Source organism: Peptidiphaga gingivicola, assembly GCF_001652275.1.
Lineage (GTDB): Bacteria > Actinomycetota > Actinomycetes > Actinomycetales > Actinomycetaceae > Peptidiphaga > Peptidiphaga gingivicola.
The window spans coordinates 980,005-1,898,923 of sequence record NZ_LVZK01000001.1; the positions used below are offsets into that span (position 1 = coordinate 980,005).

Here is a 918,919-nt window from a genome sequence, read left to right on the forward strand (position 1 = left end):
TCACGGAGATCTGCCACATCGCCACAGACAGCCACAGCGCGGCGCGCTGACGCCGCAAAAGCCCCAGCGAAAGGAATGTGAGCAGGAAGAAGGACAACAGGGTCGGATAGGAGGGGATGTTCGTCACATTGAGGACGCGGGCGACGTCGTAGACGAAATCCGGAACGAAGGCCAGCAGGAGCAGGGCGACCGCCTGCCACACGGCAAAAGCCTGCACAGTGAACACCAGGATGCGCGCGCCGAGCTCCTTGGCCCGGCTCGGGCCCTTCTTGCCGCTCGCGCACGTCGGGTTCTCAGTCGCTGCGAGCGTCCCGTCCGACATCACCGAATGCCCGTCCGACGTCACACCGTCCAGCGCGTGCTTTTCTGGCATGCGCCCTTCTTGCATGGATTTCCCCGACGGCATGCGCCCCTCCGGCGCCGCGCCGTCCGAGGCGCTGTTCGCTGTCGTCGGCTGCTCGCTCGTCAAATCCCTTGTCCTTCTCATCGGCGATTCACGGGGCGCCCGGAAAACGCCTAGGCCCGTGGGCCCGAGCGCCGGTCCGTCTGCATGCCCTTGGCGTTCATGTGCGGTTTACCCGTGAAATTTTCTATTGGAACTGTAACGGGTCGGGCGCCGCGCAGTCCATCGGAGGGGGCTTCGAGTGACGATTGTCAGCGATTCAGATGCGCGTATCAGATGCGCGCAGCGAAGAGACGCTTTCCCGAGCGGGCTTTTGCCGGGCAGGCGCCCGCGACGCGCCTGCGCTCGCATTGTGGATGCCCGCAGTGGAACCTCATCGGGATCGTTTATGTTCGAGTCATGAAGGAACGAAACGACTCACAGCGCGCACTGATCGTCGGGCTCGGGATTTCCGGCATGGCTATGGCCAAGGGCCTGCACGAATGCGGCTGGGACGTGACCGTCGTGGAGCGCGCCCCCGAGCGTCGCCGCGGAGGCTACTTCGTCGGGCTCTTCGCCGCCGGCAAAGTGGCTGCGAAACAGCTGGGATTCGATGGAATGCGCAACAGGGCGCCCAAAGTTCGAGACAACTACGCACTGGGCAAAAACGGCGAAAAACGTCGGGGACTCGGTTTCGGCGACCTTCCGGGCGACCCGTGGCTCGTGCTCCGCAGCGACATTGAAAACGCCGCCTACGAGGCGATCGATGCGCTTGATCCGAAGGTCGACGTGCGGTATTCGACCGTGCCGACGCGCGTCGAGCAGGACGGCGCCGGCGTCGACGTGTGGCTCAAAGACTCTTCGGACGGCACGGAAAGCCGCGAGCGCTACGACCTGTTGGTGGGCGCCGACGGCGTGCATTCAACGGTCCGCAAACTGGTCTTCGGGCCGGATGAGAAATACATTCGCCATTTGGGATACATGATCGTCGCCTCCCAGATTCCCGAGGATCTTCCGGGGCTCGAACGCGGCCAAGGCGCGACCTTCGCCGAGGCCGGCAAATCGCTCTGGGTGTTTCCCTTCAAGGACCGTCCGGCCACCGTCATGTTCAGCTACAAGGCCGACGACGTCGCCGCCGAGTTCGCGGCCGCCTCGCCTGCCGCTCGAATCCGCGAGGTGTACGGCCCGCGAGCGGCCCCGCAGGTCAAGGCCGCGATCGATCAGCTCGAACGCGCCGACGAGAGCCTTTTCGACGAGGCCGTGCAGGTCCGGATGGACCGATGGCACAAGGGGCGGGTCGTGCTCATGGGCGACGCCGGATGGTGCCTGACCCTGTACTCGCGGATGGGGGCCTCCACCGCGCTGGCGAGTGCGAATTTGCTGACCGCGATCATCGGTCAGAGGAGGGGCGACGTCGAGGGGGCCCTCGAAGAGTGGGAGGCCAGGTCGCGTCCGTTCATCAGGCACTACCAGAAAGTCGGTGCGCGCAACAGGGCGTTCTTCACCCCGGCGGGCAGGGCAGGCGGGACGGCGCGAGCCCTTGCCATGTCGGTTTTCAAGCGCCCATGGGGGCGTTCGCTGCTTGCGTCCTTCGTCGGAACCGGAAGGAAAGGCAACGGGCTCATGAAATCGGTCATTCCCGCGCGGGGGCGGATTTCGTCTTCCCGGCCGCGCGAATGACCGGGGCTTTTGATCTTTTCGGCTCCCGATCGATCCTTCCGGCTCCCGATCCTGGGCCTTCGGTCCGTAGGGGCAGGGCATCCCGCAAAGGGGATGACGAAATTCATTGAAAACCGTACTATCTTTGCCTTGCCCGCGTCCATGGCGGAAAGTAGCGTTGAGTTATGAGCACCTGGCCCCTTTCTTCGGCGCGTGTCGGCGCCGTTTGCGTCGCTGCGGTGCTTGTTCTGGCGGGCTGCCGCGGATCGGACGCGGACAGTTCCTCGACGGGACCGGGGCAGTCGCCGAGCCCGGGGGTTTCGACGTCGCCTGGCGCCCGTGCCGGGGCAAGCGGACACAAGGCTGGCGAAGCTAAGCCGACGGCGTCCTCGGGTCGCCGGGGCGCTCCCTCCCCCTCGGACGATTTCACGAGGACGGCCGTCAAACCCGAGGAACCCAAACCGTCGAACCCTTTCGACTCGCTTTACGATCGGGGTTTCGGTCTCGCGGCTCTGTCTGCAGACCCTGCGGGCGCCATGGAAAAGCCCGCTGTCGCGGACGACCTGAAGAAGTCGGCGGCGCTCGATCCCGTAAACAAAACTTTCATCTATCGGGCGACGGACGCCAGCAAGGCCGAGGGCAGCTTTGTGCGCCACGACAACTCGCGCAAGCAGGCCTTCAACGCCGACAACACTCGTTTCATCGCGCGCGACGGGCAGGGCGCCTGGTACCTTTACGACGCCGCCACATTCAAACTGATCAAGAAACTCGGCGAACTCAAGGGCAATTGCGAGCCGATCTGGCACGCTTCGAATCCGAACCTGCTGCACTTCACTTTGCGCGACGGCGGGACTACGTGGTGGACGTACAATGTCGAGACCGAAAAAGGCGAAGTCATGTTCGATTTCTCGGGCAGGACGCCGTGGTCTCAGGCCACGTCGTTTTCAACGAAAGGCCGGAGCATGACCAGCGCCGACGGTCGTTATCTCGCCCTCATCGCGACGAGGCACGACGAGGCGACTCGGACCAGGAACGTCTATGGCCTGGTCGTGCTCGACGTCAAGGACAAGCGAATCGTCGGCACGCTGGACGCCAAGAACTTCCCTAGGCCCGGAGCTTCCCCAGACTATGTCAGCGCCTCGCCCAGCGGGAGGCACGTCGTCGTCTCGTGGCCTGGGGACGCCGGAGGAACGCGCGTCTACACCCGCGACCTCAAGGATTCTTTCGAGCTTCCGACGACGTCGAAGCACGCGGACATGGCATACGGCCCACAAAAGCAGGACTATTACGTTTTTGCCGACTACAGCAAAAACCAACTCTCCGCCACCGATCTCGACTCCCACGAGCGCATCGACCTGCGCAGCCTGTACCCCGCCAACGGCGAAAACTATACGTTGGACATCAGCGGACAGGCGTACGACAAGCCCGGGTGGGCCGTGGTCTCGACGTATGGGGAGAAGAAAGACGACGTTTCGGACGAAGCGGCGCCTCAGGAGCGAGCCGAATACCGGAAGGTGTGGCTGGTCGAGTTGAAAGCCGGCGGGCAGGCGTTGAGCGTGGCCAACGTTCGAACGAACGCTTCCGCGATCGGCGGCTCGTCGAAGGACGCGGCCCCCCAAGCGGTCAGCGACCCGGATTTCTTCAAGCCGCAGGCGAGCGCCTCGCGAGATCTGAGCAGAATCGTCTTCGCCGACAACTTCGGTCAAGGGCCGATCGAGAGCTACATGGTGGGCCTTCCGAGCTGGGCCGTCAGATGACGCATCCGGACGGCTGAGCCGGGCCCAGGCTTCGACCGCCGCTTGGGTGCCTGCCGCAGGGCAGAGCGCCCGTCGCAAGGGCCCCGCCGCTGCAGGGGAATGAGCTCGCCGCCCCGCGCACCTTCCTGCGGCCTCACTCTTCGCGCCACTGCCAGTCCATGACCCGCCACGGGAGGTCGGCGAAGAAGGAATCGAGCCGCTCAACGTGAGGGTTGAGCACGGCGGCCACGATTTCCGGGTCCTTGTCGCGGTAGGCGCCGGGCAGGCCCAACGCCTCGTAGTCGACGTTTAGTTCACGCGTCGCCTCGCCGCCGATCGAAATCGCTATGCGGTTCGAGTCGGTTGCCGCGCATCGGAATTCCGTTCGGTCCCAGGGGATCTGCGTCGTCGTCGGCGTCGCTGCCTCCGTTTCGCGCGCGACTCGGTAGACGCACGACGACGTCATGAGGAAGCCCGCGGGTCCGGGGCAGTCCATCCAGGCGAAAGGCACGCCCTCGACTTCGTCCTTGAGTGCCTTGAAAGCCGGCCAAAACCGGTTCGAGTGCGCGGGTTCCGAGCCTTTCTTGCGAGACAGGTCGGGCAGATGGACGGCTGCGGCGTTGGCGGGGTCGAGAAGAATGAAGTCCACCCCGTGGCGGCGCGCCGTCTCAGCCCAAATGCCGTCGGCGGCTTCGCAGCAGCGCCTATACTCGGCCTGGCTGGCCGAATTGTGGGCGAGGACCCGTCTTGCCTCCTCGAAGAGGATGCGGGACGCGAACCGTTGGGGGCCGAGAGCATGCGAGGCCTTCGGCGCAGGGGGTTTCACGGCATTGACGTGCGCCTTGTATTCGGCGAGCGTCTGCGCGGGCAACAGGGGCGCCAGATTCTCGGCGAGCCAGCTCAGGTTAGGGCGAGGCCAAAACTCGGCGGCTTCGAACACGGGGGCGGGCGAGACCGCGAAGCCGTAGACGGCGCTCAACAGACTCCCGTCATTCGAGTCGCCGTTTGACGGTTCGCCGGCAAGGATGGCGCCCAAAGCGCACGAGGCAAGGAACTGCTCCCATCCCGTGTATAAAGCGGCGATTTTCCCTCCATAATGTTCGATCGCTTCCGCCGCGGCCTCGTCGTCGATGAGCCGCGAACTGTAGGCTGCAGACAGCAGAAAGACGACGAAGGCGTCGTTCAAGCCCAGGGGGCCGCGGTTGTCGGCGACTGCCATGAGCCACGCGGGAACCCTCCACTGCTTGGAGGAGGCCGCGCGGCTCGTCTGATCGATTGCGAGGTTCGCGGGCTGGAATGCGAGGCTCTCCTTCGCGGCCTCGTTCGCCTTCTTGACGCCGAGTTTTTCGAATGGGCCCAGGCGCGGCGCGAGGGCGCGGACCGAATCGAGAGTTTGCATCGAATCCGGGGTCCGCGGCGCATCGGAGGCCTGTGCCGCGGACCCGACGGCGGCCTCACCGGCGCCGCCGTCGGACCCGGGAAGATACATCTCTTTCACAGCAAAGGAAAGATCGTTCGAAATGCGCGCCTCGTCGGGAAATCTTCCGTAGACGTCCGCGATGAGCCGCAGTGCGGACGCGCCGTCTTCCGTTCCGGCCCTCTCGTCTGCTGCGGCAAGCTTTCTCATTGCGCACTCGGTCAGGTCCTTCATCGCCGAATCGCGGCTTTCGGACGCGCGCTGAGGTATCGCGACCGACAGCAGGTCCTCGGCTACCACGCTCGGAGCGAGGGGCGTGAGATGATGCAATTCAAAGCGATACGGCGCGCTCAACAACATGTACTCGGACTTCAGTTCCATTTGCCTAGGCTCGCGCTTCTTTGTTGTCCATCCTTGTTCCAGGTCCCGTGCTTCCGGGCCCGGGAGCATTCGGCTCACTCGCGTGGAATTGCCCCGAGGGCCTCGCAATTGCCCCGAGGGCCTCGCCTTTCGGACGAAGTCGACGACCCTCTGGAGACGACGGGCTGACCCGCTTCATCGTACGTATGCTTTCGCCTCTGCGCAATGCCAGTCTGCATGAAAATAGGACACTCTGCTTGAAAAAGGCGGCAGTGGGGACGCGCGGATCCTGGTACTCGACTAGCGCGAACATTGAACGTCGGCAAGGGCGGAGTTTGGGATGAGACAGGGGTGGACTTCGCCCCAGCCATTCGTTTTTTGGGTGGGGCGTCTCTAGATAGAATGCAAGAAGTCTTCACCCCATCCGTTTCGGATGCGCAAACAAAACTTGACGGCAAATGGGAAGGAATGAAAATGTACGAAAACAGCAGCTACGGCGGCGCCAGTCATCCTGGATATGATTGGAATCAGCAGCAGCCGGGCGACTTTTACACCGATGCCCAGGCGCCCCGTCCGGTCGGAGGAAGCGCGTGGGGCGGCAAAAAGCCTGCGAAGCGCTCGCGCGGGTCGCTGGGGGTGGCCGGATTCTGGGTGTCCGTCTCCGCTTTGATCGCGAACGTCGCAGCGGTGCTTCTCTTCAGGAAAGGCATCCATGATTTCTTTGAAGCGCCGCTCGCCGATCCTGGCGCGTTTCCCGACGACGGCGGGATGGCCAACTTCTTCCTCTTCGCCGTCCTGATGCTGTTTGCCGGGGTTTGGGCCGTTGCAGGATTGGCCCTGGGAATTGTCGGCCTGGTTTTCTCCTCGAAAGAGGGAAAGGCAAGAAACAAGGTTTACTCGATCCTGGCGATCGTTTTCAGCGTCTGCAACCCGATCGCAATATCGATTACGCTTAATTGGTCCGTTTTCTTGCCCGCGTGACCGCTTACAGGCTTCCTTGTGGTCTTCGATTTCTTTGACCGCTCCGAGCTGGCCATCGACGACCTCTCCGAGCCAGCCATCGACATTGCCCAGGCTCGGAGCGGGCTCATTCGTCGAATTCTGGGATGGCCACGGCTTTGCCGAAGGAATCTCGGGAGGCAAGGTATGCGTGGGCTTGCCGCATCTCGCTCAGGCGGAACGTCCGCTCCGGCTTCACGTCGATCCGGCGGTCCTCGATCGTCGAGATGAGCGCTTGCAGTCTTTCGCCGTCGACGTCGCCTGAATAGAATCCAGTCAGGCATCCCCCGTTTGTGTCCACGATGGGGTCGAAGCCGTCAAGGGTCCACTGCCCGCCGAGCAACCCTGTGATGCACACGGTTCCGCCCGGCCTGATGTGGGCGAAGGTGTCTTGTGCCGCCGCCGGGCCGACCAGATCGAGGATCGCATCGAAGGAGTCTTCCGTCTTCAGCGCATTGCGATCGTCGACGACGCAGCGGTCGAACCCCTCACCGAGGAGGCGTTCGCCCTTTTGCGCGCTGCGCGTCGAGCCTGCGACGCGGCACGAGGGGTAAAGGGCCTTCACGAGTCTCAAAAACGCGACCCCCACTCCCGACGTCGCGCCGCGCACCAGCACGTCGTCGCCGTCCTCAATGCGAAGCCTTTCCAACGAACCGAAGGCGGTGTAGTAGGTCTCGGGGACAGGGCCAGTTGCTCCCACGGCAGAGATGTGGAGACCGGGTAGACCTGTTCGTCGGGCAGGAGCGCGTACTGCGCGTAACCGCCGTCGAAAGCGCGCCCCATCTCGCCCATGATGGAAACGACCGTCTGGCCCGCGTGGAGGCGAGCGTTGAATGTGCGTTCCACCTGCCCGACGCACTCGATTCCTAGAATGCGGGGGAACGAGACCGACGGCGATTTGCCTTCGCGCGTGAAGATCTCGGAATGGTTGACGCCGACGCCGCGGACTTTGACGAGCGTCCACCCGGGGCGCGCTTCGGGCGTCGGGACTTCGCGGCACTGGAGGGCCTCCGGTCCGCCGGCCTCGTAAACCACCACGGCTTTCATGTTGTTTCGCCCAGCCTTTCTTTCCGTGCCTTTGCTTTCCCTCGGTTACTTTCCCTCGGTCGCGCCGCATGCCTGCGACGCAACCCTCTCTTTGTACTCTTCGCCCCAAGATTCGAGGGCGGCGAAGACGGGGGAGAGGCTCATGCCCAGCTCCGTGAGCGCGTATTCGACTCTAGGCGGGACCTCGGCATAGGCGGTTCGCGTGACCAGCCCGCAATCGGCCATCGCGCGCAGATTGGATGTGAGCATCTTCTGCGAGATTCCGCGCACGGAACGCTGCAATTCGCTGAATCTGCACGCACCCTTGAGCAGGTCCCGAATGATGAGGATGCGCCACCGGCTGGAGATGAAGCCGAGCGCGACTTCCACAGGGCAGTCCGGGAGACCGTCCGCGGCTTGATCCTCCCGAGGGGTGCGGGTCTCCCGAGGGGTGCGGGTCTCCTGAGGATCGGGCCGGGAGTGCGCGTGCGCGGCATGAGCCGCCGTTTTCTGCGCGGGCTGCGAAGCCTGGGGCCGCGGGCGCGGCTCTTCTGACACGGCCTCCGACTCCCGCAGCTGGCGTTCCTGCGTATGCGATGCTTGATTTTCGTTCATATTCCGCATTGGTTTCCTGTAGGTTCCTACAGCACTTTAAAGTGCCTTCTTTCAAATTTACACCGAGAACCTTAGCCTGGTTCCGCAAGCCCATTCAAAAGAGCGCCATGAAAAGGAGCGTCATGAAAACAGCCGCAGCTGAAACGCCCGAGGCCGAAATGCCTTGCGGGCCGCTGAAGATCGGCGTCATCGGAGCGAACGGAAAATCCGGTTCTCTCATCGCACGCGAAGCGGCCGCCCGCGGGCACGACGTCACGGCAGTCGTCCGCCGAGACGTCGAGACCCCCGCCGGGCGCGCCCTGGTGCGCGACGTCTTCGACCTGACGGCGGGCGATCTAGCGGGTTTTGACGCCGTCGTCGACGCATTCGGAACGTCGAGGCCTGAGGACCTCCCGCTGCATAAGCGTCACCTCGAGCATCTTGCATCGATCCTCGCAGGGACCGCGACGCGGCTGGTCGTGGTCGGCAGCGCCGGAAGCCTGTACATCGACGGCGATCACACGACCCGGGTGCTGGAAAGCCCTCAGATGCCCGAGCAGTTCAAGCCTGTGGCCTCCGCGATGGCCGACGGGCTCGACTATCTGCGCACGCGCGGAGACGTTGCGTGGACCTACGTCAGCCCGCCCCTCGATTTCCGGGCCGACGGCGAGCGAACCGGATCCTACATTTTGGCGGGGGAGGAGTTCACGTTGAATTCGAACGGCGAGAGTGCCATGAGCTATGCGGACTACGCTATCGGCCTGATCGATGAGATAGAGGCCGGCAAGCACGTGCGCGAGCGCATCAGCCTCCTCTCGTAGGCCGTATGCGGCGGCTCGCCCGTGCGATCGGGCGCAGGCCCTGGCGGTCGGGTCTCGGTTCGCCGTAGGCGCATGGCGCGGCGTGCCCGAGGCGTCGGCGTTCGCTACGACGACGCGATGCGAAACGTCGCGCTACCTGAGCTTGACCGGCGCCGCCCCTTGGCCTTGCGCGTCGAGGATCGAGCCGAGGAGGCCGGGGAACCTTTCGTCTAGCTCCTCGCGCCGCAGATGGACGTAGCATCTGGTCCCTTCGGCCCGCGTGGCCGTGATCCCCGCGGTTCGCAGCACCTTCATGTGGTGGCTAAGCGTCGATTTGGAGACGGGCGCATCGAACTCGCCCCATTGCCTTTCGGACCCGTCTGCGAGCAGGCGAACCACGCCGAGCCTCAGCGGATCCGAAAGCGCCGCGAGCACCGCGGTCAGGGGCACGTCCGCGAGGTCGGGATGAACACTCCTTGCCATTCCTCTAGTATTGCATTACCGTTGTTCTATCTTCGTCGAACATCGAACAAAGGATGTGTTGAAAATGAGTCACACGGAGAACGAGGCGAGCAGCGGCAAAGAGACAGCGGAAGATCCGAAGGGCGCCGCAGATGTCTCCGAGGCCGAGATGGGGCGTGCCGGGCGCGGCGGAAAGCCTTCGGCCAACGAAGCTGGAAGTCCCGCGGGGAAAAGGAACGGCTCGGGAACAGCGCGCCCGGCCGTGATTCTGGGCGGCGCCGTCGCCTTCCTCGTAGGCTGCGACTCCATGGTCGTAGCCCCGATCGCCCCCGAAATACTCCAAAGCTGGGGCGCTTCCGCCTCGCTCTCCGCCCTCCTCGTGGCCGCATACGCCCTGGCGTACGCAGCCACGAGTCCTTTCTTCGGGGCGCTGGCGGACTATCGGGGCCGCCGGCCGGTTGCCGTCGCGGGATTGGCCGTCTTCGGGGCGGGCACGGCTTTGACCTTCGCTGCGCCGAATCTCGCGATGGGCCTCGCCTGCCGCGCGCTCGCGGGACTTGGCGCGGGGATGGTCATGCCGACGGTCTTCGGCGAGGTCGTCAGCCGTTCGACGCCGCAAACGCGCGGCGCGAATGTCGGAGTGGTCACAGGCATGCTGTTGTCGGCCACCGTCGTGGGAGTTCCGATCGGGTCGCTTCTGGCCTCCGCCGTCGGATGGCAGTGGACCTTCCTTCTCATTGCCATTCCCGGCTTTCTCGCAATATTCCCGGCGGTCCGGGTTTTCTCCGGCGTCGGGCGGCAGACGGCCGACGTGCGCGCGGGCGACGGCGAATCCGCGACGGGCGACGGGCCGCGAGGCGGTGCCTCCGCTGCCGTCGCAGGAATGCTGAAGGCGGCGCTGACCCATCGCGGGCTTCTTTTCCTCCTTCTGAGCACCGGTTTGTGGCACGCAGGATTCGCCGTTGCGTACACGTCGATCGGGGCGTTCTACGAGGACCGCTATGGCTTCGGGGCGGCCGAAATGTCCTGGGTGACGCTCGCGGCGGGCGCGGCGGGAATCGTCGGCGCGGTCGTGGGCGGGCGTCTGCTCGCGCGATGGCACGCCGCCTACTATACGGCGGTCGCGGGAGGCGCCGCCGCCCTTGGCGTGACGGCGGTCGTCTTCTCGCCGGGCCCCGTGGCCGTGACCGTACTCGGGCAGATGGTCTGGAGCGTCGGCGTCGTCGCTGCGCAGCCCGCATTCATGACTCTCGCCGCCACTCTCAACCCGCGATTGCAAGGGACCGCGTTGGCGCTCAACGGCGCCGCTCAGTATTTTGCGCAGTTCGTCGCTTCGTCGGCGGGGGCCGCGATCCTCACGGCGACGGGCAGCTTCGCGTGGCTTGGCGGGGCGTCCGCGGCACTGGCCGCGATATCCGCCATAGTCATTCGCGGCGTCCGCACTCGCTGAATCCGAGGGGAGCCCGTGGGCCGCACTCGGCTCGGGCCGGCAGGCCGTCAGCCTCGGTCGAGGGCGTCGAGGAGCTCGCGTTCCTCGGCGTCGGTCAGCCCCGAATGCCCCGCGCAATCGACGGAATTCTCCAGCGCCCAGGCGAGCAGGTCGGCGTAGGTTTCGCGCGCGGGCGCGGTCGGCGCAAAGGCGGCTCGGCTCTCTGAGGGCGAGTGTCGGTTTCGATCGGTTAGAAGGCGGAGCGCTTCGGAGTGCGAGCGCAGTCTGCAAAAGAGAGATTGGTCAGTGAAATGTTCGGTCAGCTCGTGGCGCGCCCGGCGGCCCACTCGGCCACGCGCCGAGCGCTCTCGCTTTCGGATATGTCTTCGACCCTGGACATGATCGACCATCGCACGCCGAACGGGTCGAGAATCGAAGCGTAGCGGTCGCCGGAGATGAAGGTGCTCGGCTCTTCGCGCAGGGTTGCGCCCGCGGCGAGGGCCCGCGACACGACGTCGTCGACGTTGGGACAGTACAGGCCCAAGGAATAGCAGGCGCCCTCCGAAGGCGGCGGGACCAGGCCGTACTCGGGATTGGGTTCACCCACCTGCAGCTTGCCGCTCCCGAAGTCGAGCTCGGCGTGGACCACCACGCCGTCGAATTCCGTGACATCGACTATCCGGGCGTCGAACACCGAGCGATAGAAGTCCAAGGCCTCTTCCGCGCCGATGATGGCGAGAAAAGGGGTGAGACTTGTTGAACCGTGCGGGATTCCGTCGGTTGTATGCTCTCCTGTGACTCCAAGTTCGGTCATGTTGCCAAGCATACAGGCTGCGTCGGTTTTGCACAGGAGGCGGATCGCCGTCGCCGTCTTGTCGTCTTGTCCCGGCAAGCCCGTCGCGCTTCTTCGTTTTGACCAGCCCGTCGATTCGTTTTGACCAGCCCGTCAATGGGCGCGGTCAGAGCACCCTGGTCGATGCGAGCCGAGCGGCGCTTAGACTCCGGCTGGATAATGGCGGCATGGGAAACAGAAGCGACAGCGCCAGGGACGGCGAAAGCTGCCGGGGCCGCGCGGGCAAGGGCGGGCACAGGAACGCCGGCGGACTTGGAGGCGGCGAAAGCTGTCTGGATTCCGTGGGCGGAAACGTCGACGGCCAGAAAGACGGCATTCGGAACGACGGCGCTGGCGATGCTCGCAGGGGCGGCAGGGGTGCGTCCGAACGGCGAGGCGGTTGGCGGCGCGCGACGGCGAAGGTCAGACCCGGGTGGGCGGGCGGCGTCGAAGGTTGGACCGAAGATTGCCTCGTCGAAGTGTCGGTGAAAATCGTGCCGTCGGCGGGTGCCCGGGAAGCGGTCGCTCCACGCTCTCCAACGGAGGTTTGCGCCCCGGCGCCGTCGGCGAATGCCTGGAAGGCTGTGCGGGATGCGCTCGATGCGTGGATGCTCGGGCTCACCCCCGACCCGGAAGGCCGAGGGTCTCGCGAAGCCTTCGGACTGTGGGGAGGGGCGTCGGTCCGGCGCTGGGAGGACTCGGGATGCGTTCGCCTCTCGATCCTCTCGGGCGGACAGGATGGGCCGGACAGCGTCGAGTCCGTTTACGACGAGGCCGAGGAGGCCGTGCTCGCCGTCGACCCGAAGGCGAGCGTCCAGTGGATGCAGGACGTTTACTCAGGGCCGCCCCGATGAAGCCGCGGAGGGGCTCTTCGACGCAGTCGCGGCGACGGCAGTTTTCGCGCGACGGCCGTGCTTCGCATGGGGCGCTTTTCACGCGGGACTCTGCCTCATGTGGCGGGGCGCGCTTCGGACGGGCCTCCTTTCACGCGGGGCTCTGCTCGTGCGGCGGGGCGCCCTTCACGCGGGGGCTCCTTCGCATGCGCGCGCCGCACGGGTCTAGATCAGGACGCGCATCGATATCTCCGCCGTTCTGTCCTTGGGGAGCTTGTTCACCCACGAGGGGGAGGCCGAAACGCGGGAAAGGCCGATGAAGAGCTTCTTGCGCCATTTCCACATCGAGCGTTTGCTCCCTTCCATGATGTGGATGTGGGAGAGCATGAAGAAGACTTCGTCGTCGAGCCTCCAGGAAAGTTTGAGGGTCCGCTGGCCGTGGCGGATGGTCTCCGTCAGGTCGCGTTCGTCCATGAATCCGTAGCGGACGGTCATATGCGTGACGCCTCGCACCGGTGAGGCGATCTCGTCTAGAATCACCCGCTTAGAACGCGGAACGTGTGGTGTGGGAAGGGTCTTGATCGAGACGATGACGACGTTGTCATGCAGCACTCGATTGATCTCCGTGTTCTTCCTCAATGCGAGGGGCGTGGTTGTGAGCATCGAATGGGGGTAGATGGCTGTTCCGGGGATTCGCCGAATGGCGGAGGCCGCCAAACCCTGGAGGTACTCGGAAAGGCTTCCTTCGCCGGCTCTGCGCGAATGCGTCACGAGTTCCTCGCCGCGCCTCCAGGTGGTCATGACAACGAGCATGAACGTCGCGATCGAGAGCGGAAGCCAGCCGCCCGTCGCGATCTTCGTGACGTTTGCCGCGAAAAGTGGAAGTTCCACGGCCAGGAGCACCGCGGCGGCCAAACCCGTCGCCCATCCTGGCCAGCGCCAGCCCGCCCGGGTGAGCAGCAACAGGAGCGACGTCGTCAGAAGGAAATCCGTGGTGACCGCCAGTCCGTAAGCTGCGGAGAGCCGCTCGGAGTCCTGGAAAATGAGGATGATCGATGCGACGGAGACGAAAAGCAGCAGATTGACGGCCGGAAGGTAGATCTGGCCTGACTCGGTGGCCGAGGTGTGCTTGACCTTCATGTGCGGAAGGTAGCCCAGGTGGGAGGCCTGCCGCGCGATCGAGTACGCGCCCGAGATCACCGCTTGCGAGGCGATGAGGGTAGCCAAGGTGGCCATGAAGACGAGGGGCACGGTCAGGCTGCTCGGAACGAGCATGAAGAAGGGATTGCTCAGCGCTTGCGGTCTGTCGATGAGGAGGGCGCCCTGGCCCAGATAGCACAGGGTCAGAGAGGGCAGGACGACGGCGAGCCACGTGCCCTGTATGGCCCGGCGCCCGAAATGGGCGATGTCTGCATAGAGGGCCTCCGCGCCTGTGACAGCCAAAACGATGGCGCCCAGGGCGACGAAGGTGGTTCCCGGGTGGCGCGAGATGAAGGAGACGGTCTCCACGGGGGACAGCGCCACGAGGATGCGCGGGTTGCCGACGATGTGGGGAACCCCCATGCACGCCAGAATTCCGAACCAGGCCAGCATGATCGGGCCGAAGACCCTTCCCATTTTCGACGTTCCCTTGCGCTGGGCCAAGAAAAGCGCGGAGAGGATCGCGAGCGCGGCTGGGACGACGTACTCGGTCATATCGGGAAATGTCACCTCGAGGCCTTCGACGGCGGAAAGGACGGATATCGCGGGGGTGATGACGGAATCGCCGAAAAACAGGGCTGCTCCGAAAACGCCGAGGAGGGCGACGGCGGAGGCGATCCGGCCGGGCCTCAGGCTGCGGCGGACTCTTGTGGCGAGGGCGAGAATCCCGCCCTCGCCCTCGTTGTCTGCGCGCAGAACAAAACACACGTACTTGATCGTGACGATGAGGACGAGAACCCAGATGATGCAGGAAATGACGCCGGTTATGTCGTCTTCGTCCAGATGCACGGCGCCGCCGTCGAGCGTGAAAACCGTGCGCAGAACGTATAGGGGACTGGTTCCGATGTCGCCAAAGACGACCCCCAGGGCAGCCAACCCGAGGCCCGCCGATCCGGCGTGCGCCGCGGCGCCGCCTTTCTTGCGCGAAGATGCGACTTTCATGCCGGCTATCCTACGCCCGGCACCTCGGGTGTGGCCCAATCGTGGGCGTCAGCCGCCCGCCGAGGGCGGGCGGAGTGCCAACCGGGCAGGCCCGGGGCGTGGGGAGAAGACCGGGCAAAAGCCGAGCCTCAGCGGCCTCACCGGGGCGGCTCACCGCCGCTCCCGGCCGGTGAGCCAATGGCGAAAGGGGGTCACAGGCTTTCGCGTGTGATTTTCACGAGCCAGAACTCTGGTCCGTTGACGAGGACTTCGTAGGCGAAAGAGCCCGGGAGCTGCTCGACCTGGGCGAGAAGGGGAGCGGGCAGGTGCCCCGCCTTGATCGTCAGCGCGAATCCCGGGTTCAGCGAGGCCAGGGCGCCGAGAATCGCCGCGTGGCGGACGAAGTGCGGGATGGCGTGGACGTCGAGGATTTCGTCCTCGGAGGTGTCGAGGATCTTATAGGCTGACGCCGACGTCGAAGCCTTCGCCTTTGCCTCCTCGGCTTTTTCGGTCTTCTCGCCGTGATCGTGACCGCATCCGCAGGTATGTTGGGACATGGAACTCCTCCTTTGTTGAAACAGCTGTTGAAACGGCGCAATGATTCTACGCGGCGAGGCGAAGAGCGGGCGCGGTGCGCTTCGTTTTCAAGCTCAGCGCGAAGCGTCGGGGCTGGCGGGGCCTCGCCCGAGGCATGCGACTTTTGCCGGCCTTGAGCCTGTTTTCAAAGCCATCGCCTTCCATTAGGATGAAAACAAGTGTTCTGCGCATGGAGGATGAGGAATCGTGAATGCTCAGATTTTCCCGCGCGGCGATCGGCTTCCCGAGGGGACGTTCACCGGCGCCGCCTACTTGTATCCGCTTGAAGACAACGATCTGCTCAATGCGGGCGCGGTCACGTTCGAGCCGGGGGCTCGGAACAACTGGCACGCCCATCCCGTGGCCCAGCTGCTCGTCGTGACCGCGGGAGAGGCCCTTTGCAAAGAGGAGGGCAAGCCGGCCGTGCGCGTCCGCACCGGCGAGAGCGCATACACTCCGGCGGGAGTGCGCCACTGGCACGGGGCTGTCCCCGACGCCGAAATGACGCATGTCGCCGTGACGCTCAAAGGCCCCGACGGGCCCGTGGAATGGGGCAGGCCGGTGACCGACGAGGAGTACGCGCAAGCGGCGGCCGAAGCAGTTTGACGGGAGAGGCGGCTGCGAGACTGTGACCGGCGCAATGGAGATCGGCGGGAAGGCGATGCGCAAGCTCGCCGAGTCCGGTTGGGTTGCCGCGCCGTCGGCAGCGGCGGCCTTGTCGGAGGCCGGCCTCCCGCTGCCCGACGTCGGATACCTGGCTGAGGCGTTCGACAAAACGGTCTGGAAGGCCGCCGAGGATGCGGCCCGCGGCCTCGCCGAGCGTTTTCGGACGGCTCGGTTCTTCGATGCGACGGAGTTCGAGCCGCTTCTCGTGCCCGATCCGTCGAGATTCGACGTGCGCGTCCCGGCGCCGGAGGGAGTCCGAGCAGATCAGCCCGAGGTGCTCAAGCCCGATTTTCTAGACGAGAGAATCGGCGAGGGCGTCAATGCCTGCGAGGAGGCAGACGCGTGGACCCTGTTCGTCGCGGCGACGTCGCCGGCGGGTTTGGCGATGGGCAGCTATGACGACGTCGCGGGCGCCCCGTCCGAGGTCTTCACCGTGGAGGGCTTTGACACCCGTTCCCTCATGATCCGCCAGCTGTGGTGCGCCCTGACCTTCCAATGCGGCCGCGAGATGCCCGACTCGGAGCGGCGCGAGGCGTGGACGTTCACCGTGTTCGCGGGGGAGGCGCCGGTCTCGGGCTCCGTCGTCTCGGGGACCGTGCTGCACGGCCAGGTCCGCCAGCGCCTTGGAAAACCGACTCGCGGCATTTCGTCTGCGAGGGTGCGTCCCGCTGTGAGGATTGCGGGCGCCAGCGGGTGAGGACAGACGGGCCAAGCCCATCCGGTCCCGCGGTCGGAAAGGCCGAAGGGACGCCCCGCGGCGACGCATGTGCGCTTGCAGGCGCCCGCGGGTGAAAGACGTTCGCGGCCGAAGGGGCGCCCGCGTCCGCGTTTTCGCTTCTCCCGCTCCGAGGCCAAACGACGTAGACTGTTAGCTTCAGTCCGTATGAAGTCACGCAAAGGGGCGCCCATGGGCAACTTCGACCTTCACAACCTCCCGGATCAAATCGTCGCCGTCGTCGCGACCTTTGTTCTGTGCCTGCTTCTCGGGGTCGAACGCCAATTCCACCAGAAGAACGCCGGCGTTAAGACGCATGTGCTCGTCGGCCTCGGCTCGTGCCTGTTCACGCTGGTCTCGGCCTACGGGTTTACGCCCCCGGATGCGGCGGGCCTGGACCGTTCCCGAATCGCCGCGCAGATCGTCTCGGGCATCGGCTTCCTTGGAGCGGGCGTCATTTTCGTCAACAACGACACCGTCAAGGGCCTGACGACGGCGGCCACGGTGTGGGTGTCCGCCGCGATGGGGATGGCGTGCGGCGCCCACATGATCCCGGTTGCGATCGTCGTTCTTCTGCTGCATTATGCCCTCATTTTCTTGCTCGGGCCGCTGTCGAACAGGCTTCCCTCGAGTCACCACAACAACCGGACGGTCATCGAATACGAGTCCGGGCACGGCGTCATGCGCCGAATCCTCCTGACCGCAACCCGCCACGGGTACCGGGCCACGGTGAATTCGACGTCGTCGATCACGACGGAGGAAGGGCCGGGAATGCGCGTGGTCATGCGTTTCGAAGGCCCCTATCCGCAGGACGCCCTCATTCGCGCCCTGTCGGAGGTAGAAGGCGTGCAGGCCGTCGACGTCGTCGAACCGGGCGACCTCGACTGAGGCGGCCAATCCGTCCCTTCGGCATTCGGCCGCTCTCCGGGTTCGCGCGCGTCCGCATGCCGCTTGAATTGTTCAGGCGAGCAGGCCGTCGACGTCGGCGAGTCTGGCCGTCGACGGGGCACGCGACTTGCGTCGGCCCGGTGTCAGCCCAGCAGGTCGCTGACGACGTCGAGGTATGGGTACTGCGACCAGGCGGAGCGGTCGCCGATGACGTAAAGGCGGTCCTTCGCCCGGCCAACCGCCGCGGTGATGAGATTCGGGTTCTTCGTGACCCTCACCTTCGCCGCGGCCCGGTCGGGGTCGCCGCCCAAGACGAGGATGACCACCTCGGAGCGGCCGCGCGGCATGCGCTGGATCGTTCCAGTCCTCAAGCCCGGCCAGTGGATCGAGGAAAGCATTTCCAGTTCGCGCGCCACCTGGGCGAACGGAGTGACGATGAAGATGCGGTCGGCGGAAACCCCCTCGGGTCTGAGCTTGTCGAGAATCTTCCTGACGGCGTCGATCTCGAGGGGCTGCACGTGGCTTCCGGGATTGTCTGCGGGTATGTCGATCCATGCGCTTTGCGGAATCGACGTAGGCGAGCCGGCCGCGCCGGCGAAAAGCGATCCGTCGTAGGCGATTGCATTGAGGATCGAGTGCATCGGCTCAGAGCAGTGGCTTTGAACGCGCAGCGGGATGCCGACCCACAGGCCCGCGGAGGGCTCTCCGTCGGCCCTCTTGCCGGTGCGCAGGGTCGTGCCGTAGCTGCTGACGCGGTCGGCAAGCGTTTGCACGGAAGCCCCCGGGGCGAGCCATTGGGCCGTCCCGTACATCGAGGCGATCGACATGCTCGTTTTCATCGGCACGGCGACGGTGGGCTCCAGACGCAGAGGGTCGCCGATCGCGATGGTTCGTCGAGCCCGGGCGAGCGTTCCCACGGCCATCTGGGGCCGGACCTCGGCCGCTTCGTCCACCGCGAGCCATCCGAAGGCCTCGCGCCCGATCGAATGGAACATGCGCGCCGCGGCGGTGAAGGTCGTGCAGACCAGGGGAACGGCGAGGAATAGAAGCTGCCATGCGGCGGTCAGTTTCTCCGGCTCGAGGTTGTGCGGGCAGTTCCCGGCGACGACGTCGGTGGCCGCATCGAGCCCGGGGTGGGTGAACTCTGCTGCCGCGCGCAGGAAGGCGGCGTGCAGCTTCAGGGCGGCCAAGAAAAGCTCCGAGCGGGCCTCATCGAGTTCGACGTCGAGCCAGGGGGTGTTCTGCTCCCGCTCGGCCTCGCTCTGCGGGGCGCCAGGATAGGACTTTCCCCACAGCCGTCGATCCTCTTCGCATTGGCGGGTGAGCCTTGGGATGTCGGCGCGGATCTGGATCAGTTCCTGTTGAATCGCGCTGACGCGGTGGGCGCGTGCGCGCACGAGCTCTTCGGCCTGAGCCAGAGCCGCACGGGCAAGGCCGTCTGCCTCTGCGGCGGCGGCCTCCCTTGCGCTGAGCTCGTCGTAACGGGCCTGCCAGTCGCGCTTGGCGCCCCCTCCGGATCCGATCCTGCGGAACAGCCCGGGCTCTTCCCGGCGTTGGCTTTGGACGAGCGCGCTCGCTGCGCGAAGCTCGCGTTCGGAGGACGCCGCCGCGTCGATGAGCTCGGGAACCGAGGCCTCCGCCTCCCGCAGCTCCGCCACGGCAACGTAGACCGCGTCTTCGGCGCGGGCGAGGCGAGTGGGGAGCTGGGCGAGTGTGTCGCGCCGCCTTTCGGCGTCGACCCGCTGCCGGAGAAGGGCTTCGACCTTCTTCTCCACCTCTGCGTAGGCTGCGCATGCGTTCGCCCAGTCGGCGAGCCTGAGGTTGTCGCGCCGGATCGTCTGTTCCTCGAGGATCGCGTTCATCCCTGCGACGCCGGCCGCTCCGTCCGCGAACCAGTAGTCGCGACGGAAGGCGGCCTGCTGCGCTTTGGTGTCGAGCTGGGCAGCGACCATCGCCCAAGCCCCCGGGGCGGAGGCTTCGCGATCCGAAGGCCGGTCCGCGGAGGGGAAGGCTGCTGCGCTCTCGCGATCGCCCGCGGCAGGGGCGCCCGATTCTTCTCCGAGGCCGAGCACGGCGGGAGAATCGGGCGAAGACGCCGATGGCGCGGAAAAAGCCGATGCGGCAGACTGCGCCGAGGCTGCGGACAAAGGCGACGCAGCGGACAAGGCCGAGGCTGCGGACTGCGCCGAGGGTGCGGACAAGGCCGATGCGGCAGACTGCGCCGATGCAGCGGGCGAGGGCGAGGCTGCGGACTGCGCCGAGGCCACACCGGGGAGCGATCCCTGATTCGGCGAGTCGGAGGACGGGGCTGGCGCAGCCGAGGCGGCCGAGAGAGCGGAATCCGCGGGAGGCGCCGAGGCAGCGGGAACGTCCAAGCCCGCGGCCGCCGGATTGCCTGCCGGATCGGCCTCGGCCGAAGCGGGTTCCTGCGTCGGCGAATAGGGGGCGTTCGAGCCCGGCGCCGTCGAAGTTGCGGAGTCAGCGGACGGCGCGGACTCGACCTCCGTCGCATCGACCGTCGCGCCGATCTGTGCCGCATCGGCGGTGGCATTTTCATTCGTAGACGTATCGGTTTCGGCCGGCGCATCGGTTTCTGCCGGCAAGGCAGAAACCTCCGGAGCCGCAGCGTCTGTCGACGCGCCCGCCGCAGTGGGAAAACCGAACCCCGCCGGGTTCGCCGACGCCGCGATAGCCGATGCCCCGGAAAGCCGAGAACCTGCCGAGGAAGCGGCAGCCGAGGCGAAGGAGAACGCCGGATCTGAAGACGCCTCCGCCGAGGAAGAATCCGTCTTTCCCATGTGGAAAGCGGATTGCTTGACGGCAAGCTTCGCGTTGCTCAGCAGCGAAGCGCCGCCGGGGGCCTGCTTGGGAGCGAAGGAGGCGATGTCAATCGGCGGGAGGGATCCGCCGGCGTCCTCCGAAGAGACTGAAGGCAACGGGAACCCTGCGTTCGACAGGGCCGTTGAATCTATGAGCAGAGAGTCGTTCATCGGCAGGCCGGCGAACAGTGAGTTCCGGGACTGAGCCGAAGCGGGCGCGTCCGCGGAGGCCTTCCGGCCGGAGCCCGCCGTCACGGGGCGGCCCTCGGGACGGGAGGCCGCAGCAACGCGGCCTCGGTTGACGTAGGCGGCGAGTCCCTTGAAGAACGCGTCGCCCGAACGCCATTTCTTCGCCACGAAGGAGGGCGAGAGGAACTCTTCGGCGAGGGTGTCGGTCGGCCCGGCTGACACAACGACGGTCTCGAAACCTGTGAGCTCGGGCTTGAGCTGCGGGACTTCGCGGCGGGAGGCGCCGTCCTCCCACGTGTGGATCGCGCCGGTGAATGCGTCTCTCGGATCGCGCAGACGCGAAAGCCTGCGCGCGCGTTCGACGACGTTTCCGGCCAGAATCTCGCGGACGACGGCGGCCTTGCCCGTGCCCGGCGCGCCGTTGATCGCGAGGATCCCGCCCCTGTCGGAGAGCTCGTGCATGGCGCGATTGACTGCGAACTGCTGGTTGCGCGAGAGGTGCAGGGCAGGGTCGGCGGGCCATCTGCCGGCTGGAATGCGGCTGGCGCTGAGCCGGGCGTCAATGGCCGCGCTGCGCTTGCGCATGTCGTGTCGGCGGGCGGTGTTGACCGCCCTGTCGGGCGAAAGGAAGCGCGAAAGCGCCATGCCGGCGTCGTCTCGGCGAATGAGGTCGCTGGCGAGGGCGATCTCGTCGAGGAAAGGGCTGTTGAGGCTGTCTTCCTCTCCCACGTCGGGTGGAAGGCCGTGCGCTCCGGGCGTGCCGGGCTCGCGGACCCTGACGCTCTTGATCCGCACGGCGGGCCTTGCCAGCGAAGGAATCCGCGTCACGCCGGCGGCCGATTGGGCGATTGCGACCAGCTCGGCGAGCGAATCTGACGTTTGCGGGGACGGGTGGCCGTCCGACGAACGCCGAGCTTCGAACGTTCGAATCGAGTTGACAAGCTCCTTCGAGCCGGCGTCGAAACCGAGGAACCACCAGGGAACGATCGGACCGGGGTCGCGGGCCCGCCCCACTCCCCACGCGGCAGAGGACAGCACGGCCGTTTCCGGCAGGACGCGGCCGAGGGAATCGAGCTGAACCGTGGCGCACGCGCTCATTCCGCGGGCGACGGCCAAGTTGTCGGTCGAATCGACGAAGATCGATTCGAGCTCGCGAGCGATGTTCTCAGCGGTGAAACAACCTAGATAGACGGTGTGACGCCATTGTCCTTCGAATGCGTCGGCGTCGGCGATCTCCTGCCAGGGAAGCATCATTCCCGGGCGGAGATCCAGAACCTGATAGTCGGGGAGGGGCGCCTGGCCGCCGTTGCGGCCCTTGCCGCGGCGTGCCTCCGTCCCCTGGTATCGGTGGAAGCGAACGGGCAGATCGGCGTCTTCCGCTGCGTCGTCTGGCGTCTCGCCCAGTGCGGAGGAGGGCAGCTCGAGCTGGGCGCGCCAATCCTCGCCCTGACGCCGCCGGCCATTGCGCCGCGACCTCCGTTTGCGTCCGGTGGGCTCGGGAATGGACTCGGGGCTGAACTGCTCGATCAGGTTCCACGTAGCGAGGACGCTCAGCTGCTCGTCCTTGAATCCGTGCATCCCTTCTGACATACCTCAGCCTATCTTCCGCCGCGCGAGAATCCGCGCAGCCCTAGGGGAAATCTTGCTTTGCGTCACGCCAAGAGCGCGGGCTGAGGCTTTCTAGGCCGGTATGGGTTGCAGCAACCCTTTTCGACTGGGGTAAACACGATCGTGTCCTTCCAATTTTGCGTGATGTGACGGTAATGCCGCCTCCTGATACACCATGATAATAAACGCTTGCGGCAAGCGCATGAAGCGACCCGCTAGTCTACTGGGACGGCTGTCGTTTTGGTGCCGCAGGTAGCGATGGTGTTATCAGTGTCTTTTACCTCAGCGTACCAGCTAAATGGCCGAGTGATTCCCGGAATCCGGGTGTATGCCTCCACAATCGTCAAATATCCGTGCTCGATGACCACGAAATTGTCGTCCTCGACGGGAAAGACCTTCTTGCCGTTGAGGTGCCCGGCTGAAAGGACTCCGTTCGCCCCGTCCTCGCCGAAAAGCGTGACGACGTAGCCGAGGGTGTCCGGCGGCGTGCCGACGCCGTCCTCGTACACGAAACGCGCCGAGTACTTTGTGCCGTTGCCTCGAAAAACGACCTTGGAGACAGGGGACTCGGCGCCCGAGACGGGCGTGCACTCGACCGACGTCGTGAATGCCCCTGTTGATTGAGGCGACGACGGCGGTTCGCTCGGGCTCTGATGGGCGCGCGGGGACGGCGGCGCCGGGGCCGACGTCGGAGCTTCGCTCGCCTCGGTTGAGGTGGGAGTAGGCGTCGCAGCCTTGGACTCGCTCGATGTGGGCGCCGTCGACGGTGCCGATGACGTCGACGGCGACGTCGTTCCGCTGGCTTGGGACGAGACTGCGGTCGAAGCGGTCTGCGTCGGCGTATGTGAGTGACTTTTCTTGCCGTTGGACGATCCCGACGATTCGCATGCGGTGAGCGCCACTAACAAGGCCATCACAGTGGCCGCTCTTACCAGTCTCTTCGGCATGTTCCCTCCTTCGTGGCGTTGCTTTTTGCCTCCGCGTGTTCAAGCGCCACTCTCCAATATTGTTACCGCCAAGGAGACATTGTGTCATGGGTACTATTGCCCAGGCCGGAGGTGTGTGATGATTTTTCCGCGCAACGGCGCGGAAAAAAGAAGGAGTGTTAGCTCCGCCAAATCGAGGGTGAATTGCAGGCGTTCAGTTTCGCATGATAATATAGAAGGGCTGTGGAGTCCCTGAAGGGAATCAGCAGTCCCGGCGTCGGCCGCTCAGCCAGCCGGCGAGTTTCGATCCCGCCCCTTTTGCGAGGCTTTTCGCCCCTTTTTTGAAGTGCCCCTGGGTTTCCTCTCGGTGCGCGGCCAGCAGCTCGGCGATCCTCGCCCACGGGATGGACCTGCGAATGGCGGAGCATTGGCTGGTCAGGCGTTTGCGGCGGCTCGCCTCCTCGACGGCCTCGTTGAGGGTGGCGGTGTCTTCGCCCAAGGCTTCGGCGATCCACAGCATTCCCTGCGGCGACGTCGAACGATTCCATCCAACCCGGGCTTCTAGCGAGCGCCTTTTGCGGGCGGAACCGTCGGGGGACTCCAGGTCTTCGTACCAGCTGACCATCGACTGTTTGGGGCTGGAATACCAGTTCTCTTCCGCAAGCAGACGGTCAGAGCCGGATCTGCGCGCGTCATATCCGTCCGATATGGGCAGCCCCTCCGGCAGCTTGGACAGTACGCGTGAAAAATCCGCAGCGCTGAGGTCCTCATCGCTCATTATTTTCACCCTAACGGAAGCTTGTCGTCCGATTGGACTTTTGTGTGCGTGATAGTTTTGTCTTCATTGGTCTTTGCATTTTACGTCATTTGGCATCGATCAGTCCACAATTTTCACGTCTGTCCGCATGGGCATCGTTGTCCGGCGCCTCGGGAAAGGAAATTGTCCGAGTTGTCGGAGGAGAAAATCGCACGGCGGCGGCTCCTGCCCGCTGCCGGCCGCGTGCCGTTTGCGAACGGTCCAAGTAGATTCGCGACCTGAAGGAGGCCTGAGCCGCCCGAAGGAAAGAGGGGAAGCCGGGCGATTCCAGCGCTGCGCGCCTCACCCGTCTCCGATTCGTCTGCGGCGGTCACGTTCTGCTGCTGGTAGGCTGACGTGAAATCTCACGGTGCAGGGGACTTCCGCCACAAGGGGCGGTAAGCGGCTTGCACGGTGAGAATGCAAACGCCGGAGCGGTGACGCTCAGGAAAACTCGGGCGAGGCAACGCCCGGAAGGCCCGGGCGGCGACGCCCAGAAAGACTGGAGGGAAAATGACTCCTTGGCGGTGGACGGCATACTGCCTTTTCACTTTTGCCCTTGCCGTATTGGCGTTCAGGTTCGCAGTCGACCCGCCGCACGTGCTGGCCGTGGGAGTCGCCGTCGTCGTCCTCGGTGTTTTGGCCCTGGTCTTTGCCCTGAACTCCGAGAACAACGGCGGACCGCTCTCGTCGCGCGGCAACGACCTTCTGGCCGCGCTTGGCTGGGCGGGCGGAGTCATTGGCCTGGCGTTCTTTCCGCCGCAGCCGTCGTGGGCGTGGGTTGTGGCAACGATCGGCCTGTTGACCGCCATGCAGAGATACGCGGGAAGGCAGTGGTACGGCTAATCCGCCACGACGACGTCGGGCGCCCCGCTTCGTGGCAGCAGGTCCTCCTGTTCGGCCCACATCAGCCACCATCGTCCGGGGTCGCCCTCCCTTCGGGCCACGCGTTCGCGGCGGCGTTCCTCGTCCAGCTCGACCCAAACGGAGACGTCGACGAAGGGCCGACACGGAGCGCTCGCCGCCCCGCACCCCGTGAGAATGAGAACGTCAACGGGGCCCGACTGCGGAATACGGACCTCGTCCGCCCACGCGCCGCGGTTCCAATCCCACGTGCGCGCCGTCGCGCTCCCTCGCGACCGGACGGGCTCGAGAATTCGGGAGGCCACGGCCTCGACGCCGTCGATCAGACCGTTCCAACCGCCGATGAACGACTCGACTTCTATCGCGGCGGCGGCAATGCCCTCCTCGCAGAGCTCCTTCTCCAGTTTGCCCGCCAAAGTGGTCTTTCCTGCGCCCGACTTCCCGTCGATCGCAACTACGAAGGTTGGCCGCGACGCTGTCGAATCCGTCGGCGTCCCTGAATCGGTCGGCGTCCCCGAGGCGGTCGGCATTCGAGAATCGATCGGCGTCTCCGAAGCAGGCTCTGCTGTCCGTCTGTGTTCGCCTGCCCGCCTGTGTTTGTCTGTCAGCGTGCGAATGAAGCGAGGAGCCTCCGCCGACGAGACTCGGATGGGATCGCTCTCGGGCATATCGAAGTTCCTTCCTTCAGGCGCGACATTTTGACGTTTTACGCGAATGGGCGAGCGCTGACTTGCTTGAAGACGTCCCTGTGCATATGTCGCAGCGCACGTACATATGTCGCGGCACAAGGAAAGTCATTTTCTGTCGGTCGGTCTCTATGTCAGAAGGCCTTCCCTCTCCGCATCGGGGCGCTCCCGCCCGGATTCGCGAGGGGCGCCGGGTCGGTTGCGTCCTGCTGGACGCCCTCGCGCAATCGTCATTCGTGAGAGGCCTCGGCCTCTTGGGAGTCGATCGCCTCCCGGAGCTCGGCCAGTTCGACCATGTCAGAGGCAGCCCCCAAGAAGCGCGCCCCCCTCGGTTCGACGGCGTTGCGAACCGAGGCCGTCGTCGATTCGACTGCCAGCCTGGTCGGCCCGTATCCCTGGATGAAGTAGGCGAATTCCCGTCCCGAAAGCTCTTCCGCCCTGGGGTGGGTTTCCAGCCTCTCCAGCAGGGTTCTGGCAGCCGCGCTCATTGTTTCCGTATAGACGGGGGAGCCGAGGACTATGACGTCGGCAGCGAGCATCTTCTCCAGCACGGCGTCGAACTCGTCGTCGTCGAAGCTCTGGCCGAAAAAGCCTATGCGGTAATCGACGAGGTGGATCTGTTCGCTTTCGAGGCCCTCGAGCAGGGCCGTTCCGCATTCGACAGTCGATCCGTCCTTTTTGGCGCTGGCGTTGATGAAAAGATACTTTCTTGGCATTCGTCCTCCTTCGACTCGTTGCAAGTCTTTGCCCACCGCGGGTCTTTCTGCCGCCTGCAAGTCTAACGGCTGGCCTGCGGATGCGGCCCTCATTTTTCGCGCAACATCGCATTCCTCTCAATCTCAAGTGGGTGCGGCCCTCGAGCCGACTGGCCTCCTTCGGTGCGGGTGGCCTCCTTCGGTGCGGGTGGCCGCCTTCGCATACTGCGCTGGACGTCTGCTTGTGAGGCGGAAGCGTCTGCCGCGCCTGGGCCCGAGCAATCTATAATCCGTATCGGATCCAGAGGAAGCTGAGAATCCACTCTGGATCTAGGACGGACGGCAGGCTGAGGGCCCACGCCAGGTCTGAGGCCTCGAATGGCCGCCCCAGGCCTAGGGCGGCCGAAGTCCGCGCCTGTTTCAAAGCGATCGAGCTTTTAGGAGGGGTCATGGCAAGGTTGGCGACGTATATTTCGGGCTGTGGGGGATCGACGGCGATCGTGGCCCTCCACGGCGTGACCGACAACGGGCCGTCTTTGGCGGGAATCGCCCAGAGGTGGAACGGCGAGCGCCGAGTGGCCCTCGTCGACTCGCTCGGCCACGGGCTCTCTCCCCGGCTGACGGACGCCGAGCTGGCCGACCCCCTCGGCGCGAGCGTCGAGGCCGCCATCGACGTCGTCGAAGAACAGGCAGGGTACGCTGCGTCGGGGAAGGTCGCGCTCCTCGGGCACTCGATGGGAGGCGCCATTGCGACTGCGGCGGCTGCTGTGCGCCCCGACCTCGTTGAGGCCCTCGTGCTCGAGGACCCGGCGTGGCTCACCGAAGAGCAGGCTGCCGCATACAAGGCGGGAGCACAGGCCGAAATCGCTCGTCTGGACCGAATTGCGGCCAATCCCGCCGACGCCGTCAAGCAAGCCGTCAACGACCATCCGAGTCGCGTCGTCGGCGAGCTGGGGGCGTGGGCCACGGCCAAAGGGCAGGTTGACCGCGCACTCGTCGCAGTGGGCGTCGTGGGACTGACGGCTCCGCGCACGCAGCTGGCCGCGGAGATCGCCGTTCCCTGTCTTTTGATGACGGGGGATCAGCCAGGTGCGCTCTTCACCGAAGAAGAAATCGCTTCGATTCTGGCCGTCGGCAATCCCCTTCTCAGGGCGACGACGGTCACAGGCGCGGGCCACTGCATCCGCCGCGACCAACCGGAGGCGTTCTATCGGGCTGTCGAGGCCTTCCTGGGCAGCCTGCCGAGTTCGGGGGCGTAAACCGCCCTGGGCAGCCTGCCAAGTTCGGAGGCGTAAACCGCGAATCTAGGGAGAACAAGCTCGCCTGCCGCGAGAACGAGTGGTCCTGTAGAGGCGAAGCGGGGCGGGGACATCGTCGTCCCCGCCCCGCTTCTGTCCTTCCTTCGGATCGCCGCCTGTGAGTCGGCTAGTTGACGCTCGCCTTTCCGAGTGTCACCTCGACCTCCCGCTGGGCTCCGTCCGCGCCTGTCACGCTGAGCTTGACCTTGTCGCCGACCTTCTTCTTCTGAACGGTCTTGGCGAGCTCGGACGAATTCTCGACGGCCTTGCCCTCGATCGCCGTGATGACGTCGCCCTTCACGATCCCGGCTTTCTCGGCGCCCGACCCCTTGACGAGGCCGGTGACCTGCGCCCCCGACACCCCAGCGGGCGCCTCGGGAATGTCGGGATCCTGCTGAGGAGCCTGGCCGTCCTGATTCGCCCCGCCGACTGACCTTACCGACACGCCGAGGGCCGCGTTGCGGCCGATGATGTTTCCATCGTCGGTTTCTCCGTTGCGGATCTCCTTCACGGTCTCCATGACCTTCGAGATGGGAATGGCGTAGCCGTTGATTTCCTCGGACGTCTTACCCGTCGAAGCGGCAGTGTTGATTCCCACCACCTGGTTGTCGGCGTTCATAAGCGGCCCCCCGGAGTATCCCGAAACCACATCGGCGTCGGTCTGGATCAGCCCGGTCAGCTTGTTCTTGCTCTCGTTGTTCGAAGCGCTTTGAGCCGTGATCGAGCGATTGAGCGCCGTGACTGTGCCCTGAAGCTTGGTCAGGTACCCCTGGCCGTGTCCGTTGCCGACTGCGTATACCGTGTCGCCCGAGTTCGCCGCCTTCTTCGCGATCGAAGCGGCCTTCAGCTTCTTCGACGGATTCTTGATCTTCAGCACGGCCACATCCTGCGCCGCGTTGTGTCCCACAACCTCGGCCTCATACTGGTCGTTCGTGTTCGGGTCGGTGACCGTGACCGTCGTAGAGGCTTGAACCACGTGATAGTTCGTCACGACGACGCCCGACTTGTCGACGACGACTCCCGTTCCGGCGCCTTCGCCGCCGTTGAGCGCGGAGTTGACGAGAACGACGCCGGGGGCGGAGTTTACGCGCTTTCCTTTGGCTGCCCCGCTGGTGCCCTCTCCTGCGTCGTCTACCGGGGCCTGATCGGGGACCTGACCCTGTGGGGGCTGCTTAGTCTGCGGAGAGTTCGGCTGGACGGACTGGGCGCTCGACTGGTTCTCGCGTTCCTCGATCGCCATTCCCGCGAGGCCTCCCAGGACCCCGCCCAGAACCATTCCGGACAGCATGGAGGCCACGAGCGCCGCGGTGGACCACTTATGGCGTTTGCGCTTCGTCGACGCCGGAGCGGCTGCCCCGCTCGGGTATCCGCTCATTGACTGGTGGGTGGAAAAGTCTTCCCCGAACTGCTGGCCGAACGCGTTGCCGTCGGCGCTTTGCTCGGAAAAGCCGGCCCGGGCATGAGCGGGCAGGCCTTCCGTTGCCGGCAGACCTCCCGTGGCCTGGCCCGAGAAAGTCGGCTCACCGAGCCGGGCCCGAGGGTCCAGGTAGCCGGCGCCTTGGCGCTCCTGACAATCCTGCGGGCGCGGGAATGCAGGCTCAGCCGATCCCGATGCCGACGGATCCTCAGCCTGGTACGCCGGCCTTTGGTACGCCGCACCGAAGCCTTCCGCCGCATAGCGCGGCAGGGATTGCGTCGGTTCGACATTCTGTGGGCGGAACTGTCCCTCGGCGTCCTTCTCGCTCAATGTCCCCTCCTAGAGGATGCGTTCTCTGTATGTCATGAATAAGTTAACTGCCGGCAACATGGGGCTGCCGGGACGTTTCCTGGGAAAATCCAGAGACCGATCCTGTGAGCTTCGTCTTTCGACGGTCTTGTGCGGTTCCGTCTCGCGATTTTCCCCGCGGTCACTTGACGACGGTGTCCTTGGTCGGCTTGCCGCCGAGGACTTCGGTTTTCACCCGCATGACGTCGGATATCGCGATCGACTCGGCCTGCACCTTGGAATCGATGTAGTACCGCGCATTCATGCCCAGGGTTTGGCCGGTCTTGGGGTTGACGGTAGGTCCGCCGGAGTATCCGGGAACCATGTGGCAGCTCACGAGGAAGGACATGCCGTCGTACGTGAAGTTGTCGATCGTCGTCGTCCCGCGGTTGCGGGCGACTCCCGTTTGCACATGGCCCGAGGCGGCCGTGGCCCGGCTTTCCGAATCGGGAAAGCCGAACATGACGGCCGGATCGCCGGGTGCGGGAGGCTTGGCCGCCGGTGTAATCGGCGTGAGCGGGGGAAGGCCGTCGACTTTGAGGATGGCGACGTCGGTCAGCGGGCTGTAGCCGATCAGGCGGGCGGAATGGGTGCTCCCCTTCTCGGGAATGTAGACCGAAAAAGTGGGCGAAGGATGATTGACGATGTGGTAGTTCGTTGCAATAATCCCTGACGAATCCAGAATCATCGCGGCTCCGCGCATTGTTTCGCGTCCGTAGGTCGTTGTTATTCGAGCCAAACCTGTAACGCCGTTGGTTGGCGTGGGAGTCGGTTCGGGAGACGCCGGCTGGTAGAAGTTGGGCGTCTTGCGGGCTGTGGGGGAGGGCGGGGCGGACGCCTTCGGAGTCGAAGGAGTGGCTGCGAAACTGGTGGACCGATTGACGACCGACTCGACCTTCGGACTTGCCGACGACTGGGAGAACGCTGTGGTAAGCCCCACAAGTCCGATGGCGATGAGTGCAAAGACGCAGAATATCGCCGCGGCTATCGACGAGCGAGGAGACTGAACGTCCTCTTCCGGCCGGAGGCTGGCATTTGTCAGCCACGATGGCGCTGCCGCCCCCTCCTGCGCCTCCTGCGGCTCAGCGCGTGGCGCGTCGTTCGCTCTCATCTAGTGTTCTGTCCTTTGTCCGTTACATGTCCTCTCAACACTATAGCCTCCAAAGGCGACGCAACGCTGCCTGGTGATGGTTGTCATCCTTCCCTCGCACGGACAATTTAAAGGGACGTGAAAGGGCGCCGCAAGCGATGTCGCTCGCGGCACCCTTTGCCCAGGAGCCCGCGTATCCGCCGGGCATTCCACCTGTCAGCCGGTCGGCGTTTGTCCGCCCGAGCTGTCCGTCCCACCGGAGCCGTCCGTCCCGCCCGAGCTCTGCCCGTCGGTTCCTTGAGTCTGGCTTGAATCCTGCTGGCCGTCCGACCCCTTCTGCTGTTGATTTTGCTTGTTCTTGGTGGCGTTCTTCCCCCATTTCGAAGACTTTTTGCCGCTGGATCCCTGGCTGCCCGAATCCTGCTGATTGCCGCCCTGTCCGTCCGACGGCGGCTGGGGCCCTCCTCCGCCGTCCGGCGGTTGGGGCATGTTGCCCGAAGGCGGCTGCGGCTTGCCGTTTCCGGCTTTGCCTGCGCCCGAATTCCAACTGCTGTTGCCGTGCGACGAATCGTTGGTCAGGGCGTTCACGCCTGCCATCGTTGCGCCGCCGACGACGATTCCGGCGACGCCGGCTGCGGCCAGGGCTCTCGTCGGCCATCGACGCTTCGCTTTTTTCTTCTCGCCGACGGCTGCCGCGGACGAATCCGCGGCTTCGGCTGAATCTGCGTGGTCGGATGCCGCATCGACCGACGCCGCTTCGGCGGTCGGAAGCGGCGCGGTCGCGCTCGGTGCGTCGCTCACTCCCGCCGCGTCGCCCGCTTTCGGCGCGCCCGGGAGTTCCGAGGAGCCGAACGGCCGGCTGGCCCCCGTCGGCCCGTGGGCCTCAAAATCCGCCGAATTCGTGCGGTTGTCCTTGTCGCTCACATTCTCCTCCAAAAGAACTGTCTTTGTTTTGACGTGACTATTCAAATGGAGTTTCCGTGATGTTTTTATGAAGTTTCCTGTGAATTGATTGTGCAATACTTCCTTTGGGCGACAGGCGTTTCGATCCCGGGGCGGGCGTCAGATCCAGCTGGGCAGCCACATGTGCAACTGCCAGAAGCTGTGCGAGATGTTCTGCCCCGTCCACAGGGGGTACCAGAACGCGGCCGCGGCGACTATGACCGCCGTAACCAGCCCGACGAAGAAGACTCCCGTCCTGCGCCTGGCGGGCGGTTCCCACCACTGCTTTTGCGGAGGGGCGGCGACGTAAGGAACAGCGGGGTTCGGCGAATGGAACTCGGGCGGCACATCGGGGGCCGGCGGAGGGGGCCCGGGCGCATGCCAAGAAAGGGGCGCGTCGGCTCCTGCGGCGATCGCTTCGCCTGCACTCGGCTCGAACCGATTCGTCTGGTTGTGCTCGGGGTGCGATGACACCGCGCCCGAAGAGAACGCTTTCGTGTCCGAGGGCGGCGTCGCTGTATTCGGCGGGTGCGCGGCTGCGTTTGGGGAGGGCGCTGCGTTCGAGGCGGGCGCTGCGTTTGGGGAGAGCGTTTCCGCGTTCGAGGGGAACGCTTCCGTGTTTGGAAAGGCCGCGGGCGCGCCTGGGAAATACTGCGCTGCCGAATTCGGGGGAAGCGTCGGCGTCGCATTTGGCGCCCGGGGCGTTCCGGGGAGCGGCTGCGGGATCGCGCCCGGCGGCAGGGGTTCGTCGTCGAAACGGACGGCGATGGCGTTGCGCAGCTGGGAGCGCGCGCCGGCGGGGAGGGGAACGCTCTGTCGACGAACGGGGCGGGTTGGGCCCGAGATGAAGCCAAAGGACAGGCGTGGCTGCCCCGAGTGCGCCCGCCCGACGATCTGTTCAGCCACGCCGACGGCGAAGGTCAGCGCCAAAACCACGTAGGGCAGGAAAGCAACGGCGTAGAACTGGAAGATTGTGCGGTTCGTGTAGGAGATCCAGGGGACCCACATTGCGCCGTACCCTGCGAGTATCGCCCACGCACGCCAGTCTCTGTGTTTAAAGGCGGCTAGGACGACGACGATGAGCGCCGCAAGCCCGAGCCACCACACCGCCACGTTGCCGATGGACGTTATCGCCTCCACGCACGAATGCGCCCCGCATTTATTGGGGGCCTTGTCAGTGCCGAGCCAATAAAAGGAGACTGGGCGGCGCTGGATGATCCAGTCCCACATCTGGGACTGGTAATCGTGGTGGGACGACAGCGTGTGGTGGAAATGCCACATGTCCTTGTGGTAGAGGATGAAGGAGTTGACGGCGTCGGGGGCCCCGGTCAGCGGGAGGTCCTCTCCGCGTTCGGCGGCTTCCTTCGCCAGTTGACGGCCCCACGAGCGGGAGTCGGCAAACCAGGGGATCCACGCTGCGAGATAGGCGGCAACCGCCGCCGGAACCAATGTGAAAAAGGCGGGCAGGCCGTCTCTGAACACTCCGGCGCCGAACCACAGCCGAACGCCGGCGATGCGGCGCGCCGAAAGGCTCCATGCGAAAGCCGCAAGGCCGAAGACGGCGACCGCGTAGATGGCCGACCACTTCACGCCGCCCGCAAAGCCGAGAAAGATGCCTGCGGCCAGGAGCCACGGACGTCCGACGACGCGAGGCCCCCAGGGGTCCGCCGGAACGTGAGGCGCCCCCGGTGCCCTCGATAGAGAGCGGAATCCTCCTCGGGCCACCCGTTTGGCGAGCTTCGCCCGCGAATGCTCTCGATCGAGGAGCAGGGCCCAAAAACCTAGAAGCACGAAATAAGCCAAGATGTTGTCGAGGATTCCGGTGCGCGACATGACGATTCCCATGCCGTCGAGCGCCATGGCGATTCCCGCGAATCCGGCCAGAAGAGGGGAGCGAAACATGCGCATCGCTATTCGGGCGACGAGGATCACCGCGAGCACGCCCACAATTGCGGTGGAGAAGCGCCAGCCGACGCCGTTGTCCGATCCGAACATCCATTGGCCCGCGGCCATGATCCATTTGCCCAGCGGCGGGTGGACGACCTTGTCAGCGCTGTCCTTCAAAGCGGAATAGTCGCCTTTGAGGAAGAGCTCGTTCGCCTTCTCCGCTCCCTCCCACGTGCCTTCGTAGCCCTTGCGCAGCAAGGAAAAGGCGCCCTTGACGTAGTAGGTTTCGTCGAAGATGATCGCGTGCGGGTGGTTGAGGTTCCAAAAACGAGTGACGAAGGCTGCGAGGGCCGCGATTCCGGCGGCGATCCAGCCCTGTCTGCGGATTTTGAGGGGGAGCTTCACCCCGATCGGCAGGAGGCCCAGCCTTCCCCGAAGATCGTTTTCGTAGGCTTCGGCGTCCTTGGCCTCCAGAGGCATGCCGGGATCTCTCTGGGAGTCGGGCGAAGGGCGCCGTTTCTGCTTGACGGCTTGGGCGGGCCCTTGCGCGGGGTGAGTTTGCCCGGGGTCGTTTTCGCCCTGCTGGCTGCTGGGGGTCGTGTCCTTTTCGCTCACGGGGTGAGTCTACCCGGGGCGACTCAGCCTGTGTCGGATGCGTTTGGAATAGTTGTGCCCACGGGATCGGTGAAATAGTTATGCCTATGAGACCACCGATAGTTTTGGCTGCGACGCCCATCGGCAATGACGGGGACGCGTCCGCTCGCCTGCGCGGTGAGCTTGAAAAGGCTGACGTCGTCGCCGCCGAGGACACCCGGCGCCTCCTCAATCTCGCCGGGCGGCTCGGCATCGCGGTTCGCGGGCGGGTTCTCTCTTTCCACGAGCACAACGAAGCCGATCGGGCGCCCGTTCTCCTTGGCCTTGCGCGTGAGGGAAAGCGAGTCGTGGTCGTGAGCGACGCCGGCATGCCTTCGGTTTCCGACCCCGGATACAGGCTCGTGGCGCTCGCTGCGTGCTCAGGCGTCGACGTCGAAGTGGTTCCGGGGCCCTCCGCGGTGTTGACGGCTCTGGCCGTTTCGGGGCTGGCCACGGACCGTTTTTGCTTCGAGGGCTTCCTGCCCCGCAAGGCGGGCGAGCTGGCCGCGGCGATCCGGGGGCTGAAGTCTGAAGGGCGCACGATGGTCTTCTTCGAGTCCCCGCGCCGTCTGGGCGCCGCTCTGCGCGCCATGTGCGAAGGATTCGGCTCGGACAGGCCCGCGTGCGTGTGCAGGGAGTTGACGAAGGTCCATCAGGAGATCGCGCGGGGTTCGCTGGGGGAGCTCGCCGAGCGTTTTTCCGGAGAGGTTCTGGGCGAGATCGCCGTCGTCGTTGCAGGTGCGCCTCGAAAGGAGGCCGACGTCGAAGCGTCGGTCGCCGAGGTCCTCGCCCTCGCGGACGCCGGTCTCCGGCTCAAGGACGCCGCCGCCCACGTCGCCCGCCGCGTCGGCCTGCGAAAGAAAGACCTGTACGACGCCGCGGCTGCGGCGCGCGCCGTCTGATCCGGCCGAGGCTCTTCGACTCCGCTTGCGCCTCTCGGCTCTCGCCCGGGGCTCCTTGGACAGGTTTGCGTCTTTTGAGTTTTCGGCCCGAATTTGCGGTTTCCCCGGATTTCGGACGGCCGTGTCAGCCGGTTTCCGAGCAAATGCCCACGACTTCCCTTGCAATTACGCACCATTGTCTTTGCGAAATGGCTTCACAAAGCGAAGCAGTCAGGCTATCCTTACTTTGACGCTTCTTTTCGTGGAGGTACCTTGAATCCGAATCTGTCGCTCTTCCCCGGCCGCACGTCGGTCGATCAAGAGGTCTGGGATGCCCGCAAACGCTCGTGTGCCCATCGGCTCCTGAACGGCGCCGGCCAGGCGATGCTGGTGGCTTACCGCGAGGAGCCAGCGCTCAATCTGACGGCCGTCGCGCACGGCATTGCGGCGGACGGAAGCCTGGTCGTCGCCACCGCCGAGCCTGTGCTCGTCGAAGCTCTTGCAAATCGCGACGTCTGCGCAATGGACGTTCGCGTGTCGATAGAAAAAGAGTCGCCCGATCCGACGGTTGAAATCGTGGCGTCCGCCGTGCATTTCCTTGGAACGGCGCGATGGCTCTCCCTCGAGGAAACGACCGAGGCCGTTGCAGCGGGAGTGCTTCCCGACGACGTCGCCGCGATCGCTTCGGCCCCGCGAGGCTGCCTCGCCGTCGTGTCGATGGAGCGGGTGCTGCTGCACGATGCGGCCGGAGTCACGCCGGTCTCCTGGGAAGAAGTGTGTCGCCAGCACCACGAGGCCGAGGCGGAAGCCGTGGACGGGGGCGATCTTTTCGCAGACAGTTTCGGTGAACTCGTCGGCTTGGACGTTCTTTCCTCTTTCGGGTGCGACGCCGTCAATGAGTTGTTCGGCGCGGTGACGCTTGGCATCGTTCCGGGGGCGCTGCTTGCGCGCCAGCCCGTCCGCATTGGCTGTGAGCATGTGCAGACCGCGGTTCTCTGCGTCGACATCGACAGGGCGGGATTGACGCTCATGCGCGTCAGCCGCGAAGAAGCTGTGACCGCCTTTGTCCCCTTTGCAGCCTCAATCGTCAGAGGAGACGAGCTCGCCCGTGAGATCGGGCGTCTTATGGAGCTTGGTTCCTGACCTTAGCGGATCCAGCGTCAGAAGCCAAAGAAAATGCGGGGACCCCGAGTGCGCGGGGTCCCCGCATCGTTCGCTTTGACGGAAGCGTGTGCCGACGGGCGCGTCGCCCGATTAGCGGCTACCGTGCCTCGAAGGCTGCGCAGGCGGCGTCGGCGGTGACGTCGATGGACGCCGCCGTGCACACGAGGTCGGAATTGTGGACGCACTCGAGGCGCTGGCATGCGCCGACGAGACCGTTCGCGGCAACCGAACGGCGGGCGTCGAGCTTGGCGAAGGTTGCGCAGCCGCGCTCACCCATCGTCATTGCGACTGTGCAGCCGCCGTTGTTGAAGGAGCATGCGGTTGCCGCACACGTGGAAACAAGTGTCTGGGCCATGATGAACCTCTTTCAGATAGAAGACGGCGAAGCGGCTCTATCGCCGTACGAAGCTTGAACACCTTCAATCTATGCCCGTTCGACGGCGGCGGATAGGAAGGGAAGGGCCACCTCACCGTTGCTGTTTCGAGTTTTGCCAGGCCGCCCTAACCTGCCGATTTCTTTGATCCGATGCCGTTTTGCGCAAGAGCTGCATTCGGATGTCGTTTTATGCGCAAATAGCGTCACGTTAAACGTCACATTCTCTAGCTCTTTTCGCGGAAGCTCGCGGATAAATAGACAGCCGAGACCCTTGCGAAATTCGAGCTTCTCTCCAGCGGGCTTGCGCAGGCCGTTCTTCTCGCCGTCAGGCGGCGTCGGAATTGAGCAGCGCCTTGAGCGTGGTCGGCACCCCGTGCTCCGCGTTCGACGGCGCCGTGAAGCGCGCCGCAGCCAAGAGTTCCGGATGGCCATTTGCCATGGCAAAGGAAAGCTCCGCCTCTGCCATCATCTCGTAATCGTTGAGATAGTCGCCAAAAGCCGCTGTTTGGGCGGGAGATATTCCGAGAGACCGTTGCAGTGCGCGCAGGGCCGCGCCTTTGTTTGTCCCCTTGGCCATGACGTCGGCCCAGTTTTCCCCGGAGACGACGACGTCGTGCGAGTCGGCGAAATCCTGGACCAGCGGCAGCGCGAACTTCTTTGCGTCCCGCGCGTCGAAGAGCTCGACTTTAAGGACGTCGTCGTCGACGGCGGTCAGGTCGTCGACGACCTGGTTGACGACGTAGTACTTCTCGACGTTCTCCAGGAAGTGCGGATCCGTGGATTCGACGTGGGCCGAGCGTTTGCCGCATACGACGACGCCGAGTTCCTTCCTGCCAAGGCTGCGGGAGCGATCCACGATGCCGACGACCACCGATTTGGCCAGCGTGGAGGAGTGCACTTCTCGCCCGTCTTGCACAACGAAGCTTCCGTTTTCCGCGATGATCGGCATTCCCGCGAGCTCTTGCGAGAACATCGCGGCGAGGGTGGCGTATTGTCGCCCGCTGGCGGGGATGAAAGCGATGCCGCGCTCGCGCATGGCATCTAGAAGTGGCCAGAAGTCGTCGGGAATGCGGCTGTCCTCGTCAAGGAGGGTTCCGTCCATGTCGCATACGACGAGGCGAAGGCTGCGGGCGAGCTTAACTGCCTCCGGCCGAAGCGGGCCGGCCTCGGCGCGCAGCCCGGCTGACGCCGGGTGCGGTGCGTGTGTTTCCATCGGTTTGTCGATGTCAGAGGGTGGGGGCGTCGTCAATGTCGGAGAAGTCGAAGTCGGTCTCGTCGGCGTCGTCGGAGAAGTCAATCTCCTCGTCGATGTCGATGTCGAAGTCGTCGAGATCGACGTCGTCCGCCTCGCCTGAAAGGCTCAGCCCGGCACCTAGCCCGGCCGTGAGCCGGGTCGCGAGATCGGGTTCCTCGCCGTCTTCGTCGAGGTCGCCGTACCGATCGCCGCCGTCGGAGTGTGGATCGCCGTCGCGGAGAGTTCCTTCTTCGCCGTATGCGTCGGCGTCGATGCCGTCCGCATACCCGCCGTCGGAACCGTAGAGACTCCCATATGCGTCCCCGCCGATCGCGCCCGCGAGGGACGCGTCGTCGCCCGGAATCGGGGCATCTTCGCCCTCCTCGTAGAAACCGAAGGCGCTCATAGAAGCCACCTGCTCAACCCCGGCTTCGTCCATCTCCGTGCGCGCGGCGATGCCGAGCTCCTCGCTGACGGGCACAGTCAAATCGGACAGGACGCGCGTGGGCCATCCGGCTTTCAGAGCGTCGAGGGCGGTTTCCTTCACGCAGTGAGACTCGGCTATTCCGACGACGTCGACCTCCTCGATCTCGGCGGCGCGAAGGATCTCCTCGAGGAAGCGGCCGTCGGCGTCGCGGCCCTCAAAGCCCGAATAGGCGGCCTCATACTCGCCCTTCTTCACGGCGGCGTCGATCGGCAGGGAGGCGACGGCCTCGTGAAGCTCGGCCTCGGCCGTTCCTGCGAGTGCATGCGGGGGCCACGTGTCGATGAAATCGGGATCCTCCGAAAAGTGCGAACCCGGGTTGACGTGCCAGTCCTGGGTGGTGACGATCATCGCGTACTCGTCGGCGTTCTCGGTGACGAAGTCTGCGATCCTCTCGGCCGTCGCGTTTCCTCCCTCGACAGCCAGCGCCCCGCCTTCGCAGAACGTCGGCTGAACGTCGACGATGATGAGTGCCCGTGTTTCGGCCATGTTCTTCCTCCAAACCCCGTCGCGCCTGAGGACGGGCCGTTTTCCCGATACCGAGAATTCTAGCGGCCTTGCTTCGATCTGCGCCCGCCCGGCGGATGGGTACGTTCTTCGGGGTGGGCGTCGGAGCTTGGCACGCCCCTTTCGCCGCGCCGATCGCTTCTGATGCCGAGCTGATCGGGCCAACATGCCGGGTCGAGTTCAACGTCGCGCAATCACGTCCATGTGTGCGCGGAAAGATGAACCGAGCCCCGCGGCGACGTAATCTTATGTCTATGTCGCATATCCTCTCTGCAGTTGCATGGCCTTACGCCAACGGCCCCCGCCACATCGGCCACGTCGCGGGCTTTGGAGTCCCCTCGGACGTCTTTTCCAGGTACATGCGAATGCGCGGCGAGGATGTGCTCATGGTTTCCGGCACGGACGAGCACGGCACTCCGATCCTCGTCGCGGCAGAGGCCGAGGGCAAGACCCCCAAGCAGCTTGCCGATGAGAACAACAGGATCATCGTCGAGGACCTTGTTGCCCTCGGCCTGTCCTACGACCTCTTCACTCGGACCACGTCCGTCAACCACGAGCACGTGGTTCAAAGCATGTTCGAGGTCTGCCGAGACAACGGGTACATGATCGTCCAGCAGCAGAATGTGGCCATCGATCCGGTGACCGGAAACACCCTTCCCGACCGCTACATCGAGGGAACGTGCCCCATATGCGGCAGCGAAGGGGCTCGCGGCGACCAATGCGACGTCTGTGGGAACCAGCTCGACCCTCAGGACCTCATCGATCCCGTTTCCAAGGTTTCCGGGCAGGCTCCGCGGTTTGAAGTCACGGACCACTATTTCTTGGACGTTCCAGCGTTGGCGGAGAAGCTGGGGGAGTGGCTCGACGACGTCGAAGCCACCGGCGAATGGCGCCCGAACGTCATCGTCTTCTCCAAACATCTCCTCGAAGACGTGCGCCCGCGGGCGATGACCCGCGACATTTCGTGGGGCATACCGGTTCCGGGCTGGGAAGACCAGCCGAACAAGCGGCTGTACGTCTGGTTCGACGCCGTCATCGGCTATCTTTCGGCCTCAGTCGAATGGGCGCGCCGCCGCGCCGCGGCAGGGAAGGGAACCGCCGAGGACTGGCGCAAGTGGTGGAACGACCCCGAGGCGCTTTCGTACTACTTCATGGGCAAAGACAACATCGTCTTCCATTCCCAGATCTGGCCGGCTGAGCTGCTCGCATATAACGGCGAGGGCTCGCGCGGCGGCGAGCCAGGAAAGCTCGGACGCCTCAATCTGCCTACCCAGGTGGTCGCCTCCGAGTTCCTCACGATGGAAGGGAAGAAGTTCTCCTCGTCGAAGAACGTGGTCATCTACGTGCGCGACGTGCTCTCCCGATACCAGCCCGACGCCCTGCGCTACTTCATTTCCATCGCTGGGCCCGAGTCCTCGGACGCCGACTTCACATGGGCAGAGTTCGTGCGGCGCAACAATTCGGAGCTCGTGGCCGGCTGGGGGAACCTCGTCAACCGCACGGCCGCGATGATCGCCAAGAACTTCGGCGAGATTCCGACGCCCGGGCAGCCGGAGGAGGTCGACGCCGAGCTGCTCGACGCGGTGCGCAACGGCTTTGCGACCGTCGGCGAAAGCATCGCCAACCACGGCCAGCGCGCGGCTTTGACCGAAATCATGCGGCTCGTCGGCGAGGCCAACGCCTACGTCGCGAAGACTGAGCCGTTCAAACTCAAGGCTCCCGAGCAGCGTGAGCGCCTGGCCACCGTTCTCCACACGCTGGCGCAGGCGGTGTGGGATATCAATACGATGATGTCCGTGTTCTTGCCGCATTCCTCGAATGCGATCGATCGCGTTTTCGGAGGCAAAGGCGACCTCGCCCCCATGCCCCGTCTCGAGGAGGCCGAGGACCTCGACGGAGGCGACCCTTACCCGATTATCACTGGCGACTATTCGTCCGTCCGCCCCTGGGCGCCTAGCGAGGTCGCCCCCGGAACGCCCGTGGCGAAACCGACGCCGGTGTTCGCGAAGCTCGACGAAGCCGTGGTCGCGGAGGAGCTCGAACGCTTGGGGATCGAGGCGTAACTCTCATGGGCGGCAATCGCAAGAAGCGGAGAACCTATCCGGATGTGCCCGAGCGCTTGGCTTCGGCCATCGTCGACAATCACACCCACCTGCCGGTTCGCGGAGACAGGGACTATGCGGCGCTGTCCTTCGACGTCGCGTCTGGGGTCGAGGAAGGCGCCGGCGAGGACAGCCAGGGGAGCATTCCCTGGCATGTCGCCAGAATGGAGGCAGCGGGCGTTCGCGGGGCCATCACCTGCGGCTGCGACATTCCGACCCTTCAGCCGACCGTCGCACTCGCTGAGCGTTGGCCGAGCCTGTCCGCGGCGATCGGCATCCACCCCAATGAGGCGCCCCTTCACCGCGGAATAACTGAAGAGTCGCCGGACGGCATGGCCCACGGCCTCGATCCGTGGCACCGCGACCTTTCGCTGGAGGACGCCGTGGCCGAGGTCGCGGCGTTGGCCGTCAGCGCCGACGTCGTCGCCATCGGTGAGACCGGCCTGGATTTTTATCGGACCGCCGCCGCTGGGAGAGCGGCGCAGGAAGAGGCCTTCCGCATGCATATCGAGCTTGCGAAGGATCTCGATTTGCCCATGCAGATCCACGATCGCGAGGCTCACGCCGAGTGCATGCGGATCCTTCGCGAATGCGGCGCCCCTGAACGAACGGTTTTCCATTGTTTCTCCGGGGACAGGGAGATGGCCGAGGTGTGCGCGGAGAATGGTTGGCACGCAAGTTTCGCCGGTCCGATAAGCTATCCGGCGAACGAGGCTTTGCGCGAGGCGTTCATGGCGCTGCCGGAGGAACTCATCTTGGTCGAAACCGACGCGCCTTACCTTGCCCCCGTGCCTTGGAGAGGCCACCCGAATGCGCCCTATGCCTCCGCCTATACGGCTCGTTTCATGGCCGACCTGCGCGGCGCCGACGAGGCTTCTTGGTGCGAGGCTCTGGATCGCAATGCACGGCGGGTCTACGGAGTCTAGACCGCTCGGCGGTCGCCCTCTGCCTTTCTGCGGGGTTTGGACAGGCCGGCGGCTACAGCTTTGCTCTGCGCCCACACGGTTCGCCACAGGGGATCCGAGGAATCGTCCGCCCATCCATATGTCGCGTTGCTCCTGGCCATCGCGCCGGCGCCGAATAGGATGAGCGCGCCGCCGAACATCGTCCACAGGCCGGGGCCCACAGAGGCGTCTTGCCCGAGCGCAGCGACTATGCCGAAGGAGGCGAGGTCGACGATCCGTCCGCATGCGATGACCGCGCCGGCTCCGGCTATTGCTGTGGCGGCGCTGCGCTCGCCGTAGCCGCCCGGGCTGCAGAGCGAAGCGGCGACGGCGACGGCGACGACGAGCACCGCGACGAGGACGAGGCTCTGCACCCAGAGCTCGGCGACGACGTCGAGGAAGGTGAGAGGCTCGGCGTCAGTGATGTAATCGAGAAACATCCCGGCAACTATGGCTATGCACGAAAGCGACGACGTTGCCGCGAAGAACAGCTGCATCTTTCGGCTCCGCGAGGCCGGCGGCTGGAAAAACGCGTCGGTCTCCGCGATGAGAACCGGCGCCCTCGTGTATTCGCGCGTCGGCGGCGAGGCGACCCTGTAGGCCGCCGGCGACGCGCCGTGGCCGCCCGCGCGGCGAGGTTTGGGCGGAGGCGAGCCGGGATAGTCGTGCATAGGTTCGACGTTAGCGACTCGAAACCCTTGTTGCCGCAACGAAACCTGGGGAGCGCTCTACCTCGGGCAAAGGAGTGCCGCACGCGCGGATTCTTCTCCGTTGCGTGCGGCACTCGAGTCGACGTCGGTTGTAAGTTGTGTTGCGCATCAGTGCGCTCTAAGGCTCGGACTGATCTGCTTCGCTTGCAGCTCCCTGACCGTGGACTGCGGCGGCGTCGAAATCGGAGGCTTTGCTTTCAGCTTCGATCCGATCGGCCGTGTTCTGAACGACGAAGCCGGTTATGAGCATAAATACTCCGACCACGGTGAAGAGGATGAAGCCCATTCCCAATTGGTCAAAGGGAAAGTCGTCTCGTTTCATCTTTATGAAATCGACGATGCGTCCGACGACGAATGCGACTCCCGCCGTTACGCCTGCGCGCCCAGCTGTTTGTATCGATGTGAGCTTTCCTCCCGTGACGAAGGTGGTGAGGCTGAACCCCAGGACTACGAAAATGGCGGCGATGCTGATGAATAAGCCCACCGTTGTGAACTCGCTGTGTCCCAGGGCCTTGAGCAATGTCATGTCGCTTATTTCGTCCGGCATGTCGTGCTTTTCGTCAAAGTCGCACATGGGGAGGAATAGCGAAACGACGCCCACCAAGGCAGAGGTGAGAAAGAAAGCAAGCCCCGGCGCGGCTTGGGAAAGCGGTGTTTTACCCGCCTCCGAAAGCCGCATTGGACGTGTTATGCGTTGTACTCACAGCAGCAACCCAGCTGAGGCCGAGGGACGGGCAGAGCAAATGTGAGCGCTCTTTCAGTTTGGTCCCAGAGGCTCGCAGTCCGATTCCCGCCCGCCCCGGTCGGAGGGCTCAGCCGGTTTACGGTCACCAGGGCTGTTGCTGGCCGCCCCACTGCTGGGGGTAGCCGCCCTGCTGGGGATAACCCTGCTGCTGGAAGCCCGGATCTTGATAGCCGCCTTGTTGCGGGTAACCGCCTTGCTGCGGATAACCCTGCTGCTGGAAGCCCGGATCTTGATAGCCGCCTTGAGGAACGCCAGGCTGTTGCCCATAGAGGCCAAACTGTCCATCGCCCATCACGGCGCTCGGCCCGAAATTGTTTTGAGCTCTGACCTTCCCAGTTAAAACCATGGTGACGATACCGCCAATTAAGATAAGGAGAGCGCTTAGAACCAGCAAGTAGAAACCGAATCCCAAAGAGGACGAAGTGGAGACATTGGAATTGTAGGAGCTGCCGGAGGCGTCGTCGAACCCATCCGCGATTTTCTTGTAATCATTGTAATAGCTGACACATATAATTAGAGAAACGGCTCCGAGGACGATGCAAGCGATTCCCGCTCCCTTCGCCAGCCCGATTTTGCCGTTCGCGAGAGCGGCAACGCTCAGCGCCAGAGAAACGATGATAGCTAGAATAGTAAAATATGCTTTGCCGGATCCGGGGGCAGTGGGATCGGATTTCGTTATCGCTTCGAAGAGGCTGACCCCCTGCGATTTTTCGTTCCCGTACGCTTCAACGGCCATTTTAATTAATGGAAGAAACAAGCCGATGAAGCCGATTGCTGCGCCGGCCGCCGTCGTTGCCAAACCGGGCATGAGACGCGAGCGCGCCGAGCTCCCGTTGGAGCGATTTGGCATGGGTGTGTTGTAGATGCTCATAACACCGGATACTAGCGAATCAAAGGCGCTAGACGAAACGGTCGGAAAGGGGAGTTGTGTATTTTCGGCAGCATGTTGGCGCAAACTCTCAGGAAAAATAGCTGGTGCTTGAGACGCCGGGCATCGCTACGAAAGCTGCGACAGAAAGGGGACCGCCTTCGCGACACTCCTTGGCCGCCCTTGGAATGGACTTGGAATGAAAAAGACTCTCGCTCGGGAATGGGCTTTGCCGATCTCCGAGCGAGAGCAGAGAACGTCACTGGTCGGGCTTGGAAGGCCAGGCCTCTCCGTCGTTCTGGGGCGACGGCGCAGCTTCGGACGGTGAAGGGCTCGACGCCGGAGCCCCTTGCTGGGGGGATTGAGCTTGGGCGGGCGACTGCGTTCCCTCGGTCGGCATCCCTCCCGCTTGAGGGGCGCCGCCGGTCTGAGGTGCGTTGTCAGTCTGGGGCGCGCTGTCAGTCTGGGGCGCGCCGTCGGTTTCGGACGTCGCCTCAGCTTGTGGAGCATGTTCGCTTTGGGGGGAGGTTTCCTGAGGAGACGGTTCGCTTTGAGGCGCCTGAGGCTCCTGTCCGTTCTGCGTCGGCTCGCTCTGCTGCCCTTGCATAGGCTGGCTCTGCTCCGGTTGGATCTGTTGGCCTTGCGCAGGCTGGCTTTGCGTGGGTGCGTTGTTCGGCGCCTGTCCGAATTGTGCCTGTCCGAACTGCGGTTGACCGGAAGAAGCCTGCGGCTGGGGACGAGGAGCCTCTGGCTGACCGAAGGGCGCCTGTTGGCTGCCCGGAGCCTGCTGATTGTTGAACGGCTGCTGCGGGTCGTTCGGCTGTTTCTGCGGCGCACCGGGGCTTTGGAAGCTTGATGGCTGCCCATATGGCTGCGTGGGCTGCGCCTGTCCGTACGCCTGCGCGGGCGGGTTCGCGCCATATGGCTGCTGCGTATAAGGCTGCGCCGGCTGGTTCCCGCCATACGGCTGCGCTGCGGGGGAGCCGTAGCCCCCCTGCGTGAACTGCGGGGAGGCCGAAGGAGCCGACGGCGCCGAGGCCGGCCAGCGGGTTTCCTGAGCCGACTGCGCCGACATGGGAGGGGCTCCCGTGTAACTCGACCCCGCCGACTGGGCGAAAGGCGCCTGCCGCTCGAAGGGGGGCTGAGTCGAATACGGCTGGCCGTAAGGTTGAGCGGGCGGGAACTGACCGGTCCGATTCTGGTCGCCCGGAAGCGGTTGCCCCGTGGCGCCTGCGGGCGGTGCAAGCGTCGATTCTTGGTTCGTGTAGGGGGCGGAGAGGTAAGAGCCGTCGGGACGAGCGTCGGAGTCGGTTCCCGCCCTCAGGCCGCTGATCAGCGTGAGAAGGCCTCCCAAGACGAGAATGATTCCGCCGATTCCGATGAGCCAGAAGCCGATTCCTCGAGAAGCCTCGTCGCTGAACTTCGCAGGCTGGAAGTTGACCGCCCAGTTGCTGACAGTGACGACGCCCGCGAGCGTCTGCGCCAGCCCGGCCGCAAGTCCGCCGGCCTTGGGTGATTTCTTCATGAGCGACGGGATGATTACGGCGACGACGGCGACGATGCCGACCGCGAGAGTCAGGGAGAAAGGCCCCATTGAGCCCTTGTAGTCGCCCGAGTTCAGCCATGAGAGGTTCCCCCTGTCGTCCTTGAAGTAAGGAAGAAAGAGGCCTATGACGGCGAAAAGGGCGCCGATTCCTCCGACGAGCGCCGCGATGCTCGTCTTCCCCGAGCTTGCCTTGGGCTCGGGGGCGGCAGGCGATTCGTGGCCCGCAAAGGGCGACGAATACGCCTGTTGATCGGTCGAATCCTTGCCGACCTGTCCGACGACCGTGGCATTCTGCGGAGGATACTGAGTGCTCATAAGAGAATGGTATTCGCTGGAAGCCGTCGGCGGCATGGAACTCGCCACTTGTCCGCATTCTGGAAAGCTCTCGGGGGACGACGTCGATCAGTCCATTCTGCCGTATGGAGGCCTGAAAGAACTGGAGGGCGTCCCTGAACTGCGGCCTGCGGGAGACGAGCCGATGTGCGGCCCGGTGCGCTCGTTGCCGGGGCCCTGGGGATTTTGCCCGTAGCTCGGCTGAGGGCGCGCCCCCTCGGCGGCAAAGACGTTTCCCACGGTCCTAGGGTCTCCCGCGAAGTCTGATGGCGACTTGTCCGAAGACTGCCGCAGATAGGCGACCCCAATCATCTTCGGAGTGGCCTTCGTCGCTAGAACGATTCCAAGAATCCCGCATGCGAGTAGAAGAAGGCCTGCTGCAAGAATCAGCCAGAAACCGAGCCTCGGACTGTACGAATATTCTCTAGCCTGTCTGAAAGTGGTTCGCTTCTCGCCGATTGATATGGCGAGGACGGCGCCGCTCGTCATTAGGCAGGCCGTACAAGGCGCCCACTGGGAGGCGCCGGTTTTGTGACGACGCAGAACGAGGGCGAGGAACGCGAAAACGACGATTGCGAAGAAGATGTAAAGGAAAAAGTATGCGCCGCCGAAGGCGGCAAGGGTATTCTTATCCGGATTGGAGTCCGAGCTGGAGGAGGAGTCTCGCCAGTTGAACCCGTAGTAGGGGAAGAAACAGCCGGCGATGAGGATCGTCGCTCCCACCCCCGAAAGGGCTGCGGTCACGATGTTGAGGGTATTCTTCCGCCTCGATGTTGCATAGAGGTCGAGAGCGTCTATGCCGAAGGGCGCGGAGGGATCCGGGATTGGCTGGTTTGAGGGCGCGAACGGGCCTGTCGGCGTCGCATTGGGCGACGAAGGGAAGTTGCTGGTCATGATGTCAGCGTAGTTCGACATCCCAGTAGGGCAGGGCTGCTCGTCCATCATGTGGTCGCTCGCAAAATCTGCACGCTTGCAGGGGACTTCGTATGTCTGCCGGGAACGTCGGATGTGCTTGGAGAAGTGCACAGCAATCGACTGGTCTCGTTCGCTATCGGCAGGAACGTGTGATGTGCTAGGAAAGTGGGTGGTTCCATCTAGAAACTCCTGGTGCCGTTTCGAATGCAATTAGCTCCGTTTCGGGGGCAAGTAGCAGCGTTTCAAGTGCCAGCGGTGCCGTTTCGGGACCTTCTAGAGTTGTCAGCCGCATAACAGCATCGGTTGAGTGTCTGGACGCAGTCGCCGAGCGTCAGGTAATATTGTTTGCCCACGCCTTTGTGAGGATAGTCGACTTAGGAGACTTGCTCATGGGAAGTTTTGCGTTCGCGCGATCGGCGATGCAGATGCGCGCTGTTCGGGTGAGCTCGTTCTATTACAAAACGATATCTGCAAGGTCTTGAAGACGTTTCCCTTGTTTCGCGCTGAAAAGTCAAACCCTGAAGGTGTGAGATGCGATACGTGAGTGGCCAAAAGATAACGATTTGGTTACACTCGTATCAGAATCGTTATCAACCGGTTCCCGCCTTGCGGGTCCGCCGATAGAACAAGGAGAGATCGTAGTGGGTCGTCACAGCGTTGCCCAAGGCGAAGCATTCGAGTTCAACATAGATCTGTCGAAAGCCCCTGCGCCCGGTTCAAGGCGCGCCGCGCGCTTGGCTGCGCGTGCTCAGCAGGGGCTGAGCCAGAGCCTCCTCCATCCGGATTCGCCGCTTGGATACCTTGTGCGGCCGTTCACGGAAAACGAAGAGGAGGCTCATGCCGCAGCTGCCGCCGAGGCGCCGGTTCCCGAGGCTCCGGTCGAGGCGGCGCCGGTTGATGCGCTCGTGGACGAAGAACTGGCTTCGGTCGGTGCGACGTCGACGAAGAAGAACCGTTTCTCCCTTTTCTCCCGCTCGCGCGCAGCCGTTGTGGCGGTTGTCGCGGCAGCCTCCGGCATCGGGGGCATCGCGGCGGGCACGCTCTCGGTCGCCAATGAGAACGATGCGCACCGCTTGGACGCCACGGCCGGCGTCGCCCAGCTCGCCCCGGTTCAGGAAAAGGCAGCGAAGGCGACCTTCACCGTTTCCGTCGATGGCCAAAAGCGCACCGTCACAACCACGAAGCCCACCCTTTTAGGTGCTTTGGCTGATGCCGGCATCACCGTCGACGGCGACGACAAAGTCTCGCAGGAGATGTCCGCCCCGGTGGCCGACGGCTCGACCGTGACCATCACTCGCGTCGAGAAGAAGACGGTGACTGAGGACGTCGCCGACGCGCACAAGAGCAGCAAGGTCGATGACTCCAGCCTCGCCAAGGGGTCGACGGAGGTCAAGACCAAAGGTGTCGATGGCGTCACCGCCAACACCTATGAAGTAACGTATGAGAATGGCAAGGAGACCGAGCGCACGCTCGTCGTCTCGAGCGTCAAGGTTGCTCGTGTCGACGAGGTTGTCAGCGTCGGCACGAAGGAGGCTCCGCCTACCAAGACTGTCACGACGGGCGACGGAGGGACGGCAGAGGTTCCGTCTGCCACCGCCGCTCCCGCTCCGGCTGGCTCGGCCCAGCAGATCGCGTCGTCGATGATGGGGTCCTACGGCTGGGGCGGCGATCAGTTCTCTTGCTTGGTCAAGCTTTGGACCAAGGAATCGAACTGGAACTCGCACGCTCTCAACTCCTATTCGGGCGCCTACGGAATTCCGCAGGCTCTGCCGGGATCGAAGATGGCCTCCGCCGGCGCCGACTGGCAGACGAATCCCGCCACCCAGATCAAGTGGGGGCTCGGCTACATCAAGGGACGCTACGGCACTCCGTGCGGCGCATGGGGGCACTCCCAGAGCACCGGTTGGTACTGATATCGCTTGACACCGATCGGGACCGTCCGCATTTGACGAAAACGACATCCGCTTTGCTCGGGGCCAGCCACATTCGTGAGCTGGCCTCGACGCTCGGCATACGGCCGACGAAAACGCTCGGGCAGAACTTCGTCCACGACGCCGGAACGGTCCGCCGGATAGTGCGCGAGGCCGGAGTGCGGCCCGGCGACGTCGTCCTGGAAGTCGGTCCCGGCTTGGGGTCGCTCACTCTCGCCTTGCTGGAGGCCGGGGCCGCCGTATGCGCCGTTGAAATCGACCCGGTTCTGGCCGGCGCGCTCGAATCGACGGTCGCGGCGCGCATGCCCGAGGCGGTCGAGCGGCTGGCCGTTGCCAATCTCGACGCCATGGATGTAAAGGCCCCTTCGAATCTTCCGGTTCCCAGACTCCTCCGGAGCGAGGAAGGACGCGCGCACGGGCGTGCCGAATCGGCGCCGGAGACGGCTGAACTTGAGCCGGGGAGCGTGGATTTCGCGGGGGAGACGGCGCGGACGGGTCGGCTCCCCGAGAAGCCGGAGCAGTTTGTGGCATCGACGAGGAACCTCGCCGAGCCTTCGCGGCTCGTGGCCAACCTTCCCTACAACGTCGCCGTGCCGATATTTCTCGGCCTGCTCGAGGCGCTGCCCAGCATCCAGGCGGCGACCGTCATGGTTCAAGCGGAAGTCGCGGACCGTCTTGCGGCGTCGCCGGGCTCGCGCACATACGGAGTCCCCTCGGCAAAGGCCTCCTGGTACGGGGAGGCTGCACGCGGCGCAAAGATCAGCAGAAACGTGTTCTGGCCGATCCCGAACGTCGATTCGGCGCTCGTGAACTTCAAGCGGCACGGCGCATTGCCTTGGCTTCCAGCCGACGTCGCAGGGCGGGGCGCGTTCGCCGACGTCGCCCGTGAAGACGTGTTCGCCGTCATCGACGCGGCTTTTGCCCAACGGCGCAAAACTCTTCGCGCCGCCCTGGCGACCTGGGCCGGAAGCGCCGCGCGCGCAGAAGATCTGCTTGTCTTCGCGGGAATCGATCCGAAAGCCCGAGGCGAACAGTTGGGCATCGCCGAGTTTGCGGCGATAGCGCGCGCCGCGGGCGCGCTTGCCTGATTTGCGGCGGAGGCGCTCCACCGTTCGACGCAAACATGCCCCTGCGATGCGCTACGCGTTCTCGCGGTTTCGCGGGGGGCTGCACCGGTTTGGCTCGCAGCCTGGCTGCACCGGCTTGGTCCGCAGCCTAAACGCCCCGTCGTCCGCGGCTTTCTGTGACCTACTTTTCGCTGTCCGGATGGGAAATTAAAGGGACTCACACTAAGCTTGAGTGGGACGCACAAAGAAGGGAGCAGACGGTGGATCGCGCCATGCATGAGTTCTGGGTCAGAGCCGAACGTCGCATTGACGCCTCTCTTGCCCTGATCATGGCATCCATGCTGTGGCTCGTCGTCCTGCCGTTGACGGTGATGCTCACCGACCTCGAATGGAGCCGTCTGACGGTTGTTCTCATGTTGGCGTCCATTCCCATATGCTGCACGGCTCTTTGGCCCCTGAAAACGGGGCTTATGACCGTGAGGGCAATCGAGGAGCGTGACGGCGAGGAAGTGGCCCGTTGGCGGGAAACGCTGGTTCCACCAGCCGAACCGCAGCTTGTGAAGGCGCGTCTGCGGCGAGTTCACTACCCGATGCTCGCCGTCATCGCGGGGGCCGGCGCCTTCACCGCCGCCATCTCCCTCAATCGATGGGCGCACGCTCAAACCTCCGGAATGTCGAACTTCTCATTGGGGGTTGCACTCGGCGCCGTCGGCGTCGCCTTGGGAGCGTGTGTTCTCATGTTTGCCGGCAAGATTCGGCCGAGATCCCTCCTGCTGGGCCTCATCTTGGTCGGCTGGGCCATACCTGCCGGCGGAGGAGCCGCCTCACTCGCAGTGATCGTCGGGCGGCAGGACCTTGAATCCGCCTTGGCGGTTCGGACCTTGACCACCGTTAGCTATGTCATTTTTGGGCTTATCGGGATGCTTGTCTCCCTGCTTCTTTTTGCTTTGTGGCTGGCGTGGCTCGGCAAGTTTGTGAGCGGAAAGAGCCTGGAAGTCAATCATCTGGCCAGGGCCGTTCCGGTCCTCCCCGAAGGGCGCGGCGCCGAGTCCGCGGCGGAATCCGAGTTCGACGCCGAAGACCTCGATGTGATCGAAAATGCGCTGTCGGTTCCGGGATCGGTGCACGCAGCTGTCATGGCCACCCTTTTGACGACGCTGGCGACGGTGGGCCGGGCGATCGCCGAAACAAACGAAACGGCCGTCGTGACGGTCCTCGGCGCGATCGCCGCATGCTGCGCCTCTCTTGCGCTCTATCTAGCCGTGAAGGTGTAAGAGGCCGCCGGGCGCGGGCGACGCCGCTACACTGGGCACGTGCAAGAAGTTCGCGTCGTCACGCCCTCCAAAGTCAATCTGGCCCTCAGGGTCGGATCGGCCCGGCCAGACGGCTTTCATCCGCTTGACACCGTCTTCGAGGCGCTTGACGTCCACGACGAGGTGATCGTCCGTCGAAGCGATTCCTTGAGCCTCCGCATGGAAGGGGAGGGAGCAGACGCCCTTCCGGAAGACTCGACGAATTTGGCTTTCCGTGCGGCAAGAGCCTTGCGCGAACGATTTGGCGCACCGGGCCTCGGCGCCGAGATGACGGTCCGCAAGGCAATACCCGTCGCGGGAGGAATGGCGGGAGGGTCCGCCGACGCCGCGGGCGCCCTAGTGGCCCTCAACGCGCTGTGGGGCCTCGGCCTGTCGTGCGCCGACCTGATGAGCCTTGGGAGCGAGCTGGGCTCAGACGTCCCCTTCTGCATCATGGGCGGAATCGCGCACGGCACGGGGCGCGGCGAAATCCTCGCCCCGGTGTATCCCGGCCGCGGGCACGCGTGGGTCCTCCTGACGAACCCCGTGGGACTCTCGACGCCCGCGGTGTTCCGCGAGTTTGACCGCATCGCCGAGTCGGCTGAAGGGGCTGGCGCCGTCGCGAGGGAAGCCGCGGAAACTGAAAGACCCGGCAGCGTTGCAGCCGGAGTCGCCGGACCCGGCCGCGCCGCCGAAGCCGACGTCGCCGAGAACCCGGCGTCGACCCGGGAGCTGCGCGAGGCCGTGGCCCGCGGAGATCTGCAGGCGACGGCCGCGCTCATGGCCAATGACCTTCAAGCCCCGGCCTTCTCACTGCGTCCGGATCTAGAAGACGTCGTTGAGCGAGCGAGCCGTTTTGGGGCGACGGCCATCCTTTCGGGCTCCGGGCCGACGGTTGCGCTCCTAGCCTTTGACCCCGCTCATGCCGACCGCCTCGGGATGCGAGCCGCGATCGAGTTTCCGAAGCTTCGGGCGGTTCGGGCGAACGGACCGGCCGCTGGCGCCTGCGTTGCGGAGGCGAAGTGATGGCTCATCTTCTCGGAGCGCAGGCGATCGGGCTGGAGTACCCCAACAGCGTGGTCCTCGAATCGGCATCCCTCGGAATCGAGGAGGGGGACAGGATCGGCGTCGTCGGGCGAAACGGCGGCGGCAAATCGTCGCTTTTGCGAATCCTTGCGGGAACGCTCGACCCGACCGAAGGCTTTGTGACCCGTCGGGGAGGCGTGCGCATCGGCGTGCTTGAGCAAGACGACACCCTCGACGCAGACGCGACGGTGGGCCATACGCTCGTGGGAGAGGCCGCCGAGCACGAATGGGCCTCTGACCCCAAGATCCGCGACGTCATAGCGGGCCTCGTCGGGGACCTCGACTGGCAGGCGCGGGTGGGCACGCTCTCGGGCGGCCAGCGGCGCCGTCTCGGACTCGCGGCACTTTTGATCGGCGAGTGGGACGTTCTCATGCTCGACGAGCCGACGAACCACCTCGACGTCGAAGGGATCACGTGGCTTGCGCGGCATCTGAAGAACCGGTGGCCCAAGAACGTCGGCGGACTCCTCGTCGTCACCCACGACCGTTGGTTTCTCGACGAAGTCGCGACCTCCATGTGGGAGGTGCACGACGGCGTCGTCGAACCGTTTGAGGGAGGGTATGCCGCATATGTCCTTCAGCGGGTCGAACGCGACAGGATCGCGGCGGCGGCCGAATCCAAACGTCAGAATCTCATGCGCAAAGAGTTGGCGTGGCTGCGCCGCGGAGCGCCCGCTCGCACGAGCAAGCCGCGTTTCCGCATCGAGGCGGCAAACCGGCTCATCGCCGACGTCCCTCCCGTCCGCGACTCCGTAGAGCTCACGCGCATGGCCGTGGCGAGGCTGGGCAAGGACGTCGTCGACCTCGAAGAAGCCGGCGTTCGCTACGGAGACCGCGACGTGCTCCGCGAGGTCACGTGGAGGATCGCTCCGGGCGAGCGCACCGCAATCCTCGGCGCCAACGGAGCGGGAAAGTCGACGCTTCTGGGCCTCGTTGCGGGCTCGATCGCGCCGACGTCGGGCAGCGTCAAACGCGGAAAGACGGTGAGGATCGGCATCCTCGACCAGAGGTTCTCCGCCCTTGACGAAGTCGGCGGGGATCTGGTGAGGCAGGTGCTCGCGCGATACAAGACTTCTTACGCGGTGGGGGAGAGGGAGATGAGCCCTGCCCAGCTTCTCGAGCGCCTGGGCTTTTCCCGCGATTGCCTTTCCTCGCGCGTGTGCGAGCTTTCTGGCGGGCAAAAGCGGCGTCTTCAGCTGCTTCTCGTTCTCTTGTCGGAGCCGAACGTGCTCATCCTCGACGAGCCTTCGAACGACGTCGACACCGACATGCTCGCGGCCATGGAAGACCTCCTCGATTCATGGCCCGGAACGCTCATCGTCGTCTCCCACGACCGCTACCTCGTTGAGCGCGTGACGGACCGGCAGTACGCGATCTTCGACGGGCGGCTCCGGCACCTTCCCGGCGGCGTCGACGAGTATCTCGAGTTGAGCGACGCCGCGAAAGCGGGATCTGAAGGCGGCGCCTCGAAGAAAAGCTCCGGCGTCGGCGCGCCGAAGGCACCAGGGAAGAACGCCGGATCGGCGAAAACGGACGGAGGTTCGGCCGCGGGGCAGAACGGGGCCGAGCTGTCGGGCGCCGAACGGCGTGAGGCCGAGAAGGAAGTCAACTCGATCGACCGGCGCCTTGCCAAACTTGCGGACAAGGTGGCGCAGGTGCACGCTCGGATGGCCGAACACGACCAGAGCGACTACGTCGGCCTGCGCAAACATGCCGACGATCTGCGCGTTCTCGAGGCCGAAGTCGCCGAACTCGAAGACCGCTGGCTCGAACTGAGTGAAAAGCTCAACGATTAATCATCTTGCAAAGTGTTTATACGTGTGTGATGATTGAAGAGTGAATGAAGGCAAGCTTTTAGCCGAGGCCGCCCGCATGTTTCGGGTTTTGGGAAACGAGTCTCGTTTGCTCCTTCTTTCACTTGTGAGCCACGAGAACAGGCCGGTTTCGGCTCTCGCCGAGGCGGCGAAGATGAGCCAACCGCTCACATCGCAACATTTGCGGATCCTGCGCGACGCCGGGCTCCTTGAAGCGGATCGCCGCGGCAAGGAAGTCATCTATCGGATCGCCGATCACCACGTCGAACACGTGGTGCGCGATGCGATCGCCCACGCACGGGAAAACGCGTGAAGAAAGGAAAAACTATGAGCACTGCCGACCCCCACGCTCACCACACCGTGGCCGAGCACGCCCATGGAGAGGGTTGCGGCCATGAGGCCGTTCAGCATGGGGACCACGTCGACTACGTCCATGACGGGCACCGCCACGCCCTGCACGGCGACCACTACGACGACCATCAGGAGGTCGCCGAGCACACGGTGGCCGAGCACGCCCACGGTGAGGGTTGCGGCCATGAGGCCGTTCAGCATGGGGACCACGTCGACTACGTCCATGACGGGCACCGCCACGCCCAGCATGGCGACCACTACGACGAGCACTGAAAACTCGCCGGGCATCAGCGTCTAAGCTAGAAGGCTCGACAAGTCGAAATAGGCTCACACAAATGAAGGGGAGGGCCCACGCCTTTTCGTGGGCCTTCCCCCTTCTGCATTTTCTTCGGCGGTTCGAGCCGCCTCGGTTCGTTCGCCTCAGCTCGATCGGCTTGGTTCGCGTTCGCCCATTTCAGTTCGAGCCTCGCAGATTCAGTTCGAGCCTCGCAGGGCCTTGACGATCTTGACCCGTTCGCCCGTGCGCAGGATCGAGTTCTCGTAGATCTTCCCCGCGAGTGCGGCGAGGAGAGGAATAAAGGCGATGTTGACGGCGAAAGCGACCAGCTGCTGCCAGGCGGGCACGCCGCCGAGCGCCGTCCGCATGATCATGGTCGGCGGAGAGACGAAGGGAATGAACGACATGACCTCGCTGGCCGTCGAATCCGGTTGGGTCGGGATGTAGTACATAGCCGTGTATATGGGTATCGTCAGCCCGAAAATAATGGGCGTCTGAACCCCGCCGAGGTCTTCTTGGCGCGATACGGTCGAAGCCAAGGCTCCCGTGAGCCCCGAAGCCGTCAGATAGCCGACGACGATCCATGCGAGGAACGTCGGCAAGAACGTCCAGACTCCGAGCTTTCCAAGCGTTCCAAGGTCGGGCAGCAGCCCCGCCAAGCCGAGTCCTCCGACGATTCCCACCATATAGGCGGCGAAGACCACGAGCATTCCCGCGCCGATGCCGAGGATTTTCCCAAGCAGGAGGACGCGCGGTTTGACCGTGGTGAGAAGGATTTCCACCACTCGGCTGGCCTTCTCTTCGACGACGCCGGCCCCCAGGACGCCGATGCCGGTGAAGAGCATGACCATCAGGAGGGAGTTGCCGAGAGAGCCCATCGCGAAGCCGAAGGGGTTGCCGTCCGCACCGTTTCCCGTGACTTCTGGGGGCGTGGTGTCGACGCCGTTCTTTCTGAGGAAGTATCCGCCGATCGCCCCGCCGATGAACATGAGGGCCACGACGATGCCGGTGGAAACCTGTATGGCCTTCGACCCCAACAGCCTCGTGAACTCGCGTTTGAAGATGAGGGAAAGAATCATCGGGCTGTATCCTTCCTGCGGCCGAAGATGCCTCGTCGGCCCTTTTGCGTGGGTTCCTCGGGTTGCGCGGCGACCACCACGTCCTTGAACAGATCGGCGAGGTGGGGACGCCGGGGTGCGAATTCGTGGACCGGCCCGGCGGACAGTGCGGCCCGGAGCAGCGCCTGGTCGTCGATTTCTTCGGCGTCGACGATCACGCGGGTCAATCCGTCTGCGCTGGGGGCATCGGACGTTCCCTCGAGGGGATCGGGCTGCGGCTTGACGCCGGCCGAGGCCAAAGCGGCGTGAACCCTGTCGGGGCCTGCCGAAACGGCCAACGCAATCTGCGGCTTGCCCGCGTTGCGCAGCTCGTGGATTGTGCCCTCTGCCACGATCGAGCCGCGGGAGACGATGCCGACGCGGTCGCACAACCGTTCGACGAGATCGAGTTGGTGGGAAGAGAAGATGACGGGAACGCCCGATTTCGCCTTGTCTTTGAGGACCTGGCTCATGACGTCGACCGCCACCGGATCGAGGCCGGAAAACGGCTCGTCGAGAACGAGGATGATGGGATCGTGGACGAGGGCCGCCGCCAGCTGGACGCGCTGCTGGTTGCCGAGGGAGAGCTTTTGCACGTTGTCGTTTCGCCTGCCTGCGACTCCCAGCCTATCGGTCCATTGTTCCGTCGCCCGCGTTGCCTCGGCTTTGCCGAGCCCGTGGAGCCGCGCGAAATACTCCAGTTGCCTCCCCACTTGCATTTTGGGGTAGAGGCCGCGCTCCTCCGGCATGTAGCCGATCTTGCGGCGGACGTCGTCGTCGACCTCCTTGCCGTTCCATGAAACCCGGCCTGAGTCGGTGGAGAGCACCCCCAGCATAATCCGCATCGCGGTTGTCTTGCCTGCGCCGTTCGATCCGACGAAACCAAATATCTCACCAGGCTGGACTCTGAGGCTGAGGCCCTTCAACGCTTGCAACGTCCCGAAGGACTTATTGAGATCCTGAACTTCCAGCATGTTTCATGTCTACCACAATGATCGGCGAGGGGCACGCCTTATTCGCCTCTTGTTCGGCGCAAGGTTTGCCGCCGGAATACGGGAGGGGGAGCGTCTGTGCGAGTGCCCGTGCCGAAAGCGGGGAAAGTGGCGCATGCGCTGAGAAGCGGGGCAAGGGATCGTGCTGGGAAAAAGGGATCGTGCCGGGGAAAAGGGGTCGTGCCGGGGAAAAGGGGTCGTGTCGAAAAACGGGGCGGGCGAGGCAGACGAAGTTCTTTGTAGACGAAGCTCTTTTGGGCAGCGACGAAAGAGTGCGGATCGGGCGGCGAGGAGAAGTGCGGATCGGGCGGCGAGGAAGCGAGAAGAACGAGAAAGCGTCCGCCGACCGGCAGTCAGGCTGCCATCGACGGACGCTCGACCTTCCTAAAAGGGGCTGAGTTGCGCCTCAGCGTGTCTGGAGCTGTGGATCCTTTTCCATGCCTCGGAGGCCGAGGTAAAGCAGGTTCGTCACCTGGGCGGCGACGAGTTTCTTATCGACCTGCATGTTCTCGCTCCACCACTGGCCTATCTGTCCGACGCCGCCGGCGAGGATCTGCCCGTAGACGGGCGCCGACGCAGGGTCGAGTCCCTGCTTCTCCAGAAGCGGGGCGAGGAAAATGGTGACCTGGTCTGCGATGTCTGCCATGACGGTCTCGAAGGTCTCGCTCCTGACAGCAGTTGGCGACTGGTGGGCGAGCAGATGGAATCCGTCGGCGTTTTCCTCGATGAAGTCGAGAAGGGTGACGACGATTCCTTCAAGGACTGCTCGCGCGCTGTGCTCGGGACGCATCTGGGACCGCAGAATGTCGGAAAGAGCCTTCACTTCGCGGTCGACGATAACCTGATAGAGACCTTCCTTCCCTCCGAAATGCTCGTAGACGATGGGCTTGGAGACGCCTGCCGCACTCGCGATTTCTTCGACGGAGACGGCATCATAGCCTCGAGTTCCAAAGAGCTGGCGGGCTACGCGGATCAGCTGTTCACGGCGCTCGGCTCGGGACATCCGCACGCGCCGGGGTGACGAAGAAGAATTTGCGCTCATGTGTCAATTATTGCAGTAAAAGCGGCTGTTTACTTCAGTCCGAAGGAGGATCTCTCCCCATTGCCACTCCGCTTGGACGCCGAATGGATCGTGCGACCGTAAAAAAGCCTGCTTTTCAACGTGTGGATGCGCGGGCTCGTCTGCTCCGCCAAATGCCCGCCATTTCGCGCATCGTGGAGGGAAAGGCCGAGCCGGGCGGGGCTTGGCCTCGACCGCTGGCGAAGGCGGCTCGCTGAGGCCGAACCTTCAACATATCGTTTCGCTCAAAGGAAAGAGCTTCGCTTCCGGTGAACAGCGAGATGCCAGCCCAGACGTCCTCGGCTTGACTCTCGGATGGCTTTCCGACTTTGGGATGACTTTTCTCGGACGCGCCTATACAATCGTCCGGGTGATCCGCCCTGGTGTAATGGCAGCACAGAGGTCTTTGGAACCTTTTGTCCGGGTTCGAATCCTGGGGGCGGAGCGGATGCGGCGTGCAGCCGGAGCCGCTGCGCGCGGACGGCATAGGCGAAACCTTCAGGCAGCGGTTAAACTTGGTCCATGACCACAGGAAGGGGCCTACTGTGAGCAGACCGCATCCGGCCGCCGTCGTCATTCTGGCCGCCGGTCAGGGCACCAGGATGAAATCCGAGATCCCCAAAGTCCTCCATCCCATGTGCGGCCGCACGCTCCTCGGCCACGCGATCTTCGCGGCGCGGGGGCTTGCCCCCGATCACATCGCCGTCGTCGTGCGCCACGAACGCGACCGCGTCGCCGCACACGCCGCCGAATGCGACCCCGGAATCACGATTGCCGACCAGGACGAGATCAAGGGCACGGGCAGAGCCCTCTGGTGCGGCTTGCGCGCCCTTCCGGCGGATCTTTCAGGGCCGGTCGTCGTGACTGCGGGGGACACGCCCCTGCTTTCGGCCGACGTCTTGTTGCGCCTTCTGGGGCGGCACGAAGGCAATGCGGTCACGGTTCTGACCGCCGTCGTGCCCGACCCCACAGGCTACGGCAGGATCGTCCGCGACGCTGAAGGGACAGTCGCCGGCGTCGTCGAGCACAAGGACGCGACGCAGGAACAACGTGAAATCGCCGAGATCAATACGTCCACGTATGTTTTCGACGCCGACTTCCTCCGCGGGGCCATCGGCGGCCTCGACACCGAGAACGCGCAGGGCGAGATGTACCTGACCGACGTCGTGGCGAAGGCCTACGAATCCGGCGCAGGCGTCGGCTCGTACGTCGTCGAGGACTCGTGGCTCGTCGAAGGGTGCAACGACCTCGTCCAGCTGGCGGCTCTGCGGGAGCAGATGAATCGGAGGACCCTGGAGGCGTGGATGCGCTCCGGGGCGGCGATCGTCGATCCCGCGACCACTTCGATCGACGTGACCGTCGCCTTGGCGCCGGACTGCCGGATCCTGCCCGGAACGGGGCTGTACGGGACGACGTCGATCGCGAAGGGCGCCCTCGTGGGCCCGGGCGAGTTCACCAACGCCCTCGTGGGCGAGGGGGTCGATGCGCGCCACGTCGTGGTTCGCGACGCGGCCGTGGAGGCGGGAACCGCGCTTCCGCCCTATACAGTGCTGACCGGGGGCGCGAGGGCCGCCGGCGTTTCCGAATAGCGAGGGAAACTATGACCGGAATGCGGATGGCGAACGACAAACGCCTCGTTCTCGTAAGCGGCCGGGCGCATCCGGCGTTGGCGAGGGAAGTCGCGGACGAACTGGGAATCGACCTCTTGCCGGTCACCGCCTACGATTTCGCCAACTCTGAGATATATGTCCGTTTCGAGGAGTCGGTGCGCGGCGCCGATGTGTTCACCCTCCAGTCCCACGCCGACCCCATCAACACGTGGCTCATGGAGCAGCTCATCATGGTCGACGCCGCCAAGCGGGCCTCGGCCAAGCGAATCACCGCCGTCGCCCCCTACTATCCGTACGCCCGCCAGGACAAGAAGCACAAGGGGCGCGAGCCGATCTCCGCCCGCCTCGTGGCCGACCTATTCAGGACGGCCGGCGCCGACCGCATCATGTCCGTAGACCTGCATGCCGCGCAGTCGCAGGGTTTCTTCGACGGCCCCGTCGACCACCTGTGGGCGATGCCGACCCTGGTTGAATACGTTCGCGGACGCATTGACGTCGGCAGTGCCGTGGTCGTCTCTCCCGACGCCGGCCGGATCAAGGTGGCCGAGCAGTGGGGCAATCGGCTCGGGGGCGTGCCTCTCGCGTTCGTGCACAAGACCCGCGACCTCACTCGCCCCAATCAGGCGACGGCGAACCGCGTGGTCGGCGACGTCTCCGGACGCACCGCCGTGATCGTCGACGATCTCATCGACACGGCCGGAACGATCTGCGGCGCGGTGCGCATCGTGCTGGAAGCGGGGGCCAAGGACGTCATCGTCGCCGCCACCCACGGGGTGCTCTCTGATCCTGCGACCCAGCGTCTGCGCGAATCGGGGCTGCGCGAGCTCGTCGTCACGGACACGCTCCCCATCGGCCCGGAAAAGCGCTTTCCGGCCATGACGGTGCTTCCAATCGCTCCGGTTCTGGCCCGCGCCATCGACGAAGTCTTCGAGGACGGATCAGTCACGAGCCTCTTCGACGGTGCATACTGACCCGGCTCGCGCCCGTGCTTCCGCCTGATTTCGGCGGAGTCTAGGGCGGAAACTGGCGCGAAACATCGCCGCCCGTCCGGACGAGGACTCTCGGTTGGCGTCAATGGCAGGTTGATGTGACATACGCATCCGAAGTTTGCTCTGGTTTTCGAGAAACTCGCAGTTATCTTTGACCAACCCGAGTTTTCCTTCGCATTCCGCGGATTCTTTGGCCATTCGGCGATAAAACGGAGATCAATCGGGGAGAGCTATCCATCATTGATACTTTGTGGGGCATATCGATAAACAGCTTCTTTTCGCATATAAACCTGATATAAACATTCAAACTCAAATGAAGAGATCAAAACCTATTAAAAATGGTTACCATCGGTATCTCTGGATAACGTCGGTTTAAGGTGTATTTGCTCAAAACCCTGCTTTCGTCCCAGATACTCCTGTTTCAAACGATTCTGGCGTACAACAGTGGCATGAAGGTGATATTTATGCGCCACGTCAAATGGATCTTCGGCGGATGGCGGGCGATTGTCCGGAGGCTTGGCCCGAATGTCGTTCTTCTTGTCTCTGCCAGTTGTGTGTCGTCCTCGTTTCGGCCGGTGTGGCATCTGCTTGCGTGAGGTGCGAAAGCGCGAAAGGAATCACACCTTATCTTGTATGCCTTCTTTTCTTTGCGATCGGTCCTGTGTGCGCCCTCTTTGCAAGGTAAGTTCGTCGCCAAATCGACCTCAACCGAGGATGGGGAGTGGGAAGCGCATGTCATTTCGGCATAAAACTGCCATTGTTGAAGGAGAAACGGGGAGGCGCGACGAAGCGCCCTGCTTGCCGTTGTGAACGCTCGCAAGACGATTTTGTCCGCATAACCAAATGTAATTTAAAGCATTTAAATATACTTATCTTGGTTACAAAGTTAAAATATGCTGATTACATATATAAATGCATAAAAACTAAACAACACGCTATTAGTTTTAACGACACACCTCGGGAGGAAACCCGCTCTGGTGGTGTGGACAAAGTTCGTTGTAGGCTAGCTGCAGGCCCGGCAAAGGGTTCCATGGTCAAGGGTCCATGGTTTCACATACAGAGGAAGGTACTTTTCATGTCACAGGAGTTTAAGGATGTAGATGGTGCGAATCTTCAGATTTCCTCCATCTTGGACGAGAACATGAGCAGCCTCAACGCGCACAAGTCGGCCATCAACGGCAAGACGACGGAGCTGCGGGGCAACGTTCAGTTCCAGGGCGGAGCGGCCCAGGCCTTCACCGCCGCTTTCAACGCTCTCGAGGAGGCCAGCAACAGGCTCTTCCAGAAGCTTGGCGTTTACAGCCAGGAGACGAAGAGCACGGGCTCCACTTCCGAGCAGGCCGACATCGACGAGGCTCAGAGCTACAAGAACCTCGGCTTGGACTCGCTCATGGGTGGCGGAAGTTCCGCTGTCTAGGCTGATTCTCAAGACGATATTTATCTAGGCGAAATTAGGAAAGGACAACCACACTCATGACCATTCTCTACAACTACCCCCTCATGCAGGCAGGCGTTGCCGACATCAAGTCCCATGCGCAGAAGGTGCGCGAGGAGACCGAGACGATGGGCAACCGGATCGAGGGCATCATCCGCGAAAGGCTCGGCGGTCAGGCGGCAGAAGCCTTCCACACGATCTTTATGAGCTGGATGAAGGACTGCGACGTCATGGTCCAGGCTACGGACGCCCTCGGCCTCGTGCTTGACGGATCTGTTACGAACATGCAGGGAACGGACAGCAGCAATGCTCGCCGTTTCGGCGCCTAAGACCGCATGTCGATAAAAGCTGTGTAGGCGGCTCAATACGGCCGCCTACACAGCTTTTGTCGTAATCCGAGGTTTTCGCAGCACTCGTCACTCTATGGATTTCGATAGCATTCCAGGTCTTCTCACGCTTGCCGCTCTTTTCGTTGCGACGGTTCACAACGTCGTTTCCGAGGCCTCACCGCCGCGAATTCGACTTTGCGGAATCGGAAGGGATATGAAGGCAAGCACACGTATTTAGTCAAATGGCTCGTTTCGGTGCCCGCCGAGGACTTCCTTTCACATCCACCTTGTGGACGACGTCGTCATGCGACGCCGACGAGACTAGACTCCACAATGTCTCCACAATTTTTCGATCTGTATTTCTGAGGACACGCTATGAGAAGGAACGAAACCTTTGCTGCTCTGTCCGTTTCGCGTGGTCTGAGCCTGCTCGCGGTTCTGCTGCTGGCCTACGCAAGTGTGTTCGTCGCGGCTCCCGCCGGAGCCAACAGCGGCAGCACGCCCGACGGGGCTGGTTACAGCGCGCCGGATCGTGTCGCCGTCGGCCAACCACTGACGGTCAGCGGCACGGGCTGGATGAATCAGGAGAAGAAGGAAGGCTCGCTCGTCGCCGTCAAGATTGACAACGGGGGCCTCAAAGCGAAATCCGCTGTCAAGAATCCTGCCAATGGAAAGGTCGAGACCGACAAGGGCGTCTTGGCGATGGTCAAGGCGGATGCGTCCGGAAACTGGACCGCGACCATTTCTGCGGAGACTTTGGGCCAGCTGAAAGAGGGCAAGCACACGGTCCAGTTCTCGAGCGGCTCAGCTTTTCAAGGCGACGTCGTGCGGCAATCGAGCGCCGCGTTCGTGTACGGCGCCGAGGCGGGAAAGCCCAATCCGAATCCACAGGCGCCCGCGCCTAAGGAGGCTCCTCAGGCGCCTGCACCCAAGGAAGCCGCGCCCCAGAACCAGCCGAACAATACGCCCTCTAGCGCCACTCCGCCGGCGTGGCCACACGTTGATCTGGCGGACTCGTCGGGTGCCAAAGCTTGGGTTGAGAAGGAAATCAAGTCGGACGCGGGTGCGAAGTTCCACATCAAAGGGACCGGTTGGAAGAACTCAGCGGGGAACGGCCCGTCCACGGTCTTCGTCAAAATCAATGAGGGTGAGAACAAACCCTACGAGCGGGCCAAGGCCATCGACCTTCCTTCGGTTAACGGCGACAAAACCGTTTGGGCACTTGTCGCCCAAGAGAACCCGGAGAAAGACACGAACGTCAAGGTCATCAAGCCCAATGGCGACTTCGAAGTCGAGATCGACGTTCCCAAGAACGTGAAAGAGGGTCAGTACTTCACCGTTTCTCTGCTCTCGGGGCAATCGGACACGAAAGACGTCAAACGGTCAATGACCTCCGAACAGTTGACGGTCCTTGAGCCAACCAGGTGCACGTCGGTCGGGGAACCGACTGTCAAAGTGGAGAACGCCAAGGTGCACCTGGGCGGCACCGTAAAGGTCAGCGGCAAAGGGTGGTGCCACCCGCAGGACGGCCAGGGTGCCTCGAAGATCGCGGTCAAGATCGACGACGGAAAATACAAGCGCCTTAATGTGCCGCAGGGCGGCAGCGACGCGACGGTCTGGGCAATCGTGGAAAACGCGGACTCCAAGACCGGCGACTGGACGGCCGAGATCCCGCTGCCCGACGGAACCGACGAGAAAGCGGTTCGCGGAGGCAAGGGCGGGAGCGATCCCGTCCTCCCGGAAGGCAAGCACCGTTTCACGTTCGTCACCGGGAACACAATCAAGCCGGGCGACGCGGACCGGAAGATCGAGTCCGAGGAATTCGACGTCGGAGAATACCAACCGAGCGGCACGCCCGAGCCGGTCGAGGCGAACGAGGATCTTAATAACGACAACAAACAGGGGATGACCGTTAAGCGCGGCAGAGACGGTCGGCTCGTCGTCACTGTTCCGAAGGCCAAGGCCGAGGGAGGCAAAGACAACCACAAGGGCGGCCAGAACGCCACTGACAAGAAGACCTGGGTTTTCCTGAATGCCTACGACAAGGACGGAAATCCTCGCCAGCCCTGGGGCGCCAGGTGGTTTGAGACGGACAAGGACGGCAAGGTCCTCGGTCTGCCCAAAGACGTGTCCCTTCCCAATGGCGCCATGAAGATCACGGCGCAATCCGGCAAGCCCGGCGAAGACTTCGGCGCCCTCCTGGGATGGACGACGTTCGAAGGCCCCAAGAAACCGGACAACCCGACCAATCCTCCCGGCGGGAATCAGCCTCCCGGCGGCGAGAACCGGCCGCCCAGCGGGAATCAGCCGCCGAGTAACCGCGGCAACCAACCCCCGGGCGGAAATCAAGGGAACGGCGGCGGACAGCAGGGCAGGACGGGCGGCTCCACGATCGTGAGGCGTTCGGTCCAATCGGGCACGCGTCAGTCGATCATACCCGGAAGGTATGTCATTCAAAGGGCAATCGCCGGTCAGCAGCCGCAGAAGCCGGCCCAGCCGTTCTTCCCGAAGCCCGACTTCTCGCCGCTTCCCCCTGTTCCAAACATCAAGGGCTTGACGCTCCAGAACGCCGGAAACATCGGAAAGCAGATGGAAGGCAAGATCTTGGTACTTGCGCCAGCCGGACGTCAGCCGGGCGAATGGGTCTTCCTCTACCTCTACCCTCAGGGCAGCCCGCTCGGGTGGATGCAGATCGACAAAGAAGGAAAGATTCGAGTCGACACATCCACTCTTCCCGACGGCTCCTACAAGTTCGCGTTGATGGATTCCACCGGGGCGCTCATCGGATGGACCGACCTCGACGTCGGCAACGTCAAGAAGTCCCCGTCGCCTTCTCCGACGCCGACCAAGGCCGACGGCCCGGCCCGCATCCCTCCGAAAGCCGAGGGGGACGACAGTCAGCCGATATGGCCATGGATGCTCGGCGGAGCAGCCATTTCCGTGACGGTCGTCGCAACGTCCCTCATCGCTTCGCGGCGTCAAGGCAAGTGAAAGCGAGGAGTAGTCATGATTGCTTCGCGCAGAGGCCTGAAGCCTGCGCTTGCCATCCTCATGGGCTTTATGCTCGCCATGCTGGTCGACGCGGGCGCCCATGCCCTTCCGGACGACTCCCCGGGAACCGAGGCGTCCGTGACGACGAAGACGGTCCAGGCGGGTCAGCAGGTTTCCTTCACGGCGACCGGTTTCCCGGCGGGCGCGACCGTCTACGTCCAGCTTGACGACGGTGCGACCCACTGGGACAGCAGTCTTCCGGGAAAGTCCATTCTGCATAAGAAAGTTCCCTCTTCTGGGAAAGTCTCGGGGTCCGTCGTCCTTCCCGCCAATGTCGCCCCCGGAGCGCATTGGCTGCGCTTCAACGCAACGGCAGCCGATCCGGACGGCGGGTCTCGACAGATCACCTGCCGGGGAGACTCCGATTTCACTGTGGTTGCCGCCCAAGGGCAAGGCGGAGGCGGCGGGCAACCGGGCGGCAACGGCGGCAGCAACCAGGGCAACGGCCAAAATGGCAACCAGGGCAACGGCCAAGGCGGCAACCAAGGCAACGGCCAGGGAGGCAACAACGGCGGAGGCCAGCAGCCCGGAGGCGGCGCTCAACAGCAGGGGCAGCCTGGCGCGCAGCAGGGCGTTGCGGTAGACGCCCAAGGAAGGCCCCTCCCGCCGGGAGCGGCTCCTTCGGCCACTTCTACCGTGAAGATAGGGGGACAAATCATGACCATCGCCCCCGAAGCCGCCAGCCCGGTGCCGACCGAACGCCCGAAGAACACCGCCAAGAAGACTCCGGTCATGCCATCGTCGGCTCCCAAGGCCGCGGCTGAGGAAGAGTCCGGTGGGCCCAACATGGGCGTGGTCGGCGGAATGGCTCTCGTCTTCATCGGGCTGATCACCGCCACTCTCATCACGAATCGCGCAAAGGCCATCGCGGCGGGCTCGTCTCGGGGCGAGGCCTCCGGCTCAAGCCCTTACGGTCCGGCCCTCGCCGCTGCCGGTCCGCAGGCCCTTGACGGCTCCGACACGGACGCCGCCGGCGCCTCCGGGGCGGCTGGGGGCGGCGCGCTGGCCGCAGACGGGTCGGCAGCGGCTTTCGACGACCCTGACGCGGATGAGTCGGCTTCCGTCTTGGACGGCTCGGCGCCCGACTGGCCGCCTCTTGCCCCTGACGCGTCGGAGAGCGTCTCCGACTCAGGTGCGGCCGCATTGGGCGGCCGGGACTCGGACGGCCAGGATTGGCGCGACGTCGCCTCCTCGGATGCGGATGGCGCGGTCGCCGACGGCGATCTGGCATCCGCCCCTGACCCCGATGCGACCGACTCGGAGGATTCCGCCTTCGACGGGGACATCGAAGATTCTGCGGACGACGGCTCCTGAGGATGACAGGCGCTTCCCCGGCGCGGTAATATACGTAGGTTGCCTCGGCGAGGGAAAGCAGACTTGTCTTTCCGTTATCGACGCGGTGGGTGTGCCTTCGTGCACGGCCGTCGGAATCGAGGCCGCACGCGCTCGAAATTCTCGGGCGCCACACGAAAGGAGAGCCACATGTCAGACAAAATCCAGGTCGATCGCCGCAAGTCCTTCGGAAAGGGCGCGTCCCGCCAGCTTCGCCGCGACGGCCGCACGCCCGCCGTCGTCTATGGGCACGGCTCCGATCCCGTCCACATTTCCTTTGATTCGCACGAGATCTTCCTGGCCACCAAAGGGCAGGCCAACCCGATTCTCACGATTGAGCTGGAGGGCAAGGAGCAGCTCGTTCTCGTCAAGGAGCTCCAGCGCAACCCTTTGACGCGCATCATCGAGCACCTTGATCTTCTGCGCGTCAAGCAGGGCGAAAAGGTCGACGTCGAAGTTCCCGTCGAAGTCACCGGAGAGTCCTTCCCCGGCACGATCCACACCGTCGAACTCATGCACGTTCTGGTCAAGGCCCCGGCCACCGCGATCCCCGAGGCGATCGTCGTCGACGTCGAAGGCCGCAAGGACGGCGAAAACGTCACTGTCGCGGACTTGACCTTCCCCGCCGGCGTCGAGGTCGAGACCGACCCCGAGTCGATCGTCGTGGTCATCGCGATTCCGTCTTCCCCCGCCGAGGAAGACGCTCCCGCCGCCGAGGAAGCGGCGGACGCAGAAGAAGCCCCGGCCGAATGATTGTCAAGCGTGTGGCGCCTCTCGGGGCGCCACACGCATTGGAGGCAAGGTGTTCGCAGCGGTCGGCCTGGGAAATCCCGGCCCACGGTACGCAGCCACGCGCCACAACGCGGGGCACATGGTCATCGACGAGCTCGCATCCCGCGCTCGCGGGAAGCTTTCACGACTGAAGAACACGGGGGCGCTCGGCCTCGAGTGCCACGTGGGGCCCCCGCCTTCTCGCAGAGCCGTCCTGTCCGTGACGACCCGGTACATGAACGAATCCGGAGGCCCCGTCGCGGCGCTTCTCGGCTATTTCAAGATCGCTCCCCAGAGTCTCATCGTCATCCACGACGAGCTGGACCTTCCCTTCGGCACGATCCGTCTCAAACGCGGCGGGGGAGAGGGAGGCCACAACGGTCTCAAATCAATCACTCAAGCCCTCGGGACGAAAGAGTACATTCGCTTGAGATTCGGGATCGGACGCCCGCCCGGGCGGCAGGACCCCGCCGATTTCGTTCTTTCACCCTTTGCCTCCTCGCAGACGAAGGAACTTCCGCTCCTCATATCGGAGGCGGCCGACGCCGTCGAAGACGTCGTTCTCAGCGGCCTCGAGGCCGCCCAGCTCAGGCTTCACACGAGGTGACCGTGCTCAGCGCCCTCCTGCCAATCGTCGCAGCCGACCCTGCCATTTCCTCCGCTCTCGGTCAAAAGGGCAATCGCGACTTAGCGATGCCCCGCGGCCTTGTCCCTCCGGTTCTCGCACTCATGGGAGGTGCGCACGGCCCGGGGGACGCGCACGCCCCTGAAGGTCCGCACGGGTCGAACGCCGCTCGAAGCCACGCAGAGCCGCCCCTCGTCGTCGCCGTCACGCCGACTGGCCGCGAGGCCGACGAACTGGTCGGCGCGCTTCGCGCCTATCTTCCCGAAGAAACGGTGGAGCTCTTTCCCGCCTGGGAAACGCTCCCGCATGAGAGGCTGTCGCCGCGTTCCGACACGGTGGCGCGTCGAATACTCGCCCAGCGCCGGCTCGCCCATCCCGAGGCCTTCGCCCCCCTTCGCGTGCTCGTCATGCCCGTTCGCGCGCTCTTGCAGCCGATTGCGGAGGGGCTGGGCGAGCTCAAGCCCGTGCGGGTCAGGATGGGCGACGTCGTCGATCTCGAATCCCTCGAACGCGCACTCGTCGACGCGGCATACTCCCGCGTCGACATGGTAGAAGGCCGGGGACAGTTCGCCGTTCGCGGAGGCCTCATCGACATCTTTCCGCCCACCGACCCCAGGCCCTCGCGCATTGAGCTTTTCGGCGACGACGTCGAAGAAATCCGCGTCTTCTCCGTTGCCGACCAACGATCGCTCGAAGCGAGGGACGAAGTGTACGCGCCCCCGTGCCGGGAAATCCTTTTGACCGCCGACGTCCGCGCCCGCGCCCGCGAACTCGTCGCGGAGCTCCCCGGCGCCGTCGACATGCTCGACAAGATCGCGGAGGGCATCGCGCCCGAGGGGATGGAGTCGCTCGCGCCCGTGCTCGTCGACATGGTTTCGGTGGTTGCCACGATCCCGAAGGGAGCTCGGATCGTGCTCGTCGAGCCGGAAAGAATCTCCCAGCGCGCCGATTCCCTCATTGCGACCACGGAGGAGTTTCTCTCCGCGGCCTGGAGTTCGGCGGCTGCGGGCGGAGCCGTGCCCGTCGACGTCGACAGGGCTTCCTTCGCCGATCTCGACGAGACGCGCGAGGCGGCGGACAAGCGTGGAATGGGATGGTGGACGCTCGCCGGCTTCTTCGACGGCCAGGGACGCTCCCAGGCCGACGCCGCCGAACCGAAGAAATTCATGGGGAAAGTCGACGAGGCGATCGCCGACGTCGCCGAGAAGGCCCGGGAGCGGTGGCGTTTGGCGCTCGCCGTCGAAGGGGCGGGCCTGGGCCGCCGCATGCGCGAACAGCTCGAGGAGGCTGGGGTCCCCGCGACATTCTCGGAGGACCTTGCCGAGCTCGAACCCGGCGTGTGCCACGTGACCGCGGCGCCCATCGCCTCGGGCTTCACGATGAAAGGCCAGCGCCTGGCGCTCTACGCCGCGGCGGACATCACGGGCAGGGGCGGCTCGTCGACGCGCGACATGCGCAGGATGCCCGCGCGCAGGAAGAACGCCGTCGATCTTCAGGCGCTCAAACCCGGGGACTACGTGGTCCACGAGCACCATGGCGTAGGCCGGTTCGTCAAAATGGCCAAACGCTCGATCGGGGCGAGCCGCGAGACCCAGCGCGAGTACCTCGTCCTCGAATACGCCTCCACGCGCCGCGGCGCCCCGCCCGATCAGCTCTGGGTCCCCACGGACTCCCTTGATCAGGTCTCGCGGTACGCCGGCGGCGAGGCCCCCTCCCTCAACAAAATGGGAGGAAGCGACTGGGCCAAAACCAAGGCCAGCGCGCGGGCGGCGACCAAGCAGATCGCCCAGGAACTCGTGCGGCTTTACGCCGCGAGGCAGGCCGCCAAGGGATTCCAGTTCTCGCCCGACACCCCGTGGCAGCGCGAGCTCGAAGATTCCTTCGCCTACATCGAAACGCCCGACCAGCTCCAAACCATCGACGAAGTCAAGGCGGACATGGAAAAGCCGACGCCGATGGACCGGCTCATATCCGGCGACGTCGGCTACGGCAAGACCGAGATCGCCCTGCGCGCGGCTTTCAAGGCGGTGCAAGACGGCAAGCAGGCGGCCGTCCTCGTGCCCACCACGCTGCTCGTCTCCCAGCATTACGAGACCTTCCGCGAGAGGTACTCGGGCTTTCCCGTGCGTCTGGCCCAGCTTTCGCGCTTCCAGTCCGAACGCGAGGCCGCCGAGACCGTCAGGGGGCTCGCCGACGGCACGGTCGACGTCGTCATCGGCACCCACCGTCTTCTCACCGGAAACGTGCGATTCAAGAACCTCGGGCTCGTGGTGGTCGACGAGGAGCAGCGTTTCGGGGTCGAGCACAAGGAAACCCTCAAACAGCTCTATCCAGACGTCGACGTCCTCTCGATGTCCGCGACGCCCATCCCGCGCACGCTCGAGATGGCTGTGACGGGCGTGCGCGAGATGTCCACGCTCGCCACTCCGCCCGAGGAGCGCCATCCCGTCCTCACATACGTGGGTCCGAAGGACAACAAGCAGGTGCTGGCTGCGATACGCCGCGAGCTGCTGCGCGACGGGCAGATCTTCTACGTCCACAACCGCACGGGCGATATGGCGCGGGTCGCTGCGCAGATCGGCGAGCTTGTGCCCGAGGCCCGGGTCGGCGTGGCCCACGGGAAAATGAGCGAGCACCAGCTCGAACTGGTCATCCAGGCCTTCTGGGACAAGGAGATCGACATCCTCGTCTGCACGACGATCGTCGAGACCGGGCTGGACATCTCCAACGCGAACACGCTCATCGTCGAGGACGCCGAGCGCTTCGGGCTCTCCCAGCTTCACCAGCTGCGCGGGCGCGTGGGCCGCGGGCGCGAGCGAGCATACGCCTATTTCCTCTACAACCCGGACAAGGCGATGACCGAAACGGCCCTTGAACGCCTGCGCACGATCGCGGCCAACGCCGAGCTGGGCTCGGGCATCCAGGTGGCGATGCGCGATCTGGAGATCCGCGGCGCCGGCAACATGCTCGGCGGCGAGCAATCCGGCCACATCGCGGGAGTCGGATTCGACCTGTACGTGCGAATGGTCGCCGATGCGGTGGCGAGAATGCGCGGGAAGGCTTCCGAGGAGGGAGACGCCGACGTCGACGTCCGAATCGAACTTCCCGTGGACGCATATCTTCCGGAAGATTACGTCTCCTCGGAGCGGCTGCGCCTGGAGATTTACACGAAGATAGCGGAGGCCGGTTCGGAGGGCGAACGCGAAGCTGTCCGCGCGGAGATGATCGACCGTTACGGCAAGATCCCGCCCCAGGCCGAGCGCCTTTTCCGCATCGCCGGGTTGCGCGAAATGTGCAAGGAAGCCGGTCTGGCCGAGGTGACGATGATGGGAAAGAACATTCGCCTGGCGCCGGTCAATCTGCCCGATTCGCGGCAGGCTCGGCTCAAGAGGCTCTATCCGGGCGCGATTCTCAAACCGGCTGTGCGCGTGGCGCTCGTGCCCGCGCCGGGGGATTCGAAGCGCATGGGCGAATCCTCGGCCGTGGAGGGCGACGACCTTCTCGACTGGGTGGGAATGCTCGTTCATTCAGTGTTCGTCGCGACCCTCGGATCTTCCGGGTAACATATAGTCCAGAATCGAGGAAAGGATCCGATGAAGACCAAGCTGGCCGCAAAGGCGTTCGCCGCCGTCGCTCTAGCGTGCACGGCTCTCGCCGGATGCACGAAGCCTGGAACCGCTGCCACCGTCAACGGCCGCCCGGTTTCGGAGCAGAGCGTCGACGAACTCGCGCAGCAGCTGAAGGAAAGCGGACTGGGCAAGTCGCTGACCGCTTCGGGAGTCGACCTTTCCAGCCGGTTCCGGCTTCTCGGGTTCAGGGTCACGATCACGGCCGTCGGCCCGGCCGTCGACAAGGCGAGCGAGAAGCTCGACGCCTCTCAGAAAGACCAGATCCTGGGACAGTGCAAGAAGGGCCTGAACACGTCGTCTGAACTTCCGTCCGACGTCCAGAGGTACTGCTTGGCCCGAGCGTTGACTTCGGGGCAGCCTGCGTTCCAAAAGGAGATAAGCGGCATACTGGCCGACATGAAGGTCGAGTACAGCAAACGATACGGGGTTGCAGACAAACAGAAGGGACTCGAGCTTCCCGAGTACCTGACCCTTCGACGCGGATAGGCCGCGCTTTGCGCGCCGAATTCGTCGAATGCCGGCTTGAATTCGTCGGATGACGACGACGTCGGGTGCGGCTTTAGTCCCGAGGTCCCATTCGTCTCATCCCGGCTCGGCGTCGCTGATCAAAATGAGAGATGAGTAACTGGCCTCGGCTGCCACCGCGCCCCGTTCTGCGGGAGAATAGAAAAAGGGTTATTCCCAGCCGAGACGGCTCGCATCGCCGTCGCGCACACTACAGTTAGGAGTGGCTGTGGCCATCATTGTTGATCTTTACTCCCGCGAGATCCTTGACTCCCGCGGAAATCCCACCGTCGAGGTCGAGGTTGAACTCGAGGACGGCACCCGCGCCCGGGCCGGCGTGCCCTCCGGCGCGTCCACCGGCGCATTCGAAGCCGTCGAGCGCCGCGACGGCGACGCCGCCCGCTACCTGGGCAAGGGAGTTGAGGGCGCGGTAGCGGCCGTCAACGAGGACATTCGCCCCGAGATCGCCGAATCCTTCGACGCCGAGGACCAGCGCGGAATCGACAGCTTCCTCATCGCCCTCGACGGCACGCCCAACAAGGCCAAGCTCGGCGCCAACGCCATCCTCGGCGTGTCCATCGCCGTGGCCAAGGCCGCCGCCAAGTCCGCGGGCCTGCCGCTTTACCAGTACCTCGGCGGCCCGAACGCCCATGTCCTTCCCGTCCCCATGATGAACATCCTCAACGGCGGCTCCCACGCGGATTCGAACGTCGACATCCAGGAGTTCATGATCGCCCCCTACGGCGCCGACTCGTTCAAGGAGTCCCTGCGCTGGGGGTCTGAGGTCTACCACTCGCTCAAGTCCGTGCTCAAGGAGCGCGGCCTCGCCACCGGCCTCGGCGACGAGGGCGGCTTCGCCCCCAACCTCGAGTCGAACGCCGCCGCGCTCGACCTCATCTGCGAGGCCATTGAGAAGGCCGGCTTCAAGCCCGGCGCCGAGGTCGGCCTCGCCCTCGACGTCGCCTCCTCGGAGTTCTTCGCCGACGGCAAGTACACCTTCGAGGGCGGGGCCAAGGACACCGACTTCATGGTGGACTACTACAAGAAGCTCGTCGCCGAGTACCCGCTCGTCTCCATCGAAGACCCGCTCTCCGAGGACGAGTGGGACGCGTGGAAGGCCCTGACCGACGTCCTTGGCGACAAAGTCCAGATCGTCGGCGACGACTTCTTCGTCACCAACCCCGAGCGCCTCGCCAAGGGCATTGACCTGGGCGCGGCCAACGCCCTCCTCGTGAAGGTCAACCAGATCGGAACGATCTCCGAGACCCTCGAGGCGGTCGAGATGGCCCATCGCAACGGCTACCGCACGATGACCTCTCACCGTTCCGGCGAGACCGAGGACACGACGATCGCCGACCTGTCCGTGGCCACCAACGCCGGCCAGATCAAGACCGGCGCCCCGGCTCGCGGCGAGCGGATCAACAAGTACAACCAGCTCCTGCGCATTGAGGACCAGCTGGGCGAGAACGCCGTTTTCGCCGGCCGCGGCTCCTTCCCGCGCTACAAGGGCTGACCTCTCGGCGGGCCGACGTCGGGTTTGAGTCGAAAGGCCGCCACTCACGCGGCGGCTCCGGCAACGAGCCGGCGTCTGCCAGTTGACGCGAAGAATGCCCCCGGAGAGTTCCGGGGGCATTCTCTTGCCTTCGGGCCGCGGCCTTGCTTCTCAAATTTGGCCCTGCTCCATCAGATTTGCGATCGTTTTCCAGGCCCCGCTGTCGCTTTCAGATCTTGCGGCCGGGGGTGAGGATGTTGTTGGGGTCGAGCGCCTGCTTGATCGCCCTCTGCACCGAGCGCGTGTCGGGGCTGAGCAAGTGGTCGATCTCGGCGTGCTTGAGGTGGCCGATCCCGTGCTCGCCGGAGACCACGCCCTCCATGCCGATTGCCATGCGGCAGACCTCGTCAAGCAGGGACTCGGCCTCGGCTGCCTCCTCGGTCCCTTCGCCGCACTCGACGATCGGGTGGATGTTGCCGTCGCCCGCATGGGCGAGAATCGAGACTTTCCGGCCACGTTTGACCGAAATCTCCTCGATTCCGTGGATGGCCTCCGCAAGGCGGGAAATCGGCACGGAGACGTCTCCGATCACCTGCATGCCGTTGGCCGACAGGGCTGGATAAGCGTCTCTGCGCACCTGGAAGAGCCGCGTGCCCTCCTCGAATTGCACGGCCGTCGCCCCGTATTCGCGGCACACCTGCGCGTACTCCTCGACTACCCTTTTCGCGTTCTCACCTTCGGCCTGGCCGAGCAGAAGCGCAGCGCCCGGCTGGGGGATCTGGAGGTCGGGATTGCGCTTGTTGACCAGTTCGACCCCGAGGGCGTCGATGAGTTCGAGGGAGACCGGGCGAGGCTCGCACGCGCGAAGCATGACGGTGGCGTATCCGGCGTCCTCCGCCGAATCGAAGCAGGCGAAGAACGTGTAGTTGTCGTACTGATTGAGCGGCTCGATGCGGATGACGGCCTGGGTGATGACGCCCAGCGTCCCCTCCGAGCCGATGAAAAGCTCTTTGAGGTTGAGGGACGAAACGTTCTTGATGGTCTTCGACCCGACGTGGATCACTCTGCCGTCGGCGAGCACCACCTCGAGCGCGCGAACCCAGTTGATCGTCACGCCGTGGCACACGGCCCGCAGGCCTCCGGCGTTGGTGGCGATGTTGCCGCCCACCGAGCACATCGAGGCCGACGCCGGGTCGGGGGCGAAGAAGAAGCCTTCCTTGGCCAGCTCCTTGTTGAGCTGGGCGTTGATGATTCCGGGCTCGACGACGGCGATCCCGTTCTCGTGGTCGATCTCGAGGATGCGGTTCATGTTGTGGAGGGCGATGATGAGGCCGCCCGGATAGGAGACCGCCCCTCCGGCGAGCCCTGATCCGCCCGTGCGGACCGAAACGGGGACCTTGTGGGCGTTCGCCCATGCCAAAGCGATTGAAACGTCTTCCGTCCTGTCGGCAAATACGGCGCCGAGCGGCTCGCCCTCAGGGAGCATCCAGGACATGTCTTTGCCATACGGCTCGATGGCGCGTTGATCCGTGACGAAGCGTTCGCCGAGTTTGTCGCGAAGCTCCTGAAGGTCGTCCGTGGTGATGGGCATGTTCCCTCTTTCTATGCACTCGTTCGTCATTGAGCGACTGTCCGGGGTGCGGTCCCGGAGGTGCGTAGGTGATATAGCTTACATGAAGATTCTACCTTCGGAGCGACGAGGTGTCAGATGTGTACACATTGCCAGGACAGGATGTGACGGCGTGTATGCGGGATTTGTGGGGCCCAGACGCCAGAGGCAACCAGAAAGGCGCTGCGGCGGCGAGCGCGAGGGATCGGCACGGCCTCGCCTACGAACCGTTGCGGCCGGCACACGTGTTCGTGCCGGAACCTGCCGGAGGCCGCCCGTAGAATTGCTCCTATGAATTCCCGCCAGCCCGCGTCTCGTCGCCCTCGCAACAGCCGACCTCGCAAGCGTTCTGCGCCCTCCGCGCGTTCGGGGGAGAGCTCGCGTTCGACGTCGAACGGCCGAATCCGAAAGGGGAGGCCCTCCGGGCGTCAAGGCGCAAACCCTCGAAATGCACGTCCCCAACAGCGCCCGGGGGTTCGGCGAGCCGATAGGCGGGAGGGCCGGCGACGCTTCGAGACGCGGCGCTCGATCGTCATACCCGGTTCAAAGGGCACATATCAGATTTCTTTGAGGATGCTCACCGTCGCTCTGTTCGCCGTTGTCGCCCTCATCGTCGTCCTGCCCACCTTTGCCAGATATCTGGACAAGCAGCAGGAGCTTCGCGACGCCAAGTCGCGTCTGTCCACCGTCCAAGAGCACAACGCCGAGCTCGAGCGCGAGTTGAAGCTGTGGAAGGACGACGACTACGTCAAGACCCAAGCCAGAAAGCGCCTCGGATACGTCATGCCCGGGCAGACGCTCTACGTCGTCACGGATCCCTCGAGGGGCACGGCGACGGAACGGCTGCAGAAGAAGGTCGACTCCGTCAACAGGAAGCGCAGGGCGGCCACCCCGTGGTACACGACCATGTGGGACTCTGTGAAAATCGCGGGGCAGAGCGGAAAGGCAGACAACGTCGACGACGTTCCGGTCGTCGGAGGGAAAGGCGGCGCAAACAAGTGATCGAGGATCTTGCGGCCATAGCGACTCATGCGACGCCCGTCCTTCCCGGGGACATCGAGGCGATCGAAGCCCAGCTCGGCAGACGCCCGCGGGGCCTCGTCGGAATAGGCGCGAGATGCGCGTGCGGCGCCCCGGCGGTGACGGTCACCGAGCCTCGTTTGCCGGACGGCACGCCGTTTCCCACTCTTTTTTACCTGACGCTTCCGAGCGTTGTGTACGGAATGTCCCGTCTGGAGGCCGAAGGCTGCATGGCGGAGCTCAACGCGCGCTTGGCTGAGGACGCCGGCCTTGCCGCAGGACACCGCGCCGCGCACGCCGATTACATCGAGCGCAGGCGCCTCCTTGGGGATGTGCCCGAGATCGCCAATGTGAGCGCCGGCGGGATGCCCAACCGCGTGAAATGCCTCCATGCTCTGGCGGCCTATTCCATGAGCGTCGGGGAGGGCGTGTGCCCGGTCGGCGATCTCGCTTTGAGGGCCGTGGCGTGGGATCCGGCCGTGTGCCGTTGCGGCGAGGGCTCGCAAAGCGCCGCTTCGGGAGCCCAGAGTGCGGCTTCGGGCGGCGAGGGCGGCCAGAGTGTTCTAGGGCGGGCCGAGTGAGCGTCGCGGGCATCGATTGCGGAACGAATTCGATACGTCTGCTCATCGCCGAGGCAGCTCCCGACGGCTCCTTGCGCGACCTCGTCCGAGAGATGAAGGTGGTGCGGCTAGGCCAGGGAGTCGATCGGACGGGCGAGTTTGCGCAGGAAGCCCTCGAACGCGCTTTCGCGGCGGCAGAAGAATACGGGGAAGCTTGCCGCGCCCACGGCGTTACGTCGATTCGCTTCGCGGCGACGTCGGCCGCGCGCGATGCGCGCAACCGCCTAGCTTTCGTGGAGGGGGTTCGCTCGCGGTTGGGAGTGTCCCCGCAGATTCTCAGCGGAGAAGAGGAGGCTCGGGTCGGCTTTGCCGGCGCGATTTCAGGGATGCCGCCCGGAACGGAGAGCCCCCTGCTGGCCGTCGATTTGGGCGGCGGTTCCACGGAGATCGCCTTGGGGACGATGACGGGAGAGCTGCTCGGGGCGTACTCGATGGACGTCGGGTGCGTGCGGATGCATGAGAGGCACCTTGGCGCGGACGTGCCCGATTCGCAGGCTGTGGAGGCCGCGCGCAGGGATGTAAACCTGGCGCTCGACGCCGCAGAGGAGCACGTCGACCTCGGAGCCGCCAAGGGTCTCATCGGCTTGGCCGGCTCGGTCACCACGATCACGGCGAAGGCTTTGGGGCTTCGATCCTATGATCCTGAGCGCATTCACGGAACCGTTCTGAGCGTCGATGAAACGCTTGCGACCTGCGAGTGGTTTCTGAGTTCGACGCGCGCCGAGCGCGAGGCGCTCGGATTCATGCATCCCGGCAGGGTGGACGTCATACCCGCCGGAGCGCTCGTCTGGGGCGAGGTCGTCGCGAGGGCGGCGGCCAGAATTCGCGAAGCCGGAGGCGAGCTTGCAGGCATCACGACGTCGGAACACGACATCCTCGACGGCCTGGCGATGTGGGCCGCGCGCGACCCCCAGCCTCCGAGCTGGCGGGGGAGCGAGCCGTCGCCCAGTAGGGGCTGATCAGCCTTAGGGCTTCGGGCGACGTCCGCGGCGGTCGCCGCGAATGCCGTCGCGTCGCGGACCGTCCTCGCGCCTGTTCGGCGCGTGGCGCAGGTGCGAGTGGGGATCAATGCCGGGGCCGCGAATCGCCGAGCGCAGGCGCAGTCGCAAAGCGACGGCCCCGAGAACCACCGAGAGCAGGGTGCCGATGATGACGGCCACCCGCGAATGCGGCTCATGCGGGTCGTTCGCGGGGAATGACAGGGTTGCTATGAGCAGGGAAACCGTGAATCCGATGCCCGCGACGAGCGAGATCGGGAAAATGTCACGCATGTCGATTCCCGCGCCGAGCCGGAGTTTGAGGAACTTCGTCATGATCCACACACCGCCGAAGATTCCGATGCATTTGCCCAAGGGGAGGCCTAGGTAGATGCCGAGGGAAACCGGATCCGTGATCATTCCGCCGAACCCACCGGAGTCGACGATGTTCACGCCCGCCGCGAAGAAGGCGAAGATCGGCAGCACGATGCCCGACGACGCGAAGGAAAGCCGCTCGGAGAACCGATGCGTCATGTAGTCCTTCTCGCCCTTGGCGAGCTTGGTCGAGACCATCATGCCCAATGCGACCCCCGCGATCGTGGAGTGGATGCCCGACAGGTGCATGAAGTACCAGGCGAGGAGGCCGAGCGGCCAGAGGATCCACCAGCGAATGACGCGGTATTTGACGAGAAGGCCGAAAACGGCGACCGTTGCGATCGATGCCCCTAGCCACAGCAAGTTGAGCTCCGTGGAGAAGAACAGGGCGATGACGACGATGCCGCCCAGGTCGTCTGCGACCGCCAGAGTCATGAGGAATGTGCGGGCTGCCGGGGGCAGGCCGCGGCCGAAGATGGCGAGGATGGCCAACGCGAAGGCGATGTCCGTGGCGACGGGCACGGCCCATCCGCCGTAGACGCCCGAGCCGGTGACGGCCTGGATCGCGACGTAAACGCCGATCGGGCCGACCATCCCGCACAATGCTGCGAGAATCGGAACCGCGGCTTTCCGCGGATCGCGCAGGGAGCCGATCGTGAACTCCTGTTTGAGTTCCATCCCGACGACGAAGAAGAAGACCGCGAGGAGCCCGTCCGACGCCCAATGCCCGATCGGCAGGGAAAGATGGACGGATTCAAAGCCCACCTGCTTCTCCGAGATCGCGAAGTACGAGCCTCGCCACGGCGAGTTCGACCAGACAATGGCGGCCAGAGCCGCGATCATCAGCACTATTCCCGCAAACGCTTCGCTTTTCAGGGCTTGACGGTATCTGGAAATGATCCCAACGCGCTTTGCCACGTCGCTCCTTTGATCGGGTACTTCGCCAACTATATCGGACGCGGATGCGCGCGAACCATATCGGACGGGGACGCCCCGAAGCCATTGTGGACGGGGCGCGCGCCGGGACCGCCGGAGAAGACGCCGTCAGGCCGAGCGCGGAACTCCGTGGGAATGCGCGACGCACCGCGCCGACGCACCGCGCCGTACGAATGCGCGACGACGTGAGGCCGCGGGACATTGTGAGAACGCCCGCGGATGAAACGGGCAGTCGAGGCTATACAATGGCGAAGAGACGCCCCCATAGCCCAATTGGCAGAGGCAGCCGACTTAAAATCGGCGCAGTGTCGGTTCGAGTCCGTCTGGGGGCACAGATTGCGGGGGGAGAGAGAACAGAGCGCGGATTGCGAGGCGCAAGAAGCTCCGAGCGGACGGGGAAACTCTGACAAGAAGCTCCGAGCGGATGGGAAACAGCGTCAGAATTGAAAGCCCAAGAACGCGAAACGGGCCGTCCCGCAAGGGTTTTCACCCCGCGGAACGGCCCGTGCCCTTACAAGCCATTGCGTGTCTCTGGCCTTTCAGAGCGCTCGAAGATCCGGCGCGCGGTCCTCGCCGACGCGGACTCTAAGTCCCTTACGCGTCCGACTTTTGGTATCTGATCGCTCCGAGAATCACGAAAACCGAGACGTAGACGAGCCACACGAGCGTCGCCGTCCCAGGGCTGAGATAGTCGATGGTTTGTGTCGGATTTGCCGTGTCAGAGACCGTCATCCCCGAGGTGGCCCCCGATGGGAGAAACTTCGGAAGGGTCTCCCGAAAGAACTTGACCGGAACGAGTCGCAGCATCTCAGAAACGAAGAGAACCATGACGCCGGTCACGATCGAGCCGGCCGTGGATCGCAGTATGTAGCCTGCCCCGGTGATCATGAGGGCGGTGAGGACGCATGCCAGCCAGAAGAGGAGCAGCGCCCGAAGGTTTCCGTCGCCTCCGTTCCATGAGAGCCCTCCGGCCAGCAGGGTCACGGCGACCAGCACGGCGATGATCACGGCGGTTGCGATCCCCATGACGATCGTGACGGCGGCTATCTTGGAGGTGAAGGCCCTCATTCTGCTTGTCTGAGAGACGATGGTGGTCCGCATGGTGTTGGAGGCGTACTCGCCGGTTACCGCCAGCGCCCCGAGGACCATCGCGAAAATATAGTACAGCTGCGCGGACCCCGTGATGAAGATCGGGTGGAATTCGCCGTGGACGTTGATTCCCCCGACGTTGTTCTGCCCGTTGGTAAGCGTCGCCGCCATGGCCCACGTGATGAGAATGCCGAACCCCAGCCAAAGGCCCAGCGTGAGCCATGTCGACCTCAGGCTCGTCATCTTGCGGATCTCTGAGCGAAGCGATCGGACGAAGGTGTTCTTGTACACTTTTGAAGAAAGGGGGCGGCTCTGCGGTTGTTTCGGCGCCGCGGCTTGATTCGTCGTTGATGGCGTGCTCATCGTTGTCCTCCCTGAGGTGCCTGTGCGGGTGTCTGTCCGGGAACTCCCGAAATGTTGCTGCCGGAGCCGTACTCGACTTGCCCGGCCGTCAACTCCATGAAGACGTCTTCCAGCGAGGAGTGGGTCTCGGACAGCTCGTGGATCTCCACGTGCGCAATGTGCAGGGCGTGTCCGATCTGAGCTCTCTCGCCGCCGTTGACGCGCACCACGCCCGCAGGGTTGTGCTCGTCTCCGTCGTCGACGTCGAAGTATATTCTGGCTTTGCTCAAGGCGTCCGTGATCGCGCGAATGTCGGGCCCCGAGACGTTGATCGTCCTGTGGGCGGCCGACTCGGTGAACTGCTTGACATCCCCTTGCGCGATGAGCTTGCCCTTGCCGATCACGACGAGGTCGTCGGCCGTCTGCGACATCTCGCTCATGAGGTGGGAAGAGACGAGGATCGTCCTGCCCTGGCCCGCAAGAGCGCGCATGAGCTCGCGGACCCAGCGGACGCCGTCGGGATCGAGGCCGTTGACCGGCTCGTCGAAGATGAGAACCTGCGGATCGCCGAGAAGGGCGGTCGCGATTCCGAGGCGCTGGCCCATCCCGAGGGAAAACCCTTTGAGGCGCTTGTTTGCGACGCTGGTTATGCCGGTCATCTCCAGGACTTCGTCGACCCGCGCCTTGGGGAAGCCGTGCGTGTCGGCCACCACCATGAGCTGCTGGCGGGCCGTCCTGCTCGGGTGGAATGCGTGTCCGTCTAAAAGCGCCCCCACGGTTGTCAACGGCGACGAAAGCCTGCCGTATTCTTGGCCGTTGATCGTGCACTTCCCGCCCGTGGGCCGGTCAAGCCCCATGATGCACCGCATCGTCGTCGACTTCCCCGACCCGTTGGGGCCGAGGAATCCCGTCACCCGTCCGGGCTTGAGCTCAAAGCTGAGATGGTCGACAGCGGTCACCTTGCCGTATCTCTTCGTTAGATTGTCAACTTGAATCATGGATGTCCTTTCATTGCCGGGTCGTTCGCCTTCCCGGCGGAATTGCGACGTTTACCAGCATAATGGCGGCGTCGGCGTTTGCAGTGGGGCTACCTGGCGTATCGCGATCGGGCTATCCGGCCTCTTTCATTGCGGCCTCGGGTTCAGGTTCGCTTTCGCCGTTTCGAGTTCTCGTCTGCGAGCTTTGCCGAGAAGCCCCTGACCGGGAAGCCTCTGAAAGGGACGTGGGGAGGACGGTGCGGAAGAGATGGAGCTCTCGTGGCGATTCTGAGAAGGCTCTCATGGCGATTGGCTCCCGGGGCGTGAAGGCAATCGGTGCGAGACGCGTGCGAGCGCGACGTGCGAGGCCGAGATCGGGGCAGAACTGCCCGGCGATTGCGCTGAGAGTGGAGCCACAGTGTCTGGTTCGATCCTCCACGTCCGGTAAACTAGTAGAGAAAGTGACAAGCGTTTGCTTGCCCCTAAAGGAGGAAACAGTGGCTCACAATCCCGTGATGAACCGGAACCCGTACTTCCGGGAGCCGACGACGCCGAACTTCGGCGGCAGCTCGGCTTACGGGCAGCAGGCCCAGTACGGTCAGCAGATCCAATACGACCAGTACGGCCAGCCGGTTTACAACCAGCAGGCCAACAGCCAGTTCTTCGACCAGGCTTCGGCCGCCCAGGCCTACACGCAGCAGCAGTTCGGTGCGGGAGCTTCCCGCGGTGCATTCCAGACGTCGGCCGCCGGCCCGAATACGATGACGTACGACGACGCGATGATCAAGACGCTGTTTTTGATTGGCGTCACGACGATCGCCGCCGTCTTGTCGGCCTTTTTCATTCCCGTCAAAGCGGTCAACGCGGTCGCCATTTCGACCTCGCTTCTCGCTTTGGGCCTCTCGTTCTTCGCCGCATTCCGTCCCATGGTGAATCCTGGCGTCGCGATCGGCTACGCGGCTCTCGAGGGAGTCGCCCTCGGCGCCATTACCGGCGTTCTCAACCAGTATTACCCGGGCATTGCGCTTCAGGCGATTCTGGGAACGCTTATCGTCGTCGCCGTCGCGGCGGGCCTCTTCTTGAGCGGAGCCGTGCGAACCACGCCGAAGGGCCGGAAGTTCGTCATGATCGTGCTCGTCGCAGCGATCATTTACAGCCTGGTTAACCTTGTGCTCGCGAACACGGTCCTGTCCGACAAGTTCTATGGCATGGACACGGCGATTAAGCTTGGCGGCGTTCCGCTGGGCCTCATCCTCGGCATCATCCTGATCGTCGTCGCGGCCTACTTCCTCATCGGGGATTTGGAGGACGTCCGCTACGCCGTGGAGAACGGGGCGCCCAAGAAGTTCGCATGGACCGTCGGTTTCTCCATTACGGTCACGGTGATCTGGATTTACGTCGAGGTTCTTCGAGTTCTGGCGATTCTGGCAAACGACAACTAGTCAGGCAGACGAAAGCGACGCCAGACGATCGACAAAGTGGGGCAGGCTCAAAGGCCTGCCCCACTTTTACTGTCCGCTCCATGTTTGACGTTGCTGCGCGGTTTGACGTTGTTGCGCGCTGAGGCGGCTGTGTTTGACGCTGCGGCGCGCCGTCCTGCGTTTCGAGCAATCGGCACTGCCCCGAAAGGATCGTTTAGCAGATAGGGGCCAATTCGACAGGCGACGGTCAGCCGACCGAAACCCGGCTGACCGAAAGTCGGCGGGTTGAAACGAGGTCGATTGAAACTCAGCGGGTTGAAACGAGGTCGATTGAAACTCAGCGGGTTGAAACGAGGTCGACGACGAAGATCAAAGTGTCCGTCCCCCGGATTCCCGCCCTGGGGTTGCCTCTGGGGCCGTAGCCTTTCTCCGGCGGAATTGAGACGAGAAGGCGCGAGCCGACGTTCTTGCCTACGAGCGTTTGGTCCCAGCCTTTGATGACCATTCCGACGCCGATCGGGAACGACGTCGTCTCGCCCCGGCGAAACGACGAATCGAAGACGCGGCCATTCCAGATTTGGCCCAGATAGTTCACCTCGATCTGATGGCCCTTCTGGATCGTGGGGCCGCTTCCCTCTTCGAGGACTCTGACATGGAGGCCCCGCGGGGCCTCGGAGTCAGGGAAGGTCAGTTCGGGCGGCTCTCCGAAAGCGCCGGCGACCGATGGCAGAGTGACGTCCATGGATTTCCTCTCGTAACGGGGTTGCCGGTTGTGGCAACGCCCCTAGTCTAATGCGCCCTAATGCGCTGCGCCGCCATCGTGAGCGATGCGCTGAGACCGGTCCGCTGCGACGTGGCGCGGCTCCTAGGAACTGCACAAGGGATTCAGGGATAATGAAAGAAAGCTGAGTTGACGGTTCCGTCACTCGTCGCGTTTGCTCTCGCTGCGTCTAGAGGAAGGAAGCGGATGCCGACTCTGGTGATGATTCTGTCTCTCGTTCTCGTGACTATCGTCGCGGTGTGGATCGGGGAGATGACCCGCCTTCCGTACCCCGTGCTATTGTTGCTCTTCGTCGCAGGCCTCTCGTTCGTGCCTCCGGTTCCCGTCTTCACGATGGACCCAGAGATCATCCTCCCGCTTTTCCTTCCGCCTTTGCTCTTCGCTGTAGCGCGCCGGGCTTCGTGGTCGGTGTTCGTCCGCCGCTGGCGGACCCTCCTCATCCTGGCTGTCTTCCTCACAGCGGTGACCGCCTGCGCTGTGGCTGGGATGGTTATGTGGCTCTTTCCTGCCGCAACGCTCCCGCTCGCGCTCGCCTTGGGCGCCATGGTCTCTCCTCCCGACCCGGTCGCCGTCGAGGCTGTCGCGGAGCCCGCGAAGGTTCCCCGCGGCATCATGCGCACCCTTCAAACCGAGAGCCTGTTCAACGACGCCGTCGCGATCGTCCTGTTCACGACGGCGGTGAGCGCCGTCGAAGGCGACGGCCGCCTGAGCACGGCATTCGGACGCTTCTTGGCGGGCGTCGCCATCGCGGGCCTTGTCGGCTTCCTTCTCGGGTGGATCGTCAGCATCGCAAACCGCGGAATCCACAACGTCGCGGCGACTGGCGCGGTCACAATGGTCGCTCCGTTCATTGCTTATCTCGCGGCTGAGAAAGTGCACGCCTCCGGAGTCATCGCTGTGGTAGTCACCGCTCTGGAGATCAACAGACGCGAGGTCGCCGAGGCTTCGCGCGACCGCATTCTCACCTCCTCCTTCTGGGAGGTCGTCGATCTTTTGGTCACTGGCGTCGCTTTCGGCTTGGTGGGATCCGAGCTGAGGCAAGTCGTCTCCGACGAAGGGTGGGATGACATCGCGGGCTACCTTCCCTTGGCCTTCGTCGTCGTCGGCCTGGTGATCCTCGTTCGTTTTCTGGCCATGGGGGTGTTGCGGTGGGTCGCTCGCGTCGGCGGCGGGGGAGGGGTGCCGAGAAACTGGCGCGACTGCCTGGTGCTCACGTGGTGTGGGATGCGCGGGCTGGCGACGTTGGCGCTTGCGCTTTCGCTGCCGGAGTGGGGAGGCCCGTCGAATCGCGAGTTCAGGAGTTTCGCGGTCGTGGTGGGCGCCGTCGTGCTGTTTGTCACCTTGGTTCCTGCGGGCCTTCTCTTGCCATGGCTCATTCGGGTGCTAGATCTGGCCGAGGACGAGAGCAGCCTCAAGGAGGAGGCCGCGGAACTCGCCGATCGCGCGCAGCACGCAGCCTACAACGCCCTCGAGCACTACTTCGAGAACCAGGACTTCCCGATCTCCCAACGCGAGGAATTGCGCGAGTGGGCCGATCGCATCAAGATCCGCCTCGAATCCGACCAACAGTGGGACCATGTGGGAGGAAGCGAACTGACCGACACTGCGATTCGCTCCGCCTCCGAGATCAGAAACCTGGTGATCGGCGCGCAATCCGTCGCTTTGGAGGCTGCGCGAGCAGAGATCCTCGAGGCCCGCAACGATCCCACGGTCGACGTCGGCACCGTTGAGCAGGTGCTTCACAGACTCGACTTGCGCACGCTTTCCTTGCCCCGCAACCGCCCTCGCACGCAAACGCGGGAGGCCCGGTCCGGAACGGCGAATCTCGCCCAGCGCCGCGGCCGCATCAACCCGGTGGAGAACATCGCCAAGAGGGTCAATGCTCGGCGGCATCGCAGCGCGGAAATGGACGACTAGCCGAGGCGTGGGCGGCCGGCCGTGGACCGGGCACGCGATGCGGGCGCGGATGTCCAGCCGCGGCGCGCAGACGTGGCCAACCGCGGAGCGAATATGCGGCGCGGGCATGGATGCCCAGCCGCGGGCATGATGCCCAACCGAATCGCCCCGACTGCTCCGCACGGGCCGGCCGTTGATAGGCTTGCCTCATGCGTCGCCCACCTCTCCTTTTGGTTCTCTCGGGTTTGCCGGGCGTGGGCAAGACGACCCTGGCTCGGCGCGTCGTTCCCCCATTGAGTTGCGTCTACTTGCGCGTCGACGAGGTTGAGGCTCCGCTCATTCGCAGCAACGTCGACGTCGGCGGCCTTGGGTATGAAGCCGTTGCCGGGCTTGCCCGGTCGAACCTGGAGCTCGGCAGGAACGTCGCCGTCGACCTCGTCAATCCCCTGCCGCTGACTCGCGCCATGTGGCGTGACGCTGCGGCTCAAACGGGTGCCAAGCTGATCGCGGTCGAATGCGTTCTCGCGGATCGGGAGGAGCATCGTCGTCGGGTCGTCTCGCGCAGCGCGGATCTCGAAGGGATTGTCCCGCCCACATGGGCGGAAGTCGAGGCCCGAGAATACATCCCGTGGGACGAGAGCCGCGATGGAGAACGCCTTCGTCTCGACATGGCGGACCTCGACGCGGCTGCAGCCAGCCTCATCGAAGCTGCGCTCGTCAAGACCGCGCGCGCTCGGTGAAGCTGCTGCGCCCTTGGATTCGGGCTGTTCGGACGAGAGGGCGTTTTCTCCGACGTCGCCGAAGCTGCGCCCCGCAAAGGTTCAGAACAAGATCGCCGCGGCAGACGTCGCCTCCCAATTGCGGGCGCGCGAGCCGTTGTGCCGTGGGAAGGAGCTTGTCGATTCGGCGGAATCTTTCGACGCGTGCGTGGCCGAGGAGTTCCCGGAGATCGGCGCCTCCGGTTCCGTGTACGGGCGCGACGACGCCGGCCGATGAACGGCCCTCCACCATCAAGGGACGGCGGTGAAAGCGGGCGACGCGGAATCTGAAGAAGATCGCGGAGCGTGAGCCGGTTTACTCGACCGTGGCGACAGGCCCCGAGCCTGGAAGAGGGCATGCCATTCCGGTGCGGGCGTGACATTGATAACCATTCGGGTTCTTGTACAGGTATTGCTGGTGGCGGTCTTCGGCGGGATAGAACGGAGTGGTTTCCAGAGCCGACCTCACCTCCGTGACGATCTTCCCGAATCCGTTGTTTTCAAGAACTTCTTGATACGCCTCGATCATTCGCCCGGCAAGTTCCTCCTGCTGCGGCGTCGTCGGAAAGATCGCACTGCGATACTGGGTGCCGATATCCCCTCCCTGGCGGTTGAGGCTCGTCGGATCGTGGGACTCGAAGAACGCCTGGAGAAGGCGCTCGGTCGGCAGCCGTGAAGGCGTATAAAGAACGCGCACGGTTTCGGCGTGACCCGTCTTGCCCGTGCACACCTCCTCGTACATCGGATTAGGCGTGAAACCGCCCATGTAGCCGACCGCCGTCGCATCGGCGCCGAGCTCCCACGCGAGCTTCTCCGCGCCCCAGAAGCATCCGGAAGCAAGATAAAGAACTTCCTGATCCGGCCCGGGCTCGGCCAGAATGTCGGTTCCAAGGACGGCATGGGGCGCGGGAGAAGGGAGAACCGGTGCATCGCGTCCCACAAGCGCGGTCTCCGGCGTCACCGGCGTTTGTTTGTCGGAGGAGTCCCAAAGGAACATCTTCACCCCTCGAAAGGCTCGATTTTGACGATTTCAACCGAGATCTTTCGCCCGGTCGGCGTGGCGAACTTCGTGGACTCGCCTTCCTTGAGACCGAGAATGGCCTTTCCAAGCGGGGCGGACTCGGGGTAGATTTCGATGTCCAAATGGTCGGAGGCCTCGCGGGAGCCTATAAGGAAGCGCTCCTCCTCGCCGGCGATCTTCGCCGTGACGATCACCCCGGCCTGAACTTCTGTGGCCGCGGGCGGCTCGGAAACCGTTGCATTCTCGAGCAGATGCGTGAGCTCGGCGATGCGACCTTCCAGCTTCGACTGCTCTTCGCGTGCAGCCTGGTAGCCGCCGTTCTCTCGAAGGTCTCCCTCGTTGCGCGCCGCTTCAATCTTGCGTGCGATCTCGGCGCGGCGGACGGTGGTCATCTCTTCAAGCTCGGCCCGAAGGCGCTCGTACGACTCTGGAGAGAGCCACGCTCTCTTGCTTTCGTCAGCCATGTGTTCTCCTTAACGATGGTCGGTGCGCGTACGCGCACCGACCGACGATTGTGAATGTGCGAAGACGCACGCCGTCCTTGCTTAGACGACGCGCGGACGATCCCCGCTCAAAGAAAAGTTGTGCCCGCGGGAAGCGGGTAAGCCGATGCTCACCCTACCAGGTGGAGCCGATGAACGCCGCGTCGCTTTTACTTCACCGCCATGACGACGAACCAGACGGCCACGGCCTGGCAGGTGTAAGCCAGCAGCGTGCACGCGTGGAAAAACTCGTGGAAACCCCACACGCGAGGCCACGGATTGGGCCACCGCAGGCCGTAGAAAACGGCCCCCACGGAGTAGGCGATCCCTCCTGCGAGGATCAGCCAGACCACGGCGGGGCCGCCTGCCGTCCAATACTCGGGGAGGAACCACACGGCGATCCAGCCGAGCAGAAGATAGAGCGACGTCGAGAGCCACCTAGGGGCGTCGGGCTTGAAAACGGCGAGGAAGATCCCGCCGAGGGCGCCCGCCCACACGATTGCCAGCACGCATGCGGCTGTGCGCGGCGCAAGCATTGCAACCGTCAGCGGCGTGTAGGTTCCTGCGATGAGGAGGAAGATGTTGGAGTGGTCCATCCTCTTCAGAAGCAGCTCGATTTTCGCAGACCACTTCCCGAGGTGGTAAACGGCGGAATGCCCGAAGAGCACAACCGAAGAGACACCGAATACCAGGCACGCCAGTTTCATCCCCGTCGTCGGAGTGAGGGCGATCAAGACGATCGCGTTGGCCAGCGCCAGCGGCGCGGTGATTGCGTGAATCCATCCCCGCGCCTTCGGCTTGGGCAGGGAAGCGAGAAGACTGCGCCGCTCCCTGCGCGATACAGCCGCTGAAGTCATGATGCCACTCCTATCCGTCTCTGCCATTTTAGGCGGCAGCTTGAGCTTTCGCGTGCATGTGCGATCGGCGTCACCTAGGCTAGTCTCACCGAGTCAATAGGAGGTTGAAGGTGGCCGCGCCGGCATTGTTGTACAGATTGTATGAGCGCAGGCTCATGGGCGGGTTGGGGTCCGCTGATTTGCCGCGTCATATCGGGGTCATGCTCGACGGAAATCGGCGGTGGGCGAAAGAGCTGGGGCGCAACGCCTCTTTTGGCCACAGGCGCGGGGCCGACAAGATCAACGAGTTCCTTACGTGGTGCGACGAGGTCGGCGTCCAACTGGTCACGCTGTGGCTGCTGTCGACGGACAATCTCAAGCGGGCGCGCGAAGAGATCGACACGCTTTTGGAGATCATCGCCGCGGCGGTCGAGCGCTTGGCCGCCGCTCACACCTGGCGCCTGAAGACGGTCGGCAACCTGCAGATGCTTCCCGAGCCGTTCGTCTCCCGCATGGAAGCGGCCGAATCGAAAACCTCCGACGTGAAGGGGATGCAGGTGAACATCGCCGTCGGCTACGGAGGGCGCCAGGAGATCACCGACGCCGTGCGTTCGCTTCTGGCTGAGCAGGCGACGTCGGGCAAGACTCTCGCCGAGGTGGCCCGCTCGATCAAGGTCGACGACATCACGGACCATCTCTACACGAAGGGCCAGCCTGACCCCGACCTCGTCATTCGCACGTCGGGCGAGCAGCGCATGAGCGGTTTCATGCTGTGGCAGACGGTTCACACCGAGTTGTACTTCTGCGAGGCGTACTGGCCCGATTTCCGAAAGGTCGACTTCCTGCGAGCGCTGCGCGATTACACGCAGCGCGAGCGGCGTTTGGGAAGGTGAGCCGGAAGCGGAGTTTTTAGCGACGGCGCGCGCCGAATCCCGGCTGCAGACAGGCGTTGGCCGGGCTGCGGCGAATTGGGGCATGGCTCCGAAGGGGCCGAAATCCCGGAACGACGTTGGAGCGCTGAAGCAACGCTCGAGCCTGGGGGCGAGGCTTGAGTGGACTGGGCATATAGCGCAAAGCCGTGGGCCGCTTGCGCGGCCCACGGCTTTAGCGTGTGTGTGATGCCTCGGCGCGCCTATTTAGCAACGCTCATATGATCTCGATCCCCACCGAGATTTTTCGCTGTGGGAGCCGGTGCCGAGTTCCGGCTCCCACAACATAGCTGTTATCTAACTGTTTCAAGATGTTATCAGATCGTTATCTAGCGCGCAAGGCGGTTCGTGAAGGCAAATCTGCCCTATCTGTGTGGCGCTCGAGGCTGCCGGGGAACGGCCGCGGGGCAGGCCGACGTCGAGGGATCCCGAGGCCGACGTCGAGTGGGAGCGGCTCGCGGCAGAGGCCGGCTCGGCCCCGCGCTCGACGACGAGTTTTTGCGGGGCTCTGCGCGAAAGACGCCCTGTCAGGCTTCGGCGAATGTCGAAAAGCTGTAGGCGTCGTAGGCGAGAGCCAGTTCCTCGTGCGTGGGCGGATTGACGTCGGGGCGGGAGACGGATATGGAAGCGGCGGCGGTTGCGTATGCGCCGAGAGTCTCCAAATTCGTCGGCGAAATCGCCGCCAGCCGATCGCGATTGGCGGCGCCGCTGAGAGAGATGCGCGTGAGCCCGTCGATGAGCGCGGCGAAGAAGGCGTCGCCGGCGCCTGAGGAGTTGACGACGTCGACCTGCCGCGCAGGAATGTGAATCGTTTCGCCGGTGGCTGAATACATGAGCGCTCCCTCGCTTCCACACGTGACGACCGCCAGCAGAACGCCCAATTCCAGCCATCGGCCGGCGACCTCTTCGATGCTAGCGTTCGGTCCGTAGACGAGGGCGATGTCCTCGTCGGAGGACTTCACGACGTCGGCGTACCCGGCGAAGCTCTCGACGATGGCGCGCGCCTCGCGAATGTCTCCCAGAAGGGCCGGGCGCACATTCGGATCGTAGAAGACCGTGACGTTCTCGCGCAGTTCTTCGACCCAGTTGCGCACCTTTGCGGCGCCCGGCTGGAGGTGGCAGGCGGCCGAGCCGAAAGCCAGGGACTCAGGGTCGAGGAGGTCAAGGTCGAGCTTGCAGGCGCCGGAGAAGGGTTTGTCCTGTATGTCCCAGGTAAAGTCGAACGAGTAGCTTGCGCTTCCCGATGCGTCGAGGCTCACGTGGCTGACCGACGTCGGATTGGTTCGCTCGCCGTCGGCGCGAAGCCAAAGCTCCAGACCGTTGGAGGCGGCGTAATCGGCGAGGATTCGCCCGTTGGCGTCCAATCCGAAGTCGGTCACCAGGCGGGTTGTGCGGCCCAAGCGCCGCAGGCCGATGGCCACGTTGAGCATCGAGCCGCCGGGCGTGAGGCGGGTTGAGCCGTCCGGCGCCGTGATCTTGTTGATGAGCGATTCGCCAATGAGGAGCACGCTCATTGTTTCTCCCTGCCTGATCCGCGTTCGGATCCTTCGACGTTTGACGCTCTTCGCGCCGGTCGGCCGTCCGCCGACTCTCCTTGGCCTGTCCCCGATTTGTCCTGACCAGCCGTCGAATCGCCCTCGGGCTGCTCGGCCTCTGGCGCGCCGCGTGCGGCGGCAAGGCGCTCGCGGGCGCCGTCGAGCCAGTCTTGGCAGCGCCGCGCAAGCTGCTCGCCGATTTCCCACAGTCGGAGCGACTCCTCGAGGGGGATAGACCCCTGTTCGAGGCGGACGACTATTTCGACGAGCCGAGACCTGGCCTCCTCATAGCTGATGGCGTCGATGCCCTCGAGGGGCCCGTCGTTGCGGCCATGGCTTTCGCCGCGGACGCCTGCTTCGCGCTGCGGTCCGCCCCCTTCGCGGGGCCCGCCCTCCTCGCGTTGGGACTCGGCGTCGGCGCCCTCTCCGTCAAGGGCGTTCTTCTTGGGCATGCTTTCCTCCTTGTGGAGCAGCTGCGGTGAGATTGTCTTGGTTGACTGCGAGGCCCTCTTCGGCGACGGCCCCGTCCTGTTCGGCGACGGCCGCGACGGCGAGGACGAGACGGCCCCGCGCGAGGATCGCTTCAACCTCTTGGCCTTTGCGGGCGGCCGCGGCGTTTGAAACGACGGACCCTTCAGAGAGCAGGATTGAATACCCGCGGTCGAGAGTGGCCCGGGGGGAGAGAGCCCGCAGGTTTGCGACGGTTGCGGCGAGTTCGCCCGCCGCGTCTGCGATCGCGCGATCGACGTGCGTCCGCATCCATCGGGTAAGGGAGAGCAAATCCTCTTCGCGCATGTCGACGATCGTTTCGGGGAAGGCCAAAGCGGGCCGCGCGCGAATGGAGTCGAGCTCGCTTTGTGCCCGGTCAAGGCCCGCCTGCACGGCGGATCGGCCGCGACGGGCCGCCTCGGCGATCGTCGCCAGCTCTTCGGCGACGTCGGGGACGATGCGTTTTGCCGCGTCGGTGGGCGTCGATGCCCGCAGGTCTGCGACGAGGTCGAGGATGGGGCTGTCGCCCTCGTGCCCGATCGCCGAAACGACCGGTTTCTTTGCCTTTGCGACCGCGCGCACGAGTCTCTCGTCGGAGAAGGGAAGGAGATCCTCAACGCTCCCCCCGCCGCGTGCGAAGACAACGACGTCGACGCCGGGTGCTTCCTCAAGTGACTCCAGCGCCTCGATCATCGCTTCGACGGCGCCTTCTCCTTGCACCCTGACCTCGCGCACATCGAACCGCGCCGCAGGCCAGCGGCCGAGGACGTTGACGAGGACGTCCTCGCGCGCTTTGGTGTTGCGCCCGCATATGAGCCCGATCTTCCCGGGAAGGAAAGGAACCTTCGTTTTGCGCTCGGCTGAGAACAGCCCTTCGGCGGCGAGCCGGGATTTCAGCTGTTCGATTCTGGCCAGAATGTCGCCCAACCCTACGGGGCGAACCTCGTCCGCCCACAGCGAAAGGCTGCCGTTGACCTCGTAAAAGTCCGGTTTGGCGCACACCACCGCCCGGCTGCCGGGCTCAATCGTCGCGGGAAGAAGGTAGGCCATGATCTTGACCGTGATAGAAACGTTGGCTTCGAGGTCGCGCAAGGTGAAGAACTGGACTTTTGCCCCGGGGCGGCGCTGAAGCGTGATGACCTCTCCCTCGACCCACAGGCGTGACATGGCGGCGACGTACTCCCGAATCTTCATCGACAGCACGCGCAGCGGCCACGGCCGATCGGGGGTGGTCTGGGCGGCAAGCTGGGGAAGCTCCTCCGGCACCGGAATTTTTTGCGCCATAGCGAAATTTTTTCACAGGCGTGAAGCGCAGGGCTGTGCCCTAGTTCCCATTTTTTGCTGTGCCCTAGTTCCCATTCCGCTCATCTCGCGCTCGATATCCGCGGCGCACTACCCTAGACACGTGAATGATCAACAAGCGTCGGCCACTCCAGGGGAGAAGGCGGTTTCCCTTGCGGGAGCCTCGGCTTTCCCCGACCGGATCCCCTCTGTTCCCGGAAAGGACGGGCGCCGGATCCTCATCGCCACGCCGCGAGGGTACTGCGCGGGCGTCGATCGCGCGGTCGACGCCGTCGAGAAGGCCCTCGAGCTCTATGGAGCCCCCGTGTACGTCCGCAAGGAGATCGTCCACAACAAGTACGTCGTGGAGACCCTTTCGCGAAGGGGGGCGATTTTCGTCTCCGAGACGGAGGAGGTTCCCGAAGGCGCACGGGTCGTCTTTTCGGCGCACGGGGTCTCGCCGGCGGTTCACGCCGAGGCCGCCGCGCGCAGCCTTCAGACGATCGACGCGACCTGCCCTCTGGTGACGAAGGTCCACAAGCAGGCCGTCCGTTTCGCCAAGGACGACTACGACATTCTGCTCATCGGCCACACGGGCCACGAGGAGGTCGAGGGCACCCAGGGCGAGGCCCCCGAACACATTCAGGTCGTCAACGGGCCGGAAGAGGTCGACGGCATCGAGGTGCGGGACCCCGAGAAGGTCGTGTGGATCTCCCAGACCACCCTTTCGGTCGATGAGACGCTCAAAACGGTCAGGCGCCTGCGCGAGAGGTTCCCGAACCTCGTCGATCCGCCCTCGGACGACATCTGCTACGCGACGCAGAACCGCCAAGGCGCGGTCAAGGCGATGGCGCCCGAATGCGACGCGGTCATCGTCGTCGGATCCGCGAATTCCTCGAACTCCGTGCGACTGGTCGAGGTGGCCCTCGAAGCGGGCGCCGGCAAGGCGTATCGCGTGGATCGCGCCGAGGAAGTGCGAGACGAATGGCTGGAGGGGGTGCAGACCGTCGGATTGACGTCCGGCGCCTCCGTTCCCGAGATTCTTGTGCGCGACGTCGTCGAGCGCTTGGCAGAGATCGGCTTCACTCAGGTGGACCCGGTGCAGACTGCCTCCGAAGACATCCGCTTCTCCCTGCCGAAGAATCTTCGCGCCGATCTCAAAGCGACGGGCGTCCAGCCGGACCGCCCCCACAAGGTGCGTGAACGCGCCGGAAGAGCGCGTGAGCGCACGGAGAGGACGGGCGTTTCGCAGTGAAGGGGGAACGTTCCGCGAGCCCGACGCCGGAGACGGCAGAGCTCGCTCGCCGCTTGTTCGCGGATTTGAGGGCTGCCGCCGACGGCGAACGCGCCGCGCAGATGGCGGCCTATATGCGCGACCAGTTTCGCTACCTCGGCGTGCAAACCCCGGCCCGCCGCAAGATTTCGAGGCCGTTCTTGAACGCCGCAAAGAAGGAGCGCCTTCTCGACTGGGACTTCGTCGATGTCTGTTGGCGGGCCGAGGAGCGCGAGTTCCAGTACGTCGCCGCCGACTACCTGAGGAAGGTGAACCGTCTTCTGACCGTCGCGGACCTGCCGAGGATCCGCGGCCTGGCCGTGACGAAGCCGTGGTGGGACACGGTCGATTCGCTCAACGCGACGGTGGGAAGCGTCGTTGCACGGTCCTCCGAGGCACATTCGTGCGAGGGCCGCGAGCTGATCCTGAAGTGGGCGCGCGACGAGAGCATGTGGGTGCGACGTTTGGCGATCGACCATCAGCTTCAACGCAAAGAAAGCACCGACGTCGAACTGCTTTCGTCTATCATCGAGGCCAACCTCGGCTCGGGAGAGTTTTTCATCGACAAGGCCATAGGCTGGGCGCTGCGGGACTACTCGAAAACGGATCCCGAGTGGGTCCGCGCATTCATCGCGGAACACAGGCGGGACATGGCAGCCCTCGCCGTTCGAGAGGCGAGCAAGTACCTCTGACCAGGCCCGCTGCCTAATCTTCAAGTTCGTCGATGATTCCCGTAGCGGTGAACGAGCGGACGTGCGCGGATTCGCCGTCGAGCGTCTGCGGCGTTTCGATGCTCGTCTCGATCGATTCGAATCGGTTTGCCGTCTGGATCAGCCTGCTGTCGAGCGAAGCGATCGTCTTGTTGTAGTTGCTGACGGCCGAACGCAGCGAGCCCCCGAGTTTGTCGACGTGGTTGGCCACCGTCCCGATCCTTTTGACGAGGGTGCGGCCGAGGGCGAGGATCTCCTGGGCCTCCTCGGTCACCCGGGCCGAGGACCAAACTGCCGCCACGGACCGCAGGAGCGCGAGGAGGGAGCTTGGAGTGGCCGGGGCGACTCCGGATTTGAGAGCGTCTTCTAGAATGGTCGGATCGTCGGCCAAGGCTTGCGACAAAAGCGACTCCGTTGGGAGGAACATGACGGTGATCCGGGGGGAGCCCGGAAACTCGGCAGGATAGTCGCGTTTGGCGAGCTCTTTGACGTGAGCCCGAACCGCCCGCGCGTGCTCGGCGACGAGCTCCGAACGCCGAGCCTCGGAAAACTGGTCGGTTCCTTCGATCTCCTGTGCCTTGAGCAGTGCCGTGAGGGGAACTTTCGCGTCGACGGCGATGTGCGCGCCTCCCGGAAGATGCACCGTCATGTCGGGGCGCGCTGCGGACGCGCCGGCCCCGTTCGTCGTCGCAACGTTCTGTTGCTCGGAGAAGTCGGTGTGCTTGAGCATCCCCGCGGACTCGACGATGCGCCGCAGTTCCACCTCGCCCCAGGTTCCCCGCGAGGAGACGGACGTCAAGGCGGCACGCAGCGACGTCGTCTCCCGGGCGAGTTCCCGGTGAGCCGAGGCCGTCGCCGAAAGCTGCTCGCGCACAGCCGCATCCTGCGCAGCCTGATTGGCCTGCATGGATGCGACCCTCTCGGTCATGTCTTTGAGCCTTGCGGACAGCGGTTCGATCATCCTCAGGAGAGCCTGCTCGTTTCGGGCTCGCTGGGAGAGCTCGACGTTTTCGCGTTCGAGCACGTCCGCTCGGCCGGTCGCTTCGGCGGCCGCCGCCTGCCATCGCGTGGCGTCCGCCTGGGCCAGCCCGAGCTCCGCCCTGTGATGCGAGGAGTCCTCATCGTTTTGACTGCGCCTCCGGTCCACCGAAACGTAGTGGCCGAGGCCGAATCCAGAACCGAAAACGGCAAGAAGGAGAAGCACGAGGAGCAATGCTGGAATCTGCATGAATCGATCATCGCACGAGTCTCCGACGCTTTTCGGCCGGTCGTCTCCACCTCCGGGCAGACGTCAGGCCGACGCCGTCCGAGATCCGCTCGACGGAACGGTCGCGTTCAGCCCAAAGGCAGCCTGCCGCTCGGCTAGTCGAACGGCGCTCGCGCCGCGCCCTCGATACAATCGGCGCGTGAAGGAACGCAGCCGCGATCGTCGGGCGCCGGGGCAAGGACCGACGCCGGACCGGAACCCGATGTCCGAACCAAGTCGAGCGTCGGAAGCGAACCCGACGACGAAAACGAGCCGGACATCCAAACCGGGCCGCAAGCGTCGATTGGCTGAACGAGGCCAATCCGCCGCCAAGAGACGCGCGCGAGCCGGAATCTCCCTGTTCTTCTTCACCAACGGTGCGATCTTTGCGGGAATACTGCCGCGGTTTCCCGAGGTGAAGAGCGCCTTGGGCTTGACCAACACCGAGTTCGGCGTGTTGGCAATCGTTTCGGCCGTGGGGTCGATGTGCTCGGCGAACCTCCCTGCTTACTTCATCCGCAAGATGGGGGCGTTGTCGTCGTCGCTGTGGTGGACGGTTGCGCTCGTCGCGGCCATCGGCTTTGCCGGCGTGTCCGTAGAACTGAAAAGCCCCGTGTTTTTCGGGGCTTGCCTGTTCATTGCGGGAGCCTCGGACGCCATCGTCGATATGGCACAAAATCGCCATGCCATGCGGATTCAAGCGGCGTACGGGAGAACCGTCATCAATTCGCTCCACGCTCTGTGGAGCGCGGGGTGCATCGTAGGCGGCCTTCTCGGCACGGGATTGGCGGCTTTGGGCGTGCCCCTGTGGATTCACACGCTAGGCGCCTCTCTCGCGCTTTTGTGCGTCGCCGTTGCGGCCGTCCGTCTATCCGAGCTTCCCGACGACGCCGACCCCCAGCGGGCCCGGGCGGAGCACGCCCATGGCGGTTTTCTCGGCGCTCGTTTTCTGACCTTGGTTCCCCTCGCCCTCATAGGAATTGCCGGAATTCAGATCGAGATCGTCGGCAACGACTGGAGCGCCAACTTCTTCGCTGGCCCCGTGGGGTGGAAAGCCGCCGACGCCGGAATCGCCTACGTCATCATGGTCGCCGCGCAGTTCGTCGGGAGAATTCTGGGCGATCCGATGGTCGACCGCTGGGGCCGGGTCCCGGTGGCCCGGGCCGGTTTTCTCCTGTCGGCCATCGGATTTGCGGCTGCTGCCGCTGCGCCCGTCGCGGTGGTCTCGCTCGCCGCCTTCGCTTTGGCGGGCTTCGGCAGTGCCACGATCGTCCCCGCCGTTTACGCAGCGGCCGACGCCGCGCCAGGCTTCCGCGAGGGAAGCGCGCTGACCTTCGTCGGCTGGTTCATGCGGGCGGGAAACTTGGCGACGAGTCCGCTCATCGGCGTGATCGCAGACGGGTGGGGCCTGCGCTTCGGCATTCTCTTGCCTTTGGCTCTCGGCGCGGTCGCGCACGTCTACATGAATCGCCTCGACTACGGCGACGCACCCGACGTCGCCGTAGCGAAAGCGCTCGAAACGAGCCGATAGGCGGTCCGTCGGACAAAGAAACCGGCGGGCAACGCAAGTGCGGGGAAAGAGCGTCGGTCCACGGCCCGAAGAATGCGCCGGCGAAGGCTCCGGCCGAAGGCGCGGAGCAGGAAGGCGTCAAAAAGCGGGCGCCGCACACCTTCACAGTGTGCGGCGCCCGCGGGTTTCGTCAGATTCGTTCACTCGGCGTCGATGTGCTTTCGGCGGCAAACGAGCAGCCGTTCGAATTGGCCGTTCGTCGAATCGCCTCGCGTTTCGATCCGCAGCGACGCGTCAATCTGCCGGCCACGCGTCGTCACTTCTTTGCCGCGTTCATCTTGACGTTGACCAGAGCGCCGCGGTCCACGGCCTTTCCGGCGACAACCGTCTTGCCCGACGGATCGATGGCCTTGGCGACGTCCTCGGGAAGGGGTTTGCCGCTGCCGCGGGCCTTGCTTCCTTCCTTGAGGCTGTAGTTGCTCTGGTTGTAGGCGCTGTTAGAGTCGGCCTCCTTGACGAAGTAGGGATTCTGCGCCCGGGAGCCGAAGGTGTCGAGAGCGTGGGTTTCGATCCCCTTGACGGCCTTGCCCGCGTTGGAATCCTTGGAGATGTCGGCGGCCTTCGCGAACTTGACGTCCATGGGTCCCTCATGGGGATCCTTTGACGGAAGGTCCCAGTTCATGACGATCGGCTCGTTGGACTGGTTGCTCCTGTAATAGACGTTGTAGTCGAAGCCGGCAAACATCTGATTCGAGAAGATTTCCTTGCCGTTCGTGTTCTTGGCGCCGTCAAGGTAGACAGGCATGGCCAGCGGAACGTTCGTGGCGTCCTTGGGGCCGTTGGAAGCCCGGGACGAGAGGATGTTGTTGTAGACCTCAACGCCGGTGGTGTTCCAGCTCAGACGGTGCTTTGTCGACCATTCTTCGGGGAACACGCACTTTTCGCTGTTCTTCTCGCGGGAGTTGCAACCGTCATACCGCGCGTCCTCGTAGATGTAGATCGGACGGTAGGTGCGCGATACCGTGTTGTTGTACACCTTCACCTTGTCAGTTCCGCCAACTGAGATGCCGGTGTTCGACCCTTCGACGACGTTCGAGGCGATCACCCCTCCGCTGGAAACCTCGTAGAAGACGGCTGTTCCCACGTTCGTGAAGAAGTTGTTGACCGTTTTGGCATCGATGCATCCTTCGTCGCACCAGAAAGCCGGGAAGGTCGTCGTTCGTTCGGACGCCTTGGAAGCCTCTCGCGGAGCCGCCGAGTAATCCACGACGTTGCCTCGGAAAACGGTTCTGTTGGTGTGCGTCACCTTGATGTCCGCGATCGTGCAGTAGGCGAAGCAATCGTGGATGCGGAACTTCGCCGTGTTGTTGTTGGAGAAGTAGTTGCCTTCGTAGACGATGTCGTCCGAACGGTTGGCGCCCGCGGCTCCGCCGCCGTTGTCGACGAAGCGGTTGTTGGCCGCGCGCGAGCCGTGCGAGTCGCTGAAGCCCAATGCGCCGCCGGACGAGACCTGCGTGAAGGTCGAATCGACGACGGTCGACTTCGATCCGGCGATGAAGACCGCGACTGCGCCCGCCTTGTCCTTGAACACGGGGTCATTCTGGAGCTTCCACGACTGGACCGGCGAGTACTGGGCGACGTTGATTCCCTTGAGGTTGAAACCCTCGGCGCTGACTGTGATGGCCCTGGCGTTCTTCGAAACCTCGGTGGTTGCGTTTGTGGGATCCGAACCGACGTAGTAGGTGATGGCGTCCTGCTTGCCGACGTTGAAGCCCTTGCTGTTGTTCTTGGGGTCCTTGAGGGTCGTAGGAGTCTTGTCCTCGACGTAGAAGGTGCCCTCCTTCACCTCGGCCTTGGAAGCGACCTGGCGGAGCGCCTTGCCGTTGATGAAAGCCTGCTCGGGGTAGGCCGCCATGCCTTCCTGCTTGGGGTCCTGGTTGACCGTGCAGACGGTGCAGAAGTTGTGGAAGTTGCCCGTGGCCGCCCAAGCCGAGCCCTGCTTCTTCCACTTGGCTTTGTCGACGACCTCGCTTCCCTTGAGCCAAACGGTCGCCCCCGGCGCCGACTGGATCGTGATGTTCTTCTTGGTGACGTCGATCGGGTCCGGCCGGTAAGTGCCGGCCTTCGCGACGACGGTTCCGCCGTCCTTCACCGTGCTGAGCGCCTTCTGGAAGGTGGCGAACGGCTTGGACTCGGTTCCGTCGTTGGAGTCCTTGCCGTCGGTTGCCACCCAGGCGACGTTCGTCTTGGGGACGTCATAATTGCCGATCCGCTTGTTCCCGGTTGAAGGCGCCGGGAGGTCGGCGTTCGCCTGATTGACGTTGTCGGCGGAGCCGCCCGACGTCGCGCCGTTGCCGCCTCCGGTCGCCTGCGAGCTCCCTCCGGCATCCTTTGAATCGGCAGGCGCCGACGTCGCGTTCTTGCCGCCCGCTCCGTCCGCCTGCGGAGCCTGGGTGCTCGTCGCCTCCGACGCCGCAGTGGATCCCGAAGCCGATGCCCCCGGCTCGTCCGCCGACGTTCGGCACCCGGCGAGGGCGCTGATGCAAAGAAGACCCGCAGTGACTGAAACCGTTACCTGACGCGGCAGCGTGATGTGGATTCGTTTCATTGTTCTCCCTCATTGCGTGGTGGTGCAGTTCGAATGAGTTTGGTTGCAACTCAATCACGTGCTATTTTGAAACCATTGTTATAAGAATGTTATCGCGACGCAACCGTGCAGGGGGTGTTTTACTACCCATATGCTCGACTTTCCTCTTTGTTTTCAAGGAATTGTAGGCGCTTAAGATCGATTGAAAAATGTAGGAAACGTAACGGCGTCCGACGTCGGAGGCTGGGCGATGTTGCCGACGGACGTTGCCCGCCGGCCTGCGGGTGGCGTGCCGTTCGGGAAAAATGTGGTGATGTGCGGCGCAAAGTTCTTTCTAGTCGCTGCTGTGGCCGTGTGCGCACGTTTCGCGGCCAGCTGGGCGAACCAACTGGCTTAGAAGCTCAAAAGCAAGGAAAAATCAACGATTCAGGAGGAGGGGTACGTAGACTCCGCTTGGGAAAGGGATGGCAATCTCCGAGTGTCTCATAAAGCTATTTTGCACAGATGGGCAAAGCTATCTTGCGAAGCCGTTCGAATGTGATTTCTCGCAGACTCATCGCGTTCCCGTCGGATCGCGTCTTTGTCAGAGCCTTTTCGCGCCTAATAGACTTCCGGGACATGCATTGAGCAGGGCGCTGACGCGCATTGAGGGCCCGACTGTCCTGATCCAGTCGCGGCTGGGCGGAGGAGGGCGCTGACGCGCATATAAGGGGGCTGACAGACGAAATTCGACGATCGACTGAGCCGTTCGTCTCGCTCTTCTGGATAAGCCTTGCGACGGGCGGCGCGGCGCTCACGGCTCTGTTTGTCTCCGCCTGACTCGTCCCCGTCCGGCGGAGCGGCCCACATTGTAATTATTGCGCGCCATCGCAGCAGACGACTCGTCCCCGTCTGGCGGGGCGGCCCGCGTCAACGTTGCTGGCAGCGAGGACTAGTGCGACTCGTCCCCGTCCGGCGGCTCCTCGCCGCCCCGCACTCCCGGCTCCTTCCCGCGCCCCAGTCGGGATAAGAAGTAGCCTGGAAGCGAGACAATCTTCGAAGGGCGACTGTCCTCGAAGGAAAGCGAGCTTCAAGGGCGGCAAGCTTCGTGAGGCGGCAATCCTCGAAGCGCAACAAAGGAGGGCGCGATGAGCGAATCGACGGAGGGGCGGTTGTCGGGCGGCCGCTTGCTCGAAGGGCGCACGGCCTTGGTGACGGGCGGAACGAGCGGAATCGGACGCGGGATCGCCGAGGTTTTGCGCGAACGCGGCGCGGCGGTCGCCGTCACCGGCTTGACCGACGCCGAATGCGAGGAGGCCCGTGCGGCCGGCTTTCCCGCATATCCGCTGGACGTGCGGGATCGTCAAGCGTGCGACGAGGCGGTGGCCCGCGCGGCGGGCGACCTCGGCGGGCTGTCCGTGCTCGCCTCGAATGCTGGCGTTTATCCGCAGGTTCGCATTGCGGACATGGCCGACGAGGACATTTCTGCGATTTTCGGCGTTAACGTCACTGGCACGATCCACATGGTCCAGGCGGCTGCGGCGGCGCTGAGAGAATCCGGGCGCGGACGCGTGGTGGTGACCTCGTCGATCACAGGCAACGTCACGGGATATCCGGGCTGGTCGCGCTACGGGGCGACGAAGGCCGCGCAGATGGGCTTCGTTCGCTCGGCGGCGATGGAGCTGGCGAAAGACGGCATCACTATCAACGCGGTCATGCCGGGCAACGTCGTCACGCCGGGCCTGGTCGCGCTGGGCGAGGAGTACATGCGGCGGATGGCCGCCGCGGTTCCGCTTGGATGCCTTGGCGAGCCGCGGGACGTCGGCGAGGCCGTGGCCTTTCTCGCCTCCGACGGCGCCCGCTACATCACGGGCCAGGCGATCGTCGTGGACGGCGGCCAAATCCTGCCCGAATCTCCGGAGGCCATCGCGGACATGTAGGCGAGGCGGCGGGTACCCAGGCGGGGCAATCGCCGTTCGTGCCGCTTGCCCGCGCGAGCGGCTTCGCGTGCCGGTAGAATCGATCCGTGTCATTGACTATCGGAATCGCCGGGCTGCCCAACGTCGGCAAGTCGACCCTGTTCAACGCCCTCACCCGCGCCACGGCTCTGGCTGCAAACTACCCGTTCGCCACGATCGAGCCGAACGTCGGCGTCGTGCCGCTGCCGGACGCGCGGCTGGACAAGCTGGCCGAGCTGTTCCACTCGGCGAAGGTCGTGCCCGCTACGGTCAGCTTCGTCGACATCGCGGGGATCGTGCGCGGCGCCTCTCAAGGCGAGGGCCTGGGCAACCAGTTCCTGGCCAATATCCGCGAGGCCGACGCGATTTGCCTGGTCACGCGCGCGTTCGCCGACCCCGACGTCGTCCACGTCGAAGGCCGCGTCGACCCGAAGGACGACATTGAAACCGTCACCACGGAACTCGTCTTGGCCGACGTGCAGACGCTCGAGAAGCAGATCCCGCGCCTGACCAAGGAAGTCACCGGCAAGAAGACGCCCAAGGAGGTGCTGGAGACGGCCAAGGCCGCCCTCGAGCTGCTCGAGCAGGGAAAGGTGCTTTCGGCGCACGGCACGGACCTCGACCCTGCCATTCTTCGCGGTTTCGGCTTGATGACCACGAAGAAGTTCATCTACGTCTTCAACACCGACGACGCCGGCCTGGCCGACGAGGCCATGCAGACCGAGCTGCGCGATTTCGTGGCGCCGGCCGAGGCGATCTTCCTCGACGCGAAGTTCGAGGCCGAGCTCGTGGAGCTGGAGCCCGACGAGGCCCGCGAAATGCTCGAGGCCTCCGGGCAGGACGAGTCCGGGCTCGACAAGCTGGCGCGGGTCGGCTTCGACACCCTCGGCCTGCAGACCTACCTGACGGCGGGGGAGAAGGAGGCGCGCGCCTGGACGATCCACAAGGGCTGGACCGCGCCTCAGGCCGCCGGCGTCATCCACACTGACTTTGAGCGCGGCTTCATCAAGGCCGAGATCGTCAGCTACGACGACCTGGTCGAGTACGGCAGCCTCGCCGAGGCCCGCGCCCACGGCCGCGTCCGCATGGAGGGCAAGGACTACGTCATGGCCGACGGCGACGTCGTGGAGTTCCGGTTCAATGTGTGACCCAAGCGCGGAAAGCCTCTTGGCCAAGGGCATGAAGGCGCCCTAGCGGCGTAATCTGCAAAAGGACCAGAGGCCGTTCTAGGGCGCTTACGTAACACAAGTATAGCCCAGAACGGACCGACGTTTGAGGAAGAGTGGTATGGATCTAACTGGTTGGGTCACCCAGGAGCGGTTTAACGAGTACATGGTTGCCGCGAACCGGGACATCGAGGCTGCCCGCGAGTTGTACGAATGGAATGTTGCGATCTCCGCCGCCTTCTTCGAGGTCGTCTCCCATGTCGAGGTTGCGCTGAGAAATGCGATTGACAAGATTCTCAGGCCGCTTGAAGTGACGGAGAGCGCCCGAACTGAAGTACGCAACGGTTGGTGGTTCGCCAGTTCCACTTTCCTGAAAGACGAAGACCTTGTTTTTTATCGAACGGCATGGAAGCACCTTGGCGACAGGGCAAAGGCAGCTGCGCGTGACAAGGTTTTCGCCTCGATGACCTTTGGGATCTGGGACGCCGTTTTTGGCAAACCTTACGAGCAACTTTTCCGGCGGCACCTCGTCTATGCCTTTCCCCACCGTCCTCAGGGATTTGAGCGGAAGACAGTCAAGCAGAGCGTTCAGGCGTTGCGAACGCTGCGTAATCGCATAGCGCACCATCAAGCGATTTTCGACTTGCCTCTCGAAGAGCGCTTTGAACAGGCTATGGATCTGCTGCGGTGGATCGATCCTGAGCTGGAGGCTTGGGTCTACGGGTTGTCTCGTGTCCCGGCGCTTCTGGACGAGAGACCTAATGCCGCCGAGTCGATAGCCGTCATAGTGCCCGCAAAGGATGCATGGACTTTCTACCAGGGGCACGGCGTCTATATATGCCAATCCGGTCGTTCCTTCCGACGGGTGAGCCACATGGGCTTCTACTCCGACGGCGCTCTGCAACGCGAAGTGCCCAAGATTCTAGAGCGCATCGATCCTGTCCCGTGGACTCCGGAGGAGATTGAGCGTCGGCGCAGGTCGGGATCCTCGCGTGACGAGCGCATCGCGGACGTCATCAAAGCGAGTCGAGGCCTTGGATGGACAGACAACGAGTATCAACTCTTCCTTCTGACGCAGCAGGACGAGCGAGGTCGCAGGGACGGGCATGTGACGCTCAGTTCCGAACTTGCCAATCAACGCACCGGGCGGGGGAGCGCCTGGGTTCGACGTCAACGATATGTCGCCGTTGCGGCATTGCGGTCCGCCGAATCGCTCGGGGACCTTGACCAGCACTAGGGGCGGTCGAAGAGAAACTGATCCTGTCTCCGTTGCGAAAACGGCTTTTGCCCCAGCCGTGAAGCCGCTTTTGTCTGTGCCGCCGTGATGCTGTAGATTTTCAGCAGCATTCGGACCTGCTCGGCTGTAGCCGGGCAGGTCCTTCGTATGCCATTCTTTGTCTATCGACGGATAAGCGGCAGGCACTATCAATGCTGCCGGCGTTGTCTGTGCCGCGTTTACCGCGGAATAGAGCCAGAACAGAACATCGAGATGGGGAACAGGCGCCACAGTCACAGCTGCACAAAAGCGGCGGCGGTCTCTCTGCCTATCCCGGGATTTCCTTCCTGCAATTTACGTGATTCAAATCCTGCGACCTGCCTGATTCAAGTTCTGCTATTTGCATGATTCGAGCTCGCTGGCTGGCGTTGGAACCCGAGCTTTTCCTGGGGTTGCCGAGTTTCTTTACGCGTGTGTGTTTGTGATGGAAATTTGACCTGAAGCACCTGAAGCAAACGGGGAGCATTGACTGTCAACATGGAGTGAAGAGCTGCAGCGCCGATTTGGGAAACTACGAGGTCACTAACTGCCCTCAGACAGAAGACGCAAGAGCAACGGCGTAGCTAGAAGTGTAAGTATCGCTGTTTTAAAAGTAAAGGTGATTTCTACTCTTCTTCCGAAGAGGAACGACTAGCGTCAGCTTGATTCTTATCTTGTTGGCTTGCGAGAGGTTCATCTAGGAAGGATCTGGTTCCCAACCTTGTAGATACCTATCGGCAAGCCGGAAAACTTCGTCATCACCTAATTTCTCGCGGATGTTAAGCAGAGCTGTCCTTACTTTGTCCTCAGACCCGAATAGTTTTACGAGCTTGTCCCAGTCGAGACGATCTTTCGACTGATCTTGTAAAGGATCTAATGACTGCGACGATGTGGTAAACCTAAGCGAGTAAAGCACTGATTGCAGTAGAACGGGATCGTTACTGGGACTGAGCGGAGCCTCACCCGTGTTTATCGCAACCTCATAGTAAATCGGTCCGGCGTTCCATTCGCGCGATGGCTTGTTTGGTGGCGTGTTCTGAAGTGTTTGGACAAAATCTGCATAGATCTGCTCCGCGAACGTCTCACTAACGAGTCCTTTTTCACCCAAATTACTATATCTTATAGTTTCAATGAGGTAAAGTTTAGAAGAGTATGTCTCAAGTCCCTCAAGAATCTGTGAAACAAATTTTTCCCGCTCCTCCTCTTTGTCTACGCGATGAAGAAGTGCGATGACAACATGTCTGACAGCAAACCCGCCTGCGATGTCGAATAAACTCCGTCGTTTCTTCTTTGAAATGGTGTCGATCAGATTCAGTAGCGTGATAGATCCCGGGATAACCATGTCGTCGGTGAATTTTGTTTCGTAGGAGGCAAGACCGTCTATGGCGTCTTCAAGCGTTTCGGGGGGCAATTTAGTCAGATAGCTCTCAATTAACCTTCTGTCGTTTAGAAGATTAACAGCGCATTCAGAGTATCGGAACGCGACGAGACTGTCCGGCATGACTCGGTCAAAGTAGAGGTTAAGAAAGTCGATATGGGCCATTCGACGTTCGGTCCGCCAAGTATTAAGCTGCTCGGACATGTGATCGTGTTGTGAAGCGGGAAATACGTACGCGAGAAGAGCTACAACAGTTTCGTTACCGGGAAATTCATTCAGCAACGATTCGATAGCACTCGGATTCCCTTCATCGCCCGAATCTTTGAACATTTCTTCGATGCCTTTACGGGTTCGCTTACCTGCACCTCCCACGATGACGCCTGCGCCTGCAAGTTCATTTCGAAGTGTAGGAAGACGCCGGAAGATTTCAGGACGGAAAACACGGAGTGCTTCCATTGCAAGAAGGTCGACAAGATCGACTTTGTCGCCGAGGTCCTTGATTGTCTGCTTGGCGGAGATCGCGTATCGAGTCACATCGCGTATGTTTGACAAGAGCGGTTCAATCACTTCCAAGTAGGCTGAGGCCCATCGATGTTCGTCGAGAGTCGCGTTTGTTATGGGAGACAAGACGCGTTCCAGTTCTGCGATTGTACGAGAACGAAGCAGTTTCTCTGATGCTTGAGGAATATCGAAGCTCAGAAGGACAATCTTTTCAAGATACGCGCGTCCTGAGATACCATCTTCAGAGAGGGCTTGCTCTACACGTTCTCTGTCGAAGGCCAGTAAGTAGATGATGTTTGGGAAGCTGGCTGTCAGACGAACAAGCTTGAAGATTTCACGGATCTCGATCTTAGTGAGCCGGTCGATGTCATCAATGACGACCACGATAGGCTCTTCAAGTTTACTGAGTGCTTTGGTAATGTCGTCTTTTATTTCCTGCACACTGCGGTCTGCACTCGTTGTTCCTGCGAGCCCGTTGATTCCAGCTGCGATAACTTCTCCCACTGCACTTGCACCAGGGAGGGGGATGAGTTTAGCGGCAGGTTTAAGGATTCCGGCATACTGTCCTAACCAGTCAGCTATCTTGCCGAGGCGGCTCTCATTCTTGACCTTCAGCTCCGCTCCGATTTGAGTGAAAAAGAAGTCGACGAGCTGGTCCGAGCCGGAGAACATCCAAGGGTTGAAATCAATGACGGTGAGAGCCCTCCTGGTTTTTGACTCTTCTGGCGTTGGATCTGACTCCTTGGGAATCCCTTCGAACTCTTCGCGCATTAGATTGATAAAAGAACTTTTACCATGCCCCCATGGCCCCATTACTGCTACAACGAGTCCTTGGCTTGCGTCGAGCTCCAAGATTGATCGCGCAAATGCATGTGCGACGGGTGCGCGTCCAAGATCGTCTTCGGCTGACGACCTGATCGGTGCGTCGATCAGGGGTCTTTCGCCGGAGCAGTCGTTGCTGTATGTCATTTTCTTCTCAAGCTCCTTTGCTTTGAGTTCTGGAGATACGGCGATGTCTACCCGCTTGCCCAATTGTCTCACGAATGATGCTTGGCGCACCGACGGGTCCAGCCAAAGCGAAGCTCACCTTTCGTGTGTGAGCATTCGTTTGCGGGCTTCGGGACAGGAAGAGAAACAATGTGTTTGCAGCGTGGGGAACAGTGTAACGGAGGTGCCCGCCCGCCAGATGGCAAGTTGTATTTGTCCTGGTCAATGTTAAAAACGACGGTTGCCTTTGCAGCATTCACTTGTTTTTATTTCGATGGACTTAGGGATCGCACGTGAAAGTTGTGGTGGTTGCCTGCCGTTGCGGGCGCAGAACTGACGGCTGTGGGCGGCCGGCACCGCCGCCTACCGCCGCCGTGACGGCATCGGCGTTGTGCCGCTTGCCCTGATCGGCGTGTGACGACGCGTAGAATGCGATGACACATAGGCGGAAGGCGATGGCGCGCGGGACAAGATGGAACGCGGGACGTGACGGCACGCCGTGTGCGGCATCGTGCGGACCGTGATGGCACGCAACATGCGGCGGCGCGGAGAGTCCGGTCGGACGCGGCTGCGTTCAAGGCCGGAGCGCGTGCAGCGGGAAGGTGATTGTGCCGTCGGGCAGGGTCGCAGTGAAGCCGGTTCCTGTGATCACCGCTTTGAAGGCCGGCGGTGCGGCGTCGATCTGGTCGACGGCGCAGGCGAGGCTCTCGGCTCCGCGCTGTGCTTGCCCGCCGCCGAGCTTCACCTCGATGGCTGCCCAGTTTCCGTTAGGCATCGTCAGAACCGCATCGATCTCACGCCCGTTGGAGTCGCGATAGTGCTGTACGTGTCCGCCCAAGGTCTCCGCGTAGACGAGCAGGTCGTGGACAACTGCGGACTCAAAGAGGAAACCGAGCGTTTCCAGGTCCGTGCTCAGACGGTTGGCGTCGGCTTGCAAAGCTGCGGCGGCCAGCGCGGGGTCCGCCAGGTGATATTTGGGCGAACGGCGCAGACGAGCCTTGGACCGTAGGGAAATGGCCCATGGCTGGATCTTCTCTAGCAGGAAGACTCGCTCTAGCAGCTCAAGGAGCTTGGCAGTTGTGCCCTCGGAAGGCGCGGGGAGAGTCCGCGAAATGTCCTTGCGCAGCGTCGCCTGGGAAACCTCGCTCGCGGAGGAACGGGCCAGCGAGGCAATGAGCTGTTCGACGACTGCGGGTTCCGAGCGCAGATTCGCGAGCCTGTTGATGTCGTTGGTTGCGATGTCCTTGATGTAGCTCTCCATGCTCCGTGCTGCGATATCCGACGGAGAGTTCAGCAGACCGGGGAATCCGGGGCGCAAAATGCTCTGGACAATGCGTTCAAGCGGGGCTGTGGACATTGAGGGTTGCGGTGACTCGCCTTCGAACAGCGCGCTTAGCGACACTCCGCCGTCGTCGAGGCTGCTCTCCTTTTCTGCCCAGGTCATGGTGCGCTGACGGATTCGGATGAAGCGCGCTGCGCCAGTGTGCCGGATTGGGTCGGCGGCAGGAACGGCCGAACCCGTGAGGATGAAGCGTCCGGGTTCGGAGGAAAAATCGACCTCTCTGCGTGCCAGATTCCAGATCTGGGGGATCAGTTGCCATTCGTCGAGAAGGCGAGGGGAGGCTCCGGCCAGCAGCAGATGCGGATCGATCTCGGCCGCAGTTTGGGCCTCCGGTGTGTCTAGCAGTGTGTAGGACGACGCGTGTGCAAGGCCCGTCATGGTCTTGCCGCAGCCTCGAGGGCCTTCCAGAATGGCTGCACCAGCTGAGTCAAGCACGCGAATCATGAGCGGGTCCACGGCGCGTGGCAAATAGCTGATTCCGGTGACTTTGCTGGTGTCCATGGCGTCAGTCTATATGCAAGTTTGGGGCGCGCGGTGGCTCTGTTGGGGAATCCGCAGGAACTCAAGTGAGGAATCTGCAGACGTCGAAGTGAGGAGTTTGCAGGTATTGAAGTGGGGAATTTGCAACCGTAAGAGTAGGTTATTTACGGAGTTTGAGCGGGGAGCGTGCTGATTTTGACGGGAAATTGCGGTTTCCGAAGCTGGTGTAGGGCAAAAGGGAAACTGCAGGCGCGTGCGGCGGGGCCGGTAGCGGAGGCGTGTGAGCATGTGGGGCGTGGTTTCGCTGCTTTGTTGAAATGGCGAGGCAAGGTGGAAACGAATTGACGCCCGGCTCCTATCCGCCATCCTGTCCCTGCTCAACCAGCAGCGCCTCGATGCGCTTCATGGGAACCATGAGCTGGAGTGGGTCGGCTGGCGAGGCGAGCGCGTCCACATGGTGCATATAGAAGGACTTCGCTGCGGCGTCGCGGCAATGAATGAGAACGCATGCTGCGCCGAGGGACTCGCCTGCTGCCAGTGTTCTTCGAAGAGCGTCCTGTAGCATTGCCATCCCGATTCCTTGCCCGGTTGCACGTTCATCGACTGCGAGCCTGGCGAGCAATATGCATGGAATGTCACTCGGGCGACGCATAGCGAAATGCTCGTCGACGCTTGCCTTGCTCACGCCGCCCGCGGCTAGCGCGTAATAGCCCACAACACGCTTATCGGTGCATGCGACGTAGGTCACTGCATTGTTGTTCCGTTGATTTTCCCATGCAAACTTCTCAAACCACGTGTTGAGCTCGTCAACGCCCGATCTGAAGCCCTTACGCGAATCCTCTTTCTGCAGGCGGCGCGGTGCTAGCAGAGTTGCGTTCATGAATCGTCGCGCAACGTGATTTCGGAGCCAACGGGGCTTTCACGTTCAAATAGTCGCCGTAACTTGGCGGTTTCGACCGGCGAGTCAAGTGCTTCCAGGAAGAGCGAGTACTCCTCGTCGGAGAGCGTGAACCGACGGAGGTCCGCGAGCACTCGTTCGGCGTGCTCGACAGCGCTTCTCAAAATGAACTCTGGAACCGTCGAATCGCTTAACTCGGCTGCATGGCGTATTGCCGCCTCTTTCCGTTCGCTGGCGCGAAGGTTGATGCGACGTGTTTTGGCGGTTGTCGACATAGAAACTCCTTTCGCGTACGTACATTGTGCATCCATAATTCGGTTTCGACAATGATGCTGCTTGCCGCTTTCCTTGCGAGGGCCTCATTTGGAGCTTCCCTCCGTTGGCGGAGTGGCGCTGGAAGGGTTGCAGTCATAGACCTCGCAAGGATCGTCGCTGGAAGGCCGGTACTCATGCCGTTTGTGCGAAGAATTATCGATGAGCAACGTGCCCCAGACGGCCAGAATCAGGGAGAAAGTGACTGCGAGGAGGGCGAGGGCGGTTCGGAGCTGGCGCACTTCGCGATTGCGCGTTGCACGGATCATCTTCCACAGGGTTATCGCGGCGCACGCGAGAGCGTAGATTCCCAGGAACAGAAGGCCCGGGCGCCACACAAGAGTTTTGCACTCTCCGCCCTCGGGGCAAAGGTCTTTGTACTGCCACGTGAAAATGGCGACTCCGCCGGATACCGCCGCGCCGACAAGTATGAAAACGCCCGCTACGGAAAGGGCGCGGATCCGCCGCGCAGTCCATGATGGCTGCTGTTCGCGGAGCTCTTTTTCTTGTTTTTCCGTCATGCGGCGACGCTATAAGACCTCTTCACCATGCGTCAACGGCGCAGTGCTCCTCCGAACTGCGGGAGAACTCTCTGGGTCCGAGATCCGAGGCCCTTTCGAAGTCTTCGCGCCGATCTCCCTGTCGGCGGTCCGCGTGGATCTTCTTTCCGTTGACGAAGTGACATTCGAGGGATCGGATCACCGGGGTCACCAAGGTCGCGAAGATCGCCGGGGTCGCCAGGGTCGCGAAGATCATCAGGATCACCTGAATCGCCGATGAACGTCCTGCTCTCGTCGGGATCGGCAGAAAGTCTCGCCGGAATACAGAAAGTCTCGCCGGGATGCATCAACCGCCAGTTGATTTGCTGTGCCTGCAGGGCGCGTCAACCGCCGGAATGCGTCAACCGCCGGGCGGCGGGAAGTAAGGATCGTCGAAAAGGGCGTCGAGGAACGGCACGCCCAATATAGACAGGGCAAGGGCGAGAGTGACTGAGAGGAGGACGAGGACGGTTCGCATCTCCCGCACATCGCGCTTGCGCATTGCACGTACCATCTTCCGCAGGGTGATTGCAACGCTGACAAGCGCGAAGATCCCCAGGAACAGGAGGCCTGGACGCCGCACCACGTATACACAGTCAACAGTTGCCTTGGGGCATTCACTTTCGAATTTCCAGAAGAGGATTGCGGCTCCGCCGGACAGCGCCGCGAAGGCAAGTATGAGCGTGCCCGCTATGGAAAGGGCCCAGCTCAGCCACGCAGGCCATAATGGCTGCCGTTCGTGGAGCTCTATTTCTTCTTTTCCCGTCATACGGTGACGCTATAAGGCTTCTTCGCTATGCGTCAACGGCGCAAGGTTCTTCCACGGGAGGAAGACGCCCTTCGAATGCGCGAAACAAAGCGTCTTTCGGGCTGGCAAAGGCTTCTGGAGAAGGCCTCCCTGAGCGTCGAGCCCGCCGCCTTTTGCGAAGCGTCTTGCATTGTTGGGGCGCCGTCTCATGCGCCCCGAGACTGGTCGGCTGCCGTCGCATCAAGCTCCCTTCAGCTGTCTGCAAGGATTCTTAGAAAGGATCGGCGGGTAATGTCTACGTGAGACTCGATCGACGAGCTGTGAAAGGACCGAAGACATGGGCAACAACGATCGCGCAAACAACGAGAGGGCGTCCGACGTCGTCAACCCCCTTCTGCTTCAGGCTTTCGCCTGGGACATGGCTCCGGATTCGAGCCACTGGCGGCTTCTGGCCCGCAACGCCGAGTTTCTGGCCGCCTGCGGCGTCAGTTCCATATGGCTCCCGCCCGCCTACAAGGGGCATGCCGGGGTGAAGGACGTCGGATACGGCGTCTACGACATGTACGACTTGGGGGAGTTCGATCAGAAGGGCACCGTGCCCACCAAGTACGGCACCAAGGACGAATACCTCGCGGCCGTTGCGGCGCTGCACGCCGCGGGCGTCTCCGTGGTGGCCGACGTCGTTCTCAACCACCGCATGGGCGGCGAAGCCGTCGAAACCGTGCGCGCCACGCCCGTCGACCCGGGGGACCGCCGTCGACCCATCGGCGAGGTCGAGGAAATCCAGGCGTGGACGCGCTACGAATTCCCCGGCCGCGGGGGCGCCTATTCCGACTTCACCTGGGATTGGACGTGTTTCAACGGCTCCGACTGGGACGAAACCCGCGGAATTTCGGGGGTGTGGCTCTTCGAGGGAAAGCAGTGGAACGAGAACGTCGACGACGAGTTCGGCAACTACGACTACCTCATGGGCTGCGACGTCGACGTCGCCGACCCGAAGGTGCGGGCCGAACTCGCCAGATGGGGACGCTGGTACGTCGAGACCGCCGACATCGACGGCCTGCGGCTCGACGCCGTCAAGCACATCGGCGCGGACTTCTTCGCCGACTGGCTGCCCGAACTTCGCAAAGCCACCGGACGCGCCCTTCCCGCCGTCGGCGAGTACTGGTCCCACGACGTCGGCGAGCTGAAGGAGTACCTTGAAGCGGTCCCGTCCACGAGCCTGTTCGACGTGCCGTTGCACTTCCACCTGCACGCGGCTTCGAAGTCCAACGGCGACGTCGATCTCTCCCGACTCTTCGAAGGCACCCTCGTCGACGCCGACCCCGCCCGCGCCGTCACATTCGTCGAAAACCACGACACCCAGCCGGGGCAGTCGTTGGCCTCCACCGTCCAGTCGTGGTTCAAGCCGTCGGCCTACGCCATCATCTTGCTGCGAGAGGCCGGAACCCCCTGCGTCTTTTGGGGCGATCTCTTTGGCACGCCCGAGACCGGCGATCTGCCGGCCGTCGCCGAGCTTCCCCTGCTCATGACCATGCGGCGCGCACTCGCCCACGGCCCCCAGCATGACGCCTTCGATGCGCCCGACGTCGTCGGTTTCGCGCGGGAAGGCGACGACGCCCACCCCGGCTCCGGACTGGCGGCGGTGCTCTCGGACCGTTTGGCCGGCGCCAAGCGCCTCTACGTCGGCGCGCGCCACGCCGGAAAGAAATGGGTCAGCGTGGTGGGCGGGCACGAACCGGTCGTCGTCGGCGACGACGGCGTCGTAGAACTCTCCGTGAGCGACGGCGGCCTGAGCGTGTACGTGCCCGAAGCGGCCAAGCCAATGCTCGACGGCGCCGAGGAATACCGGCTGTGTGTGGGAAGCGGGAATTGATCGCGCCGCGGCATCCGTTGCCTGGATCGCAGCCGCACTGTCCGCGCAGCTCATTCTGCGGCCGCCGACCCTGACAGCCTACGAGGTTGACCACCTCAGCGCTGTCCGTGCCCTGGCTCCCGAGTGCATGGTGCTGCTGCGCTCCGACGGCGCCTTTTCCCCGGCGCAACCGGGCGAGATCGCCCTGTTCGGCTCCGGCGCCCGCACGTGGCCGGGGCGATCAGGGCCGGCTCCTCCCGCCAGAAGGCAGTCGCCGCCCTGGTGCAGGTCATGCCCAGCATCGGCAGCCCCTACGCCCTGTCCGGCCTGGTCCTCGTGGCCCGCTACGACGAGAACGCCTCCCCGGAGGCCTGCCGCTGAGAATCAGGTCCATGTGGGCCGGCATCCCCCCCCCACGGTTGTTGCGGTTGCGGGGTGAGTGTCAATCGGCGAGATGAGTCTTGCGTAGGACGGCGATGCGCCTGGTGAGGTCGTCGGGATCCGCGCCGAATCTGGGGGCGTTGTGAGCGGTTGACGGGTCGATGTGTGCGCCAAGACGACCGAGCTCAATTAGCAGCGGCACCGTCGCCAGGCCTTGCTCGGTCAGTGAGTACCTCCCCTGCTTGCCGCGGGTTACCTCGTTCTTGGCGAGGAAGCCCGCCTCAACCAGGTCGGTCAGTCGGCGGGACAGCACGGGGGCGCTGATGCCCTCCTCGCTGCCGGTGAGCAGCTCGCGGAAGGAGCGTCGGTCGTGCAGGACGATGTCTCGCAGAATCAGCAGGCTCCATCGGTCGCCGAGCATCTCGAGGCTCCGGTTGATCGGGCAGTTCGAGCGAGGCTGGGGGATCATCCTGCTCTCCTTCCGAGTAGTTGCATTCTGTTATTGGATAGCATATCGTTAACTCAAGTAGTAACACAATGCAACTAGATATCTGGTGCTGCGGCACAGGAAGGACACCACATGAAGGCCTTCGTCCTGGAGAGGTACGGCCACCCTCTGAGCGCCGTCGACATGCCCGTTCCCGAGCCCGGACCGCGCCAGGTCCTGGTGCGGATGGTCGCCTCCGGCGTCAATCACGCCGACGAGCGCACCCGTGCCGGCGAGTTCAAGGCCGTCTTCCGGCTCGACCTGCCCAAGGTGATGGGAGGAGAGCTAAGCGGCGAGGTGATCGCCGTCGGATCTCAGGTCACAGAGCTCGCCGTTGGCGATCGGGTCTACGGCTACACCGGCGTGGTGGCCATGGGAACCTGGGCCGAGTTCGTCGTGGTCGACGCCGACGCCCTCGCCCCCGCGCCCCGGAGTGTCTCCTTGGCTCAGGCGGCCTCCCTGCCGGTCGTCGCCCTGACCGCGTGGCAGTCGCTTGTGACGATCGGCCGTCTCCAGCCGGGCCAGACGGTCCTGGTTCATGGCGGCGCCGGCGGAGTGGGCTCTGCCGTCATCCAGCTCGCCAAGCACCTGGGGGCCACTGTCGCCACCACGGCCTCAGCCTCCAGTGCCGAGACCGTCCGGCGCCTCGGCGCGGACATCGTCATCGACTACCGCAGCGAAGACTTCGTTCAGCGCCTGGCCGAGACCCCCGTGGACATCGTCGTCGACACTCAAGGCGGCGAGATCACCTCACGGTCATTCCAGGTCCTGCGTCTCGGCGGGATCGTGGTGGGCATCGCCGGCACCCCCGATCCGGCGCTGGCCGATCAGGCCGGCGCCGGCCTGATGGTCAAGACCGCTCTGTCCGCCCTCAGCTTCAAGGTGCGCCGCCAGGCCAGCAAGCTCGGCGTGCGCTACCGGTTCCTGTTCATCGAACCGGACGGAGAGGCCTTGCGAACCATTGCCGGACTCGTGGACGACGGCGTCATCCAGCCCGTCGTCGATCGGATCCTGCCCTTCGATCAGGCCCTCGCAGCGCTCGACCAGCTGCTGGCCGGCGGGACTCGGGGCAAGGTCCTCGTCACCACCAGCGAGCAGGAGGTCACCGCTCATGCCTGAGGTTAACAGCACCGCCATGATCGCCGGGCCCGTCACCCGGTGGACCTCCGCTCCCACCCGGCGCCTGCGGGTGAGAGGAGAGTCCTTCGCGTACCGGGACCTCGGGGTCGACGGCGGAACACCTATTGTCCTGCTCGCGCACCTCGGAGCCACTCTCGACGAGTGGGACCCCCGCGTCGTCGAGGCGCTCGCCGAGGGCCGCCGCGTCATTGCGGTCGACCTGCCGGGCATTGGCTCCTCCACCGGAAACGTCCCGCGAACCATCAAGGGGATGGCCGGTGCTGCACGGGCCTTCATCTCCGAACTCGGTCTGACCAGGATCGACCTCATGGGCTTCTCACTGGGAGGTTTCGTGGCCCAGCAGGTCACTCTCGACGCCCCGAACCTGGTCCGACGGCTCGTCCTGGCCGGAACCGGTCCCGCAGGAGGCGAGGGGATCGACCGGCCAACCGGAGCCGCCTACGTCTACCTCGACATGCTGCGCGGAGCGCTTGCCCGCACCGACGCCAAGGAGTTCCTCTTCTTCCCGCGCACGCCCGACGGCAAGGCCGCAGCGCGCGACTACCTCGCCCGGATTCACGAACGAGTCATGGATCGGGACACCCCGGTCACCTTGAAAGCCTTCCGCACTCAGATCGCCGCCATCAAGGCCTGGGGTCGCCAGCAGCCACACGACCTGTCCAGGATCACGGCCCCCACACTGATCGCCAACGGGGACCACGACCGTATGGTCCCGACCCCGCTGTCCGAGGACATGCACCGGCGAATCTCCGGCAGCACCCTGGTCATCTACCCCGAGGCAGGACACGGCGGTGTCTTCCAGTACTACCGAGAGTTCATCCCCACGCTGCTGGACCACCTCGACTCGTGAGGTCAGCAAGACGATGCTGCTGACCCTCCACGCCAGGGCGTAGCACACGCTCTCCGACCGGCCGCGCTTCACGGACCCAGCTGCCGTCAAGCTCGTTTCCCGGCTCGACTACGACTTCACCTTGGCGGGGCAGGACCTGCTCATGGCCGACGGCGTCGAACGCCTCCGGCCGCACAGAAATGTCCCCGCCCGGAGGCGCGCGCCCCGGCTGCGTGGAATGTCCCCGGCCGTCGCTGCGAAGCGGCTCCAAACGGCCGGTTAGAATGACACCAAATGTCGGGTTGGAATGACGCCAGATAACGGGCTAAAATGACGCTAAATGACCGGTTAGAATGACGCCAAATGTCGGATTAGAGCTGAATCCTTTTGGGAGGAGGGCTGGATAATGGCGGCTCAAAAGAACTATCTGCCAAGAGTCGCAGACCGGATGGTTGAAGAGTCTCTCGGCTATTCGGGCGGTGTTCTTCTCGAGGGTGTTCGGGCGTGCGGCAAGACGATGACCGGACGCCGGCATGCGTCCTCGGAGGTGGCGCTCGACTCCGGGTTGCCCCAGCTGCGTGCCGCCTTGGACGTCGATCCATCCCTGGTTCTGGCGGGTGAGGCGCCGCGCCTCATCGACGAATGGCAGGTCGAACCGTCGCTGTGGAACCTTGTGCGTCGTGAGATCGACTCGCGCAGGGCCCCTGGGCAATTTATCCTCACTGGCTCGGCGGTTCCCGCGGAGGACGCTGCCCGTCATTCAGGCGCGCATCGGCTGTCGCGGATCCGCCTGCGTCCGATGACTTTGTTCGAGCGCGGCTTGGGTGACGGCAGTGTTTCGCTTGCCGGGCTGTTCGACGGTCATGACCCTAAGCCGACGCTGGATTCGGGTACGAGCGTGCGCGAGGCGTTGGACGCGCTGGTGCACGGGGGCTGGCCAGGAGACCGCAATCTGACGGTTCGCCAAGCGCAGCGCCACCTTCGAGACTACGTCGACGACATCATCAACATCGACGTCGGCCGCCTGGACGGAGAGCCGCGGAGAGATCCCTTGCGGATGCGCGCCTTCATTCGGTCTCTGGCCCGGCACGTGTCGACTGAGGCCTCATTCGCCACCATTGCGAAGGACGTTTCAGGGCAGTCGTTGTCCGCAGAAACCGCTGTTGCGTATATGAACGCTCTCAAACGGCTGTTCATTGTCGAGGAACAGCCGGCATGGGCTCCGCACTTGAGGTCTCGTTACGCGGTGCGAACGTCCCCGAAGCTGCACTTCGTCGATCCGGCCCTCGCCGCTGCGGCGACCGCGACCTCTTCGGCGCGATTGATGGAAGATCTGGGGACCGCGGGCCAGTGGTTCGAGTCGCAGGCGGTGCAGCACCTGAGGGTCTTCGCTGAACCCCTCGGAGGGCGCGTCTTCCATTTCCGAGACAAGTCCGGCAGGGAGGCGGACATTGTCGTCGAGCTCGACGACGGACGGTGGGCCGCATTCGAAGTCAAACTTGGGCAGAGGCAGATTCCGGCGGCGCAGACTTCGCTGGCGGCTTTCGTCGACGATGTTGACACGAAGCGAACGCCCCCGGCCGAATTCACGGCCGTCGTCACCGCCGACGGCCCCACGATGACCCTCCCGGACGGTTCGGTGACCTTTCCGCTGCGGGCTCTCCGGCCCTGAAGGCTGTCCCGCTTTGGGCCCGGCGACGTCGGCAACAGGCGACAGGGCTCGGGTCCTTCGGAAGTGTGTGTGGAAAGCGACATGCCGGAGACTGCCACGGCCTCGACTCGGTGGGGAAGCTCGCCGATCCCTTTTTCCCGAGCTGACGCGAGCCCCGCTTTGGAGGACAGCTCGAGGAGCGCGGAGGCGACTCTTTTGACCGGATCCGTGCCCTGGGAACGTCGTCGGAACCGGGACTGAAAGGCGAGTCGAGCTCTCATGAGGATAAGTTTATCGTCATGGGGAAATTCTGATGAGTTTATCGGCGACAGGCGAACCAGTGCCGCCCGGCTGGGGCACATGGGTCTCGTTCCCCGTATGGCATTGCCGTCGCGCAATAACTGCCTCGAGCGAAGGATTTCCGCTCGTCCCGACGCCATTGCGCGGCTTTCGGCCACGTTTTGCTCTGGTCAAACGGGTAAGGGCATCCTAGAATGAAAATACCCAATCAAAGAATAGTCCGTCGCTGAAGCGGTGTGCGCACGGCCTACGCTAAGGTGGACGGGAAGCCTATGAAAGTGGTATTTCGCCAGCATGGATCTGACTACTGCGGATGACGCATACCTCCACTTGAAGGAAGTGGCGGCAAAGTTGATCGAGTCGTTGTCGTTAGGCAGGGAAGAATTCCTTGTCTGCGAGCGCCTCCTCATGCGGGGAAATGGGATTGAGCAGGTGCTGCTCGGTCTGAAGCAGAACGTCAATTTGGTAAACGACATGATCCGAGAGCTGGAGCCCTTCGCGAGCCTCGAGTCGATTTCCCGCGCGCAGGCCACGCTCAAGCTTTACTGCCAAGGGAACACGAACCTCCTGCGGTTCCTTCCCGACTACAAGGAGGATCTGTCCAGCAGTCTGGCGATCTTGGGACTCCTTCTCTTGTACAGCAAAGACAGCTCGAGTTCTCTCGCCAACGCCAAAGGATATGTGCGCGCCATCTCGCGCGCGTGTTCCGAAGGTTTCGTGCCCGAGGAAAAGTGGAAAAGCGCGGAAGCCGTTGCCCGCGGCAGCAGCATGGCCGAGGTCGCCCAAAAAGAGGGCGTTGCCCGCGAGACCGTTCGCTACCGTTTATCCGGTCTCTACCCTTTGGTCACGATTCGCAAAGTGAAGGAAGCGTGGCGAATTGTGAAAATGACCCAAGACAAGGGCGATTTAGACGAGGGAAACGACAGCCAAACCGAGGCTGCAGCCCCGGGGAACGAGGGCTCGGACGAGACAGACGAGACCGTGAGAAAGGAAGAAGACTCGGGCGTGAAGGGCGATACAGCGGGCGAAGGCGGCGATACGGCGCGCAAAAACGATGAGGCGCCGCGCGAAAGCGACGCGACGGCGGGCAAGGGGGCGGCGCAGGAAAGCGCTAAAAAGCGGCGCAAAGGAAAGAATTCGTCGCGCAAAGGCGACGATGAGACTTCGAGCTATGCGCAGGGGCGAGGCTCGGTCGCCCGCGACCCGATTGCGATGTCACTGGCCGTCCGCCGTGCCAGGGACGATTCCGACGCAAGAGCGGCGAAGCGCGACGAACTGTGGGACCTTGCGCTGCGCACGGCGAACTCCGAGGGAGGCGTCGCCCCTGAAGCCGATCAGCGGCACGCAGCAAAAGGGGAGCCGTCAGAAGCGTCACCGAAACCGGAAAGGCGGGAGGAAGGCCCGCTCGCGGGCTTGCCGCCTGTAGAGGAAAGAAAGGTTACGCGGAGGAACGGAGGGAGGACTTTCAGCGACGAAGACTGCTGGGCCGCCGTCGTGGAGTACATGTCACTGGACGATCGCACCCATTCGGGCGGCGACTACGCTCGATATTCGCGAGATATCGACGGCATGCCGGCATTGATCACCGTAAAAGGGCGGTTGGGCCTCCACTGGGCAGAACTCGCAGAAACAGCCAATCGGCTGCTTGCGGGGCGTATACGCCCCGACGAGGAGGAATGGGCGAGGGACGTCATGACGCCTCGAAAGTGGGAGAACTACGTTCGCAAGGCCAGAGGAAGCGGCGCAAGCAGGCGATTCGCGATCGAGCTGGTCAAGCAGTGCATTGCTGAACGCGGGCCGTACATCACCCACGTCATTTACACCGACTGGGCTGAAGAGCGTGGAAACACGCCTTCGCACGCGTTGGTCAGCATCTCGGGCATGTCGTGGAACAGCCTGGTCAAAGCGGCGGGCGGTTACAGCGGACGCCGCAACATCGGAATGTGGACGAAGGAGGAAATCCTCAAACTCGTAGCGCTGTATATTAAACAGGAGAAATCGCGGGGAGAAGAGCCTAGTATCGAGGGGTACTCTTCTTGGGTGCGAAAGCAGACCGTGCCATTGCCCAACATCGTGCTTGTGACCAAACGGGTCGGCAGTTGGGTTGAAGCCGTCAAACGCGCCAGCAGATACTTGAGAACCGACGATCGACCCCTGTTGCAGTGAATCAAAACCGTTGCAGCGGGCTCAATGGTAGCGTCTAGACTATGAACCTTTCAGATTTGCTCATTGACAGTTTGTCGCGTTCACGGCAGCGCTTCGACCGCGCCCTCTCTGGCGTCGCGGTGGAGCAGGCCAATACGCAGCCCACTCCGAAAACGGCGCCCCGCGTGGACTCATTGAGTTGGCTCGCCTGGCACACAGCCAGGGAGATCGACTTTCAGATCGCGCTTATCGCCGGCGTTCAGCCGGTGTGGCTAACCGCGGGCCACAAGGAGCGTTTCGCCCTCGACCTTCCCGACGACACCGAAGATTGGCACCACACTCCCGAACTGGCGGCCAAAGTTGTAGTGAGCGACATATCGGTGCTCACCTCCTATCTCGACGACGCCTACGCCTGGGCGAACGACTACCTTCGAGGTTTGAAGGAGGGCGATTTCGCCAAAGTCATCGACGATTCCTGGGACCCTCCCGTGACGCTTGCCGCACGGCTGGTTTCGATCGTCGACGACGCCGCCCAGCACTCCGGCCAAGCGGTCTACACGCGCCGCCTTCTGGGCCTGCCGGGCTGACTGGCAAACGTCTCGACTCCTCATTTCCAGCGCGATTCTTTGGGGGAGCAAGGCGCTGGGCGCGGCTGGCTCAAGACCCCGCCCACGGTGCAGGCTCTTGCGCCAAAACACGGATTAGAAGCTCGAAGAGGAGCCGGCGCCTGAGAAACTGCTGCCGGAATAACCGTCGCTTGAAAAGCTGCTTCCGCTGGACGAGCTGCTGCCTGAGGAAGCGGGGACGTACGACGAGGCGGACGAGTAGCCCACCACCAAGTCGGAGATCGAGTCGAAAGAGCTGGAGGAGCCGCTTCCGCCGAACGAGTCTTCGCTCGAATCGACGGCGAAGAGCGCCGGCGAGCTGGGGTTGAGGCGAATGGTCGAATGCGGCCTGTAACTCCCGCGCCTGCCGCCGTAGAACCAGCTGCCGCTATAGCCCGCCCTCCTGGTGGAAGACAGCGAATCGTTGAAGCGTTGGCGGCGTTGGGCGGCATAGCTGGAAGTGTCTGCGTCGATGGCTTGGCGCGCGAGTCGCGTGGCTCGGACCTTGGTCTGTTCGGCGATCCGATCCAGTTCGTCCAGAGCCGCCGACGGCTTGGTCTGCCCGGTCTCGAGCTCGTAGGAGATCTTGCTCAGCTTCTGATGCTGGGTGCGGACCCATCCCTTCGTTTCCTCGGTCGTCAGTGCCACGTCGGCGTGGTCGATCTTCGCGCAGAGTGCATCGAGCGAACCCAAGTCTTCCAAGACGGGGCCTTGCTCGTTGGCCCAAACTTGCTCCCAGCCGGACGACATACTGAGAAACGTGGCGGTGTTGGCAATGACGTTGTCGAGGGAATCCAGTGCGGCAGACCGTTCTTTCAGGTTCTTCGCCTGCCTGAGCGTCTTCATGGCAAACCATTTGGCGCCGCACACCCCTTCGAGCGCTTTCCAATCTCGCGCGGTTTTCTCATACTCGTTGCGGAACCACCGGTAGCGCTCCATCACTTGGGCGCCGTGGGGTTCGTCTTCGGGGATTGCGCTCGCATAGTGTTCGGTTGTGGCGTAGTCGTGCGTGACCTGCGAGTAATGCCCCAGGGCCTCGCGCGCTCGACGCCGGGCGGCGTATCCGCACCAGAGGCCATAGCAGAGCCATGCGACGCCCAGAACGACGAATATTCCCCGAACGACTTGCGAAAGAGTCCTGTTTCCGGAGCTGGCGCCGCCGATGACGTCGGCGGCCTCCTTCGCCATGGACACCGTGCCTCCCTGCCAATCGGCGTTGCGATACTGTTCTTTTGCGGCATTTTGTATGTCCGCCTGAGATTCCAAGGGGACTTTGACGTCCTCGCCGAAATAGCAGCCGACTTTCCGCCCGTCGGGGGCGACGGCGAGGATCACCAGGCCGTTGTTCCAATAATCGGGGACTGAGGGGGAGATCCACGGAACGTCCGTGTCGCTGTGGTCTCGGGCGTACTTGAGCACCTCGTCGTTGAGGTTGTCAATGTACGTGCCTGACACCGTGAGGACTGCAACATGGACTTTCTTGCGAAAAGTCAGTTTTTGGATCTCCTTGATCAAGGAATCGGCCTGAAGGACGCCCGCTTCGTCGCGAACCTCTACGGTAGGATGGTGCCCTCCGTGAGAAGGCCACATCGCGACGATCGGAAGCGTAATAATCAGTGCCGGAACTATCAGAATGTTGAAGATGAAGGCTAAAACTGCGGAAATGCCTCCCATTCGAGCGATAAAAGACCGCTGAACGCCCTTTTTCTGCTCCTCAATGGTTTTAGTCTTTTTTGAGGTCCAAGCGCCATGTTTGTTCTTCTGTACCATAAATAGAATTATTCCCGGGCGCGCGCCTGATTGCCATCGTGTCCGCAACGAGAGACAGGGCTTGGGCGCGGCGGACTGCGCCGATCGTTTCCGGCTGACGGGCCAGAGACGCTTTTGGCGGTCGAATCCTGGCCGGCTGGCCGTTTGCGGGCGGCCAGTTCCGACGGCGTCATTGGCCTTTTCTTAAGTCTGATTTGCCTTGAGCCCGGTTTGAGAGCGGGTCAAGTGCCGCCGTTCAGAGGTTCTAGCTCTCGCGGGCGTCGTCTTTCAAGGTTCATTGCCTGCTCGACGCGGGCCAATCTCCCGTGTCTATGTGTGCGGTGCTCATTTGAGTGAACAGTTTCGGATTCTCCCCGTTCCATGCATGGTGCATTCCGGGGGCCGTCCACGTGCGCAGTTGGGGAAAGCACGCTAGCGGCGGGCCGAAGGCTCGGCGTATCGAGGCCGAGTCGTGCTTTGCGCACACCGCCAAGAAGGGTCCGTCATAGGCGAACGTTTTCGTGGGCCTTTTGGGTATGGCCCCGAAGCCGGCTTCTCTGACCAGGCGCATGTTCGTCTCGCGGCTCGGACTGCTTGTGGTGAGAACGAACAGTTCTTTCTCTTCCTCGCCGATTCCGTATGCGCGGGCTTGGGCCGCCCGGTGCCAACGCGTGGTCCGCAACGGCGCTTGGCCGCAGATCAGAGCGCGCTCCCACCGCGCATAGCCGGAAACGGCGGAGCCGCTGATCGCGCATGAGCGCACGAGCTGCGGATAGTGCCTGAGCAGTTCCACGAACACAAAGCCTCCGAGTGAGAGGCCGACCACGTGTGCCTTGCCGTCAATGGCGTGCGTGCGGATCAGCTCTGCGATGTCGGCGGCGGCCCCGGCTATTCCCGGCCAGGCTTCGTTCGTCCTTCTTCCGTATCCGGGAAAGTCGGGGTGAGGATGCGGCGCTCGGGCATTGCCTGCGCCTGAAGGTCCCATGTCCACCCCGCTATGTTTCCGCCGTGCAGCATGACGATGGTCTCGCCTGCGCGCGGGCCGTGCCCCAGCGGATACGTCGCAAGAATTGTCGCCGCGTCGAAGGTCTCCAGGATCGTTGCGGAGTCGAGTCCGTCCGTGTCCGTGAGGTTTTCGGGATTTGTCGGTTTCTTGCCGTTCTCAAGGCCTTTCGCGTTTTTGGCGTTTGCCGGATTCGCTGGTTTGTCCGACATGTTTTTCTCTGACGTGTTCATTCTTCCTTTTTGGCGGAGTGCCTTTTGTTGGGTTTGGTTCGACGGCAAGGGTTCCCTCATTCGGCAGAAGGGCGCCGTCGCCCTAAGGGCCTTCTGCGGGCGTTGGAAGGGATGACGGATCCTTCGGCGGCGATTGCGGCGAGTGGCGCTCTAGGATGCCGCGGGTCTCTTGAATCCACGTCAGCTCCGCCTCGGCGTTGAGAACTCCTTTGCGCAGCGTCGCGTCCCGGAGGGCCGACGGCAAGTCGTCCACGGGCCGCCCGAGGGCTTTGAGCGATTGCAGTTTTTCTTTCGCCTGCCGCTCGCGTTCGTCGAGGATGCGTTCGGTCTCGGCGCGGCTGAGGGAGCCCGCGAAAAAGACGCGCGCGATGAACGGATCTTTGGCCTTCTCCTCTTCGAGAGGGGACGTCAGCCAACGACGCAATTCGCGGCGCCCTTCAGGCGTGAGGGAGTGGACTTTGCGATCGGGTTTGCCTCTTCTGGGGCATCACCTTGGTCCGAGTCTTATCTTGGTCCGAGTTTTGGACGTCTGAGCATTCGACGCCTTCCCGAGAAGATACTTGTGGTATGCACGCAGATGCTCTTGGGGGCGGCGCCCCGGCAGACGCCCCCGGTCGCGGGGGCTGCCGAAAGGCCGGCAGCGCTTCTGGTCCTTCGGATCGCCTTCCTTCGGATCGTCCGGCAGACCGAGCTCCGTCGGGCCGTCCGGCAGGCCGGGGTCCGTCGGACGATTTAGCAGGCCGGGGCCCTTCAGACCGCTCGATCGGGGCATTGGAGCATCGGTACACCCACGGGCACGGCCCGGCTGTGCTCGAGGGGCACGCGCGCCGCGGCGCCCTGGACTCGGCCGCCTACCTCCTTCCTCGCCTGCATCCGGGCATGGATCTGCTTGACGTCGGATGCGGGCCGGCTTCCATCACCGCCGATCTGGCCGAGTTTGTGGTGCCCGGGCGGGTCGTTGCGCTTGACGCCTCGCCCTTGGCGATTGAAGCCGCCCGGGCGGCCCTGGCGGCCCGAGGCTTGCTGGGCGGGGTTGAGCTGGCCGTCGGCGACGCGCTCGCGCTGCCCTTCGAAGACGGCGCGTTCGACGTGGTCCACGCCCACCAGGTGCTTCAGCACGTGGACGATCCCGTGGCGGCGCTCAAGGAAATGCGCCGAGTCGTCCGCCCCGGCGGGACGGTTGCGGTGCGCGACGCCGTATACTCCGCCATGAGCTGGTTCCCGCAGCCGGAAGGCATGGACCTGTGGCTTTCCGCGTACATGGCGACCGCGCGGGCCAACGGAGGCGAGCCCGACGCCGGGAGCAGGCTTCTTTCTTGGGCGCGCCGGGCGGGATTGGCTCATGTGACGGCCTCGGCTTCGAGCTGGTGTTTCGCCGCCGAGCGCGATCGCTCGTGGTGGTCGGCGACGTGGGCAGAACGTTGCTTCAGCTCGTTCGGCCCCAGAGCCTGCGAGCTGGGTCTGGCTACGGCAGCTGACCTCCAGGCGATGGCTGAGGGGTGGCGGCAGTGGGGCGCGAGCGACGACGGGTGGTTCGCCGTCGTCCACGGCGAGATCCTCGCAGATGTGTGACGGCGGAACGGGCAGGCTGCGCAGTTTTTGCCGGTTTGAACTTCTGCGCACTTTAGAGCGTCTTTTCTAAGTTCTGGTCCGGTTTGACGGAGTGAATTGCAGGTCTGTGCGTCTGTGTCCCGGGCGATTCTCCCCAGCTTTCGCCGAAGCGCGGATTTGGCTTCTTCGCCTGCGATCGCTGGCCTACACTCGTCTTTGTGAGAAGTTTCTGTGAAACGAAAGAGAAATAAATGCGACGTTTTTTCGCGTTGTTTGTGGACAGGTTCTTATCGTTTCTTCTATTTGCCGTCAAAGTGACGGCGGGCCTCGCTCTCGTTCTTGTGTTCCCAGGTTTCTGCGTATATTGGTTTGCCGCCGGCGGCAGTTTCCATCCCTCCGTGGAGGTTCGCGATGAGGCGGGAGTTCTCCTCGGCAAACCGCTGGTGAAAGAAATCGAGGGTTTGACGCTCGACAAGCGGGTCGATATCGTCGTGCTCACCCTGCCTGGGCCGTTGTCCGGTTCGCTCGACGGCGCCGTGCTTGACTACGCCCATCGACAGCCCGATCCGACTGCTTTGCTTGAAAACCCGGTGCCGTATCCCGAGAGGTTTCGGGACGGCCTCGTGATTCTCGCGGTTTCCCCTGAAGGGAGGAAGGTAGGCTGTTACTTTGGCGAGGATGTCCAGCTTTCCATGGACGATCAGAAGGACATTCAGAACGCGGCGAAAGACCAGTTCCGAAGGTCAGATTGGCGGGGCGGCGTCTTGTCCATGGCGAGGGAGTACGCCGACGCCGCGAACTCTGGCGCTTGGGAAACTATAGGGATGTTCGCCCTGGCGGGTGCAGTGAGCATCGGCGGCGCAGTGTGGCTGTTTCTGTACTTCCGGTCTGGCTTGAAGGCTTTTAAGAACGTTCGGGCCGCGCGTGACTATTACTCGCGCGTCGTGCGCGACTACGATTCCATTGGACGGTACGCCGATTTGATTCCAGAGGACAGCTCCTACGGCGCCGAAGCGATTGCCCGTTATCGGGCATTTTGCAAAGAGTATGCGAGGTTCCCACGCATCGCGGAGGATTTCGTAGGCGGGTTCTCCGGCCCGGACTGGTTTAGGAAGTGTGCGGCGACGTCGGCGAAAGCGTTTCGAAAGCGTGCATTCGCCTTGGATTCACAGGGTAGAGCCGTTGTCAAGGCGGCCGAATTGCTGACCATGTCTCCCGGTTGGAAAGACATTTGGACGAACGAAGTCGGGCGCGTGATGGAGGATGCGGAGCGGATCCTCCGGTTGCGAGAATCCATCGGAAGGCTCTCCTACTCTGAACCGCACTCTGTGCGAGCTCCTTTCTTCGAGGATGCTCAGGAGCTGGACGCATGGGTTTCTGTTCGGCTGGCGCGACTCGAAGCTCTGGTTTTAGAGCTTGAAACGGGCGAGACCGGGCCCTCCGACGCGCTCGAAGAACTGGACAGGATGTCGGACGAAATCCACGACAGAGCCGAGAGGCTTATTCGTGCAGCGTTCAGGATTGGCTTGTCCAGGCGCGGCAATCGAATCCTCGAAAGAGAGGAAGGCGATCTATTCCGCGAAAGCTATGAGCAGGAGTCGTCTCCGAGCAATGAAGAGTCCTACAGCGGCTCCTGGAAGGTCAACGGCGTCTCGGGCAGCTACAATCCGTACACGACAATTCGACCCGCCTTCGACTTTCCACCGCCGAGGCCTTCGAACGTCGGCAAAACCCCATTGACGTTCGCCTTGATTTTGGGGGCAATCTTGACAGTCGTGGTGCGCATCGTAAAGGCCGTTTTCGACGACGATTCGTCGGACAGCAGTTCAGGCAGCAGCTTCAGCGGCAGCTCAAGCAGCGGTTCCAGCAGCAGCTCCGGCTCCTCGTCGAGCTTTTAGAGCGCCCGTCAATTGGTTTTGCCGTTTGCCGACCGCGCGGCCTTTTCCTTTGGCGGAGTGTGGGACCGGCCGGTCGGGTTCTCCCGCTTGCCCGCCGGCGCCGGCCGGTCAGGTTCGCCCGCGTCGACCGCCGGCGGTGTCACTTGAAGGTGATGACCACCTCGTACATTCCCTTGAACACGCGGAAGAACCTGAAAGCGAAGCGAATGCCTCTGGGCAGCTTCGCCCGCTTAGGCGCAGGAAGGTAGGAGGAGAAGTCGAACTCGACGCGCACGTCGTCTATTCGGTCGCTCCAGGTCCGTGCGCTGAAGGGGTCTTTGACGCGGAAGGGCATGCGGGCGTCGGGGGTGCCGTTGCGGCGGATGTTCTTCTCGCTGCCCGCCGTCACCCACGGGGATTCGGCGTCGTAGCACAACCTGCTGCCGGGGAAGCGGGCGCCCATTTCCCGCACGAGCGCTTTGACCTCGTCGACCTCGAAGTAGTAGAAGACCCCGGCCGCTATCGCGACGAGCCCCTTGCAGGCGTCGACGTGGTCCATCCACCGATGGTCGGTCGCCGAATAGGGGAGGGCAACCTCGCGTGCGTGAGGTTCGACCCAGCGCTCGCGAGTCTCGATCACCTCTGGGAAGTCGACGTTGTAGACGAGGGAGTCCGCATCGGCGATCTCGTGGACGATCCGGTCAAGCCCGCAGCCTATGTTCACGACCGCGGCGCCCGGGTGGTCCTTGAGATACGCGTTGATCTCGCGGATTGTGAGCAGGTGGCGCAGCCCGTAGACGGCGGCCGGGAAGGTGCCGAGCTGCTGGGCGGCGCTTCCTTCTGCCTCTCGGATGCCCATTGCGTGCTCCGCCCAGGGGTCGGGGAACAAGTCGGGCCAGCGGCGAGCGGCGTCGGCCCGACCCATCAGCGGAAAGAAAAGGGTTTGTTGCACGTCGTTCATGTTCATGGCGGTCCTTTCGCGAGGGCGGCGCCTACATCGCAAGGGCGCGGCTGTGGTGGTCATTCCAGGTTCTCCGATCGGGCGGAGACGCGTGGGCCCGGCAGTCAATCGTCACTTAGGAAAGGCTAACCGAACCTGCAGGTGTCGACTTGGTCCCTTGGTCTCGAGGGGATGGGGTTCTTCGCCTTCAAACATGCGGGACTTTGATTCGAAGCTTCCGACGGGGAGAGGTCTGAATCCTCAAGCATTCGTGTCGAGGAGCCGCATCAGAATTCAGGGATCTGAAGGGTGAGATTGTCGATGCGATCTTGAAATCCGCGTTCTCGTTCACGCTCAGACGATCAAGAAAGTCGATTCCGGTCAAGCCGGGTTCGAAATTCCGTCTGCAATTTTCGATTGAAAGCAAAACGAATGCGGGAGCCGTGCAAGTCGAGTGCTCAGAGCGGGTTTAGACTGGTTGCGGCTTAAGGCCGCGTCTGCCGCACGGTTTGCGCGGCAGACGCGACGAAAGCGGGAGCATGTCGAATTTTGAAAGGCGCTTGGACGCTCGGCTCGTCGTCTCCGTGGCGGCGGTCGGCATCACGTGCTTTGCCGGAGTCGTCGTCGAAACCGCCCTGAACATCGCGTTTCCGGCGCTTATGAAGGAGTTCGGCGTGACGACGGCCGTCGTTCAGTGGGTGACGACCGCCTATCTGCTGGTCCTCTCCGCGATCATGCCGATCTCATCGTTCCTCACTCGCAGGTTCCGCAACAAGACGCTGTTTCTGGCGGCCATGGCCGTCTTCATCGCCGGGACGGCGGTGTGTGCGGCGGCGCCGCACTTCATCCTTCTCGTCGTCGGGCGAATTCTGCAGGGAATCGGCGCCGGGATCGCCTTGCCGCTCATGTTCAACATCGTGCTGCAGCAGGCGCCCGTCGGAAAACTCGGCGTCATGATGGGCTTCGCGACGCTCATCATCGCCATAGCCCCCGCGGTAGGGCCCTCGTTCGGGGGATTCCTCGTGGAGGCTTTCGGCTGGCGTTCGATTTTCCTCGTGTTGTTGCCCTTTCTTGGCCTTTCCCTTGTTCTCGGAGCGTTGACTGTGCGTCAGGCGCGCGACGTCGAGAAGGTCGGTTTCAGCCCGGTTCAGTTCCTGCTCGTCGCGGCGGGTTTCACGGCGCTGGTCGTCGCAGTCAACGCGGCCTCCGAAAGCGCTTGGACAAGTCCGAAGACGCTCGGGCTGCTCGCCCTTGCCTTCGCTTTGCTTGCGGGATTCACATGGATCTCGCGACGTTCCGATACACCGCTGCTGAGGGTGCGGATTTTCACCGATCGCACGTATTCACTGAGCCTTGCATATGCGGTGTTGATCCAAGCCGCGGTGCTGGCCTTGGGCTATCTCATCCCGTATTTCGCGCAGGTTGCCAAATCGGTGGGCTCTTTCGCCGCCGGGTGCCTGCTGTTGCCCGGATGCATCATCGGAGCGATCCTCACCCCGTTCGGAGGAAGGCTCCTCGACAGGTTCGGGGCGAAGCGGCCGATCCTTGCAGGCGCCGCAGTCGGCGTGGCGACTTTGGCATGCTTTGCAGCGTTCGGGGCGGAAGGCTCGGCCGTTCGTTTGGCCTTTATCTACGTTTTCTTCCCGATCTGCCAGGGGCTGTCCCTGTCGAATTCGATGACGCACGGCTTGCGTTCGCTGCCCGAGGATCTCCAAGCAGACGGCAACGCCGCCTTCAACACCGTCCAGCAGCTCGGCGGCGCTGTCGGCACGGCTGTGGCGGCCGCGATCGTCAACTCGGCGCAGGCAGGCAGCTCTGGAGACGTGGTTGCCGGGACGACGGCGGGCGCCCAGACGGCGTTCTACGTTCTGCTCGGCGCGGGCGCCGCGGCGTTTGCCGCGGCCCTCGGCGTTTTTCTCCGCCCGCGGCGAGGGCAAGCGGAAAAGCGCTCGCGAAGCGGCCTGATTGACTAGGGCTCGCGGGGTCGGCCCGTCGCCCAGTCGATCGCTTCCGGCCGGTTGCCCAGCCAGCGACGTCGGGCCCGTCGCCCACTCGGTCAGATTGGACCCTCGGCCCACGCGATCTCGTTGTCGGCCAGCCTGGGCAGCCGCTCGCCTGAGACGATGAGATGCGCGCGCTCCCAGGGGCGGTCGGCTGCGAAGAACGCGCGTTCGCCGGCCATCCACCAATGCCAGAATCGGACCGACTCTTCGGCGTCGCCATTGGTTCCCTCCTCCGTGTCGCGCCGAATGCCGCGCTCCTCGGCTGCGTCGTCGTCGGTCTGAATCCATATGCTAACGTCGATGAGATCGGCGACCGCGCGCATTCCCGCGCCCGTCCCTTCCACGACGACGAACGGCGCGCCTGCGGCAACGGCGATGGAGCCCTCGCGCCCGTGTCGAGGCCATGCGGGAGGGGTGAAATCGAGCGAACCGCTGCTGCGGAGCTCGCTGAGCGCCGCCACAAGCAGGTGGTCCCAGCGGAAAAGAGGCTCGTTCCAGTCGAGGTCGTCGATGTGCAGCACTTCGGAGCCGGGGGCCGCCGCGGCGAGCTTCGACGCAAAGGTCGTCTTTCCCGAGCCGCCGCGCCCGTCCGCCGCGATTATTCCCGGACGGTCAGAATGCCTTCCGCAAAGAGAGAAGACGACGTCAAAAAACGTGCGAATGTCGCTGGCCCGCCACTGAGGCGCCGGCGGTTCCTCGGGCTGGAGCGACACATGCGCGCGCGAAGGCAGTGGGCGTCCCAAACTGTGAGCCGGCTGAGGAAGCTGCGCCATAGGGCAATAATACGGGAGGACGCCTCTTCCTCTGGGTGTGAAGATCGCCCGCCGTATGCTGCGCGGGTTGAAACGGGCGGGGACATTGCGGGTTGAAGCGGACGGGCGCGTCTTCCTAGGGCATGCGTATCGCCTGTTCCTAGGGCATGCGGATTGCCCGCCAAGAGCCGACGTCGCACTGGCCGTACTCGTTGCGGCCTGCCGCGAGCACCCGGCCGTCGTCCCGGAGCCCGAGCGTGTGGCCCGAGCCCGCTGCAATCGCGACGATTCTCCGCCAGGACTGGACGTTGCACTGCTTGTCTCTGTTGTCGCCGATCGCCCGCACGGTGCCGTCCGTCAAAAGCGCGACCGTATGGCGGCTTCCCGCGGCCACGGCCGTGACCCTCGACCAATCCTCGACGTCGCACTGGCCCAGGCGGTTCCATCCGGCCGCCACAACCGTGCCGTCTTCGCGCAGCCCGACCGTGTGGAGGCAGCCCGCGCCGACCGCGACGACGTCGCTCCAGCCTTCGACGTCGCACTGGCCGTAGCGGTTGTTCCCCGCGGCGAGGACTGCGCCGTCGCGCCTGAGCCCCACGGAGTGCCAGTCGCCGCAGGCGGTCGCGGACACGTCGCTCCAGCCTTCGACGTCGCACTGGCCTTCTTCGTTGCTGCCCAGCGCCAGAACCGCCCCGTCCCCGCGCACTCCGAGGGTTCTGCGCCACCCGGCGGAGACAGCGACGACGTCGCTCCAGATATCGACGTCGCACTGGCCGTGCTCGTTCCATCCCGTTGCCGCGACGGAGCCGTCGGCCCGAAGGCCGACGGTGTGCGAGCGGCCTGTGTTGGTTGCGGTGTGGACGTTTCCGGCCGCTACGGCGACGATGTCCGTCCACTCGTCCACGGCGCATTCGCCTCCGCGGCGATATCCTGCGGCCACGGCCCTTCCCTCCGCCGTGCAAGCTACTGAATGCCGTCGTCCTGCTGCGAGCACTGCCATGGTGTCCCTCGATTCTGCATGTTAGTACGATTGCGTGACTTGTTGCGGACAGCCGGTTCTTCCGGGCCGATCGGCTTCAGACGACTGATTCTCTCCGCGTGCTTGATTGACGATACCCGCTTCCTGCCGCCTCCAAGGCGATTCTCAAGCAAAACGACACGGGTACTGACACCCATGTCTGGGGAAACTTCGACCACGCCTTCCGTAAATTCCCAGGGATTGGGTCTGGCATTCGCCTGATGCTTACGTTAAAGTAAAAAGTGGTATGCAACACAACAGACGAGGTGTGGCAATGGTCGATCCAGATCGATATCTCATCTTGGCCCCGCCGATCAACGGGGGCGAAATTGTGGACAAAACAAAGGAAGTCAGACGTTGCAGCCTTTTGGACCGAAAGGTGCAGATCGAGTACGCGGACCGCAGAACGCCCTATCCGTATAACCATCCGAATGCCCGGCTTCTCGAATATTCGCACGAGATAAGGATTGAGCCGGAGGAGCAGCTGCGGGTGCGCGGCCGCGGCTGGGGAGGGAGCCTGACGGCCGCGCTTTTCACGGACGTCTGGGACCGGGAGTACTCATGGGTCCGAATCGTCTCGCGCGACCGCGCGTACACATACCCCGCCGAGGCGGTGGAAATCGTCTCCTCCGCGGCCGCGGACGGCCGCGCGGCCGAAGTTCGCCGCTATTGGAAGGACGTCGTCAAGCTTCTTGGCCCTGAGAACTGGACGAGAAAGGGGCACGAGAGGCTGGACTTCATCGACCCCGACAGCGCCCTCGCCGCCTATCTCAACGGGGTGAACGGGGAAACGCAGTATCCTGATCAGCCCGTCATTTTGCCTTTCAACGGAAACGAGGACCAGCGCGACGCTGTCGCCAAGGCCCTCAGGAACAGGATCAGCGTGATCGACGGGCCGCCGGGAACCGGGAAAACCGAAACGATTCTCAACATCGTCGCCAATCTCCTTCAGCACTCGAAACTGACGGCGGGGATCGTCTCCTTCAGCAACGCCGCAGTCGACAACGTTCGAGACAAGCTTGACGAGGCGGGGCTCGGATTCGCGGCCGCCCGGCTCGGAAACAAACGAATGGTCGCGGAATTTCTTCGGGGGCAAGAGTCGAGAATGCGCGCGCTGGCGAACTGGAAGGCAGGGCGGACGGCGCGCAGCGGCGGGGGAGAGACCCGCGTGGACTCTGAGGCTTCGGACGGCGCTCGTCAGGCGGGCGGCCTTCAAATCGACGGCTCGAAGGCCGCCGGTCGAGACGACGGCCCGGAGGGCGCCGAGCCGAGTGCCTCCGAGCTGAACGGCGGCGGGCAGAACGTCGATTCCGAGATCGCCGAAGCGGAAAGCAGGCTCGTCGGCATATGGAGGGCCAGCCGCGAGCTCGCCGAGGTGCGGCGGTCAATCGAGGAATGCACACTGGAGTTTTCGCATTTTGAGCGTCGCATGCGCGGCGAGCGCTTCGCCGACCTCGAGGGACTGCCTCTGCTGCGCAAATCCTCCGACAAGATCGTCAAGTACCTCGCGGAGACGGCCGTCGGGGCGGAGCTGCCGGGCGGCCTTTCGGGCATCGTCGGCCGCATCCGCAGACACTTCGAATACGGATCGCTCAAAAGCCTCGACCCGAGGGACGCCGACGTCGTCCTTCGCTTGCAAAGGGCCTTCTACACCCGGAGCCTCGAGGAGTTGGAGGAGCGCAAGAGGAACCTCGAGGAAACCCTTGCCCGGGCCGACGAGGAATCCGTTCGAAAGCGGCACAAGGCGCTGTCTCGCCAGGCTCTCGACGGCGCGTTGCGCCGCCGGTATCGCGGCGCGGCAAGAAAGAGCTTCGACGATGAAGGCCTTCGCAGGCAAACGAAGGACCTCCTGCGCGAATACCCGGTTGTGCTGACCACATGCCATTCGATTCGCAGCAACCTCGCGGAGGGAACCCTGCTCGACTGGCTGATCATCGACGAAGCGACGCTGACGGACGTTCTCAGCGCTGCGCTGGCGCTCAGCCGCGCCCGCAACGTTGTTGTGGTCGGCGATCTCAAACAGCTCGCGCCAGTGCTCGACAAGAAGTGGGCCAAGGCCCTTCCCGCGCCTCCGGCCACGGCGTACGACGTCGGAAAGTTCTCGATCCTGGAATCCGTCAAGGAACTCTACGGCGAGAGCCTGCCGCAGACGATGCTGCGCGAGCACTTCAGGTGCGCGCCGGAGATTATCGGATTTTGCAATGGAATGTTCTACGGCGGCCAGCTCATTCCCCTGGCGGACGGGCCGGGCGAAGCCGCCGGGCCGCCCCTGGCCATGTTCAAGACGGCGCCGGGCAACCATCATCGCCACATCGCCCGGGGCGCGGTCAAGGGCAGGTACAACCAGCGGGAGATCGACGTCGTCATGCGGGAGACTCTCGCCGAATGCGGCATTTCTCCCGCCGATCTCAACGTGCGGCGGGGAAGCGACCTCGAAGTCGGCTTCGCGGCGCCCTTCCGGCTCCACGCCGACCGCCTTGATCAGGCGCTCGAGGGCGCCTTTGGCGGGCGGGCGGATGGCGAGGCCGGCGGCGGGTGGCTCTCAGAAACCGTTCACAAGTTCCAAGGCAGGGGCGCTCGCACGATGGTCTTCAGCACGGTTCTCGACGAGTCTCGCGACGGACGCAGGGCTCTCAGCTTCGCGGACGACCCCCGTCTCATCAATGTCGCGGTCTCTCGGGCAAAAGAGCGGTTCGTCCTCGTGACCGACGACGGTGAAATGAGGGGGAGCGTCAACATCTCCGCCCTTGCCGACTACATTCGCTATCAGTGTCCGGATCAGGTGGTTGAAAGCCGCATCGTGTCCGTTTTCGACCTTCTGTACCGCAAGCATTCCGAGCGGTTGGCGAAGTTCGCCTCCGGCCTGCGGGGCAAAAGCAAATACAAGTCAGAGAACATCATGTTCACCCTGCTCAAGGACCTGCTCGGCGAGTCCAAATACGAAGGCTGGTTGGACGTGGTCTTTCAGGTGCGGCTTCGCGACCTCGTTCCTGACTTAACGCTTTTGAGCGAGCGCCAGCGGAAGTTCGTCCGTTCGACGTCGGCCGTCGACTTCGTCGTCTACCACGCCGTGACGCGCCGCGCCCTGCTGGCCATCGAGGTCGACGGAACCGCTTTCCACGAAGACAAACCCGTGCAGCTTAGACGCGATGGGATCAAGGAGTCCATACTCCGCCTGTGCGGGGTCAAGGTTTTGTCGTTTCAAACGAACGGCAGCGACGAGGAGGGCCGCATGCGCCAAGAGCTCGACCGCGTTCTCGCGGAGGGGCTGCCGAGTTCTTGCGGAGTGCCTGTCGGCCGAAGTGCGTGAGGCGAAGACATCCCGACAACGCCCGTGAAAAGCGAAAAGGCCCGTGAAAAGGAAGCAGGCATGAGGACGGCGTTGCTGTGGGCGGCGGCCGGCGGAGTGCGTTCCAGCAAGCCCGGACCCGCGCTGATGCATTCGCCGGGGCCGCGTCCGCTCTTCCCTGGATTGCGCGCCGGCCAAAACGACCGTCGATTGGCCGGTTTCGGAGCATCTGCGATAATCTCGTTTATCCCGCCAATTCGCTGTAAACCGCGTCTGTTCGACGTCGCCCCGCCGCTAGGAGAAACACATGCTCGAGGCCGATCCTCTGGCTTTGATTCCAAACCCGCTCGTCCAAGACCTCGGGAAACCCGCGGAGAAGTTCACGCGGGCCGACATCCTTCGATTCGTCCGCGAGCGCGACATACCGATGCTCAACCTCCGTTACGTCGGCGGCGACGGCAGGCTCAAAACCCTCAACTTTGCGATTCAGTCCGCCGCCCACCTCGAGAGGGTGCTGACGATGGGGGAGCGCGTGGACGGCTCCTCGCTCTTCGATTTCGTCGATGCCGTCAGCTCGGACCTTTACGTCGTGCCGCAGCTGCGCACCGCGTTTCTCAATCCCTTCAATCCGATCCCGAGCCTCGACATCATGTGCGGGTTCTACGACGTCAATGGAAATCCGCTGGCCAGCGCGCCTCAGCAGGTTCTGCGCAAGGCGCAGGACGCTCTGGAGGACGCGACGGGCTGCCGGCTCGAAGCCCTCGGCGAGCTCGAGTACTACCTGTTCTCTGCGGAGGAGAGCCTGTTCCCGGTCGAGCCGCAGCGCGGGTACCACGAGGCCTCGCCCTTCTCGAAATGGGAGGAGGTGCGCACTGAGGCGCTCTATCACCTCGCGCAGATGGGATGCTCGGTGAAGTACGCCCACGCGGAGGTCGGCAACTTCGTCGCCGACGGCGTTCAAGCGGTTCAGCAGGAAATCGAGTTCTTGCCCGTCGACGTCGTGCGCGCCGCCGACCAGATGGCGCTGGCCAAGTGGGTGGTGCGCGAAGTGGCCCATTCCCACGGAATCGAAGTTTCCTTTTCGCCTAAGATCGCCGTGGGGCAGGCCGGCTCCGGGATGCACTTCCACACGCGGCTCATGAAGGACGGCGTCAACCAGTTTTCGGAGGGCGCGGGGCTCACCGACGCCGCCCGAAGGGTCATCGGCGGCTACCTCCTCCATGCGGCGTCGCTCACGGCCTTTGGCAACACGGTGCCGACCTCGTTCCTGCGCCTCGTCCCCCGTCAAGAAGCCCCCACGGCGATCTGCTGGGGCGACCGCAATCGGTCGGTGCTCGTGCGAGTGCCGCTGGGATGGCAGAACCTCGACGACCGCATGTTCCGCGACGCCAACCCCCAGGAGGGGCCGGCGGGCGCGCTTCCGAACGACTCGCAGACCGTGGAGCTTCGCTCGCCCGACGGCTCGGCGAACGTCCACCTGCTGCTTGCCGGCGTGACAGTCGCCGCCCGAATCGGCCTGACCGACCCGGCCATGCTCGACTACGCGAATTCCAGACACGTCAGCGGGGACGCGTCGCAGACGGTCGAGCTCGAGCAGCTTCCGACGTCGTGCGCCGAGGCCGCCCGGCGTCTGCTCGCCCAACGTTCGGCTTACGAGGAGCGCGGCGTTTTCCCCGCGGGGCTCGTCGACGCTTGGGCACAGAAGCTCATCGGCCTGGGAGACGAGACCCTTCGCGAGGACATTGCGGAGAAGCGGGTGCGGGTCGAAGACTTGGTCAAGCGCTATTTCCACGTGGGGTAGAGTGAGGAGGCGGCGCAGCTGCGACGCGCAAAACGGGCGCGCCGCCGCGTCGAAACCGTTCAGCGCGCGAACGGTCGGACGGCGCTTCGCCCGCCGTCCGGCTCAGCATTGAGGAGAAACAAGTGAAAGTTCTGGTCAACGTCTTCCACCCCAATCTCTCGGCTTCCACCGTCAACGAGGCGTGGGTCGAGCGCCTCGAGGGCGAGCCCGAGGTCACCGTCCGCAAAGTCTATGAGCTGTATCCCGACGGCAAGATCGACGTCGCCGCGGAGCAGGAGGCCCTGCTCGCGCACGACCGGATCGTGTTCCAGCATCCCTTCTACTGGTACTCGACCCCGCCGCTGATGAAGCAGTGGCTCGACCAGGTGCTCACCTACAACTGGGCCTACGGGCCGAAAGGAAGGGCGCTCGAAGGGCGCGAGTGGGTCTCGGCCATCTCGACGGGAGGCCCGGCGGAGTCGTATCGCGCCGGCGGGTACAACAACTTCTCGATGAGCGAGCTCATGAAGCCGCTGCAGCAGACGGCGAACCTCGTCCATCTGAAGTTTCTGCCCGCCTTCATCTTCAACGGGGCGGTGCAAGCGACGCCCGCCGACGTCGAAGAGTCGGCGGAGAGGCTGGCCAAGCATATCCTCGATCCGCTGCTCGACCCCGAAAAGCGCTTGGCCGCGCTAAACGAGAAGATGGACGGCGAAGGGGTCGAGCTGCACGTAGATTGATCCGGCGCCAGCGGCGCCGCGCGGGCGGCCTTGCGGCACGTGATTCCGGTGGCCGGCCGGTTCGGCGCGCCTGATCGCCGTTCTTTCTGTCCGGAGGGGAATTGCGGGGTCGGATTCGAATCGCAGGAGGTCGGATTGGACATAGCGATCGTCGGGTCGGGAACGATCGGCCTGACGTACGGCTGGCTGCTGTCCGAGCGCCACGGCGTGACCCACGTTGTGCGCCCCGAGCGCAGCGGGTGGTATCGCGAGCCTTTCATCCTCCGCGTCACCGACCGCCGCAAGGCTGCTGACCGCCGCAAAGCCATTGGCCGCCGCGAGTTCAAGGGCGTCGAGGCCGGGGAGCGCCAAGTTTCGGCCGAGGGTGAATTCCCCTACCTTCCGCGGATTGCATCAGACCCCGAGGAGGTCAGGTGCGACGTCGTTCTGGTGACGACCGATCGGCGTCGGCTCGCAAGTTCCTTGGAAACCGTGCGGGCGCTGGCCGGGTCCGGCCACGTCGTCTTCATGCTCAACCATTGGGACCTTCCCTCGCAGGCCGACGGCGTCTTGAAGCCCGAACAGTATTCTTTAGGGTTTCCGGGACAGGTCGGCGGTGGCCGAGACGGCCGCAGGATCGAGGCGACTGTTTTCCCGCGGGGCACCGTGCTCGAGGCCGGCGACGACAGCCGGGCTCGCCGTCTGCGCGAGGCATTCGAGGCCGCCGGACTGCATGTCAAGGCCCAGAAGGACATGGCCGGATGGCTCAAGCTTCACGGGCTCCAGCAGTCCATGACGGTCGGTCCGATCCTTCGCGCCGGAGGGCTCGACGGCCTGCTGGGGGACCGGGAGGAGATGAAAAAGGCGGTGCTCGCCTTGCGGGAGGGCGTTTCGACGGCCAGAGCCGACGGCGCGAATCCCCGAGGCTCAATGCTCGGGCGGCTCACGGCCATTCCGGCCCCGTTGTCAGCCGCGTTGCTCCGACGCCTCCTGGGCCGGGCGGACGTGCGCACGATGGTCGAACGCCATATGCGCCACGGGATCGAGGAGTGGATGGCAGGATACTGGGACGTGGTGGACGCGGCCAGACGCCACGGCGTTCCGATCCCGCACGTCTTGGAATACGAGCCGACGCTCGCCGCCTTTGCGAGGGGCGGCTCAGGCTCATTTGCGGAGCGATGAGCCGGTCAAAGGACGAGCGCGAACTTGGTGACTTCTCACCTGTCGCGGTCCTGCTCGCGGCTGGTAGTTTGCGACGTGTCATGCACATGAGCGAGACCACCGGGAGCAACGACCATGCGGCGCCTTCTCTTCGCAACAGCCGCCTTCGCCGTGGGCCTGAGCGGGTGTTTCCCCTCCGCGTCCCCTTCTTCCGCCTCGCCCGCAGCCGCTTCCTCCGCCTCGCCCGCTCGTCGGTCTCCGTCCGTCGCCCCGGACGCGGCCGCTTCGCCCGCCGTCGGGCGGCTCGCCGTCAAAACGGCATTGCCGCAGCGGACGTTCACCTTCCGAGGGACGACGAGCCAGTACGCCGTCTACGCCGGCCATCTGGATGGAAAGAGGCCGAAGGGCGTGCTCTTCTACCTCCACGGAGACGGCTATCCCGAGTTTGCGCGCGAGGACAGCGCGTACGTCCTCGAGTCCTTTAGACAGGTCGCGCGCGAGCGCGGCCTTCTGTTGGTCGCGCCGGTCACTCCCGACAAATCGACGAAAACATGGTGGCGCGACGAAGACTCGACCGCCTGGCTTCGGGCCTTCATCCTCGACGTCTACAAACGGCACGGCGTCGGCAGGGACAATGTCTGGCTCGCCGGATTCTCGGGAGGCGCCGAGGAGATAACCAACTTCCTCATGGCGGAAAACAGCGACCTGTTCACCGGGGGCGGCGCGCTGATGGTCGGCGGAGGCAGCTTCGATCCCGAGAGCGATTTCTCGCCCCAGCCTGGCGTGGGGTTGAAAAGCAAGTTCGCAATGGTGTGGCTTGTCGGCTCCCAGGACTCTCCCGGCAAAGGGGGATCGGATGGCTCGTTCGACGCCGTCGGCGAATCTGCCGCGGCGCTGCGCACGTATCGCGGCATCGGAATGAAACGCGCAAGCCGCGTGTGCGTTCGCGGCAAAGACCACAACGCCTCCATCCGCTCGGGGGCGGGCATGCTCCGAAGGATGCTCGGGGGAGAAAGGATCCCCGACGTTCCGTGCCCGGATGAGAAAGGTTAGAGGCGCAGGGGCCTTGGGCCTTTTCCAACGGGGGCGACGTCAGTAGGCTTGTAAGAGAGTTTTCTTCGTCAAGAGGAGCAGCCATGGGCACGCACAGCATTGCGCTGACGCATTACGCGGGCCGAGCCGGGGACCGCAACGACCGAGCGATGATAGCCTCCCATTTGCTGGCCGGCGCGCTGAGCGTGCGCCTGGGGACCTTCGCCTACGCGATAGGCTCCCGCCGTCCCGCCGCGGCTCAGCCGTGGGACGTCGAGCTGAAGCTGGCGCGAGCCGACCTGCTTGCCATGAGCCGCCGCTATGAAAGCGTCTTCGGGCAGGGAGCGCGGCCCGTCAGCGTCATAGGACGCTGCGCGGTGGCGCTCGCGACCCTTCCGGTCGTCGCCGCCCACAGGCCCGACGCCGTCGTCGTCTGGTTTGACGCCCACGCCGACGTCAACACGCCCGAGAGCACGACGAGCGACTACTTGGGAGGGCTCGCGCTTTCCGGGCCGCTCGGCCTGTGGGACTCCGGACTGGGGTCCGGCCTCGCAGCGGACAAGGCGATTCTTGTGGGCGTGCGCGACGTCGATCCGCTCGAACGCGGGACGATCGATTCGAGCGGGCTGACTGAAGTGCTGCCGGGCCCCGACCTTGCGCGGCGAGTCGTCTCCGCGGTGAAAGGCCGCCCGGTCTACGTCCACATCGACTGCGACGTGCTGGAGCCGGGCACCGTGCCGACGGAGTATCGGGTTCCGGGAGGCGTGACGCTCGCCGAACTGCGGGAGGTCGCCGAGGCGCTCGCCGAGGGCGAAGTGGTGGGTTTGGAAATCGGCGAGTTCGAGTCCGAGACGGGCGACGAGGATTTCGTCTCGCTGCTGGACGCGCTGGCGCCCCTGCTGGGATAGCCGACGCTGCCATCGAGAGGGCGGCGCTGCAATGCTCAGAATTCCCCCGATGTTCCTCATGTCCGGCGGCTTGGTCGCGCAGGCTTTGGTGCCGGCGTCTCCCGGCGGTCCGCGGTGGTGGCAGTGGGGCTTGTCGCTGCCGATTGCGCTCGCGGGGCTGGCGCTTCTGTTTGGCTCGTCGATGCGCTTCTACCGGGCCGGAGTTTCGGCCAACCCGGTCGACGTCGAACGCCCCCGCGCCCTCGTACGCGACGGCGTGTACCGTCTCACGCGCAATCCCATGTACGTGGCAATGGCGGCGATCCTCGCCGCCCACGCCGTTTTGCGCGGCCCGTGGGCTTGGCTGCCCGCCGCCTGTTTCGCACTGCTCGTTGGCCTGCTGCAGGTTCCCGCGGAAGAAGCAGCTTTGCGACGCGCTTTTCCAAAGGAGTACGAGGAATACGCGAAGAGCGTTCCCCGATGGGTGGGGCGTCCGCGCTGAACGAACACGGCTGAAGGCGTAGGCCGGCCAGGCGCATGCTTGACTGCGTCGGCCCGGGCTGCCGCACGCGCGCTCAAGCCCGCTGCGCCGCAGGCGAGCCGGAGCCCATGCAGCCGACGCACCGTCGATCAGCGGCCCGTCAAAGGAAAGGATCACAGCATGTCTCGAATCGTCATCGTCGGAGGGCACGGCAAGGTCGCCTTGTTGCTCGCCCCGATTCTCGCCGCGCGCGGAGACGACGTCGTCGCCCTCATTCGCGACCCGGCCCAGTCGGCCGACGTTGCCGCGGCGGGCGCCGTCCCCAAGGTGCTTTCGGTTGAGGAGGCCTCAACCGAGGATCTGGCCGGCGCCTTCGCGGGCGCAGACGCGATCGTGTGGACGGCCGGCGCGGGCGGCAAGGGAGGCCCAGGGCGCACCGACGCGATCGACCGGGCCGCCGCGATTCGCTCGATGGACGCGGCCTCGCGGGCCGGTGTGCGCCGTTACGTCATGGTCTCGTGGGTCGGATCCCACGGCGACGATCCGCTGCCTGCGAACCACCCCCTGCGAAACTATGCGCTCGCGAAACTCGCGGCCGACCGGCACTTGGTCGAGACCGACCTGGAGTGGACCATCGTGGGCCCGGGGACTCTCACGCTGGAGGAGCCGAGCGGCAAGATCGACGTGCGACGCCAGAATGGCCAAGGCGACTCCCTCTACACCTCCCGCGGGAACGTCGCCGCGGTGGCGGCGGCCGTGCTGGCGGAGCCTGCGAGCATCGGCAAGGTCATCCCCTTCGGGGACGGGGCGACGCCGATCGCGCAAGCCGTCGAGAGCGTGCCGGCGGAGTTCTCCGACCTGTCCTGAGGGTCCCGGTCCATGCCGTCGAGCTCAATAAGGCTTTGCCGCCGTCGATGAACTTCAACCGTTCGTCGCGTTCGTTCGGTCCTTCCGGCGCGACTGGCCTCTTGGTCCGATTTGACTGCCTGCCGCAAGCGTTCGAGGCTCCGCTCAAGGTCCCTGCCCACAGCTTTGTCCATGTTGAAGAACAGACGGAAGAATCGCATCGCCGGTGAATTCGCCGTGAGGCCGCCATTCGCCGGAGGCCTGGCCGCGTTTTTCGTCGAGAACGAACTCGATGCGGCTGCGATTGGGGAAAGGCTTGACGAACACTAGGTCGATCTCGATTTTTCGGGGAGGGTCCGAATGTTGTCGGGGAGGGCCCGAATGAGTCTGAGCCATCGACCCCGCTCCGGCTTCCCTGTTTCCCGACCACCTGTAGTGCGCGCCGACGCCGAAACTCAGGGCGCTGTATTCTTCCTGGACGCCGGGGTCGAGTTGCCTCCAGGGCAACCACGCCCGCCACGCCCGAAAGTCTTCGATGCAGGGAAAGATGCGTGCCGCGGAAGCGACGATCGACGTTTGGCGTACGAACGTATAGGGCGTTTCCATCGCGGTTCAGGCGTCGGAGCGGGGAAGGGCGCCGCGTCTGGACCGCAAAAGGAACGGGCGACGATCCGTCACATGAGCACCGATCTGAGGAGGATGCTCGTCTCGGAGCGGTGAACGCCCGGGGAGTTGCGAATGGCGGAGAGGACGACGTCGATGTCGGCGAGCTTTGTCACCGTGATCTCGGCGATGAGATCCCATTCGCCGTTCGTCGCGTGCAACGCTGTCACCTCGGGAAGCCCTCGCAGCATCCTAATCGTCTCCTCGACGTATGGGCCCTCGATCGCGAGGTGGGAGATGGCCCGGATGGCCGCGTCGGCGCGCTCGGCCACTCGAACTGTGAAGCCGAGTATGACGCCCGCGTCGGTCAGAGCGTCGATGCGGCGGGTGATCGTCGTGCGAGTGACGCCGAGGTCGCGCGCCAGCTCGGCGACGGGGGCGCGCCCGTCCACGCGAAGGGCGGAAAGGAGCGCGCGATCGAGGGAATCCAAGTTGGCCATAGCAGAATGCTAAACCGCTGTGGTCGATGTGTCGCGCAAACGCCCCAAAATTGCGCATTTACGTTGTTGCCGCGCCATATCGCCTTCTCATACAGTTAGCGGAACTGGACACTTTACAGAAAAGGGGGAACGTATGCGGTTCGTAAGCGTCAACAACATCCGTCGGTGGCTGGCATCCGTCGGGCCCGAAGCGGCGATTGCCGGAATGATCGATGCGCTCGAAGCGGATTTCCGCCGGTGGCCGGAGTTCGAGCTGAGGCCGCGCGTCGCCTCCCATTCAAGGGACGGCGTCATTGAGCTCATGCCGACCGCCGACGGCGCAACCTACGGATTCAAGTTCGTCAACGGGCATCCCTCCAATCCCGCACGCGGGTATCAGACCGTCACGGCTTTCGGCGTGCTGGCCGACGTCCACAACGGCTACCCCCGCTTCCAGTCCGAGATGACGATCCTCACGGCGCTGCGCACTGCTGCGATGTCCGGCCTGGCCACCAAACACCTCGCTCCCGAGGGGCCCTGCAACCTCGGGCTCATCGGCGCCGGTTCGCAGTCCGAGTTTCAGACGCTCGCGGTGAAGATCGTCCGCGGCCTGGGCAAAGTCACCGTGTTTGACGTCGATCGCGCAGCGAGCGAGAAACTCGCCCGCAACCTCGCTCCTCTCGGCATCGACGTGCACATCGCCGACTCGGCCGCCGAGGCGGTGGCCGACGCCGACGTCATCACGACGTGCACAGCGGACAAGCGCAACGCCACTGTCCTTTCCCTCGAAGACGTGCGGCCCGGCGTGCACATCAACGGGATCGGAGGCGATTGCCCCGGCAAGACGGAGCTGGACCACCGCATCCTCGACCTCGGGCCGGTGTTTGTGGAATACCCCGAGCAGACGCGCATCGAGGGCGAGATCCAGGCCAAGCCCGAGGATTACCCGGTCACCGAGATCTGGCAGGTCGTCGCCGGCCTCAAGGAGGGCCGCACCGGCGCCGACCAAGTGACGATCTTCGACTCGGTCGGCTTTGCCATCGAGGACTTCACCGCGCTGTGCTACCTGGAGAAGGCCGTTGAAGACACGGGATTCTACGAGGAGATCGACCTCATAGCCGATCCGGAGGATCCCAAGGACCTTTTCGGGCTCATCGGCGAGGACGTCGCCGACCGGATCCCTGCCTCCCAGTTCGCCGGCGCATCCTCGCACAGACGTATCCGCGAGGTCACCCCGGCGTAGCGCCTGTCGGCGCCGGCCCGTCCGGGGTTCGGCGCCGAGGCGAGCCTTGTCGGCGGCGCACGCCTTCGAGCCCCGCGCTGCTTGAATCCCTCGGCGCGAGGGCCGCTCGAGACCTTCTAGGCCTCGGCGCGAGGGCCGCTCGAGACCTTCTAGGCCTCGGCGCGAGGGCCGCTCGAGACCTTCTAGGCCTCGGCACCGCCCGATCGTTTCCCGAGGCGCGTGCGCCTTCGCACCGTTTTCCCGGGAATGAGCCGTGCGGAGTTCAGGATGAAAGCCGTCTCGCTTCCCACGTGGACGATCGCTGCGAGCACCGGCGTGAGGATCCCCGCCGCAGCCAGCGCCATTCCGACGAGATCGACCGCGACGGTGCCGACGAAGTTGAACGTCACGATCGCCCGCGCACGCCGGGCGACGCGCACGGTCGAGGCAAGATCCGCCGGATCGGAGGCAACGAGCACGACGTCCGCGCTGTCTCGGGCGACGTCGGTCCCGCTGCCCATGGCGATGCCGACGTCGGCCCGGGCGAGCGACGGCGCGTCGTTGACGCCGTCGCCGATCATCGCCACCTTGCGCCCCGCGGCCCTCAACGAATCGATGAAGGCCGTTTTCTGCTCGGGAAGAAGCTCGGCTCGGCAGTCGTCGATGCCGAGCCGAGCGCCGACTGCGCGCGCGGCGCCCGCCCCGTCCCCGGTCACCATGGCGACCTGCAGCCCCATGCCCTTCAGCTCGGCGACCGCGGCTGCCGCGCCGGGCCGAACGGCGTCGGCCAAGATTGCGGTTGCGCGGTACGCGCCGTCCACGCTCACGTGAATGGGGGAGCCCTCAACGTCGCCGGAATCGGGGGCGTCCGCCACAAGCGACGAGTTGCCGGCGACGACGGTGCGCCCTCCGACTCGTGCGACGACCCCCATGCCCGGGCGATACTCGAAGGAGTCGGGCGCCCCTGCGGCCGTCCCGCGCTCGCGGAGATGCTCGACCACGGCCTTGGCCAGCGGGTGCTCCGAATAGGATTCCGCCGTCGCCAGCAGAAACAGGAGTTCCTCTTCGTCGATTCCGGGGACGACGTCGATGCGTTGAACGACGGGGGCTCCCGACGTCAGTGTTCCCGTCTTGTCGAAGACCGCGGTTTCGACTTCGGAGAGCGCCTCGAGGTGTGCACCGTCTTTGACGAACGCCCCGCTGTGTGCCGCCCTCGCGATCGCGGCGAGAACGGCGAGGGGAGTTCCGGCGGCGATTCCGCACGCCCCCGCCACGACGACCACGGAGATAGTCGTCGTCCAGTTCGAGGTCGCAACATAGGTCGCTGCCGCAGCGGCGAGCGCGATGTAGACGAGGTAGGCGGCGAATCGGTCGGCGAGCCTGACGACCGGGGCCCGCGAAGACTGCGCCTGCCTGATCGCTTCGACGATTTTGCCATACGAGGATTCCCCTCCCACGCGCTCGGCGCAAACCTCCAGCGCGCCGACCAGATTGATCGATCCGGCGAAAACGGCGTCCCCGCTTCCCACGTCCGCCGGGAGCGGCTCGCCCGTAATACGCGATTGGTCGACGGAGGATTCGCCGGCCGTCACGACGCCGTCCACGGGAATGCGCCCGCCGGGGCTGACGATGACGACGTTCCCGGGCTCGACATCGGCCAAGGGGACGGAAACGGCGCTCTCGCCCTCGCGTATGCGCACAGTCTGCGGGAGGAAGGCCATAAGATCGGTCAAAGCGTCGTGCCCCCGCTCGACGGACAGGTCTTCGAGAATTTCGGCGGCCAGAACGAAAGCGGTGACGACCAAGGCCGTGAGCCACTCGCCGATGGCCGCCGCGGCGACGATCGCAATGAGCATCGACAGCTCCATGCTCATCCTGGCGTGTCGGATATCGCCCCAGGCTTCGACTGCAATCGGAAAACAGCCTGCGATAAGGCCCGCGACGGCGGCCGCGGGGAAGTCTTTCGTAGGTTGGGTCACGCCTAGGGCCAGCAGGACTGCGCAAAGTGTGACGAAGAGTGTGCGAAGGGCGTCCCGAGGATCGATTTTTGTCAGTAGATTTCTCGAAGTTGGATTTTGATCAATGTTGGAATCCATATGTGTTTCCGTTTGGTGTTTGGATTGTTCCTGCATGTCCTCGGGTGCGTCGAGCCCTACTAATGTACCACTGTGGCCGCAACGTCGTCTGTAGAACTTTTGGAATACCGTGTATACACACAGGTGTTCGGAGGTTTGCGGGGTATTCAAACGGTTACTATGCCGGTAAACTGGTTATTCCGTAGAACACGTCGCGTCGGGGCAAGCGTGACGTGCACGGTAGTAGCGCTGTGGAGGAGTGCATATGGAACGGGCCGCAGAAGTGGTCGAGCGTATCTCACCGAAACGCTCCCACTCCGGTTCAGCTGTGCGAGTCGCGAGCGACGGCGCAGCTGGGGCGGCCGACGACGTCGCCGAACGCGCTCAACGTTCGCGCGATCGGCTTCGCGCTTTTGTGGGTCTCTCCCTCGGGGCGACCCTGCTTGTTCTCACCCTCTTTCTGGCCCCTCGGACCTTGGAATCCTGGCCCAATGCCGCCGTCGCGGTCACGGCGTGCTTCGCGGTAGCCTTGTCCGGCAGGTATCCGGTTGCCGGGGCTTGCGTCGAAGCCGTCGCGTTCGCCATGGTCTGGCTGACGCCGGACATCACGATCTCGCTGTCGTCGATGTCTATGTTCCTTGTCACCTCGATGGTCATCTGGTCTGGGCGGCGCGCGGTCATCTTTGTCGCCACGCCCTGGTACCTGGCGTCCGTCGTCGCCGTGAACGCGACGAGCGCGGCGGATCAAGAGGAACTCGTCAAAGGGACCCTCGTGTGGTTGGCCTTCGAGATGATCTTCGTGCTCATCGGCGAGCTACTGCTGCGCCAGCGCATGGCGAACGTCAAACTCGAAGAGAGGCGGCGGGCCGAGCTGGCCGCCCAGCGCCGAGCCATCGCGCGGGAGCTTCACGACACCGCCGTCTATTCGGCCACGATGGTCGTCATGAGGGCCGAGGCGGCCAAACTTCGCAAGGGAGTGGACCCCCAGCTTGCGGAGGACCTCGAGTTCATCGCGCGGACCGGGCGCGCCGCAACGGCGGATCTGAGGCATATGCTCGAGCTTTTGCGTGCCACGGACAGTCTTGACCCGGCGTTTGAGGCGGACGTGGCCACCCGCTTCACGATTCGCGACAAGCCCCCGGCGGAGGCGATCGACGAACAGATAGGGAAGGTGAAGGCAGCCGGTTTGAAGGTCCAGGCTGCCGTGGACGGAGACCTCTCAAGGCTTCCCGAGGTCGTGGCGGCGACCTTTTCGCGCATAGTCACGGAAGCGTGCTCGAACATCGTCAAGCACGCCGATCGTCGTGGGCCCGTGACGATCATGGTGGAAGTCGGCGCTTACGCCGTCGACGCCATATTCATCAACATTGTGCCTTCGCCCGGCGACGGGCTGGACGCGCTAAGCGGCTTTCCCACCGACCGTTCGGACGTGAAAGTCAAACATTTCGGATTGGCCGGCCAACAAGAGCGCGTAGAGGCTCTTGGCGGGGTGATTCGAGTCTCACAAGTTTCCGACCGGTGGATCGTTCGAGTATCCATCCCCCTGCACGGCTGAAAGCCAGGAGAGACGAACATGAAAGAATCCGAACGATTGGCGCGAGGCGCCCGCAAAGGCGGGCCTGGCGCGGATCGCAAGAAAGCCATCAGAGTGGTCGTCGTCGACGACGACGAGGAGGTTCGCAAAAACATCGCGACCTTTCTGGAAACCGCCGAGGACATACAGATCGTGGGCATGGGGGAGAACGGCATGGAGGCCGTTCGGCTGGTCGGCAGGCTCGATCCCGACATCCTCGTGACGGATATCCGGATGCCCCTCATGGACGGCATTACTGCGAGCGAACAGGTCAAGGCCCTTTATCCCGACACGAAGATCCTTCTGCTCACCACTTTCGACGACGACGAAGCGATGCTCTCCGGCCTTCAGGCCGGAGCCGGCGCCTACCTTTTGAAGAACACGTCTCCGGAAGACATCGTCAAAAGCATCAGAGAAGTCTCCTCCGGCGGCACAGTCGTCTCTCCCGGTCCGACGTCGCGCTTGGTGAAGAACTACCTGGTGCCCTTGCCGCCCGACTCCGGGGTCAACGTCCAGTTCTCCAAGCGGGAGATGGACGTTCTCAGGCTCTTGTGCCAGGCGCATTCGAACTCGGAGATAGCTGCGCAGCTGTACGTTCAAGAATCGACGGTCAAAACGCACATCTCCTCGATTATGGCCAAGCTCGAGGTCAACAGCAGGCTCAAGGTGGTTGTCCGCGCCTACGAGCTGGGTCTTGTCCGGCATTGAAAAGACGGGCAAAAGTCGGGTTTTGACAAGCTTTTCGTTTTTTCCTACTTTTGGGGGAAGCCGAAGGCTCTCCGGCTGAGTAAGCTTATAGACATCACGTATAGGAGGTAATACGGATGAAGACTTTGGGCATCGCCGCTGCGGCGTCAATCGCCTTCACGGCATCGCTTCTGCCGTTCGGAGGCGAATCCTACGCGGCAACGAATGCACACGTCGGGGCCGCTCAGAGCGAACTGCTCGCAAAAGGCGGCGCTTCGCAACCTGAGTTCTTCTGCACCATGCCATGGACTAGGAGCTGGAGAATCATGTGCGGGACCGAGTACAGGCGAGTATGGCGCTCGTGGTTCTAGCACCGCGATAAAAGATCTTAGCGACGAAAATAGCTGAATAGACCAGGTAATCGATTCGGAGCTTTATGCCCGAGTCCTTGGCCGATCGCACCTCGGTGCGGGAAGCCGAGAGTTATTTTCGTCCTTGCCGGTGGCAGTCGATTGACTAGGTCTCGATGCCGCCATTGCGCTCAGGGTGATGCGTGACACCCGCAGCGCACCTTGGGGCCCGGGCGAGCGTGACGCCCGGGCCCCAACATGTCTGCCCGGGAGCCGGTCCCTTCTAATTGGAGGGCCGTGCTGCTCGGACCGGAATTCGTGCTCCCCAAAGCGGGGCCCGGGCCTCTAGAATTGTCGGGCGACCCTCTGCGAAACGAAGCGGCGGCCTATCTTCGTTTGAGCCGAGATTCTCCGTTGGTAATGTAAAGCGCATGAACACCTCACAGCCGTCGATTTGGAACGGCCCCACGGTTTACGGACTCTTCGGACGCCCAGCGTTGCGCCATCCTTGGGAGCTGCGTCTTCTGGCCGCGGCCGCCCTTGCAACCCTCGGAGCCATTGCCTTCTACTGGTGGCTGCTCACCGCCCCGGACGCCGTGTGCGAGGGCGGGTTCGAGGTTTTGCTGTCGCAAGGCTACTTCAGATTTCTTCCCAAGGGCTGCGGGCGCTTTAGAACGTCGGCGGATATCTTCGGCGTCGTCCTGTTTGTGATGATCTGCGTCGCCGTGGGAATCTGGGGAGTCAGAGCCTTTGTCTATGCCAATCTACGTTCGCGGGGCGTGCGCATGAGTCCGACGCAATTCCCCGAGGGATATCGGATGGTCGTCGAAGCGGCCGAGCGGACGGGGCTGCGAAAAGTGCCCGACGCCTATGTGCTCCTCGGCAACGGGAGGATCAACGCCTACGCCTCCGGGCACGGTCATCGACGTTTCGTCGCCGTCTATTCTGATCTTTTCGAGATCGGAGGCGCCGCGCGCGACCCGGAGGCCCTGCGATTCGTCATCAATCACGAGGTCGGCCATCTCGCTGCGGGGCACGTGAGTTACTTTCGGCTCCTGGCCATGTCGGTGGGCAGCCTGGTCCCGTTCCTCGGCACTGCTCTTTCTCGCGCCCAGGAATACACGGCAGACAACTACGGGTACGAGGGCGCGCCCGCGGGCGCCCCCGGAATGATCGGGGTTCTGAGCGCGGGAAAATACCTCGGCGCACAGGTAAACTTCAACGACATGGCCGACAGGGCGGCGACCGAGCGGGGCTTTTGGCTCCATCTCGTTGCATGGTTCACGACCCATCCGATTCTCACATGGCGTGCGCACGCCCTTCGAGACCGCAGCAGGCCCGGCCGTCTCATGGTCAAGCCTCCCTTGCGCAGCGCCCTCTGTCACTCTCCGCTTCCAGCCGGATCCGATCGCCGCGACGGTTGGCCGCCCCCAGCTTGGGCCGCGGAGCGCCTTCGAACCGTCAAGCCGTTGACCGACGAGGAACAATTCGGGCGTTACCCGGGCCGGACGTATACGACGCCGCCGAACGCCCTGCGGTTGAGCGATCCGGCCGGGGTTCCCGCCGCTTGGAATCCTTCGGACGGCGACCCCGCCGAGAGGGCGTGATTGGGCCGCGGGTGAGACTTCGGCCCAGCGAGCCTCTAGCGGGGTCCGTTCTCAACCCTGGGTTCGCGAATCCGCGGCTCCAACTGCGGTTTCGCTGCCTCCGGTCCAAACGCCGGTGCGCGGGTTTTGGACGAGGGCGCGGGCGTCGGAGTAGATGCGTTGACTGGCGGGGCCTTCGTCGCGGAACCGGATTGAGGGCTGGTCGAGCCGGATTGAGGCCTGAAGGCGGGAGCGTTGGCTCCGAGCCATTCGAGCGCCTTCGGCTGAGCGGAGGTCCACGCATCCCACTTGTGCGAGCTCCCCTTCACCTCGACCGATGTGAGCGACGTCGGCGACGCCACCTTCGGGGCAAAGGCGTCGAAGGACTTTCGGAACTTCCCGTCCCCCGCGCCCGAGAGATTCCAGATCCTCACGGGCGGGCGGTTGCGCGCCACTTCGTCCGCCAAGACGTAGCCTTCCTGGTTGCTTTCGCCCGATGGGAAAAGAGGCGAGTAGTAACCTGACATCGAAATCGACGTTCTGAAAAGATCCGGATGCCGCACGGCGAACATGTTGGCGCACCACGCCCCCGCGGAGTAGCCGTAGGTCGCCCAGGCGTCAGATCCCTCTTCGGTCCGAAGGTTCGTCTTCACCCACGGCACGACGTTCTTCGTGACCCAGGTTTCGATCCCCTTGCCCTGTACGTCCATGCATTCGGTGTCGGCGTCGTGCGGGAAGACGTTCGGGGAGACGATGATCGAATCGCGGATCTTGCCTGATTTGATCGCCGCGGCGAGGTCGGCGTCGGTATGCAGCGGACTTTCGTATCCTTTGGGCGAGCCGGGAACCCCGGGGAAGGCCATGATCACCGTGTAGGCCTTGTTCGGATTGTCCATGTAGCTGGGAGGCAACCACACTCGAGCCCACGCATCGGCGTCGGACCCCTGCCCGGGGATCTTCGCGGTGATCCACTGGCCGTTCGGAGCTTTCGCGGAAACGCCCGACAGCGCGGAATTGGTCAAGGGCTTGCGTTGAAGTTCGGTGAACTTGCGGGAATTCGAAGCGCCATTGGAAGGCGTTGTCGTCGCCTTGGCCTGCGGCGTGGCAAGAGCCGCTCCGCCGCCGTACTGCGTCGTCGTTCCGCGGTCTGAAGCGTAGCCGAGGAGGTCGCTCCAATCGGAGTACCAGATCGAAAAACGGTTGAAAGCCAAGAAAGCGCTCGAAAAGAACAGGAGCGCGCTCAGGGCGACGCCGAGGGCCTGCTGGGCGTAGGCGCGTGCGCCGCTCCAGCGCTTTCTAGGAACGCCGAAAACGGTCCAAACAAAGCACACAACGGTGAGTGCGATGACGGTCCACAGCAGGCTTGCCGAGGTGAGAGCGAAGAAAGCCATGAAGAGAAATTATATCTCAAAACTGTGTGTCCACTGAGAGAATGCCGGCACTGGCTTAGAACTCATCTCGGTCAGCGTCCGATCGCCCTGTGAGAGGCGACCCTGCCCCGCGAAAGCCTCGCCGGAGCGGGGCGGAGCTGCCTTTCCCAAGCTTTGCGCAGAAACACCATTCGAATCGAGTCCCAGCGCTTTCCGTTCCATTCGCGCGCCTCGGGAATCCTCGCGCACTCGGAGAACCCCGCCCTGGAAGCGGCGCGCACCATCCGCTCGTTCCCGCTCCAGGTCGTCAGAGTCACGAGGTGGGCGTCCGTCTTCTCGAAGATCATCGAGACCCACAATTCCAAGGCTTGGCGGCCGATTCCCCGGCCCCACCGATCCGGGTCGTAGAGGATGATGCCGACCTCCCACCAGCGGCTTCCCGCGGGAAGCTCCTCGTACCTCGTGACGATCCCAGCGGGCCTGCCATCGACGAAGATCATGCGTCGGTCGGTGTCGCGAAACCACTCGGCGTCCTCGGCCATGAAATCCTGGATGCTCTTCCTTCCGGGCCTCTTGAAATGAGGGGCGTCCCAAAGGGCCCACTCCGGATTGGACACCTCGTGTATCCAATGCCAAAGGAAATAGAGGTCTGCCTCAATTACGGGGCGCAGCTCAATCACGACGGACCTCCCAGGTGTGCGATCCGGAAACGGCGTGCCCAGTCCGGCCGGATACGGTGTTTCTCGCCCGAGGACGGCCCCGAAGGCGAGATTTAGATGCGTGCAACGGGCTGTGCGAGCAGCCCCGCGGCCATGGCCGCCCTCTCATTATAGCGGTGCGTATGGGCAGCGGAGTCGTCCGGTGGTCTGAGATTCTCACGTTGGAGCGAGCTTGCTCCCAAAGGCCTCAGAGGCTTCAATATCGTCTAATTCTATGGGATTTGTTTAATCTTGAGCCGAGAATGCGTCGAATGAGCTGTCAGCGAGTCGAACGGGCCGCCAGCGAGTCGAACGGGCCGCCAACGAGTCGAACGGACTCGATATGGCGCGGGCACGCCCCGGTGGGACGTGCGACCTGACGGCCGTGCCGCTCCGCCGTTACCCTAGTGGCATGGCAGATAACACAGCGACGACGCGCACGGAAACCGATTCCATGGGAGCCATCGAGGTCCCCGCCGACCATTACTGGGGGGCGCAAACCGAACGCAGCCTCCACAACTTCGACATCGGCAGGGAAACCTTCGTATGGGGCAGGCCCATGATCCACGCGCTGGGCGTCTTGAAGAAATCCGCGGCGCTCGCGAACAAAGAACTCGGCGAATTGCCGGCGGACATCGCCGACCTCATCGCTCGGGCGGCCGACGAAGTCATCGCCGGAAAGCTCGACGCCGAGTTTCCCCTTGTCGTCTTCCAAACGGGGTCCGGCACGCAGTCGAATATGAACTCCAACGAGGTCATCTCGAACCGCGCCATCGAGATCGCGGGAGGCGAGATGGGGTCGAAAGCGCCCGTCCACCCCAACGACCATGTAAATCGCGGCCAATCCTCGAACGACACGTTCCCCACCGCCATGCACATCGCGGTGGTGTGCGAGCTGGCGGCCATGTACCCCAAGGTCCGTCGCCTTCGCGACACCCTTGATGCAAAGGCAAAGGAGTACGACGACGTCGTCATGGTCGGCCGCACCCATTTGCAGGACGCCACCCCGATTCGCCTCGGCCAGGTGTTCTCCGGATGGGTCGCTCAGATCGACTTCGCCTTGGACTGCATCCGGTACTCGGACTCCCGCGCCCGCGAGCTGGCGATCGGAGGGACCGCCGTCGGCACGGGGCTCAACGCCCATCCCAAGTTCGGCGAATCGACGGCTGAGAAGATCAGCGAGGAAACGGGAATCGAATTCACGCAGGCCTCCAACCTTTTCGCGGCCCTCGGCGCCCACGACGCCCTTGTGCAGGTCTCGGGCTCGCTGCGCGTTCTGGCCGACGCGCTCATGAAGATCGCCAACGATGTGCGCTGGTATGCTTCCGGCCCGCGCAACGGCATCGGCGAGCTGCTTATCCCGGAGAATGAGCCCGGCTCCTCGATCATGCCGGGGAAGGTCAACCCGACGCAGTGCGAAGCGATGACGATGGTTGCAACCAAGGTGTTCGGCAACGACGCCACGGTGGGCTTCGCCGGATCGCAGGGCAACTTCCAGCTCAACGTGTTCAAACCGGTCATGGCGTGGGCCATTCTCGAGTCGATTCAGCTCATCGGCGACGCCTGCGTCAGCTTCGATTCGCATTGCGCGTACGGAATCGAGCCCAACCGCGAGAAGATCAAGGAGAATCTGGACAAGAACCTCATGCAGGTCACCGCCCTCAACCGTCACATCGGCTACGACAAAGCCTCGAAGATCGCCAAGAACGCGCACAAGAAGGGCCTGTCGCTGCGCGAATCGGCCATCGAGCTCGGATTCCTCACGAACGAGCAATTCGACAAGTGGGTCGTTCCGGCGGACATGACGCATCCCAGCGCCGCCGAATGAGCCTCGAATCTGCAACGGCGGGCACGCGTCCCGCGTGCCCGCCGTTCATGCCGAAACGGCATGAGCAACGCGGGTTAGGCGGAACCACTGAACGCGGACTTGCCGTTTTCCAGGTCTAACCGTTTTGGCGAGGGCACAGGGCTCCGGCAGCCGCGAGCCCTGTGCCCTCGTTTTCGGGGCCCTGCGGTCGTTTGGGTCTTTTCGCGCCCGGCCGCTTCGGAGCTTCTTTCGCCCGGTCTTTGACGCTCCGAGCTCGGTTGTCCGGGGTTGAGAGTCGGTTGTCTGGGGTTTAGAGCCGGCTGTCCTAGGCTCCGAGCTCGGTTGTCTGAGGTTCGGAGCCCGGCATTTTCGGATCATGCTAATCGCAGATCGTGATCGGCACTCCACTCGAGCGAAGGTCGACCAGAGATTCTTCTGGGATGTCCGACGTCGTGAGAAGATCCGCAAGATCTTCGAGCGTGCCGAATCTATGGACCGAAGAGCGCGTGAGTTTTCTGGGCGTGGCGGGAAGTATGGCTCGCGCGGCCGATTGCAGGATATTTCGTTTGAGCGTCGCGTCCGACGGGTTGATGCATGTGAGGCCGTTGGCGACGGACGCCGCGCAAGCTCCGAGAACGGCGACGTCGGCGCGGAAATCCCTCACGACGTCGATGACGGGGCTCGCGAGCATGGCGAGCGAAGCCGTTTCGACCGCGCCGCCGGGGACGACGACGCGCACCCCCGGCGCTTCCGCCAACGTCACGGCGGCCCGCAAGCTCAACGCGAGAACCGTGATGTCGCGCCCCGCCAGATTCTCCGCAACGAGGTCGCAGGTCGTTCCGTTGTCGAGGATCACGCTCTCGCCGTCGTCGATCAGGCGGGCGGTGGCCTTGGCCAAAAGGTGCTTCGCCTCAAGATCTTGGGTTTTTCGAAGGGGAAAAGGATGGGCCGTTCCTCGTTTGGGGGAACGCAGCGCGCCGCCGTGGACGCGGGTGACGAGGCCCTCGTGCGCCAACTCCGTCAGGTCGCGGCGGATTGTCACGGCCGAGACGCCGGTCAGGCGCGCGAGCGCTGTGACGCTCACGGCCTCCGTCCCGTTCAGCGCCCGCATGATTGCCCTATGGCGCTCCGAGGCCAGCTGTCGAGGCTTCACTTCTTTTCCTCGTTTCCTTGATTTTCGTGGCTTTAGTCGCTTGCCGTCGGGGAATGGCCGCGTGCCCCGCTTCGGGATTCGGCCGCATCGACGGGCCGAGCGCGAATGGAGGTCGGGGAATGGCCGCGTGCCCCGCTTCGGGATTCGGCAGTGCCTCTTCGGCGCTGCCCGCTTGCATCTATTGTCCGGGCGGTTCGGTTTCCGGCCGGCCCTCAGAGACGATCGTTTACGTTCTAAATGATCATACCCATTGATCGTTTGGGCGGGTAGCCTCGTTGAGGTCAGGGCCTTTTCCGCATGGAAAAGCCAAATGTCAACAATGAATGGAGCGATCGTGTCCAACTTCATCTCCAGTGCCTACGGAATGTGGTTCGAGCGTGTGACGTCGAAGATCGATCTGAAGACGGACACCCGCGAAGGCTATCTCCGGGCGGTCATCGAAGAATTCACGCCGCACATCGTCCCCGCATAGAGAACAATGGCGCCCGCTTAGAAGGCCTGTCGCGCAGGGAACGCCTCCTGCAACAAACGCACCGCGCAGGGAACTTGCATCGAAAACATACCGTTCCCGAATCGGAGAGCGGATTGGGAAAACGGCCTAGAAAAACGAATTGGAAAGCGGGCAGAGAACCGCGCTGAGGAGCCGATCTGAAGGGGCGCGATTCTCTTTCGGGGATTCTTGAACCGTCCGCCTGGCTCCTGCGCAGGCCGTCGTTTTGGCCGCGGCAGGGCATATGGCGAAAGTAAAGGGGCGGGGCCGACTGAATGTCGGCCCCGCCCCGGTGCACGAGTCAGCCTTGCGCGAGGCGCGCTGCCATATCTTCGGCGCGGTCCACCAACGCCTTCATGCGAGTTGAATCGTGCTGCTCACCCAAAGCGTTGCAGCGAGCGGCAAGGCTCGCCGAGTCGTTGAGAATCTTTCCGGTGTAGTCGACGACTCCCTCAGAGATGCCGGGCACGAGCGCCGCGACGTCGTCAGGAAGGGTCATCGTTTCGGCCGTCGTCTTCCACATCGAGAGAACCTGGCTGGGAATGCCGAGCATTGAGATGGCCTGATCAATGTTCCACACGGTGTTGCTCGCCAGCCGGCGGAATGCCGCGGTCTGCTCTTCCATCTCGTAGAGCCCTTGGCGCAGAGCCTTGGTCAGCATCCAGATGGCTTCGACCGACTCGCGCGAACTGTCGCCGCTGTCGATGAGCTCGGCGATGAACGTCGCCAGCATCGTCGTGTGCAGCCGGGCGAGCGCCACTCGGAAGCGCGTGCGCGCACTCGTCTTTTCCAGCTCGCGCAGAGACTCGACCAAACGGGTGAGAGTCGAGGCGACGATGCTCTGCATCGACGTCCACACCTGAAGCGGTTCGATGAGGGGCTGCATCGCCGGGCCGTGGGCGGAAATCGTCTCGATCGTCTCGGGCTTGACTGTGGCGTTGGACAGGCGACCTTCGATTTCGTCGGCCACTCGACGCAGTTCGGTCGACAGGTCGGCGAGGTCCTTCTGCTCGTCGACCCAAACGGCGAGTTCGTTGTAGACGCCCTCAATGGTCTCCAGCGCGTCGCGGAGAACGCCTTGGGCATTCGGTCTGCGCGGGAATCCCGCCGAGAGCGCCTCGCGCCCCGCGACCTCGGCCGGCAGCACTGCGTTCTGGAAATCCTCGTAGCTCGCAAACCCCAGGCCTTTGAGCATCTCCGCAGCCTTCTGGACCCCGGACGCCGCGGCCTCCCTGCGGCTTGCCCCATTTTCCTTCAGCCCGGCCTCGAACGCGTGGACGTCGCTGTAGAGACCGTTCGTCGTCGTGAAAAGGTCCTCGCACACCGGGCGGGTGCGAACCGAGAGGTAGCGATTGCCCGGCAGGGGAGTGATTGTGGCGAAAACGTCGTACTCGGACCCGTTCGCGGCCAGATTCCTCACGTATGCGGCGAAAGGCTCTCCCTTTCGGACGGTGTCCCAGAGAAGTTTGAAAGCCGCGCCGGGCATCTCCGGGTGGCGGATAATGTTGTGGGGAGAGGCCATCAACTCGTCGTGGGAGTAGTGAGAAAGCCGAACGAACACCTCGTTCGACGATTCAATGACGCCCTTCGAGTCAGTCACGGAAAAGAACAGCTCGTCGATGCCGAACGAATGCACGGCGCCGGTTGGAACGACATGTTTGGCCATGTAATAGGCTCCTTTTGGTGCGCGATGCAATGGAGCTGCATTGACTGCGTGATCGGGTGCGTGATCCGCTGCGTGAGCTCCGTTGCGTTATTTAATACGGTGTCAATCTTATCAGTTGTCAGGCTTTTGAGCTCGCCCCGCAGTAGGATCTTTCCCTTGTGGCCCTAGGACTCGGGGTGGGAGTGAAACGGGCTCCGCCGGCGAGCGGCTGCAAACCGCGGAATCCGCGAAGGAACACTTAAAGCTGCTCCGCCGGGAAGCGCTCTGGCGTCGCTGTTACGAGGCGGCCTCGACGCGCTCGCCCTCCCAGGGAAAACGCATTCGAGGATTCGGCACGGTCCGAAGGCTTCCGCGTGGGCCCGCTCCCCGGACAGATCAGTGGTCCGAGCCTCCGCGGACGCGGCCGACGGCGGCCTGGAAGGCCACTATGAGGCTGCCGAAGACGAATCCGACCGCCAGCGAGCAGGACGTTTCGACGATCCACGAGAGAAATCCGCGGGGCACTGCCGAGGAAAGGCTGTGGACGACGTCGTGCGGCGCGGACCAGCCGAGCTTGTCGCTGCCGCTGACGAGCAGGTGACCGCCGACCCACAGCATCGCCGCGACTCCGACCACGGTGATCGCCGAAAGGGCTTTGGGCATGGCCTTGACGAGGCCCCGCCCCATCTTTCGTGTGGCGGAGCTCTCTTTGGAGGCCATGTGCAGCCCGAGGTCGTCGATCTTTACCAGGCAGGCCACAATCCCGTAGACCAAAGCGGTGATCAAGACCGCGACGACAGCGAGGATCGCGGCCCGGTAGGCGATGTTCTGTTCGGTGACTTCGGCGAGAGCGATGACCATGATCTCGGTTGAGAGGATGAAATCGGTGCGCACGGCGTTTTTGACGATCGCGTCTTCCGCCTGGCCGCCTTCCGTGACCGCCGCCTGCGCTTCGCCGTGTCCCGTGAGCTTGCCCCAGATCTTGTGCGCCCCCTCGAAACAGAGATAGGAGCCGCCGGCCATCAGCAAAGGAGTCAAAGCCCACGGCGCGAAAGCCGACAAGAGGAGAGCCCCGACCAAGATGATGCCCTTGTTGACGAGCGATCCTTTCGCGATTCTCCCGATGATGGGGATCTCGCGCTTGGGATCGATACCCTCGACGTACTGCGGCGTGACCGCCGTGTCGTCGACGACGACCGCTATCGCCTTCGATCCCGCTTTGGCGACTCCCGCTGCGACGTCGTCCAAACTGGAGGCGGTGAGTTTGACGAGGGCCGCGATGTCGTCCAAGAGGGCGGCGAGTCCGGTTGCCATGGTTCTCCTTCTCGATGGGCTGGTACGAGCTTACCGGCTCGCGGCGGCCGTCCGAGTTTCGTTTTCGGCTTCCGGCGCCCTCCGGCTTCCGTTTTCTTTTCCGGCCTTCGGCTCTGGGGCGACGGCGGATTGTTGAGCTCGGGCCGCCGAGAAGCCGTCGGCGCGAGGCCGGGAAAGCGGCGTCGAACGACGGCGACGGGCTCCGTTGGGGAGCGCTCCACCGTGTGAAATGCCAAAAAAGGGGACTCTGCTCGGCGCGCACGTCTGCCGGCGTCGGGCAGTGAAATCCAAGGAAACCGGCGCCGTTGCTCGCGCGCCGTCGGAAGGCCCGCCTGCCGGGGGCGCCGAATTGGGCAGATCTGATTGCTTGTGTCCGCTGCATGACGTTATAGACTGAGGGAAACCTACGCGGTTCTACAGCTTGCACTTTTCTATCTCAATCAGGTGAGTTCATGTCTTATCAAAACTTTCCGAACCAGCCGCCGTCCGCCGGCTCGGCGGGAGGCGCCGGCGCCCCTTATCTCGGAGTCAACGGGGCCCCGAATCCCGGGGGCTACCCGAATCCGGGCGGATACCCCGGGGGTTACCCTAATGCTGGCCCCGGCGGGTACCCGAATCCGGGCAACGCCGCCTATGGCCAGGGGTATTACTACCGTCCCGGCCGCGACCCGAACGCCTCAGACAAGAGCCGTCTTGTTGCCCTGCTTCTCGCCTGGTTCTTCGGCGTAATCGGCGTCCACCGTTTCTACGTCGGAAAGATCGGAAGCGGGGTCGCGATGATCTTCACGCTCGGCGGCCTGGGAATCTGGACGCTCGTCGACATCATCATGATCGCGGCGGGATCCTTCACAGACATCGACGGGCGTCCCGTAACTGTATGGGACACGGCGAACTGACGCCTTCCGCCGGGGCCGCGGGCCGGCCGGGGCAGGCGTGCGCCTTCTGACGGGGCGGCCAGCTTGGGCTTTGACAGCGTGTGAGGCTGCTATACAAGGGAATTGCCGTTTATGGTGTGCCTATCGCGATCATCGACAGGAGGACGCTCATGGGTTTGAAAAGCCTGCTGACCACCACACCGAAGTCCCGACGCAACTACAAGGCGGCCGCCGTCGCCGGCCTCGTCGGCGGCGTGTTTTCCGCCATCGTCAAATTCGGATGGGAGGTTCCCTTCCCGCCGCGAACGCCCGAGCGCAACGCCACCAATCCTCCGCAGGAGCTTCTGGAGCAGTTGGGGATGTCGCCCGAGGCGAGTCACACGACGGTGACCTTCAACGGCAACGAGCTTCCCATATACTCTTTCGCCATCCACTTTTCCTTCGCCATATTCTTCGCGCTCGCCTACTGCCTGATCGCAGAGAAATATCCGAAGGCAAAGCTGTGGCAGGGGGCTGCGTGCGGCTTGACTTTGTGGGTTCTGTTTCACGTCGTCCTGATGCCGGCTATGGGCACTGTCCCCGCGCCCTGGGACCAGCCTTTCGAAGAGCACTTTTCCGAGGCTCTCGGCCACGTCGTGTGGATGTGGGCCATCGAGATTGTGAGGCGAGACTTGCGCAACAGAATTACGCGCATGCCCGATCCCGAAGTGCCTCTTGACGCCGAACCCGCTCGCAACGCCAAAGCCTCTGGCTGAGCCCGCAGCTTCGGCGGAAAGAAGCGCCAAAACGAATGGGGAGCCCGCAAAAAGCGGGCTCCCCATTCGTTTGCGAAGGATTCCTGTGACTTTGCGACTCCGGGCGTTTCGACTCAGGGCGGTCGTCAAGGCTGAAGAAGCACCTTGACGGCGCGCCTTTCGTCCATCGCTTTGTAGCCCTCCGCGGCGTCGTCCAAAGGAAGGACGAGGTTGAAGACCTTGCCCGGATCGATCTTGCCTTTGAGGATCCTCTCGACGAGGTCGGGCAGGAACCGGCGCACGGGGGCGGGGCCGCCGAGCAGGTTGACCTGGGCGAAGAACAGCTCTTGGCCGGGAAGCGAGACGTCGTGGGAGACGCCGACGTATCCGACATGCCCGCCCGGACGGCACGCCCCGATGGCCTGCATCATCGATTCCTGGGTGCCGACGGCCTCGACCACGCCGTGGGCGCCCAAGCCTCCCGTGAGCTCCTTGACGGCAGCCACTCCCGCGTCGCCGCGTTCGGCGACGACGTCCGTGGCGCCGAACTCCCGCGCAAGTGCGGCGCGGTCCTCGTGGCGCGACATGGCGACGATCCTCTCGGCGCCGAGCTGCTTTGCGGCCAGAACGGCCATGAGCCCGACGGCGCCGTCGCCCACGACAGCGATCGTTTTGCCCGGGCCCGCATCGGCGGCGACGGCGCCGAACCAACCGGTTCCAAGAACGTCGGATGCGGCCAAGAGAGAGGCGAGGGTCGCCTCGTCCCTCGGCCGTCCTCCCGGAACGACGACTAGCGTTCCGTCGGCCAGCGGGATTCGCGCGTACTGAGCCTGGGCGCCCTGGACGAAGCCGCCGTTGACGCAACGCGACTGGTACCCGGAGCGGCATATCTCACACGTGTTGTCGGAGAGGCAGAAAGATCCGACGACGAAGTCGCCGACCTTCACGTTTTTAACGGCGTCGCCGACCTCGGTGACTGTGCCCACGTATTCGTGGCCCATCGGCCGGCCGTCCGACGGCTCGAGGCCGCGGTACGGCCACAGATCCGATCCGCAGATGCAGGCGGCGGCGACTTCGATGACGGCGTCGGTCGGTTCGACGACGGAAGGGACGTCGAGGTCCTCGATCCTGACGTCGCCCGGGCCGTGCATGACTGCTCCTCGCATGGGGTTTCCTTTCGAAGTTTATGGCTGTTGACGAAAGCCGCTGTCCGCGCCGGTTCGTGGACGGCTTCGGCGGGCGGGAAGCTTCCTGCCGAGGCAGCCGCTTTTCCAGCCGTTTGTTTCCGGTCGCCTGTGCGACGCCGCCTGACTTCGCCTGTGCAGCGGGCTCGACCTTGCGCGGCGCGCTCGGCGGCCGCATGCATTTGGCCAGCGTGGCCCTGCATACAATGAGATCCTAAGGTTTTTCGGCGCTCTAAGGAGGCGACGATTGCCCTTGGCAGAATTATTTCACGCGCAGGCAAAAGTTCTAGAAGAGCCGCGTCCGTTTGACATTTGCGGGTCGGACGGCGCCAAGCAGGCCGTTTCGGCGCGGCGGCGCCTCCGAAATGCTGTACTCTCTAAGACGCGTGAGTTCGACGCGCGAGTTTTCCGACAAGGCTTAGGCGCGTCGGGGCCGCAGTCTCGGTTCGTCAGGCGGCGACCCCGGTTCGTCGGCGGAGGAAGACGGCTCTGGCACGCCGAAACAGCGCTGAAAAGACGCCCGTCGGTTGCGCCTGCAGTGCAGCGTCGATCGACGATTGGCGGCGGACGCGGCCCGAGGAGCGAATCCGCAGCGACAAGGCAAAACGCCGATGCAGGGACCTGCGCGGCACTCAAGAGGAGGAATCTATGACCGAGGCGACGGGAAGAGAAGACGTCATCGAGGCCGCGGAAGAACGGAACCTCCAGCGCAGCCTGTCCAACCGCCACATCCAGCTCATCGCCCTGGGCGGCGCCATCGGCACGGGCCTTTTCCTGGGTTCGGGCGAGACGATTTCAAAGGCCGGCCCCTCGATCCTCTTTGTGTACGCGGTCATCGGCTTCATGCTGTACTTCGTGATGCGCGCCATGGGGGAGCTGCTGCTGCACAAGCTCGAATACCGCTCTTTCCAGGACTTCGCAGCGGATATCCTCGGGCCGTGGGCGGGCTTCTTCGTGGGGTGGACATACTGGTTCAGCTGGGTCGTCATCGGAATGGCCGACGTCGTGGCCATCACCGGATACTGGGAGTACTGGCTCGGGGAGGACTGGCGGTGGCTCGCGATGGTCCTGACCACCGCGGTCATGCTCGCCCTCCTCGTCATGAACCTCGCCTCCGTCAAGCTGTTCGGCGAAATCGAATTCTGGTTCGCGATCGTCAAGCTGGTGGCGATCGTCGCGCTTGTAGGGGTCGCTTCCTTCATGGTGATCGTCGGTTTCACTTCGCCAGACGGGACGACGGCCTCCGTCTCCCACCTGTGGAGCCACGGCGGAATATTCCCCACGAAGTTCGCGGGATTCGTCAACGGCTTCCAGCTGGCCGTCTTCGCCTTCGTGGGAATCGAGCTCGTCGGCACGACGGCGGCCGAGACCGCCAACCCCCGCCTCACCCTGCCGCGCGCCATCAATGCGATTCCCGTGAGGATCCTCCTTTTCTACGTCGTCGCGCTCGCGGCGATCATGTGCGTGACGCCATGGAACGAGATCAATCCGAAGATTTCTCCTTTCGTCAGCCTTTTCGGCCTCGCCGGCCTCGCGGGGGCCGCCGGGATCATGAACGCCGTCATACTTTCCAGCGCCTCGTCCTCGTGCAACTCGGGGATCTATTCGACGTCGCGGATGCTCTTCGGGCTGGCGCACAAACGAATGGCGCCCGGGGGCTTCCGCGAGCTCACGCGCGTCGGGGTTCCGTGGCGCGGGCTCGTCGTCACGGTGTGCGTCATTTGCTCTGCGCATTTCCTCACTCTTTCGAGCGGGCTCCAGAGCGCCTTCAAGATCGTCGTCGCCCTGGCGTCGGTGCTCTTCCTGTTCGTTTGGTCGATCATCCTCGTCTGCCACGTCGTCTATCGGCGGCGCGACCCGAAGGCGCACGCGACGTCGGAGTACAAGATGCCCGGCTCAACCGTCATGCCGTGGGTTGTGCTCGCGTTCTTTGTTTTCATCCTCGTCGCCCTCACGCGCGACCGCGACACTTTGACGGCCCTGGCCGTGACCCCGCTCTGGTTCGGCGTGCTGGGCCTGGGATGGTGGCGCGTGCGAGGCGTCGCCCGCGCCGCCGCCGAGACATACAGCGCGGGCGAAGAAGCCGGCAAACAGCCGGATGCCGGCAAACAGCCGGATTCCGAAGGAGGGTGGAGCTGAAGTGGATCCGTTGAAAATATCGACGGCGCGCCCGGGCGACGTCGTCGAAGTCGTCGAAGTCTTGACGAGGGCCTTCCGCGCGGACCCCTTCACGTTGGCGGCGATTGGGCCGCGACAACGGTATGAAAAGGTCGTCCCGCGCGCTTTTCGGGTGCTGGTCGAGGAGTGTTTCCTTCCGTACGGGCGCATAGACATAGCCAGGGACGACGCCGGAACGGCCGTCGGGGCGGCGATGTGGCAGGCTCCTGGGCGCGAGCCGGGATGGATCGCGACGGCGCGCATGAATGCCCGGCTGCTCGCGGCTTACGGCCGATCGACCTTGCGCGTCCGTCGCCTTGAGCGGAAATCCGACAAACTCGCGCCTCGTTTTCCGCACTGGTATCTGGGGTTCCTCGGCGTCGTCGGCGAAGCGCAGGGCAGAGGCGTGGGAGGCGCGCTCCTTGACCACGGAATTGCGGAAGCCGGGGACCACGCCGCCTACCTGGAATCCTCGACGCCGGGATCGCAGGCCCTATACGAGAGAAAAGGCTTCATCCCCATGGGTGCAGCCGAGCAGGGAAAGCCGTGGGCCGTCGTGTGCATGTGGCGCCCCGGCAAGGTCAAACGCTGACAAGGAGGCGATTTGAACTATGGAATCTCAATCGACGCAACGGCATGAACCGGTCGGCGAGGGACGATCGTCGCTCGAGGGCGGCGCCGTCCGCCTCAGGGACGTCTCGCTCAAGAGAGTATACGAAGAGCCGGACCCCTCCGACGGCCTCCGCGTGCTCGTCGACAAGCTGTGGCCGCGAGGAGTGTCGAAGGCCAAAGCCGCCGTGGACGAGTGGGCGAAGGACCTGACCCCCTCGACGGACCTGAGAAAGTGGTTTCACGAGGACACCGCAGGACGGTGGGACGAGTTCCGCTCGGCTTATCGCCGCGAGCTTGAGGAGGGCGACGCCGTTTCCGCTTTCCTCTCCCACGCTCCCGAGCATGTGACGCTTGTCTATGCCGGGAAAGACGCGGTGCACAATCACGCGAAAGTGCTGCGCGACGTCCTTCTCGACGTCGCAAAATGGCAGCGCGGGGAGGACCCGTCCGCCGACGGGGCGCGGGCTTCCAGCTGACCGTGCCCGCGTTTGCGACTGGACGTGCCCGCGCTTGCGGCCGGCCGGTCACGGGCCGACGGCGGGGGAGAGGTCGGCGAACCGCCGACGGCAAGGGGCAAGCCGCAGGGAACGGCCTGGCCGAGCGCAAAGGGAGCACCCGGAAAACAGTACGTTGGGAATCGGTGCGGCGTCAGCCCTCATTGCGCACTAGACTGTTGAATCATGCAGAAGCACTTTGACGGGGACTCGGCGACCGCTCACGCGCTTGATCTTCGCGACTTCATCGTCGCTTCCCCGACCGCTTTTCACGCTGCGACGGAGGCGGCGTCGCGCCTTGACGCCGCCGGATACCTGCGCCAACGCGCGGAAGACGAATGGAGCGCCGCGCCCGGCGGACACTACATCGTCCGTTCGGGCGCCGTCGTGGCGTGGTTTGTTCCCCAAGGCGCAGGCCCGCGCAGCGGATTCCGCATCGTCGGGGCGCACACCGATTCGCCGTCGTTCAAGGTGAAACCGGTTGCGGACTCCGGCGCATTCGGCTTTGCGTCCGTCAACGTCGAGACCTACGGCGGCCTTCTCGCCAACTCGTGGCTCAATCGCGACCTCGGCGTCGCCGGCCGAGTGACCGCCGTTGACGGCGAGGAGAGGCTGTTCACAACCGGGCCGGTCATGACGATCCCGCAGCTGGCTCCGCACCTCGACCGTTCCGTCGACGAGCGTTTGACGCTCGACAGGCAGAGGCATCTCCAACCGGTGTGCGGCACGGGCGAACGGTCGATCGCCGCGACTATCGCGCAGAGCGCCGGAATTCCCGCCGAACGGATTGCGGCCGTCGACGCGTACGCATTCGACGTCCAACGGCCGGAGATCATTTCGGGCGAGTTTTTGGCCGGCGGGCGGCAGGACAACCTCGTGTCCGTCCACGCCGGCCTGACGGCGCTCTTGGCGGCCGAGGCGGAACTGGCCGCCCAGAGCCGCTGCATCGCGGTGTATGCGGCTTTCGACCACGAAGAGGTCGGCTCCTCCACGGCCACGGGCGCGGCAGGCCCGCTTCTCGAATGGGTTCTGCGCCGCACGGCCCTGGCTCTGGGCGCGAGCGAGGACGAGTACTACCGGATGCTTGCACGCACGACGTGCATGAGCGCCGACGCCGGGCACTCGATCAACCCGAACTATCCGGGTTACCACGACCCAACGCAGTATCCCACTGCCGGCGGCGGGCCCATGGTCAAGGTGAACGCGAACCAGCGCTACGCGTCCGATTCGACCGGCTGCGCCCTGTGGCTGCGGGCTGCTGCGGACGCCGACCAGCCCGTGCAGACATTCGTTTCGAACAACTCGGTTCCCTGCGGCACGACGATCGGCCCGCTGACGGCGACCCGCCTGGGAATCGACACCGTGGACGTCGGGGTTCCGCTCCTGTCCATGCATTCGGTTCGCGAACTCTCTTCGATCGCCGACGACTGGGCGCTGGCGCAGATCTTGCGGGGGTACTGGACGATTGCATGATTCCTCCTACAACGCGGCGTTTGCCCTCGACCGCTCCGCTTGGGCCAGGCCTTCCGCCCTGTCGGTTGTCTACGGCGACCGGCGGTGGACCGTCGCGCAGGCCGCCCATCTGACGCGCCAGCTCGCCCAGCTGCTCGCGCGGTCCGGTGTGAGCAAGGGCGACAGGGTGCTCTTCGTCGCGCACAACTCTCCCTACCACCTGTTCGTCTACATCGCGTGCGCCAGGTTGGGCGCAGTCTTCGTCCCCGTCTCCTTCAGGCTGGCGCAGAACGAGGTCCAGGAGATCGTCGATTTCTGCTCGCCCCGGGCGATTTTCGCAGACGCGACGGTTGCGGCGAGGGGAAGCTTTGCCTCGACGGGAACCTTCATGAGCTTCGTGATCGACGACGACCCGGCCGACGGCTCCTACGGCGCGGGAATCGCCAACGGCTACTTTGCCCTGACGCCGGCACTCGCCTCACTCGACGGCACGCTGGTCTCGGATTGCCGCGGCTCGGGGAGCGCGTCCTTCAACACGGTCGAGTATCCGACCGGAACGGCCGCCATTTTCTACACCTCGGGAAGCGCCTCGGGAAGCCTCCGGGCGGTCGAGCTCACGCACCGAAACCTTTGGTGGGCCGCCAGGAACTTCCGGGAGGCCTTCGGGTACGGCGTCGAGGACGTCATCGTGGTGGGCGCGTCGCTCGCCCACATCGGCGGATTCAACGGGGGCACCCTCGATCTGTTCGTCTCGGGCGGCGCCGTCGTCCTCATGCGCTCTTTCGACGCCTCCGAGGCGCTCCGGCTGGTCGAACAGTGGCAGGCCACGATCTTCTTCGGAGTTCCGACGATGTTCTGGGCGATCGTCACGGAAGCCGAACGCGGCTCTCACGATTTGTCGAGCCTGCGGCTCCCAGTCGTCGGCGGGGCCCCGGTTCCTCTCACTCTCTTGGACAGACTCAAGGGCGTCGGGCTCAAGCCGGCGGTCGTCTGGGGCATGACGGAGACCGCCGGGTCGGGGACGTTCCAACCGTACGGCAGCGGGGCGTCCGGGGCCGTCGGCAGGCCGTACGCGCACGTCGAGGCGAGGATCGTCGATCCGACGACGCAGACCGACTCGACGGTGGGGGAGCTCCTCGTACGAGGGCCGTCCATCAGCCCCGGCTACTGGCACAATGCCGACCAGACGCGGTCGGCGTTCGTCGAGGGCGGGTGGCTTCGCACCGGCGACGTCGCCGTCGGAGGCAACGAGGTGACGATCGTCGGTCGCCTCTCCGACCGCATTGGCACGGGAGGCGAGGGCGTCAATCCCGCGGAGGTCGAGGAGGTGCTGCGCGCCCATCCGAAGATCGACGACGTCGTCGTGGTCGGCATACCGGACGAGGTGTGGGGCGAAATCGTCGCCGCCGCCATCGTGTGCGACGCCGCAGCGGTGCCGACCCTCGCGGAGCTGCAGGCCTTTGCCGCTCAGGTTCTCGCGAGGTACAAGCTTCCGCGCGGCTTGGCCCGCATCGAAAGGGTCCCGCTCGACGCCGAGGGCAAGGTCGACAGGGCCGCCGTCAAGGACCGCCTGGTTTCAGCAGCCCCTTCCTTTGGACAGTAGCCAGCTCGCCTCTTGCCGGGCTTCCATCGGCTCGCCCAGGTGCTCCATGCCCGGCGGCAGCTCGAGGCCCTTCGCCGTCATCGCCATCCCGTAGAGGCGCCCGGCGCGGTACGAGGAACGCACGAGAGGGCCGGCCATGACGCCGGCGAAGCCCATCTTCCTTCCCAGATCGCGCAGCTCGATGAACTCCTTGGGCTTGACCCACCTGTCGATCGGATGGTGGAGCGGGGAAGGCCTCAGGTACTGGGTGACTGTCAGAAGGTCGCACGAGTTCTCGCGCAGAGCCGCCATGGCCTCCTCGATCTCCTCGCGGGTCTCGCCCATGCCGAGAATGAGATTCGACTTGGTGACGAGGCCTTCCTCGGACGCCATCGCGATGATGTCCAGGGACCGTTCGTACCGGAACGCGGGCCTGATTCTCTTGAAGATCCGCGGCACCGTTTCGAGGTTGTGCGCGAAAACCTCCGGGCGGGAGTCGAAGACCTGACGCAGCGCCCCGACGTCGCCCTGGAAGTCGTCGACGAGCAGCTCGACGCCCGTGCCCGGGCACAGCTCGTGGATCTGGCGGCACGTCTCGGCGTAGATCCAGGAGGCGCCGTCGGGCAGGTCGTCGCGGGCCACCCCGGTGACCGTGGCGTAGCGCAGGCCCAGATGACGCACGGATTCGGCTACGCGCCGCGGCTCGTCGCGGTCGAGGCCCTTGGGCTTGCCGGTGGCGATCTGGCAGAAGTCGCAGCGCCGCGTGCACTCCGAGCCGCCGACGAGGAAGGTGGCCTCCCTGTCCTGCCAGCACTCGTAGATGTTCGGGCACTGCGCCTCCTGGCACACCGTGTGCAGCGAGGACGTCGAGACCAGGCTCTTCATGTCCGCGTAGTCCTCGCCGACGACGGCGGTGGTTCGGATCCAGTCGGGCTTCTTCTCGATCGGAGTCTGGGCGTTGCGGGCCTCGACACGCAGGAGTTTGCGTCCTTCGGGGGCGATCGTCATCGTTTACCTTTCCTGTTGGAAGCTCGCGAGGTGCTTGCCGAGGGCCGACGTCAACGCCGCCGCCGCCTCCTCGAGCGAGGCGTCCACGCCCTGCCGCTCCATAGACGTTACTCCGGCATCCGTGATTCCGCACGGATTGACCCGGAAGAACTTCGAAACGTCGGTCGTCACGTTGAGGGCGAGGCCGTGCATAGTCGTGTCGGAGGCGAACTTCAGCCCGACGGCGCAGATCTTCTCGCCGCCGACCCACACGCCCGAGCGCCCCGCGATCCGTTCGCCGCGGACGCCGAAGGTCGAAAGCGCTTCGATCACGGCCGCTTCGACGGCGCGGACGAAGGCGACCACGTCCTTCGGAAGGCGCACGCGGACGATCGGATAGACGATCACCTGGCCCGGCCCGTGGTAGGTCACCGAGCCGCCGCGATCGACCTTGACGACGGGCACCGACGGATCTGGAACGTCCTCGGGGCGGGTGCGCCGACCCGCCGTGTAGACGTCCTTCGCCTGCCACACGATGAGGGTGTCTGGCTCCTCGCCTCGCGCCACAGCGGCGTGGATCTCGCGCTGCACCCCGTCGACTTCGGCGTAACTCAGGGGGCCTCTGTCTAAGAGGCAAAGGATGTTCACATCTCGATTTTAGGCCTTTGGACCCATCTTCTCGAATTGGCAAGAGGGCGGGCCAGGCTGTCGAATCGGGGAGAAAGCCGGGTCTGCGAAGGAAAGGCGGAGGGGCGAGCCGGGCGCGCGTCCCCGACCGGCCGGCCCGGGCGAGGCCTTCAAGGAGCCCGGCAAGCGCCCGTCGGAGCGCTCGCGAAGCCCCGAATCGGCCTGCGCCGTCGCAGATTGTAAGAGTATGCGTTATCATTCATTGCTATACATCGGCAATCTTCTTGGCGGGTCGGATCTCTTCTTCGCGTCAAAGATGCCGGGCATATAAGTTAAAAGGGGGTCGAGCCAACCCTGTTGCTGGAGTAAAGACTGTCCATGGTTTTAGTCCAGAATGTGGGACAAGCGTAACAACCTTCCGCTTTGGGTATATGATCCTTCCTACGAACGTATGGTTGGTTCGTTTACCTGGTTCTCGGGGGTCCATGCGCACTGAGGTATCCCCCGCATGAGAAAACGAAATAAGGAGGGGAACTTCTATGAAGAAGGCCTACTCGATGGTCGCGGCCTTTGCGGCGGCCGCGCTCGCCTTGGGGGCGTGCGGCTCCGGCGGCAAGCAAGAGCTCAAAGCCGGCTCGAAAGATTCGATCAGCTACTCTCCCGGCAAGCAGGAATGGGGCGGCTACAACGGTTCTACGGTTGAGGCATACTCGACCACGACCGCGGCGGTCACCGACCGCGTGCAAACCGGCTTCGGTTACTACGACCCCCAGGGGGTGTGGAAGCACGGAACCGATCTCGGCGACTATAAGAAACTCTCGGACGACCCGCTCACCGTCGAGTACACGGTCAACGAGAAGGCGGTCTACCAGGGGAAGACGCCGATCACCTGCGAGGACTTCTACCTCGATTGGGTGAGCCAGAACCCCGACTGGATCCTCGAAGGCCAAAAGGCCGCAGGCGCCGTCGACGAAAAGAGCGGAGAGGCCCAGCCCCTCTTCAACCACGTTTCCAGCCCCGAGGGATACGCTCACCCCGTCTCGCAAGGCCCTCAGTGCAACGAGGGCGAAAAGAAGTTCACGGTCAAGTACGACACCGTGTACCCCGACTGGGAGCTCAATGTGGGCGGGCCCCTTCCCTCGCACGTGGTGGCCAAGAAGATCGGCATGAGCAAGCAGGATCTGTTCAAGGCCCTCAAGAACAAGGATTTCGCGGTCGCGAAGAAGGCCGCCGAGGCCTGGAACAAGTGGAACGACACTGCCCCGGGCAAGCTTCCTCCCGCCGAGGAGATTCCGTCCTTCGGGCCCTTCGCGCTCAAGCAGGGCGGTTGGAAGGCCAAGCAGTACGTCACGCTTGAGCGAAACCCCGATTGGTGGGGCGAGAAGGCTGGAACCAAAGAGCTCGTCATCAAGCAGGTGGAAGACGACGCCCAGCTTCAGGCCCTGGCCAACGGAGATCTGAACGTCATCGAGCCTCAGGCCACCCAGGACTCGATCGACCGCATCAAGAAGACGCCCAATGTGACGCTTCTGCAGGGGCCGACCATGGTCTGGGAGCACCTCGACTACAACTTCGGCTCGAATTCGGTGTTCGCCGAGAACAAGGGCGGAATCCACCTCCGCAAGGCGATGGCGTACTGCGTGCCGCGCTCGGAGATAGTTCAGAAGCTCATCAAGCCCCTCGACGCGAAGGCCCAAGTCCTCAACGCCCGCGAGTACTTCCCGACCGACAAGGACTATGAAGGCGTCGTCAAGGCCTCATACAACGGCGAGTACGACAAGGTGAACATCGAAAAGGCGAAGGAACACGTGGCCGCCTCGGGGATCAAGAATCCGACGGTTCGGATCGGATACCGCAACGGCAATCCTCGCCGCGCCGAGACGGTCGCCCTCATCACCGCCTCCTGCAAGAAAGCCGGGATCACCATTAAGGACAACTCGTCCGCGAAGTTCATGGACGAGGGCGGCGAATACTACACGGGCCAGTGGGATATGGCGCTCTTCGGCTGGAACGGCTCCGGACAGGTCGTTTCGGGCCAGAACATCTATCAAACCGGAGGACAGCAGAACAAGAGCGAGTACTCCAACAAGACCGTCGACGCCGAATGGAAGAAGATCGCCGGAACTTTGGACAAGAGCGTGTGGCTCGAGTCCAAGAAAGTGATCGAAAAGCAGCTGTGGGACGATCTGTTCGGCCTGCCGCTGTACGTCCAGCCGGGCATCGTCGGTTACTCGAACGGTTTGGAGAACGTCAAGCGAAACATCACCCAGAAGCAGGTGCTGTGGAACGCCGAAAAGTGGAAGTGGAAGTCGACCAAGTGACCGGCTGACCTGGAGGGCCCCGCTGTTGCGGGCGCGGATGCCGTGCGCCACCGCGGGGCCCTCCTTTCGCCTTCGGCAAATGACTCTGAAGGTGAAACTGGTACACTTCCACAATGTTGCTTCGGCCAGGTCAGTCCACGAAGCAATGTTCGCGAACCGTTGGAAAGAAGATTCGCCTAGTGTTTAAGTTCATAATCAAGCGCTTGGGTATATCCGCCCTTGTCATGCTGGCGGCCTCCGTCATCCTTTTCATTCTGACGATCAATGCGGGCGATCCCTTGGGCGACCTCAGGGAAAGCACGAGCCCCAACCGCCAGAACCTCATCGACCGGCGCATAGCCGTCATGCACCTGAACGACCCCTGGTACACGCGCTACTTCGCCTGGCTCGGCGGGGCGAGCAAGTGCTTCGTGGGCGCCTGTGACTTCGGAACCAATTTCAGAGGCCAGCGCGTAAACGACCTTCTCGTCGACGCCATGGGATCGAGCCTTCGCCTCGTCTTCCTCTCGACGATCTTCGCCATCGTCCTCGGCGTTTTCTTCGGCGTCATGACGGCGATACGGCAGTATTCCGGATTCGATTACGTCGTCACCTTCATATCCTTCGCCTTCTTCTCGCTTCCGTCCTTCGTCTTCGCCGTCCTCCTGAAGGAATACGGCGCCATCAAGTTCAACGACTGGCTGGAGGACCCGACCATATCCTTCGCGACGACCGTGCTGTTTGCGGCGATTTTCGCCCTTTTCGCACAGTCGCTCGTCGGCGGGGACCTCCGGCGGAGGGCGGGCGCGGGCGCGGGTGCCTTCCTTTTCGCCCTCGTCGCGCTCGTCGTCATCTCGAGCACGAAGTGGTTCCTCAGCCCGCAGCTGGGATGGGGATTCATTGCCGTGGTCTCCATCGCCTCGGCCGTGCTCTTTGTGTCGCTCTTCTGCGGCCTGTCCAACAGAAGGGCCCTGGCCTCAGCGCTTGGGTCCTCGGCCATGAGCTTGGTGATCTTCCTGGCCGCCAGCGGAAGCCTATGGCAGCCCACGTGGGGTCTGCTCTTCGGCCTCCTTTTGGCGGCGATACTCGCCGGGGTCGTCGTCGGGTTTGCCTTCGGCGGGTACGCCAAGCGCTCCGTCATGTGGGCCAACGTATGGACGGCATGCGCCACTTTCCTCGCCGTTTTCGCGAACTACATGGCCGAATATTGGGCGGACTACACCAAAGTGGTGGGCGACCGCCCCGTCCCGACTGTCGGTGCGGGAACGCCGAACTTCGAGGGCGGGGAGATATTCTGGCTCAACGTCATCGACACCGCCACGCATCTGCTTTTGCCTACAATCTCCCTGACCCTCATATCCTTCGCGAGCTACACGAGGTACACGCGCTCGTCGATGCTCGAGGTTTTGGGGCAGGATTACATTCGCACCGCCAGATCCAAAGGACTGCCCGAGCGCACGGTCATCACCCGCCACGCTTTCCGCAACGCCATGATTCCGATCACCACCATCGTCGCCACGGATTTCGCCAACCTCATCGGAGGGGCGGTCATCACGGAATCCATCTTCGGCTGGCAAGGTATGGGCGCTCTGTTCCGTTCGGGGCTTGACGCCGTCGATCCGATGCCGGTCATGGCCTTCTTCACGGTGACGGGAACCGCCGCCATCGTCATGAACATGGTCGCCGACATCCTATACGCGTACATCGACCCGAGAATCAGGCGGTGAGGCTGCGATGACATCCAGTGACGCCCCTTCGGAGGGAAACATGACAGACAGCAAGCACTCAGTTGTGCACATTGACGAAGACGCCGACTTCGCAGCCGTGGAGGTGGAGGACGAGGTCCTCGACCAGACGACCGACAAATCTTATTCGCAGGGTCAGCTCGTCCGCCGTCGCTTCTTCCACCACAGAGCGGCGATGGTTTCCCTCATCGTCTTCGCCTTTGTCGCCCTCCTCGCCTTCACATCCATCGGCTACGGACCTCTCCCGGGGTGGTGGAAGTACAACTACACAGACACCTACCCGACCATCAACGGCGGGCGCCCGACCCTCGGTTTCCTCCATCTCGGCGAGCACCCCTTCGGTCAGGATTCCGTCGGCAAGGACTACTTTGCCCTGACCATGAGGGGGACGCAGAACTCGATCATCATCGCCTTCGTCGTCGGGCTGGTCGGAACCTTCATCGGCACAGTGGTCGGCGCGATCGCGGGCTACTACCGCGGCTGGGTCGAGGCCGCCCTCATGCGGATGACGGATCTTTTCATCGTCATCCCGCTTCTCGTGCTGGCCGCCGTCGTCGGCCGGATGACGGGGGAGTTCGGAATCGTCTTCCTCGCCTTCATGCTGGGCATTCTGTATTGGACCGGATTGGCGCGCCTGGTCAGAGGCGAGGTCCTCTCCCTCAGGGAGCGCGAGTTCGTCTCGGCCGCCCGCGCACTCGGCGCTTCCAACCGGAGGATCATCATCCGCCACATCCTCCCCAACTGCCTGGGCACGATCATCGTCTCGGCCACCCTCCTCATCGCCTCCGCGGTGCTCCTGGAGACCTCGCTTTCCTTCCTCGGATACGGGGTGAAGTCGCCCGACACGTCGCTCGGCCTGCTCATCAGCCAGTACCAGAGCTCGTTCGCCACGCGTCCCTGGCTCTTCTTCGCTCCCGCGGCGGCGATCCTCATCTTCGCACTGAGCGTCAACTTCATCGGCGACGGCTTGCGCGACGCGTTCGATCCCCGCCAGAGAGGAAAGGCATCCTGATGTCGGACAAGAAAGAACGCCCCGGCCGCAAGCCCCGCAAAGGGGACGGCCCCAAACTCAACGAAGGCCTCGACAAGGGCAAGGTGATCGAGGTCCAGAAGATCTCCTCGGAGCCCGTTTTGGCCTTCCAGGACCTCGACGTCCAGTTCAAAACGGAGTTCGGGCGAGTCCATGCGGTGCGCGGCGTGAGCATCGACGTCGTCCCCGGACAGGTCGTGGCCCTTGTGGGCGAATCGGGGTCCGGCAAATCCGTCACGTCGACGACCGCGCTCGGCCTCCTGCCCGGGAACGCGTCCATCGACGGCGAAGTCACCGTGGCTGGCAAGAGCGTTCGAGGAATGGGCTCGCGCGGCCTGCGCAACCTGCGAGGCAAGGACGTCGCCATGGTCTTCCAGGAGCCCATGACGGCCCTCAACCCCGTCCTCACGATCGGGCGGCAGATAACCGAGGCGCTCGAGCAACACGGCGTCGCCTACGGAACGGCGGCCACGGCGCGAGCCGTCGAGCTGCTCAAGATGGTCGGCTTGAACGACGCCGAGGCTCGGGTCAAGCAGTATCCACACGAGCTTTCCGGCGGCCAGCGCCAGCGCGTGTGCATCGCCATGGCGATCTCGTGCAACCCCAAGGCAATCATCGCCGACGAGCCGACCACGGCCCTCGACGTCACCGTCCAGGCCGACATCCTCGACCTTCTGCGTTCGCTCAAGGACAAGCTCAACACCGGCATCCTGCTCATCACGCACTCAATGGGCGTCGTCGCCGACATGGCCGACACCGTCCACGTGATGTTCAAGGGAAACATCGTCGAATCGGGAACGGTCGACGCCGTGCTCAACCACCCTGAGCATCCGTACACGCAGAGGCTGCTGCGCGCGGTTCCCCACTTGGGGCGCGGCCGGGCCCAGTTCGGATTCGACGAGTCCCGCGACGAGTCCATCGACCTGAGCGACACGGTTCTCAGCGCGAACGACTTGGCCATCGAGTACGAGCGGCACGGCAAGGAGCCCTTCCGCGCGGTCGACGGCGTGACCTTCGACGTCGCGCACGGGGAGATCGTCGGGCTCGTCGGGGAGTCGGGCTCCGGCAAATCGACGATCGGCAAATGCGTGCTCGGCCTTGTCCCGGCGGCCTCCGGAAGCGTCGAGGTCTTCGGCAAGGACCTTCTGGCAATGTCCAAGGACGAGGCCAGGCGCAGCAGGAAGATGATGGGCGTGGTCTTCCAGGACCCCGCCGCCTCCCTCGACCCGCGATTCCCGATCGGCGACTGCATCGCCGAGCCCCTGGTGGTTCACCGGGAGGGAAACCAGAAGTTCCAGCGGCAGAGGGTGTATGAGCTGCTCGACGCCGTCAGCCTTCCGCGCTCGACTTACAACCGCTTCCCGCACGAGCTTTCCGGCGGCCAGCGCCAGCGCGTGTGCATCGCGCGGGCCCTGGTGCTTCGGCCCAGCCTTCTCATCGCGGACGAGCCGACGTCGGCCCTCGACGTCTCCGTGCAGGCGCAGGTGCTGACGATGCTTTCGGACCTTCAGCGGGACTTCGGCTTCGCCTGCCTGTTCGTCTCGCACGACCTCGCCGTGGTGGACATGCTCGCCCACCGAGTGGTGGTGCTTCAAGACGGAAAGATCGTCGAGCAGGGGTTGCGCACGTCCGTGCTGCACAATCCGCGCGAGGAGTACACGAAGAGGCTGCTGGCCGCTGCGCCGGTCCCGGAGCCAGGAGAGCAGCGCCGGCGGCGCGAGGAGCGACACGAGCTTCTCCGCTCGATCGGCGACGAGGTCGCGGAGCTCAAACTCTGAGGATTCCAGGGCGTGAGGCTAGCCCGAGACGGCTTGCCTCACGCCTTCGGCAATCGCCACAAGGCCCGCCGCCAAGGCGAAGCACGAGGCCGGGCAGAAGCGGTGCGAGTACTGCTCGCCTCCTCCCGATGCAAAGGCTTCGGCCTCGCCCTTCGCCGCTTCTCGGTTGGCGGAGTCGATGGCCAGCCTCGCCTGCAAGGGAGTCGCCCATTGCAGATCGGCCTTCGGCCTGAGGGCCGGCTCGGGGCGGCGATAGGCCTCTTCCGAGCGCCGAGCAATGCGATCGCGCCGGTTGTCCGACCTCGGATAGGAGGCAACGGCGTCGTCGCCCTTCTCGCTGAGGACCTTCAAGCCGAGCTTCGACGAGAGGCCCTTGTACTCCCGCCAGGGGATGCGCACGGTTCGGATCCAGTTCCCCAAGGTGATGCCGGCGTCGTCGAGCGTCACGTAAGGTCGCAGATAGAAGACGTAAGCCAGGGCGAGGATGCCGGCGGCGATGAGAGTCGGCGGGACGAGCGAGGCCCGGGCCGAATCCATCACGCTGGCCGCCTCGATGAAGGCGGCGAAGGCGGCGAACAGACCGCCTTTGACGGCCTGCCGGGGATTGCGCAGACGGAAGCGGATCGTGGGCATGGGCAGATTCTCTCACACCCGCGCGCTTGGTCTATCACACATTCTTGCGCACCGGGCTATTTCCAACCTGCGCGCGTAGGATATTTGATGGCGCACCGTGCGCCCGCGCAACCGAACGCGTCGGAGCAGGCATCCGGCGTGAGCGCGTCAAGCGAGGACAAGGAATCATTGAGCAAGCGTTATGACCTGCGGAACGTCGCCATCGTTGCGCACGTCGACCACGGCAAGACAACGCTCGTCGACGCCATGCTGTGGCAGTCGGGAGCTTTCGGCGAGCGCGCCACCGTTGAGAAAACGGGGGAGCGGGTCATGGATTCGGGCGATCTGGAGCGTGAAAAAGGCATCACGATCCTCGCGAAGAACACGGCGATACGCTACACCGGGCCCTCCGCGGCCAAGTTCAACGCGCCCGAGGGCGTGACGATCAACGTCATCGACACTCCCGGCCACGCCGACTTCGGCGGGGAGGTCGAGCGCGGGCTGTCGATGGTCGACGGCGTCGTCCTGCTCGTCGACGCCTCCGAGGGCCCGCTGCCCCAAACCCGTTTCGTCTTGCGCAAAGCCCTTGAGGCGAAGCTGCCGGTCATCACCGTGGTCAACAAGGTCGACCGCCCGGACGCCAGGATCGACGAGGTGGTCAACGAGACCCAGGACCTGCTGTTCTCCCTCTACTCGGACCTCGACGACCCCGACGACGCCATTCTCGACCGGCTCTTGGAGATCCCCGTGATCTTTTGCGCCGCGAAGGCGGGATACGCCGACACGCTCCGCCCCGAAGACGGCGAGCTGCCCTCCAATCGCGATCTGGAGCCGCTTTTCGAGGCGATGCTCCACTACATACCCGCCCCCGAGTACGACGCCGACGCCGGGCTCGTCGCCCAGGTGACGAACCTCGACGCTTCGCCCTTCCTCGGGCGCCTCGCGCTGACCCGGATCTATTCGGGAGAGCTGACGAAGGGCGCCTGGGTCGGCCTTTCAGGAAAAGACGGCGCGCTTTCGCGGGTGCACATATCAGAGCTGCTTGCAACCAAGGGGCTGAACCGCGAACCGACGCAGAGCGCGCGAGCCGGCGACATCGTGGCGATTGCGGGAGTCGAGGACATCACGATCGGCGACTGCTTGGTGGACTTGGACGATCCTCGCCCGCTGCCGCCCATACACGTCGACGACCCGGCGATCTCAATGACGGTGGGCATCAACGACTCGCCTTTGGCGGGCAAGGTGAAAGGGCACAAACTCACCGCGCGCCAGGTCAGAGACCGGCTCGAGGCGGAGCTCGTGGGAAACGTCTCGATCAGGGTGCTGCCCACCGACCGCCCCGACCAGTGGGAGGTCCAGGATCGCGGAGAGCTCGCGTTGGCGATCCTCGTCGAGCAGATGCGGCGCGAAGGGTTCGAGCTGACCGTGGGCAAGCCGCAGGTCGTCACGAAGACGGTCGACGGCAAAGTACACGAGCCCATGGAGCGGACGACGATTGACGTTCCCGAAGAGTATCTCGGCGCGGTCACGCAGATTATGGCGGCGCGCAAAGGACGGATGGAGACGATGTCGAACCACGGCTCCGGCTGGGTGCGGATGGAGTTCGTCGTTCCGGCCCGCGGCATGATCGGCTTCCGCTCCCAGTTCCTCACGCAGACGAGGGGCACCGGAATCGCCTCCTCGATCGGCGACGGGTACGCGCCTTGGGCCGGGCCGATAGAGTCTCGCGCCACGGGTTCCCTCGTTTCTGACCGCCAGGGCCAGGTCACGGCATACGCCCTCCAAAAGCTGGAGGACCGCGGAACGTTCTTCGTCGAACCGGGCCAGGAGGTTTACGAAGGCCAGGTTGTGGGGGAGAACCCCCGTGACGAGGATATGGACGTCAACGTCGTGCGGGCGAAGGAAATGACGAATATGCGATCGGCCACCGCGGAGGTGTTCGAGACGCTTCAGGCCCCGCGCAAGCTGACCTTGGAAGAGTCCATCGAGTTCGCCGCCGACGACGAATGCATCGAGGTCACGCCGGAGGCAGTGCGAATCCGGAAAGTGATTCTTGGCGCGCAGGAGCGTTACAGGGCGGCCGCGCGAGCGAAAAGAGGCAAGTGACTATGCGTAAAGCAGTGCAGATCGCGCTCGGTTTGCTCGCCGGCGTGCTGGTGGGGATCTTGGCCACCATCGTCCACGCGGGGCCCGTGGACATGCCGATCGCGGGGTTGGCCTTGGCGTCCGCAATGGTTGCCGCTGGAGCGTGGTTCATGGTCGAATGCGGGTGGGTCACGGCGTGGTTCGCGGCGTCCGTCGGCGTGGCCGGCGCAGCCGTATGGCTTCTCATGTATCCGCCGAGCAATGACTCGTTCGTTTCCACGGACCAGTGGGTGTCCCAGCTCTGGCTCTTTCTCGCCCCGGTCTCCGCAATCGTTCCCGCAGGCTGGGCCCTTGCCCGCCGCGGCGACAAAGGAAAGGATCCATCGTGACTCAAGAGAATGAGAACATTGATGCCACCGATAGGTCCGCTGCGCCTGGCGGCGGGAACTCGGACGGAGAACAGAGGAAGGACGTCGAGCGAATCGCCGATTCGCAAGGCGCTTCGGGCGAGGCCGCCGATTCCGCATACGATCCCGACATAACCGCCACGATTCCCGTGGTGAGGCCGAAGGGGGCCAAAGGACCGAAGAAGAAGGCGTCCAAGAGAGGCAAGGGCTCGAAGGCCGCCGCAAGAGGAACTTCGAAAGCGCGGGGAGCGGCCCTTTCGGCGTCGACGACTTTGGGCAAGGGCGTTGCCAAGGCCGACGCCGCGTCGCGCGAGGCGGCCAAGAGGCCGGGCGGGGGCGACGACGGCGCCGCCAAGGTCGAGGCTGCGGCCACATCTGAGGGTGCGGCCAAGGCCACGGCTGCTGCCAAAGCCGTCGCTGCCGCCAAGTCTGAGGTTGAGGCTAAGCCGACAGCCAAGTCTGAGGTTGAGGCTAAGCCGACAGCCGCCAACAAACCGGAGTCCTCCCAACCCGCGGCCGCTGCCAAATCCCCGTTTGCTGCTGAGGGCGAGGATGCCGCCAAACCTGATTCTGGCGGCAAGCGGCCGGTTGAGCCGGATCTGTCGGCTTCCGCGGCCTCTGCCGCTGCGGCGGACGGGAACGACGCCGGCTCGAGGGAAAATCGCGCCGTCGAGCGTGAAGAACCGGTCGCGCCCGCTCAGAAGGCGTTTGACGCGGCGGAAGTTGCCGCAGCCGCTCCTGCGGCAACGCCTGTCCAGGCAGGCGCTCATGCTCCCCAGGCCGAGGAAGCTGGGAAGGCTGAATCCGCGTCCGCGAGGGTCGCAGACGCGACGGACGTCGCTTCGAAGGCGGCTTCGACTTCGGCGAAGGCTGGCGAGTCTCACGTTCCAGCCCCGAAGGCCGGGAATACCTTGAAGGCCGGAGGCTCACCGAAGGCCGGAGACGATGCTTCAAAGGCTGGCAGGGACGTTGCTCCGGCGGGCAAGGACGATGCGGCGGCGGCGAAAGGCGCCGCTTCACGGGCCGCAGACGCGGCGAGGCCAGAGGACGTCCGCCAGAACGCGGTTTCCGATCGTGCGTCGGCCCGATCTGCCGTGTCGGCGGCTTCGGCGCCCAAGGCCGGCGGCGCGGCTTCGGCGCAACCGCCCTTTTCTTCGGCGCAACCGCTTTCTTCTTCCGCGGGTCCGTCTGAGAAGGCAAAGTCAGCCTCCTCCGCAGCCGGGCAGAACCACGTCCAAGGCTCCGTTCCCGCGGCTGGTTTCTCTGCGGCGCCCGCCGCTGGCGGCGTTGCCAATCAGTCGGCGAACGCGTCTCTGACCGACGGGTTGGCCGCGCGAGTCGGAAAAGAAGGCGCTCGGCAGGAAGCGTCCGGTGAATCGCGGCCAGCTGTGGAATCCCCCAAGCCCGAAGCGCCGTCCGGCCTTGATTCCCACGTCGGCGAAGAGCCCAGTGCCGGCGAAGAGTCCAATGTCGGTGAAGAGCCCCACATCGGCAAGGTGTCCGACGTGGGCCCCGGTTTCGATGCCGACAAGGAAACCGATGCCGGTGCGGTTGCCTCGGGAGAGGGCGAGACGTCTTCCGTTTCCGATCTCTCAGACGACGACACCGCCACGATTCCCGCCGTCAAGCGTTCGATCGCCGCGCAGCCCGTTGTTTACGGGCCCGGCGCCGAGGCATGGCAGCAGCGTCGGCAGCCACCCACAGGAGAAACCGACGATGGGACGCCGGAGACAGCCCCGCAGGCCGCCGTGCGCGCAGATACTCAGGCTGCTGAGACTTCTCAGGCTGCCGAGATCGAGCATTCTCGGATTCAGGAGGTCGATTCGCCGACGGCGGGGGCTCCCGGATCCTATTGGGATACCGTCGACGACGCGGCTGCGACGACTGCGCGCCCCGCCGTTCAATCGACCCCATCGGCCGTTTCGCCGCCGTATACTGGAGCGGCCGAATCCGAGCCCGCTGCGGGTGAGTTTGCACCCCGTGTGAGCGCAGCTGAAACCGCTGCAGGAAAGGAAACGGCGCGGGACTCGGCGTCGAGCCTCGGCGCTGTGGGGCCCGCCGACAGCGTCGCGGAATCCCGGCACGGCCTTGCCGATTCGGAAGCCGCCGTCGCGGAGCCCGGGCGGAGCGTTGCGGAGCCTGATGAGGCTGCCACCGTCGAATCTGCGCAGGGCGCTGCGCAGCCTGAGGCTGCGTTGGCGGAACCCGTGCAGGGCGTTGCGCAGCCTGAGGTCGATACCGACCTCGAGCCCGGCATCGCTGGTCCCAAGCCTGACGTCGCCGAACCTACACCTGCTGCAGACTTCTCACCGTCCGAGAGCCGGCGGGACGTCGCTGAGCCTCCCGTGCAAGCTGAGCCTCCCGCGCAAGCTCAGCCTCCGGCGCAGGAGACTTCCCCGCAAGCGGGTGCTTCCACGTCAGCCGATGCTTCCTCGCAAGTGGATGCTTCCACGTCAGCCGATGCTTCCCCGCAAGCGGAGGTTTCCGCGCCAGCCGAGGCGCCTACGGGCAAACCGGGCGTGTCCGCTGCCGCGGCGTCCATTCGAGGCTCCGAGCCCGAAGCGTCGTCGCCGAGCGTCGACGGCGGTCTGTCTTCCCTCGAAACGTCGGCTGAAAGGACCGCTGAAAAGCTTGGCAAAGGCGAGGTTTCCGACGGCGAGCCCGCCAAAAGGCGTCGCGTATGGCTTTGGGTCGCCGCGGCCGCCCTTGTCTTCGGCGTCGTCTACGTGGGGGCCGCATTCTACTTTTCGAACAAAATCCCCGCCAGCACAACCGTCGCCGGCGTTAAGGTTGGCGGAATGTCCCGCGAAGCCGCCCAGGCGAAACTCGAATCCGAGCTTTCGGGCCGGCTGTCCCAGTCCGTGAAAGTCTCGATCGGGGGCAAGGAGCAAACTATCGACCCCTCTTCGATCGGCGCGAAATTCGACGCGAAGTCCACGGTCGATTCCCTCTCGGGATTCTCTCTCAACCCCTTGCGCCTGTGGGACAGCATGACGGGAGGCTCCGAGGTCTCCCCGACCGTCGACGTAGACCAGGCAAAACTGCGAAAGACGGTCGATTCCCTTGTGGATGCCTCGGTGAACACGCCGACGAACGCATCGATAGAGTTCGACGGAGTGACCCCGAAGGCGACGAAAGCGAAGAAGGGGGTCGATCTCAATCGCGAGGAGGCGTCCAAGAAGATCGCCGAAAAGATGCTCGACGGCAAGACGATCCCTTTGCCCGTCAATGAAAGGGAGCCGGACATCAAGGACTCCGAGGCGCAAAGGGCGTTGAAAGACCTTGCCAAGCCCCTTGTTTCCGGCAATCTCACGGTGAAAGTCGGATCGGCCACGGTAACGGTGACCCCGAAGCAGCTGGTCTCAGTTGCGAAGTTCGTGGCCTCCGACGGCGAGCTCAAACTCAAGCTGGATTCGGAGAAGCTGAGCGACGTCGTCCGCAAGGGCGCGCCCACCCTCTTGAAGGAGGGCAAGGACGCCAAGATCGAGATAGTCGACCACACGACCCCGAAGATCATTCCGTCCGAAGACGGCGTGGGCTTCGACGAAGGCAAACTCGCGGAATCCGCCGCGGAAGCCGCGACGACGGGAGACCGGAAGGTCGAGATCGCCACGAAGTCCGTCCCCGCGAAGTTCACCACGGAGGACGCAGAGAAGATGGGCGTCAAGGAGGTCGTCTCCTCCATTGAAACCCCCTTGACCAACGATGCGGTTCGCACCACGAACCTCAAGGTCGGCACGCAAAAGGTGGCGAACACCCTGGTCAAACCCGACGAGGAGTTCTCGCTGCTCAAGGCGCTCGGGCCCATCGACGCTGCGCACGGCTTTGTTTCTTCGGGCGTGGTCGCGAACGGCTTCAACTCGACCGCCTTGGGCGGAGGCCTTTCCCAGCTGTCCACAAACACCTTCAACCTGGGGTATCGGGCGGGATTCGTCGATGTCGAGCACAAACCGCACTCGAAGTACTTCTCGCGCTACCCCATGGGCATGGAGTCGACCCTGTGGGAGGGCAAGTACGACATGAGATTCAAGAACAACACCCCGTACGGCGCGGTCATCGACACCTGGGTCGCCGACGGAAAGGTGTATTCGAAGCTCTGGTCGACGAAGTACTGGGACGTCGAGACGACGACGTCGAAGCCTTACGCCCAGGTCGCGCCGACGACGAAGGTCAACCCGGCCCGCGACTGCGAGCCCTCCGGGGCCGGGGGGCCGGGCTTCACGGTGACCGTCTCGCGGAAGGTCTCGCGAGACGGAAAGGTCCACGAAAACTCGAGCTACAAGTGGACCTATTCGCCGACCAATCGAGTGGTGTGCAAGTGACGCTATAGCCCTAAGGTCCCACAAGGACTAGGCTTGTAGTCACTACGAAAGAAGGAAGAAAATGACGTACATCATCGCGCTTCCGTGCGTCGACGTCATGGACCGCGCATGCGTCGACGAATGCCCGGTCGACTGCATCTACGAGGGCGAACGGACGCTTTACATCCACCCCGACGAGTGCGTCGACTGCGGCGCGTGCGAGCCCGTCTGCCCCGTCGAAGCGATCTACTATGAGGACGACCTTCCCGAGGAATGGTCGGTGTTCGAGTCGGTCAATGCCGAGTTCTTCGACGACATCGGTTCGCCTGGCGGCGCCCAGCGCCTGGGGCCCACGGGCAGCGACCATCCTTACGTCGCCGGGCTTCCTCCGCAGGGGGAGTGATGGGACTTTTCGGCGCTCAGCTTCCTGACTTCCCCTGGGACTCGCTCGTGCCGGTGCGCGAGCGCGCAGCCGCGCATCCGGACGGCGTTGTGGACCTGACGATCGGCACGCCGGTGGACTCGGTCCCCTCCGGCGCGCAGGCGGCCTTGGACGCCGCATCCGACGCCCACGGCTATCCGCTGACGGTCGGAACGGCCGAGCTGCGCGCGGCCGTCCGCGGGTGGCTTGAGCGCCGCCGCGGCGTGCGCGCCGAGACAGGCGTGCTTCCCACGATCGGGTCGAAGGAAATGGTGGCCTTGCTGCCCTCGCTCCTCGGATTGGGGTCGGCGGACGCGGTTGGCTTTCCCCGCGCCTCCTATCCGACCTACGACGTCGGCGCGCGTCTCGCGGGCGCCAAGCCCGTGCCCGTGGACACGGACGCCGACCCTTCGACGTGGCCCACGATGAGCATGCTCTGGCTCAACTCGCCGGGGAACCCCGACGGGCACGTGCTCGGCGTGGAGCGCCTGCGGGCGATCCTCGCGTGGGCGCGGGAGCGCGGCGTCGTGGTCGCCAGCGACGAGTGCTACGCCGAGCTCGCGTGGGACGTTCCCGAGGCGCCGTCGATTCTGGACGAGCGGGTGTGCGACGGCGACGTCGCAGGCCTGCTGTGCCTGTACTCGCTTTCCAAGCAGTCGAATATGGCCGGTTACCGGGCGGCTTTCCTCGCGGGCGACCCGGCGATGGTCGGGCCGATCACCGAGATCCGCAAGCACGCGGGATTCCTCATGCCCGGACCGGTGCAGGCCGCGATGACGTGGGCGCTGGGCGACGACGCGCATGTGGCCGAGCAGCGGGCAGTCTACGCGCGCAGGCGCGAGAAGCTCCTGGCAGTGCTTGACGCCGCGGGCCTGGTCAACGACCCGCTGTCCGTGGCGGGGCTTTACATTTGGGCCGCGGCAAAACGGCCGGGCGGCGGTGTGGCTGGCGACAGCGCGGTTGGCGGTGTGGCTGGTGACCCGGTTGGCGGTGTGGCTGGTTCTAATCACGATGGCGGCAGCGTGGTAGAGGCGCCGACAGGCTGGGACATCGTTCGGGCGTGCGCCGAGCTGGGCATCGTCGTCGCTCCGGGCGACTTCTACGGCGAGGCCGGGCGCAACCGCGTGCGAATCTCCCTCACGGCGACCGACTCTGCCATCGATGAAGCTGTCCGCCGCCTGCCGCGCCTGCCCGAGGTGCTGCGACGGGGTTAGCTGCGGCAGGATTGGCGACAACAGGGAAGCTGCCGCAAAAGGCTTGTCGAGGTATTTGCTCAGTCTTCGTCGGATCTCCGATGAAGAATTGGGTCTGTCTCGATGAAGAACAAGGATCAGTCTTATCAATCTTGGAGCAGAGGCAAAACGAACAGTACGATTGAAACGAACAAAACGAAAAGTCTAACTGTTTTTGCCGGCGCGTCCAGGAGGATGAGTGATGCACGAAGCCCTTGAAAGCAGAACATTTCTTCCCGAAGAGCTCAATCAGAACGTCGATCCAGAGTTCAGTCAGAAGCTTCAGCGTCTCGCCGACGCTGCCATGGCTGAAAGAAGTGAAACGGCTCGACTGGTGTTGGGAAAGGAAGCCGTCGAGCTTTCTGCTGAGGCGGTCGACATTCTCAGGCATGCGGTCGAGGCAATGTGTCAGGGGATGGCGGTCAGCGTCGTTCCGCAGCACACGATGCTTTCAACGCAACAGGCCGCGAATCTGCTTGGGGTCTCGCGGCCAACGCTTATACGAATCCTTGATGACGGTGAGATCCCGTTCTTTCTGAAGCGGCGGCACCGCCAGCTCTGCCTGACGGACGTGCTGGAGTACCAGAAACGGCAGCGGCGGGTAGCCGACGAGGCACTGAGCGACATCATCGCCGATGCACAGGCGTTTAGCGATTACGACCTGGATCCTGAGGAATACCTCAAAGCCGCTAAAGAGGTCCGCCGTGGCGGGCAGGCCTCTGGCGAAAAGGCTTAGGGTTTGGGACCTGTCGCTTAAGGTGCAGAAACTGTCGCTTATGCGCGGGACCTGTCAGTGAGGGGCCACGAGCCAACGGCAGACGGCCTTGACTCGCGGACCGGTCAGTTGGCGTGGAGCGCCGAGTTCAGCTCGATTCCCGTGCCCGCGCGGGGGACCGCTTCGACGGCGCCGGTGAGCGAGTTGCGGCGGAACAGGATGTTGTTTGCGCCGGAAAGCTCGCGGGCCGAGACCACGCGCGGTTCGCCGCCCTCGCCCTTGGCGGGCAGGACTGTGACCTTCGTTCCGGCCGTGACGTACAGACCGGCCTCGACGATGCAGTCGTCGCCGAGCGCGATGCCGATTCCTGCGTTCGCGCCCACGAGCGAGCGCTCGCCCACGCGCACCCTTTCCTTGCCGCCGCCGGAAAGCGTGCCCATCGTGGAGGCGCCGCCGCCGATGTCCGAACCGACGCCGATCACCACTCCCTGCGAAATCCGACCCTCAACCATCGCGTTGCCCAGGGTTCCCGCGTTGAAATTGACGAAACCGGCGTGCATGACGGTGGTTCCCTCGGCCAGATGCGCCCCCAGGCGCACGTTGTTGCCGTCGGCGATGCGCACGCCCGAAGGCACGACGTAGTCGACCATCCGCGGGAACTTGTCGACGCCGAGCACCTGCAGGTTCGCACAGACCGCGCGGGCGCGCAGCTGCACCTCGGTCAGCTTGTCCACGGCCACGGGCCCCAGATTCGTCCACGCCACATTTTCGAGCACGCCGAAGATTCCCTCCAGGTTGATCTCGTTCGGGCGCACGAGCCGATGGGACAGCAAGTGCAGGCGCAGGTAGGCGTCGGCGACTTTCTCGGGGGCGCCGTCGACGTCGATCGACGTCGTGACGGCCCGCGTCTGGACCGCGCGAATCTGGTCTTCGGTCTCGGCCAGCTCAAGGTCGGCGCCCTCGGCGGGCTCGCCGAATCCGAGCTCCGGATACCACACGTCGAGAATACGTCCGTCGGAAACAGTTGCCAGGCCTCGGCCCCACGCGTTCTTTGCACTCATGCGCCCAAGCCTACCAAGAGAATGATGGGCGTTCGCTGGGAGCCGGTCGGCCCTGTGGAAAAGGCGGTCGGCTGCTGACGGCCGGTTGGCGAACGGGAAAAGGCCGATGGCCGCGAAAGACGGGTCGGTCAGCTTGCAGCGCCGCGGATGACCTCGGCCAGGCGCGGCAGATCTTCGGCGAAAGCGGGGTGCACCGGCCGGTCGAGGCGGCCCTCCAGCAAATCGTCGAGGGGCGCCCATTCGAGCGCGAGGGATTCGTCGTTGGGCACGGGCTCGGCCGTCTCGCAGCGGGCCGCGAACGTCGTGTAGCGCCAGTCGCCGTGATCGCGCACGATGCTGCCGACCACATCGAGGCTGTCCGCGCCGATCGCCGTCTCCTCCTCGAATTCGCGCAGCGCGCCCTCCAGCGGCGTCTCCGACCAGCCAATCGCCCCGCCCGGGTTCGACCACGTCCCGCCCGAATGCGACCATTCGGCGCGCAGCTGCACGAGCACCTCGATCGATTCGCGCTCGCGGAAGGCGAGGATCCCCGCGGCGCCCGCCAAGCCCCAGTGTTCGGACCCGCAGGGACACAAAATGAAGCCGTCCGCGCCCTTTCGGCGTCTGCCGCTGTGTGGCTTGCTTCCGGGTTTTGGACGCCCCGAACCGGCAGCCAGCAGTCCCGCCGCGCCGCTCGCATCGGCGACGCCGGCGGCACCACTGTCGATGCTGTTATCGGATGGAGTGCCATCCGCGGCGGCCAAGACAGATTCGACAGCGGGCGAGTGTGCTGCGTCGCCCGCCAACTTGACCGGCGGCTGCCAGAGCCGGGTGATCGAGACGCCCCAGTTCGCCAGCATGGCGCGCAGCAGCGGCAGCGAGATGCCGACCACGCCGTGATAGTCGCCGTCGACCCTCTCGACAAACGGCCCGCCCAACCCGTCCACGGTGAAGGCACCCGCCACGTGCAGCGGCTCCCCGGTGGCGACGTATGCCTCGACTTCGGCGTCGGACATCGGCGCGAAATGGACGACGGCGTGGGAAACCGCCCCCAGCGACGCCCCGCTCTCCAGATGGACGATCTGGTGGCCCGTGTGAAGGAGTCCGCTGCGCCCGGCCATGCGCGCGATGCGGTCCCGCGCCTTCTCTGGGTTGCCGGGCTTGCCGACTGCCTCGCCGTCGAACTCGAACATCGAATCGCAGCCGACCACGATGTGGGCCCCCGCCGCCTCGCGCGCGTCATACGCCACCGCACGGGCCTTCGCCGTCGCGAGGGCGAGGACCTTTTGCGCCGGCCCGCCACGGACCGATTCGAGGAGGGCTTCTTCGTCGACGTCGGAGACCTGGACGAGCGGATCGAAACCCGCGGCCTGCAGGGTGGCCAGCCGTGCAGGTGATTTACTGGCCAGAGCCAGCCGGAGCCGTCCGTTGCCCGTCAGGCCGAGCCTGCCGCCGCGCGTCCGCGCCTTCTGCGGCGAATGGGCGCCGCCTGTGCCGCGGGAAAAACTGACGGGACGGTTGCGCCCGGCCTCGCCTGCTAGGACGTGCCCGGCCTTGACCGCTGAGTCACGCCCTCCCGCACGTCCCCGCGAGGACCCACTCACGCCAAGGCCTCGCGCAGAACGTCCAGGCCCACCGAGCCGATCGACAAGGCCCTGTTGTGCCACGCCTTGAGGTCGAGGTTCGCGCCCTCCTTCGCCCGGGCCTCCTCGCGAAGCTGCGTCCAAATGCGCTGGCCGATCTTGTACGACGGCGCCTGCCCCGGCCATCCCAGGTAGCGGTTGAGCTCGAATCGCAGGAAGGCGTCGTCGCTGGCGACGTTCTCGCGCAGGAAGCGCCACGCCGAATCGGCGTCCCACGCGCCCTCGCCCCACGGGCCGGCGTCTTTGCGCAGGTGGACGCCGAGATCCACCACCACGCGCGAGGTGCGCAGCCGCATCGAGTCGAGCACGCCCATGCGGTCGCCCAGCTCGTCCATGTACCCGAGCTCGGCCATGAGCTGCTCGGCATAGAGGGCCCAGCCCTCGCCGTGGCCCGACACCCAGCATCCGTTCCGTCGCCAGTCGTTGAGCGAGTCGCGCATGTACGTTGTGAGCCCGATTTGCAAATGGTGGCCCGGAACGCCCTCATGGTAGACCGTGGTCTTTTCCTGCCAGGTCGCAAACTCCGTGACACCAGAAGGCACGGACCACCACATGCGGCCCGGACGCGAGAAATCGCCCGTCGGGGGAGTGTAGTAGATGATTCCGGTTCCCGACGGCGCCAGGCAGCACTCGATCGTGCGCAGCGGCTCGGGAATGTCGAAATGCTGGGACATCGCGTCTATCGAGGCGTCCGCCGTCTCCTGCATCCAACTTCGCAGGGCTTCGACGCCGGACAGCTTGCGCTTGGGATCCGAATCTAGCCTCTCCATCGCCTCGCGCACGCCGACGCCGGGCCCGTACAGCTCGCGCGCCGTCCTTTCCTGTTCCGCGACGATCCCCGCGAGCTCGGCCTTTCCCCATTCGTAGGTCTCGTCGAGGTCGATGTCCGCGCCGAGGAAGTGGCGCGAGAAGAGGCTGTAGCGCTCGCGGCCCACGGCGTCTTCCTCCACCGCCGTCGGCAACGCCGTCTGCCGCAGAAATTCGGCGAGTTGACCGTAGGCCACGCGCGCCGAGTCGGCGTTCGCGGCGACTTCGGGCCGCTTGTTCACCAGATGGAGAAAGGGGGAGGCCGAGCCGGCGGCGCCCTCGCACTGCTCCGCGCACCTCTCGATCTGGCGCGCCGGGATCGCGGGCCCGGAGGCGATTCGCTGCCGCAAGGATTCCTTGTAGCCTTCGAGGGCCTCGGCGACGACGCCGAGGCGGCGGTTGACGTTGTCCCAGTCGGCCTCGGTTTCGGTGGGCATGAGGTCGAAGATGTCGCGAACGCCCTGGATGGGCGAGGCTATGACGTTGATCTCGCCGCACCTCTCGCCGGAGTCGATGAGCTCGAGCTCCAGCCTGAGGCGCTCGTTCATCGCCGCCACGGTGATCCGATCGACGTCGTCGGCGATCGGGAGGGCGTTTAGCTTGGCGAGGGTGCTGGATATCAAGCTGCGCTGCTCGTCCACACCGGCGGGAGAATAGTCCGAAAGGGCTCCGTGGTCGGCGTCGTCTGTGCCCACGACGGTGGCCGCTTCGGGAGACAAAGCGAGGTCTGCGTGAAAGTACTCGTTCGCGAGTGCGTCGATGGCGCTGGGGGTGCGAGTGTTTGTCATGGACCAAGTTTATCGATTCGGGCCCTTGAGGCCATAGGAGCATTTTCCGCTGGCGCAATCCTCGACGCCTCTTCGAGGCGTGGCGGGGCCTGCCGCAAATCGAACGTCGTTGAGACGGCCGCAAAGAAGCGTCGTTGAGCCGGCGTCTCTTCGAGACGGGGAACGCGGCTGGTTCTGCCTGTCGATGAGCGCAATTCTTGGAGCTTTTGAGCTGAGAGGCTGCGGGCTGAGGCGCGGCCGCCGCGGCAGTCGGGGTCAAGCCGGTTGCCACGGACTCCTGAGGCGCAGGCGTCGGCTTCCTGCGCCTCCACGGGCTTTTCGCCGGTTCTGATCTCGTCCGTGCCGCCATTAGACGAGCGACGCTCGCCCGCAGTACGTGACGTAGGCCTCTCCGATGCCGTATAGTGTGTGATTGAAGGCACAAAACGAGGGAGGTACGTGACGCAATTGCACGACGTAAAAGGACTGGAAGCGGACAACGGGTCCGTGGGCGAGGTCGTGGACCGCAACGAGAAGAGGCTTTCCGGCGCCGAAAGCCGACAGATCGACGAGAGTCGCCAGGGTGACGAAAGCCGACAGATCGACGAGAGTCGACAGGGCGATGAGAGTCGGCCGGTCGAGGAAAGCGTGCCGCTCAACACCGTCGAACGGCACGCGCATGGATTGCTCGACGGAGAGGAGCGATATTCCCTCCCGCAGGCGGCCGAGCTCGCGGGGCTCGACGTCGAAACGGCGCTCCGCTTCTGGCTGGCCATGGGCTTTCCCACGGTCTCGGAGAGCCGCGAGAAACGGATATTCACCGACGGCGACGTCGATGCCATGCGACTTCACGCGAAGGCGCTTCGCTCGGGCCTGCTGACCCGCGAAACCCTGGAATCGCTCAATCGCGCCCAATCCCACATGTCCGACCGCCTCGTTCTTTGGCAGCACGAGGTGCTCGTCGATTATGCCCGCAGGGAGCTTGGACTCGACGGGATCTCGGCGAGGTTCTGGGTCCTCGACAATATCATCGACTACGAGGACTATCTACGTCGGCAGATGGAATACTCGTGGAGGCGCCACATGGTCGCCCTCCTCCGACGCAGCGAGACGGAGGTCTCCCAGATGGAGCTGACCGAGGCCTCCGACGTCACGCTGCGCAGGGCCTTCGGGTTCATCGACATGGTGGCCTTCACGAATCGATCGAACGAGCTGGGGTCTGCCGAGTTCATCGAGCTCGTCGAGGAGTTCGACTTCACATGCCGCATGGCCATCCACGCCCACGGCGCTCGAGTGGTCAAGAGCATCGGAGACGCCTTCCTTTACATCGCCGACGACCTCGACACGGGCGCGCGGGTGGTGACGAACGTCGTGGACGAGCTGCGGAAGGTGCCCGGCATGCTCCCGGTGCGGGCTTCCATCGTGTGGGGAGGCGTCGTTTCGCGCTTCGGCGACATTTTCGGACCCAAGGTCAATCTCGCTTCCCGCTTGGTCGACGTCGCCGAATCCGGGACGATCCTGACTGACAGCGAAACCGCGGAAACCTTGCGTTCGCTCGTGCCCGGCCGCTACACGCTCGTCCCTGCCGGAAGTCCGAATCTTCAAGGTTTCGGAAAGATCGAAGCGGTCGAGGTGCGGAGGATGCCCTCGTCGTGACGGGCCTGCCTTCGCCTGGGTGGGCGCCAGAAGTCTGATCTCGCCGCGAAATACGCAGACTGGGGCCTGCCTTCGCCCGGGCGGGCGCCAGGCGCCTGCAAGGCTGAGGAAACTGCCGCGATTCGAGCCGCCGCTCAGGCGGCGGGATGCCCGTACGCGAGCGAAGGAACGGCTTTTTGCGCATATGTTCTTTATGAACTCGGAGCGCCGTTAAGGCCTCGGAAAGCGACGGCCTGCGACTCGGTGTTTTAAAAGTAAAGGTTTCCTAAGGCAGGGAGGCAAATTTTAACGGAATTGCATTAGAATCAGCTCATGACGAAGATGCTTCTTGTAGAGGACGACACCGCGATCTCCGGACCACTCCTGCGCGCCCTCGGGCGGGAGGGATACGACGTGCACCTGGCGGAGACCGGCCGGGGCGCCATTGAGGCGATGAGCGGCGGCGTGGACGTCGCCATCCTGGACCTCGGCCTCCCCGACATGGACGGCCTTGACGTCGCACGCCATGCCCGCTCCCAGGGCTGGATATTTCCCATTCTCATCCTCACGGCCCGTTCGGAAGAGGTCGACATGGTCGTCGGCCTCGACGCCGGAGCCGACGATTACGTCACCAAGCCTTTCCGCCTCGCCGAGCTTCTCGCGCGGGTGCGTGCGGTGCTGCGCCGAAGCGAAGCCAGCGAGAGCGACGTCATCCGCGTCCAGGATTTGACCATCGACGTTCCCGCCCACAGGGTCGTCCGCGGAACGACGGAACTCGGGGTCTCCGGCAAGGAGTACGACCTGCTCGTGGTCCTCGCGCGCAACGCCGGGCAGGCGGTTTCCCGCGCCGACATCATGCGGGACGTGTGGGATGCGCCGGAGGACGACGCCTCGAAGAAGCTCGACATGCACGTCTCGTGGCTGCGCCGGAAGCTCGGGGATTCCGTCTCGGATCCGCGCTACATTTCGACGGTGCGCGGAGTGGGATTCCGTCTCGAAAGGGAGTGAGCGATGCGCAGGCGGGCCCTCACGATGACGACGGTCGCCGTGACGGTCGCCGTCCTCCTGCTCGGCCTGCCGGGGATGGCCCTGGGCTCGCTGTACATTCTCCGCAGCGCGGACGAGGACGTCCATCGTCGGGCGACGCAGATCGCCAACGTCGTCGACAAGAACGTCTCGGATCAGCGCGAGGGGCTGAAGGGCAGAGGACAGCAGGGCAACTTCGACGTCTTGCCCCTCGACGTCATGCGCGCGACCGTCGACGGCGCGACGTACCCCATGTTCGTCCGTGTCGCGATCTCGGGGGAGAAGGCGGAAGTCGGCGCGCAAACCGACGAGGACGCCATCGAGCATACGGCCACGGGAACCTCGGGGGCGCAGGTGACGGTGGGCATAGAGCGAAGCGCTGTGTGGCGCAGGATCGGTTTGTTCATCTCCCTTGGCGGGGCCGCCGTCGCGGTGTCCTTCGTCGTGGCCGTCGCCCTGGCCCGTCGCCAGTCGCGGAGGATATCCGCGCCGCTCATCTACCTCGCCGCGGCCGCGGAGCAGATCGGCGCCGGCCAGGCGAGCCCGCGCATGAAGAAATCGGGGATAGAGGAGATCGACCTCGTCTACGAGGAACTCGTGAGAACCGCCGACCGCATGGCCGGGCGCATCGCGGCCGAAAGGCAGTTCGCCGCGGACGCCTCGCATCAGCTGCGCACGCCGCTCACCGCTCTGTCGATGCGGCTCGAGGAGATCGAGTATATTTCCGAGCAAGAGGAGGTTCGGCAGGAGGCCGCCTCGTGCCTGGAACAAGTGGAGCGGCTCACCGGCGTCGTCACCGATCTGCTGCGTTCGTCGCGCGCCGTGGAGGCCAGCACCGAGGCTGTCTCCCTTTCCAGGCTCTTCGAACAGCAGGCCGACGAGTGGGAGCGCTCGTTCGCCAAGGCCGACAGGCGCCTCGTATTCGAGGACGATGCCGGAGTGGCCGTTCTCGCAACGCCCGGCGCCCTCGCGCAGATTGTGGCGACTCTCATCGAGAACTCCCTCAAATACGGCGGGGGGACGACGAAGGTCGCTGCGCGGAAGGTCGGCAAGGGAGTGGTGATCGACATCTCCGACGAAGGCGAGGGCATTCGCAAGGACCTCGTCGACGCGATCTTCAACAAGGGCGTCTCGACCGGCGGGTCAACCGGAATCGGCCTTCCGCTGGCGCGCAGCCTCGCCGAGGGCGCGGGCGGCAGGCTCGAGCTGGCGCAGGCGGCGCCGCCGATCTTCCGGCTGACCCTCAACGCCGTCCCGAAGTCGATCAACCCGCAGGAGATCCTCCCGGCGGGGGCGATCGTCTCGGTGGGTGCGCGCAGGCGGCGGCGATAGACGATTTTATCCGTCTTTGCCAAAGCGGAAGGGCATTTTACGACAATCGATTGGCGTTCCGAGACGGTCGCGGCCGTGGCGGTTGATCAAGCTCTTGCGAGTAGACGCAGAAAGAGCAGACGGCGGAGGGGTCAAGTCAGGGTGACGATGAAGCGGCCATCGGGATCTGCCGGTGTCCAATTTGGCACGCGCGTTTGCCCCGCCGTCGGATTTGTATCTTTAAGCGTCGGCCGTTTTCTCGCCGCAAGAGGCGACCTTCTCGCGGCGGGAGGCCGGGGAAAAGACGAAATAGCGGTACATGACGTATCGGAAGGCCGTGCCGAGCACGAGGCCGACGATGTTGCCGGAGACGTTGTCCGCAAACTGGGTGGTCAAATGCAGGACGTAGCGGGAAAAGCCCAGGCAGCCGAGGGCGATGAGCAGGCCGCCGAGGTTCACCAGCGCGAACATGGCAAATTCCCGGCCCTTGTTCTCGTTGCGCCTCTTCTTGAAAGTCCACAGCCTGTTGGCGATCCAGGCGAAGATCACGGAAACGGTCACGGAGACGATCTTGGCGGTGAGCGACTTGTCGCCGGGAAGGTCGATTGGAAGCGAATAGGCCAAAAGATTGAAAAGGCCGACGTCGACGATGTAGGCGCCCAAGCCCACGGTGCAAAACTGTAAGAACTCGACAAACCACTCTCGGAAAGTCTGGCCCCGCAGAAGTTTGCGTATGAGATTCGACAGCACCACGTAAGTGTAACCGGGGATAATGGGAAAAAGACATAAGCTGAAATGTGAAAAACACGGGAGGGTACGTGTCCGATAGCAAAGTCGTCGGGACAGGGGCCGCGGCGGGTGCGCCGCGGATCGGCGTCGTCGGCGGAGGCCAACTTGCCCGCATGATGCAAGAAGCGGCCATCGCCCTGGGAATCGAGCTGCGCGCTCTGGTCGAAGCGCCCGACGGCGCCACTGGCCAGGTCGTCCCGCTTTCCGTCGTGGGGGCGGCCGACGACGCCGACGCCGTCCTGGCTCTTGCGCGCGGCGTCGACGCAGTGACCGTGGAACATGAGCATGTGCCGGACGAGATCCTTGCCGCAGCGGCCGGCGTCGCCCCCGTGCGCCCGGGAGCGTCAGCGCTCGCCTTCGCGCAGGACAAGCTGCTCATGCGGCGAAGTCTGACCGACGCGGGAATCGAGTGCCCGCGCTGGTTCGCCGCGAGGAACGACGAAGAGATCGCCTCCGCGCTGCGAGAGCTCGGCGGGTGGGCCGTCGTCAAGACGCCGCGCGACGGGTACGACGGAAAGGGCGTCGCCGAAATCAGGTTGGCGCCCGGCGGCCGATGCGAGACGTCGGCGCCCGTGGGCCAGTGGCTGGATGCGGCAGGAGGCGAGGGACTGCTCATCGAGGAACTCGTCCCCTTCACGTGCGAGATCTCCCAGCTCGTTGCCCGCCGCCCAGGCGGCGAGATCGCAAGCTGGTGCGCCGTCGAAACGATCCAACGCGGGGGAGTGTGCGCCGAGACCATTGCGCCCGCGCGGGTTTCTTCCGACGTCGCCGGGCGCGCCGCCGACGTCGCGAAGGCCATCGCCGAGGAGCTTGGCGTGGTGGGGATGCTAGCCGTCGAAATGTTCGTCGACGACGCCGGGCGCATTCTGGTCAACGAGCTGGCGATGCGTCCGCACAACTCCGGCCATTGGACGATCGAAGGGGCGGTGACGAGCCAATTCGAGCAGCACCTTCGAGCCGTGCTTGACCTTCCGCTCGGGTCCACGGACCTGCTGGCCCCGTGGGCTGTGATGGTCAACCTGCTCGGTTCGGAGCTCGAGGACCCCCGCGACGCCTACCCCGAGGCGATGGCCTTGCACCCTTCGGCGAAGATTCACGTGTACGGCAAGGAGGTGAGGCCGGGCCGCAAGCTGGGCCACGTCACCGTGTGCGGCGACAATCTCGACGCGGCGAGAGCCCAGGCGCGCGAGACGGTCGAGGCGCTGGCGGGGCGCGGCGCGCCTGCGGGAAGCCCAACAGCGCGGGGCTAGCCCTTCGCGGGCGGGAGCTGCGGCCGCGCATGCGCAAAGCGCAGCCGCGCGGGAAACGCAACGGCGCCGCGTCCCCTTCGCAGAGGCGGCCGTGAAGCTCCTCGCGAGGAAGCGGCTGCGCGTCCTTTGCGGGAAAGCGGACCCGCGCCCCGCGTGAGAAAATCGAGGCATGAACGCAATCGTTGGAATCGTCATGGGATCGGATTCGGACTGGAAAGTCATGGAAGACGCCGCCGCGGCGCTTGACGAGTTCGGCATCGCCTACGAGGTCGACGTCGTCTCGGCTCACCGGATGCCCGAAGACATGGTCGAATATGGGCGCAAGGCAAGCGAGAGGGGGCTTCGCGCGATCATCGCGGGCGCGGGAGGCGCGGCCCATCTTCCGGGAATGCTCGCCGCCTTGACGCCGTTGCCCGTCATCGGCGTCCCGGTGCCGCTGCGGCATCTCGACGGAATGGACTCGCTCTTGTCGATCGTCCAAATGCCGGCTGGCGTGCCGGTGGCGACGGTGTCGATCGCCGGGGCGCGGAATGCCGGGCTTCTCGCCGCGCGCATCATCGGCAGCGCCCCGACGGACCGGGACGTTCGCGATCGAATGGCGGCATTCCAGGACGGGCTCAGGGAGACGGCCAAGGCCAAAGGGGCCGCGCTGCGCGGAAAGCTCGGGGGCTGAACCGCCCGCGCATCGGGCTGAACGGCCGGCGAATGTCCTTACGGCGGTGAAGCGCGCTGTCGCAATGGGCGCGCTGTCGCAATGGACGCCCGCCGTCGCGGAGAGTCGTCCGCACTGTTGCAGCCGACCCCGCCCGCCGCTACGGAAACTCGTGGCTTAGGTCGGGGAAAAGAAATCGCTCGACGTCAGAGTCCCGTTGCGGAGTTTCTCGAAGAATCCGTCAATCTTGGCGGGATCGAGGCGCACGGCCGATTGCTGGCCCACCCGGTAGTTCATGCTCGAAATGGGCGGTGCGCCCATGAGCCCGTCGGGGCCCATGACCTTGCGAATGCTCAATCCCGCCCGGCCCAGAGCGACCATGCCGGTGTCGGGGTCGACGGTCAGATGTTCGGCCACCGTGCCGACGAGGGAACGCTGGCGCATCGGATTGATGAGCGTGGAGGGCGAGGCCGCCTTGGAGACGACCTTCGAGACGACCTGGCGCTGGCGGAGCGCTCGGCCGATGTCCCCGAGAGGGTCGGATTTGCGCATGCGCGAAAAGGCGAGGGCCGTGGGGCCGTCGGCGTCATGGCAGCCCTTCGTCCACACCAAGCCCGAGTCGTGGTCGTTGACGTCGGCGTCGTAGCAGAGGTTGACTCCGCCGACGGCCTCGACGAGGGATTGGACCCCGCCCATGGAAACCTCGATGTAGTGGTCCACCTTCAGGCCGCTCAATTCCTCGACGGTGCGCACGAGCAGCTTGGGCCCGCCGATCGAATAGGCCGCGTTGAGCTTGCCCGCGTTGTTGCCCGGGATTGTCACGTAGGCGTCGCGGGGAAGGGAGACGAGAGCCGGTTTGCCGGACTCGGGCACGTGCAGGAGCATGATCGTGTCCGAACGCTGCCCGGCGGTCGGATCGTCGATCGCGCCCTTCTCGCGCTTGTCGGAGCCGACCACAAGGTACGTCGTGCCGGGGGTGTCTGCCTTGTCGGAAAGCGCGTCGACGTCGTGGAGCTTCGAGTTTCCGTAATGGATGAGATATGCGGGCCAGGCGATGAGAAGCACCAGAAGGACGACAAGGGCGATGCCTATGCGGCGGCGCCAGGGGTGCCTTCGGCGAGGCTTCGACGGCGGATAGAGCCCGCCTCCCGGTTCCGTCGGGCCTTGCGGCGGCTGTGTGGGGCCGCGCGGCGGCTCGGCGGGGCCCTGAGGCTGGGCAGCCCGGAAAGGCTCGGTCGGAGCCGGAAGGGGCCGACCGAGCGCGTCCGATCTCTGTGAATTCTGAGAGCCCGACAGATTGGAGGCGGAGGCGCCGCCCGAGGGTCGCTGTGGCGACGCCGACGGCGCGCCCCGCGAGGCGGGAGGGTAGGAAGAAGGCTGGGATGGGCCAGGAGCGCCCGCGGCGGAATCGTCGTCAAGGTGCCGCGCGCTTCCTCCGGGCCTGGCGATGCTCGTGGACCCGGAGCGGCGTGCGCCCTGAGAGGCCTCGGAAGCCGACGTCGCAGACCCGACCTGCTGAGCTGAACCGGGCTGTTGAAGGGAGCCGCGCCGCGGGGCGGAGCCAAGTTGCTGGGCAGATCCCGACCGCGAACGAGAACCGCGCTGCGCCGCGGAAGCGGACTGTTCCGAGGAACCGCGCTGCTCGTTCGGGTCGATTCCGAGTTCTTTTTCGAGCAGAGAGCGCTGACGCTGCGGCGGGCGGCCGTCGATCGCAGCCCACTCTTGAAGCTGCTCAGACGTGCTGCCCGTGCCGCCGGAGCGGCCGCCGACCACTTCTTTGGCGCCCGAGGAGTCTGGGCGCACGGCCTTTTTGGCAGGCTCGAAGGACGGAGGCTGTGTCATAGGGCACCCGCTTACTTGGCGTTGTTCCTAGTGCAAACCGGGGTCTTCTTGCTCGAGGGCGAAGGCTTGGCAGACTGTGAAGCCTCGGGCGAAGCCGGGCTTTCTTTGGCCGCATTCTCCGCACTTCCCCCCGCGCTCGCCGGAGCTTGGGAAGGGGAGTCGGCGTCGGTGACGGTGCCCTCAGCCGGGTCGACGGTCATCTTCACTGGCTTGTCGTCGGCGATGTTCTTCCACAGCTTGCTCGCCTCGTCGCGCTGGACCACGTAGGCGCCCTTGTGCTTGAAGGGCATCGTGAGAAACTTGACGTCGTTTGGGGCGACATCCTGAAGAGACGAAGCAAGGCTGACAAGATTCTCGACGTCGCCGAACCCCTCGTTCGTGTCGATGTTTTTCATGGTGCCTTTGGCGATTCTGTAAAGCTTGACGCTGTCGGAGAAAAGGTCAAGATCCATCGCCTCGCTGATGATCGTCTTGACGAGCTCCTGCTGCCTGTTCACGCGGCCTAGGTCCGAGCCGTCGCCGAAAGTCTTGCGCGCCCTGGCCAACGCCAGCGCCTGGTCGCCGTTGAGGAGACGGCATCCCGCCTTGACCTTGAGGCCGGCCTCCTTGTCGTCGACGTCGTCCTCGAAATAGGCCGGAACGCCTCCGAGCTGGGTGACGATGCTCTTAAACGCCGCGAAATTGATGACCATGTAGTTGTCGATGTGCACTTTGTACCCGGTGAGCTTTTCAACCGTTCTCATCGTGCAGTTGGCGGCCGATCCAGCATTGAGTTTGGCCCCGCCCTTGGCAAATGCTGAGTTGAAGCGCGTATTCTCCTGCGGCTCGGTGGTGTAGAGGACCTTTTCGTCTTTGTCTCTCACGTTGCATTCTGGAATGTCTACGAGGGTGTCTCGGGGAATCGATACGACTTCGACGCGCTTGCGATCGGCGGAAATGTGCATGAGCATCGTCGTGTCCGATCGCATTCCTGCGACCTCTCCCGTCGAGCCTGCGCCATCGACGTCCGACTCCCCGTTGCGATAGTCCGATCCGATGATGAGGACGTTCATTGAGCTGTTCTTTTTGCTGGGCTTGCTCGGATCGGACTCCTGGGGATGCTGCCGCGCATTGAGGCCGAGGTACAGGAAAACAACGGCCGAAGCACCTGTCAGCAGGAGCGCGGAAAGGCACAGCGCCGCGATCCTGAAAATGTGCCGTGGCCGACGGCCGGCCGCCATATGGGCGGCATCGCGTTGTTTTCTTCTCACCTTGCCAATAGTACGTGCCGTTCCTGTGGGAGCGCGGGGAACGCTTGTCAATGGGGACTTGTGCGACGGGGGCCGACGTCGATGTCGATAAGTGCGGACGGCGAGGTAATGGGTCAAAGTCCGAGAACACCCGCGGAACATCCGACCCAAATGTGCAGGTCTGGCCGACGACTGCCGACGTAAGCGTCTTCCGCGAAATGTAGCGGTCTTCACAGTGGTTGGGGGCTTGACACGATCGAGGGCGAAGAGGGGCGGCATCCGTTCAGTTTCCCCGGCGCGCAGAGGCCGGCCGGTGGCACGCAGCCGTGAACTCAGTCGCGCAGAGCGCGTGGAGTTTGGGGACGGAAGCGCCTAAAGAGCGCGCGTTGCCCGGAATGGGAACGTGCATCGCCCGGAATGGAAACGCGCGTTGCCCAGAATGGGAAGAGGTTGAAGACAGCGGTGCTTCGAGGCCTGAGGCGCCGCGCTCCGCCTGGAAGACGAGGTGCTCTTCTTCCGTCTCGGAACGGATGGGAACCGGACGCTGGAAACGCGAGGCGCTGCGGGAGGTTAGTCTTATTCAGTGAACAACGAACGCCTGAGGATTGTCACCGTCGCCTTCAATCCGGGGGAGGAGCTCGCGTTGTGGGCGGAGTCCGTCGGCGAGGCAACGCGCAGGGCCGTCGACGTCGTCATCGTCGACAACGGGACCGACGCTGAAACGGTCGACGCCGTGGGCCGGATCTATGGCGCCGCCGTCCTCAGGCCAGGCCGGAACCTCGGCTATGGAACGGCTGTAAACCGGGGCGTGAAGGCGCTGCGCGAACGGAGCGCGGCCGCGGCTGCGCCCGGCCGGACAACGGGGTCGCTTGACGGGCGGCCATTCAACGCGCGGGAATCGAATGACGTCCAGGGCCCGACCGGCGCGGACGTCGATTCTGGCGCCGCGAATGCATCCGGCTTTCCCGGTGCGCCTTCCGGCGAGGGTCCGCTTGACTCGCGGGACTCCGAGTGGATCGTCGTCGTCAACCCCGACGTCGTCTTTCTGCCCGGCGCCATCGACAAACTGATCGCGGCCGCGGCCGCGTGGCCCCGCGGGGGGGCCTTCGGGCCGCTTGTGCGCGACCGCGCGGGAACCGTCTACCCCTCCGCCCGCAAGTTCCCGCGGCTCGTTTCCGGCGTCGGGCATGCGCTTTTGGTCGGAGTTTGGCCCAACAACCCGTTCTCGCGAGCCTACCGCGAGAACGCCGACATCACGCGGGCCCATGTCGTCGACTGGCTCTCCGGCTCGTGCCTGCTGCTTCGACGCGAGGCATTCGACGCCGTCGGCGGGTTTGACGAGTCGTACTTCATGTTTTTCGAGGACACGACGTTGGGAGAACAGCTGGCTTCCGCGGGGTGGCAGAGCGTTTTCGTCCCCGACGCCGAAGTGGTGCACGATCAGGGCGCAAGCTGGCGGAGCAAGCCCGAGAACATGATCCGCGCGCACCATCGCTCGGCCGCCCGATACCTCGACGGCGTATACTCCAAGCCTTGTCAGGCTCCGCTGCGCTGGGCGCTGCGAGCCGGGCTGAAAGCGCGCGAGGAATTGCTCGTCCGCTTGTCCCGACGAGGCGAGAAGAAGTCAAAGGTGAGAAGAAATCGTCGCGGCGAGGCCGGGGAAAAGGGAAATACGAGCCTTGCGGAAGGCTAGCGTGAGTTATGCCGGGCGTCGAAATTGGGTTTTGTGCGCCCCTTTGGGGCTGAACGCCGGTTTTCTGGAGCGAAACGTCAGGAAGTGCCCTGTGTGGGGCTGAATGCCCTGACAGGCGCCCAGTTTTAGTTCTGGGCCTCGGGATAAGCGCCCAGTTTTAGGGTGGGGATCGGAATGGGCGCCCAGTTGCGTCATAAGCTCCGCGATTCGGTCCCTGCCGTCTTGGCGCGCCGAGGTGATTGGCAGGTGTCGCCGTTGCATCCGGACGTGCAGCAGTGTGTGTTGGGACCCGTGAGGTTTGTGAGCGTCGTCGGGGCCTGTGGGGCCTTTGGGATGCCTGTAAACCCGGCGAAATGCGGGCTGTGCAGGTGTGGCAAATCCGTGTCGGTTCGCGTGTGCTTATACCTCACATGGTGTCCGTTTGGACCGAAATGTTGCGAATGTGACAAATGTGCATTCTGTTAAACCGGTGATGTACAGTGGATTACCATTTCTCTTTTGGAGGGAGAAAAATTGGAGGAACAAGTATGACCATTCGACGCTTCGCTGGCCTCTCGTTGGCCGCGTCGCTCATCTTCGTGGGCACTCCCGTGTTCGCCTCAGGAAATCCGGTTGCCGGGACGCGAAATGCATCGGCTTCCGTCAAAGCGGCTGCGGTCAACCGCGCGTCGTCCGTTTCCGGACTGGCAGGGGCAGCCGACGGCAACATTCCGATGACCCCGCAGAGCGGCTCGGAGAAAACCCAGACCCTTGCCATCACAGACGGTTCAGGCTCCTTGACTCAAACTGGCAAGGACGCCGCCCTGACGGCTTCGGAAGCCGCCGACGCCACCGCCGCGGGCACTGGAGCGGGCAATGAATCCGAAGCTCAGGCCGGCGCAGAATTCGAAACGCAAGCAGATGCGGAGCTCGGAACGCAGGCCGGTGCGCCCGCATCCGCAGCCGGAAGCGGCTTTGCCGCCCGGACCTCGGGCGGCGCGCGCCTGGCTTCGACTGGGGCAGGCCGGGCGAACGGCCTCGGCGCTTCGGCCAACGGGCTTGGGCAGTCCGACGGCTCCGCACAGCCGACCGATTCCCCGAAATCTGAAGGACCCGGGCAGCCCGAGCCCGCTCAAGATGCGCCGCAGGCCGAATCGGTTCAGAAGGCAGATTCGACAAGGCCTCCCAGCGGCTACCTCTTCGTCTCCGAACCGCTCTCCGTCGACGAATTCGCCGTCGCCGGCCTGACATGGAACAAGGGCCAGTCCTTGCCGAGCGGCGCCACCGTCGAAATGCGCACTCTAGACGCCAAGGGATGGTCGGATTGGTACGTCCTTTCGGTCGAAGAGGGCGAGGACGGGCGCCCTGGAACGGAAGCCAACGTTTCCGGCGGGTCGACGGGCGTTCAGATTCGCATCAAGGGAAGCGGCAGCCTTCCCGCCGGGCTCGCCGTCAACCTCGTCAACGGCGAGGGGCCGACCAAAAAGGTCGCAGACGTCCACAAGGTCGCCGCGGCTCAACAGCCCGCGGCCAAGAGCCTGACCGCCCCGGTCGCCAACCCGGACGAGGAGCGGTCGATCCTCTCGGGCAAAGCGACGGGCGTAGCTTCGACGTCGCAATTTGGCGGCCCGGCTGCCGCAGCCTCTCCGCAAGGCCAGGCCTCCCCGCAGGGACGGGCCGGCGCGGCGGCGAAGGCCGACGCTCCCGCGGCGCGGCAGCTGACGACCCCGCAGATCGCCGCCGCCGACAACCTTGCGCGCATCCACCCGCGCTCGGCATGGGGAGCCGACGAGAGGAAGATGTCGTGGCCGCGTTCTTACGAGAACTTTGAGGGCGCGATCATCCATCACACGGCAGGGTCGAACAACTACAGCCAAGCGCAGGTGCCGGCGACAATTCGGGGAATTTACAGCTACCACTCGATCACCCGCGGATGGGGCGACATCGGATACAACGTCCTCATCGACAAGTACGGCGGGCGTTGGGAGGGCCGCTCGGGCACCCTGGCCGCCCCGCACGGCAAGGTGGTGACCGGCGCGCATGCCGCCCCCCGCAACCAGGGCACTTTCGGGGTCTCGGTTCTGGGCACCTACAGTTCGGCGGCGAGCGTCACACCGCTCATCCGCGAAACCTTCTCCGACGTCATTGCCGCGCGCTTCGTTCTCGGCGGCGTCAATCCGAGCAGCCGAGGCACGATGACGGTTCCGAGGGGCACCGGCGCCGCGCTTCCCGCGGGAAGCGCCCTTCCCCGCATCGTCGGGCACAAGGACGTCAAGTCCACATCCTGCCCCGGCGCGATCTACGGGTACCTCGATCAAATCCGCGCGGCGACGGCGGCCAAGTACCAGAGGATCATGGGCGGAGCAGCCGCGGCGCCCCAGCCTCAGCCCCAGCCGGCGTCGTCCCCTACCTACTACCTCAACAACGCGTGGAGCGGCAACGCCACCCACACTTTCACCTACGGGTTGAGTTCTGACACCGAGATTGTGGGCGACTGGGACGGCGACGGAAAGGACACGGTTTCCCTGCGCAGGGGCAACACGTTCGCCGTCAACAACGTCAGCGCTCCCACGGCGGTCCCGAAGTTCACCGCCGCCTACGGGATTCCCGGCGACGAGTACTACGTGGGCGACTGGGACGGCGACGGCAAGGACTCGCTCGCAATACGCCGAGGCAACGTCTTCCACGTTTCGAACAGGGTCGGCGCGGCAACCGCCGACTACGCGATCGCCTACGGCAAGCCGGGCGACGTCGTGCTCGTCGGCGACTGGGACGGCGACGGCCGCGACACCTTCGCCGTGCGCCGAGGCAACGAATATCACATTCGCAACACGATGTCTTCGGGCCCGGCGGACAGGGTGGTTCCCTACGGCAAGGCCGAGGACGAAGTCTTCGTCGGGCACTTCGGCGGATCGGCCAAGGACGCGCTCGCGGTGCGCCGCGGCAAGACCTTCTACGTCTCCAAGAGCCTCCACAACGGCGACGCCGACCGCGTCGTCGATTACGGACGGGTCGGCGACAGGGCGTTCGTCGGCGACTGGGACGGAAATCGGGTCGACACCTTCGGCGTTCGCCGAGGCTGATCTGGCTGCGCCAACCTTGCGGCTGCGACCGACCCTGCACCGGTCGCAGCCGCTTTGCTTCTGTCGAGTCGGCTAGTCGCAGCCGCCCTGAACCGGGGGCTCGGTTCCGGTCGGCGTTGTGCCGCCCGGATTACTGCCCGGTTGCGCTCACTGCCCGGTCTTGGCGTACTTGGCCTCGACGTCGTCCTTCTGCGGACGCCACCAGTCCTCGTTGGCCTTGTACCACTCGACGGTGTCGTGCAGCCCGGCCGCGAAGTCGGCGAAGCTCGGGCTCCAGCCGGTCTCCTCAACGAGCTTGGAGTTGTCGATCGCGTAGCGCTGATCGTGGCCGGGGCGGTCGTTGACGTGGTCGAAATCGTCGGGCTCGCGGCCGAACTCCGCGAGGATCATCTGAACCACTTCTAGGTTGTTCTTCTCGCCGTCGGCCCCGATCAGGTAGGTCTCGCCGATGCGGCCTTTGTCAATGATCTCCCACACCGCGGTGTTGTGGTCGCGCACGTGGATCCAGTCGCGCACCTGTTCGCCCGTTCCGTAGACGCGCGGGCGGATTCCGTCGATCATGTTCGTGATCGTGCGCGGGATGAATTTCTCGACGTGCTGGTAGGGGCCGTAGTTGTTCGAGCAGTTCGAAATCGTTGCGGGGACGCCGAAAGAACGCACCCATGCGCGCACCAGAAGGTCCGAGGCGCCCTTTGAGGAGGAGTAGGGGCTCGACGGCGCGTACGGGTCGCCGGGCATGAACCGGCGAGACTCGCCGATCTCAAGATCGCCGTAGACCTCGTCGGTGGAAATGTGATGGAAACGCGTTCCGTGGCGGCGAACGGCCTCCAGAAGCCGGAAGGTGCCCTCGATGTTCGTGCGGATGAACGGGCTCGGGTCGTTCAGCGAGTTGTCGTTGTGCGACTCGGCGGCGAAATTGACGACGACGTCGGCGTCCTTGACCAGCGGATCCACGGTGTCGGGGTCCGCGATGTCGCCCACGACCAGCTCGACGCGGTCCAGCCCCTCGATGGACTTCGGGTTCCCCGCATAGGTCAGTTTGTCGAGGACGACGACGTCGGCGTCCGGCATCGACTCGACCGTGGAATGAACGAAGTTCGCGCCGATGAAGCCGGCGCCTCCCGTGATGAGAACGCGCATGCGTTTCCTCTCTTCTGTCAATGGGCAAGAAAGATCGATCGTTGGGCAAGTCTATCTGTTTTGTCTGGACGTCGCCTTCTGTTCGGCTGCGGGAACGCTTGGCTCAACGCTTGCCGACGCCTCGATAGGTCCACCCGGCGCGCTTCCATGCGTCGGGGTCGAGGGCGTTGCGCCCGTCCACGACGACGCGCTCGCTTACGAGCTCTCCGATTCGCGCGGGGTCGAGCCGCACGTATTGCTCCCATTCCGTGCACAAAAGCACTGCCTCGGCGCCGGCGACGGCGGCCTCGACGTCGGCGAAGAACGCTGCGCCTTCGACCTCGGCTGCGACTGCCTCCGCCGAAGCCGCCGGGTCCGCGATCGTCACGCGCGCCCCCCGTTCGACGAGGGCAGACGCCATTTTCAGCGCGGGCGAGGAGCGGATGTCGTCCGTGTCGGGTTTGAACGTCGCTCCCAGAACGGCGACCCTGCGGCCTTCGAGACCGCCTGTGAGGCCTTCGAGGACTTCGACGGTTCGAGCCCGCTGGCCGTCGTTGATGCGCTCGACCTCGGCGAGAAATTCGAAAGCCTCGTGCAGGTCGAGCTCCTCCGCCCGGGCCCGCAGCGCGCGGATGTCCTTTGGCAGGCAGCCGCCGCCAAAACCTATCCCCGCCCGCAGGAACCGATGCCCGATGCGTTCGTCGAATCCCAGGGCGCGGGCGAGCAAGGCGACGTCCGCGCCGGTGGCGTCGCAGGCTTGGGACATCGCGTTGATGAAGGAGATCTTCGTTGCGAGGAAGGAGTTGGCCGCGACCTTGACGAGCTCGGCGGTGGCGAAGTCCATCGTCAGGCGGGGGACGCCCGCGGCGATGAGCGCGGCATAGCACTCGTCAAGCGCGTCGCGGCCCGCGCGCGCATCCGCCTCCTCGCAGGACAGGCCGTAGACCAGCCGGTCCGGCTCGAGGGTGTCCCTGACCGCCGATCCCTCCCGCAAAAACTCGGGGTTCCAGACGAGGCAGGCCCCCGCGCGCCGGATGCGAGGCTCGAGCGCCGCCGCGGTCCCAACGGGCACCGTGGACTTTCCGACCACGACGTCGCCCTCGTGAAGACGGGGGAGGAGCGAATCGACGGCGTCGTCGAGGAAGGCGAGGTCGGCCGCGTGCGAATCCGGTTTCTGCGGGGTCCCGACTCCGATGAAATGGACCCTGGCGCCGCCGGCCGCCTCGGGGTCGGCGGAGAATGCCAGCCGGCCAGAATCCAGGCCCTCCCTGAGCAGGCCCTCGAATCCGGGCTCTAGAATTGTCGGCTGCCCGGACGAGAGCGACGAAATTTTGGCGAGGTTGCTGTCAATGCCCACAACGTTGTGGCCGAGGCTGGCCATGGCGACGGCATGCACTGCGCCGAGGTAGCCACACCCGATGACCGAAATTTTCATGTCAATCAGACTACTGGATGGTACCCTTGAAAGGCTGTGACGACAATCGCTCAAGCGGCGTCAGTCTGTTCGTCCGGGCGACTAGGGCGATTAGGACGTCGGGTTCAGACGAATAGACGGTCCGATTCAGGCGATCCAACCGGCGCGTCGCCGCTCCGCCGGCCGGCGCAAGGGGCAGTCGTGAAAGCGATGCGAGGAGGCTGATCTGAAAGACATGCGTGGGAGGCAACCGTGAAGGTCTTCGTCCAAATACCCTGTTTCAACGAAGAAGCGACGCTTCCCATGGTTCTCGAGTCGATTCCCCGCGCGATCGAGGGCGTCGACGAGCTGGAGATCCTCGTCATCGACGACGGATCGACGGACGGCACCGTTCGAGCGGCCCGCGCCTGCGGCGTCGCGCACATCGTCCGGCACACCAGAAACCAGGGCCTCGCGAGGTCTTTCCGCGACGGCGTCGACTATGCGTTGGCCCACGGCGCCGACGTCGTCGTCAACACCGACGGCGACAACCAATACCCGCAGGAGCGGATCCCCGATCTTCTCGCGCCGATTGTTCAGGGGCGCGCCGACATCGTCATCGCGGACCGCCAAACCAAGGACATCGCGCATTTTTCGCGGTTCAAGAAGCGCATGCAATCCCTCGGATCGGGCATGGTCAACCTCGCCGCCGGGACGCGGCTGCCGGATGCCGCCTCGGGATTCAGGGCCTATTCGCGACGGTCTTTGCTGCGGCTCAACGTCGTCACGGGGTTTTCCTATTGCATGGAGACCATCGTTCAGGCGGGCAACCTCCGCATGCGAATCGAATCGGTGAAGATTCGCACGAATCCAAAGACCCGCGAGTCCCGCCTGTTCTCGAACATCTTCCAACACATGTACAAATCGGGGAAGGCGATCGTGAGGTCCTTCCTCATGTACAAACCCCATATTCCGCTTGGATTCCTGGCCGTGGTGACCGGGATCGTCGGGCTTGTGCCGTTCCTGCGCTTCCTCGTCTTTTGGTTCCAAGGCGAGAGCGGGGGGCATGTTCAATCGCTTATATTCGGAACGGCCATGATCGTCACGAGCCTGCTGAGCGCCGGCCTGCTGGTGGTCGCCGACCTCCAGCGCACGAACCGGGTGCTGATAGAAGACACGCTCGAGCGGATGAAGGCACTGCAGTACGGCGAGGCCTCCCGGGAGGGAGTCATGCTGGGCTGCGGCTCGCGCGAGGACGCCGCCTGCGACGCCGCCTGCGCGCACGACGACGCCGCTTCCGGCGGGGAAGGGGCCGCGCACGGCGATGAAGACGGGGACGAAGGGGGCGCGCATGGCGATGAAGACGGGGACGAAGGGGGCGCGCATGGCGATGAAGACGGGGACGAAGGGGGCGCGCATGGCGATGGACGCGACGCCGCACGTCGCGGTGAGACGCGGCCTGCACCCGGCGGCGCCGTACAGCTCGAACCCGGCGGCAACGCGCGGCACGCGCCCGACGGGCCGATTTAGGCGCGCTTGCGTTGGAGCGGCGTCACGCATGCGGGTTGCACTCGGTTTGCTCGCGGCTCGCACGCGATTCGGCTTGTGAAGGAGAAACGTTGAGAATCCTTGGATTCGGAACTTACGACGTTCGATTGCACCCGCGCGTCGGCGTGCTGCTCGAAGGCCTGCGCGAACGGGGGTTCGCCGTTCGGGAGGTCGATGAGCCTTTGGGAGTCGGAACGGCGCAGAGGGTGAAGTCGCTGACGAGCCCGGCAAGCGCTCTGCGGTTCGCCGCCGCAATCGCTGGAAAATGGGCGCGGCTGATCCGCCGCACCTCGGCCTACCGCGGAAAAAACAGGCCCGACGCCGTTCTCGTCGGATACCTCGGGCATTTCGACGTCGTCCTCGCCCGCGTGCTCTTTCCGCGCACGCCGATCGTGCTCGACCATTTGATCTTCGCCTCGGACACGGCCAAGGACAGGGGGCTCTCCGGGGGCGGCGTCGTCGGCAGGCTCGCCTACCGCCTGCTGGAAGGGATCGACAGGGCGGCGCTCGCGGCGGCCGACGTCGTCGTGCTCGACACCGACGACCACCGCGCCCTCCTGCCTGCGCGCGCTAGGGGGAAAGAAGCAGTCGTCCCCGTCGGCGCCCCCAAACGATGGTTCGACGCCGGGGACCGGGCTCGGCGGGTCCGGGATGATGCCCGCCGAGCCGAGGGCGAGGCGCCGGCGCCCGCGGAGAACGCGCGAACGCCTGAGAGCGAGGCCCGAAAGGCGGGCAACGGAGAGGACGACGGCCCGCTTTCGGTGGTTTTCTTCGGCCTTTTCACGCCCCTGCAAGGCGCTCCGACAATTGCGCGCGCATTGGCGATCCTCGAGGACCGCGGCGTTCGGATCGACGTCACCCTCATAGGGGACGGGCAGGACGCCAAGGCCGTGCGCGAGGCCCTTCCTTCGGGGGAAAGCGTTCGGGTTTCGTGGATCGACTGGGTCGATTCGGAGGATCTGCCTGACGTCGTCGCCGGGCACGACGTCTGCCTTGGAATCTTCGGAACGTCCGGCAAGGCGCGCCGCGTGGTGCCGAACAAGGTGTACCAGGGAATCGCCGCGGGCTGCGTCGTCGTCACGTCCGACACCCCGCCTCAGCGCAGGATTCTGGGCGGAGGCGCACGGTTCGTCGAGCCGGGCGACGCCCCGGCCTTGGCGGACGCCCTCCAAGCCTTGGCGCAGGAGCGGCCCTGGGATCGAGAACGTTCACGCGCCCGGAGGCGCCCCGAGGGCGAGGCCTCCCGTGGTCAGTTTGGAGGGGACGGCGCCGGGCACTCAGCCGACGGCGTTGAGCGCTCAGTCGGCGGCGCCGGGCATTCAGAGAATGTCCGGGCTCCCGCCGATCAAGCCGAGCCCGCTTTGAATGAATTGGAGGCGGACGAGATTCGGGAAGGCTTCCGCGCCGTGCGCGTGACGGACTCGCTCGCCCGCGCAATCCTGGGCATGGGCCGAAGGCGGCTGCGGAACAAGCGGGAACGCCTTGATCCGAAACGGGTCTCGACCGAAAAGAAACGCGGGACCCCGGGGCTGAAACGGATGTGGAGCCAAAGGCCGGCGCGGGGGAACGGCGGCCTGTCTTCCCCGGGGGAGCGCGAATGAACGCGCGATCCGAAGGCGATTCGCGGCGGTTTTCGAAGCTCGCCGCGCATATGCGCCGCGTCGCACTTGCCGCGGCCGCTGCCGCCGCCGTGTGGGCGATAGCCGCCAAATGGCCGCAGGTGCGCATCGCCCTCGGCCAGATGTCGCTTCCCGCCTTGTCGGCCGCCGCGGCGACGTCCTTCGTGTACGTCGCCCTCACGATGCTGTCGTGGCAAGCCGTGATCGGCATCCCCCTTTCGGCGGCCTCGCGGATCTTTTTCGTGTCGCAGATCGCGAAGTACCTTCCCGGCGGGGTGTGGAACTTCGTCGCCGTTGGAGAGTCGGCCCGCGGGTACTCGATTTCACGCCGCCGTTCGGTTTCCTCCCTCGCGGTGGCGGTCGCGATCTCGATCGTCGTCGGGGCGATGCTCGCGTTGCCCTGCCTGCTGGCGGCCGAGGACCTGCGCAGCCGCTACTGGTGGCTGCTGGCGGCCGTGCCCTTGGGAGTCGCGGTTCTTTGGCCCTCGATCCTCAACAGGTGCCTGAACGCGGCTTTGCGTCTGGCGCGCAGAGAGCCCCTCGAGCGGCCGGTAGCCGGGCGCTCCATTTTGCGGTCGGCGTTCGTCTCCCTCCTTGCGTGGCTCGCGATCGGCCTGCAGGTCTACATCCTTCTCACCGCGCTGGGAATGGAGGCCGGCGCGGCGGGGCTGGCACGCTCGATAGGCGGCTACGCGCTCGGGTGGACGGCGGGGTTCCTCGTCTTTTTCGTCCCCGCCGGGGTCGGTGTGAGGGAAGTCGCGCTGGGGGCGGTGCTCGCAGGCGCCGTCGACGTCGGTTCGCTCGTTGTTGTGGTCATCACGTCGAGGGTTCTTGTGACAGTCGCCGACCTCGTCGCCGGAGGGCTCGCTCTCGCGGCCGGCCGGGGGAGGCCTCGAAAACCCGGCGGCGGACACGACGAGCCGGGGGCGCCGCCGGCGAGCCCGTGAAGGCCGCAGACGCCGGCGACGGCGCGGATTGGCGGCAGCCCGCCGCGCCTTCGAGCGCGGCGCGGGGGCGTTCCGACGTTGTCGGCCAGCACGGAACCATGCCTTCCTTCGCCGACTCTCTGCTCGTCTTTAGGAGGCTTTCTTCCCGTGCGACGCGTGCGCCGAGGGGATTCGAGCGCCGCGAGTGCGGCGAAGGCGACTGTGCGAATGGCCTCCCGGGGCGAGCGTTCGGCTAAGCTTCCTACTACACTAGGCGAAGCAAGAGTGGCACTTCGGCGCTTACGCGAGCGAGTGAGGGTATGGAAAACAGAACAGACGTGAGGGCGCCCCTGCCCTTGTCGCAACAGTGGACGCTGATCAACGCGTTCGGTCAGCGGGATCTCAAAGCCAAGTTCAACGGAACCCTCTTGGGGTGGGTGTGGTCGCTCGTCGTGCCGCTCGCAACCCTGGGGATCTACACGCTCATCTTCGGCGGCCTGTTCAAGATGAAGATCCCCGGAGGCGCGAGCAGGTATGAAGGAATCCAATTCGTCGCCGTGTGGCTGTTCGCCGGCCTGACCTTGTGGGGGTACTTCCTCAGCTCCGTCAACGGCGGAATCTCGGGGCTTCTCGGTTCGGGGTCGCTGTTGCAGAAGGTCTACTTCCCAGCGTATGCGCCCGTCCTCGGCGCGGGCCTGGCCGTCGGCGTCCAGTCCCTCATCGAGGTGGGGCTGCTCCTGACCGTGTTCGCCTTTCTGGGGATATTCGGGTGGACGTGGATCCTCATACCCTTCTTGTTCTGCCTGCTCGTCGTATTCGTCCAATCCGTCGCGGTCGTCCTCGCCATCTGGAACATCCACGTCAGAGACTTGGCCCAGCTCGTCGGAGTGATCCTCCAACTCATGTTCTTCGCGACGCCGATCATCTACAGCGTGACCTTGGTTCCCGCGGAGAAGTGGGGAATTCCCCTGCAGAAGATCATCGGGCATATGCCGATGGCCGAGTTCATCGAGCTCTTCCGAAGCGTCGCCTTCTACTGCGCTCCGGGGCACTGGAAGTCATGGGTCGCGTGCGCGGCGTGGGCCGGGATCGCGTTCCTCGCGGCGAAGCTCGTCTACCGCAAGTGGGGGGCCGACTTGGGAGAGAGGATCTGAGATGGAAGTCCGCACCGACACCGGCGCGCAGGGAGCGCCCGACGAGTACGCGATCGTCGTCGAGAACGTCTCGAAGTCCTTCGAAATGCAGGCGGACCGCCGCGACACCTTCAAGGAGCGCTTCGTCCGCGGCCGCTCCCGCCAAGGCAAGCGCATGTTCCACGCCCTTGACGACGTCTCCTTCAAAATCCGCAAGGGAACGACCTTCGGCCTCATCGGCCACAACGGCTCGGGCAAGTCGACCATGCTCAAGATCTTGGCCGGCGTGTACAGGCCGACGTCGGGCTCCGTCTCCGTCTCCGACAAGGTCGACGCCCTGCTCGAGCTCGGAGCGGGATTCCACGCCGAGCTGACAGGCCGCGAAAACATCTTCCTCAACGGCGCGATCCTCGGCCGCACGAAGAAGCAGATCGAAGAAACCCTCGACTGGATCATCGACTTCGCCGACATCGGCGACTTCATCGACCAGCCGGTCAAGGTCTACTCGTCTGGAATGACGGTGCGCCTGGGCTTCGCGGTGGCCGTGGCCATCCGCCCCAAGATCCTCATCGTCGACGAGATCATCGCCGTGGGCGACGAAGAGTTCCAGCGCAAATGCTTCGACTACATGCGCGAACTGCGCGACGCCGGGACCACGGTGGCCCTCGTCACCCACTCGCTCTCGCTCGCCCAGGAAATGTGCGACGAGGTCGTGTGGCTCGACCACGGCCACGTCAAGATGATCGCCGACGCCGACGAGGCCGTCTCCGCCTACCTCGAAGCCGTCAACGCCAAGGAGTTCGCCAAGCGCGCGGCGGAGCGCCAGGAAGAAGAGGAATTCCCCGAGGACGAGTCCTTCAAGCTCAACCAGGGCAACGGCGACTGCCGGATGGTCGGCGTCGAGCTCCTCGACGCCGAGGGCAACGAGGCGCCGTTCCTCACGTCCGGCGAGGCCGGCACGGTCCGCGTGCACGTGCGGGCGAAGAAGGACCTGCACGACGTCGAACTAGGCTTGGCTTTCGTGACCGACCAAGGCCAGACCATCGCAGGGCCCAACTCGCGTCATAGCGGGCGGCTCTACTCGCTTCGCAGGGGCGAGGAGACCTTCATCGACTACACGATGGACCCCGTGCTCATCCAACCTGGAAGATTCTGGATCACAACGTGCTTCGTGCGCGACGGCGAGATGTTCGACTATTCGGATCGCAGAACCGAATTGATCGTCAGAGGTAACCGGGTCGCCGAAGAGCCTGGATTGATAACACTTCCAGCCGGCGCCTGGAGCCGAGTCTCCGGGGTGCCTTCGTCACAAGAGAGGCGATGAGATGAACGAATCAAGCAGCGAGGAAGAACTGCGGCGGCTGCGCGCGGCCCTGCGGGCGTCCCAGAGCGACGTCCAAAAGCTCGGCAAGCGCAACGACCAACTCGAAAAGGAACTTCGCACGGCAAACCGCAAGCTCGGCGGCGCGTGGGAACAGCTGGACGCAATCCGGCATTCGACGTCGTGGAAGATGACCGCCCCCGTCAGACTCGTCAAGACGGCCATCCGCAAGGGCCTGGGCCGGTGAGGGGCCTGAAGAAGCGGGGCCCGCTCGTCTCCGAGGTATCGCGGGGGAAAGTCCGCATTGAACGGGGAGAGCCGGCAGGCGTCGCCGCCCGGGGGAGGGTAGCGCTCGTCGCCCAGTTCTCGATGGGGCCCGATCAGCCGATGTCCCTTTCGAAGTATCTGGAAGCGCTCGAAGGAAACGGCTATGCGACCGTCGTCATATCGACATGCGACTCGGCCGAGCCCCTCCGATTTCCCCACGGGATTCCCGAGGCGACGGTCGTGATGCGCCGCCCCAACCTCGGCTACGACTTCGGCTCGTGGGCCACGGCTTTGGGCTGCATCCCGGGCGTCCGCGAAGCGCCCGTCGTCTTGTTGACCAACGACTCGCTGCTCGGCCCCTTCGCCCCGATCGACCATCTTTTGGAATGGGCCGCCGAACCGGGCCCCGACATCCGCGGGCTGACCGCGTCCTACCAATTCGCCCGCCACATTCAATCGTTCTTCCTGGCCTTCCGCGGGGGGATCCTGGCCGACAGGCCGTGGGTCGATTTTTTCAACGACGTCCGCGTAGAGCCGGACAAGGACGACGTCGTGCTCTCCTACGAGCTCGGCGCCTCAAAGGTGTGCTTTTCCGAGGCCTACTCCTCCGACGAGTGGGTGACCGGCCCGGACCTCGGAGTCCCGTACGGAAATCCGACGGTCGACGGCTGGCGCAAGCTCATGGAGTACGACGTCCCCTTCCTCAAGCGCACGATCATGACGCATCCTTCGACCCTGTCGGAAGGCGCCGAGGCCGCCGCCTACGTCGCCCGGCGCTACAACACCGATATCGCCCAGTGGTGAGTTAGGAGTTTCCCCCATGCCTCGTTTCAGCAGATCCGGCCTTGTGCGCAGGGCCCAGTACCAGGCCGCGCGAGCCCGCAATGCGGCCGCCAACTTCCTCGTCTCGGGAAGCGTCAAGGGCTACAGGTCCCAGCACCCGGCCGACTTCAGCGAATACGTCATGCGCCAAGGCGGGCGGCAGGACTCCGGCTTCCCCGACAAGTGGAGGATCGACCCGCAGTTCGACATCGCCGACCCGAGCCGGATCGCCGTTGTCATTCACTGTTTCTACGCCGACCTCATGCCCGAGCTCTTCGATCGCCTTCGCAATCTCCCGACCGATTTCGACCTGTTCGTCACGAACGCCTCGGGGGCAGACGTGGCCGTTCCCAAAGACCTCGAGCGCATGCGCCACAGCGTCGTCGTCGAGGTCGAAAACCACGGCCGGGACATCTTCCCGACCGTCCAGCTCGTCAACTCGGGAATCCTCGATCCCTACGACCTCATCCTCAAGCTGCACACGAAGAAGAGCCCGTGGCGCGAGGAGCACGCCGACCTCGACGGCAGCGGCGCGGCGTGGAAGGACCAGTTCCTCTCCGACCTCGTCGGATCGCGCGAGAAGGTCGAGGAGATCCTCAACGCCTTCGCCGCCGACCCGACGCTGGGGCTCGTCACGGCGGCCGACTCGATCGTCGGCAAGGAGTTCTGGGGCGGGGACCAGAGGATCGTCGAGCAGCTCATGCTCCGCATCGAGATGTCGATCGACCCGGACGAATTGGAGTTCGCCTCGGGGTCGATGTACTGGACTCGCGCCTTCGTCCTCCAGGGCCTGAGGGCCTTCAACTTGACCTCGGCCGACTTCGACGAGGAAAAGGGACAGGTTGACGCCACCACCGCCCACGCGATCGAGCGGATCGTCGGAATCGTGACCGACGAGGCCGGCCTGCGGACAGTCGAGGCGCCTCGGCTGGCGAAGCTGGCCTCCGAGCCGGGGTACGACGCGCGCGGCTGGCGCAGGTTCGAGCCGGGCGCCTCGCGCACGGCTGCGGCGAACGTCATACCCTTCTACCTGCCGCAGTTTCACGAGTCGGAGGAGAACAACCGCTGGTGGGGGCGGGGCTTCACCGAATGGTCGAACGTGGCCGCGGCGATTCCCGCCTGGCGCGGCCACTACCAGCCCAAGCAGCCGACTGATCTGGGATATTACGACCTCGAGCTCGATCGGGTGCGCATGGACCAGGCCGACCTCGCCGCGGCCAACGGCATCGGCGCGTTCATGTATTACTACTACTGGTTCTCCGGAAAGAGGATCCTCAATAGGCCCATCGAGAAGCTCAAGGCCTCCGGCCTTGACTTCCCGTTCTGCATCATGTGGGCCAATGAAAACTGGACGAGGCGCTGGGACGGGCGCTCGCAAGACATCCTCATCGGCCAGGACTATTCGCAGGTGCCGGCGGAGGATTTCATCGACGACGTCATGGAGTTCCTCCTCGACCCGAGGTATCTGCGGGTCGACGGCAAGGCGCTCATCGCCGTTTACCGCCCGGCGCAGATGGACAATTTCCCCGAGGTCGTCGCGACCTGGAGGGAGCGCGCCCGCGCCGCCGGGGTCGGCGAGCTCAAGGTGCTCGCCGTGGCCGTCGCCGAGGAGTTCGACGGCCTCGGCCAAGGCTTTCGCGAGGCCGGATTGGACGGCACGCTCCAGTTCCCTCCGCACAACCTGCCGTGGGTTGCGGGGCCGGCGACGGAGGTCGGCCTGGACAGCCGTTGGCGCGGCAATTTCATGAGCTATCGGGCCACGGTCAAGGCGTCCCTGCACGCGGCGCCGAGCCTGGCCGACGACGAGTACCCCGGGGCCATGGTCGGCTTCGACAACACCGCCCGCCGCCAGTGGAAGGCCGACGCGTGGTACGGCTCGAATCCCTACACTTTCCACCGTTGGATCGCCGGGCTCGTGCGCGTCGTCGCGCCGCGCGAGGCGAAGGACCGCCTGCTGTTCGTCAACGCCTGGAACGAGTGGGCCGAGAGCGCGATCCTCGAGCCGACGACGCGCTTCGGGCGAACCTATCTGCTCGCTGTGCGCAACGCCGTGTGGAGTTAAGGCCCGCGGCCGAGAGGCGATTCTCGAGCCGGCGACGCACAGCGTCGCGGACGAGCGCCCCTCGGCCGCTTCACTCCTCGAACGGTCCGAGCCTGCCCTTGAATCCGTCGGCGGCGGCCTTGCGCAGCATCTTCCTGCGCGTCTTGCCGTCGCCCGCCGCGAAGGCGTTGAACGCCGCGTACTTGGCCGCCCAATAGCAATAGCGGACCCGCCACTTTCCGGGGAGAAGGCTTGTACGCACGAGCGCAATCGTGTTGCGCAGAATGTAATAGTTGCGGATCGGGCTGTGAACGTGGACGGGCTGGTCGCGGCCCGGGAGCCGGACGACGTCGTCGCCGAGCGAATGCGTCAGTTTGGCCGCTGGGACCGCCACAAGGCGCCAGCCCGCCTTCCTCGCGCGCACGCCCCATTCGAGGTCGACGTGGTCGATGAAAAGGTCCTCTCGCATTTTCCCCACGGACGCCAGGGCCGAGAGCCGAATGAGGCAACCCGAGGCGATGAGGAAGGCGACGTCCAGGCGCGACAGGCCAAGCTCCGAGCGGCTGGCGCGCTTGGGCGCCCACCCGCGGTCGACGTAGACGAGCTCGTCGGCGCCCTCGCGCTCCTCGGAGGGGAGCGGGCCGACGGCTGCGATCGCCGGGTCCTCTTCAATCGCCTCGAGGAGCCGAGCGACCATGTCGGGAGCAGGCATCGAATCCTGGTCGCTCAGCAGCACGAAATTCGATTCCGGCGACTCGGCGGCCCGGCTCTGCGCCAGCTCGATGCCGCGGTTCTGCGCTGCGGCGATTCCCAGGTTTTCCCCCAGTTCGAGGAGCGTGGCGCCGGCCTGGTCGCAGGCTTTCCGCAAAGCTTCGACTTCGGCCGGGTCCGAACCGTTGTCCACCGCGATCACGCTGTCGCATTGGCCGGCGAGCTCCGCCAGAAGGGCGGAGAGGTCGCCGGGATGGTACGTGACGACGACGGCGGCGATCACAGCGTCGCGAGGTATGCCTGCACGGCGTCCCACGTGGGCAGAAGCCCGGACTCGCGCGCCTCGGCCAGATTCGGGGCGGCCGTGTCCTTCTCGGACAGCAGGAGCTCCAGCGGGGAGCCGTCGCGCCCCGTCTTCGGGAAATCGAGCGCAACCTCGGAGCAGACGGGGGAGACGCCGTGCTCGCGCCCGGGCGCGTACTCGGCCGAGCACATGTACATGACGGTCGAGTCGTCTTCGAGGGCGATGAATGCGTGGCCCAAGCCTTCCGAGAGATAGATGGCCCTGCGATCGACGTCGTCCAGAAGAACCGAATCCCACTGGCCGAAGGTCGGCGAGCCGACCCGGATGTCGATGGCGAAGTCGAGGACTGCCCCGCGTGGGCACACGACGTACTTGGCCTGCGACGGGGGGACGTCGGCGAAGTGGATGCCGCGCACGGTCCCTGCCTTCGACACCGAGACGTTGGCCTGGCGCAGGTCGAGTCTGTGGCCCACGGCTTTCTCGAACGCGCTCGACTTGTACGCTTCGAGGAAAACCCCGCGGTCGTCGGGGAACTGCTTCGGCGTGATCTCCCAGGCGCCCGGAATCTTCAGCTCTCGGATCTGCATTGCGGTCCTTCCGTGTTTGCGGCCGCGGGCCGAGGTTCGGCGGCTCCGTGGGCCGTCTTGAATGAGACGCGTCCATTCTAATGCGGGGCCGGCGTCGTCGCGGAAGCCAAGGCCGCGGAAATCGAGGCCGGTGCGTCCTGGGGCGACGGCGCCGGACGCGATGGGCGCGCGTCGGCGGGGCGACGGCTTAACCGCGATGGGCGCGCGTCGGCGGGGCGACGGCTTAGCCGCGAAGGACGCCTCGGCGCGGGCGGGGTTCGCCGACGGCGGCCGGGGCCGCAGTTCTGGGGCTACAATTGCTGCGGCAGATCATCTTTGAGGAAGGAACTCTCATGCGCTGGTTGATAGCAGGCGCCAAGGGCATGCTCGGGCAGGATTTGACCGCGCGCGTCGTCAAGGACGGCCACGATCTCATCGCCGTCGACATCGACGGGATCGACATCACCGACCCCGCGAGCGTGCGCGAGATCGTCAAAGACGTCGACGTAGTCGTCAACGTCGCGGCGTTCACCGCCGTCGACGCCGCGGAGGAGAAAGAGGCCGCCGCCTTCACCGTCAACGCGACGGGCCCCGAGATCCTCGCCCGCCGGTGCCGCGAGATCGGCGCACGGTTCGTCCACATCTCCACCGACTACGTCTTCAGCGGCGACGCGACCTCGCCCTACCGCGAAGACGGCCTGCTCGAACCGAAGGGCGCCTACGGGCGCACGAAGGCAGCCGGCGAGTGGGCGGTTCGATGCAACACGGACGATTACCTCATCGTCCGCACCGCCTGGCTGTACGGCGCGGGCGGCAAATGCTTCCCCAAAACGATGCGCGACCTTTCTCAGACCCACGAAACGCTTTCGGTGGTCACCGACGAGGTGGGCCAGCCGACGTGGACGGTGGACTTGGCGGATCTGATCGTGAGGCTCGTCGACGCCGAGGCGCCGACGGGCATCTATCACGGCACGTCCTCGGGCAAAACGAATTGGCACGGCTTCACGCGCGAGATCGTCGCCTCCATCGGCAAGGACCCCGACATGGTCAAGGAGACGACTGCCGCGGCTTTCAAGCGCCCCGCTCCGCGCCCGCACTACTCCGTGCTCGGGCATGACGCCCTCGAACGCATCGGGGTCGAGCCGATCGGCGATTGGAAGGAGAGATGGCTCGCCGCCAAGGACGTCGTTCTCGGCTGACGGGCTCGCCCCTTCATTTTTCTTCGCATTTTGCGGGGCCGGGAATCCGTCCCCGGTAGGGCGGGAGGCGAGGAGGCGTCGGGTATACTCAACCGTGCCGTGCGGAATAATCGCCGCGCGCCCCATCGCCATAGCCAACGATTTCGAGAAAGGGCGGCCGCGTGTGCCTCGAACACGCCCGTGAAGATTCAGCGCCACACGACCTGCTCGTCATCATTCCCGCGTGGAACGAGGAAGAATCGGTCGGCGGCGTCGTGCACTCCGTCCGCGAATGCGTTCCCCGGGCCGACGTCCTTGTCGTGAGCGACGGGTCCCGCGACGGCACGGCCGCCGCCGCGCGGAAAGCGGGGGCGGACGTGCTCGATCTGAAGATCAATCTCGGGGTGGGCGGCGCCATGCGCGCGGGTTTCGTCTACGCGGTGGACAACGGCTATCGGTCCGCCGTGCAGGTCGACGCCGACGGGCAGCACAATCCCGCCGACATCCCCGCCCTCGTCGAAAGGATCGAGGCGGGCGCCGACATCGTCATCGGTTCGCGTTTCGCCGGGGTGGGGCAGTACCGCAGCCGCGGGCCGCGCCGCTGGGCGATGAAGATTCTGGCCTCCGTCCTCAGCTGCATCGCCCACACCAAGCTCACCGACGTCACGTCGGGCTTCAAAGCCTATTCGGCCCGGGCCCTCGCGTTATTTTCGACGTCGTACCCTGCCGAGTACCTGGGCGACACCATCGAAGCGCTCGTCGTCGGCATTCGCAGCGGCATGGTCGTTGAACAAGTCGGCGTCGAAATGCGCAAGCGCGTGGCCGGCGAACCCTCCCATTCCCCCGGGAAATCGACGGTCTACCTGCTTCGGGCCTCGCTGGCCCTCGCCGTCGCCCTAGTCAGTCCGGTCAAAAAGGCGGTGAGATGACCACTTATCGCATTTTCACCCTCGTCATCGTCGTGTGCATCGGGGCGGTGCTCATCCACCTGCTCCGCCACCGCAAAATCAAAGAGAAATACGTGTGGATGTGGCTCGCCCTCGACGTCATGGCGCTCGGAGGGGCGATCCATCCCGCGTGGGTCCACGCCGTCGCGAGGATGGCCGGCTTCGAAGTCACGTCGAATATGGTGTTCTTCGCCGTCATTTTGCTCCTCGTCGTCCTTTCCATACATCTGGCCATGGTGGTCACCAGATTGGAAGAGGACCGAAGGACTCTCACCGAGCAGGTCGCGATACTTCGGCATGACCTGGACAGGCTCGAATCTCGCATGGAAGGGCAGGCAGGGCCGCAATGAAAGAAACAGTTGAAAAGGCGCCGTCTGCCTTGGCCGAAAGCTCCTTCGCCGCAGGCAAGGGGGCGCCTGCCTTCGCCGAAGATTCGTCTTCTTTGGGCAAAGAGCCCTCCGCCGCGGCCAAAGTTGGGTCGGCCTTGGCCAAAGCACTGTCCTTCTTCGCCAGAGCGCTGTTTTTCTTCGCCAAAGCGGCAGCCTCCCTCTTGGCCAAGTCATTTTCCAAGGTCTTCGCCAAAGCGGCGTCGGCCTTCGAGAGAGACTCGGTGCGCCATTTCTGTCTCGTGTGGGCGGCGCTGTTCCTCATGACAGTCGCCTGGTCGTTCATCATCCCGATCAAGGGTCAGGCTGACGAGCCCGCGCACGCCATACAGGCCGCCGCGGTGGTCCGCGGGCAGTTCATCGTCGAGGGGCATCCCGACGTCCATCGCTTCGGCTTCAAGTACAACAGGCACGACGTCGAAGTCCCACGGGAGTTCAAGAACGTCGAGGAGAACACCGCCTGCTTCGTCTTCTTCCCCGAAGCGCCCGAGAAATGCGCCAAACCCGTTCCGACGAGCGACGGCAAGACGGGCATCGCGTCCACGACGGCGGCCAACTATCCGCCCCTGTACTACATGGCGGTCGGGTGGCCGACTCTGTTCCTGGAAGGCGCTCCCTCGTGGTACGCCATGCGCTTCCTCTCCGCGCTCATATGCACCGGCTTTACGGCCCTCGGCATCGCCGCGCTCGCCCGAAAATGCGGCACGCGCTACGCCCTCGCCTGCACCGTGGGGCTGACGCCCACCTGCCTGGCCTTCTTTGCCGCGATCAACCCTCAGGGGCCGGAGATCGCCATGTGCTTCGCCTTGGCGGGCTTCCTCATTCCCGTGGCAGTCGGCCACAGGCCCTCCGACCGTTCCCTCATCGGCGCGGGCGTCATCGTGGCGCTCATCGCCATGAGCCGGCCGACGGCCGCTTTGTGGGCCTTGGGGATCGTCGGGATGATCGGCTTGCTCATACGCCTCGAAGCCTGGAGGAGCCTCATGCGGCGTCGGGCGATGTGGATCTGCCTCGGGCTCTCTGCCGCCGGGTGCGTCGGCGCCCTCGTGTGGAACCACGTGGCCCGGCCCAGCGACAGCGTTTTCGGATGGGCGGAGAAAGACGCGGACCTCTTCGAGATGATCGGCAAGCTCCGGCAGCGCTTCGTGCAGCCGATCTGGGACGGGGCCTTCGGTTACTTCGGCTGGAGCGACAACCCCGTCCCGGGATGGCTGCACGTGACCTCGATCGTCGTCTGCATCGTCTTCGTCGTCGTCACGCTGGCCTTGGCCAGGTGGCGCGAGAGGCTGGCCGTGACGCTCGGGATCCTCTTCGTTCCGCTCTCCACGATCGCCCTTCAGTACGCCGTTCTGCGGACCGCTGGAATGATGTGGCAAGGCCGGTACAACTTGCCCTTCGTCGTCGCCCTCGTGGCTTTGGCCGTGCTTCCGATCGCCCGCCGCTGGGGGACTCCTGCGAACGCGATTTTCTTCGCCGTCGCCTCCGTGGCGATGTTCGGCTGGGCTTTCAGGGTCTCGTGGAGATACTCTCTCGGCATCAAAGTTCCGTGGGACTTCTCGAAGCTCTCCACCGACCATTACTACGCCTTGGCTATGATGCTCGTGGGAATCGGAATCTTGTGGTGGCTTTTCGTCACGCGTCCCTTCGACGGCGAATTGACGAGCATCGACGGCGGGGCCGAAGGCTGGGCCGGCAGCGCGGACGGCCCAGCAGGCGAAGGTTCGGACGGCGCTGCGAACGGCGAAGGCTCGGACGGCGGCGACCTCGCGGGCAGTGGCGACCGTGGATCTCGGGGCGGCGATGTGAGCGCCCCTGCGGGCGTCGGGGCAGCGCCTGTCGGCGGCGATATGAGCGGTTTGATCAGTCGAGCGCGCGGTTTGGGCGGCGAGGCCGGTTCGGCCCGGCAGGAGGGGCCAGTCTGGCGGAAGGGCTCGTTCGCGGCCGGGGCTTCGCTTCAGGGGCCTGCTCCCTCGGCGGACGAGCAGGCCCGGCCACGAGGCACGTCTGCGGGAAGCTCCTGATGGGGGGCGAGCAGTCCCCTCGCGCGGGCGCGTGGGCAACGCTGCTCACTGCCGGAAAATACCTCTTCTTCGGCGGAACGGCCTTCGCGCTGGATCTGACGTTGCTCTCCGTCCTCATATCCACGCTCGGATGCCCCGCGTGGTTTTCGGCCGCTGTGGCTTTCGCCGTCTCAACGGTTTTCGCCTTCTTCACGCAGATGCGCTACACCTTCAGGTCGAATGCCTCGACGCGGGGGGCGATGGTGCGTTACGGCATCCTTTTGGCGGCGAACATGGTCTTCACGGCTGCCGTCGTCGACCGTTTCGACTCGTGGTGGGACGCCTACGTGCAAGGGAAAATATTCTCCACTGGGATCACGACGCTGTGGAACTACTTCATCATGAAGCACTGGGTCTTTCCGCGCCGCGAGGAGGGAAGCGGACGGCGGCGACGGCCACGGCCGTGAGGACGCGGAGGCCTCTGCTCGGAGGCTGTCGCCCTACGGGGCGCCCGCCTATCCGTCGAGCAGGCCCAACAGATACGCTCCGTAGCCCGACTTGACGAGCGGCTCGGCGCGCTGGCGCAATTCGTCGTCGGTCAGGAATCCCATCCTCCAGGCGACCTCTTCCGGCGCGCCGATCTTCAGGCCCTGGCGCGCTTCGACGGTGCGCACGAAGCCGGTGGCGTCGGCGAGGGAGTCGAAGGTGCCGGTGTCGAGCCAGGCGGTTCCGCGGGGGAGGACTTCGACCTGCAGCTTGCCTGCCTCGAGGTAGACGCGGTTGACGTCGGTGATTTCGTACTCGCCGCGGGCGGAAGGCTTGAGCTCCTTGGCGATGCGGACGACGTCGTTGTCGTAGAAGTACAGGCCCGGGACCGCGAAATTGGACTTCGGCTCGGCGGGCTTTTCCTCGATGGAGACGGCGGTGAAGTTTTCGTCGAACTCGACGACGCCGTAGGACCGCGGATCCGAGACGTGGTAAGCGAAGACGGCTCCGCCGTCGGGATCGACATGGCGGCGCAGGCGCGTTCCCATTCCCGGACCGTAGAAGATGTTGTCGCCGAGGACAAGCCCGGCGGGAGCGTCGCCGACAAAGTCGGCGCCGATGACGAAGGCCTGCGCCAGGCCGTTGGGCTCGTGCTGCACGGCGAATTCGAGGTTGACGCCGTAGCGGGAGCCGTCGCCAAGGAGCCGGTGGAAGCCGGGGGCGTCCTCGGGCGTGGTGATGACCAGGATGTCCTTGATGCCCGCGAGCATGAGGGTGGACATCGGATAGTAGATCATCGGCTTGTCATAGACGGGCACCAGCTGCTTGGACGTGCCGAGGGTGATGGGATTGAGTCGTGTGCCGGACCCGCCGGCCAGAATGATTCCACGCATGTCTTCTAGTGTCGCACCTCATCGAGGTTTTCCGCGATTCGAATGCGCTCGGCCTCCCCCGGGTCGTCGACGACGACGAGGCGGGCCGAGGCCAGGGTCCCCGCCGCTGCCTCTAGCGCCTGAGAAGGCGACGGCGCAACGAGGAGCCTCGCCCGAGCTCTGGTCGCGCCGAGGGCGGGCGACCCCGAGCTGGAATCGCGGTCGGAACTCGCGCCCGAACCGGGACCAGTTGGAGCGGATCCCGGACTTGGGCCGGAGTCCGGACTCGGGTCTGAGTCGGGGTCTGAAACGGAACCGCGGTCCAAATCCAGATCGGAAACGTCGCCGCCCCACAGCTGCCAATTCGACGCCTCGTGGGCTGCCTCGTCCATGAGCACGTCGGATGCGCCCAGGACCTCGGCGGCGGCGTCGCGGACTCCGGGCGGCAGACTTTCTCCGGTCCATTGCATTGCCAGGGGCGCCGGGTCCACGGCGAGCACCTCGACGCCGTTGGCGGTTGAGCCGGCCCAACGCTCCGGCGCGTCGGTGACGACCGCCGCCAGGCCTCCGCTCGGCGTCTGCCCGACTGCCACGTGAGCCCCGGCGAGCAGTGCCCCCAGGCCCCACAGCGCCTGCTTGAATCCCGCCCGGCAGTCGAGGAGCACCACGGCGCCCGGCTCGATCCAGACGTCCTCGAGCAGGTAGCCCGCGATCTTCGCGAGGTGATTGGCGGCCACGCGCCCCGACAGCTCGACGCGGCCTTCGGCGGAGTACCACGTCAACGCCGGCGAAGTCCCTCGCCGCTCCAAAGCCCGGTATAGATGCAGGGCGTCCATCATCGATCCTCCGGCGGCTCGCCCCACGCGGCTGCGACCGCCGCGTCGGGGTCGGGATGCCCTGCCGCGGCCAAGCAGGCGCGGGCCGCCTCGGGCGTGCCCGCGGCTACGAAGTTGGGGGCAGTCCAAGCGTTGCGGCGGTACACGGGCTGTGCGTCGGCGCCGCCCCCGCTGGTGTCGTTGCCGGACCCGCCGGCCGTGGCGTCGGCTGATCCGTCCGCTTCGTCGCCCCATCCGATGAAGCGGCCGCCTGCGCGCTCGACGAGGAGCGCCCCGGCCGCGACGTCCCACGGCTTGGTTCCCACGTTGAAGGTCGCCAGGAAGCTTCCCGCGGCGGCCTCGGTGAGCATGAGCGCCGTCGATCCGGTGCGCCTGAGGGAGCGCGCCGAGCCCAGAAGGCGGCCGAAGCCGCGGAGGGCGGCGTCGACGTCGTCGATTCTGGGCGAGGGAAACTCGGTTCCGACGATGCCCTCGGCGAAAGAAGCCGTCGAAACCGATATTCTTTCGCCGTTGCGGTAGGCGCCGGTCTCGTCGGCGTGGAACATGAGGTCCCGCGTGGGCTGATAGACGGCGCCCGCCAGAAGCTCGCCGCCGCGAGCAGCGGCGATCGAGACGCACCAGTGGTCGAAGCCGGCGGCGAAGTTCGACGTGCCGTCGATCGGGTCGATGTACCACACAATATCCTCGTCCGTCAATGGGCGGATTGCCCCTGATTTGTCCAGAAGGCCTTCCGCCTCTTCTGAAACGGCCAGGGAGTCCGGATACGCAGCGAAAACACAGGCTAGGACGATACGCTGAGACTCGGTGTCCGCCTCGGTGACGATGTCGTGGAAGTCGGCCTTGAAATCCACGGTGTGACGCCGTTTGAAGGAAGCATTCAAGTAAGGGCCAGCGGCGCGTGCAGCGTCCATCGCGGCCTGGGAAAGAGAGATTGACAGAGCCATGCACTCATGTTTGCACACTTCTCGAGGATGGGTACAGATGCCCGTAAATCAACCTTGGGGTGGATCGGAAGGCCTTGACGGCCGGTGGATCACACATGTGTAATTTACGTGTAGTAAGCCCTGAGGAGGACAGCGTGCTTAAATCTCTTTCTGCTCCGAATGCACACACCGGCGCGGACTCATATGTCGAAGAGGCTCAGCTCCTTATGACGGACATCTTCGACCTCGGTTACGACAAGGCCTCTGCGGAAGAGCTCCGCTGGCAAGACTTCGCCCTGTGCGCCGAGACGGATCCCGACATCTTCTTCCCGGAGAAAGGCGGGTCGACGGCTCCGGCGACGAGCGTCTGCGCTTCGTGCCCGGTGCAGGCAGAGTGTCTCGAATACGCCATCTCCAACGACATCCGCCACGGAATCTGGGGCGGAATGTCCGACAACGACCGCAGAAGAATCTCTCGCGAACGCCGCCGGGCCCGTGGCGCCTGATTCCTGGGCGGTGCGCGAGGACGTCCTCGCGATTCTCGCAGTGCGCAGTTTCAGCACTCGCGCGGAGCGGGTGCTGACTGCTGTAGCCGCCGGAAAGCAGCGGCCCACGCGGCTCGTCGTGGCCGTCGCCGCCCAAGAGGATCCGACCGTTCGGGCCGCCGTCGAGTCGACGTGCGGCTCGGTGCCGACCGTCACGGTCTTCGTCGGACCGTGCCCGAATCTGGCGACCGTCGTCGCTCGGGCGCTCCGGGAGGTCACGGTCGTCGAGCCGTGGGTGTGGATCTTGCACGAGGACTCGGCCCCGACCTACGACTGCCTGTCCGAGCTGACGGCGGTGGGGGAGCGCTCGACCAAGCTGGGAGCGGTCGGCCCCAAACAGGTCGGCTGGGACGATCCGGAGCGGCTCGTCGAGGTCGGCATACGGGCCACGCGCAGCGGGCGCAGGGTCCCGGAGATCGACGTCGGAGAGCGCGACCAAGGCCAATACGACATCCGAAGCGACGTTCTGGGAATCGGAACCGCCGGGATGCTCGTGCGGCTCGCCGCGGCCGAGGAGGTCGGATGGCTCGACACCGCCCTCGGCCCCTTCGGCGACGGACTCGAGTTCTCTCGACGGCTCAGGGCCGCCGGGTGGAGGGTCGCCATCAGCCCCGGCGCCTCGATCCAGCACGAGAGGATGAGCTTCGGCAAGGGCAAGCAGTCGTACGGAAAGCGGCGGGCCGCCCAACTGTACAACTCGCTCGTGGCGGCCCGCGCCCTCTGGCTGCCCTTCGCCGTTCTCGGTTATGTTCTCGGAGGCCCGATGCGGGCGCTTGCCCGGCTCCTGACGAAGGAGCCGGCTTTGGCCGCGCAGGAGATGTCCGCCGTCGGCGCGATGATCGGGATGCTGCCGAAGGCGCTCGCGGCCAGGGCCAAGCTCAGGCGCGTGCGCAAGGTCCCCGCCTCCGTCATAGCCGGGTTGGAGGCCAGCGGGCGGGACGTCCGCGTCGGACGCCGCGCGCGACGGTGGGCCCGCATCGAGGCCGAAACCCTGGCCAACCGCCCGGACCCCATCGTTCTCCAAGAGCGGCGCGCATGGCGGGCCTCCACCCGCAGATGGGGAGTGTTCGCCGTAGTGGTCGCCGCGGCCGCCGGCCTGCTGGCGACCATCGACATCCTCGGATCCGAGCTGACCGGAGGCGGGCTCCTTCGCGATTCGTGGACCTTTGGGGACCTCGCCCATTCAGCCGCCCACGCCTGGCTTCCCTCCGGCGACGGCCTCGCCGCCCCGGTCGACGCCCTGTGGATCCTTCTGGCGCCTTTCATCGGGCTCACCGGCTCCACCCTGGGCTCGTTCGCCAGCGCGATCGTCGTCTCCGGCGTCGCACTCTCGGCCCTCACCGGCTTCCTCGGATTCAGGGTTCTGACCAACTCCCCGCAGGTTCGCGCGCTCGGCGCGCTCGGCTGGGCGTTCGCCCCGCCGCTGCTGGCCGCCGTCTCCTCGGGCCACGCGGCCGCCGTCGTGTGGCATGTGCTCGCCCCTCTCGCGCTCAGGGCGGCCGTCGTAGCGTGGCGCACCGGCTCGGTTCCGGCTCTCGGTTCGGCCGCCATTCTCCTGGCCTACATGTCAGCAGCGGCGCCCGCGACCCTCGCTCCGGCGATCGTCCTCGCCGTCGTCGGCTTCTTCACGCGGTCAAAGGGACGCCGGCACTGGCTGTGGCTTCCGATTCCCGCCCTCGCGGCCCTCGCCCCGACCCTGCGCGCTGCGCTGAACTCCGACGCGCCATGGAGGCTTTTCGCCTCGACGCCGGGGCAGCCCGTCTCGGCTGCGCCTTCCAAGGTCGGGCTTCTCAGCTTCTCCCCGACGTCGACCGTGCAGGCGCCGGGGACCTTGCTGGAGGCTGTTTCGCTCTTGGCGCCGGGGATTCTTCTCGCCCTTGCGCTGCTGGCCCTCGTGCGCAAGCGCAATTCGAGCTCCATTCGGGCCGGCTTCGCCCTGCTCGGGACGGGCTGGGCGTGGGCCGCGGCGTGCTTGGCCGTCCCAACGGGCTCGATCGTCGACGGCAACGGCTATCTGTCCGCGCGCGGATGGGCGGGAATCGGCCTCTCGCTGGCCTTCCTCGGCCTTCTCGTCTCCCTCGTCAGCGCGGGCGACGGGCTCCGAACGGACCTCAAAGAGCGTTCCTTCTCCTTCGTCCAGATCGGGCTGTCCGCCGCGACGGCGGCGGCCTGTGCGGCGACGCTGGCCTTTGTCGGAGCGTGGGGCCTTGCCACGCTCAAAAGGACGCCCAACGACGTCGCCAAGCTCGCCCTCGCCGAGGTGAAGTCCAACGCGGCACCCACGATCGCCGTCTCAGACCAAAAGGGTCCGAAACGCAACAGGGTGTTGGTTCTCTCGACCGTCGAGGGGGGCATCCAGGCGCGCCTGTGGCGAGGCAACGGCGCCGAGCTTCACGAGACGTCGATGGTCGCCTCGCTCATGCCCAAGGGCGACGCAGCCGATCTCTCCCTCACGCGTGCGATCGCCTCGCTTGCCGGAGACTCCGAGGACTTCACGCGGACCGTCGCCGAGCACGCCGTCTCGGTGGTGCTCGTCAAAACGGACGACAGCCCGGCCAATCGGGCACTCGTCTCCGAACTCGACTCCGTCGATGGACTCGAGTACGTGACGACGGCCGAAGCCGGCTCCTTCTGGCGGATCCGCCAAGAAGACCACGCGACGTCAAGGCTCACCGCGGGCAAGGGCGAAAAATGGCGGGATCTGCCCTCCGGCGACGTTTCAGCGGATGCGCGCATCCCGTCCTCCGACGAGGGCTGGCGGGTCGCTTTGGCCGAACGCGCGGATTCGGGGTGGCGGGCGAGCCTCGACGGAAAGGGGCTTGAGCCCGTCAGGGACGGATGGCGTCAGGCTTGGAGGCTTCCCAGCGGCGGCGGGCGCCTGGAGGTCGATTTCGACACGGGCCTCGGCTTGCTGGTGGCCGCGTGCCAGGCGATTGTGGCGGTCGCGGCGGCGGTCACAGCCCTGCCGCTGAAGAAAAGGAGGGCAGGCGAGTGATGAAGCATCGGATCGTCGGCGGGGTCTCGGCCCTCGCCGTCGCGTGCGCCGGAGGGGCCTTGGCCGTCTCGCAGGCGCGCTCCGTCCAGACCCCGCACAGACATCCGGCCTCTGCCGTCGCCGCGCCGCCCGCGCCTTTGAGTTTCGCCTGCGGCGGCAAGCTCCAGCGGACCGTCGCCGAAGGCGTCAACGTGGGCGAGGTCAACGAGTCCATCAAGGTCCACTCGTGGATCGCAGCCGCCTCGACCGAGGGTCGCGCCGCCCCGCGCACGCGCATCGACGGCGAGCGCAAGGTCCCCGCCGTCGGAAAACTGGCCTTCTCTTCCAGCGAGTCGCCCCTGACGGGCACGGTCTCGACCGACTCCGTCGCCACGGGCTCGGCGGAGCTTGCGGCGGGCACCTTTCACAGCGCGGCCGCGGGCGATCTGCGCGGCATCGCCATGAACCCCTGCCAAAGGCCGTCCCTCGACCAGTGGATTGTCGGCTCGTCGGCCAAGGTCGGGGTCTCCAATCAGCTCATCCTCGCCAATCCCGGCGCCAAGCCGGTCACGGTTTCCGTCGCCGCGCACGCCGGAATCGGCAAGGCCGAGCTCGGCGCCAACAGCGCCGTCGTCGTGCCCGCTGGGGAGACGAAGCGGGTTCTGCTTGACGGCTCGCTCTCCGACCAGGACCGCATCGCCTTCCACGTCACCGCCCAGTCGGGCGGGGTGGCCGTCTCCATGCAGGCGACGGCGCTCGACGGCTACACTCCCGCGGGAGTCAGCTTCGTCACGCCTTCCCAGGCGGGGCGCAGCCTGACGATCCCTGGGATCAGGATCGACGACGCCGCCGGCGCGGCGAGCCTGAGAATCGTCAATCCGGGCAACTCGACCGTTTCCGTGAACATATCGACCTTCTCCGACGCCGGAAAGAAGCCCCTCCCCGGCGGGGATGGTGTGAAGGTCGCACCGGGGGCGGTTCTCGACCTTTCGCTGGAAGGGCTTCCCGCTGGCCAAACCTCTGTCTCCGTCGAGGCTTCGGCGCCCGTCGCGGTCGGCGCCCGATCGACCTCCAGGAAAGCCGAGGGCGCTCCGACCGACGACGCGTGGGCCGCGGCTCGGCCCGCCGCGACGTCCGGATCCGCCGTCTACGGCGCGGCCAAGGCGAGGATTGTGGCGGTGGCGGGCGCCCAGCGCGCCAACGTCGTCGCCACGCCGATATCGGAGTCGGGGCGCGAGATGACGCCCGTGCGCGCGAGCATAGGCCCGGACGCCCAGGGGGCGCTCGAACTGCCGGAGGGGTCCGTGGCGGTCCGCTACGAGTCGAATGCGCCCGTCTCGGCCGCTGTCGCAACGTCTGCGGAGGTCAACGAGGGCGTCGGCATCGACTGGGTGCCGCTCGCCTCCTCGGGACTCGCGGAGGAAAGCCGAAGAATCGCCCTGGGATGAGGCGGCGCCTCACCTTAGGTAGTCGATCTCCTCGGCGGGCCTGCCCAGGGCGCTCGCCAACTGCTCGGTCACGATGTCGTGGATGAACACACGCGGATCGAGTGTGCGTTTCGCCGCTTGGAGGATGGGCATGCGGTAGAAGACAATCCGTCCCGTGATCTGCGCACCTCGTTCAAAGGGCAGGTATCTGGCCAGCGGGATTCCCCGCTCCCACGGCGCCGGATCGCTCTCGGGCACGTCAAGCACGCCGTAGTCGATATGGGCCATCTCGTCGCCGAGTATTCGCCGGTATTGCGCCAAGTCCGCGGCGACGACGTCGTCGAACTCATCGGCGCGCGTGCGCCAAGCCGGGACTGAAAAGGGGATGACGGGGCCGCGCAGCCCGCGCCCGTGGCGGTCGCGGCGACGGGCGTGGGCGCGAGAAGGGATGTAAGAACGCGGCATGTGTTCAAGCCTAGCGTCCCGCGCGTCGTTCGCGCCGGTGATGGTACCGTTGGTGGCTGTGAGCCACGTCCGTCAATGTTCCCGTCAGTCCTGCCACGAGCCCGCCGTAGCGACGATGACGTACGGGTACGAAGACGCCACCGCGGTTATCGGGCCGCTGTCTCCGGCGGCCGAGCCGGGGGCGTTCGATCTGTGCGCCGCGCACGTCAAATCCGTCACCGTTCCGCACGGATGGCAGATGGTCAGGCTCCAAACGGAATTCGCTCCGGCGCCCCCTTCGACCAACGACCTCATGGCTTTGGCCGACGCGATTCGGGAGGCTTCCTTGCGCGAACCGCCGGCGCCCGAGCCCGCGCGCCGCGAGGTTCGCCGACCGGCAGACATTGCCGCCCCTCCCCGGGCGAAGGTGCGGCTCAGCCTCGTTCCGAGCCCGGAGGAGGGCGCCGACGCGTCCGATCCGTGGACCGAAGAACAGGAATCCGACGACGAGGAAGACAAGGAATGACCCTGCGAAATAGACGTGAAGCGTCGCCTGGCCCGGCGGAGCAGCCGGGGCTCCCGGAATGGGTGTTCGACGTCCTGCGCTGCCCCGTGAGCGGAGCCGAACTGGAGCTTTCCGACGGTCCCCAGGGCGTAGAGCTCGTTGCCGCAGAGGGGGCGGATCCAAGGCTCGCCTATCCCGTGCGCGACGGGATTCCGGTTCTTTTAGAGCACGAAGCGCGTCAAATCGACTGACGCCTGCCGGCGGCTTCGGATTGCATCGACGCGCCCCAGCCTGACGCACCCGCCTTTTGAGACCCACGGTCTCCAACTAGCGTGGGCATCTGCGAAAATCACCCATAAACATGAGACTATAGGCATATGAGCACACGTATCCTTGTTGTTGACGACGATCCGAGCATTGCGGAGATGCTCGCGCTTCTGCTCGAATCGGAAGGCTTCGAGGTGAGCGTGTGCGCGACGGGCAACAATGCTCTTCCCCTTTTCCGAGCAGATCGGCCGGACCTCGTTTTGCTCGACGTCATGCTTCCGGGGCTGGACGGCGTTTCGGTCTGCCGTCTCATCAGGGAAGAGTCGGACGTGCCCATCATCATGATGAGCGCCCGAACGGATTCCGTCGACGTCATCGCGGGCCTGGAGGCCGGCGCAGACGACTACGTCACCAAGCCCTTTGAGAATTCCGTGCTCCTGGCGAGGGTCAAGGCCCGTCTTCGCCGCCAAGAGCCCGAGCACGAAGTTCTGCGCGTCTCCGATCTGACGATCGACCTCAAGGCCCATCAGGTGCAGCGGGCAGGCAAGGTCCTCCATCTGACGCCGCTCGAGTTCGAGCTTTTGTCCGTCCTGGCGCGCAAGCCGTGGCAGGTGTTCTCGCGCGAAGAGCTCCTCGAACAGGTGTGGGGATACCGGCAGTCGTCCCATGACCCCCGCGTCGTCAACGTCCACATACAGCGCCTGCGCTCGAAGGTCGAGCACGACCCCGACCATCCTGAGGTCGTCCTCACCGTCCGCGGCGTCGGCTACCGGGCCGGTGCGGTCCAAGAGTGAGCATCTGAGGGTGAGCACGTCCCGCGCTTTGCGCGCCAGCGTCAGGGGAGGGCTCGCGGGAGCCCTCCGCGTTCGCGTGCGCGCACTGCGCGAGTGGCTTCGATCCTCCCTGACTGCCAGGGTGGTGGCGAGCATCTGCGTCATCGGCATCCTCCTCGTCGGCCTCGTCGGGACGATCGTGCTCCACCAGGTCAATCGCCAGCTTTTCGATCGGGCCGTCTCCACCCACCTCGACCAGTACTCTTCCGCAAGTTCGCGGGCCAAGGCCCAGATCGAAACGGCCAACGCGCCCGCTGCGGGCCAGCTCCAGCAAATCGCGAACGAGCTCGTCTCCTCCCAGAACAATCCCGACGGAGCCATCGTCGGAGCGGCCCTGGTGCGCTCGCCCAAGCAGCCGGAGGCGACGTCGTTCGAGATCGCCGAGCCCGCCACGGAGTCCTCCTCGCGAATCCGCACGCGCATCACCGCCGATATGAAGAAAGCGGTGGCCGACGACGACGCCGTGCACTGGCAGTCGATCGAGGTGCAGACCTCCGCGGGAAACAAGGTTCCGGGAATCATCGTCGGCTCGCGCCTCAACCTCCCGGGCGCGGGATACTACCAGTTCTACGTCGCATACTCTTTGGAGTCCGAGGAGTATACGACGGGCATCGTCACGAGCATCCTTACCGTCGGCGCCAGCGTGTTCCTCCTTTTCGTGGCCGTCAGCGCCGCCCTCATCGTGCGCCTCGTCTTGCGGCCTGTCCATGAGGCCTCGCGCAATGCGAGCATTCTGGCGCAGGGCGGCTTCGACGCACGCATGGAGGTCAAGGGCCGCGACGAGCTCGCCCAGCTCGCCCGCTCCTTCAACCAGATGGCCTCCTCGCTTTCGGACCAGTTCACCCAACTCGAGCGGATGTCCAAGGTGCAGCAGGAGTTCGTCTCGGCGGTTTCGCACGAGCTCCGCTCCCCGGTCACCACGATCCGAATGGCGGGCCAGCTCATTTACGACAGGCGCACCGACCTCCCATCGGTTCTGCGCCGCAGCGCCGAATTGCAGCACGACCAGCTCATCAACCTCGACGTCATGCTCTCCGACCTTCTCGAGATTTCCCGCTACGACGCCGGAGCGATGACGCTGGCGAGCACCAAGGCGGATTTGCGGGAGATCGCCGACGCAGTCGTCAATGCCCAGAAGCCTCTCGCCGAGTCCAACGGGGTGGAGGTCATCGTCGAGTCGCGCGGCGACACGCATGCCAAGGTCGAGCCGCGGAGGATCGAGCGGATCGTCCGCAACCTCGTCGTCAACGCCCTCGAACACGCCGAGGGAAAGCCCGTGCGGGTCTTGGTGGTCGGCGGCGAGAGCGCCGTCGCCGTCGAAGTCTCCGACAGGGGGATAGGCTTGTCCGAAGAGCAGGCGGCCCACGTCTTCGATCGATTCTGGCGAGCCGACACCGCCAGGGTGCGCAAATCCGGCGGCACAGGCCTCGGTCTGACCATCGCGCGCGAGGACGCCATGCTTCACGGCGGCCGCCTCGTGTGCGCGGGCGAGATCGGCGTGGGATCGACCTTCCTCCTCAGCGTCCCGCGCGAGGTCGGCGAACAGTACACGAACCCTCTCACGCTGCGGGTCGCGGCGGCCGAGGAGGTCTGGGGCGGCGCCGTCGTCGTCGCGGGGCCGACGCCGGAAGCCGCCGACGCCGGGGAGGCGGAGGAAAAGAAGAACATCGACGGCCGCGCCGGGGAGGCGACGGAAGGGGAGAACCATGAATAGAATGCGCCTGGCGGCACTGGTGGCCGCGGTGCTGCTGGCGCTCGCCGGATGCGCAGAAATTCCCCGATCGGGCCCCGTCGACAGGGTTTCGCCGTCGACCAACAGCGAGCCGCCCATCGGCCTTTCGGCCCAGCCTCCGGCGGAGGGGGCCACGCCCGAACAGATCGTCAACGGCTTCCTTTTGGCCAGCCAGGCGGGATTGGACGACGATTTTTCCGTGGCGCGAGAGTACCTCCACGCGGACGCCGCGTCGAACTGGAAGCCGCTCGCGCAGGTCAGGGTTTACCCCAATTCTCAGAACATCGCACTCAACACCCTCGACAGCGGGGCCGTCCGCGCGACGGTCGGCGCGCACGGATCGGTCTCTTCGCAGGGCATCTTCACGGAGGCGGCCAACGACGCCGTATCGACGTCGGAATTCTCCCTGGCCAAGAACGCGAACGGCCAGTGGCGAATAGTCTCGCTCGACGACGGCATCTTCCTCTCAGAGAACATCTTCTCCCAGAAATTCGCTGAGATTCCGCTCTACTTCCTTTCCTCGGACTCGAGCTCCCTCGTGGCGGACCTGCGCTACTACCCGAAGAAGTCCTTCGCCACCAACGCCATCAACGGCCTCATTTCCGGGCCGTCGCAGTGGCTGGCCGACGGCGTCCACACAGCCATACCCGCAGGGACGCAGTTGACGAAGACAGTCGACGTCGCCAACGGCGAGGCGTCCGTCGATTTGTCAAGCCAGGCGCTGTCCGCCTCCTCCTCGCAGCAGGCACTGATGATCGCCCAGATCAGGCACACCCTGGGGACCTCGAACGACGTGAGATCCGTCAAGCTCACCGTGGAGGGGTCGCCTCCGGGCGTCGACGCCGTCAAATCCCTTCCCTCCTACCCCTTCGGATCCTACCCCGTCTCCGTCGTGTCGAACGGGGCGCCGGCGACGGTGCTCAAAGCGGGGGAGATCCAAAACAAGGGGAGGGGAGGAGGCAATCGCCATCTCGACTCGATCGCGGCCAGCTATCAGGCGGGGCAGTCCGCTTTCGCGGCGACCGCAAACAACGCGACGCAGCTGTTCGCCTTCGACGCCGAGAAGGAGACGTGGTGGAACGTCAAGGAGGGGCGCAATCTTCTGTCCCCCTCGTATGACTCTTCCGGTTGGATCTGGTCGGGCGAGCGCGAGAACGGAGGATCCCTCATCGTGGCCAACCCGTCGGCCGGGCGGGAGAAGACCGTCGGCGTCTCTTGGCTCAGAGGGGCGAAGGTTCGCGACATCGCGGTCTCGCGAGACGGCTCGCGGATCGTCGTGGTCAGCGAGCTGGCGGGAACTCCCACGATCCAAGTCGCCGCGATCCACCGCAACGCCGATTCCGACGACGAGCCCATGCAGCTCGGCGACCCCATGACCATAGGCCAGAGCATGGTCGATGTAACGGACGTCGCCTGGATCGGCCCCACCAAGATAGCCGTGCTCGGGCGGGCCTCGGCCGGGTCCGACCGCGCCCTGTACTCCGTGAAGATCGGCGGCCCTTCCGAACGGCTCATGGCCCCCTACACCGGCGCCGTCGCCATCACCGCCGGCCGCGACGAGGGGTCGATCATCGTCTTGACCGACAAGAACGTCGCCTATTCGCGAGAGGGCGGATCCTGGCGGGCGATAGCCAGTTCCGTCACCGCCGTGGCGCTTCCCGGCTGATCGGGCTTGCCGCGGCAGGTGGTTCGCGGCCAGCGCGCAGCGGCGTCGGCGTCCGTCCCGTTCCGCCGGGCGCCGCCTTGCGCGGCTGGGGCAGCCGACGAGGCCCCGCGGCCCGTCGCCTGTGGACATGTGGACACACCGCCCAGCGCGCCCTGCAGGGGCGAAGATCGAGCTGTGTTCGACGAGCTTATGGACCTGGTCTTCCCTCGGTCCTGCGCCGGCTGCGGGGCGTGGGACACGTCGCTGTGCGCCGCCTGCGCATCGGATCTGGCGGGGTCGTGGACGGACGCGTCCTGGCGCGCCCCCTACCTGCTTCATCCGAGATTGAGCCGTGAGGGGCTGGCCGTGCCCGGCGACTTTGAGCCGGCCTTTCCCGTCTTCTCCCTCGGCGAGTACCAAGGGAGGCGGCGGCGCGCGATCATCGCATGGAAGAACGTCGTCGACCGCGAACTCACCGACGCCGTCTCCCGCATCGTTGAGGCCCGCGCCCTGGAGCTGGCCGGCGCTCTGCGGGCGCGAGACGCCAAACCGGCAGGCGCGCCGCGGGTCGACGGGAGGATTCTCGTGGTTCCGGCCCCTTCGCGCTTTCGCAGGAGGCACGACGGCAGGTTCGTCGCGGGGCACATCGCTCGAGCCGTGGCGAAGGGGCTGACCGAGGCGGGCGTGCGTGCGAACGTCGTCGACGCGTTGAGAACGGGGAGCGCGCGAGGCTCGGGACTCCGGGGGCGATGCCGGAAAACGTCCTTGATTCGGGCGCGCCACGAGTTTCGCACGGAGCTAAATTGCGTGGTGGCCGACGACGTCCTCACCTCGGGCGCAACACTGGCCGGATGCGCGCGTGCGCTGGAAAAGGCCGGTGCAAGGGTGGTCTTCGCAGCCGTCCTCGCGGCGGCAGCCGACCCGAGAAATCGAAGGGCAAATGTGATTTAAACCTCGCTCGGAGGCGTGCGGTCGATTACAATGAGTGCATCGACGCGAACGCCCCGTTGGGGCGGCGGCCGTCTCCGGAAAAGGGGGTGATCTTCTCTGAGATTGCGTGAGATGCAGCGCCAGTTCCATTAAAATCACACCCCCAAGGAGAGCATTGTGGAGATTATCGTCAAAGGTCGAAACGCCGAAGTTTCCGACCGTTTCCGCACCCACGTCAACGAGAAGCTCTCGAAGATCGAACAGTTCGCGCCGAGGGCGCAACGGGTCGACGTCGAGATAACCCACGAGCCCAATCCCTCCCAGGCGGAAGTCTCCGAGCGAATAGAGATAACCGTCATCGACAAGGGCCCCGTCATACGCGCCGAGGCCGCCGCGTCCGATCGGTACGGGGCCCTCGACCTGGCGTCGGGAAAGCTTCTCGAGCGGCTGAGGCGCGCGCGTGATCGCCGCAAGGAACACCGACGTTCCGACGCCCACGTGAGCGCACCGCTGACGCTGACGCCGAAGGACGTCAATATTCCCAAGGCCAAGGAGCAGGCGGCCCCGGAGGCGGCCAAGGTCCCGACCGTCCCCGGCGAGGAGGTCGAGAACCAGTTGGGCGATTCGCCCGTCGTCGTCCGCCAAAAGCTGTACGAGGCGCAACCCATGTCGGTCGACCAGGCCCTGTACGAGATGGAGCTCGTGGGCCATCCCTTCTATCTCTTCATCGACGAGGAGACGAAGCAGCCGTGCGCCGTCTACCACCGCCACGGGTGGACGTACGGCGTGATTCGCTTGGACACTCGAACCGTCTGACCGACGCGGGGGCGGCGCCGAAAAGCGCGCCGCCCCCGCCGCAGCTTCGTGGGCCGCGCCACGCAGTGCAACGTCGAGGCTCCTTCCGGGATAAGCTTTCCCTCGGCTCTCTCGAGGAAGGACATACGTGGACAAACGTCACTACAACGTCGCTGTGATCGGCGCCGGCCCCGCAGGCATATACGCCTCGGACATCCTGTCGAAGTCCGATCTTGACGTTTCCATCGACCTGTTCGAACGGCTGCCCGCGCCCTACGGGCTGGTTCGATACGGAGTCGCCCCCGACCACCCCCGCATCAAAGCGATCATCGACGCCTTGTACAACGTTCTTCAGAGGGGGGACATCCGGCTGCTCGGCAACGTCGATGTCGGCTCGGATGTGACCTTGGCCGAAATGCACGAGCATTACGACGCGATCATTGTCGCCACGGGTGCGCTCGCCGACGCCCCGCTCGATATTCCCGGTGTCGACCTTCCCGGCTGCTACGGCGCCGCCGACTTCGTCGCCTGGTACGACGGCCATCCCGATTTCCCCCGCGACTGGCCGCTTGAAGCGACCGACGTCGCCGTCCTCGGCGTCGGAAACGTCGCCCTGGACGTCTCGCGGATTCTCGCGAAGCACGTCGAAGACCTCATGCCGACCGAGATCCCGGGCAACGTCGTTGCCCGGCTCAAGGACAACCCGGTGCGCGACGTCCACGTCTTCGGCCGTCGCGGACCCGCGCAGGTCAAGTTCACCCCGATGGAGCTGCGCGAGCTCGGCCGCGTCCCCGACGTCGACATCGTCGTCTATCCCGAGGACTTCGAGTACGACGACGCTTCGCAGGAGGCCGTCGAGAGCAAGAAGATGACGAAGCAGGTCGTGGACCAGCTCACCAATTGGGTGTTCCAAGAGCCTGAGGACCTCACCGCCTCGCGCCGCATACACATCCACATGCTCCAGCAGCCTGTCGCGATTCTCGGCGACGGCAAGGTCGAGGCGATCCGCATGGAGCGCACCCGGCTTCGGGGCGACGGGTCGGTCGAGGGGACCGGCGAGTACATCGATTATCCGGTGCAGGCCGTCTATCGCGCGGTCGGCTACGCCTCCAGCCCGATCGAAGGGGCGCCATTCGACGAGGAGAAACGCGTGATCCCCAACGTCGCAGGGCGCGTGGTCGAGGATGGGAAGCCCGTGGACGGGCTCTACGCCACAGGATGGGTCAAGCGCGGCCCCGTCGGCCTCATCGGATCGACCAAGTCGGACGCGCAGGAGACGATCGCCAACCTCGTTGAGGACGCGAACGCCGGCAGGCTTTCCGCGACGGGAACCCCCGACGGCGGGGAAGGAATCGTCGCCTTGCTGAACGAGCGCGGCGTGCGGTACACGACCTGGCACGGCTGGGAGCTGCTCGAAGCCTTCGAGAAGGAGCTTGGCGAGGCCGAGGGGCGCAAGCGGATCAAGGTCGTCGAACGCGAAACCATGACGGCCGTTTCGCGGGGCGAGGAGCACGACGGGAAGCTGTACTGACGTCCGCGCCGGCCCCGTGGGGTCGCGCGGCCCGCCGCACCCTCGTCGCGAGTTCCTTCGCTTCATCTTGCTGTGTCCGCTCCAGTTCTGGAGCTTGTCGGCGATGGGTCGGCCCGCCCTCGACGGGCCTGGAACTCGTCAGCGATAGTTTTGGAACTGGAGGGCGCAGTCGACGTCCGCGCCCTTGAGCAGAGAGATCGTCTCCTGAAGGGCATCGCGAGACTTCGATGAGACGCGCAGCTCTTCGCCCTGAATTTGCACTTTGACGCCCTTGGGCCCCTCGTCGCGCACGAGCTTCGAGAGCTTCTTCGCGTTCTCCTGGCTCAGACCCCGCTTGAGGGTCCCGACGAGCCTGTACTCCTTGCCCGATTGCTTTGGTTCGCCGTCGCCGACGTCGAGCGACTTGAGCGAAACCCCGCGGCGCACGAACTTGGTTTGGAGGACGTCGTAGACGGCAAGAACCCGCTCGGGGGAGTTGGCGGCGATAGTGATCGTCTCGCCGGAGAGCGCGATCGATGCGCCCACTCCTTTGAAGTCGTAGCGTTGCGAGATCTCCTTGGCGGTTTGGTTGACCGCGTTGTCGACTTCCTGGCGGTCGTACTCGGAGACGACGTCGAAGGACGAATCTGCCATGGATGCTCCTTTCGCCCGCGGCGGCGGGGGATGTTTCGTTGATTTGGCGCGGCGGTTCCCGTTTCTGAGAATGGGAGCCCCCGCCTCGTGACTCGCGTCTCCCATTCTACGGAAAATTTGACATGTACTGGGATCACCCTGGTAATCTCGTTTGGCGATGTCCGGGAAACCGAGCATTGTAAGGCGGGTTTCCTGAGCGGCCAAAGGGATCTGACTGTAAATCAGACGCGCGAGCTTCGGGGGTTCGAATCCCTCACCCGCCACGCGGTCAACCGCATGAGCGTGATTGGCGTCACCGAACTCCGGGCCACTGCCCGGATTGTTTGTTGATAAGCTTGTCCGCGCTGCCCCGATAGCTCAGTCGGCAGAGCGTCTCCATGGTAAGGAGAAGGTCAAGGGTTCGATTCCCTTTCGGGGCTCTATCACCGCAAGGTGAGATGCGGCGGGGTAGCTCAGCTGGTCAGAGCGCACGACTCATAATCGTGAGGTCGCGGGTTCAAGCCCCGCCCCCGCTACGGTCGCGAAGCGGCCCTCGCTTTGTTGACAAAACAAGAGGAGTTAGAAAGTGGCTAGCAAGTCTCAGGATGTTCGCCCCAAGATCACCCTTGCCTGCGAGGACTGCAAGGAGCGCAACTACATCACGAAGAAGAACCGTCGCAATACGCCGGATCGCCTTCAACTGAAGAAGTACTGTCCGAGGTGCAACAAGTCGACGTCTCATCGCGAGACTCGCTGATCGCTCTGCCCTCGCAGATTGAGGCCCGCGGCTTTGGCCGCGGGCTTTTGCTGTGCGCACAGGCGAACTTCGCCGTCGCGCGCCCGTAGCCTTGCGCTCCACGTCCCTCTTGCGCTGTTCCGCCATGCCGTCCTCTCGCGAATTCAATTCCACCAGGGGCCCTGTCAAAAGCGTCGGCTTACAGGGTTGCGCCGACGCCCAGAAGACGCTGTGGCAAAAGGGGGCCCGGCGCTCCAGGAAAACCCTTCGTGCGCCTACCCCGTCGGCGACACGCCCAAGGGGGCCCGACGCTCCAGGAAAACCCGGCGTCTCAGGAAGCGAACCCCGTGGGCGCCTCGGGAGGAGAACCCCGTGCCGCTTGGTGTGCCCGCCGTTTGGCTGTGCCTGCCGCATCGGCGCGCCTTCGTCTCTTGGTATGCTCAGCCCGTGAGTTGCAGCGTTCCAGAGCATTCAGCAGTGCCTCCCGTCCCTTCGGCGCCCCTGCCCGCCACCCGGGCTCGAATCGGAGCCGGTTCCTTCGCCGAGTTGACGACCTTCGCCGTGGGAGGCCCCTTCGATCGGCTCGTCGAGGCGTCGAGCGAGGAGGAGATCGTCGAGACGGTCCGCGAGGCAGACGCCGAAGGAGTCCCCGTCATGGTTCTCGGCGGCGGCTCGAACGTCTTGGCCGCCGACGGCCGTTTTCCCGGCGTCGTCGTGCGCGACGTGCGCCAGAGCATCGTCCTCAGGCAAGAGGGAGGGTGCGAAGGGGCCAACCTTCGGGTGAGCGCGGGAACCCCATGGGACGATTTCGTCGTCCACACGATCGCCAACGAGTGGATGGGAGTCGAGGCTCTCTCCGGAATCCCCGGAACGGTCGGAGCGGCCCCGGTCCAGAACATCGGAGCCTACGGGCAGGAAGCAGGCGGATCGATCGCCGGAGTCCGCGTTTACGACCGCGCGACCGGCAGGGTCGACTACCTGTCTTTTTCCCAGATGGAATTCGGCTACCGGACGTCCGTCGTCAAGAAGAGCCTGAAGGGGGGGTGGGGCCCCAGCCCGCGTCACATCGTGCTCGACGTCGATTTCCAGTTGAGGATCGCCTCGCTTTCCGCGCCCGTTCAATACTCCCAGCTTGCCCAGCTGCTCGGCGTGCAGCCGGGCGAGCGCGTGCCTTCGGTCGCCGTGCGCGACGCGGTTGTGGAGCTTCGCCGGTCCAAAGGCATGGTTTTGGACGACGCCGATCGAGACACCTACTCGGCCGGCTCGTTCTTCACCAACCCCGTCTTGAGCGAAGCCCAGGCTGCCAGGCTGCCCGACGACGCCCCGAAGCACGGGCTGCGCGACGGCAGCCGCACCGTCCTCGGCGCGGCCGCCCCGCGAGTCGAGGGGCAGGTGAAAACCTCCGCAGCCTGGCTCATCGACCACGCGGGATTTCCGGCCGGCTACGGAATGCCGGGGCCCGCGGCGCTCTCGACCAAGCATGCGCTCGCCCTGACGAACCGCGGGGGAGCGACGGGCGCCCAGATGCGGGAGCTGGCGCGAACCATTCGCGACGGCGTGCGTGAGGCCTACGGCGTGGTCCTGGAGGCCGAACCGACGATTATCGGTGGCTTGGACTGACCTTCGGCCACGCGACCTCCTGGCGTTTCGTTTCTTCCGTGGGAGCGCGCCGCTTCGTTTCAGGCGCCGTGTGCCTCCGCGTCGTCATCGTTCGAAGGATCTGCGGCCAGCCAATCCTGGATCTCGGCTTTCCACGTGCGCTTGGACGCCCCGTCGGCGAAGCTTGCCTCCACCGACGAAGACGCGAGGGCGGCGAGTTCGGCGTCGTCGAAGCCTTGCTCGCGAAGCGTCTCGTACTGGGCGGTCAGGCGCGAAAGGAAAAGAAGCGGGTCGTCGGCGCCCAAAGCGATCGTCGCGCCGGCGTCCATAAGCGTGCGAACGGGCACCCCCGAAGCCTCCGAATAGACGCCCAGGGAGACGTTCGAGGCAGGGCACACCTCGAAGGCGACGCCCTCGTCGATGACCCGCCTGAGGACGTCGGGGCTCTCCGCTGCACGCACGCCGTGGCCCAGACGCGTGGGTTTGAGGAAGTCGAGGACTTCGCGAAGGTGCTCGGGGCCAAGAAGCTCTCCGCCGTGGGGCACCGACCTCAGCCCCGCCTTTCGCGCGATGCGGAACGCCGACTCCCATTCGGACGTGACGCCCCGCCTTTCGTCGTTGGACAGGCCGAAGCCGACGACGTCCCCCGCCCCTTCCCCGGCGTACTTGGCCGCTAGGCGGGCCAGGGTGCGGGCTTCCAAAGGATGGCGGATGCGCGAGGCGGCGACGATTACGGCCACGTCCACGCCGGTCGCGCGGCTGGCGGTCGCGGCCTCGTCCAGGACGATCTCGAGCGCCGGGGTGATTCCGCCGACGAAGGGCGCGTACGACGTCGGATCGATCTGGATCTCGAGGCGGCGCGAGCCCTCTGCGGCGTCGTCCTCGGCGGCCTCTCGGACGATCGTGCGCATGGCCTCCTCGCTGCGGACCGTCTTCCGCGCCGCGTCGTAGGCGCGCTGGAATCGGAACCACCCGCGCTGGTCTGCCGGAACCTCGATTGCGATGTTGTCCGTCAGCCCCTCGGGCAGGCGTATGCCCTGAGCCTCGGCCATTCGCTCGAGGGTGTGCACGCGCATCGACCCTGTGAAGTGCAGGTGAAGATGCGCCTTGGGGAGGAGGTTGAGATCGCGCACGCCAACATTTTCCCATACGTTGAATGCTCCGATGCCGGATCGACACCCTGATCGTCTGCGGGCTGCCCCGGCAAGTCGATGCGGCGCCTCCTCGCGTTCAGGCGCCCCGATCGTTCGCGGGAACAGGCATTCTCGCGCTGTCGGGCTATCCTCACCCCGATTGTCCAGAATGCAAGATATGCGGACTGCCTCGGGAATGGAAAAGTTGAAAATATGAGCACTGTTGAAATGGTCCCGCCTTCGAATACGAGCGGCGCCACGTACGATAAAGCCGTGAAGGCAACCGAAGCGAATGGATACCGAGTCGCGGGGCAGCGGAGAACATTCAGGAAGCGTTTGGGGCGAGCCGTGGCCTACTCGGCATATATGTTGTCGGCTGCTCCCATTCATTTGGGATTTTTCATCGCTGTGGCGGTCTTGATCCCCCTGGGGGGAGGATTGACGCTGATCGGGGGCGTGGTGGTCATACTCCTGGGAATCATGGTTGCCAGGCTCGGAGCCACGGCCCAGCGTCGTCTCAATGAGAAGACCATCGGCGCGGAGCGTCCAGAATTTATCTACGCGGTGCCGAAAAGCGATGGGAAAGTAATCAGATTCTTATATCCGTTGCGCGATCCGCAGTCATGGCTTGACGTGCTATGGGTATTCGTGTCGTTTCCCATTGCAATCGCGAACTGGTGCATTGCGTTTATCTGGGTCCTCATGACGTCCGTCAGTCTCGCACAGCCGCTTACGCTTTGGATTATTGGAGTAAGTAATGTCAATCACGGCTACAGAGGCATCGGGGAAGCGTTGAATATTCCCCACCCGTACCTCTTCGATGCTGGCTTCGGCTTCTGTATGGGGTTGCTTTCTTTGGTATTTGGCCCCTATCTGGTGAACGCCGCAGGCAATGTCCAGTTCTACGTCGCTGATGTGTTGTTGTTGCGGCGTGCTCGGGATCGGGCGGATATTGAGCGGTTGACGCGGTCGCGTGAGGCGGGTCGTCGGGCGGAGAGTGCGGCGTTGCGGAGGTTGGAGCGGGATTTGCATGATGGGCCGCAGCAGAGGTTGGTGCGGTTGAATATGGATTTGGCTCGGGCTAGGCGTCAGGCGGGCAGTGATCCGGTCAGGGCGCAGGCGATTTTGGATGAGGCGATGGTTCAGACTCAGGATACGTTGGCGGAGTTGCGTCAGCTGTCGCGGGGGATTGCGCCTCCGGTGTTGGTGGATCGGGGGTTGGTGGCCGCTGTTCAGGAGGCGGCTGCTCGGTCGGTGGTTCCTGTGTCGGTTCATGCGGGTATTCCGGCTGTGCCTGATCATGTGGCGTCGGCGGCTTATTATGTGGTGGCGGAGAGTTTGGTGAATGTGAATAAGCATGCGGGTGCGTCGTCTGTTGTGGTGACGATTGATGTGTCGGGCGGGGTGTTGCGTTTGTCGGTTGTTGACGATGGTGTGGGCGGGGCTGATGTGTCGAAGGGGCATGGGCTTGTGGGGTTGGAAGAACGTTTGCGTTCGGTTGACGGTACCCTTGAGATTGACTCGCCTGCAGGCGGACCGACCACAATCGAAGCGGAGATTCCATGCGTGTGATTCTTGTGCGCGCCGGCGAAGAAAACTCGCGAAAACGGATGACCCCATGCGCGTGACGGCTCCGTTCGGAAGCTGCGGGAAAACTGTCCAGCTGGCCCTACAAGGGTTGGCCGGGCCGCAGGATAGTTCGCACGACGTCCGGCAGGGGAAAGTAGAGGTATGACTACAAGCGACATCCGTTCACACTTGGAAAGAGCCGCTGAAACTGTGGAACGAGGCGATGGGCAAGGCCGAGGCAATGGCCGGCGTCAGAGTCTTTCTATGCGTTTCAGGTGGACGACGGCTTACGCGAGTTACATGCTTCTGGCCTTTCCCCTCCATCTCATCCTTTTCATCCTCGTCGTCGTCCTGTGCGCCGTGGGGGCGTCGCTGACCGTCATCTTCGTGGGCTTTCCCATCCTTTACTCGGGAATCATGGTCGCCAGAGCCGGCGCCGTCCTCCAACGCTGGATAAACCGCGCGTTTGCGGGTGACAAGACCTCTCCCCCCATCCTGCGCCTTTTCAAAAGAGAGAGCGCGTACGACGGCCTCCTCTATCCGACGCCGGGAGACATGGACTGGTTCCGCAGGCTTCTGTATCCGTTGCGCGATCCGCAGTCGTGGCTCGACGTGCTGTGGGTTGTCGGCTCGTTCCCGATCACGATCCTCAATTGGTGCGTGGCGCTCACATGGGTGGCCGCAATTCTGGCTGGTTTGACCGCGCCCATATCGCTTACGATCCTAGAGAACATTAACGAGAGCTGGAACAACGGACTGGGAGAGCTTCTCGACATCCCGCACCCATTCCTTTTCGACGTCCTCCTTTCCTTTGTCGTCGGCCTTGTCATGCTGGTCTCCGCGCCGCCGGTTATGAAGGGCCTTGCAACGCTCCAGCTTCTTTTCGCTGATGTGTTGTTGTTGCGGCGTGCTCGGGATCGGGCGGATATTGAGCGGTTGACGCGGTCGCGTGAGGCGGGTCGTCGGGCGGAGAGTGCGGCGTTGCGGAGGTTGGAGCGGGATTTGCATGATGGGCCGCAGCAGAGGTTGGTGCGGTTGAATATGGATTTGGCTCGGGCTAGGCGTCAGGCGGGCAGTGATCCGGTCAGGGCGCAGGCGATTTTGGATGAGGCGATGGTTCAGACTCAGGATACGTTGGCGGAGTTGCGTCAGCTGTCGCGGGGGATTGCGCCTCCGGTGTTGGTGGATCGGGGGTTGGTGGCCGCTGTTCAGGAGGCGGCTGCTCGGTCGGTGGTTCCTGTGTCGGTTCATGCGGGTATTCCGGCTGTGCCTGATCATGTGGCGTCGGCGGCTTATTATGTGGTGGCGGAGAGTTTGGTGAATGTGAATAAGCATGCGGGTGCGTCGTCTGTTGTGGTGACGATTGATGTGTCGGGCGGGGTGTTGCGTTTGTCGGTTGTTGACGATGGTGTGGGCGGGGCTGATGTGTCGAAGGGGCATGGGCTTGTGGGGTTGGAAGAACGTTTGCGTTCGGTTGACGGTACCCTTGAGATTGACTCGCCTGCAGGCGGACCGACCACAATCGAAGCGGAGATTCCATGCGCATCCTGATAGCCGACGATTCTGTGCTGCTCAGGGAGGGGCTGACCCTCATCCTGAACGACGGCGGACACGAAGTCATCGGCGGAGTCGGCACCGGGAACGAGCTTGTGTCCCGGTGCCTTGCCCTGCGGCCGGACGTGACGGTAAGCGACATCCGAATGCCGCCCTCGCACACCGACGAGGGCCTGCGCGCGGCGGTCCGCATCCGCGAGGAGTGGCCCGAGGCCCCCATTCTCCTGCTCAGCCAGTACATAGTCCTCAGCTACGCCACCGAGCTTCTCTCGTCGGGCTCCGGCTCGATCGGATACCTGCTCAAGGATCGCGTGAGCGACCTTGACTCCTTCCTCGACGCCGTCGATCGGGTCGGCAACGGCGGCATGGTCCTCGATCCCGAAGTCGTCGCACAGATGATGGGACGCGGACGCCGGAACGATCCCGTCGCCAGCCTCACACCGCGCGAACGCGAGGTGTTGGAGCTCATGTCGGAGGGCCACACGAACTCGGCGATCGCCAAGCGCCTCGTCGTCTCCGAAGGGGCTGTCGAAAAGCACATCCAGAGAATTTTTGCCAAGCTCGGTCTGCACGCCAACAGCGAAGTCCATCGGCGGGTTTCCGCTGTTCTCACTTTGTTGGGCACGTGATCGGCATCTGGGTCGAGAGATCGACGCGGGCGGACGCGTGGTCGGCAGGGAACCGGCCCGCCGGCGCTATAAAGAGAGGGATCGTTGCAATCAAGCCAGAAATCGACAAAACTCAGCCAGGCCGGAGCGGGTGCCGAGGCGGTTTGCGAGCCGGCGGTGGGAGGCCCGCTTGACCGATATGTCGACCACTTTGGATTCGAAGCAGAAATCTGTTCGAATATCAACATGTTGTGTTTAACGTGCACGCTGGCCCACGCTGTACGGTAGAACTTATATATGAGCATTCCCGGGAAGGACCGTGAAAAGGCGGACCTTGCATTGCTCATCGGCAGCGGCGCCGGTGAGATTCTGCGCAGCGCTCTCATGAACATGGGGCAGCCTGCGGTCATACGGGGGTGGGAAGTCCATTCGATCCATCATCGTCCCGGCGCAGGAGTGACTGCCGGCTATTCGGTGACGCTCGATCGGATACTCCCCAACGGCGCCCACATGCGCGTGGAGGAGTATCTGTGCGCCTCGACGGCGCGCCTGTCCCACCCCAACACCCCGGGGCTCGTGTACGTGTCAAAAGGGGACTCCACGTTCTCCGTTTGGCGCTACCCCGCCGATCCTGAGCTTCCTGCGCTGTTCTTGGCTTGCTCGCCCGAGCATATGAGCGCCCTTTTGGGCATGCCCGTATCCGTGGAGCTCATGAGCTATCGCCCCACTCGCCGCGCCGTCGTCCGGGTGCGGGCGGCGAACTCCGTCAGCTACGCGAAAGTCGCGCGCCCCCCGCAGGTCGAATCGTTGGCGAAACGCCATATCATGCTCTCCCGCGCGGGGATTCCGGCGCCGCCGGTCCTCATCCACGACGTTCGAGGGCTCCTGGTGATCGGCGCCGCCAACGGAATTCCGCTCTCGACCGCAATTTCTCGCGGCATGGGAAGAAACGCGGCCCCTCTGCTCGGCTCTCTCACGGCCTTGCTGAACGCTTTGCCGCGCGAGGCCCTCTCGCTCAGCCATCGGCCCGCCTGGGCGGACCGTTCCACGCATTACGCGCACGCCGCCGGAACCGCTTTGCCCGAGGAACGCGCCCGTTGCGAGGCTGTGGCGCACGGGATCCATGAGCTTCTCGCCAGTTCGGACCCCGGGCCTTTGGTTCCGGTCCACGGAGACTTCTACGAGGCGAACATCTTCGTATCCCACGATTCGTCGAGGGTCACGGGAATCATCGACGTCGATTCGCTGGGGCCCGGCCACCGAGTCGACGATTGGGCTTGCCTGCTCGGCCACATGAGTGTTCTTCCGCATCTGGCCCCGGACTCCTACCCGTACGTTCAGGACGACCTTCCGATCTGGAGGGACGCCTGCGAGCACGCCGTAGATCCTGTGGCGCTGTGCGCGCGCACGGCCGGGGTGGTGCTTTCTCTTGTCGCCGGGGCGAAGCGGGTCGACGGCGCCGAGTGGATCGACGACGCCCTCGGCCGCCTTTCGACGGCCGAGGCGTGGCTTGAGCGGGCCTACCGCCATCGCTGAAGTCGCGCAGAGCGAGCAGGGGCGTCAGTCGAAGTTCCTGCGAGACGTCGGCGGGATGTCAGCGAAGGCTCCGCGAAGGACGTCGGCTGTGGCTTCCGGCGTCAGCCGAGGAGCTTTTGCACCCGTCCCAGGCCCTCGACGAGGTCCTCGTCGGAGAGGGCGTAGGAGAATCGCAGGAAGCCGCTGGGGCCGAAGGCCTCGCCGGGAACCACGGCGACTTCGGCCTCTTCGAGGATGAGCGCCGCCAGCTCGGCCGAGGTCGCGGCGGACTTTCCGTTGACGTCGCGGCCGAGCACCGCCTCGACGTTGGGGTAGACGTAGAAGGCGCCCTTCGGCTCGGGGACGGCGAAACCGTCGATTGCGCCGAGCATCTCGACCATCTTTCGACGCCGACGGTCGAACGCCTCGCGCATCTGGGCCACCACGTCCTGCGGCCCCGTGAGCGCCGCCAGCGCAGCCCGCTGCGAGACGTTTGCGACGTTGGAGGTGGCGTGGGACTGGAAGTTCGCTGCAGCCTTGATCACGTCGGACGGGCCGTACATCCAGCCGACCCGCCAACCAGTCATGGCGTAGGTCTTCGCGACGCCGTTGAGGACGACGGCGCGGTCGGCGAGCTCGGGAACCTCGCTCAAGATGTAGCTCATGGGCGTGCCGTCGTAGACGAGATGCTCGTAGATCTCGTCGGAGATCACCCAGATTCCGGATTCGAGGGCCCATTGCCCGATTGCCCGGACCTCCTCGGGGGAATAGACGGATCCGGTCGGATTGGACGGCGAGCACAGAAGCAGGGCCTTGGTCTTATCCGTCCGCGCGGCTTCGAGCTGTTCGACGCTTGCCTTGTATTCGGCGTCGGCCCCGGCGAAGACTTCGACGGGAACGCCGCCGGCCAAGCGGATCGCCTCGGGGTAGGTCGTCCAGTACGGCGCGGGAAGGAGCACCTCGTCGCCGTCGTCGATAAGGGCGGCGAAAGCCTGGAAGACGGCCTGTTTGCCTCCGTTCGTCACGATGACGTCGTTCGGGTCGACGGCGTTGCCGGAGTCGCGGAGCGTCTTCGCCGCGATGGCCTCGCGCAGCTCGGGGAGGCCTTTGGCCGGCGTGTACTTGTGGTTCTTAGGGTCGCGGGCGGCTTCGACGGCGGCTTCGACGATGAACTCGGGCGTCGGGAAGTTAGGCTCTCCGGCCCCGAATCCGATGACGGGGCGCCCTGCCGCCTTGAGGGCCTTGGCTTTGGCGTCCACTGCGAGAGTCGCGGACTCTTGGATGGCGGCGAGGCGGGCCGATACTCGGCGGGTTCTGTCATTGCTCATGCGTCCATGGTTGCACGTTTCGTCCCCGTCGCGCGCGCCGGTCCGCGTTTCAGCGCTGTGAGATCGAAGGCGCGGCGTCGTCGGCCCGCGAGGGCGCGACGTGCGGGGAGGCAGCCCTGCCCTGCACCTGCGCGGCGGGCTAAAAAAGGGTCCGATCGGACCGCGGGAGGGCGCTTGACGCTGTGGCCCGGCGGTTCGGACGTTGCGATTCGGGCAGACGGATGACGCGGAGCGGGCAAACGTGTACAATTTTGTGAGTTGTCTCCAGATTGGTGGCACTACGCCAATAATATAAGGCATAATGTCAGGAGCGAACAGCCGAAGGGTAGTGGCGCAATGGTAGCGCATCGGTCTCCAAAACCGGCGGTTGGGGGTTCGAATCCCTCCTACCCTGCAAGGCGGCTCATGGGTCCATGGGCCGCCTTTATTCCATTGCACGACGAGTGAAGGACGCCACGTGACTGCAGCAAGCGCATCGAAGGCCAAAGGAGCCAAAGGCAAGGCCTCCGATGAGAAGAAGAGGCGCAACGTCTTCGCGCGGATCGCCCTGTTCATTCGCCAGATCTTCGCCGAGCTGAAGAAGGTTCAGCGGCCCACCCGCGAAGAGCTCGGGCAGATGTTCTCGACGGTTCTCGCCTTTGTGGCAATCATCATGATCGTCGTCGGCCTTCTCGACCTTGGATTCGGCCGCCTGACCTTCTGGGTCTTCGGGTAGCCTCTGGGTTTTCGGGTAGTCTTGGCCGTTCGGACAAACGAGTAGAAAGCAGTAAAGCGTGGCTGACGATATCTTTGAGCCCGTTGCCGATGCGTCGGAAGCCGGCGTCGAAGAGCTTCGGTTCGATTCCGGCGAGGGGCGTTCGGATCCCTCCGGCGACGTCGGACCGGCACACGATCAGACAGGGGAGCCTGCCCCCGAGCCTTCCGACGATTCCTCGCTCTCGGAGGAGGAAGAAGCGGCGAAGGCCGTGGAGGAGGCCCGCGCGAACCTCGTGACCGAGGACGAGGTGCGCGACAAGCTCAAGGGCCTAAACGGGCGTTGGTACGTCCTTCACACCTATTCGGGTTACGAGAAGCGCGTCAAGCAGGACCTCGAGGTGCGCATGCACTCGATGAACATGGAGGATTACATCTTCCAGATCGAGGTCCCCATGGAGGAGGTCTTCGAGATCCGCCGGGGCCAGCGCAAGCTCGTCTCTCGCGTGCGCATGCCGGGCTATGTGCTCATTCGCATGGATCTGACGGACGATTCGTGGCGAGTGGTGCAATCGACCAACGGAGTGACCGGATTCGTCGGCAACGGCCGCACACCGGTCGCGCTTTCCGAGAATGAGGTCGTCTCGATGCTCACCCCGGTGATCGAGGCGGAGGCCGCGGCCGAGGCTGTCGCCGCCGGAAAGGCCGCAAGTCCGACGCCGGCCACCCTTTCTCCGTACGCGGTCGGCGACGCCGTCACTTTGACCTCGGAGCCGTGGGCGGGAATGCCGGCCACCGTTTCCGAAGTCGACGCAGCCAACCAGCGGCTCACGGTGCTCATGACCCTCGTCGGCCAGGAAACCCCCGTCGAGCTTTCGTTCAACCAGGTGCGCAAAGACGACTGAAATTCGTTCAAGATCACGCCAGGCAAAATTGAGCCTGGCGTGATTCGCGCGTAACGTTGACAGATGGTCGCCGCCTCTGCCATTGCGGCGATTGACAAGAAAGGACCCTATATGCCTCCCAAGAAGAAGGTTGCAGGTTACATCAAGCTCCAGATCCAGGCTGGGGCGGCGACGCCTGCTCCGCCGATCGGCCCGGCTCTGGGCCAGCACGGCGTCAACATCATGGAGTTCTGCAAGGCCTACAACGCCGCGACGGAATCCCAGCGCGGCAACGTGATCCCCGTCGAGATCACCGTTTACGAGGACCGCTCGTTCACCTTTGTGACGAAGACGCCTCCGGCCGCCGAGCTCATCAAGAAGGCCGCTGGCGTGGCCAAGGGCTCGTCTACGCCTCACAACAACAAGGTCGGGCATTTGACGGCCGAGCAGCTCCGCGAAATCGCCAAGACGAAGGAACCGGACCTCAACGCCAACGACCTCGACAACGCCGCCCGCATCATCGCGGGAACCGCTCGTTCCATGGGAGTCACCAGCGACGAGATCTGATCGCTTCCCGGCGCGTGCAAGCGCCGTGAACGGATCGTGGAAGGGCCTGCGCGGGCCCCATGACCACAAACTGCTCATTAAGGAGAACAGTCAATGGCAAAGCGCTCTAAGAACTACCGCAACGCCGCTCAGAAGATCGCTGACGGCGTCCTCTACAGCCCCCTCGAGGCAATGCGCCTCGCGAAGGAGACGTCTACCACGAAGTTCGACGCGACCGTCGAGGTCGCGTTCCGCCTTGGAGTCGACCCCCGCAAGGCCGACCAGATGGTCCGTGGAACCGTCAACCTTCCGCACGGCACCGGCAAGACCGCCAGGGTCCTCGTCTTCGCCGTCGGTCCGCGTGCGCAGGAGGCTATCGACGCCGGAGCCGACGAAGTCGGCGGCGACGAGCTGATTGAGAAGGTCGCAGGAGGCTACACCGATTTCGACGCCGCAGTGGCGACCCCTGACCTCATGGGCAAGGTCGGCCGCCTCGGCCGCGTTCTCGGCCCCCGCGGCCTCATGCCCAACCCGAAGACGGGCACGGTGACGATGGACGTCGCCAAGGCCGTTTCTGACATCAAGGGCGGCCGCATCGAATTCCGCGTGGACAAGAACGGCAACCTTTCCTTCGTCGTCGGCAAGGCGTCTTTCACCCCCGAGCAGCTCGTCGAGAACTACGCTGCGGCCCAGGAGGAGGTCCTTCGCCTCAAACCCTCGACGTCGAAGGGCCGCTACCTGCTCAAAGGCACGGTCGCGACCACGATGGGGCCGGGCATTCCGCTCGACACGAGCAAGACCCGCAATCTCACGTCGGAAGATCCGTCCTGACTCCATCGCGTAAGCGAGTGAAAACCCCGCCAACCAGCGTGATTGGCGGGGTTTTCGCTTATTTTATGGTTGTGTGAGAGGACGGCTTTTATGGTTGTGTGAGAGGACGGCGCCTGCGTTGTCCTAGGAGGCCCAAGCGTTCGGAACGCTGAAAATTCCCGTGGCACAGAGAAACGAACGGGGGCCGACGGCGAGTCTGTTGAATCGTCGAGCCGGTCTGCTTGGCTGGATCCTCGGGCTACTCGACGGCAAGACCCTCAATGACTTCCGCCCCGGGGAGTGCGGTGAGGAATCCATCGGGGACAAAGAGCTTCGAACGGCGCAGCCCCGAGCCGATGCATGACCAGCCTTCGGCGCAGCGCGAGTCGATGAGCAGGCGCCACGGCGCCGGCACTCCCACCGGGGTGATTCCTCCGTATTCCATCCCCGAAGCTTCCACCGCCCGCTCCTGCGGCCAGAAGGAAGCCTTGCGCACGTCGAGGGTCCTCTTCACGGTGTGGTTGACGTCGGCGTTGGTGGTGGCGCGGACGACGCACGCAGCGATTCTCTCTTCGCCCGCTCGTTTCCCGGCGACGAGGATGCAGTTCGACGACAGGGCGAGGTCCATGCCGAACGCCTCTGTCATCGTTTCGGTGCCGGCGAGCTCTGGGTCGATCTCGGCCACCCGGACCTTTGCCGCCAGATTTGGGTGGGTCGCCGCGATCGCCTGAAGGGCGGCCGCCGTCGGAGGCGCCAGCAGTTCCAGGTTCTCCAAGGCCGGCAGTGTCGCCAAGGTTCCGCTTCCTGGGATATCGACGTCGTTCATGTTTTATCCTTCTCGATTCGCTGCATGCATCCTTTCAATCGTCGTGCGCAGCAGAGCCGTCTGTCAACAGTCTGTGTAGCCGTGGCGACGCCAAGCGAGGGTGGCAGGAACCCGCTTCGCCTGTTCCTTGGGAACTCAGTCTTTAGGGAACATAGATCGTTTGGTCTTTAGGAACCCATTTCGTCTGCTCTTTTTTGCAGACAGTCTGAACAGTTTCTCTAGTTCTGAGTTAGTCTTGAAGCTCTGTTTCGTCGATGATATTTTGGACCCAACTGACCACAGAATTGTTCGTCTTGAACAACCAAATCACGCAAGAATGCAAGGTTTCTTTTCACAGAGGAGCGGCTATGACGTTCATGAAATGCAACTCTGCTTGCTTCTTCTATGGATACAAGGGATCTCGGTGATTTCATGGGGCGTGCTAAAGAGCAACGATGGCTTCGTTTCTCAAAACGATGGTGGAAGGAACCAAGGTGTTTGAGATGGTCTCTATTGAGTGTCGATGTTGTGCCATCGCGTTCGTCTGGACTGTGAAAGGAAACCAAATTGTATAAGGGCATCTACATCGGGATCAGAGCGGTTGTAGCGATTCTGGCTTTTGTCACGCTTCATCGCCTTTTCTTTGTTCCACCGTCAATCGAATCTGGTGTGGGAGGCAACGAGTATTCCTCGTGTCATCCTGTTGCATGGAACTTCAGAGGCGATCTGGTGCCTCTATCGGATGACGCTTTCGACGTTGAGAATCCCGATGATGTGCAAGCGTATGTTGATGGAGCCGTTTCATACAAGCTTGAAGTCAAGGACGCGATACTCAGAAGAGTGCACGAAGCGTGCAAGGAGGCGCGTCATGAGCGTGGGATTGTCATTGTCGTTGCCTCGATCTTTTTCGCCGTCGTGTTCCTGTCGGTGCCCAAGCCGCGAAGGTCTCGCAATGGCGCAGGAACCCGCGAGATGTCTAACGGCACGGGGCAAAATGCCGTTGCCGGAGGAGAGAATGCCGCTTTCATGACAGAGGAAAAGGGCACGGCCTTAGGCGACAGGGACGAGACGGATTTCAGGCGAGGTACGGAATCGAACTAGTTTCGGCCTGCCTGAGCCTGCTGCCGAGGCCATCGCGGAGCAGGATACGGATACGAAGGCCAGACTTGACCAAATGGCACAGGGCATCCGCGGCAATCGTACCGATCCGTGGTCGAAGAAAACCGAACCGCATACAGGCAATAAGCACAACGTGAAAGGAAACCGAATTGTCTAGATCGACGTACCTGATTACTCGGTCGCTCGTGGCGCTCACGGCCTTCGTCGTCTTCCTATGGCTGTTTTTCGTCCCACCCACAATCCAAGCCGGCGGAAGCGACAACAGTTATCGTGGGTGCCACTCGGTTGGCTGGAACTTCCTGGGCGATTTCTATCTGATGACCGGAAGGTTCGATGTTGAGAATCCCCAGAAAATCAAAAAGTATGTAGAAGGGGCCAACACGAGCGTGCGACCTGAAGATGACGTGGTGGCACCGACCATACATGAGGCCTGCAAGGAGGCTCGGCAGGGGCGAAGCACGCTCATTAACGCCGCATTGGCTTTCTTTGCGGTCGCCTTCCTTTCGATCCCCAAACCGAAGTCGCCTCGCGAAATATCTGCCGGTTAGGTCTCCGCCCGCTCCGATCCCCAGGAGCGCGCCGCAGTTACAAACGCCTGCGCTGAAGAGGTTTATCGACTGTCTCGATGGCGCAGCCGGCTAATCCGATTCGCTGCATGCATCCTTTCGATCGTCGTGCTCCGCTAAGCCGTCTGTCAACAGTCTGTGTAGCTGTGGCGACGCCAAGCGAGGGTGGCAGGAACCCGCTTCGCCTGTTCCTTGGGAGCTCGGTCTTTGGGAACCCGTATCGTTTGTTCTTGAGAGATCCATTTCGTCTGCTCTTTTTTGCAGACAGTCTGAACGGTTTCTCTAGTTCTGAGTTGGTCTTGAAGCTCTGTTTCGTCGATGATATTTTGATCTTGGCCGATCGAAAGATTGGTACACGGAAAGACTGAGTCACGCAAGACGCCAGGATTTCTTCTACTGAGGAGCGGCTATGACGTTCATGAAATGCAACTCTGCTTGCTTCTTCTATGGATACAAGGGATCTCGGTGATTTCATGGGGCGTGCTAAAGAGCAACGATGGCTTCGTTTCTCAAAACGATGGTGGAAGGAACCAAGGTGTTTGAGATGGTCTCTATTGAGTGTCGATGTTGTGCCATCGCGTTCGTCTGGACTGTGAAAGGAAACCAAATTGTATAAGGGCATCTACATCGGGATCAGAGCGCTCGTGGCACTTGTGGCGTTCTTTACGGTGCGTCATCTCTTCCTCACGCCTCCTTCAATCGACAGTGGAGGCGCGCGCGGCAATGTGTACTCTTCGTGCCACGCAGTCGGATGGAGTTTCAATGATGACTTGGATCCTCTAATAACAGATTCATTCGACGTCGAGAGCACCGAAAAGGTTCAAGAGTATGTAGACGGGGCGCTTTCGTACAAGATGGAGGTCAATGACGAGATCAGAAAGGACATTCAGAGGCTCTGCCGGGAGGCGCGTCATGAGCGTGGGATTGTCATTGTCGTTGCCTCGATCTTTTTCGCCGTCGTGTTCCTGTCGGTGCCCAAGCCGGGAAGGTCTCGCAACGGCGCAGGAACCCGCGAGACGTCTAACGGCACGGGGCAAAAGGCCGCTGCCGGAGGAGAGAATGCCGCTTTCATGACAGGGGAAAAGGGCACGGCCTTAGGCGACGGGAACGAGACGGATTTCAGGCGAGGTACGGAATCGAACTAGTTTCGGCCTGCCTGAGCCTGCTGAAGCATCCCGGCACGCCCTGCGCCGGGGCGCTTCAGCAACTTCGTTGCGTTAGACGGTCTCTGTACGCCGGAAGTTCCTTGAGATAGGGCATGCGGCTGCCGCTTTTGTCGCTCTGAATTTTTCGCCTTGCCCATGCCGGTCGGGTTTATGGAGGCCCTTCGTCGCGTCCCTTCCGCAACTGCCTTTCTCTACGGCGCCTCTCTCCACGGCTCCTCGTTGGTGGTTTTTTGTGGGATTCGATAAAAGATGATGTGTGCAGGCGTTTCATCGCCTACCCTTGACTCGTGATCCGCGAGACTGGGAAGGGCGTTGCTCGTCGTGCTGTGGGTGGGGCGATTTCGTTTTTCAGACGGGACGGGGTCTTGGCCTTTCTGCTCATTTGTATATCGCTCGGGTGGAGCCTCGTAGCGGTCAGCGAGGGTACTCAGATCAGTCGGTATGACGAGTGGACATACATTGATTATGCCCGCAAGGTGGCGGTTGGGCATATTCCGATTCAGGGGGAGCCTTTGGCTGCGCAAAGTCTGGAGGACTGGTCCTGCCGTGGAATGGAAGGCGGAATCCGCGACGTCACGCCGCCTGAATGCGGATCGATCTACAAACGCACGCCCGCGACGTCGTGGCCGTTCAAGGGCGAGAACTACAACGCATTCCATCCGCCTACCTATTTCTTCGCGGCGGGGCTCGGCGGCCAGACGATCTCCGAGCTCACGGGCGTCGATTTCGTGACCGGCGCCAGGCTGGTGTCCGCGGGGTTCGTCGCCCTCGGCGTCGCCGGCCTCTTTCTCGCCATCAGGGCGTGGAGAGTCAATCGCCTCGCCGCGTTCTCCGGGGCGCTTCTGGCTTTGACGACGCCGGCCGTTGCGGCGTCGTCCGCGATAGTCCACAACGACGCGATCACACTTCTCGCGGGCGACGCTGCCGTCTGGGTTGGCGCGCGAATATTCGCCCGCTACAAGCTCGGCTGGGGGGTCCCCGCCTTCCTGGCCTTCATCGTCTCCTCATTCCGTGTGGTGTCGCTGGGGGCTATGCTGGCCGTCGCCGGCGTCGTGCTGCTCGCATGCTTCATGCCGAAAGTCTTCGGCCTGCTGGCCGACGACAGACAGGACTTGAGCAGAATCTTCGGCGCGACAGTGGGAGCCGCGGCTGTTCCCTACCTGTTTTGGAACCAGTTCCAGGCGGTGCGCACGCCCCCCGGGTACATTCCGGCGATCGACGGGCTGTCGACGATCAAGTTGAAAGACAGCGCGTTGCACTACGTGGTTCCCACCCTTATCGACGCCTACGGGCTGACCGATCCGCGCACCGACTTCTACATGCAGCCCGGCCTGAAATCCGGCGCCACGTTCGCATGGGCGGGCATTCTCTACATTTTCTACATCGTCCTTCTGATCGTTTCGGTTGTCTGCATGTGGAAGGCAGTGGACAGGCGCGGCCTCATTTTGAGTACGGCTATATCGCCGTTCGTGACGGCTCTGGTCGTGCAGGTACGCGAAATCATGACGACGAGCGGTTACTTCGACGTCGTGTCGGGGAGGTACGCCATGAGCACAGTCGCCCTGCACTGCGCGCTCGCAGCCGTGCTGTGCAACGGAAAGCGAGCGAAGTGGCTCTTCGTTTTCGCTGTGGCTGGGTGCGTCTTCATGTCCGTCGGGGTCGCGATGGCCAAGGTCCCGTAGGTCTGAGCCGACGACGGGGGAGAGGCCGGTTCGACGACGGGCGGAGGGCCGATCTGCGGCGGGGAGAGAGGAACGGTGCGCGGCGTCGGCGCGGATTGGGGTGCGGCGGTTCTGACGCGTACCGTAGTTGCGACGCACATCAGGAGCACATGGATGGAAGGACGCGTGATGGCCTCGCTGACAGTGGGCGTTGCCGGAGGCACGGGAAGCGGAAAAACCACCCTGACGAGGAAGCTTGTGGAGCGGTTTCCCGGCAAGTCCTCCGTCGTCTTCCACGACAGTTACTACAAGGCCCACGACGACCTTGCCTATGAGGAACGGTGCCTGCTCAACTACGATCACCCGGACGCATTCGACAACGATCTGATGGTCGAGCATCTTCGCCGACTCGCCGCAGGGCGGCCCGTTGAGTGTCCGGTTTACGACTACTCCAGCTACAATCGGTCGGATAGAACTAGGCGGATCGAGCCCGCGCCGATTATCGTGGTCGAGGGAATCCTCATATACGCCGCGCCCGAAATATGCGAGCTGCTCGACATCAAAGTCTTCGTCGACACCGACGCCGACGTGAGAATCCTCCGGCGCATCAAGCGCGACGTCGTCGAACGTGGGCGGACGCTCGAATCCGTGGAGCGTCAGTACCTGACGACGGTCAAGCCGATGCACGAGCTCTATGTGGAGCCGTCGAAGCGCAATGCGGACATCATCGTTCCCAACGGAGGTCACAACCTCGTTGCGCTCGACATGCTCATCAACAAGGTCGAGAGGGCGATCGGCTGAGGCCGGGTAGGCGTGGCGATCCGCCGAAGGCACGGCAGTCTGCCGAGAGGAGCCTAGGTGCGACGATCGGCCGAGGACAGAACGGCAGGGCGCAGCGGCATGACTGCGGACAACGCAAGCGGCCGCGCGGCCGAGGCCTATACGGTTTGCGCATCGGGGATGTTTCCAATAAACTAAGCGACGCCAAAGACCGCAGGTTGCCCGTCGCCAAACGGGACGAAACTCGCAAGAGGCCGGCGCAGGTGAGAGAACGAGGACCTTACAGCCCCGTGCGCCTGCGCGGGGCTTTTGCGTGTTCGGATACTTGCGGCAGACGACCGAAGGGAGGCCCTATGGCACGGACCGACAAGTCAGCAGCCATTGCCGAGCTCAAGAAGAAGTTCGAGAGCTCGGACGCCGTGCTGCTCACTGAATACCGCGGCCTGACCGTGATGCAGCTCAAGACGCTGCGTCGCGCGATCGGCGCCAACGCTCAGTTCAAGGTCGCCAAGAACACGCTGGCAAAAATTGCGGCCAAGGAAGCCGGGATCGAAGGCCTCGACGACCTTCTGACCGGACCCACCGCATTCGCCTTCGTCACCGGTGAAATTGCCGACACCGCCAAGGCCATTCGCGATTTCGCCAAGGACAATCCGGCACTCCTCGTCAAGGGCGGAGTCCTTGAGGGCAACCTGCTCTCGGAGGACGACGTCAAGAAGCTTGCTGATCTCGAGTCTCGCGAGGTGCTCCTCAGCAAGGCCGCACGCGTGCTCAAGGCTGCTCTGTTCCAGGCGGCATACGTTTTCCAGGCGCCCGTGTCAAAGACGGTGCGCACCATCGACGCGCTGCGCGCGAAAGAAGAAGCGGCTGCCTGATCGGCGCCGCGCAATCAACAGATACATCTGCTCGCGTAGCAGGCATCAGGAAGGAAGGCCATCATGGCTAAGCTCACCATCGAAGAGCTCATCGCTGCATTCAAGGAGCTCACCCTCGTTGAGCTCAACGAATTCGTCAAGGCGTTCGAAGAGGAGTTCGACGTCACCGCCGCGGCTCCCGTTGCCGCCGTCGCCGCGGCCCCGGCCGCCGGTGGAGAGGCCGCCGCCGTCGAAGAGGAGAAGGACTCGTTCGACGTCGTTCTTGAGGCTGCCGGCGACAAGAAGGTCGCGGTCATCAAGGAAGTTCGTGCCCTGACCTCCCTCGGCCTCAAGGAGGCCAAGGACCTCGTCGATTCGGCTCCCAAGGCCGTTCTCGAGGGCGTCGATAAGGAGGCCGCGAACAAGGCCAAGGAGCAGCTCGAGGGCGCCGGCGCGTCCGTCACCGTCAAGTGACGCGAGCGGCTTAAAACGACGCCAGGCACGCTTACCGCTTCAAAGGGAGCGGGCCGCGTCGAGCCGACGCCCGCCGCGCCAATGTCAGTGGTGAGAACGGCTTAGAGCCAACGCGGCGGTGCCGGAAGCACGTGCGCTTCAGCGTGAATGCGTCGGCGCGAGTTGCGCAACGTCAATGTGGCGCAAGCCAAGGCAAAGGCGCGAACGGCAGCGGTTTCAAGCGGTTTGAATGCTTGGAGCCATCCAAGCGGCTCGGGCCTGAAAGCGGCCTAGGGCTCAAGGTTACTTGAGCCCTAGGCCGCTTCGTTGTCGGTCGCTTTTCCTCGGAGTGCGTTGGCCGGCCTCGGTTTTATCTCGTTTAGAATCACTTTTGTTAGCAGCTCTTGCCGCAAATTCAGGTAGGGGCCTGCTCGTCGAGGTGGGGGATGGACCGGTCATGTGACGGCTCTTCGGAAGCAAGAGGCTATTGAATTGCCGTTTCGAGTTCTCAACTGTCACTGCAAGTTGATAAAGAGTAATATAACTGCCCGACGTGAAAAGTATTTTGTTACATAAGGTTTCTTGTTACATTTAGAAACCAAAAGTCGGAGTTTATGACGTGTGTAGAAATTCTTTATAGCGTTATATTGTTAGAATATTGCAAATCGCCACTGGAAGTCACCTTAATCGCCATGCGTTTATCGTCAACTGTCGTCGATGACGGCATTTTCAAGCGAGCAGTGTGGTCGGCTTGTGGGCTGCGCCGGTTGGTTTGTGGGCCGTGTGGTTGGCTGTGAGCGTTTGTGAGCTGCGTCGGTTGGCGGGCGAGCCGCGCCCACCGGCTTGTGAACGGCGTCTTGTCCAGGGACCCGACGGTGTTTCCCCTCGCCTGCCGCGTCGACGTCGACCTGCAAACGGCTCCTTGACCGGCCTCGCAAAGCGGAGGACGCGAGCGGTGTCCGGCAAACAGCGCTCCGATTCTTGGACGAACGAGGTGCGAGACCGATCTCCGTGAGTCCGATCGCCGCCCCGGACCGCGTCGCACTTGCACATCGCGCTCGGGTGTGGGACAGTTTTCCCGAACGCAGTTGTTCAGTGACGCCTTCCACAGGGCGCGCTGTGGCGCGCACCTGACAGTTGGTGTATTGTAGGTATTTGCTTCGTGTAACTACCAGTGTGTCCAGAAGGCCCTCAAAGCTTGGAAACTATTGGAAATACCCGGATGCGACCGCCTTACCAACGTCAGGGAAGGAACCCCTTTGGCTGCTTCGCGCACCTATTCGCTCTCCGCACGCAATGGAAAGCCGGTCGTTGACCGCGTTTCCTTTGCCAAGATTCACGAGCCTCTTCAACCCCCGAACCTCCTGGGCCTGCAGACCGACAGCTTCGGTTGGCTCGTCGGCTCCGAGCAGTGGACCTCGCGGAACCCCGGTTCCCAATCCGGCCTCGAGGAGATCTTCGAAGAGATTTCCCCCATTGAAAACGCAGCCCAAACCATGGGTCTCGTGCTTTCCTCCCCGCACCTGGAGGATCCCAAATACTCCATCGCCGAATGCCGCGAGCGCGATCTGACGTACGCCGCTCCGCTGTACGTGACAGCCGAATTCCAAAACTACGAGACCGGCGAGATCAAAAGCCAGACCACGTTTATCGGCGACTTCCCGCTCATGACCGAGCGTGGAACGTTCATCATCAACGGCACCGAGCGCGTCGTCGTCTCTCAGCTTGTGCGCTCGCCGGGCGTGTACTACGAGCGGCTCGCCGACAAAACTTCCGACAAAGACGTGTTCAACGTCAAGATCATTCCCTCGCGCGGAGCCTGGCTCGAATTCGAGATCGACAAGCGCGACGCCGTCGGAGTGCGCGTGGACCGCAAGCGCAAGCAGTCGGTGACGGTCTTCCTCAAGGCCCTCGGCATGAGCGAGTCAGAGATCCGTGAAATCTTCGGCGATTTCCCGGCGCTCATCGAGACGCTCGAGAAGGACACCGTGCACACCCAAGAAGAGGCTTTGACGGACCTGTACCGCAAGCTTCGCCCGGGCGAGCCGCCGACGGCCGAGGCCGGGCGCGCGCTTCTCAACAATTTCTACTTCAACACGAAGCGCTACGACACTGCCAAGGTCGGCCGCTTCAAGCTCAACAAGAAGCTCGGCCTCGACCCGGCCAACGAGTCACGCCAGCTCGGCATCTCTGACATCACGGCCGTGCTGCGCTATCTTTTAGCGCTTCACGCCGGGCATGAGAAGGTCGTGTGCGGCGAGGGCGGCGCCGAAGTGGAGATCGAGACCGACGACATCGACCACTTCGGCAACCGTCGCATTCGCGCCGTCGGCGAGCTCATCCAGAATCAGGTTCGCACCGGGCTTTCGCGTTTGGACCGCATGGTTCGCGAGCGCATGACGACGCAGGAGGCGGAAGCCATCACACCGTCCTCGCTCATCAACATCCGGCCGATCGTCGCAGCCATCAAAGAGTTCTTCGGAACGTCGCAGCTTTCGCAGTTCATGGATCAGAACAACCCCCTCGCGGGCCTGACCCACAAGCGTCGCCTCTCGGCTCTTGGCCCCGGCGGCCTCTCCCGCGACCGCGCCGGCATGGAAGTGCGCGACGTCCACTCGTCCCACTACGGCCGCATGTGCCCGATCGAGACTCCCGAAGGCCCGAACATCGGCCTCATCGGGTCCCTTGCCTCGTTCGCGCGCATCAACCCCTTCGGCTTCATCGAGACGCCCTACCGGGTGGTGAACAACGGCGTCGTCACGGACGAGATCGTCTACCTCCAAGCGGACGACGAGGACAGGGCCGTCATCGCACAGGCCGAGGTGCCGCTCGACGAGAACAACCGCTTCGTCGACGAAGAAGTGCTGTGCCGGATGCCGGGCGGCGAGCCCGCCCTCGTCCCAGTCGACGAGATCGACTTCATGGACGTTTCGGCGCGGCAAATGTGCTCGGTGGGAACCGCCATGATCCCGTTCCTCGAGCACGACGACGCCAACCGAGCCCTTATGGGCGCCAATATGCAGCGCCAGGCCGTTCCGCTCATCCGCCCCTCCGCCCCGTACGTGGGCACGGGCATGGAGATGCGATCCGCGGTCGACGCCGGCGACGTCACCGTGGCCAAAGAGCCCGGGGTCGTTTTGGAGGTCGACGCCGACTCCGTCGTCGTCGAGCAGGACAGCGGGCGCCATGTGACGTACAAGCTGACGAAGTTCGACCGCTCCAACCCCGGAAACTGCACCAACCAGCAGGTTGTGGTCGGCCCCGGGGACAGGCTGGAGGCCGGGACGCTCATCGCGGACGGGCCGGCGACCGAAGGCGGAGAGCTCGCCCTCGGCCAGAACCTCCTCGTCGCGTTCATGACGTGGAACGGCTTCAACTACGAGGACGCGATCATTCTCTCCGAGCGTTGCGTCAAGGACGATCTGCTCACCTCGATTCACATTGAGGAGCACGAGGTCGATGCGCGCGACACGAAGCTGGGGCCCGAGGAGATCACCCGAGACATCCCCAACGTCTCAGACGAGATGCTTTCTCACCTGGACGAGCACGGCGTCATCCGGATCGGCGCCGAGGTTCAGGCGGGGGACATCCTCGTCGGAAAGATCACGCCGAAAGGCGAAACCGAGCTGACCAGTGAGGAGCGCCTGCTTCGCGCGATCTTCGGCGAGAAGGCCAAAGAGGTTCGCGACACCTCGCTGCGGGTCCCCCACGGGGAGTCGGGAATCGTCATCGGCGTCCGCCAGTTCACGAAAGACAACAACGACGAGCTGGCCTCCGACGTCAACGAGACGGTTCGCGTCTACATCGCCCAGCGCCGCAAGATCACGATCGGCGACAAGATGGCGGGACGCCACGGAAACAAGGGTGTCATCTCGCGAATTCTCCCCGTCGAAGACATGCCTTTCATGGAGGACGGCACGCCCGTCGACATCATCCTCAACCCGCTGGGCGTTCCCGGCCGCATGAACCTCGGCCAGGTCTACGAGCTGCACCTGGGATGGATCGCCAGCCAGGGGTGGGACGCCAGCGCCGCGCGCGAGGCCGGTGAAGCATGGGCGGAGCGTCTTCCCGAGGCGACGGTCAAGGGCAAGCCGGGCCAGCACGTTGCGACGCCGGTGTTCGACGGCGTCCGAGGCGACGAGCTTGCGGGCCTCCTCGGTTCGACCCTGCCCAACCGCGACGGCGAGGTCCTCGTCAACGCGGAAGGCAAGGCGAGGCTGTTCGACGGCCGCTCGGGCGAGCCCTTCCCCGAGCCAATCTCGGTCGGCTACATGTACATGCTCAAGCTGCACCACCTCGTGGACGACAAGATCCACGCCCGTTCGACCGGTCCGTACTCGATGGTCACCCAACAGCCGCTCGGCGGCAAGGCCCAGTTCGGCGGACAGCGCTTCGGCGAAATGGAGGTGTGGGCCCTCGAAGCTTACGGCGCCTCGCACACCCTGCAGGAGATGCTGACGATCAAGTCCGACGACACCGTTGGCCGCGTCAAGGTCTACGAGGCGATCGTCAAGGGCGACAACGTGCCGGAAGCCGGCATTCCCGAGTCCTTCAAGGTTCTCATCCAGGAGATGCGCTCTCTGTGCCTAAACGTCGAGGCCCTCGACGCCGCGGGGCAGGCCATCAACCTCCAGGACACGGAGGAGGACCAATTCCAACCCCTCGAGCCCGTCGCGATGCCGACCGGCCTGGAGGACCTTACGTCTGGCGCTGACTTCTAAGGGGAGGCCGGGCCAAGCGCCGGCCCGGCCCCTTCCGTCAGCCCGCCGCCACACACTGGTGCTTCATTAGGAAGTAGGAATTTTGCTCGACGTCAATCGTTTCGACCAGCTCCACATCTCACTCGCAACCTCGGACGACGTCCGCACCTGGTCGCACGGCGAGGTGAAGAAGCCCGAGACCATCAACTACCGCACACTCAAGCCCGAACGAGACGGGCTCTTCTGCGAGCGGATCTTCGGCCCCACGCGCGATTGGGAGTGCGCCTGCGGCAAGTACAAGCGCCCGCGATTCAAGGGGATCGTGTGCGAACGCTGCGGCGTGGAAGTCACGCGCTCCAAGGTGCGTCGCGAGCGCATGGGGCACATCGAACTCGCAGCCCCCGTCACCCACATTTGGTATTTCAAGGGCGTTCCCTCGCGTTTGGGGTACCTGCTCGACATCGCCCCCAAGGACCTCGAAAAGGTCATCTACTTCGCCGCCTACATGGTGACCTCGGTGGACGAGGAGGCTCGCCGCCAGGACCTTCCCTCGCTGCAGTCCGAGTACGAGCTTGAGCGCACGGCGATCGAGAAGGCCCTCGCCGTAGACCTCGAAAACCGCCAGAGGAAGCTCGAAACCGACCTTTTGGAGGCTGAACACGAGGGTCAGAAGACCGAGGCGAAGTCTCGCATCAAGCGAGCCGCCGAAGCCGACCTCACCCGCATCCGCAAGCGCGCGGAGGCCGACGTCCTCCGCCTCGACACGGTGTGGGAGCGTTTCTCCAAGCTCAAGGTGGGCGACCTCGAAGGCGACGAGGACCTCTACCGCGAGATGGAGTCGCGTTACTCCGACTATTTTGAGGCTTTCCGCGGGGCCGAGGCCATCAAGCGCAGGCTCGAAACCTTCGACCTGGAAGGCGAGCGCGACCTGCTCGTCGAGGCCATCGAGAGCGGCACGGCCCAGCGCAAGGCCCGCGCGCTCAAGCGCATCAAGGTGGTCAACGCCTTCCTGCACTCGGGCACGAAGCCCACGGCCATGGTCCTCGACGCCCTGCCGGTCATCCCCCCGGATCTGCGCCCGATGGTCCAGCTCGACGGCGGACGCTTCGCGACCTCGGACCTCAACGACCTCTACCGGCGCGTGATCAACCGCAACAACCGCCTCAAGCGCATGCTCGACCTGGGCGCGCCCGAGATCATGGTCAACAACGAGAAGCGGATGCTCCAAGAGGCCGTCGACGCGCTGTTCGACAACGGCCGCCGGGGCCGCCCCGTCCAGGGCGCTGGCAACCGCCCGCTCAAGTCGCTTTCCGACATGCTCAAGGGCAAGCAGGGCCGTTTCCGCCAGAACCTGCTGGGCAAGCGAGTCGACTACTCGGGCCGTTCGGTCATCGTCGTCGGCCCGGACCTCAAGCTGCATCAGTGCGGCCTGCCCACGATCATGGCTTTGGAGCTGTTCAAGCCGTTCGTCCAAAAGCGGCTCGTCGACCTCGACATCGCCAAGAACGTCAAGGCGGCCAAGCGCCTCATCGACCGGCAGCGCCCCGAGGTCTGGGACGTGCTCGAAGAGGTCATCAAGGAGCACCCGGTGCTGCTCAACCGCGCGCCGACCCTTCACCGCCTCGGCATCCAGGCCTTTGAGCCGCAGCTCATCGAGGGCAAGGCCATCCGGCTGCATCCGCTCGTCTGCACGGCCTTCAACGCGGACTTCGACGGGGACCAGATGGCCGTCCATCTGCCGCTGTCCGTGGAGGCTCAGGCTGAGGCCCGCATCCTCATGCTCTCCTCGAACAACATCCTCAAACCGTCCGACGGACGGCCCGTGACGATGCCCTCCCAGGACATGATCATCGGGCTGTTCCACCTCTCGTCGATCCGCGAAGGCCTGGCGGGGGAGGGCCGTTCCTTCTCCTCAATGGCCGAAGCCCGGATGGCCTACGATCTGGGGGAGCTGCACCTCAACGCGAAGTGCAAGATCCGCTTCGAGGGCGACGTCGTTCCGCCGACCGACTGGAGCGCCCCCGAGGGGTGGCAGGCCGGCGACCCCATCGTTCTGGAGACGAGCCTGGGCCGGGCGACCTTCAACGAGACGCTCCCAGTCGATTTCCCGTATGTCAACGAGGCCGTGGACAAGAAGGTCCTCGGACGCATTGTCAACGCCCTGGCCGAACGCTACGAAAAGGTGGCCGTCGGCGCCTCGCTGGACGCGCTCAAGGCCGCCGGCTTCTACTGGGCCGGCCGCTCGGGCGCGACGATCGCCGTGTCCGACGTCGTCGTTCCCGGAACCAAGGCCGAAATCCTCGACGAGGCCGAGAAGGCCGCCTCGCGAATCGAGCACCAGTTCCTTACGGGACGCATTGAGGACGAGGACAGGCGCCGCGACCTCGTCGATCTCTGGTCGGCCGTCACCGATCAGATCGCGAAGGAGATGCGCTCGAACTTCGACGAGATGAACGCGGTCAACAGAATGGTTTCCTCGGGCGCCCGTGGAAACTGGGAGCAGGTCCGTCAGATCGCCGGCATGCGAGGGCTCGTGGCCGATCCGAAGGGATCGATTATCCCGCGTCCGATCAAGTCGAACTATCGCGAGGGTCTGTCGGTCCTCGAATACTTCATCGCCACGCACGGCGCGCGCAAGGGCCTGGCCGACACCGCGCTCCGAACCGCGGATTCGGGGTACCTCACGAGGCGCCTCGTCGACGTCTCGCAGGACGTCATCGTCCGCGAGCGCGACTGCGGCACGAGGCGCGGCCTGTCGAAGGCCATCGCCCACGCGGATTCCGAAGGGGTCCTCGTTCCCGACGAGCAGCTCGACACGACGGTGTACGCGCGGACCTTGGCCCGCGACATCTCGGACGCCGAGGGCAACGTCATCGTCCCGGCGGGCACCGATCTGGGCGACGTCGCGATCGAAAAGCTCATTGCGGCCGGCGTCACGGACGTCTCGGTCCGTTCGGTCCTGACCTGCGAATCTCGCATCGGCACGTGCGCCATGTGCTACGGGCGTTCGATGGCCACCGGAAAGCTCGTCGACATCGGCGAGGCCGTGGGAATCGTCGCGGCCCAGTCCATCGGCGAGCCCGGAACGCAGCTGACGATGCGCACGTTCCACACCGGAGGTTCGGCGTCCGCGGACGACATCACTCAGGGCCTTCCCCGAGTCCAGGAGCTCTTTGAGGCCCGCACGCCGAAGGGCGAGGCGCCGATCGCCGAGTCCGCCGGGCATTTGAAGGTCGAGGACGGAGAGCGCACCCGCCGCCTCATCATTGTGCGCGACGACGGCGACGACGACCTCGTCTACCAGGTGTCCAAGCGCGCCAAGCTCCTCGTCCCCGAGGAAGGCCACGCGAGCGTCGGCCAGCAGCTCGTCGAGGGCTCGGTCGACCCCAAGAAGGTGCTGCGCATCTCGGGTCGGCGCGCGGCCCAGGAGCACATCGTGAGCGAGGTGCAGAGCGTCTACCGCTCGCAGGGCGTGGAGATCCACGACAAGCACATCGAGGTCATCGTCCGCCAGATGCTTCGCCGCGTGACCATTCTCGAAGCCGGAACCACGAAGCTTCTTCCCGGCGAGCTCGTGGACGTCTCGATCTTCGAGGACGAGAACCGCGCGGCCATGTCCGAGGGCGGCAAGCCGGCCTCCGGACGCCCCGAGCTCATGGGCATCACGAAGGCCTCGCTGGCCACCGATTCGTGGCTCTCGGCCGCCTCCTTCCAGGAGACGACCAAGGTGCTCACCGAAGCGGCCCTCAACTCCAAGAGCGACCCCCTGTCGGGCCTCAAGGAGAACGTCATTCTGGGCAAGCTCATCCCGGCCGGAACCGGCTTGGAGCAGCTGCGCTCCACCAGGGTCGAGCCCACGCCCGAGGCGCGCGTCGAATTCGAGAAGAACAACGGATTCAGCCGTCGCGACCTCGAGGCCTTCGACGACGGATTCGGATACAATGATTTCCCCGATTTCGATCTGAGCAGCGGGTACACCGCCTTCTGATCGTAGGAGGCGCACGGGGCGGGAGGCGAAGGCTTCCCGCCCCGCACCGCGTTCTCGGGCTCGGCGGCGAAGCTTCGAAACGTCGCTCGCGGACTTTCGGCCGACGCGGCGCTTGGACGCCGCGGACGCACGGGGAGCGCAGCCGCCTGCGCGTCGATTCTGAGGGCCGACCGCACGGCTCGCAAAATCGACGTCGTCGTCGCGGGAATCACAGAGTTGGCAAACGATTTCCTTTGACGTTGTCACTTGCTTGCCGCTAATCTTGTTTAGGTTGCCCACCATACGTGGGTCAGCTGACATGCGTCCCAGCTTTGGGAATGCGCTCGACGTCACCGTCGAAACCTTACGATCAAACGAACTTTTTCAGGAGAAACATAGTGCCCACAATTCAGCAGCTGGTCCGCAAGGGCCGAAGCAGCAAGGTCGGGAAGTCGAAGACCCCGGCGCTCAAGGGTAGCCCCCAGCGCCGAGGCGTCTGCACCCGCGTTTTCACCACGACGCCGAAGAAGCCGAATTCGGCTCTGCGCAAGGTGGCCCGTGTCCGTCTGTCCTCCGGCATCGAGGTCACGGCCTACATTCCCGGCGAGGGGCACAACCTCCAGGAGCACTCCATCGTCCTCGTCCGCGGCGGCCGAGTCCGCGACCTTCCGGGCGTGCGCTACAAGATCGTCCGCGGCGCACTCGACACCCAGGGAGTCAAGAACCGCCAGCAGGCCCGCAGCCGCTACGGTGCGAAGAAGGAGAAGAAGTAATGCCTCGTAAGGGTCCCGCCCGCAAGCGCCCCCTGGTCAACGACCCCGTTTACGGCTCGACGCTCGTCACTCAGCTGGTCAACCGGGTTCTCCTCGACGGCAAGAAGTCGACGGCCCAGCACATCGTGTACGGCGCCCTCGAGGCCGTCGGCGAGAAGTCGGGCCAGGAGCCTCTGGCCGTCCTCAAGCGCGCGATGGACAACATCCGTCCCTCGCTCGAGGTTCGCTCCCGCCGCGTCGGCGGCGCCACCTACCAGGTGCCCGTTGAGGTCAAGTCCGGCCGCGCCACCACCCTCGCGCTCCGCTGGCTTGTCGACTACGCCCGGCAGCGCCGCGAGAAGACCATGACCGAGCGCCTCCTCAACGAGATTCTCGACGCTTCCAACGGCCTGGGCGCCGCGGTCAAGCGCCGCGAAGACACTCACCGAATGGCGGAGTCCAACAGGGCCTTCGCTCACTACCGCTGGTAACGACGCACCGGGAACGGCGCGAAGCGTACATCCCTCAACACAGAAGAGAGCCAAAACGTGGCACAAGATGTGCTGACGGACCTCAGGAAGGTCCGCAACATTGGAATCATGGCGCACATTGACGCGGGCAAAACCACCGTCACTGAGCGAATCCTTTACTACACGGGCATCAATTACAAGATCGGCGAGACGCACGACGGCGCCTCGACCACCGACTGGATGGAGCAGGAGAAGGAGCGCGGCATCACCATTACGTCCGCGGCCGTCACCGCCTTCTGGAAGGGCACCCAGATCAACGTCATCGACACGCCCGGACACGTCGATTTCACGGTCGAGGTCGAGCGCTCCCTGCGCGTGCTCGACGGCGCCGTCGCCGTCTTCGACGGCAAGGAGGGCGTCGAGCCCCAGTCGGAGACCGTCTGGCGCCAGGCCGACAAGTACAACGTCCCGCGCATCTGCTTCATCAACAAGATGGACAAGCTGGGCGCGAATTTCGATTTCTCGGTCCAAACGATCAAGGATCGCCTCCAGGCCACCCCGATCGTCGTGACCTTCCCGATCGGCGTCGAGAACGAGTTCGACGGCGTCGTCGACGTCCTCAAGATGAAGGCCGTCCGCTTCCCCGACACCGACGAAAAGGGCCAGCCCACCAAGGGCATCCTCGTCGTCGAAGAGGACATCCCGGCCGACCTTCTGGACAAGGCGGAGGAGTACCACCTCGAAGCGGTCGAGGCCGCGGCCGAGGCCAACGAGGAACTCATGGAAAAGTACCTCGAAGGCGGCGAGCTCACCCTCGACGAAATCAAGAAGGGCCTGCGCATCCGCACGATCGCCGGCGAGATCTACCCGGTCTTCTGCGGCTCCGCCTATAAGAACAAGGGCGTCCAGCCCATGCTCGACGGCGTTGTGGACTACCTGCCCTCGCCCCTCGACATCCCCGACGTCCCGGGATTCCGCCCCGGACACGAGGACGAGGCCGATTCCCGCAAGGCGAGCGAGAAGGAGCCCTTCGCGGCCCTCGCCTTCAAAATCGCGGTCCATCCCTTCTACGGCAAACTGACCTATATTCGCGTCTACTCCGGCAAAGTGGAGCAGGGCGTCCAGGTGTACAACGCCACGAAGGGCAAGAAGGAGCGCATCGGAAAGATGTTCCAGATGCATTCCAACCGTGAGAACCCCGTGGAGGTCGCGCACGCCGGGCACATCTACGCCTTCGTCGGCCTCAAGGAGACGACGACGGGCGACACTCTGTGCGCCATCGACAAGCCCATCATCCTGGAGTCCATGACCTTCCCGGATCCCGTCATCCACGTGGCGATCGAACCGAGGTCGAAGAACGACCAGGAGAGGCTCTCGACGGCCATCCAGAAGCTGGCTGAAGAGGATCCCACCTTCACCGTCCGCCAGGACGAGGAGACCGGCCAGACCGTCATCGGCGGAATGGGCGAGCTTCACCTCGACATCCTCGTGGATCGGATGAAGCGCGAATTCAAAGTCGACGCGAACGTCGGCGCCCCGATGGTCGCCTACCGCGAAACCATCCGCAAGAAGGTCGACAAGATCGAGTACACGCACAAGAAGCAGACGGGCGGCTCCGGCCAGTTCGCGCGCGTTCTTGTGACGTTCGAGCCCCTCGTCGACGCCGAGGACGGAGCGATCTACGAGTTTGTCAACGCCGTCACCGGCGGACGCGTGCCCCGCGAATACATCCCGTCGGTCGACGCGGGCATTCAAGAGGCCATGCAGTCCGGCGTGCTCGCCGGCTACCCCATGGTGGGGGTCAAGGCGACGCTGGAAGACGGCGCCTACCACGAAGTCGACTCGTCGGAAATGGCCTTCAAGATCGCCGGCAACATGGTGCTCAAGGAGGGCGCGAAGCGCGCCAACCCCGTGCTCCTCGAACCGGTCATGGATGTTGAGGTCCGCACTCCCGAGGAGTACATGGGCGATGTCATCGGCGACCTCAACGCCCGCCGTGGCATGATCAAGTCCATGGAGGACGCGACCGGCGTCAAGATCGTTCGCGCCCTGGTCCCGCTCAGTGAGATGTTCGGATACGTCGGTGATCTCCGCTCCAAGACCCAGGGGCGGGCGGTCTACACGATGCAGATGGACTCTTATGCCGAGGTTCCCAAGAACGTCGCTGACGAGATCATCAAGAAGACCCGGGGCGAGTGACGTCCCAGCGGTCCTGTACAATCAGAAACCGTAAGAAATCAACTTAAGCCGGGTCTGATGCTTCCTGCATCTCACTCACAAGCTGAAAGTCAAACAAGAGTCCCAGGAGGGCCCAAGTGGCAAAGGCCAAGTACGACAAGTCCAAGCCGCACATGAACATCGGCACGATCGGTCACGTCGACCACGGTAAGACGACGCTGACCGCTGCCATCACCAAGGTTCTGGCTGACAAGTACCCGGAGCTGAACGAGTTCACTCCGTTCGACGAAGTCGACAACGCTCCCGAGGAGCGTCAGCGCGGCATCACCATCAACGTCTCCCACGTTGAGTATCAGACCGACAAGCGTCACTACGCTCACGTCGATGCCCCCGGGCACGCCGATTACATCAAGAACATGATCACCGGCGCGGCCCAGATGGACGGCGCCATCCTCGTCGTGGCCGCGACCGACGGCCCGATGGCGCAGACCCGCGAGCACGTTCTGCTCGCCCGCCAGGTCGGCGTTCCCAACCTCATCGTCGCCCTCAACAAGGCCGACATGGTCGACGACGAGGAAATCCTCGAGCTCGTCGAGATGGAGGTCCGCGAGCTCCTCTCCTCGCAGGAGTACGACGGCGACAACATTCCCGTCGTCCGCGTCTCCGCCCTCAAGGCCCTCGACGGCGACGCCGAGTGGGTCAGCTCCATCGAGGAGCTCATGGGCGAAGTCGACAACTACTTCCCGGATCCGGTTCGCGATCTCGACAAGCCGTTCCTCATGCCGATTGAGGACGTCTTCACGATCACCGGCCGTGGAACCGTGGTCACCGGACGCGTCGAGCGCGGTCTGCTCAACGTCAACGAGGAGGTCGAGATCCTCGGCATCCGCCCGACCCAGAAGACCACCGTCACCGGCATCGAGATGTTCCACAAGCAGATGGACCATGCCGACGCCGGCGAGAACTGCGGCCTGCTCCTTCGCGGCACCAAGCGCGAGGAAGTCGAGCGCGGCCAGGTCGTCGCCAAGCCCGGCACGATCACCCCGCACACTAACTTCGAGGCTCAGGTCTACGTTCTGAAGAAGGAAGAGGGCGGCCGTCACAACCCGTTCTTCTCGAACTACCGTCCGCAGTTCTACTTCCGCACCACGGACGTCACCGGCGTCATCACGCTGCCCGAGGGCACCGAGATGGTCATGCCCGGCGACAACACCGAGATGACGGTCGAGCTCATCCAGCCGATCGCCATGGAAGAGGGCCTCGGCTTCGCCATCCGCGAGGGTGGCCGCACGGTCGGCTCCGGACGAGTCACCAAGATCATCAAGTGACCTTCGATCGCTGAGATCGTCAGGCGACATATCGTCAGGCGACGCTCGATCGCCGAGGCCGCAAGCGTCATACGCTCGCCGGGCCATCGGCGACGAGTCGCCGAGGTCGCGTTGGTCGTTTGATCTGACAGGAAGGCCCGCTGCTTAAAGCAGCGGGCCTTCCTCATGCGCTTCTGTCCGGCTCGGGAGTGCGATGTCCGGCTGCTGAAAGGAACCTTCGTCCATACCCGTCGCAGCCAATGCCGCCGACGACTCTCGAACACGAACCTTGACCCACGTTGAACTTGTTAACTCGGACTTCTCAAAGCCATTGAATTGACTTCGACAAAAATTAGTTTATAACCTGAATGTTTTAAGATTTAGGTCTGTAGCTGAATCGCCTTCTCCTTCTGTTTGAATCTTCTTCGTCCCTCGCCTGGGCGTATTCAATTCCCTGTCCGCACTTCATTGTCCGCACTTCATTTGACCTTGCGTTCAAACGACGTTTGGCATTTGCCCGTGCGGCCCGGGTTCCGCGCTCCCCGCTGAGTCCGACTTGTTGCTCGAATCGCGTTTGGCCTCTGTTCAAGAATGCTTGGCCCCATGACCCGACTGAGTTTGACTTGCCGTCGCCTTTCGTCTTCCTTCGCCGAGGCGTTGCTTCAACGTTCCCGCAGGCCGTGGCGATGTTCACGGTATGAAAGCGTGGAGCCTCCCCTCGGAAGCAGTATGATGGTTTACGTAACACTGAACTTGCGTAACTCAATTGGAGCAACGATGCCTACAACGCCCGTCGCCGAATCGGCCTTTCTCACGGGTATCTTCGACAAACTGCCCATCCTGGAGGCGGCCACCACCTCGCGAGTCGTCGTCAACAACGCCGTCCTGCGCCACGTCGTCTTTAGTTTTGACGCGGGCCAGGTGCTCACGGAGCACGCCTCTCCCCGGGCCGTCGTCGTCCAGCTGCTGAGCGGCAAGATGCGTTTCCGGGTCGGCGACGTGACGCACGATTTGACCGGAGGCGACGTCGTCTACTTGGCGCCGGGGGACAGGCATGCACTCGAGGCACTTGACCCCTGCTACATGGCTCTCACGCTCGTCGACGTCGAGAACACCGCCTACGCCGCGAAAGAGATCCTGGATCGGCCCGCGGAAGAGGCGAAAAAGTGAGCGACGGGGCCCGCACAGGCCGTCCCGACGCTGACGGCGCCCGCGGAAGCCGCTCCGGTCCGGAGGAAAAGAGGCTCCAAGGCCACTGGCTACTGGCGAAAATGGGCAAGCGCGTGCTTCGGCCCGGCGGCATTGAGCTGACACGCAGAGTCATCAAGGCGGCACGGCCGGCGAAGGAGGACAGGATCGTCGAATTCGGCCCCGGCGTGGGAAAGACGGCTGAAATCCTCCTGGCTGCGGAACCGAAGGAGTACGTCGGCGTCGACCCGAACAAGGAGGGCACGCAGCAGCTGCTTGAGACCATCTCGAAACACGGGCAAGCGCGATTGCAGCAGGCGGACGCCAAAAACACGGGACTGCCCGACGGCTCGGCCGACCTCGTCGTCGGCGAGGCGATGCTCACGATGCAGTCAGACGAAGACAAGCTCGCCATCATGCGCGAGGCGTTCCGGATTCTCGCCCCCAAAGGCCGATACGCCATCCATGAGCTGGGGTTCTGCCCGGACGACGTCCCCGAAGACGTCGTACATGACGTTTCGCGCGCGCTGTCGCGGACGATAAAGGTCGGCGCCAGGCCTCTGACAGCCGCCGGGTGGAAGCGGCTGCTCGAAGAAGCGGGTTTCCAGGTCGAGTACACCGACGCCAATCCGATGATGCTCCTGGAGGCCAAGCGCCTCGTGGCCGACGAGGGATTCTTCGGGGCGCTGCGATTCTTTTTCAACGTCGTCAGGAACAAGGCCGCGAGAGAACGAATCAAAGCCATGCGGGGCGTGTTCCGCGCCCACAAGGAAAACATCAACGCCGTTGGCTTCGTCGCTCGCAAACCCTAGAGGCGTACCGAGATGTCCCGGGTATTTCGGCTGCCCGAGCGGGGGCCGTACGGCCCCCGCGCAAAAGGCAGGCAAGAGCGGGCGTGGCGAGGCATGAGGCACGACGTCGCATTTAAAAGTGCTCTTCTGTCGCGTAGGCCACTATTGAAATGGTCGGCTTGCGGCAGCCGCTGAAATGCTGGCATACTGAACAAGTTGCCCGGGCTGACCGGGCCATGAACTTCGTCGGGAATTGGCCCCCGACGTGTGACAAGGGTTCGTCGTAATCTGCATAGGGCTTCGTCATCGCGGTGATCGTACGCGACACGCCCGGGTGCGGGGACCGGCGATCACCGAGGTAGAAAGAGGTTACGACGGCATGGCAGGACAGAAGATCCGCATCCGCCTGAAGTCATACGACCACGAGGTCATTGACAACGCGGCGAAAAAGCTTGTCGACGAAGTGACGCGCACAGGCGCGACGGTTGTTGGCCCCGTGCCGCTTCCGACCGAGAAGAACGTCTTCTGCGTCATTCGTTCGCCCCACAAGTATAAGGACAGCCGCGAGCACTTCGAGATGCGCACCCACAAGCGGCTCATCGACATCGTCGATCCGACCCTGAAGACCATCGACACGCTTCGCCGTCTCGACCTTCCGGCGGATGTGAACGTGGAAATCAAGCTCTGAGGTAACGCATCATGAATTCCAAGCAAACCGCTGTCGACGCGCCGGTCAAGGCGTTGCTCGGCACCAAGCTGGGAATGACCCAGCTGTGGGACGAGGCAGGCCGCGTCGTTCCCATCACCGTTGTGCGCGTCGGCACGAATGTCGTGACCCAGATCCGCACCCCCGAAACCGACGGCTATTCGGCCGTTCAGCTGGCCTCCGGCGAGCTGAAGACCAAGAACGTGACAAAGCCGCTTCAGGGCCACTTCGACAAGGCCGGAGTCGCCCCCCGTCGCAAGCTCGCTGAAATTCGCACATCCGACGCCGCCGAGTACGAACTCGGCCAGGAGCTCACCGCCGACCTGTTCGAGGCCGGGCAGAAGGTCGATGTCATCGGCACGTCCAAGGGCAAGGGCTTCGCGGGAGTCATGAAGCGCCACGGGTTCTCCGGCGTTTCCGCCTCGCACGGCGCCCACCGCAACCACCGCAAGCCCGGCTCAATCGGCGCTTGCGCCACGCCGTCGCGCGTCTTCCGCGGCCTCCGCATGGCCGGCCGGATGGGCAAGGACCGCGTGACAGTCCTCAATCTTCCCGTCCACGCCGTCGACGTCGAGAAGGGCATCATCCTTCTGGCCGGCGCCGTCCCCGGAAACAAGGGCGGAACCGTCGTGGTCCGCACCGCCGTGAAGGGAGCCTGAACATGACGCAGTCCCTCAATGCAGACGTCTACGACGTCACCGGCAAGGTCACGGGCAGCTTCGAGCTTCCCGCCGAGCTTTTCGACGTCGAAGTCAACATCCCCCTCATTCACCAGGTCGTCAACGCCCAGCTGGCAGCGGCCCGCCAAGGCACGCATTCGACGAAGACCCGAGGCGAAGTCTCCGGCGGAGGCAAGAAGCCGTTCAAGCAGAAGGGCACCGGCCGCGCGCGCCAGGGATCGATTCGCGCTCCGCAGTTCACGGGAGGCGGCACCGTCCACGGACCCAAGCCCCGCGACTACTCGCAGCGCACCCCCAAGAAGATGATCGCCGCGGCGCTGTGCCAGTCCCTTTCGGACCGCGCGCGCAACGGACGCATTCACGTGGTCGAGGCCTTCCTTGAGGGCGAAAAGCCCTCCACCAAGGCCGCCCTCGGCCTGCTGCGCAAGGTGATCGACGACCGTGCGGCGCTCGTGGCGGTTTCCCGCGGCGATGATCTGACGAGGCTTTCGCTGCGCAACGCCCCCGAGGCGTCGGTGATCTTCGTCGATCAGCTCAACAGTTACGACGTCCTCGTGGCAGACGACGTCGTCTTCACCGAGTCGGCTCTCACCGAGTACGTCTCGAAGAACGGCAAGGAGGAGAAGTGACCGAGGCAAGCTTCTGGAACAAGCGTCCGCACGACGTCATCCTCGCGCCCGTCGCGTCGGAGAAGTCGGCTCGGCTCGAGGACGAAGGCAAGTACGTCTTCTTCGTCGATCCCCGTGCGTCCAAGACCGAGATCAAGCAGGCCGTCGAGGCCATCTTTGACGTGAAGGTCGCCTCTGTGAACACCCAGAATCGTCAGGGGAAGGCCCGCCGCACCCGCAACGGCGTCGGCCGTCGCAAGAACACCAAGCGCGCGATCATCTCGCTGCGCGAGGGCTCGATCGACATTTACGGCGACGTGGTCGGCTGACCGGAAAGATTGAGGATCGAAATTCATGGGAATTCGTAAGTACAAGCCGACGACCCCCGGCCGTCGCGGTGCGAGCGTCGCCGACTTCGCCGAGATCACCCGGTCGAAGCCGGAGAAGTCGCTGCTGCGCCCGCTGCACAAGACCGGCGGCCGCAACAACACCGGCCGCATCACGACCAGGCACAAGGGCGGCGGCCACAAGCGCCAATACCGCATCATCGACTTCAGGCGTTGGGACAAGGACGGCGTGCCCGCGAAGGTCGCGCACATCGAATACGACCCGAACCGCACGGCCCGCATCGCCCTTCTGCACTACGTCGACGGCGAGAAGCGCTACATCGTCGCGCCGAAGAATCTGCGTCAGGGCGACTTCATCGAGAACGGCCCGAATGCGGACATCAAGCCCGGCAACAACCTTCCGCTGCGGAACATCCCCGTCGGCACCACGGTGTACTGCGTGGAGCTCCGCCCCCTCGGCGGCGCCAAGATCGGCCGTTCGGCGGGGACGTCGGTTCAGCTGGTCGCCCGCGAAGGCAAGTACGCGCAGCTGCGCATGCCTTCCGGCGAAATCCGCAACGTCGATTCTCGCTGCCGCGCATCCGTCGGCGAAGTCGGAAACGCCGAGCAGTCCAACATCAACTGGGGCAAGGCTGGCCGCAAACGCTGGAAGGGCGTCCGCCCGACCGTCCGCGGCGTCGTCATGAACCCCGTTGACCACCCGCACGGCGGCGGCGAAGGCAAGACCTCCGGCGGCCGCCACCCAGTCAGTCCGTGGGGCAAGCCCGAGGGCCGCACCCGGCGTCCAAAGAAGGCTAGCGACAAGCTCATTGTGCGCCGTCGCAAGACCGGCAACAAGCGCTAAGAGAGGATGAGCTGAATGCCGCGCAGTCTGAAGAAAGGCCCCTTCGTCGACGATCACCTTCAGAAGAAGGTCGACGAGCAGAACGAGAAGGGCACGAAGAACGTCATCAAGACCTGGTCCCGTCGGTCGGTCATCACCCCCGACTTCCTGGGTCACACCTTTGCCGTGCACGACGGCCGCAAGCACGTCCCGGTGTTCGTCACCGAGTCGATGGTCGGCCACAAGCTCGGCGAGTTCGCCCCGACCCGCACCTTCCGCGGGCACGAGAAGGACGACCGTAAAGGCCGACGTCGCTGAGGCGCCGCCAACGAGCAGAGAAAGTAAGGCAGAAACATGGAAGCCAAGGCGCAGGCACGTTTCGTGCGCGTCACGCCCCAGAAGGCCCGCCGCGTCGTGAACGTCATCCGCGGCAAGCGCGCTCTGGACGCCGTCGACGTGCTGCGATTCGCACCTCAGGGGGCGGCCGAACCCGTCCGAAAGTTAGTCGAGTCGGCGATCGCCAACGCTCAATACCTGGCCGATCAGGCCGGCGAGCGTTTCGACGCCGAGGACCTCTACATCCAGGCGATCTACGCCGACGAGGGTCCCACGATGAAGCGCATCCAGCCTCGTGCACAGGGGCGCGCCAACCGTATCCTCAAAAGGACCAGCCATATTACCGTCGTTGTCGGCGACGAAGTCGCCGCTCGGAAGAAGGGGAGGACCCGCTAGTGGGCCAGAAGGTCAACCCGACCGGGTTCCGACTCGGAATAACCACCGACCACCGCTCGAAGTGGTTCGCTGACTCGAACAAGCCGGGCCAGCGCTACGCAGACTTCGTTCGCGAAGACATCCAGATCCGGCGGATGATCGAGAAGACCCTCGACCGCGCCGGCATTTCGCGCGTCAACATTGAGCGCCGCGCCGAGCGCGTCGTCGTGGACATTCACACCGCGCGCCCCGGAATCGTCATCGGACGCCGCGGCGCCGAGGCGGACCGCCTCCGCGCCGACCTCGAGAAGCTGACGGGCAAGGCCATTCAGCTCAACATCCTCGAGGTGAAGAACCCGGAGGCCGACGCGCAGCTCGTCGCACAGGGAATCGCCGAACAGCTTGCCTCGCGAGTCTCTTTCCGCCGCGCGATGCGCAAGGGCATCCAGTCCGCCGAGCGCGCGGGCGCCAAGGGCATTCGCGTCCAGTGCTCAGGCCGCCTCGGCGGCGCCGAGATGTCGCGCTCGGAATTTTACCGCGAAGGCCGCGTGCCCCTGCATACGCTTCGCGCCAACATCGACTACGGCTTCTACGAGGCCCGCACCACCTTCGGCCGCATCGGCGTGAAAGTGTGGATCTATCGCGGCGACGTCACAGACGCGGAGTACTACCGCTCGCTCGCCGAATCGCCTCGCGGCCGCGGCCGCGGGGACCGCCGCGGCGGTCCCCGCCGCGAACGCCAGGGCCGCGGAAACCGCCAGCAGCAGGCGGCCGCCGCCCCCGCAGCGGAGCCGACGACCACAGGATCGGAGGCCTGATCATGCTGATTCCTCGTCGCACCAAGTGGCGCAAGCAGCACCGTCCCACTCGCAGCGGCCTGTCGAAGGGCGGCACGAGGCTGGCCTTCGGCTCCTACGGAATCCAGGCGCTCGAACCCGCCTATGTGACCAACAGGCAGATCGAGGCGGCTCGTATCGCCATGACCCGTCACGTCAAGCGCGGCGGCAAGATCTGGATCAACATCTTCCCGGACCGTCCTTTGACCAAGAAGGCACTCGGCTTGCGAATGGGTTCGGGCAAGGGCCCTGTAGAAACGTGGGTGGCCAACGTCAAACCTGGTCGCATCATGTTCGAAATGGACGGCGTCTCCGAAGAGCTTGCCCGCGAGGCCATGCTTCGCGCGATGCACAAGCTGCCCATGAAGACCCGTTTTGTCACCCGTGAGGAGGGGGAGTGATGGCCAAGGGAATCACAACCGAAGAGCTCGATGCCCTGACTGATGCCGAGCTCCTCGAAAAGCTTAAGGAAGCGAAGGAAGAGCTGTTCAATCTGCGCTTCTCAGCGGTGACCCACCGCCTTGAAGACAGCGGCCGGCTCAAGGAAGTCCGTCGCGACATCGCTCGCATCTACACGGTCAAGCGTGAGCGCGAGCTCGGAACCCGCACCGCGCCAGCGGCTGAGAAGTGAGGTAAGAAGTGAGCGAGCAGAACAAGGGCGAAGCTCCGGTCCGCGCCCACCGCAAGGTGCAGCGGGGCTACGTCGTGAGCGACAAGATGGACAAAACCGTCATCGTCGAGGTCGAAGACCGCCGTAAGCACCCGCTCTACGGCAAGGTCATCACCCACACCAGGCGCGTCAAGGCGCACGACGAAAACAACGAGGTGCACGTGGGCGATCTCGTTCGCATCATGGAGACGAGGCCGTTGAGCGCGACCAAGCACTTCCGCGTGGTCGAGATCATCGAGAAGGCCAAGTGACCCCCGAGGCCACCCAAACCCCATCCGTTCGGCAAGGCTCGCACAGCGAGAACCGGCGCGACGACAGGAGAAATAACACATGATCCAGCAGGAGACGCGGCTCGGCGTCGCCGACAACACCGGTGCGAAGGAAATCCTCTGCATCCGCGTGCTCGGCGGCTCAGGCCGGCGCTACGCGGGAATTGGCGACACGATCGTCGCCACCGTCAAGGATGCGATCCCTGGCGGAAACGTCAAGAAGGGCGACGTCGTCAAGGCCGTCGTCGTCCGCGCGAGGAAAGAGACCCGCCGTCAGGACGGCTCGTACATCCGCTTCGATGAGAACGCGGCCGTGCTGCTCAAGAACGACGGCGAGCCTCGCGGCACGCGCATCTTCGGCCCCGTCGGCCGCGAGCTGCGCGAAAAGAAGTTCATGCGAATCGTTTCGTTGGCACCGGAGGTGATCTGATGGCCAAGATCAAGAAAGGCGATCTCGTCCAGGTGATCGCCGGGCGTACCTCGAACTCGAAGAAGATCGAGGAGCGCAATGCGCGCCGGGCCGAGCTCGGCCTGGATCCGATCGAGCCGGGCGACCGGGGCAAGCAGGGCGTCGTCCTGTCGGTCCTCGGGGACCGCGTCATCGTCGAGGGAATCAACCGCGTCAAGAAGCACGTCAAGGCGAGTCAGAACCAGCGGGGAGGGTCTGCAGGCGGCATCGAAACCGTCGAGGCCCCCATCCACATTTCCAAGGTCGCCCTCGTCGGCCCCGACAAGAAGCCCATTCGCGTCGGCCACCGCGAGGTCGAAGTCGAGCGTGACGGACGCACGAAGATCATGCGCGAGCGCATCGGCCGCCGCGGCGGTAAGGAGATTGAGCTGTGAGCGACGCACCGCGCCTGAAGGCGAAGTATCTCAAAGACATCGTTCCGTCCCTGACCACGGAGTTCAAGTACTCCAACCCGCACCAGGTTCCCAAGCTCGAAAAGATCGTGGTGAACATGGGCGTCGGCGAGGCGGCGCGCGATTCCAAGGTCCTCGAGGGGGCCGTCGCCGACATGGCGATCATCACCGGTCAAAAGCCGCAGATCACCAAGGCCAAGAAGTCCATCGCCCAGTTCAAGCTGCGCGAAGGCCAGGCGATCGGCTGTTTCGTAACCCTGCGCGGCGATCGCATGTGGGAGTTCCTTGACCGCCTGCTCTCGACCGCCCTTCCGCGCATTCGCGATTTCCGGGGACTTTCTCCCAAGCAGTTTGACGGCCACGGCAACTACACCTTCGGCCTGACCGAACAGACCGTGTTCCACGAGATCGACATGGACAAGATCGACCGGGTTCGCGGCATGGACATCACCGTCGTCACGACGGCCAAGACCAACGACGAAGGCCGCTCCCTTCTGCGCCTTCTCGGTTTTCCCTTTAAGGAGGCCTGACGCATGGCGAAGACTGCGCTCAAGCAAAAGCAAGCCCGGAAGCCGAAGTTCGGCGTTCGCGCCTACACCCGATGCAACCGATGCGGCCGCCCGAAGGCCGTGTACCGCAAATTCGGCCTGTGCCGGGTTTGCCTTCGCGAGCTCGCCCTGCGCGGCGAACTCCCGGGTATCAAGAAGTCCAGCTGGTAAGCACTACGTCGCAGGTCCGGAAGGGAAACCGCGACGGGGAAGGGCACACGCCCAATGTCAATGACTGACCCAATCGCAGACATGCTGACGCGTCTGCGCAACGCCAACTCGGCGTTTCACGAGTCGGTGTCGATGCCTTACTCGAAGCTCAAGGCGCATATCGCCGAGATCCTCGAGCGCGAAGGCTACATCGCCGGATTCGGCGTCGAGGAAGCGAAGGTGGGCAAGACGCTCACCCTCAATCTGAAGTACGGATCGAACCGTGAGCGCGCGCTCGCCGGCCTTCGGCGCATTTCGAAGCCTGGCCTGCGCGTTTACGCGAAGTCCACCAATCTGCCCAAGGTTCTCGGTGGCCTCGGCGTCGCGATTCTTTCGACGTCCTCCGGCCTGCTGACGGACCGCGAGGCCAAGGACAAGGGCGTCGGCGGGGAAGTCCTCGCCTACGTCTGGTGACGGGAGGAAAAATGTCGCGCATTGGCAAACAGCCCGTCCAGGTCCCTTCCGGCGTCGAGGTGACAATCGACGGCCGCCATGTCACGGTCAAGGGGCCGAAGGGCACGCTCGAGCACACGGTCGCCGAGCCCATCGCGGTCTCCTTCGACGACGGCCTCATTTCGGTCACGAGGCCCGACGACGAGCGCAAGTCGCGCTCGCTCCACGGCCTGACCCGCACGCTCATCGACAACATGGTTGTCGGAGTGACGCAGGGGTACTCGAAGGCCATGGAGATCGTCGGAACCGGGTACCGCGTGGTGGCCAAGGGATCGAACCTCGAGTTCTCGCTGGGCTACTCGCACACGATCGTCGTTTCGGCGCCCGAGGGAATCACCTTCGCGGTCGAGTCTCCGACGAAGTTTTCCGTGAACGGAATCAACAAGCAGCAGGTCGGCGAGGTCGCGGCCAACATTCGCAAGCTGCGCAAGCCCGAGCCTTACAAGGGCAAGGGCGTGCGCTACGCCGACGAGAACGTGCGCCGCAAGGCCGGAAAGGCTGGTAAGTGATGGCTGTCACCGTCAAAGGCAAGGGGAAGTTCCTCGCTCGCAAGCGCCGCCACTTCCGCGTCCGCAAGAAGGTTGTGGGCACGCCCTCGCGTCCGCGTCTCGTGGTCAGCCGGTCGAATCGCCACATGCTTGCGCAGGTCGTCGACGACTCCGTCGGCCGCACTCTGGCCGCGGCATCGACTTACGAAGCCGAGCTTCGCAGCGACGACGGCACGAAGGCGGACAAAGCGCGCAAGGTCGGCGAACTCGTCGCCAAGCGCGCCCTGGAAGCCGGAATCAGCTCGGTGGTCTTTGACCGCGGAGGCAACAAGTACCACGGCCGCGTCGCCGCTGTGGCCGAAGGCGCCCGCGCCGCCGGGCTGACCCTGTGAGACTGGCGAAAGAGGTGTACTGATGGCTGCACAGCAGCGTGGTCGGGGAGCTAACCCCGACGAGAACAACAACGGTGAGCGCCGCGGGCGCCGCGGCGAGCGTCGCGGCGAGCGCCGGGATCGCCGGTCCGAAGAGAAGAACGCGTACATCGAGCGCGTCGTGACGATCAACCGCGTGGCCAAGACAGTCAAGGGCGGACGCCGGATGTCCTTCACGGCTCTCGTCATCGTCGGTGACGGGAACGGCACCGTCGGCGTGGGCTACGGGAAAGCGAAGGAAGTGCCCTCGGCCATCGCCAAGGGCACGGAGGAAGCCAAGAAGAACTTCTTCAAGGTTCCCCGAATCGGCTCGACCATTCCGCACCTGGTCCAGGGCGAGGACGCCGCAGGCATCGTGCTTCTGCGCCCGGCTTCCCCCGGAACGGGCGTCATCGCGGGCGGCCCGGTTCGCGCGCTCATGGAGTGCGCAGGCATTCACGACGTTCTGAGCAAGTCGCTCGGCTCGTCCAACGCGATCAACATCGTCCACGCGGCGGTCGCGGCCCTCAAGGATCTCGAACAGCCCGAGTCCGTCGCGGCGCGCCGAGGCCTTCCCCTGGAGCGCGTCGCCCCGGAGTCGATGTTGCGAGCCCGCGCCGAAGCCGAGGCCAAGGCGCGATCAGAGAAGGAGGCCGAGGCCGTCAAGGCTGAGAACGAGGCCGCCGCCGCAGGAGTTGGTGCGTGATGGCACAGCTGAAAATCACACAGGTCAAGTCCGCCATCGGCGGCAGGCAGAACCAGAAGGACACCCTTCGCACGCTCGGTCTGCGCCGCATCGGCCAGTCCGTGGTTCGCGAGGACCGCCCCGAGGTTCTCGGCGCCATCCGCACCGTTGCCCATCTCGTCAAAGTGGAGGAGGTCGACTGATGTCCACGAAGAAGGCATCGAAGAAAGCAGCCGCCCCTGAGGGCGTCCTGAAGATCCACCACCTTCGCCCCGCTCCCGGATCGAACAAGGCCAAGACCCGCGTGGGACGCGGCGAGGGCTCGAAGGGCAAGACCGCGGGTCGCGGAACCAAGGGCACGAAGGCCCGCTACCAGGTTCCCGCTCGTTTTGAGGGCGGCCAAATGCCGATCCACATGCGGCTTCCGAAGCTGCGCGGATTCAAGAATCCGTTCCGCGTCGAGTACCAAGTGGTCAACGTCGGCGCGCTGAGCGAGCTTTTCCCCGAGGGCGGCAAGGTGACCGTCGAAGACCTCGTCGCCAAGGGCGCGGTTCGCGACAAGCACCTCGTCAAGGTCCTGGGGACCGGCGACTTGGCCGTCAAGCTCGACGTCCGAGTCGACGCCTGGTCGGGATCTGCAAAGGAAAAGATCGAAGCGGCCGGCGGAAGCATCGCCGCTCGCTGAACAAACGGGAATGCCCCCGCGCCTAGCGGGGGCATTCCCGTGTTGCATTCCTCGCGGCGGGTTGCGCTTCGGATGTAGTCGCGATCGTCTGCCGCCGGGTATAGTAATGAGAGCGGTGCGGGGCCGCCAACTGCCATCCCCGTGGTCGGGTCTCTCCCGAACTCATCGACGCGGGCACAGTCCGCAACACACCCGCGGTCTTACCGCAATCTGGAGGAATTTTGCTCAAGGCGTTCGCGGCCGCGTTCCGCACCCCAGACCTTCGCCGCAAGCTGCTCTTCACGGTCGCCATCATGGTGATCTACAGATTGGGCACTTTCGTTCCTGCGCCGTTCGTTTCGATACACAACGTGCGCCAGTGCGCCGCTCAAAAGGGCGAGGGCGGTTTCCTCAATCTCCTCAACATGTTTTCGGGCGGGGCAATGCTCCAGCTGTCTGTCTTCGCGCTCGGCATCATGCCCTACATCACGGCGTCGATCATCATCCAGCTTCTGCGCGTCGTCATCCCGAGGTTCGAGCAGCTTCACAAAGAGGGACAGTCGGGAACGGCCAAACTCACTGAGTACACCCGCTATCTGACGATCGGCCTGGGGGTCCTCCAGTCGGCGGTGTACGTCTCTCTGGCCAACACGACGCTCTTCCAGGGCTGCAGGCATCAGCCCATCCCGGGGGCGAACCCCGTCAAGATCACCATGGCCATCCTCGCCATGACAGCGGGGACCGGACTCATCATGTGGCTTGCCGAGCTCATCACGGAGCGCGGCGTCGGCAACGGCATGTCGATCCTCATCTTCACCGGCATCTGCGCCAACTTCCCCGGAATGCTCCTCAACGTCATCCGCTCCAACGCGGGGTGGAAGGGCGCGATCGTCGTCCTCGCGGTCTTCCTAGCCATCACGGTGGTGGTCGTCTTCGTCGAACAATGCCAGCGGCGCATCCCGGTGCAGTACGCCAAGCGCGTCGTCGGACGGCGCATGATCGGCGGCTCCACGACGTACCTGCCCATCAAGATCAACATGGCCAACGTCATCCCGGTCATCTTCGCGTCTTCGCTGCTCATGCTTCCGCAGATGATCGCCTCCTTCGGCAACCAGAGCTCCGGCTGGGTCCAGTTCATACAGTCCAATCTGACCAGGCAAGGCGTCTGGTACTACGGCCTGTACGCCCTGCTCATCTTCGGGTTCACCTTCTTCTACACGTCGATCACCTTCGACACGGAGGAGGTCGCCGACAACATGAAGCGCTACGGCGGCTTCATTCCGGGCGTGCGCGCCGGCCGACCCACTGCGGAGTACCTCAGCTACGTTTCGAAACGCGTCACCTGGGTGGGCGCCATCTATCTGACGGTCGTCGCCCTCATCCCATCCGTCATGTTCTCCGAGATGGGCATATTCCAGGGGACGTTCGGCGGAACGTCCATCATGATCCTCGTTGGCGTCGGCTTGCAGACGGTCAAGGACATCAACGCCCAGCTTCAGCAGCGTCATTACGAGGGATTCCTCCGCTGACGCTCGCCGGGGGCGCCGCCAATGGAAAGCGACAGTTCGCAAGGGATAGCAACGAACGCAACTAAAGCAACGCAAGGGAGTGTCCCAATGTCCTTACGCTTCGTCCTCGTCGGCCCTCCGGGCTCGGGCAAGGGAACGCAGGCGCGCGCCCTCACGGAGCGCTTCGGGGTCCCCGCCGTCTCAACGGGCGCGATTTTCAGGGCCCACACCCGCGCGGGCGACGAACTGGGCCGCTTGGCGGACTCGTACACCTCGCGCGGCGAGCTCGTGCCCGACGACGTCACCGATCGCATGGTCGCGGCCAGGCTGAGCGAGGAGGACGTGGCCCGCGGGTTCCTCCTCGACGGCTATCCGCGCAACCTCCATCAGGTCCACGCCCTCGACGACATACTCGGAGGCTTGGGGACGGCCCTCGATTTCGTTTTGGAGATCACTGCCGACGACGACGTCGTTGTGCAACGTCTCCTCGGGCGGGCCGCCGATGAAGGCCGCAAGGACGACACAGAGGACGTCATCCGGCATCGGATCGCCCTCTACCATCAGACGACCGAGCCCCTCATCGCAGAGTACCGGGCGCGGAGGATCCTAGTGAGCGTCGACGGCATCGGCGACGTCGACGAGGTTGCCGAGCGCATAGGGCGCGCCGTCGCCTCCTTCCTCGGCTCGCGCGCCTGATGTCCCGCTCGTCTCGCTCCTTGGAGTACAAGACGGACGGCCAAATCCGCAGCATGCGCAAGGCGGGCTTGGTCGTGGCCGCGATCCATGCGGCGTTGCGCGAGGAGGTTCGGGCCGGGGTGACGACGCGTCGGATGGACGAGCTCGCCCGCGGGGTCCTGGAGGCCCACGGAGCGCGATCGAACTTCTACGGCTACTACGGCTATCCGGCCCAGATCTGCGTCTCGGTCAACGATGAGATCGTCCATGGAATCCCAGGGGAGAGGGTGCTCGAGGCCGGGGATTTGGTGTCGTTCGACTGCGGTGCCGTCCTGGACGGCTGGCACGGCGACGCGGCCTTCTCGATTGTGGTTCCCGGCAAGGACGCTCCGGCGCGCACGCGCCTGTGCGAAATTGCCGAGGCCTCCATGTGGCACGGCATCGCAGCCATGGCAACGGGCGGCCGTGTGGGCGACGTCGGGCGGGCCATCGACGATTTCATTGTGAGCCTTCCCGACCCGCCGGGCATCGTCGTCGATTACGTCGGCCACGGCATCGGCTCGGCCATGCACATGCCGCCGGATGTGCCGAACTTCCGCTCTCGCGAGCGCGGGCCTCGGCTCAAGCCGGGGATGGTGCTCTGCATCGAGCCGATGCTGACGGCGGGGGACCAAGCCAATCGAGTGCTTGACGACGAATGGACCGTCGTCACTGCGGACGGTTCCGATGCTTGCCACTGGGAGCACGAGGTGGCCCTTCATTCGGGAGGCATCTGGGTTCTGACCGCGCCCGACGGCGGCGAGGCCGGCCTGAAACCTTTCGGAATCGTGCCCGCGCCTCTTGACTGATCGGACCGCAGGATAGAACTTTGCGTGAAATCGGCGTCATTTCGCCGTTTGGGGAACAGTCCCCGAGCGGCGAGCGTAATCATCTCATAGGATAGGGGAGTCAGCCCCGAGCCGATCGGCGGATATCACGGCTGGTTCGCTTTGAACTGTCGGTTTCGTCACGATTCTCTAATCGTCGGTAGGTTTTCAACCCGCGACGACACGCGAACGTGACGAAGGTGGATGCGGATTCGACGATTGAGGGGTATTCTATAATCCTAGAAACATCAGGGGTCCCTGGTGTAGCCACCATTAGATCTCGTACACGCACAAGATTCGGGAGGGATGATCAAGTGGCAATATTCAAACTCGACTCAGACAAATTCAATCAACAACTAGCAAGTCTCTCGGAGGGCGGCGACAAGTTCCAAGAGGCTCAAAAGAACTTCAGGTCGGGCGTTCAGATAGAAGCGGGTCCCGGCGGCGGCGAACACTGGTCAGGCGTCGACGAGCTGGACCATTTCAAGACGCCCCTGCACGCGTCGTTCGTCGCCATCGACGATGAACTGAAGTCCACCTCGGAGAGGCAGCACGCGATCATCGCGAATCTGCGGGAGTCTCTCAAGTCATTCCAGTACATCGATGACCAAGAGCGTCAAAGCTACATGGACCAGCTAGACGCCCTGGACTCGAAGTTCGAGTACATTGCTCCCCAGGGAATGCAAGCTATTGCCCTCGCCTTTAAAGGAAGTGTGGCGGCAATGGCGAAAGCGGCATCTGCGACGAAGGATGATAAATAATGGCGACTCCCAATGCTGACAGGCTCCACGGCATCGAGTCGTGGGATACGACGTCGATTGAGCAGGCGAACAGCCATTTGCACAACGTCAGGGGCAAACTCGAAGAGGTCGCGGGAATCAACGAGAGGGTAGCCTCCGACCTTGGCTTGGAAGGAACGACCGCCGACTCGGTCCAAACCGACCTCAGCAGCGTTGCCCGCGATCTGAAGGACCATTCCGATGGGATCGGCAAGCTGATCGAGGTTCGCGAGGAGGCCATGAAAGGCGGCATTCAAGCGAAAGAGCGTAGCGCTGAAATCCAGGCTCATCTGGGTGAAGTCAATAGAATGAACGATGGCTTTAACAGCATGGCAAAGGCCATTCCCGGGGGAGGGCCTGTAAGCGCACAGGTCCAAGCACAGGCGGAACATCAGCTCGAAGCCGCCCACGCCGAGTTTGATAAGCGGGCTAAGAAGGTTCTCAGCGAGCTGCAGTCGCGCACTGAGGCGGCGATTTCGGGGCTCCCGTTCATCCACAAGCAAACGAAATCGTACGGATCGGCTGAGATGGGCTTCCACGAAGGGCTGAAAAAGCGTACGCCGGGCATAGGTGGCTCGGACGATGGCGATAGCCATGTGCGGCGAGGGGCATCCGGCGACGGTTCTTCCGGCGGCTATCAGCAGACCGGCCCCTCAAGGTCGGCGACGGCATGGCACACGTCGGGAGGCGACGCTTCTGTCGGCTCCGCTGGAAGCCACGCCGGTTCGACTGGGCATTCTTCCGTCCACCCCGTTTCCCCCAGTCAACGAGCAGACAGCTGGTCTCTGCAAAGTTCGCATTACACGCCCTCCTCCTCGGGATCTTTGATTTCCGGAGGGGGAGCCCATCCATCGGGCCTCCATTCGCCGGCGGTGCACAATCCGCTGGCCTCGGCCGCCGCCATCGGCGGGGGAGGCGCGGCGGTGGCTGGATACAAGGCCTATCAGGCTGCCCGCGCCGCCCGAACGGCCCAATCGATGCCGACTTCGCGTGCCTCATCAATGAGGTCAGGGGCCACCATGCGCACCCCGACGACGTCCTCGACGGGCATCGTCAAGGGCGCGACGACGGCGGCCCGCGCGACGACGTCCGCGACGACTCAGGGAAGGGCCGGCAGCGTCCGAGGCGGCGCCAGCGGCATTGCGCGTCCCGTGTCCGCTTCCTCCGCCCGTGGGTCGAGCATCATGAAAGGCGGCGCCACGACGGCCGCTCGTTCGGCCGCTTCGACGTCTTCCGGTCGCGGGTCGGGGATCATGAAGGGCGCGACGACGGCGGCCCGCGCGACCTCGTCCGCGACGAGCCAGGGGACTGCCGGCAGCGCTCGAGGCGGTGCGACGTCTGCTCGCGGGGCAGGGTCGGCAACCGCCCGCGGGACTGGAGCTTCGGGGCGCGGAGCAGCATCCATGGCCGGACGCTCCGCCGGAGGTTCCTCTTCGGCCAAGGGCGTGAACGGAGCCCGCGGGGGAGCCGCTTCGTCCGCAGGGCGTTCCTCATCGACTGCTGGGCGTGCTTCCGCCGTGGGGCGCACGGCTTCGTCGACGGCGAGCGCGTCCTCGCGCAGCGGCTCGGCCCGTCCGGGGATGACGCGGCCAGGAGCCTCCGCAGGAAGCAGGTCCGCCTCGACGTCGCGCGCCATATCGGGATTGACAGGCGGGCGCGGAAAGGATCGCAAGGACAAGCGTCGGGAAGACCGCCGCTCGATTGAAGAAACGCAGGTTACCCCTTACGAGACGGACAACACTGTGACCTTCCTTGAGGCCGGCCGACGTGAAGAGCCTCAGGAGGATCAAGGCAAGCATCAAAGTTAGCCTCGGTCATTTCGAGCTAAAGGTGTGGGGTGGGACCGGATCCGGTCCCACCCCACACCTTATGCCGTTTGTGCGCCGAGAACAGCGAATGTCTGAATCCGGAGGCCTTGTTAATTCCCTGCCACCGGTGCTTCAGGCTATTTATTAGCAAGAGCCAACGCGCAACGTGTCATCGGGGGCGGTATCTTGTGTCGGGGTCGTTTGTGTGGTCGGTGTTCGGTGTTTGAGGGGTTGTTCCGTAGCCTGATGGAGGCGCGGCCTGGGCGTTGTGCGGATAGGGCGGTGGGTTTGTGGCCTGCTGACCGGGAACGTAAGGCTGCGCCTGTTGTGCCAAAGTCGAAGGAACGACAAGTGCCTGGCTGGGACCGGTGGTCGGGGCCTGGACCGTGCGTCGTTTGCGTCCGAGAATAAGCCAGGCTCCTGCAACGACGGCTAGAACGCCGCCGCCGGCAAGCCCCCATCCCCACGCCGGGAAACCGCCTCCGCTATGATTCTGCGATGGCTTCGACTCATTCGAATCATTTGATGTTTCATTAGGGCTATTGTTGGTATTTGAAGTTTTAGAGGATCTTTCTTTCTCTGAAATAACAGATATTCCTTTGAACCACACGTTGGGGTCCTCGATAATGACCTTATTCCCATCTATCTTCCCTACGCTTGTTTGAGTAACTTTCCCCGGCATGATAATTGTCATTTTTAGTTGAAACTTACTGAAGTCACCTTTGATTTTCCATTTTGGAACATTAATGTAATATTTGCCGGATTTCTCCTTCAAAGTCGTAGTTCCTTCCATTGGTTCGGTGGAGGTGACTTTACATTTAGTATTTCCTCCCGGAGGGGTAAGGTCCTCTACTTTCGGATTTTTGATAAAACTGGCGTTTGCTTGAGCCATTATTTTCACGCTTTCGCATGTTCGTTTGAGTTCGGTCATATATCCTGTAGTATCCTCTACTTCAAACGATAAGACTGTTTTAGCGTCAGGCCGATAGTCGATGGTTCCTTCGAGGCGGCAGCCGGCCAGTAAGAAGGCCGTAACGGCCATCAAAATGGCTTTGATTAAGGAAGTCTTTTTTGCGTGGACGGTCATGTCGAGTCTCCTCTGTCCCGAGAATCGGATGGCTTGCGGAATTGCCGTACTAAACCTAGCTTATCGTGAGCGGGCCTACGGCGCTTTGGTTGCGTGAAATCTGAGAACCGCCCTCCCCGATCGTCTACTTGGAATGACTTGTTGATCCCATTCTTACCGGGGGCGGTATCTTGTGTCGGGGTCGTCTTGTGTGTGGTCGGGGGTCGGTTTTTGAGGAGGGGTCGGGGGCGCGTTGTGGCCGTAGCCTGACGAGGGCGCGGCCTGGGCGTTGTTGTGCGGATAGGGGGTGGGTTTGTGGCCTGCTGACCGGGGGCGTAGGGCCGTGCCTGTTGTGGCAGAGTTGAAGGAACGACGGGTGCCTGGTTGGGGCCGGTGGTCGGGGCCTGGACCGTGCGTCGTTTGCGTCCGAGAATGAGCCAGGCTCCTGCAACGACGGCTAGAACGCCGCCGCCGGCAAGCCCCCATCCCCACGCCGGGAAACCGCCTGCGCTGTCGCTCCGCGACGACTTTGCTCCAGTTTTCTCATTCGACGGTCTGGACGGGCCGCCATCTGACGTCGAAGCCTTTGACGCCCCTTCCTTTTCCGCCGTAACCGTAATACCTTCATTAAAGAAATCAAGACTGTCAAGCACGACTTTGTTGCCCTCAATCTTACCTTTAGTTGTTTTAACAACCTTTTCTGGCATACTAATAACTATATTTGTCTTAGTATCGTTCGAATCAAAGCCATTAGTAATTTTCGGCATGACAAAAATATACTTGTCGCCGTCGGTTGTGAACTTTATTTTATCACTATCAAAAGGTTCGTTTGTCGACACTCTACATGTAATATGTCCGCGTTGAGAGGTTAAATCCTCAAATTTTGGATTTTTAATGAATCCGGCTTTAGCTTTCGTAGACAACTCAAATCCTTTACATGTTTGATTAATTTTCTTCATTGAATCGGTTGTATCTTCAATTTCTATCACCAATTTTGTGCTGCCATCGGCTTTGAATTCGAGTGTTCCTTCAACGCGGCATGCGGAGAGAACGAAGGCCGTAAGAGTTATCAAAATGGCTTTGATGAGGGAAGACTTTTTCGCGTGGACGGTCATGTCGAGTCTCCTCTGTTCCGAGAGTCCGATGGCTTGCAGGGCCGTCGTAAGTTTCTATCTTAATGGCTCATGGGTGCCGATTGCGTTGTTTGGTCCGAAGAGGGGAAGCAGGGGCCTTTCCTTCTTGGCAGCATCCGCCTAGGTGTGTCTTCTACCCAGAGGCCTTCCGCCACCGCTGTATGCATCCCCTCTTTAAACGGGTCCTTCCCTTTCGGGCGACGTCGTCTTGCGTTTCAGTCCTGTTTGTACTAACGATTAGTAAAGTAGAAAGGCGTAATGTCAACGTTCTGCACTGTGTTAAAAAGTGGGACACATTGCAGTTTTGCGGTAGTGTAAGCAAAACCAAACGTATAGCGGACCATGTTCAGTGATCATAATGGATCTGAGCAAAGGCGAGTCTAAGCATCTTTGCCTCAGCTTTTCGAAGGCCTTGCGTCGGAGCATTTTACGTTGTAGAGTGAACGGCGGAACTGCTGAACCGGTAGATGAAGCAGTCGTCACGTCGTCAAACCGGCTAGGAAGGACCTTCGTTTTGCCGGGGCGGCAGGTTGATCATATCGTCCAGCTCGCGGGAGCTGGCGTTCCATCGGGTTTGAAGGGGCTGCCGTCTCGTCAAACTTACGGTGACAGTCGTGTTCAGCCGACTTGACAGGGCTGCTGTCTTGTTAGGTCGTCGGAAGCGGCTGCGTTCTTGTTGGCATAGTGGTACTGTGCGCGTTGCCGAGCCCAGATCGGTTTGGCCGGGCGCGGCGCTGCTTTACGGACAGTATTCAAATCACGCAAGTACTAGTAAGGCTCGGTGCGCTGGCCGGCGCGGCGAGTCCGCATCATGGAGGGATTTGTCATGTCGTATGCAATGGTTTCAGGCGATCTGGCGCTTCCGCTGCCGGAGCACGTTGATTTTGACAGCGCGCTGGTGCAGCTGTCGCATGTCAATGAGGCGTTGCATCGATCACAGATCATGGCTGGCAGCGTCAACCCGGATTCGATGACCGGGGAGATGGTCGAAGCATGGAAGAGGGAGATCGAAAAGCTGACCGGCGCAGTCAGGAGGGTCAGCGGGATGGTTCACGCGGTCGGTCAAGCCATTGACTCCTACAAGTGCCTGTACAGGCAGACCATCACGGACGTCAAAGGAATGCAGGAGGAGTGGGATGGGGATATGCGGGCTTTCAAAGTCATCGACGTTTTGGGCGAAGGTGCAACCGATGACCAGAAGAAGAGTCTGAAAGACAAGCAGTTCGAGCTGGCGGGCCGGTACAACCGGCGCATCGAGAAGTTGGACTCCGAGGCCGAGACGTTGTCGAAGAAGATCGAATCGATTCTCGGCGACCTCGCCCCCTCCGCCGGGAAAGTCGGGGCCGGGGCCGGGCGGCGTCCGGACCGCAACGATCTGGGCGTGGCCCTTTTCGGAGGGGGAGGGATTCTGGGGGCCCAGACGATGGCGGCCAACGCCGAGGCCGACGCCGCTGATTTTTCCAGGCTCGTCTCCGACGTCGACGAGGACGGGGTTCCGACGAAAAGGGCGTTGGAGGAGATGAAGAAAAAGGGCTACCTCGACCGTCTCGGGACCGACCCCTACTTCTGCGCGGCCGTTGCTGCGAAGATCAATCCCCGGCGAATGGCCGACCTGGGACGGAAACTGGACGCGCGTATCGCTAAAAGCACCATGGTTACACAGACAGGTTTAATAGAGAGAGATCAGCTCGGCCAACATGGCAAGGATCTTCAGCGGCTGTACGGGGGGTTGGGCGCGTCGGTAATGGTTGCTACCGGTTCGGTTCCTCGGGGTTTGGATGGGGAAGCGAAAGACACCTGGGAGACGTGGAAGGGTCTGTCAGAGGGCGGCGGGGTGTCCATGAAAGTCAAGTCGGGCGACGAGACGATGGGGCAATGGCGGAAAGATTACCTCGAGTCCATTAAGGTCGCTGGACGTGAAGTAAAAGCGGTTGGTTGGTCATCTGGAACGATTATTGGCGATAAACGAGGCTACGTGCACTTGGGTCAAATGTTCGCCATGGGGGCCAAAGCCCACCCTGAGCTGACGTTTTCCAACGAGTTCGTCAACGGCAAAGACTCCGTCATGCACGACCTGCTCAAATGGGACCGTGAACAAGGGGCGGACTATCGTGCTTCTTACGGCACACTGTCACAAACTACAGGTAAACATAATCTGGCCACTCACGGTAACTATTCCCCCTTTGATGGGTTGGGATCACGTGATCCTGTAGCGAATATGATGTACGGGTTGGACGGGGACCCCAAGGTCAGTCGGGATTTTCTTGCCAGCGACGTCGACGTGCCCGGGAACAAGGATCCGAACGTGGCCCGCTATCTGGTCGGGTCCCGGTATGCGCTGTCACACGGCATTTCGTCCTATGTGGACCACGGCGAGCAGCTCGGACACGTTGTGGACGAGGCGACCTCCGGCAAAGATGCCGTCCACGACCCGCACACCTTCACCGCCATCCGCGGCTACCTCCAAGGATATACCGAGGGTCTGCGCTCAGGCGGAATCAACGGTACAGACGCTGGTCAGAGTCTGGGTGCGCAAGGCGAACCGTGCTTTGGGGCCGCCCACTACGGCCTGCGCTCGTGGACAGGGCAGATCCTCAAAGAATACACCGACGACCTCGCCCGGGAACTGACGACCCCTTCAGGCGTGGAGTCGGGGGATGGTGCCGTTTACGACGTCAAAGACAAACGCTACCGACTTGTTCTTCCGGCTTCGTTGGTTGACGATATGACACTGGCCAAGAGAGGTTTGTTTACTGATTTGGCTTTTGAGAATGGTGTGCGTGACACTAATACCACCGGGTTGCATGGGCGTCCGCCGGCGTTGCTGGAGTTGGCGAACAAGGCGACCCAGGGCATGTACCGCGACGGAGTCGAGGCGTGGCGGATTGACAGCAAGTATGGTCAGCATGTGGTTGGGCGTTATGGGGCGTTGTTGTCTCATTTGGAGTTGGCTGAGTACAACGCGGACGTCAATGTCGGGGAGGTTAAGGACAAAAGCCATTCGAATGTTCGAGGTTTGATCAGCGACCTCACGAGCGCTATTCCGGCGGGCAAGGTTCCCGGCGGCAGTCAAGCCCTTCAGGCGACTCAAGACGCGGCCTTCAACAAGTGGCTCTCCCTCGACAACCGCGCCCAAGCCGTCAGCGACCGCGACAACGCCGTCGAAACCATCGCAAACAAACTCACCCAGCCTACGCCCAATGGACAATACAGTCCGGTGGACATGATCGAAAACGAAGCAGAGCGACAGAACAATACGTATGGTGCGCCTCAAATGCGGATCAGGACAAACAACGAGCTCCGCGACCAGCTACCGAAAGAAGAGGGCTTTATCGACGAAACAAATACTCCAAAGAAGGACACCACTCCTAATGAGCAAGAAGCTTATCAATTTGCCAAGCATTCATATTGGACTGAATCTGCGCAGAAACATATTTCTAATGTCACAAACGTCGAGAAAGTGATAAAAGATGCTTATGACGGGACCCTTCGAGATTCAAAATGATGTTATAGGTTTAACCGTATACAGTTCTTTTCTTCCATTTAATCTCATTCAGAATATTCGAAAGCTTCGATTCGAAACTCCCGGAGTCGATGGGGCTTTCTAAGTGAACTTCACAAACGTAACCATCCAAACAGTTGACAAACCATGCCTGAGCCCATCTTCTAAAATCGCTTTCGTAATATGAGTAACCATACGCGCTACGATTTCCAACCCCTCTTGGAGACTTGAATGCAACTATGTGTTTCCAATTTGCGCTTACATGCGGATTTTCGAGTCGTTTTAAGTTCTCGTCTCTCCACTTCTGGGCGTTGTCGGAAAGGGACGTTGTGGTGATGCTTAGCATTGACCCTTTGTAAGGTCCTTTTAGCTTCATCTTGATGAGAAGGTGCCGTCCACCTGCCATTTCACTGTATCCATTGCTGTAGTCGGGTTCTCCCCACTCGGCGTTCACTATCTCTGCATCCGGGACAATCCTCGGTGAACCGACTTGTACGGGCTCGTTAGCACATCCAGATGTGCTAACGAGCCATACAAGCAGTGCTGAGGCGACCCGCAGCAGAGATCTAACGGGAGGCTTAACGGCTAAAGTCTTGTGGAAAGACGGTGAAAGCCTTGTGGTGCACCTTGTTCGTCTTTTGTTTCTCGGGGTGTTCGTGTTTTCTTCCATTGAAACTGGCTCTTCCTTAGTTAAAGCAACGGTCAAGACGATCATTATTGCTTCTTACTTTGAGGCCTTTATTTTAACACTCCGAGTCTCGACTGGCTGCGCAGTTCCGGTTTTGGAAAGTCGAGGCGTGGCGGGTGGACAGCAAGTATGGTCAGCATGTCGTTGGACGTTACGGGGCGCTCCTGTCCCATTTGGAGTTGGCCGAGTTCAACGCGGACGTCAATGTCGGGGAGGCTAAGGACAAAAGCCATTCGAATGTTCGAGGTTTGATCAACCACCTCACGAGCGCTATTCCGGCGGGCAAGGTTCCCGGCGGCAGCCAAGCCTTCGAAGCGGGTCAAGACGCGGCCTTCAACAAGTGGCTCTCCCTCGACAACCGCGCCGAAGCCGTCAGCGACCGCGACAACGCCGTCGAAACCATCGCAAACGGTCTGACTGAGTCAACTCCCGACGGCAAGTACAGCCCGGTGGACGCGATAAAAGTGGAGGCTCAACGGCAGAATAAGTATCTGGGAGAACCGCAGGCGCACTTTGTGACCTTGGAGGAGCTCTACCACCGGCTTCCCAAAGAAGAGAACTTCGTTGACGAAAACTATGCTTCTAAACATCAAACAGACCCTCAAGAAAACGAAGCGTATAGATTCAACGAAAATTCTTATTGGACTTATGAAGGAAGGAAGAGGGTGCCTGGCGTTACGAATATGCAGGACCAAATCGACAAGGCCTTTGACGGTTCACTTCGAGATTCGAAGTAGGACTAGTTTAGCTTTAGCGGTAGAACGTTTTCCTCCACCATTTTATATTGTTGAGGGCTGTGTCTACGAGCGTCGGGTCGAGGTTTGGCGCGTCGCGTGGACTTTCGATGTAGATTTCGCAGATCCAGCCTTTCATACAGTCGACCAGCCATGCTTGGCTCCAGCGTTTGAAGAAGGCGTGGTAGTAGGAGTAGCCGTACGCGGTGCGGCCGCCGATCTTTCGTGGTTTGACGAAAGGGGTGATGCCCCTTTTAGTCGAGCTTCCTTCGGGGTCGCCGCCGTACCGCTTCATATTCTCCTCCCTCCAATTCTTCGCCCCGTAAGACAGGTGAGTCGATCGAACGGCGAGTATCGCGCCGACACTGGAACCTTTGAGTTTCATTTTCAAAAGAAGATTTCTCTCTATGTCTTGCTCGCTGTACCCGTTTTTGTAATTAGGCTCGCCCCAACCGGCCATTTCAAACTTGACTTGTGGCGCGACGATCGGTGAACCCGTCACTTTCGGCTCTCCGGAGCATCCCGCCAGGGCGAGAAGACACGCAAGCGTCGCTGCAACAAGCTTCGCCTGCGCCCAGCGATTTGCTGCCATGTGCGGTCTTGGCCGGATTCTTCTGCCGTGAGTCATAATCGTTTGCTCTCTGATTGTCTGATTGTTGGCGTCGTCAGCCGCTGGAATTCCTTATCGCATGCCGAAGCGACTTATGGCAGATCTGCCGACGCAAGTTGCCGCAGAACCTTACTTCAATACTTTATACCAAAGTTCCTGTTTTGAGGACAGGTCGATTCCGACTTTCCAGACTCGAAGCGCGAAGAAATTGGCTGCAGGTGTGGTCGGCATGTCGTCGGCCAGTACAGGGCGCTCCTGTCTCATTTGGAGTTGGCCGAGTACCATACGGGCGTCGATGCTGGGGAGGTTAAGGACAAAAGCCATTCGAATGTTTGAGGGCTGATATCCGACATCGCGTCGGCACTGCCATGTGCTGCGGGTTTAAGCGCAATGGTGTAGGTTGTCCATGTGATGTGGTTAAATGCCTTCATCAGTTGCAGGTCGAGGTTTGGTGCGCCTTGCGGGGATTCCAGGTAGATTTGCCAACGTTGGTCTTCTTTGCCTCCGCCGCATTCGACGAACCACAGCTGGACCCATCTCTCATGCGTGTCGTGATAGAAGCTGAAGCCATAATGCTTGACGGCCCCCGATGTCGATAGGCTTGTCAAAAGCCGTCGGCCGTTCCCTTCCCTCGACGTCGTTTTTCACGTATCTTTCGAGCACTTCGTCCCGAGGAACGCGAGGCGTCGGACTCGAGTATCGGAAGTCGATGGACAGGATCGCTCCGGCGTTGAGCTGTGTGATTTTGATGCGGTAGAGGATCTGGCCGGTGTCTCCGCCGTGGGGAAGCACATCGTTCTCGGTTCCTTCCTTCCAGCCTGTGCCGCTGAATTTGACCTCCGGGAAGCCGCCGGGGGTCCCCGTCGGTCCCGGGTCGCCTATATCCCAAGGAAGGACATTATCGACGAGGCGAACGGCCCCATAAACGCCGCGCTACTCAGCAAGAAGCCTTCCAATTCGCCAAGCATTCTCACTGGACCAAAGAGCGGCAGGCTGACATTACTCCAGCAACGTCCACAAAGCACGCGATTGAAGAGACTCATAGAGAGTCGTTCCGAAAAGCCGAGCAAGGAGAATCTAATAGAAGGAAAATCTAGTAGGTTGTCGGGTCGGTGATATGCTTTCGCGTCCACCGGATGTCATCCAAGACTTTAGTGATCTGCGGATCAAGTCTTTCTGCTTCTACTGGGCTTTCAACATATACTTCACAAAAGTAGCCAGCTGGGCAGTCGACGTACCATACCTGTGCCCATCTTTTGAAATCGTTTTCAAAATAGGAGTAACCGTACGCATCTCGGCCTCCTATCTTTCTTGGATGCTTAAACGGTCTAACTTCTAACTTGTGCGCCCCGGGTATCCCGTTTTCTCTAATTAGCTGTTTTCGCAAGGTCTTTTCGCTGTGCGACATTTTCCTTGAACGTATCGATAGAATCGATCCAGTTTCGGACCCTTTTAGTTTCATTTTAAGAAGGATATGGGGTATTCCGGATTGTTCGCTACGTCCATGTGTGAAATCGTCCGGTTTACCCCAATCGTCGTTGTCGAACTTGACGGCAAGAACAAGATCCTTCGAATCGACGTTAAGTGAGGCGCAGCCGCCGACCAGCAGAAGCAATGCGGACAGCAGCCCTGCGACTGCGTGGAAAGGGCGCGCCCGTGTGGTCGTGCTTCCGCGGCGGGGTCGGGCGGGCTTCGGCGTCGTCTGGCCCGTTCGGTCTTTGTCCGATTCATCTTCGGCCGGCGGGCATGCGGGCGTGTGCGTCATGAAATGTCTATGTGCATGCATTGCGAAAGCCGTCACTTCTTGGGCAGAGAGGATTGCAGCATGTCGAAGCGCGTCGCCGAGTTGTTCTCCTGGGAGTCGAAGTTCTCGATTCCCGACTTGATTCCCGAGCCCAGGGTTGCGCACCCGTCGGCGATCTCCCGGGCGGCGCCGGCGAACAGCTTTATCGTCCAGTCGAGCGTCTTCCTCAGTGCGCTCGTCCCGTTGTTGTCGGTCTTCCATCCGGCGTTAACTGTGTCGGTTGGCAGGCTTACGGCTATCTTTACGACATCGCCGATGCAAGCGTCGATGCCTTTGCCGACGCCGTTGTAGTAGTCCGCGTCGTCCCATCCGGCGATGGCCTTGATTCCTGCCTTGTCGCGATCGAACTTGAGCTCGCCCATTGGAATGTCCTTTTCGTTGTAAGGTTTGACGATATGTGTTTCTCAGGGTTTGACAGTATGCGTTTCGACGTCCGGCGGCATGGACTCCGCCGCCTGACGCCAAGCGTTTCGGTGTAGGTGGCAAGCGCCTCGGCGCTTAGCGCCTAGAGACGCATGGCTCTTCCGCGTCGCCCGATCCGTAGATGTTTACGTCTGAGAGCTTACCGGCATTCCGCCGTCGATGGAAGAGCGAAATCGACTTTCGCCTCTTTTGTTATAAAGAACATTCTCAGACGGGAAAGGGTGTTCCGGACAGGCGGCGGAACGAGCGCTCCTGACATGCAATGGGAAGGGCTCTCGGAATGGGAACAGGGCGCCCCGAGTGGAGATGGGGATTCTTTGGGCGGACGAGGGGAAAGCTGTTCGAGGGGCCGTTTCGGAAATGTGCGAAGCTTTTGAGCGTCACGACCGCGCAGCGTGATGGGCGAGTCGTTCGGGAAAGGCGCTGGCCCTCGGTGATCTACTGCACCGGATCGCCGCTACCTTCAAGCAGGCGGTCCGTGTAATATTGATCGTTGGTACGTCCTGCCCAAAAGCAGGTCTGCCTCGGAACCGCGCAACCCGGTGCGGGGCCGATCGGAGTGTTAGCGAGGGTTATGGCGAAGAAGGATGGAGTCATCGAGGTTGAGGGGGCGGTCGTCGAGGCCCTCCCGAACGCGATGTTCCGCGTCGAGCTGGAGAACGGGCACGTTGTGCTCGCTCACATCTCCGGCAAGATGCGCCAGCATTACATCAAGATTCTCCCGGAGGACCGCGTGGTAGTCGAATTGACTCCCTACGACCTGTCCCGCGGGCGCATCGTGTACCGCTATAAGTGAGCCCCGATTTTCTATCGCCGCCAGTGTTCTGACGGCAAGGAAGTACAGCAATGAAGGTCAAGCCCAGCGTCAAAAAGATCTGTGACAAGTGCAAGGTGATCCGTCGCCACGGCCGCGTCATGGTGATCTGCGAGAACCCGCGGCACAAGCAGCGCCAAGGGTGACCCGGCGCAGCGGGTCTTCCCGCGTCAACCGCACTGCCCGCCGCAGGGCAACCCCCGGACCGAAGGCCGGGGCTCCGCTGTTCAGCGGGGGAGAGGCAGTGTTCCACACCTTCGGACTACCAAGGAGCTAAGAAATTGGCACGTCTATCCGGCGTCGATCTTCCTCGCGAAAAGCGGGTTGAGATCGCGCTCACCTATATCTACGGCATCGGCCGCACCCGCTCGGCGGAAACGCTCGCGGCCACCGGCATCAGCCCGGACGTTCGCGTCCGCGACCTCACCGAGGACCAGCTCGTCGCGCTCAAGAAGCACATCGACGAGAACTACAAGGTCGAAGGCGACCTGCGCCGCGAGGTTCAGGCTGACATTCGCCGCAAGATCGAAATCGGCTGCTACCAAGGCCTGAGGCACCGCCGCGGCCTGCCCGTCCACGGCCAGCGCACGAAGACGAACGCGCGCACCCGCAAGGGTCCCAAGCGCACCGTCGCCGGCAAGAAGAAGAAGTAAGCAGTAGGAGTAGATCATGCCCCCCAAGACCCGCCAGGCCTCTTCCGGCTCCCGCCGTCCGCGTCGCAAGGAGCGCCGCAACGTCGTCGCAGGTCAGGCCCACATCAAGTCCACGTTCAACAACACGATCGTCTCGATCACAGACCCGAACGGCGCCGTCATCGCCTCGTGCTCCTCGGGCCAGGTCGGTTTCAAAGGCTCGCGCAAATCGACGCCCTACGCTGCGCAGCTCGCCGCGGAGAACGCCGCCCGCGCCGCCATGGAACACGGAATGAAGAAGGTCGACGTCTTCGTCAAGGGACCCGGCTCCGGCCGTGAGACGGCGATCCGTTCCCTCACCGCGTCGGGCCTCGAGGTCACATCGATTTCCGACGTGACGCCGCAAGCCTACAACGGCTGCCGCCCACCGAAGCGTCGCCGCGTGTGACGCACGGCCCGCCTCGGCGGGCCCCAAGCGGATATCCGCACTCCGCAGGCCGGACGGATGGCCTGCGGGCGACTGGACGTCAAATAGCGGGCGTCCATGAAAGGAAAGAATCGTGCTTATCGCACAGCGCCCTGTTCTCACCGAAGAGCAGGTCTCGGAGTACCGCTCGCGGTTCATCCTCGAACCCCTCGAGCCGGGTTTCGGCTACACGCTTGGCAATTCCATGCGCCGCACCCTGCTCTCGTCGATCCCCGGCGCGGCCGTCACATCGGTTCGCATCGACGGAGTCCTCCACGAGTTCTCCACGATCGCGGGGGTCAAAGAGGACGTCGCAGACATCATCCTCAATCTCAAGGAACTCGTCGTCTCCTCGGAAAACGACGAGCCGGTCCTCATGTACCTGCACAAGCAGGGCCCGGGAGAGGTCACGGCCGCTGACATCACGCCGCCCGCCGGCGTCGAGATCCACAACCCCGACCTCCACATCGCCACGCTGAACGATAAAGGCAAAATCGAGATCGACCTCACCGTCGAGCGCGGTCGAGGCTACGTCTCCGCCGCGCAGAACAAGGGAGAAGAGGACGAAATCGGCCGCATTCCGATCGATTCGATCTATTCGCCCGTTCTCAAGGTGTCCTACAAAGTCGAGGCGACCCGAGTCGCCCAGCGCACAGACTTCGACAAGCTCGTCGTCGACGTCGAAGTGAAGCCTTCGACGACGCCGCGGGACGCGCTCGCCTCCGCCGGCAAGACGCTCGTCGAGCTATTCGGGCTGTGCGTCGAGCTCAACAACGAGGTCGAAGGAATCGAGCTGGGCCCCCCGCCCGTCGTCGAAACCCAGTCCTCGGACCTGCAGCGGCCCATCACGATTCTCAACCTTCCCGCCCGTTCGCAGAACTGCCTGCAGCGTGAAGGCATCCGCACCATTGGTGAACTCATTCAACGCTCTGAGGCCGACCTCCTCGACATCCGCAACTTCGGCGCGAAGTCGATCGAGGACGTCAAGGACGAGCTTCTCAAGCTCGACCTGCGCCTGAAAGATTCGCCCGCTGGTTTCGTCTCCAGCTTCGGCGAGGAGAGCTATACGATGCAGTTCAGCGACGACTCGCAGGGCTGAAGCCCGATTTTTCATAGGAGACACTACTATGCCCAAGCCCACTAAGGGCCCGCGTCTGGGCGGCTCGCCCGCCCACCAGCGCCACATCATCGCGAACCTGTGCAAGGACCTCATCCGCCACGGTGCGGTCACAACCACCCAGACTCGCGCCAAGACCGTTCAGCCCCACATCGAGCGACTGATCTCGAAGGCCAAGCGCGGCGACACCTACAACCGCCGTCTCGCCCTTCGCGTCCTCCAAGACCGCGAGCTCGCCTACATCCTGTTCGAGGAGCTCGGGCCGAAGTTCGCCGAACGAAACGGCGGATTCACCCGCATCATCAAGCTCGGCAACCGCAAGGGCGACAACGCGGCGCTCGCGCGCATCGAACTCGTGACGGAAAAGGTCTCGCCCAAGCAGTCAGCGGTCCGCGAAGCTGAGAAAGCCTCCAAGAAGGCGGCAGAAGCCCAAAAGCTCGCGAAAGAAGCCAAGGAAAGCGCCGACGCAGAGGAGGCCGCCGAAACCGCGGCCGACGCCGTCGAATCCAAGGAGGCAGACGAGGCGGTCAAGGAAACTGCGGCCAAGAGGGACGCTGCCGAGGCCAAGAAGGACGCCGAGGCTGACGAGCCCAAGTGATCCTCACGCGAGCCCATCGCGCGAAATCCTCAATCCGGAGCGGGGCGCACATGCGCCCCGCTCCGTTTTTCACGATGACCTCAGGCGAAGTTTCACAGCGATTTCGGACGGTCGTTTCTTCGTGATGTCAGGAGAGGCTTCACAGCGACTTTCGACGGTCGTTTCTTCGTGATGCTAGGCGAAGCTTCACAGCGACTTCGGACGAAGTTTCCCCGCTATCCCGAACAGAGTTCCACGGCAGCCCCGAGCAAAATTCGAAGAATGCTTGGCTATGGCGGTGGAGGCAGCTAGGCTTGCAATGACGCCACCGCGACGCCGGCGACGTCCCTCAAGTTCGGCGTGGAATGAGAAGGGATTTCCTCATGGACAACACGGTCACCGCAGACCTGCCGGCCTACACGGCCGAAGAAGAGAAACTCGTCATTCGAAACAAAGACGGCGTTCCTGTGGGCGTCAAACCCGACAACTCGTGGACGCTCCCGAAAATCGCGCTGTGGATCTCGATCACCACGATGGGCACGCTTGGGTGGACGATGCTCGCCCTCGTGCGCGGCGAAGAGGTCAACACAATATGGTTCGTCATAACCGCGGTGTGCACATACGCCATCGCCTACCGCTTCTACGCGCTCTACGTCCAGCGCAAGGTCATGCGGCCCGACGACTCCAACGCAACCCCCGCGGAACGAGTCAACAACGGCAAGGATTTCGACCCCACCCACAGAGTGGTGCTCTACGGCCACCATTTCGCCGCCATCGCCGGCGCCGGCCCGCTCGTCGGCCCGGTCCTGGCCGCCCAGATGGGATACCTCCCGGGAACGCTGTGGATTATCTTCGGCGTGTGCATCGCCGGGGCGATCCAGGACATGCTCGTGCTCTTTTTCTCCATGCGGCGAGGCGGGCGCTCCCTCGGCCAAATGGCGCGCGACGAAATCGGACGAGTCGGCGGAACGGTGGCCATGGTCGTCGTCCTCGTCATGCTCATGATCGTCCTCGCCGTCCTTGCGATGGTTTGCGTCAACGCCCTCGCCGAATCCCCGTGGGGCGTCTTTTCCGTCGGCTGCACGATTCCGATCGCCCTTGGAATGGGGCTGTGGCTCCGCTACATCCAGCCGGGAAAGATCACGCAGGTCTCGATCGCGGGCTGCGCCCTCCTCGTCGTCGCGATCTTCGCCGGAAGATGGGTCGCGAACACGGATTTCGGAAGGGAATACCTTCATCTCTCGCCGACCACGCTGGTGTGGGCGATGATCATCTACGGCTTTTTCGCCGCCATCCTTCCGGTGTGGCTGCTTCTGACGCCCCGCGACTACCTCTCGACGTTCATGAAGGTCGGAACGATCGTCATTCTGGCGGCGGGCATCGTCGTGGTCCGGCCCCTCGTCGAAATGCCCGCGGTCACCGAATTCGCAGGAAACACCGACGGCCCGGTGTTCGCCGGGACCCTCTTCCCGTTCCTTTTCATCACCATCGCCTGCGGCGCCCTGTCGGGAATGCACGCCATGGTGTCCTCGGGAACCACTCCAAAAATGGTTCAAAAGGAATCCCAAACCCGGATGATCGGCTACGGAGGAATGCTTATGGAATCCTTCGTCGCCATCATGGCGCTGGCCGCCGCCGCCTCCCTCAACCAGGGCATCTATTTCGGGATGAACACCTCGGAGGCAACCGTCGACAAACTCGCCGGAACTAACATCACCCAAACGACGAAGGACCGGGAGGAAATCACATCGAAGGCCGTGCGCAACCTCGGGGTGACCGACGTCCACGGCAACAAGGTCGTTCCGCGGTGGGAGTCGACCGACGACAAAGGAAACGAAAAGACGTACACCGGAGCCGAAGCCCTCAAGCAGGTCGCCAAAGACGTCGGCGAGCCGTCAATCGTCTCCCGAACCGGCGGGGCGCCCACGCTTTCGGTCGGCATGGCCCATATTCTCCACCAGATCGGCGGGGGATCGGGAATGATGGGCTTCTGGTACCACTTCGCCATCATGTTCGAGGCTCTGTTCATCCTTTCCGCCGTCGACGCCGTCACCCGAGTCGCCCGATTCCAGGTGTCCGACGCCCTCGGAAATCTGTTCCCAAAGTTCAAAGACCCGTCGTGGCGGGCGGGAGCGTGGGGCGCCACGGCCGCCGTCGTCGCGGCCTGGGGCTCCTTGCTGCTCATGGGCGTGACGGACCCGCGAGGCGGAATCCAGACCCTGTTCCCGCTCTTCGGCATCGCCAATCAATTGATAGCCGCTGTGGCCTTGCTGCTGGTGACCGTGATGGTTGTGCGAAAAGGGTACACGAAGTACGTGTGGATACCGCTCATACCCTTCGCCTTCGACACAGCCGTGACCTTCACGGCGTCGTGGGAGAAGATATTCTCCACCGATCCAAAGGTCGGCTACTGGCAGCAATGGCGCGATGCGCGCAAGGCCCTCCCGGGGCTGGCGGATCCGGGGAAGATCTCGGAGACAAAAGCTGTCATCCGCAACACCTTCATTCAAGGGACCCTTTCGATCGTCTTCCTCGCCGCCGTCGCCTTCGTCGTGGTCTGCGCTGCGTTGCGCGTGGCCAAGACGATTCGAACGGGCGACACGACGACGTCGGAGGATCCCTACGTCGAGTCGAATTTCTTCGCCCCGACGGCGATGATCGCCACGCCGCTCGACAAGAAACTGGTCAAGGAGTACGCGATCGTCGGCGATCCGAACCTCATTCCCGGCATGAAAAAGGAAGAAAACGAGGACCGAAGCAGGGACGGAAATGAGGAAGTTAAAAATGGGTGAGACGGCAAAGGGCGTGCGCCGCCCGTTTGCGGGGCTTCGCCGCGGGCTCGCAGCTTTCCGCTCATTCTGGCGCGATTTGACGGGGGAGTCGGCGTACGAAAAGTACGTCGCACGGCATCGGCGCGAGCACCCCGACTGCGAGCCGATACCTGCCCGCGAGTTCTGGCGGGCGCGCAGCGAAGCCGCCGAGGACGGCGTGACGACGGGCTGCTGCTAGCCTGATTCGGTTGCCGGCCGTAGAGCGGCCTACGTGTGCGGTTTGGCCAGGGCCCATGCCCGCACGCCCCCGTTCATGCCGGCGGCGTTCGGGATGAACAGCACGTTCTCGCCCAGGCGCGAGCGCGCGGCGGCGGAGATCCGCGGCGAATTGCCGCCCCCGATGTAGAGGCGGTCCCACCGGAAAACCGGCCACAGCGTGTCGATCGCCCGCAGCACCCGGCGCGACCACGCCGAATCCCCGAGCCGTATCCGTTCGGCCTCGCCGACGACGTCGTCGTACGTCAATCCCCACCGCATCTGTGCGTGGGAAATCTCCAGGTGGGGGGCGAGGCGTCCGCCGTCGACGAAAGCGCAGCCGAGCCCCGTGCCGAGGGTCATGACGAGCTCCGCCCCTTCGCCCGAAACGACGCCGGCAGCGGCGACCTCGGCGTCGTTGAGGACGAGCGCAGGAACGGCGAAACGCGCGTGCAGGGCCGACTCCATGTCCAGGCCGTTCCACGCCGTCTCAAGTTCGGGGTCGAGCTTCGTGTGGGGGCCTGCCTTGCGAATGTAGTGCGGAGTGTAGACGACGACGCCGCGCCGGATCATACCCGGCATGCCGAGGGTGATCCGTTCGAATCGCTCAACCTGCGACGCATGGCTTTCTATGATTCCGAGCAGATCCTCGGGCGAGAAAGGATACCGCACTGCCGTGCGCTGAGGAGGGGCCGCCTGGAAGCCGTTGAGGTCAAGGAGGGAGGTCTTGATCCCGCCGCCTCCGCAGTCCACGGCCAGAGTCAGCGGATTCGACTCGCGGGAAGGCTCGGGCAGCGCATGTGAATGCGAGGTGTGGGACACTGGCGTCATGGATTCGACGGTAGCGCATCGGCTCCGCCTTCGCATGTCCTACGACGGCACTGACTTTCATGGTTGGGCGGTCCAGCCGGGTCTGCGAACCGTCGAAGGGACGGTGACGGAAGCCCTCAACCTCATAACCGGCGGCTCGCACGCACTGACCGTCGCCGGGCGGACCGACGCCGGCGTCCACGCGCGCGGTCAGGTCGCCCACGTCGACGTGAGTGAAAACGAGCTGGCACGCGCGGCGCGGCGCGCAGGCGACCCGTGCCAGGCGATCATGCGCAGGCTTTCCGCGCTGCTGGCGCGAGAGTCGCCGGGGTCGAAGGGAAGCTCGGACGTCGCGGTGACCGGCGTGGATTTCGCGCCCGCAGGCTTCGACGCAAGGTTTTCCGCGCTTTCCCGGACCTATTCTTACCGGGTGTGCGACGACCCCGCCCGTTTCGATCCGCTGCGGCGCCGCGACGTTCTGTGGCTTCGCGAGCCGCTCGACGTCGAGGCGATGGGCGCCGCTGCGCGCAAGCTGATGGGGGAACACGATTTCATTTCCTATTGCAAGCCCCGGGAAGGGGCGACGACGATCCGCGAGCTCCTCGAGTTGAAGGTCGAACGCAAGGGCGGCCTCGTCGAGGTGACCGCGCGGGCCGACGCCTTCTGCCACTCGATGGTTCGCACGCTCGTGGGGTCGCTGCTCAAGGTGGGCGCCGGCCGGCGCGACGAAGAATGGCCCGCCCGACGCCTGGAAGAGCGCTCGCGCAACGGGGAAGTCGCCGTCGCCCCGCCGCATCCGCTCACTTTGGAGTCGGTTGAATATCCCGAGGATTCGCAGCTCGCAGCCAGGGCTCGGCTGACCCGGGCTTTGCGAGAGACGGTCGAAGACCGCGAACCCGAAGGAGACGCCGGCGGCGCTGGAGACGCCGCCTCGGGGAAGGGACTGAGTTGAGCGGGGACAAGGCAGGGGCGACGGAGTCGGGGCGAGCCGACGTCGCCGACGCCCGCTATCCGATTCCGGCAGAGCCGCCCGAATACAGGACGAGGCCGCGCAAGGTCAGCGGCCGCAAACGCACCCCGATATGGGACGCAGTGGCGGCTTTGTACGTAGTCATCGCGCTGGTTTTCGTCGGATGGCTGGCAACCGAAATGGCCGTGCACGCCAAGCCAGGCGATTCCCTGTGGGTCCTCAACCTCGTCGCCTTCTGGGCGACTAGCGCCTATCTGGCCGTTCCGCGCATCCATCAGATCCTCACCCTCTTGTACGTTCCCGACTATTTCATCGGACGCACCCGAACGGGCGACGGCGTGCTGGGCGACCCCGTCAACCTGGCGGTCGACGGAACGGCCGACGACATCCACGCCGGCATGCAGGCTGCCGGGTGGGTGCTCGCCGACGAAGTCACCGTGCGCTCGTCATGGGGAATCGTCGTCTCCTCCTTGTTCAAGAGGCCGTACCCATCCGCGCCCGTGTCGAACCTCTACCTTTTTGGACGCAAGCAGGCCTTCGCCTACCAGAAGGAGGTCGACGGCAACGCATCGAGGCGCCACCATGTCAGATTCTGGCCGACTCCCGAGGGATGGCATCTTCCCGGCGGGCAGCGCGTGGACTTCCTCGCGGCTGGAACCTATGACAGGTCGGTCGGCTTTTCGCTTTTCACCGGGCAGATTACGCACAAGGTCGACGCCGACACCGACGCCGAGCGCGATTTCATCATCGACACCCTGAGGTACGCCGACCCGAAGATCGACGTCGCCGTCATCGACAAGTTCTCCGCGGCCTACCACTCTCGAAACGGCGGCGGCGACGCGATCAACACCGACGGCGACCTTCCGGTTCTCGACGTGCGCGGCGCGTCCGAACGCGGTCCCGCCCCGCAAATGCCCCGCCCGGACAAAAGCGTCGCCCGCCACCACATTCCGCCGCTGCCGCTTCTTTTCACAGGGGCGCTTGCGCTGTGGGGATTCATTTTTGCCGGCATCCAGGTAGCGGTGGACCCTCAGGTCACCGCTTCGAAACTGGTCATGCCGGCGGTTGAATTCGCGCTGTGGCTTTTGACCGCGGCCAGGCAGAGGTGGGCTTGGGTCGGTCTCATGACTATATCTTCCATCACGGCCTTCTCCCATCTTCTGCTCCTCGATTTCTCGAAGCTAGCCGACGTCATACTCACGGGAGTGTCGGTTTTCGTGGTGCTCGCGGTGAGCGCCACCGCGGTGCGCGAGTGGGTGCGCGGCGGCAATCGGCGGGTACCTGTGTCCAATTGAGCTATCGACTCTCTCCATGGCTCGCGATAAACTAAGAAATACTTTAGCTTAATAAGCGATTGTCCAAGCTTTTCAAATAGGCGACTCGATTTGTTTGAAAACGTGAGAAAGGAGAGGCCATGCCATATACTTCGTCGCTCGACCCCGGTGAGATGAAGGGTTTGGGAGCGCGTTTGGAAGATCTCTCGGTGCAGCTTACCGAACTCGACGGTCCGATAGGGGGCTCCGTTGGCTCTCTCGGGAGCTTCGGCCTAGTGGAGGCTTCAGTGCGGGTTCGCGGCGACGCAAAGAAGCGCGCCGTGGAAGTCGCGGATTGGATCGAACGGGCTTCCGAGGCTGTGCATGAAACGACGGCGGGTTTTGAGGCCTCCGACGACGCATCCAGACAAGCATTCGAGAGGAATGCGGCAGACGTATACGGCAGCGCGGATCGGGAGGATTGATCTTATGGGAACCTTCAGCAATGCCGTCGGCAAGCTGCAGGGTGATCCTGCGGCCGTATTTTCCCTTTCGCGGAGCTGGAAGGAATACGCGGAAAGAGTGGCCGAAATTCGGGTATCCTGCCTGAACGCGGGATCGCTTGCACCCCAGTGGGCAGGGGAGTCGCGTGACAGTTTCGAACGGGGCGTTCAGACCGAGTCAGACGATCTCTCTACGCTCAGCAACGGAGCAAATGAAGCCGCCGATGCCCTGTCGGTCTACGGATGGGCTCTCGACGGCTACAAGAAGTCCGTGGCGGACCTCAAGGCGAGCAATGATGCGCTCGACGCCGAGTACGAAGGTCTGGATCCGGTTACGAAGTTGGTCAGCTACCCGTTCTTTCAGATGGAAGCGGATAGAAACAAGGCTTCTTTCGATTCGTATGTCGAACAAGCGAAAGGCGCCGCCACGGAATGCGCAGCCCGTTTGCGTGAAGCCCTTCACATAGAGGCCGGCGTTCCCGATGGGAATGGCATCGGGAGAAGGTCGGGCCTTTCGCCCGAGCAGATAGAGGCGATCAACGCCCAAATCGCCTCCGGGAACATGAGCTACGAGGACATTCAGCAGCACGGCATCGGAGACTGCTACTATCTTGCGGCCATCATGGCGCTGACCAAGAGCCCCGAGGGGCGTCAGACCATTCAGGATTCGATCAAGGTGCACTACGGCCCCGACGGGAAGCCCGACGGTTTCATGGTGACGGTTTACGACGATCCCCTTCATCCCGATGCCAAGGCGTCTCGAACGGTCTTCGTCGACGACGTCTATGCCAACGGCGTGACGGGGCCGGACGGCAAGCCGAACTACGCCTCTATTCTCGAATCGGCATACGGACAACAGCATCCCGGAGGCGCCCTCGACTCGGGAAAGGACAACGGCATATCGGGCGGGTGGCCAAATGAAGCCACTCAGGATTTGACGAACAATCCGGCCTCGGACGTAAGTGGGCAAGGGGGATACTCTTCGAATGAAAGAAGGGAGATCATCAATGCCGCGAACAGCTCCAATCCGGTGACTGCGGAGACTGCAAGCGCGCCCCGTGAGAACTTCCCCGACGACGGCAAGGCTGAAGTCGGCGTAACTCTTCCCAACGGCGAGAAAACGAATGTCGTACTCTATGGCGCGCATGCTTATATGGTTGTCGATGCCGACCAAAACGGCGTGACGCTGGCCAATCCGCATGGACACAACAACGATCAAACCGGAAGGGAAGTCGACGGGACCTTCACCATGAGTTGGGAAGACTACGAAAAGTACTACGGCTCCACGACGATCGGGAGCGTCAAATGAGACGGATGATGCAAGCGCTGGCATGCGCCGTTGTGTTCGCCGGACTCGCCGGATGCGGGGGAGGAGCCCCGGATCCGACCGTCTCCGCATCTACGACGCCGCGATCCAATCAGCGGTCGGAGACCCCGACCGCGATCGACACGGCCCCGACGGCAGTCGATACGGCTCCGACCGCGGTTCGCCCGATTCCGGGCGGTCAGCAAACAACGCCTGCGACAGGCGCGCCGACGGCGAGCGCATCGCCGAACTCGACATCCCAGAAAGGGCAGAAAAAAATGTGTGCAGACAGCGAGTACATGGTCACCCTGCATGAAGGCGGCCCCTTCTACCCAGGGGCGCCCAACGGCCCCAGCTATGTGGCAACGGGCATTCGTGTAGAAAACGGAAAAGGGCAGCTGGGCCTGATCGGGGGCGACAGGGCGTCGGGAATCAACAAACACCTCGAAGTGGGGCAATCGGTCACCCACAACGGGGTCGGAACGTTCACACTGCTCGACGTCGCCCCCGGAAGCGGACAGGGCGGCGGGGGATCGGCTCAATTCTGCTTCGGTCCCGCCGAGGGCTTCCAGGTCAACGACTCCGTCAAGGGATGAGCCGGCCCGAGCTGGCAGACATTGAGGGATCGGCCGGGAATGCGCGATTGTGCGGCAGCTGCCCAGTTCGGAATGTTCGATTACGCGTATGTTCAGGCTTGGCGCGGGCTCTCCGATTGCACCGCAGCTTCGGCCTGGCCAGAAGTCTCTGACTGCCGAGGTTTCCCTACAGGCGCGAAAACGTCGCGAGGCTGTTTGGCCTCCATGAGGAGCGCTGAGCGCAGGCGGCGTCGGCGGAGAAAGAAGCGCTCGTCGACCTCTTCGACCTTCGCTATTGCGGCTTGGCCGGCCTCGCGCCCCTTCTCGGTGGTCGCAACGATGAGGGCCCGCTTGTCTCCGGGGGCAGAGGCGCGTTTGACGAAGCCGTCCAATTCGAGGTTTCGGAGCCCCTGGCTCGTGGTCCTGACGTCGAGCCCCGAAAGGTCGGAGATCGCGACTTGGGTGGCAGGGCCGTCCCCGTGGGTTTCGAGCCACCACGTACACGTGAGCAGAACGAATTGGGAATGCGTGAGATTGAGGGAGGCCAATGCTGCGTTTACCTCGCGGCGCCACACCAGCATCGTGCGCCACAGCAGAAGTCCGGGGCTCTTTTCCGGCCCGCCAAAACTGGTTTCCATCACACATCGACGATAGCAGCTTCCGTCGGTTCTGCACTCCCTGTTCCATCGTCTCGCCGACGCGTGCGAGCTCACACTCTGCTTCTTTGACCGGCAAGCATGGGGGGACGTACACTTTTAAGTTGTTGTGCACGCTGCGCGCGATGCCTTCCCACTCGTCGGCCAGCGTCCAACAAAGTTTTTGCAAGACCGTGGGTTCCGCATGCTTCTGTGCGGTCCCAGTATAAGAAACGAAGGCTACGCCCGTGCGCACGTATTCACCGAAGCCCGGCGACGTCGAGCCTAAGTGGTATCTCATCGATGCCGCCGACGTCGTCCTAGGCCGACTGGCAACGCACGTTGCCACCCTGCTCCGTGGGAAGCACAAGCCGACCTACGCCCCGCATTTCGACGGAGGCGATTACGTCATCGTCATCAACGCTGACAAGGTCGCTCTGACCGGTTCGAAGCTCGAGCAGAAATTCGCCTACCACCACTCCGGGTACCCGGGTGGTTTGAGGGCGACCTCTTACACAGAGCTGCTTGCCAAGCACCCTGAGCGCGCCGTCGTCAAGGCGGTTCGCGGGATGCTCCCTAAGAACCGCCTCGGACGCAAGCAGCTTGCCAAGCTCAAGGTTTATGCTGGAACGGAGCATCCACATGCGGGCCAGAAGCCCGAGACCTTCGAGCTCAAGAAGATTGCTCAGTGAGCTTTCAGGAACAGGACGTATTGAATGTCTGAAACGACAGTTGAAGCCGAGGCGCTGAGCGAGGATTTCAGCGGCTCGTACACCACGGAGAGCGAAGCTCCCCGCATCGGTCAGGGCGCATCCCTGACAGCCCCGGGCCAGGCGCTCGGCCGCCGCAAGGAGGCCGTTGCACGCGTCAGGCTCATTCCGGGAAGCGGCGAATGGAAGATCAACGGGCGCAAGCTTGACGATTATTTCCCGAACAAGCTCCATCAGCAGCTCGTTCGCTCGCCGTTCGCCCTCCTCGACCTCGAGGGAAGGTTCGACGTCGTCGCCCGAATCAACGGAGGCGGCGTTTCGGGCCAGGCCGGCGCACTTCGCCTTGGAATTGCCCGCGCCCTCAACGAGATCGACCGTGAGGCCAACCGCCCCGCTCTCAAGAAGGCCGGTTTCCTCACCCGCGATGCCCGAGCCGTCGAGCGCAAGAAGGCCGGCCTGAAGAAGGCGCGCAAGGCCTCGCAGTTCTCTAAGCGTTGATCTGTTTCCGCTGCTGAGGCGTTCTCGACGCCGGGCAGCGGAAAGGAGGGTTGACGGCGCGCAGGCCGTCGGCGCCAAAGGCAATCAGGCGTTTTGTGGGCCCGTCGGAAGAACCGACGGGCCCACAATTGTCATGCCGCCACCGTTTTCCGGGGCGTCTGCGTCACATTGATGTTTTCCAGGGTGCCTGCTTCACACAGCGATTTCCAAGGTGCCTGCCTCAACGCCGGCTGGTGTTGGCCTCCGCAAATGCACGCGAGACGTCTGCCCGGCGCCAATTCGCGCACGGCGTCCTTTGCGACGCCGACTTCCGTGTCGAACCCGGAACAGCGGTATTTATGTGTTTTGTGATTCAGGGCGTTTTGAAGCGTTCCGCCGGCTCACATTGTGGAGGAGTTCGGCTGGCGGGCGCAGCAGTGCCATACTTGGGATCGTCACAACAGCGATCTTTTCTCGAACCGGAGAGGAATCATGGCCCGACTTTTTGGAACTGACGGCGTGCGAGGGCTCGCCAATCGCCAGATTACGGCACAACTGGCACTCGAATTAGGCGAAGCCGCCGCTCGGGCTCTCGCACAAGGCGGAGAGGGGCGCCCCCGGGCGGTTGTCGCCCGAGACACGCGCTTGTCGGGGGCCATGCTCGCGCAGGCCGTCGCGGCAGGCCTGGCCGGCGCCGGCGTCGACGTCGAACAAGTCGATGTGCTGCCCACCCCCGGGCTGGCCTATCTCACAGCCTCCCAGAACATCGACCTCGGCGTGATGATCTCCGCCTCCCACAACCCTATGCCCGACAACGGCATCAAATTCTTTGCGCGCGGCGGGTTCAAGCTCGAAGACTCCATCGAGGACGAGGTCGAAGCCCTCCTCGGCGCCGAATGGGACAGGCCCGTCGGCGAAGGCGTCGGCAGGATCGAATCCGCCGTCGAAATGGCAGACTCGGTTTACATCGAGCACCTCGTCGGGTCGATCGACGTCGAATTGACCGGCCTGCGAATCGTCGTCGACTGCGCGAACGGGGCCACCAGCGCCGTCGCCCCCGAGGCTCTGCGCAGGGCGGGCGCCGACGTCGTCGTCATCAACGCCTCGCCCGACGGACACAACATCAACGACAAATGCGGGTCTACCCACCCCGAACAGCTCCAGTCAGCCGTCGTGGCGTCCAGGGCGGATTTCGGTTTCGCCTTCGACGGCGACGCCGACCGCTGCCTCGCCGTGGACGCCTCGGGCGCGATGGTCGACGGAGATCAGATCATGGGCTTGCTTGCCATTGCGATGAGGGACCGCGGCGAACTTGCGGGGGACACGCTCGTTGTGACGGTGATGTCCAACCTCGGCCTCATCCTCGCCATGCGCAAGGAGGGGATCGCAACGGTTCAAACGGCCGTCGGCGACCGCTACGTCCTCGAGGCCATGCGCGCGGGCGGGTATGTGCTCGGCGGCGAGCAGTCCGGCCACGTCATCAATCTCAACCACGCCACCACCGGAGACGGCACCCTAACCGCGCTGCTCGTGGCCGCCGAGGTTACGAGAACCGGGCGGCCGCTTGCCGACCTCGCGGGGGTGGTCCAGCGCCTCCCGCAGACGCTCGTCAATGTGGCCGACGTCGACAAGAGCCGCACAGAAACGGACGAAGAAGTCGCGGCGGCCGTGAGTTCGGCAGAGCGCGCGCTGGGCGAGACGGGACGGGTGCTGCTCCGCCCCTCCGGCACCGAACCGCTCGTGAGAGTCATGGTTGAAGCCGCAACGCAGGAGGAGGCCGACGCCGTCGCGGCAAACCTCGCAGAGGTCGTGAAGTCGAGGCTCAGCCTCTAAGGAGTCCTTTCCGCGGGATTCTTGTTTATGGGCGCTGCTCCACGGCGCCTCGATCTAAAGAGGATTTGCCGAAGGGCACGCCTGTTCACGCTTGCTCGGAGGGGCCAAGCCAAGCGCTCGGCCCCTCCGGCAGGGCCGAGCCAAGCGCTGCTTCTCCGGCAATTGGTTTCTGCCGGTCTCGGGACTCGGGGCGGCGCATCCGCTGCTAATCGAAATCGGCATGGATTCCTGGCGTCGGATCCGTGCCGCCAGCGGTCGATGCCACACCGGCTTCGGGCATGTAACTCGTTCCCATGATGCCCTTTATCAGTTAGGGCGTAAGTTTAGCCTCTTTGGTGCAGATTCATTGTGTATGGTGAATCGCGTAACCTGCAATTTATGGCGAATGAGTCTGCGCTCGGCCAACACGCGATGTACGCGAATTGATATGTTTGGGACGTTTGCCTCGTTGAGGCGCGAACATGTGGATTGTTTGGGCCGGCTGAGGATAGTGTCGAGTGGATGAGTTTGAAAGAAATTCTTCAGGCAGCTACTTACTTCTTCGTCATTCTAACACGTAACGCCGTGTGTGTGCCGCGCGAAACGGGGGTGTTTGGGGTAGTCTGTAACTGTGGCGGAACGGGATATCCTGTTTTTGCTACTGTATATGCGTAAAACGCAGTTCTTACATATCTAATGCCAAGGGAGGATGATCGCGTGGCCATATTTAGAATGGACAAGGATCAGTTCAGACGTCAAATCGCTGAACTGGAACAAGCCGGCGCCGAGTACGAAGGGGCGAAGGCCTCTCTGAGCTCGGCTGTGGGCAATAGCTGCCAGGATCTGCAGAACACCGGGGCGTGCACGCCCTCTGACGACGACCGCTGGTCGGGGCTCAACGAGCTCCAGCAGTTCAGGGCGCCGGTGCACACCTCGCTGTTCGCGGTGGACAAGGAAATGAAGCAGCTTTCGGAGCTGCAGAAGGCGACGATTGAGGATTTGCGGTCCTCCTTGGACAGCTTCACTTATCGGGACGACGCCGAGCGTGCGGAGTTCGCAGCCGCGCTCGACAGACTCGATCGCCAGTTCACGTACACCCCGCCTCAAGGCATGGGGGCGATCGCGCAGGCTTTGTGGCGGGGGCTTCGCTCGTTTCCCCTATCCACGGGAGGCCAGTCGACTTCCCAATCTGCGGGAGGGCAGTCGACGATTTCTCAAGCGCTTGAGACCGGATTGTCCGGCGCTGGCTTGGGGCCGTCTCAATCGGGGGCTGGGAACTCCGGATCCTCGCAAAGCGCGACGGGCTCGGGAGGCGGTAAGTGATGGCAACCCCTAATGCTGATCGCCTGAAGATCATCGAAGTCTGGAAGACCGACCCTATCGAGCAGGCCAACGACGACCTCAGGGACGTCTCTGCCCGGATGCGCCGGGTCGCCGAGATCAATCGGCGCGTGGCGGCCGACTTGGGCCTGGAAGGCGAAACCGCGCAGGCGGCTTCTGCCCGCCTGGACGGCCTGCGAGCTCCCTCGAAAGCCGCGCCCAGAAGGTCGATAAACTCGCGGAGATCCAAGGCAAGGCCGTCGAGAGCGGAAGAAAGGCTCAGACCGGCAGCCAAGAGATCCAGTCAAAGCTAAAGGGCATTGATAATGCAATTGAACTGCTGGGCGGCGCGGGGAAGACTGACCCTATCGGCTCAATGATTCATGCAAAAGCTCAAACGGAAGTCGATGCTGCGCGCGCTGAGATCGATCGGCAGGCAAAGAAGGTCCTGCATGTTCTCGGTGCTGAGGCGCACGCGTTGATCGGCTCCATTCCCGACCAGCCTGAATCCGTGCCCTCGTCAGGGCATGATGGTACGTATCCTGACTCACCTAAAGCCGGACGCAGGATTGGGGGTGGTAGCGAGCAAACCGGTTCTCCCGGCGGTGCCTCCGCTGCTTATCAAGGGCCGACGCGGTCGGCTACCGAATGGCACACTCCGGAAAATGTCGTGGCTGGCAGCTCTGGGGGCTCCGTCGGCGGCGGTTATGACCCCGGAGGCGGCGCCTCGAGCGGAGTGTCCTTGCAGGGGTCGCATTATGCTCCTGGACAAGTCGGTGCGTTTGCGCCGGGAGGTTCGCGTACCTTGAATCCAACGACGGCACCGCCAGCGGTGTTCAGTCCTTTGGCCACGGCCGCCGCTATCGGCGGAGGAACGGCTGTGGTTGGGTATAAGGCCTATCAGGCTGTGCGCGCCGCGCGTGCGGCGGCGACCCCCTCCTCGGCAGCCTTGCCCACACGGTCGGGGGTCACAGTGCGAGCGACCATGCCGAGTTCGTCGGGTATCCTGCGTGGGGCGACAACCGCGGTTCGGGCGACGTCCTCTGAAGCCGGCACCCGCACTATGCCGGCTCGCGGCGGGGCAACCGGTATAGCAAGACCCGTCTCGGCTTCTTCGGCCCGTTCTACCGGCATTGTGCGTGGGGCGACGACGGCGGTTCGGGCGTCGAGCCCAGCCTCGTCTTCTCGAGGATCGGGCATCCTCCGGGGCACAACAACTGCGGCTCGAACCCCGACTTCGTCGCTGGCCTCGGCGGGAAAAGCAGGATCCTACGGCACTCGTACCACCGCCGGCGGCACCTCGGATCGAGCTGCCCAGTCCTCGACTAGGGCAACAGGGTCAAGCGCTTCTCGCGGGGCCGGTGCGGCCAACCGAACTGCAATGGCAGGCCGTAGAGCAAGCTCTTCCGCAACGCGGAGCGGGGCCTCCCGTCTCAGTCCCGGTCGGTCCATTGAGCGATCATCCGCCGAAAGTCGCTCGTCGTCTTCTTCGCGTGTTCTATCTGGCTTGACTGGGCGCGGGGAGGCAAACCGCGCAAAAGACAAGGAGAGGAAGCGGAGACGGGAAAAGCCGGTCAAACCTAAGTCGGTTTCTCCCTACGAAACCGACAAGAGGATTACCTTCCTCGAGGCGGGGTGCCGTAAAGAAAGCGACTAGAGCCCGGTTCGGAAAGGAATGGCAACGCGGGCGGGGGTCGACGAGGAAACAGAGTTCCTCGTCGACCCCCGCCCGTGAAATGTAGTGATTTCATCTTTGTCGCTGGGATCGGAGCGAGGAGGATCGAGTCGCTCGCAGACGGACAATTACACGTTTCTTTTCGGGAATCGGCGTCGTTTGCTAGCTGCGACTGCAGCGATGCCAACTATCGCAACCGCAGAGCCAACGCCAATAACTAACCAAACCCATAAGGGGAGCCCATTTTTCTGTGTTGATGGTGCCAAGCTTGTTTCCTTGGCTGAAAAACTAGGCGATACGTTGGGGGAAGTCGCGGAATCTCCCTTTTCTGATGTAATTGAAATGCCTTCTTTTATATAGCTAAATCCTTTGACAGTTACTTTGTTTCCATTTATCGTTCCCATATTGGTTTTTATGACTTTGCCTGGCATAATAACCGTAATTGTGAGCTTTATGTAGTCGCCTTCCGCGACTTCTAGCGTTGATGGAGGGAAAATAAGCGAGTACGTATTCCGCCCGGTTTCGACTCTAACATCGTCATATAACGGTTTGTTTAATTCAGCTTTACACGTCAGATGTCCTCCGGGCGGAGTGATATCCTCCATCGTCGCCTCTGCGAATCTGCCTACCAGGGCTGCGCGATTCTTGAGGTTATCACATTTCCTATTCAGGCTTGTCAATGTATCGTCAGTGTCTTCAAAAACCATAGCGGTCTTCACGCTTCCGTCGGTGTGAACTTCAACAGTCGCGTCTATACGGCATGCAGTGAGGACAAACGCGACTGCGGCTACCGCCAACGCAAGAAACCGAGATTGCCTTCTTTTATAAGTGGCCATGACAGATCTCCCCGTACTTCTCGGAAAGTTGCAAATGCCTAAAGGCCCGACAAGATAAGGATAATCGCTGCATTGCTATTTGTCGGAGTTGACCGTTGCGTGGAATCGGCGCGCTCGCTTCAGCTTTACAGGGTTCCGGAAACATCGTGTGCATACGATGATCAACTCCTAGGTTGATTCGTTCCCGCCATTAGAATTGCGCAGAAAGCGCTGAGGCAGACACCGAGACTCGCTTCGGATTCGAAGCTAGTTGCTCGGCAGCGGAGGAAGGCAATTGCGTCCAGACACGCAACATCTGGGTGCGCCTACTGATTGCCGTTGCGGGTGAAAGAGGGTCTTTCACATTCTGGTTTATGGGTTCTTGAAGATTAGCCCCCTTCTTCCCGCGTCCAATCGTCACAGCGAGAACAGCACTCATAGCCTCCTTCGCGGGGAGCCACCACGGACTAGTGGGTTTAACTCGAAACGGCATCTGTTGAAGCTCTTAAGTTGCCGGCTTTAAAGACCAATGAGTAAGTTATTCGGTGCTTTGATCTTCGGGTTGCTAATTACTATGTGGGTGACGTTTCTTGCGCCTCGCAAGTAAAGCGATAACAGCGCTCGCTGCAGCGACGGCTGCTCCAATGGCGCCCCATCCCCACACGGGGAATCCGTCATTGTCGTCTTTCGAAGTCGCAGTATTCGATTTCTTACCAGAGGTGGCAGTAGGCGCGGGAAAGGGCGATGCACTTCCCTTTTTCTCGGAAGTGATAGAAATGCCTGTAGAGAGATAGTCAAAGTTATTGATAATTACTTTATTGCCCTCAATTTTTCCTATGTTTGTTTTAGTTACTTTAGAGGGCATTTGAATCGTTAACTTTATCCTTATTCCTTCGTATGTTTCTGTAGCTTCCATCGGCGATTTAGGTACCGTAAAGGTGTAATGGTCACCGTTGTCAACTAGTTTATCTCGCATCTCCAAAGGCTTGTCTGATGTGAGCTTACATGTGAGGGGGCCTCCGGAAGTGGTGATGTCTTCTATTTTAGCGTCTTGCGCAAACCTCATGACTCCGGGGAGGACTTTTTTTAGATTCTCGCACGTTCTGCCAACTGAGGCCATCTGCCCGTTGTCGTCTTCGAAAATGAGGACTTCTTTGGTCTTGCCGTTAGCATGCACCTCTATGGTCGCCTCCGTGCGGCATCCCATGAGAATGAAAGCTGATAGAGCCAAGAAAGCATAGAGAACATTTGACTTTTTCTTTGAAGGGGTGGTCATGTTGAGTCTCCCTGTGCTCTCTCGCGAAACGGCAATCGCCTAAAACGTCCGGACAAGATCAGGATAGTCTTTCAAGCTTCCACTCTGCTCGATCCGAGCGCCAAGCGGTATCCACTTAACGGCTACGGTTTCGAGCACGAAGAGCGGGCGCTTCTTGCTGTTTCCCAAGTGCGCGAACTGTATTGGTGCTGCTTTATGTTACTTCATTTTGTTTGTCGTGACCGCGAGGTGAGCGTAAGCAGGGGCGGAGCAAATCGGAATTCTGCTGCAGCGCTGCTCAGAGCGTACGGTGTGCCTGTTTCCACCGCGGCTTCTGTCGAAGTGCCTAGACAGCTTGATTTGGATGAGTCAACGAGACTCCGGCCCGCGCGTCAGTTCAGGAAGCTGTTAGTGGCTCTGAAAGTGGCATTTCTTCCGCCGTACCAGTAAAACGATAGCAACACTCATGGCAGCGCTGGCTGCGTCAATGACACCCTATCCCCATCTCCGGTATCCATCAATGTCGCTCTTGGAAGCTTCGGCCCTTGTTTTTCTTCCTGAAACACTGGAAGATGAAGAGTTTTGGAGTGGTTTTTCATCGATATGACGGAAACGCCGTCTCTCCAGTATTCAAAACCATTTTATTACCATCGATTTCCCTATTCGTCCTCAAAGACGAATACTATTTTGACGCTGCCATCCGCGCGCAGATCGATGGTCCCGTCGATGCGGCATGCAGTAAGAATCATTGTCAGCGCCGCAACGGTTCAAGGTGCAGAAGGCAATTGGCGCCTCCGTCTGACTGCTGCAGCAGTGACGCCAGCTATCGTGGCTAGTGAGCCGACTCCAATAAGCGCCCAAGCCCAAGGGGGAACTCCGCCGCTTTCCGCAGCTGACGCCGAGCTCGTTTCCTTTTCTGAAGAGGCAGCCTTTGCAGTGGGCGATAAGGTACCGCCCGTAACGCCGCTCTTCTTTTCTGACGTAACGGAAAGACCTGTGCCAAGAAAATCGAGCCCTTCAAGTACGACTTTATTGCCTTCTACCCTTCCTGCGCTCGACTTTAGAATCTTTCCTGGCATTGAAATCACTGTTGTGGTTTTAAGTAGACCCGTTGGTTGTTTTCCAGCTTTCGAAGGCAACAGATTGAATATATAAACATCTTTATTTTCTATAAATTCACTCTCTTTGTCCAAACGAGCATACGAGGTCGATCGACATTTTAGATGACCTTCTGGTCGCGTAATGTCTTCTATCTTCGCATCCTTCACAAACTTTCCGCCCTTTGGGAGATAGTTCACAAGATTAGTGCAATCTCTATGAATTCGTCTCATCATGTCGTCACTGTCTTCGAAGATGATGACTGTCTTCGTTTCACCTGTAGATCGTATTTCCGCAGTCGCTTCGATGTGACATGCAGCGAGGGCAAGCACGATTGTAGTTCTCACCAACGCAAGAATACGGGACTTCTTCCTTGGGGTGCTGGTCATGTTGAGTCTCCCTGTGTCCTCGAGAAACGGCAATCGCCTATAACGGCCGGACAAGATCAGGATAGTCTTTCAAGCTCCCACTCTGCTCGATCCGACCGTCAACCGGAATTCACTTAGACAGCTACAGTTTTTCAGCAGGGTGCGTACAGTTTTCCAGCAGGGGTGCCGGCGCGGCTGCGCATCGACCGTGTTCACGCCAAGTCGCTTACGAGATGTGAAACCCGTGACGTTCGGGACGGTTTACCGGCGGTCAGCAGCGGCTGGGGCGCTTCTTTGGGGAGAATTGCTCTCTTGCCCCTTCATTGCCGGGTGTTAAGGTTGTCCAGCGTATCGCAGCGATTTCACCGGCGGAAAGGACAACGTGGATCTGTTTCACTCCATCGAGAGCTGGGTCTTGGATTTTGGGCCCTCACTGTGGACCCTGTTCTTTCTGTTCGTCTTTTGCGTGATCGACGGCTTCCTCCCGATTCTCCCGTCGGAAACCCTGATCATTGCGCTGGGGGCACTCATCGTTCAGAGCAACGGACCCAACGTTTACCTGCTCATCCTCACCGGAGCGCTCGGAGCGATCTTCGGCGATCAGCTCGCGTTCGGCATCGGACACAGATACAACGTGGAGCGCATTCGCTTTTTGCGCGAAGGGAAGGGGCAAGTCGCCGTTCGCTTCGCCCAGAAGGGCCTTGCGAGGCGGGGCCCCCTCTACATCATCGCGGCCCGCTTCATCCCGATCGGCAGGGTCGCGGTCAATCTCATCGCCGGAGCAACCGGATACCCCCGCCACAAGTTCATCCCCCTGACGCTGCTGTCCGGGCCGATTTGGTCTACCTACTCTGCGCTGATCGGCATCGTCTCCGGGCATGTCTTCAACGGCCATCCCATTCTGTCCATGCTCGTGGGCGTGAGCGGCGGAATCGCCTTGGGCGCCGTCATCAACATCGTCATCGAGAGGACGACGTCGGGGCCCTCGACTCCCGAAGAAGTCTTCGGCGATGCGGCCCGAGCGCCGGACGACGTGCAGGACGACGGGTCAAAAGGCGACGGCACGAAAGCCCGTGACGTCCAAAGCAGCGACGCCCAAAGCGGCGACGCCCGAGACGAAGCCAGCGACGCCCGAGATGAAAAAGACGAAGCGGAAAGCGCCGAAATGAAATAGGCCGCGCCGGTCAAGCAAACCGCTCCGGTCGAAGCGGACCGCGCCGGTCACAATTTTCTGATGATGACGTTTTCAATCAGATGGTTCGCGCCCTTGCGCAAGACGATGTGGGCTCGCGAGCGCGTCGGCGCGATGTTCTCCAGGAGGTTCGGCAGATTGATTGTGCGCCAGATGTATTCGCCGCGTTCGCGCAGCTCTTCCTCGCTCATCGTCGCGAATTGCTGAAAGTAAGACTCGGGCTGATTGAAGGCCACCTCGCGGAGCTTGAAAAGCCTCTCGATATACCACTGTTCGATGTGCGTGGCTTCGGCGTCGACGTAGATTGAGACGTCGAAGAAATCCGAAACGGCTTGCAGGTCGCGCCCGCTTCCGTCGGTTTTGGCCGGTTGGAGCACGTTGAGGCCCTCGATGATGAGGATGTCCGGCCGGTTGACCTCGATCGAGGCGCCGGGGACGATGTCGTAGATGATGTGGTCGTACACGGGGGCGCGCACGGCGCTCCGCCCTGCCTTCACGGCTTTGAGGAAATCGACGAGGGCCTGGCGGTTGTATGACTCGGGGAATCCCTTGCGCTCCATGAGGCCGCGTTCTTCCAATACCGCATTGGGGTAGAGGAATCCGTCGGTCGTCACCAATTCGACGCGCGGGGTTGCCGGCCAGCGCCGCAGCAGCTCGCGCAGCAGGCGCGCCGTCGTCGATTTCCCGACCGCCACCGATCCCGCGATTCCGATGACGAAAGGCGTGCGCTCCTCGCGCAGACCGAGGAAATGCGACGTCTTTCTGTGGAGCGCGCCGACCTCGGCCGTGTACATCTGCAGCAGGGCCGACAGCGGGCGGTAGATGGCGTCGGCCTGATCGAGGTCGATGGGGTCGCCCAGGGCGGAAAGGCGGCGGATGTCCGACTGCGTCAGCGGAAGGGGAGTCGATTGCGCTAGCCTGGCCCACTCTTCGTAGGAGAAGTCGATCACGTGGGAGGCGGGCGGTGTGGCGCTCGGCCCGATGTGCGCGGGGGCGATCATGGATTCAATTGTAACGGCGTTTTTCGCTGCCTCCGCGCACACGTCGTACCTTCTGAAGCGCGAAGCGAGGTATGCCGAATGGGAGGCTCGCGCGAGGGTGCTTGGTTGGGTTGAGCCGCTTTGGGGCCGCCGACGACGTCCCGGAGGGCGGCAAGCGAATGGGCGGGCGACTTGCACGAGGGGGCGGGCGGCACGGGATGGGCCCGGGCGGCCCGGGAGGCGGCAAATATTCGTCTTTGGAAAAACGTAGGGCACCAGGCTTAAAACACGCGCCCGAGTGTGGTTAGATTACTGCCATGTGCGGAATCGTTGGATACGTCGGTCATGGTCCCGCGGGCTCCCGCCCGCTGGACGTCGTTCTCGAGGGCCTCGCCCGTTTGGAGTACCGGGGGTACGACAGCGCCGGCGTCGCCGTCGCCGGACCAGAGGGGATGAGCGCGGTCAAAAGGGCCGGTCGGCTCGACAACCTCCGGGCGGCGCTTGCTCATAGCCCGCTGCCCCCGGGCACAGCCGCCATCGGACACACCAGATGGGCAACCCACGGCGGCCCCACGGATGAAAATGCGCATCCTCACGTCAGCTTCGACGGCGCCGTCGCCGTCGTCCACAACGGAATCATCGAAAACTACCCCGAACTGGCGCTCGAACTCGATCGTCGGGGAATCTTTCGCCGGTCGGAGACCGACACGGAGATAGCCGCCCACCACCTCGCCCTCGAATACGCGAAGGACGGCAACCTTCTTGCGGCAATGTGCCGCTTGGCCTCGCGTCTGCAAGGTTCCTTCACCCTCGTGGGGATGGCCGGCGACTCCGAGGTCGTCGCAGCGCGCAGGAACTCGCCGCTCGTCGTCGGCCTGGGGGAGGGCGAGAACTTCCTGGGATCGGACGTGGCGGCGTTCGTCGGCTCGACGTCGGACGCGCTCGAACTCGGCCAGGACACGGCGGTCAGCATCACCGCCGACGAGGTCACGGTGGTCGATTTCGAGGGCAGGCCCGCCGAGGGCAAGCGCTTCGAGGTCAATTGGGACCTCTCCGCCGCCGTGAAGGACGGGTACGAGACGTTCATGGACAAGGAGATCCACGAGCAGCCCAAGGCCGTGGCCGAGACGCTGCGCGGGCGCACGAGCCTCGACGGGCGCCTCCACCTCGACGAGCTTCGCATCGACGAGTCGGTTCTGCGTTCGGTGGACAAGATCATCGTCGTCGCCTGCGGAACAGCCGCATACGCCGGACACGTCGCAAAATACGCGATCGAGCACTGGTGCCGCGTGCCGGTCGAGGTCGAGCTGGCGCACGAATTCCGCTATCGGGACCCCGTCGTCAACGAAAAGACGCTTGTTGTGGCGATTTCGCAGTCGGGCGAGACAATGGACACCCTCATGGCCATTCGCCACGCCCGCGAGCAGGGCTCGAAGGTGCTCGCCATCGTCAACACCCATGGATCGACGATCGCGCGCGAATCCGACGCGGTTCTCTACACTCACGCGGGGCCAGAGGTGGCCGTCGCCTCGACGAAGGCGTTCATCGCCCAGATCACGGCCTGCTACCTTTTGGGCCTCTACCTGTCCGAGCTCCGCGGGAACAAATACGTCGACGAAGTCGCCACCTATCTGGACGAGCTGGGCAAGATGCCCAGCCGCATCGAGGAGGTGCTGGCCGAAGAAGAGCAGGTCCGCACGCTCGCCCGTTCGATGGCCGACGTCACCTCGGTTCTTTTCCTCGGCCGCCACGTGGGCTTCCCCGTCGCCCTCGAGGGCGCGCTCAAGCTGAAAGAGCTTGCCTACATCCACGCCGAGGGATTCGCAGCCGGCGAGCTCAAGCACGGCCCCATCGCGCTCATCGAAGAGGGGCTGCCGGTTTTCGTCATCGTGCCGACGCCGCGGCGCCCCCTCCTTCACTCCAAGGTCATCTCGAACCTTCAAGAGGTCAAGGCCCGCGGCGCCCGCGTCATCGTCATCGCGGAGGAAGGCGACGAGGAGGCCGCAAGCTACGCGACCCGCGTCTTCTGGGTGCCTCGGTCGACGCCCACGCTCATGATGCCGCTCGTGACGGTCGTGCCATTGCAGATTTTCGCCTGCGAGCTGGCCTCGGTCAAGGGATACGACGTCGACAAGCCGCGCAACCTGGCGAAGTCCGTGACGGTCGAATGATCCGGGCATTCGGTGCCCGGAAGGTCCGCGAGGCCGAAGCGCCGCTCTTGGCCGCGGGCGTTCCCCTCATGGAGCGGGCTTCGGGCGCCCTTGCACTGGCGGTCTTGCGGCTTCTCGGCGGATCGTACGGCAGGAGGGCCCTCGCCCTCGTCGGACGCGGGAACAACGGGGGAGACGCCCTTTTCGCCGCTGCGTTCCTCGCCCGGCGAGGCATGGGCGTCGCTGCGGTCGTCGCCGAGGGCGCGCATGGGGCGGGCCTTGCCGCCGCCCGCGCCGCAGGCTGCGCTGTGCTTGACGTCGCCGACATCGACGCCGTCGTCCGGGAAGCGGCCCGCGCCGACGTCTGGATCGACGGAATTCTGGGCATCGGAGCCCGCGGCGGGCTGCGCGGGCCTTTTGCGTCGCTCGTCGAACGCCTCGAGGGCTCGCGGGAAGGCTCCGCGCTGCTGCCGGAGGCGGGACGGTCGGCCGGAGCCGGGCCGCTCGTCGTCGCCGTCGATGTGCCTTCCGGAATTGGAACGGACGACGGCGCAGCGCCCGGCCCGATCTTGCGCGCCGACCTCACCGTGACGATGGGCGCGCCCAAGCCGGGTCTCCTTCTCGACCCTGCGCGCAGGTATGCGGGGCGCGTCGAAACGGCGGACATCGGGCTCTGCCTGTCAGCCGCCGCCCGCGCCGCAGGCTGCGCGGCGCTTGACGTCGCCGACATCGACGCCGGCTTTCCCAGCCCCGACCTCGTCTCGATCGAGCGTGCCGACCTTCCGCTCCTGTGGCCCGTTCCCGGGCCCTCCTCGCACAAGTACACGAGGGGAGTGGTCGGCGTCGCGGCAGGCTCGGCAAGCTACCCGGGGGCGGGGTTCCTGTGCGTCGACGCGGCCCTGGCTGCGGGGCCCGGCATGGTCCGCTACGCGGGAACGCTCGGTTCGGCTGTCGTTTCGTCCTGTCCCGAAGCGGTTCTGGGGGAGGGGCGCGTCGACGCCTGGGTCATAGGGCCCGGGCTCGACAGGGAAGCCCTTGCTCGCGCTGAGCCTATCGTCGACGGACTCCGAAGCGAGGGATGGACGGCGCCCGCCGTCCTTGACGCGGGCGCCCTCGCCTGGGCCGAGCGTGGCATGACGCCCGCGACGGTCCTCACTCCGCACGCCGGGGAGCTGGCGGCGCTATTCTCCCGCCTGGGAATCGAGGGCTCCCGCGAGGGCATCGCCGCGTGTCCGGCTGCGGCCGCCAAGCTGGCGAGCGAGTTCACGGGCGCGACCGTCGTGCTCAAGGGCCCCGTCGACGTCGTCGTTTCGCCGGGAAGCCCCGTGTACGCGCAGTCAGGCCCCGCCTGGCGGGCCGTTGCGGGCGCGGGCGACGTTTACGCGGGCTTGCTCGGCGCCCTCTTGGCCGCCGGCCTCGAGCCCGCGCGAGCCGCGGCCGCAGCCGCGTGCGTCCACGGGCTTGCAAGTGAAAACGGGCCGATGCGGGCGAGCGACATCGTTCGAAACGTCCCGGCGGTTGTTCGGGCCGCCCTTGCGGGCGGCGGCTCAGAAGAAGGATCCGGCTACCACGCGCCGGGTGCCTCCGCTTCAGCCTTCCACATGCGGAGGGCCCGCGTGAGCGGAGGCCGGCGTCCCATGCAGAAAATTGACGAATGCGCACGCACAGCGCGGGAGGAATCGTGATCTCTTATTACCCTGCCGAGGCCCGAATCGACCTTTCGGCCATCCGGTCAAACCTTTCTTCCGTCCGCGAGGCGGCGGGGGAAGCGGCCGTTCTCGCCGTCGTCAAGGCTGACGCGTACGGGCACGGGCGCGCCGAGGTCGCCCGCGCCCTCGCGCCCGCGGCGGACTATCTCGGTGCGGCCCAGCTTGGCGAGGCCCTTGCGCTCAGAGAAGAGGTCGGCCCCGGGCCTCGCATACTCACCTGGATCTTCGCACCCGGGGCGCCCCTCGCCCAGGCGCTGCGAGCAGACGTCGAATTGTCCGCCGGCGCCTTCTGGGCGATCGACGAGATTGCCCGGGCAGCGAGGGAAACGGGCACGACTGCCAAGGTCCACCTCAAGGTCGACACGGGCATGGCCCGCGGCGGATTCAACCTCGCCGACGTCGCCGAGGCCTCCCGCAGGCTCAGGGCGCTTCAGGCCGACGGGCTGCTGGCAGTCGTCGGGCTGTGGAGCCACCTCGCCCGGGCCGACGAGCCCGAATCCGGGGCCACCGAGAGGCAGATCGAGCGTTTCGAGCAGGCCAGGGCCGCCGCACGCTCAGAAGGAATCGAGCCGGAGATCCTTCACCTCGCCGCCTCCGGAGGCGCTCTGTGGCATCCGGCGGCGAGATACGACATGGTCAGGCCGGGCATCGTCCTGTACGGGCTTTCCCCCAATCCGGAGGTGGCGACGGCGCGCGAGCTCGGCCTGACGCCCGCGATGGAGCTTTCTGCGAGCCTCATCCTCGAACGCGGCGTCCCCGCGCAGACGCCGATCTCATATGGACACACCGAGAAAACAGAGGCGCCGACGCGCTTGGGGGTCGTGCCCCTGGGCTACGGCGACGGGATCCCGCGCGCCGCATCCGGCGTCGGCCCCGTCAGCGTCGGCGGGGTCCGCACTCGCATACGCGGGCGGGTGTGCATGGACCAGTTCGTCGTCGACGTTCCCGAGGCGGCCACGGCGGGCGACACGGCCTTCCTATTCGGGGCGGGAGACCTGCCGAGCGCGGACGAATGGGCGCAGGCCTGCGGAACGATCGGGTATGAGATTGTCACCCGCCTTGGGGCGAGGGTTCCGCGACGCTATCATGGGTGACGCTATGGAAGAACTGATTATCGACGACGCCGATGCCATGCACGCCTTCGGCGTTCGTCTCGGCTCGCTTCTGGCTGCGGGCGACCTCGTCATGCTCGACGGCCCGCTGGGCGCGGGCAAGACGACGATGACCCGCGGGATAGCCGAGGGCATGGGGGTGACGGGGCGAGTCGCCTCGCCGACCTTCGTCATCGCCAACGTCCACAGGTCGCTTGGCGACGGGCCCGATTTGGTTCACGTCGATGCGTACAGGCTCGAATCGCTCGACGAAGTCGACGCCCTCGACCTGGATGCCTCCCTCGACGCGTCGGCGACCGTCGTCGAATGGGGCGAAGGGAAAGTCGAGGTGCTCACGCCCGACCGCCTGACGATCAAGGTCGCCCGGCCGACGGGCGGCGAGGAGATCGGAGCCGATTGCCCCCGAAAGCTGACTTTCGAAGCCACGGGCGAGAGATCCCGCGAAATTCTCCGAGGGCTCGAGGCCGGTCGGTGAAGAGGACTCTACAGGCGGCGATCGCCGCAGCGGCCATTGCCACGGCCCCCGCAACGGCCTTCGGCGCTCCGGCTTTCGCGACGGACTCGGATTCTTCAACCGCGACAAGCTGGTTCAGCCGCTCCGCCGAAGACGCCGCCCGGAGCAAAGCCGGCGACACATTTGGCTCACGGTATGACGTCAAGGTCGGTGAGCCGACGCATGCCTCCGTTTTCGCGGGCGACAAAGACGATCTGCGCGTGACTGGCTCCGAGTATTGGGCGGCGCCCGTCAAATCGGGGGACAAAGTGCTCGGCACAATCGCCGTCAAGGTGACCGACGGCAAGGTCGGAACCCCGATATTCACGGCCGAAGAGGCCTTCGGAAAAGAGCTTGCCAACAGGACTCCCAACACGACCGTCGTCGTCGATCCGCTCACTCAAGGCTGGTTTCTTCTGACGCAAGACGGCCACGTCCGACCGCTCGACCCGCGCGCCCGGAAGGTGGTCGCCGGCCAGCTGACGCTCAGGGAGTTCGCCTCCGTGCGCGACTCCCTTCGCGACGCGGCATCCGGGCATTCGTCCAGCGCGGCGAAGAAAGCCGCTCGGCGTCAAGGGGATTCGACGGTGCTGAAGATCGTCGTCGCCGGCTTGATCCTGCTTTTCGGGGCTCTCGGTGCGGCGGTGTGGATTCGCCGCGCTGTCGTCAAGCGGCGGGCGGGCGCTTCGGAGCCCGTCGGCGAAGGGCGCGGCGCCGACCGGAGCGGAGGCGGGCGCCCCTCGCGGGAGGGCTTGCGCGCCGCGACTTCCAGCCGTTCGGGGCAATCGAACGACGGTTCGAGGACCATCCGGTTTGACACCGGCGAGATCGTGAGGGTCTACGAGATGCCGCCCAGCCGGGGCGAAGGAAGGGACGGAGAAGAACGTTGAGAATACTGACTGTCGACACCTCGGATCGGTCGATCGTCGGCGTAGTCGAGGCAGGGACGACGCTTGAGGAGATCGCGTGTGAGCGCTCCGCGGACGCGCGCCGCCACGCGGAGAGCCTGGCCCCGATGGTCGAGAGGGCGACCGGAGGGCGCCGCCCGGACATGATCGTCGCGGGAACCGGCCCGGCCGCCTTCACCGGGCTGCGCGCCGGGCTCGTGACTGCCCGCGCCCTCTCGCGCGCCTGGGGCGTCCCGCTCTATGGAGTCTCTTCTCTGGAGGCGCTGGCACTCGGCGGCGCGATGCGAGGGCTGGACGACATCCTCGCCGTCATCGACGCCAGGAGGCGCGAGTTTTTCGTTCTTCGCGCCCACCCGCTCGGCCCCGACGACGTCGCCGTCGTCTCCGGCCCCGAAATCGCGGCCCGCGCGGACCTGCACGCCGGGCCCGAGACGGCGATCGTCACACCCAATCCAGACCTTTGCCCCGAGCTCGACGGCGCCGTGGCCGTGGAATGCCGCCCCGAGCACCTTGCTCGGCGCGCCCTTGCGCTCCTCGCGCGCAAGGAGGCCGGCGAGGACGTCCGCCTCGACACCGAACCGCAGTACCTGCGCCGCCCCGACGTCCACGGAGCATGAGCCTGCCTCCCGGCCTTTCCTTCGCCTCGCCCGCGCCCGGCTGGGCCCGCGCTTTGGCGGATTTCGACGTGCGGGCCTTCGGACGCGACGCCTGGCCCTTCGAGCAATGGGTCCAGGAGCTCGCAAGCCGCCGCAGCGTCTACATTGCGATCGTTCGCGAGGGAGGGATCGCGGCCGTTCCCGAGATCGTCGCGGCCGGAGGAGTCGGCCTCGGGCCCGAGGCCGAAGTGCTCACCGTCGCCGTCGCCCGGAAGGAACGCGGCCGCGGCCTCGGCGGCGCCCTCTTGGACGAACTGCTCGCACGCGCGCGGAACGGGGGAGCCGAGGACGTCTTCCTCGAGGTTCGCTCGCGCGACCCAATCGCCCAAAAGCTATATTCCGGCAGAGGGTTCGCCGCCGTCGGCCTGCGCAAAGGGTATTACAGCGACGACGACGCCCTCGTCATGCGCCTGAGCATGGGCGAGGCCTCCTGAGGGCCTGCCGGAGGGACGCCGCCCGAGAGGATCGAGACGCCTGCCTCGAATCCTGGGACGTAAGGCGCATATGCTTCGCAGTTTTGCCGAAAAGTCGCCGATTAATTACACAACAATGTGTTCCTTTATCTATTCTGACGTCGGTATTCTCGACCTGACTGGGTAAAGTCGAAGTGTGGATAACTCACTGAAACAGAAGCGCGGCATGATGACGTCCGTGGGACTCAAAGTCGTCATGGCGTTCACCGGGCTGATCTTCGTCATCTTCGTCCTGTTCCACATGTATGGAAACCTCAAGATGTTCTTCGGGCCCGAGGCTTACAACCACTACGCCGAGTGGCTCAAGCACGACATGCTCTACCCGATCCTCCCGCACGGCTGGTTCATCTGGATCTTCCGCATCTGCCTCATTCTCGTTCTGCTCGGCCACGTGGGCGCCGCCGCCCACCTCGTCGTTCGCAACTACAGAGCGCGCGGGACCCGGTACAAGGTGAAGTCGGGGACGAAGAAGAAGGAATCGTGGCCGTCGAAGACGATGAAGGTCGGCGGAGTGACGATCCTCCTGTTCATCGTCTTCCACATCCTCCATTTCACGGCGTTGAAGATTCAGATCGGGGGCGACTACCATCGGCTCTCGCCGTATGAGCGCATGGTCGCCTCCTTCAACTTGGACAGCTGGGCCTCCGTGTGTGCGCTCGTCATCTACACCGTCGCGGTCACTTTCGTCAGCTTCCATGTGTGGCATGGCCTCTACTCGGCGCTGACGACCCTGGGAGCGGGGCGGCGAGGGGCTGAGGCGTTCCTCAAAGGGCTTTCCGCCCTGTGCGGCCTGGCTTTGTTCATCGGCTTCCTCGCTCCGCCTTTCGCCATAGCCTTCGGATTCATCGAGTGAGGGGCGAACATGGCTGAGACTCTTCACACGCAAGATCCGACGGGCGCCGACCTGCGCCACCGTGCTCGCACTCATCCAGCAGGGACAGACATGACTCAGATTCTTTACACCGAAGGGTCGGCGATCGCCGACACCAAGGCACCCGCCGGCCCGCTCGAAGGCAAGTGGGAGAAGCGCAAATTCGACGCCAAGCTCGTCAATCCGGCCAACCGCCGCAAGCTTTCGATCATCGTGGTCGGAACCGGGCTCGCCGGAGGAGCCGCTGCGGCGTCGCTCGGCGAAATGGGCTACAACGTCAAGGCCTTCTTCTACCAGGATTCAGCTCGCCGCGCGCACTCGATCGCTGCTCAGGGCGGAATCAACGCGGCGAAGAACTACAAGAACGACAACGACTCGGTCTACCGTCTCTTCTACGACACGATCAAGGGCGGAGACTTCCGGGCGCGCGAAGCGAACGTCTACCGCCTGGCGGAGGTCGCCAACAACATCATCGACCAGTGCGTTGCCCAGGGAGTCCCCTTCGCCCGCGAATACGGCGGATATCTCGACAACCGCTCCTTCGGCGGCGTCCAGGTCTCGCGAACCTTCTACGCCCGAGGCCAGACGGGCCAGCAGCTCCTCATCGGCGCCTATCAGGCCCTCCAACGGCAGGTGGCCGCGGGAACGGTCGAGAGCTTCTCCCGCCACGAAATGATGGAGCTCATCGTCAAGGACGGCCGTGCGCGGGGCATCGTCGCCCGCGACATGGTCACCGGCGAGATTGAGCCGCACGTCGCCGACGCCGTCGTCCTCGCCACCGGCGGATACGGAAACGTCTTCTTCCTCTCCACGAACGCGATGGGATGCAACGGGTCGGCTATCTGGCGCGCCTACCGCAAGGGCGCCTACTTCGCCAACCCGTGCTACACGCAGATCCATCCGACCTGCATTCCGCAGCACGGGGACTACCAGTCCAAGCTCACGCTCATGTCCGAGTCCTTGCGAAACGACGGGCGCATCTGGGTGCCCAAGCGGGCCGAGGACTGCGAAAAGGACCCTCGGCAGATCCCCGAAGAGGACCGAGACTATTACCTCGAACGCATCTACCCTTCCTTCGGCAATCTCGTTCCCCGCGACATCGCCTCTCGGCAGGCGAAGAACATGTGCGACGAGGGCCGCGGGGTGGGCCCGAAGATCGACGGAGTAGCCAGGGGCGTGTACCTCGACTTCTCCGATGCGATCGACCGCATGGGGAAGGCCGCGGTCTCCGCCAAGTACGGCAACCTTTTCGACATGTACAAGCAGATCACCGACGACGACCCGTACGAGGTGCCCATGCGCATCTACCCGGCCGTCCACTACACGATGGGCGGACTGTGGGTCGACTACGATCTGGAGTCTTCGGTGCACGGCCTATACGTGGCGGGCGAAGCCAACTTCTCCGACCACGGCGCCAACCGCTTGGGCGCTTCCGCACTCATGCAGGGCCTGGCGGACGGCTACTTCGTTCTTCCCGACACGATGAACGACTACCTAGCTTCTGGCCCCTTTGAGCCGCTTGCTCCCGACGATCCCGCCGTGGTCGAGGCGTGCGAGTCAGTCAGGCTTCGCATCGCCACGCTCATGGGGCTCAACGGCGAGCATTCGGTCGATTACTACCACAAGAAGCTAGGATCGATCATGTGGGAGAGGTGCGGAATGGCTCGCGAAGCCGACGGGTTGCGCCAAGCCATTCACGAAATTCGAGCCCTGCGTGAAGACTTCTGGAAGAACGTCAAGGTTCCCGGCACGCCCGAGGAGCTGAACGTCTCTCTGGAGAAGGCAGGACGAGTCGCCGATTTCCTCGAGCTCGGCGAGCTCATGTGCATCGACGCTCTCCACCGCGAGGAATCTTGTGGAGGCCATTTCCGGGTCGAATCGCAGACTCCGGAAGGAGAGGCCCTTCGCCACGACGACAAGTACGCCTATGTCGCTGCTTGGGAGTTCGCCGGCGACGGCAACCCGCCGATCCTCCACAAGGAAGACCTCGACTACGAATTCGTCCACATGAAGCAGCGGAGTTACAAGTGAGAATCAACCTGGAGTACTGGCGTCAGAACGGCCCGTCCGATTCGGGCCACTTCGAGACGCACACGCTTGACAACGTGGACGAGCACGCCTCGTTCCTCGAGATGCTTGACGTCCTCAACGAGGAGCTCTTCGACGAAGGCAAGGAGCCTCTCGCCTTCGACTCGGACTGCCGCGAGGGAATCTGCGGCCAGTGCGGCATCGTCATCAACGGCGACCCGCACGGGCCCAAGCGGACTACGACGTGCCAGCTGCACATGCGCACGTTTAAGGACGGCGACACGATCACCCTCGAGCCGTGGCGTTCGAAGGGCTTCCCCGTCATCAAGGACCTTGTCGTGGACCGCTCGGCCTTCGATCGCATCGTCCAGGCCGGAGGCTACATCTCGGTCAACACCGGAGCCGCCCCCGAGGCGCATTCGCAGCTCGTCCCGAAGGGCAACGCCGACCGCTCCTTCGAGGCCGCCGCCTGCATCGGTTGCGGCGCCTGCGTGGCGGCCTGCCCCAACGGCTCGGCCATGCTCTTCACCTCGGCGAAGGTCGTTCACTTGGGCCTCCTCCCGCAAGGACAGCCCGAGCGCCGCGACAGGGTGGTCAACATGCTGGCCCAGCAGGACGACGAGGGATTCGGCGGCTGCACGAACGTCGGCGCATGCGCCAGCGTGTGCCCCAAGGAGATCCCCCTAGAGCTGATTTCCTTGCTCAACCGCGACCTCATCAAGTCCTACGGGCACAAGGCCCGCCAGAGGTAGACGCGCAAGCGGCCTGATTCTTCCGGCCGCGGTGAAAAGGGCGGGGCCCTAAGAGAGCCCCGCCCTTTTCATTTTGCACTGCGCTACGAGAGGTCGGCGCTGCGCGCCGCCCAGCTCGCGCTCAGTCGCGCTGGAAGCGCGCCTTGAGCTTGGCGATTCGCTCCTCGCGCTGCTCCTTGCGGGCGGACTTCTTTTCGTCGCGTATTTTTTCGCGAGCCGCTTTCGCCGCAGCTTCGGCCGCGGCCTGCTGAGCGACGAGCTCGTCGAGCACCTCGGACGATTCGCGGCGGATGATCGTTCCGCCCAGATCGCGGACTACCCGATCCAGCGCGTCCGTCGTGCCCTCGCTCGTTTCGAGCAGAATGGCATTGGAGCCCGGAGCGATAGTCCGGCCGAATTCGGCGATCGCCTCGGTTCCGACGTCGATCCTGTCGGCGTCGACCAGAGAACCCGCCAGCGCGCCCACTCCGAGCCCGAAAAGCATGCCCAACGGTCCTCCGAGCACTCCGACGACCATGCCGAGCAACCCGCCCCCGGCGGCGCCGGAACCCTTGAAGCCGTCGATGTGCTCGGCGACTTCGACCGTTCCGTTGGCATTCCTCTCGACGACGGCGCCCGCCGAAATCGACAAGGCCCCCGTTTGCGCCGTGCGGCTTATCTTGTTGAAGGCCTCATACGCCGTAGATCTCTCTGGGAAAACGACGAGGGCGACATAGTCGGTCATCTTCTGTCTCCTTTGGTGTGTCTCCTTTGGCGCGACATGTCGCCTCCTTTTTGGGCGGACGGCATGTGCGAGATGTATAGAAAGCCTTTTCGAGTCTGGTCGAAAGACTTTATTCATTACACTAATGAAGTCGCCGCTGTTTGTCAGAGACTGGTTCAGAAGCTATGCCCAGAGCGGAGAACGGGCGACGACGAGGTGCAAATCAGTCGGCAAGCGGCAGGAGCCCTCGCTCCGAAAAGACGCGTTTGGCCGCAAACATGGCGTTCAGAGACCGGGGAAATCCGCAGTAGGCGGATGCGTGAAGGATGGCTTCGACGATTTCCTTCGGCGAAAGGCCCACGTTGAGCGCGGCGCCGACGTGCACCTCGAGCTGTGGCTCGCAGCCCCCAAGGGCCGTGAGCATGCCGAGCGTGACGAGCTGCCGGTCTCTCGGGCGAAGCCCCTCGCGCGAGTAGATGTCGCCGAATCCCCAGGCGACGATGTGGTACCCGAGTTCGGGGCAGACGTCGCGCAGTGAGTCGAGCACGCGCGCGCCGGCGTCGCCGTCGACCCGGTTGAGCATTCTCATGCCTGCGGCGAAGCGCTCATCGCCTGCGGTCAGGTTCTTGTCGGTCTTCTCGTCCATCGTTTTCCTTTCCATGGATATCGGGGATATGCGTCTGCCTGGAGCCTTCGGCGTCGTCGATCCATTGTCGATAAAGCGCGATTTTGGCGTCCAAGGCGTCCGCGTGCGTGGAAAGCTCGGCTATGCGGGAACGGACGTCGGCTTCGTAATCGCAAAGAAGCTCCAGACGTTCGCGGAGCGTCGAGGGCCCCGCTTTGCGCAGCTGCGCATACCGGCGCATAAGCCCTATCGGCATGCTCGCGGCGCGAAGACGCTGGAGGAACCGTATCCAGGAGACGTCCTGGGCGTCATAAAGGCGCCTTCCGGCCCCGTCGCGCGCAACCGAAACGAGGCCCTCGCGTTCGTAGTACCTGAGGGTCGACGCCGAAAGTCCCGTTTCTTGAACGACTTGGCCTATGCGCATCCTTTCCATGGAAGGGAGCTTACGAGTTCAAGCGCACTCGAAGTCAAGACGCGCTCGGTCAGCTCTCGCAGTGCCGGTGCGAATCCGTGCCGGAGACGAGCTCGCGGTAGGCGGTTTCCACGCTCATCATGGACGGGGCGAATCCAATGCCCTTCTCGCCCTTGATGAGGTGAAGCCGGTTCGACCTGCGACGCCCGCTCGGGGAGATGACGAACGCGTCTTCGTAGGGGTTGATGTTCCAGTCGTCCACCGTGCCCACCCACGCGTCTGGGTTTTCGCGCAGCTTCCAGCTCGCAAAGGCTTTGAAGACTTCTGCCTCGGAGGGGCCGGGGCCTTCCGTGGGGGACGGGACGCGGACTTCAGATTCGGAGACGCGGTCTCCAGACTTCGAAGCGTCGTGGTTTTCCCTGTTTGAAGGGAAGCGAGGCTGCATGGAGGAAGTCGTCTGCCCTCGTCTGCGACGTCGGGCCGGCGAGTTGTCGTCGCTGGTCATGATGGGTTCCTTTCAGTGGTGCGAATTGTGGGGCTTCGTAAACGTGACTGCGGCGCACTGCAGGGGCAGCGTCCGCCTCGCGTGGCGACCGGATGCGGAATCGCGCCAGTCTGACCGCAGGTCGATCAGCGGATGCGATCCTTGGGAGTCGTGCAGGATGAAGATGTGAAGGAAAGGCACGTTCACATTCGTTCTCCGTTCCTTTGTCGCCGGTTCTTCGTTTCGATTTGCTGTGACGCCGATGCGATGCGGGACGTGTGGGGGATGGTGGCCCGGGTTTCATAAACGGCGTGGGTTCGTCGGTAGGAACTTGTTTACACAGTACCCAATCTGGCGGGCAAATGAGAGCCGAAATTCGGGGGAGGGGACTCCAACGTAGCCATCTTTTGGGGATAAGCGCGTCGTTCCGGGGAAAAACGCGGCTGGGCCGATGTCTCCGATTTGTCCGCCGAGCTGGCGCCAGTAGGAGGGGACGTTCAGGCTGGCGCCGGGAGGAGGGGACGTTCAGGTCTGCGCCGGGAGGGGGATGTTCAGGCCGGCGTCGGGAGGGGGATGTTCGCGTCAAGATCGCCGGGGCCGTTTGAGGTTCGTCGCCGTGCCGGACGGGGCGGAAGCTCGGGTCCAAACCGTGGCGGCGGGGGCGGCATGGGCGGGGCTGCCAAGCCGGAGCCGACGATCGGGCCCGCGGGTGCGGCCGCAGTGAGGACCGCCTGGCTTTCAGGCACTAGGATGCTGCATGAGGGCGTCGCATGCCGCTTCGTTTCGCTTCGCGCCTTGGACGGTTCGTTCGCCCAGCCACATGCGATCGACGGCGCGGAAACGGTGCTGCGGCGTCGTCCCCTTCACGTGAGCGGCCGTCGGCCGCGCTTTCCGTCAGAAAGGAATGTGTTATGGAACTTCCCGAGTTTTCCAGCAGCCTAGAAGGCATTCAAGCTCGGTTGGACGAGCAGCTCGCCGAGGCGCAGAGAAACGTGCAGCGAGCCGAGGTCTTCGCGGCGCAGGCGCAGGATTTGAAGGCGTTTGTGCGCAGCGAGGGCGGCGAAGTGAGCGTCGAAGTCGACGGGGGAGGCGTGCCGCTCGACGTGAAAGTGACGGCCAAAGCCTTTTCTCTGACGCCGGAGGCGCTTTCGCAGCTCATCCTCGACGTCGTTCGCCAGGCGCATTGCGAAGCCGTTCAAAAGTACGAAGATCTGGCCCGTTCGAACTTCGGAGACTCGGCGACGACGGAGCAACTCGTCTCCCAGGCCCGTCAGCGGCTCAGGGCATACGGCTGTGACGCAGGAGAAGGCCGATTGGGCGACAGCGAAGCAGGGCGCTCTGAATCCGGCGGCGTCGAAGCCGGGACCGGCGAAGCCGACGCTTCGGACGGTCGGAGCGAATCTCCCATTAGCTAGGCGCCCCTCTTGCCGTCCGCCGCAAGCGCGGAGCCGCGAAGGATTAACCCGCGCCGTTCCGTCGGCTAGAATTCTGGGACGTGAGCATTACGGTTCTGGGCATTGAGACTTCTTGCGACGAGACGGGAGTCGCCGTCGTCCGCGACGGGGAGCTCCTCGCCGACGTCACCGCGACGTCGATGGACGAATATGCGCGTTACGGCGGCATCATTCCCGAGATCGCCTCGCGCGCGCACCTTCAAACCTTCGTTCCCACACTGGACGAGGCGCTCGAACGCGCGGGAGTCGCGCTGGGCGACGTCGACGCGATCGCCGTCACCGCGGGCCCGGGCCTGATCGGATCGCTGACGGTCGGCGTTTCTGCCGCCAAGGCCCTGGCGCTCGCGGCGGGCAAGCCCCTCTACGGCGTCAACCACATCATCGGCCATCTGTGCGTCGACGAGCTCGTCGACGGCCCGTTCCCCGAGCATTTCATCGGCCTCGTGGTCTCCGGCGGGCACTCGTCGATCCTTCGGGCAGGCAACATAGCGACCGACGTCGAAGAACTCGGCGGAACGCTCGACGACGCCGCGGGCGAGGCCTTCGACAAGGTCGGGCGACTGCTCGGCCTGCCGTACCCCGGCGGCGCGCACATCGACCGGTTGGCGCGACTGGGAGACCGCTGCGCCATCCGCTTCCCGAGAGGGCTCTCGCAGGGCAAGGACAAGGCGCGCCACCCCTACGATTTCTCCTTCTCGGGCTTGAAAACCGCAGTCGCCCGCTACGTCGAACGCTTGGCCGAACGAGGCGAGGAGCTGAACAGGGAAGACGTCGCCGCTAGCTTCTCCGAAGCGGTCTGCGACGTTCTGACAGCCAAGGCCCTTACGGCCTGCGAGGTCTTCGATTGCGACACCCTCGTGATCGGCGGCGGTTTCTCCGCAAATTCGAGGCTGCGCGAACTCGCCGCCGAGCGCGCCGCCAAGGCCGGCGTGACCGTCAGGATCCCTCCCATCCGATACTGCACCGACAACGGGGCGATGATCGCCTCGCTCGGGTGGGAGCTCGTCAGAAACGGCGTCGAGCCTTCCTCCCTGGACATTGCCGTCGATACGGGAATGGACCTGGGCCGCATCAAAATGTGACGGCCGTCCGCCGCGCGACGATCGCCCGATGGCGGCCAAGGACGGGGGAGAAGAGGACGACGCCGGCGTCGCCGCCGCGGCCCGAGAGCTTCTTCGCCATCGCCGCGACGTCGACCTCCGTTCCGCGTTTCTTGACCTCCGTCCGCCCGATCCCGTGCGCGGCCAGGGACCGCTTGATCCGCTTGGCCTCCGGAACGACGACGTCCAAGACCTCGAAAGCCGCGCAATGCGGCGGGACCGCCTCGCCCGTGAGGTAGGCGATGCCCTCTGAGACCGGGGCGAGGCCGTGTTTCTCGCACAGACGCGCGATGCCGCCCGATCGGACGATTGCGGGGTCGGGCTCGAACAGCAGGGGGCCGAGGGGGCGCGGGGCGACGAAGACCGCCGGCTCGTCGGCGGTCTTCGCGCCGGAGTCGAGCCGCTCGCCGTCGATCGTCGCCGCACGCCCCGTTCCCATTCCGAGCCAGACGACGGCCTCGAGCAGTTGGCCGCGCTCGCTGATCCACTCGACGAACGCCCTCGGCGGCAAGGCGTGATAGGCGATCCCGGGCGCAACTTTGATTCCCGCCAGCGGGAAACCCCTCGCAAGGCTCAGGGCGCGCGAGAACGGCGGAATCCAGCGTTCGGGGGAGGCGATCCTGCGGCCGTCCTCGGCCCTCCTGGCTGGGTCGAGCCATATCGCGTCGGCGTCGGGGAGCTCAGTCGCGAGGCCGTTAGCGCACGTCACTTTCGCCTTCGGCGCATTCGCGGCCGCATACAGGGCCGCCACGGGGTCCGATTCGATCGCCGCAACGTCGAGTCCCGCGAGCGTGAACGCGAGCGAGTCGGCTCCGATGCCGCAGCCGAAGTCGATGACCCGCCTCGCTCCCGCCTCGACGAAACGCGCCGCGTGCAAGGCTCCGACGCTCAGCCTGGTCGCCTGCTCGTATCCGTCTGCGGTGAAGAACATCGCGCCCGCGCGCTCGCCGAACTTGGCCGCGGCCCGCGCTCGCAGGCGGGACAGCGTGAGCGCGGACGCCGCTTGGTCGGCGTCCAGCCCCTCGCGCCTCAGCCGTGCAGTGAGGGCGAAGACGTCGTCTGAACGGTACGGGGGAAGCGCGGCGAGAACGGCCCGTCCTGCGTCGCCGAGGAGCCAGCGGGCGACGGCGAGATTGCGGGATGCTCTCGCGTTTCGGGGAGAATCGGCGTCGGAAAGGGGAGAATCGGCGTCTCGGGGCGGGGAGGGAAAAGCGTCCACGAATCAAGTCTCGCACGGGGCGCTGCGCCTACGGCGAAAAGCTGGCACTCATCGCATGCGAGTGCTAATCTTTTATCAGGCGCAGCGAGAGCTGCGCGTGCCCGGTTCGGGCCCGGCCCCCGCGACGGCGGGTCCCGCGTCCAGGCTTTCTCAACCAAAGCACGAGTATATAGAAGGGGGATCCGCAGTGTCGGTCTCCATCAAGCCGCTTGAGGATCGCATCGTGATCCAGCAGCTCGAAGCAGAAACCACGACGGCTTCCGGCCTCGTCCTTCCGGACACGGCGAAGGAAAAGCCGCAAGAGGGCAAGGTCTTGGCCGTTGGGCCGGGCCGCGTCGACGATCAGGGCAATCGCGTGCCCGTCGACGTCAAGGTGGGTGACGTCGTCATCTACTCCAAGTACGGCGGGACCGAGATCAAGTACGGAGCGGACGAGTACATCATTCTGTCCTCGCGCGACGTGCTCGCGGTCGTCGAGAAGTAATCGAGAGGCGGTCGGCCTCGGGTCGACGCGCAATCGAATCGAAGGGGCGGCGCTCTGTCTGGGGCGCCGCCCCTTCGTCGCGTCCGCAGAGAGGCTTGTCGCGTCAGAAAAGGCGCTTTGTCCCGGTCGCAGGGGCTTGTCGCGTCCGGGGGCGTGTTTGGTCGCCGGAGGCCGCCCGCAGACTTGGCTTCCCCGGCCTTGCCTCAGCGGGCCCGACTCCCCGGAAGGACTCAGCCTTCCGGCCGGACCCAGCTTCCCGACCGCCCGCCGGATTTGGCGACGATCTTCGCTTCCGCCACCACGGCCGAGCGGTCGATTCCCTTGACCATGTCGACGACGGCGAGTGCTGCGACCGTCACGGCGGTTAGCGCCTCCATCTCGACGCCCGTCCTGTCGGCGGTTCGCGCCGTCGCGCGAATTGCCACGCCGCCGTCGGCCAGTTCCACGTCCACTTCGCACCCGTGGAGGCCTACGACGTGGGCGAGGGGAAGCAGCGCGGGCGTTTTCTTGGCGGCTTGGATCCCGGCGACTCTCGCCACCGCAAACACGTCTCCCTTCGGCACGGAGCCCTCGCTCAGCCGCGCCATGACGGCGTCGGAGCACTCGACGCGGGCCACGGCCGTCGCCTCGCGAACCGTCGGCTCTTTCGCCGTCACGTCCACCATGTGCGCGGCGCCGTCTGAGCGCAGATGGGCGAGGCCGCCGCGAGAGGCCCCTTCGCTGTCAGTCATTGGCGCTCCCTTCTGTTGGAATGAATCCCAGCGTGTCGCCGGGCATCACGCGTTCGACGTCGGCCGGCACGACGCCGAGCCCGTCCGCCGAGGGAAGCGAGGCGACCAGGTGCGAGCGCGAACCGAGTTCGTGAATGGGGAACGCGCGCCCGCCGTCCAAACGCAGGGGGATGAACTGGACTTTCCCGCGAGGCGAAGTCCATTCGCCGCCCGCAACCGCCTGCCGGACCGTCGGCTCGACGGTGCTGGAGCGCCCCGCGAGAACCCGGATCATGCCGGCGACGTACACATGGAAGCTGACGTAGACCGACACCGGGTTGCCCGGCAGGCACGCAGCGGGCACAGGCCTTCCGCCGACGAGGGCGACCCCTGCGCCCTGAGGCCCCCCGGGCTGCTGGGCGACGTGGTGGAAGCGCATTGTGGGGCCGGAAAGGGCCTGCCGCACCGTCTCGTACGCCCCCGCGGATATGCCCCCCGCGGTGACGAGCAGATCGATCTCCGGCGCGGACGCCAGAATCGCGAGCAGGGCCTCGGGGTCGTCCGCGCTGCGCCATCTGGCGACGACGTCGCCTCCCGCCTGCGCCGCGAGCCCGGCCAGAAGGGCTCCGTTCGAGTCCGGGATGCGGCCCTCGGCGAGTTCCTCGCCCGGAGCGACGAGTTCGCTTCCCGTGGTGAGAATTCCGATGCGCGGACGGGGCCGGACGAAGAGCGTCCCGCAGCCCGCCGAGGCCGCAGCCGAGACCGCGGCGGGGGAGAGCACGACGCCCGCGGGAAGGACGGGCGCGCCCGCATCGAGGTCTTCGCCCTTGAAGCGCACATTGGCGGCCGGAGCCTGGGCCGCTCGAATCGTCACCGTCGGGGGCGCCTCGCTCACGCCGGGCGCATGATCCGTGTCTTCCACCTTGACGACGGTGTCCGCGCCGTCGGGCATCGCCGCTCCCGTCATGATGCGAACCGCCGTCCCCGGCTTGAGCGTGCGTTTGCGCGTATCCCCGGCTGCCACGTCCCCGCAGACGGGCAGCGTGGCCGGAACGCGGGCGACGTCGGCGTGGCGGACGGCGAAGCCGTCCATCGCGGAGTTTGTGAACGGGGGCACGCTCAGACGGGCGACCACTTCCCGCGCCAACACGAGCCCCGCCGAGCCCGCAGCGACAGGCGGAGCCGAACTGCCCGGCCAGACGGCGCCGGGCCGGGCGTCAGCGAGCGGCGGCACACCCTCGCGGCCGGTCCCGTAGGGCAGGGCGTCGATGGCGCATTCGAGCGGTTCCAACGGCTCAACGAGCCCCTCGAGGAATGCGCGATGCTCTGAAACGTCGAATCTCACGCGGACTCCAATCCGGACCAGCGGTGGCTGCCGTCGGCCATGATCTGCTTTTTCCACACCGGCAGGCGAGCCTTGACTTCGTCCACCAGAGCCTCGGCCGCGGCAAAGGCCTGGGACCGGTGCTCGGCGGCCACCGCGACCACCATGACGACGTCGCCGACGTCCAGCAGCCCCGTTCGATGCCAGGCCTCGACGCGGTGAACGCCCTGGCGCAGGGTCAGGCCTTCCGCGATCGACCGCAGGATGCGCGCGGCCGAGGGGTGCGCCGTGTACTCGAGCGCGGCCACGGTCGCACCGCTCGAATGATCGCGGACGGTTCCCTGGAACATCGCCACGGCGCCGCAACGCGGGTCGTGCGCATCCTTGCAAATTGCGGCGGCGTCCAGCCGCTGGGCCGTCAGACCGGTGTGAACGACGTCGAGCATCTCACCCTCCCGCGAACGGCGGCAGCACCTCGACGACGGCGCCGTCGCGAAGAGGCGTGTCCGCTCCCGACTCGCGTTCGTCGACGAGAAACGAGGAAATGTCGGCAACTCGTGCGAAGTCGGGGAACTCGGCGGCAAGCTCGTCTATGAGCGCACGAAGGGTCGCGGGTGCCGAGGAGCGCGGGAACGTCATGCTGTCGGTCTGGACCGCCTCGGCGGCGCCTCCGTAGAAGCGCACGGTCAGCCGCCCGCTGCCCGCCGCCTGCCGGCCCTTCCCTTCGCACAGCGTCACCTTCGCGACGACCGGGTTGTCCGGGTCGGCGGCGAATTCGACGTCGACGTCCGCGCCGCAGGCGGCCTGGACGATCCGCTCGACGGCGCCGCGGCGCAATTCGAGGGCGAGCGGGTCCGGAAAGGCGGGGTCGGTGTACGGGCAGGCGTTGAGGATGAGGCACGACGGGGAAGTCGGATGCGAGGTTGCCGCAAAACCCATGTTCGTGAGAAAGCGGCGAATGCAGTCGGCGTGGCTCGCGACGGGGGAGTCTGAGCGACCGGAGGCTTTCGGGCCGTCTAGGAACGCGGCCGACTCTCTGTCGGACACGGCCTGCTCTCCCCACCTTGCGCCGATGTCGTAGGCCGCCTCGGTCGGATTGGAGGCGTTAGCGCGGAGCCAGGCGAGCATCGCCGAAACGCTTTGTTCAAGGAGCTGGCCGGCGAAGGCGGCGTTCGCGGGGGCGAGCGTGAGGTATCCGAGAGCCGGCCTGCCGCGCCCCGAAATCGGCAGCTGTTCGCGGGTGACCAACCCCGAATTGTAGAGGGCTTCGATGGTCTCGCGAACGGATGAGGAGTGCAGGCCGCTTTCCTTGGCCAGCTGGGTGACGGTCACCGGGACGTTGTGGCGTGAGACGGCGGTCAGAAGCGAGTGCTGCGCAGGGGTCAACCGGGCGATCGCGGACAGCAGATCGCCGAATCGATGGCGCTCGGCGCTCACGGACACTCCTTTGCAGATTGCGTTTCGCCCTTTGACCGGCATTCTACGCGCGCCGTCGCCGGCCGGCCGCGTGCTCGCAGCCAAGCCGGCCGCGCCTCGGGCTTCGCCGGCTCGGGCCTGCGTGCGAATTCACCAACCGCGCGGCCGGGAGACGGGCTTGGCGCGGTCGCGCGAACGATAAACCACCTGGGGCCGGGTCAGGTACCCGACGGGCGCGGACACCACGTGGACCAGCCGCGTGAAAGGCCAGACGCAAAAGAGCAGAAGGCCCGCCACGACGTGGAGCTTGAAAGCCATGGGGACGTCAAGCATGAGCTCGGGCTTCGGGCTGAACGTGAAGATCGAGCGGAACCACGGGCTGATCGTCTCGCGGTAGTCGTATCCCTCGTGCCCGCCGAAGATCTGCGAGCTGACCGTGGCGACCGTCCCCAAAACGATGGGAATCGTCAGAAGGACGTAGGTGACGATGTCGTTGCGGGTCGTGGCCAGCCGAACCGATTTGACGACGAAACGCCGGTAGATCAGGCCCGCCAGCCCCACGATCGTCATGAGGGCCGCGACGGAGCCGAGGACGGTGGCGCCGAGGTGGTACATGTGCTGGGAGACGCCGAAAGCCTCGGTCCACGAGGCAGGCACGGCCAGGCCGACGATGTGGCCTGCGGCCACGCACAGGACGCCGATGTGGAAAAGGGGGGAGGACCATCGCAAGATGGCCTTCTCGTTCCATTCCGAAGAGCGGCTAGTCCACCCGTACTGGTCGCTGCGGTAGCGCCAGACGAGGCCCGCCACAAGCAAGACGAACGACACGTATGGAAGCGCGACCCATAGAAGGGCGTCGAGAACAGTCATGGTTGCCGCCTTTCCTGCGACGTCGGGAAAGGGGTGGCGGTCAGATCGCCTATGCCCACGAGTTCGGTGGGCGGCCCCTGGCTGATGAGCTTTCGATAGCCTTCGATCGCTTCCGGGCTGGGCTCCGGAAGCGTAAGGACGAGTGCGTTGAGCAGATGCGCGTAGGGGGAGCGGGCGCTGCGCAGAGCCGTGCGAAGCACCTCGATTCCTTCTTGGTTTGCCCCCAGCAGGTCCTCGCCGACGCCGGATTCGTCGAGGGCGCAGAACTCCAAAACCACGGGAAGGTGGTCGGGAAGCTCCTTGCGGACGGGCACGAAGCCCGCGCGGGCCATAATCTCCTTGAAAGCGAGGATCGCTTGGCCGCGCCCTCGTGTGTCGCCCTGCGAATAGTAGGTCAGGGAGAGCGCGCAGCGTCTGCGCTGATCGAAGGTCTCGACGTAGAGGACTTGAAGGTCCCGCAGCCCCGTCTGCAAGGCCTGCGTGCAGAAGGCCTCCAGCTCTTCGGCCACCTCGTCCGGCAGAGCGTGCAGCTCGGCCCTGACCGCGGCGATCTCGCTTTCGAGGGCTTCGTCGGGGTAGTCGAGCAGCAGCGAGCACGCCATGCGTATGATCCGGGCCTGACCGGCGTCGACCCGTATGCGGCGTTTGCTCGGAATCCTTGGGATTCCCACGAATGTGCTCATCGGAGAACCTCGAGGGGGAGCATTCGCCGCCCGTCCGAACGGGTGGGGTTCATGCCCGGGCCGACCCCGTGGAACGCTTCGACGTCGTAGGAGACCGGGCAGCCTTCGAGCTCCGAAATCCCGCGGGGAAGCTCAGGGCTGGCCGTGGGTATGACGTACCTTTCGTCGTACTTGGCGATGGCCAGAAGCCTGTACATCTTTTGGATGGTCGCCCCGTCCATTCCCACCGAGGCGGCGATGCTCTCGTTGCCTTCGCGGCCCATGAACACGTCGCGCATGTAGGAGCGCATGGCCGCCAGGCGCCTGAGCGAGAGCTCGACGGGGGCGGTGTCGCCCGCGGTGAAGAGCCCGGCCAGATACTCCATGGGAATGCGCATTTGCGAGATCGCCGACAGCAGCACCCTGTGGTCTTCGCCGTCGTTGCCCGAGGCCGTGACGGCGTCGACGACGGGGCTGAGCGGCGGAACGTACCAGACCATCGGAAGCGTGCGGAACTCCGGATGGAGGGGAAGCGCCACGCCGTAGGTGGAAATGAGGTCCCAGACGGGCGATTCCTGGGCGGCGGTGATCCACGAATGCGGCACGCCGTTCATGTGCGCCTGCGCGACCACCTCGGGATCGCGGGGGTCGAGCAGGATCTCCTTCTGCGCCGGGAAAAGGTTGCGTTCGTCTTTCTGCGCGGCGGCCCACGTCACGCGATCGGCGTCGTAGAGGACGACGCCGAGGTAGCGCAGGCGGCCCACGCAGGTCTCCGAGCAGACCGTCGGCTGGCCCGCCTCCAGGCGCGGATAGCACAGCGTGCACTTTTCGGCTTTGCCGGAGTTGTGATTGAAGTAGACCTTCTTGTAGGGACAGGCCGAAACGCACATGCGCCACCCGCGGCAGGCGTCTTGGTCGACCAGGACGATGCCGTCCTCTGTCCTCTTGTACATCGCGCCCGAGGGGCAGGCCGAGACGCATGCCGGGTTAAGGCAGTGCTCGCAGATGCGCGGCAGGTAGAACATGAACGAGTCTTCGATGTTCTTGGCGACCGAGAGGTTCATCTGTTTGAGCGTCGGATCCGAGTCCAGCGTTTCCATGGAGCCGCCCAGATCGTCGTCCCAGTTCGGGCCCCACTCGACGGTGTCGATTTTCTCGCCCGTGATGCGCGATTTGGCGCGGGCCACGGGGATGTTCGCCGAACCGGCGGGGGCGGAGAGCAGCTTGTCGTACTCGTACGTCCACGGCTCGTAGTAGTCGTCCATTCCGGGCAGCGTCGGATTCGAGAAGATCTTCGCAAGGCTGGCCATGCGCCCGCCTTGGCGCAGCTGGAGCCTGCCCGACTTCGTCCTGCGCCAGCCGCCCTTCCAAGTTTCCTGGTCTTGCCAGGTGCGCGGATAGCCGACGCCGGGCCGCGTCTCGACGTTGTTGAACCACATGTACTCCGTGCCCTCGCGGTTCGTCCACGCCTGCTTGCAGGTGACCGAGCAGGTGTGGCACCCGATGCACTTGTCGAGGTTCATGACCATTGCGATCTGCGCCATGACCTTCATCAGAACTGCACCTCCTGGCTGCGGCGGCGGATCATTGTGACCTCGTCGCGCTGATTGCCCGTGGGCCCGTAATAATTGAACGCGAAGGAGAGCTGGGCGTACCCGCCGATGAGATGGGTCGGCTTGAGCAGGATTCGCGTCAGCGAATTGTGGGTTCCTCCTCGTCTGCCCGAGCGTTCGTTGAGCGGAGTGTTCATCGTCCGCTCCTGGGCGTGGTGCATGAACACGGTGCCCTCGGGCATGCGGTGGGAGACGACGGCCCTGGCCGAAACGATGCCGTTTCGGTTGTAAGCCTCGACCCATTCGTTGTCCTTGACGCCGATCTTCTCCGCGTCCTGGGGGCTCATCCAGATGGCTTGGCCTCCGCGCCCCAACGTCAACATGTGAGGATTGTCGAAATATTGGGAGTGGATCGCCCACTTGTTGTGGGGGGTGAGGTAGCGCACTGCGACTTCGGCCGTCCCCTCAGGCGAGATCCCCGTGGCGCCGATTTTGACGTCCCCGTACAAATGGTGGAGGTCCAAAGGAGGCCGGAAGATCGGCAGTGTCTCCCCGAGCTCTTGCATCCAATCGTGGTCGATGTAGAACTGCGGGCGCCCGGTCAGTGTGTGCCAGGGCTTGTTCCGTTCGACGTTTTGGACGAAGGCGCTGTACCTGCGCCCGCCGTGCTCGGAGCCCGACCACTCGGGCGAGGTGATGACGCTTCGCGGCTGGATCCGGGTGTCGTCGAAGCTGATTCTGCGTTCCTCGTCGCCGAGAGCCAAGTCCGCCATCTCGGTTCCCGTTCGTGCCTCCAGGCGCTTGAATCCCTGGTAGGCCAGCCGTCCGTTGGTCGTGCCCGACAGGCGCAGGACCGCGTCGGCGGGATTGGCGAATTCGTCGGGGGTGTCGTGGCTGAGCGGAGCCGCCAGCGCGTCGATCTGCGTTCCCAGATGCCTGGAAGCCATCTCGGAGACGAGATAGGCGAGGGTCTGGAAGGTCTCGAAATCGGTGCGGGCCTCCCACGGCGGGTCGACCGCCGCGTTGAACGAATGCATGAACGGGTGCATGTCCGTCGACGACAGGTCGTGCTTTTCGTACCAGGTCGCGGCGGGAAGGACGACGTCGGAGTGCAATGTGGTCGACGTGTTGCGGAAGTCGGCCGTCCACATGAGGTCGAGTTTGCCGTTGACGGGCTCCCTCCACGTCATCGAGGCCGGGCGTCGATCTCCTTCGAGTTCCACGGCATTGACGTCGTTGTTGGCGCCGATGAGGTGGCGAAGGAAGAACTCAGTTCCCTTGGCGGACGAACCCAGCAGGTTGGTGCGCCAATTGGCGAGGATGCGCGGCACGTTCTCGGCGGCGTCGGGGTCCTCCACGGCGAAGCGAAGCCTGCCTTCGCGCAGCTCGCGCGAAATGTATTCTCCGGGGGCCAGCCCGGCCTCTTTCGCTTCGCGTCCCAAAGCGAGCGGGGACTTGTTGAACGTCGGATAGCTCGGCATCCAGCCGCGCTGGGCGGACTCGACCAGGCAGTCGGCCGTGGTTTTGTCGTTGAGCGCGCCGGCGGCGGTGGGGCTCGCCATGAGCTTGACCTGCGCGCCGTCGTAACGCCACTGGCTGGTGGAAATGTAGTACCACCCTGTGGCGATCATCTGCCGCGCGGGGCGCTGCCAGTCCAGGGCGAAGGCGTAGTTCGCCCAGCCGGTGATGGGGCGGACCTTCTCCTGGCCGACGTAGTGCGCCCATCCGCCGCCGTTGACGCCCTGGGTTCCGCACATCGTCGTCAACGCGAGGAAGGTGCGGTAGATCGCGTCGGAATGGAAGTAGTGATTCGTCCCCGCGCCCATGAGGATCATCGAGCGCCCGCCGGATTCGAGGGCGTTGGCGGCGAATTCCCGGCCGATCTTGATGGCTGCGCCGGCGGGCACGCCCGTGAGCTCCTCCTGCCAGGCAGGCGTGCCGGGGGCGGTCGAGTCGCCGTAGCCGGAAGGCCACTGGCCCGGCAGCCCCTCGCGCCCCACGCCGTACTGCGCGAGCAGAAGGTCGAAGACGGTCGTGACCAGGCGGCCGCCGACTCTGCGGGCGGGAACTCCGCGGTACACGACGCCGGCCCCGATCGAATCCTGGCCCTCTTCGGCCGGGAGGTCGAATCGCGGCAACGCGACGAGGGCGGGCTCCCAGGCGTCGGTGTCCATGACCGACATCACGGGCTCGACGCCGTCGAGTTTCAGGTTCCAGTGCCCCGCGCCTTCTTCGCCGAAATGGTCGGCCAGCGTGCCGCCCGGATCCTTGAGCGCGCCGTCGGCCTCCATGACGAGCGGGCGGAAGTCGCTGTGCTCCGTGCGCTCGGCGGTTCCGGCGGGCGCAAGGTTCGCGGTGTAGAACTTGCCCGGAACATAGGTCTCCATGTGCGAGGGGCTCGCGTCGATCGCGTTGTCGAGCTGGATGAGGAACGGGCTGTCGGAGTAGCGCTTCATGTAGTCGATGAAGTACTGTTCGCGCCGAGCCAGGAAGAACTCCTTGAGAATGACGTGCCCCATGGCGATGGCCAGCGCGGCGTCGGTTCCGGGGTGGACTCTCAGCCAGTCGTCGGCGAACTTCGTGTTGTCGGCGAAATCGGGGGAGACCACCACTACTTTTTGCCCGTGGTAGCGGGCCTCGGCCATGAAGTGGGCGTCGGGCGTGCGCGTGAGCGGAACGTTCGACCCCCACATGATGAGGTACTGCGAGTTGAACCAGTCGCCTGATTCGGGGACGTCCGTCTGGTCGCCGAACATCTGCGGGCTCGCCGGGGGAAGATCGGCGTACCAGTCGTAGAAGGAGAGCATGGTTGCGCCGATGAGCTCGTGGAATCGCGAGCCCGCCCCGTAGGAGATCATCGACATCGCGGGGATGACCGAGAAGCCGGCGATGCGGTCCGGGCCGAATTCTTTGATCGTGTGGACGTACGAGGCTGCGACGATCTCCATCGCCTCTTCCCACGTCGTGCGCACCATTCCACCTGTTCCGCGGGCGGATTTGTAGGATTTGGCCTTGACGGCGTCGCCGACGACGTCGCCCCACGCCAAAACGGGGTCGCCCAGGCGGTCCTTGGCCTCGCGGTACATGTCCAACAGCACCCCGCGGACGTAGGGATACTTGATGCGCGTGGGAGAGTACTCGTACCAGGAGAATGCGGCGCCGCGGGGGCACCCGCGCGGCTCGTACTCGGGCATGTCGGGGCCGGTGGTCGGATAGTCGGTCTGCTGGGACTCCCACGTGACGATCCCGTCCTTGACGTAGATCTTCCACGAGCACGACCCCGTGCAGTTGACGCCGTGCGTCGAACGCACCACCTTGTCGTAGCTCCAACGCTGGCGGTAGAAGGAATCCGCCTGGCGTCCGCCCTCGAGGAAGAGCTGGCGGGCGTCGCCGCTCGCTTTGCCTCGCCTGAGCCACGAGCCCATCTTCAGGAGGGGGGAGCCAAGTGTCTCTTTGGATGTCATGGAAATCTCCGATCAGCCGGGGAAAGGCGCGCCCGGGCGGGCGTAGCGGATCCAGCAGAGTGCGGCGCATGCGACGCAGTACGCGGCGCACAGCCAGAACCACAGGCTTGCGGACATGGACGAGAGCGCGACGCCGACGATGAAGGGGCCGAGGCTGGCCACCGCCGCGGTGAAGCCGATCGCCCCGCCCGCCTGGCGTTTGGGCATAATCATCGGCATCTGCTTGAAGGTTCCAGCGTTGCCAATGCCGGAGAAGAAGAACATGAGGAGCATTGCCGTGAGGAAAATGGGGAATTGGCCGAGGTCCTTCGGTTCGAGGAAGAGCGCCGCCCAGCCGAGGGTGACGGCCATGCCCACCGCCGAGACGAAGGTCCAGATTGCGCCGCCGAACTTGTCGCACAGGGGGCCCCAGGCGAATCTCACGAGGGATCCGATGAGGGGGCCGAGGAAGGCGTAGCTCGCGCCCGCGGGTAGGCCCTCCATGCAGGCGAAGGCGCTGTCCTTGCCGTAATGCTGGTTGATGATGAGCGCGAACTGCGCGGCGAACCCGGAGAAGATCCCGAAAGTCATGACGTACATGGCGGTCATGACCCACGTGTTGGAGTTGGAGAAGATGTCGAGCTGCTGGCGGATGTTCGCCTTGACCGGAACGTCTTTGAGCAGCGTGAAGGCGAGGATCGCCGCCACGATCGTCCAGGGGACGAAGAAGATGGCCGCGTTGTGCACGTAGATGGAGCCGCTTGAACCCGACTGCGGGGCCACCCACGTCATCCCGAATAGGCTGAAGCCCATGAGCAGAGGGCCGACGAGCTGGATGACCGACATTCCCAGATTGCCGATGCCTGCCTGGATGCCGAGGGCCGTTCCCTGCAGGCGCTTGGGGAAGAAATAGCCTGTGGAGGGCATGTACCCCGAGAACGAGCCGCCGCCGATTCCGCAGGCGAAAGCCAGGGCAAGAAGCACCCCGTAGCTCGTGTTCGGATTCTGCACCGCCATGAACCAGCCGAGCATCGGAATGGCGTAGAGCAGCGAGCTGTAGCCGACGAGCTTGCGTGTGCCCACCAGGGGCGGGAGGAACATGTATGCGAGGCGGATGAGCCCGCAGGAGAGCCCCGGCATCGACGTCAGCCAGTAGAGCTGCCCCTTCGACAAATGGAAGCCGATGTCGTTGAGCTTCGGGGCGATGGCGCTGACGAGGAACCACACGCAAAACGCCATGATCATCGAGTAGGTGGTGATCGCGAGGGTTCGCCAGGCGATCTTCGAGTCCCAGGACTGTGAATCCTCTGGATTCCAGTCTGTGAGAACGGCGGATTTCATAGTGCTCCTCGCGGTCGTCCGTCATGGAAGATTTTAAAGATGGGAAAATCCGATGAATATGGGTAAAGCGTACCAAGTCCGCTGACCCGAGGTGGCGGCGCGACCTTCGAAGGGTCGGGCCCCTGCGTATCCGCTTCTCGGATGTTTCATTGAAAACTCACCGTTTTGCGGAGCTGCGACCCGCCGTCTCGAGCCTCGGATCGGAAATACGCGCGAAAAGTCTTACGTAAATCGAGGGTCGATTGCCAAGCCGACGTCGAGAGGGCATGATCGTCGCATGCCCCCCACGCATTGCATCGTCCTCGCCGGTGGCGAGGGAAGGCGCCTCGGCGGCGCGTCCAAGGCCGACGTCTCGATCGGGGGCCGCCGCCTGCTCGATCGCGTCGTGGCCGGCGTCCGCCCGTTCGTCTCCGGACGGATCGCCGCGGTGGCGCCCGACTCGGTCGATGTTCCGCCCGGAGTGCTCAGAACTTTGGAAGATCCTCCAGCGGGGGGTCCGCTCGCCGGGATCGACGCGGGGCTCAAGGCGCTCGGCGCGTCGGCGGCCTCGACTCGTGCGGCGGCGGCTCCGGCCGACTCGCCGCGGGGCGCGCCGGGGTCGGCCGCGCTTGCGGACGGGTCCGCGGGGGAGCCATCGGCCGCGGCACAAGACATGGTTTTCGTTTTCGCCGTCGACACGCCGCAGGCGGGGACCCTGGCGCCGAGGCTGGTTGCAGCCGCCCGCGGCCGCGACGGCGCCGTCGTCGTCGGCGGGGAGCCGCCCTTTCGCCAGTGCCTTCAGGCGATCTATCGAATCGAAGCCTTGCGGGCCGCGATTGAGGAGGACGGAGGTCCTCGGAACAAGGGCGTGCGTCGGACGCTGGCCGGCTTGGACCTCGCCGAAGTTCCGTCCTCGGCCGACGAATGCCGCGACGTCGACACGCCGGAGGACGTGTCGTGGTGGTCAAAAGCCCTCGGCTCGGCCGACTCGGGCGTTGCGCTCCGAGGCTCGGGCCCCTGAGCGTCAGACTTCGTTGAGCTGGGCCAGGATATGGGGCACGAGAGGTTCGACGACGTCGAGGGTGTCCTGCGCTCCGCCGGAGGACCCGGGGGAGACGACGATGAGGGCGCCCGTGCGGTTGCGGGCGCTGACTCCGACCACTTCGCGGGACAGCGAGGCGAGAGGGGTCTTGGCCAGCCCGTGGGCGCGAATCTGCTCGGCGATTCCGGGGATCTCGACGTCGATGAAGGCGCGCGCCGCCTCCGGCGCGTCGTTCCCCTCGCGAAAACCGGATCCCCCGAGGATGAGGACGAGGCGGTCGCCGCGTCGCAAGGCCTCCGCTATCTCCTTTTCGATGTCGGATCGGTTTTCCGCGACGACGCGCAGCCGAGGCTCGGGCATGCCGAGGCCCGCGAGGCGTCGGACGCAGCCAGGCCCGGCTTTGTCCTCTTTCTCGCCCGAAAGGACGCGGTCGTTCACGACGACGACGGTCGAACGGACGCTGTCGGGACTCCACTCGGGGGACATGAAACCTCCTCGGCTCGGCGGCTGTTTGGCGACTGCGGGTCTGCGGCCATCATAGGGCTTCGCGAAACGGGCCTTCGCGCGCGAAGGCCGCTCGCCTCGCCTGCCAGTTCGGCTGCGTCGCCGATTAGTTTGGCCGCTTTTCTCAGCTTTCAAGCGCTTTTTTATTTTGAATGGGAAAAACCAAATAAAATATTGTGTAGTCTACGCAATAGATTCGCAGTCGGATTGAAAGGCGTCCGAGACACACCGATTGGAACGGAGAACAACATGCATCGACGCATCGCGGCGGTCTTTGGCGCGGCACTGCTCTTCTTGTCCGCATGCAGCGACGACGCCGCTTCGAACTCGACTGGTTCCCCGTCCGGCGGCGCATCGGGAAAGGCGGCCAAGGTCAACGTGTTCGCGGCGGCCTCCCTCAAGGAGTCCTTCGGGGAGATGGAGAAGAAGTTCGAATCGGCGCATCCCGACGTCGACCTCGTCTTCAACTTCGCCGGCTCTCAGGAACTCGTCGAACAAATCAATTCCGGCGCCCCGGCCGACGTCGTCGCCACGGCCAACACGACGACGATGGACGCGCTCAAGTCCGGCGGCAAGGTCGCAGACACGAAGATTTTCGCTTCGAACACCCTCGTCCTCATCACGCCCAAAGGGAATCCCGCGAAGGTCACAGGCCTCAATTCGTCCCTGGACAAGGCCAAGCTTGTCATCTGCACTCCCAAGGCGTCCGCGGGCGGCAAGACGGTGCCGTGCGGAACCGCGACCGCCGAGCTCGTCAAGAAGCTCGGCGTGAAGCTCAACCCCGTTTCGGAAGAGCAGAAGGTGACGGACGTTCGCAGCAAGGTGATATCGGGCGAGGCCGACGCAGGCATCGTCTATCGCACGGACGCCGTCGCCGGCGGCAAAGAGGTCGAAACGATCGAGATTCCCGGCGCCGACAAGATTGTCAACGACTACCCGGTCGGAGTGGTCAAGGCTTCTAAGAACTCGTCCAAGGCCAAGGCTTTTGCCGAGTATGTGACGTCGCGGGAGGGGCAGGCGACGCTCAAGAAGCACGGCTTCAACGAGGCCGGGGCCGGTGGGCGTTAGGCGTTCTCGCACCCCGAGGCGGCGTGCGAGGCGCGTGAACGTCTCACCCTTGCCTTGGTGGCTCGTTCTCTTTGCGTCGGCCAGCGCCGCGTATCTCGTTCTCCCTCTCGTTTTCATGGGATCGAGGGTGCCGTGGGACCAGTTCCCCGCGGTGCTTTCAAGCGACGAGGCGGCGGACGCCCTCTCGTTGAGCCTGAAGACGTGCGCCGCAGCCTTGGCGATCGACCTGGTCTTGGGCGTTCCCCTTGCCGTGGCTCTTTCGAGAGACTGGCGGGGCGTCGGCGTTCTGCGAGTGCTCGTCGCGCTCCCGCTCGCCCTTCCGCCGGTTGTCGCAGGCATCGCCTTGGTCGCCGCTTTCGGCCGAAGAGGCGTGCTCGGCTCGCAGCTGGAGGCTTTCGGCGTGACCGTCGCCTTCACGACGGCGGCGGTCGTCCTGGCCCAAGTGTTTGTCTCCCTTCCATTTCTGGTCGTCACTGTCGAAGCGGCGCTCAGGTCGCGCCCGCGTGGCTTGGAGGAGACGGCCGCGAGCCTGGGCGCCCGGCCCACGCGCGTGCTTGCTAGCGTCACCCTTCCCATGGTCGTTCCGGGTGTGGCGCGCGGCGCGGCACTCGCGTTGGCGCGGTGCCTCGGGGAGTTCGGCGCCACGTTGACTTTCGCCGGATCGCTCCAGGGAATCACGCGCACGCTTCCGATCCAGGTCTATCTGGCGCGCGAGTCGGCGGACAAGACGGATCTGGTCCTCGGCATCATCCTCGTGGGCGTCGCGGCCCTCGTCGTCGCCGCCACCGAGATGCCCGCCAGAGGCAGGAGGCGCGTGCGCGAGGAGGAAGGCCTCGACGACGGAGGCGGCCCCGACGCCGTCGACGCTCCGCAATCCGTTCAGCACGTTGAGGAGAAGGCGGCTGTTCCCCTTCGCGTCGAGGGGAAGGTCGTCGAACGCGGATGGGATGTTTCCATCGAGGTCGGAGCGGGCGAGGTCCTCGCGGTCATGGGCCACAACGGGGCGGGAAAGTCGACGCTCGCCGAGGTCCTCTCCGGCTCTCTCGCGCTAGACTCCGGCACGGTGCAAATTGGAAACCTCACCGCGGACGCCGCCGGAGCCTTCATTCCGCCACGGGGGCGCGGCGTGGCAATGGTCAGCCAGAATCCCCGGATATTCGAACACATGACGGTGTTGGCGAATGTCGCCTTCCCCCTCGTGTGCCGCGGATTCCCGCGCGCCCAGGCGCGGCGGCTCGCCCGCGGGCAACTGAGGAAGGTCGGCTGCGAGCGGCTCGCCGCACGCCGCGGCGGCCAACTTTCGGGAGGCCAGGCGGCCCGCGTCGCGCTCGCCCGGGCGCTTGTCTTCTCGCCCCGCCTGCTCATCCTCGACGAGCCCACGGCCGCCCTCGACGTCGAAGCGAGTTCGCGAGTGGGGGCGATCCTCGTCGATCGGCTGAAATCGGACGGGACGACAACCGTTCTCGTGACCCACGACGTGGCCGAGGCCGTTGAGCTGGGCACGCGCATGATAGTGCTGGAACGCGGAAGGGTCGTCGAGGACGGCTCGCCGGCCGAGGTTCTCGCCCGTCCGGTCAGCGCTTTTGGAGCGAGCCTCGCCGGGCTCAACGCCGTCGCGGGAGTCTTGAGGATCGACGGGGACGGGCTTCCGTCGATCGACGTCGGCGGCGGGCAAGAGCTCACGGCCGCAGAAGCGTCCGGGATCGCCGCAGGGCAGCCGGTGACGTTCATGTTCGCGCCGGAGGCGGTCGCCCTCTCTTCCGGGAAGGTCGTCGGCTCGGCGCGGTCGTCTTTGCCGGCGACGGTCGAAAGGGTGAGCACTGCGGGAGGGCTCGTCACCGTCCGACTTCGCTTTCCAAACCGGACGCCCTTCAACGCGAGGATCACCCCGGCGGCGCTCGCCGAGCTGGCGCTCGCGCCCGGCGACGAAGCGGTCGCCACGGTCAAAGCCACCCAAGTACGCGCGGTGGGCGCGGGGCGCAGCGTTTCGACCGCGGCGCGCGGCCGTCCCGCGGAGGCGGACACACTCACGTGAGGCAATGGACACGCTCACACGAATACGCGCGGCGTCGCATCCTTTCACACCGTAAAATTGCGCCATGAGCACTCGCGATCCCTTTGAATTCGTTGGTTTGACGTATGACGACGTCCTTTTGCTCCCACGTGAAACCGACGTCATCCCCTCCGAGGTGGACACTGCGAGCCGCCTGACCCGCAAGCTCTCGCTCAAAACGCCTCTTGTTTCGGCCGCGATGGACACCGTGACCGAGTCCCGGATGGCCATCGCGATGGCCCGCCAGGGCGGAATCGGAATCATCCACCGCAACCTTTCCGTCGTCGCCCAGGCCGAGCAGGTTCGCCAGGTCAAGCGCTCCGAATCCGGCATGGTCCACGATCCGGCGACGATCGGCCCCGAGGCGACGATCGCCGAGCTGGACGCGCTGTGCGCGAAGTACCGCATATCGGGCTTGCCCGTCGTCGACGGGGACGACAAGCTCCTGGGAATCATCACCAACCGCGATCTGCGCTTCATCCCCGAAAGCGAGTTCGCCGCGCGCACCGTTCGCGAGACGATGACCCCGATGCCTCTCGTGACCGCCGGAAAGGACGTTTCCCAGGAGGAGGCGGCGCGCCTTTTGGCCCAGCACAAGATCGAAAAGCTTCCGCTCATAGACGGCGAGGGCAGGTTGACCGGCCTCATCACGGTCAAGGACTTCGTCAAAACGCAGCAGTATCCGAATGCTTCAAAGGACGCGGGCGGCCGCCTGCTCGTCGGGGCCGGGGTCGGCTACCTCTCCGACTCCTGGGAGCGCGCAGGCGCCCTCGCCGAGGAGGGAGTCGACGTGCTCGTCATCGACTCGGCGAACGGGGAGGCGAAGCTGGCTCTCGACATGATTCGGCGGCTCCGATCGGATTCGGCTTTCGACGACGTCGAGATCGTCGGCGGAAACGTCGCGACGCGGGAAGGCGCACAGGCTCTCATCGACGCCGGCGTGGACGCCGTGAAGGTCGGCGTGGGGCCGGGGTCGATTTGCACCACGCGCGTTGTGGCCGGCGTCGGCGTCCCTCAGGTGACGGCGGTCTACGAGTCTTCCAAAGCCTGCGGCCCTGCCGGCATTCCGCTCATCGCCGACGGGGGCCTCCAGTATTCGGGCGACATCGGCAAGGCCATCGTGGCCGGCGCCGACGTCGTGATGCTCGGCTCCCTCCTGGCGGGGTGCGAAGAGACGCCCGGCGAGATCGTCTTCGTCAACGGCAAGCAGTTCAAGCACTATCGGGGAATGGGCTCGCTCGGCGCAATGTCCTCGCGTGGCAAGCGCTCCTATTCGAAAGACCGTTATTTCCAAAGCGACGTCTCGTCCGACGACAAGATCATCCCGGAGGGGATCGAGGGGCAGGTGCCCTTCCGAGGAACCCTTCCCTCCGTTCTCGGCACGCTTTTGGGCGGCCTGCATCAGACGATGTTCTACACGGGCTCCAGAACGATTCCCGAGCTCAAGGAAAACGGCCGCTTTGTGCGAATCACGTCCGCGGGCCTGCGCGAGTCGCATCCGCACGACGTCCAGATGACCGTCGAGGCGCCGAACTACTCCGGCCGCTGACAGCCCTCCTGTCAGCCGCGAGGCTCGGCGACCGGCCAATCGAAGGAGTCCGTGAATTCACGCCCCCTTTCAGCGGCCTTGCGCGCGAGAAAGGCCATGAAATCGGCGTGCGTTTCGCATTCCCTTTCCTGTATGGCCTCCAATTCGGCGCGCGCGAGTTCCGGGAATTTGCGGACTATCGCGGCCAGCAGACGCAGCGTGGCCAGAACGTCGGCTTCGGCATTGTGGAAATCGTCCTCGGCATGGACGCCGTAATGGCGGCAGAGGTCCTCAAGCCGCCTTTTGCCCTTGCGATATCGGTCGGCCGAGCGGTCGAGCAGGTACGGGTCGACGACGGGGAAGACTTCGCCGCCCAGCCTCTCGGCCAAGGTCGGCAGCCCGTGTCTGTCCAATTCGCTCTCTAGGAGGGTGAAATCGTAGGTCGCGTTGAAGGCGACCGCCGGATGCCCGCGTCCCATGTGCTCGGCCAAGAGGGCTGCGACTTCTTCGAGAACCTCCTTCGAGGGCCTGCCTTCGGCGCGCGCCCGCTCCGTCGTGATCCCGTGCACCGCGCTTGCCCGTTCGGGTATCTCGACGCCGGGATCGGCGAGCCAGTAGCGTTTCGACACCCCCTCCTCCGTCACGGCGACGAGCGAGCAAGTCACGAGGCGGTCCCGCTTCGGATCTATTCCCGTCGTCTCCGTGTCGAAGCCGATCACCGGCGAGGAGGTCCACATTGCGTTCTCTTCGTCCATGGCTTCATGGTATCGGCGGGGACCGACGCTTTTCCGCCTTTACGCGTAGGCTCGCCAGCGGCGGGCATGCCGTTTTGCGGGCAATCGCTGCGGCGCACTGCAGGCAGATCGGCGCGGCTCCTGGTCGGCGGCGGGCCCGCAGCTTCGCCGACGGTCGGCCTGCCGCTCCGCGGGTCGGCGCCCCGCCGGATAACACGCGACCTGACCGGACGGCTGACTCGCACAGGCGGCGCGGTAGGCTTGAGATGTGAGCGAGATCGAGATAGGACGGGGAAAGAGGGCGCGTCGCGCCTACACGCTGGACGACGTCGCCGTCGTCCCAAGAAGACGCACTCGCGATGCCGACGAGGTCTCGACCTCCTGGCAGTTCGACGCCTATCACCTGGACGTTCCGGTTCTTTCGGCGCCCATGGATTCGGTTTCCTCCCCAGCCACGGCAATCGAGATCGGAAGGCTCGGCGGCGTGGGGGTCCTCGACCTGGAGGGCTTGTGGACGCGTTACGAGGATCCGACGGAGGAGTTCGCCCGAATCGCCCGGGCCGATCCCGAAGAGGCCACATCCTTGTTTCAGCGCCTCTATTCGGCACCCGTCAAACGAGACCTCATCTTTTCCCGGCTAGCCGAAATCCGCTCTGCGGGGGTCCCCGTCGCCGGGGCGCTTTCGCCCGGACGCACGCAGGATCTGTGGAAGACGGTCGTCGATGCGGGAGTGGACCTTTTCGTCATCCGCGGCACGACGGTTTCCGCCGAGCACGTCTCCGCTTCCCGGGAGCCGCTCAATCTCAAGCGTTTCATCTATGAACTGGAGGTTCCCGTCCTGGTCGGCGGCGCCGTGACCTACACCGGCGCGCTCCATCTCATGCGCACCGGCGCGGCGGGCGTGCTCGCCGGATACGGGGGAGGCGCCGCCTCCGCGACCCGCCGAACGGTGGGGATAGCCGCCCCCATGGCCACCGCCATCGCCGACATCGCCGCGGCGCGCAGGGATTACCTCGACGAATCGGGCGGACGTTACGTCCACGTCATCGCCGACGGGTCGGTTTCGACCTCCGGCGACCTCGTGAAGGCGATAGCCTGCGGGGCCGACGCCGTCATGCTCGGCACGGCCTTGGCCAGGGCGGTGGAGGCTCCCGGCCGCGGATGGCATTGGGGCCCCGAGGCCTGGCATGGCACGCTCCCCAGAGGCGGGCGGGTCGAGGTCGCCACGGTCGGGAGCCTCTGCGACATCCTTGACGGCCCGTCCCATCAGGCCTCCGGTTTCACCAATTTCATGGGGGCGCTGCGCCACGCGATGGCCGCCAACGGATACCTCGACCTCAAGGAGTTCCAACGGGCGGAGTTGGTCGTAACGGCATAACGTCCGAGGCCTGCGACGGCCTAAGACCGGCGTCGAAAATCCCGTTTCCACCCTCAGACGGCGAAAAGCCGACCGCCGAAGGAGCGGCTTTCTACTCGCTTCGGCGGTCGGCTTTTCGCAGACGTCGGTCTACTTGACGTTGCGCTGGCTGAAGATCCTGTGCCCGATGTAGGGAGTCATGTCGTCTCCCATCAGCTGAGGAACCGTCACCAGGGTGTATCCCTTTGCCTTGAGCTGGTCGATCAGCCCGGGGACGGCATCGACCGAGCTGGCGTGGATGTCGTGCATGAGAATGACCGAACCGGGCCTGGCTCCTGCGAGTGCGCGCTGCGTCGTGACCGCCGCATTCTTGTTCTTCCAGTCCTCGGTGTCCACGTCCCACCTTGTCTCAGCCATGCCGTTCTCGCCGATTGCCTTGAGGACGTCCGCGTTCGACGAACCGTACGGGGGCCTCATAAGCACGGGCGCCGGCGCCCCGGCTTCGACGATCGAGTTGGAGGTGTTCTTGAGCTGCTTGCGGAGCTCTTCGGGCGTGAGCTTCGTCAGCTGGGGGTGGTCCCATGAGTGATTGCCGACGGAATGGCCCTCGGCGGCTTCCTTCTTGACGAGGTCCGGGCGGGCCTTCACGTTCTTGCCTATGGTGAAGAAGGTCGCGCGCACGCCCTTTTCCCTCAGCGCCGCGAGCAGTCTGTCGGTCTGGTCGCCGGGGCCGTCGTCGAAGGTCAGCGCCACGCAGGAGGCAACCCTGCAATCGACGTCGGGCTTTGGAATCGGCTTGCTTTCGGGCTTTGGAATGGGGACGGGATTGGCCTTCTGCATTATTCCCGAGCGGAGCTTCTTTCCTTCCTCGGTCAGAAGCTTTTCCACGTCGCGGCTCGCCACTCGATAGGAATCGAAGCCATTCTTTTCGTCGTTGGGGGCTCTAAGCACAAGGGACCCGTCGCTTTGGAAGAAGACGCCCGCGGAGCCCATGCCGTTTTGAGAATCGGAAGAGGCCGACGGGGCCGGCGCCGACGTCGAAGAAGCCGATGCCGACTGCGTCGCGACCGGCGTGGAATCCGAGGTCGGCGTCGCCGTCGGAGAGTCGGAATTCGGCTTCAAAACGCGCTTTATCGACATGCTCACCGACGTGTCGGGCGAAAGGGAGTCGAGAGCGTGCACAACCTTGTTCTTTCCCGATTGGGTGAGCAAATCCTGCGACTGCCTGACGGACTTGTCGCTCATGTCGAGGTACCAAATCTGGGTCGAAACGGCCTTCTTGCCCTGGACGTGCCGCGTCGAATCAACGGCGAAGCAGACGATCGTTCCGCTGGCGCCGCAAACCCCGGGCGACATCGTCAGATATTCCTTGGCCGACGGTCGAGACAGCTTCCTTTGCTCCTCCACGGCCCAAAGATTGACCTTTGACGCCAAGACGTCCGGATTCGCCACGCGAACGAGCGAGCTGTGAGGCGCCGTAGCACTCTTTTCCGTTCCGACATCCAACCCCTCGACTGTTTCTGGGCCGTCGAACGAAACCGGACGCACTTTGGCGATTGAAATGGCCTTTTCTGTCGGGCGCGTCGTCGCAGAAGCCGCATGCGTCTGACTGCTGGCCGCGCACGAGGCGATGGACAAGCACACCAAGCCCACCGCTATGTTCTTATGTGAACGCATCTTCACTCCATTGTCTTCTTTTGATGCTTTTAGCCGCCGTAGCGGTAGACATTCGTCTGCCTTGCCGTGAATCCGGACCTCACATAGAGGCGGTTTGCGGCTTCGCGAGACGGACGCGAGGTGAGATCGACGGATTTCGCGCCGATTTGTTTGGCGTGAGCAATGGCAGCCTCGACAAGGGCCCGTCCCGCCCCCTGTCCGCGGGCGGCGGAATCGACGACGACGTCTTCGATCCACGCGCGCTTGCCCGTGGGAATGACGAATGTGGCGAGGGTGAGCATCCCCAGGATCCGAAGCGAATCGTCCTCGGCACCTGTCGGCACGCCTTCATAGACGAACAGATAGGTCGCCGGTTGGGAGAGGAATTCGTCGAGCTGCTCGTCGTTCAGCGGGGGAGCGGACGAGGACAGCTGCGGGATCAGCCCATTGACTGCCTCCAGCAGGCCAGGTTCTGCCTCGGCCACAAGCTTGACGGGCATGTGCCTTCCTTTCGATTGTTTCTCTTTCAATGTTTTTGCGCGATAAACGTCTGACTGAGACTTTACGTCAAGGCGGCCCCGATATCGATATTCGATGCGGGAGAGTTGCGCATCCCATTCGGGGAAGGGGAGGAAGCCCCCTCTCCGGCGACTGCCCGCCCCTCCTCCTGCGCGCAGTCACGGATGCGCTGGCCTCTCGCTGTCTGGGATCGCCGCCATTTCAGCCAGCCAGGCCCGTGCCGCGGCGTCGGAGGGCATGCGCCAGTCGCCGCGGGGAGAGAGCGTCCCTCCCGCGCTGACCTTCGGGCCGTTCGGCAGCGTCGAACGCTTGAACTGGTTCGAGAAGAATCGCTTGTAGAAGACTTCCATCCACTCTTTTATCTCCCCGATTCCATAGCTGCGACGATCGGCCTCGGCTATGCCCTCCGGCCACGCTCCCTCGTCGGCGTCGCGCCACGAGTGCCAGGCGTAGAAAGCGATCTTCGAGGGGGCTAGCCCCCGGCGCAGAACGTAGAAGAGGGTGAAATCTTGGAGCTCGTAAGGGCCGATGACGGCCTGCGTCGACTGGATCTGCTCTCCGTCTTTGGCGGGGACGAGTTCGGGCGAAATCTCCGTGTCGAGAATGGAGCGCAGCGTGGCAGCGACGGAATCGTCGAACTGCCGGGACGATGTCACCCAGCGGACGAGGTGCTGTATGAGGGTTTTGGGGACGCCGGCGTTGACGTTGTAATGGCTCATGTGGTCGCCGACGCCGAACGTGCACCATCCGAGCGCGAGCTCGGACAAGTCGCCCGTTCCCAGGACGATGCCGCCGTTCGCGTTCGCCAGACGGAAGAGATAGTCGGTTCGCAAGCCCGCCTGGACGTTCTCGAAGGCGACGTCGTAGACTTCCTCGCCCCGCCCGAAGGGGTGGCCCATGTCTTTGAGCATTTGCAGGGCGGCGGGGCGAATGTCGATTTCCGAGAAAGTCACGCCCAGGCTTTTGCCCAGGGCGCGGGCGTTGGCCTTCGTCTTTTCAGAGGTAGCGAATCCGGGAAGGGTGTAGGCCAGGATGTCCTCCCGCGGCCTGCCCAGCTTGTCCATCGCCTTGGCCGCGACGATGAGCGCGTGGGTTGAGTCGAGGCCGCCGGAGACTCCGATGACGATCTTTGGCCGGCCGATCGCCCGGAGCCGCTGGCACAGAGCGGAGACTTGGATGTTGTAGGCCTCGTAGCAGTCCTGGTGGAGCCTCGCGCTGTCCTCGGGGACGAAGGGGAACCGATGGACGGGGCGCATGAAGCCGACGTCGTCGGCGGTCGGGGAAAGGGTGAAATGCACCGTCCGGAAGGCGTCCCGATAGCGCTTCGCCTCGTCGCGCCAAGGGTCGTCGCGCCGTCCGATTCCCAGTGCGCGCCTGTTGTCGTCGAAGCTTCCCTGACGCTGCCTCTCCTGGCGAAGGAGGTCGAGGTCGACGTCGGCGATCGTAGCGTGCAGCCCCGTCGCGAAATGCGGCCCCGAGGCAAGCTTTCTTCCGAGCTCGTAAATCGCCGTTTGACCGTCCCAGGCAAGGTCGGTCGAGCTTTCGCCCTCGCCGTTGGCGGCGTAAACGTAGGCGGCGTTGCAACGAGAAGACGCCGATTGGATGAGCAGCTCGCGATCGGAGGCCCGCCCCACCGTAATGGGCGAGCCGGACAGGTTCAACAAGAGTGAAGCGCCCGCCAGTGCGGCCCGCGCCGACGGCGGGACGGGAACCCACATGTCCTCGCAGACCTCGACGTGGAACGTCAGCCCTCGCACGTCCTCCGCCTCGAAAAGAAGGTCGGGTCCGAAGGGCACGGTTTCGGGAGGGACGCCGTACAAGGCGAGGCTGTCCGACGCCGCGAAGTCGCCTCCCACCTCGTCCGCGGCGAGCGTCGCGTCGATGACGGTGACCCCCGGCAGAGCGATCCTCTCGCCGGCGCACTCCTCGCCGGATGCGAAATGCCGCTTCTCGTAAAACTCGCGGTAGTCGGGAAGGTAGGACTTCGGAACGACCCCTAGGACGTGGCCGCGATGGATGACGGCTGCGCAGTTGAATACGCGGCCGCGGTGGACGAGGGGCGCGCCGACGACGATCACGGAGGCGATTGCGACGGAGGCCGCCCGAAGGTCTTCGAGCGCTTCGAGGGTGGCGTCAAGCAGCACGTCTTGGAGCAGAAGGTCCTCGATTGAGTATCCGGTCAGCCCGAGCTCCGGGAAGACTGCGACGGCCACGCCCTTTTCGGAGCATTCGCGAGCCAGCTCGGCCGTCCGCCGGGCGTTTTCGCGCGGATCGCCGATGGCGACGGGAAGCGTGCAGGCCGCTGTCCGGGCGAAACCGTGGGAGTAGATCGAGTAGAAGTTCTGCATGATACAAGTCTGCCAGACGGATCCGATGCAAAAGATCCGACGCCGAGGCGAGACGCTGAGTCAGGGCGGCCCTCAAGGGCGGCCTAGAATGGCCAGCTCCTCGGATCCTGAGGAAAAGAAGGGTCTTCGGGGAGCATGAGGTCCTCTCGCGGTATCCGCTCCCGGAACGTTTGGGCGAACTGCCGGGGCTCCGGCTCGTGCGCGTTCGGCGTAGACTGCTGCGGAGATTGGCCAAGACCTTGCGGCGGAGCCGGCTCGTGCGGATGCTGCGGGCTCTGGGAAGAGAGCGAAGCAGGCGAGGCGGAAGGCGAAAGCGTCTGCTTCTCGAAGGAGGCCGGCATCGGAGGGACGGAGGATTCGATCGACGGGAAATCCGGGGGGAAAATCTCGGGTGTGAAAAGATACTGGAGACAGACGCTGTAGAAAGCGGCAGAATCCTCGATCGAGGCCGAGGCCACCGGCTCTATGCCGGCGACGTATCGATTGAGGAGGGCGCCAATGATGAGTCCGACGCCGGAGGCGGCCCGCAGGCGCCTGTCGGGTCCGCCGAGCATCTTGGACACCGGGGTCACAACGGTTTCGTCGATCCACGTCCTGAAAACGTACATCGTCTCCTCCGAGCTGAGGAGCTGATGGATGAGGACCCGAGCGGCGTGATTGGCGTTCGTCTCCTCCCAGAGGGTGAAGATGACCCTGAAAACTCTCGATCCCGCGCCTTCAAGGGGCGTCATCTCTTTGAGGGCGGCCGCCACGGGGTCGGCCGGCAGCGACATCGCTGCGCGCAAAAGACCCGATTTTCCGCCAAAATAATATGAGACGAGGCTGGGGTCGACACCCGCCTCCTCGGCGATGCCGCGCACGGTGACAGAATTGAACTCGCGGGTGGAGAACTGCTCACGGGCAACCTCCATAAGGCGCGATCGTATTTCTCCGCGCACTCCTCGAGGTCCTCGAGCTACCCGCCGTGCCATACCTTTACTTTGCGTCGTATTTTTACAAAAAGTGAGGGTCGTTAGTCCTAAATGACGCATTAAGGTGATGAATTTCAAAATTTTGTGAGGGGTAGTAAATAACAAAATCTAAATTCTGCACTTCTATTTCAGTTATAATTAAAAGTATTTTAACGTTGCCGAAAGCGGTCGTGCGTTTGCGGGGAGCCTTGAGGAACCTTGAGCCTTTCTCGATTGCATGCCGTGCAAAAAGAACGCAGCAGATGCGTTGTTGCCCGGCGACGGTCGGCGTGCTCGCCGTCTGCCGGGAGGCCGTGCGTCTGGGAGGCCGTTTCTCGAAAGAGGGGCCGCAGCGCCTCTCGGCGCTGCGGCCCGGCCAGTCGGTGCGCTCGCGGTCAGCGGCGAACCTGGATTCGTCGCACGCACAGCCATGCCACGGCCGCGTAGAAGACGATGGAGGCGAGGTCCGAAAGCACGCTGTAAAGCGGGAAGCCGCTCGCTCCGATGTGTTTGAAGGGCGCCACATATATGAGCGAGCCGTCCGAACCCACCGCCCTGAAGGTCCAGTTCAACGCGCCCCCTGCCGCTGAGACGACGAAGAGGGCTATTCCCACGACATACCCGGGGAAGCGGACGAAGGCCATGAAAATCCCATAGGCGGCTGCATACGCGCCGGCTATGGCGACCGTTGCCGCGAGGGCAAGGAACCAGAGGTTGGCCTCGTAGGTTCCGACCGCGCGGCCGGCGCGCGCTCCCGTCACTTTTATATTGCCGGAGAAGTCGCCGGCGATCAGCCCGTGGACCGCCGCTCCCGCCACGGCAAGCGCACCCGACGCGGCGGTTCCGAGGCCAAATGCCTTTGCGTGGGCGAGGAGGATAGAGCGGCGCGGGAATCCCGAGCTGAGGTAGGTCCGCGTCCTGACGGCGGCATACGCCCCCTGGACCACCGCCCCCACCATCAATGTGGCGAGCAGCACGGCGGTAACGATGACCGCGTATGAAATATTTTCAATTTCCGCGGCGAAGCTGCGGATTCTGTCGAGGTTTTCGGGAGAGATGCCAAGGTCGATTCGCCTTCCGTCGATGACGATCTGGTGCCTGCCGCCGTTTCTAAAAATCAGGTAGTCGTACTTTTCGAGAAAGAAGACGGCTGTCGCAGCGAGGGTGCCCAAGAACAAACCGACCCCGATCGCTATCGACATCATTCGTCCCTGGCGTCTCAAAATTAAGCGATTGACGGCGGTCTTCGCCCTGTCGGCTGCGAGGTTTTCGTCGTTGGCCATGGTCGTCGTGTTCGCGTTGCCGGTCATGGCCTGCGCGTTTGCCTTGTCATTCATGGTCGCGTCCCTTCTGCAAGATTCTGTATGCGGCTGCGGTGTTGGAAGAGAAGGTCATTTTCAGGAGGACGTCGGTCAGATGGGCCAGTTCGCCTCCGTCGGAGTACCTGGATCGGACGTCGTCGGCGTCTCCGCTTTCGACGATCCTCCCGTTGTCCATGAAAATGACCGAGTCGAGGAGGCTCTCGATCTCCTCGATCAGGTGCGAGGACAGAACGAGGGTGCGCGGATGCTTCGTGTAGTCCGCGAGAAGGCTCGTGTAAAAGACTTCCCGGGCGACGGCGTCCATTCCGAGGTGGACCTCGTCGAATATGGTGACCGGGCATCTGGAAGCCAGGCCCAGCAGCGCGTAGAGGCTCGAAAGCTGGCCGCGGGAGAGCCGCGAGGGCTTCTTTTTCACGTCGATGCCGAACGCCTCGATCAACTCGTTCGCGTAGTCGCGGTCCCAGTTGGGGCGCGACGCCTCCCAGAGCTCGAGGGTGCGCCGGGTCTTCTCGTCTTCAAATATGGGGGCCGAATCGCTGACGTAGCAGACGTTTGCCATGAGGCCGGGGTTCTCGTAGACGGGCTGCCCGTTTGCGCGGACGCTTCCGGACGTCGGATAGAGGAGGCCGGCCATGAGCATGGCGAGGGTTGACTTGCCGGAGCCGTTCCTACCGAGGAGGCCGGTGATCGACCCCGGTTCGATTCTGAAAGACGCATGGTCGACGACGTTCTGCGGGTGGCGCTCGTAGTGGAACGTCAGGTCGGCGACGTCGATGCCGAGGGGGTTCATTGCTTCTCCTTTGTGAGTGTGTCCTTTGTGAGTGTGTCCTTTGTGAGTGTGGCGAGGCTGCTTGCCGCCATGTCGAGGATTTCGGGGGATGAAAGGCCCAGAGCGACGCCTTCGGCGAGGGCGGGCGTCAGGGTCTCGTCGGCGTAAGACTTCTGCCCGGACTCTTGCAGGCGCTCGTGCGCCCCCTCGGTGACGAACATGCCGATTCCCCTTCGCTTTTCGACGAGGTTCTCGTCAACGAGGAGCGCGAAGGCCTTGTTCGCCGTTGCAGGGTTGATGCGATAAGTGGTCGCGTATTGCGTTGTTGACATGAGCTGGTCTCCCGCCGCAAGAGCCCCCGTGAGGATGCTTCTGCGGATGTCGTTTGCGATCTGCAGGTAGATGGGATGCGAGTCGGAAAAACGCATTGCCTCAACTTCCTTAGTTCTGCGGTTCATTACATGACTAATTAACCATGGAACTGAAAGGATGTCAAGCCCGATTGAGCAATGTGCCTTGGCTGACCGGTTTTCCGCGAGGGCGCCTCGGCCCGCGAGAGCGCCTCGATCGGCGGCGACGCTCCTTTCTGGCTGCCGACGCTTCGCTTTGCCCTGGCGGTGGGGTAGCCTTGACGAGCGGCCGTCCCGCAAGGATTTCACGCACCTCGCGGGGCGCGGATCTCGCAAGGCGCACCTTGTAGAGCGCAAACTTTGTAGAGCGCAAACTTTGCAAGCCGCGCATCTCGCAACGAAGCGACACAAGCGAAAGGAAAGTCAATGGCCAAGCCTCGCATCGGTTTGCTAGGCGTCGGACGCATCGGAATCATGCATGCGCGAATCCTGGCGCCGAAGGTCGAAAGCCTCGTCGTCGCCGACGTCGTCCCCGAAAAGGCCCAGCGGGCGGCGGACGAACTGGGCGCCCAGGTCCGCTCCGTCGAGGACTTCTTCGATTCGGAAGATCTCGACGGCGTCGTCCTCGCCACGCCTACCGACGCCCACGCGCGCCACATCGAAGCCGCCGTCGGCCTGGGCGCCCCGATCTTCTGCGAAAAACCGGTGGCGCTCGACATCGCTTCGACGGAGAGGGCCAACGCTGCGGCCAAGTCCGCCGGGGTCCCCGTCCACATCGGCTTTCAACGCAGATTCGACGCCGCCTACGCCGCGGCCCGCGAAAGGCTCGCAGCCGGGGAGATCGGGGAGCTGCGGAGGGTCCACATGCACACTCTCGACCAAGCCCCCGCGGCTCGCGAGTTTCTCGCCGCCAGCGGCGGCATCTTCACCGACTGCCTCATCCACGACTTCGACGCCCTTCGGTGGGTCACGGGCCGCGAAGTCGAAGAGGTCTTCGCCTTCGGCACGGATCTGGGGCTGCCCGATTTCGCCGACTTCTCCGACGTGTGCGAAACCGTCCTCGCGCTGCGTTTGACCGGCGGCGCGCTCGCCACCGCGCATTCCTCCCGCTTCAACGGCGCCGGGTACGACGTGCGCATGGAAGTGCACGGCACCGAGGGGACGGACGTCGTCGGCATGGATGAGCGCCTTCCGGTGCGATCGCTCGAACCCGGGGTCGCCTTCCCCTCGGGTGAGCCGTGGGTCGACTTCATCGCCCGCTTCGCCGCCTGCTACGAGCGAGAGCTCGAGGCCTTCCTCGACGTGGTCGCCGGAAAGGCCGAGGTCCCGTCCACGATCGACGACGCCGTCGCCTCCCTTCGCGTTGCCGAGGCCTGCGCGGCCTCGTGCAGGGAAGGCCGCCCGGTCAAGGTCGCGCGTTGAGCCCCGTTTGCTTCCGCGGTCTTCGGCGACGACGCCCTTTTCGCTGCTAACCTTTTCTCTATGCGTTCCACGGCGGCACGCTAGAAGGAGATCGATGAATGGACCTACGGCTCGATGCGACGGCTTTTGACTACTCGTTCGTGGTCGTCTATCTGTTCTTCGTCATCGCCATCGGCGTTGTGACGAAACGCAAGGTCCTCACGAGTGAGGACTACTTCCTCTCAGGGCGCTCGCTGCCCGCGTGGATCTGCGCGCTCGCCTTCCTTTCGGCCAACATCGGAGCAACAGAGCTTATCGGAATGGCGGCCAACGGATCGCAGTATGGCTTGGCGACGGTTCACTATTACTGGATCGGCGCGGTTCCGGCGATGGTTTTCCTCGGGTTGATCATGATGCCCTTCTACTACGGTTCGAAGGTCCGATCCGTCCCCGAGTACCTCCGGCTCCGCTTCGACCGGCCCACCCACGTCTACCAGTCGGCGGTTTTCGCCATAGCGACGATCCTCGTGGCCGGCATCAACCTCTTCGCCCTCGCGCTCCTCATCAACGTCCTCATCGGCTGGCCCCTGTGGGCCTCGATCATCGCCGCGGCCGGCGTCGTGCTCCTCTACACGACGATGGGCGGGCTGACCGCCACGATGTACAACGAGGTGCTGCAGTTCTTCGTCATCGTCGCCTTCCTCATTCCGCTCACCGTGGGCGGGCTCATCAGGGTCGGCGGCATCGACGGCCTTCTCGAGACGATCCGCACCCACGAGCTCCTCGGGGAAAACGGGCTGTCCGTGTGGGGCGGGACGGGGCTCGCCAACACGACCAACCCCTATGGAAACTGGATAGCGCTGCTGCTCGGAATGGGCTTCGTCAACTCCTTCGGATACTGGACCACCAACTTCACCGAGGTTCAGCGGGCCCTTTCGGCGAAAGACATGTCGGCCGCCCAGCGCACGCCGATCATCGCCGCGATCCCGAAGATGCTCCTTCCCGCGATCATCATCATGCCGGGCCTCATCGCCGCGGTTCTCATCCCCGAGCTTTCCAACGGCAAGCTTTCCCACAACGAGGCGCTGCCCGCCCTCATCGGGAAGGTCATGCCCACGGGGCTCGTGGGACTCGCACTCGCGGCGCTCATCGCGGCCTTCATGGCCGGAATGGCGGCAAACGTCTCGTCTTTCAACACGGTTGTGACCTACGACCTGTGGCAAACCTACATCCGCCCGGGCCGCAAAGACACCTACTATCTCCGCGTGGGCCGCAAACTCACGGTGGCCGGCGTCTTCATCGCCATCGGCGCCGCCTTCATCGCGGCGGAGTTCAACAACATCCAGGATTACATCCAGCTCCTGCAATCGATCTTCAGCGCCCCCCTCTTCGCCACCTTCGTCTTGGGCATGTTCTGGAAACGCATGAGCGGGCCGGCCGGGCTGTGGGGCCTCGTCGCCGGAGCCGCGGGCGCGGCAGCCGTGCAGATCGGCTACCAAAACGGCTTCCTGGAGTTCAACTCCCAACAGGCAGCCTCCTTCACGGGGTCGGGGATGGCCTTCGTGTTCGACGTCGCCGTGTCCGTCCTCGTCACCCTTAGAACTTCGCCCAAGCCGGTCGAGGAATTGGACGGGCTCGTGTGGGGCCGCACGAAGATGCCGATCAAGAGAAGCATTCCCGCGCCAGACCTGCACAAGGTTGCGGTCAAGGCCGAGCGCGAGCGCCTGGAAGAGGGGCGCGGACTTGCCTGGTGGGAGAATCCGTGGCCGCTGGGCGCCGCCGTCGTGGCAGTTCTGGTTCTACTCAACATTTTCGTGGGATGACGGAGGGAAACGATGAGCAAGAAACGCTGTCCCCGTTTTTGGCGCATGGCTCTTTTGGATCTGCGCGCCTGGGTCGCCGCGATGTTTTTCACGTTTGGCACGATGCTGGCCCTCTACGGGGTGTTCTTCGCCGACGACGAGGACATGGCCAAGGCAGCCGGGACGAACCTCGACCTGTGGACCGGCGTGGGAATGCTCGCCTTCGCCTTTTCGTTCGTTGTTTGGCTTCTCGCCCGCCCGCCTGAGTTCGAAATCGTCTCCAACGCCGAACGCCTTGCCGGCGCGGCCGAGGGGGCGGCGAATGCGGCTGAAGCAGAAGATAGAGGAGAGGACCCTTCCGGTGCGGCGGCGGAAGCCTCCGACGACGCCAGCGCCGTGAACGACGTTGACGGCCTTTCGGAGGGGGATCCGGCCGCGCAGGGCGAGGCCCAGGATAAAGGCGCCAAAGGCTGAGGCGCCGACTTGCCCAGGAAGCCCGACGGCGTCGGAAGCGCACGAGAGGCCTCCCGCCGCGAACGTGACATAGAACGCGAACGTGACGTAGAAACTGCGTAAAGGCCGTCGATGGGGCAGGCGCAATCTTCGGCGGCCTTTACGCCGCCTTCCCGGCTTTCGCCCTGCGCGTCCGAACGGCGCTTGCGATGCGGCGCCCCCGTTCCGGCGGAGTGTTGAGCGCCGCAGCGGCGCCCTCGTCCCTTGGAGTGGCCGGATGCATCCATGGGACCTTTGGACGAGAAGAATCTGTTCGAATACTGTTACTTTTTCCCTATGGTCTGGCGTGACGCGCTGGCCGATCTGGACACTCAGAGAAGAATTGAGTCCATTTCTGCCGTTCACCGCCCCAAAAGGCGGAAGACCATAAAACAAAAGCCAATTTATGGACGCTCTCCGTCCAAATCGCCTCACATTACCTTCCAGTCGAGCCCAAGCAACGTTTCTTCCGTGATTTACCGATTTTGGGATTCTTGCTTGTTTTTGCGGGTTTTTGGCGTGCCCGGCGCGCTCACGAGGAAGCTCTCCTTCGATGTCGAAAGGGACATTCATGCCTTCTATCACCAGGGGTCTGCGGCGTGCCAGCGACCTGTCCATTTCCCAACGACGCTTCCTTTTGGTGCTCGTTTCCATTGGATCGTCGATCCTCTACACCCCGGCCTATCTGAAGAACATCTTTTACGATCCGCTTAAGGAGGCGATCGGCACATCCAACGCGGGGGTGGGCGAGTTGCTCGGCTACTACGCCATCACCGCGACGATCTGCTACTTCCCGTCGGGCATCGTCGCCGACAAGGTCAGGGTGCGCACGCTGGCGTGGGTCGGATTCACAAGCACGGCGATGCTGACCTACCTCTACGCCATGCTTCCCTCATTTGCCGTCCTCAGGCTCGTCTTCACTGGCATGGGCGTGACGACCATTCTCATTTGGTGGGGCATCCGCTTCAAGCTCGTCAGGCTCATCTCGGAAGAGGACACCTATTCCCGCAACATCGGAATCTCCTACGGGCTCTACGGCGCTGCGGGGCTTGCCGTCGGCCTTTCCAGCATGGGGATCATCAAGTTGATCGTCAGTGTGTTCGGTGGATCGAACACACTCGGGATCCAGGCTCTCCTCTTCTTCCTCGGCACTCTCATTCTCATTCTCGGAATCCTCTCGTTCCTCTACATTCCGAAGTTCGAGGGCGAGATCGATCCGACGAAGAAGTCCTTCGACGTGCGCCTAATTCGCGAGGCGTTGAGGAACCCCGTCGTCTGGATGTCGGCCGCCTGCCTGTTCTGCGTGTACTTCTTCTACACGGGCCTCAACTACACGACCCCGTACCTCACCGCGCTCCTCGCCCCTCGCATCCTCACGGACGTCGTTTCGATCCTCCGCACCTACGGCATCACCCTCGCCTCCGGACCCGTTTTCGGCTTGCTTGCGAAAGCCGTAGGCTCGCCCTCGAAGGTCATCTTCGGCGGATCGCTCGTGTGCGCCGGCGGCATGCTCGTGCTCGCGATTCTTCCGGCCGAGCCGGTCATGATCATACTTGTCGCGATGTTCGCCATTTTGCTTGGATTCATCGCCAACGGCGTCTTCGGAATCGTCTCCTCCCAGTTGACCGAGGGGAAGGTCCCCATCCCGATCTTCGGCACGGCGGCCGGCATTCTTTCGGTCATCGGCTTCCTTCCGGACTCCTTCTCTTCGACGTGGTTCGGAAAAATGATCGACGATCAGGGCAAGGGGGCCTACGCGGAGATCTTCCTGATTCTTACAGGCTTCGCTGTGGCGGGGGCCGCCTTCGCCGTCGTTCTCCTGTGGTACGTCAAGCGCAGGCGGAAGGCGGAGCAAGTCGGTTCGACGCCGTCGGAGCCGACGCCGGTTCCGTCTTACGAGGAAGCCGCCGAGCCGGCAGCCGCGGCGAAGTCGGCATTCGATTCGAAGGAGGACTCGGACAAGGGATCGGCTTGGAGCTCGCATGCCGAATAAACTCAAGGTTCCCGCGATGTGGAGCGAGCAGATGCGCGCCGTCGTCGCCAAGCAGAACGAGCTCGCTGCGGGCGTCTATTCCAGCGGTCAAACCTTCGAGCAGGTGCGCGAGGGGTATCGCAAGGAACGGGTTTTCTGGAACGACGGCGGTCCGGCACCGGCCTCGACGATCGAGGAGGACGTCGCCACCCGGCACGGGCGGGTGCGCGTGCGGATGCATCGCCCCGACGGCGCCGCCGTCCTTCCCGGGATCGTCTTCATCCACGGGGGAGGATGGGTGCTGGGAGACCTCGACACCCACGATCGAATAACCCGGACCCTCGCCGAGAAGACGGGGGCGGCCGTCGTCGCCGTCGATTACACGCTTTCGCCGGAGGCGCGCTTTCCGCGGGCGCTCGAAGAATGCGTCGACGTCGTCTTGGCGCTGAAGGCCGACTCTGACAAATGGGGGTTGGATCCTCGGAAACTCGCCTTGGCGGGCGACTCCGGGGGCGCCGCCCTCTCGCTCGGAACGTTCCTGCACCTGCGCGACGAGGAAAAGGCGGCCGAAGGCATCGCCGCGCTCCTGCTGTTCTACGGAGCCTTCGGGCTGCGCGACTCGATGTCGATGCGGCTGTTCGGAGGCGAATGGGACGGTCTGACGGAAGAGGATTTCGCCTGGTACAAGGGCCTCTATCTGGCCGACGCCGCAGACGAGCGCAACCCCTACGTCGACCTCCTGGCGAACGATCTGACGGGGACGATGCCGCCGTGCTACATCGCCGCGGCCGGGCTCGATCCCCTCAGGGACGATTCGCGCACGCTCGCGGCTATGCTCGCGAGCGCCGGGGGAGACGTGGAGACGGAGGAGTTTCCCGGCGTCATCCACGGCTTCCTGCACCATTCCAGAATGCTCGACGCCGCGAGGGACGCCCTCGCGCACGCGTCGGACTTCTTCCGCTCGCGCGTCGGGAAGACCGCGGCGTCAACTCAACAGACAATCGAGACCACAACTGAGGAGTAGAAATGGATTTCTCATTCACCGAGGAACAGCAGCTGATCGTCGACGGCTTCGCCGACGTCATGAATTCACGCTCATGGGAAAAGTACTTCCATGAGTGCGACGAAACGTCGACCTATCCCCTCGAATGGGTGAAGGCGCTGTGCGACGTAGGATTCGACCGCATCCTCCTTCCCGAGGAGTACGACGGGCTCGGCCTCGACTGGGTCACGCTGGCCGCCGTGTACGAGGTGCTCGGCCGCCTCGGCGGCCCCACGTACATCCTTTACCAGCTGCCCGGCCTCGAAACGGTCGTACGCGAGGGCACCGACGAGCAGCGGGAGAAAATCTTCTCCTATCTCGGCACGGGCGAGCAGGTCCTCAACTACGCGATGACCGAGCCGAGCGCGGGATCGTCCTGGAACGACATGCGCACGACGTACACGCGGCGCGACGGCAAGGTCTACCTCAACGGGCACAAGACGTTCCAGACGTCCGGGATGCGCGTTCCCTACCTGGTGGTAATGGCCCGCAACGCCGACGACATGGACGTCTACACCGAATGGCTCGTCGACATGAGCAAGCCGGGCATTGCAAAGGAACCCCTGCACAAGCTCGGGCTCCGAATGGATTCGTGCGCCGAGGTCTACTTCGACGACGTCGAACTCGAAGAGTCGGACCTCTTCGGCTCGGAAGGCAACGGCTTCATGCGCGGCGTCGCGGATTTCGACCTCGAGCGCTTCCTCGTGGCCCTGACGAACTACGGCCAGGCCTACTGCGCCTTCGAAGACGCCGCCAAGTACGCCAATCAGCGCGTCCAGGGCGGCCAGGCGATCGCGCGCCGCCAGCTCATCCAGTTGAAGTTCGCCGACATGCAGGTGCGCCTGACGAATATGCGCAACATGCTTTTCGAGATCGCGTGGAAGCACGACGTCGGCAAGCTCGGCCGCGGCGACTGCTCAATGGCCAAGTACTACTGTTCGCACGCGGCTTTCGAGGTGGTCGACGACGCCCTCCAGATCCTCGCCGGCGTTGGAATCACCGGCGATCATCGAGTCCAGCGCTTCTTCAGGGATTTGCGCGTGGACAGGATCTCCGGGGGAACCGACGAGATGATGATCCTCACAGCCGGCCGCGCTGCGCTGAAGAACTACCGCTGAGCGGACCCGGGACAGAAAGACAGGCCCAGTCAAAGCAAACAGGCCGAGCACAACAAACAGAGAGGTTAGACATGGAAACGACAAAGCCGTCGTTCGGCCCGCTGGACGACGTCAGAGTCCTCTATTCGGCGGTCGAGATCGCCGCTCCCACCGCGGCAGAGATTATGTCCGAGTGGGGCGCCGACGTCACGTGGATCGAAAACATGTGGACGGGCGACTCGATGCGGGACACCACGTGGACGAAGGAGATGGAGAGGCGCAACCAGCGCTCGATCTCCATGAATCCCTTTACCGACGAAGGCAAGGAGATCCTTTGCCGTTTGGTCAAGGAGGCCGATATCTTCATCGAATCCTCCAAGGGCCCGGCGTTCGCCCGCAAGGGGATCACCGACGAGATGCTGTGGGAGGCCAATCCCTCCCTCGTCATCGTCCACGTTTCGGGGTTCGGCCAGTGGGGCGATCCGGCCGTGGTCAACGCCGCCGCCTACGATCTCACGGTCGCCGCATACGCGGGAATCATCGCGCAAAACGGCACGCCCGAGCAGCCGATGAACATCGCCCCTTATTCGGGCGACTATTTCAACTCGCTCATGATCGTCTCCTCGGCGCTGGCCGCCCTGCACAAGGCCAAGGCAACGGGCAAGGGGGAGAGCATCGATCTGGCGATGTATGAGACGCTCCTGCGCGTCGGCACGTACTACATGATGGATTACCTCAACGCCGGCATAACCTACCCCCGTCCGGGCGCGCGCCATCAGAACCTGTGCGCGATCGGCGAGTATGCCTGCAAAGACGGGTACATCGGTCTGTGCGTCTATGGCGTCGCCCAGAACAAGTATCTTTTGGAGACCATCGGTCTGGGCGATCTGTGGGGGACTCCCGAGTACCCGGAGGACACGTCCGCGCTGTGGCTGGACGGGCCCAAAGCGGATCTCATCCAGCGCAAGCTCGAAGAGTACCTTGCTGGCCAGCTCAAGGCCGACGTTCAAAAGGACTTCGTGGAGCATCGAATCGCCGCCCAAGCGGTCAACGAGTTCGAGGACATCGTGGCCGAGGACCATGTGGCCCGGCGCGAGTGCTTCATCGAGTGGGAGAACGCCGAGGGCGCGCCTGTCAAGGGGCTCAACACGTTCCCGAAGTTCGCCAACAACCCCGGAGGCTTTTGGCGTCCGATGCCGCCTCTCGGCTATGACACCCGCGACGTGCTGACCCGGGCGGGGTTCACGCCGGAGGACCTGGCGCGGTTCGAGGAATCGGGCGCCGTCAGGTTTGGAGACTGAGGCGAGGCTGGGCGGGCGCTTCGGCACCCGCCCGCGAGGGTGAGATGAATACGCGAGAATACCCCAGTGTGCGCGACCTCTGGGAGGAGAGGGCGGCGCTTTGGGCCGACCGGGAGTTCCTCGTCCACGAGGACCCGGACACGTCCAAGGTCGAGCGATACACATACGCTCGCATGGACCGTGAAATGAAGGCTGCCGCCTCAATGTTCGCCTCTCTCGGCGTCGAGGCGGGCGACCGGGTCGGCCTGCACATGTGCAATCGGCCCGAGTTCGTCGAGTGCTTCCTTGCGTTGGCGGCGATCGGCGCCGTCGTCGTGCCGATCGGCCCTGCAAGCACGGCGGCCGAATGCGCCCTCGTCGTCGAGGAGTGCGGCATCCGCGTGCTCGTCAGCGAGTTTCCGGAGGACTCCTGGCGCCTGGAGGGCGTCGCCGTCGTCTGCCTCGACGACGGAAGCTACGAGGCGATGAAAGCCGATCGGGCGGGGGCGCCCCCTCCGAGGCCCGAGGTCAGGCCGGGCGACCTGTTGGAGATCATGTACACTTCGGGCACGACGTCGCGCCCGAAGGGAGTGATGTTCACGCATGCCAACGCGGTGTTCTCGGGGAAGTACGTCGCTTGGGAGCTTTCGCTCAGCGAAGCCGACAGGTATCTGACGACGATGTCCGTCACGCACGTCAACCTCCAGCTCTCGGCCTTCATGCCCGCCGTTTACACCGGGGCCGCCCTCGTTCTCGTGCGCCGATACTCGGCGAGCAGGATGTGGTCGCAGGTGCGCAGGCACAGGGCGACCGTGATTCAGGCGATGGCCATGATCGTCAAAACGCTCATGGCCCAGCCCGTCGCTTCGGGCGAACGCGACCACAGCGTGAGGGCCGTCCACTATTTCCTTCCCCTTCCCAAAGGGACCAAGGAGGCATTCGAGGAACGCTACGGGGTGCGGCTGCTCAACAACTACGGCTCGTCCGAAACCCTCGTCGGCGTCGTCACCGACCTTCCCGACGGGCGGTCCAAGTGGCCGTCCATCGGCTTGGCCGGTCCGGGCTACGACGTCAGGATCGCGGGGGAAAACGGTTCCGCGCTGCCGCCCGGCGAGTGCGGGGAGATACAGGTGCGCGGGCAGGCCGGCGTCTCCCTCATGGCCGGATACTGGCGGGACGAGGAGGCCACACGGGCGGCGTTCACGGCAGACGGCTGGTTTCGCACGGGAGACTGCGGGTACGCCGACGCCGAGGGCTGGCTCTACTTCGTCGACCGCATGGGCGACATCGTCAAGCGTGCGGGCGAGAACATTTCGGCCTGCGAGGTGGAGGTCGCCATTCTCGAGCATCCCGACGTCGCCGACGTCGCGGTGCTGGGCATCTCCGATTCCATCAGGGACGAGGCGGTCAAAGCGGTCGTCGTCCCCAAGCCGGGGCGTCGGCTGACCGCCGAGGACGTGCAGGACTTCCTCTCGTTGCGTCTGTCGTTCTTCAAAATCCCCTCCGTCATCGAGTTCCGCGACGGGCTGCCGCGCGGAGAGTACGGAAAAGTCCTGAAAAACCAACTCAAAACACAGAAGTCAACAATATAGAAAGGCAATCCCATGGCTATCAACACTGACATGGTCGGCCAGACATTCGGTCCGTTCGTCCGCGACTACGCCTTCCGCGACCTCGAGTTGTTCGCGCTCGGCTGCGGCGCGGGAATAGACGGCAAGAACGGCCTGGAGTACCTCAACGAGCACGACGAGCGCGATCCGAAGCTCAAGGTTCTTCCGATGTTCGGCGCGATGCTCATCGTCGATTCCGAGGTGACCCGGACCATCGACTACGGGTACAACTACGCGGGCTCGCTGCACTGGGGCTTCGACATTCGCTTCCATCGGCCCATCGTGAAGATGTCCGACCGCCTGGAGACGAAGGTCAAGCTTGAAGGCCTCTACGATCGCGGCGAGGGAAGGGGTCTGCTCGCCCAACACATTGGCGACACCTACGATTCCGAGGGAAATCTGCTGTTCACCAACGAATCTTGGGACTGCCTCATCTACGACGGCGGCTGGGGCGGCCCCAAACCGCCGAAGGACATCGTCGACATGCCCGATCGGCCCGCCGACGTTGAGACAACCGAGACAATCCCCGAGAACCAGGCGCTCATCTACCGCCTCTCCGGCGACTACCACCCCCAGCACATCGACTGGGAGTATGCCGCGGCAAACGGGGAACCGCGCCCGATTCTCCACGCCATCAGCTACGCGGGGGTCGTCATGCGCCACGCCATCGACGCCTTCGTGCCAGGCGAGCCCGAGCGCATCACGCGTTTCAAGACGCGCATCACCTCGCCGGTCCATCCCGGATCGACGCTCACGACGCGCTTGTGGAAGGTCGCCGACGGCGAACTCCGCTTCGCCCTCGTCGACGCCGACGTCGATGAGACCGACACCAAGCCCCATCTGAACTGGGGAATCATCGAGTACAAGTAAAGCTCGGGCGCAGGCAAAGCCGAAAGGCGTGCGGGAATTGAGGCTCCCGCACGCCTTTCGGCCGGCCCCAGGTTGAAGAACGTTGAGATAGCAACGATAAGCTGTTACCGCACGCTTTTCGGCCGGCCCTGCTCGATGGAAGGATCTGGGCGTTGCGCTTGAGTGCAGGGCGTTCGGCTAGAATGCAGGGCGTCAGGCTGGAACGCGGAACGCCCGCTTAGAACGAACGGCATTTGCTTAGAACGCATGCCGATTCGGCTGAATCCGCGGTTTGCCGGGTCTCTGACAGCATCGTTTTAAAACGAGAGCACGGTTCTGGAAAGGGCGCGGTTCGAGAAAGGGAAGCTGCTATGAAGGTCGATTCCGTCGTCGTCGGAAGCTATCACGCCAACTGCTACGTTCTGCGCGAAGGGACGGCGACGATCGTCGTCGACCCAGGAGACGAACCCGCCGAAGTGCTCGGCCTCATCGATTCTGCGGACGACGTCGGCTCGACGGGCGACGTGCAGATCGTCGCCTCCCACTGCCACTGCGACCACATCGGCGCCGTCAACGAGGTGGCCGGGGCATATGGCGCCTCCTTCGCCGTCGGGCGCGAGGACGGGCACGCCGTGGCCGACCCCCATCTTTCGGGCTTCGACGAAGAGGGGCGCGACTATCGGGTCGAAAAAGTCGATCGGCTGTTAGACGACGGCGACGAGATCGCCCTTGGCCCCTACCGCTTCCGGGTCATATCGACGCCCGGCCACACTCCGGGGTCCATTTGCCTCTACTGCGCCGAACTCAATCTCATGTTCACCGGCGACACCCTCTTTGCCAACGGGATCGGGCGCACGGACTTCATTCGAGGCGACGCCGAGGCGATGCGCCGAACCTGCTCCAGGCTCGGAACGTATCCCGACTCTACGATCCTCCTTCCCGGACACGGTCCCTCGACGCGACTGGGCGTCGAAAAGGCGCGAAACCCTCTGCTGCGCGCATAAAAGAAACCCTCTGCTGCGCAAAACCAGCCGGGGCGGCTCCTTCCGTCAAAGCGGCCTTCCGCCCGTCCACGCGATCAGAGCGACGAATCGGCGCCGTCTGCCTGTGATTTTCTCTTGCGCGCCCGTGTGTTAGGAGACGTGCGTCAGGACACCGAGCGCAGGGCCTGCAGAGGCAAAGCGTCGAGCTGGTCGTTGACTAGGTTTTCCACGTATTCGGGAATTTCGCCGAGGAAACAATCGATGTTCTCCGGCATGAGCGAAAAGGCGCGCATGAGCACTGAGCCTTCGATGGCGTCGAGAAGACGTGTGACGGACGTCCCCTCCGGAAGAAGGCCGGCCGATTTGAACTCCCACAGGCGCGTGCGGATTGCGGCGATCGGGTCTTGATACGTATGGAGGTAAGCGGCGCGGACCACGGGATTGACTTCGCAGGCCATCTCGACGAACAGGCGTCTGACCGCCTGCGCATGTTCGCCGAGGTACAGCCGCATTCGATATTCGGCCTCGTTGGACAACACTTCTCGCGCACTGTCGCCGACCGGCCCGGGCGCGGCCACTACGGTCCGGAAAGCCTCGAGGAACAGTTCCTCGACGTTGGCCCACCTCGTGTACATCGACGACTTGCCGACGCCGGCGGCCTTGGCCACCTTCGTCATGTTGAAGCCGTGCCATCCGGCGTCGCCGTACAGAGCCAGGGCGGCTTTGAGTATCTTGCCGTCGGCTTCGACGTTGCGAGGCCGCCCTACGGGGCCGCGTTGGACTGCATGAATATCGACCACGAAATCTCCTCGTCGTTCGTTTGGGCAAAGACCCGCGGCTGCGTTGACAACGTCGATTATACGCAATGGACCTGGGAATTTGGAGAGACGGCTCACAGACGCGTGGGTGTGCAAGTCTTTGGTCCTCATTGCAGAAGGAGCAGCAGGGTAACATTGACTTCAATCGAACAATTACTGTGTCCGCAGAGGTATGAAAGTTGGAAAAGACCTTTTTTCGGACGCAGAAAGTCCGAAATCGGCTTCCGGGGTTGTCCGCGGGGCGTCGCAGCGCGCAATGTGGGAAACTGATGGAGCCGAAGACGCGTTTCATCGAAACGCAATCGCTTTCCACAGGGCAGTGGTGCAGCCAGGCCCTCAACAAAACAAGAGAGAGGCTTCAATGACCGTAGTTGTCGCTTACAAGTACGCGGCCAATCCACAGGATGCGTCGGTCGGCGCCGACGGCGTCGTCGATTGGTCGCGGGCCAAGTCCGCCGTTTCCGAGTACGATCCCGTGGCAATCCAGCTGGGTCGCAACCTCGCGGACGCCGAGGGCGTCGAGCTCGTCGGCGTCACCGTCGGCAAGAGCGACGTGGCCGGATCGATGGCCAAGAAGAACGCCATGTCGAAGGGATTCGACAGGGGAGTCGTCGTCGCCGACGACGCGACCGCGGGATGGAACGCCACGAAGGTCGCTTCGGCGTTGGCGGAGCTCGTCAAATCCGTCGAAGGAGCGGACATTCTGCTCGCCGGCGATTCTTCGATCGACGAGGGCGCGAAGATCGTGCCGGCCCTCGTTGCCGGGTTCCTCGGATGGCCGGCCTTCCAGGGCGTCTCGGCAGTCGCCAAGACCGCCGACGGGTATGAGATTACGCAGAACGTTCCCGGTGGGAGCCGCACGATCGCCGTTTCCGGCCCCGTCGTCGTCTCAGCTTCCTCGGACGCCGTCGCCCCCAAGGTTCCGTCCATGAAGGACATCCTCGCCGCCGGCAAGAAGCCCGTGGAGAAGGTCGAGGTTCCTTCCGTCGACGTCGAAGTCGCCGTCGTCGGCCGTTCGAAGCCCGAGCGCAAGGCTCGCAAGAACAAGATTTTCGAGGGCGCGGACGCTCCCGCCCAGCTCGTTGCCGCCCTGCGTGCCGACGGCGTGCTCTGAGAGTTGAAAGGACAAAGACAACAATGGCAAACACCTGGATCATCGCGGTCGACCCGCAGATTGCCGCTCTCGTCGAGCACGGGCGGGCGGTCGGCGGCTCAGTCACGGCAGTGACCGTCGGCGGCACGCCCGTCGCCGGAGTCGACAAGGTCATCGACGTGGCGCTGCCCGAAGGCGTTCCCGCCGAGGCCGCTGCGCCCGCGGTCGCGGCGGCCGTCGCGGCCGAGGCCGGCGACGTCGTCCTCGCCGCCAACAAGCCCGCCGAGCGGGTCCTCGCCGGCGCCGTCGCGGCCAAGCTGAACGCCGCGTTCCTTCCCGGCCTCAAGTCGGTCAAGGCCGGCGCAGCCGAGCTTTCGCGTTACGGCGGCCTTTCTTTTGAAAACGTCACCTTTGACTCGCCCGTCGTCGCGGTTCTCGACGGCGGCGCGGAGGCCGAGGGCGAGCCTGTGGCCGCAGAGACGACGGAAGGCTCGGTCTACGACGCCAAGGTCACCGGCCAAGAGAAGACGGAAGTCGTCGCGGTCAATCTGGGGGCGGCCAAGCGCGTCGTCTCAGCGGGACGCGGCTTCAAAGCGAAGGAAGACCTCAAGCTGGCCGAGGAACTCGCAGCCGCAATCGGCGCCGAGCTCGCGTGCTCCCGTCCCCTCGCCGAAGGCGCGGATTGGATGGCCGTCGACCGCTACATCGGCGTCTCCGGCCAGATCGTCTCGCCCGAGCTCTACATCGCCGTCGGCATCTCCGGCCAGATCCAGCACACGGTGGGCATGAGCGATTCGAAGGTCGTCGTGGCCGTCAACAGCGATTCGAAGGCGCCTATGTTCGCGGGAGCCGATTACGGAATCGTCGGCGATCTCTACGAGGTTCTTCCGGCGCTGACGGAGGCTGCTAAGTAGGAATCATGACCGAAGAGAACTACGATTTCGACGTCATCGTCGTCGGCGGGGGAGTGGCGGGTTCCGTCTGCGCCTACCTGCTAGCGAAGAAAGGGCGCGAAGTCCTCCTTGTCGAGAGGGGAATGGAGCCGGGGTCCAAGAACCTGTCGGGCGGCGTCTTTTACTGTCGCGTCATGCAGGAGGTGTTCCCGAACTTCATTGAGGAAGCCCCGATCGAACGGCGCATCACCCGCAATTGTTTGAGCTTCCTCAACCCGACTAACTTCGTGAACGTCGACTACTGGGACTCGCGGCTGGCCGAGCCGGTCAACGCCGTCACGGTCTTGCGGGCGAAGTTCGATCCGTGGCTCGCGGAGCAGGCGGAGGAGGCGGGCGTGACAATCATGCCCGGCGTCAAGGTCGACGGGATCATTCGCGAGGGCGGGCGGTTCGTCGGCATCCGGGCCGGCGAGGACGAGCTGAGGGCCCGCGTCGTCGTCGCGGCCGACGGCGTCAACTCCTTCATCTCCCAAGACGCGGGGATCCGCGGGAAGGAACCGTTGGAGAACCTGGCGGTGGGCGTGAAGTCCGTGATTCACCTCGGCGAGGACGAGGTGAAGAAGCGCTTCAACCTCGTCGGCGACGAAGGAGCGGCTTACGCCGTCGTCGGAGACTGCACCGAGGGCGTGGCTGGCGGCGGATTCATGTACACGAACAAGGAATCCGTCTCCATCGGCATCGTCGCACGGCTGGACGATCTGACGAAGAAGGGCAAGTCCTCTTCGGATCTGCACGATCATTTCCTCTCGCACCCGGCGATCGCGTCGTTCCTGGAGGGCGGTGAGCTCCTCGAGTACGGCTGCCATCTTGTGGCCGAGGGCGGGGAGAAGATGCAGCACGATCTGGTCCGCAACGGGCTCGTTGTGATCGGAGACGCCGCCGGCTTCACCCTCAACACCGGCTTCACGGTTCGGGGGATGGACCTTGCAGCCGGTTCTGCCGTCGCCGCCGCCACGGCCGTCGATCACGCGCTGGAAACCGGGGACTGCAGCCGTGTGGGGTTGGAACGATACATCGCCGAGTATAAGAAGTCCTTCGTAGGCAAGGACATGGCGACGTACGCCAAGGCGCCCGACTTCCTCGAGAACGATGAAATGTACGGCGATCTCGGATTGATGCTGGCGGACGTGCTGTACGGCGTGTACAACCTCGATCTGACGCCCCGCAAGCACATCCTTCCAACCGCATTGTCTGCTTTCAAGGCATCTGGTTTGAAGATTCGACGGATGGCCAAGATTGGCTTCCAGGCAGTGAGGTTTCTGTAATGTCTGATTTTTTCGAAGGCAGCGTTCCCGCCCGCCTGGGCAAGAACGTCTATGAAGTCGACGAAGGCAATTCGCATATCGAGGTCAACCAGGAGATAGCGAAGGCCACCGGGGCCGGCAAAGTGTTGGTCAAGGTGTGTCCCGCCCACGTCTACTCCGAGGAACCCGACGGCACGATCTCCGTGGAGTTCGCCGCCTGCCTCGAATGCGGAACGTGCCGCGCCGTTGCGGCTCCGGGACTGCTCAAGTGGCACTACCCCGAGGGCTCAATGGGCGTAATGTTCCGTGAGGGCTGACCAGGAGAGCGAGTGCTGACGAGAACGGGCGGGCGGAGCAATCCGCCCGCCCGTTTTTAACCGTTGAAAAAGTGCGAATCGACGCTCTCGGGTGCGGGATCGGTTGGGGACGGGAGTCCTCGTTGCGGGGAGGCTGTCGGCGTCCCTGCGTGTCGGGGATCGTTTTGTCTTCCGGTTTTGTCGCCTTTCAGCTTTTAGGCCTTGCTGCCCCTCACTCTTGTGCTATTTGGACGGTTTGTTTGTCGGTGTTGAGGCAGTAGGCGGCTCCGGTGGCGGTGACCCAGCAGTCGATGCCGTGGGGGTGGCCGGAGATGGCGACGACGCGTCCGCGGGCGTCCAGGGCCGTGAGCACAGCGGGAATGGATCGTGTGGCGGGGTTGTAGGGGCCGGGCTCGACGTAGACGAGCCGGCCGGCGGCGGTCAGGGCGATCTGTCCCGACATGTCCGTGATTGCCGTGCCTGTGGCCAGGCGGACCGGGCCGGGGGCGTAGGCGTCGCCGGGGGCGCGGATGCCTCCCCAGCAATAGACCGAGGAGTCGTCCAGGGCCGCGCAGGATGTGGCGGTGCGCCGGTCGAAGAGTTTGACCGCCGGGCGCGGCAGGGGGACTTTGACGACTGGGTGGGGCGCGTGGCGGCCGATGTCGGCCGCCACGCCGAGTTCGCCGCGGCGGTTGGTTCCCCAGCAGTAGACCGATCCGGATGCGCCTCGGGCGCAGCTCGACCCTTCGGAGGCGGTGACCTGGTCGACTGTCTCGGGCAAGGCCACCGGGCGCGAGTCTTCCGGGTAGACGTCGCCGGGCGGAGAGCCGACCTCCCCGGTGCTCTGGGCGTAGGAATTGCCTGCCCAACACCGCACCTGCCCCTCGACAACCGCACACAGATGATCCCCCGCACCGGCAACGTCTGTCACTGCCTCCGGTGAGAAAATATAGGACAAGTGATTGTAATCCGCGTCTCTGCGGAGCTGTCGCCTGTCGTTGAAACCGCCGCACTTGAGAGCGTCAACCTTGTCGGTTGTGCAGATGTTGTAATCCGTGTAAAAAACAGCTTTAACCTTTTTGTCTAAAGGCTCCAAAGGAACAATGTTTCCAAGGCTGCGGTGATTGCCCTTTTTAAGATTGGGGAAAAAGCAGTAGACCTCTTGGCCTTTTGTTTTCAGACAAAGGTGATGTCTGCCTACCGACACCGATGCAAAGTCACTCCGATACGTGTTGAGAGGGGCCAGCTCGGGTGAGGCGCTCCTCGTTGAAGACGCCACAATGCACGCCACGAGGGCAAACGCTCGAAAGAAACGCTTGACGATCAAAAACTTACGGCTGGGCTGTTGGCTCACAGATCTACTCCCTTTGACAGTCTTCATTGGCCAATCATCTCGTTTTCGGTGTCTCGACGTTTTAAAGGGACACAACATTGTTTTGCGCCGTTCGGCGCGCCGGTCAAGTGAACCGATAGCCGAAACAGAGTTGGAACGGCTCGCTTTGCGGGGCGCATTAAGGCCTCCAACCTGTTTTCACGAAGTTAATGTACTGTTGCACGCGGGCGTCGTCCCCTGTGACGACACCAGTTTTGGGGTTGATTCCAACCAACCAGTTGCCCTGCTCGTCCATAAAACGTCGATTGCTGTCGGTTACTTTTCTATTGAACTCGATGGCTTGATTCTTATAGCTAGTGTCGTTTTCGTTGACTATTATGCGAGTCATTGTTTTGACTTCTGCATTGTCGACATTGGAACTCAATCTCGTTCTCCTTCTTAGGAGCCTTTCACATACTTTAATTTCATCTTCGTTGCTTTCTGACGAGGCGGGTCCATTGCCGCCCAGTTTCGCGTCTGCGAGCATGCCCCCTATCTGGTCTTCAGGGAAAGAGCCTGCTCCTTGGGCTATAATTTGCAAGCTTATAGTGTTTAAATCGCTTAGCGATCCGTCCTCCGTCATGTACAAGTCTGCAGCAAGTGATTCCGTGTCAATCGTATTGAATATGTTGATATACTTAGTTTTAATTATTTTTATTTCATATTTAATATCTTCTGAGGATGAAGATCCTTTATTCTCTCGATAAGCTGCTTCTAAGTTCTTTTCAAATCCCCTCTTCAAAGAGTCTACGAGCGTCGACTTCGCTTTCTTGCTGAAAGCTATGTCTTTGAAGAAGTCGGAGTCCGCTTTATGCATGGACATTACTAGGTTCTGAGTCAGCGCTAAATGGTAGTCGCCTTTCTTTCCTGAGCTTCCTGCTGTGGCGCCCGCGACTCCCGTCGGACCACTTATTTCGTCGGCGAGGTCTGATCCGTATTCCTTGAGAATGTCTCCGGATTTCTCTCTCAGGCCACGATTGAAGTAGCCAAAACGATCCTGCCCCTCGTACTCGGCGTCCGATTGAGACAGCCCATCGGTGTAGCCTTGCAGAAACTCTCGAACTACATACGGCGACTGCGGTTGGTGGGTGTCCGAACTCGCTTCGTCGATGATCTCACCGAGAGCATTCCCATAGTCCAAGTAGAACATTTCGTTTTCACTTTGATATGGAAGAAGGCGTCTATGTCCAACAAGGTAACGGACTAAGCTCGTTGGTTGATCGACAGTGTTTTTTACAGCAAACGGCGCTTCCGTCGCCAAAAAAGTGCGTGAGGCTGCGGCATTGCCGCCCATCCCGACTAACATGTTTTGAATTGGATCCCACGTTTTTGTCAGCGGAGGGCGGTATTCCACATTTGGAGGGGCAAACGGGCCGGGATGCTTGTAGTCCCAGCTGACGATGTCATCCGCTATCGCGTGTTTTCCGTTGAGAAAAGCATCTCCCAATCCTAAGTGCGCACAGCTTTTCGCAGCGTCGGCTATCATGCCGCTGATGAGATAATACCCGGGTTTTCCGGCCCCCTTGGCAGATGCCTCTTTCCCGTTCCAATAGCTCGGGCCTAACTCGTTCAAGCCGTCCAGGTACCTCGCTCTTTGTTGTTTCAACGATGTGTCGAAGTCGTATTTGATCCCGTCGAGTCCGGCGTTCCAGGCATTCCAAAGATTGCGGCCATCCGCGTCAAGGCTGTTTCGAAGGCCTCCGGTGGTGAGTATGAGAGAGCTTCCAAGGATGGCGCGCACCTCTCTGGCGGAGTCCTCAGAGAAGTGATTGGTTGTGCTGGCAAGCGACGCCAGTCTCAGAGTGTTGTTCGCGCCTAATGTCAGCCCAAACGCATTGGCGAAGAAAGGATCCTTGGCCATTCTTTCGCCGTATGCAGTCTTGAAATACTCGAGGTCCCTTTGTCCGATCTTGCTTTTCAGGCGACCGTTGGTTGCCATGAAGACTTGGGTTGCCTTTTTGGCGTCGGCTCTGGCGGAGTCCCAACGGGCCTGAGCGGAAACGTCCCCGCTATGACCGAGAGCGCGTGGACCGGAGAGGTCTCGTTTGGTTGACATGGCGCAAGCCGATCCGCGGGTCGACGACGTCCCGGCAGAGCCGGTTTGACGGCTTTCAGACGACGCGCATCCCGAGACGGCGACGAACAAGGACAGCAAGAAAGCCACAAGTGACCTGCTGTTTCTGAGAGGTTTTCGCGAGTTCATGAGAGTTTCCCACCAGGCGCTGAAACGCGGAGCTTCTCGGACTCTAGCCGTTCTTGCTTGGCCCGTTCACGCACTGCGCGACTTGAAGAACGCTCTGGTGCGAGGTTGTTGCAAAGCCGAGTTGCCCCGATTCCCGCCCTTACGCGGTCAAAACTGAGGTCGCCCATGTGCGCTTCCTTTCAGAAGTTTGACGTGATACGCAAACCTTAGCACTGCATGAACGCTCTCGCGGGATGTTTCAACATGTGAGCCGCCAGCTCAGGCGGCCTTCCGGAGCTGCGCAAAAGTGGAGCGGCATATTAGAAAGGGATCCAACGTCCCTACGGAATCGGGCATGGTTGACTCATCAAACATGATTGACTGCGGCCGCCCGTTTCAGACAGCGGCTTGGAGGCGGTTCGGGGTCGGAAAAACAGCGGTGCCCCAGCCGTTGGGCGGGGCACCGCGTCGATAGGATTCGCTTCAGCCAGAGCACAGGGCTGTCTCCGACTGGGCGAGACTGCGTCAGTCGGAGAGCTTGAGCCCGCGGAAGCGGTTAAGCGCCGCTCCGGCGTCGACCCTTCGAGGCCGCACGAGGAAGGCAGGATACTCGCGCGCTCCGAAACGCCTCAAAGTGTCCAGCCCGCCGCTCGTGAGCATGCGCTCTACCTGATCGAGAGCTTCGCCGACGGTGAGTTCTCCGTAGCAGACGTGCTCGAGCATGCCCCGCACGATCCAGGCGATCGCTTCGCTTTGGCCGCTCTCGACGATCTGTTCGACGTCGGCAAGGCTGATCGTCTGGTTGTCCAGGATGATGCCGTCCGTCCCGGCCGCCTTCGTTTTCGGACGGTCGCTTTGCACATTTTCGGGAAGCGGACAGCGCTTGGACTCGGAAATGGGCCAAGGCTCGTCCGTTCGTTTGCGCGGCTGCTCTTCGACCACCTCGCGCGCCCTGTCCGTCACGTCGTAGCACTTATAGGTGTCGAGCATGATGACCCTGTCCGCTGCGTCCAGATAATCTCCGGTCCCGCCCGTGATGATGAGGGTCGAGACTCCGCCGGTGTCGGCAAGCGCGCGAATGCGATCGACCAGGGGAGTGATGGGCTCGGATTCCACGAGCGTGCGCATGCGAGAGTCTCGCATGAGGAGGTTGGACGCCGAAGAGTCTTCGTCGATGAGCAGCAGGCGTGTGCCGAGCTCGATGGCCTCCATGATCGAGGCCGCTTGGGAGGTTGAGCCGGAGGCGTTCTCGGTGGTGAAGCGAGCGGTGTCCGCGCCGCCGGGAAGCTCGGTGATGAGCGGGGAGACGTCGACGCCGGTGACGGCGCGCCCGTCGGCCGCCCGAACCTTCACCGCGTCGTCGACGGTCGCAACCAATTCGCGCCCGTCGCCGGGGATGTGGGCGTAGACGCCGCGCTGAAGGGCGTTGAGCAACGTAGATTTGCCGTGGTAGCCGCCGCCGACGATGACCGTCACACCCGGTTCGATCGCCATTCCCTTGACGAGGCCGGCGTGGGGGAGGGTGACCTCGCGGCGCAGCGATTCAGGCGACTCGAAAGCGACGGCGTCCTCCATCGGGAGCTGAGAAACGCCGGAAAGGCGGGCCAACATCGACCCGTCGGCCACGAAGGCCATCCACCCGTTGTCGGCCAAAGCCTTCTGCAGCGCGTGGTAATCCTCGTAAGTGTGGACGTGGGCGCGCATCGCCTCCAGATCGTCCGCGGCTTCAGAGGACGTGAAGTCGAGGGTATTGACGATGGCGTCGGGCACGTCGCGATCGAAAATCTCGGCTGCAGTGCGCCCCAAGATCATCCTGCCTCGCGCGGGCATCTGCACCTGAAATCGCAGCTCGATTCGGTCTGCGGACACTGAGCAAGCTGAACGCTCGAGTATCTCCTGGCCGGTTCTGGCGATCTGCACGGCGCCGCGGCCGTGGCTCTGAATCTCGCGGTCAAAGGTCCTGATGAGGAAGTCGGCGACTGCAATGCGCTGCTCGCGCGTCTCAATGAGGCTCGTGGGAAGCCCCATCTTTTCCGGTGTCGACTGAACTCTCAGAAGCGACGGCGGCGCAAACGGGTCGGCCTGGATCCGGTCGATCATGACCTGGAAAGTGCCGTAGTCCCAATCTCCGATGACGGTCTTGTATGCACCGTATGTCTTGCCATCGAGTTGTTCCAAGGAGCTGAGAAGATCCGCGTCGGTTCCGGTGCGACGAGCGGGCGGCTCGTCGTAACGGCGAGTATTTGGACGAGGACGTTGGAAATCCGAGCGAGAGCGCATAAAACCTAGCTTAAGCTACTAAACCTTTAGACGGTTACGACGATGGGATTAGAAAACCAATCCCTGGATGAATACGCCGCCATCTTACGGGAAGAACTCACCACGTTCAACCATCGAATGTTCCGCATGTCGTATGGACATTCCTATACCGAAGTAAGGGAACCGTTGGCGTTCCGCAAGGAAAAGACGGCTCTCCTAAATACTGGAACGAATACAGACTCGACTAAAAGGTGAGCGGCGTCTCTGAGTTTCCGCTCACCTTTTAGCCGCGATCGGCCTTTCAGCAGCGCCCTTTTCTTGCCGAGTTCCGCCTTTCGAGCGCAATTTGCCTTCCGGCTCCAATTTGCCTTTGAGTTTCGATTCGGCCTCTATCGGCGGTCATTCGACCAGGCTCATCGCCTGGCGGGCGATGGCGAGCTCTTCGTTCGTGGGGACGACGAGCACTGCGACCGTTGAGTCGGGGGTCGAGAGGATTCGGGGTTCCTTCGAGCGGGCGGCGTTCAAGTCGGCGTTGATTTTCACGCCGAAGCCCGCGAGCCTGCCTATGACGTCGGCTCTTAGGTCGGCGTCGTTCTCGCCCGCCCCCGCCGTGAAGGTTATCGCGTCGAGGCCTCCCATGATGGCGGCATATGCACCGATGTACTTGACGATTCGATGCGCGTAGACCGCCAACGCCTCAATTGCGTTCTCGTCTCCCTCGGCCGCTAGGGTGCGCACCGCGCGCATGTCGTTTTGTCCAGTCAGGCCCTTCAGACCGGAGCCGCGGTTGAAGAGGGTGTCGAGCTCGTCGATGTCCATGCCCGCGGTGCGCGCGAGGTGGAAGACGACCGCCGGGTCGATGTCGCCGGTGCGCGTGCCCATGACGAGGCCTTCAAGCGGCGTGAGCCCCATCGACGTCTCCACCGCCGAACCGTTGACGACTGCCGACACCGAGGCGCCGTTGCCGATGTGCAACACGATCTGCCGAAGGTCGTCGCGTCCGAGGATCTCAGAGACACGGCCCGAGACGTACTGATGCGACGTCCCGTGGGCGCCGTAGCGGCGAATCTCATGTTTCTCCGCGATTTCGCGGTCGATCGCGTACGTCGCTGCCTCGTCCGGAAGCGACTGGAAGAAGGCGGTGTCGAAGACTACGACGTGGGGGACGTTCGGCAGCAGACGGCGCGCCACCCTGATGCCGATGAGATGGGCGGGGTTGTGAAGCGGGCCGAGCGGACACAGCTGCTCAATCCGCGCTTCGACGGAGTCGTCGACCAGGGCGGGGCCGTCGAAGTACTTTCCGCCCTGAACCACGCGGTGGCCGATGGCCTTGATCGATCCGTCCGTCAGCGACGGGCCGATCTCCTCAAACAGGCTGAGGACGGTCTCCATTCCCACCGTGTGATCGGGAACGGGGCCATCGATCTCTCGGCCCTTTTCGCCGTACTCGTGCTTGATGTGGCCGGTTTCCTCGCCGATGCGTTCGACGAGCCCCGAGGCGACCTCCTCGCCCGAGCTGGGGTTGATCAACTTGTACTTGATCGACGAGCTGCCGGAGTTGATGACGAGAACTGACATGATGTCCTTACCTGTTTTGCTTAAGGTTGTTGAGTTTGGGCGATTGGTGTTGGGCCGAGGCTGCGATTGTCCGGCCGGGAGGTTCGCCTGGCCGAGGCGGACGGCGGACCCGGACGGGATGCTGGCCCTTGGCTTTCCGCCCGGGCGAATCGCCGGGCCCGTGCCGCTCTGCTTAGACAGATTGCTGAGCCTGGGCGGATTGCTGAGCCTGGACGGCAGTGATCGCGATGGTGTTGACGATGTCCTCGACCAACGCGCCCCGCGAGAGGTCGTTGACGGGCTTGTTCAGCCCCTGAAGCACCGGGCCCACGGCTATGGCGCCCGACGTCCTCTGGACCGCCTTGTACCCGATGTTTCCCGCGTTGAGGCTGGGGAAGACAAAGACCGTCGCCCGCCCGGCCACGGGCGAGTTCGGAAGCTTTTTGGCTGCCGCGGCGGCGTCGACGGCGGCGTCGTATTGGATGGGCCCCTCAATGAGGAGGTCGGGTTTGAGCTCGCGTGCAAGACGAGTCGCTTCGACGACCGCGTCGACGTCGGGGCCTTTGCCGGAATCCCCCGTGGAGTAGGAGAGCATGGCCACCTTCGGGTCCACCCCGAACTCCTCGGCGGTCTTGGCCGACGAGACGGCGATGTTCGCCAGCTGCTCGGGGGTCGGATTTGTATTGACCGCGCAGTCGCCGTAGGCGTGGACGCGGTCGGCCATGAGCATGAGGAAAACGGAAGAGACGATCGAGGTCCCCGGCTTCGTCTTGATGATTTGGAACGAGGGGACAATCGTGTGAGCCGTCGTGTGGGCGGCCCCCGAGACCATTCCGTCTGCGTCGTCCATGTGCACCATCATCGTGCCGAAGTAGGAGACGTCCTTGACCGTTTCGAGCGCCTGCTCGTAGGTGACTCCCTTCTTCGCGCGGAGGCGGGCAAACTCGGTTGCGTACTTGTCCAGCAGCTCTGGGTCGCTTGTGGAGACGATTCTTGCGCCGGCCAGGTCGAGGCCGAGCTCCGCCGCGCGGGCATCGACCTCCTCCTTCTCCCCTAGAATCACGATGTCTGCGATTTCGCGCTCCAGACATTCGGCCGCGGCGTAGAGAATGCGGTCGTCCTCGGATTCGGGCAGGACGATTCGCTGCCTGTTCGAGCGCGCCTTCTCGACGAGGGCGAACGTGAAGCTCAAGGGCGTGACGACGTCGGAGCCTTTGGCGATGCCTTCCAAGAGAATGTCTGCGGCCTGGGGCGTGAGCTTGGGATCGGCCGCGTCCGGGATGAGGACCACCGGCGAGTTTTTGTAGTCGCTCAAGGCCCGCCGAACCTCGTCGGAGGCGCCCACCACGACCGTGGCGGCAATGGGCGCGTGCTCCTTCGTGATTTCCGCGGCGGCGAGCGTCGTGACCGCGGCGACCTGTTTGCCCGTGCGCTTGTCGCCCGAAACGAGCATGACGAGCGAACAGCCGAGGTGGGCGGCTGCCCGGCCCGCGCGGTCGAGCGAGCCGGGAAGGACCGGGTCGCCCTCGAGGAGGCCCACGACGAGGACCGCATCGAAGTCCCTGGCGTAGTCGCTGTAACGCCGAAGGATCGCGTTCATCGCGTTTTCCTCGTCGACGACGTAACTTGCGCGTGTTGTCCCCCAGGCTCGCTCGGCGTCCTCACGCCGCCCGATGGACTGAAGGAGGCCGAGGAAGGCGGCGTCCTCTTCAATGGGGCCGTTTGTGAAGGATCGGAACACTCCGACCCTGCCGTAAACCGAACCCAGTGCCTTGAGGTACTCCTTTGCCACCTCTTGGGTGGGACAGTTGGTTTCCGCAGCTGTAAAGTAGACGGTATATGCCACGATGCAATTCCTTCCGTTCCGGCAGTGCTCTGACCGGCGTGTTTTTCCGTGACGATTGTCCCACATCGACGGAGTGCGCCGCCGCCGGAGCCGGACATTGGATCGTGAAGCTGAGCACGTTCTTCCGAAGAACGAAAAAGTTCACCACAATTGAGGCACGTGTGTATGGAAGTTCGGGCTACCCTGAAAGGGTGATGGACCAGGCGGCGGGCCTTGCTTCTGCTCGAGACGCCGCGCGCACGAGATGCACGAGGGAGGGGCCCACCCGAGACGGTTTGCGGCCTACGGCGATTTGCGCCGAAGGCGGCGCCGTTTGGGAGACCGTCGCCCGAGCGTTCCCGCGCCTGCCGGAGGAAAGCATCGCGTCGGCTTTCTCGGCGGGCGACGTCGTCGACGCCGACGCGAACCCTCTGGCTCCGCAGCAATCCGTCAAGCGCGGTTCAAGCGTCTTCGTATTTCGGCCGATCCCCGACGAGCCCGACGCGCCCCTCGAACTTGACGTCGTCGGCGGGACCGATCGTTGGATCGCCGTCGACAAACCTGCCGGGATGGCGACCATGCCCCGCGGCAAGCACGTGGCCCAGACCGTCACCATCGCCGCGAGGCGCCACTTCTCCAATCCTGAGATCGTTGCGGCGCATAGGCTCGACGCTGCCACGCGGGGCGTGCTGCTCCTGACGCTGGCCAAGCGGTGGCGCGCTCCCTACCAAATGCTGTTCGAGCGGCGCGAGGTGAGAAAGGCGTACCTGGCCGTCGCCCCTGCAGACGATCGTTTCGTCGAGGCTCAGACCGTCGCGTTGGCTCTCGCCAAACCCCGCGGATCGTTGAAGGCGCTGGTGGTCGACGGGCAGCCGAATGCGGTTACGACGGTGCGATTGGCCGACGAGCGCCGAGGGCTGGGGTTGTACGAAATCGAACCGAAAACTGGCCGCACACATCAGATACGCGTCACGATGAGCCACCTCGGAATTCCGATCGTCGGCGATTGGCTGTACCCGGAGGTGCGCGACGGCGGGGATTTGCAGCTCCTGGCCGCGCGGCTGGAGTTCGTCGATCCGGCGAATGGATTGGAGGTTGCATTGAAATCCGCCCAGACTCTCGATCGCTGGGAATGAGCAGCCCTCGAACGGCGGTGCCGCTATCCTTGATGCGTGACTAGCAATCCACGTCCGGTCCTCGTCGTCGACTTTGGTGCGCAGTATGCCCAGCTCATCGCACGGCGAGTGCGCGAAGCCGACGTCTATTCCGAAATCGTTCCCCACACGGCCAGCGCGGCCGACATGCTCGCCAAAGACCCTGCGGCGATCGTCCTCTCGGGAGGCCCCTCGTCCGTTTACGAGGAAGGGGCGCCTTCGCTCGATCCCGCGATTTTCGACGCCGGGGTGCCCATCCTCGGCATTTGCTACGGCTTCCAGGCCATGGCGCAGGCCCTCGGGGGAGCGGTGGGCCGAACGGGGACCCGCGAGTACGGGCACACCGAGGCGAGTGTGGCTGAAGGCTCCTGCCTTTTCGACGGAACTCCTGCCGACCAGGTCGTGTGGATGAGCCACGGCGACGCCGTCCAGGCGGCGCCCGAAGGATTTAAGGTCACGGCCTCGACCTCGCAGACCCCCGTTGCGGCCTTCGAGAACCGCGGCCGCAAGCTGTTCGGCCTGCAATGGCACCCAGAGGTGGGGCATTCGGCCTACGGACAGGCCGCCCTTGAGAACTTCCTTTACGAAGGCGCGGGGCTCAAGCCCGTGTGGACGCCGGGCAACATCGTCGACGAACAGGTCGAGGCGATACGGCGGCGGGTCGGCGGGGCCCAGGTTATATGCGCGCTTTCGGGAGGCGTCGATTCGTCCGTGGCCGCCGCCCTCGTCCACGCCGCTGTGGGCGATCAGCTCACGTGCTTTTTCATCGACCACGGCCTGCTCCGCGCCGGAGAGCGCGAGCAAGTCGAGCGCGATTACGCGGAGGGAATGGGCATTCGCGTCGTTGCCGTCGACGAGTCTCAGCGTTTTTTGGACGCCTTGAACGGGGTCAGCGATCCCGAGGCCAAACGAAAGATCATCGGGCGCGAGTTCATCCGTTCCTTCGAGGCCGCCCAGGCCCGATTGATCGCCGATATCGGCGCCGAAGGAGGCGAGGTCAAGTTCCTCGTCCAAGGGACCCTTTATCCCGACGTCGTCGAATCCGGAGGCGGGCAAGGGGCCGCAAACATCAAGAGCCACCACAATGTGGGAGGGCTTCCGGAGGACATGGCCTTCGAACTGATCGAGCCCCTTCGGGCGCTGTTCAAGGACGAAGTCCGCGCGGTGGGCCGCGAGCTGGGCGTGCCAGAAAAAATCGTGGCGCGCCAGCCCTTCCCCGGGCCGGGCCTTGGAATCCGCATTGTCGGAGAGGTTACGCGCGAGCGTTTGGAGACGTTGCGGGCGGCAGACCTCATCGTGCGCGACGAACTGACGGCAGCCGGGCTGGACGAAGAAATCTGGCAGTGCCCGGTCGTCTTGCTGGCCGACGTGCGCTCCGTGGGCGTCCAGGGAGACGGGCGAACCTACGGACACCCGATCGTTTTGCGGCCCGTTTCCTCCGAGGACGCGATGACAGCCGATTGGACGCGCCTTCCTTACGACGTTCTGGCCCGCATTTCCACGCGCATCACGAATTCCGTTCCCGAGGTCAACAGAGTGGTGCTCGACTGCACGTCCAAGCCTCCGGGCACGATCGAGTGGGAGTGAAAGAAGAGGCGCAGGCCGACGGCTCCCAGCACAGTCGGCAAGTGCCCGGACGCGCCCAGAAGGGCCTTCGTCATGAGACATATGGTGCAGGCCGGCGACGGCATGGCTTTGCCCCAGCGCCTGTTGTCTATGCGTTGAGTTTTCATTCCAGATAACCGTGGGCTAAGCTGAAACATATTCCTACAATCTTGTGAAAGGAACTTATTGTGGGGCTTTTCAACCGCAAGAAGAAAGTCAGCGTGGACTTTGCCACAGTCGATTCCCCTGACAAGGCTGAGTCGTTGGTGAAGCAGGGTGTTTTGACCCGCGTTCTGCTCGTGCCTCCTCAGCGAGGAGGGCTTGAAGATTCGTTGAACGCCGTCTACGCAACTCCGAAGGCCGCTAAGGAGAAGGCCAGGTGCGACGCTGAAGTGGAACGGCTTGAGCGCAGCGGCCGGGTGTCGCGATACGCTTGCGACTTGGAGTATGACCAGAACGGCCCCAGCCGCGTTGCGCGGGCCATCACCGTGATCGGAAAGAATGAGGCGGGCGACGTCGTCTATTCGCGCACCGTCAAGGTCTGGTGACCTGTGGCTGCCCGGCGGCCTTCGACGATTTGCGGATGCCGCGGGGGCAAGCCCTTCGAACTTCATGAGGCTCGCGCGGGTGCGATTTTGGCTTTTGGCGCGAAACCCGGCGCATAATATAGAGGGGCGGTTCGGGCGCCTCCCGGGCGCGCCTCATTTTCACGCGATGCACGGCGTCTGTGCCTTCGCGACATCGATCGGGCAGCGACGCCCGAGGAAGACGAGGAAACTCGAATGAAGTTCTTTATTGACACCGCCGATCTGGACGAAATCCGGGAGGCGATGAGCTGGGGCGCTCTGTCGGGCGTGACCACCAACCCCAGCCTGTACGCGAAGACCGGCGGAAAACTGGCCGACTTCGAGCAGCACATGGTGAAAATATGCGAGATTTGCGAGGGCCTGCCCGTTTCTGCCGAGTCGACGGCGACGACGACGCAGGAAATGGTCGAGGAAGGCAAAAGACTCGCAGGGCTCGCCCCGAACGTCGTCGTCAAGCTGCCGATCGGCGTCGAGAGCCTGGCGGCGACGAAGACGCTTGCCGAAGATGGCGTCGCGGTGAATATGACGCTGGTTTTCTCGGCCCCGCAGGCGCTTCTTGCGGCTCGGGCGGGCGCTCGCTACATCAGCCCGTTCGTCGGACGGGTCGATGACATTGGCTCCGACGGAGTCGCGAGCCTTGAGGAGATCGTGCGCTGCATTCACAACTACGACTTCGGCCACGAATGTGAAATCATCGCCGCTTCGATACGCAGCCCTTACCACGTCACGGCCGCGGCGCTCATGGGCGCGGACATCGCCACGGTGCCCTTCGGAGCCTTGAAGAATTGCGTCAAGCATCCTCTGACGGCCGAGGGGCTGGCGAAGTTCGAGGCCGACTGGGAAAAGGTGAAGAACGCGTAGGTTGGCGTTTAGGTCTGGCGACGACGCCTGGAGCGGCGGAACCACGCCCCGGCGCTTGAAGAGGGCACAGCGCCTAGACATTCGGAACGAGTGCGGCGCCTCGGCGGATGGAACGGGTGCGGCGCTTAGTCCCTTCGGATCCTCCCGCCGCCCTCGCGATCAGAGCCGCCGAGCGTTTTGAAACGCGAGGGGTTCGAGACCGCGAGGGCGGCGCTCCGGCATGTGCCTTGGCGGGACTGAGCCCGGCGTGTGAATTGACGGAAGTTGGCAGGAGGCGGCCAACCGGTCCGACGCCGGGCGTGAAGCGTGCGGGCATGAGCCGTCGAAGGGGGAATGGGGGATTGCCCCACTCAGCAGATTTCAATCCCCTATTGCTCTCTGTAGATTTGCAGATGAACTTGATGAGTATCGGTTGAGGGATTGGACGAAGCTAGCGAAATGACCGTACCCGTTTCGATTGCGATTGATGTTGTCGCCCTTTGTGTTCTGTGGTTTTTCAATCCCGCGCGAAAAAGGCAGGCCGCCGTCTTCAGGCGAGAGGAGGGGAGTTCCTACGTCGAGGCGCGCAGAGGGGAGCTTCAAGACGAAAGCGAGTCCAAGGACGGAGGACGCGAAATCGTCTACGGCGGCGCCCTGTACCCCTACGAGTGACGGTTCGCGACCCCTACGAGCGACGGTTCGCTCCTTCCCGCACGAGGCTCCGCAGCCCTGCGAACGTTCTGGATTCCGTGCGCGGCGTTCCGTGCCCCGTGCGAGACGCTTCGGATTCGAAGAGCGGGGCGGCCGATGGACCGCACGTGTTAGGACGTTCTACCGTGGATGGGATTTCGGCCGGAGAAAGGAATCGAAAGCTTAAAGGGACTAAAGTCGCGTACCTCGTTGGATAAAAGTCACATCGGCAGCTTTTCGCTCTATACCGCGGAGAAGTCGGTCTTGTTTCGCGCGTGTGGACACGGTCACCATATCCGAGTGGTCATGTGCTCCTTCGCGGGGCAAAATTAGAGATATCCGCTGGACTCCAAATCAAGAGAAGAAGAGGATTATGGGAACCGACACCGCCGTCGACACCGAGGCATGGAAGGGTTTCGTCCCCGGCAACTGGACTGAGACCATCGATGTCCGCGACTTCATCCAAAAGAACTACACCCCGTATGAAGGCGACGCGTCCTTCCTTGCGGGCCCAACCGAGAAGACTCTTCGCGTGTGGGACACTCTTGAAAAGGAGTACCTCTCCGAAGAGCGCAAGCGCCGCGTCTACGACGTCGACACTAAGATCCCGGCCGACATCGACGCCTTCCCCGCGGGCTACATCAGCGAGGACGACGACGTCTGCGTCGGCCTTCAAACCGATGTGCCGCTCAAGCGTGCGATGATGCCCAACGGCGGCTGGCGCATGGTCGAGACCGCCATCAAGGAGGCAGGCAAGGAGCCCGACCCCGAGGTCAAGGAGATCTTCACCAGATACCGCAAGACGCACAACGACGCGGTCTTCGACATTTACACCCCGCGCATTCGCGCCGCCCGCTCTTCCCACGTCATCACCGGTTTGCCCGACGCCTACGGCCGTGGCCGCATCATTGGCGACTATCGGCGCGTGGCCCTCTACGGCGTGGACTATCTCATCGAGAAAAAGCAGGCCGCCAAAGATTCCGTTGCGGATGCGCCGTTCTCCGAGCATTGGGGCCGCTACCGCGAGGAGCACGCCGAGCAGATCAAGGCTCTCAAGAAACTCAAGGCGATGGCCGCGGCTTACGGCTTCGACATTTCGGGGCCGGCCAAGAACGCCAAAGAAGCCGTCCAGTGGACCTACTTCGCCTACCTTGCCTCCGTCAAGAGCCAGGACGGCGCCGCAATGTCGATCGGCCGCCTCTCCGCCTTCCTCGACATTTACTTCGAGCGCGACCTCAAGGCCGGGCTCATCACCGAGGCCGACGCTCAGGAGATGATCGACGCCATCGTCATCAAGCTGCGCATCGTCCGCTTCCTCCGCACCATCGACTACGACCAGATCTTCTCCGGCGACCCCTACTGGGCCACGTGGTCCGACGCGGGCTTCGGCGACGATGGCCGCACGCTCGTGACGAAGACGGCCTTCCGCCTTCTTCAGACGCTGAGGAACCTCGGCCCTGCGCCCGAGCCCAACATCACGATCTTCTGGGACCCCGCCCTTCCCGCCGGGTACAAAGATTTCTGCGCCGCGATTTCGATCGAGACGTCGTCGATCCAGTACGAGTCCGATCCCCAAATCCGCGACCGCTGGGGCGACGACGCCGCCATCGCATGCTGCGTCTCTCCAATGAGGGTCGGCAAGCAGATGCAGCTCTTCGGCGCCCGAGTCAACGCTGCAAAGGCGCTTCTGTATGCCATCAACGGCGGGCGCGACGAAATGTCGGGCAAGCAGATCGTCGAAGGGTTCGAGCCCGTTCAGGGCGACGGCCCGCTCGAGTTTGACGATGTGTGGAACAAGTACGAAGAGATGCTCGACTGGGTGGTCGGCACGTATGTTGAGGCCCTCAACATCATCCACTACTGCCACGATCGTTACGCCTACGAGTCCATCGAGATGGCCCTGCACGATTCCGACATCGTGCGCACGATGGGATGCGGCATCGCCGGGCTTTCCATCGTCGCCGACTCGCTTTCGGCCATCAAGTACGCGAAGGTCACTCCCATTCGCGACGAGACGGGTCTCGTCGTCGATTACGAGACCGTGGGCGATTTCCCGCGCTACGGCAACGACGACGACCGCGCCGACGACATTGCGGCGACGGTGGTCCACACGGTCATGGACAAGATCAAGGCCATTCCGCTCTATCGCGACGCCATTCCGACGCAGTCGGTCCTGACGATCACGTCGAACGTCGTCTACGGCAAGGCCACGGGCAGCTTCCCGTCCGGCCACCGCAAGGGCACGCCGTTCAGCCCCGGCGCCAATCCCGAGAACGGCGCGGACACCCACGGCATGCTCGCCTCGATGCTCTCCGTCGGAAAGCTAGACTACGAGGACGCGCTCGACGGCATCTCCCTGACGAACACGATTACCCCGTCCGGCCTTGGCCGCGACAAGGATGAGCAGGTTGAGAACCTTGTCCAGGTCCTCGACGGAGGCTTCATCCCCGAGGATTCCTTCCTCTCCTAACCCAAACAAACACACATTCGGGAACACCAATCCCGAGCAAACCTAGAGAAGGAGCCGAAACATGGCGACCAAGACTTACGACGAGCGACTTGCCTCGATGAAGGCGGCCCGTGAAGCCAAGGGCGGCATCGCCGGCCTGTACCACGCCAACATCAACGTGCTCAATCGCGACACCCTCGAGGACGCGATGGAGCACCCCGAGAAGTACCCGAACCTGACGGTTCGCGTTTCCGGCTACGCCGTCAACTTCGTCCGTTTGACGCGCGAGCAGCAGCTTGACGTGCTCTCGCGCACGTTCCATGCCGGCAAGTGAGGCTATTCTGAACTCGCTGGCTGCGAACGCCGCCGGGGACCAGGACTTCCTGGCCCCGGCGGCCCGCGTTAAGGGCAACGGCACAGCCGGCCTGATCGAGATGACGGATCTGGAGCACGCCGACAGGCTGCGCCGGATGAGGGAGGGGACCCTCGGCTCTCTCCATTCGTGGGAGCTCGTGACCGCCGTCGACGGTCCGGGCATCCGTATGACGATCTTTTTGGCCGGCTGCGGGTTGCGGTGCCTTTACTGCCACAATCCCGACACCTTCCAGATGCGCGACGGCGAGCCCGTGGAGGTCGACGACCTCCTCAGGCGAATCAAACGCTACAGGAAGACCCTCAACGCCTCCGGCGGGGGGATCACAATCTCCGGCGGCGAGGCAATGATGCAGCCGCGCTTCGTCGCGAAGCTTTTGGAAGGGGCGAAGGAACTCGGCGTCCACACGTGCGTCGATACGTCCGGCTTCCTCGGACGAAACGTCACGGAAGCGATGCTCGACAACATCGATCTCGTGCTTCTGGACGTCAAGGCCGGAATTCCCGAGCTGTACAAGAAGGTCACGAGCGGCGACCTCCAGCCGACGATCGATTTCGGCGATCGGCTGGCCGAACGCGGCATCGAAACGTGGATTCGTTTCGTGCTCGTGCCCGGGTTGACGGATTCGGAGGAGAACGTCGAGGCCGTGGCACAAATCGTTGAGAAGTGGCCGAACGTCAGCCGCGTCGAAGTCTTGCCGTTCCATCAAATGGGACGTGACAAGTGGAAGACGCTGGGGCTGAAGTACGAACTGAACGACACGCAGCCGCCGGACAAGGAGTTGATCGAGCGCACGCGTGAGATCTTCCGCTCGCACGGTCTGACCGTTTACTGAACGGTCAGACCGGGTTTCCGGAGAGGCTTTGGACGCCGCCAGTCGGCGCGCGGCACCCACGGTGTGCCCGCGATTCCTCGCGCGTCTTTTCGACGCTGAGGCAACGCGACGGAAAAGGCGACGCAATGCAAAAAGGCGATCACGCCAGATCCGCTGCCGGTAGGAGAAACGCATGAAGCTTTCAGCACGCAATCAGATCAAAGGAACCGTCGTTTCGATTGAAAAAGGCGCCGTGAACGGCGTCGTCAAGATCGAAGTCGCGCCGGGAATCGTCATAACGTCCTCGATCACCAATGCGTCGATCGAGGAACTGAGACTCGAAGAAGGCGTCGAAGCCTACGCGGTCATCAAAGCTTCGAACGTCATCGTCGGAGTCGAAGACTGAAAGAAAACAGGAGTTCGCGCTAAAGTGCCCCGCAGCAGCCCCTTTTCAGACGAAGGGGCTGCTGCGGGCCACGAGGTTGGTCGCGTGTCAGACGGCGCTTCGATTGGGGAAGCTCGCCGTCGTCGTGACGTCGGTGCGCGCTTCAGGAAGGACCGTGTAGCCGGCCATCATATTGACCACGGCGATGGCTTGATCCGCTGTGTATCCGAACTCGTCCCTGTTCGCGGTGGTGTGCGCGTCGGCCACGAGTGTCACGTCGTAGCCCCGGTAGACTCCGCCGAAAAGGGTGGAGCGGATGCACGCGTCGGTCATTGCGCCGCAGAGGTAAAAGTGTTTTGCGCCGAGGCCTTCGAGAACGCCTTTGAGTTCGGTTTTGGCGAAGGCGTCGGCATACGTTTTGGGAACGAGCGGTTCTTCCGGCGCGGGAACGAGCTCGTCGACGTACTGCCATCCCGGAGTGTTGCGGGGAATTCCCTCGCTTTCGTGCTGAACCCAGACAACCGGGATGCCTTCCGCTCGCGCTTTCCCGACCAATGCAACGACGTTGGCGACGATTTCTCCGCTGTGGGCCGATGCTTCGAGCACGGCCTTTTGCATGTCGATGACGACCAATGCAGTTTTCCCGTTTGCCATGAAAGCTCCTTTTCGCGCTGGTTCTGTATTGTTTGTGGGTCGATTGATTGTTGGCAGCTTACTTGGCTTTTAGCAGCCTGCCGGATTTGTTGTAGCCTGTTTGGTCCTTCGCATTTTCCCGATGGTTTGTGGTTTGTTGTATGGTTTATAGACTTAATTATATCGTAAAAGTGTTCGGCTTGGAAGCGTGGAAGTTTGTGCTTCAGCATTCGGTCGGCGTTCTGACGTAGGCTTGAGGGGTTATGCGCAACAGTTCTTCTTCGGGCGGACGCGACGCCGCCTATCTCGCCACGATGGAGCGTCTCCGTGCGCGAATCGCCCAGAATTCCGGGGGGCGCCGCAGCGCCGATGCGGATCGGGGCGGTGGGGCGGATCAGAACCTAGGAAGGCGCGGGGGAGAGGCCGACGGCGTCGGCGAACCGTTTGACCGCCGCGTTGGCGAACCGCTCGGACGCGACGCTTCCGGCGGGAGGCTTGGCGGCCGGTTCGCAGCCGAATCGGATTCTGCTTCTAGCGCAGCGATGGATTCGCGAGTGCAGAGAATCGTCGCCGGGCTCAATCCGCAGCAGCTGGAGGCGGTGACGCATTCTGGGGCTCCGTTGCTGGTGGTTGCGGGCGCGGGATCCGGGAAGACCCGCGTCCTCACCTCCCGCATCGGATATCTCATTGCCTCGGGGCGAGCCGCGCCGGGCCAGATCTTGGCCATCACGTTCACGAACAAAGCAGCCAGGGAAATGCGCGAGAGGCTCGAGTCCGCATTGGGCGGGAGTGCGATACGCACGATGTGGGTTTCGACCTTCCACTCTGCCTGCGTCCGCATTCTTCGTTCCGAGCACGACGCATTGGGCATGCGCTCCACTTTCACGATCTACGACGCGCAGGACGCCCAGCGTCTCATGAAGCTCGTGTGCCGCGAGGAGAACATCGACATTCGGGCGCACCCGCCCAAAAGTCTCTCGCGCCGAGTCTCAGACCTGAAGAACGACCTCGTCACGCCCGAGCAGGCCGCGGACGACGCCGCGGACCAAGACTCCCAGGTGCTCGCCCACGCCTACGCTGCCTACCAAATCCGCCTCAGGCAAGCCAATGCCATGGACTTCGACGACCTCATTATGTCCACGGTCGATGTGCTGCGCTCCCATCCCGACGTGGCCGACCACTACAGGCGGCGCTTTCGGCACATACTCGTCGACGAGTATCAGGACACCAACCGGGCGCAGTACGAGTTGGTCCGGGCGCTCACGGGAACGGCAGAAGACGACAACCATGGCGAGCTGACCGTCGTGGGAGACGCGGATCAGTCGATCTACGCCTTCCGCGGGGCGACGATTCGCAACATCGAGGACTTTGAGAAGGACTTTCCCGAGGCGCGCACGATCCTCCTCGAGCAGAACTACCGTTCGACCCAGTCGATCCTCTCGGCCGCGAACGGCATCATTGCCAACAACAGCGGGCGCCGCCCAAAGCGCCTGTGGACCGACCGCGGCGACGGTGAGAAGATCGTCGGCTACGTCGCGGATTCTGAGGCAGACGAGAGCGCATTCGTCGTGTCGGAAATCGACAGGCTGCGCGACGACGCCGGGATCTCATACGGCGATGTGGCCGTCTTCTATCGGACGAACGCCCAGTCGCGGGCTGTTGAGGACATGTTCGTCCGATCGGGGATCCCCTACAGGGTCATCGGCGGAACGCGTTTCTACGAGCGACGCGAAATCAAGGACGCTTTGGCCTACCTCCATGCCATCGTCAACCGCGACGACACCGTCTCCATTCGGCGCATCCTCAACATGCCCAAGAGGGGGCTGGGGGCGAAATCCGAGGAGGCGGTGGCCATGCACGCCGCGCGATGGGACGTGTCCTTCGGGGCGGCGCTTTGCGACGTCGGCGACCCGCATCCCGAACGCGGCCCGGTTTCGGGGATAGGGAAGAAGGCGTCTGCGACGATGGCCGGTTTCGTGTCGATGCTCGAAAGCGGGCGCGAAATGGCGGAGGCGGGGGCCGCGCCCGATGCGATTCTCGACTTCGCGATGGAGGAGTCGGGCTATCTCGACATGCTTCGCTCGAGCGACGACCCGCAGGACGAGTCCCGCTTGGAGAACCTCGCGGAACTGCATTCCGTCGCCGTCGACTTCCACAAGGCCAATCCCGACGCGACTCTGGCGGATTGGCTCGACCAGGTCTCGCTTGTCTCCGACGCCGATCAGCTCGCCGACGGCGACGAGGGCGAGGTAACGCTCATGACCGTTCACACCGCGAAGGGATTGGAGTTCCCGGTCGTCTTCGTCACGGGCCTGGAAGACGGGACTTTCCCCCATATGCGCTCGCTCATCGACCCCGCCGAACTGGCAGAGGAACGCCGCCTCGCCTACGTGGCGGTGACGCGGGCGCGTCAGCGGCTTTACATCACGAGGGCTGCTGCTCGCGCCTCCTGGGGCGCGCCCCAGGAGTTTCCTCCCTCGCGCTTCATCGAGGAGATTCCCGATTCTCTCATCGACTGGAGGCGATCCGAGTCAAGCGCCGACGCCATGCGCCGATCCGGCGGGCGGACCGGAACGTGGGGGAGCGGCGGAAGGCGTCGATCCGAAAGCTTCGGCGGGGGCTACGGCGACGAGCTCGACGACGGCCCCGTCGTGGGCTCCGGCAAAGGCTTCGTGCCGGGAAAGCTGGGCGTCGATGCGGCGAAGCAGAAAAGAAGAGGGAAACAGGCGGGGGCGGCGCGGGGCGCGAACCGGTCGGGGGCTGCGAACGCCTCGGCGGGCGTCGGCGAGTCCGTGTCCGATGCGGCGGCAGGCTCCCCGGGCCTCGGCGCGGCCGACGGGGCCGGGCCGAATGCCGGGCCGTCGGTTCCGGACACCTATGGCTTGGCCGTCGGCGATTCTGTTGTGCACAAGAGCTTTGGCCGCGGCAAGATCGTTGCCTTCGAGGGGACCGGGCGCAACACAACGGCCAGGGTGACTTTCTCCAGCGGCCAAACCAAACGCCTGGCTTTGCGCTTCGCACCGCTGGAGAAGATCTGAAGCCCGCTGCCTTCCGTGTGCGCTTCGCCAGCCGTGCTCTCGTCCGCCGCGCTTGCCCGTGTCTTAAACCCGCCGTTTGCGCGTCTTAAGCTGCTGCCGCTTCTTTTCGCGGGCTAGCAGAGCTTCAGGGCTCTTCTTCTTTGCGTTTGCCCGTGAGGGTTCGGTTGTAGGCCAAGGCTGCGTCGAGCCAGAAGCGCAATTGCTCGTCGTCGGCGACGGACGCCGCAGACGCGCGAATCCACCCCGCTCCCATGGCTCGCCCCGGGCTGATCTCGGCGGGCGAGGCTCCCGGGACCTCGCTGAATTTCGCGTCGTCGGCGACGTCGATGCGGACGAGGAGATCTCCGTCCTTGGACGCGTGGACCGCCATTTTCTCGTTGACCATGAAAGCCCGACCGCCGAACATCGAGACCTCGCGGACCGCGAGCTCGTCGGCAAGAAGATCGCGCAGGCGGGCGGCGAGGAGGTCTCTTTGCCCCGCATTTTTAGACGCGGCTCTTTCAAATCTGCCGTCTTTGGAGCCGCCGCTTGCAGGCATGCCGGCCCTGGAACCGCCGCTTCGCACGGGGCTACGCTTTGTCTGCAGGAGGAGCGAAGGAAAGCCGGTCGAAAATCAGCACGCTGTCGACGATCTTTCCTCCTTCGACGGTGAAGCACTCGGCCACGGGCGCGGCATCGGCCACGGCGGTCTGCGGGCAGTAGAACAGCGCGACCCGGTTCCCATCCGCAAAACTCGCAATGTCGACGAGCCCCGTCAGCCGCGGTGCGAAACCGCCAATGAACTGCTCGTATTCGCTTTTGCCGTGAAGATCGACGCCGGGAGCGCGGCAGGAGACGTCGTCGGCGACGAACGCCATGGCAGTTTCGACGTCGCCGCCGGTCCAAGCGCGATGGTAGGCCTCGACGATCGAGCGGGGCTGGGAATCCTCCGGCGTGACGGGGTTCTTTCGTGGCACGGGTGCTCTCCTTGTTGTCGGTTGGCTGGGCTCGTCGACCCAGGTGTTCTCTGTTCTTGCATTTCAGCCTACAACGTCGCTCCGTCCGAAACGGTTGACGCCAGGCGCGGATCTGGCGGAGAGAAGGGCCAGTCTTCTTTCTCTCTAACAGTTCCCGGTGGAACAAGGTGCACGGTCGGCTTCATTGGTTCAGGGAGTGAATGCCGGAGGGGCGAAAGCTCATGTTTGCCTGCCTCGCCCCTGTCAATCTCCCGGCCGGGGCGAAAACCGGTTTAGGCACAATCGGCTTGCAGAACGGCTTTCGAGCCTTACGCCCAGATTCCGCGCCAATACTGCGCAGGCATCACCGAGTCGGCGTCTGTGAGCCGGTTGGCCCAGCGCAGGGGAGCGTAGGGGTCGGTCAGAGCCACGCGTCCGATTGCCACGGCGTCGCACCGGCCCGTCACGAGGGCCTGCTCCGCCTGCTCTCCGCTGGAAATGAGGCCGACGCCCACGACCTTGGCCTGGCTCCCCGAGACCGCCCGCTTGACGTCAGCGGCCAGCGGCAACTGGTATCCGGGCCCCACCGGGATCGAGGCGGGAAGAAGGCCTCCCGAGGAAACGTGGAGGACATCGACGCCGTGGGCGACGAGGGCTTCAGCGGTGCGGCATGTGGCCTCGGAGTCGATCCCTCCCTCGGTCCAGTCGGTTGCGGACAGGCGGACGCACAAGACCTTGTCGCCGATCGCCGATCGGACGGCGTCGACGATGCGAATGAGGAACCGTCGCCGATTCTCCTCGCTGCCGCCGTATTCGTCGGTGCGGACGTTCGACAGCGGGGAAAGGAATTCGTGAATGAGGTATCCGTGGGCGCCGTGCACTTCGACGACGTCGACGCCCGCCGCAACCGCCCGGCGCGCCGCTTGCGCAAAGGCTTCGACGAGCGCGTCGATGCTTGCCGCGTCGAGCTCGGACGGCTTGTCCAAGCCGGGAAAGGCGATCGGGCTGGGGGCGACGAGAGTCCAGCCGTCCTGTGTGCCCTCGAAGGCGTGGGCGTAGCCCCGAAGAGCGGGAGAGGTGCCTGCTTTTCGGCCGGCGTGGGCGATCTGGACTCCGCAGAGGGCTCCCTCGGCGTGAACGGCCTTGACCAATTTGGAGAAACTCTCGATTTGCCGGTCGTCCCACAGGCCGAGGTCGCGCGGCGAGATGCGGCCCTCGGGCGAAACCGCCGTCGCCTCGACGACGATCGTGCCGAATCCGCCGACGGCGCGAGAACCGTAATGCAGAGTATGCCAATCGGTTGCGTGCCCGTCTTCCTGAACGGCCGAGTAGGTGCACATCGGGGCGAGCCACAGGCGATTGCGAGCCGTCGTGTTGCGGAATGGCGTCGGGGAGAAAAGCATGCTCATAGGCTTCATGGTACGCCCGAAGCCTCGGCGCGGACAGTGCCGGAGCGCACGATTTCAGGGCGCCGGGATGCATGCAACGAAGCGCTGAGGCGCCGCGGCGCGCCTGCGCGTCGCGGGCCAGAAGGCAGGGGAGGCCGCCTGCCGCGTCTCGGGGGATGCGTCTGCCGGCGTCCGCAGGTCAAACGTCGCACGGGAACGCAGGTCAAACGTCGTACAGGAAGAAGTCTGTACAGGCAAGCCGGCGGTGACGAAGACGACGCGCGTGTTCTCCAAGCGGGCAATTTGGCGGAAATGGTGGACACGTGCGGCAACGGTCGATTAGGTTTCCAATGTCTTGACAAGCCCTGACGGGCACAACGAAGGAGGGGCACGTTGCCGCTGTACTTAATCGAACTCAAGCCCGCCGAAGCCACCAGGGAGTCCGTCGGCGACCTCATCGAGAAGGTCGTTTCCGCCGTCGGCTCGGGCGACGGCGAACTCATCGAGACGCAGGTGACGTCTGACCATCGGATCGTCTTCGTCGTCGTCGAAGCGGATTCGCCGCGTTTCGCCTCGCCCGTCGTCAAGGCGGTCGAGGGCTCCGCGGAAATCGCCGGCCCCGACGAGGTCAGGCTTGTGGGCGCCGAGCTTGACGACATCAAGAAGTTGAAGTCCCACGCGGACTACCTCGTCGAATGGGACATTCCCGCCGAGATCACGATGGACCAGTATCTTGCGCGGAAGAAGGCCAATTCCCCGAAGTACGCGGAGGTTCCCGAGGTCTCCTTCCTGCGGACGTACGTCCGGGAGGACACCGCCAAGTGCCTGTGCTTCTACGACGCCCCCGACGAGGACGCCGTGACGAGGGCGCGAGCAGCCGTTCAGACGCCCATCGACCGGCTTTTCAAGCTGGACGTTTGAGGGGCTTCCCGAACGCCTGAGAGGCTTTGACGTCCGAAGCATGTGACGCTCCGGCTCGTCGCCCGCAAGGCCCTGAGACCTGCGAGGGTCTCAGGGCCTTGCGGATTTCGACCCGCGGGACGTCGGAGCTCGCAGGTTTGAGGCCGGTGGGGCGGCGGCTGCTTCGGGCCTCATGCGCGGCCCAGGCGGGCAAGAGCCTCGTCGAGCAAGTCCACGGCGACCGAAAAGCTGGCCTCTGCCGAGCGGCGTTCCCCGAATCCGCCGCTCAGTTCCAGATCGACAAACCCGTGAAGGGCGGAGCGGACGAACCTGACGGCGTCGACCAGGGAATCCTTGGGGATGCCGTAGCCGATGAGCGCGGCGCCCGCGACTTGAACGATCCTCTCCGAAGCGTCGATCGTCGGCGGCGGGCACGCCGCCCCAGAGGGGCGTGCCGTTTCCGACGGGGGAGTTTTTCCTGAGGCCTCGCCTTTCCCTGAAGGGGAGGCCTTCGTTGCGCCGTCGGCTCCGCCTCTGCCCCGAAAGGCTCGCCGATGCGGGGAGCGTTGAATGAGGGGATAGGTTCCAGGATGAGTGTGGGCGAAGGACCGGTACGCCGAGGCAATCGCCTGCAAAGCGTCTTTTCCCGAGCGGCCGACGGATGCTTCGGCCAGTGCGTCCGCGAATGCGCTCGCGGTCAAGTCCACGACTCTGGCGACGAGGTCGTCGAGGCCTTTGACGTGCTTGTAGAGGCTGGGCGCCGCGACGCCCAAGGATTGCGCCAGGCGGGCAAGGGAGAGGGCGCCCAGGCCCTCGGCGTCGACGATGCGAGCCGCCTCCCGCGTCACGGATTCCGCGCTGAGCCCCGCCCTAGGCATGCGTTCGTCCAAAGCTAGGCATGCATTCCTCCGAAGCCGATTCGGCTCGCGAATGCGATCGCCTCGCGCGCGGCGACGTCGGGCGATTCGAGCATCGGCGCGTGCCCGACGCCTTCGACCATGGCGAAGGCCCCCTGTGCGAATTGCGAGGCCGCCCACGATGCCTCGGCCCGAGGGTCCTTCCAGTCGGGGTCCTCGGCGCCCATGACGACAAGGGCGGGAGCGGTCACGCGGTTGAACCACGGTGCGACGACGGCATGGTCCGTGCGGGCGGTTTTCGAGAAGGCGGCCCAATGGCCTTTCCTTTTGAGGATCGAAGAGAGGCGAGAGGCCCGGGCCGAAGCCTGATCGCCGAGGCCCGGCCAAAGCCTGCGCGAGTAAAGGCGCCAAATTGCGGGACCCCACGGGCGGGCGAGGGCGAGGCGGAAACCGAGCCGCGTGAGCGGGTTCGACGCGCCGCGCAGAAAAGGCCCGAAAAGGATGAGCCCCGAGACTTTCTCGGGCTCTTTTCCAGCGGCGATTGCGGCCGCGGCGGCGGACATGGACGCCCCGGCGAGGATCGCGGGTCCGCCTCCCAGCTCGTCTACGACGGCGAGCATGTCCTGCGCCGTCGGCTCGTCGCCGTAATAGTCAAAGCCCGTTGAAGAATCGCCGTGGCCGCGCAGATCGGCGGCGGCGACCCGAAATCCTGCTTCGACCAAGCGGCGCGAGAACGGGGCGAAGGCGTCGCGACTGTCTCCCATTGCGGGCGAGCAGACGACGAGCGGCCCCTCGCCCGCAGCCTCGACGCAGATCGTTCCTCCCGGAACGGAAATGTTGCTAATGGTCATAGCCAATAAGCTAATGTTATTAGCTTTCGAGTGCAAGCCGTTGGGATGGCTTTCCGCCGCCAGCGCTTTCGTCAGGCGAGCGCAAAGAGCCGCTGCTCGGCGTCGTCGATAAGCGTTTTGAGCGTCGAAGAATCGATTGCGGTGTCGAAGTCCCTGCAGCGCTGCGCCAGGCCGTCGAGCTCCTCGAGGCTTTGGCCGACCGCGTCGATGTGGCGGGAGACGGCATCGGCGAGCCCGTCGGGGCCGTCCGACGCGCCCTCGGAGTCAGAGTCTTGCCCCTGGTTCCACAGCATGAGGACCTGGCGGGGAATCGCCAGCAGATTGGACGTTTCGACGATGAAGTCGGCGGTCTGCGAGGCGAGGTCGGCATGGGCCGCGGCCATCTCCTCCATCTCCGACAGTCCCTTCCGCAGGGCGCCGCCGAGCATCGCGATGGCGTCCGCCGAAACGTCGGCGTCGGCCCCGCCGTCGATCAGCTCCGCGGTGAACTTGGCCATCATAGTCGTGTGAAGCCGAGCCAAGGCCACCCTGAATCGGGTCTGCGCGCTGATTTTGTCCAGTCGCGCGAGCGCATCGACCAGCTGGTCCGTGGGTTCGCGCACGAGGTCCTTCATCTGCCCCCACGTTTCGAGGAGCTGGGCGAGTTTCTCCGTCGTCGATTCGCTTTGGCCGAGGGCCGCCGACAACGCGTCGTCGTCGACCTCTTTGCGGAGGCCGTCTCGCGTGGACCGCAGCGCGGCGGACAGGTCGGCTAGATCGTCCTGCCGGTTCATCCAGACGTCAAGCTCCTTTGCGATGCCCTTGGCGTCGGAGAGCATCTGTGCCAAGGCGCCGCTGGCCTCGGGACGCTCGGGGAACTCGTCTGCGACGGACTCCCTCTTCGCAACCTCCGCGGGAAGCGCGATGTTCTGAAAGTCTTCGTAGGAGGGCATGCCTGCCTCGTCAAGCAGCTCGAGGATCTTCGCCGCCCCCTCGGAGGCGACCTGGCGCCGCGTGAGCCCGTCGGATTCGAGCTTCTCCTCGAAAGCCGCCGCCTTCTCGTATATCGAGAGGGCGGCGCCGAAAAGGCCTTCGCATCCGGGGCGTATTCTGACCGAGAGATAGCCGCCGTCTTCAAGGGGCGTGACCGTGGCAAAGACGTCGTACTCGCTGCCGTCGGAGGCCAGATTTCGCACGTAGGCCGCAAAAGGCTGGCCGGCTTTGATCGTTGCCCACATCGAGTGGAATACGCCGCGGGGCATCGCCGGATGCCGGATGACGTTGTGAGGCGCTCCGATCAGCTCGTCGCGGCCGTAGCGCGACAGCTCGACGAAGATCTTGTTCGAGTGGTCTATGATTCCGCGCTCGTCGGTTGCCGAGAAGAACATCTGGTCTGCGCCCACCTCGTGCGTTTCGCCTGTGACTTCTGCTTGTTCGACCTTCACTGTTCTCTCCTCGTCGTGGGTATTCGCGGTGTTCGCGCTTTCTGACGCGAACATCAACCAAATTTAGAAGACTCGCCAGTTTCGCAGAAGATGCGGGTATGGGTAGCGATGCCCGTCGTGTGAATCGACACATTGGCGGGAGCGCGCCGATAATCCGCGACGCTCGAAGGCGCCGGGGGTCTCGTCTAGACTTGATGAGTCTGGAAACGAAGACGTCGGAAGGACAGCACGTGGATCTCTACGAGTACCAGGCCCGTGAACTATTCGAGGCACACGGGGTGCCCGTTTCGGCGGGGATCGTCGCATCGACTCCGCAAGAGGCGGAGTCGGCCGCCCGCGAGCTCGGCGGCGGCCTCGTCGTCGTCAAAGCGCAGGTCAAAACGGGCGGACGGGGCAAAGCCGGGGGCGTGAAACTCGCCAGAAGCCCGCAGGAGGCCGCAGACAGGGCCGAAGAAATTTTGGGCATGGACATTAAAGGCCACAAAGTCCGCCGCGTGCTCGTCGCCTCCGGCGCAGACATCGCCCGAGAGTTCTACTTCTCAGTGCTGCTCGACAGATCCGAGCGCAGATGCCTGGCCATGTGCTCGGTCGATGGGGGCGTGGACATCGAAACCCTCGCAAAGGAGCGGCCGGAGGCGCTGGCCAAAGTCGCCGTCGACCCAAACGTCGGAATCGACGAGGCGAAGGCGCGCGAGATCGCAAGCGCCGCTGGCTTCGACGCCGAGACGGGCGAGAAGGCCGTGCCCGTCCTGCTCAAGCTGTGGGACGTGTACTCGGGGGAGGACGCAACCCTCGTCGAGGTCAATCCGCTCGTTTTGACGGAGCAGGGCGAGATCGTCGCCCTCGACGGCAAGGTGACGCTCGACGACAACGCGCGGTTCCGCCACAGCGGCCACGAGGCGCTCGTCGACAAGGCCGCGGAAGACCCTCTGGAGGCCAAGGCGAAGGCGCTCGGCCTCAATTACGTCAAGCTCGACGGCCAGGTGGGAGTCATCGGCAACGGCGCCGGCCTGGTCATGTCCACGTTAGACGTCGTCGCCTACGCCGGAGAGGAATACGGGGTGGGGCCGGCCAACTTCCTCGACATCGGAGGCGGGGCCGACGCGAACGTCATGTCCAACGGCCTCGCCGTCATTCTGGGGGACCCGGACGTGCGTTCGGTGTTCGTCAACGTTTTCGGCGGAATCACGGCCTGCGACGAGGTCGCGAAGGGAATCGTCGCCGCCCTCGACGCGTTGGGCGAGGCGGCCTCCAAGCCGATCGTCGTGCGCCTCGACGGCAACGCCGTCGCCGAAGGCCGCGCGATCCTCGCCCAGGCGAACCACCCCCTCGTCACCCTCGTCGACACGATGGACGGAGCGGCGGCCAAGGCCGCCCAGCTGGCCGCCGGGTCGGACGCGAAGCAGTCGGACGCGAAGTAAGGAGCAGGCTCAATGTCCATCTTCCTCGATAGGAATTCGAAAGTCATCGTCCAGGGAATGACGGGGTCCGAAGGGCGCAAGCACACGCGCCGGATGCTCGGCGCGGGCACGAACGTCGTCGGCGGGGTCAACCCCCGCAAGGCGGGGGCCTCCGTGGAATTCGACGTCGCCCCCATCGGCCCGGGGGCCGAAGAACGCGAGGCCGGCGCCGTTTCCGTCCCCGTCTTCGGATCCGTCGCGGAGGCGAAGGAAGCCACGGGGGCGAACGTCTCCGTCGTCTTCGTTCCGCCTGCGCACACGCTGGGCGCCGTCATCGAAGCCGTCGACGCCGGACTCGACCTTGTCGTCGTCATCACCGAGGGCGTGCCGGTGAAGGACGCGACGGAGTTCTACACGTACGCCGCCGAGCGCGGCGTCAGGCTCATCGGCCCGAACTGCCCCGGGATCATCTCGCCCGGCCAGTCGAACGTCGGCATCACCCCTCCCGACATCACGGGGCCGGGGCGCGTCGGGCTCGTGTCGAAATCGGGCACGCTCACCTACCAGCTCATGTACGAGCTTGCCGACCTTGGGTTCACGACGTGCATCGGCATCGGCGGCGACCCCGTCATCGGCACCACTCACATCGACGCCATCAAAGCCTTCGAGGCCGACCCCGACACGGAGCTCATCGTCATGATCGGCGAGATCGGCGGCGACGCCGAAGAACGCGCCGCCGCGTACATCTCCGAGCACGTGACGAAGCCCGTCGTAGCCTACGTCGCGGGTTTCACCGCGCCCGAGGGAAAGACGATGGGGCATGCGGGGGCCATCGTCTCCGGCTCGTCCGGAACGGCCGCGGCCAAGAAGGAGGCACTGGAGGCCGTCGGCGTGCGCGTGGGCAAGACGCCCAGTCAAACCGCTGCGATTGCCCGCGAAATCCTGGGGGTTTGAGGTCTCCGCGCCAGAGGCGGCGCCGGCGCTTCAGGAGCCGTCGGGAGTGCGCGCGGCGCTCCTTGACGCCGCGTCCGCGTAGCCGCAGGCGTGAATCCCCGATTCGCGCTGCGAGGCCGAACGGGTCTCCAGTTGGAACGTGGAATGGCGGATCGCGACGTCGAAGTGCTCGGCCACGCACGTTCTCAAATCTTCGAGTATCGCCACCGCGTGCCCGTCCTGGAAGCAATCGTCGCCGACGACGACGTGCGCGGAGATGACGGGCAGGCCGGTGGCGACCGTCGAGGCGTGCAGATCGTGCACGCCCAGGACGTGATCGAGGCTGAGCATGTGCCTGCGGACCTCGTCCAGGTCCAAACCGCGAGGGGTGGTCTCCATGAGGATCGCCCCGGCCTCCCCGATGAGCTTGACGGCCCGCGGAAGGATGAGGGCGGCGATGAACAGGCCGGCCACGGCGTCGGCGCGCTGCCATCCTGTGGTCGCGATGACGACCGCCGCGACGATGACGCTCAGAGAGCCCAGCGCGTCATTGGCCACCTCTAGGAAGGCCGCGCGCATGTTGAGGTTGGACCGCCGGGCCGAAGCCAACGCCAACATCGAGGCGGCGTTGCCTAGGAGGCCGACGACGCCGAAGACGATGAGCGTCTTCGACGGCATGTCGGGAGGTTTGCGAAGCCGCCCGACGGCCTCGACGACGACGTAGACTCCGACTCCGGCCAGCACGGCCGCCTGCGCCAGCGCGGCGAGGACTTCGGCTCGCCGATACCCCCAGGTGCGCTTGGACGACGGCGGCCGCCGCGCGAGCGTCGCGGCGACGAGCGCCATGAGAAGCCCCGAGGCGTCGATGACCATGTGCACAGTGTCGGTCAACAGCGCGAGGCTGCCCGTGAGGGCGGCGCCGATCGCCTGGGCGAGCAGGATCGTCGCGGTGAAGGCGAAGGCGACCGCGATTTTGCCCCGCGTGTCCGGCAATTGGGCGTCCGGCGTCCGTCCCGGCGAATCGGACGGGGCGAAGGGCGAGCCGTGCGCGTGGTCGTGCGGCGCCATCGTCACCGCCCTCCGTCTTCCCAGTGGCGGATCACTTTGCGCAGAAGGACGCCGAAGGTCAATCCCGTCGCCGCGAGGTACGTCCCGTAGAATCGCTGGGCCGTGCGGCCGAGCGGGACCTCGAGAATGCGGATCGCCGCGGTGAAGGCGAACATCCTCGCCGCGCGCTCGCCGGCGGCGTGGAGGAGGACGGGGCCCGCGGGCATGCCGCGGCGGCCCGATTCGGCCGCGAAGAGCTTGACCGGGATGCCCGTGAGCGCCTGCTTCCAATAGCCGGAGGCGCCTTTGTCGAGGCATTCCGACGTCGCGCGTTCCATCTCGGGGCGGGTCCACGGCGCGGGCGGGCGCGCTCCCGCGCGGGTGAGCGCGTGTGTGAACGCGACCCCGGCGACCGATCCCGCGACGACCGCCGTCGCACGCCTGAATAGAAGCCTCGGCTGGGCGACCCCCAGCCAGACCTGGCTCATCTCCGCCATGACGGGGAAGGAAACGGCCTCGGCCATGCCCCAGACGAACATGATCGCGTCCCCGCGCGCTCCCTTCATCGCCGCGTCGACGGCGGAGTGGACGGGAGAGACTTGCATACGCGCTTTCATCCCAACACCGCCGCGAGGGGAAGGACGAGCAGGAGGGAATCGACGCGGTCGAGCAGGCCGCCGAAGCCCGGCAGCCAATCGCCTGCGTCTTTGACGCCGGCCGCGCGTTTGACCATCGACTCGAGCAGATCTCCGAGCACGCCGCCCACGCCGACGGCGACGACGAGTCCGAGCGTGATGTGCCCGAGGAGCGTGAGGATGACGACGGCGCCCGCGAGCGCCCCGACGAGCCCGCCCACGGTTTTGTTCGGCGAGAGCGGGGACAGCGGGCGGCGCGCCCAAGCGAATCTTTTCAGGCCCGTCCCTCCGGTCCAAGCTGCGACGTCGGCGGCGGCAGCGGCGAAGGCGATGAGGAAGGCGTCGTGCCACAAGACGACGAGGTGGGCCAGCGACCAAGGGATCCAGATTGAGGCGAAGCCCGTCAGCGTTGCCCTGCGCACGCCGTCGGCCGTGTCTCCGGCCACAACCGCGGGCAGAGCGCACACGAGAACCATGACCGGAGCGAGCGCCATCATATTCGGGCGCTGCCAAGCCGTCAGCGGATAGAGGACCGCCAGAACGCACAGGAGGATCGTTTCCGGCCGCGGCAGGCGCGTCATCCGGGCCAGCTCTCGAATCGCCTGGAGCCCGAGGAGGGTCGCGAGGAGCGCCGTTGTTCCCTTGCCGATCCAAATCGGTATGCCGACGGCGGGAATGATGATCGCCCAGGTGGTCCACCGGCGGTGGAGCTCCCTTTTGCGGGAGAGCGCGACGCCGATTCCCGCGAGAAGCAGGATCGTCAGGGCCGTTACCGCAAGGAAGACCGCGCGCCCCTCCAAGCGCCAGCCGGTGAAGGGAACAGTGAACGTCCAGGACCTGTCGCCTCCGACGAGCCAGCCGACGAACGAGTCGCCGAGCGTCGTTGGTTGGGTCATTCGAACTCCTCCTCGGCTCGCTCGCTCCTGGCCTCGTCCGTCTCGGCCGCGTTGCCCTTCGCGTCGTTCTGCCCGGCCGCGCGTTCCTCTCCGACGGCCCTTTTTTGGGCGACCGCGCCTTCTTCCTTGACTTCGCCGTTCCTTCCCAACGCGGCGACGTCGGGCGGAGGGGCGGGCGCCGCCCTGTCCGCCGGAGCGGGCCCGACCTTTCCTCGCAGCGCCCTGTGCGTCTTCGCAAGCCTCACGGCGAAGGTCGCCAGGGAACCCGCGATGACGATCCAGCCGAAAACGGTCAGATGCTGAGGGAAGGCCGCCGCAAGAACGGCGGTGAGGCATCTCTCCGTCTTGCCGAAGGGGCCTCCGTTCAGGCGCGGCGCGCCCGCCCCCGCCGCGCAGAGCGACACGAACGTCGGCAGGGTGGCCGCGGCGGTCGCTGCGAGCAGAAGCGCCGTCGTCGACGTCGGCGAATCCGTTCGAACGGACAGGCCGACCAAGCCCGCCATGATGAGGAAGTCGGACAAGCGGTCGCCAATCTCGTTGAGGACGAAGCCGAAAGGACGGGAGACGCCTCGCGCGCGGGCCACTGCGCCGTCGAGATTCGCCCCTCCGAGCCTGGCGGCCAGGAAGGCGAAGGCGGCGACCCACCAGCCTTCGACGATCGCCCACGCTCCGAGCGCCGCGGCCGCCACTCCGACCGCCGTCCAGAAATCCGGCGAGATTCCACGGCGGACGGAGGCGGAGACGACGAACCCGAGGCGTCTTGTATACCAATACTTCAATGCGTACAGGGACTTCACATCGATAGCTTATAGGCGCTGAAGGGCCCTGCCCATGGGATGTCCCACACCGTGGAAGACTCTTGCGAACCACACCGTGGAAGACTCTTGCGAAACGCCCGGTGCGCCGAGCCCCTGAGGTATCATCGGATCGGCCGGGCGGCGTTCGATGGGGCCGCCGGGCGGGAAATCACGCGAAAGGCGGCGAGAAATGTCTGAAAGTGCAAGGGAATTCGCCCGCAAAACATCAGGTTCGGACACCGAGGTCGACGGCGGCGCGGGGGGCACTGACCACGTTGCGGGCACGCGCGGCGCCGTTGAGGGCGAGACCGTGCTTGACAGGTACTTTGCCCTCTCGGACACGGCCGGCGAAGCGCCGGAAGACTTCGAGGAGCTCATATCGCTCTTCAGCCCCCGGGCGCGGATCTCTCCCGGGCGCGGCGGCGACGTCGAAGGAATCGACGCCGTCAGGGCTTTCTACCGAGAGTTTTTTGATCGCAACGTCGAATTGCACCACGTGTGGAAGGCGAAGGTGCAGCCGGACGGGTTGCACTTTGCCCGGTGGGCTGTTGCGGGGCGCAGATCGTCGGACGAGGTCTTTGCCCTGTCGGGTTGCGACGTCGCCGAAATGGACGACGTCGGCCGGATCCTGAAACTCCGCGTCGAGATCGACTGAAACGGCGGTTCGCCCCCGCCCGGTCGAGTCGGTCCGGTCGAGACGCACGGGTCAGCCCCATGCCGGAGATTCGAAACGGGCGCGTCCGCACGGAAGGGCCGGGCTGCGTTCGCGCAGGGCCGAAGCCGAGTTATCGCGGGCCGGATCACTCCCTGACGACGCACACGGGGGAGAAGCCTCGGTCGAAGACGACGAAATTGGGCCGCTTGCCCGGCTCGAAATCGAGTGTTACGCCCTTCGCCCTCTCAATGGAGGCCGCCCTTGCGGGAACGGCGACGCAGGCGCGCACGATCTGCCCGAACGGGAGGGCGCCCCGCCGGGCGAACAGCGCGAGCTGGTCGCTCAACCGGGAGCAGCCCCCGGCAATCGTCTCTCTCCCCGCGAGCCGCGCCGCGCCTTCGCGCACATCGACGTCGAGGCCCCCGAGGGCGTACCGCCCTTCGGGCATGCCGGCCGCGGCCATGGCATCCGTGACGAACGCCGCGTTTGCCCCCGCCCATTCGTGTATGTCTTCGACGAGGGCGGGGGCAAGGTGGACGCCGTCGCCGATGGTTTCCACGATCGCGCGCCCTTTCCGGGCCGCCGCCAGGAACTCCCTGACCGGGCCGGGTTCGCGATGGTCGATCGGCGGCATCGCGTTGAACAGGTGCGTGACCGTCTGCGGCACGCCCTCAAAGCCGAGTTCGGCCGCGCAGCGCGACGTGGCCTCGAGGGCTTGTGCCGCGGTTTCCCCGCTCGCGGCGGTGTGCCCCCAGGAGGGCTTGGCGCCGTGGGCGAGCAGGATTCGGACGGCCTCCATGGCGTGATCGGCCTCCGGGGCGATGGTCATCGTCTTGACGAAGCCCTTGCCCTCCTCGAGCCATGCCGCGAGCTCTTCGGGGTCGGCGCCGCGGATGGCGGCCGGATTCTGGGCGCCGGCCTTGTGGGGAGAGACGTACGGGCCCTCCATGTGGATTCCGGCCAGCTCGCCCGATTCGCAGAAGGGGACGAGCGCCCGGATCGCCGGCAGGGGATCGGCCATCGAGACGAGGGACGCGAGAAGCGCCGTCGTCCCGGAAGCGCGGTGGGCCCCGATCGCCTTGCGTATCGAGCGGGGATCGACGTCGTCGGGGAAGGACGCCCCGCCTCCGCCGTGGCAGTGGACGTCGACGAGCCCCGGCACGATGAAGGCCCCCGAGACGTCGGCCTCGCCCGAATAGCCCCGCGGAAGCACGCGGGCGAGGACTCCGCCCTCCAGCACGAGCCCGCCGCCGGCCTCCCTTCCATAGCCGTCGTAAACCGTTCCCGAGACGACCGCGTCGGGCATGACGGCTTCGACCGCCGCCGTGGGCTTGCCAGTGCCGACGGCGACGCGGCCTGCCCCTGCGCCGGCATCGGCGCCCTGCCTTTCGCCGACCGTCACGCCAGGCTCCAACGCTCGCGATAGAGATCGGCGTATTCGAGGAGTTCCGCGGCCTCGGCGTCGACGAAAACGGTGAGGTCGGGGTGCATCTGGGCGACGGTCGCGGGCCATTTCGCGCTGATGGCGCCCTCGATCAGCTGGCGCACGGCTTCGGCTTTCTGAGCGCCGAAGGCGAGCAAGAGCAAAGATCGCGCCTCCATGATCGTTCCCAGCCCCTGCGTGATGCAGCGGGACGGGACCTTGCCGACGTCGCCGTCGAAGAAGCGGGCGTTGTCCGTTCGCGTTCGGCGGGAGAGAACCTCGACGCGGGTGCGTGAAACGAGCGATCCGCCCGGCTCGTTGAAGCCGATGTGCCCATTGGCGCCGATTCCGAGGATCTGCAGATCCACGCCGCCCGCCGCGGCGATCGACGCCTCGTACTGTCCCGCAGCAAGGTGCGGGTCGGCGTCCGAGCTCACGGGGGTGCGAAGGCCGGCCTCGGTCAACCCGGTCTTTTCCGGCCCCACGAGCTCGCGCCGCAGGACGTTGCGGTACTTTTCCGGATGGCCGTCCGCGATTCCCACGTATTCGTCCAGCGCGAAGGCGGCCGAGCCCTCCAGGGTGAAGCGCCCGGCGGCGTGCGCCTCGCGCAGCTCTGAGTAGAGGCCTTCGGGCGTGGATCCGGTTGCGACGCCGAGGGTCGCATTCGGCTTGCGGGCCAAAAGATCGACGACGCCGCGCGCCGCGGCCGCCGAAGCTTCCTCGGACGTTTCGAAGATGCCGATCTGCATTGCCAGTCCCTTTCTCGACGTGCCGTTCACGTTTGGCGGCGCGTCGTTGCATACCGGTGGTCAGTGACGTATGCCTTCAACAATACACGCTCGCGACCGATTTGTCTTACAAATTCTGGGCGGGGAGTTTCGGCGTGTGTCTGCCTTTTCTGAACTCGGGATGCGACCATTGGCCTGATGAGCACAGAGGAACGCCGCGCATGCATTGCGGCCGCCTGGGCCCCGGTCAGGGTGCTGGCGGCCGCGTGGACGACGGTCACGGTCTTTGCGATTTTCGCCTACGCCGCGACGGTCTCTTCTCCGACCCTCGGCAACGTCGATTGGCACGACGCCGCGCGGGCTGGAACGTCAATCTTTTTACTGGCGATGGGGGGCCCGGCGGAGGTCGGGAACGCGAGCGTGAGCCTCATGCCGTTGAGCGTGACTCTGTTCATTTGGTGGTTCGTCTGCCGCTCCTTCCTTGCAATGGGGATCGATTCCTGGGCCCAGGCCGCCTCAGCGGCCGCATCGTCCTTCGTTTTCACCCTGCTCGTCGGGCTCGCCGCCCTTCCCGGCGCCGGGCGCTTCGGCGGCGCCGCCGGGGCCGCGGTTCTCACCTGCGCCGCGATGGCCCGGGCCCGCTGGCGGACCTCCCGCCCCGACGGCCGCGTGTGGAACCTCCTTGAAGGCTGCCGCGGCGAACTTCGGCCCGTCTTGCGTGCCCTCGCCGTCGTCTCCGTCGGCCTTTTGGCCGTCGCCCTCGTCCTCGGCCGGAGTGCAGTCGCCGCCGTCAACGGCTACTACGTCCAAGGAGCCGTCGGCGCCGTCATGCTCACCCTTGTGCAGCTGGCATACCTTCCCAACATCGTCGTCTGGGTCGCCTCCTTCGCGCTGGGGGCGGGTTTTTCCGTGGGCCGCGGCACGGACTTTTCGGCGTTCGGCGTGACGAGCCTCCAGCTTCCCGCCATTCCGGTTTTCGGAGCCCTGCCCAGTCCGGGCGTGCGGATGGCATGGCTTCCCGTTCTTCTCGCCTGCCTTGCATTGGCCTGGTTCGTTTGGCGCTCGCGCGCCTATTCGAGTCTGAAGGAGGCGTCAGCCGCGGCGGGGGCGTGCCTGGGCTGCCTCTTCGCCCTCGGCATCACAGCCGCTTTCCTTTCGGGAGGCGCCATCGGACCGGGGCGGATGTCCGACGTCGGCCCTCGCCCCTTGCCGCTCGGCCTCGGTTTCGCCTTGGCCATAGGGCTGCCGTGTGTGCTCGGGCTCGTCGCTCCCCGTGCGGCCGCCGCGCTCCGATCTCGCGCAACGGGGCGGCCGGAGGAGGCAGACGCGGAAGAAGGGCCCTCGACAACGGGGTTCTCCTCCCCACAGGCCGATCGTCTTTCCCGTGACGCCGCCGACTCTTCGGCCTCCGATGGGAGGCGAGACCTCGAAAATCGTACATTTGACCGCCCGTCGAAGTGGCAGGGGAACCGGCGTGACGATACATTTGTCAAGTGAATAACAAGCGCGGTCCCACTCGCCTCGTGGTGCTTGTGTCGGGCACAGGATCGAATATGCAGGCCCTCCTGCATGCCTGCGCCGGCCCCTCCTACGGGGCGCGGGTCGTCGCGGTGGGCGCCGACCGCCGAGGCGCCCCCGCGATTCGGGCCGCCGAAGAGGCCGGAATTCCGACGTTCGTCCGCGTCCTTTCGGAGCACTCGTCGCGGGAAGAATGGGACGAGTCTTTGCGCGACGCCGTGGCAGCGTACGAACCTGACATCGTGGTTCTCGCGGGCTTCCTCAAGCTCGTCGGCCCCGAGTTTCTAGCGGCGTTCCCGCAGCGCGTGGTGAACACCCACAATGCGCTTTTGCCTTCTTTTCCTGGAATCCACGGCCCGGCCGACGCCTTGGCGTACGGTGTGAAGGTAACGGGCGCAACCCTTTTCGTCGTCGACCCCGGGATGGACACGGGGCCGATTTTGGGGCAGACAACATGTCCGGTTCTCGAGGGAGATTCCGAGGAAGCGCTGGTAGAACGGATCAAGGAGGTCGAGCGTGTTCAGTTGGTTGAGCTAATCGGGCGAATGGCGCGCGAAGGCTGGTGGGTCGACGGCAGAAAGGCGGGGATAGGTGCTCGGTCCAGATAAGCTTCTTACGCTCATAGTCTTTGCCATATTCACGGTCGCCAGCGCGGCGACGGCGGTGTGGCTCATCGGGCGTGAGCCCACTCGCAAGATTCGAGCGCAGGCCTCTGCCGCCATGGTCGCCGCGATTGTGGGCGCCATAAGCATGACGGGCATTCAGATGAACCGGACGCTCGGGTACGCAGCCAGCTGGAGCGACGTGCCGGGCCTGTTCTTCATGAAACCCGATGGAAAGGGCCCGACGAAGCCGATCCGCAGGCCCGTTCCCGGGCCCGACGCCGGCGATCCCGAATTGTCTGGCCACCGTGGAGACTCGAGATGGAAGGCCAAGTTCACCAAGGATTCGAACGGGGCCTACCAGACGAAGTTCAGGGGGCCGATTTCGGGGATCAACCTTCCCGTGTGGGTGTGGACGCCTAAGAACTACTCGCCGACGAACGGGAAAATCTACAAGGTCATGCTCATGCTGCACGGGTACCCGGGCAACCCCTACAAGGTTCCGACGCAGCTCAATCTTCAAAACGCCATGAAAAAGCATCCGAACACGATTATGGCGATCCCCTCGCTCAAAGTCGATGCCACGTCTCCCGACTGCGTCGACATCAAGGGTCGGCCCGCCGTCGGATCCTGGGTGGTAGACGACATCGTCGGCATGATCCGCCATAATTTTCCCAACACCGAGAAGACGCGAAAGGGATGGACCATCGCGGGCGCCTCCTACGGCGCCTACTGCTCCGCCGTTCTCGGCCTCACCCATCCCCAGACTTTTTCCAAGATCATCTCATTTTCCGGCTACGACCAGCCGGAAACAGGGCGTTTGCTGGGCGCGCCGCCTCGTGTTCGGCGAGAATTCAGCGTGTCTAACCTGTTGACCAAGCAAAGGGCGTGGCCGCAGCGGTTCTACGTCACCGGCTCCAAGGGCGACCCGAAGTCGGCCGCCTTCGTCCAGAAGCTCAAGAGACTATCGACGCCGACGGTCAGAATCACCTCGCTGCTCCAGCCTATCGGGGGCCACAACTGGGGCGTATGGCGCAAGGAGCTGCCCGCCGCCTTGGCATGGAATGGAAAGGGCTGATGTTTGCTATAACCGGCGGGGGAACGATCTTCGTCAGCTTCGTTTTGACGATTGCGTGCATCGTTTGCGCCGTGGTCTACGGCCCCCGTTTTCGATGGGAGGGCCACCATGAGGCATGGGGGATCCTGGTCCGGTCGGGAATCGTGCTTTTGGCCATTTTGTGGGGATGCATCACGGTGCTCCTGCTCTTCAACAGGGTCACGCTCACGGTCACTTCCTTCGGCGATCTGGACGCCTTTCTCTATCTGCTCGGCTTTTCCGACTGACGCGCATGCGCGCCGAGCCGTATTATGAAGGCGTCGGCGACTGGCGTTGGATGGGATTGACCATCGGGGAGCGAAGTCTCGGCGTCGCACGCCTGGGCGCCGGAAAGGAGAGACATGCGCATTCCCATTCGCAGAGCCGTCATTTCCGTTTTTGACAAGACAGGCGTCAAAGAGCTCGCCTCGGCGCTTCACGGCGTCGGCTGCGAGATCGTCTCAACCGGCTCAACGGCTGAGGCCATTCGGTCGGCGGGCGTGCCGGCGACGGAAGTCAGCGAGATCACCTCGTTCCCGGAGTGCCTGGACGGCCGGGTCAAGACCCTCCATCCCGCGGTCCACGCGGGAATCCTCGCGGACCGGCGACGCGAGGAACACGTACGGCAGCTGGCCGAGCTCGGCGTCGAGGGCTTCGACCTCGTCGTCGTCAACCTCTACCCCTTCTCCCGGACCGTCGCCTCGGGGGCGGGATACGAGGAGTGCATCGAGAAGATCGACGTCGGCGGCCCCTCGATGATCAGGGGAGCGGCGAAGAATCACGCGAACGTGGCTGTGGTCACGGACCCCTCGGACTATGCCCGCGCAGCCGAGGCCGCCCGGCGAGGGGGCTTTGACGCCGGCGAGCGGGCAACCCTCGCGGCGAAGGCCTTCGCGCACACCGCCGCCTACGACGCGGAGATCGCCCGCTGGACGGCGAAGATTCACGGGAAAGCCGTTGCGGGGGAAGCGGCCGCAGGGGGCGCGGACGTCGGCGGCGAAGGGCTTTCAGGCAACGTCGGCGAGGCGGAGTCTTCGGGAGTCGCCGCGGGCGGAGCAGATCGTTCGGGGACGGCCGCGGAAGAAGAAAACGAGCTGTTTGGCTGCGTCAAAGTCGCCGATCTGCGCTACGGCGAGAATCCCCACCAGTCGGCCGCACTTTACTCGGCGGGCGGGGGCGGAGTCGCAGGAGCCGTTCAGCTCGGCGGGAAAGAGATGAGCTATAACAACTACCAGGACGTCGACGCCGCAGTGCGGGCAGCCTACGACCATGCCGAGCCCGCCGTGGCAGTGGTCAAGCACGCCAATCCCTGCGGCGTGGCCGTGGCCGAGGACGTCGCGCAGGCGCACTCGGCTGCCCACGCCTGCGACCCGCTGTCGGCCTACGGCGGCGTGATCGCCGCCAACAGGGAGGTCGATGCCGCGATGGCCGAGCAAGTGGCCCCGATCTTTACCGAGGCGATCGCCGCTCCCTCGTTCAGCGCCGAGGCGTTGAAGATTCTCTCGTCCAAGAAGAATTTGCGGATCCTTCAGGTCGAGCCGATCGACGTTGCGCGCGACATTCGGCCGATATCCGGGGGAGCGCTCGTTCAGGAACGCGACAGGATCGACGCCGAAGGCGACGATCCCGCGCAATGGCGCCTGGTTTCCGGAGAGCCCGCCGACGAGGCGACTTTGCGAGACCTCGCATTCGCGTGGCGCGCGGTGCGCGCGGCAAAGTCCAACGCGATTCTTTTGGCCGATTCGCGCGCCACGGTGGGAATCGGGATGGGGCAGGTCAACAGGGTCGATTCGTGCCGCCTCGCCGCGGCGCGGGCCGGCGAGCGAGCTGCGGGCTCGGTCGCCGCCTCCGACGCCTTCTTCCCCTTCGCCGACGGCCTCGAGGTCCTTCTCGACGCCGGGGTGCGCGCCGTCGTGCAGCCCGGCGGATCAATTCGCGACCAGGAAGTGATTGAGGCCGCCCGGAAAGCCGGTGTGACGATGTACCTCACGGGCGCGCGCCATTTTTCCCACTGAATTCGCCGTTTCTAGGAGCTCGCGGAGCCGCGCCGGCCGTTCCGCATGGGCGGGCGGCGTCGACTCCGCGAAGTTTCTTCTCGGTTTTGTACGGAAAGGGTAAAAGAATCCCTTACACTAAAGACCGAATAGACGTTGACGAAAGGATCCGACAATGACGATTGACCCCGTTCTCATTGATCGCGCAGTGGAACGAGCCCGCCAGTGGAGCGAGGCCGCACGGGCCTACCCGACGGCGCGATCCGCCAAGCTTTTGTCGCAGGTTCTCGACCACGAGGGGGGCCTCGACTACACGGTGAACTTCGTGGACGGGGTCATCCGCCCTGAAGACCACGGCGTGGCCGCCCGCAACCTCAAGCACCTGTCCAAGCGCGACTCGGCTTTCCTGCCCCCGTACCTCGCGGCGCCCGCGAACGTCGGCGGAAGGATCGCGCCCTTCGTTCCCTCGCTGGCATCGTCGGCCGCCCGCCGCGTCTTCGCGATGCTCGTCGGCGACCTGGTCCTCGACGTGACGCCCGACAAGCTCGGCCCGGCGATTGCGAAGCTCCGCGCGGACGGCTCTCGGCTCAACCTCAACCTTCTGGGCGAGGCAGTCCTCGGCGACAGGGAGGCGGCCCACCGCATGGAGGCGACGGCGGCCCTCATCGAACGCGACGACGTGGACTACGTTTCCCTCAAAGTCTCCGCGGTCATCGGGCCTCACGCGCCCTACGGCCACGCGGCGGCCGTCGAGGAAGCCGTTGAGAAGCTTCTCCCGCTCTACAGGCTCGCAGCCGCATCCAGCACCTTCATCAACCTGGACATGGAGGAGTACCGGGACCTCGATCTGACCATCGACGTGTTCACGCGAATCTTGGATCGTGAGGAATTCCTCGGATACCGCGCAGGAATCGTCCTTCAGGCATACCTTCCCGACGCCCTCGGCAGGCTCAATGGGCTGACCGAGTGGGCGCAGGCCCGCCGCGCCCGGGGCGGCGCCCCGATCAAGGTGCGCATCGTCAAGGGCGCCAACCTTTCCATGGAAAGGGTGGACGCGACGATGCACGGATGGGAGCTGACCGTTCAAGCGGACAAGGCCCACACGGACGCCAACTACATCGCATGCCTCGACGCCGCACTGACCCCCGAGAGAGTCGATGCCGTCAACATTGGCATCGCCGGCATGAACCTCTTCACGATGGCTTACGGGTACGAGCTCGTGCGCGAGCGGGGCATCGCCTCCGGCGTCGACTACGAGATGCTTGCGGGAATGGCGACGCCGCAATCTCACGCTGTGCGCGACACCGTCGGCCCCCTCCTCTACTACGTTCCCGTCGTCAGACCCGAGGAGTACGACGTGGCCGTGGCCTACCTCGTGCGCCGCCTCGAGGAGAACGCAGCGCCGGAGAATTTCATGTCGAACGTGTTCGATCTGGAGGAGGCCGATACCTTCGCCTTGGAGGAGAAGCGTTTCCGCGACGCCGCCGGGCTGGTCTCGGGCTTGGCCTACGGGCCGCGCCGCAAGCAGAATCGCTTCGAGCGCACCGTTGTGCCCGACCGTTTTGAGAACACTCGCGACACCGACCCTGCGCTGCACGCGAACATCGAATGGGCCGAAAAAATTGCCTCGCGCATCCCCGGCTCGAAGCTCGGGGCCGACGTCGTCGCGGAGAACATGGTCAATTCCGACGCCGAGGCCCGCAAAGTCGTCCAGTCCGTGGCCGCCGCAGCCAAAGAGTGGGCGGCGCGCACAGGCAAGGAGCGGGCGCAGGTTCTGCGGTCGGTCGCCCAGGCCATCGAGGACCACCGCGGCGAGCTCATCGAAGTCGCCGGGAGCGAAGCCGGAAAGGCCATCGACCAGGGCGACGTCGAAGTCTCGGAGGCCATCGATTTTGCGCTCTACTACGCGGACCTCGCCGAGGAGCTCGACTCTCTCGAGGGCGCTGCGTACGTTCCGGTGAGCACGACCCTCGTGACGCCTCCGTGGAACTTCCCGATCGCCATTCCGGCGGGAGGCGTGCTGGCAGCGCTTGCGACCGGCTCCGGCGTCGTCTACAAACCGGCCAAGCTGACCCGGCGCACGGGGTCCTTCCTCGCGAAGCTCATGTGGGAGGCAGGGGTCCCCCGCGACGTCCTCGCCCTCGTGTGCATGGACAAGTCCTCCTACGGGCGGGTCCTCGTCGAAGAGACCGACCAGACGATCCTCACCGGTTCGATCGACACGGCGCGGATGTTCCGCTCGTGGCGCCCCGATCTTCGCCTGTTCGCCGAGACCTCCGGCAAGAACGCGATCATCGTCACCCCGAATGCTGACATCGACCTCGCGGTCAAGGACGTCGTCTATTCGGCCTTCGGCCACGCCGGCCAGAAGTGTTCCGCTGCCTCGCTCGTGATCCTCGTCGGATCGGTCGGATTCTCCAAGCGTTTCCAGCGTCAGCTTTGCGACGCCGTCCGCTCGCTCAAGCTCGGGCATCCCCACGATCTCGCCGCCCAGATGGGCCCTATGGTCGAGCCTCCTCACGGCAAGCTGCTGAAGGGTCTGACCGAGCTCGGCGAAGGGGAGGCATGGGCTATCAAGCCGCGCAAGATCGACGACAAGCTGTGGAGCCCCGGCGTGCGCGCCGGCGTCATGCCGATGAGCGAGTATCACCTGACCGAATACTTCGGCCCCATCCTCGGCGTCATGAGGGCAGACACCCTCGGCGAGGCGATCGCCTGGCAGAACGCCGTCGACTTCGGTCTCACCGCCGGCCTGCATTCGCTCGACCCCGATGAGATCTCCGCCTGGCTCGACCAGGTTCAGGCGGGCAACGTCTACGTCAACCGCGGCATCACCGGCGCGATCGTGCGCCGCCAGCCGTTCGGCGGATGGAAGCGCTCCTCGGTGGGCGCCGGGACGAAGGCCGGAGGCCCGAACTACCTCATCGGCCTCGGGCACGTCGAATGGGCGGACAAAGACCTTGGCAGCGCGCAGATTTCAAACGAGACGCTGTGCGGGGCGCGGGTGATCGCAGAGACGATGGACGGCGTCGACCAGGATCGTTTCCTCGCCGTCGTCGAGGGAATGGACAAGGCTCTGGCCGGTCATTTCCGGCCGGCAGACCCCAGCGCTCTCGGGGTGGAAAAGAACGTTTTGCGCTACATTCCCTTCCCCAAAGTCGTCATCCGCCAATCAGGCGCGGGATCCGGAGACGCCATGGCGTTGGCAGCCGGCGCTTTGGCGATCGGCGCCCGCCCCAGGGTCTCGACGTCCGCGGCGCTTCCCAGGCAGGCCGTCGACTTCCTTGAGTCGAGGGGCGCCGAGGTCGTGCTCGAGTCCGAGGACGACTTCCTCGCCTATGCCGCCACGCGGGCGAACTCGGCCGACGGCGTGCGTTTCCGCCTCATCGGCGCCGATCCGAAGGCGCTGGCCGAGGCCGTCGGCGGAAGCGTCGACGTCGGCGTCTACGCCGAACCGGTCACCGGCAGCGGGCGGATCGAGCTGCTTCCCTTCGTTCAGGAGCAAGCCGTGTCCGCCACGAACCATCGCTTCGGAAATCCGACGAGGCTTCTGGACACCGTGATCTAGGGGCACGAGCGGCCTACAGGCGCACTGCGGCCGGTCCGCGGCCTCAAGCCGTTGGACCGGCGGCCCAGGGCAGCCTATGCCGGTTGAAAAACCCGGCGGGGCTCCTCTCTTGAAGAGGAGCCCCGCCGTTTCGCCGTCGTCTGGATCCAGTTCGTGTGGATCCTGTTCGCGCACTGTTCAGGTCCGTCGCTCCCTCGCAGGTTTTGCGCCCGCTCGATTTGCCCGACGGCGCCAAAGCGGCCGTTGAGCCCGCGCATTCTCTGGACGCCCGGCTTCCAGCGGCCTGCCGGCTGATGCCTCCTGGGGCGGCCCTAGCTTCTTGCGAGCGCGCGCATTGAGCGCAGCACGACGACGAGCGAGGCGAGGGAGGCTTCCTGTGAGTCGGCCAGCGCGGCGGTCGCCTCAATGGCCCGCTTCGAGCCGGGGCGTTCGCCGAGCCACGTTGCGACCCGATCGGCGCTCTGCTCCGTGTCCGCGAGTATGCGCTCGGTAAGAGCCACCGCCGCTGCACGCAAATCGGCCTCCGTGGCCGACTGCGCCGTGGCCGTCCACACGTCGGTCACCGGAAGCGCGGCGTCGAGTTCGAGCAGTCTGCCGATCGAAAATCGACCGTAGACGTCGAACATGACACGCAAGACCTCGCCGGGATCCTCGCCTGTGCGAGAGGCGGTGTCGATCGCGTCCATAAGCGCCGTGGCTTTTGCCAGATCGGAGAAGACGGCGGCCAGCGGCTCGGGGACGCCCACGGCCGCGGCCTCCTCGATCTCCCGCGAACGCCTGTTCAGATCGGGTTCCGCGAGAAATGCGTCGAGGCGTCCGATCCACTCGCCGACGGCGGCGAATCGTTCCACTGTGTCGCCTATGGGCGCGGCCGGCGCCTGGATGAGCCAGCGGACGGCGGCGTCGAGCGTGCGTCTGAAGCCGAGGCAGAGCTTGGTCTGGGCCTGGGCGGGGATGCGGTTGTCGAGGGCCTGGACGGCGTCGGTGAATCCGGCCAGGTCAAGGATCTCCCGGGCGGCGGCAAAGGCGCGCGCGACGTCTTCGACCGTGGCCTGGGTGTCCTCGATCGCGCGGAGTGTGAAGGTCAGGCCGCCGCGGTTGACGATGGAATTCGCCACGGCGTTGGCGACAATCTGGCGGGCCAGGGGGTGGCTTGCCAGCCTGTCGGCGTAGGCTGCGGCGATTTGCGGCGGGAAGTAGGCGCGCAGGTCGCGGGCGAACCATTCGTCGTCGGGCAGGGAGGACTTTAGGAGGTCGTTTTTGAGGGCGATTTTCGTGTAGGCCGTCAGGACGGAGAATTCGGGGCTGGTCAGGCCGCGGTCGAGCGAAGAGGCGCGTTCGAGCAGGTCGGCGTCGCTGGGAAGGAACTCGAGGCGCCTGTCGAGGTCGCCGCGGTCTTCGAGGCAATGCATGAGGCGGATGTGTTCGTGCGCCATGGCCGGTCCGAGCGCCCGGGCGTTGCCGAGCAGGACGTTTTGCTCGTAGTTGTCGCGCAAGACGTGCGCGGCGACGTCGTCCGTGACGGAGACGAGGAGTTCGTCGCGCCCGGCGCCGGTCAGTTCTCCCGAGGCGACCAGCGGCGCGAGGAGGATCTTGATGTTGACCTCGTGGTCGGACGTGTCCACACCGGCCGAGTTGTCGATCGCATCGGTGTTGATCCGCACGCCGGCCAAGGCCGCCTCGATTCGCCCGCGTTGGGAGAATCCCAGGTTGCCTCCTTCGCCGACGACCGTGCATCGAAGGTCGGCGCCGTTGACGCGGACGGCGTTGTTGGACGGATCCCCGATTTGTTCGTGGGTCTCGTCGCTGGCCTTGACGTATGTTCCGACCCCTCCGTTGAACAGCAGGTCGACGGGGGCGGTGAGGATGGCGCGGACGGCCTCCGCCGGGGTGAAGGCCTCCACGGCCTCGTCGAGTCCGAGCCGCCGGCGAACCTCGGGGGAGACCGGAATGGATTTGGCCGATCGGGGCCACACCCCGCCGCCGGGGGAGATGGCCGAGGCGTCGTAGTCTGCCCACGAGGAACGCGGCAGCTCGAACAGACGCTTGCGCTCGGCGAAGGAGACCGCGGGGTCGGGGTCCGGGTCGAGGAAAATCGACCGATGGTCGAAGGCGGCCACCAGGCGGATGTGCTCGGACAGCAGCATGCCGTTTCCGAACACGTCGCCGGACATGTCGCCGATGCCTACGGCCGTGAACTCCTCGGACTGGGTGTCGATCCCGAGTTCGCGGAAGTGCCGCTTGACCGACTCCCACGCCCCGCGGGCTGTGATTCCCATCTTCTTGTGGTCGAACCCGGCCGAACCGCCGGAGGCGAAGGCGTCGCCCAACCAGAACCCGTAGGCGCGCGAGACGGAGTTGGCGATGTCGGAGAACGTCGCGGTTCCTTTGTCCGCCGCGACGACGAGGTACGTGTCGTCGCCGTCGTAGCGGACCACTCCTTCGGGCGGGACGACCTTCCCGTCGACGAGGTTGTCCGTGACGTCGAGCAGCGCGCCGATGAAAATCCGGTACGCCGCGATGCCTTCGGCCAGCCACGCGTCGCGGTCTGCGGCCGGATTGGGCAGGCGCTTGGCAAAGAAACCGCCCTTCGAGCCGGCCGGCACGATGACGGCGTTTTTGACCGTCTGGGCCTTGACCAGACCGAGGATCTCGGTGCGGAAATCCTCCCTGCGGTCCGACCAGCGCAACCCGCCGCGGGCCACCGGGCCGAAACGCAGATGCACACCCTCCACGCGAGGCGAGTACACCCATATTTCGTATAGGGGCCGGGGCTCGGGAAGAAACCCGATTCGGCGCGGCTCGAGCTTGAAGGCGAGAGACGCAGCCCCGGGCAAATAGGCATTCGTGCGCACGATGGCGTCGATGACGGCGAGAAGTCCGTTGGCGATCCGCTCGTCGTCGAGGGACGCCGCCCTTCCGACGCCTTCGACCAGTGCCTCGCGCAGTTCGCGGGGATCGGCCGCGTTGCCTGGCTGGAACCTGGCCTCAAAGTATTCGACGAAAGCCCTTGCCAGTTCGGGGTTTTTCACGAGGGACTTGCGCAGGTAGGTTCGCGAGAAGGGCAGGCCCGCCTGCCGCAGATAGCCGACAAGGGCGCGGAGAACGGCCACCTGGGATTTCACGAGTCCGGCTGAAAGCACGAGGGCGTTCAGCGAGTCCGATTCTATCTCGCCCGTCCACGCCGCCGTCACGGCTTCGACGAATCGTTCGTCTGCGTCGGTCCAGCGTTCCGGGCTTTCGGCCCGCAAACCGAAGTCGAATATTTTGGCGTCGCCGAAGGCGTACGGGCGTTCGTCGGTGACGACGAGGTCGAAGTTCGAGAATATCGGCAGGATTCGGGTGAGCGAGACCTCTTCGCGCACGAAGGCCTTGAGGCGGCGGGCATCGGGGGATCCTTCGGGGGCGTAGAGTTCCAGCTCGAAGCCCCCGGTTTTGAGCTTCGCCAGCCGGGCGGCGTCGCGGGCGCCGGTTTCCGGCGTGTACTCCGTCTTATAGGCGGCAGGCACGAGGGAAAGGTCGGCGGCAGATTCGGCGGCGACGACGAAGCCCTCGTTCCAGTCGAGCGTGGCTCTGGCCACGACACGGGCGAATTCTTCTTCGTCGACGTCGGTTTTCGCTCCGCACACGATGTAGCTCATGTAAGCAAGCGGGCCGGAGCTGACGTCGAGCTGCGTGTCGATTTCGGAGCTGGCGAAGGTCTCTTCGACCAGCTGGGCGATCCGCGCGTGGGACTGCGCGGTGAAGTGCTCGCGGGGAGTGACCACCAAGCATGCGACTGCGCCGGGGAAGATGTCGGAGTGCAGGATCGTGGTGGTTCGCGACTGGGAGATGCGCGAGACGTCGGCGAGCAGGGCCTCGGGGCTCAGGAGCATGAGGATGTCGCGAGGGTAGCTTTCGAGGATCTGGAGAAGGTCCTTGCCGGAATGCGAGTCGCGGGGGAGCCCGGAGGCGTCCATCACGGCGTTCGCCCGCGAGGCCGCAAGAGGCGTAGCCAGAACGGAGGACGCGTAGGTGTCGGCGGTCATGAGGCCGAAGATGATCGTGGGCCCCATTGCGAAGACGTCGATGTATGCGTTGCGATGCACGCTCGATCGGTAGCTCGACTTCGTGTGGATGAGCGTCGGCGCGAAGTGGCGGCTGGCGGCCTGCCGGGGAGAGATGGTGGCAAGATGTTCGAGCTGTTTGCGCAGATCCGGGTGTCTGGCGGCGAGGCCGAGCGCCTGCTCGCCGTCGAAGGCGCCCAGGATCGTGAACGATCCGTCGGCTATCCATTCGAGCGTCTCGCGGTCGTTTCCGGACAGCGTCGTCGCCGCTTTGCGCGCGAGCTCGGTCATTTCGGACCAATCGGCGACCGTCGCGTGGACGTCGCCGACGACGTCGTTGAGCGCGTCGAGGAGGGCGGCGTCGGGCGTCGGCGCAACGTCGACGGCAATCCACGATTCGCCGTCGATGACCGGGTGAAGCAGCCGGGTTACGGCGTAGCCGCAGGCCTTGATCGCGATGGAGACCGAGTCGACGAGAAAGGGGATGTCCTCGGTGACGCACAGGACGGTCGATCCCTCCAACGCCAGAGAGGTTCTGCCGTTGGCCTGTTCGGAGAGGCGCCGGTGGGCGGCGATCAGTTCGGAAAAATCCTCGTCGGCGAGGCTTGGATCGATGCGCTTGACGTGGTCCATGTAGGCTTGCACGACGTCGAATCCGCCGCCCGTTTCGGTGAGGTCGGTAGGCATGCTCACGCTCCTTCGTGTGTGACCCTTATAAAATACCCCAATCCGAGACGAGGATCACAGCTTGACTCTCAGTGTTTTTCGGGCGCGAGAAAGTTCCCGCGGCGAGTCGATCGCCAGCAACGCCGCGAGTTCGCCCGCCTTCTCCCAACGGACGACGAGCCCCTCGGCCGTGTCGATGCGCTCGCCGCCGAGGAGGCCTTCGGCATTGAAGGCGTCTCCGACGCCGGAGGGGTCTTCGGCGGCGGGAGGCGGCCCGTCGGGCGTTCTGTCGGCGGGTCCCCGAGCGCCGTCGCCCCGCCCGGGAATATTGTCGGCGAGGCTCGGGATTGCCCCGACGAAGCCGATCTGTCTGCCGAACTGGGCGGAGAAGACCTCCGGCGGCGCCAAGAACCTGGGCGGCTTTCCGCGGCACACGGCCGCCGCCGTGAAAGCTCCGTCGGCGAGGGCCTTCGTCCAATGCCCGCCGTTCCGGGGGCCGTGCGGGGTGAGGGCGTCTGCGCAGTCTCCAACGGCGTACAGCCCTTCGACCGGTCGGCCGTCGCGAAGGACTCGGGTCCACATGTCGGTGACGAGCGCGCCTCGGGCGCCGACGTCGACGGCGGGCTCGATCGCAGGAAAGCTCGGCGACGCGCCGGCGGCCTGCACGAGGACGCGCCGCTCCGGCGTCGACGGCCGATTGGGCGGCCGCGGCGTCTGCCCGCCCGACGACGCCGGCTCCCCGGTCGATCCCGGCTGCGAGCCCTCCGGAGGTTCTCCGCCGATCGGCCATTCTTGGCCGAGATGGAGGCTCACTCCGGCGTCGTTGAGCCAGCCGGACCACAGGCCGTCGACCGCGCCGCCGAAGGTGCGCCCGAGGACGTGGAGCGAAGATTCCCACAGGTGAACCTCGCAGACCGCGCTTGCAACCGAGGCGAGCTCGGTTCCGATCCACCCCGCTCCGACGATGTCCAGCCTGACGCCGGGCGCCAGCAAATCCGCGAGCCGCAGCGCATCGGCCGCCGTATGAAGGGCGAAGGCTCCGGGCACGCCGACCCGGGGCGAGCTTCCCGACGCGATGATCGCGGCGTCGACCGGCGTCTCGTCTACGAACCACGCTCCGTCGCCGCGCCGCAGCCCTTCGACGGGACGGGGAATGACGTCTGCGCCGAGGCTTGCGAGGTCGCCGAGCCCCTGGTCCGCCAGCGGGCGGACGGGATCGTCAAAGAGATTCTTGGACAGGGGAGGACGGTCGTAGGGCGGCCTGCCCTCGGCGTCCCAGGCGACGAGAGACCCGGCGAACCCCGCCTCGCGGAGCTCGGCCGCCGCGCGCAAGCCCGCCAATCCGGTTCCGACGATCCCGATGCGGTCGATGTTCATGAGAACAATGCTAGAGCCGCCGGGCTCGTCAACGGGCGGAGCGGCCGCAGGCTTCGCTGAGCGGTCCGCATCCGGAGGGACGGCCGGCAGTCCGAAGCGGGACTGTGCCGATGCCCCGAGGCGTCCATGCCGAAAACTTGCAGTGGGACGGCCCGCGGCTTGCAAAATCAGCCGCCGAGGGCCTCCTCGGACTCGCGGACGTCGCTGGGAGTGCGAGAAAGGTCGGCGTCGACCGATTTCACTTTGGGGGAGCGGGTGGCGATCTTGTGGAAGGCCCACACTCCCAGGAAGAGGGGGAGGCCGATGTAGGACGACAGGAGCGTCGTGACGTCTAGGCCTTCTTTGGCGTCGAAAGCCTCGTAGCTCTGACCGACGATGACGATCGCGCACATGGCCATCGCGAGCAGAGGCCCGGCCGGATACCATTTGGCCCGATAGGGCAGCTCGTCCAAGGAATGTCCCTGTGCGAGGAACGCTTTTCGGAATTTGTAATGTGACCAGGCGACGCCCATCCAGGTTATGAATCCGGCCAGCCCGGACGCGCTGACGAGCCACGTGTAGGCTGCGCCGTCGCCGATCAGCGAAGAGACGAAGCACGCGGCGCCGATCGCCGCGGTGACCGCGAGTGCGGGAGCCGGAACGCCGCGCGAGTTCGTGCGTCCCAGGAAGGCGGGGGCGTTTCCCTGGCGCGAAAGGGCGTAGAGCATGCGCGTGGAGGCGTACAGGCCCGAGTTTCCGGCCGAGAGGATCGACGTGAGGATGACTGCGTTGATGACGGAAGCCGCCGCGGCGATTCCCGCACGGTCGAAGACCAGGGTGAAAGGCGAATAGGCGACGTCGGTTTCGTCGTTGCGCAGGAGGTTCGGGTCCGTGTAAGAGACGAGGAATCCGATGACCGCAATGGTCCCGATGTAAAAGAGCAGGATGCGCCAGAAGATCGTTCGTATCGCCTTCGGGACGGTCTGCTCGGGATTCTCTGTTTCGCCGGCGGCGACCGCCACCAGTTCCGTGCCCTGGAAGGAAAAGCCCGCGACCATGAAGATGGCGAGGATTCCCAGCCCCCCGTCGACGAATGGCGCCTCGCCTTTGGTCCAGTTCTCGAAGCCCGGCGATTTTCCTCCTATGATCCCGAAGATGATGAGGACCCCGAGCACCAGGAAGACGACGACGGTGACCACCTTGATGAGAGCAAACCAGAACTCGCCCTCGCCGTAGGCGCGGGCCGAAAGGGCGTTGAGCAGGACGAGAAGCGTGAGGAATATCGCCGACCACATCCACCCCGGGGTGTGCGGGAACCAGAACTTCATAACGAGCGCGGCGGCCGCGAGCTCTGCGGCAACGGTGATCGCCCAGTTGAACCAGAAGTTCCACCCCGCGGCGAACCCGAAGCTAGGGCTGATGAAGCGGGTGCCGTACTCCCCGAACGAGCCGGCCACGGGAAGGTACGTGGACATCTCGCCGAGCGACTGCATGAGGAGGAACACCATGAGGCCGATGAGGCCGTAGGCGACGATCGCGCCGCCGGGGCCCGCCTGGGAGATCGTCTTGCCCGAGGCGAGGAACAGGCCGGTTCCGATCGCCCCGCCGATTGCGATCATCGTCAGGTGGCGGCTGTGCAGTCTGCGCTGCAGACGGTTGTCGTCGCTGCGCTCCAGAGGGTCTGAACTCATCGTCGACCTTCCTCACTGTCGTTCTTGCATCCGGCCGTGCGCAGGTGCGTAGTGCCGGACTGCATACATGCGTACTGCGAAGCGAGTGTACGCGCGGGGAGAACGGCGTCCAAATGGCAAGGGCCCCGTGAGAGATGAATAACCTATGGTCAGTTTGGGGCCTTGTGCCCGTTTGAGAATGCCAAAGTGGCGGTTAAAGTTAAAACCATGGGTGACAAAGATCCGACGCGAGAAGTTCGCGTCCCGAAAGACGCCGTCTATGCCGCTGTCTTCGTCTCCCTCGCCGCCGTTGCGGCGTCCGCGTTCGTGTGGAGCAGCGTGGTGGCGTGCAGACTCCTCGCGGTTCTCGTCCTCGGCCACGCCTTGTGCAGAGTTTTCCTGCCCGACGGCGCGGTTCCGCGGGTGCGGCGTCGGCGGGCCGACGCGATCATGGGAGTGTTGCTTGCACTCGGGCTCTGGTATCTCTCGGCTTGGGGCGCCACGCCTTCGGTCACCCTCGGCGCAAATCTGTGAAAGGACCGGCCGCGTGCGCGAATGGGCGGGTTCGTTCCGCCCCGTTCGTGCCGGTGAGTCGATCCCTCGGCACAATGAAAGAAGAATCGTATGAGCTTGCTAACCCGACGCCTTGCAAAGAACATCGCCGATCGGACGGTCGAAAGGAGCTCGCAAAAGGTCAACCGCGACCGGAGGCACCCGGAGAGAATTCGGATGCCGAAGCTAGTCCTGTGGACCGGCGCCGGAATGTTCTTTTTCGGGATATTCGTGGTCGCCTCCTCTGTTTTAATCGAACAGGACTACCCCATAACGGGGATAGTCATCGGTTCGCTCTTCGCGCTTCTCCTTGGCGTGCCGTCCCTGTTTGCATACAAGAACTTTTGGTACTCGATCGACCCTGAGGGCGTCTCTTTCCGGCTTGCCTTCAGCGGCGAGAAGAGAATCAGGTTTGTGGACATCGTGTCGAAAGAGGTCATTCAGCGACAAAAGGGCGATGTCCTGAGGATGCAGGATTCGCATGGGACGAGGTTCCAGATTTCGGCGCCTTTTTTCGACACCCTGCCCATCCTGGCGCGCTTTGGCTTCTACGACCAGTTTCAACGCTGGCCCTCCCCTCAGGAATTGGACGAATTCACCGGAGGAGCTCCCGGAGTGGCGGGCACCATGTATCACCAGGGCGCCTTCAGCCAGCAGTCGCAGTCGGGATCTGAGCATCCCGGAGGCCGCGTTCCCAGCCAGATAAATGCCCGGTTTCCGTGGGGCTCCCCGAAAGCGGGGAACGCACCCGTGGGCGCGGGGCAATTCCCGCAGAATTCCGAGCAGTTCGGAGCCGCGCCGGAGGCCCCGCAGCCGATGGGATACGACCATCCGGCCGACGTCGATTCGAGTTATTCTCTCGATCCGGCCTTCCGCCGCCCCGAGCCGCCTGCGTCGTCCGAGCCCGCCGCAGTCAATTCGCAGCCTGACCCGCTTGACGACGATCCCACCGTTTTCGGTCCGCAGGCCGGCGGAGCCGCGGGGCAAGGCATCGTGCCTCCTGCAGGCGCCGGCATGGCGGGCCAAGGCGCCATGCCGCCCCAGCTCGCCGGAGGCTTCCCTGCGGCGGGGGGCTATCCTCCCGTGAGCGCCCCCTCGGCCGACTACGCGCAGACTCCCGGCTATCCGCAGCCTTCTGGCCCCCCGCAGGCCCCCGGTTACCAGCCGCCTTCGGGCTATCCACAGGTCCCCGGCTATCCTCAGCCTTCCGGCGCGCCCCTTGGGACCGGGCCTCAACCCGCCGGGCCTCAGGCGCCGATGGATCCCTCGGGTTTTGAGGGATACGATGCCGACGAAACGGTCTTCACCGGTCGAGGGGCCGGCGTCGCGCCCTTGCCGCCGGCGGAAGCCCCCGATCCGGACGCCACGGTGCTCGGAGTCCGCTCCTATGAGGCCGAAGGTCTGGCCCAGCAGATTCCCTCCCGCCTCGCGCCGCCGTCGGATCCTGCCCAGGCCGTCTCGGCCCCGCAAGCGGGCCCTCGCGAAGGCGGGGAGGAGCAAAGCGAAGACCCGGAGGCCACCGTTTTCGGCATGCCGTCTTACGGCGAGTTCGCCCGCTACCCGAACGGCCCGGGCGCCCAGGTGCCCTACGGCGAAGTCGCGCCCGAGGAGACGGACGGGCAGCAGGGGCAACAGGGAAATTCGCGAGGCGTCGGCGGATACTCCCCGGGGGGATCGGGAATCCTCGGCAACGGGCGCTGATTCGACAGCGCATGCGGCAATCCGACGGCGAGAGGAGGCCCGCATGCGCGTGTCGGCGCCGATCGTCCCGCCAAAGTTCGCCCGCCGGCGGCTGGCCCCGCTTCCGCCGTGTGCTCCTGCGCCACCTTGAACGGTGAAGTCTTGACGCCAAAGGCTCCATAGCGTAACGTTGTCCGGTCTGGCGCGATACAGCCGTTGTCTATGCGTGCTTTCGCGGAACCGAAGGGAAGAAGGGAGCCACGGTGAGTACTTCGCGTACCGAAAGCCGCGGCACAGCAGCAAAGAACACCGATGCGTCGGGGCGCGAGCAGTGGGGAAGCCAGCTTGGCTTTCTCGTAGCCGCAATCGGCTCGGCCATCGGTTTGGGAAACATCTGGCGTTTCCCAGGCGTCGCCTATGAAAACGGCGGCGGGGCGTTTATGATCCCCTACGTCGTCGCTTTGCTCGGCGCAGGCATTCCCATTCTCTTCCTCGACTACGCCCTTGGCCACCGTTTCCGTGGAAGCGCTCCGGCCGTCTTCCGCAGGATTTCGAAGAAATTGGAATTCCTCGGATGGTGGCAGGTCCTCCTGTGCTTCGTCATCATGACGTACTACGCCGTGATCATCGCCTGGTCTTTGCGCTACGTCTTCTATTCGGCGAACGTCGCGTGGGGCAAGGGAAGCAACGCCGCCAATCATTTCAACAACTTTATCGAGGCGGCCCCCGCGCCCCAGTACTCGCTCGCCCCCGTGTGGAACGTCGCCCTTCCGCTCGCCGTGGTATGGATCGTGGTGCTCGTGGCCATCGGGCGGGGCGTCTCGCGCGGCATCGAGGTTGCGAACAAGGTCTTCCTGCCGCTCCTCGTCGTCCTTTTCGTCGCCCTGGTGCTGCGGGCCCTCACGCTTCCCGGCGCCTCCGAGGGCTTGAACGCCCTGTGGACGCCCGATTTCTCCGCGTTGAAAGAGCCGAAAGTCTGGCTGGCGGCCTTCACTCAGATCTTCTACTCGCTGTCGGTTGCCTTCGGCATCATGCTGACCTACGCCAGCTATCTCAGACGCCGCTCTAACCTCGTGGGAACCGGCCTGGTCGCGTCCTTCGCCAATTCCTCCTTCGAGATTCTGGCCGGAATCGGCGTTTTCGCCACCCTCGGATTCATGGCCGCGCAACAAAACACATCGATCGGCAATCTCGAAGGCGTCCAGGGGATCAAGCTTTCCTTCATCACGTTCCCCGCCGTCATCTCAGAGATGCCGGGCGGCGCAATTTTCGGCGTCCTTTTCTTCCTGTCGCTGGCCTTCGCGGGCATCACGTCGCTCATTTCGCTCGTTCAAGTCGTCGCCGCGGGCGTCGCCGAGAAATTCAATCTCAGGCCCGCCGCCTCGGCCATGGCCGTCGGAATTCCCGCGGCAGCCGTCTCCCTCATGGTTTTCGGCACAAAGTCGGGAATTTACTCGCTCGACGTCGTAGACGCCTACATCAACGCGATCGGAGTGGTGGCCTCCGCCGTCCTCGTCTGCCTCATAACGGCTTACGGGGTGCGCAATCTCAAGCAGTTGCAGAGGCACCTCAACTTCGTCTCCGAAACGGGGAACCTCGTCGGGGCGTGGTGGCGGTGGCTCGTCGGCGTCGTCGTCCCGGCTTTCCTCAGCTATGTGCTCGTCAGCGGCATCGTCGGCTACATTCGCAACCAGTACGACGCGAAATCGTACACGCGAGGGTTCGAGAACGCTTTCGGATGGGGGTCCGTGGCCGTGGTCTTCGTCGGAGCGCTCGTCTTCACCCTGATCAGATGGCGCACGCCGGTCGATGACTTCGAACCCATTTCGCTCGAGGCTTCGAACACAGGGGGTGCACGATGACTTCCAGCGCCGTGATCTTCATGCTCGTGACCGTGCTCATCGTGTGGGGCGGGCTTGTCGCCTCCGTCGTCGCTCTGGTCGTCAGGGGGCGCCGCCAGGGACGCGAAACACAAACCGCGGTTGTGATGGAAACTCTCGAATCTGAACGTTCCGAGCCCGGCGTGGCGGGCTTCAAGCAGGGCGAAAGCGCGGCGGGCTCCGAAGGCGAAGGAACTGTCGGCTCCGAAGGCGAGTCTGAGGCCTGAACCGAGGCCTGAGCCTTGGGAGGGGACGGGATGAGCACAGAGACGAAAGGCAACCGCGGCTCGGCGCAGGCTGGCAACTCGGCCGACGGCGGGCTTCGCCGGGCGCTGACCAATCGGCACATCCAGATGATCGCTCTGGGCGGGGCGATCGGGACGGGTCTGTTTTACGGTTCGGCGGCGGGAATCAAGCTGGCCGGCCCGTCGATCCTCCTGGCATACGCGCTGGGCGGGATCGTCATTTTTTTCGTGGTGCGCGCGATGGGGGAGATGTCGGTCCACCGGCCGAGCTCGGGCTCGTTCAGCCGCTATGCTAATGACTACTGGAGCCCCCGGGCGGGGTTCGTGGCCGGATGGAACTACTGGTTCAACTACATCGCCGTGGCGATGGCCGAACTCACGGTGGTCGGCCAGTACGTTCAATATTGGTTTCCCTCGGTTCCGGCATGGGCTTCGGCGGCCGCCGTGCTGCTTGTCATCACCGCCGTCAACCTCGTCGGGGTGAGGGCGTTCGGCGAATTCGAATTCTGGTTCGCCATCATCAAGGTCGCAGCCGTCGTCGGAATGATCGTTCTGGGCCTCTACGTGATTGCGGCGGGGGTCAACTCCAATCCCCACCTGCCCGACCCCTCCTTCTCCCACCTTTTCGATCGCGGAGGCTTTTTCCCCCGAGAGCTCGACGGTTTCCTCGTCTCCCTGGTTTTCGTCATGTTTTCCTTCGGAGGCATCGAGCTCATCGGGATAACCGCGGGCGAGGCCGAAAACCCGCAGCGGTCCATTCCCAAGGCCGTCAACCAGGTGGTCTACCGCATCCTCATCTTCTACATCGGCGCGCTATTCGTCGTCATGGCCGTGGTGCCGTGGGACGCGATCGACGGCAAGCTCAGCCCCTTCGTCCAGATCTTCGACTCCGTGGGCATCAAGGCCGCTGCGCACATGCTGAATTTCGTCGTCCTGACCGCCGCGCTGTCCGTGTACAACTCCGGCCTGTATTCCAACGGCCGCATGCTTTATTCGCTTGCGTGGCAGGGCAACGCCCCGAAGGCGTTCACCAAGCTCTCCCACCGCGGAATCCCCTACGTCGGCGTGCTCTTCTCCTCGCTCGTGACGGCGACGGCCGTGGCGATTGTCTACTTCCTGCCGGAAACGGCTTTCACGATCGTCATCTCGACGGCGCTGGCGTCGGGGATCATATCCTGGGCCATCATTTTGATCACTCAGAGGAAGTTCAGGAAAGCCATCGGACCCCAGGGCGAGGCGGAGCTTTCATTCAAGCTCCCGGGCGGCAAAACGACGAACTCAATTGTTCTCGCCGCGCTGGGAGGGCTCCTTGCGCTCATGGCCTTCAGCGCCGACTACCGAACGGCGGCAATCGTCCTCCCAATCTGGCTCGCCATTCTATTCGTCGCCTACGAGGTCGGACGGCGGAGGAGCGGGCTCGGCGGGCCGGGCCGGAACGAAGGCCCGGGCGGACAAGCCCCGTCCGACGACGCCGACGAGTCGGCGCGCCCAAAGATATGAGGAATCGATGAACGGTCACAGCGGCACGAGCTCTGGGAAGGACGGGCGATTGGGACGGCGAGCGGCCGAATCGCTCGACGCCCGGCGCGAGGACGCGTTCGACGACGTCGTCGCCCGGAAAGACCCTGAAGGCCTCCGCAAGGGTCTGACCACCCGGCACATCCAGATGATCGCCTTTGGCGGGGCGATCGGGACGGGTCTGTTTTACGGTTCGGCGGCGGGAATCAAGCTGGCCGGCCCGTCGCTTCTCCTGGCATACGCGCTGGGCGGGATCGTCATTTTCTTCGTTGTGCGCGCGATGGGGGAGATGTCGGTCCACCGGCCGAGCTCGGGCTCCTTCAGCCGCTATGCCAACGATTACTGGAGCCCTCGGGCGGGGTTTGTGGCCGGATGGAACTACTGGTTCAACTACATCGCCGTGGCGATGGCCGAGCTGACCGTCGTGGGCCAGTACGTTCAATATTGGTTTCCCTCGGTTCCGGCATGGGCTTCGGCGGCCGCCGTGCTGCTTGTCATCACCGCCGTCAATCTGGTGGGCGTCAAGGCGTTCGGCGAGTTCGAATTCTGGTTTTCCGCGATCAAAGTGGCGGCGGTCGTCGGGATGATCGTTCTGGGCCTCTACGTGATTGCGGCGGGGGTCAATTCCAATCCGCACCTGCCCAACCCCTCCTTCGGCCATCTGTTCGGCGACGGCTTCCTGGCCAAGGGCGTGACGGGTCTGCTGGCTTCTCTGGTTTTCGTCATGTTCTCCTTCGGGGGCATCGAGCTCATCGGGATAACCGCGGGCGAGGCCGAGAACCCGCAGCGGTCCATTCCCAAGGCCGTCAACCAGGTGGTCTACCGCATCCTCATCTTCTACATCGGAGCCTTGACGATCGTCATGGCGGTGGTGCCGTGGAGGCAAATCAACGGCAAGCTCAGCCCCTTCGTCCAGATCTTCGACTCCGTGGGCATTTCCGTTGCGGCCCACGTACTCAACTTCGTCGTCCTGACTGCCGCCCTTTCCGTCTACAATTCGGGGCTCTACTCCAACGGCCGCGTCCTCTATTCGCTTGCCCGCCAGGGCAACGCCCCGAAGGCTTTCATGCGTCTGTCCCGCCGCGGGATCCCCTACGCGGGGGTTCTGTTTTCGTCGATGGTGACGGCCGTCGCCGTCGCCGTCATCTACTTCCTGCCGGAGACGGCCTTCTCGATTCTCATGGCTATGGCCCTCGGCTCCTCGATCATTTCGTGGGTCATGATCCTGCTGACCCACAGGGCATTCCGAAAGAGGATCGGCTCCGGCGTCGCCGACCTGGCGTTCAAGCTTCCCGGAGGCCTGGCCTCGAACGGCGTCGCCCTCGCCTGCCTCATCGGCGTCTTCATCCTCATGGCATTCAACCCCGATTATCGAACGTCCGTCGCCGTCATGCCGATATGGCTTTTCATTCTTTTTGCCGCATACGAGGGGAAAAAGAGGTCCTCTAGGCCCGGGATGCCAGCGGACCGGGTGCAAGAATCCCGAAGCTGAGCCTGAGGCAACGGCGGTTGCGAAGACGCGGGCTGCCGCCGCCTGGCGTGGGCCCCGCGTCCCAGGCGGATGCCCGAGGCCAGAAATCACTTCTCGGCCTGCGCCCGCGCGTGCTTGTACAGAAGCGTCACGGCTGCCGCGAACAGCGCCGTCCCCATGAATTTCGCGGGCGTTGCGAACCCTTCGCCGACGACGGCGAGGGGCGCGTCGTCGCCCGACCAGCCGACGATTCCCGCGTAGACCACGCCGAAAAGGGATTCTCCGACGATCAGCCCGGTGCTCATGAGCACTCCCATGCGCTTCTTGCCTTCGACGTCGCCGCCGGAGCGTTCCGCCCACCCGTCGTACAGCGAGCCGAGCACGGCTCCGAGCGCTATGGTCAGCGTCGTCGTCGGCATGAGATACATGCCCATCCCCACCGCGAGGGGCGGGAGCTTGAGCCTGCCGGCGGTCCCGCGCTTGAGCGTTTCGTCGACGACGATGACGACGACTCCGATGAATGCGCCCCAGCCGATGTACGTCCAGTCGAGGGAATTGTCGAAGATTCCTTTGGCCAGTCTGGAGATGATCGACGCCTGCGGCGCGTTGAGGGCGTTGTCTTTGGCGCCCGGGGCGCCCGCAAAGCCGAATGTGCTCTGCAGCAGACCCAGCACGGGGGCGATGACAGCCGATCCGAAGAGCACTCCGACGACGAGCGCGACCTGCTGTTTCCACGGCGTCGCCCCGACGAGCTGGCCGGTTTTCAGGTCTTGGAGATTGTCATTGGAAATCGTTGAGATGCCGAAGACGATGGCCGCCGTGAAGAGAGTGAAGGCGATGAGCGCCTTCGTCTCCGATCCGTCGGCGGGGCCGTAGGCAAGCTTGACGGCGAGTGCGCCCACGAGCACAACGAGAATCCCCACGCCCGAGATCGGCGAGTTCGACGACCCGATGAGCCCGGCCATGTAGCCGCAGACGGCAGCGACGACGAGTCCGATGAGAAGGATGAACGCCACCGAGACCACCATGAGGTGCGTCGAATTGTGGATGGCGGTCCCGTTGACGAAGTCCGCCAGGAGGAATCCGACGGGAAGCATGAGAAGCGCGATCGTAGCGCCTACGATCTGGATCGGAACGTCGCGCTCGGTCAGGTCCACTTTCTTGCCGGCATGGCGCTTTCCGGCGGCGATCGCCGCTTCGCGGATGCCGACGGCGATCGGCTTGAGAATCTTGATGAGCGTCCACACCGACGCGATCGCGATGACGCCGGCGCCGATGAACCTCACCTGGTCGATGAAGACCCTTTTGACGGCCTCCTCCGACGCCGTCGCCGACTCGTCGCCCCATACGATGGTCGGCAGAAGCAGCCTCCCAGCGAACGCACCCTGCCGATAAACGCGGCCTGCCGACACGCACCCTGCCGACACATGCTCTGCCGACGAGCGCGGCCTGACGGTGATTGCTTACTCATTTGCCGCGCCTCGGTGCGACGGGCGGCGCGGGTAGGCGACAATGGAGGTGTGGATCCACTTGTCAAAGACATCCTTTTCGTCCTTCTTTTCACCCTGATCGGCGGTCTGTTTTCCGCGTCGGAGATGGCACTCGTTTCCCTTCGCCAGACGCAGATCGACGAGATGTCCAAGAAAAGCGCGGCGGGCAGAGCCGTTGCGCGTTTGACGGCGGATTCGAATCGTTTTCTCTCGGCCGTCCAGGTCGGCGTGACGATCGCGGGTTTCTTCTCGGCGTCTTTCGGAGCCTCGGAGATCGCCCCGGTTCTCGCGCCGACGTTACAGAAATGGGGTTTGGGCGCCTCCGCCTCCCAAACTCTGGCTTTCATCCTCGTGACCGTCGCCATCGCCTACCTGTCCATCGTCTGCGGCGAGCTCGTGCCCAAGCGCATCGCACTCCAATCGGCCGAGACGATAGCCCGCGTCGTCGTCCGTCCGCTCTCGGTCATCACATTTTTGCTGCGCCCGGTGATCTGGTTCCTCGGCTTGTCCACCGACGTCGTGCTGCGGCTTCTCGGGCGCAACCCGCGCGAGCAGAAGGACACGATGGGCGTGGCCGAGCTCCGCGCCTTCGTGGCCAGCCAGGACACGATCGGCGAGGACGAGCGCGAGATGGTCGTCGACATGCTCTCGGTGGGCGACAGGACCGTTGAGCAGATCATGACCCCGCGCACGGAGGTGGAGTTCTTTTCTGCTGACACGGCGATCGAGGAGGCTCAAAAGGAGGTTTCGGAGCTCGAGCATTCGCGGTATCCGGTTCGCCACGGAACGTCGGACGACGACGTCGTCGGTTTCATCCACATCCGGGACCTCATCAATCCTTCGTCAAACGTGAGGACGGTCGGCGACCTTGTCCGCGAAATACTTTTCTTCCCGACGGGCAAGCCGGTGATGGACGCCCTGAAGGAGATGCGCGTCAAGCACGCCCACCTCGCCGTCGTGGTGGACGAATACGGCGGAACCGACGGCATCATCACGCTCGAGGACGTCGTCGAGGAATTCGTCGGAGAGATACGCGACGAATACGATCAAGAGACGCCGGTGGCCATCAAGCGCGGGGATTCCCGGGACATCGACGGCTTGGCGAGCCGCGCGGAAATTGCGAAGGTTCTCGACAGCGAGCTTCCGGAGGGGCCTTTCGACACCATCGGCGGGTACGTCGTCAACGAGCTCGGGCGCATGCCCCGAGTGGGCGACGAGGTCCGCTGGGACGGGCGCATCCTTCGGGTCAAAAGCCTTGAAGGCCGACGAATCGCCTGGTTGCGGGCTACCAAGGCCGACGACGAGGAGCCGCCGGCCGACGGCTGACTCCCTCCGGCCGATCGGGGCCGCAGCGGACGGGGCGGCCGCGCCGTCGGGCCCGGCGGGCCGGGTCTAGTCCGCCTCGTAGACCGCCGGCATGTCGAGCTTCTTGTCGAAGTCCTTGTCGGCCACGGTGTAGAGAATCTCCTCCAGGCCCCGCCACCACGGGTCGACTGGGAGCCTCGTCTTCAGGTCGATGAGCTCGTCCATGTGCGTCAGGCGCTGGACCTTGATCTGGCCGTCGGACAGACCCACGAAAACGCCGTCGCGCTTGCCTTTCTCGAACTGCCTGGAGAGCTCGCCGATCGCGTAGTTTGCCAGCCGCACGGCCAGTGTGCGGTCGAAGGGCGAGGGGTTGCCGCCCTGCTGCATGTGGCCGAGCACGGCCGGCCGCACGTCATACAGGCCCCTGCTTTCGGCCTCGAAGATCTTGGTGAGCATGTCGGTCGTGTAGTAATCGGAGGCCTCTTCGTTTGCGATGACGAGGTAAAGGTCGCGCCCGCCCTCGAAGGCTTTGACGATCCGCGCGGCGTCTTCGCTCAGCTGCGACAGGGATATGCCGTTCTCCGAGAGATAGACCTGCTCCGCGCCAGTGACTATTCCGGACATGAGCGTGAGGTATCCGCATCGGCGCCCCATCGCCTCGGCCACGAAGCACCGGTGGTTGGCCGCCGCGGACTGCTTGATGCGGTCGATCACCTCGGCGTTGTTGTTGAGCGCGGTGTCGACGCCGATGGACAGCTCGGCGCCTGGCAGATTGTTGTCGATTGACGCCGGAACGCAGACGATGGGCAGGTCAAAGGCGGGGTAGCGGTTCTTTTCTTCGACCATGTGCAGTGCGGCGAGGTATCCGGTGAAGCCGCCGATGACCATGAGGGCGTCGATCTGGTTCTTCTCGATCTCCCGTCCCAGTGCGTAGTACTGGTCGATGGCGGGAACCGACCGGTGCGTCCCCAGATGGGCGCCGCCGGAGCCGGCCCAAGAATCGACGTCGGCCCACGTCAACTCGCGCAGCTCGCCGTCGAGCAGGCCCGGAAATCCGCCGACGACTCCGAGCATGGTGAATCCTCGGTCGAGGCCGAGGCGCACGGCGGCCTTCGCCGCCGGGTCCATGCCGGGCGCGAGGCCTCCGGCGTGCATGACGGCCACGCGCGGCGGGCGTCCGTCCGGCGTCGCGATATGCCCTCGGTGGATCTCCACCGGCATCGACATCGTCTCGAAGACGTCGAGCATTCCGCGAAATCCCGGGCCGCGCGAATCGACAGCTGCCTCGTAGTCGCCCGAGGAAAGGTACCCCTTGACGGCGCGGGTCTCGCGGATCGCCTCCATCAGGCGCAGGCGCACCACGCGGTTGCGCCGCGTGCCGACGATGCACGGCTCGTCCCCCTCGCCGGCGTGAACCATCTCGAGGGCAGCGGTGTAGCCGAGGATCGTCGACATCCACCGGTCGTAGGCCGACGGCGTGCCGCCCCGCTGGACGTGGCCCAGGGACGTGATCCGCACGTCTTCGCCGAGGCGATCCTGGATGGCCTCCTGGACCAGTTTCGCCGTGATCGGATTGCCCTGGCGATCCTGCGCGCCCTCGGCAACGACGATGATCGAGTCCCTGCGCCCGGCGGCCCTGCCTTCGCGCAGTTTCTCGCACATTCGCCCTTCCCAGCCCTCCTCGGGAGGAAGCTCGGGAATGAACACGTAGTCGCATCCGCCGGCTATGGCGCTCATGAGAGCCAGATAGCCGCATCGCCTTCCCATCACTTCGACAACGAACGTGCGCTGGTGTGAGGCCGCCGTCGAGGAGATCGCGTCGATCGCTTCAATGATCCGGTGAAGGGCGGAATCGGTTCCCACGGTCATGTCGCTTCCGACCAGGTCGTTGTCGATCGACCCGACGACGCCGGCCAGGTGCAGGCGCGGATGGGCGTCCGCCTGCTCGCGCGTGACCTCGCCCCGATCCACCAGCTCGTCAAGGAGCCCGGACCATTGCGCCCGCAGCTCGTCGGCGCCCGTGAGGGAGCCGTCCCCGCCGATGGCCACCACCCGGTCGATGCCCTCGGCCACCAGATTCCTGACCGCCTTGCGCATGCCGTCGCGCTCCCGGAAGGCTTCGCATCGCGCCGTCCCAATGGCGGTTCCGCCTTCGTTGAGGATCCCCGAGACGTCCGACCACGTCATCTTTCGTATGAAGCTCCCTCCCTCGACGGCGCCCTTCCATCCCTCCATGACCGCGTAGGGCACGGCGTCCTCGTGGAGGGCCGTGCGCACGACCGCCCGCACGACGGCGTTCATTCCCTGGGCGTCGCCGCCCGAGGTGAGGACGGCGATCTTCCTCGACTCGCCCGTTGCACCTTCACCGGCCTGCCCCTCGGCAGGCGCGGCCGCCGTCGATTGGTCCGGCTGGCCTGTCGGCTCGCTCTTCGCTGGCTCGTCCATGGTGACTCCTTCTGCGCGCTTCAGGCTGTGCGCTTCTCGCGGTTTCCGCCGATTGGCCGGATTGGCATCCACTCCCATTGTTGACGTTTTGCGGGCGAATGCCAAGAGCCGCAGGGCCCAGAATGTAACTTTGACCGCATTGGCAGACCGAAGATTGCCTGTGCGATAGCATCGCTTATATATCCAATTCACGCGACTTCGATGTCAAAAGAAGTTGATAAAATGGCTAAGTCCAGGTACAGCGATCTGCCAAAGCCGATCGGCTACTTGAAAAGAGCAGCTATAGATGCATATATGATGCACAATGAAGAACTTAGATATGTGATTGAAGGCAACGAATGTGTTTCAATTAATTCAGGCGTTGTAAAATACAGAATATCACGTTCAGGAGTTGACGGAACTGGAGGTGGTGATTGGAGTTCCGAATTGTTTATTTCACGTTGGATTTTAGATGGAGAGAGATGAATATTTTTCTGATCTTTTTGATCGCATTAGGAACACTATAGATGAAATATTAAAACCATGGAAGAGTTTACCTGATCTAGATGACTTTGAATCTCATATGGATATTGTTAGAGACATATCTTCTCGTCTTGCAGCCTCTTCGGAGGTTGGAAACTCGGCAATCATTGGCGCGGGTGATATCGCGTATAGAATAGTTCTGATTAATAATAGTCTCAGCTCCATGTCGGGAGCGACTATTGGAGCTTTCAAGGATAACTACCTTGGTAGATTGTCCGGCGTAGTTGGAGGCGTACATAATGTCGCGATGTTATGGGGGCTAGTCTTGGATCCGAGAAAGCAATATTTGAAGATGCTCGTAAGAAAGTAGTGACTGTCATTGAGCAGGCGACCAAGTCTTTTAAGTCCGTTGCAAAGGAATCTGCAAGCCAGAGAAAGGGTGGGTTTAGTATCGCACTAGCTGCCACGCTAGCTGCAGGCAAGGGATTGGCGTATCTCACTAGTGGAACAGGTTTGACCGTCTTTGGCGATGGGATTTTGAGTTTTCTCAAAAACTCATTGGGGGCGTTTCGATGATGAAACCTGCGACTAGAGATCGTGGAATTGGGATAGATGCCCATGGTCCATTTGGAAGCTTTAGTGGGTGGGGTACTATTTTTGAGAAAATGCTCCAGGATTTGGAATGGGAACTGACGAGCGGAACCCGAGATTTCAAGTTGGCAATAGAAGCGATAGTAAATGCCGATGCGTCCTCGAAAGCTAATATTGATTCTTTTACAGACCTAATCTTGATTCTTTTACAGACTCTTTGGGAGGGAAAAGTGGAGTAAAATGGTGAACATTACATCAGTTTGCTTTGGCTTTGAGAGGTTTTCATGTTTCAACCAGATTTCATAGCGGGTCTTCGGCGCTGGAGCTTTGGAGTCCTCGCTTTCATTTTCGCATTGTTTCTTTTCTTTTCCAGTGATCATGTTTCCGTCTATCAAGTAGAGAATGAAATGAAATGTGATTCATTATATCACTATGCATCTGGGAATACTGACGAAGGGTCTATTTCCAGCGACGATTTGAAAAATCTGGGGGGCGGAACGCTCGAGGGACAGCGTGCTACGGACGAAGCGGAAAGGTCTGCTGAAAATGATTGGCGACATAAATGTAATGGTATTAGGCAGTCTAAAATGACTTTAATTATGTTTGCGCTTGTTCTAGGGGCTACGGTGTCAATTGTTGTTCAAGTAGCTAACCGTATGCCAAATCACAAGGGTGCTTCAGGCGAGGACTGATAATCGACGAAGCCCATTAGACCCTATTTGAGCTCTAATAGGTGGAGTTGGCGTTGGCCGCGGGCGGCGTCGTCTCGCTCGCTGCGCAGCCGGCGGGCCGCCGCCCGCGACGGCGTCTATGGCCGTTCCCGGGAGCGCCGCACCGAGCGTGCTCGTCGCCGTTGTCTGCGACGGAGACGGTGACTGACGGCTGCGGGGCGTGTAGGGTACTGAGAGGACGCAAAAATAACGACGTCGTCGACAGCCGACGTCGATTGCTGCACGCGTAGCGGACGCCGCCTGAAACTCAACGAAGGGGAGAGCCATGGCTGAGAATGCGAACTCCGAGCCCGACAATCCGGATTCCGGAGATCCCGAAGAGGCCCGTGAGTTCGGCGCGCGCGAGGTCGGCGGAGAGGCGGAGAGCCGCCAAGCGGACAACCGCGGGCTCAGCGCCGATAATGTCAGCGGAGAAGACGGCGACGGTGCGCTCAATCCCGGTCGGGCAGAGGGTCATGGCGAACTCGACGCCGCGCCGTCGGAAGACGGCGCCGGTCAGTCAGAAGACTGCGCCGCCGAGGACGACGGTCAGAGGCCCGGCAAAGCCACGTCCGACACCTACCAAATCTTCGGCAAGGAGTTTCGGGACAGCCAGGTGGAGGAACTCGACGCCCTCCTTTCGAGCCTCGGCGAGGACATCGAGGGGCTTCGCGAGACGAAAGATCAGATGGTGGAGGCGTTGCTGGCAATTCCCGGCAGCCTTCCGGGAACGAACCTGGACGAAGCCGCCGAAGCGGCGGCGAAGGCCGTGGAGAAGAGGCAGGAGGACTTCATTTCGCGCCTTGAGGAGCTTCGGGGCGACATCGCCGAGGAAGTGGACTTCGCCAAATGGCGGCACGAGCTTGCCGACGACCGCGACCGCCGGTCGGGCAAAGGGGACGGCGGCACGGCGCCCTTCGAGTGACGCGCCCTTCGAGCGATGAATTTTCGAGCAAAGCGACCTTCGAACAGAGACCTTCGAACGGCGGCTTTTCCAAGCGACGCGTTTCCCGGCGGGGAGCTTTCAAGCAACGCGGTTTTCGAGACGGACCTAAAGCAACGCGTTTTCGAGCGACACAGGCTCGGCCGTGACAGGGCGGAAACACACCCGTCGCCCGAACTGTTGAACTTTCACTTCCTTTTCCCTCTTGAAGTGGCGTCCGCCACTGTCTACGATTTGGTTAAGTTCGGTTTTCTCGAGCACAGAGGCGGTGCGGGCCGAACGGGAAGGACGGGCAATGAAACACAAGATTTTCCATACGAGAGCAGGGGCCTCTTTTGTGGGAGCCTGCGCGCTGGCGGCCAGCGCCCTCGCGTCGATTCCGGCGTCTGCGGCCGATTCTGGCTTCGCCGTCGTCGGGAGCCTGCAAAACGAGGTGTCGGGCTGCCGCGACTGGGACGAAAAGTGCACCCAGACTGAGATGACCCGCAATTCGCGGGGAGTGTACGAATACAAGGCGATTCTTCCGGCCGGGAAGTACGAGTACAAGATCGTCGGCGGGCATTCCATGGACAATTCGTGGGGCAACGGCTCGGCGAACATGCCGATTTCGGTGGCGGGAAGAACCAAGGTGACTTTCCGTTTCGATCCGAGGACGCACAAGGTCGGCGTCTGGATCCCCACGAAGGGCAGGTTCTCGCCCGAGGACGGAAGGCTCGTCAAAGCTCCCGGCAAGAGGGGCAACGGCGAGAGCTTCTACTTCGTCATGACCGACCGCTTCGCCAACGGAGACACCTCCAATGACACGGGAGGCTACGGCTCCGACCGCATGGCCTCCGGATTCGACCCGACTCACAAAGGCTTCTATCAGGGAGGCGACATCGCGGGCCTGCGCTCGAAGCTCGACTACATCAAGGGTCTGGGGACGACGGCGATTTGGCTCACGCCGTCCTTCAAAAACCGGCCGGTGCAGGGCTCGGGCGCAAACGTTTCGGCCGGATACCACGGATACTGGATCACCGATTTCACCCAGATCGACCCGCATCTGGGGACGAATGAGGAGCTCGCCCAGCTCGTTCGGGACGCCCACGCGCGAGGAATGAAGGTCTATTTCGACATCATCGTCAACCACACGGCGGACCTCATCTCCTACGAAGGCCAACAGGGAGGGTCGGCCCCGTACGTCACGAAGGAGCAATCGCCGTACAAAGACGCATCGGGCACGCCCTTCGATCCGTCGAAGGTCAGCACGTTCCCCGAGATGTCTGCGCAGACGTCGTTCCCTTACGTTCCCAAGCGGACGGGCAAGGTCGTCCCCGACGAGCTCAACGACGTCACCCTTTACCACAACCGCGGCGACTCGACGTGGAATGGCGAATCGGTCACCTACGGAGACTTCGTGGGGCTCGACGACGTCATGACGGAAAACCCCAAGACGGTTCGCATCTTCGCAGACGTCTACAAGAAGTGGATGGACTTCGGGATCGACGGATTCAGGATCGACACGGTCAAGCACGTGGATTTCGAGTTCTGGAAGAAGTGGACGAAAGAGATCAACGACCACGCGAAAAAGTCCAACCCCAAGTTCTTCACCTTCGGAGAGGTCTACGACGGCGCGGCCACGGCGCGTGCGCCCTACACGTGGCGAACAGGCCTCGGGGCGACCCTCGACTTCGGCTTCCAGGAGGCGGTGACCGGCTACGCGGCGGGCAAGCCGAGCAAGTCCGTCGGGGACTTCTTCGCCACGGACGACATGCTGACGACGCCGACCTCAGGTGCGGCCGACCAGCCGACCTTCCTCGGCAATCACGACATGGGCAGGGCCTCCTACATGATCGCGGGGGCGGGCAAGGGCGACACCCAGGCCCGCACGATCCTCGCCCACAAGATGATGTTCCTCATGCGCGGCCAGCCCGTCGTCTACTACGGCGACGAGCAGGGCTTCATGGGCACGGGAGGCGACCAGGACTCCCGCCAGTCGATGTTCGCCTCGAAGACGGCCGAGTATGTCAACCAGCCTCTGGCCGACGGCACGCAGATGGGGTCGAAGGACCGCTACTCGACGTCGGCGCCGATATACAAGGAGATCGCCTCCGTCGCGAAGCTTCGCCACGCCCACCCCGGGCTCGAGAACGGGGCTCAGATCGAGCTGTACCGCTCCGACGATTCCCCGGTGTACGCATTCGCCCGAGTGGACAGAAAGCAAAAGTCCGAGTACGTGGTGGCCGTCAACAATTCGAAGACCCCCGCCAAGGCGAGGTTCAAGACAATGACCCCGAAGTCGGCCTACAAGGCTCTGTACGGAGCTTCGGGGTCGGTGAGGTCTGCGCGGAACGGCGAGGTGACCGTCGAGGTTCCGCCTCTCTCGGCGGTCGTCTACAAGGCCGACAAGAAGCTGGCGAAGGGATCGGGTTCGATTGCAGTCACGCCGGATTCGGGCCAGGCTCTCGTCCGAACGACGTCGACGCTCGCCGGCCAGGATGTCACCCAGTCGCTCGTTCCGGTCTCCGCCGACCTCGGCGCCAACAGGTGGGCGGAAACGACTTTCTCCTACAGGATCGCGGGAAGCCCCAAGTGGAGGATCCTCGGGACGGCTTCCGGGCCTAAGCCGCGGGTCTTCCACGACGTCACCGACATTCCCGACGGGACGCTGGTGGAGTACCGCGCGGTGTCGGTGGACGCGAAGGGAAGGACGACAGTCGATTCGGGATTCGGCTCCGTGGGAGTCGACCAGTCCGCCGGGCAGGCAGCCCGGCACGCGCGCAAGTGAGGCGCGAGTGAGCGGGCAGAAAGACGGCCCGCAGGCGTGTGAGCAGGACGGCGTGCGAATGCCGAGGCTGCGCCGCTGAGGGCGGAGCCGCCCCGCAAATGCAGGAGCCGCCGGGCAGGCCGCCCTCCGGCAAGCTCGCCGTCCTCGGCCGACAGGCCCCCGCTGACGAAGCGGGGGCCTGTTCCGAAATTCGCGTGTTTCCCTGGGCGCAACAAGGTAAACTGTATGTGTTCCATGAAAACCGACGAATCGCGCATGAACGATGGACACAACGGACGAGCCCGTCAGGGGCGAGGGACAAGCCATAGGTCTGTGGCTGGACGATGAGACGATAGCGTGGCCGGGCGGAGAAGGGTCGACCTACCGCCTCTACTACGCTGCGCGCGGAGGGATGAAGCGCACGGGCGCGAATGTCGCGGGCGCCGACGGGTCCGTCGAGCTGGCCGTCAAGGGCGGAGGCCTGACGGAGGGGCAGAAGCGGCGCGATCCCTACATCACGGCTTCATACACGCCCGACGGAAGGGACTACACGGCTCTGCGGCCTTCCGGGAAGATCGACGTCGCCGAGATCCTCAAGGGCCAAGCGTCCGTCATGGAAGTGGGCCCCGACGGCGCGCCGATCGCCTTTTCCTCCCTCCAAACCGCCCGCGTGCTTGACTTCCTCTACGCTGCGGCGGCCAGGCGCCGCAGGCACGGGGTGTCCTTCGACGGCGGCGTTCCCACCCTCTCGTTGTGGGCGCCGACGGCGAAGTCCGTCGCCCTTCGCCTATACGCGAACGGCGACGTCGCCGCGTACGAGGAGCATCCCATGGAGCGGCAATCCGACGGATCGTGGACCATCGAGGGAGACGCCTCATGGGCCGACAGGTCCTACGTCTACGACGTCGAGGTCTACATACCTCCGACGTCGGTCACGAAGGAGGACGCCTCTCAACAGGGCCTGGCGGACACCGTGGCGCACAATCTCGTCACCGACCCCAACTCGGTGGGGCTGACCACCGATTCAAAGCGTTCGGTGGTGCTCGACCTGGACGATCCGAGGTACCAGCCTGAGTCGTGGAGGGCGAATGCCGCGCCCGCAATCTCGAACCAGGCCGAAAGGTCGATCCTCGAGATGCACGTGCGCGATTTCTCGGCCACGGACGCGACCGTCCCCGAGCGGCTGCGGGGAACGTACAGCGCGTTCTCTGTCAAAGGCTCCCACGGCATGGCCTATCTGCGCGAGCTCGCCCGCGCGGGGATGAACACGATACATCTTCTGCCCACCTACGACTTCGGCTCGGTCCCCGAGAGCCGCGCGGCGCAGGCGACGGTCGACGTGCCCGATTCCGGGGCGACGTCGCAGGACCAACAGGCCGCCGTCGGCAAGGTCGCGGACATCGACGCCTACAATTGGGGGTACGACCCCTTCCACTACACGACTCCCGAAGGCTCGTACGCCGTCAAACAGTACGGGGGCGAGCGAACCGCGGAATACCGCGACATGGTGGGAAATCTCCACGCCGCCGGGTACCAGGTGGTCCAAGACGTCGTCTACAACCACACGTATGCCCACGGGCAGGACGAAAAGTCGGTGTTTGAGAAGATAGTCCCCGGCTACTACCACCGCCTGGGATACGAAGGCCAGACGCTCACGACTCCCTGCTGCGGAGAATTCGCCACCGAGCACGCCATGGCCGAGGAGCTCATGGTCAACTCGCTTTTGACCTGGGCGAAAGCCTACAAGGTGGACGGATTCCGCTTCGACCTCATGGAGTTCAATTCGGTCGGCACGATGAAGCGAATCCGCGCCGAGCTAGACTCGCTGACGTTGGAGAAGGACGGCGTTGACGGCTCTCAGATGTACCTGTACGGGGAGGGCTGGTCTTTTGGAACCACCGCCGACGGCTCGCGGTTCGCGCCGTCGGTGCAAGGGACCCTCGGCGGAACCGGGATAGGGACGTTCAACGACAGGCTGCGCGACGCCGTCCACGGCTCCCAGTCCGACGGAAAGAACGACACGCAGGGCTTCGGAAACGGCCTGTTCACCGATCCCAACGGAGTGGCGGGCGGGGACGCCGACATGCTGCGGTCGTACACCGACGTCATCCGCGTGGGGCTGGCCGGAAACATCGGCTCCATCGAAATACATGCGGCGGACGGAACCCTCAAGAAGGGGAGCGAGGTCTACTTCAACGGCCAGGTGGCCGGCTACGGGACTCAGCCGACGGAGACGGTCAACTACGTCGACGCCCACGACAACGAGACCCTTTTCGACCTCAACATGTGGAAGATGCCCGGAGGCTCGCGCATGTCCGACCGGGTGCGGATGAACACCCTGTCTCTGGCCACGGCGACCCTCGGCCAGTCCCCGGTGTTCTGGCACGCCGGAACCGATCTTCTGCGCTCGAAGTCCATGGACCGCAACTCCTACAACTCGGGCGACTGGTTCAACGCCGTCGACTGGTCGGGAAAGGAGTCCAACTTCGGGGTGGGCCTTCCTCCCGCCAGGGACAACTCGGTCCGTTGGAAGGCGATGAGCTCCTACATGTCCGATCCGGCGAACAAACCGGGAAGGGCGGACATCGCCGCGGCCCACTCCCAGGCGCTCGACTTGCTCAAGCTGCGCGCGAGCACTCCTCTGTTCACGCTTGGGGACGCCGCCTCCATCCGGGAGAAGGTCTCCTTCCCGAACTCGGGCCCCTCGGCGACTCCCGGCCTTTTGGTCATGAACATCGACGACACGAAGGGCAAGGACCGCGACGGAATGCTTGACGGCGTGTTGGCCGTTTTCAACGCCTCGCCCAAGCCGATAACCGAGAAGATCGAGGGAATGGAGGGCAAAGCCTACGAGCTCTCCGAGGTGCAGGCGAAGGGATCCGACGACGTCGTCAAGGCCACCGCATGGGATCGCGCGACGGGAACCGTCACGATTCCCGCGCGCACCGTCGCTGTGCTCACGCTCCAGGCAACCAAGGCCGACGTCTAAGGGCCCGAGGCGGGGGCTTAAAGCTCGGAGGGCCAACGTCTAAGATTGGGCCCAAGAACTAAGGATCTTCCCGAGCGCGGTTCGCCGGGCGAGAGGGAGCAAACGAAAGGAACGAAACGTGGACGCACCCGTCGATCCGACCCAAACGGAGGCATGGGCGAAGCTTGCCAAGATCGCCTCCGTCTACACCCCTGATTTCCGGCGCGCATTTGCCGAAGACCCGCAGCGCGCCGAGCGCTACTCCCGCCGGGCCGCCGACCTTTTCGTCGACCTGTCGAAGGACTACCTGGACGAGGACGTCCTCGCCGCCCTGCTCGAACTTGCGGAGGAGACGGGCGTCGCCGCGCGTCGCGACGCCATGTACGCGGGCGAACACATCAACGTCACCGAGGACCGTGCGGTTCTCCACACCGCGCTGCGCAGGCCGGCAACCGACGAGCTGACGGTCGACGGCCAGAACGTGGTCGCCGACGTCCACGAGGTCCTCGAAAGGGTCTACGATCTCGCGAGGCGCGTGCGCTCGGGCGAATGGACGGGAGCCAGCGGCAAGCCGATCCGCACCGTCGTCAACGTGGGCATCGGCGGATCGGACCTCGGGCCCGTCATGGCCTACGAGGCGCTCAAACCGTACGTCAAGAAAGGCCTCGAGTGCCGTTTCATCTCCAACATCGACCCGACGGACGCGGGGGAAAAGCTCCGCGGCCTCGACCCTGAGACCACCCTGTTCGTCATCGCCTCCAAGACCTTCACCACCCTGGAGACCCTCACGAATGCAAGGGCGTGCAGGGCGTGGTTGCTGGGCGGCCTCGCCGAGCGCGGGGTCGAGACGGAAGGCGCCGTCTCCAAGCATTTCGTCGCCGTGTCCACGAACCTGGAAAAGGTCGCCGAATTCGGCATCGATCCGGCAAACGCCTACGGGTTCTGGAGCTGGGTCGGCGGGCGCTATTCGGTGGACTCGGCCGTCGGCACGTCGCTGGCCATCGCGATCGGGCCTGAGAACTTCGCCGACTTCCTGTCTGGTTTCAGGGCGATCGACGAGCACTTTGAGCAGGCTCCCGCAGCACAGAACGTCCCCCTGCTTATGGGGCTTCTCAACGTCTGGTACACCAACTTTTTCGGCGCGGCGACCCACGCCGTGCTGCCCTACTCCCAGTACCTCCACCGCTTCCCCGCCTATCTTCAGCAGCTGACGATGGAGTCGAACGGCAAGCGCGTTCGTTGGGACGGCAGCGACGTCACCACCGGAACGGGCGAGGTGTTCTGGGGCGAGGTCGGAACGAACGGCCAGCACGCCTTCTATCAGCTCATCCACCAGGGAACCCAGCTGATTCCGGCCGACTTCATCGCCTTTGCCACTCCGCGCCACGCGCTCTCCGACGAGGACGGGACGGATCAGCACGAGCTGTTCCTCGGCAACTTCTTCGCCCAGACCAAGGCTCTCGCCTTCGGAAAGACGGCCGAGGAGGTCCGCGCCGAGGGCACGCCCGAGGCGATCGTGACCGCCCGCATCTTCCCGGGCAACAAGCCGACGACGTCGATCATGGCCCCCGAGCTCACGCCTTCGGTCCTCGGCCAGCTCATCGCGCTCTACGAGCACATCACCTTCGTGCAGGGCGCCGTCTGGGGGATCGACTCCTACGACCAGTGGGGCGTGGAGCTGGGCAAGCAGATGGCCAAGGATCTGGGCCCGGCCATTTCCGGCGACGCCGAAGCCCTCGCGGCTCAGGATTCCTCGACCGCGAGCCTCATCGACTACTATCGCGCCAATCGCAAGTGAGACTCCGACGGGAGCCACCCCGCCGGGGACGGACTGGACGCCGATGTGGCTCTTGCCTGCTGCAATTGGAGCCAATCCGAACCGGAACGATTCGTCCCGATGCGAATTGACTCGACCCGATGCGCATTCATCCGGGCCAGGTTTGATGTGCGCGCCGCCTTCTCGCCCAACGGGGCAGCCCTTTCACCCGTAGAGACGGCGGCGCGCACATAGGTGGCGGCTGGGCAAAAGCGCCGCCTTGTCACCGGCATTCTAGTTGTGCCCTTGACGCCGTAGGCCAAGCGACTTGTTAGTTTTCGGTTCGACGGCCGTTGGATCGTTCCCTCTATTTCGTCAGTCCGGCGTTCCGTCGGTTCATACACCCAACAATCTATTCTTCCAATTTTAGTGTTATAAAACCTATATCCTTTCATTTTAATGTCTTAGTTTTCTGTTATATAGGTTCTCTTGTTTTCCAAAGACGTTTAAGCGGTTTGCGCTTGATATGAGATCTTTATGTTTATAGACTGATTTAGTTTTCAGACTGGGGAGATCTGCACCCGTTTCCTCCTCGAAATTGATGGATTGTTCTTTACGCTTTGACTATTATTGAGGTAAGTCAATAGCCGTGAAATCGCGGAAGCCGCACTCATTGACGGTGCGGTTGCGGCAGCCGAGGGTTTCGACGCTTCGGGCCTTCGGGCCTTGTGGCAAGGCACATGAAAGAGCAAGGCAGGGGGAATCCGTGGGGATCTTCTATCTCGACAGAGACGGCTTCGATGCGCAATTGAATCTCTTGGTGTCCGCGGGGGACAACTTCGACAGCGCTAAAAACAAGTTCTATGACGGTGTCAGAGAATCGAGTGAAATCTGGTCAGAGCTTAACGAGCTCGACCAATTTGGACTGCCCCTTCGGGATACGGTGGCGAGCATTGATGATCGACTGGGGCAGATATCGTCGCGGTATAAGGGGGTCGTTTCTGACCTTCGACAAGCCGTGCAGAATTTTGAGGGAATCGACGAGGGTGAAAGGACGGCTTACATGACGAAGCTGAATGGGCTGACCGATAAGTTCGCCTACAATTCTACGAACACGCCGGAAAGATAGGGTTTCGACTTAGCCTCAAGGTCTTTGACTGAAAACATAGCTTTTGGATTAAAGGCGGGACGCCTGGCTGAAGATGGGAGTCGGCCGTGCCGCTTATGCCGTTTTCGGCGTCGTCGAACCGACGATCATTCCGACCGTTTGCGAGCATACACCAATATATGAAAATTCATAGACGTTTAGAGTGCGTAGAGAACCTAGAAACACGGAAACAACCTAAAAACACAGAGACAACCTAGAAACACATAGAAAATTTACCGGATGCCGACGTCGATTCGAACGATGGCGACGGCAAGGCCGACGTCGGCAGGACGGAGGCCCGCTAAAACGAAAGGAGGAGTCGTGGCGACTCCCAATGCCGACAGGCTTCGTGGAATTGGACAGTGGGATCCAAGCGCCAACGACGCGACGAGCGACGTTCTGGGCGCAATCAAGACAGAGCTCGATTCTGTGGCCGATTTGACCGAATCGGTCGCGACAAATCTGGGGTCGGCGATAAAAGGCTCCACCGCTGGGGCGGTGACGGCCAGCTTGGACGCCCTCGGCAAGAAAGTGCGTCGGCATTCCGAGGACATCGGGGTCATCGTGGAGGCGCGAAAAGAAGCTTTGGACGCCGGGCGAGAGGCGCAAAACAAGAACATAGAGATTCAACAGGAGCTGGCGGAGGCCCAGGCCCGGTACGATTCCGTCGTCAAAAAGGAACCGTACCTCCAAGCGGAAATGCGCGCCCTGCGGACGCTCGACGCGGATCATGCCAAGGCAGAGAATCAGGCGATCACCGCACTGAGCACTCTGCGAGAGCGGACGGCGGCGGCGATCCAGCGCATTCCGGCTCTCGGAGGCGAGGAAACAGGATCTTCCAACGGGGACGAACCCGGCAGGCGCCGTTCTGGCGACCGTCAGTCTTCCGGCGGCAGCGATTCTCGCCGCCGTTCGGGCAACGGCGGCACGGGCGGCGACGGCTCCGGCAACGGGCAAAATGGTTCGGGCGCGGGCGGCCCAGGCTCTGGCGACGCCGGGGCTTCGGGCGGCTCCGCCTCCGTTCCGATTCGTTCGGCGACGAGATGGTCGGCAACGATCCCCGACCCTTCCGCCGGAAGCTCAGGAAGCGTCTCGCCCGGCGGCGACGGCGGCCCGACGTTGCAGAGATCGCATTTCACGGTCCATCAGACCGGCGATGTTTCCCAGGGGGCGGTGCGCCCTTCGATCCTGCATTCGTCCTCCGTGCACAATCCGGCTGCGGCCGCCGCGGCAGCGACGGGAGGCGCCGTCGCCGGGTACAAGGCCTATCAGGCGGTTCGCTCGGCGCGTGCAGCAAGCCGGTCGGAGGCGGCAGTGCGGGCGAACGGCACGGCTGCGCAGGGCGCCAGAATGACTCGCGGTGCGACGACGGCCGCGCGCGAGGCTTCGGCGACGACGGCGAAGGGCGCTGCGGCGAAGGGCGCTTTGGCCCGGGGCGGCGCGTCGGGAATCGCCCGTCCCGCCGCAACCTCCGCACGCAGCGGCGGGATAGTTCGGGGAGCGACGACGGCGCAGCGCGCGGTCTCCCAGACGCCCGCTCGCAGTTCGGGCATCGTCAAGGGTGCGACGACGGCTTCGCGTGCAAGCGTTCCGAATGCGCCCCAAGGAACCTCCGGGGGAGCTGGACGTCCAGGGGCAGGTTCGAAGGCTGCGAGAAGCGGCGTCCGCGCCTTGACGGCCCGCGGCGCGCAGGCCGGGGCCGGCGCATCGTCCTCGGCGCGCGGACGCAATTCGGGCCGCAGCGGCAATGTGGCGCGTGGAGCCGCGGCCTCCCGTGGAAACGGTTCGGCCGGTTCGGTTCGTACGGCCGGCCCGGTTCGCGGAGCCGGGGCGGCACGCGGAGGGACGGGCCTAGCCGGGGCGGCACGCGGAACGGGAGCGTCGGCGAAGAACGCGGCGGCTCAACGCGCGGGAATCGCTGGAGCGCGTGGGGCAGGCAGCGCCCGTGGGAACCAGGCAGGTCCGCGCGCTTCGACGGGCGCACAGGGCGCAAGCTCCGCGCGCCCGGCTGCGTCCGGACTGAAAAACGGAACGTTCAAGCAAGGTGTTTCGCCACGGCTCGCGGGGTCGGTTGGAAAGGGCGGCATCGTCTGGCGGTCTGCCCCCGACGCAGCGCCAGCGTCCGCGACGACAAGGGCGGTCGCCGGATTGGCTGCAGGAAGAAGGCGGAACGGCGAGAAGGAGGCTCGGCGGCTCCCAGAAGGGCTCAGCCAGGCCTCCGACTACGAGCAAGGCAAGGAAGTCACCTTCCTGGAGGCCGGAACCTGGCAGTGCGGCGAGGCAGCGGCCTGGCAGCAGGACAAGGCGGTGCCGCCGAAGACCGGCGAGGCGGCGGCCTGGCAGCAAGGTCAGACCGCGTTGCCGCAGAACAAGGGGACTCAGCACAACGGCGCGGGAAATTTCTAGGCCCAAGGGACCTGAGACAAACGAGCCGCAGCGCCTATTCTTGACCGTGGGCGCGAGCGCGCCGAATATCGCGCCAACGCGCTGAGTCTACGACCGCGACGAATGAATCCAGACAAAGGAGACCTGATGGTTCGTACGCCAGTTACCGTCACCGTTACGGGCGCCGCCGGAAACATCGGCTATGCCCTCCTCTTCCGCATCGCTTCGGGCGCGCTGCTCGGCTCCGACACGCCGGTGCGCCTCAACCTGTTGGAAATTCCGCAGGCAGTGAAGGCCGCGGAGGGCACTGCCATGGAGCTCAACGATTCGGCTTTCCCGCTTCTTGAGTCCGTCAATGTCTACGACGGCATTGACGACGCGTTCGACGGGACGAACGTCGCCCTGCTTGTGGGCGCGCGCCCGCGCACCAAGGGAATGGAGCGAGCCGATCTCCTCGAGGCCAACGGCGGGATCTTCGGGCCTCAGGGCAAGGCCATCAACGACCGCGCGGCCGACGACGTCAAGGTCCTCGTCGTCGGCAATCCGGCGAACACCAACGCCGTGATCGCCATGCACTCGGCCCCCGACGTCCCCAAGTCTCGTTTCACCGCGATGATGCGGCTCGACCACAACCGCGCCATCTCGCAGCTGGCGGCCAAGACGGGTGCGCCCGTCGCGGACATCAAGAAGATGACGGTGTGGGGCAACCATTCCGCCGACCAGTACCCCGACGTCTCATACGCCACTGTGGCGGGCAAGCCGGCCTCCGAGCTGGTGGACGCCGAATGGCTGGAGTCCTTCTTCGTTCCGACCGTCGCCAAGCGCGGCGCGGCCATCATCGAGGCCCGCGGAGCGTCGTCGGCCGCCTCGGCCGCCTCGGCCGCCATCGACCACGTGTACAACTGGGTCAACGGCGTGCCCGAAGGCGACTGGGTCACCCCCGGCGTCTACCAGGACGGATCGCACTACGGCGTGCCCGAAGGGCTCATATTCGGCATGCCCGCGACGGCCGAGAACGGCGAATGGGTCGTCGTCGACGGCTTGGAGGTCTCCGACCGCACGCGCGCCGGAATCGAACACAACATCAAGGCCGCCCAGGAGGAATTGGACGCGGTTCGCGCCCTGGGCCTTATCAAGTAGCCCGCCCGCGGCAAGTAGCCCGCCTGCGGCGACCTTGAGGCCATCGTCGGCCTCCTCCTTCGGGAGGAGGCCTTCCTTTTGGTCGGGTGAGCTGAAACGAATTGGGTGCGCTGGAACGGATCAGGCGAGCTGAAACGAAAACGCGGCAATGAATAAGGCGCGGGGGCACTTCGAATCGACCGCTCCGCGAGCGGTTCTGCCCAGGCCCGAAGACCTCCGCCCGTTGTAGGTTGACGAGGATCACAATGGGAGAAGTTTCCTGCGCCGTCTGCACCGCCGATTCTCCGATTTGGCAATGGCATCCGTAGTGAATCCGCTGCACACCGCCCCGTCAAGTCGTGCGCTCTGGGCGTAGAGGCGGCGCGTTTGTCGATTATGGAAGCCGTGTTTGTAGATTATGATTGATACACCACACTCAACGATTGGGATTATCGAGTACTTTAAGGTAGATTACTGCTTCGTAAGTGTTGGCTCCGAGGGATTGCCTCGCGGATCGCGCCCGCGAGGGCGGAAAGATGGGAGTGTTACTTGTCCAAAGAGCGTGTGGACAGTGCGGGAGAGCGTCTAGGCGAGGCGGGGCAGGCCCAGGCACATGTCGTTGGCCAGGCTCGTTTTCCGCTGACGGGAATGCAGTCGCCTATCGTTCTCCATACAGAGCTCACAGGTTCGACGCAGGACGACCTCGCCGATTTGTGGTGCGAGGGCTCGGTTCCCGCGGGAGCCGTCATGATCGCCGACAACATGACGGCGGCCCGCGGAAGAGTCGGACGCCCATGGTTTACGCGAGCGGGGAAGTCCCTGCTCGTTTCCGTTCTTCTGGAGTTCGACGAATCGATCGCCGACTGTCTGGCATGGGTGACGCTCGCGGGCGCAATGGCCGCGCTCGAATCGGTTCGGCGGCACTGTGCGCAAGAAGGCGCCCCCGATGTGGCGATCAGCTGGCCCAACGACGTCGTCGCCCTCACGCCCGCGGGGCCGCGAAAGCTCGGCGGGCTTCTGGGCGAAGTCTGCGGCAGGCGCGACGGCAAGATCGCGTGCATCCTCGGATGGGGCTTGAACCTCTCGCTCGAGGCCGACGAGCTGCCGACGCCCACGGCCGCCTCCCTTTTGACTTCCGGCCTGAAAACAGCCGGGCGTGACGAACTCATCGCCACGTACCTCGAAGGCCTGCGCGCCCGGCTCGACGCATTGGTCGACGCCGGCGACCCGCAGGCTGCGGGCCTCGTCGACGAGGCCAACGCCGTCACGGAAACGCTCCGGCCGGGCGTCGTCGTGGGCCGCCCGCGCCTTGAACCGCTTGTGGGCGACGGCATTCGCGTCCTTCCGGACGCATCCCTTGAAATCCTGACGAGGAACGGCCTCGAAGCGGTCACCTCTGGCGAAGTCTCTCTGCTGGGCATGCAGCCCCGCGCGGAAGGAGAAGCACGTTGATTAACCGCGTCCTCATCGCGAATCGCTCGGAGATCGCGCTGCGAGTGATCCGAACGGCGCGCGACATGGGTGTCAAGTCCATCGCCGTGTACTCGGATTCGGATCGCGACGCCCAGTTCGTCCGGGAAGCCGACGAAGCGTATGCGCTGGTCGGAACCGCCTACGCGGAGACGTATATGAACGCCGAAAGGCTGCTGGAGATCGCGCGCAAAGCCGAGGCCGACGCCGTCCATCCTGGCTACGGCTTCCTTTCCGAGGTCCCAGAGTTCGCGCGGGCGGTGCTGGAGGCCGGCATGGCGTGGATCGGCCCGTCGCCGGAGGTACTTGACGCCCTGGGGGACAAGATCAAGGCTCGCCGCCTTGCCGAATCTGTGAACGTCAGCCCGGTGGCAGGGCTGTCGGACCCCGTCACGGGCCGCGACGTCGTCGACGCCTTCGTCGCCGAAAACGGCTTCCCCATCGTGACGAAGAAGGCCGACGGCGGGGGAGGCCGCGGCATCACGGTGATGGAATCCGACTCCGACCTCGACGTCTTCTTCACCGCCCACGGGCACCACGCAGAAGGCTTCTTCGTCGAGCGCTTCATCCGCACGGCGCGGCACGTCGAAACCCAGTGTGCCCGCGACTCCTTCGGCAACTTCGCGGTCGTCTCCACCCGAGACTGCTCCGTGCAGCGCAGAAACCAGAAGCTCATCGAGGAGGCGCCCGCGCCCGCGCTGCCCCGGGGCGTCGAAGAGACCCTCGTCGATTGGTCTCACAGACTGTTCGACGCCGTCGGATACGAGGGGCTGGGCACCTGCGAGTTCCTCGTCGAAGCCGACGGCCGTGTTAACTTTCTTGAGGTCAACCCGCGATTGCAGGTCGAGCACACCGTCTCCGAAGAAGTGACGGGCCTCGATCTGGTCGAGCAACAGATTCGCATCGCAGCGGGGAAGCGGCTCGCCGAGGTTCCCTCGCCGCGTGCTCACTCTTTCGAGTTCCGCATCACCTGCGAAGACCCCGCCTCGGGAATGATTCCCTCCACGGGCACCGTTTCGCGACTGCGCTGGCCGCTGGGCCACGGCGTGCGCATCGAGTCGGGAATCAACGAGGGCGACGTCGTCACGTCTGATTTCGATCCGATGCTCGCAAAGCTCATCGTCACGGCGCCCACGCGCGAGGCCGCGATCGCCCGCTCGCGCAGGGCCCTGGCGGAACTGGAGATCAAAGGGGTGGCGACGCCGGCGTCGATGTATTCGGCCGTGATCTCCCTCGACGAGTTCAGCCCGGCGCCGCCGTCGACGCGCTGGTTCGAAGACGTCGTCTTGCCCAAACTGGCGGATCCCGCGGAGGCCTCCTCCTTGGGCGTGGCCCCCGCGTCGTCGGTGAGCGCCACTCCCGCATCGACCGCAGCCGAGGAGAGGGCGACCTTCGTGGTGGAGCTTGACGGGCGCCGGATGGAGCTGACCGTCCCGCGCACGATGTTCGCCACGACGGTCGGAACGTCGCGCCACCGGGGCTTCCAGCCCCTTCGCGGAGGCGCCCGCGCACGGAACGATGCGAAATCCGGCGAACTCGTCGATCCGACGGGGATGGTCAACTCCCAGATCCAGGCGATCGTCGTCCGCGTGTGCGTCGACAGCGGGCAGCGGGTCTCCCGCGGCGACCTGCTCGTCGTGCTCGAATCCATGAAGATGGAGAGCTACGTCCACGCTCCCTACGACGGCAAAGTGACGGACATCGCCGTCGAGGCAGGCCAAAACGTGTCCGCTTATCAACCCCTCGTGCGAGTCGTGCGCAACGAGGACGAGACCACCGAGGAGAAATGATGTCGTTGACGAAACTCCGGACGCTTCCGGACACATCCCAGACGATGGACCTCACTCCGCACGAGATCCATCGCGAAGACTTCGCGGCCTACCAGCAAGGTCTCATCGATCTAGCCCAGGAAAAGGCAGAGGCGCGCCAGCATGCCGTCGGCAAGAAAACGGCCCGCGAACGCATAGCCGAACTCTTGGACGAGGGAAGCTTCACTGAAATCGGGCGCTTCCGCGGGGGCAACATGGCCGAAGGCTTCACCGGCGCGGGGGTCGTGACGGGAATCGGCACGGTTGCCGGAGAGTCGGTGGCCGTCTACGCTCAGGACTTCTCGATCCAAGGCGGCACGCTCGGCGAAGTCGAGGGCAACAAGATCACCGCCCTTATGGACAAGGCCCTCGAACTGCGCATTCCCATCGTCGCGATGCTCGACTCCGGCGGCGCCAGAATCCAGGAGGGCGTGCTCGCCCTTTCTCAGTACGGCCGCATCTTCAAAAAGACCTGCGAGGCCTCCGGCGTGATCCCGCAGATCTCCGTCATCCTCGGACCGTGCGCCGGCGGCGCCGTGTACTGCCCGGCCCTCACGGACTTCATCGTCATGACCCGGGACAATTCGCACATGTTCGTCACGGGCCCCGACGTGGTGCGCGCGACGACCGGCGAGGACGTCTCCTTCGCCGACCTGGGCGGCGCCGAGGTGCACAATTTCCAGTCGGGAGTGGCCCATTACCTGGCCGACGACGAAGCCGACGCCCTCGACTACACGCGCACGCTCTTGACCTACCTCCCGCCGAACTGCGAGGGCGCGGCCCGCAGATGGGACTACGAAGAGGGACCCGAGGACGCCGCCAACGCCGCGAGGCTCTCCCAGATCGTCCCCGAGTCTTCGAAGCAGCCCTACGACATGGTCGAGGTCATACGCGCCCTCGTCGATTACGGCGAATTCGTGCAGGTCCAAGAAATGTTCGCCCAGTCGATCACGGTTGGCTTCGCCGCCTTCGACGGCGAGTCCGTGGGAATCGTCGCGAACAACCCGATGCACGAGGCCGGCACGCTCGACGTCGACGCCTCCGAGAAGGCCGCGAGATTCGTCCAATTCTGCGACGCCTTCAACGTGCCCGTCGTCACCTTGGTCGACGTCCCCGGGTACCGCCCGGGGACCGAGCAGGAACACGCGGGAATCATCAGGCGCGGCGCCAAACTCATCTGGTCCTACGCCACGGCCACAGTCCCGCTCGTGACCGTGACGCTGAGGAAAGCCTACGGAGGCGCCTACATCGTCATGGGTTCGAAGTCCCTGGGGGGAGACTTCAACTACGCGTGGCCGGGGGCGGAGATCGCCGTGCTCGGGGCCGACGGCGCGGTGGCCATCACCGGGCGGCGCGAACTGAAAAAGGCCGCTGAGGAAGGCAAGGACGTCGCCGCCGTCAAAGCCGAACTCGTGGAAAAGTACACGCGTGAGAACGTCAATCCGCACCTGTCGATAGAAAGTGGGCAACTCGACGCCATCATCACCCCGGAGACGACTCGTTCGTCGATCGTTTCCGCGCTGCGAATCGCACGGACGAAGAACCGCTCCCAATCCCGCACGAGCCGCCACGGCAACATGCCGATGTGAGCTGACGAAAGGCCAATCAATGAACTCCTACACCCCTTCCGCTTGGATCGCTCAATTCGCCGGGCAATCGACGCCCTGGCGGACGGAGCTGGCGGAGCTTGCGTCGGATCCCGCGATCGCGGCGAAGTTGGGCGCCATCCGCGACGCCGCGGAAAAGATCCTCGCCCCCGTGGCCCCCGAGCTGCTGACGGTCACGGGCCCCATGGATCTTCTGGGGGCGCCGCTTGAGGCCCCCGAGAACGCGGGGGCCACCGTTCCCGGAATCCTCCTGGCCCAATACGGGGCCTACCTCGACGTTCGGGAGGCCCTGCCGGAGCCCGTCGCGGCCGTCGGCCATTCCCAAGGCGTCCTCGGCGCGGCCATGCTGCGCGACGACCACGCGCAGGTCCTCGCGCTCGCGCGCCTCATCGGCGCCGCCGCCACCCGCGAGACGCTTCTCGCCGGGGCGAGCCGCCGCGGCGAACACACACCCATGGTCTCCGTCAAAGGAGAGAACCTGGCCGACGTCGAACTTCCCGGCGACGTCGCCCTGGCGATCAAGAACTCCGCCACGTCCGAGGTGCTCTCCGGCGCGCCCAAGGCCCTCGAGGCGGCTTTGAAGGCGCTCAAGGTCGAGGGGGAGTACCTCGACGTCGCCGCCCCCTTCCACAATCCGGTGCTCGCACCGGCCGTGGAGCAGGTGCTCCAGTGGGTTCGCGCCTGCGGCGTCTCGCTTCCCGACGCCGCCGACCTGGCCCGCGCCGTGCTCACTGAAAGCCTCGACTGGGTTGCGGAGCTCCGCGAAAAGGTGCCCGCGGGGGCGACCGTCGTCGACCTTGGCCCGGGAACCGGCCTGGCGCGCCTGGCCGCGGAGAACTTCGCGGGGACCGGCGTGCACTACATCGAAGCGGGCACGGCCGACTCGCGCGACGCGCTTGCCCAGGGAACCCCTCGCGAGACGGCCTCCCAGGATTGGTCCGTCTTCGCCCCGGCCGCCCGCGTCATCGACGGGAGGAAGGTCGTCGAAACCGCATTCACGCGGCTGACGGGCCGTTCGCCGATCCTCGTGGGCGGAATGACGCCGACGACCGTCGAGCCGGAGATCGTCGCCGCCGCGGCCAACGCCGGACATTGGGCGGAGATGGCCGGCGGCGGGCAGGTCACCGAGGAGATCCTCTCCGACCACCTCGACCGGCTCGGCGAGCTCCTCGAACTCGGCCGCACGGCCCAGTTCAACGCCATGTTCCTCGACCCGTACCTGTGGGGCCTGCACTTCGGTTCCCGCCGCGCGGTGTCGAAGAAGCGCTCGGCCGGGGCGCCGCTCGACGGCGTCGTCGTCTCCGCAGGCGTCCCCGAGCTTGACGAGGCGGTCGAGCTGGTCGAGCGCCTGCGATCCGAGGGATTCCCCTATGTGGCCTTCAAGCCCGGCACGGTGGCGCAGATCCGCCAGGTCGTGCAGATCGCCCGCGAGCTGAACGAGAAGGGCGCGGATCTGCCGCTCATCGCCATGGTCGAGGACGGGCAGGCCGGCGGCCACCACTCGTGGGAGTCGCTTCCCGAGCTGCTGCTTCCAACGTATGCGCAGCTGCGTGAGGCCGGCGTCGTCGTGTGCGCGGGAGGCGGCCTCGGCGACCCCGAGCGCGCCGCCGACTACCTCGACGGCTCGTGGTCCGTCGCCCACGGGCGCCCGCCGATGCCCGTCGACGGCGTGTTCGTCGGAACCGCGCTCATGGCCTCCGCCGAGGCTGCCACGAGCCCCGCGGTCAAGGACCTGCTCGTGGCGACGCCCGGCATCACCGAGGGCTGGGTGCGCAGGGGCGAGGTCCGCGGGGGAATGACCTCCGGGCTGTCCCAGCTGCACGCGGACCTCTACGAGGTCGCCAACGCGAGCGCAGCAGCCTCGAAGCTTCTGGCGGAGATCCCCGCCGAGGAGGTTGAATCGCGCCGCGAGGAGATCATCGAGGCGATCGACAAGACGGCCAAGCCGTACTTCGGCGACGTCGAAGAGATGACCTACCGCCAGATGCTCGAGCGCTACGTTGAGCTTGCCTGGCCTTGGGTGGACGAGTCCATGGAAAAGCGCTTCGTCGAACTGCTTCAGCGCGCGGAGGCCCGCCTGAGCGAGGCCGACCACGGCCAGATCGAGACCCTGTTCGCCGATGGCGCCGAGGACCCCGAGCGCGCCGTGGAGGCCCTCGCGGCCGCGCACCCGGCGGCCGAATCCGTCCTCGTGACGCCGACGGACGCCGCCTTCTTCGTCGAACTCTCGCGCAAATACCCCAAGCCGGTTCCCTTCGTCCCGGTCATCGACGCGGAGATCGTCCGTAGATGGGGGTCGGACAACCTGTGGCAGTCCCACGATCCGCGATATGCGGCGGACGCGGTGCGGATCATCCCGGGCCCGATCTCCGTGGGGGCCATCACCGAGGCAAACGCGCCCGCCGCCGACATCCTCGCCAAGTACGAGCAGGTCGCGGCTGCCCGCCTGGGCGAGGGCGAGAGCGCCTTCAGCAGGATCGCCGCGACCGAGGACGAATACTTCCGGTCCGCCCGCTACGTCGTGTGGCGGGGGAGCCTCGTGCCCAACCCTGCCCTCATCGAGGGAGCGAGCCTCCATGAGGCCGAGGGCCCGGCCGCCGGCGGATGGGAGGTCCTCGTGCCTTTCGACTCCGTGTGGGACGGCACCGGCTCGCCGACCCATCGCGTCCGCGACATCCGCATTCCGCTCGTGGCGCCCGAAGGCGCGGCCTCCGGCGCCTACCCGCTCGTGGACGACTCCCGGCTCTCCGCAGCCATGCGCGGCCTGCTGGAGGCGACGGCCGGCGTGGGCTCGACGACGGCGGGCGGAACCCCCATCGAGTCCCTTCCCGGCGACGGCGAGGCTTTCTCCTTCGACTTCGGCCGCGACGCGGCCGCCGCCCACGCACTCGTGTGCGAGCCCCCTGAGGCGGTCGACGCAGGGGCCGTGCCGAGCGCCCTGTTCGGCTCGTGCTGGCCGGCGATATACGGCGCGATCGGCTCGACTGTCCGCGACGGATACCCCGTCATAGAAGGACTTCTATCGACAGTCCACCTCGATCACTCCGAGCGAATCGCGGCCTCCCTCGACGAGCTGGCGGGGACGCTGACTGCGACCTCGCACGTGACCGGCGTCGCCGACACCGCCGCGGGCAGAGTCATCGGCGTCGACACCCGGGTCGTGGACGGCGACGGCCGAGAGGTCGCCTTCTTCGCCGACCGTTTCGCCCTGCGCGGCCGCGTGGGCGAGGAGCAGCTTGAGGATCCCGAGCCGCGGGCGGGGGTCGGCGACGTCGTCGACACGCCGCGCTCCGTACTCGGCTCAGCCAAGGTCTCCGCGCCGACGGACATGACCGCCTTCGCCATCGTCTCGGGCGACTACAATCCCATCCACACGTCGCGCAGGGGGGCGAAGCTCGCCGGGCTCGACGAGCCGATCGTCCACGGCATGTGGCTGTGCGCGGCCGCGGAGTACGCGACCCAGAAGATCGCGGGAACGAGGATTCTGGGGTGGACGTACAGGATGTTCGGAATGGTCGCGCTGGGCGACGTCGTCGACGTGCGCGTCGAACGCGTCGGACGCATTCGCGGCGGAGGCTTGGCCCTCGAGGTCTCGTGCACCGTCGACGGGGTTCTGGTGGCCACTGCGACGGCGGCCGTGGCCGCCCCGAGCACCGCCTACCTGTATCCCGGGCAGGGTGTGCAGTCCCAGGGGATGGCTCTGGACGAGCGCAACGAGTCGGCCGCGGCGCGGGCTGTATGGGAGCGCGCCGACAAGCACACCCGCGAGAAGCTCGGCTTCTCGATCCTCGCTCTGGTTCGCGACAATCCGCGCGAACTCGTCGCGGGCGGCGTGCGCTACCACCATCCCGAGGGCCTGCTCAACCTCACCCAGTTCACCCAGGTGGCGCTGGCCACCGTCGCGGCGGCCCAGACCGAAAGGCTCGCGGCCGAGGGCGCGCTCGTGGAAGGGGCGATGTTCGCCGGGCATTCGCTGGGCGAGTACACGGCGCTTTCTTCGTACGGGCGGGTCTTCCCGCTGGAGGCCCTCCTTGAGATCGTCTTCCAGCGCGGCTCGACGATGCACAATCTCGTTCCGCGCGACGCGCAGGGCCGCTCAAACTACCGCATGGGGGCGCTTCGCCCCAGCCAGTTCGGGGTGAGCGACGTCGTCGGCTACGTCGAATCGATCTCCGAGGAGACGGGCGAGTTCCTTGAGGTCGTCAACCTCAACATCGAGGGCCAGCAGTACGCCGTGGCCGGAACCGTCGCGGGCCTTAAGGCCCTGGAGCGCGACGCGAACGCCCGGGCCGAGGCCGCGGGCGGCAAGCGATCGTTCATCCTCGTTCCCGGCATTGACGTGCCCTTCCACTCGCGCGTCCTGCGCAACGGGGTGGACGACTTCCGCGAGCTTCTGGAAGACCTGCTGCCCGAGAAGATCGAGGCCGACGCCCTCGTGGGCCGCTACATACCCAACCTCGTGGCCAAGCCCTTCGAGCTGACGGAGGAGTTCGCGAGGCTCATCCTCGACGTCGCCCCGTCGACGATGGTGGCCGAGCTTGTCGAGGACTTCGACGGCCTGCTCGAGCGCGACCGCTACCGCGTCATCCGCACGCTGCTCATTGAGCTTCTCGCGTGGCAGTTCGCCTCGCCCGTGCAGTGGATTGATACGCAGAACGTGCTCTTGGAGGAGGGCGTGCGCGAATGGGTCGAGGTTGGCCTCGCCACCGCGCCGACCCTCGCCAACATCGGGGCGCGGACCGTCGCCCAGGCGGGCGCGGACGTTGCTGTCATGAACGTCGCGAGGGATTCTCAGCGCGTCAGGCGCGAAGACGTGGCCGCGGCCCCGGTTGAAGAGGCCGGCGAGCCGCAGGCGGCTGAATCGTCCGCCGACGCCGGAAAGGCAGCGGCGCCCGCCGATTCTCAGCCTCAGGCGGCTCCCGAGCAGAATGCGCCCGCGCAGGAAGCGCCGGCCGCGCCTGCCGCTCCTGCGCCTGCTGCCGCGGCGGGGCCCGTCGAGGACCTTCCCTTTACCGCGGCCGACGCGTTGGACGCGCTACTCGCCGTCCACGCGAAGCTGCGGCCCGAGCAGATCGTCGACGCCGACACCGTCGAGACGTTGACGAACGGCGTCTCTTCGAAGCGCAACCAGGTGCTCATGGACCTGACGGCGGAGTTCGGCCTGTCGTCGATGGACGGCGCCGCCGAGGCGCCCATGTCCAAGCTCCGAGCCGGGGTTTTGGCCGGCGCCCACGGATACAAGCCGTTCGGAGCGGTGTTGAGCGAGGCCATTTCCGGCCGACTCCGCCAGATAGCCGGCGCCGCCGGCGCCAAACCGCAGCGCGTCTCCGAATACCTCGCCTCGGCGTGGGGCCTGGGCGAGGGGTGGGCGACGCACGTCGCCACTGCCGTCGTGCTCGGCTCCCGCGAAGGAAAATCGCTGCGGGGAGGCGAACTCGCCACGATAAAGCCGTCGAAGAAGTTCGACGCGACGATCGACGAGGCTGTCGCCCAGGTGGCCGCCGCCCGCGGAATCGCCGTGTCAAAGGCCAGCTCGGGCGGCGGATCGGGGACGATGGTCGATTCGGCCGCCCTCGAAGAGATCACGGGGCAGATGACCGACGCCCTGGCGGCGACCGCCCGCGAGCTTCTCGCCCGCCTGGGCAAGGAGCCGCCCGCGCAGCAGGCGGGCGGCGACAATGCAGACGACCTCGCGCTGCGGGCCGCCGTGTCCGCCGAGCTCGGGGACGGCTGGGAGAAGTTCGTCGCCCCCGCGTTCACCCCCGACCGGGCCGTCCGCCTGTGCGACCGCTGGGCGAGCGCCCGCGAGGACGTCGCGCGGATCGCCGCGGGGCAGGAGGTCGAAGGGAACTTCGAATCGACCGGCGAGGAAGTGGCGAAGCAGGCCCGATGGCATGCCGAGCGCCGCCCCGAGCGCGCCGAGCGCCTCCTCGCGATCGCCGCGGCTGCAGAAAGCTCCGACCCGGGCCAGTTCAGCGGAAAGGTCGCCGTCGTCACCGGCGCCTCGCCGAGGTCGATCGCGGCGTCCGTCGCAGGCAGGCTCTTGGCGGGCGGTGCGACCGTCGTCGTCACGACTTCGCGACTGGACTCCGGGCGCCTCAACTGGGCCGCTGAACTTTATCGGCGCAGCGCCCGCGGCGACGCCGAACTGTGGATCGTCCCAGCCAACCTCGGTTCGCTGCGCGACATCGACGCCCTCGTCGAATGGATCGGCGCCGAGCAGCGGGTGACGCTCGGCGCGGCGACCAAGGTGCTTAAGCCGGCGTTCGTTCCCGACATCCTCTTCCCGTTCGCCGCGCCTCCCGTCCGCGGCACGCTCGACGACGCCGGGGCTGCGGCCGAAAACCAGGCCCGCGTGCTCCTGTGGGGAGTCGAGCGGCTGATCGGCGGCCTTTCCCGCATCGGCGCCGACACGCACGTCGGCCACCGCCTTCACGTGGTCCTGCCCGGATCGCCCAACCGGGGAACCTTCGGCGGCGACGGCGCATACGGCGAGGTCAAGGCGGCTCTCGACGCCGTCGCCAACAAGTGGGCCAACGAGCCGTGGGGCGCCAGGACGTCGATCGCCCACGCCCTCATCGGCTGGGTCAAGGGCACGAACCTCATGGGCCACAACGACCCGCTCGTCGCCGCGGTCGAAGCCGCGGGGGTCCGCGTGTGGAACACGGAAGAGATTGCCGAGAGGCTGCTCGATCTGTGCACCGAGGAGTCCTTGGAGGCGGCTGCCTGCGCCCCGATGGTCGTCGACCTGACCGGCGGGATGGACAAGGTCAATCTGCGAAAGCTCGCCAAGGGACTCAAGCTTCCGAGCGCGCCCGAGGAGGCCGAGGGCCCGGCCACGATCGGAGCGCTCGCCACGCCCGCAGGGGTCGCGAGCGGGCGCACCCCGGGGCGCGAGGCCTTCGCGGGCGGCTCCGCCAGGCCGGAAGACCTCGTGGTCGTCGTCGGCGTCGGCGAAGCCGGGCCGTGGGGCTCCTCGCGCACCCGCCTCGCCGCCGAGCTGGGAATCCAGGGCACTGGCGAGGTCGACATGACCGCGGCGGGCGTCCTCGAGCTGGCCTGGATGATGGGCCTGCTCGAATGGCACGACACGCCCAAACCGGGTTGGTACGACGCTTCGGGAAGCGTCGTACCCGAAGAGGAGATCTACGAGCGCTATCGAGACGAAGTCGTGGCCCGCTGTGGCGTCCGCTCCTTCGTCGACGACGGTCCGCTCGTAAACCTCGGGTCCATTGACATCGAGGAGGTGCGCCTGGATTCCGACGTGACCTTCACCGTCGCCGACGAGGCCGCCGCAAACGCCCTTGTCGAGGCGGACCCCGAGAATACGTCTGCCGCGCTGGTCGACGACGAATGGACCGTGACCCGCAAGGCCGGGGCGCTGACCTACGTTCCGCGAAGGGCGACCCTCAGCCGCACCGTCGGCGGCCAGTTCCCCGACGGCTTCGACCCCGCGCACTGGGGGATTCCCGCATCGATGATCGAGTCCTCCGACCGCATGGCCATCTGGAACCTCATGACCACGGTCGACGCCTTCATCGGAGCCGGGTTGACCCCCGGAGAGCTGCTGCGCAGCGTCCACCCGAACGAGGTGGCCTCCACCCAGGGCACGGGATTCGGCGGAATGTCCTCGATGCGGCAGTTCTACCTCGACAGGTTCACGGGCCGCTCGCGCCCGCAGGACCTCCTGCAGGAGACCCTCGGCAACGTCATCGCCGCGCACACGATGCAGTCCTACGTGGGCGGCTACGGGTCGATGATCCACCCGGTCGGCGCGTGCGCCACCGCGGCCGTCTCCGTCGAGGAGGGGGTCGACAAGATCGCCTGCGGCAAGGCGACCTTCGTGGTGGCCGGCGGAATCGACGACATCGGATTGGAGTCGATCACCGGGTTCGGCGACATGACGGCGACGGCGGACTCGGCGGCCATGGCCCGCCAGGGCATCGACGAGCGCTTCTACTCTCGCGCGGGCGATCTGCGCAGGGGAGGCTTCGTCGAGGCGCAGGGCGGCGGAACCGTGCTGCTCGCCCGCGGCGACTTCGCGTTGGAGACGGGCCTGCCCGTTCTGGCCGTCGTGGCCCACGCGCAGTCCTTCGCCGACGGCGCCCACACGTCGATCCCCGCGCCGGGGCTCGGCGCGCTGGCCGTCGGCCGCGGAGGCAAGAACGCGCGCTTCGTCAAGAGCCTGGCCGCCCTGGGGATCACCCCGGACGACGTCTCGGTGGTCTCCAAGCACGACACCTCGACCAACGCGAACGACCCGAACGAGGCCGAGCTGCACGTGCGGCTGGCAAAGGCCATCGGGCGCACCGAGGGCAACCCGCTTTACGTCGTGTCGCAAAAGTCGCTGACGGGCCACGCGAAGGGCGGCGCCGCGCTGTTCCAGCTCGCCGGACTGACGCAGATCCTCGCCAGCGGGCTGATCCCCGGAAACAAGGCGCTCGACTGCCTCGACCCCGTTTTCGAGGAAGACCCCTACCTCGTGTGGCTGCGCTCGCCGTTCCAGCACGAGGGCGTCAAGGCGGGCCTCATCACCTCGCTTGGCTTCGGCCACGTCTCGGCCTTCATCGCGCTGGCTTCTCCGGACGCCTTCGAGGCGGCCGTGGCGCGCGCGCACGGAGACGAGGCCGCCGACGAGTGGCGCAGGCGCGCCGACGGGCGCACACACGCGGGCGCGGTTCGCCTGGAGAAGGCTATGCTCGGCAAGGCAGAGCTCTTCGAGGGCATCAAGGACAGGCGCTTTGCCGGCGACATCCACGAGGACGAGTCCGCAATGCTGCTCAATCCCGACGCCCGCCTCGGCGCCGACGGCTTCTACCCGCGGGTCAAGGCCGACGGCGAGGAATGACGGCTGAGCGACGACGAGGCTGCTGCCGGCCCCCGGAATCGGGGGTCGGCAGCAGCCTCGGTTTGCCGCTTCGGCGGCCGCGGCGGCGGGCGTCGTCTATGCGCTCGCCGCTCCAGCGTTTCCTCGGCGTCGACATCGGCTCCTCGGCGTCGACATCGGCGCGCAGGGCGGCCTGCGTCTTCGCCGTATACGCATTTCGGCTCATGACGGATGCGCATTTTGGCGCATGACGGATGAAGGAGAGCCCATGCCGATGGCGGGGGAGAGGACCCGATGATTCTCGGTGTCGGGCTGGACGTCGTCGACGTCGCAGCTTTCCGCGAGCAGCTGGAACTGCCCGGAACGGCGTTCGGGCGGGCGTTCACGGCGCGGGAACGCCGAGAGGCGGCTGGAGTCAACGTCGCCGAGCGTTTGGCGGCGCGGTGGGGAGCGAAGGAGGCGTTCATCAAGGCCTGGAGCGCCGCGCTCAAGGGCCGGCCGCCGGTTCTCGGAGAGGTCGCGTGGCACGAGATCGAGGTGGTCACAGACGCCTGGCATCGGCCAGGGCTTGCGCTGCATGCCGATGTGGCAGAGGCTTTCGCCAATTCGGTGGGCCAGGCCCGCATCCACGTCTCGCTCAGCCACGACGGCCCGGTGGCCCAGGCCATCGTCGTCCTCGAATCCGAGGCCGCGGCTGACGGCGCAGCAGGGGCCGGCCCCGGAATGAAAAGAACAATCCCGGATTGAAAAGGCGATCCGGAGCGGATCGAAAAACGCACCGTCGACCGACGGACCGCTGAAAGCCATAAACGGACCGCTGGAAGCCGTAAACGGACCTAGTGAAAGCCTTGAAACTGCCCTGCGCCCTAATGAGTTAAATTTAAAAGATCTGAATGGTTTTAATTTGGATGGATTTGGAACAGAAGATTAGTTTTAAAGCAGCGAATTAGTTTTAAAACAGAAGATTAATTTTAAAGCGCTGAGTTAACTTTAAATCACTCATCGCCGTCTTGCCCGGGCGCGGCGTTGCAGACTCACCCGGGCGCGGCGTCGTCGGCGGCAAAAGAACGCCGTCTCGCGCCCTTCAGTGGAAGAAACGGAGTTCCGGGCCGAGCGGAGGAAAGAAGTCCCACTTTGAGCGGGAGAAAGTTCCGGGCCGAGCGGAGACAAGCAGTCTCACACTCGGCAAGAGAAGGAAGTCTCACGCCGCTCGGAAGAAATACGGCAGGGCGTTGTACAGGTACGTGTGGGCGGACGTGTAGTTGTGGCCTTTTCCGTTCACGACGAGAAGAGTGAGATTCCCGTTGGCGAAACTCGTGTCCGTATAGTCGAAGGCCTTTCTCTCCTCGAGCATCCTGTCCACCATTTTGGTCATGTAAGGCATGACGCTGTCATCGGTCCCCGTCGCAGCGAAAATGAAGTAGCCCTTCCTGCCGGCGCCGGATTTTTGAGCGACGTTCGCGAGGTCCTCAACCCCCTGACTGGGATCGTAGTTCCGCGAAAAGACGCTGCCCCTGTAAATCCCGCTGATGGGAAGGAAGTACTCGAAATACTTCAGATTGCTGCGAAAAACCGACCATGTGGCGCCTCCGCCCAGGGAGAATCCGCCAAACGCGCGATGCTCCCGGGAGGCGGCGAAGGCCTCGGGGGTCGTGCTAGTCGCGTGCGTGCGGTATTTGCCCTCTACGGCGGGCATGAGGTCCTTCGTCAGCTCTGTCGGGAAAGCGGGGAAAGTCGAGGAGAATCGGTCGCTTCCCCGGCGTATGGTCGGCATCGCCACGATCGTCGGGGAGATGCGCTTGTCAGCGATCATGTGGTCGAGGATGTTCTTGGCCGTGGTCGGTTTGGACTGCGTTCCCAGCCATGTGCGCTCGTTCCCCTGCGAACCGTGCATGAGGTACAGGATGTTGTAGCGCTGGGACGAATTGTCGCGGTACCCGTAAGGAAGGTAGACGACGGCCTTCTTCGTGATCGTCGTTCCCGGCTTTTCGGGGTCGGAAGTGCGATACTCGATCGTCTCCAGCCGCCCGGCCTTCGAAGCCTCGCTCCGATAGGAACTCGGTATCTCGGTGAAATGGAAGGGCTTGAAGGAGGACGGAGCCGACGTCGAAGAAGCCGACGCCGAGGGCCCGGGCGCGTCCGACGCGCTCGACGTCGCCGGGGCCGCCGTCGAATCGCTTTGCGCCGCCTTGGCGTATCCGGCCGGCGCCGGCGACGGGCGCAGCGCGATCGGCGTCTCTTTGCCCGCTCCGCCCGATTTTCCTGTGCCTGAGGCAACGCCGCTCGACGCCCCGCCGCCGGGAGAAAACTCCCCGGCGCACCCGGCGAGGGCGGGAGAGGCCGCGAGCGCGGCGCACAGAAGAGGGGCGGCGAGCCGGGAGCCCGGCCGTGTCGACATGTATTTCATCGTGTTCCCATTGCCGAGTCGAAAGAATGCAGTGCAGTCGATTAAACAGTCTTAGTCTGGACGAATCCTGTGCGCAGGCCCGCGGACCGCCCTCGTATCCCCGAGGAAAGGTTGAGGCAAGTTCTCGAGAAAAGTCTGCGGTGAAAGGGCATTGATATGACGCAGGCGAGGATGGAGCAAGCGAAGAGCTCTTGAGAGTTGATTAAAGCGCTCTTGAAAATTGATCGAGGTGTTTTCCTTGCGGCAGGGGAACGCTTCCCAAAGGACCGCGTCTCCCGGGGGATATGATGAAAGCCTGGGTAAAGTCCAGGAAATGACAGAACGACTAATGGATGGCGGAGAACGCACATGAATAACGAAGAACGCAACATTGAACGTCACGCAGACGGAGAAATCCGGGCAGATGAAAGGCCCCTCGCGCAGAGAACGCCCGTCCCGGGGGCGGAAGGCACGCCGGGTGCGCGGGGCAAAGTGGTCGTCATGCGAAGGAAAAAGTCCTTCTCCTCCAACGATTTCGCCATTGAGGACGAAAATGGAGACGAAATGGGCGCAATAGTTGAGGCGGAAAGGAAAGCTCCGCGCTTCTTCAGGGCCTTTCGCGACTTCGACATAGGAGGTCCCCGCATCGGCCTTCGAGCACGAATCACCCGGAAGACGTTGAAGCCTCGAGGGGTCCGCACGCTTTACGCGGTTGTCGGCCCAGACGGCTCGCCCTTGGCGGAGGTGAGAATCAGAACGACGTTTATCGGGAAAATCGTCATCGTCCCGACCGAAGGCAAGCCGATGGAGCTTCGCATGAAGGGCCTGCGCCGGTTCGAGGTCGTCTCCCTCGAGTCGAAGGCCAAAATCGCCGCCGGGGACCTTCGCACGCGCAAAGGCGTCCGCATTGCCTTGGAGTTTTCCCCTGACGTCTCCTCGGAATGGCAGGCGCTGATCATGACGGCGGCGTTGGCGTTTGATTTGACGCGGAGAATTAGGAGCGCCTTCTTCTCTTCCTCTGTTCTTTCGCGTTTTCTTACGCGGCAGTTTTTGCGCGACTGATGTCGGCGTTTGAGCCGATCGACGCCTGAGGGCGGGCTGGCGCCCACGTCTTTGCTGATTGTGTCGGAGGCATCCGGTAGCCTTGAAGGGATGCCGAAAGAAGGAGGAAAAGTGAGGGATTTCGACCAGTCGGCCTCCGCCGTCGATCCCGAGGTGGCCGCCGTGCTCGAGGCGGAATTGGCCAGGCAGCGCGGGACGCTCGAAATGATCGCGTCCGAGAACTTCGTGCCGCGAGCCGTGCTGGAAGCTCAAGGCTCGGTGCTGACCAACAAGTACGCCGAAGGGTACCCCGGCAGGAGGTACTACGGCGGGTGCGAAGAGGTCGACAAGGTCGAAACGCTCGCGATTGAACGGGCGAAGAGCCTGTTTGACGCCGAATACGCCAACGTCCAGCCGCATTCCGGCGCGCAAGCCAACGCGGCGGTCTACCACGCCCTTCTGTCTCACGGCGACACGGTCATGGGGCTCCAGCTCGCCCACGGCGGGCACCTCACCCACGGGATGAAGATCAACTTCTCCGGCAAGAACTACGACATCGCCGCCTACGGGCTCAATCCCGAGACGCATCGCATCGACATGGACATGGTTCGCGAGCAGGCGCTCGCCGTCCGGCCGAAGATGATCATCGCCGGATGGTCCGCCTACCCGCGCCAGCTCGACTTCGAGGCCTTCCGGCAGATAGCCGACGAGGTCGGCGCCTTCCTGTGGACCGACATGGCCCATTTCGCCGGGTTGGTCGCGGCCGGGCTGCACCCGAACCCCGTCGGGCATTCCGACGTCGTGACGACGACAATCCACAAGACCCTCGGAGGCCCCCGCTCGGGAATGATTCTCTCCCGCGACTCTTCGGCCTACGCCAAAAAGCTCAACTCCGCCGTCTTTCCCGGGCAGCAGGGCGGCCCGCTCATGCACGTCGTCGCAGCCAAGGCCGTCGCCTTGCGCATCGCCGCAACCGAGGCGTTCAAAGACAGGCAGGCCCGCACCGTCGAGGGGGCGAAGATCCTCGCGGAAAGGCTGAACGCGCCGGACGTCGCCGCGGCGGGAGTCGGCCTCGTCACCGGCGGAACCGACGTCCACCTGGTTCTCGTCGACCTGCGGAATTCGGACATGGACGGCCAGCAGGCCGAGGACCTCCTCGACGACGTCGGCATCACCGTCAATCGAAACGCCGTGCCGTGGGACCCCCGCCCGGCCGCCGTCACATCGGGGCTGCGCATCGGCACGCCGGCGCTCGCCACCAGGGGCTTCGGGGCCGCCCAGTTCGAGGAGGTCGCCGACATCCTCGCCGCGGCGCTCGTCGCCGGGAGGGGCGCCGACGTCGAGGCGCTGCGCGGGCGCGTCAAGAGGCTCACCGACGAATTCCCGCTGTACGAGGGGCTCGAGCAGGTGCGCAAATGACGGGCGGCGTCCCCGAGGCGGGGCAGGGCGGGTCGCCGGCCGCGCGCAAGCTGGACGGCAAAGCGACCGCGGCCGCGATCAAGGCCGAGCTCGCCGAGCGCGTCAAGGCGCTGCGAGCCGAGGGGAAGGCACCCGGGCTCGGCACGGTGCTCGTGGGCGAGGACCCCGGATCGGTGTCCTACGTGGCGGGCAAGCATCGCGACTGCGCGGAGGTAGGCATCGAGTCGATCCGCGAGGATCTGCCCGCGTCGGCTTCGCAAGAGGAGATCGTCGCCGCCGTCGAGCGGCTCAACGCCGACCCGGCGTGCACCGCCTACATCGTCCAGCTGCCGCTTCCGCGGGGAGTCGATCAGAACGCCGTCCTCGAACGCATCGATCCGAACAAGGACGCAGACGGCCTCCACCCGACGAACCTGGGAAGGCTGGTCTTGTCGGTCGGCGGCGAAATTCGTTCGCCCCTTCCCTGCACGCCCGCGGGAATCCTCGAGCTGCTGAGCCGCCACGGGGTGTCGCTGCGGGGGAAGAACGTCGCGGTCGTCGGCCGCGGGGTCACCGTTGGCCGCTCGATCGGTTTGCTGCTGACACGGCGCGGCATCGACGCAACCGTCGTCAACTGCCACACCGGCACCGCAAACGTGGAGGAAATCGTCCGCCGCGCCGACGTCGTCGTCGCGGCGGCAGGCGTGGCCCGCCTCGTCACGCCCGAATGGATCAAGCCCGGCGCCGCGGTCGTGGACGTCGGAGTCTCGCGGATCGTCGACCCCGAAACCGGGAAGGCCCGCATCGTCGGCGACGTCCACCCGGACGTGGCCGAGGTCGCCGCATGGCTCTCGCCCAACCCCGGCGGGGTCGGGCCCATGACCCGGGCGATGCTTCTGGCCAACGTCGTGGACATCGCCGAAAGGAAGCCATGCGCATAGCAACGTGCAACGTCAACGGAATCCGCGCCGCGGCCCGCAAAGGCATGGGGGAGTGGATCGCGTCCGCGAAGGCCGACGTGCTGCTCCTCCAGGAAGTGCGGGCGCCCGAAGAGCTCGTGGCGCCGCTCGTCGGGGAGGGATACAAAACGATTCCCTGGCCCTGCGAGATCAAGGGGCGCGCAGGCGTCGCGGTCGCGGTGCGCGAAGGGATCGAAACCGGCGCCGTCGTGCGCGGGGTCGGCGACGACCAGCCGCCGGTCGACACCGGAAGGTGGCTCGAAGTCGAACTGCCGGAGCTCGGCCTGCGCGTCGTCTCCGCCTACCTCCATTCCGGCGACTCCTCGAGCAAGGAGAAGATGGACGCCAAATACGCCCATCTCGACCTGGTCGAAAAACGACTGGCGGAACTGAGCGAAGGCGGGGGGCGTTTCCTCGTCGCGGGCGATTTCAACATCGTGCACACGCCCCTCGACATCACGAATTGGAAATCCAACCACAATCGGACCTCGGGCGTGCTGGACGAGGAGATCGCCTACCTCGACCGGTGGTTCGGTCAGATGGGCCTCGCCGACGTCCAAAGGCGCCTCGACCCGGACAGCCAGGGGCCCTACACTTGGTGGTCGCAAAGGGGGAAGGCCTTCGACAACAACACGGGGTGGCGCATCGACTACCATCTGGCCAGCCCGTCTCTCGCGGAAAAGGCCGACGCGTACCGGATCGACAGGGCGCCCTCCTACGACGCGAGGTTCTCCGACCACGCGCCCCTGATCGTGGATTACACGCTGTGAGGCTTGAGCTGATGCGAAACTGGAAGATTTGGCTCGGGCGCTTCAAAGAGCTGCGAGTGACGCGGGGATTCGTGCGGTACGGCACGGCCCGCGGCGGAGTGCTCGCCGGCGGCATCGCCTACTCGGCCCTCTTCGCCCTCACCGCCGCCATGACGATCGCGTGGACGGCGTTCATGGCGCTCATGGGCTCGGACAGTCGGCTGCGCGCCGACGTTCTCCGAGGATTCGACCGCGTCCTGCCGGGAATCCTCAAAACGGGCGACGGCGGAGGCATCGTCGACCCCGACTCGCTCGTCCTGAAGTCCGCCGTGACGCCCGCCTCCGTCCTGGCCGGCCTCGTCCTGCTCTTCACCGCGACGTCTGTCGTCGCCAACGTCGGCAAGTCTGTTCAGGCGATGTTCGGCATCGTCAGCCTCCACATCGGCCTTGCAGCCAGGCGGCTGCGCTCGCTGGGAGGCTTCGTCGTCCTCGCGCTGGGAGTCGGAGCGTCCTCCGTCCTCACGGTCTTCGGCGGCCTGGGGGCGCTCGTTTCCTTCGCCGTCGACGTCGGGGTCGTAGCCTTCATCTTCCGCGTGGTGGCAGGGGTCAGAATGCCGAGGCGCGACCTGCTTCTCGGCGCGACGTCGGCCGCCGCGGGAACCACAATCCTCAGGCTCTGCGAAAAGAGCCTCATCGGCTCCGTCTCCGACAACGCGCTCCTGGCGTCCTTCACGGCGGTCGCCGCGCTTCTTCTCGGATTGAACCTCGCAAGCCGCATCCTCCTCGTGTGCGCCGCGATCGCGGCCAACCCGCCGACGCCCTACGTTCCGGTCACGCGCGACGAGCTCCACGCGACGCAGACGCCGAACTACGTCACCCTCTCCGCTCCCCACACCCTTGACTGGCTGCACAACCCGCTTTCGGGGAGCGTCATTCCCGCGGACGCCGACGGCGTCGCCTCCGCCGACACCGGATCCGGGCGGCGCCCGGCCTGCCGACAACCTGACCAAAGCCCAGCCGACGAGCTCGGCGGAACGGAGAAACCATGACCTTCCACGCCATCGTCCCCGCGGGTGGAGCCGGCACGCGCCTGTGGCCGCTCTCCCGCCGCAGCGCGCCGAAATTCCTGGCCGACCTCACCGGGTCCGGGAAAAGCATGCTCCAGGCCACCGTGGACCGGCTCGCGCCGATAACCGACGACGTCACGATCGTCACGGGCGCCGCCCACGCCGATGCCGTCGCCGCGCTCGTGCCCGGCGCGTCGCTCGTCGTCGAGCCGTCGGCGCGGGGAACGATGGGCGCGATCGGCCTGGCCGCGGCCATCGTCGAGGCCCGCGACCCCGAAGCCGTGGTCGGCTCCTTCGCCGCCGACCATCTCATTGCAGACGAGGAGGCCTTCAGGCGGGCGGTTTTGCGCGCCGCGGAAGCCGCCGAGCAAGGCTACGTCGTCACAATAGGGATTTCCCCCGACCGCCCATCGACCGCCTACGGGTACATTGAAGCGGGAGAGAGCTTCGGCCCGGCGTGCTCCGTCGCCCGCTTTGTCGAAAAGCCCGACGAGGCTACGGCCGCCGAGTACCTCGCCACGGGAAGATACCTGTGGAACGCGGGAATGTTCGTCGCCAAGGCGGGCGTGCTCATGGACGCGCTCGCCCGATTCCATCCGGAGTTGGCCGAACCGCTGCGCGCTTTGGCCGCCACGTGGGAGGCCGGGCGCGAAGACGGCGTCGCCGAATACTGGGAGCCCCTGGAGAGCGCGGTCATCGACACCGCCGTGGCCGAGCCGCTCGCCGAAGAGGGAGGCGTGGCCGTCGTCCCCGTCGAGATGGGATGGTCCGACGTCGGCGACTATGCCTCGCTCGCCGACGTCGTCGAGTCGAACGAACAGGTGGCCCCGCGGGGGTCGGAGCAGACCGTCCTCGCGCCCCCCGACGCCCTCGTCTACACCGGACACAAGCCCGTGGTCGTTGTGGGGATCCCCGAGGCCGTCGTCGTCGACATGGACGATGTGCTCTTCGTCACAACGCGCGCGAGTTCGCAGGACGTCAAACTGACGGTGGAGGCGCTCGGCCGGTCGGGACTAGGAAGATTGGCGTGAACTATTCGGTAGTTAACCGAAAAAGAACGTAGACTTGGATCACATTCTCCGCGTCTTTTTCCGACGCGGATGCACACAACCAGGAGAAACAAGCGTGAAGAACAGCAAAGTTGCCGCGCTTCTCGGCGTTGCGGCATTGGCGCTCAGCGCCTGCGGCGGCGGCAAGGCGGGAGAGAGCGCCTCGTCGAAGGAAAACGCGACGAAGGGCCCCGCGGCAAAGCAGATCGACTATCGAGCCTGCATCGTCTCCGACGCCGGGGGGTGGGACGACAAGTCGTTCAACCAGTCGGCCAAGGAAGGTCTGGACAAGGCCGTTCACGACCTCGGCGTGCGGCCCAACACCGCGGAGTCGAAATCCGACAACGATTTCGCCCCCAACGTGAAGTCGATGGTCGAAGCCAAATGCAATCTGACGATCGGCGTCGGGTTCAAGCTGTCCGAAGCGGTCGAAAACGCCGCGAAGTCCAACCCGGACAAACAGTTCGCCATCGTCGACGCGACCTTCCAGAACCAGCCCGAGAACGCCCGCGCCCTCGTCTTCAACACGCACGAGGCGGCCTACCTCGCCGGATACGCGGCCGCGGCCAACTCCAAGTCCGGCAAGGTCGGAACCTTCGGCGGAATCAAGCTCCCGACCGTCACGATCTTCATGGACGGATTCGCCGACGGCGTGGCCCGCTACAACAAGGACCACAAGAAGGACGTGAAGGTCCTCGGATGGAACAAGGAGACCCAGGAGGGCCAGTTCACCAACACCTTCGACGATCAGTCGAAGGGGACCGCCGTGGCCAACCAGCTCATCCAGCAGGGCGCGGACGTCATCATGCCCGTCGCCGGCCCAGTCGGCCTGGGCGCGGCCGCCGCCGCCAAGTCCAACGGCAAGACGCTCGTTGTCGGCGTCGATTCCGATTGGTACGAATCGGCTTCCGAGTACAAGGACATCGTTTTGACCTCCGTGCAAAAGGGCATCAACCCCGCCGTCGTCGACACGATCAAGTCCGGCGTCGAGAAGAAGTTCGACAAGACGCCCTACGTCGGCACGCTGAAGAACGGCGGCGTCTCGCTCGCCCCCTTCCACGATCTCCAAAAGTCCCAGCCGAAAGGCTTGGAAGACGAATTGAAGAAGATCAAGGAAGAGATCGTCTCCGGCAAGACGGTTGTGAAGTCCTCGGCTGCTTACGAAGTCAAATGAGCGAGGAGGGGCCTGGGACGGCGAAGGAGTCCGGGCCCCTCCAAGCTTGAAAGGTTGGGCATTCTGTGCATCTGGAACTGCGTGGGATCACCAAGCGATTCGGCTCGTTCGTAGCCAACGACGGTATAGACCTCACTGTCCGGCCGGGGGAGATACACGCCCTTCTCGGCGAGAACGGCGCGGGCAAATCAACCCTCATGAACGTCCTGTACGGGTTGTATCGGCCCGAAGAGGGCGAGATTCTGATCAACGGCGAGCCGGCGTCCTTCTCCAACGCCGCCGACGCCGTCGCCGCGGGCATCGGAATGGTCCACCAGCATTTCATGCTCATCCCCGTGTTCACCGTAGCCGAGTCCGTCGCCCTCGGATTCGAGCCGATCAACCCGGTCACGCGGCTCCTTCGCCGCAAGAAGGCCCGCGGCCTCGTGAAGGAATGGTCCGCTCAATTCGGCTTCGACCTCGATCCCGACGCCAAGATAGAAGACCTGCCCGTCGGCGTCCAGCAGCGAGTGGAGATCGTCAAGGCATTGGCCCGAGGCGCGGAGCTGCTCGTCCTCGACGAGCCGACGGCCGTCCTCACCCCGCAGGAGACGGACGGGCTCATGAAAATCATGAGAGGGCTCGCGGACTCAGGGGCATCCATCATCTTCATCACCCACAAGCTCCGAGAGGTCAAGGCGGTCGCGGACAGGATCACCGTGATCCGCAGAGGGGCGGTGGTCGGGCAGGCTTCGCCCGAGGCCTCCCAGGAGGAGCTCGCCTCCATGATGGTCGGGCGCCCCGTGCTTTTGCACGTCGAGAAGAAGCCGGCGACGCCGGGCAAAGTTGCGCTCCGCGTCGAGGACGTCTCGCTTGTGAGCCCGGGCGGAGAAACCGGGGCAACCTTGCTCGACCGCGTCAGCTTCGACATCCGCGAGGGAGAGATTCTCGGCGTCGCGGGCGTGCAAGGCAACGGCCAAACCGAGCTCGCCGAGACGCTCCTGGGGCTCAGACGCCCAGATTCGGGCTTGATCTCGCTCAACGGGAAGCCCATTTCCAACGCCAGCGTGCGCAGGCACATCGACGCGGGCATTGGATTCGTGCCGGAAGACCGCTCGACCGACGGCATGATCGCCTCGTTCTCCGTGGCCGAGAACCTCGTTCTCAACCAGTACAGGCGCCCGCCCTTCGCGCGGGGGCCGGCCATGAGCGTCTCCGAGGTGGCGAAAAACGCCGAGAAGCGCGTCGTCGAATTCGACATCAGGCTGAGCGACGTCAACGGCCCGATCTCCAACCTCTCCGGAGGGAACCAGCAAAAGGCCGTGGTTGCGCGCGAGCTTTCAGGAAATCTGTCGCTTTTCATCGCCAACCAGCCCACGCGCGGCGTCGACGTCGGGTCCATCGAATTCATCCACAAACGCATCGTCGCAGAACGGGACAAGGGAACGCCCGTTCTGCTCGTGTCGTCCGAGCTTGACGAGATCGTCGGGCTTTCCGATCGCATCGCGGTCATGTACCGCGGGCAGATCGTCGGGATCGTTCCCGCGGACACCCCGCGTTCCGTCCTCGGAGTCATGATGGCGGGAGGCACGCCCGAAGAGGCCGCCGAACAAGCCGAGCCGACCCTGACGGACCGCGTCGAGGAAGAAGGCGTGTCCGGGCGCGGGCAAGACAGCTTCGCGCCGAAGGGCGACGCGCTGAAACGGTTCGGGCCGAAGGGCGAGGCTGCGAGGGAGGAGAACGCACATGGCTGAGACGCAAGGCAACGAAGCGGCCCAGAGAGGAACGGCCCAAGGCGGCGCGGCGCAGGGCCAGGCAGGGCCGAACGAAGTCGGGCTGGGTGGCGCGGGGCCGGAGGAAAACGGAGCTCTCCTAGGAGCGGGCGAGGCGTTCCGAGCCGAGGGCGGAACAGCCTGGGATGACGCGACGCCGGGCGAAGAGGGGCGAGAGCCGAGCCGCCTGCGGTTGGCGATGTGCCGTTGCCTCAGTTTGCTTTACAGGGCATTGAGCTCGAGCGCCGCCGTCTACGTTTTGGCGATCGTAGTTTCGCTCGCCGTCGGCGCGATCCTCATGCTCGTTTCGGGCGCCGACGTCGTCGAAGGCTATTCGGCGATGGTCCGCGGGTCCGTCTTCAATTGGAAGGCGCAGTCCTTCCAGGGCCAGATCGCCCCGCTCACATCGTCGATCTTCTCCTCCCTGCCGCTGATCATCGCGGGGCTCGCCCTCGCCCTCGGTTTTCGCGGCGGCCTGTTCAACATCGGGGGGACCGGGCAGATCGTCGCCGGGGCCATCGGCGCCGCCTGGGTGGGATTCCAGTGCCATATGCCGGCGGGAGTCCACCTCCTCGCCTGCCTGCTGGCCGCCGTCGTCTGCGGCGGAATCTACGGTTTCATCGCGGGTTTCCTCAAGGCGACGACCGGCGCCAACGAGGTGATCATGACGATCATGCTCAACTTCGTCGCCACGCTCGGGCTCGCCCAGCTTTTGACGTATCAGTCCTTCCGGCGGCCGGGGTCCGGCGATCCGCGCTCGCCCACGATAGACGCGACGGCGCAGCTGCCCGAAACCGCTCCGCCGTTCCAGATCAACGGCGGCGTGGTCGTTGCCATCCTCGCAACGATTTTCGTCTGGTGGTACCTCGAGCGTTCGACGTGGGGGTTCGAGCTGCGAGCTGTCGGCGCCAATCCCGACGCCGCGAAGACCGCGGGAATGTCGATCGGCAAGGTGACGACGGTGACGTTGACCCTTTCCGGCGCGCTGTGCGGCCTGGCCGGCGGGGTGACCATGACGGGCGATCTGAAGTACCTGACTGACGACGTCGCAGGAGACACCGGGTTCGACGCCATCACCGTGGCGTTGCTCGGCCGGAACAGGCCCATGGGCACTTTCTTCGCCGGAATCCTCTTCGGAGTGTTCCGGGCGGGCGGACGGACGATGGACGCCCAGGCCGACGTGCCCATCGACATGGTCCTCATCCTCCAATCCGTCATCGTTTTGCTCATCGCGGCTCCCGCATTCGTCCGCTGGCTCTTCCGGCTTCCAACAGGCGGGAGCGACAGATGGCGCGCGTATCTGACCCTCGCCCGGGAAAAGGCCGCGGGGCAAGCCGAAGCCTCGCCGGATTCCGCGGCGCAGGCTGAAGACAGAGCGCCGGGGAACGGGCGGCTGCGGACCGAGGCGCAGGAAACGGATGACAAGAAGGAGGCCTTCAAATGAGCGTTGAAGTCACCGGCGAATCGCTCGAATCTCCCGAGGAGCCCGCGGCCCCGCAGGCGTCTTCCCCGGCCGTCGCCGGGCGCATCAGCTGGCGCAGGCCCATCGCCTATCTGATTCTCACACTCCTGCTCGGCGCCATGTGGATGAGCGCCGATGGCGACGCGATCTTCTCCCTCACGAGGGGAGGCGAAAGCATCGAGATTCCCGATTTCACATTCGGATCTGCCGCTGTGTGCTGCGTGCTCACGCTCGTCGGCCTTCTCGCCACTGTCTACGCTTTCGTGCGGGCGGTACAGAGGAAGAAAATCGGCGTGCTTCCGACGATCGCCATCGGCGTGAGCGCCGTCCTAGGGCTCCTCGCCTGGTACGGAGGAGGGTCGTCCAGCCGTATCACCCTCACATTCGCTCTCGCATCCGGCTTGGCGTCCGCGACGCCACTCATTTTCGGCTCCCTCGCGGGCGTCGTCTCCGAACGGGTCGGAATCGTCAACATCGCGATCGAAGGGCAGCTCCTCGCCGGCGCCTTCGTCGGGGTCGTCGTGGCCTCGTGGTGGCAGAGCGTGTGGCTCGGCCTGATCGCCGCCCCCGCGGCCGGCGCGATCGTCGGCGCGCTCTTGGCCTTCTTCGCCATCAAGTACAACGTGGATCAGATCATCGTCGGCGTCGTCCTCAACGTCCTTGTGATTGGCCTGACGACCTTCTTCCTCGGAACCGAGCCGTTCAAAACGAACAAGATCAACCTCAATTCCTCGATCTTTCACCTCGATCGAATCGCAATCCCGGGCCTGTCGGACATTCCGGTCCTAGGGCCCGTCCTGTTCGACCAGACCGCTCTGACGTACTTCATGTACGCGCTCATTGCCGCGCTCACCGTCTACCTGTACCGTTCGAAGTGGGGTTTGCGGCTGCGGGCGTGCGGCGAGCATCCGAAGGCCGCCGCGACCGTGGGCATCAACGTCCGTGCCACGCGTTTCAGGAACAGCCTGCTGGCCGGGGCGATCGCGGGCCTCGGAGGCGCCTACCTCACAATTGCAGCGGACATCGGGCACGAGTTCAACGACAAAATGTCGTCTGGCAAGGGCTACATCGCCCTCGCCGCCATGATCCTCGGCAAGTGGAATCCGATCGGGGCCGTGGGTGCGGCGCTCATGTTCGGCTTTGCCGAGGCGACGGCGATCCTTCTGCCCACGCTCGACTCGAGCGCGCCGGCGAATCTCATCAACATGATCCCCTACGTCATCACGATCTTGGCCGTCGCCGGATTCGTCGGCAAGTCCCGCCCTCCGGCCGCCGAGAACAAACCTTACTAGAAGGAAACAACCCCTGTCGAAGAACAACGGCTCTCACTAGAATGCGGCAAGGTCTGCCTAGAATAGCGGCAAACCCCGCCGGAAAGCGACGGCACTCAGGAAGGCTGCAAGACCTGGCGGAAAAGCCGTCCTCGCCGGAGGAAGGCAAGATAGACATTCCAGCGAGGGCAAGTCCCTGAGACTCAATGAGGAGGCGATGTGACGGAGGATTGGCGACCCGAGATCCCTTGGCGACGCCTGCGAGAGCTCGCCCTCGAAGCGATGTCGCGGGCCTACGCTCCGTATTCTGGCTATCCGGTGGGGGCGGCGGCGCTCGTCGACGACGGACGCCTCGTTTCGGGCTGCAACGTCGAAAACGCCGGGTACGGGGTGACGCTGTGCGCCGAATGCGGGCTGGTTTCCGAGCTTGTTCGCGGCGGAGGTGGGAAGCTGCTCGCCTTCGTGTGCGTCAACGCCGACGCCGAGACGATCGTGCCGTGCGGCAGGTGCAGGCAGCTGCTGGCGGAGCACGCCGACCCCGCCATGGTCCTCGACATGCCCGGCGGCCTCATGCCCATGGCCGAGGCCCTTCCCTTCGCCTTCGGGCCGGGCGATCTGAACATCTGAACGCGGTCGAGCGGACCGCGCCGTTTGTGAGCAAGGAGAACTGAGGTGGCAGAAGCCTTCGATGCCGTCGACGTCATTCGACTCAAGCGCGACGGCGGCGAATTGAGCGATGCACAGATCGACTGGGCGATCGACGCCTACACCCGCGGCGCCGTCGCCGACGAGCAGATGAGCGCCCTCGCCATGGCGATCTTCCTCAACGGGATGAGTCGACGCGAGATCTCGCGATGGACCGCCGCAATGATCGCCTCGGGCGAGCGGATGGACTTTTCGGGGCTTGCGCGGCCCACGGCCGACAAACACTCCACCGGCGGGGTGGGGGACAAGATCACCCTCCCGCTCGCCCCGCTCGTCGCCTCCTTCGGAGTGGCCGTCCCGCAGCTTTCGGGCAGGGGACTGGGGCACACCGGCGGCACACTCGACAAGCTCGAATCGATCGCCGGGTGGCGGGCAGATGTGAGCAACGAACAGATGTGGGAGTTCCTCGGAAAAGGCTCGGGCGCCGTCGTCTGCGCCGCGGGGGCCGGGCTGGCGCCCGCGGACAAGAAACTGTATGCGCTGCGAGACATCACCGCCACCGTCGACTGCGTGCCGCTCATTGCCTCCTCGATCATGAGCAAGAAGATCGCGGAGGGCACGGGTGCGCTCGTCCTCGACGTCAAGGTCGGCTCGGGCGCCTTCATGAAAGACATCGACAGGGCACGCGAGCTCGCATCGACGATGGTCGGCCTCGGCGCCGACGCCGGAACCCAGACCGTCGCGCTGCTGACGGACATGGACGTGCCCCTCGGCCTGACCGTCGGCAACGCGCTGGAGGTCCGCGAGTCCGTCGAGGTCCTCGCGGGAGGCGGGCCGGGCGACGTCGTCGAACTCACCGTCGCGCTTGCCAGAGAGATGCTTGCGGCCGCGGGAAAGAACGACGTCGACGTCGAAGCCGCCCTCGGCGACGGCCGCGCCATGGACGTGTGGCGGGCCATGATCCGCCAGCAGGGAGGCGACCCCGACGCGCCTCTGCCAACGGCCCGCGAGACTCACGACGTGACCGCGCCCCGCGCGGGGATTCTCACCGAGATGGACGCGCTCAAGGTGGGAGTCGCGTCGTGGCGGCTCGGCGCCGGGCGCGCCCGCAAAGAAGACTCCGTCCAGGCGGGGGCCGGAATCGAAATCTTCGCCAAGCCCGGCGACCGCGTGGCGAAGGGACAGCCGATCCTGCGCCTGCACACCGACGAGCCGGACAGATTCGAGAGGGCGATCGACGCGCTTGGGGGAACGCTGACCGTGGACGACGTCGCCCACGCCCCCGGGCCCGGCGTTTCGACCGGGAGAGACGCTCCGCTCCGGGAACCCCGCCATTCAAACGGGACAGACGACGCTGCCGCGCGGAAGCCGCGGCGGCCGGCCGCCGGGAAGCCCCGCCGCTCGGTCGTCCTCGAGAAACTGGGATAAAACTCAAGAAGAAACTGGGATAAAACTCAAGAAAGGAAACAAGCATGCCGTACACCCGTGACGATGTCGCCAAGCTCATCGACCACACCCTGCTCAAGCCGGAGGCGACGCACAGCCAGGTACGCGAACTCGTCGAGGAGGCCAACGAGCTTGGGGTCTGCTCGGTGTGCGTCTCGCCCTCGCTGCTTCCCCTGCCCTTCGACCTGGGGAACGTGAAGCTCGCGGTCGTGTGCGGATTCCCCTCGGGGGCGCACCACAGCGACGTCAAGGCGGCCGAAGCGGCCCGGGCCGTCGCCCAGGGCGCCGACGAGGTCGACATGGTCGTCAACCTCGCGTGGGCGGTCGGGAACGAATTCGAGAAGGTCGAGGCGGACATTCGCGCCGTCCGCGAGGCGATGCCTCGGGCGGTTCTGAAGGCCATCATCGAGTCTGCGGCGCTGAGCGACGAGCAGATTGTCGCCGTGTGCGAGGCGGCAAAGGCCGCGGGCGCCGACTTCGTCAAGACCTCAACGGGGTTCCACCCGTCGGGGGGAGCTTCGGTCCACGCCGTCGCCCTCATGAAGGCAACGGTGGGAGAGACGATGCAGGTCAAGGCCTCGGGCGGAATCCGCGACGGGAAATTCGCCGCGGAGCTTCTCGACGCCGGGGCTACGCGCCTCGGCCTCTCGGCGAGCGCGAAAGTGCTCGACACCCTCTGAGGCCGCCCGCCGCGCTCACCGGAGGCTAGAGCCTGGCCGCTAGAGCTTGAGCGCCGCCGAAACGTCGGCCTTGAGCGCTTCGAGCCGGGAAGCTGCGGTCTTCTTCGCCGAATCGAGGCCGCCCTCGACGGGCTCGCAGACCTCGAGGTAGCACTTGACCTTGGGTTCGGTCCCCGAGGGACGAATGACCACGCGGTCGTCCGCCTGAGTGTGCCACACGATCGCATCCGTAGGAGGAAGATCCTCCGTCCCCTCGCTCAGGTCGAGGGAGCCGACCACGGGCGAGCCCGCTAGAGAGGCGGGAGGCTCGCGGCGCACCTTGTCCATCGTACGTCCTATGATGGACAGGTCCTCGACCCGGACGGTGACCGGCGCCGTGAGGAAAACCCCGTGAAGCGCGTACAGGCGGTCGAGTTCGTCGAGGAGCGAGGAGCCGGAGGCGGCGAGCCCCGCGGCGACCGACGCCAGGAGGATGCCGGCCGACATGCCGTCCTTGTCCCTGACGGCCGCCGGATTGACGCAAAAGCCGATGGCTTCCTCGTAGCCGTAGGCGATGTCGTGAACTCGCGCTATCCATTTGAAGCCGGTAAGGGTCTCGCGGTGCTCCGTCCCATGCGCGGCGGCGATGCGTCCGAGCAGCCTTGAGGAGACGATGGAATTGGCCAGCACGCCGCCCGGGCTCTCCGGAGCGCCGCTCGGGCCAGAAGCCGCTTGCCTTTCCAGCTTCTGCGCCGCCTGCTCGCCGAGAATCGAGCCGATCTCGTCGCCCGAAAGCTGGCGCCACTCGTCTCCGTCAGGGACGGCCGCCGAGCATCTGTCGGCGTCGGGATCGGAGGCGACGATGAGGTCCGCCCCGACCCTGCGAGCCGTTGCGATCGCGAGGTCGAGCGCGCCCGCCTCCTCGGGATTCGGAAAGGCGACGGTGGGGAAGTCGGGATCCGGCTCGCACTGTTCGGCCACCTCGACGACGTCGCGAAAGCCCGCGGTCGCGAAGACGCGGCGCATGATTTGCGCGCCGACGCCGTGCATCGCCGTGTAGACGATTCTCAGATCGCGCGGCCCGGCGGGGACGAGCGCGGCGCATTCGGCCACGTAGGAATCGACGAGCTCCTCGCCGACCGTCGCATAGTCGGTTGCCAGGGGGATGTCGGCGGCGGACCCCGTCGCCTCAATCTCTCGCGCGATCTCCGCGTCGGCCGGGGGAACCAGTTGGACGCCCCGTCCGTCCTCGTCGGTGTGCGTGCCGCCGAGGTACACCTTGTAGCCGTTGTCACGAGCCGGGTTGTGCGACGCCGTGACCATCACCCCGGCGTCGGCGCCGAGTGCGCGCACCGCGTAGGCGAGGATCGGCGTCGGCAGCGCCCGGGGAAGAATCGCCGCGCGCAGGCCGGCCGCCGTTGCGATTGCAGCGGTGTCCTCGGCGAACTTCCGCGAGTTGCGGCGCGCGTCGTAGCCGACGACGAGGAAGGCGTCTCCGCCGGTCTTCTTGCGAAGATAGGATGAGAGTCCGGCGGCTGCCTTGCGGACGACGGCCGTGTTCATCCGGAAGGGACCCGCCGCCATCGGCCCACGCAGCCCCGCTGTGCCGAATTGCAGGAACGAGGAGAACCGGTCGTCCAGCTCGGCCTGAGCCTCCGCCTCGCCCTCCTCGGCCCGACTGAGAAGCTCGGCGAGCTCGGCCCTGTCGTCTTCGTCGGGGTCCGCCGCGATCCACTCGCGGACGGCGCTGACATTGACCATTGTTTTCCCTCTCGTCGGTGATGTGAAGTCGTCGGTGATATGAAGTTTGCTGTACGAGATTGGCCGCGCGGAGGCCCTCCGCGCCGAGCCGGGTGCCTAGGAGCCGCCCGGCGCCGACAGGCCGGATCGCGCGTCGCCGAGCCGTTCCGCGTCGGTTCTGTCGGTGTCGGTTCAGTCGGCGTCGGCCAAAGGCCGGGCGACGCCGGGGCCGGCTCGGTCGATGATCCGCACGATGTCTGCGAGCAGCCGGGAGATGCGGGGACCCGCGGCCTTCCCGGCTTCGAGGACCTCGCCGTGGCTGAGGGCGCTTGGGGCGATCCCCGCGGCGTAGTTCGTCACGAGGGAGATTCCCAGCACCTCCATTCCCGCCGCGCGGGCGGCGATCGCCTCGAGCGCCGTCGACATTCCCACGAGGTCTGCGCCCAGTGCCTTGGCCATGCGCACCTCGGCCGGCGTTTCGTAGTGCGGCCCGGGGAATTGGGCGTAGACGCCCTCGGGAAGGCCGGGGTCGACGCCCCGGGCGATCTCGCGAAGCCGCGGCGAATACAGATCGGTCAGATCGACGAAGTTCGCTCCTCGCAGAGGCGACGTCGCGGTGAGGTTGATGTGGTCGCCGATGAGGGCCACGGTTCCCGGGCCCCATTCGGGGACGGTCGATCCGCACCCGTTGGTCAGGATGCATACTTTTGCTCCGGTCGCCGCAGCGGCTCGAACTCCGTGGGCGACGGCGTCGACGCCCTTGCCCTCGTAGAAGTGGGTCCGCGCGCCCAACACCAGAGCGCGGCCCGATTCGAGCACAATGGACCTCAAAGTGCCGCGGTGCCCCGCGACGCCGTTGGCTGAGAAACCGGGCACCTTCTCAGCCGGCACTTCGGCGACGGTCTCCCCGATGAGGTCGGCCGCGCCGCCCCAGCCCGATCCGAGAGTGAGCACGCAGTCGTGCGAGGCGACGCCGGTGAGGTCGGCGATGACCTGCGCCGCTTCGGCGGCGAGTTCGTTTGTCATGGACAATACGTTACAGGCAGTAGGCTCAGTCTATAAAGCAGTAGGCTTGGCTTATGAATACGAACGAGGCTCAGCCTCTCAATGCGGACGACGTCGTGGCTCTGACGGCGCAGCTTGTGGACATTCCCTCCGTCTCGGGGGAGGAGGGCAGGATCGCCGACGAAATCGAAGCGACCTTGAGAAGGCACGGGCGCCTTGAAGTCCTCAGGGACGGCGACGCCGTGGTGGCGCGCACGAATCTCGGAAAGCCCGTGCGGATACTCCTGGCCGGGCACACGGACACCGTCCCCGTCGCAGGCAACGTTCCCGGAAGGCTCGAAGGCGGGGTCCTTTGGGGCAGGGGGTCGGTCGATATGAAGGGCGGGGACGCCGTCCTCCTCCACCTCGCCACGGCCCTGCGTGAGCCGCGAACGGACGTCACGTGGGTCTTCTACGACCACGAAGAGGTCGAGGCCAGCCTCAACGGCCTCGGCCGCCTCTCGCGCAACCATCCCGACTGGCTCGCAGCCGACCTTGCCGTCCTCGCCGAACCCACTGACGGCGGCATTGAGGGCGGGTGCAACGGAACGCTGCGCGTGAAGGTGAAGGCCAGCGGAGTCGCCGCCCACTCGGCGCGCCCGTGGACCGGGGAGAACGCCGTGCACAAGCTCCTCGACGCCCTGGCCTTCCTGGCGAACTGGCAGTCCGAGGTCCGCGAGGTCGGCGGTCTGGAGTACCGCGAGTCCCTCCTGGCGGTCGGCGTTTCGGGGGGAGGCGGGCGCAACTCCGTGCCCGACGAGGCGCACGTCGTCGTCAACTTCCGATATGCGCCGGACAGGACGGAGGAGGAGGCTCAAGCCTATGTCCGCTCCGCTTTCTCCGGGTACGACGTCGAAGTGCTCGACAGCGCCCCGCCCGCGGCGCCCGGAATGGACCATCCCGAGTTCGTGCGCCTGGCCGAACTGCTGCGGGAGGCAGGCGCCGGCGAACCCGCGGCCAAGCTCGGGTGGACCGACGTCGCCCGGTTCTCCGCCCTGGGGATACCGGCGATCAACTGCGGGCCGGGAGATCCGATCCTGGCGCACAAGGACGACGAGGCGTGCCCCGTCGAACAGATCGAGCGTTTGGCCCGCGTGCTCGGAAGGTGGCTTCAAGCGTAGTCTTGGCCCATGACAGACGACCGATTTCACCGCCAAGGCCCCGTGATACTGCGCGGGGCGCGCATCCCCGACGCCACGGCCGACGCCGCCTTGTTGAGCAACGAGCGCTCCTCGGATTGGACGCACACCGATCCGTGGCGCGTCATGCGCATCCAATCCGAGTTCGTCGAAGGCTTTGACGCGCTTGCCGACCTTCCGCCGTCGATCTCGATCTTCGGCTCGGCGCGCGCCCGGCCCGGCGGCCCCTCCTACGAAACCGCGAGGGAGATCGCGCAAAGGCTCGCCGCGGCGGGATTCGGGGTCATCACCGGCGGAGGGCCGGGAATCATGGAGGCGGGAAACAGGGGCGCCCGCGAAGGCAACGGACTGTCTGTGGGCCTGGGGATCGAGCTTCCGTTCGAGCAGGGGATGAACGAGTACGTCGACCTCGGCGTCAACTTCCGCTACTTTTTCGCCCGCAAAACCATGTTCCTCAAATACTCTCTGGGCTTTGTGGCCATGCCCGGCGGTTTCGGAACCCTGGACGAGCTCTTCGAGGCCGTGACGCTGGTGCAGACGAAGAAGGTCTCCTCGTTCCCGATCGTCCTTGTGGGGCGCGACCACTGGGGCGGGCTCGACCGCTGGATTCGCAGCACGCTGAGGGAATCGGGGATGATCGGCGGGGCCGACGCCGACCTGTTGACGGTGGTCGACACGGCGGAGGAAGCCGTCGACGCCGTCCACTCCGGGATTCACCGGCTGGCGGCGGAGAAGAAGGCGGAAACCCCAGAGTAAAATCCACGGAAACTCTAGAATGAGGCCGAAAATCGGCGAAACGGACAGAGAGAAACGGGTAGACTGAGAGTGCGATAGGTAACAACTGTCGGGGCGAAAGGAGATTCGCATGGCAGCGTTGAAACCTCGCACTGGCGACGGCCCATTGGAAGTCGAACGGGAGGGCCGCGGAATCGTCGTCCGCATTCCCGTCGACGGAGGAGGACGCCTTGTCTTGGAGTTGAAGGACGCCGAGGCATCCGAATTGAAGGATGCTTTGGCGGCCGTCGAACGTTAGGCGCGCATCCGCGAAACAGACCCACCGCTTCTGGGGCGTGTGGGTCTTTTCGTCGCTTGGGCCGATGTTCAATCGGGGGCCGGCGGAGGCCTTCGCAGGGCCGGGCTTGGGGCGTTTGAATCCGCTAGAGGGGCGTTTGAGCCCGCTAGAGGAGGTGGGCGACGAGCAAGCCTTCGCCGACGGGGACGACGGAGGTTTCCAGGTCGGGCGAGGAGACGAGCTCGCGGCCGAGGTTGCGGATGGCGACGACGTCGTCCTCCCTGCGAGCCGGATCCGCCACGCGCCCTCCCGCGAGGGCCCGCGCCACAACGAGGATGCCGCCGGGACGAAGGAGCCGCAGGGCCTCCTCGGCGTCTTCCGGGGTCTCCAAGGGGTCGCCGTCGAGGAAGACGAGGTCGTAGGAGTTTGCGGCCAGCCGCGGCAGGAGGTCGGCGCTGCGCCCGTTGATCAGCCGGGTGCGCCCGCTGCGCACGCCGGCCTTCGAGAAGGCCTCCCGCGCGGCGTGCTGGGCCTCGCGTTCGACGTCGATCGAGGTGAGTGTGACGTCGCCGTTGGCGAGAAGGTAGAGGCCGGACACTCCGGTGCCCGTTCCCACCTCGACGATGGAGGCGACGCCCGTTGAGCTCACGAGGAGCCGAAGGAGGGCTCCGGTTGCAGGACTCACGCACGAGATGCCGAATTCGCCGGCCAGGCGGCGGGCCTGCGTTACGACGTCGCTCTCGACGTAGAGGTCCTCGGTGTAGGCCCATGCGAGCGTCTGATCTGTTGCCATGGTGTGAGGTTATCAGACCGGCGTCACGCTGAGGCTCAGCCCGGCGAGCCCCCGGGCGCGGCGGGCCAGGGACCCTGCGATTTCGCGCAGGCTCTCCTGCGCTTCGGAGGAGCCCTCGGCCAAGACGACGGGCACGCCTTCGTCGCCGCCTTCGCGCAGCGACACCTCGATCGGGACGTTGCCGAGAAGGGGAACTTCGTAGCCCAGGTCCGCGGTGAGCTGCTCGGCGACCGTCGCGCCGCCGCCATGGCCGAAGATCTCGTTTTTCGATCCGTCCGGCATGACGAGGTAGGACATGTTTTCGATGACCCCGACGACGCGCTGGTTCGTCTGGCTGGCCATTTGGCCGGCGCGCTCGGCCACCTCCGCGGCCGCTACCTGCGGCGTCGTCACCACGATGATCTCGGAGTTCGGAATGAGCTGGGCCACGGATATGGCGATGTCCCCGGTGCCGGGAGGCAGGTCGAGGAGAAGCACGTCGAGGTCGCCCCAGAAGACGTCCGAGAAGAACTGCTCGAGCGCGCGGTGCAGCCGGGGGCCGCGCCACAGGATGGGGGAGTTGTCGGGAAGGAACATCCCGATCGAGATGACCTTCACGTCGTGGGCGACGGGAGGGATGATCATTCCGTCGAGGGCGGTGGGAGGCTGGTCCACGCCCATCATCCGCGGCACGGAAAAGCCGAAGATGTCGGCGTCCACGAGCCCGACCTTGAGGCCGGACGCGGCCATGGCGGCCGCGAGGTTGACCGTGACGGAGGACTTGCCCACGCCGCCCTTTCCGGACGTGACGGCGAGGACCCGCGTGAGGCTGCCCTTCTGGGCGAAGGGGACGACGCGGTCGGCCGCGCTCCCGCGCAGCTTCGCCTGCAGCTCGGCGCGCTGCTCGGAGTTCATGGCGCCCATCTTGACGAAGACGCGCTCGACTCCTTCGAGCTCGCCGACGACGTTCTTCACGTCGGCGGAGATGGAGTCGCGCAAGGGACAGCCCGCGGTGGTCAGGAGGATCGAGACCATGACCGTGCCGTCGTCCTCAATCTGGACGTCGTCGACCATGTTGAGGTCGGTGATCGGTCGGCGGATCTCGGGGTCGATGACGCGTTCGAGCGCGTCGCACACTTCGTCGAGGCTAACCATGGCAACCATCGTACTCGCCCGGTCAATGCCCTGGCCCGGCCGAGTGGCTCGGGTCACGGCTCTTCGCGTTCGGCTTTGAGTTCGTCAAGCTCGGCCTGCAGTTCCGCGATGCGCTGATCGCGCTCGGCCAAACGGCCCTCGCGGTCCCGGTCGAACTCTTCGAGCGCCACGCGCAGCTCGGAGCGCACGAAGTCGCGCGTGGCGACGTCGCCCATGCTCATGCGCAGGCCCGCGATCTCCCGGGTGAGGTACTCGGTGTCGGCCAGGTTGCGTTCGGCGCGCTGCCGATCCTGCTCGGCCATCACCCGGTCGCGGTCGTCCTGCCTGTTCTGGGCCAGAAGGATGAGCGGCGCCGAATACGAGGCCTGCGTGGAGAAGGCCAGGTTGAGCAAGATGAACGGGTAGGGGTCCCACGACTGCCCGACGAGCTTGACGAGCACGACGTTGGCGGCCACCCACGTCACGACGAAGATCGTCATGTACAGGATGAACTTGGGGCTTCCCATGAACCTCGCCGTCGATTCGGCGAAGCGGCCGAAGGCGTCGGAGTCCTTCTTTCGCCGCAGGTGCATCCTGGAGCGGCCGGTCCGCTCCAACGGCTTGTCGAAATCAGACATGCTGAGCCTCCACCGCCTCGTCGGTCACGTCGTCGTCGGCGTCGCGCCAGTCCTCGGGCAGCAGGTGGTCGAGGACGTCGTCGACGGAGACCGCGCCGATGAGCGAATCGTCGTCGACGACGGGCAGCGCCGTCAGGTTGTAGGTCGCCAGAAGCCGCGTCACCGTGCCGATTCCCGCGGAGGCCGAGATGGCCTCGATGTCGGTGTCGAGGATCGTCCCGATCATCGCCGAGGGGGCTTCGCGCAGGGCGCGCTGTATGTGCACGACGCCGAGGAACCGGCCCGTCGGGGTCTCCAGGGGCGGCCTGCAGACGAACATGATGGCCGCCAGGGCGGGCGGGATGTCGGCGCGCCGCGCAGAGGCGAGGGCCGTGGCGATCGTCGCCTCGGGCGGAAGGACGATCGGCTCGGTGGTCATGAGGCCGCCGGCCGTCCGCTCCTCGTAGGCAAGCAGGCGCCTGACGTCCTGGGCCTCCTCCGGCTCCATGCGCTCGAGCAGCTCGGCGGCCTGGTCGGTCGGCAGCTCGGCGACGAGGTCGGCGGCGTCGTCGGGCTGCATGACGTCGAGGACGTCGGCCGCCCGCTCCATGTCGAGACTGGAGAGAATCTCGATCCTGTCCTCGTCGCCGAGCTCCTCCAGGATGTCGGCCAGGCGCTCGTCCGTCAGCTCGCTGGCCACCGCCTGCATGCGCCCGGCGGGCAGCTCGCGCAGCACGTCGGCGACGTCGGCGGGCTTGAGCTCGTTGATCTGGGCGAGGATCGAGACGTTGCCCTGGACCGCCGCGGGATTCATGAGCCCGGTGACCTCGCGGACGGGCACCGTGAAGGACCGCTGGCCGCCGACGGAGCGTTTGCCCGTGCGCACATACAGCGAGGTCAACTGCCATTCGCGGGGCTTCGTCTGAGTGATGGCGACGTCGATGACGACGGCCTCTTCGTTCGTCTCGCGCAGGTGGACGTGGCGTTCGATGAGCTGCGCGAAAACGAGCGTCTCGGCCGGACGCTGGGAGAAGCGGCGGATGTTGACGATTCCGGTGGTGATGACCTGGCCGTTGGCTATCGAGGTGACGCGGGTGAGCGGGAGGAAGACGCGGCGCTTTCCCACCACCTCGACGACGAGGCCGACGGCCAGCGGATCGCCTTTCAGGCGGAAGAGAGCTACGACGTCGTAGACCGTGCCCACCTGGTCTCCTATGGGGTCGAAGACGGGCGTGCCGATGAGCCTTGCCGCGTATACGGTCTGAGCCTGCCGCTTCATGGATTCCTCCTATCGCGCGACGGACGCCATCCAGGCCTCGATTTCGGGGATGGTGCGCGGAATTCCTTCAGAGATGCGAATGGCGCCGGAGTCGGTCACCACGACGTCGTCCTCGATGCGGACCCCGATGCCGCGGAACCTCTCGGGCACGAGAAGGTCGTCCTCGCGGAAGTACAGGCCCGGCTCGATCGTGAAGATCATGCCCGGGGCGAGCTCGGCCTCGACGTACATTTCGCGGCGGGCTTGGGCGCAGTCGTGGACGTCCAAGCCCAGGTGGTGGCTCGTGCCGTGCGGCATCCAGCGGCGGTGGAAGCCGCCGCCTTCGGCGAGCGATTCGGCCGCGGTCCCAGGAAGCATGCCCCACCCCTCCAGCCTTGCGGCGATGACCTCCATCGCGGCGTCGTGGACGTCGGAGAACTTGCAGCCGGGCTCCTGTGCGCGGGCGAAGGCGGCGTCGGCCGCGTCCAGGACGGCCTGGTAGACCTCGGCCTGGGCGGGGGAGAAGACGCCGTCGACGGGCAGAGTCCTCGTGATGTCGGCCGTGTAAAGGGAGTCCATTTCGACGCCGGCGTCCACCAGGATGAGCTCGCCGTCGCGCACCGCGCCGTCGTTGTCGATCCAGTGGAGCGTGTTGGCGTGGTTGCCCGAGGCGGCGATCGTGTCGTATCCCAGACCGTTGCCCTCCTCGCGGGCCTTGGCGTGGAAGGCTCCCTCGACGACGCGCTCGCCGCGCCTGTGCCCCTTGGCCCGGCCGAGCGAGGCGAGGATCGCCTCGAAGCCCTCGTGGGTGGCGGCGACCGCCTTGCGCATCTCCTCGATCTCAAAATCGTCCTTGACGAGGCGCAGCTCGGCGAGGGCCTCCGCCAGCTCGGTGTCGAGCTTCGCGCAGCTCTCGGCGATTCCCGCGCTTTCGCGCAGGTCGATCACCTGGGACTCGACGGAGGCGTCGACGCCGGAGACGACCGCCATCTGCACCTGGCCGAGGTCTTTGGCCAGGGCGTCCCCGAGGGTGTCGATCGCGGCGCATTTGAGGCCGGTGAGGGTGGACATCTCCTCGAGCGAGGGCCGTGCGCCCACCCAGAATTCGCCGTAGCGCGCGTCGGCGTAGAACTCCTCCGACGATCGCGAGGCGCGCGGATGGAAATAGAGTGTCGCCTCGTGTTCGTCTCCGACCGGGTTGAGGACCAGCACCGAATCCGGTTCGAGCTCGCCGCCGAGCCCCGTCATGTGGGCGAAGGCCGAATGCGCCCGAAAACGGTAGTCGCAGTCGTTGTTGCGCACCTTGTAACCGCCCGCCGGCACCACGAGGCGCACCCCGCGGAACCGTTCGCCCAGCTTCGCGTGGCGCGCCGGGAGGAAGTCGGCCGAGGCCGAACGCTCCGGCCCTTGCGGGCGGGGCCCCCAGTTTGAGCCGATGAATTCCCGGAAAGCTTGGTTGCGCGGTTGGCGCGAGCGGTTCGCCCCGCGCTCGGAGACGTTCTCTTCTTTGGTCATGCATCCCATTGTTCCAGAGTTGCCGGGGCTCAGGCGCGAAGATCGACGGCTGAGCGACGAACGACGGCCGAGCGGGGCTCGGCCATGAGGCGGGCCGAGCAGGAGCGCGGGCGTTCAAAGCGGCGCGAAGGCGGCGTAATGTTGTCTGCCGTGATCGATCTGCACACCCACTCCACCGCCTCCGACGGCCGCTCGACCCCCGCCGAGCTCATGAGGGAGGCTGCCCGCGCCGGAATCGACGTCCTCGGGCTGACTGACCACGACACTGTCGCCGGATGGGCGGAAGCCGCCGGGCAGGTCGAAGCAACGGGCACCGCGCTTGTCAGGGGCATGGAGCTCTCCGCGAAAATCGACGGAATCTCAGTCCACATCCTCGGCTACCTCTTCGACCCCGACGACGAACGGCTGACCGCGCACGTTGCGAGGATGCTCGCCGAGCGCCGCGACAGGGCCGTGCGGATGGTCGCCAGGCTCGCCCGGGACGTCCCCGTCACGTGGGAGGCCGTCGAGGCGCACGCCGGGGCCGCGACGCCGGTGGGGCGTCCGCACATCGCCGACGCGCTCATCGACTCCGGCGTCGTCGCCGACCGCCAGGAGGCCTTCGCGGTTTACCTGCGGCCCGGCAGCCCCTATTACATCCATCACTATGCGCCTCCCGCGGCGGAGGCGGTCGAATGGATTTCGGGCGCCGGGGGAAAGGCGGTCATGGCCCATCCCGCGGCCTCGCGACGCGGGAAAACCGTCAGCCTGAGCAGAATCGAGGAGCTGGCCGACGCCGGACTCTTCGGCCTGGAAGTGGACCACCGCGACAACGTAGAGCGCGAAAAGCTCGCAAAACTGGCCGAACGCCGGGGACTCGTACGCACGGGCTCCAGCGATTACCATGGGACGGGCAAACCGAACCGATTGGGCGAAAATACCACTGCTCGGGAGGTGCTGGACGCCATTTCATCTGGAACTCACCTGGAGGTGCTCAAGCCGTGACGGCATTCGACGCCAGCCTTTTCTTCACGACGTTCACGACCGTCTTCGTCATCGCCGACCCGGCTGGAAATCTGCCGGTTTTCATGTCGCTGACGGCGAGAATGACGCCGAACGAGCGAAAGAGGGCAGCGTGGCAGGCCACACTCACGTCCCTGGTCGTCCTCGCGGTGTTCGCCTTCTTCGGCCAGCAGATCCTCCGCCTGCTCGGCATTTCGGTGGCGTCGATGCAGATTTCGGGCGGTTTGCTTTTGCTCATCGTCGCCATGCAGCTGCTTTCCGGCCGAGAGGAGGACCCCGGTAAGCCCGGGGCGACCAACGTCGCCCTCGTTCCCCTCGGGATTCCGCTTTTGGCAGGCCCCGGCGCGATCGCCGCGGTGATGCTCGCCGCCGACCAGGCGGCCGGAAAGGGCGTCGGCGGCGTGTTGGCATGCGTCGCCGCCGTGCTCCTCGTCCACATCATCGAGTGGCTGACGATGCGCTTTGCCAACCCGCTCAACAGGATCCTGGGCGAGGGCGGAACGATCTTCCTCACGAAGATCTCGGGCATGCTGTTGGCGGCCATCGCCGTCCAGCTCATCATCAGCGGCGTCACGAGCGTCGTCAAGGGCTAGGCGAGGCCTCGCCCGCCGCGCAAGAGATTCGCCGGCCCGCGACGGCGCAGGCCTTGGGGGCTCGCGGGTCGGCGTCAGGGGCACGCGTCAACAGGGGCCCGCGTCAGGACTCGTCCGTGCGGCGAATCCTCTTGCGCTGCCTGTTGCGGCGCGGGGCCGCCTGCGGGTTCTCCTTGACCGGCTTCTTGCGCTGAGACTGCCCTCGGCGCTGGGCCTGCTCGTGCTGGCGCTGCCCCGAGGGGCGTTTGCCGGATCCTGAGGACGAGCCGCGTCCCCGCCTCCCGTGCGAGCCGCCGCGTCCCTTGCCGCTGCGCCTGCCCGTTTCGCCCAGGTCTTCGATGTACTCGGCCGCCAGGCCCGCCCGCGTGCGCTTGTCCCGAGGCAGCTTTCCCGTCGCCCCCTCCGGAATGTCGAGGTCAGAGTACAGGTGCTCGGACGTGTGGTAGGTCTCCAGCGGCTCAGGCTGGCGCAAATTGAGGGCCTTGTCGATGAGAGTCCAGCGCGGGAGGTCGTCCCAGTCGACAAAGGTGACGGCAGTCCCGGACTGCCCTGCGCGCCCGGTGCGGCCGATGCGGTGGATGTACGTCTTTTCGTCTTCGGGGCACTGGTAGTTGATGACGTGGGTGACGTCGTCGACGTCAATGCCTCTGGCCGCGACGTCGGTGGCGACGAGGACGTCGACCTTGCCGTTGCGGAAGGCTCTCAGCGCCTGCTCGCGCGCGCCCTGGCCGAGGTCTCCGTGGAGCGCGCCGGCGGCGAAGCCCCTCTCGGTCAACTCTTCGGCGAGGCGTGCGGCGGTTCGTTTCGTCCGCGTGAAGACGATCGTCAGGCCGCGGCCTTTTGCCTGGAGGATGCGGGCGAGGACCTCGGATTTGTTGAGGGCGTGGCAGCGGTAGACCACTTGGCGCACCGATTTGACCGTCACGCCGGTGTCCGAGGGGTCCGCCGCGCGGATGTGCGTGGGCCGCGACATGTACCGCCGCGCCATCGCGACGACGGGCCCCGGCATCGTCGCGGAAAAAAGCATCGTGTGGCGGTTGGAGGGCGTGGAGGCCAAGATTTTCTCGACGTCCTCGAGGAAGCCCAGATCGAGCATTTCGTCGGCCTCGTCGAGGACGACGGTGCGAACGTAGGTCAGGTCGAGGAATCGATGTTTCATCAGATCGACGAGCCTGCCGGGGGTTCCCACGACGATCTCTGCGCCCTCTTTCAGAGCCTCCTGCTGGGGCTCGTAGGCGCGCCCACCGTACACCTCGACGATGCGCAGGCGCCGCCTGGCCGCGGCGGCGCGCAGCTCTTCGGCCACCTGCTTGGCTAGCTCGCGTGTGGGCAGGATGACCAGACCCTGCGGCTTGCCGCGGGCCTGAACTGGGACGGACTCCCACCCCTCCTCGTCGATTCCAGCGGTGTTTTCCAGCATCGGAATGCCGAAGCCGAGCGTTTTGCCCGTTCCGGTTTTGGCCTGCCCGATGATGTCGTTTCCCCTGAGGGCGACGGGCAGCGTGAGCGCCTGTATGGGGAACGGATGGGTGATGCCCTTGTCTTTCAGCGCGTCGACGATGGGGGTTGAGACGCCGAAATCGGCGAAAACTGTCGTGGACGGAAGGTCGGCCCCCGCGGCGGAGACGTCGGCGGCGGGTTCGTTTGTTGCGGGTATGTGCACCCCGGAAGAATCGATGATGCCGGAGCCCTTGCTCATGCTTTTCCTTTCAGTGCGCGCCTCGAGGCGCTCAGTGCCGTCGGCCGATAGACGCAGCGCGCGGGAGCGTCCGCGCGTTCGTGGATGTGCGAATGGCGAGAAGTTCGGTCAACACTTGGCTTTTTGAGTGTACGGCAACCGGGAGGCACGGGAAACCGCCGACGCTTTTCGCGAACGCACGCACGCCCGCGTAACGCGTCAGAAAGCATCAAACGTCAAGTTAGTTTCGGTGATTTTAACCACATAATTTCGTGCATATCAGGCTTTTCTCAATAGACACGCCTTTTCCTGGTTGTATGACCACTGCTACATGGGTATGGTTACCCATTCGGAAGGGTCGAGACAGATCCTCCCGAAGGATAAATTGAGATCAATCCTTCCACTCACTCCTCACCAAAAATTGCACGCCATCGCGGGCAAAACTGAATGGAAACCTTATGCACTACCTGCCTTTAGCCTCCGGTACGGGACTGCTCGTCCTTGGCAACGGACTGCCGACGGGGTCGCTCCCCCTGTTGCTTGCGCGTCTGTTCGTCGACCTCGCCGGGTTGGTATTCATCGCATTGTCCCTCATCTTCCTCTTCTCGGACTTCATCGCTCGCGTCAGAGGGGCGTCGTCCGTGAAGCGGCCCCATGCCCCCCTCGGTCGGCACTTCGCCGACGGCGCGACGGCGGAAGAATTCGAGTGACCGCCGCATCGCCGCGCTTCGTGCAAGTGCTCGACGCAATCGGGTGGTGGGGCGCGCTCCTCATGGTCTTCGTGACGGTCGTCTACGGGCTCGTCCTCCTCGTGCTTTCGCGTTCGGCCCCGCGCAAGCGCGCGGCGCGCAGGAGGGCGGTCCTCAAAGCGGCTGAAACCACCGAAGGCTCGACGCAGCTTGCCAGGCCGAGGATGGTCATTCTCATACCTTGTCTGAACGAGGCCGAGGTCATCGTCGCCAGCGTCAAGGCCCTTCTGGCTTCCCCCGCTCCGGACGTCCACATCCTCGTCATCGACGACGGCTCGGAAGACGGCACCGCCGATTTGGTTGAGAGCATCGGCGATCCGCGAGTCTCCGTCATGCGGCGCGTCCTGCCCAACGCTCGCCTGGGCAAGGGCGAGGCCCTCAACGCCGCCCTCGACCTCGTGCGCCAGCGCTACGTCACGGGCTCGGCGAACGACGTCGTCGTCGGCGTGGTCGACGCCGACGGGCGGCTCGACCCCCATGCCATTACCGAAGCCAGGATTTCCTTCGCCGACCCGGAGGTGGGCGCGGTCCAGATGGGCGTGCGGATCAACAACCGCAGGCGCTCGCTCCTGGCGAGGATGCAGGACATGGAGTTCGTCATCTTCATTGAGGTCTTCCAGAGGGGGCGGCGCCACCTCGGGAGCGTCGGAATGGGAGGAAACGGCCAATTCGTCAGGCTCTCCGCGCTCGACGCCCTCGGACCGAATCCGTGGTCGGAGTCGCTTACCGAAGACTTCGACCTGGGAATCCGGCTCAACGCCAGCGGGTGGGTCAACGAGTTCTGCCGCGAGGCGTCCGTCCACCAGCAGGGCGTCACCAACTTCGGGCGCCTCATGCGCCAGAGGACCCGCTGGTTCCAGGGAAACCTGCAGGCTATGTCGCTGTACAAGTCCGTCGTTCGCGGACATCGCGGGCGGGCGCGCACCGACACCCTCTTCCAGATCCTCACACCCTATTTGGTTCTGACGGCGTCCCTTTTGACCGTCTCCTTCATCATCGCCTTGGGAATGTCGATTTATTGGGCGATTCGGGGGGTGCCGCAGCATTGGGAGTGGCTCATACTCGCGTACGTTCTCGCCTTTGGGCCTGCTCAAGCGTATGGATACATATATTGGCGCATAGAGCGGGTAAATAAATTTTCAATTTTTAAGGCGATTGGGTGTTCGCACATATTCGTTTTCTACGGCATGCTCGGCTACATTCCCGGTTGGTGGGCTGTGGGAAGGGCGATGTCCAACCGTACGAATTGGGCGAAGACTGCGCGCGAGGCTGAGGAACCTCAAGATGCCGCCGCTCCGGCTGTGGCGGTTGGGCAGGCCACGTGAAACATTTCAAAGACAACTCTAAGAAGGCCTCGAGGGCGTGGTCCCTCAGCCCGGCGATTCTCAACGACCTGTTCCTGACGCAAAAAGGCTCGGGGGCCGAGGAAACGGAGACGAGCGGGCAGGCCGACGCCGAGGCTTCGGCCTCCGCGAGCCAAGCCGGCTCGGCACAGGCCGGCTCGGCACAGCAGGCCGGGGCCCCGAGTTTCCCCATGAACGCCCGCGTTCCCTCGCTCGGCGCGAACGTGGCCAATGCTCGCGTTCGGGCCGGGAAGACGAACGCCCCGCCGCCCGTCGAAGGGCCGGGGCGGGGCGGCGTCGCCGCAGGCGAGACCTCGGCCGCCCTCGGCAGCGAGGCAGACCCCTCGGCCCCCGTTGTGCGGGGCGGAAGGGCCCGCCGCCGCCCGGTCGTCTTCTTCCTCGGGCTGCTCGTGGGGGCCGGCCTCGTTCTGGCGGGAATCCTCTTCTTCCGCAGCGGGGAGGAATGCGGCGGCTGGAAGGTCGTCTACACCGGCTACGGAGAGGTTGCGTGCGACGGGGGCGCCGTCAATCTCCACCCGACGCCGGCCGCGCAGAAAAGGGACACCCATGCTGCGCTCGTGGTGGCCGAGGCAGGCGGGTCGGGCACCGTCGGCGCGACCGTCAAGACCACGTCTCAAGTGCGCAAAGGCAAGCCCAACCCATGGGAGGTCGGCTGGTTCCTTTTCCGGTATCAGGATCCGAGCCACTTCTACGCCGTCGTCCTCAAGCCCAACGGATGGGAGATATCCAAGCAGGACCCGGCTTACAAGGGGAGCCAACGGTTCCTCGCCAGCGGGGACGCGCGAAAGTTCCCCGTCGGAGGGAGCTACAAAGTGACCGTCGAGCAGAAGGGGCCGGCCCAGTTCACGGTTTCGGTGGACGGCGAGCATCTGGCCGACGTCACCGACTCCGAGAGGCCCTACCCTTCGGGAAGCGTCGCCCTCTACACGGAAGACGCCGCAGTCACCTTCACAAATATCGCCAAAGGATCGTAAAGCCTGAAGGGGCAACACAACCATGACCAATTCTCCTGCCGAACCCATCGACGTCATGCTCGTCTACGGGACGCGCCCCGAGGCCATCAAGATGGCCCCGCTTGTCCACGCCCTCAACCACGACGCGCGCTTCCGCCCGATCGTCGCGGTGACGGGCCAGCATCGGGAAATGCTCGACCAGGTCCACAATTTCTTCGGCATTGCCGCCGACGTCGACCTGGACATCCACAGCCCGGGCCAGACGCTCACGCAGGTGACCACGCGCACTCTCGAAGGAGTGGGCCGCGTCATCGAGGATCGCAGGCCGGATGCAGTCTTCGTCCAAGGCGACACGACGTCGGCCTTCGCCGCCGCCCTGGCGGGCTTCTACCACGAGCTTCCCGTCGTCCACGTCGAGGCGGGCCTTCGCACGGGGGACATATGGTCTCCCTTCCCGGAGGAGGGCAACCGACGGCTTATCGGCCAGCTTGCCGCCCTCCACCTTCCGCCCACGCCCGCGAGCAAGGAGAATCTCCTTCGCGAAAACTTCGCGTCCGAGACCATCCACGTGACCGGAAACACCGTCATCGACGCCTTGCTCGATGCCGTCAAACGGTATGTGCCCAGCGGGGACGCGGCTCTCGACGCGGCCGTCTCCGACCCCTCGCACAGGCTCGTGCTGGTGACGGCCCACCGCCGCGAATCCTGGGGCGCGCCGATGGAGCGCATAGGGGAGGCCGTGGCGCGCCTGGCCCGGGAGCACCCCGACGTCGTCTTCGCCCTTCCTGTCCATCGCAATCCGAAGGTGCGCGAGGCCCTCCTGCCCCATGTGAGCGTGCTGTCGAATATCATTGTCACGGAGCCTCTTGCTTACGGGGCATTCTGTACGGTGATGAACAGGGCGGACATCGTCCTCACGGATTCGGGCGGAGTCCAAGAGGAGGCGCCCGCGCTTTCCAAGCCCGTCCTAGTTTTGCGGGAGAACACCGAACGGCCCGAAGCGGTCGAATTCGGCGTCGCCCGACTCGTCGGAACCGATTCCGACCGAATCTTTGCCGAAGCCTCTCGTCTTCTCGACGATGCCGACGCCTACGCGGCCATGGCGCACGCGGTCAACCCCTACGGCGACGGACGCGCCTGCCAGCGCGTTCTAGCCGCGACCGCGGAGCTGTTCGGGCGAGGCGAGGCAGTCGCCGACTTCGACCCGGCTCGGCAATAGGCCGTCGGCCGGGCGATCCCTGGTATAAACGTTCGGCCGACGTTGACAATCCACGATGCCCTCCCTCGCCGGTGGGCGCGCTGAAAGGGAAACAAACTATGCAAATCAAAGTCATGTCCGCTTCGCGCGGCTCACGGAAGCGGCGGTTGAGCGCCGCGCTTGTGGCAATGGGCATTGGCTCGTCCATGTTCGTCTTGGGCCCGGCCTATGCCGACGATCCGGACGGATCGCCTTCCGCCCCCGCCAGCCTCTTGGGGGTCGGCGGAGGAAAGCAGACTCCTGCCGCGGCCAAGGCCGCAAAGGACGGAGGCGACGGCTCAGCCTCGGTGACGGGCGACAATCCCGTTCGCAGCGTGCCCGAGCCCGTGGCCGCCAAGAAGCGGGCGCTTCCGCTGTCGCTCGACTCCGGCGCGACCGTCAACCTCAAGGAGTCCCCGCAGGCCGTCGCCAAGAAGGCCCAGCAGCCGGCAAAGCGCAAGCTTGCCCGCAAGGTGCCGGCCGTTCCTGCTTCCGCCAAGGTGTGGGGGAACAAGAATGCCTCCGCCAAGGCCCTCGTGCTCTATGACACCCACGGGGAGTACAAGCAGCTCGGCGAATACTACGCGCTGGGGACCGGGATGCTCGCCAGCCACAAAGGCAGCGTGACCGCCCTTCCCGTCTCCGAATACACTTCCGGCCTGGCGGGCCGCTACACGGCGGTCATGTACGTCGGATCGAACTACGACGAGCCGCTCCCGCGCGCCTTCATCGAGGACGTCCTCACCGGCGACGCCAAGGTGCTGTGGTCCGGCTTCAACATCTGGCAGCTCGCGAAGAACGACGACGACCGCCAGGCGTTCGTCGCCAGGTTCGGATGGGATCCGTCGACGTCCTACATCGACTCCCTTGACAAGGTCTCTACCGTGAGCTACAAGTCCCAGGAACTCACCCGGGCTGACGACAACACCAGCGGCATCATCGCCCCGCACGTCGTCGACAAGGACAAGGTCGAAGTGCTGGCCCAGGCCAACTGCAAGGACCAGGCCGGCAACGCCGCAAACTGCGGGTCCATTGCCCAGACGACCGGCTCGCAGTACCCGTGGGCCGTCCGCTCCTCGGGCCTGACCTACATCGGCGAGATTGCACTGACCTACATCAACGAGACGGATCGCTACCTCGCCTACGCCGACATCGTCGACGGCCTCCTGAGCCGCGACGGCCAGGCGCCCTCGCGCAAGGCCGCGATCCGCATCGAAGACGTCAGCCCGAACACCGAGGTCAACGACCTCAAGCCGCTCATCGACTACCTGATCTCGGAAAAGGTTCCCTTCCAGATCGCGGCCATCCCGTACTACGTCGATGCCAACGGGGTCTACAACAACGGCCAGTCCTTGACGAAGACCTTCGACCAGAACCCTGAGCTGCTCAAGCTGCTCAAGTACGCCCAGCGGCACGGCGGAACCATCGTCCAGCACGGAACCACCCACCAGTACGGCAAGCTGAACAACCCGTACAACGGGGTCAGCGCCGACGACTTCGAGTTCTACCGCTCCTGGTGCACGGCCCAGCAGAACGGCGGGACGCCGGTCGAATGCAAGACCGACACGTGGGTTCAGCTGGCCGGGCCGGTCCCCTCGGACTCCGTCAACTGGGCGGCCAACCGCGTGTCCCTCGGCAAGTCCGAGCTCAAGCGCGTCGGCCTGGGCAAGACCAAGCTCTTCGAGACGCCCCACTACGCGGCCTCGTGGAACTCCTACCTCGGCATGAAAAAGGCCTATTCCACCCGTTACGAGCGCGAGCTCTTCTTCCCGGGAATGCTCAACAAGGACAACGCGGGGAACAAGGGCAACTTCGGCCTCTTCTACCCCTACACCGTGAAGAACATTTACGGCACCAAGGTTCTGCCCGAGAATCTCGGCAACTACGAGCCCGAGTCCTACAACAACCACCCGCCGCGTTCCGGGGCAGACCTCGTGAACAACGCCAAGAAGAACCTCGTCGTGACCGACGGCAACGCCAGCTTCTTCTTCCACCCCGACTACCCGCTCAGCGAGCTGAAGGTCGCGGTCAAGGGGATCAAGGAGCTCGGCTACACCTTCACCCCGGCGACCAGACTCAACTGACACAGTCCCTCGGCTGAGAAGCCCTCGGGCAAGACAAGCCCGCGGCCTTCGATCCAAGGCGAAAGGCAGGCCCACGCCCCGATGCGGCGTGGGCCTGCCTTCATCTTCTGGGCCGGCTGTTCGTCGTCTTGACGCTTCGACGTCGTCTTGACGCCTGTCGCTCGCGACCGGCGATTGCCCTTTTGCTCTGGCTGCTCGTCGCTCGCGACGGGCCGTTTTGCGGAGCCGGCCCCCTCAGTCGGCGAGGCGAAAGCTCGTCAACTGGTGAAGCCGAAGCCCACGCGGCGTGTCTCGCCGGTGGACGTGCTGATGTATCCCACGGCGTCGGCCGGGATGAAAACGGTTCTGCCGTCTTTGTCCGAGAGGATGAGGGGCTTGCCCGTCTCCACGGCGTCGGTGAACGCCTTCTTCAGGTCATCGAGGGTCAGATCGACGTCGATCTCCACTTCGCTTTGGACATTGCGCACGGCTATTTGGACTTTCATAGAGACTCCTCGGGTTTGGGACGAGACCAAGCATAATGCGCAACCGGCCCGCCTTCGCCGGCGTGTTCGTCGAGGGCCTAACGCGGAGGGGCTGAGCCTCTCGCCGGACGCGGGGGTTTAGCCGCTCGCCGGGCCGTCTGCGCCCAGCTCGGGGCGAACTCGGGGGAGTCGGGCCGCATGCGTCGGTTTGGGACCGTACCCTTGTGTTGGACTTCGTATGGACGTTGGACCTTGCGCGGGCCCGCGGGCGCTTCTGGCGCCGAACGCAGAGGTCGGGCAACCGCGGCGAATCGCGGGCGCGCAGGCTTGTCTTTGCGGGCTTGCCCGCGCAGGCGGCGGCGCAGTCCGATCCGGCGCCGAGCCGGATGCTTTGCGAGAGCGGGCCCTTGGGCCAGAAGGAGGAGGGTGAGCGACGTGCAGCTCGACCGGTGGCAGAGCGCAGCCCTCGAGGCGTGCCGTGCACCGTGCCGCGTCAGCCTTCTGGGCGCCCCGGGCACGGGCAAATCCGCCGTCGTCGCCGCGCTCGTCGCACGCGAGGCGGCGTTGGGCCGCCGCATCGCCGTCCTCACCCTCGACAGGCGGGCCGCTTCCTCGCTGCAATCGGCCGTGTCGCTGACGAACGGCTCCCTCTCGGAGCGGGTGAGCGTCCGCTCGCTCGTCTCCTTCTGCTACGGGATCGTCCAGAGCTACGCGCAGGCGGTGGGAAGGCGCGAGCCCGAGCTTATCTCCGGCCCGGAGGAAGACGCGCTGCTGTCCGACATACTCGCCGACCCCGAAGCCGGCGTCGAGTTCCCCGATTTCGTCGACGACGACCTCAGGAGGCAGCGTGGCTTCCGCGCTCAAATGCGCGACCTCCTCACTCGCGCGTGCGAATTGGGGCTCTCGCCTCGGCGGCTCGAGGATCTGGGGCGAAAACACGGCGAACCGATGTGGGTCGCGGGGGGCCAGCTTCTGGGCCTGTACGAAGGCGTGACGACGGCGCGCGACGCGCTTGCCGGGGCCGCCGACGCTCCCGACCGGCTCGACCACGCCCATCTCGTCGGAGCGGCGACCGCGATCTTGCGGGACTGGGAGGCGAACGTCCCCGGGCCGCACCCGCGGCCGCGATGGGACTGGGTCATCGTCGAGGACATCCACAACGCGCCGCGGTCGGTGCTCGGTTTGCTCGCGGAGCTGGCCGCCGACGGGGCCTCCGTCGTCACCACGGGCGACCCCGACTGCGCGGTGCAGGGCTTCAGGGGCGGCGTCGCCTCGCTTCCCGGCGACGTCGCCGCCCCGGCTCCGCGCGGGCTCGGCAGCCGAACGGTCCCTCTGCGGCAGCGGCATCGCGGGGGGCCGAAGATCGCCGGGGTCGCCGACGCCCTCGCCGAGGCCGTTCGCGTCGGCGGAGGAGCAGTCCGCCAGCGCAACCCGAAGGCGGCCGAGCGGCCCGACAGCGTGAGTGCGCGACGCTTCGTCCACCCGGAGGAAGAGGCGGCGGCCATAGCGCGGGCCGTGCGCGAGGCGCGCCTTTTGCGGGGAATCCCCTATTCCGAGATGGCCGTGGTCACGAGGTCGCGTTCGACGCACCCCGGACTGCGCGCCGCCCTCGTGCGCCGCGGGGTTCCCGTGGGGCAGATAGGAACCGACCGCCCGTTGCGAGAGGAGCCCGCCGTGGACGCGCTCCTCTCGCTCGTTCGCCTCGCCCTTGACAGAGCGTCCGGCAGCGCCGAGCTCGTCCGCGTGCTGACCGGTCCCCTCGTGGGAATCGACCCCCTCCGCCTGCGCCAGATCGGCAGGATTCTGCGTGGCGGAGAGCTCGCCCGAGGGGGAAGCCGCAGCGAATCCGAGCTTTTGTCCCTCGCGGCCGAAGGACCTTCGCGTCTGAGCGAGGTCGCCCCCAAGGGGATCGGCGATCTGCTGCGCGCGGCCAGAATGCTCGAAACCGTGCGCGAAGCGGCCGAGCGCTCGAACCGCCAGGCCGAGGAAGTGCTGTGGGCGGCGTGGGAAAGCAGCGGCAAGGCCGAGGAATGGCGCGAGGCCGCTCTGCGCGGCGGGACTGCCGGGGATGCGGCCGACTCGGCGCTCGATTCGGTCATCCAGCTTTTCCGCGTGGCCCAGCGCATGGCGGACAGGGACGTCGACGTCCCCGTCGACGTCGTACTCGACGAACTCCAGACGCACGATCTGCCTGAGGACTCGATCGCCCGGGCAGGAGCCGCCGCCCAAACGGTGACGCTGACCACTCCGAACGCCTCGATCGGCAGGCAATGGGAGTTCGTCATCGTCGCGGGGCTCCAGGACGGCCTGTGGCCGAATATGCGGCTGCGAGACGCGTACACGGCGACCGGAAGGCTGGCCCAGATCGTCACGGGGCGCGACCCCGGCGCCGGCGCGGACGGGCTCGCCGGACGCCGCCAGGCCTACGAGGAGATCCTCGACGACGAATTGCGCCAGCTCCACCACGCGGTCACCCGCGCCGACGGCGAGCTTCTGCTCACCTGCGTGGATTCGGAGGAGGCGCGCCCCTCGCGCTTCTTCGAGCTCATGGGCTTTGTGCCCGAGGAGCTCCGGGACGCCGCCTCCGCGGGCCGGCAAGGCTCGGGCGACGCCCGTCAGTCCGGCGGATCGCCCGACGTCGCCGACGCAAAGGGCCCTTCCGCCGCGCTCGACTCCGACGGCGTGCGCCACGCTGCCGCGGCGTCCGGCCGTCTCGTCTTGGAAAGCCCGCGGGCGGCCGAGGGCGAGCTCGACGTCGTCGGCCTGGTGGCGGACATACGCCGGTCCGGAGCCGGCGGGCGGGAGGCTGAGGAGGTCCTTGCGCGCCTGCGCGAGGCCGGATTCCGGCAGGCCGATCGGTGCACGTGGGCCGAGGCCCTTGAGCCGACGCCGTCGAGGGGGATCGAGGCGGGCGGAACCGTCGTCGTCTCGCCGTCGCGCGTCGAAACGATGCTCGACTGCCCCCTGAGGGGCTTCCTTTCTCTCGTGGGGGCGGAGGATTCGGACGACAGGAGGACGGCCGACATCGGAACGCTCGTCCACGCGATCGCCGAAAGGTCGGCTGGTGCGAGCCGCGAGGAGATCATGGGCGACTTCGAGGCCAGCTGGGCGGCTTTCGACAAGCCTGAGGACCCCGTGGCCGCGCAGGCCGAGTACGCCCGGGCGCGCATCCTCGTCGAGGGGCTTGCCTCCTATCTCGAGGACTTCGCCCGCGGCGGCGGCAGCGCCGAGGTCGAGCGGCGGATATCGGTGGAGATGGAGGACGGCGTCGTGCTCAGCGGCAAGATCGACAGGGTCGAGCACGACGGCGCAGCGAGGCGGATCGTCGATTTCAAAACCGGCAAGCACACGGTCTCGGCCAAGCAGGCCGAGGACAACGTCCAACTGCAGCTCTACCAGTGGGCGATGGGCAAATCCGGCCTCCCGGCGGACGGCGGGGCGGCGCTCGTCTATCTCGGACAGACGCTGAAGAAAACGAATCTGCCCGCGCAGCGCGAACAGCGGCCGCTCGGCCCGGAAGGCAAGGCGCTCGCAGAGGAGCGCCTGAGGCAGGCCGGCCGCCTGCTGCAAGGCGGCGAATTTCCCGCGCGCCCGTCGCAAGCCTGCCGCACGTGCCGTTTCGTCTCGCTGTGCCCGGCCAAATCCCAAGGAAGGCTGACCTCGTGAGCGAGGCGACGTACGAGCGGGTCATGCGCCGGCTCGCGGGCGACCGCATGCCGACGCCCGAACAGCGCGAGGTCATCGAGTCCGAGGACGCCGCGATCCTCGTGACGGCGGGCGCAGGGTCGGGGAAGACGGCGACGATGGCCAATCGAATCGCCTATCACGTGGCTGCGGGCCGCGTCTCGCCCGAGGAGGTGCTCGGCCTGACGTTCACCCGCAAGGCTGCGGGCGAATTGAGCCAGCGCGTGGACCGGGCCCTCGGGCGCCTGCGGGCCGCCGGGATGCTGCCGCATACGGGGCAGATCTCGCGATCCTCCCTCGCCCGGCCGACGATCTCCACCTACAACGCCTTCGCGTCCGACATCGCCGCCTCGTACGGAATGCTCGTGGGCGCCGACCCGACGGCGCGGCTCGTCACCGATGCCGAGCGCTTCCAGCTCATGGACTCCGTCGTCGCCGAAGGCGCCGTCGACCCCGACGTCGCCTCTCGCCACAGCCACGCGCGCATCGTCGAGGTCGCCCTGCGCCTCGCCGCCGGGGGGATCGACAACGGGGTTTCCGTCGAGCGGATGCGGGAGTTCTTCGAGGGCGAGGCCGCGGCCCTCGAACGCCTTGGGGAGGACCCCAGGAAGTTCACGAAGGGCGACATGGCCGATGCCGGGATGGAATCGGCCGAATGGGAGCGGCTCAAAAGGGACTGGAGGGCCCTGACGAAGGCGGACTTCGCCCTGCAGTTGGCGTGCCTTCCCGCCGTCGAGGCCTACATGGAGCGCAAGCGGAGCCTCGGGTTGGTCGAGTTCGCCGACCAGGTCGCGACCGCCTCCGAAGTGCTCGGGCGGTACGGGCGGATCGGCGAGGAAACGGCCTCGAGGCACCGCCTTGTGCTGCTCGACGAATACCAGGACACCTCCGTCAACCAGGCCGTCTTCCTCCGCCGCGCGCTCGGCGGGGCGGGCGAGGGCAGGTCCGTGTGCGCGGTGGGCGACCCCAACCAGGCGATCTACGGCTGGCGCGGGGCGAGCGCCAACGCGCTGGCGGACTTCGCGGTCGCCTTCGCGGGCGAGGCGCCGGTTCGTCGCCTGACGCTCTCGACCTCCTTCCGCTCCGACGCGGCGATCCTCGACGCGGCGAACGCCGTCGCAGCGCCCCTCGATGAGGCCGCCGCCGGAGTGCGCAAGCTCAAGGCGAGGCCGGGCTGCGGCCTCGGGCGCGTCGTCGAAGCCCGCCCGCTGTTCGCCGAGGACTCCTACCGGGCGATCGCCCGGAGGATCGAGGACGTTCAGGCCGAGGTCGCCCGCACGCGCGCCGCTCAGCCGGAGATCGCCGTCCTTTGCAGGAAGCGCTCCTCGATCGAACGGGTCGCGGACGCGCTGCGCGAAAGGGGGATCGCATACGAGATCGTGGGAGGCGAGAGCCTCATCGAACGCCCGGAAATCGTCACGGTGCGCGCGGCGCTCGGCGTCCTCGCCCGCCCGTCGCACGGCGGGCTGCTCGTGCGGCTGCTGCTCCACTGGGGCGTGGGCAGCGACGCCATGAGGGCGCTCCGCGAATGGTCTTGGGAGCTGGCGCGGCGGTCCGTGGGCGATGCGCCGCTCGACCCTCGCGCCGAGGCCGGCCTCGTCGAGGCGGTCAGCCGCCTTCCCGACCCGGAGTGGGTCGGCTCTCGAGGCTTGGCCTTGGATTCGGCGGCCTTCGACCGCCTGAGCCTCGTTTCGAAATCGCTGGCCTCGCTGCGGTCCTCGGTCCACCTGCCCCTCGCCGACCTCGTTGAGAAATGCATCTCGCAGCTGGGCCTCGACCTTGCCGCAGCCTCCCGAGCCGAAGGCTCCCAGCGGGTGCGGACGTCCCTCGACTCGTTCGTCGCATTGGCACGTGGGTATTCGGCCGCCCATCCGGGGGCCTCGGTCCGAGACTTCGTCGACTGGCTCGACCTCGTCGAACGCCACGAATACGGGGGAGAGGAGGAAGCCGGAATCGACGCGTCGGAGGAGGTCGAGGTGCACGCCGGCGTGGTCCAAATCTTGACGGTCCACGCCGCCAAAGGCCTCGAATGGCGGGACCTGGTCGCCATCCCGGAAATGGTCTCCACCCAGTTCTCCGAAAAGGAGTCTGGCAAGTCATGGACCACGGACCCCTCCGTCTTCCCGTTCCCCCTCAGGGCCGACCGCGCGCACCTTCCCCGATTCCGCCCGAGCGACTTCTCCGAGAAGCTCGACGCCGCCCTGGCCTACAGCCGATTCCTGCGCGCCGACATCCCCGCGCACGAAAACGCCGAGGCCCGCCGCCTCGCCTACGTCGCCTTCACGCGGCCCCAGGAGGAGCTCTTCCTGGCGGGATACGGACTGGCCGCCAAGGAGATCCCCCCGTCCTTCGTCGAGGGCGACGCCGTCAGCCTCCTGCCGCGCTCGGTTTTCCTCGACGACGTTCGCAAGGGCGCGAGCGTCCTCCCCGCGGCCGACGTCGCCGGCCCGGAATGGCCGTCGGAGCTGACCGAGGAGTGCACCGCGACGATGCCCCTTGCGGAGGCGACTGAGCGGACCGGAGGCCCGCCCGAGCCCGTCATCGACTACGCGAACGCCGATCTGCCGCTGTGGCCGGCCGACGTCGTCCGCGCCGGCCCCGGCGCCGGGCATGCCTCCGGACCCGACGGCTCCGGGGGCGGCTCCGGCGATTCCGGGGAAAGCCCCGTCCCGCCCGAGCGCGTCGCAATGTGGCGGCGGAGCGCCGACCTTCTCATCCGCGAGCGCGAGGCGGCGTCCCGCCCGGCCGTGCCGGAGCGCCCGTACGTCACGGCCACCGACGTCGTCCACCTCAACGAAGACCCCGCGGCCTTTCTCGCCCAATGGCGCCGGCCGACGCCGCAGCGTCCGAGCCGCGCGGCGCGCACAGGAACCGAGGTGCATTCGCGCATCGCCGAGTTCTACGAACGTCCCGCCAGGCTCGACATCGACTCGGTCATGGCGCAGGGGGAGCAGCCTGTCGACATGGACGTCCTCACGCGCGAAGAGGAGGCCCGTCTGCTCGAGGCGTTCAAGGCAAGCAGGTGGGCGCGTATGCCGGCGATCGCCGTCGAGGAGAGCCTTTCGGCGGTGATCGGCGGGCGCGTCGTGCGGTGCACGATCGACGCCGTCCTCGACACCTCCGCCGAGCCGGGCCTTTCGGAGGTGACGATCGTCGATTGGAAGACGGGGCGGCGCCCCGACGGGGAGGCCTTGGCTTCCCGGGAGCTGCAGCTCGCGATCTATCGGCTCGCGTGGGCCCGCGCCCACGGGCGCGACATAGCGGACGTCGGCGCATGCTTCGTCTATCTGCGAGAGCCGGAAGGCAGGCAGACGCTCGCTGCGGCCAAACTGACGGAAGAGGAGGTGGCCCGGCGCATCGAGGATTCGCTCGCCGCGGGGATGGAAGCGGGGATCGGCCTGTGGAGGCCCGGCGGAGTGTGAGCCCGCGGCGGCCCGCTTGAAATCGGCCTGTGGAGGCCAACTTGGGGGAGGCGCAGGCCGTTTAAGATTCGGCCTCGGCGACCTGCTTGGACAGGTCGTCAAGCATGCTTCGCGCCTCTTTCTGGATCGAGGCGTTGTTCGTGCGCACACCGTGCATGAGCCACCTGGGGATGGCCAGTTCGGACATGAGCAGCATGCGCGAATACATCGCGTCGTCGATGCCGGCGCCGCGGGTGTGCTCGTAGGCGTCTATGACGGCGGCGTAGACGTTTTCTTCCAAGGAGAGGAAGGGGGCAAGGTCCATCGCCGGGTCGGCCACCTTCGCCTCGCCGAAGCCGGTGACGGTGGCTATTCCGCCGTCGGACCACAGGAAGTTCTCGGCGTCGATGTCGCCGTGGACGACGGTCGGCTCGAATTTCCAATTCGAGGACTTTTCCAGAGCGTCCTCCCAGCGCTCAAGGAGGTTGAGGGGGAGGGAGCTCGCCTCGTCGGCGTCGGTGAGCTCGGTGAACAGCCGCATGCGCCAGTCGGTCGCGCTGTAGACGGGAAGGCCGGCGTCGGCGACGACGTCGTGCGAAAGCGAATGGATGGAGGCGATGACCCGCCCGATTTCGCGCGCCTGGTCGCGCCCGATGTCCTCCCAGTCGATTGCCGTTCCGAAAGGCTGCGGGCAGATGACGGCCCGCCCTCCGGTCGCCGCGTGAACGAAGCCGGCCGGGCGGAGGATGTCGAAGGGAAGGTTGCCGCGCCGCAGCTCCCGAAGGAGGTTGGGCGCGAGGGCCGCCTCGGCTTCGATGATCGTCGCAGCGTGCGAGTTCTTCGGGCATTTGACCATCCAGTGGCGTCCGTGCGCGTCGAGCACTCCGCCTGAGACGTAATCGTCCGTGTTGACGAAGGGCGGCCGCGTGCTCACGGCTTCCAAGCCGTCGATCGCCGCCACGGCGAGGGCTGCGAGATACAGAGAATTGCTCACGTTGTTAACCTACGTCGTTTCGATGGCCTATGCCTCTTTACACACCGCTTTGGGTACCGTACCTTCTCAGCAGCCGGATTTATCCACAGGTGAGAGGCGCTTATCCACAGGGTGTGAATGGCGGCCGGCGTCCTGTTTTCGCCCCGTCTAGTCTACGAACCATGAAGACGATCCGCGATGTCGAAGCGAAAGTCCGCGAAATGGTTCGGCGCGAAAGCCTTGATCCGCAACGGGAGGCCGAAGGCCTGTCCATCGACGGCTTCGGGCCGCGATCCGTGCGCATCGGCGCGACGAGCTCGGCCAAACTGCGGGCAATCGAGGCGCCATGAGGTAGCCTTGGGCCGTGGCAACCGATCATCAGGCAGAAATCGAAGCTCTGCGAAAGACCTTCCAGCAGATCTCCTCCGTGTCGAATCCGGAGGGGCTGCGCGAGCGCATCGCCGAGCTGACGGAGGCGTCGGCCGCTCCCGACCTTTGGGACGACCAAGACAAGGCCCAATCCGTCACGTCCAAGCTTTCGCACGCCCAGGCCGAACTGGACAAAATCAATGCCATGTCCGCCGCGTTGGACGACCTCGAGACGCTCAAAGAGATGGCCGACGAGGAAGCCGGCTCCGACCCTGAGACGGCCGCGGAGCTCTACTCGGACCTTGAGCGCGAGCTCGGACAAGTCGGCGCCGACATGTCCGAGCTTGAGATTCGCACGCTGCTGTCCGGCAAGTACGACGAGCGCGAGGCCGTCGTGACGATACGCTCGGGGGCCGGCGGGGTCGACGCCGCCGATTTCGCCCAGATCCTCCAGCGCATGTACCTGCGATGGGCCGAGCGCCGCGGCTACAGCGCCAAAGTGCTCGACACGTCGTACGCCGAAGAGGCGGGGATCAAATCGACGACTTTCGAGGTCAGTGCGCCCTACGCATACGGAACTTTGTCAGTCGAAGCCGGAACGCACCGACTCGTGCGCATCAGCCCCTTCGACAACCAGGGAAGGCGTCAAACCTCCTTCGCCGCAGTTGAGGTCATCCCCCTCATTGAACAAACCGACCACATCGACGTTCCCGAAGCCGACATCCGCGTCGACGTCTTTCGCTCGTCAGGCCCGGGCGGGCAGTCCGTCAACACCACGGACTCCGCGGTCCGCATCACCCACATTCCAACCGGGATCGTCGTCTCAATGCAGGATGAGAAGTCCCAGATCCAAAACAGGGCCGCTGCGATGCGAGTGCTCCAATCGCGCCTCCTGCTCCTGAAACAGGAGGAGGAGGCCCGCGAGAAGAAGGAGCTTGCCGGAGACATCAAGGCCTCGTGGGGGGACCAGATGCGTTCGTACGTGCTCCAGCCTTACCAGATGGTTAAAGACCTGCGGACGGGATACGAGGCGGGCAACCCCGAGGCGGTGTTCGACGGCGACATCGACGGCTTCATCGACGCCGGCATCCGATGGCGGGCGACGGGCGTCAAGGCCGGCGAAGGAGAATGACGACGGCGCCGGCCCGCAAACGGCCGGCGCCAGCCAGCCCGGCGAGCCGAGAGCTTTCCAATTCGGCAGAGAGGCTCGGCCGACGAGAGACAGGTTCCGTCCGCAGGCGGCCTTCGCCCGGATTTCGACGTCGTCGGCGCGCCTAGGAGAGAAACCGTCCGTTGATGCGTAAGGTCTATTCGACCCATGGCGCTATCAATTCGGCGGTTTTTATGATCACATTCGACAAGGTGACGAAGCTCTACCAAAGAGGCGCTCACCCTGCCCTCGACGATGTCAGCATCGACGTCGAGCGCGGAGAGTTCGTCTTCCTCGTGGGCCCCTCGGGCTCCGGAAAGTCCACGATGCTTTCGCTCATCCTCGCGGAGGAGCGCCCCACGTCCGGCCACGTCCACGTTCTCGGAAAAGACCTGTCGAAGGTCTCCCAGCGCCGCGTGCCGCTGCTGCGCCGCCAGATCGGCGCCGTTTTTCAAGATTTCCGACTGCTCGGCGACAAGAACGCCTACGAGAACGTCATGCTTGCGCTTCAGGTCATCGGCGCGCCGCGCCACAGGATCAAAACCGAGGTGCCCGAGGTCATCGAGATGGTCGGCCTTGAAGGCAAGGAGAAGCGTTACATGACCGAGCTTTCGGGCGGCGAGCGTCAGCGCGTCGCGATCGCCCGGGCCATGGTCAACAGGCCGCAGGTGCTTCTGGCCGACGAGCCCACCGGAAACCTCGACCTCGAAACGGGGATGTCCATCATGCGGCTGCTTGACCGCATCAACCGTTCGGGCACGACGGTCGTCATGGCCACCCACGATCAGAGCATCGTCAATCAGCTGCGCAAGCGCGTCGTCGAACTCAAAGACGGAATGGTCGTCAGGGACGAGGCGCGCGGCGTCTACGGAGGTGAAAAGCGGTGAGGCTGCGTTTCATCAGCACCCAAACCCTCAAGGGGCTGTGGTCGAATCGGGCCATGGCCGTCTCAGTCATGCTCGTCACCTTCGTCTCCCTTCTGTTCATCGGGTCGGCGTCGCTGCTTCAAAAGCAGATCGGCGTGGTCCGCGACCAGTGGCTTTCCGACCTCGAAATCTCCGTCTTCATGTGCCCGGCCAATTCCAACAAGGCCGGCTGCGCCGACGGCGAGGCGACCGACAAGCAGATCGCGGCCATTCGCAAGGAGCTCACGGACGGCCAGCTGTCCAAGTACGTCGAGAAGTTCAGGTTCGAGACGAAAGGCCAGGCGCTCGAAAACTACCGCAAGCAGATGAAGGGATCGGGCTTCGAAGACGGCGTGACGAAGGAGGACATGCAGGTCTCCTTCCGCATCAAGCTCACCGACCCGAGCGACTACAAGAAAGTCACCGAAACTCTGACCGGCCGCCCGGGAGTGGAGACGGTCGAAGACCAGTCTCAGCAGGTTGATCCGCTCATCAGGGTCCTTGACAGGCTCAGCTATGTCTCCGCGGGCCTCGCGGTGGTCATGGTGGTCGTAGCCCTGCTCCTCATACCTACGACCATCCGCCTGTCGGCTATGTCCAGACGCGACGAAACCGAGATCATGCGGTACGTCGGCGCATCGAATTTCTTTATAGAGCTGCCGTTCATATTGGAGGGAGCGGCAGCTGCACTCATAGGATCGCTTTTGGCGGTAGGAGGCCTGTGGGCGGCCGTCGTCTACTTCATACAGGAGTGGCTGTCGGACACCGTCACGTGGATCCGCCAAATCCAAACCAGCGATCTGTTCGTCATCGCCCCATGGCTCGTCGTGGGGGCGGTGCTCGTGGCCGCTTCGGCTTCATGGATCACACTGCGTCGCTATGCAAAGGTCTGATTATGTCAATTAAAAGCTCCCGCTTCCTCTGCGCCTTCGCGGCGGCGGCTCTCGCCATCGCCGCAACGTCCCCGTCCCAGGCGGACGAGCGTGACGACCTGCTGAAGAAAAAGCAAGAGCAGGAGCGCCAGATCGAGAACTACAAGTCCTCGCTCGAAGGCGTGAACACAAATCTGCAAAAGGTCTACCTCGACCTCCAGCAGACCCAGGCTCAGATTCCCGTTGCCGAAGCCGAGTTGAAAACGGCGAAATCGGAGCTGGCTGCCGCCACCCGCCAGCAGGAAGCCGTGGCGGGCCAGCTTCAAGCAGCGCAGTCTGAGCTCAGCTCGATCGAGAAAGAGGTCCGTTCGGGCGAGAAGACCATCGCCGTCACCCGCAAGGACCTGGGGACGGTCGCCCGCGCCGAGTACCGCGGAGACGCTCTCCCGAGCACGTGGGACCTCATGGTCGGCTCGCGGTCCTCAGAGGATTTCTACAACTCGGTTTCGGCCACTCGCGCCGCATTCCGCAAGCAGACCGCGGCGCTCCAGAAGGTCCAGCAGAAGACGGCGATGGCGCGAAATCGCCAGGCCCGCCAGAGCGCCGTGCGCAAGAGAGTCGCCCAGCTGAAGTCGGAGGCGGACGCGCTCGTGGCCGACAAGACGAGCAAGCAGACCGCCGCGGAGTCGAAGGCCAAGCAGCTGTCTTCCCTTCAAACGACGTACACCACGCAGTCCCAGCAGCTGGAGGCTCAAAAGGGCCAGTTCCAGACGTCGATCCAAGAGGTCAACACCGCCCGCGACGCCACGGCTTCTCAGATCGCGGCGATCGACGCCGAAAACCGCCGCAAGGCGGAGGCCGCGGCTGCCGCGGCTCAGGCCGAGGCCAAGAAGAACAGCGCAAAGAAAGCCCCCGCGGCGCCCGCGCAGCCCCAGCAGCCTGCGGGCGGCGGGGGAGGCGCGGGCCAGTCCGTCGTCGGCGGAGGCTTCCTCGTTCCCGTCATTCCGCGGCCCCTTCAGGTGACCTCGCCTTTCGGCATGCGTTACTACCCCTTCGGCGGGTACTACATGCACAACGGCGTGGACCTCAGGTCCCGCTGCGGGCAGGCGCAGGTCGCGGCCGGCGACGGGATCGTCGCGAAGACGGTTCCCGCCCCAGGCAACTCCACGCACGGAAATCAGGTGTTCCTCAACCTCGGAGTCGTCAATGGGCATTCGTGGGTCGTCGTGACGAACCACATGTCCGGTTTCGCCGTCTCCGCCGGCCAGACAGTCAAAAAGGGTCAGCTCATCGGGTGGACCGGCCAGACCGGCCAGGTCACCGGATGCCACGTCCACATGGAGGTATGGCGCGACGGAAAGGTCATCAACCCGATGTCGCTTCCCGGTTTCTGACGGTTTCGCTTCCTGTCGCTTCCCGGTTGCCTGACCGCTCCGGTTTCCGACCCTTTCCGGTTCTCTGACCGCTCTGGTTTCCGACCCTTTCCGACGGCTTCAGTTCACGGACTTCCGGTTTCTCAAGGTTCCGTCAGGCTCCGCCCTTTTGCGGGGGAGCGTGCGTCCGATGTGTTTGTTCGGCGTCGTCCTTTTCGAGGGACGACGTCGAACGTTCGGCCCGGTGCGCAACGTGTTTCGCATTGCCGGGTCGCCTCCGGCGGGAAGCCGGCCGAATCCCCGCGTCGTTGGCCAGACGCCGGCGAAGGCGGTAGGATGGACGCCTTGTCGGCCGGGGCTAGCGAAGGAGGATCCCGTGGCTAAGAAGAAAGACGGGAAGCCGACGGCGGCCCAGAAGGCGAAGGCGCAAGCCGACGCAAAGCAGGTGATCGCGCGCAACAAGAAGGCGCGGCACGAGTATTCCATCCTTGACACTTACGAGGCGGGAATGTCGCTGACCGGCACCGAGGTCAAGGCCCTTCGGCTGGGGCGCGCCTCGCTGGTCGACGCCTGGGTCGAAATCGACCGCTACGGCGAGGCTTGGCTTCACGGCGCGAACATTCCGGTATACGCGATGGGGACGTGGACGAATCACGCGCCCACGCGCAAGCGCAAGCTTCTGCTCCACAAACAGGAGATCGGCAAGCTCATGCAGAAGGTCCAGTCAAAGGGGCTGACCATTGTTCCGCTCGAGCTCTACTTCCTGCGCGGGCGGGCGAAAGTCGAGATCGCCTTGGCCGAGGGCAAGCAGGAGTGGGACAAGCGCGAGACCATCCGCCGTCGCGACGCCGACAGGTACGCGGAGCGCGCGATGGCCGCCGCCCGGCGTCGTTTGCGTTCTTAGCGACAAGCGCGGTTACACCGCGAGATAGTGTTACCACTGTCGCCTCTAGAGCGGACAGAACACGCTCATTGAACGCAGAAATCCGCAGTGCTCAATGCGTTGCGCCGATCATGTATGAGGGCTGGCTTCACGCGATTTCTTGTACTCGTCTGCCCACTGGCTGAACTTGCTTTTTGCCTCATCGAGACGCTGCGATCCGATGATCTCTAGCGCTGCCTTGTATGCGGGGCCAAAGTAGTCGTTGGTGGCGCCCCCTGAGGCCCCTGTCACCTTCCACTCCATGACGGGGCCGCCTACTTTGGGCTCCCATTCCGATGGGATGTCACGGATAACCTTGCACAAGGCCTCTGACTTTCGCGCGTCGACGGAGAATTCCTTTGCTTCGAACGTGGGTTTTGCTCCATAGCTCGGGCCGTGTGAAAACGACGCTTTGGCGCCGTTGGCAGAAAGCACGAGGGTCCATCGCGACGAATACGGCGGGGGAGTCGAGCCGCTGTTCCAACTAATCGATCCGACGCACGGTTTTGCGACGTCGGTGTTTGTGGAGCCGTTGGCGCTTGATGACTTCGAATCCTGGTCAGGCGTCGATCCGCAAGCGGCGAGCAGACCGAGAGCCGCTGAGATCGCTAGGAACTTCTTCATGGCTTTCACTTTCTGTTGTCGCAACCCAACCTTGTTCTGTTGTCGCAACCCAACCTTGCCGTGGCAGCCTGACCAGATGTCACAACCCGATTCATGCTGTCGTCCTTTGATGAAGGGAACCTTCTCTTTCTACCGTATCTCTTAATGATCGCGAACGCTACCGCGAAAGGCGTCCGACAAAATCGACGTTGAAGACTCTTAGACGGCAACCCTTGCGCTGAATGCCCTTCTCTAGACTAAAACGCTATTCTCACCGTTAAAACAACGCCGCCGCATTAAATCGACTCCATGGACAACCGCAGGACGGGTAAGAGGAGCGGTGAAACTATTTGTATTCGCATGCTCACAGTACGCTTGCTTATGGGGTGAAAGCGGCTGCGCGTTAGAATCAGGCTTATGGAAAACGCTGGTTTGGAAGGAGGCCGATGTTCTGCCTGAATTGCAACGCGGCTCTTCCGGGAAACGCCGGTGTATGCGGCAGATGCGGGATGCCGGTCAACAACGCCTCGCCCAATCATCCCTTCAGCCACATCAACCAAACGCCGTTCCCTTATCAGAACGCCCCGACGGGCCAATCCGGAGGTCCGGCAGGCTATCGGCAAGATTTCCCCGGTTACTCGCAGGGCCCGTGGGGTTATGGGCCGATACCCTCTGGACCGCCGACGGCGCAAGGAGGCTCCGCCCCGCCTTATGGCCCAGCTCAGTCTTACGGTCCCGCTCAGTCTTACGGTCCCGCTCAGTCTTTTCCTTCGCAGCGGGGCCCCATGCAGCAGGGCGGCCCATTCCAACAGGGGACGGCGCCTCACGGTAATCCCGGCTTTCAATCGAATCTGAGCGGAGGCCATGCCTCTGCGCCTGAGCCCGACCTCGGTCGTTTTCAGCCCAGGCCTGACTCCCGCCCAGCTTCGCAGCAGCCTGATCTCGGCCCCGGCCAATCCCAGCCGAATTTCGGGCCGGGTGCGCCGCAGTCTCAGCCCGATTTGGGCCCTGTGCAGCCTCGGTCGAACTTCGCCGCCGCGCAGCCTTCATCCGATTTCGGCCCTGCTTCGTCGCAGTCCGCAGCCCCTCACGCTCATTCTGCGCCGCAATTCGGCAGCCGTCCGGACACTCCTTTCGACGCCTACCTTTGGAGGGCGTCGTCGCGTCTTCAGGTGCCGTTTTCCTACCTGCCGGAGCTTTCGAGCTACCTCATGGTGACGGAACGCATGTCGGCAGTCATGGCGAATATGCACCAGTTCTTTTTCTTCACACAGAACGACGCCTGCAACGGCGCGCTGATGCATCAGTTCACGAGCGCTTGCGTCTCCTGGGCTCTCCACAATTACCAGGGTGCGCCGCGAGGCATGATGAAAGGCGTGGCAATCTATCCGGTGATGTGTCAGACCGTCGCCAATCCCGAGGTGATCGCCTTTACCAAGCAAAAACCGGATATGCATTATTCTTCTTTCACCCTGGCCTGCTCGGTGGAGCTGTCGACGGGACGAATTGAGTGGATGGAGAAGACGCCGGTCTACGGGCTCGCCATGTGGAACGGAGTCAAAAAGGCCGCCGAAATGGCATTGGCGTAGCCTCGCTGGACGTGCTCGGAAGCGCAGCCGTAGAGTTCAATCCATCGGGCGCGATCGCATTTCTCGTTGGGTGTTGCGGCGTCTCGTGCCATGTAGTGGACGAGGTCTCGCTAGAGATCCGGCCAGGCCTCCGTGCGTGTACGAGGCGGATCGAAGGCTTTCGGCCGCGATTCTCGATGCGCTCCAAGAAAGTGAGCTGCTCCACTTCCGCCCTCCGGCGGCGGTCGCCAGCGATCTTCATTGTCGAAAACCACACGGCCTGGACTTTGGCCTGAGGTGACAATCAACTAGACTCAAATGGTTCCAACAATAGCTTAAGGTGACACATGTTCTGTACAAATTGCAACGTAGCCCTTCCAAACGACGCGAGTATTTGCAGCAACTGCGGAATGCCCGTCAATCGCGCCCACTCCACGCAGAGCCCTGCCGTTTCCGGCCCTCAATCGCCGATGCAGCAGCCGGAGATGGCTCAGGCTCAGCCCGTCTCGCAGCAACCCCAGCCCGCTGCGCAGCCTCAGCAGCCGATGTCGCAGGATCCTGATTCCAATACGCCGTTCGGTGCATACCTTGGAAAGGTGTCAGCGCGTCTTCAGGTGCCGCCGACCTACATACCTGAGCTCTCGAGCTATCTCATGGTGAACCAGCGTTTCTCCGGGGCGTTGGCCAACATCCATCAGTTCTTCTTCCTCACCCAGAACGACGCCTGCAACGGGTTGATGATGCAGCAGTTCACAGAGTCTTGCGTTTCCTTCGCACTGAACAACTACAAGGGCGTGCCTCGAGGCCTGCAGAAGGGTATTGGAATCTACCCGGTAATGTGCCAGACGACGCCGAACCCAGAAGTCATTTCTTATACGAAACGCAAGCCGGACTCTCATTTTTCCGCCTTCGCGCTGCCGTGCTCCGTGAATCTTTCTACGGGATGGCTCGAGTACCTCGACAAGACTCCCTTGTGGGGGATGGCAATGTGGCGCGGAATCAAGAACGCCGCCAAGGAAGCGCTGCAGTACTGACGTCGAAAACGGCGATCTGCGTGGCGCCTTGAACCGGGCGGATCGCCAGCGAGCGCATGCCCCGCATCCGCCCTCTCTCACACCCCGCTGCCTCCCACAAAGCGGCGTCGCGACTGGCGATGACGCAGCGGTACCAGCGGAAGGATTTCTTTCGATACCGCTTAAGGGTGCCTGTGCCGTCGTCGTCGCGGTCGACGTAGATGAAGCCGTATCTTGCTCATCTGCGCTGTGGAGGCGCTGACCAGATCCACGGGCGCCCGTGACGCGTACCCGAGGACGTCGACGCCGTCTTCCACCGCTTCGGCACCTGCACGAGATGTCGCGGAAGATAGTCGATGCGGCAGTCGTCTTCCACGGTAAGCTCTCCGCCTGCTTCCACCAGCTCGTCTTTGGCGCCCAGACCGTTCTCGACGATGAACAGCGGCTATCCCCCAACGCTGCCAGTAGTCGTTGAGAACGATTCGCAGGCCGACTGGGTCGATCTGCCAGCCCCATTCGGAGGATCGAGCCTCGGGTTGGGCACGCCGTGGAACAGGTCCGCGCTGGGCGGCGCGCCTTCCGAGCGCCGTCTTTCAGCGGGCTCCTGCGCCCCGTCGACTGGCTCGTGCACGTGGTCCGAGGCTTTGCGGCCTGCCTTTGTGTGGCGCTCGGGTTTGTGGGCGCGCGGCTCTAGCCTTGCTTGGAGCTCTCGCGCCGTTTGGAAACGTCACTCTGCCCGGAGGCGCTGCCTTGCTTAAAGGCGCGGCCCTGCCCGGAAGTCTTGTCTTGTCCGGGGGTTTTCCTCTTCGCAAGCGACCTCTCGAAGCCCGCAGACTTCAACTTGTCCCGGAGCGCCGCGGCGTACTGGCGGTATCCTGCGGCATTCGGGTGATACCAGCTGATGAAGTTGCCGACCGTGAGGTAATTTACCGGATGGATCCACAGACCGTCGCCGTCGTCCTTGCTCCGGTCGGCATGCGGCTGGTGCCCCTCGAAACGATCGGGGACGTCGCTGACGAATACCGTCTGCCCAGGATGGGACGCGTTGTCCGCTTTGACGATCTCGGCTATCTTCTTGTTGCCCTCCCGGCTCAGAGCCCGGATTTCATCGCTGACACGCACCGTGCCGCCCGAGCTGTCGCGCAGCGTGAAGGAATCGTCGCGGACGAGCGTTGGGTAGGCCATGACCGCGATCGTGGCGTCCGAACGCAGGCCGCGTTGACGGATTGCGCTGAAAATGCGCCGGTACTTGCCTTCGACGTCGTTAAGGGACCGCCTGGCTTCGGCGATGCTGTTTCGACATTCATCCGCCTGGCTTTTAGACATGAGGCACGTTTTGAGAAGGCTGCCAAAGCCCATGTCGTTGCCTCCGATCGTCATGACGACGAGGTCAGTGCCGCTCGAAACGCCGTCCGCCTGCGGCCCGTTGATCACCGAACTGCCGAGCACGGCGCTTTTCTGGCTCATCGTGACCTGTTCGATTCGCGAGTTTGCGCACGAGACGTCGCGGACCTCGACGTCGGCGCCGCGTTTGCGAAGGCCCTCCGCATAGAGGTTTCCCGTGCTGTTCGAGCTTCGGAAGCACCTTCCGCCGGAGTAGGAGCCTCCGCCGACGCCCGAGGAGTATGAGTCGCCCATGATGGTGATGGAGAGCTTGGCGCCTTTGAGGTCGTTGAGATCTTTGCGAGACGAGGCCGACGACGGCGATTGCCCCGAAGCCCGGCGAACGTTGGAGGCTCCGCGGGCTTTGGCCGAAGCGGACGGGGGAGACGTCCTCTGAGCGGCGCCCCCTTTAGACGTTGAGGCCGCTTGGGGTTCGGAGGCGGAAGGCGCGTTGCAGCCGATCATTCCGCCTATCGCAAAAGCAGCCACTCCTGCAAGGGTTAGCCTCTTGCGCGTTGAGCCCTTGCGTGCCGAGCTTTTCTTCATCGCGTGTCCCTCTCGTTTTGCATCCTATATTCATTGTCTTCGCTCTATTCTTGGCTGTCCGCGACGCTCGTCTCTTTTCGCCGTCGGCAATCCTATGCCGGCGCTCACGCGTGCATGCGGGCGGCGTGTGCGGACGAATTGCCCCTGGAATTCGACGGAGAATCGATATAGAATAGTTGGGCTTCAATAGAGGCGCGTTCAATGAGAACAGAATACGGGGATGATCGGTTTCGACGGCGACTGTGCGCCGAAGGGAAGCGGGTCGAGGATGTAGAGTCATCTCGTTAACGATTCTCTGCAAACCAATAGGTGCCAAGAACAAGAGCACCGATTTCGCCCTCGCCGCCTGAGCGAGCTCCGAAATCCGTCAGCCTAGGGGTGCTTTCCTCTTAGAATCTGGCGTCGACTTTGAAAGCCACTGCCGAGCGGGTATGCAGCGGGCCCGCTCGGAACTCTTACGCTGCTAGGTCTGTCAGCGACTTGTTCGCGTGAGCGCTGGGGCCGAAAACAACGCACTGCGAACTGCACCCGGAGAATACTTGGGCAAGCATCGTCGGACGCGGGTTCAATTCCCGCCATCTCCACACTTTGAGGTCCTGTGACGTCGTTTTGACGTTGCAGGACCTTTTTATTCATGTCTGCCTGCAAGTCTTTCAGCGTCCGTTTGCCGAATCAGCGTCGCTGTGCAAGCTTAGCCTCCGTCCTAGCTCCCGCTCGGCGGGAGTGGCGGAAGTTGGACGGGCTTTCCCCTCGCCAGCCCGCCCCGAACTCTCGCCTCTTGGGTGCTCACGTCGTGGGAGGCCGTCGTCTCTGGCGCAGGAAGCAAGGCGGCAAAGGGAAAGGGAGAAGACGAGGAAGATTGGTCAAAACTTGGAGGCCAAACAGACAGTCTGAGAGTGAGCGTTCCGATAGACTAATAGACGCTCACCATTTACAGGGAAGAATCAAGGAGGATTCAATGTCCCAGTCAACTCCTGCGCCCACATGGGCGCCAGTCCCAACGGCGCCTAGACCGCAGTTGAAGAAACCCTTCTATAAACGTTGGTGGTTTATTGCTATTGTCTCGATTGTTGTGATCGCTGCGATCGGGCGGGCTCTTGAAGAGGGAAAGACCTCGAGCTCAAAGAGCGCGTCCCAGTCTCAAAGCGCGCCCGAGGCTAAAGCTGCGCCTCAGGCCCAAAGCGCCTCGGAAGCGACCGCCCCTGCTGCGACGCCGACTCCCGAGGCTAAGCCTAAAGTTCCTCGCGAGTACCAGAACGCGCTCGAGTCGGCTAAAAGCTACTCGAACGTCATGCATATGTCGAAGAAAGGCATTTACGACCAGCTAATCAGTCCGTACGCCGATAAATTCTCTGCTGAGGCTGCTCAATACGCTGTCGATAACCTTCAAGCTGATTACAACGCAAACGCGCTTGCCAAGGCAAAGGGGTACCAAGAGACCATGCACATGTCTTCCCAGGCCATTCGCGACCAGCTCACCAGCGAGCACGGCGAGAAATTCACCGCCAGTGAGGCGGATTACGCTATAGCGCATCTCAACGATTAGCAAGAACTGACGGCGCCAGCACAGAGGCCGGAGGCAACGCAGACCGCCGGTATCAGCGCTAACTGTCAGCGCAAACTGCTTGGCGGCCCATACAGGAGGCAGCCCCGGATCCCAACAAGCGGTTCGGGGCTGCCTCTGAGAGCGGTTTCGATGCGGGTTATCGTGTGTTACCGAGAAGAAGTCAGCCTAGCTCCTCGGCCTCGGACCTTGCCGGTGTCTCATCGGCGTCGGCCTCGCGCATCGAACCGGCTCCGGGTTTGGACGACGACCCAGCTCCGGGGGCGGACGCCGACCCGGGTTCGAGTTTGGCTTTGGGCGTCGGCTCGGACTTCTTCGTCGACTCGGCCTGGGCTCTCGCCTCGCCGGCAATGGGAGCCTTCGGCGCGATCGCGCGGCCCTTCTGTTTGTGGACCTTGCTCTTTTTCGGCGCTGCGGCGTCGTCCCTCTTCGCCGAATTCTTTGCGGCAGGGGCGCCCCTGCGCGGACCCTCGAAATCGGGGCGGCCGGTGCCGTGATCGACCGTTGGGCGTCCGAGCCCCTTCGCCAGGAGGGAGGAGCGCCCGGCTTGGAAGTCTGCGAGAACGTCCCGAACGCCGATCGCGCTCGCCTGGGGCGGACGGTGGATGACGTCGAGAACCGACAGCAGCGTGGAGACGAGCACTCCGGCGTTGCGATAGACGAGGTAGCGGCTGGTCCACTCCGGCCGGAACTTCTCCTTATAGGAGCGCAAGCCTTTGAAATTGTATGCGCGGTTGCCGAAGTCGTAGATGTAGCGCACGACCTTCTGTTTGCTTCCCGAATAGACGGCCCGTCCGGTGTTCGACAGCGGCGCCATTCCGAGATTGTAGTACTCATACCCGGCGTCGCGCGCCCACTCGATAAGGGAAACAAAGATTCCGTCCATCGTGCCTCCGGGTGCGTCCGGACGAATGCGCATGAGGTCGATAGACGCGACATTCGGGCTGGCCGGCATGATTGAGGCGAAACCCTCGATCCGCTTCTCGTTGCGCACGACGGCGATGGGAGCCCTCCCAAGATAGGCCGGATCGAAGCGCCCCAGCGAGAATCCCATCTCCTCGCGTTTGCCGATCCAAGCGTCGGAAACGGATCGAACTTCGTCGAGGAACTCTTGCGTGAATGGAGGTTCGATGAGCTCGAAGTGGGTTCCCTTTTCCTCCATGCGGTTGCGCATGCGCCGGAAGATTTTGCCCTTGTTTCCGACATTCGAATAGGTTTCCAAGTTGAGCATCGCGTCTTCGCCGATCTTGACGAAGGTGAAGCCCTGATCGGCGCATGTGGCCAGGTACTTCGCCGAAAGCTCGTAGATCGCGACGTTCATTCGATGTTCTTCCGCCAATCGAACGAATTCGTCGATGGCCGCCTCGAAGCACTTCTCGTCGCCGATCGGATCGCCCAAGATGATGAGGTTGTTGCGATGAGGGCGGTACAGGAGTGCGACGTTGCCCTTGGCGGAATAGAAGACGTGCTTGTCTCCGAGGAAGAAAAGATGCGAGTACTCGTTGCCGCCGTACTTGGCCAAAAACTCCTCGTAGCGGGCCACGTCTTCCTCCGTCGGCGGGGTGAATTCCAGGCGTCCTCCCCTGGAAAAGAGGATCGTCAGGGTCAGGATGACGCACAGGGCGCCGTAGAAGAAGGTATGTCTCAAGGCCGTGCCGTGGTCCGGGAAGGGCCGCTCGATCTGGTGGTCGTGGTAGAGGCGCCATAGAAAGATCCCCAGGGGAATGCCGACGATCGTCAAGGCGGAGACGACGAACCCCTTGGCCGTCAGCTTGAGCGGAGCCCGATTGAAGGCGCTGCGCACCGAGAAAAGGATTGTGGAAAGCACCAAAAGGATGAGCGCTTCTTCCCAATCGAGGCCTTTTGCGATGGACGTGGCCGCCCCCGCCACCATGATCGTGAACGAGATTCCCCAGATTCTGGCGACTCGGGCGCGAATGCCTCGGGAAAGGATGATGAGCATGATCCCGATGAGCAGCGTCGTCATTCGCGACGCCTCGATGACGCCGTGGGGGACGATGTTGTTGAGTATGTCGAATCGTCTCGAAATGGCCGGGCTGAAAACGGAAATGATGAGGACGACGCCGGCGAGGAGCGTCCCGATCCACAGGACGGTCACGAGGGTGTCCTCGCGCTTGCGCTTGTCTCCCAAACCGATCTTCGGCGCCAACAGCTCGCTCGCTCCGTAGAGGCTGGCAAGAATCCAGGGAATCGCGTAATAGCAAACGCGATAGACGATGATCGCCAGAAGAAGGCGCGTGGTGTCGTATCCGACGCCCTTGAAAAGGGTCGCCACCGTCAGATCGAAGGTTCCCAGCCCGCCCGGAATGAAGGATATGAGGCCCACCAGGGTGCCCGTCGAGTAAACGAACAGGGAAAGCCACAGATCCGCTTCGGGAATGAAGAGGAGAACGCACGCCCAGAAATACACGCCGGCGACGACCCAGTCGAACAGCGAGGCGAAGGTCATCTCCGTTTTCTGCTTGAAGTTTTGCAGTGCGAAGGGGGAACGGCTCAAGTCGATTTTGCCGATTTTGAGTTTCCCGCCCCAGAAGTAGAGCGGGATGTACAGGCTCATGACGAGCGGGACGATCCATAAGCCCCCGCGGTCGTATTTGATCGCAAAGGGAAGCGTGGCGACGAGCATGACGAACAGGCCGATGAGGTTGGACGCCCACACCGCCAGGGTGATCTTCAGCGCCGTGTCTTTGTCTGCGCCCGCCTTCGCGTAGTACTTTGCGCGAATCGTCCCTCCGGTCAAGCCTCCCAATCCCGCGAAGTTGTTGAAGGCTTGGGCCACCCACCCGATTTTCAGGGAAGTGCGAATCGGTATCTTCACACCGAAATGACGCGAGGCGAAGATGTCGTAGGCGCCCGTCGCCGTGAAGGCCAGAGTCCCGCCGACGACGATCGCAAGCAGAGTGGGGCGCGGAACCTCGGTGAAGAGCTCGGCCATGCTGGGGCCCGAAATTGTTTCGAATTCGCCGCGGGCAACGAGGAAAACGCCGATCGCCATAAGCGTGTAGAACGTGTACCTCGCTATGCGCGGATGCGCCTTGACAACGTCAACGATCTTCTTCATACGGCCTTTCCGTCCGTCTACACTCGAGTTTTCCGTTTTTCGGCGCCCGAGTCTTGCGTCTGTCGTCGCCCGAGGGCTGTGGGCGGGGCATGCCGCCCAAAAGGCCAATGCTACCCGAGAGCGCCGGGTGCGCCATTTGATTCGGGCTCGCGCCGACGTCGCCGGGCTTGGCGTCTGCCGTGCCTGTGCGTGTGGAGGGCTTGGCGTCTGCCGTGCCTGTGCGTGTGGAGGGCTTGGCGTCTGCCGTGCCCGTGCGTGTGGAGGGCTTGGCGTCTGCCGTGCCCGTGTGTATGCCGGCGTGCGGCGCGACCGGTGGGCCGACGAGGCTGACATCGCCGGCCGTGCCCGTGTGTATGCCGGCGTGCGTTTCGGTTGTGGTCTTGATGTCTGTGTCCGCGGTGTCTGAGTTATGGACCGCTGTGATTCTTGCGCCTGTGCATGTTGCGACGGATTCCCCGGCGGCAAGGTGCGTGCCTGCGGGGGACTCCGCGTGTTTCAAAATCAAACAAGGCGGCTTCGATGGGTGACGGAAATCGCGCCCGTTGCCGCTGTCGGGTTGCGCCTTGCGATCGACGCCGAACGGCATTCTCCGCTCGGCGCAAGAGTGTGGCGTGTGGTCGGCGTCGGGTTGCGTTTTGCGGTCGGCGTCGGAGTATGACGCCATGCGGTCGGCGTCGGACGCAATGCGATTAAGCCTGCGTTCGTCAGTGGGCCGCGTTCGGGTAAGTGACGGTTCCAAATCCTTCGCTCGCTTGTCATCGCTCTGTGCGCCTGGGTCATGGCTCTACTTACTATGGCGGTAGATCCTGGGAGCTTTCTGATGGCTGTGCTGCGGTCGGCGATGGATGAGTTCGTCCGCGCTGAGATCGCTGTGTTGCGATCGGCGCAAACACGGTGATCCGACACGCCTAGTTCCGGTTCGACGTCGTTGACTCGGGTTCGACGTCGTCAGGCAGGCGCAGGCGGACTGCGACCGTTATGTCGGCGTCGTTCTGGTGTCTCGCCGGCGTGGCTGTGGGGGTTTGGCGGCGTCGTTCTGGTGTCTCGCCGGCGTCGTCCTTTCTCTTGTCGAATGCTGCGCTGCCTTGGAACTCTTTTGGGGGAGTGCGGCGCTAGCACGTTGCGTGGCGTTTGGCCAATAGCGTGATTGCGGGCCCGCAGGTGCCCAAATGCCTTGCAATTACTCATACCGTAGATGGACTTCGAGGCCTAAAAGTTACGCATCTCACTTAAAACGCGCCACTTAATGCGCGAATTTACGCCAGTTTGCCGTGAAATCCGCTAGATTACTGAAGTAGTGGCCCGTCCGGGCCCTTCACTTCAACGAAAGGTATGGGTATGTCCATCAACCGTACTGAACTTATTGCCAAAATTGCCGAGAAGGCGAATCTGTCGAAGACGGACGCCGACAAGGCCGTTGCCGCGCTCCAGGACGTCTTGGTCGATTCGCTCTCGAAGGGCGAGGCGGTCAAGATTACAGGCCTCCTGGCTGTGGAGCGCACGGAGCGCGCCGCCCGTAAGGGGCGCAACCCCCGCACCGGCGAGGAAATTCAGATTCCGGCCGGTTACGGCGTCAAGCTGACCGCTGGCTCGGCCCTTAAGAAGGCCGTGACGGAATGATTGCGGGCTAGGCTCGCGATCTTGCGAGTCTAGGTGGCGAAACCAATTTTTCCACCGCGAGTAAAGGCCTCGAGCGTCGACCGACGATCTCAAGCGTCGATCGAGAATGCCGACGTCGAACAGAGGCCGTTGCCACGAAAACATTGACGTGGCTGTGAATAAAAGCCGCAATTGAGCGGCACTGCTCTGAAAAGAGCCAATGGGGTCCGGGTCTGGTCCGGGCCCCATTTTTATTTGAGGCGCCTTTTGTCGGGGGGCTGCTTGTTGTCCGGGCCTGCTTGTTGTCCGGGGGCTGCTTATCGGGGCTTGTTATCGGGGGGGGCCGCTTGGGGCGGCGATTCGCGGGGCGGTCTCAGGGTTTGAGCGACGTTTTGCCGGCGGCGTCTTGGGGCTGGTTGGTTTGGGTGATGCTTTGCCGGCGGCGTCTTGGGTCTGGCTGGTTTGGGCAGTGCTCCGGCGCTTCGGGCGCGGGCTCGTTTGCTTATGAATCGGTTTGCCGGCGGGCCGGAGCCGTTGGGGCGGTTGTGCCGAAGAGATGGGGAAGTGCTTTGACGCCGGCTTGCTCCACGCGTGCCGCGGTGGGGTGTGCCGGAAAGGCAGGGATGTGCTGGCGATTTGGTTTGTCGACGGCTGCTGATGAATTCATTCTTAAAGTTCAAGTTTTACATTATATTTAGCGGAAAAGCATTCGAACAAAAACTTGACATTATATTTCATATATTCTAGAATAGAAGTGAAAGATGAGGGCCTGAGGTTGAAGGAGGCTGTTGACATGAGCGCCGACGTCGGCATTCTTGACGTTGCGTCCGCTCAGAGCGGAGCGCCTACGCCGACCTTCAGTGTGCGCAACGGGAGGAAAGGGCGGATTCCGGCCGTCAGAGAGGGGCGCGGATTTGGCAAGTGCCTTGCGGAGTTGGAAGCGCTTGTCTCTGAGTTAGGAGAGAAGGACGTCTTCGGATTGTCCGACGAGCAGCTTCTGTCAGGTGCGCAGGCGCTGGCCAAACTCGCCTCTCGTTTAGGCGCTGTGCGCGGGCAGGTGCTCGTTGCCGTCGACGAGAGGTGCAGCTGGCAGTCTTCGGGGATGCGTACGCTCATTCAGTGGAACGAGAGGTCCTCTGGCCAGTCGCCGAAGGCCGCCACAAGGGAAATCGAACGGGCCCGCGCCTTGGAAGAGGATTTGCCTGTCCTGTCGAGAGCGCTTAAAACCGGTGAGATTTTTGCCGAGCACGTCGACGTCGTCCGCAAGGTCTTTTCCACCCCGGTCTTGAAAAAGGCCGCGAACGATGAAGGAGTTCAAAAAGAATTCGTTTCCTGGGCGAAACGATGCGGGGCCCGGGAATTCGAACGGCGGGTCAGAGCCCGCGCTTTGAGGGACGATCCCGCTTTGGGCGTTGAGCTTGAAAAATCTGAGGCGAAAGACGAACGGGTCGCTTTCGCGCCCGAGGGATTCGGCATGCGCGTCACCGGCTGGCTTTCGAGCGAGACGTCTGCAATCCTGGACACCGCGTTGAGTGCTCTAATGGGGCGCAAAAGCGTGGACGATGCGAGAACCTTGCCTCAGCGGCGTGCGGGGGCCTTGATTGAGTTGGCGAGTCTCAAGCTTGACGAGGGCAGCCTGGGCAGAGGCGCGAGAATTCGCCCGCACCTGTCCGTTCACGTGCCTTTGGCGACGCTTGTGGAGGTCGAAAGAACATCTCGGCCGTGCGCGTCTTTGGACGTCGGCTTTTCCTCGGACGGGCGTGGCGACGAGAACAGGGGCGACGCTGAGAAGACGCACATCGGTGAAATCGGAGAGTGGCCTGGTTCTTCGCGCTCCGAGCTTGAGATCGGATCGTTCGAAGAAGTCGGATCGGTCGAAGAAGAAGGCGAGTTGCTCGAAGGGCGAATCCGATTGTTCGAGGAAAGGCGGCGAACGGCAGGGCGAAAACACGATGGATGCTGCGAGGCCGGCTGCGGGCAGGGGCGCATTGGCCGCTGCCTCGATCGGGTCCGCGAAGAAAGCCGGGAGCTTGGAAAGCTTCTGGCGGTGATGCCCGCCGCCGTGGACCTAACCGCTTTGAAGGGGCTTGAACCGGCGACGCTAGATGATGGTTCGGCTTTGTCGATGACCCAGTTGGCGCGATTGATGTGTGACTCGTCGGTCTCCCGTGTCGTGTTTTCGTCAAGCGGCGAAGTGATGGACGTCGGACGCGAAAAACGTCTGTTCACACCTGCGCAGGCCAGAGCCGTCGTCGCCAGGGATCGAACATGCCGTTATCCGGGGTGTTCCGATACGATTGCCCACGGGCAGATTCATCACGCTTTGCCTTGGCAAGCGGGAGGCCGCACAGATCTCGCCAACGCCGTTCTGCTGTGCTGGCATCACCACAGCCTCGTCCATCGTGAGATGGTCACGAGCTTTCACCACGACGGAGGGTTTCTGTTCAGCGGAAAAGACGGGGCGGTGATAGGCGTGCGTCGCAACGGAACATGAACGGAAAACGTGAACGGAATATGTCGGCGGCAATTTTGATGGGCAGGCTTGGCGTGTGGGATACGTCCCGGCGGAGGGGCTGAGCGTGCCGTAGCGGGCGGGGTTAAGATCGTCCCTATGAGTACACTGCCTCCCGAACCGCCGCGCGGTCCAGAAAGCCCGGAGACCGCGGGTTCCCCAAGCGTCGACGTCCTCGAACGCGAACAGGAGCAGCACAGCCCCGGCGACGACGAGCGCTATGCGCACTACGTCCGCAAAGAAAAGATCACCGAATCGGCCCTGTCCGGCCATCCGGTGGTGGCGCTGTGCGGAAAAGTGTGGACACCCTCCCGCGATCCCGAAAGATACCCCGTGTGCCCGACATGCAAGGCCATTCGCGACGAGCTCGGCAAGCAGGGCTCCTCGTGGCCCTTCGGCCCCGACGTCCCAGGGAACGGGAAGTGAGCAGCCTGAGCAGCCACCCACTCCCGAAAACCGCTTCCGTCCACGCCGCAGAGACCCTCTCGCCCTCCTTCCCGCAACGCGCGGCTTGGGGCACGGCGTCGTCCCTGCGGGCATGGCAGGCCGAGGCGCTCCAGGCGTACATGGCTAGCCAACCGCAGGATTTCCTCGCAGTGGCGACGCCCGGAGCGGGGAAGACGACCTTCGCCCTGCGCGTCGCGACAGAGCTCATGGCAAAGGGCGCTGTCCGACGGGTCACCGTCGTGTGCCCCACCGAGCATCTGAAAACGCAGTGGTCGGAGTCGGCCGTGCGCGTGGGGCTTACTCTCGACCCCGACTTCACGAACGCGCAAGGCGAAGAAGGCAGCTTCTTCGACGGAGTGTGCGTCACGTACGCGCAAGTCGCGGCGAATCCAGGGCTTCACAAGCGCCGCACCGCTTCCCGGCCGACCCTCGTCATCCTTGACGAAATCCACCACGGCGGCGACGCCCTCTCTTGGGGCGACGGCATACGCGAGGCCTTCCAAGGAGCGGCCCGGCGGCTCTCGCTCACAGGCACGCCCTTCAGATCGGACGATTCGCCGATCCCGTTCGTCGAGTACGCCGACGACGGCGACGGCGTGTTCCGCTCGCGCGCCGATTACACGTACGGGTACGCCGAGGCGTTGCGCGACGGCGTCGTGCGGCCCGTCATGTTCCTCAGCTACTCGGGGCAGATGCGGTGGCAGACGAAGCAGGGCGACGTCGTCGAAGCGACCCTCGGCGAGCCTCTGACCAAAGACATGACCGGGCAGGCCTGGCGGACCGCCCTCAATCCCGCGGGCGACTGGATCCAGGCGGTCCTCGCCGCGGCAGACGAACGCCTGACTGCTGTGCGCAAATCGATTCCCGACGCCGGGGGCCTCGTCATCGCCACCGACCAGAGGGCCGCCCGCGCATACGCGGAAAGGCTGGAGGCCATCAGCGGGCAGCGGCCAACCGTGGTGCTTTCCGACGACGCCGGCGCCTCCGACCGGATCGCCGAGTTCTCCGCTGGAGACGAGCGATGGATGATCGCCGTGCGCATGGTTTCCGAGGGCGTGGACGTGCCCAGGCTCGCCGTCGGAGTGTATGCGACGTCGGCCTCGACCCCGCTGTTCTTCGCCCAGGCGATCGGGCGCTTCGTGCGCGCGCGCAAGCGCGGGGAGACCGCGACGGTGTTCCTCCCCTCCGTCCCGCAGCTTCTCGGCCTAGCGGCCGAGATGGAGGTCGAACGCGACCATGCCCTGGGGGAGAAGAAGCGAGAAGACGGTTGGGACGACGAGCTTCTCGAGCGCGCCAATTCAGAAGAGCAGGCCAGCGACCAGCTCGCGTTCCCCGGCTTTGAGGCGCTGGAATCGGATGCGTCGTTCGACAGGGCGCTTTTTGACGGCGGCGAATTCGGGCTGGGCGCCGAGGCCGGATCCGACGAGGAAGCAGATTTCCTCGGGATTCCCGGGCTTTTGGAGCCCGAGCAGGTCACCACTCTTCTGCGCAAGCGCCAGGCGGCGCAATCGGCCCAGCCGAAGAAAGCGGCGCCCGTCAGCGATCCGCGGCGGCGGCGCGAGGTGCGCAAGGAGCTGACCTCGCTCGTCTCGGCCTGGGCGCAGAAATCGGGCCAGCCGCACGCCTTCGTCCACGCCGAGCTCCGCCGAATCTGCGGCGGGCCGGAAGTGGCGCGGGCCTCCGTCGAACAGATCGAATCCCGAATCGGGCAGGTGCGCCGATGGTTCGTGGGGCGGATGTAGCGCTTCCAGATCCGGCGTAAAATCCGGAGAGAAGCAGTCTTTTAGCGGGGTGTGAGTAAGAAAACCGACCCATCGCGCATCGGAGGCCGAAGCCCGTGATGCGCGAGACGAGCCGTCAGTCGTCGCCCTCGAAGATGTCGAGCATTTTGGTGGGGACGGCGGGCTCGCCGCTGGAGAGGCGCCATCCGTCGTAGGGCAGCTCGGCGCGGGATTCCTCGTGGCGGGCGGCGGCCGCTGCGATGGCTGCCTTCCCGATCCGGGATTCGTCGATCGCGCCGGCGTCGACGAGTTTGACCTGAAGGGGGCGGGCGCCCGCCCGCTCGAGGTAGTCGAGGCCCTCCTGCCAGCTTCCGGCCGAGACGACGAGCTCCTGGGCGGCGCTGCCACGCTGGTCGCAGACGCGGCCCGCGACCTTGAGCCCGCCCACGCTTGCCTTGTTCTTCGAGCTTTTGGCCACCTCGTGCATTTTTCCGTCGGCGCCCTCGCGCTGGACGAGCTTGTAGACCATCTCCGCCGTCGGATGCCCCGAGCCGGTCACGACCCTCGTTCCGACGCCGTAAGAATCTACCGGCGCGGCGCCGAGGGCGGCGATGGAGTATTCGTCGAGGTCGCTCGTGACGGTGATCTTCGTCGACGTCGCGCCGAGGTCGTCAAGCTGCTTGCGCACGGTGAACGCCTGGGCGACGAGGTCGCCCGAATCGAGCCGGACCGCGCCCAGCTCGCCGCCGGCCTCGCGTGCGGCGGCGACGGCGTTGTTCACGCCCTCGGCGATGTCGTAGGTGTCCACCAGCAAGGTGGTCCCCGTGCCCATCGTCGCGATTTGGGCGGCGAACGCCTCCTTCTCCGAATCGTGGACGAGGGTGAAGGAATGCGCGGACGTCCCGGCGACGCCGAGGTCATAGGTGCGCCCGCCTTCCAGGTCCGACGTCGCCGTGAAACCCGCGATGACGGCGGCGCGCGCGGCGTGGACGGCCGCGGTTTCGTGCGTGCGGCGCGCGCCGAATTCCAGGCAGGGGCGGCCGTGGGCGGCGGCCGTCATGCGGGAGGCGGCCGTGGCCACCGCCGAATCGTGGTTGAGGATCGAAAGGATGACCGTTTCCAACACGACGCATTCGGCGAATGAGCCGGTGACCGTGAGTACGGGGGAGTGCGGGAAATAGCATTCGCCCTCGGCATACCCGTAAACGTCGCCCGCGAAGCGGTAGTCGGCGAGGTACTCGGCGGTGCGGTCTGAGACGATCGCGCGAGACGCGAGATACTCGATTTCCTCGGGGTTGAAGCGGAAATCGCGGATCGCTTCGAGGAGGCGCCCGGTGCCGCAGACCACGCCGTAGCGCCTCTCGCCGGGAAGCCTGCGCCCGAAGGCCTCGAAGACACACTTCCTTTCGGCGGTGCCGGAGGCGATGGCTGCGTCGACCATCGTCAGCTCGTACATGTCGGTCATGAGCGACGTCGTGGAGAATGCCATGCGGCAATTGTACGCGAGTTGAACGCCGGACGCGCTATGGGCGGGCGGGGCTTGGTGGTGAGGTCGCCGGAGAAAACCGCGGCGAAACCTCTCAAAACCATGTGGTTACGGGTAGACTAGTTGTGTGAACAGCCAGTCGACGCCCTCTTCGACGCCAGCGCCAACGGAGGTCCCCGCGAAGTTTGGGACCTGGCGGACGGTTGTCCACAACGACCCGGTCAATCTCATGACCTACGTCGAGTGGGTTTTCGAAAGCTATTTCCACATAAGCCGGCGCCGGGCGCGCATGCTTATGCTTCAAGTGCACAACGAGGGCCGGGCCGTCGTCTCGCGCGGGGCGCGCGAACAGATGGAGGCCGACGCTCAAGCCATGCAGTCCTACGGACTGTGGGCGACGATCGAAGAAGCGGAGTGAGGGCGATGGAGGCGTTCAGGCCGTGGAGGGGCGGCTACCTGTCCAAGGCGCAGGAGACCGAACGGCGTCTGCTTGCGCGGATGGCATGCGACGTCGTCGAGATGCTCGGCCATTCGATGGCCGATCTGGCCGAACGCGAAAGCTCCAACGCGGCAGAGGCGGATCCGCTCGCCGCTTACGAGGCCGAGCTCTCCGGCGTCGCAGGCGGGCTCGCGAGCTCCGGACGGGCGGACCCCGAGCTGGCGGACTCCGAGCGGGCGGGCGGGCGCAGGCCCATCGACGACGCGATGTTCCGGCTCCTGCCGGACATGTCCGAAGACCCGAGGCAGGCCGAGGCTTTGCGGGAGATGACCTCAGCGAGCCTGTCGGCCGCCAAGGCCGAGCATCTGTTCATACTGTGGCGGTCGGTCAACGGGGCGACGGACGACGTGTGGGTCGGCAACGAGGACATGCCCGGGTGGATATCGGCGATCAACTCGATCCGGCTGGTGCTCGCCTCGCGCCTGGACATCCAAGGCGAGGAGGACGGACGGGAGATCTACGAGGTCGCCCAGGACATCACGGGGGCCAACGGCAAGGGCAATCAGCGCGAGGTGCAGACCCCCGACGAATTGCTTCGAGTCCTCTACACGATGGTTACCTGGTGGCAAGAGTCACTGCTTTTGGCTGCGAGGAATAAGACTCCTCACCGATAAAGTTTTGTCCATGGACTTTCGCCCCATAGGCATCTTCGACTCCGGCGTTGGCGGGCTCACCGTTGCGCGCGCGATCATCGACCAATTTCCAGAGGAGTCGATCACCTACATCGGCGACACCGCCCACACCCCGTACGGGCCGAAGCCGATCGCCCAGGTGCGCGAGTTGGCCTTGGACATCATGGACAGCCTCGTCGACTCCGGCGTCAAGATGCTCGTCATCGCCTGCAACTCGGCGTCGGCCGCGGTGCTGCACGACGCGCGCGAGCGCTATCAGGCCGCACGCTCGATCCCCGTCGTCGAAGTCATCCAGCCCGCGGTCAGGCGCGCGGTGTCAGCCACGCGGAACCGGCGCATCGGCGTCATCGGAACGGAGGCGACAATCGGGTCGGGCGCCTACGAGGACGCCTTCGCGGCGGCGCCGCACCTGACGCTGACGACGGCGGCCTGCCCCGAGTTCGTCGAACTGGTCGAGGCGGGAATCACCGCGGGCCCGCAGGTCGAGGAGGTCGCCGAGCGCTACCTCGCGCCCGTGCGCGACGCCGGAGTGGACACACTCGTGCTCGGATGCACGCACTATCCGCTGCTCGCGGGGGCCATCGGATACACGATGGGCGAGTCCGTCACGCTCGTTTCGTCCGCGGACGAAACCGCCCGCGACGTCTACGCCAAGCTCGCCTCCCGGGACCTGTTCGCCCCGCCCGGAAACGAGCCTGACCGCCGCTTTTATGCGACGGGGGACCCCGCCCGATTCGGCGAGCTCGCGGGAAGGTTTCTCGGCCCGGAGGTCGGCGCGGCGCGTTCGATCTCCCAGATCAGCTCGGGGGTGAGCGCATGAGACTGACCGTCATCGGCTGCTCGGGCTCGATGTCCGGCAGGTTTTCGGCGGCGTCGGCCTATCTTCTCCAAGCCGACGGGGAGGACGAAGACGGCAGGCTGCGCACATACTCGGCCGTCCTCGACTTCGGCCCCGGAGCCATGGGCCAGCTTCTCAACTACCTTGACCCGGCCGACCTCGACGCGATGGTGCTCAGCCATCTGCACACCGACCATTGCGCCGACATCATCGGCATGCAGGTGTATCGGCGCTGGCTTCCCGGCGGGCCGCTTGCGCGGATCCCCGTCTACAGCCCGGGCGACGGGCAGTACCGCACCCGCCAGCTCGGCGGGGACCCGGACGAGGAGACCTACGAGGGCGAGTTCGAGTTCAAGCAGATCGGGCCGGGCGACGTCGTCGAGATAGGCCCGATGAAGCTGGAGGCTTTCGCCGCCGATCACACGGTGCCCTGCGTGGGGTTGAGGGTGAGCGGGCCGAGCGACCTCGGCCCGGGCAATGCCACCCTCGGCTACACCGGCGACACCGACCTGTGCGACACGGAGGTGGAGATGGCTCGGGGCGTCGACCTCCTTCTCTCGGAGTGCGCGTTCGAAGACGGGCGCGACTCGGTGCGCGGCGTCCACATGACGGGTTCGCGCGCCGGGGAGCTCGCCCAGCGGGCGGGCGCGGCGAGGCTGCTTTTGACGCATCTTCAGCCGTGGACCGACCCCGAGGCGGTTCGGCGGAGCGCCGAGCGCGTCTACGAGGGCCCCGTGCGGGCCGTGCTTCCGGGTGAGGAGCACCGCGTCTGAAAGCGGTAGGATCGCACGCATGAGTCAACGAGCAGACGGCCGAGCCGCCCACGACATGCGTCCCGTGTCCATCTCCCGAGGCTGGCTCGACGCAGGCGAGGGCAGCGTTCTCGTCTCCTTCGGCAAAACAACGGTTTTGTGCGTCGCCTCTTTTACGGAAGGCGTTCCGCGCTGGCGCAAGGACACCGGCCTGGGCTGGGTGACCGCCGAGTACTCGATGCTTCCCCGCGCCACGGACGAACGCTCGGCCCGGGAGTCGGTCAAAGGAAAGATCGGCGGAAGGACGCACGAAATTTCGCGGCTGATCGGCCGCGCTCTGCGCGCCTGCGTCGACATGCGGGCCCTCGGCGAGAATACAATCCAGCTCGATTGCGACGTCCTTCGGGCCGACGGCGGCACCCGCACGGCGTCGATCACCGGCGCCTTTGCAGCGTTGGCCGACGCCGTCGATTGGGCTGTGGGGAAAGGGATCGTCAAGCCGCGCAGGCCTGTTTTCAGCGACACGGTGAGCGCAGTGTCGGTCGGCGTCGTCGACGGGCGCCCGGTGCTCGACCTGCCCTACGAGGAGGACTCGCGCGCCGACACCGACATGAATGTGGTCGCGACAGGCGCCGGCCAGTTCATCGAGATCCAGGGAACCGCCGAGCGCGCGCCCTTCTCAAGGGGCGAGCTGGGGGAGCTTTTGGACCTCGCCGCGATCGGGACGGCTCATTTGGCCGCCGTCCAGAAAGAGGCGCTGACGGGCGAGAACCCCATCGATCCTCGGATCGTCGCCGGATGGGAGGATCGATGAAGCTTGTGTTGGCCACCCGCAATCCGCACAAAGTCGCGGAGCTGCGCGCGATTCTTCTGCCGCTCCTGCCCGGAGCGCAGATCCTGGGCGCCGAGGCGTTCGACGTCCCCGAGCCGGTCGAGGACGAGGTGACCTTCGCGGGCAACGCCCTCATCAAGGCCAGGCAGCTGGCGGAGGCGACCGGCCTGCTCGCCCTCGCCGACGACTCGGGCATCTGCGTGGACGCGATGGGCGGGGCGCCGGGGGTGTTTTCCGCGCGGTGGTGCGGAAGGCACGGCGACGACGCCGCGAACCTGGAGCTCTTGCTGGCGCAGATGGCCGACGTTCCGGAGAGGCGCCGCGGGGCGTCTTTTGTGTGCGCCGCGGCGATGGCCGCCCCCGACGGACGCGAGGAGGTCGCCGAGGGGGTCATGCGCGGAAGCCTCCTCTTCGCCCCGCGCGGCGAGAACGGATTCGGATACGACCCGATATTCAGGCCCGAGGGCCTCTCGGTTTCCAGCGCCGAGCTGACGCCCGAGCGCAAGGAAGCGATATCGCACCGCGGAAAGGCGTTTCGGGCGCTGGCAGCGAGGATTTAGGCGTCGCAGCCGAGCACGGCGAGGGCGCGGCGAAGCAGGGATGCGTGCGCGGGAATGAGCTCGGCTTGGAGCTCGCGCGTACGGGCTTCCCCGGGCGTGAACCACGAGAATTCGAGCGAATCGTCGCCCGGGTTGCAGTCGCCCTGCATGGCGACGATGTAGGCGAGGGAGACGGCGTGCTGGCGCGGGTCGTGCCAGCCTTCCCCCATGGGGAAGTACTCGCCGACGGTGAAAGGCGTGAGCATCGCCGGGATTCGGGGGAGCGCCATGGGGCCGAGGTCTTTGTCGATGTGCCGCGCGAGCGCCTCGCGAATCGTCTCGTAGAGCAGGATGCGCCCGGACGGGAAAGCTCGGTTGATTCCTTCGTCGTCGGCGCACAAAAGCATTCCCACCGCTTCCAGGGCGCCCGCCTCGTCAAGGCGAACCGGGACGATGTCGACGTAGACCATGGGAACCTTTTCGCGGACGAAGCGCAGGTCCTCGGGCGGCAACCAGGGGCCGATGGCATCCGAATCGATTTCGCTCATGCGTTTAGTGTGCCAGGGAGATTCTGGCCGCCGCTTCCTGAACGGAGGTTTTCTCGCCGGGTGAACGGGGCGGGGCATGGGCGGTCGAAACGAGGCGGCAGTGGCAAGATAGTCGCATGGTCAAACTCGACGTCGGCGACATTGCGCCCGATTTCACCCTCCCGAGCACCGACGGCGACATCCGGCTGTCCGAGGCGCTGGGCAAGGCGGAAAAGGGCGTGATCGTCTACTTCTACCCCAAGGCGATGACGCCCGGATGCACAACCGAGGCGTGCGACTTCCGCGACAGCCTGAACTCCCTGAAAGGCGCAGGATACTCGGTCGTCGGAGTTTCGCCGGATTCGCTGGGCTCCCTGGAGAAGTTCGCCCGGCGCGACGCCCTGAACTTCCCGCTGGCCAGCGATCCCGAGCGCGACGTCATGGAGGCGTACGGCGCCTTCGGCGAGAAGAAGAACTACGGGAAGATCGTGCGAGGGGTCATCCGATCGACGTTCGTCGTGGGCAAGGACGGCAAAATTCTCCTCGCCAATTGCAACGTCAAGGCCAAGGGGCATGTGGCGCGGCTGCGCAAGGAACTGGGGATCGACTAGCCGTTTTCCCGCGGATGGTCGGCGACGGCGCAACGGATGGGCGGCTTGCGCCGCGGCGCCCGAAGAGGGCGGCTGTTTGCGACGCGTTTGCCGCTCAGTCGCGCCGCCGTCGGAAAAGGCGCTGGCGATGTGCCGGGCGGCGTGCGCCGAGGACGGCGATGGCCGGCGGTTCCGCAAGCCGTTAGAATGTGATGGCAGCGCGCGAGTGGCGGAATTGGTAGACGCGCCAGATTTAGGTTCTGGTGCCTTAGGGCGTGTGGGTTCGAGTCCCACCTTGCGCACGATGCGGCATCGAGGGCGTGTTCGAGGAGGTTGCGGTGCCAAGCAACAAGATGATCGGAGAGTTCTCGCAAAAGCCGAAGACCGACGCGTACTTTCAGGCGATCGATGCGTACGTGATGGGCCTGGGCAGCGTAAAAAAAGAGCTTCGTTCTCAGCTCAGCTACTCGGTCAATCGAAAATTCCTCTGGATGTGGGCATATGAGAAAACCGGCGACGGAACGCTCTATCTCAATGTCGCTTTGGATCACAGGGAGGACTTTCCCGGCATTCACAGGGTCTCCCAAGTCGGCGCCCGCCGGTGGAACCATCACGTTGTAGTGAAGTCCCTCGAGACGGCGAATAGCTCGTGGCTCCAGGAACTGATAAGGAAGGGGTTTGAATTTTCCTGCCGATGACAGGAAACTTGGCGTCCGCCGTCATCGCCTCGTGTCGTCTCGTCATCGCCTCGGCATGGGAAACTGCCGTTGCCCCAGCCTGGCCGGACGCCTGGCCGCCTCGGGAGCATCGCTCCTCGATGAGTTGGCCGCCGAGAATTCAGCCTCCGAACACGGCTTCGCGGACGCGATCGACCGGCATGGCGACGTCGAGCCAGATTTCCTCGGCGATGGCGGCCTGCCACAAGAGCATTCCGAGCCCGTCGATCGCGGTGGCTCCGGCATGGGCGGCGAGGGCGAGCAGCTTCGTCTCGCGCGGGTGGTAGACGGTGTCCACCACGGCCTGGCCGGGGCGGAGCCATTCTTCCTTGACGTTTGATTGGCTTTCGAGGGGCGCCATGCCCACCCGGGTGGCGTCCACGACGATGTCCGCTTCCCGCACGGCCCGCTCGAGGGCGGCCTCGTCGGCGACGTCGGTGAGCGTCAGACTCACGCCCGTGCGCTCGGAGAGCGCGGCGATCTTCTGCGACGTCGGCCCGAAGGACGCGTTGGCGCGTTTGAAGACGGAGACCCTCCCCGCGCCGTCGAGCGCGGCCTGAGTGTAAACCGCCGAGCCCGCGCCGCCCGCGCCGATGACCGCGACGTCCGCGCCCGCCACGGCGAAGTCTCGCTCGGCGACCGACCGCAGCAGGCCCGCTCCGTCGGTGTTGTGGCCGATGAGCCGATCGCCCTCGCGCTTGACCGTGTTGACCGCGCCCATGAGCCGGGCCGCGGGGGAGAGCTCGTCGAGATGCTCGATCACGGCGGCCTTGCACGGCATCGTCACGTTGAAGCCCGCGAAGCCCATGGCGCGCGCGCCCGCGACGGCGGCGCCTATGGCCGAGGGGACGACGTCGTGGCACAGGTAGACGCAGTCGAGCCCGAGCTCGGCGAAGGACGCATTGTGCATGGCCGGGGAGAGCGAATGCTCCACGGGCGAGCCGAAAAGGGCAAAAGCCTTCGTGCGGCCGGATATCATCGGGTCTCCTTCGACGGGGTTTCGCGAAGCGACCGTGCACGCGGGAACGCGTGGAGCGATGCGCTTGCGGGGACGCCTCAAGGATACCTGCGCGCCGATCGGCCGCTATTTGGGAGGGTCCGCGTAGAGGCCTTCGACGACGTCGGCGTGGCGCTCGAGGACGTCGGCGCGCTTGACCTTCATCGACGGGGTGAGCAGGCCGTTCTCCTCCGTGAAGTCGCCGTTGACCACCGTGAATTTGCGGATTGACTCGGCGCGCGAGACCTGCTCGTTCGTCCGGTCCACTGCCCGCTGGAGCGCTTCGAGGACGGCCGGATGGCGCGCCGCGGAGGCGGCGTCCATGTGCGGCAGGCCGTGCCCGCGCAGCCAGCCGGGAAGCATGTCGGCGTCGAGGGTGATGAGCGCGGCGACGAAGGGGCGTTTGTCGCCGACGGCCACGACCTGCGAGATGAGCGGGTGCCCGCGCAGCTTGTCCTCGAGGACGGCCGGGGCGACGTTCTTGCCTCCCGCGGTGACGATGAGTTCCTTCTTCCTTCCGGTGACGGAGAGGAACCCGTTCTTGTCGATCGCGCCGACGTCGCCCGTGCGGAACCAGCCTTTCTCGAACGCCTCGGATGTGGCTGAGGGGTTGTTGTGATATCCGCGGAAAATGTGCGGGCCCTTGAGGAGGATTTCGCCGTCGTCGGCGATTTTCACCGCGGTTCCCGGAAGGGGCTGACCCACCGTGCCCATCTTGAAGGCGCCGGGGCGGTTGGCGGTGGACGGGCCGGAGGTCTCGGTCAGGCCGAAGGCCTCAATGACCGAGAGGCCGATGCCGCGATAGAAGTGGCCGAGCCATTTTCCCAAAGGGGCGCCCGCCGATATCGCGTACCGGCAGTTCGAGCCCAGGGCGGCGGTGATCTTCTTCCACACGAGTGTGCGCGCGAGAGCCCGCTGGAGGAGGAACAGCGGCCCGTGGAACCTCTTGCGCGAGTTGCGCACGGCCACGTGCGCCGCCCAGCGGAAGATTTTGAGCCGCAGCCCGCGCACCTTCGCCTCGGCCGCGTTGTAGACCTTCTCCAGGACCCGCGGCACGCACAGGAGAGCCGAGGGCTCAAAGGATTGGATGTCGGTCAACAGGTGCTTGACGTTGGGCACGTGCGCGACCCGCCCGCGCCCGGCGACGGCGAAGTAGAAGACGACCCTTGCCATGACGTGGGCGAGGGGGAGGAAGAGGAGGATTCTGCTGTCGCAGCGGTCGATGATCGGCCCTTCGGCGGCGAGGGTGGACATCGTGATCGCCGCGATGTTGCCGTGGGTCAGCTCGACGCCCTTCGGGTTTCCCGTGGTGCCGGAGGTGTAGATGATCGTCGCCGTGTCCTCGCCGGTCAGCGCATTTTTCCTCTCCAGCACGCGGGCCTCCTCGATCTTCGAGCCGGCCGCGTACAGCTGTTGCAAACCGTCGCTGTCGTAGACGAGCGTCGGCATGAGGCCGGGCGTCTTCACAGAGTCGACTGCGGCGGCGTGTGCGGCCGAGTCGGTCAGGACGAGGCGGACGTCGGCGTCGGAGACGATCCAGCGAATCTGTTCGGCGGAGCTCGACTCGTAGATCGGAACCACTGTGAGGCCCGCGTACAGGGCCGCCATGTCCAGCAGGCTCCACTCGTAGGAGGTCGCGCCGAAAATCGAGACCGCCTCGCCCGGTTTCAGGCCGAGCCCGATGAGCCCGCGGGCCGCCTGAATGACGTCCGACTCGAACTCGGCCGCGGTGATCTTCACCCAGGAGGCGCCGATCTCCGTGCGGCGTTCGATGCAGACGCCGTTGGGGGTTTTCGCTGCGCGTCGGGCGAGGAGCCACGGCACGGTCATATGGGATTTGATCGCTGCAACTGGCTTGTCGGACCACGATCCGTCACGATGTTTCTTCACGGGCGCTCCTGACGTTGGGGTGCGGCATTGGGAGAATACACGGCCAGGCTAGCCGTTTTGAAACTGCGTTACACATCGGCGTCGGCTCCGCCGCATGCGCGAGACGTATCTCACGCTAAAATCCCCGTATGAAGATTGCACGAATCGGGCTCGACCAGGGCCCGCGATACGCCGTCGTCGACGAAGAGGGCGACGAGCTCATCCTCCTCGCCGACGATCCGCTGTTCGGCGAGGGCAAGCCCACCGGCCAGCGGCTCAGGTCAGAAGACGTCCGGCTGGTCTCTCCGATGATCCCGCGCTCGAAGGTAGTCGGCTTCGGCGGCTCCTATCCCGACGGCGAGCCCCCCGCCTCGACGGACGACCTCCTCGTCTTCCTCAAACCCAACACCTCCGTCGTCGGGCCGGACGACCCGATCGTGCTTCCGCCCCACCTTCCTGAGGTCGTGCACGAGGTCGAACTCGCCGTGGTCATCGGGCGCGTTGCCAAAGACGTTCCTCCCGAGCGGGCCCACGAGGCGATCCTCGGGTACACCGTCGCCGACGACGTCACCGGAGTCCACGCGAACCTCGCCGTCGCCAAGGGGACGGACACGTTCTGCCCCGTCGGCCCGTACATCGAGACCGAGCTCGACCCGTCCGATCTGGCGCTGGCCTCGCGGATCGACGGCGAGCTCTCGCGCGAAGGCCGCACGTCGCAGCTCGCCTTCTCGGTTCCCGAACTCGTCTCGCACGCTTCGAAGATGTTCACCCTGCTGCCCGGGGACATCGTACTGACCGGTTCGCCGGGCGTGCGCGGCGTCGACCCGCAGATCGCGTCGGGGCAGACCGTCGAGGTCGAATGCGAGGGAATCGGAAGGCTCCGCAATCCCGTCATCCGGCGATGAGGCCGCATGTTTGGCGCTGAGGCTGCGTCGAGGCTGCGTCCGTCGCCGAGGCCGTGGGCGCCGAGGTCGCCCCGGCGCTGCGGGCGAGGCTGAAGACGGGCGAGGGCACGAGTGAAAAAGACGTATGAGGCGTGTGGCGCGGCAAACGAGCCGCGCCACACGCCTTCCTGTCGATTATGCAGCCGCCGAGGGCAGGCGTCAGTCGTTGCGCCTGCGACTGGACGTCAGGACGTGCCGCTCGAGGGGCGTGCACACGAGCAGGGCCAGCAGCGTCAGCGCAAAACCCACGCCCAAGACTCCTGCGAGCTGTATGAATGCAGCGTTCGACGGCGTCTCGTTCATGAAGCTGATGACCAGGAAGCAGCCCAATCCGGCGCCGATCACCGAGGTGGCCGCCAAGGGGCCGAGAACCTGGTGAAGCCTGCTGAGCGTGAAGACGCGGAAGGGGAATCCGACCTTCGACAGGGCAATCGTCTGATCCGCCCTCTCGAAGACCAGGCTCGCCTGGTTCGTGAGCGAGGACTGCGCCGCGACGGCGAATCCAAAGGCGAGGGTGATCCACACGCCGAACTTGATGTCGCGGAGTGCCCACTCGAACCCGGGGTTGGTGCTGTCTGGGGCAGCGCTCACAAAGCCCGCGACGAAGCACAGGAGCGCGACTCCGCCGACCGTCCGCCACACGGCGCGCGGATCGTCCAAAAGGCGTCGAACGGCGAGCAGACGCGGCACCGAGGAGGTTTTCGTCAGCGGCCGCGCCGCGACCTGAAGCAGCCACGGCCCGACCAGCGAGAACGCCGCGACGAAGAGCCCGACGAAGATTCCCACGGACACGAGCGCGGAGGTTTCCACCCTCGAGCCTTCACGGCTGCTCGACCAGTAGACAAAGGCAAGACCGGCGACGACGAAGAGAACCAAGCGCCACATTTTCAGCGCTTTCGGCGTTTCCCTGCGCGTGACGCCGAGGGGGGAGATGCGCACCTTTTGCAGGCCGACGACGGTCGAGGCCATGGCGATGAACAGCAAAACGGCGAGCAGCCCGAGCATGGCCGCTATCGGGAGCATCATGAGCGAAGTGTCGATGGAAACCTTGAAGAAGCTGGCGTTGCCCCAGGCAGGAAGCGTGGCGTAGTAAAGGACGACGCCGGCAACCGCGCCGATGAGCCATTGGGCGGCCGTTTCGACGAGGGCCATTCGGACCGTCTGCGAACCGGTCACGCCGATCAGGCGCAAGGTTGCGAGCCTGCGGGCGCGGGCCTGCGCGCCGAGCCTCGCGGCGGAGGACCCGAGCGCGAAGATCGGGATGACGAGCAGCGCGCCCGCCACGACCGACAGAAGGTAGTACGTGAGCATTGCATCGGCGTTGTGCTCGCCGATCGCCCGAATGATTCTCGCGGGCCTTTCGTCGTTCAGCGTCTTGAACATCCAGATGCCGCCGGCCACCGTCAGGGCGATGAGGGTCGACAGGGCGAAGGAAACCACGGCCAGGACGTCCAGCCATGCCGCTCCGGATCGCATTTTTATCCTTGCCACGGCAAGGCGGGGGGCGAGTCGGGTCGTCGGGCTCATGAGCGGACTCCCTTCGCGGTCGTGTCGGCGTGGATGCGTCCGTCGCGAATCTCGATGAGCCTGTCGCACCAGGCCGCGACATTGGGATCGTGGGTGACCACCACAAGGGTGGCGCCGCCCATGCGCGCCGTCGTCGTCAGAATCTGCATGATTTCGTGCCCGGTCGCCTGGTCGAGCGCGCCTGTCGGCTCGTCGGCGAAGACAACCGAAGGCGACGAGGCCAGCGCCCGCGCCACGGCTACGCGCTGAGCCTGCCCGCCGGACATTTCGCCCGGCCTCCTCTTGCGCTCGGATTCCAGCCCGACCTTGGTCAGCCACGAGTTGGCCTCCCTGATGGCGGACCGACGCGAGGCTCCCGCGAGCATGAGGGGGAGGGCGACGTTCTCGTTTGCGGGAAGCTCGGGGACCAGCTGGCCGTCCTGGAAGACGAATCCGAAGGCCTTCAGCCGCAGGCGCGAGCGCCCTGCGTCGTTCAAACTCGTGACCGACGTTCCGCCGACGGTTATCTCGCCGGATGTCACGGGGAGTATCCCCGAAAGGCAGTGCAGGAGAGTCGACTTGCCCGAGCCGGACGGGCCCATGACGGCCACGGACTGTCCGGCGGGGATCGTGACGTCGACTCCCGCGAGCGCCTTGACGGCGCCAAAGTTCTTCACCAGGTTTCGCCCTGTCAGGGCCGTTTGCGTTGCGTTTGCGTTCATGTTTTCCATTGAACAGCGAATGCGGCAGGCGGACCATGGTGCTGCGTATCGAAAGGGGGTAGAGCCAGCTCTACTGTTTTTCGGCGGTGCGGCCGGGCTCGGCCGCCTGCGCCGGAAGCTTTACGCGGCGTCGAGGCAGGACATTTCTCCGCCGCGAGGTAGGGTATCGCCCATGGGAAAGGAACAGACGGCGCGAGTGCACCGGGCGGTCGCCCGGGCCGTCGCGGCGTCCGCGGCCGTGACGCTGACTTCTACGGTCCTCGTTTTTCCCTTGCTCGGCGAATTGGTGTCGGCGATCGCTTCCGGCTCGCTGAGCTATGCCGTCCTCGGAGCCTGCGGCGGAGGGACGGCCTTTGTCGCGGCGCTCGCGGTGCGGGCCGCGGTCAGAGCCGTCCGCCGCGCCGCCGAGAGAATCCAGACGGTCTACGGGCGGGTCAGCCCCGAAGACCTTGCGGAGCTGACCGAGTCGCGCCGCGAAATCGTGGCCGCGTTCGAGATCGAGCGCCGCCGCATTGAGCGCGACCTTCACGACGGCGCGCAGCAATACCTCGTCGCCGCCTCGATCGACGTCGGCGAAGCGGATTTGCTTTTGGATTCGGCGACCGCGGGCGGGGCCGTGGTTCCCGAGAAAATGGCCGAGGTCCGCGCGCTTTTGGGCAAGGCGCAGGACGACGCCGAAAGCGCTCTGCGCGCCCTGAGAAACACCGTGGCCGGGATCCACCCCAAGGTGCTCTCGGACCTCGGGCTGGAGGCTGCCGTCCGGTCCCTCGCGGCCTCCTCGCCCCTGAAAGTCGAGGTCTTCGTTCCCAATCGGCTTCCCGCCATTCCCGAAGGCGTCATCGCCGCCGCGTACTTCCTCGTTTCCGAGGGCTTGACGAACGTCGCAAAGTACGCGCCCGCGGCCCGCGTCTCGGTGCTGCTGGCCGCAGACGAGGACCTCCACGTCTCCGTCAGCGACGACGGCCCCGGCGGGGCGAGCGTGCAGCCCGACCGCGGCCTTTCCGGCATGCGCGAACGGCTCGCCGCATTCGGGGGCGTTCTCGAAGTCGTCAGCCCTCCCGGGGGGCCGACGACGCTGACGGGGCGGATCCCGCTCCTTTTGCGGCAAGGGGAATTCGGTGTGGTTCCGGCAAAAGGCCGCGAAGGCGTCGGCGAGATGGGCGACGACGCAAGCGGCAGCGTGCCGGAGACGAGACGGGCGGCTAAAGCCGACTGGCGAAGCCCGGGCGAGAAGACTCGGAAAGAATGGTGAGGCGTGCCGGAGCGGCCGAAGCGCGAGGGCGGCCGAAGCGCTTGAAAGCGGGCGAGGCGTGAGAAAGCCGCCGGGGCGCGCGAAAGCCGGCAAAGTGCGAGAGAATCGGCAAGGCACGACAACAGCGGCGCACGGGGGCGAGGGCCCGCCGGCCCGCCGCGAAAAGGAGAGAGAATGAGGCTAGTGGTAGCCGACGATTCGGCGCTGTTCCGCGAAGGCATCGTCGGCCTTTTGATGAGGCAGGGCCACGAGATCGCCGCGGAGGCCGCCAGCGCGGACGAGCTCGTCGAAGCGGCCGCGCGTACCGCCCCGGACGTGGTCGTCACGGATGTGCGCATGCCGCCCGGAATGTCCGACGACGGTCTGAGGGCGGCCGTGCAAATCCGGGAGAGCCAGCCTGAGATTGGGATCATGGTGCTCTCCCAATATGTCGCACCCGCCTACGCCGCCGAACTGTTCGAGCCGAGCGCGCCGATCGACGGCGTCGGGGGACTGGGCTACCTCCTCAAGGACAGAGTGGCCAGGGTCGCCGATTTCATCCGGTCTTTGAGGGTCGTAGAGGCCGGCGGCGTCGTCGTGGACCCGGAAGTGGCCAGCTCCCTGGTCAAGGGCCGCTCATCGTGGCTCAACGGGTTGACGGCCAGGGAAAGCGAGGTCCTCGAACTCATGGCCCAGGGGCTGTCCAACCACCAGATCTGCGAGCGCATGTTCCTCTCTACGGCGGCGGTCTCCAAACACGTGGCAAACGTATTCTCCAAGCTCGGCATGCTCCCCGGAGAGGAGAACCGGAGGGTGCGGGCGGTGCTGGCCTACCTGACGGAGAAGCGGAACTGAGGAGCCTTCGCCGACCCGGAACTGAGGAGCCTTCGCCGACCCGGAACTGAGTGGCGCCCGCGCGGGGCTGAGCGCGTTGAAGTGGAGCCGTTTGGCGCCCGCGCGGGGCTGAGTGCGTCGAAATGGGGTTGAGCGTGCGCTGAAGAGAGCGCGTGCCTGAGAAAAGGTGCGCAAGCCGAAGAACTGAAGCGTGCCGCGTAAAAAAGTACGCCAGTGCACCGTGCGATTGTCCGTCTGCCCGGCATGCGCCCCGACTGTCGGGGCAAAGCTGGTACGTTTGACCTAAAAGCGACGGGGTGTGCTTCGTTGCGGCGAGCGATTCAGGAGGAAGCGGATGAAGCCATACGTGGGATCCGAGGTCGGGCGGCTCAAGCAGGTTCTCCTGCATCGCCCCGGCAAGGAGATGTTGAGGCTCACCCCCTCCAACAAAGACGATTTGCTCTTCGACGACGTCCTTTGGCTCGAACGGGCCCAGCACGAGCACGACGTCTTCGCCGAGACGCTGCGTTCGCGCGGCGTCGAGGTCCTCTACCTAGCCGACCTGCTCGCCGAAGCGCTCGCGGACCGCGAGGCCCGCGAGCGCGTGCTCGACGTCGTCGTTACGGAGGAGGCCTGCGGCCCCGGAATCGAGGAGGCGGTGCGAAACTATGCCGAGTCGCTGCCTGACGCCGAGCTCGCCGAACTCCTCATTGCGGGCGTGACAAAGGCCGAGCTGCTCGACCGAGCCGATGTGCAAGAGTCTCTGACGCTCCGCACGCTCGGCGCCGACGACTGCCTTCTGGCCCCGCTTCCCAACCACCTTTTCACGCGCGACACGTCCTCGTGGATCTACGGCGGCGTCTCGATCAATCCGATGTGCCGCCCGGCGCGCGTGCGCGAGAGCGTGAACGAGGAGGCGATCTACCTCCACCATCCGCGCTTCGCCGACGCCGATTTCACGGTGTTGGGCGACGGCGTGGGATCGGGCTTCGCCTCCGTCGAGGGCGGGGACGTCCTCGTCATGGGGAACCGCTCGGTCCTCGTCGGGCTGAGCGAGAGGACGAGCCCGCAGGGGGTTGAAAGGCTCGCCCTTCAGCTCTTTGAGGCGGGCGAGGCAGAGCGGGTCGTCGCCGTCGAAATGCCGAAGGCACGGGCGCAGATGCATCTGGACACCGTGATGACGATGGCCGACGAGGGCACATTCGTCAAGTATGCGGGCCTGGGAATGCTGCGCTCCTACACGATCCGTCCCGGGGACGCGAAGAGTCCCCTGCACGTGGAGGCAAATGCGCCGGAGAGGATGCACGCCGTCATCGCGGAGGCGTTGGGCCTCGATTCGGTGCGGGTTTTGACGACGCCGCAGGATTCCCTCGCGGCCGAGCGGGAGCAGTGGAACGACGGGGCGAATCTGCTGGCCGTCGCCCCCGGCGCCGTGGTCGTTTACGAAAGGAACACCGTTACCAACGAGTATCTTTCCGAGCAGGGCATTGAGGTTCTGCCGATTCCGGGGAATGAACTGGGGCGCGGGCGCGGAGGCCCTCGTTGCATGAGCTGCCCGACGGTCCGCGCCGAGAACTGACCGTCTACCGGGGCGGGGATTCCCCTGTCCCGGGAACCGGCGGCGCATTCGGGCAACTGACGGCGCGCATCGAGGATTGAAAGCGCGTTCCGAAAACCGTCGGCGCGCACCGGCGACCAGGCGTTTGCAAGGGAAAACGACGTTAGCCGCAGGCAGATGCGAGTCGCTTTCCGCCCGTCTTCGAGAGAATCGCCGAAAGGAGTTGAAACTGGGAGGAAATAGGCGTTTCCTAGATACGCAAGCATCGCACGAACGCATCACCGTTCTCACATAGGAGCGTCTGAAAATGGCGAAAATCGTCAACTCATGGAACGACTTCGACCCCCTCAAGAGGGTCATTCTGGGGCGCGCGGACAATTCGGTCATTCCGCCCGAGGAGCCGGCGACCTCGGAGAAAGTGCCGATCGACTCCGAAATGCGCGGAATGTGGGGGCCGCGTCCCACCGAAACCGTCGAAAAGGCCAACGCCCAGCTTGACTACCTCGCCAAGGTCCTTCAGGACAACGGCGTCGTCGTCGACAGGCCGACGCCGCTGCAGTGGAATCAGGCGATCGTCACGCCCGACTTCCGCACCGACTCCGGTTTCACGCAGATGCCTCCCCGCGACATTCTGCTCACCGTCGGCAACGAGATCATGGCCTCGGCCAACTCCTTCCGGTGCCGGTACTTCGAGTACCTCGCCTACTGGGACCTCATGGGCCAATACTTCGAGGAGGACCCCGAATTCAAGTGGACTCAGGCTCCGCGGCCGCGGCTGACGGACAAGTCGTACAAGCACAACTATTACGACGAGCGGATCACGATTGAGGAGCGCCTGGAGCGCACGGCCGCCAAGGACTTCGTCACGACGGAGGTCGAGCCGATGTGGGACGCGGCCGACGTCATGCGCTTGGGCAGAGACCTGTTCATCCAGCACGGCCTGACCACGAATCGCAAGGCGATGGAATGGTTCAAGCGCTACTACCCGGATCTGCGGGTGCACGCTGTGAACTTCCCCGGCGATCCCTACCCGATCCACATCGACGCGACCTTCGTGCCGCTGCGGCCCGGCCTCATCATCAACAACCCGCAGCGCCGCCTGCCCGAGGAACAGCGCAAGATCTTCGAGGCCAACGACTGGCAGATCGTCGATGCCGCGCAGCCGGCCCACGAGACCCCGCCTCCGCTGTGCTACTCCTCCGTGTGGCTGTCGATGAACTGCCTCGTCCTCGATCACAAGACGGTGATCTGCGAGGCGTCCGAGGTCCATCAGATGGAGCAGATGGACAAGCTGGGAATGAACGTCATTCCGGTTCCGTTCCGCGACGCCTACCCGTTCGGCGGCGGCTTGCACTGCGCCACCGCCGACGTCTACCGCGAAGGCGGCAAGGAAGACTACTTCCCCAACCAGGTGGAAGACCCGACGCTTGTGTGACCGTGCGCTCGTGACGAAGGCGGCCTCCGCGTTTCTGCGCGGGGGCCGCCTTTGCGCTTCTAGCGCGCGGCCGACCGTCGATTCCGGCGTGCTGCGGCCTGCCGCGTGTGCGCCGATTGGCTTTGGGCCAGCCGCGCTGAAACGCAGACGCGCGATCTGAAGCGCAGACACGCGATGCCGAGTGAATAAAAATTCGAAAACTGTTTCCGTATCGCCGCCTCAAGGTTCTTCACCTCGTTCGATAATGGCGGATATTCGACGATCTCTTGCACAGGGGTGTAGGCTGAGTGACGTATATGGATTCGTTAATCGGAATGAATCCTCGATTTATGAAGGAGCGGTGGGCGCGTGGCGGCTGATATGAGCGGTTCAATGCCGCATTCCCTCGGAGGGAACGAGTCACGACAGCGGAAAGCGCAGCGGCTGGCCCCGCCGCGCGGAGAGGCGAAGCGGCCCGGCGGGCCGAGCGAGTCGGAGCCGGGAGACGACGCCGGAGACGCCGTCGCCGTTTCCCTGCGCACGTCGGATTCGGGCGACCAGAGTTCGGATTCGGGCGACCAGAGTGACGAGCAACATAGGGTTTTGAGGAAAGCGGCCGGTGCGAGCTTCATCGGCAACTTCATCGAATGGTTCGACTACGCCTCCTACGGATATCTGGCTGCCGTCATAGGGAGCGTGTTCTTCCCGAAAAGCGACGAAACCGCCCAGCTCCTGTCAGCTTTCGCGATATTCGCCCTCTCGTTCGTTCTGCGCCCGATAGGCGCGGTGGTCTGGGGCGCATGGGGCGACCGCTACGGGCGTCGGTGGGCCCTTTCCTGGTCGATCCTCATCATGTCTGGATCGACGTTCCTCATCGGCGTGCTTCCCGGATACTCCGCCATTGGAATCTTTGCGCCCCTGGCGCTGTTTCTTTTGCGGATGATCCAGGGATTCTCGGCGTCGGGCGAATACGCAGGGGCTGGGACGTTCCTCGCCGAATACGCTCCGCCCAAGCATCGCGGCCTGTACACCTCGCTCGTCCCCGCTTCCACCGCCGCCGGCCTTCTCTTCGGCAACGTCATTGTCATGCCGTTGCAGGGCTTTCTGGACGAGGCGGACATGCACTCGTGGGGATGGCGGATACCGTTCCTGCTCGCCGGGCCATTGGGGCTGATCGGGCGCTACATTCGAATCCACCTTGAGGATTCGCCGGTCTTCAACGAGATGTCCCAGAAGGCAGAGAAGAAAAGCAAGCATCGCGTCCCCTTGAAGACGCTGCTGCGCTCGCACCGCAAGAGGGTGGCGATCACTTTTGGCGTCGCCTGCCTCAACGCCGTGGCGTTCTACCTTCTTCTGACGTACATGCCCACCTATTTCGAGAAGCAGCTGGGGATCGAAGCGACCCACGCGGAGGCCATTTCGGCAGGGACGCTCGCGGTTTACATCGTCGCGATCTTCTTCATGGGGAAAATTTCGGATATGTTCGGACGGCGTCGCATGCTCGTCGGAGCGTGCCTGGCCTTCATCGTGCTCTCGATCCCGCTGTTCTGGGTGATGGAGCAGGGCAACGTCGTCATGATCGTGGCCGCCGAGGCCGTGTTCGCCCTGATCCTCACGGCCAACGACGGAACCCTCGCGACGTTTCTGGCCGAAAGCTTCCCGACCGAAGTCAGGTATTCGGGTTTCGCCCTCTCTTTCAACTCGGCCAACGCCCTGGTGGGGGGAACGGCGCCGCTCGTCGCGACGTGGCTCATCAAGGTCACCGGCACGGCGATCGCCCCCGCTTTCTATCTGACGTGCATCTCCGTGCTTGCGCTTGGCGCGATGTGCGCCTCGCGAAGCATCGCCCGCGAGTCGGCCAGCTTGGCCGAGGAAAACGACGCTTAGATCGGAGGCGTGCGGACCATGAGTTCAGGCGCTGGTCATCGCATTCCCGAGTCGGGCGCGATTGGTGGCGTTTGGGCCATGGCGGGCCTTCTCGCGACAGCTGAGAGCGCTCGTCCGCCACAGGGGGAAGGCGGTGGCGCGAGAACATGAGGGCTTCCGATGAGCTCGGGGCAGCCTCCAGCGGAGGGGCAGCCACTTTGAAAGGAGAGGCCAGAAGAAGGCAGATCGTGGAGGCCGCAGCGGCACTCGTGCGTGAGGGCGGCCCGTCCTCGGTCAGCCATCGGGCCGTCGCCCGCCGCGCGGGATGTTCGCTGTCGGCCACCACCTACTACTTCGAGGGGCTGGAGGACCTTCTCCACCAGGCAGGCGCCCTGAACATTTCTCTGTGGGCCTCGCGGGCCGAGCGCGTGGCCGAACGGGTCGAGTCCCGCGCCGCGGAGGACGTCGCAATGGCGGAGCGGGTCGAGGCGATCCTGTCCGCCACTCTCCCGAGCGGACAGGCGCTCATCGGCCACTACGCGCAGCTGATAAGCGCGGGCGATTTCGCGCCTGTCGCGAGCGCCTATCGAACGGGGCGCTCACGGCTCAATGCGGCCGTCGCCAGGGTGCTCGCCCATTTGCGCATCGACCTGACGGCCGACCTGGTGATCGCCGTCGTCGACGGCGCCGCCGTCTCTGCCCTGTCCGAAGGGCGCGACGTCAAAGCCACGGCCAGAGAGCTCCTGGAATTCGTCTGTCGGCGCTCCTGAGGCCGTGCCGCCTCAACGGGTTTTGCGGCTTCGCCGAACCGTCGAATCGTCGAATTGCCTCGGGACGTTTTGTGTATTTCTCGAAGCGCTTGAACGGTTAGCCTTGACTATTTTCCGAATTGCCGGGCGCTTCGGCAAATCTCCCGCCGAAGTCACCCGGCAAACGGCTCCGAGAGTCAGCTTTTGAAAAAGCTCAGAATCGGCTCTCGAAGAAGCCCGGAGTCAGTTCCCGTGGAAGACGGCCTCCAGGTTGTTGCCGTCGGGATCCAGGACGAACGCCGCATAGTAGCCGGGGTGATAATGCGGACGCTCGCCCGGCTCCCCGTTGTCGGCGCCGCCCGCGGCTATGGCCGCCCGATAGAAGGCATCCACCTGTTTGGCCGACGAGGCCGAAACGGCAATGTGGCAGGGCGTCGGGCTCTCTGCCGGCACGATCCACAGGTCTGGAGGAATCGGTGCGTTCTCGGGGGCATTCGGCAAAGGCGCACCCATGCCGACGACGGGCCCGTGCTCCATGACGATACGGTAGCCGAGCGGTTCCAACGCTGCTGCGTAAAAGGCTATGGAAACCTCTGGATTGCTTACATTAATGGAAATGTGGTCGATCATGTCCCAAGGATAGTCCGCGGTCGGCCTCAAAGGGGATTTTGCCGATTGCATGTCGAGGGGCCGATGCCCAGGACGGTCGAGGCGAAGCCCGGCCGCCAGGAGGGGCACCGCCGAGGCAGGAGCGGCCACGACGCCAGGAGAGGCGGCTTACGACGCGAGGATGTCGCGGCGACGGCAGGCGGCCGTCGCAAGCGCGGATGCGGCGAGCCCGACGGCGAGCAATCCGAGGGCCTGGGGAAGGTGCTCGGTGTCAGAGGGGGAGAAGGACCATCCCAGAAGCGTCGTCTTGGACGCCCACTCCGGCAGCTCCAGAAGCTTCCCGAACCAGGACAGTGCGAAGGACCATCCGACCAGCGCCCACACTCCGGCGGTCAGCTTCCTCGAAAGCGCGTAAAGCAAACATCCCACGCCTACGAGGCACACGCACGCGGGACATTGGGTGGCGGTTTTCCAGGCGATCTCGCGCCCGTGCTCCCAGTCGAGGGAAAGGCCGACGGCGACGGCGAGGGTCACTGCGCCCGCGGCCGTCAGGATCGCCGATTCCACGGCGCCCGCGACGGCATGGGCCGCGACGACTCTGCTTCTGGAGGTCCCGCTGGCCAGCTCGACGTCGAGGATCCCTTTCTTCTCCGTTTCGGCGAGTGAAGAGATCGCATTCGCCGATTCGCAGACGATGACAATGCCGACGATGACCGAGAAGATTGAAACGATCTGAGACGTGGCCTCGCCGCCTCCGGACATTTTCGAGAGGAGGTCGGAGTAATCGGCGTTTTTCTTTGTCAAAGTGACGAAAGAACCCGCCATGGAGCCGATGAGGGCGGCCGTCGCGACGACGCCGACGAGCCACCCGAGCAGCCTGCGCCGCCCCAGTCGCAGCGTCAGCGAGAAAACGCCGGCCGCCCGCAGGCGAGAGCCCGAGCGGTTCGCCGACTTCAGATAGGCCCCGTGAAGCTCCCTGCGCGAATACAGGCGCCAGGCCGACGCGGCGAGCGCGAGCACGGCGAGGGCCGCGGGAATCGCGAGAAGGAAACGATCGGCGGTGTAGGGCTCGAGCAAATCCTTCCATCCCAGGGGAGTGAGCCATTGCACCCAATCCCAGCCGGCGGCAACCGCTCCGACGCGCAGGGAAAACGCCGCGAACAGCGCCACGAGGGAGATTCGACGCGCCCCGACGGCGTCGTCGGCAAGCTGAGAGGCGACGAGGCCAATCGCCGAGAACGCGCAGCCCGCGAGGGCAATCGCGACCCCCAGGCACACCGAGCCGGCCACGGAGATCTCAGAAAGCAGCGGCGCCTGCACGGCTAGGACGAAGCCGCAGCCGAAACCGGCGGCCAAGGAGAAGACCGTTCCGACAGCGGCTTGAACGGCGAACACGACCGCCCGGCTGACCCCGGTCCCTTCGACAAGCTCGCGAAGGCCGTCGTCTTCGCCGCGGCGCCCGACGGTCGTGACAATGAGAATGGCCGCGATCGCCGTGAAAACCAAAAGGAGCATTCCCGTTTCCCACTGGACGAGCTGGCCGACCGTGCCGGGTTGAGGGACCGTCCCGAACAGAAGGCGCGTCGCCGCATTGGAGTTCATCATCTCGATCACGGATCTGCGAAGCTCCATGCTTCCCAGATCATTCCGGTAGGCGTTGGGAACAACTGCCAAGACGAGGCAGAAGGAGCCGATCCACGCGGCGAATGCCAGCCGTTGGCGACGCAGGGCGACGCCGAAAAGGGTCCTGAAATCCTTGGCGTTCATCGGACCGTCGCCTCGTAATGCCGAAGGAACAGGTCCTCAAGGCTCGCAGCCGTGCATGTGATGTCGGCCAAACCCGCCGCGACGGCCGCGCCGAGGACAGCCGGCACGCGAGCGGCGTCGGCCTCCGCAACGACGTCGCCGTCGTCCCACGCAACGGCGACGCCCTTCGACTCGACGTCCGCGAAGAGGCTCTTCAGCCGCGATTCCTCGCCGCGCACGCGTATCTCACGTGCTCCCAGATGCCTGAGCCGGTCGAGCCTGCCCGTCTCCACCGTGACGCCGTCCTTGATGATCGTCACATGCGAACACAGAGCCTGCACCTCGCCCAGAATGTGGCTCGAGAGGAGAACCGTCCGCCCTTCCGCCTTCGCTTGGGCGATGCACTCGCCGAAGATCTGCTCCATCAAAGGGTCGAGCCCGCTCGTCGGCTCGTCAAGAACAAGCAGATCGACGGGGGCCGACAGGGCGGCCACCAGGATCACCTTCTGCCTGTTTCCCTTCGAATACGTTCTGATGCGTTTCGAAGGATCGAGGCGGAAACGCTCGATGAGCTCGCGCTCGCGGGCCTCGTCGCGCCTTCCCCGCAGCGCGGCCAGGGCGTCGAGGGCCTGCTGCCCGGTGAGATTCGGCCACAGGGCCACCTCGCCCGGAACGTAGGCCACGCGCCGGTTGATGTCGTGGGCCGACGCAGACGGGTCCATGCCGAACACCCGCACAGTTCCGGCATCGGGGCGATACAGGCCTAACAGGCATCGGATCGTCGTCGATTTGCCCGAGCCGTTCGGGCCGAGGAATCCGTGGACGGCCCCTTCCTCCACGGCGAGGTCGAGCGAATCGAGCGCGCGCAACTGTCCGAAGGCCTTCACAAGGCCTTTGACTTCAATGGTCTCCGCCATCGATTTCTCCTTTTGTTTCGTGAGTGTGTGCAGCGCCCGCCTTTTCGCCGGCACGGGCGGAGCCTGCCTTTTCCTGAGCTCGCGCGGCGCCCGCAGGCTCTGCAGCGCCGTCTTGCGTCGTTTTTGCGTTTTCTTCTTTCGTCGCTTTGCGAGCCGCGTTTGCTCCGCGAGCCGAGGCCTTCGCCCCGTGATTCGCCCTGTGAGCCGAAGTCTCTGCCCCATGATCCGAAGCGTTTGCGAGGCCGGAAAGCCCAATCAGAATCCGAATCCAGTCTACTTCATGATCCGAAGCGTTTGCCTTTGGCGCGGCCTCGAAGGCCTCGGGCTCGACCCATCCGAGCCTGACCAGGCACAGTTCCATGAACTGGCGATGCTTTCGATCGGGGTAAGCAACCCTCGTCGCCAGGAGAAGGCGGTCGAAGTCGGCGCTTATGCCGACGATGTTGTCGGCCAGGCCGGCGAGGCCGAATTTGCTCGCGAGCTTGGTGTAGACGACGACGAATCGGTCCACGAGGGGGCCGACGTCGTCGGCGTCCATCGCCTCGGCGAAGATCTCGAGCCCCTCGACCATGGCGTCGATGTCGGCCTCGGTGGCCGAGTACAGCGCGACGTCGGGAAACTTGTCCCACGCCCCGATGATCGAGGCGATGACGCGGTCGCGCTCGAGGAGCTCGATGTGACGGGGATTCGTCAGGCGGGAACGGACAGCAGTGTAAAGAGAGTCGAGGGAGGCCGGCAGGGGAGAGATCGTCGCGTCGCTTTTGGCCAGCTCGCGCAAGCCCTCGATCCTGTCGCGTTGAGCGGCGAGCTTTTGGATCTCCGCATCTATCCGCTCCAGGGCGGAGTCGAAGTCTTCCGTCGCGTCTTTTGACGAGCCGTCGAGCAGGTGGCCGATGGAAGCGAGGCTCATCCCGGATTCGGCCAGCCACCTGATTCGCACGAGGCGGGCAAGATCGTCGAAGCCGTAGTCTCGGGGCCTTCCCTCGGGAATCGGAAGCAGGCCCACGGCGTGGTACCAGCGAACGGCGCGCACCGTGGTGCCGGCAAGGTAGGCGACCTCGGAAACTTTCATGCCCCTATCTCATCATGTGACGTTACGTCACATGCAAGCGACTTTGGCCGCCGGACGTTCGGGCTGCGCACCAACGCAAGCAAAAGCGCCGCGCAGCCTGGCCGAGCGGGAACTCGCGCCGCCCCGACGTGCCTTGCGCCGTCCGGCTGCGCGATGCGCCGTCGACGTCGGACGTCGCACCGTCCGGCTGCGCGCCGCCCCTTCGGTGCCCTAGCTCACTCGGCGCACTGCGCTTCCGCCGAGCCTCGGCGAGCTTGCGAGCGTTACCCTTGTTGCATCATGGCTATCACAAATGCTGCGGGCTCAGACATCCGCGTTCGCTTCTGTCCTTCGCCGACCGGCGCGCCCCACGTGGGAATGGTGCGCACGTGCCTTTTCAACTACGCCTATGCGCGCCACGTGGGCGGCACTTTCGTCTTCCGAATTGAAGACACCGACGCCGCCCGCGACTCCGAGGATTCCTTCGACGCGATCGTCGATTCGCTGACGTGGATGGGTCTCGAATGGGACGAGGGCGTCGGCGTCGGCGGGCCCCACGGGCCGTACCGCCAATCGGAACGCGGAGAGATCTATCGCGACGTCGCCGCGAAGCTTCTGGCCGGCGGGTACGCGTACGAGTCCTTTTCGACGCCGGAGGAGGTCGAGGAGCGCCACCGAGCCGCCGGGCGCGATCCGAAACTCGGCTACGACGGCTTCGACCGCGGCCTGACCGAGGAACAGAAGGCAGCGTACAGGGCGGAGGGCCGCAAACCGGTCATTCGCATGCGCATGCCCGACGCCGACGTCTCTTTCACCGACCTCGTGCGCGGAGAGATTGTTTTCAAGGCCGGATCGGTTCCCGACTACGTCATCGTCCGCGCGAACGGCGACCCCCTCTACACGCTGACGAATCCGGTCGACGACGCCATGATGGAGATCACCGACGTGCTGCGCGGAGAGGACCTCCTTTCCTCCACGCCGCGTCAGATCGTGCTCTATCGCGCGCTTGAGGAGCTCGGCGTCGCGAAGTTCACTCCGAGGTTCGGCCACCTGCCCTACGTCATGGGGGAGGGGAACAAGAAACTGTCCAAGCGCGATCCGCAATCCAACCTCCTGCTTCACCGCGAGCGCGGCGTGATCCCCGAGGGGCTGCTCAACTACCTCGCCCTGCTGGGGTGGGCCATCAGCCCGGACAACGACGTGTTCACGAAGGACGAGATGGTCGCCGCCTTCGAGATAGACGCCGTCAACCCCAATCCCGCCAGGTTCGACGAGAAGAAGTGCACGGCCATCAACGCCGAACACATTCGCCGGCTCGACGTCGCCGATTACGCCTCGCGCCTGGTTCCCTTCCTCGCACGGGAGGGAATTGTGGGCTCCGACAAGTACGAGGGGCTGACCGACGCCGAACGCAGGATTCTCGACGCCGCCGCGCCCCTGGCGCAGACTCGGATGCAGCTTCTCGGCGAGGCGCCGGACCTGCTGCGGTTCCTCTTCGTCGGCGCTGAAGACGTCGTATACAACGAGAAGGCCGTGGCCAAACTCAAGGATTCGGCCCCTGCGGCCCTTGCGGGGGCGGCCGAGGCGGTGCGCTCGATGGAGTCGTTTAAGCCTGAAGAGCTCAAAGAGGCCCTCGACGCCAAACTCGTCGAGGGATTGGGCATCAAGCCGCGGCTGGCCTTCGGCCCGCTCTTCGTCGCCATGACCGGCACGAACGTCTCGATTCCGGTGGTCGACTCCATGGCGATCCTCGGGAAGGACGAGGCGCTCGCGAGAATCGAGCGGCTTCTGGCGCGCCTGTAGCTCGCGTTTGCGGAAAGCTCGCTCTGACCGGACGGTCGGCGGAGTGTCGCCGGGTCCGGCGGGCGAGCGGCTTCGGCAAGAGTTCCTCTGGCCGCGCCGGGCGTGCGCCTGTAGTCTGGCTTTATGAGACTGGGACGGCGCATTTTCTGGATTCGCGGGCCGCGGGAGTGGTTTCGCAAGCCGCCCGAAGATTCTCAGTCTCCCCGCACCAGCAAGTACGCGGTTCGCCGCGGCATCATGCAGCGCGTCTTGGTCCGTGAGCTTGCGTCCGCGCTGCAGAACGAAGCCAATTTTTCGGACGGGGGCCGCGCGGAGTGGGCGCAGGGCCTTCCCGCGCTTTCGCCCGTGCATTTTGAGGAATTGCCCTCGCGAATGCGCCTCGTTTTTCAAGAGCCGAAAAGCCGCCTGTTTCGACGCAAACTGCCGCGGTTTTTGAAGTTGCGCGCCCGAACGCGGGGCCCCGCCTCCGACGATTTGAAGCTGCTCGGCGACGTCGTTCCCCACGGCGCGGCTGTGCCGAGCTCATGGATTATTGCTTGCGCGAAAGGAAACGCCGTTCCCCGCAGCATGGCTGTGGCCAGCGGCGAAAAATGCGACGGCGACAAACATGACGGCGGGGAGCTTCACGAAGGCGGCGGCCCTCCGGAAGGTCGTCCCAACCTCGGCAGCTCTCCCGAAGACCGCGGCCGCCCAACATCCGATAGGCGAGAGCTCGTTGAACGCTACGTCGCGGGCGTCGTCGCCTGGTGTGAGCGCGCGCTCGAGGCGGGCGACGAAATAGAGCTCCCGCGAATCGTCGAAATGGCTTTGTCTGACGCGACAGTGGGCTACGCCTTCGGCTCGTACGAAGAAGAGATCCCGATCGACGACCTGTGCGGCGAAGGCCTGCGCACCCAGCTCGACCGGATCGCCGAGCGTTTGATCGGCCTGCCGGGCCTCGAATGGTGGAGCGAAGGCTTCGACCCTGCCTCCTACACCTGGCATGAGGAGGTTCCGGCCTCGTCGACCGTCCGCGTCGAACGGCCCGGAGGAGTCCCTGCAGGCTCGGCGGGTCTTGCGGCAACGAGCGGCGCTGCAGAATGGGGTTCGCGGGCGCCGACGATCTGCGGGGCCGCGTGGTTTCCCTCCTCCGAGATGGAGTGGCCGGTGCTTCATAGCTACCGCGATCTTTCCGCAAGTCGATTCGACCGGGAGATGTGGGAGGACAGCGTCGTCGACGGGCGCACGTGCACGGAGCAGTGGTTCGGGGACGACGCCGGAGACTGCGACGTCGCCCGATTGGACCGCGGGGTTCTCGCAGAGGGCGACGGTTCGCGGATAGCATCGATTCACGCGCCCGAAGACTGGATGCGGCTCGTAGCGCGGTTTCCCGCGCGGTTGACCCCGGATGTGAAGGCAGGGTGGCAGGGCAACGCGGAGGGGCAGATGTACACGGTCGATTGGCAGGCCGCGCGGCGGGAGATCGACGGCGTCTACGTTTCTGTGGCGGGCGCGCTCAGATCCGCCTTTGCGCCACTTGCCCTTAAGGACGTTTTGAACCTCGAGGGCTCCACGGCCGTTGCGGATTCCGCGGCCTTGGAGGGAAACCCCGCTTTGGATGATTCGGCGGATCTTGGGGACTTTGCGACCTTGAAGGGCTCCGAGACGGTTCGCAACAAGGAAAATGGAGAGGCGGGGGAGTCTCATGGCTGCGATCCGCAAACGCCTCTGACTATGATGACCGGTTGGACGCCCGGATCGATTCTCTGGCTCAATCGGCCTGGCGTCTCCTGAGGGGGCGGCCGCCGACAGCCGGCGCCCGAGCCCTCTGCGAGCCGCCGAAGTCTCCGGCGTCGGGCGAGCGCGCCGGCTTTGCGCCGACGTCGTTCTCCGTGCCGTCCTAACGCTCCGCGTTCAGTGACGGGATGCACGCGTCGTCGTTTTGCCCAACGGCGCTCAATCCGGTAGCCTTTTTATCTGTCGCCGGCGAAAGCTGGTGATTGCACTGGGGTATGGTGTAATTGGCAACACAGGTGATTCTGGTTCATCCGTTCTAGGTTCGAGTCCTGGTACCCCAGCGGAGCGATGGTCTTCGACAACCATTTTCTCTGCGCCCCTATCGTCTAGTGGCCCAGGACGCCGCCCTCTCACGGCGGTAACGCGGGTTCAAATCCCGCTGGGGGTACGAGTATGTGCGATTTATTCGCGCCTGCTCAACGGCATTGCCCCTATCGTCTAGTGGCCTAGGACGCCGCCCTCTCACGGCGGTAACGCGGGTTCAAATCCCGCTGGGGGTACATTCACTTCCTCTGAACGAGTCCGCTGCACCGGCGGCCGTTGCGCGAAAAGCCGGTTCCCGAGGAAAACGCCGCGTCTCTCCCGGCAAACCGCAATTTTCCCTTAAGAGAAAGTCGCCGGCTCGCTGTCTGGCGAGTGCCCGAGCCCGGGCGCCTCGGCGATGGGCAGGCCTCCCGCATATTCCCTGACCAGTTCGAGTGCGGCGGCGCGCTCGCCCGCCTCGTCGATCTCCGTCAGCTGGCCCACCACGATTCCCGCAATCGCTTCGAAGGATCCGATCTGCGTGTGTTGAGCGAGGCTTGTCGCAAGCGAAAGCAGGCTCCCGCCGAGCGACTCGACGACCAGGGCCTTTCCTTTCAAATCCGGCCAGTACGGCGTTCCCGCGAGCTTGAGGAAGCAGCGAAGGTTGCCCCCGGCCCATCGCTTTTGCGCCAGACCTTCCGCCCCGGTGAGCGCCGGGCGAAGGGCGCGGCCGGCCAATGCGGCGTCGACCGCGTCAAATCCCCGCTCGACGCCAGCCGCGGGATTCCACAGGACGGCTGGCTGCCCCGTCATGGCGACGATCGAGTTGACAATGCAGCTGTTGTCGGAGAAGCCGAAATACGGTTTGGGGTGCGCGGCCACGGCGTCCCAGTCGACGTGGGGGAGTGCCTCGTTCGCGAGATCGCCCCCCGAGACGTCGAAGACGGCGTCGACGGCGTCGTCGGCGAAGGCCTCGGTCAACATGCGTGCGCGCAGCCGAGGGCTCCAGCGCCGGTCGGCGTCAAGCTCGAGAACTTCTGTGCAATCCAGCTCGTGGCCTCGGTCCGCAAGGGCGCGGACGGCGGCGGGCAGCTTCGGCCGGGCCCAATCCGGCAGCGGATTCGAACAGTTCACGAGACGGAGAGAAGCCATGGGGACAGGCTAGGTTTCCGTCTTCGGGCTGTCAACGGGACTTCGGGCCACGTCCCTCGTCCGCCCCCACAGACAAGCTTCGCGGGCCGCTCCGGCGCATGGAAAGCATCGGCCAATCTTGGCTTGCGGCCGCCCCAGGCCCATGGGCGTCAGAAGGTGTAGTACACGTACATTCCGCCGGCGAGAACGGCCACGCCTATCAGCCTGAAGAGCGTGACATGCGCCTTTCGAGCGCCGAAAAGGGCGAAGTGGTCGATGGCCATCGAGCCGAGCAGCTGGCCGATGAGGACCACGAGCAGGGTGACGCCTGTTCCCAGGCGGGGAACGAGCTGGGCCATTCCCACCACGAAAAGGGCGCCCACGGGCCCGCCCAGCCACATCCACCATCGACCGCGCGTCGTTTTATGCGGAAGCTGATTGCTGAAGACGACGAGAAGCAGAAGCAGGATCGTGCCCGTGGCGTAGGAGACAAAGCCCGACGCGATCGACGAGCCCAGCATCTTCGTGAGGTTCCCGTTGAATGCCGCCTGCAGTGCGGCATAGACGCCCACAAGGATTCCCATGACCCGCCATATGAGCTTCGGGCGCGGGCCGACCCGCGAGGATTTCCCGCGCCCGTAGACCGCGAGAAGCATTCCCGCGGCGGCCAGTCCGGCCCCCGCCAGCCGATATGCAGAGATGGGCTGGACCTGGGAGTTGAACAGGCCGAAATGGTCGATGGCCAGTCCCGAGAGGATCTTTCCGCCGACGGGCAGCACCACCGTTTCGACGGCGCCGACGTGCGGAAAGATCGTGATGATCGTCAAAAGGGCAAGGATTCCCATCGCCCCGCCCAGATAAGACCACCACGGTGTGCTGACGGGAGGAATGATGTTCAGACTCTCGCTGACGACTATCGCGCCGAGAAACGCCGTTCCGATCACAAAGGAGACGAAAGAGGCCCCTATCGTCGTTCCGTAGGAGACCTTTAAGCGCGTGTTCATGGCGCTTTGGACGGGAACCAGGCAGCCGACGGCGACGGCCAGCGCGAAGTATTCGATCACAGCAGCCCTTTCAGTAGTTCGGTCGCAGCGCCTGCTTCTGCGGTTCGGTCAGCAGTTCTTCCCGCAGGGGGGCGGCGAGGGTCGACCAACGCCACTCCTCGTCGACCCAGGCAAGCCCGGAGCGGCCCATCTCTTTGGCGCGTGAGGGGTTGTCCAGCATGTACGCAAGCGCGGAGGCGACGGCCGCCGGGTGATGCCCTGAGCAGACGACGCCGGTCTTTCCGTTGATGACCGCCTCGGGCGCGCCGCCGGAGTCCCCGGCGACGACGGGAAGGCCGGCGGCGTAGGCCTCGAGATAAACGATTCCGAGCCCTTCGAGGTCCATGCCCGCCGCGCGGGTCCTGCACGGCATGGCGAAAACGTCGCCCAGGCTGTAGTGGGCGGCAAGCTCCTCGAACGGCACCTCGCCCGTGAAGACGATGCTCGCCGCGGCTGGGCTTTCCTGCGCCATCTTCCGCAGACCGCCCTGGTAGGGGCCCTTGCCGACTATGACGAGTTTGGCCCGCGGACTGGAGGCGAGAACCCGGGGCCAGACGCGAATGAGCGTGTCCTGCCCTTTGCGCTCGACCAGTCGCGAAATGCACACGACCGTCGGCTCGTCGCCGATCCCGTAACGTGCGCGCAGCTTGTGCCGCCACGACGCCGAAAATGCGAAGTCCTCCGGCGAGATGCCGCCCGGCAGGCGCATGATTCGCGTGTTCCCGATGAGCGGGCGGAGCCGACGGAGGGTCGCCTTCGTCAGGTAGGTGACGACGTCGGCGTCGTGAAAGATCTTCCGCAGAGCCAGGCGCCCGGCAGGGACCCTTGCCCAGCCGACCTCGTGTCCGTGAGTGGTCGAAATGACTTTGCCGGCCCCGGCGGCTTTTGCGGCCTTCGCCATGAGGCCGAGCGGCGTCGATGCGCCGAACCAAACCGCCTCGATGGACTGCTCGCGAATGATTCTCTGCATCTCGCGGCGCACGCTTGGGATCGGAAGCATGACCGTTCCCGGGTAGCGTATCGTCGTCCACGGCTGCGCGGCGTCGTACTCGTCCGCCCCGCCGTCCGGGGGAGACGAGCAGTAGACGACGAGGGAATCCGGGTCGAGCTCGCGGGCGAAGCCTTCCAGATACGTCTGTATTCCTCCCTTGCGGGGCGGAAAGTCGTTCGTCACCAGGAGCGTCCGTCTCATGCGGGTAATCGTATCTGGTTTCGTCCGGCTAGTTCGGCACCGGGTTGCGTGAGATCGGCATCGGATTGCGCAAGGGAAGTCTACAGACCGCTGGGTGCCGGTTGCAGACCGCCCGACGCCAGGAGGCTGCTCGACGACATTGCCTGACGACGGCGCTTTCTTGGGTCCTGGACGTCGGCGCAACTGTTCGACGTCATTAGATTCAGCGGCGACGAGAAGACCGCTTTCACAAGCTGCGAGATTTTCATATCAATTAAATTCTAAGGTGAGTCTGAAGCGTTCTCTTCTAAAGTTGTGTTTTCCCTAGCATTCTAAGCCAGGGTGAGTGGTTTTTTGCTCGCGATATGCTGGAAACGCTTTTGTTTTCAAGGAGAATTTTATCAGAGCGTGTTCGAAAAGTCGATATTCTCAAGTCTTGAAAAATGTGATGGAAACGGATTTTTGCGCATGAGCTTCTGAGATTCGCCTTCACTGGGGAGCGCTGCAATTTATATTGCGTTGCTTGCTGTAGTGACTAAGACTACAGTGAAAAACACTAAAGCAACGAATGAAGATAGGAGGTTATGATGAAACTCATTCGTTTTGCAGCCTCGCTGTCGGCATTGTCGATGGCGATTGCGGGGGCGTCGGTCGCCCACGCAGATTCTCCAGATCAAGGTTCGGATACGGCGTCGAGTGCTACGGCGCAGCAGGCATACCAGGCTGTTGAAAGAGCCGATCGCAAGTGGACAGACGCGGCAGCCGACGTTCCGGCGAACGCTTCAGGCAGGGACGCGATTAAAACGACGCAGCAAGGCGTGGGCATTTCGGTGCCCAACGATCCGAGCTCGAAGATGACGATCGCCGGGCGCAACGGCAAGGTCTCGGTGGATCTGCCGTTCTCCGGCTCAGCGTCGAAGGCGGCGTCGTCGCGGGCCGGCACGGCCACGTTCGACAATAAAAACGGCTCGTCCACAACGCCGATCGTCCGCAAGGACGGGAGTGCTCAGATCAACACCGTCATCAACGACGCCAAGGCACCCAAACGCTATGCGTACAAGATACAGGTGCCTGAAGGGGCGAAGATCCAGCGCGCCGGTTCGTCCGTCCTGGTGACGAAGGACGAGAAGATGGTTGCCGGCATCGCACCGGCGTGGGCCAAAGATGCCAAGGGCAAGAGCGTTCCGACCCATTACGAGGTTAAAGGAAATACCGTCACGCAAGTGGTCGATCACGGCGGCCAATACGCCTATCCCATCGTTGCCGATCCTTGGTTGGGCGCCAATCTGTTCGGCACGCTGGAGAAGGATAGACCAGGTACTGACAGGAGCCATGGAACGGTTTTTTCGGGAAAGTTATCGGCATGGGGGAGCTCTGTCTATAGATCTACTCTCCCTTATAGGTGGGGGCAAGTGCCGTCGTCTGGGACGTGGATTATTGCGAATCTAGGATGGAAAGAATGGAAGGATCGCCTTGTTGGCCAGAATCCTCCCCAAACGCTCCAACAGCAGTACACTTGCCATGCCTATTATGGTTATTTTGTCGTAGGGGCCGGATGGCATTGGGATATTGAACTTTTACGTCGTTCTAATCCAGATTGGAACAAATATCCTTGGAGTGTCGTCGAACATAAGTGCAACTGGTAATGGGGTCCACCTGCCTTGCATATTTGTATAGGGGAGGCTGACGTAGATATCCTTCATATCCATTAAACGCGTGGGGAGAAAAGCAGAAAGTTTTGCTCCCCACGCGTTTCACGTCATCAAATCTTAACTGCTTCCCGATCGTAAATTGTGATGCAATTTGATTGTGTTTTGTGGCAAATGGTACTTCGCTCTAGTGGCTTGAAGTTACTCATTCCTTTACTAGATCTTTTAACATGGAGATAAGGAAAGTTCTTAAGTTATAAAATTTAATACATTGGCGCTTCTATAAATGGAAACTTTATTCATGTAATGTGTAATTATCTTACTTTATGTACAAAACATCGTTTTTAATAGTTTTCGTGCGGCAATGAGGCTGTAAAATACCTTTGGTGTGCGGGAAGAGCTAATTGACATGGGAAAATCAAAAGTGCGGTTCTGGTCGTAAGGAGGCAAGTTTGCGTGGAAGAAGCTCGTTTGCGTAGAGAGGGGCGTAACCTTGTTCTCTTGCATTTTCACAGCTCCGCGCCGAGGCCTTCGGTCGCCTGGAGGACGTCGGTCAGGCGCCGGGCCGCGGTCACGACCGCCGTCGCATGCTGGCGTCCGGGCTGGTGCCCCATCCGCTCGACGGGGCCGGAGATCGAGACCGCGGCGATGACGCGGCCGGACGGCCCGCGCACGGGGGCCGATATGGAAGCCACCCCGATCTCGCGTTCGGAGACCGACTGCGCCCACCCGCGCCTGCGCACGGCGGACAGGTTCGTCGCTGTGAAATTCGCCCCGTGCAGCCCCCGGTGAAGCCGATCGGGCTCCTCCCACGCCAAAAGCACCTGTGCGGCCGACCCGGCCTTCATCGACAGGGTTGCGCCGATGGGAATCGAATCGCGCAGCCCGACAGTGCGTTCGGCCGCCGCGACGCACACCCGCTGATCTCCCTGGCGGCGGAAAAGCTGGGCGGATTCGCCCGTGTGGTCGCGCAGGGCGATGAGCACCGGGCTGGCCGAGGCGAGGAGGCGGTCTTCGCCGGCTGCCGAGGCCAATTCGCCGAGGCGGGGGCCGAGGATGAAACGCCCCTGCATGTCGCGGGCGACCAGGCGGTGGTGCTCGAGCGCGACGGCGAGGCGGTGGACGGTGGGCCGCGCCAAATGGGTTGCGGACACCAATTGCGCGAGCGTTTGCGGACCGGATTCCAGAGCGCTGAAAACGGAAGCCGCCTTGTCGAGCACTCCGACGCCCGAGCTGTCGTCTCGTAGCGTGTCGCCGTTGCGGCCGTCGGCGTCATCCCCGGGTACAGTGTCCATGTATTGATACTTGCATCTCACGCTTTGAGATGCAAGGACAAAAACCCCTGTATTTGCGGGATCCTTTTCTTGACTCTTTCAACCGAATATGACAAAGGAGGGCACAATGGGTGCGACGCTCGCCGAGAAGGTTTGGGCTGACCACGTTGTCAAGCGCGGAGAGAACGGCGCTCCGGACCTTCTTTTCATCGATCTGCAGCTCGTTCACGAAGTGACGAGCCCGCAGGCTTTCGAGGGGCTTCGCCTGGCCGGGCGCCCCGTGCGCCGCCCGGATCTGACGGTGGCCACGGAGGACCACAATACGCCGACCCTCGACATCGATCTGCCTATCGCCGACCTCACGTCCCGCGCCCAGATCGAAGCCCTGCGCCGCAACTGTGAAGAATTCGGCGTTCCCATCTATTCGCTCGGCAACGCCGACCAGGGGATCGTCCACGTCGTCGGCCCGCAACTCGGGCTGACGCAGCCGGGCATGACCATCGTGTGCGGCGACTCCCACACGTCCACCCACGGCGCCTTCGGCTCGCTCGCCCTGGGAATCGGCACGTCGGAGGTCGAACACGTGCTGGCGACGCAGACACTCCCGCTCGCGCCGTTCAAGACGATGGCCATCAACGTCGACGGCAGACTCAAGCCGGGCACCACCGCCAAGGACGTCATCCTGGCCATCATCGCGAAGATCGGGACGAACGGCGCCCAGGGCCACGTCATCGAATACCGCGGCGAGGCCATCCGCTCCTTGTCCATGGAGGCGCGGATGACGATCTGCAACATGTCGATCGAAGCCGGCGCGCGGGCCGGAATGGTCGCCCCCGACGAGACGACGTTCGCCTACGTCAAGGGCAGGCCGAACGCGCCGGAGAACTGGGACGAGGCCGTCGCCTACTGGCGCACTTTGGCCACCGACGACGACGCCGAATTCGACACCGTCGTGGAGCTGGACGCCGACGAGCTGGAGCCCTTCGTCACCTGGGGGACCAACCCCGGCCAGGGAATAGGAATCTCCGGAAAGGTTCCCGAGCCAGCCGACATCGCCGACGAGACCCAGCGCAAAGCCGCCGAGGGCGCAATCGAATACATGGGCCTGACCCCGGGAACGCCGATGCGGGAGATCGACATCGACGCCGTGTTCATCGGCTCGTGCACGAACGGGCGCATCGAGGACCTGCGGGCGGCCGCAAAGGTGATCGAGGGCCGCCAGAAGGCGCCGAAAACCCGCGTGATGGTGGTCCCGGGGTCGGCGCGGGTCCGCCTCCAAGCCGAGGCCGAGGGGCTCGACAAAGTCTTCCTCGACTTCGGGGCCGAATGGCGCAACGCCGGATGCTCGATGTGCCTGGGCATGAACCCCGACCAGCTGAGTCCGGGGGAGCGGTGCGCTTCGACGTCGAACAGGAATTTTCAGGGGAGGCAGGGGCCGGGCGGGCGGACCCACCTCGTATCGCCCCTGGTCGCGGCGGCGACGGCCGTCAAGGGAAAGCTCGCCACGCCGTCGGACCTCGGCTGAAGCGGGAAGTTTAGGGCCTTCAGCCGGGGTGAACGGCTCGGCCGAGCCAGACGCCTTGGCTGCTAAGAAAGGAACACGATGGAAAAGTTCACGCAGCACACCGGGATCGGCGTCCCGCTCCGGCGCAGCGCCGTCGACACGGACCAGATCATTCCCGCCGTCTATCTCAAGCGCATCACGCGCACGGGATTCGAAGACGCCCTCTTCGCCTCGTGGCGCAAAGACCCCTCCTTCGTTCTCAACAAAGAGGAGTACCGCCGGGGCTCGGTGCTCGTTGCCGGGCCCGACTTCGGCACCGGATCCTCGCGCGAGCACGCGGTGTGGGCGCTCAAGGACTACGGCTTCCGCGCCGTCTTCGCCCCGAAGTTCGCCGACATCTTCCGCGGCAACGCAGGCAAGCAGGGGCTCGTTGCCGGGGTGGTGGCGCAAGAGGACGTCGAACAGCTGTGGAAGATCCTTGAGACCAACCCGGGCGCGGAGATCACTGTGGACCTCGAGAGCCGAACGGTTCACACCGAGGGCTTCGCCTGCCGCTTCGACCTCGACGATTACACGCGTTGGCGGCTCATGGAGGGGCTCGACGACGTCGGAATCACCCTCCAGAACGAAGGCGCCATCGAGGCCTACGAGGCTTCCCGCCCTTCTTTCAAGCCGAAGACGCTGCCCAAGAAGCACCTTCCACCGGTCGCGGTGGTCTCGGCGCGGCCGGTGGACCGGGACGCCCCGCTCGCCTGATTGCATCAAGGCCGCATGCGCCGTCGGCCGGAGCTATGCGGACGGCGCACGCCCCTGCGGTGCGCGAGCGTGCGGGCGGATTCACACTCGGCGAATCCACCTCGCGCCCATAAGCGGCTATTCTTGAATGCGCGGATTGTGAGCCGATCCAGTACACGCACACTTTATCGGCGGCCGTCGACATTGGAGGACGCATATGGTCAGCAAGATTCGCGTGCTGGGAGGCACGCCACTTCGCGGTGAGGTCACCGTGCGCGGAGCGAAGAATCTGGTCCCGAAGGCGATGGTGGCCGCCTTGCTCTCTGCGGAGCAGTCGAAGCTCCGCAACGTGCCTTTGATTCGCGACGTCGACGTCGTCTCGGATCTGCTGCGCATGCACGGGGCGACCGTCGACTACGACCAAGAGGCCGGCGTCCTGGGAATAACCCCCGGCTCGATCAACCTGCCCGAGGACCCGGTGGAGATGGACAAGCTCGCGGGCTCTTCGCGCATTCCCATTCTTTTCGCCGGGCCTTTGTTGCACAACCTCGGAGAGGCGTTCATTCCCGACCTCGGCGGTTGCCACATCGGATCCCGGCCCGTGAATTTCCACCTCAGAGTGCTAGAGGATTTCGGAGCCCGCAGGATCCAGGAGGCTGCGGGCATGCACCTTATAGCGGAAAAGCCGCTCAAGGCCAAGCCCGTGCACCTGCCGTACCCCTCCGTCGGAGCGACGGAGCAGACCCTTCTCACGGCGGTCATGGCCCAAGGCATCACCGAGCTGACGAATGCCGCCGTCGAGCCGGAGATCATGGACCTCATCGCCATCTTGCAGAAGATGGGCGCGATCATCTCCGTGGACACGGACCGCACGATTCGCATCGAGGGGGTCGACAAACTGCGCGGATACTCGCACACCGCGCTTCCCGACCGGATCGAGGCGGGCTCGTGGGCGTGCGCCGCGCTGGCCACCGGAGGCGACGTTTTCGTCAGGGGGGCCGAACAGCAGTCGATGACAAGCTTCCTCAACGTCTTTCGCAAGGTCGGCGGAGAATTCGACGTGCAAGACGAGGGCATCCGCTTCTGGCATCCCGGCGGCGAATTGCACTCGATGGCCCTTCAGACCGACGTGCACCCGGGATTCATGACCGATTGGCAGCAGCCCCTCGTCGTCGCCCTGACGCAGGCGACGGGCATTTCCATCGTCCACGAGACCGTGTACGAGGAGCGTTTCGGCTTCACGGAGGCGCTCAACGAGATGGGGGCCTCCATCCAGACGTACAGGGAGTGCCTCGGAGGATTGCCGTGCCGATTCGGGCAGCGCAACTTCTATCATTCGGCGGTCATTCAAGGGCCGACGAAGCTGCGGGCCGCCGACATCGACGTCCCCGATCTGCGAGGCGGCTTTTCCCACCTCATCGCCGCGCTTGCCGCCGAAGGCGAGTCGGTCGTCTCGGGAATCGACATCATCGATCGCGGATACGAGCATTTCATGCAAAAGCTGAGGGCGCTCGGCGCCAACGTCGTGAAGGAGGGCTGATGGCGGAGGCCATGCCTCTGCTCACGCGGCTGCTTGCGCGGCCGGCGCTCGCCCTCGCCGGCGCGCTCCAGAAAACGAGGATCGCGGGCGCCGAGCGTATTCCGCCCTCGGGCCCTCTCTTGGTGGCCGCCAACCACACGTGCCACCTTGACTGGCTCACGATGGCGATCGTCGCCTATCGTTCGGGGCGGGCCCCGCGAATCGCCGCCAGAGCAGACCTGTTCGCGGTTCCGGTTTTGGGGTGGATCATGCGCAAAACCGGGCAGATTCCCATCTATCGCTCCGACGCCGCCTCGGCGCCGAAGGACGGCGGCAGTCCCGCTTCTTCCATGGACGCAATGGCTCGGGCCCTGGCGGAGGGCAAGACCGTCGTCATCTTCCCCGAGTCGACGTTCACCCGCGACCCGTCGGGCTGGCCGATGAAGGCGCGAACCGGTGTGGCGCGCCTGGCCCTGGCGGACCCCGACGTCGCCGTGGTCCCCGTCGCCCATTGGGGAAACGAGGGCCTCATCGACCCGTGGACGGGCAAAGTCTCCTGGCGAAAATTCGGGCGTTGGCGCACGACGTGCGACGTGCGCATCGGCGAGCCGGTCGATCTTTCGGCATACCGCGGCCGCGGTGTCACGCACGAGCTTCTGACCGAGGCGACGGAGAAGGTCATGGCGGCCGTCACGGACGAGCTGAAGGCCATTCGGGCAGCCGACGTCGCCGCCGGAAATGGGCCCCGCCACCGCCGATGGGACCGGGCGATCGACGACGACCCCCGCGAAGCGGGCGTGCTCGTGCGCCACGCGGAGATCGCGGAACGCCAGAGGCGCCGAGCACGGAGGAAAGCCGAGCGGCAGAGGAGGCGGGCGCCGCGGAAAGGCGAAGGCCGAGGAAAACCCAGCTTGAAGGAGAAGCTCAGCCCTTCTTCACGTCGATGACGAGCCGCGACGGATCCTTGAGCACCTGGATCCGATAGGAATTCTTGGCGGACAAGCCGATGAAGACCATGTGCTGGCCCTCGAAGGGGTACTGGACGGAGACGCCCTTGACGGTTGAAAGGCCGGCAAGCGACCCGGGGTGGAGAGTCGGCGGAAGGGTGGCGACGTCGCTCGGCTCGCGAACGCCCGCGATGTCGACTTGCAAGAAAACGTCGCCCTTGACGTTGATTCGCTCTCCCTTTTCGTCGATGGGATCGCTCGTCCACGTCGTCTTCCACGTCAAATCTGCGGCGCCGCCCGTGTACTGAACGACTACCCTCTCATACTCCGGGTGCGATCCGACCCTCGACGAACTCGGGAAGGCGTGGCCGGCAGCCGTGGGGAAGCCGTCGGATTGCGACCCCTCGGCGAGCCAGTCTGTCGGGGCGACGGGCGAGGCCGACGCTCGCGGGGCGGCGGAGGAGGACGACGCGGCAGACGGGCCAGGCGTGGGAGCCGCAGACGTCGGGCTCGACGATCGGGAGGCGCCCGAATCCTGCGCGGAGGCGACCGTGCCCGGATTCGCCTTCGGCTTGCCGCCGTCGGCTTCCTCCGAGGCCGACGAGCACGCCGAACCCGCGAGGACGAGGGCGGCGCATGCGGCGCTGAGGCGAGCTTTCATTGGTGTACCTCCTTGAGTGTGGCGTCAAGGTCCCTCCATAGATCCTCGACGTCCTCGATGCCGACGCTCACGCGCAGCAGGTCCTCCGGAACGGTTGCGGCTTCCGTGGGAAAGCGGCGGCGTCGCTCGAAGCTAGACTCTACCCCTCCGAGCGACGTCGCGGGCAACCATATCCGGACGAAGCGCCCGAGCTCCTCGGCGGCCCGCAACCCGCCGACGGGCCTCATCGTCAGGACGCCGCCGAAACAGGACATGAGGCGTTTGGCGCGCTCGTGCTGCGGATGGGAGGGGAGCGACGGGTGGCGGACCTCGGCTACGAGGGGGTGCTCCTCGAGCCTGCGGGCGAGCTCGGCGGCGCTCGCCCAGATGCGCTCCATTCGCAAGGGGAGCGTGCGCATTGAGCGCAGCAGAAGCCAAGCTTCGACTGGGCCCGCGACCCCGCCGGCGTCGGTGCGTTCCTCGTGCAGGGCTTCGTGAAGGTCGCCGCGCGAGGCCAGCGCGGCGCCGAGGACGACGTCGGAATGCCCGGACAGGTACTTCGTCGCGGAATGGACGACGACGTCGGCGCCCGCCTCGAGCGGGCGCTGCCCGAGAGGCGTGGCAAAGGTGTTGTCGACCGCCACGAGCGCGCCGGCGGCGTGGGCGGCTTCACAGATCGCAGGGATGTCGGCGACCTCGAGCATCGGGTTCGTAGGCGATTCTATCCACACGAGGCCCGCGGCCTCGCCGTCTGCGGAGATCGCGGCGGCGACGGCGTCGGTGTCCGCGACGTCGACCTCGCGGACCTGGCCGCCTTCGCGCGCGGAACGGTCGTGAGCCACAATGAGCGAGGCGTGGTAGGCGTGCCGAGGCATGACGATAGGAGCCCCCGGTCGATTCAGATGCATGGCGTTCGCCACTGCCGCCATGCCCGAGGAATGGAGGAGCGCGGGCAGGGGAGAGCCCTCGAGCTCGGCGATCAGTTCCTCGGCCGGATGCCACGTCTCGTTGGACCATCGCGAGTAAAGCATGGATCCGTCGGGGGAACCAATCGAGTGGTAAGTTGACGAAAGCGTGATCGGCGGATTGACGGGAGAGCCTTGGGAGCGTGTCGGCCGCGCCGATGCCACGGCGATGGTCGCAGGTGCGAGGCCATGATTTTCACTCATACGATGTAGGCTATCGCTTTAGTGGTACCGAAAGTGGAAGGTGACCGGATAATGGCAAAGACGCGTGTGGCCCTCATCTACGGCGGGGCTTCGGGCGAGCATTCGGTTTCGTGTATGACCGCCGCATCGGTTTTGCGCGCTATGGACCCGGACAAGTATGACGTCGTCCCCATCGGGATACGGCGCGACGGCACGTGGGTTCCCGGATCCGCGGACCCCGATGCGCTGGAGGCGGCCGGCCCCCAAGGAGAGGTCGGCGGATCCCCCAGCCGCGTGCTCATAGAGATCGGAGGAAAACCGCGCGCCCTGACTCTCGTCGAATCTGAGGGCGGCGCGCCTGTCGTTGAGGTGCTCGGAAGCTTCGACGTGGCGTTCCCGCTGCTCCACGGCCCCTTCGGCGAGGACGGGACGATCCAGGGATTCCTCGAAATGGCGGGCGTTCCCTACGTCGGCTGCGGAGTGTTCGCCTCGGCCGCCGGAATGGACAAGCACTTCATGAAGGTCGTTTTGGAGTCGGCGGGCATCGCCGTCGCCCCGTACGTGCTCGTCGCCCCCAGAAGGTGGCGGACGGAGAAAGGGCAGATCCTCGCGGAGATCGCGCAGAAGCTGACCTTTCCGGTGTTCGTCAAGCCCGCACGCGCAGGGTCGTCCTTGGGAATCGGCAAGGTCTTAGAGCCCGGCGGGCTTGAAAAGGCGATCGCCGCGGCGCAGAAGGTCGACCCAAAGGTGATCGTCGAGCAGGGAGTCAAAGGCCGGGAGGTCGAGTGCGCCGTGCTCGGCGGCAGGGGCGACGCAGCCCCTCGAACGTCAATCCTCGGCGAGATCGTCATGGACGGGACCGATTGGTACGACTTCGAGACGAAGTACATCCAGACGGAAGGCTTCCATATGGCCGTTCCCGCGCCGGTTGAGGCCGACGTCGAAGCCGAGGCTCGGCGGATTGCCGCGAGGGTCTTCGAAGCCTTCGACTGCGAGGGAATGACCCGGGTCGACTTTTTCCTGACCGACGACGGCGAAATACTCGTCAACGAGCACAACACGATTCCCGGCTTCACGGAATTCTCGATGTATCCGATTCTCTGGGAACACACGGGAATCCCGTATTCCGAGCTCATCGACGAGCTTGTCGCCCTCGCACTCGAACGTCCCGTGGGCCTGCGGTAAAGGCCCCTGCGAACGTTTGATTTTGTCCCGTGGACGCGATCGGCGAAGCCCCAGCGGGCCGCCTCACGCGCAAGGTCGCATCCACAGATTGAAGGTTAATGTTGTCTAACGGCGGATTCTCACCCTCCCCGGAACGAAGAAGAGCTCGGCGCTCGCCTGGAAGGCATCGAGCCGAGGCCGCGACTCTCGCTGACCGGGCGTCGGACCCGGACCAAAAAGCTTCCCCGGACCGAAAGACCGGTATGAAGATCGGCTACATCGTCGGCTCGCTGTCAAAGGAATCGCTCAATCGAGGATTGGCCAAAGCCTTCATCGCCGTCGCGCCCCTCGGCGTCGATTTCGTGGAGCTGCCCATAGCCGACCTTCCGATGTACAACCGCGATCTCGACGGGAACTGGCCGCAAGTCGCCCTGGACTTCAAGCAGTCCATCCTCGGCGTCGACGGCATTGTGCTCATCACTCCTGAGCACAACCGCATGTACTCGGCTCCGCTGGCCAACGCCATCGAATGGGGGTCGCGTCCGTTCGGAAGCTCGGCGTGGTCCGGCAAGCCCGTCGCCGTCACGGGGACCGCTCCGAGCAATGAGGCCACCGGGCTCGCGCAGGTCCACCTTCGGGCGCCTCTTGTGTTCTGCGGCTCGACGGTCTATCCGGCCGAGGTCTACATCAACGCAGTCGATGCGGGAATCACGCCGGAGGGCCTTTTCGCCGAGAGCGCGAGGCCTTATCTTCAGGAGTTCATCTCCGGCTTCATCGATTTCGTCGAAGAGTTCTACCGGGATTGACCGGTGAGCCGTTTTCGTTCTCAGCATACGGCGTCTCTCGTTTGACGTTAAGCGCGTATGATTGTTGAATGTTCATTCAATTCGGGAGGCCTGCAAGCCTCCCGCGCGACGAAAGGCATATATGAAGATCGCCTACATGGTCGGATCGCTTTCTTCGACGTCCCTCAACAGGGGCCTGGCCAAGGCCCTCGTCTCCCTCGCCCCCGAGGGCGTCGAATTCGTCGACCTCGACGTCGGCAGCCTTCCGCTGTACAACCGCGACTACGACGGCAACTGGCCCGAAGTCGCCACTGCCTTCAAGAAGGCCGTCGACGAGGCCGACGGCGTCGTCATCATCACGCCCGAGCACAATCGCATGTACTCCGCGGTCGTTGCCAACGCCGTCGAATGGTCCTCTCGCCCCTGGGGAACCGCCTCGCTTGAGGGCAAGCCGGTCGCGCTGGCCGGAGTCTCGCCGAGCCCCGTCGCCACGGGAATCGCCCAGACGCATCTGCGCGGCCCGCTCACGTTCTTCGGATCGAAGCTCTACCCGCATGAGGCGTACATCAACGCACAACAGGCGGGGATCACGCCCGAGGGAGGCGTAGCCGAGGGCTCGCGCGATTTCCTCGCCCAATTCATCGGCGGCTTCGTCGATTTCGTCAAGGCGTCGGAATGACTCTCCCCGGGCGGTCTCTGTGCGCTAGCGTCGCGCGGCGCGATCGGAGCGTTCGGCGCAAACCGTCGCCGTCGCCAGAAGCGCTGCGCACAGCCACAGAGAGGGTTTGATGCCGTCGACGAAAGGCTGGCCGGGAAGGTACTTTCCGTGCGCCGTGAAGATTGCCGTGCATGCCGCTATGCCGATCGCCACTCCTAGGTGGCGCAGAGTCGAATTGACGCCCGAGGCGACCGCGCGTCGGTCTGCGGAAACGCCCTGGAGGGCGCCGGTCGCCAACGGCGCGAAGCTCAATCCCATTCCGAGTCCGGCGACCGCCATGGGCGCTATGCAATCGCCGTAAGGAACATCGGCCCCGACCTTCACGGCGAACCATGCGAGTGCGACCGTCTGAAGGAACATTCCGGAGACGAGAACGCGCCGAACCCCCAGTCGTTTGACGAGCCCGCCGGAGGCGGGAGAGACGAACAGCGGCAAGAGGGTCCATGGGCCGGCTCGCAGCCCCGCTTCGAACGCGCTGTATCCGAGTGTGATCTGGAGGAATTGGCTCAAGAAGAAGATCGCCCCGAAAACGCCTGCCGCAAAGAGGACCGTTGCCGCATTGACCAGCGAAAAACGCCGGTTGGCGAACAGGCTCAAAGGAATGATGGGAGCTTTGGCCGAGCGTTCCCAGAGAAGGAAGAGAACCAGGCAGGTTCCGGCGACCGCGAACCCCCCGATGGTCAGGCCGTCGGTCCAGCCCCTGGAGGGGCCTTCGACAACAGCCCATGTCAGCGGGAAGACGAATCCGATGCCGAGAATGGTTCCGATCCAGTCCGCTCCTTTTGAGCCGGCTGCGGCCCGGGGGAGGAATCGCGGAACGAGTGGCAGGGACAGGGCGCCGATCGGAACATTGATCCAGAAGACGACCGACCAGTGCAGCCCCGAGACGACTGCTCCCCCGAGAAGTGGGCCCATTGCTATTCCGAGGCCGTTGACTCCGCCCCACACGCCTATCGCGAGTTCGCGCAGGCGCCGAGGGACGGCGTCGACGAGGAGGGCGAGGGAAAGCGTCACGATCGCTGCGCCGCCCGCCCCTTGGATTGCTCGGGCGACGATGAGCGCCTCCGGCGTCGGAGCGAGGGCGCAAGCCGCCGAGGCCGCTGCAAACACGGCGATTCCGTAGGAGAAGATCCGGCGTCGTCCGAATCTGTCGCCCAGTGCGGCCATCGGGAGAAGGGCCGAGGCTACAACTAGGGTGTAGGCGTTGACGAACCACTGCAATTGGGTGACGGTTGCGCCGAGCTCGCGTTTTATGTCCGGCAGCGCGAATGTCATGACGAGGTTGTCCAGAGCCGTCATGAGAGTGGGGACCGCGGCTGCGGCTATAGCCGCAGCCGCCGGTGCTTTGTTCGTCGCCCGGCGACGCTCGGGCGGTTCGCCTGACGCCGCCCGTGCCGACGGCGGCCGACCTGGTGCGGACAGCGCCGACGAGGGCCGGTCCGATGTGGATTGCGACGGCCGCGTAGCCGGCTGCTTGTTGCTGACGTGCATGTTGTATTTCCTTGATTTCCGAGTTTCTCGTCTTTCGAGCGGTCATATTGGATAGCGGAACTATCTAGTCCAACAGGATAGCATTGCGATCCAATCGTGCAAATCGAGGAAGGAGACGGCTGTGCGGATCTCGGAGCTTGCCCGCGAATCGGGAACGTCGGTTGCCACGATCAAGTACTACCTGCGAGAGGGCCTTTTGGCGCCGGGCGAGAGGGTCAATGCTCGCGAGGCTTCCTATGGGCAAGGGCACGTGAGGCGACTGCGGCTCATTCGCGCGATGGTCGAGGTGCTCGGGGCGTCGATCGAGCAGGTGCGAAAGATTCTTCGGGCGGCGGACGACGCCGATCGCGACCCCCTCCTTGCGATGTCGGAGGCGACGGCGGCTTTGCCTTCGGTGAACGTCCCCGCAGCGAGCGATTCGAGGGTGCGTGAATTGCTTGCGCGAATAGGGTTCGAGCGGATCGTGCGCTCGCAGGACGCCAACGCTGATGCTGTGGTCGAGCGGCTCTCCGCCGCGATCGACTTTTGCGAAAATCTCGGCGTCCCTATGGACGAGGACCAACTAAAAGTCTATGCCGATGCCGCCTTCGAGATGGCCGAAAGCGACTTCGCCCGCATGCCCGAGGGGGAAGACGCGGTCGCATTCGCCGTGCTTGGCACGGTGTCCCGCGAGCCCGTGCTGCTGGCCATGCGGCGGGCGGCGCATCAGGAAGTCGGGCACCGGGCAGCCTCCGGTCTGAAAGAGAGCGGCGCGCGTTCCTTCGGCGAGTGAGCCGAGAGGTTCGGCTGGCGAGGGAGTTCGGGCGAGCGGCCGTTCGGCTGGCGAGGGAGTTCGGGCTGGCACAATGTTTCCATGCACGTGCGCGACTTTTCAGAGGACGAGCTGCTCGGATTGATTCGTCCCCATCTGCCGAGAGCTGAGGGGATCGAGGTGCCCAGCGGGGACGATTGCGCAGTGATTGGCCTGGCGGCCGATAGTGTCGCGATCTCCACGGACATGCTCGTCGAAGGGTCGCATTACCGTCCCGAGTGGTCCACGGGGTACGACGTCGGATGGCGGGCGGCCATGCAGAACGCCGCCGACGCCGCGGCCATGGGCGCCCGCCCCGTCTCCTTCGTTGCGGCTCTCAGCGTGCCCGGCGATCGCGACGTCGAATGGCTAGTCGAGTTTGCGCGCGGCATGGGCCAGGCCGCCAGACGCTTCGGCGCCGGCGTCGACGGAGGGGACCTCACCCGGGGCCCTGCAACGGCGGGAGTGACCGTCGTCGGCGACCTTTCAGGCCGTCCGCCGGTTCTGCGGTCCGGAGCAAGGCCGGGAGACCGCCTCATCCACTGTGGAGTCCTCGGGTGGTCCGCCGCCGGACTGCACTTCCTCACCAGCGGCGCCGTCGCGCCCGAATGCGCGAGCGTTCTGCCCGCCGACGGCGAGCGTTCCCCCGCGCCGAACGGGCGGGCCCCCGACGGGCCGGACGCCGTCGTCGCGGTATACAAGCGCCCCAACCCACCCGTCGACCTTGCCTTGGCCGCCTGCGCCGCAGGGCGGATAAGGGCCCTCATGGACGTCTCCGACGGGCTGGTGCGCGACGCCCGGCGCATGGCCGAAGCCTCGAATGTGGGCATCGACATAGATCCGGCTGCCCTCAAGTGCGACGTCGACGGCCTTGTCTGTGCCGGAGTGAGGCGCGAGCTTGCAAAGGGCATGGTCCTCGGCGGGGGAGAGGACCACGGATTCCTTGCGACGACGCCGAATTCCGTGCCCGAAGGATGGCGGCAGATCGGCTCCGTGCGCGAGCTTGACCCCGGGGACGAAAGAGAGTCTGGCGGCTTCGTGACCTATGGTGGCCGGAACGTTCCGAAGGGAACCGGGTGGGATCATTTTCGCGCTGAGCGTGTTTAGCTTTACTCAATGTAGGTGCATGCTGATAGTGTCGAAACCACGATCGAAAGGAAGCACAATGCAGTTTGTTACTCTGAACAACGGTGTGAAGATGCCCGTCCTCGGTTTCGGTGTGTATCAGATTCCGCCGTCGGACACCGAGCGGGCGGTTTCCGAGGCGCTCGAAGTCGGATATCGGCACATCGACACGGCTGCCGTCTACAAAAACGAGGAGGCCGTCGGCAAGGCGATAGCCGCCAGCGGAATTCCGCGGGACGACCTTTTCGTCACCACCAAGGTGTGGATTTCCGACGCCGGCGAGGACGCCGCCCGCGCGGCGTTCGAGCGTTCGTCGGAGAAGCTCGGCCTCGACGTCGTCGACCTTTACCTCATCCATCAGCCTTTCGGCGACGTCTACGGCTCTTGGAGGGCGCTGGAGCGCCTGAACGAGGAGGGCCGCGTCCGTGCGATTGGCGTGTCTAACTTCCCCAACGATCGGCTGGCCGACCTCATCGCCTTCAACCGCGTCGTTCCGGCGGTCAACCAGGTCGAGACCCACCCCTTCCTCCAGCGCTTCGCCGACCAAGAATTCATGGCGGGCGAGGGCGTTCAGATCGAATCATGGGCGCCCTTCGCCGAAGGCCGCAACAATCTGTTCACCAACCCGACCCTTTCGTCGATTGCCCGCGCGCACGACAAGTCGGTTGCGCAAGTGGTCCTTCGCTGGCTCATCCAGCGAGGCGTCGTCGTCATTCCGAAGTCCGTCAGGCGCGACCGGATGGAGGAAAACTTCGACGTTTTCGACTTCGAGCTCGCCGATTCGGACATGGCCGTCGTCACGACGTTGGAGAAGGGCGAACCGCTCTTCATCGACCATCGCGACCCCGCGGCCGTCGATATGCTCAAGGGCGTGACGGTCGAGTAACGGACGCCGGGCCGCCTTCCGGCAAACGCGAAAAAGGGGCCGAACACGGCCCCTTTTTCGCGCGCGTCGCGCTCAGCGGCGCGGAGCGCGCTCGATCTTGCCCGCCTTGAGGCAGGACGTGCAGACGTTGACGCGCTTGCGAGCGCCGTTGACGAGGGCGCGAACGCGCTGAATGTTCGGGTTCCAACGGCGGCTGGTCCGCACGTGGGAGTGCGAGACGCGCTTGCCGAAGCTCGGGTGCTTGCCGCAAATTTCGCAGACAGAGGCCACGATTGTCTCCTTCGTACGCTGACGGGACGCCAGCGGCGTCTCTTTCTGTGTTGCCGATTCCATGCCACCAAACGCCGCACGGCCGTCAAAGGCCATACGCTTGCCTTCGACGGCTGCGCACCTTCGGGCCGATTGGCGGCTAAACGTCAATCGGCGGCCGTGTACCGGGTGACGGCAACCCGTCAATTGTAGCCGCGGTTGCGTTTCGTGTCCAAGCGCGCGTCGCGGTGGCCTCCGACACTCTCCGGTAGTCTGGGACAGTCGAAACGGCCGGCTGAGGACGCCGACGGCGGTCTCGAGGCCGTTGCCGACTTCGTCCTCGTTCGACCGCGCCGTCGTCCGATTCCTCGGCTCTCCGGTTGGTTCGGCCCTCCGGTTGGCGCGGACGTCGGCGTGGGCGCCGGCACGGGAAACGATGTGATCGAGAAAGGGATGTGCCATGGTTCGTGAGGCGGTCGCCTCTGACGGCTGGAGCGCTCTCGAACGCCCCCTCGAACGCGCACTGGGAAAGCGGACGGCCGCGGCTCTGGCGAAACTCGAACTCCGCACCGTGGGCGACCTTCTGAGCCACGCCCCTTTCCGATTGGCGCATCGCGGCGAGCTCATGCCGTTGGCCGACGTCCGCGAGGGCGAAGCGGCCACCGTAATAGCCCGAGTGACGGACTCGAGGATGCGGCCGATGAACTCGCGGCGAGGCTACATCCTCACGGTCCGCGTCGCCGACGGCGTGAATGAGCTCGATCTGACCTTTTTCGGCAAGAGCCCGCGCACGCTCGATTTCCACGCCAAGCGCCTGGCCTCCGGCGTCGTCGCCAGCTTCTCCGGCACAGTCTCCTCGTATCGCGGCGGCCTCCAGCTGACCCATCCGGAATACGAGCTCGTCGAAGACGAGTCCGACGTCGCCAAGATCGCCCGCCCGATTCCGATCTACCACGCCACGGACCGGCTGCCCTCGTGGCACATCCGAAAGGCCGTCCAATCCGTTCTGCAGGCGCTTGCGCCTTCGGACGTCCCCGACCCGCTCCCCGGCGAGTACCTGGCGGCCCATCGGCTGCCCTCGAAGTTTGAAGCCATGCGCGCCCTGCACTGCCCCGAGGACGACGAAGAGTGGCGCGCGGCGCGGCTGCGAATGGCCCACGAGGAGGCCTACGTGCTGCAGGCCGCCCTGGCTCAGCGCTCCCATCGCGCGCGCGAGCGGGCCACGGCGCCCTTCCCCTTGGCAGACGGGGGCCTTCTCGCCCAGTTCGACGCCGGCCTGCCCTACGAGCTCACATCGGGCCAGAGGGAAGTGTCCGCCGACATCGCCGCCGATCTGGCCAAGACGACGCCGATGCGCAGGCTGCTGCAGGGCGACGTCGGCTCGGGAAAGACGGTCGTGGCGCTGCGGGCAATGCTCCAAGTTCTCGACGGAGGAGGCCAAGCCGCGCTGCTCGCGCCGACCGAAGTGCTCGCCTACCAGCACATGCGCACGATCGAGGCGCTCGTCGGCCCGCTCGCTCCGGTCGAACTGCTGACGGGCTCGCTCACGGCCGCCCAACGCCGCCGGACGCTGGCCCGCGTCGCCTCCGGCCAGGCGGGGCTCATCGTGGGCACGCACGCGCTCTTCTCCGACGACGTCGCGATTCCCTTCCTGGGGCTCGCCGTGGTCGACGAGCAGCATCGCTTCGGCGTCGACCAGCGTGACGCGCTGGCGGGAGGAGGCGTCCACACCCTCGTCATGACGGCCACCCCGATCCCGCGCACGATCGCCATGAGCGTCTTCGGCGACCTCGACGTCTCTGTGCTGCGCGAGCTTCCCGCGGGCCGCGCGGAGGTCTCCACGACCGTCGTCCCGGCTTCGAAGGAGGCGTGGGTCGAACGCGTGTGGGAGCGTCTGGGGGAGGAGGTCCGCGGCGGAGGGCGCGCCTACGTCGTATGCCCCCGCATCGAGGACGACGACGAAGGGCTGCCGCTCGCCTCGGTCGCCGACGTTTCGGCGGAGCTTCGCGAAAAGAGCGCGCTCGCCGGAATCGGGGTCGGGACGATGCACGGGCGCATGTCCTCCGAAGAGAAAGCCGAAGCCATGGAGCGCTTCGCTTCGGGGCGCGCGCCGATCCTCGTGTCGACGACCGTCGTCGAGGTCGGCGTAGACATTCCCGAAGCCACCGCGATGGTGATTTTGGACGCGGACCGCTTCGGCCTGTCCCAGCTGCATCAGCTGCGCGGCAGGATTGGCCGGGGGACGGCGCCCGGCGTGTGTTTGGCCGTCACGTCGGCCGAAAAGGGAAGCCTCGCGCTCAGGCGGCTGGAGGCCTTCGCCTCGACGACCGACGGCTTCGCCCTGGCGGAGCTCGACCTCCAGCTGCGAAGCGAAGGGGACGTGCTGGGGGCGGCCCAGGCGGGGCGAGGCTCACACCTGCGCTTCTTGTCCGTCGCCAAGGACCGGAAGATCATCGAGACGGCGAGGGCCGCCGCGCGCGAGGCTGTCGCCGCGGATCCCGAGCTCGTCGATCGCCGGGCCCTCGCAGAGGCGGTGGCGGCTATCGACGCGGGAAGGGCGGACTATCTTGAACGGGGATGAGCCGCGTTGAAGGGAGAGGAGTCTTCTTGAACGGGGACGAGGCTCGGCAGGCGTGCCGCCGCTCCGGCGGCGTCGATCTCGACGGGTCGGCAAAGTCGAGGCGGCGCGAAAAGCGAACGGACATGGAAGGCGAGGGGATATGACCCGGATAGTCGCGGGCGCCGCGAAAGGCCGCACGATCAAGGTTCCGGCCAGCGGCACGCGCCCGACGAGCGAGCGCGTGCGGGAAGCCCTCTTCTCACGGCTCGACCATCTCGGATACGTCGAGGGGTGCGCGGTGCTCGACCTCTACTCCGGCTCCGGCGCGCTCGGCCTGGAGGCAGCCAGCCGCGGCGCCGCTTTCGTCGAATGCGTCGAATCCTCCCGCAAAGCGGCGGAGCTCATTCGAGCCAACGCCAGGGCCCTCAATCTCAGGGCCAAGGTCAGCTGCATGCGGGTCGAGTCGCGGCTGGCCGGCCCGTCGCAGACGGCCTTCGACGTCGTTTTCCTCGACCCTCCCTACAACCTCGACGAAGAGCGTCTCGCGGCGGTCCTGGCCCGCCTTCCCGGCGTCCTCGCGCCCGACGGCGTAGCCGTGGTCGAAAGGTCCTCGCGCTCGCCGGAGCCCTCCTGGCCCTCGGGTTTCGCGACAACCGACGAACGCGCCTTCGGGGATACGCGCATTTTCAGCGTTTCGCCCGCTAGGCTTGACACATGACCATTGCCGTGTTTCCCGGCTCCTTCGATCCCGTCACCCTGGGGCACGTGGACATCGCCGTGCGCGCCCGCGCCTTCGCCGACGAGGTGATCCTCGCCGTCGGCTTCAACGCCTCCAAGCGGCACGCCTTCGACCCCGCTCAGCGGCTGGCCATGGCCGAGGCGGCCGTCGAAGGGCTTGACGGCGTGCGCGCCGTTGCCATGCCCGGCCTTCTCGTGGACCTGTGCAAAGAGCTCGGCGCGGACGTAGTCGTCAAGGGGCTGCGGGGAGAAGCCGACTTTTCCGCGGAAAAGCCCATGGCCCTCATGAACCGCAGCCTGACGGGCATCGAAACGGTCTTCGTCTTGGGCGACCCCGCCTTGACGCACATCGCCTCCTCCCTCGTCAAAGACGTGGCGCGGCACGGAGGGGACGTCACAGATCTTGTACCGCCGGGCGTGGCAGAGGCCTTCGCCGGCATCCATCGCACCGAGGAGCAACAATGACTTCACCCGACGCCGCCTCCGTCGTCGATATTCTCGACCAGCTGATCGACATCGTCCGCTCTGCGAGGTCCGTGCCCATGTCGGCCTCGGCGATGGTCAACAGATCGCAGGTCATCGAACTGTTGACGACCGCACGCGACATTCTTCCCGATCAGCTCGTCGAGGCGGACGGCCTGCTCGCCGAAGTCGACTCGGTGACGGCGCGCGCGCACGACGAGGCCGCCCGCATTCGCGAACGGGCCGAGCACGACGCCGAGGACATCGTCGCCCAGGCGCGCGAGCAGGCCGCGCGCCTGGTTTCCCAGGATGCGGTGACCGTCGCGGCGAAGTCCCAGGCGCAACGGATCGTCGATGACGCGACGAACCAGGCGGAGGCGATGAAGAAGGGCGCGGACGAATACTCGGACGAGCGCCTGCGCGAGCTGCAGGACCAGGTGGCTGAGCTCGGCAACTCCATGGATGGGCTTTCCCGCGAGTTTCAAGGGAAGATCGACGTCGTCCTCGGTCAGGTCAAGGCCGGGCGCAGGGTCATAGCCGAGCGCCAGGGGGAGATCGATCCTGTGGACGAGGGAATGGAATACGAGGAGGACTCGTGGACGTGAGGAGCCCCTTCGTCGTCGATCTGGCGTCCCTTCCCCGGCAGGAAGGCGCTTCTATCGAATGGGAGCGCACGCTTGATGCGCCCGCGGACCTGGGCACGGAGCTGATCGGCGTTCCCGAAGGCAGCCCGCTTCAGGTGCGGCTGACCTTGCAGTCGGTTTCCGAGGGCGTGTACATCGGCGGGTCCGTCGCCGCCCACGTCGTCGGCGAGTGCGCCAGGTGCGTGCGCCGCTTCGAGTACGACGTCGACGAGGCCGTCGGCGAGCTGGCGTTCTATCCCGAGAGGAGGCTCGCCCTCATCGAGGAGGGCGACGAGGAGGCCGAGGAGTTTCCCGTCATTGAGGACGGCCACGTGGACGTCGAACCCGTCTTGCGGGACGCGATCGTCCTCTCGCTTCCTTTTACGCCGCTGTGCGAGCCGGATTGCCAGGGCCTGTGCTCCGGCTGCGGCAAGCGGTGGGAGGAGCTGCCGGACGACCATTTCCACCCGCTGCCGACGAACGACGACGACCCGTTGGCGGCCCTCGAAGCCAAGCTGCGCGGAGACATGGAACAGTGAGTTATCGCGAACTCGTCGAACGGTGGGGCGTCGACATCAGGCGCCCCTTGCTCAGGCTCGCCCTGACGCACCGTTCCTTCGCCTTCGAGCACGACGAGCCGCACAACGAACGGCTCGAGTTCCTCGGCGACTCCGTTTTGGGTTTCATCACCGCAGACAAGGTCTTTCGCGAGTTTCCGGACTCGCGCGAGGGCGACATGTCGCGGATGAAGACCTTCGCCGTCTCCGAGAAGGCCCTCGCCTCGATCGCACGCGAGCTCGAGCTCGGCCGTTTTATCCGTCTGGGGCGCGGCGAGGACCTCAGCGGGGGCCGAGACAAAGACTCCATCCTCTCCGACACCGTCGAGGCGCTCATAGCAGCGACCTACCTTCAGCACGGTCTGGATGTGGCGCGAAAGATAGTCGAGCGGCTCGTGGCAGCGAAAATCGAGGACGCGTCGCTTTTGGGGCCGAACCTCGACTGGCAGACGAGCTTTGAGGAGGTTGCGCACGAGCGCGGGATGGTCGGATCCCTCCAGTTCGAACTCACGAGCGAGGGCCCCGACCACCAACGCGTCTACACGGCCGTGGCCTCGATGGGCGGACGCGTGTGGGGAGAGGGCACGGGAAGCTCGAAGAAGACCGCGAGGCAGGCCGCGGCGCAAGTCGCCTACCGCACGATCACGGCCGAAAATGGCGATTAGCCGCGAATGTGTAATGGCGTTCCCGTGTAGGTATGATAGAGGCAGGTCCGTGTAAAGGGGAGTGTATGGCATCAGACGATGACATCAGAGTCATGATCATCGACGATCACGAAGTGGTGCGCCGAGGCATTGCGGAGGTCGTCGACCGCATGGACGGCCTCATCGTCGTCGCGGAGGCCGGAAGCGTCCAGGAAGCGATCCGTCGCGGGGAGCTCGTCCACCCCGACGTCGCACTCGTCGACCTTCGCCTGCCCGACGGTACGGGAATCGACATTATCCGCCGCCTCACAGAGGCCGTTCCAGACACGAAGTGCATCGTGTTGACGTCCTTCGACGACGACGAGGCGCTCGCCGAGGCCCAGGCCGCGGGCGCGAAGGCGTACCTCCTCAAATCCGTGCGCGGCGCCGAGATCACGGAGAACATCAAGGCTGTGGCCTCGGGAAGGGTCCTTCTCGACGAACGGACTGTGTCGAGACGCAGAGCCGACCACGCCGACCCCACCGCCGACCTCACGCCTTCCGAGCGGAGGGTCCTCGAGCTCATCGGCGACGGCCTTTCGAACCGCGAGATCGGCGACCGCTTGGGCGTCGCAGAAAAGACCGTCAAAAACCACATCACCTCGCTCCTGTCGAAAATGGGCCTTCAGCGCCGCACGCAGGTCGCCGCATGGGTCGCCGGCCAGCGAGCGGCCGGTTGGCGCCACGGCTCGTAGCCGGGCGTACGGCGGCATTGCGCGTGCCTTGCCAGAGGAGACCGGCCGCGATTCCTGAGGCCCGCCTCTAAAGCGGCGACGGCAGACGGCGTCGGCCAGCCAGCCGGTCCTCATTCGACGAGCGCCGTCCATTCGATCTTCGTCCCTCCGCCGTTTTCGCCGCCGCTGCCCGGGCGGATGGAAAAAGTGCCGTGGTGGCGCCGCGCGCGGGCGGCGAGATTCGACAGCCCCGAGCGTCGGCTGAGGTCGCGGCCGATGCCCTGACCGTCGTCGATCACTGTGACGGAGACCCTGTGGTTTTCTATCGCAATGTCGATCCCCACCGATGCGGCTCGCGCATGTTTGGCCGCATTGGCTATGCATTCGCGCACGACGGCGACGACGTCGTCGGCCACGTCGGCCCCGAGTTCGTCGTCGATCTCGGTGTGGAGCCCCCCGTCAACCGCGGTGCCGAGGTTGACGATCCGCAGCTTCGGACGGAACCCCAGGATCTTCGCGCCGTGCTCGACCTCTCGGCGCAGCCGCGAGACGATCGGCGCCGTCGCCTGCGGATCGCGAAGCGAGTAAATGATCTGCCGGATCTGGCCCACGGATTCGTCGATCGAATTGATGGCGTTGTCGAGGCTCTCAAGGGCGGTTTCCGGCGCGGCACCCGAGGCCGCCAGGTCGTTGCGCACGGCCGTCAGCTCCATGCCCGAGGCGAAGAGCTGCTGTATGGCCAGATCGTGGAGGTCGCGCGAGATCTGGGCGCGCTCCTCCAGCTGGGAGGCCTGGGCTTGAATGTGGCGGGCGTCGGCCAGCTCCAGGGCGAGCGCGGCCTGCTTCGCCACGGCCTCGGCCATGGCGAGGTCGGACAGGTCGAACTCCTGTTTGTCCTGCGCGCGCAGGAGGATGATGACGCCCATCGTCGAGCCTTTGGCGACCATGGGCGCGTAAAGCGCGCTTCCGTAGGAGGCGAGCATCGGAACCTGCAGCTGAGCCTGGCGCGACATCGAGTCGATGATCATTCCCTGCCCGTCGCGGATGACGCTCTGCGCGCGTCCCGTCGGAGGAAAATCGACGCCGACGATCTCGGAGGCGCCTTCGCCGTCGGCTATCTCGCAGGTCCATGCGCCGGCAACGCCCTCGAGGACGATGAGCGCGACGTCGGCTTTGGCCACGCGTCGCATCTCGTAGGCGATGAGCGCGAGGACGTCCTCCTCGTCTTTGCCCTCGAGAAGGGCGGTAGAGATGGCGCGAGAGGCGGCGATCCACTGCGCCCTGACCACGGACTCGGCGAACAGCCGCGAATTCTCGACAGCGATGCTTGCCGCTCGCGCCAGCATCATGATCGCTTCGCCGTCGTCGTCCGAAAAGTCTCCGTCCTTGTGGGCGAGATAGAGGTGGCCGAAGGGGCGTCCGCGCACGACGAGCGGAACGCCGAGGAAGTTGTCCATGGGCGGATGGTCGTCGGGCCACGGGGGATCGGGGAATTCCTCGGCGAGGTTGTTTCGGATGATGTAGGCGTCGTCAGGCATCTCGCCGAAAAGCCCATATCCCATGGGGGGATGGCCGATGAGTCCGTTGGACATCGAATCCAGACCCGAATAGACGAGCTGGACCGTGTTTCCCCTGAGGTCGAGCACCGAGAGGGCGCCGTAGCGGGCTCCGGTCAGGGTCGCCGCGGATTCGACGAAGGCTTGGAGCGCCGAGTAGTGGTCTAGCCGCGAGGTCAGGTCGAGGGCCCTTCTGAGAAGCTCGCTCGGATCGATCATCGTCTGCTCTCCTCTCGTGAAAGCGACCATCGGTAGGCGGGAAGCGAGGCGGCGAGTTCGTCGTGGGCCCCTTGCGCCAGCACGCGGGCCTTGTCGCCGGCCCTGTCGAGGACGACGACGGAATCGACCCCTTCGAGCGCCGTCAGGCGGTGCGAGACGAGGATGACCGTCTTGCCTTCCGTCGACGCAAGGTCTCGGATGAGCGCGTCGGCCGTTTCCCCGTCGAGGTGCTCGGCCGGTTCGTCGATCAGCAGGCAGTCCGCGGGAGAAGCAAGGGCCCGGGCGAGGAGGAGTCGCCTGCGTTCGCCGCCCGAAACCGTCGTCGCGTCGGCGCCCAGGACGGTGTGGACGCCGTCGGGCAGCTCCGCCAGCCACGGTCCCAGCCCCGCTTTGACGAGCAGCTCGGCGGCCTCCTCTTCCGACACGTCCCGGCGGGCCACCCTCAGGTTTTCCAGGATGCTCGTCTTGAACAGGTGGGCGTCCTCGGCCGTCAGCGTCAAAGACGTCGAGACTTCCGCGCGAGGAATGAGATGAACCGGCCTGCCGTCGAGCAGGACCGATCCCGCCTTGGGCTCGAGCATCCCGGCGAGCGTGTAAAGAAGCGTCGTCTTGCCTATTCCCGACGGTCCGACGACGGCGAGGGACGAGCCGCGCTCGACTGCGAGGTCGATGGGGGCGCTCAGCTCGGGCCCGCCCGGCCAGCCGATGACGAGGCCCTTCGCAACCAGGCTCTCGGCGACGGGCTCCGTCTCGGCGGGCCTGGATGCGGCGAAGCTCCCGGCGGTGCGGCGCGCCGCGGCGCCCGGCTTCGTGAAATCCGCGTTTGCATCGGAGTTTGCCGGGGCGGATTCGGAGGAATCGCCGGCCTGCGCGCCGTCGAGCAGGTCGAGTATCCGTTTCGAAGCCGCCGCCGATCGAACGAGCTGCACGGCCGCCTCGCCGAGGGGATCGACCGCTTCGAAGGCCGCGAGCGGCACGAGGGCGACGATTGCCAGCTCGACGGGGGTGAGGGCGCCGCCCGCCACTTCGCCTCCGCCAACGACAAGTGCGGCGAGGACGGCGCATCCCGTCGCCAGGGTCTCGATTGCCGAAAAGAGGGCCCCCGGCCTGGCGGCGGCGTCGCGATTGGCGAAGATCCTCCGTTCGGCGTCGTCCAAAGCCGACGCGAAAGCGCCCATCCGCCCGGAGACGCGCAGTTCGTCGCTGGATTCGAGCATGGTGAGCGAAAGCGCGACGAGCTCCGCCCGGTCCTCGACCTGCTGGATCTCCGCCAGGCGCGCCCCGCGCATCGACGCGTACGGGCCGACAAGGCCCGCTGCGGCAAGGCAGCAGGCGAGTGTCAGGGCGACGGCGGGGGAGAAGAAGGCGACGACTGCCACGCTCGCCGCAGAGGCGAAGACCGCCACGGCGATGGGCAGCAATGCGCGCACCACGAGGTCGCCGACGGCGTCGACGTCTCTGCCCGTGCGCGCCAAAAGGTCGCCGCGGCGTATCCGCGTCACCCTGTCGATGCGTGAGTCGGCGAGCCTCGAGTAGACGGCCGACCGCAGATTCGACATGCCGCGGAGCGCCACGGAGTGGCTTGTCAGCTGCCGAAGATAGCGGAAAACGGGGCGGCTCGCGCCGAAGGCTCGGACGATCGTCGCCGCCAAGGCCAGGGAGGCCACGAGCGGCGTCTGGGAGGCGCGGGCGATGAGCCAGGCGGAGACCGCTGCAAGCCCGACGGCGCACACGAGCGTCGCGACTCCCGTGACGACTGCCCAGGCCAGCGGGGCCTTCGCGACGCCGAGCAGGGCAAAGACGCGCCGCAAGGCGATGCGTTCCGATTTGGGCAGCGCCTTCATTGCGATCCTCCCGTCGGGCTCGTCGCGTCGCTTTCAGCCGCTTCGGCTTCTTCTAGGGCTTGGCTTCTTTCTGGGACGTCGCTTCTCGCTGCGACGTCGATCACCGCATCGGCCTCCTCAATGAGCGCCGACCTATGGGCGACGGCGAGCACCGTGTGTCCCGTTGCGCGCAGCTCGCGCACTGCGCGTGCGACGAGCTCTTCGGAGGCCGCGTCGAGATGGGCGGAAGGCTCGTCGAGAAGCACGAAAGGCCGAGGTTTCACGAGGGCGCGCGCAAGCGCCAAACGCTGCCGCTGGCCCACCGACAGGCCGACCCCGCCGTGGCCGATTCTCGTGTTCCAGCCGTCGGACAGACAGGCCACGACGTCGTCGAAACCCGTGACGGACGCCGCCCGTTCGAGCTCGCCTCCGAGGGGGCAGCCCATGTTCTCGAGCACGGTCCCGGGAAGGATCGCGGGCCGCTGGGGAACCCACGAGATCTGCCGCCACAGGCTTTCCTTCGAGATGCGTTCGATCGGCGTGCGCCCGATCCTCGCGCTTCCCGACGTCGGGGAGACGAGCCCTAGGACGACAGCCGCTGCGGTGGACTTCCCCGCACCGGACCTGCCGCGGAAAACGGTGACTTTGCCGGGCTCGATGCTGGCCGTCAGATCGAATGGGGCGACGGTTGCGCGCCCCGGGGAGGCGACGCTGAGCCGATCGAAGACCACGGGCGAAACCGCCAGGTCGGGGCAGGGCAGGTTCGAGGCTGCCTTCCCCGGAGCCTCCGCTTTTCGCGAAGCCTCCGTCTCGCCCTCGTTTTCGAGCATGTCGAAGGCGTTTTCGGCTGCGGCGACGCCGTCGGCGGATGCGTGGAACTGCGCCCCGACCTCCCGAAGCGGCTTGAAGCACTCGGGGGTGAGCATGATGATCGCAAGGCCGGAAAAGAAATCGAGGTCGCCCCCGACCATGCGCAGGCCGACCTCGACGGCGACGAGCGCAGTCGATACCGTCGCGAGAAACTCCAGGACGGCCCCCGAAAGAAAGGCGACGTAGAGCGTCTTCATCGTGGTGCGGGCGTAGGAGTCGCCAAGGTCCTTCACGCGCTTGCGCGGCGCCGATTCGCGGCCGAGCCCCTTGAGGGTGGACAGGCCGGCGAGAAGGTCGAGGAGTTGGGAGCCCAGGCGCTGCATGGCTCGCAGGCGCTCATTTGAGTATGCCTGCGTCATCTTCCCCACGAGGACCATGAATATCGGAATGAGCGGCAGGCAGACGAGGATCGCGACGGCGCTGATCCAGTCCAGCCACACGACGGCCGCAAGCGTGGCCGGCGTCGCCAGGCACGTGAGGATGAGCTGCGGCAGGAACCTGACGAAGTACGGTTCGAGCGCGTCAAGGCCCTCGGTTGCGAGCGTGACGGTCGAGCTTGTCTTCCCGTCGGCGAGCCAGCGCTGCCCCCTGTCTGCCGCCGAATCGAGGACGCGCCCGCGCAGCTGCGCGATGGTCCGCAGGGCCGCACGATGGCCTGCCGCCTCTTGCGCGTACCCAACGAGCGCTCTCCCCGCGAACGCCCCGGCGACGAGGCCCAAGGGCAGGCCGAGGCCCGCCGAGGAGCCGCCGCGCGAAACGAGCTGGGCAAGCGCAGCCGCCGTCGCGCAACATTGGACGACGGCGAGGATCGTCGTCGCCATGCCCGCGGCCACGAGAAAGGCCATGTAGGCCCTGGCCGAACGCGCATAGCGCAGAAGTCGGGGGTCGAGGGGCTTCACTCATCTGTCCTTCGGTCGATTCCCCCGTACCTTATCGGACGACGGCGCCCGCCGGGGCCAGGCCCGGGCTCAAGGGCGTCACGCGTTTTCGAAACTCCTGACCTTCTTCGGGTCCAGGCCCGGCGTCTCGTCGGGGATGTGCTCGACGGAGATGCGCCGCGAGAAAACCTTGTACGACCACACCGTGTACCCGAGGACTATCGGGACGAATACGAGCGCCGCGGCCGACATGATCGTCTGCGTGTTGCCGGTGGCCGCGGCCTGAGCGAGAGTGAGGGAATAACGCGAATCCACGGACGACTTGAGGGCGTCGGGGAAGATCGTGAACCAGATGAAGGCCACGGCCAGGGCGATGGCGACGAAATGGGCCATGAAGGCCGCGCCCTCGCGGTCCCTGTAGAGGAATGCCGCCGCTGTGACGAGGCTCAGCGCGCACAAAGCCAGGGGAACGATCGAAATCGCGTTGTTCGTGTGGGCGAATTGCGCCCACAGGGCCCATGCGGCCGTGGCGGACGTCGAAACCAGAATGGACTTCTTCGCGAAGGCGCGGGCTCGTTTCCTGAGGTCGCCCGCGGTCTTCAACGCGAGGAAAATCGCGCCGTGGGAAAGGAAGAGGCTTACGGTCACGATTCCGCCGAGCACCGTGAAGGGGGTGATGAGCGAGAAAAATCCGCCCGTGAGATAGTGGTAGTTGTCCGCCAGCGAGCTCGCGGCGTCCTGAGGCGCGACGGGCACAAAGGCGCCGTCGTCGTAATGGCCCACCTCGATGTGCATTCCCTGAACCAGGTTGGCGAAGGCAACGCCCCACAGGAAAGAAACGACCCAGGCCGAGACGGTGTGGGCTGTGTCCCAGCCGTTGCGCCAGGCATCGGTGTCGATCATTTTTCGCCATTCGATGGCGCAGACGCGGACGATGAGGCAGACCAAAATGAGCATGAGCGCGAGGTACATGCCCGAGAACATCGTCGCGTACCACTCGGGGAACGCGGCGAACGTGGCGCCTCCCGCGGTGAGGACCCAAACTTCGTTTCCGTCCCAGTGCGGGCCGATGGAGCTGAGCGCGACGCGCCGTTCTTTCGACGTTTTGGGAAGGATCTTCAACAGCATGGCGACGCCGAAGTCGAATCCTTCCAGCGCGAGGTAGCCGATCCACAGCACCGCAACGACGGAGAACCAGAGAAGCTGAATGGTTGTCAGTTCCACGATCGTTCCTTTCAGTACGCGAAGGTCATGGGGGCGGACTCGCTGAGCTTCACAGCCTTCTTGCGGGTGTCGATGCCTTCGAGCGCATAACGCCGCAGCAGCGCGATCCAAACGACTCCCAGAGCGCTGTAAAGGAGGGTGAAGACAGCCATCGACGTGAGCACGGTCCCTCCGCTCACGGAGTTCGACAGGCCCTGGTTGGTCATCAGCATGATGCCGTTCTCACCGGGATTGACGATCCACGGTTGGCGACCCATCTCCGTCAGCAGCCAGCCGAAAGAGTTGCCAAGGAAAGGCAGGGGAATGGCCAAAAGCCAGAGTCTGCCCATTCTCTCGGACTTCTCGATCTTGTCTCCGCGCAGCGAGTAGAGGCCGAAGATCGACATCGCCAGCCCTAGGAAGCCGATGCCCATCATGGCTCTGAAGGACCAGAAGGCGACCGTCAGATTCGGCCGGTAGTCCTGGTCGGATCCGTAGACGTCGGCGTACTTGGCCTTCAGCTCGGCGTTGACCTCGTCCAAGCCCTTGAGGAAGGATTCTTTGCCCGAAAAATGGTTGGTGGCCATGAACGATTCGAGTCCGCCGGGGAACGGAAGGGTAAGCTGGGGGCCGTCGCAGTCGGACGTCCACATGGCGATGACGAGGTCGTGGCTCTCTCCCGATTCGCACACGCCCATCATCGCCGCGGCCTTGGCGGGTTGAATGTCCTTGACGTGCTGGCCCATGAAATGGCCGGAGCCGATGGCGACGCACGAAGAGACAAGCATCGCGACGAGGCCGACCTTGGCCGCGGGCTTCCAGTATTTGCGGGCTTCCTCCTCGCTTCCCGTCTTGCGACGCGAACGGGCCATCCACCAAAAGCTGAGCCCGGCCACGAGCCCGCCCGCGACGAGGAAGGCGGCGCTGATCGTGTGGGCGAAGGTGTAAAGGGAAGTTTCCGAGAACAACACTCGGAAAAAGCCGCCGACTCCGTCCAGTTCGAGCCGTCCCGTCTGGCGATTGACGACGGCGCCCGTTGGATTCTGCATGAAGGAGTTGGCGGCGAGAATGAAGAAGCCGGACAGCATCGTGCCTATTGCCAGGAGCCAGATGCACATGTTGTGGAGCCTCGGGGAAAGACGGTTCTTGCCGAAGATCCACAGGCCCAAGAAGGTCGATTCCAGGAAGAATGCGAGCAGAGCCTCGAAAGCCAAGGGCGCTCCGAAAATGTCGCCGACGAAGCGGGAATACTCCGACCAGTTCATTCCGAACTGGAACTCCTGAACAATTCCCGTCGCCACGCCCAAGGCGAAATTGATGAGCAGAATCTTTCCGAAGAAATCGGTCGCTTTCTGCCATGCAGGGTCGCCGGAGCGGCGGGCCTTCGTCTGCATGACGGCCACAAGTGTGGACAGGCCGATTGTCAGAGGCACCTGGTAGAAGTGGTATACGGTTGTGATGCCGAACTGCCAGCGTGCCAGTTCGAAAGCTTCCATCGTTGAGCCTTCCGTGGACGTGGTCCGATTGAACTCTTCCAGTGTAGAACAGATTTCCTCCGCGATCTGACAAATTGTCAGGAAAGCTTTTGCCTGCGCTGTTAATTCAGAATCGACACCAAGGTAACTTCCTTTTAAGTCGATGTGCTTTCTTCGGAGGAAGGCGCCGCGGCGCCTGTTGAGAAAGCTGTGGTGTGGAATGGATTCGCGTGTTCCGTCGTTCCGTTTCCAGATGTGTATGAGACAATACTTGTCAGCCTTGGGATTTCCCGCATGATCCCGATTGGGAGAGGCTGCACTGTGCGCCGCAAGAGCGTCGCCGCCGGTGCGCCTGTCATGAGACTTCCGCGGTTAGCCGCGATCCATAAGCCGGCGACGGCACGTTGCGGGGGTGCCTCCCGGTGGGAGAATACGTATGTCTGATTTTGTTACGGACGAGCGGGAAAATCCGCACAACGGGCCCGCGTCCCCCGTCGGCGACGTCCGGGGAGACGGGGCCGCCTCGAACGACGGCGGCCAAGGCGGGGCAGATCAAGAAGGGCAAGGCGAGAAAAGGGGAGGGGCGGTTCGCGCCGCCCGCGTTCGGCGGCCGGCTGCGCGCACCCGGCGCAGAGCCTCCGATTCCGAACAGGCCGACGCCGAATCGACGGAGGATGCGACGAGCGCCGTCGCCCAGTCGCTCGCGGAGCTGGAGCCCAAGCGCAGGCCCCGCAGGAGGGCTCCCTCCAAAGAAGTCGTCGAATCGCTTGAGGTCATCGCCGAAGGAGCCTCCGATTCGGGCGCGGCCGCACGCTCTGCGGGAGCGACGCCGCAGTTTTCGTCGCCTGAGGACTCCGTTCCCGAAGACGCCCCGCCGATGGGAATGACCGCTCTGCTTTTCCAGGAACCCGACGTCAGCAGGGTGCGCGTTCGCAAGCGCAAGTCGGCCGAGGAGCCGTCGGAGCCGGCGTCGTCCCCTTCTCGGACCAGGAAGCGGGCCTCGGCGAAGTCCGATCCGGAGCAGAAGGCGGAGAAGAAAGACGAGCGCGTCGCCGGCGAGGGCTCCGCGCACTCGGCCGAGGAACAGGAGGGCTCCGAGCCGCGGCGCCGCAAGCGCGGAACGAGGGGACGGCGCAAGAACGCCTCCGAGGACGTCCATGCGGCGGCAGAGGAGAAGCCCGAGCCCCCGAAGCAGAAAGACGCGAAGGGCAAGGACTCCGGCGATTCGGCGGAGGCAGGTACGCGTCGGCGACGTCGGCGCGCCCGTTCCTCGGACTCGGCTTCCGACGAGGTCAGCATTCCCAAGGGCTCGACTCGGCTCGAGGCGAAACGGCAGCGTCGCCGGGAAGGCCGCGAGGCGGGCAGGCGCCGCCACACCATCACAGAGTCCGAGTACTTGGCGCGGCGCGAATCGGTCAAGCGTGAGATGCTCATTCGCGAGCAGGACGGGCTCAACCAGATTGCCGTTTTGGAAGACGACGTTCTCGTCGAACACTACGTCGCCCGCCACACGCAGGTCTCGATGGTCGGAAACGTCTACCTTGGCAGGGTCCAGAACGTGCTTCCGTCCATGGAGGCGGCGTTCGTCGACATCGGCAAGGGCCGAAACGCCGTCCTCTACGCCGGCGAGGTCAATTGGGAGGCCGCCGGGCTGGAGGGAAGGCCCCGCCGCATCGAGCAGGCTCTCAAATCGGGCGACACGGTCGTCGTCCAGGTGACGAAGGATCCGATCGGTCACAAGGGCGCGCGCCTGACCGCGCAAATCACCCTCGCCGGCCGCCACCTCGTCCTCGTCCCTTCGGGGGCAATGACGGGGATCTCCCGCAAGCTTCCAGACAAAGAGCGGCAAAGGCTCAAGCGTCTGCTGCGTGAGATCGTCCCCGCCGAGCACGGCGTCATCGTCCGGACGGCGGCCGAGGGCACGTCCGAGGATCAGCTGCGCGCCGACGTCGAACGGCTCGCGAAGACCTGGCAGGACATCCAGACGAAGGCGAAGAACACCAAAGGGGCCCCCATGCTCCTCAAGGGGGAGCCGGAGCTCGCCGTCCGGGTGGTCCGAGACATCTTCAACGAGGATTTCCAGTCGCTGAAGATCCAGGGGGCCAAGGCGTGGCGGACGATTTCTGAGTACGTCGCCGAACTTTCCCCCGAGCTGTCCCAACGCCTGGAGCACTGGACCGGGGCCTCGGACATCTTCGCCTCTCACAGAGTCGACGAGCAGCTGGCCAAGGCCTTCGATCGGAAGGTGTGGCTGCCGTCGGGCGGAACGCTGGTCATCGACCGAACCGAGGCGATGACCGTCATCGACGTCAACACCGGCAAGTTTACCGGGGCCGGCGGCACGCTGGAGGAGACGGTGACGAGGAACAACCTCGAGGCGGCCGAGGAGATCGTCCGTCAGCTGCGTCTGCGCGACATCGGCGGGATTATCGTCATTGACTTCATCGACATGGTGCTGGAGGCCAACCGCGAGCTTGTCCTTCGCAGGCTCGTCGAATGCCTTGGGCGCGACCGCACGCGCCACCAAGTCGCCGAGGTCACGTCTCTCGGCCTCGTCCAGATGACCCGCAAGAGGGTCGGGCAGGGGCTCGTCGAGGCTTTCTCGACCGTGTGCGAGGCGTGCGAGGGGCGCGGATATATCATCCACTCGAATCCGGTCGAAAGGGGCGACGGCGGCGCCGACAAGCGCGCGCGAAACAAGCAGGCCGCCAAGCAGACGGCTTCCGAACCGCGAGACGAAGGCCCCAAGCACGACGACGTGAAGGCGGCGCTGCATTCCATCGCCGCAGCCGCCCAATCGAAGCACGACGAAAACTCCGAGCCGGGCGATTCGGACTCCGCGCAGGATTCGGCCAAGAGCGCCGACGACGCCGAGGAACGGACGGCCGAAGACGGCGAGGACTCGAAGCCGGGAGCGGCGAAGGCGCGCAATCGAACCAAGGCGTCCGCGAAGAAGCAGGGGACGAAAAAGGCGAAGGGCGTCCAGGGCAAACGCGGGAAGGCGGCCTCCGTGCAGGCCGCTGAGGCAGACGAGGCCGATGGAGCGGGCCAAGCGGACATTCCCGGCAAGGCGTCGGAGCAAAGCCGGGCAGAGTTTGCCGAGCGCGCCGAGTCTTTCAGTCCTGGCGGCGCGCCCGAACAAGGCGAAGCGGGCTCCCCGGCCTCGGAAAGTTCGAGGTCGCGAACGAGGCGCGTGTCCTCGTCGGGGACGATCACTCCTTCGGCGGGGCCCGCGATTCTCAGCTTCCCCGCCTCGTGAGGGCCTGTGAGCGCCGCTTTGCGGGAGCTGTGCGCGGGGCCGGGCAGCCGCGGGAAGGACTGTTTTCAAGCGGGCCGTGCGCCGCGCCTCCGCGTCGTCGTGCGTGGCGCATTGCATAGCGACATGGGGCGCCGTTCGACTTGCCCGGCAGTCGGTTGCACCAGTAAACTTGAGCGTCGGCGCGCTTGCGCCCCATTGTCAGTTGCGCCGCAGGAGCGAGCGCAGTCCTAATCAACAGAGATGAGCAGTAACGTGGTGTACGCGATCGTTAAGGCCGGCGGCCGCCAAGAGAAGGTGTCCGTCGGGTCCGTCGTCGTCGTGAACAGGCTGGACGGGGAGGTCGGCGACACCGTCGAGCTCGAGCCCGTCCTGCTCGTTGACGGTGAGAAGATCACATCGGCTGCCGACGGCATCTCCGCGAAGGTGACGGCAGAGATCGTGCGCGAGGAAAAAGGGCCGAAGATCTCGATCGTCAAATACAAGAACAAAACGGGCTACCGCAAGCGTCAGGGTCATCGCCAGAAGCTGACCCGCTTGAAGGTCGTCGGAATCAAGTGACCTTTTCACCCAACGTTATTCAGAAGGCAGGTTTTCGAGATGGCACATAAGAAGGGCGCCAGCTCCTCCCGCAACGGCCGCGATTCCAACGCCCAGCGCCTCGGCGTCAAGCGTTTCGGCGGCCAGCTCGTGAACGCGGGCGAAATCATCGTCCGCCAGCGCGGCACTCACTTCCATCCGGGAGTCAACGTGGGGCGCGGCAAGGACGACACGCTTTTCGCACTCTCCGCCGGTCACGTCAAGTTCGGCACCCGCCGCGATCGCAAGGTCATCGACATCGTCGCTGCGGAGGCCTGAAAGCAATCGAGCAAATAGGGGTGGAAGGCGCGTCCTTCCGCCCCTTTTCGCGTGGGCCTTTGCATAGGAGGGGAAGATGGCCAGCTTCGTCGATCACGTGACGCTTCACGTCAAGGCGGGTGACGGCGGAAACGGATGCGTTTCCGTGCGTCGAGAGAAATTCAAGCCCTTGGGCGGACCCGACGGCGCAAACGGAGGGCGGGGAGGCGACGTCGTCATCGAAGCCGACCCCCAGGAGACCACCCTTCTCACATACCATCACGCCCCCCATCAGAAGGCCCCCTCCGGGACGCCCGGGGCCGGCGACATGCGGTCTGGCCGCAACGGCGAAGACCGGGTGCTCAACGTTCCCGTCGGGACGGTCGTGAAGGGGCCCGACGGCGAAGTTCTGGCCGACCTCGTCGAGCCGGGGCAGCGATTTGTCGCGGCCCGCGGCGGTCAAGGAGGCCTGGGGAACGCCGCACTCGCCTCGCCCAAGCGCAAGGCGCCGGGATTTGCCCTTCTCGGAGACGCCGGCGAGGAAGGCGAGGTCGTCCTAGAACTGAAATCCGTCGCCGACGTCGCGCTTGTCGGCTTCCCGAGTGCGGGAAAGTCCTCGCTCATCGCCGCGATGTCGGCAGCGCGCCCGAAGATCGCCGACTATCCGTTCACCACGCTCGTTCCCAACCTCGGCGTCGTGCAGGCCGGAGACGAACGCTACACGATAGCCGACGTTCCAGGGCTCATTCCGGGCGCATCCGACGGAAAGGGCCTCGGGCTCGAGTTCCTCAGGCATATTGAGCGCTGTTCGGTGATCGTCCACGTCCTTGACTGCGCCACCTTCGAGCCGGGGCGCGATCCTCTCTCCGATCTGGCGACCATCGAGTCGGAGCTGGCCGCATACGCCCGACGGCTGCCTCAGGAAGAGGGGCGGGCCCCGCTCGCAGACAGGCCACGCGTCGTCGTTCTCAACAAGGCCGACGTCCCCGAGGCGAAAGAACTGGCTGAATTCGTGCTCCCCGAGCTCTCTGGCTATCCGGTCTTCATCGTCTCCGCCGTGACGCACACAGGTTTGCGGGAGCTCTCCTTCGCTTTGGCGGCGGCGGTGGCCCAGGCCCGCGAGTTTGTTCCCGTCGAGTCGAAACCGCGGGTCGAGGTTCGCGCCAAGGATCGCGCAAGCGCCTTCACCCTTTCGCGGAAGACGAAGAACGGCGAGGACTTCTTTGTTGTGCGCGGCGACAAGCCTGAAAGATGGGTCCGCCAGACGGATTTCGACAACGACGAAGCAGTCGGCTATCTCGCGGACCGCCTCAACGTGCTCGGCATTGAAGACGCCCTTGTGAAAGCCGGGGCGCAGGCCGGCGCGATGGTCGTGGTCGGCCCCGAGGATTCCGGATACATTTTCGACTGGGAGCCGTCGATTCAGACCGGAGCGGAGCTTCTGGGGCCGCGGGGGACGGATCTCCGCTTCGACGAGCGCCCCCGGGCTTCGCGAAAAGAACGCAAGGCTGCCTATCACGACCGCATGGATGCGAAGGCGCAGGCCCGGGAAGAACTGCAGATGGAGCGCGAGTCGGGACTATGGACTGACCCTGAGCGATAAACCGCAGTTTTAGTAATGCTACATTGAATAACGCGTGAGAACTTCCACATTGCGGCCTGAGGTCTTGCCATGTGGACACGAGACTGTTTTACTTGCTCGTAGGTTGAATGTTTGAGGCTCTGCCCCGATGCGGGCTTGGCTTCGAACGTTGGCGGTCGGGCGTCTTCGTGTTCTCGCGGCGTCGCTCGATCCCCGGTGTCGGCCGGACCTCGAAGGATCGAGAGCGCAAAAGGAAATTGTCATGACAATTAGCCTTGCAACGAAAGAGTCGGAACTTGACGACGCCTCGGCGGAGGGCGTCGCCGAGGCCGTCATGGGCGTCGATCTCTCGCTTCTTGGCGCCGTCACAACGGAGGCGTTTGCAGCTGCGTTCGGAAACGAGATGCCCGTCGAATACGCGAGCTATCCGCGAATAGCCTCGTGCGCCCAGGCTGCCACGCGCGGCGGGATCGATTTCGTTTGCTTCGACGCCACCTTTCGCACCCGGTCCGACAATGTGAATCAGCTTGACGCCGCCCGAGTGGCCGCTCGCCTGCTCAGTCAGCACGCCGGGAAAATCAACGTCCAGATCCCGGCAGAAGCCGCGGTGTCGCGAGAGGGAATCGGGATTCTCGCTCAGCACGGCGAGCACGTTGCTCCGACGGTCGAAGTGACGGAAGAAAGCGACCTCGACGGTGTCGCGCGACTGGCCGAGGAGATAGCCGCGAACGGAATGCCCGTGAATGTGCAGCTCGACGCCGAAGTGGCCGATGCGATCTCCCTCGGAGCGCTGGCCGCCTTCGCGGACGGGGTGCGCGTTCGCACCGACGACCTCGATCGGGCGCGCGACATTCGCTCGGAGCTTCGCGAGCTCGCGGCCTCCAACGGGCGGAGCGTGAGGGTTTTTGGGGAACTGGGCATCGTGATATCCGGATCGATGAGGGCTGCCAACGAGCGCGCGCTCCTCGTCGCAGACATTGCCGGAGCCCCGCTCTTCCAGGGGAAGGCCTCCGTTGTGGGCACGGTGTCCGACGTCGCCGACGCCTTCGAGCGCTGGATCGGCACGGGGGCAGCCGACGGCCTCATTTTCCTTCCCGCGTCGCTTCCCACGGATCTCGCCTCGCTCATACGCGGCGTCGTCCCGCTCCTGTCCGCGCGAGCCCAGATCGAGGCCGCGTGACGGACGGCAAGCCGCTCCGGGGCTGTTTTGTTTGACGCGAGCGGGCTCGGTTGACGCGAGCAGGCTCCGGTGAATCGGTTTAAACGAAGGGGCGGTCGACGCATCGCCGACCGCCCCAAGGATGCGGGATGCGCAAAGGCTGCTCAGCCCTTCATCTCGTTGATCTTGGTGCGCACCTCGTCCATGTCAAGCTCCTTGACCTGCTTGATGAGGTCCTCGAGGGAGGCCTTGGGAAGGGCTCCGGCCTGAGAGAAAACGCGGACGCCGTCGCGGAAGGCCATGACCGTGGGAATCGAGGTGATTCCGAATTCGCCGGCGAGCGCCTGCTGGTCCTCGGTGTCGACTTTGCCGAACACGACGTCGGGATGGGCCTCCGAAGCCGCCTCGAAAACGGGCGCGAACTGACGGCACGGGCCGCACCACGAGGCCCAGAAGTCGAGCAGGACGATTCCCTCCTTGATCGTGTCGTTGAAGTTGTCGATCGTGACGGCTTGAGTTGCCATTGCCTGTTGCCTTTCGTTTGGGTCCTGTACGGAAGCGTCAACGTTGCCTCCGTCTACACTATTCCCCGGTGCGCGGGCTCCTCATCGCTATGCGCTAGCAGCGGAATCGACGGAGAGAGAAAAGAAGCGGAGCGGCGTAGGCTTTCGTACATGGCATATACAAACGGAGGCGCGACGCGGAGGGCCGTGGAGGCGGTTCTCGCGTCGAAGGCGAAAGAAGGCGGCCGTGCCTGAGACCGACGTTCAGGTTCCCATCGACGTCGTCCCCGGAAGGAAACGACGCATCGGGATAATGGGCGGGACGTTCGACCCCATTCACCACGGGCATCTAGTCGCGGCTTCGGAGGTGCTGAGCGTCTTCAACCTAGACGAGGTCGTTTTTGTGCCCACCGGCAGGCAGCCATACAAACGCGACCGAAAGGTGACGTTGGCGGAGCACCGTTATCTGATGGCGGTCATCGCGACGGCTTCGAATCCGCGGTTCTCGGTTTCCCGCGTCGACATTGAGCGCGGCGGTACGACGTACACGATCGACACCCTTCGCGATCTGCGAAAGGCCTACCCGGACGCGGACTTTTTCTTCATCACGGGCGCGGACGTGCTTCCGCAGATCCTCGAATGGAAAGACTCGGACGATCTGTGGTCTATGGCTCATTTCGTAGGCGTGACGCGGGCCGGACACCAGCTGGACACGACGGGTCTTCCTCCCGAGGGAATTACGCTGATGGAGGTGCCGGCCATGGCGATTTCTTCCACGGATTGCCGCGCGCGCGTGGCTTCTGGCGTTCAGCCGTGGTATCTGGTTCCCGACGGCGTGGTTCAGTACATTGCCAAGTATCGGCTCTACAAGGAGGTCTGACGTGTGGGAAACCTGGCAAGGCTTTGGGCGAAACGCCGATGTAAAGTCGGAATATCCGCGTCAGTCGGATAAACTGAAACCCTTGAACGACGTCTCTGAGGCGTTGGCGTCGGGATAAACGCCGCCCAGGGCAGCGGGAAGGAATATGTATGAGTGACGAACAGCCGAGGATGTCACGGCGCGAAATGAGGGCAAAGGGCCTTCTCGCGCCGATCCTAGACGGCGCGTCCCCACTTGACGATCTCACCCCCACCGCGGAGATACGTCTCAAGCGCCTGACGCGCAAAGAGATGCGTGAACGCGAGGCGGGGCTGACGCGAGAAGATTCCGGAAGCTCGACTTCCGACGGACATGGACAGACCGCTTCCACAGGCGGTTCGGCGGAGGGCGTCGGCGCGCACGGACGTTTCCCGTCGGTGATTCCCGAAAGGGCCGGCAGCGCACAAGAGCCGGCGTCGAGGGCGTCGCATGTGGATTCAAGCAGGACTTCGACACATCACGGCGGGCATGCGGCCCCCGCGGAAGGGTTTTCCACGACGGGAAACATCACCCCCGTCGCGACGGTGGCCGCGGCGGAGGTCGGGCTCGTCGAGGGCCGCTGGCCGGCAGAGGGCGACGACAAAGGCGCGTCAGGCGAGCCCGGCGGACTGCCCGTCTCCGAGGGACAGAAGCCGGGTGCAGATCCGGCCGCTTCGTCCGAGGCAACCGGTTCTTTTACAGGCGTCGTCCCCGACGCGCCGGAGGAGGCTCATAAGGGGCTGGACTCGGCGGACGGCCGTTCTCACGCAGACAGCCGCCAGACAGGCACGCCGTTCCGGAACCAGCCGAGCTCTCCCCAATCGACGACGGGAACGGTTCAGCCGACGCCATCGAGTTCGATCCAATCGATCCCGAGCGCGGCCCAGCCGGCGCCCGGCGCGCCCCATTCTTCGCCGAATGCGACTCAATCGTTCGCCAACCCGATGGCTTCTCGTGAGAACGAGGCCGAAGCGCTCGATGCCGCCGGGCGCAGTTCCGTCTTCTCCCGTTTTGACGGCAGCGGGGCCGGCGCAGACGAAGGCCCCGACACCAAAGACCGCCAAACCAGCCGTTTCCCGGAGGCAAATGAAGGCGACGTCCCGCCTCGCCCCACGGCCGAAGAGCAGTACGATCCTCGGGCTTCGCTCAAGGCTCCTTTGCTGGAGAGGCTTCGGCGTGAAAGCGAGCCCGGCAGCGAGGAGAAGTATTCCGATTTCGCTCCCGTTCCCAGCCCCGCCGGCGAAGTCAGATCCATCGATCCCGAGGCCGGCTCCGCGGCAGTCGAGAGCGGGTACGAGGAGCAGCTGGGAGACATCGCCGAGGAGGATGAAAAGCCCCGCGGATGGCTCATGACAATCGTGGCGATCCTCATCGGCCTGCTAGTCGGCCTCGCCGTCGGGCTCATCGTCCGCAAATTCGTCGCCTCCGGCGGCGACGTGCAGCCCGTGCTCGAAGCCGCGGCGAGTGTTGCCCCGCCCGGTTTCGGGGTGTGATGTGGCAGCGTCCGAAGAGACATTGGAGTGGGCGAGAATAGCCGCCCAGGCCGCGGCCGAGCTCAAAGCGACGACCATTGCGGCGATCGACGTCTCGGAGAGGCTTGTGCTCACGGAAGTGTTCCTCGTCGTCTCCGGTTCAAGCGACCGGCAGGTGAGGTCCCTCGTCGATGCGATGGATGAGGCACTGCTCAAAGCCGGGGTCCGTCGAAAGCGACGCGAAGGGTTCGACGAGGCCCATTGGGTCCTCGTCGACTACGGCGACCTCGTGGTTCACGTCCAGCAGGATGAAGATCGCGAGTTCTACGCGCTGGAGCGCCTCTGGGCCGACTGCCCGAGCATTGGCCTTTCGGTCGAAGCGCCCCGGGCATGAGCGCTTCGCGAGTGGTCTTGTGGCGGCACGGCCAGACCGACATGAATCTTACGGGGAGGATCCAGGGAGCCAGGGACTTTTCCCTCAACGACACGGGTTTGCGGCAGGCGCGCGAGGCGGCTGCCGCCCTCGCTCCGCTTGAGCCCTCGCTTATCGTCTCCTCGCCGCTCGCCCGGGCGCGCCAGACGGCCGAGGCGCTTTCGTCACTCGTCGGAGTCGACGTCGAAGCGGACGACCGCCTCAAGGAGCGTTCTTTCGGACTTTTCGAGGGGCTGACCGGGGCGGAGATCGAAGAGAGGTTCCCCGAGCAGTACCGCGCTTGGCGGCAGGCCAAGGAACCCGAGGGCGTGGGCGCCGAACGGCAGGCCGATGTCGGCCGTCGGGCGAGCCGAGCGATCGAGGACTGGGCGGCCAAGACGAACGGGACGCTCGTGGTTGCCTCCCACGGCGCCGCCATCAAACTCGCAACGATCTCGCTTTTGGGCGAGGCGCCCGGCGAATGGATGGGCCTGAAAGTGATGTCCAATTGCAACTGGGCGATTCTGGAACCCTTGCGTGTGGGTCCGCCGGCCTGGCGCATCGCCGCTTACAACGTGGGCGTGGGCGAGTCCGACGAGGTTCGCACGCCCACGCAGTAGTTCCCCGTTCGTGGGCAAGTGCGGCCCGTTCGTGAGCGGCGTCTCCTAACCGTGATTTGCCAAGCATCGGGGGAGTCCGTAATATTGAGGAGTCCGCTCGGGGCTATGGCGCAGTTGGTAGCGCGCTTCCATGGCATGGAAGAGGTCAGGGGTTCGAATCCCCTTAGCTCCACCAGTTTCTTTCTCGCACATAAATTAGGGTGTTTCGGCCATCTGCGATCGCTGAAGGTACGCCATCGTCTTTGAAAGCGGGCAACGGCATTTATTCCGTTCAACGTTCTGCGTTTTCCGTTGGTCAGGACAGAATGTTGCCCGTCGGAGTCCATCTGATCAATTCTCGGCTCTCTTGGCGGGACGTCGAGGAGGCCTCGTCGCTGCCCTGATTGCGCAAAGAACCTATCGAACGATTGACAAGCTCTGGTTCGCTCCGCAACGCTTGAAGGCTAATGAACGTTAGCCTAAGATGAAGCGCAGACAATGCGGCTAACTTCTATTGGCTAGAGGGCTTGCGATGACACCAACCAAAGAAAAGATACTCAGGGAGTCGCTGGCGCTGTTCTCCGAGAGGGGATACAGCGCGGTCCGCGTCGCAGACATCGCGGTTGCGGTCGGCGTCAAGCCGCCGTCGTTGTACAAGCATTATGCAGGCAAGCAGGCCATCTTCGACGCTTGCGCGGAGTTCTTCTCCGAAAGGGTCGCGGAGGTCGGCGTCGCCATAGGCCTCCCCGGTTCGACCGGAGCCGAGGTTTCGTATGCCGACGTCGACGTCGAGGGCATCGTCGGCTTCGCGACGCAGCTGTTCGTTTTCTATCTGCAGGACGACGTCGCCGCCGGGTTTCGAAGGATGTTGACGCTCGAACGCCATCGCGAGCCGAAGCTGAATCGAGAGTTCGAGAGGCTGTTCGTCGATGGCGCGATCGAGCACGAGGAGAGGGTGTTTGCGGAGCTCATAGGGGCCGGGCTCATCGAGCGGCGGGACCCACACATTCTCGCCTTGCGGTTCTACACGCCTATATTTTATCTTTTGCAAAAATACGACATGCGCCCTTCTGAAGTGAAAACGGCCAAGGAAGAACTGCGGATGATCGTCGAGGAGTTCTGCTTCACTTACATGCAAAGTCCTGGCGCGCGAGGCGTGACGGGCGATCTTGGCGAAAGAATGGAGCACGCACGGGATCCTGCCGGAAGAAAGGCAGACACGCGAAAGTCTGATGGACCGACGACGCACGCGCGGAAACTTGACGCAACCAAACAGGACAAAGACTCGCACACGCCGAAAACAGACGCGCAAAAGCTCAACGCGCAGCAAGGGGATGGGAAGCCATGAGTGCAGGCAAAGCCATTCTTGCAGCCTGCGCCGCAGCGGTCGCAACAGGCGTATTCGTTCCCGTTCTTCGACTGAAACGGGCTGTGAAGGACGCCGAAGGGCGCTTGGAGGATTGCGCCGCTGAAACGGCGATGTTGAGCTACGGCAAGATGACGTACGTCGACTGCGGGCCAAGTTGCAAGGCCTCGGATGGCATGTGCCTGAGCGATGAGAAGCCGAGCGGCAAGGGGTCGAGCGGCAACGGGCTGGAGGGCAAAGAGCCGAGCGGCAAGGGACTGGACGACAAGACGTCGGGCGGCAACGGGCTGGACGGCAAGGAGCTCGATGGCAAAGGCCGGAGTGACCAGGCGGCGGGGGAGACGCTCCTTTCCGTCCACGGCCTCTATGGAGGCTACGACCAGGCCTTGGAGAACGTCGGGAGCCTGTCGTCGAGATATCGCATTCTTGCGCCCTCCCGCTTCGGATACCCCGGCAGCTCCGTCAAAGGAGAAGGAACGCCGAAGGAACAGGCGGAAGCATACGTCGAGCTTCTCGATCTCTTGGGGATCGAACGAGTTTTCATTCTCGGGGCCTCGGCGGGCGGGACGCCCGCAATCCGCTTCGTCCTGGATTTCCCGGAGCGAGCGAAAGGCTTGATCCTGTACTGCTCTACCGCGCCGTGGAACGAGAAGCCGGCCAAGATTCCCGGTCTGATGGGGCCGCCGCCGATCATGAATCACGACCTGTCTATGTGGCTTGCTTTTCCTATCTACAGGAGGCTCTACGGGATGGAGGCCGACGTCGTCCACCGCATGCTGCCGCTGTCGAAGCGAAAAGAAGGCGCCGATCTCGACGCCCGAATTGTCAATCGCGACATGGCCGTGAACTTTGAGGCGTACCCGATTGAGGAAATGCACGTTCCTGTGCTGCTTTTGCACGCGAAAGACGATCGAATGGCGCCTTTCAAAGGTCCCGCAGGCCAAGTGGAAGGATCGCTTCACCGCTACCCGAATCTCGAGACGAAGATCTTCGAAACGGGAGGTCATCTCATGACCGGGCACAGCAGAGAAATTGATGCGGCGGTCGTTGAGTTCATTGAAAGGCACAAACAGGGAGGATAATATAAATCGGCATCGCGCCGGTCCGCCGATTCAACGCGCTTGCCGACTACGGCACATCGAGACCAGACGACGCCGTTTCGTTCATGGCGATTTCGCCGACACCAGATCCCTCATCGAAGGAAACAACGTGCTCGAAGTGATCATCGCCGTCGCCGCGGCGATTTTTCTGGGGAACGTCCTGGCTCACAGGTTGGGAGTTCCTCCCGCCATTTTGCTTATATTCCTGGGCTTGGCGCTGGCGCTCGTGCCGGCGCATCAGCTGAACGACGTTCGAGAGCTCGGCCTGCCGCCGCACGTGATCCTGGAGATCTTCCTGCCGGTCATGCTTTTCTGGGAAACGAGGAACACCTCGTGGCGAGAGGTTCGCACGCGGCTGCGCGGGATTCTGCTCACGGGGACGGCGCTGGTCGTTTTCACGGCGTTCGCCGTCGCATGGGTGCTGCATTCGTTCGTCGGGGTCTACAGCTGGCCCGTTGCGCTCATCATCGGCGCCGCGCTCGCGCCGACCGATGCGGTGGCCGTGGCGACATTGAACGGCAAGCTGCCGAAGTCGGCGATCACCACCCTCAAGGCAGAGGCGCTCATCAACGACGGAGCCACCCTCGTTCTGTTCGCCCTTGCTTTGCAATTGGCAGGCGGACGCGCCTTGTCCGCGGCGCATGCTTCCGGCATGTTCTTTTTCTCGTTTTTGATCGGCGCCCTGGTCGGCCTGGCGGTTGGCTGGGCCGCAAACTCCTTGCGCGCCTATATTAAGAGCCCGATGAACTTCAGCGTTTTCATGTTCACGGTTCCCTTTGCAGCCTTCTTGATCTCCGAAAACATCGAGCCGTTTCAGGACATGAAGGGCTCGGGCGTAGTCGCCGTCGTCGTCGCGGCCTTTTACCTGACATACCGGGGCCCGGACACCATCAAGCCCGTCAATCGGTTCTACGGCCTGCCGATATGGTCCTTCGTCTCCTACCTCATGAACGGCGCGCTTTTCGTGCTCGTCGGGGTGCAGCTGCCGAGCGCAGTCAAACGGATGGGCGAAACCATCGAGCGCTTCGATTCTTCATGGGGATACGGACTCAAGGTGGTCGCGGCCGCCTGGGCCGTCTCCGTGCTTGCCCGATTCGTCTTCGTCCACGTGGTGATCGGGATCATCCGCGCACTGGATCGATCCGAAAGGCAGCGGCGGCTGCGCACGACGTTCCGCGGACGAGTGGTCAGCACCTTCGCGGGTTTGAGAGGCGGCGTCTCGCTGGCAGTGGCCCTTTCGGTTCCCTCTGGCACATTCGGACGGGATTTCACAATCTTCGTCGTCGGCGGGGTTGTAATGCTGTCGATGGTTGTGCAGGGCCTCCTTCTTCCCGCTGTGATCCGTTGGGCGAAGATTCCCCCGGACACTTCGGAGAAAGAGGAAATTCACTGCGCGATGAATGCGATTTCACGCGAAGGGTATGAGGCCCTCGACGACATCGCGGCCCGGGTCGGAGCGAGCCAAGAGGCAATCGACGGCGCAAAGGCCGAGTGGAGCCGCTTCCAGAAGGGACTCGAAGAGGAAGCCAACGCCCGGAGCAACCCCGACCTTGACGACTCTCAGAGCTACTGGCGGCAAAATCGCGCTTTGCGGCTGGCGGTCATTGATTACCAGCGAGAGGTCCTCAAGCGCCTGCGCAACGAGGGAAAAATCGACATGAACGTGCTCCATATAGTCCAAGAGCGGCTCGACACCGAAGAGATCCGAGTCATCGGGCCGGTCGAGCTCGATTGATCGGCGGACGCCGCGCGTCGTCGGCCTTGTTCGCTGCCTGAAGAAGCCTGCTTATGCCGTCCCGATGGACGCACCGGTCCATGCCGCGTAGGGTGAGCCGCAGAGGGCCGAACATGGAGACCCCGGTCATCGGTTGGCCCTGCCCACCAGTTTCCCGACGATTGGACCGAAGGATGAAAAAGAGAACGATTGCCGTGTCGCTTCTGTTGATCGGCGCGGCCTACGCAGCGATCTCTCGAGTCGAAAGGCGCATCGACGATCGTTTCGGCGAGACGGGATTCCCGCGAACCGACGACCTGGATTGCTCCGGGGAGCCCCGCGGCTTCGAGGAGGCCGACGGCGAAGACTCCGTCGGAAGGGGCGACGGCACAAGGATCGACTCCGACGGGGACATTGCTCGCAATGGAGCCGTCACCCACACGGCGCCAGATTTCGACCCGGCATACTGGACGGACGAGAGGGTGGCGAACGCCCTTCCGGCGAAGATGCCGCCGACGCCGCCGAGAAAAATGCCGTCCGGCGACTAGCGGCAGTCCAAGCCTGCTGCTTTCAATCGGAGCGACAGACCGAAGCTTGCCCGAAGCTCTCGATCGGGCGCTTGAGCTTTCATGCGGGCCTCGAATTTATGCGGAGGCTTGAGCTTCGAGATCGAGCAAAAAGCGCTTGGCGCCCGCCCCGCCCAAGTACTGGCCCGGCGAGCCGTCCGACCGAACCACCCTGTGGCACGGAACAACGATGGGCAGGGGATTGGAGGCGCAGGCGCTGGCTGCGGCCCGTATCGCCGAGGGGAAGCCGCTCGCCTCCGCCAGCTCCTTGTACGTCATGACCTCGCCCGGCTCTGATGAGAGAAGCGTTTCGCGCACGGCCCTTTTGAGCGGGGTCTCGGGGTCGGCGCCCAGCGGAACGTCGAAAGACGCGCGCTCGCCCCGGAAGTATTCGTCCAGCTGGCGTGCCGCAACGTGGAGAGCGACGCTGGCCACTTCCGCTTCGATCGCGTGGGCGTCGGAAAGATCGCTGAGGACGACGTCGAAGTTCTCTCGGGAAAAAGCCACTCGAACCAACGCGCCGTCGGATTCGGCGACGAGCAATTCGCCGATCGGCGTCTTGTGAATGCAGTAATGCAAAGCGGACATTGCGGCCTTCCGATTCGGTTTTCACCATCTTAGTGGGTGCTCGCCGATCGAAATAGGCAAGGGAGCCGCGTGTTCCGTCCGCTGCGTGAAAACACGCCCCTCGTTCCCTCGAAGAACACGGATCCTTCGGGCGGCACGGCGTGAGAAAGCTCGGCCCGAGAAATCCTCTGCCTGAGCAATGGCAGGCGCCCGAGGGCGAATGTACGGCGGAAAGTCCCGAGCCTTTCATTACCATGGAGCCATGAAGACGACGTCTCGACCCCGCGCCGCATGGCACCGGATAACTCTGGGCATCCAGCTTGGATGGGCCGCAGTGTTGCTTTTGACCCTGTGTTTCAACGCCGTTTTGCCGAACCCGACATGGTATGCGATTCACGTGGCCGGGCTCGGTCTCATCGGATCCGCGATTCTCGTGTGGACGTGGCATTTCGCAGACGCCCTCACTCGGAGCCAACAGTCCCAGAAAGCGCAGACGGCCAGGCTCGCGTTGCTGGCTGCGGGCGTGATTCAGCTCGGCGGAGCTTTGGCGATCACCGGCGGGGCCGCCGCGTTTCTGGCAATTGCCGGCGGGGCCACCGTCATCGCGACGATATCTTGGCACATCGCCGCCTTGCGCAAAGCCATGTCGGGATCGTTCCTCGGCAGGGCCGCCGTCACCCTGCGGTTTCACGCGACCGCGGCGGCGTTCCTGGTCCTCGGCGCCCTCATCGGCGTGTTCATGGCGGTCGACGTCGCCTCGCGCGATATCGCGATGAACTGGTGGAGCGCGCTCTATTCCCGGCACGACGCGCTTGCCCTGGCTCATTCGCTGTGTCAGACCCTGGGGTTCGTCGGTTTGACGATACTCGGCACGCTCGTGACGTTCGGGCCGACGATTGCGCGGGCGCGAATGACGCCCAACGCGGTCGCGCTGTCCACTCGTGCGCTGCCGTGCCTGGCTGGCGCGGTTGTGGCGGGAGTCGTCTTTTCCCTCCTCGACATGCCGAGAATCGCCGGTCTGGCAGTCCTCGCATGGGTTGCGGCGGCCGTACTCGGCGTGCTCGTCCCCGTCGCCAAATCCTGGAAAGGGTCGATGCCCTCAGTGGGCGACGGCTGGTTCGTCGGCGCGGGAATCACGTGGATCATGGTCGCCGCGCTGGCGTGGGCCGTCCAGCTGCTTGCTTCGCCAGACGCCGCTCATGCGCGGACGGGAACGGGCATTCAATTCGCCCTCCTCATCGGGGCGGGGGCCGTCCAAACGGTCGTCGGCTCGCTTGCCTTCCTCCTTCCCGTCGTGCTCGGAGGCGGGCCCGCCAGGCTCAGACGCACGCTCGAACGCGTCGAACCCTCCGCGGCGGCCCGATGGTTCCTCGTCAACGGCGGGGTGGCCGTGGCCCTAGCAACCCCGTCGGCCCGCACGAGAACCGCGGCGTTGGCGATTGCATGCGTCAGCGCAGCTGCGAGCGTCGCCCTCGTCGCATTCCACAGCCTGCGCCAACGGTCGCTCGACGTCGAAGAAACGCCCCCGCCGCCGGAGGGCGGGCCCAGGAAGCTTCCGAGGACCCGAATGGCGCTTGGCGCGAGCGTGGCGTCGATTGCTCTCGTCGTCGCCGTCGCCGCCGGGGCGGGAACGGGATCCGCAACCGACCCCGCAGTCGACGCCGACGCCCCGGTGACGAAGGTCGAGGTCTCCGTCCGAGGGCTCGCATACTCGCCTTCGAGCATCGACGTGCCGGCTGGCAACAGGCTCGTCGTGACCTTGAAAAACACCGGCGATCAGCGCCACGACCTCGTTTTCGCCAATGGCGCCGGAACCGGCGCCATTGAGGCGGGGAAAAGCGGAACGGTCGACGTCGGCGTCGTTGAGGCCGACACAGAGGGCTGGTGCACGATCGTCGGCCACAGACAGGCGGGAATGGTCATCAAGGTCAATGCCGTCGGCGCTTCGGGAGCCCACGCCTCAGGTCGCGGGAAGGCCGGTTCGACGCCCGCGGGCTCCGACCGTTCCCATTCTGGGCGCGACGGCGCGAGCCACGGCTCCGGCCACGCGGGAACGGGGGAGGCGATCCTGCCGACGACCGCCGAGCTTTCCGCGAAGCCGGGAAAGGGCTTCGACCCGAGCGACCCGGTTCTTCGCCCGGCTGGAAGCGAAAGGGTGCACAACGTCACTTTCGAGGCCAGAGAGGTGGAGAAAGAGGTCGCTCCGGGCCGCAGGCAGAAGGTCTGGACGTTCAACGGAGCCTCCCCGGGGCCGACTCTGCGCGGCAAAGTGGGTGACACCTTCAATGTCACGCTCGTCAACAAGGGCACGATGGGGCATTCGCTCGACTTCCACGCAGGCGATGTTTCGCCCGATTCGCGTATGAAGACGATCGCCCCGGGGAAAAGCCTCGTTTACACGTTCACCGCGAAACGCGCGGGCATCTGGCTCTATCACTGCAGCACGGCCCCGCTGTCCGTGCACATAGCCAGCGGGATGCACGGGGCCGTCGTCATCGATCCCGAGGACGTCGATCCCGTCGATCGCGAGTTCGTTTTCATTCAGAGCGAGCAGTACTGGGCTCGGAGCAAAGCCGACGCCGCAAACGCCGACGCCATCGCGCGGGTCACGCCCAGCTCCGTCTCCTTCAATGGATATCCCTTCCAGTACGTCCACCGCCCAATCAAAGTGCGCAAGGGAGAGAGAGTTCGCATCTGGGCGGTCTCGGCCGGCCCCAATCTAGACCTCCACTTCCACGTCGTCGGAACCCAATTCGACACGGTGTGGTACGAGGGCAGCTATTCCATCCGCAGAGGATGCGACGGCTCGGGGCTCACGCGAGCCTCGTGCGATCCTTTCGCTCCGGGCAAAGGGAGCGTCGGCTCGGCCGGCTCGCAGGGCTTGGACGTGTCGGTCGCCCAGGGCGGGTTCGTCGAGTTTGTCGCACCCGAAGCGGGAACGTACACCGCCCTCAACCATGCGATGACGTACGCAGAGCGGGGCGCGACGGCGAAGATCGTCGTAGCCGATTGAGCGCGGCGGCGAAGGCCGATGCGCCCCGAGCCGTCGCGGCCTTAGAAGGAGGGGCTAACCGCGCCGTCCGGCCACGTCTTCTTGATGTAGTCGGAGACTTCCTTCGAATGAAGCAGCTTGTCGAGTTTCTTGACCGCTTCGATCGTTTTCTCATTGGCCTTCGAGTTCCAGACGAGCACATTCGCGTAGGGATTGTCTTTGCCCGATTCGAGGTACAGCGCGTCCTTCGAAGGCGTTAGTTTGTTCTTCAGCGCGTAGTTGCCGTTGATGATGGCGATGTCGACGTCGGGCAGCGCCGCCGGAATCGAGGGCGCCGCATACGGCTTGAGCTGAATCTTCTTCGGATTCGATTCGACGTCGTAGATGGTCGGCGAATCCTTCTTCTTGAGCGTGATGATCTTGTTCTTCACGAGCAGCTCGAGGGCGCGAGCCTGGTTGGAAGGATCGTCGTTGATGGCGACGGTCGCATTGTCGGGAAGGTCCTTGAGGTCCTTGATCTTTTTCGAGTAGATGCCCAAAGGCTCGATGTGGACGCCTTTTCCGTGCTCGAACGAGTAGCCGTTCTTCTTCGAGGCGTCTTTCAAGTAGGGGACGTGCTGGAAGAAGTTCGCGTCGATCTCGCCCTGGTCGAGGGCAGAGTTGGGCTGGATGTAGTCCTGGTACTGCTTGATCTCGACCTTGAGGCCGGCTTTCTTGGCCAGATTGTCCTGAACGTAGTTGAGAATTTGGGCGTGGGGAACGGGCGACGCTCCCACTGTGATTGTGACTGTTCCGTCGGAGTTCTTCTTCGGAGCCTTGAACGACGCTTTGTCATCGGCTCCGCAGGCGGAGAGCGCAAGCGCGGAAACGGCGGCGAGCGCTGCGAAAGACTTGAAACGAGACATGGTTTTCCTTAGGTCTGGTGGGCGTTGCCCGAAAACGGAGTGGGCGCGCGCGAGATCGGAATGGGCGCGAGCCCGACGTGCGGTGCGAGGGTTCGTTCCCCGGCTGGCTTCCCCTCAGCGGTGATCGGCCAGCCGGCTGAGCATGTCGCCGACCCACTGGATAACCTGCACGATAATGACGATGACGACGATGATTATGGTCATCGCATCCCACTGGTGCTGGTAATAGCCGTAATTCTGCGCCAGCGCTCCAAGGCCGCCGCCGCCCACGATTCCTGCCATCGCCGAGTATCCGACGAGGGTGATGGCCAAGATGGTGACGGATTGGATGAGGGCGGGGACCGCTTCGCGGACGAGGACGCCCCAAAGAATCCATGTTCTGGAAGCGCCCATCATCTGCGCGGCCTCAACCTTGCCGCGCTCTACCCCCGAAAGATTCGACTCGACGAGGCGCGCGAAATAGGGGATCGCGCCCACCGTGAGCGGGACCGCCGTGCCCTGCCACCCGGACGCATTGCCGATGAGAGCCCTGGTAGGAACGATGAGCAGGAACATCACGATGACCATGGGAATCGAACGAGTCGCGTTGACGACGAACCCCAGGGTCGCAGCGAAGAATTTGCTCGCGCTGTCGGTGTTTTCCTTGAGGGTGATCAGGACGATCCCCAGAATTCCGCCGAATACCACGGAAAGGAGGGTGGAGACTCCGACCATCAGGAGAGTGTCGATCGTCGACTGGAGAAGCTCCTGTTTGATCGCTGAGTTGTTGAACCACGTGCCGTCGTTCATGCGCGCACCTCCGTCGCGACGTCTATGTCGGCAAATGCGGAACGGACGCGCGCGACGTCGTCCGGGTCCACGGTCAAGGCCAGACGGGCCACCTGCGTGGAGCCGATCGTCTCGAAGGTCCCGGCGCCGATGTCCGCCCCAAGTTCGCGGGCCGCGTCGAGGACGCGGGCGCCGGTGGGCTCTCCGGGCTGGGAAGTGAAAGCAACATCGACGACGGTGCGTCCGCGGGCGTCCTCGGGCGCCAGCGGCGGGGGCGGAACGATTTGCCGTGACAGGGCCGATTCGACGTCGGCGACGACGTTTTCCACGCGTCCGCTCGCCGTAATCCTGCCGGAGTCGAGAAGGGTGACGGAATCGCAGATCTGACGCACCACGGACATCTCGTGGGTGATGATGACGACGGTCACGCCGTACCTGTCGCGAACCGATTTGAGGAGGCCGAGGATCTGCTCGGTCGTCTCCGTGTCCAGGGCCGACGTCGGCTCGTCGCACAGGAGGACCGAGGGGTTGTCGGCGAGCGCTCTGGCGATTCCGACGCGCTGGCGCTGGCCGCCCGACAGTTCGGACGGGTAGGAGGTTCCGCGGTCCGAAAGGCCGACGAGGTCGAGCAGCTCGCTGACGCGCTTGGTTCTCTTCGACGACGGCATGCCCGCCAGACGGAGGGGAATGGCGATGTTCTCTCGCGCGGTTCTCGCATCGAGGAGGTTGGCGCCTTGGAAGACCATGCCGATCGTCCGGCGGGCCTCGCGCAGCTGGCCCGAGGAAACCGAGGCGAGATCGAGCCCGCCGACTCGGATGACGCCCTTCGTCGGCCGTTCCAAGGCCGTCAGGCAGCGAATGAGCGTCGACTTTCCAGCCCCGGATTCGCCGACGATGCCGTGGATGTCTCGCGTGGGGATCTCAAGGTTGATGTCGTCCAAGGCCACGACCGGCTCTTGCCCGCGCCGCGGATAGACTTTGGTCACACCACTCAGCGTTATCATGGTTCCTCCATCGGTCGTGGCGGAAGCACCCGGCCTCCCGGGTTGCTGCAACGTCGTCGAGCCACGTCTCTCGATTGCTCTAGATGAACTAGCTAGAAAGATATACGCATGGCGCCGACGTGTGCAAGAGTGCGCCATGGCGCGGCGAGCCCACGGTTCGAAGACTGCGGCGAATTCGCCCGAAGGCGGGGTGAAAAAGTGTCGGATCCCACCGCGATACTTGCGGTATGACAAGAAAGTGGTGCGACCCCGGCGGTCGCGAAGACGCCGATTCCCTCGAGTACGTCATCGACGCGCTGACGGATGTGTGGGAGCCTCAGATCCCAGTCGATTTTTCCTTCGTCGACTTCGAAATCGTGTGCGGCTCGGGGTGAGCATGCGGTTTGGGGTGACGAACCCGGCCCTGAGCCGACGTGCGCAGGTTCGTCCCGCGAATGGCGATTTGGATCCGCACGCGTTGCGACGCGCCACGTGTGCGGATTCGTCCCGCGGGGCGTATGAGAGTCGCGGACGGACAGGCCCTACGAGGATCGTCGCGCAGCGTCAATGCGTCACAGAAACGGCGTCGGCGACCGAAAGGGAGATGTCCGCCGAGGTTTGCGGCGTGGACACGCGCATGAGGCCGAGGCCGCGTTTGACGTCGGCGACGCTCACCCTGGCTCCGGGAACCAGACCGATGCCGGCGAGTTCCTTCAGCACGGCCGAATCGGCGTCGTCGACGCGGTGGACGACGCCGGCCTCGCCCGGGCCGAGCGACCCCAAAGAGACGGCGTTTTCATCCTCGGGCAGCGAGCCGTCGGGACGGGGGATGGGATCTCCGTGGGGATCGTGCCGGGGATGCCCGAGCGCGGCGTCCAGCCTTTCCACGAAGGTTGCGGAAACGGCGTGCTCAAGGTGCTCCGCCTCGTCATGGACTTCGTCCCACGAGTAGCCGAATATCGTCATGAGCCCGGTTTCGATGAGCCGGTGGATTCTGACCATGCGAGCGGCTTCGTCCCTTCCTGCCTCGGTCAGCGAGATGTTGCCGTAGCGGGCGTGGCGCACGAGCCCCATGGAGACGAGGCGCTGAACCCCCTCGGAAACCGTGGAGGGGGAAAGGCCGAGGGTCCGTGTGAGGTCGCCTGGAGTGACGGGTTTTTCCTGCCACTCTCCGAGCTTCCATATGGCGCGAAGGTAGTCCTCGTGCGAAGCCGACAGCCCCATCAGCCGACTGCCGCGGCCGCGGCAATGCTCAAGGCTTTCGAAAATTTGCTCTCCCTTTCCTCGGCCGTCATGTCGCGGCTAGGATCGAAAAGGAGGTCGGAGATTGTGAGGACGGCGAGGGCCTCCTTGCCCAGCTCAGCCGCAATCGTGTACAGGCCCGCCGCCTCCATCTCGACGCCGAGCGTGCCAATCTCGGCCAGGCGCTTCGTCTGCTCAATCGGATTGCCGTAGAAGCGGTCTCGCGAAACGACCGTCCCAACCTTGACCTGGGGGTCGTCCCCTGCCGCCTCGACCGCTGCTCGCAGCAGGTTCCACGAGGCGGTGGCCGAGAAGTGGATCCCTGGAACGACGCCGCCCACAATCGACGAGTCCGTGTGCGCCCCGAGGGCGATCACGACGTCGCCGGGCGAGGCGTCGGCGGCGAGGCCGCCCATCGTTCCGACCCTGACGATCCGTTCGACGTCGTAAAAGGAATAGAGCTCCGTGGCGTATATCGCAAGCGAGGGTTGGCCCATTCCCGACGCCATGACGGAAAGCGGCTTTCCCCGATAGAGGCCGGTGTACCCGCCGATTCCGCGAACGTCCGTGACCTTTCGGGCGTCCGTCAGCAGCGCCTCGGCCATGCGCTGCGCCCGTTTCGGATCGCCTGGCATGAGGACGGCGGGCGCAAAGTCGCCCTTTTCTGCGGTTATATGGGGTGTGGCCATGTGTGCCTTCCAAATTGAATCGGGGTATGGGAGCGCACGGCGGCGAGGTGATAGACTCCACCGGTACGTTCAATGCGGCGTTTTGCTTGGCATCTAGGCCACTATATCGCCCGTGGGGAGGTGTCCACATCCCTTCTTTCGGGTAGAAGTGGCGTTGCTGACTTACGTCGACGAAAATTGTCCTTGGCCGAACGACGCTCGTCGGCTACGGATCGTCAAGAAAGGTGCGAACATGACTGTTCCGAACAACCCCGGCCAGGGGGGCTACCAGCAGCAGCCCGGTCAGGGAGGGTATCAGCAGCCCGGCCAGCAGGGATGGGCGCCGTCGGCATACTCAGCGGCTCCTGCCCCGGGGCAAGACGCTTACGGTCAGCAGCCCGGCCAGGACGTCTACGGTCAAAATCCGCAGGGCTACGTGCAGCCCGGAGCCGACGCCTACGGCTACAGCCAGCAGGCCTTCCCGCAGCCCAAGCAGGGCGGCGGCTTCGCCGCGGCTTTCTCGATGAACTTCCAGAACAAGGGCGGCGTCGCCCTTGCAAAGGTCGCCCAGCTGATCTCGCTGATCGCAGGGGCGGGTTTCGCGTTGTACGGCCTCTTTGAGTTTCTCACAGTCGCCACGTCGGGAGGGGGCGCCCTGCAGATCTTTACGTACTTGGCCAAAGCGGTCGCCTATATTGCTTTCGGGCTTTTCCTTCCTGCCTTCAGCCGCGCCGTCCTCGAGCACGCCGTCGACGACAAGGAGTAGAGGATCCTTCGGATGGATTCCACGCTCCGCAAGGACTATCGGCTCATAGCCTTCGACCTGGACGACACGCTCGCCCCCTCGAAGTCGCCCCTTCCCGATCAGATGGCCGCCGCCCTGCGTCGGCTTCTCGACCTGGTGGACGTTTGCGTGATTTCGGGGGGCCAGTTCGGCCAATTTTCCTCCCAGCTGCTCGACAACCTGGGAGCGTCCACCGAGCAGCTGGGCAGGCTGCATCTCATGCCCACCTGCGGCACCCGCTACATGCGTTGCATCGACGGGCAGTGGACTGAAATCTACGCCAGGGACCTCACGGCCGACGAACGTCGCCGGGTCATGGAGGTTCTCGAATCCCAGGCGCGCAAACTCGGCCTGTGGCGGGAGGACACATGGGGCCCCGTCCTCGAGGACCGCGGATCTCAGATCACCTTCTCCGCCCTTGGCCAGGAGGCGCCGCTCGAGGAGAAGAGGGCGTGGGACCCCGACGGCAGGAAAAAAGAAGCCTTGCGGGCCGCCGGAGCAGCGCTGCTTCCCGAGCTTGAGGTGCGTTCGGGAGGCTCGACGTCGGTCGATGTCACCCGCAAGGGAATCGACAAAGCCTACGGAATCGGCGAGCTTTCGTCCCAGACGGGAATCGCCGTCTCCGACATGCTTTTCGTCGGCGACCGCCTCGACGAGGGAGGCAACGACTATCCCGTGCTGCGCCTGGGAATCGACGCGCACCCGGTGGGCGGCTGGCAGGACACCGCTCGGTTTGTCGAAGAATACGCGGCTGCGCACACGCCAGGCGAGGCGGATAGGCCGGGTGAAGCGGAGCCGCAGAGCAGCTAGGATTTAAGCCGATGCGCGGAGCCTTGAAGCAACCGAAACGACGGAGGAGTCCATGGCCGACATCGACATTGACACCCTGAGCGACGACGAGGTCGAAGCCTACATAGCCGAAGCGGAGTCGAAGAAGTGGAAAGCCTCGGAGCGAGAGCTCGCGGGCGGAGCGTCCTTCGAGTTGTCGATCGTCATGCTCGCGACCGGGCTCGCGGGAATGTGGGCGTCCTTCAGCCTCGTGACCGCCGAGCGCGCCATGCTCCAAAACCCCGGGGGAAAGCTGTCGTGCGACCTCAATCCGCTCATCGGCTGCTCAGGCTTCTTCAACTCGGACTACAACACCCTCTTCTTCGGCGCGCCCAACGCGCTGTTCGGGCTCATGTTCTTCAGCGGCGTCGTCGCCCTCGGCCTCGCGCTCCTCGGCGGCGCGCGCCTGCCCTCCTGGATGTGGCGCCTGCTGAGTCTGGGAATGGCGGCAGCCGCCGTGTGGATCCTCTGGTTCCAGTACACGTCCATCTTCGTCGAGGGAGCCTTGTGCCCGTACTGCATCGTCACGTGGGCCGCCGCAATCCCCTTGATCGTGCACGTCCTCGCCCGCAGCTTCGGCGCAGGCCACCTGCCCGCCGGAGACGGCGCCCGCAGGATTCTCGTCAAAGGCAGGTGGTGGCTCGTCGCGGCCGTCTACCTTGCCGTCGCATTGGTGGCGGTCGTCGCCTTGTGGGACAAGTGGGAGTATGTTTTCTGACGTGCACCAGGGGTTTCTGACGTCCAGGCCGGGGGCCGTCACCCGAGCCAGAGAGGCTTCACCGAGTGAAGGTCCTTCGGAACGAAGGATTCCCACGACTCCTTGAGAGCCTCTCGCAGGCGGACCATGGCCGCGTCGAGCTGCTCCGCCGGCAATCCGGCCCTGGCGTTCTCGAAACGGATGTCCTCCTCGCTGGTGGCGGGAATGACGTGGATGTGCACATGGGGCACCTCGAGGCCCGCGATGACCGTCATCGCGCGAGGAACCCCGAACGCCTCGATCTGGGCCTTTCCGATGCGCTGCGCGACGACGCTCAGATGGGCAAAGGTCTCTTCGTTGAGATCGGTGAAGCGCGGGATTTCTATGCGCGGAATGACGAGGACGTGGCCGTCCGTGATGGGCTCGTGGGTGCCGATGGCGACGCAGACGTCGTCGGCCCAGACGAACCGCCCAGGAATCTTGCCTTCGAAAATCTTGGTGAACACGCTCATAGCACGATTCTACGTCCGCGATCGGAGTTTCCGCCGGCCGTCGTCGATTCCTCAAAGGCGGCTCGGAATTTCTTGACCGCCGGGCGATTCGCGGACGACGTCTGATTTCACGGCGCGGCCTGATTTCACGGCGCGCGAAGCTCACAGTGGACACTTTGGGGCTCGTCGGCGGGCTTGAGTTAACCTTGGCATACCAAAATAATGAAAGGCGGACGATGAGCGGACAGGAAACAGGCGGGACGACGCCGTACCGGTACACGGCCGAACTGGCCAACGCGATCGAAGCGCGGTGGCAGAAACGCTGGGAAGAGCTCGGGACGTTCTACACCCCGAACCCGGTCGGCGACCTTGCGGGCGCGACGTCGGCTGAGAAGGTCTACATTCTCGACATGTTCTCCTACCCCTCGGGCAAGGGCCTTCACGTGGGCCACCCGCTCGGGTACATCGCAACGGACACGATCGCCAGATATCAGCGCATGCTCGGCAAGAACGTGCTCTACACGATGGGATTCGACGCCTTCGGCCTGCCCGCAGAGCAGTACGCCGTGCAGACCGGCCAGCATCCGCGCGTCACCACGGAGCAGAACATCGCGAACATGCGCCGTCAGCTCAAGCGCATCGGATTCTCCCACGATTCGCGCCGGACCTTCGCGACCACCGACGTCGACTACGTGCGTTGGACGCAGTGGATTTTCCTGCAGATTTACAATTCTTGGTACGACCCGGACGCCCCCTGCCGAGACGGTCGCAGCAAAGGTTCGGCACGCCCGATTTCCGAGCTCCGCGACGAGTTCGACGCCGGGAAGAGGAGGCTTGACGACGGACGCGAGTGGGCCGAGCTCAGCGAAGGCGAGAAGGGCGAGGTGCTCGACTCTCACCGTCTGGCCTACATCAGCGAGGCCCCGGTCAACTGGTGCCCAGGTTTGGGAACGGTTCTGGCCAACGAGGAAGTCACGGCCGACGGGCGCTCCGAGCGCGGAAACTTCCCCGTTTTCAAGAGGAATCTGCGGCAGTGGATGATGCGCATCACCGCCTACGCCGACAGGCTGGCCGACGACCTCGACACCATCGACTGGCCCGAGAAGGTCCGGCTCATGCAACGCCATTGGATCGGCCGTTCGGAAGGCGCGAGCGTAGAATTCGACGTTCCCGGAGTCGGCCGCAAGCTCGAGGTCTACACGACCCGGCCGGACACGCTTTTCGGTGCCACATTTATGGCGGTGGCCCCCGAGCATCCGATCCTCGGCGACGGCGTTCCCGGAAGCGAGGCCGACCAGTCGCGCTTGAACGTCCCCGCGTCGTGGCCCGAGGGGACGAATCCGCTGTGGACCGGCGGGGCCGCGACCCCGGCCGAGGCCGTCGCGGAGTATCGCGCCGCCGCCGCTGCCAAGAGCGAGATCGAAAGGTCCGACGACGAGCGTGCGAAGACGGGCGTCTTCACCGGACTGTTCGGAGTCAATCCCGCCAACGGCAAGCAGATTCCGATCTTCGTCGCGGATTACGTGCTGATGGGGTACGGAACGGGCGCAGTCATGGCCGTCCCGGCGCACGATTCGCGCGACTGGGAGTTCGCCCGCGCCTACGGCCTCAACGTCGTCAGGACGATAGGACCGGCCGAGGACCCCTACGGCCCCGACCTCGAGGAGGCCGCCTACGAGGGGGAGGGCGTCGCCGTCGATTCGGCCAACGATTCGATCAGCCTCGACGGCTTGTCGAAGGACGAGGCCAAGGCCGCCATGACGGCTTGGCTCGAGTCGACGGGCGCGGGGCGGGCCACCGTGACGCATCGCCTGCGCGACTGGCTCTTCTCCCGCCAGCGCTATTGGGGCGAGCCTTTCCCCATCGTCTGGGACGAGGAGGGGCGTCCGCACGCGCTCCCCGAAGACTGCCTGCCCGTGGAGCTGCCGGAGATCAGCGACTACTCGCCGCGCACCTTTGACCCCGAGGACGCTGACTCCTCGCCTGAACCGCCGCTCGGCCGCGCCGAGGAGTGGCTGGACGTCGAACTCGATTTGGGCGACGGCCTCAAGCGGTACAGGCGCGAGACGAACACGATGCCGCAGTGGGCGGGATCCTGTTGGTACGAATTGCGCTACATCGACCCCCACAACGAAGCCGAGTTCGTCGATCCGACAAACGAGGTCTACTGGATGGGCCCACGCCCGGACGCCGGAAACGTCACGGGCGGCACCGATCTGTACGTCGGCGGCGTTGAGCACGCAGTCCTCCATCTCCTCTACGCGCGCTTCTGGCACAAGGTGCTCTTCGACCTCGGCTGCGTCAGCTCCTCCGAGCCCTTCCACAAGCTCTTCAACCAGGGCTACGTCCAGGCCTACGCCTACACGGACGCACGCGGCCAGTACGTCCCGGCCGAGGAAGTCGTGGAAGCCGGGACCGACGAGAACGGCGAGACGCTCTATGCGTGGAAGGGCGAGCCAGTCTCCCGCGAATACGGGAAGATGGGCAAGTCGTTGAAAAACATCGTCACGCCCGACGAGATCTGCGACGATTACGGGGCCGACACCTTCCGGCTGTATGAGATGTCGATGGGCCCGCTGGACATGTCGCGCCCGTGGGAGACGAGGGCCGTCGTCGGTTCCCAGCGTTTCCTCCAGCGGCTGTGGCGCAACGTCGTCGACGAGCAAACCGGCGAGGTGACCGTGGCCGACGTTCCCGTCGACGGAGAGACGGCCAAGCTGCTTGCCCGGACGATCGCGGATGTCCGCAACGACTACGACGGGATGCGGATCAATACCGCCATCGCAAAAATGATCGTTTTGAACAACCATCTGACCTCTCTCGCCAAGGTTCCCAGAGAGGCGGCCGAGAGCCTGGTTCTCATGGTCTCGCCGGTCGCGCCTCACATAGCCGAGGAGCTATGGGGTAAGCTCGGACACGAGTCTTCGCTTGTCGACGCTCCGTTCCCGGAAGTGGGCGACGAGTCGCTTCTCGTCGACGAGAACGTGACATGCGTCGTTCAGGTCAAGGGGAAGGTTCGCGATCGCTTGGAGGTGCCCGCCGACGTTTCCGAGGACGACCTGGTCCAGCGCGCACTCGCATCGGAGCGGATCGCGAAGTTCCTCGACGGCGAGCCTCGCAAGGTGATCGTTCGCGCGCCGGGCCTCGTCAACATCGTCCCCTGAGGATCCATCGTCCCTAAGGAAGTGCCATGACAAAGAACGTCCCCGCGGTGACCCAGCACGAATTCGACGGGCTGCCCGCTTGGAAGCTAACCTCCCCGACCGGTGCCGAGGCACTGGTCGCCGAACGCGGGGCGACGCTCATTTCGTGGCAGCCTCGGCCGGGGGTCGAGGTCATCGACGGATACGAGTCCGCCGAAGAGCTCGAGGCGCAGGTAGGGGACAGGAGCCTCGTCATGCTGCCCTGGTGCGGGCGGATCGCCGAAGGAACATACTCCTTCGGCGGTGCGCGATACAAGCTCGCCGAGCGCGCCGAGTCAGCGGGCTTGGGCGGCAGAGCGGGGAGCATTGACTTCGGCAGAGTCGGGCGGGGACCGGCGCTTGTGCTTCGCGGGCACATGCCGGGCGACTCCGGGTACCCGTGGAACATCGACGTCAAGGTGGTTTTCGCCCTCGACGCCGGAATCGACGGGGAGGAACACCTTTCGGTGTCGATAAGCGCCGAAAACGCCTCCGACTCCGCCGCTCCCCTCTCCATGGGCTGGCATCCGTACATTAAGATGCCCGGCGTGAGAGGCATATCGAATCTGTCCCTCACAGTCCCCGCCAGAACCAAGGTGCTGACCGACGGGCGGATCATTCCGCTTCCCGGCGATTCGGCCTTCGCTGGGGTTGCCGCGCCGGTTCGCTTCGATTATCTCGGGACGACGAGGATCGACCAGTCGTACACAAACCTCGTCCCCGACGTCGACGGAGTGGTGTGCACCGAGCTCAAAGACCCGGTGCGTTCTACCAGGGTGCGCCTGACTCAGGAGCCCAGCGAGGCGCCCGTCGCCCACGTCTTCACCGGCGACGGGCTTCCTCGCGACGAGCGTCAGTCGATAGCCCTCGAACCGTGCTCCGCCCTTTCGGACGCTTTCCGCCGCGCCGATTCGGCGGTTCGCCTTCCATTGGGGCCGGGTGAGACCCGGACGATCACGGCGACGCTGACCTACATAGGCGGATAGGCCAACGGCTGCGCTGCCGGATAGGCCGCGCCCGGCAGCGCAGCCGTTGCGCCGAGAAAGTGCACAGCCGCGCCGACGGCGTCGTGAACGGCTCTACCTGCGTCGTGAACCGAACAGCGTTCGGGTGATGCTCGAGCCCAGCGACCGCCCGATTGAGCGCACAACCGAATCGATCGCCGCCTCCTTGCGCTTTTCTTGGCGCTCGGCGCGGCGCTCGTCCGCCCTACGCTGGCGTTCGGCCTCTTTGGCGGCTTCGCGTTCCTCCCGCTCGGCCGCCTTGGCCGCGGCCTTCGCCTCTGCTTCGAGCTCTTTCAGGCGGCGCTTTTCGGCCTCCGCCGCGGCCTTCTCGGCCTCCTTCTCCGCTTTGGCCTGCTCCTTCGCGGTTTCGGCCGCTGCCTTCTCAGCTTCGACGCGGGCCGCGAGGAGCTCGAACGCGCTCTCCGGATCCACCGGGTCCTTGTACTTGGCCATGAACGGCGAGGCCGCCAAACACGAAGAGACGGCCCCGGGCGAGGACGGCCCCATGACCGCCGCGGGGGCCCACAGGCGCGTGGGTGCGACCGGCGTCGGGCGTCCTTTCGGGTCGAGCACGGTGACGATGGCCTCGCCGGTTCCTAGGCCGGGGAGGACTTTCAGGAGGTCGAGCGGCGATGAAGGGAACGTGTCCACGGTCGCCTTGAGGGCCTTCTGGTCGTTCGGCGTGTGGGCGCGCAGCGCATGTTGGACGCGGGAGCCGAGTTGGGCGAGAACGTCGTCGGGAACGTCTTTCGGCGACTGCGTGACGAAGAAGATTCCGACGCCCTTGGAGCGGATGAGCCTGACCGTTTGAACGACCTGGTTGAGGAACTCCTTGCTGGCGTCGGCAAAGAGGAGGTGCGCCTCGTCGAAGAAGAAGACGAGCTTGGGCTTGTCGGCGTCGCCCACCTCGGGCAGGTCCTGGAAGAGGGAGGCGAGAAGCCACATGACGAAGGTGGAAAACAGCGCAGGCTGCGATCGCACGTCGGGAAGCTCAAGGCAGGAGACGACGCCGCGCCCGTCCGCCGACGTGCGGAGAAACGCCTCCGTTTCGAAGGCGGGTTCGCCGAAGAAGGCGTCCGCTCCCTGAGCTTGAAGCGCCGAAATCTCGCGGAGGATCACTCCCGCGGTGGCGGGGGAGACGCCGCCGATTCCGGCGAGCTCGCCCTTGCCTTCCTCGGAGGTCAGGTACGCGACGGTTGCGCGCAGGTCAGCCAAATCGATGAGCGCGAAGCCTTGCGAATCCGCCCACGAGAAGATCAGCGACAGCGCCGACTCCTGCGTCTCGTTCAGCCCGAGCACCTTGGACATGAGGATCGGGCCGAAGTCGGTGACGCTCGTGCGCACGGGGACTCCGTCTCCCGAGCCTCCCAGAGAGAAGAGCTCGACGGGGAAGGACGCGGGCTGCCACGGCTGACCGAGGGCGGCGACGCGGGCGGAGAGCTTCTCGGAGGCTTGGCCCGGCTCGAGCAATCCCGTCAGATCGCCCTTGATGTCTGTGATGAACACCGGGATGCCGGAAGCCGAAAGCCCCTCCGTCATGAGCTGGAGGGTGCGCGTCTTGCCCGTGCCGGTGGCGCCCGCCACGAGTCCGTGGCGGTTGAGCATTCCCAGGGGCATTTGCACGAGCGCGCGCGGTTCGGGCGTGCCGTCTTCGAGATACGCGCCGAGCGTGAGGGTCGGTGCGTCGAAGGCGTATCCGTCGCGAACGGCGGCGGCGTATTCGCCGAGCTCTTTTTCAGCGGAGTCGGTTTGCGACGGCGCAGAGGCGCCCCCGTCGGCTCGCTGCGGATTTTCCGCCGACGTCGTTTCTGCCGACGCCGCATCGCTCGGCGAAGCGGAAGGGTCTTCAGGCGCCGGGGAGTTCCCGGAAGCGGGAGGCGTGTCAGAGGCGGGGGAGTTCCCGGCCGCCAAGGCTGCGTCGAGCGCGGCTTGGGCGGCGTCGGCCTTCGCTTGGGCCGCGTCCGCCGCGGCCTGCGCGGCTTGCGCCCGTAGTCTTGCGAGTTCTGCGTCCGAAGTGCTCATGTGGAGAGTCTAACCGGGTTGCGGCGCCAATGGCGTTTCTTCTGCACAGTCGGCGGCGATTGGCGCACAGGTTTGCCAGACGCAGCGCCTGTCCACATTTTTGTTTTCGGGCGCGTCCGACGCCGACGCGCGGGCGAAGACTGCTTCCATGAACACTCCACCGCCGCGGCCTCCGGCATTTCGCGGGCAACTGAAAACACTTCGTCGGCAACCGAGAAGTTGCCGCTCCTTTTCGCCGCCATCGGGCGATCGATATGATTCGCGGGCCTCGATCAAGCCCGGCGACACCGATCCGCCGCCTTTGGACGTACGCGGCATTGGCGGAATCTCTGAGGCCGCGGCCCCCGCGCCCGCAGACTTTGACGCGATTTCTGAGGCCGTCGACTTGGCTCGCGAGGCTGACTCGGCGCGCGGGGCCGACTCGGCGCGCGGAGCCGACGAATTGCCGTGCCGCGGCGAAGAGGCGGACGCCGCGTCGAATCTTGCCGACACGGCCGTTCTCCCCGTCGTCAGATTTCAGGAGCTGAAAGGCCGGGTCGAGAAGCGGGCAGGCGACGCCGAAACCCAAGGAGCGGCGACGAGGCGTTCCTTCGCGAGCCTCGCTCTGGCCTCCGGGACGGGGGAGGACGTCGCGGCGCTCATGGGAGGCGCAGGGAAACGACGTTGGCGTCTGAATCGGGACAACGCGAGGGCTGTTCTCATCGCGGTCGCGGTGTGTCTCGTTGCAGCGTGGGCGTGGCTTGCGTTGACGAAGCCGGGCGGGGACGAATCGCAGAGCAAGCTAGTCGAAGAACGGGGCTCCGCGTCGGCCTCCCGCGGCGTCGGGCGCGGTAAAGCGAGCGATTCGGCCAACAGCCGTGAAACCGGGAAAAAGTCCGCTCTGGAAAGCCGAGGCGGCGGGGAATCCGGCAGCGGCTCCGCGGGCGGCTCGGCTGGGTCTTCGTCGATCGTCGTCTATGTCAGCGGAGCGGTCAAGGCTCCCGGAGTTTACACGCTTGCGGCGGGTTCGCGCGTCGACGACGCCGTGCGTGCGGCCGGCGGGCTGACCGAGCGCGCCGAATCCGCCGGAACCAATCTAGCAGCGCAGCTTTCGGACGGGGAGCACGTCCACGTCGCCGCCACGGGCGAATCTGCGCCTTCCGGAGCGCTTGGCCCGTCGTCTGGCTCGGATGCGGCGGGTGGGAAAAAGGGCGCAGGGGCCTCAGGCAAAGGCGCAGGAAAGAAGGCCGCCGCGGGGCAGAAGGCGGGGGCCGCCAAGGTCAATGTGAACACCGCCGGCGCAGAGGAGCTTCAGACGCTGCCGGGAGTCGGCCAGGCGACGGCCAAGGCAATCATCGCCTGGCGCGAGGAGAACGGACGCTTTCGGTCCGTCGACGACCTGCTCGACGTTTCGGGCATAGGCAAGGCGACCCTCGCCAAGTTCCGCGATCGCGTGTCGGTCTAGCGCGGTGCGGCAAACATGTCGACGGGCTCGAAACATTCGAACCACGCTCAAGAACGTGCGCTTTCGCAGGACGTGAGGCTGCTTCCGCTGGCCTTTGCGGGGCTGGCGGGCGCATGGGCGTCCCTGCATGCGGGCCGGGCGGCGGTCAGATGGGCCGGAACCGCATTGGCGTGGGTCGCCGTCGCGGCGGCGACGGCGGGCGCCTCGTGGGCGGTAAAACGTATGCGGCCCGAACGGGCCGTCGCCCGGACGGCCGCCGTGGCTGCCGCGATCTTCATCGGATGGGCGTGGGCGGGGTGCCTCCATCGGGGCGTCGCCGAACCGGAGGCGATGGCGCATGCCTACGGAAAGACGGCAAAGGCAGAGGCGACGGCGGTCGGCAGGGCCGACCGGGCGGGAGAGCGCTGCTCGGTGCTCGCCCGCCCAAGCCGCATCGACGCGGGCGGCGCGATGCGGCTTTCCGGGCACGTGCGGATCTCGATCGTCGGCGTTCCGTGCGACGTCCTGGGAGGGCAGAAGGTGAGCGCGGTCGGCAAGCTCGTCAAGCCGCCTCCGGGGGCGCGTCAGAGCGGGACGCTCTACGCGAGAACCGTTGCGGTCTCGGGCCGCGGGTCGACGGTCTCCCGCACGGTCGCCCGCATCGACGCGGCGCTCGAAAAGGTGCTGGCCGACGCCCCCGAACACGCCCGCGGCCTCATTCCCGGCGTCGCTCTGGGACGCGACGACGCCGTCGAACCCGGCCTCGCATCCGCCATGAAAATGACCCAGCTCACGCATCTGATCGCGGTTTCCGGCGGGCACGTGTCGATACTTCTTTCCCTCGTCATCCTCGGGTTCGGGAGACGGCGACTCGCCGCGACCGCCGCAGTCTGCTTCCTGTCGGTCCTCGCGCTGCTCGCGCTCGTCGGCCCCCAAGCCTCCGTCATACGCGCCGCGGCAATGGGCACCGTAGTTGTCCTCGCGCTCGGAATCGGGCGGGCGAGCCAAGCTGTGCCGTCGCTGAGCACAGCCGTGCTCGGCGTGGCCCTCATCGACCCGTGGCTGGCAGTGAGCTACGGATTTTTGCTCTCGGCGAGCGCGACGCTCGGCATCGTCTGCTTCGCCGAGCCTCTCACCGCGCGGCTGGCGGCGAAGGCGCCGCGCCTGCTGGCCGAGCTCGTGGCCGTCCCCCTCGTGGCGCAGCTGGCCTGCCTGCCCGTTCTCGCCCTGTTCACAGACACGGGATCGATCTGGGGAGTGCCGGCCAATATGCTCGTCGCCCCGGTGGTCGCGCCCCTGACCGTATGCGGGCTCGCCACCGCCCTGGCCAGCCCGATTTTTCCCTGGCTCGGCGAGGCAGCGCTCGTTCCCTCAGCGATGGCGACGTGGTGGATCGAGCGGGTCGCGACGACGCTCGCGAAGTGGCCGGGCTCGGGAATCGGCCTGCTGGCCTCTTTCGCCTTCTGCCTCGTCCTCCTTGCCGCGCTCGTCGCCCGCAAAGCCCTCGGCTTTGTTGTGGTTGCCGCCCTTGTGGCCGTCACATGGTGGACCGGGCGGCGCGCTCCGATCGAGATCGCAGACGGCTGGGAGGCCGTCCAATGCGACGTCGGCCAAGGATCCGGGCTCTTGGCCAGGGTGAGGGGGAAGACGATCATGGTCGACGTCGGCCCGCAGGGAAAGGCCGCCGCCGAATGCGTCGAGGCGGCGGGGGTGGAGAAGATCGACATTCTCGTCCTCACCCACGGGCATTCCGACCACATTGGGGGCCTTCCGGAGGTGTTGAAGACCGCCGACGTCGGGCAGGTCTGGGTCTCGCCGAACATGGACCCCGAGGGCAACAAGCGGTGGCTGGAAGCCGAGCTGAAGAGGACGGGGCACACGCCCACAATCGTCTCTCAGGGGAAGGTCGACGATCCCGATGCGCCTCGGGTGCGCGTCATTTGGCCGCGCGCCAACGCCCCCGCGGGCGCCGAGCAGGCCAACGCCCAGTCTGTCGCCGTCCTCGTGGACATACCCGGCGGGATGCTCGTCACGGGGGACCAGGGCCGCGAAAGCCAGGAGCGCTTCGTTCGCGAGGTTGAACCCGTGCGCATCGCGGTGGTCCCTCACCACGGCAGCTCTGATCAGTCCGAACGGCTCGCCCGCGCCGCCGACGCGAAGATTGCCTTCATATCGGTGGGGGAGAACAGCTACGGGCATCCCTCCCGTCGCGCGTTCGAGCTCTATTCCTCGGCCGATGTGTACGACACGAAATCGTGCGGGACGATCGTGGTGGCCGGATCTAAGGTGGCCTCGCGCTGCGAGGGGCCGCGAGGCTGAGGGTGCGGGAGGCACAAGACGGACGCGGAGCATCGGAAAGCACGAAAGGGGCGGAGCGCCGGAAGGGAAGCGAGAATCAAAATAGACGCGAAAGGCACGAGAACGAAAGGGACACTGCTGAATGAGCGAGGAGGGAGGAAAACGCGGGATGGCCCGCGTGAGATACTTGTGCCATGGCTAAGACAGGCGCGCTCAGACACGACCAAATCGAGCTCGCTCCGGTCGTCCTGTTTCTCGTCGGCGAGCCCGTCCTCGGCGACAGGGCCGTTTCTCGGCTCATCGAGCGGGCCCTCGAACGCAATCCGGCCACCGCCGTGACGAAGATCGACGCCGAACAGTACGCCGCGGGCCAGCTTGCCGCAGCCGTCGGCCCCTCGCTTTTCGCCGAGCCGAACGTCGTCGCCGCGAGCAACCTCCAAAAGATGAGCGACGCCTTCCTCGCCGACGCCCTCGCCTACGTCGCCGCCCCGGACCCCGACGTCGTGCTCATCTTGCGCCACGACGGCGGAACGAGGGGAAAGCGCCTCCTCGACGCTGTGCGCGCCGGCGGCTTCCAGTGCTGCGAGATCCCGGCCGTCAAGTATCCGAACGAGAAGGCCGCCCTCGTCCGAGACGAAGTGGCTCGGGCCCGCAGGCGCATGACCGCCGACGCCGTCGAGGCGCTTGTCGACGCACACGGCAACGACGTCGGAGAGCTCGTTGCGGCGACGTCCCAGCTCCTGTCCGACGTCGAGGGGACGATAGACGAGGCGGCCGTGCGCACGTACTATGCGGGGCGCATCCAGGCCGGCGGCTTCGACATCGCCGACGCAGCGGTCGCGGGCAACGGCGGCAAGGCGGTGTCCCTCGCCCGGCACGCGCTGGCCAGCGGCGTCGCCCCCGTTCCCATCGTCGCGGCTCTCGCGTACAAGCTGCGCACGCTCGCCCTCGTCGCCGCGCGAAAGGGCGCGTCGGCCCGCCCGGGCGACCCGACGATGTCCCCCGGCCAGCGCCGCAGCGCCGAGAGGATCGCCGGGCAGTGGTCGAATGAGGCGTTGGCCACTGCGATCCAGGCGGTCGCCCAAGCCGACGCCGAAGTCAAGGGAGCGTCGAGAGATCCCGAATTCGCCCTGGAACGCGTCATATTGCGGGTCGCCGCCGCCAAGAGAGGGTGAAGGAGCGCCCGTCCGTTCGCGGACACAGGCATGCGCATTCTGAAAAAACGCAGCAAGATAGTAGGCTCGATCACAGTGGTGCTGAGTATCGCTCACGCAGGAGGTGCGAAGTGCCACTCAGTGACGCTCAGTGACGACGCCAATTCGGAGGAGACAACGTGCTCATAGGAGTGCCGAAAGAATCTCGGGCGGGCGAAACCCTCGTGGCCGCCACGCCCGACACGGTGGGCAAGCTCATCAGGCTCGGCTACGACGTCTGCGTCGAGGCCGGCGCCGGCGAACGGTCGAGCTACCCCGACGAGCAGTACCGCGAGGCAGGAGCCCAGATCGTCGACGCCCAGGGAGTCTGGGCCGCCGACATCATCACCTCGCTCGATACGCCAAGCGAGGCCAAACTCCTCAATATCCGCCGGGGGGCCACCCTCATCGCGAGGATGGATCCGGCCTCTAACCCGGAGGCGGTCGAGCGGCTTGCCGCGATGGGCGTCACGTCGGTCGCCATGGACGCGGTCCCGAGGATCTCTCGCGCGCAGTCGATCGACGTTCGCTCGTCGATGGCGAACGTCGCCGGGTATCGCGCCGTCATAGAGGCGGCCAACGCCTTCGGGCGGCTCTTCACCGGCCAGATGACGGCCGCGGGCAAAGTGCCTCCCGCAAACGTGTACGTCATAGGCGCCGGAGTCGCCGGGCTCGCGGCGATCGGCACGGCGAGCTCGCTCGGCGCCGTCGTCCGAGGGACGGACGTCCGCCCCGAAACCGCCGACCAGGTCCAATCGCTCGGCGGGGAATTCGTCGAGATTCCGGTCGCTCAAGAATCCTCCGACGGATACGCCCAGGCGATGAGCGCCGACCAGGAACTCGCGGCCAGGGAGGTCTACAGCAGGGAGGCCGCTGCCTCCGACATCGTCATCACGACCGCGCTGATCCCCGGGAAGCCCGCTCCGCTCCTCATTACCGCGGAGGCCGTCGCCGCCATGAAGCCGGGATCGGTCATCGTCGATCTGGGCGCCGCCAACGGGGGCAACTGCGAGCTGACCGTTCCGGGGCGGGTGACCGTCACCGACAACGGAGTGACGATCATCGGGTACACGGACCTGGCGGGGCGCCTGCCCGGGCAGGCATCTCAGCTTTACGGCCAGAACGTCGTCAACTTCTTCAAGCTCGCGACGCCGGGCAAGGACGGCGTCCTCACGCTCGACATGGACGACGACGTCATGCGCGCCATGACCGTCACCCTCCACGGGATCGTCATGTGGCCGCCTCCGCCCGTCAGGGTGTCCAAGGCAAGGGCCGAGAAGGCGGCGCCGCCTCCGCCCGCGCCGACGCCCATACGGGCGCAGGAGACTCCGCCGTGGGTCAAGCCCGCCCTCGCCGTGGCGGCGGCTCTCGTTGCCCTCCTTGTGTACTTTGCCCCGCGGAGCATGTCCAACCACTTCATCGTCTTCACCTTGGCGTGCGTCGTGGGCTTCTACGTCATCACCAATGTGACGCATTCGCTGCACACCCCGCTTATGTCGGTGACCAATGCGATATCGGGGATCATCGTCGTCGGCGCGCTCATCCAAACCGTCAACCACGACGCATGGATACAAGTGTTGGCGTTCATCGCCATAGTCGTCGCGTCGATCAATATCTTCGGCGGGTTCGCTGTGACCCACCGCATGCTCAAGATGTTCCAGAGGAGCTGAGAATGAACGCTGCGATTTTCGCGACTGACAACGCCGGAATTCTCGGGATCGGCGGCGACGGCGCGGCCGTCAGATTCACCGACGTCGCCTACCTCGTCGCCGCCCTGCTCTTCATCCTCGCCCTTGCGGGGCTCTCGAAGCAGACGACGGCGAGCCGCGGCAACACTTTCGGCATCGTCGGCATGGGGCTGGCGCTCTGCGCGGTCTTCATCCTCACGGTGGCCTCCAACCACTCCAATGTGCTGCAGATGTCGCTGTTCACGCTCCTCGCAATGGCCATAGGCGCCGGCATCGGCCTATGGAGGGCGCAACGCGTCGAGATGACGGGCATGCCTCAGCTCATCGCCCTTCTGCACTCCTTCGTGGGCATGGCCGCCGTCATCGTCGGCTACAACGCGCTCCTCGAAAGCGCCGACAACCGCCTCCCCGAGCTGAGCAGCGGCACGGCGCTGCGCGACATACCGGACATGTCCTTCCGCCTGGGCGAGATCGGCCTGGCGGTCTTCGTAGGCGCGGTCACCCTCACAGGCTCCATCGTCGCCTTCCTCAAGCTCTCGGGCAGGATATCGGGCGCCCCCCTCGCGCTTCCCGGGCGGAACTGGATGAATCTTGGCGCGCTCGTCGCCTCGATTCTTCTCATCGTGTGGTTCGTCAGGGCCGGAGACCTCACGTCGGCGTTGATTCCTCTCATCCTCCTGCTCATCGTCTCGCTCGCCCTTGGCGCGCACCTCGTCTTGGCGATCGGCGGAGGCGACATGCCCGTCGTCGTCTCGATGCTCAACTCGTATTCGGGCTGGGCCGCGTCGATGGCCGGATTCACGCTCGGAAACAACCTGCTCATCATCACGGGAGCGCTCGTCGGATCCTCCGGCGCCTACCTCTCCTACATCATGTGCAAGGCCATGAACCGCTCCTTCGCCTCCGTCATCCTCGGCGGCTTCGGCTCGGCCGGTGCGCTGTCGGGCCAAGACGGGGACTATGGCGATTACCGGGAGACGACGGCGGACGAGGTGGCTCGCATGCTCAAGGGCGCGACCTCAGTCATCATCGCCCCCGGCTACGGGATGGCGGTCGCCCAGGCCCAGTACCCGGTGGCCGAGCTGACCCGGCGGCTGCGCGAGGGCGGCGTCGAGGTCCGCTTCGGCATCCACCCCGTGGCCGGCCGCCTGCCCGGCCACATGAACGTCCTTCTCGCCGAAGCGAAGGTCCCATACGACGTCGTCTTCGAGATGGACGAGATCAACTCGGACTTCTCCTCGACCGACGTCGTCCTCGTGATAGGGGCCAACGACACGGTCAACCCCTCGGCGCAGGAACCGGGCTCGCCCATCGCGGGAATGCCGGTGCTCCACGTGTGGGAGGCGAAGGACGTCGTCGTCTTCAAACGGTCGATGTCCAACTCCGGGTACGCGGGCGTCCAGAACCCGCTTTTCTTCAACGAGAACACGCACATGCTGCTCGGAGACGCGCGTGAGTCCCTGGAGAAGATCGTCACGGAACTCTGATCGGCGCGGGCTCGTAAAATGACCCTGACCAGAGCAGGGCCTGCACGGAGCAGGGCCCTGAGCGTTTGAAACTCCGAGCGGAAAGGAATCCCCAGCGGAAACAGGCCATGCCCAAACTCATCTGCATCGACGTAGACGGCACCCTCGTCACGGAAACCCAGGAGACGCCCGCTTCGGCGCGCGAAGCCGTTCGGGCCTCCATCGCGGCGGGCAACAAGCTCCTCCTCTCCACGGGGCGCTCGCTGCCCGAAATCTACCCGTTTCTGTGGGATCTCGGCTTCCACGGCATCATCGCCGGGTCGGGGGCGTACGTGAAGATAGGGGAGGAGGTCGTCATGGACCGGCGCATGTCGGCCGAGGAAATTTCCTACGTCACAGACATCTATCGCAGGCATGGCGTCAACTGGATGTGGCAGGGGCCCGACGAGTTCTGCATGAGCGAGGGCTTCTTCGGGTCCTTCGCGGGGGCCCCGAACGCGGAAGGCAGCCCCTGGCACCCCTACTACTTGCAGATCCTCCCGGTCCTGAGCACGAAAGTTCCCACGAGCACGTCCAAGGGGCTCTTCGTCTTGCCTTACGACTCGTCGGTGAGCTATGAGGAGTTCGTTGAGATCATCGGCCCGAAGTACCACATCATCCCCGATTCCGTAGGCGCCGCCGAGGGAACGACGGGGGAGCTCCTTCTGGCCGGGTTGACGAAGGACGTCGGCATGCGGGCGGCGGCGAAGCACCTTGGTTTCGATGTGGCGGACACGGTCGCGATAGGCGACTCCCCGAACGACATCGAAATCCTCAAGGCCGCGGGGACTTCGGTGGCCATGGGCAACGCGACCGACGCGGTGAAATCGCATGCGGACCTTGTGACGTCTGCGATCGACGACGACGGAGTGTACCGGGCGTTCGAAACCCTCGGCCTCATGTGACGCTCGCACGCACGGGCGGCGGCGCGGCCCGCCGCCCGTTTATCGACGTCGCGCCGTTTCCAATGCGGTGCGTCCGTCGCTGACGATTGAGGCCGCGTGGCCGGCGCTGCGAGCCGCCCCGGCTTTCGTCACGCTCGCGAGTGCGCCGAAGGGAGGGTGACGGAAACAGAGGTCCCCACGCCTAGGCGAGAGCTCATATGAGCGGTTCCGCCGTGGCGCGCGACGATCGTCGCCACCAGCGCGAGGCCGAGGCCGTTGCCCGGATGCCCGCCGGAATTGCTTGCCCTGCTGAGCTCATCCCAGACCGCGCCCACGTCCTCGGCGGGAATGCCGATGCCGGTGTCGGCGACCTCGACCGTGACGGTCCCTTGGCCCTCTGACCCTCGGATCTCGATGAGGGATTCGGCCCCGGAGTACTTCGCCGCATTCGACACGAGGTTGTACACCGCCGAATAGAGCAGATCGGCGTCGCCCGCCACGTGCGAAAGCGGCCAGGGCGCCTCCGGGAAGCTCAGGGAAAACGATCTGCTTTCTCCGCGCGCGGCAAGCTCTTGGGCGACGGCGTCGACGGCGTCGCGTGCGGTCTCCTCCAGGTCCACTTCCTCGATGTCGATGGGGGAGGTCCCAAGCTCGGAAAGCTTGCGCAAATCGGTCAGCAGGCGGCTCATGCGCAAGGACTGCGCGGTGACGATAGACCAGCTCGGATCGTCGGCGTCATGGCTCGCCGCGGCGGCGCGCAGGGCCGTCAGCGGATTCTTCAGCTCGTGGTCGAGGCGGCGGAGAAAATGGCGGTGGGATTGGCGCAGCTCCTCCTGGCCGGCTTTCAAGCCGTTGGCATACTCGCGTCTTCTGCCGTTTCGCCAGGCGAAGGCGATCCACGCGCACAGGCTGAGGAACACTCCGGCGGAGGCGAGCAGCGTCGGAAGCGGGAACTTCACGAGGAGGTATCGGGATTCGCCGGAGAAGCGCCACGCTGCGGCGGCGGCGAGGCAGACGACCGCGGGCAGAAACACGAAGAGAAGCCTGCGCAGACGAACGCGTTTCATGCCCGCACCGCCCCGATGAAGCGATATCCCACCGACGGCACCGTTTCGATGTAGGTCGGCTGGGTCGGATCGTCGCCGAGGACCCGCCTGATCTCGCGGATGCGGTGGTCGACGGCGCGCGTTGAGGACGCAAAGTCGATTCCCCACAGCGCGGCCAGGAGCCGCTCGCGGGTGTGGAGCTCGCCCGGATGGGTCATGAGGTAGTCGAGAAGCATCGACGCCTTCGGGGTGAGCGTGACCTCGCGGGCTTTGAGGAAGACTCGCAACGCCACTCGGTCGAGCACGAGGTCGCCGCACACCAGCCGGTCAGCCGCCGAATAGGGCTTGGGGGCGGCCGCCGTCCGTCGCAGAACGGCGCGGATGCGAGAGACCAGCTCCTGCGGGTCGAAAGGCTTGGAAAGATAGTCGTCCGCGCCCTCGTCCAGGGCCGCGGAACGTTCGTAGGACTGGTCGATCTGGGTCAGAAGAATGATGGGAGTCCATCCGCCGCGGGCGCGTATCTCGCGCACGAGCTGGCGCCCGTCGAGCTGAGGCATCATGACGTCCGTGACGACGATGTCGGGTTTGATCTTTTCGTGGACGTCGAGGCCTTCGGCGCCGTCGTGGGCGACGACGACGGAAAAGCCGGAGCGTTCAAGATAGGGGGCGAGCGCGTCCGTGATGGCCGACTCGTCGTCGACCAGCAGGACCGTTTGTCGATTGATCGGCCTGTCGGCCATTTGCGGCATCCTCTCCAAACACGGCTGCGGTTGCGGAGGAGACGCCGCAACCGTGCCGATTGCCTTCGGCCGGGCATAGCCGGCCCCGTTTCAGCCGGCCTTCTCGACCTCGTTGTCGGATCCGTTGTCGTTGACCGCAGGCTTCGAACCGTTCGCCCACTCGACTTTGTTGTCGGACCCGTTGAAGTCGACGGAGGAGACCTGCTCGACGAACACCTTGACGCTTGAACCCTGGATCGAGATCTTTTTCGCGGTCTTGGCGACGACCTTCACATCCGATCCGGTGACGGTGATCTGATCGACGTTCTCCTTGACGTGGACGGTTCCGCCGGAGTTGGAGATGACCGCGTTCCCGCCGACGACTGTGGCCACGGCGGCGTTCTTGTCGGCCGCCGCCTCCTTCCAATCGTCGTCGTCGACCGCGGCTCCGCCTTCCGCGGAGGCGCCGCCGGTCGAAGTCGCGTTCGCGGACGAACCGCCCTTCGAATCCTTCGAGCTGCTCGACCCGTTGTTGGAGCCGATGTTCTGTTCGGAGTCCTTTCCGTCGGCCTTGTTGGAGGCCCCGCCGGTGGCGGTGACGTTCTGGTCGTTGTTGCCGTTGACAGTCACGCCCGGGCTCTTGCTCGCGGCGTCGTCCTTGACTTCAGCCTGGCAGGCCGCCGTGGCGAAGGCGAGACATGCTGCGAGCGCGAGTCCAGTGGTCTTCCATGTTTTCATCGAAGTTTCCTTTCGTTTGGGATAGTCTCCCATAGTGCCGCTGCCGTCGATGCCGACGTCGCCGACCCGAAGGCAGCTTGCGAATTATATTGAGTTGCGATTGGCGGCCGCTACTTGCGATTCGTTGCAAATGCGTGCGTAGCGTATCGGGCTGAAGCGGCTGCACTGTTAGTAGGGCGTTACTGTCATAGTCGTTGCGAAGCGTGCGTGAGCTCCGCAGGGACTATTGTAACCTAGTGGTAATGCGCGTTAGCGGTCTGTGGCTAACGTGCGGGCGCCGGACGTGCCCGGCGGATTTCGTTCTCCGCGCCGTTGTCGGTGACAGAGGGCATGGGGCCGTCGGTCCAGCGCACGTCGTTGTCAGAGCCGTCAAAGTGGACGGACGAGACGCTTCGGACGAAGACGTCCACGTCGGAACCCAAGATCCTCACCTTGGCGGCCGAGTCTGCGACGACGTCGACGTCGGATCCGTAGACGGCGATTTCCTTGACGTCGCCCTCGACTCTCACGATTCCTCCGCTGGAGGAAATGCGGGCGACGCCGTTGTGGGCTTTGACGACTGTGACGGGGTCGTCCTCGCCGATGAGCGTTCCATCGGGCGTGACGATTTCATCGTCATCGTCGTCGAAGTAGTAATTGCGCGAAGCCGATCTTTCTGAGGAACCGGAACCGGCTTTGCCGCCCTCGCGTTTGTCGGACTCGCCCTTCTTGTGGGACTTGTCCTTTTGTTCGGGCTTGCCTTCCTTCTCCGACTCGTGCTTCTTGTCGGACTTGTCCTTCTTGTCGGACTTTCGGTCAGACCTCTCGTCATCGGATGCGTTGCGTCTGTCCGATTCGCGCGCCTCTGACTTGTACGCGGTCTCCGACGCCGCGTCGTCTGAGCCGTAGGAGTCGCCTCCGTGGCCGGCGCCGCCGCGGCCGTCCGCTTCGGTGAGGGCGACGGTCGCCGTCGGCCTCCGGTCGGCGACGTCGACGTTCTTGGATTCGCATGCCGTCGTCACGAAAGCGAGGCAGGCTGCGAGTGCGAGTCCGCGGATCTTCCACGTCTTCATTGCTTGTCCTTTCCTTGGGAGCCGTGACTCCGATCGATGTTCGCGAGGGATGGCGCCCCGCTGTGCTTCAAGGCTATCGGGGGGATATGGCAGGGCGGTCGCCTCGGTGTCGCAGTTTCGAAACACGGGAAAAACGGTGAAATATCAAGGAAAACACGAGTTCTGCAAAGGGCCCCGGAACTTCCAGAGTGCCTTGACGACGAATTGAGCCAGGCGTAGAGTGTCATGTATACATGTTTTACATGCAATAGATTCATCGGTTAAGTGAAAGCGACGCCGCAAGGCGCGACGAGCTCGAACGGACCGTGAGTCGAAGCTCCAGCCGAAGGCGCGAGTCGAAAGCGCTGCGGGAGAGTCACTGCAACGTAGAGTCGCAAGCCTCCCCGGCGGCGGGCGATCCGCACGGCAGGGAAATCCGCATAAGTGAAGACACAAAAGAAAGAACTGTTATGAGTCCTGTCAATACGAGCTCTTACGGGCCCGGGGGCCGCGGCTTTCACGGGGTGGTGACGGTCGGCCAGCGCGGTCAAGTCGCCATTCCTGCCAAGGCGCGCAGGGACCTGAGAATTGAGGCGGGAGCGCAGCTAGTCGTTCTGACCGACCCGAACGAAGGCATCGCGCTCATCCCGCTCGAACTCCTTTTGAGCAAACAAGACAATCCCGTGGCGAAACTGGTCCGATCGATGCTCCCGGGGGTGATGCCGCCCGACGGCGAAAACGCGGACGACAACGCGGGCGAGCATCCAGGCGACGTCGCCGGGAAGGTCGCAGACGACGGCGGCGATTCACGATGAGCGCGCGCATTTCAACCGATGTACGTGGCCCAACGGGCGCGCCGGCGGTGGCCGTCGAATCCCTGACGAAAAAGTTCGACGATCTCGTCGCCGTCGACGACGTCTCCTTCGACGTCGCCGATCGCGAGATCTTCGGAATCATCGGCCCCAACGGAGCCGGAAAAACGACCCTCATGGAATGCCTGGAAGGGCTCCAGCGGCGGACCTCGGGCGCCGCGCGGGTCCTCGGCGCCGATCCGGACGTCGCCGACCGCTCGTGGCGGGCGCGGGTGGGAGTCCAACTCCAGTCCTCGGCTTTGCCGACGAAAATCAAAGTCGGCGAGGTCATTGACCTGTTCGGATCCTTCTATGAAGATCCCAGGGAAGCCGACGAGCTCATCGCCGAGCTCGGACTGTCCGGCAAGAAAGGCTCCTATGTAGAGAAGCTCTCGGGAGGCCAGCGCCAGCGGGTGTCGATCGCGCTCGCGCTGGTGAGCCGGCCGGAGATCGTCTTTCTCGACGAACTGACAACGGCGTTGGACCCGCAGGCGCGGCTGGCGATGTGGGACGTGGTCCGCTCGATCCGGGACGCCGGGTGCACGGTGGTCATGACCACCCATTACATGGAGGAAGCGGAGGCCTTGTGCGACAGGGTCGCGATCGTCGATCGCGGACGGATCATCGCGCTAGACACCGTCGCAGGCCTCGTCGCCGGGCTCGGCGGCGCGAGCCTCGTGACCCTGAAGACCGACCGGCCGGTCAGACCCGAAACGCTCGCGAACATCGCCGGAATCTCGAATGCATCGATCGACGGCCTGACCGTGAGGCTTCATTCCGCCGGCGGATTCCCCGGCGAGGCCGTTCGCGCCATAGAGGGCGCGGGGGCGGCGGTCGAAGAGATTGAAACGTCGAAAGCCTCTCTTGAAGACGTCTTTCTCGCCCTGACGGGCCGCGCGATGAGGGAGGGGAACTGACATGCGCGTCTTCACAAAAGTTCTCAAGACCACGGCCCTGCGCACGCTGCGCGAGCCGGCGAACGTCGTGTTCATGATCGCCTTCGCTCCGGCGTTCATGCTGATCATGGGACTCATATTCGGGAACGACCCGAAGAAAGAGTTCGGCGGCCAGGGCTTCCTTGACGCGAACGTCACGGCTTTCCCCTGCATCGTCATCGCCATCGCGGCGATCATCATCCTTCCCGTCGATCTCGTGACGCAGCGAGAGACAGGAGTTCTCAGGAGGTTCCGCGCGACGCCGCTTCGCCCGGCAGTCTACATGTCGGCCGATTTGACTGTTCGCGTCGTCCTGAGCTTGCTGTCGATAGCCTGCCTTTACGCGGTGGCGATCGTGGGATTCGGCGTCGGCGCCGACTCTCTGGAAGTGGCGAACGTCCTTCTGGCCACGGCGCTCGGGCTGTGCTCGTTCATGGCGCTGGGATACCTGTTGGCGGGGCTTTTGCCCTCCCAAGGCGCGGCGCAGGGGATAGGGAACATCCTCGTTTACCCCCTCATTTTCCTTTCGGGCGCGGCGGTTCCCCTTTCTCAGCTTCCCGAGGGAGTCGCCGCTGTTGCGAGATTCTCCCCGCTCACGCAGCTGACCTTTCTGACGAAGGGCCTGTGGGAAGGCGACGGCTGGATCCAACACTGGGGTTCCGCAGCCTCGCTGATCGGAATGGGCGTGCTGTGCGGGGCTCTGGCAGCGCGATGCTTCCGTTGGGAAAAATGACGGAAACAAATGACAGGGGCAGCGAAAACCGCTGCCCCTCGTCGATTGCTCTGATGCCGGCTGTTTAGTCAGCTTGCTACTTGGCCAGCCTGGCGACCTGCACCGCGAGCTTTGACTTGCGGTTGGCCGCCTGGTTCTTGTGAATGACGCCCTTGGAAACCGCCTTGTCGAGCTTCCGGGTGGCCACCCGCAACGCCGCCTGGGCGGTCTCGACGTCGCCGGCGGCGACGGCCTTGCGCGTCTTGCGCACGTAGGTCTTCAGCTCCGACTTGACGGCCTTGTTGCGGAGGCGGCGCTTCTCATTCGTGAGAATGCGCTTCTTCTGCGACTTGATGTTTGCCACGTGTTCTACTTTCAACTCAATCGCCGTCGGCGATAGATCGTCATGGTCGGCGAGGAATCCGCCTTCGACGAGACTCGAGAAGCATTCCCCGGAGAGCGCCGTCGGCGGGACCCATCACCCGACCGGTGTAAAGTCCATCGGGTAGTTTATCAGAAGCTATCGATGAAAGCGGCGTATGGCAGCCACAACTTGTGTGAACCGCGCTTCATCGAGGCTTCCGCCCTCGCGCCGCATCTGCTCCGGGGCAACGCACAGAAGCCTGTCGATTCGCGCCTCGGACGGACGTCCCTTGGAATCCCATCCGCCCGAGCCGACGTCGATCCAAAAACGCCCGTTTCGCGCCTCTTGCTCGGCGTCGCGGTCGTGGTCCTTCGAGGTCAGCTGGGCGAATACGATGCATCGCTCAATCTCGGCCAGCACCAAAACCGGGCGATCCTTGCCCTGGCTTCGGTCTTCTTCGTAGGGAACCCACGTCCACACCACTTCGCCCGGATCGGGGAAGTCGTCCTCCCGGGGAGAATAGTCGAATTCGGGCAGACCGAGGTCCGGAACGGAGTAGACCTTTGGGGCCTCGCCGATCCTTGGGAGCTCGGAAAGCGAGTGCACGACCAGGGTCTCGCCCGAGTGACGTGCGGCCTCGGCGCGTCGCCCCCGCCCGGCATGGCGGGGGTCCGTTGAGGCGCGGCCAGCCGTGGAATCCCTCCCGCGCTTTTGGCCCTGCCCGTTCGCTTCCGCCCGTGCGTCGCGAGCCGCCGATTCGCCGACGCCGTCTTCCCGGCGTTTGTCGGCACGCCTGCCTTGTCCGCCGTGCTCGTTTCGCGGCTCGGACGATTTGCGCGACGTCGATTTCGAGGTCAGCGATTCGAAGAGGCCCGCCGCCAGTTCCTTGAGGAAACGCGGAATCGCCATCAGACGTTCGAGGCTCCGTCGGGATGGATTTCGTCCGCTTCGACTGCCGGAGCCGCCTCATCCTTGGCGAAAAGAAGATTTGTGAGCATGACGTGCACCTGCTCGGCGTTGGGGACGTCGCGAAGATAGAGGGGTTCGTCTGCCGACGTCTGCAACTCCAAGGTTCCCGCTTTAAAGAAGCGGTCGATGAGATCGCGTTCGTAGGCGACGTTGGAAATGCGGCTGAGGGGGATGTCATGTCCCGTTTTCGTGAAGATTCCCCTGCGGGTGATGATTCTGCGATTGGTCACCGTGTACGTATCGGTGATCCATTTCAACCACGGCCAGCCGACGAAAACCACGAGGCCGACAAGAAGTAGGACGAGCAGCGTCCATGTTCCGGCGGGCTTCCAGCTGTCGGGCATGTAGACAAACCCCGCGACGGCGAGGACGATCATGACGATTCCAGCCGCGATATTCGGGATCAGCCGCTTCACATGCTCGTGCATGTGAAGGATGATCCTCTCGTTTTGGCTAAGGAGTTTCTGTGAAAGTGCCATGAGCCTATCGTGCCACACGATTGGCCGCCGGGGAGGGCTGCGCCCGGGGACTCCGGGTCGCGGCCTAGAAGACGAGGGTCAAAAACGCCACGAACGTGAAGAAGACTCCCAAAGGAATCGACAGGAGGGTGAAGATTCCGGACAGGAGGGTAACCCGCAGGTCGTCTTTGAGATAGGGCGCATTGACGAGCCCTCCCGCGGCGGCGATCGCCGAGCGCTGGGCTGCCTCGATGCGCGGCATCCACGTTTCGCGCAGCTGGGCGGCCTCGGCCGCGGCGTCGTGCAGGCGGTCGCGCTCGATCGTCTCTTCGGAGTCCGCGAAGGCGTCCTTGGGAGGCGGCGCCGACGATTCCCGCCGTCCGCTCTGATCGATGACGACGATCTCCTGGGAAGGGGAGTCGCCTTCGTCGGTCCTTCTTTCGGCTCCCTCGGGCCGGGAATCCGAAGCGGACGCGACAACCTGGCCCGAACTTTCCTGCCAGCGGTCGACGGCGTCCTTGAGCCTCTTGCGGCGCCAGGCGAAGACAAGCGCCGAGACCAGGCCAAACGCGGAGACTGCGCCGAGCAAGGCCCTGAGGAACGTGCCGGCGTCGCCGCCGAGGGCGAAGACGAGCGCGACGAGGAGCCCGTTGACGACGAGGGCGTTGCCGACCAGGGTGCGGCCGGGCCCGCGGGTGATCCGCTCGATGAACGGCAAGAGGTCTTTCAACGAACCGGGTGTGAGGAACATAAAACCATTGTCCGGCCATTCGATTGGAATCTCCTGCAGGCGGGCCGGCGGTTCCGCGCAGGGACGAATTCCGAAGGCGGGTCGTTTCCGAAGGCGGGCCGTCCGTTCTCGGGGCAGCCGGCCGCTTCCCGGCAGAACTCGCGAGTCGGGACGGATTCCGGGCGCCTCGGCAAAACTCACACATCGCTCCCACGTTGCGAGGCCTGGCGAAGGCCGACGAGCACTACACTGGTGGAGACTGTTCGACAAAGGAGCACTGTGCCCGCATCCCTTCCCAGCGAGATCGCCCCCGCTTCGACGGCGCCGACGCGCATCCGCAATTTCTGCATCATCGCCCACATCGACCACGGCAAGTCGACGCTGGCCGACAGGATGCTCCAGCTGACGGGGATCGTCGACGAGCGCGTCATGCGAGACCAGTACCTCGACCGCATGGACATCGAGCGCGAGCGGGGGATCACGATCAAATCCCAGGCGGTCCGCCTGCCGTGGATCGTCGACGGCCAAGCCTATGCCCTGAACATGATCGACACTCCCGGGCACGTCGACTTCTCCTACGAGGTCAACCGCTCGCTCGCCGCGTGCGAAGGGGCGGTCCTCCTCGTCGATGCGACCCAGGGAATCGAGGCGCAGACCCTCGCCAACCTGTACATGGCGCTCGACAACGACCTTGCGATCATCCCCGTGCTCAACAAGATCGACCTTCCCTCGGCCCAGCCCGAGAAGTACGCGGAGGAGCTCGCCTCGCTCATCGGCGTCGACCCCGGCGAATGCCTTGCCGTGTCGGGGAAGACCGGCTTGGGCGTGGCCGATCTGCTCAACAGGATCGTCGCCGAGGTTCCCGCCCCCGAGGGCGATGCGGGCGGCCCGACCCGCGCCATGATCTTCGATTCCGTCTACGACACCTATCGCGGCGTCGTCACGTACATCCGCGTCAAGGACGGCAGGCTCGCTCCGCGCGAGCGCATCCAGATGATGTCGACGGGCGCGACGCACGAGCTCCTCGAGATCGGCGTCATTTCGCCCGAGCCCACGCCGACCGAGGGCCTGGCCGCGGGCGAGGTCGGCTACCTCATCACGGGCGTCAAAGACGTGCGCCAATCCCGGGTGGGCGACACCGTGACCGCCGCCAAATCCCCGGCGGAGAGGCCGCTCGACGGCTACCAGGATCCCAAGCCCATGGTGTTCTCCGGCGTCTATCCGATCGACGGATCGGACTACCCGGACCTGCGAGACGCTCTGGACAAGCTCAAACTGAACGACGCCGCCCTGTCATACGAGCCCGAGAACTCGGTGGCCCTCGGCTTCGGCTTCCGATGCGGGTTCCTGGGACTGCTGCATTTGGAGATCGTGCGGGAACGCGTGGAACGCGAATTCGGTATCGACATCATCGCCACCGCGCCGTCGGTTGTTTACCGGGTGGTGACCGAGGGCGGCGAGGAGGTGGTCGTGACGAACCCTTCGGAGTTCCCCGAGGGGAAGATCAAACAGATCTTCGAGCCGACGGTGCGGGCCACGGTGCTCACGCCCTCGGACTACACGGGGACGATCATGGAGCTCTGCCAGCAGCGCCGCGGCACGATGCTGGGCATGGACTACCTGTCCTCCGAGCGGGTCGAGCTCCACTACATCCTTCCCCTCGCCGAGATCGTCACCGATTTCTTCGACCAGCTCAAGAGCAGGACGAAGGGATACGCCTCCCTCGACTACGACATGGCCGAGGATCAGGAGGCCGATCTCGTCAAGGTCGATGTGCTGCTCAACCACGAGGTCGTCGACGCCTTCTCGGCGATCGTCCACAAGGACAAGGCGTATTCCTACGGACTTGAGATGACGAAGAAGCTCAAGGAGCTCATTCCCCGCCAGCAGTTCGAGATTCCAGTTCAGGCCGCCGTCGGCAGCCGTGTCATCGCGCGGGAGACGATCAGGGCGATGCGCAAGGACGTCTTGGCAAAGTGCTACGGCGGCGACATCACCCGCAAGCGCAAACTTTTGGAAAAGCAGAAAGAGGGAAAGAAGCGGATGAAGTCGATTGGCCGCGTCGACGTGCCGCAGGAGGCCTTCGTGGCCGCGCTCACCTCGGACGCTCCGAAGAAATGAGCGCGGCCTGTGCCGTCCGGCAGGGCCGTTTCCCCGAGGGGGTTCTACGGGGCCCGGGGGAGGGCGGAACGGACCGAACGCGGCGGATCGAAAAATGTCAGCTCGGGCGAGAAGACGCTTGTCGGGCTAGACGAGAACTGGAAGGTTGGAGAAGATGCCAGACGTCGAGACGATCGAGATAACCCGGGCCGCGAGCGAGCCTGCGATTGCCGAAGGCACGTGCATGGACGTGGAGGCCGTATGCGCGATGGCGGACGTCCACGCCGACGACGGCGCCGTCGGCGTGACAGCGATCGACAAGCGGCCCACGTCCTTTCCCGTCACGGTACACGCGCTCGGAATCCGCGGGGACATTCAAGCCGACAGGAAGCATCACGGGGGAGCCGACAAGGCGCTGTACGCCTTTGCACAGGGAGAAGCCGAATACTGGTCGGCGGTTTTGAAGCATGAGATTCCGTTCGGATTTTTCGGTGAGAATCTGAGGGTGAACGGATCCGTCGACGCTTTCGAATTCGGCGCGCGCATAAGGCTGGGCGAGGTCGAAATGGAGGCGACGGGCCCCCGCACACCCTGCATGACGTTCGCCAGGTGGATGGGACGTCCGCATTTCGTCAAGGAGTTTTCCCAGCGTGGGAGGCACGGAGTGTACTTTCGCGTTCTGAAGGCGGGAAAAATCGAAGCGACGGACAGGATCGAAGTGATCTCGACCCCCGGACACGGGGTGACCATCGCCGATTGGGTGGCTGAGCCGACAGTCGAGCGGGCGGAAGCGCTGCTCGAGAGTCAGCGTGCGGGGCGGCTGTCGATTGCAGGTTACGCGGCCAAATATGTGAACGCCGTGGCGGGCCGAAGGAATGCATGACGTGGCCGGCGAGGATTTGAAAGGCTCGGCGGCGAACCCCGAAGCACGCCGCCCGGCGCGCATCAAGTCTTTCTCTCGGCGAGGAGGCCGAATGGTGCGCCAGTACCAGGCGGTGCTTGACGAGCACGGCCCCTTCTACGTCCTCGACCTGCCCGAGGGCGATTCGCCGACGACGATTGCGCCGAATGCGCGAGTGGATCTGCTGGCTGCCTTCGGCAACGACGCGCCGATCGTCGTCGAAATAGGGCCCGGATCGGGCGAACAACTCACTTCCTATGCGAAAGAGCATCCCGATCGAAACATTCTGGCCTTCGAGGCGTGGCACGTCGGCGTCGCCCGATGCGTCGCGAACGCGGTGCGCAAGGGCGTGACGAACGTGCGGATCGTCGAGGCCGACGCCGCGCAGGCCCTGCCCGTGATATTCGCCGACCCGGAGGCTCCCCGGGCCGGCGAGCTGTGGACGTTCTTTCCCGACCCGTGGCGCAAATCCCGCCATCGCAAGCGCCGCCTGATCGCGGGACCGTTCATCGCGGAGGCGGCGAAGATCCTGGAAGTCGGCGGCCTGTGGCGGCTCGCGACGGATTGGGACGACTACGCCTGGCAGATGCGCGACGAGCTCGAGGCAAACGACTCCTTCGTCAACCTCCACGCGGGGGAACGGCCCGATCCGAACGACCGTGAGCCCGCCCGCGGCGGCTTCGCCCCGAGGTGGGACGAACGCATCATGACGCGCTTCGAACGGCGGGGAGTCGAGGCCGGCCGCACGATTCACGATCTGACTTTCCGCCGTGGCTGACCTTCCCGACGGAGAAGAGGCGCCGAAGGACGGCGCCCTGCCGAACCCGGACGTCTCCGGCGGGCTGAGCGCGTACGTCCACGTACCGTTTTGCGCTGTCAGATGCGGGTACTGCGATTTCAACACGTACACCAACCTCGACTTCGGGCCGGGGGCTTCGACGTCGGACTTCCCCGAATCCCTGGTGCGGGAGATCGCCCTGAGCCGCGGCGTCCTTCGGGGCGGTGAGGCCGCTCCGCTTATTGACACCGTGTTTTTCGGCGGCGGGACGCCCACGATGCTCGCCCCAAAGCAGCTGGGCTCGGTGCTGGCGGCCCTCAACGCCGCTTTCGGCCTGCGCGAGGGGGCGGAGGCCACCACCGAGGCGAATCCCGAGTCGGTGGATCGCGAGGGCCTTTTTCGGCTTGCCGACGCCGGCTTCACAAGGGTCTCCTTCGGCATGCAGTCGGCCGTCGAATCGGTGCTTACGACGCTCGACCGGAGGCATACGCCCGGGCAGGTCGGGCGCGCGGTCGGCTGGGCGCGCGAGGCAGGGCTCGATGTGTCCGTCGATCTCATCTACGGCGCCCCGGGCGAGACGATGGGGCAGTGGCGGCGGTCGATAGAGGCGGCGATCGCGCTTGAGCCGGATCACCTGAGCGCCTACGCGCTGACGGTTGAGCCGGGAACCAAGATGGGCGCGCAGGCCGCACGAGGCGTCATCCAGCTTCCCGACCCGGACGAGCTAGCGGATAAATACGAGGCCGCAGACGAAGCCTTCGAGGCGGCCGGATACCGCTGGTATGAGATATCGAATTGGGCCCGCGGCGGGCGCGAATGCCGCCACAATCGGGTGTACTGGGGCGGCGGAAACTGGTGGGGCTACGGCCCGGGCGCGCATTCGCACATCAACGGGACGCGCTTTTGGAACGTCAAGCATCCCCTGGCCTACGCCCGGCGGGTCGCCGCGGGGGAGAGCCCGGCGGCGGCGCGCGAGGTCCTCATGGCGTCCGAGATCGCCGACGAGGCCGTCATGCTCGGCGTCCGCATGCGCGAGGGCATCGAGATCCCCCGGTTCGTCCGAGCAGAGACGACAGCTGGCCTCGTCGCCGACGGCCTCCTCGACGGCCGGGCCGCCGTCGCGGGCCGCATCGTCCTCACGCTGCGCGGCAGGCTTCTCGCCGACGCCGTTACCAGGCGCCTGTGGGAAGACCTGGAGGGTTAGCCATCGGCCGCGCCACAGGAGATCGACGAGAAGGCACACCGAGCCTGCAGAAGGCCGCTTCCTAAACCGACACCCCGCGGGAGGCCAGCTCCTTTCGCTTGGCGAGGTACCTCCGGCGTCGACGGAAGACCTCTCCCACCTCGTCTTCGACCCCCTCGAGGAAAATCTCCCGCCCCTCCGAGGAGCTCATCGTCGCCACGGCGAAGTTGACGGTGGCGACGAGGGCCAAGAGCAAGGCGATGTAGAGGCCGGAATCAGTGAGGAGATACGTCTCGCCGTCGTAGACGAAGGCGTCGATCGTTTCAGGGCGGAGATCCCATGTCTTGTACATTTCGCTGCTTATCGTGAGAACTGAGACCGTGGCGAAGAGGGCGGCCGAAACTACGAAAATGAGGGCGAGCTGGAGCAGCTGCCGCACGATGAAGAGGATCGTGAGATTCGAACGCTGAAGCCGGGTGAGCCGTTCGTCTTCTTCCAGAAGGGCCTTCTGCAGCGAAGCGATGAACCGCGGAGCGCCCACGAGGACCGTCAAAATCGCGATCGCGCCGAGCAGCTGGAGGAGCAGCTCGATCCGGCGGTAGCTCGAAAACGTGACGAACTGCCAGAACTCCTGGGTGAAGAAGATGAGGAAGCAGAAGAGGAAAATCGCCGCCGTCTGCCGGAAGACGATGACCAGCTGGTCCCACAGGTCGGACAGAATCTTCAACAGGGCCCAGGCCAGCGTCTGGGCGAGGCCCCATCCGATGACGCCGACGACGAAGGCGCAGACGCAGACGTTGAAGGCGACGTGCCGAAGCGCCGGGTAGACTCCCACGGCGGAGTTGATTCGCATGAGCGAGGGCACGACGACGAACACCGCCGCGCTCCACCAGCCGACCCTTGCCGGAGCGGAGAAAAGCGAACGGCCCCCGCGGCGGTTGCCGCCGATCCATACCGCGAGCACGGCGGCCACCGACGCCACCAGCACGATCGCCGCCAGCCCCGGCTTCCACGACGTCGCAAGAGAGCGTGTCACCTGGATCGCGAAAAGGATGCCGAGCCAGGGCCAGGCGCGCGTCAGAACGTCTTCGGTGGCGGAATAGTCTTCGATGAGAGTGGGAAGCCCGCGGCGGCGGAAGTATCGCTCGTCGGCGAGGAGCGAGGCCTCTGCTTGCCCCAAAGGCTCTGGATCCCGGGCTGAACGGGGGTCGTCTGGAGGCGTTGTCACGTCACCATTGTGCCAGGACCCTGCTTGCAAGGGCCGCCGGATTTGCGGGCGGCGATGGCCTGGCCTGCAAGGGCCGCCGGTTTGCGGGCGGCGGCGATGGCATGGCCTGCGAGGACCGCCGGGTTGCGCCGCCGAGTCACTCCGCCGAGCCCTCGGTCACGAAGTCGATGAGCTCTTCTATGCGCCCGAGCAGGCTCGGCTCCAAGTCCTTGTACGTCGTCACCTTCTCCAGTATCCGCGCCCAGCCAAGGCCGACGTCTTCGGCGTCGGCGTGCGGCCATCCCAAACGCTTGAGCGTGCCGACCTTGATGTCCTCCCCGCGGGGAACCTCCGGCCACTCGCGCAGCCCCAGAACCGACGGACGCACCGCCTGCCACACGTCAACGTACGGGTGGCCGAGGATGAGGACGCCGGGAACCGCGGAAAAGCGCTCGGCGATCCGCTGCTCCTTCGAGCCTCGCACGAGGTGGTCGACGAGCACCCCGGCCCTCCTCGTCGGCGACGGGGAGAATTCCGCCAGGCGCTCTTCGAGCCGGTCGACTCCCCGAAGCTCCTCGACGACGACGCCTTCGAGGGCGAGGTCCGCGCCCCAGATTTTGGCGACCAGCTCGGCGTCGTGCTTGCCCTCGACCCAGATGCGCGACTCGCGGGCCGTGCGCGCCCTGGCGCTGACGTGGAAGGAGCCCGAGGCGGTGCGGGCTCTGCCCGCCGGAGCCTTCGCCTGCGGCCGGACGAGCTCCACGGGGCGCCCGTCGATCCAGAATCCGCGGCCCAGCGGGAAAGACCGGCGCACGCCCTTGCGCCCTTCGAGCTCGACCTGCCATTGGCCTGCGACCTTGCCCACGCGCACGATTTCGCCGACGAAGCCCGTGTCGACGTCCTCGACGACGAGCCCGCGGCGCGCCTCGACCGGCCGCGACTCCGGGTTGTGCGCGAAGTCCCCGCGCCGGTGGGGATTGGAACTGAGAACGTCGTTGCCGTAGCGGTCGAATGAAGAGCTCATCGCTCAAGGTTATGCCGGCAAACGCCCTCAGCGTAGAATTGGCACTCTCGCGAGTCGAGTGCTATATGCTGTCAAGTGGCCCAGTGAAGGCAGAAGCCGACGGAGAGGAGGCGAGCATGGGCAGCAGCGAACGCCGCGCGAAGGTCCTCGAGGCCATCGTGCGCGATTACGTGTCCACACGCGAGCCCGTCGGCTCGCGCAGCATCGTCGAACGCTACGACCTCGGCGTCTCGCCGGCGACGATACGCAACGACATGGCGGCCTTGGAGGAGGCCGGCCTCATCCATCGGCCCCACACGTCGGCCGGACGTGTGCCGACCGACCAGGGATACCGCCAGTTCGTCGATTCGCTCCAGTCCATCAAGCCTTTGTCGCCCTCCGAACGCCGGGCGATGCGGAAGCTGCTCGATGGCGCCGTCGATCTCGACGACGTCGTCGAGCGCGCCGTGCGCGCGTTGGCCCAAGTCACCCGGCAGGTCGCCGTCGTCCAATACCCCTCGCTCCAACGGGTGTCGCTGCGCCACGTCGAGGTCGTCGCCGTCGGCGTCCGATACGTCATTCTCCTCATCGTGACGGATGCTGGCAGGGTGGAGCAGCGAAGCCTCAGGATGGAAGCCGAGGTTGATGCGGACGACCTCGCCGATCTAGGCAGGCGTTTCAACGCCCAGTTGGCGGGCCTGCGCCTGGCCGACATCGCTCCGTCCCTGGAGGCGCTCCTGGCCGAGTCGCCGGAACGGCTGCGGCCCGTCGCCGAAGCCGTGGGCCGCGCCATCCTCGACGCCTTGCGCGCGGACGGCGAGGAGCGCATAGTCATGGCGGGCGCCGCCAACCTCTCGCGGCATTCCTTCGACTTCGCCAATTCGATCTCGCCGGTTCTGGATCTGCTTGAAGAGCAGGTCGTCCTTCTGCGCCTCCTCGCCGCCATGCAGGACGGCGTCTCGGTGTCGATCGGAGAGGAGAACCGATACGAGGAGCTGGCGGAAGCGTCCGTCGTCTCCTCGACTTACGACGTCGCCGACCAATCGGTGGCGCGCGTGGGGGTCGTGGGCCCGACGCGCATGGACTACCCCGGAACGATGTCCGCCGTGTACGCCATCTCCCGGTACCTGTCCGACATCCTCAGCAACCGCTAAAGAAGTAAGAAAAATTGGCTGATTACTATCAAATTCTCGGTGTTTCCCGCTCCGCCTCGCAGGAGGAGATCAAGAAGGCCTACCGCAAGCGTGCGCGCAGGCTTCACCCAGACGTCGCAGGCCCCGAAAAAGTCGACGAGTTCAAGGCGGTCAACGAGGCCTACGACGTCCTTTCCGACGCCGAGTCGAGGAGAATGTACGACCTCGGCGGCACGGACGCCCTGCGCGGCGGCGGCTCGGCCGGGGGCTTCGGCGGCTTCGCCGACATTTTCGAGACCTTCTTCGGCGGAATGGCCGGCGCCGCCCGCGGCCCGGCCTCCAGGGGAAGGCGCGGCCAAGATTCCCTTGTGACCGTGACGCTGTCCCTGCGCGACGTCGTCTTCGGCGTCGAACGAGACATCACGCACACCCTCGCCGTCGAATGCGAAACCTGCCACGGGACGGCGGCCGCGCCCGGAACCGAGCCCGTCACCTGCTCGGAGTGCGACGGCGCCGGCACGGTGCAAAGGGTCGCGAACTCCATCCTCGGCCAAATGGTCACGCAAATGGCGTGTCCGACCTGCCACGGCTTCGGCACCGTCATCCTCACGCCGTGCGCGGACTGCTCTGGCCAGGGCCGCGTTCGCGGAACGAGCACCGTCCACGTCCAGATTCCGGCGGGCGTCGAGGACGGCATGCGGATTCGCGTCGCCGGGAAAGGCGAGGCGGGCGTCGAAGGCGGCGGGCCCGGGGACCTGTTCGTCGAGGTGCGTGTGAGCAGGGACAAGGTCTTCCACCGCGACGGCGACGACCTGGTGTGCGAGCTCGAGATCCCCATGACCGCGAGCGCGCTGGGCTGCTCGATTGAGATCGAGACATTCGACGGCCCGGTGACGGTGGACGTGCCCGAGGGGACCGACGCCGGCCACACGATCAAGCTTTCGGGGCTGGGCGTCGGCCGGCTTCAGAGGGAGGGGCGCGGCGACCTCAGGGTGGTCCTCAATGTCAAGACCCCCGCGAAGCTCGACGACGCACAGCGCAGCCTCCTCGAAAAGCTCGCGCGCATGCGGGGAGAGGAGATGCCCGCGGCTCGCCTCGTCCAGCAGCAGGGCGGATTCTTCTCCAAGCTCCGGGACAAGCTTCGCTCATGACCCGTCCGGTCTACCTCGCGCCCGGCGTCGGCGTGCGCTCGGACTCGACTCCAGGCTGCGGGGGGCGGCTGCTGCCCGGACGCGGCGGCCCGACCTCCGACTCCGCCGATCCGGCAGACTCCCGTAGTCAGCCGCCCGGCGACGGCCGCCCGCTGCCTTGCCGGCCCGGCGATCGGTTTGTCCTGGCGGGACCGGAAGGCCACCACGCTGCGACGGTCAAAAGGGCAAGCCCGGGGGAGGAGATCGACGTCGTCGACGGGCGCGGCGGCAGGGCCCGGTGCGCCGTCGTCGGCGTGTCGAAGGGGGAAGTCGAACTGGAGGTGCTCGGATTCGAGCGCGAGCCGGAGCCGTCGCCCCGCATCACGCTCCTCCAAGCCTTGGCCAAGGGCTCGCGTGACGACCAGGCGGTGGAAACGGCCACCGAGTACGGGGTCTGGCGCATCGTCCCGTGGGCGAGCGCGCGGGCCGTGGCAAATTGGAAAGGCAAAGAGGAAAAGGCCCGGCGGCGCTGGGAATCGATCGTTTTGGCGGCTTCCAAGCAATCGCGGCGGTCGTGGATTCCCGAGGTCCTGGACGTGTGCACGACGCCGCAGGCGCTTCGGCTAGCCTCGGCCGAAGGCGCCGATCTCCTCGTGTGCCACGAGGAAGCCGACATGCCTATCGCGAGGGCGGGGTTGCAGGGCTCGAAGAACCTGTGGATCGTCGTCGGCCCGGAGGGCGGCCTGACGCAAGAAGAGATCGAGTCCTTCGAGCGGATCGGAGGGCGTACGGTGCTTTTGAGCCCCAACGTCCTGCGCTCGTCCAGCGCCGGCCCGTTCGCCGTCGCGGCCCTCTCGGGCATGCGCGGCTCGGCCGGCTAGAATCGGAACCCGGCTAGAATCGGAGGCATGGCTACGTCGACGCGAACGATCTCCGTTCCCGCGCACATCTCGATGATCAATCTTCTGGGATACCGGGACGAAGTGCTGCGCGCGCTCGAAACCGGGCTCGCGCCCGTGACGCTTCACGTCCTCGACCACCAGATCACGTTGGCGGGCGAGGAATCGCGCTTGGATTTCGCCGAGGCGCTCATCGGCGAGTTGGTGGACGTGGTCCAGTCGGGCCAGCATCTGACCCTTGACGCGGTCCAACGGGCGATCGCCATTTCGCGCGACGGCGTCATGCGCCCCTCCGACATGCTCACCCACGACATCCTGTCGGCGCACGGCAAGACCATCCGCCCCAAAACCCTCGGCCAGAAGGCCTACGTGGACGCCATCGACGAAAACACCGTGACCTTCGGGATCGGGCCGGCCGGAACCGGAAAGACGTATCTCGCGATGGCCAAGGCCGTGGACGCGCTCAACAAGCGGCGGGTCTCGAAGATCATCCTCACGCGCCCGGCCGTCGAGGCCGGCGAGTCGCTGGGCTTCCTGCCGGGGTCGCTTACAGACAAGATCGACCCGTACCTGCGCCCCCTGTACGACGCGATGTACGGGATGCTCGAGCCCGAGTCGATCCCCAAGCTCATGGCCGCCGGAACGGTGGAAGTGGCGCCGCTGGCCTACATGCGCGGCAGGACTCTCGACGACGCGTTCGTCATCCTCGACGAGGCCCAGAACACGACGCCCGAGCAGATGAAAATGTTCCTCACCCGCCTCGGCTTCGGCTCGACCATGGTTGTCACCGGCGACGTCACCCAGATCGACCTTCCCGGGAAAACAGAGTCGGGCCTTCGCCTCGTCAGGCGCATTCTTCGCGACATTCCGGGCATACGCTTTTGCGAGCTCAGCTCCGCCGACGTCGTCCGCCACAGGCTCGTCAGCGAGATCATCGACGCCTACGCCCGGTGGGACGAGGCCCGCGCGAGCGATCGCGAGGAGCTTGGCGCGGGACGCGGGGAGGGACCCGACGCGGATCGCCGCGAAAGGGGCGGCGGCCTGCACGAGGCGCGTTGGGGCTCTCGCGGCGGGGACGGCGAAGGGCTTCGCAACGACGGGCGCCTGCGCGGAAGGCGCCTCGAAAGGGGAAGTAGATGAGCATCGACGTCAACGACGAATCGGGTTTCGCTCCGGGAATCGACCTCAAGGAGGTTTCGGACCTGGCCAGGTTCGTCCTGGACCGCATGCGCGTGCACCCTGCCGCGGAACTCAACGTCCTCTTCGAAGACGAGGAGTCCATGGCCAGGCTCCACGTCGAATGGATGGACCTCGACGGGCCCACGGACGTCCTCTCGTTTCCAATGGACGAGCTTCGGCCCGCGCCGATAGGGGAGGAGCCCCGCGAAGGCGTGCTGGGGGACATCGTCGTGTGCCCGCAGGTCGCCGCCAGGCAGGCCTACACGGCCGGGCATGCGGTTGCCGAGGAGGTCCTCCTCCTCGTAACCCACGGGATCCTCCACCTTCTGGGGTACGACCACGCCGAGGAAGACGAGCGACGCGAAATGTTCGACCTCCAGCGGCAACTGCTGCTCACCTTCCTGGCCGGCAGACGAGCCGACCCCGTCGCGCCCGAACCGACCGAAATATGAACGGCTCCAACGTGCCTCTCGCGGCGCTCGCCGCGCTCGCATTCGTGTGCTACGGCATCGGCGCCCTCTTTTCCGCCGGCCTGACAGCGCTGGGCCGGATCACCCGGGCCGAGGCTGCGGACGCGCCGAAGGCCTCGAAGAGAATGCTGTCGATCGTCTCCAGACGGCAGGCGGCCATTGCCGGGCTCATCTCGCTGCGCATCTTCTTCACCTCGCTCGCGGCCGTCCTCGCCGTGCTCGCGCTTGCCTCGGTGCTCGACGAGTGGTGGGAGGCCGTCGGCGGATACCTCGCCCTGACGGCCGCCGCCTCCCTGATGCTGAGAATCGTCTCTCCCGCGTCGATAGGCGCGAGGCGGCCCGTCGAAACGCTCGCGCTCATCTCCCTTCCGGCCGCCCTGGCAACCTCGGTCGCCTCCTCGGTGGTGCGCGAGGGGGAGGACGACGACGAAGAGTTCGAGCAGCTGCACGAGGACCAGCTGGCCGTCATGGTCGAAAGGGTCTCGGACTCGACGGTCCTCGACGAGTCCGACCGCGAGCTTCTCCAATCCGTGTTCGACTTCAATCACACCCTCGTGCGCGAGGTGATGGTCCCCCGCACGGACATGGTCTCCATCGGCATTGACGCGCCGCTGGACAAGGCGATGTCCCTGTTCACGCGCTCCGGTTTCTCGCGGGTTCCCGTAGTCGGCGAGTCCGCGGACGATCTGCACGGAGTCGTCTACCTCAAGGACGTCTTGCGCCGCTGGCTGCGCGGGAACACGGAGTCCCTCACCGTGGCCGACCTCATGCGTGAGCCCGTTTTCGTCCCCGAGACGAAAGTGGTCGATGACCTCATGCGCGAAATGCAGGCCAACCAGGTGCACATAGCGCTCGTCGTCGACGAGTACGGCGGAATAGCGGGCCTCGTGACGATCGAAGACCTTGTCGAGGAGCTTGTCGGCGAAATCTCCGACGAGCACGACCGAAGCGCCCCCGAGGTCGACGTCGTCGAAGAGGGCGTGTACAGGGTTCCCGCACGCCTGCCGATCGCCGACCTCGGCGAGCTTTTCGGCGTTAAACTCGACGACGACGACGTCGACACGGTGGGAGGCCTCTTCGCCAAGCTCATCGGCAGGGTTCCCATCGCGGGCAGCCGAGCGTCGATCGGCGGCATCAGCCTGACGGCCGACCGATTCCAGGGCCGCAGGAGAAGGCTGTGGACCGTCCTCGCCCGTCGAGAAGACGAAGGAGAATCAGATGAGTGACTGGCCCGAGGGCTTCAGAGCGGGGTTCGTGTGCGTCGTCGGACGGCCGAACACGGGAAAGTCGACGCTGACCAACGCGCTCGTCGGCCAAAAGGTCGCAATAACCTCGGACCGCCCCGAAACCACTCGGCGGGTTGTCAGGGCCGTCGTCAATCGCGAGAGCGGCCAGCTCATCCTCGTCGACACGCCAGGCCTGCACCGCCCCCGCACGCTGCTGGGCGAAAGGCTCAACGACATGGTCCGCGACTCCCTGAGCGACGTCGACGCCATCGTCATGTGCCTTCCGGCCGACGAGGCGACGGGCCCCGGCGACCGCTTCCTCCTGGGCCTCGTCTCGAAACTTGTCTCGAAAAAGGCCTCGATCGTCGCGGCAGTGACGAAATCCGACCTCGTCGATCGCGCTGCCCTGGCGAGGCGGCTCCAGGACGTCTCAGAGCTGGCCGATTTCGCCGAGGTCGTCCCCGTCAGCGCGGCAAAGGGGGACCAGGTCGAGCTTTTGGCCTCGCTGCTCATCGAGAGGATGCCCGAAAGCCCGCCCCTCTACCCTCGCGACGCCGTGACCGACGAAAGCGAGGAGACGCTCATAACCGAGCTCGTGCGCGAGGCGGCTCTGAGGGATTTGCGCGACGAGCTCCCGCATTCCCTGGCCGTGACGATCGACGAGATCGTCGGCGACCGCATCCACGTCAGCCTCCACGTCGAACGCGATTCCCAGAAAGGCATCGTCATCGGCCGAGGCGGGGCCCAGCTCAAACGCATCAGGGTGCGCGCCCGCAAAGCGATCGAGCGGCTCCTGGACAAGAAGGTCAGCCTAGACCTCCACGTGAAGGTGACGAAAGACTGGCAGCGCGACCCCAAGAAAATGGGGCGGTTGGGCTTTTAGATGGCCGTCCGGAGGAGAGCCGCGGACGAAGCCTCGACGTCGGACGCCGGGGCGCGCGAGGCGCGAGCGCTGCCAGCGCGCCATCCGAGGCTCCTCGCGTGGCTTCTCGTCGTCTTCCTTCTCGGGATGTGGGGAAACTGGGCCGGCCCGCGATGGAATCCCGAGCCGATGCGCTCCGTCGTCGTCCCGGAGACGTCGGACACCGCCGTCGTCGGCAAGGCCCCTTCGCCCCCTGTCGGCACGTATCGGATCGAAAAACGGCAGGTGCAGGTGCGTTTGAGGGACGGAACGTCGATTCCCGCGCAGCTGACGACTCCCGTGGGCGTGCGCGGCCTCGTTCCGGGAATCGTCTTCGTCCATGGCACGGGGACGAAGGCGACGAACGATTTCGACGAATCGACGGATCTCATCTCCTCGGCCGGCATAGCCACCCTCGTGCCGATGAAACGGACGGCGAACTATTCGACGACGCACCGCGACTACCTCGGGCTGGCCGACGACTACGAGGACGCGTTTTCCCACCTGCTCGGCGTCCCGGGCGTCGATCCCAAAAGGTCCGGGCTGTACACGGTTTCGGAAGGATGCTTCATCGGGCCCATCATCGCGGCGCGCAACGCCTCGGTCTCCTTCGTCGTCCTCGTGTCGGCTCCGGTTCTGCCCATACGCGTGCAAGGGGCGCTGGCGGCGGACGCCTACCTGCGGCGGCTCGGTGCGCCGAGCCAGATGAGAGAGGTCGTCTCCAAGCTCGTCGGCCAACAATTCGGCGAGGATTTCCGATACATCGACTTCGACGTGTCGCAGTACCAAAGGAAGATGACGATGCCCGTCCTCATGGTCTACGGGACGGACGACATGTCGATGCCCACGGTCCAAGGTCCGGTCATCATGCGTTCGGACCTCGAAAAGGCGGGCAACAATTCTCTGACGATCCGCTACTACAAGGGAGGGCACGGGCTGAAAGTCGACGGCGTCGCGCAGGCGGCCCCCATGAGGGACGTCTCCGACTGGGTCAACGGCCTTCCCTCGACGGCCTCGGCCGAGCCTAGGATCGCCGGTGAAAAACCCCTCCAGGCCTACAAGGGAAAGACGATGGCCGCGGCGCCCAAATTCGCCTCCGGAAAACAGCTGATGCTCACACTGGGGGTCGGAGCGCTTGCGCTGATCGTTTCGTCCCTGCTTTTGGCCGTCGGGCGCATGCGGGCGCGCGGCAGGAGGCTCATCGACACGCGCGGAATGGGGCCCTGCGTCGTGGCCTCTTCGGCCGGAATCATCGTAGCCTGGTGCGTCCTTGTGCTGTACCTTGTCGCCCTTGCCTATTATGCTGTGTCTTACCAGCGGAATCTCATCGTCGTTCAAGGCGGGTGGATCGCTTGCCAGGGAGCGGCGCTCCTTTCGGCGTGGCTTTTCGTCAGAGTCCCGTTCTGCTGGCATGAAAAGAAGCCTAAGATGCGTGCGGGCGCAACGGCCGTCGTCGGTGCGGCGCTCGGGGGGCAGACCGTTCTGCTCCTCATGCTCGCTTACTGGGGACCGTTCCCCTCCTTGAGGTGAATCGTACCCATTCTCAGGGTTGGCTTGAAAAACTGTCGTAAGGTTAGTCGCATGCAGATAACAGTGGCTGGAGTGACCGATCCCGGAAGGATCCGGTTCAGGAACGAGGATCGGTACCTGCTCCACCCACCCATCCTCGCCGTCGCCGACGGAATGGGAGGCCACCTCGTCGGTGACAAGGCGGCTCAGACGGTCATAGACTCCCTGGCGGCGGTCCCGTGGGACGGCGTCGAAGGCGCCGACGCAGCCGCGAGGCTGCAAAGGTGCGTGGACGAGTCCAGGGCCAAGATCGTCACCGTGATCAAGGAAGGGAAGATCGAGGAGACCGCGACCCGCGTGGGCGCCCAGCCCGGAGCGGGCACCACCGTCGCGGGCGCCGTCTACATAGAGGGTGAGGCGAAGTGGCTCGTTTTCCACATCGGCGATTCGCGCGTCTACCTGTGGCGCGAGGGGCGGCTTCGGCGGCTGACCCGCGACCACTCGCTTGTCCAAGAGCTCATTGACGAGGGCGAGCTGACGGAGGAGGAGGCCCGGGTCCATCCCCGCAAGGCGGTCATCACCCGTGCGGTGGGCAGCTACGGCGAATCCACCCTCGATACCTCTTACGTGGACGCCCGCGAGGGAGATACGATCATCGTCTGCTCCGACGGGCTTTCCGACGAATTGGACGATTCGGACGTCTCTTCGGTTATTGTGGATGTCGAGGATGGCGAGGATGAAGTCAGCCTCGACGCTGTCGCATTCGCGTTGCGCGATGTAGCGTTGACTCGCGGCGGGCGCGACAACGTCACCGTGGCATTGATGAAGATTGGGGTTTCCGAATGAGCCTATCCCTTGAATTCTGCGGCGAGTGGTTCCACATCGATCCGGGCGAGCCCTTCCTCGTGGGCCGCGAAGGCCCGCTCGAACTCGACGACAATCAGTACCTCCATCGCCGGTTCCTCGTCATTTCTCACGTCGACGGAATGTGGTGGATTGAGAACATCGGCGCGCGCCTGTCCGCCACTCTGGCCGACGCGGAAGGCGTGACCCAGGCATACCTGCAGCCGGGCGCCCGGCTGCCGCTCGTCTACGCGGACACGACGCTGCTGTTCACCGCGGGGCGGACCACCTACGAGATGCGGCTCGTCAACAACCAGCCGGCCTACGTCCCCTCCGCGGTGTCCGAGACGAGCGAATCCGGGGCGACGACGATCGGCCCGATCGAACTGACGAACTCCCAGCTGCTCCTTGTGCTTGCCCTGTCGGAGCCCGTGTTGACGGGCAGGGGGACGACCTCCTCCATTCCGTCGTCCCAGAGCGCCGCCGACCGCCTCGGCTGGCCGATCACCCGTTTCAACCGCAAACTCGACCACGTCTGCGACCGGCTCACCCGCTACGGCGTGCGGGGCCTGCACGGCGGCCCTGAGAAGCTGGCCGTCAACCGAAGGGCGCGCCTCGTCGAACACGCCGTCGCCACGCGGCTGGTTACCCCCGACATGCTTTACCGACTGGAAGACCCAGCGGCCTACGACGACGCCAACTAGGCCATGGACACCGGCAACGCTCTAGACAACACGCAGGTCTGGGCTCAACACGTGGTCCGCTGGGGAACGGCGACCTCCGGCGACGCAGTCGCCTCGGGCGACGGGCTCATCGCTCAAATGCCGGTTTTCATAGTGACCGACCCGCACTCCGACGTGCTGCTGGCACGCGAGATTTCGTGGATGATCGTCGACGCCTTCTCAGCGTTGCGGGCGGCACACCCCGACGGCCCCCTCGTGCGGCACGTCCACGACCTGTGGCGCGACATCACCAGAGGCATCGCGCGCAGGGTCGCCGAGGCGACGATCCTCAAGAACGGGGGAGGGATCGGCGACGTCGACGACGTCAGACTCGCCGGACTCATCGCCACCCGCATCGAGGACCGCCCGACGTGGATCGCCGTCTCCTCCGGAGGAATGGGAATCGTCACAGTCGACGAGAAGGGTGCGGCCGAGCCGCTGCCGCAGTTCGACGACGTAGGATACGACCTCCCGGGCGACCTGTGGACGATTCCGATGGAGGCCGGGCAGCGCTTCGTCGTCGCGACCGAGCGCGTTCGCGCGAAGCTCACGGGCAATCAGGCGCTCGTCGCCCTCGGGCAGCTCAAGCGCGCCGAGCGGGCCGCGTCCACCGTGCTCTCTCAGTCGGTTGCCGGAGCGGGAACCGCGGCGGACCAGGCCATACTCGTCATCGACGTCCTCACTCCCGAAGACGAGGCGGCCCTCGCCTCGCCGCCGACCCTCGAAGGGGAGGCCGAGCCTGAAAGCGACCTGCCGGCCAGCCAGCTGAGCGGTTCGTGGGGCCTGGAGGCGCTTGGCATCGACCACAGCGTGCGCCCGCGCGCCCCCCGCCGCTCGCACACGGCCCCTCCCGTGCTCGACGACTTCCATTTCGTCTCCTACCTCGGCTCCGGGGGATTTTCCGACGTCTACCTGTACGAGGAGCAGCTGCCCAAGCGGCTCGTGGCGATCAAGGTCCTTTCCCGCACGGCGCTGGGCGAGGGGGACTCCTCGCAATTTCGGGACGAGGTCGACCTCATGGCCCAGCTGTCCGGGCATCCTTCCGTCGTCGAAATACACGACGCCAATGTGGCCGAATCGGGCCAACCCTACGTGGTCATGCAGTATTGCCCGATGCCGTCCCTCGCCGAGCGCCTCGCGAACGGACCGCTGCCGATCGAGGACGCGCTGAAGATGGGCGTCCAGGTGGCCTCGGCGGTGCACACGGCGCATGTCATGGGAATCGTGCACCACGACCTCAAACCCGCGAACGTGCTGTACTCCCAGTTCGGGCGCCCGCTTTTGGGCGACTTCGGGATCGCCACCCTCGTGGGCGCCACGAACCAGGACGTCATGGGCGCCTCGCTTCCCTGGGCAGCCCCGGAGGTGCTTCTCAACCAACAGGCCGACGCCAGAGCCGACGTGTACTCCCTCGCGGCGACCGTCTACACGGCGCTCAGCGGGCACGCCCCGTTCGCGACCGACGACGCCCTCACAAGGCGCGAGTACATCACGCACATGTTCGCCACCCAACTCGCTCCGCTCGGCCTAGGCGAGGGGCAGCCGCAGCAGGCCGACGCGCCCGACAACGCCGACGCCTTCGAGCGCTTGGACGAGGTGCTCATGGCGGCGATGGAGCGCGAGGTCGGCAAGCGCACCGCCACCGCCGTCGAGTTCGGCCGGCAGCTCCAGGAGATTCAGGCGGCCCTCGGGCACCAGCCCACGGATCTGGAAGTCCCCGAGTAGCGGATTCGAAGCTTGCCGAACAACGGATTCGAAGGTTCGTGGCATTTTTCTCATCCGCGCCAAAATCGGCGTTTTCTTCGCCTCCGCCCGTCTGTGCGGCTATGATTGGCGACGTGCTGGCGGCATTCTTCCTTATCTGCCGCGGCGAGGCGGGCTAGGCCGGCTCCTCGTCGCGGGTCTCGTCGCGCCGGTCGCCTCAACTCGCGCACTGTCAGCAGGAGAAAAGCAATGAAAACCCAGGGCCGTTCCAGCCGCCAAAATCCATCCGGCATGCCGATCGCCAAGTATCGGCATTTCCTCGACGTCAATCCCGTCTCACTTCCCGACAGGACGTGGCCGGACAATCGCATCCTGAAAGCGCCTCGGTGGCTCTCGACCGACCTTCGCGACGGAAACCAGGCCCTCATCGAGCCGATGGACCCCGCCCGCAAGAAGCTCATGTTCGAACTGCTCATCGAGCTCGGGCTGAAAGAGATCGAGATCGGCTTTCCCGCCGCCAGCGCGGCAGACCTCGAGTTTTGCCGCAGCCTGGTCGAAGAGGGCCTCGTGCCGGAGGACGTGACGATCTCCGTTCTCACCCAGTCGCGGCAGGAGATCATCCACAAGACCGTCGACGCCCTGGAGGGCCTGCCGCGGGCTGTCGTCCACCTTTACAACGCAACCTCGCCCGTCTTCCGCCGCGTCGTCTTCCACAACGACAAGGAGGCAACGAAGCAGCTGGCGGTGACCGGCACGCAGGAGCTCGTCGCCTACATGGAGAAGACGCTGGGCGACGACGTCGTTGCAGGATTCGAGTACTCGCCCGAAATCTTCGTCGACACCGAGCTGGACTTCGCCCTCGAAGTGTGCGAAGCGGTCATGGACGTGTGGCAGCCCGGGCCGGACCGCGAGATCGTCATCAACCTGCCGACGACGGTCGAAAGGTGCACGCCCAACGTGTACGCCGACCAGATCGAGTACATGAGCAGAAACCTTTCGCGGCGCGAGCACGTGGTGCTTTCGGCGCACAACCACAACGACCGGGGCACGGGCATCGCCACGGCCGAGCTGGCCATGCTGGCCGGCGTCGACCGCGTCGAAGGCTGCCTCTTCGGCCAGGGCGAGCGCACCGGCAACGTCGACCTCGTCACCCTCGCGCTCAACCTCTTCAGCCAGGGAATCGACCCCGAGCTCAACCTCTCCGACATCGACCGGGTGCGCCGCGTCGTCGAGCACTGCACGCAGATGGACGTCCCGCCGCGCACGCCCTACGGCGGCGACCTCGTCTACACATCCTTCTCGGGCTCCCATCAGGACGCCATCAAGAAGGGCTTCGCCGACCGCGCCCGCAAGGTCGCCGAGAACGGCGGCGACGAGAACGCGGTCATATGGGACGTTCCCTACCTTCCTCTCGATCCGAAAGACGTGGGCCGCACCTACGAGGCCGTGGTCCGCGTGAATTCGCAGTCGGGCAAGGGCGGGGTGTCCTATCTGCTGTCGAGCACCCGCCAACTGGACCTTCCCCGACGCATGCAGATCGAGCTGTCCGGCATCGTCCAGCGGCACGCCGACAAGTTCGGCGGCGAGATCACCGCCGAACAGCTGTGGAGGATCTTCGCGGACGAATACCTTCCGCACACCGAAGCCGACGGCCTCTCGCCGTGGGGGAAGTACCGGCTGGCTTCGGCCACGGTCAGCGCCGGCGACGGATCGTCGACGGCCCTCGAGGCGAGGGTCGTCGAACGCATCGAGGGCAAGCGGGACAAGCGCCACCTCATCGAGGCCTCGGGCAACGGCCCCATCGACGCCTTCGTTGCCGCGCTCTCGACGATCGGCGTAGACGTGCACGTCCTCGACTACGCCGAGCACGCCCTCGCCTCGGGGCGGGACGCGACGGCGGCGGCCTACGTCGAGTGCGACGTCGCCGGCCAAACGCTGTGGGGCTGCGGAATCGATCCGTCGACGATGCGGGCGAGCTTCAATGCGATCATCTCGGCCGTCAACCGAGCCGCGCGCTGAAGGCCGCTCCGCTCCGCGGCGAAGGTTTTTCGCTTGCGGAGGCAGGGCTTGATCCGCCTCGCGTCGATGGGCGATCCCTCCGTCGAAGGCCGGGCCTGATTCGTTCGACGCGGAAAGCGGCCGCGCTCTCCGCGATGCGCGGGCAGGCCGGGTTCGAACATGCGATAATTTGCGGGTGAAGCTTTATCGCGACGAAGCCATCGTGCTGCGCACCCACGACCTGGGCGAAGCCGACCGGATCATCACCTTCTTCTCGCGACGGCACGGAAAGATGCGCGGGGTGGCCAAGGGCGTCCGACGCACGAAATCGAGGTTCGGAGCGCGGCTGGAGCCGTTTTCCATGGTCGACCTCCAGCTCTATGAAGGGCGCACGCTCGACGTCGTCACGGAGGCCGCCACCCTCAACCCCTACGGCCGCTCGATCGGAAGGGACTATGACGCCTACACGTGCGCCTGTGTGATCGCCGAGGTCGCGGACAAGCTCGCCGCGATCGAAGAGGAGCCCGACCAGGCCCACTATCTGCTGCTTCACGGCGCGATCCACGCGCTCGCCACCGGCGCGCACCGGCCCGCCCTCGTCGTCGATTCGTACATCCTGCGGGCGATGGCGCTGCACGGGTGGGGGCTGTCCCTCTACGAATGCGCGGTGTGCGGAAGGGGCGAGGGCCTGGCGGCCTTCCATCTGCAGTCGGGCGGAGTCGTCTGCTCCGACTGCGCCCCGCGCGCCGCAGCGTACCCGGCGCCCGAGACGATCGAACTGCTCGGCTCGCTGGTTTCGGGCCGCTGGGACGTCGCGGACGCCGCCGCCGAACACGACCGGCGGGCGGCCTCGGCCATCATCGCGGCCTACCTTCAGTGGCACGTCGAGCGCAAGGTGCGTTCCTTGCGGATCGCAGAGTCGGCATGATCGGGGGAACGGCATGACACGCCGAACAGGAGAGCCGAAAGAGCCGATCCTTCCTCCGCCCCACCCGTCGGGCGCCCGCCCGCCCGAGCTGGCCAAGCCGCCCGGGCACGTCGCCGTCGTCATGGACGGCAACGGCAGGTGGGCCAACGCCCGCGGACTTCCCCGCATCGAGGGGCACCGCGTGGGCGAGGCCACCCTCATGGACGTCGTTGCCGGGGCCCTCGAAATCGGCGTGAAAGAGTTGTCCGCCTACGCCTTCTCAACTGAGAACTGGAAGCGGAGCCCGGCGGAGGTCCGCTTTATCATGGGCTTCTCGCGCCAGGTCCTGCGAGCCCAGCGCGATGACCTCAACGCCTGGGGCGTGCGCGTGCGCTGGGTCGGGCGCACTCCCAAGCTCTGGGCGTCCGTCCTGAGGGAGTTGCGCGCTGCCGAGGAGCTGACGCGCAACAACACGAAGCTCACCCTCAACATGTGCATCAACTACGGCGGGCGGGCCGAAATCGCCGACGCCGTGCGCTCGATCGCACGCGAGGCCGCCGAGGGGCGCCTCAAACCCGGGGCCGTCAACGAAAAGACGATCCAGCGCCACCTCTATGCGCCTGCGATGCCCGACGTCGACCTGTTCATCCGCACGAGCGGGGAGCTGCGGACGTCAAACTTCCTCATGTGGGAGTCGGCGTACGCCGAGCTGTACTTCTCGGACCTCGCATGGCCGGACTTCGACAGGCGGGAGCTGTGGAAAGCCTGCGAGGCCTACGCCGAAAGGGACAGGCGCTTCGGCGGCGCGCAGGACAGGGTCCCTCGCGCCTAAACGACGCCCGCTTCTCGACCGGCGGAACCGCGGCCGCACCCCCGCTCGGCGGCTCGGCTGCCTCGAAATTTCCCAGTCGACTGTGAACGGGACTGTCGGGAAATTGGGGCGGGGACTGTCAGGAGGTTGTCGACGAGCGCCCCGCCCGGGCCTTCTGACCCGCCGCAGCGAGCTCGGATTCCGCTTCCACCCATTCATAGAGGGCCGCTGCCAGTGCGTGCACGTCGACGTCGGCTGGCACGTGCAAGAATCCGGCTTTGCCGCCGTATGCGCCGGCAGACTGCACGGCTGTGTAAAGCGCCGTGTTGCAGACGTAGGTGCCGGCGTGCCAAGAAATTTCGGTTCTCAGACCCCGCTGTGCCAGAAAATCACTCAGTCTGGCTGTGTCGATCGTGGCGAACAGGCCGTCGGCTCCCGCGGCGTCCACTTTGCCGCCGGAAAGCGTGAGACCGTCGTTGTCGGCGCCGGCCTGCTCGTTTACAGCGATGCGCTCCACAAGCAGGCTGCGCGCTTTGGCGAAAAGGCCGGTGCAAAGCACAACGCGGGGGTGAAACTTCGCCGCCAGAAGCTGTATCTGGGCGCGGGCTCGAGTGAAAGAGACAGGAAGAAGCTGCGTTCGCAGCTGCCCGCAATTTTGTTGGGAGGGTGCATAATCAGTCGAGAGAATTTCTACAAGCTTCTGCGTGGGATTGGCCGCATTGTCGCCGAAGGGTTCGAATCCGGTGATCAGAACTTCCATATGCTCCAAAATACACCGATTGGAAAGGCCGCCCGGTCGTTTCGGGGAGCGCAACCTCAATCATCTAAGATTGGGCAAGGCCGTCTAAGATCGGCTACGGCGTCGCGCGCCCAAACGGGCGAGCGGCCGGACAAGGGGGCTCTATGAGTACGATGATCAAGCGTTACGCGGTGTTGACGCCCTTCGACCTCCCCGAGGTGGTCGCCGGAATTCTTGCGCTCAACCACATCGACGCCGCCGTTGTGATGACGGGGAGCGGGGCGGTGGTCGTACGCGAACTCGCCGCGCCGCAATACGACGAATGGGACATCCGCAACATCGTCGGTCCGGACGAGTTCGAAGAGGAAGACCCGGAGGCCGACCCCTCCGACAGCGCGCCGACGGTCGCCGCCTCGCTTTCGAAGCTTTCGCGCTTCGGCGTCGTGCTGCTCGACGTCGACCTCGGCACCGACGTCGGAATCGAGGCTGGCGTTTCGGGAACCGTGCGGGCTCGCCGGTTCCTCTCCGGCGAGGCGGGAGAGGAAATCTCCGCCGGGGCGCTGCTCAACGTCCTCGATCCGCTGGTGGAAAAGCTCATCCTCGGTCAAGAAAAGCCGGAGGACCACGACGCGATCCTCTCAAGCGAAGTGACGACCGCCATGATCACGAAGATGGCGCGGGCAAGGAACAGCCGCGGCGAAGGCAAGGGGACTAGCGGGCCGCTCACGGACGAGGATCCGGAAGGCAAAGGCTCCGACGGCGATTCCCCGGACGGAGGCAAGCCTTCCGGCGGATCCGAGCGGCGCGAGCGGTAGGCCGGCGGAACCCTATGACTTTGCCGCTTCAGCTGCTGCCGGCCGTCGACGTGGCCGACGGCCGATCGGTGCGATTGACTCGCGGGGAGGCTTCGTCCGCGTGCTCCTTCGGCGACCCGATGCGGGCCGTCGCCGACTTCGTCGAGGCCGGCGCCGCGTGGATTCACCTCGCCGACATCGACGCGGCCTTCGGGCGCGGCTCGAATCGAGCGCTTCTGACAGAGATCGTGAGGGAGGCCCAGACGCGGCACGGGGTGCGCGTCGAATGGTCCGGGGGAGTGCGCGACGAAGAGAGCCTGCTTGCGGCGGTCGCCAGCGGCGCCGCGCGGGTGAACCTGGCGACGGGCGCCCTCGCCGACCTCGAATGGGCGGCAAGCGCGATCGAGCGTTTCGGCTCTCAGGTGGCCGCGTGTCTGGACGTGCGCGGCGACGTTCTCGCGGCGCGGGGCGAATCCGCCGAAGTCGGCAGGCTGTGGGACGTCCTCCCCGCGCTCGAAGAGGCGGGATGCGCCCGGTACGTCGTCACCGACGTGGCGCGCGACGGCGCGATGAACGGGCCCAACACGGAGCTGCTCCGCGAGGTCGCCGCCGCCGCAAGCGCCCCCGTCGTAGCTTCGGGCGGAGTCTCGAGCCTTCAGGACATCCGCAGCCTGCGCGGGCTCGCCGCCGTCGGCGTCGATTCGGCGATCGTCGGCAAGGCGCTCTATGAGGGGGCGTTCACGCTGGCACAGGCCATCGAGGCGGCCGGGGAGCAGAACGCCGGGCCGGCCGGCTGCAACAGCGCCGGGCTGGCCGGAGACGAGGGCGCCAAGTCAGCTGCGGACCGGGAGGGAAGGCGGAGCCGCGAGCGAGGCGGGCAGAGCGCAAAAGGGGCCGCGGTCGCCGAAGCCCCCGGAGGAGGGAAGAACCCGTGACGGACCGACGCGCGCATGCCGACGCCGGAGTTGCCCCGCGCGAGAGCGCCGCAAGCTTGCAGGCGGGCGCCGCGAGGCCCGGGCGCATCGACGCCCGAAAGCTGGAGCGGCTGTTGCGTCCCAATCCTTTTCCCGGGGACATGGGCGAGATGAGCCCCGACATGGCCGCTGCCCAGGCGAATCCGGACCCGGGGGAGTCGCTCAAAGGAATTGTCGCGGCACTCGCCTCGGGTCGGGTCTTGGTTCCGGCCCTTCCGCACGAGCATCCGGGAAGGACCGACGGCGGAGGCGTCGCGGACCACGAATCCGAACCCGATCCCACCGCAGACGCGGCGGCTGAGGCCGCGACCCTCTCGGTCCGAATCCCCGGAGGCCGCTTCGCTACGCCGGTCTTCTCCTGCGCCGAAAGGCTTTCCGCATGTTACCCGGGGGCCCGCCCCATTCCCGTGCTGGGCGCGAACGCCGCGGCGCGGGCGTTGACGTTCTCCGGCGTCCTCGCCCTCGACCCGCGAGACCAGAGCGGGCGAGGCTGCATCGCTCTGGGCCGAAGCGCGGTCGCCGCCGTCGCCGCCGGGGAAGAATGGGCGGCGCCGTGGGACAGCCCCCGGGTCCTCGAGGGTTTCGAGAAAGCGCTGAGCGAAGGAGGCCACGCCGCCCGAGTGAGTCTCGCGCCGATGCGCAGCGGCATTATCAGGCTGTACGTCGCGATCGACGCAGCATCGGAGGCCGATGCATACCGCGCGGTCGCAGCGGTGGTCGCAGCCGCGGAGGGCGACAAGTACCTGCGAGCCCACCTTGACGTCGTCGAGGTCGTTCCCGTGAGCGCAAACTCACACGCGTGAGGGGCGCGAAACCTCGAGGCTTTCTCGCGGCGCGGCCCGCCGTTCTGTTATAGTTTCAGGCGACCGACCGGCACAAGCCGGAACGCAAGTGGAGACACTCCCACCTGATGCCTTCGAATCTCGCGATCGGAAGGAATCGGGTCAGATCGGGCCCAGACCCTTTCCTTCGGGCAGTTCTCCGTGCGCGTGCACGTCGAGGAAATGAAGGAATAGCCATCAACAACGAACCACGAGTTAATGAGCGCATCCATGTGGACAGGGTTCGCCTTGTCGGCCCGGGAGGCGAGCAGGTCGGCGTCGTCCGCGTAGAAGACGCGCTGCGCCTGGCTCAGGAGGCGGGACTCGACCTCGTCGAGGTCGCGCCGAACTCGAACCCGCCCGTCGCCAAGCTCATGGACTACGGGAAGTTTAAGTATGAGTCGGCCCAGAAAGTCCGCGAAGCGCGCCGGAACCAGTCGAACACAGTCATCAAGTCCATTCGCATTGGTCTGAAGATCGACGAAAACGATTACAGAACCAAGAAGTCTCAAGCGGAACGCTTCCTCACCGGCGGGGACAAGGTGAAGTTCGACCTTCGGTTCAAAGGCCGCGAGCAGTCCCGCCCCGAAATGGGCGTCCGCCTGCTGCGAGGCTTGGCCGAGGAGCTGGCCGAGCTTTCGACAATTGAAGCGGCGCCGCGCGCCGAAGGGCGCAACATGTCCATGGTGCTGGCGCCGCTGAGAAAGAAGTCCGAAGCCAAATCCGATCAGCGGCGACGCCGCGAGGCCGAACGCGAGTCACGCAAGGCACGCGAAGCCGAGCGCGCAGCGCGTTCGAACGGGTCGGAGGCGCGGGAGGACGTCGGGTCCGACGAGACCGTCGACTGACACGCGCCAATGTAAGAAACGCCGCGCGCCCTGCGCGGCCAAACCAAGGGGCAAAGAAGAATGCCGAAGAACAAGACGCACTCCGGTGCGAAGAAGCGCTTCCGGGTGACAGGGAGCGGCAAGCTCATGCGCGAGCAGGCCAACAAGCGCCACCTGTTGGAGCACAAGTCCAGCCGTCGCACCCGCCGCCTGGCTATGGATCAGCCGGTCGACGCCGCGAACCTCAAGTCCGTCAAGCGCCTGCTGGGCCGCTGAAGCTAGAAGGAGAAAGCCATGGCACGCGTCAAGCGCGCAGTCAACGCCGCCAAGAAGCGCCGCACCACACTCGAGCGCGCCTCGGGTTATCGCGGGCAGCGCTCCCGCCTCTATCGGAAGGCGAAGGAGCAGGTCACACACTCATTCGTATACAACTACCGTGACCGCAAGGCCCGCAAGCGCGAATTCCGCAAGCTGTGGATCGCCAGGATCAACGCCGCCGCCCGCGCCGAAGGGCTGACGTACAACCGTTTCATCCAGGGTCTGACCCTCGCGGGAATCGAGGTCGACCGTCGGCAGCTCGCCGAAATGGCGGTCAACGACCCCAAGGCGTTTGCGGCCGTCGTCGCCGCGGCCAAGAAGGCCCTTCCGGAGGACGTCAACGCTCCGAAGCAGGCCTGATCAAGGCTCGGCTGAAAGGCCCCGGTTGTTGTCCGGGGCCTTTTCCCGTGAAAGGGTGACTATGAAACTTCGGACCAAAGAGGCCACGCGCAGCCAGCTGCAGCGCGCGCAGAGGCTTCACCGCCGAGAACAGCGTTCACGGCACGGCCAGACCCTCGTCCAAGGGCCGCAGGCCGTGCGCGAGCTCCTCGCCTGCGCCTCCGGCCTGGCACGCGACCTCTACGTCACCGAGGAGGCGATCGAACGGCACGGCGACGTCGCCGAACTCGCCTCCGCGGCCGGAGTGTGGACTCACGTGCTCGCCGCACAGGACATGCGCGACCTCTCGGCGGACGCCCAGGGCGTGGTCGCAGTCATTTCTACGCCGGAGGCGCCCGGTCTGAATTCGCTTCTCGGCGAGGCGTCGCTGGTTGTGGCGACCCTCGACATCGCCGACCCCGGAAATCTGGGAACCATTATTCGAACGGCGGACGCCGCCGGGGCCGACGCCGTCGCCGTCGGCAAGGCGAGCGCAGAACTCTATTCGCCCAAGGTTATGAGATCGGCGGCTGGAAGCCATTTCCACGTGCCGTGCGTCGCGGGAGTCGAGGCCTCGGAGCTCGCCGCGCGGGCGCGGGAGGCCGGCCTGCAGGTCCTCACGGCCGAGGGAACGGGGGAGTGGGAGCTTCCGGTGCTCATCCGGGAGGCGGCCGAGGCGAGGATACTGGGCGCCGCGCCGAGCGGGCCCGATCTCAGGCGCAGGACGCTCTGGTTCGTCGGCAACGAGGCCCGCGGATTTGCCGGATGCGATTTCGACGTCGACGCTCGAGTGGCGGTTCCCCTTTACGGGAAGGCCGAATCCCTCAACGTCTCCACCGCCTTGGCCGTGTGCGCGTATGCAAGCGCCATGGCCCAAAGGGCGGATTGAACCGGGGCAATCGACGACGAGCGTCGACGCCGCTGAAAGCCAGGAGGAAACGATGCGTGGAAGTCGCGCCGTCAAAGCGGCGGCAACGGTGGGCGCTGCCGCGGTCTACCGAAAGATGCGCGCCCCCGTCAGGCAGAATTCGCCCTTCCGCAGGGCGTGGGAGCTCAATCTTCTTCGATCTCTGCGCGAGCTCGAGGATCTTGCGGCGGGCGCAGATTCGCGGCCGCCCGATGCGAACGGCGATCCGACCTTGCACGGCGCGGCCGCCGGCGGCAGAGCCTTGGTGGCCTCAGGCGAGGCGAAGCCTCGGCCCTTCGTCTACGCGGCGCTCGGAGATTCCGCGGCCCAAGGCCTCGGGGCCGCATCGATCGCCGAAGGGTACGTTCCAAGGGTCGCCGCGGGTCTGGAGGCGGCTCTGGGCCGCAGGGTCATCCTCCTCAACGTCTCCCTTTCGGGAGGCACAGTCGAATCCGTGCTGACGTCGCAGTTGCCGCAGCTGGCGGGCCTGCGCGCGGGCGCAGCGCGCATTGTTCCAGATCTTGTCACCCTCGACGTCGGCGGCAACGACGTCTCGCTTTCCCGCCTGAGCGTAGAAGATTTCGCCGACCTCATGGACCGCGTCTGCCGCGAGCTCCCCGGCCCCGCCGTCGTCGCGAACATACCGACGTTCAAGCCTTTGGCGAGCGCCGAGAGGGCCGCGCGGCTCTCGGCCGCAATCGACGCGGCAGCGAAAAAGCACGGATGTGGGCTGGTCGACCTCTTCGGCGTCTCCGAGGCGATGTCGACCCGCGAATACATCGTCACGCATCACGCTGCGGACATGTTTCACCCCAGCTCCGCCTGGTACGGTCGATGGGCCGAGCTGTTCATGGAGCAGATCGCGCCGGTCTTCGGCTTCGTCCCTCCCAACATGGTTGAGGTTCCCGCATGGAGCGGCGCCGCCGGCCTCCGCGTCGAGTGACCGCCTGAAGCTCCTGCCGCGTCGACCGGCCGGAAGGCGCAGTCGGATATCGCGGCTCGGTCAGATCTTGCTCCAGAAGGCCTGCGTCAGCTGCTTGCGGTTCCCCATGGACGTCTTGTGCAGGATGTTGTGGACGTGGACCTTCACCGTGGACACCGAAATGAAAAGCTCGTCGGCTATCGCCCGGTTGTCCTTGCCGTCCAGGACGAGCCGCAGCACCTCCTCTTCGCGGCGCGACAGGCCGTTGACGTTCGAGTAGCTCGCGATCGATTGGAAAACAAAAGCTTCCCGCTGGTTGGTCACGCCCGCCGGCGGATCGACGTACCTCATCCGCAGTGTTTTGTAGGCGGAGACGCATACGAACGAAGCGATGCAAAGAAGAAGGGCATTCTCGGCGAAGTTGCGCTCCGGCAGGAACGACAGATCTCCCGGGCGGCTGTTGCTGTAGTCCAGGCCGAGGATGAAGACGACGTTCCATGCCGTCGTCGCGACGGTTGCGCCGAGGACGGCAAGATAGAAACCTCTGTGACGAAGCAGGCGACGCCGCTCGCCGAGGTCGTCCGTTCTCAGGAAATGAATGAGAATCGCGATGAGCAATGCGAGTATGAAAAGCGACCTCACGCTGAAAAAGGCAAACTCGCGCCACTTGCCGACGCCCAGGAAATTGAAGGAGGCGTAGCTGACGCCCAGGAAGGAGAGGGGAATCGCCCACAGCGCCCGTTTTCTTCTGTCCAACCCGAGATATTCCCTGCACGCGCACCAGAAGAACAGGACGAGGCAGGATCCGAGCAGCGCCGATTCGACCGGCCCGTTGATCTCGTATACGGCCAGTTTTCCCGATTTTCTGCCGACGACGTCGGTTCTGAGGACCAGCGCGACGTCGAAGAAATAGACAAGGAAGGCGAACGTCGTGAACAGGTAGGGCTTTTGGCGGTTGACGAGATAGACGGAGAGGCAAACCGCGGACGCGAGTATGCTGGCCAAGAGGACGGTCAATGTGTAGTAATAGAGGGCTACTGACACTTCATCCCCTTTTCGGTTGCCGTGACGGTCTCCGTTGACGCCGTCGACAACGATTATCCCAGCATTCGCCGTAAGTTTCCATGTCCGCATCGTGGAATAAAAGTTCCGCGATGCGGAAAGTTTAGGTAGGATGTAGACGTGGAATTTAGAAATAGTCGGTTGTACGCCTCTCTTTCATACCGGCATAACTCTTGAAATGCGTCACACTTAGACGGACTATGGAGGAGCGCCGGTATCGGCGTCGCGGGGTCGGTTCCGATACCGAGCTCACCGCAACGATGCGAAAAAGAAAGGAACGACATGCCCATCAGCCTCAGCGGACGCAACTTCCTCAAGCTGCTCGACTACACGCCGGATGAGATCCGCTACCTCCTACGCTTGTCGAAGCAGTTCAAGAACCTCAAACTCGCTGGAACGCCACACAGGTACCTCGAAGGGAAGAACATCGTTCTTTTGTTTGAGAAGACCTCCACCCGCACGCGCTGCGCCTTCGAGGTCGCCGGCATGGACCTCGGCATGGGGGTCACCTACCTCGACCCGGGCAGCTCGCAGATGGGGGCGAAGGAGTCGATCGCCGACACGGCCCAGGTTCTGGGGCGAATGTACGACGGCATCGAGTACCGCGGCTTCGCCCAAAAGATCGTCGAAGAGCTTGCCGAGAACGCCGGGGTGCCCGTATGGAACGGCCTGACCACCGAGTTCCATCCAACTCAGATGATCGCGGACATGCTCACCGTCAAGGAGAACTTCCCGGGCGGCCTCAAGGGCCTGAAGTTCGTCTTCATGGGCGACGCCCGAAACAACGTGGCGAACTCGCTCATGGTCGTCTGCTCCAAGCTGGGCCTGCATTTCGTCGCCTGCGGCCCGAAGGACCTCATGCCCGAGGAGTCGCTCGTCGCCCAGTGCCGCGAGATAGCCGAAGAAACCGGCGCGGCGATCACATTGACCGACGACGTCGACGAGGCCGTCTCCGGCGCGCACGTCGTCTACACGGACATCTGGGTGTCCATGGGCGAGCCGGCCGAGCTTTGGGAGAAGCGCATCAGGCTCCTCGAACCGTACCGAGTGACCTCGCAGGTCATGGCGAAGGCCGACGCCGAGGCAATCTTCATGCATTGCCTTCCCTCATTCCACGACACGAACACGACGATCGGCGCCGACATCGCCGAGAAGTTCGGCGTGACCGAAATGGAGGTCTCCGACGAGGTCTTCAGATCTGCCAAGTCCAAGGTCATGGACGAGGCGGAAAACCGCATGCACACCATTAAGGCCGTCATGTACGCAACACTGTCGTAGCTGCATGGGGCGCCGCTGTGGCGTGAACAAACAGTCCCGGCCCCTCGCGGGCCGGCCCCTACAAAGGAGTATGAATGCAATCAGACAAGCGCATGGTCATTGCCCTCGGAGGAAACGCGCTAGGAAAGACCCCCGAGGAGCAACTCACGCTGATCGGCGCTGCCGCCGAGGCGATCGTCGACCTGATGGACGGCGGTTACAACGTCACGGTCACCCACGGAAACGGCCCCCAGGTGGGGATGATCAAGGTGGCCACTGACGTCTCCGCGGACAAGGGCGGCGGAACGCCGCTCATCCCGTTCGCCGAGTGCGGCGCGATGTCCCAGGGGTACATCGGCTATCACCTGCAGCAGGCGATCGGGAGGGAGTTGAAGAAGCGCGGGTCGGACAAACAGTGCGTCTCGGTCGTCACGCAGACCGTCGTCGACGTGCAAGATCCGGCCTTCCAGAATCCCACCAAGCCTGTCGGTGCATTCTTCAGCGAGGAGCGCGCCAAGGAACTCATGGCCGAGACCGGAAACACCTACGTGGAAGACGCCGGCCGCGGCTGGAGATGGGTCGTTCCCTCTCCCTTGCCGTCCGCGATCGTCGAGGCCGCAACGGTCAAGACGCTCATTGACGCGGGCGCCGTCGTCGTCGCCTCCGGCGGCGGCGGAATCCCAGTCATCGAAGACGGCGACGGGTACAAGGGGGTCGCTGCGGTCATCGACAAGGACCGCTCGGCCGCTCTCCTGGCTTCCGACATCGGCGCGGAGCTGCTCGTCATCCTCACGGCGGTCGACAGGGTCAGCCTGAACTACAACGCACCCAATCAGACAGACCTGGAGTCGATGACCGTCGAGGAAGCCCGCAAACACATCGACGAAGAACAGTTCGCCAAGGGGTCGATGCTCCCCAAAGTCGAGGCGTGCTTGAACTTCGTCGAGGGGGGTGAGGGGCGCAAGGCCCTCATCACCTCGCTTGTGAGGGCCAAGGACGCCCTCGCCGGACGAACTGGCACATATATAACGATGTAGCGGCGAAAAGTCCGTCGCTACACGGTGCGGGCCGGTAGACTGGCCGCCATCCGTTTGGCTGCCGGCTGACGCCTGGTTGGCCGGCGATTGGCCGGCGGCAGGCCTGCTGGGCCCGCACCGCCCATGAAGGGAACTTCATCATGTCGACGACGACAACAAACGACGTTGTGGAGACCACAACGAAAAAGAAAAGGGGAAAGTGGACGTTCCCCGGTGCATTCACCATTCTTTTCGTCCTCACCATCCTCACGGTCCTGGCGACGCACGTCGTCCAGGCCGGATCCTATTCCAAATTGGAGTACAAAGGAGACACGTTCTCCATCACCGAGCCGAGCGGCAAAGTCGACACAATGCCTGCCACGCAGGAGACTCTCGACAAACTCGGCGTGAAGATCGCCCTCAAGAAATTCGAGAGCGGGGCACTGACTAAGCCCGTCTCGGTTCCAGGAACGTACAAGGAGCTCAAAGGCCATCCGGCGGGCGTCCAAGACGTGACCAAGTCGATGGTCAAGGGCACGATCGAGGCCATCGACATCATCGTGTTCATCTTCGTCCTAGGAGGTTTGATAGGCGTCGTCAGAGCGGCAGGGGCCTTTGAATCGGGCCTCTTAGCTTTGACAAAGAAGACCAAGGGGCGCGAGTTCGCCCTGGTCTTCGCGGTGTCCGTGTTCATGGTGGTCGGCGGAACGACTTGCGGGTTGGAGGAGGAGGCCGTCGCCTTCTATCCGATCCTCTGCCCCGTCTTCATCGCCCTGGGATACGACTCGATCATATGCGTCGGGGCGATTTTCCTAGCGGGATCGATGGGAACGACGTTCTCGACCATCAACCCGTTCTCTTCGGTCATCGCCTCCAACGCCGCGGGAATTCAATTCACCGACGGCATCTGGTGGCGCGCGGCGGGCTGCCTCGTCGGCGGCGTCGTGGTGATCCTCTACCTCTACTGGTACGCCAACAAGATCAAGAAGAACCCCAAAGCCTCGCTCACTTACGAGGATCGGGAGAAGTTCAACAAGCAGTGGGCCGTCGACGTCGGCGATTCCGCCGGCGACTTCACGTGGCGCAAGAAGGTCACCCTCATCCTCTTTGTCTCGGCCTTCGTCCTCATGGTCTACGGAGTCATGCAGCTCGGCTGGTGGTTCCCCGACATGGCGGCGTCCTTCCTGGCGATCACGATCGTCATCATGTTCATCGTGACGACGGGCAAGGAGCGGCTCAAGGAAAAGCAGCTGGTCGACGCTTTCACGGACGGCGCCTCCAGCCTGGTGGGCGTTTCGCTCATCATCGGCCTGGCCCGCGGCATCAACACCATTATGAACGAGGGAAAGATTTCGGACACGCTCCTCGAAGGCGCCTCCAACCTCGTTCAGGGCATGAACGGGCCCGTGTTCATCATTATGATGATGCTCATCTTCTTCGTCCTCGGCTTCGTCGTGCCGTCTTCTTCGGGCCTGGCCGTTCTGGCCATGCCGATCATGGCGCCCCTCGGGGACTCGGTGGGAATCGAGCGCTTCATCATCGTCTGCGCCTACCAGTGGGGCCAATACGCGATGCTCTTCTTGGCGCCGACGGGCCTGGTCATGGCGACGCTGCAAATGCTCGACATGAAATTCTCGGCCTGGCTGAAGTTCGTATGGCCGATGGTGGTCTTCGTCCTCGGCTTCGGCGGGGTCATGCTCGTCACGCAGGTGCTCGTGTACTCATAGGGCCGCCGAATCTAAGGCGGCCGCGATTTGAGAGCGGGGCCTGCCGCCTTTGCGGCTCCGTCTCGGCATTCGGTACGGACAGGTGAGAAGCGGGGGCGGAGGGGACGTCCCCTCCGCCCCCGCTTTCCCTGCGTTATAGAGGAAACGCCGCCAGCTTTGCCGTGCGGGCCGCGTGAACGCCGGGGGAGGCGTGACGTACAATCTTCAGCGGAAACCTAGGGAAAGGCACTCATGTCCACACAAGCTCTCAGCCCGTTGGACGAGGCAGGCGTCGCCGCGGCCGTCGAGGCGGCCCGGCGGGCGTTCGCCGAAGCGTCCACGCTCGAGGAGCTCAAATCGGCCCGGCTCGCCCATTCCGGCGACGCCGCTCCCGTCACCCAGGCGAACGCTCTCATCAAGGGATTGGACAAGGCGGACAAGCCTGTGGCGGGCAAGCTCATGGGCGCGGCGCGCAAACAGATTCAGGCCGCGTTGGCCGAGGCGACGGCCAGACTCGAGGCCGAAGAGGCCGCGGCCGCTCTGGAAAGGGAGAAAGTCGACGTCACCGTCCCCACGCGCCGCAATCCGCGGGGGGCCCGCCATCCGCTCACCGTGCTCGTAGAGGACGTCGCCGACTTTTTCATCGGCATGGGATGGGAGATCGCCGAGGGCCCCGAGGTTGAGCACGAGTGGTTCAATTTCGACGCCCTGAACTTCGGACCCGACCATCCGGCTCGCCAGATGCAGGACACCTTCTACGTTTCGGGCGTCCAGACCGTCGAAGGCGCAGCGGCCGATGTCGCGGGCGCCCCGGACGCGGGTGCGGCTGACGGGACGGGTGACGTCGAAGCCCAACCCGGCCTCGTGCTGCGCACGCACACGTCGCCCGTGCAGGGGCGCGAGATGCTCGAGCGCGGCGCCCCGCTGTACATCGCCTGCCCGGGCAAGGTCTTTCGAACAGATGCGCTGGACGCGACGCACACCCCCGTCTTCCACCAGGTGGAGGGCTTGGCCGTGGACAAAGGCCTGACGATGGCCCACCTCAAGGGCACGCTTGACCATTTCGCCCGGGCAATGTTCGGCCCCGAGGCCAAAACGCGCCTGCGGCCCTCGTTTTTCCCGTTCACCGAGCCGAGCGCAGAGATGGACCTGTGGTTCCCGCAAAAGAAGGGAGGCGCCGGGTGGATCGAATGGGGAGGCTGCGGCATGGTCAACCCGGAGGTTCTGCGCAACGCCGGGATCGACCCCGACGAATACACCGGCTTCGCCTTCGGCATGGGCTTGGAGCGCACCCTCATGTTCCGCCACGGAATCGCCGACATGCGCGACATGGTCGAGGGAGACGTGCGCTTCTCCCTCCAGTTCGGAACCACAGGAAGGGGCAGTTGAGATGCCGCTCGTACCCACGCAATGGCTCGCCGAGCACGTTGAGATTCCCGAGGGCCTGACGGCTCAGGAACTGGCTGCGGCGCTCGTCAAAGTCGGCCTGGAAGAGGAGACGATCCACTCGGCGGAGGTGACTGGGCCCGTCGTCGTCGGCAAAGTGCTTGCCCGCAGCCCCGAAAAGCAGAAGAACGGCAAGGTCGTCAACTACTGCCGGGTCGACGTCGGCGAGCACAACGACGCCCCCGGAACAGGCAAGGAGCCGAGTGACCTTCCCTCGCGCGGAATCATCTGCGGCGCGCACAACTTCGACGTCGGCGACTACGTGGTCGTCTCGCTGCCCGGGGCGGTTCTTCCCGGAGGATTCGCCATCTCGGCGCGCAAAACGTACGGGCATCTTTCCGACGGGATGATCTGTTCGGCGCTCGAGCTCGGGCTGGGCGAGGACCACGACGGAATCATCGGCCTCGCCGCCGCGGGCGACGACGAGGCCGTCAAGAAGCTTCCCGGCGTCGGCTGCGACGTTCTGCCCTACCTAGGAATCGGCGGGGAGACGCTGGAAATCAACATCACCCCCGACCGCGGATATTGTTTCTCCATGCGGGGCGTGGCGCGGGAGTATCACCATTCGACTGGCGGCGCGTTCACCGACCGGGGACTGCCCGAAAGCCGTCAAAACTTCCTCGATCCCGGGGAAACCGCGGATTCGATCCCTTCGGACACGGAGAACGGATTCGCCGTCGAGGTGCGCGACGGCTCCCCGATCCACGGCAACGTCGGATGCGACCGCTTCGTCACGCGCATCGTCAGGGGGATCGACCCGAAGGCCGAGAGCCCCAAGTGGCTGCGCGACAGATTGACGGCCGCGGGAATGCGGCCGATTTCCCTGGCCGTGGACGCGACGAACTACGTCATGCTCGACCTCGGCCAGCCTCTGCACGCCTACGACCTCGACAAAATGCGCGGGCCGATCGTCGTTCGCCGCGCGAGGGCGGGGGAGAGGCACACGACGCTCGACGACGTCGAACGCACCCTCGACCCCGAGGACCTTCTCATCACCGACGACGGCGCCGAGCGCGTCCTTGGAATAGCCGGCGTCATGGGTGGCGCGGACACCGAGATCACAGACGAAACCGTCAACGTGCTAATCGAGGCCGCGCATTTCGATCCGGTCTCCATCGCGAGGTCGGCCCGCCGCCACAAGCTGGCGAGCGAGGCGTCCAAGCGCTTCGAACGCGGCGCCGACCCCGAACTGCCGCCGGTGGCCGCCCAGAATGTGGTGGATTTGCTCGTCAAGTACGGCGGAGGCACGGTCGGCGACGAGGTTTTCGACCTGCGGAATTTCCCTGCGCCCGAAGCGCAAGATTTCCGGCTGTCGGAGGTGGAGCGGCTGACCGGACTTGACCTTTCCGACGAGCGCATCATTGACGTCCTTAGGGAGATCGGCTGCGAGGTCGAAGTCCTCGGGGACGGAGCCTCCGGCGCATCTGGCGAATCGAACGCCGACCGCCCTGCGCCCGCGGGCAATGGCTCTGGCGGTGGCTCTGGCGCCGCCGAAGAATCCGATGCTGAAGAACTTATCGCCGAAAAATCTAAGAACGGCGCTTCGACGGGCGGGGAGAAGACAGTGCGGGTCACGCCGCCGACGTGGCGGCCCGATCTTATCGGCCCCGCCCATTTCGTCGAGGAGGTTGCCCGGCTCGTCGGCTACGACGAGATTCCCGTTCGGCTGCCCCGCGCGAACGTGGGCCGCGGGATCACGGCGGTTCAGCGGGCGCGGCGGGACGCGGCGCGGACCCTCGCCGAGCAGGGCTGGGTCCAAGTGCTATCCTATCCGTTCATCTCGGCGGACGCGCTCGAACGGCAGGGAATCGCCGCGGGCGACGAGCGCCGTCGTCTGCTCCGCCTCGCCAATCCGCTGCAGGAGGATGCGCCGTACCTGCGCAGCTCGATCCTCGATTCCCTGCTGGAGACCGCCCGCCTGAACGTCTCCCGCTCCAATCCGTCCGTCGCGGTTTTCGAGCAGGGGCTCGTCACACGGCCCGAAAACCTCGTTCCCGCCGCCCCGGCGGGCGTCGGCGCACGGCCGAGCGACGACGAATTGAAAGCCCTCCACTGCGCGATCCCCTCCCAGCCGCATCACGTCGCCGGCGTCGCCTGCGGTCCGAAGGCGCCGGCCGCCTACGGCTACGCGCCCGAACCTTGGGACTGGAGGGACGCGATTGAGGCAGCCTTCAGCGTCGCAGCCTGCGCCGGGGTCGACGCGGTTGCCGAAGCGGCCGAGTGCGCGCCCTGGCATCCCGGCCGGTGCGCACGCATCCAGTCGAAAGACGGGCGGACCGTCGGCTACGCCGGCGAACTCGCGCCCGCCGTGTGCAAGGCGTGGGGGCTGCCAGCCCGATCGGTCGCCTTCGAAGTCGACATGGACGCTCTCACGGGCGCAGAGAGCGGCAAGGCGACGTCGAGCCTCGCGCCGCTCGAGGTGAAGCCGGTGACCACCGCCCCGGCGGCGAAAGAGGACATCGCCCTCGTCGTCGACTCCGACGTCACGGCCGCTCAGGTCGAGAACGTCATACGCAAGGCCGCCGGAGACTTGCTCGAAAGCGCGGTGCTCTTCGACGTCTACACGGGCGACCAAGTGGGCAAGGGCAAGAAATCTCTCGCTTTCGCGCTTCGCTTCCGAAGCGATCACACCTTGACCGCCGAAGAGACGGCGGGCGTTCGCAAGCGCATCGTCAAGGCGGCGCGCAAGAGCGGGGCGGAGCTGAGAGCGTGAGGGCGAGCGAACGGATCCTCGTCACCGGGGCTTCCCGGGGCATCGGCCGCGCCCTCGCCGAGGGGCTGGCCGCCCCCGGCCGCAAGCTCGTGCTCGTGGCGCGAAAGGTTCCGGACCTCACGGCGGCCGCGGGCGAATGCGAGGCTCGCGGCGCGCGGGTGTGCACGGTGGGGGCCGACCTATCCAAGGTGCGAGACGTCGAAGCGATGCTCGACGTCGTCCTCGCCGACGGCCCTGTCGACATGGTCGTCAACTGCGCGGGCGTCTTCGGCGGCGAGGCCCTTCCGTGGGAAGCCGACCCGCAGGAGTGGTGGCGCACGCAGCAGGTCAACGTGCGCGCGCCCTTTCTCATCCAGCGCAGGGCCGTCCCCGCAATGATCGAGGCCGGCGGCGGGCGCATCCTCGACATTTCCTCCGGCGCAGCGGTCAAGGACAATGCGGAGGCATCGGGATACTGCGTCTCGAAGACGGCGCTCATGCGGCTGGGCGGCTGCCTGGCCGAGGCCGGCCGCGAACGCGGGATAGCCGTCTTGGAGCTCGCTCCCGGAGTCGTTCGCACGGATATGACGGCGGGCATGGCGATGCATGCCGGGCGCACGGAATGGACCGACGTCGCCCTCTCCGTCGAGATAGCCGCGGCTTTCGCCGACGGCCTTCTTGACGGACTTTCCGGCTGTCAGGTGCGGGCGGGAACCGACGATCTCGCCGACCTCGTCGAGCTCTCCAGGCGCGGCGCCGGTTCGAACGAGCGGCGGCTGCGCCGCACCGAATTTTCCGGTTGACGGTCCCTCACTGTCGGCGTTTTCAAGCCTGCGGACCGTTCGCCGATCTCGCGTTGCGGTAGGCGGCTGGCTTCGGCGCGCGGCGCCTGGACGCGTCGCCCGCAGTCGGTTTGCGACGACGGCGGGCCGATCGTGAATCATCCCGCGGTAGGTTAAGGTCTCCGTCGAAAGTATTGCATTTTTCTGACCTAGGGTATGAGAAATCGGCGGCAAAACCGAAATTTCTCGGAATAGACTGTTGCGCGTCAGGCCTCATTGTGGGCGATCTGCGTCTCTCACCGCACGCGTTCGCTCGGCATGAGGCGAAGCAAATCGAGGCAGGCTGCGGTTGTGTAGCGTGTCTTGACGCCGAAATATGACATTTTGCCGTCAATACCGGGAAAGATGTGCAATGAAGAAAGTCCGTGCGTCTTCACGACGTAAAAACACCTTGTCGCGCCGTAAAAAACTGCATGCGCTCGCCGCAATGGGATGCGGTTTTTCTTTAGTATTCAACTCTGTCTTTTCGCAAGGCGGCGTCGAGGAGGCCAAGGCGGACATCGTCGAACAGTCGTCGATCCTTCCGGCAGTCTTTGCAACCGGCGGTTCGGGCCGATACGTCGATTCGATTCAGTGGCTCCAATGGGCGGACTACTCGAAGTTTCAGAACAACCCGACTCCTAACGTCCCCGTGCTCAACTACGGGCAGACGAAGAACTTCGTCAACAAACGCGACTTGGGCGACGCCGGCGAACTCATCACCACCTGTCAGCTGTCCAATTACAAGCACCTCGGGCATCCGAGCGACGTTTCCGACCAGCAGGCCAGGGGCCCCCTCGTCGCGACGATTCCCGGCGCGTGGGCCGGCGACGCCCTCGACAACCTCTACAACATCGGCGGCCCGGGCCAATGGAAAGACGGCAGCGCCGAGTGGCACGAGGGGCTGACCTATCCCGCCGACTACGTCAACAAGAACCAGATGGCCATCGGCTTGGCCAACGGATACGCCTACAACGGCAGCAATACGTGGGACGGCAAAAAGTGGGGGACCCCCGGCTCGAGCACCGAGCCCACCGGCTACGCGGCCCGCGTGAGCGTCGACTACTCCTGCAAGGTCGAGCTGCACACCCCGGGAGGCGCGGTCAAGCAGGTGCCCGTCCAGGGGCTTGTCTTCGCCGACGCCGAGGCCTCGTCCAGGCGGTACGGAATCAAGAGCTGGGCCGCGAACGAGTGGGCGGACGAATGGGTCCAGGCCAGCACCGACCAGAACGTCCGCTGGCGCGTGCTCGACACGCTGCGTTCGAAGACGTGCGTCTCGAAGGCTACCGGCAAGTTGGTGACGACCGACGCCGAGATGTCAAACGGCGGCAAGACGCTGCGGCTCATGCCCTCCGACGAGGAATGCGTCTACCAAAGGGGCGCGGGAGGGAAAAACGGAAGCTACACCCAGCCCAACGGCCTGGGCGGTCCCGACGCGGTCATGTTCATGGAAGGCGTGACCAAGGCGACGATCACCCTGCAGGGCTCCGGCTACTCCGCCGTCGCGCTTGGACTCATCGTCGCCACGGACTTCGGCGACGCGCCGAAATCATACGGCTACGCCGGATCGACCTTCCAGCCGACGTGGAAGGGCGGAGAGGTTCCCAAGGCCGGCAGCACCGATCTTTTCGCCTTGAACCCGCAGGCGAATATGTCGATGGACCAGGGCGCCCCGCGCCTCGGCGAGCATATCGACGCCGAGGGCTACCAGAAGTTCAGCGACGACGCCCAGGGCGACGACAAGAACGGCCTGTTCGACGACGAAGACGGAATCGACACGACCAAGTGGGACGGTGGAATCCGAACGTTCCCCGGTGCCACCCATTCGGAAACGGTCAAATGCGCCGGCGTCGGCAAAGCCGCGGGATGGATCGACTGGAACAACAACGGAACGTTCGATTCCCAGGAAAAGAGCGGCGAAGTCCCCTGCACGGCGGGCGAGGCGAAACTGACCTGGAAGGTGCCGAACGACGTCACAAACTCCGTGCGAAGCGTCGACGGCGAGCAGGGCTCGCATCCCGACAGCTACATGCGCGTGCGCATCACGAACGACAACGGCGGCAACAACCAGAAGCCCACCGGCATAACCACCACGGGCGAAGTCGAGGACTACAAGGTTTCGATCCGCGTTCCCACGCTCCAGCTGACGAAGAAGGTCGACGGATCCTACGCGAGCAGCGAGGTTCCGGCGCTCGGCGCCGATCAGTGGACGCTTGAGGGCAAGGCCTCCGACGTCGTGATCTCCGGCAAGGGCAAAACCGGAAACGCCAAGGGAAATCCGCAAAGCATGCGGCAGGGGCCGGTCGCCCTTTCCGAGACTTCGACCAACCCTGCGTCCGCCGGTTACGAGAGCGGCCAATGGACGTGCTCGGAGACTCCGGGCACGAAGGGCGAGAGGTATTCGTCGCAGGTAGGCCCGACGACCGGAGGAAAGGCCACGCTCACGCTCAACCGGCAGGACAGGGTGAGCTGCGAAATCACGAACAAATCCAAGCCCGGATCGCTCGTGTGGGGCAAAGTGAGCTCCGTCGACAAGGCGCCCCTCGGCGGCTCCCAGTGGACCGTTTCGGGCCCTAGCTTCCCGGGCGGCGCGACCGTGGCCGACTGCGTAAGCGACGGCGCGTGCGCGGGGCCTGACAAGGACCCCGCAAAGGGCAAGTTCAAGCTCGCCGATCTCAAATGGGGAACCTACACCTTGAAGGAGGCCAAGGCGCCCGAAGGCTACGTGCCGACGGACAAGACCTTCGTCTTCGACAAGATAACGCCGACCAACCTGACAGCGAGGCTTCAGGATTCCGGAGACGTAGCCGATCAGATCGTTGACAATGCCATCGTCAACGAACCCTACAAGGGGACGGTCTCGTGGAAGAAGGCCGACGAGACCGGCAAAGCCCTGGCCGGCTCGGAATGGAAGCTGACAGGCCCGGAGATTCCCGCCGACACGGTTGTCGAGGACTGCGTGAAGGCCACGGCCGCGCAGTGCACGGGCGGAAAATACAAGGACGTCGATCCGCTTCCCGGATCGTTCAAGGTCGAGAACATCGGCCTGGGGTCCTTCAAGCTGACGGAATCGGCAGCCCCCGCCGGGTACAAGCTGAGCACGGCAGCCCACGCCTTTGCGATCTCCCCGGCTGCGCTCAACCATGTCTTTTCCGCCGCCTTCGTCAACGAGAAGGCCGACGTTCCTTCGCTGCCGCTGACCGGAGGGGCGAGCGCGGACTCCTTCCTTCTGTGGGGCGGAGGCCTCCTGGCGCTAGCGGGCGTCGGCGCGTTCGTTCGGCGGAAGATCCGACGCGGGAGAGGAGAAACGCCGCCTCGCCGATAGACCTGCAGATGATCTAGATCCTGCACACCCAGTTTTTCAACAGACCCGAGTCCGACCGATACGCGTCGGTCTCATCAGAAAAGGAAACAACCAGATGAGCACACACACTCAATCCGCCAGGCGGCGTGCGAGTGCCGTGGTCGGAGCGCTGGCTTTGGGCATCGCCGGCCTCGCAGGCGCAAGCGCAGCCTTCGCCGACCAAGGCAACATCGATCCCAACGCCACCGGATCGATTGTCATTCACAAACACGAGGCCGGCTCGCAGAAAGCCGACGGCACCGCCGACGGCCAGACCGACACCCAGGGGGGCGCCGGCGTCGCGGGAGTCACCTTCACGGCCTTCCCGATTTCCAACCTCGACCTCAAGACCCAGGCCGATTGGAACAACCTCAAGAACTGGAACATTCCCGCCGACGCCTGCGGCACGGATTTCAACACGCCGAAGCTCACGCTGCCCAGCGGCGCGGCGGCTGCGTTCGACGCCGGGAAGGTCAGCAGCCCCACGAACGGCCAAGGGGTGACGACGATCGGCAACCTGCCGGTCAAGGCTTACCTCGTATGTGAGACCAAGGCCCCGAGCACCGTCAAGAAGAAGGCAGCGCCCTTCCTCGTGACGATTCCGTTCCCGAACAACGCGGCCAACACCGCCCACGCCGACGGGAACTGGCTCTACAACGTCAACGTCTACCCGAAGAACACCGTCGTGGTCGCACCCACCAAGGGCGTCGAGGTCTCGAAGAACGGCATCAAGACGGCCGATCAGGTCACCTTCCCGGTGACGGCGAAGATCCCGAGCATCGCCGCGACGGACAGCTTCAAGCACTTCGTCGTCTCCGATCCCCTCGATTCCAACCTCGAGGGAGGCAAGGTCGCTTCTGTGAAGATCAAGGGGCAGGCCGTCGACCCGTCCTATTACGTCGCCACCGGCGGGCAGAATCCCAGCGTCGGCTTCACCAAGGCAGGCCTGGCTTACCTTCGGACGGTCCCGAACGAGACGATTGAGGTCGTCTTCAGCGCCAAGGTCAAGACCGTTCCCGCGGGCGGAGTCATCGAGAACGTCGCCAACCTGTACATCGACGTGGTTCCGGGGTCGACCCCGCCGGACAATCCGCCGACGACTCCTCCGAGCGAACCCCCCACGCCTACGAACAAGGTCGTCACCTCGTGGGGAGACATCGCGATCAACAAGACCGACGCCGACAACGAGAAGACGCTCGCCGGCGCGAAGTTCAAGGTCTACAACGCGGCTGACCCCTACGCGGCCTCCTGCGAGAGCGCCGTCAAGAGCGGCGACCCGATTTCCATCGGCGGGGAGGACACCTTCGTCTCCGCGGCCAACGGCGTCGTCTCCATCGAGGGCCTGTTCGTCGACAAGAAGCAGGGCGCCCCGGACGCCCAGGCCGTCACTCCGGATCACAGCCAGCGCTGCTACGTGATCGAAGAGATCGAGGCGCCCGCCGGCTATACGCTTCCCTCCGGAGGCAAGGAGTTCACCGGAATCACAGTCAAGGCCGGAAAGACGACGTCGGCCGCGGTGACCGTGAAGAACTCCAAGCAGGATGTGCCCGGCCTGCCACTGACCGGTGCGGCAGGCAAGCTCATCATGATGCTGGCCGGCGCCACCCTCGTGGCCATCGCACTCGGCTCCGTGTTTGTGGCCCGTTCGCGCCGCAAGCGTCAGACGGCAGCCCTGTGACTCCGCGGGACGCCGCGTCCGCCCACGAACTTGCGGGCGACGCCGGCGTCCTTGCGCGGGGGCGTGTGCCGTTCCGCGCGGCGCACGCAACCCGCGCACGTGCGAGCGGCAACGCGCGGATGCGCGCGCAGAGCGTCTGATCCAAATGCAGGCGGCGCCCGCTGAGCCGATATGGATATGGCAACGCGGGCGGCCTCTCGTCGAAACGCACACGGTGTGGCGGGGGAGTGAAGGCTTCCCCGCCACAATTGCGCTCTCGTACAAACTCTCTCGTGGCAAACTCTTCGCGGAAAACGGGTTCGCGCCGAAGGCTCCTCCCTAAATGCGCTCGCGCGAACTCACTTGTACATAGCGCCCTCGAACATAACTTTTGGACCAAATTTTCTATACAACCGGTTTTCGCACGAAACGCCCTCTTGCAAAGCGTTTCTGCACAGGAAGCAAGACCCGTGCGGCAAGCTGGGCGCGGCCAAGGAAGAGAATATGACATTCAAGCGATCACGCCGCAATCGCGGGCGAAAAGGCAAGTGGAAGCTCGCGCCGTCGGCCCTGGTTCCCGCACTCATCGGGGTGCTCGGCCTGAGCATCTTCCTCTATCCGCAGGCGGCCAGCTGGGTCTCTCAGCTCAATCAGTCGAAGGTCGTCGACAATTACGAGAGGCAGGTCAACCGGGCCCATCCTTCGGCCGCCGAGCAGATCAAACAGGCCCATGCGTACAATGCGGCCCTGAACGCGGGGGCCGTGTACAAAGCGGACACGAACGTTCCGACCGGGGCCGGCAAGAGCTCAAACGGCAAACTTGATTACAACGCCATTCTTCGTACCGACGAATCGGGCCTGATGGCGCGGCTGAAGATCCCCGCGATCGACGTCGACCTCCCCGTCTACCACGGGACGTCGGACGCCACCCTTCTCCAGGGGGCGGGGCACCTCGAAGGAACCTCTCTTCCGGTCGGAGGCTCGGGAACCCGATCGGTGATCACCGCTCATCGCGGGCTTGCCAACGCCACCATGTTCACGAACCTCGACCGGGTCAAGATCGGCGACACCTTCACCATCGAGGTGTTCGGCAAGGTGCTCGCCTACAAGGTGACGGAGACAAAGGTAGTTGAGCCGACCGAGACCGAATCGTTGCGCCCGGTCCCCGGCAAAGACCTCGTCACCCTCGTGACGTGCACGCCCCTGGGCATCAACACCCATCGCATTCTCGTCACGGCCGAGCGGATCGAGCCGACCCCCGCCAAGGATCTGGCCAACGCGCATGCGACGTCTGACCTGCCTCGTTTCCCGTGGTGGGCAGTTTGGCTCTGCACCGGCCTGCTCGTCGCGGCTGTGTACGTGTGGCGGTCGGGGTACCTGGACAGGACGCGCTCGGCGAAGGACCCCGCGCCTACGGCTTAGCCGACCGGACAGACCGGCCTTGCCTGTGCCCAAAGCACAGGCCGCCTTACCTGTTCCCGCGGCCCGCGCGGCCGCGACGGTCGTGCTTGAAGCCGCGCTCGTCGCGGGTGGTGCGGTCGTATCGCGACCCTCGATCGCCGCGGCTGCGGCCGCGGTCGGAATAGTCGGAGTCCCGGCGCGGGCGGCCCCGTCCGGCGTCGTCGCGGAAGCCTCCCGGGCCGCGGTCCTCGCTGATCTTCAGAGCCCTGCCCGAAACTCGGGCCTGAGAAATGCGTTTGCGCGCCTCGGGGGAGAGCGGAACTCCGATCTCGACGAGGGAGAAGGTCGGAAAAATATCGATGTGGCCCAGATCGGAGCCGCTGAGCCCGCCTTCGTGCGTGAGCGCGCCGACGATGGCGCCGGGCTTGACCCGGTCTTTGTGTCCGACCTCCACCCTGTAGCGAACGGAGTTCTTCATCTGGCGGCGCGGCTGACGCTCCTTTCGGGGACGCCCCTCGCGCTCCGAGCCGAAATCCTCCGTAAGACGCTCGGGCTCTTCGCCCGCCACCGGGCCGGGGTCGCGCACGGCGAGGGCCAGGAGCGCCATCGTCAGGGTTTCGAGGCTCACCGGACCGGCCTGCGCGTGCGAATCGCGCTGTGAGCCGGAATCTGAGCGCGGATGCGAGTCAAGCGAGTCAAGCTGCGAGTATGAATCGGAGCCGTGCTCGTGCGAGTCAAGATGCGCGCCGGAGTCGGACTGGGCGGCCGCCTTGGCTTGCTCGGCGACGAAGTCTTCGAGGATTTCCTCGTAGACCCACAGGCGCCCTTTCGCGACGCGGGCCATCGCCTGCTCCACCGTTCTGCGCGCGCGCAGCTTCGAAACCTCTGCGGGCGTGGGCAGCTCGATCTGCTCCATGCGCGAGCCCGTTTGCTTTTCGATGCGGCGCAGGCGGGGGCGCTCTTTGGGCGTGACGAACGTGATGGATTCGCCTGTGCGGCCGGCCCGCCCGGTGCGGCCGATGCGGTGGACGTACGTGTCGGTTTCGCGCGGGACGTCGAAGTTGACGACCAGCCCGATACGGTCGACGTCGAGCCCGCGCGCGGCGACGTCGGTGGCCACCAGCACGTCCAGCGTCCCGTCGCGCAGGCGCGCGACTAGCTTTTCGCGTTCTTTCTGCACGACGTCGCCTGAAAGCGCCGCCGTCGCCACGCCGCGGGCCCCAAGCTCGATGGTCAGATCCTCGGCAGTCGAGCGGGTGCGGACGAAAACGAGGGCCGCTTGGGCCTCAGTGACGGCCAAAACCCGCGCCAATGCGCCGATTTTGTGCCGCTCGGGCACTACGGCGTACATCTGCTTGACCGTCGAGACCGTGGTCGCGGGCCGCGAGATCGTCACTTCCTCGGCGTCGCTCAGGTGGCGTTCGGCCACGCGCCGAATCGGCGGCGGCATAGTCGCCGAGAAAAGCGCGGATATCCGACCCTCGGGTACTTCGGAGGCGATTTTTTCGACGTCCTCTGCGAATCCCATGCGGAGCATTTCGTCGGCCTCGTCGAGCACGAAGTAGCGGACGGCGTCCAAACGAAGGGCACCGCGGTCCATGAGGTCCATGATGCGCCCCGGGGTGCCGACCACCACCTGCGCCCCGCCCTCGAGCGCCTTGAGCTGGGGGAGATAGGAGGACCCGCCGTACACGGCGGCGACGTCGACCCCGCGCGATTTCGCCGCGAAAGACTCGATCGCCTGGGCTCCTTGCATCGCCAGCTCGCGCGTCGGGGCGAGAACAAGGGACTGGACCTCGCGCTTTTCGGGGTCGATATGAGCAAGGAGGGGAAGGGCGAAGGCTGCCGTTTTGCCCGTTCCCGTCTGGGCGACGCCGACGACGTCCTTTCCTCTCAGAAGAATCGGGATGGCCGCGGCTTGAATCGCGGTGGGCGCCGAAAAGCCGAGCTCCTTCACCGCGGAGAGGAGGTCTTCGGGCAGCCCGAGGTCGTCGAAAAGGACGTCGCTGGAATTGACGTCGTCGGATTTCTTGGGCGTGGCGTCGTTTCCAAGTCCGACGGCGTCGCTCTGGTTCTGGCCGTTGCCGCTCTCGTGCGGGACCTCGCCGTTTTGGCGCGAAGCGCCGCGGTTTCGGCTCTGGCCGTTGTCGCCCTCGGGGGAGGCGCCGGCGCCCTCGTGCTGGCTGTTGCCGTCTTTACGATCGGGGGCGTCGTGGTCCGCGGCGTCTTCTTTGACTGCTGAGGCGCCGGAGCCCTCGTCGCCGTTATACGCAAAGAGGTCGTCGATGCTTTCATCGCTCCGGAATGGGAAGGCGTCGTTGCGCGGTGCAAGGGCGTCGTCGGTTCCCTCGTCGAGCGAGGGCGCATTGTATTCGGTCATGTTCACCTGTCAGTTGTCCAGCGCGCGCCACGAAACCTGATAACACCGCGCGCTCGCCTAGCAACCGGCAGGCGAAAAGCTGGGGCGACGATGCGCCTAGAGGAGTCTAGTCCTTCAAGCGTGAAATGTTTGTTTTTGCGAGGGTGAGATGTGGCACGGACCCGCAGGCACCCGGGATGTCCCGATGCGATCGCCCGCCGCGACGGAGGCTTCGTCTTCACGTCGGCCGAAGGCGAGGCGATAGGCGTGCGAAGGCACGGGGCGTAAGGTTTAGCAGCCGTGGCTCTGTGCGCACGCGCGGTGCGAGGCGTCGGCGTGGGATTTTAAACGACGGACTCGATTGCGCGCGCCGAAGACTGGAGCTGGGCTTCCTCCTCGGAGCCAGGGTGGGGGACTGTCCTTCGCACGACGATCAAGGACACTGCGCTCAACAGCGCCATCGTTCCGACCGAGGCGGCGAAAGCCCACTCTTGGGCGGGCATGACGATGGCATAGACCAAGCCGACGACCGCGACGCAGAAGGAGAAGCCGAGGGTGTCGGCGAGCTGGATGGCCGACGACGTCGTCCCCTGCCGGCGTTTGGGAGTCATGGCCAACGCGTGAACCGCCATGGCCGAAAAGACCAAGCCCATTCCCAATCCCGCCAGGCTCCATCCGGCCACGACGAGCCACGGGGAGAACCGATAAAAGCTCGCGGGGACGACGACGAGAATGCCGCACAGCTGGAATGTCGTTCCGAGAGAGGCGATATTCCGTCGCAGATCGGGGGAGGAGATCCGCCCCTGGATCCACGAGCCCAAAGCCCACGTGATCGAACCGACCGTCAGGATGAATCCCGCCTCGGTGGGGCGCCAGCCGTGGATCTTTTGCAACAGGAGGGGAAGAAAGGCCTCGGTGCCGAGCAAAGTGCCGCTGCTCAAGCCGCGCATGAGAATCGTCGAGGCGAGACCCCGCCGGGCGACGTACGTGCCGCGCGGAAGCAGAGGGCGAATGAAAACGAAAGTCAAAACGCCGGTGAGAACGACGGCGGCGTACACCGCGCCGGTGAACTTCTCCGGCGGAGTCCCGGAGAGGATCTGAAGCCCCGCGATGGATGCGCCTGTGAGTACGGAGGGGATCATAATCCCCGTCCAGCCGACGAGCGGCCCGGGGTCCGTTTTAGGCAGGCGCTTGAGGACGACGAGCAAAAGGGGAAGGCCCAAGAGGAAAAGGACTGGAACGCATCCGAAAACGGCCCTCCAATTCAATGATTCGACCATCCAGCCTGCCACGACCGGCCCGACCATCGACGGCAGAATCCAAGCGCCCGAAATCATGGCGAAAATGCGTCCCTGACGATCGGGGCGGACGTGGCTGCCAAGGATCGAGTACAGCGGGACTATGCACATGCCTCCGCCGAGGCCTTGAACAGTTCTGCCGACAACGAAGAGCTCCATCGTGGGGGCGGCCGTGCACACCGTCAAACCCGCGGAAAGGACGCCGAGGCCCACGAGCAGGCACGCTTGGGACGAGCGAGCGTCGCACCACAGCCCGGCAAGGGCCGTCGTGACGAGCTGCGCGGCGAGGGGGATGCCCATGGCGAGCGCGTAGAGATTCTGCCCGTCGAGCTTGTCTGCGACGGTGGGCATGGCCGTTCCCACCGCCACAGCCTCGAAAGCGATCAGAGATACGCAGCCGACCGTCAGCCAAGTGAAAAGCCTCTCGACGACCGGGCTCAAATAGGCGTTCGCGAGAGAGCGCGGCGTTTTCGTGTGCTCTTTTTCCATGTGCCCCTTCTTTTCGTACAGGTGAGACAGCATTCTCCCACCGCGAACACGATCCGCGACAATGCGGCGTGGTGGCCGCGGCGCCGAACCCCGGCGCGGGATCGTTAACCGGTGCCGTCGGCGGTTTCGCGACCCGGCGTGGAATCGCAACCCGGCGCCGGGTGTCCGCAGCGCGTCGGGAAGCAACTATCATTGAGCAGTGGCCGCCGCTCGTCTGGCGCGGCCGGGCGGCCGCAGCGGTCCCGATCGAAAAGCAGCGGTCCAGATCGAAAAGAGGTAGAACGTGCTCCGCACACGCATGGCCGGTTCTCTCCGGTCGGAAGACATCGGCTCGTCGGTCACTCTGACCGGATGGGTCGACCGCCGTCGCGACCACGGGGGAATCGCATTCATCGACCTTCGCGACGCATCGGGGATCGTCCAAGTCACCGTTCGCGAAGAAGTGGCGCACGAGCTTCGCAACGAATACTGCCTGCAGGTAGTGGGAGTCGTGCGCGAGCGACCTGACGGCAACGCGAATGCCGCGCTGTCAACGGGCGAGATCGAAGTGGAGGCGGCCGACGTCGTCGTCCTCAACCCCTCCGCCGCGCTTCCCTTCCAAGTCTCCGAACACGCCGACGAGCAGGCGGGAGAGGAGGCTCGCCTGAAATATCGATATCTCGATCTGCGGCGTGCCCCGATGCAGCGGGCCATCCGGCTGCGGTCCGAGGCCTCCCAGGCGGCCCGCAAGGTTTTGCACGGCCACGATTTTGTGGAAGTGGAGACGCCGACCCTCACGCGTTCGACGCCCGAAGGCGCGCGCGACTTCCTCGTTCCCGCGCGGCTGAACCCCGGATCGTGGTACGCGCTGCCGCAGTCGCCCCAGCTGTTCAAGCAGCTGCTCATGGTCGCGGGGATGGAGCGCTACTACCAGATCGCACGCTGCTATCGGGACGAGGACTTCCGCGCCGACCGCCAGCCCGAGTTCACGCAGCTAGACATCGAGATGTCCTTCGTCGACCAAGACGACGTCATCGCCGTCGCCGAGGACGTTCTGCGAGAAGTGTGGGCGCTCATCGGATACGATCTCGAAAAGCCGATCCCGCGCATAACATATGCCGACGCGATGGAACGCTACGGCTCTGACAAGCCCGACCTGCGCTTCGGCCTCGAACTCGTCAATCTCACCGAGTATTTCGAGAACACGCCGTTCCGGGTGTTCCAGAATCCGTACGTGGGCGCGGTCGTCATGCCCGGCGGCGCGTCTCAGCCGCGCAGGGCCTTCGACAAGTGGCAGGAATGGGCGAAGGCTCGCGGCGCGAAGGGCCTCGCGTACGTGACGATCGCTGAGGACGGGCAACTCGGCGGCCCGGTCGCGAAAAACATCTCGGAGGCGGAGAGAGCGGGGCTGGCAGAAAAGGTCGGGGCCAAACCGGGCGACTGCGTGTTCTTCGCTGCGGGTTCGCCGATCGAGGCGCGCGAGCTGCTTGGCGCCGCGCGTCTGGAGATCGGCAAGCGCTGCGGCCTCATCGACCCGAAGGCGTGGGCGTTCACATGGGTCGTAGATGCGCCGCTGTTCAAGCCCTCGGGGGCGGCCGCCGCGGAGGGCGACGTCGCGCTCGGCCATTCGGCGTGGACCGCCGTCCACCACGCCTTCACCTCGCCCAAGCCCGAATGCCTCGATTCCTTCGACGTCGACCCCGAAAACGCGCTGGCCTATGCCTACGACATAGTTTGCAACGGAAACGAGATCGGCGGAGGGTCGATCCGCATCCACAGACGCGACGTCCAGGAGCGGGTTTTCAAGGTCATGGGGATCTCGGCCGAGGAGGCGCAGGAGAAGTTCGGCTTCCTGCTCGACGCCTTCAAGTTCGGCGCTCCGCCCCACGGCGGAATCGCCTTCGGTTGGGATCGGATCGTCTCGCTCCTGACCGACGCCCCCTCGATTCGGGACGTCATCGCCTTCCCGAAGATCGGCGCCGGCTGGGACCCCCTCACGGACGCGCCCGCGCCGATCACCGCGCAGCAGCGCAAGGAGGCCGGCGTGGATGTGAAATCCCGCGAAACTGACGCCGACGAGAAGCCGCGAGAAGCGGGCGGGAACTAAGCCTCGGGCGCGGCGGAAACCAGCGAAGGCGGCAAACGGGAAGCGAAGTCAACCCGCCCCGAGGAAACGGGGTCGACGTCGAGGACGCTTCCTCACCCCCGCCTGCGCCAGTAGCCGACCAACCCGACGGTCAAGGCGAAAGGCCATAGAACCGCCGGACCGTACGCGGCGACGAGGATCGCGCGCTGCGCCGAGTTCATGCCCGCCATCGGAGTCCAACCTTCCCAAAACCCCGCGCTCACGCCTATGACCCGCACCGCAATCACACCCACGACGAAGTAAAGGCAAAGCGCCCCGGCACCGCCGACGGTCGCGGCGAGGCCACGGTGTACGGTCTTTCCGCCCAGACGCGGAACCCACTTCGGAACCTTTTCGCCCCAGCCGCAGCACAAGCCCAACGAGAGCGCCGCTGTGCCCACTTGCAGCGCGTCCAAGAGCAGAACGTAGAGGACGCCCGACGCGCTCGAGCGGTAGACGCCGGCCTCCGCAAAACCTGTGTCGGCTCCGGCGAGCATCGCGATGCGCCAGCAAGCGGAGGGCAGCGGGCTGAGGAACGCGATCCAGCAGGCTGCCTTCGCCCACCGTTGGGGTTTGCGCCCGACTGCGCCCGGGGAAGAGGCAAATAGATGCGCGAATCTAAAACTCATGGCCTCAATATACCGCTATACTCAGATGCCATGGCGCGTCCGGTGAAGTACAGCCTCGACCAGATACTCGACGGCGTCGCGGTTGCGGCCCGCGAGCGGGGGATCGAGGTTTCGATTGCGGACATTGCAGCCGCGGCGAATGTGCCCTCGGGTTCGATATACCACCGCTTTTCCTCACGGCGGGAATTGCTTGTGCGGCTGTGGCTTCGCTCGGTTCGCCGCTTTCAGGAGGGTTTCGTTCGAGCGCTCGACGGCGACCCGCCGGAGCGCGCCGTCGTCGCGGCTGCGCTTCACACGCCGACGTTCTGCCGGAGCAACCCGATGGACGCCATGGGAATGACGCTTTTCCGGCAGTGGGAGCTCGTCGATGACGCACCCGATCCTTGCGCCGAGGAGGTGCTGCACGTCAACGACGGCATCGACGCCGCCACGGCGAGGCTCGTTGAGCGTCTGCGCGGTTTCCGCGACGAGCGCAGCTACGGGCTGATTGTGGCGGCGACCCGCACGTGCCCGTACGGCTTGGTCCGTCCGCACGTCGGGTGCGAAATTCCCGAGTGGATCGACGAAGCCGTGGCCGCCAGCGCCTCGGCGATCGCCGGTCTCGTCGCGCAATAGGGTACGGCCAGCCGACAAGTTCGCCGGTTTCATCGCGCATTGGGGATCAAAACGAGAATCGTGCGAAGCCGCGAACGCCGAGCTCGCCGAGGTCGGTCATTCCCACGCTTCGATAAAAGGAGGCGGTTTTCGGCTCGTCGTCGGTGATGAGGACAATCTGAGGCACGTGCGCGAAACGCTCGAGCGCCGCGGCGGCCAAGCGCGTGCCTATGCCGTTGCGCTGCCGGTCGGGACGCACCAGAATGTCCTGTATGTAGGCGATCGAGGCGTCGTCGCCGACGGCCCGGGCTAGGCCGACGAGCTCGCGGCCGTCCCACACGCTCAGTTTCCACAGCGAGTTTTCGACGGCGCGGTGCAGCAGATCTGGGTTTCGGGTGTAATTCGACCATCCGACCGATGTGTAGAGGCCGATGAGGTCGCCCTTCGCAATCGGGCCGTTCTCTGAGTAATCCAATGCGCTGCCTGCAACGAGGCGGTCAGCGGAGTGGTTCGGCGCCATGAGATTGACTTTACTCTATTTCTCAGACGCCATTTCTCAGTCGCCGAGACCCGCCGCTCGACCACGTTTGCCGCTCTCGACCGGGCTCGCGGCCGAGTGGAGCGTTGCTAACTCGCCCGATTTTCAATTGAGCGGCGCGCCTTCCGTCCCCGCCGCCGAAGAGAGCGCCGTCTAGGCCGCCGACAGCGCTTCGAGCACTTCGGGGAGCTCGGTGACGCCGTCGGACGCGAGAAAATGTCCGGCCCCGTGCACGGTCAGCGTTCTAGCGCCGATTCGCTCCGCGAACTCCGCGGATGACCCGGCCGGAACGAATGGGTCGTCGTCGGAGCGGATCACTGTTGCGCGGGCGAAAACGCGCGGATTGGGGAAAGGGTTCTTCGAGAGGAAATCCGGCAGCTGCGAGAGTATGAAGCGGTCGACGTCGTCGTCCCCGGCAAGCGGAAGTTCGCAGGCGAAGGGCGCGACGGCGACGAATGCGCCGAGCTGCGCGTCGCAGGAGGCGCAGCCGCGTGCTCGGGCGTGCGCGGCGCCGCGTCTGACGAGACGTTGGATCGCGCGCAGCGCGGCAAGGCCGCCGAGGCTGTGGGTGACGACGGCCGTCTTCCGCGAGAGGGGGCCGATTGCATCGGTCGTCGAGAGGATCCACGAGGCTGCCTCGGGCGACTGGGGGAGGGGGAGCTCCACCGCCTCGGCGCCGGGAACGGCCCGCATCAGCCAAGGGAACCAGTGATCCGCGGGTGCGGCGCCGTAACCGTGAAGGATCACGACCCGCTCGAATGGTATTCCCCTGGCGGAATCGCTTCCCCTGGCGGAATCGCCCGAAGGGGAATCGGCGCCTTTCGCAAATGAGTCCGAGTTCTTCATGGCTGGAATGCTACGGCTTGACGCTAGTGTGAAGGTCAACAGGGAGTGTGCGCCGTGTGGCGGTTGCGCAGCGTCGAAAGGCTATTGCGGAGCTTGGCGGTTCGCGGGGAGCAGAGGGGACTGCACGGCGGCGCCGAAGCGATCGCGCCGCTGCAGTTGCACAGCGTCAGAAAACGGCTGCGGCGGTGAACGAAACTCTGCGAGAATGGTGGCCGATCTCGTGAAGGGTGCGAGATTGCGGACGACGCGCGGAAGGGACGTGAGGCATGCGAATCGGCGAATTTGCGCAAATGGCCGGCGTGAGCGCCAGAGCCCTGCGCCACTACGAGACGGCCCGGCTGCTTGTGCCCGCGCGCACGTCGGGCGGGTACCGCGACTACACGGCCAAGGACCTTGACACGGTTGAGAGAATTCGGCTGATTCTCGGCACGGGTCTGGGTGTGGCTGCGGCCAGACGCTATCTCGATTGCGTGCGCGCGGGAAGCGGCGAGGCGACGGTGACGATGTGCCCGAATCTTCGGCGCGAACTTTCCGAGCTCGAGGATCGGCTGCGGCGTCGCAGTGAGCAAATAGCGGGGGAACGCGCCGCGATAGCCCGTTTTGTGGCGTCGTCCCACGGTGAAGGCGTCTGATGCCTTTTCCACGTGACGAATCTGCGCCCGAGGCCCGACGCCGACGACCTCACACTGTCCGAAGAGGACCGGCGCGAGCTCGTCGATCGGGCGGCTCGCGAGTGTGAGGACTCTGCAGCGCAAGCCGTGGCCCGGGCATGCGGGCAGGCGATCGCCGTCGCCCATATGGGCGGGCATGCGCGCAATGTTGAACGCTACACGCGCAAGGCGCTGTCCGGGCCGCCCTCGTCGCCGAACTTGAATGGCAGCGCGCCTCGATTCCGGCGCGGCTGCGCGAGTACGTCTTCGGCGGTTGGCGGGTGCGCGCAGCTGACCTTCCGGATTGCGCGGACGACGTCGAAGTCGAGAATCGACAAGCGGAGTGACGGCGGGCGCGGGAGCGCGAAAGCGTCATCGGGGCTTTCCGGCGTTAGCGGCACCAGAATCTGGTCGTTTTCACGACCTTCTGTACTTTTCATCCTAGCCGGGCGGCGTTACGGTCCCTCTTTGCACTTTTAACTCCTTCACACTGTCATTTCCATGATTTTTAATGCTGTTCGTGCGAATTCAGTGGCGTTCCTGCAGCCCTTGGTATTTATCATGCGAACCTTAAAGACACTTTTCGAGCTCGCTGCGCTTTTTTGGTCCGGTTGGCCATATTCGCCAATAGGTGCCTTTCACACCCCGCGCGGCCACTTCGAGTGTGCTCCCTTGGCAGAGCTGCGTGCCGATTCGCTTTCACCCCCCCTCGGCGACTTCGAATTGTCGAGTGAGCGCCCGGCGAATGTAAACTCCGGCGGTCGCTCTCGCGTCCGGAAAATTTGACGGAGAGGCCCGATAGCATTGACAGCATGGACCTTTTCGATGCGATGGGCACAGACGACGCCGGCATCCCCGACGGCGCGGGAGGTCCCCTCGCCGCACGGATGCGCCCGCGAACTCTTGACGAGGTCGTCGGGCAAGGCCATTTGCTGGCCGAGGGGTCGCCGCTGCGCCGGCTGGCAGAGGCGAGCGGCGGAGCGCCGTCGTCGGTGTTTCTGTGGGGGCCGCCCGGAACGGGGAAGACCACCTTCGCCTATCTCATCGCGCGTGCGGGAAACAGGCATTTCGAAGAAGTGTCGGCGGTTTCGGCCGGGGTGAAGGAGCTGAGGGCCGTCGTCTCGGCGGCGCGCCAGCGTCTGGCCACGAGCGGCCGCGAAACTGTCCTGTTTGTCGACGAGGTCCACCGATTCAACCGTGCCCAGCAGGACGCCCTTTTGCCCGCCGTTGAAAACGGCTGGGTCACGCTGGTCGCCGCGACTACTGAGAATCCCTCGTTCACCGTCGTCTCTCCGCTTCTGTCGCGCTCTCTTCTCGTGACGCTCAAAGGGCTTGCCGAGGAAGACATTCGCACGATCGTCGCCCGCGCGCTCGAAGACGAACGCGGCTTCGCCGGACGTCTGTCGATCGCGGCTGACGCGCTCGACAATCTCGTTCGCATCGCCGGGCGCGACGGAAGGCGGTCTCTCACGCTTTTGGAAGCTGCCGCTGAAGGGGCGCGAACGCGCGGCGAAACGACGATTGAACTGGCCGACGTCGCTAAGGCCTCCGACGGGGCGACGGTGCGCTACGACAGGGCGGGCGATCAGCACTACGACGTCGTCTCCGCTTTCATCAAGTCGATCAGAGGGTCGGACGTCGATGCGGCGATGCACTACCTCGCCAGAATGCTCAGCGCGGGAGAGGACCCTCGTTTCATCGCGCGCAGGCTCATGATCAGCGCGGCCGAGGACGTCGGCATGGCTGATCCCTCCGCCCTGCAGACGGCTACGGCGGCGGCGCAGTCGGTCGCTCTCGTCGGAATGCCCGAAGCGCGGATCATCCTGGCCGAAGCGGTGGTCCACCTTGCCACGGCGCCCAAATCGAACCGGGCGTACATGGCCGTCAATGCGGCGATGTCCGACGTGGCCGCGGGAAAGGCGGGCCCCGTTCCCGAGGCGCTGCGAGACACGCACTACGCGAGCGCAAAGGATCTGGGACACGGCGAGGGATACAAGTACGCCCACGACTTTCCCGGGGCCGTCGCACCCATGAAATTCATGCCGGAAGGGCTTGAAGGCGTCCGCTATTACAACCCCAGCGATCGCGGCTACGAGTCGCAGATCACCTCTTGGCTTGCGCGGATTCGGAAAGCGCTTGAGGAAGATAGCTGATACAATTCCATGGTTGTCCACCCGGGCAGCGTCAAACCTGGGGCCTCAGCCTATGGGTCGGCCCCGCAGCCGCACGCGGCTGCGCATACAACATCGACAGGAGCAATTGCATGGCGGGAAACCGTTCTCGTAAACTTGTGCGTCAGTCCCGATCGTTGGGCATCGCACTGTCCCCGAAGGCCGAGCGCTACATGCAGCGTCGCCCGTACCGTCCCGGCGAGCATGGCCGAGGCCGCACCAAGGACTCCGATTACTCAGTCCGTCTGAAGGAGAAGCAGCGCCTTCGCGCCCAGTACGGAATCCGCGAGGCGCAGATGCGCCGCGTGTGGGAGGAGGCTCGCCGCGCCGAAGGCCTGTCGGGCGAAAACCTCGTCGAGCTGCTTGAGATGCGCCTCGACGCGCTCGTTCTGCGCGCCGGATTCGCCCGCACGATCGCGCAGGCGCGCCAGGTCGTCGTCCATCGTCACCTGCTCGTCGACGGGAAGATCGTCGATCGCCCCTCCTTCCGGGTCAAGCCAGGCCAGACCGTCCAGGTCAAGCCGAGGTCGCAGACTTCGCCGCAGTTCCACGTGGCGGCCCAGGGCGCACATCGGGACGTTCTCCCGCAGGTTCCCGGATATCTCGACGTCGATCTCGAGAAGCTTCGCTTCACCCTGACCCGGCGGCCCAAGCGCGCCGAAGTTCCGGTCATTTGTGACGTCCAGATGGTCGTTGAGCACTACTCGCGTTAATCGAATCCAAGAACGCGCCCTGCGGGGCGCGTTCTTGGCATCCTGCGGGCGCGGGCAGGGACTGCCCGCGCGTGTGAAAAGTACGGGCTGCGGCCCGCGTATATGAAAAGCGGGCGCCGCGCCCGCCCTAGAAAAGGTCAAAAATGCGTACCGCCGAAATCCGTCAGCGTTGGCTCGACTACTTCGCCAAGCACGATCACCACATCGCGCCCTCGGTGTCCCTCGTCTCGCCCGATCCCTCGATTCTCTTCACCGTCGCGGGAATGGTGCCGTTCATCCCCTACATCCTGAACACCGAGCCAGCCCCGTGGCCGACGGTCGCATCCGTTCAAAAGTGCATTCGAACGAACGACATCGACAACGTCGGCAGAACCACGCGCCACGGCACGTTCTTTCAAATGAACGGCAACTTCTCCTTCGGGGACTACTTCAAAGAAGGCGCCATCGACCTCGCGTGGGGCCTGCTGACCTCCTCGCTCGCCGAGGGAGGCTACGGACTCGACGGCGACCGCCTATGGATGACGATCTGGGAAGAAGACGCGGTTTCCTACGATTACTGGACCCGCGTCATCGGCCTTCCCTCCGATCACATTCAAAAGCTCCCGTTCAAGGAGATCTCTTGGTCCACAGGCCAGCCCGGGCCGGCGGGGGCGTGCTGTGAAATCCACTACGACCGCGGCCCCGAGTACGGCCCGGACGGCGGCCCCGCCGCAGACGTCCAGGGAGACCGCTTCCTGGAAATCTGGAACCTCGTCTTCGACGAATTCGTCAGGGGCGAAGGAGAAGGCCACGATTTCGAACTCGTCGGCAAACTCGAACGCACCGCGATCGACACCGGCGCGGGCCTCGAGCGCATCGCCTACCTCCTCCAAGGCAAAGCCAACATGTACGAAATCGACGAGGTCTACCCGGTCATCCGGGCGACGGAGGAGATCGCCGGAAAGAAATACGGGGCCGACGCCGAAGACGACGTGCGCATGCGCGTGGTGGCCGACCACGTCCGCTCCTCCCTCATGCTCATCGGCGACGGCGTGCGGCCCGGCAACGACGGCCGCGGCTATGTTCTGCGGCGGCTCATCCGCCGCGCGGTGCGCTCCATCCGCCTTCTCGGCGTCGACGACGTCGTCCTTCCCTCCCTCATCGCCACGTCCAAGGACGCGATGAAGGATTCCTACCCCGAGCTCGAAGCCGAATTCTCGCGGATCCTCGATGTGGCCTCGGCCGAAGAGGCCGCCTTCCGCAGGACGCTCGCCTCGGGAACCCAGATCTTCGACCTCGCCGCGTCCAAAGCCTCCGGTGGAAACAAGGTCCTCTCCGGCAAGGACGCCTTCGCCCTCCACGACACCTACGGCTTCCCGATCGACCTCACCCTCGAAATGGCCTCCGAGCAAGGGCTCAAGGTCGACGAAGGCGAGTTCCGGCGGCTCATGCAAGAGCAGAAGGACCGCGCCCGCGCCGACGCCCGGGCGAAGAAGACCGGCCACGTCGACTCGGCCGTGTACAACGAGATCCTCGACGAAAGCGGCGGCTCCACTCGGTTCCTGGGATACTCGGAGACCGGGGCGGAAGGCAAGATCGTGGCCCTGCTCGTCGACGGCGTTTCTGTTCCGGCGGCCACGGCCCCCGCGGAAGTCGACGTCGTCCTGGACCAGACGCCCTTCTACGCGGAAATGGGCGGCCAGCTGGCCGACCGCGGGACGATAAGCGTCGAAGGCGGCGGCCTCGTTCAAGTCGACGACGTCCAGTCGCCGGTCAAGGGCCTCAACGTCCACCGCGGAACCGTCAGCGAGGGCACGATCGCCGTCGGCGAGAAGGTCTTCGCGCAGATCGACGTCGACAGGCGCGGCCAAATCGCCAGGTCTCACACCTCGACGCACATGATCCACAAGGCGCTCCACGAGTTTCTCGGGGAGCAGGCAACCCAGGCGGGATCGGAGAATTCTCCCTCCCGGCTTCGTTTCGACTTCCGTCACGGCGAGCAGATCCCCGCGGACGTCGTCATGGGAATCGAGGGGCGCGTCAACGACAGGCTCCGCGAAAACCTTGAAGTCACGGACGAGATCATGGATCTCGACAAGGCGCGAGCCGCAGGGGCCATGGCCCTTTTCGGTGAAAAGTACGGAAAAGAGGTCCGGGTCGTCTCGATCGACGATTCGTGGTCGAAGGAGCTGTGCGCGGGCACGCACGTCCCGTCGACCGGGAAGATCGGATTGGTCTCCATCCTCGGAGAGTCCTCGATCGGGTCGGGAGTGCGGCGCATCGACGCCCTCGTCGGCGAAGGGGCATACGCATACGGCGCGAAAGAGCACGCCCTCGTCTCTCAGCTGGCGGGCATCGTCGGTGCGCGGCCCGAGGAGCTGCCCGAACGGATCGACGCCGTCCTTTCTCGCCTGAAGTCCGCCGAGAAAGAAGTCGCCGCCCTCAGGCGCGAAAAGCTGTCGGCAAGAGTCGGGGACATCCTAGGCGGACGCCGTCGCATCGGGAAGTTCGACCTTTACTGGGCCGGTTTGGGCAACGTCGCCAGCGGCGACGACGTCCGCGCCGTCGCAACGGACGTCCGGGGCAGAATCGACGATTCGGAGGCCGCCGTCGTCGTCGTCGGAGGCGTCGTCAACGGCCGCCCGTCCGTCGTTGTGGCGACGACGTCCGCGGCGAGGCAGGCCGGCGCCAGGGCCGGAAAGCTCGTCTCCTCGTTCTCGAAGATCCTCGGCGGAGGAGGCGGCGGACGCGACGACGTCGCCCAAGGCGGAGGCCAGGACCCGTCCAAGCTTCTGGAGGCCCTTGAGGACCTAGAGGCGCAGCTGAGCTGATGCGCAGGGGCAGACGCGTGGGATTCGACGTGGGGCAGGTTCGAATCGGGGTCGCCCAGTGCGACCCCGAGGGCATCCTCGCAACCCCCGTTGAGACGCTGTGGCGCGGGGAGTCGGACATTGACGACGCCGCGCAGATCGTGCGAGATTGCGAGGCGATGGAAGTGATCGTCGGGCTCCCGCTCAACATGGACGGCACGGAGGGCGCATCGGCGCGTGACGCTCGCGCCTGGGCCGCCAAGTTGGCCGAATCCGTGGCGCCGGCGCCCGTCAGGCTCGTCGACGAGAGGCTCTCCACCGTGACCGCCCACGGGCAGCTCATAGCGGCTGGACGCAACTCACGCAAGCACCGCTCGATTGTGGATCAGGCCGCCGCTGTGGTTATCCTCAATACAGCACTTGAGATGGAACAGCGCACAGGCAACGCACCCGGCGAGTGCGTCTCCATCGCGCAGGAGGCACAACAATGACCGATTTCTTCGACCGCTCCGCGAATCAGAGACGTTCGCGAAAAGGCCCGTTTGTGGACCAGCAAACGGCGTCGCGCAAACGCCGCAGAAAGCAGCGAAGGCGGTCGTTCGTCATCTTGGTGATGGCCATAGCCTTCCTCTCTTCCGTCTCGGTGATCTTCATCCCCGAGTTTTTCAAAGAATCCAAAGTAGTCGAGGACTATCCCGGGCCGGGTTCGGGAAAGGTCTCGATCGTGATCCCGGAATCCGCGACGGGCAGAGAAATCGCCGCGATTTTAAAGGAAAAAGGCGTCATCGCCAACGCGCAGCCGTTCATCGACGCCTACAACAACGACAAGAGGGCGCAAAGCCAGATCAAGCCCGGCGTGTACGAGCTGAAGAAGCGCATGTCGTCGGCGGGCGCTCTGGCGTCCCTGCTCGGCCGCCAGTCCACGGAGGTCAGGGTCACCATCCCTGAAGGCTGGACGAAACAGCAGATCTATGAGAGGTTGGCGGACAACCTCAACGTGCCCGTCGCCGACGTGCAGAAAGCGGCCGAGAACACGGCGGCCATCGGGCTGCCCGAAGAGGCCGACGGCAACCCGGAAGGATGGTACGCCCCGCTGACGTACTCCTTCCCCAAAGACACAAAGCCTGAAGACGCGCTCAAGAAAATGGTCGAGTCGCGGATGGCCCAGCTCAAAAAGCTCAAGGTCCCCTCCGGGCAGTGGAAGACCGTCCTCATCAAAGCGTCGATCGTGGAACGCGAGGTCAACAAAGGCGAGTACTATCCGAAGGTAGCCCGGGTGATCGAGAACAGGCTCGCCGACAAGGGCCAGGTCAACGGCCTGCTCCAGATGGATTCGACCGTTCTCTACGGCCTCGGGCATCGCGGCGGATCTCCCACCACCGCCCAAACGCGCGACGCGAGCAACAAGTACAACACCTATCAACACCCGGGCTTGCCGCCCACGCCGATTTCCGCTGCGGGCGACGCGGCGATCGACGGAGTGCTCCACCCCGCCGACGGAAACTGGCTTTACTTTGTGACGGTCAACTTGGAAACCGGCGAAACGAAGTTCACCGACGACTGGGAAGAGCACCTCAAGAACGTCGACGAGCTCAAGAAGTGGAACAAGGCCCATCCTCACCCGAGCGCCACGAGCGGCGACGCGGCGGGCGGACAGAAAGACACGACCGGCGGCCAGAAGTCCGACAGGGAATCTGACAAGCAAACCGGCGGCTCCACCGGCAAATGACCTGCATTCTGTGGGTCGGGGAAGACTCGGTCCATCTGCGTCTTCTCGAGGCCTCCGGAGCCGTCCGGGTCGAGCGGGCCGCCAGCGTCGAAGAGGCGTGCGCCCGCCGAGCCGACGCCCTCGCTCGCGGGAAGACAGAGCCCGCGTGGGCCGGCATCGCCGTCGACGCCGCACACTACGCCGCTGCGATGCAGGCCGCCGAGCTTCGCGACGGGCTTGCCGAGGCCGTCGGATTCGCCGACACACTGGCCTTCGCCGGCCCCCTGCCCGGCGCCTACGCTTTCTGCGCGCGAGTGGGGGGAATCGTCGCGGCCTTCCGCGAGGCCACAGGCAGCCTTTGCCGTTCGGACGACGGCGCCGTCGTCGGCTCGGGACCGGAGGCGTGGGCGGGGCTCGCCGCTTTGACGCAGCTGCGAGTCCGCCGCCTCGTCGCCCACACCGAGCCGTTCGACGCCGCCACGCCGGCCGTGGCCCACAGGCTCGGCATCGAATTGGCGACCGCCGACGCCGCAGCGTTCACGGGCGCCCCCGTGGTCTATTCGGCCCGCGAGCTCGCCGCGATTGTCAATGACGACGAAAAAGGCCTCGTCGTCAACGAAACCGTCGCCTTGCACACGGCCGCGGCCCAGGTTCGCCTCCTCGCGTCGAAGGAACCGGATCTGGAGACGATGCGAAACGTCATGCGCTCTGCGCTTTGACCCCGGCGCCGTGGCCCGGGCGCTTTGCGGCGACCCTGTGGACAACTCGGCGGGCCTACGGGCGATTCGCCCTAACGTTGCAGCATGGAATTTTGGTCTCGTGAGCGCATCCTTCGCGGCGCCCTCTCGCCCCTCCGCGCTGCAGCGCTGTGGGCATGCGCGGCGATCCTCCTTGGCGCGGCTCGTTCGTTCGCGGCTTCGCCGCACGCGGACGCCTCGCTCAGCCCGGGCTTCGCAGCCGCCGAACTGACCTGGGGAGCGGCCGCCGCGGGTTTTCTTGCGGTGGCCGCCTACGTCGACGCCGTGCTCCAGATTCTGCCTGACCCGCTCGTCGCCTCGGCCGCCGCGGCGGCGTCTCTTTCGGCGGCGTCGCGGGGAATCGACGATCTTCTTGCCGCCGCCGTCACCGGCGCCTTTTCCTTTCTCGCAGCCTTCGCCCTCGCCTCCGCGACAAGCCTCGGCCGCGGCGACGCCAAGCTGACCGGCGCACTTGGCCTGTGGACCGGTCAGCCTCAGCCTTTGATCCTCGGCCTGACCGTCGGCGTCGCCTGCGCCGGAATCGTTGCGTGCGCACTGCTCGTCATCGGGAAAATAGACCGCCGAACTACCGTGGCCTTGGGGCCGTGGCTGGTGGCAGGCGCCTCGGTCGCGTGGGCGGGGAGCGGCTAGCGGAGAATCAAATGAGAAGCTTGATTGCAATCCGAACCGTGGGACAATGATGGGCATGTTCTCTTGGTCAACGGCGGGGGAGTCCCACGGACCGGCCCTCATCGCACTCATGGAAGGCGCTCCGGCGGGGGTGCGCATTTCCTCCGCGGACATTTCGCGCGCGCTCGCCCGGCGGCGGCAGGGGCACGGGCGCGGCGCGAGGCAGAAATTCGAGCGCGACGAACTGACCGTCCTCTCGGGGATTCGCCACGGCAAGACGATCGGCTCTCCCATAGCCCTTGAGATAGGCAACTCCGAATGGCCGAAGTGGCGCGCGGTGATGTCCGCCGACCCCGTCGACCCCTCCGAGCTGACCAGGGACGCGGGCACGGGAGACCCGCGCGAAATCGCGAGAAACAAACCCCTGACGAAGCCGAGGCCCGGGCACGCGGACCTCGTGGGAATGAACAAGTACGGCTTCGACGACGCCAGGCCCGTGCTCGAACGCGCCTCCGCCCGCGAGACGGCCGCCCGCGTCGCCCTCGGCGCGATCGCCGCGGCAGTCAACGGCCAGGTCGCGGGAGTGTCCGTCCTTTCCAGAGTCGTGAGGATCGGAAATGTCGTAGACGAGAGCGCCCCTCCGGGCCCCGACGCGGCCGAGGCGCTCGATGCGAGCCCCGTCAGATGCCTCGACCCCGCCGTGGAGGCTGCGATGGTCGCGGAGATCGACGAGGCGAAGAAGGACGGCGACACCCTCGGCGGCGTCGTCGAAGTGCTCGTCTACGGAGTTCCCCAAGGGCTCGGCACGTACGCGACGCCCATGGGCAGGCTCGACGCCAGGCTCGCCGCCGCGGCGATGTCGATCCAGTCGGTCAAAGGCGTGGAGATAGGCGACGGCTTCACCGGCGCCGGACGCCGCGGGAGCGTCGCCCACGACGAGATCGTCCGCGAGGGCGCCCTCCGGCGGCTGACCAATCGGGCGGGAGGAATCGAGGGGGGAATGTCCAACGGCGAGGCCATCCGCATCCGTCTGGCTTTCAAGCCCATCTCGACCGTCCCAAGGGCGCTTCGCACGATCGACACGGCCACGGGAGAGCCCGCGACCGCGCTCCATCAGCGCTCCGACGTCACGGCGGTCGTTCCGGGAGCCGTCGTCGCCGAAGCCATGGCCTCGCTCGTCGTCGCGCAAGCCCTGATCGAGAAGACGGGAGGCGACTGCGCGGACCAGATGCGCGAGTCGCTCGCCGCCTACCTCGCCTCCATACCGGAGGCCCGCGCATGAGCGCGAAAGCGGTGTTCATCGGCATGCCCGGAGCGGGCAAATCCAAGGTCGGCAGGCTCGTCGCCGAAGCGCTCGGCTGCGACTTCCAAGACTCCGACGATCTCATCGTCCAGGCCGAGGGGCGCAGCATCGCCAGCATTTTCTCCGACGACGGCGAAACGCGGTTTCGGGAGATCGAAGCCGAGGTCGTCGCCCGCGCCCTTCTCGACTTCGACGGGGTCCTCTCCCTCGGCGGAGGTGCGATTCTCGCCGAATCGACGAGGAAGGCGCTCAGAGGCCACCCCGTCGTCCTCATCGACGTCGACGACGCAGAACTCGTCAGGCGCGCAAAGCAGTCCTCCGTGGTCCGTCCCCTGTTGGCCGGCGACCCCGCCGCAAGAATGGCGGCGCTGCGTTCTGAGCGCGACGCATGGTACAGGGAAGCCGCCCTTCACACCGTGACGTCCGACGACGGCCCCGTCCAACGGGTCGTGGCCGAGGTCCTTCGCCTTCTGGGCGCCGGCTCGGAGCCGCGTCCGTGAGCCTCGCGATCCTCCTCGGGCCGCCGGGCGCGCTCGTGGCCGAGTGCGCGGAGCGGATCTCTGCCGCGAGCGGCCGCAGCTGCCTCCTTGTGGACGACGCCGTGGAAGCCGTCGCGGGGGAGAGCCCCGAGCGGATCGTCACGACGAAGGGCGCGCGGGCCCTGAGGGCCGTCGAGCGCGAGGTCGTGGGCGCGATCCTCGATTCGATCGACGCCGCGGACGACAGGATCCTCGCGCTGAGCTCGGGATCGCTCGGAGACGGCGAGGACGACGAGGACTTCGCCCCCGTCAGGCGGCGAATTGCGGAGTTGGCGGGGGAGGGCGCCGTCGTCGTGCATCTGACGGGAGACCTCGCGACCCTCGTGAAGCGAACGGGCATCGGCGGGCCGCGCCTGGCCGCCGTCGAATCCCCCCGAAAAATCTTCTACCGGCACCTTTCGCGCCGGGAGCCCCTCTATGCGGCGGCCGCCGAGGCGACGGTCGACACCTCTGGAATGGACGTTCCGGAAGCGGCCGCGCAGGTCGCCCGCCTCATCCGCTTCGCGCCGTGAAGGGCGCCGGCATCGTAACCCGCTTCGCGTCATGAGGGGGTGCCCGGCGTCATACGGACCGTTTGCTCGCAGACGCGAGCGAACCTGTATTCTAGGGACGGCGCGCAAAAGGCGCGAAAGACAACAGACAAGGAGCCCTTGTGGCAAGCACCAACGACCTGAAGAACGGAATGGTTCTGAACATCGACGGCCAACTGTGGAGCGTCGTCGAGTTCCAGCACGTCAAGCCGGGCAAAGGCCCCGCGTTCGTGCGCACCAAGATCAAGAACGTCCTGTCCGGCAAGACGGTTGACAAGACGTTCAACGCCGGAGTCAAGGTCGAGACGGCCACCGTCGACCGCAGGGACATGCAGTACCTGTACAACGACGGCACGGATTTTGTATTCATGGACCTAGAAACCTACGAGCAGATTCCGGTCTCGCCGGAGATCGTGGGCGACGCCGCCAATTTCCTCCTCGAGGAGCAGCAGGCCATCGTCGCCTCGCACGAGGGGCAGGTCCTCTTCGTTGAGCTTCCGGCGTCGGTGGTCCTCGAAGTGACCTACACCGAGCCCGGCCTTCAAGGCGACCGGTCCAACGCCGGCACCAAGCCGGCCAAGGTTCAAACCGGCTACGAAGTCCAAGTGCCCCTTTTCCTCAACCAGGGCGACAAAGTCAAGATCGACACTCGCACGGGCGAATACCTCGGCCGAGTGACGGACTGATGGACGAACAATCCAAGCGCCGGCGGCGCAAAGACGGCTTCACCGCCAGGACCAAGCAACGCAACCGCGCTCTCGACGTCGTCTTCGAGGCCGACGAGCGCGGTCTGCTCGGCCAGGGCGACCTCCTCGCCCTGCTCGGCGAACGAAGGGTTGTGTCCACCTCGCAGTCGCCGATCCGGGACTTCGGAGCGAGCATCGTCGAAGCGTACGCCGAAAACGCCGACGACATCGACACGATCGTCGAAGCGGCGAGCGAGGACTGGGCGATGAGCCGCATGAACGCCGTCGACCGCTCCATTCTTCGCGCGGCAGCGGCGGAGCTCGTGTACGTGGGCACCGATCGCTTCCACGTCATCCCCGAATGGGCGAGCCTGGCCCGCGAGTATTCGACGGAGCGCTCGGTGGGCTTCGTCATGGGAGTCCTCAACCGAGTTGCGGACATTCGCGCGCGCGAACTTGCCGGCGGACGCGAGCTTTCCGAAAGCGAGGAGGCGGGCGGCCAAGAGGCGAACTGACCCGTAGACGCGCGAGCCTTGTTGCGCCTCGGGCCGCCGAGGGCTACCGTAATCGATGGAACCCGCCTTGGTTCCGATTCTTTAAGCCCGTCCTGCGAGGCGGGGAAGGAGGCCTTTATGGCAGACAAGGCGCGCGCCCGCGTGGTGCTTGACGCCGATGACATCGAGCGGTCGCTCAAGCGCATCGCTCACGAAATTCTAGAGCGCAACAAAGGAGCCGAGAACCTCATCCTTCTCGGAATTCCGACTCGCGGGGCGCCGCTGGCGCGGCGGCTTCGCGACGCTCTTCGCGAAGCGGGAGGCGTGGAGGTCCCCGCAGGCTCGCTCGACATCACGATGTACCGCGACGACCTTCGAAGCAATCCCATTCGCGTTCCCCATCCGACCAGCATTCCCGACGGCGGTATCGACGCCGCAACGGTTGTGCTGGTCGATGACGTTTTCTACTCAGGCCGGACGATTCGCTCCGCTTTGGAGGCCATCGCCGACATCGGGCGGCCCGCCGCGGTTCAGCTGGCGGTCCTGGTGGACCGCGGGCATCGCGAGCTGCCGATTCGCGCGGACTACGTCGGAAAGAACCTGCCGACGTCGCGCACCGAAAAGGTGCGGGTGAACCTCGCCCCCATCGACGAAGCCGATTTCGTAGCGATCGAGGAGGCCTGACATGCGCCATCTTTTGGGAACAGACGACATGACACACGCCGAGGCCATCCAGATTCTGGACACGGCTGAGACGATGGCCGCGACCCAGTCGCGCACGATCAAAAAGCTCCCGGTTCTGCGCGGGCGCACCGTCGCGACGACGTTCTTCGAGGACTCGACCCGCACCCGGCTGTCCTTCGAGGCCGCCGCCAAGCGGCTCTCGGCAGACGTCATCTCCTTCTCAGCGAAGGGGTCCTCGCTGTCGAAGGGCGAGTCGCTCAAGGACACGGCGCAGACGATCGTCGCGATGGGGGCCGAAGCCCTCATCGTGCGACACAGCGCCTCGGGCGCCCCGCACAGGCTGGCCCACTGCGGTTGGATCGACGTTCCGATCCTCAACGGCGGCGACGGCACCCATCAGCATCCGACCCAGGCCCTGCTCGATTCCTTCACGCTGCGCCGCCACCTGCACACCGGGCAGGACAAGGCCGCCCCGGAAGGCTCCGACCTGGCCGGCGCGCACGTCGTGGTCGTCGGAGACATCCTCCACTCGCGCGTCGCCCGCTCGAACGTCGATCTCCTTTCGCTCCTCGGGGCGAAGGTGACTCTGGTGGCCCCGCCCACCCTGCTGCCCGTCGGCATGGAGGATTGGCCGTGCGAGGTGTCCTACACGCTCGACGACGTCCTCGCCTCCAAGCCCGAGGCCGTCATGATGCTGCGGGTCCAGCGCGAGCGCATGAGCGGCGCCGGCGGCGGCTTCTTTCCCTCGCCTGAGGAATACTCGCGCCAGTACGGCCTGAACGCGGAGCGCCTCTCGGTGCTCGGCGACGACGCCGTGCTCATGCATCCGGGCCCGATGAACCGCGGCCTGGAGATTTCGGCCGACGCGGCCGACTCCGCCCACTCGGTGGTTCTCGAACAGGTGGCCAACGGAGTGTCCGTGCGCATGGCCGCCCTCTACCTTCTTCTGGCGCACGGCGAGGAGATTTCGGCATGAGCGAGTACATTTTCAAGCGGGCGAGGCTGCTGGGCAAGGACGTCGTGGACGTCCACGTGCTCGACGGCATGATCGCCGCGGTGTCGGGCGACGAGATTTCCTCGGCGAACGCGACGGTCGTGGACGCTTCGGGCCTCGTGGTTTTGCCCGGGCTCGTGGATTCGCACACGCATCTGCGCGAGCCCGGCCTTGAGGACTCCGAGACCGTCCTGACCGGTTCGCAGGCCGCGGCCGCGGGCGGCTACACCTGCGTCAACGCCATGGCCAACACGACGCCCGTCCAGGATTCGGCCGGCGTCGTCGAACAGGTCATGCGCCTGGGAGAGATCGCCGGGTACGTGGACGTGCGCCCCGTGGGCGCGGTTTCCTCCGCGCTGGAGGGCAAGCACCTTGCCGAGCTCGGAGCCATGGCCGCCTCGGACGCCCAGGTCCGCTACTTCTCCGACGACGGAAAATGCGTTTCCGACCCCGTGCTCATGCGCAGGGCGCTCGAATACGCGAAGGCCTTCGACGGCGTCGTCGCCCAGCACGCCCAGGATCCGCGGCTGACGGAAAGGGCGCAGATGCATGAGGGCGACGTCTCGGCCGAGCTTGGGCTGGCCGGCTGGCCGGCGGTCGCCGAGGAGTCGATCATCGCCCGCGACGTGCTTCTGGCCAAGCACGTCGGCTCGAAGGTCCACATTCTCCACGTTTCCACGGCCGGATCGGTCGACCTCGTCCGCTGGGCAAAGGCCCAGGGAATCGCCGTGACGGCCGAGGCCACGCCTCACCACCTGGGCCTCGACCACACGGAAGTCCGCTCCTACGATCCGATGTTCAAGGTCAATCCGCCGCTTCGCCCCCGAGAGGACGTCGAGGCCCTGCGCCGCGGCGTCGTCGATGGGACGATCGACGTGATCGGAACAGACCACGCGCCGCATCCCATCGAGGAGAAAGACTGCGAGTGGGCGGTTGCGGCCAACGGAATGATCGGCCTGGAGACGGCGCTTTCGGTTGTCCAAGAGTCGCTCGTGGACGTCGGCCTCATCGACTGGGAGGACGTTGCCAGGCTTATGAGCTACGAGCCTGCGCGCATATGCGCCAGCCCGGACCAGGGCCGCCCGGTGGCCGCGGGGGAGCCGGCGAACCTCTGCTTCGTCGATCCCGATGCGAGGCGGGAGATTTCGGGGCGCGCCGGCCACTCGAAGTCGCACAACACCCCGTGGGAGGGCCGCACCCTTCCGGGACGGGTGATGTACACCGTCCACCGGGGCGTGCCGACCGTGTGGGAGGGCGAGCTCCGCTCCCACGGGGACGTCATGGCCGATCGTGCGAAGCTCGGTCGCGTCGGCAGCCTGACCGTCTGAACCTGACCGTCTGAAAACGCTGCAAGTCTGAGGCGCTCAACGTGCGGATGCGGTTGCCCGATCGCATCCGCACGTCTCATGGAGATATGTCTCACAGAGTTACATTCCGTGGAGGAAAAATGACGACGTTCGGTCAGCGCCTGCGCCAATCCATGGCGGCCCGCGGGCCGGTGTGCGCGGGGATCGATCCGCACGCGGGCCTGCTGCGGCAGTGGGGGCTCGAGGACAGCGCGGCCGGCGTGCGCGAGTTCTCGCTGCGCACGATCGACGCGCTGTACGACCGCGCCGCGGCATTCAAACCGCAGTCGGCCTTTTACGAGCGGCACGGGGCGGCGGGGGTCGCCGCGCTGGAGGAGACGCTGCGCGCGTGCCGCGACGCCGAGGTTCCCGTCATCGCGGACGTCAAGCGCGGAGACATCGGCTCGACGATGGACGGATACGCCGACGCCTACCTCAGCGGCCCGCTCAAGGCCGACGCATTCACCGTCTCCCCGTATCTCGGCCCCGGATCGCTCGAGGCCACGGCGCGCCGCGCGGCCGACCTGGGCGGCGGCCTGTTCGTCCTCGCTCTCACGTCCAACCCCGAGGGCGCCCAGATCCAGCACGCGGGCTCGCCCTCCGTCGCTGGCCGGGTGGTCGAGGCGGTCGCCGCGTGGAACGAGGAGATCGCTCCGGGGTCCTTCGGCCTCGTCGTCGGCGCGACCATCGGGGACGGCGCCCGCCGGCTCGGCATCGACCTTCCGTCCTTCCCAGGCGTTTTCCTCGCCCCCGGAATAGGGGCGCAGGGCGCGGGCGCCGACGAGCTCCGGCAGGTTTTCGGCTCGGGAATCGCGCGGGTCTTGGCTTCGGCCTCCCGATCGATCCTGGCCGGCGGCCCCACAGCGGCAGGGCTGCGCGAAGGCTTCGCCCGCACGCTCGCCGCGGTCGAATCCGCCCTTGGACAGTCAGAATCCAGGTAGCATGGAGCGCATGGACAACCGCGCTTTCGTCGTCGTCGGACCCTCGGGCGTGGGCAAGGGGACGGTGCTCAAGGAGGCTCTGGCGCGGGCGCCCGAGTGCTGGCTGTCCGTCTCGGCAACCACGAGGGATCCCAGGCCGGGCGAGCGGGAAGGCGTCGACTACTTCTTCGTCAGCGACGAACGCTTCGACGAGCTCGTGGAAACGGGGCAGATGCTCGAATGGGCCTTGGTCCACGGAGTCAACCGGTACGGCACCCCGCGCGGGCCCGTGGAAGACGCCGCAGCGCGCGGCCGCATCCCCGTGCTCGAACTCGACCTCGCGGGGGCGCGCCAAGTGCGGCGGTCAATGCCCGAGGCCGCGCAGATATTCATCGCCCCGCCCGCGTGGGAGGAGCTCGAGCGCCGGCTGCGGGGCAGAGGAACCGAGAGCCCCGAGGAAATCGCCCGCCGTCTGGAAACGGCCCGCGAAGAAATGGCGGCTATGGAAGAATTCGATGTCGTCGTCGTCAACGATTCCGTGTCGCGTGCCACGGAAGAGCTACTGCGCATTTTCGGAATCACACGATAAAATAAGCCTCTGGACGTCTAGTTAAGAGGGAAGAATGTTCGGAACAGTTCCTGAGCCCGAGGGCATCACCAATCCGCCGATCGACGACCTGCTCGAGAAGGTGGATTCGAAGTACGCCCTGTCGGTTTACGCCGCCCAGCGCGCCCGCCAGATCAACTCGTACCGTCAGGAGATGACGCGGGGCGACGGCAACATCACCACCTTCGGCCCTCTGGTCGAGGCGAGTCCGGAGGACAAGCCCCTGTCCATAGCCCTGGAGGAAATCCGGGAGGACAAGGTCGAGTGGACCACGGAGAAAGACTGACCGCTCGAAGGGCCTTCCGAAAGGAGGGCCTTCTTTCTATCGTCGTCGGCGTCTCCGGCGGCATCGCGGCGTACAAGGCGTGCGCCGCCGTTCGTCTGTTCAAGGAGGCGGGGCACCGCGTCACCGTCGTAGCCACCCGCGCCGCCCTTGACCTTGTCGGCGCCGTCACGTGGGAGGCGCTGTCCGGGCGCAGGGTCTACACCGACGTCTGCGAGGACGCGGCCGACGTCGCTCACGTGAGGCTGGCCCGAGAGGCCGATGCGATCGTGGTCGTTCCGGCCACGGCCAACACTCTCGCGAAGATTCGCGCGGGAATCGCCGACAACATGCTGACGAGCGTCGTGTCGGCCGCGACGTGCCCGGTCTTCGTCGCTCCGGCGATGCACACGGAGATGTGGTTCAACCCCGCCACGCAGGAAAACGTCGCCGTTTTGCGCGAGCGCGGCGTGCGCTTCATCGGCCCGGCCTCCGGGCGCCTGACGGGCGCGGACTCGGGCGTCGGGCGCCTGAGCGAGCCGGGCGACGTCGTCGCCGCCGTGCTTTCGGCCATGCGTGAATCGGGCGGGCCGCGCGATCTGCTGGGGCTGACTTTCGCCGTGAGCGCGGGCGGCACGCGCGAGCCCATCGATCCGGTCCGCTACCTCGGCAACCGCTCCACCGGGCGTTTCGGAACCGCGATCACGCGTCTCGCAGCCGAACGCGGCGCGAAGGCGATTCTCGTCGAGTCCAACGTCGCATCCGACGTCCTCCGCGAGGCGGGCGACGCGGAGATCCGCCACGCCCCGAGCGCCCTCGAGCTGCGCGACGCCATGCAGGCCGCCTCGCTCGAGGCCGACGTGCTCGTCATGGCCGCGGCCGTGGCCGATTTCCGCCCCGCGAAGGTCAGCCCCACCAAGCAGAAGAAGACGGGGGAGTCTTTCCTCCCGATTGAGCTTGTCGAGAACCCGGACGTCCTCGCAGGCCTGGCGGCCGCGCGCAGACCGGGCCAGACGATCGTCGGGTTCGCCGCCGAAACCGGCGACGAGCGCTGCTCAGTCGAGGACTACGGACGCGAGAAGGCGCTGAGAAAAGGCGCCGATCTGACCGTCGTCAACGGCGTGGGGGAGGGCATCGGCTTCGGCGACGTCGATTCCCGGATCGTCGTGCTCGACTCGAAAGGCGACGTCGTGGCAAGGGCGGAAGGAAGCAAAGAAGAGCTCGCGCGCGTCATCGTCGACGCCGTCGTGCGGCTGCGATCCTAAGGAGAAAAATGCATCGCCAACAATTCACATCCGAATCCGTCACCGAGGGGCACCCCGACAAAGTCTGCGATCGAATATCGGACACCGTCCTCGACGCAATGCTCGAGCAGGATCCCTCTTCCCGCGTGGCGATCGAAACGATGGCGACCACCGGCCTCATACACGTCGCCGGCGAGGTGACCACGTCCTCCTACGTCGAGATCCCGCGCCTGGTCAGGCAGACGATCCGCGACATCGGCTACACGTCGTCGGACATCGGCTTCGACGGCGCATCGTGCGGCGTGACGCTCTCGATCGGCCAGCAGTCCGCCGACATTTCCGAGGGCGTCACAACGTCTCTGGAAATTCGCGAGGGAATGCGCTCCGACGACGCCTTCGACCGCCAGGGCGCCGGAGACCAGGGGCTCATGTTCGGCTATGCGAGCAACGAGACGAGCGAGCTCATGCCCGCTCCCATCGCCCTTGCCCACCGCCTGGCCGAGCGTCTCGCGAAGGTCCGAAAGGAGGGCATCGTGCCCGGCCTGCGCCCGGACGGCAAGACCCAGGTGACGATCGGCTACGAAGGCCTGCGGCCGGTCAGCCTCGAAGCGGTTATCATTTCGACGCAACACGACGAGGGCGTCGAACGGCCTTGGCTGAACGAGGCCATGAAGGAGCACGTCCTCGACCACGTGCTCCAGGCCGAGGGCCTCGATCTGGACGCCTCCGAGCTTCGCCTGTTCGTCAACCCGTCCGGGAAATTCGTCGTCGGCGGCCCGATGGGCGACGCCGGGCTGACCGGCCGCAAGATCATCGTCGACACCTACGGCGGAATGGCCCGCCACGGGGGAGGGGCCTTCTCGGGGAAGGACCCCTCGAAGGTCGATCGGTCGGCCGCCTATGCCGCAAGGTGGGCGGCGAAGAACGTCGTGGCCTCCGGGCTGGCGGAGCGCTGCGAGCTTCAAGTCGCCTACGCGATCGGCCGCGCCCATCCGGTGTCTGTGCGCGTCGACACCTTCGGCACGGAGACGGCGCCCGTGGAGCGGATCGAGTCGGCGGTGACCAAGGTCTTCGACCTGCGCCCCGCGGCGATCATCGAGGAGCTCGAGCTCAAGCGCCCGATATATGCGGCGACGTCGGCCTACGGGCATTTCGGGCGCGAGGGCTTCGCCTGGGAGCGGACGAATCGCGTCGACGAGCTTCTGCGCGCCGTCTGAATCCGGCGCACAGCGGACTCGTGAGCTCAGCCAGGCCGCCGTCGAAGCCACACGCTTCCGGGCTTCGCATCGACGTCCGTTTGACCCGCATTTGAAGCTCGCCGCTCGCCTCCCCCGAAAACTGTCGGAGGCTCTTGGTTTAATGGACCCATGGACATGACGCTTCCGGGGCTGGGCGAGCTTCCCGCGGCCGAAGAGCAGGCGGGGCTGCTTGATGTCGCGCGCGCCGAACGGGAAGTCGTCGGCGAGGTGCGGTCCCCGGTCGCCCACGTCCACGTGCTGTTGCGCCAGCCGCATCTCGACAAGGTCTTCGACTACCTCGTCCCCGCGTCGATGGACTCGTCGGCGGTCGTCGGGGCGCGCGTCGTCGTCGACGTCGGCGCGCATCGGGCGAGCGGCTTCATCGTCGGCAGGGATTCGACCTCGGAGGCCGCGGGGAGGCTGCGCCCGCTGCGCAGGGTTGTCTCCTCCCTCCCCGTCCTCACACCCGAAGTGTACGGATTGTGCGTCGATGTGGCCGCCCGGTGCGCGGGATCCGCGGCGGACCTGCTGTCTCTGGCGGTTCCCGAACGCCACGCGCGCGCGGAAAAGGCCCATCTAGCCGCCCACGGCGGCGCCGTCGCGGCCGATCGGCTCGCCGTCGAGTCCTACGAGACCGCCGCCGGCAGCCCGTGGCGCGCCTACCTCGGCGGCCCGGCGTTCCTCATGCGCATCGCCGCGGGCCAAGGGCCGAGTGCCGTGTGCTGCGAGCTCCCCGGAAGCGATGCGGTTGCCATGCTCGCCGACGCCGTCTCGGCCGCCCGCGCGTCGGGGCGCGGCTGCCTCGTCGTTGCCCCCACGAGGCGCGAGGCCTCCCGCATCGCCGAGGGGGTCGCCGCCGCCACGGGCGAGAGCGTCGCCCTCGTCGTCGCCGACGAGCCGCATGAGAGCCGGTATGCGGCATTCCTTCGGATCCTCACCGGAATCGACCGCGTCGTCGTGGGAACCCGCTCGGCCGTGTGGGCGCCCGTGAGCGACTTGGGCCTGGTCGCGGTGCTCGACGACGCCTCGCCGAACCTGCGCGAACAGCACGCCCCCTACGTGAGGGCAGGCGAGGCTCTCGCGATGCGCGCGGTCCGGGAAGGCGCGGCATTCCTTTCCCTGTCGGGGTGCGTTTCGCTTTCGTCCCAGGCGATGATCGAGCGGGGCGAGGCCGCCCTCGTTCGCGGCGAGCCGTCGGCGCTGCGCGCAAGCCTTCCGCGAGTGAGCGCGGCCGAACAATGGGAGCGCGACGACGCCTCATGGTCGCGGCTGCCGGAGTCGGCCTTCGCGCTCGTCAGGCACGCCCTCGACGAGGGACCGGTTCTCGTCGTCGTCCCCAGAGCCGGGTACATCCCGATGACCGCGTGCGCCTCATGCCGGGAAATCGCGCGGTGCGAAACGTGCGGGGGCGGTCTCGGCCTCGACTTCGGCGAGGCGGAGCCGCGCTGCCGGAGGTGCGGACTGTCAGCCGCCCGATGGCGCTGCCCCGAATGCGGGGGAGGCCGCATTCGGGCGGTGCGCCTCGGCTCTCACCGCACCGCCGAAGAAATAGGCAAGGCCTTTCCCGGAACGGGAATCGTCATGTCCGGTTCGCAGGCCAGCGAGGGCATTGTCGATTCGGTCTCCGGCAAGCCTCGCATCGTCGTCGCCACGCCCGGATCCGAGCCTGCGGCGCAGGGCGGGTACCGGGCGGCCCTCGTCCTTGATTCGCGGTTCCTCAGGGGAGACGGACCGGGCTCGGAAATCGGCTTCGTCCGCAAGGCCTGCCGCATCGTCGCGCGCGTCCGTCCGGCGCGCGACGGCGGACACGTCATGTTCGCCGGAGGAATCGACCCCGTTTTCCTCAGGATGCTCAGCACGTGGGGGCAGCCCGATTTCGCAGCCGGCCTGTACGCGCAAAGGCGAGAGCTCAAGCTTCCGCCCTCGGCCTTCTGGCTCGCCGTAACGGGGGAATCCCGATCGGTGCGCACCTACCTAGGGGTCCTGCGTTCGTCGCTTTTCGCGGCGGAAGCTCAGGGGGAACGGTCTGCCGAACGCCACGGCGACGCGGCCTCGGACGCGCAGGCGCGCGACCCGCTGCTGGCCGGCGGCATCGTGCGTTTGGCTTCGGGGTACGAGCTCCTAGGCCCCGTTCCGTCCGCCAGGCCGCGAAACGATGCGAGGCGGAACGTCGCTGTGCGAAACGAAGGCTTGCGGGCCGAGGCCGGAAACAACGCCGCTGCCCGAGGCGGCGCGGGGCACAACGGCGTCGGCCAAAATGCATCCGGACGGAGCGAAACCGGGCACGGCGGCGTCGCAAGAAAGGACGAGGTCACGGTCTACGTCCGGTGCGCACACGCTCTGGGGTCCTCTCTCGCCGCGCACGCGAGGGCCGCACACCGCGAATACACTGCCAAGCAGTTTGGCCCGTCCCTGCGTTTGGAGGTCGATCCTGATGTCTAGCGTGTCTGGATGCGGTGCAATACTAGATTGCGATGGCAGGGATTGAGCTCCGAAACACTAATATATCTTATGATGATTCACGATATCGAGCGGTATTCCAGCAGGATCGCTCGTGTCCAGGTGCGCACATGGCGACGGAGTCCAAGGTCAACGACAATTCAAGGCGGTAGCCCATGCCTGCAAATAACACCTTGCCCCGCCTCGATATGGCGGCCGGGTCCGTCGCGACTGCCCTCGCCTCCGCCGGGGCCGTCTACGGCCTGTGGGCTGCCTTCTTTTACGACGGCGGCACGGCCGGCCTCGCCCCTTTTGCAATCGCGGCGTGCGTCGGCGTGGCATGCGCGGCGTTCGGGCTGCACCGCCGGTCGCCCCTCGTCACGGGCTTCGGCCTGCTTCTTGCGGCCCTCGCGCCCGTCGGTTTCGCGTGGATTTCCTCCGTCGCCTCCCTCTTCGTGGGCGCCGCGCTGCTCTTTCGCGAGATTCTTAAGCGCCGCAGGCGAAAACGATGAGGCTCGAAGCTCGAGAGCGACGAGGCAAGCGCGGCGCTTGAGAATGACGAGGCAGACGCAAAGTCGAAGCCGTCGTCCCTCGCGTCGCCTACACTGAACGGGTGAGAATTCTCTTCGCCGGAACGCCGCGGGCCTCTGTGCCGTCGCTGCAACGCCTCCTTGACGCCGGACACGACGTCCTGGCCGTCCTCACTCGCGCCCCCGCCCCGGCGGGGCGGCGCCATAAACTCGCCCGGTCGGCCGTGCACGAAGAGGCCGACGACAGAGGAATCCCGGTTTACACGCCGACGAGCCTCAAGAAGGACGAAGACGTCCGGCGCGCGATCGAGGAGCTCGCGCCCGAAGCGGTGGCGGTTGTCGCCTACGGCCTCCTCATTCCTCCTTCGCTTCTGGAGATTCCGCGCTTCGGCTGGATCAATCTGCATTTCTCGCTCCTTCCACAGTGGCGAGGAGCCGCGCCCGTCCAGTACGCGATTGCGGCCGGCCAGGAAACGACCGGGGCCTCGACCTTCAAACTCGAGGCGGGCCTGGACACGGGGCCGATTTTCGGCTCGGTCGTCGAAAAAGTGGGGGAGCGCGAAACGGCGGGCGAACTCCTCGAGCGCCTCTCGCATTCGGGGGCCGGTCTTCTGGTCGAAACCTTCGAGCGGCTCGGCCGGGGCGCCGAGCCCGTCCCGCAAAGCGGAGAGCCCTCCTATGCGCCGAGCATCTCGACGGCGGACGCCCGCGTGGACTGGAACCTCGACGCCCTGACGATCGATCGGCGCAGCCGCGCGCATACGCCGGCCCCCGGGCCGTGGACGACGCTCGAGGGAACGCGGATCAAGCTCGGGCCGCTGGCGGCGCGCCCCGACGTCGTCGATCTGCAACCGGGGCAAATCAGATCCGGCAAGCCGCCGCTGGTGGGGACCGGGGCAGGCGCCGTCGAATTAAGAGCCGTGGCTCCGGCGGGAAAGAAACCGATGGATGCGAGCGCGTGGCTTCGAGGCGCGCGTCTGGCCCCGGAGACGCGATTCGACGCGGAAAGCGAGTGACGAGTGAACGAGCAACCTCATGAGGGCAGGAACAGCCGCAGAATCGAAGGCGCCGCCCGCGCCGACGACGGCGACAACGCACGTGAGAGGCACGGCGCCGGCAACAGACGCGACGGCCGCCGCGACCGCAGGCCCGAAGGCTGGCATCCCGGGCGGCAGGAAGCCAACGCGGCCAGGCTCGTCGCCTTCGAGGTCCTCAGAGCGGTCGACGAGGACGACGCGTACGCCAACCTCGTCCTTCCCGTCGAAATCGCCCGCGCCGGCCTGAACAAGCTCGACGCCGCCTACGCCACGAACCTATGCTACGGTACCCTCCGCATGCGCGGCAGGTGGGACGCGATCATCAGCCGCTGCGCGAAAGGGCGCAGGATCTACGACATCGACCCGCCGGTCCTCGACCTGCTGAGGATGGGATGCGAGCAGCTGCTCGCAATGGAGACCCCGCCGCACGCGGCCATCCACGAAACGGTGGTCATCGCGCGCAATTTCTTCGGACAGGGCACGGGAGGATTCGTCAACGCCGTTTTGCGCCGCATCAGCGAAAAGGCCGGCCAATGGCCAGAGATCGTCCGATCGTCCACCGCTTCGCACACGGAGTTCCTCTCCCTTTGGCACTCGCATCCCAGGTGGATCGTCGAGGCGCTTGAGGAGTCGCTCGAAGCCTCCGGGCGCAGCAGGGACGACGTCGAATCGGTTCTCGCCGCACACAACGCCCCCGCGAAGGTCGCACTGGCCGCCCGTGCAATCAGCCCCGAGGCCCTGGCCGAGCGCGTCGAGGCGGCGAAGATGGAGGCGTTCCCCGGCTGCCTCATGCCGAGCGCGGTGTTGCTCGGCCGCGGCGATCCGCACCGGCTGTACCCCGTGCGCGACGGGCTCGCGGGAGTCCAAGATGAGGGGAGCCAGCTCATTGCGGCCATGTTCGCCTCTGCGCCCATTGAGGGCAAGGACGAGCTGTGGCTGGACATGTGCGCCGGCCCGGGCGGAAAGACCGCCACTCTCGCGGCGATCGCGCAGGGGCGCGGCGCCCGCATCCACGCGAACGAGCCGCAGGAGCACCGCCTCGACCTCGTCGCCGCGTCGGTCGAGCCGTGGGAGGACACGGTCGCCCTTCGTCTAGGCGACGGCCGCGAACTCGGGACGCAGGAGCCCGACGCCTACGACCGCGTGCTCGTCGACGCCCCATGCTCGGGCCTGGGGGCGCTGCGCCGCCGCCCCGAGGCGCGCTGGCGCAAGGACCCGAAGGACATTCCCGGCCTGGCCAAGCTGCAGAGGCAGCTCCTGGCCTCGGCGTTCAAGGCGTTGCGCCCGGGCGGCGCGCTCGTGTATTCGACGTGCTCGCCGGTGCTCGCAGAGACGCGCGACGTCGTCCGCGATTTCCTCGCGGCCCACGGGCGCGCAAAGCTCCTCGACGCCGGGGAGGTTGCAAACCGCGTTGCGATCCGCGACGTTTCGGCGCGCGACGGCATGGTGCAGCTATGGGCGGACGCGGACCGCACAGACGGAATGTTCATCGCCCTCATCACCAAGGAGGCCGCTGACGCCGAGGCGGCGGCCGATTCGACGACAAGCTAAACTTTCCCCATGAGCGTTGTCATTTCACCGTCGATTCTCAACTGCGATTTCGGGCATCTCGCCGACGAGCTTGCCAAAATCTCGAATGCGGATTTCGCGCACGTGGACATCATGGACAATCACTTCGTCCCAAACCTCGCCCTCGGCCTGCCGTTGGCCGAGGCGGCCGTGAAGTCCAGTCCGATCCCCGTCGACGCCCATCTCATGATCGAGGACCCTGACCGCTGGGCGCCCGTCTACGCCGAGCTCGGGTGCGAGTCCGTCACCTTCCACGCCGAAGCGGCCCAGGCGCCGATCCGCCTCGCCCGCGAGATTCGGGCGATGGGCAGGCGCGCAGGCCTGGCGTTGCGCCCCGCAACTGGAATCGAGCCCTATCTGGACATCCTCGGCGAATTCGACATGATCCTGGTCATGACGGTGGAACCCGGCTTCGGAGGCCAGCCCTTCATCGAGGCGATGATGCCGAAGGTTTCGCGCACTCGCCGAGCCATCGAGGCGGCGGGCTTGGACGTGTGGATCCAGGTCGACGGCGGAGTCTCCCGCTCGACGATCGAGAAAGCGGCCGAGGCGGGAGCTAACAACTTCGTTGCGGGATCGGCCGTCTACAAGGCCGACGACGCCGCGGCGGAGGTCGATTTTTTGCGTTCCTTGGCGTCCAAGCACTGCTGCTGAGCCGGAGCTGTGCGCCTGGTAACAGCCAAAAACCTTACTTTCTTGTAATATCAATCTGCCGAAAGCCATTCGAAGAAGGCTGTCGGGGCGAGGCCGTCTGAAAGGCGGCCTCGTAAAAGATTGAGCCGCGGCGCGGGCATGCAATCGATCGCTTCCGCGACATGAGACATAGGGGAAACCGTGCCAGACGAGATGGTTCGGCAAGCGCAGAAGTGGCTGAACACGACTTATAAGAATAGACCGGGCTTCGGCAGCGTGTCGGAGGACGGGCAAACCGGGTGGGAGACCATCCATGGCCTGATCCGGGCGTTGCAGATTGAGCTGGGCATCACCGAGACGGCGAACAATTTCGGTGCGGGCACGCAGACGCGTTTCACTGCGCGATGGCCGCAGGGAATCAAGGAGCAGGATCCCGGAGATACATCCACATCTAACGTGTATGCGATCATCCAGTGTGCTCTGTGGTGCAAAGGCTATTCCACCGGATCAAATATCACCACGCATTTCTATGGCGGCACCGGCAGTGCGATCAAAGATTTGAAAACCGACATTGGCATTGGCGGGGACTCCACCGTCACGGTTGGAATCATGAAGGCGTTGCTGACGATGGACCAGTTCGTATTACTCTTTCGCCGTGGCGGACGTGTGGCTGTTCGCAAGGTCCAACAGAAGCTGAACCGTGACTACGGCGACTATGTGGGGATTGTTCCCACTGATGGAGTGTACGGGCGGGAAATGAACAAGGCCCTCATACAGGTGCTGCAGGCCATTGAGGGATTCACTCCGGCCGAAGCGACCGGAAACTTCGGTGCAGGAACTCGTTCCCGCCTGAAAGTCATAACTGCCTCAAATGCCAGATCGCACCCCACTTGGGTGTGGTTCGCTTCGGTAATGCTCACGTGCAATGGGTATCCCGCTTCTGTGAGCAGCGAATGGTCCGAGGCAACTGAGCATCTTGAGAAGTTCCAGCGCGAGTACGCCCTTCCGGTGAGCGGAAAGGTTGATCGAACCACATGGATGAGTCTGCTTACGTCGAAAGGCGACCCGGACCGCCCGTGCGTGGCCTGTGACACTCGATTTGAAATCACCGATGAGTTTCTCGCAAAACTCAAGTCCGACGGGTACAAGATCGTGGGGCGTTATCTGACTGAACCGGGCCAGGACCAGAAGAAGCCTGAAGATTACTTCAAAGCAATCCGCCCAGGCGAGCTCGAGCGGATTGTCAAGGGAGGCATGAAGTTCTTCCCGATTTTCCAGGAGAACTCGCGTCAGCTATCCGATTTCACTCCTGAGAACGGCGCGCGCCACGCTCGTGAAGCCCAGTCTGCTGCCCAGAGGCTCGGCGTACCACCTACAATCATTTATTTTGCTGTCGATATGGACGTTTATGAGTATCAAATCGATCAGGTCGTAGATCCCTATTTTAAGGCAATAAAGGCGAATCTAGGAGGAGGTTACAGCGTAGGTATCTATGCATCGCGCAATACTTGTACAAGAATCACAAAAAATGGACATGCTATCTCTAGCTTTGTCTCCGATATGTCTTATGGATTCTCGGGCAACCTAGGTTATCCGATTCCGACCAACTGGAACTATGACCAGTTTACAGAGATTAGTGGCTACGGCGGAAGATGGGATCTCGACAAAGTCGCACACTCGGGACGAGTCCCCGCATGTGATGTCATCCTTTCATCAACTTCTCCTTCGCCATATCCCGATAAGGATCCGACTTCACCCGATCAAGATCCGCTATTGAAATGGGCGAAGACAACAGAACAAGAGTGTTTGTCGGGAATGGGGGGTCTTTTCAATCCGGTGAAGCCTTATCGAGGCTTTACAGGCGAGTTCATCCTTGAGTGGCTAAGAAAACCTGAATACTGGGGAGGTTCTTATACTGGCCTATGGCGGCTATACACCCCCGAACTCCCTACGCCTTCTGAACTTGCGGCTGCACGCGCATTGTGTGACAACGTTTGCAGTAAGCAACCGGTCATTAAAGGAACGCTGCCTCGCCGCGATATTGCTCACATGGCCGCTACGGCGCTTGGGTGTTTGACGTGGGGTATTGAGGAAAGACACGGAGACTACGGCTTGGGAGATTTAGGAGGCTGGCCTTTGGACCTGTTACAAATGTGGGGTTTTTACAGAAAAGAAACAAAGAGCACAAACTTGACTTCGTGGCTGCATGCTAACCTAGGAACTGTCAGTGGCGGTAAAGGGTTTGGCTACAGCGACGTGCTAGCCGACGCTGATGCGTGGCTCATTGCGCGGCATATGAAGAGGCACTCGTCTGATACCTCTCTGACTGACGCAATGAGCAACGTATTTGCTCGAAGTGAGATCCATCGTATTGCCTATTTTTATCGCGAACGTTTCAATGCTGATACTGATAACGTTGTCGCGGTCTTTAAGAAAGTGGCTGACGGCATTGACGCATGGGGATTTGAGAACATTCCCTTCAGCGAAGACAGACTTCTAAATGCTTGTGGCGCGGATCGTCTCCCTTCTGCTTCTGAGGCTGAAGTGCTTGCGCGCGCATATGCCGCTTTCCTATCAAATCCTCGTCGATGACATAATATCCTAGGATCGGTCCCCAATAAGAAGGGCAACACTGGGCCAATGTGGCTGAAAGGAGAGCGAATGATGACCGCTTCTCACGATCTCGATGATTTCAAGACTGAAGAAGAGTCGTCAGCAAACTCAATACGCTACCGCAAGATATCGGCGATCAGACGCACTCTGTGGTGGCTTGGCCTACTCCTTCTTTCACCGGCGCCTGCCGCATTTATCACCGAAGACGGCGTATATTCATTTTTTCGGAGTTTTCCATGTCAAATGCATGTTGAATCTACTGCAGATCCGCAACTTTTGCCAACGCTTATAGAGAAACGTATTGTCATTACTCTCTCTCTTGGATTTCTTTGCTGGATCATGTGCGTAGCTTTGAGTCTATTTTCTCCGCAGTCAGGCGCTTTATCACGGAAGCAACGTTCCAAACGAATCTTGAAACGAATATTTATAACGATAATCTCGTTCATTTTTCTATTTACTTCTAGCTATATTTATATATTACTTAATATCGGTATTGACTTATATTATCATCCAATTCCTGTGTGAAGGGCACTATCGGGGAAGAGCTCCACCTGCGAAAGTAGTTCGCAACAACGTTCCTGCGTTTGCAGTTTGATCCCCGGGCAGAAGCAAACTGGTACGAAAGGTTCAACCCGATCTCGCTCTTCTCGCGAGAAGAGCGAGATCGGGAAAACGCGATACCGTCTATGGCCAAGTCAGAAAGGATAGCTTCCGGCACTTTCGATGCTGACGTTCTCAAAGCAGTTTCTGTGGTGGTTTCGAGAACGATCCCCTCCCTCCGTCGGCTTCCTTTAGCTCGCAGCGGGACTGATCTAAGTAGACGATTTCTTTAGGTCAGCTCCATCTACTTGGTCCGAGTTCGCTATCCTGAGCTGCGCTGACTTTCGTCTGTTGAAGGCTCGAATTGTGAGTCCGGCGACGTATACCCATGTGGGGTAGCCGTAAACACTCCAAAGCCACTCCATCTCAAGTTCGTAATAAAAGAACTTATTCGGAGGTATATGACGAAAGATCATGATATACACAAGTACGGCAAAGAAACTTAAAGCGTAAATTAAAATAGTCGTAAATAGGAGCCATATAGGATTGAAATAGCATTTGAATTTCTTCGATAGAACAAGGCAAACGCAGGGAACGAGAAACAGAGCTGGAATAATGGTGAAGATGACTATGATAAATGGGCGCAGTATCCAAAATATACTTAGGATACGAATATAACTGCAGACAGGATGAAAGCGTGTGAGAAGGCTGCACCAGCAAACGCACGTCGTCGCTTATACAGATCAGCACTCATGATGTCCTCTTCTGGTTCCTCTGCCCGGTGTAGCCTTCCAGATTTTCTCATAGTCAGCAGGTCCATAGAAGAGATAGATCGGTGGAAGAGACAGATCGAATCTCTAAAGCAAGGCCGACCAGGTTGTTTGCTTGTGATTACGGCTGCCCACGAAGGTGTCGACATGAAGAATGCCGCGCGACTACGGCGACACGCGGGTTATCCGGAAAGCGCGCACCCCAAACAAATGAATCGCCAAACCAATTACCTGTACATCTGGATGCTCGATTCACATCTAGATGCCCGCAGGCGCTCGACAGCCTCTACAAGGCACCGCGCCGCTCCATGCGAATTGTCTGCATGTCCTTCGCCTCTCTGATCTCGCCAGTGGGCACGAAACCTTTCTTGCGACAGAAGGCGACACGCTTCGGCGACGCCGGGCGAACGGAGAGCTCGGATCGTTCCATGGGCGCCACGATACCAATCGGCGCCTTGACGTCGGTTAGCATTGCGGTATTTTGTCGATGGCGTGGCGTCCGCCGAACCGCATCAGCTCGCCGCCGACGCCGTGCGCCGGATCCTCGAAAAGGCAACGAGGCACGCTGCGGCGGCGCCGAGAATCGCTGCGCAGCAGAACATCAGCGGGCGAAAGGCGAGGCTGCCCGCAAGAAGCGGGCCGAGGCTAGCCCCGATGAAGAGGACGAGCCCGTTGATCGCCATTCCGCTGGCTCTATGGGGCGCACTTACCTCGCCGAAAAGCGTGATCATGGCGGGAACGGCTAGAGCAATTCCCGTGACGAACACGAGGCTTGCAGCTGTGAGGGCGACGGCGTTGGAAGAAGCCAGCGCCTCTAGGACGAGCCCGCAGGCGGCCAGGAGAAATCCGGCGCGAGCCAGTCCGGAGACCCCGCGCCTGCGAGCCAACGGGCCGGCGGCCAGTGCCGCGAACATGCACGGAAGCCCGCATAGGCGGATCCACATGAGCGCCGAGTCGGAAAGCCCGAGCGAGGCCGTGTGCGCCCCGAGCGCCGTGTACATCGCGATGAAGCACATGAGAAGCGTGACGTGCGCGGCGCACAAGGTCAACATCTCGGGCAAGCAGATCAATCTGCCGATCTGCCGGAACTGGCGGCCCAGACCCAGGCCGGGCGCGCGCCCAGGCTCTCGCACGAGAACGAAGATCGCGGCCCCGCACAGAGCCAGCACCGCAGCGCTGACCAGGAACGCCGATGCCCAACCGGCCCAGTTTGCGAGCGCCTGCGGAACGACCTGCCCCACGATTCCCGCTGCCAGAAAGGCCGTGGAGACCGCACCTATGGACAAAGCGCGGCGCCGAGGCTCGACCGCTTCGGCGATGTAGGCGAGGGCGACGGGGGCAAAGCTCGACGTCGTGATTCCTTGCAGCCCGCGCAAGATCGCGAGTGCCGAAATGGACTGGGCCGCCGCGCATCCGGCCGTCGCCAGCGTGAGCAGAATCATCCCGGCGAGCATCGTTCGACGTCGCCCGAAATGGTCGGCGAGGGGGCCCCACAGGACGAAGCCCAGGGCGTACGTCGCGCTGAAACAGGTCGACAAAGCGAAGACGGCGTCGCCTCCGAGCGACTTCCCGGCGGGGCCGGCCAGCGGGATCGCCGCGTAAAGCTGAGAGACGACCACCAGCGCGGTGAATACGAGGAGGCCGACGGTTCCTGCGCCCGCCGGGAACTTTGCGGCGGTGGCGTGCTGATTGGGATTGCTCCGGGGAGACGATCGGTCGATTGAAGGCGACATGGGGAACCTCTTTTCCAACGAAAACGTTGGAAATTACCGTAGTACTCTTGACTCCGGAAAGCAACGTTCACGTTGGAGATGGTGTGTGACGCCACGCCGAACGCGCGAATCGGCGGCGCGACGCCAGGCACGCGGATTGGCGCGGTCGCACGCCGAAAACTCGGGCGGCCTGTTCGAGCGTTGAACGTGTGACGCAGAACACGCGGATTGGCCCGCCCGCCCGCCGAACGCGGAACATGGGACGCTGCGACGCCGAGCTTTCCACGGCGTGAAGCCGCGAACGTGGCGCCTCGAGCGGGGCAACCCGCCTGGAAAGGAATGGACCGACATGGCCTGGGACACCGAGGGAACGAAAAGAAAGATACTTCTGGCGGCCGTCGATGAATTCGCGGCCTACGGGCCCGACGGGACTACGATCGAGCGGATCGCCAAGGCCGCCGGGGTCAACAAGGAGCGCGTTTACAACTATTTCGGGGCCAAACGCGAGCTTTTCGCCTACGTGCTGCGAGAGGAAATGGCGAAAGTCGCCCGGGCCGTTCCCATTTCGTTCGCCGTCGACGACGTCGGGGACTATGCCGGGCGCGTTTACGACTACCATCGCGAGCACCCTCAGCTCAATCGGCTGCTTCTGTGGGAAGGCCTCGTCTTGGGCGCGGACGTCCCGAGCGACGACGACCGCCTGGCTCGGTATCGCGAGAAGACGTCGGCCGTCGCCGAAGGCCAGCAGAGCGGGCATGTGACGGAGGCGATCGACGCCGACCACCTGGCCTTCCTCATTCTCTCCCTCGCAGGGTGGTGGTCGGCCGTCCCGCAAGTCGCCGAAATGGTCTCCAGGCCGATCGACGAAAACGAGCATCGGCGCAGAAGGGCGTCGGTGGTTGAGGCCGCCAGGCGCCTGGCGGCGCCCGACGGCCCCGGGCGTCCGCGCGGCTGAGGCAGCTGCGGATGCCCGGCCTGCGTCCGATTTGCGTTTGGAGCCCCTCAGTGCGGCGAAGCGCGCCGGACGGCCGCCTTTGCTCCCGTCGTCTCGAACTTGCGTTTGCCCGCGTATATGGCATAATCGCTACGAACACAAACGTGCTCCGGGGTCAGTGAAAGTCTGAACCGGCGGTGACAGTCCGCGACCCGCGCAAGCGGTTGACAGGGTGGAATTCCTTGACCGACGGTCAAAGTCCGGATGGGAGGCGCACGGCTGTCTGCGACGTCGTCCAGACTTCGCAGGCCGCGCTCGTCCCTGCCCCGGAATGGACCGGAAGGCAAGGGATGAGGAAGAAAAACGCAGTGGCGCCGGCGGTGCTCGGCCTGCTGCTCCTGCTGGCATGGGACGCAGCCGTGCGCTTCGGCGTCGTCAACGCCAATTTCCTTCCCGCCCCCGTCGAGGTCGCCAAGCGCGCCTACGAAGGGCTGCGCGACGGATACCTCGCCTCCGCCGCATGGGCCACCCTCAAAGAGGCGCTGCTCGGCGCATCTCTGGCCGCAGCCGTCGGCGTCCCCCTCGGGTACGCCCTGGCCAGATGGCGCGCCTTCGCCCGCGCCGTCCAGCCGTACATCGGGGCCTCGCAGGCCATCCCCGCCGTCGCCGTCGCGCCGTTGCTGACGATCTGGATCGGTTACGGAGCGGTTTCGATCACCGTCCTCTGCGCGATCATGGTGGTCTTCCCGATGATCGTCACGACGGCGGCGGGAATTTCCAGGGTCGACGGCGACGTGCTCGGCGCGGCCAGGCTCGACGGAGCCCACGGCCTGAGGCTGGCCCGCAGCGTCGAGCTTCCCATGGCCGCCCCCTCGATCCTGGCGGGATTGCGCACGGGATTCACGCTGAGCTTCACGGGCGCCGTCGTCGGCGAAATGGTGACCGGGGGAGACGGTTTGGGGCTCACCCTGACGTCGGCCCAGCATTCGGCTGACGTGACGGGGATGTTCGCCGCGATCGCCCTTCTGGCTGCGTGTGCAATGTGCGTCTACACCCTTTTCGGCTTGTTCGAACGCCGTGCCGGAGCGCGCCTCGACGGGGAAGGCGCCGAACGATGAAACCGAGCGGGCCGTACAGCGGCAGGCCGGGCGGGCCGTACAGCGGCAGGCCGGGCGGGCCGAACGGAAAAGATCGAAAGCGGCCCTGACGGCGAAAGGCAGAATCAGGGCCGGGCGGGCTGGCCGCCGAATGCCGGCCGGGCCAAACTCAAAAGACCGAATGGAAGGACAACCGATGATATCCACGAAGAGAATCCTCGCGTTTCTCGCCGCTGCGCTCTTGTGCCTCGCGGGATGCGGCGGAAACGACAAGGCCTCCGAGGGCGGCAAAGTCACGATCGGCCTGACCTACGTGCCGGATGTCCAATTCGCGCCCTTCTACGTGGCCGAAGACAAAGGCTATTTCGAGGATGAGGGAGTGAACGTCACGTTGCGGCATCACGGGGCCCAAGAGTCGCTTTTCGGCGCGCTCGAGCAGGGAACCGAGGACGTCGTCGTCGCGGGCGGCGACGAAATGCTGCAAAATCGGTCCAACGGCATCAAAGTGTACAACTGGGCAACGATGTATCAGACATACCCGGTCAAGGTTATCGTCCCGCGCGATTCGACCATCCGCTCCGCGGCAGACCTCAAAGGCAAGACCATCGGACTGCCCGGCAAGGCGGGGGAGAACTACTTCAGCCTGCAGGCCATGCTCAAGGCAAACGGCTTGACCGAGTCGGACGTGAAGATTCAGTTCATCGGGTACACGCAGACGGCCGCCTTGACCTCGGGGAAGGTCGACGCCGTCATCGGTTTCGTCAACTCCGACGCCGTCGCCATCGAAGCGCAGGGCGTCCCGGTTCGCACGATCGACCCCGTCGAGGGCGGAATCCCGCTCGTCGGCGCCGGCCTCGGCTCGCTCGACTCGTTCAAGGAGAAGGGCTCGAAGAAGGAGCGCAAGATCCTCGCCGCCCTGACCAAGGCGGTCGCATACATGCGCACCCACCCCGAGGAGACGCTCGACATCGTGCGCAAACGCGTTCCCGCACTCGCCGACAAGAAGCAGCGCGCCACCGCGTCCAAGGTCCTTTCCGCCTCGATGAAGCTGTACGGGACGGGCAAGTTCGGCGCGCAGGATTCCGCCAAATGGCAGAAGATGGCCGAGTTCATGAAGGAGGCGCGCCTCCTTCGCAATCCAGTCGAGGTCTCTCAGGCCCACATCTCGCTCGACTGACGGACGGCGCCGACGTCGCCGATCGCCGGGGCTGCGCAGCGGGAGCGCCGGAGCGGCCCGAATGCCAATTGAGCCAGCTCGAAGCGCGGGAGCCTTCGCGTCGCCCGCCGGTGGTCGATACGACCCGGCTGTTTCGCTAGAATCCGGCAGTCTTCGATAAGATTGACGCGTCCGGCGCACGGCCGGACGGCGGGCGCGACGGCGCGTCCGCGTACGGAAGGCGTCGCCGTCCGGTCACGCAGGCACGCGACGTCGGAAAGGACACCGTGTGAAGGCTTACATGTTTTACGGCCCCGGCGATCTGCGCCTGGAGGACATTGCCGCCGAGCACCCCGGCCCGGGCGAGATCGCCGTGGACATCAAGGCCGCCGCCACGTGCGGAACCGACCTGAAATCCTATCGGCGGGGGCATCCGACCCTTTTCCCCACGCTGCCCGCCCGCTTCGGCCACGAGTTCTCCGGGATCGTCTCCGAGGTGGGCGAAGGCGTGGCCGACTTCGAGGTCGGCCAGAGGGTCGTCGCCGCCAACACCGCCCCGTGCGGACACTGCTGGGCGTGCACCATCGGGCGCGAGTCGCTGTGCGAGAACCTCCAGTACCTCAACGGCGCCTTCGCCGAGCAGATCGTCGTCCCGCGCGCAATCGTCGAGCGAAACACGTACGCGATCCCCGACACCCTTGCTTTCGAAGCTGCCGCCCCGCTTGAGCCCCTGTCGACCGTGGTCCACGGGATGCACGAATCGGGAATCGCGCTCGGAGACACCGTCGTGGTCAACGGCGCGGGCCCAATCGGCCAGATGTATCTGAGGCTCGCGCAGCTGCGGGGAGCGACGGTCATCGTGGCCGACCGCTCGCAAGGCCGCCTCGCCCAGGCCGAGGCCGCGGGGGCCTCCGCCGTCGTCGACCTGACCGGTTTGGAGACGCCCGAGGAATGCGCGGCGGCGATCCGGCCGCTGACGCCCGGCGGACGCGGCGCCGACGTCGCCATCGAGGCCGTCGGGCTGCCGAACGTGTGGGAACAGACCGTTTTGTGCCTGCGCCCCGGCGGAACGGCCGTGCTCTTCGGCGGGACCCCGAAGAACGCCCCGTTCCAGGTCGACTCCTCGGACATGCACTACAAGGAGTACACGCTCAAGGGCGTTTACCACCATCAGCCGCGCTTCGTTCAGATCGCGGTGGAGCTGCTCTCGTCCGGCAAGTTCGACGGGATGACCCTGTGCACCGAGGTCCGCCCGCTGGAGGCGCTCGTCGAAAGCCTGGAGGACATGGCCCGCGGAGTCGGATCGAAGTACATCCTCACGCCGTGACGGAGGACGCGGGCGGCGCCGGCGCGTGAAGCCACGGGTCGCGGCGCGTGGAGCGGCGCGACCCAAGGCGTGAAGCGATTCGTCATAGCGCGTCTGCCGCGGCGTAGCCGGCGACGCCGGCGGCGAGAAACGCGAGGGGGTCTTCGGCGAGCCCGCGTCCCATCGTCCGCAAGGGCACGGGGGAGGAGGCGAGAACCTCGTCCAGGCCGTCCGTCGGCACGTCGACCCGCTTGAGCCTTTCGCATTCGAAGAGGGAGTCGAGCTGGGAGGCCAAGAGCCGGCGGACGTCCGCCCCGACGAGGGAAGACAGCTTCCTCGCCTTCGGCTCGGCCGGCGAACCCGAATCGTGCGACAGGTCGAAATCGGCCGGCGAACCAGGTTTATCCGACGCGCTGAAATCGGCCGGCAAGCCCGAATCGGATGCTTCCGGCCCGTCAAGAACGGGGCACGGGCAGAGGGTCTCGACCAGTGCCACGCGGCTGAGCGCCGTGTGCGTGTGGTGGGAGAGGCCGAAATGGCGCCCGCGGGAATCGGCGTTCGACATGCGCAGCAGGGCGATCGGCACGCCGCCCAACGCCGCGGCCGCGTTGAGCGCCTCGCCGACCTTCGTTCCCGAGAATCCCCATTTCGTCCCGGTTCCGAGGTTTCCAGGGCCCTGGGCGACGACGGCGAGGTCGGCCTTCCACACGATCCTCGCCGCAAGCAGCGCCGTGTGGACGTTGACGGCCTCCAGCTGGCCTCCGAACGCCTGGCCGCACGAAATGGTTCCCACGATGTGGCCCGATTCCCTCATGGCGGCCGCTGCGCGCGAGAACCAGGCCGGCAGGGCCGCGCCGTCGTCCATGACGTAGGCGATGCGCGCCCCCGGCCGACGCGCGCGGACGGCGGCGACCGCCGCGGGGACCGCTGAATGAAGATCGGCGACGAGGACCGGCATGCCATCGATCGAGTCGGCCTCTCGAAGGGCCTCGTGCCACTCGGACTCCTGCTCGTCGGCCCCCAGGGTCATGTATTGGAGCGGGGTGTAGCGTGCCTTGACGATGTGCCCGGGTCCGGGCGGCGGATCCGGCGGCAAGTTGTCCGGCAGGGCCGCCACCATGAGATAGCCCCCCGTTCCCAGGCCCTTGACCGCCGCGGAGGCGGTGAGAAGGGCCCGCTGGCCCGTCTCCGGACGGCCCACCAGCTGCGTGTAGGCGAGGGCCCGCGCCTCTTCGCCGTCGTCGAGGAGCACCCGGCATTCGACGCATCCGTCCCATGTCTTTCCGAGTGAGACTATCTCACCGTTTCGCCACATCATCACGCACCCAAGCCTACCCTTCGATTACCCTAGGCATGTGAGTCAGCAATCGGAGTACCACGCGGGCGAGCGCCAGCTTTCGCTGCTTGCCGCCCTGACGCATCGGGGGCTCACCCGGGCGCAGGCTCGCCAACGGATTCCCTCATACGCGGCCTACGCTTCGCGCGAGACCTTCCAGCGCGTCTTCGAACGCGACGTCGCCGCTCTGAGGGCAGCGGGGTACCCGATTGCCGTCGACGAAGGCGACGTCTACAGATACGACCGCACGGCCCCGATCATCGCGCCGATGTCCGCCCTCGACGTCGGCCTGGTGCGGTCCCTGCTCGTCGGCCTGGGCAAGGGCGGCGGGCTCGTGGGGGCGGCCCACTCCGGGATGGCGAAGATCTTGGCCACGAGCGAGGCGGACGGCTCGGCGCCGAAGTACTTGCGAGCCTCGATTCCCTCCGGGGACGACGTCGTGCAAATCGCGCGGGCGCTCCAATATCGACGTCGGATCTCCTTCGCGTACGAAGGGCGAGGGGCGGAGCCCGCGCGGTATCAGCTCGAGCCTCGGAGCCTCGCCCAGCATTTCGACGCCTTCTACGTCACGGGACAAGCCCGCCGCGTCGCGGGCAAGGCCCGCCCCGAGGTCTCGCCGACCTGGTCGAAGAGGACCTTCCGGATCAGCCGCATCGTGCCCGGTTCGCTTTCCGTCGATGGACCGGCCAGCCAGCCGCCGTCCGCGGACGAGCAGGACGCCTTCGCCCCCGTGCGGGCCGTGCTGGCGGTGCGCCCCGGGGCCGCGGCGCCCCTCCTCGCTCAGGGACGCCCGATTTGTCCGCCGGCAAAGAAGGCGAATTCTGCACTTGCAGGGCAAACGAGTCCCTCAGACGCTGGGAAGGCCCCCGCTGCAAGCGACATGGACGGCCTGCCGGGCACGATTTCCGCGACCGCGCAAAAAGGCGGCGAAATTGCGGCTCCCGCTGGTTGGGACGTCGTCGAAATAGGTCCGGTCAGCCGCCAGCGCGTCTTCGAGGCCCTTCTCGCATACGGGAAAGACGTGCGCCTTTTGGGCGACGCCGCACTGCTCGCCGAGTGGCGGGCGCGGCTGGAACACCTTGCCGGATTGGGGGAGCCGAGCCGTGAGGCCGGGGGCGAAGGTTTGAGGCTGGAGCCCGAAGCATGAGGGCGGGTACGAAAACAGGCCGCGGCGCGGGACGAGACATGAAACAGGCGGCCAAAGCATGGAAGACGCACGGGAACGGCGGCCAACGCATGAAAACAGGGGCCGCGGCGTGAGCGGAAAGGGAATAGTTCAAACGAACGCTCTGCTCGTCTTTCTCTCGTCCCTGCCCGGGGGCTCGGCGAGCCTTCGAGAGCTTTCCGAGCGTTTCGGGATCGAATGGAAACGCGTGCTGCGCCTGCTGTGGGACGCGTCGCTGGTGGAGATCGAAGGGTACGGCCTGCCGTTCAACCTCGATCTTCCTCCGAATCCGGGCGAGGAAGAGGCCGGGGAAGAGCCGACGACGCCCGACTCCTACGTCTCCTTTTCCGATTCGGGGGAGCTTGACGTTCCCGACCTCGCCCTGACTCTCGACGAGGTCATCGCGCTCGTGGCCGTCATCGACTCCATCGCGGAGATCACGCCTTCGGGCGACGCGCGGGACGCTCTCGCGCACGTGCGCGCCACCCTGGTCGGAGCAGCCGAGGGCGCCGGCTTCGGCTCGGCCATGTGGGACGGGCCCGCACCCGTCATCGGCGACGAAGCATTCGCCGCGGTCGAACGGGCCCTCGCCTCCAGAAGCTTCATCGAGTTCACCTACCACCGGCCCGGCCCCAACCTCGCCGAGTCCGTCACGCGGGTCGAAGCCTTTCCGGTCGAAATTCAAGCCGCTTACAACCCGCTGCTTCTCGCCGTCACATCGGCCGGGCCGCGTTCGTACCGCCTCGACAGGATCGGGGGCGTCCACGAGGGCCGCAAGGCCGGCAGGGCGGAGGCGGCTGCCGCCCGCGCGGCGGTCGTCGACGAGGCGAAGTCTTGGAGCCCCGAGGGCCAGCGCATAACTGTCACGGTGGACCCTTCCGGGCGGTGGATCGGCGAAGCCCTGCCGGGTGCGAGCATGAGGCGGTCGAACGGCGACGGCGGAGACTACGACGTGTCCTTTGTGTCGACGTCCGACGAATTCCTCGCCTCGCTTTTGGTCCAGCTGGGTCCGGCCGTCCGCGCCGTCGAGCCGCGGGAGACGGCCGCGCGGCTCGCGAAGCGCTTCCGAGGCCTGGCGGGGGCCGCATGAGCGGCCCGCCTCACGCGAGGATCGGCCTGCTCGTCAACCCGACGAGCAGGCGCGGGCTTGCCGAACGCGACGGCATACACGCGGCCCGCTGCCTGCGCGCCCTGGGCTTCGACGTCGTCGATCTGACCGCGGGATCCGCGGAGGAAGCCGCGCGCATGAGCTCGGCCGCCGTCGCCTCCGAGAGGCTCGACGCGCTCTTCGCCGTGGGCGGCGACGGAACTGTGGGCATAGCCGTCGACGCGCTGGCCGACTCCAAGATCCCGCTGGGAATCCTCGCCGTGGGGACCGGCAACGACGCGGCGCGGCATTTCGGGTTGCCCAGACGCGACGTCGACGCCTCCCTCGCGCTCGCCCTGGACGCGCTCGAATCGAAGCGCACGTTTGCCGCAGACGTCCTCGAGGTCGCCTCCAAAGCGGGGAGCAGGCTGGTGATGTCGGTCGTCTCCGCCGGCCTGGACGCCGACGTCAATCGGCGGACGAACTCCTTCTCCTTCCCGCGCGGGGGAGCGCGCTACGCGAGGGGGATAGTTTCAGCCGTCGCAAACTTCGCGCCCTACGGCTTCCGCTTGGAGATCGACGGGCGGGCGTGCTCGGCTCCGGCGACACTCGTTTCGGTGGCCAACACCCGCTTCTTCGGCGCGGGCCTGCCGATCGCGCCGTCGGCCACGGTGACGGACGGACTGGCCGACGTCGTCTTCGCCGCAGGCCTGAGCCGACTGCAGATCATCGACCTCCTCCCTCGGCTGGCGTTGGGACGCCACCCGAACCATCCTCTCGTCCATTTCGTTCGGGCGCGCCGCGTCCGCATCGCCGGCGAGCCGTGCGCGGGCGCGCGGCCGCCCGATCCCATGGCCGACGGCGATAGGCTGGGAACGCTCCCAATCGACGTCACGTGCCTTCCAGGCGCGGTGGAGGTGCTCATATGAACGACGCATTGGACCACGTCGACCATTTCGTCGAAGAATACGCGGCCCGCGGCATCGCCCTCGACGGTTTCCAGATCGACGCGTGCAAGGCCGTCGCGCGCAACCGCGACGTCCTCGTGTGCGCGCCGACCGGCTCGGGGAAGACGGTCGTGGCCCACTTCGCCGTCGAACTTGCCCTGGCCAAGGAGAAACGCTGCGTCTACACCGCGCCGATCAAGGCGTTGTCGAACCAGAAATACTCCGAGCTCGCCGAACTTCACGGCGAGGAGTACGTCGGCCTGCTCACCGGCGACGTCTCCGTCAACCGCGACGCCGAAATCCTCGTGGTCACCACGGAGGTGCTGCGCAACATGCTTTTCGCGGGCTCGCCCGACATCGACGACGTCGGATACGTCGTCCTCGACGAAGTCCACTATCTCGCGGACAGGGAGCGCGGGCCGGTGTGGGAGGAAGTCATCCTCACCCTGCCCGAACACTGCCGGCTCATCGGCCTGTCGGCCACCGTCCCGAACACGGGGGAGCTCGCGGGATGGCTGCGCTCCGTGCGCGGGAAGACCGAGCTTGTGCACAGCACGGTCAGGCCGGTTCCCCTCCGGCAGGAGGTCGCCGTGGGACGGAAGGTCTTCCGGCTTTTCGGCAAGGACGGCGGCCCGCTCGGCGCACTCGTCTCGGCGATCGCGAAGCTGCCGCCGGACGGGCGAGGGCGCATTTCGGACCGGGACCGCCGGCGGATCATCGACCTTTTGGCCGAACGCGACATGCTTCCGGCCATCGAGTTCATCTTCTCCCGCAAAGGCTGCGACAAGGCGGTCGAGGCCCTTCTCCAACGGGACATTGCGCTCACGGGCAGGAAAGAACGGGCCGAGGCGGCGGCCAGGATTGCCGAGGTGCGCGCGACCCTGAGCGAATCCGACCGCCGCGCCGTCGGCTTCGACGCCGCCGCGCGCGCACTCGTTCGCGGATACGGCGCCCACCACGCGGGCGTCTATCCGGCGATCAAGGAGCTGACGGAGAAGCTCATGGAGGACGGCCTGCTGCGGATCGTCTACGCGACCGGCACCCTTGCCCTGGGCATCGACATGCCGGTGCGCACCGTCGTCGTCGAATCGCTGCAGCGGTGGGACGGGGAGGGGTTCATCGACCTGAGCGCCACGGAGTACACGCAGCTCATCGGGCGCGCGGGCCGCAGGGGAAAAGACGCGGTCGGCCACGCGGTCGTCCTCGCCGGGCCCGACCTCGACCCCTACATTCTGGCCGACCTCGGTTCGGGCAGAGTGGAAGCCCTCCTCTCGGCCTTTGTTCCCTCGTACAACACCGTGGTCAACCTCCTCGCCAGAATGCCCTACGAGCAGGCGCGGGCAATGATGGGGCGCAGTTTCGCGCAGTATCAACGAAACGCCGACCTCGCCAAGCTCGAGGCTCGCCTGGCACGGATTCGCCGCCGGATTTCCGCCGAGGAAGGGAGGCTGCATTGCGACGCAGGCGACGTCGTCGAATACGCGCGCCTGCGCGCCGCCTCGGGAAGGGCGCCCAAGTCCGTGCGCAAGGCAGCCAAAAGGGAGTATCGCGAGAGGGTTTCCCGCTCTTTCGCACAGGCGAAAAACGGACGCCTCTACGCCGTGCACAGGGACGGCGACGTCGACTACGTGCTCGTCCTGTCGGCCGATCGCGGCAAGCTGCGCGTCATCGACTGGTACGGGGAGATCTCCTGGCTGCGCGAGGCGGACCTCGGCTCGGAGCTGCGCGACGTCGGAGCCGTGAGCCTGCCCGTGGGCCGGCGCCTCAAAGACAGGTCGACGCGGGAAGACCTCGCCGACGCCATCGTCGAGCAGGTCGAGGAACGCACCGAACTGGGCGTGGACCGCGACCTTCTCGGATCGTGGTCCCGATTCGCCGTCGGCCCGGATGCGGACCTGGCCGCGCACCCGTGCTCGGCGTGCCCCGACCTGGCAGTCCACCTCAAAGATGCGGAAACCCTCCTGTCGCTCGACGCCCGAGCCGCAGAAATCGAGAAGACGTCGGCGGGCTTCACCGACTCCGTCGGGCGCGAATTCGACGCGACGGCCGCGGCGCTCGTCGACGTCGGCGTGCTTCAAAACCACGGCGGGGCAATCGAGCCGGGGCCCGGCGCCCCGACGCTGCGCAAGCTTCACCTGGAGAACGACCTTTTGGCCTACACGTGCCTCTCAGCGCTCGCCGAAGGCCTGACTCCCTCGGAATTCGCCGGGTGGGCGTCGATGTTCCTCGCCGACGACAGGCTTGGAACTGCGCGGCCGCGCTCGCCCGTGCTCACGAAGCTGGCCAGGCAGGCCGTCGGCGAGGCCGAATTCCTCCGCTCCGTCGAGGACAGGCACGGCATCGCCAGAACCCGCGACGTCACCCCCGGGTGCGCGGACGTTTTCGCCGCCTGGGCCTCGGGCGCGAGCCTCGACGAGTGCCTGCGCGCCTCCAGGATGGCCGCGGGCGACTTCATCGCGGCGGCCCGCAGGCTCATCGATCTGCTGGGGCAGTTCGCCGTCGCCGGGGAAGGCACGTGGATCGCCGACGTCGCCGGCCTCGCCCGCTCGCGCGTGCGCAGAAGCGAGGTCGTCGCATGAGCGGGCGGCTCGCGCCCCTCGGCCCGGCCGCCCTGTCCGTCGGCGCGGGCGTGTGCCTGTGGGCGTCCTTCGCCCCCCTGCATCTGTGGCCGTCGGCAGTCCTCGGCGTCGCCCTCCTCGTCGCGGCGCTGCGCGGACGCGGCTTTTGCGCCAGTTTCGCCTGCGGTTTCGCGACGGGGGCGGTTTTCTTCGGCCTGCTGTGCGACTGGGCCACCGAAGCCGCGGGGACGTGGATCGCAAGAGCGGGGCTCGGGGGAGTGCTCGCCCTTTACATCGGCGTTCTGGCGCTCGTCTGGCAGGCGTTCCTGCGGGCATGGGGCGGTTGCGCGCAAGCGACGACGGGCACGGGAAAGGCGAAGGACCCTAAGGCCACTGCGGGCAAGGCCGCAGCCGCAGGCAAGGCGTGCGCTTGGAAGCTCGTGCCTGCTCTCGCCGTTGTATGGGTCGCCGTCGAAGACCTCCAAGGCACGTGGCCCGAGGGCGGAATGCCGTGGGGCAAGCTCGCATTCGGGCAGGTCGAAGGGCCGCTCGTGCACCTTGCGCCCTACGGCTCGACGGAGCTCGTCAGCTTCGCCGTCGTCGCGCTGGGAGCCTCTCTCGCATACGCCGCGCAGAACGCGAGGGCCCGCCCGCGCCGTGCCCTCGCCACAGCTGCGGGCGTCTGTGCCGCGCTTGCCGCGGCAGCGGCCATTCCGCTGGGCGGCCCGCCCGTAGGAAGCGCGAAGGTCGGCTTCGTCCAGGGGAACGTCTCGAGGGACAAATCGCTGATAGGCTACGCTCGGGCCGTCTCCGTCACCGAGCGGCTGGCAAAGCAAACGCGGAAGATCGAGGGGAAGGGCGCCGAACTTGTTCTGTGGCCGGAGAGCTCGTCCGACCTCGATCCGGAGACGACGCCCGAAGCACGCGACGTGATCGAAAGGGCGGTGTCGCGCCTCGGCGTCCCGCTTGTGCTCGGCATCCAGCGCTACCCGGAAGACTACCGATACAACGAGTACACGCTGTGGCTTCCCGGAAAGGGGCTGACCGCCAGGTATACGAAACTGCATCCCGTGCCTTTTGGCGAATACATCCCCGCGCGCGGGTTCTTCCGGCTGTTCACGAAGGCCGTCGACCAGGTTTCAACGGATATGCGCGCGGGGAAGGGCGCCGCGGTTCTCGACGTCCCGCTGCGCGGGCGGCGCGTGCGCATTGCCGCGCCGATATGCTTCGAGGTCGCCTACAACGAGATCGTCTCCGAATCGGTTCGCAAGGGAGCGACCCTCCTCACGGTTCCCACGAACAATGCGTCTTTCGGCGATTCCGCGGAATCGCGCCAGCAATTCGACATGACGCGCTTCAGAGCCGTCGAAACCAGACGCACGGCGATACAGATATCGACCATGGGGGTTTCAGGCGTCGTCGACGCCGACGGCACGGTGCGCGAAAAGACCGGCATGTGGACGGCCGACGCCCGGGTTGCCAGCGTCGGCCTCCACACCCACGTGACGCCGGCCGTCCGGTGGGGCGGTCCGATCCGTCTGGCGTGCAACCTCGCCGCAGGGGCCACAACGGCGCTAGCATTGTGGCAAACGCGACGCTTGCCTCAGCTGCGGCGGCTCGGCCGACGGCAGTTTGGCCGGCTGCGGCCGCGCCTGCCAAATTTAGGCGACGAGGCTCAAGGCGCGAACGGACCCGCACCCGACCCGCCTGCACCGGACTCGAACGGGCGGCTCATTCTGAGCGAGAGTCGGACTGAAAGCATCGGCATCGGAAACATAGGCAACGAGGACAACAAGGAGGAACGATGAAGGTCGTCGTGATCATACCGACCTACAACGAAATCGAATCGCTGAAGCCGATCGTCGGCAGAGTGCGGGCGGCCGTCCCCGAGGCCGACGTCCTCGTCGTCGACGACAATTCCCCCGACGGCACGGGGGACCTTGCCGACGAACTGGCCTCGGCCGACTCCCACGTCCTCGTCCTTCACCGCGCGGGAAAAGAGGGGCTCGGGAAGGCCTACATCGCAGCGTTTTCTTGGGCGACGGACAAGGAGTACACACACGTCGTCCAGATGGACGCCGACGGCTCTCACCGGCCCGAACAGCTTCCCCTCCTGCTTGAGCGGGCCGCCATGAGCGACCGGCCCGACCTCGTCATCGGCTCGCGCTACGTGCGCGGGGGAGAGCTGGAGGGATGGCCGAAGTCGCGCGAAATCCTCTCGCGCGCCGGGAATTTCTACATCAAGGCGTGGCTGGGGCTTCCGGCGTCGGACGTCACCGCCGGCTTCCGGGTCTACCGGGTGGCTTTCCTCCGTCGCCTCGACCTTTCCAGCGTCGAATCGGCGGGGTACTTCTTCCAGACTGACATGACGGACAAAGTCCACCAGTTGGGCGGGTCGATCGTAGAGATGCCGATTAGCTTCGCCCAGCGGGAAGCGGGGGAGTCGAAGCTCTCGGCCGGCATTTTCACGGAGTCGCTCAAACGGACGACGTCGATGGGCGCCAAGCGCCGCGGACGCCAACTGGCGGGACTGGCGCGCCGGGCGGCCGACAAGCTGCGCGGGAAGTGACGCCGCCGGGCGCGGCGCCCGGCGGCGCAAAACTCGCAGGCCGAGCAGCCGGCCTCCAGGCGTTCAGCCGTGGTGTCGACGGAGCCTTAGCTTGCCTGCGCGCAGCAGCTCGAGGCGCTCGCGGAGCAGTTCCTTGAGCTCGTCCTCGGTGCGGCGCTCCAGGAGCATGTCCCAGTGCGTGCGCTGAGGCTTGGCGGGTTTCTTGTCGTCCGTCGCAGGCTCGTCGCGCAGCAGGCCCTCGGAGCCGCAGCGGCATTCCCACGTCGCGGGCGGCTCGGCGTCCGTCGCCATGGCCACGCCGAATTCGTGGCCGCTGGGACAGGCGTAGATGACTTGTTTGCGTTCGACGAAGGCGACTCCTTCGTCGGTTTCCAGTGAATTTGCGCCAATCTTCATTCCGCGAAGCGAACGTTCGGCCATGGTTTTCCTTTCCTCGGCTACCGGGTCAGTCTAACGGGAAGGCCAAAGAAGCGTCGGGCAAAGTGGTTTTGCCGCGACATGACGCCACTTTCACCCGTCGGCCCCTTTTGTCTCTCGATCCGATAATGCACATTATGTCAAAACGGGACAGAGCGAGAACGCGACCCGCCTTTGAGATATTCCCCCATCGACGCCGAAAGATGAAGTACTCTCAGCTTCATGAGACTCGGAATCGACTTTGGAACCACGCGCACAACCGTCGCCGTCGCCGACCGCGGCAACTATCCGCTTCTCGCGTTCTCAGATCGGAACTCGGACGCCCGTGAGTACATTCCGTCGATCGTCGCGCTGGCAGATTCCGGTCCGGTCTACGGTTTCGAGGCCGCGAGCCTCGCCCTCAAAGGCGCTCCTCATCTGCGCTCCTTCAAACGCCTTCTGTCGCGCACGGACGTCAACCAAGACGCCGAAGTCGAACTCGGCGGCCTCACGATTCCGCTCATCGACGTCGTCTCCGGGTTCCTCACGCACGTCGCGAAGTCCGTCCGCTCCGCCGCAAAGCCCGCCAGGGGCGAGCTCGAGGCCGTCGTCGGCATTCCCGCCCACGCGCATTCGGCTCAGCGTCTCATCACCCTCGAGGGCTTCAGGCGCGCCGGAATCGACGTCGTTGCCATGATCAACGAGCCGTCGGCCGCCGGCTTCGAGTACACGCACAGGCTCACGAAGTCGCTCAACTCGCGCCGCACGCGCATTCTCGTCTACGACCTGGGCGGCGGAACCTTCGACGCCTCCCTTGTGGCCGCGGACGACAAGAGCCACGAGGTGCTCGGCTCGCGCGGCGACAACAACGTCGGCGGAGACGATTTCGACGTCGCCCTTGCCTCTTTCGCTCTCGAAAAGTCCGGACGCGGCGAACTCGCCGCAGACGAATGGCAGAGGCTCCTCGACTCGGCCCGTCAGGCCAAGGAGTCCCTGTACCCGCAGTCCCGGTACGTCGCCGTGGACGTTCCCGGCTCTTCCTCCCCCACGTCGATTCCGGTCAAGGAGTTCTACGATTTGGTCGCCCCGCTCATCGAGTCGACCCTCGCGACGATGGAGCCGCTTTTGACCCAGGACGAGGGCGGCGCGTCAAAGCTCCCGGACGACGTCGCCGGCCTCTACGTCGTCGGCGGCGGATCGGAGCTTCCGGCCGTGGGGCGGACGCTGCGATCCAGGTACGGCCGGCGAGTCCACCGCTCCCCTTACACCGCGGGGTCGACCGCGATCGGCTTGGCCATCGCGGCCGACCCGTCGGCGGGCTACACGCTCACGGACAGGCTGGCGCGCGGCGTCGGCGTTTTCCGCGACCGCGAGGGCGGCTCGGTCATATCCTTCGATCCCCTGCTCGGCAGCGAGCAGCGCGTGAGCCCGAACGAGGATGTGACGGTCGTTCGCACCTACCGGGCGGCGCACAACGTCGGCTGGTATCGCTTCGTCGAATACACGCGGACGGACGCGGACGGCGTGCCGCGCGGCGAGGTCGTCCCGTGCGGCACGCTCGCTTTTCCCTTCGACCCCGCGTTGCGCGGCGGCGAGGTGGACGTGGACGACGTCGAAGTGCAGCGAACGGGCGACGGCCCCCTCATCGAGGAGCGCTACACGGTGGACCGGCACGGGATCGTCGAGGTTTCGATCCGCGACGTCGAATCGGGATACGAGGTTACGCGCTCGCTCGGCGCCCGCTGAACCCTTCCGAGCAGCTTCGCGCTCTCCCCTGTCCCTGGACTGTTTCGCAGGGTGAGGCATTCCCCGTACAGCTTCCAATTCTCTGCTTCAAACGCCTGGCGCATCGCGCGCGTGCAGGGCTCATGATTTCTTTCGCGGTACGTCGGCTTTGGACGCCCTCGATTATCTGAGAATATGAGGAAGTGGCCCATCCAGTCGACAGGGCGCCCAGCGCGCCCACATTAGCCGTTCTGTCCATTCAACATGTTTTGGCCTTCTACGCCGGAGCGGTCATCGTTCCGCTGCTCATCGCGGGCGGGCTCCACCTGAACGCGGAAACCACGATCCATCTCATCAACGCCGACCTTCTCACCTGCGGCGTCGCGACGCTCATCCAGAGCGTGGGGATCACGCGTTTCGTAGGCGTGCGTCTGCCGATCATTCAGGGCGTGACCACCACCGCGGTGGCCCCGATCATCGCGATCGGCGTTGCATCGGCGCGGGGCGGGGACCCGAACTCGGCCCTTCCCACGATCTACGGCGCCGTCATCGCCTCCGGCCTGTTCACGTTCTTCGCCGCGCCCTATTTCGCGGCCCTCGTCCGCTTCTTCCCGCCCGTGGTCACGGGCACGGTCCTCCTCGTCATGGGAACGACCCTGTTGTCGGTTTCGGCCTCCGACTTCGTCGGATACGCCACCGCCGCGCCGTCGGCTTCTTCCGCCCACGGCGCGGTTCCCCTGCAGCCGAGATCGCTGCTCTACGCCTTCGGAACGCTGGCCGCCATCGTCTTGGCCCAGCGCTTTTTGCGCGGCTTTCTCGCAACGATCGCGGTGCTCATCGGACTCGTCGGAGGCACGGCGGTCGCCGCCGTCTTGGGCCATCTCGACCCGAAAGACATCGACGCCTTCAAGAGCGCCGGCTCTTTTGCCGCGACCACGCCGTTCTACTTCGGGACGCCGACGTTCGCCGCGGGCGCGATCGTCTCGATGACCATCGTCATGGCCGTGACGATGGTCGAGACGACGGGCGACGTCTTCGCCACCGGGGAGATCGTCGGCAAGCGCATTCGAAAGGCTGACATTTCGGCGGCCATTCGCGCCGACGGCTTGTCGACGCTCCTCGGCGGCGTCATGAACTCGTTCCCCTACACTTGTTTCGCCCAAAACGTCGGCCTTGTGCGCATCACGCGAGTGAAATCGAGGTGGGTTGCTGCCGGCGCGGGAGTGGTCATGATGATCCTCGGAGTTCTGCCGAAGGCGGGGGCGCTCGTGGCGACGATCCCCTCCCCCGTGCTCGGAGGCGCCTCCCTGGCCATGTTCGCCAACGTGGCCTGGGTCGGCATGCAGACGATAGCCAAGGCGGATATGCGGGACAACCGCAACGCCGTGATCGTAACGACCTCGCTCGGCCTTGCCATGCTCGTGACGTTCAAGCCGTTCATCGCCGAGTCCATGCCCTCGTGGGCTCGGATCTTCTTCGCCTCGGGCATGACTGCCGGGGCGATCGCGGCGATCGCCCTCAATGTCCTGTTCTTCCACGTCGGGCGAGGGGGCGGAGCGCCGGTGGTGTCCGCGCCCGACGGGCGCGCGCTCACCATCGACGAGGTCAACGCCATGGGCCGCGAACGCTTTGTCGAGGCCTTCTCACCGCTTTTCAACACGCAGACGTGGCCCTTGGAAAGGGCGTGGGAGAGCCGTCCCTTCGCCGACGCCGAAGAGTTCCGCGACGCCCTCGAGAAGGCGATTCTCACGGCCAGCCAAGAGCGCAAACTCGCCCTTTTGCGCGACTATCCCGACATCTCGCGCCTCCTCGAGGAGGACGACGCCGCAGCCCAGAAAGTCTCGCGCGACATCGGGTCGATGGCCCTCGGCGAAGCCAGCCCGGAAGAGCTGGAGCGGCTGAGCACTCTGTCCGAGGCTTACGCCGAGCGGTTTGGATGGCCGCTCGTGGCATACCTCGGCCCCCTGGACACGGCCGAGCGGCTCATTGAGTCCGGGGCGCGCCGCCTGAGCCATTCGGCTGAGCAAGAGCAGGTTCTCGCGCTCTCAGAGGTGATCGACGTCGCCTACGATCGCTTCGACATGTTGCTTGCCGACGCGAATCCCGTGCGCACAGCCTGGGAGTCCAAGCTCACCGGGCAGTGAGACGGCCCCGCCGGGGCGCGTGAGAGCCCACAGCCGGTGTGTGAGGAGTTTGCCCCCGCGAAGGGAACCCGCAAAGCCAGCGCGGGCGCCCCTCGCAAGGGTGCTTGTCCACTTTAAGCTTTGCGCTTTTTCGCCGCGCGACGCTTGGCGAGCTCGTCTTCCACAACGACGGCGCCGGCCTCTTCGGCCCGCTCCGTCGGAAGCTCGCCCAACGTCCCCTCGACTTCGCGCCACACGCGGCCTACGGCTATGCCGAAGACCCCTTGGCCGCCCTTGACGAGATCGATGACCTCGTCGTCGGACGTGCACTCGTAGACGGAAGCCCCGTCGGACATGAGGGTGATCTGAGCCAGATCCTCAACTCCGTGCGACTCGAGTTGCGCGACTGCGAGCCGAATCTGCTGAAGTGAAACGCCCGTGTCCAGGAGGCGCTTGACGATCTTGAGCACAAGAATGTCGCGAAAAGAGTACAGGCGCTGGCTGCCTGAACCGTGTGCATTGCGAATTGATGGCGAGATGAGGCCCGTCCGATCCCAGTAGTCGAGCTGCCGGTACGTGATGCCGGCGGCGCGACATGCGATAGGGCCGCGATAGCCCGTCTCGTAGTCCAGATCTGGGAGCGGATCGCCGAAGAGCATTTGCTGAGCACGTTGCATCCTTGCGTCGTGCGCGTGAGCTTCGCTCATGGTTTCCTCCATACTTTCGTGAAATAGACGGGGGTGCTCCGCCTACACAGGCAACGATATAGCAGGAACGGCTCTCAATGGTGGTACGGCGCGTCTAAACTTCGAATCAACCGCAAGAACTCCCCTAGCGACACTCAGATGGTTGAAAATTCGATTTTATTTCCTAGCGCAGCTCGACTTCGATGTTTTCCGTTAGGAGCGCGCGATAAAGCTGGGATATAACGGTTGAGTTCTCCGTCGCAGAGGCGATGGCCCTCTCTCGCGCGACGCTGGATTTGCGGGCGCGCTCGGTTGCGATGGAGTTCGTCACTAGAACGGCGTGGGCGTGTGCGGACGTCCTGACGCTGCGCACCTGCCGCAAGGTGAAGCCCGCGCCGAGCAGCATCGTTGCGAAGCGAACGATGTCCGGGGCTTGCGCGGTCAAGCGCCCCCGCGGGTCGGCGGCGAGGATTCCGGCGTCGACCATCTCTTCGACGTCGGAGACGGAGACGCCGGTGAGGTCCGCGACTTCGGTCAAACGCAGGCGCGTGCCGGGCTGGGGGCGTTTGGCTGCGTCGTCGATGAGGCGAAGCCGCCCCGGATGCGTGCCCTCGGGCTGTTGCCCGGCGTCGAGCTGGCGAAGAAGCTCTCGGATCTGGTCGAGCGGGAGGTATCGGTCGCGCTGCTCGCGCAGGATGAAGCGCAGCCGCTCGCAGTCCGCGGGTGAGAAGAGTCTCTGATTCGAAGCCGTCCTGTGGGGGTGGACAAGCTCGATCGACTCGTAATGGCGGATCTTCGACAGCGTCAACAGGGGGAACTCCGCCGCCAGCATCGACTGGACCTCCCCTATCTTCAGATAGGGGTCGTGGGGAACGTCGAAGGGCCACCTCCCCTCAGGCTGCGCTTCGACGGCCTCGGCCTCGGGGGCCGCCGCCGGCTTGCGCGCTGCGCTCGTCATGCGTTGGCGCGACGTCATGCCGTAGCCGGAGCCTCGTAGAAGGTCAGGCGGAACTTGCCGATCTGGACCTCGTCGCCCGTGTGGAGGGCATGGGCGTCGACCCGCTCGCGGTTGACGTAGGTCCCGTTGAGCGAACCCGAGTCGCGAACAGAGAACTCGTCGCCGCTGCGAATGAACTGGGCGTGCTTGCGCGAAACCGTGGCGTCGTCCAAGAAGATGTCGGACTTCTGGTGGCGTCCCGCGTTCGTGCGGTCCTCGTTGAGCAGGAAACGCGCCCCGGAATTCGGTCCAGAAAGTGCGATGAGCAAGGCGGAGCCCTTGGGCAGCGACTCGATTGCCGCCTGCTCTTCCGGCTTCAACGCGCGCCTGGCGATGTTGACGTCCGAGTCCCCGCCGACGGTCTTGAAAACCGAGGTCGTGGTGGGATCGGCCTCGTTGGCCTCAAACCGTTCAGGCATACTGAAATCCTCCTTGGATAAAGATCCGGCTTGCCTCCGTAACCGTAGATCACAATTCTATAACCTTTGAGCCCCGTGTGCCATGGGTTTTACGTTGTTGACTTTCACTTGGGCCCGAAGCGAATCGCCGTCGGACTCCGCGCGGTTGTCTCCCCGCCAGCCGTTGTGTATTCTTGTCTGGTCGCAACAACGATGGCTGATCCTGGGCTTCTTCCGGGGAAAACCCGCGAGGGCCGTCCTCACGGAGCCTGCAAGTCTCTTTCTTGCGAAGAAAGCGAGCCGCAGGATTGCACGAGCGACGACGGGCTATGGCGCAGTTTGGTAGCGCACTTGACTGGGGGTCAAGGGGTCGTGGGTTCAAATCCCGCTAGCCCGACGGATTGAAGCTCGGTGAGAGATTCTCGCCGGGCTTTTTTGCGTGGACTCTTCTTGGGCCGAATCTTAGACTGAGCGCCTTCCTCGGGCGGCAGAGGCACCCGTATCCCGGGCGCCGAAGAGGCGAACGATATGCACGCGTTCGCCCAGTTGCGCGAGCCCTCGTCAGAGCCGTCGAGGACGCGAGTGTCACGGGCCGACGGCGAACCTCATACCCCTGGGATCGCGGGCCAGGCCGGCCTCGGCCAGAGCGTCGCCCATGGCGCGCTCCAGCGCGGAGACGCCGTTGACCGATTCGACAACCGTCCGCTTCCTCGCGGCGATTCCCGGGTCCCGCGCCGCCGCGCGCCTGAGGGACTCGGTCAGGGCGCGCAGCGCCGAACGGAACGCGGCTGTCTCCGGCGTATAGGAGACCAGTGCCTTCATGTTCTCCGGCGCGTAGAGCGCGGGTTCTCCGTCGACGAGGACGACCGCCGATCCCGGCCTGCGCGAGGGGTCCGGCAAGCCGACAGAAGGGGCCGCGGCGAGCCGCTCCCCGATCTGCGAAGGCAGCGCCGGGTCGGGCCAGGGGACGCCGCGCCCCATGAGGCAGGCCGGGTCCCTGAGATCGAGCACTGCGGCCGCGGGTTCGCTGTCGCCCTCCACCACGGCGCGGACGTCGGCATCGCTCGGGGAGTCCGCGAACGAACGCAGCGCGTCGAGAGTCCCCCTTTCGGCGTATTGGACGGGGCCGAGCCCGCGGACGAAGGTTCCCCGCAGGACGGCGCCGGCGTCCTCCATTCGCCGCAGAACGGGCGTCAGGCTTGCCATTCCGCCGGGGACGCCTGCCGCAAGGGCGATGTCTCGGGAAACCACGCCGTAGCGGTCGAGCAGCGACTCGACCATCGCCACGGCGGCCTCCTCGGCGGAAACCCGGGGCGGGCTCAGGCGGCGCCACGTCGTTTGCAGCATCGCGGCCTCCAGCCGCTCCGCCCCTGCCGCGGCCCCACTCCCCGGCGAGGGCTGCCGCAGCTGGGAATTGCCCGGCTGCGTTCCCTGCGCCGGACCGCCGGAGTCAATGCCCTGCGCCTCTGTGCTCAGTGCCCGGGCGGCGGCGAAAGCGGCGTAACGGCGCGAGCGCCGGCTCGTCACCCGCCGTTTCTTCGGGGCGGCGGTGCGCGGCTGCAGGCAGGCGCGCACCGGTTCGAAGGAAAGGGCCGTCGCGGCCCCCTCGCGCGCGAGCTTCCACAGATCCTCCCAGCCGACGTCGTCAGCCGAAACGGCCGCGCCCGCAACCGGGGCCAGCGGCGAATCCGTGGGGAAGAAGGCGATCTCGCCGACCGGCGCTCCGCCCGTTTGGGACGCGTCGTTGGCCAACCGTCCAGATTCTTTGCCCGTTCGGGACGCCTCGCTGCTTGCCCGCCCAGATTCTCCGCCTGACCGCGCCTGCCACAGGACGTCGCCGGACAAAATGAGCTCGTCGAGCATGCCCGGGCTGTAATCCGCGACGCGCGCAGGGAAGACGACGGACTCCCACAGCGACGCCGGAAGCCACACACCTTCCATCAGCGAGATCGCCTCGGCCAGGGCGTCGATTCCCCGTCCGGGGCGGTCGATGCCCGCGCGTTCGAGGACCAGCCTGTGCAAGGCGGCGGGGCGGACCGGTTCGATCGCGGCCCGGGCTCGGGCGAGCGACCTGTTGCGCACCCGCGCGAAAACGGAGGCCTCCATCCAGTGCGCGTCGTCTATTCGCATGAGCGAGCCGCTTTCGGCGAGCGATTCGAGGGCTTCGGCGGCGGTTGCGCGTCCGATTCCGAACTCTGTCGCCGCGTCCGCCGCTGTGATGCGGGCTCGGGTGCGCGCGCAGCGAAGGAGCAGATCCTCCAGCGGAGAGCGCGAAACCGCCGAGGTCCGCGGTAAGCCGCCCGGCTCGGCGGCCCATTCGGGAACGTCGACGCCGAGGGCAAGCCTGAGCGCGGGCGCATCCTCGGCGCCCGCCCAGCATTCACGCCCTCCGAGGCGCACGGACACAACCCTGCGCGATTGCGCGAGCTCTTCGAGCAGGCTGCGAACCGCCTCGCTGGCCGCAGCCTCCTCTTGGCCGTCCCACGCAGAGCCTTCGCCGACTCGCGGGAAGCGGCTTTCGCTTTCCTGTCGAGGCTGCTTTTCGTCGGCCTGCGAGGAGTCGGCCGCGTCGGCCGCGTCCTCCCGCGCGGCGCTGTCCCCTTTCTCTTGTGCAGGCGGCGCATCGTCGCAGGCTCCGACGCTGCGGGCGGCGACCCCCTCGAGGGTCAACGGCCCGAGCCTGCGGAGAAGGTCGGCGACGGCCTCGGCGTCGCGCCGGACCCGCCGGCCAGGCGCCAGCCGCTGCAGTTCGGCCTCGACTTCGGCAAGGACGCTTTCGTCGAGGACTTGCCCGACGCCGCCGTCTCCGACGAGGGAGGCGATGGCCTCCGGATCGAGGGAGAGAAGGTGCGCCCTCCGTTCGGCGCGCGGAAGGTCTTCCTGGTAGAGGAACGCGCCGGTGTACCCGAAGAGCAGCGGGCGCGCGAAGGGCGAAGGCGACGCCGTCTCCGCCTCGACGATGCGAACGAATCGGGCTTCGATGCGCTCCATGAGGCCGGCAAGTGCGGGAAGGTCGTAGACGTCTTGGAGGCATTCCCTCGCGGCCTCGACGGACACGGGAAAGTTGCGGAACTGCCGCGAGGCCTCCAGCAGCTGCCCGGCTCTGAGCCGCTGGAGCCACAGCGGCGTCCTGCGCCCGGGGCGGGACGACGGCGTCAGCAGAGCTCGGGCCGCGCATTCGCGAAAGCGCGCGGCGAAAAGGGCGGTGCCGCCGATTCGGCTCGTGACGAGGCGGCGCAGTTCTTCGGCGTCGAAAACCACAAGCTCGGCGCCGGGAGGCCTGCCGATCGTTGCGGGCAACTGGAACGCGACGCCGTCGTCGCTCGCGAACACCTGCGGCTCAATCTTCGCAACGCGGCGTATGCGCTCGCGTATCGCCATGGCCCACGGCTCGTGCACTCGCCTGCCCATCGGGCTGTGCAAGACGAAGCGCCAGCTGCCGTTTTCGTCCCTGCACCGCTCGAGCACAAGGGTCTCGTCGCTCGGGATCGCGCCGGTTGCGGCCTTCTGTTCGAGAAGGAGCGAGACGAGGTTCTCCCGCGCGTTCTCGTCGAGCCCGGCGCTTTCGAGCCTGGAGAGGAACGACGCCGATACGTGCGGCTCGCTTCGCACGCCCGCCGACGATTCGGGATTGGCGGCGGGGCGCCGGCCTCCTGCGGCCTCCGGGCCCGACGCAAGTTCCAGGCTCGCCTCGGCCTCGCGGAGGAATGCGCCCTTCGCCGCGCCCGCGGAGGCCGGCCGCCCAGGCCCTTCGCCCCGCCAAAAGGGCAGGCGCGAACTTCGCCCGCTGACGTGGTCGACGATGACGCGGTCGCCTGTGATCTCGCGAATCTGCCAGCTCGACGTGCCCAGCGTGACGACGTCGCCGACCCTGCTCTCGTAGACCATCTCCTCGTCGAGCTCGCCGACGCGGCGCCGCCCCGCCTCCTCGGCGCCCTCGGGAAGGACCACGGGGAACATGCCTCGGTCGGGAATCGTGCCGGAAAAGGAGACGGCGAGCCGCTGCGCTCCGGGACGGGCGCGCAAAACGCCCGCCTCGCGGTCCCACACGATTCGGGGCGAGAAGTCGGCGAGGTCGGCGGAGGCGTAGGCGCCGGAGAGCAGCTCGAGGACGGAGTCAAAGGACTCCCTCGGCAAAGCGGCGTAGGGGGCGGCGCGGCGCACCGTCTCGAACCAGCGGTCGGCGGGCGTCTCCTCGACGCTCACTGCGGCAACGGTTTGCTGGGCAAGCACATCCAGCGCGTTCGCGACTAGCTCGGTCTCCTCGATCGCTCCGGTCCGCATGCCCTCGGCCGCGACGGCGGCGTCGACGAGATGCGTCCGCTCCACGGGGTAGATCGCTCCGCGCGACCGCCCGCCGACGGCGTGGTTGGCCCGGCCGATGCGCTGAAGGCCGCTTGCCACCGAAGGCGGGGGCGCGACCTGGAGGACGAGGTCGATGGAGCCCATGTCGATGCCGAGCTCGAGCGACGCCGTCGCCACCACGCAGCGCAGGCTGCCCGATTTCAGCTCGTTTTCGACGGCCAGCCTCTGCTCCTTGGAGACCGACCCGTGGTGGGCCTTGGCGATGACGGGCGCCTCCGGGGACGGCGTCGAATAGTTCGAGTCGCCGCTCCCCCATGACTGCCGATGCGCTCCCGCCCCGGCTGGCAAGCCCTTTCGGCCCGCACCCGGACGGCCCCGCGTTTGCCGGTGAGCCTCGACGGATTCGACCGATCCGACAGCGGCCACAGACCCGGCGAATCCGTCGGCTGCGGCTTCGGATCCTTCCGCTCCCCCGAAGCGATTCGCGTACTCCTCGTTCAGGTGCGCCGTCAGCCTTTCGCATGCTCCCCGCGAGTTGACGAAAACCACCGTCGTCCGGTGCCGAAGAACGTGGTCGAGAATGGCCCGCTCGATGTGCGGCCACATCGAAACGACCATTTGCCCGGCGACGGAGACGGGTGGAATGGCGGCCATGTCGGCAACGGGCACGCTGACCGCGACGTCGGGGCTCGCGGCAGAGTCGGCCTCGACGATCGTGACGGGACGCGATCCTCCGAGGAAGTCGGCCACCGTCCTGGCCGGCGAAACGGTGGCGGACAGGCCGATTCGCTGGGCGGGCTCCTCCAACAGCCCGTCGAGGCGCTCGAGGGACAGCGCCAGGTGGGTTCCGCGCTTGCTCCCCGCAAGGGAATGGATCTCGTCGACGATGACGGTCGAGACGGCGCCAAGGGTCTTCCTCGCCTCGCTCGTGAGCATAAGGTAGAGGGATTCGGGCGTAGTGATGAGGATGTCGGGCGGATTGACGCGGAGGCGACGCCGCTCCTTCGCGGGCGTGTCGCCTGTCCGCATGCCCACGCTCGTCCGCGGCCCTTGAAGGGCCGCGTCTATTGCCCGCGTCTCCTCCACCGGATTCGTTCGGGTATTTCCGCTCACGGGGGCGGCGGCTGCGCCGATGCCGAATTCGCCTCCAGACTCTCCAGGTTCGCCGGGCTCCCGGACGAGCCCAGGCCCTTCGGCGACGCCGAGTTCACACGCGGGTTCTGCGCTCTCCCCGCGATCGTCGAGCTCGCCGGACTCCCGAAGGCCCCGCGCGGCGCGTTCGACGCCGGCCAGCGGCCGCCGCAGATTGCGTTCGACGTCGGCCGCCAAAGCCTTGAGCGGCGAGACGTAGAGGACGCGCACGCCCTTGGCCTCGCGGTCTTCGGCCGAGCGGCGCATGAGCCGGTCGATCGCGCTGAAGAAGGCGGCGAGCGTCTTTCCCGAACCGGTGGGCGCGACGACGAGGGCGTTCTCTCCCCTGCCTATCGCCGCCCATGCGCGCTCCTGAACGGAGGTAGGCCCGCTCGGAAAGGCGGAGAGGAACCACGAGCGCGAGGCCCGTGAGAAGCCTGAGAAAGCTGGAAAGCTGGAAAAGTCTGACGGCATGGCCCGCTAGGCCTTCCTGCCGCAGACCTTGCCGATCGACATTTCCAGAAAGCCGACGACGGGGGCGAGGACGAGCGCAGCGTTTGGAAGCCACCACCAGAGGTTGAAGTCGCCGTAGTACGACCAGAACGAGAGGGCCATGAATCCGGCGCAGAAGGTGAGCGTCAGGCCGACGGTCACAACCAGCTCGCCCGCCGCACGGCCCTTGCGCACGAGATACACGCCGAGAAAGCCCAGAAGCGCAGCCGAAACGTCGAGCGGGAAGAATGACCAGTTCCACGCCTGCATGATCGGGTTGGAGTAGTCTCTGAAGCGCTGCTCCTTGGGTATGAGGTCGAGGAAGACGGCCGTCCAATACAGCAACAATCCCGCGTCGACGGCCAAAAGAAGCGGCTTGCCGACTCTCATGCGCCCCTCGCGATCGTCGTCCATGTGGCTGTGGCCTCCTTGCTGGTTTGTCCGTTTTCGCCGCGGCGGCACTCTGCGCCGGTTTGCGGGTCGCTCTACGTCTACCACATGTTTGTCTACCACATGTTTGCCAGATTCGGACGGGCTGCCTGGCGGACTCGGGCGCGTCGTCCGCGGCGCCGGGCACCCACTGTTCGAGCCGCGTGCCCTCTGCTTCGAGGACGAACTTCTGGGAACGGAAACTCGTGTCAGCCGTGCGTATATCCCCCGAATCGCCCATAGCGGAACAATGAGTGCGTCGCGCCGCAAATCGATACACTTTTATCTCGGATCGGCACCCCACAACACTTTGCGCCATTGTCCCGCCCAGGGACGACGACGCGGAGCTTTCCCGCGGCAAGAGACATCGAAAGCTTTAGGAAATGTCGGAAGCGTCCCAAGTGGCGGAGATGCAGCTTTCGGAGGTTCCGAGCACAACAACGTCGAGAGACCGGATCAAAAGTATCCGGCAATGATCCAAACGATCAAAACTACATGAAAGGAAGACGATGGCGAAGATACCCCCGGCGGTCAAAGCCGTAGACAAGAAGGCGATCCTCATCACCGGCGCAAGCAGCGGCATGGGGTTCGAGGCGGCGAAAGAGCTGGCCTCGCAGGGCCATTCCGTCTACGGCGCAGCCAGGCGCGTCGAAAGGATGGCGCAGCTCACCGAATATGGCGTGCACACCATCGAGCTTGACGTCACCGACGAGGAGGCGTGCAAGGACGCCGTCGGGCGGGTCGTCGCCGAACGCGGGCGCATCGACGTGCTGGTGAACAACGCGGGCTACGGGTCCTACGGAGCGATCGAAGACGTCGAGATCGACGAGGCGCGCCGCCAGTTCGACGTCAACGTCTTCGGCCTCGCCGCTCTGACGAAGGCCGCCCTCCCCCATATGCGCGAAAGGCGGTCGGGCACGATCGTCAACGTCTCGAGCATGGGCGGGCGGCTCGTCAGCTTCATGGGAGGCTGGTACCACGCCACGAAGTACGCGGTGGAGGCCCTTTCTGACGCGTTGCGCATGGAGGCGGCCGAGTTCGGCATTGACGTCGTGCTCATCGAGCCCGGCGGAATCAAAACCGAATGGGCCGACATTGCCGCCGACCACCTCGCCGAGTCCTCGAAGGGCGGGGCGTATGAGCAAACGGCCGTCAAGACGGCGGAAGGCATGCGCCGCCAGTATTCGGGCAAGATGATGTCCGACCCCGACGTCGTGGTGCGAGCGATTTCGCGGGCCGTCAACGCGAAACGGCCCCGGCCCCGCTACCTCGTCGGCTTCGGCGCCAAGCCTTTGGTCGCAGCCCATGCGATGCTGCCCACGAGGGCCTTCGACTGGGTGATGAAAAGGGCCGTCTTCGCCCCAAGCCGGCGGAAGCCACGGCGCTCGCAACAGTGTCGGCCGCGGTAGCCGTTGCGGCTTGACAGTTATGAGGGCACGCCCCTGCGTGAAAGCGCCCGTTTGCGCCCGTGAAAGCAGGCCGAGCGGGCGCTTCTCGGGCCGTCGGGCTTTGCGCTCGCCGGTTGTCTGCCCGCGCTCGTCGGCTGCCGACTTCTCCAACAATCAAGCCCGCCAACAGTCAAACTCACCGACCGTCAACTGAAGGAGGCGCCCCATGATCGTCGCAGGGCTCATTTTCGCCGCCGTCGCCGCGTTCATTCATATTTATATTTTCTATCTGGAGTCGATCGCCTGGGAGAGCGAGCGGGCGCGGGCCGCATTCGGCACGGGCTCCGTCGAGGAGGCGCGGACGACGAAGTTCATGGCCTTCAACCAGGGCTTCTACAACCTGTTCCTGGCGCTGCTGGCAATCGTCGGAATCGCCGCGTGGGCTGCCGGGGCGAGCGCCGTCGGGCTGACGCTGGCCTTCGCGGGCACCGGTTCGATGCTGGCCGCCGCGGCAGTCCTTTTCATCGCCTCCGCTCCGCACAGGGGTGCCGCCGTCAAGCAGGGCGCGTTCCCTCTGCTGGCCGTAGGATCCCTCGGTTTGGGCCTCATGCTCTAGGCTTCGGCCCAGTACTCTAGCAGGATGGGCACCTTTACCCGTCGGTGCCTATGACCGTCGCCCGGGGAGTCTATTTCGCCCGTGTCAATTGGAATCGTTCGCGAAAAGCGCCGCGGCTCTATCGGCTGAAAACCGCCGGAATTCCCGCTGCACGTCGATTGAAAACGCCACTGTATCAGCTTGCGTTCGGAGGCTGTCTGCGTCGTTTCGGCCTACTCTGCTGCCGCATCGCCCTTGTTAAACTCTTGCCATGCCCACCACGCGAATCAACGACAGGGAGACAGAGCGCAAGATGCTCGACGTCGCCGTTTCGCTGATTCACCAACAGGGCATTTCCGCGGAGCTCGACGACCTCGCCTTCGAACAGATCGTCCAGGAGGCCGGTGTGCCGCGCGATTCGGCGTATCGGCGCTGGCCCAAACTCCACGAGTTCTACGGCGAGGTGCTGCTCGAGCTCGCCAGCGGCACCACCCTTCCGGTCACAGAGTCGGCCATCGCCGAGCCCGCAGGCGCGATCGTCCTCGATCGCATCGAGCACCTGGGAACGGCCCAGGGGCGGCGCAACGTCGTCGTCGAAATGTTCCGCGTGGCGATCGGCGCCGACTACGATTCGATCGTCGCCTCCCCGGAGTGGAACACGTTCGCGGCCCTCGTCGCCTGCCACCAGGGGATCGCCGACGACGGCATTCGCGACGCCGTCGCGGCCGAGCTCGCCGCGACCGAGGACCGATACGTGCTGGCCCGCGCCCGCGTGTACGCCCAGCTCTCGGCGATCCTCGGCTACCGCCTCGTTCCCCCTCTGGCCGGCCCCGACGGCTTCGAGCTCATGAGCCGGGCGGCCGGGGCCGCGATCATGGGCCTCGTGGCAAAGATAGGCCTAGGAGGGCCGGCCTACGAGTCTCCGCGTTACCTGCGCGCATTCGGCAGCACCGACGTCGCCGAATGGAAGCCCTCCGTCTACATCATGGCCTCAACGATCTTCAGCTTCATCGAGCCCGACCCTCGCACGCGCTGGTCGCGGGCGCGGGTCGAGGACCTCGTCATGGCGATCGCGCAATTCGCCTCGCGCAAGTAATTCGTTTCACCGGCAGTCACATCACCGGCAGCGGCCGAAGTCAAAACGGAAGGTTTGGACGCGGCGGAGTTCGACGTCGGGCCGTTCCCGCGCCGCCTCCCCTACTTGTTGACCCCGCCAGCTTCCTTTAGCGGAAGAGCCGCCGGAGCAGGCGCACCCGCAGGGGCCATTTCGCGGGGCGGGCGAGCGTTCCCGTCGCCTCGCGTTCGGCGTTGTCGAACATGTCCTCGACGACGGCGTCGTGAAGAGGTTCGACTGCCAAAGGAAAAAGCAGCCGCATGCGGCCGCGGGCACGCCCGACGAGCACGTGCCTCATGCGGCAGCGGCCGTCTGAAAGCTCATCTAGGCTCAGCTCGTGCGCGCCGTCGATCCCCGTGGCGGGGTCGAAGGCGAAACGCACCCTCGCGCCGGGCTCGTACTCGGCCACGTGATAGCGGATGGCCCCGTGGCCTCCGGCGCCGCCTTCGGAGACCGGTCGGTCCAGCACCATGGGCGGCCAGTTTTGCGCAGGCCAGAGGCGATCGCCCTTTTGGCCCAGCCCGTCAAGCAAGGCGTCCAGCCGCTCGATCGGCGCATCGACGACGCGTTCGTGGACGTTGCGAATCATTGTTTCCTCGCTTCTCTCAAGGTTATTGTAAACTCATTCTAAAACCCTGAGGGCGGCGAGTGCGAAACAGCGGCGCACGGCAGGATGTATGCCTGCCGAGCGCCGCCTGGCCACACCGAGCTTTGCCGGGCGGCAAACCCAGGCGCGGCCGTTCGGGGAACGCCGCCTGGGCGCGCCGAGCTATGCTCAGCCGACGCTCTCCGCCGCGTGCTGTGCCAGCTTGGGAACCGGCACATAGCGCGTGAGCTGGGTGATGTGGCGGGGCTCCAGCTCCTCGATCGAGGAGACTCCCAGCAGCTTCATCGTGCGGACGAGCTCGTCGCGCAAAATGGCGATCGTCCGATCGACGCCCGCGCGGCCGCCCGCCATGAGCCCGTATAGGTAGGCGCGCCCGATGAGCGCAAAATCGGCGCCCAGGGCAACTGAGGCGACGATGTCCGCGCCGTTCATGATGCCGGTGTCCACCATCACGGCCGTGTCCTTGCCGACCTCGCGGACCACGTGCGGCAGCAGGTGGAAGGGAACGGGAGCTCGGTCAAGCTGGCGGCCGCCGTGGTTCGACAGCAGGACGCCGTCCACTCCGGCGTCGGCGAGCCTCTTCGCGTCGGCGACGGTCTGCACCCCCTTGACGACGATCTTCCCGTCCCACATGCTTCGAATCACGGCGAGGTCGTCGTGGCTGATGGTCGGGTCCATCGCGTTGTCAAGCAGCTCTCCCACGGTTCCGCCCGTCGACTTCAGGGAGGCGAACTCGAGCTTGGGCGTCGTCAGGAAATCGAACCACCACCACGGGCGGGGGACGGCGTCGAGCACCGTCTTCAAAGTGATCTGGGGCGGGATCGAGAAGCCGTTGCGCTTGTCCCGAAGGCGCGCGCCGGCCACCGGAGTGTCGACGGTGAACATCAGCGTGTCGAATCCCGCCTTCTTGGCGCGCTCGACGAGCGCGTAGGAGATCTCCCGCTTGCGCATGACGTAGAGCTGGAACCAGTTCCTGCCGCGGGGATTGGCGGCTTTGACGTCCTCGATCGACGTCGTTCCCAGCGTCGAGAGCGTAAAGGGGATGCCGGCCGCTCCCGCCGCGCCGGCTCCGGCGATTTCGCCCTCGGTCTGCATGAGCCGCGTGAAGCCCGTGGGGGCTATGCCGAAGGGCATCGACGACGGCCCGCCGAGGATCTCGCACGAGGTGTCGACGTCCTCGGCCGGATGCAGGATGTCCGGATGGAACTCAATGTCCTGGAAGGCGCGGCGGGCGCGCCTGAGCGAGAGCTCACCCTCGGCCGCCCCGTCCGTGTAGTCGAAGGCGGCCTTCGGCGTGCGACGCTTGGCGATCTTCCGCAAGTCCCACACGGTGAGGGACTTGTCGAGCCGACGTTTCTTCGCGTTCAGTGTCGGAGTTTTGAAATGCAGCAGATCGAAAATCTCGCTGGGCTTCGGGAACTGACGTTTGACCATATTGGCCTCTCCTTTGGGGATGTTTACAGGTCTTTTGAAACTGTTTGCCGGCCGGACATCGCTGTTCGACGTCGTTGCCTTCGACAACCCTAAGGGAACCTCCTCATTTACGCAAGGAAATCCTTGCGTAAAGCCAAGATCTTGCTTGCCATTTCTAAGTCCCTGCGTATACGATGGCCGCATGGCAGGCTGACAACGAGAGACCGCGTCCCTTACCCGTTTTACAACGATCGGTGTTTCTCTTGTCAGTCATATCTTTTTCCCATGCCTATTTTTCTTTCACGTCCGAGCCGCTGCTGACCGACGTTTCTTTCGTGTGCGCGGGCGGCGAACGCCTTTGCGTCGTCGGCCCGAACGGCGCGGGCAAGACCACCCTGCTGCGCTTGGCCGTCTCCGAGTTGCAGCCCGACTCCGGGAAAGTCGAGGCCCCCGCGTTTTCTGCGTCGACGTCGGGCGGATTCGACGTCGGCCTTCGCGGCTTTGCGCAGGGCTCCAACGCCGAACGGCGGTCCCCCGGCGCGCTTCACGTCGGCGCAGGCGAATCGGAACGCTCCGCGACGGTCGGCGACTCCCTCGATTCGGCACTGCGCCGTCCCCTCGGCCTGCGCGAACGCTTCGAAAGGCTGACAGCGCGCATGTCCGAAACGCCCGAAGGCCTCACGTCCGCCGTAGCCGACGAATACGACCGCCTCGCGGCGGAAATGGAGGCCTTCGACGTGTGGACGCTCGAGAGCAGAATAGGCGCGACCCTGGCGGGGCTCGGCCTCGGCGGCGTCTCGAGGGACCGCCCGCTCGACTCCCTCTCCCCCGGCCAGCGTGCGCGCCTGGCCCTGGCTCAGACGCTCATGGTGCGACCTCCCGCGCTCGTCCTCGACGAGCCGACAAACCACCTCGACTCCGAGGCCCGAGCATTCCTCTCCGCCACGATGCGTTCGTGGACCGGGCCCGTGCTTTTCACGAGCCACGACCGGGCATTCATCGACGACGTCGCCACCGGGACGCTCGACCTCGACGTCGCGGCGTGGCAGGCCCTCGCCCGCGCCGACGGCGGCGAGCTCCGCGGCGGAATCCATCGAAGCGGCGGAGGGTACTCCGACTACCTCGCCGAAAAGCGGCGCGCACGGGCCGCCCACGTCGAGGTCTACGAAAGCCAGCGAGCCGAAAAGCGGCGAATCGAGGCCCACGCGCGCGCTTCGACGTCGATCGGCCACAAGCGCGCGAAGCCTCGGACCGAAGTCAGAATGGCCCAAAAGTTCTACGCCGATCGCGCCCAGAAGGTTTCAAGCAGGCGAATCAACGACGACGCACGGCGGCTGGAGGATCTGGACCGCGTCGAGGTGGCAAAACCGCGCACATCCTCCCTCTCCTTCGCCATTCCGCCAGCAGGGCCGTCAAGCGGGATCCTCGTGTCGGTTCGCGAGGCGGCTGTGCCCGGCAGGCTCGCATCGGTCAGCTTCGAGCTCTCCGCCGGGGAGCGTCTGCTCCTGACCGGCGCGAACGGCTCCGGGAAGAGCACTCTGCTGAGATGGATCGCCGCGGGAGCCCCGCCGACGTCGGATTCGACCGGCAGCGTCGACGCGGCAAAGGGCCGCGCCTACGTTCCCCAAGACCTTCCCGAACAGCCCGCGCCGGAAGCGAAAGCCTCCCCTGCGGCGCCCGGCGCCGCGCCAAACGACGCGCTCGGCCTCGTGCCCGCCGACGTCTGGACGCGCGGCATTCGCGAGCTGGGCAAGGGAATCGTCCAACCGCGCTGCACGGCCACTCCGTTCCCTCTGCTTTCTGCGGGAAACCGGAGGAGAGTCCAACTGGCCCTCGCCGTCGCGCGCAATCCGCGAATCCTGCTCATCGACGAGCCGACGAATTTCCTCGACCTCGATTTCATCGAAGCGCTCGAAAATGCGATGACCGCGTGGGACGGCACGCTCGTCGTGGCGACCCACGACGAATGGCTCATCGAGCACTGGTCCGGCAAACGCATGCACCTGCATCCCTTGCGACGGAATGGGTATCAAGACCCGCTGACAATCGCCTCGCGGCGGTCAAACGGCTGACCGATGTAATATCAGCCATGTGACCGTAGGAAAAACGGCCGGTGCACACGCAGCACCCGCTCCCAAAAGGACGCCTCTCTTCAGGCCGTTTACAAGCGCCTGTGCGATAGGCGTGGCAGTCGGCATGCTCAGCGGATGCCCGGGATGGGACCGCTCCGACTCTCCGGCCGCCAGCGCTTCGCCGACGTCCCGGGCGTCGGCCCATTCGCCTCGTCCTTCGAGGCCTTCGCCTACGCCGTCCCCCTCCTCGGAGCCGTCGGTCCCGCAGGAAGGCTCGGGCTCCTTGTCGTTGCCCACTTCGAACGCGACGGCGGAGGCCAACGAAGCCTTGGACCGCTCGGCCGCGCGCAAGTCCGCGAAAAGCCCGCGGGCCGCCGCTCAAACGCCGGACGCCGCACAGCCGAACGGGTCCAACGGACAGAGCGGCTCCGTCCCCGCGCCCCAAGCGACGCAGCCTCCCGCGGCGTCGCCGCAACCCGCCCAACCTCAGCCGGCTCAGCCGCAGCCTTCGCCGACGCGCGCTGCGCCGCGCACGTTGGGGCCCTTCCCGATCTACCCCAATCTGCCCAGACGCATGAAGCACACTCCGAAGCCGCCGGCGACGCAGCAGCCGAGCGACGACGATGACGACGATGACGACGCTTCCCGCCACTACGGACGCTGGCGGTGCGACAGGCGGGGGCGCTGCTGGGTCGAAGGGCGCCACGTCCGTCACTGGCGCCACGGACACCATGGCCATCACGGCCACCGTCACTGGCACGACGACGATGACGAGGATGACGACGACTGACCTCGCGTACCATTGGACGCATGGCAAAAATCGTCGTCTCCGTCCCTTCTCAACCGTACGCGAAGGCGCTTGACGGGCTCGCCGTCGACGTCGTCGAGTGGACGATCGACGCCCCCTGCGGGCGCACGGACCTCGACATGGTCGTCGTTCCGGCCTACAAGCCCTTCTCCGCGTTGAGGCGCCTGGAGGGAAACAAGCCGGCGCTCGTCCAATTGCCGTCGATTGGCTACGACGGCGTCGAACACGTCATTCCCAAAGGGTTCCTGGTCGCCAACGCGGCGGGCGTCCACGAGACGGCGACGGCGGAGCTCGCCGTCGGCGCGACCATCGCCGCGCTGCGCAAGCTCCCCGACGCGGTCCGCAATCAGGGCCGCCGCCTGTGGCAGCGCGAGGACGCCCCCGGATTGGCCGATTCCACGGTTCTCATCGTCGGGGCCGGAGGGGTCGCAAACGCCATAGCCGACAGGCTCGCCCCGTTCGAGGTCGACGTGCGCCGCGTCGGGCGCAGCGGAAGAACCGACTCTCGCGGGACGGTCCGCGCCGCCTCCGAGCTCGCGGACCTGCTGCCGGCGGCCGACGTCGTGATTCTCGCCGTCCCCCTTACGGATGCGACGCGCCGCATGGCCGACGACGCCTTCCTCTCGCGGATGCGCGACGGCGCCGTCCTCGTCAATGTGGCGCGGGGCGCGGTGGCGGACACGGAGGCGCTTCTCACGCACGCGGACAGGCTCGCGCTCGTGCTTGACGTGACCGATCCCGAGCCGCTGCCAGAGGACCACCCGCTGTGGGAGAAGGCCGCGCTCATCACGCCGCACGCGGGCGGGGCTTCCGCCGCTTTCGCGCCGCGGATCAAGGCGCTCGTGCGCAGGCAGGCCGAGCGGCTCATAGCCGGGGATCAGCCGGAAAACGTCGTCCTCCGGCCGTGACCGGGCCCATCGGCCGCCCGCCTCTCGCAGTCCGGAGCGCACGGCGCGCTCCTGATCGCCTACCCCGACCGTCGAATCAGCGTTTGCCTCCCTTTTTCCGCTTTTCGCGCACGCGCACGGAAATCTCGATGGGGGTTCCGGCGAAGCCGAAAGTCTCGCGTATCTTGTTTTCGACGAATCTGCGGTAGCCCGCCTCGATGAAACCGCTCGCGAACAGGACGAAACGCGGCGGGCGCGTGCTCGCCTGGGTTGCGAACAGGATGCGCGGCTGCCTGCCCGACCGCACGGGATGGGGGTGCGCCGCCGCAAGCTCGCCGAGGAAGGCGTTGAGCTTGCCCGTGGGAACGCGGGCCTCCCAGGAGTCGAGAGCCGTGTCCATGGCGCGGGTCAGCCGATTCGTGTGCCACCCCGTCGCGGCCGAAAGGTTGACGCGCTCGGCCCACTGGACCTGCACAAGGTCGCGGTCCATTTCGCGGTCGAGTTCGCGGCGTCGATGTTCGTCGACGAGGTCCCATTTGTTGCACACGACGACGAGAGCGCGCCCGGCGTCGATCGCCTGCTGCATCACCCGGATGTCTTGCTCAGTCAAGGGCTCGGATGCGTCGATGAGAACGAGGGCCAGCTCGGCCTTGCCCAATGCGCCGCGCGTGCGCAGCGAGGCGTAGAAATCCGCGCCCTTCGTCTGATGGACGCGACGCCGGATGCCCGCGGTGTCGACGAATATCCACGTCTGCCCGTCAAGCTCGATCGCCTCGTCGACCGGATCGCGCGTCGTTCCGGCGGTCGGATCGACGACGACCCGCTCCGACCCCGCCAGTCTGTTCAAAAGCGAGGATTTGCCGACGTTCGGCCTGCCGAGAAGGGCGACCCGCCGCGGCCCCTCCGGCAGGGCGTCCGCAACGGCCGAGCGCTCGGGCAGGGCGGCCAGCACGGCGTCGAGCAGGTCGCCCGTCCCCCGCCCGTGCAGGGCCGAAATCGGGTACGGCTCGCCCAGGCCCAACCCCCACAGCACCGCCGCGTCGGACTCCTGTATCGGAGAGTCGACCTTGTTCGCGGCGAGGACCACGGGCCGTTTGCTCCGGCGGAGCAGCTTGACAATGTCGGCATCGGCGTCCGTGATTCCGACGTTCGCGTCGACGACGAGCACGACGGCGTCCGCCGCCTGCACGGCGGCCTCGGCCTGGCGGGCGACGGAGGCGTCGATGCCGGCGACGTCGATCTCCCAGCCGCCGGTGTCCACGAGCGTGAAATCGCGGCCGGCCCACGAGGCGGGGTAGCCCACGCGGTCGCGCGTCACCCCGGGGACGTCCTGGACTACCGCGACGCGACGGCCGACGATGCGGTTGACGAGGGTCGATTTTCCGACGTTGGGCCTGCCCACGACGGCCAGCACCGGCGGAGCCGCGGGCCGGTTTGCGGCCCCGCCCGCAAGCACGGCGACGTCCTCTTCGTCAAGGTCGTAGGCGTCGAGGTTTTCGCGCAGCACGGCCGCGCGGCGCTCGTCGAGGTCGTCGTCCTGCTCCGTCCATTCCTTCGAGGCGAGCCATTCCTCGGCGCTCATCTCCTTGCCTCCGAATCCTTCGCCGGTTGCGCCCTGCCCGCCGGCCTCGGCGAGGCTCCCCTCGGCAAGCGCTCCGTCGGCGGCCTTTCTCGGCACGCCGTCGCGCCCTGCGGCGTTTCCTTCGCGATTGTGAGGGCCTTCCTCCCGCTCGATCGGCCTCTCGGCGTTCGCGCCGCCGTCTGCCGCCCGGGCGTTCATCGGCGCTCCTTGGGGACGAGGGAGACGACGGCCTCGACGACCTCGTCGATCCCCAGCGCCGAGGAGTCGATCTCGGTCACGCCGTCTTTGGCGGTCATGAATTCGGAGACGGTCGAATCGTCGGCGTCGCGGCGGAGCACCTCGTCGCGCGTGGCCTCGAGGGCATCGGCGTCGTCGCTGCCGCGAACCTCGCGCGCGCGGCGGGCGAGCCGCGTCGCCTCGGAGGCCGTCAGCAGCACGCGCACGTCGGCGTCGGGCGCCACGACCGTCGCGATGTCCCTGCCCTCGGCGATTATGCCCATATGGGCCGCAGCTATGATCTCGCGCTGGCGCCGCTTCATCTCGGCGCGCACGCGGAGATTCGTCGCGACCTTCGAGACGACGCGGGAAAGCTCCGATTCGCGTATGGCCTGCGTGACGTCCACGCCGTCGCACACGATCCTCTGATCGTTTGGGTCGAGCGGCATGTCCAGCGGCATGGCGACCGTCGCCTCGGCCACGGCGTCGAGGTCGTCGAGGTCGATTCCGCGGCGCTCGCAATGCCACGCCGCCGCCCGATACATGGCGCCGGTGTCGAGGTAGCTCAGGCCGAGCCTTTCGGCCACCTTCTTGGAGACGGTTGACTTTCCGGAGCCAGACGGCCCGTCGAGGGCGATGACGACACCCACGTGGTTTTCCTTTCCTTCGACGACGACGCGCCATCCGCGCCGCTCCAAAGCGACCGCCAGGCGCATCGTCTCGTGCGGGAGCACCGAGAGCATGGCGCGCCCAGCCTCCCGCCCTATCGTGTGCTCGAGGCTCAGATCCTCGATGTTCACGCCGATCTCCCCCACCTCGGCGAAAAGCCGCCCGAGCATGCCGGGCTCGTCGGGCACGAGGACGAAGACGTTGCCGTAGCGGCGCGGGGCGCCGCCGTGCTTTCCCGGGATCCGCTCGACGCCCTCGTTTCCCTTGCGGATCGCCTCGCTCACTCCCGAGAGGACGCCGAGGGCGAAGGGGTCGTCGACTCCGGCCTCGACGGCCGCTATGAGCCTGTCGAGATTGGCCGAGATTTCTTTGAGCACGCGGGCCACTTCGCGCGCGTTTCCGGCGACGATCGTGGCCCACAGACGCGAGTCGGAATGGGCGATCCGGGTGACGTCGCGCAGGCCCTGGCCGGCCAGGCCGAGGGTTTCGGGAGGGACGTCGCGCAGCGCGCCCGCCACGAGCGAGGAGACAAGCTGGGGCATGTGCGAGACGACGGCGGCGGAGCGGTCGTGGGTTTGCGGGCTCATGACGACGGGCAGCGCGCCGACCGACAGGGCGAATTGCTGGACGGCCAGCACGACGTCGCTTCCCGCGGCCTCCTCTGTCGCAGCGCCGGCGGGCGCTTCCTCCGTTTCGCTGCCGCTCCGGCCCCCCGATTCCGTCCCGATCGGGGTGATGACCCAAGGTCGTCCGATGAAAAGGTCGGCGTCCGCCGCCAGGGCGCCCGAGCGCTCGCGCCCGGCCATCGGGTGGCTGCCGACGTAGCGGTCGGCGCCGGGATGCCCCTCGACTTCCTCGACGACCCGCGCTTTGACCGAGGCGATGTCGGTCACGAGCGCGCGGCTGAAGCGGTCGAGGCTCTCGCGGACGACGTCGGCGGCGACGTCGGGCGGGGTGGCGACCACCACGAGCTCGGGCTCCTCGGAATCCTCCGCGGCGATCTGACCGGCGCCCAGGTCGCGCGCGAGCGCCAAAGCGGCCGGGGACGTGTCTTCGAGCTGAACCTCGACGCCGAGTTGGCGCAGGCGCAGGCCCAGCGACGCGCCGAGCAGGCCTGAGCCGACGATCCTGACTGGGTTCACAGATCGACCAGTTTCATGAGCGCGCCAAGCTCGCTTCCGGCGACGACGCGCGTTTTGCCGGGCTTGAGATGGCCGACGACGACCGTTCCGAACTTCATGCGCACGAGTTCCATGACCGGATGGCCGACTTCCGCCATCATCCTGCGCACGATGCGGTTGCGGCCCGAATGGAGGGTGATTTCCACGATCGAGTTCCGGGGGGCCGACTCGCGCAAAACGAACCGGTCGACGCGGGCGGGGCCGTCCTCTAGAGTGATTCCGCGCTCGAGGACTCTCCCCAGCCCGCGGGTGACGGAGCCTTCGACGCGGGCGATGTAGGTTTTCGGCACCTCGTACTTCGGATGGGTGAGGCGGTGCGTCAACTCGCCGTCGTTCGACAGGAGAATGAGCCCCTCGGTGTCCTGATCGAGCCGGCCGACGTGGTAGAGCCGCTCGGGCCGATCCTCGACGTACTGGACGAGCCCGGGCCTGCCCATGTCGTCGTACATCGTCGAGACGACCCCCGGCGGCTTGTAGAGCGCGAGGGTCAGGAGCGAGGAATCGGTCTGAACCCTGATGCCGTCTACGTGGATGACGGAGGCGACAGGATCCACGCGCGTGCCGAGCTCGCGCACGACGTGCCCGTCGACGCTCACCCTGCCCTGGGCTATGAGGCCTTCGCAGGCGCGACGGCTTCCCACGCCGTTGCGGGCCAGAACTTTCTGGAGCCGCTCCCCCGTGGGAACGTGTGGGTCTGTCATTGCATGTCCTCTTCCTGTAGGTCGTACGCCTCGGGCAGATAGGGCGCCAAAGGCGCGAGTTCGGCCAATGAGTTCATCCCCATAACCTCGAGGAAGTACTCGGTGGTGCCGTAGAGCGCGGCGCCCGAGGCGGCGGTGGCTCCCGCCTCGGTCACAAGTCCGCGCGTCACGAGCGTGCGGACGACCGAGTCAACACTAACACCTCTGATCGCCGCAATCTGCGCGCGGGTGACGGGCTGTCTGTAGGCGATCACCGCGAGAGTCTCCAAGGCCGCAGCCGAAAGCCGCCCCGAGTTCTCCGCCGCGACGTGGGCGGAGACGACGTCGGCAAAGCGCGGGTTCGTGTAGAGCCTCCATCCGCCGCCCGCCTCCCTCAGGCAGAATCCGCGCGTGCGCGCTCCGCCCTCCCCTCGATAGTCCGCGGCGATCGCGCGAAGCATGGCGTCGGTTTCGGCTTCGCTCGCGCCGACGGCCTCGGCCAGCGTCGCCAGCGGAACGGGCTCCCTCGCCACGAGCAGAAGCGCTTCGAGGGCTCCGAGCACGTCCTCGTCTGCCCGCCTATCCATGCGCCCCTCCTGAATCGCCGGGGTCTCGGGCGTTTCGGAGATCGCCGGAATCGCCGAAATTTCGGGATTCTTGCGAGTGTCCGGAATCGTCGGCCTCACCCGGTTGCCGGACGCCCGCCTCGGGCCCAGGCGGATCGACGGCGACGAGGACGAGCGCGCCGAGCGCCTCGGACTGTTCGACGTCGATCCGGCCTGCCCGCAGCAGCTCGAGGACGGCGAGGAATCGCGAGACCACCGTGGGCATGTCCGCGGCGTCGGCGCACAGGTCCGCAAAGGCGAGCCTCTCCCCCGCCGCCAGCCGCCCGGCGACGTATTCGACCTGCGAGGCGACGGAGACGGGCGCGGCGTGCAGATGCTCGACGGGGACCTCGGGCTCGCGATGCTCGCGGACAAACGCCGCCGCCGCGAGGGCCGCGAAATCGGCCAGCCCGATCGAGACGGTCACGGCCGGAACCGCCTGAGCGTAGCGCTCTTCCAGGGGGACCGAGCGCGGAACGCAGAGGGCCTGCTCGGCCAGCGTCGAGGCGATGTCCCTCGCGACCTCCTTGAAAGCGCGGTATTGCAACAGCTTGGCGAAAAGGAGGTCGCGCCGTTCGAGGAGCTCCAGGTCCTCTTCCTCCTGGCCGTCGCGAGGCAGCAGGCGCGCGGCCTTCATCTCGAGCAGCGTCGCCGCGACGACGAGGAATTCGGAGACCTGCGAAAGGTCGAGCTCCGGGCGCGAGCGGACGAAGGCGATGAATTCGTCGGTGACCTCGGCCAGAGCCACCTCTGTGACGTCGAGGCGCTTGCGCGCAATGAGGGAAAGCAAAACGGAAAACGGGCCGGAGAAGACGTCGAGCTCAACGGCGAATTCCCCGTCTTCGCCGGCTTTGGCGGCGTCGGACGGCGCGGCGTCCGCGACGCCGTCGGCTAGGCGCACCGGCCCCGGGCGATGAGCTCTCTCGCGAGCTGCCTGTAGGCGGCCGCCCCCGGGTGGGACGGAGCGTACTCCGTGATGGGCACGGCAGCGATCGAGGCATCGGGGAATTTGACGGTGCGCGAGATGTACGTCGTGAAGACGCTTTCGCCGAAGCCCTCGCGCACGGATTTGACGACCTCGCGCGAGTGGAGGGTGCGCGCATCGACCATTGTCAGCAGCACTCCGTCGAGCTCGAGGCGCGGGTTGAGGCGGTCCTGGACCCTCTCGATCTGCTCGATGAGCAGCGCGACGCCGCGCATGGCGAAATACTCCGCCTCCAGGGGGATGATGACCCCGTGCGCCGCGGTCAGGGCGTTGACGGTCAGAAGGCCGAGGGAGGGCTGGCAGTCGATGACGATGAGGTCGTAGTCGTCGAGCACCGGCCTGAGCACGCGCGTGAGGGCCTGCTCTCGCGCCACTTCGTTGATGAGCACGATCTCGGCCGCGGAAAGGTCGATGTTGGCCGGGGCGATGTCGAGATTCTCCACGCTCGTCTCCACGATGATCTCGCGGATGTTCGGCTTGGCTGCAATAAGTTCGTTGTATATCGTTCGGTCGAGCGCGCGGGCGTTGACGCCCAAGCCGGCGCTGGCCGCCCCCTGGGGGTCGAAGTCGACGATGAGGACTTTGCGTCCGTATGCTGCGAGCGCGGCGGCCAAGTTGATCGTCGTGGTCGTCTTTCCCACCCCGCCCTTCTGGTTCGACATCGCGACGATGCGAGCCGGACCGTGGGATGCGAGCGGGGCCGGTTCGGGAAAACTCTGGCCGGAGGAAGGTGGCAGTAGCGCATCTCGTTGGGTCACGGTCTTAGCCTACCTAAGAGAGCGCCCTCGGGTGAGCTAAGGAGTAAACTTCACGTACCGTGTCGCGGCTGACCATCGTGTATATCTGCGTCGTCGATAACGATGAATGTCCTAGCAATTCTTGGACTACGCGGATGTCGGCGCCTCCTTGAAGCAGATGGGTGGCGAACGAATGCCTTAGCGTATGCGGGCTGACGTGCACGCTCAGTTTGGCGCGTTCGGCGGCGTTTTGAATGATTGCCCACGCACTTTGCCGGGACAACGGCCGTCCACGCGTGTTGAGGAAGAGCGACGGCGTTCCGGGGCCGGAGCTCGCCAACGATGGTCTTGCACGAACGAGGTAGGCGTCTATCGCCTCCACGGCGTAGCCGCCGAGCGGCACGACCCGTTCCTTGCGCCCCTTGCCGAAGAGCCGCGCCGAGGCCCCCGCCAGGTCGACGTCGTCGACGCTGAGCCCCACCGCCTCAGAAATGCGGGCCCCCGTTCCGTAGAGGACCTCCAGCAGCGCCCGGTCGCGCAGCGGCGCCGGCCCCTCGCCCGCGCCGCCCGCCGCTATGAGCGCGGCGACGTCGTCGATGTCCATCGCCTTCGGCAGCCGCGAAGGGATCTTCGGGGGGCGGACGTCGGCGGCGGGATTCGCGCCCGTGCGCCCTTCCTCGAAGACGAAGGCGTGGAAGGAACGGACGGCGGCCATGCTTCTGGCCACGGATGCGCGGGCCATCCCCTCGAGGCATTCGGCGAAGGACGCGACGTCCTCCGGTCTGACGTCGCTGATTTGCATGACTTCGCGCGCTCGAAGGTGCGAAAAATACTTCGTCAGGTCTCGCCGATAGGAGGAAACGGTGTTGTGTGACAGCGAACGTTCAACGGCGAGGTGAGCGAGAAACTGTTCACCCAATCTCGCAATCGGCTTGGGCCCGGGCAAGGGTGTATGAGAAGCCATGATCCCTTTATATTATCTCGAATGCTGTCTGGAATCGGAACGAAACCGACGGCTAAACTATGAAACGGCGGCCTCGGAAAGGCCGAGGCGAAACAGACGAAAGGCTTACAATGGCGAAGCTTGAATGGACGGACCTCGATCGGCGCGCAACGGACACGGCGCGCGTTTTGGCCGCGGACGCGGTGGAGAAAGCGGGCAACGGCCACCCCGGGACGGCGATCTCGATTGCGCCGTTGGCGTACACGCTCTTCAACAAGGTCATGCGCCACGATCCTTCGGACCCCTCGTGGCTGGGCCGCGATCGCTTCGTCCTGTCGATCGGCCATTCCTCCGTCACCCTCTACAACCAGCTCTTCCTCACGGGCTACGGCCTGGAGCTGGAGGACCTGAAGTCCCTGCGGACCTGGGGCTCGCTCACGCCGGGCCACCCCGAATACGGGCACACGAAGGGAGTCGAGATCACGACCGGCCCGCTGGGCCAGGGCCTCGCCTCCGCCGTCGGCATGTCCATGGCGTCGCGCCGCGAGCGCGGCCTGCTCGACCCCGACGCCCCCACGGGCCAGTCTCCCTTCGACCATTTCGTCTACGTCGTCGCCGGAGAGGGCGACCTCGAGGAAGGCGTGACCAGCGAGGCCTGCTCGCTCGCCGGAACGCAGCACCTGGGCAATCTCATCGTCATTTGGGACGACAACCGCATCTCGATCGAGGACGACACGAAGATCGCCTTCACCGAGGACGTCCTGGGTCGCTACGAGGCGTACGGCTGGCACACCCAGCACGTCGATTGGACGAACGGCGGCGGCGAGTACAAGGAGGACGTCGAGGCCCTCTACGAGGCGATCGAAAACGCCAAGGCCGTCGCGGACAGGCCCTCGTTCATCCGCCTGTCGACGATCATGGCCTGGCCCTCCCCCACGAAGCAGGGAACCGGGGCCGCCCACGGCGCGAAGCTCGGCGCGGAGGAGCTCGCCGGTTTGAAGAAGGCTCTGGGCTTCGATCCGGAGAAGTCCTTCGACGTCGCCCAGGAAGTCCTCGATTACACCCGCAAAGGCGCCGCCGAGCGCGCCAAGGCCGAGCGTGCAAAGTGGGACGAGAAGCTTAAGACGTGGCGCGCGGCCAACCCGAAGCGCTCGAAGCTGCTCGACAGGCTCGTGGCGAAGAAGCTCCCGGAAGGGTGGGCCGACGCTCTGCCGTCCTTCGAGGTCGGGACGTCCGTGGCCACCCGGGCCGCCTCGGGCAATGTGCTGACCGCCCTGGCCCCCGTCCTTCCCGAGCTGTGGGGCGGATCGGCGGACCTGGCCGGATCGAACAACACGACGATGAAAGGCGAGCCGTCCTTCCTTCCCCCGGACCGCGTCTCGGAGGACTGGGACGGAAACGTCTACGGCCGCACCCTGCATTTCGGCATCCGCGAGCACGCCATGGGCTCGATCGTCAACGGGATTACGCTGCATGGGCTCACCCGCGCCTACGGCGGGACGTTCTTCGTCTTCTCCGACTACATGCGGGGCGCCGTTCGCCTCGCCGCCGTCATGCACATCCCGTCGATCTTCGTGTGGACGCACGATTCGATCGGCGTGGGCGAGGACGGCCCCACCCATCAGCCCGTCGAACATCTGTGGGCGTACCGCGCCATTCCGCAGCTTGACATCGTCAGGCCCGCCGACGCCAACGAGACGGCCGCGGCTTGGCGGGGAATCATCGAGCGCCGCGACGCCGGACCGGCCGGCCTCGTCCTCTCCAGGCAGAATCTGCCGGTGCTCGAAGGCACGTCCGCAGAGGGAGTCAAGCGCGGCGGGTACGTCCTCGCCGAAAGCCCGACGGGCAAGGTCGACGTCCAGATCCTCGCCACCGGCTCCGAGGTCTCCCTCGCCGTCGAGGCGCGCGACGCCCTCGCGGCCGAAGGCGTCGGGGCCCGCGTCGTGTCGCTTCCGAGTCTCGATTGGTTCGCCGAACAGAGCAAGGAGTATCGCGACTCCGTCATCCTTCCCGACGTCAAGGCGCGGGTCTCCGTCGAGGCCGGTTCGACCTTCGGGTGGGCCGGATACGTGGGCGACGCCGGACGGTCCGTGGGAATCGACCACTTCGGCGCCTCCGCTGCTGCGGGTAAGCTCTTCGAGGAATTCGGGGTGACCGCGCAGGCCGTGGTCGAGGCGGCTCGCGAGTCGATCAAAGCGGCAAAGTAGCGGAACAACGGGCTTGTGCCGGGCGGAGGCCCGGCACAAGCCCGGAGAATCCACGCATGCGCGGGTGCGGATGAAAACCACCCGCGCATGCGTGCGCGCTACCCTCGATATGCGGCCTTACATATGCCGCGCATGTCATCAGCCAATCTCGGGGAAAGTTGAGAGTTCATGGTCAATCCGCTTCGCAGCGCACCCGACAGCCGCTTGCAGCGAATCGCGGGTCCTTGTGGAATCGTCCTTTTTGGCATCACGGGCGACCTGTCGCGGCGAAAGATTCTTCCGGCGCTCTACGATCTCGCCAACCGCGGGCTGCTTCCGCCGTCGTTCACAATCATCGGCGTCGCCCGAAAGGTGGACCCGTCGCTGCCGGAAAAAGTCGAGGCCGCCATACGCGAGGGCGCGAACACCTCCGTCACCGAGACGACGCTCAAGCAACTCATGTCCGGGCTCGTAGTCGTCAACGGCCAGTACAACGACATCGAGACCTACCGTTCCCTCGGCCATGCGATGGACAGGATGTCCGCCGAGCGCGGAACCAACGGCAATTACGCCTTCTACCTGGCGATTCCGCCCGAGCTGTTCCCCACCGTCCTCGGCGGGATCGGAACGGCCGGGCTTTGCGCCGAGGACGACGGATGGAGACGCGTCGTCGTCGAAAAGCCCTTCGGGCACGGCCTCGAATCGGCTCGCGAGCTCGACGACATGGTCACGAAAGTCTTCCATCAGGACGCGATTTTCCGCATCGACCACTATCTGGGCAAAGAAACGGTGCAGAACCTCATGGCGCTGCGCTTCGCCAACGAGCTGTACGAGCCGCTGTGGAACTCCGCCCACGTCGACCACGTCCAAATCACGATGGCCGAGGACATCGGCATCGGCACCCGCGCCGGATACTACGACGGCATCGGCGCCGCCCGCGACGTCATCCAAAACCATCTTCTTCAGCTCCTCGCCCTGACCGCGATGGAAGAGCCGATTTCCTTCGAGCCTTCGGCTCTTCGGATCGAGAAGGAAAAGGTTCTGGAGGCCACGAGGTTCTACGGCCCCGTCGGCGAATCGGCCGTGGCCGGCCAGTACACGTCGGGCTGGCAGGGAGGCGAATGGGTCAGGGGATACAAGGAGGAGCCGGGCATCCCCGCCGACTCGATCACCGACACATACGCGGCGCTGCGCCTGGGAATCGAAACCCGGCGGTGGAAGGGCGTGCCCTTCTACCTGCGCGCCGGCAAGCGCCTGGGGCGTCGAGTCTCCGAGATCGCCGTCATTTTCAAGTACCCGCCGTTCCTTCCGTTCCCCTCGACCGACGGCTTGGGCCACAATGCGCTGGTCATCCGCGTCCAGCCCAACGAAGGCATGACGTTCAAACTCGGTTCAAAGGTGCCTGGATCGGGCATGCAGCTGCGTGACGTGACGATGGATTTCGCATACGGGCACGCCTTCACCGAATACGCCCCAGAGGCCTACGAACGGCTCATCCTCGACGTTCTGCTGGGAGATCCGCCGCTTTTCCCCCGCCATCGCGAGATTGAGCTTTCCTGGAGGCTCCTCGATCAGGCGGAGAGCCACTGGGCGGAAAATCCCGAATCGATCGCGGAATACGCGCCCGGGACCTGGGGACCGGCCGCCTCGGACCGCATGCTCGCTCGCGACGGCCGCGCCTGGCGCCTGCCGTAGGAAGGAACCGACATGATCATCCACATGAACGGAACAAACACCGCCAGGGTGGGTCTGCGCCTTGACGAGCTGCGCGAGACCGCCGGCTCGAGCGCCCTCGGGCGAGTTCTCACGCTCATCATCATCGCGAAAAACGAGGGCGGGGTTCGCGACGCCATCGCCTCCGCCGCGGGCGCCGCCCGGGCGCATCCGTGCCGCATCATCGCCGTCCTCCCGGTCGACGGCGAGGAACCGAAGGTCGACGCCGAGTTGAGGGTCGGTCCCGAGGCGGGCCTTTCCGAGATCGCCATCCTTCGGTGCTCCAACGGCTCGGCCGACAATTTGGAGACGCTCGTCATTCCGCTGCTTCTTCCCGACGCGCCCGTCGTCGTCTGGTGGGTTCAAGACGCGCCGGAGAACCCGTCGCGCACACCGATCGGGGCCATGGCCCAGCGCCGCATCACAACGGCCCAGAACTCCGGCGTTCCGGCCGACGAGATCCTCCGCCGGGTGCGCGACGGCTACGCCCCGGGCGACACCGACCTCGCGTGGACGGGCGTGACCTTCTGGAGGAACCACCTCGCCGCCATGCTCGACGAGCCTCCGCACGAGGTGGTCGAACGCGCCGTCGTGCGCGGCAACCGCACCCATCCGGCGGTGGTTTTCCTTGCGGCGTGGCTGGCCTTGCGGCTGGAGGTCCCGGTGGAGATCGAGCACACGCGGGGAACCGCCATCGACGGGGTGTCCATGTTCCGCTCCTCCGGGGAGCTGCGGCTGGATCGCCCGATCGGGTCCGACTTCGGCGACATGGTGCGCCCCGACCGCGAGGTCCAGCGCGTCAACCTGACGATGCGCACGATGGAGTCGAAGATGATTGAGGAGCTTCGAGAGATGACGCCCGACACCGCCTACGAAGAAGTCCTCAAGCACGGCCTTGAAAGGGTGCTGCCTTCCGGCGAGTGAGCGCTGGCCCGGCGAACGAGATTGGCTTCGTCGCTTGGGCGGGCGAGCTGTAGCCTTGCAAACGGGCGACTTTGCCTTCCTGCGAATGGGCTCGGACTTGCGCCCGGCGGCCTATTTTGAAAGCCGCCAAACGGGCGCGTCTATAGTTTGAAAACTGTCAGTTTGAAAACGGGGCGGCCGACCTTGCGAGCGCTTTCGGCCAGAGAGCGTTCGCAAGGTCATGCGGCCTTCATCCGCGGGGCTACAATCCGAATTTCACGATGAGTCCGATGAGGACGATCACCACGCTCCAGATGAGGGCCACGCCGACGGTGATGCGGTTGAGGTTGCGCTCGGCCACTCCCGACGAACGCATCGAGGTTGAAATGCCGCCGCCGAACATCTCGGAGATGCCGCCTCCCTTGCCCTTGTGAAGCAGAATCGACAAGACGAGCAGAATGCTCGTAATGACGAGGAGAACCTCGCAGACTATGAGGAGAACTTTCACAACGTTTCCTTCCGATGCCCCACGGACGCAAGGCGTGCCTGCCTGGCCTTATGCAGAGCGGTGATTGCATTCAAAAGTGCCCCGCGGACGCGAGGCGTGCCTGTACAAGCATAAATGCCGTGCGCGGGCGCCGCAATGAAGCGCCCGCGCACGCGCGTGAGTCACTTGTAATAGGTCACGATCTTCGCGAACTCGTCGGCCTTGAGGCTCGCTCCGCCGACGAGGGCGCCGTCGACGTCGGGCTGGGCCATGATCTCGACGACGTTCGAGGATTTCACAGACCCGCCGTACTGGATCCGCACGGCGTCGGCGACGGAATCGTCGTAGAGCTCGGCGATCCTCCGGCGGATGGCCCCGCAGACCTCCTGCGCGTCCTCCGGCGTGGCGACCTCTCCCGTGCCGATGGCCCAGATGGGCTCGTAGGCAATGACCGAAGAGGCAACGTCCTTCCCGCTGAGATGGGCGAACATCGCGTCGATCTGCCCGACGACGTACTCGACCTGGCGGCCTTCCTTACGCACTTCCAGCGCCTCGCCGCAGCAGACAATCGGCGTCAGGCCCGCCTCGAGCGCCTTCTTCGCTTTCGCGCCGATGAGCTCGTTCGACTCGCCGTGGTATTCGCGGCGCTCCGAATGCCCGACCACGACGTACGTGCAGCCGAGCTTGACGAGCATGTCCGTGGAGATCTCGCCGGTGTATGCGCCGTTGTCGTGGGTCGAGACGTCTTGGGCGCCGTACTTGATCTTCAACCCTTCGGAATCGACGACGGTCTGCACCGTGCGGAGGTCAGTGAACGGCGGGATCACGGCCACCTCCACCTTGCCGTAGTCATGGTCGAGGTCTCCGAGAGACCACGCGAGCTTCTGAACGAGCTGATTGGCCTCGAGGTGGTCGAGGTTCATCTTCCAATTGCCCGCCATAATGGGTGTGCGCGCCATCAGTCCTCCAAAACTGCGATGCCCGGAAGCACCTTGCCCTCGAGAAACTCGAGGGAGGCGCCGCCGCCGGTGGAAATATGGGAAAACTTCGACTCGTCGAAGCCGAGGTTGCGAACGGCCGCGGCCGAGTCGCCGCCGCCGACGATCGTAAAGCCTTCGGCGTCTTGCATGGCCTGCGCGATGGCGCGCGTGCCCGCGGAGAATGCGTCGAACTCGAAAACGCCCATGGGGCCGTTCCAGACGATCGTCTTCGAATCCGCGATCGCGTCGGCGTAGGCCTTGGCCGTCTTCGGGCCGATGTCGAGGCCCATCTGATCGGCCGGAATGGCGCTGGAGGCCACGACTGTCGAGGGGGCGTCGGCCGCGAACTTAGGCGCAACGACGGTGTCGACCGGGATGAGCAGCTTGACGCCGTTCTCCTTGGCCTTCTTCAGATACTCCGCCGCGGTGGCAACCTGGTCGTCCTCGCGCAGCGAGGTCCCGACCTCGTGCCCTTCGGCGAGCAGGAACGTGTAGGCCATTCCGCCGCCGATGAGGAGCCGGTCGGCCTTGTCGAGCAGGTTCTCGATGACGCCGAGCTTGTCGGAGACCTTCGAGCCTCCGAGCACCACGGTGTAGGGCCGCTCGGGGTTCTTCGTGGCGCGGGAAAGCGAGTCGATCTCCTTGAAGACGAGCTCCCCGGCGGCCGAAGGAACGAGCTTGGCGACGTCGTAGACGGACGCCTGCTTGCGATGCACGACGCCGAAGCCGTCGGAGACGAAGACGTCTGCGAGGCCGGCGTACTCCTTGGCGAGCTCCTCCCGCTCGGCGTCGACCTTGGAATCCTCACGCTTGTCGAAGCGGACGTTTTCGAGGAGGACGATCTGGCCGTTCCCCAGCGCGTCGACCTTGGCGTGCGCGTCGGGGCCGACGGTGTCGGCGGCGAGCGGAACGTCCACACCGAGAAGCTCCGAGAGGCGCGCGGCCACGGGCGCGAGGGAAAACTCGGGCTTGACCTGGCCCTTGGGCCGGCCAAGGTGGGCTGATACGACGACGCGCGCGCCGGCGTCGAGGAGCCTCTTGAGTGTGGGAAGGGCGGCGCGGATGCGGCCGTCGTCGGTGATGTTGCGATTCTCGTCGAGTGGGACGTTGAAGTCCGAGCGGACGAAAACCTTCTTGCCGGCGAGATCGCCGAGCGTGTCGATGGTTCTCATGATTTCCTTTCTGCGCACAGATGCCCGCACACGCCGAGACGTGCGCGGGCATCATGTCAATTCATTGACGTCAGAGCTTCGAGCCCACCAGCTTGGCGAGGTCGACGAGACGGTTGGAGTAGCCCCACTCGTTGTCGTACCAGGAGACGACCTTCACCTGGTTGCCGATGACCTTGGTCAGGCCGGAGTCGAAGATCGAGGAATGCGGATCGGTCTCGATGTCCTTCGAAACGATCGGATCCTCGGTGTAGGCGAGAATGCCCTTGAGCGGGCCCTCGGCCGCGGCCTTGACGGCGGCGTTGACGGACTCCACGGTGACGGGCTTCTCGGCCTCGAAGGTGAGGTCGGTCACGGAGCCGGTCGGCGTGGGAACGCGAAGGGCGTAGCCGTCGAACTTGCCCTTGAGCTCGGGAAGGACGAGGGCGACGGCCTGGGCGGCGCCGGTCTTCGTGGGAACGATGTTGAGAGCGGCGGCGCGGGCGCGACGCAGATCCTTGTGCGGGCCGTCCTGAAGGTTCTGGTCGGCGGTGTAAGCGTGGATCGTGGTCATGAGGCCGCGGACGATTCCGAACTCGTCGTTGAGGACCTTGGCCAGAGGCGCAAGGCAGTTGGTGGTGCAGGAGGCATTCGAAATGATGTCGTGATTCTTGGGGTCGTAATCCTGCTCGTTGACGCCGATGACGAAGGTGGCGTCCTCGTTCTTGGCGGGGGCCGAGATGATGACCTTCTTGGCGCCCGCGTCAAGATGGGCCTTGGCCGCAGTGGCGTCGGTGAAGCGGCCGGTCGACTCGACGACGATGTCCACTCCGAGCTTGCCCCAGGGGAGCTTGGCCGGATCGCGCTCTTCGAGAGCCTTGATCGTCTTGCCGCCCACCGTGATCGAATCTTCGGTGTAGGTCACGTCCTCGTCCAGCTTGCCGAGGATGGAGTCGTACTTGAGCAGGTGTGCGAGCGTCTTGTTGTCGGTCAGGTCGTTGACCGCGACAATCTCGATGTCCGCGCCCTGAGCCAGAGCAGCGCGGGTGAAGTTACGGCCGATGCGGCCAAATCCGTTAATGCCAACCTTGACGGTCACTGTTTCCTCCTAGTGCGCTTTCGCGCAGGTGGTCTTGGCCTGTTCGGCCATCTTTACCGAACGTTGTACGTCCGGTGTACGTCTCAATTCTATTGGGCGAACTGCGAAGAGCCTAGGAATGCCCGCATCATGGGCTGCGACCTTTCCCACACGTCGGCAAAACGGCGGCCCGGGCGTGTGTAGAAAGTCCTAGGCCGACGCCGATTCGCTGCACGAATGCCGCCGTTGGATTGCACACGTGATTTTCGCCGACAGGCGTCTCGGCAATCGGTCGCCGTCTGCACCCGGTTGTGCTTTCCCGCGGCAGGCGCCCGCGTTCGCCGTTTGGCGTCCGCGCGTCAGGGGGCGTCGTGGCCCGCGGCGCGGGCGGCGTCGAGCGTCGAGGGGACGCCCAACTCGGCGGCGCGTTTGTCGGCCATGGTGTTCAGGCGCCGAAGCCGCCCGGCCACTGCGTCCTTCGTGGCCGGGGGGTTGAGCCGTTCGCCGAGGAGATTGAGCGAATCCTCCGGGTACTTCATGCGAAACTCGCCGGCTTCGCGCAGATTGTCGGGGATGTCGTCGCCGAGGATTTCGAATGCGCGCTTGACTCGGATGACGGCTATGACGGCGGCGTCGGCCGAGCGGCGCATATTTGCGTCGTCGAAGTTGGCAAGGCGGTTGGCCGATCCGTGGACTTCCCTCTCGACCCGCAGTTCCTCCCACTTCAAGACGACGTCGTTGGCGCCCATTCTCGTGAGCATCTCGGCGATCGCGTCGCCCTCGCGGATGTCGACGCGATGCGCTCCGCGCGATTCGCGCGCGCGGTACGGGATCTCCATGCGCCGCGCCAATCCCCCCAGGGCGTAGGAGGATTCGAGACTGGGGCAGATGACTTCGAGGGAGGCGTTGCGCCCCGGCTCCAAGAGGGACCCGCGAGCCAGGAAAGCGCCGCGCCAGGCTGCGGTGCCGTCGGCCTTGGACCCTCCGACGATCGCCGGCGGAAGCCCGCGCACGGGCCGACCGTAGCTGTCGAGCAGGCCGAGGCGGCGCGCGATGCGCTCGCCGTTGCTGGTGATGCGGACGAGGTAATGGTTTGACTGCCTCATGGACGAGGAGACCGTTAGAAGCTCGCTGCTTATGTTGAAAGCCTGGGAGACGAGGTCCCACAGGTGGCGGGCGCTCGCCGCGTGGCTCAGTTCCGCATGAAGCGCGACCTTGCCTCCCGCGATTTGCAATCCGCCGGCAAAACGAAACATCGTCGAGACCTCCGCGATCACGCACGAGAGCATGCGCGGGCGGACTTGCGAAAGTTCGTCTTTGGCTAATTGGGTCAATGCTGGCATTGGCTTCTTCCGTTGACTGATGATTGCGGGGCGCGCCGGGTCACTCGGCGCCGGCGACATCCCCGAAGATCCCCGTAAACGCGTCGCGATAGGCCGCTGCGAGCCGCAGCGGGTCGTGGCGGGCCGATCCGTCGCTCATTCTAACCTGCCTCAAAAGAAGTTGCGCTCCGCATTCTGTGGCGGCCCTCTCGGCTCCGTCGATGTCGTCGATGCTCGTCGGGTCGGCGACAATGATATCGAATCGCAGGTCCGGGCAGTGGTCTCTCAACGAGCGTATGTGTGCGGCCGCCCCCATCCCCTTCGTCTCTTTGTCAGCGTTGAGGTTGAGCGCGAGGGCCTTGCGCGCCTTCGTCGTGCACAGGGCCTCGCGAAGCTTGGGGACCAGGAAATGGGGAATGACGGACGTGTACCACGATCCGGGGCCGACGATCACCCAGTCGGCGTCGAGGATCGCCTCGACGGCTTCGGGCTGGGCGGGGGGATTCTCCGGGACGATGCCGATGTGCTCGACGGTCCCGGGGGTGCTGGCCACCGCGACCTGGCCGCGAATGGGCGCCCTAGGCCCGCCGAAGTCCACGATCGCCTCGATTTCCAGCGGCTCCGGCGACATTGGGAGCACGCGACCCTTGATGCCGAGCAGCTGCCCGACCCAGTCGAGGGCGAGGACGGAGTCGCCCATCTGCTCCCACAGCGCGAGGATCAACAAATTGCCCAGCGCGTGGCCGCTCATCGGGCCGTTGGACGTGAAGCGGTGCTGGAGGACGTCCCTCCACGTCTGCCCCCATTCGCCGTCGTCGCACAGCGCCGAGAGGGCCATTCGAAGGTCGCCCGGCGGAAGCACGCCGAATTCCTTGCGCAGCCTGCCCGAGGATCCGCCGTCGTCGGCGACCGTGACCACGGCGGTGACGTTGTGCGTCATAAGGCGCAACGCCGAAAGGCTGGCGAAGAGGCCGTGTCCGCCGCCGAGGGCCACGACTTTGGGGCCGTAAAATCCGCGTTTGGCGTCGTCCGCCCCGTTCATTCGCTGCGGGAGGTTCGTTCGCGGTCTATGCGGTGCCTCGCTCATTCGCGTCCCACGTCTCTGTGGATCGTCCGCACCGCCTGGCCTGAGGCGCGGAGTCTTTCGGAGATGGCCTCGGCGATGGCGACCGACCGATGTTTGCCGCCCGTGCACCCCACGGCGAATGTCACAAAGGGCTTGAGTTCGCGGGCGTACCCCTGAAGCACATCGAGGATGAGCGAGGTGTATTTCTCGACGAACGCGGCGCCCCCGACCTTTTCGAGGACGAAGTTCGCCACCGGCTCGTCGCGCCCGGTCAGGTGCCGCAGCTCGCTGACCCAGTAGGGGTTGGGCAGAAAGCGGACGTCGACGACGTTGTCGGCGTCGACCGGCAGCCCGTACTTGAAGCCGAAGGACATCACGGTGACGCGAACGTCGGATTGGGCTTCGTCGGCCACAAGCGCCCTGATTTTGCGCGCGAGATCGTGTACGGAGTACCCGCTCGTGTCGATGATGATGTTCGCCTGTTTGCGCATGTCGTCGAGCAGGGCGCGTTCGGCCGCGATTCCGTCAAGCACCCGGCCGTCTCCCTGGAGGGGGTGCGGGCGGCGGACGTTGTCGTATCGCTTGACCAATTCGTCGTCGCTGCAATCGAGGAAGAGCAGTCGGTAGTTGAAGCCCGACTCTTTGAGGTCGGCCAGTATGGATGAGAATTCGGCGAAGAACTCGCGGGAGCGCACGTCGACGACGACGGCGAGGCGCCGCACTCCCCCGTCCGGCGTCATCATCCCGGTCAGTGCCCGCAAAAGGCGCGGCGGGAGATTGTCGACGACGTACCAATCGAGGTCCTCGAGCGTGTCCGCCGCGCGGGTGCGCCCCGCTCCCGACATTCCGCTGATGATGAGGAGCTCGGGCTGATCGCTGGGCGGCAGCTTCGCCGCTTCGTCCTGCTCCGGCACGCAGGCCGGAATGAGGCCCGTGTCGTTGATGTCGTCCATGGATAACATCATGCCACAGACCTAGTCGCCGCCCCAGAAAACTGCGTCGGCGAAAGCCGGGCGACGGCCTAACGGGAGCGGTCTGGCCCCGTCGGCGTTCGCCCCGCACCCGCCAACTGGCGCGTCAGCCCGCGCCTGCCAACTGGCGCGTCAGCCGGCGTCGGCGAAATGCTCGACGATGGCGCGCGCCAAGGCGGGGCCGATTCCCGGCACTTTCAGCAACTCCTCCTGGGAGGCCGCTTTGATCTTTGCGAGCGACCCCAGCGAGCCCAGAAGGGCCTTCTGTTTGGCCGCCCCCAAGCCGGGCACGGCGTCCAGCGCGGACCGGGTCATGGCCTTTGCCCGCTTTTTCCTGTGGAACGTGATGGCGAATCGGTGCGATTCGTCGCGCAGCTGCTGGAGAAGCCGCAACGAGGGGGAACGCCTTGGCAGGACGACGGGGAAATCCTCGCCCGGAATCCACACCTCCTCGAGCCTTTTCGCCAGGCCGACGATGCGGACGTCAGCTCCCGTTTCCTCGACGACCCTCTGCGCCGCGTTGACCTGCGGCAGCCCGCCGTCGACGACTATGAGGTCAGGCTTGTAAGCGAATCTTCGGGGGGCGCTCGGCTGCCCGGCGACCCGAGGGACGTCGCCGCCGGCCTCATCCTCGCCGGGCGTTGCGTTCTCCGCGTCGCCCGCTTCGGCCGCGTCCTCCGCGTCGCCCGCCCCCGCCGCGGCGTCGCAAGCTTTGGAAATCTGCCCGGTTTCGAAGGACTTCTCGGCTTCGGGAACTCGTTCGGCCTTGCGGGCATTCTCAGTCTCGCGGGGCGTTTCGGCTTCGCCGGAGGCGTTCGCGCGATCGCCTCGATCCTCGTCCTCGGCGGCGCCGACGTCGTCGCCCGCCGCTCCCGCGAGAAGCCTGGCAAGCCTGCGGCGCAGCACCTCGTCCATCGCGGCCGTGTCGTCCGCTGCGCCCTCGCCGTCGGGCCCGCGCACGATGAAGTGCCTGTAGTCGGCCTTTTTTGCCAAACCGTCCTCAAAGACCACCATTGAAGCCACCTGGTGCGTGCCCTGGGTGTGCGAGACGTCGTAACACTCGATCCGCAGGGGCGCGCGATCGAGCTCGAGCGCGTCTCGCAACTCCTCGAGCGCCTGGGAACGGACGGTGATGTCGCCTGCCCGCGCCAGCTTGTGGCGGGCGAGCGCCTGTTCGGCGTTGAGCCGCACGGTGTGCGCGAGCTTGGCTTTGTCGCCGCGGCGCGGCGTCTTCAGGCGGACCGTCCCTCCCCTGCGCTCGGCGAGCCACTTTTGGAGCTCGAGCGCATCCTCGGGCAGCCCCGGAACCCATATTTCCGAGGGGATCGCCCCGAGCGGCGTGTGCGCGCGGTCGTCCACGCTGCGCGAGGCCTCTGGCACGGCGACGACGTCGTCGAACTTCACGTCGCCGTAGACCTGCAGCACGAGATTCGAAACGATCTCGGACAACTCAAGGCCGCCGATCTCGTCGCTTATCCACGCCTGCTGGCCGCGGATCCTGCCGCCGCGGACGTAGAAGACCTGCACGGACGCTTCGATCTCGTCGAAGGCGATGCCGAAAATGTCGACGTCAAGGTTCTCGTTCAAAACGATGACGTTGCGCTCGTTGACCGCTTCGAGCGCCGATATTTCGTCGCGCAGCCTGGCGGCCGTCTCGTATTCTTCGGCATTGGCCGCCTCGAGCATTCGTTTGCGACGCGTCGCTATTGCCTTCGAGCCGCCGCCTTCCATGAACCGGATGAGGCTCATTGCCGTTTCGCGATGCTCTTCGGGCGTGACCCTTTCGATGCACGGCGCGCTGCATTTTCCAATGTGCCCGAACAGGCAGGGGCGGCCCAGGCGCCGGGCCTGGTTGAACTGGCTCTTCGTGCACGAACGCATGGGGAACACGCTCAGCAGCTGGTCGAGCGTTTCGCGTATCGCCCACACTTTCGTGTACGGGCCGAGGTAGCGCGTGCCCTTCCTGTGCTCTTGGCGGGTCACCCACACCCGCGGATATTCCTCGCCCAACGAGACCGCCAGGTAGGGGTAGGACTTGTTGTCGCGGAAAACGACGTTGAAGGGCGGCGTGAACTCTTTGATCCACAGGTATTCGAGGGTGAGCGCCTCGACCTCGGACCCGACGACCACCCATTTCACGTCCTCGGCCGTGTAGACCATGGTACGAATGCGGTCTGACAGGCCGGCCGGATCCTGGAAGTAGCTCGAAAGCCGGGCGCGCAGATTCTTGGCCTTGCCGACGTAGAGGACGCGCCCTTCGCCGTCGAGAAACCGATAGACCCCCGGCTGCGTGGGTATGGCGCCTTGCTCAGGCCTGTACTGACGCGGATCGGCCATCTAACGCTCCAGCATGGGCGCCAGGAACCGGCCGGTGTGGGAGCCTTCGACTTTGGCGACGTCCTCGGGCGTGCCCTCGGCGATGACGCGCCCGCCGCCGTCGCCGCCTTCGGGGCCCATGTCGATCACCCAGTCCGCGCTTTTGACGACGTCGAGGTTGTGCTCGATGACGATCACGGTGTTGCCCTTGTCCGCCAAAGACTGGAGGACTTGGAGAAGTTTGCGGACGTCCTCGAAATGAAGGCCCGTGGTCGGCTCGTCAAGGATGTAGACGGTTTTGCCGCTCGAGCGCCGGTGCAGCTCGGAGGCCAGCTTGACGCGCTGGGCTTCTCCGCCGGAGAGCGTGGTTGCCGACTGGCCGAGTTTGACGTAGCCGAGGCCCACCCTTTCAAGTGTCTGCAGGTAGCGCCGGATCGCGCTGATCGGCTCGAAGAAGACGGCGGCCTCCGCAATCGTCATGGCAAGGACGTCGCTGACGTTTTTGCCGTTGTAGGCCACTTCCAAGGTCTCGCGGTTGTACCGGGCCCCGTTGCACACCTCGCACGGAACGTAGACGTCCGGCAGAAAGTTCATTTCGATCTTGATCGTGCCGTCTCCCCTGCACGCCTCGCAACGCCCTCCTTTGACGTTGAAGGAGAACCGCCCGGGCCCGTATCCGCGGACCTTTGCCTCGGCGGTCTGCGCGAACAGGGCGCGGATCTTGTCCCACACGCCCGTGTACGTGGCCGGATTGGAGCGAGGCGTGCGCCCGATGGGCGACTGGTCGACGTGGACTACCTTGTCGAGGCCTCCCGCCCCCGTAACCGACTTGTGCCGCCCGGGGATCGTCTGCGCCCCGTTGAGCGTGTGCGCCAGGGACTCGTGGAGGATCTGGTTGACCAGAGTGGACTTGCCGGAGCCCGACACGCCCGTCACGGCCGTCACCACGGAAAGGGGAAAGGAGACGTCGATCCCCTTGAGGTTGTTTTCCCTCGCCCCCTTGACCTTGATCGCACGCTTCGGGTCGACGCGGCGCCGCTCGCTGGGAACTTCGATCTTCCGTTTTCCCGCGAGATACTGGCCGGTCATCGAGTCTTCGCACGCGCTCAGCCCCGCGCTGGGGCCCGAGTAGACGACCTCGCCTCCGAGGGCCCCGGCGCCGGGGCCGATGTCGACCACCCAGTCGGCGGTTCGGATCGTGTCTTCGTCGTGCTCGACGACGATGAGCGTGTTGCCGATGTCGCGCAGCCGAGTGAGCGTCGCGATGAGCCTCTCGTTGTCCCTTTGGTGAAGGCCGATCGACGGTTCGTCAAGGACGTAGAGGACGCCCGCGAGCCCCGCGCCGATCTGGGTGGCGAGCCGAATGCGCTGGGCCTCGCCGCCGGAAAGCGTGGAGGCGCCGCGCGACAGGCTCAGGTACGTCAGGCCGACGTCGACGAGGAACCCCAGACGCGCCTTGATCTCCTTGAGGACCTGCTCGGCGATCTTCGCCTGGCGCGAGTCGAGTTCGACGGTGTCGACGAACTTCTTCGCCTCGTCGATGGAAAGCCGGCAGACGTCGTCGATGTTCTTTCCGTCGATGCGCACAGCAAGGACCTCAGGCCGCAGCCGGGCGCCCCCGCACGCGTCGCAGTCCACCTCGCGCATATAGCCTTCGTATCGGTTGCGCGACCAGTCGGACTCGGTCTCGCCGTGCTTGCGCTTGACATAGGCGACGACGCCCTCGAATCCCGTTCCGTATGTGCGCTCCTTGCCCCATCGATTGCGATAGGTCACGCGCACCTTGTAGTCCTTGCCGCGCAAAATGGCGTTCTTCGCCTTCGTCGGGAGGTCTCGCCACGGCGTGTCGACGTCGAAGCCGAGGTCCTCGCCGAGGGCTTCAAGCTGCCGGGTGAAAAAATCCTGGTGGATCGTCCACGGGGCCACGGCGCCCTCGCGCAGGGTAAGCGAATCGTCGGGAACGACGAGCTCGGGGTCTACCTGCAGATGCGAACCGATCCCGTCGCAGGCAGGGCAGGCGCCGTAGGGGGCGTTGAAGGAGAAGGTGCGCGGCTCGATTTCCTCGATTCCCAGCTCGTGCTCGTTCGGACACGAACGCTTTTCCGAGTATCTGCGCTCGCGCGTCGGGTCGTCCGCGGGGGCGTCGACCTTCTCGACGGTGACGAAGCCGCCGGCGAGCCTCAGCGCCGTCTCGATCGAGTCGTTCAGGCGCGAGGATATGCCGTCTCGGATGACGAGCCGGTCGACGACGACGTCGATGTCGTGCTTGACGTTCTTTTCCAGCTTCGGCGGGCTGTCGAGGCGGACGACCTCGCCGTCGACCCGCGCCCGGGAAAATCCGTCGGAGGCGAGCTGGGAGAACAGCTCCGCGTACTCGCCCTTGCGGCCGCGGGCGACCGGCGCGAGAACCTGGAAACGCGTGCCTTCGGGCAAGGCCGACACGCTGTCGGCGATCTGTTCGGCGCTCTGGGCGCGGATCTGCTCGCCGCATTCCGGGCAGAACTGGACGCCGGCGCGCGCAAAAAGCAGGCGCAGGTAGTCGTAGATTTCGGTGACCGTGCCGACTGTCGAACGCGGATTGTGGTTCGTGGACTTTTGATCGATCGAAACCGCAGGGGAAAGCCCCTCGATGAAATCGACGTCGGGCTTGTCCATCCTTCCGAGGAACATCCTGGCGTAGGAGCTGAGGGACTCGATGTACCTGCGCTGCCCCTCGGCGAAGATCGTGTCGAACGCCAGGGACGACTTGCCAGACCCGGAAAGCCCCGTGAATACGACCATTTTGTCGCGGGGAATGCTGAGGTCGACGTTTTGGAGGTTGTGTTCACGTGCGCCTTGGATGCGGATCTCGTCAATCACCCGGCAATTGTATCGCCTTAAAACATCTGTTCGAAGCATCGCGATCGTGAGATTGCCTACCACCGGCGGCAGGCCGACGGCGGCCATGAGGCTCTTTGGCGTCCGAGAGGCTCTTTGGCGTCCGAGAAGGTCTTCATCCCAGGGAATCGCTAGAATTGACCCCATGGCTATCATTGCAATCGAGTACACGTACGATGTCGCCCAAAGCGAGCTCATCGCCGAGCATCGCCCGACCCATCGCGCCCACCTCCGCGACCTTCACGAGGCAGGCGCCGTCCTGACCTTCGGGCCGCTGGGAGACGACAGCGCCCTCATCCTCGTCGAAGCCGACTCCCCCGAGGCGGGCCTGAATGTGCTGGCGGGCGACCCCTTCCGCGAGCTCGGCGTCATCAAGAACGCGAACGCGCGAGTCTGGAATCCCGCGGTCAACCCTTGGGCATGAGACTGAAAGCCCGGGCATGAGCCGAAGCAGAGACCGGGGGCATGATGGAGACCGGGGGCATGATTTGGAGTGCACGGGCACGGTCAGGAGACTGAGGGCATGAGCCGGCGCCCTTCGAAGCTGAAGATCGACCCTTTCGTCGCGGGGATCGTCTCGGCGATGGCCCTCGGGCTCGCCTTGCCTGTTCCCGCCAAGGGGCGCGAGATTCTTTCGATGGTCGCGGACCTGTCGGTATGCCTCGTCTTCCTTGTGTATGGAATGCGCCTGCGCACAAGCGAGGTGCTCGCGGGTCTCACGAACGTCAAGCTGCAACTTTCGGTTCTTTTGGCCACGTACGTGGCTTTCCCGGCCTTCGGATTCCTCATGTACAAGGCTGCCGAGCCCTTTTGGGGACACGGATTTGCCACCGGTTTCCTGTACTTGTCGATCCTTCCGTCGACGATTCAATCTTCGGTCACCTTCGTCTCCATCGCGAAGGGAAACGTGGCGGCAGCCGTCTGTTCGGCGACGATCTCCAACATCCTCGGCATGTTCGTCACGCCGCTCCTCGTCCTCCTCGCCCTCGACGTCGGCGGGGCCTCCGGAGGCGGTTTGGGATCGATCGTGACCAAGCTGCTCGCCCCATTCATCGTGGGCCAGCTTTTTCAGCCGTTTGTGGGCGGCTGGTTCCGAGCGCGGCGTTCGATGGTGAAGAAGATCGACAATTCTTCGATCATCCTCATTGTGCTTTCGGCGGTCGTCAACGCGACGGCCGAGGGTGCGTGGGCCGGCGTGACGGTGTGGACGGTTCTCGTCCTCCTCGCCCTGTCCGTGGCTTTGCTCGCCACGATGCTCGCCCTCACGTGGTTTGTCCCCGGGAAGATCGGAATGCCGAGGGAAGACCGGATCGTCGTTCTCATGTGCGGGTCGAAGAAATCCTTGGCCACGGGGCTGCCCATGGCCAAGGCCCTGTTTCCGGCTTCGACGGTGGGCGCCGTCATCGTCCCGGTGGTCCTGTTCCATCAGATTCAGATCTTCGTGTGCGCGATCATCGCCGCGCGGCTGGGGCAGACGGCGCCCGACGATTAGGCCGCCGAGCCAAGCCTCGGCGCCGGGGGGCGCTCTCGCCTATCCCCGCGCGCCCGGAGGCCGACTCGGGCTCCCTCAACCCCCGGGCAGTTCAACCCCAATTGCGGGGCTATTTGTTCGAAGGGCCTTTGCGACCTGAGAGACTTCCGTCTCCCGGCCGCTGCTCGTCTCCGGGCTGCCGTTCCTCTCCCGATCGTTGCGATTCTTCGAGCTGCCGCCCGTCTGCGGATTTCCGCGCGCCGCTCGGCTCGGCGCCCTTCTCGCGGAAGGCTTGGGCGACCCGGCCGGCTTCGATCTCGTCGCCGGCCTCTTCGACGTTCGTGCCTTCGATGGCCTCGCGCTTCGTCTTTCCGAGGGATGTGACGACGGTGAGAACGAGTATGACGAGTATGACGGCGAGGGAGACGAGGGGATGGATGTCAGGCACGATTTCGAGCCATCCTTGCCCGTGACAGGCCTCGACGAGGAGCTTGAAGCCGATGAACGCGAGGATCGCGGCGAGCCCGTAGTGGAGGTAGACGAGCCGTTCGAGGAGCCCTTCGACGAGGAAGAAGAGCTGGCGGAGCCCCATGAGTGCGAAGGCGTTGGCGGCGAAGATGATGAACGGTTGAGCGGTCAGCCCGAAGGACGCCGGTATCGAGTCGAGCGCGAACATGAGGTCCGCCGATCCGATGGAGATGATGCACAGAAAGAAAGGCGTGACGAAGGTTTTGTGATTTCGCCGCACCAGCATTTTGTCTCCGACGAAGCCGTCGGTGACCATGAATACCTTGCGCGCCCCGCGAACGACGGCGTTCGGCTTGTACACGTCGTCGTCATGGTCCGGGTCCTTCCGGTCCTCGACGCCCTCGCGGAGCTGGTTCCATGCCGTCCACAGGAGGAAGGCGGCGAAGATGAAGAACAGCCAAGAAAAACTCTCGAGGAGGGTGGCGCCCAGAAGGATGAAGACGAGCCTGAGGACGAGGGCTGTGACGATGCCCCACAGGAGCACCTTTTGCTGATACTTCCTGGGGACTCGGAACGAGCCGATGATGATTATGAAGATGAAGATGTTGTCGATCGAGAGGGAGTACTCGGTGAAATAGGCCGCGAAGTACTCGAATGCGAACTTCGACGAGTGGCGGAACAATGTGTAAACGCCGAAGACGACGGCCAGGCTGACGTAGAAGACAAGCCACCTAGTGCACTCTTTGATCGTCGGCTCATGGGGTTTTCGCAGGTGGAGAAAGAGGTCCATGCCGATGAGGGCGACGACGAGCCCGCCCAGAGCGAGCCACTCGTGCATATGAACCTGCATGGACTGCGCGGCGTCGGTCGCGGCGAGCGCGTTCAGGGGCATTGACATAGTTTCCTCCGGTCTACAAGGGACAACCGGAGGTCTCTTCCCGCCATCGCTGGCCTCGGTCCGGGAGCGTTCCGTGATGACGAACCGATGTTGGGTGGGAATACTCCCCTCCACCACGAATTCTACGCGAACATCCTGCTCGTTTCGGCCAAGGCGTTCAACGCCCGTCTGTGGGATTCGATACGCGTCGCGCGTCTACTTCTGGGCCTGCATGGAATGCCACAGCTCGCTTTTGAGGCCTTTGATCTCGTCCCTGTAGCGCGCAGCGAGTTCGAATTTCAACGACGCCGCGGCTTCGTGCATGAGCTCCGTCATCTCCTCGATGAGCCCCTTGAGGTCGCGCTCCCCTTCGGCTGCGGCGCTTTCACGCGACGTCGCCGGAGCCTCCGGCGTCGCGGCCCTCTCCTTGCGGTATCCGCCCTCGAGCAGAGCCGCCGTGTCGATGTCTTCGCGGGCGAGCATGTCCGTGACGTCGGCGATTTTCTTGCGAAGCGGCTGCGGGTCGATTCCGCGCTCCTCGTTGTAGGCCATCTGTTTGGCGCGGCGCCTGTTCGTCTCGTCGATGGCTTCGCGCATGTTCGGCGTGATCGAGTCCGCGTACATGATGACTTGGCCGGAGACGTTCCTGGCCGCCCGGCCGATCGTCTGGATGAGCGACGTCGTCGAACGCAGGAAACCCTGCTTGTCCGCATCGAGGATTGCGACAAGCGATACCTCGGGAAGGTCGAGGCCCTCGCGCAGGAGGTTGATGCCGACGAGTACGTCGAACGTCCCCAGGCGCAGCTCACGCAAAAGCTCGACGCGGCGCAGGGTGTCGACGTCGGAATGCAGGTACTCGACCTTGATGTCGCGTTCGGCCAGGTAGTCGGTCAGGTCTTCCGCCATCTTCTTCGTCAGCGTGGTGACGAGCACGCGCTCGTTGCGCTCGACCCTCTCCTTGATTTGCCCGAGCAGGTCGTCGATCTGATCCTCCGTGGGCTTGACGACGACTTCGGGGTCGACGAGCCCGGTGGGCCGGATGATCTGTTCGACGACGCCGTCGGAGTGTTCCATCTCGTACTTCCCCGGGGTGGCGGAAAGGTAAACCGTCTGACCGATCCGTTCGAGGAACTCGGGGAACTTCAACGGCCGGTTGTCCATGGCCGAGGGCAGGCGGAAGCCGTAGTCGACGAGCGTGCGTTTGCGCGACATGTCGCCCTCGTACATCGCTCCGATCTGCGGGACCGTCACATGGGACTCGTCGACGATGAGGAGGAAGTCTTCGGGGAAATAGTCGAGCAGGGTATTGGGCGGCGTTCCGGGCCCTCGCCCGTCGATATGGCGCGAGTAGTTCTCAATTCCAGCGCACGACCCGATGTTTCGCATCATCTCGACGTCGTAGTTGGTGCGCATCTGCAGGCGCTGGGCCTCGAGCATTTTGTTCTGCGTCTGAAGCACATCCAGCCGTTCGGCCAGCTCCGCCTCTATCCCTTCCAGCGCGCGCGCCATCCGTTCGGGGCCCGCCACATAATGGGAGGCGGGAAAGACGTGGGCGCGGTCTACGCGGCGGATCACTGTTCCCGTGAGCGGGTGCAGCAGCGTGATCGCGTCGATTTCGTCGCCGAAGAACTCGATGCGGATGGCGAGCTCTTCGTAGACGGGGATGATTTCCACCGTGTCCCCGCGCACCCTGAACGTTCCGCGGGCGAAGGCGACGTCGTTGCGCGTGTACTGCATGCCGACAAATCTACGCATGAGCTCGTCGCGGTCGATCCGCTGCCCCACTTCGAGCTGGACCATGCGAGCCACATACTCCTGCGGCGTGCCCAATCCATAGATGCACGAGACCGAGGACACCACCACGGTGTCGCGCCGAGTCAGAAGAGAGTTTGTGGCCGAATGCCGCAGCCTCTCCACTTCGTCGTTGATCGAGGAGTCCTTCTCGATGAACGTGTCGGTTTGCGGAACGTAGGCCTCGGGCTGGTAGTAGTCGTAATAGGAGACGAAGTACTCGACGGCGTTGTTCGGCATAAGCTCGCGGAACTCCGCCGCCATCTGAGCGGCCAGCGTCTTGTTCGGCTCAATGATGAGAGTCGGGCGCTGAACCTTCTCGATGAGCCACGCCGTCGTCGCCGATTTGCCGGTTCCGGTGGCGCCCAAGAGGACGACGTCCTTCTCCCCCGCCTCGATCCGCTCCGCCAGCTCCGCGATGGCCGCGGGCTGATCGCCGGAGGGCGCGTACTGCGACACCACTTGGAAGGGCTTTTCGACCCTCTCAATCTCGGATTCGATCTCGGTCGTCATGGTTCGAGCTTACACGAAAAGGCGCCTATGCCGAACGAATGTTCGCTCACAACGCAGCGAGAGGAGCGGCGGTCGGAGACAGACAAGGCAAGCCTTGCCGGACCGCAGGCGGGCGAGGCAAACCGTCGGGCCGCTGGCAGGCGAAACGGCGTCGCAACGTCGTAAATGACGCGCCGACGTCGCATCAATCGTGCCCGCCCGTCACGACGGCCGCCATCGCAAAGCGGGGATCGGCCGAAACGTAAAGGCGAGGCCCCCCTGGCGCACAGGCGGCAGTCTCGGAAAAGACACGGCCGGAATCGCCCAATGCGCAACGACCAGACCCAGACGCGACATCGCCGGAATCGCCCGACGCATCACGACGAGCGTCGGGCGAAACGCGACGGCTCTTGTAGGTCTGACTCGCCGCGCGCAGCTCACCCGCGCAAGGGACAAAACCCGCGTTGGCAAGCGAAGACTCATCGGCCGGACCGACGATTTCGAGCACGCCGCCGCCTTTGTCGCCGGCCGTTTCCCCGCCTCCCCCTCCGAGGGCCGCCTCCGCGCCCTTCCGGGAAGGCGCCGCCCCTCCCTTTCCGAGGGCCGACTCCCGGTTCACGAAGGCCCCCTGCCGCGTCAGGCGAGCCGCCGCGCGAGCGCGTTGCCCGGGGCTCGGCGGGGCGTCGCCCCCAAAGACGCGCCGGCCTTCCCGCATGTTCGCGGCATAAGGGACGAGCCAGCCTTCCCACAGTTCGCGGGCCGCGCGGGCGGCGTCCTCGAGGGAGCCGCCGTTGTCGACGACGACGTCGGCCAGCTCCCGCACCCTCGACGCCGGCGTCTGGCTGGCGATCCTCGCCCGAGCGTCGGCTTCGTCCATGCCCCTCGAGTCCACAAGCCGCAAGACGCGCACGTCTTCCGGGGCGTCCACGACAATCGTCCCGGGATAAGCGTCCTGGTACGGGCTTCCGGCGAGGAGAGCCAGCTCGACGACGACGACAAACTCCCGCGCGGACTGCGCTTGAAGGCTTTCCTCCCGCCAGGATGCAAGCTGCGCCTGCGCACGCTCCCACGCTCTCGGGTGGACGACGGCATTCAAACGCGCGAGCGCCGCGGCGTCGTCGAAAACGATCCTCGCGAGGGCAGCCCTGTCGATCTTGCCTTCTCTCACTGCCTCGGGCCACAGATCCCCGACCTCGCGAACGGCTTCCTCGCCGGGCGAGAGGACGTCGCGGGCGACGTCGTCTAGCGAAAGCAGCCGTGCCCCGCATTCGGCGAGCGCCGCGGCGACCGTCGACTTGCCCGAACCGATTCCGCCGGCAAGCGTCACGATGAGCATCGGCTTCTCCTTTGCACGATGGCATGGTTGCCACAACCAGAATGTGCGGCCGCCGCGTCAGGGGCCGCCGCCTCGTCATGCGAACGGCCCCGGACGTCGACACGGGCAACCGCCAGATCGGACGGGTTGCCCGTCGCCCTGAGAAGGGCGGCCTCCCCGTACATCATCGCGCATCTTCCAGTTGTCCGCATCGTTGCCCGTGCCCGCCGCCGTCGCCGCCGCCTTTCGCCTCGGCGCCCCGTGCCTCCCACGCCGCTTCTCACCCGCCGCTTCCCCCAAACGCAAGCCCAGCGATCGACTACGCTTGACACATGAATCTCACGGACATTCCCATCGGCATCGGCACCTGGTTCCTCGGCGAGGATCGCCGCAAGCGCGACTCGGAGATCACTGCGATCCGCCGCGGCCTCGACCTCGGCCTGCGGGTGATCGACACGGCCGAGATGTACGGCTCCGGCGCCAGTGAGGAGCTGGTCGGCGAGGCGATCGCCGGACGGCGCGACGACGTATTCCTGGTCTCAAAAGTGCTTCCCTCGAACGCCTCGGCGTCGGGCGTGCGCAGGGCGCTGGAAGCTTCGCTCTACAGGCTCAACACCGATCACCTCGACCTCTACCTTTACCACTGGCGCGGCCATCACCGGCTCGAGGAGACGGTCGAGGCGCTGCAGGCCGCCGTCGACGACGGCCTCATCGGCGCATGGGGCGTCTCCAACTTCGACCCCGCGGACATGGACGATCTCGCAGACCTCGGCGTGACCCCCGCGACCAACCAAATCCTGTACAACCTTCTGCGAAGAGGCCCCGAATACGACCTTCTCCCCCTCATGCGCGAACGCGGCGTGGACCTCATGGCCTACTCGCCGCTCGAGCAGGGAAGGCTCTTCCAGGGCCAGCCTGGAAAGCTCCTCTCCGAGATCGCCGCAGAGGCGGGGACGACGCCGGCGGCCCTGGCCCTCGCGTGGGCGGTGCGTGAGCCGGGATCGATCGCGATCCCCCGGACATCTTCTCCTGAACGCATGGAGGAAAACGCCTCCGCCCTCCAGGTGACGCTCACCCCGGAGATCCTGCGCGACCTTGACGAGGTGTTCACGCCGCCGTCCGGGCCTCGCCCGCTCGAAGTCCTTTGATTCGGGAACTCTCCGTTCTCAGAGGCTGCGGGCGCCGTTCCACCCGCTCTAGGCGCTTTGGCGCCCCTCCCGGTCTGCGCCTTCGTCAGACCCGCCGTTCCCACCCGCTCTAGGCGCTTTGATCGGCAGGCACGGCGCTTTGCCCGACGGGCGCAAAAACGAGCGGGGCTCGCCGGCGTCGATCAAAATGGCGAGCCCCGCTCGGGCAGGGGCGGAGTTTACGGCAGTTCTGGGAGGTTGCCGAAAGAGTCCGCTGTGGCGACGGTGGGGACGTACTCCAGCGCGACCCAGCCGTCATATCCCGCCTTCTTCATAGAGGCAAGCAAACCCGCGATGTCCAGGTCGCCGGTCCCCGGCTCCCCGCGGCCGGGGAAGTCGGCGATCTGGCAGTGGGCGGCTGCTCCTCCGTCGCCCGCGGCGACGGCTGCGACGTCGTCCCCGTTGGCGGCCAAGTGATAGAGGTCGCACAGGAAGCCGACGTTTTCGACGCCGCGCTCGGCCTTGAGCTTTTCCACCACGGCCAAGGTCTGGGCGGCCGTCTTCAAGGGATATTCGGCGGCGCCCGAAACGGGTTCGACCAAAACCGTCGCCCCGATCTCGGCCGCGGCCTTGGCCGCGAACTCGAGGTTGTCGATCGCAACGGCGTCTTGCACCACGGCGTCGACGCCCTCCTGGCGAAGGCCGTACAGGGCGTTGAACGCCTTGCACCCGAGCTCCCGCCCGATTTCCACTGCGACGGGAACGTTCGCCTTGAAATCGTCGACGCGCGAGGGAAGCGAGACGAGTCCGCGCTCTCCCCCGGGCATGTCGCCGGCGAAAAAGTTGAGCCCGATGAGCTGAACGCCGGCGTCGCGGATCGAAGCGACGAAGGCGTCGATATCCTCGCGCTCGGGAACCGCGACGTCCCACGGCCACCAGAACTCCACGGCCTTGAAGCCGGCGTCGGCGGCTGCCTTGGCCCGCTCGAGGACGGGAAGCTCCTTGAACATGATCGAACAGTTGACTGCGTACTCCATAATGTGTCCTTTCGTCTGTTGGCGGCCGGCCTCGCGAGCCCTGACGGGCCGGCCGCCGATGTCATGCTTAGCGGGTTCGCCGGCGCCCGGCTTTTTCGCGCCGGGCCCGACCGATCCCGTTCGGGCTCAATGTCGGCGCCGGACGCCGATGCCGCCGTCTCGCCCGGCTCAGCTCCGCTTGGGCTCGAGGGGAAGGACGGCCGTGGGGGCGTCCTCCGGTGCCTCGGCGAGCGGTTCGAATTCGTTGACCGAATCCAGCGCCGCGCCCATGGAAACGTTCGTCACGCGCTCGAGCACGCACTCGACCACAACGGGAACCTTCAGCTTGTCGGCAATCTCCCGGGCGCGCTTGAATGCGGGGACGAGGTCCTCCGGCTTGCGCACGCGAATCGCCTTGCATCCGAGGCCCTCGGCGACCTTGACGTAGTCGACGCCGTACCCCTCCGTCTCCGGCGAGTTGATGTTCTCGAAGGAGAGCTGCACGCAGTAGTCCATGTCGAAGGCCCGCTGCGACTGGCGGATGAGGCCGAGGTAGGCGTTGTTGACCAGAACGTGCACCCACGGAACGTTGAACTGGGCGGCCACGGCCAGCTCCTCGATGAGGAAGTTGAAGTCGAAGTCGCCTGAGAGCGCGACGGTCGGGGTGTCGGGGTCGGCGACGCATGCGCCGATCGCCGCGGGGATCGTCCATCCCAGCGGCCCGGCCTGACCGGCGTCGAGCCAATGGTGGTGCTTGTAGACGTGCAGGAGCTGGGCGGCCTGGATCTGCGACAGCCCGATCGTCGTGACGTAGCGGGTGTCGCGCCCAAACGCCTCGTTCATCGCCTGGTAGACGCGCTGCGGCTTGAGCGGCACGTTCTCGAAGGCCGTCTTGCGTTGCATCGTGGCCTTGCGGACGTCGCATTCCTTGGCCCACACGCCCCAGTCGGCGAGCTTGCCGGCCTCCTTGTACTCGCGCGCCTTGTCCGCGAGCTTGACGATGAGCGCCTTGGCGTCGGAGACGATCCCGAGGTCGGGCGCGAAAACACGGCCGATCTGGGAGGGTTCGACGTCGACGTGGACGAACTTCCTTCCTTCGCGGAAAACCGAAAGGTCGCCCGTCATGCGATTGGCCCAGCGGTTGCCGATCCCCACCACGAGGTCCGAGGCCAAAAGCGTGGCGTTCGCGTACTGCTGGGAGGTCTGAATGCCGGCCATCCCCTGGGACAAAACGTGGTCGTCGGGAATCGCGCCCCAGCCCATCAGGGTGGAGATCACCGGTATTCCAAGCGTTTCCGCCAGGTCGACGAGGGCGTCCGAGCCGTCGGACTGGATGACGCCGCCGCCCGCGAGGAGGACCGGCCGCTCGGCCGAGGCGATGAGGTCGATGAGGCGTGTGACCTGGGCGTCGGAGGCGACGGGCTTGTGCACCTCGATCGGCTCGTACGCATCGACGTCGAAATCGATCTCGGCCGTCTGCACGTCGCCGGGAAGGTCGATGAGGACGGGGCCCGGGCGGCCCTCGCGCATGAGGTAAAACGCCTTTTGGAAGATTCCTGGGATCTGTGCGGGCTCCAGGACCGTCTTCGCGTACTTCGTCACCGGCGCGGCGATCGAAGCGATGTCGACTCCCTGGAAGTCCTCTTTGTCGAGCTTGGGCGTGGGCACCTGGCCGGTGATGCACAGGATGGGAAGCGAATCGGCCATGGCCGAGTACATTCCCGTGACCATGTCGGTTCCCGCGGGGCCCGACGTTCCCAGACACACGCCGATGTTGCCGACCTTGGCGCGCGTGTACCCCTCGGCCATGTGGGACTGGGCCTCGCCGTGCCTGGCGAGGATGTGGCCGATCCGTCCGTCGGCCTTCAGCGCGGAATACAGGCCGTTGATCGCGGCGCCGGGGATTCCGAATGTTACCGTCACCCCCTCTTTTGCGAGGATCTGAACGATTGCGTCGACGACGCGCATGCGTGCCATGTAAATCTCCTAGCGAACTCGGCGGCCTGCTGAGTGTTTCTGCGTCCGGGCCTCCGTGGGCCCGCCGGTAAACGGAGGCCCGGACGCGGGGCGTACGCGCGCCCCGATCGATCAGAGTGGCCGGAACTCGATGTCCTGGGCGCCTTCCCACAGGAACTTCTCGCCCAGAGCCTTGAGGTTCTCGTTGCCCTCGACGATCGTGGCGAAATGGTTGCCGGGGAGCTGGCCGGCCTTCGATGCAAAGTTGACGTAACCGTACCCGATGAGGAGCTCGGTTTCCGACTTTCCTCCCGGATAGATGACGATCTCGCCGGGAAGCGGGTAGCAGGTTCCGTTCTCGTGTCCGATGCCCAGATCGAGGTCCCCGAAGGGGATCCACCCGGCCTGGCCCGACCAGCGAACGTGAATGATCTTCGACTTCAGGCCCAGCAGGTGCTTCTTGAAGGCGGCGACCGTCTCCGGCGCCATGTCCTCATGATAGACGGCCTTGAAGGTGTAGCCGCCGGCCAAAATCTCGAAATCTGCCATTTGTGTTTGTCCTTCCTTGAAGTGCTTTGTTTGCGGCGACTCAGGCGCCGAGGATCGCGGTCAGCAGAGCCATGCGGATCGACACCGAGTGGAGGATCGACTCGAAGCACAGCTGGTTCGGGGTGTCGTCGATTGCGAGGTCCATCTCGCCCGCGCGGCGCGGAAGCGTGTGGGTCACATAGATCATGTGCCCCTTCTCGCGCTCCTCGTCGAGCGTCTCGTGCTTGACGAAGTAATCGTCCATCACCTTCTTGAAGGCCTCGGCGGTGGCGCCGGCGGGCGCCGAGCAGCCGGGCAGATAGACGAGGTCCTTGTCCCGGATGAACTCGTTGAAGGAGTCCTTCTCGAAATCGTAGGCCTCCTCGAGCTTGGCGTTCGGGTAGTTTTTCTTGATGTTCTCGATGACCTCGCGGGGAACTGCTTTGTCCTTGGGAGAGGCGATGGTCACCTCGGCGCCCAGCCGTGCCAGGCCCTGCGCCATCGAGTGGCCGGTTCGCGCCTCGATCATGTCCGCGGCGGCAACCGTGACCTTGAGCCCTTCGATGTGGCCGAACTTGCGCCACAGGGTGTACAGGTCGAGCAGCGCCTGGGTCGGATGCTCCCAGTGGCCCCAGCCGCCGTTGATGACCGGCGCCGAGCTGTACGACGCGCCTTCGCGGGCATCGACGTCGTTCGGGTGGCGCAACACGATGACGTTGGCATACTGGGAGACGCAGCGGAGCATGTCCGCCAGCGACTCTTCCTTCGCGATCGACGACGTCGTCTGCGGGGTGTTTTCGACGATGACGTTGCCGCCCATGCGGTACATCGCCGTCTCGAAGCTCATGCGCGTGCGCGTCGAGGGCTGGAAGAAGAGAAGCGAGACGATGGCGTCGGGGTACAACTGCCAGTTTCCGCGGTTCTGCAGCTCGAGGTTGCGTCCGAGCTCAAAGAGCGCGAGCAGCTGGTCGTTCGTCATCGAATTGATCGAGATGAAACTCTGCCCCTCGAAGTCGACCTCTCGGATGAGAGACTTGATCGACTGCATAGGAAGTGGTGCCACGTGAGTTCCTCCTTAGTGGAATATGGCTTGGTGTTTACTTGTTGTCACGCGTGATTTCACGCCCGCGCGCGGGGCCGTGGGGCTCGACGGGCTCGCCCGCCAGCCACGTCGCCTTGACGACGCCCGCGAGCTCCCTTCCGTGGTAAGGGGACACAGGGTTCTTGTGGAAGAGCTTGTCTTTGTCGACGACGAAGGTCTCATCCGGGGCCACCGCGATGAGATCGGCGGCCGCCCCGACCTCGATGGATCCTTTGCCCGCGAGGCCGACGACGGCCGCCGGGTTTGAGCCTTGCCACCGGGCGACGTCGCTGAGGCTCGCCCCGAGCTTGCGCCCTTCCGTCCACACTGCGGAGAAACCGAGTTGAACCGAGGAGATGCCGCCCCATGCGGCGCCGAAGTCTCCGGTGTCGAGGTGCTTGAGCTCGGCCGTCGACGGCGAATGGTCCGAGGCGACGAGGTCGATGACGCCCTCTTGGAGCGCCTTCCACAGGCCGATTCGATTGGCATGGCCGCGCAGGGGCGGGCAGCACTTGTACTCGGTGGCGCCGTCGGGTATCTCCTCGGCGTCGAAGGTCAGGTAGTGCGGCGCCGTCTCGACGGTGAGCGGCAGGCCTTCGGCCTTGGCCCTCCGAATGGAATCGACGGCACCGGCCGAACCGAGGTGCAGGATGTGCGCGCGGCACCCCGTCTGACGAACGGCTTCGACGACGAAATCGACGGAGGCGTTCTCCGCTTCGGCCGGATGCGAGTTCATGAAGGCCTCGTAGGAGCGTCCGTCGCACCCCGGCGCGGAGTCGAGGACCGAGGCGTCCTCCGCGTGAATGATGAGAAGGCCGCCGAAGGAAGCGATCTCCTTCATCGCCGCCAGCAGCGTGGGCCGGTCGACGTACGGGTACTCGTCGAGCCCCGAATCGCCGAGGAAGCACTTGAAGCCGAAGACTCCGGCCTCCCACATGGGCCGCAGCTCCTGGATGTTCCCCGGTATGACGCCGCCCCAAAAGCCGACGTCCATGGAAAGCTTGCCGCGCGCAGCCTCTTTCTTCAGCTCGAGGTTTTCGAGCGAGGTGGTGCACGGGCTCGAATTCAAGGGCATGTCGACGAGGGTCGTGAATCCTCCCGCCGCGGCGGCCCGAGTGGCCGTCTCATACCCTTCCCATTCTGTGCGGCCCGGTTCGTTGACGTGAACGTGAATGTCGATCAGACCCGGCATCAGAGCCTGGTCGTCGGGGACGATCACCTCCTCGTCGGCTTCCCACGGGGCGTCCTTTTCGAGGATTCCAACCACCGTGCCGTCTTCGACGGCAATCGCCGCGGGCTTTTCGCCGTCGGGAAGCACGACGCGCTCGGCGCGCCAAATCTTCCTCGTTGCCATTGGTGTTTCCCTTTCTAAATCGTCGTTGATCTGGGAACTTCGCGCTCTCTTTCCACGATTCTAACGCAAAATTCCACGATGCGGAAGCGGAAAGAAAACGTCGTTTTTATTGTTTTTTGATTTTATTAGTTACGTTTTGGGACTTTAGCGATTTTTAGTTTATGAGACGTGCGCTGCTAGCCGCAGACCTCGCCAAACCGATGGGGTAGGCTACGTAAGTCAGCCTAAGGAGCAGCTTATGTCCACCGAGAAGCAAACCTCGCGATCAAATTCCACGGTTCAGGCTGTGAGCCGTGCCTTCGACATACTTGAGATCGTCGCCTCCGCCGGTTCGCCGATTAGCATGACGGACATTTGCAAACAAGCAAAGCTGCCGAGACCCACCGCCCATCGCCTCCTGCGCACGCTCATGGTCAGCGGATACATCTATCAGACGCCGCACAGGAAGTATGCCCTGGGCACCCGGCTCATCTCGCTTTCGCGCTACGCGGGCGGCGCCCTCGGGGTGGCCCTCCGCCCGATCCTCACGAAGGCCGTCGTCACCCTGGACGAATCGGTTTCCGTGGCGATGCTCGACCAAGACTATGCACGATACATCTCCCACGTCCCCTCCGAGCGCGCACGGCGCATGTTCACCGAGGTCGGAAACCAGGTCTCCCTCCACGCCACAGGCGTCGGCAAGGCGATTCTCGCGGCCATGCCCCACGCTCAGGCCCTCGCGACGATCGAGCGGACCCAGCTGCGTGCCTTCACGCCGACGACGATCACCGACAAGGACGAACTCATACGGGAAATCGAATTGACCCGCGAACGCTCCTACGCGCTCGACAACGGCGAGCACGAACGCGGTCTGCGCTGCGTGGCCGTTCCGGTTCCCGGAGATCTGTATCTCGCCGTCTCCGTTTCGGCCCCCGCCGAGCGCATCACGGACTACCTCATCAAAAACTCGATAGTTCCGACGCTGTATTGCACAGCCGACGACATCGCCGGCGCCCTCTCGGCGGAGGCCGATCGCCACTCTCAGCCCTGAGCCTCGGCGGCTTTGTCCGCATTCTCGGCTTCGGCGGCCATTGCGGCGGCTACGGACTCGCGAAGAGAATCGTCGTTCCTCATCGTCAGGTAGGTCAGAAGGCCGCCGAGGGCCGCGCCTATGAACCACGAGAAAGAGGAGGCCGCCTCAAAGAACGGCATGTCAAGGGCGGCCTTGCCTCCCTTTGCAAAGGGGCCGTCCGTCTTCGCGAGGACTCCGAGGATCACGAAGGCCGCGGAAATGATCGACGATCCCACGGTCACCCATATGGCCTTCATGTTCCAGCCTTTGGCGTAGGTGTAGTGCCCCTCTTCCTTGAACAGATCTGGCACGAGGACCTTCTGCCTGCGCAGGATGAAATAGTCGACCATGATGATCCCAAACAGCGGCCCGAGCACCGCCCCGACCCCTTCGAGGAAGATGTTGACGACAACGGGACTGTTGAACAGTCGCCAGGGAAGGATGACCAGGGCGATGCAGGCCGATATGAGGCCGCCCTTCTTGAAGTCAATGTGCTTGGGGGCGGCGTTGGCCAAGTCGTACGCCGGCGAAACGAAGTTTGCTACGACGTTGATGCCGAGGGTCGCCACCGCAAAGGTGATCGCCCCGAGGATCGCGGCCGGCACCGAGTCGATGCGGCTGACCACCTCTACGGGGTCGAAGATGTACTTTCCATAGACTTTGAGCGTTCCTGCCGTGACAAGCACCGAGACCACGGAAAAGGCGATGAAGTTGACCGGAAGCCCCCACAGATTGGCCCGCGTCACCGACCGGCGGTCGGGTGCGTTGCGCGAAAAGTCGCAGAAGTTGAGCATGAGGGTCGAGAAGTAACTGACCGTCAATGCTGTCGCCGCGAGGAATGCGTGAAGCGTTCCGAACTTCGGCGTCGCATTGCTGAGATCGAGGTTCACCTGCCAGTCGGCCTGGTAGAGAATGTAGACGGTGAGAAGAGCCATGACCACCCACACGGCCGGCCCCGCCCAGTCCTGGAAGCGGCGAATCGTCTCCATGCCGTTGCGCAGCAGCAAAAGCTGGAGCGCCCACATAAGGAGGAAGGCTACCCATCCGATCAGCGACAGGCCCAGGATGTTCGTCGTTGTCCAGACGGTGCCTTTGATGTCGGGAACGAGCTTGAGCACGAGGATGACGACGGCGTGGGAGGCGAGATAGGTCTGGATGCCATACCAGGCGATGGCGACGAAGCCTCGGATGAGCGCGGGGACGTTGGCGCCGAAGGTGCCGAAGGCGATGCGCGCGAGAACCGGGTACGGCAGTCCCGTCGCCTGCCCCATCCAACCTGAGAGGTTCATGAGCATGAAGGCGATGATGATGCCGAAGGTCAGCGACAAGAAGACGTTTCCGGCGCCCAACCCCAAACCGAAGAGCCCCGCGGCGAAGGTGTACCCGCCGATCGAGTGGATGTCTGACATCCACATGGCGAAAAGGGAGTAGAACGTCCAGGTTCGTTGTTCGGCCGGAGCCAGGTCCTCGTTGTACAGCCGTGGCGAAAGGCCCTCGGGAACTTGTGTACTCACGGAATTCCTTTCTGTAGGCGGTTTGCGGCGTCGTCGCCGCAAACCGGCGGCGTCCCTTTCGGAACTCCCCCGCGATGTAAGAGTCGGCCGCAGCCCGCGGGGTGATGGGAAGGGCCAGCAGACCTTTCGGTCCGGTTCGGCTGCGTCCGCTGAATCGCGTGATGCGGACGCCGCCGACTGATTGCGTGACGGATTCGGTTGTGCGTGACAGCCGCCGCAACGCGGCGAACTTTAGGCGCGACTGCCTGCCGGAGGATCTTGCTATGCGCTCGATCCGTCCCGTGAGATGTGGCGCGACAGCGGCCAAGAGACGATCGTCTTGGGCCGCGGCGGCGCGTACGTGCGCACCTTCGACGTCTTCAAGCCCAGCCCCACGAGGGATTCGGCGAGCTTGACGGCCGCGGCGACGCCGTCGACCACGGGCGCGCCGGTCCTCTCCTCAATGGCCTTGTCGAGGCCGGCCATCCCCCCGCAGCCGAGCACAATCACTTCGGCGCCGTCCTCCTTCAAAGCGAGCTCGGCCTGCCTGACGATCGCATCGACCACCGTGCTCTCCTCCCCTTCGAGCTCCAAAACGCCCAGGCCCGACGATCGAACGGAGGCGCAGTGACTCGACAGGCCGCCCAAAAGCAGGCGCTCCTCGATGAGGGGAACCGCGCGGTCGAGGGTGGTGACCACCGAATAGCGGTAGCCCAGGAGCATCGCCAGATGGGCGGCGGCGTCGGTGATGTCGACGACGGGCGCCTCGACGAGCTCTTTCAGCCCCTCCTGGCCGTGTTCGCCGAATCCGGCTTGGACCACGGCGTCGTAGGGCTCGTCGTATGCGAGGACCCTGTCCATGACGGCGACGGCGGCGAGGTAGCTTTCCATGTTCCCCTCGCACGAGTCTGCGCCGAAGAAGGGCGTGAGGCCGACGACTTCGGTTCCGGGCGACGCCGCGGCCGCGGCTCCCTTGCGGATCGACTCGGTCATCGACTCGGTCGTGTTGACGTTGACGACTAGGATTCTCATGCCTGGCTTCCTTCCTTGCGTTGCGCGCTGAAAGCGTCGCCGGGTTCGGCGCGATTCGCGCCGTCGCCCTCAGTTTCGGTTCGATCCGCTTCGCGGCTTCCAATTTCGGCGTATCGTCTCAAACTAGGCGGCCCCATCGTCATGAGCAGATAGTAAATGAGGCCCGCCGGGATGAGCGACGAGTACCACGCGACCGCTTCGAAGACGAAGGCCACGGCGACGCCGGCCAGAGTGGCGACGTATGCGGCCCAGTTGACGCCCTTGAACCTGCCGTCCTTCTTGTACAGTTCGACGACGTCGAGCCGCTGGCGGCGAATCAGATAGTAATCGACCGCCATGATCGCGAAGACCGGCCCGAGGAAAGCCGAGTAGATTTGGACGAAGGTCTGCAGCCCGTCGGCCGACTCCTTGGAGACCAGCTTCCACGGGAAGGTGGCAATCGAAAGCAAGCCCACGAGGGCCACGGCGGGTTTGAACGGGATCTTGAAAATGTCCTGCAACACGTAGACAGGGGGCACGACGTTGTTAAGGACGTTCGTCGTCACCTGCGCAAAAACGATGAACAAAAGCGTGACGATGAGAAGCAGCTTGTTGTCGACCGCGCCCGAGAAGACGTCAATGGGGTCTTTAGTTCCGGTCGCCTGCGAGACGATGAGCCCGATAAGCCCCATAAACACCGTGACGGGAAGGATCGAGAAGGCGTAGATCGTGGTCAGGAGACTGCGACCCGTTCCCTTCGAGTGCTCGCGCGAATAGTCCGAGACATTGAGGATCATCGTGGCATAAATGCCCAAGAACAGCATCGTCGCGTTCCAGAACTTCAGGCCCCACGTGCCCTCGTTCCCCGCCCCGAGCGACTCCGAAATCTGGTCTCCGTACTTCGCGACGGTGGAGGCGAACATGTATATCAGCGAGAGGATGATGAAAACCGCTCCGACGTTCTCCAGCCATTTGATCCCCTCGAAGCCGAAGATGGACAGGAGCGTCTGAAGCCCGAGGAGGACGACGAAATAGAACCAGACGTTCTCGAAGCCGAAGATGATCCCCGAACACTTCGAGAGGGCCGCGGCTCCGATCCAGCTCTGGAATCCGTACCACACAAGGGCGGGAACGGCTCGCACGAGCCCCGGAAGGGCCGTCCCATGAAAGCCGAACGAGGCCCGCGCGTGAACGACGAATGGGATGCCGTACTTGTATCCGGCCGCCCCGTTGAGCATGAGGCAGAATCCGATGACGAAGCATCCAATCGTCATGGCGACGATTGACTGCAGGAGATTGAGCGTTCCCACCAGGCTCGAGCCCATTGTGAACGTTCCGATGGAAACGCAGCCGCCGAGCCAGGCGAAGAAGTAGGAGGTCTTGCCCATCGTTCGACGGGTCGTAGGCTGCAAGCTTTCGACAGTGCCGGTGGCCGCGATTTCGGCCCGCTCGGCAGGCGTGACGACGTCGCCGCCGCCAAGGGGTGTTGTCTTCATTGACACATCTCTTCCCTTCAACTTCCGGTAGAACCGGTAGGTTTCCGTTGTCGGCAGGAGAGAACTTCCACGATGCGGAACTAACGTTCCACATGCCGACATACTTAGGTTAGAGACGCAGCCCACAGCAGGTCAAGGGGCGCGGCTGGCAAATCGACTCGAAGAAAGAATCGGGAAACGCGCGGGACGCCGAGCGCGACGATGGTCCCAATCGATCCGCCGCCCTTGTGAAGGCGCTGTCCGCTGCGGGCGCGGGGCGCAAGTGAAGGCACTTATAGAGTTTCTTCCAAAACCCCGCTGCAGGTCCGCCCCCTGCCGGACGGGCGCGGACGCAAAAAGGCGCGGGGCTCTGTCGTGCCCCGCACCTTCGCGACCGGTCGTCAAGCGGCCAGACGTCAGTTGTTCGTCAGCTTCTCACGCAGCGCGGCGAGAGCCTCGTTGGACACCAGCGTTCCGCCAGTCTCCGAGCCGGAAGAGTAAGACGCCTGCGCCGACTCGGTCTCCTCGGGAGCCGGGGCAGCGGCGGCGTCGGCCTCCAACGCCTTGGCGACTTGAGCCTTGTGGGCCTCCCAGCGGGCCTGCGCTGCGGCGTATTCGTTCTCCCAGGCCTCGCGCTGAGCCTCGAAGCCCTCGAGCCACTCGTTCGTCTCGGGATCGAAGCCCTCGGGGTACTTGTAGTTGCCGTCCTCGTCGTACTCCGCTGCCATGCCGTAAAGCGAAGCGTCGAAATCCTCCGAGTGGGGATCCACGCCCTCATTGGCCTGCTTGAGCGAGAGGGAGATGCGGCGGCGTTCCAGATCGATGTCGATGACCTTGACAAAGACGTCCTCGCCGACCTTGACGACCTGCTCCGGCAGATCGACGTGGCGCTGGGCCAGCTCCGAAATGTGGACGAGGCCCTCGATCCCGTCCTCGACGCGGACGAAAGCTCCGAAAGGCACGAGCTTCGTGACCTTGCCGGGCACGATCTGGCCGATGCCGTGGGTGCGCGCGAAAGTCTGCCAGGGATCTTCCTGCGTGGCCTTGAGCGAGAGAGAGACGCGCTCGCGGTCCATGTCGACGTCGAGGACTTCGACGGTGACCTTCTGGCCGACCTCGACGACCTCCGAAGGATGGTCGATGTGCTTCCAAGAGAGCTCGGAAACGTGGACGAGGCCGTCGACGCCGCCGAGATCGACGAAGGCGCCGAAATTGACGATGGAGGAGATGACGCCGTCGCGCACCTGCCCCTTCTTAAGGTTCGTGAGGAACTCGCCGCGCGCCTGGGACTGGGTCTCCTCGAGCCACGAGCGGCGCGAGAGGACGACGTTGTTGCGGTTCTTGTCGAGTTCGATGATTTTCGCCTCTATCTCCCGGCCGATGTAGGGCTGAAGATCGCGGACGCGACGCATTTCGACGAGGGAAGCGGGAAGGAATCCGCGCAGACCGATGTCGAGGATGAGGCCGCCCTTGACGACTTCGATGACCGTACCGGTGACGACACCGTCGGCTTCCTTGACCTCTTCGATCTGCGACCACGCACGTTCGTACTGCGCACGCTTCTTCGAAAGGAGCAGACGGCCTTCCTTGTCTTCCTTTTGGAGGACGAGCGCCTCGACTTGGTCGCCGACTTCGACGACTTCGTCGGGATTGATGTCGTGCTTTATCGACAGTTCCTTCGAGGGGATGACCCCCTCTGTCTTGTAGCCGACATCGAGAAGAACTTCGTCATGATCGACTTTGACGACAGTTCCTTCGATTATGTCGCCGTCGTTGAAATACTTGATGGTTGCATCGACGGCGGCAATAAGGTCTTCCTCGGACCCGATGTCGTTGATTGCGACCTCGGGCAGCGAGGCGGGGGTGTTTGCGGTCATGAAATAATGACTCCGATACGGACAATTGTAGAGATATGGATAAATACGATGTGGAAGGCCCACACCAAGTCCAGAGTCTACGGGACGATTCTCGGCTGCGCAAGCGCTTTGTGGCGTCATGACGCGGATAATCTGATCGATTCCCTCAATCGGCTCTGAACCGGGCTTTGTCACACAAAGGAGATTGCCATGTGGGTGGGCCGCGAACCCCTGGACCCGGACGAACGTCCCAGCGTTGCGCATTCGCGTTGGTGGTCCGCCAACGCTGCGGACTACCTGGCAGAACACGGCGACGTGCTGGGCGAGGCCGACTTCGTGTGGGGGCCGGAGGGGCTCGACGAATCCGAGGCCGAGATACTGGGCGATCCGTCGAAGCTTCGAGGCTCCCGCATCCTCGAAATCGGGGCGGGGGCGGCGCAGTGCTCCAGATATCTCGCGGGCCTGGGCGCACGCGTCGTCGCAACCGACGTCTCGCTGGGCATGCTGGCCGAGGCGGCCTCGATCAACGCGTCCGCATTGGCGAAGGCGCCGCTCGTCGCAGCCGACGGGCTCCGCCTTCCCTTCGCCGACGGCTCTTTCGACGTCGTCTTCACGAGCTTCGGCGTCGTCCCCTTCGTCGAGGACCTCGAAGCCCTGTTTGCCGGCGTGGCGAGAGTGCTCGCCCCCGGAGGGGTCTTCGCCTATTCGGCCCCACACCCCGTGCGATGGATGTTCCCCGACTCGCCGACGAAGCGCGACATGACCGTCACGACGTCCTACTTCTCTTCCGATCCTTACGTTGAGCGCGGGGACGACGGCGAGCTGGTCTACGTCGAATGCCACCACACGCTGAGCGAGCACATGAACGCCCTGACGACCGCGGGCTTCGCGATCGAACGCGTGTGGGAGCCCGAGTGGCCGGAGGGGAGGGAGGTCGTCTGGGGCGGATGGGGCCCGGAGCGGTCTCCCTGGATTCCCGGAACGCTCATCGTCCGCGCAAAACGGAAGTGTCAGTGAGCTGCCTCACGCCAAGACGAACCCACGCCTATTCCCACGGAGAGCGGAACCGCCAGCTCGACGGCGTTCTCCATCTCCCGCCGGACGACGGCCTCGACGGCGTCGCGCTCCCCCGGCGCGATTTCCAGGACGAGTTCGTCGTGGACCTGCAGCAGAACGCGCGAGCGCATCTCTTTCATCGAATCGACCACGGCGACCATGGCGAGCTTGATGATGTCCGCCGCCGATCCCTGGATCGGGGCGTTGAGGGCCATGCGTTCGGCCGCCTCCCGAGCCTGCCTGTTGGTCGAGTTGAGGTCGGGAAGATAGCGGCGGCGTCCGAGGATCGTCTGAGTGTACCCCTCCTTGCGGGCCTCCTGGACCAGAGAGTCGAGATACGTGCGCACCCTGCCGAAGCGCGAGAAGTAATCGTCCATGAGCGCCTGCGCCTGGGCCACCGAAATGCGCAGCTGCTTCGACAGCCCGTAGGCGGAGAGCCCGTAGGCCAGGCCGTAGCTCATCGCCTTGATGTGCGAGCGGTCGTCGGCCGTGACCTTTTCCTCGGGAACGCCGTAGACGCGCGAGGCGACGTAGGTGTGCAGGTCCGCGCCTTCGCGAAACGCCTCTATGAGCTCGACATCGCCCGAAAGCGCCGCCATGAGCCGCATCTCGATCTGCGAATAGTCCGCCGTCATGATCGATTCATAGCCCTCTCCGGGCACGAAGGCGGCGCGGATGCTGCGGCCCTCCGCGGTTCGCGCATGGATGTTCTGAAGATTGGGGTCGGTCGAGGAGAGCCTGCCGGTTGCCGCCGCGGTTTGCTGGAACGTGGTGTGTATCCGTCCGTCGCGGACCGACCGCTGAAGGCCGACGACGGATTGACGCAGTTTGATGGCGTCGCGGTGCTCGAGGAGGGAGGCGAGGAACTGCTGGCCCGCGAGGGCTTTGTCGTCCTCGCGTCCAGCGATGCTCACGGCAAGGTTCGCGAGGGCGTCGGCGTTGGTGGTGTGACCGGATTTCGTCTTGCGAGTCGGCGGCAGTCCCAGCTGGTCGAAGAGGACCTCCTGAAGCTGCTTGGGGCTCGACAGGTTGACCTCGCCTCCGATGGCGTCGTAGGCCGAGCGGGCCGCCGCGAACACCCTCCCGTCGAAGTCCTGCCTCAACTGTTCGAGAAGGCCTTCGTCCACGGCTATCCCCGCGTCCTCCATTTCCCCGAGCGTGCGGGAAACCGCCATTTCGAGGTCAAGCAGGGCTCCGTCCTCTCCCCTTTCGGCGAGTTCGGAGTCGAAGGCATCGGCGAGCTCGACGAGCGCCGCAGCGGCTGCCGCGCCGTCGTCGGAATCGACGTCGTCGAAAAGCGTCGCCGGGCTCTTTCGGCCCTCGATCTCCCTGCCCAGATAGCGGATGACGAGGTCGTCAAGGTCGTAGACCCGCTGGTCGGGATGCAATAAATAGGCTTGGAGAAGCGTGTCGCGGCGCACCCCGTCGAGTTCGACGCCGATGTTGCGAAGCGCGTGCCCCGCGCCCTTCGCCCCGTGAAGGACCTTGGGACGGCCTGGATCGGCTAGGAACGCGCCGAGGGCTTCCGCGTCGTCCTTCCACTGGCGAACCCACGCCCTTCCGCCGGGGGCGCCGACGGCGACCGCCCCGCCCGAAGGCAAGGCGTCGGAATCGACGAGGACGACGCCGCACGGGCCCTCGACCTGCGCGAGCCACTCGGCGAAGGGCTCGCGCGAAACGAAGACCTCCGCTGCTTTCCCCGATGCGTCGGCGTCGCCCCCGCCGCGCGCCGGGATCTCGGCGAGCACCCTGCTGCGCAGATTGCGGAAGCCGAGGGTGTCGAACAGCGCGTGAAGGGCGTCCCTGTCGACTCCGATCGGGCGCAGTTCCTCTATGTCTTCGACGATCGGGAGGTCGCGCACGAGTTCGTTCAGCGTCATGTTGAGGCGCACCTGCTCGGCGTTGGCCCGCAGCGATTCGCCGGCCTTTCCCTTGATCTCGTCGGCGTGGGCGAGAATTTCCTCGACGCCTCCGTAGGCCGCGATCCATTTGGCCGCCGTTTTGGGCCCCACCCCCGGGACGCCGGGAATGTTGTCGGCGTTCTCTCCCACGAGCGCAGCAAGGTCCCGATAGTTGGAAGGGAGCACGCCCGTCTTGTTGAGGACGCCGTCGGCGTCGAGGACCTGCGTCTCAGACCGAGGCATCGGGTAGAGGACCGTGCACCGCTCGTCCACGAGCTGGAAAGCGTCTTTGTCCCCCGAGGATATGTAGACTTGCATCCCGCTTTCTTCCCCTCGCGCGGAAAGCGTGGCGACGATGTCGTCGGCCTCATAGTCCTCAACGGTCAGCCAGCGGACGCCCATGGCGTCCAAAGACTGTTGGATGAGCTCGATCTGCCCCGCGAACTCCGCCGGGGTTTCGCCGCGACCCCCCTTGTAGTCGCCGTACATTCGCGTGCGGAAAGTCCCGCCGGGAAGGTCGAAGGCGACGGCGATGTGAGTGGGCTCGTAATCGGCGATGAGCTTGAGAAACGTGGTGAGGAAGCCCGAGACAGCATTTGTGTGCTGCCCGCCGTCGGTGACGAAGTTTTCCGCGCGCAAGGCGTAGAACGCCCGAAACGCGAGCGAATGGCCGTCGATGAGAAGGAGAGTCGAGTCTTTCACCCTTACAACTCTAGTGCCTCCTGGCGGCCCCGGAGCTTCCGGACGGAAGCGACGCCCTCGCTTCGGCCGTGTTTTCCCCCGCGAGCCAAACAGTCCGCCTCCTCGGCGAGGCGACCTGGGCTTTCGGCGAGGCGACCTGGGCTTTCAGCGAAGCGATTTCGGCTTTCGGCTGGCGCGACCCCGGGAGCTGTTACGATCGTCGGCATGCATTCACTTGAGGAATTCGGCGAAAGCGCCCTTGGCGAGCTGGCCTCGCGCATGGGGCTGAGCTTCGTCCGCGCGGACGCCGAAGCAGTCGAGATGCGCATGCCGACGGAGGGAAACCGCCAGGGCCTGATGCTTTTGCACGGCGGCGCCAACGGCGTGCTCCTCGAACATGCCGGGTCGGTGCTGGCGATGTTCAACGCCCCCGCCGGCCGTGTCCCGGTGGGGACCGAACTGTCCGTGAGCCAGCTGCGCTCGGTGACGGAGGGATGCGTGACGGCAAAGGCGACCGTCGTTCATCGAGGGCGGTCGAGCATGTGCGTCGGCGTCGAGATACGCGACGACTCCGGCGAGTTGACCGCCGTGGGAAGGCTGTCGCTAGTGTTCGTTCGGAGGTGACGGGTGTCAGTCGCGGCCGCCGACCTGTTCGATGACTGCGTCCGCAACCTCCCTCATCGTGAGCCGACGGTCCATCGACGTCTTCTGGATCCACCGGAAGGCCTCGGGCTCGGACAGCCCCATCTTCGCCTCGAGAAGGCCTTTGGCCCGGTCGACCCTTTTGCGCGTCTCAAATTGTTCCGCAAGATTGGAAACTTCGTTTTCCAGCGCAAGGATCTCCTGGCTGCGAGAAAGAGCGATCTCGACGGCGGGAATGAGGTCCGCGGGAGTGAACGGCTTGACCACATACGCCATGGCGCCCGCGTCCCGCGCCCTTTCGACGAGCTCGCTCTGTGAAAATGCGGTGAGCATGACGACGGCGCATCTTTTCGCCGCTAGAATCTTCTCAACCGCGGTGATGCCGTCCATCCCGGGCATCTTCACGTCCATGACGACGAGGTCCGGGTCAAGCTCCGCGGCAAGCTCGATGGCCTTTTCGCCGTCGCCGGCCTGCCCGACGACCTCGAATCCGGCTTCTTCAAGGGTTTCGACGATGTCCAGCCTGATAAGGGCTTCGTCTTCGACGACCAAGGCACGGTACGCCGTGCTCGGAGTCGAGGCCTGCTCGGTCCCCGAGTCAGCATCATTTGCCATATGTACTGTCTCCTTCGACTGTGCCTCCGATTTGATTCGTGATGCGTCCATACTAGCGCGACGAACCGCGCAACGTGGTGTTTTTTTAACGGAAGTCCGAAAACTGCAAAGACGCGATGCCCAGGAAAAGGCCCGCCACAGAAGAGTGTGCTCCCGGCGGGACTCGAACCCGCACGCACGAGGCGCCGCATTTTGAGTGCGGTGTGTCTGCCAATTCCACCACAGGAGCCGGTTCCTCAGCCGTGCCGAGGAAGCGTCTCACCCATTTTATGGACTCGAATCGTATTCGTCGAACCGGACTCGCCAGCGGGCATTCCTGCGACGACGACGATGCGATCTCCGTCCACGGCCATACCGAGCTCGCGCAGAAGATGGTCGACTTGCGCCACCATATCGTCGGTGTGCTTGACGTGGGGAACGGTGAACGTCGTCAAGCCCCATGTGAGCGCAAGCTGATTGCGCACATCAGGGTCGGGGGTGAAACACAGAATGGGAAGGCGTGCGCGCAGCCGTGCCTCGCGTCGAGCAGTCTGGCCGGTTTCCGTGAACACGACGAGGTCTTTCACGCCCAGAGCTTCGCCGATTTCCATGGCGGCGCGAGTTATAACGCCGTTGCGCGTCCTGTGAAGGTTGCCGATGAGCGGGATTTGTTCCATCCCGTGTTCCTCGGCGTACTCGATGATCGATGACATCGTCTCGACGCACTCGATCGGGAACTTTCCGACGGAGGTTTCTCCCGAAAGCATGACGGCGTCGGCTCCGTCCATGACCGCGTTCGCGCAATCTGAGGCCTCGGCGCGCGTCGGGCGCGGATTGTCGATCATAGAATCGAAGACCTGAGTGGCGACGATGACGGGCTTCGAGCGCTTGCGAGCCAAAGAAATCGCCCGCTTTTGCACGAGCGGCACCTGCTCGAGGGGAAGCTCGACGCCGAGGTCGCCTCGCGCGACCATGATGCCGTCGAAGGCCCTGACGATATCCTCCAAGTTCTCGACGGCTTGGGGCTTTTCGATCTTGGCTATGACCGGGCGGCGGATTCCGACCTGGTCCATGATCTCGTGGACGTCGTCGACGTCTGAGGGAGTGCGGACGAAGGATAGCGCGATGAAATCGGTGCCGAAGTTGAGACCCCATTCGAGGTCCTCGCGGTCTTTCTCAGAAAGCGCCGGAACGGAAACGGCGACGCCGGGAAGGTTGACGCCCTTGTTGTTCGAAACGGGGCCGGGGACGATGACCTCCGTGCGCACGGTCGTGTCCGTGACGTCAAGCACGCGGACAGCCACCTTGCCGTCGTCGATGAGGATGCGGTCGCCAGGCTTGCAGTCGCCTGGCAGTCCCTCGTAGGTCGTGGAAACAAGTTCCTTCGTTCCGGGAACGTCCTCGGTGGTTATCGAGAATATGTCTCCGATGGCTAGATCGTGGGGCCCGTCGGCGAAACGCCCGAGGCGAATCTTGGGGCCCTGGAGATCGACGAGGACAGCGATGGCCTGCCCCGTGATCTCGGCAGCCTTGCGGACGCGCCGAATGCGCTCTTCGTGCTCGGCGTGGGTCCCGTGCGACGCGTTGATGCGTGCGACATTCATTCCGGCTCTCGCCAGAGCAAGGATTTCCTCCTGCGAATCGGTTGCAGGGCCCAAGGTACACACAATCTTCGCTCTTCGCATGTATCCAAGACTACCCGAGCGAGGGCGGCGCGGCACTCAACGCGCACAGCGTTGAGCGCCACATCACGTCGACGGCGACGAATCGCTGCGCTTTCATAACCGCCTTTTGCGGCCCCTGGCTTCGCATCGGACGGTTTGGGCTTTTCGCAGCCGGTCCCCAGCCTCTTTTGCCCCTTCGGCGCTCTTTGGAAAGCCTAGGGCTTCTGCCCGTCGGCCTCCCGTGCCGCTTCGGGCGTCCCTCCGTCGGCGTCGGCCGTCTCCGCGGCCGCAGGGGAAGCTTCGGGTTTCTCCGTTTTCCCCTCGACCCCGTCGGGCTTGCCTTCGCCGGACTTTTCGGCTGCGAGCTCGGAGATCTTCTTGGCCAGCCCTGCCTTCTCTTGGGCGGCGGCGATCTTCCTCCGAGCCTCCTTCTCCCATTTGGTCAGTTTGTCCCGTTCGCCGACTTCTTCGCCGTCGGCGCCTTTCCCGGCATCGGCGCCGTCCTTCCCCTCGGCGTCGACGTCCTTTTCAGCCTTGCCCTTTTCTGCGTCCTCCTCCGAGCCTATGCGCTCGAGGAACTTCTGGCGCGCCTCGTCGCTCACCCAGATGTCGTCGACGTCGGGGTCTTCCTTCACGCGTCGGCGGAGGACGACGAATGCGACAAGCCCGCCGAGGAAGACAATGATTGAGGTCCAAACGTTCAGGCGCAAGCCGAACACAAGATTCGCCTTGTCGATGCGCAGCGTCTCGATCCACAGTCTGCCCGCCGTGTAGTACATGACGTAGCAGGCGAAAAGCTGGCCGCCGACGAGCTTGAACCGCCTGTCGAGCAGGGCGAGCAACACTGCCCCCGCCAAACACCACAGCAGTTCGTAGAGGAAAGTCGGATGGAACGTCGTGGCCTCGGGATATCCTCCGACGATGTGGCGGGCGTCGACCTCGAGCGCCCAGGGGACGGAAGTCGGCTTTCCATACAGCTCTTGGTTGAAGTAGTTGCCGATCCGGCCTATCGCCTGAGCCGTGAGAAGCGCGGGGGCTATGGCGTCGCCGATCGGCATGAGACGCAGCCCGTAGTGCCTCGCCACGAGCCAGGCGCCGACCCCGCCGAACGTTATCGCGCCCCAAATGCCCAAGCCGCCGTTCCAGACGGCAAAAGCCTGTAGCGGGTTCTTGCCCCTGCCGAAGTAGAGTTGATGGTCGGTGACGACGTGGTAGATCCTCGCGCCGACGATTCCGAAGACCACCATGGAAAAGAGGAGGTCTCCGACGACGACGTCCGGTCCTCCTTTGGCGCGATACCGCCGCAGAAGTATCCACCACGCGGCGGCGATGCCGCAGATGATCGCCAGGGCGTACGCGCGAATCGTGAGCGGGCCGACGCTCCACGAGCTCACCGGCGGGGACGGTATAGAAGCAAGGACGCTCATTGTTCCTCTCCGTGTGCGGCGAGGGCGAGGCCCTCCGCTGTCGTTCTCATGTCGCGCAGCCCCTGCAGGCCGCCCCGCATGAGCGGGCGGATGAGGGCGGAGCCGACGATGACGCCGTCGGCGTAGGAGGCGACGTTCGACGCGTGGGCGGGCGTCGTCACGCCGATTCCCACACACACGCGCCGCGCTCCGGCGGCTCTCGTGCGTGCCACGAGGTCGCGCGCCTTCTCGTCAAGGCTGGCCCGCTCCCCCGTGACTCCCATCGTCGATGCAGCGTAGACGAAGCCCCGCGAAGCCTGTGCGACTCTACGCAGTCTATCCTCTCGCGAGGATTGCGCAACAAGGAAGACTCGGTCCAAGCCAAGCGCGTCGGAAACCTGCAGCCATTCGTCCGCGTGGTCAGGAATGAGGTCGGGGGTGATGAGGCCCGCCCCGCCGGCCGACGCCAGATCGCGGGCGAAGCGCTCGATTCCGTAGCGGAAGACGAGATTGAAGTAGGTCATGACGATCGGGGTCGCGCCGGCACCGGCAATGGCTTCAACCATCGCGAACGTGTCCGCCACGCGGGTCCCGCCCTCGAGGGCCATGCGAGTCGCCTCCTGGATCACTCCGCCGTCCATCGACGGGTCCGAGTAGGGCACGCCGACCTCCACGACGTCGGCCCCCGCCGCCACAAGCTCCTTGGCCGCCGCAATCGAACCGGGGAGGTCGGGGAAGCCGACGGGCAGATATCCAACGAATGCGGCGCCGCCGCGTTCCTTGGCCGCGTCGATGGCCTGCCCCACCTTGGACGTTTGCGTCTCTTCCCTCACAGCGTCTCCCCCTTGCCTTCAATGCCGAAGTAGTCCATTGCGGTTTGCACGTCCTTGTCGCCCCTTCCCGAAAGAGAGACGAGAATCGTGGGCGGCCTGTTTCCCGCAGCCTGAGCCTCCAGGCCGATCTGAAGGGCGCCGGCCAAGGCGTGGGCGGATTCGATGGCCGGGAGGATCCCTTCCTCGCGGGTGAGAAGCCGGAAGGCCTCCATGGCCGCATCGTCGTCGATCGCCCGGTACTCCGCCCTTCCGATCGAGTGCAGCCACGCGTGCTCGGGGCCGACGCCGGGATAGTCCAAGCCCGCCGAAATCGAGTGGGACTCGACCGTCTGGCCGTCCTCGTCCTGCATGAGATAGCTCATCGAACCGTGGAAAATGCCCAGAGAGCCGGCGTTGATCGTCGCCGCGGTCTTTCCCGAGGCGACGCCGGAGCCGCCGGCCTCGCATCCGACGAGCCGCACCGACGGGTCGTCGAGGAAGGCGTTGAACAGACCGATGGCGTTCGATCCGCCGCCGACGCAGGCCACGGCGACGTCGGGGAGCTCGCCCGTCAGCTCGAGCACCTGGGCCCGGGCCTCCTCGCCGATGACCTTTTGCAGGTCGCGCACGAGGGCCGGGAACGGATGCGGCCCGGCGGCCGTGCCGAAAACGTAGTTCGTCGTCTCGACGTTCGTCACCCAGTCGCGGAACGCTTCGTTGATGGCGTCCTTGAGCGTGGCCGACCCTGCGGTGACAGAAATCACCTTTGTGCCGAGCAGCTCCATCCTCGCCACGTTGAGGGCCTGCCGGCGCACGTCCTCGGCGCCCATGTAGATCGTGCAGTCGAGGCCCAAGAGGGCCGCCGCCGTAGCCGTGGCGACGCCGTGCTGGCCCGCCCCGGTCTCGGCGATAATGCGCGTCTTTCCGACGGCCCTGGTCAAGAGCGCCTGCCCCAGCACGTTGTTGATCTTGTGCGATCCGGTGTGGTTGAGGTCTTCGCGCTTGAGGATGATGCGCGCCCCTCCGGCGTGGCGCGCGAACTTGGGCGTCTCGGTGACGATCGACGGACGGCCCGAATAGGTCCGGCCCAGGCGGTCAAGCTCCTCCCGAAAATCCGGATCGTCCTTGAGCCGCTGCCAGGCGGCCGAAAGGTCGTCCAAAGCCGTCACGAGCGCCTCGGGTACGTACCTTCCCCCGAAGTCGCCGAAAAACGGCCCCTGAACGGCGCCGAGCTGCTGATTCACTTACCTCTCCCTTGCATCGAGTGACGGGTGGTGCCCGACGGCGACCATGTCGCCTATTGCTGAACGCGGATCGCCCGAGGTCACGAGCGCTTCCCCGACGAGGACGGCGTTGGCGCCGCTGCGGGCGTAGTTGAGGACGTCCTGCGGTCCGCGCACGCCCGACTCAGCCACCTTCACCGTGCCGCTTGGCAGGATGTCGACGACTTGGTCGAACACCCGCATGTCGACGTCGAGCGTCTTGAGATTGCGCGCGTTGACGCCGACGACGCGCGCCCCGGCGTCGATCGCCCTCCTGGCCTCTTCGCGATCGTGCGTCTCTACGAGCGCCGTCATCCCGAGCGAGTGGATGCGTTCGACGAAAGACATGAGAACGGTCTGTTCGAGCGCGGCCACGATGAGCAGGACGATGTCGGCGCCGTGGGCCCTCGCCTCCCAAATCTGATACGGCGTGACGATGAAATCCTTGCGCAGCACGGGCGTTCCCACCCGCGCTCGGACGGCGTCCAGATCGTCCAGGCTTCCCCTGAAACGTCTCTTCTCCGTGAGGACCGAGATGGCCGCCGCCCCTCCCTCTTCATACATTTGAGCCAGGCGGGCCGGGTCCTCGATGGACGCCAAGCTTCCTTTGGACGGGCTCGACCTCTTCACCTCGGCGATGATCGACAGGCTGCGTTCGCTGTTGCCGCGAAGCGCGTCCTCGGCCGAGAGCGCCGAGGGCATTTTTCGCGCCCGTTCCTTGAGGTCCTCGAGGCTCACGCGCGCCTGACGCGCCGCGAGGTCCTCGCGCACCCCCGCGATGATCGAATCAAGTACTGCCATTTTTACCTCCCACGTCTTGCCCGACGGCTTGCAGCCGATTGGCGATTTGAACGGCGCGAACGGCCGCGGCGGCCTTGTTTCGCGCCTCGACGTACTCAGTTTGCGGCACCGAGTCGGCCACTATCCCGGCGCCGGCCTGGACGCTTGCGCGCCCGGCGTGAACGACCGCCGTCCGAATGGCGATCGCCAAGTCGGCGTTTCCCGAGAAGTCGAAATATCCAACGACGCCCCCGTACAAGCCCCTGCGGGCGGGCTCCAGCCGATCGATGAGCTCGATGGCGCGCGGCTTGGGCGCGCCCGAAAGCGTTCCGGCGGGAAAGACCGCCGCCAAGCAGTCGACGGGCGTCTTTTCCTCGTCGATGCGGCCGGAGACGGTCGATGAAATGTGCATGATGTGGCTGTAGCGCTTGACCTCCATGAACGTCTCGACCTCGACGGTTCCCGGGACGCAGACTTTCGCCAGATCGTTGCGTCCGAGATCGACGAGCATGACGTGCTCCGCCCGCTCCTTGGGGTCGGCCAGCAGTTCGCGCTCGTAGGCCTCGTCCTCGGAGACCGTCGCTCCGCGGGGCCGGGAGCCCGCGATCGGGAACATCGTGATTCGCGACTGCGAGACGCGCATGAGCGTCTCGGGCGAGCTGCCGACCACGGAGAAGGAGCCTCCGGCGCCGTCGGACAGCTTAAGGAAGTACATGTAAGGAGACGGGTTGACGGTGCGGAGCGCGCGGTAGACGTCGAGGGGGTCGGCCTCGCACTCGATATCCGCCCGCTGAGAGAGAACCACTTGGAAGACCTCGCCGTCGCGAACCGCTTCCTTCCCGGCGAGGACCGCCTTTTCGAAGTCCTCCTGGGAGACCCTCATCGTCGGTTCGTCCGGCTCGCCAGAATCGAGGCCGACGGCGAAAAGCGGCACGGGATCGGCCAGATCCCGCTCCATCCGCCGAAGGCGTCCGACTGCCCGGTCGTATGCCTCGGCGGCGCCCTCCGCCCGATTGTTCGCATTGATCGCGTTGGAGATGAGCCACACTTCGCCTTTGTGGTGGTCGACCGCGACCATGTCGGCAGCCAGGCACATGGCGGCGTCGGGGCCGTCGAGTTCGCGGGGCGCCGTGCGCGAAAGCGTCGGCTCCCAGTCGTAGAGCGTGTCCCACCCGAGCGCTCCGACCAAACCCCCCGTCAACGGCGGCAGGCCGGCGAACGCCGGCGTGCGGAGCTGGTCGACGGCGTCGGCGAGCATCGACGTCGCGCTGCCCGAAAGCGACAGACCCTCAGGGGTCTCCCCTTCCCATCGAGCCTCTCCCCCGATCGCAATGAGATGGGCGAGGGAGCGGACTCCGACGAAGGACCACCGATCCCACGTGCCGTCGCGCTCCGCGGATTCGAGGATGAACGTGCCGTCGCCTTCCGCGAGGCGCCTGTAGATGCCGAGGGGCGCCGCGTCGTCGACGAGGACCTTTTCCACGACGGGAATGACCCTTCGCGAAGCCGCCATGTCGAGGAACTCGTCCTTGGGCGGCCACACCTGTCCCCAGCGCAATTCCTCAGGGTTGGAAATCACCCAGCCACCTCTTTCGATCGAAGTGGGACGAAGCAGAAAGCCGCCCGGAAGGAACGGTGCGCAATGTCTGCTGTCGACCCGCTCGTGTTCGTCGTCGTTCTTAGGTTACTAGCATCGGGGACGGCTCACCGACTCGCGTCAGAAGGCGAGACGGGTCCGCGAAACGCCGACGGTCACGGGGCGGCGGTTTTCTCTTTTCCCGGCGAGGAGGAGAGGATGCCGAGGATGTCTACGACCACGATGCGATCGCCCTCGCCTTGGGCAAAAGACGCGGGGATGAGGACGACGACGCGCGATCCCACCTTTTGATCGACGAGGCCTTCCGCCAGCCCGCGCATCGCCTTGTCGAGCTTGAGCTTGACGGGCTTGCCGCCGTTCCACGTCGTGTCGACGATCTGCCCTTTTGTGTCATAAATCGCGTACTGAACGGCGAGGGTGTCCCCCTTGGACACCTGGTCTCCCGACCCTTCGACGAATGGGACGACGGCGAGCTCTGGAATCGGCTGGCCCGACGCCTTGATCGCGGGGCCTCCGCCGTCGGCGACGGAAAGGGAGGGCATTCCCGAAGGCGCGGGATTGGGGGCGGGCGCTTTCTTTCCCTGGGCTATCGTGCTGAAGACGTCGACCACGATGATCTCGGCGCTTTGGCGGTTTCCATCGACCAACCCCGGGCGCTTGAAAACGAGCCGGCTTCCCTCTTTGACGCCCACGAGGTCGTCGGCGATGTCGCCCAAGCCTTTCTTCGACACTTCGGCCAGCCGAAGATTCCCCGAATTGTACGCGGAGACGATCTTCCCAGAGCGCGAATCGAAGGAAGTCGCCCGCAGCAGAGCCGTCTGCCCCTTGTCGATGGCGTTTCCCTTCCCCTTGATGAGGACGTCTTTGACGACGTTTCTCGGGGCTGACGGGCAGTCCACGTCGACGGTGACGGCCGAGCCGAAGGCGCCGTTGACGCCCACCTTGCACTCGCCTTTCGCGGAGTGGTCGCAGGCCGTCAAGGCGGCGAGGGCCAGGGAGGCGGCCGCAGCTGCGCGAACGGCGCGGGCCCGGCTCACCGATCCGTCTCTTCCATGAGGCGGTCCACCCTTTCGTCGACCGAGGCGAAGGGGTCCTTGAGGACGACGGAACGCGTGCCCTCGGCCTCGAGAAGCCTGAGGTTCGTCCAATCGACGGCGTAGTCGAGGCGGCGTCGGCGGGCCTTCTCGACGAAGTCGCCCCGCAACTTGGCGCGAGTGTCGGACGGCGGCGTCGTCATAGCCTCCTGGACGGCCTCGGGCGAGGCAAAGGTTCGCAGCATGCCGGTCTCCTCCATGGACGGGCGCAGGCCCGCCGCGGTGATGTCGTGATAGGCGAGGTCAAGCCTGGCCAGCCTGGGATCGTCAAGCGTCGCGCCCGCGCGCTCCATATATCTGGAGAATAGCGAAAGCTTGGCCGCCCAGTCGATTTCAGTCGCGACGGCCGAGGTGTCCCCGGATTTGACCGATTCGACGGCGCGCCCCCACAAGTCCAGCAAATACGAGGTCGATGCGTCCAGGTCCGCCGTGTACCCCTTGGCGTCGAAATGCCGCAAGACCGCCTCGCGGGTGCGCTCTTGGACCTCGATCGGGGTGATCCACCCGCCGTCGGCCAGTTCGAGCCGCGCGCGTCCGGTTAGGTCCACGCTCGTCTCGCGTATCGCCAAGACGGGGTCGGCAAGCTCCATGCGCGGCAGGATTCCTCCGTCTTCCAGCATGGCGAGGACGGCCTGGGTCGCGGCGACCTTGAGCGCCGTCGTCGCCTCGCACATGTTGGAGTCGCCGACGATGACGTGCATTCGTCGGTAGAGCTCCGGGTCTCCGTGCGGTTCGTCGCGCGTGTTGATCATCGGGCGAGACCTCGTGGAGGCCGACGAGATGGCGTCCCACATCTGGTCCGCGCGCTGGGAGAAACAGTAGGCGGCCGCGCCGTCCTTGGCGCGGCGGATGCATCCGGCCCCCGCGACGATCTGGCGCGTGACGAAGTAGGGCAGCGTGGCCGCGATCCGGGTGCGGTAGTCGGTGCGGCGGCGCACAAGGTAGTTCTCGTGGCACCCGAACGAGTTGCCCGCGGCGTCAAGGTTGTTCTTGAACAGGTGGATGCGTCCGCCTACGCCCTTGGAGGCCAGGCGCGAATCGGCCTGCGCGGCCATCGAGGCGTACAGGCGCTCGCCCGCGCGGTCGTTGGCCACGAGGTCGGCGACCGAGCGGCATTCGGCAGTGGCGTACTCGGGATGGGCGCCGACGTCGAGGTAGAGCCGGGCCCCGTTGGAGAGGAACGAGTTGGTCGAGCCGCCCGCCGCGAGAATCGGGCGGAAGAGCTCGGCCGCCGCCGCTTCGACGTCGAGGGGCGGCTCGCCTCCCGAGTCGGAGGCGCACATGAGGCCGAACTCGGTCTCCAAGCCCATGATCCGCTGGGGAATCACTGGCCGCCCTTTTGAACGAAGCCCTGGACGAAGGACTCGGCGTTAGTTTCCAAAACGGAGTCGATCTCGTCAAGGATCGAGTCGACGGCCGAGGTTTGCCTGTGCGCCTGCGGGATGTCGGAAACGGTCTGCTCTTCGACCCTCTTGCGCGGCTGAGCGAATTCTTGTGTCATCGGGTGCCTTTCTCCTTCTGCGTTGATGTGTGTGGAAAGCCCGTCGCTGTGGCGCGGAAAGCCCGTCGCCGTGCGGGCGCTCGCTGCGACGCGGATCTGCCCGGCGTTCCGTCGGGCCGGGGCGAAGGGTGCCTCGTCCGCCGGCGGGGATTGCCGGGCTCTCAGCCCGCGCCGAGGCGCCTGAGAAAATCGGCCGGATCGCTCGCTGCGGCGAGCATCTGCCCGACGTGCGCCTCGGTCCCCCTCTCCGGATGAAGGGTCGGCAAACGCACGAGTTCCCGGGAGTCGTCGAGGACGACGCCATCCCATCCCGCCGCCGGAACGGCGGAAGGAAACTTGGCCACAAGCCCTCCCCTGAGGAATGCGCGGGTGTCCTTCGGCGCCTGCGCCGCGGCCCGCTCGACGTCGTCGCGACCGAAGAGACGCGCGACTTGGCCGGCGGCGTCGAGCCTTTCGACGATCGACTTGCCGGGCCGCAGATCGTGCCATTGCAGATCGACGGCGCGGAGTTTGGCGTCGTCCCACGCCAGGCCGCCGCGTTCGCGCATCCCTTCGAGGAGGCGGCGTTTGGCCGCCCACTCGACCATCGGGGCCGCAGCGTCCCAGTCGCGCCGATCGAGCAGGTCGAGGACCAGCTGCCAGTATTCGAGGACCTCGGCGGTGTCGGGATCGGCTCCGCCGCGGCGCTCGACGGCCTCGCGGACGGCGTCGAGGTAGATGCGTTGAACGTCCAAGGCCGTCTTCGTCGAGCCGTCGTGCATGTCGAGCCCAGCGAAAGGATCGTGCGAGATCTGCCAAGCCGCTGCAACCGGCGAGTGAAGGAGGACCGAGTCGAGGGCGAGCGGAACCTCGTCGATCTCGATCAGCCATAAGACGGCGCAGGTCGAGCCGACCTTCAGCAGGTTCGACACGTCGAAGAGGTTGGCGTCGCCGCCGATGACGTGCAGCCGGCGGTAGAGCGAGTAGTCGGCGTGGGGCTCGTCGCGCGTGTTTATGATCGGCCGATTGAAGGTCGTCTCCAGGCCGACGTCGTTCTCAACGTAGTCGGCGCGCTGGGAGATCTGGAATCCAGGGAACTCGCTGGCCTGGCCGAGCCCCACCCGACCGGCGCCGCACAGGAGCGGGCGCGTGACGAAGAAGGGGGTCATGTACCTGACGACGTCGGCGAAGCTGGACTCCCGGCTCATGAGGTAGTTCTCGTGCGAGCCGTAGGCCGCGCCCTTGCCGTCGACGTTGTTCTTGTAGACCGCGACCTCGCGCCCCTCGGCGCGAAGCTGCTCCATGGCCTCGATTGCCACGGCCTCCCCTGCGCGGTCCCAGAGGACGGCCGCGCGCGGTGAAGCCGTCTCGGGCGAGGAGTACTCGGGATGCGCGTGATCGACGTAGAGCCGCGCCCCGTTCGCCAATACGAGGTTCGCCGCACGCGGGCGACGCAGCGACGAAACGTCCCTGATCTGCTCGACCTCGCCGAAGGCGGGCGCCGAGGCTTCGGGAGAGTCCGTGAGCAGGGAGGGGTGGACGTCCCCGCGGCCCAGCCGGTATCCCCTCGCGTCGTTGAGCGGGTCCTCTCCGTGGAAGTCCCATCCAGTCGAGGCGCCGGTCCTGCGGCCGTAGGCCTCGACCAGGTCGGCCGAGAGGGCGATCGGGCTCGCTCCCGGCTCGCTCGGCTCGAGAATGCCGAATTCGGTTTCCATTCCCACGATTCTGCGCACAGTCATGAGATCAGCCCTCTCATCAGATCAGCCCTCCGGACCTGGCGGGGTCGAATTCGCGAAGAGAGCGGCCGCCGCCCTCGACGGCATCGGCGGCCTCGCCTCGCGCGAGCTCTTCACCGGCCTCGCCTGCCCTTTCATTCGTTTCCTCCGCGCCGTCCCGCGCTCCGCCGATCCGGTCGGAAGCTCCGCGGAAAAGCGGCCGGACGTCGACGACGCGCTCGCCGCGTCCGCGGGCGTTGACCCGCGCCCATTCCTCGGGGTTGACCGCCGTGGCGACGTCTTCGCCCGCGAGCGCCTCTTCGCGCACGGCTGCACGGACGTGTTCGACGTCGATGCCCCGCGTCCCCGTGGCGAGGAAGTCCTTGATGGCCAGCTTCTTCGCTCGGTCGACGACGGCCGCAAGGAGCGCGCCGGAGACCATGTCGGAGACGTAGAGCACCTCGCGTGCCCCGCTCGAGTACGCGAGTTCGACGTACTCGTTTTTCGGGACGCGCGCGAAAAGCTCATCGACGGCGGCCTCTCGCAGCGCCCGCGCGGCGTTCTCCCTGCTTCCCTCGGCCTCGACGGCCTCGGCCCGCAAAGGCAGATCCGCCGTCAAGTACTTTGAGAGAATGTCGAGGCTCCCCTCGCGCGTCGGCCTCTCGATGCGGATCTTCACGTCGAGGCGGCCCGGGCGCAGGATCGCCGGATCGATCATGTCCTCGCGGTTGGAGGCGCCGACGACGATGACGTTGTGCAGCGCCTCGACCCCGTCTATCTCCGCCAGAAGCTGGGGAACCACGGTCGTCTCGACGTCGGAGGAGATCCCCGACCCGCGCGTGCGGAAAAGGGCTTCCATCTCGTCGAAGAAGATGACGACGGGTATGCCCGCGGCGGCGCGGTCGCGCGCACGAGAGAAAATCTCGCGAATCTGGCGCTCCGTCTCTCCCACGTATTTGTCGAGCAGCTGCGGGCCCTTGATGTTGAGGAAGTAGCTGCGGGCCCGCTCGCTTCCCTCCTTCGCCGCGATGCTCGCCGCCAGCGAGGTGGCCACCGCTTTGGCGATGAGGGTCTTGCCGCATCCGGGAGGTCCGTAGAGCAGAACCCCTTTGGGAGGCTTGAGCCCGTGCTCCCGGTAGAGCTCGGGCTGCTCGAAGGGAAGCTCGACGGTGTCCTTGATCTGTTGGATCTGCGGGCCGAGGCCTCCGATGTCCGCGTAGGAGACGTCCGGGACCTCTTCGAGGAGCAGGTGCTCGACGTCGGGGCGTTCGACGACGTCCAGCACGATGCCGTTGCGCATGTCGGCGACCACGGTGTCCCCCACACGCAGCGTTCCGGGCTCTATCTTGCCTGAGACGTACATGATTCGGTGCTCGTCTTGGTGGACGCGCACGAGGGCTCTGCGCTCGTCCACGAGCATCTCGATCCCGACGATCGTTCCGGTTTCCTCGTAGCCTGCGGCCTCGATCGCCACGAGGGACTCATTGAGACGAACCTCCTGGCCGACCGTCAGGCTCTCGGTCTTCAGCGAGGCGGCCGCGGCGAGGTTCATTTTTCGTCCGCCGACGTAGGCGTCGATGGATCCGTCGTCGGCGTGCGCCTTGAGGAAGGTGGCGAAGGATGCGGGAGGGTGGGACAGGGAGTCAACCTGCGCTCCCAACTCTTCGATGCGCGTGCGCGCGGCTGTCAACGCCTGGGTCAGGCGCTCGTTCTTCTCTTCCAAGGAGACGACCTGCTGGCGAAGCTCGTAGAGCGGGTTGTGGCTGGGGACGGTCATGGGTGCCTTTCGTTCTTACCCGTCAATGATATTCGCCGAGGCTTGAAGCCGCGGCATCGTGAGTCACTCCGACGCCGCCGGCCCCTCCCCGCCTTGCCTTCGGGCCTTCTTCTCCCTGGCCCGTTCCTCAACCTCCGCCTCGATCTTCTCTTTCATCGCCCTGCCGTGGCGTCCCGCCTCGGATCGTCCTGTCTCTTCGACGTCGGCCCTGTGGGCGACGTCGCGGCGCACCTTGCGAAGCTTGCGTTCGGAAATTGTGCGCTCAGCGTATTCGGCCTCCCACGCGGGGGCCTCGGAGTACGCGGCCTTGGCGGGCCTGCGCGTCGGCTGCAGCGGTTCGACGCCGGGCGCCAGCCTCCGGGCCAGGGCGAGGAAGCCCGTGTGCGCCACCATCCGGTGGTTGGGCCTGACGGCGAGACCTTCCAGATGCCAGGTTCGCACGAGGGTCTCCGAGGCGGAAGGCTCCGTGAACAGCCCGCTTGCACGCAGTTCTTCGACGAATCGGGAGAGCTGGGTGGTCGTGGCGACGTAGGCGAGGACGACGCCGCCGGGCCTGAGCGCGCGGGCCGCCGCCTCAACGAGGTCCCACGGGGCCAACATGTCCAGGATGACGTGGTCGAGCTCGCCCTCTTCGAGCTCCTCGAGGACGTCGAGCGCCTCCCCCGTCCGAATCGTCCACGGCGGACACTCCTCGCCGTACCACGAGCGAACGTTCGCCTCTGCTATTTCGGCGAATTCCGGGCGGCGCTCGGCCGAGAGGACGTGGCCGCCCGGCCCCGCCGCGGCGAGAAGGGACAGGGTCAGCGCACCAGACCCAAGGCCCGCCTCGAAAACGCGGGCGCCGGGGAAGACGTCGGCGGCGTGGACGATCTGGGCGGCGTCCTTGGGGTAGACGACCGTCGCCCCGCGCGGCATCGACAGCACGTAGTCGGAGACGAGCGGGCGGAGCGCCAGAAAACGCCTGCCTTCTTCGGTCTCGACTACGGTTCCCTCCTCGCGGCCGATGAGCTCGCCGTGGCGGAACGAGCCCCTGGTCGATTGGAAGTAGCCGTCGCTTGTGAGGGAGATCGTGTACTGGCGACCCTTCGGGTCGGTTAGCTGCACGCGTTCGCCCGCTTTGAACGGGCCGCGGCGGCGCGAGGAAGTCGGTCCGGTCATGGTCTCAGATTCTAGCGAGCCAATGCGTCGGGAGCCCGATGTACGGTTGTGACATGAGCAGACATGCGGCTCTTTCCCCTTCGCGGGCGAAAGACTTCAAGCAGTGCCCCCTGATGTTTAGGTTCCGGACGGTCGATAGGCTCCCCGAGCCGCCGTCCCTCGAGGCGCTTCGAGGAACCCTCGTGCATTCGGTTCTGGAGCATCTCTATGACGGGCCCGCCGCCGCCCGCACGGAAGAGGCGGCCCAGGGGCTTCTCCTTCCCCGCTGGAACGCGCATCTGGAGTCCAAACCGCGCGATCGCGATCTCTTCGAGGGCCCCGCGCATCTCGAGACGTGGCTCGGCAGCGCGCGCACACTCATAGGCAACTACTTCCGCATGGAGAATCCGACGTTCATAGAGCCCGCGGCGCGCGAGCAATTCGTCAACGCGCGCCTCGCCTCCGGCCTGGCCGTGCGCGGCATAGTCGATCGAATCGACGAGGCGCCCAACGGCGCGCTTCGCATCGTCGACTACAAAACGGGAAAGTCCCCCGGCCCCAGATTCCAAGACGAGGCGCTTTTTCAAATGCGCTTCTATACAGCGGCCATCGCCCTGTCACAGGGAAAGCTCGCCAGACGCACGCAGATCATCTACCTCAAGGACGGGCGGACGCTGACCTACGACCCGGTCCCCGACGACGTCGACGCCGTCGTCTTTGAGCTTGACTCCATATGGAACGCGATAGAGGAGCGCCTCGACGCGGCCGATTTCGAACACAAGCCGTCCCGGCTGTGCGACTGGTGCCATTTCCAGGAGAACTGCCCCGCCTTCGGCGGCGCGGCCCCGCCCATGAGCGAGGAAGGCGCGGCGGCCCTCCGCACGGCGAAAGGGACGGCCCCAGCAGAGCCTTCCGATGAATGGCGGCCTGCCGCCCACCGGCGCCCGCGGGGAGGGATTCAAAACAGCGGCTGACGGGAGCAGCTTACGAGAGCAGCTTGCGACGAACGTCCGACAAGCCGTCCGTCGCGCCGCCCCGTTAGGTCGCTCTCAGGTTCGGAGCGCCGTCCGCATAAGGGTCGCCCTGCGGGCGCTCCCCGTCCATGAAGCGCCGCAGAGCGGCCTCGTCGACCGATTCGAGGGAGTCGATCTTGACGAGGCCCGGGGCGGGCGGCACATCGACCATGTAAGGCACGTGGACCACACGCGCCCGCGCGGCCATCCCCGATCGCACCCCGAAAAACGAATCCTCGATCACGAGCGAAGAAGAGGGGTCCGCCCCGGCGAGCTCCGCGGCGCGCAGGTAGGGCGCGGGATCGGGCTTGCCGGGAAGGCCGTGGTCCCCCGCGACGATCGTCGTGAGGGAGCCCGGCGGCGCATCCTTCACCACGATGCGGGCAAACCGCTCGTAGGAAGACGTGACGAGCGCCGTCGGGATCCCCAAATCGACCGTGAGGGAGAGAAGCTCGTAAGCACCCGGCCGCCAGGGCACTTTCGAGGCCTCTCCGATCTCGCACACCCGGGAGACGAGCCTGCGGCCCAGCTCCTGCGGGCTTATCGGCAGCCCAAAGTCCGCCACGGTCTTCGACGTCGCGTACTCCAGCGAACTTCCGACGATCTGCGCCACGTACTCCTTCGACCACGTGGCGCCCAAGTCGGCCATGATCTCCGTCTCCGCCTGGTACCACCAGTCTTCGGAGTTGGCGAGCGTGCCGTCCATGTCGAGCAAGACGGCACGCGGAAGGCCGCGGGCGGTGGAATCGGAACGCATGTTCACCTCGATCTGCATGTTCACCTCGATCTGGAAGAGACGGCCTTTTGCAAAACGGCCCGTCAGTAGGCGTAGACGACGCCGCCGACCAGAAGGCCCACCACGACGATCGCGAGGACGATGCGGTAGACGACGAACGGCATGTAAGACCGCGTGGAGATGAGCTTGAGGAACCACACGATCACGGCGTATCCGACGACGAATGAGACGATCGTCGCCAAAATGGTCGGCCCGGCGGCAAGCGAGGCGGTGTCGAAGTTCTTGGCGAGCTGGAAGAAGCCCGAAAGGACGACTGCCGGGATGGCCAGAAGGAAAGAGACCCGAGCGGCCGCCTCCCTCGTGTACCCGAGAAGGAGGCCGACGGTGATCGTCCCGCCCGAGCGAGAGACTCCCGGAATGAGGGCCATGGCCTGGCCGAATCCCACGAGGACGCCGTCTCCCAGCGTCATCTCGTCAAGATGCTTCGTGTGCGCGGACCTGCGGTCGGCCCACCCCAGGATGACGGCGAAGAGGGCCAAGACCGCGGCGACGATGTAGAGATTGCGAAGCTTGGTTTCAATGGCGTCTTGGAAGAGCAGCCCGAGCACGCCGATCGGAATCGTGCCGAAGATGACGATCCACCCCATGCGCGCGTCGGGATCGGAGGAGGGAAGGCGATTTCTGCCGGCAAGCGGAAGGGAGCGGAACCAGTGGGAGATGATCCGGCCGATGTCTTTGGCGAAGTACGTGATGACGGCGGCCTCGGTTCCCAGCTGTATGACGGCGGTGAAGGCGGCTCCGGGATCGCCCCATCCGAATAGGTCGCCGAAGATTCGAATGTGCGCTGAGGAGCTGATGGGCAGGAACTCCGTGAGCCCTTGGACTATGCCTAAAACGAGTGCTTCAAAATATCCCATCGGGCCAGCTTACTGGCCAGGGCTGGAAGGTTCATACTGCGGGCTAAGCTAGGCTGGTCTCTATGAGAGAACGCACAGTGGGCGCCAGCGGCCTCGTCGTGGGGGCGGTCGGGCTCGGCACACTCACCTGGGGCCGCGATACCGACGTCAAGGAGGCCAAGGGCCAGCTGGAGACGATTCTCGATTCCGGGGGAAATCTCATCGACACCTCGCCTGCCTTCGGCCAGGGCGCGGCGGAGTCTTGCGTCGGCGAGCTTCTCGACGTCGTCGTGGATCGCGAGTCCGTCGTGCTGTGCACGCGCGCCGGATTCGTTCCCGGCCCGACCGGGCTTCGATTCGGCGCGGGACGAGGGCCCATTCTCGACTCGGTGCGGGCCTCGCTCGAACGCCTCGGCACGAGCTACATCGACCTTCTGCTCGTCGCCTGCCCCGATCCGTTGGCGCCCGACGAGGAAACCGCCTCGGCTCTCGGATGGCTCATCGATCGCGGGATCGTCAGGTACATCGGGGTTCAGGAGTACTCGTCGTGGCGCGCGGCGATCCTTGCCGAAAGGCTTCGGGCCGCCGGGCTTCCTCTCATCACCGCGGTTGAACGGGAGTATTCCCTCGTTTGCCGCGACGTCGAGGCCGAGATCGTCCCCATGGCCTCTCACACGGGGATGGGCCTCCTCGCCTCTTCTCCGCTCGGCCGCGGAGTGCTCACCGGGAAGTACCGCCATTCGATCCCGCCGACGTCGCGCGCCGCCTCCGAGCACCTCGCCGCCTTCGTCGAGCCGTACCTCAACGAGAGGGCCCGCCGAATAGTCGAAGCGGTGGCGAAGGCAGCCGACGGCCTCGGGCGCACGCCCGCCGACGTCGCACTTTCATGGGTCGTCGGCAGGCCGGGTGTCACCGCCGCGATCGTCGGCGCGAGGACGGCTGCCCAGCTTCAGGCGACGGTTTCCCGGTGCAAGCCGCTCCCCGAGCTCGTTTCCGAGGCCCTGGCGGACATCAGCAACTGACCCGCCGAGTCGGCCTTAACCGTCGGCGCCTTCCTCCGAATCTTCCTCGTAGCTGCCGTCGTCAAAGTCGGCGTCGTCGAGGCCTTCCTCGTCTTCAAGCGTCTCGCCGTCTGTTTCCTCGTCGTCCTCGAGATCGTCTTCGTCTTCAAGGTCGTCGTCGAAGTCGCCGTCCTCGTCCAAATCGTCGTCGAGGTCGGCGTCGTCCTCGTCGTCCAGATCGAAGTCGTCGTAGTCGTCGTCGAAATCCTCGTCGTAGTCCTCGTCGTCGCCGTATACGTCCAAGGGAGCCTCGACTCCGTACCTGGTGAAAACGACGTCGTCGTAGACGATGTAGGCGTCGGCGAGAGCGTCGGCGGCCTCGGCGACGCTGGGCGCACTCGGGTCCTGCGCGGTCGAAGCGGCGAGATGAAAAGCTTCTAACGCGCCGATCAGTCGATCGAGGGCAGAACGCGGGTTCATAGACATGCACTAAGGGTAACCCGACAAAGGCGACCTACGCCACACCATGAAACTTTCAACGTTTTTGTCGCTTTCCAAATTCTCCGCTTTGCGCATGCAGCCTTCGAAGCCTCCGGCTTGCGAAGCTTCCGACGTCGTCGAACTTCGGGCGCCGTCGGCCCGCCAAGGTTCAGATCCAACCGTTTCGCCCGATTTCCAGCCGTGCGAAAGCGGCTTCGACCGCCTTTGCCCGCAGACGGCTCAGCCCGCCGTCAATTGCCAATGACTCAGCTCGCCATCAGGGGTAAAGTGAGCGGTGTGGGCCTCTGTACACAAGTCCACGTGTCGATGAGTTGCAGCCTGAAGAGTCGGTTCGAAAATAAATTGGGAAATCCATTTCAAGAATGAAATTGAATTCATTTCAAAATCGAATTGGGATCGATTTCAGCGATTGACTTCCGGATCGCTTTAGGGAGACGGCCAAACTCATATCATGTAAAGAAGGCATGTATCACTCGAAGGGAGCGGACATGATACGCAGAAGAAAATGGAGGGCGCGCGTCGGCCTTGTCTCGGCGATGGCCGTCATAGGCGCGGGGGCTTTGGCCCCGCAGGCGGCCCACGCCGAGGGCACGCCCAAGCCGCCCGGCCCCAGCGGCGCCCAACAAGACGACGGCGGCCAAAAGCAGGCCGGCGGAGCCGCACGACAGAAAAACAAAGACGAGATTCGGCAGAGGCTTCAGACCCTGAAGAGCAAGGCACACGCCTCCCCCGGGTTCGCCGGCAAGTGGTTCGTCCAATTCTCCGAAAAACCCACCATCAAGGGCGGGTCGGCCAAGACAATCGCGGCCCAGCAGAAAACCTTCAGCTCAACAGCCCCGAAGGACGTCAAAGTCACCGATTCCTATTCGAAAGTCTGGAACGGGGTCGCCGTCAAGGCCGAAGACAAAGACCTGGGCAAAATACTCAAAGCCAAAAACGTCAAAGCCGTCTTCCCCGTCCTGACCGTCCAGAAACCGGAAGAACCCGCTCAGAAGCCCGAGCAGAAGAACGGCGTCAAGCCCACCCTTTTCACGGCCGGAGACCTCACGGGCGTCCCTTACGCCCGCAAAGAGCTGGGGTTGACGGGCAAGGGTGTCAAGATCGGGATCATCGACACCGGCATCGACATCGACCACCCCGCCTTCGGCGGATCGGGCGTGCCCGGATCGGCGGCCTTCCCCACGTCCAAGGTCGTCGCCGGATACGACTTCGTCGGCGACAAATTCAACAATGACAGCAGTTCCGGCACCTACAACCCCAATCCGAAGCCCGACCCGGTTCCCAACGACTGCGACAATCACGGAACTCATGTGGCCAGCATCGCCGCCGGAAACGACGCCGCCAAGAAATTCAAAGGCGTCGCCCCCGACGCCAAGCTCGGCGCCTACCGAGTCTTTGGATGCGACGGCTATACCCGAGACGACGTCATACTCGCGGCGATGGAGCGCGCAACCAAGGACGGCATGGACGTGGTCAACATGTCCTTGGGCGGCAACTTTGTGTCGTGGCCCAATTATCCGACGTCGGCCGCCGCCGACGCCATGGCCGACTCGGGCATCGTCGTCGCAGCCTCGGCGGGAAACTCGCGCGCTAAGGGAATTTTCGCCAATGGCGACCCTTCCGTAGCGCACAAGGCAATCAGCGTCGGCTCTGTTGACAATACCCATACGCGTTCCTTTGCTTTCAAGGGCCCCGACGGAAAACTCGTTGCCTACAACGCTTTAAAGGGAAGCCCGGAAGCGCCCGCCGCCGGAAAACTGGAGCTCGCAGCTTACCCCGACGGGAAGAAGACAGGCGGCGTCGACCTTCCCGGCACGCCTTTCAAAGGCAAAGCCGTCCTCGTTTCCCGCGGAAGCACCAAGTTTCACGAAAAGGCTTTGGCTGCCCAGAACGACGGCGCGGCAGCGGTGATCATCTACAACAATGAAGAGGGAGCCCTTATGGCAGAAGCCACGGGCGAACCCGCCATCCGGATTCCAACGGTCGGCATCACTCAAGCCGAGGGCGCGAAGCTTGAGGCGGCTGCGGCGGCGGGTTCGGCCTCGATCGAATGGACGCGCGAGGAGGTTGTGAGCGCGAATTCCAACGGAGGCGCGCTTTCCGATTTCTCGTCTTTCGGCTTGGCGGCGGATCTGACGGTCAAGCCGGACGTCCTCGCCCCGGGAGGCAATATCTTCGCCGCGATCCCGATCAAAAAGCAAGGCGAACGGGGATATGCAGTCTATTCCGGCACGTCGATGGCCTCTCCGCACGCGGCCGGCGCCGCGGCGTTGCTGTTGCAGTCGAATACGGCGCTGAATCCCGGCGACGTCCGCACGGTCCTGCAAAACACCGCGAAGCCGCTCGACCTGCGCAATCCCGAGGCCCTGAAATTGGACGCATCGACGAAAGGCAAAGAACCAGTCCATCTCCAGGGGGCGGGGTTGATCAATGTTCCTGCGGCTGTGGCTCAGGCCCATTCGCATGCGAAGGTCACCTCGGATGCCGTGCCGAGCACGGTGACCCCGTCGAAGGTCTCCTTGGGCGACACGGACTCAAACGATCCGACCGAACTGACGATTGCCAACCGGTCAAACAAGGAGGTCACCTACACACTCTCCTCCGACGTCAGCCCCGTCGGCACCGCCGGACCCAACCAATTCCCCAGCTATTTTGCCGGATTGAACACGAAGGTGTCCTTCTCGGCGAAAACGGTCACGGTCCCGGCCAACTCCACACGGACGGTCAAGGCCACGGTCACCCCGCCGAGCACCTACACCGACAAAGGAACGGCCAAGAAACTTCCCTGGCCCACCATCTACGGCGGATACCTCGTGCTGAAAGGCTCGAACAACACCGTCCAACACATCCCCTTCGCAGGCCTAAACGCCGACTACGAATCACTCGGATTCCTCCGTTCTGAGTGGACGGCGAACGACCTGCCGCCCAACGAGCCGCCGAGCGACGATTATGCGGGCAAGTTGTACATAGAGCCGAATCTGGCCTTCGTTTCATCCTGCCCGAGCGGCCGCGTCCTGGACGCCGAATGCCCTGACGCCACGCTGTCGCTTGTTTCAAATGACGATCACAAATATTCGATGAACGGATACGACGTTCCCAACGTCGTCATGCACGTCGAGAATCCCGTCTCGAAACTCGAGGTGGCCGCCTATCACGCGAACGCAGACGGCTCGAAAGGCAAGCCCGCAGGCAAGGACAATATCGTCTTCCGGTCTGATGGAGTGGGAGCCGACATCTCTGTTTGGAGCTACGCTTGGGACGGGACGGTTGCCTCAGGCAACGGGAAGGCTCCCGTTCCTGACGGGCGGTATGTTTTGGAGGTGACCGCGACCAAGGGAACAGGCCACGCCCAAAACGGCAAGAACACCGATGTGTTCACATCCCGGCCCTTCGTCGTCCGATCCAACCCCGGAACCACGCCAAGCCCAACGGCATCGCCGACGCCGAGCCCAACCGCCTCCCCCGGCCAGACGTCCACACCGACGCCAAGCCCAACAGCCAGCCCGTCCTCGTCGTCTGACCCGACGACGTCGCCGACGGCAGACCGAACCCCGTCGGCGAAACCGACGAGCACACTCGAAGGCGGTGCGCCGCGCACACGCAGGTGAGGTAAAACAAGATCCTTCAGCACAGAGTGAGTGGTCGTGACTCCGGATTCGGGGTCACGACCACTTCCATGCAAGCAGCGGGCGATCCAGGCGCTCATATAACAGAGCCTGAACTCCAAGCAGCAAAATTGACCGTATCTTAAAACTGCAACCGTTTTTCCCCGCCCTCCGATTTAGTCGCTTAAATCAAAGACTGTTGATCATTAAAACATAACTGACAAAGGACGTGAAAAGTCATAGAATGATCTCGCGGGCGCTTACGCACGCACCCGCATTGTCATTGAGCACCGGACCGCCGAGCCGGCCAAGGCGGCAAGCGCCGAAGCCGATTCGGACAAGCTTTCGGACCTGTTCCGGCAAGCTTTCCGATGGGCTCAGAGGGAAAGAAGATTCCAAATCGCTTCGGACGTCAAGTCTTCTGAACCGGTTCCTGGAGACGGGCGGGCTCGCACTGCAAGCAAGGGAGCGGACATGATACGCAGAAGAAAATGGAGGGCGCGCGTCGGCCTTGTCTCGGCGATGGCCGTCATAGGCGCGGGGGCTTTGGCCCCGCAGGCTGCCCACGCCGAGGGCACGCCCAAGCCGCCCGGCCCCAGCGGCGCCCAACAAAAGACAGGCAACCAAAAGAAAGCCGACGCCGCCCAGAAGAACAAAGACGTTCAACAGAGGCTTCAGGCCCTGAAGGGCAAGGCGCACGCCTCCCCCGGGTTCGCCGGCAAGTGGTTCGTGCAATTCGCCGAGAAGCCCGCCTTGAAGGGCGGGGCGACAAAGACGATCGCGGCTCAGCAAAGAGTATTCCGCAATGCGGCCCCGAAAGACGTCAAAGTCACCGACTCCTACTCGAAGGTCTGGAACGGGGTCGCCGTCAAGGCCGAAGACAAAGACCTGGACAAGATACTCAAAGCCAAAAACGTCAAAGCCGTCTTCCCCGTCCTGGCGTCCAAGCCTCCGAAGGAACCCGCTCAGAAAGAAGACGGCAAACCGAATCTCAACGTCTCGGGAGAGCTCACAGGGGTCACGGAGGCCAGAAACAAGCTGGGGTTGACGGGCAAGGGTGTCAAGATCGGGATCATCGACACCGGCATCGACATCGACCACCCCGCCTTCGGCGGATCGGGCGTGCCCGGATCGGCGACCTTCCCCACGTCCAAGGTCGTCGCCGGATACGACTTCGTCGGAGACGAATACAACGGCAGTTCCTCCTCTGAAAAATACAATCCGGTGCCTAAACCCGATCCACTTCCCAAAGACTGCATGGGCCATGGAACTTCCGTGGCTAGCATCGCCGCCGGAAACGACGCCGCCAAGAAATTCAAAGGAGTCGCCCCCGACGCCAAGCTCGGCGCATACAAGATCGCCGGATGCGAAGGCGGATTCGATTCAGACGTTTTGCTCGCGGCGATGGAGCGCGCAACCAAGGACGGCATGGACGTGGTCAACATGTCCTTGGGCCTCCCATTCGCGTCGTGGCCCAATTACCCTGTCGCTACGGCAGCGGACGCCATGGCCGACTCGGGCATCGTCCTGACCTCCGCAGCTGGAAACGAGGGAGAATCGGGAGTTTTCTCCACCAACACCCCCTCCGTAGCGCGCAAGGCAATCAGCGTCGGCTCAGTGGACAGCGGCGAGATATCATCAAACACCTTCAGGGGCCCCGACGGAAAACTCGTGCCTTACGATAGTGTGGCGGGAAGCCCATGGCCGCCTACTGCTGGAAAAGTCGAACTCGCAACCTACCCTGACGGGAAGAAGACAGGCGGCGTCGACCTTCCCGGCACGCCTTTCAAAGGCAAAGCCGTCCTCGTTTCCCTCGGAGGCAATGCTGCTGCTGATCAGAAGTTTGCAGCGGCGGAAAAGGACGGCGCAGCAGCAGTCGTCTTCTACGACGAATCAGATTCTATCGCACCGGTTTTTAAGATTGCGGAAGGCAAACCCGGGCCAAAACTTCCGGTCATCCAGATCAAGTACGCCGAAGCTAAAAAGCTGGAAACGACAATTGCTGCCGGATCTGCCTCAATCGAATGGACAGACGAGGAATTTGCGATTCGCCGTGAAGACGGTGGGTTAGTCGCCTTCAGTTCGTCTTTCGGCTTGGCGGCGGATCTGACGGTCAAGCCGGACGTCCTCGCCCCAGGCGAAAGCGTCTACGTCGCTATCCCGACAAAGAAACAGGGAGACAACGCATATCGCTTCAGATACGGCACGTCGATGGCCTCTCCGCACGCGGCCGGCGCCGCGGCGCTGCTGTTGCAGTCGAATACGGCGCTGAATCCCGGCGACGTCCGCACGGTCCTGCAAAACACCGCGAAGCCGCTCGACCTGCGCAATCCCGAGGCCCTGAAATTGGACGCATCGACGAAAGGCAAAGAACCAGTCCATCTCCAGGGGGCGGGGTTGATCAATGTTCCTGCGGCTGTGGCTCAGGCCCATTCGCATGCGAAGGTCACCTCGGATGCCGTGCCGAGCACGGTGACCCCGTCGAAGGTCTCCTTGGGCGACACGGACTCAAACGATCCGACCGAACTGACGATTGCCAACCGGTCAAACAAGGAGGTCACCTACACACTCTCCTCCGACGTCAGCCCCGTCGGCACCGCCGGACCCAACCAATTCCCCAGCTATTTTGCCGGATTGAACACGAAGGTGTCCTTCTCGGCGAAAACGGTCACGGTCCCGGCCAACTCCACACGGACGGTCAAGGCCACGGTCACCCCGCCGAGCACCTACACCGACAAAGGAACGGCCAAGAAACTTCCCTGGCCCACCATCTACGGCGGATACCTCGTGCTGAAAGGCTCGAACAACACCGTCCAACACATCCCCTTCGCAGGCCTAAACGCCGACTACGAATCACTCGGATTCCTCTACTCCAAATGGACCTACGGCGACGCAGTTCCCGAAGACACTCGCGAAGAGACGGGACACGAACCCACGGATCCCCTGAACATACAGCCAAGCCTAGGCGTCGTTTCATCCTGTCCGAACGGCCGCGTCGTAAAAATCGAATGCGGAGACAGTCAAGCGGACTACGCTCCGGTGGAGGAAAACGACCATGTGTACTCGATGAAGGGGTACGACGTGCCTCGTGTGATCATGCACGTCGAGAATCCCGTCTCGAAACTCGAGGTGGCCGCCTATCACGCAAACGCGGACGGCTCGAAAGGCAAGCCCATAGCCAAAGACAACATCGTCTTCAGCTTGAATGGATACGGGTTCAAGCCCGGCATCACGGACATCGGCTGGGACGGGACGGTTGCCTCAGGCAATGGGAAGGCTCCCGTTCCTGACGGGCGGTATGTTTTGGAGGTGACCGCGACCAAGGGAACAGGCCACGCCCAAAACGGCAAGAACACCGATGTGTTCACATCCCGGCCCTTCGTCGTCCGATCCAACCCCGGAGCCACGCCAAGCTCAACGGCATCGCCGACGCCGAGCCCAACCGCCTCCCCCGGCCAGACAGCCTCGCCGACGGCAAACCCAACGGCCAAACCGACATCGTCCGTCAAACCGACGGGGCAGGCCGCCCCGTCGCCGTCGGGATCGCAGCGTCCCACAGCGACCCCTCCAGCCGGATCCGCGAAAACATCGCAGCACGCCCGCAAATAAGAAAGGAAAAACTAGGCGCAACATTCCTGAATTAAGGCAATAGAATAGTAGAAGACAAATCAATATATAACGAGTTGCCGTGGCCTCAAATTTGAGGCCACGGCAACTTACATGAAATTAACCGTTGATTCCGGAACCGATCGCACAGATAATTGACTCTGGGTAGCCTGACTCACCAACAGGCCCTGAAAATGAAGGGAAATATCCATGAAATACTCTCATTGGCGCGGACGCTCGCTTGCGTTTTTCAGCGCCATCGGGATCGCAATCGGCGTCGTCTCCTCTCCGATTCACGCCGATCCCCCCAAAACTCCTCCCACGCCTTTGGACCCGAACGGCCTCCAAAAGAAAGCGGAAAGCACGCCGGGATTCACAGGAAAATGGTTCGTGCAGCTGGCATCGAAGCCGACGATATCGGGAGGGTCGCCGCAGGCGATCTCTTCCCAGCAAAAGACTTTCAGCTCGGACGTTTCGTCGCGAGTGCAAGTGACCGAGAAGCATTCGCGCCTGTGGAACGGCGTGGTTGTCAAAACCGACAAGGCGGGGCTCGAAGAAGTCGTCAAGGCCTCTAACGTCAAAGCCGTCTTCCCCGTTCTCAGCGTAGCGATGCCGAAGAACCAAAAGTCCAAGGTTCTCCCGCAGGTGCGAAGGGCCGGTGCGATGACCGGCGTCCCCTACGCGCACAAGGAGTTGGGCCTTACGGGCAAAGGGATGAAAATCGGAATCATCGACACCGGCATCGACATCGACCACCCCGCCTTCGGCGGGTCGGGCGTGCCCGGATCGGCGACCTTCCCCACGTCCAAGGTCGTCGCCGGATACGACTTCGTCGGAGACAGGTACAATTCGGACATCAATTCCGACGCCTACGATCCCAATGCCGTCCCCGACTCGGTCCCCAACGACTGCCACGGCCACGGAACCCACGTCGCGGGCATCGCGGCGGGCAACGACCCGACGAGCAACTTCCGCGGCGTCGCGCCGAACGCGCTCTTGGGCGCGTACAGGGTTTTCGGGTGCGACGGCTCAACCGACACGGGCGTCATGCTCACCGCGATGGAGCGCGCCTCGAGGGACGGCATGAACGTCGTCAACATGTCGATTGGCGCGCCTTACGTGACATGGCCGGAGTATCCCACCGCCGTCGCCGCAGACGCCCTCGTCAATTCCGGCGTGGTCGTGACCGTGTCCCAGGGGAACGAAGGCGACAACGGCGCGTTCTCGGGCAGCGCCCCGGCGGTGTCCCCAAAGGCCATCGCCGTAGGGTCGGTGGACAACAACGGCTTGCTTCTGTCGACCTTCACGACGGCCGACGGCGCCTCCTACACATACATGCCCGTTGACGGCGCCGCCGTCCCTCCGACGACTGGAAGCGCCCAGCTCGCCGCATACCCCGACGGCCAGAAGACCGGAGCGGTCGACCTTCCCGGGAAGCCTTTCGAAGGAAAGGTGGCGCTGGTTGCCAGAGGCGATTCCACCTTTGCCGAAAAGGCCGCCGCGGCTCAGGCCGACGGCGCCGTCGGCCTGTTGATCTACAACAATGAAGACGGCGTCGTCAGGGCCTCGATTCATCCAACGACCGATCTCCCGGTCGGCACGATCACCAAGGAGCAGGGCGAAAAGCTCGAAGGGCTCGTAGCGAAGAGCGCAGGAAACAGCCCTGTGATCACCTGGACGGACAAGCAAGAGCCGATCGTCGACCCAGACACGGCCACGATGGTCTCCACCTTCTCGGCGTGGGGAATGACGGCCGACCTCAAGCTCAAACCGGACGTCCTTGCCCCCGGCGGGGAGATCACGTCCGCCTATCCCCTGGACAAACAGACCGCAAAGAAGGGCTACGCCGAACTCTCGGGAACTTCGATGGCCGCTCCGCACACTGCGGGAGCAGCCGCACTGGTGCTCGAGTCCAATCCGTCGGCCTCCCCCGATGCAGTGAAGGCTGTGCTCCAAAACACGGCCGACCCCGTTCTCCTTTCCTACCCGATACAGCGCGGATTCCCCTCGCAGGCGCGGATTCAAGAGCCCGTCCAACACCAGGGCGCGGGTCTCATCGACATTCCTGCCGCCGTTTCCCAGGCGAATTCCTATGCCGCCCCCGGGAAGGAAAAGCGAGTCTCCACTGTGACCCCGTCGAAGATTTCCCTGGGCGACACAGATTCGAACAATCCAACCGATCTGACGATCACAAACCATTCCAACAAGGAGAAGACGTACACCCTCGGCTCCAACCTGAATGCCGCGGGAACGTACGGGCCGAACACCCTTCTCCAGTATGCGCCGGGGCTGAACACCAAAGTCACGTTTTCTGCGGACAAGGTGACGGTTCCCGCCCATTCGACGCGAACGGTGAAGGCAACCGTCACCCCGCCCAGCAGCTACAGTTCCTACGCAACGGGAACAGCGGTGGAGACGAAGCTCCCCTACATCACGATGTACGGCGGCTACATCACGTTGAAGGACGACGCCGGGCGCATTCAGCGGATTCCCTTCGCCGGGCTCAACGGAGACTACGAATCGAGGGAGGCGATCAGTTCGAAATGGACGTACGGCGATCTCTACGACAGTCAGACCCTCAGCTTCGTAGGCCGCAAGCCCGAGGACAAGTACAACGTCTCGCCCTCGCTCGTGAGGGTCTCCTCGTGCCCGAACGGCCGCGTTGTGGCCTCTGACTGCGCAGACGACAACGCACAGTATACGGAAGTGACCGAAAAGGACCACGTGTATTCCATGAAGGGCTACGACGTCCCGAGAGTCCGTCTGCATGTGGAGACTCCCGTCAAGAACATGAAAATATACGTCAATGCCGTAGGCCCCGACGGCAAAAAGCAGGGCCAGTCGGTCCCGGTGCATCAGGTGTACGACAACGACGGCGTCGGCGCGGACAAGAGCTTCCAGACGTTCTCCTGGGACGGAAGGATCAAGAAAGGCGGCAAGCTGCAGATGGCCGACGACGGTCGTTACGTCATGTCCGTGCTCGTGACCAAGGGCACCGGCCACCCTCAAAACTCGAAGGACGCCTCTGAACGTTACGAGACCCCGCCCTTTGTCGTCCGTTCGCTCACCGACGCGAACCCGACGCCGACGGCCTCGCCGACCGAGTCGCCCAAGCCGACCCCCACGGACTCGCCTAAGCCGAGCCCGTCCCCGACAGCCGATCCCGGCGGATCGACGGTCACCACCTACACCGACTGGACCGCCGACTCGGCCCAGCCTGCCACGCCTATCGGCAAAGGCACCCCCTACGCCGGCGACTTCACCGGGAAGGGCAAGGACGGCTTCATTACCCGACAAGGCATGACCTTCACAACCGAAGGCAAGTCCTTCACCTATGGACGCGCGGACGACGCCGTCTTGACCGGTGATTTCGACGGCGACGGCAAGGACAGCGTCGCCGTCGTGCGAGGCAACCGCATCTACATCAAAAACACTCTGACCGGAGGCGACGCCGACGCCGACTTCACATATGGACGCGAAGGCGATACGTTCCTGGCCGGTGATTTCGACGGCGACGGCAAGGACAGCGTCGCCGTCGTGCGAGGCAATCACATCTACATCAAAAACACTCTGACCGGAGGCGACGCCGACGCCGACTTCACATATGGACGGAAGGGCGACGCCTATCTGGTCGGAGATTGGAACGGCGACGGGAAAGACACCTTCGCGATTCGCCGAGCCAACGTCTATCACTTGAGGAACTCGCTGAGCGGAGGCAACGCCGACGCGACCCACACCTTCGCCCAGCCCGACACCGCTGTGCTCACCGGCAACTGGACCGGCTCCGGCAAGCACACCCCCGCCACGCACCCGTAGCGGGCAAAATCGCGGCAATCGTCTGACCGCCGCAGTGAAAGGGCGCCCAACCGCGAGCCCCATCGGCTCGCGGTTGGGCGCCCTTGACGATTGGGAACCCAGACCTCTTGACAGACGGCAAGCCCGTGCCCCGGACGGCGGCGGCCCGAGCAAGCCCGAAGCCTTCGTCGGCACGCGATTCAGAGCAGGCGTTTGCGCCGCAGCAACGCCCGGGTGTCGACCGGGCGCCCAAGGAGCCTTTCGAAGCCCTCGAGCGGATTGCGTGAATTTCCCCGGCTGAGCACTTCAGCCGCCATCTTTGCCCCCGCCTCGCGGTTGAGGCCGCCGTCTCCGTCTTTCGCGGCGACCGTCCGGAACCAGTCTGCCGTGTCGGCGTCGAGGGCCTCACTCCACAGGTAGGAGTAGTAACCGGCGGAATAGCCGCCCGAGAAGACGTGGTTGAAGTAGCAGCTTCGGTACCGGGGAGGTATCCAAGGGCTCGCGATACCGAGCCTCTCGAGGGTCGCCTTTTCGAACTCTTCGACGTCGTCGGGGCTTTCGGGAAGGTCGGCGGGCGTGCGGTCGTGCCAGGCTTGGTCCAAAAACACGGCCTGCAGCATTTCGGACATTTGGAACCCCGCGCCGAAGCCGTCGGCGGCGGACAGCGAGGCCGCCAAATCCTCCGGCATGGGCTCGCCCGTGGCAAAATGCCGAGCGTAGTTCGCCAGCACCTCCGGATGCCTGGCCCATATTTCGTTGACCTGCGAAGGATACTCGACGAAGTCGCGCGGAACGTTTGCGCCGGCGGCGGAAGGCCATTCGACGTCGGAAAGCAAGCTGTGCAGAGCGTGTCCGAATTCGTGGAAGGCTGTCTCGACCTCGTCCCACGTCAGCAGCGCAGGCTCTCCCTCGGGCGGTCGCGTGACGTTGAGATTGTTGCAGACGACGACGCATCCTCCCCCTCGCCGCGAAGCCTGCCGGATTGTGTGTATCCAGGCGCCGCCTCGCTTGCCGGTGCGCGCGAAATAGTCCCCCAGGAAAAGGCCTGCGAGAGCGCCGTCCTCGCGGCGAACCTCCCATATTTTGACGCCCTCGGCGTATCCGTGCAGATCCGGCCTCGCAGAGAACGTCAGCCCGTAAAGCCTGTTCGCGGCGTAGAAGACGCCTCTTTCGACGACGTTCGTCAGCTCCAGGTAGGGTGCCAGCGCCTCGTTGTCCAGCTGGAACTGCTCGCGGGCGAGCGCGTCGCGGAAGTAAAGCCAGTCGGACGGGGCGACCGGCGCCTCGGCGTATGTTTCAAGCGCCTCATGTTCGGCTTCGGCGTTGCGTTGGGCAGGTTCGATCATCGGCTCGAGAAGGCTGTGAATGGCCCGCGTCGATCCGGCCGTTTCCTGGGCGGCGACATACTGGGCGTAGGTGGAGTAGCCGAGAATCTGGGCCTTTTCTGCTCGAAGTCGCGCGAGCGCGAGGACGATGCGGCGGGTGTCCGTCGCAGGGTCGCTTCCGTCGCCCCGCGACGTCGAAGCCTCGAAGATCCGTTCGCGAACATCGGCGCGCGCAAGAGCTGATTGGACGGGCTGTTGAGTGGGAAGGCGGAGGACGACGAGGCAGGGCTTGCCCTTAGCCAGTTCCGGGTTCGATTCGGCGTCGGCCGCCAAACCGGCCTTCTGGGACTCGCTCAGGCCTTCGGCCTCCTCCTCGGTCAAGGGGACCGATCCGGCGAGCTGGGCTTTGAGCGCCAGCTGCCCGAACTCGGTCGTCAGGTCAGCCGCCTCCCTGTTGATCGTGCGCAGCCGCTCTTGGGCGACTGCATCGAGGTGGCAGCCGTGGGCGCGAAACGCCTTGAGGTGCTCTGACACGCACCAAGCCGTTTCCGGGCCTAGTTCGGCCGATCCCAGAGCCTTGAAACGGTCGTACAGCCGCGAGTCGAGGTAGACGTCGTCTTCATGCTCGACTATGAGGGGGTTGAGCCTGGCCTCGACGGCATGCCATTCGTCGCCGCCGACGGAGGCCGCAAACGTGTGCAGCACATCGACGGCCTCTTCCAAACGTTGGGCTTCCAGTTCAAAGGGAAGAAGCGTGTTCTCAACGGTTGTCGGAGCCTGAGACGACGCGATCGCTTCCAAAAGCGCGCGACGGCCCTCGAGCTTCTCGCGTATATCGGCTTCGAGCCGAGCGGGGTCGACATCGGTGAGATCGGGTAATCCAAAGTCATCCATGGCCAGATTTTATCGATTCTGTGCGCCTAGACGGACTTCGCCGCCCGCCCGGGGGCGCGTATCCCGGTGCGGGCGGCGAAGTCCTGCGTGAAAGGGACTAAGCGTGAATACTAGCCCCGGTATGCCCAGGCCCGAACGTAGTCGACGACGAATTCGGTGGAATCTGCCGTCTTCCCCGGTTCAGGCAACCCCCAATAGGAGGAGCCGACCTGGACGTTGAGACGAATATTGAACTTGCCGGTTGTGAAGAACTTGTCCCATGTAGCCGAGCCCCAGGTTTTCTTCGTCACTTCGTGATACTTCCGCCCGTCGATGAAGAAGGCGATCCTGCCGGGCGTCCACTCCGCGGCCCATGTATGGAACTTTCCGTCGTTGAGATTGATGCTTTGGGGAGTCCACGCGTTCTTCTTCTTTCGCCCTTCGGGAGCCTGCAGCCCTCCGTGCCGGCTGGGTTGATAGACATGCACGGTGGCCTCGCTTCTACCGTAGGGATCGACGTCCGCGTTGCCTTGGTCGGGCGTGCCGTAGGCCTCGAAGACGTCGATTTCCCCTTCGTTTCCCTGGCCGCCGTCGGGACGCAGCCAAAAAGCCGGCCAGACGCCTCGGGAATTGTTCTTGACCGTGGGAAGTTTGGCGCGCACTTCGAAACGTCCGTATTTTTGCGAGAACTTTCCGACCGTGTCGAGGTAGCCGCTGGAGTACCGACGGGAGGCGTCGCGAACGTCGGCCTTGGCCAGACGCTTGGTGCGAATCGTCAGCCGTCCGTCGGAGACCTCCACATTCTGTTTACTCGTTACGGCTTTGTCCTGATTGAGCCGCCAGTTGTCGCGCACGTTCCACTTGGGCAGGGAGGCGTCGTCGAAATCGTCGTTGAAAGCGGGTTTGCCCCAGCCTTGAAGGCGGTCCGAGCCTCCGCGTTCCGCCCCAGCGGCATTCGGTTTCACCGGCGAGTGGCCTTTGGCCGCTTCGACCGGCGACGTCGAAGTGTAGCGCCCGTTTCCGGCAGCCGACGCAACGTCTGGAGCGAGCACGGTGCCGGCAGCGGCCAACATCGCGCAAACGGCCCTGGAGGCCCGACGACGGATGGACATGTCCCCCTCCTTTCAACAAACCATTCGCATCGACCCGCGAAACGTCAGAAAACGCAGCTCGATTCGTCCATTTCCTTATCCAGTGACATCCGAACGACGCACTGGCTACACTCTGTCAACTAGCTATGTATGTTCAGCTGTTTTCTACTATAAACCACACTATCATCAAACGTCAAATGTTTTTGAATAATCGATCGATCGAGTTTCCCGACGGAATAAATAACGATAAAGTTAGGTAAATAACCGGAATTGCACCCTTCATCAGGACGCCTCATTTTACGGTTGAGTATTATAACTAAACGGTTATATCGACAATCAGGTAAATAACTGCTTTCGGAGCCGCAACGCCGCTTGCGGCCGACCGCTTTCACGCCGCCCCGACTTCGCCCATGGCCTTCTCCGGCCTCGTTCGGTCGAATTCGCCAGGAGAAAAACGCCTCTTCCCGCGGTTTCACGCCGAGGCCCGTCCCGCTTTCGCTCCCAACCTCAAGGAACTCAGCCTCTCAACAAGACGCCTGGCCTCGGCCTTGCGCGGCTAGATTCGGGGACCTGCTCCCCATATTCGGGCACGCTTCTTTCTTTATGTAGTTGAAAAGGTTAACATTGATTTGTCGCCTAGATATGCCGCATGCAAATGCGGAAAACGAGAGCGGCAGCCTTCGAGGGCTTTTACGTGACGGGCCCGAAGAGGCAAGGGTCGGGACCGATTGGCCAATAGGGCCGTGCAGGCATCACCTCCCTTACCTGCACGGATTCCTCAATCGGGACCGCCCATCGGCGTGACAGCCGATCGGGGCCCGCCTTCTGTCGAGGCGGGCCCCGATTTTATGCCCGCAGCATTTGGGGCTGGAACGATTCGCGGCCGGCGGGCGCAACGACGTCGAAGGCCGACGTGTCGATGTCGCCGGTTCCGACGTCCTGCTGCCGAGCTTCGACTGTCAAAATGCGACCGGAACTCCGGCTTTCAAGAGTGGGAGCCCTCGCCCGTCGACGTGACGGTGGTCAGAAGAAAGACGGCGTCTTCCAACGCGAGCACAGAGTGCCGTTCGTGGGTGAGAACCCATATCTCCCCGGCGGAGAACACGCCCTGCTGGCTCTCGCCTATCTCCACCCGCACCTTGCCGACGAGTACCTGGAGCGAGGCGGCCGGAGGCGAGTTGTGGGCGCCGAGGCGGGTGCCTTCGCGCAGGGCGATGACAGTCTGGCGGAGCATGCCGTCGCGTGCCACGACGGCGGCGCTCTTGCCGGCTTCGGAAGCGAGGGCTTTGTCAAGGTTGGTCGCAGCGACCGCGGTCAGGTCAGCCATGGCGCCCGATTCTACTCGTCCCGCTCGGCCAGGCCCAGGGCCGAGCGGATGTCCGGCGGACAGTAGTCGGGCCCCTTGAGCACCTTGCCGTCCTCGCGCAGAACCGGCTTGCCGTCCTCGCCGAGCTTGGACAGGTTCGAGCTTTGAATCTCGGCCAGAACGCTGCTCAGGGGGATCCCGAGTTCGAGCGCCATGCCGTAGACGACGTAGACGATGTCGCCCAAAGCGTCGGCCGTTTCGACGGTGTCGCGCGTGCCGTCGTCGAGCTTGCGCGCCTCTTCGAAAGCGGCTTCGATCCGTTCGCGGGCGGCCCGGCCGTACACCGCCCCCACGAGCTCGGCGAATTCCTCGGCCACGAGGGCCAGGCGCATGTGCACGCGCTCGCGGCCGGCGTCGGGGCCGTCTTCGACGACAGGCAGCGAGTAAACGTCGTGAAACTGGCGGACGAGATCCTCGGGGCGGTTCGGATCCCCGAAGCCGGGACGCCGTTTCGTGGGGCCGGTCCATGGCCCCTTGGGTTCGCGGGAATCGCCCGGCAGGAGGGATCCGATCACAACGTCGAAGGCCTTGCCCTTGTTCGACAGCATGCCCCGGGACACCCCTTCGAGGGTGAAACCGGCTTTCCAGGCCACGCGCATGGACGGCCAGTTGGGCTCGCCGTCGCGTATCTCGCACCGCCACGCCAGCGCCTGCAACCCCATTGCCTCGAAGGCGAAGTCGCACACAGCCTTGAGAGCCTCGGCTGCATAGCCGCTTCCCCTTTCTTGCGGCGACATCCAGAAGCCCACTTCCCCGACCACGGAATCGGACCTTATGCCGATTATTCCGATCAACGGAGGGCGTTCGACCTCGGGTTGGCGTTCGGCTGCGGAGGCGTCGTCTGTCAAATGGCCTCCTTCGGCGAGGCGAATCGCCCAATTGGGCGAATGCCCCTGCCAGCCCGGTTTGGCCACGCTCTCAACGAAGAACTCGGCGGACTCGCGCGTATAGGGTGAGGGAACCGTCGTCCATTTTTGAATCTCGGGGTCCTGGCAGAGTTCTGCAATCGTGTCGACGTCTGACGCCTCGACCGGGGAGAGCACGAGCCTAGGCGTGCGGAGGGTTGCAGGTTCCATGGCTCAAAGACTACATGGCAACGTGCGCCTTAAGCGGCCGACTGACCCGGGGAGGAATTCGCGGTGATCGAGGGCACATGAAACCCACTCTTTTCGCTTTGATTCGGGCAGAAAGGCATGATAATCTCTTATCCGTTGTTCGGAGCCACAAGCTCCGATCAACAACCTGCGCGGGTGGCGGAATAGGCAGACGCGCTAGCTTGAGGTGCTAGTCCTCGTATAGAGGGTGGGGGTTCAAGTCCCCCTCCGCGCACAAGCAAGAGGGTGCATCCCCACACCAGGGGCTGCACCCTTCCGCATTGTTGCGTTCTATTTGCCTTTATTTGCCGTTTTCGGTTGAGCCTCACTTTGCGCCCGCGCCTCACTTTGTGCCGGCTCCTCCGTTTGCGCCCGAGCCTCAGTTTGCTTCCGCACCGCCCTTTTCGTCCGGGCCGCCACTCCCTGCCGAGCCGTCATTCCTTGCGGAGCCGCCGTTTTTGGCTGAGCCATCATCGCCGGCTGCACCGCCGGTTCTTCCGTCCTTGGAATCGCCGGCGCCCGCCGCCTCGTCGCCCTCTTCGACGATCTGGGCGTCCTCGACGGCGTCCTCGACCGTCGCGGCCAGCACAGATGCGGAGATTCCGTCGAGTTTGCGTACCAGCTTCTTGCGCTCGGCCGACTGCTCGCGCCTGCTCATCGACTCGACGATGGGAATCGCGTGATCGATCCGTTCGAGCTCTTCCCGCCACTTCGCGGCTTGGCGTGCGACGTCGGACGTGTTGGCCGAGGCGTAGACGTATGTGACCTGCTCGTGGAGGACCTCGACGCGGCGATGCAGACCCTTTTTGTCGGACGGTCCTTCCTTCGCGCCGGCGACGGCACGGAAACGTTTGGTCATCGATTCGACGACGCGGGGGTTGTCTTTGACGAGTTTCCGCAGTTCGGGGCCGTACCGGACGACGGCGAGCAGCGCGGCGGGCCCCGCCTTGCGGGCTGCCTTGAACAGGATCTTGATAAGCGACATGTGGACAATTCTATGGGCAGGCCCCCGTTTCCCGTCTACGGCCAGGCGCCGCCGTTCGTCTACGGCAAAGCTCCGCCTTTCGAGACTTGTGGGCTAGCGGAAGTCCCGTGACTTGGCCTGGACCGGAAGGACGAGCGGCTCCAGAGCGTCGGCGACGAAGTTCATGGCGCCGTCGCCGCGTTCGACCATCCCTCTGACGACGAGGCCCTGGCTGCGCCTTGCAACCTGGCGGTATCGGTCCCACAGCCCCGTTGAGCACACAACGTTCAGGATTCCCGTTTCGTCCTCCAGGGAGATGAATGTGACTCCCGTTGCTGTCCACGGACGCTGGCGGTGCGTGACCACCCCCGCGACGCGCACCCGTTCGCCGACGGGCGCCTCCCCCAGATCGGAGACTTTCAGGATCCCCCGGCCGGCCAGATCGCCGCGGAGGAATTGCGTGGGATAGGACCCCGCAGAAACTCCGGTGCTGGAAATGTCCGCGATCGCGGCCTCCTGCTCGGTCATTTCGTCGAGGGCCGGGGCGGTGCCGATGCTCTCGGTTCCCGGAAGCGTGGGCTGATACCAGCCTTTTCCTTGAACAGTTTTGTCGGCGAGGGCCTGAGCCGCCCATATTCCCTCGCGCCTGCCCACTCCGAGCGCTTGCAGAGCCCCCGCGGCGGCGAGCGCCTCAAGCTGCCCGCGCCCCAGCCGGGCGCGTCTGGCCATGTCCGCCGCATCCGTGAAAGGCGCACCCTGGCGGGCCTTCAGAATCCTGGAAACCGCTGCGGCGCCGAGGCCCCGAACGGAGTCGAGGCCGAGGCGCACTTCCAGGTCCCCATGGGGATCGACGAGCCGCGTAGAAGCCGCGGCGCCGTCGCCGCACTCGGGTTCATCGCATTCCATTTCGGCTCGTTCTCCCCCGCATTTTGCGACGTCGCGCTCTGCGGCGCCGCGTTTCCTCACGCTCACCTCGCCTAGCGAACGCACGACGCACGGGGAGGCCACGTGCACGCCGTGGCGCCTGGCGTCGGCCACGAGGCTCTGGGGAGAGTAGAAGCCCATGGGCTGGGCCGCCAGTATGCCGGCGTAAAAGTGCTCGGGAAAGTGGACTTTGAGCCATGCCGAGGCGTAGACGAGGTAGGCGAAGGAAAAGGAGTGGGACTCCGGGAAGCCGAATTCTGCAAAGGCGTCGAGCTTGTCATAGATTTCCTCGCGGACGCCCGGGGGCACGCCTTTGGCGGCCATCCCCGAATACAGCTCGCTTTTGAGCTCGGACATGCGTTCGTGCGAGCGTTTCGCGCCCATCGCTTTGCGCAGCCGATCGGCCTGGGCCGGGGTGAACCCGGCGACGTCGATCGCTATTTGCATGAGCTGTTCCTGGAAGAGCGGGACTCCGAGGGTTTTTTCCAGGGCCGGCTTGGTCAAGGGATGCGGGTACGTGACGGGTTCTCGGCCCCGGCGCCTTGCGAGGTAGGGGCTGACGGCGTCGCCCTGGATGGGGCCGGGGCGGATGAGGGCCACCTCAATGACGATGTCGTAGAAGCATTCGGGGCGCAGGCGCGGAAGAGTGGCCATCTGGGCGCGCGATTCGACCTGGAAGACGCCGACCGTGTCGGCAGCCTGGAGCAGGGCGTAGACGCGAGGGTCTTCTTGGGGAAGGTTGTGAAGCCCGAGGGGCTTCCCGTCGCTTCCCGCGATTCCGGCGTCGGTCAGCTGCGTGTACGACTTTCGCAAAGCCGTGAGCATTCCGAGCCCGAGAAGGTCGAATTTGACGAGCCCGGCTTCAGCGCAATCGTCCTTGTCCCACTGAAGGACGGTGCGTCCCGGCATTCGCGCCCAGCCCGCCGGGCACACGTCGATCACAGGACGGTCGCACAGGACCATCCCTCCCGTGTGGATGCCGAGGTGGCGGGGAAGCCTCTGCATGCGCGAGGCAAGATCGGCCACAGCGGCGGGCACGTCCGCCTCGTAGCCCGCGGGCTCATAGCCTGCGGACCCGCCGACGTCGGCTTTTGCAGGAACCTTGTGCTCGACGGATCGCAGCCACGCCTCGACTTGCCCTTCCTCGTATCCGAGGGCTTTTGCGGCGTCGCGTATGGCCGAGCGCGGACGATAAGAGATCGTGTTGGCGACCTGCGCGGCGCATTTCCTTCCGTAGCGTTCATAGACATGCTGGATGACCTCTTCCCTTCTGTCAGATTCGATGTCGACGTCGATGTCCGGCGGACCCGAACGCCCCGGAGAAAGGAACCGTTCAAAGAGCATCTTGTGGCGGACGGCGTCGACGGCGGTGATGCCCAAGGCGAAGCAGACCGCCGAGTTCGCCGACGATCCTCTGCCCTGACACCAGATGCCCCGGCTGCGGCAAAAGTCGACGATTTCACAGACGATGAGGAAATACCCGGGAAAGCCGAGGCCGACGATGACGTCGAGTTCGTGGTCGATCACCTCCCACGCCCGCGGGTTCGACGAGCGCGGCCCGTAACGCTTGAGCGCGCGCTCGCGGGTGAGGCAACGCAGCCAGCTCGCTTCGGTATGGCCTTCGGGAACGGGAAAATCGGGAAGGTCAGGGGCGACGAGCGCCAGATCGAAAGCGCATTCGGCCCCGATCCTGGCGGCTTCAGCCACCGCTTCGGGGTGGTCTCGGTGCAGGGAGAGCATCTGTTCCCCCGACCGAAGGTGCGAACCGTTGGCCGGAAGGAAGGGGTCAATCTCTTCTAGGGTGGTTCGAGCCCTCGTGGCGGCGAAGACGTCGGCGACATCCCTGTCGCGAGGGCGCGCATAGTGCACATTGCCTGTGGCCAGGTAGGGGACGCCGGCTCGGTCGGCCGTTTCGACGAGGGCGCGGCAGCGCTCGCGGTCAAGCGGGGCTCCGGAGTTCGTCAGTTCGACCGCTACGTTCTCCTTGCCGAAAAGTGATTCGAGGCGGCGCACCTGTTCGACTGCGGCGTCGACGTCCCACAGAGCGGGAGAAGGCCCGGAAAAAGCCGAGGCTCCGGGATTGAAGCCGCTGTTCCTGCGGCCCCCGGCGATCCCGGGGCTTCCGGCAATCCCAAGGCAATCGGCTCGTTCGCGGCTTCCGGCGCCCTCCAGGGGGAGGCCGCCGCGGGAACCCTCCGCCCCTTGCCCTTCCAACCCCTCCAGGGCCCGTCTGACGCCTCCCTTTCGGCAGCCGCTGAGAACCATCCAATTTCCGCCGGAGGCAGCCGCCAGGTCTTCGAGCTCGTAGCGAGCGCGGTTCTTTTCCCCGCTCGCCAGCATCGCCTCCCCCACCGTCCGGGAAAGGCGTCTGTAGCCTTCGGGGTCGCGAGCCAGGAGGACGATGTGCTCGCCGGGAGGATCGGCTTGGGCGCTTCTATCTTCGGACAGAAGGGTCAATTCGGTTCCGATGACGGCGGGCAGCCCGGCCGCCCTGGCTGCGGAGGCAAGCTGGACGACGCCGGGAAAGCCGCCGTGGTCGGTCACGGCGAGAGCCTGCAGCTCCAATTCGCAGGCCCGAGCGACGAGGTCGGCGGGAAGGCTGGCCCCGTCGAGAAAGCTGTAAGCGGAGTGGACGTGCAGTTCTGCGTACGGAACCGCACCCTCGGGCTCGGCGAACGGCCGCCTCGAAGGCGAATGCCTCGCGGCCCCCGGCCGAACGACGGAGAGGCGTCTATTCATACCGGCCCTCCTCATGCCACGTTCCGCCCTCGCAATAAACGAGGGCGGCCGCCCCGTCGAGGACGATTTGGAGATAGGCGCGTCTGGAGCGTCCGGAGGGATCCCACCACCGCTCGTCGATGGGCCAAGGCCCTGCGTAATCGCGGATCGTCGCCGAGCCTTTCGCCGATCGCAGCAGGCCGGGTTCGGGATCGGCGCAGCCGCCTGCGCATGTCAGCTCCGCCTCCCCCGTGACCGCCAAGCGGTGTCCGCATCGCCCGTCGAGCCCAATGTCGACGGGCGCAACATGGATGCGCGAAGGCCCCGGCTCGGGTATGGCGCCCGGCCACGGAAGAGCCGATCTGCGCCCGTCGTCCGGACTGTGCTCGCCCCACGCGATTTCGGCGTGGCGCCGCGCCGCCGTGCGCCCTCCCACCTTGCGGGGAACCCTCACCGACTCCTCGCCGAGGACCGTCTGGATCCGGGCTACGGCCGCCGCCGCTCGCTCGTTTCCCGCCGACCTTCCTCCCCACAGGGGCTCGGGGGCCGCATCGGCCGACGCGGCGTCGAGCCTGAGTTCGAGCCGCGCGAGGGGTCCGCCGCCCGCCCATCCTCCGAGCTGCCACCGAACTCGATCGACGACGTCGCGGGCGCCCCCGCCCCCGACCGACCAGGATCGCGAGAGCTCTTCGCCGTCGTCGAAAACCGCGTCGATGCGCAGCCTCCCGGAGGCGGCGGTCCGCACTCCCATGGCCTGCACGAGCTCCTCGGCTAGGCCGCGGGCAGAGAATACGGCTTCTTCGACGTTTTGGAGGGGCGGCTCGAAGACCCGCGTGCACACGATTCCCGGCGACGTCGTAGCCTCCGCCGGCAGATGGACGTCTCTCCCTCGCGCCAACTGCCACAGAAGCGACCCCATCTCCCCGAAACGGGACGCCATGGCGGCTGCCCCGAGATCCGTCAAGTCCCCGACGGTTCTCACGCCGAGGGTCGCCAGCAGCTCCAGGCAGGACCGAGCCTCGGCTCTGCGCGAGGGAACGACGCCGACGAGCGTCCCCTCGACCTTGGTCCGCTTCAGGAACTGCGCCGATCCTTCGACGTCGAGGAAAACGTCCGATTGGGCGGCCAGAAGGGCGGCGAGGGTTCCCTCGCCACAGCCTACGTGCGCCTCGCAGCCGGCGACGTCGGCGATCTGCCCAATGAGAGCCTCGGCCAGAGCCTCCATCGACCCTGCCGCACGCACAGCGCCCCGGGCGGGAAAAATCACCCTTCCCGGCTCGACGACCACGACGTGGGCCACATGCGCGTCCACGGCCTGCAGGACCGATTCGAACCGAAGGGCGTCGCGGCGAACGTCGCGCTGAACGACGACGAGCTCCGGGCAGATCGACAGCGCCTCGCGTTTGCGCATGCCCGTCCGAACCCCCAGCCTGCGCGCCCAGGCATTCGCGCATACGACGCCGCCGACTCCCAAAACAGCAGCCGGTTCGTCGGAGCCGACCTGCCCCGCCGACGTCGCCGCCGCAACCGGCCAGTCGGGAACCGCCACAGATGCGTGCATCATGAGGGAATCGCCTCCACCAACGAGAGCCCGCCTTGGGCGCGGCCGGCGGCTTCGTTCTTTTCACCGTCGGAGGCCTGGACCGGGGCCCATCCGCACGCCCCGATCCGCAGCCGAACGCGACGCCGTCCGGAAGTCGCCTCCACGAGGAGCGCCCGCACATGCCCGACGCCGCGGTCGACGCCTTCGACCGCGACGACCTCTCCCCTGACGCGATCGCGGCAATCCCATCCCTCCCCGAGTAGAAGGCTCCCACGCACCGCTGCCCGCTTGGAAAGCAGACGGCGCTCGCGCGCATCCAGGCGAATGGAAGACCCGACGACCACGACGTCGAAGCCGTCGACGGCGGCAGTCAGCGCCTGTGTGCGCGCCGCATCCCCCACCTTCGGCACGCAAACCGTTCGAGAGGCATCGACTCCCAGCGATCCGGCCGCGTCCCACCCCATGCCCGGCATTCCGAGGAAGACGCTCCACGCCCCCGAACCGCTGGCGATTCCGGCGAGCAGGAGGCCCATGAGGACGCTGCCGGAGAATCCGACGCTCATTCCCGGCTCGAGTCCTCGCGGGAGGATCTCGGCCAAACACTCGGGGACCGCCCAGCCGCCCGAAGCCTCCCTCCAGTGCGCCGCATCCGAGGCAGCCCCGGACCAGGCCCTGCCCGTCGCCGCGCCCAGCACCGCCTCGCCATGCGAGGCCCTGCCCGGCAAAACGGCGACTGAAGAAACCCCCGCTGCGCTCTCTGCCAAAACAAGCGCACGCCGAGCGGCCTCAAGCCGCTCCGCCGCGCTTAAAACCCTTCCGCCGAGGGCGCAGGCCGCAGAAGTTCTCATGTTTCTCCACACCTCTTATTGAACGTTAGTTCGACAAATAGGATAGGCAGAGGGTCCGACACATTCCAAACGAAGCGCGCTCAGCCCTCGCCAAGCCGCGGCAGGGATCGGGCAAAGACGGGCCGCGCGAGCCCATTGCAGCCGTGCCCGCCCCTTCCCGTGTACGCTGAGCTGGTGTTTCACATCGTCTTCTACGAGCCGCGAATCCCCGGCAACACGGGGGCTGCGATTCGGCTGGCAGCATGCACGGGAGCCACGCTCCACCTCGTCGAACCCTTGGGCTTCTCCTTCGAAGACTCTCACCTCAAGCGTGCGGGATTGGATTACCACGACCTCGCAGACCTTCGAATCCACGCCGACTTCGAGGCGCTCCTTCGCGAGCTCCCGGATTCGCGCATTTTCGCCTTCACCGGGCACACGTCGAACAGCTTTGCCGACGTCGCCTACCGCGAAACGGACGCCTTTCTCTTCGGACCCGAACCGACGGGGCTTCCCGCGGACGTCATCGCCCATCCGGCGGTGACGGCGGCCGTGCGAATCCCCATGATGCCTCACCTACGCTCGCTGAATCTGGCCAATTCCGCGTCGATCGCCGTTTACGAAGCCTGGCGTCAATGCGGCTACGTCGGATCGTCGGACTTTTCCTAAGAGGATCGACGCGGAAAACCCCGCACGCTCCCGTCGGTTCGGACATCTTCGAGAAACGTCATTCATTGACAAACAAGTTTCGGCAAGAATCAGAAAAGGCATGCCATAGTCACATATTAAATCGGCGTATTCAACCGATAAAAGAACGCCGAGCGCACAGCTAAATACGAAGTGCACAGCCACCGCAAATAGGCGCGTTTTCGGCTCATGCCCATTATCGTCGGCACACCGAGCCAGCAAGTATGCGCCGAGGCACATCAAAGCCCAGCTGGCGACCGGTTTGGGCGACAGCGACCGACCTCAACCGCCGCCTCCGGCAACGAGGTCAAGCCGACGTCCGCTTTGTTCGGGGGCAATTCGGCGATCGCCCCGCAACAAGGCCGAGACGGCCGACGCGCGACGAGACCGAGCCGATCGCAGCCCCGTCATCGGGGAGGTCGACGAAGGTTTTGCGAGATTCGGAAAACCCGCGCAACTCGAAGGAAGCCCTGAGCGGCCGCCCCGCATCGGGGCGTCCGCCGCGGGCTAAAGGGTTTCGCCCGCCTCCACTTGCTCTTGGAACGTCTCGGAGGCGGCAAGGAGGAGGTCCTCGACGGGGAGCTCGAGGGCGTTGGCAAGCCTGAACAACGTGAAAAGTCGGGGATTGACGGCTTTGTTCGAACGCCGATCGGACCTGGCACTCTCCATTAGTTGATAGTGGTTTCTATCAATGTCGGCACGCAGCGCCACCTGTTCCTGAGACAGTCCGAGCTCTTTCCGCCTGGCTCGGATCGTCATGGCGAATATGTTTGCAAGTTGGCGCTCTAACGGCGAAGAATCGGGCATATCCCAACTTTTGCCGTGTAATCAACGCTTTACTACGGTGTATGCACGGTACGTAGCTCCCAGCACGCAACGGCCATCGCAGCTGCTACATTAAGCGAGTCGACGTCGCCAGCCATCGGAATGACGACCGAATGGTCGACCGCGGCGATCGTCGAGTCGCGAAGGCCGTCCCCTTCGGCCCCGAGAATGATCGCAATTTTGGAGTCCTTCGCCGAGCACACCTCAAGGCGGGAGAACGCATCGAGGGCGACGGCGTCGTCCGTCAACGCCAGCGCAGCCGTTGTATAGCCACATTCAGAAAGCATTTTCGCGCTTCGAGGCCAGCCGTCGATTCTGGTCCAGGGAACCTGGAAGACGGTTCCCATAGAAACCCGAACCGACCGCCTGTAAAGGGGGTCTGCACAATCTGATGTGACGAACACTGCATCGACGCCAAGCGCTGCAGCCGAACGGAAGATCGCTCCCACGTTGGTGTGATCGACCAGGTTTTCGAGTACGACGATCCGCGCGGGGCCCGATCCCACGGCCTCGAGCATCGCTCGAGGGTCGGCCAAGGCGGGGCGATTCATGGCGGCTATCGCTCCGCGGTGAAGGTGAAACCCGGCAATCTCCTGGAGCTTCTCCTCGTCGCACACGTACACGGGGATGTCGCCTCCCTCGCCGTCCCCGCCGGCCTTCGTCAACGAAGGGGCGAGATCGGCGAGCCACCGCTCGTCGGCCAAAACCGAACGCGGTCTGTGGCCTGCGGCTATCGCCCGTTGGATGACTTTCGACGACTCGGCCATATACAGGCCGTTCTCCGTCTCAAGCTTCTTTCGAAGGGCCACGTCGGTCAGCCTGACGTAATCCGACAGGCGATCGTCGTGGATGTCGGTAATTGGCACTAACACAGAACAAGAGTGCCATAAACAACGCCATCGCACGCGCCAAAGAGCGTCTATCGACGCATATGTGCCACCAAGCATTCCGTGCATGCACGGAAACGATAGGTTGTATTCGCGACCGTAATGACGCGCATCGTCGTCTCTCACGAAGCACCGGAAACATTGACGCAAACGTAAATATAGCCAAACTCTTATTAAGACGTCGGTTCCGTAACAATTGAACGCAGGCCTCACAATCTGTACGCCCCGATCTCGCATGCGCCGCAGGACGAGCCCACCCACGCCGGAATCGATCGCGGAGAGCGTTGCAATTGCCGCTGGGATTTGAACCGATCCCGCACATCTGGAACGGAGCGCGCCACCCGAAGGGACGACGACGTTTGCACTCTGCCACGCGCATGCAAAGCGGGGCGCGAACGGCCGTTCTCCGCTCGCGCCCCGCTCCCAGGGTTCAGCGCCCCAAAGGCGCCTGGCCCGTCAGGGGTTCTCAAGCATCACTGACCCACAGGGGGCGTTCCGTTTCCGTTGGGGCCCTCTTGGTCGAAGCTTCGGAACTCCGGCGGCGCAGGCGGCGTGGGCCTCTGTCCTATCTCCGCGTCCGGGTCGAAATGGCGCCCGGACTGGCGCCCCGAGGTCTCGGCCTCGTCGATGGCGACGTCGGCGGCGCCCTTGGCGTCGGCCAGAGCGTCGTCGATGTCGGGCAGCGCCGTGGCAGCCAGGGCGTCGGCGATCTTTCCGGTGCCGTCGAAATCGACTCCCGATTCGCCGTCGCCGCCGTGGCCCCCGAAGCCCTTGGCGACCGCGTTGAGGGCGGCCGTCATCTCCGTCGGGACGATCCACAGCTTCGAAGACGAGGAGTTGGCGATCTGCGGAAGGGTCTTGATGTACTCGTAGGAGAGGAGCTTGGGATCGACGTTTCCGCGGTGGATGGCGTCGAAAACCTGGAGGATGGCTCGCGCCTCGCCCTGTGCCCTCAGAATCGTCGACTGGGCCTGGCCCTCTGCCCTGAGGATCGCGGACTGCTTCTCGCCCTCGGCCGTCAGAACGGCGGACTGCTTGACGCCCTCAGCCGTGAGGATCGCAGCGCGGCGGTCGCGCTCGGCCTTCATCTGCTGCTCCATTGCGCCTTGGACGGAGCGCGGCGGATCGATGGCCTTCAGTTCGACGCGTGACACGCGAATGCCCCAGCGTCCGGTCGCCTCGTCAAGCTGGCCGCGCAGCTGGCCGTTGATCTGATCGCGCCCCGTGAGAGCCTGCTCCATGTCCATCGTTCCGATGATGTTTCGAAGCGTCGTGACCGCAAGCTGCTCGATGGCGGCCATCGGGTCGGCGATCTCATAGGTCGCGGCGATCGGGTTCGTCACCTGGTAATAGATGACGGTGTCGATGGAGACGTTGATGTTGTCCGAGGTGATGACCGGCTGCGGAGGGAAGGGAACGACCTGCTCGCGCATGTCGATCCTCTCCCGAATGGAATCGACGAACGGAAACAGGAAGTGCAGACCCGGCGTAAGGGTCTTGTGATACCTGCCCAGGCGCTCGACGACGTAGGTGTACCCCTGGTTGACCATCTTGATCGCCATGAAAACGAAAAGGATCACGATGAATGCAACCAAGGCCAAAAGTATGAGTCCGACGTTTATATCGTTCATAATGGGTCCTTCTAGTTGTTGCGGTTACTGATGTAGGGTGTGATGGAAAGCTGCGTCGCCGGAAGGCCGGGCAGCCGTCGGCAACGGAGATTTCCCGTGAGAGAGGAAGTCTTCCCATCGGCCAGAGCGCGCACTGCTGGCCAGCATGCAGCCCTTATTGGCCGGAATGAGCCGACTGCGCGACGATGGCCACGACGCCCTCAATGTCGGTGACGACGACGTCGCTCCCCTCGGGAATGACGCCTCCCGCCGAGCGCGAAGACCAGACGTCCCCGCCGATCTTCACCCGTCCGGCATTCTCGTCTATCACTGTGAGGGCGCGGGCCCGCTTGCCTATCTGATCTTGGACCGTGCCGACCTTCGTCCCCTTGGGGTTGAAATGGTTTTTCGCCCACGGGCGCACGATTGCCAGAAGGAGGATGGAGACGACGGCGAACGCGGCGACCTGAGCCACAAGGCTGTCGTTCCCGGCGGATACGCCGGCGGCGACGAACGCGCCTCCCGCGATCATGAGGAAGGAGAAATCGACCGTCATGAATTCCAAAGCGATGCAGCAAAGGGCGATGATGCCCCAAACTTCCCAGCTCACGTTGCTACTCCTAGCTATAGTAGAGATGCACTCTAGTTTAACGGGCGGAGCCCCCCAGTTATAGACTCCATTCGGGTAGGAATCCCCACAGCCGCCGCGGCGAAGAAAACGGCGGGCCCGCACGCGGCGCGGGGTCGACCGCGCACAGGGCGCTCAGACCTTCCGTGCCGAGAACCGCCCGTCCTCGCGGCTCACCGCGAGATTAAGGCCGAAGACCGCCGAGAGATTGGCCGATGTGACAGTTTCCCCTATCTGTCCCGAAGCGTAGACGGCTCCGTCCTTGAGCAAAAGTGCGTGGGTGAATCCTGGGGGAATCTCTTCGACGTGGTGGGTGACGAGCACGATCACCGGCGAAAACTGGTCGAAGGCCAGCTGCGAGAGCGTTTCGACGAGGTTCTCCCGCCCGCCCAGATCGAGGCCGGAGGCCGGCTCGTCGAGGATCAGCACCTCGGGGTTGGGCATGAGCGCGCGGGCGATCCCCACGCGCTTCTTCTCCCCCGAAGAAAGGGTCGAAAAGAGGCGCGTCTCCAGGGATCCCACGCCGAGGCCGGCCAGAAGGGCCCGGGCTCGGCGGTCGTCTTGGGGGTCGTAGACCTCCCGCCACGTCGCCAAGTGTCCGTAGGCGGCCGTTCGAACGACGTCGACGGCCCTCTGGTCCCCCGGGATTCTCGCGTCGACGGCGGCGGACATGGTGCCGACGAGAGGCCGCAGATCCTCCAGGTTGACGCGGCCCAGGCGTTCGCCGACGATCGCCACCGATCCGCTGGTGGGATGCATGCGCCCCGAGACCAGCTGGATCAGAGTCGTCTTGCCCGCGCCGTTGGGGCCGAGGACGACCCATCTCTGGCCGTCGTCGACGCTCCAATCGACCGAATCGAGGATGGCGCGGCCGTCGCGTCGAACGGTCGCCTCCCGAACATCAAGCACATCGCCCATGGAACAAGATTACCGCGAGAGGCCTAAAGTCCCGCTATGACGTCGCGGTAGAAGTCCATCGTCTTGAGGGCGATCGACTCCCATGAGAAGTGCTCCTCCACCCGCTTGCGGCCTGCTGCGCCCATCTCGCGCGCCTTCTCGGGGTCGGCGCACACAGCCTCCAAAGCCGAGGCGAGATCGGCCTCGAACGTCTCGGGATGCACGGGCGTCCCCGTCCCGTCGTCGAGCTGCTCGATCGGGACGAGGGTTCCGGTCACCCCGTCCTCGATGCAGTCCGGGATGCCCCCCGTCTTCGTTCCGACGACGGGAAGTCCGACGGCCATCGCCTCGAGATTGACGATTCCGAGGGGCTCGTAGATCGACGGCGTGACGAAGACAGTCGAGCAAGACAGGAGCTGGATGATCTTGCCGCGGCTGAGGAAGTCCGAGATCCACACGACGCCTGTGCGCCTGCTTCTAAGGTCCTCGACGAGGGCCTCGGTTTCGGCGGCGATCTCCGGGGTGTCCGGCGCCCCGGCGCACAGCACCACCTGGATCTCCGGCGGCAGCTTGGCGATCGCGCGCAGCAGGCCGGGAACCCCCTTCTGCCGAGTGATCCTTCCGACGAACATGACCGTGGGCTTGTCGGGGTCGAGCCCATAGGAGGCGAAGCACTCCCTGGCCGCCGCCGTTTCCTCGTCGGTCTTCGGGGCGTTCCAGCCCGACAGGTCGATCCCGTTGTGGATGACCCGCACCCGATCGGGGTCGATCTTCGGGTAGCAGCGAAGAATGTCGTCCTTCATGGCGAAGGAGACGGCGACGATTCCGTCGGCGGCCTCGTAGGCCGTCCGCTCGACCCAGGAGGAGACTTCGTAGCCGCCCCCCAGCTGCTCGCGCTTCCACGGGCGCAGCGGCTCCAGGGAATGGGCCGATATGACGTGGGGAATGCCGTACAGCATCCCTCCGATGTGGCCGGCCATGTTGGCGTACCAGGTGTGAGAGTGGAGGATGTCGGCTTCTCGCACGCGATCGGCGATCTCCAGGTCGACGCCGAGAGTCTTGATCGCGGCGTTCGCCGAAGCGAGCTCGGCCGGATAGTCGTATCCGTACACCGTGACTCCGGCGGGCGATGCGCCCGCTTCGCGCGGCCCGTCGAAGGCGTGAACATCGACGTCGGCATGGGCCGCCAGCACTTTGGACAATTCCTCAACGTGGACACCCGCGCCACCGTAGACGTTTGGCGGGTATTCTCGAGTCAATAGAGCGACACGCAATGTGGGGTCCTTCCTTCGGTGGTCAACGCTGACCCCTTCACTGTACCCGCTCTGTCGTCCAACGGCGGACAATTCGTGCGCTGAACCAATATATGAGATAGGTGGAACCTATGGGAGCCAAACCCCGCGTCCTCGCAATCGTCCTGGCTGGCGGAGAAGGCAAGCGCCTTATGCCCCTCACCCAGGATCGTGCCAAGCCCGCCGTGCCTTTCGGCGGCATCTACAGACTCATTGACTTCTCTTTGAGCAACATCGTCAATTCGGGATACCTGAAGATCATCGTCTTGACCCAGTACAAGTCCCATTCCCTCGACAGACACATCGCGCGCAACTGGCGCATGTCCAATCTGTTCGAGAACTACGTCGCCCCCGTGCCCGCGCAGCAGCGGCGCGGCGACCACTGGTACCTCGGGTCGGCCGACGCCGTCTACCAGTCGCTCAACATCCTCGACGACGAGCGGCCCGACGTCGTCCTCATCACCGGGGCGGACAACATCTACCGCATGGACTTCTCGCAGATGGTCGACCAGCACGTCGAATCCGGCGCGGAGCTGACGATCGCGGGAATCCGCCAGCCGCTCGAGCTGGCGTCCGCCTTCGGCGTGATCGACGTCAACAAGACCGATCCGCGCCGCGTGGCCGCCTTCGTCGAAAAGCCCCAGGACACCTCGGGGCTGGGCCTTCCCGATTCGCCCAACGAGTTCCTGGCCTCCATGGGCAACTACGTCTTCAACACCGACGCCCTGTACAAGGTTCTCTCCGACGACGCCGTCGACCCCAATTCGAAGCACGACATGGGAGGAAACATCGTTCCCTTCTTCGTCGGGAAGGGCACCTGCGGAGTCTACGACTTCACCTTCAACAACGTTCCCGGCCACTCCGACCGGGACTGCGACTACTGGCGCGACGTCGGAACGATCGACGCCTACTACGAGGCGAATATGGACCTCATCTCCGTCAACCCGGTCTTCAATCTGTACAACGACAGGTGGCCGCTTCTGACGGGGCATTCGAACCTCGCCCCGGCGAAGTTCGTCTACGGGCACCATGAGAGGCTGGGTCACGCCCTCGATTCAATCGTCTCCCCCGGGGTCATCGTCTCCGGAGGCGAAGTGATCGGGTCCGTGCTCTCCCCCGACGTGCGCGTGAACTCATGGTCGACCGTGCGCGAATCCGTTCTGCTCGACGGCGTCAACGTCGGGCGCAACGCGACGGTCATGCGCGCGATCCTCGACAAGTACGTCGTGGTCGAAGAGGGCGCGCAAGTGGGCGTCAACCACGAACACGACCGGGCCCGAGGTTTCCACGTCTCCGAGGGCGGCATCACCGTGGTCCCCAAGGGCGCGCGCGTCAAGGCCACGCTTTACGCGCCGACGCCGGCCGAGGCGCCCGATCCGGCCGAAGCGCCGGGAGCCGCCGGCTCCGCCGATGCGCCCGCGGGGTCCGAGGCATTCGAGGTCTCCGACAGCTCAGGCGGCGCAGGAGACGACGGGGCGACCACACTTGTATGAGCCTGTGCGCGAGGGGGAGCCGGTCAGGTTTTCCCTCGCTTCGCCCGAACCCCTTCCCGCGGGGCTCCTGGTGCACACGAGGCATGTTTTCGGGTCGGCTTGCGGAGAGGTCGCCGAGCGCTCGCCCGCGGTTCCCGGCCTGCAGACGCTGTCGCTGTTCGGCGTCGCCGGATCCGACGCCTCCGCGTTGGAGCGGCTGAGGGACGAATTGCGCGGCCCTGCCTTGGCTTTGAGCGTCGATTGCGCGCTCACGCGCGGAAAAATGGCCGAGCGCGGTCCGCGCCTCATCGTCTCCGACGTGGACTCGACCTTCATCCGCGGCGAGGCCATCGACATGCTCGCCGACGCCGCCGGATCCGGCCCTCGTGTGGCGGCCATAACGGAGGCGGCGATGAACGGCGAGCTCGACTTCGCCGAGGCCCTCGCGGAGCGCGTCGCCACGCTGGAGGGCCTGTCCGTCGATCGGGTCGAGTCGATCGCGGACAGCATCGAGCCCGTTCCCGGGGCCGAGACGCTGGTTGCGACGGCGCACGCACGCGGATGCGCCGTCGGCCTGGTCTCCGGCGGATTCATCGAGGTGATCGGAGGGCTGGCGCGCCGTCTAGGCGTCGATTGCGTGCTGGCCAACCGGCTCGAAACGAGCAGCGGCGCCCTCACCGGCAGAACGGAGGGCGAGATCGTCACCCGCGAGCGCAAGGCCGAGGCTCTTCGGCGCTGGTCCGAGGGCGGCCGGCTGCCCGGCGCCGACCTGCCCGGAGGTTCCGATTCGCCAGAAGGCTCCAATTTGCCGAAAGACCCCGACTCCCCGTTGGAAGCTCGGGGCAGAGAAGGCGCGGACGCTCGTTCTCGTGGCTTCCCTTCGTCGCGCGAGAGGATCGACCTGTCCGAAACCGTGGCGGCCGGCGACGGCGCCAACGACCTGTCGATGATGGAGATCGCCGGGCTTTCCGTCGCCGTGTGCGCAAAGCCCGCGGTGCTCGCCGCCGCCGACGCCGCGGTGACCCGGCCGCGCCTCGACATCCTCGCGGCGATCCTCGGCTGGGACGCGGTTTGACGCCTTCCGCCGCATGGCAGGCTGCTCTGTTTCACGTCCGGGGTCACAGCGGACCCAAGGTTTCGCGCCGTCGCCCGCTGCCGGACGGCGCTTTAATCCCGCCGCCGGAAAGCGCGAACTGGGCTGCCGGGCTGCGCCCTCACCCCGCCGCCAAATCGCGGGGGCGCGCCTTGACTCCCGCGAGCGCCAGGGCGAGGGCCGCGGCGCCGACGCATCCCGTCGCGATCCACGACGGGCTTTCCATGGGAACCCTGCCGACGAGGTAGAGGGGCGAGAGCTTTCGCCCCCACTCGGGAAGGTCGAGGGGGTCGGCCAGGAGCTCGACGACGGCGACCCAGCAGGCGAGAGCCCACACGGCGGCCCACGCCTTCGGCGCATAGGAGAAAACGGCGAAGGCCCCGGCAAGCACGGCGACGATGGGAACGAGCAGGAGCGCCGCGGCCCCCAAAGAAGAGGAAAGCTCCCATTTGCCGGTGGACGCTCCGATGGAGATCCAGTAGGCGAAACCCCCTGATGCGGCCACTGCCGCGGCCGTGAGGGCCGATTGGGCGAACCAGGCGCGCATGACGCTCGCGTAGCCGCAGCGCGTGGAACACACGAGCCCCAACCTTCCGCTCGCCTCTTCGCCGCGCAATTCGGCCGCGGTCGCCAGCCCGGCCGCGAGCGCGAGAAGCCCGATGATCCCGACGGCCAGAACGGACATGAAGTCGCGCGGCGCGTGCCCTCCGAAAAGCTGGGCGATGCCCGGGTTTTGTTCGGCCCAGACGTCTATCTCGTCTCCCATGGCTCCGACCGGAGCCGCCCAGCAAAGCGCCGCCGCGCACCACCCTGCGGCGCTGGAGCGAGTGAGGCGCCAGACGTAGCGTGTGCCGCGTATCCACTTCGCCGCGCCGGCCCTTCCGGGCCTCGGCGAGACCGCGGCGCCTCCGAGGTCGCGGACGCGGCAGAGCGCGAGGGCAGCCGCAGCCAGTGCGGCGGCCGCCGTTGCGCAGGCGGCGTAGGGCCACAGGCGGCTTGCTCCCCACGGCCGGGCTTCAGCCAGCCAGCCCATGGGGGTGAGCCAGGTCGCGGACAGGCGCCGTCCGTCTATTGCCGCGCGCACGAGGTAGCAGAACATGACCCACGCCATCACTGCGGTTCCCGCTGCTTTGGCGTCCGCGACCGTCTGAGCCAAGAGGGCGGCTGCCGCCGCAAAGACGAGCGCGAACAGGCAGAGAATGAGGCAGTATTTTGCGGCGCCGCCGGCGGGAAAGCCAAACAGGAGGAGGCCCGCAAAACTCGCGGCCCCGAAGAGGGCGGTCGAGCACGCCTGCGCCGCCATGGCGGCCGCCGTCGGCGCGGTTTTCCCGTAGCCTCCGGCTGAGACGACCTCCCATCGGCCGAGTGCCTCCTCGGCTCGCATGAGGCGGACGGCGAGCAGGCTTGCGCCGACGGGGACGAGGACGAGCCCGAACATGCCGACCTCAAAGGCCTCGATCCCGCCCGCGGACGTCAGATTGTAGCCACGCCCGTTGAACAGCTCTTGAATGCGCGAGGAGCCGATGGTCGAGGCGTAGCGCAGTCGGCTCGCGCCGTCGGGGTAGAGAGACCTCGTCGCCGACGCCATGGCAAGCACCAGGGCGGTCCAAGCCAGGGGCCAGGCGAGAAGCCTTCGGCCGTGGGCCTTCCACGTGAGCGTCCAGAGCGCCCGGCGCGGCCCGTTCATTTCTCGCCTCCGTAGAAGCTGAGAAAGGCCGCCTCCAGGGAGCTTTCGACCTTTCGTATCGACGCTCCTCCCTTCAAGAGGCCGGCGACGGCGGAGTCGGCCTCGGCGGAGGGCACGTTCAGGGAGATCGGCTCCCCCGTCCTGCCGACGGCGGAGACGGCGACGTCGGCCCTGGCGCGCACCCCTTCGAGGCTTCCCGAATAGGCGGCGCGCCCGCGCCGAAGGACGGTGACCGTGTCGCACAGCGTCGCAACCTCGCTCATGATGTGGCTGCTCAGCAGCACCGTCGCCCCGGAGCCTTGCGCCTCGCGGACCGTTTCGACGAAGCGTTCGGCCATGACGGGGTCGAGACCCGACGTCGGCTCGTCGAGGAGCAGGAGCTCGGCCCGCGTGGCGAGGGCCGCGACGAGGGCGACCTTTTGCCGATTGCCCTTCGAGTACGTGCGCGTTTTCATTCGAGGGTTGAGTTCGAAGCGCTCGATGAGCTCGGCTCTGCGGGCGGCGTCGATGCTGCCCTGCATGCGCCCGAGAATGTCGATGCACTCGCCTCCGGTGAGATTGGGCCACAGCACGGTGTCCCCGGGGACGTAGGCGAGCCGTCGGTGGACGTCGACAGCGTCCTTCACCGGGTCGCGGCCAAACACGCGCAAACAGCCGCCGTCGAGCCGAATCTGGCCGAGAATCGCCCGGATCGCCGTCGTCTTTCCGGCGCCGTTGGGGCCGAGAAAGCCGTGGACGGAGCCTGCCTTCACGCTCAGGTCCAGCCCGTCGAGCGCCCGGACGCTGCCGAAAGCCTTCGTCAAATCCGTCCCTTCGACAAGAATTTGATTGTTACTATCTTTTGAAAGTGACTCTCTCATAAAGGAGACGCTACCACCGGCGCAGGGCGACGACAAGGCCGTGAATGCGACAAGGCTGTAAAGTGGCATCGACAAGGAGGTGCGATGGCACAGCGGGGATTGCGCGAACGGAAAAAGGCGGCTGCCATGCACCGCATACAGTCGGCCGCCCTCGAGCTGTTTTCGACAGACGGATACGACAACGTGACGATCGAGCAGATCGCCGACCGCGCCGACGTCTCCCCTTCGACCGTCTATCGATATTTCGGGACGAAGGAGGGCTTGGTGCTGCAAGACGAGCACGACGACCTGCTCATGAGCACGATGGCCGGCGCCCTCGCCGATGGCGCGAGGCTCCTCGACGCTCTGCGAGAGGCCGTCCGGGCAATCGCCGAGGAGCATTTCGTGCGCGACCGCCAGGCGACCGTGCAGCGGGTGCGGCTGTACTTCGAGGTCCCCGCGCTGCGATCGGCGGCGTCGACCTTGGTCGCCGAGCTCATCGACAAGCTCGCCCAAACCCTTAAGGACAGCGGGAAGGCGGATTACGCGGACGGCCTGATCGCCTCGAGCGCCGTCGTCTCGGGACTGCTGGCGGCCGCATGGAACTGGTATCGAGAAGGGGCGGAAAGGCCTTTCACCGTCTACGCCGACGCCGCTATGGACGTCCTCGCCGAAAAGCTCACCACGATGTAGAGCGGTCTAAGAGCGATGTAGAAGCGGTCTAGGGACGCAGCACGTCGACGATCCGCATGCGGCCGGGCGCCAGAGAGCTCCACGATTCGACGTGTCCGACGACGGCCATGGCGGTGGAAAAGCCGTACCTGAAGCTGTCCGCACGCGCCGCGCCCGACCCTCTCAAAGCCCGAAATGGCGCGCGGCCCCGGGACTCGGGCAGGTCTTTCTCCCGCGTGGCCAGCAGCCCCGCCAGCGTCGACATCGTCGGCTCGTGTCCGACGACGAGAACTGCCTCCGCCTTAACGCCGCCTTCGGCGTCGGCCGACTCCCGGACGGCGCCCTCGATCCCGCAGCGGTCCAAACCGCGCAGAGTTTCGAGAAGGCCCTCTCCCCCGCGAGCGTAGAGGCTGGCTTCCTCCCAGACTCTGGCGACGGCCAGTCCGGCCGAGCGAAGGGCGACCAGGGTCTGCCGCGTGCGCGTCGCCTCCGAGACGATCGCCACGTCGATGCCGCCGACGACTCGCGCGATCGCCCGCGCCTGAGACGCGGCCTCCTCCCTTCCCCGCGGAGTCAGCGGGCGGGCGCGGTCCCTGGCGGCGAATCCGGCTTCGCCGTGGCGCATGAGAACGAGAGTCGGCATGGTGCAAGGCTATCTCCGATCGGGTCGATTGAACAGGGATGCGTTCGAACCGACGCCCGCGACGCAACGGGGCCCGCGCGGCAAACCCGACGCTCACGCCAGAGCGACGAGGTCGAAGTAGTCGTCGGACCACAAATCCTCGTCGCCGTCGGGCAGCAGAAGAACGCGCTCGGGGCGGAGGGCTTCGACCGCCCCCTCGTCGTGGGTGACGAGCACGACGGCGCCCTCGTACTTGCCGAGCGCGGCGAGAATCTCCTCGCGCGAGGCCGGGTCGAGGTTGTTCGTCGGCTCGTCGAGGAGAAGCACGTTGGCCGCCGACACGACGAGCATGGCCAGGGCGAGTCGAGTCTTCTCCCCTCCCGAGAGCACGCCGGCGGGCTTGTCGGCGTCGGCCCCGGAAAAGAGGAAAGAGCCGAGCACGGAACGGGCCCTTGTGTCGTCGAGCTCGGGGGCTGCCCGCCACAGGTTGCCGACCACCGTCTCGTCGGGGTCGATCGTCTCGTGTTCCTGCGCGTAATAGCCGATCTTCAATCCGTGGCCGGGCACGACGCCGCCCGTGTCGGCCTCCTCCACGCCGGCGAGCAGGCGCAGGAGGGTCGTCTTCCCGGCGCCGTTGAGGCCGAGGACGACCACGCGCGACCCGCGGTCGACGGCGAGGTCGAGGCCGGAGAAGACTTCGAGGGACCCGTACGATTTCGACAGCCCCACGGCGGTCAGCGGCGTGCGCCCGCACGGGGCGGGATCCGGGAACCTCAGATTGGCGACCTTGTCGGCCTTCCTCTCCGCTTCCAGCCCGGCGAGCAGGCGCTGCGCGCGGCGCTCCATGTTCTGCGCTGCCGCAGCCTTCGTCGCCTTGGCCCGCATCTTGTCCGCCTGCCCCATGAGCGCGCCCGCCTTGCGCTCCGCGTTCATCCGCTCGCGGCGGCGGCGTTTCTCATCGGCCTCGCGCTGTTTGAGATACTCCGCCCACGGCATGTTGTACACATCGAGGGCGGCGCGATTGGCGTCCAGATGCCACACGGCGTTGACCGTCTGGTCCAACAGCTCCGTCGAATGGGAGACCACCACGAACCCGCCCGCGAAAGAGCGGAGGTAATCGCGAAGCCACAGGATCGAATCGTGGTCGAGGTGGTTGGTCGGCTCGTCCAGCAGGAGATTCTCGGCCCGTGAAAAGAGGATCCGTGCGAGTTCGACCCTTCGCCGCTGACCGCCGGAGAGCGTGTGCAGCGGCTGGTCGAGGACCCTTTCGGGCAGCCCCAGCGCAGCCGCTGTCTGGGCGGCCTCGGCGTTGGCGGCCCATCCTCCAGCGTTCGTGAATTCCTGGTCGAGGCGCACGTAGCGTTCCATCGCCCTGACCTGCCGCGTGCCCTCCGATTCGGCCATTTCCCGCTCGGCCTTGCGGATGCGCCTTATCGTCTCGGCGATTCCGCGAACCGAGAGGATCCGATCGCGCGCCGTCTGGTCGAGGTCGCCCTCCTGCGTGTCCTGCGGAAGGTATCCGACCGTGCCCCTGCGATTGAGCGTTCCGGTCGCTTCGACGACGTCGGACGTCGCTCCTTCGCCCGCCATGAGCCGCATGAGCGTGGTCTTTCCGGCGCCGTTGCGGCCGACGAGGCCCACGCGCATCCCTTTGCCCACTCTGAATCCCGCGTCGACGACGAGTTCGCGGGTTCCGATGCGCATGGTGAGGTTTTTGGCGTCGATCACCCCACTAGCCTACTCGAGAACACGCCCGGCCATTGCGCACCTCCGACCCCTAGCGGATATGCTCACAACATGTCCATGAACGACGACATTCAACTGGATGCCTCGCGAGTCAAGGTTCGCGGGCGCGGAACAATGGCGGCCACCGGCGTCGGCGGCCTCGGACTCATCGGCGCCATCGTCTACTTTTTCCTGACGGGGCAGGTTCCGGACAGCCTGGTCACCTCGGGGCGTCAGCCCGCCGGAAACCAGACCTCGCTCATCGAAACGTGCAAGACCGGCGAAGACGCGAACAAAAACACCGAGTGCTGGATGGTCGCCACCGCCGAATCCCTGGACGCCTACTGGGGCGGGGCGCTTCCCTCCGCCGCCGGCGCCGCATACAAGAAGCCCGATTTTGTGCTCTTCTCCGGTTCGACCTCCACGGCGTGCGGGACGGCCAGCTCCCAGACCGGCCCCTTCTACTGCCCCGCAGACAAAGCCGTCTACCTCGACGTCGGCTTCTTCAAGGAGCTCCAGTCCCGGTACGGCGCGACCAACTCGAGGCTGGCCCAGGCCTACATCGTGGCCCACGAATTCGGCCATTCGATTCAGGACCAGACGGGGATCCTCTCCAAAGTCAACCACAAGGACACCGGCCCGAGCGGCTCCCTGGTGCGCTCGGAGCTGCAGGCGGACTGCCTTGCAGGCGTGTGGCTGCACAACGCCTCGAAGACGGTCGATCCGGAGTCGGGGAAGAAGTTCCTCGTCCCTCCCACCCGCGAGGAGTTGAAGACGGCCATCGACGCCGCAGCCGCCGTCGGCGACGACCACATCTACGAAAGCGCGGGCATGGAGGCCAATCAGGAGTCCTTCACCCACGGGTCCTCGGCCAAACGGACCGAATGGCTCATGAAGGGATACGAAGGCGGAAAGTTCGAGAGCTGCGACACGTGGTCGGCGCCCGCCCCTTGATGCGGCCGGCCGCCGCGTCCAATGGGCAAGCGCGCCGAGCCGGCGTCAGGGACGGCGCGCCGCCGCTGACGCCGCGCTAAACGTTGAAGCCGAGGGCCTGGAGCATTTCCCGGCCGTCGGAGGTGATGCGTTCGGGCCCCCACGGCGGCAGCCACACCCAGTTGATCCGGGTCGATCCGGCCATTCCCTCCAGCGCCCTCGTCGTCTGCTCCTCGATCACGTCCGTCAGCGGGCAGGCCGGGGACGTCAAGGTCATGTCGATGACCACGTCGGCCCCTTCCAGCGCAATGCCGTAGACGAGGCCCAAATCGACGACGTTGATCCCCAGCTCGGGGTCGATCACGTCCTTGAGCGCCTCTTCGACGTCCTCGACTTTCGGGGCGCCGACGGCCTCCTGGGAGGCGCCTGTCTCTTCGCGGGCGGCGGCCCCGTAATCGGGCGCGAGCTCGAGCTCGTCAGCCATGGCTCTCTCCTTTCGCAGCGACGGCCTTGTCCGTCGCGTCTCTCAGGGCCATCCAGCCCAAAAGCGCGCACTTGATGCGCATGGGGAACTTCGCCACGCCGACGAAGGCCGCGGCGTCTCCCAAGGCCTCTTCGACGTCCTCGGTCAGACCGGCGCCGCGCGAATCCATGAGGGCACGGAACTGCTCGTACAGATCCTTCGCCTCGTCGACGCTGGCGCCCTCGAGCATGTCGATCATGATGCCGATGCTCGCCCGGGAAATCGAACAGCCCTCGCCCGTCCACGCCACCTCGGCGATGCGTCCGCCGTCGTCGGACATCCGCACCCTGAGGTTCACCTGGTCCCCGCAGGTCGGGTTGACCTGGAAAGATTCGCCGTCGAAGGGGTTGAGCTCGCCCTCGCCGCGCCGTTCGTGGGCGGCGTCGAGGATGATCTGCTGGTACATCTGATCGAGGTCGTTCATCTCTCCTCCACGCAAGAGTCGTTCATCTTTGCTCCACGCCGAAAAATGGGCGGACTTTCTTCAATGCCTCCAGGAAGGCGTCGACGTCGGCCTCGTCGTTGTACGGCCCTAGGGAGGCCCTGGACGAGGCGAAAACGCCGAAATGCCGGTGTATGGGCTGCGCGCAGTGGTGCCCCGTGCGCACCGCCACGCCGTCGGCGTCGAGAACCTGCCCGACGTCGTGGGGATGCACGCCGTCGACGGAAAAGGCGACGGCGCCCGTGCGGTCGACCGCCTCGCGCGGGCCGAGCACCCAGACTCCCGCGATGTCCGCCATGCCGGCCAGCATGCGCTCCGTCAGCTTTTTTTCGTGCTCCGCCACGCGGCTCATCCCGGCGGCGGCGAGATACTCGGCCGCGGCGCCCATGCCGACTGCTTCGGCCACCGGCTGGGTCCCGGCCTCGAAACGCTCGGGCGGCTGGGCGTAAGTCGCCCCGTCCATCTCGACCACCTCGATCATCGACCCGCCGAATTGGTACGGCGGCATCGCTTCGAGGAGCTCGCGCCTGCCATAGAGCGCTCCGACCCCGGTGGGGCCCAGCATTTTGTGCCCCGAGAAGGCGGCGAAATCGACGTCGAGGGCCTTGAAGTCAACGGGCATATGCGGAACCGACTGGCAAGCGTCGAGCACCGTCAGGGCGCCCGCCTCGCGGGCCGCAGCGACGACGGCCTCGACCGGAGCGATCGCCCCGGTGACGTTCGAAACGTGGGCGAAGGCCACGATCTTGGTCGATCCGTCGATCACGGAGAGCGTCTCCAGGTCGATCCGCCCGTCCGAATCGCAGTCGAGCCACCTGAGAGCGGCCCCCGTCCGTTTGCACAGCTCCTGCCAGGGCACGAGGTTGGCGTGGTGTTCGGCCCTCGTGACCACCACGCTGTCGCCTCGCCCCACGGTCAACCGCCCCTGCAGCGGCGACGCGCCCACGGAGGGTCCGCGGCCTGCCGAAACATTCGACATCGCGTAGGCGAGGAGGTTGATCGACTGGGTCGTCCCCGAGGTCCAGACGAGCTCGCCGGGATCGGCCCCGACGAATCGGGCAACCCTCTCGCGCGCGTCCTCGAATGCGGCGCTCGCCTCCTCCGCGAGAAGATGCGATCCGCGTTTGACCGCCCCGTTTTTGGCCACAGACATCTCCTCGACGGCGTCGAGGACGGCCCTCGGTTTGAGAGAGGTCGCCCCCGAGTCAAGGTAGACGAGCCGGTTTCCCCCGCGCGCCTGGCGCGCGAGGGTCGGGAAATCCGTCCGCGGAACCGGGCTCGCCACGTCAGGCCTCGATGTACTCGTCGTAGCCGCGCTCTTCCAGCTCGTCGGCCAGTTCGGGCCCGCCGGTCAAGACGATCTTGCCCTCCGCGAAGACGTGGACGAAATCGGGTTTGACATAGCGAAGGATCCGCGAGTAGTGGGTGATGAGCAGGATCGAGTTGCCCGTCCGCTCGTGGACCCGGTTGACGCCCTCGGACACGACGCGCAGGGCGTCGACGTCGAGGCCGGAGTCGGTCTCGTCGAGGATCGCGACCTTCGGTTCGAGCAGCTCCATTTGGAGGACCTCCGTGCGCTTCTTCTCGCCGCCGGAGAAGCCGACGTTGAGGTCGCGCTTGACGAAGTCGGGCGAGACCTTGAGGGCCTCGGTCGCCTCGCGCACGCGCTTCGTCCACTCGCGCAGCTTGGGGGCCTCGCCGTCGATCGCCGTCTTGGCCGTGCGAAGGAAGTTCGTCACGGACACTCCCGGCACCTCGACGGGGTACTGCATCGCGAGGAAGAGGCCCGCCTGGGCGCGCTCGTCCGGCGTCATGTCGGTGATCTCTTCGCCGTCGAGGAAGACCTGCCCCTCTGTAATGCGATACTTGGGATGGCCCGCGAGCGCGTAGGCCGTGGTGGATTTGCCCGAACCGTTCGGGCCCATGATCGCGTGGATCTCGCCGTCGCCGATGCTCAGATTGACGCCGTGGAGGATGGGCTTCATTCCGTCGGTTGTCTCGACCGAGGCGTGAAGGTTGCGAATTTCAAGGGTTGGCACTTTTTGTCTCCTAGGAGGCGGCGTCGACGTCGACCAAGACGTCGTCGCCTTCTATTTCAATGGCGTATACGGGGACCGGCTTGGTCGCCGGCAAGGTGAGCGCCTTTCCGCTCCTGATGTCGAACAGCGCGCCGTGCTTCCAGCATTCGATCTCGCCCTCGTCGACGTCGCCCTCGGCGAGGGAGTAGTCGTCGTGGGAGCAGGTGTCGCCGATGGCGTGCCACGTTCCGTCGGAATCGCGGACCACCGCCACCGCCACCTGTTCGCCTGCGGCCGATCTCATCTCCACCTGGAGCGCTCCGGCGGCGGCGACGTCGCCCACGGAGCAGGCGCGCGCGTAGCTCATTCGGCGTCCCTGGAAGCCTGGGCGAGGTCGAGCTCGCGCTCGATGGCGGCCATGAGCTTGGCTTGGACGGATTCGACTCCGATCGACTCGACGAGCTCGGCGAAGAAGCCGCGCACGACGAGCCTCCTGGCGACGTCTTCGGGCACTCCCCGCGCGCGCAGGTAGAACAGCTGCTCCTCGTCGAAGCGGCCGGTCGCCGAAGCGTGGCCCGCACCGGCGATCTCCCCCGTCTCGATCTCGAGGTTCGGCACCGAATCGGCCTTGCCTCCCCTGGTGAGCACGAGATTGCGGTTGAGCTCGTAAGTGTCGGTGTTCGTGGCGGTCGGGCGGATGAGCACGTCGCCGATCCACACCGAATGCGCATCCTCGCCCTGCAGGGCGCCCTTGTACGTGGCGCGCGAAATGCAGTTGGGCGGGTTGTGGTCGACGAAAAGCCGATGCTCGTGGTGTTCGCCGCCCTCGGTGATGTAGGCGCCCAGAAGTTCGACGTCGCCGCCCTCGCCCGCGAATTCGGAGCTCGTGGCGATGCGCACTGCGTCCCCGCCCAGGGTGACGACGATGTGGCGCACCTTGGCGTCGCGCCCCACGCGAATTCGCTGATGGGAGACGTGCCTGGCGCTGCGCTCTGCCTCCTGAACCGAGACGACCGTCAGCTCGCTGCGGTCCTTGGCTTCGATTTCGACGGTCTCGGCAAGGTCGCCGACGCCGGCGTGCTCGATCACCACCGTGCCCTTGGCGTCTTCCTCCGCGAGGACGAGCAGCTGGGCGACGCTCATTCCTTCGGGGGCGTCGATGGCGATCATCGTGTCGGGGGCCTCGCCCGCGACGGTCACGACGTGGACGCGCTCGGCCGCCTGCCAGGCCAACGCGCCTGTGCGGTCCTCCGGCTTTCCGACGAGCCCGACGCGCTCGTCGCCTCGGGACGCGGATTCGACCGAGCCCGCCGAGACGAGGACCTCGGCCTGAGCTGCGTCGAGCGTCTCAAAGAAGGGGGCGAGCCGCTTCATCGGCGTGAAGCGCCACTCTTCCTCTTCCCCGGTGGGAACCTCGAAATCGGCCGGATCGAAGGAGCAGAGCCTGTCCGCCCGCGACGACCCCGTTCCCTCGCCGACGCCCTCGCTTTCGAGGACGGCTTTCGAATGGTCAGTGGACAGCGTGTCGCTCATCAGCCGACGCTCCCTTCCATCTGGAGCTCGATCAGCCTGTTGAGCTCGAGGGCGTATTCCATGGGCAGCTCGCGGGCGATGGGCTCGACGAAGCCCCGCACGACCATCGCCATGGCCTCTTCCTCCGAAAGCCCGCGCTGCTGCAGATAGAAAAGCTGGTCTTCGGAGACCTTGGAGACCGTCGCCTCGTGCCCCATTTCGACGTCGTCGGTGCGAACGTCCACGTAGGGGTACGTGTCGGTGCGCGAAATGTCGTCGACGAGCAGCGCGTCGCACACCACGGAGGACTTCGACCCCTGCGCTTCCTCGCCGATCTGGACGAGTCCGCGGTAGGAGGAGCGTCCGCCGCCTCGGGAAATCGACTTCGAGACGATCGACGACGTCGTGTGCGGGGCGAGGTGGATCATTTTCGCGCCCGTGTCCTGATGCTGGTCGGGGCCGGCGAAGGCCGCCGAAAGCGCCTCCCCGTGGGCGTGCTCGCCCAGCAAAACGCAGCTCGGGTACTTCATGTTGACCCGCGAGCCGATGTTCCCGTCGACCCATTCCATCGTGGCGCCGGCGGCGACGGCCGCGCGCTGGGTCACGAGGTTGAGGACGTTGTTCGACCAGTTTTGGATCGTCGTGTAGCGCACGTGGGCGTCCTTTTTGACGATGATCTCGACGATGGCCGAATGGAGGGAGTCCGACTGGTAGATGGGCGCCGTGCAGCCTTCGACGTAGTGGACGTAAGAGCCCTCGTCGGCGATGATGAGCGTGCGCTCGAACTGCCCCATCGACTCGGTGTTGATCCGGAAGTACGCCTGGAGCGGGATGTCCACGCGCACGCCTTTGGGGACGTAGATGAACGATCCGCCGGACCACACCGCCGTGTTGAGGGAAGCGAATTTGTTGTCCCCCGCCGGAACCACGGTGCCGAAATGCTCTCGGAACAGGTCGGGGCACTGCTTGAGCGCCGAGTCCGTGTCGAGGAAGACGACGCCCTGCGACTCCAGATCGTCGCGAATCTGGTTGTAGACGACCTCGGATTCGTACTGGGCCGCAACCCCCGCTACGAGCCTGGCCTTCTCGGCCTCGGGAATTCCCAGACGGTCGTATGTGTTCTTGATGTCCTCGGGCAGTTCGTCCCAAGAGGCGGCCGGTTTGTCGGTCGAGCGCACGAAGTACTTGTACTCGTCGAAGTCGATGAACGACAGGTCGGGCCCCCACACAGGCATAGGCCGACGTTCGAAGAGCCGCAGAGCCTTGAGGCGATTCTTGAGCATCCATTCGGGCTCGTTCTTCGCCGAGGAAATGTAGCGCACCACGTCCTCGTCCAAGCCTCGCCGCGCATTGCGGCCCGCTTCGTCGGAGTCGTGCCAACCGTAGTTGTATTTTTGGCCGAGCGCGTCAATGGTCTGCTGCTGCTCCTGAATCGCTTCGGCCACCGCGGCTTCATGCCGGGTTTGTGTCATGTGTTTCCTTCCTGACTTCGGCCTCGCGGATCCGCGAAACCAGGGGGATCGTCAGCGTGCACACGTGCTCTCCGCCGGCCAGAGTCGCGAGCCTTTGGACGTGTACGTTGAGCAGACGATGGAAAGCTTGAGTCTCCGCCTCGCACATGACCGGGAAGGAGGACGCGACGTCGTGTATCGGGCAATGGCCCTGACACAGCTGAAGCGTCATATCCCCCGGACCGCGCCGAACGCTGGCCGCATATCCGTCTCGCGTAAGTGCGTTTGCAAGAGCGGCGGCCCGAGCCTCTGGATCGGGCCCGGCCTCGTCGACGATGCCGGTGTAGCGAGCCTCAAGCTCGTCGATCCTCTGGGAGGCGAAGGCGTTCACTCCTTCGTCGCCCAAGGAGTCCTTTAAAAACGAAAGAACCTGGTTGGCCACGTCCGCGTAGGAGTCGCCGAACGTCGCCTGCCCGAGCGACGTCGCGACGTAGCGGCGAGACGGACGCCCGCGCCTGGCCGGGCGGGAGGCGGCGCCCGTGTACTCGGCGATCTGCCCGTCCGTCTCCAACTGTGTGAGGTGCCTGCGCACCGCGGCGGAGGTGAGGAACAGCATCGAGGCCAGTTCGGCGGACGTTATCGGCCCGCGTTCGATGATGAGCCTGAGTATGTTGTCGCGCGTGCTGACGTCGGCGTCGGGCTTGACGGCCATCGTTCCCCCTCTCCTGGGCAGTGCAATACGCAAAACGCGACTTGTCTTAATAAGTTTAGGACTTCAGTCGCAATCTTTCCACGTCGCCGCGACGCGCGTTTGCGGAGCCCCGCCACATTTCGTCTGCGGGCGAAAGCCCGGAATGCCGAAGTCTGTGCCGCGCGGGCCGAGGCTTAGAAGCCGTTGTCCGCCAAGGGCCCGAACGGGCCTAGCCTTTGACGAGGGACTGGCCTAGCCTTTGAGGAGGGACTGGGCGGCCAGGACTCCGACGACGAGGGTCGGGCTGGCCAAGGCGCCTTCCCGGACGGCGGCGACGACGTCGCTCAGCGCCCGCCATTCCATCTCGATCTCCGCCTCTTCGTCCTGCCTGACGAAATCGGTCTCCACACTCGTCAGCCCTCGCGCCAGGTAGACGGTCAGCAGCTCGTCGGAGCATCCCGGGGACGTGTAGAAACGCGCGAGGAACTCGTATTCGGCGGCCGCCATCCCGGTTTCCTCCGCCAATTCGCGCTGGGCGGCCCGCATGGGCTCCTCCCCCGGCTTGTCGATCAGCCCCGCGGGGATCTCCCACAGGACCGAGCGCGTCGGATGGCGGTACTGCCGGATGAGGAGGATCTCCGGTCCGCCGCTCCCTTCCCGAACGGGAAGGACGGCGACGGCGTCGTCGTGCGTGATGTATTCGCGCATCATCTTCGAACCCGTAGAGGCGAGGGCAAGCTCGTCGGTCACGAGGTTGAGGATGTGCCCGCGATAGCGGACGTCCCTTTTCTCGACCTTGACGTGCCGGTCGTCCCTGATGTCGCGCAATTGCTTCATAGCCGCTCCTTCTTTCCGCGCGGATCGCTCCGCGCCGTCGTCATTGGGCGCCGGCCCCGTCGGAGGCCCGTCCTTCGACGTCGGACCCTTCTGCCCCGCTTCCTTCGACGCCGGGTTCTTTCGCGCCCCCTCCGGCCAGGCGGAGGGCGTCGCGGTCGAAGAGGAAGACGGCGCCCCCTCCGGCGGCGAGGACGACGGCTCCGCCGACGGCGGCCGAGGCGAATGCGCCGATGCCGCCGGTCCCCAGCGCGCCGAGGACGAGCCTGACTGCCAGATGGCCGAGCGCCGCGCCCATCGCCGAGGCGGCCCCCACGATGAGCGCCGAACGCGCCATGCCGACCGTCGCCCGCTTCCCGACGGCCTTGCGAATCGCCGCTATCTGGCCGATCGCGCCGATCGTCATGCCGACCGAGACCGAAGCCCCGACCGCGATGAGCGTCTGCCGCCTCCCGTCGATCCCGATCGCGACGCTTGCCCCCAAGGCTGCGCACACGCTCAGCCACGCGAGGGAGTTGACGAGGACGACGGCGCGCGAAGCCTCCACGGCATAAAGCACGCGCGAGCCGTGGTAGATGAGCGCGTACCCGGCCAGGCCTGGGGCCATGGCGAGCATCGCGACGTCCATCCCCCTGGCGGGGCGCAGTATCTCGAAGACGAGGCCGGCGGGCGAGGCCAAGACGGCGAGCAAGGCCACGGTGACGATCCCGACGTCGAGGACCAGGCGGGTCGAGCGCGCCGTCAGGGACGTCAGGCCGGGCCTGCCGGGAAGCGCGGCAGCTTCCGAAAGGCGCGGGAAGACCGCCGTAGCGATCGGCACGGCCAAAACGGCGTAGGGCACCATGTAGACGGCGTTGGCAAAGGTGTAGACGGAATAGGCGCCGGTGTCTCCGAAGCCGTTGGCCACCACCATGATCGTGACGATCTGCACCTGCTGGGCGAGCAGCCCGCCGAGGCCTGCTCCTATGAGGCCTCGAGCCCGCCTGGCGACCCCGTCGGGGAAGCGGAAGGTCGGCCTCAGCTTGACGATCCTGGCCACGGGAACGATCTGCGGCAGCGCGAAGGCCACCACGCCCACGGTGGTCCCCCATCCCAGCCAAGCCACGGCCGCCTCGGTCAGAGCGCCCGGAGAATCCTGTTTGCCGTTTGCCGCTTGGGCGAAAACCGCGAAGACGGCTATCACGGCGACGGAGGACAGCATCGGCGCGAGGGCCGGAAGAAGGAAGCGCTTGTGGGCCTGGAGAATGCCGGTGAGCACGACGGAGAGGCCGTAGAGGGGAACCTGCAAGGCGAAGGCCCGCAAAAGCGTTGCAGCCAGGGCAAGCTCCTCGGGCGACTTGTGCGCTCCCAGAAGGGCGCGCGTGATCGGCTCGGCCGCGAGCGCGACGGCTCCCGCGATGGGCAGGCCGACGGCCAGAATCCACGTGACGAGCGCCGAGGCTGTGCGTTCGAGCTCGTCCTTCATTCCCTTTGCCAGGAAACCCGAGACAAGCGGGATGACGGCCCCGGCGAGCGCCCCTCCCGCCGCTATTTCGAACAGGACGTTCGGCACGGTGTTGGCCGTCGAATAGGCCTCCCCGGAGGCGGTGTCCCCCAGCGCTCCGTTCTGCGCCCAGGTTCTGACGAATCCCACGAGGCGCGAGAGCAGCGTGAGAACGGCTATCGAGCCGGCCGCACCCGCAACCGAGGCGCCGATCTTCTTCATGACGCTTCCGACGTCATGGGCGTGCGGGCCCGGTTTGCCGATGTCATGGCGCTAGCGCGTTTCACCGGCGTCCGAGCCGATCCGCCCAGGCCAAAATAGGCGTCTCCTCTATCACTTTGGAGAAGGAGAGCTTCTCGCTTGCGAAAGTGAGGGCCACGACGCCGGACAGGCAGGACCACCGCGCGAAGGCGCCGGGGGCCAGAGCGAGTGAGTACCCTAGGGCTGCGCCGACGGCGTTGGCGCCGAGGTCCCCGAGCATCGTCTTTCCCTCGAGGTCGCCGCGCATGCAGACGGCCGACACCGCGACGATTCCGTCTCGAAGGCCCGCCGCGGCGGGCCCGGATGCGCCCGCGGCGATTGACGCGGCGGCGCTCGCTTTGAGGGCGCGCCCGGGCCGAAGGTCGAGGAGGTTGACGATGTTGGCCGTTCCGGCGATGAGCGCGGACTGGTTGGCCCAGGCCGCAGCTCGCCGCAGGCGCCCGCCGTGCCGCGGAATCGCCAGGGCGCCGAGGCCGGCGCCGGCGCCGATGAGCCCGATCTTGAGTGCCCCTGACGTTGCCTTCCCTTCGCGCAGGGCCCCGATGTGGCCTTTGAATCCTTTGCCCTTGGCGGGAAAGCGATCCTCAAAATGGTCGTCGACGGCTCCGGCGGCGGCGGCCGCGCCCACGGCGATTCCCGCGCCCGCCCGGACTCCGGCGGGAAGCGCGGCCGAGGCGAGGCCGAGGCCCGCAGCGGCGGCCAGGCCTTCCGTCAGACTGACCGGCGTTCCCGCGTAAGACGTGCGGTTCCACGAAGAGAATGCCGAAGGGAAGCGTTTGGCAGCCGCGACGGCCGCGCCCGCCCCCGCGACCGCGAGGCCCCCGGCGAGGGCCGCAACACGAATGCGCACGTCGATCATCCTTCTTCCGAGGTGGGTCCGGAGGCGGGCTCAGGCGCCTGGGTCGGCGTCGCCGGGGCGTCGACGCGCGTTCCTATGACCGCTTGGGCGCCGTCGCCTTGGCCGAGATGGACGTGCGAGCCCTTGATCTCGGAGGCCACGGCGATGGCAACGTTGATTCTCCCCGCCACGGTGTCAAGTGAATCGACCGTCGATCCGGCGCCCTTGGCTTCGCGCACCTTGGCAAGCAAACTGGTCGAGGAGGTCCCCTCCCCGACCGTGACGGTCGGTCCTTTCGAGGAAAGGGTTTTCACCATCTTGACGTAGCCGTTGGAAACGCTCTTCGTTTCGGCGGCGGGCGTGGCGGCGGATTTGTCGATCTCCATCTTCTTCGGCGTCACCACGACGACTGCCTGAACGCCGCCTTCCACGTCTCCCTGGATCTGGATCATCTGGTTGTCTTTCGCCGTGAGGGCGTCTCTGATCACGGTCATATTGGGGTCGGACGACCCCATGAACAGCAGTCGGCCGACGCCCGAAGCGACGACGACGTGGGGGTCGGCGTCGCTTTTCTCGCCCACGTACTGGGCGAGGGAACGCGCCAGCGTGTTGCGGTAGGGGTTGGCCGAAGTCGCCGCGTAGGAGTCGGCGAGCGTTACCGTCCCGGCGACTGTGGCGCCGGCTTTGGAAACCTTGTCTTCGGCGGCCTTGAGATCAGAGTCCTCAACGCCCGGGAGGGCGACGATCGCGACCCTGCGGTCTTTGAGGGTACCGCCGACGAGCTGCGTTCCCGCCGAATCTAGCTGCTTTTCGTTCTCGGAAAGCGCGTTGTTGGCGGTGTCGGCCTCCGTCCTCGCCTCGTCGCGGGACTTCCTCAGCGACTCGACCTGGGACGAGAGCGTCGTCCCGATCGAATTCTGGAGCGGGCCCGCGCCCAAGATGACGCCGATCGCGAGGGCCATGAAAACCGAGACGAGCGATACTAAGTGATATCGAAAATCAACCATGAGTAGCCTTTCAGAAGAACGATCCAAACCATCGAAGAATGTCGCCGAACCAGGCCGAGACGAGCCCGAAGGTCGCCCGCCCCGTGGCGGTCGAGGCCATGGCTGCGCCGATGGCGATGCAGCCAGCCAGCAGGAGCGCGAAAATCTGCCAGTTGGATATGCGGGAGCGGTACAGCTGAGAGACGCCTTTCGCGTCGATGAGCTTCCCTCCTACGGCGAGGCGCGTGAGGAAGGTCGAAGCCATCCCCGGGCGCCCCTTGTCGAGGAATTCTATGAGGGTGTTGTGGGTGCCCAAGGCGACGATGAGCTTTGCCCCCTTGTCGTCGGCCAGCAGCATCGCGACGTCTTCGGACGTTCCGGTGCACGGGAAGACGACGTGGTCCACCCCGAGCTCGTCCACGCGCTTGCTTCCAGGGGCGCGTCCGTCCCGGTAAGCGTGGACGACGATCTCCGCTCCGCAGGTGAGGGCCTTGTCAGAAACGGAGTCCATGTCGCCGACGACCATGTCGAGCTTGTACCCCTCTTCGAGTATCGCGTCGGCTCCGCCGTCCACCCCGATCATGATGGGCCTATATTCGCGAATGTAGGGGCGGAGGGCCGCAAGGTCCTCCTTGTATCTGTAGCCTCGGACGACGACGAGGACGTGGCGCCCCTCGAAGGAGGTTTTGACGTCGGGCACTCCTACGCCGTCGAAGATGAGGTCCTGCTCGCGCTCGACGTACTCCATCGTGTTCGTGGCGAAGGCTTTGAGCTGGACGTTCATGCCGGCCCTCGCGTCCTCCTGGTTGGCCGCGATCGTCTCGGCCGTCTGAACGGTTCCCGTGGCGACGAGCTCCTCTCCGGCGTACACCTCACCGGTCTCCGTCACGCGCACGCGCGTGCCTTCGCCTACCTCCATGACCTCGGGCCCGCAGTCGTCGACCAGCGGCACTCCAGCCGCGTTGAGGATTCCCGGCCCGAGGTTGGGGTATCGCCCCGACGTCGATTTCGCCGCATTGACGACGACGAGCGGGTTGCACGCCACGAGGGCCTCGGCGGAAACCCTGTCGATGTCCGAATGGTCGATGATTGCGACCTCGCCCGCCCGCAGACGCTTCGTCAGATTCTTCGTGCGCGGATCCACGCGCGCCTCGCCCGCATGGTCATCGACCAGCGGGGCTTCCTTCTTCCGCCTGAATGGGAGTGCCACGGCTTTATCGTGCCACATCCGGACCGCCGCCGAGGAGTTCGGCCGCGTGGGTTCGAGCCGCTTCGGTGTCGTTTCCCGAGAGCATCCGCGCCAATTCTCCGAGCCGCTCGTTGCCGGTGACAATCGTGACGTTGGTTTTTGCCCCTGATTCGTCCTCTTCTTTGACGACGACGGCCTGCGTCGCCGCGTGAGCGGCCACCTGCGCCAAATGAGTGACAACGATCACTTGGTGTTTTTCAGCGAGCTTGGCTAAACGCCTGCCGACCGCCTGGGCGGCTCGGCCGCCCACTCCGGCGTCGACCTCGTCGAAGAGGAAGGTGTGGTCCGACTGCGCCGCCCGCTCCGCGAGGGACACCTCGACGGCGAGCATGACTCGCGAAAGCTCGCCGCCCGATGCCGACGCGCCGATGGGCCGGAGCGGCGCCCCGGAATGCGAGGCGAGGAGGAATTCGACGACGTCTGCGCCGTGGGCCGCGGGCTGCCCCTCGGTCACGGCGATTTCAAACCGGGCGTTGGCCAGCGCCAGTTCGGTCAGCTCGTCGCCGACGAGTGCGCCGAGCCGACCGGCCGCCTGCGACCGGGCCTCGTGAAGAGCCTCCCCGGCGGCCTCCATGCTTTTGCGGGCATGCTCGCACTCTTCTTCGAGACGTTTTCTCGTGCTTTCGGGGTCCTCGAGGTCGGCCAGGGCCGCGCGGGCTTCCTCGGCGGCCTCGATTGCCTCGTCGTTTCCCATGCCGAGCTCTCGCCGCAGTCCGGAAAGCTCCTGGCGCCGCGCGTATATTTCGGCGAGCCTGGCCGGATCGGCCTCGGTGTCCGCCGCGGCCGAAGCGAGGGTGGCCGCGATGTCGCCGAGCTCGTCGCGAACCGAGCGAAGCCGCGCAAGAAGGTCGACGACGTCGCCTGTCTGCTCGAGGGCGCGCACGGCTGCGTCGATTCCTTCCATGGCGGACGACTCGACCGTGTCTGAGCCCGAAAGCCGCGCCGCGGCCTCCGACAGCCCCGCGAAGCGCGATTCCGTGTTCTCCAGCCTGAAGGCTTCCGCTTTGAGGGCCTCGTCTTCGCCCGGGCGCGGGGAGACCTCCTCGACCTTCGCCGCCAAGGCCTGATATGCGAGACGGCGGCGCGCGTTTTCGCGGGCGTTCTCGTCGAAGGAGCGGAGCCGTCCTTCGGCCTTCGCGTGGGCCGAGTACGCCTCGCCCCATTGCCGAAGCGCCTTTGCGACCTCCTCGCCTCCGAACGCGTCCAGGGCCTGTCGCTGCTGGGCCGCCGTGGCCAGGCGCAGCTGGTCCGACTGCCCGTGGACGGTGACGAGGCCTTGGGCTATCGACCTCAGGACGGCCGTGGGCACACGCCGTCCGCCGATGAACGCGCTCGACCTGCCGGAAGCGGGCACCTGCCGAGCCACGACAATTTCTGCCTGCCCGCCGTCGACGTCGTAGGCCCCTCCGGCGTCGTCGATCGCCGCCAGAACGGGGGAATCGTCGGCGACGAGGAACGTCCCCTCGACCCGCGCCGCCTTGGCGCCGGTGCGGACGTGTCCGGGGTCAGGCTTTCCGCCCAAGATGAGCTGCAACGATGTGAGGGCCATCGTCTTTCCCGCGCCGGTCTCGCCGGTCAGGGCCGTGAGCCCCGCCGAAAGGTCGAGCCGGGCCTCGGCGATGACCCCGAGGTTCTCTATGGTCAGCGTCTCAATCACTGATGTCCTCCTGCTCAGCCACAGGCGCCCTCCCGATCAGTCACGGACGCCTTCCTGCGCGGGGTCGCGCCATCCGCGCACCGGCAGTCTGAATTTCGTCACGAGCCTTCCCGAGAACGGAGTGTCGTTGAGCCGGGCGAGGAGCACGGGATGCTCGCCCTTGACGGCGGTGATCGTCGAGCCCGCAGCGGCGTTCAGCTCTCGCCGTCCGTCGCACCACCCCCGCGCGGCCCCGTCGAGGACACGCAGTTCCAGCTGCGAGTGCGGCCCCACCACGAGGGGCCGGGTGAACAATGCGTGCGCCGCCACGGGCGTGAGGACCATGCCTTCGACGTCGGGCCACACGATCGGCCCCCCGCCGGAAAAGTTGTAGGCCGTCGATCCCGTTGCGGTCGAGAAGAGAACGGTGTCGACCTTGAATGCCGAGATTTCGCGGCCGTCGACGCCGATGGACACTTCGAGCATGCGGAAATCGGCGTCTTTCTCGATGGCGACTTCGTTGAGCGCCCAGTCTCTTTTCACCTTTCCGTCCGGGCAGACGATCGTGACGTCGATCGTCATTCGCGAATCGACGCCCCACGAACGCTCCGCGATCTGGCGAACCACCTGCGGCGCATCGACGGGGTCGGCCTCCGAGAGAAAGCCGACGTGTCCGTAGTTGATTCCGAGGATCGGCACCCCCGCCGGCCGGCCGAGCTCCGCGGCGTGGAGGATCGTTCCGTCCCCTCCGAGAACGAGGATGAGCTCGCATTCGGCCACACTCTTCCTCGTCGGATGTGTTTCCGCCTCGAGCCCCGCCTCTTCGAGCAGATGTACGATTTTCGCCGACGATTCTGCGGCCGCGCCGCGCTTTCGGTGCGTGACAACGGCGATGCGTCGCGCCATTCAACTCCTCGCATTCTCTCCCGCAGGCCCTTGGGCTACGGCTTGCTCTATTGCTGCGTCCACGTTAGCGCACGGAGAATCGGCGTCGCCCGCCCGCATGTACAGGAAATACTCTACATTTCCAGCGGGCCCGGGCAGTGGCGAAGGCGCGGCGCCTGCCACGGAAAGGCCGTTGGCCGCGGCGCAGTCGGCAACCTTGCGCATCGCCCAGGCGTGCAGGGAGGTGTCGCGCACAACCCCTCCGCTTCCAAGCCGCTCCTTGCCCACTTCAAATTGGGGTTTGACCAAGAGGAGGAAGTCGGCGCGGGAGTCGGCCGCCCCCACGAGCGCCGGAATAACGAGCGTGAGCGATATGAACGACAGGTCGCCGACGACGAGGCCCGGCGCGGGGGCGACTAGCGCGGGATCCAAGGTGCGCACGTTCGTTCTTTCGACGACGGTGACTCTGGGATCCTCTCGCAGTCGCCAAGCGATCTGCCCGTAACCGACATCGACGGCGACGACATGCGCCGCTCCCCGCCGCAAAAGAACGTCCGTGAAGCCGCCTGTGGAGGCGCCGGCGTCCAGACACCTGACGCCTTCCACCGCGGGCCCGTCCTCGCCGAGGAGATCGAGGGCGCCGATCAGCTTCCAGGCTCCACGCGAAACATAATCCTCCCGTTCGCTTTCGACGACGAGCAGCGGCTGGGCGGGATCCATTTGCCGGGCGGCTTTTCGCACGGCCTCGCCGTCGAGGAGCACTCTCCCCGCCGCGATCAGTTCCCGAGCATGCTGCCGGGAAGGAGCGAGGTTGCGGCGCACCAACTCGGCGTCGACCCTGATCAGCCGACCCATGTTCCCTCCTTCACGCCTGAGCCGAAGAAAGGGTGCGCTTCAAGCCTTCGAGCACGTCCTCAAGAGATTCGATCGTCTTGTCGACGTCGTTCCCATCCGGGTCCCTTTCTTCTGCGCTTTCAAGCTCGCGCAAGGCTTCCTCCGGATCGAAAGGCGCTTGCGGAACGGGTGTCCGCGGAGCGGGCGAAGTCAACGGACCACCGTGATTTCGCCGACCGCCGCGTCAAGGTCGGCCCCCGCGTCCGCGGCTTTCCAAGCCGCGTGCACAAGGGCGCGATACTCGTCAAGGTTCAGGGTTGCGCCCCCGGCCACATCGATCTCTCTTTCGCCGAAGAGGCGGACCCCGCTCTCGGTCCAGCGGGCTTGGGCCGATCCAACTGTGACCGTTCCCGCCTTCGCGACGGCTCCGGAGCCGATCTCCTCGCCGTCGTCGATGAGCTCGTCTCCTGTCTGGCGGCTGCGCCCGTCTTCGACTTCGATGAGCACCTCGGGATACGGCTCGTTGAGTCCCCGCATGTCGTCGCAAAGGAAGGTCGGCCGCACTTCGGGCGGCGCCAGGCAGATGTTGCGGGCGCTGGCGAGGCCCGTGAGAACGTGGAGGCAGTCGATGCCTGCGCTGACGGCGCCCTTGATGTCCGTGTCGAGATTGTCGCCGATCGCGAGGGGTTTGCGGGAATCGAGCCCTCGGGCGGCGGCGAGGAAGATTTCCGGCTCGGGTTTGCCGCCCGAGATCGGTTTGACGCCGGTCGAAAGGGAAACTGCGCCGACGAGGGCGCCGTTGCCGACCATCAGCCCACGCTCGCGCGGAATGACGAGATCTAGATTGGTGGCGATGTAGAGCGCGCCCGCCCGGATGGCCAGGGCCGCCTCGGAAAGGTCGTGCCACGTCACGTCTTGGAAGAAGCCCTGGAGGACGGCGTCAGGCCCGTCGTCCGCAGAGTGCACGATTTTCAGCCCGCGTTCCTCGACGGCGCGGACAAGCCCAGCCCCGCCGATGACTAGGACTTTCGCTGCTTCTCCGCATCGCCTGGCGGCTATGTCCGCTCCCACCTGCGCCGAGGTCACCACGTCCGCCGCCACGGCTGGAAAGCCGAGGGCGGCTAGGTGCCGGGCGACGTCGTCGGTTGTGCGCGAGGCGTTGTTCGTCACATAGACATGGCGCAAACCGCCCGCTACCGCGCGAGCGACTTCTTCGGGGGCGTGTTCGATGGCCTCGTTTCCGAGGTAGCAGACGCCGTCAAGGTCGAAGAGTCCGACGTCGTACCGCTCTGCGAGGGTTTGATCGGGCGTGCTCACCGGGCATCGCCGCCTTCGGAATCGATCTCGTTTTCGAGGCGTTCCTTGTCTTCCAGGCTCTCAACCGCTTCGGGACACTCCCTGTCTTTCAGGCTATCTCCGGCTGCAGAGTGCCCAACTCCAGGGCTCTCCGCTGCCTCGGGGCCTTCCTCGGCTTCGAGATCCTCTCCAGCCTCGGATTCTTCTCCGGCCTCAGGGTCCTCTTGGACGTCGGGGCCGTTCCCGGTCCCGAGAGCCTCGACTTCGGGATTTCCTTTGGCCTCAGAATCTTTGGTTTCCTCAGACTCGTCAGATTCGACGCCGTTCTCGGTTTCGCCGTAGCCGCGATCAAACGGAGCGTCGTCCGTCTCTGCCTCATACTGGCCATCGTGGACCTCGGCGCTGTGCTGGGCGCCGTCGGGTTCCGCATCGTACCGAGATTCATCGTTTTCGGCTCCATAACGGGCATCGACGGGCTCGTCGCCATAACCAGCGCCCTCCGATTCGTCTCCATAACGGGCGTCGACGACGTCAGGGTCGGCCTCGTCGGATTCTTCCTCGTAAAGGTCGACTTCTCCTTCGTCGGAAAGAACGGACTCCCACGAAGCGCGCAGCTCGTTGGCTTCTTCCTCTCGTCCGAGCTCCTCAAGGCGGTCGGCCCGGATGAGCTCGACGCGGGCCCGCAAGTCTTCTTCGAAGTTTTCGACCGCGAGTTTCTCGATCACGGCCAGTCCGCCTTCAGAATCGCCTGTGTCAGCCTTGGCGCCGGAGGCCACTAGGGCAAGCTCAATCTTCGATTCTGCGTCAAGTCTCGACAAAGGGATTTCCGATATGAATGCAAGAGCCTTCTCAGAGCGTCCGAGGCCGCGCTCGGAATCCGCTTCGATAGCTACATGACTGTAATCGTCCGTCATTCGGCGGTACGTGCGCAGTTCGCGCAAGGCCTCGGAGTATCTTCCGGTCATATACGCCGCAAGACCGAGAGCTTCACGCACTACGTCCACGCGCGAAGCGCGACGATAGGCCGCCTGAGCATGCTCATAAGACAACTCAGGGTCGACGTCAAGCATCGATCCAGCGTAAACAAGATGACGCGCAACACGTTCCGAGTTGTCCTTCGAAAGGGTATTGAGTCGACGGCGCGACTCGGCATCGAGATCCTTTTCGGACACTGAATCCGGCACGATCGGATCACGTCGGCCGCGGGGAACGTCGGCGCGCCTGTCGTCGCGTCGGTCCGAATACCCGCCGCGGCGCTCATCCCGGTCCCCGTAGCGTCCGCCCCGGTCCTCATAGCGTCCGCCGCGGTCCTCGTAGCGTTTGCCGCCGCGATACCCGTCACGATCGTTGTACCGGCTGGGCCGACGGTCATTGTCCCGGTCCTCCCACCGACGACCCGACCCACGCGAATCCCTCCGATCCCCGTAGCGATCCTCCCGGCGGTCGGAGTATCCGCCGCGGCGCTCATCCCGGTCCCCGTAGCGTCCGCCCCGGTCCTCATAGCGTCCGCCGCGATCCTCGTAGCGTTTGCCGCCGCGATACCCGTCACGATCGTTGTACCGGCTGGGCCGACGGTCATTGTCCCGGTCCTCCCACCGACGACCCGACCCACGCGAATCCCTCCGATCCCCGTAGCGATCCTCCCGGCGGTCGGAGTATCCGCCGCGGCGCTCATCCCGGTCCCCGTAGCGTCCGCCCCGGTCCTCATAGCGTCCGCCGCGATCCTCGTAGCGTTTGCCGCCGCGATACCCGTCACGATCGTTGTACCGGCGATCCCCCCGATCGCCACCGGGGGAGCTGCGGCGTTCGGAAGCCGACTGCCACCCCGAGAATGGGCGCTCGCTGCGCTCGTTGCTTGTTGAGACGTTGGAATCCTCGGTCATGTCCATCCTCGGTGTTTCAGTTTTCAGCAAAGTACATAGCCGCCCTTATGACTCAAAGCAAAAGGTCGGACTCAACAAGCATACCTGTGGTTGGTGTGTTGGTGGTTTGGCGGGCGGTGTTTATGGCTGGGTTCACGCTGAGCACGCCGGCAGCCGCGTCGGCGTCTGGCGGTGTGTTGGTGGTGTGTTGGTTGTCTGCCGCGGTGTCTGGCGGTGCGTTGTCTGCCGCGGTGTCTGGCGGGTTGGCGGCGGGGGCGGGGGCAGCCGCGTGCGTGCGGTGGCAGGCGACAAGAAAGGGGGGGCCGCTGAGCGGCCCCCCCTTTGTGGTGTGGGCGGCGGTGTCCTACTCTCCCACACCCTGGCGGGTGCAGTACCATCGGCGCTGGCAGTCTTAGCTTCCGGGTTCGGAAAGGAAAGGTCCGGGCGTGTCCCTGCCGCTATGACCGCCGCCACGCGGTCCCGGGCTGCCACACCCCGCCCGGAAGACAGGGGGGTGTGGGGTTCGGGTATCGCATAGCGGACGCGAATCGCCCTCCCCCCAACGAATGGAGAGAGAGGAAAAGTGTGTTGGGTTGGTCGGCCCATTAGTGCCGGTCGGCTTCACTCCCTTGCGGGGCGTCCACGTCCGGTCTATCAACCCCGTCGTCTTCGGGGGGCCTTCCCACCGCGAGGGTGGTGGAGAACTCGTCTTGAAGCGGGCTTCCCGCTTAGATGCTTTCAGCGGTTATCCCTCCCGAACGTAGCCAACCAGCCGTGCTCCTGGCGGAACAACTGGCACACCAGAGGTTCGTCCGTCCCGGTCCTCTCGTACTGGGGACAGCCCTTCTCAATTCTCCTGCGCGCGCAGCGGATAGGGACCGAACTGTCTCACGACGTTCTGAACCCAGCTCGCGTACCGCTTTAATGGGCGAACAGCCCAACCCTTGGGACCTACTCCAGCCCCAGGATGCGACGAGCCGACATCGAGGTGCCAAACCATGCCGTCGATATGAACTCTTGGGCAGGATCAGCCTGTTATCCCCGGGGTACCTTTTATCCGTTGAGCGACGGCGCTTCCACACGCGACCGCCGGATCACTAGTTCCCACTTTCGTGCCTGCTCGACCTGTCAGTCTCACAGTCAAGCCCCCTTGTGCACTTGCACTCGCCACCTGATGACCAACCAGGCTGAGGGGACCTTTGAGCGCCTCCGTTACCCTTTAGGAGGCAACCGCCCCAGTTAAACTACCCACCAGGCACTGTCCCTGACCCGGATCACGGGCCGAGGTTAGGAGCCCAACACGGCCAGAGTGGTATTTCACCAGCGACTCCCCGCCCGCTAGCGCGAGCGGATCACCGTCTCCCACCTATCCTACACAAACCGCGCCGAACACCCATACCAAGCTGCAGTAAAGGTCCCGGGGTCTTTCCGTCCTGCTGCGCGAAACGAGCATCTTTACTCGTACTGCAATTTCACCGAGTTCGTGGTCGAGACAGCGGAGAAGTCGTTACGCCATTCGTGCAGGTCGGAACTTACCCGACAAGGAATTTCGCTACCTTAGGATGGTTATAGTTACCACCGCCGTTTACTGGGGCTTAACTTCCCGGCGTCACCCCCACAAAGAGGGGCTGACCGGTCCGCTTAACCTTCCAGCACCGGGCAGGCGTCAGTCCGTATACATCGCCTTGCGGCTTGGCACGGACCTGTGTTTTTGATAAACAGTCGCTTCTCCCTGGACTCTGCGGCCCCGCCACGCTCCCCGCCGCACGGACGGACCACGCGCAGGGCCCCCCTTCTCCCGAAGTTACGGGGGCATTTTGCCGAGTTCCTTGACCACGAGTCACTCGAACGCCTCGGTATACTCTACCTGACCACCTGTGTCGGTTTCGGGTACGGGCGGACAACGGCCTCGCGTCGATGCTTTTCTCGGCAGCACAGGATCACCCGCTTCCCATCAACGGTCCCCATCAGGCCTCACCCACACACCGCCGGGATTTACCACGGCGAGGGGCCACACCCTTGGCCGTGCCAAGCCATAAGACACGGACAGGCTACCTCACTGCGTCACACCTGTTACCACGCTTGCCACACCAGACAGGCACGCCCCGCNCCCGCACGCCCCCCACACCCCGAAAGGCGCAGAAACGACGCACAGGGACGACAACGCCCCACCCAGCAGACATCGGACGGCCGCCGTCCGGTACGGGAATGTCAACCCGTTGCCCATCGACTACGCCTGACGGCCTCGCCTTAGGACCCGACTAACCCAGGGCGGATCAACCTGGCCCTGGAACCCTTAGTCAATCGGCGGACGGGATTCTCACCCGCCACTCGTTACTCATGCCTGCATTCTCACTCCCACGCAGTCCACCGACGCTCACACGACGGCTTCCCCCCACGCAGGACGCTCCCCTACCCACCCCCCACACGGAGGGCGCCGCGGCTTCGGCGGTGTGCTTAAGCCCCGCTACATTGTCGGCGCATCACCACTTGACCAGTGAGCTATTACGCACTCTTTCAAGGATGGCTGCTTCTAAGCCAACCTCCTGGCTGTCACAGCAACGACACATCCTTTCCCACTTAGCACACCCTTAGGGGCCTTAACCGACGATCCGGGCTGTTTCCCTCTCGACGACGAAGCTTATCCCCCGCCGTCTCACTGCCACGCTCACACTTTGCGGCATTCGGAGTTTGGCTGACCTCAGTAACCCGGTGGGGCCCATCAGCCATCCAGTCGCTCTACCTCCGCAAAGAACCACGCAACGCTGCACCTAAATGCATTTCGGGGAGAACCAGCTATCACGGAGTTTGATTGGCCTTTCACCCCTACCCACACCTCATCCCCCGGGTTTTCAACCCCGGTGGGTCCGGGCCTCCACACGCTCTTACACGCGCTTCACCCTGGACATGGGTAGATCACCCCGCTTCGGGTCTAGAACGCACGACTGACCGCCATATTTCAGACTCGCTTTCGCTACGGCTGCCCCACACGGGTTAACCTCGCCACACGCCCCTAACTCGCAGGCTCATTCTTCAAAAGGCACGCCATCACCCCCACAACAAAGGGCTCTGACGGATTGCAGGCGCCCGGTTTCAGGCACTCTTTCACTCCCCTCCCGGGGTACTTTTCACCTTTCCCTCACGGTACTCATCCACTATCGGTCACCAAGGGTATTCAGCCTTGACAAGTGGTCTTGCCACCTTCACACGAGATTCCACGAGCCCCGTGCTACTCAGGAACACACTCAGACAGCCGCCGCGATTTCGGCTACGGGGCTCTCACCCACTCCGGCGGGCCTTCCCAGACCCTTCGCCTACCCCGACGGTTTCTCACTGCCCGGCCGCACACCGGCACGGCCACAAGCATGCCCACAACACCGCACACGCACCGCCCGGCGGCTGATACACGCACACGGTTTAGGCTCCTCCGCCTTCGCTCGCCACTACTAACGGAATATCTTCTCCAGCAGGTACTAAGATGTTTCACTTCCCCGCGTTCCCACCCGCGCGCTATGAACTTCACACACGGGCGACCAGGCACAACCCCGGCCAGGTTCCCCCATTCGGACACCCCCGGATCACCGCTCGCTTGCCAACTCCCCGAGGCTTATCGCAGACTGCCACGTCCTTCTTCGGCCCTTGATGCCCAGGCATCCACCGAACGCCCTGCACACACCCAACACACGCCGCCCCGCCCCACAACAGAACGCAGACGACGCACAACTACAAGATGCTCGCATCCGCTATACGATTCCCAAACACCACACCCACCCCACAGGCAGGCACAGGCACAGCGCCCGACAGCCTGACAGCACGCGCAGACAACACCACCACAAAAACTCCCTAGAAAGGAGGTGATCCAGCCGCACCTTCCGGTACGGCTACCTTGTTACGACTTCGTCCCAATCGCCAACCCCGCCTTCGACCGCTCCCCGCACAAGCAGAGCCACGGGCTTCGGGCGTCGCCGACTTTCGTGACGTGACGGGCGGTGTGTACAAGGCCCGAGAACGTATTCACCGCAGCGTTGCTGATCTGCGATTACTAGCGACTCCGACTTCACGGGCCCGAGTTGCAGACCCCGATCCGAACTGAGACCGGCTTTACGAGATTCGCTCCGCCTCACGGCATCGCCACCCTCTGTACCGGCCATTGTAGCATGCGTGAAGCCCAAGGCATAAGGGGCATGATGATTTGACGTCGTCCCCACCTTCCTCCGAGTTGACCCCGGCAGTCCCCCGTGAGTCCCCGCCACAACGCGCTGGCAACACGGGACAAGGGTTGCGCTCGTTGCGGGACTTAACCCAACATCTCACGACACGAGCTGACGACAACCATGCACCACCTGTGAACCGGCCCGAAGGCAGACGCGTCTCCGCGCCCTCCCGGCACATGTCAAGCCTTGGTAAGGTTCTTCGCGTTGCATCGAATTAATCCGCATGCTCCGCCGCTTGTGCGGGCCCCCGTCAATTCCTTTGAGTTTTAGCCTTGCGGCCGTACTCCCCAGGCGGGGAACTTAACGCGTTAGCTCCGGCGCAGAATCCGTGGAACAGACCCCACACCTAGTTCCCAACGTTTACAGCGTGGACTACCAGGGTATCTAATCCTGTTCGCTCCCCACGCTTTCGCTCCTCAGCGTCAGTGACGGCCCAGTGGCCTGCCTTCGCCATCGGTGTTCTTCCTGATATCTGCGCATTCCACCGCTACACCAGGAATTCCAGCCACCCCTGCCGCACTCCAGCCTGCCCGTACCCACTGCACGCGCGGAGTTGAGCCCCGCGTTTTCACAGCAGACGCGACAAGCCGCCTACGAGCCCTTTACGCCCAATAATTCCGGACAACGCTCGCGCCCTACGTATTACCGCGGCTGCTGGCACGTAGTTAGCCGGCGCTTCTTTGACGCGTACCCTCAACCCCGCCAAACGGAGCCTTGTCCCGCGCCGAAAGGGGTTTACAACCCGAAAGCCTCCATCCCCCACGCGGCGTCGCTGCATCAGGCTTGCGCCCATTGTGCAATATCCCCCACTGCTGCCTCCCGTAGGAGTCTGGGCCGTATCTCAGTCCCAGTGTGGCCGACCACCCTCTCAGGCCGGCTACCCGTCGACGCCTTGGTAGGCCGTCACCCCACCAACAAGCTGATAGGCCGCGAGCCCATCCCCCGCCGAAAAACATCTTTCCCCGCCCAGCCATGCGACCAGACAGGCACATCCGGTATTAGACCCCGTTTCCAAAGCTTATCCCGAAGCAGAGGGGCAGGTTGCCCGCGTATTACTCACCCGTTCGCCACTAATCCACACCACCACAAAGACAGCGCTTCATCGTTCGACTTGCATGTGTTAAGCACGCCGCCAGCGTTCGTCCTGAGCCAGGATCAAACTCTCCACAAAAAACAAAACATTGCAGACAGCCCAAAACAGGCCCACCAAAACCCGACCCCAAACAGGCCGGACACGCCGCCGAACCCCCAAAAAGACCCGACGACACAATCGTCATCCACACGCACTATCAAGCAATCAACCACCACACCCACACCCCGCACACACACCCCCACAGGCACACGCACAAGGAAGAAACACAACCACCGCACCCACACAACCAAGCCCGGCAGCAGACAACAACACTACACCCCCACCCCCCACCCCCACAACCCCCACCCACGTGAC

At 64.8% G+C, this 918,919-nt stretch carries 776 protein-coding genes, 14 tRNA genes, 3 rRNA genes, 1 other RNA gene, 3 pseudogenes and 2 riboswitches (1 of these 799 cut by a window edge); of the genes and pseudogenes, 485 read left to right on the forward strand and 312 right to left on the reverse strand.

What is annotated here, in order from left to right; translation table 11 throughout:
* Nucleotides 1-373, reverse strand: partial view of a bifunctional lysylphosphatidylglycerol synthetase/lysine--tRNA ligase LysX gene (gene lysX, locus A4H34_RS03995; RefSeq protein WP_231870942.1) — the beginning only. 3,017 nt of this gene lie to the left of the window's left edge; the window shows 373 of its 3,390 coding nt (coding positions 1-373); it begins with the start codon at nucleotides 371-373; the stop codon falls past the left edge of the window.
* Nucleotides 374-802: 429 nt separating this feature from the next.
* Here lysX and A4H34_RS04000 point away from each other — a divergent pair, with 429 nt between their 5' ends.
* Together A4H34_RS04000 and A4H34_RS04005 are read left to right on the forward strand one after the other, a co-directional pair.
* Nucleotides 803-2,062, forward strand: coding sequence for an FAD-dependent monooxygenase (locus tag A4H34_RS04000; RefSeq protein WP_064231166.1), 1,260 nt, complete (start codon nucleotides 803-805; stop codon nucleotides 2,060-2,062).
* 164 nt (nucleotides 2,063-2,226) lie between these two features.
* A complete protein-coding gene (locus A4H34_RS04005) occupies nucleotides 2,227-3,798 on the forward strand; it encodes a WD40 repeat domain-containing protein (protein WP_231870943.1) in 1,572 nt (523 codons plus the stop codon).
* Between the two features lie 133 nt (nucleotides 3,799-3,931).
* Here the strand turns inward: A4H34_RS04005 and A4H34_RS04010 are convergent, their stop codons facing one another.
* On the reverse strand, nucleotides 3,932-5,575 hold the full coding sequence (locus tag A4H34_RS04010; protein ID WP_064231167.1) for a DUF1266 domain-containing protein: 1,644 nt from the start codon (nucleotides 5,573-5,575) through the stop codon (nucleotides 3,932-3,934).
* A 291-nt stretch (nucleotides 5,576-5,866) separates the two neighbouring features.
* On the opposite strand from A4H34_RS04010, the gene A4H34_RS04015 reads away from it, so the two are divergent.
* Nucleotides 5,867-6,535, forward strand: coding sequence for a hypothetical protein (locus A4H34_RS04015; protein ID WP_156510251.1), 669 nt, complete (start codon nucleotides 5,867-5,869; stop codon nucleotides 6,533-6,535).
* A 106-nt stretch (nucleotides 6,536-6,641) separates the two neighbouring features.
* Here the strand turns inward: A4H34_RS04015 and A4H34_RS11215 are convergent, their stop codons facing one another.
* The 3 genes from A4H34_RS11215 to A4H34_RS10630 are packed head-to-tail and all read right to left on the reverse strand — an operon-like array spanning nucleotide 6,642 to nucleotide 8,194.
* Nucleotides 6,642-7,169: a zinc-binding dehydrogenase gene (locus tag A4H34_RS11215; protein ID WP_231870997.1), complete on the reverse strand. Its 528-nt coding sequence runs from the start codon at nucleotides 7,167-7,169 to the stop codon at nucleotides 6,642-6,644.
* Nucleotides 7,124-7,600 (reverse strand): alcohol dehydrogenase catalytic domain-containing protein, encoded by a 477-nt coding sequence (locus tag A4H34_RS11365; protein ID WP_231870945.1) that lies wholly within the window; start codon nucleotides 7,598-7,600, stop codon nucleotides 7,124-7,126. The genes A4H34_RS11215 and A4H34_RS11365 overlap by 46 nt, the downstream gene beginning before the upstream one ends.
* A gap of 45 nt (nucleotides 7,601-7,645) precedes the next feature.
* Nucleotides 7,646-8,194: a winged helix-turn-helix transcriptional regulator gene (locus A4H34_RS10630; protein WP_082903054.1), complete on the reverse strand. Its 549-nt coding sequence runs from the start codon at nucleotides 8,192-8,194 to the stop codon at nucleotides 7,646-7,648.
* 122 nt (nucleotides 8,195-8,316) lie between these two features.
* Between A4H34_RS10630 and A4H34_RS04030 the strand changes: the two genes are divergently transcribed.
* Nucleotides 8,317-8,994: an NAD(P)-dependent oxidoreductase gene (locus tag A4H34_RS04030; protein ID WP_197480412.1), complete on the forward strand. Its 678-nt coding sequence runs from the start codon at nucleotides 8,317-8,319 to the stop codon at nucleotides 8,992-8,994.
* A gap of 132 nt (nucleotides 8,995-9,126) precedes the next feature.
* Here A4H34_RS04030 and A4H34_RS04035 read toward each other — a convergent pair whose 3' ends face one another.
* A complete protein-coding gene (locus A4H34_RS04035; protein ID WP_009199556.1) occupies nucleotides 9,127-9,456 on the reverse strand; it encodes an ArsR/SmtB family transcription factor in 330 nt (109 codons plus the stop codon).
* A gap of 64 nt (nucleotides 9,457-9,520) precedes the next feature.
* Between A4H34_RS04035 and A4H34_RS04040 the strand changes: the two genes are divergently transcribed.
* A complete protein-coding gene (locus A4H34_RS04040; protein ID WP_064231169.1) occupies nucleotides 9,521-10,885 on the forward strand; it encodes an MFS transporter in 1,365 nt (454 codons plus the stop codon).
* A gap of 47 nt (nucleotides 10,886-10,932) precedes the next feature.
* On the opposite strand, the gene A4H34_RS04045 is transcribed toward A4H34_RS04040, so the two are convergent.
* Entirely contained in the window at nucleotides 10,933-11,211 is a 279-nt protein-coding gene (locus tag A4H34_RS04045) for a hypothetical protein (RefSeq protein ID WP_064231170.1), read from the reverse strand.
* Nucleotides 11,184-11,678, reverse strand: a complete 495-nt coding sequence (locus A4H34_RS04050; protein WP_050758840.1) for a VOC family protein — start codon at nucleotides 11,676-11,678, stop codon at nucleotides 11,184-11,186. The genes A4H34_RS04045 and A4H34_RS04050 overlap by 28 nt, the downstream gene beginning before the upstream one ends.
* Nucleotides 11,679-11,884: 206 nt before the next feature.
* Between A4H34_RS04050 and A4H34_RS04055 the strand changes: the two genes are divergently transcribed.
* A complete protein-coding gene (locus A4H34_RS04055; protein ID WP_064231171.1) occupies nucleotides 11,885-12,550 on the forward strand; it encodes a hypothetical protein in 666 nt (221 codons plus the stop codon).
* 204 nt (nucleotides 12,551-12,754) lie between these two features.
* On the opposite strand, the gene A4H34_RS04060 is transcribed toward A4H34_RS04055, so the two are convergent.
* A complete protein-coding gene (locus A4H34_RS04060; protein WP_064231172.1) occupies nucleotides 12,755-14,671 on the reverse strand; it encodes a potassium transporter Kup in 1,917 nt (638 codons plus the stop codon).
* 191 nt (nucleotides 14,672-14,862) lie between these two features.
* Nucleotides 14,863-15,207, reverse strand: coding sequence for a DUF2249 domain-containing protein (locus A4H34_RS11370; RefSeq protein ID WP_009199550.1), 345 nt, complete (start codon nucleotides 15,205-15,207; stop codon nucleotides 14,863-14,865).
* 226 nt (nucleotides 15,208-15,433) lie between these two features.
* Between A4H34_RS11370 and A4H34_RS04070 the strand changes: the two genes are divergently transcribed.
* The 3 genes from A4H34_RS04070 (at nucleotide 15,434) to A4H34_RS04080 (ending at nucleotide 17,495) form a co-directional block, all read left to right on the forward strand.
* Entirely contained in the window at nucleotides 15,434-15,832 is a 399-nt protein-coding gene (locus A4H34_RS04070; RefSeq protein ID WP_197480413.1) for a cupin domain-containing protein, read from the forward strand.
* Between the two features lie 22 nt (nucleotides 15,833-15,854).
* Nucleotides 15,855-16,589 carry a hypothetical protein gene (locus A4H34_RS04075; protein ID WP_156510253.1) on the forward strand — a complete coding sequence of 245 codons (735 nt, stop codon included), beginning with the start codon at nucleotides 15,855-15,857 and terminating at the stop codon, nucleotides 16,587-16,589.
* Between the two features lie 186 nt (nucleotides 16,590-16,775).
* Nucleotides 16,776-17,495, forward strand: a complete 720-nt coding sequence (locus A4H34_RS04080; protein WP_064231175.1) for an MgtC/SapB family protein — start codon at nucleotides 16,776-16,778, stop codon at nucleotides 17,493-17,495.
* A 143-nt stretch (nucleotides 17,496-17,638) separates the two neighbouring features.
* On the opposite strand, the gene A4H34_RS04085 is transcribed toward A4H34_RS04080, so the two are convergent.
* From A4H34_RS04085 to A4H34_RS04095, 3 genes are all read right to left on the reverse strand, one after another.
* A complete protein-coding gene (locus tag A4H34_RS04085; RefSeq protein WP_064231176.1) occupies nucleotides 17,639-22,093 on the reverse strand; it encodes a DEAD/DEAH box helicase in 4,455 nt (1,484 codons plus the stop codon).
* Between the two features lie 233 nt (nucleotides 22,094-22,326).
* Nucleotides 22,327-23,058 (reverse strand): hypothetical protein, encoded by a 732-nt coding sequence (locus A4H34_RS10925; protein ID WP_156510254.1) that lies wholly within the window; start codon nucleotides 23,056-23,058, stop codon nucleotides 22,327-22,329.
* A gap of 241 nt (nucleotides 23,059-23,299) precedes the next feature.
* Complete coding sequence (locus A4H34_RS04095; protein ID WP_064231177.1) at nucleotides 23,300-23,815, reverse strand: hypothetical protein; 516 nt, start codon at nucleotides 23,813-23,815, stop codon at nucleotides 23,300-23,302.
* A 531-nt stretch (nucleotides 23,816-24,346) separates the two neighbouring features.
* On the opposite strand from A4H34_RS04095, the gene A4H34_RS04100 reads away from it, so the two are divergent.
* The gene (locus A4H34_RS04100; protein WP_064231178.1) at nucleotides 24,347-24,679 is read left to right on the forward strand and encodes a hypothetical protein; all 333 of its coding nucleotides are present in this window, start codon (nucleotides 24,347-24,349) and stop codon (nucleotides 24,677-24,679) included.
* Here the strand turns inward: A4H34_RS04100 and A4H34_RS04105 are convergent.
* Together A4H34_RS04105 and A4H34_RS04110 are read right to left on the reverse strand one after the other, a co-directional pair.
* A complete protein-coding gene (locus tag A4H34_RS04105) occupies nucleotides 24,676-25,365 on the reverse strand; it encodes an AAA family ATPase (RefSeq protein WP_064231179.1) in 690 nt (229 codons plus the stop codon). The genes A4H34_RS04100 and A4H34_RS04105 overlap by 4 nt on opposite strands.
* A 248-nt stretch (nucleotides 25,366-25,613) precedes the next feature.
* Nucleotides 25,614-26,099 carry a flavodoxin family protein gene (locus A4H34_RS04110; RefSeq protein WP_009199539.1) on the reverse strand — a complete coding sequence of 162 codons (486 nt, stop codon included), beginning with the start codon at nucleotides 26,097-26,099 and terminating at the stop codon, nucleotides 25,614-25,616.
* Nucleotides 26,100-26,527: 428 nt separating this feature from the next.
* On the opposite strand from A4H34_RS04110, the gene A4H34_RS04115 reads away from it, so the two are divergent.
* Nucleotides 26,528-27,337 carry an alpha/beta fold hydrolase gene (locus A4H34_RS04115; protein WP_064231180.1) on the forward strand — a complete coding sequence of 270 codons (810 nt, stop codon included), beginning with the start codon at nucleotides 26,528-26,530 and terminating at the stop codon, nucleotides 27,335-27,337.
* A 166-nt stretch (nucleotides 27,338-27,503) separates the two neighbouring features.
* On the opposite strand, the gene A4H34_RS04120 is transcribed toward A4H34_RS04115, so the two are convergent.
* From A4H34_RS04120 to A4H34_RS04140, 4 genes are all read right to left on the reverse strand, one after another.
* Nucleotides 27,504-29,123: a S1C family serine protease gene (locus tag A4H34_RS04120; RefSeq protein WP_064231181.1), complete on the reverse strand. Its 1,620-nt coding sequence runs from the start codon at nucleotides 29,121-29,123 to the stop codon at nucleotides 27,504-27,506.
* 160 nt (nucleotides 29,124-29,283) lie between these two features.
* On the reverse strand, nucleotides 29,284-30,252 hold the full coding sequence (locus tag A4H34_RS10635) for a S1 family peptidase (protein WP_082903057.1): 969 nt from the start codon (nucleotides 30,250-30,252) through the stop codon (nucleotides 29,284-29,286).
* Nucleotides 30,253-30,447: 195 nt separating this feature from the next.
* Entirely contained in the window at nucleotides 30,448-31,155 is a 708-nt protein-coding gene (locus A4H34_RS04135) for a hypothetical protein (RefSeq protein WP_064231182.1), read from the reverse strand.
* Between the two features lie 138 nt (nucleotides 31,156-31,293).
* Nucleotides 31,294-33,675: a dolichyl-phosphate-mannose--protein mannosyltransferase gene (locus A4H34_RS04140; RefSeq protein WP_231870946.1), complete on the reverse strand. Its 2,382-nt coding sequence runs from the start codon at nucleotides 33,673-33,675 to the stop codon at nucleotides 31,294-31,296.
* An 86-nt stretch (nucleotides 33,676-33,761) separates the two neighbouring features.
* On the opposite strand from A4H34_RS04140, the gene rsmI reads away from it, so the two are divergent.
* Both rsmI and A4H34_RS04150 read left to right on the forward strand, forming a co-directional pair.
* Nucleotides 33,762-34,595: a 16S rRNA (cytidine(1402)-2'-O)-methyltransferase gene (rsmI, locus tag A4H34_RS04145; RefSeq protein WP_407946307.1), complete on the forward strand. Its 834-nt coding sequence runs from the start codon at nucleotides 33,762-33,764 to the stop codon at nucleotides 34,593-34,595.
* A 252-nt stretch (nucleotides 34,596-34,847) separates the two neighbouring features.
* Nucleotides 34,848-35,717, forward strand: a complete 870-nt coding sequence (locus tag A4H34_RS04150; RefSeq protein WP_064231184.1) for a hypothetical protein — start codon at nucleotides 34,848-34,850, stop codon at nucleotides 35,715-35,717.
* 118 nt (nucleotides 35,718-35,835) lie between these two features.
* On the opposite strand, the gene A4H34_RS04155 is transcribed toward A4H34_RS04150, so the two are convergent.
* The 3 genes from A4H34_RS04155 to A4H34_RS11555 form a co-directional block, all read right to left on the reverse strand.
* Complete coding sequence (locus tag A4H34_RS04155) at nucleotides 35,836-36,093, reverse strand: hypothetical protein (RefSeq protein ID WP_040322864.1); 258 nt, start codon at nucleotides 36,091-36,093, stop codon at nucleotides 35,836-35,838.
* A 346-nt stretch (nucleotides 36,094-36,439) separates the two neighbouring features.
* Entirely contained in the window at nucleotides 36,440-37,327 is an 888-nt protein-coding gene (locus A4H34_RS04160; RefSeq protein WP_082903058.1) for a Cof-type HAD-IIB family hydrolase, read from the reverse strand.
* Nucleotides 37,328-37,340: 13 nt separating this feature from the next.
* Complete coding sequence (locus tag A4H34_RS11555) at nucleotides 37,341-38,321, reverse strand: isochorismatase family protein (RefSeq protein ID WP_064231185.1); 981 nt, start codon at nucleotides 38,319-38,321, stop codon at nucleotides 37,341-37,343.
* A 272-nt stretch (nucleotides 38,322-38,593) separates the two neighbouring features.
* Between A4H34_RS11555 and metG the strand changes: the two genes are divergently transcribed.
* Both metG and A4H34_RS04175 read left to right on the forward strand, forming a co-directional pair.
* On the forward strand, nucleotides 38,594-40,402 hold the full coding sequence (metG, locus tag A4H34_RS04170) for a methionine--tRNA ligase (protein ID WP_064231186.1): 1,809 nt from the start codon (nucleotides 38,594-38,596) through the stop codon (nucleotides 40,400-40,402).
* 5 nt (nucleotides 40,403-40,407) lie between these two features.
* Entirely contained in the window at nucleotides 40,408-41,367 is a 960-nt protein-coding gene (locus A4H34_RS04175) for a TatD family hydrolase (RefSeq protein WP_009199525.1), read from the forward strand.
* Here the strand turns inward: A4H34_RS04175 and A4H34_RS04180 are convergent.
* From A4H34_RS04180 to A4H34_RS04200, 5 genes are all read right to left on the reverse strand, one after another.
* Nucleotides 41,364-42,056 carry a hypothetical protein gene (locus A4H34_RS04180; protein ID WP_064231187.1) on the reverse strand — a complete coding sequence of 231 codons (693 nt, stop codon included), beginning with the start codon at nucleotides 42,054-42,056 and terminating at the stop codon, nucleotides 41,364-41,366. The genes A4H34_RS04175 and A4H34_RS04180 overlap by 4 nt on opposite strands.
* Before the next feature lie 157 nt (nucleotides 42,057-42,213).
* Nucleotides 42,214-42,774, reverse strand: coding sequence for a hypothetical protein (locus A4H34_RS04185; protein WP_064231188.1), 561 nt, complete (start codon nucleotides 42,772-42,774; stop codon nucleotides 42,214-42,216).
* 148 nt (nucleotides 42,775-42,922) lie between these two features.
* On the reverse strand, nucleotides 42,923-43,711 hold the full coding sequence (locus tag A4H34_RS10930) for a hypothetical protein (RefSeq protein WP_138587175.1): 789 nt from the start codon (nucleotides 43,709-43,711) through the stop codon (nucleotides 42,923-42,925).
* Between the two features lie 256 nt (nucleotides 43,712-43,967).
* A complete protein-coding gene (locus tag A4H34_RS04195; RefSeq protein ID WP_156510255.1) occupies nucleotides 43,968-45,569 on the reverse strand; it encodes a hypothetical protein in 1,602 nt (533 codons plus the stop codon).
* Between the two features lie 87 nt (nucleotides 45,570-45,656).
* On the reverse strand, nucleotides 45,657-46,481 hold the full coding sequence (locus A4H34_RS04200; RefSeq protein ID WP_156510256.1) for a hypothetical protein: 825 nt from the start codon (nucleotides 46,479-46,481) through the stop codon (nucleotides 45,657-45,659).
* Between the two features lie 662 nt (nucleotides 46,482-47,143).
* On the opposite strand from A4H34_RS04200, the gene A4H34_RS04205 reads away from it, so the two are divergent.
* From A4H34_RS04205 to A4H34_RS04230, 6 genes are all read left to right on the forward strand, one after another.
* Nucleotides 47,144-48,415, forward strand: a complete 1,272-nt coding sequence (locus A4H34_RS04205; protein WP_231870947.1) for an aggregation-promoting factor C-terminal-like domain-containing protein — start codon at nucleotides 47,144-47,146, stop codon at nucleotides 48,413-48,415.
* Between the two features lie 32 nt (nucleotides 48,416-48,447).
* Nucleotides 48,448-49,521: a ribosomal RNA small subunit methyltransferase A gene (locus A4H34_RS04210; protein WP_231870948.1), complete on the forward strand. Its 1,074-nt coding sequence runs from the start codon at nucleotides 48,448-48,450 to the stop codon at nucleotides 49,519-49,521.
* A 239-nt stretch (nucleotides 49,522-49,760) separates the two neighbouring features.
* Nucleotides 49,761-50,774 carry a hypothetical protein gene (locus A4H34_RS04215; RefSeq protein ID WP_064231193.1) on the forward strand — a complete coding sequence of 338 codons (1,014 nt, stop codon included), beginning with the start codon at nucleotides 49,761-49,763 and terminating at the stop codon, nucleotides 50,772-50,774.
* A 39-nt stretch (nucleotides 50,775-50,813) separates the two neighbouring features.
* Nucleotides 50,814-51,818 (forward strand): 4-(cytidine 5'-diphospho)-2-C-methyl-D-erythritol kinase, encoded by a 1,005-nt coding sequence (locus A4H34_RS04220; RefSeq protein WP_064231194.1) that lies wholly within the window; start codon nucleotides 50,814-50,816, stop codon nucleotides 51,816-51,818.
* Nucleotides 51,818-53,674 (forward strand): ABC-F family ATP-binding cassette domain-containing protein, encoded by a 1,857-nt coding sequence (locus A4H34_RS04225; protein WP_064231195.1) that lies wholly within the window; start codon nucleotides 51,818-51,820, stop codon nucleotides 53,672-53,674. The genes A4H34_RS04220 and A4H34_RS04225 overlap by 1 nt, the downstream gene beginning before the upstream one ends.
* A 40-nt stretch (nucleotides 53,675-53,714) precedes the next feature.
* Nucleotides 53,715-54,005 carry an ArsR/SmtB family transcription factor gene (locus tag A4H34_RS04230; protein WP_040322849.1) on the forward strand — a complete coding sequence of 97 codons (291 nt, stop codon included), beginning with the start codon at nucleotides 53,715-53,717 and terminating at the stop codon, nucleotides 54,003-54,005.
* On the opposite strand, the gene A4H34_RS10935 is transcribed toward A4H34_RS04230, so the two are convergent.
* The 4 genes from A4H34_RS10935 to A4H34_RS04250 form a co-directional block, all read right to left on the reverse strand.
* The gene (locus tag A4H34_RS10935; protein WP_156510257.1) at nucleotides 53,948-54,331 is read right to left on the reverse strand and encodes a hypothetical protein; all 384 of its coding nucleotides are present in this window, start codon (nucleotides 54,329-54,331) and stop codon (nucleotides 53,948-53,950) included. The genes A4H34_RS04230 and A4H34_RS10935 overlap by 58 nt on opposite strands.
* Nucleotides 54,332-54,517: 186 nt before the next feature.
* Nucleotides 54,518-55,399, reverse strand: coding sequence for an ABC transporter permease (locus A4H34_RS04240; protein ID WP_009199508.1), 882 nt, complete (start codon nucleotides 55,397-55,399; stop codon nucleotides 54,518-54,520).
* Nucleotides 55,396-56,391, reverse strand: coding sequence for an ABC transporter ATP-binding protein (locus A4H34_RS04245; protein WP_009199507.1), 996 nt, complete (start codon nucleotides 56,389-56,391; stop codon nucleotides 55,396-55,398). Before A4H34_RS04245 ends, A4H34_RS04240 begins: the two co-directional genes overlap by 4 nt.
* A gap of 424 nt (nucleotides 56,392-56,815) precedes the next feature.
* Nucleotides 56,816-57,451, reverse strand: coding sequence for a TetR/AcrR family transcriptional regulator (locus tag A4H34_RS04250; protein WP_040322845.1), 636 nt, complete (start codon nucleotides 57,449-57,451; stop codon nucleotides 56,816-56,818).
* A 392-nt stretch (nucleotides 57,452-57,843) separates the two neighbouring features.
* On the opposite strand from A4H34_RS04250, the gene A4H34_RS04255 reads away from it, so the two are divergent.
* The 12 genes from A4H34_RS04255 (at nucleotide 57,844) to eno (ending at nucleotide 73,257) form a co-directional block, all read left to right on the forward strand.
* Nucleotides 57,844-57,914: transfer RNA gene (locus tag A4H34_RS04255), tRNA-Gln, on the forward strand.
* A 100-nt stretch (nucleotides 57,915-58,014) separates the two neighbouring features.
* Nucleotides 58,015-59,058, forward strand: coding sequence for a bifunctional UDP-N-acetylglucosamine diphosphorylase/glucosamine-1-phosphate N-acetyltransferase GlmU (locus tag A4H34_RS04260; RefSeq protein WP_269452283.1), 1,044 nt, complete (start codon nucleotides 58,015-58,017; stop codon nucleotides 59,056-59,058).
* An 11-nt stretch (nucleotides 59,059-59,069) separates the two neighbouring features.
* Nucleotides 59,070-60,050 carry a ribose-phosphate diphosphokinase gene (locus A4H34_RS04265; RefSeq protein ID WP_009199503.1) on the forward strand — a complete coding sequence of 327 codons (981 nt, stop codon included), beginning with the start codon at nucleotides 59,070-59,072 and terminating at the stop codon, nucleotides 60,048-60,050.
* Between the two features lie 1,093 nt (nucleotides 60,051-61,143).
* Nucleotides 61,144-61,485 (forward strand): hypothetical protein, encoded by a 342-nt coding sequence (locus tag A4H34_RS04270; RefSeq protein ID WP_138587179.1) that lies wholly within the window; start codon nucleotides 61,144-61,146, stop codon nucleotides 61,483-61,485.
* Nucleotides 61,486-61,541: 56 nt separating this feature from the next.
* Complete coding sequence (locus A4H34_RS04275; protein ID WP_009199500.1) at nucleotides 61,542-61,832, forward strand: WXG100 family type VII secretion target; 291 nt, start codon at nucleotides 61,542-61,544, stop codon at nucleotides 61,830-61,832.
* A gap of 375 nt (nucleotides 61,833-62,207) precedes the next feature.
* Complete coding sequence (locus A4H34_RS04280; RefSeq protein ID WP_064231197.1) at nucleotides 62,208-64,823, forward strand: hypothetical protein; 2,616 nt, start codon at nucleotides 62,208-62,210, stop codon at nucleotides 64,821-64,823.
* Nucleotides 64,824-64,838: 15 nt separating this feature from the next.
* Complete coding sequence (locus A4H34_RS04285; protein WP_064231198.1) at nucleotides 64,839-66,197, forward strand: hypothetical protein; 1,359 nt, start codon at nucleotides 64,839-64,841, stop codon at nucleotides 66,195-66,197.
* A 168-nt stretch (nucleotides 66,198-66,365) separates the two neighbouring features.
* Nucleotides 66,366-66,968: a 50S ribosomal protein L25/general stress protein Ctc gene (locus tag A4H34_RS04290; protein WP_009199496.1), complete on the forward strand. Its 603-nt coding sequence runs from the start codon at nucleotides 66,366-66,368 to the stop codon at nucleotides 66,966-66,968.
* A gap of 49 nt (nucleotides 66,969-67,017) precedes the next feature.
* Nucleotides 67,018-67,593 (forward strand): aminoacyl-tRNA hydrolase, encoded by a 576-nt coding sequence (gene pth / locus A4H34_RS04295; RefSeq protein ID WP_064231199.1) that lies wholly within the window; start codon nucleotides 67,018-67,020, stop codon nucleotides 67,591-67,593.
* Complete coding sequence (mfd, locus tag A4H34_RS04300) at nucleotides 67,590-71,174, forward strand: transcription-repair coupling factor (RefSeq protein WP_064231200.1); 3,585 nt, start codon at nucleotides 67,590-67,592, stop codon at nucleotides 71,172-71,174. The genes pth and mfd overlap by 4 nt, the downstream gene beginning before the upstream one ends.
* A gap of 30 nt (nucleotides 71,175-71,204) precedes the next feature.
* Nucleotides 71,205-71,726, forward strand: coding sequence for a hypothetical protein (locus tag A4H34_RS04305; protein ID WP_064231201.1), 522 nt, complete (start codon nucleotides 71,205-71,207; stop codon nucleotides 71,724-71,726).
* A 241-nt stretch (nucleotides 71,727-71,967) separates the two neighbouring features.
* A complete protein-coding gene (gene eno / locus A4H34_RS04310) occupies nucleotides 71,968-73,257 on the forward strand; it encodes a phosphopyruvate hydratase (RefSeq protein ID WP_009199492.1) in 1,290 nt (429 codons plus the stop codon).
* Nucleotides 73,258-73,465: 208 nt separating this feature from the next.
* Here eno and A4H34_RS04315 read toward each other — a convergent pair whose 3' ends face one another.
* Nucleotides 73,466-74,827 carry an FAD-binding oxidoreductase gene (locus A4H34_RS04315; RefSeq protein WP_064231202.1) on the reverse strand — a complete coding sequence of 454 codons (1,362 nt, stop codon included), beginning with the start codon at nucleotides 74,825-74,827 and terminating at the stop codon, nucleotides 73,466-73,468.
* Nucleotides 74,828-75,418: 591 nt separating this feature from the next.
* On the opposite strand from A4H34_RS04315, the gene A4H34_RS11220 reads away from it, so the two are divergent.
* The 3 genes from A4H34_RS11220 to A4H34_RS04330 are packed head-to-tail and all read left to right on the forward strand — an operon-like array spanning nucleotide 75,419 to nucleotide 77,444.
* A complete protein-coding gene (locus A4H34_RS11220) occupies nucleotides 75,419-75,847 on the forward strand; it encodes an FtsB family cell division protein (protein WP_009199488.1) in 429 nt (142 codons plus the stop codon).
* Nucleotides 75,844-76,446 carry a DUF501 domain-containing protein gene (locus A4H34_RS04325; protein WP_064231203.1) on the forward strand — a complete coding sequence of 201 codons (603 nt, stop codon included), beginning with the start codon at nucleotides 75,844-75,846 and terminating at the stop codon, nucleotides 76,444-76,446. The genes A4H34_RS11220 and A4H34_RS04325 overlap by 4 nt, the downstream gene beginning before the upstream one ends.
* Entirely contained in the window at nucleotides 76,443-77,444 is a 1,002-nt protein-coding gene (locus A4H34_RS04330) for a Ppx/GppA phosphatase family protein (RefSeq protein WP_064231204.1), read from the forward strand. Before A4H34_RS04325 ends, A4H34_RS04330 begins: the two co-directional genes overlap by 4 nt.
* A 6-nt stretch (nucleotides 77,445-77,450) precedes the next feature.
* On the opposite strand, the gene nhaA is transcribed toward A4H34_RS04330, so the two are convergent.
* Nucleotides 77,451-78,755: a Na+/H+ antiporter NhaA gene (gene nhaA, locus A4H34_RS04335; RefSeq protein WP_231870949.1), complete on the reverse strand. Its 1,305-nt coding sequence runs from the start codon at nucleotides 78,753-78,755 to the stop codon at nucleotides 77,451-77,453.
* 276 nt (nucleotides 78,756-79,031) lie between these two features.
* Here nhaA and A4H34_RS04340 point away from each other — a divergent pair.
* Nucleotides 79,032-79,105: transfer RNA gene (locus tag A4H34_RS04340), tRNA-Leu, on the forward strand.
* A 262-nt stretch (nucleotides 79,106-79,367) separates the two neighbouring features.
* On the opposite strand, the gene A4H34_RS04345 is transcribed toward A4H34_RS04340, so the two are convergent.
* Together A4H34_RS04345 and A4H34_RS04350 are read right to left on the reverse strand one after the other, a co-directional pair.
* Nucleotides 79,368-80,225, reverse strand: a complete 858-nt coding sequence (locus A4H34_RS04345) for an ABC transporter permease (protein WP_040322836.1) — start codon at nucleotides 80,223-80,225, stop codon at nucleotides 79,368-79,370.
* Nucleotides 80,222-81,202 (reverse strand): ABC transporter ATP-binding protein, encoded by a 981-nt coding sequence (locus tag A4H34_RS04350; RefSeq protein ID WP_009199483.1) that lies wholly within the window; start codon nucleotides 81,200-81,202, stop codon nucleotides 80,222-80,224. Before A4H34_RS04350 ends, A4H34_RS04345 begins: the two co-directional genes overlap by 4 nt.
* Before the next feature lie 476 nt (nucleotides 81,203-81,678).
* Between A4H34_RS04350 and A4H34_RS04355 the strand changes: the two genes are divergently transcribed.
* Nucleotides 81,679-82,623: a Bax inhibitor-1/YccA family protein gene (locus A4H34_RS04355; protein WP_231870950.1), complete on the forward strand. Its 945-nt coding sequence runs from the start codon at nucleotides 81,679-81,681 to the stop codon at nucleotides 82,621-82,623.
* Between the two features lie 316 nt (nucleotides 82,624-82,939).
* On the opposite strand, the gene A4H34_RS04360 is transcribed toward A4H34_RS04355, so the two are convergent.
* Nucleotides 82,940-83,344, reverse strand: a complete 405-nt coding sequence (locus A4H34_RS04360) for an FKBP-type peptidyl-prolyl cis-trans isomerase (protein WP_009199480.1) — start codon at nucleotides 83,342-83,344, stop codon at nucleotides 82,940-82,942.
* A gap of 225 nt (nucleotides 83,345-83,569) precedes the next feature.
* Here A4H34_RS04360 and A4H34_RS04365 point away from each other — a divergent pair, with 225 nt between their 5' ends.
* From A4H34_RS04365 to A4H34_RS04375, 3 genes are all read left to right on the forward strand, one after another.
* Complete coding sequence (locus A4H34_RS04365; protein ID WP_064231206.1) at nucleotides 83,570-85,300, forward strand: cation:proton antiporter; 1,731 nt, start codon at nucleotides 83,570-83,572, stop codon at nucleotides 85,298-85,300.
* A gap of 188 nt (nucleotides 85,301-85,488) precedes the next feature.
* Nucleotides 85,489-86,019 (forward strand): AAA family ATPase, encoded by a 531-nt coding sequence (locus tag A4H34_RS04370; protein WP_064231207.1) that lies wholly within the window; start codon nucleotides 85,489-85,491, stop codon nucleotides 86,017-86,019.
* A 13-nt stretch (nucleotides 86,020-86,032) separates the two neighbouring features.
* Nucleotides 86,033-86,275 carry a hypothetical protein gene (locus tag A4H34_RS04375; protein WP_064231208.1) on the forward strand — a complete coding sequence of 81 codons (243 nt, stop codon included), beginning with the start codon at nucleotides 86,033-86,035 and terminating at the stop codon, nucleotides 86,273-86,275.
* A gap of 78 nt (nucleotides 86,276-86,353) precedes the next feature.
* Here A4H34_RS04375 and msrA read toward each other — a convergent pair whose 3' ends face one another.
* From msrA to trhA, 3 genes are all read right to left on the reverse strand, one after another.
* A complete protein-coding gene (msrA, locus tag A4H34_RS04380) occupies nucleotides 86,354-87,034 on the reverse strand; it encodes a peptide-methionine (S)-S-oxide reductase MsrA (protein WP_064231209.1) in 681 nt (226 codons plus the stop codon).
* A gap of 2 nt (nucleotides 87,035-87,036) precedes the next feature.
* Nucleotides 87,037-87,522, reverse strand: a complete 486-nt coding sequence (gene greA, locus A4H34_RS04385; protein WP_009199475.1) for a transcription elongation factor GreA — start codon at nucleotides 87,520-87,522, stop codon at nucleotides 87,037-87,039.
* A gap of 188 nt (nucleotides 87,523-87,710) precedes the next feature.
* Nucleotides 87,711-88,397, reverse strand: coding sequence for a PAQR family membrane homeostasis protein TrhA (trhA, locus tag A4H34_RS04390; RefSeq protein WP_064231210.1), 687 nt, complete (start codon nucleotides 88,395-88,397; stop codon nucleotides 87,711-87,713).
* 110 nt (nucleotides 88,398-88,507) lie between these two features.
* Between trhA and A4H34_RS04395 the strand changes: the two genes are divergently transcribed.
* Nucleotides 88,508-89,269 carry an isoprenyl transferase gene (locus A4H34_RS04395; protein WP_197480414.1) on the forward strand — a complete coding sequence of 254 codons (762 nt, stop codon included), beginning with the start codon at nucleotides 88,508-88,510 and terminating at the stop codon, nucleotides 89,267-89,269.
* A 563-nt stretch (nucleotides 89,270-89,832) separates the two neighbouring features.
* Here A4H34_RS04395 and A4H34_RS04400 read toward each other — a convergent pair.
* The 3 genes from A4H34_RS04400 to xseA are packed head-to-tail and all read right to left on the reverse strand — an operon-like array spanning nucleotide 89,833 to nucleotide 92,613.
* Nucleotides 89,833-90,819, reverse strand: coding sequence for a PfkB family carbohydrate kinase (locus A4H34_RS04400; RefSeq protein WP_064231212.1), 987 nt, complete (start codon nucleotides 90,817-90,819; stop codon nucleotides 89,833-89,835).
* A complete protein-coding gene (locus tag A4H34_RS10645) occupies nucleotides 90,816-91,292 on the reverse strand; it encodes an exodeoxyribonuclease VII small subunit (RefSeq protein ID WP_009199471.1) in 477 nt (158 codons plus the stop codon). Before A4H34_RS10645 ends, A4H34_RS04400 begins: the two co-directional genes overlap by 4 nt.
* Nucleotides 91,270-92,613, reverse strand: coding sequence for an exodeoxyribonuclease VII large subunit (gene xseA, locus A4H34_RS04410; protein ID WP_064231213.1), 1,344 nt, complete (start codon nucleotides 92,611-92,613; stop codon nucleotides 91,270-91,272). Before xseA ends, A4H34_RS10645 begins: the two co-directional genes overlap by 23 nt.
* A 199-nt stretch (nucleotides 92,614-92,812) precedes the next feature.
* Between xseA and A4H34_RS04415 the strand changes: the two genes are divergently transcribed.
* The gene (locus tag A4H34_RS04415; RefSeq protein ID WP_064231691.1) at nucleotides 92,813-93,865 is read left to right on the forward strand and encodes a 4-hydroxy-3-methylbut-2-enyl diphosphate reductase; all 1,053 of its coding nucleotides are present in this window, start codon (nucleotides 92,813-92,815) and stop codon (nucleotides 93,863-93,865) included.
* Nucleotides 93,862-94,575, forward strand: a complete 714-nt coding sequence (locus tag A4H34_RS04420; RefSeq protein ID WP_197480415.1) for a DNA alkylation repair protein — start codon at nucleotides 93,862-93,864, stop codon at nucleotides 94,573-94,575. Before A4H34_RS04415 ends, A4H34_RS04420 begins: the two co-directional genes overlap by 4 nt.
* Nucleotides 94,576-94,588: 13 nt before the next feature.
* Here A4H34_RS04420 and A4H34_RS04425 read toward each other — a convergent pair whose 3' ends face one another.
* Complete coding sequence (locus A4H34_RS04425; protein ID WP_064231214.1) at nucleotides 94,589-95,821, reverse strand: DNA recombination protein RmuC; 1,233 nt, start codon at nucleotides 95,819-95,821, stop codon at nucleotides 94,589-94,591.
* Between the two features lie 178 nt (nucleotides 95,822-95,999).
* On the opposite strand from A4H34_RS04425, the gene A4H34_RS04430 reads away from it, so the two are divergent.
* Nucleotides 96,000-97,370, forward strand: coding sequence for an MFS transporter (locus tag A4H34_RS04430; RefSeq protein ID WP_197480416.1), 1,371 nt, complete (start codon nucleotides 96,000-96,002; stop codon nucleotides 97,368-97,370).
* 295 nt (nucleotides 97,371-97,665) lie between these two features.
* Here A4H34_RS04430 and A4H34_RS04435 read toward each other — a convergent pair whose 3' ends face one another.
* A complete protein-coding gene (locus A4H34_RS04435; RefSeq protein WP_064231216.1) occupies nucleotides 97,666-99,957 on the reverse strand; it encodes a right-handed parallel beta-helix repeat-containing protein in 2,292 nt (763 codons plus the stop codon).
* A gap of 1,106 nt (nucleotides 99,958-101,063) precedes the next feature.
* On the opposite strand from A4H34_RS04435, the gene fabG reads away from it, so the two are divergent.
* The 3 genes from fabG (at nucleotide 101,064) to A4H34_RS04450 (ending at nucleotide 104,276) form a co-directional block, all read left to right on the forward strand.
* Nucleotides 101,064-101,855 carry a 3-oxoacyl-ACP reductase FabG gene (gene fabG, locus A4H34_RS04440; RefSeq protein WP_064231217.1) on the forward strand — a complete coding sequence of 264 codons (792 nt, stop codon included), beginning with the start codon at nucleotides 101,064-101,066 and terminating at the stop codon, nucleotides 101,853-101,855.
* A gap of 86 nt (nucleotides 101,856-101,941) precedes the next feature.
* On the forward strand, nucleotides 101,942-103,021 hold the full coding sequence (ychF, locus tag A4H34_RS04445; RefSeq protein ID WP_064231218.1) for a redox-regulated ATPase YchF: 1,080 nt from the start codon (nucleotides 101,942-101,944) through the stop codon (nucleotides 103,019-103,021).
* Between the two features lie 139 nt (nucleotides 103,022-103,160).
* Nucleotides 103,161-104,276: an Abi family protein gene (locus A4H34_RS04450; RefSeq protein WP_082903063.1), complete on the forward strand. Its 1,116-nt coding sequence runs from the start codon at nucleotides 103,161-103,163 to the stop codon at nucleotides 104,274-104,276.
* Between the two features lie 715 nt (nucleotides 104,277-104,991).
* On the opposite strand, the gene A4H34_RS04455 is transcribed toward A4H34_RS04450, so the two are convergent.
* The 7 genes from A4H34_RS04455 to A4H34_RS04485 all read right to left on the reverse strand — a co-directional run bounded on the left by A4H34_RS04455 (nucleotide 104,992) and on the right by A4H34_RS04485 (nucleotide 111,500).
* A complete protein-coding gene (locus A4H34_RS04455) occupies nucleotides 104,992-107,214 on the reverse strand; it encodes a KAP family P-loop NTPase fold protein (RefSeq protein WP_156510258.1) in 2,223 nt (740 codons plus the stop codon).
* 520 nt (nucleotides 107,215-107,734) lie between these two features.
* Nucleotides 107,735-109,003, reverse strand: coding sequence for an ATP-binding protein (locus A4H34_RS04460; RefSeq protein ID WP_064231220.1), 1,269 nt, complete (start codon nucleotides 109,001-109,003; stop codon nucleotides 107,735-107,737).
* A gap of 334 nt (nucleotides 109,004-109,337) precedes the next feature.
* Nucleotides 109,338-109,862, reverse strand: coding sequence for a GNAT family N-acetyltransferase (locus tag A4H34_RS04465; RefSeq protein WP_064231221.1), 525 nt, complete (start codon nucleotides 109,860-109,862; stop codon nucleotides 109,338-109,340).
* Nucleotides 109,859-110,155: a type II toxin-antitoxin system TacA family antitoxin gene (locus A4H34_RS04470; RefSeq protein ID WP_064231222.1), complete on the reverse strand. Its 297-nt coding sequence runs from the start codon at nucleotides 110,153-110,155 to the stop codon at nucleotides 109,859-109,861. Before A4H34_RS04470 ends, A4H34_RS04465 begins: the two co-directional genes overlap by 4 nt.
* An 84-nt stretch (nucleotides 110,156-110,239) precedes the next feature.
* Complete coding sequence (locus A4H34_RS04475; protein ID WP_064231223.1) at nucleotides 110,240-110,713, reverse strand: hypothetical protein; 474 nt, start codon at nucleotides 110,711-110,713, stop codon at nucleotides 110,240-110,242.
* Between the two features lie 22 nt (nucleotides 110,714-110,735).
* Nucleotides 110,736-110,948 carry a hypothetical protein gene (locus A4H34_RS04480; RefSeq protein ID WP_009199434.1) on the reverse strand — a complete coding sequence of 71 codons (213 nt, stop codon included), beginning with the start codon at nucleotides 110,946-110,948 and terminating at the stop codon, nucleotides 110,736-110,738.
* A 144-nt stretch (nucleotides 110,949-111,092) separates the two neighbouring features.
* Nucleotides 111,093-111,500: a hypothetical protein gene (locus tag A4H34_RS04485; protein WP_064231224.1), complete on the reverse strand. Its 408-nt coding sequence runs from the start codon at nucleotides 111,498-111,500 to the stop codon at nucleotides 111,093-111,095.
* Between the two features lie 316 nt (nucleotides 111,501-111,816).
* Here A4H34_RS04485 and A4H34_RS04490 point away from each other — a divergent pair, with 316 nt between their 5' ends.
* Nucleotides 111,817-113,355 carry an alpha-amylase gene (locus tag A4H34_RS04490; protein ID WP_064231225.1) on the forward strand — a complete coding sequence of 513 codons (1,539 nt, stop codon included), beginning with the start codon at nucleotides 111,817-111,819 and terminating at the stop codon, nucleotides 113,353-113,355.
* 207 nt (nucleotides 113,356-113,562) lie between these two features.
* Nucleotides 113,563-113,715 carry a hypothetical protein gene (locus A4H34_RS10650; RefSeq protein ID WP_231871001.1) on the forward strand — a complete coding sequence of 51 codons (153 nt, stop codon included), beginning with the start codon at nucleotides 113,563-113,565 and terminating at the stop codon, nucleotides 113,713-113,715.
* A gap of 61 nt (nucleotides 113,716-113,776) precedes the next feature.
* Here the strand turns inward: A4H34_RS10650 and A4H34_RS04495 are convergent, their stop codons facing one another.
* Nucleotides 113,777-114,184, reverse strand: coding sequence for a winged helix-turn-helix transcriptional regulator (locus tag A4H34_RS04495; protein ID WP_064231226.1), 408 nt, complete (start codon nucleotides 114,182-114,184; stop codon nucleotides 113,777-113,779).
* Between the two features lie 111 nt (nucleotides 114,185-114,295).
* Between A4H34_RS04495 and A4H34_RS04500 the strand changes: the two genes are divergently transcribed.
* The 5 genes from A4H34_RS04500 to A4H34_RS04520 all read left to right on the forward strand — a co-directional run bounded on the left by A4H34_RS04500 (nucleotide 114,296) and on the right by A4H34_RS04520 (nucleotide 120,854).
* Nucleotides 114,296-115,321, forward strand: a complete 1,026-nt coding sequence (locus A4H34_RS04500; protein ID WP_064231227.1) for an NADP-dependent oxidoreductase — start codon at nucleotides 114,296-114,298, stop codon at nucleotides 115,319-115,321.
* Entirely contained in the window at nucleotides 115,314-116,192 is an 879-nt protein-coding gene (locus A4H34_RS04505; protein WP_064231228.1) for an alpha/beta fold hydrolase, read from the forward strand. The genes A4H34_RS04500 and A4H34_RS04505 overlap by 8 nt, the downstream gene beginning before the upstream one ends.
* A gap of 385 nt (nucleotides 116,193-116,577) precedes the next feature.
* The gene (locus A4H34_RS04510) at nucleotides 116,578-117,843 is read left to right on the forward strand and encodes an ATP-binding protein (RefSeq protein WP_009199430.1); all 1,266 of its coding nucleotides are present in this window, start codon (nucleotides 116,578-116,580) and stop codon (nucleotides 117,841-117,843) included.
* A 573-nt stretch (nucleotides 117,844-118,416) separates the two neighbouring features.
* Nucleotides 118,417-120,288: a hypothetical protein gene (locus A4H34_RS04515; protein WP_156510259.1), complete on the forward strand. Its 1,872-nt coding sequence runs from the start codon at nucleotides 118,417-118,419 to the stop codon at nucleotides 120,286-120,288.
* Nucleotides 120,289-120,329: 41 nt separating this feature from the next.
* Nucleotides 120,330-120,854, forward strand: coding sequence for a DinB family protein (locus A4H34_RS04520; protein ID WP_064231230.1), 525 nt, complete (start codon nucleotides 120,330-120,332; stop codon nucleotides 120,852-120,854).
* A gap of 114 nt (nucleotides 120,855-120,968) precedes the next feature.
* On the opposite strand, the gene A4H34_RS04525 is transcribed toward A4H34_RS04520, so the two are convergent.
* From A4H34_RS04525 to A4H34_RS04535, 4 genes are all read right to left on the reverse strand, one after another.
* Nucleotides 120,969-122,546 (reverse strand): DUF5129 domain-containing protein, encoded by a 1,578-nt coding sequence (locus A4H34_RS04525; protein ID WP_064231231.1) that lies wholly within the window; start codon nucleotides 122,544-122,546, stop codon nucleotides 120,969-120,971.
* A gap of 370 nt (nucleotides 122,547-122,916) precedes the next feature.
* Nucleotides 122,917-123,606, reverse strand: a complete 690-nt coding sequence (locus A4H34_RS04530; RefSeq protein WP_231870998.1) for an alpha/beta fold hydrolase — start codon at nucleotides 123,604-123,606, stop codon at nucleotides 122,917-122,919.
* Complete coding sequence (locus A4H34_RS11225) at nucleotides 123,510-123,857, reverse strand: hypothetical protein (RefSeq protein WP_197480418.1); 348 nt, start codon at nucleotides 123,855-123,857, stop codon at nucleotides 123,510-123,512. The genes A4H34_RS04530 and A4H34_RS11225 overlap by 97 nt, the downstream gene beginning before the upstream one ends.
* 82 nt (nucleotides 123,858-123,939) lie before the next feature.
* Nucleotides 123,940-124,281, reverse strand: a complete 342-nt coding sequence (locus A4H34_RS04535) for a hypothetical protein (RefSeq protein ID WP_064231232.1) — start codon at nucleotides 124,279-124,281, stop codon at nucleotides 123,940-123,942.
* Between the two features lie 347 nt (nucleotides 124,282-124,628).
* Here A4H34_RS04535 and A4H34_RS04540 point away from each other — a divergent pair, with 347 nt between their 5' ends.
* Nucleotides 124,629-125,429 carry a class I SAM-dependent methyltransferase gene (locus tag A4H34_RS04540; RefSeq protein ID WP_064231233.1) on the forward strand — a complete coding sequence of 267 codons (801 nt, stop codon included), beginning with the start codon at nucleotides 124,629-124,631 and terminating at the stop codon, nucleotides 125,427-125,429.
* Between the two features lie 377 nt (nucleotides 125,430-125,806).
* Nucleotides 125,807-127,306, forward strand: a complete 1,500-nt coding sequence (locus A4H34_RS04545) for a DUF5129 domain-containing protein (RefSeq protein WP_197480419.1) — start codon at nucleotides 125,807-125,809, stop codon at nucleotides 127,304-127,306.
* A 139-nt stretch (nucleotides 127,307-127,445) separates the two neighbouring features.
* On the opposite strand, the gene A4H34_RS04550 is transcribed toward A4H34_RS04545, so the two are convergent.
* A complete protein-coding gene (locus A4H34_RS04550) occupies nucleotides 127,446-128,252 on the reverse strand; it encodes a class I SAM-dependent methyltransferase (protein ID WP_009199417.1) in 807 nt (268 codons plus the stop codon).
* A gap of 512 nt (nucleotides 128,253-128,764) precedes the next feature.
* Between A4H34_RS04550 and A4H34_RS04555 the strand changes: the two genes are divergently transcribed.
* Complete coding sequence (locus A4H34_RS04555) at nucleotides 128,765-130,198, forward strand: DHA2 family efflux MFS transporter permease subunit (RefSeq protein WP_009199414.1); 1,434 nt, start codon at nucleotides 128,765-128,767, stop codon at nucleotides 130,196-130,198.
* An 83-nt stretch (nucleotides 130,199-130,281) separates the two neighbouring features.
* Here A4H34_RS04555 and A4H34_RS04560 read toward each other — a convergent pair whose 3' ends face one another.
* Nucleotides 130,282-131,001 (reverse strand): uridine kinase family protein, encoded by a 720-nt coding sequence (locus A4H34_RS04560; RefSeq protein WP_064231235.1) that lies wholly within the window; start codon nucleotides 130,999-131,001, stop codon nucleotides 130,282-130,284.
* A 139-nt stretch (nucleotides 131,002-131,140) separates the two neighbouring features.
* Nucleotides 131,141-131,920 carry a chromosome condensation regulator gene (locus tag A4H34_RS04565; RefSeq protein ID WP_331711611.1) on the reverse strand — a complete coding sequence of 260 codons (780 nt, stop codon included), beginning with the start codon at nucleotides 131,918-131,920 and terminating at the stop codon, nucleotides 131,141-131,143.
* Nucleotides 131,921-132,272: 352 nt separating this feature from the next.
* On the opposite strand from A4H34_RS04565, the gene A4H34_RS04570 reads away from it, so the two are divergent.
* The 8 genes from A4H34_RS04570 (at nucleotide 132,273) to A4H34_RS04605 (ending at nucleotide 142,214) form a co-directional block, all read left to right on the forward strand.
* Nucleotides 132,273-135,308 (forward strand): AAA domain-containing protein, encoded by a 3,036-nt coding sequence (locus tag A4H34_RS04570; protein WP_064231237.1) that lies wholly within the window; start codon nucleotides 132,273-132,275, stop codon nucleotides 135,306-135,308.
* Between the two features lie 286 nt (nucleotides 135,309-135,594).
* A complete protein-coding gene (locus A4H34_RS04575) occupies nucleotides 135,595-137,088 on the forward strand; it encodes a glutamine synthetase family protein (RefSeq protein WP_064231238.1) in 1,494 nt (497 codons plus the stop codon).
* Between the two features lie 122 nt (nucleotides 137,089-137,210).
* Complete coding sequence (locus A4H34_RS04580) at nucleotides 137,211-137,807, forward strand: NAD(P)H-dependent oxidoreductase (protein WP_064231239.1); 597 nt, start codon at nucleotides 137,211-137,213, stop codon at nucleotides 137,805-137,807.
* Between the two features lie 135 nt (nucleotides 137,808-137,942).
* The gene (locus A4H34_RS04585) at nucleotides 137,943-138,968 is read left to right on the forward strand and encodes a ketopantoate reductase family protein (protein WP_197480420.1); all 1,026 of its coding nucleotides are present in this window, start codon (nucleotides 137,943-137,945) and stop codon (nucleotides 138,966-138,968) included.
* 114 nt (nucleotides 138,969-139,082) lie between these two features.
* Nucleotides 139,083-140,000 (forward strand): hypothetical protein, encoded by a 918-nt coding sequence (locus A4H34_RS04590; protein WP_064231241.1) that lies wholly within the window; start codon nucleotides 139,083-139,085, stop codon nucleotides 139,998-140,000.
* 83 nt (nucleotides 140,001-140,083) lie between these two features.
* Nucleotides 140,084-140,887 (forward strand): arginase family protein, encoded by an 804-nt coding sequence (locus A4H34_RS04595; RefSeq protein WP_009199405.1) that lies wholly within the window; start codon nucleotides 140,084-140,086, stop codon nucleotides 140,885-140,887.
* Between the two features lie 31 nt (nucleotides 140,888-140,918).
* The gene (locus A4H34_RS04600; protein ID WP_009199404.1) at nucleotides 140,919-141,368 is read left to right on the forward strand and encodes a methyltransferase family protein; all 450 of its coding nucleotides are present in this window, start codon (nucleotides 140,919-140,921) and stop codon (nucleotides 141,366-141,368) included.
* A gap of 159 nt (nucleotides 141,369-141,527) precedes the next feature.
* Nucleotides 141,528-142,214: an NAD(P)H-binding protein gene (locus A4H34_RS04605; protein WP_064231242.1), complete on the forward strand. Its 687-nt coding sequence runs from the start codon at nucleotides 141,528-141,530 to the stop codon at nucleotides 142,212-142,214.
* A gap of 144 nt (nucleotides 142,215-142,358) precedes the next feature.
* Here A4H34_RS04605 and A4H34_RS04610 read toward each other — a convergent pair whose 3' ends face one another.
* Both A4H34_RS04610 and A4H34_RS04615 read right to left on the reverse strand, forming a co-directional pair.
* Nucleotides 142,359-142,799, reverse strand: a complete 441-nt coding sequence (locus A4H34_RS04610; RefSeq protein WP_064231243.1) for an SRPBCC family protein — start codon at nucleotides 142,797-142,799, stop codon at nucleotides 142,359-142,361.
* 68 nt (nucleotides 142,800-142,867) lie between these two features.
* The gene (locus tag A4H34_RS04615; RefSeq protein ID WP_009199401.1) at nucleotides 142,868-143,296 is read right to left on the reverse strand and encodes an Lrp/AsnC family transcriptional regulator; all 429 of its coding nucleotides are present in this window, start codon (nucleotides 143,294-143,296) and stop codon (nucleotides 142,868-142,870) included.
* A 133-nt stretch (nucleotides 143,297-143,429) separates the two neighbouring features.
* Here A4H34_RS04615 and A4H34_RS04620 point away from each other — a divergent pair, with 133 nt between their 5' ends.
* Nucleotides 143,430-144,518: an ornithine cyclodeaminase gene (locus tag A4H34_RS04620; RefSeq protein WP_064231244.1), complete on the forward strand. Its 1,089-nt coding sequence runs from the start codon at nucleotides 143,430-143,432 to the stop codon at nucleotides 144,516-144,518.
* A 182-nt stretch (nucleotides 144,519-144,700) separates the two neighbouring features.
* Here A4H34_RS04620 and A4H34_RS04625 read toward each other — a convergent pair whose 3' ends face one another.
* Complete coding sequence (locus A4H34_RS04625; RefSeq protein ID WP_231870951.1) at nucleotides 144,701-146,365, reverse strand: heavy metal translocating P-type ATPase; 1,665 nt, start codon at nucleotides 146,363-146,365, stop codon at nucleotides 144,701-144,703.
* 472 nt (nucleotides 146,366-146,837) lie between these two features.
* On the opposite strand from A4H34_RS04625, the gene A4H34_RS04630 reads away from it, so the two are divergent.
* From A4H34_RS04630 to A4H34_RS04645, 4 genes are all read left to right on the forward strand, one after another.
* Nucleotides 146,838-148,127, forward strand: coding sequence for a sensor histidine kinase (locus A4H34_RS04630; RefSeq protein WP_064231246.1), 1,290 nt, complete (start codon nucleotides 146,838-146,840; stop codon nucleotides 148,125-148,127).
* 18 nt (nucleotides 148,128-148,145) lie between these two features.
* Nucleotides 148,146-148,853, forward strand: a complete 708-nt coding sequence (locus tag A4H34_RS04635; protein WP_009199396.1) for a response regulator — start codon at nucleotides 148,146-148,148, stop codon at nucleotides 148,851-148,853.
* Between the two features lie 116 nt (nucleotides 148,854-148,969).
* Nucleotides 148,970-149,203, forward strand: coding sequence for a hypothetical protein (locus tag A4H34_RS04640; RefSeq protein WP_009199395.1), 234 nt, complete (start codon nucleotides 148,970-148,972; stop codon nucleotides 149,201-149,203).
* Between the two features lie 410 nt (nucleotides 149,204-149,613).
* Complete coding sequence (locus A4H34_RS04645) at nucleotides 149,614-150,789, forward strand: M48 family metallopeptidase (RefSeq protein WP_064231247.1); 1,176 nt, start codon at nucleotides 149,614-149,616, stop codon at nucleotides 150,787-150,789.
* A gap of 35 nt (nucleotides 150,790-150,824) precedes the next feature.
* Here the strand turns inward: A4H34_RS04645 and A4H34_RS04650 are convergent, their stop codons facing one another.
* Nucleotides 150,825-152,159 (reverse strand): alpha/beta hydrolase, encoded by a 1,335-nt coding sequence (locus A4H34_RS04650; RefSeq protein ID WP_064231248.1) that lies wholly within the window; start codon nucleotides 152,157-152,159, stop codon nucleotides 150,825-150,827.
* Between the two features lie 71 nt (nucleotides 152,160-152,230).
* Nucleotides 152,231-152,818 carry a GNAT family N-acetyltransferase gene (locus A4H34_RS04655; protein WP_009199391.1) on the reverse strand — a complete coding sequence of 196 codons (588 nt, stop codon included), beginning with the start codon at nucleotides 152,816-152,818 and terminating at the stop codon, nucleotides 152,231-152,233.
* Between the two features lie 430 nt (nucleotides 152,819-153,248).
* On the opposite strand from A4H34_RS04655, the gene fumC reads away from it, so the two are divergent.
* Entirely contained in the window at nucleotides 153,249-154,664 is a 1,416-nt protein-coding gene (fumC, locus tag A4H34_RS04660; protein WP_040322812.1) for a class II fumarate hydratase, read from the forward strand.
* Nucleotides 154,665-155,022: 358 nt separating this feature from the next.
* Here fumC and A4H34_RS04665 read toward each other — a convergent pair whose 3' ends face one another.
* A complete protein-coding gene (locus A4H34_RS04665) occupies nucleotides 155,023-155,796 on the reverse strand; it encodes a DeoR/GlpR family DNA-binding transcription regulator (RefSeq protein WP_040322811.1) in 774 nt (257 codons plus the stop codon).
* A 310-nt stretch (nucleotides 155,797-156,106) separates the two neighbouring features.
* Here A4H34_RS04665 and A4H34_RS10945 point away from each other — a divergent pair, with 310 nt between their 5' ends.
* A complete protein-coding gene (locus A4H34_RS10945; protein ID WP_156510260.1) occupies nucleotides 156,107-156,268 on the forward strand; it encodes a hypothetical protein in 162 nt (53 codons plus the stop codon).
* A 319-nt stretch (nucleotides 156,269-156,587) separates the two neighbouring features.
* Here the strand turns inward: A4H34_RS10945 and A4H34_RS04670 are convergent, their stop codons facing one another.
* Together A4H34_RS04670 and A4H34_RS04675 are read right to left on the reverse strand one after the other, a co-directional pair.
* Nucleotides 156,588-157,952 carry a PAS domain-containing protein gene (locus A4H34_RS04670; protein WP_009199383.1) on the reverse strand — a complete coding sequence of 455 codons (1,365 nt, stop codon included), beginning with the start codon at nucleotides 157,950-157,952 and terminating at the stop codon, nucleotides 156,588-156,590.
* 375 nt (nucleotides 157,953-158,327) lie between these two features.
* On the reverse strand, nucleotides 158,328-159,245 hold the full coding sequence (locus A4H34_RS04675; protein ID WP_064231249.1) for a DUF808 domain-containing protein: 918 nt from the start codon (nucleotides 159,243-159,245) through the stop codon (nucleotides 158,328-158,330).
* Between the two features lie 452 nt (nucleotides 159,246-159,697).
* On the opposite strand from A4H34_RS04675, the gene A4H34_RS10660 reads away from it, so the two are divergent.
* Together A4H34_RS10660 and A4H34_RS04685 are read left to right on the forward strand one after the other, a co-directional pair.
* Nucleotides 159,698-160,141 carry a TM2 domain-containing protein gene (locus A4H34_RS10660; RefSeq protein ID WP_009199380.1) on the forward strand — a complete coding sequence of 148 codons (444 nt, stop codon included), beginning with the start codon at nucleotides 159,698-159,700 and terminating at the stop codon, nucleotides 160,139-160,141.
* Nucleotides 160,142-160,290: 149 nt separating this feature from the next.
* Nucleotides 160,291-160,875 (forward strand): YagU family protein, encoded by a 585-nt coding sequence (locus tag A4H34_RS04685; protein ID WP_064231694.1) that lies wholly within the window; start codon nucleotides 160,291-160,293, stop codon nucleotides 160,873-160,875.
* Between the two features lie 125 nt (nucleotides 160,876-161,000).
* Here A4H34_RS04685 and A4H34_RS04690 read toward each other — a convergent pair whose 3' ends face one another.
* Nucleotides 161,001-162,020, reverse strand: coding sequence for a zinc-dependent alcohol dehydrogenase family protein (locus A4H34_RS04690; RefSeq protein ID WP_064231250.1), 1,020 nt, complete (start codon nucleotides 162,018-162,020; stop codon nucleotides 161,001-161,003).
* Nucleotides 162,021-162,686: 666 nt separating this feature from the next.
* Here A4H34_RS04690 and A4H34_RS04695 point away from each other — a divergent pair.
* The 5 genes from A4H34_RS04695 to A4H34_RS04715 all read left to right on the forward strand — a co-directional run bounded on the left by A4H34_RS04695 (nucleotide 162,687) and on the right by A4H34_RS04715 (nucleotide 168,356).
* Nucleotides 162,687-164,177 (forward strand): amino acid permease, encoded by a 1,491-nt coding sequence (locus A4H34_RS04695; protein WP_064231251.1) that lies wholly within the window; start codon nucleotides 162,687-162,689, stop codon nucleotides 164,175-164,177.
* Nucleotide 164,178: 1 nt separating this feature from the next.
* Nucleotides 164,179-164,787 carry a GNAT family N-acetyltransferase gene (locus A4H34_RS04700; protein ID WP_064231252.1) on the forward strand — a complete coding sequence of 203 codons (609 nt, stop codon included), beginning with the start codon at nucleotides 164,179-164,181 and terminating at the stop codon, nucleotides 164,785-164,787.
* 19 nt (nucleotides 164,788-164,806) lie between these two features.
* Entirely contained in the window at nucleotides 164,807-165,283 is a 477-nt protein-coding gene (locus tag A4H34_RS04705) for a DUF488 domain-containing protein (RefSeq protein WP_082903069.1), read from the forward strand.
* Between the two features lie 204 nt (nucleotides 165,284-165,487).
* Nucleotides 165,488-166,774, forward strand: coding sequence for a M18 family aminopeptidase (locus A4H34_RS04710; RefSeq protein ID WP_064231253.1), 1,287 nt, complete (start codon nucleotides 165,488-165,490; stop codon nucleotides 166,772-166,774).
* Nucleotides 166,767-168,356, forward strand: coding sequence for a class I adenylate-forming enzyme family protein (locus A4H34_RS04715; RefSeq protein ID WP_064231254.1), 1,590 nt, complete (start codon nucleotides 166,767-166,769; stop codon nucleotides 168,354-168,356). Before A4H34_RS04710 ends, A4H34_RS04715 begins: the two co-directional genes overlap by 8 nt.
* On the opposite strand, the gene A4H34_RS04720 is transcribed toward A4H34_RS04715, so the two are convergent.
* A complete protein-coding gene (locus tag A4H34_RS04720; RefSeq protein WP_009199369.1) occupies nucleotides 168,330-169,343 on the reverse strand; it encodes a lipoyl synthase in 1,014 nt (337 codons plus the stop codon). The genes A4H34_RS04715 and A4H34_RS04720 overlap by 27 nt on opposite strands.
* A gap of 3 nt (nucleotides 169,344-169,346) precedes the next feature.
* Nucleotides 169,347-169,970: a lipoyl(octanoyl) transferase LipB gene (gene lipB, locus A4H34_RS04725; protein ID WP_009199368.1), complete on the reverse strand. Its 624-nt coding sequence runs from the start codon at nucleotides 169,968-169,970 to the stop codon at nucleotides 169,347-169,349.
* Nucleotides 169,971-170,488: 518 nt separating this feature from the next.
* Here lipB and A4H34_RS04730 point away from each other — a divergent pair.
* From A4H34_RS04730 to A4H34_RS04745, 4 genes are all read left to right on the forward strand, one after another.
* A complete protein-coding gene (locus tag A4H34_RS04730; protein ID WP_064231255.1) occupies nucleotides 170,489-172,270 on the forward strand; it encodes an ABC transporter substrate-binding protein in 1,782 nt (593 codons plus the stop codon).
* A 179-nt stretch (nucleotides 172,271-172,449) separates the two neighbouring features.
* Complete coding sequence (locus A4H34_RS04735; RefSeq protein WP_064231256.1) at nucleotides 172,450-173,976, forward strand: ABC transporter permease; 1,527 nt, start codon at nucleotides 172,450-172,452, stop codon at nucleotides 173,974-173,976.
* 40 nt (nucleotides 173,977-174,016) lie between these two features.
* Nucleotides 174,017-175,006, forward strand: a complete 990-nt coding sequence (locus tag A4H34_RS04740) for an ABC transporter permease (protein WP_064231257.1) — start codon at nucleotides 174,017-174,019, stop codon at nucleotides 175,004-175,006.
* Nucleotides 175,006-176,802 carry an ABC transporter ATP-binding protein gene (locus A4H34_RS04745; protein WP_082903070.1) on the forward strand — a complete coding sequence of 599 codons (1,797 nt, stop codon included), beginning with the start codon at nucleotides 175,006-175,008 and terminating at the stop codon, nucleotides 176,800-176,802. Before A4H34_RS04740 ends, A4H34_RS04745 begins: the two co-directional genes overlap by 1 nt.
* A gap of 18 nt (nucleotides 176,803-176,820) precedes the next feature.
* Here the strand turns inward: A4H34_RS04745 and A4H34_RS04750 are convergent, their stop codons facing one another.
* Nucleotides 176,821-177,435, reverse strand: a complete 615-nt coding sequence (locus A4H34_RS04750; protein ID WP_064231258.1) for a PH domain-containing protein — start codon at nucleotides 177,433-177,435, stop codon at nucleotides 176,821-176,823.
* Between the two features lie 168 nt (nucleotides 177,436-177,603).
* Between A4H34_RS04750 and typA the strand changes: the two genes are divergently transcribed.
* From typA to A4H34_RS04780, 6 genes are all read left to right on the forward strand, one after another.
* A complete protein-coding gene (gene typA / locus A4H34_RS04755; protein WP_064231697.1) occupies nucleotides 177,604-179,520 on the forward strand; it encodes a translational GTPase TypA in 1,917 nt (638 codons plus the stop codon).
* 2 nt (nucleotides 179,521-179,522) lie between these two features.
* Complete coding sequence (locus A4H34_RS04760) at nucleotides 179,523-179,888, forward strand: hypothetical protein (protein ID WP_064231259.1); 366 nt, start codon at nucleotides 179,523-179,525, stop codon at nucleotides 179,886-179,888.
* Nucleotides 179,885-184,228 (forward strand): VanW family protein, encoded by a 4,344-nt coding sequence (locus A4H34_RS04765; protein ID WP_064231260.1) that lies wholly within the window; start codon nucleotides 179,885-179,887, stop codon nucleotides 184,226-184,228. Before A4H34_RS04760 ends, A4H34_RS04765 begins: the two co-directional genes overlap by 4 nt.
* A 61-nt stretch (nucleotides 184,229-184,289) precedes the next feature.
* Nucleotides 184,290-184,610, forward strand: coding sequence for a ferredoxin (fdxA, locus tag A4H34_RS04770; protein WP_009199359.1), 321 nt, complete (start codon nucleotides 184,290-184,292; stop codon nucleotides 184,608-184,610).
* A complete protein-coding gene (gene dapC / locus A4H34_RS04775) occupies nucleotides 184,610-185,842 on the forward strand; it encodes a succinyldiaminopimelate transaminase (protein ID WP_064231261.1) in 1,233 nt (410 codons plus the stop codon). Before fdxA ends, dapC begins: the two co-directional genes overlap by 1 nt.
* A gap of 220 nt (nucleotides 185,843-186,062) precedes the next feature.
* Entirely contained in the window at nucleotides 186,063-186,596 is a 534-nt protein-coding gene (locus A4H34_RS04780) for a helix-turn-helix domain-containing protein (RefSeq protein ID WP_064231262.1), read from the forward strand.
* A gap of 104 nt (nucleotides 186,597-186,700) precedes the next feature.
* Here A4H34_RS04780 and dapD read toward each other — a convergent pair whose 3' ends face one another.
* From dapD to A4H34_RS04795, 3 genes are all read right to left on the reverse strand, one after another.
* Nucleotides 186,701-187,636: a 2,3,4,5-tetrahydropyridine-2,6-dicarboxylate N-succinyltransferase gene (gene dapD / locus A4H34_RS04785; RefSeq protein ID WP_064231263.1), complete on the reverse strand. Its 936-nt coding sequence runs from the start codon at nucleotides 187,634-187,636 to the stop codon at nucleotides 186,701-186,703.
* 128 nt (nucleotides 187,637-187,764) lie between these two features.
* The gene (locus A4H34_RS04790; protein ID WP_231870952.1) at nucleotides 187,765-189,219 is read right to left on the reverse strand and encodes a Maf family nucleotide pyrophosphatase; all 1,455 of its coding nucleotides are present in this window, start codon (nucleotides 189,217-189,219) and stop codon (nucleotides 187,765-187,767) included.
* On the reverse strand, nucleotides 189,216-190,853 hold the full coding sequence (locus A4H34_RS04795) for a DUF885 domain-containing protein (protein WP_064231264.1): 1,638 nt from the start codon (nucleotides 190,851-190,853) through the stop codon (nucleotides 189,216-189,218). The genes A4H34_RS04790 and A4H34_RS04795 overlap by 4 nt, the downstream gene beginning before the upstream one ends.
* Nucleotides 190,854-191,291: 438 nt before the next feature.
* Between A4H34_RS04795 and A4H34_RS04800 the strand changes: the two genes are divergently transcribed.
* The 3 genes from A4H34_RS04800 to A4H34_RS04810 all read left to right on the forward strand — a co-directional run bounded on the left by A4H34_RS04800 (nucleotide 191,292) and on the right by A4H34_RS04810 (nucleotide 194,825).
* Nucleotides 191,292-192,488 carry an adenylate/guanylate cyclase domain-containing protein gene (locus A4H34_RS04800; protein WP_231870953.1) on the forward strand — a complete coding sequence of 399 codons (1,197 nt, stop codon included), beginning with the start codon at nucleotides 191,292-191,294 and terminating at the stop codon, nucleotides 192,486-192,488.
* Between the two features lie 312 nt (nucleotides 192,489-192,800).
* Nucleotides 192,801-193,475, forward strand: coding sequence for a response regulator transcription factor (locus tag A4H34_RS04805; RefSeq protein WP_009199345.1), 675 nt, complete (start codon nucleotides 192,801-192,803; stop codon nucleotides 193,473-193,475).
* Between the two features lie 3 nt (nucleotides 193,476-193,478).
* Complete coding sequence (locus A4H34_RS04810; RefSeq protein WP_009199344.1) at nucleotides 193,479-194,825, forward strand: sensor histidine kinase; 1,347 nt, start codon at nucleotides 193,479-193,481, stop codon at nucleotides 194,823-194,825.
* A gap of 219 nt (nucleotides 194,826-195,044) precedes the next feature.
* On the opposite strand, the gene A4H34_RS04815 is transcribed toward A4H34_RS04810, so the two are convergent.
* Nucleotides 195,045-195,554 (reverse strand): GtrA family protein, encoded by a 510-nt coding sequence (locus A4H34_RS04815; RefSeq protein ID WP_064231265.1) that lies wholly within the window; start codon nucleotides 195,552-195,554, stop codon nucleotides 195,045-195,047.
* 68 nt (nucleotides 195,555-195,622) lie between these two features.
* Here A4H34_RS04815 and A4H34_RS04820 point away from each other — a divergent pair, with 68 nt between their 5' ends.
* Both A4H34_RS04820 and purE read left to right on the forward strand, forming a co-directional pair.
* A complete protein-coding gene (locus tag A4H34_RS04820) occupies nucleotides 195,623-196,843 on the forward strand; it encodes a 5-(carboxyamino)imidazole ribonucleotide synthase (protein ID WP_082903142.1) in 1,221 nt (406 codons plus the stop codon).
* Between the two features lie 169 nt (nucleotides 196,844-197,012).
* A complete protein-coding gene (purE, locus tag A4H34_RS04825; RefSeq protein WP_009199340.1) occupies nucleotides 197,013-197,516 on the forward strand; it encodes a 5-(carboxyamino)imidazole ribonucleotide mutase in 504 nt (167 codons plus the stop codon).
* A gap of 156 nt (nucleotides 197,517-197,672) precedes the next feature.
* On the opposite strand, the gene A4H34_RS11375 is transcribed toward purE, so the two are convergent.
* Nucleotides 197,673-199,337: an LCP family protein gene (locus A4H34_RS11375; RefSeq protein ID WP_231870954.1), complete on the reverse strand. Its 1,665-nt coding sequence runs from the start codon at nucleotides 199,335-199,337 to the stop codon at nucleotides 197,673-197,675.
* An 11-nt stretch (nucleotides 199,338-199,348) separates the two neighbouring features.
* Nucleotides 199,349-200,587 carry an LCP family protein gene (locus A4H34_RS04835; protein ID WP_175407117.1) on the reverse strand — a complete coding sequence of 413 codons (1,239 nt, stop codon included), beginning with the start codon at nucleotides 200,585-200,587 and terminating at the stop codon, nucleotides 199,349-199,351.
* 562 nt (nucleotides 200,588-201,149) lie between these two features.
* Between A4H34_RS04835 and A4H34_RS04840 the strand changes: the two genes are divergently transcribed.
* Together A4H34_RS04840 and A4H34_RS04845 are read left to right on the forward strand one after the other, a co-directional pair.
* Nucleotides 201,150-202,259: a glycosyltransferase gene (locus A4H34_RS04840; RefSeq protein WP_064231266.1), complete on the forward strand. Its 1,110-nt coding sequence runs from the start codon at nucleotides 201,150-201,152 to the stop codon at nucleotides 202,257-202,259.
* 527 nt (nucleotides 202,260-202,786) lie between these two features.
* Entirely contained in the window at nucleotides 202,787-205,321 is a 2,535-nt protein-coding gene (locus A4H34_RS04845) for an N-acetylmuramoyl-L-alanine amidase (protein ID WP_064231267.1), read from the forward strand.
* 147 nt (nucleotides 205,322-205,468) lie between these two features.
* Here the strand turns inward: A4H34_RS04845 and rfbB are convergent, their stop codons facing one another.
* Nucleotides 205,469-206,461: a dTDP-glucose 4,6-dehydratase gene (rfbB, locus tag A4H34_RS04850; protein WP_009199333.1), complete on the reverse strand. Its 993-nt coding sequence runs from the start codon at nucleotides 206,459-206,461 to the stop codon at nucleotides 205,469-205,471.
* Between the two features lie 103 nt (nucleotides 206,462-206,564).
* Nucleotides 206,565-207,875 carry a UDP-glucose dehydrogenase family protein gene (locus tag A4H34_RS04855; RefSeq protein WP_064231268.1) on the reverse strand — a complete coding sequence of 437 codons (1,311 nt, stop codon included), beginning with the start codon at nucleotides 207,873-207,875 and terminating at the stop codon, nucleotides 206,565-206,567.
* A gap of 231 nt (nucleotides 207,876-208,106) precedes the next feature.
* Here A4H34_RS04855 and A4H34_RS04860 point away from each other — a divergent pair, with 231 nt between their 5' ends.
* The 8 genes from A4H34_RS04860 (at nucleotide 208,107) to A4H34_RS04900 (ending at nucleotide 217,531) form a co-directional block, all read left to right on the forward strand.
* A complete protein-coding gene (locus A4H34_RS04860) occupies nucleotides 208,107-209,363 on the forward strand; it encodes a glycosyltransferase family 2 protein (protein WP_231870955.1) in 1,257 nt (418 codons plus the stop codon).
* 89 nt (nucleotides 209,364-209,452) lie between these two features.
* Nucleotides 209,453-210,982: a glycosyltransferase gene (locus tag A4H34_RS04865; RefSeq protein ID WP_064231269.1), complete on the forward strand. Its 1,530-nt coding sequence runs from the start codon at nucleotides 209,453-209,455 to the stop codon at nucleotides 210,980-210,982.
* Nucleotides 210,979-211,947, forward strand: a complete 969-nt coding sequence (locus A4H34_RS04870; protein WP_156510261.1) for a lysylphosphatidylglycerol synthase domain-containing protein — start codon at nucleotides 210,979-210,981, stop codon at nucleotides 211,945-211,947. Before A4H34_RS04865 ends, A4H34_RS04870 begins: the two co-directional genes overlap by 4 nt.
* Nucleotides 211,948-212,246: 299 nt before the next feature.
* Nucleotides 212,247-213,080: an ABC transporter permease gene (locus A4H34_RS04880; protein ID WP_009199326.1), complete on the forward strand. Its 834-nt coding sequence runs from the start codon at nucleotides 212,247-212,249 to the stop codon at nucleotides 213,078-213,080.
* A 1-nt stretch (nucleotide 213,081) separates the two neighbouring features.
* Nucleotides 213,082-214,383 (forward strand): ABC transporter ATP-binding protein, encoded by a 1,302-nt coding sequence (locus tag A4H34_RS04885; RefSeq protein WP_064231271.1) that lies wholly within the window; start codon nucleotides 213,082-213,084, stop codon nucleotides 214,381-214,383.
* A 1-nt stretch (nucleotide 214,384) separates the two neighbouring features.
* Complete coding sequence (locus tag A4H34_RS04890; protein ID WP_009199324.1) at nucleotides 214,385-214,627, forward strand: hypothetical protein; 243 nt, start codon at nucleotides 214,385-214,387, stop codon at nucleotides 214,625-214,627.
* On the forward strand, nucleotides 214,624-215,451 hold the full coding sequence (locus tag A4H34_RS04895) for a rhamnan synthesis F family protein (protein WP_009199323.1): 828 nt from the start codon (nucleotides 214,624-214,626) through the stop codon (nucleotides 215,449-215,451). Before A4H34_RS04890 ends, A4H34_RS04895 begins: the two co-directional genes overlap by 4 nt.
* A 16-nt stretch (nucleotides 215,452-215,467) precedes the next feature.
* Nucleotides 215,468-217,531: a glycoside hydrolase family 99-like domain-containing protein gene (locus A4H34_RS04900; protein WP_064231272.1), complete on the forward strand. Its 2,064-nt coding sequence runs from the start codon at nucleotides 215,468-215,470 to the stop codon at nucleotides 217,529-217,531.
* 70 nt (nucleotides 217,532-217,601) lie between these two features.
* Here the strand turns inward: A4H34_RS04900 and A4H34_RS11380 are convergent, their stop codons facing one another.
* The gene (locus A4H34_RS11380) at nucleotides 217,602-218,537 is read right to left on the reverse strand and encodes a glycosyltransferase family 2 protein (RefSeq protein ID WP_231870956.1); all 936 of its coding nucleotides are present in this window, start codon (nucleotides 218,535-218,537) and stop codon (nucleotides 217,602-217,604) included.
* Nucleotides 218,501-219,112 (reverse strand): dTDP-4-dehydrorhamnose 3,5-epimerase family protein, encoded by a 612-nt coding sequence (locus A4H34_RS11385; RefSeq protein ID WP_064231273.1) that lies wholly within the window; start codon nucleotides 219,110-219,112, stop codon nucleotides 218,501-218,503. Before A4H34_RS11385 ends, A4H34_RS11380 begins: the two co-directional genes overlap by 37 nt.
* A gap of 332 nt (nucleotides 219,113-219,444) precedes the next feature.
* Between A4H34_RS11385 and rfbD the strand changes: the two genes are divergently transcribed.
* The 5 genes from rfbD to A4H34_RS04935 all read left to right on the forward strand — a co-directional run bounded on the left by rfbD (nucleotide 219,445) and on the right by A4H34_RS04935 (nucleotide 224,069).
* Nucleotides 219,445-220,290, forward strand: coding sequence for a dTDP-4-dehydrorhamnose reductase (rfbD, locus tag A4H34_RS04915; protein ID WP_040322803.1), 846 nt, complete (start codon nucleotides 219,445-219,447; stop codon nucleotides 220,288-220,290).
* Nucleotides 220,291-220,451: 161 nt separating this feature from the next.
* The gene (locus A4H34_RS04920; protein WP_009199318.1) at nucleotides 220,452-221,198 is read left to right on the forward strand and encodes a glycosyltransferase family 2 protein; all 747 of its coding nucleotides are present in this window, start codon (nucleotides 220,452-220,454) and stop codon (nucleotides 221,196-221,198) included.
* Complete coding sequence (locus A4H34_RS04925) at nucleotides 221,195-221,566, forward strand: DUF2304 domain-containing protein (RefSeq protein ID WP_009199317.1); 372 nt, start codon at nucleotides 221,195-221,197, stop codon at nucleotides 221,564-221,566. Before A4H34_RS04920 ends, A4H34_RS04925 begins: the two co-directional genes overlap by 4 nt.
* Complete coding sequence (locus A4H34_RS04930) at nucleotides 221,563-223,623, forward strand: DUF2142 domain-containing protein (RefSeq protein ID WP_064231274.1); 2,061 nt, start codon at nucleotides 221,563-221,565, stop codon at nucleotides 223,621-223,623. Before A4H34_RS04925 ends, A4H34_RS04930 begins: the two co-directional genes overlap by 4 nt.
* Nucleotides 223,623-224,069, forward strand: a complete 447-nt coding sequence (locus A4H34_RS04935; RefSeq protein ID WP_064231275.1) for a GtrA family protein — start codon at nucleotides 223,623-223,625, stop codon at nucleotides 224,067-224,069. The genes A4H34_RS04930 and A4H34_RS04935 overlap by 1 nt, the downstream gene beginning before the upstream one ends.
* A 48-nt stretch (nucleotides 224,070-224,117) precedes the next feature.
* On the opposite strand, the gene rfbA is transcribed toward A4H34_RS04935, so the two are convergent.
* The 3 genes from rfbA to A4H34_RS04950 are packed head-to-tail and all read right to left on the reverse strand — an operon-like array spanning nucleotide 224,118 to nucleotide 226,740.
* Nucleotides 224,118-224,981: a glucose-1-phosphate thymidylyltransferase RfbA gene (rfbA, locus tag A4H34_RS04940; RefSeq protein WP_009199314.1), complete on the reverse strand. Its 864-nt coding sequence runs from the start codon at nucleotides 224,979-224,981 to the stop codon at nucleotides 224,118-224,120.
* Nucleotides 224,982-224,986: 5 nt separating this feature from the next.
* On the reverse strand, nucleotides 224,987-225,799 hold the full coding sequence (locus A4H34_RS04945) for a TIGR03089 family protein (RefSeq protein WP_009199313.1): 813 nt from the start codon (nucleotides 225,797-225,799) through the stop codon (nucleotides 224,987-224,989).
* Nucleotides 225,796-226,740, reverse strand: a complete 945-nt coding sequence (locus tag A4H34_RS04950) for an inositol monophosphatase family protein (RefSeq protein ID WP_009199312.1) — start codon at nucleotides 226,738-226,740, stop codon at nucleotides 225,796-225,798. Before A4H34_RS04950 ends, A4H34_RS04945 begins: the two co-directional genes overlap by 4 nt.
* Before the next feature lie 206 nt (nucleotides 226,741-226,946).
* On the opposite strand from A4H34_RS04950, the gene A4H34_RS04955 reads away from it, so the two are divergent.
* The 3 genes from A4H34_RS04955 to A4H34_RS04965 are packed head-to-tail and all read left to right on the forward strand — an operon-like array spanning nucleotide 226,947 to nucleotide 231,686.
* Nucleotides 226,947-227,225: a WhiB family transcriptional regulator gene (locus A4H34_RS04955; protein WP_009199311.1), complete on the forward strand. Its 279-nt coding sequence runs from the start codon at nucleotides 226,947-226,949 to the stop codon at nucleotides 227,223-227,225.
* Nucleotides 227,215-230,259 carry a glycosyltransferase family 2 protein gene (locus A4H34_RS04960; RefSeq protein ID WP_064231276.1) on the forward strand — a complete coding sequence of 1,015 codons (3,045 nt, stop codon included), beginning with the start codon at nucleotides 227,215-227,217 and terminating at the stop codon, nucleotides 230,257-230,259. Before A4H34_RS04955 ends, A4H34_RS04960 begins: the two co-directional genes overlap by 11 nt.
* Nucleotides 230,259-231,686, forward strand: a complete 1,428-nt coding sequence (locus A4H34_RS04965; protein WP_064231277.1) for a DUF5719 family protein — start codon at nucleotides 230,259-230,261, stop codon at nucleotides 231,684-231,686. Before A4H34_RS04960 ends, A4H34_RS04965 begins: the two co-directional genes overlap by 1 nt.
* A 9-nt stretch (nucleotides 231,687-231,695) precedes the next feature.
* Here A4H34_RS04965 and A4H34_RS04970 read toward each other — a convergent pair whose 3' ends face one another.
* Nucleotides 231,696-232,130: a metallopeptidase family protein gene (locus A4H34_RS04970; protein ID WP_009199308.1), complete on the reverse strand. Its 435-nt coding sequence runs from the start codon at nucleotides 232,128-232,130 to the stop codon at nucleotides 231,696-231,698.
* Nucleotides 232,131-232,188: 58 nt separating this feature from the next.
* Here A4H34_RS04970 and A4H34_RS04975 point away from each other — a divergent pair, with 58 nt between their 5' ends.
* The 8 genes from A4H34_RS04975 (at nucleotide 232,189) to A4H34_RS05010 (ending at nucleotide 240,347) form a co-directional block, all read left to right on the forward strand.
* A complete protein-coding gene (locus A4H34_RS04975) occupies nucleotides 232,189-232,635 on the forward strand; it encodes a DUF3499 domain-containing protein (protein ID WP_138587189.1) in 447 nt (148 codons plus the stop codon).
* A complete protein-coding gene (locus A4H34_RS04980; protein WP_064231278.1) occupies nucleotides 232,632-232,865 on the forward strand; it encodes a Trm112 family protein in 234 nt (77 codons plus the stop codon). The genes A4H34_RS04975 and A4H34_RS04980 overlap by 4 nt, the downstream gene beginning before the upstream one ends.
* Before the next feature lie 126 nt (nucleotides 232,866-232,991).
* The gene (gene mtrA, locus A4H34_RS04985; RefSeq protein ID WP_009199304.1) at nucleotides 232,992-233,675 is read left to right on the forward strand and encodes an MtrAB system response regulator MtrA; all 684 of its coding nucleotides are present in this window, start codon (nucleotides 232,992-232,994) and stop codon (nucleotides 233,673-233,675) included.
* A gap of 10 nt (nucleotides 233,676-233,685) precedes the next feature.
* Nucleotides 233,686-235,428: an MtrAB system histidine kinase MtrB gene (gene mtrB / locus A4H34_RS04990; protein ID WP_231870957.1), complete on the forward strand. Its 1,743-nt coding sequence runs from the start codon at nucleotides 233,686-233,688 to the stop codon at nucleotides 235,426-235,428.
* Complete coding sequence (locus A4H34_RS04995; protein ID WP_082903074.1) at nucleotides 235,421-237,112, forward strand: LpqB family beta-propeller domain-containing protein; 1,692 nt, start codon at nucleotides 235,421-235,423, stop codon at nucleotides 237,110-237,112. Before mtrB ends, A4H34_RS04995 begins: the two co-directional genes overlap by 8 nt.
* A 174-nt stretch (nucleotides 237,113-237,286) precedes the next feature.
* Nucleotides 237,287-238,042: a ComF family protein gene (locus A4H34_RS05000; protein WP_064231280.1), complete on the forward strand. Its 756-nt coding sequence runs from the start codon at nucleotides 237,287-237,289 to the stop codon at nucleotides 238,040-238,042.
* Nucleotides 238,043-238,198: 156 nt separating this feature from the next.
* Complete coding sequence (hpf, locus tag A4H34_RS05005; protein ID WP_009199300.1) at nucleotides 238,199-238,837, forward strand: ribosome hibernation-promoting factor, HPF/YfiA family; 639 nt, start codon at nucleotides 238,199-238,201, stop codon at nucleotides 238,835-238,837.
* A gap of 127 nt (nucleotides 238,838-238,964) precedes the next feature.
* A complete protein-coding gene (locus A4H34_RS05010) occupies nucleotides 238,965-240,347 on the forward strand; it encodes an FAD-dependent oxidoreductase (protein ID WP_064231281.1) in 1,383 nt (460 codons plus the stop codon).
* Nucleotides 240,348-240,485: 138 nt separating this feature from the next.
* Here A4H34_RS05010 and A4H34_RS05015 read toward each other — a convergent pair whose 3' ends face one another.
* Nucleotides 240,486-240,980 (reverse strand): YajQ family cyclic di-GMP-binding protein, encoded by a 495-nt coding sequence (locus A4H34_RS05015; RefSeq protein ID WP_009199298.1) that lies wholly within the window; start codon nucleotides 240,978-240,980, stop codon nucleotides 240,486-240,488.
* A 182-nt stretch (nucleotides 240,981-241,162) separates the two neighbouring features.
* Here A4H34_RS05015 and A4H34_RS05020 point away from each other — a divergent pair.
* The 5 genes from A4H34_RS05020 to A4H34_RS05035 all read left to right on the forward strand — a co-directional run bounded on the left by A4H34_RS05020 (nucleotide 241,163) and on the right by A4H34_RS05035 (nucleotide 243,315).
* A tRNA-Tyr gene (locus A4H34_RS05020) sits at nucleotides 241,163-241,243 on the forward strand.
* An 83-nt stretch (nucleotides 241,244-241,326) separates the two neighbouring features.
* Nucleotides 241,327-241,399: transfer RNA gene (locus tag A4H34_RS05025), tRNA-Thr, on the forward strand.
* 22 nt (nucleotides 241,400-241,421) lie between these two features.
* Nucleotides 241,422-241,495 (forward strand) — tRNA-Met (locus A4H34_RS05030).
* Between the two features lie 50 nt (nucleotides 241,496-241,545).
* On the forward strand, nucleotides 241,546-241,716 hold the full coding sequence (rpmG, locus tag A4H34_RS10670; protein WP_009199297.1) for a 50S ribosomal protein L33: 171 nt from the start codon (nucleotides 241,546-241,548) through the stop codon (nucleotides 241,714-241,716).
* 456 nt (nucleotides 241,717-242,172) lie between these two features.
* Nucleotides 242,173-243,315, forward strand: coding sequence for a UDP-N-acetylmuramate dehydrogenase (locus A4H34_RS05035; RefSeq protein WP_231870958.1), 1,143 nt, complete (start codon nucleotides 242,173-242,175; stop codon nucleotides 243,313-243,315).
* A 59-nt stretch (nucleotides 243,316-243,374) separates the two neighbouring features.
* Here A4H34_RS05035 and A4H34_RS05040 read toward each other — a convergent pair whose 3' ends face one another.
* Nucleotides 243,375-244,427 carry an adenosine deaminase gene (locus A4H34_RS05040; RefSeq protein ID WP_009199295.1) on the reverse strand — a complete coding sequence of 351 codons (1,053 nt, stop codon included), beginning with the start codon at nucleotides 244,425-244,427 and terminating at the stop codon, nucleotides 243,375-243,377.
* Nucleotides 244,428-244,640: 213 nt separating this feature from the next.
* Between A4H34_RS05040 and A4H34_RS05045 the strand changes: the two genes are divergently transcribed.
* From A4H34_RS05045 to A4H34_RS05060, 4 genes are all read left to right on the forward strand, one after another.
* Complete coding sequence (locus tag A4H34_RS05045; RefSeq protein WP_082903075.1) at nucleotides 244,641-245,999, forward strand: sensor histidine kinase; 1,359 nt, start codon at nucleotides 244,641-244,643, stop codon at nucleotides 245,997-245,999.
* Between the two features lie 261 nt (nucleotides 246,000-246,260).
* The gene (locus tag A4H34_RS05050; RefSeq protein WP_064231282.1) at nucleotides 246,261-247,547 is read left to right on the forward strand and encodes a sensor histidine kinase; all 1,287 of its coding nucleotides are present in this window, start codon (nucleotides 246,261-246,263) and stop codon (nucleotides 247,545-247,547) included.
* Nucleotides 247,535-248,179: a response regulator transcription factor gene (locus A4H34_RS05055; RefSeq protein ID WP_009199292.1), complete on the forward strand. Its 645-nt coding sequence runs from the start codon at nucleotides 247,535-247,537 to the stop codon at nucleotides 248,177-248,179. Before A4H34_RS05050 ends, A4H34_RS05055 begins: the two co-directional genes overlap by 13 nt.
* 276 nt (nucleotides 248,180-248,455) lie before the next feature.
* Nucleotides 248,456-249,694 (forward strand): phosphotransferase family protein, encoded by a 1,239-nt coding sequence (locus A4H34_RS05060; RefSeq protein ID WP_009199290.1) that lies wholly within the window; start codon nucleotides 248,456-248,458, stop codon nucleotides 249,692-249,694.
* Nucleotides 249,695-249,795: 101 nt separating this feature from the next.
* Here A4H34_RS05060 and A4H34_RS05065 read toward each other — a convergent pair whose 3' ends face one another.
* Entirely contained in the window at nucleotides 249,796-251,001 is a 1,206-nt protein-coding gene (locus tag A4H34_RS05065) for a pyridoxal phosphate-dependent aminotransferase (protein WP_064231283.1), read from the reverse strand.
* A 322-nt stretch (nucleotides 251,002-251,323) separates the two neighbouring features.
* Between A4H34_RS05065 and A4H34_RS05070 the strand changes: the two genes are divergently transcribed.
* The 5 genes from A4H34_RS05070 to rplA all read left to right on the forward strand — a co-directional run bounded on the left by A4H34_RS05070 (nucleotide 251,324) and on the right by rplA (nucleotide 253,955).
* Nucleotides 251,324-251,395 (forward strand) — tRNA-Trp (locus A4H34_RS05070).
* A gap of 63 nt (nucleotides 251,396-251,458) precedes the next feature.
* On the forward strand, nucleotides 251,459-251,716 hold the full coding sequence (gene secE / locus A4H34_RS05075; protein WP_009199287.1) for a preprotein translocase subunit SecE: 258 nt from the start codon (nucleotides 251,459-251,461) through the stop codon (nucleotides 251,714-251,716).
* Nucleotides 251,717-251,774: 58 nt separating this feature from the next.
* Nucleotides 251,775-252,599, forward strand: coding sequence for a transcription termination/antitermination protein NusG (gene nusG, locus A4H34_RS05080; protein ID WP_064231284.1), 825 nt, complete (start codon nucleotides 251,775-251,777; stop codon nucleotides 252,597-252,599).
* Nucleotides 252,600-252,710: 111 nt separating this feature from the next.
* Nucleotides 252,711-253,145 (forward strand): 50S ribosomal protein L11, encoded by a 435-nt coding sequence (rplK, locus tag A4H34_RS05085; protein WP_040323287.1) that lies wholly within the window; start codon nucleotides 252,711-252,713, stop codon nucleotides 253,143-253,145.
* Between the two features lie 93 nt (nucleotides 253,146-253,238).
* Nucleotides 253,239-253,955 (forward strand): 50S ribosomal protein L1, encoded by a 717-nt coding sequence (gene rplA / locus A4H34_RS05090; protein ID WP_009199284.1) that lies wholly within the window; start codon nucleotides 253,239-253,241, stop codon nucleotides 253,953-253,955.
* Nucleotides 253,956-254,193: 238 nt separating this feature from the next.
* Here rplA and A4H34_RS05095 read toward each other — a convergent pair whose 3' ends face one another.
* Nucleotides 254,194-254,760: a YbaK/EbsC family protein gene (locus tag A4H34_RS05095; RefSeq protein ID WP_064231285.1), complete on the reverse strand. Its 567-nt coding sequence runs from the start codon at nucleotides 254,758-254,760 to the stop codon at nucleotides 254,194-254,196.
* A gap of 546 nt (nucleotides 254,761-255,306) precedes the next feature.
* On the opposite strand from A4H34_RS05095, the gene A4H34_RS05100 reads away from it, so the two are divergent.
* The 41 genes from A4H34_RS05100 to A4H34_RS05300 all read left to right on the forward strand — a co-directional run bounded on the left by A4H34_RS05100 (nucleotide 255,307) and on the right by A4H34_RS05300 (nucleotide 292,296).
* On the forward strand, nucleotides 255,307-255,840 hold the full coding sequence (locus A4H34_RS05100) for a mesoderm induction early response protein 1 (RefSeq protein ID WP_082903076.1): 534 nt from the start codon (nucleotides 255,307-255,309) through the stop codon (nucleotides 255,838-255,840).
* Nucleotides 255,841-256,043: 203 nt separating this feature from the next.
* Complete coding sequence (locus tag A4H34_RS05105) at nucleotides 256,044-256,406, forward strand: mesoderm induction early response protein 1 (protein WP_156510263.1); 363 nt, start codon at nucleotides 256,044-256,046, stop codon at nucleotides 256,404-256,406.
* A 626-nt stretch (nucleotides 256,407-257,032) separates the two neighbouring features.
* Nucleotides 257,033-257,569 (forward strand): hypothetical protein, encoded by a 537-nt coding sequence (locus A4H34_RS05110; RefSeq protein WP_064231288.1) that lies wholly within the window; start codon nucleotides 257,033-257,035, stop codon nucleotides 257,567-257,569.
* A gap of 533 nt (nucleotides 257,570-258,102) precedes the next feature.
* Nucleotides 258,103-259,272 carry a glycosyltransferase family protein gene (locus A4H34_RS05115; protein ID WP_197480422.1) on the forward strand — a complete coding sequence of 390 codons (1,170 nt, stop codon included), beginning with the start codon at nucleotides 258,103-258,105 and terminating at the stop codon, nucleotides 259,270-259,272.
* Nucleotides 259,273-259,425: 153 nt separating this feature from the next.
* Nucleotides 259,426-260,052 carry a uridine kinase gene (gene udk, locus A4H34_RS05120; protein ID WP_009199277.1) on the forward strand — a complete coding sequence of 209 codons (627 nt, stop codon included), beginning with the start codon at nucleotides 259,426-259,428 and terminating at the stop codon, nucleotides 260,050-260,052.
* Nucleotides 260,053-260,384: 332 nt separating this feature from the next.
* A complete protein-coding gene (gene rplJ / locus A4H34_RS05125; protein ID WP_064231290.1) occupies nucleotides 260,385-260,906 on the forward strand; it encodes a 50S ribosomal protein L10 in 522 nt (173 codons plus the stop codon).
* A gap of 63 nt (nucleotides 260,907-260,969) precedes the next feature.
* Nucleotides 260,970-261,359 (forward strand): 50S ribosomal protein L7/L12, encoded by a 390-nt coding sequence (gene rplL / locus A4H34_RS05130; protein ID WP_009199274.1) that lies wholly within the window; start codon nucleotides 260,970-260,972, stop codon nucleotides 261,357-261,359.
* Between the two features lie 1,238 nt (nucleotides 261,360-262,597).
* On the forward strand, nucleotides 262,598-266,059 hold the full coding sequence (gene rpoB / locus A4H34_RS05135) for a DNA-directed RNA polymerase subunit beta (RefSeq protein WP_064231291.1): 3,462 nt from the start codon (nucleotides 262,598-262,600) through the stop codon (nucleotides 266,057-266,059).
* 82 nt (nucleotides 266,060-266,141) lie between these two features.
* Nucleotides 266,142-270,026 (forward strand): DNA-directed RNA polymerase subunit beta', encoded by a 3,885-nt coding sequence (locus tag A4H34_RS05140; RefSeq protein ID WP_064231292.1) that lies wholly within the window; start codon nucleotides 266,142-266,144, stop codon nucleotides 270,024-270,026.
* Between the two features lie 377 nt (nucleotides 270,027-270,403).
* Nucleotides 270,404-270,778 carry a 30S ribosomal protein S12 gene (gene rpsL / locus A4H34_RS05145; protein WP_040322787.1) on the forward strand — a complete coding sequence of 125 codons (375 nt, stop codon included), beginning with the start codon at nucleotides 270,404-270,406 and terminating at the stop codon, nucleotides 270,776-270,778.
* The gene (rpsG, locus tag A4H34_RS05150; protein ID WP_009199266.1) at nucleotides 270,778-271,248 is read left to right on the forward strand and encodes a 30S ribosomal protein S7; all 471 of its coding nucleotides are present in this window, start codon (nucleotides 270,778-270,780) and stop codon (nucleotides 271,246-271,248) included. Before rpsL ends, rpsG begins: the two co-directional genes overlap by 1 nt.
* Before the next feature lie 57 nt (nucleotides 271,249-271,305).
* Nucleotides 271,306-273,426, forward strand: a complete 2,121-nt coding sequence (fusA, locus tag A4H34_RS05155; protein WP_040322785.1) for an elongation factor G — start codon at nucleotides 271,306-271,308, stop codon at nucleotides 273,424-273,426.
* 116 nt (nucleotides 273,427-273,542) lie between these two features.
* A complete protein-coding gene (gene tuf, locus A4H34_RS05160) occupies nucleotides 273,543-274,733 on the forward strand; it encodes an elongation factor Tu (RefSeq protein ID WP_040322783.1) in 1,191 nt (396 codons plus the stop codon).
* 756 nt (nucleotides 274,734-275,489) lie between these two features.
* The gene (locus tag A4H34_RS05165; protein WP_197480423.1) at nucleotides 275,490-275,882 is read left to right on the forward strand and encodes a cupin domain-containing protein; all 393 of its coding nucleotides are present in this window, start codon (nucleotides 275,490-275,492) and stop codon (nucleotides 275,880-275,882) included.
* Nucleotides 275,879-276,712, forward strand: a complete 834-nt coding sequence (locus A4H34_RS05170; RefSeq protein ID WP_009199261.1) for a class I SAM-dependent methyltransferase — start codon at nucleotides 275,879-275,881, stop codon at nucleotides 276,710-276,712. The genes A4H34_RS05165 and A4H34_RS05170 overlap by 4 nt, the downstream gene beginning before the upstream one ends.
* A gap of 358 nt (nucleotides 276,713-277,070) precedes the next feature.
* Nucleotides 277,071-277,379: a 30S ribosomal protein S10 gene (gene rpsJ, locus A4H34_RS05175; RefSeq protein ID WP_009199260.1), complete on the forward strand. Its 309-nt coding sequence runs from the start codon at nucleotides 277,071-277,073 to the stop codon at nucleotides 277,377-277,379.
* Between the two features lie 11 nt (nucleotides 277,380-277,390).
* Nucleotides 277,391-278,056 (forward strand): 50S ribosomal protein L3, encoded by a 666-nt coding sequence (rplC, locus tag A4H34_RS05180; protein WP_009199259.1) that lies wholly within the window; start codon nucleotides 277,391-277,393, stop codon nucleotides 278,054-278,056.
* Between the two features lie 2 nt (nucleotides 278,057-278,058).
* On the forward strand, nucleotides 278,059-278,706 hold the full coding sequence (gene rplD, locus A4H34_RS05185; RefSeq protein WP_009199258.1) for a 50S ribosomal protein L4: 648 nt from the start codon (nucleotides 278,059-278,061) through the stop codon (nucleotides 278,704-278,706).
* The gene (rplW, locus tag A4H34_RS05190) at nucleotides 278,703-279,014 is read left to right on the forward strand and encodes a 50S ribosomal protein L23 (protein WP_009199257.1); all 312 of its coding nucleotides are present in this window, start codon (nucleotides 278,703-278,705) and stop codon (nucleotides 279,012-279,014) included. Before rplD ends, rplW begins: the two co-directional genes overlap by 4 nt.
* A gap of 25 nt (nucleotides 279,015-279,039) precedes the next feature.
* Nucleotides 279,040-279,876 (forward strand): 50S ribosomal protein L2, encoded by an 837-nt coding sequence (rplB, locus tag A4H34_RS05195; RefSeq protein ID WP_064231293.1) that lies wholly within the window; start codon nucleotides 279,040-279,042, stop codon nucleotides 279,874-279,876.
* Nucleotides 279,877-279,891: 15 nt separating this feature from the next.
* A complete protein-coding gene (gene rpsS / locus A4H34_RS05200; RefSeq protein WP_009199255.1) occupies nucleotides 279,892-280,173 on the forward strand; it encodes a 30S ribosomal protein S19 in 282 nt (93 codons plus the stop codon).
* Between the two features lie 36 nt (nucleotides 280,174-280,209).
* Nucleotides 280,210-280,587: a 50S ribosomal protein L22 gene (gene rplV, locus A4H34_RS05205; RefSeq protein WP_009199254.1), complete on the forward strand. Its 378-nt coding sequence runs from the start codon at nucleotides 280,210-280,212 to the stop codon at nucleotides 280,585-280,587.
* The gene (rpsC, locus tag A4H34_RS05210) at nucleotides 280,587-281,384 is read left to right on the forward strand and encodes a 30S ribosomal protein S3 (RefSeq protein WP_009199253.1); all 798 of its coding nucleotides are present in this window, start codon (nucleotides 280,587-280,589) and stop codon (nucleotides 281,382-281,384) included. Before rplV ends, rpsC begins: the two co-directional genes overlap by 1 nt.
* A 2-nt stretch (nucleotides 281,385-281,386) precedes the next feature.
* A complete protein-coding gene (gene rplP, locus A4H34_RS05215; protein ID WP_064231294.1) occupies nucleotides 281,387-281,803 on the forward strand; it encodes a 50S ribosomal protein L16 in 417 nt (138 codons plus the stop codon).
* The gene (gene rpmC / locus A4H34_RS05220; protein ID WP_009199251.1) at nucleotides 281,803-282,033 is read left to right on the forward strand and encodes a 50S ribosomal protein L29; all 231 of its coding nucleotides are present in this window, start codon (nucleotides 281,803-281,805) and stop codon (nucleotides 282,031-282,033) included. Before rplP ends, rpmC begins: the two co-directional genes overlap by 1 nt.
* Nucleotides 282,034-282,041: 8 nt before the next feature.
* Nucleotides 282,042-282,323 (forward strand): 30S ribosomal protein S17, encoded by a 282-nt coding sequence (gene rpsQ / locus A4H34_RS05225; RefSeq protein ID WP_009199250.1) that lies wholly within the window; start codon nucleotides 282,042-282,044, stop codon nucleotides 282,321-282,323.
* 79 nt (nucleotides 282,324-282,402) lie between these two features.
* Nucleotides 282,403-282,771, forward strand: coding sequence for a 50S ribosomal protein L14 (gene rplN / locus A4H34_RS05230; RefSeq protein ID WP_009199249.1), 369 nt, complete (start codon nucleotides 282,403-282,405; stop codon nucleotides 282,769-282,771).
* Complete coding sequence (rplX, locus tag A4H34_RS05235) at nucleotides 282,768-283,184, forward strand: 50S ribosomal protein L24 (RefSeq protein WP_040322780.1); 417 nt, start codon at nucleotides 282,768-282,770, stop codon at nucleotides 283,182-283,184. The genes rplN and rplX overlap by 4 nt, the downstream gene beginning before the upstream one ends.
* Nucleotides 283,181-283,732, forward strand: a complete 552-nt coding sequence (gene rplE / locus A4H34_RS05240; RefSeq protein WP_009199247.1) for a 50S ribosomal protein L5 — start codon at nucleotides 283,181-283,183, stop codon at nucleotides 283,730-283,732. The genes rplX and rplE overlap by 4 nt, the downstream gene beginning before the upstream one ends.
* 3 nt (nucleotides 283,733-283,735) lie before the next feature.
* Nucleotides 283,736-283,921, forward strand: a complete 186-nt coding sequence (locus A4H34_RS05245; protein WP_009199246.1) for a type Z 30S ribosomal protein S14 — start codon at nucleotides 283,736-283,738, stop codon at nucleotides 283,919-283,921.
* Nucleotides 283,922-283,975: 54 nt separating this feature from the next.
* A complete protein-coding gene (rpsH, locus tag A4H34_RS05250) occupies nucleotides 283,976-284,374 on the forward strand; it encodes a 30S ribosomal protein S8 (protein WP_040322778.1) in 399 nt (132 codons plus the stop codon).
* 11 nt (nucleotides 284,375-284,385) lie between these two features.
* Nucleotides 284,386-284,922, forward strand: a complete 537-nt coding sequence (gene rplF / locus A4H34_RS05255) for a 50S ribosomal protein L6 (protein ID WP_009199244.1) — start codon at nucleotides 284,386-284,388, stop codon at nucleotides 284,920-284,922.
* Nucleotides 284,922-285,293 carry a 50S ribosomal protein L18 gene (rplR, locus tag A4H34_RS05260; RefSeq protein WP_009199243.1) on the forward strand — a complete coding sequence of 124 codons (372 nt, stop codon included), beginning with the start codon at nucleotides 284,922-284,924 and terminating at the stop codon, nucleotides 285,291-285,293. Before rplF ends, rplR begins: the two co-directional genes overlap by 1 nt.
* Nucleotides 285,294-285,315: 22 nt before the next feature.
* On the forward strand, nucleotides 285,316-286,017 hold the full coding sequence (gene rpsE, locus A4H34_RS05265) for a 30S ribosomal protein S5 (RefSeq protein ID WP_009199242.1): 702 nt from the start codon (nucleotides 285,316-285,318) through the stop codon (nucleotides 286,015-286,017).
* Nucleotides 286,017-286,199, forward strand: a complete 183-nt coding sequence (rpmD, locus tag A4H34_RS05270) for a 50S ribosomal protein L30 (RefSeq protein ID WP_009199241.1) — start codon at nucleotides 286,017-286,019, stop codon at nucleotides 286,197-286,199. Before rpsE ends, rpmD begins: the two co-directional genes overlap by 1 nt.
* Complete coding sequence (gene rplO / locus A4H34_RS05275) at nucleotides 286,199-286,681, forward strand: 50S ribosomal protein L15 (RefSeq protein ID WP_064231295.1); 483 nt, start codon at nucleotides 286,199-286,201, stop codon at nucleotides 286,679-286,681. The genes rpmD and rplO overlap by 1 nt, the downstream gene beginning before the upstream one ends.
* A gap of 221 nt (nucleotides 286,682-286,902) precedes the next feature.
* Nucleotides 286,903-288,189 (forward strand): preprotein translocase subunit SecY, encoded by a 1,287-nt coding sequence (gene secY / locus A4H34_RS05280; RefSeq protein WP_009199239.1) that lies wholly within the window; start codon nucleotides 286,903-286,905, stop codon nucleotides 288,187-288,189.
* 87 nt (nucleotides 288,190-288,276) lie between these two features.
* Nucleotides 288,277-288,864, forward strand: coding sequence for an adenylate kinase (locus A4H34_RS05285; RefSeq protein ID WP_009199238.1), 588 nt, complete (start codon nucleotides 288,277-288,279; stop codon nucleotides 288,862-288,864).
* Nucleotides 288,864-289,691 (forward strand): type I methionyl aminopeptidase, encoded by an 828-nt coding sequence (gene map, locus A4H34_RS05290; RefSeq protein WP_064231296.1) that lies wholly within the window; start codon nucleotides 288,864-288,866, stop codon nucleotides 289,689-289,691. Before A4H34_RS05285 ends, map begins: the two co-directional genes overlap by 1 nt.
* Before the next feature lie 332 nt (nucleotides 289,692-290,023).
* On the forward strand, nucleotides 290,024-290,470 hold the full coding sequence (locus A4H34_RS05295; protein ID WP_064231297.1) for a hypothetical protein: 447 nt from the start codon (nucleotides 290,024-290,026) through the stop codon (nucleotides 290,468-290,470).
* Entirely contained in the window at nucleotides 290,470-292,296 is a 1,827-nt protein-coding gene (locus tag A4H34_RS05300; RefSeq protein ID WP_064231298.1) for a hypothetical protein, read from the forward strand. The genes A4H34_RS05295 and A4H34_RS05300 overlap by 1 nt, the downstream gene beginning before the upstream one ends.
* A 169-nt stretch (nucleotides 292,297-292,465) precedes the next feature.
* Here A4H34_RS05300 and A4H34_RS10675 read toward each other — a convergent pair whose 3' ends face one another.
* Nucleotides 292,466-293,383 carry an atherin gene (locus tag A4H34_RS10675; protein WP_082903077.1) on the reverse strand — a complete coding sequence of 306 codons (918 nt, stop codon included), beginning with the start codon at nucleotides 293,381-293,383 and terminating at the stop codon, nucleotides 292,466-292,468.
* On the reverse strand, nucleotides 293,380-294,477 hold the full coding sequence (locus A4H34_RS10680) for an atherin (protein ID WP_231870959.1): 1,098 nt from the start codon (nucleotides 294,475-294,477) through the stop codon (nucleotides 293,380-293,382). The genes A4H34_RS10675 and A4H34_RS10680 overlap by 4 nt, the downstream gene beginning before the upstream one ends.
* Nucleotides 294,478-295,306: 829 nt before the next feature.
* On the opposite strand from A4H34_RS10680, the gene A4H34_RS05305 reads away from it, so the two are divergent.
* Nucleotides 295,307-298,000: a hypothetical protein gene (locus A4H34_RS05305; RefSeq protein WP_156510264.1), complete on the forward strand. Its 2,694-nt coding sequence runs from the start codon at nucleotides 295,307-295,309 to the stop codon at nucleotides 297,998-298,000.
* A gap of 10 nt (nucleotides 298,001-298,010) precedes the next feature.
* Here the strand turns inward: A4H34_RS05305 and A4H34_RS10950 are convergent, their stop codons facing one another.
* Entirely contained in the window at nucleotides 298,011-298,712 is a 702-nt protein-coding gene (locus tag A4H34_RS10950; protein WP_138587193.1) for a hypothetical protein, read from the reverse strand.
* Between the two features lie 89 nt (nucleotides 298,713-298,801).
* On the opposite strand from A4H34_RS10950, the gene A4H34_RS05310 reads away from it, so the two are divergent.
* The gene (locus A4H34_RS05310) at nucleotides 298,802-299,422 is read left to right on the forward strand and encodes a hypothetical protein (RefSeq protein WP_009199228.1); all 621 of its coding nucleotides are present in this window, start codon (nucleotides 298,802-298,804) and stop codon (nucleotides 299,420-299,422) included.
* Nucleotides 299,423-299,435: 13 nt separating this feature from the next.
* Here the strand turns inward: A4H34_RS05310 and A4H34_RS11230 are convergent, their stop codons facing one another.
* The 4 genes from A4H34_RS11230 to A4H34_RS05330 form a co-directional block, all read right to left on the reverse strand.
* Nucleotides 299,436-299,804, reverse strand: coding sequence for a hypothetical protein (locus A4H34_RS11230; RefSeq protein WP_197480424.1), 369 nt, complete (start codon nucleotides 299,802-299,804; stop codon nucleotides 299,436-299,438).
* Nucleotides 299,805-300,569: 765 nt separating this feature from the next.
* Entirely contained in the window at nucleotides 300,570-300,821 is a 252-nt protein-coding gene (locus A4H34_RS11235) for a hypothetical protein (protein ID WP_009199225.1), read from the reverse strand.
* Nucleotides 300,822-301,122: 301 nt separating this feature from the next.
* Entirely contained in the window at nucleotides 301,123-301,794 is a 672-nt protein-coding gene (locus A4H34_RS10960) for a hypothetical protein (RefSeq protein WP_138587194.1), read from the reverse strand.
* Between the two features lie 32 nt (nucleotides 301,795-301,826).
* Nucleotides 301,827-302,195: a hypothetical protein gene (locus A4H34_RS05330; RefSeq protein WP_009199223.1), complete on the reverse strand. Its 369-nt coding sequence runs from the start codon at nucleotides 302,193-302,195 to the stop codon at nucleotides 301,827-301,829.
* Between the two features lie 635 nt (nucleotides 302,196-302,830).
* Between A4H34_RS05330 and infA the strand changes: the two genes are divergently transcribed.
* From infA to A4H34_RS05370, 8 genes are all read left to right on the forward strand, one after another.
* Complete coding sequence (gene infA / locus A4H34_RS05335) at nucleotides 302,831-303,052, forward strand: translation initiation factor IF-1 (RefSeq protein WP_009199220.1); 222 nt, start codon at nucleotides 302,831-302,833, stop codon at nucleotides 303,050-303,052.
* Nucleotides 303,053-303,102: 50 nt separating this feature from the next.
* Complete coding sequence (gene rpmJ, locus A4H34_RS05340) at nucleotides 303,103-303,216, forward strand: 50S ribosomal protein L36 (protein ID WP_009199219.1); 114 nt, start codon at nucleotides 303,103-303,105, stop codon at nucleotides 303,214-303,216.
* A 135-nt stretch (nucleotides 303,217-303,351) separates the two neighbouring features.
* Nucleotides 303,352-303,723 carry a 30S ribosomal protein S13 gene (gene rpsM / locus A4H34_RS05345; RefSeq protein WP_009199218.1) on the forward strand — a complete coding sequence of 124 codons (372 nt, stop codon included), beginning with the start codon at nucleotides 303,352-303,354 and terminating at the stop codon, nucleotides 303,721-303,723.
* 16 nt (nucleotides 303,724-303,739) lie between these two features.
* On the forward strand, nucleotides 303,740-304,150 hold the full coding sequence (gene rpsK / locus A4H34_RS05350; RefSeq protein ID WP_009199217.1) for a 30S ribosomal protein S11: 411 nt from the start codon (nucleotides 303,740-303,742) through the stop codon (nucleotides 304,148-304,150).
* A 112-nt stretch (nucleotides 304,151-304,262) separates the two neighbouring features.
* The gene (locus A4H34_RS05355; protein ID WP_009199216.1) at nucleotides 304,263-305,267 is read left to right on the forward strand and encodes a DNA-directed RNA polymerase subunit alpha; all 1,005 of its coding nucleotides are present in this window, start codon (nucleotides 304,263-304,265) and stop codon (nucleotides 305,265-305,267) included.
* A gap of 28 nt (nucleotides 305,268-305,295) precedes the next feature.
* On the forward strand, nucleotides 305,296-305,883 hold the full coding sequence (gene rplQ, locus A4H34_RS05360) for a 50S ribosomal protein L17 (RefSeq protein WP_009199215.1): 588 nt from the start codon (nucleotides 305,296-305,298) through the stop codon (nucleotides 305,881-305,883).
* 362 nt (nucleotides 305,884-306,245) lie between these two features.
* Nucleotides 306,246-308,654, forward strand: a complete 2,409-nt coding sequence (locus A4H34_RS05365) for a carbon starvation CstA family protein (RefSeq protein ID WP_064231302.1) — start codon at nucleotides 306,246-306,248, stop codon at nucleotides 308,652-308,654.
* On the forward strand, nucleotides 308,647-308,871 hold the full coding sequence (locus A4H34_RS05370) for a YbdD/YjiX family protein (protein WP_064231303.1): 225 nt from the start codon (nucleotides 308,647-308,649) through the stop codon (nucleotides 308,869-308,871). Before A4H34_RS05365 ends, A4H34_RS05370 begins: the two co-directional genes overlap by 8 nt.
* Nucleotides 308,872-308,900: 29 nt before the next feature.
* Here A4H34_RS05370 and A4H34_RS05375 read toward each other — a convergent pair whose 3' ends face one another.
* The gene (locus tag A4H34_RS05375; RefSeq protein ID WP_197480425.1) at nucleotides 308,901-309,719 is read right to left on the reverse strand and encodes an ROK family protein; all 819 of its coding nucleotides are present in this window, start codon (nucleotides 309,717-309,719) and stop codon (nucleotides 308,901-308,903) included.
* On the opposite strand from A4H34_RS05375, the gene truA reads away from it, so the two are divergent.
* The 5 genes from truA (at nucleotide 309,718) to A4H34_RS11245 (ending at nucleotide 314,326) form a co-directional block, all read left to right on the forward strand.
* A complete protein-coding gene (truA, locus tag A4H34_RS05380) occupies nucleotides 309,718-310,650 on the forward strand; it encodes a tRNA pseudouridine(38-40) synthase TruA (protein WP_064231304.1) in 933 nt (310 codons plus the stop codon). The two genes, A4H34_RS05375 and truA, sit on opposite strands and share 2 nt — an antisense overlap.
* Nucleotides 310,647-311,963 (forward strand): LssY C-terminal domain-containing protein, encoded by a 1,317-nt coding sequence (locus tag A4H34_RS05385; RefSeq protein ID WP_064231305.1) that lies wholly within the window; start codon nucleotides 310,647-310,649, stop codon nucleotides 311,961-311,963. The genes truA and A4H34_RS05385 overlap by 4 nt, the downstream gene beginning before the upstream one ends.
* 119 nt (nucleotides 311,964-312,082) lie before the next feature.
* Nucleotides 312,083-312,406: a hypothetical protein gene (locus tag A4H34_RS11240; RefSeq protein ID WP_064231306.1), complete on the forward strand. Its 324-nt coding sequence runs from the start codon at nucleotides 312,083-312,085 to the stop codon at nucleotides 312,404-312,406.
* 4 nt (nucleotides 312,407-312,410) lie between these two features.
* Nucleotides 312,411-313,733, forward strand: coding sequence for a C2 family cysteine protease (locus A4H34_RS05395; protein WP_009199202.1), 1,323 nt, complete (start codon nucleotides 312,411-312,413; stop codon nucleotides 313,731-313,733).
* Nucleotides 313,734-313,738: 5 nt separating this feature from the next.
* The gene (locus tag A4H34_RS11245; RefSeq protein WP_064231307.1) at nucleotides 313,739-314,326 is read left to right on the forward strand and encodes a hypothetical protein; all 588 of its coding nucleotides are present in this window, start codon (nucleotides 313,739-313,741) and stop codon (nucleotides 314,324-314,326) included.
* Nucleotides 314,327-314,418: 92 nt separating this feature from the next.
* On the opposite strand, the gene A4H34_RS05405 is transcribed toward A4H34_RS11245, so the two are convergent.
* The gene (locus tag A4H34_RS05405) at nucleotides 314,419-314,943 is read right to left on the reverse strand and encodes a MarR family winged helix-turn-helix transcriptional regulator (RefSeq protein ID WP_009199200.1); all 525 of its coding nucleotides are present in this window, start codon (nucleotides 314,941-314,943) and stop codon (nucleotides 314,419-314,421) included.
* 245 nt (nucleotides 314,944-315,188) lie between these two features.
* On the opposite strand from A4H34_RS05405, the gene rplM reads away from it, so the two are divergent.
* The 5 genes from rplM to A4H34_RS05430 all read left to right on the forward strand — a co-directional run bounded on the left by rplM (nucleotide 315,189) and on the right by A4H34_RS05430 (nucleotide 319,573).
* Nucleotides 315,189-315,632, forward strand: coding sequence for a 50S ribosomal protein L13 (rplM, locus tag A4H34_RS05410; RefSeq protein ID WP_009199199.1), 444 nt, complete (start codon nucleotides 315,189-315,191; stop codon nucleotides 315,630-315,632).
* A 24-nt stretch (nucleotides 315,633-315,656) separates the two neighbouring features.
* Nucleotides 315,657-316,148: a 30S ribosomal protein S9 gene (gene rpsI, locus A4H34_RS05415; RefSeq protein ID WP_064231308.1), complete on the forward strand. Its 492-nt coding sequence runs from the start codon at nucleotides 315,657-315,659 to the stop codon at nucleotides 316,146-316,148.
* A gap of 471 nt (nucleotides 316,149-316,619) precedes the next feature.
* Nucleotides 316,620-317,960 carry a phosphoglucosamine mutase gene (gene glmM / locus A4H34_RS05420; protein ID WP_064231309.1) on the forward strand — a complete coding sequence of 447 codons (1,341 nt, stop codon included), beginning with the start codon at nucleotides 316,620-316,622 and terminating at the stop codon, nucleotides 317,958-317,960.
* Nucleotides 317,961-318,656: 696 nt separating this feature from the next.
* Nucleotides 318,657-319,262 carry a hypothetical protein gene (locus A4H34_RS05425; RefSeq protein WP_064231310.1) on the forward strand — a complete coding sequence of 202 codons (606 nt, stop codon included), beginning with the start codon at nucleotides 318,657-318,659 and terminating at the stop codon, nucleotides 319,260-319,262.
* Nucleotides 319,262-319,573: a hypothetical protein gene (locus A4H34_RS05430; RefSeq protein ID WP_064231311.1), complete on the forward strand. Its 312-nt coding sequence runs from the start codon at nucleotides 319,262-319,264 to the stop codon at nucleotides 319,571-319,573. The genes A4H34_RS05425 and A4H34_RS05430 overlap by 1 nt, the downstream gene beginning before the upstream one ends.
* A 586-nt stretch (nucleotides 319,574-320,159) precedes the next feature.
* Here the strand turns inward: A4H34_RS05430 and A4H34_RS10970 are convergent.
* From A4H34_RS10970 to A4H34_RS10985, 4 genes are all read right to left on the reverse strand, one after another.
* Nucleotides 320,160-320,315, reverse strand: coding sequence for a hypothetical protein (locus A4H34_RS10970; RefSeq protein WP_156510267.1), 156 nt, complete (start codon nucleotides 320,313-320,315; stop codon nucleotides 320,160-320,162).
* Between the two features lie 747 nt (nucleotides 320,316-321,062).
* Nucleotides 321,063-321,770 carry a hypothetical protein gene (locus A4H34_RS10975; RefSeq protein ID WP_156510268.1) on the reverse strand — a complete coding sequence of 236 codons (708 nt, stop codon included), beginning with the start codon at nucleotides 321,768-321,770 and terminating at the stop codon, nucleotides 321,063-321,065.
* A 544-nt stretch (nucleotides 321,771-322,314) separates the two neighbouring features.
* Nucleotides 322,315-323,025, reverse strand: a complete 711-nt coding sequence (locus A4H34_RS10980) for a hypothetical protein (RefSeq protein WP_156510269.1) — start codon at nucleotides 323,023-323,025, stop codon at nucleotides 322,315-322,317.
* 746 nt (nucleotides 323,026-323,771) lie between these two features.
* Nucleotides 323,772-324,491 carry a hypothetical protein gene (locus A4H34_RS10985; RefSeq protein ID WP_156510270.1) on the reverse strand — a complete coding sequence of 240 codons (720 nt, stop codon included), beginning with the start codon at nucleotides 324,489-324,491 and terminating at the stop codon, nucleotides 323,772-323,774.
* Between the two features lie 361 nt (nucleotides 324,492-324,852).
* Here A4H34_RS10985 and A4H34_RS05440 point away from each other — a divergent pair, with 361 nt between their 5' ends.
* The gene (locus A4H34_RS05440; protein ID WP_064231313.1) at nucleotides 324,853-325,644 is read left to right on the forward strand and encodes a DedA family protein; all 792 of its coding nucleotides are present in this window, start codon (nucleotides 324,853-324,855) and stop codon (nucleotides 325,642-325,644) included.
* A gap of 47 nt (nucleotides 325,645-325,691) precedes the next feature.
* Here A4H34_RS05440 and coaA read toward each other — a convergent pair whose 3' ends face one another.
* Nucleotides 325,692-326,663 (reverse strand): type I pantothenate kinase, encoded by a 972-nt coding sequence (gene coaA / locus A4H34_RS05445; protein ID WP_064231314.1) that lies wholly within the window; start codon nucleotides 326,661-326,663, stop codon nucleotides 325,692-325,694.
* 296 nt (nucleotides 326,664-326,959) lie between these two features.
* Between coaA and glmS the strand changes: the two genes are divergently transcribed.
* The 10 genes from glmS (at nucleotide 326,960) to A4H34_RS05495 (ending at nucleotide 337,794) form a co-directional block, all read left to right on the forward strand.
* Entirely contained in the window at nucleotides 326,960-328,813 is a 1,854-nt protein-coding gene (gene glmS, locus A4H34_RS05450; protein WP_064231315.1) for a glutamine--fructose-6-phosphate transaminase (isomerizing), read from the forward strand.
* On the forward strand, nucleotides 328,810-330,477 hold the full coding sequence (locus tag A4H34_RS05455; protein WP_064231316.1) for an NAD(P)H-hydrate epimerase: 1,668 nt from the start codon (nucleotides 328,810-328,812) through the stop codon (nucleotides 330,475-330,477). The genes glmS and A4H34_RS05455 overlap by 4 nt, the downstream gene beginning before the upstream one ends.
* Nucleotides 330,447-331,595, forward strand: coding sequence for an alanine racemase (gene alr, locus A4H34_RS05460; protein WP_064231317.1), 1,149 nt, complete (start codon nucleotides 330,447-330,449; stop codon nucleotides 331,593-331,595). The genes A4H34_RS05455 and alr overlap by 31 nt, the downstream gene beginning before the upstream one ends.
* Nucleotides 331,596-331,599: 4 nt before the next feature.
* Nucleotides 331,600-332,088, forward strand: coding sequence for a tRNA (adenosine(37)-N6)-threonylcarbamoyltransferase complex ATPase subunit type 1 TsaE (tsaE, locus tag A4H34_RS05465; protein WP_231870960.1), 489 nt, complete (start codon nucleotides 331,600-331,602; stop codon nucleotides 332,086-332,088).
* Entirely contained in the window at nucleotides 332,085-332,996 is a 912-nt protein-coding gene (locus A4H34_RS05470; protein WP_064231318.1) for a hypothetical protein, read from the forward strand. The genes tsaE and A4H34_RS05470 overlap by 4 nt, the downstream gene beginning before the upstream one ends.
* Entirely contained in the window at nucleotides 332,993-333,631 is a 639-nt protein-coding gene (gene tsaB, locus A4H34_RS05475; RefSeq protein WP_064231319.1) for a tRNA (adenosine(37)-N6)-threonylcarbamoyltransferase complex dimerization subunit type 1 TsaB, read from the forward strand. Before A4H34_RS05470 ends, tsaB begins: the two co-directional genes overlap by 4 nt.
* Nucleotides 333,628-334,104, forward strand: coding sequence for a GNAT family N-acetyltransferase (locus A4H34_RS05480; RefSeq protein ID WP_009199181.1), 477 nt, complete (start codon nucleotides 333,628-333,630; stop codon nucleotides 334,102-334,104). The genes tsaB and A4H34_RS05480 overlap by 4 nt, the downstream gene beginning before the upstream one ends.
* A gap of 175 nt (nucleotides 334,105-334,279) precedes the next feature.
* Nucleotides 334,280-334,996: a succinate dehydrogenase cytochrome b subunit gene (locus tag A4H34_RS05485; protein ID WP_040322763.1), complete on the forward strand. Its 717-nt coding sequence runs from the start codon at nucleotides 334,280-334,282 to the stop codon at nucleotides 334,994-334,996.
* Between the two features lie 90 nt (nucleotides 334,997-335,086).
* Nucleotides 335,087-337,045, forward strand: a complete 1,959-nt coding sequence (locus tag A4H34_RS05490; RefSeq protein ID WP_064231706.1) for a fumarate reductase/succinate dehydrogenase flavoprotein subunit — start codon at nucleotides 335,087-335,089, stop codon at nucleotides 337,043-337,045.
* A complete protein-coding gene (locus A4H34_RS05495) occupies nucleotides 337,042-337,794 on the forward strand; it encodes a succinate dehydrogenase/fumarate reductase iron-sulfur subunit (RefSeq protein WP_009199178.1) in 753 nt (250 codons plus the stop codon). The genes A4H34_RS05490 and A4H34_RS05495 overlap by 4 nt, the downstream gene beginning before the upstream one ends.
* A 121-nt stretch (nucleotides 337,795-337,915) precedes the next feature.
* Here A4H34_RS05495 and A4H34_RS05500 read toward each other — a convergent pair whose 3' ends face one another.
* From A4H34_RS05500 to A4H34_RS05515, 4 genes are all read right to left on the reverse strand, one after another.
* Nucleotides 337,916-338,518 (reverse strand): DUF1269 domain-containing protein, encoded by a 603-nt coding sequence (locus A4H34_RS05500; protein ID WP_064231320.1) that lies wholly within the window; start codon nucleotides 338,516-338,518, stop codon nucleotides 337,916-337,918.
* Nucleotides 338,519-338,720: 202 nt separating this feature from the next.
* Nucleotides 338,721-339,143 (reverse strand): carboxymuconolactone decarboxylase family protein, encoded by a 423-nt coding sequence (locus tag A4H34_RS05505; protein ID WP_064231321.1) that lies wholly within the window; start codon nucleotides 339,141-339,143, stop codon nucleotides 338,721-338,723.
* Nucleotides 339,103-339,555, reverse strand: coding sequence for a MerR family transcriptional regulator (locus A4H34_RS05510; RefSeq protein WP_082903081.1), 453 nt, complete (start codon nucleotides 339,553-339,555; stop codon nucleotides 339,103-339,105). Before A4H34_RS05510 ends, A4H34_RS05505 begins: the two co-directional genes overlap by 41 nt.
* A gap of 49 nt (nucleotides 339,556-339,604) precedes the next feature.
* Entirely contained in the window at nucleotides 339,605-340,039 is a 435-nt protein-coding gene (locus tag A4H34_RS05515) for a hypothetical protein (RefSeq protein WP_064231323.1), read from the reverse strand.
* A gap of 890 nt (nucleotides 340,040-340,929) precedes the next feature.
* Here A4H34_RS05515 and A4H34_RS05520 point away from each other — a divergent pair.
* Both A4H34_RS05520 and tsaD read left to right on the forward strand, forming a co-directional pair.
* Nucleotides 340,930-341,433 (forward strand): YbaB/EbfC family nucleoid-associated protein, encoded by a 504-nt coding sequence (locus A4H34_RS05520; protein WP_009199171.1) that lies wholly within the window; start codon nucleotides 340,930-340,932, stop codon nucleotides 341,431-341,433.
* An 80-nt stretch (nucleotides 341,434-341,513) separates the two neighbouring features.
* A complete protein-coding gene (tsaD, locus tag A4H34_RS05525; protein WP_064231324.1) occupies nucleotides 341,514-342,554 on the forward strand; it encodes a tRNA (adenosine(37)-N6)-threonylcarbamoyltransferase complex transferase subunit TsaD in 1,041 nt (346 codons plus the stop codon).
* Here tsaD and A4H34_RS05530 read toward each other — a convergent pair.
* The gene (locus A4H34_RS05530) at nucleotides 342,544-343,791 is read right to left on the reverse strand and encodes a class I SAM-dependent methyltransferase (RefSeq protein WP_082903083.1); all 1,248 of its coding nucleotides are present in this window, start codon (nucleotides 343,789-343,791) and stop codon (nucleotides 342,544-342,546) included. The two genes, tsaD and A4H34_RS05530, sit on opposite strands and share 11 nt — an antisense overlap.
* A 187-nt stretch (nucleotides 343,792-343,978) precedes the next feature.
* Here A4H34_RS05530 and groES point away from each other — a divergent pair, with 187 nt between their 5' ends.
* The gene (groES, locus tag A4H34_RS05535) at nucleotides 343,979-344,275 is read left to right on the forward strand and encodes a co-chaperone GroES (RefSeq protein WP_040322758.1); all 297 of its coding nucleotides are present in this window, start codon (nucleotides 343,979-343,981) and stop codon (nucleotides 344,273-344,275) included.
* 230 nt (nucleotides 344,276-344,505) lie between these two features.
* Here groES and moaC read toward each other — a convergent pair whose 3' ends face one another.
* The 9 genes from moaC to A4H34_RS05580 form a co-directional block, all read right to left on the reverse strand.
* On the reverse strand, nucleotides 344,506-345,006 hold the full coding sequence (gene moaC, locus A4H34_RS05540; protein WP_009199167.1) for a cyclic pyranopterin monophosphate synthase MoaC: 501 nt from the start codon (nucleotides 345,004-345,006) through the stop codon (nucleotides 344,506-344,508).
* Nucleotides 344,999-346,330: a molybdopterin molybdotransferase MoeA gene (locus A4H34_RS05545; protein WP_064231325.1), complete on the reverse strand. Its 1,332-nt coding sequence runs from the start codon at nucleotides 346,328-346,330 to the stop codon at nucleotides 344,999-345,001. Before A4H34_RS05545 ends, moaC begins: the two co-directional genes overlap by 8 nt.
* Nucleotides 346,327-346,755: a molybdenum cofactor biosynthesis protein MoaE gene (locus A4H34_RS05550; RefSeq protein ID WP_064231326.1), complete on the reverse strand. Its 429-nt coding sequence runs from the start codon at nucleotides 346,753-346,755 to the stop codon at nucleotides 346,327-346,329. The genes A4H34_RS05545 and A4H34_RS05550 overlap by 4 nt, the downstream gene beginning before the upstream one ends.
* A gap of 1 nt (nucleotide 346,756) precedes the next feature.
* Nucleotides 346,757-347,746, reverse strand: a complete 990-nt coding sequence (locus A4H34_RS05555; protein ID WP_197480426.1) for a MarR family transcriptional regulator — start codon at nucleotides 347,744-347,746, stop codon at nucleotides 346,757-346,759.
* A 129-nt stretch (nucleotides 347,747-347,875) separates the two neighbouring features.
* Nucleotides 347,876-348,595 carry a respiratory nitrate reductase subunit gamma gene (gene narI / locus A4H34_RS05560; protein WP_009199163.1) on the reverse strand — a complete coding sequence of 240 codons (720 nt, stop codon included), beginning with the start codon at nucleotides 348,593-348,595 and terminating at the stop codon, nucleotides 347,876-347,878.
* Nucleotides 348,592-349,278 (reverse strand): nitrate reductase molybdenum cofactor assembly chaperone, encoded by a 687-nt coding sequence (gene narJ, locus A4H34_RS05565; protein WP_064231327.1) that lies wholly within the window; start codon nucleotides 349,276-349,278, stop codon nucleotides 348,592-348,594. Before narJ ends, narI begins: the two co-directional genes overlap by 4 nt.
* Nucleotides 349,275-350,810: a nitrate reductase subunit beta gene (narH, locus tag A4H34_RS05570; RefSeq protein ID WP_009199161.1), complete on the reverse strand. Its 1,536-nt coding sequence runs from the start codon at nucleotides 350,808-350,810 to the stop codon at nucleotides 349,275-349,277. The genes narJ and narH overlap by 4 nt, the downstream gene beginning before the upstream one ends.
* Nucleotides 350,810-354,274, reverse strand: a complete 3,465-nt coding sequence (locus A4H34_RS05575) for a nitrate reductase subunit alpha (protein ID WP_064231328.1) — start codon at nucleotides 354,272-354,274, stop codon at nucleotides 350,810-350,812. Before A4H34_RS05575 ends, narH begins: the two co-directional genes overlap by 1 nt.
* A gap of 12 nt (nucleotides 354,275-354,286) precedes the next feature.
* The gene (locus tag A4H34_RS05580) at nucleotides 354,287-355,594 is read right to left on the reverse strand and encodes an MFS transporter (RefSeq protein ID WP_197480427.1); all 1,308 of its coding nucleotides are present in this window, start codon (nucleotides 355,592-355,594) and stop codon (nucleotides 354,287-354,289) included.
* A gap of 277 nt (nucleotides 355,595-355,871) precedes the next feature.
* On the opposite strand from A4H34_RS05580, the gene mobA reads away from it, so the two are divergent.
* Nucleotides 355,872-356,594 (forward strand): molybdenum cofactor guanylyltransferase, encoded by a 723-nt coding sequence (gene mobA, locus A4H34_RS05585; protein ID WP_064231329.1) that lies wholly within the window; start codon nucleotides 355,872-355,874, stop codon nucleotides 356,592-356,594.
* Nucleotides 356,595-356,597: 3 nt separating this feature from the next.
* On the opposite strand, the gene A4H34_RS05590 is transcribed toward mobA, so the two are convergent.
* Entirely contained in the window at nucleotides 356,598-357,101 is a 504-nt protein-coding gene (locus tag A4H34_RS05590; RefSeq protein WP_064231330.1) for a MogA/MoaB family molybdenum cofactor biosynthesis protein, read from the reverse strand.
* 267 nt (nucleotides 357,102-357,368) lie between these two features.
* On the opposite strand from A4H34_RS05590, the gene modA reads away from it, so the two are divergent.
* From modA to guaB, 3 genes are all read left to right on the forward strand, one after another.
* Entirely contained in the window at nucleotides 357,369-358,187 is an 819-nt protein-coding gene (gene modA / locus A4H34_RS05595; protein WP_064231331.1) for a molybdate ABC transporter substrate-binding protein, read from the forward strand.
* A gap of 34 nt (nucleotides 358,188-358,221) precedes the next feature.
* Nucleotides 358,222-360,222 carry an ABC transporter permease gene (locus A4H34_RS05600; protein ID WP_231870961.1) on the forward strand — a complete coding sequence of 667 codons (2,001 nt, stop codon included), beginning with the start codon at nucleotides 358,222-358,224 and terminating at the stop codon, nucleotides 360,220-360,222.
* 64 nt (nucleotides 360,223-360,286) lie between these two features.
* Nucleotides 360,287-361,789 (forward strand): IMP dehydrogenase, encoded by a 1,503-nt coding sequence (guaB, locus tag A4H34_RS05605; protein WP_064231332.1) that lies wholly within the window; start codon nucleotides 360,287-360,289, stop codon nucleotides 361,787-361,789.
* Between the two features lie 11 nt (nucleotides 361,790-361,800).
* Here guaB and A4H34_RS05610 read toward each other — a convergent pair whose 3' ends face one another.
* Complete coding sequence (locus A4H34_RS05610) at nucleotides 361,801-362,523, reverse strand: exonuclease domain-containing protein (protein WP_064231333.1); 723 nt, start codon at nucleotides 362,521-362,523, stop codon at nucleotides 361,801-361,803.
* 247 nt (nucleotides 362,524-362,770) lie between these two features.
* Between A4H34_RS05610 and A4H34_RS05615 the strand changes: the two genes are divergently transcribed.
* Complete coding sequence (locus A4H34_RS05615) at nucleotides 362,771-363,880, forward strand: GuaB3 family IMP dehydrogenase-related protein (RefSeq protein WP_064231334.1); 1,110 nt, start codon at nucleotides 362,771-362,773, stop codon at nucleotides 363,878-363,880.
* A 129-nt stretch (nucleotides 363,881-364,009) separates the two neighbouring features.
* On the opposite strand, the gene A4H34_RS05620 is transcribed toward A4H34_RS05615, so the two are convergent.
* The 7 genes from A4H34_RS05620 to A4H34_RS05650 form a co-directional block, all read right to left on the reverse strand.
* Nucleotides 364,010-365,536, reverse strand: a complete 1,527-nt coding sequence (locus A4H34_RS05620; RefSeq protein ID WP_197480428.1) for a polysaccharide deacetylase family protein — start codon at nucleotides 365,534-365,536, stop codon at nucleotides 364,010-364,012.
* Nucleotides 365,537-365,565: 29 nt separating this feature from the next.
* On the reverse strand, nucleotides 365,566-366,015 hold the full coding sequence (locus A4H34_RS05625; RefSeq protein WP_009199146.1) for a GNAT family N-acetyltransferase: 450 nt from the start codon (nucleotides 366,013-366,015) through the stop codon (nucleotides 365,566-365,568).
* Nucleotides 366,016-366,192: 177 nt separating this feature from the next.
* On the reverse strand, nucleotides 366,193-368,382 hold the full coding sequence (locus A4H34_RS05630) for an NAD(+) synthase (RefSeq protein WP_064231336.1): 2,190 nt from the start codon (nucleotides 368,380-368,382) through the stop codon (nucleotides 366,193-366,195).
* Nucleotides 368,383-368,465: 83 nt separating this feature from the next.
* A complete protein-coding gene (locus tag A4H34_RS05635) occupies nucleotides 368,466-369,293 on the reverse strand; it encodes a TetR/AcrR family transcriptional regulator (RefSeq protein WP_064231337.1) in 828 nt (275 codons plus the stop codon).
* 434 nt (nucleotides 369,294-369,727) lie between these two features.
* Nucleotides 369,728-370,669, reverse strand: a complete 942-nt coding sequence (locus A4H34_RS05640; protein ID WP_064231338.1) for a hypothetical protein — start codon at nucleotides 370,667-370,669, stop codon at nucleotides 369,728-369,730.
* Complete coding sequence (locus A4H34_RS05645; protein WP_064231339.1) at nucleotides 370,662-371,444, reverse strand: ATP-binding cassette domain-containing protein; 783 nt, start codon at nucleotides 371,442-371,444, stop codon at nucleotides 370,662-370,664. Before A4H34_RS05645 ends, A4H34_RS05640 begins: the two co-directional genes overlap by 8 nt.
* Nucleotides 371,441-371,851, reverse strand: a complete 411-nt coding sequence (locus A4H34_RS05650) for a GntR family transcriptional regulator (RefSeq protein ID WP_064231340.1) — start codon at nucleotides 371,849-371,851, stop codon at nucleotides 371,441-371,443. Before A4H34_RS05650 ends, A4H34_RS05645 begins: the two co-directional genes overlap by 4 nt.
* A 348-nt stretch (nucleotides 371,852-372,199) precedes the next feature.
* On the opposite strand from A4H34_RS05650, the gene A4H34_RS05655 reads away from it, so the two are divergent.
* The 10 genes from A4H34_RS05655 to A4H34_RS05700 all read left to right on the forward strand — a co-directional run bounded on the left by A4H34_RS05655 (nucleotide 372,200) and on the right by A4H34_RS05700 (nucleotide 384,322).
* Nucleotides 372,200-373,195 carry a Gfo/Idh/MocA family oxidoreductase gene (locus A4H34_RS05655; protein ID WP_009199140.1) on the forward strand — a complete coding sequence of 332 codons (996 nt, stop codon included), beginning with the start codon at nucleotides 372,200-372,202 and terminating at the stop codon, nucleotides 373,193-373,195.
* Between the two features lie 98 nt (nucleotides 373,196-373,293).
* Nucleotides 373,294-374,997 carry a sodium:solute symporter family protein gene (locus A4H34_RS05660; protein WP_064231341.1) on the forward strand — a complete coding sequence of 568 codons (1,704 nt, stop codon included), beginning with the start codon at nucleotides 373,294-373,296 and terminating at the stop codon, nucleotides 374,995-374,997.
* 12 nt (nucleotides 374,998-375,009) lie between these two features.
* Entirely contained in the window at nucleotides 375,010-375,450 is a 441-nt protein-coding gene (locus tag A4H34_RS11250; protein ID WP_197480429.1) for a hypothetical protein, read from the forward strand.
* Between the two features lie 589 nt (nucleotides 375,451-376,039).
* Nucleotides 376,040-377,461 (forward strand): MFS transporter, encoded by a 1,422-nt coding sequence (locus tag A4H34_RS05670; RefSeq protein ID WP_231870962.1) that lies wholly within the window; start codon nucleotides 376,040-376,042, stop codon nucleotides 377,459-377,461.
* Nucleotides 377,451-378,464 (forward strand): acetyl esterase, encoded by a 1,014-nt coding sequence (gene aes / locus A4H34_RS05675; protein WP_064231344.1) that lies wholly within the window; start codon nucleotides 377,451-377,453, stop codon nucleotides 378,462-378,464. The genes A4H34_RS05670 and aes overlap by 11 nt, the downstream gene beginning before the upstream one ends.
* Before the next feature lie 2 nt (nucleotides 378,465-378,466).
* Entirely contained in the window at nucleotides 378,467-379,600 is a 1,134-nt protein-coding gene (gene caiA, locus A4H34_RS05680; protein WP_064231345.1) for a crotonobetainyl-CoA dehydrogenase, read from the forward strand.
* A 71-nt stretch (nucleotides 379,601-379,671) separates the two neighbouring features.
* Nucleotides 379,672-380,880, forward strand: a complete 1,209-nt coding sequence (caiB, locus tag A4H34_RS05685) for an L-carnitine CoA-transferase (protein ID WP_009199134.1) — start codon at nucleotides 379,672-379,674, stop codon at nucleotides 380,878-380,880.
* 44 nt (nucleotides 380,881-380,924) lie between these two features.
* Complete coding sequence (locus A4H34_RS05690; RefSeq protein WP_064231346.1) at nucleotides 380,925-382,451, forward strand: AMP-binding protein; 1,527 nt, start codon at nucleotides 380,925-380,927, stop codon at nucleotides 382,449-382,451.
* 12 nt (nucleotides 382,452-382,463) lie between these two features.
* Nucleotides 382,464-383,339 (forward strand): MaoC/PaaZ C-terminal domain-containing protein, encoded by an 876-nt coding sequence (locus A4H34_RS05695; RefSeq protein WP_064231347.1) that lies wholly within the window; start codon nucleotides 382,464-382,466, stop codon nucleotides 383,337-383,339.
* A gap of 350 nt (nucleotides 383,340-383,689) precedes the next feature.
* A complete protein-coding gene (locus A4H34_RS05700; RefSeq protein ID WP_064231348.1) occupies nucleotides 383,690-384,322 on the forward strand; it encodes an MBL fold metallo-hydrolase in 633 nt (210 codons plus the stop codon).
* Nucleotides 384,323-384,465: 143 nt separating this feature from the next.
* Here the strand turns inward: A4H34_RS05700 and A4H34_RS05705 are convergent, their stop codons facing one another.
* Nucleotides 384,466-385,101 carry a TetR/AcrR family transcriptional regulator gene (locus tag A4H34_RS05705; protein ID WP_231870963.1) on the reverse strand — a complete coding sequence of 212 codons (636 nt, stop codon included), beginning with the start codon at nucleotides 385,099-385,101 and terminating at the stop codon, nucleotides 384,466-384,468.
* Nucleotides 385,102-385,480: 379 nt separating this feature from the next.
* Here A4H34_RS05705 and A4H34_RS05710 point away from each other — a divergent pair, with 379 nt between their 5' ends.
* From A4H34_RS05710 to A4H34_RS05725, 4 genes are read left to right on the forward strand one after another with little or no spacing between them, the layout of a single operon-like run.
* A complete protein-coding gene (locus tag A4H34_RS05710; protein ID WP_064231710.1) occupies nucleotides 385,481-386,233 on the forward strand; it encodes an electron transfer flavoprotein subunit beta/FixA family protein in 753 nt (250 codons plus the stop codon).
* A 23-nt stretch (nucleotides 386,234-386,256) separates the two neighbouring features.
* On the forward strand, nucleotides 386,257-387,126 hold the full coding sequence (locus A4H34_RS05715; RefSeq protein ID WP_064231350.1) for an electron transfer flavoprotein subunit alpha/FixB family protein: 870 nt from the start codon (nucleotides 386,257-386,259) through the stop codon (nucleotides 387,124-387,126).
* Between the two features lie 5 nt (nucleotides 387,127-387,131).
* On the forward strand, nucleotides 387,132-388,430 hold the full coding sequence (locus A4H34_RS05720) for an FAD-dependent oxidoreductase (protein ID WP_064231351.1): 1,299 nt from the start codon (nucleotides 387,132-387,134) through the stop codon (nucleotides 388,428-388,430).
* Complete coding sequence (locus tag A4H34_RS05725) at nucleotides 388,430-388,726, forward strand: ferredoxin family protein (protein WP_009199125.1); 297 nt, start codon at nucleotides 388,430-388,432, stop codon at nucleotides 388,724-388,726. Before A4H34_RS05720 ends, A4H34_RS05725 begins: the two co-directional genes overlap by 1 nt.
* A 211-nt stretch (nucleotides 388,727-388,937) precedes the next feature.
* Here the strand turns inward: A4H34_RS05725 and A4H34_RS05730 are convergent, their stop codons facing one another.
* The 5 genes from A4H34_RS05730 to pta form a co-directional block, all read right to left on the reverse strand.
* Nucleotides 388,938-389,636 carry an RCC1 domain-containing protein gene (locus A4H34_RS05730; protein ID WP_231870964.1) on the reverse strand — a complete coding sequence of 233 codons (699 nt, stop codon included), beginning with the start codon at nucleotides 389,634-389,636 and terminating at the stop codon, nucleotides 388,938-388,940.
* Between the two features lie 580 nt (nucleotides 389,637-390,216).
* The gene (locus A4H34_RS05735; protein WP_156510271.1) at nucleotides 390,217-392,133 is read right to left on the reverse strand and encodes a hypothetical protein; all 1,917 of its coding nucleotides are present in this window, start codon (nucleotides 392,131-392,133) and stop codon (nucleotides 390,217-390,219) included.
* Nucleotides 392,134-392,784: 651 nt separating this feature from the next.
* Nucleotides 392,785-394,539, reverse strand: a complete 1,755-nt coding sequence (locus tag A4H34_RS05740; protein ID WP_064231354.1) for an ABC-ATPase domain-containing protein — start codon at nucleotides 394,537-394,539, stop codon at nucleotides 392,785-392,787.
* Between the two features lie 378 nt (nucleotides 394,540-394,917).
* Nucleotides 394,918-396,096, reverse strand: a complete 1,179-nt coding sequence (locus A4H34_RS05745) for an acetate/propionate family kinase (protein ID WP_064231355.1) — start codon at nucleotides 396,094-396,096, stop codon at nucleotides 394,918-394,920.
* A 172-nt stretch (nucleotides 396,097-396,268) separates the two neighbouring features.
* Complete coding sequence (pta, locus tag A4H34_RS05750) at nucleotides 396,269-397,921, reverse strand: phosphate acetyltransferase (RefSeq protein ID WP_040322747.1); 1,653 nt, start codon at nucleotides 397,919-397,921, stop codon at nucleotides 396,269-396,271.
* A 194-nt stretch (nucleotides 397,922-398,115) separates the two neighbouring features.
* On the opposite strand from pta, the gene A4H34_RS05755 reads away from it, so the two are divergent.
* The 9 genes from A4H34_RS05755 (at nucleotide 398,116) to A4H34_RS05795 (ending at nucleotide 406,818) form a co-directional block, all read left to right on the forward strand.
* A complete protein-coding gene (locus A4H34_RS05755; RefSeq protein WP_064231356.1) occupies nucleotides 398,116-399,036 on the forward strand; it encodes a pseudouridine synthase in 921 nt (306 codons plus the stop codon).
* Nucleotides 399,037-399,072: 36 nt separating this feature from the next.
* Complete coding sequence (guaA, locus tag A4H34_RS05760; protein ID WP_064231357.1) at nucleotides 399,073-400,641, forward strand: glutamine-hydrolyzing GMP synthase; 1,569 nt, start codon at nucleotides 399,073-399,075, stop codon at nucleotides 400,639-400,641.
* A 206-nt stretch (nucleotides 400,642-400,847) separates the two neighbouring features.
* Nucleotides 400,848-401,207, forward strand: coding sequence for a hypothetical protein (locus A4H34_RS05765; protein ID WP_064231358.1), 360 nt, complete (start codon nucleotides 400,848-400,850; stop codon nucleotides 401,205-401,207).
* 234 nt (nucleotides 401,208-401,441) lie between these two features.
* The gene (gene fsa, locus A4H34_RS05770) at nucleotides 401,442-402,107 is read left to right on the forward strand and encodes a fructose-6-phosphate aldolase (protein ID WP_009199113.1); all 666 of its coding nucleotides are present in this window, start codon (nucleotides 401,442-401,444) and stop codon (nucleotides 402,105-402,107) included.
* A 438-nt stretch (nucleotides 402,108-402,545) separates the two neighbouring features.
* The gene (locus A4H34_RS05775) at nucleotides 402,546-402,758 is read left to right on the forward strand and encodes a hypothetical protein (RefSeq protein ID WP_009199111.1); all 213 of its coding nucleotides are present in this window, start codon (nucleotides 402,546-402,548) and stop codon (nucleotides 402,756-402,758) included.
* 391 nt (nucleotides 402,759-403,149) lie between these two features.
* Nucleotides 403,150-405,246, forward strand: coding sequence for a formate C-acetyltransferase (gene pflB / locus A4H34_RS05780; RefSeq protein ID WP_009199109.1), 2,097 nt, complete (start codon nucleotides 403,150-403,152; stop codon nucleotides 405,244-405,246).
* 61 nt (nucleotides 405,247-405,307) lie between these two features.
* On the forward strand, nucleotides 405,308-405,559 hold the full coding sequence (grcA2, locus tag A4H34_RS05785; RefSeq protein ID WP_009199108.1) for an autonomous glycyl radical cofactor GrcA2: 252 nt from the start codon (nucleotides 405,308-405,310) through the stop codon (nucleotides 405,557-405,559).
* Nucleotides 405,546-406,433, forward strand: a complete 888-nt coding sequence (pflA, locus tag A4H34_RS05790) for a pyruvate formate-lyase-activating protein (protein ID WP_064231359.1) — start codon at nucleotides 405,546-405,548, stop codon at nucleotides 406,431-406,433. The genes grcA2 and pflA overlap by 14 nt, the downstream gene beginning before the upstream one ends.
* Nucleotides 406,434-406,605: 172 nt before the next feature.
* The gene (locus tag A4H34_RS05795) at nucleotides 406,606-406,818 is read left to right on the forward strand and encodes a TOBE domain-containing protein (protein ID WP_009199105.1); all 213 of its coding nucleotides are present in this window, start codon (nucleotides 406,606-406,608) and stop codon (nucleotides 406,816-406,818) included.
* An 87-nt stretch (nucleotides 406,819-406,905) separates the two neighbouring features.
* Here the strand turns inward: A4H34_RS05795 and A4H34_RS05800 are convergent, their stop codons facing one another.
* A complete protein-coding gene (locus A4H34_RS05800) occupies nucleotides 406,906-407,451 on the reverse strand; it encodes an isochorismatase family protein (protein WP_064231360.1) in 546 nt (181 codons plus the stop codon).
* Nucleotides 407,452-407,972: 521 nt separating this feature from the next.
* Between A4H34_RS05800 and A4H34_RS05805 the strand changes: the two genes are divergently transcribed.
* Nucleotides 407,973-410,468, forward strand: coding sequence for a UvrD-helicase domain-containing protein (locus tag A4H34_RS05805; RefSeq protein ID WP_064231711.1), 2,496 nt, complete (start codon nucleotides 407,973-407,975; stop codon nucleotides 410,466-410,468).
* A 124-nt stretch (nucleotides 410,469-410,592) separates the two neighbouring features.
* On the opposite strand, the gene A4H34_RS05810 is transcribed toward A4H34_RS05805, so the two are convergent.
* The 3 genes from A4H34_RS05810 to A4H34_RS05820 form a co-directional block, all read right to left on the reverse strand.
* On the reverse strand, nucleotides 410,593-411,006 hold the full coding sequence (locus A4H34_RS05810) for a TfoX/Sxy family protein (RefSeq protein WP_064231712.1): 414 nt from the start codon (nucleotides 411,004-411,006) through the stop codon (nucleotides 410,593-410,595).
* Between the two features lie 31 nt (nucleotides 411,007-411,037).
* Complete coding sequence (locus A4H34_RS05815; RefSeq protein ID WP_064231361.1) at nucleotides 411,038-411,424, reverse strand: nuclear transport factor 2 family protein; 387 nt, start codon at nucleotides 411,422-411,424, stop codon at nucleotides 411,038-411,040.
* Nucleotides 411,425-411,732: 308 nt separating this feature from the next.
* Nucleotides 411,733-412,821, reverse strand: coding sequence for an NADH:flavin oxidoreductase/NADH oxidase (locus tag A4H34_RS05820; protein ID WP_064231362.1), 1,089 nt, complete (start codon nucleotides 412,819-412,821; stop codon nucleotides 411,733-411,735).
* 363 nt (nucleotides 412,822-413,184) lie between these two features.
* Here A4H34_RS05820 and A4H34_RS05825 point away from each other — a divergent pair, with 363 nt between their 5' ends.
* Entirely contained in the window at nucleotides 413,185-413,712 is a 528-nt protein-coding gene (locus A4H34_RS05825) for a DUF4242 domain-containing protein (RefSeq protein ID WP_009199098.1), read from the forward strand.
* A 170-nt stretch (nucleotides 413,713-413,882) separates the two neighbouring features.
* On the opposite strand, the gene A4H34_RS05830 is transcribed toward A4H34_RS05825, so the two are convergent.
* The 3 genes from A4H34_RS05830 to A4H34_RS05840 form a co-directional block, all read right to left on the reverse strand.
* Entirely contained in the window at nucleotides 413,883-414,581 is a 699-nt protein-coding gene (locus A4H34_RS05830) for a TetR/AcrR family transcriptional regulator (protein WP_231870965.1), read from the reverse strand.
* Nucleotides 414,582-414,583: 2 nt separating this feature from the next.
* Complete coding sequence (locus A4H34_RS05835; protein WP_064231363.1) at nucleotides 414,584-415,399, reverse strand: alpha/beta fold hydrolase; 816 nt, start codon at nucleotides 415,397-415,399, stop codon at nucleotides 414,584-414,586.
* Nucleotides 415,400-415,470: 71 nt separating this feature from the next.
* Nucleotides 415,471-416,823, reverse strand: coding sequence for a PAS domain-containing protein (locus A4H34_RS05840; RefSeq protein WP_231870966.1), 1,353 nt, complete (start codon nucleotides 416,821-416,823; stop codon nucleotides 415,471-415,473).
* Nucleotides 416,824-417,053: 230 nt separating this feature from the next.
* Here A4H34_RS05840 and sucC point away from each other — a divergent pair, with 230 nt between their 5' ends.
* Both sucC and sucD read left to right on the forward strand, forming a co-directional pair.
* Nucleotides 417,054-418,244: an ADP-forming succinate--CoA ligase subunit beta gene (gene sucC, locus A4H34_RS05845; RefSeq protein WP_064231715.1), complete on the forward strand. Its 1,191-nt coding sequence runs from the start codon at nucleotides 417,054-417,056 to the stop codon at nucleotides 418,242-418,244.
* Nucleotides 418,245-418,256: 12 nt separating this feature from the next.
* Complete coding sequence (gene sucD / locus A4H34_RS05850; RefSeq protein ID WP_064231364.1) at nucleotides 418,257-419,177, forward strand: succinate--CoA ligase subunit alpha; 921 nt, start codon at nucleotides 418,257-418,259, stop codon at nucleotides 419,175-419,177.
* 30 nt (nucleotides 419,178-419,207) lie between these two features.
* Here the strand turns inward: sucD and A4H34_RS05855 are convergent, their stop codons facing one another.
* From A4H34_RS05855 to A4H34_RS05870, 4 genes are read right to left on the reverse strand one after another with little or no spacing between them, the layout of a single operon-like run.
* Nucleotides 419,208-420,224 (reverse strand): cation diffusion facilitator family transporter, encoded by a 1,017-nt coding sequence (locus A4H34_RS05855; protein ID WP_009199091.1) that lies wholly within the window; start codon nucleotides 420,222-420,224, stop codon nucleotides 419,208-419,210.
* Nucleotides 420,225-420,226: 2 nt separating this feature from the next.
* Complete coding sequence (locus tag A4H34_RS05860) at nucleotides 420,227-420,808, reverse strand: hypothetical protein (protein WP_064231365.1); 582 nt, start codon at nucleotides 420,806-420,808, stop codon at nucleotides 420,227-420,229.
* Between the two features lie 8 nt (nucleotides 420,809-420,816).
* Nucleotides 420,817-421,734 carry a phosphatidate cytidylyltransferase gene (locus A4H34_RS05865; RefSeq protein WP_009199089.1) on the reverse strand — a complete coding sequence of 306 codons (918 nt, stop codon included), beginning with the start codon at nucleotides 421,732-421,734 and terminating at the stop codon, nucleotides 420,817-420,819.
* Entirely contained in the window at nucleotides 421,731-422,531 is an 801-nt protein-coding gene (locus A4H34_RS05870; protein WP_009199088.1) for a CDP-alcohol phosphatidyltransferase family protein, read from the reverse strand. The genes A4H34_RS05865 and A4H34_RS05870 overlap by 4 nt, the downstream gene beginning before the upstream one ends.
* A gap of 190 nt (nucleotides 422,532-422,721) precedes the next feature.
* Between A4H34_RS05870 and A4H34_RS05875 the strand changes: the two genes are divergently transcribed.
* Entirely contained in the window at nucleotides 422,722-423,186 is a 465-nt protein-coding gene (locus A4H34_RS05875; protein WP_197480431.1) for a nuclear transport factor 2 family protein, read from the forward strand.
* A 145-nt stretch (nucleotides 423,187-423,331) separates the two neighbouring features.
* Here A4H34_RS05875 and A4H34_RS05880 read toward each other — a convergent pair whose 3' ends face one another.
* Both A4H34_RS05880 and A4H34_RS05885 read right to left on the reverse strand, forming a co-directional pair.
* Nucleotides 423,332-424,588 (reverse strand): N-acetylglucosamine-6-phosphate deacetylase, encoded by a 1,257-nt coding sequence (locus A4H34_RS05880; RefSeq protein WP_231870967.1) that lies wholly within the window; start codon nucleotides 424,586-424,588, stop codon nucleotides 423,332-423,334.
* Nucleotides 424,585-425,358: a glucosamine-6-phosphate deaminase gene (locus A4H34_RS05885; protein WP_009199085.1), complete on the reverse strand. Its 774-nt coding sequence runs from the start codon at nucleotides 425,356-425,358 to the stop codon at nucleotides 424,585-424,587. The genes A4H34_RS05880 and A4H34_RS05885 overlap by 4 nt, the downstream gene beginning before the upstream one ends.
* 177 nt (nucleotides 425,359-425,535) lie before the next feature.
* Between A4H34_RS05885 and A4H34_RS05890 the strand changes: the two genes are divergently transcribed.
* From A4H34_RS05890 to A4H34_RS05915, 6 genes are all read left to right on the forward strand, one after another.
* Entirely contained in the window at nucleotides 425,536-426,834 is a 1,299-nt protein-coding gene (locus tag A4H34_RS05890) for a cell division protein PerM (protein ID WP_064231366.1), read from the forward strand.
* Nucleotides 426,831-427,463: a phosphoribosylglycinamide formyltransferase gene (purN, locus tag A4H34_RS05895; RefSeq protein WP_269452284.1), complete on the forward strand. Its 633-nt coding sequence runs from the start codon at nucleotides 426,831-426,833 to the stop codon at nucleotides 427,461-427,463. Before A4H34_RS05890 ends, purN begins: the two co-directional genes overlap by 4 nt.
* Nucleotides 427,447-428,535 (forward strand): alpha/beta hydrolase, encoded by a 1,089-nt coding sequence (locus A4H34_RS05900; protein WP_009199082.1) that lies wholly within the window; start codon nucleotides 427,447-427,449, stop codon nucleotides 428,533-428,535. The genes purN and A4H34_RS05900 overlap by 17 nt, the downstream gene beginning before the upstream one ends.
* The gene (locus A4H34_RS05905) at nucleotides 428,535-428,801 is read left to right on the forward strand and encodes a hypothetical protein (protein WP_064231368.1); all 267 of its coding nucleotides are present in this window, start codon (nucleotides 428,535-428,537) and stop codon (nucleotides 428,799-428,801) included. The genes A4H34_RS05900 and A4H34_RS05905 overlap by 1 nt, the downstream gene beginning before the upstream one ends.
* 26 nt (nucleotides 428,802-428,827) lie before the next feature.
* Nucleotides 428,828-428,906, forward strand: a riboswitch (ZMP/ZTP riboswitch).
* Nucleotides 428,907-428,915: 9 nt separating this feature from the next.
* Entirely contained in the window at nucleotides 428,916-430,568 is a 1,653-nt protein-coding gene (gene purH / locus A4H34_RS05910; protein WP_064231369.1) for a bifunctional phosphoribosylaminoimidazolecarboxamide formyltransferase/IMP cyclohydrolase, read from the forward strand.
* A gap of 154 nt (nucleotides 430,569-430,722) precedes the next feature.
* Nucleotides 430,723-434,115 carry a bifunctional proline dehydrogenase/L-glutamate gamma-semialdehyde dehydrogenase gene (locus tag A4H34_RS05915; protein ID WP_064231370.1) on the forward strand — a complete coding sequence of 1,131 codons (3,393 nt, stop codon included), beginning with the start codon at nucleotides 430,723-430,725 and terminating at the stop codon, nucleotides 434,113-434,115.
* A 311-nt stretch (nucleotides 434,116-434,426) separates the two neighbouring features.
* Here A4H34_RS05915 and A4H34_RS05920 read toward each other — a convergent pair whose 3' ends face one another.
* The 3 genes from A4H34_RS05920 to A4H34_RS05930 all read right to left on the reverse strand — a co-directional run bounded on the left by A4H34_RS05920 (nucleotide 434,427) and on the right by A4H34_RS05930 (nucleotide 441,874).
* The gene (locus A4H34_RS05920) at nucleotides 434,427-438,848 is read right to left on the reverse strand and encodes an NAD-glutamate dehydrogenase (RefSeq protein ID WP_064231371.1); all 4,422 of its coding nucleotides are present in this window, start codon (nucleotides 438,846-438,848) and stop codon (nucleotides 434,427-434,429) included.
* Between the two features lie 54 nt (nucleotides 438,849-438,902).
* A complete protein-coding gene (locus tag A4H34_RS05925; RefSeq protein ID WP_064231372.1) occupies nucleotides 438,903-440,204 on the reverse strand; it encodes an FAD-dependent oxidoreductase in 1,302 nt (433 codons plus the stop codon).
* A 167-nt stretch (nucleotides 440,205-440,371) separates the two neighbouring features.
* Entirely contained in the window at nucleotides 440,372-441,874 is a 1,503-nt protein-coding gene (locus tag A4H34_RS05930) for an amino acid permease (protein ID WP_009199073.1), read from the reverse strand.
* A gap of 207 nt (nucleotides 441,875-442,081) precedes the next feature.
* Between A4H34_RS05930 and A4H34_RS05935 the strand changes: the two genes are divergently transcribed.
* The 6 genes from A4H34_RS05935 to A4H34_RS05960 all read left to right on the forward strand — a co-directional run bounded on the left by A4H34_RS05935 (nucleotide 442,082) and on the right by A4H34_RS05960 (nucleotide 449,220).
* Nucleotides 442,082-442,387: a hypothetical protein gene (locus tag A4H34_RS05935; RefSeq protein ID WP_009199072.1), complete on the forward strand. Its 306-nt coding sequence runs from the start codon at nucleotides 442,082-442,084 to the stop codon at nucleotides 442,385-442,387.
* A 90-nt stretch (nucleotides 442,388-442,477) separates the two neighbouring features.
* Entirely contained in the window at nucleotides 442,478-444,106 is a 1,629-nt protein-coding gene (locus A4H34_RS05940; protein WP_064231373.1) for a YdbT family protein, read from the forward strand.
* A 242-nt stretch (nucleotides 444,107-444,348) separates the two neighbouring features.
* Nucleotides 444,349-445,947: a sodium-dependent transporter gene (locus A4H34_RS05945; protein WP_064231374.1), complete on the forward strand. Its 1,599-nt coding sequence runs from the start codon at nucleotides 444,349-444,351 to the stop codon at nucleotides 445,945-445,947.
* Complete coding sequence (locus tag A4H34_RS10990; protein ID WP_009199069.1) at nucleotides 445,944-446,192, forward strand: MetS family NSS transporter small subunit; 249 nt, start codon at nucleotides 445,944-445,946, stop codon at nucleotides 446,190-446,192. Before A4H34_RS05945 ends, A4H34_RS10990 begins: the two co-directional genes overlap by 4 nt.
* A 30-nt stretch (nucleotides 446,193-446,222) precedes the next feature.
* Nucleotides 446,223-447,710 carry an amino acid permease gene (locus A4H34_RS05955; RefSeq protein ID WP_064231375.1) on the forward strand — a complete coding sequence of 496 codons (1,488 nt, stop codon included), beginning with the start codon at nucleotides 446,223-446,225 and terminating at the stop codon, nucleotides 447,708-447,710.
* A 7-nt stretch (nucleotides 447,711-447,717) separates the two neighbouring features.
* Nucleotides 447,718-449,220 (forward strand): amino acid permease, encoded by a 1,503-nt coding sequence (locus A4H34_RS05960; RefSeq protein WP_064231376.1) that lies wholly within the window; start codon nucleotides 447,718-447,720, stop codon nucleotides 449,218-449,220.
* Between the two features lie 86 nt (nucleotides 449,221-449,306).
* Here A4H34_RS05960 and A4H34_RS05965 read toward each other — a convergent pair whose 3' ends face one another.
* On the reverse strand, nucleotides 449,307-450,611 hold the full coding sequence (locus A4H34_RS05965) for an OPT family oligopeptide transporter (protein ID WP_231870968.1): 1,305 nt from the start codon (nucleotides 450,609-450,611) through the stop codon (nucleotides 449,307-449,309).
* Between the two features lie 108 nt (nucleotides 450,612-450,719).
* On the opposite strand from A4H34_RS05965, the gene A4H34_RS05970 reads away from it, so the two are divergent.
* Nucleotides 450,720-452,015 (forward strand): hemolysin family protein, encoded by a 1,296-nt coding sequence (locus A4H34_RS05970; protein ID WP_009199064.1) that lies wholly within the window; start codon nucleotides 450,720-450,722, stop codon nucleotides 452,013-452,015.
* Nucleotides 452,016-452,081: 66 nt separating this feature from the next.
* Here A4H34_RS05970 and A4H34_RS05975 read toward each other — a convergent pair whose 3' ends face one another.
* Nucleotides 452,082-454,439, reverse strand: a complete 2,358-nt coding sequence (locus tag A4H34_RS05975) for a 6-phosphofructokinase (RefSeq protein ID WP_064231377.1) — start codon at nucleotides 454,437-454,439, stop codon at nucleotides 452,082-452,084.
* Between the two features lie 201 nt (nucleotides 454,440-454,640).
* On the opposite strand from A4H34_RS05975, the gene A4H34_RS10995 reads away from it, so the two are divergent.
* The 15 genes from A4H34_RS10995 (at nucleotide 454,641) to acpS (ending at nucleotide 483,725) form a co-directional block, all read left to right on the forward strand.
* Nucleotides 454,641-454,904 (forward strand): hypothetical protein, encoded by a 264-nt coding sequence (locus tag A4H34_RS10995; RefSeq protein ID WP_156510275.1) that lies wholly within the window; start codon nucleotides 454,641-454,643, stop codon nucleotides 454,902-454,904.
* On the forward strand, nucleotides 454,891-455,271 hold the full coding sequence (locus tag A4H34_RS11000) for a hypothetical protein (protein WP_156510276.1): 381 nt from the start codon (nucleotides 454,891-454,893) through the stop codon (nucleotides 455,269-455,271). Before A4H34_RS10995 ends, A4H34_RS11000 begins: the two co-directional genes overlap by 14 nt.
* Before the next feature lie 505 nt (nucleotides 455,272-455,776).
* Complete coding sequence (locus A4H34_RS11005) at nucleotides 455,777-456,184, forward strand: hypothetical protein (protein WP_156510277.1); 408 nt, start codon at nucleotides 455,777-455,779, stop codon at nucleotides 456,182-456,184.
* A 304-nt stretch (nucleotides 456,185-456,488) separates the two neighbouring features.
* The gene (locus A4H34_RS05980; protein WP_064231378.1) at nucleotides 456,489-457,127 is read left to right on the forward strand and encodes a hypothetical protein; all 639 of its coding nucleotides are present in this window, start codon (nucleotides 456,489-456,491) and stop codon (nucleotides 457,125-457,127) included.
* Nucleotides 457,128-457,440: 313 nt separating this feature from the next.
* The gene (locus A4H34_RS05985) at nucleotides 457,441-459,912 is read left to right on the forward strand and encodes an alpha-amylase family glycosyl hydrolase (protein ID WP_064231379.1); all 2,472 of its coding nucleotides are present in this window, start codon (nucleotides 457,441-457,443) and stop codon (nucleotides 459,910-459,912) included.
* A 262-nt stretch (nucleotides 459,913-460,174) separates the two neighbouring features.
* Nucleotides 460,175-462,880, forward strand: coding sequence for a pullulanase-type alpha-1,6-glucosidase (pulA, locus tag A4H34_RS05990; RefSeq protein ID WP_064231380.1), 2,706 nt, complete (start codon nucleotides 460,175-460,177; stop codon nucleotides 462,878-462,880).
* A 118-nt stretch (nucleotides 462,881-462,998) separates the two neighbouring features.
* Complete coding sequence (gene pgi / locus A4H34_RS05995; protein ID WP_009199054.1) at nucleotides 462,999-464,657, forward strand: glucose-6-phosphate isomerase; 1,659 nt, start codon at nucleotides 462,999-463,001, stop codon at nucleotides 464,655-464,657.
* A gap of 724 nt (nucleotides 464,658-465,381) precedes the next feature.
* Nucleotides 465,382-465,744 (forward strand): hypothetical protein, encoded by a 363-nt coding sequence (locus A4H34_RS06000; protein ID WP_009199052.1) that lies wholly within the window; start codon nucleotides 465,382-465,384, stop codon nucleotides 465,742-465,744.
* Nucleotides 465,745-466,083: 339 nt separating this feature from the next.
* The gene (locus A4H34_RS06005) at nucleotides 466,084-468,168 is read left to right on the forward strand and encodes a hypothetical protein (protein ID WP_064231381.1); all 2,085 of its coding nucleotides are present in this window, start codon (nucleotides 466,084-466,086) and stop codon (nucleotides 468,166-468,168) included.
* Between the two features lie 126 nt (nucleotides 468,169-468,294).
* Entirely contained in the window at nucleotides 468,295-469,287 is a 993-nt protein-coding gene (locus A4H34_RS06010) for a malate dehydrogenase (protein ID WP_040322740.1), read from the forward strand.
* Nucleotides 469,288-469,815: 528 nt separating this feature from the next.
* Nucleotides 469,816-470,718, forward strand: coding sequence for a biotin--[acetyl-CoA-carboxylase] ligase (locus A4H34_RS06015; RefSeq protein ID WP_138587204.1), 903 nt, complete (start codon nucleotides 469,816-469,818; stop codon nucleotides 470,716-470,718).
* A complete protein-coding gene (locus A4H34_RS06020; RefSeq protein WP_064231382.1) occupies nucleotides 470,715-472,526 on the forward strand; it encodes an ATP-binding protein in 1,812 nt (603 codons plus the stop codon). The genes A4H34_RS06015 and A4H34_RS06020 overlap by 4 nt, the downstream gene beginning before the upstream one ends.
* Nucleotides 472,523-474,133, forward strand: a complete 1,611-nt coding sequence (locus tag A4H34_RS06025) for an acyl-CoA carboxylase subunit beta (protein ID WP_009199045.1) — start codon at nucleotides 472,523-472,525, stop codon at nucleotides 474,131-474,133. The genes A4H34_RS06020 and A4H34_RS06025 overlap by 4 nt, the downstream gene beginning before the upstream one ends.
* Before the next feature lie 19 nt (nucleotides 474,134-474,152).
* The gene (locus tag A4H34_RS06030) at nucleotides 474,153-482,999 is read left to right on the forward strand and encodes a type I polyketide synthase (RefSeq protein ID WP_064231383.1); all 8,847 of its coding nucleotides are present in this window, start codon (nucleotides 474,153-474,155) and stop codon (nucleotides 482,997-482,999) included.
* Nucleotides 483,000-483,272: 273 nt separating this feature from the next.
* On the forward strand, nucleotides 483,273-483,725 hold the full coding sequence (acpS, locus tag A4H34_RS06035; protein ID WP_064231384.1) for a holo-ACP synthase AcpS: 453 nt from the start codon (nucleotides 483,273-483,275) through the stop codon (nucleotides 483,723-483,725).
* Nucleotides 483,726-484,179: 454 nt separating this feature from the next.
* On the opposite strand, the gene A4H34_RS06040 is transcribed toward acpS, so the two are convergent.
* Nucleotides 484,180-485,376, reverse strand: a complete 1,197-nt coding sequence (locus tag A4H34_RS06040; protein WP_064231385.1) for an alpha/beta hydrolase — start codon at nucleotides 485,374-485,376, stop codon at nucleotides 484,180-484,182.
* 357 nt (nucleotides 485,377-485,733) lie between these two features.
* Here A4H34_RS06040 and A4H34_RS06045 point away from each other — a divergent pair, with 357 nt between their 5' ends.
* The 10 genes from A4H34_RS06045 (at nucleotide 485,734) to A4H34_RS06090 (ending at nucleotide 497,306) form a co-directional block, all read left to right on the forward strand.
* On the forward strand, nucleotides 485,734-486,426 hold the full coding sequence (locus tag A4H34_RS06045; RefSeq protein WP_064231386.1) for an LURP-one-related/scramblase family protein: 693 nt from the start codon (nucleotides 485,734-485,736) through the stop codon (nucleotides 486,424-486,426).
* Between the two features lie 90 nt (nucleotides 486,427-486,516).
* Complete coding sequence (gene glyA, locus A4H34_RS06050) at nucleotides 486,517-487,824, forward strand: serine hydroxymethyltransferase (protein WP_009199037.1); 1,308 nt, start codon at nucleotides 486,517-486,519, stop codon at nucleotides 487,822-487,824.
* Nucleotides 487,821-488,744 carry a bifunctional methylenetetrahydrofolate dehydrogenase/methenyltetrahydrofolate cyclohydrolase gene (locus A4H34_RS06055; RefSeq protein ID WP_009199036.1) on the forward strand — a complete coding sequence of 308 codons (924 nt, stop codon included), beginning with the start codon at nucleotides 487,821-487,823 and terminating at the stop codon, nucleotides 488,742-488,744. The genes glyA and A4H34_RS06055 overlap by 4 nt, the downstream gene beginning before the upstream one ends.
* Entirely contained in the window at nucleotides 488,735-489,532 is a 798-nt protein-coding gene (locus A4H34_RS06060; protein ID WP_009199035.1) for an exodeoxyribonuclease III, read from the forward strand. The genes A4H34_RS06055 and A4H34_RS06060 overlap by 10 nt, the downstream gene beginning before the upstream one ends.
* An 11-nt stretch (nucleotides 489,533-489,543) precedes the next feature.
* A complete protein-coding gene (locus tag A4H34_RS06065) occupies nucleotides 489,544-490,560 on the forward strand; it encodes a YihY/virulence factor BrkB family protein (RefSeq protein ID WP_138587205.1) in 1,017 nt (338 codons plus the stop codon).
* Nucleotides 490,557-491,609 carry a mannose-1-phosphate guanylyltransferase gene (locus tag A4H34_RS06070; protein WP_009199033.1) on the forward strand — a complete coding sequence of 351 codons (1,053 nt, stop codon included), beginning with the start codon at nucleotides 490,557-490,559 and terminating at the stop codon, nucleotides 491,607-491,609. The genes A4H34_RS06065 and A4H34_RS06070 overlap by 4 nt, the downstream gene beginning before the upstream one ends.
* Nucleotides 491,610-491,703: 94 nt before the next feature.
* Nucleotides 491,704-492,801, forward strand: a complete 1,098-nt coding sequence (locus A4H34_RS06075) for a BMP family lipoprotein (protein WP_009199032.1) — start codon at nucleotides 491,704-491,706, stop codon at nucleotides 492,799-492,801.
* Between the two features lie 65 nt (nucleotides 492,802-492,866).
* Nucleotides 492,867-494,534 carry an ABC transporter ATP-binding protein gene (locus A4H34_RS06080; protein ID WP_064231387.1) on the forward strand — a complete coding sequence of 556 codons (1,668 nt, stop codon included), beginning with the start codon at nucleotides 492,867-492,869 and terminating at the stop codon, nucleotides 494,532-494,534.
* Nucleotides 494,527-495,996 carry an ABC transporter permease gene (locus A4H34_RS06085; protein WP_064231388.1) on the forward strand — a complete coding sequence of 490 codons (1,470 nt, stop codon included), beginning with the start codon at nucleotides 494,527-494,529 and terminating at the stop codon, nucleotides 495,994-495,996. Before A4H34_RS06080 ends, A4H34_RS06085 begins: the two co-directional genes overlap by 8 nt.
* Nucleotides 495,993-497,306, forward strand: coding sequence for an ABC transporter permease (locus A4H34_RS06090; RefSeq protein WP_231870970.1), 1,314 nt, complete (start codon nucleotides 495,993-495,995; stop codon nucleotides 497,304-497,306). Before A4H34_RS06085 ends, A4H34_RS06090 begins: the two co-directional genes overlap by 4 nt.
* 95 nt (nucleotides 497,307-497,401) lie before the next feature.
* On the opposite strand, the pseudogene A4H34_RS11560 reads toward A4H34_RS06090, so the two are convergent.
* A pseudogene (locus A4H34_RS11560) lies at nucleotides 497,402-497,476 on the reverse strand (hypothetical protein); the annotation flags it as partial.
* A gap of 91 nt (nucleotides 497,477-497,567) precedes the next feature.
* Here A4H34_RS11560 and A4H34_RS06095 point away from each other — a divergent pair.
* From A4H34_RS06095 to deoC, 3 genes are read left to right on the forward strand one after another with little or no spacing between them, the layout of a single operon-like run.
* On the forward strand, nucleotides 497,568-497,912 hold the full coding sequence (locus tag A4H34_RS06095) for a cytidine deaminase (protein ID WP_082903152.1): 345 nt from the start codon (nucleotides 497,568-497,570) through the stop codon (nucleotides 497,910-497,912).
* A 45-nt stretch (nucleotides 497,913-497,957) separates the two neighbouring features.
* Nucleotides 497,958-499,358, forward strand: coding sequence for a thymidine phosphorylase (locus A4H34_RS06100; protein WP_064231390.1), 1,401 nt, complete (start codon nucleotides 497,958-497,960; stop codon nucleotides 499,356-499,358).
* 44 nt (nucleotides 499,359-499,402) lie between these two features.
* A complete protein-coding gene (deoC, locus tag A4H34_RS06105; RefSeq protein ID WP_064231391.1) occupies nucleotides 499,403-500,056 on the forward strand; it encodes a deoxyribose-phosphate aldolase in 654 nt (217 codons plus the stop codon).
* Between the two features lie 39 nt (nucleotides 500,057-500,095).
* Here the strand turns inward: deoC and A4H34_RS06110 are convergent, their stop codons facing one another.
* On the reverse strand, nucleotides 500,096-501,796 hold the full coding sequence (locus A4H34_RS06110; RefSeq protein WP_064231392.1) for a phospho-sugar mutase: 1,701 nt from the start codon (nucleotides 501,794-501,796) through the stop codon (nucleotides 500,096-500,098).
* Between the two features lie 171 nt (nucleotides 501,797-501,967).
* Nucleotides 501,968-502,801 (reverse strand): purine-nucleoside phosphorylase, encoded by an 834-nt coding sequence (locus A4H34_RS06115; RefSeq protein ID WP_064231393.1) that lies wholly within the window; start codon nucleotides 502,799-502,801, stop codon nucleotides 501,968-501,970.
* A 53-nt stretch (nucleotides 502,802-502,854) separates the two neighbouring features.
* Between A4H34_RS06115 and dapE the strand changes: the two genes are divergently transcribed.
* The 3 genes from dapE (at nucleotide 502,855) to A4H34_RS10475 (ending at nucleotide 504,991) form a co-directional block, all read left to right on the forward strand.
* Entirely contained in the window at nucleotides 502,855-503,940 is a 1,086-nt protein-coding gene (gene dapE, locus A4H34_RS06120) for a succinyl-diaminopimelate desuccinylase (RefSeq protein WP_064231394.1), read from the forward strand.
* 9 nt (nucleotides 503,941-503,949) lie between these two features.
* The gene (locus tag A4H34_RS06125) at nucleotides 503,950-504,714 is read left to right on the forward strand and encodes an LOG family protein (RefSeq protein WP_064231395.1); all 765 of its coding nucleotides are present in this window, start codon (nucleotides 503,950-503,952) and stop codon (nucleotides 504,712-504,714) included.
* 109 nt (nucleotides 504,715-504,823) lie between these two features.
* Complete coding sequence (locus tag A4H34_RS10475; protein ID WP_009199020.1) at nucleotides 504,824-504,991, forward strand: DUF3117 domain-containing protein; 168 nt, start codon at nucleotides 504,824-504,826, stop codon at nucleotides 504,989-504,991.
* Between the two features lie 145 nt (nucleotides 504,992-505,136).
* Here A4H34_RS10475 and A4H34_RS06130 read toward each other — a convergent pair whose 3' ends face one another.
* Genes A4H34_RS06130 through A4H34_RS06150 form a run of 5 tightly spaced genes read right to left on the reverse strand, consistent with a single transcriptional unit; the run spans nucleotide 505,137 to nucleotide 510,266 of the window.
* Complete coding sequence (locus A4H34_RS06130) at nucleotides 505,137-505,763, reverse strand: O-methyltransferase (RefSeq protein WP_009199019.1); 627 nt, start codon at nucleotides 505,761-505,763, stop codon at nucleotides 505,137-505,139.
* A 12-nt stretch (nucleotides 505,764-505,775) separates the two neighbouring features.
* Nucleotides 505,776-506,906: an Mrp/NBP35 family ATP-binding protein gene (locus A4H34_RS06135; RefSeq protein WP_064231396.1), complete on the reverse strand. Its 1,131-nt coding sequence runs from the start codon at nucleotides 506,904-506,906 to the stop codon at nucleotides 505,776-505,778.
* Between the two features lie 44 nt (nucleotides 506,907-506,950).
* Entirely contained in the window at nucleotides 506,951-507,514 is a 564-nt protein-coding gene (locus A4H34_RS06140) for a DUF1003 domain-containing protein (RefSeq protein WP_064231397.1), read from the reverse strand.
* Nucleotides 507,507-508,772, reverse strand: coding sequence for a magnesium transporter MgtE N-terminal domain-containing protein (locus A4H34_RS06145; RefSeq protein ID WP_009199016.1), 1,266 nt, complete (start codon nucleotides 508,770-508,772; stop codon nucleotides 507,507-507,509). The genes A4H34_RS06140 and A4H34_RS06145 overlap by 8 nt, the downstream gene beginning before the upstream one ends.
* A 9-nt stretch (nucleotides 508,773-508,781) precedes the next feature.
* A complete protein-coding gene (locus A4H34_RS06150) occupies nucleotides 508,782-510,266 on the reverse strand; it encodes an aminopeptidase P family protein (protein WP_064231398.1) in 1,485 nt (494 codons plus the stop codon).
* 138 nt (nucleotides 510,267-510,404) lie between these two features.
* Here A4H34_RS06150 and A4H34_RS06155 point away from each other — a divergent pair, with 138 nt between their 5' ends.
* Nucleotides 510,405-511,250 (forward strand): PHP domain-containing protein, encoded by an 846-nt coding sequence (locus A4H34_RS06155; protein WP_040323219.1) that lies wholly within the window; start codon nucleotides 510,405-510,407, stop codon nucleotides 511,248-511,250.
* The gene (locus A4H34_RS06160) at nucleotides 511,247-511,861 is read left to right on the forward strand and encodes a MarC family protein (protein ID WP_009199013.1); all 615 of its coding nucleotides are present in this window, start codon (nucleotides 511,247-511,249) and stop codon (nucleotides 511,859-511,861) included. The genes A4H34_RS06155 and A4H34_RS06160 overlap by 4 nt, the downstream gene beginning before the upstream one ends.
* Before the next feature lie 103 nt (nucleotides 511,862-511,964).
* On the opposite strand, the gene A4H34_RS06165 is transcribed toward A4H34_RS06160, so the two are convergent.
* Complete coding sequence (locus tag A4H34_RS06165; protein ID WP_009199012.1) at nucleotides 511,965-513,560, reverse strand: DEAD/DEAH box helicase; 1,596 nt, start codon at nucleotides 513,558-513,560, stop codon at nucleotides 511,965-511,967.
* Between the two features lie 437 nt (nucleotides 513,561-513,997).
* Between A4H34_RS06165 and A4H34_RS06170 the strand changes: the two genes are divergently transcribed.
* From A4H34_RS06170 to A4H34_RS06190, 5 genes are all read left to right on the forward strand, one after another.
* The gene (locus A4H34_RS06170) at nucleotides 513,998-514,249 is read left to right on the forward strand and encodes a hypothetical protein (RefSeq protein ID WP_040322738.1); all 252 of its coding nucleotides are present in this window, start codon (nucleotides 513,998-514,000) and stop codon (nucleotides 514,247-514,249) included.
* On the forward strand, nucleotides 514,246-515,613 hold the full coding sequence (locus A4H34_RS06175) for a glycosyltransferase family 2 protein (RefSeq protein ID WP_009199008.1): 1,368 nt from the start codon (nucleotides 514,246-514,248) through the stop codon (nucleotides 515,611-515,613). The genes A4H34_RS06170 and A4H34_RS06175 overlap by 4 nt, the downstream gene beginning before the upstream one ends.
* Complete coding sequence (locus A4H34_RS11390; RefSeq protein WP_231870971.1) at nucleotides 515,610-516,626, forward strand: hypothetical protein; 1,017 nt, start codon at nucleotides 515,610-515,612, stop codon at nucleotides 516,624-516,626. The genes A4H34_RS06175 and A4H34_RS11390 overlap by 4 nt, the downstream gene beginning before the upstream one ends.
* A gap of 22 nt (nucleotides 516,627-516,648) precedes the next feature.
* Entirely contained in the window at nucleotides 516,649-517,824 is a 1,176-nt protein-coding gene (gene wecB / locus A4H34_RS06185; protein ID WP_064231399.1) for a non-hydrolyzing UDP-N-acetylglucosamine 2-epimerase, read from the forward strand.
* A 98-nt stretch (nucleotides 517,825-517,922) separates the two neighbouring features.
* Nucleotides 517,923-519,926 carry a DUF2334 domain-containing protein gene (locus A4H34_RS06190; RefSeq protein ID WP_009199005.1) on the forward strand — a complete coding sequence of 668 codons (2,004 nt, stop codon included), beginning with the start codon at nucleotides 517,923-517,925 and terminating at the stop codon, nucleotides 519,924-519,926.
* Between the two features lie 257 nt (nucleotides 519,927-520,183).
* Here the strand turns inward: A4H34_RS06190 and A4H34_RS06195 are convergent, their stop codons facing one another.
* Nucleotides 520,184-520,411 (reverse strand): DUF3107 domain-containing protein, encoded by a 228-nt coding sequence (locus A4H34_RS06195; RefSeq protein WP_009199004.1) that lies wholly within the window; start codon nucleotides 520,409-520,411, stop codon nucleotides 520,184-520,186.
* Between the two features lie 405 nt (nucleotides 520,412-520,816).
* Here A4H34_RS06195 and A4H34_RS06200 point away from each other — a divergent pair, with 405 nt between their 5' ends.
* Both A4H34_RS06200 and A4H34_RS06205 read left to right on the forward strand, forming a co-directional pair.
* Complete coding sequence (locus A4H34_RS06200; RefSeq protein WP_064231400.1) at nucleotides 520,817-524,056, forward strand: ATP-dependent DNA helicase; 3,240 nt, start codon at nucleotides 520,817-520,819, stop codon at nucleotides 524,054-524,056.
* Nucleotides 524,053-527,496 (forward strand): ATP-dependent DNA helicase, encoded by a 3,444-nt coding sequence (locus A4H34_RS06205; protein ID WP_064231401.1) that lies wholly within the window; start codon nucleotides 524,053-524,055, stop codon nucleotides 527,494-527,496. Before A4H34_RS06200 ends, A4H34_RS06205 begins: the two co-directional genes overlap by 4 nt.
* Nucleotides 527,497-527,557: 61 nt before the next feature.
* Here the strand turns inward: A4H34_RS06205 and A4H34_RS06210 are convergent, their stop codons facing one another.
* The gene (locus A4H34_RS06210; RefSeq protein ID WP_064231402.1) at nucleotides 527,558-528,469 is read right to left on the reverse strand and encodes a phosphotransferase; all 912 of its coding nucleotides are present in this window, start codon (nucleotides 528,467-528,469) and stop codon (nucleotides 527,558-527,560) included.
* Between the two features lie 161 nt (nucleotides 528,470-528,630).
* Between A4H34_RS06210 and A4H34_RS11015 the strand changes: the two genes are divergently transcribed.
* From A4H34_RS11015 to smpB, 6 genes are all read left to right on the forward strand, one after another.
* Entirely contained in the window at nucleotides 528,631-528,798 is a 168-nt protein-coding gene (locus tag A4H34_RS11015; protein ID WP_009199000.1) for a hypothetical protein, read from the forward strand.
* 14 nt (nucleotides 528,799-528,812) lie between these two features.
* The gene (gene prfB / locus A4H34_RS06215; RefSeq protein ID WP_009198999.1) at nucleotides 528,813-529,949 is read left to right on the forward strand and encodes a peptide chain release factor 2; all 1,137 of its coding nucleotides are present in this window, start codon (nucleotides 528,813-528,815) and stop codon (nucleotides 529,947-529,949) included.
* A 212-nt stretch (nucleotides 529,950-530,161) separates the two neighbouring features.
* The gene (gene ftsE, locus A4H34_RS06220) at nucleotides 530,162-530,854 is read left to right on the forward strand and encodes a cell division ATP-binding protein FtsE (protein WP_064231719.1); all 693 of its coding nucleotides are present in this window, start codon (nucleotides 530,162-530,164) and stop codon (nucleotides 530,852-530,854) included.
* The gene (ftsX, locus tag A4H34_RS06225; protein ID WP_009198996.1) at nucleotides 530,851-531,765 is read left to right on the forward strand and encodes a permease-like cell division protein FtsX; all 915 of its coding nucleotides are present in this window, start codon (nucleotides 530,851-530,853) and stop codon (nucleotides 531,763-531,765) included. Before ftsE ends, ftsX begins: the two co-directional genes overlap by 4 nt.
* Before the next feature lie 2 nt (nucleotides 531,766-531,767).
* Nucleotides 531,768-533,138 carry a M23 family metallopeptidase gene (locus tag A4H34_RS06230; RefSeq protein ID WP_009198995.1) on the forward strand — a complete coding sequence of 457 codons (1,371 nt, stop codon included), beginning with the start codon at nucleotides 531,768-531,770 and terminating at the stop codon, nucleotides 533,136-533,138.
* A gap of 355 nt (nucleotides 533,139-533,493) precedes the next feature.
* Nucleotides 533,494-534,021 (forward strand): SsrA-binding protein SmpB, encoded by a 528-nt coding sequence (gene smpB / locus A4H34_RS06235; protein ID WP_064231403.1) that lies wholly within the window; start codon nucleotides 533,494-533,496, stop codon nucleotides 534,019-534,021.
* Nucleotides 534,022-534,129: 108 nt separating this feature from the next.
* Here smpB and A4H34_RS06240 read toward each other — a convergent pair whose 3' ends face one another.
* On the reverse strand, nucleotides 534,130-534,663 hold the full coding sequence (locus A4H34_RS06240; protein ID WP_064231404.1) for a hypothetical protein: 534 nt from the start codon (nucleotides 534,661-534,663) through the stop codon (nucleotides 534,130-534,132).
* A 1,151-nt stretch (nucleotides 534,664-535,814) separates the two neighbouring features.
* Here A4H34_RS06240 and A4H34_RS06245 point away from each other — a divergent pair.
* Nucleotides 535,815-536,231 (forward strand): hypothetical protein, encoded by a 417-nt coding sequence (locus tag A4H34_RS06245; protein ID WP_064231405.1) that lies wholly within the window; start codon nucleotides 535,815-535,817, stop codon nucleotides 536,229-536,231.
* A 389-nt stretch (nucleotides 536,232-536,620) separates the two neighbouring features.
* A complete protein-coding gene (locus A4H34_RS06250; RefSeq protein WP_231870972.1) occupies nucleotides 536,621-537,244 on the forward strand; it encodes a hypothetical protein in 624 nt (207 codons plus the stop codon).
* Here the strand turns inward: A4H34_RS06250 and A4H34_RS11565 are convergent.
* Nucleotides 537,210-537,623 (reverse strand): annotated as a pseudogene (locus A4H34_RS11565) (family 1 glycosylhydrolase). The gene A4H34_RS06250 and the pseudogene A4H34_RS11565 sit on opposite strands and share 35 nt — an antisense overlap.
* 290 nt (nucleotides 537,624-537,913) lie before the next feature.
* Nucleotides 537,914-539,095 (reverse strand): SGNH/GDSL hydrolase family protein, encoded by a 1,182-nt coding sequence (locus A4H34_RS06255; RefSeq protein ID WP_197480432.1) that lies wholly within the window; start codon nucleotides 539,093-539,095, stop codon nucleotides 537,914-537,916.
* A 273-nt stretch (nucleotides 539,096-539,368) separates the two neighbouring features.
* Between A4H34_RS06255 and ssrA the strand changes: the two genes are divergently transcribed.
* Together ssrA and A4H34_RS06265 are read left to right on the forward strand one after the other, a co-directional pair.
* Nucleotides 539,369-539,739: a transfer-messenger RNA gene (ssrA, locus tag A4H34_RS06260) on the forward strand.
* Between the two features lie 431 nt (nucleotides 539,740-540,170).
* Nucleotides 540,171-540,698 carry an Ltp family lipoprotein gene (locus A4H34_RS06265; protein ID WP_156510278.1) on the forward strand — a complete coding sequence of 176 codons (528 nt, stop codon included), beginning with the start codon at nucleotides 540,171-540,173 and terminating at the stop codon, nucleotides 540,696-540,698.
* Between the two features lie 181 nt (nucleotides 540,699-540,879).
* On the opposite strand, the gene mprF is transcribed toward A4H34_RS06265, so the two are convergent.
* Nucleotides 540,880-543,798, reverse strand: a complete 2,919-nt coding sequence (gene mprF / locus A4H34_RS06270; protein ID WP_231870973.1) for a bifunctional lysylphosphatidylglycerol flippase/synthetase MprF — start codon at nucleotides 543,796-543,798, stop codon at nucleotides 540,880-540,882.
* A 1,338-nt stretch (nucleotides 543,799-545,136) separates the two neighbouring features.
* Between mprF and A4H34_RS06280 the strand changes: the two genes are divergently transcribed.
* The 4 genes from A4H34_RS06280 to A4H34_RS06295 all read left to right on the forward strand — a co-directional run bounded on the left by A4H34_RS06280 (nucleotide 545,137) and on the right by A4H34_RS06295 (nucleotide 550,098).
* Nucleotides 545,137-545,418, forward strand: coding sequence for an HU family DNA-binding protein (locus tag A4H34_RS06280; RefSeq protein ID WP_040322723.1), 282 nt, complete (start codon nucleotides 545,137-545,139; stop codon nucleotides 545,416-545,418).
* Nucleotides 545,419-546,190: 772 nt separating this feature from the next.
* Complete coding sequence (locus A4H34_RS06285; protein WP_064231409.1) at nucleotides 546,191-547,891, forward strand: HNH endonuclease signature motif containing protein; 1,701 nt, start codon at nucleotides 546,191-546,193, stop codon at nucleotides 547,889-547,891.
* 117 nt (nucleotides 547,892-548,008) lie between these two features.
* Nucleotides 548,009-548,335 carry a DUF3039 domain-containing protein gene (locus tag A4H34_RS06290; RefSeq protein WP_064231410.1) on the forward strand — a complete coding sequence of 109 codons (327 nt, stop codon included), beginning with the start codon at nucleotides 548,009-548,011 and terminating at the stop codon, nucleotides 548,333-548,335.
* A gap of 5 nt (nucleotides 548,336-548,340) precedes the next feature.
* Nucleotides 548,341-550,098, forward strand: a complete 1,758-nt coding sequence (locus A4H34_RS06295) for a DEAD/DEAH box helicase (RefSeq protein WP_082903154.1) — start codon at nucleotides 548,341-548,343, stop codon at nucleotides 550,096-550,098.
* 115 nt (nucleotides 550,099-550,213) lie between these two features.
* Here the strand turns inward: A4H34_RS06295 and A4H34_RS06300 are convergent, their stop codons facing one another.
* Entirely contained in the window at nucleotides 550,214-551,566 is a 1,353-nt protein-coding gene (locus A4H34_RS06300; protein WP_064231412.1) for a nicotinate phosphoribosyltransferase, read from the reverse strand.
* Between the two features lie 124 nt (nucleotides 551,567-551,690).
* On the opposite strand from A4H34_RS06300, the gene clpS reads away from it, so the two are divergent.
* From clpS to rdgB, 6 genes are read left to right on the forward strand one after another with little or no spacing between them, the layout of a single operon-like run.
* The gene (gene clpS / locus A4H34_RS11255; RefSeq protein WP_040322721.1) at nucleotides 551,691-551,981 is read left to right on the forward strand and encodes an ATP-dependent Clp protease adapter ClpS; all 291 of its coding nucleotides are present in this window, start codon (nucleotides 551,691-551,693) and stop codon (nucleotides 551,979-551,981) included.
* Nucleotides 551,982-551,986: 5 nt separating this feature from the next.
* On the forward strand, nucleotides 551,987-552,676 hold the full coding sequence (locus A4H34_RS06310; RefSeq protein ID WP_156510279.1) for a DUF2017 family protein: 690 nt from the start codon (nucleotides 551,987-551,989) through the stop codon (nucleotides 552,674-552,676).
* A 10-nt stretch (nucleotides 552,677-552,686) separates the two neighbouring features.
* Nucleotides 552,687-553,514: a glutamate racemase gene (gene murI, locus A4H34_RS06315; RefSeq protein ID WP_009198964.1), complete on the forward strand. Its 828-nt coding sequence runs from the start codon at nucleotides 552,687-552,689 to the stop codon at nucleotides 553,512-553,514.
* Complete coding sequence (locus A4H34_RS06320; RefSeq protein WP_064231414.1) at nucleotides 553,511-554,305, forward strand: MBL fold metallo-hydrolase; 795 nt, start codon at nucleotides 553,511-553,513, stop codon at nucleotides 554,303-554,305. The genes murI and A4H34_RS06320 overlap by 4 nt, the downstream gene beginning before the upstream one ends.
* A gap of 19 nt (nucleotides 554,306-554,324) precedes the next feature.
* Nucleotides 554,325-555,098, forward strand: a complete 774-nt coding sequence (gene rph, locus A4H34_RS06325) for a ribonuclease PH (RefSeq protein ID WP_064231415.1) — start codon at nucleotides 554,325-554,327, stop codon at nucleotides 555,096-555,098.
* A complete protein-coding gene (gene rdgB / locus A4H34_RS06330) occupies nucleotides 555,095-555,676 on the forward strand; it encodes an RdgB/HAM1 family non-canonical purine NTP pyrophosphatase (protein ID WP_064231416.1) in 582 nt (193 codons plus the stop codon). Before rph ends, rdgB begins: the two co-directional genes overlap by 4 nt.
* Here the strand turns inward: rdgB and A4H34_RS06335 are convergent.
* The gene (locus tag A4H34_RS06335; RefSeq protein ID WP_064231417.1) at nucleotides 555,673-556,203 is read right to left on the reverse strand and encodes a DUF4916 domain-containing protein; all 531 of its coding nucleotides are present in this window, start codon (nucleotides 556,201-556,203) and stop codon (nucleotides 555,673-555,675) included. The two genes, rdgB and A4H34_RS06335, sit on opposite strands and share 4 nt — an antisense overlap.
* Nucleotides 556,204-556,319: 116 nt before the next feature.
* On the opposite strand from A4H34_RS06335, the gene A4H34_RS06340 reads away from it, so the two are divergent.
* The 3 genes from A4H34_RS06340 (at nucleotide 556,320) to A4H34_RS06350 (ending at nucleotide 557,470) form a co-directional block, all read left to right on the forward strand.
* Complete coding sequence (locus A4H34_RS06340; protein WP_064231418.1) at nucleotides 556,320-556,793, forward strand: peroxiredoxin; 474 nt, start codon at nucleotides 556,320-556,322, stop codon at nucleotides 556,791-556,793.
* A gap of 199 nt (nucleotides 556,794-556,992) precedes the next feature.
* Nucleotides 556,993-557,074 (forward strand) — tRNA-Leu (locus A4H34_RS06345).
* 18 nt (nucleotides 557,075-557,092) lie between these two features.
* A complete protein-coding gene (locus A4H34_RS06350) occupies nucleotides 557,093-557,470 on the forward strand; it encodes a DUF5655 domain-containing protein (protein WP_231870974.1) in 378 nt (125 codons plus the stop codon).
* A gap of 139 nt (nucleotides 557,471-557,609) precedes the next feature.
* Here the strand turns inward: A4H34_RS06350 and aroE are convergent, their stop codons facing one another.
* Together aroE and A4H34_RS06360 are read right to left on the reverse strand one after the other, a co-directional pair.
* On the reverse strand, nucleotides 557,610-558,467 hold the full coding sequence (gene aroE / locus A4H34_RS06355) for a shikimate dehydrogenase (protein ID WP_064231419.1): 858 nt from the start codon (nucleotides 558,465-558,467) through the stop codon (nucleotides 557,610-557,612).
* Nucleotides 558,468-558,572: 105 nt separating this feature from the next.
* The gene (locus tag A4H34_RS06360) at nucleotides 558,573-560,375 is read right to left on the reverse strand and encodes an AMP-dependent synthetase/ligase (RefSeq protein WP_231870975.1); all 1,803 of its coding nucleotides are present in this window, start codon (nucleotides 560,373-560,375) and stop codon (nucleotides 558,573-558,575) included.
* A 128-nt stretch (nucleotides 560,376-560,503) separates the two neighbouring features.
* Between A4H34_RS06360 and A4H34_RS06365 the strand changes: the two genes are divergently transcribed.
* On the forward strand, nucleotides 560,504-561,259 hold the full coding sequence (locus tag A4H34_RS06365) for a fumarylacetoacetate hydrolase family protein (RefSeq protein WP_009198956.1): 756 nt from the start codon (nucleotides 560,504-560,506) through the stop codon (nucleotides 561,257-561,259).
* A gap of 198 nt (nucleotides 561,260-561,457) precedes the next feature.
* Here the strand turns inward: A4H34_RS06365 and A4H34_RS06370 are convergent, their stop codons facing one another.
* Together A4H34_RS06370 and A4H34_RS06375 are read right to left on the reverse strand one after the other, a co-directional pair.
* Nucleotides 561,458-562,774 carry an FtsX-like permease family protein gene (locus A4H34_RS06370; RefSeq protein WP_064231421.1) on the reverse strand — a complete coding sequence of 439 codons (1,317 nt, stop codon included), beginning with the start codon at nucleotides 562,772-562,774 and terminating at the stop codon, nucleotides 561,458-561,460.
* Nucleotides 562,775-562,821: 47 nt separating this feature from the next.
* On the reverse strand, nucleotides 562,822-563,535 hold the full coding sequence (locus tag A4H34_RS06375) for an ABC transporter ATP-binding protein (protein WP_456238412.1): 714 nt from the start codon (nucleotides 563,533-563,535) through the stop codon (nucleotides 562,822-562,824).
* A 163-nt stretch (nucleotides 563,536-563,698) separates the two neighbouring features.
* On the opposite strand from A4H34_RS06375, the gene A4H34_RS06380 reads away from it, so the two are divergent.
* The 6 genes from A4H34_RS06380 (at nucleotide 563,699) to A4H34_RS06405 (ending at nucleotide 571,199) form a co-directional block, all read left to right on the forward strand.
* On the forward strand, nucleotides 563,699-564,778 hold the full coding sequence (locus A4H34_RS06380; RefSeq protein ID WP_064231422.1) for a sensor histidine kinase: 1,080 nt from the start codon (nucleotides 563,699-563,701) through the stop codon (nucleotides 564,776-564,778).
* Between the two features lie 174 nt (nucleotides 564,779-564,952).
* Complete coding sequence (locus tag A4H34_RS06385; RefSeq protein WP_009198950.1) at nucleotides 564,953-565,612, forward strand: response regulator transcription factor; 660 nt, start codon at nucleotides 564,953-564,955, stop codon at nucleotides 565,610-565,612.
* Nucleotides 565,613-565,946: 334 nt separating this feature from the next.
* Entirely contained in the window at nucleotides 565,947-567,170 is a 1,224-nt protein-coding gene (locus A4H34_RS06390) for an arginine deiminase (protein WP_009198949.1), read from the forward strand.
* A gap of 286 nt (nucleotides 567,171-567,456) precedes the next feature.
* Nucleotides 567,457-568,584 (forward strand): serine/threonine protein kinase, encoded by a 1,128-nt coding sequence (locus A4H34_RS06395; protein WP_009198947.1) that lies wholly within the window; start codon nucleotides 567,457-567,459, stop codon nucleotides 568,582-568,584.
* A gap of 360 nt (nucleotides 568,585-568,944) precedes the next feature.
* Complete coding sequence (locus A4H34_RS06400; protein ID WP_231870976.1) at nucleotides 568,945-570,450, forward strand: MFS transporter; 1,506 nt, start codon at nucleotides 568,945-568,947, stop codon at nucleotides 570,448-570,450.
* 146 nt (nucleotides 570,451-570,596) lie between these two features.
* Complete coding sequence (locus A4H34_RS06405) at nucleotides 570,597-571,199, forward strand: TetR/AcrR family transcriptional regulator (RefSeq protein ID WP_009198943.1); 603 nt, start codon at nucleotides 570,597-570,599, stop codon at nucleotides 571,197-571,199.
* 222 nt (nucleotides 571,200-571,421) lie between these two features.
* Here the strand turns inward: A4H34_RS06405 and A4H34_RS06410 are convergent, their stop codons facing one another.
* From A4H34_RS06410 to A4H34_RS06425, 4 genes are all read right to left on the reverse strand, one after another.
* Nucleotides 571,422-571,808, reverse strand: a complete 387-nt coding sequence (locus tag A4H34_RS06410; protein WP_064231722.1) for a VOC family protein — start codon at nucleotides 571,806-571,808, stop codon at nucleotides 571,422-571,424.
* 147 nt (nucleotides 571,809-571,955) lie between these two features.
* Complete coding sequence (locus tag A4H34_RS06415; RefSeq protein WP_064231423.1) at nucleotides 571,956-573,554, reverse strand: hypothetical protein; 1,599 nt, start codon at nucleotides 573,552-573,554, stop codon at nucleotides 571,956-571,958.
* A complete protein-coding gene (locus tag A4H34_RS06420) occupies nucleotides 573,551-574,450 on the reverse strand; it encodes an ABC transporter ATP-binding protein (RefSeq protein ID WP_064231424.1) in 900 nt (299 codons plus the stop codon). The genes A4H34_RS06415 and A4H34_RS06420 overlap by 4 nt, the downstream gene beginning before the upstream one ends.
* On the reverse strand, nucleotides 574,434-575,522 hold the full coding sequence (locus A4H34_RS06425; protein ID WP_009198937.1) for a helix-turn-helix domain-containing protein: 1,089 nt from the start codon (nucleotides 575,520-575,522) through the stop codon (nucleotides 574,434-574,436). The genes A4H34_RS06420 and A4H34_RS06425 overlap by 17 nt, the downstream gene beginning before the upstream one ends.
* 279 nt (nucleotides 575,523-575,801) lie before the next feature.
* Between A4H34_RS06425 and gltX the strand changes: the two genes are divergently transcribed.
* From gltX to A4H34_RS06450, 5 genes are all read left to right on the forward strand, one after another.
* Nucleotides 575,802-577,304: a glutamate--tRNA ligase gene (gltX, locus tag A4H34_RS06430; protein ID WP_064231425.1), complete on the forward strand. Its 1,503-nt coding sequence runs from the start codon at nucleotides 575,802-575,804 to the stop codon at nucleotides 577,302-577,304.
* Between the two features lie 123 nt (nucleotides 577,305-577,427).
* Entirely contained in the window at nucleotides 577,428-579,077 is a 1,650-nt protein-coding gene (locus A4H34_RS06435) for a hypothetical protein (RefSeq protein WP_064231426.1), read from the forward strand.
* 212 nt (nucleotides 579,078-579,289) lie between these two features.
* Nucleotides 579,290-579,361: transfer RNA gene (locus A4H34_RS06440), tRNA-Gln, on the forward strand.
* 34 nt (nucleotides 579,362-579,395) lie between these two features.
* Nucleotides 579,396-579,468, forward strand: a tRNA-Glu gene (locus A4H34_RS06445).
* Between the two features lie 39 nt (nucleotides 579,469-579,507).
* Nucleotides 579,508-579,580: transfer RNA gene (locus tag A4H34_RS06450), tRNA-Glu, on the forward strand.
* A 103-nt stretch (nucleotides 579,581-579,683) separates the two neighbouring features.
* Here A4H34_RS06450 and A4H34_RS06455 read toward each other — a convergent pair.
* From A4H34_RS06455 to A4H34_RS06465, 3 genes are all read right to left on the reverse strand, one after another.
* Complete coding sequence (locus A4H34_RS06455) at nucleotides 579,684-580,475, reverse strand: LD-carboxypeptidase (RefSeq protein WP_064231427.1); 792 nt, start codon at nucleotides 580,473-580,475, stop codon at nucleotides 579,684-579,686.
* Nucleotides 580,476-580,624: 149 nt separating this feature from the next.
* Nucleotides 580,625-581,518 (reverse strand): DMT family transporter, encoded by an 894-nt coding sequence (locus A4H34_RS06460; protein ID WP_064231428.1) that lies wholly within the window; start codon nucleotides 581,516-581,518, stop codon nucleotides 580,625-580,627.
* A 10-nt stretch (nucleotides 581,519-581,528) separates the two neighbouring features.
* On the reverse strand, nucleotides 581,529-582,689 hold the full coding sequence (locus tag A4H34_RS06465) for a glycosyltransferase family 4 protein (protein ID WP_064231429.1): 1,161 nt from the start codon (nucleotides 582,687-582,689) through the stop codon (nucleotides 581,529-581,531).
* 563 nt (nucleotides 582,690-583,252) lie between these two features.
* Between A4H34_RS06465 and A4H34_RS06470 the strand changes: the two genes are divergently transcribed.
* On the forward strand, nucleotides 583,253-584,314 hold the full coding sequence (locus A4H34_RS06470) for a hypothetical protein (protein ID WP_064231430.1): 1,062 nt from the start codon (nucleotides 583,253-583,255) through the stop codon (nucleotides 584,312-584,314).
* Nucleotides 584,315-584,826: 512 nt separating this feature from the next.
* Here A4H34_RS06470 and A4H34_RS06475 read toward each other — a convergent pair.
* Nucleotides 584,827-585,612: an IclR family transcriptional regulator gene (locus A4H34_RS06475; protein ID WP_009198926.1), complete on the reverse strand. Its 786-nt coding sequence runs from the start codon at nucleotides 585,610-585,612 to the stop codon at nucleotides 584,827-584,829.
* A gap of 106 nt (nucleotides 585,613-585,718) precedes the next feature.
* On the opposite strand from A4H34_RS06475, the gene leuC reads away from it, so the two are divergent.
* The 4 genes from leuC to A4H34_RS06495 all read left to right on the forward strand — a co-directional run bounded on the left by leuC (nucleotide 585,719) and on the right by A4H34_RS06495 (nucleotide 590,296).
* On the forward strand, nucleotides 585,719-587,116 hold the full coding sequence (gene leuC / locus A4H34_RS06480) for a 3-isopropylmalate dehydratase large subunit (RefSeq protein WP_064231431.1): 1,398 nt from the start codon (nucleotides 585,719-585,721) through the stop codon (nucleotides 587,114-587,116).
* 78 nt (nucleotides 587,117-587,194) lie between these two features.
* Complete coding sequence (gene leuD, locus A4H34_RS06485; protein WP_064231432.1) at nucleotides 587,195-587,851, forward strand: 3-isopropylmalate dehydratase small subunit; 657 nt, start codon at nucleotides 587,195-587,197, stop codon at nucleotides 587,849-587,851.
* A 196-nt stretch (nucleotides 587,852-588,047) separates the two neighbouring features.
* The gene (gene murA / locus A4H34_RS06490; protein WP_009198923.1) at nucleotides 588,048-589,370 is read left to right on the forward strand and encodes a UDP-N-acetylglucosamine 1-carboxyvinyltransferase; all 1,323 of its coding nucleotides are present in this window, start codon (nucleotides 588,048-588,050) and stop codon (nucleotides 589,368-589,370) included.
* Nucleotides 589,370-590,296 (forward strand): lysophospholipid acyltransferase family protein, encoded by a 927-nt coding sequence (locus A4H34_RS06495; RefSeq protein ID WP_064231433.1) that lies wholly within the window; start codon nucleotides 589,370-589,372, stop codon nucleotides 590,294-590,296. The genes murA and A4H34_RS06495 overlap by 1 nt, the downstream gene beginning before the upstream one ends.
* On the opposite strand, the gene A4H34_RS06500 is transcribed toward A4H34_RS06495, so the two are convergent.
* Nucleotides 590,274-590,957: an AMIN-like domain-containing (lipo)protein gene (locus A4H34_RS06500; protein ID WP_064231434.1), complete on the reverse strand. Its 684-nt coding sequence runs from the start codon at nucleotides 590,955-590,957 to the stop codon at nucleotides 590,274-590,276. The two genes, A4H34_RS06495 and A4H34_RS06500, sit on opposite strands and share 23 nt — an antisense overlap.
* A complete protein-coding gene (locus tag A4H34_RS06505; RefSeq protein WP_064231435.1) occupies nucleotides 590,954-592,105 on the reverse strand; it encodes a trans-sulfuration enzyme family protein in 1,152 nt (383 codons plus the stop codon). Before A4H34_RS06505 ends, A4H34_RS06500 begins: the two co-directional genes overlap by 4 nt.
* Before the next feature lie 51 nt (nucleotides 592,106-592,156).
* On the opposite strand from A4H34_RS06505, the gene A4H34_RS06510 reads away from it, so the two are divergent.
* The 3 genes from A4H34_RS06510 to A4H34_RS06520 all read left to right on the forward strand — a co-directional run bounded on the left by A4H34_RS06510 (nucleotide 592,157) and on the right by A4H34_RS06520 (nucleotide 594,712).
* Entirely contained in the window at nucleotides 592,157-593,269 is a 1,113-nt protein-coding gene (locus A4H34_RS06510; RefSeq protein ID WP_064231436.1) for a D-alanine--D-alanine ligase family protein, read from the forward strand.
* Nucleotides 593,270-593,511: 242 nt separating this feature from the next.
* Entirely contained in the window at nucleotides 593,512-594,054 is a 543-nt protein-coding gene (locus A4H34_RS06515) for an NADPH-dependent FMN reductase (protein ID WP_040322704.1), read from the forward strand.
* A 121-nt stretch (nucleotides 594,055-594,175) separates the two neighbouring features.
* Nucleotides 594,176-594,712 carry an NADPH-dependent FMN reductase gene (locus A4H34_RS06520; RefSeq protein WP_064231437.1) on the forward strand — a complete coding sequence of 179 codons (537 nt, stop codon included), beginning with the start codon at nucleotides 594,176-594,178 and terminating at the stop codon, nucleotides 594,710-594,712.
* A gap of 24 nt (nucleotides 594,713-594,736) precedes the next feature.
* Here A4H34_RS06520 and A4H34_RS06525 read toward each other — a convergent pair whose 3' ends face one another.
* Nucleotides 594,737-596,242 (reverse strand): MFS transporter, encoded by a 1,506-nt coding sequence (locus tag A4H34_RS06525; protein ID WP_231870977.1) that lies wholly within the window; start codon nucleotides 596,240-596,242, stop codon nucleotides 594,737-594,739.
* A gap of 121 nt (nucleotides 596,243-596,363) precedes the next feature.
* On the opposite strand from A4H34_RS06525, the gene A4H34_RS06530 reads away from it, so the two are divergent.
* From A4H34_RS06530 to A4H34_RS06540, 3 genes are all read left to right on the forward strand, one after another.
* Nucleotides 596,364-597,014: a MerR family transcriptional regulator gene (locus A4H34_RS06530; RefSeq protein WP_064231439.1), complete on the forward strand. Its 651-nt coding sequence runs from the start codon at nucleotides 596,364-596,366 to the stop codon at nucleotides 597,012-597,014.
* A gap of 81 nt (nucleotides 597,015-597,095) precedes the next feature.
* Nucleotides 597,096-598,139, forward strand: coding sequence for a thiamine-phosphate kinase (thiL, locus tag A4H34_RS06535; protein WP_064231440.1), 1,044 nt, complete (start codon nucleotides 597,096-597,098; stop codon nucleotides 598,137-598,139).
* 58 nt (nucleotides 598,140-598,197) lie between these two features.
* A complete protein-coding gene (locus A4H34_RS06540) occupies nucleotides 598,198-599,043 on the forward strand; it encodes an aldo/keto reductase (RefSeq protein WP_009198913.1) in 846 nt (281 codons plus the stop codon).
* Between the two features lie 72 nt (nucleotides 599,044-599,115).
* On the opposite strand, the gene rpmB is transcribed toward A4H34_RS06540, so the two are convergent.
* Nucleotides 599,116-599,313: a 50S ribosomal protein L28 gene (rpmB, locus tag A4H34_RS06545; protein ID WP_040323192.1), complete on the reverse strand. Its 198-nt coding sequence runs from the start codon at nucleotides 599,311-599,313 to the stop codon at nucleotides 599,116-599,118.
* Between the two features lie 439 nt (nucleotides 599,314-599,752).
* On the opposite strand from rpmB, the gene A4H34_RS06550 reads away from it, so the two are divergent.
* The 7 genes from A4H34_RS06550 to A4H34_RS06580 all read left to right on the forward strand — a co-directional run bounded on the left by A4H34_RS06550 (nucleotide 599,753) and on the right by A4H34_RS06580 (nucleotide 605,610).
* Nucleotides 599,753-601,873: an ATP-dependent DNA helicase RecG gene (locus A4H34_RS06550; protein ID WP_064231441.1), complete on the forward strand. Its 2,121-nt coding sequence runs from the start codon at nucleotides 599,753-599,755 to the stop codon at nucleotides 601,871-601,873.
* Nucleotides 601,874-602,012: 139 nt separating this feature from the next.
* Nucleotides 602,013-602,570 (forward strand): 16S rRNA (guanine(966)-N(2))-methyltransferase RsmD, encoded by a 558-nt coding sequence (gene rsmD, locus A4H34_RS06555; RefSeq protein WP_064231442.1) that lies wholly within the window; start codon nucleotides 602,013-602,015, stop codon nucleotides 602,568-602,570.
* Nucleotides 602,567-603,055 (forward strand): pantetheine-phosphate adenylyltransferase, encoded by a 489-nt coding sequence (gene coaD, locus A4H34_RS06560; RefSeq protein ID WP_064231443.1) that lies wholly within the window; start codon nucleotides 602,567-602,569, stop codon nucleotides 603,053-603,055. Before rsmD ends, coaD begins: the two co-directional genes overlap by 4 nt.
* On the forward strand, nucleotides 603,052-603,657 hold the full coding sequence (locus A4H34_RS06565; protein WP_009198906.1) for an ATP synthase subunit B family protein: 606 nt from the start codon (nucleotides 603,052-603,054) through the stop codon (nucleotides 603,655-603,657). Before coaD ends, A4H34_RS06565 begins: the two co-directional genes overlap by 4 nt.
* Nucleotides 603,648-604,214: a YceD family protein gene (locus A4H34_RS06570; protein WP_064231444.1), complete on the forward strand. Its 567-nt coding sequence runs from the start codon at nucleotides 603,648-603,650 to the stop codon at nucleotides 604,212-604,214. Before A4H34_RS06565 ends, A4H34_RS06570 begins: the two co-directional genes overlap by 10 nt.
* On the forward strand, nucleotides 604,211-604,897 hold the full coding sequence (gene rnc, locus A4H34_RS06575; protein WP_009198904.1) for a ribonuclease III: 687 nt from the start codon (nucleotides 604,211-604,213) through the stop codon (nucleotides 604,895-604,897). The genes A4H34_RS06570 and rnc overlap by 4 nt, the downstream gene beginning before the upstream one ends.
* Nucleotides 604,898-604,962: 65 nt before the next feature.
* Entirely contained in the window at nucleotides 604,963-605,610 is a 648-nt protein-coding gene (locus tag A4H34_RS06580) for a response regulator (RefSeq protein ID WP_009198903.1), read from the forward strand.
* 110 nt (nucleotides 605,611-605,720) lie between these two features.
* Here A4H34_RS06580 and A4H34_RS06585 read toward each other — a convergent pair whose 3' ends face one another.
* The 5 genes from A4H34_RS06585 to A4H34_RS06605 all read right to left on the reverse strand — a co-directional run bounded on the left by A4H34_RS06585 (nucleotide 605,721) and on the right by A4H34_RS06605 (nucleotide 613,634).
* A complete protein-coding gene (locus tag A4H34_RS06585) occupies nucleotides 605,721-607,364 on the reverse strand; it encodes a sensor histidine kinase (protein WP_009198902.1) in 1,644 nt (547 codons plus the stop codon).
* Nucleotides 607,361-609,208, reverse strand: a complete 1,848-nt coding sequence (gene cydC / locus A4H34_RS06590) for a thiol reductant ABC exporter subunit CydC (RefSeq protein WP_064231445.1) — start codon at nucleotides 609,206-609,208, stop codon at nucleotides 607,361-607,363. The genes A4H34_RS06585 and cydC overlap by 4 nt, the downstream gene beginning before the upstream one ends.
* Nucleotides 609,205-610,956 carry a thiol reductant ABC exporter subunit CydD gene (gene cydD, locus A4H34_RS06595; protein ID WP_197480433.1) on the reverse strand — a complete coding sequence of 584 codons (1,752 nt, stop codon included), beginning with the start codon at nucleotides 610,954-610,956 and terminating at the stop codon, nucleotides 609,205-609,207. Before cydD ends, cydC begins: the two co-directional genes overlap by 4 nt.
* Before the next feature lie 78 nt (nucleotides 610,957-611,034).
* A complete protein-coding gene (gene cydB / locus A4H34_RS06600) occupies nucleotides 611,035-612,159 on the reverse strand; it encodes a cytochrome d ubiquinol oxidase subunit II (RefSeq protein ID WP_009198899.1) in 1,125 nt (374 codons plus the stop codon).
* 11 nt (nucleotides 612,160-612,170) lie between these two features.
* Nucleotides 612,171-613,634 carry a cytochrome ubiquinol oxidase subunit I gene (locus A4H34_RS06605; protein ID WP_064231446.1) on the reverse strand — a complete coding sequence of 488 codons (1,464 nt, stop codon included), beginning with the start codon at nucleotides 613,632-613,634 and terminating at the stop codon, nucleotides 612,171-612,173.
* 415 nt (nucleotides 613,635-614,049) lie between these two features.
* Between A4H34_RS06605 and A4H34_RS06610 the strand changes: the two genes are divergently transcribed.
* The 5 genes from A4H34_RS06610 to A4H34_RS06630 all read left to right on the forward strand — a co-directional run bounded on the left by A4H34_RS06610 (nucleotide 614,050) and on the right by A4H34_RS06630 (nucleotide 620,468).
* A complete protein-coding gene (locus A4H34_RS06610) occupies nucleotides 614,050-616,872 on the forward strand; it encodes an Rne/Rng family ribonuclease (protein WP_064231447.1) in 2,823 nt (940 codons plus the stop codon).
* A gap of 240 nt (nucleotides 616,873-617,112) precedes the next feature.
* Entirely contained in the window at nucleotides 617,113-617,430 is a 318-nt protein-coding gene (rplU, locus tag A4H34_RS06615; RefSeq protein WP_009198896.1) for a 50S ribosomal protein L21, read from the forward strand.
* 39 nt (nucleotides 617,431-617,469) lie between these two features.
* Nucleotides 617,470-617,727, forward strand: coding sequence for a 50S ribosomal protein L27 (gene rpmA / locus A4H34_RS06620; RefSeq protein ID WP_009198895.1), 258 nt, complete (start codon nucleotides 617,470-617,472; stop codon nucleotides 617,725-617,727).
* Nucleotides 617,728-617,803: 76 nt separating this feature from the next.
* Complete coding sequence (gene obgE / locus A4H34_RS06625) at nucleotides 617,804-619,309, forward strand: GTPase ObgE (protein ID WP_064231448.1); 1,506 nt, start codon at nucleotides 617,804-617,806, stop codon at nucleotides 619,307-619,309.
* A 241-nt stretch (nucleotides 619,310-619,550) separates the two neighbouring features.
* Nucleotides 619,551-620,468, forward strand: coding sequence for a nitrilotriacetate monooxygenase (locus A4H34_RS06630; protein WP_009198893.1), 918 nt, complete (start codon nucleotides 619,551-619,553; stop codon nucleotides 620,466-620,468).
* Between the two features lie 143 nt (nucleotides 620,469-620,611).
* On the opposite strand, the gene trxA is transcribed toward A4H34_RS06630, so the two are convergent.
* Nucleotides 620,612-620,971, reverse strand: a complete 360-nt coding sequence (trxA, locus tag A4H34_RS06635) for a thioredoxin (protein ID WP_009198892.1) — start codon at nucleotides 620,969-620,971, stop codon at nucleotides 620,612-620,614.
* A gap of 226 nt (nucleotides 620,972-621,197) precedes the next feature.
* Here trxA and nadD point away from each other — a divergent pair, with 226 nt between their 5' ends.
* The 9 genes from nadD (at nucleotide 621,198) to A4H34_RS06680 (ending at nucleotide 629,059) form a co-directional block, all read left to right on the forward strand.
* Entirely contained in the window at nucleotides 621,198-621,830 is a 633-nt protein-coding gene (gene nadD / locus A4H34_RS06640) for a nicotinate-nucleotide adenylyltransferase (protein WP_009198891.1), read from the forward strand.
* 149 nt (nucleotides 621,831-621,979) lie between these two features.
* The gene (locus tag A4H34_RS06645) at nucleotides 621,980-623,341 is read left to right on the forward strand and encodes a hypothetical protein (RefSeq protein ID WP_064231449.1); all 1,362 of its coding nucleotides are present in this window, start codon (nucleotides 621,980-621,982) and stop codon (nucleotides 623,339-623,341) included.
* A gap of 1 nt (nucleotide 623,342) precedes the next feature.
* Nucleotides 623,343-623,714 (forward strand): ribosome silencing factor, encoded by a 372-nt coding sequence (rsfS, locus tag A4H34_RS06650; RefSeq protein WP_064231450.1) that lies wholly within the window; start codon nucleotides 623,343-623,345, stop codon nucleotides 623,712-623,714.
* Nucleotides 623,711-624,352, forward strand: a complete 642-nt coding sequence (locus A4H34_RS06655; protein WP_064231451.1) for a histidine phosphatase family protein — start codon at nucleotides 623,711-623,713, stop codon at nucleotides 624,350-624,352. Before rsfS ends, A4H34_RS06655 begins: the two co-directional genes overlap by 4 nt.
* 99 nt (nucleotides 624,353-624,451) lie before the next feature.
* Nucleotides 624,452-624,527 (forward strand) — tRNA-Ala (locus A4H34_RS06660).
* Between the two features lie 336 nt (nucleotides 624,528-624,863).
* Nucleotides 624,864-625,679 (forward strand): TetR/AcrR family transcriptional regulator, encoded by an 816-nt coding sequence (locus A4H34_RS06665; protein ID WP_064231452.1) that lies wholly within the window; start codon nucleotides 624,864-624,866, stop codon nucleotides 625,677-625,679.
* A complete protein-coding gene (locus A4H34_RS06670) occupies nucleotides 625,676-626,779 on the forward strand; it encodes an alpha/beta fold hydrolase (RefSeq protein WP_064231453.1) in 1,104 nt (367 codons plus the stop codon). Before A4H34_RS06665 ends, A4H34_RS06670 begins: the two co-directional genes overlap by 4 nt.
* A 127-nt stretch (nucleotides 626,780-626,906) precedes the next feature.
* On the forward strand, nucleotides 626,907-628,532 hold the full coding sequence (locus tag A4H34_RS06675) for a Na+/H+ antiporter (RefSeq protein WP_064231454.1): 1,626 nt from the start codon (nucleotides 626,907-626,909) through the stop codon (nucleotides 628,530-628,532).
* A gap of 194 nt (nucleotides 628,533-628,726) precedes the next feature.
* Nucleotides 628,727-629,059, forward strand: a complete 333-nt coding sequence (locus tag A4H34_RS06680; protein ID WP_156510281.1) for a hypothetical protein — start codon at nucleotides 628,727-628,729, stop codon at nucleotides 629,057-629,059.
* Between the two features lie 96 nt (nucleotides 629,060-629,155).
* On the opposite strand, the gene A4H34_RS06685 is transcribed toward A4H34_RS06680, so the two are convergent.
* Nucleotides 629,156-629,665, reverse strand: coding sequence for a methylated-DNA--[protein]-cysteine S-methyltransferase (locus A4H34_RS06685; protein ID WP_009198882.1), 510 nt, complete (start codon nucleotides 629,663-629,665; stop codon nucleotides 629,156-629,158).
* A 241-nt stretch (nucleotides 629,666-629,906) separates the two neighbouring features.
* Here A4H34_RS06685 and A4H34_RS11395 point away from each other — a divergent pair, with 241 nt between their 5' ends.
* Nucleotides 629,907-632,657, forward strand: coding sequence for a multicopper oxidase domain-containing protein (locus A4H34_RS11395; protein ID WP_064231456.1), 2,751 nt, complete (start codon nucleotides 629,907-629,909; stop codon nucleotides 632,655-632,657).
* 41 nt (nucleotides 632,658-632,698) lie between these two features.
* Here the strand turns inward: A4H34_RS11395 and A4H34_RS06695 are convergent, their stop codons facing one another.
* From A4H34_RS06695 to A4H34_RS06705, 3 genes are all read right to left on the reverse strand, one after another.
* Complete coding sequence (locus tag A4H34_RS06695; RefSeq protein WP_064231457.1) at nucleotides 632,699-633,541, reverse strand: MetQ/NlpA family ABC transporter substrate-binding protein; 843 nt, start codon at nucleotides 633,539-633,541, stop codon at nucleotides 632,699-632,701.
* Between the two features lie 114 nt (nucleotides 633,542-633,655).
* On the reverse strand, nucleotides 633,656-634,330 hold the full coding sequence (locus A4H34_RS06700; protein ID WP_064231458.1) for a methionine ABC transporter permease: 675 nt from the start codon (nucleotides 634,328-634,330) through the stop codon (nucleotides 633,656-633,658).
* Nucleotides 634,327-635,313, reverse strand: coding sequence for a methionine ABC transporter ATP-binding protein (locus A4H34_RS06705; protein WP_064231459.1), 987 nt, complete (start codon nucleotides 635,311-635,313; stop codon nucleotides 634,327-634,329). The genes A4H34_RS06700 and A4H34_RS06705 overlap by 4 nt, the downstream gene beginning before the upstream one ends.
* A 227-nt stretch (nucleotides 635,314-635,540) precedes the next feature.
* Between A4H34_RS06705 and A4H34_RS11025 the strand changes: the two genes are divergently transcribed.
* Nucleotides 635,541-635,687 carry a hypothetical protein gene (locus tag A4H34_RS11025; RefSeq protein WP_009198877.1) on the forward strand — a complete coding sequence of 49 codons (147 nt, stop codon included), beginning with the start codon at nucleotides 635,541-635,543 and terminating at the stop codon, nucleotides 635,685-635,687.
* Between the two features lie 169 nt (nucleotides 635,688-635,856).
* Here the strand turns inward: A4H34_RS11025 and A4H34_RS06710 are convergent, their stop codons facing one another.
* Together A4H34_RS06710 and A4H34_RS06715 are read right to left on the reverse strand one after the other, a co-directional pair.
* The gene (locus A4H34_RS06710) at nucleotides 635,857-636,516 is read right to left on the reverse strand and encodes a metal-dependent transcriptional regulator (RefSeq protein ID WP_009198876.1); all 660 of its coding nucleotides are present in this window, start codon (nucleotides 636,514-636,516) and stop codon (nucleotides 635,857-635,859) included.
* Nucleotides 636,516-637,223 (reverse strand): purine-nucleoside phosphorylase, encoded by a 708-nt coding sequence (locus A4H34_RS06715; protein ID WP_009198875.1) that lies wholly within the window; start codon nucleotides 637,221-637,223, stop codon nucleotides 636,516-636,518. The genes A4H34_RS06710 and A4H34_RS06715 overlap by 1 nt, the downstream gene beginning before the upstream one ends.
* Nucleotides 637,224-637,455: 232 nt before the next feature.
* Between A4H34_RS06715 and A4H34_RS06720 the strand changes: the two genes are divergently transcribed.
* From A4H34_RS06720 to A4H34_RS06730, 3 genes are read left to right on the forward strand one after another with little or no spacing between them, the layout of a single operon-like run.
* Nucleotides 637,456-637,968, forward strand: coding sequence for a hypothetical protein (locus tag A4H34_RS06720; protein ID WP_064231460.1), 513 nt, complete (start codon nucleotides 637,456-637,458; stop codon nucleotides 637,966-637,968).
* Between the two features lie 12 nt (nucleotides 637,969-637,980).
* Nucleotides 637,981-638,796 (forward strand): HAD-IIB family hydrolase, encoded by an 816-nt coding sequence (locus A4H34_RS06725; protein ID WP_064231461.1) that lies wholly within the window; start codon nucleotides 637,981-637,983, stop codon nucleotides 638,794-638,796.
* Nucleotides 638,797-638,848: 52 nt separating this feature from the next.
* A complete protein-coding gene (locus tag A4H34_RS06730; protein WP_064231462.1) occupies nucleotides 638,849-639,532 on the forward strand; it encodes a vitamin K epoxide reductase family protein in 684 nt (227 codons plus the stop codon).
* 38 nt (nucleotides 639,533-639,570) lie between these two features.
* Here the strand turns inward: A4H34_RS06730 and A4H34_RS06735 are convergent, their stop codons facing one another.
* The gene (locus tag A4H34_RS06735) at nucleotides 639,571-640,023 is read right to left on the reverse strand and encodes an HIT family protein (protein ID WP_064231463.1); all 453 of its coding nucleotides are present in this window, start codon (nucleotides 640,021-640,023) and stop codon (nucleotides 639,571-639,573) included.
* A gap of 215 nt (nucleotides 640,024-640,238) precedes the next feature.
* Between A4H34_RS06735 and A4H34_RS06740 the strand changes: the two genes are divergently transcribed.
* Complete coding sequence (locus tag A4H34_RS06740; RefSeq protein WP_064231464.1) at nucleotides 640,239-643,166, forward strand: leucine--tRNA ligase; 2,928 nt, start codon at nucleotides 640,239-640,241, stop codon at nucleotides 643,164-643,166.
* A 26-nt stretch (nucleotides 643,167-643,192) separates the two neighbouring features.
* Complete coding sequence (locus A4H34_RS06745; protein WP_009198869.1) at nucleotides 643,193-644,170, forward strand: aldose 1-epimerase; 978 nt, start codon at nucleotides 643,193-643,195, stop codon at nucleotides 644,168-644,170.
* 93 nt (nucleotides 644,171-644,263) lie between these two features.
* Here the strand turns inward: A4H34_RS06745 and A4H34_RS06750 are convergent, their stop codons facing one another.
* On the reverse strand, nucleotides 644,264-646,210 hold the full coding sequence (locus A4H34_RS06750) for a helicase HerA-like domain-containing protein (protein WP_064231465.1): 1,947 nt from the start codon (nucleotides 646,208-646,210) through the stop codon (nucleotides 644,264-644,266).
* Between the two features lie 301 nt (nucleotides 646,211-646,511).
* Here A4H34_RS06750 and A4H34_RS06755 point away from each other — a divergent pair, with 301 nt between their 5' ends.
* The 6 genes from A4H34_RS06755 to A4H34_RS06780 all read left to right on the forward strand — a co-directional run bounded on the left by A4H34_RS06755 (nucleotide 646,512) and on the right by A4H34_RS06780 (nucleotide 655,222).
* Nucleotides 646,512-647,654, forward strand: coding sequence for a ComEA family DNA-binding protein (locus A4H34_RS06755; protein WP_064231466.1), 1,143 nt, complete (start codon nucleotides 646,512-646,514; stop codon nucleotides 647,652-647,654).
* A gap of 72 nt (nucleotides 647,655-647,726) precedes the next feature.
* Nucleotides 647,727-649,952 carry a ComEC/Rec2 family competence protein gene (locus A4H34_RS06760; RefSeq protein WP_156510283.1) on the forward strand — a complete coding sequence of 742 codons (2,226 nt, stop codon included), beginning with the start codon at nucleotides 647,727-647,729 and terminating at the stop codon, nucleotides 649,950-649,952.
* Nucleotides 649,953-650,125: 173 nt separating this feature from the next.
* On the forward strand, nucleotides 650,126-651,106 hold the full coding sequence (holA, locus tag A4H34_RS06765) for a DNA polymerase III subunit delta (protein WP_064231468.1): 981 nt from the start codon (nucleotides 650,126-650,128) through the stop codon (nucleotides 651,104-651,106).
* A gap of 158 nt (nucleotides 651,107-651,264) precedes the next feature.
* A complete protein-coding gene (locus A4H34_RS06770) occupies nucleotides 651,265-652,794 on the forward strand; it encodes a Re/Si-specific NAD(P)(+) transhydrogenase subunit alpha (RefSeq protein WP_009198862.1) in 1,530 nt (509 codons plus the stop codon).
* 2 nt (nucleotides 652,795-652,796) lie between these two features.
* Nucleotides 652,797-654,299, forward strand: a complete 1,503-nt coding sequence (pntB, locus tag A4H34_RS06775) for a Re/Si-specific NAD(P)(+) transhydrogenase subunit beta (RefSeq protein WP_064231469.1) — start codon at nucleotides 652,797-652,799, stop codon at nucleotides 654,297-654,299.
* A gap of 107 nt (nucleotides 654,300-654,406) precedes the next feature.
* Nucleotides 654,407-655,222, forward strand: a complete 816-nt coding sequence (locus tag A4H34_RS06780) for an HAD family hydrolase (RefSeq protein WP_009198860.1) — start codon at nucleotides 654,407-654,409, stop codon at nucleotides 655,220-655,222.
* Between the two features lie 128 nt (nucleotides 655,223-655,350).
* On the opposite strand, the gene A4H34_RS06785 is transcribed toward A4H34_RS06780, so the two are convergent.
* The 4 genes from A4H34_RS06785 to A4H34_RS06800 all read right to left on the reverse strand — a co-directional run bounded on the left by A4H34_RS06785 (nucleotide 655,351) and on the right by A4H34_RS06800 (nucleotide 658,756).
* Nucleotides 655,351-656,268 carry a sensor histidine kinase gene (locus A4H34_RS06785; RefSeq protein ID WP_064231470.1) on the reverse strand — a complete coding sequence of 306 codons (918 nt, stop codon included), beginning with the start codon at nucleotides 656,266-656,268 and terminating at the stop codon, nucleotides 655,351-655,353.
* On the reverse strand, nucleotides 656,265-656,987 hold the full coding sequence (locus A4H34_RS06790) for a response regulator transcription factor (RefSeq protein ID WP_009198858.1): 723 nt from the start codon (nucleotides 656,985-656,987) through the stop codon (nucleotides 656,265-656,267). Before A4H34_RS06790 ends, A4H34_RS06785 begins: the two co-directional genes overlap by 4 nt.
* A gap of 90 nt (nucleotides 656,988-657,077) precedes the next feature.
* The gene (locus tag A4H34_RS06795) at nucleotides 657,078-657,704 is read right to left on the reverse strand and encodes a DUF3060 domain-containing protein (RefSeq protein ID WP_009198857.1); all 627 of its coding nucleotides are present in this window, start codon (nucleotides 657,702-657,704) and stop codon (nucleotides 657,078-657,080) included.
* A 263-nt stretch (nucleotides 657,705-657,967) separates the two neighbouring features.
* Entirely contained in the window at nucleotides 657,968-658,756 is a 789-nt protein-coding gene (locus A4H34_RS06800) for a DUF3060 domain-containing protein (RefSeq protein WP_064231471.1), read from the reverse strand.
* Between the two features lie 449 nt (nucleotides 658,757-659,205).
* Here A4H34_RS06800 and A4H34_RS06805 point away from each other — a divergent pair, with 449 nt between their 5' ends.
* Genes A4H34_RS06805 through A4H34_RS06815 form a run of 3 tightly spaced genes read left to right on the forward strand, consistent with a single transcriptional unit; the run spans nucleotide 659,206 to nucleotide 661,254 of the window.
* Nucleotides 659,206-659,550: an AbrB/MazE/SpoVT family DNA-binding domain-containing protein gene (locus A4H34_RS06805; RefSeq protein WP_064231472.1), complete on the forward strand. Its 345-nt coding sequence runs from the start codon at nucleotides 659,206-659,208 to the stop codon at nucleotides 659,548-659,550.
* Nucleotides 659,547-660,503 carry an ABC transporter ATP-binding protein gene (locus A4H34_RS06810; protein ID WP_064231473.1) on the forward strand — a complete coding sequence of 319 codons (957 nt, stop codon included), beginning with the start codon at nucleotides 659,547-659,549 and terminating at the stop codon, nucleotides 660,501-660,503. The genes A4H34_RS06805 and A4H34_RS06810 overlap by 4 nt, the downstream gene beginning before the upstream one ends.
* A 1-nt stretch (nucleotide 660,504) precedes the next feature.
* Complete coding sequence (locus tag A4H34_RS06815; RefSeq protein ID WP_064231474.1) at nucleotides 660,505-661,254, forward strand: ABC transporter permease; 750 nt, start codon at nucleotides 660,505-660,507, stop codon at nucleotides 661,252-661,254.
* Nucleotides 661,255-661,330: 76 nt separating this feature from the next.
* Here A4H34_RS06815 and rpsT read toward each other — a convergent pair whose 3' ends face one another.
* The 4 genes from rpsT to A4H34_RS06835 form a co-directional block, all read right to left on the reverse strand.
* Entirely contained in the window at nucleotides 661,331-661,597 is a 267-nt protein-coding gene (gene rpsT, locus A4H34_RS06820) for a 30S ribosomal protein S20 (protein ID WP_009198851.1), read from the reverse strand.
* A gap of 156 nt (nucleotides 661,598-661,753) precedes the next feature.
* On the reverse strand, nucleotides 661,754-662,506 hold the full coding sequence (locus tag A4H34_RS06825) for a type II toxin-antitoxin system PemK/MazF family toxin (RefSeq protein ID WP_009198849.1): 753 nt from the start codon (nucleotides 662,504-662,506) through the stop codon (nucleotides 661,754-661,756).
* The gene (locus A4H34_RS06830) at nucleotides 662,506-663,045 is read right to left on the reverse strand and encodes a PH domain-containing protein (protein ID WP_009198848.1); all 540 of its coding nucleotides are present in this window, start codon (nucleotides 663,043-663,045) and stop codon (nucleotides 662,506-662,508) included. Before A4H34_RS06830 ends, A4H34_RS06825 begins: the two co-directional genes overlap by 1 nt.
* A gap of 64 nt (nucleotides 663,046-663,109) precedes the next feature.
* Nucleotides 663,110-663,775, reverse strand: a complete 666-nt coding sequence (locus tag A4H34_RS06835) for a hypothetical protein (protein WP_064231475.1) — start codon at nucleotides 663,773-663,775, stop codon at nucleotides 663,110-663,112.
* Between the two features lie 258 nt (nucleotides 663,776-664,033).
* On the opposite strand from A4H34_RS06835, the gene lepA reads away from it, so the two are divergent.
* The 4 genes from lepA to hemW all read left to right on the forward strand — a co-directional run bounded on the left by lepA (nucleotide 664,034) and on the right by hemW (nucleotide 668,737).
* Nucleotides 664,034-665,875: a translation elongation factor 4 gene (gene lepA, locus A4H34_RS06840; protein WP_009198846.1), complete on the forward strand. Its 1,842-nt coding sequence runs from the start codon at nucleotides 664,034-664,036 to the stop codon at nucleotides 665,873-665,875.
* Nucleotides 665,876-666,029: 154 nt separating this feature from the next.
* Entirely contained in the window at nucleotides 666,030-666,737 is a 708-nt protein-coding gene (locus A4H34_RS06845) for an MOSC domain-containing protein (RefSeq protein WP_082903099.1), read from the forward strand.
* Nucleotides 666,730-667,533, forward strand: a complete 804-nt coding sequence (gene trmB / locus A4H34_RS06850; RefSeq protein ID WP_064231476.1) for a tRNA (guanosine(46)-N7)-methyltransferase TrmB — start codon at nucleotides 666,730-666,732, stop codon at nucleotides 667,531-667,533. The genes A4H34_RS06845 and trmB overlap by 8 nt, the downstream gene beginning before the upstream one ends.
* On the forward strand, nucleotides 667,526-668,737 hold the full coding sequence (gene hemW, locus A4H34_RS06855; RefSeq protein ID WP_064231477.1) for a radical SAM family heme chaperone HemW: 1,212 nt from the start codon (nucleotides 667,526-667,528) through the stop codon (nucleotides 668,735-668,737). Before trmB ends, hemW begins: the two co-directional genes overlap by 8 nt.
* 61 nt (nucleotides 668,738-668,798) lie before the next feature.
* On the opposite strand, the gene A4H34_RS06860 is transcribed toward hemW, so the two are convergent.
* On the reverse strand, nucleotides 668,799-669,944 hold the full coding sequence (locus tag A4H34_RS06860; RefSeq protein ID WP_156510284.1) for a hypothetical protein: 1,146 nt from the start codon (nucleotides 669,942-669,944) through the stop codon (nucleotides 668,799-668,801).
* A 136-nt stretch (nucleotides 669,945-670,080) separates the two neighbouring features.
* On the reverse strand, nucleotides 670,081-670,947 hold the full coding sequence (locus tag A4H34_RS06865; protein WP_064231479.1) for a DUF3097 family protein: 867 nt from the start codon (nucleotides 670,945-670,947) through the stop codon (nucleotides 670,081-670,083).
* A 116-nt stretch (nucleotides 670,948-671,063) separates the two neighbouring features.
* On the opposite strand from A4H34_RS06865, the gene hrcA reads away from it, so the two are divergent.
* From hrcA to A4H34_RS06935, 14 genes are all read left to right on the forward strand, one after another.
* Nucleotides 671,064-672,080: a heat-inducible transcriptional repressor HrcA gene (gene hrcA / locus A4H34_RS06870; RefSeq protein ID WP_064231725.1), complete on the forward strand. Its 1,017-nt coding sequence runs from the start codon at nucleotides 671,064-671,066 to the stop codon at nucleotides 672,078-672,080.
* A 14-nt stretch (nucleotides 672,081-672,094) separates the two neighbouring features.
* On the forward strand, nucleotides 672,095-673,210 hold the full coding sequence (gene dnaJ, locus A4H34_RS06875; RefSeq protein WP_064231480.1) for a molecular chaperone DnaJ: 1,116 nt from the start codon (nucleotides 672,095-672,097) through the stop codon (nucleotides 673,208-673,210).
* Nucleotides 673,207-674,070 carry a 16S rRNA (uracil(1498)-N(3))-methyltransferase gene (locus A4H34_RS06880; RefSeq protein ID WP_082903100.1) on the forward strand — a complete coding sequence of 288 codons (864 nt, stop codon included), beginning with the start codon at nucleotides 673,207-673,209 and terminating at the stop codon, nucleotides 674,068-674,070. The genes dnaJ and A4H34_RS06880 overlap by 4 nt, the downstream gene beginning before the upstream one ends.
* Nucleotides 674,071-674,097: 27 nt before the next feature.
* Nucleotides 674,098-675,228, forward strand: a complete 1,131-nt coding sequence (locus A4H34_RS06885) for a PhoH family protein (RefSeq protein ID WP_064231481.1) — start codon at nucleotides 674,098-674,100, stop codon at nucleotides 675,226-675,228.
* Entirely contained in the window at nucleotides 675,225-675,719 is a 495-nt protein-coding gene (ybeY, locus tag A4H34_RS06890) for an rRNA maturation RNase YbeY (RefSeq protein ID WP_009198835.1), read from the forward strand. Before A4H34_RS06885 ends, ybeY begins: the two co-directional genes overlap by 4 nt.
* Nucleotides 675,716-676,963, forward strand: a complete 1,248-nt coding sequence (locus tag A4H34_RS06895; RefSeq protein ID WP_009198834.1) for a hemolysin family protein — start codon at nucleotides 675,716-675,718, stop codon at nucleotides 676,961-676,963. The genes ybeY and A4H34_RS06895 overlap by 4 nt, the downstream gene beginning before the upstream one ends.
* Nucleotides 676,956-677,846 carry a GTPase Era gene (era, locus tag A4H34_RS06900; RefSeq protein WP_064231482.1) on the forward strand — a complete coding sequence of 297 codons (891 nt, stop codon included), beginning with the start codon at nucleotides 676,956-676,958 and terminating at the stop codon, nucleotides 677,844-677,846. The genes A4H34_RS06895 and era overlap by 8 nt, the downstream gene beginning before the upstream one ends.
* The gene (locus tag A4H34_RS06905; RefSeq protein WP_064231483.1) at nucleotides 677,847-679,394 is read left to right on the forward strand and encodes an alpha/beta hydrolase family protein; all 1,548 of its coding nucleotides are present in this window, start codon (nucleotides 677,847-677,849) and stop codon (nucleotides 679,392-679,394) included.
* Between the two features lie 51 nt (nucleotides 679,395-679,445).
* Nucleotides 679,446-680,219, forward strand: coding sequence for a PP2C family protein-serine/threonine phosphatase (locus A4H34_RS06910; protein ID WP_009198831.1), 774 nt, complete (start codon nucleotides 679,446-679,448; stop codon nucleotides 680,217-680,219).
* Nucleotides 680,216-680,920 (forward strand): FHA domain-containing protein, encoded by a 705-nt coding sequence (locus A4H34_RS06915; RefSeq protein WP_009198830.1) that lies wholly within the window; start codon nucleotides 680,216-680,218, stop codon nucleotides 680,918-680,920. The genes A4H34_RS06910 and A4H34_RS06915 overlap by 4 nt, the downstream gene beginning before the upstream one ends.
* A 3-nt stretch (nucleotides 680,921-680,923) precedes the next feature.
* Complete coding sequence (locus tag A4H34_RS06920; protein ID WP_064231484.1) at nucleotides 680,924-682,663, forward strand: serine/threonine-protein kinase; 1,740 nt, start codon at nucleotides 680,924-680,926, stop codon at nucleotides 682,661-682,663.
* 228 nt (nucleotides 682,664-682,891) lie between these two features.
* On the forward strand, nucleotides 682,892-684,661 hold the full coding sequence (gene leuA / locus A4H34_RS06925; RefSeq protein ID WP_064231485.1) for a 2-isopropylmalate synthase: 1,770 nt from the start codon (nucleotides 682,892-682,894) through the stop codon (nucleotides 684,659-684,661).
* A gap of 175 nt (nucleotides 684,662-684,836) precedes the next feature.
* Entirely contained in the window at nucleotides 684,837-685,568 is a 732-nt protein-coding gene (gene recO / locus A4H34_RS06930) for a DNA repair protein RecO (protein ID WP_064231486.1), read from the forward strand.
* A 13-nt stretch (nucleotides 685,569-685,581) separates the two neighbouring features.
* Nucleotides 685,582-686,379 (forward strand): isoprenyl transferase, encoded by a 798-nt coding sequence (locus tag A4H34_RS06935; RefSeq protein WP_064231487.1) that lies wholly within the window; start codon nucleotides 685,582-685,584, stop codon nucleotides 686,377-686,379.
* A gap of 118 nt (nucleotides 686,380-686,497) precedes the next feature.
* Here the strand turns inward: A4H34_RS06935 and A4H34_RS06940 are convergent, their stop codons facing one another.
* Complete coding sequence (locus A4H34_RS06940; RefSeq protein ID WP_064231488.1) at nucleotides 686,498-687,118, reverse strand: pyroglutamyl-peptidase I family protein; 621 nt, start codon at nucleotides 687,116-687,118, stop codon at nucleotides 686,498-686,500.
* 143 nt (nucleotides 687,119-687,261) lie between these two features.
* On the opposite strand from A4H34_RS06940, the gene A4H34_RS06945 reads away from it, so the two are divergent.
* The 8 genes from A4H34_RS06945 to A4H34_RS06980 all read left to right on the forward strand — a co-directional run bounded on the left by A4H34_RS06945 (nucleotide 687,262) and on the right by A4H34_RS06980 (nucleotide 693,059).
* Nucleotides 687,262-687,912, forward strand: coding sequence for a hypothetical protein (locus A4H34_RS06945; protein WP_156510285.1), 651 nt, complete (start codon nucleotides 687,262-687,264; stop codon nucleotides 687,910-687,912).
* 14 nt (nucleotides 687,913-687,926) lie between these two features.
* Nucleotides 687,927-688,826, forward strand: a complete 900-nt coding sequence (locus tag A4H34_RS06950; protein ID WP_064231490.1) for a HisA/HisF-related TIM barrel protein — start codon at nucleotides 687,927-687,929, stop codon at nucleotides 688,824-688,826.
* Nucleotides 688,823-689,668, forward strand: a complete 846-nt coding sequence (locus A4H34_RS06955; RefSeq protein ID WP_064231491.1) for an SseB family protein — start codon at nucleotides 688,823-688,825, stop codon at nucleotides 689,666-689,668. The genes A4H34_RS06950 and A4H34_RS06955 overlap by 4 nt, the downstream gene beginning before the upstream one ends.
* Before the next feature lie 251 nt (nucleotides 689,669-689,919).
* Nucleotides 689,920-690,534 carry a translation initiation factor IF-3 gene (infC, locus tag A4H34_RS06960; RefSeq protein WP_009198820.1) on the forward strand — a complete coding sequence of 205 codons (615 nt, stop codon included), beginning with the start codon at nucleotides 689,920-689,922 and terminating at the stop codon, nucleotides 690,532-690,534.
* A gap of 60 nt (nucleotides 690,535-690,594) precedes the next feature.
* Nucleotides 690,595-690,789, forward strand: coding sequence for a 50S ribosomal protein L35 (gene rpmI, locus A4H34_RS06965; RefSeq protein WP_009198819.1), 195 nt, complete (start codon nucleotides 690,595-690,597; stop codon nucleotides 690,787-690,789).
* Between the two features lie 18 nt (nucleotides 690,790-690,807).
* Nucleotides 690,808-691,191, forward strand: coding sequence for a 50S ribosomal protein L20 (gene rplT, locus A4H34_RS06970; protein ID WP_009198818.1), 384 nt, complete (start codon nucleotides 690,808-690,810; stop codon nucleotides 691,189-691,191).
* A gap of 61 nt (nucleotides 691,192-691,252) precedes the next feature.
* On the forward strand, nucleotides 691,253-692,098 hold the full coding sequence (locus tag A4H34_RS06975; protein WP_064231492.1) for a TrmH family RNA methyltransferase: 846 nt from the start codon (nucleotides 691,253-691,255) through the stop codon (nucleotides 692,096-692,098).
* Between the two features lie 52 nt (nucleotides 692,099-692,150).
* Nucleotides 692,151-693,059, forward strand: a complete 909-nt coding sequence (locus A4H34_RS06980; protein WP_064231493.1) for an SGNH/GDSL hydrolase family protein — start codon at nucleotides 692,151-692,153, stop codon at nucleotides 693,057-693,059.
* A 60-nt stretch (nucleotides 693,060-693,119) separates the two neighbouring features.
* On the opposite strand, the gene A4H34_RS11400 is transcribed toward A4H34_RS06980, so the two are convergent.
* Entirely contained in the window at nucleotides 693,120-694,082 is a 963-nt protein-coding gene (locus tag A4H34_RS11400) for a LuxR C-terminal-related transcriptional regulator (RefSeq protein ID WP_064231727.1), read from the reverse strand.
* A 300-nt stretch (nucleotides 694,083-694,382) separates the two neighbouring features.
* Here A4H34_RS11400 and argF point away from each other — a divergent pair, with 300 nt between their 5' ends.
* The 9 genes from argF (at nucleotide 694,383) to A4H34_RS07035 (ending at nucleotide 709,460) form a co-directional block, all read left to right on the forward strand.
* Nucleotides 694,383-695,378 (forward strand): ornithine carbamoyltransferase, encoded by a 996-nt coding sequence (gene argF, locus A4H34_RS06990; RefSeq protein WP_064231494.1) that lies wholly within the window; start codon nucleotides 694,383-694,385, stop codon nucleotides 695,376-695,378.
* Between the two features lie 74 nt (nucleotides 695,379-695,452).
* On the forward strand, nucleotides 695,453-696,394 hold the full coding sequence (gene arcC / locus A4H34_RS06995) for a carbamate kinase (RefSeq protein WP_064231495.1): 942 nt from the start codon (nucleotides 695,453-695,455) through the stop codon (nucleotides 696,392-696,394).
* Between the two features lie 140 nt (nucleotides 696,395-696,534).
* A complete protein-coding gene (locus A4H34_RS07000) occupies nucleotides 696,535-698,100 on the forward strand; it encodes a YfcC family protein (RefSeq protein WP_009198812.1) in 1,566 nt (521 codons plus the stop codon).
* Between the two features lie 231 nt (nucleotides 698,101-698,331).
* The gene (gene pheS, locus A4H34_RS07005; protein WP_009198811.1) at nucleotides 698,332-699,468 is read left to right on the forward strand and encodes a phenylalanine--tRNA ligase subunit alpha; all 1,137 of its coding nucleotides are present in this window, start codon (nucleotides 698,332-698,334) and stop codon (nucleotides 699,466-699,468) included.
* A gap of 1 nt (nucleotide 699,469) precedes the next feature.
* Nucleotides 699,470-702,238: a phenylalanine--tRNA ligase subunit beta gene (locus A4H34_RS07010; protein WP_064231496.1), complete on the forward strand. Its 2,769-nt coding sequence runs from the start codon at nucleotides 699,470-699,472 to the stop codon at nucleotides 702,236-702,238.
* The gene (locus A4H34_RS07015) at nucleotides 702,235-703,020 is read left to right on the forward strand and encodes an SDR family NAD(P)-dependent oxidoreductase (protein WP_064231497.1); all 786 of its coding nucleotides are present in this window, start codon (nucleotides 702,235-702,237) and stop codon (nucleotides 703,018-703,020) included. Before A4H34_RS07010 ends, A4H34_RS07015 begins: the two co-directional genes overlap by 4 nt.
* Nucleotides 703,021-703,486: 466 nt before the next feature.
* Entirely contained in the window at nucleotides 703,487-706,363 is a 2,877-nt protein-coding gene (locus A4H34_RS07025) for a CshA/CshB family fibrillar adhesin-related protein (RefSeq protein WP_064231499.1), read from the forward strand.
* 94 nt (nucleotides 706,364-706,457) lie between these two features.
* Complete coding sequence (locus A4H34_RS07030) at nucleotides 706,458-708,059, forward strand: SpaH/EbpB family LPXTG-anchored major pilin (RefSeq protein WP_064231500.1); 1,602 nt, start codon at nucleotides 706,458-706,460, stop codon at nucleotides 708,057-708,059.
* Between the two features lie 483 nt (nucleotides 708,060-708,542).
* Nucleotides 708,543-709,460 (forward strand): class C sortase, encoded by a 918-nt coding sequence (locus tag A4H34_RS07035; protein ID WP_064231501.1) that lies wholly within the window; start codon nucleotides 708,543-708,545, stop codon nucleotides 709,458-709,460.
* Nucleotides 709,461-709,506: 46 nt separating this feature from the next.
* Here A4H34_RS07035 and A4H34_RS07040 read toward each other — a convergent pair whose 3' ends face one another.
* Together A4H34_RS07040 and A4H34_RS07045 are read right to left on the reverse strand one after the other, a co-directional pair.
* Nucleotides 709,507-711,819, reverse strand: a complete 2,313-nt coding sequence (locus A4H34_RS07040) for a DEAD/DEAH box helicase (protein WP_064231502.1) — start codon at nucleotides 711,817-711,819, stop codon at nucleotides 709,507-709,509.
* A 323-nt stretch (nucleotides 711,820-712,142) separates the two neighbouring features.
* A complete protein-coding gene (locus A4H34_RS07045; protein ID WP_064231503.1) occupies nucleotides 712,143-713,585 on the reverse strand; it encodes an MFS transporter in 1,443 nt (480 codons plus the stop codon).
* A 283-nt stretch (nucleotides 713,586-713,868) separates the two neighbouring features.
* Here A4H34_RS07045 and aspS point away from each other — a divergent pair, with 283 nt between their 5' ends.
* Nucleotides 713,869-715,671 carry an aspartate--tRNA ligase gene (gene aspS / locus A4H34_RS07050; RefSeq protein WP_064231504.1) on the forward strand — a complete coding sequence of 601 codons (1,803 nt, stop codon included), beginning with the start codon at nucleotides 713,869-713,871 and terminating at the stop codon, nucleotides 715,669-715,671.
* Between the two features lie 92 nt (nucleotides 715,672-715,763).
* Here the strand turns inward: aspS and A4H34_RS07055 are convergent, their stop codons facing one another.
* A complete protein-coding gene (locus tag A4H34_RS07055; protein ID WP_082903105.1) occupies nucleotides 715,764-716,318 on the reverse strand; it encodes a hypothetical protein in 555 nt (184 codons plus the stop codon).
* Nucleotides 716,319-716,348: 30 nt separating this feature from the next.
* Here A4H34_RS07055 and A4H34_RS07060 point away from each other — a divergent pair, with 30 nt between their 5' ends.
* Nucleotides 716,349-716,933 carry a TetR/AcrR family transcriptional regulator gene (locus A4H34_RS07060; RefSeq protein ID WP_064231506.1) on the forward strand — a complete coding sequence of 195 codons (585 nt, stop codon included), beginning with the start codon at nucleotides 716,349-716,351 and terminating at the stop codon, nucleotides 716,931-716,933.
* A gap of 46 nt (nucleotides 716,934-716,979) precedes the next feature.
* Here the strand turns inward: A4H34_RS07060 and A4H34_RS07065 are convergent, their stop codons facing one another.
* Nucleotides 716,980-717,432: a GNAT family N-acetyltransferase gene (locus A4H34_RS07065; RefSeq protein WP_064231507.1), complete on the reverse strand. Its 453-nt coding sequence runs from the start codon at nucleotides 717,430-717,432 to the stop codon at nucleotides 716,980-716,982.
* 171 nt (nucleotides 717,433-717,603) lie between these two features.
* On the reverse strand, nucleotides 717,604-718,296 hold the full coding sequence (locus A4H34_RS07070) for an RBBP9/YdeN family alpha/beta hydrolase (protein WP_082903106.1): 693 nt from the start codon (nucleotides 718,294-718,296) through the stop codon (nucleotides 717,604-717,606).
* Between the two features lie 266 nt (nucleotides 718,297-718,562).
* Here A4H34_RS07070 and A4H34_RS07075 point away from each other — a divergent pair, with 266 nt between their 5' ends.
* The 29 genes from A4H34_RS07075 (at nucleotide 718,563) to A4H34_RS11040 (ending at nucleotide 747,887) form a co-directional block, all read left to right on the forward strand.
* On the forward strand, nucleotides 718,563-718,928 hold the full coding sequence (locus tag A4H34_RS07075; protein WP_064231508.1) for a MerR family transcriptional regulator: 366 nt from the start codon (nucleotides 718,563-718,565) through the stop codon (nucleotides 718,926-718,928).
* Between the two features lie 12 nt (nucleotides 718,929-718,940).
* Nucleotides 718,941-719,426, forward strand: coding sequence for a putative immunity protein (locus A4H34_RS11570; protein ID WP_407946317.1), 486 nt, complete (start codon nucleotides 718,941-718,943; stop codon nucleotides 719,424-719,426).
* Between the two features lie 332 nt (nucleotides 719,427-719,758).
* Complete coding sequence (locus A4H34_RS07085) at nucleotides 719,759-721,099, forward strand: replication-associated recombination protein A (RefSeq protein ID WP_064231510.1); 1,341 nt, start codon at nucleotides 719,759-719,761, stop codon at nucleotides 721,097-721,099.
* A 110-nt stretch (nucleotides 721,100-721,209) separates the two neighbouring features.
* Nucleotides 721,210-721,830 carry a 30S ribosomal protein S4 gene (gene rpsD, locus A4H34_RS07090; RefSeq protein WP_040322677.1) on the forward strand — a complete coding sequence of 207 codons (621 nt, stop codon included), beginning with the start codon at nucleotides 721,210-721,212 and terminating at the stop codon, nucleotides 721,828-721,830.
* Nucleotides 721,831-721,973: 143 nt separating this feature from the next.
* Nucleotides 721,974-724,640, forward strand: a complete 2,667-nt coding sequence (gene alaS, locus A4H34_RS07095) for an alanine--tRNA ligase (RefSeq protein WP_064231511.1) — start codon at nucleotides 721,974-721,976, stop codon at nucleotides 724,638-724,640.
* On the forward strand, nucleotides 724,640-725,110 hold the full coding sequence (gene ruvX, locus A4H34_RS07100) for a Holliday junction resolvase RuvX (RefSeq protein ID WP_064231512.1): 471 nt from the start codon (nucleotides 724,640-724,642) through the stop codon (nucleotides 725,108-725,110). The genes alaS and ruvX overlap by 1 nt, the downstream gene beginning before the upstream one ends.
* A complete protein-coding gene (mltG, locus tag A4H34_RS07105; protein WP_064231513.1) occupies nucleotides 725,107-726,348 on the forward strand; it encodes an endolytic transglycosylase MltG in 1,242 nt (413 codons plus the stop codon). The genes ruvX and mltG overlap by 4 nt, the downstream gene beginning before the upstream one ends.
* Nucleotides 726,345-727,046, forward strand: a complete 702-nt coding sequence (locus A4H34_RS07110) for a hypothetical protein (protein WP_064231514.1) — start codon at nucleotides 726,345-726,347, stop codon at nucleotides 727,044-727,046. The genes mltG and A4H34_RS07110 overlap by 4 nt, the downstream gene beginning before the upstream one ends.
* A gap of 84 nt (nucleotides 727,047-727,130) precedes the next feature.
* Nucleotides 727,131-727,715, forward strand: coding sequence for a prepilin peptidase (locus A4H34_RS07115; protein WP_064231515.1), 585 nt, complete (start codon nucleotides 727,131-727,133; stop codon nucleotides 727,713-727,715).
* 55 nt (nucleotides 727,716-727,770) lie between these two features.
* Entirely contained in the window at nucleotides 727,771-728,976 is a 1,206-nt protein-coding gene (gene aroC, locus A4H34_RS07120; protein ID WP_064231729.1) for a chorismate synthase, read from the forward strand.
* Nucleotides 728,973-729,497 carry a shikimate kinase gene (locus A4H34_RS07125; RefSeq protein ID WP_064231516.1) on the forward strand — a complete coding sequence of 175 codons (525 nt, stop codon included), beginning with the start codon at nucleotides 728,973-728,975 and terminating at the stop codon, nucleotides 729,495-729,497. Before aroC ends, A4H34_RS07125 begins: the two co-directional genes overlap by 4 nt.
* On the forward strand, nucleotides 729,494-730,048 hold the full coding sequence (locus tag A4H34_RS07130; protein ID WP_009198781.1) for a shikimate kinase: 555 nt from the start codon (nucleotides 729,494-729,496) through the stop codon (nucleotides 730,046-730,048). The genes A4H34_RS07125 and A4H34_RS07130 overlap by 4 nt, the downstream gene beginning before the upstream one ends.
* Nucleotides 730,049-730,188: 140 nt before the next feature.
* Nucleotides 730,189-730,752 carry an elongation factor P gene (gene efp, locus A4H34_RS07135; protein WP_040322675.1) on the forward strand — a complete coding sequence of 188 codons (564 nt, stop codon included), beginning with the start codon at nucleotides 730,189-730,191 and terminating at the stop codon, nucleotides 730,750-730,752.
* Nucleotides 730,752-731,267 carry a transcription antitermination protein NusB gene (locus tag A4H34_RS07140; protein WP_009198778.1) on the forward strand — a complete coding sequence of 172 codons (516 nt, stop codon included), beginning with the start codon at nucleotides 730,752-730,754 and terminating at the stop codon, nucleotides 731,265-731,267. The genes efp and A4H34_RS07140 overlap by 1 nt, the downstream gene beginning before the upstream one ends.
* Nucleotides 731,268-731,384: 117 nt before the next feature.
* Nucleotides 731,385-731,930, forward strand: coding sequence for a bifunctional pyr operon transcriptional regulator/uracil phosphoribosyltransferase PyrR (gene pyrR / locus A4H34_RS07145; protein WP_009198777.1), 546 nt, complete (start codon nucleotides 731,385-731,387; stop codon nucleotides 731,928-731,930).
* Nucleotide 731,931: 1 nt separating this feature from the next.
* Nucleotides 731,932-732,906 (forward strand): aspartate carbamoyltransferase catalytic subunit, encoded by a 975-nt coding sequence (locus A4H34_RS07150; protein WP_009198776.1) that lies wholly within the window; start codon nucleotides 731,932-731,934, stop codon nucleotides 732,904-732,906.
* Entirely contained in the window at nucleotides 732,903-734,252 is a 1,350-nt protein-coding gene (locus tag A4H34_RS07155) for a dihydroorotase (RefSeq protein WP_064231517.1), read from the forward strand. The genes A4H34_RS07150 and A4H34_RS07155 overlap by 4 nt, the downstream gene beginning before the upstream one ends.
* Before the next feature lie 119 nt (nucleotides 734,253-734,371).
* Complete coding sequence (pyrF, locus tag A4H34_RS07160) at nucleotides 734,372-735,211, forward strand: orotidine-5'-phosphate decarboxylase (protein ID WP_064231518.1); 840 nt, start codon at nucleotides 734,372-734,374, stop codon at nucleotides 735,209-735,211.
* A gap of 1 nt (nucleotide 735,212) precedes the next feature.
* Entirely contained in the window at nucleotides 735,213-735,779 is a 567-nt protein-coding gene (gmk, locus tag A4H34_RS07165) for a guanylate kinase (protein ID WP_064231519.1), read from the forward strand.
* A 34-nt stretch (nucleotides 735,780-735,813) separates the two neighbouring features.
* Entirely contained in the window at nucleotides 735,814-736,083 is a 270-nt protein-coding gene (gene rpoZ, locus A4H34_RS07170; protein WP_009198772.1) for a DNA-directed RNA polymerase subunit omega, read from the forward strand.
* Nucleotides 736,062-737,324, forward strand: a complete 1,263-nt coding sequence (gene coaBC, locus A4H34_RS07175; protein WP_064231520.1) for a bifunctional phosphopantothenoylcysteine decarboxylase/phosphopantothenate--cysteine ligase CoaBC — start codon at nucleotides 736,062-736,064, stop codon at nucleotides 737,322-737,324. Before rpoZ ends, coaBC begins: the two co-directional genes overlap by 22 nt.
* Before the next feature lie 8 nt (nucleotides 737,325-737,332).
* Nucleotides 737,333-738,520, forward strand: coding sequence for a methionine adenosyltransferase (gene metK / locus A4H34_RS07180; RefSeq protein WP_064231521.1), 1,188 nt, complete (start codon nucleotides 737,333-737,335; stop codon nucleotides 738,518-738,520).
* Between the two features lie 150 nt (nucleotides 738,521-738,670).
* Nucleotides 738,671-740,983: a primosomal protein N' family DNA-binding protein gene (locus tag A4H34_RS07185; protein WP_064231522.1), complete on the forward strand. Its 2,313-nt coding sequence runs from the start codon at nucleotides 738,671-738,673 to the stop codon at nucleotides 740,981-740,983.
* Nucleotides 740,984-741,156: 173 nt separating this feature from the next.
* Entirely contained in the window at nucleotides 741,157-741,492 is a 336-nt protein-coding gene (locus A4H34_RS07190) for a hypothetical protein (RefSeq protein ID WP_064231523.1), read from the forward strand.
* 101 nt (nucleotides 741,493-741,593) lie between these two features.
* Nucleotides 741,594-742,526 (forward strand): methionyl-tRNA formyltransferase, encoded by a 933-nt coding sequence (gene fmt / locus A4H34_RS07195; protein ID WP_064231524.1) that lies wholly within the window; start codon nucleotides 741,594-741,596, stop codon nucleotides 742,524-742,526.
* 3 nt (nucleotides 742,527-742,529) lie between these two features.
* Nucleotides 742,530-744,098, forward strand: a complete 1,569-nt coding sequence (locus tag A4H34_RS07200) for a transcription antitermination factor NusB (RefSeq protein WP_064231525.1) — start codon at nucleotides 742,530-742,532, stop codon at nucleotides 744,096-744,098.
* Nucleotides 744,099-744,107: 9 nt separating this feature from the next.
* Nucleotides 744,108-744,770, forward strand: a complete 663-nt coding sequence (gene rpe, locus A4H34_RS07205; RefSeq protein WP_009198764.1) for a ribulose-phosphate 3-epimerase — start codon at nucleotides 744,108-744,110, stop codon at nucleotides 744,768-744,770.
* A 180-nt stretch (nucleotides 744,771-744,950) separates the two neighbouring features.
* Nucleotides 744,951-747,341 carry a glycoside hydrolase domain-containing protein gene (locus A4H34_RS07210; protein ID WP_040322671.1) on the forward strand — a complete coding sequence of 797 codons (2,391 nt, stop codon included), beginning with the start codon at nucleotides 744,951-744,953 and terminating at the stop codon, nucleotides 747,339-747,341.
* Nucleotides 747,342-747,410: 69 nt separating this feature from the next.
* Complete coding sequence (locus A4H34_RS11040) at nucleotides 747,411-747,887, forward strand: hypothetical protein (RefSeq protein WP_197480434.1); 477 nt, start codon at nucleotides 747,411-747,413, stop codon at nucleotides 747,885-747,887.
* A gap of 1,071 nt (nucleotides 747,888-748,958) precedes the next feature.
* On the opposite strand, the gene A4H34_RS07215 is transcribed toward A4H34_RS11040, so the two are convergent.
* Entirely contained in the window at nucleotides 748,959-749,144 is a 186-nt protein-coding gene (locus A4H34_RS07215) for an N-acetyltransferase (protein ID WP_064231526.1), read from the reverse strand.
* A 40-nt stretch (nucleotides 749,145-749,184) separates the two neighbouring features.
* Nucleotides 749,185-750,405: an MFS transporter gene (locus tag A4H34_RS07220; RefSeq protein ID WP_064231527.1), complete on the reverse strand. Its 1,221-nt coding sequence runs from the start codon at nucleotides 750,403-750,405 to the stop codon at nucleotides 749,185-749,187.
* 328 nt (nucleotides 750,406-750,733) lie between these two features.
* On the opposite strand from A4H34_RS07220, the gene A4H34_RS07225 reads away from it, so the two are divergent.
* From A4H34_RS07225 to A4H34_RS07240, 4 genes are all read left to right on the forward strand, one after another.
* Nucleotides 750,734-751,339, forward strand: a complete 606-nt coding sequence (locus tag A4H34_RS07225; protein WP_009198755.1) for a TetR family transcriptional regulator — start codon at nucleotides 750,734-750,736, stop codon at nucleotides 751,337-751,339.
* Nucleotides 751,340-751,479: 140 nt separating this feature from the next.
* Nucleotides 751,480-751,598, forward strand: a riboswitch (FMN riboswitch).
* 70 nt (nucleotides 751,599-751,668) lie between these two features.
* A complete protein-coding gene (locus A4H34_RS07230; RefSeq protein ID WP_064231528.1) occupies nucleotides 751,669-752,436 on the forward strand; it encodes an ABC transporter permease in 768 nt (255 codons plus the stop codon).
* 175 nt (nucleotides 752,437-752,611) lie between these two features.
* Nucleotides 752,612-753,592, forward strand: coding sequence for an ABC transporter substrate-binding protein (locus A4H34_RS07235; protein ID WP_064231730.1), 981 nt, complete (start codon nucleotides 752,612-752,614; stop codon nucleotides 753,590-753,592).
* 268 nt (nucleotides 753,593-753,860) lie between these two features.
* A complete protein-coding gene (locus A4H34_RS07240) occupies nucleotides 753,861-754,898 on the forward strand; it encodes a zinc-dependent alcohol dehydrogenase (RefSeq protein WP_175407077.1) in 1,038 nt (345 codons plus the stop codon).
* 82 nt (nucleotides 754,899-754,980) lie between these two features.
* On the opposite strand, the gene A4H34_RS07245 is transcribed toward A4H34_RS07240, so the two are convergent.
* Nucleotides 754,981-756,195 (reverse strand): DUF3866 family protein, encoded by a 1,215-nt coding sequence (locus tag A4H34_RS07245; protein ID WP_064231529.1) that lies wholly within the window; start codon nucleotides 756,193-756,195, stop codon nucleotides 754,981-754,983.
* A 37-nt stretch (nucleotides 756,196-756,232) separates the two neighbouring features.
* Here A4H34_RS07245 and A4H34_RS07250 point away from each other — a divergent pair, with 37 nt between their 5' ends.
* The 6 genes from A4H34_RS07250 to A4H34_RS07275 all read left to right on the forward strand — a co-directional run bounded on the left by A4H34_RS07250 (nucleotide 756,233) and on the right by A4H34_RS07275 (nucleotide 764,539).
* On the forward strand, nucleotides 756,233-757,360 hold the full coding sequence (locus tag A4H34_RS07250; protein ID WP_064231530.1) for a helix-turn-helix transcriptional regulator: 1,128 nt from the start codon (nucleotides 756,233-756,235) through the stop codon (nucleotides 757,358-757,360).
* A 109-nt stretch (nucleotides 757,361-757,469) separates the two neighbouring features.
* Entirely contained in the window at nucleotides 757,470-758,468 is a 999-nt protein-coding gene (locus A4H34_RS07255; protein ID WP_064231531.1) for a helix-turn-helix transcriptional regulator, read from the forward strand.
* The gene (locus A4H34_RS07260; RefSeq protein ID WP_064231532.1) at nucleotides 758,465-759,394 is read left to right on the forward strand and encodes a diacylglycerol/lipid kinase family protein; all 930 of its coding nucleotides are present in this window, start codon (nucleotides 758,465-758,467) and stop codon (nucleotides 759,392-759,394) included. Before A4H34_RS07255 ends, A4H34_RS07260 begins: the two co-directional genes overlap by 4 nt.
* Complete coding sequence (locus tag A4H34_RS07265; RefSeq protein WP_064231533.1) at nucleotides 759,391-761,991, forward strand: DEAD/DEAH box helicase; 2,601 nt, start codon at nucleotides 759,391-759,393, stop codon at nucleotides 761,989-761,991. Before A4H34_RS07260 ends, A4H34_RS07265 begins: the two co-directional genes overlap by 4 nt.
* Nucleotides 761,988-763,778, forward strand: coding sequence for an apolipoprotein N-acyltransferase (gene lnt, locus A4H34_RS07270; RefSeq protein ID WP_064231534.1), 1,791 nt, complete (start codon nucleotides 761,988-761,990; stop codon nucleotides 763,776-763,778). The genes A4H34_RS07265 and lnt overlap by 4 nt, the downstream gene beginning before the upstream one ends.
* Complete coding sequence (locus A4H34_RS07275) at nucleotides 763,775-764,539, forward strand: polyprenol monophosphomannose synthase (protein ID WP_009198744.1); 765 nt, start codon at nucleotides 763,775-763,777, stop codon at nucleotides 764,537-764,539. The genes lnt and A4H34_RS07275 overlap by 4 nt, the downstream gene beginning before the upstream one ends.
* A gap of 63 nt (nucleotides 764,540-764,602) precedes the next feature.
* Here A4H34_RS07275 and A4H34_RS07280 read toward each other — a convergent pair whose 3' ends face one another.
* Nucleotides 764,603-764,959 (reverse strand): RNA polymerase-binding protein RbpA, encoded by a 357-nt coding sequence (locus tag A4H34_RS07280; RefSeq protein ID WP_064231535.1) that lies wholly within the window; start codon nucleotides 764,957-764,959, stop codon nucleotides 764,603-764,605.
* A 219-nt stretch (nucleotides 764,960-765,178) separates the two neighbouring features.
* On the opposite strand from A4H34_RS07280, the gene A4H34_RS07285 reads away from it, so the two are divergent.
* Nucleotides 765,179-766,681: an Hsp70 family protein gene (locus A4H34_RS07285; protein ID WP_064231536.1), complete on the forward strand. Its 1,503-nt coding sequence runs from the start codon at nucleotides 765,179-765,181 to the stop codon at nucleotides 766,679-766,681.
* A 182-nt stretch (nucleotides 766,682-766,863) separates the two neighbouring features.
* The gene (locus A4H34_RS07290; protein WP_064231537.1) at nucleotides 766,864-768,804 is read left to right on the forward strand and encodes a solute carrier family 23 protein; all 1,941 of its coding nucleotides are present in this window, start codon (nucleotides 766,864-766,866) and stop codon (nucleotides 768,802-768,804) included.
* Between the two features lie 113 nt (nucleotides 768,805-768,917).
* Here A4H34_RS07290 and A4H34_RS07295 read toward each other — a convergent pair whose 3' ends face one another.
* The 3 genes from A4H34_RS07295 to A4H34_RS07305 form a co-directional block, all read right to left on the reverse strand.
* Entirely contained in the window at nucleotides 768,918-769,490 is a 573-nt protein-coding gene (locus A4H34_RS07295; RefSeq protein ID WP_407946318.1) for a MerR family transcriptional regulator, read from the reverse strand.
* Nucleotides 769,491-769,653: 163 nt separating this feature from the next.
* A complete protein-coding gene (gene ftsR / locus A4H34_RS07300) occupies nucleotides 769,654-770,427 on the reverse strand; it encodes a transcriptional regulator FtsR (RefSeq protein WP_231870979.1) in 774 nt (257 codons plus the stop codon).
* A gap of 14 nt (nucleotides 770,428-770,441) precedes the next feature.
* Nucleotides 770,442-770,885 carry an FHA domain-containing protein gene (locus tag A4H34_RS07305; protein WP_009198738.1) on the reverse strand — a complete coding sequence of 148 codons (444 nt, stop codon included), beginning with the start codon at nucleotides 770,883-770,885 and terminating at the stop codon, nucleotides 770,442-770,444.
* Nucleotides 770,886-771,187: 302 nt separating this feature from the next.
* Here A4H34_RS07305 and A4H34_RS07310 point away from each other — a divergent pair.
* Nucleotides 771,188-771,261, forward strand: a tRNA-Pro gene (locus tag A4H34_RS07310).
* A gap of 188 nt (nucleotides 771,262-771,449) precedes the next feature.
* On the opposite strand, the gene A4H34_RS07315 is transcribed toward A4H34_RS07310, so the two are convergent.
* Complete coding sequence (locus A4H34_RS07315) at nucleotides 771,450-776,774, reverse strand: DEAD/DEAH box helicase (protein ID WP_064231539.1); 5,325 nt, start codon at nucleotides 776,772-776,774, stop codon at nucleotides 771,450-771,452.
* A gap of 6 nt (nucleotides 776,775-776,780) precedes the next feature.
* Nucleotides 776,781-777,206, reverse strand: coding sequence for a DUF5360 family protein (locus A4H34_RS07320; RefSeq protein WP_082903108.1), 426 nt, complete (start codon nucleotides 777,204-777,206; stop codon nucleotides 776,781-776,783).
* A 524-nt stretch (nucleotides 777,207-777,730) separates the two neighbouring features.
* Between A4H34_RS07320 and A4H34_RS07325 the strand changes: the two genes are divergently transcribed.
* From A4H34_RS07325 to A4H34_RS07335, 3 genes are all read left to right on the forward strand, one after another.
* Nucleotides 777,731-778,630, forward strand: a complete 900-nt coding sequence (locus A4H34_RS07325) for an oxidoreductase (RefSeq protein WP_064231540.1) — start codon at nucleotides 777,731-777,733, stop codon at nucleotides 778,628-778,630.
* A 205-nt stretch (nucleotides 778,631-778,835) separates the two neighbouring features.
* A complete protein-coding gene (locus A4H34_RS07330; protein WP_064231541.1) occupies nucleotides 778,836-779,225 on the forward strand; it encodes a DUF1304 domain-containing protein in 390 nt (129 codons plus the stop codon).
* Between the two features lie 250 nt (nucleotides 779,226-779,475).
* The gene (locus A4H34_RS07335; protein WP_064231542.1) at nucleotides 779,476-780,300 is read left to right on the forward strand and encodes a hypothetical protein; all 825 of its coding nucleotides are present in this window, start codon (nucleotides 779,476-779,478) and stop codon (nucleotides 780,298-780,300) included.
* Nucleotides 780,301-780,427: 127 nt separating this feature from the next.
* On the opposite strand, the gene A4H34_RS07340 is transcribed toward A4H34_RS07335, so the two are convergent.
* Entirely contained in the window at nucleotides 780,428-780,907 is a 480-nt protein-coding gene (locus tag A4H34_RS07340) for an SRPBCC family protein (RefSeq protein ID WP_064231543.1), read from the reverse strand.
* A gap of 186 nt (nucleotides 780,908-781,093) precedes the next feature.
* On the reverse strand, nucleotides 781,094-782,359 hold the full coding sequence (locus A4H34_RS07345) for an alpha-hydroxy acid oxidase (RefSeq protein WP_064231544.1): 1,266 nt from the start codon (nucleotides 782,357-782,359) through the stop codon (nucleotides 781,094-781,096).
* Between the two features lie 173 nt (nucleotides 782,360-782,532).
* Between A4H34_RS07345 and A4H34_RS11575 the strand changes: the two are divergent.
* The 4 genes and pseudogenes from A4H34_RS11575 to A4H34_RS07360 form a co-directional block, all read left to right on the forward strand.
* Nucleotides 782,533-782,781 (forward strand): annotated as a pseudogene (locus tag A4H34_RS11575) (ATP-binding cassette domain-containing protein); the annotation flags it as partial.
* Between the two features lie 213 nt (nucleotides 782,782-782,994).
* A complete protein-coding gene (locus tag A4H34_RS07350) occupies nucleotides 782,995-784,410 on the forward strand; it encodes an ATP-binding cassette domain-containing protein (protein ID WP_407946322.1) in 1,416 nt (471 codons plus the stop codon).
* A gap of 112 nt (nucleotides 784,411-784,522) precedes the next feature.
* On the forward strand, nucleotides 784,523-785,200 hold the full coding sequence (locus A4H34_RS07355) for a hypothetical protein (RefSeq protein WP_156510288.1): 678 nt from the start codon (nucleotides 784,523-784,525) through the stop codon (nucleotides 785,198-785,200).
* 20 nt (nucleotides 785,201-785,220) lie between these two features.
* Nucleotides 785,221-786,126: an NAD(P)-dependent oxidoreductase gene (locus A4H34_RS07360; protein ID WP_064231547.1), complete on the forward strand. Its 906-nt coding sequence runs from the start codon at nucleotides 785,221-785,223 to the stop codon at nucleotides 786,124-786,126.
* Nucleotides 786,127-786,202: 76 nt separating this feature from the next.
* Here A4H34_RS07360 and der read toward each other — a convergent pair whose 3' ends face one another.
* From der to xerD, 7 genes are all read right to left on the reverse strand, one after another.
* Nucleotides 786,203-787,687 (reverse strand): ribosome biogenesis GTPase Der, encoded by a 1,485-nt coding sequence (der, locus tag A4H34_RS07365; RefSeq protein ID WP_064231732.1) that lies wholly within the window; start codon nucleotides 787,685-787,687, stop codon nucleotides 786,203-786,205.
* 194 nt (nucleotides 787,688-787,881) lie between these two features.
* Nucleotides 787,882-789,714, reverse strand: a complete 1,833-nt coding sequence (cmk, locus tag A4H34_RS11500; protein WP_064231548.1) for a (d)CMP kinase — start codon at nucleotides 789,712-789,714, stop codon at nucleotides 787,882-787,884.
* A complete protein-coding gene (locus A4H34_RS07375; protein ID WP_064231549.1) occupies nucleotides 789,711-790,454 on the reverse strand; it encodes a pseudouridine synthase in 744 nt (247 codons plus the stop codon). The genes cmk and A4H34_RS07375 overlap by 4 nt, the downstream gene beginning before the upstream one ends.
* Nucleotides 790,451-791,020 (reverse strand): SMC-Scp complex subunit ScpB, encoded by a 570-nt coding sequence (gene scpB / locus A4H34_RS07380; RefSeq protein ID WP_009198721.1) that lies wholly within the window; start codon nucleotides 791,018-791,020, stop codon nucleotides 790,451-790,453. The genes A4H34_RS07375 and scpB overlap by 4 nt, the downstream gene beginning before the upstream one ends.
* Nucleotides 791,013-791,939: a segregation and condensation protein A gene (locus A4H34_RS07385; RefSeq protein ID WP_064231550.1), complete on the reverse strand. Its 927-nt coding sequence runs from the start codon at nucleotides 791,937-791,939 to the stop codon at nucleotides 791,013-791,015. The genes scpB and A4H34_RS07385 overlap by 8 nt, the downstream gene beginning before the upstream one ends.
* Entirely contained in the window at nucleotides 791,930-792,781 is an 852-nt protein-coding gene (locus A4H34_RS07390; RefSeq protein WP_040322661.1) for a ParA family protein, read from the reverse strand. The genes A4H34_RS07385 and A4H34_RS07390 overlap by 10 nt, the downstream gene beginning before the upstream one ends.
* Nucleotides 792,782-792,794: 13 nt before the next feature.
* Entirely contained in the window at nucleotides 792,795-793,724 is a 930-nt protein-coding gene (gene xerD / locus A4H34_RS07395; RefSeq protein ID WP_064231551.1) for a site-specific tyrosine recombinase XerD, read from the reverse strand.
* A 110-nt stretch (nucleotides 793,725-793,834) separates the two neighbouring features.
* Here xerD and tkt point away from each other — a divergent pair, with 110 nt between their 5' ends.
* The 3 genes from tkt (at nucleotide 793,835) to A4H34_RS07410 (ending at nucleotide 798,526) form a co-directional block, all read left to right on the forward strand.
* Complete coding sequence (gene tkt, locus A4H34_RS07400; protein ID WP_064231552.1) at nucleotides 793,835-795,910, forward strand: transketolase; 2,076 nt, start codon at nucleotides 793,835-793,837, stop codon at nucleotides 795,908-795,910.
* 168 nt (nucleotides 795,911-796,078) lie between these two features.
* The gene (gene zwf, locus A4H34_RS07405; protein ID WP_009198715.1) at nucleotides 796,079-797,584 is read left to right on the forward strand and encodes a glucose-6-phosphate dehydrogenase; all 1,506 of its coding nucleotides are present in this window, start codon (nucleotides 796,079-796,081) and stop codon (nucleotides 797,582-797,584) included.
* 12 nt (nucleotides 797,585-797,596) lie between these two features.
* Nucleotides 797,597-798,526 carry a glucose-6-phosphate dehydrogenase assembly protein OpcA gene (locus A4H34_RS07410; protein ID WP_064231553.1) on the forward strand — a complete coding sequence of 310 codons (930 nt, stop codon included), beginning with the start codon at nucleotides 797,597-797,599 and terminating at the stop codon, nucleotides 798,524-798,526.
* A 241-nt stretch (nucleotides 798,527-798,767) separates the two neighbouring features.
* Here A4H34_RS07410 and secG read toward each other — a convergent pair whose 3' ends face one another.
* From secG to uvrA, 9 genes are all read right to left on the reverse strand, one after another.
* Entirely contained in the window at nucleotides 798,768-799,013 is a 246-nt protein-coding gene (gene secG / locus A4H34_RS07415; protein WP_009198713.1) for a preprotein translocase subunit SecG, read from the reverse strand.
* Nucleotides 799,014-799,174: 161 nt separating this feature from the next.
* A complete protein-coding gene (gene tpiA, locus A4H34_RS07420; RefSeq protein WP_009198712.1) occupies nucleotides 799,175-799,951 on the reverse strand; it encodes a triose-phosphate isomerase in 777 nt (258 codons plus the stop codon).
* Entirely contained in the window at nucleotides 799,951-801,144 is a 1,194-nt protein-coding gene (locus tag A4H34_RS07425) for a phosphoglycerate kinase (protein WP_009198711.1), read from the reverse strand. Before A4H34_RS07425 ends, tpiA begins: the two co-directional genes overlap by 1 nt.
* 70 nt (nucleotides 801,145-801,214) lie before the next feature.
* Nucleotides 801,215-802,219, reverse strand: a complete 1,005-nt coding sequence (gap, locus tag A4H34_RS07430; RefSeq protein WP_009198710.1) for a type I glyceraldehyde-3-phosphate dehydrogenase — start codon at nucleotides 802,217-802,219, stop codon at nucleotides 801,215-801,217.
* Nucleotides 802,220-802,557: 338 nt separating this feature from the next.
* Nucleotides 802,558-803,541, reverse strand: a complete 984-nt coding sequence (whiA, locus tag A4H34_RS07435; RefSeq protein ID WP_040322657.1) for a DNA-binding protein WhiA — start codon at nucleotides 803,539-803,541, stop codon at nucleotides 802,558-802,560.
* A 40-nt stretch (nucleotides 803,542-803,581) separates the two neighbouring features.
* Entirely contained in the window at nucleotides 803,582-804,562 is a 981-nt protein-coding gene (locus A4H34_RS07440; protein WP_064231554.1) for a gluconeogenesis factor YvcK family protein, read from the reverse strand.
* Between the two features lie 41 nt (nucleotides 804,563-804,603).
* The gene (rapZ, locus tag A4H34_RS07445) at nucleotides 804,604-805,539 is read right to left on the reverse strand and encodes an RNase adapter RapZ (RefSeq protein WP_064231555.1); all 936 of its coding nucleotides are present in this window, start codon (nucleotides 805,537-805,539) and stop codon (nucleotides 804,604-804,606) included.
* Between the two features lie 150 nt (nucleotides 805,540-805,689).
* Entirely contained in the window at nucleotides 805,690-807,894 is a 2,205-nt protein-coding gene (gene uvrC / locus A4H34_RS07450) for an excinuclease ABC subunit UvrC (protein ID WP_064231556.1), read from the reverse strand.
* Nucleotides 807,895-810,771, reverse strand: a complete 2,877-nt coding sequence (gene uvrA / locus A4H34_RS07455; RefSeq protein WP_082903157.1) for an excinuclease ABC subunit UvrA — start codon at nucleotides 810,769-810,771, stop codon at nucleotides 807,895-807,897. It abuts the gene before it with no gap.
* Nucleotides 810,772-810,895: 124 nt separating this feature from the next.
* On the opposite strand from uvrA, the gene A4H34_RS11275 reads away from it, so the two are divergent.
* Nucleotides 810,896-811,174 (forward strand): YciI family protein, encoded by a 279-nt coding sequence (locus A4H34_RS11275; protein WP_064231558.1) that lies wholly within the window; start codon nucleotides 810,896-810,898, stop codon nucleotides 811,172-811,174.
* Between the two features lie 99 nt (nucleotides 811,175-811,273).
* Nucleotides 811,274-812,242 (forward strand): bile acid:sodium symporter family protein, encoded by a 969-nt coding sequence (locus A4H34_RS07465; RefSeq protein WP_064231559.1) that lies wholly within the window; start codon nucleotides 811,274-811,276, stop codon nucleotides 812,240-812,242.
* 109 nt (nucleotides 812,243-812,351) lie between these two features.
* Here A4H34_RS07465 and A4H34_RS07470 read toward each other — a convergent pair whose 3' ends face one another.
* The 3 genes from A4H34_RS07470 to coaE form a co-directional block, all read right to left on the reverse strand.
* A complete protein-coding gene (locus A4H34_RS07470; protein ID WP_331711612.1) occupies nucleotides 812,352-813,587 on the reverse strand; it encodes a TerC family protein in 1,236 nt (411 codons plus the stop codon).
* 195 nt (nucleotides 813,588-813,782) lie between these two features.
* Complete coding sequence (gene uvrB / locus A4H34_RS07475; RefSeq protein ID WP_064231561.1) at nucleotides 813,783-815,870, reverse strand: excinuclease ABC subunit UvrB; 2,088 nt, start codon at nucleotides 815,868-815,870, stop codon at nucleotides 813,783-813,785.
* A gap of 184 nt (nucleotides 815,871-816,054) precedes the next feature.
* Nucleotides 816,055-817,185 carry a dephospho-CoA kinase gene (gene coaE, locus A4H34_RS07480; RefSeq protein WP_064231562.1) on the reverse strand — a complete coding sequence of 377 codons (1,131 nt, stop codon included), beginning with the start codon at nucleotides 817,183-817,185 and terminating at the stop codon, nucleotides 816,055-816,057.
* 311 nt (nucleotides 817,186-817,496) lie between these two features.
* Here coaE and A4H34_RS07485 point away from each other — a divergent pair, with 311 nt between their 5' ends.
* Nucleotides 817,497-818,312, forward strand: coding sequence for an aldo/keto reductase (locus A4H34_RS07485; RefSeq protein WP_064231563.1), 816 nt, complete (start codon nucleotides 817,497-817,499; stop codon nucleotides 818,310-818,312).
* A gap of 218 nt (nucleotides 818,313-818,530) precedes the next feature.
* Here A4H34_RS07485 and A4H34_RS07490 read toward each other — a convergent pair whose 3' ends face one another.
* From A4H34_RS07490 to allB, 5 genes are all read right to left on the reverse strand, one after another.
* Nucleotides 818,531-819,328 (reverse strand): hydroxypyruvate isomerase family protein, encoded by a 798-nt coding sequence (locus tag A4H34_RS07490; RefSeq protein WP_064231564.1) that lies wholly within the window; start codon nucleotides 819,326-819,328, stop codon nucleotides 818,531-818,533.
* 168 nt (nucleotides 819,329-819,496) lie between these two features.
* On the reverse strand, nucleotides 819,497-821,284 hold the full coding sequence (gene gcl, locus A4H34_RS07495; protein ID WP_064231565.1) for a glyoxylate carboligase: 1,788 nt from the start codon (nucleotides 821,282-821,284) through the stop codon (nucleotides 819,497-819,499).
* A gap of 111 nt (nucleotides 821,285-821,395) precedes the next feature.
* A complete protein-coding gene (locus A4H34_RS07500; protein WP_009198694.1) occupies nucleotides 821,396-821,812 on the reverse strand; it encodes a DUF3830 family protein in 417 nt (138 codons plus the stop codon).
* A gap of 40 nt (nucleotides 821,813-821,852) precedes the next feature.
* Nucleotides 821,853-822,854: an aspartate/ornithine carbamoyltransferase family protein gene (locus A4H34_RS07505; protein WP_231870980.1), complete on the reverse strand. Its 1,002-nt coding sequence runs from the start codon at nucleotides 822,852-822,854 to the stop codon at nucleotides 821,853-821,855.
* A 34-nt stretch (nucleotides 822,855-822,888) separates the two neighbouring features.
* A complete protein-coding gene (gene allB, locus A4H34_RS07510) occupies nucleotides 822,889-824,226 on the reverse strand; it encodes an allantoinase AllB (RefSeq protein ID WP_064231566.1) in 1,338 nt (445 codons plus the stop codon).
* Nucleotides 824,227-824,464: 238 nt separating this feature from the next.
* On the opposite strand from allB, the gene A4H34_RS07515 reads away from it, so the two are divergent.
* Nucleotides 824,465-825,256 carry an IclR family transcriptional regulator gene (locus A4H34_RS07515; protein WP_009198691.1) on the forward strand — a complete coding sequence of 264 codons (792 nt, stop codon included), beginning with the start codon at nucleotides 824,465-824,467 and terminating at the stop codon, nucleotides 825,254-825,256.
* On the opposite strand, the gene A4H34_RS07520 is transcribed toward A4H34_RS07515, so the two are convergent.
* The 4 genes from A4H34_RS07520 to rpsA all read right to left on the reverse strand — a co-directional run bounded on the left by A4H34_RS07520 (nucleotide 825,247) and on the right by rpsA (nucleotide 831,133).
* Nucleotides 825,247-826,791: an NCS1 family nucleobase:cation symporter-1 gene (locus A4H34_RS07520; protein WP_064231567.1), complete on the reverse strand. Its 1,545-nt coding sequence runs from the start codon at nucleotides 826,789-826,791 to the stop codon at nucleotides 825,247-825,249. The two genes, A4H34_RS07515 and A4H34_RS07520, sit on opposite strands and share 10 nt — an antisense overlap.
* A 261-nt stretch (nucleotides 826,792-827,052) precedes the next feature.
* A complete protein-coding gene (locus A4H34_RS07525; RefSeq protein ID WP_009198688.1) occupies nucleotides 827,053-827,802 on the reverse strand; it encodes an aspartate/glutamate racemase family protein in 750 nt (249 codons plus the stop codon).
* Nucleotides 827,799-829,277: an NCS1 family transporter gene (locus tag A4H34_RS07530; RefSeq protein WP_064231568.1), complete on the reverse strand. Its 1,479-nt coding sequence runs from the start codon at nucleotides 829,275-829,277 to the stop codon at nucleotides 827,799-827,801. Before A4H34_RS07530 ends, A4H34_RS07525 begins: the two co-directional genes overlap by 4 nt.
* Nucleotides 829,278-829,672: 395 nt before the next feature.
* A complete protein-coding gene (rpsA, locus tag A4H34_RS07535) occupies nucleotides 829,673-831,133 on the reverse strand; it encodes a 30S ribosomal protein S1 (RefSeq protein ID WP_009198685.1) in 1,461 nt (486 codons plus the stop codon).
* Nucleotides 831,134-831,322: 189 nt separating this feature from the next.
* Here rpsA and A4H34_RS07540 point away from each other — a divergent pair, with 189 nt between their 5' ends.
* Nucleotides 831,323-832,129, forward strand: coding sequence for a class I SAM-dependent methyltransferase (locus tag A4H34_RS07540; protein WP_009198684.1), 807 nt, complete (start codon nucleotides 831,323-831,325; stop codon nucleotides 832,127-832,129).
* Here A4H34_RS07540 and polA read toward each other — a convergent pair.
* The gene (gene polA / locus A4H34_RS07545) at nucleotides 832,123-834,771 is read right to left on the reverse strand and encodes a DNA polymerase I (RefSeq protein ID WP_064231569.1); all 2,649 of its coding nucleotides are present in this window, start codon (nucleotides 834,769-834,771) and stop codon (nucleotides 832,123-832,125) included. The two genes, A4H34_RS07540 and polA, sit on opposite strands and share 7 nt — an antisense overlap.
* Before the next feature lie 204 nt (nucleotides 834,772-834,975).
* Here polA and A4H34_RS11280 point away from each other — a divergent pair, with 204 nt between their 5' ends.
* A complete protein-coding gene (locus tag A4H34_RS11280) occupies nucleotides 834,976-835,374 on the forward strand; it encodes a PaaI family thioesterase (protein ID WP_064231570.1) in 399 nt (132 codons plus the stop codon).
* A gap of 6 nt (nucleotides 835,375-835,380) precedes the next feature.
* Here the strand turns inward: A4H34_RS11280 and A4H34_RS07555 are convergent, their stop codons facing one another.
* The 14 genes from A4H34_RS07555 to A4H34_RS07620 form a co-directional block, all read right to left on the reverse strand.
* Nucleotides 835,381-836,007 (reverse strand): ANTAR domain-containing response regulator, encoded by a 627-nt coding sequence (locus A4H34_RS07555; protein ID WP_064231571.1) that lies wholly within the window; start codon nucleotides 836,005-836,007, stop codon nucleotides 835,381-835,383.
* Nucleotides 836,008-836,155: 148 nt separating this feature from the next.
* Nucleotides 836,156-836,236: transfer RNA gene (locus tag A4H34_RS07560), tRNA-Leu, on the reverse strand.
* 7 nt (nucleotides 836,237-836,243) lie between these two features.
* Entirely contained in the window at nucleotides 836,244-837,671 is a 1,428-nt protein-coding gene (pyk, locus tag A4H34_RS07565) for a pyruvate kinase (protein WP_009198680.1), read from the reverse strand.
* A 194-nt stretch (nucleotides 837,672-837,865) separates the two neighbouring features.
* Nucleotides 837,866-839,077: a prolipoprotein diacylglyceryl transferase gene (gene lgt, locus A4H34_RS07570; protein ID WP_082903111.1), complete on the reverse strand. Its 1,212-nt coding sequence runs from the start codon at nucleotides 839,075-839,077 to the stop codon at nucleotides 837,866-837,868.
* On the reverse strand, nucleotides 839,074-839,889 hold the full coding sequence (gene trpA / locus A4H34_RS07575; RefSeq protein ID WP_009198678.1) for a tryptophan synthase subunit alpha: 816 nt from the start codon (nucleotides 839,887-839,889) through the stop codon (nucleotides 839,074-839,076). Before trpA ends, lgt begins: the two co-directional genes overlap by 4 nt.
* Entirely contained in the window at nucleotides 839,886-841,112 is a 1,227-nt protein-coding gene (gene trpB, locus A4H34_RS07580; RefSeq protein WP_009198677.1) for a tryptophan synthase subunit beta, read from the reverse strand. Before trpB ends, trpA begins: the two co-directional genes overlap by 4 nt.
* Nucleotides 841,113-841,931 (reverse strand): indole-3-glycerol phosphate synthase TrpC, encoded by an 819-nt coding sequence (gene trpC / locus A4H34_RS07585; protein ID WP_009198676.1) that lies wholly within the window; start codon nucleotides 841,929-841,931, stop codon nucleotides 841,113-841,115. It abuts the gene before it with no gap.
* Nucleotides 841,918-843,423: a chorismate-binding protein gene (locus tag A4H34_RS07590; RefSeq protein WP_231871000.1), complete on the reverse strand. Its 1,506-nt coding sequence runs from the start codon at nucleotides 843,421-843,423 to the stop codon at nucleotides 841,918-841,920. The genes trpC and A4H34_RS07590 overlap by 14 nt, the downstream gene beginning before the upstream one ends.
* Nucleotides 843,424-843,662: 239 nt before the next feature.
* Nucleotides 843,663-844,544, reverse strand: coding sequence for an FKBP-type peptidyl-prolyl cis-trans isomerase (locus A4H34_RS07595; RefSeq protein ID WP_009198674.1), 882 nt, complete (start codon nucleotides 844,542-844,544; stop codon nucleotides 843,663-843,665).
* A complete protein-coding gene (gene pafA / locus A4H34_RS07600) occupies nucleotides 844,541-845,929 on the reverse strand; it encodes a Pup--protein ligase (protein WP_231870981.1) in 1,389 nt (462 codons plus the stop codon). Before pafA ends, A4H34_RS07595 begins: the two co-directional genes overlap by 4 nt.
* Nucleotides 845,926-846,102 carry a ubiquitin-like protein Pup gene (locus A4H34_RS07605; protein ID WP_009198672.1) on the reverse strand — a complete coding sequence of 59 codons (177 nt, stop codon included), beginning with the start codon at nucleotides 846,100-846,102 and terminating at the stop codon, nucleotides 845,926-845,928. The genes pafA and A4H34_RS07605 overlap by 4 nt, the downstream gene beginning before the upstream one ends.
* Nucleotides 846,103-846,263: 161 nt before the next feature.
* Entirely contained in the window at nucleotides 846,264-847,820 is a 1,557-nt protein-coding gene (dop, locus tag A4H34_RS07610; RefSeq protein ID WP_064231573.1) for a depupylase/deamidase Dop, read from the reverse strand.
* Between the two features lie 16 nt (nucleotides 847,821-847,836).
* Nucleotides 847,837-849,573: a proteasome ATPase gene (arc, locus tag A4H34_RS07615; protein ID WP_064231574.1), complete on the reverse strand. Its 1,737-nt coding sequence runs from the start codon at nucleotides 849,571-849,573 to the stop codon at nucleotides 847,837-847,839.
* Nucleotides 849,574-849,636: 63 nt separating this feature from the next.
* On the reverse strand, nucleotides 849,637-850,731 hold the full coding sequence (locus A4H34_RS07620) for a tRNA (adenine-N1)-methyltransferase (protein ID WP_064231575.1): 1,095 nt from the start codon (nucleotides 850,729-850,731) through the stop codon (nucleotides 849,637-849,639).
* Between the two features lie 53 nt (nucleotides 850,732-850,784).
* Here A4H34_RS07620 and A4H34_RS07625 point away from each other — a divergent pair, with 53 nt between their 5' ends.
* A complete protein-coding gene (locus A4H34_RS07625) occupies nucleotides 850,785-851,684 on the forward strand; it encodes a RecB family exonuclease (protein WP_231870982.1) in 900 nt (299 codons plus the stop codon).
* Nucleotides 851,685-851,748: 64 nt separating this feature from the next.
* Here the strand turns inward: A4H34_RS07625 and A4H34_RS07630 are convergent, their stop codons facing one another.
* On the reverse strand, nucleotides 851,749-852,498 hold the full coding sequence (locus tag A4H34_RS07630; RefSeq protein WP_082903113.1) for an HAD family hydrolase: 750 nt from the start codon (nucleotides 852,496-852,498) through the stop codon (nucleotides 851,749-851,751).
* 44 nt (nucleotides 852,499-852,542) lie between these two features.
* Complete coding sequence (locus A4H34_RS07635; protein WP_064231577.1) at nucleotides 852,543-853,376, reverse strand: undecaprenyl-diphosphate phosphatase; 834 nt, start codon at nucleotides 853,374-853,376, stop codon at nucleotides 852,543-852,545.
* Nucleotides 853,377-853,438: 62 nt separating this feature from the next.
* Here A4H34_RS07635 and A4H34_RS07640 point away from each other — a divergent pair, with 62 nt between their 5' ends.
* The gene (locus A4H34_RS07640) at nucleotides 853,439-854,377 is read left to right on the forward strand and encodes an aldo/keto reductase (protein WP_009198665.1); all 939 of its coding nucleotides are present in this window, start codon (nucleotides 853,439-853,441) and stop codon (nucleotides 854,375-854,377) included.
* 15 nt (nucleotides 854,378-854,392) lie between these two features.
* On the opposite strand, the gene A4H34_RS07645 is transcribed toward A4H34_RS07640, so the two are convergent.
* Nucleotides 854,393-854,842 (reverse strand): hypothetical protein, encoded by a 450-nt coding sequence (locus tag A4H34_RS07645; protein WP_064231578.1) that lies wholly within the window; start codon nucleotides 854,840-854,842, stop codon nucleotides 854,393-854,395.
* Nucleotides 854,843-855,345: 503 nt separating this feature from the next.
* Here A4H34_RS07645 and A4H34_RS07655 point away from each other — a divergent pair.
* The 3 genes from A4H34_RS07655 to A4H34_RS11465 all read left to right on the forward strand — a co-directional run bounded on the left by A4H34_RS07655 (nucleotide 855,346) and on the right by A4H34_RS11465 (nucleotide 865,884).
* Nucleotides 855,346-858,465 carry a S8 family serine peptidase gene (locus tag A4H34_RS07655; RefSeq protein WP_231870983.1) on the forward strand — a complete coding sequence of 1,040 codons (3,120 nt, stop codon included), beginning with the start codon at nucleotides 855,346-855,348 and terminating at the stop codon, nucleotides 858,463-858,465.
* A gap of 471 nt (nucleotides 858,466-858,936) precedes the next feature.
* Nucleotides 858,937-862,071, forward strand: a complete 3,135-nt coding sequence (locus tag A4H34_RS07660; RefSeq protein ID WP_064231581.1) for a S8 family serine peptidase — start codon at nucleotides 858,937-858,939, stop codon at nucleotides 862,069-862,071.
* 207 nt (nucleotides 862,072-862,278) lie between these two features.
* A complete protein-coding gene (locus A4H34_RS11465; protein WP_064231582.1) occupies nucleotides 862,279-865,884 on the forward strand; it encodes a S8 family serine peptidase in 3,606 nt (1,201 codons plus the stop codon).
* A gap of 179 nt (nucleotides 865,885-866,063) precedes the next feature.
* On the opposite strand, the gene A4H34_RS07670 is transcribed toward A4H34_RS11465, so the two are convergent.
* From A4H34_RS07670 to A4H34_RS07685, 4 genes are all read right to left on the reverse strand, one after another.
* Entirely contained in the window at nucleotides 866,064-868,082 is a 2,019-nt protein-coding gene (locus tag A4H34_RS07670; RefSeq protein ID WP_064231583.1) for a M3 family metallopeptidase, read from the reverse strand.
* A 110-nt stretch (nucleotides 868,083-868,192) separates the two neighbouring features.
* Entirely contained in the window at nucleotides 868,193-869,173 is a 981-nt protein-coding gene (locus tag A4H34_RS07675; RefSeq protein WP_064231584.1) for a glycoside hydrolase family 16 protein, read from the reverse strand.
* Nucleotides 869,174-870,137: 964 nt separating this feature from the next.
* Complete coding sequence (locus tag A4H34_RS07680; RefSeq protein WP_064231585.1) at nucleotides 870,138-870,479, reverse strand: cupin domain-containing protein; 342 nt, start codon at nucleotides 870,477-870,479, stop codon at nucleotides 870,138-870,140.
* 11 nt (nucleotides 870,480-870,490) lie between these two features.
* Nucleotides 870,491-871,594, reverse strand: coding sequence for a GNAT family N-acetyltransferase (locus A4H34_RS07685; protein WP_064231586.1), 1,104 nt, complete (start codon nucleotides 871,592-871,594; stop codon nucleotides 870,491-870,493).
* Between the two features lie 168 nt (nucleotides 871,595-871,762).
* Between A4H34_RS07685 and A4H34_RS07690 the strand changes: the two genes are divergently transcribed.
* Nucleotides 871,763-871,847: transfer RNA gene (locus A4H34_RS07690), tRNA-Leu, on the forward strand.
* A 144-nt stretch (nucleotides 871,848-871,991) separates the two neighbouring features.
* Here A4H34_RS07690 and A4H34_RS07695 read toward each other — a convergent pair.
* The 4 genes from A4H34_RS07695 to A4H34_RS07710 form a co-directional block, all read right to left on the reverse strand.
* Nucleotides 871,992-872,597 (reverse strand): hypothetical protein, encoded by a 606-nt coding sequence (locus A4H34_RS07695; protein ID WP_064231587.1) that lies wholly within the window; start codon nucleotides 872,595-872,597, stop codon nucleotides 871,992-871,994.
* 93 nt (nucleotides 872,598-872,690) lie between these two features.
* Nucleotides 872,691-876,239: an error-prone DNA polymerase gene (locus A4H34_RS07700; protein WP_231870984.1), complete on the reverse strand. Its 3,549-nt coding sequence runs from the start codon at nucleotides 876,237-876,239 to the stop codon at nucleotides 872,691-872,693.
* Nucleotides 876,232-877,782 (reverse strand): DNA polymerase Y family protein, encoded by a 1,551-nt coding sequence (locus A4H34_RS07705; protein ID WP_064231589.1) that lies wholly within the window; start codon nucleotides 877,780-877,782, stop codon nucleotides 876,232-876,234. Before A4H34_RS07705 ends, A4H34_RS07700 begins: the two co-directional genes overlap by 8 nt.
* On the reverse strand, nucleotides 877,779-878,609 hold the full coding sequence (locus A4H34_RS07710) for a hypothetical protein (RefSeq protein ID WP_064231590.1): 831 nt from the start codon (nucleotides 878,607-878,609) through the stop codon (nucleotides 877,779-877,781). Before A4H34_RS07710 ends, A4H34_RS07705 begins: the two co-directional genes overlap by 4 nt.
* A 174-nt stretch (nucleotides 878,610-878,783) precedes the next feature.
* Here A4H34_RS07710 and A4H34_RS07715 point away from each other — a divergent pair, with 174 nt between their 5' ends.
* Complete coding sequence (locus tag A4H34_RS07715) at nucleotides 878,784-879,257, forward strand: tRNA (cytidine(34)-2'-O)-methyltransferase (protein WP_064231737.1); 474 nt, start codon at nucleotides 878,784-878,786, stop codon at nucleotides 879,255-879,257.
* 525 nt (nucleotides 879,258-879,782) lie between these two features.
* Here the strand turns inward: A4H34_RS07715 and A4H34_RS10715 are convergent.
* From A4H34_RS10715 to glgA, 6 genes are all read right to left on the reverse strand, one after another.
* Nucleotides 879,783-880,034: a helix-turn-helix domain-containing protein gene (locus A4H34_RS10715; protein ID WP_197480437.1), complete on the reverse strand. Its 252-nt coding sequence runs from the start codon at nucleotides 880,032-880,034 to the stop codon at nucleotides 879,783-879,785.
* 80 nt (nucleotides 880,035-880,114) lie between these two features.
* Nucleotides 880,115-880,972 carry a TrmH family RNA methyltransferase gene (locus A4H34_RS07720; RefSeq protein ID WP_009198644.1) on the reverse strand — a complete coding sequence of 286 codons (858 nt, stop codon included), beginning with the start codon at nucleotides 880,970-880,972 and terminating at the stop codon, nucleotides 880,115-880,117.
* A gap of 488 nt (nucleotides 880,973-881,460) precedes the next feature.
* Complete coding sequence (locus A4H34_RS07725; protein ID WP_064231591.1) at nucleotides 881,461-882,618, reverse strand: SPFH domain-containing protein; 1,158 nt, start codon at nucleotides 882,616-882,618, stop codon at nucleotides 881,461-881,463.
* A 154-nt stretch (nucleotides 882,619-882,772) separates the two neighbouring features.
* A complete protein-coding gene (locus A4H34_RS07730; protein ID WP_064231592.1) occupies nucleotides 882,773-883,207 on the reverse strand; it encodes an NfeD family protein in 435 nt (144 codons plus the stop codon).
* 153 nt (nucleotides 883,208-883,360) lie between these two features.
* The gene (locus tag A4H34_RS07735; protein WP_009198640.1) at nucleotides 883,361-884,143 is read right to left on the reverse strand and encodes an ABC transporter ATP-binding protein; all 783 of its coding nucleotides are present in this window, start codon (nucleotides 884,141-884,143) and stop codon (nucleotides 883,361-883,363) included.
* A 23-nt stretch (nucleotides 884,144-884,166) separates the two neighbouring features.
* Nucleotides 884,167-885,396 carry a glycogen synthase gene (gene glgA, locus A4H34_RS07740; protein WP_040322642.1) on the reverse strand — a complete coding sequence of 410 codons (1,230 nt, stop codon included), beginning with the start codon at nucleotides 885,394-885,396 and terminating at the stop codon, nucleotides 884,167-884,169.
* Nucleotides 885,397-885,506: 110 nt separating this feature from the next.
* On the opposite strand from glgA, the gene glgC reads away from it, so the two are divergent.
* Both glgC and serB read left to right on the forward strand, forming a co-directional pair.
* Complete coding sequence (gene glgC / locus A4H34_RS07745; protein WP_064231593.1) at nucleotides 885,507-886,907, forward strand: glucose-1-phosphate adenylyltransferase; 1,401 nt, start codon at nucleotides 885,507-885,509, stop codon at nucleotides 886,905-886,907.
* Between the two features lie 4 nt (nucleotides 886,908-886,911).
* Nucleotides 886,912-887,961, forward strand: coding sequence for a phosphoserine phosphatase SerB (serB, locus tag A4H34_RS11410; RefSeq protein ID WP_064231594.1), 1,050 nt, complete (start codon nucleotides 886,912-886,914; stop codon nucleotides 887,959-887,961).
* A 139-nt stretch (nucleotides 887,962-888,100) separates the two neighbouring features.
* Here the strand turns inward: serB and A4H34_RS07755 are convergent, their stop codons facing one another.
* Nucleotides 888,101-889,666: a hypothetical protein gene (locus tag A4H34_RS07755; RefSeq protein WP_064231595.1), complete on the reverse strand. Its 1,566-nt coding sequence runs from the start codon at nucleotides 889,664-889,666 to the stop codon at nucleotides 888,101-888,103.
* On the reverse strand, nucleotides 889,663-890,526 hold the full coding sequence (locus tag A4H34_RS07760; protein ID WP_197480438.1) for an ABC transporter ATP-binding protein: 864 nt from the start codon (nucleotides 890,524-890,526) through the stop codon (nucleotides 889,663-889,665). The genes A4H34_RS07755 and A4H34_RS07760 overlap by 4 nt, the downstream gene beginning before the upstream one ends.
* 126 nt (nucleotides 890,527-890,652) lie before the next feature.
* Between A4H34_RS07760 and A4H34_RS07765 the strand changes: the two genes are divergently transcribed.
* A complete protein-coding gene (locus A4H34_RS07765) occupies nucleotides 890,653-891,198 on the forward strand; it encodes a TetR/AcrR family transcriptional regulator (protein WP_197480439.1) in 546 nt (181 codons plus the stop codon).
* Between the two features lie 28 nt (nucleotides 891,199-891,226).
* Here A4H34_RS07765 and A4H34_RS07770 read toward each other — a convergent pair whose 3' ends face one another.
* Nucleotides 891,227-891,820 (reverse strand): SixA phosphatase family protein, encoded by a 594-nt coding sequence (locus A4H34_RS07770; RefSeq protein WP_064231597.1) that lies wholly within the window; start codon nucleotides 891,818-891,820, stop codon nucleotides 891,227-891,229.
* Between the two features lie 93 nt (nucleotides 891,821-891,913).
* Nucleotides 891,914-893,527 carry an ABC-F family ATP-binding cassette domain-containing protein gene (locus tag A4H34_RS07775; protein ID WP_197480440.1) on the reverse strand — a complete coding sequence of 538 codons (1,614 nt, stop codon included), beginning with the start codon at nucleotides 893,525-893,527 and terminating at the stop codon, nucleotides 891,914-891,916.
* A gap of 69 nt (nucleotides 893,528-893,596) precedes the next feature.
* On the opposite strand from A4H34_RS07775, the gene ypfJ reads away from it, so the two are divergent.
* Nucleotides 893,597-894,478, forward strand: a complete 882-nt coding sequence (gene ypfJ, locus A4H34_RS07780; protein ID WP_009198630.1) for a KPN_02809 family neutral zinc metallopeptidase — start codon at nucleotides 893,597-893,599, stop codon at nucleotides 894,476-894,478.
* 76 nt (nucleotides 894,479-894,554) lie between these two features.
* Here ypfJ and A4H34_RS07785 read toward each other — a convergent pair whose 3' ends face one another.
* The 22 genes from A4H34_RS07785 to A4H34_RS07890 all read right to left on the reverse strand — a co-directional run bounded on the left by A4H34_RS07785 (nucleotide 894,555) and on the right by A4H34_RS07890 (nucleotide 918,643).
* The gene (locus tag A4H34_RS07785) at nucleotides 894,555-894,941 is read right to left on the reverse strand and encodes a metal-sulfur cluster assembly factor (RefSeq protein ID WP_009198629.1); all 387 of its coding nucleotides are present in this window, start codon (nucleotides 894,939-894,941) and stop codon (nucleotides 894,555-894,557) included.
* Complete coding sequence (gene sufU, locus A4H34_RS07790; RefSeq protein ID WP_064231598.1) at nucleotides 894,934-895,404, reverse strand: Fe-S cluster assembly sulfur transfer protein SufU; 471 nt, start codon at nucleotides 895,402-895,404, stop codon at nucleotides 894,934-894,936. Before sufU ends, A4H34_RS07785 begins: the two co-directional genes overlap by 8 nt.
* A gap of 22 nt (nucleotides 895,405-895,426) precedes the next feature.
* Nucleotides 895,427-896,707 (reverse strand): SufS family cysteine desulfurase, encoded by a 1,281-nt coding sequence (locus tag A4H34_RS07795; RefSeq protein ID WP_064231599.1) that lies wholly within the window; start codon nucleotides 896,705-896,707, stop codon nucleotides 895,427-895,429.
* Nucleotide 896,708: 1 nt separating this feature from the next.
* Nucleotides 896,709-897,461: a Fe-S cluster assembly ATPase SufC gene (gene sufC, locus A4H34_RS07800; protein WP_064231600.1), complete on the reverse strand. Its 753-nt coding sequence runs from the start codon at nucleotides 897,459-897,461 to the stop codon at nucleotides 896,709-896,711.
* A 10-nt stretch (nucleotides 897,462-897,471) separates the two neighbouring features.
* The gene (locus A4H34_RS07805) at nucleotides 897,472-897,807 is read right to left on the reverse strand and encodes a non-heme iron oxygenase ferredoxin subunit (RefSeq protein ID WP_009198625.1); all 336 of its coding nucleotides are present in this window, start codon (nucleotides 897,805-897,807) and stop codon (nucleotides 897,472-897,474) included.
* Nucleotides 897,804-898,973 carry a Fe-S cluster assembly protein SufD gene (sufD, locus tag A4H34_RS07810; RefSeq protein ID WP_064231601.1) on the reverse strand — a complete coding sequence of 390 codons (1,170 nt, stop codon included), beginning with the start codon at nucleotides 898,971-898,973 and terminating at the stop codon, nucleotides 897,804-897,806. The genes A4H34_RS07805 and sufD overlap by 4 nt, the downstream gene beginning before the upstream one ends.
* Nucleotides 898,973-900,424 (reverse strand): Fe-S cluster assembly protein SufB, encoded by a 1,452-nt coding sequence (sufB, locus tag A4H34_RS07815; protein ID WP_009198623.1) that lies wholly within the window; start codon nucleotides 900,422-900,424, stop codon nucleotides 898,973-898,975. Before sufB ends, sufD begins: the two co-directional genes overlap by 1 nt.
* The gene (locus tag A4H34_RS07820) at nucleotides 900,405-901,115 is read right to left on the reverse strand and encodes a helix-turn-helix transcriptional regulator (RefSeq protein ID WP_064231602.1); all 711 of its coding nucleotides are present in this window, start codon (nucleotides 901,113-901,115) and stop codon (nucleotides 900,405-900,407) included. The genes sufB and A4H34_RS07820 overlap by 20 nt, the downstream gene beginning before the upstream one ends.
* Nucleotides 901,116-901,346: 231 nt before the next feature.
* Complete coding sequence (locus tag A4H34_RS07825; protein ID WP_064231603.1) at nucleotides 901,347-901,931, reverse strand: NUDIX domain-containing protein; 585 nt, start codon at nucleotides 901,929-901,931, stop codon at nucleotides 901,347-901,349.
* Between the two features lie 40 nt (nucleotides 901,932-901,971).
* Nucleotides 901,972-903,633 (reverse strand): murein biosynthesis integral membrane protein MurJ, encoded by a 1,662-nt coding sequence (gene murJ, locus A4H34_RS07830; RefSeq protein ID WP_064231604.1) that lies wholly within the window; start codon nucleotides 903,631-903,633, stop codon nucleotides 901,972-901,974.
* Nucleotides 903,634-903,694: 61 nt separating this feature from the next.
* Nucleotides 903,695-904,522: a hypothetical protein gene (locus A4H34_RS07835; protein ID WP_156510290.1), complete on the reverse strand. Its 828-nt coding sequence runs from the start codon at nucleotides 904,520-904,522 to the stop codon at nucleotides 903,695-903,697.
* A 5-nt stretch (nucleotides 904,523-904,527) separates the two neighbouring features.
* Entirely contained in the window at nucleotides 904,528-905,517 is a 990-nt protein-coding gene (locus A4H34_RS07840; protein WP_009198618.1) for a copper transporter, read from the reverse strand.
* Nucleotides 905,518-905,527: 10 nt separating this feature from the next.
* The gene (steA, locus tag A4H34_RS07845; RefSeq protein WP_231870985.1) at nucleotides 905,528-906,706 is read right to left on the reverse strand and encodes a putative cytokinetic ring protein SteA; all 1,179 of its coding nucleotides are present in this window, start codon (nucleotides 906,704-906,706) and stop codon (nucleotides 905,528-905,530) included.
* A 4-nt stretch (nucleotides 906,707-906,710) separates the two neighbouring features.
* The gene (gene recN, locus A4H34_RS07850) at nucleotides 906,711-908,402 is read right to left on the reverse strand and encodes a DNA repair protein RecN (protein WP_064231606.1); all 1,692 of its coding nucleotides are present in this window, start codon (nucleotides 908,400-908,402) and stop codon (nucleotides 906,711-906,713) included.
* A 36-nt stretch (nucleotides 908,403-908,438) separates the two neighbouring features.
* The gene (locus tag A4H34_RS07855; RefSeq protein WP_009198615.1) at nucleotides 908,439-909,287 is read right to left on the reverse strand and encodes an NAD kinase; all 849 of its coding nucleotides are present in this window, start codon (nucleotides 909,285-909,287) and stop codon (nucleotides 908,439-908,441) included.
* Nucleotides 909,288-910,121, reverse strand: a complete 834-nt coding sequence (locus tag A4H34_RS07860) for a TlyA family RNA methyltransferase (RefSeq protein ID WP_064231607.1) — start codon at nucleotides 910,119-910,121, stop codon at nucleotides 909,288-909,290.
* A 10-nt stretch (nucleotides 910,122-910,131) separates the two neighbouring features.
* Nucleotides 910,132-910,254 (reverse strand): hypothetical protein, encoded by a 123-nt coding sequence (locus A4H34_RS11470; protein WP_009198613.1) that lies wholly within the window; start codon nucleotides 910,252-910,254, stop codon nucleotides 910,132-910,134.
* Nucleotides 910,255-910,310: 56 nt separating this feature from the next.
* Entirely contained in the window at nucleotides 910,311-911,417 is a 1,107-nt protein-coding gene (locus tag A4H34_RS07865; RefSeq protein ID WP_064231608.1) for an HAD-IIA family hydrolase, read from the reverse strand.
* Nucleotides 911,414-913,279, reverse strand: coding sequence for a hypothetical protein (locus A4H34_RS11045; protein WP_156510291.1), 1,866 nt, complete (start codon nucleotides 913,277-913,279; stop codon nucleotides 911,414-911,416). The genes A4H34_RS07865 and A4H34_RS11045 overlap by 4 nt, the downstream gene beginning before the upstream one ends.
* 330 nt (nucleotides 913,280-913,609) lie before the next feature.
* Nucleotides 913,610-913,730, reverse strand: a 5S ribosomal RNA gene (gene rrf / locus A4H34_RS07880).
* Nucleotides 913,731-913,842: 112 nt separating this feature from the next.
* Nucleotides 913,843-916,940 (reverse strand): 23S ribosomal RNA (locus A4H34_RS07885).
* A 165-nt stretch (nucleotides 916,941-917,105) separates the two neighbouring features.
* Nucleotides 917,106-918,643: ribosomal RNA gene (locus tag A4H34_RS07890) — 16S ribosomal RNA — on the reverse strand.
* Together the 16S, 23S and 5S rRNA genes form the textbook arrangement of a ribosomal RNA operon.
* Between the last annotated feature and the right edge of the window lie 276 nt (nucleotides 918,644-918,919).

What these genes read in the sequence shown, in the direction of transcription:
- A4H34_RS04000 (WP_064231166.1), top strand. Translation starts at nt 803, where the DNA reads ATGAAGGAACGAAACGACTCACAGCGCGCACTGATCGTCGGGCTCGGG.
- A4H34_RS04005 (WP_231870943.1), top strand. Translation starts at nt 2,227, where the DNA reads ATGAGCACCTGGCCCCTTTCTTCGGCGCGTGTCGGCGCCGTTTGCGTC.
- A4H34_RS04010 (WP_064231167.1), bottom strand. Translation starts at nt 5,575, where the DNA reads ATGGAACTGAAGTCCGAGTACATGTTGTTGAGCGCGCCGTATCGCTTT.
- A4H34_RS11365 (WP_231870945.1), bottom strand. Translation starts at nt 7,600, where the DNA reads ATGAAAGCCGTGGTGGTTTACGAGGCCGGCGGACCGGAGGCCCTCCAG.
- A4H34_RS10630 (WP_082903054.1), bottom strand. Translation starts at nt 8,194, where the DNA reads ATGAACGAAAATCAAGCATCGCATACGCAGGAACGCCAGCTGCGGGAG.
- A4H34_RS04030 (WP_197480412.1), top strand. Translation starts at nt 8,317, where the DNA reads ATGAAAACAGCCGCAGCTGAAACGCCCGAGGCCGAAATGCCTTGCGGG.
- A4H34_RS04035 (WP_009199556.1), bottom strand. Translation starts at nt 9,456, where the DNA reads ATGGCAAGGAGTGTTCATCCCGACCTCGCGGACGTGCCCCTGACCGCG.
- A4H34_RS04040 (WP_064231169.1), top strand. Translation starts at nt 9,521, where the DNA reads ATGAGTCACACGGAGAACGAGGCGAGCAGCGGCAAAGAGACAGCGGAA.
- A4H34_RS04050 (WP_050758840.1), bottom strand. Translation starts at nt 11,678, where the DNA reads ATGACCGAACTTGGAGTCACAGGAGAGCATACAACCGACGGAATCCCG.
- A4H34_RS04055 (WP_064231171.1), top strand. Translation starts at nt 11,885, where the DNA reads ATGGGAAACAGAAGCGACAGCGCCAGGGACGGCGAAAGCTGCCGGGGC.
- A4H34_RS04060 (WP_064231172.1), bottom strand. Translation starts at nt 14,671, where the DNA reads ATGAAAGTCGCATCTTCGCGCAAGAAAGGCGGCGCCGCGGCGCACGCC.
- A4H34_RS11370 (WP_009199550.1), bottom strand. Translation starts at nt 15,207, where the DNA reads ATGTCCCAACATACCTGCGGATGCGGTCACGATCACGGCGAGAAGACC.
- A4H34_RS04080 (WP_064231175.1), top strand. Translation starts at nt 16,776, where the DNA reads ATGAAGTCACGCAAAGGGGCGCCCATGGGCAACTTCGACCTTCACAAC.
- A4H34_RS04085 (WP_064231176.1), bottom strand. Translation starts at nt 22,093, where the DNA reads ATGTCAGAAGGGATGCACGGATTCAAGGACGAGCAGCTGAGCGTCCTC.
- A4H34_RS10925 (WP_156510254.1), bottom strand. Translation starts at nt 23,058, where the DNA reads ATGCCGAAGAGACTGGTAAGAGCGGCCACTGTGATGGCCTTGTTAGTG.
- A4H34_RS04095 (WP_064231177.1), bottom strand. Translation starts at nt 23,815, where the DNA reads ATGAGCGATGAGGACCTCAGCGCTGCGGATTTTTCACGCGTACTGTCC.
- A4H34_RS04100 (WP_064231178.1), top strand. Translation starts at nt 24,347, where the DNA reads ATGACTCCTTGGCGGTGGACGGCATACTGCCTTTTCACTTTTGCCCTT.
- A4H34_RS04105 (WP_064231179.1), bottom strand. Translation starts at nt 25,365, where the DNA reads ATGCCCGAGAGCGATCCCATCCGAGTCTCGTCGGCGGAGGCTCCTCGC.
- A4H34_RS04110 (WP_009199539.1), bottom strand. Translation starts at nt 26,099, where the DNA reads ATGCCAAGAAAGTATCTTTTCATCAACGCCAGCGCCAAAAAGGACGGA.
- A4H34_RS04115 (WP_064231180.1), top strand. Translation starts at nt 26,528, where the DNA reads ATGGCAAGGTTGGCGACGTATATTTCGGGCTGTGGGGGATCGACGGCG.
- A4H34_RS10635 (WP_082903057.1), bottom strand. Translation starts at nt 30,252, where the DNA reads ATGAGAGCGAACGACGCGCCACGCGCTGAGCCGCAGGAGGCGCAGGAG.
- rsmI (WP_407946307.1), top strand. Translation starts at nt 33,762, where the DNA reads ATGAGACCACCGATAGTTTTGGCTGCGACGCCCATCGGCAATGACGGG.
- A4H34_RS04155 (WP_040322864.1), bottom strand. Translation starts at nt 36,093, where the DNA reads ATGGCCCAGACACTTGTTTCCACGTGTGCGGCAACCGCATGCTCCTTC.
- A4H34_RS04160 (WP_082903058.1), bottom strand. Translation starts at nt 37,327, where the DNA reads ATGGAAACACACGCACCGCACCCGGCGTCAGCCGGGCTGCGCGCCGAG.
- A4H34_RS11555 (WP_064231185.1), bottom strand. Translation starts at nt 38,321, where the DNA reads ATGGCCGAAACACGGGCACTCATCATCGTCGACGTTCAGCCGACGTTC.
- metG (WP_064231186.1), top strand. Translation starts at nt 38,594, where the DNA reads ATGTCGCATATCCTCTCTGCAGTTGCATGGCCTTACGCCAACGGCCCC.
- A4H34_RS04175 (WP_009199525.1), top strand. Translation starts at nt 40,408, where the DNA reads ATGGGCGGCAATCGCAAGAAGCGGAGAACCTATCCGGATGTGCCCGAG.
- A4H34_RS04180 (WP_064231187.1), bottom strand. Translation starts at nt 42,056, where the DNA reads ATGCACGACTATCCCGGCTCGCCTCCGCCCAAACCTCGCCGCGCGGGC.
- A4H34_RS04185 (WP_064231188.1), bottom strand. Translation starts at nt 42,774, where the DNA reads ATGCGGCTTTCGGAGGCGGGTAAAACACCGCTTTCCCAAGCCGCGCCG.
- A4H34_RS10930 (WP_138587175.1), bottom strand. Translation starts at nt 43,711, where the DNA reads ATGAGCATCTACAACACACCCATGCCAAATCGCTCCAACGGGAGCTCG.
- A4H34_RS04195 (WP_156510255.1), bottom strand. Translation starts at nt 45,569, where the DNA reads ATGAGCACTCAGTATCCTCCGCAGAATGCCACGGTCGTCGGACAGGTC.
- A4H34_RS04200 (WP_156510256.1), bottom strand. Translation starts at nt 46,481, where the DNA reads ATGACCAGCAACTTCCCTTCGTCGCCCAATGCGACGCCGACAGGCCCG.
- A4H34_RS04225 (WP_064231195.1), top strand. Translation starts at nt 51,818, where the DNA reads ATGGCTCATCTTCTCGGAGCGCAGGCGATCGGGCTGGAGTACCCCAAC.
- A4H34_RS10935 (WP_156510257.1), bottom strand. Translation starts at nt 54,331, where the DNA reads ATGCCCGGCGAGTTTTCAGTGCTCGTCGTAGTGGTCGCCATGCTGGGC.
- A4H34_RS04240 (WP_009199508.1), bottom strand. Translation starts at nt 55,399, where the DNA reads ATGATTCTTTCCCTCATCTTCAAACGCGAGTTCACGAGGCTGTTGGGG.
- A4H34_RS04245 (WP_009199507.1), bottom strand. Translation starts at nt 56,391, where the DNA reads ATGCTGGAAGTTCAGGATCTCAATAAGTCCTTCGGGACGTTGCAAGCG.
- A4H34_RS04250 (WP_040322845.1), bottom strand. Translation starts at nt 57,451, where the DNA reads ATGAGCGCAAATTCTTCTTCGTCACCCCGGCGCGTGCGGATGTCCCGA.
- A4H34_RS04265 (WP_009199503.1), top strand. Translation starts at nt 59,070, where the DNA reads ATGACCGGAATGCGGATGGCGAACGACAAACGCCTCGTTCTCGTAAGC.
- A4H34_RS04270 (WP_138587179.1), top strand. Translation starts at nt 61,144, where the DNA reads ATGTCACAGGAGTTTAAGGATGTAGATGGTGCGAATCTTCAGATTTCC.
- A4H34_RS04275 (WP_009199500.1), top strand. Translation starts at nt 61,542, where the DNA reads ATGACCATTCTCTACAACTACCCCCTCATGCAGGCAGGCGTTGCCGAC.
- A4H34_RS04280 (WP_064231197.1), top strand. Translation starts at nt 62,208, where the DNA reads ATGAGAAGGAACGAAACCTTTGCTGCTCTGTCCGTTTCGCGTGGTCTG.
- A4H34_RS04285 (WP_064231198.1), top strand. Translation starts at nt 64,839, where the DNA reads ATGATTGCTTCGCGCAGAGGCCTGAAGCCTGCGCTTGCCATCCTCATG.
- A4H34_RS04290 (WP_009199496.1), top strand. Translation starts at nt 66,366, where the DNA reads ATGTCAGACAAAATCCAGGTCGATCGCCGCAAGTCCTTCGGAAAGGGC.
- A4H34_RS04305 (WP_064231201.1), top strand. Translation starts at nt 71,205, where the DNA reads ATGAAGACCAAGCTGGCCGCAAAGGCGTTCGCCGCCGTCGCTCTAGCG.
- A4H34_RS04315 (WP_064231202.1), bottom strand. Translation starts at nt 74,827, where the DNA reads ATGCCCATCACCACGGACGACCTTCAGGAGCTTCGCGACAAACTCGGC.
- A4H34_RS11220 (WP_009199488.1), top strand. Translation starts at nt 75,419, where the DNA reads ATGCTCACCGTCGCTCTGTTCGCCGTTGTCGCCCTCATCGTCGTCCTG.
- A4H34_RS04345 (WP_040322836.1), bottom strand. Translation starts at nt 80,225, where the DNA reads ATGAGCACGCCATCAACGACGAATCAAGCCGCGGCGCCGAAACAACCG.
- A4H34_RS04350 (WP_009199483.1), bottom strand. Translation starts at nt 81,202, where the DNA reads ATGATTCAAGTTGACAATCTAACGAAGAGATACGGCAAGGTGACCGCT.
- A4H34_RS04360 (WP_009199480.1), bottom strand. Translation starts at nt 83,344, where the DNA reads ATGGACGTCACTCTGCCATCGGTCGCCGGCGCTTTCGGAGAGCCGCCC.
- A4H34_RS04365 (WP_064231206.1), top strand. Translation starts at nt 83,570, where the DNA reads ATGCCGACTCTGGTGATGATTCTGTCTCTCGTTCTCGTGACTATCGTC.
- A4H34_RS04370 (WP_064231207.1), top strand. Translation starts at nt 85,489, where the DNA reads ATGCGTCGCCCACCTCTCCTTTTGGTTCTCTCGGGTTTGCCGGGCGTG.
- msrA (WP_064231209.1), bottom strand. Translation starts at nt 87,034, where the DNA reads ATGTTCCTTTGGGACTCCTCCGACAAACAAACGCCGGTGACGCCGGAG.
- greA (WP_009199475.1), bottom strand. Translation starts at nt 87,522, where the DNA reads ATGGCTGACGAAAGCAAGAGAGCGTGGCTCTCTCCAGAGTCGTACGAG.
- trhA (WP_064231210.1), bottom strand. Translation starts at nt 88,397, where the DNA reads ATGACTTCAGCGGCTGTATCGCGCAGGGAGCGGCGCAGTCTTCTCGCT.
- A4H34_RS04400 (WP_064231212.1), bottom strand. Translation starts at nt 90,819, where the DNA reads ATGAGCGTGCTCCTCATTGGCGAATCGCTCATCAACAAGATCACGGCG.
- A4H34_RS10645 (WP_009199471.1), bottom strand. Translation starts at nt 91,292, where the DNA reads ATGCCCAAGAAGAACGCCCTTGACGGAGAGGGCGCCGACGCCGAGTCC.
- xseA (WP_064231213.1), bottom strand. Translation starts at nt 92,613, where the DNA reads ATGGCGCAAAAAATTCCGGTGCCGGAGGAGCTTCCCCAGCTTGCCGCC.
- A4H34_RS04425 (WP_064231214.1), bottom strand. Translation starts at nt 95,821, where the DNA reads ATGCAGATTCCAGCATTGCTCCTCGTGCTTCTCCTTCTTGCCGTTTTC.
- A4H34_RS04435 (WP_064231216.1), bottom strand. Translation starts at nt 99,957, where the DNA reads ATGAAACGAATCCACATCACGCTGCCGCGTCAGGTAACGGTTTCAGTC.
- fabG (WP_064231217.1), top strand. Translation starts at nt 101,064, where the DNA reads ATGAGCGAATCGACGGAGGGGCGGTTGTCGGGCGGCCGCTTGCTCGAA.
- A4H34_RS04450 (WP_082903063.1), top strand. Translation starts at nt 103,161, where the DNA reads ATGGATCTAACTGGTTGGGTCACCCAGGAGCGGTTTAACGAGTACATG.
- A4H34_RS04460 (WP_064231220.1), bottom strand. Translation starts at nt 109,003, where the DNA reads ATGGACACCAGCAAAGTCACCGGAATCAGCTATTTGCCACGCGCCGTG.
- A4H34_RS04465 (WP_064231221.1), bottom strand. Translation starts at nt 109,862, where the DNA reads ATGAACGCAACTCTGCTAGCACCGCGCCGCCTGCAGAAAGAGGATTCG.
- A4H34_RS04470 (WP_064231222.1), bottom strand. Translation starts at nt 110,155, where the DNA reads ATGTCGACAACCGCCAAAACACGTCGCATCAACCTTCGCGCCAGCGAA.
- A4H34_RS04475 (WP_064231223.1), bottom strand. Translation starts at nt 110,713, where the DNA reads ATGACGGAAAAACAAGAAAAAGAGCTCCGCGAACAGCAGCCATCATGG.
- A4H34_RS04480 (WP_009199434.1), bottom strand. Translation starts at nt 110,948, where the DNA reads ATGATCTTCGCGACCCTGGCGACCCCGGCGATCTTCGCGACCTTGGTG.
- A4H34_RS04485 (WP_064231224.1), bottom strand. Translation starts at nt 111,500, where the DNA reads ATGACGGGAAAAGAAGAAATAGAGCTCCACGAACGGCAGCCATTATGG.
- A4H34_RS04490 (WP_064231225.1), top strand. Translation starts at nt 111,817, where the DNA reads ATGGGCAACAACGATCGCGCAAACAACGAGAGGGCGTCCGACGTCGTC.
- A4H34_RS04495 (WP_064231226.1), bottom strand. Translation starts at nt 114,184, where the DNA reads ATGATCCCCCAGCCTCGCTCGAACTGCCCGATCAACCGGAGCCTCGAG.
- A4H34_RS04500 (WP_064231227.1), top strand. Translation starts at nt 114,296, where the DNA reads ATGAAGGCCTTCGTCCTGGAGAGGTACGGCCACCCTCTGAGCGCCGTC.
- A4H34_RS04505 (WP_064231228.1), top strand. Translation starts at nt 115,314, where the DNA reads ATGCCTGAGGTTAACAGCACCGCCATGATCGCCGGGCCCGTCACCCGG.
- A4H34_RS04510 (WP_009199430.1), top strand. Translation starts at nt 116,578, where the DNA reads ATGGCGGCTCAAAAGAACTATCTGCCAAGAGTCGCAGACCGGATGGTT.
- A4H34_RS04515 (WP_156510259.1), top strand. Translation starts at nt 118,417, where the DNA reads ATGGATCTGACTACTGCGGATGACGCATACCTCCACTTGAAGGAAGTG.
- A4H34_RS04520 (WP_064231230.1), top strand. Translation starts at nt 120,330, where the DNA reads ATGAACCTTTCAGATTTGCTCATTGACAGTTTGTCGCGTTCACGGCAG.
- A4H34_RS04525 (WP_064231231.1), bottom strand. Translation starts at nt 122,546, where the DNA reads ATGGGAGGCATTTCCGCAGTTTTAGCCTTCATCTTCAACATTCTGATA.
- A4H34_RS04530 (WP_231870998.1), bottom strand. Translation starts at nt 123,606, where the DNA reads ATGGGACCTTCAGGCGCAGGCAATGCCCGAGCGCCGCATCCTCACCCC.
- A4H34_RS11225 (WP_197480418.1), bottom strand. Translation starts at nt 123,857, where the DNA reads ATGAACACGTCAGAGAAAAACATGTCGGACAAACCAGCGAATCCGGCA.
- A4H34_RS04550 (WP_009199417.1), bottom strand. Translation starts at nt 128,252, where the DNA reads ATGAACATGAACGACGTGCAACAAACCCTTTTCTTTCCGCTGATGGGT.
- A4H34_RS04555 (WP_009199414.1), top strand. Translation starts at nt 128,765, where the DNA reads ATGTCGAATTTTGAAAGGCGCTTGGACGCTCGGCTCGTCGTCTCCGTG.
- A4H34_RS04560 (WP_064231235.1), bottom strand. Translation starts at nt 131,001, where the DNA reads ATGGCGCAGCTTCCTCAGCCGGCTCACAGTTTGGGACGCCCACTGCCT.
- A4H34_RS04570 (WP_064231237.1), top strand. Translation starts at nt 132,273, where the DNA reads ATGGTCGATCCAGATCGATATCTCATCTTGGCCCCGCCGATCAACGGG.
- A4H34_RS04575 (WP_064231238.1), top strand. Translation starts at nt 135,595, where the DNA reads ATGCTCGAGGCCGATCCTCTGGCTTTGATTCCAAACCCGCTCGTCCAA.
- A4H34_RS04590 (WP_064231241.1), top strand. Translation starts at nt 139,083, where the DNA reads ATGCGGCGCCTTCTCTTCGCAACAGCCGCCTTCGCCGTGGGCCTGAGC.
- A4H34_RS04595 (WP_009199405.1), top strand. Translation starts at nt 140,084, where the DNA reads ATGGGCACGCACAGCATTGCGCTGACGCATTACGCGGGCCGAGCCGGG.
- A4H34_RS04600 (WP_009199404.1), top strand. Translation starts at nt 140,919, where the DNA reads ATGCTCAGAATTCCCCCGATGTTCCTCATGTCCGGCGGCTTGGTCGCG.
- A4H34_RS04605 (WP_064231242.1), top strand. Translation starts at nt 141,528, where the DNA reads ATGTCTCGAATCGTCATCGTCGGAGGGCACGGCAAGGTCGCCTTGTTG.
- A4H34_RS04610 (WP_064231243.1), bottom strand. Translation starts at nt 142,799, where the DNA reads ATGGAAACGCCCTATACGTTCGTACGCCAAACGTCGATCGTCGCTTCC.
- A4H34_RS04615 (WP_009199401.1), bottom strand. Translation starts at nt 143,296, where the DNA reads ATGGCCAACTTGGATTCCCTCGATCGCGCGCTCCTTTCCGCCCTTCGC.
- A4H34_RS04620 (WP_064231244.1), top strand. Translation starts at nt 143,430, where the DNA reads ATGCGGTTCGTAAGCGTCAACAACATCCGTCGGTGGCTGGCATCCGTC.
- A4H34_RS04625 (WP_231870951.1), bottom strand. Translation starts at nt 146,365, where the DNA reads ATGGAGCTGTCGATGCTCATTGCGATCGTCGCCGCGGCGGCCATCGGC.
- A4H34_RS04630 (WP_064231246.1), top strand. Translation starts at nt 146,838, where the DNA reads ATGGAACGGGCCGCAGAAGTGGTCGAGCGTATCTCACCGAAACGCTCC.
- A4H34_RS04635 (WP_009199396.1), top strand. Translation starts at nt 148,146, where the DNA reads ATGAAAGAATCCGAACGATTGGCGCGAGGCGCCCGCAAAGGCGGGCCT.
- A4H34_RS04640 (WP_009199395.1), top strand. Translation starts at nt 148,970, where the DNA reads ATGAAGACTTTGGGCATCGCCGCTGCGGCGTCAATCGCCTTCACGGCA.
- A4H34_RS04645 (WP_064231247.1), top strand. Translation starts at nt 149,614, where the DNA reads ATGAACACCTCACAGCCGTCGATTTGGAACGGCCCCACGGTTTACGGA.
- A4H34_RS04650 (WP_064231248.1), bottom strand. Translation starts at nt 152,159, where the DNA reads ATGGCTTTCTTCGCTCTCACCTCGGCAAGCCTGCTGTGGACCGTCATC.
- fumC (WP_040322812.1), top strand. Translation starts at nt 153,249, where the DNA reads ATGGCAGATAACACAGCGACGACGCGCACGGAAACCGATTCCATGGGA.
- A4H34_RS10945 (WP_156510260.1), top strand. Translation starts at nt 156,107, where the DNA reads ATGTCAACAATGAATGGAGCGATCGTGTCCAACTTCATCTCCAGTGCC.
- A4H34_RS04670 (WP_009199383.1), bottom strand. Translation starts at nt 157,952, where the DNA reads ATGGCCAAACATGTCGTTCCAACCGGCGCCGTGCATTCGTTCGGCATC.
- A4H34_RS04675 (WP_064231249.1), bottom strand. Translation starts at nt 159,245, where the DNA reads ATGGCAACCGGACTCGCCGCCCTCTTGGACGACATCGCGGCCCTCGTC.
- A4H34_RS10660 (WP_009199380.1), top strand. Translation starts at nt 159,698, where the DNA reads ATGTCTTATCAAAACTTTCCGAACCAGCCGCCGTCCGCCGGCTCGGCG.
- A4H34_RS04685 (WP_064231694.1), top strand. Translation starts at nt 160,291, where the DNA reads ATGGGTTTGAAAAGCCTGCTGACCACCACACCGAAGTCCCGACGCAAC.
- A4H34_RS04690 (WP_064231250.1), bottom strand. Translation starts at nt 162,020, where the DNA reads ATGCGAGGAGCAGTCATGCACGGCCCGGGCGACGTCAGGATCGAGGAC.
- A4H34_RS04695 (WP_064231251.1), top strand. Translation starts at nt 162,687, where the DNA reads ATGACCGAGGCGACGGGAAGAGAAGACGTCATCGAGGCCGCGGAAGAA.
- A4H34_RS04705 (WP_082903069.1), top strand. Translation starts at nt 164,807, where the DNA reads ATGGAATCTCAATCGACGCAACGGCATGAACCGGTCGGCGAGGGACGA.
- A4H34_RS04710 (WP_064231253.1), top strand. Translation starts at nt 165,488, where the DNA reads ATGCAGAAGCACTTTGACGGGGACTCGGCGACCGCTCACGCGCTTGAT.
- A4H34_RS04720 (WP_009199369.1), bottom strand. Translation starts at nt 169,343, where the DNA reads ATGACGATCGCCCCCGAAGGACGCAAACTCCTGCGTGTCGAGGCCCGC.
- A4H34_RS04730 (WP_064231255.1), top strand. Translation starts at nt 170,489, where the DNA reads ATGAAGAAGGCCTACTCGATGGTCGCGGCCTTTGCGGCGGCCGCGCTC.
- A4H34_RS04740 (WP_064231257.1), top strand. Translation starts at nt 174,017, where the DNA reads ATGACAGACAGCAAGCACTCAGTTGTGCACATTGACGAAGACGCCGAC.
- A4H34_RS04745 (WP_082903070.1), top strand. Translation starts at nt 175,006, where the DNA reads ATGTCGGACAAGAAAGAACGCCCCGGCCGCAAGCCCCGCAAAGGGGAC.
- A4H34_RS04750 (WP_064231258.1), bottom strand. Translation starts at nt 177,435, where the DNA reads ATGCCCACGATCCGCTTCCGTCTGCGCAATCCCCGGCAGGCCGTCAAA.
- A4H34_RS04760 (WP_064231259.1), top strand. Translation starts at nt 179,523, where the DNA reads ATGCGTAAAGCAGTGCAGATCGCGCTCGGTTTGCTCGCCGGCGTGCTG.
- fdxA (WP_009199359.1), top strand. Translation starts at nt 184,290, where the DNA reads ATGACGTACATCATCGCGCTTCCGTGCGTCGACGTCATGGACCGCGCA.
- dapC (WP_064231261.1), top strand. Translation starts at nt 184,610, where the DNA reads ATGGGACTTTTCGGCGCTCAGCTTCCTGACTTCCCCTGGGACTCGCTC.
- A4H34_RS04780 (WP_064231262.1), top strand. Translation starts at nt 186,063, where the DNA reads ATGCACGAAGCCCTTGAAAGCAGAACATTTCTTCCCGAAGAGCTCAAT.
- dapD (WP_064231263.1), bottom strand. Translation starts at nt 187,636, where the DNA reads ATGAGTGCAAAGAACGCGTGGGGCCGAGGCCTGGCAACTGTTTCCGAC.
- A4H34_RS04795 (WP_064231264.1), bottom strand. Translation starts at nt 190,853, where the DNA reads ATGACAAACACTCGCACCCCCAGCGCCATCGACGCACTCGCGAACGAG.
- A4H34_RS04805 (WP_009199345.1), top strand. Translation starts at nt 192,801, where the DNA reads ATGACGAAGATGCTTCTTGTAGAGGACGACACCGCGATCTCCGGACCA.
- A4H34_RS04810 (WP_009199344.1), top strand. Translation starts at nt 193,479, where the DNA reads ATGCGCAGGCGGGCCCTCACGATGACGACGGTCGCCGTGACGGTCGCC.
- purE (WP_009199340.1), top strand. Translation starts at nt 197,013, where the DNA reads ATGAACGCAATCGTTGGAATCGTCATGGGATCGGATTCGGACTGGAAA.
- A4H34_RS11375 (WP_231870954.1), bottom strand. Translation starts at nt 199,337, where the DNA reads ATGACACAGCCTCCGTCCTTCGAGCCTGCCAAAAAGGCCGTGCGCCCA.
- A4H34_RS04845 (WP_064231267.1), top strand. Translation starts at nt 202,787, where the DNA reads ATGACCATTCGACGCTTCGCTGGCCTCTCGTTGGCCGCGTCGCTCATC.
- rfbB (WP_009199333.1), bottom strand. Translation starts at nt 206,461, where the DNA reads ATGCGCGTTCTCATCACGGGAGGCGCCGGCTTCATCGGCGCGAACTTC.
- A4H34_RS04855 (WP_064231268.1), bottom strand. Translation starts at nt 207,875, where the DNA reads ATGAAAATTTCGGTCATCGGGTGTGGCTACCTCGGCGCAGTGCATGCC.
- A4H34_RS04870 (WP_156510261.1), top strand. Translation starts at nt 210,979, where the DNA reads ATGAACGCGCGATCCGAAGGCGATTCGCGGCGGTTTTCGAAGCTCGCC.
- A4H34_RS04880 (WP_009199326.1), top strand. Translation starts at nt 212,247, where the DNA reads ATGGAAAACAGAACAGACGTGAGGGCGCCCCTGCCCTTGTCGCAACAG.
- A4H34_RS04885 (WP_064231271.1), top strand. Translation starts at nt 213,082, where the DNA reads ATGGAAGTCCGCACCGACACCGGCGCGCAGGGAGCGCCCGACGAGTAC.
- A4H34_RS04890 (WP_009199324.1), top strand. Translation starts at nt 214,385, where the DNA reads ATGAACGAATCAAGCAGCGAGGAAGAACTGCGGCGGCTGCGCGCGGCC.
- A4H34_RS04900 (WP_064231272.1), top strand. Translation starts at nt 215,468, where the DNA reads ATGCCTCGTTTCAGCAGATCCGGCCTTGTGCGCAGGGCCCAGTACCAG.
- A4H34_RS11385 (WP_064231273.1), bottom strand. Translation starts at nt 219,112, where the DNA reads ATGCAGATCCGAGAGCTGAAGATTCCGGGCGCCTGGGAGATCACGCCG.
- rfbD (WP_040322803.1), top strand. Translation starts at nt 219,445, where the DNA reads ATGCGCTGGTTGATAGCAGGCGCCAAGGGCATGCTCGGGCAGGATTTG.
- A4H34_RS04925 (WP_009199317.1), top strand. Translation starts at nt 221,195, where the DNA reads ATGACCACTTATCGCATTTTCACCCTCGTCATCGTCGTGTGCATCGGG.
- A4H34_RS04930 (WP_064231274.1), top strand. Translation starts at nt 221,563, where the DNA reads ATGAAAGAAACAGTTGAAAAGGCGCCGTCTGCCTTGGCCGAAAGCTCC.
- A4H34_RS04935 (WP_064231275.1), top strand. Translation starts at nt 223,623, where the DNA reads ATGGGGGGCGAGCAGTCCCCTCGCGCGGGCGCGTGGGCAACGCTGCTC.
- rfbA (WP_009199314.1), bottom strand. Translation starts at nt 224,981, where the DNA reads ATGCGTGGAATCATTCTGGCCGGCGGGTCCGGCACACGACTCAATCCC.
- A4H34_RS04945 (WP_009199313.1), bottom strand. Translation starts at nt 225,799, where the DNA reads ATGATGGACGCCCTGCATCTATACCGGGCTTTGGAGCGGCGAGGGACT.
- A4H34_RS04950 (WP_009199312.1), bottom strand. Translation starts at nt 226,740, where the DNA reads ATGGCTCTGTCAATCTCTCTTTCCCAGGCCGCGATGGACGCTGCACGC.
- A4H34_RS04955 (WP_009199311.1), top strand. Translation starts at nt 226,947, where the DNA reads ATGACGGACATCTTCGACCTCGGTTACGACAAGGCCTCTGCGGAAGAG.
- A4H34_RS04965 (WP_064231277.1), top strand. Translation starts at nt 230,259, where the DNA reads ATGAAGCATCGGATCGTCGGCGGGGTCTCGGCCCTCGCCGTCGCGTGC.
- A4H34_RS04970 (WP_009199308.1), bottom strand. Translation starts at nt 232,130, where the DNA reads ATGCCGCGTTCTTACATCCCTTCTCGCGCCCACGCCCGTCGCCGCGAC.
- A4H34_RS04980 (WP_064231278.1), top strand. Translation starts at nt 232,632, where the DNA reads ATGACCCTGCGAAATAGACGTGAAGCGTCGCCTGGCCCGGCGGAGCAG.
- mtrA (WP_009199304.1), top strand. Translation starts at nt 232,992, where the DNA reads ATGAGCACACGTATCCTTGTTGTTGACGACGATCCGAGCATTGCGGAG.
- A4H34_RS04995 (WP_082903074.1), top strand. Translation starts at nt 235,421, where the DNA reads ATGAATAGAATGCGCCTGGCGGCACTGGTGGCCGCGGTGCTGCTGGCG.
- A4H34_RS05015 (WP_009199298.1), bottom strand. Translation starts at nt 240,980, where the DNA reads ATGGCAGATTCGTCCTTCGACGTCGTCTCCGAGTACGACCGCCAGGAA.
- A4H34_RS05045 (WP_082903075.1), top strand. Translation starts at nt 244,641, where the DNA reads ATGAGCACTGTTGAAATGGTCCCGCCTTCGAATACGAGCGGCGCCACG.
- A4H34_RS05050 (WP_064231282.1), top strand. Translation starts at nt 246,261, where the DNA reads ATGCGTTTCAGGTGGACGACGGCTTACGCGAGTTACATGCTTCTGGCC.
- A4H34_RS05055 (WP_009199292.1), top strand. Translation starts at nt 247,535, where the DNA reads ATGCGCATCCTGATAGCCGACGATTCTGTGCTGCTCAGGGAGGGGCTG.
- A4H34_RS05060 (WP_009199290.1), top strand. Translation starts at nt 248,456, where the DNA reads ATGAGCATTCCCGGGAAGGACCGTGAAAAGGCGGACCTTGCATTGCTC.
- A4H34_RS05065 (WP_064231283.1), bottom strand. Translation starts at nt 251,001, where the DNA reads ATGAGCAATGACAGAACCCGCCGAGTATCGGCCCGCCTCGCCGCCATC.
- rplK (WP_040323287.1), top strand. Translation starts at nt 252,711, where the DNA reads ATGCCTCCCAAGAAGAAGGTTGCAGGTTACATCAAGCTCCAGATCCAG.
- rplA (WP_009199284.1), top strand. Translation starts at nt 253,239, where the DNA reads ATGGCAAAGCGCTCTAAGAACTACCGCAACGCCGCTCAGAAGATCGCT.
- A4H34_RS05095 (WP_064231285.1), bottom strand. Translation starts at nt 254,760, where the DNA reads ATGAACGACGTCGATATCCCAGGAAGCGGAACCTTGGCGACACTGCCG.
- udk (WP_009199277.1), top strand. Translation starts at nt 259,426, where the DNA reads ATGGAAGGACGCGTGATGGCCTCGCTGACAGTGGGCGTTGCCGGAGGC.
- rplJ (WP_064231290.1), top strand. Translation starts at nt 260,385, where the DNA reads ATGGCACGGACCGACAAGTCAGCAGCCATTGCCGAGCTCAAGAAGAAG.
- rplL (WP_009199274.1), top strand. Translation starts at nt 260,970, where the DNA reads ATGGCTAAGCTCACCATCGAAGAGCTCATCGCTGCATTCAAGGAGCTC.
- rpsG (WP_009199266.1), top strand. Translation starts at nt 270,778, where the DNA reads ATGCCTCGTAAGGGTCCCGCCCGCAAGCGCCCCCTGGTCAACGACCCC.
- A4H34_RS05165 (WP_197480423.1), top strand. Translation starts at nt 275,490, where the DNA reads ATGCCTACAACGCCCGTCGCCGAATCGGCCTTTCTCACGGGTATCTTC.
- rpsJ (WP_009199260.1), top strand. Translation starts at nt 277,071, where the DNA reads ATGGCAGGACAGAAGATCCGCATCCGCCTGAAGTCATACGACCACGAG.
- rplC (WP_009199259.1), top strand. Translation starts at nt 277,391, where the DNA reads ATGAATTCCAAGCAAACCGCTGTCGACGCGCCGGTCAAGGCGTTGCTC.
- rplD (WP_009199258.1), top strand. Translation starts at nt 278,059, where the DNA reads ATGACGCAGTCCCTCAATGCAGACGTCTACGACGTCACCGGCAAGGTC.
- rplB (WP_064231293.1), top strand. Translation starts at nt 279,040, where the DNA reads ATGGGAATTCGTAAGTACAAGCCGACGACCCCCGGCCGTCGCGGTGCG.
- rpsS (WP_009199255.1), top strand. Translation starts at nt 279,892, where the DNA reads ATGCCGCGCAGTCTGAAGAAAGGCCCCTTCGTCGACGATCACCTTCAG.
- rplV (WP_009199254.1), top strand. Translation starts at nt 280,210, where the DNA reads ATGGAAGCCAAGGCGCAGGCACGTTTCGTGCGCGTCACGCCCCAGAAG.
- rplP (WP_064231294.1), top strand. Translation starts at nt 281,387, where the DNA reads ATGCTGATTCCTCGTCGCACCAAGTGGCGCAAGCAGCACCGTCCCACT.
- rpmC (WP_009199251.1), top strand. Translation starts at nt 281,803, where the DNA reads ATGGCCAAGGGAATCACAACCGAAGAGCTCGATGCCCTGACTGATGCC.
- rplN (WP_009199249.1), top strand. Translation starts at nt 282,403, where the DNA reads ATGATCCAGCAGGAGACGCGGCTCGGCGTCGCCGACAACACCGGTGCG.
- A4H34_RS05245 (WP_009199246.1), top strand. Translation starts at nt 283,736, where the DNA reads ATGGCGAAGACTGCGCTCAAGCAAAAGCAAGCCCGGAAGCCGAAGTTC.
- rpsH (WP_040322778.1), top strand. Translation starts at nt 283,976, where the DNA reads ATGTCAATGACTGACCCAATCGCAGACATGCTGACGCGTCTGCGCAAC.
- rplF (WP_009199244.1), top strand. Translation starts at nt 284,386, where the DNA reads ATGTCGCGCATTGGCAAACAGCCCGTCCAGGTCCCTTCCGGCGTCGAG.
- rplR (WP_009199243.1), top strand. Translation starts at nt 284,922, where the DNA reads ATGGCTGTCACCGTCAAAGGCAAGGGGAAGTTCCTCGCTCGCAAGCGC.
- rpsE (WP_009199242.1), top strand. Translation starts at nt 285,316, where the DNA reads ATGGCTGCACAGCAGCGTGGTCGGGGAGCTAACCCCGACGAGAACAAC.
- rpmD (WP_009199241.1), top strand. Translation starts at nt 286,017, where the DNA reads ATGGCACAGCTGAAAATCACACAGGTCAAGTCCGCCATCGGCGGCAGG.
- rplO (WP_064231295.1), top strand. Translation starts at nt 286,199, where the DNA reads ATGTCCACGAAGAAGGCATCGAAGAAAGCAGCCGCCCCTGAGGGCGTC.
- A4H34_RS05285 (WP_009199238.1), top strand. Translation starts at nt 288,277, where the DNA reads ATGTCCTTACGCTTCGTCCTCGTCGGCCCTCCGGGCTCGGGCAAGGGA.
- map (WP_064231296.1), top strand. Translation starts at nt 288,864, where the DNA reads ATGTCCCGCTCGTCTCGCTCCTTGGAGTACAAGACGGACGGCCAAATC.
- A4H34_RS05300 (WP_064231298.1), top strand. Translation starts at nt 290,470, where the DNA reads ATGGCGACTCCCAATGCTGACAGGCTCCACGGCATCGAGTCGTGGGAT.
- A4H34_RS10675 (WP_082903077.1), bottom strand. Translation starts at nt 293,383, where the DNA reads ATGACCGTCCACGCAAAAAAGACTTCCTTAATCAAAGCCATTTTGATG.
- A4H34_RS10680 (WP_231870959.1), bottom strand. Translation starts at nt 294,477, where the DNA reads ATGACCGTCCACGCGAAAAAGTCTTCCCTCATCAAAGCCATTTTGATA.
- A4H34_RS05305 (WP_156510264.1), top strand. Translation starts at nt 295,307, where the DNA reads ATGGAGGGATTTGTCATGTCGTATGCAATGGTTTCAGGCGATCTGGCG.
- A4H34_RS10950 (WP_138587193.1), bottom strand. Translation starts at nt 298,712, where the DNA reads ATGATCGTCTTGACCGTTGCTTTAACTAAGGAAGAGCCAGTTTCAATG.
- A4H34_RS11230 (WP_197480424.1), bottom strand. Translation starts at nt 299,804, where the DNA reads ATGAAACTCAAAGGTTCCAGTGTCGGCGCGATACTCGCCGTTCGATCG.
- A4H34_RS10960 (WP_138587194.1), bottom strand. Translation starts at nt 301,794, where the DNA reads ATGACGCACACGCCCGCATGCCCGCCGGCCGAAGATGAATCGGACAAA.
- A4H34_RS05330 (WP_009199223.1), bottom strand. Translation starts at nt 302,195, where the DNA reads ATGGGCGAGCTCAAGTTCGATCGCGACAAGGCAGGAATCAAGGCCATC.
- infA (WP_009199220.1), top strand. Translation starts at nt 302,831, where the DNA reads ATGGCGAAGAAGGATGGAGTCATCGAGGTTGAGGGGGCGGTCGTCGAG.
- rpmJ (WP_009199219.1), top strand. Translation starts at nt 303,103, where the DNA reads ATGAAGGTCAAGCCCAGCGTCAAAAAGATCTGTGACAAGTGCAAGGTG.
- rpsK (WP_009199217.1), top strand. Translation starts at nt 303,740, where the DNA reads ATGCCCCCCAAGACCCGCCAGGCCTCTTCCGGCTCCCGCCGTCCGCGT.
- rplQ (WP_009199215.1), top strand. Translation starts at nt 305,296, where the DNA reads ATGCCCAAGCCCACTAAGGGCCCGCGTCTGGGCGGCTCGCCCGCCCAC.
- A4H34_RS05365 (WP_064231302.1), top strand. Translation starts at nt 306,246, where the DNA reads ATGGACAACACGGTCACCGCAGACCTGCCGGCCTACACGGCCGAAGAA.
- A4H34_RS05370 (WP_064231303.1), top strand. Translation starts at nt 308,647, where the DNA reads ATGGGTGAGACGGCAAAGGGCGTGCGCCGCCCGTTTGCGGGGCTTCGC.
- truA (WP_064231304.1), top strand. Translation starts at nt 309,718, where the DNA reads ATGGATTCGACGGTAGCGCATCGGCTCCGCCTTCGCATGTCCTACGAC.
- A4H34_RS05375 (WP_197480425.1), bottom strand. Translation starts at nt 309,719, where the DNA reads ATGACGCCAGTGTCCCACACCTCGCATTCACATGCGCTGCCCGAGCCT.
- A4H34_RS11240 (WP_064231306.1), top strand. Translation starts at nt 312,083, where the DNA reads ATGCCATATACTTCGTCGCTCGACCCCGGTGAGATGAAGGGTTTGGGA.
- A4H34_RS05395 (WP_009199202.1), top strand. Translation starts at nt 312,411, where the DNA reads ATGGGAACCTTCAGCAATGCCGTCGGCAAGCTGCAGGGTGATCCTGCG.
- A4H34_RS11245 (WP_064231307.1), top strand. Translation starts at nt 313,739, where the DNA reads ATGATGCAAGCGCTGGCATGCGCCGTTGTGTTCGCCGGACTCGCCGGA.
- A4H34_RS05405 (WP_009199200.1), bottom strand. Translation starts at nt 314,943, where the DNA reads ATGGAAACCAGTTTTGGCGGGCCGGAAAAGAGCCCCGGACTTCTGCTG.
- rpsI (WP_064231308.1), top strand. Translation starts at nt 315,657, where the DNA reads ATGTCTGAAACGACAGTTGAAGCCGAGGCGCTGAGCGAGGATTTCAGC.
- glmM (WP_064231309.1), top strand. Translation starts at nt 316,620, where the DNA reads ATGGCCCGACTTTTTGGAACTGACGGCGTGCGAGGGCTCGCCAATCGC.
- A4H34_RS05430 (WP_064231311.1), top strand. Translation starts at nt 319,262, where the DNA reads ATGGCAACCCCTAATGCTGATCGCCTGAAGATCATCGAAGTCTGGAAG.
- A4H34_RS10975 (WP_156510268.1), bottom strand. Translation starts at nt 321,770, where the DNA reads ATGGCCACTTATAAAAGAAGGCAATCTCGGTTTCTTGCGTTGGCGGTA.
- A4H34_RS10980 (WP_156510269.1), bottom strand. Translation starts at nt 323,025, where the DNA reads ATGACCACCCCTTCAAAGAAAAAGTCAAATGTTCTCTATGCTTTCTTG.
- A4H34_RS10985 (WP_156510270.1), bottom strand. Translation starts at nt 324,491, where the DNA reads ATGACCAGCACCCCAAGGAAGAAGTCCCGTATTCTTGCGTTGGTGAGA.
- coaA (WP_064231314.1), bottom strand. Translation starts at nt 326,663, where the DNA reads ATGATCGCCCCCGCGCACATCGGGCCGAGCGCCACACCGCCCGCCTCC.
- glmS (WP_064231315.1), top strand. Translation starts at nt 326,960, where the DNA reads ATGTGCGGAATCGTTGGATACGTCGGTCATGGTCCCGCGGGCTCCCGC.
- A4H34_RS05455 (WP_064231316.1), top strand. Translation starts at nt 328,810, where the DNA reads ATGATCCGGGCATTCGGTGCCCGGAAGGTCCGCGAGGCCGAAGCGCCG.
- alr (WP_064231317.1), top strand. Translation starts at nt 330,447, where the DNA reads ATGCGCACGCACAGCGCGGGAGGAATCGTGATCTCTTATTACCCTGCC.
- tsaE (WP_231870960.1), top strand. Translation starts at nt 331,600, where the DNA reads ATGGAAGAACTGATTATCGACGACGCCGATGCCATGCACGCCTTCGGC.
- A4H34_RS05480 (WP_009199181.1), top strand. Translation starts at nt 333,628, where the DNA reads ATGAGCCTGCCTCCCGGCCTTTCCTTCGCCTCGCCCGCGCCCGGCTGG.
- A4H34_RS05490 (WP_064231706.1), top strand. Translation starts at nt 335,087, where the DNA reads ATGACTCAGATTCTTTACACCGAAGGGTCGGCGATCGCCGACACCAAG.
- A4H34_RS05500 (WP_064231320.1), bottom strand. Translation starts at nt 338,518, where the DNA reads ATGACCGACTATGTCGCCCTCGTCGTTTTCCCAGAGAGATCTACGGCG.
- A4H34_RS05505 (WP_064231321.1), bottom strand. Translation starts at nt 339,143, where the DNA reads ATGGACGAGAAGACCGACAAGAACCTGACCGCAGGCGATGAGCGCTTC.
- A4H34_RS05510 (WP_082903081.1), bottom strand. Translation starts at nt 339,555, where the DNA reads ATGGAAAGGATGCGCATAGGCCAAGTCGTTCAAGAAACGGGACTTTCG.
- A4H34_RS05515 (WP_064231323.1), bottom strand. Translation starts at nt 340,039, where the DNA reads ATGACCAGCGACGACAACTCGCCGGCCCGACGTCGCAGACGAGGGCAG.
- A4H34_RS05520 (WP_009199171.1), top strand. Translation starts at nt 340,930, where the DNA reads ATGGAACTTCCCGAGTTTTCCAGCAGCCTAGAAGGCATTCAAGCTCGG.
- moaC (WP_009199167.1), bottom strand. Translation starts at nt 345,006, where the DNA reads ATGACTGACAGCGAAGGGGCCTCTCGCGGCGGCCTCGCCCATCTGCGC.
- A4H34_RS05550 (WP_064231326.1), bottom strand. Translation starts at nt 346,755, where the DNA reads ATGCTCGACGTCGTTCACACCGGTCTGACGGCCCAGCGGCTGGACGCC.
- narI (WP_009199163.1), bottom strand. Translation starts at nt 348,595, where the DNA reads ATGACTGTTCTCGACGCCCTTCTATGGGTCGCGCTTCCATACGTGTCG.
- narJ (WP_064231327.1), bottom strand. Translation starts at nt 349,278, where the DNA reads ATGAGCACATTCGTGGGAATCCCAAGGATTCCGAGCAAACGCCGCATA.
- narH (WP_009199161.1), bottom strand. Translation starts at nt 350,810, where the DNA reads ATGAAGGTCATGGCGCAGATCGCAATGGTCATGAACCTCGACAAGTGC.
- A4H34_RS05575 (WP_064231328.1), bottom strand. Translation starts at nt 354,274, where the DNA reads ATGACATCCAAAGAGACACTTGGCTCCCCCCTCCTGAAGATGGGCTCG.
- A4H34_RS05580 (WP_197480427.1), bottom strand. Translation starts at nt 355,594, where the DNA reads ATGAAATCCGCCGTTCTCACAGACTGGAATCCAGAGGATTCACAGTCC.
- mobA (WP_064231329.1), top strand. Translation starts at nt 355,872, where the DNA reads ATGCCCCCCACGCATTGCATCGTCCTCGCCGGTGGCGAGGGAAGGCGC.
- A4H34_RS05590 (WP_064231330.1), bottom strand. Translation starts at nt 357,101, where the DNA reads ATGTCCCCCGAGTGGAGTCCCGACAGCGTCCGTTCGACCGTCGTCGTC.
- modA (WP_064231331.1), top strand. Translation starts at nt 357,369, where the DNA reads ATGCATCGACGCATCGCGGCGGTCTTTGGCGCGGCACTGCTCTTCTTG.
- guaB (WP_064231332.1), top strand. Translation starts at nt 360,287, where the DNA reads ATGAGCACTCGCGATCCCTTTGAATTCGTTGGTTTGACGTATGACGAC.
- A4H34_RS05610 (WP_064231333.1), bottom strand. Translation starts at nt 362,523, where the DNA reads ATGGACGAAGAGAACGCAATGTGGACCTCCTCGCCGGTGATCGGCTTC.
- A4H34_RS05620 (WP_197480428.1), bottom strand. Translation starts at nt 365,536, where the DNA reads ATGCGTTCACATAAGAACATAGCGGTGGGCTTGGTGTGCTTGTCCATC.
- A4H34_RS05625 (WP_009199146.1), bottom strand. Translation starts at nt 366,015, where the DNA reads ATGCCCGTCAAGCTTGTGGCCGAGGCAGAACCTGGCCTGCTGGAGGCA.
- A4H34_RS05630 (WP_064231336.1), bottom strand. Translation starts at nt 368,382, where the DNA reads ATGCAGAACTTCTACTCGATCTACTCCCACGGTTTCGCCCGGACAGCG.
- A4H34_RS05635 (WP_064231337.1), bottom strand. Translation starts at nt 369,293, where the DNA reads ATGGAGGTTGCCCGTGAGCAGTTCTCCACCCGCGAGTTCAATTCTGTC.
- A4H34_RS05640 (WP_064231338.1), bottom strand. Translation starts at nt 370,669, where the DNA reads ATGAATGACAAGGCAAACGCGCAGGCCATGACCGGCAACGCGAACACG.
- A4H34_RS05645 (WP_064231339.1), bottom strand. Translation starts at nt 371,444, where the DNA reads ATGAACCCCCTCGGCATCGACGTCGCCGACCTGACGTTCCACTACGAG.
- A4H34_RS05650 (WP_064231340.1), bottom strand. Translation starts at nt 371,851, where the DNA reads ATGCGTTTTTCCGACTCGCATCCCATCTACCTGCAGATCGCAAACGAC.
- A4H34_RS05655 (WP_009199140.1), top strand. Translation starts at nt 372,200, where the DNA reads ATGGCCAAGCCTCGCATCGGTTTGCTAGGCGTCGGACGCATCGGAATC.
- A4H34_RS05660 (WP_064231341.1), top strand. Translation starts at nt 373,294, where the DNA reads ATGGACCTACGGCTCGATGCGACGGCTTTTGACTACTCGTTCGTGGTC.
- A4H34_RS11250 (WP_197480429.1), top strand. Translation starts at nt 375,010, where the DNA reads ATGAGCAAGAAACGCTGTCCCCGTTTTTGGCGCATGGCTCTTTTGGAT.
- A4H34_RS05670 (WP_231870962.1), top strand. Translation starts at nt 376,040, where the DNA reads ATGCCTTCTATCACCAGGGGTCTGCGGCGTGCCAGCGACCTGTCCATT.
- aes (WP_064231344.1), top strand. Translation starts at nt 377,451, where the DNA reads ATGCCGAATAAACTCAAGGTTCCCGCGATGTGGAGCGAGCAGATGCGC.
- caiA (WP_064231345.1), top strand. Translation starts at nt 378,467, where the DNA reads ATGGATTTCTCATTCACCGAGGAACAGCAGCTGATCGTCGACGGCTTC.
- caiB (WP_009199134.1), top strand. Translation starts at nt 379,672, where the DNA reads ATGGAAACGACAAAGCCGTCGTTCGGCCCGCTGGACGACGTCAGAGTC.
- A4H34_RS05690 (WP_064231346.1), top strand. Translation starts at nt 380,925, where the DNA reads ATGAATACGCGAGAATACCCCAGTGTGCGCGACCTCTGGGAGGAGAGG.
- A4H34_RS05695 (WP_064231347.1), top strand. Translation starts at nt 382,464, where the DNA reads ATGGCTATCAACACTGACATGGTCGGCCAGACATTCGGTCCGTTCGTC.
- A4H34_RS05700 (WP_064231348.1), top strand. Translation starts at nt 383,690, where the DNA reads ATGAAGGTCGATTCCGTCGTCGTCGGAAGCTATCACGCCAACTGCTAC.
- A4H34_RS05710 (WP_064231710.1), top strand. Translation starts at nt 385,481, where the DNA reads ATGACCGTAGTTGTCGCTTACAAGTACGCGGCCAATCCACAGGATGCG.
- A4H34_RS05715 (WP_064231350.1), top strand. Translation starts at nt 386,257, where the DNA reads ATGGCAAACACCTGGATCATCGCGGTCGACCCGCAGATTGCCGCTCTC.
- A4H34_RS05720 (WP_064231351.1), top strand. Translation starts at nt 387,132, where the DNA reads ATGACCGAAGAGAACTACGATTTCGACGTCATCGTCGTCGGCGGGGGA.
- A4H34_RS05725 (WP_009199125.1), top strand. Translation starts at nt 388,430, where the DNA reads ATGTCTGATTTTTTCGAAGGCAGCGTTCCCGCCCGCCTGGGCAAGAAC.
- A4H34_RS05735 (WP_156510271.1), bottom strand. Translation starts at nt 392,133, where the DNA reads ATGTCAACCAAACGAGACCTCTCCGGTCCACGCGCTCTCGGTCATAGC.
- A4H34_RS05740 (WP_064231354.1), bottom strand. Translation starts at nt 394,539, where the DNA reads ATGCGCTCTCGCTCGGATTTCCAACGTCCTCGTCCAAATACTCGCCGT.
- A4H34_RS05745 (WP_064231355.1), bottom strand. Translation starts at nt 396,096, where the DNA reads ATGTCAGTTCTCGTCATCAACTCCGGCAGCTCGTCGATCAAGTACAAG.
- A4H34_RS05755 (WP_064231356.1), top strand. Translation starts at nt 398,116, where the DNA reads ATGGACCAGGCGGCGGGCCTTGCTTCTGCTCGAGACGCCGCGCGCACG.
- fsa (WP_009199113.1), top strand. Translation starts at nt 401,442, where the DNA reads ATGAAGTTCTTTATTGACACCGCCGATCTGGACGAAATCCGGGAGGCG.
- A4H34_RS05775 (WP_009199111.1), top strand. Translation starts at nt 402,546, where the DNA reads ATGACCGTACCCGTTTCGATTGCGATTGATGTTGTCGCCCTTTGTGTT.
- pflB (WP_009199109.1), top strand. Translation starts at nt 403,150, where the DNA reads ATGGGAACCGACACCGCCGTCGACACCGAGGCATGGAAGGGTTTCGTC.
- grcA2 (WP_009199108.1), top strand. Translation starts at nt 405,308, where the DNA reads ATGGCGACCAAGACTTACGACGAGCGACTTGCCTCGATGAAGGCGGCC.
- pflA (WP_064231359.1), top strand. Translation starts at nt 405,546, where the DNA reads ATGCCGGCAAGTGAGGCTATTCTGAACTCGCTGGCTGCGAACGCCGCC.
- A4H34_RS05795 (WP_009199105.1), top strand. Translation starts at nt 406,606, where the DNA reads ATGAAGCTTTCAGCACGCAATCAGATCAAAGGAACCGTCGTTTCGATT.
- A4H34_RS05800 (WP_064231360.1), bottom strand. Translation starts at nt 407,451, where the DNA reads ATGGCAAACGGGAAAACTGCATTGGTCGTCATCGACATGCAAAAGGCC.
- A4H34_RS05805 (WP_064231711.1), top strand. Translation starts at nt 407,973, where the DNA reads ATGGATTCGCGAGTGCAGAGAATCGTCGCCGGGCTCAATCCGCAGCAG.
- A4H34_RS05810 (WP_064231712.1), bottom strand. Translation starts at nt 411,006, where the DNA reads ATGCCTGCAAGCGGCGGCTCCAAAGACGGCAGATTTGAAAGAGCCGCG.
- A4H34_RS05820 (WP_064231362.1), bottom strand. Translation starts at nt 412,821, where the DNA reads ATGAAGCCTATGAGCATGCTTTTCTCCCCGACGCCATTCCGCAACACG.
- A4H34_RS05835 (WP_064231363.1), bottom strand. Translation starts at nt 415,399, where the DNA reads ATGACCATTAGCAACATTTCCGTTCCGGGAGGAACGATCTGCGTCGAG.
- sucD (WP_064231364.1), top strand. Translation starts at nt 418,257, where the DNA reads ATGTCCATCTTCCTCGATAGGAATTCGAAAGTCATCGTCCAGGGAATG.
- A4H34_RS05855 (WP_009199091.1), bottom strand. Translation starts at nt 420,224, where the DNA reads ATGGCGCCGCACGACCACGCGCACGGCTCGCCCTTCGCCCCGTCCGAT.
- A4H34_RS05860 (WP_064231365.1), bottom strand. Translation starts at nt 420,808, where the DNA reads ATGCAAGTCTCTCCCGTCCACTCCGCCGTCGACGCGGCGATGAAGGGA.
- A4H34_RS05865 (WP_009199089.1), bottom strand. Translation starts at nt 421,734, where the DNA reads ATGACCCAACCAACGACGCTCGGCGACTCGTTCGTCGGCTGGCTCGTC.
- A4H34_RS05875 (WP_197480431.1), top strand. Translation starts at nt 422,722, where the DNA reads ATGTCTGAAAGTGCAAGGGAATTCGCCCGCAAAACATCAGGTTCGGAC.
- A4H34_RS05885 (WP_009199085.1), bottom strand. Translation starts at nt 425,358, where the DNA reads ATGCAGATCGGCATCTTCGAAACGTCCGAGGAAGCTTCGGCGGCCGCG.
- A4H34_RS05890 (WP_064231366.1), top strand. Translation starts at nt 425,536, where the DNA reads ATGAGCACAGAGGAACGCCGCGCATGCATTGCGGCCGCCTGGGCCCCG.
- A4H34_RS05905 (WP_064231368.1), top strand. Translation starts at nt 428,535, where the DNA reads ATGTTTGCTATAACCGGCGGGGGAACGATCTTCGTCAGCTTCGTTTTG.
- purH (WP_064231369.1), top strand. Translation starts at nt 428,916, where the DNA reads ATGCGCATTCCCATTCGCAGAGCCGTCATTTCCGTTTTTGACAAGACA.
- A4H34_RS05915 (WP_064231370.1), top strand. Translation starts at nt 430,723, where the DNA reads ATGACGATTGACCCCGTTCTCATTGATCGCGCAGTGGAACGAGCCCGC.
- A4H34_RS05920 (WP_064231371.1), bottom strand. Translation starts at nt 438,848, where the DNA reads ATGCCTACCGACCTCACCGAAACGGGCGGCGGATTCGACGTCGTGCAA.
- A4H34_RS05925 (WP_064231372.1), bottom strand. Translation starts at nt 440,204, where the DNA reads ATGAACATCGACCGCATCGGGATCGTCGGAACCGGATTGGCGGGCTTG.
- A4H34_RS05930 (WP_009199073.1), bottom strand. Translation starts at nt 441,874, where the DNA reads ATGAGTTCAGACCCTCTGGAGCGCAGCGACGACAACCGTCTGCAGCGC.
- A4H34_RS05935 (WP_009199072.1), top strand. Translation starts at nt 442,082, where the DNA reads ATGGGTGACAAAGATCCGACGCGAGAAGTTCGCGTCCCGAAAGACGCC.
- A4H34_RS05940 (WP_064231373.1), top strand. Translation starts at nt 442,478, where the DNA reads ATGAGCTTGCTAACCCGACGCCTTGCAAAGAACATCGCCGATCGGACG.
- A4H34_RS10990 (WP_009199069.1), top strand. Translation starts at nt 445,944, where the DNA reads ATGACTTCCAGCGCCGTGATCTTCATGCTCGTGACCGTGCTCATCGTG.
- A4H34_RS05955 (WP_064231375.1), top strand. Translation starts at nt 446,223, where the DNA reads ATGAGCACAGAGACGAAAGGCAACCGCGGCTCGGCGCAGGCTGGCAAC.
- A4H34_RS05960 (WP_064231376.1), top strand. Translation starts at nt 447,718, where the DNA reads ATGAACGGTCACAGCGGCACGAGCTCTGGGAAGGACGGGCGATTGGGA.
- A4H34_RS05975 (WP_064231377.1), bottom strand. Translation starts at nt 454,439, where the DNA reads ATGGACGAGCCAGCGAAGAGCGAGCCGACAGGCCAGCCGGACCAATCG.
- A4H34_RS10995 (WP_156510275.1), top strand. Translation starts at nt 454,641, where the DNA reads ATGTCAAAAGAAGTTGATAAAATGGCTAAGTCCAGGTACAGCGATCTG.
- A4H34_RS11000 (WP_156510276.1), top strand. Translation starts at nt 454,891, where the DNA reads ATGGAGAGAGATGAATATTTTTCTGATCTTTTTGATCGCATTAGGAAC.
- A4H34_RS11005 (WP_156510277.1), top strand. Translation starts at nt 455,777, where the DNA reads ATGTTTCAACCAGATTTCATAGCGGGTCTTCGGCGCTGGAGCTTTGGA.
- A4H34_RS05980 (WP_064231378.1), top strand. Translation starts at nt 456,489, where the DNA reads ATGGCTGAGAATGCGAACTCCGAGCCCGACAATCCGGATTCCGGAGAT.
- A4H34_RS05985 (WP_064231379.1), top strand. Translation starts at nt 457,441, where the DNA reads ATGAAACACAAGATTTTCCATACGAGAGCAGGGGCCTCTTTTGTGGGA.
- pulA (WP_064231380.1), top strand. Translation starts at nt 460,175, where the DNA reads ATGGACACAACGGACGAGCCCGTCAGGGGCGAGGGACAAGCCATAGGT.
- A4H34_RS06010 (WP_040322740.1), top strand. Translation starts at nt 468,295, where the DNA reads ATGGTTCGTACGCCAGTTACCGTCACCGTTACGGGCGCCGCCGGAAAC.
- A4H34_RS06025 (WP_009199045.1), top strand. Translation starts at nt 472,523, where the DNA reads ATGATGTCGTTGACGAAACTCCGGACGCTTCCGGACACATCCCAGACG.
- A4H34_RS06030 (WP_064231383.1), top strand. Translation starts at nt 474,153, where the DNA reads ATGAACTCCTACACCCCTTCCGCTTGGATCGCTCAATTCGCCGGGCAA.
- acpS (WP_064231384.1), top strand. Translation starts at nt 483,273, where the DNA reads ATGATTCTCGGTGTCGGGCTGGACGTCGTCGACGTCGCAGCTTTCCGC.
- A4H34_RS06040 (WP_064231385.1), bottom strand. Translation starts at nt 485,376, where the DNA reads ATGTCGACACGGCCGGGCTCCCGGCTCGCCGCCCCTCTTCTGTGCGCC.
- A4H34_RS06045 (WP_064231386.1), top strand. Translation starts at nt 485,734, where the DNA reads ATGAATAACGAAGAACGCAACATTGAACGTCACGCAGACGGAGAAATC.
- glyA (WP_009199037.1), top strand. Translation starts at nt 486,517, where the DNA reads ATGCCGAAAGAAGGAGGAAAAGTGAGGGATTTCGACCAGTCGGCCTCC.
- A4H34_RS06055 (WP_009199036.1), top strand. Translation starts at nt 487,821, where the DNA reads ATGACGGGCGGCGTCCCCGAGGCGGGGCAGGGCGGGTCGCCGGCCGCG.
- A4H34_RS06060 (WP_009199035.1), top strand. Translation starts at nt 488,735, where the DNA reads ATGCGCATAGCAACGTGCAACGTCAACGGAATCCGCGCCGCGGCCCGC.
- A4H34_RS06065 (WP_138587205.1), top strand. Translation starts at nt 489,544, where the DNA reads ATGCGAAACTGGAAGATTTGGCTCGGGCGCTTCAAAGAGCTGCGAGTG.
- A4H34_RS06070 (WP_009199033.1), top strand. Translation starts at nt 490,557, where the DNA reads ATGACCTTCCACGCCATCGTCCCCGCGGGTGGAGCCGGCACGCGCCTG.
- A4H34_RS06085 (WP_064231388.1), top strand. Translation starts at nt 494,527, where the DNA reads ATGGCTGAGACGCAAGGCAACGAAGCGGCCCAGAGAGGAACGGCCCAA.
- A4H34_RS06090 (WP_231870970.1), top strand. Translation starts at nt 495,993, where the DNA reads ATGAGCGTTGAAGTCACCGGCGAATCGCTCGAATCTCCCGAGGAGCCC.
- A4H34_RS06095 (WP_082903152.1), top strand. Translation starts at nt 497,568, where the DNA reads ATGTCGCGGGCCTACGCTCCGTATTCTGGCTATCCGGTGGGGGCGGCG.
- deoC (WP_064231391.1), top strand. Translation starts at nt 499,403, where the DNA reads ATGCCGTACACCCGTGACGATGTCGCCAAGCTCATCGACCACACCCTG.
- A4H34_RS06110 (WP_064231392.1), bottom strand. Translation starts at nt 501,796, where the DNA reads ATGGTCAATGTCAGCGCCGTCCGCGAGTGGATCGCGGCGGACCCCGAC.
- A4H34_RS06115 (WP_064231393.1), bottom strand. Translation starts at nt 502,801, where the DNA reads ATGACAAACGAACTCGCCGCCGAAGCGGCGCAGGTCATCGCCGACCTC.
- dapE (WP_064231394.1), top strand. Translation starts at nt 502,855, where the DNA reads ATGAATACGAACGAGGCTCAGCCTCTCAATGCGGACGACGTCGTGGCT.
- A4H34_RS06125 (WP_064231395.1), top strand. Translation starts at nt 503,950, where the DNA reads ATGACAGACGACCGATTTCACCGCCAAGGCCCCGTGATACTGCGCGGG.
- A4H34_RS10475 (WP_009199020.1), top strand. Translation starts at nt 504,824, where the DNA reads ATGGCAGCGTTGAAACCTCGCACTGGCGACGGCCCATTGGAAGTCGAA.
- A4H34_RS06130 (WP_009199019.1), bottom strand. Translation starts at nt 505,763, where the DNA reads ATGGCAACAGATCAGACGCTCGCATGGGCCTACACCGAGGACCTCTAC.
- A4H34_RS06135 (WP_064231396.1), bottom strand. Translation starts at nt 506,906, where the DNA reads ATGGTTGCCATGGTTAGCCTCGACGAAGTGTGCGACGCGCTCGAACGC.
- A4H34_RS06140 (WP_064231397.1), bottom strand. Translation starts at nt 507,514, where the DNA reads ATGTCTGATTTCGACAAGCCGTTGGAGCGGACCGGCCGCTCCAGGATG.
- A4H34_RS06145 (WP_009199016.1), bottom strand. Translation starts at nt 508,772, where the DNA reads ATGAAGCGGCAGGCTCAGACCGTATACGCGGCAAGGCTCATCGGCACG.
- A4H34_RS06150 (WP_064231398.1), bottom strand. Translation starts at nt 510,266, where the DNA reads ATGACCAAAGAAGAGAACGTCTCCGAGCGCGGGGCGAACCGCTCGCGC.
- A4H34_RS06155 (WP_040323219.1), top strand. Translation starts at nt 510,405, where the DNA reads ATGTTGTCTGCCGTGATCGATCTGCACACCCACTCCACCGCCTCCGAC.
- A4H34_RS06165 (WP_009199012.1), bottom strand. Translation starts at nt 513,560, where the DNA reads ATGAGCAAGGGCTCCGGCATCATCGATTCTTCCGGGGTGCACATACCC.
- A4H34_RS06170 (WP_040322738.1), top strand. Translation starts at nt 513,998, where the DNA reads ATGCACTACCTGCCTTTAGCCTCCGGTACGGGACTGCTCGTCCTTGGC.
- wecB (WP_064231399.1), top strand. Translation starts at nt 516,649, where the DNA reads ATGACCAATTCTCCTGCCGAACCCATCGACGTCATGCTCGTCTACGGG.
- A4H34_RS06190 (WP_009199005.1), top strand. Translation starts at nt 517,923, where the DNA reads ATGCAAATCAAAGTCATGTCCGCTTCGCGCGGCTCACGGAAGCGGCGG.
- A4H34_RS06195 (WP_009199004.1), bottom strand. Translation starts at nt 520,411, where the DNA reads ATGAAAGTCCAAATAGCCGTGCGCAATGTCCAAAGCGAAGTGGAGATC.
- A4H34_RS11015 (WP_009199000.1), top strand. Translation starts at nt 528,631, where the DNA reads ATGAAGACGATCCGCGATGTCGAAGCGAAAGTCCGCGAAATGGTTCGG.
- ftsE (WP_064231719.1), top strand. Translation starts at nt 530,162, where the DNA reads ATGATCACATTCGACAAGGTGACGAAGCTCTACCAAAGAGGCGCTCAC.
- A4H34_RS06230 (WP_009198995.1), top strand. Translation starts at nt 531,768, where the DNA reads ATGTCAATTAAAAGCTCCCGCTTCCTCTGCGCCTTCGCGGCGGCGGCT.
- A4H34_RS06240 (WP_064231404.1), bottom strand. Translation starts at nt 534,663, where the DNA reads ATGAAGAAGTTCCTAGCGATCTCAGCGGCTCTCGGTCTGCTCGCCGCT.
- A4H34_RS06250 (WP_231870972.1), top strand. Translation starts at nt 536,621, where the DNA reads ATGCCCGTCAATCGCGCCCACTCCACGCAGAGCCCTGCCGTTTCCGGC.
- mprF (WP_231870973.1), bottom strand. Translation starts at nt 543,798, where the DNA reads ATGAAGAAGATCGTTGACGTTGTCAAGGCGCATCCGCGCATAGCGAGG.
- A4H34_RS06280 (WP_040322723.1), top strand. Translation starts at nt 545,137, where the DNA reads ATGTCCATCAACCGTACTGAACTTATTGCCAAAATTGCCGAGAAGGCG.
- A4H34_RS06285 (WP_064231409.1), top strand. Translation starts at nt 546,191, where the DNA reads ATGAGCGCCGACGTCGGCATTCTTGACGTTGCGTCCGCTCAGAGCGGA.
- A4H34_RS06290 (WP_064231410.1), top strand. Translation starts at nt 548,009, where the DNA reads ATGAGTACACTGCCTCCCGAACCGCCGCGCGGTCCAGAAAGCCCGGAG.
- A4H34_RS06300 (WP_064231412.1), bottom strand. Translation starts at nt 551,566, where the DNA reads ATGGCATTCTCCACGACGTCGCTCATGACCGACATGTACGAGCTGACG.
- A4H34_RS06310 (WP_156510279.1), top strand. Translation starts at nt 551,987, where the DNA reads ATGGAGGCGTTCAGGCCGTGGAGGGGCGGCTACCTGTCCAAGGCGCAG.
- murI (WP_009198964.1), top strand. Translation starts at nt 552,687, where the DNA reads ATGGACTTTCGCCCCATAGGCATCTTCGACTCCGGCGTTGGCGGGCTC.
- A4H34_RS06320 (WP_064231414.1), top strand. Translation starts at nt 553,511, where the DNA reads ATGAGACTGACCGTCATCGGCTGCTCGGGCTCGATGTCCGGCAGGTTT.
- rph (WP_064231415.1), top strand. Translation starts at nt 554,325, where the DNA reads ATGAGTCAACGAGCAGACGGCCGAGCCGCCCACGACATGCGTCCCGTG.
- rdgB (WP_064231416.1), top strand. Translation starts at nt 555,095, where the DNA reads ATGAAGCTTGTGTTGGCCACCCGCAATCCGCACAAAGTCGCGGAGCTG.
- A4H34_RS06335 (WP_064231417.1), bottom strand. Translation starts at nt 556,203, where the DNA reads ATGAGCGAAATCGATTCGGATGCCATCGGCCCCTGGTTGCCGCCCGAG.
- A4H34_RS06340 (WP_064231418.1), top strand. Translation starts at nt 556,320, where the DNA reads ATGGTCAAACTCGACGTCGGCGACATTGCGCCCGATTTCACCCTCCCG.
- aroE (WP_064231419.1), bottom strand. Translation starts at nt 558,467, where the DNA reads ATGATATCCGGCCGCACGAAGGCTTTTGCCCTTTTCGGCTCGCCCGTG.
- A4H34_RS06365 (WP_009198956.1), top strand. Translation starts at nt 560,504, where the DNA reads ATGAAGATTGCACGAATCGGGCTCGACCAGGGCCCGCGATACGCCGTC.
- A4H34_RS06370 (WP_064231421.1), bottom strand. Translation starts at nt 562,774, where the DNA reads ATGCGATCCGGAGCGGCATGGCTGGACGTCCTGGCCGTGGTTTCCTTC.
- A4H34_RS06375 (WP_456238412.1), bottom strand. Translation starts at nt 563,535, where the DNA reads ATGGAAAACATGAACGCAAACGCAACGCAAACGGCCCTGACAGGGCGA.
- A4H34_RS06380 (WP_064231422.1), top strand. Translation starts at nt 563,699, where the DNA reads ATGGGAAAGGAACAGACGGCGCGAGTGCACCGGGCGGTCGCCCGGGCC.
- A4H34_RS06385 (WP_009198950.1), top strand. Translation starts at nt 564,953, where the DNA reads ATGAGGCTAGTGGTAGCCGACGATTCGGCGCTGTTCCGCGAAGGCATC.
- A4H34_RS06390 (WP_009198949.1), top strand. Translation starts at nt 565,947, where the DNA reads ATGAAGCCATACGTGGGATCCGAGGTCGGGCGGCTCAAGCAGGTTCTC.
- A4H34_RS06395 (WP_009198947.1), top strand. Translation starts at nt 567,457, where the DNA reads ATGGCGAAAATCGTCAACTCATGGAACGACTTCGACCCCCTCAAGAGG.
- A4H34_RS06400 (WP_231870976.1), top strand. Translation starts at nt 568,945, where the DNA reads ATGAGCGGTTCAATGCCGCATTCCCTCGGAGGGAACGAGTCACGACAG.
- A4H34_RS06405 (WP_009198943.1), top strand. Translation starts at nt 570,597, where the DNA reads ATGAGGGCTTCCGATGAGCTCGGGGCAGCCTCCAGCGGAGGGGCAGCC.
- A4H34_RS06410 (WP_064231722.1), bottom strand. Translation starts at nt 571,808, where the DNA reads ATGATCGACCACATTTCCATTAATGTAAGCAATCCAGAGGTTTCCATA.
- A4H34_RS06415 (WP_064231423.1), bottom strand. Translation starts at nt 573,554, where the DNA reads ATGAACGCCAAGGATTTCAGGACCCTTTTCGGCGTCGCCCTGCGTCGC.
- A4H34_RS06420 (WP_064231424.1), bottom strand. Translation starts at nt 574,450, where the DNA reads ATGGCGGAGACCATTGAAGTCAAAGGCCTTGTGAAGGCCTTCGGACAG.
- A4H34_RS06425 (WP_009198937.1), bottom strand. Translation starts at nt 575,522, where the DNA reads ATGAAAGTTTCCGAGGTCGCCTACCTTGCCGGCACCACGGTGCGCGCC.
- gltX (WP_064231425.1), top strand. Translation starts at nt 575,802, where the DNA reads ATGGCTATCACAAATGCTGCGGGCTCAGACATCCGCGTTCGCTTCTGT.
- A4H34_RS06435 (WP_064231426.1), top strand. Translation starts at nt 577,428, where the DNA reads ATGAGACTGGGACGGCGCATTTTCTGGATTCGCGGGCCGCGGGAGTGG.
- A4H34_RS06455 (WP_064231427.1), bottom strand. Translation starts at nt 580,475, where the DNA reads ATGGCTTCTCTCCGTCTCGTGAACTGTTCGAATCCGCTGCCGGATTGG.
- A4H34_RS06465 (WP_064231429.1), bottom strand. Translation starts at nt 582,689, where the DNA reads ATGAGACGGACGCTCCTGGTGACGAACGACTTTCCGCCCCGCAAGGGA.
- A4H34_RS06470 (WP_064231430.1), top strand. Translation starts at nt 583,253, where the DNA reads ATGATGAAACTCATTCGTTTTGCAGCCTCGCTGTCGGCATTGTCGATG.
- A4H34_RS06475 (WP_009198926.1), bottom strand. Translation starts at nt 585,612, where the DNA reads ATGGACACTGTACCCGGGGATGACGCCGACGGCCGCAACGGCGACACG.
- leuC (WP_064231431.1), top strand. Translation starts at nt 585,719, where the DNA reads ATGGGTGCGACGCTCGCCGAGAAGGTTTGGGCTGACCACGTTGTCAAG.
- leuD (WP_064231432.1), top strand. Translation starts at nt 587,195, where the DNA reads ATGGAAAAGTTCACGCAGCACACCGGGATCGGCGTCCCGCTCCGGCGC.
- murA (WP_009198923.1), top strand. Translation starts at nt 588,048, where the DNA reads ATGGTCAGCAAGATTCGCGTGCTGGGAGGCACGCCACTTCGCGGTGAG.
- A4H34_RS06495 (WP_064231433.1), top strand. Translation starts at nt 589,370, where the DNA reads ATGGCGGAGGCCATGCCTCTGCTCACGCGGCTGCTTGCGCGGCCGGCG.
- A4H34_RS06500 (WP_064231434.1), bottom strand. Translation starts at nt 590,957, where the DNA reads ATGAAAGCTCGCCTCAGCGCCGCATGCGCCGCCCTCGTCCTCGCGGGT.
- A4H34_RS06505 (WP_064231435.1), bottom strand. Translation starts at nt 592,105, where the DNA reads ATGAGTGAAAATCATGGCCTCGCACCTGCGACCATCGCCGTGGCATCG.
- A4H34_RS06510 (WP_064231436.1), top strand. Translation starts at nt 592,157, where the DNA reads ATGGCAAAGACGCGTGTGGCCCTCATCTACGGCGGGGCTTCGGGCGAG.
- A4H34_RS06515 (WP_040322704.1), top strand. Translation starts at nt 593,512, where the DNA reads ATGAAGATCGGCTACATCGTCGGCTCGCTGTCAAAGGAATCGCTCAAT.
- A4H34_RS06520 (WP_064231437.1), top strand. Translation starts at nt 594,176, where the DNA reads ATGAAGATCGCCTACATGGTCGGATCGCTTTCTTCGACGTCCCTCAAC.
- A4H34_RS06525 (WP_231870977.1), bottom strand. Translation starts at nt 596,242, where the DNA reads ATGCACGTCAGCAACAAGCAGCCGGCTACGCGGCCGTCGCAATCCACA.
- thiL (WP_064231440.1), top strand. Translation starts at nt 597,096, where the DNA reads ATGCACGTGCGCGACTTTTCAGAGGACGAGCTGCTCGGATTGATTCGT.
- A4H34_RS06540 (WP_009198913.1), top strand. Translation starts at nt 598,198, where the DNA reads ATGCAGTTTGTTACTCTGAACAACGGTGTGAAGATGCCCGTCCTCGGT.
- A4H34_RS06550 (WP_064231441.1), top strand. Translation starts at nt 599,753, where the DNA reads ATGGTTCGTGAGGCGGTCGCCTCTGACGGCTGGAGCGCTCTCGAACGC.
- rsmD (WP_064231442.1), top strand. Translation starts at nt 602,013, where the DNA reads ATGACCCGGATAGTCGCGGGCGCCGCGAAAGGCCGCACGATCAAGGTT.
- coaD (WP_064231443.1), top strand. Translation starts at nt 602,567, where the DNA reads ATGACCATTGCCGTGTTTCCCGGCTCCTTCGATCCCGTCACCCTGGGG.
- A4H34_RS06565 (WP_009198906.1), top strand. Translation starts at nt 603,052, where the DNA reads ATGACTTCACCCGACGCCGCCTCCGTCGTCGATATTCTCGACCAGCTG.
- A4H34_RS06580 (WP_009198903.1), top strand. Translation starts at nt 604,963, where the DNA reads ATGGCATCAGACGATGACATCAGAGTCATGATCATCGACGATCACGAA.
- A4H34_RS06585 (WP_009198902.1), bottom strand. Translation starts at nt 607,364, where the DNA reads ATGATCGATCCGAGCGAGCTTCTCAGAAGGGCCCTCGACCTGACCTCG.
- cydC (WP_064231445.1), bottom strand. Translation starts at nt 609,208, where the DNA reads ATGAAGGCGCTGCCCAAATCGGAACGCATCGCCTTGCGGCGCGTCTTT.
- A4H34_RS06605 (WP_064231446.1), bottom strand. Translation starts at nt 613,634, where the DNA reads ATGGAAGCTTTCGAACTGGCACGCTGGCAGTTCGGCATCACAACCGTA.
- A4H34_RS06610 (WP_064231447.1), top strand. Translation starts at nt 614,050, where the DNA reads ATGTCTGATTTTGTTACGGACGAGCGGGAAAATCCGCACAACGGGCCC.
- rplU (WP_009198896.1), top strand. Translation starts at nt 617,113, where the DNA reads ATGAGCAGTAACGTGGTGTACGCGATCGTTAAGGCCGGCGGCCGCCAA.
- rpmA (WP_009198895.1), top strand. Translation starts at nt 617,470, where the DNA reads ATGGCACATAAGAAGGGCGCCAGCTCCTCCCGCAACGGCCGCGATTCC.
- obgE (WP_064231448.1), top strand. Translation starts at nt 617,804, where the DNA reads ATGGCCAGCTTCGTCGATCACGTGACGCTTCACGTCAAGGCGGGTGAC.
- A4H34_RS06630 (WP_009198893.1), top strand. Translation starts at nt 619,551, where the DNA reads ATGACAATTAGCCTTGCAACGAAAGAGTCGGAACTTGACGACGCCTCG.
- trxA (WP_009198892.1), bottom strand. Translation starts at nt 620,971, where the DNA reads ATGGCAACTCAAGCCGTCACGATCGACAACTTCAACGACACGATCAAG.
- A4H34_RS06645 (WP_064231449.1), top strand. Translation starts at nt 621,980, where the DNA reads ATGAGTGACGAACAGCCGAGGATGTCACGGCGCGAAATGAGGGCAAAG.
- A4H34_RS06655 (WP_064231451.1), top strand. Translation starts at nt 623,711, where the DNA reads ATGAGCGCTTCGCGAGTGGTCTTGTGGCGGCACGGCCAGACCGACATG.
- A4H34_RS06665 (WP_064231452.1), top strand. Translation starts at nt 624,864, where the DNA reads ATGACACCAACCAAAGAAAAGATACTCAGGGAGTCGCTGGCGCTGTTC.
- A4H34_RS06670 (WP_064231453.1), top strand. Translation starts at nt 625,676, where the DNA reads ATGAGTGCAGGCAAAGCCATTCTTGCAGCCTGCGCCGCAGCGGTCGCA.
- A4H34_RS06685 (WP_009198882.1), bottom strand. Translation starts at nt 629,665, where the DNA reads ATGTCCGCTTTGCATTACTGCATTCACAAGACGCCGATCGGCGAATTG.
- A4H34_RS11395 (WP_064231456.1), top strand. Translation starts at nt 629,907, where the DNA reads ATGAAGACGACGTCTCGACCCCGCGCCGCATGGCACCGGATAACTCTG.
- A4H34_RS06695 (WP_064231457.1), bottom strand. Translation starts at nt 633,541, where the DNA reads ATGTCTCGTTTCAAGTCTTTCGCAGCGCTCGCCGCCGTTTCCGCGCTT.
- A4H34_RS06700 (WP_064231458.1), bottom strand. Translation starts at nt 634,330, where the DNA reads ATGAACGACGGCACGTGGTTCAACAACTCAGCGATCAAACAGGAGCTT.
- A4H34_RS06705 (WP_064231459.1), bottom strand. Translation starts at nt 635,313, where the DNA reads ATGATAACGCTGAGTGGTGTGACCAAAGTCTATCCGCGGCGCGGGCAA.
- A4H34_RS11025 (WP_009198877.1), top strand. Translation starts at nt 635,541, where the DNA reads ATGACAAGAAAGTGGTGCGACCCCGGCGGTCGCGAAGACGCCGATTCC.
- A4H34_RS06710 (WP_009198876.1), bottom strand. Translation starts at nt 636,516, where the DNA reads ATGGGGCTGTCGGCTTCGCACGAGGACTACCTTCGCGCCATATGGAAG.
- A4H34_RS06715 (WP_009198875.1), bottom strand. Translation starts at nt 637,223, where the DNA reads ATGGCCACACCCCATATAACCGCAGAAAAGGGCGACTTTGCGCCCGCC.
- A4H34_RS06720 (WP_064231460.1), top strand. Translation starts at nt 637,456, where the DNA reads ATGACTGTTCCGAACAACCCCGGCCAGGGGGGCTACCAGCAGCAGCCC.
- A4H34_RS06725 (WP_064231461.1), top strand. Translation starts at nt 637,981, where the DNA reads ATGGATTCCACGCTCCGCAAGGACTATCGGCTCATAGCCTTCGACCTG.
- A4H34_RS06730 (WP_064231462.1), top strand. Translation starts at nt 638,849, where the DNA reads ATGGCCGACATCGACATTGACACCCTGAGCGACGACGAGGTCGAAGCC.
- A4H34_RS06735 (WP_064231463.1), bottom strand. Translation starts at nt 640,023, where the DNA reads ATGAGCGTGTTCACCAAGATTTTCGAAGGCAAGATTCCTGGGCGGTTC.
- A4H34_RS06740 (WP_064231464.1), top strand. Translation starts at nt 640,239, where the DNA reads ATGAGCGGACAGGAAACAGGCGGGACGACGCCGTACCGGTACACGGCC.
- A4H34_RS06745 (WP_009198869.1), top strand. Translation starts at nt 643,193, where the DNA reads ATGACAAAGAACGTCCCCGCGGTGACCCAGCACGAATTCGACGGGCTG.
- A4H34_RS06750 (WP_064231465.1), bottom strand. Translation starts at nt 646,210, where the DNA reads ATGAGCACTTCGGACGCAGAACTCGCAAGACTACGGGCGCAAGCCGCG.
- holA (WP_064231468.1), top strand. Translation starts at nt 650,126, where the DNA reads ATGGCTAAGACAGGCGCGCTCAGACACGACCAAATCGAGCTCGCTCCG.
- pntB (WP_064231469.1), top strand. Translation starts at nt 652,797, where the DNA reads ATGAACGCTGCGATTTTCGCGACTGACAACGCCGGAATTCTCGGGATC.
- A4H34_RS06780 (WP_009198860.1), top strand. Translation starts at nt 654,407, where the DNA reads ATGCCCAAACTCATCTGCATCGACGTAGACGGCACCCTCGTCACGGAA.
- A4H34_RS06785 (WP_064231470.1), bottom strand. Translation starts at nt 656,268, where the DNA reads ATGAAACGCGTTCGTCTGCGCAGGCTTCTCTTCGTGTTTCTGCCCGCG.
- A4H34_RS06790 (WP_009198858.1), bottom strand. Translation starts at nt 656,987, where the DNA reads ATGGCCGACAGGCCGATCAATCGACAAACGGTCCTGCTGGTCGACGAC.
- A4H34_RS06795 (WP_009198857.1), bottom strand. Translation starts at nt 657,704, where the DNA reads ATGAAAACATGGAAGACCACTGGACTCGCGCTCGCAGCATGTCTCGCC.
- A4H34_RS06800 (WP_064231471.1), bottom strand. Translation starts at nt 658,756, where the DNA reads ATGAAGACGTGGAAGATCCGCGGACTCGCACTCGCAGCCTGCCTCGCT.
- A4H34_RS06805 (WP_064231472.1), top strand. Translation starts at nt 659,206, where the DNA reads ATGAGTCCTGTCAATACGAGCTCTTACGGGCCCGGGGGCCGCGGCTTT.
- A4H34_RS06810 (WP_064231473.1), top strand. Translation starts at nt 659,547, where the DNA reads ATGAGCGCGCGCATTTCAACCGATGTACGTGGCCCAACGGGCGCGCCG.
- A4H34_RS06815 (WP_064231474.1), top strand. Translation starts at nt 660,505, where the DNA reads ATGCGCGTCTTCACAAAAGTTCTCAAGACCACGGCCCTGCGCACGCTG.
- A4H34_RS06825 (WP_009198849.1), bottom strand. Translation starts at nt 662,506, where the DNA reads ATGGCGATTCCGCGTTTCCTCAAGGAACTGGCGGCGGGCCTCTTCGAA.
- A4H34_RS06830 (WP_009198848.1), bottom strand. Translation starts at nt 663,045, where the DNA reads ATGGCACTTTCACAGAAACTCCTTAGCCAAAACGAGAGGATCATCCTT.
- A4H34_RS06835 (WP_064231475.1), bottom strand. Translation starts at nt 663,775, where the DNA reads ATGTTCCTCACACCCGGTTCGTTGAAAGACCTCTTGCCGTTCATCGAG.
- A4H34_RS06845 (WP_082903099.1), top strand. Translation starts at nt 666,030, where the DNA reads ATGCCAGACGTCGAGACGATCGAGATAACCCGGGCCGCGAGCGAGCCT.
- trmB (WP_064231476.1), top strand. Translation starts at nt 666,730, where the DNA reads ATGCATGACGTGGCCGGCGAGGATTTGAAAGGCTCGGCGGCGAACCCC.
- A4H34_RS06865 (WP_064231479.1), bottom strand. Translation starts at nt 670,947, where the DNA reads ATGAGCTCTTCATTCGACCGCTACGGCAACGACGTTCTCAGTTCCAAT.
- hrcA (WP_064231725.1), top strand. Translation starts at nt 671,064, where the DNA reads ATGGGCAGCAGCGAACGCCGCGCGAAGGTCCTCGAGGCCATCGTGCGC.
- A4H34_RS06880 (WP_082903100.1), top strand. Translation starts at nt 673,207, where the DNA reads ATGACCCGTCCGGTCTACCTCGCGCCCGGCGTCGGCGTGCGCTCGGAC.
- A4H34_RS06885 (WP_064231481.1), top strand. Translation starts at nt 674,098, where the DNA reads ATGGCTACGTCGACGCGAACGATCTCCGTTCCCGCGCACATCTCGATG.
- ybeY (WP_009198835.1), top strand. Translation starts at nt 675,225, where the DNA reads ATGAGCATCGACGTCAACGACGAATCGGGTTTCGCTCCGGGAATCGAC.
- A4H34_RS06895 (WP_009198834.1), top strand. Translation starts at nt 675,716, where the DNA reads ATGAACGGCTCCAACGTGCCTCTCGCGGCGCTCGCCGCGCTCGCATTC.
- era (WP_064231482.1), top strand. Translation starts at nt 676,956, where the DNA reads ATGAGTGACTGGCCCGAGGGCTTCAGAGCGGGGTTCGTGTGCGTCGTC.
- A4H34_RS06905 (WP_064231483.1), top strand. Translation starts at nt 677,847, where the DNA reads ATGGCCGTCCGGAGGAGAGCCGCGGACGAAGCCTCGACGTCGGACGCC.
- A4H34_RS06910 (WP_009198831.1), top strand. Translation starts at nt 679,446, where the DNA reads ATGCAGATAACAGTGGCTGGAGTGACCGATCCCGGAAGGATCCGGTTC.
- A4H34_RS06915 (WP_009198830.1), top strand. Translation starts at nt 680,216, where the DNA reads ATGAGCCTATCCCTTGAATTCTGCGGCGAGTGGTTCCACATCGATCCG.
- A4H34_RS06920 (WP_064231484.1), top strand. Translation starts at nt 680,924, where the DNA reads ATGGACACCGGCAACGCTCTAGACAACACGCAGGTCTGGGCTCAACAC.
- leuA (WP_064231485.1), top strand. Translation starts at nt 682,892, where the DNA reads ATGAAAACCCAGGGCCGTTCCAGCCGCCAAAATCCATCCGGCATGCCG.
- A4H34_RS06935 (WP_064231487.1), top strand. Translation starts at nt 685,582, where the DNA reads ATGACACGCCGAACAGGAGAGCCGAAAGAGCCGATCCTTCCTCCGCCC.
- A4H34_RS06940 (WP_064231488.1), bottom strand. Translation starts at nt 687,118, where the DNA reads ATGGAAGTTCTGATCACCGGATTCGAACCCTTCGGCGACAATGCGGCC.
- A4H34_RS06945 (WP_156510285.1), top strand. Translation starts at nt 687,262, where the DNA reads ATGAGTACGATGATCAAGCGTTACGCGGTGTTGACGCCCTTCGACCTC.
- A4H34_RS06950 (WP_064231490.1), top strand. Translation starts at nt 687,927, where the DNA reads ATGACTTTGCCGCTTCAGCTGCTGCCGGCCGTCGACGTGGCCGACGGC.
- rpmI (WP_009198819.1), top strand. Translation starts at nt 690,595, where the DNA reads ATGCCGAAGAACAAGACGCACTCCGGTGCGAAGAAGCGCTTCCGGGTG.
- rplT (WP_009198818.1), top strand. Translation starts at nt 690,808, where the DNA reads ATGGCACGCGTCAAGCGCGCAGTCAACGCCGCCAAGAAGCGCCGCACC.
- A4H34_RS06975 (WP_064231492.1), top strand. Translation starts at nt 691,253, where the DNA reads ATGAAACTTCGGACCAAAGAGGCCACGCGCAGCCAGCTGCAGCGCGCG.
- A4H34_RS06980 (WP_064231493.1), top strand. Translation starts at nt 692,151, where the DNA reads ATGCGTGGAAGTCGCGCCGTCAAAGCGGCGGCAACGGTGGGCGCTGCC.
- argF (WP_064231494.1), top strand. Translation starts at nt 694,383, where the DNA reads ATGCCCATCAGCCTCAGCGGACGCAACTTCCTCAAGCTGCTCGACTAC.
- arcC (WP_064231495.1), top strand. Translation starts at nt 695,453, where the DNA reads ATGCAATCAGACAAGCGCATGGTCATTGCCCTCGGAGGAAACGCGCTA.
- A4H34_RS07000 (WP_009198812.1), top strand. Translation starts at nt 696,535, where the DNA reads ATGTCGACGACGACAACAAACGACGTTGTGGAGACCACAACGAAAAAG.
- pheS (WP_009198811.1), top strand. Translation starts at nt 698,332, where the DNA reads ATGTCCACACAAGCTCTCAGCCCGTTGGACGAGGCAGGCGTCGCCGCG.
- A4H34_RS07010 (WP_064231496.1), top strand. Translation starts at nt 699,470, where the DNA reads ATGCCGCTCGTACCCACGCAATGGCTCGCCGAGCACGTTGAGATTCCC.
- A4H34_RS07025 (WP_064231499.1), top strand. Translation starts at nt 703,487, where the DNA reads ATGGGATGCGGTTTTTCTTTAGTATTCAACTCTGTCTTTTCGCAAGGC.
- A4H34_RS07030 (WP_064231500.1), top strand. Translation starts at nt 706,458, where the DNA reads ATGAGCACACACACTCAATCCGCCAGGCGGCGTGCGAGTGCCGTGGTC.
- A4H34_RS07035 (WP_064231501.1), top strand. Translation starts at nt 708,543, where the DNA reads ATGACATTCAAGCGATCACGCCGCAATCGCGGGCGAAAAGGCAAGTGG.
- A4H34_RS07040 (WP_064231502.1), bottom strand. Translation starts at nt 711,819, where the DNA reads ATGACCGAATACAATGCGCCCTCGCTCGACGAGGGAACCGACGACGCC.
- A4H34_RS07045 (WP_064231503.1), bottom strand. Translation starts at nt 713,585, where the DNA reads ATGGAAAAAGAGCACACGAAAACGCCGCGCTCTCTCGCGAACGCCTAT.
- A4H34_RS07055 (WP_082903105.1), bottom strand. Translation starts at nt 716,318, where the DNA reads ATGAGTTTTAGATTCGCGCATCTATTTGCCTCTTCCCCGGGCGCAGTC.
- A4H34_RS07060 (WP_064231506.1), top strand. Translation starts at nt 716,349, where the DNA reads ATGGCGCGTCCGGTGAAGTACAGCCTCGACCAGATACTCGACGGCGTC.
- A4H34_RS07065 (WP_064231507.1), bottom strand. Translation starts at nt 717,432, where the DNA reads ATGGCGCCGAACCACTCCGCTGACCGCCTCGTTGCAGGCAGCGCATTG.
- A4H34_RS07070 (WP_082903106.1), bottom strand. Translation starts at nt 718,296, where the DNA reads ATGAAGAACTCGGACTCATTTGCGAAAGGCGCCGATTCCCCTTCGGGC.
- A4H34_RS07075 (WP_064231508.1), top strand. Translation starts at nt 718,563, where the DNA reads ATGCGAATCGGCGAATTTGCGCAAATGGCCGGCGTGAGCGCCAGAGCC.
- A4H34_RS07085 (WP_064231510.1), top strand. Translation starts at nt 719,759, where the DNA reads ATGGACCTTTTCGATGCGATGGGCACAGACGACGCCGGCATCCCCGAC.
- rpsD (WP_040322677.1), top strand. Translation starts at nt 721,210, where the DNA reads ATGGCGGGAAACCGTTCTCGTAAACTTGTGCGTCAGTCCCGATCGTTG.
- alaS (WP_064231511.1), top strand. Translation starts at nt 721,974, where the DNA reads ATGCGTACCGCCGAAATCCGTCAGCGTTGGCTCGACTACTTCGCCAAG.
- ruvX (WP_064231512.1), top strand. Translation starts at nt 724,640, where the DNA reads ATGCGCAGGGGCAGACGCGTGGGATTCGACGTGGGGCAGGTTCGAATC.
- mltG (WP_064231513.1), top strand. Translation starts at nt 725,107, where the DNA reads ATGACCGATTTCTTCGACCGCTCCGCGAATCAGAGACGTTCGCGAAAA.
- A4H34_RS07110 (WP_064231514.1), top strand. Translation starts at nt 726,345, where the DNA reads ATGACCTGCATTCTGTGGGTCGGGGAAGACTCGGTCCATCTGCGTCTT.
- A4H34_RS07115 (WP_064231515.1), top strand. Translation starts at nt 727,131, where the DNA reads ATGGAATTTTGGTCTCGTGAGCGCATCCTTCGCGGCGCCCTCTCGCCC.
- aroC (WP_064231729.1), top strand. Translation starts at nt 727,771, where the DNA reads ATGTTCTCTTGGTCAACGGCGGGGGAGTCCCACGGACCGGCCCTCATC.
- A4H34_RS07125 (WP_064231516.1), top strand. Translation starts at nt 728,973, where the DNA reads ATGAGCGCGAAAGCGGTGTTCATCGGCATGCCCGGAGCGGGCAAATCC.
- A4H34_RS07140 (WP_009198778.1), top strand. Translation starts at nt 730,752, where the DNA reads ATGGACGAACAATCCAAGCGCCGGCGGCGCAAAGACGGCTTCACCGCC.
- pyrR (WP_009198777.1), top strand. Translation starts at nt 731,385, where the DNA reads ATGGCAGACAAGGCGCGCGCCCGCGTGGTGCTTGACGCCGATGACATC.
- A4H34_RS07150 (WP_009198776.1), top strand. Translation starts at nt 731,932, where the DNA reads ATGCGCCATCTTTTGGGAACAGACGACATGACACACGCCGAGGCCATC.
- A4H34_RS07155 (WP_064231517.1), top strand. Translation starts at nt 732,903, where the DNA reads ATGAGCGAGTACATTTTCAAGCGGGCGAGGCTGCTGGGCAAGGACGTC.
- pyrF (WP_064231518.1), top strand. Translation starts at nt 734,372, where the DNA reads ATGACGACGTTCGGTCAGCGCCTGCGCCAATCCATGGCGGCCCGCGGG.
- gmk (WP_064231519.1), top strand. Translation starts at nt 735,213, where the DNA reads ATGGAGCGCATGGACAACCGCGCTTTCGTCGTCGTCGGACCCTCGGGC.
- rpoZ (WP_009198772.1), top strand. Translation starts at nt 735,814, where the DNA reads ATGTTCGGAACAGTTCCTGAGCCCGAGGGCATCACCAATCCGCCGATC.
- metK (WP_064231521.1), top strand. Translation starts at nt 737,333, where the DNA reads ATGCATCGCCAACAATTCACATCCGAATCCGTCACCGAGGGGCACCCC.
- A4H34_RS07185 (WP_064231522.1), top strand. Translation starts at nt 738,671, where the DNA reads ATGGACATGACGCTTCCGGGGCTGGGCGAGCTTCCCGCGGCCGAAGAG.
- A4H34_RS07190 (WP_064231523.1), top strand. Translation starts at nt 741,157, where the DNA reads ATGCCTGCAAATAACACCTTGCCCCGCCTCGATATGGCGGCCGGGTCC.
- rpe (WP_009198764.1), top strand. Translation starts at nt 744,108, where the DNA reads ATGAGCGTTGTCATTTCACCGTCGATTCTCAACTGCGATTTCGGGCAT.
- A4H34_RS11040 (WP_197480434.1), top strand. Translation starts at nt 747,411, where the DNA reads ATGATGACCGCTTCTCACGATCTCGATGATTTCAAGACTGAAGAAGAG.
- A4H34_RS07215 (WP_064231526.1), bottom strand. Translation starts at nt 749,144, where the DNA reads ATGCTAACCGACGTCAAGGCGCCGATTGGTATCGTGGCGCCCATGGAA.
- A4H34_RS07220 (WP_064231527.1), bottom strand. Translation starts at nt 750,405, where the DNA reads ATGTCGCCTTCAATCGACCGATCGTCTCCCCGGAGCAATCCCAATCAG.
- A4H34_RS07225 (WP_009198755.1), top strand. Translation starts at nt 750,734, where the DNA reads ATGGCCTGGGACACCGAGGGAACGAAAAGAAAGATACTTCTGGCGGCC.
- A4H34_RS07230 (WP_064231528.1), top strand. Translation starts at nt 751,669, where the DNA reads ATGAGGAAGAAAAACGCAGTGGCGCCGGCGGTGCTCGGCCTGCTGCTC.
- A4H34_RS07235 (WP_064231730.1), top strand. Translation starts at nt 752,612, where the DNA reads ATGATATCCACGAAGAGAATCCTCGCGTTTCTCGCCGCTGCGCTCTTG.
- A4H34_RS07245 (WP_064231529.1), bottom strand. Translation starts at nt 756,195, where the DNA reads ATGATGTGGCGAAACGGTGAGATAGTCTCACTCGGAAAGACATGGGAC.
- A4H34_RS07260 (WP_064231532.1), top strand. Translation starts at nt 758,465, where the DNA reads ATGAGCGGCCCGCCTCACGCGAGGATCGGCCTGCTCGTCAACCCGACG.
- A4H34_RS07265 (WP_064231533.1), top strand. Translation starts at nt 759,391, where the DNA reads ATGAACGACGCATTGGACCACGTCGACCATTTCGTCGAAGAATACGCG.
- lnt (WP_064231534.1), top strand. Translation starts at nt 761,988, where the DNA reads ATGAGCGGGCGGCTCGCGCCCCTCGGCCCGGCCGCCCTGTCCGTCGGC.
- A4H34_RS07275 (WP_009198744.1), top strand. Translation starts at nt 763,775, where the DNA reads ATGAAGGTCGTCGTGATCATACCGACCTACAACGAAATCGAATCGCTG.
- A4H34_RS07280 (WP_064231535.1), bottom strand. Translation starts at nt 764,959, where the DNA reads ATGGCCGAACGTTCGCTTCGCGGAATGAAGATTGGCGCAAATTCACTG.
- A4H34_RS07285 (WP_064231536.1), top strand. Translation starts at nt 765,179, where the DNA reads ATGAGACTCGGAATCGACTTTGGAACCACGCGCACAACCGTCGCCGTC.
- A4H34_RS07295 (WP_407946318.1), bottom strand. Translation starts at nt 769,490, where the DNA reads ATGAGCGAAGCTCACGCGCACGACGCAAGGATGCAACGTGCTCAGCAA.
- ftsR (WP_231870979.1), bottom strand. Translation starts at nt 770,427, where the DNA reads ATGACGAGCGCAGCGCGCAAGCCGGCGGCGGCCCCCGAGGCCGAGGCC.
- A4H34_RS07305 (WP_009198738.1), bottom strand. Translation starts at nt 770,885, where the DNA reads ATGCCTGAACGGTTTGAGGCCAACGAGGCCGATCCCACCACGACCTCG.
- A4H34_RS07315 (WP_064231539.1), bottom strand. Translation starts at nt 776,774, where the DNA reads ATGCCGTCAGACTTTTCCAGCTTTCCAGCTTTCTCAGGCTTCTCACGG.
- A4H34_RS07320 (WP_082903108.1), bottom strand. Translation starts at nt 777,206, where the DNA reads ATGGACGACGATCGCGAGGGGCGCATGAGAGTCGGCAAGCCGCTTCTT.
- A4H34_RS07325 (WP_064231540.1), top strand. Translation starts at nt 777,731, where the DNA reads ATGGCGAAGATACCCCCGGCGGTCAAAGCCGTAGACAAGAAGGCGATC.
- A4H34_RS07330 (WP_064231541.1), top strand. Translation starts at nt 778,836, where the DNA reads ATGATCGTCGCAGGGCTCATTTTCGCCGCCGTCGCCGCGTTCATTCAT.
- A4H34_RS07335 (WP_064231542.1), top strand. Translation starts at nt 779,476, where the DNA reads ATGCCCACCACGCGAATCAACGACAGGGAGACAGAGCGCAAGATGCTC.
- A4H34_RS07340 (WP_064231543.1), bottom strand. Translation starts at nt 780,907, where the DNA reads ATGATTCGCAACGTCCACGAACGCGTCGTCGATGCGCCGATCGAGCGG.
- A4H34_RS07345 (WP_064231544.1), bottom strand. Translation starts at nt 782,359, where the DNA reads ATGGTCAAACGTCAGTTCCCGAAGCCCAGCGAGATTTTCGATCTGCTG.
- A4H34_RS07350 (WP_407946322.1), top strand. Translation starts at nt 782,995, where the DNA reads ATGTCCGAAACGCCCGAAGGCCTCACGTCCGCCGTAGCCGACGAATAC.
- A4H34_RS07360 (WP_064231547.1), top strand. Translation starts at nt 785,221, where the DNA reads ATGGCAAAAATCGTCGTCTCCGTCCCTTCTCAACCGTACGCGAAGGCG.
- der (WP_064231732.1), bottom strand. Translation starts at nt 787,687, where the DNA reads ATGAGCGCCGAGGAATGGCTCGCCTCGAAGGAATGGACGGAGCAGGAC.
- A4H34_RS07375 (WP_064231549.1), bottom strand. Translation starts at nt 790,454, where the DNA reads ATGACAGACCCACACGTTCCCACGGGGGAGCGGCTCCAGAAAGTTCTG.
- scpB (WP_009198721.1), bottom strand. Translation starts at nt 791,020, where the DNA reads ATGGATAGGCGGGCAGACGAGGACGTGCTCGGAGCCCTCGAAGCGCTT.
- xerD (WP_064231551.1), bottom strand. Translation starts at nt 793,724, where the DNA reads ATGGCTTCTCATACACCCTTGCCCGGGCCCAAGCCGATTGCGAGATTG.
- tkt (WP_064231552.1), top strand. Translation starts at nt 793,835, where the DNA reads ATGGCGAAGCTTGAATGGACGGACCTCGATCGGCGCGCAACGGACACG.
- zwf (WP_009198715.1), top strand. Translation starts at nt 796,079, where the DNA reads ATGGTCAATCCGCTTCGCAGCGCACCCGACAGCCGCTTGCAGCGAATC.
- A4H34_RS07410 (WP_064231553.1), top strand. Translation starts at nt 797,597, where the DNA reads ATGATCATCCACATGAACGGAACAAACACCGCCAGGGTGGGTCTGCGC.
- tpiA (WP_009198712.1), bottom strand. Translation starts at nt 799,951, where the DNA reads ATGGCGCGCACACCCATTATGGCGGGCAATTGGAAGATGAACCTCGAC.
- A4H34_RS07425 (WP_009198711.1), bottom strand. Translation starts at nt 801,144, where the DNA reads ATGAGAACCATCGACACGCTCGGCGATCTCGCCGGCAAGAAGGTTTTC.
- whiA (WP_040322657.1), bottom strand. Translation starts at nt 803,541, where the DNA reads ATGCCAGCATTGACCCAATTAGCCAAAGACGAACTTTCGCAAGTCCGC.
- A4H34_RS07440 (WP_064231554.1), bottom strand. Translation starts at nt 804,562, where the DNA reads ATGAACGGGGCGGACGACGCCAAACGCGGATTTTACGGCCCCAAAGTC.
- rapZ (WP_064231555.1), bottom strand. Translation starts at nt 805,539, where the DNA reads ATGGACGACATCAACGACACGGGCCTCATTCCGGCCTGCGTGCCGGAG.
- uvrC (WP_064231556.1), bottom strand. Translation starts at nt 807,894, where the DNA reads ATGGCCGATCCGCGTCAGTACAGGCCTGAGCAAGGCGCCATACCCACG.
- uvrA (WP_082903157.1), bottom strand. Translation starts at nt 810,771, where the DNA reads ATGCTTCGAACAGATGTTTTAAGGCGATACAATTGCCGGGTGATTGAC.
- A4H34_RS11275 (WP_064231558.1), top strand. Translation starts at nt 810,896, where the DNA reads ATGGCTATCATTGCAATCGAGTACACGTACGATGTCGCCCAAAGCGAG.
- A4H34_RS07465 (WP_064231559.1), top strand. Translation starts at nt 811,274, where the DNA reads ATGAGCCGGCGCCCTTCGAAGCTGAAGATCGACCCTTTCGTCGCGGGG.
- A4H34_RS07470 (WP_331711612.1), bottom strand. Translation starts at nt 813,587, where the DNA reads ATGTCAATGCCCCTGAACGCGCTCGCCGCGACCGACGCCGCGCAGTCC.
- uvrB (WP_064231561.1), bottom strand. Translation starts at nt 815,870, where the DNA reads ATGACGACCGAGATCGAATCCGAGATTGAGAGGGTCGAAAAGCCCTTC.
- coaE (WP_064231562.1), bottom strand. Translation starts at nt 817,185, where the DNA reads ATGCTCATCGTGACGCTTGCCGGCGGAATCGGTTCGGGCAAGTCGACG.
- A4H34_RS07485 (WP_064231563.1), top strand. Translation starts at nt 817,497, where the DNA reads ATGAATCTCACGGACATTCCCATCGGCATCGGCACCTGGTTCCTCGGC.
- A4H34_RS07490 (WP_064231564.1), bottom strand. Translation starts at nt 819,328, where the DNA reads ATGGAGTACGCAGTCAACTGTTCGATCATGTTCAAGGAGCTTCCCGTC.
- gcl (WP_064231565.1), bottom strand. Translation starts at nt 821,284, where the DNA reads ATGGCACGCATGCGCGTCGTCGACGCAATCGTTCAGATCCTCGCAAAA.
- A4H34_RS07500 (WP_009198694.1), bottom strand. Translation starts at nt 821,812, where the DNA reads ATGGCAGATTTCGAGATTTTGGCCGGCGGCTACACCTTCAAGGCCGTC.
- allB (WP_064231566.1), bottom strand. Translation starts at nt 824,226, where the DNA reads ATGGCAACGAGGAAGATTTGGCGCGCCGAGCGCGTCGTGCTTCCCGAC.
- A4H34_RS07515 (WP_009198691.1), top strand. Translation starts at nt 824,465, where the DNA reads ATGTCCACCGAGAAGCAAACCTCGCGATCAAATTCCACGGTTCAGGCT.
- A4H34_RS07525 (WP_009198688.1), bottom strand. Translation starts at nt 827,802, where the DNA reads ATGAGAATCCTAGTCGTCAACGTCAACACGACCGAGTCGATGACCGAG.
- A4H34_RS07530 (WP_064231568.1), bottom strand. Translation starts at nt 829,277, where the DNA reads ATGAAGACAACACCCCTTGGCGGCGGCGACGTCGTCACGCCTGCCGAG.
- rpsA (WP_009198685.1), bottom strand. Translation starts at nt 831,133, where the DNA reads ATGACCGCAAACACCCCCGCCTCGCTGCCCGAGGTCGCAATCAACGAC.
- A4H34_RS07540 (WP_009198684.1), top strand. Translation starts at nt 831,323, where the DNA reads ATGTGGGTGGGCCGCGAACCCCTGGACCCGGACGAACGTCCCAGCGTT.
- A4H34_RS11280 (WP_064231570.1), top strand. Translation starts at nt 834,976, where the DNA reads ATGCATTCACTTGAGGAATTCGGCGAAAGCGCCCTTGGCGAGCTGGCC.
- A4H34_RS07555 (WP_064231571.1), bottom strand. Translation starts at nt 836,007, where the DNA reads ATGGCAAATGATGCTGACTCGGGGACCGAGCAGGCCTCGACTCCGAGC.
- pyk (WP_009198680.1), bottom strand. Translation starts at nt 837,671, where the DNA reads ATGCGAAGAGCGAAGATTGTGTGTACCTTGGGCCCTGCAACCGATTCG.
- lgt (WP_082903111.1), bottom strand. Translation starts at nt 839,077, where the DNA reads ATGAGCGTCCTTGCTTCTATACCGTCCCCGCCGGTGAGCTCGTGGAGC.
- trpC (WP_009198676.1), bottom strand. Translation starts at nt 841,931, where the DNA reads ATGGCAGTACTTGATTCGATCATCGCGGGGGTGCGCGAGGACCTCGCG.
- A4H34_RS07590 (WP_231871000.1), bottom strand. Translation starts at nt 843,423, where the DNA reads ATGGCGGCTTCGCGAAGGGTCATTCCCGTCGTGGAAAAGGTCCTCGTC.
- A4H34_RS07605 (WP_009198672.1), bottom strand. Translation starts at nt 846,102, where the DNA reads ATGACACAAGAATTCGCTCAGCCGCGCAAGAGGGTCGAAGAGCAGACC.
- dop (WP_064231573.1), bottom strand. Translation starts at nt 847,820, where the DNA reads ATGACTGTGCGCAGAATCGTGGGAATGGAAACCGAATTCGGCATTCTC.
- arc (WP_064231574.1), bottom strand. Translation starts at nt 849,573, where the DNA reads ATGACCGTCCCCAGCCACAACCCGCTCTACGAGCTTCGCCAGCAGGTC.
- A4H34_RS07620 (WP_064231575.1), bottom strand. Translation starts at nt 850,731, where the DNA reads ATGACCGGACCGACTTCCTCGCGCCGCCGCGGCCCGTTCAAAGCGGGC.
- A4H34_RS07625 (WP_231870982.1), top strand. Translation starts at nt 850,785, where the DNA reads ATGAGCAGACATGCGGCTCTTTCCCCTTCGCGGGCGAAAGACTTCAAG.
- A4H34_RS07630 (WP_082903113.1), bottom strand. Translation starts at nt 852,498, where the DNA reads ATGCAGATCGAGGTGAACATGCGTTCCGATTCCACCGCCCGCGGCCTT.
- A4H34_RS07635 (WP_064231577.1), bottom strand. Translation starts at nt 853,376, where the DNA reads ATGGGATATTTTGAAGCACTCGTTTTAGGCATAGTCCAAGGGCTCACG.
- A4H34_RS07640 (WP_009198665.1), top strand. Translation starts at nt 853,439, where the DNA reads ATGAGAGAACGCACAGTGGGCGCCAGCGGCCTCGTCGTGGGGGCGGTC.
- A4H34_RS07645 (WP_064231578.1), bottom strand. Translation starts at nt 854,842, where the DNA reads ATGTCTATGAACCCGCGTTCTGCCCTCGATCGACTGATCGGCGCGTTA.
- A4H34_RS07655 (WP_231870983.1), top strand. Translation starts at nt 855,346, where the DNA reads ATGATACGCAGAAGAAAATGGAGGGCGCGCGTCGGCCTTGTCTCGGCG.
- A4H34_RS07660 (WP_064231581.1), top strand. Translation starts at nt 858,937, where the DNA reads ATGATACGCAGAAGAAAATGGAGGGCGCGCGTCGGCCTTGTCTCGGCG.
- A4H34_RS11465 (WP_064231582.1), top strand. Translation starts at nt 862,279, where the DNA reads ATGAAATACTCTCATTGGCGCGGACGCTCGCTTGCGTTTTTCAGCGCC.
- A4H34_RS07670 (WP_064231583.1), bottom strand. Translation starts at nt 868,082, where the DNA reads ATGGATGACTTTGGATTACCCGATCTCACCGATGTCGACCCCGCTCGG.
- A4H34_RS07675 (WP_064231584.1), bottom strand. Translation starts at nt 869,173, where the DNA reads ATGTCCATCCGTCGTCGGGCCTCCAGGGCCGTTTGCGCGATGTTGGCC.
- A4H34_RS07680 (WP_064231585.1), bottom strand. Translation starts at nt 870,479, where the DNA reads ATGGCTGACCTGACCGCGGTCGCTGCGACCAACCTTGACAAAGCCCTC.
- A4H34_RS07685 (WP_064231586.1), bottom strand. Translation starts at nt 871,594, where the DNA reads ATGGAACCTGCAACCCTCCGCACGCCTAGGCTCGTGCTCTCCCCGGTC.
- A4H34_RS07695 (WP_064231587.1), bottom strand. Translation starts at nt 872,597, where the DNA reads ATGTCGCTTATCAAGATCCTGTTCAAGGCAGCCCGCAAGGCGGGGCCC.
- A4H34_RS07700 (WP_231870984.1), bottom strand. Translation starts at nt 876,239, where the DNA reads ATGAATAGACGCCTCTCCGTCGTTCGGCCGGGGGCCGCGAGGCATTCG.
- A4H34_RS07705 (WP_064231589.1), bottom strand. Translation starts at nt 877,782, where the DNA reads ATGATGCACGCATCTGTGGCGGTTCCCGACTGGCCGGTTGCGGCGGCG.
- A4H34_RS07710 (WP_064231590.1), bottom strand. Translation starts at nt 878,609, where the DNA reads ATGAGAACTTCTGCGGCCTGCGCCCTCGGCGGAAGGGTTTTAAGCGCG.
- A4H34_RS10715 (WP_197480437.1), bottom strand. Translation starts at nt 880,034, where the DNA reads ATGACGATCCGAGCCAGGCGGAAAGAGCTCGGACTGTCTCAGGAACAG.
- A4H34_RS07725 (WP_064231591.1), bottom strand. Translation starts at nt 882,618, where the DNA reads ATGAACGATATAAACGTCGGACTCATACTTTTGGCCTTGGTTGCATTC.
- A4H34_RS07735 (WP_009198640.1), bottom strand. Translation starts at nt 884,143, where the DNA reads ATGGGCGATGTGCTTGATGTTCGGGAGGCGACCGTTCGACGCGACGGC.
- glgC (WP_064231593.1), top strand. Translation starts at nt 885,507, where the DNA reads ATGGGAGCCAAACCCCGCGTCCTCGCAATCGTCCTGGCTGGCGGAGAA.
- A4H34_RS07755 (WP_064231595.1), bottom strand. Translation starts at nt 889,666, where the DNA reads ATGAACGGGCCGCGCCGGGCGCTCTGGACGCTCACGTGGAAGGCCCAC.
- A4H34_RS07760 (WP_197480438.1), bottom strand. Translation starts at nt 890,526, where the DNA reads ATGAGAGAGTCACTTTCAAAAGATAGTAACAATCAAATTCTTGTCGAA.
- A4H34_RS07765 (WP_197480439.1), top strand. Translation starts at nt 890,653, where the DNA reads ATGCACCGCATACAGTCGGCCGCCCTCGAGCTGTTTTCGACAGACGGA.
- A4H34_RS07770 (WP_064231597.1), bottom strand. Translation starts at nt 891,820, where the DNA reads ATGCCGACTCTCGTTCTCATGCGCCACGGCGAAGCCGGATTCGCCGCC.
- ypfJ (WP_009198630.1), top strand. Translation starts at nt 893,597, where the DNA reads ATGTCCATGAACGACGACATTCAACTGGATGCCTCGCGAGTCAAGGTT.
- A4H34_RS07785 (WP_009198629.1), bottom strand. Translation starts at nt 894,941, where the DNA reads ATGGCTGACGAGCTCGAGCTCGCGCCCGATTACGGGGCCGCCGCCCGC.
- sufU (WP_064231598.1), bottom strand. Translation starts at nt 895,404, where the DNA reads ATGAACGACCTCGATCAGATGTACCAGCAGATCATCCTCGACGCCGCC.
- A4H34_RS07805 (WP_009198625.1), bottom strand. Translation starts at nt 897,807, where the DNA reads ATGAGCTACGCGCGCGCCTGCTCCGTGGGCGACGTCGCCGCCGCCGGA.
- sufD (WP_064231601.1), bottom strand. Translation starts at nt 898,973, where the DNA reads ATGAGCGACACGCTGTCCACTGACCATTCGAAAGCCGTCCTCGAAAGC.
- sufB (WP_009198623.1), bottom strand. Translation starts at nt 900,424, where the DNA reads ATGACACAAACCCGGCATGAAGCCGCGGTGGCCGAAGCGATTCAGGAG.
- A4H34_RS07820 (WP_064231602.1), bottom strand. Translation starts at nt 901,115, where the DNA reads ATGGCCGTCAAGCCCGACGCCGACGTCAGCACGCGCGACAACATACTC.
- A4H34_RS07825 (WP_064231603.1), bottom strand. Translation starts at nt 901,931, where the DNA reads ATGAAGCAATTGCGCGACATCAGGGACGACCGGCACGTCAAGGTCGAG.
- murJ (WP_064231604.1), bottom strand. Translation starts at nt 903,633, where the DNA reads ATGAAGAAGATCGGCGCCTCGGTTGCGGGTGCGGCCGGCTCGATAGCC.
- A4H34_RS07840 (WP_009198618.1), bottom strand. Translation starts at nt 905,517, where the DNA reads ATGGTTGATTTTCGATATCACTTAGTATCGCTCGTCTCGGTTTTCATG.
- A4H34_RS07855 (WP_009198615.1), bottom strand. Translation starts at nt 909,287, where the DNA reads ATGGCGCGACGCATCGCCGTTGTCACGCACCGAAAGCGCGGCGCGGCC.
- A4H34_RS07860 (WP_064231607.1), bottom strand. Translation starts at nt 910,121, where the DNA reads ATGGGTCGGCTGATCAGGGTCGACGCCGAGTTGGTGCGCCGCAACCTC.
- A4H34_RS11045 (WP_156510291.1), bottom strand. Translation starts at nt 913,279, where the DNA reads ATGACCGAGGATTCCAACGTCTCAACAAGCAACGAGCGCAGCGAGCGC.